The organism is Marinovum sp. E3, assembly GCF_055755275.1.
Window position 1 is genome coordinate 1617004 of the sequence record NZ_CM146908.1, and the last position, 894497, is coordinate 2511500.

At 65.7% G+C, this 894497-nt stretch carries 844 protein-coding genes, 17 tRNA genes, 1 other RNA gene, 9 pseudogenes and 6 riboswitches (2 of these 877 only partly in view); of the genes and pseudogenes, 402 read left to right on the forward strand and 469 right to left on the reverse strand.

Features of this window, described 5'->3' with window-relative positions; all coding sequences use genetic code 11:
- On the reverse strand, positions 1-424 hold the 5' portion of the coding sequence (gene xth / locus AC0J5K_RS07890; protein ID WP_170850517.1) for an exodeoxyribonuclease III. Its footprint begins 359 nt before the window's first position; only the first 424 of its 783 coding nucleotides appear in the window; the start codon lies at positions 422-424; its stop codon lies beyond the left edge, outside the window.
- Between the two features lie 325 nt (positions 425-749).
- On the opposite strand from xth, the gene AC0J5K_RS07895 reads away from it, so the two are divergent.
- The 3 genes from AC0J5K_RS07895 (at position 750) to AC0J5K_RS07905 (ending at position 3019) form a co-directional block, all read left to right on the forward strand.
- A complete protein-coding gene (locus AC0J5K_RS07895) occupies positions 750-923 on the forward strand; it encodes a hypothetical protein (RefSeq protein WP_158499031.1) in 174 nt (57 codons plus the stop codon).
- Between the two features lie 63 nt (positions 924-986).
- Positions 987-2084, forward strand: coding sequence for a DUF6902 family protein (locus AC0J5K_RS07900; RefSeq protein ID WP_074835735.1), 1098 nt, complete (start codon positions 987-989; stop codon positions 2082-2084).
- Complete coding sequence (locus AC0J5K_RS07905; protein ID WP_048531903.1) at positions 2084-3019, forward strand: DMT family transporter; 936 nt, start codon at positions 2084-2086, stop codon at positions 3017-3019. The genes AC0J5K_RS07900 and AC0J5K_RS07905 overlap by 1 nt, the downstream gene beginning before the upstream one ends.
- A 7-nt stretch (positions 3020-3026) precedes the next feature.
- Here the strand turns inward: AC0J5K_RS07905 and AC0J5K_RS07910 are convergent, their stop codons facing one another.
- The gene (locus AC0J5K_RS07910) at positions 3027-3350 is read right to left on the reverse strand and encodes a HesB/IscA family protein (protein WP_048531902.1); all 324 of its coding nucleotides are present in this window, start codon (positions 3348-3350) and stop codon (positions 3027-3029) included.
- Between the two features lie 102 nt (positions 3351-3452).
- Between AC0J5K_RS07910 and AC0J5K_RS07915 the strand changes: the two genes are divergently transcribed.
- The 7 genes from AC0J5K_RS07915 to AC0J5K_RS07945 all read left to right on the forward strand — a co-directional run bounded on the left by AC0J5K_RS07915 (position 3453) and on the right by AC0J5K_RS07945 (position 10318).
- Positions 3453-4610: a deoxyguanosinetriphosphate triphosphohydrolase gene (locus AC0J5K_RS07915; RefSeq protein ID WP_420398635.1), complete on the forward strand. Its 1158-nt coding sequence runs from the start codon at positions 3453-3455 to the stop codon at positions 4608-4610.
- Between the two features lie 102 nt (positions 4611-4712).
- The gene (gene argS / locus AC0J5K_RS07920) at positions 4713-6458 is read left to right on the forward strand and encodes an arginine--tRNA ligase (RefSeq protein ID WP_074835731.1); all 1746 of its coding nucleotides are present in this window, start codon (positions 4713-4715) and stop codon (positions 6456-6458) included.
- A 77-nt stretch (positions 6459-6535) separates the two neighbouring features.
- A complete protein-coding gene (locus AC0J5K_RS07925; RefSeq protein WP_074835729.1) occupies positions 6536-7594 on the forward strand; it encodes an SPOR domain-containing protein in 1059 nt (352 codons plus the stop codon).
- Positions 7591-8589: a glycoside hydrolase family 3 N-terminal domain-containing protein gene (locus AC0J5K_RS07930; protein ID WP_274562316.1), complete on the forward strand. Its 999-nt coding sequence runs from the start codon at positions 7591-7593 to the stop codon at positions 8587-8589. Before AC0J5K_RS07925 ends, AC0J5K_RS07930 begins: the two co-directional genes overlap by 4 nt.
- Before the next feature lie 3 nt (positions 8590-8592).
- Positions 8593-9390, forward strand: coding sequence for a segregation and condensation protein A (locus AC0J5K_RS07935; RefSeq protein WP_048531897.1), 798 nt, complete (start codon positions 8593-8595; stop codon positions 9388-9390).
- Entirely contained in the window at positions 9391-10053 is a 663-nt protein-coding gene (scpB, locus tag AC0J5K_RS07940; protein ID WP_048531896.1) for an SMC-Scp complex subunit ScpB, read from the forward strand. It begins immediately after the preceding gene.
- Positions 10054-10123: 70 nt separating this feature from the next.
- Positions 10124-10318, forward strand: a complete 195-nt coding sequence (locus tag AC0J5K_RS07945) for a hypothetical protein (protein ID WP_048531895.1) — start codon at positions 10124-10126, stop codon at positions 10316-10318.
- Between the two features lie 167 nt (positions 10319-10485).
- Here AC0J5K_RS07945 and AC0J5K_RS07950 read toward each other — a convergent pair whose 3' ends face one another.
- The 8 genes from AC0J5K_RS07950 to AC0J5K_RS07985 form a co-directional block, all read right to left on the reverse strand.
- Entirely contained in the window at positions 10486-11556 is a 1071-nt protein-coding gene (locus AC0J5K_RS07950; RefSeq protein ID WP_274562313.1) for a 2'-deoxycytidine 5'-triphosphate deaminase, read from the reverse strand.
- Positions 11557-11620: 64 nt separating this feature from the next.
- Positions 11621-11697 (reverse strand) — tRNA-Pro (locus AC0J5K_RS07955).
- Positions 11698-11761: 64 nt separating this feature from the next.
- Positions 11762-12862 (reverse strand): MerR family transcriptional regulator, encoded by a 1101-nt coding sequence (locus AC0J5K_RS07960; RefSeq protein ID WP_274562312.1) that lies wholly within the window; start codon positions 12860-12862, stop codon positions 11762-11764.
- Positions 12863-12874: 12 nt separating this feature from the next.
- Complete coding sequence (gene ihfA / locus AC0J5K_RS07965; protein WP_048531893.1) at positions 12875-13177, reverse strand: integration host factor subunit alpha; 303 nt, start codon at positions 13175-13177, stop codon at positions 12875-12877.
- Positions 13178-13278: 101 nt separating this feature from the next.
- Positions 13279-14250: a beta-ketoacyl-ACP synthase III gene (locus AC0J5K_RS07970; RefSeq protein WP_048531892.1), complete on the reverse strand. Its 972-nt coding sequence runs from the start codon at positions 14248-14250 to the stop codon at positions 13279-13281.
- Complete coding sequence (plsX, locus tag AC0J5K_RS07975; protein ID WP_048531891.1) at positions 14247-15380, reverse strand: phosphate acyltransferase PlsX; 1134 nt, start codon at positions 15378-15380, stop codon at positions 14247-14249. The genes AC0J5K_RS07970 and plsX overlap by 4 nt, the downstream gene beginning before the upstream one ends.
- Positions 15381-15407: 27 nt before the next feature.
- Positions 15408-15614, reverse strand: a complete 207-nt coding sequence (gene rpmF / locus AC0J5K_RS07980; RefSeq protein WP_048531890.1) for a 50S ribosomal protein L32 — start codon at positions 15612-15614, stop codon at positions 15408-15410.
- A gap of 244 nt (positions 15615-15858) precedes the next feature.
- Positions 15859-16428, reverse strand: coding sequence for a YceD family protein (locus AC0J5K_RS07985; RefSeq protein WP_274562301.1), 570 nt, complete (start codon positions 16426-16428; stop codon positions 15859-15861).
- Positions 16429-16516: 88 nt separating this feature from the next.
- Between AC0J5K_RS07985 and AC0J5K_RS07990 the strand changes: the two genes are divergently transcribed.
- The 3 genes from AC0J5K_RS07990 (at position 16517) to AC0J5K_RS08000 (ending at position 19809) form a co-directional block, all read left to right on the forward strand.
- The gene (locus AC0J5K_RS07990; protein WP_074835719.1) at positions 16517-16978 is read left to right on the forward strand and encodes an outer membrane protein assembly factor BamE; all 462 of its coding nucleotides are present in this window, start codon (positions 16517-16519) and stop codon (positions 16976-16978) included.
- Positions 16979-17094: 116 nt separating this feature from the next.
- Complete coding sequence (locus AC0J5K_RS07995) at positions 17095-17826, forward strand: GNAT family N-acetyltransferase (protein ID WP_074835813.1); 732 nt, start codon at positions 17095-17097, stop codon at positions 17824-17826.
- Positions 17827-18000: 174 nt separating this feature from the next.
- Positions 18001-19809 (forward strand): ABC-F family ATP-binding cassette domain-containing protein, encoded by a 1809-nt coding sequence (locus tag AC0J5K_RS08000; RefSeq protein WP_074835717.1) that lies wholly within the window; start codon positions 18001-18003, stop codon positions 19807-19809.
- A gap of 97 nt (positions 19810-19906) precedes the next feature.
- Here AC0J5K_RS08000 and AC0J5K_RS08005 read toward each other — a convergent pair whose 3' ends face one another.
- Positions 19907-21007, reverse strand: coding sequence for an AbrB family transcriptional regulator (locus tag AC0J5K_RS08005; RefSeq protein WP_074835716.1), 1101 nt, complete (start codon positions 21005-21007; stop codon positions 19907-19909).
- A gap of 99 nt (positions 21008-21106) precedes the next feature.
- On the opposite strand from AC0J5K_RS08005, the gene AC0J5K_RS08010 reads away from it, so the two are divergent.
- Positions 21107-22255 (forward strand): arginase family protein, encoded by a 1149-nt coding sequence (locus AC0J5K_RS08010; protein WP_274562287.1) that lies wholly within the window; start codon positions 21107-21109, stop codon positions 22253-22255.
- A gap of 44 nt (positions 22256-22299) precedes the next feature.
- Here the strand turns inward: AC0J5K_RS08010 and AC0J5K_RS08015 are convergent, their stop codons facing one another.
- The 17 genes from AC0J5K_RS08015 to AC0J5K_RS08095 all read right to left on the reverse strand — a co-directional run bounded on the left by AC0J5K_RS08015 (position 22300) and on the right by AC0J5K_RS08095 (position 31150).
- On the reverse strand, positions 22300-23361 hold the full coding sequence (locus AC0J5K_RS08015) for a tyrosine-type recombinase/integrase (RefSeq protein ID WP_274562285.1): 1062 nt from the start codon (positions 23359-23361) through the stop codon (positions 22300-22302).
- Positions 23250-23534, reverse strand: coding sequence for a helix-turn-helix domain-containing protein (locus AC0J5K_RS08020; RefSeq protein ID WP_420398636.1), 285 nt, complete (start codon positions 23532-23534; stop codon positions 23250-23252). Before AC0J5K_RS08020 ends, AC0J5K_RS08015 begins: the two co-directional genes overlap by 112 nt.
- A 3-nt stretch (positions 23535-23537) precedes the next feature.
- The gene (locus AC0J5K_RS08025) at positions 23538-23819 is read right to left on the reverse strand and encodes a DUF4326 domain-containing protein (protein ID WP_274562283.1); all 282 of its coding nucleotides are present in this window, start codon (positions 23817-23819) and stop codon (positions 23538-23540) included.
- Positions 23816-24889, reverse strand: coding sequence for a phage Gp37/Gp68 family protein (locus AC0J5K_RS08030; protein WP_274562281.1), 1074 nt, complete (start codon positions 24887-24889; stop codon positions 23816-23818). Before AC0J5K_RS08030 ends, AC0J5K_RS08025 begins: the two co-directional genes overlap by 4 nt.
- The gene (locus AC0J5K_RS08035; RefSeq protein ID WP_274562279.1) at positions 24882-26042 is read right to left on the reverse strand and encodes a DHHA1 domain-containing protein; all 1161 of its coding nucleotides are present in this window, start codon (positions 26040-26042) and stop codon (positions 24882-24884) included. Before AC0J5K_RS08035 ends, AC0J5K_RS08030 begins: the two co-directional genes overlap by 8 nt.
- 15 nt (positions 26043-26057) lie before the next feature.
- Complete coding sequence (locus AC0J5K_RS08040) at positions 26058-26402, reverse strand: hypothetical protein (RefSeq protein ID WP_274562277.1); 345 nt, start codon at positions 26400-26402, stop codon at positions 26058-26060.
- Between the two features lie 97 nt (positions 26403-26499).
- The gene (locus AC0J5K_RS08045; protein ID WP_274562275.1) at positions 26500-26688 is read right to left on the reverse strand and encodes a hypothetical protein; all 189 of its coding nucleotides are present in this window, start codon (positions 26686-26688) and stop codon (positions 26500-26502) included.
- A 150-nt stretch (positions 26689-26838) separates the two neighbouring features.
- A complete protein-coding gene (locus AC0J5K_RS08050; protein ID WP_274562274.1) occupies positions 26839-27831 on the reverse strand; it encodes a DUF2303 family protein in 993 nt (330 codons plus the stop codon).
- A 24-nt stretch (positions 27832-27855) separates the two neighbouring features.
- Entirely contained in the window at positions 27856-28272 is a 417-nt protein-coding gene (locus tag AC0J5K_RS08055; protein WP_274562273.1) for a hypothetical protein, read from the reverse strand.
- Between the two features lie 179 nt (positions 28273-28451).
- The gene (locus AC0J5K_RS08060) at positions 28452-28694 is read right to left on the reverse strand and encodes a hypothetical protein (protein WP_274562272.1); all 243 of its coding nucleotides are present in this window, start codon (positions 28692-28694) and stop codon (positions 28452-28454) included.
- Positions 28691-29332 (reverse strand): HNH endonuclease signature motif containing protein, encoded by a 642-nt coding sequence (locus AC0J5K_RS08065; protein ID WP_274562271.1) that lies wholly within the window; start codon positions 29330-29332, stop codon positions 28691-28693. The genes AC0J5K_RS08060 and AC0J5K_RS08065 overlap by 4 nt, the downstream gene beginning before the upstream one ends.
- Positions 29329-29583 (reverse strand): hypothetical protein, encoded by a 255-nt coding sequence (locus tag AC0J5K_RS08070; RefSeq protein WP_274562269.1) that lies wholly within the window; start codon positions 29581-29583, stop codon positions 29329-29331. The genes AC0J5K_RS08065 and AC0J5K_RS08070 overlap by 4 nt, the downstream gene beginning before the upstream one ends.
- On the reverse strand, positions 29580-29801 hold the full coding sequence (locus tag AC0J5K_RS08075) for a hypothetical protein (RefSeq protein WP_274562268.1): 222 nt from the start codon (positions 29799-29801) through the stop codon (positions 29580-29582). Before AC0J5K_RS08075 ends, AC0J5K_RS08070 begins: the two co-directional genes overlap by 4 nt.
- Positions 29798-30016 carry a hypothetical protein gene (locus tag AC0J5K_RS08080; protein ID WP_274562266.1) on the reverse strand — a complete coding sequence of 73 codons (219 nt, stop codon included), beginning with the start codon at positions 30014-30016 and terminating at the stop codon, positions 29798-29800. The genes AC0J5K_RS08075 and AC0J5K_RS08080 overlap by 4 nt, the downstream gene beginning before the upstream one ends.
- Positions 30016-30324 carry a hypothetical protein gene (locus AC0J5K_RS08085; protein WP_274562265.1) on the reverse strand — a complete coding sequence of 103 codons (309 nt, stop codon included), beginning with the start codon at positions 30322-30324 and terminating at the stop codon, positions 30016-30018. Before AC0J5K_RS08085 ends, AC0J5K_RS08080 begins: the two co-directional genes overlap by 1 nt.
- Positions 30321-30908, reverse strand: coding sequence for a hypothetical protein (locus AC0J5K_RS08090; RefSeq protein ID WP_274562264.1), 588 nt, complete (start codon positions 30906-30908; stop codon positions 30321-30323). The genes AC0J5K_RS08085 and AC0J5K_RS08090 overlap by 4 nt, the downstream gene beginning before the upstream one ends.
- Positions 30905-31150 carry a hypothetical protein gene (locus AC0J5K_RS08095; RefSeq protein ID WP_274562263.1) on the reverse strand — a complete coding sequence of 82 codons (246 nt, stop codon included), beginning with the start codon at positions 31148-31150 and terminating at the stop codon, positions 30905-30907. Before AC0J5K_RS08095 ends, AC0J5K_RS08090 begins: the two co-directional genes overlap by 4 nt.
- Before the next feature lie 83 nt (positions 31151-31233).
- Here AC0J5K_RS08095 and AC0J5K_RS08100 point away from each other — a divergent pair, with 83 nt between their 5' ends.
- Positions 31234-31515 (forward strand): hypothetical protein, encoded by a 282-nt coding sequence (locus tag AC0J5K_RS08100; protein ID WP_274562261.1) that lies wholly within the window; start codon positions 31234-31236, stop codon positions 31513-31515.
- Positions 31516-31525: 10 nt separating this feature from the next.
- On the opposite strand, the gene AC0J5K_RS08105 is transcribed toward AC0J5K_RS08100, so the two are convergent.
- From AC0J5K_RS08105 to AC0J5K_RS08125, 5 genes are all read right to left on the reverse strand, one after another.
- Positions 31526-31966, reverse strand: a complete 441-nt coding sequence (locus tag AC0J5K_RS08105; RefSeq protein WP_274562259.1) for a hypothetical protein — start codon at positions 31964-31966, stop codon at positions 31526-31528.
- A gap of 259 nt (positions 31967-32225) precedes the next feature.
- A complete protein-coding gene (locus tag AC0J5K_RS08110; RefSeq protein WP_274562258.1) occupies positions 32226-32423 on the reverse strand; it encodes a hypothetical protein in 198 nt (65 codons plus the stop codon).
- Positions 32424-32602: 179 nt separating this feature from the next.
- Positions 32603-32932: a hypothetical protein gene (locus tag AC0J5K_RS08115; RefSeq protein WP_274562256.1), complete on the reverse strand. Its 330-nt coding sequence runs from the start codon at positions 32930-32932 to the stop codon at positions 32603-32605.
- Positions 32929-33198: a hypothetical protein gene (locus AC0J5K_RS08120; RefSeq protein WP_274562254.1), complete on the reverse strand. Its 270-nt coding sequence runs from the start codon at positions 33196-33198 to the stop codon at positions 32929-32931. Before AC0J5K_RS08120 ends, AC0J5K_RS08115 begins: the two co-directional genes overlap by 4 nt.
- Positions 33195-33821, reverse strand: a complete 627-nt coding sequence (locus tag AC0J5K_RS08125) for a S24 family peptidase (protein WP_274562252.1) — start codon at positions 33819-33821, stop codon at positions 33195-33197. The genes AC0J5K_RS08120 and AC0J5K_RS08125 overlap by 4 nt, the downstream gene beginning before the upstream one ends.
- Positions 33822-33908: 87 nt before the next feature.
- Here AC0J5K_RS08125 and AC0J5K_RS08130 point away from each other — a divergent pair, with 87 nt between their 5' ends.
- Positions 33909-34115, forward strand: a complete 207-nt coding sequence (locus tag AC0J5K_RS08130) for a hypothetical protein (protein ID WP_274562250.1) — start codon at positions 33909-33911, stop codon at positions 34113-34115.
- Between the two features lie 175 nt (positions 34116-34290).
- Positions 34291-34560 (forward strand): hypothetical protein, encoded by a 270-nt coding sequence (locus AC0J5K_RS08135; protein WP_274562249.1) that lies wholly within the window; start codon positions 34291-34293, stop codon positions 34558-34560.
- Between the two features lie 84 nt (positions 34561-34644).
- Here AC0J5K_RS08135 and AC0J5K_RS08140 read toward each other — a convergent pair whose 3' ends face one another.
- On the reverse strand, positions 34645-34971 hold the full coding sequence (locus tag AC0J5K_RS08140) for a hypothetical protein (protein WP_274562247.1): 327 nt from the start codon (positions 34969-34971) through the stop codon (positions 34645-34647).
- Between the two features lie 62 nt (positions 34972-35033).
- On the opposite strand from AC0J5K_RS08140, the gene AC0J5K_RS08145 reads away from it, so the two are divergent.
- The 33 genes from AC0J5K_RS08145 to AC0J5K_RS08305 all read left to right on the forward strand — a co-directional run bounded on the left by AC0J5K_RS08145 (position 35034) and on the right by AC0J5K_RS08305 (position 65512).
- Positions 35034-35210: a hypothetical protein gene (locus AC0J5K_RS08145; RefSeq protein ID WP_274562245.1), complete on the forward strand. Its 177-nt coding sequence runs from the start codon at positions 35034-35036 to the stop codon at positions 35208-35210.
- Positions 35211-35588: 378 nt separating this feature from the next.
- A complete protein-coding gene (locus AC0J5K_RS08150; RefSeq protein ID WP_274562243.1) occupies positions 35589-35915 on the forward strand; it encodes a hypothetical protein in 327 nt (108 codons plus the stop codon).
- Positions 35912-36541: an MT-A70 family methyltransferase gene (locus tag AC0J5K_RS08155; RefSeq protein WP_274562242.1), complete on the forward strand. Its 630-nt coding sequence runs from the start codon at positions 35912-35914 to the stop codon at positions 36539-36541. Before AC0J5K_RS08150 ends, AC0J5K_RS08155 begins: the two co-directional genes overlap by 4 nt.
- Before the next feature lie 417 nt (positions 36542-36958).
- The gene (locus tag AC0J5K_RS08160; protein ID WP_274562240.1) at positions 36959-37282 is read left to right on the forward strand and encodes a hypothetical protein; all 324 of its coding nucleotides are present in this window, start codon (positions 36959-36961) and stop codon (positions 37280-37282) included.
- Positions 37283-37438: 156 nt separating this feature from the next.
- On the forward strand, positions 37439-38167 hold the full coding sequence (locus tag AC0J5K_RS08165) for a hypothetical protein (protein ID WP_274562239.1): 729 nt from the start codon (positions 37439-37441) through the stop codon (positions 38165-38167).
- Positions 38160-38750 (forward strand): hypothetical protein, encoded by a 591-nt coding sequence (locus AC0J5K_RS08170; RefSeq protein ID WP_274562237.1) that lies wholly within the window; start codon positions 38160-38162, stop codon positions 38748-38750. Before AC0J5K_RS08165 ends, AC0J5K_RS08170 begins: the two co-directional genes overlap by 8 nt.
- Positions 38747-39418 (forward strand): hypothetical protein, encoded by a 672-nt coding sequence (locus tag AC0J5K_RS08175; protein ID WP_274562236.1) that lies wholly within the window; start codon positions 38747-38749, stop codon positions 39416-39418. Before AC0J5K_RS08170 ends, AC0J5K_RS08175 begins: the two co-directional genes overlap by 4 nt.
- A gap of 292 nt (positions 39419-39710) precedes the next feature.
- Positions 39711-40349, forward strand: coding sequence for a hypothetical protein (locus AC0J5K_RS08180; RefSeq protein WP_274562234.1), 639 nt, complete (start codon positions 39711-39713; stop codon positions 40347-40349).
- Positions 40350-40380: 31 nt separating this feature from the next.
- Positions 40381-42369 (forward strand): phage terminase large subunit family protein, encoded by a 1989-nt coding sequence (locus tag AC0J5K_RS08185; protein WP_423135780.1) that lies wholly within the window; start codon positions 40381-40383, stop codon positions 42367-42369.
- Complete coding sequence (gpW, locus tag AC0J5K_RS08190) at positions 42359-42580, forward strand: gpW family head-tail joining protein (protein ID WP_274562230.1); 222 nt, start codon at positions 42359-42361, stop codon at positions 42578-42580. Before AC0J5K_RS08185 ends, gpW begins: the two co-directional genes overlap by 11 nt.
- On the forward strand, positions 42580-44181 hold the full coding sequence (locus AC0J5K_RS08195) for a phage portal protein (RefSeq protein WP_274562228.1): 1602 nt from the start codon (positions 42580-42582) through the stop codon (positions 44179-44181). The genes gpW and AC0J5K_RS08195 overlap by 1 nt, the downstream gene beginning before the upstream one ends.
- 4 nt (positions 44182-44185) lie before the next feature.
- Positions 44186-45535 carry a S49 family peptidase gene (locus AC0J5K_RS08200; protein WP_274562227.1) on the forward strand — a complete coding sequence of 450 codons (1350 nt, stop codon included), beginning with the start codon at positions 44186-44188 and terminating at the stop codon, positions 45533-45535.
- Between the two features lie 55 nt (positions 45536-45590).
- Positions 45591-45959, forward strand: a complete 369-nt coding sequence (locus AC0J5K_RS08205; protein ID WP_274562226.1) for a head decoration protein — start codon at positions 45591-45593, stop codon at positions 45957-45959.
- 80 nt (positions 45960-46039) lie between these two features.
- Positions 46040-47065, forward strand: coding sequence for a major capsid protein (locus tag AC0J5K_RS08210; RefSeq protein WP_274562224.1), 1026 nt, complete (start codon positions 46040-46042; stop codon positions 47063-47065).
- 71 nt (positions 47066-47136) lie between these two features.
- Positions 47137-47466, forward strand: a complete 330-nt coding sequence (locus tag AC0J5K_RS08215) for a hypothetical protein (protein ID WP_274562223.1) — start codon at positions 47137-47139, stop codon at positions 47464-47466.
- A gap of 5 nt (positions 47467-47471) precedes the next feature.
- Positions 47472-47774 carry a head-tail joining protein gene (locus AC0J5K_RS08220; protein ID WP_274562221.1) on the forward strand — a complete coding sequence of 101 codons (303 nt, stop codon included), beginning with the start codon at positions 47472-47474 and terminating at the stop codon, positions 47772-47774.
- Positions 47771-48442, forward strand: coding sequence for a DUF6441 family protein (locus AC0J5K_RS08225; RefSeq protein WP_274562219.1), 672 nt, complete (start codon positions 47771-47773; stop codon positions 48440-48442). The genes AC0J5K_RS08220 and AC0J5K_RS08225 overlap by 4 nt, the downstream gene beginning before the upstream one ends.
- Entirely contained in the window at positions 48442-48879 is a 438-nt protein-coding gene (locus tag AC0J5K_RS08230) for a hypothetical protein (protein WP_274562217.1), read from the forward strand. Before AC0J5K_RS08225 ends, AC0J5K_RS08230 begins: the two co-directional genes overlap by 1 nt.
- Positions 48880-48882: 3 nt before the next feature.
- Entirely contained in the window at positions 48883-49854 is a 972-nt protein-coding gene (locus tag AC0J5K_RS08235; protein ID WP_274562215.1) for a phage tail tube protein, read from the forward strand.
- Positions 49854-50315 (forward strand): hypothetical protein, encoded by a 462-nt coding sequence (locus AC0J5K_RS08240; RefSeq protein ID WP_274562213.1) that lies wholly within the window; start codon positions 49854-49856, stop codon positions 50313-50315. Before AC0J5K_RS08235 ends, AC0J5K_RS08240 begins: the two co-directional genes overlap by 1 nt.
- An 83-nt stretch (positions 50316-50398) precedes the next feature.
- Positions 50399-50626, forward strand: a complete 228-nt coding sequence (locus AC0J5K_RS08245) for a DUF7697 family protein (RefSeq protein ID WP_274562211.1) — start codon at positions 50399-50401, stop codon at positions 50624-50626.
- Positions 50623-54549 (forward strand): phage tail tape measure protein, encoded by a 3927-nt coding sequence (locus tag AC0J5K_RS08250; RefSeq protein ID WP_274562209.1) that lies wholly within the window; start codon positions 50623-50625, stop codon positions 54547-54549. Before AC0J5K_RS08245 ends, AC0J5K_RS08250 begins: the two co-directional genes overlap by 4 nt.
- 2 nt (positions 54550-54551) lie before the next feature.
- Positions 54552-55235, forward strand: a complete 684-nt coding sequence (locus tag AC0J5K_RS08255) for a hypothetical protein (protein ID WP_274562207.1) — start codon at positions 54552-54554, stop codon at positions 55233-55235.
- Positions 55232-55822: a hypothetical protein gene (locus AC0J5K_RS08260; RefSeq protein ID WP_274562205.1), complete on the forward strand. Its 591-nt coding sequence runs from the start codon at positions 55232-55234 to the stop codon at positions 55820-55822. The genes AC0J5K_RS08255 and AC0J5K_RS08260 overlap by 4 nt, the downstream gene beginning before the upstream one ends.
- The gene (locus AC0J5K_RS08265; RefSeq protein WP_274562204.1) at positions 55819-56256 is read left to right on the forward strand and encodes a DUF6950 family protein; all 438 of its coding nucleotides are present in this window, start codon (positions 55819-55821) and stop codon (positions 56254-56256) included. Before AC0J5K_RS08260 ends, AC0J5K_RS08265 begins: the two co-directional genes overlap by 4 nt.
- Positions 56234-58486 (forward strand): phage tail protein, encoded by a 2253-nt coding sequence (locus AC0J5K_RS08270; RefSeq protein WP_274562203.1) that lies wholly within the window; start codon positions 56234-56236, stop codon positions 58484-58486. The genes AC0J5K_RS08265 and AC0J5K_RS08270 overlap by 23 nt, the downstream gene beginning before the upstream one ends.
- A 14-nt stretch (positions 58487-58500) precedes the next feature.
- Positions 58501-62088, forward strand: a complete 3588-nt coding sequence (locus AC0J5K_RS08275; protein WP_274562201.1) for a cell envelope integrity TolA family protein — start codon at positions 58501-58503, stop codon at positions 62086-62088.
- A 17-nt stretch (positions 62089-62105) separates the two neighbouring features.
- Positions 62106-62372 (forward strand): hypothetical protein, encoded by a 267-nt coding sequence (locus AC0J5K_RS08280; RefSeq protein ID WP_420398640.1) that lies wholly within the window; start codon positions 62106-62108, stop codon positions 62370-62372.
- Positions 62373-62658: 286 nt separating this feature from the next.
- Positions 62659-63402: an NlpC/P60 family protein gene (locus AC0J5K_RS08285; protein WP_274565499.1), complete on the forward strand. Its 744-nt coding sequence runs from the start codon at positions 62659-62661 to the stop codon at positions 63400-63402.
- A gap of 2 nt (positions 63403-63404) precedes the next feature.
- The gene (locus AC0J5K_RS08290) at positions 63405-63770 is read left to right on the forward strand and encodes a hypothetical protein (RefSeq protein ID WP_274565498.1); all 366 of its coding nucleotides are present in this window, start codon (positions 63405-63407) and stop codon (positions 63768-63770) included.
- Between the two features lie 118 nt (positions 63771-63888).
- The gene (locus AC0J5K_RS08295) at positions 63889-64206 is read left to right on the forward strand and encodes a hypothetical protein (protein ID WP_274565497.1); all 318 of its coding nucleotides are present in this window, start codon (positions 63889-63891) and stop codon (positions 64204-64206) included.
- Positions 64203-64469, forward strand: a complete 267-nt coding sequence (locus AC0J5K_RS08300) for a hypothetical protein (RefSeq protein WP_274565496.1) — start codon at positions 64203-64205, stop codon at positions 64467-64469. The genes AC0J5K_RS08295 and AC0J5K_RS08300 overlap by 4 nt, the downstream gene beginning before the upstream one ends.
- A gap of 176 nt (positions 64470-64645) precedes the next feature.
- A complete protein-coding gene (locus AC0J5K_RS08305) occupies positions 64646-65512 on the forward strand; it encodes a hypothetical protein (RefSeq protein ID WP_274565494.1) in 867 nt (288 codons plus the stop codon).
- Positions 65513-65562: 50 nt separating this feature from the next.
- Here AC0J5K_RS08305 and AC0J5K_RS08310 read toward each other — a convergent pair whose 3' ends face one another.
- From AC0J5K_RS08310 to AC0J5K_RS08345, 8 genes and pseudogenes are all read right to left on the reverse strand, one after another.
- Positions 65563-66045 (reverse strand): DUF6471 domain-containing protein, encoded by a 483-nt coding sequence (locus AC0J5K_RS08310; protein ID WP_274565493.1) that lies wholly within the window; start codon positions 66043-66045, stop codon positions 65563-65565.
- A 614-nt stretch (positions 66046-66659) separates the two neighbouring features.
- Positions 66660-66733: transfer RNA gene (locus AC0J5K_RS08315), tRNA-Gly, on the reverse strand.
- Positions 66734-66874: 141 nt separating this feature from the next.
- Positions 66875-67417 (reverse strand): fasciclin domain-containing protein, encoded by a 543-nt coding sequence (locus AC0J5K_RS08320; RefSeq protein ID WP_274565502.1) that lies wholly within the window; start codon positions 67415-67417, stop codon positions 66875-66877.
- Positions 67418-67447: 30 nt separating this feature from the next.
- Positions 67448-68005: pseudogene (locus tag AC0J5K_RS08325) on the reverse strand (fasciclin domain-containing protein); the annotation flags it as partial.
- 149 nt (positions 68006-68154) lie between these two features.
- Positions 68155-68688 (reverse strand): cytochrome P460 family protein, encoded by a 534-nt coding sequence (locus tag AC0J5K_RS08330; RefSeq protein WP_048531880.1) that lies wholly within the window; start codon positions 68686-68688, stop codon positions 68155-68157.
- A 95-nt stretch (positions 68689-68783) separates the two neighbouring features.
- On the reverse strand, positions 68784-69623 hold the full coding sequence (locus tag AC0J5K_RS08335) for a class I SAM-dependent methyltransferase (RefSeq protein ID WP_274565492.1): 840 nt from the start codon (positions 69621-69623) through the stop codon (positions 68784-68786).
- A gap of 30 nt (positions 69624-69653) precedes the next feature.
- Positions 69654-71705, reverse strand: coding sequence for an ASKHA domain-containing protein (locus tag AC0J5K_RS08340; RefSeq protein ID WP_074835711.1), 2052 nt, complete (start codon positions 71703-71705; stop codon positions 69654-69656).
- A gap of 88 nt (positions 71706-71793) precedes the next feature.
- Positions 71794-72951: a CaiB/BaiF CoA transferase family protein gene (locus tag AC0J5K_RS08345; RefSeq protein WP_048531875.1), complete on the reverse strand. Its 1158-nt coding sequence runs from the start codon at positions 72949-72951 to the stop codon at positions 71794-71796.
- A 239-nt stretch (positions 72952-73190) separates the two neighbouring features.
- Between AC0J5K_RS08345 and AC0J5K_RS08350 the strand changes: the two genes are divergently transcribed.
- Positions 73191-74360, forward strand: coding sequence for a pyridoxal phosphate-dependent aminotransferase (locus AC0J5K_RS08350; protein ID WP_274565491.1), 1170 nt, complete (start codon positions 73191-73193; stop codon positions 74358-74360).
- Positions 74361-74364: 4 nt separating this feature from the next.
- Here the strand turns inward: AC0J5K_RS08350 and AC0J5K_RS08355 are convergent, their stop codons facing one another.
- From AC0J5K_RS08355 to AC0J5K_RS08425, 15 genes are all read right to left on the reverse strand, one after another.
- Entirely contained in the window at positions 74365-75381 is a 1017-nt protein-coding gene (locus AC0J5K_RS08355; RefSeq protein ID WP_074835708.1) for an ABC transporter ATP-binding protein, read from the reverse strand.
- Positions 75378-76355, reverse strand: coding sequence for an oligopeptide/dipeptide ABC transporter ATP-binding protein (locus tag AC0J5K_RS08360; protein ID WP_274565490.1), 978 nt, complete (start codon positions 76353-76355; stop codon positions 75378-75380). The genes AC0J5K_RS08355 and AC0J5K_RS08360 overlap by 4 nt, the downstream gene beginning before the upstream one ends.
- A 1-nt stretch (position 76356) precedes the next feature.
- A complete protein-coding gene (locus AC0J5K_RS08365; RefSeq protein WP_274565489.1) occupies positions 76357-77310 on the reverse strand; it encodes an ABC transporter permease subunit in 954 nt (317 codons plus the stop codon).
- A 1-nt stretch (position 77311) separates the two neighbouring features.
- The gene (gene oppB, locus AC0J5K_RS08370) at positions 77312-78235 is read right to left on the reverse strand and encodes an oligopeptide ABC transporter permease OppB (RefSeq protein WP_274565488.1); all 924 of its coding nucleotides are present in this window, start codon (positions 78233-78235) and stop codon (positions 77312-77314) included.
- A gap of 54 nt (positions 78236-78289) precedes the next feature.
- Positions 78290-79918, reverse strand: a complete 1629-nt coding sequence (locus AC0J5K_RS08375; protein WP_074835702.1) for a peptide ABC transporter substrate-binding protein — start codon at positions 79916-79918, stop codon at positions 78290-78292.
- Positions 79919-80085: 167 nt separating this feature from the next.
- Positions 80086-82704 carry an AAA family ATPase gene (locus AC0J5K_RS08380; RefSeq protein ID WP_274565487.1) on the reverse strand — a complete coding sequence of 873 codons (2619 nt, stop codon included), beginning with the start codon at positions 82702-82704 and terminating at the stop codon, positions 80086-80088.
- Positions 82701-83831, reverse strand: coding sequence for a metallophosphoesterase family protein (locus AC0J5K_RS08385; RefSeq protein ID WP_274565486.1), 1131 nt, complete (start codon positions 83829-83831; stop codon positions 82701-82703). The genes AC0J5K_RS08380 and AC0J5K_RS08385 overlap by 4 nt, the downstream gene beginning before the upstream one ends.
- Before the next feature lie 89 nt (positions 83832-83920).
- Complete coding sequence (locus AC0J5K_RS08390; RefSeq protein ID WP_274565485.1) at positions 83921-85900, reverse strand: TRAP transporter permease; 1980 nt, start codon at positions 85898-85900, stop codon at positions 83921-83923.
- The gene (locus tag AC0J5K_RS08395; protein ID WP_170850516.1) at positions 85897-86364 is read right to left on the reverse strand and encodes a DUF1850 domain-containing protein; all 468 of its coding nucleotides are present in this window, start codon (positions 86362-86364) and stop codon (positions 85897-85899) included. Before AC0J5K_RS08395 ends, AC0J5K_RS08390 begins: the two co-directional genes overlap by 4 nt.
- Positions 86361-87320 (reverse strand): TAXI family TRAP transporter solute-binding subunit, encoded by a 960-nt coding sequence (locus tag AC0J5K_RS08400; RefSeq protein WP_074835696.1) that lies wholly within the window; start codon positions 87318-87320, stop codon positions 86361-86363. The genes AC0J5K_RS08395 and AC0J5K_RS08400 overlap by 4 nt, the downstream gene beginning before the upstream one ends.
- A 376-nt stretch (positions 87321-87696) precedes the next feature.
- Positions 87697-89121 (reverse strand): carnitine 3-dehydrogenase, encoded by a 1425-nt coding sequence (locus AC0J5K_RS08405; RefSeq protein ID WP_274565484.1) that lies wholly within the window; start codon positions 89119-89121, stop codon positions 87697-87699.
- The gene (bcoG, locus tag AC0J5K_RS08410) at positions 89118-90041 is read right to left on the reverse strand and encodes a 3-dehydrocarnitine:acetyl-CoA trimethylamine transferase BcoG (protein ID WP_274565483.1); all 924 of its coding nucleotides are present in this window, start codon (positions 90039-90041) and stop codon (positions 89118-89120) included. The genes AC0J5K_RS08405 and bcoG overlap by 4 nt, the downstream gene beginning before the upstream one ends.
- Positions 90042-90827, reverse strand: a complete 786-nt coding sequence (locus AC0J5K_RS08415) for a carnitinyl-CoA dehydratase (RefSeq protein WP_274565482.1) — start codon at positions 90825-90827, stop codon at positions 90042-90044. It lies immediately after the preceding gene.
- A complete protein-coding gene (locus tag AC0J5K_RS08420; protein ID WP_274565481.1) occupies positions 90827-92887 on the reverse strand; it encodes an acetate--CoA ligase family protein in 2061 nt (686 codons plus the stop codon). The genes AC0J5K_RS08415 and AC0J5K_RS08420 overlap by 1 nt, the downstream gene beginning before the upstream one ends.
- Positions 92887-94047, reverse strand: coding sequence for an acyl-CoA dehydrogenase family protein (locus tag AC0J5K_RS08425; RefSeq protein WP_274565479.1), 1161 nt, complete (start codon positions 94045-94047; stop codon positions 92887-92889). The genes AC0J5K_RS08420 and AC0J5K_RS08425 overlap by 1 nt, the downstream gene beginning before the upstream one ends.
- A 76-nt stretch (positions 94048-94123) precedes the next feature.
- On the opposite strand from AC0J5K_RS08425, the gene AC0J5K_RS08430 reads away from it, so the two are divergent.
- From AC0J5K_RS08430 to AC0J5K_RS08440, 3 genes are all read left to right on the forward strand, one after another.
- The gene (locus tag AC0J5K_RS08430; protein ID WP_274565478.1) at positions 94124-95068 is read left to right on the forward strand and encodes a GlxA family transcriptional regulator; all 945 of its coding nucleotides are present in this window, start codon (positions 94124-94126) and stop codon (positions 95066-95068) included.
- Between the two features lie 951 nt (positions 95069-96019).
- Positions 96020-98011 carry a Hint domain-containing protein gene (locus AC0J5K_RS08435; protein WP_274565477.1) on the forward strand — a complete coding sequence of 664 codons (1992 nt, stop codon included), beginning with the start codon at positions 96020-96022 and terminating at the stop codon, positions 98009-98011.
- A 529-nt stretch (positions 98012-98540) separates the two neighbouring features.
- Positions 98541-101147, forward strand: a complete 2607-nt coding sequence (locus AC0J5K_RS08440) for a Hint domain-containing protein (protein ID WP_274565476.1) — start codon at positions 98541-98543, stop codon at positions 101145-101147.
- Here AC0J5K_RS08440 and AC0J5K_RS08445 read toward each other — a convergent pair.
- Entirely contained in the window at positions 101144-101743 is a 600-nt protein-coding gene (locus tag AC0J5K_RS08445) for a nucleotidyltransferase family protein (RefSeq protein ID WP_274565475.1), read from the reverse strand. The two genes, AC0J5K_RS08440 and AC0J5K_RS08445, sit on opposite strands and share 4 nt — an antisense overlap.
- Before the next feature lie 148 nt (positions 101744-101891).
- Here AC0J5K_RS08445 and AC0J5K_RS08450 point away from each other — a divergent pair, with 148 nt between their 5' ends.
- The 9 genes from AC0J5K_RS08450 (at position 101892) to AC0J5K_RS08490 (ending at position 111043) form a co-directional block, all read left to right on the forward strand.
- Positions 101892-103298: a cryptochrome/photolyase family protein gene (locus AC0J5K_RS08450; protein WP_274565474.1), complete on the forward strand. Its 1407-nt coding sequence runs from the start codon at positions 101892-101894 to the stop codon at positions 103296-103298.
- A gap of 65 nt (positions 103299-103363) precedes the next feature.
- A complete protein-coding gene (locus tag AC0J5K_RS08455; protein ID WP_048531842.1) occupies positions 103364-104575 on the forward strand; it encodes an SAM-dependent methyltransferase in 1212 nt (403 codons plus the stop codon).
- Complete coding sequence (locus AC0J5K_RS08460) at positions 104575-105015, forward strand: TrgA family protein (protein WP_048531839.1); 441 nt, start codon at positions 104575-104577, stop codon at positions 105013-105015. Before AC0J5K_RS08455 ends, AC0J5K_RS08460 begins: the two co-directional genes overlap by 1 nt.
- Before the next feature lie 4 nt (positions 105016-105019).
- A complete protein-coding gene (locus tag AC0J5K_RS08465) occupies positions 105020-106162 on the forward strand; it encodes an NUDIX domain-containing protein (protein ID WP_274565473.1) in 1143 nt (380 codons plus the stop codon).
- A 55-nt stretch (positions 106163-106217) separates the two neighbouring features.
- Entirely contained in the window at positions 106218-107252 is a 1035-nt protein-coding gene (locus AC0J5K_RS08470) for a cysteine synthase A (RefSeq protein WP_074835680.1), read from the forward strand.
- Positions 107252-109741, forward strand: coding sequence for a DUF3772 domain-containing protein (locus tag AC0J5K_RS08475; protein WP_274565472.1), 2490 nt, complete (start codon positions 107252-107254; stop codon positions 109739-109741). The genes AC0J5K_RS08470 and AC0J5K_RS08475 overlap by 1 nt, the downstream gene beginning before the upstream one ends.
- Positions 109738-110457, forward strand: a complete 720-nt coding sequence (locus AC0J5K_RS08480; protein WP_074835678.1) for an alanyl-tRNA editing protein — start codon at positions 109738-109740, stop codon at positions 110455-110457. Before AC0J5K_RS08475 ends, AC0J5K_RS08480 begins: the two co-directional genes overlap by 4 nt.
- A gap of 95 nt (positions 110458-110552) precedes the next feature.
- Positions 110553-110642 (forward strand) — tRNA-Ser (locus AC0J5K_RS08485).
- A gap of 113 nt (positions 110643-110755) precedes the next feature.
- The gene (locus AC0J5K_RS08490) at positions 110756-111043 is read left to right on the forward strand and encodes an SH3 domain-containing protein (protein WP_274565471.1); all 288 of its coding nucleotides are present in this window, start codon (positions 110756-110758) and stop codon (positions 111041-111043) included.
- Positions 111044-111106: 63 nt separating this feature from the next.
- Here the strand turns inward: AC0J5K_RS08490 and AC0J5K_RS08495 are convergent, their stop codons facing one another.
- Together AC0J5K_RS08495 and AC0J5K_RS08500 are read right to left on the reverse strand one after the other, a co-directional pair.
- Entirely contained in the window at positions 111107-114160 is a 3054-nt protein-coding gene (locus AC0J5K_RS08495; RefSeq protein ID WP_274565470.1) for an efflux RND transporter permease subunit, read from the reverse strand.
- Positions 114161-114171: 11 nt separating this feature from the next.
- A complete protein-coding gene (locus AC0J5K_RS08500; RefSeq protein WP_274565469.1) occupies positions 114172-115218 on the reverse strand; it encodes an efflux RND transporter periplasmic adaptor subunit in 1047 nt (348 codons plus the stop codon).
- 118 nt (positions 115219-115336) lie between these two features.
- Between AC0J5K_RS08500 and AC0J5K_RS08505 the strand changes: the two genes are divergently transcribed.
- Both AC0J5K_RS08505 and AC0J5K_RS08510 read left to right on the forward strand, forming a co-directional pair.
- Positions 115337-116389 carry an AraC family transcriptional regulator gene (locus AC0J5K_RS08505; protein ID WP_274565468.1) on the forward strand — a complete coding sequence of 351 codons (1053 nt, stop codon included), beginning with the start codon at positions 115337-115339 and terminating at the stop codon, positions 116387-116389.
- 151 nt (positions 116390-116540) lie between these two features.
- Positions 116541-118121: an ABC transporter substrate-binding protein gene (locus tag AC0J5K_RS08510; protein WP_074835672.1), complete on the forward strand. Its 1581-nt coding sequence runs from the start codon at positions 116541-116543 to the stop codon at positions 118119-118121.
- Positions 118122-118321: 200 nt separating this feature from the next.
- Here AC0J5K_RS08510 and AC0J5K_RS08515 read toward each other — a convergent pair whose 3' ends face one another.
- Positions 118322-119518, reverse strand: coding sequence for an NADH:flavin oxidoreductase/NADH oxidase family protein (locus tag AC0J5K_RS08515; RefSeq protein ID WP_074835803.1), 1197 nt, complete (start codon positions 119516-119518; stop codon positions 118322-118324).
- A 186-nt stretch (positions 119519-119704) separates the two neighbouring features.
- Between AC0J5K_RS08515 and AC0J5K_RS08520 the strand changes: the two genes are divergently transcribed.
- The 5 genes from AC0J5K_RS08520 to AC0J5K_RS08540 all read left to right on the forward strand — a co-directional run bounded on the left by AC0J5K_RS08520 (position 119705) and on the right by AC0J5K_RS08540 (position 125334).
- Positions 119705-121276: an ABC transporter substrate-binding protein gene (locus tag AC0J5K_RS08520; RefSeq protein ID WP_274565467.1), complete on the forward strand. Its 1572-nt coding sequence runs from the start codon at positions 119705-119707 to the stop codon at positions 121274-121276.
- A gap of 187 nt (positions 121277-121463) precedes the next feature.
- Positions 121464-122444 (forward strand): ABC transporter permease, encoded by a 981-nt coding sequence (locus tag AC0J5K_RS08525; protein ID WP_048531788.1) that lies wholly within the window; start codon positions 121464-121466, stop codon positions 122442-122444.
- Positions 122444-123388: an ABC transporter permease gene (locus tag AC0J5K_RS08530; RefSeq protein ID WP_274565466.1), complete on the forward strand. Its 945-nt coding sequence runs from the start codon at positions 122444-122446 to the stop codon at positions 123386-123388. The genes AC0J5K_RS08525 and AC0J5K_RS08530 overlap by 1 nt, the downstream gene beginning before the upstream one ends.
- Positions 123388-124371, forward strand: coding sequence for an ABC transporter ATP-binding protein (locus AC0J5K_RS08535; protein WP_048531785.1), 984 nt, complete (start codon positions 123388-123390; stop codon positions 124369-124371). The genes AC0J5K_RS08530 and AC0J5K_RS08535 overlap by 1 nt, the downstream gene beginning before the upstream one ends.
- Positions 124372-125334 carry an ABC transporter ATP-binding protein gene (locus AC0J5K_RS08540; protein ID WP_274565465.1) on the forward strand — a complete coding sequence of 321 codons (963 nt, stop codon included), beginning with the start codon at positions 124372-124374 and terminating at the stop codon, positions 125332-125334.
- Between the two features lie 21 nt (positions 125335-125355).
- Here AC0J5K_RS08540 and AC0J5K_RS08545 read toward each other — a convergent pair whose 3' ends face one another.
- From AC0J5K_RS08545 to AC0J5K_RS08570, 6 genes are all read right to left on the reverse strand, one after another.
- Positions 125356-126291 (reverse strand): dimethyl sulfoxide reductase anchor subunit family protein, encoded by a 936-nt coding sequence (locus AC0J5K_RS08545; protein ID WP_274565464.1) that lies wholly within the window; start codon positions 126289-126291, stop codon positions 125356-125358.
- A gap of 8 nt (positions 126292-126299) precedes the next feature.
- Positions 126300-127040 carry a 4Fe-4S dicluster domain-containing protein gene (locus AC0J5K_RS08550; protein WP_274565463.1) on the reverse strand — a complete coding sequence of 247 codons (741 nt, stop codon included), beginning with the start codon at positions 127038-127040 and terminating at the stop codon, positions 126300-126302.
- A gap of 76 nt (positions 127041-127116) precedes the next feature.
- Positions 127117-129978 (reverse strand): molybdopterin oxidoreductase family protein, encoded by a 2862-nt coding sequence (locus AC0J5K_RS08555; RefSeq protein WP_274565462.1) that lies wholly within the window; start codon positions 129976-129978, stop codon positions 127117-127119.
- 264 nt (positions 129979-130242) lie between these two features.
- Positions 130243-131190: an NAD(P)-dependent oxidoreductase gene (locus AC0J5K_RS08560; protein ID WP_274565461.1), complete on the reverse strand. Its 948-nt coding sequence runs from the start codon at positions 131188-131190 to the stop codon at positions 130243-130245.
- A 97-nt stretch (positions 131191-131287) separates the two neighbouring features.
- Positions 131288-132262 (reverse strand): glucokinase, encoded by a 975-nt coding sequence (locus AC0J5K_RS08565; protein ID WP_274565460.1) that lies wholly within the window; start codon positions 132260-132262, stop codon positions 131288-131290.
- Positions 132263-132316: 54 nt separating this feature from the next.
- Positions 132317-133345 (reverse strand): LacI family DNA-binding transcriptional regulator, encoded by a 1029-nt coding sequence (locus AC0J5K_RS08570; RefSeq protein ID WP_274565459.1) that lies wholly within the window; start codon positions 133343-133345, stop codon positions 132317-132319.
- A gap of 269 nt (positions 133346-133614) precedes the next feature.
- Here AC0J5K_RS08570 and AC0J5K_RS08575 point away from each other — a divergent pair, with 269 nt between their 5' ends.
- From AC0J5K_RS08575 to tsf, 7 genes are all read left to right on the forward strand, one after another.
- A complete protein-coding gene (locus tag AC0J5K_RS08575) occupies positions 133615-134970 on the forward strand; it encodes an ABC transporter substrate-binding protein (RefSeq protein WP_048531773.1) in 1356 nt (451 codons plus the stop codon).
- A gap of 81 nt (positions 134971-135051) precedes the next feature.
- On the forward strand, positions 135052-136050 hold the full coding sequence (locus AC0J5K_RS08580) for a carbohydrate ABC transporter permease (RefSeq protein WP_274565458.1): 999 nt from the start codon (positions 135052-135054) through the stop codon (positions 136048-136050).
- Positions 136051-136062: 12 nt separating this feature from the next.
- Positions 136063-137202, forward strand: coding sequence for a carbohydrate ABC transporter permease (locus tag AC0J5K_RS08585; RefSeq protein ID WP_074835657.1), 1140 nt, complete (start codon positions 136063-136065; stop codon positions 137200-137202).
- A complete protein-coding gene (gene bglA / locus AC0J5K_RS08590) occupies positions 137202-138857 on the forward strand; it encodes a beta-galactosidase BglA (protein WP_420398641.1) in 1656 nt (551 codons plus the stop codon). The genes AC0J5K_RS08585 and bglA overlap by 1 nt, the downstream gene beginning before the upstream one ends.
- A 21-nt stretch (positions 138858-138878) precedes the next feature.
- Positions 138879-139967, forward strand: a complete 1089-nt coding sequence (locus tag AC0J5K_RS08595) for an ABC transporter ATP-binding protein (RefSeq protein WP_048531766.1) — start codon at positions 138879-138881, stop codon at positions 139965-139967.
- A 253-nt stretch (positions 139968-140220) separates the two neighbouring features.
- Positions 140221-141084, forward strand: coding sequence for a 30S ribosomal protein S2 (rpsB, locus tag AC0J5K_RS08600; protein ID WP_048531764.1), 864 nt, complete (start codon positions 140221-140223; stop codon positions 141082-141084).
- Positions 141085-141218: 134 nt separating this feature from the next.
- On the forward strand, positions 141219-142094 hold the full coding sequence (gene tsf / locus AC0J5K_RS08605; protein WP_074835652.1) for a translation elongation factor Ts: 876 nt from the start codon (positions 141219-141221) through the stop codon (positions 142092-142094).
- A gap of 385 nt (positions 142095-142479) precedes the next feature.
- Here the strand turns inward: tsf and AC0J5K_RS08610 are convergent, their stop codons facing one another.
- Positions 142480-143241, reverse strand: coding sequence for a LuxR family transcriptional regulator (locus tag AC0J5K_RS08610; RefSeq protein WP_048531760.1), 762 nt, complete (start codon positions 143239-143241; stop codon positions 142480-142482).
- A 149-nt stretch (positions 143242-143390) separates the two neighbouring features.
- Positions 143391-145226: a dihydroxy-acid dehydratase gene (gene ilvD, locus AC0J5K_RS08615; RefSeq protein ID WP_048531759.1), complete on the reverse strand. Its 1836-nt coding sequence runs from the start codon at positions 145224-145226 to the stop codon at positions 143391-143393.
- A 224-nt stretch (positions 145227-145450) separates the two neighbouring features.
- On the opposite strand from ilvD, the gene AC0J5K_RS08620 reads away from it, so the two are divergent.
- Positions 145451-146827, forward strand: coding sequence for a hypothetical protein (locus AC0J5K_RS08620; protein WP_274565456.1), 1377 nt, complete (start codon positions 145451-145453; stop codon positions 146825-146827).
- 59 nt (positions 146828-146886) lie between these two features.
- On the opposite strand, the gene AC0J5K_RS08625 is transcribed toward AC0J5K_RS08620, so the two are convergent.
- The 13 genes and pseudogenes from AC0J5K_RS08625 to AC0J5K_RS08685 all read right to left on the reverse strand — a co-directional run bounded on the left by AC0J5K_RS08625 (position 146887) and on the right by AC0J5K_RS08685 (position 159414).
- On the reverse strand, positions 146887-148113 hold the full coding sequence (locus tag AC0J5K_RS08625; RefSeq protein ID WP_274565455.1) for an acyl-CoA dehydrogenase: 1227 nt from the start codon (positions 148111-148113) through the stop codon (positions 146887-146889).
- 139 nt (positions 148114-148252) lie between these two features.
- Entirely contained in the window at positions 148253-148942 is a 690-nt protein-coding gene (gene phoB / locus AC0J5K_RS08630) for a phosphate regulon transcriptional regulator PhoB (RefSeq protein WP_048531753.1), read from the reverse strand.
- Positions 148943-148945: 3 nt separating this feature from the next.
- Positions 148946-149665: a phosphate signaling complex protein PhoU gene (gene phoU, locus AC0J5K_RS08635; RefSeq protein ID WP_170850514.1), complete on the reverse strand. Its 720-nt coding sequence runs from the start codon at positions 149663-149665 to the stop codon at positions 148946-148948.
- 10 nt (positions 149666-149675) lie between these two features.
- On the reverse strand, positions 149676-150473 hold the full coding sequence (gene pstB / locus AC0J5K_RS08640; protein ID WP_048531750.1) for a phosphate ABC transporter ATP-binding protein PstB: 798 nt from the start codon (positions 150471-150473) through the stop codon (positions 149676-149678).
- A gap of 14 nt (positions 150474-150487) precedes the next feature.
- Positions 150488-151249 (reverse strand): annotated as a pseudogene (gene pstA, locus AC0J5K_RS08645) (phosphate ABC transporter permease PstA); the annotation flags it as partial.
- A gap of 597 nt (positions 151250-151846) precedes the next feature.
- Positions 151847-152287, reverse strand: a pseudogene (locus AC0J5K_RS08650) (DUF3333 domain-containing protein); the annotation flags it as partial.
- A gap of 14 nt (positions 152288-152301) precedes the next feature.
- On the reverse strand, positions 152302-153678 hold the full coding sequence (gene pstC, locus AC0J5K_RS08655; RefSeq protein WP_048531748.1) for a phosphate ABC transporter permease subunit PstC: 1377 nt from the start codon (positions 153676-153678) through the stop codon (positions 152302-152304).
- Between the two features lie 117 nt (positions 153679-153795).
- A complete protein-coding gene (locus AC0J5K_RS08660; protein ID WP_048531747.1) occupies positions 153796-154776 on the reverse strand; it encodes a substrate-binding domain-containing protein in 981 nt (326 codons plus the stop codon).
- 345 nt (positions 154777-155121) lie between these two features.
- Positions 155122-156168 (reverse strand): sensor histidine kinase, encoded by a 1047-nt coding sequence (locus AC0J5K_RS08665; RefSeq protein WP_048531746.1) that lies wholly within the window; start codon positions 156166-156168, stop codon positions 155122-155124.
- A gap of 2 nt (positions 156169-156170) precedes the next feature.
- Complete coding sequence (locus tag AC0J5K_RS08670; protein WP_274565454.1) at positions 156171-157352, reverse strand: trans-sulfuration enzyme family protein; 1182 nt, start codon at positions 157350-157352, stop codon at positions 156171-156173.
- Positions 157353-157874: a gamma carbonic anhydrase family protein gene (locus AC0J5K_RS08675; protein ID WP_074835642.1), complete on the reverse strand. Its 522-nt coding sequence runs from the start codon at positions 157872-157874 to the stop codon at positions 157353-157355.
- The gene (gene gmk, locus AC0J5K_RS08680) at positions 157871-158518 is read right to left on the reverse strand and encodes a guanylate kinase (RefSeq protein WP_048531743.1); all 648 of its coding nucleotides are present in this window, start codon (positions 158516-158518) and stop codon (positions 157871-157873) included. Before gmk ends, AC0J5K_RS08675 begins: the two co-directional genes overlap by 4 nt.
- A gap of 5 nt (positions 158519-158523) precedes the next feature.
- Positions 158524-159414: a YicC/YloC family endoribonuclease gene (locus AC0J5K_RS08685; RefSeq protein WP_274565453.1), complete on the reverse strand. Its 891-nt coding sequence runs from the start codon at positions 159412-159414 to the stop codon at positions 158524-158526.
- Positions 159415-159768: 354 nt separating this feature from the next.
- Here AC0J5K_RS08685 and AC0J5K_RS08690 point away from each other — a divergent pair, with 354 nt between their 5' ends.
- Positions 159769-160386: a PAS domain-containing protein gene (locus AC0J5K_RS08690; protein WP_048533769.1), complete on the forward strand. Its 618-nt coding sequence runs from the start codon at positions 159769-159771 to the stop codon at positions 160384-160386.
- A gap of 95 nt (positions 160387-160481) precedes the next feature.
- Here the strand turns inward: AC0J5K_RS08690 and AC0J5K_RS08695 are convergent, their stop codons facing one another.
- Positions 160482-161852, reverse strand: coding sequence for a class II 3-deoxy-7-phosphoheptulonate synthase (locus AC0J5K_RS08695; protein ID WP_074835636.1), 1371 nt, complete (start codon positions 161850-161852; stop codon positions 160482-160484).
- A 185-nt stretch (positions 161853-162037) separates the two neighbouring features.
- Here AC0J5K_RS08695 and AC0J5K_RS08700 point away from each other — a divergent pair, with 185 nt between their 5' ends.
- Positions 162038-163039, forward strand: coding sequence for a GlxA family transcriptional regulator (locus AC0J5K_RS08700; RefSeq protein ID WP_074835634.1), 1002 nt, complete (start codon positions 162038-162040; stop codon positions 163037-163039).
- Here AC0J5K_RS08700 and AC0J5K_RS08705 read toward each other — a convergent pair.
- Together AC0J5K_RS08705 and AC0J5K_RS08710 are read right to left on the reverse strand one after the other, a co-directional pair.
- Positions 163036-163452: a hypothetical protein gene (locus AC0J5K_RS08705; protein WP_274565452.1), complete on the reverse strand. Its 417-nt coding sequence runs from the start codon at positions 163450-163452 to the stop codon at positions 163036-163038. The two genes, AC0J5K_RS08700 and AC0J5K_RS08705, sit on opposite strands and share 4 nt — an antisense overlap.
- Positions 163453-163512: 60 nt before the next feature.
- Entirely contained in the window at positions 163513-164604 is a 1092-nt protein-coding gene (locus AC0J5K_RS08710; RefSeq protein ID WP_274565451.1) for a PQQ-dependent sugar dehydrogenase, read from the reverse strand.
- 171 nt (positions 164605-164775) lie between these two features.
- On the opposite strand from AC0J5K_RS08710, the gene AC0J5K_RS08715 reads away from it, so the two are divergent.
- The 5 genes from AC0J5K_RS08715 to AC0J5K_RS08735 all read left to right on the forward strand — a co-directional run bounded on the left by AC0J5K_RS08715 (position 164776) and on the right by AC0J5K_RS08735 (position 169925).
- Positions 164776-165972 (forward strand): ABC transporter substrate-binding protein, encoded by a 1197-nt coding sequence (locus AC0J5K_RS08715; RefSeq protein WP_274565450.1) that lies wholly within the window; start codon positions 164776-164778, stop codon positions 165970-165972.
- Positions 165973-166046: 74 nt separating this feature from the next.
- Positions 166047-166823: an ABC transporter ATP-binding protein gene (locus tag AC0J5K_RS08720; protein WP_048531732.1), complete on the forward strand. Its 777-nt coding sequence runs from the start codon at positions 166047-166049 to the stop codon at positions 166821-166823.
- A 75-nt stretch (positions 166824-166898) separates the two neighbouring features.
- Complete coding sequence (locus tag AC0J5K_RS08725) at positions 166899-167612, forward strand: ABC transporter ATP-binding protein (RefSeq protein WP_048531731.1); 714 nt, start codon at positions 166899-166901, stop codon at positions 167610-167612.
- 1 nt (position 167613) lies between these two features.
- Entirely contained in the window at positions 167614-168624 is a 1011-nt protein-coding gene (locus AC0J5K_RS08730; protein ID WP_048531730.1) for a branched-chain amino acid ABC transporter permease, read from the forward strand.
- Positions 168621-169925, forward strand: coding sequence for a branched-chain amino acid ABC transporter permease (locus AC0J5K_RS08735; protein ID WP_048531729.1), 1305 nt, complete (start codon positions 168621-168623; stop codon positions 169923-169925). Before AC0J5K_RS08730 ends, AC0J5K_RS08735 begins: the two co-directional genes overlap by 4 nt.
- 38 nt (positions 169926-169963) lie before the next feature.
- Here AC0J5K_RS08735 and AC0J5K_RS08740 read toward each other — a convergent pair whose 3' ends face one another.
- The gene (locus tag AC0J5K_RS08740; protein WP_074835630.1) at positions 169964-171505 is read right to left on the reverse strand and encodes a helicase HerA-like domain-containing protein; all 1542 of its coding nucleotides are present in this window, start codon (positions 171503-171505) and stop codon (positions 169964-169966) included.
- A 524-nt stretch (positions 171506-172029) separates the two neighbouring features.
- Here AC0J5K_RS08740 and AC0J5K_RS08745 point away from each other — a divergent pair.
- Positions 172030-172659 carry an invasion associated locus B family protein gene (locus AC0J5K_RS08745; RefSeq protein WP_048531724.1) on the forward strand — a complete coding sequence of 210 codons (630 nt, stop codon included), beginning with the start codon at positions 172030-172032 and terminating at the stop codon, positions 172657-172659.
- Positions 172660-172717: 58 nt separating this feature from the next.
- On the opposite strand, the gene lpxB is transcribed toward AC0J5K_RS08745, so the two are convergent.
- The 12 genes from lpxB to frr form a co-directional block, all read right to left on the reverse strand.
- Entirely contained in the window at positions 172718-173875 is a 1158-nt protein-coding gene (gene lpxB / locus AC0J5K_RS08750; protein WP_074835627.1) for a lipid-A-disaccharide synthase, read from the reverse strand.
- The gene (locus AC0J5K_RS08755; protein WP_074835625.1) at positions 173875-174678 is read right to left on the reverse strand and encodes an LpxI family protein; all 804 of its coding nucleotides are present in this window, start codon (positions 174676-174678) and stop codon (positions 173875-173877) included. Before AC0J5K_RS08755 ends, lpxB begins: the two co-directional genes overlap by 1 nt.
- A 5-nt stretch (positions 174679-174683) precedes the next feature.
- A complete protein-coding gene (lpxA, locus tag AC0J5K_RS08760; protein ID WP_274565449.1) occupies positions 174684-175475 on the reverse strand; it encodes an acyl-ACP--UDP-N-acetylglucosamine O-acyltransferase in 792 nt (263 codons plus the stop codon).
- A complete protein-coding gene (fabZ, locus tag AC0J5K_RS08765; protein WP_048531719.1) occupies positions 175475-175930 on the reverse strand; it encodes a 3-hydroxyacyl-ACP dehydratase FabZ in 456 nt (151 codons plus the stop codon). Before fabZ ends, lpxA begins: the two co-directional genes overlap by 1 nt.
- 98 nt (positions 175931-176028) lie before the next feature.
- Positions 176029-176727, reverse strand: coding sequence for an OmpH family outer membrane protein (locus tag AC0J5K_RS08770; protein ID WP_274565448.1), 699 nt, complete (start codon positions 176725-176727; stop codon positions 176029-176031).
- Complete coding sequence (gene bamA, locus AC0J5K_RS08775) at positions 176711-179068, reverse strand: outer membrane protein assembly factor BamA (RefSeq protein WP_274565447.1); 2358 nt, start codon at positions 179066-179068, stop codon at positions 176711-176713. The genes AC0J5K_RS08770 and bamA overlap by 17 nt, the downstream gene beginning before the upstream one ends.
- 119 nt (positions 179069-179187) lie before the next feature.
- A complete protein-coding gene (locus AC0J5K_RS08780; protein WP_274565446.1) occupies positions 179188-179316 on the reverse strand; it encodes a hypothetical protein in 129 nt (42 codons plus the stop codon).
- A gap of 137 nt (positions 179317-179453) precedes the next feature.
- Positions 179454-180803 (reverse strand): RIP metalloprotease RseP, encoded by a 1350-nt coding sequence (rseP, locus tag AC0J5K_RS08785; protein WP_074835621.1) that lies wholly within the window; start codon positions 180801-180803, stop codon positions 179454-179456.
- 6 nt (positions 180804-180809) lie between these two features.
- Entirely contained in the window at positions 180810-181988 is a 1179-nt protein-coding gene (dxr, locus tag AC0J5K_RS08790; RefSeq protein WP_274565445.1) for a 1-deoxy-D-xylulose-5-phosphate reductoisomerase, read from the reverse strand.
- Positions 181985-182779 (reverse strand): phosphatidate cytidylyltransferase, encoded by a 795-nt coding sequence (locus tag AC0J5K_RS08795; protein WP_074835618.1) that lies wholly within the window; start codon positions 182777-182779, stop codon positions 181985-181987. The genes dxr and AC0J5K_RS08795 overlap by 4 nt, the downstream gene beginning before the upstream one ends.
- 4 nt (positions 182780-182783) lie before the next feature.
- Positions 182784-183518 (reverse strand): isoprenyl transferase, encoded by a 735-nt coding sequence (locus AC0J5K_RS08800; protein WP_048531712.1) that lies wholly within the window; start codon positions 183516-183518, stop codon positions 182784-182786.
- Positions 183519-183569: 51 nt separating this feature from the next.
- On the reverse strand, positions 183570-184133 hold the full coding sequence (gene frr, locus AC0J5K_RS08805; RefSeq protein WP_048531710.1) for a ribosome recycling factor: 564 nt from the start codon (positions 184131-184133) through the stop codon (positions 183570-183572).
- A 197-nt stretch (positions 184134-184330) separates the two neighbouring features.
- Between frr and AC0J5K_RS08810 the strand changes: the two genes are divergently transcribed.
- Positions 184331-185392, forward strand: coding sequence for a calcium-binding protein (locus AC0J5K_RS08810; RefSeq protein ID WP_074835614.1), 1062 nt, complete (start codon positions 184331-184333; stop codon positions 185390-185392).
- Positions 185393-185440: 48 nt separating this feature from the next.
- Here AC0J5K_RS08810 and pyrH read toward each other — a convergent pair whose 3' ends face one another.
- Entirely contained in the window at positions 185441-186181 is a 741-nt protein-coding gene (gene pyrH / locus AC0J5K_RS08815) for a UMP kinase (RefSeq protein ID WP_074835613.1), read from the reverse strand.
- A gap of 126 nt (positions 186182-186307) precedes the next feature.
- Between pyrH and miaA the strand changes: the two genes are divergently transcribed.
- From miaA to thpR, 3 genes are all read left to right on the forward strand, one after another.
- Positions 186308-187195 carry a tRNA (adenosine(37)-N6)-dimethylallyltransferase MiaA gene (gene miaA, locus AC0J5K_RS08820; protein ID WP_074835611.1) on the forward strand — a complete coding sequence of 296 codons (888 nt, stop codon included), beginning with the start codon at positions 186308-186310 and terminating at the stop codon, positions 187193-187195.
- A 98-nt stretch (positions 187196-187293) separates the two neighbouring features.
- Complete coding sequence (locus AC0J5K_RS08825) at positions 187294-188208, forward strand: AraC family transcriptional regulator (RefSeq protein ID WP_274565500.1); 915 nt, start codon at positions 187294-187296, stop codon at positions 188206-188208.
- A 7-nt stretch (positions 188209-188215) separates the two neighbouring features.
- Positions 188216-188785, forward strand: a complete 570-nt coding sequence (gene thpR, locus AC0J5K_RS08830) for an RNA 2',3'-cyclic phosphodiesterase (RefSeq protein WP_274565444.1) — start codon at positions 188216-188218, stop codon at positions 188783-188785.
- A gap of 5 nt (positions 188786-188790) precedes the next feature.
- Here the strand turns inward: thpR and AC0J5K_RS08835 are convergent, their stop codons facing one another.
- Positions 188791-189390, reverse strand: coding sequence for a lytic transglycosylase domain-containing protein (locus AC0J5K_RS08835; RefSeq protein ID WP_274565443.1), 600 nt, complete (start codon positions 189388-189390; stop codon positions 188791-188793).
- Between the two features lie 168 nt (positions 189391-189558).
- On the opposite strand from AC0J5K_RS08835, the gene AC0J5K_RS08840 reads away from it, so the two are divergent.
- On the forward strand, positions 189559-190068 hold the full coding sequence (locus AC0J5K_RS08840) for a single-stranded DNA-binding protein (RefSeq protein WP_048531701.1): 510 nt from the start codon (positions 189559-189561) through the stop codon (positions 190066-190068).
- 113 nt (positions 190069-190181) lie between these two features.
- Here the strand turns inward: AC0J5K_RS08840 and AC0J5K_RS08845 are convergent, their stop codons facing one another.
- Entirely contained in the window at positions 190182-190592 is a 411-nt protein-coding gene (locus AC0J5K_RS08845) for a SufE family protein (RefSeq protein WP_048531699.1), read from the reverse strand.
- Between the two features lie 118 nt (positions 190593-190710).
- Here AC0J5K_RS08845 and AC0J5K_RS08850 point away from each other — a divergent pair, with 118 nt between their 5' ends.
- Entirely contained in the window at positions 190711-191217 is a 507-nt protein-coding gene (locus tag AC0J5K_RS08850) for a hypothetical protein (RefSeq protein WP_048531698.1), read from the forward strand.
- 50 nt (positions 191218-191267) lie between these two features.
- On the opposite strand, the gene rnd is transcribed toward AC0J5K_RS08850, so the two are convergent.
- The 3 genes from rnd to purM form a co-directional block, all read right to left on the reverse strand.
- A complete protein-coding gene (gene rnd / locus AC0J5K_RS08855; protein WP_048531697.1) occupies positions 191268-192425 on the reverse strand; it encodes a ribonuclease D in 1158 nt (385 codons plus the stop codon).
- Between the two features lie 81 nt (positions 192426-192506).
- On the reverse strand, positions 192507-193088 hold the full coding sequence (gene purN / locus AC0J5K_RS08860) for a phosphoribosylglycinamide formyltransferase (protein WP_048531694.1): 582 nt from the start codon (positions 193086-193088) through the stop codon (positions 192507-192509).
- On the reverse strand, positions 193085-194137 hold the full coding sequence (purM, locus tag AC0J5K_RS08865; protein WP_074835604.1) for a phosphoribosylformylglycinamidine cyclo-ligase: 1053 nt from the start codon (positions 194135-194137) through the stop codon (positions 193085-193087). Before purM ends, purN begins: the two co-directional genes overlap by 4 nt.
- 111 nt (positions 194138-194248) lie before the next feature.
- Between purM and AC0J5K_RS08870 the strand changes: the two genes are divergently transcribed.
- Positions 194249-194325 (forward strand) — tRNA-Ile (locus AC0J5K_RS08870).
- A gap of 182 nt (positions 194326-194507) precedes the next feature.
- Positions 194508-196109: a two-component system sensor histidine kinase NtrB gene (locus tag AC0J5K_RS08875; protein ID WP_074835602.1), complete on the forward strand. Its 1602-nt coding sequence runs from the start codon at positions 194508-194510 to the stop codon at positions 196107-196109.
- A 52-nt stretch (positions 196110-196161) separates the two neighbouring features.
- Here AC0J5K_RS08875 and AC0J5K_RS08880 read toward each other — a convergent pair whose 3' ends face one another.
- Positions 196162-197478, reverse strand: coding sequence for an ATP-binding protein (locus AC0J5K_RS08880; protein WP_048531688.1), 1317 nt, complete (start codon positions 197476-197478; stop codon positions 196162-196164).
- A 46-nt stretch (positions 197479-197524) separates the two neighbouring features.
- Here AC0J5K_RS08880 and AC0J5K_RS08885 point away from each other — a divergent pair, with 46 nt between their 5' ends.
- A complete protein-coding gene (locus AC0J5K_RS08885; RefSeq protein ID WP_274565442.1) occupies positions 197525-198442 on the forward strand; it encodes an MBL fold metallo-hydrolase in 918 nt (305 codons plus the stop codon).
- 70 nt (positions 198443-198512) lie between these two features.
- A tRNA-Asn gene (locus AC0J5K_RS08890) sits at positions 198513-198587 on the forward strand.
- A 204-nt stretch (positions 198588-198791) separates the two neighbouring features.
- On the opposite strand, the gene AC0J5K_RS08895 is transcribed toward AC0J5K_RS08890, so the two are convergent.
- The 3 genes from AC0J5K_RS08895 to AC0J5K_RS08905 are packed head-to-tail and all read right to left on the reverse strand — an operon-like array spanning position 198792 to position 201178.
- Positions 198792-199352, reverse strand: a complete 561-nt coding sequence (locus tag AC0J5K_RS08895) for a four-carbon acid sugar kinase family protein (RefSeq protein WP_074835597.1) — start codon at positions 199350-199352, stop codon at positions 198792-198794.
- A gap of 11 nt (positions 199353-199363) precedes the next feature.
- Positions 199364-200467, reverse strand: a complete 1104-nt coding sequence (locus AC0J5K_RS08900) for an isocitrate/isopropylmalate dehydrogenase family protein (RefSeq protein WP_244526438.1) — start codon at positions 200465-200467, stop codon at positions 199364-199366.
- Between the two features lie 39 nt (positions 200468-200506).
- Entirely contained in the window at positions 200507-201178 is a 672-nt protein-coding gene (locus tag AC0J5K_RS08905; RefSeq protein WP_074835594.1) for a GntR family transcriptional regulator, read from the reverse strand.
- 181 nt (positions 201179-201359) lie between these two features.
- Between AC0J5K_RS08905 and dctP the strand changes: the two genes are divergently transcribed.
- From dctP to AC0J5K_RS08925, 4 genes are all read left to right on the forward strand, one after another.
- The gene (gene dctP, locus AC0J5K_RS08910; RefSeq protein ID WP_274565441.1) at positions 201360-202379 is read left to right on the forward strand and encodes a TRAP transporter substrate-binding protein DctP; all 1020 of its coding nucleotides are present in this window, start codon (positions 201360-201362) and stop codon (positions 202377-202379) included.
- A 71-nt stretch (positions 202380-202450) separates the two neighbouring features.
- On the forward strand, positions 202451-202987 hold the full coding sequence (locus AC0J5K_RS08915; protein WP_074835591.1) for a TRAP transporter small permease subunit: 537 nt from the start codon (positions 202451-202453) through the stop codon (positions 202985-202987).
- Between the two features lie 4 nt (positions 202988-202991).
- Positions 202992-204305 (forward strand): TRAP transporter large permease, encoded by a 1314-nt coding sequence (locus tag AC0J5K_RS08920; RefSeq protein WP_074835589.1) that lies wholly within the window; start codon positions 202992-202994, stop codon positions 204303-204305.
- A gap of 21 nt (positions 204306-204326) precedes the next feature.
- Positions 204327-204455, forward strand: a complete 129-nt coding sequence (locus AC0J5K_RS08925) for a hypothetical protein (RefSeq protein WP_274565440.1) — start codon at positions 204327-204329, stop codon at positions 204453-204455.
- A gap of 68 nt (positions 204456-204523) precedes the next feature.
- Here the strand turns inward: AC0J5K_RS08925 and AC0J5K_RS08930 are convergent, their stop codons facing one another.
- Genes AC0J5K_RS08930 through AC0J5K_RS08945 form a run of 4 tightly spaced genes read right to left on the reverse strand, consistent with a single transcriptional unit; the run spans position 204524 to position 208753 of the window.
- On the reverse strand, positions 204524-205798 hold the full coding sequence (locus AC0J5K_RS08930) for a TRAP transporter large permease (RefSeq protein WP_048531635.1): 1275 nt from the start codon (positions 205796-205798) through the stop codon (positions 204524-204526).
- A 9-nt stretch (positions 205799-205807) separates the two neighbouring features.
- On the reverse strand, positions 205808-206317 hold the full coding sequence (locus AC0J5K_RS08935; RefSeq protein ID WP_048531633.1) for a TRAP transporter small permease: 510 nt from the start codon (positions 206315-206317) through the stop codon (positions 205808-205810).
- Between the two features lie 20 nt (positions 206318-206337).
- Entirely contained in the window at positions 206338-207324 is a 987-nt protein-coding gene (locus tag AC0J5K_RS08940) for a TRAP transporter substrate-binding protein (RefSeq protein ID WP_048531632.1), read from the reverse strand.
- Positions 207311-208753 (reverse strand): amidase, encoded by a 1443-nt coding sequence (locus tag AC0J5K_RS08945; RefSeq protein ID WP_274565439.1) that lies wholly within the window; start codon positions 208751-208753, stop codon positions 207311-207313. The genes AC0J5K_RS08940 and AC0J5K_RS08945 overlap by 14 nt, the downstream gene beginning before the upstream one ends.
- 282 nt (positions 208754-209035) lie before the next feature.
- Between AC0J5K_RS08945 and AC0J5K_RS08950 the strand changes: the two genes are divergently transcribed.
- Positions 209036-209521 (forward strand): RidA family protein, encoded by a 486-nt coding sequence (locus tag AC0J5K_RS08950; protein WP_074835802.1) that lies wholly within the window; start codon positions 209036-209038, stop codon positions 209519-209521.
- On the opposite strand, the gene AC0J5K_RS08955 is transcribed toward AC0J5K_RS08950, so the two are convergent.
- Both AC0J5K_RS08955 and AC0J5K_RS08960 read right to left on the reverse strand, forming a co-directional pair.
- Positions 209512-210456: a LysR family transcriptional regulator gene (locus AC0J5K_RS08955; protein ID WP_074835586.1), complete on the reverse strand. Its 945-nt coding sequence runs from the start codon at positions 210454-210456 to the stop codon at positions 209512-209514. The genes AC0J5K_RS08950 and AC0J5K_RS08955 overlap by 10 nt on opposite strands.
- A 60-nt stretch (positions 210457-210516) precedes the next feature.
- Positions 210517-211170 carry a GntR family transcriptional regulator gene (locus AC0J5K_RS08960; RefSeq protein WP_274565438.1) on the reverse strand — a complete coding sequence of 218 codons (654 nt, stop codon included), beginning with the start codon at positions 211168-211170 and terminating at the stop codon, positions 210517-210519.
- A 176-nt stretch (positions 211171-211346) separates the two neighbouring features.
- Between AC0J5K_RS08960 and AC0J5K_RS08965 the strand changes: the two genes are divergently transcribed.
- The 4 genes from AC0J5K_RS08965 (at position 211347) to AC0J5K_RS08980 (ending at position 215229) form a co-directional block, all read left to right on the forward strand.
- Positions 211347-212309, forward strand: coding sequence for a TRAP transporter substrate-binding protein (locus tag AC0J5K_RS08965; protein ID WP_420398648.1), 963 nt, complete (start codon positions 211347-211349; stop codon positions 212307-212309).
- A 66-nt stretch (positions 212310-212375) separates the two neighbouring features.
- The gene (locus AC0J5K_RS08970) at positions 212376-212939 is read left to right on the forward strand and encodes a TRAP transporter small permease (protein ID WP_048531622.1); all 564 of its coding nucleotides are present in this window, start codon (positions 212376-212378) and stop codon (positions 212937-212939) included.
- Complete coding sequence (locus AC0J5K_RS08975; RefSeq protein ID WP_048531621.1) at positions 212936-214216, forward strand: TRAP transporter large permease; 1281 nt, start codon at positions 212936-212938, stop codon at positions 214214-214216. The genes AC0J5K_RS08970 and AC0J5K_RS08975 overlap by 4 nt, the downstream gene beginning before the upstream one ends.
- Positions 214213-215229 carry a 4-hydroxythreonine-4-phosphate dehydrogenase PdxA gene (locus AC0J5K_RS08980; protein ID WP_074835582.1) on the forward strand — a complete coding sequence of 339 codons (1017 nt, stop codon included), beginning with the start codon at positions 214213-214215 and terminating at the stop codon, positions 215227-215229. The genes AC0J5K_RS08975 and AC0J5K_RS08980 overlap by 4 nt, the downstream gene beginning before the upstream one ends.
- A gap of 83 nt (positions 215230-215312) precedes the next feature.
- Here the strand turns inward: AC0J5K_RS08980 and AC0J5K_RS08985 are convergent, their stop codons facing one another.
- Positions 215313-215891 carry a L,D-transpeptidase gene (locus AC0J5K_RS08985; protein WP_048531618.1) on the reverse strand — a complete coding sequence of 193 codons (579 nt, stop codon included), beginning with the start codon at positions 215889-215891 and terminating at the stop codon, positions 215313-215315.
- A 553-nt stretch (positions 215892-216444) separates the two neighbouring features.
- Here AC0J5K_RS08985 and AC0J5K_RS08990 point away from each other — a divergent pair.
- Genes AC0J5K_RS08990 through AC0J5K_RS09000 form a run of 3 tightly spaced genes read left to right on the forward strand, consistent with a single transcriptional unit; the run spans position 216445 to position 217757 of the window.
- Positions 216445-216876 carry a VOC family protein gene (locus AC0J5K_RS08990; RefSeq protein WP_274565437.1) on the forward strand — a complete coding sequence of 144 codons (432 nt, stop codon included), beginning with the start codon at positions 216445-216447 and terminating at the stop codon, positions 216874-216876.
- On the forward strand, positions 216873-217355 hold the full coding sequence (locus AC0J5K_RS08995) for a VOC family protein (RefSeq protein WP_274565436.1): 483 nt from the start codon (positions 216873-216875) through the stop codon (positions 217353-217355). The genes AC0J5K_RS08990 and AC0J5K_RS08995 overlap by 4 nt, the downstream gene beginning before the upstream one ends.
- 24 nt (positions 217356-217379) lie before the next feature.
- The gene (locus AC0J5K_RS09000; RefSeq protein WP_048531613.1) at positions 217380-217757 is read left to right on the forward strand and encodes a DUF1428 domain-containing protein; all 378 of its coding nucleotides are present in this window, start codon (positions 217380-217382) and stop codon (positions 217755-217757) included.
- Positions 217758-217782: 25 nt separating this feature from the next.
- Here the strand turns inward: AC0J5K_RS09000 and AC0J5K_RS09005 are convergent, their stop codons facing one another.
- From AC0J5K_RS09005 to AC0J5K_RS09015, 3 genes are all read right to left on the reverse strand, one after another.
- Positions 217783-217977: a DUF2783 domain-containing protein gene (locus AC0J5K_RS09005; protein ID WP_420398643.1), complete on the reverse strand. Its 195-nt coding sequence runs from the start codon at positions 217975-217977 to the stop codon at positions 217783-217785.
- A gap of 9 nt (positions 217978-217986) precedes the next feature.
- A complete protein-coding gene (locus tag AC0J5K_RS09010; RefSeq protein WP_274565434.1) occupies positions 217987-219606 on the reverse strand; it encodes an FAD-dependent oxidoreductase in 1620 nt (539 codons plus the stop codon).
- A gap of 83 nt (positions 219607-219689) precedes the next feature.
- Positions 219690-220640 carry an MBL fold metallo-hydrolase gene (locus AC0J5K_RS09015; protein ID WP_274565433.1) on the reverse strand — a complete coding sequence of 317 codons (951 nt, stop codon included), beginning with the start codon at positions 220638-220640 and terminating at the stop codon, positions 219690-219692.
- A gap of 150 nt (positions 220641-220790) precedes the next feature.
- On the opposite strand from AC0J5K_RS09015, the gene AC0J5K_RS09020 reads away from it, so the two are divergent.
- Both AC0J5K_RS09020 and AC0J5K_RS09025 read left to right on the forward strand, forming a co-directional pair.
- Positions 220791-221267: a MarR family winged helix-turn-helix transcriptional regulator gene (locus AC0J5K_RS09020; RefSeq protein ID WP_244526437.1), complete on the forward strand. Its 477-nt coding sequence runs from the start codon at positions 220791-220793 to the stop codon at positions 221265-221267.
- A 42-nt stretch (positions 221268-221309) separates the two neighbouring features.
- Positions 221310-221996, forward strand: a complete 687-nt coding sequence (locus AC0J5K_RS09025; protein ID WP_274565432.1) for a sulfatase-like hydrolase/transferase — start codon at positions 221310-221312, stop codon at positions 221994-221996.
- A gap of 69 nt (positions 221997-222065) precedes the next feature.
- On the opposite strand, the gene AC0J5K_RS09030 is transcribed toward AC0J5K_RS09025, so the two are convergent.
- Positions 222066-222151 (reverse strand) — tRNA-Leu (locus tag AC0J5K_RS09030).
- 101 nt (positions 222152-222252) lie between these two features.
- Here AC0J5K_RS09030 and AC0J5K_RS09035 point away from each other — a divergent pair.
- Positions 222253-222831, forward strand: a complete 579-nt coding sequence (locus tag AC0J5K_RS09035) for a YqaA family protein (RefSeq protein WP_048531531.1) — start codon at positions 222253-222255, stop codon at positions 222829-222831.
- Positions 222831-223298: a disulfide bond formation protein B gene (locus AC0J5K_RS09040; RefSeq protein ID WP_048531529.1), complete on the forward strand. Its 468-nt coding sequence runs from the start codon at positions 222831-222833 to the stop codon at positions 223296-223298. The genes AC0J5K_RS09035 and AC0J5K_RS09040 overlap by 1 nt, the downstream gene beginning before the upstream one ends.
- 17 nt (positions 223299-223315) lie before the next feature.
- On the opposite strand, the gene AC0J5K_RS09045 is transcribed toward AC0J5K_RS09040, so the two are convergent.
- Positions 223316-223741 (reverse strand): Lrp/AsnC family transcriptional regulator, encoded by a 426-nt coding sequence (locus tag AC0J5K_RS09045; protein WP_048531527.1) that lies wholly within the window; start codon positions 223739-223741, stop codon positions 223316-223318.
- Positions 223742-223859: 118 nt separating this feature from the next.
- Here AC0J5K_RS09045 and rocF point away from each other — a divergent pair, with 118 nt between their 5' ends.
- Both rocF and AC0J5K_RS09055 read left to right on the forward strand, forming a co-directional pair.
- The gene (rocF, locus tag AC0J5K_RS09050; protein ID WP_074835571.1) at positions 223860-224786 is read left to right on the forward strand and encodes an arginase; all 927 of its coding nucleotides are present in this window, start codon (positions 223860-223862) and stop codon (positions 224784-224786) included.
- An 83-nt stretch (positions 224787-224869) separates the two neighbouring features.
- Positions 224870-225862 (forward strand): ornithine cyclodeaminase, encoded by a 993-nt coding sequence (locus tag AC0J5K_RS09055; protein ID WP_473009880.1) that lies wholly within the window; start codon positions 224870-224872, stop codon positions 225860-225862.
- Between the two features lie 75 nt (positions 225863-225937).
- On the opposite strand, the gene AC0J5K_RS09060 is transcribed toward AC0J5K_RS09055, so the two are convergent.
- From AC0J5K_RS09060 to purC, 7 genes are all read right to left on the reverse strand, one after another.
- Positions 225938-226591 (reverse strand): aminotransferase class IV, encoded by a 654-nt coding sequence (locus tag AC0J5K_RS09060; RefSeq protein WP_274565430.1) that lies wholly within the window; start codon positions 226589-226591, stop codon positions 225938-225940.
- Positions 226549-227670: an aminodeoxychorismate synthase component I gene (locus AC0J5K_RS09065; protein WP_274565429.1), complete on the reverse strand. Its 1122-nt coding sequence runs from the start codon at positions 227668-227670 to the stop codon at positions 226549-226551. The genes AC0J5K_RS09060 and AC0J5K_RS09065 overlap by 43 nt, the downstream gene beginning before the upstream one ends.
- Before the next feature lie 54 nt (positions 227671-227724).
- Complete coding sequence (locus AC0J5K_RS09070; protein WP_048531520.1) at positions 227725-229062, reverse strand: sigma-54-dependent transcriptional regulator; 1338 nt, start codon at positions 229060-229062, stop codon at positions 227725-227727.
- A 26-nt stretch (positions 229063-229088) separates the two neighbouring features.
- The gene (locus tag AC0J5K_RS09075; protein ID WP_244526448.1) at positions 229089-230768 is read right to left on the reverse strand and encodes a sensor histidine kinase; all 1680 of its coding nucleotides are present in this window, start codon (positions 230766-230768) and stop codon (positions 229089-229091) included.
- 157 nt (positions 230769-230925) lie between these two features.
- Positions 230926-231600, reverse strand: coding sequence for a phosphoribosylformylglycinamidine synthase subunit PurQ (purQ, locus tag AC0J5K_RS09080; RefSeq protein ID WP_274565428.1), 675 nt, complete (start codon positions 231598-231600; stop codon positions 230926-230928).
- Positions 231601-231645: 45 nt separating this feature from the next.
- Positions 231646-231876, reverse strand: a complete 231-nt coding sequence (purS, locus tag AC0J5K_RS09085) for a phosphoribosylformylglycinamidine synthase subunit PurS (RefSeq protein WP_048531514.1) — start codon at positions 231874-231876, stop codon at positions 231646-231648.
- A gap of 92 nt (positions 231877-231968) precedes the next feature.
- A complete protein-coding gene (gene purC, locus AC0J5K_RS09090; protein WP_074835799.1) occupies positions 231969-232730 on the reverse strand; it encodes a phosphoribosylaminoimidazolesuccinocarboxamide synthase in 762 nt (253 codons plus the stop codon).
- A gap of 161 nt (positions 232731-232891) precedes the next feature.
- Here purC and AC0J5K_RS09095 point away from each other — a divergent pair, with 161 nt between their 5' ends.
- Complete coding sequence (locus tag AC0J5K_RS09095; protein ID WP_274565427.1) at positions 232892-233206, forward strand: DUF1476 domain-containing protein; 315 nt, start codon at positions 232892-232894, stop codon at positions 233204-233206.
- A gap of 209 nt (positions 233207-233415) precedes the next feature.
- Positions 233416-234432, forward strand: coding sequence for a betaine--homocysteine S-methyltransferase (gene bmt / locus AC0J5K_RS09100; RefSeq protein WP_274565426.1), 1017 nt, complete (start codon positions 233416-233418; stop codon positions 234430-234432).
- A 102-nt stretch (positions 234433-234534) separates the two neighbouring features.
- Here the strand turns inward: bmt and AC0J5K_RS09105 are convergent, their stop codons facing one another.
- Positions 234535-235620, reverse strand: a complete 1086-nt coding sequence (locus AC0J5K_RS09105) for a PA0069 family radical SAM protein (RefSeq protein WP_074835563.1) — start codon at positions 235618-235620, stop codon at positions 234535-234537.
- Positions 235621-235798: 178 nt separating this feature from the next.
- Here AC0J5K_RS09105 and AC0J5K_RS09110 point away from each other — a divergent pair, with 178 nt between their 5' ends.
- Positions 235799-236500 (forward strand): corrinoid protein, encoded by a 702-nt coding sequence (locus AC0J5K_RS09110; RefSeq protein ID WP_048531506.1) that lies wholly within the window; start codon positions 235799-235801, stop codon positions 236498-236500.
- Positions 236497-237138 carry a DUF1638 domain-containing protein gene (locus tag AC0J5K_RS09115; RefSeq protein WP_074835562.1) on the forward strand — a complete coding sequence of 214 codons (642 nt, stop codon included), beginning with the start codon at positions 236497-236499 and terminating at the stop codon, positions 237136-237138. Before AC0J5K_RS09110 ends, AC0J5K_RS09115 begins: the two co-directional genes overlap by 4 nt.
- Positions 237139-237224: 86 nt before the next feature.
- Here AC0J5K_RS09115 and aroB read toward each other — a convergent pair whose 3' ends face one another.
- Together aroB and AC0J5K_RS09125 are read right to left on the reverse strand one after the other, a co-directional pair.
- A complete protein-coding gene (gene aroB / locus AC0J5K_RS09120) occupies positions 237225-238337 on the reverse strand; it encodes a 3-dehydroquinate synthase (RefSeq protein ID WP_074835560.1) in 1113 nt (370 codons plus the stop codon).
- Positions 238337-238882 (reverse strand): shikimate kinase, encoded by a 546-nt coding sequence (locus tag AC0J5K_RS09125; RefSeq protein WP_048531500.1) that lies wholly within the window; start codon positions 238880-238882, stop codon positions 238337-238339. Before AC0J5K_RS09125 ends, aroB begins: the two co-directional genes overlap by 1 nt.
- A gap of 143 nt (positions 238883-239025) precedes the next feature.
- On the opposite strand from AC0J5K_RS09125, the gene AC0J5K_RS09130 reads away from it, so the two are divergent.
- From AC0J5K_RS09130 to AC0J5K_RS09160, 7 genes are all read left to right on the forward strand, one after another.
- Positions 239026-239175 (forward strand): hypothetical protein, encoded by a 150-nt coding sequence (locus tag AC0J5K_RS09130; protein WP_170850513.1) that lies wholly within the window; start codon positions 239026-239028, stop codon positions 239173-239175.
- A complete protein-coding gene (locus tag AC0J5K_RS09135; RefSeq protein ID WP_274565425.1) occupies positions 239165-240721 on the forward strand; it encodes a hypothetical protein in 1557 nt (518 codons plus the stop codon). Before AC0J5K_RS09130 ends, AC0J5K_RS09135 begins: the two co-directional genes overlap by 11 nt.
- 5 nt (positions 240722-240726) lie before the next feature.
- A complete protein-coding gene (locus AC0J5K_RS09140; protein ID WP_048531496.1) occupies positions 240727-241650 on the forward strand; it encodes a site-specific tyrosine recombinase XerD in 924 nt (307 codons plus the stop codon).
- A gap of 85 nt (positions 241651-241735) precedes the next feature.
- Positions 241736-243046: an HlyC/CorC family transporter gene (locus AC0J5K_RS09145; RefSeq protein ID WP_048531494.1), complete on the forward strand. Its 1311-nt coding sequence runs from the start codon at positions 241736-241738 to the stop codon at positions 243044-243046.
- 253 nt (positions 243047-243299) lie between these two features.
- Positions 243300-243827, forward strand: a complete 528-nt coding sequence (locus tag AC0J5K_RS09150; protein WP_274565424.1) for a phage tail protein — start codon at positions 243300-243302, stop codon at positions 243825-243827.
- A 34-nt stretch (positions 243828-243861) separates the two neighbouring features.
- Positions 243862-244329, forward strand: coding sequence for a hypothetical protein (locus tag AC0J5K_RS09155; RefSeq protein WP_274565423.1), 468 nt, complete (start codon positions 243862-243864; stop codon positions 244327-244329).
- Between the two features lie 53 nt (positions 244330-244382).
- Positions 244383-244886 carry a GNAT family N-acetyltransferase gene (locus AC0J5K_RS09160; protein WP_274565422.1) on the forward strand — a complete coding sequence of 168 codons (504 nt, stop codon included), beginning with the start codon at positions 244383-244385 and terminating at the stop codon, positions 244884-244886.
- 7 nt (positions 244887-244893) lie between these two features.
- Here the strand turns inward: AC0J5K_RS09160 and AC0J5K_RS09165 are convergent, their stop codons facing one another.
- Positions 244894-245229, reverse strand: a complete 336-nt coding sequence (locus tag AC0J5K_RS09165) for a DUF6916 family protein (protein ID WP_048531487.1) — start codon at positions 245227-245229, stop codon at positions 244894-244896.
- Positions 245230-245422: 193 nt separating this feature from the next.
- Here AC0J5K_RS09165 and AC0J5K_RS09170 point away from each other — a divergent pair, with 193 nt between their 5' ends.
- The 3 genes from AC0J5K_RS09170 to ssrA all read left to right on the forward strand — a co-directional run bounded on the left by AC0J5K_RS09170 (position 245423) and on the right by ssrA (position 247752).
- The gene (locus AC0J5K_RS09170) at positions 245423-246319 is read left to right on the forward strand and encodes a Hint domain-containing protein (protein ID WP_274565421.1); all 897 of its coding nucleotides are present in this window, start codon (positions 245423-245425) and stop codon (positions 246317-246319) included.
- 190 nt (positions 246320-246509) lie between these two features.
- Positions 246510-247388 carry a DMT family transporter gene (locus AC0J5K_RS09175; protein ID WP_274565420.1) on the forward strand — a complete coding sequence of 293 codons (879 nt, stop codon included), beginning with the start codon at positions 246510-246512 and terminating at the stop codon, positions 247386-247388.
- 13 nt (positions 247389-247401) lie between these two features.
- Positions 247402-247752: a transfer-messenger RNA gene (gene ssrA / locus AC0J5K_RS09180) on the forward strand.
- A 244-nt stretch (positions 247753-247996) separates the two neighbouring features.
- On the opposite strand, the gene mfd is transcribed toward ssrA, so the two are convergent.
- Both mfd and AC0J5K_RS09190 read right to left on the reverse strand, forming a co-directional pair.
- A complete protein-coding gene (gene mfd, locus AC0J5K_RS09185; RefSeq protein ID WP_074835549.1) occupies positions 247997-251488 on the reverse strand; it encodes a transcription-repair coupling factor in 3492 nt (1163 codons plus the stop codon).
- Between the two features lie 45 nt (positions 251489-251533).
- Positions 251534-252025 carry a component of SufBCD complex gene (locus AC0J5K_RS09190; RefSeq protein WP_139211247.1) on the reverse strand — a complete coding sequence of 164 codons (492 nt, stop codon included), beginning with the start codon at positions 252023-252025 and terminating at the stop codon, positions 251534-251536.
- A 188-nt stretch (positions 252026-252213) separates the two neighbouring features.
- Here AC0J5K_RS09190 and hemB point away from each other — a divergent pair, with 188 nt between their 5' ends.
- Both hemB and AC0J5K_RS09200 read left to right on the forward strand, forming a co-directional pair.
- Positions 252214-253206 (forward strand): porphobilinogen synthase, encoded by a 993-nt coding sequence (gene hemB / locus AC0J5K_RS09195; RefSeq protein WP_074835546.1) that lies wholly within the window; start codon positions 252214-252216, stop codon positions 253204-253206.
- Between the two features lie 138 nt (positions 253207-253344).
- Positions 253345-253902: a lipid-binding SYLF domain-containing protein gene (locus AC0J5K_RS09200; RefSeq protein ID WP_048531479.1), complete on the forward strand. Its 558-nt coding sequence runs from the start codon at positions 253345-253347 to the stop codon at positions 253900-253902.
- A 134-nt stretch (positions 253903-254036) separates the two neighbouring features.
- Here AC0J5K_RS09200 and AC0J5K_RS09205 read toward each other — a convergent pair whose 3' ends face one another.
- Complete coding sequence (locus tag AC0J5K_RS09205) at positions 254037-254306, reverse strand: usg protein (RefSeq protein WP_048531477.1); 270 nt, start codon at positions 254304-254306, stop codon at positions 254037-254039.
- Positions 254307-254499: 193 nt separating this feature from the next.
- On the opposite strand from AC0J5K_RS09205, the gene gyrA reads away from it, so the two are divergent.
- Positions 254500-257235 carry a DNA gyrase subunit A gene (gene gyrA, locus AC0J5K_RS09210; protein WP_048531475.1) on the forward strand — a complete coding sequence of 912 codons (2736 nt, stop codon included), beginning with the start codon at positions 254500-254502 and terminating at the stop codon, positions 257233-257235.
- Positions 257236-257338: 103 nt separating this feature from the next.
- Complete coding sequence (locus tag AC0J5K_RS09215; protein WP_274565419.1) at positions 257339-257749, forward strand: DoxX family protein; 411 nt, start codon at positions 257339-257341, stop codon at positions 257747-257749.
- 62 nt (positions 257750-257811) lie between these two features.
- On the opposite strand, the gene AC0J5K_RS09220 is transcribed toward AC0J5K_RS09215, so the two are convergent.
- The 4 genes from AC0J5K_RS09220 to AC0J5K_RS09235 all read right to left on the reverse strand — a co-directional run bounded on the left by AC0J5K_RS09220 (position 257812) and on the right by AC0J5K_RS09235 (position 261782).
- A complete protein-coding gene (locus AC0J5K_RS09220; protein WP_274565418.1) occupies positions 257812-258117 on the reverse strand; it encodes a hypothetical protein in 306 nt (101 codons plus the stop codon).
- 189 nt (positions 258118-258306) lie between these two features.
- Positions 258307-259782 (reverse strand): carboxypeptidase M32, encoded by a 1476-nt coding sequence (locus AC0J5K_RS09225; protein WP_274565417.1) that lies wholly within the window; start codon positions 259780-259782, stop codon positions 258307-258309.
- Positions 259779-260927, reverse strand: coding sequence for a heme A synthase (ctaA, locus tag AC0J5K_RS09230; protein WP_074835541.1), 1149 nt, complete (start codon positions 260925-260927; stop codon positions 259779-259781). Before ctaA ends, AC0J5K_RS09225 begins: the two co-directional genes overlap by 4 nt.
- Before the next feature lie 84 nt (positions 260928-261011).
- The gene (locus AC0J5K_RS09235) at positions 261012-261782 is read right to left on the reverse strand and encodes an RNA methyltransferase (protein ID WP_074835540.1); all 771 of its coding nucleotides are present in this window, start codon (positions 261780-261782) and stop codon (positions 261012-261014) included.
- Between the two features lie 111 nt (positions 261783-261893).
- Between AC0J5K_RS09235 and AC0J5K_RS09240 the strand changes: the two genes are divergently transcribed.
- Together AC0J5K_RS09240 and AC0J5K_RS09245 are read left to right on the forward strand one after the other, a co-directional pair.
- Positions 261894-262238 (forward strand): TfoX/Sxy family protein, encoded by a 345-nt coding sequence (locus AC0J5K_RS09240; RefSeq protein WP_074835538.1) that lies wholly within the window; start codon positions 261894-261896, stop codon positions 262236-262238.
- 76 nt (positions 262239-262314) lie between these two features.
- Positions 262315-262935 carry a thiamine phosphate synthase gene (locus AC0J5K_RS09245; protein ID WP_274565416.1) on the forward strand — a complete coding sequence of 207 codons (621 nt, stop codon included), beginning with the start codon at positions 262315-262317 and terminating at the stop codon, positions 262933-262935.
- A gap of 216 nt (positions 262936-263151) precedes the next feature.
- On the opposite strand, the gene olsA is transcribed toward AC0J5K_RS09245, so the two are convergent.
- From olsA to AC0J5K_RS09260, 3 genes are all read right to left on the reverse strand, one after another.
- Complete coding sequence (olsA, locus tag AC0J5K_RS09250; RefSeq protein ID WP_274565415.1) at positions 263152-263988, reverse strand: lyso-ornithine lipid O-acyltransferase; 837 nt, start codon at positions 263986-263988, stop codon at positions 263152-263154.
- The gene (gene olsB / locus AC0J5K_RS09255; protein ID WP_074835535.1) at positions 263985-264752 is read right to left on the reverse strand and encodes an L-ornithine N(alpha)-acyltransferase; all 768 of its coding nucleotides are present in this window, start codon (positions 264750-264752) and stop codon (positions 263985-263987) included. Before olsB ends, olsA begins: the two co-directional genes overlap by 4 nt.
- Positions 264753-264881: 129 nt before the next feature.
- Complete coding sequence (locus AC0J5K_RS09260; protein ID WP_048531461.1) at positions 264882-265064, reverse strand: DUF3553 domain-containing protein; 183 nt, start codon at positions 265062-265064, stop codon at positions 264882-264884.
- Positions 265065-265088: 24 nt separating this feature from the next.
- Between AC0J5K_RS09260 and AC0J5K_RS09265 the strand changes: the two genes are divergently transcribed.
- The gene (locus tag AC0J5K_RS09265; protein WP_074835533.1) at positions 265089-265712 is read left to right on the forward strand and encodes a histidine phosphotransferase family protein; all 624 of its coding nucleotides are present in this window, start codon (positions 265089-265091) and stop codon (positions 265710-265712) included.
- 19 nt (positions 265713-265731) lie between these two features.
- On the opposite strand, the gene AC0J5K_RS09270 is transcribed toward AC0J5K_RS09265, so the two are convergent.
- The 7 genes from AC0J5K_RS09270 to AC0J5K_RS09300 all read right to left on the reverse strand — a co-directional run bounded on the left by AC0J5K_RS09270 (position 265732) and on the right by AC0J5K_RS09300 (position 272242).
- Positions 265732-266997 carry a glutamate-5-semialdehyde dehydrogenase gene (locus AC0J5K_RS09270; protein WP_074835532.1) on the reverse strand — a complete coding sequence of 422 codons (1266 nt, stop codon included), beginning with the start codon at positions 266995-266997 and terminating at the stop codon, positions 265732-265734.
- A 78-nt stretch (positions 266998-267075) separates the two neighbouring features.
- Complete coding sequence (proB, locus tag AC0J5K_RS09275; RefSeq protein WP_074835530.1) at positions 267076-268179, reverse strand: glutamate 5-kinase; 1104 nt, start codon at positions 268177-268179, stop codon at positions 267076-267078.
- Positions 268167-269204, reverse strand: a complete 1038-nt coding sequence (gene obgE, locus AC0J5K_RS09280) for a GTPase ObgE (RefSeq protein WP_274565414.1) — start codon at positions 269202-269204, stop codon at positions 268167-268169. The genes proB and obgE overlap by 13 nt, the downstream gene beginning before the upstream one ends.
- A 143-nt stretch (positions 269205-269347) precedes the next feature.
- Positions 269348-269890 (reverse strand): GNAT family N-acetyltransferase, encoded by a 543-nt coding sequence (locus AC0J5K_RS09285; RefSeq protein WP_074835529.1) that lies wholly within the window; start codon positions 269888-269890, stop codon positions 269348-269350.
- A 395-nt stretch (positions 269891-270285) separates the two neighbouring features.
- On the reverse strand, positions 270286-270555 hold the full coding sequence (rpmA, locus tag AC0J5K_RS09290) for a 50S ribosomal protein L27 (protein ID WP_074835527.1): 270 nt from the start codon (positions 270553-270555) through the stop codon (positions 270286-270288).
- Positions 270556-270567: 12 nt separating this feature from the next.
- Positions 270568-271179, reverse strand: a complete 612-nt coding sequence (locus AC0J5K_RS09295) for a 50S ribosomal protein L21 (RefSeq protein ID WP_048531452.1) — start codon at positions 271177-271179, stop codon at positions 270568-270570.
- Between the two features lie 226 nt (positions 271180-271405).
- Positions 271406-272242 carry a DUF2059 domain-containing protein gene (locus AC0J5K_RS09300; protein WP_274565413.1) on the reverse strand — a complete coding sequence of 279 codons (837 nt, stop codon included), beginning with the start codon at positions 272240-272242 and terminating at the stop codon, positions 271406-271408.
- Positions 272243-272435: 193 nt separating this feature from the next.
- Here AC0J5K_RS09300 and AC0J5K_RS09305 point away from each other — a divergent pair.
- Positions 272436-272525: transfer RNA gene (locus AC0J5K_RS09305), tRNA-Ser, on the forward strand.
- A 317-nt stretch (positions 272526-272842) separates the two neighbouring features.
- On the opposite strand, the gene AC0J5K_RS09310 is transcribed toward AC0J5K_RS09305, so the two are convergent.
- The 7 genes and pseudogenes from AC0J5K_RS09310 to AC0J5K_RS09340 form a co-directional block, all read right to left on the reverse strand.
- A complete protein-coding gene (locus tag AC0J5K_RS09310; protein WP_346842744.1) occupies positions 272843-273484 on the reverse strand; it encodes a hypothetical protein in 642 nt (213 codons plus the stop codon).
- A 73-nt stretch (positions 273485-273557) separates the two neighbouring features.
- Positions 273558-273877: pseudogene (locus AC0J5K_RS09315) on the reverse strand (IS701 family transposase); the annotation flags it as partial.
- Positions 273878-274223: 346 nt separating this feature from the next.
- The gene (locus AC0J5K_RS09320; protein WP_274564240.1) at positions 274224-275369 is read right to left on the reverse strand and encodes a Gfo/Idh/MocA family protein; all 1146 of its coding nucleotides are present in this window, start codon (positions 275367-275369) and stop codon (positions 274224-274226) included.
- 104 nt (positions 275370-275473) lie between these two features.
- Positions 275474-276547: an ABC transporter ATP-binding protein gene (locus AC0J5K_RS09325; RefSeq protein ID WP_274564239.1), complete on the reverse strand. Its 1074-nt coding sequence runs from the start codon at positions 276545-276547 to the stop codon at positions 275474-275476.
- Between the two features lie 40 nt (positions 276548-276587).
- Positions 276588-277565 (reverse strand): hydroxyacid dehydrogenase, encoded by a 978-nt coding sequence (locus tag AC0J5K_RS09330; protein WP_274564237.1) that lies wholly within the window; start codon positions 277563-277565, stop codon positions 276588-276590.
- 70 nt (positions 277566-277635) lie between these two features.
- Positions 277636-278373, reverse strand: coding sequence for an SDR family oxidoreductase (locus AC0J5K_RS09335; RefSeq protein ID WP_274564235.1), 738 nt, complete (start codon positions 278371-278373; stop codon positions 277636-277638).
- A gap of 15 nt (positions 278374-278388) precedes the next feature.
- A complete protein-coding gene (locus tag AC0J5K_RS09340) occupies positions 278389-279417 on the reverse strand; it encodes a LacI family DNA-binding transcriptional regulator (protein ID WP_473009698.1) in 1029 nt (342 codons plus the stop codon).
- Positions 279418-279873: 456 nt separating this feature from the next.
- On the opposite strand from AC0J5K_RS09340, the gene AC0J5K_RS09345 reads away from it, so the two are divergent.
- The 7 genes from AC0J5K_RS09345 (at position 279874) to AC0J5K_RS09375 (ending at position 287320) form a co-directional block, all read left to right on the forward strand.
- A complete protein-coding gene (locus AC0J5K_RS09345) occupies positions 279874-281178 on the forward strand; it encodes an ABC transporter substrate-binding protein (RefSeq protein ID WP_274564231.1) in 1305 nt (434 codons plus the stop codon).
- 105 nt (positions 281179-281283) lie between these two features.
- On the forward strand, positions 281284-282189 hold the full coding sequence (locus AC0J5K_RS09350) for a carbohydrate ABC transporter permease (RefSeq protein ID WP_274564230.1): 906 nt from the start codon (positions 281284-281286) through the stop codon (positions 282187-282189).
- 6 nt (positions 282190-282195) lie between these two features.
- Positions 282196-283083: a carbohydrate ABC transporter permease gene (locus tag AC0J5K_RS09355; RefSeq protein WP_274564228.1), complete on the forward strand. Its 888-nt coding sequence runs from the start codon at positions 282196-282198 to the stop codon at positions 283081-283083.
- Positions 283084-283132: 49 nt separating this feature from the next.
- Positions 283133-283966 (forward strand): sugar phosphate isomerase/epimerase family protein, encoded by an 834-nt coding sequence (locus tag AC0J5K_RS09360; protein WP_274564226.1) that lies wholly within the window; start codon positions 283133-283135, stop codon positions 283964-283966.
- 4 nt (positions 283967-283970) lie between these two features.
- Entirely contained in the window at positions 283971-285206 is a 1236-nt protein-coding gene (gene manD / locus AC0J5K_RS09365; protein WP_274564224.1) for a D-mannonate dehydratase ManD, read from the forward strand.
- Between the two features lie 28 nt (positions 285207-285234).
- Positions 285235-286230 carry an aldo/keto reductase gene (locus tag AC0J5K_RS09370; RefSeq protein WP_274564222.1) on the forward strand — a complete coding sequence of 332 codons (996 nt, stop codon included), beginning with the start codon at positions 285235-285237 and terminating at the stop codon, positions 286228-286230.
- Between the two features lie 214 nt (positions 286231-286444).
- Positions 286445-287320 (forward strand): D-2-hydroxyacid dehydrogenase, encoded by an 876-nt coding sequence (locus tag AC0J5K_RS09375; protein ID WP_274564220.1) that lies wholly within the window; start codon positions 286445-286447, stop codon positions 287318-287320.
- Between the two features lie 848 nt (positions 287321-288168).
- Here AC0J5K_RS09375 and AC0J5K_RS09380 read toward each other — a convergent pair.
- The 3 genes from AC0J5K_RS09380 to AC0J5K_RS09390 are packed head-to-tail and all read right to left on the reverse strand — an operon-like array spanning position 288169 to position 291520.
- Positions 288169-288486 carry a hypothetical protein gene (locus AC0J5K_RS09380; RefSeq protein WP_274564218.1) on the reverse strand — a complete coding sequence of 106 codons (318 nt, stop codon included), beginning with the start codon at positions 288484-288486 and terminating at the stop codon, positions 288169-288171.
- Complete coding sequence (gene ctaD, locus AC0J5K_RS09385; protein WP_274564216.1) at positions 288483-290927, reverse strand: cytochrome c oxidase subunit I; 2445 nt, start codon at positions 290925-290927, stop codon at positions 288483-288485. Before ctaD ends, AC0J5K_RS09380 begins: the two co-directional genes overlap by 4 nt.
- The gene (locus tag AC0J5K_RS09390; RefSeq protein WP_274564244.1) at positions 290924-291520 is read right to left on the reverse strand and encodes a cytochrome c oxidase subunit II; all 597 of its coding nucleotides are present in this window, start codon (positions 291518-291520) and stop codon (positions 290924-290926) included. Before AC0J5K_RS09390 ends, ctaD begins: the two co-directional genes overlap by 4 nt.
- Before the next feature lie 78 nt (positions 291521-291598).
- On the opposite strand from AC0J5K_RS09390, the gene AC0J5K_RS09395 reads away from it, so the two are divergent.
- Positions 291599-292117, forward strand: coding sequence for a DUF2231 domain-containing protein (locus tag AC0J5K_RS09395; RefSeq protein ID WP_048531443.1), 519 nt, complete (start codon positions 291599-291601; stop codon positions 292115-292117).
- On the opposite strand, the gene AC0J5K_RS09400 is transcribed toward AC0J5K_RS09395, so the two are convergent.
- Both AC0J5K_RS09400 and AC0J5K_RS09405 read right to left on the reverse strand, forming a co-directional pair.
- The gene (locus tag AC0J5K_RS09400; protein WP_048531441.1) at positions 292084-292596 is read right to left on the reverse strand and encodes a CopD family protein; all 513 of its coding nucleotides are present in this window, start codon (positions 292594-292596) and stop codon (positions 292084-292086) included. The two genes, AC0J5K_RS09395 and AC0J5K_RS09400, sit on opposite strands and share 34 nt — an antisense overlap.
- Positions 292593-293306, reverse strand: a complete 714-nt coding sequence (locus AC0J5K_RS09405; protein WP_274564212.1) for a cytochrome c oxidase assembly protein — start codon at positions 293304-293306, stop codon at positions 292593-292595. Before AC0J5K_RS09405 ends, AC0J5K_RS09400 begins: the two co-directional genes overlap by 4 nt.
- 385 nt (positions 293307-293691) lie before the next feature.
- Between AC0J5K_RS09405 and AC0J5K_RS09410 the strand changes: the two genes are divergently transcribed.
- From AC0J5K_RS09410 to typA, 3 genes are all read left to right on the forward strand, one after another.
- Positions 293692-295239 carry a trimethylamine methyltransferase family protein gene (locus AC0J5K_RS09410; protein WP_074835504.1) on the forward strand — a complete coding sequence of 516 codons (1548 nt, stop codon included), beginning with the start codon at positions 293692-293694 and terminating at the stop codon, positions 295237-295239.
- A 102-nt stretch (positions 295240-295341) separates the two neighbouring features.
- The gene (locus AC0J5K_RS09415) at positions 295342-295674 is read left to right on the forward strand and encodes a DMT family transporter (protein ID WP_048531435.1); all 333 of its coding nucleotides are present in this window, start codon (positions 295342-295344) and stop codon (positions 295672-295674) included.
- 62 nt (positions 295675-295736) lie between these two features.
- Complete coding sequence (gene typA / locus AC0J5K_RS09420) at positions 295737-297554, forward strand: translational GTPase TypA (protein WP_048531433.1); 1818 nt, start codon at positions 295737-295739, stop codon at positions 297552-297554.
- Positions 297555-297750: 196 nt separating this feature from the next.
- On the opposite strand, the gene AC0J5K_RS09425 is transcribed toward typA, so the two are convergent.
- The 3 genes from AC0J5K_RS09425 to recA form a co-directional block, all read right to left on the reverse strand.
- Positions 297751-298035, reverse strand: coding sequence for a DUF1330 domain-containing protein (locus AC0J5K_RS09425; RefSeq protein ID WP_048531431.1), 285 nt, complete (start codon positions 298033-298035; stop codon positions 297751-297753).
- Position 298036: 1 nt separating this feature from the next.
- A complete protein-coding gene (alaS, locus tag AC0J5K_RS09430) occupies positions 298037-300697 on the reverse strand; it encodes an alanine--tRNA ligase (RefSeq protein WP_274564208.1) in 2661 nt (886 codons plus the stop codon).
- Between the two features lie 173 nt (positions 300698-300870).
- Positions 300871-301947, reverse strand: a complete 1077-nt coding sequence (gene recA / locus AC0J5K_RS09435; RefSeq protein WP_074835501.1) for a recombinase RecA — start codon at positions 301945-301947, stop codon at positions 300871-300873.
- A gap of 214 nt (positions 301948-302161) precedes the next feature.
- Here recA and AC0J5K_RS09440 point away from each other — a divergent pair, with 214 nt between their 5' ends.
- Positions 302162-302755, forward strand: coding sequence for a gamma-glutamyl kinase (locus tag AC0J5K_RS09440; RefSeq protein ID WP_274564206.1), 594 nt, complete (start codon positions 302162-302164; stop codon positions 302753-302755).
- Between the two features lie 65 nt (positions 302756-302820).
- Here AC0J5K_RS09440 and AC0J5K_RS09445 read toward each other — a convergent pair whose 3' ends face one another.
- The 8 genes from AC0J5K_RS09445 to pdxH all read right to left on the reverse strand — a co-directional run bounded on the left by AC0J5K_RS09445 (position 302821) and on the right by pdxH (position 314462).
- Complete coding sequence (locus AC0J5K_RS09445) at positions 302821-305058, reverse strand: ATP-binding protein (RefSeq protein ID WP_423135783.1); 2238 nt, start codon at positions 305056-305058, stop codon at positions 302821-302823.
- Between the two features lie 190 nt (positions 305059-305248).
- Positions 305249-306400, reverse strand: a complete 1152-nt coding sequence (locus AC0J5K_RS09450) for an RsmB/NOP family class I SAM-dependent RNA methyltransferase (protein WP_274564202.1) — start codon at positions 306398-306400, stop codon at positions 305249-305251.
- On the reverse strand, positions 306400-307848 hold the full coding sequence (gene guaB / locus AC0J5K_RS09455; protein ID WP_048531423.1) for an IMP dehydrogenase: 1449 nt from the start codon (positions 307846-307848) through the stop codon (positions 306400-306402). The genes AC0J5K_RS09450 and guaB overlap by 1 nt, the downstream gene beginning before the upstream one ends.
- A gap of 504 nt (positions 307849-308352) precedes the next feature.
- Positions 308353-312015, reverse strand: coding sequence for a vitamin B12-dependent ribonucleotide reductase (locus AC0J5K_RS09460; RefSeq protein ID WP_274564198.1), 3663 nt, complete (start codon positions 312013-312015; stop codon positions 308353-308355).
- 589 nt (positions 312016-312604) lie between these two features.
- Positions 312605-312681, reverse strand: a tRNA-Pro gene (locus tag AC0J5K_RS09465).
- Positions 312682-312763: 82 nt separating this feature from the next.
- Entirely contained in the window at positions 312764-313243 is a 480-nt protein-coding gene (locus tag AC0J5K_RS09470; protein WP_274564195.1) for a DUF192 domain-containing protein, read from the reverse strand.
- Positions 313216-313746, reverse strand: coding sequence for a cold-shock protein (locus AC0J5K_RS09475; protein ID WP_048533757.1), 531 nt, complete (start codon positions 313744-313746; stop codon positions 313216-313218). The genes AC0J5K_RS09470 and AC0J5K_RS09475 overlap by 28 nt, the downstream gene beginning before the upstream one ends.
- Positions 313747-313856: 110 nt before the next feature.
- Complete coding sequence (gene pdxH, locus AC0J5K_RS09480; RefSeq protein ID WP_074835491.1) at positions 313857-314462, reverse strand: pyridoxamine 5'-phosphate oxidase; 606 nt, start codon at positions 314460-314462, stop codon at positions 313857-313859.
- Between the two features lie 135 nt (positions 314463-314597).
- Here pdxH and fabI point away from each other — a divergent pair, with 135 nt between their 5' ends.
- The 5 genes from fabI to trpE all read left to right on the forward strand — a co-directional run bounded on the left by fabI (position 314598) and on the right by trpE (position 320108).
- Positions 314598-315404 carry an enoyl-ACP reductase FabI gene (gene fabI, locus AC0J5K_RS09485; protein WP_048531415.1) on the forward strand — a complete coding sequence of 269 codons (807 nt, stop codon included), beginning with the start codon at positions 314598-314600 and terminating at the stop codon, positions 315402-315404.
- A gap of 3 nt (positions 315405-315407) precedes the next feature.
- Positions 315408-316013 (forward strand): LysE family translocator, encoded by a 606-nt coding sequence (locus AC0J5K_RS09490; protein ID WP_074835490.1) that lies wholly within the window; start codon positions 315408-315410, stop codon positions 316011-316013.
- 93 nt (positions 316014-316106) lie between these two features.
- Positions 316107-316610: a xanthine phosphoribosyltransferase gene (gene gpt / locus AC0J5K_RS09495; RefSeq protein WP_048531412.1), complete on the forward strand. Its 504-nt coding sequence runs from the start codon at positions 316107-316109 to the stop codon at positions 316608-316610.
- A 130-nt stretch (positions 316611-316740) separates the two neighbouring features.
- Complete coding sequence (locus AC0J5K_RS09500) at positions 316741-318585, forward strand: peptidylprolyl isomerase (RefSeq protein WP_274564188.1); 1845 nt, start codon at positions 316741-316743, stop codon at positions 318583-318585.
- Positions 318586-318596: 11 nt separating this feature from the next.
- Entirely contained in the window at positions 318597-320108 is a 1512-nt protein-coding gene (gene trpE / locus AC0J5K_RS09505; protein WP_048531407.1) for an anthranilate synthase component I, read from the forward strand.
- Between the two features lie 204 nt (positions 320109-320312).
- On the opposite strand, the gene prfB is transcribed toward trpE, so the two are convergent.
- The 4 genes from prfB to AC0J5K_RS09525 form a co-directional block, all read right to left on the reverse strand.
- Positions 320313-321440 (reverse strand): peptide chain release factor 2, encoded by a 1128-nt coding sequence (gene prfB, locus AC0J5K_RS09510; RefSeq protein ID WP_274564185.1) that lies wholly within the window; start codon positions 321438-321440, stop codon positions 320313-320315.
- Between the two features lie 108 nt (positions 321441-321548).
- Entirely contained in the window at positions 321549-324062 is a 2514-nt protein-coding gene (locus AC0J5K_RS09515; protein ID WP_274564184.1) for a penicillin-binding protein 1A, read from the reverse strand.
- Positions 324063-324171: 109 nt separating this feature from the next.
- Positions 324172-325383 carry an N-acetylmuramoyl-L-alanine amidase gene (locus tag AC0J5K_RS09520; RefSeq protein ID WP_274564183.1) on the reverse strand — a complete coding sequence of 404 codons (1212 nt, stop codon included), beginning with the start codon at positions 325381-325383 and terminating at the stop codon, positions 324172-324174.
- Between the two features lie 186 nt (positions 325384-325569).
- The gene (locus tag AC0J5K_RS09525; protein ID WP_274564182.1) at positions 325570-326727 is read right to left on the reverse strand and encodes a pyridoxal phosphate-dependent aminotransferase; all 1158 of its coding nucleotides are present in this window, start codon (positions 326725-326727) and stop codon (positions 325570-325572) included.
- Between the two features lie 57 nt (positions 326728-326784).
- Between AC0J5K_RS09525 and AC0J5K_RS09530 the strand changes: the two genes are divergently transcribed.
- On the forward strand, positions 326785-328095 hold the full coding sequence (locus tag AC0J5K_RS09530) for a M48 family metalloprotease (RefSeq protein ID WP_083415971.1): 1311 nt from the start codon (positions 326785-326787) through the stop codon (positions 328093-328095).
- Between the two features lie 25 nt (positions 328096-328120).
- Positions 328121-328876 carry a DsbA family protein gene (locus AC0J5K_RS09535; RefSeq protein WP_074835477.1) on the forward strand — a complete coding sequence of 252 codons (756 nt, stop codon included), beginning with the start codon at positions 328121-328123 and terminating at the stop codon, positions 328874-328876.
- A 174-nt stretch (positions 328877-329050) separates the two neighbouring features.
- On the opposite strand, the gene ispG is transcribed toward AC0J5K_RS09535, so the two are convergent.
- The 3 genes from ispG to hemA form a co-directional block, all read right to left on the reverse strand.
- Complete coding sequence (gene ispG, locus AC0J5K_RS09540; protein ID WP_074835476.1) at positions 329051-330175, reverse strand: flavodoxin-dependent (E)-4-hydroxy-3-methylbut-2-enyl-diphosphate synthase; 1125 nt, start codon at positions 330173-330175, stop codon at positions 329051-329053.
- Positions 330176-330249: 74 nt separating this feature from the next.
- Positions 330250-331554: a helix-turn-helix domain-containing protein gene (locus tag AC0J5K_RS09545; RefSeq protein WP_274564177.1), complete on the reverse strand. Its 1305-nt coding sequence runs from the start codon at positions 331552-331554 to the stop codon at positions 330250-330252.
- Between the two features lie 121 nt (positions 331555-331675).
- On the reverse strand, positions 331676-332899 hold the full coding sequence (gene hemA, locus AC0J5K_RS09550; RefSeq protein WP_048533755.1) for a 5-aminolevulinate synthase: 1224 nt from the start codon (positions 332897-332899) through the stop codon (positions 331676-331678).
- Between the two features lie 228 nt (positions 332900-333127).
- Between hemA and AC0J5K_RS09555 the strand changes: the two genes are divergently transcribed.
- The gene (locus AC0J5K_RS09555; RefSeq protein ID WP_274564175.1) at positions 333128-334507 is read left to right on the forward strand and encodes a M20/M25/M40 family metallo-hydrolase; all 1380 of its coding nucleotides are present in this window, start codon (positions 333128-333130) and stop codon (positions 334505-334507) included.
- Positions 334508-334539: 32 nt separating this feature from the next.
- On the opposite strand, the gene AC0J5K_RS09560 is transcribed toward AC0J5K_RS09555, so the two are convergent.
- Positions 334540-336144, reverse strand: a complete 1605-nt coding sequence (locus AC0J5K_RS09560; RefSeq protein WP_274564174.1) for a hypothetical protein — start codon at positions 336142-336144, stop codon at positions 334540-334542.
- 455 nt (positions 336145-336599) lie between these two features.
- On the reverse strand, positions 336600-337472 hold the full coding sequence (locus tag AC0J5K_RS09565; RefSeq protein ID WP_274564170.1) for a glycosyltransferase family 2 protein: 873 nt from the start codon (positions 337470-337472) through the stop codon (positions 336600-336602).
- Between the two features lie 74 nt (positions 337473-337546).
- Here AC0J5K_RS09565 and AC0J5K_RS09570 point away from each other — a divergent pair, with 74 nt between their 5' ends.
- A complete protein-coding gene (locus AC0J5K_RS09570) occupies positions 337547-338302 on the forward strand; it encodes a hypothetical protein (RefSeq protein ID WP_074835470.1) in 756 nt (251 codons plus the stop codon).
- A gap of 64 nt (positions 338303-338366) precedes the next feature.
- On the opposite strand, the gene AC0J5K_RS09575 is transcribed toward AC0J5K_RS09570, so the two are convergent.
- From AC0J5K_RS09575 to AC0J5K_RS09585, 3 genes are all read right to left on the reverse strand, one after another.
- A tRNA-Asp gene (locus AC0J5K_RS09575) sits at positions 338367-338443 on the reverse strand.
- 197 nt (positions 338444-338640) lie between these two features.
- Positions 338641-338717 (reverse strand) — tRNA-Asp (locus AC0J5K_RS09580).
- Between the two features lie 163 nt (positions 338718-338880).
- Complete coding sequence (locus AC0J5K_RS09585) at positions 338881-339918, reverse strand: LacI family DNA-binding transcriptional regulator (RefSeq protein WP_274564454.1); 1038 nt, start codon at positions 339916-339918, stop codon at positions 338881-338883.
- A gap of 250 nt (positions 339919-340168) precedes the next feature.
- On the opposite strand from AC0J5K_RS09585, the gene AC0J5K_RS09590 reads away from it, so the two are divergent.
- The 7 genes and pseudogenes from AC0J5K_RS09590 to AC0J5K_RS09620 all read left to right on the forward strand — a co-directional run bounded on the left by AC0J5K_RS09590 (position 340169) and on the right by AC0J5K_RS09620 (position 346960).
- Positions 340169-341203 carry a TRAP transporter substrate-binding protein gene (locus AC0J5K_RS09590; RefSeq protein WP_274564456.1) on the forward strand — a complete coding sequence of 345 codons (1035 nt, stop codon included), beginning with the start codon at positions 340169-340171 and terminating at the stop codon, positions 341201-341203.
- 269 nt (positions 341204-341472) lie between these two features.
- Positions 341473-341802 (forward strand): annotated as a pseudogene (locus AC0J5K_RS09595) (TRAP transporter small permease subunit); the annotation flags it as partial.
- A gap of 222 nt (positions 341803-342024) precedes the next feature.
- The gene (locus AC0J5K_RS09600; RefSeq protein ID WP_244526446.1) at positions 342025-343302 is read left to right on the forward strand and encodes a TRAP transporter large permease; all 1278 of its coding nucleotides are present in this window, start codon (positions 342025-342027) and stop codon (positions 343300-343302) included.
- A 1-nt stretch (position 343303) separates the two neighbouring features.
- Complete coding sequence (ltnD, locus tag AC0J5K_RS09605) at positions 343304-344212, forward strand: L-threonate dehydrogenase (protein ID WP_274564458.1); 909 nt, start codon at positions 343304-343306, stop codon at positions 344210-344212.
- Positions 344209-345480 (forward strand): 3-oxo-tetronate kinase, encoded by a 1272-nt coding sequence (gene otnK / locus AC0J5K_RS09610; protein WP_274564459.1) that lies wholly within the window; start codon positions 344209-344211, stop codon positions 345478-345480. Before ltnD ends, otnK begins: the two co-directional genes overlap by 4 nt.
- Positions 345477-346127 carry a 3-oxo-tetronate 4-phosphate decarboxylase gene (gene otnC, locus AC0J5K_RS09615; protein ID WP_274564460.1) on the forward strand — a complete coding sequence of 217 codons (651 nt, stop codon included), beginning with the start codon at positions 345477-345479 and terminating at the stop codon, positions 346125-346127. Before otnK ends, otnC begins: the two co-directional genes overlap by 4 nt.
- A complete protein-coding gene (locus AC0J5K_RS09620; RefSeq protein ID WP_274564462.1) occupies positions 346124-346960 on the forward strand; it encodes a hydroxypyruvate isomerase family protein in 837 nt (278 codons plus the stop codon). The genes otnC and AC0J5K_RS09620 overlap by 4 nt, the downstream gene beginning before the upstream one ends.
- A 225-nt stretch (positions 346961-347185) precedes the next feature.
- Here the strand turns inward: AC0J5K_RS09620 and AC0J5K_RS09625 are convergent.
- A tRNA-Val gene (locus AC0J5K_RS09625) sits at positions 347186-347261 on the reverse strand.
- 1084 nt (positions 347262-348345) lie between these two features.
- On the opposite strand from AC0J5K_RS09625, the gene AC0J5K_RS09630 reads away from it, so the two are divergent.
- Positions 348346-348666 carry a hypothetical protein gene (locus AC0J5K_RS09630; RefSeq protein ID WP_274564464.1) on the forward strand — a complete coding sequence of 107 codons (321 nt, stop codon included), beginning with the start codon at positions 348346-348348 and terminating at the stop codon, positions 348664-348666.
- On the opposite strand, the gene AC0J5K_RS09635 is transcribed toward AC0J5K_RS09630, so the two are convergent.
- The 3 genes from AC0J5K_RS09635 to AC0J5K_RS09645 all read right to left on the reverse strand — a co-directional run bounded on the left by AC0J5K_RS09635 (position 348661) and on the right by AC0J5K_RS09645 (position 352589).
- A protein-coding gene (locus AC0J5K_RS09635) for an IS3 family transposase (protein ID WP_203277091.1) occupies positions 348661-349820 on the reverse strand; the annotation gives its coding sequence in 2 pieces (ribosomal slippage) (positions 348661-349562 and positions 349562-349820; 1161 coding nt in all). The genes AC0J5K_RS09630 and AC0J5K_RS09635 overlap by 6 nt on opposite strands.
- A gap of 64 nt (positions 349821-349884) precedes the next feature.
- Entirely contained in the window at positions 349885-351849 is a 1965-nt protein-coding gene (locus AC0J5K_RS09640) for an AIPR family protein (protein ID WP_274563593.1), read from the reverse strand.
- Between the two features lie 650 nt (positions 351850-352499).
- Positions 352500-352589 (reverse strand) — tRNA-Ser (locus tag AC0J5K_RS09645).
- Positions 352590-352830: 241 nt separating this feature from the next.
- Between AC0J5K_RS09645 and AC0J5K_RS09650 the strand changes: the two genes are divergently transcribed.
- The 7 genes from AC0J5K_RS09650 to AC0J5K_RS09680 all read left to right on the forward strand — a co-directional run bounded on the left by AC0J5K_RS09650 (position 352831) and on the right by AC0J5K_RS09680 (position 359837).
- Complete coding sequence (locus AC0J5K_RS09650) at positions 352831-353670, forward strand: SPOR domain-containing protein (protein ID WP_048531363.1); 840 nt, start codon at positions 352831-352833, stop codon at positions 353668-353670.
- 36 nt (positions 353671-353706) lie between these two features.
- Positions 353707-354879: a D-alanyl-D-alanine carboxypeptidase family protein gene (locus tag AC0J5K_RS09655; protein ID WP_048531361.1), complete on the forward strand. Its 1173-nt coding sequence runs from the start codon at positions 353707-353709 to the stop codon at positions 354877-354879.
- A 12-nt stretch (positions 354880-354891) separates the two neighbouring features.
- Complete coding sequence (gene tmk, locus AC0J5K_RS09660; RefSeq protein WP_074834894.1) at positions 354892-355503, forward strand: dTMP kinase; 612 nt, start codon at positions 354892-354894, stop codon at positions 355501-355503.
- 601 nt (positions 355504-356104) lie between these two features.
- Entirely contained in the window at positions 356105-357238 is a 1134-nt protein-coding gene (locus AC0J5K_RS09665) for a DNA polymerase III subunit delta' (RefSeq protein WP_274563207.1), read from the forward strand.
- Positions 357239-357246: 8 nt separating this feature from the next.
- Positions 357247-358047, forward strand: a complete 801-nt coding sequence (locus tag AC0J5K_RS09670) for a TatD family hydrolase (protein WP_274563205.1) — start codon at positions 357247-357249, stop codon at positions 358045-358047.
- Complete coding sequence (locus AC0J5K_RS09675; protein WP_274563204.1) at positions 358044-358844, forward strand: MBL fold metallo-hydrolase; 801 nt, start codon at positions 358044-358046, stop codon at positions 358842-358844. Before AC0J5K_RS09670 ends, AC0J5K_RS09675 begins: the two co-directional genes overlap by 4 nt.
- Positions 358845-358907: 63 nt before the next feature.
- Entirely contained in the window at positions 358908-359837 is a 930-nt protein-coding gene (locus AC0J5K_RS09680) for an AEC family transporter (RefSeq protein WP_048531353.1), read from the forward strand.
- Here the strand turns inward: AC0J5K_RS09680 and AC0J5K_RS09685 are convergent.
- Entirely contained in the window at positions 359769-360659 is an 891-nt protein-coding gene (locus AC0J5K_RS09685) for a Rossmann-like and DUF2520 domain-containing protein (RefSeq protein ID WP_074834901.1), read from the reverse strand. The two genes, AC0J5K_RS09680 and AC0J5K_RS09685, sit on opposite strands and share 69 nt — an antisense overlap.
- 28 nt (positions 360660-360687) lie before the next feature.
- Positions 360688-360772, reverse strand: a tRNA-Leu gene (locus AC0J5K_RS09690).
- A 162-nt stretch (positions 360773-360934) separates the two neighbouring features.
- Between AC0J5K_RS09690 and AC0J5K_RS09695 the strand changes: the two genes are divergently transcribed.
- Positions 360935-361456 (forward strand): Hint domain-containing protein, encoded by a 522-nt coding sequence (locus tag AC0J5K_RS09695; RefSeq protein ID WP_083415931.1) that lies wholly within the window; start codon positions 360935-360937, stop codon positions 361454-361456.
- Here the strand turns inward: AC0J5K_RS09695 and AC0J5K_RS09700 are convergent.
- Positions 361453-363048 carry an NAD(P)H-hydrate dehydratase gene (locus AC0J5K_RS09700; RefSeq protein ID WP_074834902.1) on the reverse strand — a complete coding sequence of 532 codons (1596 nt, stop codon included), beginning with the start codon at positions 363046-363048 and terminating at the stop codon, positions 361453-361455. The two genes, AC0J5K_RS09695 and AC0J5K_RS09700, sit on opposite strands and share 4 nt — an antisense overlap.
- Before the next feature lie 167 nt (positions 363049-363215).
- On the opposite strand from AC0J5K_RS09700, the gene AC0J5K_RS09705 reads away from it, so the two are divergent.
- The 3 genes from AC0J5K_RS09705 to AC0J5K_RS09715 all read left to right on the forward strand — a co-directional run bounded on the left by AC0J5K_RS09705 (position 363216) and on the right by AC0J5K_RS09715 (position 366065).
- Positions 363216-363554 carry a P-II family nitrogen regulator gene (locus AC0J5K_RS09705; protein ID WP_048531347.1) on the forward strand — a complete coding sequence of 113 codons (339 nt, stop codon included), beginning with the start codon at positions 363216-363218 and terminating at the stop codon, positions 363552-363554.
- A gap of 117 nt (positions 363555-363671) precedes the next feature.
- Positions 363672-365078, forward strand: a complete 1407-nt coding sequence (gene glnA / locus AC0J5K_RS09710) for a type I glutamate--ammonia ligase (RefSeq protein ID WP_048531345.1) — start codon at positions 363672-363674, stop codon at positions 365076-365078.
- Between the two features lie 171 nt (positions 365079-365249).
- Positions 365250-366065 (forward strand): lytic murein transglycosylase, encoded by an 816-nt coding sequence (locus tag AC0J5K_RS09715; protein WP_074834904.1) that lies wholly within the window; start codon positions 365250-365252, stop codon positions 366063-366065.
- A 251-nt stretch (positions 366066-366316) separates the two neighbouring features.
- Here the strand turns inward: AC0J5K_RS09715 and AC0J5K_RS09720 are convergent, their stop codons facing one another.
- From AC0J5K_RS09720 to AC0J5K_RS09735, 4 genes are read right to left on the reverse strand one after another with little or no spacing between them, the layout of a single operon-like run.
- Positions 366317-367525 carry a beta-ketoacyl-[acyl-carrier-protein] synthase family protein gene (locus tag AC0J5K_RS09720; protein WP_074834906.1) on the reverse strand — a complete coding sequence of 403 codons (1209 nt, stop codon included), beginning with the start codon at positions 367523-367525 and terminating at the stop codon, positions 366317-366319.
- Positions 367526-367559: 34 nt separating this feature from the next.
- Positions 367560-367820 carry an acyl carrier protein gene (locus AC0J5K_RS09725; protein WP_048531340.1) on the reverse strand — a complete coding sequence of 87 codons (261 nt, stop codon included), beginning with the start codon at positions 367818-367820 and terminating at the stop codon, positions 367560-367562.
- 35 nt (positions 367821-367855) lie between these two features.
- Entirely contained in the window at positions 367856-368947 is a 1092-nt protein-coding gene (gene lpxD / locus AC0J5K_RS09730) for a UDP-3-O-(3-hydroxymyristoyl)glucosamine N-acyltransferase (RefSeq protein WP_074834907.1), read from the reverse strand.
- 31 nt (positions 368948-368978) lie between these two features.
- Complete coding sequence (locus AC0J5K_RS09735) at positions 368979-370595, reverse strand: L,D-transpeptidase family protein (protein WP_274563191.1); 1617 nt, start codon at positions 370593-370595, stop codon at positions 368979-368981.
- Between the two features lie 343 nt (positions 370596-370938).
- On the opposite strand from AC0J5K_RS09735, the gene mepK reads away from it, so the two are divergent.
- Complete coding sequence (mepK, locus tag AC0J5K_RS09740) at positions 370939-371508, forward strand: peptidoglycan L,D-endopeptidase MepK (RefSeq protein ID WP_048531336.1); 570 nt, start codon at positions 370939-370941, stop codon at positions 371506-371508.
- 338 nt (positions 371509-371846) lie between these two features.
- On the forward strand, positions 371847-373040 hold the full coding sequence (locus AC0J5K_RS09745) for a lytic murein transglycosylase (RefSeq protein ID WP_274563226.1): 1194 nt from the start codon (positions 371847-371849) through the stop codon (positions 373038-373040).
- Positions 373041-373052: 12 nt separating this feature from the next.
- On the opposite strand, the gene AC0J5K_RS09750 is transcribed toward AC0J5K_RS09745, so the two are convergent.
- The 12 genes from AC0J5K_RS09750 to iscR form a co-directional block, all read right to left on the reverse strand.
- Complete coding sequence (locus tag AC0J5K_RS09750) at positions 373053-373757, reverse strand: hypothetical protein (protein WP_274563188.1); 705 nt, start codon at positions 373755-373757, stop codon at positions 373053-373055.
- Positions 373750-373826, reverse strand: a tRNA-Arg gene (locus AC0J5K_RS09755). Before AC0J5K_RS09755 ends, AC0J5K_RS09750 begins: the two co-directional genes overlap by 8 nt.
- A 65-nt stretch (positions 373827-373891) precedes the next feature.
- A complete protein-coding gene (locus AC0J5K_RS09760) occupies positions 373892-375112 on the reverse strand; it encodes a cysteine desulfurase (protein ID WP_085851821.1) in 1221 nt (406 codons plus the stop codon).
- On the reverse strand, positions 375105-375695 hold the full coding sequence (locus AC0J5K_RS09765; protein WP_074834915.1) for a Yip1 family protein: 591 nt from the start codon (positions 375693-375695) through the stop codon (positions 375105-375107). Before AC0J5K_RS09765 ends, AC0J5K_RS09760 begins: the two co-directional genes overlap by 8 nt.
- On the reverse strand, positions 375692-376177 hold the full coding sequence (locus AC0J5K_RS09770; RefSeq protein WP_074834916.1) for a YIP1 family protein: 486 nt from the start codon (positions 376175-376177) through the stop codon (positions 375692-375694). The genes AC0J5K_RS09765 and AC0J5K_RS09770 overlap by 4 nt, the downstream gene beginning before the upstream one ends.
- Positions 376178-376186: 9 nt before the next feature.
- Positions 376187-377467 (reverse strand): Fe-S cluster assembly protein SufD, encoded by a 1281-nt coding sequence (gene sufD / locus AC0J5K_RS09775; RefSeq protein WP_274563174.1) that lies wholly within the window; start codon positions 377465-377467, stop codon positions 376187-376189.
- Complete coding sequence (sufC, locus tag AC0J5K_RS09780) at positions 377467-378222, reverse strand: Fe-S cluster assembly ATPase SufC (protein ID WP_048531290.1); 756 nt, start codon at positions 378220-378222, stop codon at positions 377467-377469. Before sufC ends, sufD begins: the two co-directional genes overlap by 1 nt.
- A 78-nt stretch (positions 378223-378300) precedes the next feature.
- Positions 378301-378843, reverse strand: a complete 543-nt coding sequence (locus AC0J5K_RS09785) for a hypothetical protein (RefSeq protein ID WP_274563171.1) — start codon at positions 378841-378843, stop codon at positions 378301-378303.
- Positions 378844-378942: 99 nt separating this feature from the next.
- On the reverse strand, positions 378943-379776 hold the full coding sequence (locus AC0J5K_RS09790; RefSeq protein WP_074834920.1) for an FkbM family methyltransferase: 834 nt from the start codon (positions 379774-379776) through the stop codon (positions 378943-378945).
- 86 nt (positions 379777-379862) lie between these two features.
- Positions 379863-381383 (reverse strand): Fe-S cluster assembly protein SufB, encoded by a 1521-nt coding sequence (gene sufB, locus AC0J5K_RS09795; protein WP_274563169.1) that lies wholly within the window; start codon positions 381381-381383, stop codon positions 379863-379865.
- Positions 381384-381400: 17 nt separating this feature from the next.
- Positions 381401-382444 carry a cysteine desulfurase family protein gene (locus AC0J5K_RS09800; RefSeq protein ID WP_274563167.1) on the reverse strand — a complete coding sequence of 348 codons (1044 nt, stop codon included), beginning with the start codon at positions 382442-382444 and terminating at the stop codon, positions 381401-381403.
- Positions 382445-382533: 89 nt separating this feature from the next.
- Positions 382534-382995 carry a Fe-S cluster assembly transcriptional regulator IscR gene (gene iscR, locus AC0J5K_RS09805; protein ID WP_048531283.1) on the reverse strand — a complete coding sequence of 154 codons (462 nt, stop codon included), beginning with the start codon at positions 382993-382995 and terminating at the stop codon, positions 382534-382536.
- Positions 382996-383159: 164 nt separating this feature from the next.
- On the opposite strand from iscR, the gene AC0J5K_RS09810 reads away from it, so the two are divergent.
- Positions 383160-383813 (forward strand): alpha/beta hydrolase, encoded by a 654-nt coding sequence (locus AC0J5K_RS09810; RefSeq protein ID WP_048531281.1) that lies wholly within the window; start codon positions 383160-383162, stop codon positions 383811-383813.
- 8 nt (positions 383814-383821) lie between these two features.
- Positions 383822-384058 carry a hypothetical protein gene (locus tag AC0J5K_RS09815; RefSeq protein ID WP_048531279.1) on the forward strand — a complete coding sequence of 79 codons (237 nt, stop codon included), beginning with the start codon at positions 383822-383824 and terminating at the stop codon, positions 384056-384058.
- Here the strand turns inward: AC0J5K_RS09815 and AC0J5K_RS09820 are convergent.
- A complete protein-coding gene (locus AC0J5K_RS09820) occupies positions 384042-385445 on the reverse strand; it encodes a cytochrome P450 (protein WP_274563164.1) in 1404 nt (467 codons plus the stop codon). The two genes, AC0J5K_RS09815 and AC0J5K_RS09820, sit on opposite strands and share 17 nt — an antisense overlap.
- Positions 385442-386674 (reverse strand): hypothetical protein, encoded by a 1233-nt coding sequence (locus AC0J5K_RS09825; RefSeq protein ID WP_074834928.1) that lies wholly within the window; start codon positions 386672-386674, stop codon positions 385442-385444. Before AC0J5K_RS09825 ends, AC0J5K_RS09820 begins: the two co-directional genes overlap by 4 nt.
- Positions 386675-386767: 93 nt before the next feature.
- On the opposite strand from AC0J5K_RS09825, the gene AC0J5K_RS09830 reads away from it, so the two are divergent.
- A complete protein-coding gene (locus AC0J5K_RS09830) occupies positions 386768-386992 on the forward strand; it encodes a sulfurtransferase TusA family protein (protein WP_048531274.1) in 225 nt (74 codons plus the stop codon).
- A 48-nt stretch (positions 386993-387040) separates the two neighbouring features.
- On the opposite strand, the gene AC0J5K_RS09835 is transcribed toward AC0J5K_RS09830, so the two are convergent.
- Both AC0J5K_RS09835 and AC0J5K_RS09840 read right to left on the reverse strand, forming a co-directional pair.
- Positions 387041-390055, reverse strand: a complete 3015-nt coding sequence (locus AC0J5K_RS09835) for an Rne/Rng family ribonuclease (RefSeq protein ID WP_274563160.1) — start codon at positions 390053-390055, stop codon at positions 387041-387043.
- A 579-nt stretch (positions 390056-390634) separates the two neighbouring features.
- Positions 390635-391507, reverse strand: coding sequence for an NAD(P)-dependent oxidoreductase (locus AC0J5K_RS09840; protein WP_274563158.1), 873 nt, complete (start codon positions 391505-391507; stop codon positions 390635-390637).
- Positions 391508-391599: 92 nt separating this feature from the next.
- Here AC0J5K_RS09840 and AC0J5K_RS09845 point away from each other — a divergent pair, with 92 nt between their 5' ends.
- Entirely contained in the window at positions 391600-394065 is a 2466-nt protein-coding gene (locus tag AC0J5K_RS09845) for a penicillin acylase family protein (RefSeq protein WP_074834934.1), read from the forward strand.
- Positions 394066-394369: 304 nt separating this feature from the next.
- Here AC0J5K_RS09845 and hflX read toward each other — a convergent pair whose 3' ends face one another.
- The 4 genes from hflX to trkA all read right to left on the reverse strand — a co-directional run bounded on the left by hflX (position 394370) and on the right by trkA (position 398901).
- Positions 394370-395644, reverse strand: a complete 1275-nt coding sequence (gene hflX / locus AC0J5K_RS09850; protein ID WP_074834936.1) for a GTPase HflX — start codon at positions 395642-395644, stop codon at positions 394370-394372.
- Positions 395641-395880 carry an RNA chaperone Hfq gene (hfq, locus tag AC0J5K_RS09855; protein ID WP_048531263.1) on the reverse strand — a complete coding sequence of 80 codons (240 nt, stop codon included), beginning with the start codon at positions 395878-395880 and terminating at the stop codon, positions 395641-395643. The genes hflX and hfq overlap by 4 nt, the downstream gene beginning before the upstream one ends.
- A gap of 129 nt (positions 395881-396009) precedes the next feature.
- Complete coding sequence (locus tag AC0J5K_RS09860; protein WP_048531261.1) at positions 396010-397524, reverse strand: TrkH family potassium uptake protein; 1515 nt, start codon at positions 397522-397524, stop codon at positions 396010-396012.
- The gene (gene trkA / locus AC0J5K_RS09865; protein ID WP_048531259.1) at positions 397525-398901 is read right to left on the reverse strand and encodes a Trk system potassium transporter TrkA; all 1377 of its coding nucleotides are present in this window, start codon (positions 398899-398901) and stop codon (positions 397525-397527) included.
- Positions 398902-399115: 214 nt separating this feature from the next.
- Here trkA and AC0J5K_RS09870 point away from each other — a divergent pair, with 214 nt between their 5' ends.
- On the forward strand, positions 399116-399637 hold the full coding sequence (locus AC0J5K_RS09870) for a cell wall hydrolase (protein WP_274563152.1): 522 nt from the start codon (positions 399116-399118) through the stop codon (positions 399635-399637).
- Positions 399638-399844: 207 nt separating this feature from the next.
- Here the strand turns inward: AC0J5K_RS09870 and AC0J5K_RS09875 are convergent, their stop codons facing one another.
- The 7 genes from AC0J5K_RS09875 to dusB form a co-directional block, all read right to left on the reverse strand.
- Entirely contained in the window at positions 399845-400399 is a 555-nt protein-coding gene (locus AC0J5K_RS09875) for a hypothetical protein (RefSeq protein ID WP_074834940.1), read from the reverse strand.
- 83 nt (positions 400400-400482) lie between these two features.
- Positions 400483-401064 (reverse strand): hypothetical protein, encoded by a 582-nt coding sequence (locus AC0J5K_RS09880; RefSeq protein WP_048531253.1) that lies wholly within the window; start codon positions 401062-401064, stop codon positions 400483-400485.
- Between the two features lie 15 nt (positions 401065-401079).
- Complete coding sequence (gene ntrX / locus AC0J5K_RS09885) at positions 401080-402492, reverse strand: nitrogen assimilation response regulator NtrX (protein ID WP_048531251.1); 1413 nt, start codon at positions 402490-402492, stop codon at positions 401080-401082.
- Positions 402489-404666 carry a sensor histidine kinase NtrY-like gene (locus tag AC0J5K_RS09890; RefSeq protein ID WP_407657373.1) on the reverse strand — a complete coding sequence of 726 codons (2178 nt, stop codon included), beginning with the start codon at positions 404664-404666 and terminating at the stop codon, positions 402489-402491. The genes ntrX and AC0J5K_RS09890 overlap by 4 nt, the downstream gene beginning before the upstream one ends.
- A 250-nt stretch (positions 404667-404916) precedes the next feature.
- Positions 404917-406281 carry a sigma-54-dependent Fis family transcriptional regulator gene (locus AC0J5K_RS09895; protein WP_048531250.1) on the reverse strand — a complete coding sequence of 455 codons (1365 nt, stop codon included), beginning with the start codon at positions 406279-406281 and terminating at the stop codon, positions 404917-404919.
- 11 nt (positions 406282-406292) lie between these two features.
- Positions 406293-407387, reverse strand: coding sequence for a two-component system sensor histidine kinase NtrB (locus tag AC0J5K_RS09900; protein WP_274563148.1), 1095 nt, complete (start codon positions 407385-407387; stop codon positions 406293-406295).
- Positions 407384-408379 (reverse strand): tRNA dihydrouridine synthase DusB, encoded by a 996-nt coding sequence (gene dusB, locus AC0J5K_RS09905; RefSeq protein WP_274563147.1) that lies wholly within the window; start codon positions 408377-408379, stop codon positions 407384-407386. Before dusB ends, AC0J5K_RS09900 begins: the two co-directional genes overlap by 4 nt.
- A gap of 160 nt (positions 408380-408539) precedes the next feature.
- On the opposite strand from dusB, the gene AC0J5K_RS09910 reads away from it, so the two are divergent.
- The 5 genes from AC0J5K_RS09910 to AC0J5K_RS09930 all read left to right on the forward strand — a co-directional run bounded on the left by AC0J5K_RS09910 (position 408540) and on the right by AC0J5K_RS09930 (position 412949).
- Positions 408540-409664 carry a bifunctional 2-C-methyl-D-erythritol 4-phosphate cytidylyltransferase/2-C-methyl-D-erythritol 2,4-cyclodiphosphate synthase gene (locus AC0J5K_RS09910; protein ID WP_274563146.1) on the forward strand — a complete coding sequence of 375 codons (1125 nt, stop codon included), beginning with the start codon at positions 408540-408542 and terminating at the stop codon, positions 409662-409664.
- Complete coding sequence (locus tag AC0J5K_RS09915) at positions 409661-410152, forward strand: phosphatidylglycerophosphatase A family protein (RefSeq protein ID WP_074834950.1); 492 nt, start codon at positions 409661-409663, stop codon at positions 410150-410152. Before AC0J5K_RS09910 ends, AC0J5K_RS09915 begins: the two co-directional genes overlap by 4 nt.
- On the forward strand, positions 410149-410640 hold the full coding sequence (locus AC0J5K_RS09920; protein ID WP_074834951.1) for a CinA family protein: 492 nt from the start codon (positions 410149-410151) through the stop codon (positions 410638-410640). The genes AC0J5K_RS09915 and AC0J5K_RS09920 overlap by 4 nt, the downstream gene beginning before the upstream one ends.
- A 143-nt stretch (positions 410641-410783) precedes the next feature.
- The gene (locus AC0J5K_RS09925) at positions 410784-411965 is read left to right on the forward strand and encodes an ammonium transporter (RefSeq protein WP_274563140.1); all 1182 of its coding nucleotides are present in this window, start codon (positions 410784-410786) and stop codon (positions 411963-411965) included.
- Between the two features lie 147 nt (positions 411966-412112).
- Positions 412113-412949, forward strand: a complete 837-nt coding sequence (locus AC0J5K_RS09930; RefSeq protein WP_048531236.1) for an alpha/beta fold hydrolase — start codon at positions 412113-412115, stop codon at positions 412947-412949.
- 45 nt (positions 412950-412994) lie between these two features.
- On the opposite strand, the gene AC0J5K_RS09935 is transcribed toward AC0J5K_RS09930, so the two are convergent.
- Together AC0J5K_RS09935 and AC0J5K_RS09940 are read right to left on the reverse strand one after the other, a co-directional pair.
- Complete coding sequence (locus AC0J5K_RS09935) at positions 412995-413471, reverse strand: hypothetical protein (protein WP_274563138.1); 477 nt, start codon at positions 413469-413471, stop codon at positions 412995-412997.
- A gap of 118 nt (positions 413472-413589) precedes the next feature.
- On the reverse strand, positions 413590-414039 hold the full coding sequence (locus AC0J5K_RS09940) for a type II toxin-antitoxin system RatA family toxin (RefSeq protein ID WP_048531233.1): 450 nt from the start codon (positions 414037-414039) through the stop codon (positions 413590-413592).
- A 72-nt stretch (positions 414040-414111) separates the two neighbouring features.
- Here AC0J5K_RS09940 and hpt point away from each other — a divergent pair, with 72 nt between their 5' ends.
- On the forward strand, positions 414112-414651 hold the full coding sequence (gene hpt / locus AC0J5K_RS09945; RefSeq protein WP_274563136.1) for a hypoxanthine phosphoribosyltransferase: 540 nt from the start codon (positions 414112-414114) through the stop codon (positions 414649-414651).
- 5 nt (positions 414652-414656) lie between these two features.
- Positions 414657-414836, forward strand: a complete 180-nt coding sequence (locus AC0J5K_RS09950) for a hypothetical protein (RefSeq protein WP_274563134.1) — start codon at positions 414657-414659, stop codon at positions 414834-414836.
- Between the two features lie 2 nt (positions 414837-414838).
- Here AC0J5K_RS09950 and AC0J5K_RS09955 read toward each other — a convergent pair whose 3' ends face one another.
- On the reverse strand, positions 414839-415696 hold the full coding sequence (locus tag AC0J5K_RS09955; protein ID WP_274563132.1) for a LysR family transcriptional regulator: 858 nt from the start codon (positions 415694-415696) through the stop codon (positions 414839-414841).
- A 96-nt stretch (positions 415697-415792) separates the two neighbouring features.
- Here AC0J5K_RS09955 and AC0J5K_RS09960 point away from each other — a divergent pair, with 96 nt between their 5' ends.
- From AC0J5K_RS09960 to AC0J5K_RS09970, 3 genes are read left to right on the forward strand one after another with little or no spacing between them, the layout of a single operon-like run.
- A complete protein-coding gene (locus AC0J5K_RS09960; RefSeq protein ID WP_048531225.1) occupies positions 415793-416248 on the forward strand; it encodes a c-type cytochrome in 456 nt (151 codons plus the stop codon).
- Between the two features lie 9 nt (positions 416249-416257).
- A complete protein-coding gene (locus tag AC0J5K_RS09965; RefSeq protein WP_274563130.1) occupies positions 416258-417172 on the forward strand; it encodes a c-type cytochrome in 915 nt (304 codons plus the stop codon).
- Between the two features lie 47 nt (positions 417173-417219).
- Positions 417220-418272 carry an FAD-dependent oxidoreductase gene (locus tag AC0J5K_RS09970; protein ID WP_170850506.1) on the forward strand — a complete coding sequence of 351 codons (1053 nt, stop codon included), beginning with the start codon at positions 417220-417222 and terminating at the stop codon, positions 418270-418272.
- Between the two features lie 135 nt (positions 418273-418407).
- On the opposite strand, the gene lipA is transcribed toward AC0J5K_RS09970, so the two are convergent.
- Positions 418408-419358, reverse strand: a complete 951-nt coding sequence (gene lipA, locus AC0J5K_RS09975) for a lipoyl synthase (RefSeq protein WP_048531219.1) — start codon at positions 419356-419358, stop codon at positions 418408-418410.
- Positions 419359-419613: 255 nt separating this feature from the next.
- Here lipA and AC0J5K_RS09980 point away from each other — a divergent pair, with 255 nt between their 5' ends.
- A complete protein-coding gene (locus AC0J5K_RS09980) occupies positions 419614-420165 on the forward strand; it encodes a peroxiredoxin (RefSeq protein WP_048531217.1) in 552 nt (183 codons plus the stop codon).
- Positions 420166-420282: 117 nt separating this feature from the next.
- Here AC0J5K_RS09980 and AC0J5K_RS09985 read toward each other — a convergent pair whose 3' ends face one another.
- Positions 420283-420750, reverse strand: coding sequence for an Lrp/AsnC family transcriptional regulator (locus tag AC0J5K_RS09985; protein WP_274563125.1), 468 nt, complete (start codon positions 420748-420750; stop codon positions 420283-420285).
- Positions 420751-420868: 118 nt separating this feature from the next.
- Between AC0J5K_RS09985 and phhA the strand changes: the two genes are divergently transcribed.
- Positions 420869-421666 carry a phenylalanine 4-monooxygenase gene (gene phhA, locus AC0J5K_RS09990; RefSeq protein WP_048531214.1) on the forward strand — a complete coding sequence of 266 codons (798 nt, stop codon included), beginning with the start codon at positions 420869-420871 and terminating at the stop codon, positions 421664-421666.
- Between the two features lie 12 nt (positions 421667-421678).
- Entirely contained in the window at positions 421679-422008 is a 330-nt protein-coding gene (locus AC0J5K_RS09995) for a 4a-hydroxytetrahydrobiopterin dehydratase (RefSeq protein WP_274563122.1), read from the forward strand.
- A gap of 3 nt (positions 422009-422011) precedes the next feature.
- On the opposite strand, the gene AC0J5K_RS10000 is transcribed toward AC0J5K_RS09995, so the two are convergent.
- A complete protein-coding gene (locus tag AC0J5K_RS10000) occupies positions 422012-423136 on the reverse strand; it encodes a DUF6456 domain-containing protein (protein ID WP_244526418.1) in 1125 nt (374 codons plus the stop codon).
- Positions 423137-423341: 205 nt separating this feature from the next.
- Between AC0J5K_RS10000 and AC0J5K_RS10005 the strand changes: the two genes are divergently transcribed.
- Positions 423342-423626, forward strand: coding sequence for a DUF6477 family protein (locus AC0J5K_RS10005; RefSeq protein ID WP_048531212.1), 285 nt, complete (start codon positions 423342-423344; stop codon positions 423624-423626).
- 6 nt (positions 423627-423632) lie between these two features.
- Here AC0J5K_RS10005 and AC0J5K_RS10010 read toward each other — a convergent pair whose 3' ends face one another.
- The 3 genes from AC0J5K_RS10010 to AC0J5K_RS10020 all read right to left on the reverse strand — a co-directional run bounded on the left by AC0J5K_RS10010 (position 423633) and on the right by AC0J5K_RS10020 (position 426005).
- Entirely contained in the window at positions 423633-425177 is a 1545-nt protein-coding gene (locus AC0J5K_RS10010; RefSeq protein ID WP_074834969.1) for a trimethylamine methyltransferase family protein, read from the reverse strand.
- A gap of 121 nt (positions 425178-425298) precedes the next feature.
- Positions 425299-425661 carry a Lin0512 family protein gene (locus tag AC0J5K_RS10015; protein ID WP_274563118.1) on the reverse strand — a complete coding sequence of 121 codons (363 nt, stop codon included), beginning with the start codon at positions 425659-425661 and terminating at the stop codon, positions 425299-425301.
- Complete coding sequence (locus tag AC0J5K_RS10020; RefSeq protein ID WP_274563116.1) at positions 425658-426005, reverse strand: Lin0512 family protein; 348 nt, start codon at positions 426003-426005, stop codon at positions 425658-425660. The genes AC0J5K_RS10015 and AC0J5K_RS10020 overlap by 4 nt, the downstream gene beginning before the upstream one ends.
- Before the next feature lie 127 nt (positions 426006-426132).
- On the opposite strand from AC0J5K_RS10020, the gene AC0J5K_RS10025 reads away from it, so the two are divergent.
- Together AC0J5K_RS10025 and guaA are read left to right on the forward strand one after the other, a co-directional pair.
- Positions 426133-426831, forward strand: coding sequence for a DUF2270 domain-containing protein (locus AC0J5K_RS10025; protein ID WP_048531204.1), 699 nt, complete (start codon positions 426133-426135; stop codon positions 426829-426831).
- 181 nt (positions 426832-427012) lie between these two features.
- A complete protein-coding gene (guaA, locus tag AC0J5K_RS10030) occupies positions 427013-428584 on the forward strand; it encodes a glutamine-hydrolyzing GMP synthase (RefSeq protein ID WP_074834973.1) in 1572 nt (523 codons plus the stop codon).
- 91 nt (positions 428585-428675) lie between these two features.
- On the opposite strand, the gene AC0J5K_RS10035 is transcribed toward guaA, so the two are convergent.
- Positions 428676-431936 carry a YhdP family protein gene (locus AC0J5K_RS10035; protein ID WP_274563111.1) on the reverse strand — a complete coding sequence of 1087 codons (3261 nt, stop codon included), beginning with the start codon at positions 431934-431936 and terminating at the stop codon, positions 428676-428678.
- Positions 431937-432133: 197 nt separating this feature from the next.
- On the opposite strand from AC0J5K_RS10035, the gene AC0J5K_RS10040 reads away from it, so the two are divergent.
- The 7 genes from AC0J5K_RS10040 to AC0J5K_RS10070 all read left to right on the forward strand — a co-directional run bounded on the left by AC0J5K_RS10040 (position 432134) and on the right by AC0J5K_RS10070 (position 437504).
- Entirely contained in the window at positions 432134-432607 is a 474-nt protein-coding gene (locus AC0J5K_RS10040) for a peroxiredoxin (protein WP_274563109.1), read from the forward strand.
- Positions 432604-433422 carry a ferritin-like domain-containing protein gene (locus AC0J5K_RS10045; protein WP_274563107.1) on the forward strand — a complete coding sequence of 273 codons (819 nt, stop codon included), beginning with the start codon at positions 432604-432606 and terminating at the stop codon, positions 433420-433422. The genes AC0J5K_RS10040 and AC0J5K_RS10045 overlap by 4 nt, the downstream gene beginning before the upstream one ends.
- A gap of 219 nt (positions 433423-433641) precedes the next feature.
- A complete protein-coding gene (locus tag AC0J5K_RS10050) occupies positions 433642-434955 on the forward strand; it encodes a M23 family metallopeptidase (protein WP_048531194.1) in 1314 nt (437 codons plus the stop codon).
- Complete coding sequence (locus AC0J5K_RS10055; protein ID WP_074834978.1) at positions 434945-435460, forward strand: bactofilin family protein; 516 nt, start codon at positions 434945-434947, stop codon at positions 435458-435460. The genes AC0J5K_RS10050 and AC0J5K_RS10055 overlap by 11 nt, the downstream gene beginning before the upstream one ends.
- Positions 435461-435572: 112 nt before the next feature.
- Complete coding sequence (locus tag AC0J5K_RS10060; RefSeq protein ID WP_074835422.1) at positions 435573-435908, forward strand: cupin domain-containing protein; 336 nt, start codon at positions 435573-435575, stop codon at positions 435906-435908.
- Positions 435909-435975: 67 nt separating this feature from the next.
- Positions 435976-436644 carry a DUF1007 family protein gene (locus tag AC0J5K_RS10065; RefSeq protein WP_048531190.1) on the forward strand — a complete coding sequence of 223 codons (669 nt, stop codon included), beginning with the start codon at positions 435976-435978 and terminating at the stop codon, positions 436642-436644.
- On the forward strand, positions 436626-437504 hold the full coding sequence (locus tag AC0J5K_RS10070) for a nickel/cobalt transporter (protein WP_074834979.1): 879 nt from the start codon (positions 436626-436628) through the stop codon (positions 437502-437504). Before AC0J5K_RS10065 ends, AC0J5K_RS10070 begins: the two co-directional genes overlap by 19 nt.
- Positions 437505-437560: 56 nt before the next feature.
- On the opposite strand, the gene AC0J5K_RS10075 is transcribed toward AC0J5K_RS10070, so the two are convergent.
- Positions 437561-438145, reverse strand: a complete 585-nt coding sequence (locus AC0J5K_RS10075; protein ID WP_048531187.1) for an HNH endonuclease — start codon at positions 438143-438145, stop codon at positions 437561-437563.
- 185 nt (positions 438146-438330) lie between these two features.
- Complete coding sequence (locus AC0J5K_RS10080) at positions 438331-439917, reverse strand: ATP-binding cassette domain-containing protein (RefSeq protein WP_274563092.1); 1587 nt, start codon at positions 439915-439917, stop codon at positions 438331-438333.
- Between the two features lie 143 nt (positions 439918-440060).
- On the opposite strand from AC0J5K_RS10080, the gene AC0J5K_RS10085 reads away from it, so the two are divergent.
- Positions 440061-440477 (forward strand): VOC family protein, encoded by a 417-nt coding sequence (locus AC0J5K_RS10085; protein WP_074834982.1) that lies wholly within the window; start codon positions 440061-440063, stop codon positions 440475-440477.
- Positions 440478-440599: 122 nt separating this feature from the next.
- On the opposite strand, the gene AC0J5K_RS10090 is transcribed toward AC0J5K_RS10085, so the two are convergent.
- The 4 genes from AC0J5K_RS10090 to AC0J5K_RS10105 form a co-directional block, all read right to left on the reverse strand.
- Positions 440600-441265: an alpha/beta hydrolase gene (locus tag AC0J5K_RS10090; protein ID WP_048531180.1), complete on the reverse strand. Its 666-nt coding sequence runs from the start codon at positions 441263-441265 to the stop codon at positions 440600-440602.
- Positions 441262-441897, reverse strand: a complete 636-nt coding sequence (locus AC0J5K_RS10095) for a DNA-3-methyladenine glycosylase family protein (RefSeq protein ID WP_274563085.1) — start codon at positions 441895-441897, stop codon at positions 441262-441264. Before AC0J5K_RS10095 ends, AC0J5K_RS10090 begins: the two co-directional genes overlap by 4 nt.
- Positions 441885-442619 (reverse strand): precorrin-6A/cobalt-precorrin-6A reductase, encoded by a 735-nt coding sequence (locus AC0J5K_RS10100; RefSeq protein ID WP_074834987.1) that lies wholly within the window; start codon positions 442617-442619, stop codon positions 441885-441887. The genes AC0J5K_RS10095 and AC0J5K_RS10100 overlap by 13 nt, the downstream gene beginning before the upstream one ends.
- A gap of 85 nt (positions 442620-442704) precedes the next feature.
- A complete protein-coding gene (locus AC0J5K_RS10105; protein ID WP_274563082.1) occupies positions 442705-443787 on the reverse strand; it encodes an extracellular catalytic domain type 1 short-chain-length polyhydroxyalkanoate depolymerase in 1083 nt (360 codons plus the stop codon).
- Positions 443788-444300: 513 nt separating this feature from the next.
- Here AC0J5K_RS10105 and AC0J5K_RS10110 point away from each other — a divergent pair.
- On the forward strand, positions 444301-445527 hold the full coding sequence (locus AC0J5K_RS10110) for an MFS transporter (RefSeq protein ID WP_274563080.1): 1227 nt from the start codon (positions 444301-444303) through the stop codon (positions 445525-445527).
- 13 nt (positions 445528-445540) lie between these two features.
- Here AC0J5K_RS10110 and AC0J5K_RS10115 read toward each other — a convergent pair whose 3' ends face one another.
- The 3 genes from AC0J5K_RS10115 to cysS all read right to left on the reverse strand — a co-directional run bounded on the left by AC0J5K_RS10115 (position 445541) and on the right by cysS (position 449397).
- Positions 445541-446299, reverse strand: coding sequence for a squalene/phytoene synthase family protein (locus tag AC0J5K_RS10115; RefSeq protein WP_274563078.1), 759 nt, complete (start codon positions 446297-446299; stop codon positions 445541-445543).
- A complete protein-coding gene (gene cimA, locus AC0J5K_RS10120) occupies positions 446299-447909 on the reverse strand; it encodes a citramalate synthase (RefSeq protein ID WP_274563075.1) in 1611 nt (536 codons plus the stop codon). The genes AC0J5K_RS10115 and cimA overlap by 1 nt, the downstream gene beginning before the upstream one ends.
- Positions 447910-448035: 126 nt before the next feature.
- Positions 448036-449397, reverse strand: coding sequence for a cysteine--tRNA ligase (gene cysS, locus AC0J5K_RS10125; RefSeq protein WP_274563072.1), 1362 nt, complete (start codon positions 449395-449397; stop codon positions 448036-448038).
- A gap of 229 nt (positions 449398-449626) precedes the next feature.
- Between cysS and AC0J5K_RS10130 the strand changes: the two genes are divergently transcribed.
- From AC0J5K_RS10130 to AC0J5K_RS10140, 3 genes are read left to right on the forward strand one after another with little or no spacing between them, the layout of a single operon-like run.
- Positions 449627-450004, forward strand: a complete 378-nt coding sequence (locus tag AC0J5K_RS10130; RefSeq protein ID WP_274563220.1) for an MmcQ/YjbR family DNA-binding protein — start codon at positions 449627-449629, stop codon at positions 450002-450004.
- 54 nt (positions 450005-450058) lie between these two features.
- Positions 450059-451240 carry a pyridoxal phosphate-dependent aminotransferase gene (locus AC0J5K_RS10135; RefSeq protein ID WP_074834995.1) on the forward strand — a complete coding sequence of 394 codons (1182 nt, stop codon included), beginning with the start codon at positions 450059-450061 and terminating at the stop codon, positions 451238-451240.
- Positions 451237-451575 carry a TfoX/Sxy family DNA transformation protein gene (locus AC0J5K_RS10140; protein ID WP_274563069.1) on the forward strand — a complete coding sequence of 113 codons (339 nt, stop codon included), beginning with the start codon at positions 451237-451239 and terminating at the stop codon, positions 451573-451575. The genes AC0J5K_RS10135 and AC0J5K_RS10140 overlap by 4 nt, the downstream gene beginning before the upstream one ends.
- Positions 451576-451641: 66 nt before the next feature.
- On the opposite strand, the gene AC0J5K_RS10145 is transcribed toward AC0J5K_RS10140, so the two are convergent.
- Together AC0J5K_RS10145 and ndk are read right to left on the reverse strand one after the other, a co-directional pair.
- A complete protein-coding gene (locus AC0J5K_RS10145) occupies positions 451642-452190 on the reverse strand; it encodes an NUDIX hydrolase (protein ID WP_274563067.1) in 549 nt (182 codons plus the stop codon).
- Between the two features lie 95 nt (positions 452191-452285).
- Positions 452286-452708: a nucleoside-diphosphate kinase gene (ndk, locus tag AC0J5K_RS10150; protein ID WP_074834999.1), complete on the reverse strand. Its 423-nt coding sequence runs from the start codon at positions 452706-452708 to the stop codon at positions 452286-452288.
- 196 nt (positions 452709-452904) lie between these two features.
- Between ndk and AC0J5K_RS10155 the strand changes: the two genes are divergently transcribed.
- From AC0J5K_RS10155 to AC0J5K_RS10165, 3 genes are all read left to right on the forward strand, one after another.
- Positions 452905-454767, forward strand: a complete 1863-nt coding sequence (locus tag AC0J5K_RS10155) for an ABC-F family ATP-binding cassette domain-containing protein (RefSeq protein ID WP_074835001.1) — start codon at positions 452905-452907, stop codon at positions 454765-454767.
- A 137-nt stretch (positions 454768-454904) separates the two neighbouring features.
- Positions 454905-455546 (forward strand): MarC family protein, encoded by a 642-nt coding sequence (locus AC0J5K_RS10160; RefSeq protein WP_074835002.1) that lies wholly within the window; start codon positions 454905-454907, stop codon positions 455544-455546.
- 43 nt (positions 455547-455589) lie between these two features.
- Positions 455590-456171 (forward strand): retropepsin-like aspartic protease family protein, encoded by a 582-nt coding sequence (locus tag AC0J5K_RS10165; RefSeq protein WP_048531152.1) that lies wholly within the window; start codon positions 455590-455592, stop codon positions 456169-456171.
- Here AC0J5K_RS10165 and AC0J5K_RS10170 read toward each other — a convergent pair.
- Positions 456155-459181, reverse strand: a complete 3027-nt coding sequence (locus tag AC0J5K_RS10170) for a caspase family protein (protein WP_274563059.1) — start codon at positions 459179-459181, stop codon at positions 456155-456157. The genes AC0J5K_RS10165 and AC0J5K_RS10170 overlap by 17 nt on opposite strands.
- An 82-nt stretch (positions 459182-459263) precedes the next feature.
- Between AC0J5K_RS10170 and AC0J5K_RS10175 the strand changes: the two genes are divergently transcribed.
- The gene (locus tag AC0J5K_RS10175) at positions 459264-459635 is read left to right on the forward strand and encodes a VOC family protein (protein ID WP_274563057.1); all 372 of its coding nucleotides are present in this window, start codon (positions 459264-459266) and stop codon (positions 459633-459635) included.
- A gap of 165 nt (positions 459636-459800) precedes the next feature.
- Here the strand turns inward: AC0J5K_RS10175 and AC0J5K_RS10180 are convergent, their stop codons facing one another.
- Both AC0J5K_RS10180 and AC0J5K_RS10185 read right to left on the reverse strand, forming a co-directional pair.
- Positions 459801-460259, reverse strand: coding sequence for a DNA polymerase III subunit chi (locus tag AC0J5K_RS10180; protein ID WP_274563055.1), 459 nt, complete (start codon positions 460257-460259; stop codon positions 459801-459803).
- A gap of 3 nt (positions 460260-460262) precedes the next feature.
- On the reverse strand, positions 460263-461738 hold the full coding sequence (locus tag AC0J5K_RS10185) for a leucyl aminopeptidase (protein WP_074835009.1): 1476 nt from the start codon (positions 461736-461738) through the stop codon (positions 460263-460265).
- A 165-nt stretch (positions 461739-461903) separates the two neighbouring features.
- Here AC0J5K_RS10185 and lptF point away from each other — a divergent pair, with 165 nt between their 5' ends.
- From lptF to rsmA, 6 genes are read left to right on the forward strand one after another with little or no spacing between them, the layout of a single operon-like run.
- The gene (gene lptF / locus AC0J5K_RS10190) at positions 461904-463046 is read left to right on the forward strand and encodes an LPS export ABC transporter permease LptF (protein ID WP_244526419.1); all 1143 of its coding nucleotides are present in this window, start codon (positions 461904-461906) and stop codon (positions 463044-463046) included.
- Entirely contained in the window at positions 463043-464137 is a 1095-nt protein-coding gene (lptG, locus tag AC0J5K_RS10195; RefSeq protein WP_048531143.1) for an LPS export ABC transporter permease LptG, read from the forward strand. The genes lptF and lptG overlap by 4 nt, the downstream gene beginning before the upstream one ends.
- Positions 464137-466263, forward strand: a complete 2127-nt coding sequence (locus tag AC0J5K_RS10200) for an LPS-assembly protein LptD (RefSeq protein ID WP_274563052.1) — start codon at positions 464137-464139, stop codon at positions 466261-466263. The genes lptG and AC0J5K_RS10200 overlap by 1 nt, the downstream gene beginning before the upstream one ends.
- Positions 466260-467483, forward strand: coding sequence for a peptidylprolyl isomerase (locus AC0J5K_RS10205; RefSeq protein WP_274563051.1), 1224 nt, complete (start codon positions 466260-466262; stop codon positions 467481-467483). The genes AC0J5K_RS10200 and AC0J5K_RS10205 overlap by 4 nt, the downstream gene beginning before the upstream one ends.
- Positions 467480-468454 (forward strand): 4-hydroxythreonine-4-phosphate dehydrogenase PdxA, encoded by a 975-nt coding sequence (gene pdxA / locus AC0J5K_RS10210; protein ID WP_048531137.1) that lies wholly within the window; start codon positions 467480-467482, stop codon positions 468452-468454. The genes AC0J5K_RS10205 and pdxA overlap by 4 nt, the downstream gene beginning before the upstream one ends.
- A gap of 28 nt (positions 468455-468482) precedes the next feature.
- Positions 468483-469331 carry a 16S rRNA (adenine(1518)-N(6)/adenine(1519)-N(6))-dimethyltransferase RsmA gene (rsmA, locus tag AC0J5K_RS10215; protein WP_048531134.1) on the forward strand — a complete coding sequence of 283 codons (849 nt, stop codon included), beginning with the start codon at positions 468483-468485 and terminating at the stop codon, positions 469329-469331.
- A gap of 178 nt (positions 469332-469509) precedes the next feature.
- On the opposite strand, the gene AC0J5K_RS10220 is transcribed toward rsmA, so the two are convergent.
- From AC0J5K_RS10220 to prfA, 3 genes are all read right to left on the reverse strand, one after another.
- Complete coding sequence (locus tag AC0J5K_RS10220; RefSeq protein ID WP_274563048.1) at positions 469510-470256, reverse strand: DUF4167 domain-containing protein; 747 nt, start codon at positions 470254-470256, stop codon at positions 469510-469512.
- Positions 470257-470501: 245 nt separating this feature from the next.
- Entirely contained in the window at positions 470502-471332 is an 831-nt protein-coding gene (gene prmC, locus AC0J5K_RS10225; RefSeq protein WP_048531131.1) for a peptide chain release factor N(5)-glutamine methyltransferase, read from the reverse strand.
- Entirely contained in the window at positions 471329-472381 is a 1053-nt protein-coding gene (prfA, locus tag AC0J5K_RS10230) for a peptide chain release factor 1 (RefSeq protein WP_048531129.1), read from the reverse strand. Before prfA ends, prmC begins: the two co-directional genes overlap by 4 nt.
- A gap of 61 nt (positions 472382-472442) precedes the next feature.
- Between prfA and AC0J5K_RS10235 the strand changes: the two genes are divergently transcribed.
- A complete protein-coding gene (locus tag AC0J5K_RS10235; RefSeq protein WP_074835020.1) occupies positions 472443-472727 on the forward strand; it encodes a hypothetical protein in 285 nt (94 codons plus the stop codon).
- On the opposite strand, the gene AC0J5K_RS10240 is transcribed toward AC0J5K_RS10235, so the two are convergent.
- Positions 472674-473108 carry a DUF1499 domain-containing protein gene (locus AC0J5K_RS10240; protein ID WP_274563042.1) on the reverse strand — a complete coding sequence of 145 codons (435 nt, stop codon included), beginning with the start codon at positions 473106-473108 and terminating at the stop codon, positions 472674-472676. The two genes, AC0J5K_RS10235 and AC0J5K_RS10240, sit on opposite strands and share 54 nt — an antisense overlap.
- A 4-nt stretch (positions 473109-473112) precedes the next feature.
- Positions 473113-474084, reverse strand: coding sequence for an agmatinase (gene speB / locus AC0J5K_RS10245; protein WP_074835023.1), 972 nt, complete (start codon positions 474082-474084; stop codon positions 473113-473115).
- Between the two features lie 88 nt (positions 474085-474172).
- On the opposite strand from speB, the gene mazG reads away from it, so the two are divergent.
- The 18 genes from mazG (at position 474173) to AC0J5K_RS10335 (ending at position 492575) form a co-directional block, all read left to right on the forward strand.
- Positions 474173-474997 (forward strand): nucleoside triphosphate pyrophosphohydrolase, encoded by an 825-nt coding sequence (gene mazG, locus AC0J5K_RS10250; RefSeq protein ID WP_274563037.1) that lies wholly within the window; start codon positions 474173-474175, stop codon positions 474995-474997.
- Positions 474998-475104: 107 nt separating this feature from the next.
- Entirely contained in the window at positions 475105-476046 is a 942-nt protein-coding gene (locus tag AC0J5K_RS10255; RefSeq protein WP_274563035.1) for a nucleoside hydrolase, read from the forward strand.
- Positions 476043-476492 carry a GNAT family N-acetyltransferase gene (locus tag AC0J5K_RS10260; protein WP_074835028.1) on the forward strand — a complete coding sequence of 150 codons (450 nt, stop codon included), beginning with the start codon at positions 476043-476045 and terminating at the stop codon, positions 476490-476492. Before AC0J5K_RS10255 ends, AC0J5K_RS10260 begins: the two co-directional genes overlap by 4 nt.
- 64 nt (positions 476493-476556) lie before the next feature.
- Positions 476557-477804, forward strand: coding sequence for a cation:proton antiporter (locus AC0J5K_RS10265; protein WP_274563032.1), 1248 nt, complete (start codon positions 476557-476559; stop codon positions 477802-477804).
- Positions 477804-478751 (forward strand): CorA family divalent cation transporter, encoded by a 948-nt coding sequence (locus tag AC0J5K_RS10270; protein ID WP_274563031.1) that lies wholly within the window; start codon positions 477804-477806, stop codon positions 478749-478751. The genes AC0J5K_RS10265 and AC0J5K_RS10270 overlap by 1 nt, the downstream gene beginning before the upstream one ends.
- A 79-nt stretch (positions 478752-478830) precedes the next feature.
- Positions 478831-479673: a tellurite resistance TerB family protein gene (locus tag AC0J5K_RS10275; RefSeq protein ID WP_274563030.1), complete on the forward strand. Its 843-nt coding sequence runs from the start codon at positions 478831-478833 to the stop codon at positions 479671-479673.
- A gap of 132 nt (positions 479674-479805) precedes the next feature.
- Positions 479806-481044: an aspartate kinase gene (locus AC0J5K_RS10280; protein ID WP_048531112.1), complete on the forward strand. Its 1239-nt coding sequence runs from the start codon at positions 479806-479808 to the stop codon at positions 481042-481044.
- A gap of 55 nt (positions 481045-481099) precedes the next feature.
- Positions 481100-481882 (forward strand): hypothetical protein, encoded by a 783-nt coding sequence (locus AC0J5K_RS10285; RefSeq protein WP_274563026.1) that lies wholly within the window; start codon positions 481100-481102, stop codon positions 481880-481882.
- 69 nt (positions 481883-481951) lie between these two features.
- The gene (ptsP, locus tag AC0J5K_RS10290; protein WP_074835036.1) at positions 481952-484192 is read left to right on the forward strand and encodes a phosphoenolpyruvate--protein phosphotransferase; all 2241 of its coding nucleotides are present in this window, start codon (positions 481952-481954) and stop codon (positions 484190-484192) included.
- Between the two features lie 75 nt (positions 484193-484267).
- A complete protein-coding gene (locus tag AC0J5K_RS10295; protein WP_048531107.1) occupies positions 484268-484888 on the forward strand; it encodes a COG3650 family protein in 621 nt (206 codons plus the stop codon).
- A 147-nt stretch (positions 484889-485035) separates the two neighbouring features.
- Complete coding sequence (locus AC0J5K_RS10300) at positions 485036-485929, forward strand: DMT family transporter (protein WP_074835038.1); 894 nt, start codon at positions 485036-485038, stop codon at positions 485927-485929.
- Positions 485930-486027: 98 nt separating this feature from the next.
- Positions 486028-487206, forward strand: a complete 1179-nt coding sequence (locus tag AC0J5K_RS10305; protein WP_074835040.1) for an OmpP1/FadL family transporter — start codon at positions 486028-486030, stop codon at positions 487204-487206.
- Between the two features lie 112 nt (positions 487207-487318).
- Positions 487319-488191, forward strand: coding sequence for an ATPase (locus tag AC0J5K_RS10310; RefSeq protein ID WP_274563023.1), 873 nt, complete (start codon positions 487319-487321; stop codon positions 488189-488191).
- A 59-nt stretch (positions 488192-488250) separates the two neighbouring features.
- Positions 488251-489189 (forward strand): homoserine O-acetyltransferase MetA, encoded by a 939-nt coding sequence (gene metA / locus AC0J5K_RS10315; protein ID WP_274563022.1) that lies wholly within the window; start codon positions 488251-488253, stop codon positions 489187-489189.
- Position 489190: 1 nt separating this feature from the next.
- Positions 489191-490159 (forward strand): alpha/beta fold hydrolase, encoded by a 969-nt coding sequence (locus tag AC0J5K_RS10320; RefSeq protein WP_274563021.1) that lies wholly within the window; start codon positions 489191-489193, stop codon positions 490157-490159.
- Positions 490160-490213: 54 nt separating this feature from the next.
- Complete coding sequence (ppk2, locus tag AC0J5K_RS10325; protein WP_274563020.1) at positions 490214-491098, forward strand: polyphosphate kinase 2; 885 nt, start codon at positions 490214-490216, stop codon at positions 491096-491098.
- Positions 491091-491708 (forward strand): TetR/AcrR family transcriptional regulator, encoded by a 618-nt coding sequence (locus tag AC0J5K_RS10330; protein WP_048531093.1) that lies wholly within the window; start codon positions 491091-491093, stop codon positions 491706-491708. The genes ppk2 and AC0J5K_RS10330 overlap by 8 nt, the downstream gene beginning before the upstream one ends.
- Before the next feature lie 9 nt (positions 491709-491717).
- The gene (locus AC0J5K_RS10335; RefSeq protein WP_274563019.1) at positions 491718-492575 is read left to right on the forward strand and encodes a sulfotransferase family protein; all 858 of its coding nucleotides are present in this window, start codon (positions 491718-491720) and stop codon (positions 492573-492575) included.
- Here the strand turns inward: AC0J5K_RS10335 and AC0J5K_RS10340 are convergent.
- The 4 genes from AC0J5K_RS10340 to AC0J5K_RS10355 all read right to left on the reverse strand — a co-directional run bounded on the left by AC0J5K_RS10340 (position 492562) and on the right by AC0J5K_RS10355 (position 496217).
- Positions 492562-493599 carry a glycosyltransferase family 2 protein gene (locus AC0J5K_RS10340; protein ID WP_170850508.1) on the reverse strand — a complete coding sequence of 346 codons (1038 nt, stop codon included), beginning with the start codon at positions 493597-493599 and terminating at the stop codon, positions 492562-492564. The two genes, AC0J5K_RS10335 and AC0J5K_RS10340, sit on opposite strands and share 14 nt — an antisense overlap.
- A gap of 104 nt (positions 493600-493703) precedes the next feature.
- Entirely contained in the window at positions 493704-494192 is a 489-nt protein-coding gene (rpsI, locus tag AC0J5K_RS10345; RefSeq protein ID WP_048531087.1) for a 30S ribosomal protein S9, read from the reverse strand.
- Complete coding sequence (gene rplM / locus AC0J5K_RS10350) at positions 494192-494656, reverse strand: 50S ribosomal protein L13 (RefSeq protein ID WP_048531085.1); 465 nt, start codon at positions 494654-494656, stop codon at positions 494192-494194. The genes rpsI and rplM overlap by 1 nt, the downstream gene beginning before the upstream one ends.
- 163 nt (positions 494657-494819) lie before the next feature.
- The gene (locus tag AC0J5K_RS10355; protein ID WP_274563018.1) at positions 494820-496217 is read right to left on the reverse strand and encodes an aminotransferase-like domain-containing protein; all 1398 of its coding nucleotides are present in this window, start codon (positions 496215-496217) and stop codon (positions 494820-494822) included.
- 96 nt (positions 496218-496313) lie between these two features.
- On the opposite strand from AC0J5K_RS10355, the gene AC0J5K_RS10360 reads away from it, so the two are divergent.
- Positions 496314-496544, forward strand: a complete 231-nt coding sequence (locus AC0J5K_RS10360; RefSeq protein WP_048531081.1) for a DUF1127 domain-containing protein — start codon at positions 496314-496316, stop codon at positions 496542-496544.
- A 147-nt stretch (positions 496545-496691) separates the two neighbouring features.
- On the opposite strand, the gene AC0J5K_RS10365 is transcribed toward AC0J5K_RS10360, so the two are convergent.
- Complete coding sequence (locus AC0J5K_RS10365; RefSeq protein ID WP_048531079.1) at positions 496692-497114, reverse strand: PaaI family thioesterase; 423 nt, start codon at positions 497112-497114, stop codon at positions 496692-496694.
- 56 nt (positions 497115-497170) lie between these two features.
- On the opposite strand from AC0J5K_RS10365, the gene AC0J5K_RS10370 reads away from it, so the two are divergent.
- Genes AC0J5K_RS10370 through gluQRS form a run of 3 tightly spaced genes read left to right on the forward strand, consistent with a single transcriptional unit; the run spans position 497171 to position 500220 of the window.
- Positions 497171-497956: an enoyl-CoA hydratase gene (locus tag AC0J5K_RS10370; protein ID WP_274563017.1), complete on the forward strand. Its 786-nt coding sequence runs from the start codon at positions 497171-497173 to the stop codon at positions 497954-497956.
- 39 nt (positions 497957-497995) lie between these two features.
- Positions 497996-499348 (forward strand): methylenetetrahydrofolate--tRNA-(uracil(54)-C(5))-methyltransferase (FADH(2)-oxidizing) TrmFO, encoded by a 1353-nt coding sequence (trmFO, locus tag AC0J5K_RS10375; protein WP_274563016.1) that lies wholly within the window; start codon positions 497996-497998, stop codon positions 499346-499348.
- Between the two features lie 5 nt (positions 499349-499353).
- Complete coding sequence (gene gluQRS, locus AC0J5K_RS10380; protein ID WP_274563015.1) at positions 499354-500220, forward strand: tRNA glutamyl-Q(34) synthetase GluQRS; 867 nt, start codon at positions 499354-499356, stop codon at positions 500218-500220.
- A gap of 46 nt (positions 500221-500266) precedes the next feature.
- Here the strand turns inward: gluQRS and hisI are convergent, their stop codons facing one another.
- Positions 500267-500626 carry a phosphoribosyl-AMP cyclohydrolase gene (gene hisI / locus AC0J5K_RS10385; RefSeq protein WP_048531073.1) on the reverse strand — a complete coding sequence of 120 codons (360 nt, stop codon included), beginning with the start codon at positions 500624-500626 and terminating at the stop codon, positions 500267-500269.
- A 70-nt stretch (positions 500627-500696) separates the two neighbouring features.
- Between hisI and AC0J5K_RS10390 the strand changes: the two genes are divergently transcribed.
- On the forward strand, positions 500697-501143 hold the full coding sequence (locus tag AC0J5K_RS10390; RefSeq protein ID WP_074835053.1) for an iron-sulfur cluster assembly scaffold protein: 447 nt from the start codon (positions 500697-500699) through the stop codon (positions 501141-501143).
- 187 nt (positions 501144-501330) lie between these two features.
- Here AC0J5K_RS10390 and AC0J5K_RS10395 read toward each other — a convergent pair whose 3' ends face one another.
- The 5 genes from AC0J5K_RS10395 to sciP all read right to left on the reverse strand — a co-directional run bounded on the left by AC0J5K_RS10395 (position 501331) and on the right by sciP (position 506927).
- Complete coding sequence (locus tag AC0J5K_RS10395; protein ID WP_274563014.1) at positions 501331-501453, reverse strand: hypothetical protein; 123 nt, start codon at positions 501451-501453, stop codon at positions 501331-501333.
- Positions 501454-501553: 100 nt separating this feature from the next.
- Complete coding sequence (gene recG, locus AC0J5K_RS10400; RefSeq protein WP_274563013.1) at positions 501554-503644, reverse strand: ATP-dependent DNA helicase RecG; 2091 nt, start codon at positions 503642-503644, stop codon at positions 501554-501556.
- Positions 503641-505758: an NAD-dependent DNA ligase LigA gene (gene ligA / locus AC0J5K_RS10405; RefSeq protein ID WP_274563012.1), complete on the reverse strand. Its 2118-nt coding sequence runs from the start codon at positions 505756-505758 to the stop codon at positions 503641-503643. Before ligA ends, recG begins: the two co-directional genes overlap by 4 nt.
- Positions 505759-505832: 74 nt before the next feature.
- Positions 505833-506552, reverse strand: coding sequence for a response regulator transcription factor CtrA (gene ctrA / locus AC0J5K_RS10410; RefSeq protein ID WP_274563011.1), 720 nt, complete (start codon positions 506550-506552; stop codon positions 505833-505835).
- A 96-nt stretch (positions 506553-506648) separates the two neighbouring features.
- A complete protein-coding gene (gene sciP / locus AC0J5K_RS10415; RefSeq protein WP_048533738.1) occupies positions 506649-506927 on the reverse strand; it encodes a CtrA inhibitor SciP in 279 nt (92 codons plus the stop codon).
- A 124-nt stretch (positions 506928-507051) separates the two neighbouring features.
- Here sciP and mnmA point away from each other — a divergent pair, with 124 nt between their 5' ends.
- Positions 507052-508197 carry a tRNA 2-thiouridine(34) synthase MnmA gene (gene mnmA / locus AC0J5K_RS10420; protein ID WP_274563010.1) on the forward strand — a complete coding sequence of 382 codons (1146 nt, stop codon included), beginning with the start codon at positions 507052-507054 and terminating at the stop codon, positions 508195-508197.
- A gap of 51 nt (positions 508198-508248) precedes the next feature.
- Here mnmA and AC0J5K_RS10425 read toward each other — a convergent pair whose 3' ends face one another.
- Positions 508249-508545: an antibiotic biosynthesis monooxygenase family protein gene (locus AC0J5K_RS10425; RefSeq protein ID WP_274563009.1), complete on the reverse strand. Its 297-nt coding sequence runs from the start codon at positions 508543-508545 to the stop codon at positions 508249-508251.
- Between the two features lie 156 nt (positions 508546-508701).
- Here AC0J5K_RS10425 and AC0J5K_RS10430 point away from each other — a divergent pair, with 156 nt between their 5' ends.
- Entirely contained in the window at positions 508702-509916 is a 1215-nt protein-coding gene (locus AC0J5K_RS10430; RefSeq protein ID WP_274563008.1) for a bifunctional alpha/beta hydrolase/OsmC family protein, read from the forward strand.
- A 73-nt stretch (positions 509917-509989) separates the two neighbouring features.
- Here AC0J5K_RS10430 and AC0J5K_RS10435 read toward each other — a convergent pair whose 3' ends face one another.
- Positions 509990-511144 (reverse strand): sugar-transfer associated ATP-grasp domain-containing protein, encoded by a 1155-nt coding sequence (locus tag AC0J5K_RS10435; RefSeq protein ID WP_274563007.1) that lies wholly within the window; start codon positions 511142-511144, stop codon positions 509990-509992.
- A gap of 194 nt (positions 511145-511338) precedes the next feature.
- On the opposite strand from AC0J5K_RS10435, the gene purB reads away from it, so the two are divergent.
- The 4 genes from purB to AC0J5K_RS10455 all read left to right on the forward strand — a co-directional run bounded on the left by purB (position 511339) and on the right by AC0J5K_RS10455 (position 515004).
- Positions 511339-512646, forward strand: coding sequence for an adenylosuccinate lyase (purB, locus tag AC0J5K_RS10440; RefSeq protein ID WP_048531056.1), 1308 nt, complete (start codon positions 511339-511341; stop codon positions 512644-512646).
- An 88-nt stretch (positions 512647-512734) separates the two neighbouring features.
- Positions 512735-512887 (forward strand): hypothetical protein, encoded by a 153-nt coding sequence (locus AC0J5K_RS10445; RefSeq protein WP_274563006.1) that lies wholly within the window; start codon positions 512735-512737, stop codon positions 512885-512887.
- 89 nt (positions 512888-512976) lie between these two features.
- A complete protein-coding gene (locus AC0J5K_RS10450) occupies positions 512977-514059 on the forward strand; it encodes a flagellar motor switch protein FliG (protein ID WP_074835063.1) in 1083 nt (360 codons plus the stop codon).
- 57 nt (positions 514060-514116) lie between these two features.
- Positions 514117-515004 carry a DMT family transporter gene (locus AC0J5K_RS10455; RefSeq protein WP_211568848.1) on the forward strand — a complete coding sequence of 296 codons (888 nt, stop codon included), beginning with the start codon at positions 514117-514119 and terminating at the stop codon, positions 515002-515004.
- Here the strand turns inward: AC0J5K_RS10455 and AC0J5K_RS10460 are convergent, their stop codons facing one another.
- Positions 515005-515724 carry a DUF1223 domain-containing protein gene (locus AC0J5K_RS10460; protein ID WP_053083342.1) on the reverse strand — a complete coding sequence of 240 codons (720 nt, stop codon included), beginning with the start codon at positions 515722-515724 and terminating at the stop codon, positions 515005-515007.
- Between the two features lie 222 nt (positions 515725-515946).
- On the opposite strand from AC0J5K_RS10460, the gene acnA reads away from it, so the two are divergent.
- The gene (gene acnA, locus AC0J5K_RS10465; RefSeq protein ID WP_048531054.1) at positions 515947-518721 is read left to right on the forward strand and encodes an aconitate hydratase AcnA; all 2775 of its coding nucleotides are present in this window, start codon (positions 515947-515949) and stop codon (positions 518719-518721) included.
- Positions 518722-518803: 82 nt separating this feature from the next.
- Here acnA and AC0J5K_RS10470 read toward each other — a convergent pair whose 3' ends face one another.
- Positions 518804-519811, reverse strand: coding sequence for a hypothetical protein (locus AC0J5K_RS10470; RefSeq protein ID WP_139211199.1), 1008 nt, complete (start codon positions 519809-519811; stop codon positions 518804-518806).
- Between the two features lie 247 nt (positions 519812-520058).
- Here AC0J5K_RS10470 and AC0J5K_RS10475 point away from each other — a divergent pair, with 247 nt between their 5' ends.
- A complete protein-coding gene (locus AC0J5K_RS10475; protein WP_274563005.1) occupies positions 520059-520958 on the forward strand; it encodes a Hint domain-containing protein in 900 nt (299 codons plus the stop codon).
- 268 nt (positions 520959-521226) lie between these two features.
- Complete coding sequence (locus AC0J5K_RS10480) at positions 521227-521349, forward strand: hypothetical protein (protein ID WP_274563004.1); 123 nt, start codon at positions 521227-521229, stop codon at positions 521347-521349.
- Here the strand turns inward: AC0J5K_RS10480 and ccmD are convergent.
- From ccmD to AC0J5K_RS10505, 5 genes are all read right to left on the reverse strand, one after another.
- A complete protein-coding gene (gene ccmD / locus AC0J5K_RS10485; protein ID WP_074835069.1) occupies positions 521334-521498 on the reverse strand; it encodes a heme exporter protein CcmD in 165 nt (54 codons plus the stop codon). The two genes, AC0J5K_RS10480 and ccmD, sit on opposite strands and share 16 nt — an antisense overlap.
- Positions 521495-522226 carry a heme ABC transporter permease gene (locus tag AC0J5K_RS10490; RefSeq protein WP_048531048.1) on the reverse strand — a complete coding sequence of 244 codons (732 nt, stop codon included), beginning with the start codon at positions 522224-522226 and terminating at the stop codon, positions 521495-521497. The genes ccmD and AC0J5K_RS10490 overlap by 4 nt, the downstream gene beginning before the upstream one ends.
- 115 nt (positions 522227-522341) lie before the next feature.
- Positions 522342-522998 carry a heme exporter protein CcmB gene (ccmB, locus tag AC0J5K_RS10495; protein ID WP_048531046.1) on the reverse strand — a complete coding sequence of 219 codons (657 nt, stop codon included), beginning with the start codon at positions 522996-522998 and terminating at the stop codon, positions 522342-522344.
- The gene (ccmA, locus tag AC0J5K_RS10500) at positions 522995-523609 is read right to left on the reverse strand and encodes a heme ABC exporter ATP-binding protein CcmA (RefSeq protein ID WP_048533734.1); all 615 of its coding nucleotides are present in this window, start codon (positions 523607-523609) and stop codon (positions 522995-522997) included. Before ccmA ends, ccmB begins: the two co-directional genes overlap by 4 nt.
- 55 nt (positions 523610-523664) lie before the next feature.
- Positions 523665-524030 carry an Mth938-like domain-containing protein gene (locus AC0J5K_RS10505; RefSeq protein ID WP_274563003.1) on the reverse strand — a complete coding sequence of 122 codons (366 nt, stop codon included), beginning with the start codon at positions 524028-524030 and terminating at the stop codon, positions 523665-523667.
- Positions 524031-524159: 129 nt separating this feature from the next.
- On the opposite strand from AC0J5K_RS10505, the gene AC0J5K_RS10510 reads away from it, so the two are divergent.
- From AC0J5K_RS10510 to AC0J5K_RS10540, 7 genes are all read left to right on the forward strand, one after another.
- Positions 524160-524522 carry a M24 family metallopeptidase gene (locus tag AC0J5K_RS10510; protein ID WP_432760098.1) on the forward strand — a complete coding sequence of 121 codons (363 nt, stop codon included), beginning with the start codon at positions 524160-524162 and terminating at the stop codon, positions 524520-524522.
- Positions 524523-524658: 136 nt separating this feature from the next.
- Positions 524659-524949, forward strand: coding sequence for a preprotein translocase subunit YajC (yajC, locus tag AC0J5K_RS10515; RefSeq protein ID WP_048531042.1), 291 nt, complete (start codon positions 524659-524661; stop codon positions 524947-524949).
- Positions 524950-524970: 21 nt separating this feature from the next.
- Complete coding sequence (secD, locus tag AC0J5K_RS10520; protein ID WP_074835070.1) at positions 524971-526632, forward strand: protein translocase subunit SecD; 1662 nt, start codon at positions 524971-524973, stop codon at positions 526630-526632.
- Positions 526633-526636: 4 nt separating this feature from the next.
- Positions 526637-527605, forward strand: a complete 969-nt coding sequence (gene secF, locus AC0J5K_RS10525) for a protein translocase subunit SecF (RefSeq protein WP_074835072.1) — start codon at positions 526637-526639, stop codon at positions 527603-527605.
- Positions 527598-528350, forward strand: a complete 753-nt coding sequence (locus AC0J5K_RS10530) for a sulfite exporter TauE/SafE family protein (protein WP_048531037.1) — start codon at positions 527598-527600, stop codon at positions 528348-528350. Before secF ends, AC0J5K_RS10530 begins: the two co-directional genes overlap by 8 nt.
- Before the next feature lie 73 nt (positions 528351-528423).
- Complete coding sequence (gene serS, locus AC0J5K_RS10535) at positions 528424-529716, forward strand: serine--tRNA ligase (protein ID WP_074835074.1); 1293 nt, start codon at positions 528424-528426, stop codon at positions 529714-529716.
- Positions 529717-529744: 28 nt separating this feature from the next.
- Positions 529745-530458, forward strand: coding sequence for a hypothetical protein (locus tag AC0J5K_RS10540; protein ID WP_074835075.1), 714 nt, complete (start codon positions 529745-529747; stop codon positions 530456-530458).
- A gap of 124 nt (positions 530459-530582) precedes the next feature.
- On the opposite strand, the gene AC0J5K_RS10545 is transcribed toward AC0J5K_RS10540, so the two are convergent.
- The 4 genes from AC0J5K_RS10545 to AC0J5K_RS10560 all read right to left on the reverse strand — a co-directional run bounded on the left by AC0J5K_RS10545 (position 530583) and on the right by AC0J5K_RS10560 (position 534678).
- Positions 530583-530819 (reverse strand): EF-hand domain-containing protein, encoded by a 237-nt coding sequence (locus AC0J5K_RS10545; RefSeq protein ID WP_048531031.1) that lies wholly within the window; start codon positions 530817-530819, stop codon positions 530583-530585.
- A gap of 313 nt (positions 530820-531132) precedes the next feature.
- Positions 531133-532596 carry a ribosome biogenesis GTPase Der gene (gene der, locus AC0J5K_RS10550; protein WP_048531029.1) on the reverse strand — a complete coding sequence of 488 codons (1464 nt, stop codon included), beginning with the start codon at positions 532594-532596 and terminating at the stop codon, positions 531133-531135.
- Positions 532597-532637: 41 nt separating this feature from the next.
- Positions 532638-533921, reverse strand: coding sequence for an outer membrane protein assembly factor BamB family protein (locus tag AC0J5K_RS10555; RefSeq protein WP_338020369.1), 1284 nt, complete (start codon positions 533919-533921; stop codon positions 532638-532640).
- Positions 533922-534021: 100 nt separating this feature from the next.
- Complete coding sequence (locus AC0J5K_RS10560) at positions 534022-534678, reverse strand: tetratricopeptide repeat protein (protein ID WP_274563002.1); 657 nt, start codon at positions 534676-534678, stop codon at positions 534022-534024.
- A 292-nt stretch (positions 534679-534970) separates the two neighbouring features.
- On the opposite strand from AC0J5K_RS10560, the gene AC0J5K_RS10565 reads away from it, so the two are divergent.
- The 3 genes from AC0J5K_RS10565 to AC0J5K_RS10575 all read left to right on the forward strand — a co-directional run bounded on the left by AC0J5K_RS10565 (position 534971) and on the right by AC0J5K_RS10575 (position 541904).
- Positions 534971-536260, forward strand: coding sequence for an efflux RND transporter periplasmic adaptor subunit (locus tag AC0J5K_RS10565; RefSeq protein WP_338020368.1), 1290 nt, complete (start codon positions 534971-534973; stop codon positions 536258-536260).
- On the forward strand, positions 536257-539967 hold the full coding sequence (locus AC0J5K_RS10570) for an efflux RND transporter permease subunit (RefSeq protein WP_274563000.1): 3711 nt from the start codon (positions 536257-536259) through the stop codon (positions 539965-539967). Before AC0J5K_RS10565 ends, AC0J5K_RS10570 begins: the two co-directional genes overlap by 4 nt.
- A 107-nt stretch (positions 539968-540074) precedes the next feature.
- Entirely contained in the window at positions 540075-541904 is a 1830-nt protein-coding gene (locus tag AC0J5K_RS10575; protein WP_048531018.1) for an ABCB family ABC transporter ATP-binding protein/permease, read from the forward strand.
- Positions 541905-541949: 45 nt separating this feature from the next.
- Here AC0J5K_RS10575 and AC0J5K_RS10580 read toward each other — a convergent pair whose 3' ends face one another.
- Complete coding sequence (locus AC0J5K_RS10580) at positions 541950-544139, reverse strand: LysM peptidoglycan-binding domain-containing protein (RefSeq protein ID WP_274562999.1); 2190 nt, start codon at positions 544137-544139, stop codon at positions 541950-541952.
- A gap of 281 nt (positions 544140-544420) precedes the next feature.
- Here AC0J5K_RS10580 and AC0J5K_RS10585 point away from each other — a divergent pair, with 281 nt between their 5' ends.
- Positions 544421-544975, forward strand: coding sequence for an LOG family protein (locus tag AC0J5K_RS10585; protein ID WP_074835084.1), 555 nt, complete (start codon positions 544421-544423; stop codon positions 544973-544975).
- 88 nt (positions 544976-545063) lie between these two features.
- Here the strand turns inward: AC0J5K_RS10585 and AC0J5K_RS10590 are convergent, their stop codons facing one another.
- From AC0J5K_RS10590 to AC0J5K_RS10620, 7 genes are all read right to left on the reverse strand, one after another.
- Positions 545064-545672, reverse strand: a complete 609-nt coding sequence (locus AC0J5K_RS10590; RefSeq protein WP_274562998.1) for a superoxide dismutase — start codon at positions 545670-545672, stop codon at positions 545064-545066.
- A 146-nt stretch (positions 545673-545818) separates the two neighbouring features.
- The gene (locus AC0J5K_RS10595) at positions 545819-546397 is read right to left on the reverse strand and encodes a sarcosine oxidase subunit gamma (RefSeq protein ID WP_083415937.1); all 579 of its coding nucleotides are present in this window, start codon (positions 546395-546397) and stop codon (positions 545819-545821) included.
- Positions 546390-549380 (reverse strand): sarcosine oxidase subunit alpha family protein, encoded by a 2991-nt coding sequence (locus tag AC0J5K_RS10600; RefSeq protein WP_274562997.1) that lies wholly within the window; start codon positions 549378-549380, stop codon positions 546390-546392. The genes AC0J5K_RS10595 and AC0J5K_RS10600 overlap by 8 nt, the downstream gene beginning before the upstream one ends.
- 61 nt (positions 549381-549441) lie before the next feature.
- Positions 549442-549765, reverse strand: a complete 324-nt coding sequence (locus AC0J5K_RS10605; RefSeq protein WP_048531008.1) for a sarcosine oxidase subunit delta — start codon at positions 549763-549765, stop codon at positions 549442-549444.
- Positions 549766-549843: 78 nt separating this feature from the next.
- Positions 549844-550062 carry a hypothetical protein gene (locus AC0J5K_RS10610; protein ID WP_274562996.1) on the reverse strand — a complete coding sequence of 73 codons (219 nt, stop codon included), beginning with the start codon at positions 550060-550062 and terminating at the stop codon, positions 549844-549846.
- Between the two features lie 252 nt (positions 550063-550314).
- Positions 550315-550575 (reverse strand): hypothetical protein, encoded by a 261-nt coding sequence (locus AC0J5K_RS10615; RefSeq protein ID WP_048531004.1) that lies wholly within the window; start codon positions 550573-550575, stop codon positions 550315-550317.
- 109 nt (positions 550576-550684) lie between these two features.
- Positions 550685-551929: a sarcosine oxidase subunit beta family protein gene (locus AC0J5K_RS10620; RefSeq protein WP_048530998.1), complete on the reverse strand. Its 1245-nt coding sequence runs from the start codon at positions 551927-551929 to the stop codon at positions 550685-550687.
- A 162-nt stretch (positions 551930-552091) separates the two neighbouring features.
- Here AC0J5K_RS10620 and ruvX point away from each other — a divergent pair, with 162 nt between their 5' ends.
- A complete protein-coding gene (gene ruvX, locus AC0J5K_RS10625) occupies positions 552092-552565 on the forward strand; it encodes a Holliday junction resolvase RuvX (protein WP_048530996.1) in 474 nt (157 codons plus the stop codon).
- Positions 552566-552579: 14 nt separating this feature from the next.
- On the forward strand, positions 552580-552816 hold the full coding sequence (locus tag AC0J5K_RS10630; RefSeq protein ID WP_074835091.1) for a DUF1289 domain-containing protein: 237 nt from the start codon (positions 552580-552582) through the stop codon (positions 552814-552816).
- A gap of 7 nt (positions 552817-552823) precedes the next feature.
- Here the strand turns inward: AC0J5K_RS10630 and AC0J5K_RS10635 are convergent, their stop codons facing one another.
- From AC0J5K_RS10635 to dusA, 3 genes are all read right to left on the reverse strand, one after another.
- Positions 552824-553639, reverse strand: a complete 816-nt coding sequence (locus AC0J5K_RS10635; RefSeq protein WP_274562995.1) for a hypothetical protein — start codon at positions 553637-553639, stop codon at positions 552824-552826.
- Positions 553640-553757: 118 nt separating this feature from the next.
- Positions 553758-554582 carry a sulfite exporter TauE/SafE family protein gene (locus AC0J5K_RS10640; protein ID WP_074835094.1) on the reverse strand — a complete coding sequence of 275 codons (825 nt, stop codon included), beginning with the start codon at positions 554580-554582 and terminating at the stop codon, positions 553758-553760.
- 59 nt (positions 554583-554641) lie between these two features.
- The gene (dusA, locus tag AC0J5K_RS10645) at positions 554642-555598 is read right to left on the reverse strand and encodes a tRNA dihydrouridine(20/20a) synthase DusA (RefSeq protein WP_244526433.1); all 957 of its coding nucleotides are present in this window, start codon (positions 555596-555598) and stop codon (positions 554642-554644) included.
- Between the two features lie 544 nt (positions 555599-556142).
- On the opposite strand from dusA, the gene AC0J5K_RS10650 reads away from it, so the two are divergent.
- A complete protein-coding gene (locus tag AC0J5K_RS10650) occupies positions 556143-557237 on the forward strand; it encodes a carboxynorspermidine decarboxylase (protein WP_074835097.1) in 1095 nt (364 codons plus the stop codon).
- A 44-nt stretch (positions 557238-557281) separates the two neighbouring features.
- Positions 557282-558523, forward strand: coding sequence for a saccharopine dehydrogenase family protein (locus tag AC0J5K_RS10655; protein WP_048530986.1), 1242 nt, complete (start codon positions 557282-557284; stop codon positions 558521-558523).
- A gap of 80 nt (positions 558524-558603) precedes the next feature.
- On the opposite strand, the gene AC0J5K_RS10660 is transcribed toward AC0J5K_RS10655, so the two are convergent.
- Genes AC0J5K_RS10660 through AC0J5K_RS10680 form a run of 5 tightly spaced genes read right to left on the reverse strand, consistent with a single transcriptional unit; the run spans position 558604 to position 564404 of the window.
- Positions 558604-559734: an alpha-hydroxy acid oxidase gene (locus AC0J5K_RS10660; RefSeq protein WP_074835100.1), complete on the reverse strand. Its 1131-nt coding sequence runs from the start codon at positions 559732-559734 to the stop codon at positions 558604-558606.
- Positions 559735-559744: 10 nt separating this feature from the next.
- Entirely contained in the window at positions 559745-561271 is a 1527-nt protein-coding gene (locus AC0J5K_RS10665) for a sulfatase-like hydrolase/transferase (protein ID WP_074835101.1), read from the reverse strand.
- An 18-nt stretch (positions 561272-561289) separates the two neighbouring features.
- On the reverse strand, positions 561290-562873 hold the full coding sequence (locus AC0J5K_RS10670) for a tripartite tricarboxylate transporter permease (protein WP_083415939.1): 1584 nt from the start codon (positions 562871-562873) through the stop codon (positions 561290-561292).
- Positions 562873-563433 (reverse strand): hypothetical protein, encoded by a 561-nt coding sequence (locus tag AC0J5K_RS10675; RefSeq protein ID WP_074835104.1) that lies wholly within the window; start codon positions 563431-563433, stop codon positions 562873-562875. Before AC0J5K_RS10675 ends, AC0J5K_RS10670 begins: the two co-directional genes overlap by 1 nt.
- Before the next feature lie 29 nt (positions 563434-563462).
- Positions 563463-564404 (reverse strand): tripartite tricarboxylate transporter substrate binding protein, encoded by a 942-nt coding sequence (locus AC0J5K_RS10680; protein WP_074835106.1) that lies wholly within the window; start codon positions 564402-564404, stop codon positions 563463-563465.
- 111 nt (positions 564405-564515) lie between these two features.
- Between AC0J5K_RS10680 and AC0J5K_RS10685 the strand changes: the two genes are divergently transcribed.
- Complete coding sequence (locus AC0J5K_RS10685; RefSeq protein WP_074835108.1) at positions 564516-565445, forward strand: LysR family transcriptional regulator; 930 nt, start codon at positions 564516-564518, stop codon at positions 565443-565445.
- 281 nt (positions 565446-565726) lie between these two features.
- On the opposite strand, the gene AC0J5K_RS10690 is transcribed toward AC0J5K_RS10685, so the two are convergent.
- From AC0J5K_RS10690 to AC0J5K_RS10700, 3 genes are all read right to left on the reverse strand, one after another.
- Positions 565727-566770 carry an FGGY-family carbohydrate kinase gene (locus tag AC0J5K_RS10690; protein ID WP_274562985.1) on the reverse strand — a complete coding sequence of 348 codons (1044 nt, stop codon included), beginning with the start codon at positions 566768-566770 and terminating at the stop codon, positions 565727-565729.
- 152 nt (positions 566771-566922) lie between these two features.
- Positions 566923-567231, reverse strand: a complete 309-nt coding sequence (locus tag AC0J5K_RS10695) for a hypothetical protein (protein WP_274562983.1) — start codon at positions 567229-567231, stop codon at positions 566923-566925.
- Positions 567232-567363: 132 nt separating this feature from the next.
- Positions 567364-568074 carry a GntR family transcriptional regulator gene (locus tag AC0J5K_RS10700; protein ID WP_274562981.1) on the reverse strand — a complete coding sequence of 237 codons (711 nt, stop codon included), beginning with the start codon at positions 568072-568074 and terminating at the stop codon, positions 567364-567366.
- A 98-nt stretch (positions 568075-568172) separates the two neighbouring features.
- Between AC0J5K_RS10700 and AC0J5K_RS10705 the strand changes: the two genes are divergently transcribed.
- On the forward strand, positions 568173-569027 hold the full coding sequence (locus AC0J5K_RS10705; protein WP_274562980.1) for an SMP-30/gluconolactonase/LRE family protein: 855 nt from the start codon (positions 568173-568175) through the stop codon (positions 569025-569027).
- 10 nt (positions 569028-569037) lie between these two features.
- On the opposite strand, the gene AC0J5K_RS10710 is transcribed toward AC0J5K_RS10705, so the two are convergent.
- The 5 genes from AC0J5K_RS10710 to AC0J5K_RS10730 all read right to left on the reverse strand — a co-directional run bounded on the left by AC0J5K_RS10710 (position 569038) and on the right by AC0J5K_RS10730 (position 573915).
- Complete coding sequence (locus tag AC0J5K_RS10710; RefSeq protein ID WP_274562978.1) at positions 569038-570123, reverse strand: ABC transporter ATP-binding protein; 1086 nt, start codon at positions 570121-570123, stop codon at positions 569038-569040.
- Position 570124: 1 nt separating this feature from the next.
- Positions 570125-570883 carry an SDR family oxidoreductase gene (locus AC0J5K_RS10715; protein WP_274562977.1) on the reverse strand — a complete coding sequence of 253 codons (759 nt, stop codon included), beginning with the start codon at positions 570881-570883 and terminating at the stop codon, positions 570125-570127.
- Positions 570880-571761, reverse strand: coding sequence for a carbohydrate ABC transporter permease (locus AC0J5K_RS10720; RefSeq protein WP_274562975.1), 882 nt, complete (start codon positions 571759-571761; stop codon positions 570880-570882). Before AC0J5K_RS10720 ends, AC0J5K_RS10715 begins: the two co-directional genes overlap by 4 nt.
- Positions 571758-572627 carry a carbohydrate ABC transporter permease gene (locus AC0J5K_RS10725; protein ID WP_274562973.1) on the reverse strand — a complete coding sequence of 290 codons (870 nt, stop codon included), beginning with the start codon at positions 572625-572627 and terminating at the stop codon, positions 571758-571760. The genes AC0J5K_RS10720 and AC0J5K_RS10725 overlap by 4 nt, the downstream gene beginning before the upstream one ends.
- Positions 572628-572691: 64 nt before the next feature.
- Positions 572692-573915, reverse strand: coding sequence for an ABC transporter substrate-binding protein (locus AC0J5K_RS10730; protein WP_274562971.1), 1224 nt, complete (start codon positions 573913-573915; stop codon positions 572692-572694).
- Between the two features lie 136 nt (positions 573916-574051).
- On the opposite strand from AC0J5K_RS10730, the gene AC0J5K_RS10735 reads away from it, so the two are divergent.
- Positions 574052-575581, forward strand: a complete 1530-nt coding sequence (locus tag AC0J5K_RS10735; protein WP_274562969.1) for a sulfatase family protein — start codon at positions 574052-574054, stop codon at positions 575579-575581.
- 21 nt (positions 575582-575602) lie between these two features.
- On the opposite strand, the gene AC0J5K_RS10740 is transcribed toward AC0J5K_RS10735, so the two are convergent.
- From AC0J5K_RS10740 to AC0J5K_RS10800, 13 genes are all read right to left on the reverse strand, one after another.
- Positions 575603-577603, reverse strand: a complete 2001-nt coding sequence (locus tag AC0J5K_RS10740; protein WP_274562967.1) for a sigma-54-dependent Fis family transcriptional regulator — start codon at positions 577601-577603, stop codon at positions 575603-575605.
- A gap of 71 nt (positions 577604-577674) precedes the next feature.
- On the reverse strand, positions 577675-578166 hold the full coding sequence (locus tag AC0J5K_RS10745; RefSeq protein ID WP_074835124.1) for a hypothetical protein: 492 nt from the start codon (positions 578164-578166) through the stop codon (positions 577675-577677).
- A 184-nt stretch (positions 578167-578350) separates the two neighbouring features.
- The gene (gene katG, locus AC0J5K_RS10750; protein ID WP_274562965.1) at positions 578351-580567 is read right to left on the reverse strand and encodes a catalase/peroxidase HPI; all 2217 of its coding nucleotides are present in this window, start codon (positions 580565-580567) and stop codon (positions 578351-578353) included.
- 87 nt (positions 580568-580654) lie between these two features.
- On the reverse strand, positions 580655-581050 hold the full coding sequence (locus AC0J5K_RS10755; RefSeq protein WP_048530937.1) for a VOC family protein: 396 nt from the start codon (positions 581048-581050) through the stop codon (positions 580655-580657).
- A gap of 105 nt (positions 581051-581155) precedes the next feature.
- A complete protein-coding gene (locus tag AC0J5K_RS10760; RefSeq protein WP_274562962.1) occupies positions 581156-582199 on the reverse strand; it encodes an NAD(P)-dependent alcohol dehydrogenase in 1044 nt (347 codons plus the stop codon).
- A gap of 61 nt (positions 582200-582260) precedes the next feature.
- Positions 582261-583892, reverse strand: coding sequence for a chaperonin GroEL (gene groEL, locus AC0J5K_RS10765; RefSeq protein ID WP_274562961.1), 1632 nt, complete (start codon positions 583890-583892; stop codon positions 582261-582263).
- Between the two features lie 66 nt (positions 583893-583958).
- Entirely contained in the window at positions 583959-584762 is an 804-nt protein-coding gene (locus AC0J5K_RS10770; RefSeq protein WP_274562960.1) for an iron-sulfur cluster assembly protein, read from the reverse strand.
- A 4-nt stretch (positions 584763-584766) separates the two neighbouring features.
- Complete coding sequence (locus AC0J5K_RS10775; protein WP_074835130.1) at positions 584767-585792, reverse strand: amidohydrolase family protein; 1026 nt, start codon at positions 585790-585792, stop codon at positions 584767-584769.
- Positions 585793-585882: 90 nt separating this feature from the next.
- Complete coding sequence (locus AC0J5K_RS10780) at positions 585883-586257, reverse strand: MmoB/DmpM family protein (RefSeq protein WP_048530927.1); 375 nt, start codon at positions 586255-586257, stop codon at positions 585883-585885.
- Between the two features lie 21 nt (positions 586258-586278).
- Complete coding sequence (locus AC0J5K_RS10785; RefSeq protein WP_074835131.1) at positions 586279-587340, reverse strand: aromatic/alkene monooxygenase hydroxylase subunit beta; 1062 nt, start codon at positions 587338-587340, stop codon at positions 586279-586281.
- A 47-nt stretch (positions 587341-587387) separates the two neighbouring features.
- The gene (locus tag AC0J5K_RS10790) at positions 587388-588446 is read right to left on the reverse strand and encodes a 2Fe-2S iron-sulfur cluster-binding protein (RefSeq protein WP_074835133.1); all 1059 of its coding nucleotides are present in this window, start codon (positions 588444-588446) and stop codon (positions 587388-587390) included.
- Positions 588447-588522: 76 nt separating this feature from the next.
- Positions 588523-590187 carry an aromatic/alkene/methane monooxygenase hydroxylase/oxygenase subunit alpha gene (locus AC0J5K_RS10795; protein ID WP_074835134.1) on the reverse strand — a complete coding sequence of 555 codons (1665 nt, stop codon included), beginning with the start codon at positions 590185-590187 and terminating at the stop codon, positions 588523-588525.
- Between the two features lie 472 nt (positions 590188-590659).
- Positions 590660-591898: an RNA polymerase factor sigma-54 gene (locus tag AC0J5K_RS10800; protein ID WP_074835136.1), complete on the reverse strand. Its 1239-nt coding sequence runs from the start codon at positions 591896-591898 to the stop codon at positions 590660-590662.
- A gap of 83 nt (positions 591899-591981) precedes the next feature.
- Here AC0J5K_RS10800 and AC0J5K_RS10805 point away from each other — a divergent pair, with 83 nt between their 5' ends.
- Positions 591982-592935, forward strand: coding sequence for a hypothetical protein (locus AC0J5K_RS10805; protein WP_074835137.1), 954 nt, complete (start codon positions 591982-591984; stop codon positions 592933-592935).
- Here the strand turns inward: AC0J5K_RS10805 and AC0J5K_RS10810 are convergent.
- The 4 genes from AC0J5K_RS10810 to AC0J5K_RS10825 form a co-directional block, all read right to left on the reverse strand.
- Positions 592932-593111: a hypothetical protein gene (locus AC0J5K_RS10810; protein ID WP_048530918.1), complete on the reverse strand. Its 180-nt coding sequence runs from the start codon at positions 593109-593111 to the stop codon at positions 592932-592934. The two genes, AC0J5K_RS10805 and AC0J5K_RS10810, sit on opposite strands and share 4 nt — an antisense overlap.
- Positions 593112-593136: 25 nt before the next feature.
- Positions 593137-594273: a WD40 repeat domain-containing protein gene (locus tag AC0J5K_RS10815; RefSeq protein WP_274562956.1), complete on the reverse strand. Its 1137-nt coding sequence runs from the start codon at positions 594271-594273 to the stop codon at positions 593137-593139.
- Positions 594274-594564: a hypothetical protein gene (locus AC0J5K_RS10820; RefSeq protein WP_274562954.1), complete on the reverse strand. Its 291-nt coding sequence runs from the start codon at positions 594562-594564 to the stop codon at positions 594274-594276. It lies immediately after the preceding gene.
- Between the two features lie 383 nt (positions 594565-594947).
- On the reverse strand, positions 594948-595940 hold the full coding sequence (locus tag AC0J5K_RS10825) for a LysR family transcriptional regulator (protein WP_274562952.1): 993 nt from the start codon (positions 595938-595940) through the stop codon (positions 594948-594950).
- 94 nt (positions 595941-596034) lie between these two features.
- Here AC0J5K_RS10825 and AC0J5K_RS10830 point away from each other — a divergent pair, with 94 nt between their 5' ends.
- The 9 genes from AC0J5K_RS10830 to AC0J5K_RS10870 all read left to right on the forward strand — a co-directional run bounded on the left by AC0J5K_RS10830 (position 596035) and on the right by AC0J5K_RS10870 (position 606343).
- Positions 596035-596901, forward strand: coding sequence for an ABC transporter permease (locus AC0J5K_RS10830; protein ID WP_048530910.1), 867 nt, complete (start codon positions 596035-596037; stop codon positions 596899-596901).
- On the forward strand, positions 596901-597692 hold the full coding sequence (locus tag AC0J5K_RS10835) for an ABC transporter permease (protein WP_048530908.1): 792 nt from the start codon (positions 596901-596903) through the stop codon (positions 597690-597692). The genes AC0J5K_RS10830 and AC0J5K_RS10835 overlap by 1 nt, the downstream gene beginning before the upstream one ends.
- Positions 597693-597730: 38 nt before the next feature.
- Positions 597731-598879 carry an extracellular solute-binding protein gene (locus AC0J5K_RS10840; RefSeq protein WP_244526422.1) on the forward strand — a complete coding sequence of 383 codons (1149 nt, stop codon included), beginning with the start codon at positions 597731-597733 and terminating at the stop codon, positions 598877-598879.
- 52 nt (positions 598880-598931) lie between these two features.
- Complete coding sequence (locus AC0J5K_RS10845; protein ID WP_074835142.1) at positions 598932-600008, forward strand: ABC transporter ATP-binding protein; 1077 nt, start codon at positions 598932-598934, stop codon at positions 600006-600008.
- 1 nt (position 600009) lies between these two features.
- The gene (locus tag AC0J5K_RS10850; RefSeq protein WP_274562948.1) at positions 600010-601347 is read left to right on the forward strand and encodes an aminotransferase family protein; all 1338 of its coding nucleotides are present in this window, start codon (positions 600010-600012) and stop codon (positions 601345-601347) included.
- A 1-nt stretch (position 601348) separates the two neighbouring features.
- Positions 601349-602275, forward strand: coding sequence for a 3,5-dioxohexanoate:acetyl-CoA acetone transferase (kce, locus tag AC0J5K_RS10855; RefSeq protein ID WP_274562946.1), 927 nt, complete (start codon positions 601349-601351; stop codon positions 602273-602275).
- A gap of 88 nt (positions 602276-602363) precedes the next feature.
- Positions 602364-603389 carry a histone deacetylase family protein gene (locus AC0J5K_RS10860; RefSeq protein ID WP_274562944.1) on the forward strand — a complete coding sequence of 342 codons (1026 nt, stop codon included), beginning with the start codon at positions 602364-602366 and terminating at the stop codon, positions 603387-603389.
- A complete protein-coding gene (locus AC0J5K_RS10865; protein WP_048530897.1) occupies positions 603386-604486 on the forward strand; it encodes an NAD(P)/FAD-dependent oxidoreductase in 1101 nt (366 codons plus the stop codon). The genes AC0J5K_RS10860 and AC0J5K_RS10865 overlap by 4 nt, the downstream gene beginning before the upstream one ends.
- A 96-nt stretch (positions 604487-604582) precedes the next feature.
- A complete protein-coding gene (locus tag AC0J5K_RS10870; RefSeq protein WP_074835148.1) occupies positions 604583-606343 on the forward strand; it encodes a sigma-54-dependent Fis family transcriptional regulator in 1761 nt (586 codons plus the stop codon).
- Positions 606344-606363: 20 nt separating this feature from the next.
- Here AC0J5K_RS10870 and AC0J5K_RS10875 read toward each other — a convergent pair whose 3' ends face one another.
- A complete protein-coding gene (locus tag AC0J5K_RS10875) occupies positions 606364-607056 on the reverse strand; it encodes a GntR family transcriptional regulator (protein ID WP_274562940.1) in 693 nt (230 codons plus the stop codon).
- Positions 607057-607317: 261 nt separating this feature from the next.
- Here AC0J5K_RS10875 and AC0J5K_RS10880 point away from each other — a divergent pair, with 261 nt between their 5' ends.
- From AC0J5K_RS10880 to AC0J5K_RS10905, 6 genes are all read left to right on the forward strand, one after another.
- The gene (locus AC0J5K_RS10880; protein WP_274562939.1) at positions 607318-608274 is read left to right on the forward strand and encodes a tripartite tricarboxylate transporter substrate binding protein; all 957 of its coding nucleotides are present in this window, start codon (positions 607318-607320) and stop codon (positions 608272-608274) included.
- 73 nt (positions 608275-608347) lie between these two features.
- On the forward strand, positions 608348-608818 hold the full coding sequence (locus tag AC0J5K_RS10885; RefSeq protein ID WP_274562937.1) for a tripartite tricarboxylate transporter TctB family protein: 471 nt from the start codon (positions 608348-608350) through the stop codon (positions 608816-608818).
- A 12-nt stretch (positions 608819-608830) separates the two neighbouring features.
- Positions 608831-610342: a tripartite tricarboxylate transporter permease gene (locus tag AC0J5K_RS10890; RefSeq protein WP_274562935.1), complete on the forward strand. Its 1512-nt coding sequence runs from the start codon at positions 608831-608833 to the stop codon at positions 610340-610342.
- 53 nt (positions 610343-610395) lie between these two features.
- Positions 610396-611427, forward strand: coding sequence for a PdxA family dehydrogenase (locus AC0J5K_RS10895; RefSeq protein ID WP_274562933.1), 1032 nt, complete (start codon positions 610396-610398; stop codon positions 611425-611427).
- Entirely contained in the window at positions 611424-612914 is a 1491-nt protein-coding gene (gene betC / locus AC0J5K_RS10900) for a choline-sulfatase (protein WP_274562931.1), read from the forward strand. Before AC0J5K_RS10895 ends, betC begins: the two co-directional genes overlap by 4 nt.
- A gap of 3 nt (positions 612915-612917) precedes the next feature.
- A complete protein-coding gene (locus AC0J5K_RS10905; protein ID WP_274562929.1) occupies positions 612918-614414 on the forward strand; it encodes a sulfatase family protein in 1497 nt (498 codons plus the stop codon).
- Positions 614415-614431: 17 nt separating this feature from the next.
- On the opposite strand, the gene AC0J5K_RS10910 is transcribed toward AC0J5K_RS10905, so the two are convergent.
- The 12 genes from AC0J5K_RS10910 to AC0J5K_RS10965 form a co-directional block, all read right to left on the reverse strand.
- Positions 614432-614821, reverse strand: coding sequence for a carboxymuconolactone decarboxylase family protein (locus tag AC0J5K_RS10910; protein ID WP_074835158.1), 390 nt, complete (start codon positions 614819-614821; stop codon positions 614432-614434).
- A gap of 94 nt (positions 614822-614915) precedes the next feature.
- Complete coding sequence (locus AC0J5K_RS10915; RefSeq protein ID WP_074835160.1) at positions 614916-615956, reverse strand: YeiH family protein; 1041 nt, start codon at positions 615954-615956, stop codon at positions 614916-614918.
- Complete coding sequence (locus tag AC0J5K_RS10920; RefSeq protein ID WP_274562925.1) at positions 615949-616959, reverse strand: Ldh family oxidoreductase; 1011 nt, start codon at positions 616957-616959, stop codon at positions 615949-615951. The genes AC0J5K_RS10915 and AC0J5K_RS10920 overlap by 8 nt, the downstream gene beginning before the upstream one ends.
- A 53-nt stretch (positions 616960-617012) precedes the next feature.
- Positions 617013-618194, reverse strand: a complete 1182-nt coding sequence (locus AC0J5K_RS10925; RefSeq protein ID WP_074835164.1) for a UxaA family hydrolase — start codon at positions 618192-618194, stop codon at positions 617013-617015.
- Between the two features lie 43 nt (positions 618195-618237).
- Positions 618238-618528 (reverse strand): UxaA family hydrolase, encoded by a 291-nt coding sequence (locus tag AC0J5K_RS10930; protein ID WP_048530878.1) that lies wholly within the window; start codon positions 618526-618528, stop codon positions 618238-618240.
- Positions 618529-618531: 3 nt separating this feature from the next.
- Complete coding sequence (locus AC0J5K_RS10935; RefSeq protein WP_274562920.1) at positions 618532-619521, reverse strand: zinc-dependent alcohol dehydrogenase; 990 nt, start codon at positions 619519-619521, stop codon at positions 618532-618534.
- Complete coding sequence (locus AC0J5K_RS10940) at positions 619518-620276, reverse strand: SDR family NAD(P)-dependent oxidoreductase (RefSeq protein WP_074835166.1); 759 nt, start codon at positions 620274-620276, stop codon at positions 619518-619520. Before AC0J5K_RS10940 ends, AC0J5K_RS10935 begins: the two co-directional genes overlap by 4 nt.
- A 4-nt stretch (positions 620277-620280) precedes the next feature.
- Positions 620281-621588, reverse strand: a complete 1308-nt coding sequence (gene hisD, locus AC0J5K_RS10945; protein ID WP_074835168.1) for a histidinol dehydrogenase — start codon at positions 621586-621588, stop codon at positions 620281-620283.
- Between the two features lie 11 nt (positions 621589-621599).
- On the reverse strand, positions 621600-622928 hold the full coding sequence (locus AC0J5K_RS10950) for a TRAP transporter large permease (RefSeq protein WP_274562914.1): 1329 nt from the start codon (positions 622926-622928) through the stop codon (positions 621600-621602).
- 10 nt (positions 622929-622938) lie between these two features.
- Entirely contained in the window at positions 622939-623454 is a 516-nt protein-coding gene (locus AC0J5K_RS10955; RefSeq protein ID WP_048530869.1) for a TRAP transporter small permease, read from the reverse strand.
- Between the two features lie 102 nt (positions 623455-623556).
- Positions 623557-624702, reverse strand: a complete 1146-nt coding sequence (locus AC0J5K_RS10960; protein ID WP_048530867.1) for a TRAP transporter substrate-binding protein — start codon at positions 624700-624702, stop codon at positions 623557-623559.
- Between the two features lie 22 nt (positions 624703-624724).
- Positions 624725-624907, reverse strand: a complete 183-nt coding sequence (locus AC0J5K_RS10965) for a hypothetical protein (RefSeq protein WP_048530865.1) — start codon at positions 624905-624907, stop codon at positions 624725-624727.
- Positions 624908-625061: 154 nt separating this feature from the next.
- On the opposite strand from AC0J5K_RS10965, the gene AC0J5K_RS10970 reads away from it, so the two are divergent.
- Together AC0J5K_RS10970 and bluB are read left to right on the forward strand one after the other, a co-directional pair.
- Positions 625062-626123 carry a LacI family DNA-binding transcriptional regulator gene (locus AC0J5K_RS10970; RefSeq protein WP_074835435.1) on the forward strand — a complete coding sequence of 354 codons (1062 nt, stop codon included), beginning with the start codon at positions 625062-625064 and terminating at the stop codon, positions 626121-626123.
- A gap of 39 nt (positions 626124-626162) precedes the next feature.
- Positions 626163-626344, forward strand: a riboswitch (cobalamin riboswitch).
- A 46-nt stretch (positions 626345-626390) separates the two neighbouring features.
- Positions 626391-627074, forward strand: coding sequence for a 5,6-dimethylbenzimidazole synthase (bluB, locus tag AC0J5K_RS10975; RefSeq protein WP_048530862.1), 684 nt, complete (start codon positions 626391-626393; stop codon positions 627072-627074).
- Between the two features lie 5 nt (positions 627075-627079).
- On the opposite strand, the gene cobS (AC0J5K_RS10980) is transcribed toward bluB, so the two are convergent.
- From cobS (AC0J5K_RS10980) to cobU, 3 genes are read right to left on the reverse strand one after another with little or no spacing between them, the layout of a single operon-like run.
- Positions 627080-627826, reverse strand: coding sequence for an adenosylcobinamide-GDP ribazoletransferase (gene cobS, locus AC0J5K_RS10980; protein ID WP_074835170.1), 747 nt, complete (start codon positions 627824-627826; stop codon positions 627080-627082).
- Positions 627823-628839 (reverse strand): nicotinate-nucleotide--dimethylbenzimidazole phosphoribosyltransferase, encoded by a 1017-nt coding sequence (gene cobT, locus AC0J5K_RS10985; protein WP_074835173.1) that lies wholly within the window; start codon positions 628837-628839, stop codon positions 627823-627825. The genes cobS (AC0J5K_RS10980) and cobT (AC0J5K_RS10985) overlap by 4 nt, the downstream gene beginning before the upstream one ends.
- Positions 628823-629359, reverse strand: coding sequence for a bifunctional adenosylcobinamide kinase/adenosylcobinamide-phosphate guanylyltransferase (cobU, locus tag AC0J5K_RS10990; protein WP_074835436.1), 537 nt, complete (start codon positions 629357-629359; stop codon positions 628823-628825). The genes cobT (AC0J5K_RS10985) and cobU overlap by 17 nt, the downstream gene beginning before the upstream one ends.
- A gap of 22 nt (positions 629360-629381) precedes the next feature.
- Here cobU and AC0J5K_RS10995 point away from each other — a divergent pair, with 22 nt between their 5' ends.
- From AC0J5K_RS10995 to cobD, 4 genes are read left to right on the forward strand one after another with little or no spacing between them, the layout of a single operon-like run.
- Complete coding sequence (locus tag AC0J5K_RS10995; protein WP_274562904.1) at positions 629382-629999, forward strand: histidine phosphatase family protein; 618 nt, start codon at positions 629382-629384, stop codon at positions 629997-629999.
- Complete coding sequence (locus tag AC0J5K_RS11000; RefSeq protein ID WP_274562902.1) at positions 629996-630781, forward strand: propanediol utilization protein; 786 nt, start codon at positions 629996-629998, stop codon at positions 630779-630781. Before AC0J5K_RS10995 ends, AC0J5K_RS11000 begins: the two co-directional genes overlap by 4 nt.
- The gene (cbiB, locus tag AC0J5K_RS11005) at positions 630778-631728 is read left to right on the forward strand and encodes an adenosylcobinamide-phosphate synthase CbiB (protein WP_274562900.1); all 951 of its coding nucleotides are present in this window, start codon (positions 630778-630780) and stop codon (positions 631726-631728) included. The genes AC0J5K_RS11000 and cbiB overlap by 4 nt, the downstream gene beginning before the upstream one ends.
- Entirely contained in the window at positions 631725-632720 is a 996-nt protein-coding gene (cobD, locus tag AC0J5K_RS11010; RefSeq protein WP_274562898.1) for a threonine-phosphate decarboxylase CobD, read from the forward strand. Before cbiB ends, cobD begins: the two co-directional genes overlap by 4 nt.
- Here the strand turns inward: cobD and AC0J5K_RS11015 are convergent.
- Together AC0J5K_RS11015 and cobO are read right to left on the reverse strand one after the other, a co-directional pair.
- The gene (locus AC0J5K_RS11015; RefSeq protein WP_274562896.1) at positions 632717-634162 is read right to left on the reverse strand and encodes a cobyric acid synthase; all 1446 of its coding nucleotides are present in this window, start codon (positions 634160-634162) and stop codon (positions 632717-632719) included. The genes cobD and AC0J5K_RS11015 overlap by 4 nt on opposite strands.
- A gap of 16 nt (positions 634163-634178) precedes the next feature.
- Entirely contained in the window at positions 634179-634790 is a 612-nt protein-coding gene (gene cobO, locus AC0J5K_RS11020; protein WP_048530848.1) for a cob(I)yrinic acid a,c-diamide adenosyltransferase, read from the reverse strand.
- Between the two features lie 36 nt (positions 634791-634826).
- A riboswitch (cobalamin riboswitch) is annotated at positions 634827-635052 on the forward strand.
- 90 nt (positions 635053-635142) lie between these two features.
- Here cobO and AC0J5K_RS11025 point away from each other — a divergent pair.
- The 7 genes from AC0J5K_RS11025 to cobJ are packed head-to-tail and all read left to right on the forward strand — an operon-like array spanning position 635143 to position 643207.
- Complete coding sequence (locus AC0J5K_RS11025) at positions 635143-635556, forward strand: DUF1636 family protein (RefSeq protein ID WP_048530846.1); 414 nt, start codon at positions 635143-635145, stop codon at positions 635554-635556.
- A gap of 3 nt (positions 635557-635559) precedes the next feature.
- Positions 635560-636618 carry a cobalamin biosynthesis protein CobW gene (cobW, locus tag AC0J5K_RS11030; RefSeq protein WP_274562893.1) on the forward strand — a complete coding sequence of 353 codons (1059 nt, stop codon included), beginning with the start codon at positions 635560-635562 and terminating at the stop codon, positions 636616-636618.
- A gap of 7 nt (positions 636619-636625) precedes the next feature.
- Complete coding sequence (gene cobN / locus AC0J5K_RS11035) at positions 636626-639934, forward strand: cobaltochelatase subunit CobN (protein WP_274562891.1); 3309 nt, start codon at positions 636626-636628, stop codon at positions 639932-639934.
- Positions 639931-641064, forward strand: a complete 1134-nt coding sequence (locus AC0J5K_RS11040) for a cobalamin biosynthesis protein CobG (protein WP_274562890.1) — start codon at positions 639931-639933, stop codon at positions 641062-641064. Before cobN ends, AC0J5K_RS11040 begins: the two co-directional genes overlap by 4 nt.
- Positions 641065-641694: a precorrin-8X methylmutase gene (locus AC0J5K_RS11045; protein WP_074835187.1), complete on the forward strand. Its 630-nt coding sequence runs from the start codon at positions 641065-641067 to the stop codon at positions 641692-641694.
- Positions 641691-642458, forward strand: coding sequence for a precorrin-2 C(20)-methyltransferase (cobI, locus tag AC0J5K_RS11050; RefSeq protein WP_274562887.1), 768 nt, complete (start codon positions 641691-641693; stop codon positions 642456-642458). The genes AC0J5K_RS11045 and cobI overlap by 4 nt, the downstream gene beginning before the upstream one ends.
- Positions 642455-643207: a precorrin-3B C(17)-methyltransferase gene (cobJ, locus tag AC0J5K_RS11055; protein WP_274562885.1), complete on the forward strand. Its 753-nt coding sequence runs from the start codon at positions 642455-642457 to the stop codon at positions 643205-643207. Before cobI ends, cobJ begins: the two co-directional genes overlap by 4 nt.
- Here cobJ and AC0J5K_RS11060 read toward each other — a convergent pair.
- The gene (locus AC0J5K_RS11060; RefSeq protein WP_274562884.1) at positions 643180-643935 is read right to left on the reverse strand and encodes a cobalt-precorrin-6A reductase; all 756 of its coding nucleotides are present in this window, start codon (positions 643933-643935) and stop codon (positions 643180-643182) included. The two genes, cobJ and AC0J5K_RS11060, sit on opposite strands and share 28 nt — an antisense overlap.
- On the opposite strand from AC0J5K_RS11060, the gene cbiE reads away from it, so the two are divergent.
- From cbiE to cobF, 7 genes are all read left to right on the forward strand, one after another.
- Complete coding sequence (gene cbiE, locus AC0J5K_RS11065) at positions 643934-645142, forward strand: precorrin-6y C5,15-methyltransferase (decarboxylating) subunit CbiE (protein ID WP_274562882.1); 1209 nt, start codon at positions 643934-643936, stop codon at positions 645140-645142. The genes AC0J5K_RS11060 and cbiE overlap by 2 nt on opposite strands.
- Complete coding sequence (locus AC0J5K_RS11070; protein ID WP_074835438.1) at positions 645139-645519, forward strand: cobalamin biosynthesis protein; 381 nt, start codon at positions 645139-645141, stop codon at positions 645517-645519. The genes cbiE and AC0J5K_RS11070 overlap by 4 nt, the downstream gene beginning before the upstream one ends.
- Positions 645516-646328 carry a precorrin-4 C(11)-methyltransferase gene (gene cobM / locus AC0J5K_RS11075; RefSeq protein ID WP_074835195.1) on the forward strand — a complete coding sequence of 271 codons (813 nt, stop codon included), beginning with the start codon at positions 645516-645518 and terminating at the stop codon, positions 646326-646328. The genes AC0J5K_RS11070 and cobM overlap by 4 nt, the downstream gene beginning before the upstream one ends.
- Positions 646321-647637, forward strand: coding sequence for a cobyrinate a,c-diamide synthase (locus AC0J5K_RS11080; RefSeq protein WP_274562877.1), 1317 nt, complete (start codon positions 646321-646323; stop codon positions 647635-647637). The genes cobM and AC0J5K_RS11080 overlap by 8 nt, the downstream gene beginning before the upstream one ends.
- The gene (gene cobA, locus AC0J5K_RS11085) at positions 647634-648368 is read left to right on the forward strand and encodes a uroporphyrinogen-III C-methyltransferase (RefSeq protein WP_074835198.1); all 735 of its coding nucleotides are present in this window, start codon (positions 647634-647636) and stop codon (positions 648366-648368) included. Before AC0J5K_RS11080 ends, cobA begins: the two co-directional genes overlap by 4 nt.
- 33 nt (positions 648369-648401) lie before the next feature.
- Positions 648402-648583, forward strand: a riboswitch (cobalamin riboswitch).
- Positions 648584-648640: 57 nt separating this feature from the next.
- Entirely contained in the window at positions 648641-649318 is a 678-nt protein-coding gene (locus tag AC0J5K_RS11090) for an energy-coupling factor ABC transporter permease (RefSeq protein ID WP_074835200.1), read from the forward strand.
- Positions 649319-649387: 69 nt separating this feature from the next.
- Positions 649388-650131 carry a precorrin-6A synthase (deacetylating) gene (cobF, locus tag AC0J5K_RS11095; protein ID WP_074835201.1) on the forward strand — a complete coding sequence of 248 codons (744 nt, stop codon included), beginning with the start codon at positions 649388-649390 and terminating at the stop codon, positions 650129-650131.
- 33 nt (positions 650132-650164) lie between these two features.
- Here the strand turns inward: cobF and AC0J5K_RS11100 are convergent, their stop codons facing one another.
- From AC0J5K_RS11100 to AC0J5K_RS11130, 7 genes are read right to left on the reverse strand one after another with little or no spacing between them, the layout of a single operon-like run.
- On the reverse strand, positions 650165-651034 hold the full coding sequence (locus tag AC0J5K_RS11100; protein ID WP_274562872.1) for a dioxygenase family protein: 870 nt from the start codon (positions 651032-651034) through the stop codon (positions 650165-650167).
- Positions 651035-651045: 11 nt separating this feature from the next.
- On the reverse strand, positions 651046-652353 hold the full coding sequence (locus AC0J5K_RS11105) for a TRAP transporter large permease (protein ID WP_274562870.1): 1308 nt from the start codon (positions 652351-652353) through the stop codon (positions 651046-651048).
- Positions 652350-652862, reverse strand: a complete 513-nt coding sequence (locus AC0J5K_RS11110; RefSeq protein ID WP_274562868.1) for a TRAP transporter small permease subunit — start codon at positions 652860-652862, stop codon at positions 652350-652352. The genes AC0J5K_RS11105 and AC0J5K_RS11110 overlap by 4 nt, the downstream gene beginning before the upstream one ends.
- A gap of 31 nt (positions 652863-652893) precedes the next feature.
- Positions 652894-653979, reverse strand: a complete 1086-nt coding sequence (locus AC0J5K_RS11115; RefSeq protein ID WP_274562867.1) for a C4-dicarboxylate TRAP transporter substrate-binding protein — start codon at positions 653977-653979, stop codon at positions 652894-652896.
- 32 nt (positions 653980-654011) lie between these two features.
- On the reverse strand, positions 654012-654443 hold the full coding sequence (locus AC0J5K_RS11120) for an OsmC family protein (protein ID WP_350103320.1): 432 nt from the start codon (positions 654441-654443) through the stop codon (positions 654012-654014).
- 30 nt (positions 654444-654473) lie between these two features.
- Positions 654474-655130, reverse strand: coding sequence for a malonic semialdehyde reductase (locus tag AC0J5K_RS11125; protein ID WP_244526425.1), 657 nt, complete (start codon positions 655128-655130; stop codon positions 654474-654476).
- The gene (locus AC0J5K_RS11130; RefSeq protein ID WP_274562862.1) at positions 655127-655948 is read right to left on the reverse strand and encodes a fumarylacetoacetate hydrolase family protein; all 822 of its coding nucleotides are present in this window, start codon (positions 655946-655948) and stop codon (positions 655127-655129) included. Before AC0J5K_RS11130 ends, AC0J5K_RS11125 begins: the two co-directional genes overlap by 4 nt.
- 163 nt (positions 655949-656111) lie before the next feature.
- Here AC0J5K_RS11130 and AC0J5K_RS11135 point away from each other — a divergent pair, with 163 nt between their 5' ends.
- A complete protein-coding gene (locus AC0J5K_RS11135; protein ID WP_274562860.1) occupies positions 656112-656498 on the forward strand; it encodes a YciI family protein in 387 nt (128 codons plus the stop codon).
- Between the two features lie 100 nt (positions 656499-656598).
- Here AC0J5K_RS11135 and AC0J5K_RS11140 read toward each other — a convergent pair whose 3' ends face one another.
- The 5 genes from AC0J5K_RS11140 to AC0J5K_RS11160 all read right to left on the reverse strand — a co-directional run bounded on the left by AC0J5K_RS11140 (position 656599) and on the right by AC0J5K_RS11160 (position 660714).
- Complete coding sequence (locus AC0J5K_RS11140; protein WP_048530808.1) at positions 656599-657351, reverse strand: ABC transporter permease; 753 nt, start codon at positions 657349-657351, stop codon at positions 656599-656601.
- 4 nt (positions 657352-657355) lie between these two features.
- Positions 657356-658156 (reverse strand): ABC transporter ATP-binding protein, encoded by an 801-nt coding sequence (locus tag AC0J5K_RS11145; RefSeq protein WP_048533719.1) that lies wholly within the window; start codon positions 658154-658156, stop codon positions 657356-657358.
- Positions 658143-658904: an ABC transporter permease gene (locus tag AC0J5K_RS11150; RefSeq protein ID WP_048530806.1), complete on the reverse strand. Its 762-nt coding sequence runs from the start codon at positions 658902-658904 to the stop codon at positions 658143-658145. The genes AC0J5K_RS11145 and AC0J5K_RS11150 overlap by 14 nt, the downstream gene beginning before the upstream one ends.
- A 73-nt stretch (positions 658905-658977) precedes the next feature.
- Positions 658978-659958, reverse strand: a complete 981-nt coding sequence (locus AC0J5K_RS11155) for an ABC transporter substrate-binding protein (RefSeq protein WP_274562855.1) — start codon at positions 659956-659958, stop codon at positions 658978-658980.
- A gap of 81 nt (positions 659959-660039) precedes the next feature.
- Positions 660040-660714, reverse strand: coding sequence for a FadR/GntR family transcriptional regulator (locus AC0J5K_RS11160; protein WP_274562853.1), 675 nt, complete (start codon positions 660712-660714; stop codon positions 660040-660042).
- A 184-nt stretch (positions 660715-660898) separates the two neighbouring features.
- Here AC0J5K_RS11160 and AC0J5K_RS11165 point away from each other — a divergent pair, with 184 nt between their 5' ends.
- The 4 genes from AC0J5K_RS11165 to AC0J5K_RS11180 all read left to right on the forward strand — a co-directional run bounded on the left by AC0J5K_RS11165 (position 660899) and on the right by AC0J5K_RS11180 (position 664988).
- Positions 660899-661585, forward strand: coding sequence for a fumarylacetoacetate hydrolase family protein (locus tag AC0J5K_RS11165; RefSeq protein ID WP_274562851.1), 687 nt, complete (start codon positions 660899-660901; stop codon positions 661583-661585).
- A 60-nt stretch (positions 661586-661645) separates the two neighbouring features.
- Positions 661646-663187, forward strand: a complete 1542-nt coding sequence (locus AC0J5K_RS11170) for an acyl--CoA ligase (RefSeq protein ID WP_274562850.1) — start codon at positions 661646-661648, stop codon at positions 663185-663187.
- A complete protein-coding gene (locus tag AC0J5K_RS11175; protein ID WP_274562848.1) occupies positions 663184-664164 on the forward strand; it encodes a 2-dehydropantoate 2-reductase in 981 nt (326 codons plus the stop codon). Before AC0J5K_RS11170 ends, AC0J5K_RS11175 begins: the two co-directional genes overlap by 4 nt.
- Positions 664165-664307: 143 nt before the next feature.
- The gene (locus AC0J5K_RS11180) at positions 664308-664988 is read left to right on the forward strand and encodes a GntR family transcriptional regulator (protein WP_048530798.1); all 681 of its coding nucleotides are present in this window, start codon (positions 664308-664310) and stop codon (positions 664986-664988) included.
- Between the two features lie 98 nt (positions 664989-665086).
- Here the strand turns inward: AC0J5K_RS11180 and AC0J5K_RS11185 are convergent, their stop codons facing one another.
- From AC0J5K_RS11185 to AC0J5K_RS11215, 7 genes are read right to left on the reverse strand one after another with little or no spacing between them, the layout of a single operon-like run.
- Positions 665087-665824 (reverse strand): amino acid ABC transporter ATP-binding protein, encoded by a 738-nt coding sequence (locus AC0J5K_RS11185; protein WP_083415949.1) that lies wholly within the window; start codon positions 665822-665824, stop codon positions 665087-665089.
- An 11-nt stretch (positions 665825-665835) separates the two neighbouring features.
- Positions 665836-666186: a RidA family protein gene (locus AC0J5K_RS11190; RefSeq protein ID WP_074835216.1), complete on the reverse strand. Its 351-nt coding sequence runs from the start codon at positions 666184-666186 to the stop codon at positions 665836-665838.
- Positions 666183-668096, reverse strand: coding sequence for a propionyl-CoA synthetase (locus AC0J5K_RS11195; RefSeq protein ID WP_074835218.1), 1914 nt, complete (start codon positions 668094-668096; stop codon positions 666183-666185). The genes AC0J5K_RS11190 and AC0J5K_RS11195 overlap by 4 nt, the downstream gene beginning before the upstream one ends.
- 12 nt (positions 668097-668108) lie before the next feature.
- A complete protein-coding gene (locus AC0J5K_RS11200; protein ID WP_048533716.1) occupies positions 668109-668858 on the reverse strand; it encodes an SDR family NAD(P)-dependent oxidoreductase in 750 nt (249 codons plus the stop codon).
- Positions 668859-668862: 4 nt separating this feature from the next.
- Positions 668863-670509 (reverse strand): hydantoinase B/oxoprolinase family protein, encoded by a 1647-nt coding sequence (locus AC0J5K_RS11205; RefSeq protein ID WP_074835221.1) that lies wholly within the window; start codon positions 670507-670509, stop codon positions 668863-668865.
- A complete protein-coding gene (locus tag AC0J5K_RS11210; protein ID WP_274562840.1) occupies positions 670506-672593 on the reverse strand; it encodes a hydantoinase/oxoprolinase family protein in 2088 nt (695 codons plus the stop codon). Before AC0J5K_RS11210 ends, AC0J5K_RS11205 begins: the two co-directional genes overlap by 4 nt.
- Positions 672594-672596: 3 nt before the next feature.
- Positions 672597-673871, reverse strand: coding sequence for an NAD(P)/FAD-dependent oxidoreductase (locus tag AC0J5K_RS11215; RefSeq protein ID WP_274562838.1), 1275 nt, complete (start codon positions 673869-673871; stop codon positions 672597-672599).
- Positions 673872-673996: 125 nt separating this feature from the next.
- Here AC0J5K_RS11215 and AC0J5K_RS11220 point away from each other — a divergent pair, with 125 nt between their 5' ends.
- Complete coding sequence (locus tag AC0J5K_RS11220) at positions 673997-674401, forward strand: rhodanese-like domain-containing protein (protein WP_048530783.1); 405 nt, start codon at positions 673997-673999, stop codon at positions 674399-674401.
- Between the two features lie 157 nt (positions 674402-674558).
- Here the strand turns inward: AC0J5K_RS11220 and AC0J5K_RS11225 are convergent, their stop codons facing one another.
- Positions 674559-675329, reverse strand: coding sequence for an IclR family transcriptional regulator (locus AC0J5K_RS11225; RefSeq protein ID WP_048530781.1), 771 nt, complete (start codon positions 675327-675329; stop codon positions 674559-674561).
- A 33-nt stretch (positions 675330-675362) separates the two neighbouring features.
- Positions 675363-677669, reverse strand: coding sequence for a molybdopterin-dependent oxidoreductase (locus tag AC0J5K_RS11230; RefSeq protein WP_274562835.1), 2307 nt, complete (start codon positions 677667-677669; stop codon positions 675363-675365).
- A 102-nt stretch (positions 677670-677771) separates the two neighbouring features.
- Between AC0J5K_RS11230 and metC the strand changes: the two genes are divergently transcribed.
- Both metC and AC0J5K_RS11240 read left to right on the forward strand, forming a co-directional pair.
- Positions 677772-678956: a cystathionine beta-lyase gene (gene metC, locus AC0J5K_RS11235; protein ID WP_274562834.1), complete on the forward strand. Its 1185-nt coding sequence runs from the start codon at positions 677772-677774 to the stop codon at positions 678954-678956.
- Between the two features lie 2 nt (positions 678957-678958).
- Positions 678959-679594: a VOC family protein gene (locus AC0J5K_RS11240; RefSeq protein ID WP_274562832.1), complete on the forward strand. Its 636-nt coding sequence runs from the start codon at positions 678959-678961 to the stop codon at positions 679592-679594.
- A 134-nt stretch (positions 679595-679728) separates the two neighbouring features.
- On the opposite strand, the gene AC0J5K_RS11245 is transcribed toward AC0J5K_RS11240, so the two are convergent.
- The 7 genes from AC0J5K_RS11245 to AC0J5K_RS11275 all read right to left on the reverse strand — a co-directional run bounded on the left by AC0J5K_RS11245 (position 679729) and on the right by AC0J5K_RS11275 (position 687015).
- Positions 679729-680808 (reverse strand): amino acid ABC transporter permease, encoded by a 1080-nt coding sequence (locus AC0J5K_RS11245; protein ID WP_048530772.1) that lies wholly within the window; start codon positions 680806-680808, stop codon positions 679729-679731.
- 1 nt (position 680809) lies between these two features.
- Positions 680810-681946, reverse strand: a complete 1137-nt coding sequence (locus AC0J5K_RS11250; RefSeq protein ID WP_083415950.1) for an ABC transporter permease subunit — start codon at positions 681944-681946, stop codon at positions 680810-680812.
- Positions 681947-682015: 69 nt separating this feature from the next.
- The gene (locus AC0J5K_RS11255; protein ID WP_048530769.1) at positions 682016-683047 is read right to left on the reverse strand and encodes an amino acid ABC transporter substrate-binding protein; all 1032 of its coding nucleotides are present in this window, start codon (positions 683045-683047) and stop codon (positions 682016-682018) included.
- A 216-nt stretch (positions 683048-683263) separates the two neighbouring features.
- Positions 683264-684481 carry an NAD(P)/FAD-dependent oxidoreductase gene (locus AC0J5K_RS11260; protein ID WP_274562826.1) on the reverse strand — a complete coding sequence of 406 codons (1218 nt, stop codon included), beginning with the start codon at positions 684479-684481 and terminating at the stop codon, positions 683264-683266.
- 64 nt (positions 684482-684545) lie between these two features.
- On the reverse strand, positions 684546-685568 hold the full coding sequence (locus tag AC0J5K_RS11265; RefSeq protein WP_274562824.1) for a 5-oxoprolinase subunit C family protein: 1023 nt from the start codon (positions 685566-685568) through the stop codon (positions 684546-684548).
- Positions 685565-686254, reverse strand: a complete 690-nt coding sequence (locus tag AC0J5K_RS11270; RefSeq protein ID WP_274562822.1) for a 5-oxoprolinase subunit B family protein — start codon at positions 686252-686254, stop codon at positions 685565-685567. The genes AC0J5K_RS11265 and AC0J5K_RS11270 overlap by 4 nt, the downstream gene beginning before the upstream one ends.
- Positions 686254-687015: a LamB/YcsF family protein gene (locus AC0J5K_RS11275; protein WP_274562820.1), complete on the reverse strand. Its 762-nt coding sequence runs from the start codon at positions 687013-687015 to the stop codon at positions 686254-686256. Before AC0J5K_RS11275 ends, AC0J5K_RS11270 begins: the two co-directional genes overlap by 1 nt.
- A 127-nt stretch (positions 687016-687142) precedes the next feature.
- On the opposite strand from AC0J5K_RS11275, the gene AC0J5K_RS11280 reads away from it, so the two are divergent.
- The 7 genes from AC0J5K_RS11280 (at position 687143) to AC0J5K_RS11310 (ending at position 693901) form a co-directional block, all read left to right on the forward strand.
- On the forward strand, positions 687143-688042 hold the full coding sequence (locus tag AC0J5K_RS11280) for a LysR family transcriptional regulator (protein ID WP_074835236.1): 900 nt from the start codon (positions 687143-687145) through the stop codon (positions 688040-688042).
- Positions 688043-688252: 210 nt separating this feature from the next.
- Positions 688253-688921, forward strand: a complete 669-nt coding sequence (locus AC0J5K_RS11285) for a DUF4286 family protein (RefSeq protein ID WP_274562818.1) — start codon at positions 688253-688255, stop codon at positions 688919-688921.
- 69 nt (positions 688922-688990) lie between these two features.
- Positions 688991-689950: a TRAP transporter substrate-binding protein gene (locus AC0J5K_RS11290; protein WP_082154422.1), complete on the forward strand. Its 960-nt coding sequence runs from the start codon at positions 688991-688993 to the stop codon at positions 689948-689950.
- 99 nt (positions 689951-690049) lie between these two features.
- Positions 690050-690559 carry a TRAP transporter small permease gene (locus AC0J5K_RS11295; RefSeq protein WP_274562811.1) on the forward strand — a complete coding sequence of 170 codons (510 nt, stop codon included), beginning with the start codon at positions 690050-690052 and terminating at the stop codon, positions 690557-690559.
- Positions 690560-690561: 2 nt separating this feature from the next.
- A complete protein-coding gene (locus tag AC0J5K_RS11300; protein ID WP_074835240.1) occupies positions 690562-691860 on the forward strand; it encodes a TRAP transporter large permease in 1299 nt (432 codons plus the stop codon).
- Positions 691861-691868: 8 nt separating this feature from the next.
- Positions 691869-693074, forward strand: a complete 1206-nt coding sequence (locus AC0J5K_RS11305; protein ID WP_274562808.1) for an amidase family protein — start codon at positions 691869-691871, stop codon at positions 693072-693074.
- Positions 693071-693901, forward strand: coding sequence for an NHL repeat-containing protein (locus AC0J5K_RS11310; RefSeq protein WP_274562806.1), 831 nt, complete (start codon positions 693071-693073; stop codon positions 693899-693901). Before AC0J5K_RS11305 ends, AC0J5K_RS11310 begins: the two co-directional genes overlap by 4 nt.
- Before the next feature lies 1 nt (position 693902).
- Here the strand turns inward: AC0J5K_RS11310 and AC0J5K_RS11315 are convergent, their stop codons facing one another.
- A complete protein-coding gene (locus AC0J5K_RS11315) occupies positions 693903-695852 on the reverse strand; it encodes an HWE histidine kinase domain-containing protein (protein WP_274562804.1) in 1950 nt (649 codons plus the stop codon).
- Positions 695853-696034: 182 nt separating this feature from the next.
- Positions 696035-696982 carry a GlxA family transcriptional regulator gene (locus tag AC0J5K_RS11320; protein ID WP_048530744.1) on the reverse strand — a complete coding sequence of 316 codons (948 nt, stop codon included), beginning with the start codon at positions 696980-696982 and terminating at the stop codon, positions 696035-696037.
- A gap of 116 nt (positions 696983-697098) precedes the next feature.
- Between AC0J5K_RS11320 and AC0J5K_RS11325 the strand changes: the two genes are divergently transcribed.
- The 4 genes from AC0J5K_RS11325 to AC0J5K_RS11340 are packed head-to-tail and all read left to right on the forward strand — an operon-like array spanning position 697099 to position 701571.
- A complete protein-coding gene (locus AC0J5K_RS11325) occupies positions 697099-697809 on the forward strand; it encodes a GntR family transcriptional regulator (protein WP_274562800.1) in 711 nt (236 codons plus the stop codon).
- 7 nt (positions 697810-697816) lie between these two features.
- The gene (locus AC0J5K_RS11330; protein WP_274562798.1) at positions 697817-698734 is read left to right on the forward strand and encodes a dihydrodipicolinate synthase family protein; all 918 of its coding nucleotides are present in this window, start codon (positions 697817-697819) and stop codon (positions 698732-698734) included.
- Positions 698735-698737: 3 nt separating this feature from the next.
- Entirely contained in the window at positions 698738-700234 is a 1497-nt protein-coding gene (locus AC0J5K_RS11335; protein ID WP_074835250.1) for an aldehyde dehydrogenase, read from the forward strand.
- Complete coding sequence (locus tag AC0J5K_RS11340) at positions 700231-701571, forward strand: NAD(P)/FAD-dependent oxidoreductase (protein WP_274562795.1); 1341 nt, start codon at positions 700231-700233, stop codon at positions 701569-701571. Before AC0J5K_RS11335 ends, AC0J5K_RS11340 begins: the two co-directional genes overlap by 4 nt.
- Before the next feature lie 132 nt (positions 701572-701703).
- Here the strand turns inward: AC0J5K_RS11340 and AC0J5K_RS11345 are convergent, their stop codons facing one another.
- From AC0J5K_RS11345 to AC0J5K_RS11370, 6 genes are all read right to left on the reverse strand, one after another.
- Positions 701704-703260 carry a trimethylamine methyltransferase family protein gene (locus AC0J5K_RS11345; protein ID WP_274562793.1) on the reverse strand — a complete coding sequence of 519 codons (1557 nt, stop codon included), beginning with the start codon at positions 703258-703260 and terminating at the stop codon, positions 701704-701706.
- Between the two features lie 149 nt (positions 703261-703409).
- Complete coding sequence (locus tag AC0J5K_RS11350) at positions 703410-704387, reverse strand: C45 family autoproteolytic acyltransferase/hydolase (RefSeq protein ID WP_274563216.1); 978 nt, start codon at positions 704385-704387, stop codon at positions 703410-703412.
- Positions 704388-704404: 17 nt separating this feature from the next.
- On the reverse strand, positions 704405-705856 hold the full coding sequence (locus tag AC0J5K_RS11355) for a biotin carboxylase (protein WP_473009707.1): 1452 nt from the start codon (positions 705854-705856) through the stop codon (positions 704405-704407).
- Between the two features lie 19 nt (positions 705857-705875).
- Positions 705876-708629: an aminotransferase class I/II-fold pyridoxal phosphate-dependent enzyme gene (locus tag AC0J5K_RS11360; RefSeq protein ID WP_048530733.1), complete on the reverse strand. Its 2754-nt coding sequence runs from the start codon at positions 708627-708629 to the stop codon at positions 705876-705878.
- A 67-nt stretch (positions 708630-708696) separates the two neighbouring features.
- Positions 708697-709665, reverse strand: coding sequence for a carbon-nitrogen hydrolase family protein (locus tag AC0J5K_RS11365; RefSeq protein ID WP_048530731.1), 969 nt, complete (start codon positions 709663-709665; stop codon positions 708697-708699).
- A gap of 409 nt (positions 709666-710074) precedes the next feature.
- Positions 710075-710599, reverse strand: coding sequence for a cupin domain-containing protein (locus AC0J5K_RS11370; RefSeq protein WP_244526427.1), 525 nt, complete (start codon positions 710597-710599; stop codon positions 710075-710077).
- A 273-nt stretch (positions 710600-710872) separates the two neighbouring features.
- Between AC0J5K_RS11370 and gabT the strand changes: the two genes are divergently transcribed.
- The 4 genes from gabT to AC0J5K_RS11390 all read left to right on the forward strand — a co-directional run bounded on the left by gabT (position 710873) and on the right by AC0J5K_RS11390 (position 715851).
- Positions 710873-712315, forward strand: coding sequence for a 4-aminobutyrate--2-oxoglutarate transaminase (gene gabT / locus AC0J5K_RS11375; protein ID WP_274562788.1), 1443 nt, complete (start codon positions 710873-710875; stop codon positions 712313-712315).
- A 128-nt stretch (positions 712316-712443) separates the two neighbouring features.
- Entirely contained in the window at positions 712444-713763 is a 1320-nt protein-coding gene (locus AC0J5K_RS11380; RefSeq protein ID WP_274562786.1) for an aspartate aminotransferase family protein, read from the forward strand.
- A 28-nt stretch (positions 713764-713791) separates the two neighbouring features.
- On the forward strand, positions 713792-714355 hold the full coding sequence (locus AC0J5K_RS11385) for a carboxymuconolactone decarboxylase family protein (protein WP_274562784.1): 564 nt from the start codon (positions 713792-713794) through the stop codon (positions 714353-714355).
- Positions 714356-714372: 17 nt separating this feature from the next.
- Positions 714373-715851: an NAD-dependent succinate-semialdehyde dehydrogenase gene (locus AC0J5K_RS11390; protein ID WP_048530724.1), complete on the forward strand. Its 1479-nt coding sequence runs from the start codon at positions 714373-714375 to the stop codon at positions 715849-715851.
- 66 nt (positions 715852-715917) lie between these two features.
- Here AC0J5K_RS11390 and AC0J5K_RS11395 read toward each other — a convergent pair whose 3' ends face one another.
- The 3 genes from AC0J5K_RS11395 to AC0J5K_RS11405 all read right to left on the reverse strand — a co-directional run bounded on the left by AC0J5K_RS11395 (position 715918) and on the right by AC0J5K_RS11405 (position 718385).
- The gene (locus AC0J5K_RS11395) at positions 715918-716253 is read right to left on the reverse strand and encodes a DUF2794 domain-containing protein (protein ID WP_048530723.1); all 336 of its coding nucleotides are present in this window, start codon (positions 716251-716253) and stop codon (positions 715918-715920) included.
- A gap of 82 nt (positions 716254-716335) precedes the next feature.
- The gene (locus AC0J5K_RS11400) at positions 716336-717997 is read right to left on the reverse strand and encodes a Y-family DNA polymerase (RefSeq protein WP_274562781.1); all 1662 of its coding nucleotides are present in this window, start codon (positions 717995-717997) and stop codon (positions 716336-716338) included.
- 79 nt (positions 717998-718076) lie between these two features.
- Entirely contained in the window at positions 718077-718385 is a 309-nt protein-coding gene (locus AC0J5K_RS11405; RefSeq protein ID WP_074835263.1) for an I78 family peptidase inhibitor, read from the reverse strand.
- A gap of 187 nt (positions 718386-718572) precedes the next feature.
- Between AC0J5K_RS11405 and AC0J5K_RS11410 the strand changes: the two genes are divergently transcribed.
- On the forward strand, positions 718573-719685 hold the full coding sequence (locus AC0J5K_RS11410; RefSeq protein ID WP_048530717.1) for an S-(hydroxymethyl)glutathione dehydrogenase/class III alcohol dehydrogenase: 1113 nt from the start codon (positions 718573-718575) through the stop codon (positions 719683-719685).
- 154 nt (positions 719686-719839) lie between these two features.
- Entirely contained in the window at positions 719840-720535 is a 696-nt protein-coding gene (locus AC0J5K_RS11415; RefSeq protein WP_048530716.1) for an NYN domain-containing protein, read from the forward strand.
- 26 nt (positions 720536-720561) lie between these two features.
- On the opposite strand, the gene AC0J5K_RS11420 is transcribed toward AC0J5K_RS11415, so the two are convergent.
- The 5 genes from AC0J5K_RS11420 to AC0J5K_RS11440 form a co-directional block, all read right to left on the reverse strand.
- Positions 720562-721170, reverse strand: coding sequence for a class I SAM-dependent DNA methyltransferase (locus tag AC0J5K_RS11420; RefSeq protein WP_274562775.1), 609 nt, complete (start codon positions 721168-721170; stop codon positions 720562-720564).
- A 68-nt stretch (positions 721171-721238) separates the two neighbouring features.
- Positions 721239-722060 carry an ATP-binding cassette domain-containing protein gene (locus tag AC0J5K_RS11425; protein WP_048530713.1) on the reverse strand — a complete coding sequence of 274 codons (822 nt, stop codon included), beginning with the start codon at positions 722058-722060 and terminating at the stop codon, positions 721239-721241.
- Between the two features lies 1 nt (position 722061).
- Entirely contained in the window at positions 722062-723165 is a 1104-nt protein-coding gene (locus AC0J5K_RS11430) for an ABC transporter permease (protein WP_048530711.1), read from the reverse strand.
- Between the two features lie 87 nt (positions 723166-723252).
- Positions 723253-724173, reverse strand: coding sequence for a substrate-binding domain-containing protein (locus tag AC0J5K_RS11435; RefSeq protein ID WP_074835266.1), 921 nt, complete (start codon positions 724171-724173; stop codon positions 723253-723255).
- A gap of 126 nt (positions 724174-724299) precedes the next feature.
- Positions 724300-725130, reverse strand: coding sequence for a MurR/RpiR family transcriptional regulator (locus AC0J5K_RS11440; protein ID WP_274562771.1), 831 nt, complete (start codon positions 725128-725130; stop codon positions 724300-724302).
- A 258-nt stretch (positions 725131-725388) separates the two neighbouring features.
- Between AC0J5K_RS11440 and AC0J5K_RS11445 the strand changes: the two genes are divergently transcribed.
- Positions 725389-726441, forward strand: coding sequence for an AbrB family transcriptional regulator (locus tag AC0J5K_RS11445; protein ID WP_420398594.1), 1053 nt, complete (start codon positions 725389-725391; stop codon positions 726439-726441).
- 13 nt (positions 726442-726454) lie between these two features.
- Here the strand turns inward: AC0J5K_RS11445 and guaD are convergent, their stop codons facing one another.
- The 5 genes from guaD to xdhA form a co-directional block, all read right to left on the reverse strand.
- A complete protein-coding gene (guaD, locus tag AC0J5K_RS11450; RefSeq protein WP_274562769.1) occupies positions 726455-727783 on the reverse strand; it encodes a guanine deaminase in 1329 nt (442 codons plus the stop codon).
- 95 nt (positions 727784-727878) lie between these two features.
- Entirely contained in the window at positions 727879-729462 is a 1584-nt protein-coding gene (locus AC0J5K_RS11455; protein WP_074835271.1) for a permease family protein, read from the reverse strand.
- Between the two features lie 61 nt (positions 729463-729523).
- Positions 729524-730372 (reverse strand): xanthine dehydrogenase accessory protein XdhC, encoded by an 849-nt coding sequence (xdhC, locus tag AC0J5K_RS11460; protein ID WP_274562768.1) that lies wholly within the window; start codon positions 730370-730372, stop codon positions 729524-729526.
- Positions 730372-732702: a xanthine dehydrogenase molybdopterin binding subunit gene (xdhB, locus tag AC0J5K_RS11465; RefSeq protein WP_274562767.1), complete on the reverse strand. Its 2331-nt coding sequence runs from the start codon at positions 732700-732702 to the stop codon at positions 730372-730374. Before xdhB ends, xdhC begins: the two co-directional genes overlap by 1 nt.
- A gap of 13 nt (positions 732703-732715) precedes the next feature.
- The gene (xdhA, locus tag AC0J5K_RS11470) at positions 732716-734173 is read right to left on the reverse strand and encodes a xanthine dehydrogenase small subunit (RefSeq protein ID WP_274562765.1); all 1458 of its coding nucleotides are present in this window, start codon (positions 734171-734173) and stop codon (positions 732716-732718) included.
- Positions 734174-734335: 162 nt separating this feature from the next.
- On the opposite strand from xdhA, the gene AC0J5K_RS11475 reads away from it, so the two are divergent.
- Positions 734336-735235: a LysR family transcriptional regulator gene (locus AC0J5K_RS11475; RefSeq protein ID WP_274563213.1), complete on the forward strand. Its 900-nt coding sequence runs from the start codon at positions 734336-734338 to the stop codon at positions 735233-735235.
- A gap of 88 nt (positions 735236-735323) precedes the next feature.
- On the opposite strand, the gene ade is transcribed toward AC0J5K_RS11475, so the two are convergent.
- Positions 735324-737021, reverse strand: coding sequence for an adenine deaminase (ade, locus tag AC0J5K_RS11480; RefSeq protein WP_274562763.1), 1698 nt, complete (start codon positions 737019-737021; stop codon positions 735324-735326).
- 274 nt (positions 737022-737295) lie between these two features.
- Entirely contained in the window at positions 737296-738393 is a 1098-nt protein-coding gene (hppD, locus tag AC0J5K_RS11485; protein ID WP_074835279.1) for a 4-hydroxyphenylpyruvate dioxygenase, read from the reverse strand.
- A gap of 136 nt (positions 738394-738529) precedes the next feature.
- Here hppD and AC0J5K_RS11490 point away from each other — a divergent pair, with 136 nt between their 5' ends.
- Together AC0J5K_RS11490 and AC0J5K_RS11495 are read left to right on the forward strand one after the other, a co-directional pair.
- The gene (locus AC0J5K_RS11490) at positions 738530-738985 is read left to right on the forward strand and encodes an Lrp/AsnC family transcriptional regulator (protein ID WP_048530687.1); all 456 of its coding nucleotides are present in this window, start codon (positions 738530-738532) and stop codon (positions 738983-738985) included.
- A gap of 105 nt (positions 738986-739090) precedes the next feature.
- Positions 739091-740968, forward strand: a complete 1878-nt coding sequence (locus tag AC0J5K_RS11495) for a monovalent cation:proton antiporter-2 (CPA2) family protein (protein WP_274562761.1) — start codon at positions 739091-739093, stop codon at positions 740966-740968.
- Positions 740969-741057: 89 nt separating this feature from the next.
- On the opposite strand, the gene AC0J5K_RS11500 is transcribed toward AC0J5K_RS11495, so the two are convergent.
- From AC0J5K_RS11500 to AC0J5K_RS11520, 5 genes are all read right to left on the reverse strand, one after another.
- Positions 741058-741567, reverse strand: a complete 510-nt coding sequence (locus AC0J5K_RS11500) for a CarD family transcriptional regulator (protein ID WP_048530684.1) — start codon at positions 741565-741567, stop codon at positions 741058-741060.
- A 292-nt stretch (positions 741568-741859) separates the two neighbouring features.
- The gene (fdxA, locus tag AC0J5K_RS11505; RefSeq protein ID WP_048530683.1) at positions 741860-742198 is read right to left on the reverse strand and encodes a ferredoxin FdxA; all 339 of its coding nucleotides are present in this window, start codon (positions 742196-742198) and stop codon (positions 741860-741862) included.
- Between the two features lie 51 nt (positions 742199-742249).
- On the reverse strand, positions 742250-742630 hold the full coding sequence (locus AC0J5K_RS11510; RefSeq protein ID WP_274562757.1) for an RNA-binding S4 domain-containing protein: 381 nt from the start codon (positions 742628-742630) through the stop codon (positions 742250-742252).
- 3 nt (positions 742631-742633) lie between these two features.
- On the reverse strand, positions 742634-745639 hold the full coding sequence (locus AC0J5K_RS11515; RefSeq protein WP_274562756.1) for a helicase-related protein: 3006 nt from the start codon (positions 745637-745639) through the stop codon (positions 742634-742636).
- Between the two features lie 29 nt (positions 745640-745668).
- Positions 745669-746124, reverse strand: a complete 456-nt coding sequence (locus AC0J5K_RS11520) for a tetratricopeptide repeat protein (RefSeq protein WP_244526428.1) — start codon at positions 746122-746124, stop codon at positions 745669-745671.
- A 169-nt stretch (positions 746125-746293) separates the two neighbouring features.
- Here AC0J5K_RS11520 and AC0J5K_RS11525 point away from each other — a divergent pair, with 169 nt between their 5' ends.
- The 3 genes from AC0J5K_RS11525 (at position 746294) to AC0J5K_RS11535 (ending at position 749438) form a co-directional block, all read left to right on the forward strand.
- Positions 746294-746581: an SCP2 sterol-binding domain-containing protein gene (locus AC0J5K_RS11525; protein ID WP_048530679.1), complete on the forward strand. Its 288-nt coding sequence runs from the start codon at positions 746294-746296 to the stop codon at positions 746579-746581.
- A complete protein-coding gene (locus tag AC0J5K_RS11530) occupies positions 746581-747552 on the forward strand; it encodes an alpha/beta fold hydrolase (RefSeq protein WP_274562751.1) in 972 nt (323 codons plus the stop codon). Before AC0J5K_RS11525 ends, AC0J5K_RS11530 begins: the two co-directional genes overlap by 1 nt.
- Positions 747553-747617: 65 nt before the next feature.
- A complete protein-coding gene (locus tag AC0J5K_RS11535; protein ID WP_274562749.1) occupies positions 747618-749438 on the forward strand; it encodes a M3 family oligoendopeptidase in 1821 nt (606 codons plus the stop codon).
- A gap of 120 nt (positions 749439-749558) precedes the next feature.
- On the opposite strand, the gene AC0J5K_RS11540 is transcribed toward AC0J5K_RS11535, so the two are convergent.
- The 4 genes from AC0J5K_RS11540 to xseA form a co-directional block, all read right to left on the reverse strand.
- Positions 749559-750269: an alpha/beta fold hydrolase gene (locus tag AC0J5K_RS11540; protein ID WP_048530676.1), complete on the reverse strand. Its 711-nt coding sequence runs from the start codon at positions 750267-750269 to the stop codon at positions 749559-749561.
- Between the two features lie 252 nt (positions 750270-750521).
- Complete coding sequence (locus AC0J5K_RS11545) at positions 750522-751142, reverse strand: hypothetical protein (protein WP_048533713.1); 621 nt, start codon at positions 751140-751142, stop codon at positions 750522-750524.
- Between the two features lie 316 nt (positions 751143-751458).
- Complete coding sequence (locus AC0J5K_RS11550) at positions 751459-751887, reverse strand: VOC family protein (RefSeq protein ID WP_274562747.1); 429 nt, start codon at positions 751885-751887, stop codon at positions 751459-751461.
- A 58-nt stretch (positions 751888-751945) separates the two neighbouring features.
- Positions 751946-753487, reverse strand: a complete 1542-nt coding sequence (gene xseA / locus AC0J5K_RS11555; protein WP_274562745.1) for an exodeoxyribonuclease VII large subunit — start codon at positions 753485-753487, stop codon at positions 751946-751948.
- 71 nt (positions 753488-753558) lie between these two features.
- Here xseA and purD point away from each other — a divergent pair, with 71 nt between their 5' ends.
- Positions 753559-754821, forward strand: coding sequence for a phosphoribosylamine--glycine ligase (gene purD, locus AC0J5K_RS11560; RefSeq protein WP_274562743.1), 1263 nt, complete (start codon positions 753559-753561; stop codon positions 754819-754821).
- Here purD and AC0J5K_RS11565 read toward each other — a convergent pair.
- Positions 754818-755291, reverse strand: coding sequence for an SRPBCC family protein (locus tag AC0J5K_RS11565; RefSeq protein WP_274562741.1), 474 nt, complete (start codon positions 755289-755291; stop codon positions 754818-754820). The two genes, purD and AC0J5K_RS11565, sit on opposite strands and share 4 nt — an antisense overlap.
- 238 nt (positions 755292-755529) lie before the next feature.
- Here AC0J5K_RS11565 and AC0J5K_RS11570 point away from each other — a divergent pair, with 238 nt between their 5' ends.
- From AC0J5K_RS11570 to AC0J5K_RS11580, 3 genes are all read left to right on the forward strand, one after another.
- Positions 755530-757674: a malate synthase G gene (locus AC0J5K_RS11570; protein WP_274562739.1), complete on the forward strand. Its 2145-nt coding sequence runs from the start codon at positions 755530-755532 to the stop codon at positions 757672-757674.
- Between the two features lie 297 nt (positions 757675-757971).
- The gene (locus AC0J5K_RS11575; RefSeq protein ID WP_048530669.1) at positions 757972-758745 is read left to right on the forward strand and encodes a gamma-glutamyl-gamma-aminobutyrate hydrolase family protein; all 774 of its coding nucleotides are present in this window, start codon (positions 757972-757974) and stop codon (positions 758743-758745) included.
- 30 nt (positions 758746-758775) lie between these two features.
- The gene (locus AC0J5K_RS11580) at positions 758776-759537 is read left to right on the forward strand and encodes an aldolase/citrate lyase family protein (protein ID WP_048530668.1); all 762 of its coding nucleotides are present in this window, start codon (positions 758776-758778) and stop codon (positions 759535-759537) included.
- 7 nt (positions 759538-759544) lie between these two features.
- Here the strand turns inward: AC0J5K_RS11580 and AC0J5K_RS11585 are convergent, their stop codons facing one another.
- The gene (locus AC0J5K_RS11585) at positions 759545-760246 is read right to left on the reverse strand and encodes a lytic transglycosylase (protein ID WP_274562733.1); all 702 of its coding nucleotides are present in this window, start codon (positions 760244-760246) and stop codon (positions 759545-759547) included.
- Positions 760247-760406: 160 nt separating this feature from the next.
- On the opposite strand from AC0J5K_RS11585, the gene AC0J5K_RS11590 reads away from it, so the two are divergent.
- The 4 genes from AC0J5K_RS11590 (at position 760407) to AC0J5K_RS11605 (ending at position 764227) form a co-directional block, all read left to right on the forward strand.
- Complete coding sequence (locus tag AC0J5K_RS11590) at positions 760407-761693, forward strand: hypothetical protein (RefSeq protein ID WP_274562731.1); 1287 nt, start codon at positions 760407-760409, stop codon at positions 761691-761693.
- Between the two features lie 112 nt (positions 761694-761805).
- Entirely contained in the window at positions 761806-763317 is a 1512-nt protein-coding gene (gene gatB, locus AC0J5K_RS11595) for an Asp-tRNA(Asn)/Glu-tRNA(Gln) amidotransferase subunit GatB (protein ID WP_074835299.1), read from the forward strand.
- Between the two features lie 183 nt (positions 763318-763500).
- On the forward strand, positions 763501-763623 hold the full coding sequence (locus tag AC0J5K_RS11600) for a hypothetical protein (RefSeq protein ID WP_274562727.1): 123 nt from the start codon (positions 763501-763503) through the stop codon (positions 763621-763623).
- Positions 763624-763777: 154 nt separating this feature from the next.
- Positions 763778-764227 carry a DUF4177 domain-containing protein gene (locus tag AC0J5K_RS11605; protein ID WP_074835301.1) on the forward strand — a complete coding sequence of 150 codons (450 nt, stop codon included), beginning with the start codon at positions 763778-763780 and terminating at the stop codon, positions 764225-764227.
- Positions 764228-764281: 54 nt separating this feature from the next.
- Here AC0J5K_RS11605 and AC0J5K_RS11610 read toward each other — a convergent pair whose 3' ends face one another.
- Positions 764282-764542 carry a BolA family protein gene (locus AC0J5K_RS11610; RefSeq protein ID WP_074835302.1) on the reverse strand — a complete coding sequence of 87 codons (261 nt, stop codon included), beginning with the start codon at positions 764540-764542 and terminating at the stop codon, positions 764282-764284.
- A 75-nt stretch (positions 764543-764617) separates the two neighbouring features.
- On the opposite strand from AC0J5K_RS11610, the gene AC0J5K_RS11615 reads away from it, so the two are divergent.
- A complete protein-coding gene (locus tag AC0J5K_RS11615) occupies positions 764618-765250 on the forward strand; it encodes a DnaJ domain-containing protein (RefSeq protein WP_274562724.1) in 633 nt (210 codons plus the stop codon).
- A gap of 111 nt (positions 765251-765361) precedes the next feature.
- Here the strand turns inward: AC0J5K_RS11615 and msrB are convergent, their stop codons facing one another.
- The 3 genes from msrB to AC0J5K_RS11630 form a co-directional block, all read right to left on the reverse strand.
- On the reverse strand, positions 765362-765835 hold the full coding sequence (msrB, locus tag AC0J5K_RS11620) for a peptide-methionine (R)-S-oxide reductase MsrB (RefSeq protein ID WP_048530660.1): 474 nt from the start codon (positions 765833-765835) through the stop codon (positions 765362-765364).
- Positions 765836-765967: 132 nt separating this feature from the next.
- Positions 765968-766648, reverse strand: a complete 681-nt coding sequence (locus tag AC0J5K_RS11625; RefSeq protein ID WP_274562722.1) for an anti-sigma factor — start codon at positions 766646-766648, stop codon at positions 765968-765970.
- Entirely contained in the window at positions 766645-767199 is a 555-nt protein-coding gene (locus AC0J5K_RS11630) for a sigma-70 family RNA polymerase sigma factor (RefSeq protein ID WP_048530659.1), read from the reverse strand. The genes AC0J5K_RS11625 and AC0J5K_RS11630 overlap by 4 nt, the downstream gene beginning before the upstream one ends.
- Positions 767200-767370: 171 nt before the next feature.
- Here AC0J5K_RS11630 and cobS (AC0J5K_RS11635) point away from each other — a divergent pair, with 171 nt between their 5' ends.
- From cobS (AC0J5K_RS11635) to AC0J5K_RS11660, 6 genes are all read left to right on the forward strand, one after another.
- Positions 767371-768357: a cobaltochelatase subunit CobS gene (cobS, locus tag AC0J5K_RS11635; RefSeq protein ID WP_048530658.1), complete on the forward strand. Its 987-nt coding sequence runs from the start codon at positions 767371-767373 to the stop codon at positions 768355-768357.
- A 160-nt stretch (positions 768358-768517) separates the two neighbouring features.
- Positions 768518-768913 (forward strand): hypothetical protein, encoded by a 396-nt coding sequence (locus tag AC0J5K_RS11640; protein ID WP_274562715.1) that lies wholly within the window; start codon positions 768518-768520, stop codon positions 768911-768913.
- Positions 768914-769021: 108 nt separating this feature from the next.
- Positions 769022-769423 carry a hypothetical protein gene (locus AC0J5K_RS11645; protein WP_274562714.1) on the forward strand — a complete coding sequence of 134 codons (402 nt, stop codon included), beginning with the start codon at positions 769022-769024 and terminating at the stop codon, positions 769421-769423.
- Between the two features lie 101 nt (positions 769424-769524).
- Positions 769525-771399, forward strand: coding sequence for a cobaltochelatase subunit CobT (gene cobT, locus AC0J5K_RS11650; protein WP_074835310.1), 1875 nt, complete (start codon positions 769525-769527; stop codon positions 771397-771399).
- A 106-nt stretch (positions 771400-771505) separates the two neighbouring features.
- Positions 771506-773284 (forward strand): aminopeptidase P family protein, encoded by a 1779-nt coding sequence (locus AC0J5K_RS11655; protein ID WP_274562710.1) that lies wholly within the window; start codon positions 771506-771508, stop codon positions 773282-773284.
- Between the two features lie 70 nt (positions 773285-773354).
- On the forward strand, positions 773355-773693 hold the full coding sequence (locus AC0J5K_RS11660) for a DUF427 domain-containing protein (RefSeq protein WP_048530650.1): 339 nt from the start codon (positions 773355-773357) through the stop codon (positions 773691-773693).
- Positions 773694-773700: 7 nt separating this feature from the next.
- Here AC0J5K_RS11660 and AC0J5K_RS11665 read toward each other — a convergent pair whose 3' ends face one another.
- Positions 773701-775389, reverse strand: a complete 1689-nt coding sequence (locus AC0J5K_RS11665; RefSeq protein ID WP_074835313.1) for a chloride channel protein — start codon at positions 775387-775389, stop codon at positions 773701-773703.
- 75 nt (positions 775390-775464) lie between these two features.
- Here AC0J5K_RS11665 and AC0J5K_RS11670 point away from each other — a divergent pair, with 75 nt between their 5' ends.
- Complete coding sequence (locus AC0J5K_RS11670) at positions 775465-776856, forward strand: FAD-binding oxidoreductase (RefSeq protein WP_274562703.1); 1392 nt, start codon at positions 775465-775467, stop codon at positions 776854-776856.
- 25 nt (positions 776857-776881) lie between these two features.
- Here AC0J5K_RS11670 and recN read toward each other — a convergent pair whose 3' ends face one another.
- The 13 genes from recN to AC0J5K_RS11735 all read right to left on the reverse strand — a co-directional run bounded on the left by recN (position 776882) and on the right by AC0J5K_RS11735 (position 791569).
- Positions 776882-778531: a DNA repair protein RecN gene (gene recN, locus AC0J5K_RS11675; protein WP_274562701.1), complete on the reverse strand. Its 1650-nt coding sequence runs from the start codon at positions 778529-778531 to the stop codon at positions 776882-776884.
- Between the two features lie 39 nt (positions 778532-778570).
- Positions 778571-779452, reverse strand: coding sequence for an outer membrane protein assembly factor BamD (locus AC0J5K_RS11680; protein WP_074835318.1), 882 nt, complete (start codon positions 779450-779452; stop codon positions 778571-778573).
- A 171-nt stretch (positions 779453-779623) separates the two neighbouring features.
- Positions 779624-780544 carry a UDP-3-O-acyl-N-acetylglucosamine deacetylase gene (lpxC, locus tag AC0J5K_RS11685; protein ID WP_048530640.1) on the reverse strand — a complete coding sequence of 307 codons (921 nt, stop codon included), beginning with the start codon at positions 780542-780544 and terminating at the stop codon, positions 779624-779626.
- Between the two features lie 450 nt (positions 780545-780994).
- On the reverse strand, positions 780995-782605 hold the full coding sequence (ftsZ, locus tag AC0J5K_RS11690; protein WP_074835320.1) for a cell division protein FtsZ: 1611 nt from the start codon (positions 782603-782605) through the stop codon (positions 780995-780997).
- Positions 782606-782868: 263 nt separating this feature from the next.
- The gene (ftsA, locus tag AC0J5K_RS11695; protein ID WP_048530635.1) at positions 782869-784200 is read right to left on the reverse strand and encodes a cell division protein FtsA; all 1332 of its coding nucleotides are present in this window, start codon (positions 784198-784200) and stop codon (positions 782869-782871) included.
- Positions 784197-785165 (reverse strand): cell division protein FtsQ/DivIB, encoded by a 969-nt coding sequence (locus tag AC0J5K_RS11700; protein WP_083415957.1) that lies wholly within the window; start codon positions 785163-785165, stop codon positions 784197-784199. Before AC0J5K_RS11700 ends, ftsA begins: the two co-directional genes overlap by 4 nt.
- Entirely contained in the window at positions 785153-786046 is an 894-nt protein-coding gene (locus tag AC0J5K_RS11705) for a D-alanine--D-alanine ligase (protein ID WP_420398595.1), read from the reverse strand. The genes AC0J5K_RS11700 and AC0J5K_RS11705 overlap by 13 nt, the downstream gene beginning before the upstream one ends.
- Positions 786047-786239: 193 nt before the next feature.
- A complete protein-coding gene (gene murB, locus AC0J5K_RS11710) occupies positions 786240-787169 on the reverse strand; it encodes a UDP-N-acetylmuramate dehydrogenase (RefSeq protein ID WP_274562690.1) in 930 nt (309 codons plus the stop codon).
- A 60-nt stretch (positions 787170-787229) separates the two neighbouring features.
- Entirely contained in the window at positions 787230-787514 is a 285-nt protein-coding gene (locus AC0J5K_RS11715; protein ID WP_048530633.1) for a hypothetical protein, read from the reverse strand.
- 81 nt (positions 787515-787595) lie between these two features.
- Entirely contained in the window at positions 787596-787853 is a 258-nt protein-coding gene (locus AC0J5K_RS11720) for a DUF2484 family protein (RefSeq protein ID WP_074835325.1), read from the reverse strand.
- The gene (gene murC, locus AC0J5K_RS11725) at positions 787850-789253 is read right to left on the reverse strand and encodes a UDP-N-acetylmuramate--L-alanine ligase (protein WP_274562686.1); all 1404 of its coding nucleotides are present in this window, start codon (positions 789251-789253) and stop codon (positions 787850-787852) included. The genes AC0J5K_RS11720 and murC overlap by 4 nt, the downstream gene beginning before the upstream one ends.
- Positions 789250-790371, reverse strand: a complete 1122-nt coding sequence (locus AC0J5K_RS11730; protein WP_074835328.1) for a UDP-N-acetylglucosamine--N-acetylmuramyl-(pentapeptide) pyrophosphoryl-undecaprenol N-acetylglucosamine transferase — start codon at positions 790369-790371, stop codon at positions 789250-789252. The genes murC and AC0J5K_RS11730 overlap by 4 nt, the downstream gene beginning before the upstream one ends.
- Before the next feature lie 31 nt (positions 790372-790402).
- Positions 790403-791569, reverse strand: coding sequence for a peptidoglycan glycosyltransferase FtsW (locus AC0J5K_RS11735; protein WP_048530623.1), 1167 nt, complete (start codon positions 791567-791569; stop codon positions 790403-790405).
- Positions 791570-791738: 169 nt separating this feature from the next.
- Between AC0J5K_RS11735 and AC0J5K_RS11740 the strand changes: the two genes are divergently transcribed.
- Together AC0J5K_RS11740 and AC0J5K_RS11745 are read left to right on the forward strand one after the other, a co-directional pair.
- Entirely contained in the window at positions 791739-792917 is a 1179-nt protein-coding gene (locus AC0J5K_RS11740; RefSeq protein ID WP_274562682.1) for a BaiN/RdsA family NAD(P)/FAD-dependent oxidoreductase, read from the forward strand.
- 75 nt (positions 792918-792992) lie between these two features.
- Positions 792993-793685 carry a hypothetical protein gene (locus AC0J5K_RS11745; protein WP_274562680.1) on the forward strand — a complete coding sequence of 231 codons (693 nt, stop codon included), beginning with the start codon at positions 792993-792995 and terminating at the stop codon, positions 793683-793685.
- Between the two features lie 86 nt (positions 793686-793771).
- On the opposite strand, the gene murD is transcribed toward AC0J5K_RS11745, so the two are convergent.
- The 8 genes from murD to mraZ form a co-directional block, all read right to left on the reverse strand.
- Positions 793772-795178, reverse strand: a complete 1407-nt coding sequence (murD, locus tag AC0J5K_RS11750) for a UDP-N-acetylmuramoyl-L-alanine--D-glutamate ligase (RefSeq protein ID WP_274562678.1) — start codon at positions 795176-795178, stop codon at positions 793772-793774.
- Positions 795179-795278: 100 nt separating this feature from the next.
- Complete coding sequence (gene mraY / locus AC0J5K_RS11755; RefSeq protein ID WP_048530619.1) at positions 795279-796361, reverse strand: phospho-N-acetylmuramoyl-pentapeptide-transferase; 1083 nt, start codon at positions 796359-796361, stop codon at positions 795279-795281.
- A gap of 21 nt (positions 796362-796382) precedes the next feature.
- Positions 796383-797792, reverse strand: a complete 1410-nt coding sequence (locus AC0J5K_RS11760; protein WP_274562674.1) for a UDP-N-acetylmuramoyl-tripeptide--D-alanyl-D-alanine ligase — start codon at positions 797790-797792, stop codon at positions 796383-796385.
- Positions 797789-799273 carry a UDP-N-acetylmuramoyl-L-alanyl-D-glutamate--2,6-diaminopimelate ligase gene (locus AC0J5K_RS11765; RefSeq protein WP_274562671.1) on the reverse strand — a complete coding sequence of 495 codons (1485 nt, stop codon included), beginning with the start codon at positions 799271-799273 and terminating at the stop codon, positions 797789-797791. The genes AC0J5K_RS11760 and AC0J5K_RS11765 overlap by 4 nt, the downstream gene beginning before the upstream one ends.
- 11 nt (positions 799274-799284) lie before the next feature.
- Complete coding sequence (locus AC0J5K_RS11770; RefSeq protein WP_048530612.1) at positions 799285-801072, reverse strand: peptidoglycan D,D-transpeptidase FtsI family protein; 1788 nt, start codon at positions 801070-801072, stop codon at positions 799285-799287.
- Entirely contained in the window at positions 801069-801434 is a 366-nt protein-coding gene (gene ftsL, locus AC0J5K_RS11775) for a cell division protein FtsL (RefSeq protein WP_048530610.1), read from the reverse strand. Before ftsL ends, AC0J5K_RS11770 begins: the two co-directional genes overlap by 4 nt.
- Complete coding sequence (gene rsmH, locus AC0J5K_RS11780; protein ID WP_074835337.1) at positions 801434-802426, reverse strand: 16S rRNA (cytosine(1402)-N(4))-methyltransferase RsmH; 993 nt, start codon at positions 802424-802426, stop codon at positions 801434-801436. Before rsmH ends, ftsL begins: the two co-directional genes overlap by 1 nt.
- A 3-nt stretch (positions 802427-802429) precedes the next feature.
- Positions 802430-802936, reverse strand: coding sequence for a division/cell wall cluster transcriptional repressor MraZ (gene mraZ, locus AC0J5K_RS11785; protein WP_074835339.1), 507 nt, complete (start codon positions 802934-802936; stop codon positions 802430-802432).
- 844 nt (positions 802937-803780) lie between these two features.
- Positions 803781-803976, forward strand: a riboswitch (cobalamin riboswitch).
- A gap of 115 nt (positions 803977-804091) precedes the next feature.
- Here mraZ and AC0J5K_RS11790 point away from each other — a divergent pair.
- The 4 genes from AC0J5K_RS11790 to AC0J5K_RS11805 are packed head-to-tail and all read left to right on the forward strand — an operon-like array spanning position 804092 to position 808545.
- Positions 804092-805987: a TonB-dependent receptor plug domain-containing protein gene (locus AC0J5K_RS11790; RefSeq protein WP_274562666.1), complete on the forward strand. Its 1896-nt coding sequence runs from the start codon at positions 804092-804094 to the stop codon at positions 805985-805987.
- Entirely contained in the window at positions 805974-806807 is an 834-nt protein-coding gene (locus tag AC0J5K_RS11795) for an ABC transporter substrate-binding protein (protein ID WP_274562664.1), read from the forward strand. The genes AC0J5K_RS11790 and AC0J5K_RS11795 overlap by 14 nt, the downstream gene beginning before the upstream one ends.
- Positions 806804-807787: a FecCD family ABC transporter permease gene (locus AC0J5K_RS11800; protein ID WP_074835342.1), complete on the forward strand. Its 984-nt coding sequence runs from the start codon at positions 806804-806806 to the stop codon at positions 807785-807787. The genes AC0J5K_RS11795 and AC0J5K_RS11800 overlap by 4 nt, the downstream gene beginning before the upstream one ends.
- On the forward strand, positions 807784-808545 hold the full coding sequence (locus AC0J5K_RS11805; protein ID WP_074835344.1) for an ABC transporter ATP-binding protein: 762 nt from the start codon (positions 807784-807786) through the stop codon (positions 808543-808545). The genes AC0J5K_RS11800 and AC0J5K_RS11805 overlap by 4 nt, the downstream gene beginning before the upstream one ends.
- A 33-nt stretch (positions 808546-808578) precedes the next feature.
- Here the strand turns inward: AC0J5K_RS11805 and AC0J5K_RS11810 are convergent, their stop codons facing one another.
- Entirely contained in the window at positions 808579-809631 is a 1053-nt protein-coding gene (locus tag AC0J5K_RS11810; RefSeq protein ID WP_274562661.1) for an Mrp/NBP35 family ATP-binding protein, read from the reverse strand.
- A gap of 236 nt (positions 809632-809867) precedes the next feature.
- Between AC0J5K_RS11810 and AC0J5K_RS11815 the strand changes: the two genes are divergently transcribed.
- The gene (locus AC0J5K_RS11815; protein ID WP_048530597.1) at positions 809868-810080 is read left to right on the forward strand and encodes a DUF1127 domain-containing protein; all 213 of its coding nucleotides are present in this window, start codon (positions 809868-809870) and stop codon (positions 810078-810080) included.
- A gap of 544 nt (positions 810081-810624) precedes the next feature.
- Here AC0J5K_RS11815 and AC0J5K_RS11820 read toward each other — a convergent pair.
- The 7 genes from AC0J5K_RS11820 to metZ all read right to left on the reverse strand — a co-directional run bounded on the left by AC0J5K_RS11820 (position 810625) and on the right by metZ (position 818813).
- A complete protein-coding gene (locus tag AC0J5K_RS11820) occupies positions 810625-810906 on the reverse strand; it encodes a hypothetical protein (protein WP_074835347.1) in 282 nt (93 codons plus the stop codon).
- A gap of 149 nt (positions 810907-811055) precedes the next feature.
- Positions 811056-811244, reverse strand: a riboswitch (cobalamin riboswitch).
- 162 nt (positions 811245-811406) lie between these two features.
- Entirely contained in the window at positions 811407-813752 is a 2346-nt protein-coding gene (locus AC0J5K_RS11825; RefSeq protein ID WP_274562658.1) for an ATP-dependent helicase, read from the reverse strand.
- Between the two features lie 349 nt (positions 813753-814101).
- The gene (locus tag AC0J5K_RS11830) at positions 814102-815550 is read right to left on the reverse strand and encodes a TrkH family potassium uptake protein (protein WP_139211213.1); all 1449 of its coding nucleotides are present in this window, start codon (positions 815548-815550) and stop codon (positions 814102-814104) included.
- Between the two features lie 44 nt (positions 815551-815594).
- Complete coding sequence (locus AC0J5K_RS11835) at positions 815595-815825, reverse strand: hypothetical protein (protein ID WP_074835351.1); 231 nt, start codon at positions 815823-815825, stop codon at positions 815595-815597.
- 240 nt (positions 815826-816065) lie between these two features.
- The gene (folE2, locus tag AC0J5K_RS11840; protein WP_074835353.1) at positions 816066-817115 is read right to left on the reverse strand and encodes a GTP cyclohydrolase FolE2; all 1050 of its coding nucleotides are present in this window, start codon (positions 817113-817115) and stop codon (positions 816066-816068) included.
- A gap of 138 nt (positions 817116-817253) precedes the next feature.
- On the reverse strand, positions 817254-817451 hold the full coding sequence (locus AC0J5K_RS11845; protein WP_139211215.1) for a hypothetical protein: 198 nt from the start codon (positions 817449-817451) through the stop codon (positions 817254-817256).
- A gap of 165 nt (positions 817452-817616) precedes the next feature.
- Positions 817617-818813 (reverse strand): O-succinylhomoserine sulfhydrylase, encoded by a 1197-nt coding sequence (gene metZ / locus AC0J5K_RS11850; protein ID WP_274562650.1) that lies wholly within the window; start codon positions 818811-818813, stop codon positions 817617-817619.
- 50 nt (positions 818814-818863) lie between these two features.
- A riboswitch (SAM riboswitch) is annotated at positions 818864-818940 on the reverse strand.
- 113 nt (positions 818941-819053) lie between these two features.
- Here metZ and AC0J5K_RS11855 point away from each other — a divergent pair.
- Positions 819054-819482 (forward strand): hypothetical protein, encoded by a 429-nt coding sequence (locus AC0J5K_RS11855; protein ID WP_274562648.1) that lies wholly within the window; start codon positions 819054-819056, stop codon positions 819480-819482.
- A 21-nt stretch (positions 819483-819503) separates the two neighbouring features.
- On the opposite strand, the gene AC0J5K_RS11860 is transcribed toward AC0J5K_RS11855, so the two are convergent.
- The 3 genes from AC0J5K_RS11860 to AC0J5K_RS11870 are packed head-to-tail and all read right to left on the reverse strand — an operon-like array spanning position 819504 to position 821557.
- The gene (locus AC0J5K_RS11860) at positions 819504-820112 is read right to left on the reverse strand and encodes an inner membrane-spanning protein YciB (RefSeq protein WP_048530581.1); all 609 of its coding nucleotides are present in this window, start codon (positions 820110-820112) and stop codon (positions 819504-819506) included.
- An 11-nt stretch (positions 820113-820123) separates the two neighbouring features.
- Positions 820124-821026 carry an EamA family transporter gene (locus AC0J5K_RS11865; RefSeq protein ID WP_048530580.1) on the reverse strand — a complete coding sequence of 301 codons (903 nt, stop codon included), beginning with the start codon at positions 821024-821026 and terminating at the stop codon, positions 820124-820126.
- 6 nt (positions 821027-821032) lie between these two features.
- Positions 821033-821557, reverse strand: coding sequence for a peroxiredoxin-like family protein (locus tag AC0J5K_RS11870; protein WP_074835358.1), 525 nt, complete (start codon positions 821555-821557; stop codon positions 821033-821035).
- 191 nt (positions 821558-821748) lie between these two features.
- On the opposite strand from AC0J5K_RS11870, the gene AC0J5K_RS11875 reads away from it, so the two are divergent.
- Entirely contained in the window at positions 821749-822231 is a 483-nt protein-coding gene (locus AC0J5K_RS11875) for an MgtC/SapB family protein (protein ID WP_048530578.1), read from the forward strand.
- 8 nt (positions 822232-822239) lie between these two features.
- Here the strand turns inward: AC0J5K_RS11875 and ftsY are convergent, their stop codons facing one another.
- Entirely contained in the window at positions 822240-823571 is a 1332-nt protein-coding gene (ftsY, locus tag AC0J5K_RS11880; RefSeq protein WP_274562644.1) for a signal recognition particle-docking protein FtsY, read from the reverse strand.
- Between the two features lie 92 nt (positions 823572-823663).
- Between ftsY and AC0J5K_RS11885 the strand changes: the two genes are divergently transcribed.
- Positions 823664-824479 (forward strand): hypothetical protein, encoded by an 816-nt coding sequence (locus tag AC0J5K_RS11885; protein ID WP_274562642.1) that lies wholly within the window; start codon positions 823664-823666, stop codon positions 824477-824479.
- Between the two features lie 23 nt (positions 824480-824502).
- Here the strand turns inward: AC0J5K_RS11885 and AC0J5K_RS11890 are convergent, their stop codons facing one another.
- Positions 824503-826188 (reverse strand): NAD(P)H-dependent oxidoreductase subunit E, encoded by a 1686-nt coding sequence (locus tag AC0J5K_RS11890; protein ID WP_074835362.1) that lies wholly within the window; start codon positions 826186-826188, stop codon positions 824503-824505.
- Positions 826189-826363: 175 nt separating this feature from the next.
- Here AC0J5K_RS11890 and AC0J5K_RS11895 point away from each other — a divergent pair, with 175 nt between their 5' ends.
- Both AC0J5K_RS11895 and AC0J5K_RS11900 read left to right on the forward strand, forming a co-directional pair.
- Positions 826364-827392 (forward strand): alkane 1-monooxygenase, encoded by a 1029-nt coding sequence (locus AC0J5K_RS11895; RefSeq protein WP_074835364.1) that lies wholly within the window; start codon positions 826364-826366, stop codon positions 827390-827392.
- 40 nt (positions 827393-827432) lie between these two features.
- Positions 827433-827825 (forward strand): hypothetical protein, encoded by a 393-nt coding sequence (locus tag AC0J5K_RS11900; RefSeq protein WP_048533705.1) that lies wholly within the window; start codon positions 827433-827435, stop codon positions 827823-827825.
- A 4-nt stretch (positions 827826-827829) separates the two neighbouring features.
- Here AC0J5K_RS11900 and AC0J5K_RS11905 read toward each other — a convergent pair whose 3' ends face one another.
- Positions 827830-828567 carry an alpha/beta fold hydrolase gene (locus tag AC0J5K_RS11905; protein ID WP_048530567.1) on the reverse strand — a complete coding sequence of 246 codons (738 nt, stop codon included), beginning with the start codon at positions 828565-828567 and terminating at the stop codon, positions 827830-827832.
- A 63-nt stretch (positions 828568-828630) separates the two neighbouring features.
- A complete protein-coding gene (locus AC0J5K_RS11910; RefSeq protein WP_274562633.1) occupies positions 828631-829974 on the reverse strand; it encodes an MFS transporter in 1344 nt (447 codons plus the stop codon).
- Between the two features lie 83 nt (positions 829975-830057).
- On the opposite strand from AC0J5K_RS11910, the gene thrS reads away from it, so the two are divergent.
- The 5 genes from thrS (at position 830058) to AC0J5K_RS11935 (ending at position 834927) form a co-directional block, all read left to right on the forward strand.
- Entirely contained in the window at positions 830058-832052 is a 1995-nt protein-coding gene (gene thrS, locus AC0J5K_RS11915; protein ID WP_074835366.1) for a threonine--tRNA ligase, read from the forward strand.
- Positions 832053-832376: 324 nt separating this feature from the next.
- On the forward strand, positions 832377-832682 hold the full coding sequence (locus AC0J5K_RS11920; RefSeq protein ID WP_048530564.1) for a BufA1 family periplasmic bufferin-type metallophore: 306 nt from the start codon (positions 832377-832379) through the stop codon (positions 832680-832682).
- Between the two features lie 69 nt (positions 832683-832751).
- Positions 832752-833609 (forward strand): MNIO family bufferin maturase, encoded by an 858-nt coding sequence (gene bufB, locus AC0J5K_RS11925; RefSeq protein WP_048533703.1) that lies wholly within the window; start codon positions 832752-832754, stop codon positions 833607-833609.
- On the forward strand, positions 833606-834358 hold the full coding sequence (locus tag AC0J5K_RS11930) for an HvfC/BufC N-terminal domain-containing protein (RefSeq protein WP_274562626.1): 753 nt from the start codon (positions 833606-833608) through the stop codon (positions 834356-834358). Before bufB ends, AC0J5K_RS11930 begins: the two co-directional genes overlap by 4 nt.
- Positions 834355-834927 carry a DoxX family membrane protein gene (locus tag AC0J5K_RS11935; RefSeq protein ID WP_074835371.1) on the forward strand — a complete coding sequence of 191 codons (573 nt, stop codon included), beginning with the start codon at positions 834355-834357 and terminating at the stop codon, positions 834925-834927. Before AC0J5K_RS11930 ends, AC0J5K_RS11935 begins: the two co-directional genes overlap by 4 nt.
- Here AC0J5K_RS11935 and AC0J5K_RS11940 read toward each other — a convergent pair.
- The 8 genes from AC0J5K_RS11940 to AC0J5K_RS11975 form a co-directional block, all read right to left on the reverse strand.
- Complete coding sequence (locus AC0J5K_RS11940) at positions 834924-835415, reverse strand: hypothetical protein (protein ID WP_274562623.1); 492 nt, start codon at positions 835413-835415, stop codon at positions 834924-834926. The genes AC0J5K_RS11935 and AC0J5K_RS11940 overlap by 4 nt on opposite strands.
- Before the next feature lie 88 nt (positions 835416-835503).
- The gene (locus AC0J5K_RS11945; RefSeq protein WP_074835374.1) at positions 835504-835788 is read right to left on the reverse strand and encodes an HlyU family transcriptional regulator; all 285 of its coding nucleotides are present in this window, start codon (positions 835786-835788) and stop codon (positions 835504-835506) included.
- 127 nt (positions 835789-835915) lie between these two features.
- Positions 835916-837898, reverse strand: a complete 1983-nt coding sequence (gene rpoD, locus AC0J5K_RS11950) for an RNA polymerase sigma factor RpoD (RefSeq protein ID WP_048530556.1) — start codon at positions 837896-837898, stop codon at positions 835916-835918.
- A gap of 114 nt (positions 837899-838012) precedes the next feature.
- Positions 838013-839980 (reverse strand): DNA primase, encoded by a 1968-nt coding sequence (gene dnaG, locus AC0J5K_RS11955; RefSeq protein ID WP_074835376.1) that lies wholly within the window; start codon positions 839978-839980, stop codon positions 838013-838015.
- A 46-nt stretch (positions 839981-840026) separates the two neighbouring features.
- Positions 840027-840317 (reverse strand): hypothetical protein, encoded by a 291-nt coding sequence (locus AC0J5K_RS11960; RefSeq protein WP_274562617.1) that lies wholly within the window; start codon positions 840315-840317, stop codon positions 840027-840029.
- 91 nt (positions 840318-840408) lie between these two features.
- On the reverse strand, positions 840409-840831 hold the full coding sequence (locus AC0J5K_RS11965) for an NUDIX hydrolase (RefSeq protein ID WP_274562615.1): 423 nt from the start codon (positions 840829-840831) through the stop codon (positions 840409-840411).
- Positions 840832-840834: 3 nt separating this feature from the next.
- Positions 840835-841203, reverse strand: a complete 369-nt coding sequence (locus tag AC0J5K_RS11970) for a hypothetical protein (RefSeq protein WP_048530549.1) — start codon at positions 841201-841203, stop codon at positions 840835-840837.
- Between the two features lie 82 nt (positions 841204-841285).
- On the reverse strand, positions 841286-841600 hold the full coding sequence (locus AC0J5K_RS11975) for an arsenate reductase family protein (protein ID WP_274562613.1): 315 nt from the start codon (positions 841598-841600) through the stop codon (positions 841286-841288).
- 227 nt (positions 841601-841827) lie between these two features.
- Between AC0J5K_RS11975 and AC0J5K_RS11980 the strand changes: the two genes are divergently transcribed.
- Positions 841828-842034, forward strand: a complete 207-nt coding sequence (locus AC0J5K_RS11980) for a cold-shock protein (protein ID WP_048530545.1) — start codon at positions 841828-841830, stop codon at positions 842032-842034.
- 90 nt (positions 842035-842124) lie between these two features.
- Here AC0J5K_RS11980 and AC0J5K_RS11985 read toward each other — a convergent pair whose 3' ends face one another.
- Positions 842125-843030 (reverse strand): LysR family transcriptional regulator, encoded by a 906-nt coding sequence (locus tag AC0J5K_RS11985; protein WP_048530543.1) that lies wholly within the window; start codon positions 843028-843030, stop codon positions 842125-842127.
- Positions 843031-843126: 96 nt separating this feature from the next.
- Between AC0J5K_RS11985 and metF the strand changes: the two genes are divergently transcribed.
- Positions 843127-843993: a methylenetetrahydrofolate reductase [NAD(P)H] gene (gene metF / locus AC0J5K_RS11990; RefSeq protein ID WP_274562606.1), complete on the forward strand. Its 867-nt coding sequence runs from the start codon at positions 843127-843129 to the stop codon at positions 843991-843993.
- Positions 843994-844151: 158 nt separating this feature from the next.
- On the opposite strand, the gene lpdA is transcribed toward metF, so the two are convergent.
- Genes lpdA through aceE form a run of 3 tightly spaced genes read right to left on the reverse strand, consistent with a single transcriptional unit; the run spans position 844152 to position 849881 of the window.
- Complete coding sequence (gene lpdA / locus AC0J5K_RS11995) at positions 844152-845909, reverse strand: dihydrolipoyl dehydrogenase (RefSeq protein WP_048530540.1); 1758 nt, start codon at positions 845907-845909, stop codon at positions 844152-844154.
- Between the two features lie 12 nt (positions 845910-845921).
- Entirely contained in the window at positions 845922-847205 is a 1284-nt protein-coding gene (gene aceF, locus AC0J5K_RS12000; RefSeq protein WP_048530538.1) for a dihydrolipoyllysine-residue acetyltransferase, read from the reverse strand.
- 21 nt (positions 847206-847226) lie between these two features.
- Positions 847227-849881 carry a pyruvate dehydrogenase (acetyl-transferring), homodimeric type gene (aceE, locus tag AC0J5K_RS12005; RefSeq protein WP_274564465.1) on the reverse strand — a complete coding sequence of 885 codons (2655 nt, stop codon included), beginning with the start codon at positions 849879-849881 and terminating at the stop codon, positions 847227-847229.
- A gap of 419 nt (positions 849882-850300) precedes the next feature.
- Between aceE and AC0J5K_RS12010 the strand changes: the two genes are divergently transcribed.
- Positions 850301-851965 (forward strand): CHAT domain-containing protein, encoded by a 1665-nt coding sequence (locus AC0J5K_RS12010; protein ID WP_274564467.1) that lies wholly within the window; start codon positions 850301-850303, stop codon positions 851963-851965.
- A 3-nt stretch (positions 851966-851968) separates the two neighbouring features.
- On the opposite strand, the gene AC0J5K_RS12015 is transcribed toward AC0J5K_RS12010, so the two are convergent.
- The 6 genes from AC0J5K_RS12015 to AC0J5K_RS12040 all read right to left on the reverse strand — a co-directional run bounded on the left by AC0J5K_RS12015 (position 851969) and on the right by AC0J5K_RS12040 (position 861460).
- Positions 851969-854617 carry a hypothetical protein gene (locus AC0J5K_RS12015; RefSeq protein ID WP_274564469.1) on the reverse strand — a complete coding sequence of 883 codons (2649 nt, stop codon included), beginning with the start codon at positions 854615-854617 and terminating at the stop codon, positions 851969-851971.
- A 47-nt stretch (positions 854618-854664) separates the two neighbouring features.
- Positions 854665-855735: a serine protease gene (locus tag AC0J5K_RS12020; RefSeq protein ID WP_048530528.1), complete on the reverse strand. Its 1071-nt coding sequence runs from the start codon at positions 855733-855735 to the stop codon at positions 854665-854667.
- A 56-nt stretch (positions 855736-855791) separates the two neighbouring features.
- Positions 855792-857807, reverse strand: a complete 2016-nt coding sequence (locus AC0J5K_RS12025) for a caspase family protein (RefSeq protein WP_274564473.1) — start codon at positions 857805-857807, stop codon at positions 855792-855794.
- Between the two features lie 63 nt (positions 857808-857870).
- Positions 857871-859271, reverse strand: coding sequence for a patatin-like phospholipase family protein (locus tag AC0J5K_RS12030; RefSeq protein ID WP_274564475.1), 1401 nt, complete (start codon positions 859269-859271; stop codon positions 857871-857873).
- Positions 859272-859340: 69 nt separating this feature from the next.
- Positions 859341-860717 carry a sensor histidine kinase gene (locus tag AC0J5K_RS12035; RefSeq protein ID WP_274564477.1) on the reverse strand — a complete coding sequence of 459 codons (1377 nt, stop codon included), beginning with the start codon at positions 860715-860717 and terminating at the stop codon, positions 859341-859343.
- Entirely contained in the window at positions 860714-861460 is a 747-nt protein-coding gene (locus AC0J5K_RS12040; protein WP_274564479.1) for a response regulator transcription factor, read from the reverse strand. The genes AC0J5K_RS12035 and AC0J5K_RS12040 overlap by 4 nt, the downstream gene beginning before the upstream one ends.
- Before the next feature lie 235 nt (positions 861461-861695).
- Between AC0J5K_RS12040 and AC0J5K_RS12045 the strand changes: the two genes are divergently transcribed.
- The 4 genes from AC0J5K_RS12045 (at position 861696) to AC0J5K_RS12060 (ending at position 865159) form a co-directional block, all read left to right on the forward strand.
- Complete coding sequence (locus tag AC0J5K_RS12045; protein WP_274564481.1) at positions 861696-862334, forward strand: hypothetical protein; 639 nt, start codon at positions 861696-861698, stop codon at positions 862332-862334.
- 10 nt (positions 862335-862344) lie between these two features.
- A complete protein-coding gene (locus AC0J5K_RS12050) occupies positions 862345-864462 on the forward strand; it encodes a caspase family protein (RefSeq protein ID WP_274564482.1) in 2118 nt (705 codons plus the stop codon).
- Between the two features lie 71 nt (positions 864463-864533).
- Entirely contained in the window at positions 864534-864785 is a 252-nt protein-coding gene (locus AC0J5K_RS12055) for a hypothetical protein (RefSeq protein WP_048530516.1), read from the forward strand.
- Positions 864782-865159: a type II toxin-antitoxin system death-on-curing family toxin gene (locus tag AC0J5K_RS12060; protein WP_083415960.1), complete on the forward strand. Its 378-nt coding sequence runs from the start codon at positions 864782-864784 to the stop codon at positions 865157-865159. The genes AC0J5K_RS12055 and AC0J5K_RS12060 overlap by 4 nt, the downstream gene beginning before the upstream one ends.
- A 3-nt stretch (positions 865160-865162) precedes the next feature.
- Here the strand turns inward: AC0J5K_RS12060 and AC0J5K_RS12065 are convergent, their stop codons facing one another.
- Entirely contained in the window at positions 865163-866041 is an 879-nt protein-coding gene (locus AC0J5K_RS12065) for an NAD-dependent epimerase/dehydratase family protein (RefSeq protein ID WP_274564486.1), read from the reverse strand.
- 151 nt (positions 866042-866192) lie between these two features.
- Between AC0J5K_RS12065 and parE the strand changes: the two genes are divergently transcribed.
- From parE to AC0J5K_RS12085, 4 genes are all read left to right on the forward strand, one after another.
- Positions 866193-868151, forward strand: coding sequence for a DNA topoisomerase IV subunit B (gene parE, locus AC0J5K_RS12070; protein WP_074835397.1), 1959 nt, complete (start codon positions 866193-866195; stop codon positions 868149-868151).
- 12 nt (positions 868152-868163) lie between these two features.
- Entirely contained in the window at positions 868164-868601 is a 438-nt protein-coding gene (locus AC0J5K_RS12075) for a hypothetical protein (protein ID WP_139211221.1), read from the forward strand.
- A 464-nt stretch (positions 868602-869065) separates the two neighbouring features.
- Positions 869066-869194: a hypothetical protein gene (locus tag AC0J5K_RS12080; protein WP_274564490.1), complete on the forward strand. Its 129-nt coding sequence runs from the start codon at positions 869066-869068 to the stop codon at positions 869192-869194.
- Between the two features lie 303 nt (positions 869195-869497).
- Positions 869498-870211, forward strand: a complete 714-nt coding sequence (locus AC0J5K_RS12085) for a DUF1194 domain-containing protein (protein ID WP_048530508.1) — start codon at positions 869498-869500, stop codon at positions 870209-870211.
- Between the two features lie 62 nt (positions 870212-870273).
- Here the strand turns inward: AC0J5K_RS12085 and rpmB are convergent, their stop codons facing one another.
- From rpmB to meaB, 3 genes are all read right to left on the reverse strand, one after another.
- The gene (gene rpmB / locus AC0J5K_RS12090; protein ID WP_048530507.1) at positions 870274-870564 is read right to left on the reverse strand and encodes a 50S ribosomal protein L28; all 291 of its coding nucleotides are present in this window, start codon (positions 870562-870564) and stop codon (positions 870274-870276) included.
- A gap of 166 nt (positions 870565-870730) precedes the next feature.
- The gene (locus tag AC0J5K_RS12095) at positions 870731-871525 is read right to left on the reverse strand and encodes an alpha/beta hydrolase (protein WP_274564492.1); all 795 of its coding nucleotides are present in this window, start codon (positions 871523-871525) and stop codon (positions 870731-870733) included.
- Positions 871522-872499, reverse strand: a complete 978-nt coding sequence (gene meaB, locus AC0J5K_RS12100; protein WP_048530503.1) for a methylmalonyl Co-A mutase-associated GTPase MeaB — start codon at positions 872497-872499, stop codon at positions 871522-871524. Before meaB ends, AC0J5K_RS12095 begins: the two co-directional genes overlap by 4 nt.
- 192 nt (positions 872500-872691) lie before the next feature.
- Here meaB and AC0J5K_RS12105 point away from each other — a divergent pair, with 192 nt between their 5' ends.
- Both AC0J5K_RS12105 and hrpB read left to right on the forward strand, forming a co-directional pair.
- On the forward strand, positions 872692-873438 hold the full coding sequence (locus tag AC0J5K_RS12105; protein WP_274564497.1) for a DUF3108 domain-containing protein: 747 nt from the start codon (positions 872692-872694) through the stop codon (positions 873436-873438).
- A gap of 7 nt (positions 873439-873445) precedes the next feature.
- Complete coding sequence (hrpB, locus tag AC0J5K_RS12110) at positions 873446-875902, forward strand: ATP-dependent helicase HrpB (protein ID WP_074835405.1); 2457 nt, start codon at positions 873446-873448, stop codon at positions 875900-875902.
- Positions 875903-876057: 155 nt separating this feature from the next.
- On the opposite strand, the gene AC0J5K_RS12115 is transcribed toward hrpB, so the two are convergent.
- Entirely contained in the window at positions 876058-876645 is a 588-nt protein-coding gene (locus AC0J5K_RS12115; protein WP_074835406.1) for a TetR/AcrR family transcriptional regulator, read from the reverse strand.
- A 99-nt stretch (positions 876646-876744) separates the two neighbouring features.
- Between AC0J5K_RS12115 and AC0J5K_RS12120 the strand changes: the two genes are divergently transcribed.
- The 7 genes from AC0J5K_RS12120 to AC0J5K_RS12150 all read left to right on the forward strand — a co-directional run bounded on the left by AC0J5K_RS12120 (position 876745) and on the right by AC0J5K_RS12150 (position 883309).
- Positions 876745-877038: a hypothetical protein gene (locus AC0J5K_RS12120; protein ID WP_048530496.1), complete on the forward strand. Its 294-nt coding sequence runs from the start codon at positions 876745-876747 to the stop codon at positions 877036-877038.
- Between the two features lie 85 nt (positions 877039-877123).
- Positions 877124-878410, forward strand: coding sequence for a homoserine dehydrogenase (locus AC0J5K_RS12125; RefSeq protein ID WP_274564501.1), 1287 nt, complete (start codon positions 877124-877126; stop codon positions 878408-878410).
- Positions 878411-878495: 85 nt separating this feature from the next.
- Entirely contained in the window at positions 878496-879641 is a 1146-nt protein-coding gene (locus AC0J5K_RS12130; RefSeq protein WP_274564502.1) for an HPP family protein, read from the forward strand.
- A gap of 111 nt (positions 879642-879752) precedes the next feature.
- Positions 879753-880715, forward strand: coding sequence for a class II fructose-bisphosphatase (gene glpX, locus AC0J5K_RS12135; RefSeq protein ID WP_074835411.1), 963 nt, complete (start codon positions 879753-879755; stop codon positions 880713-880715).
- Positions 880715-881281: a cysteine hydrolase family protein gene (locus AC0J5K_RS12140; protein ID WP_074835413.1), complete on the forward strand. Its 567-nt coding sequence runs from the start codon at positions 880715-880717 to the stop codon at positions 881279-881281. The genes glpX and AC0J5K_RS12140 overlap by 1 nt, the downstream gene beginning before the upstream one ends.
- Positions 881278-883026 (forward strand): single-stranded-DNA-specific exonuclease RecJ, encoded by a 1749-nt coding sequence (gene recJ, locus AC0J5K_RS12145; RefSeq protein WP_074835414.1) that lies wholly within the window; start codon positions 881278-881280, stop codon positions 883024-883026. Before AC0J5K_RS12140 ends, recJ begins: the two co-directional genes overlap by 4 nt.
- A gap of 208 nt (positions 883027-883234) precedes the next feature.
- Positions 883235-883309: transfer RNA gene (locus AC0J5K_RS12150), tRNA-Glu, on the forward strand.
- A gap of 272 nt (positions 883310-883581) precedes the next feature.
- On the opposite strand, the pseudogene AC0J5K_RS12155 reads toward AC0J5K_RS12150, so the two are convergent.
- Positions 883582-883884 (reverse strand): annotated as a pseudogene (locus tag AC0J5K_RS12155) (IS3 family transposase); the annotation flags it as partial.
- 44 nt (positions 883885-883928) lie between these two features.
- Here AC0J5K_RS12155 and AC0J5K_RS12160 point away from each other — a divergent pair.
- Positions 883929-885100, forward strand: a pseudogene (locus AC0J5K_RS12160) (IS3 family transposase); the annotation flags it as partial.
- Positions 885101-885431: 331 nt separating this feature from the next.
- On the opposite strand, the gene AC0J5K_RS12165 reads toward AC0J5K_RS12160, so the two are convergent.
- Positions 885432-886451 (reverse strand): IS110 family RNA-guided transposase, encoded by a 1020-nt coding sequence (locus AC0J5K_RS12165; protein ID WP_074838651.1) that lies wholly within the window; start codon positions 886449-886451, stop codon positions 885432-885434.
- A 100-nt stretch (positions 886452-886551) separates the two neighbouring features.
- Between AC0J5K_RS12165 and AC0J5K_RS12170 the strand changes: the two genes are divergently transcribed.
- Entirely contained in the window at positions 886552-886938 is a 387-nt protein-coding gene (locus AC0J5K_RS12170) for a helix-turn-helix domain-containing protein (RefSeq protein WP_074840646.1), read from the forward strand.
- 21 nt (positions 886939-886959) lie between these two features.
- Here AC0J5K_RS12170 and AC0J5K_RS12175 read toward each other — a convergent pair whose 3' ends face one another.
- Genes AC0J5K_RS12175 through AC0J5K_RS12190 form a run of 4 tightly spaced genes read right to left on the reverse strand, consistent with a single transcriptional unit; the run spans position 886960 to position 889383 of the window.
- Positions 886960-887946, reverse strand: coding sequence for a tyrosine-type recombinase/integrase (locus AC0J5K_RS12175; RefSeq protein WP_274563392.1), 987 nt, complete (start codon positions 887944-887946; stop codon positions 886960-886962).
- Entirely contained in the window at positions 887933-888142 is a 210-nt protein-coding gene (locus AC0J5K_RS12180) for a hypothetical protein (protein ID WP_139211567.1), read from the reverse strand. The genes AC0J5K_RS12175 and AC0J5K_RS12180 overlap by 14 nt, the downstream gene beginning before the upstream one ends.
- The gene (locus AC0J5K_RS12185; protein WP_074840642.1) at positions 888142-888879 is read right to left on the reverse strand and encodes a hypothetical protein; all 738 of its coding nucleotides are present in this window, start codon (positions 888877-888879) and stop codon (positions 888142-888144) included. The genes AC0J5K_RS12180 and AC0J5K_RS12185 overlap by 1 nt, the downstream gene beginning before the upstream one ends.
- 57 nt (positions 888880-888936) lie before the next feature.
- On the reverse strand, positions 888937-889383 hold the full coding sequence (locus AC0J5K_RS12190; protein ID WP_074840640.1) for a hypothetical protein: 447 nt from the start codon (positions 889381-889383) through the stop codon (positions 888937-888939).
- Positions 889384-889508: 125 nt separating this feature from the next.
- Here AC0J5K_RS12190 and AC0J5K_RS12195 point away from each other — a divergent pair, with 125 nt between their 5' ends.
- A complete protein-coding gene (locus AC0J5K_RS12195) occupies positions 889509-889697 on the forward strand; it encodes a helix-turn-helix domain-containing protein (protein WP_244526639.1) in 189 nt (62 codons plus the stop codon).
- 1 nt (position 889698) lies between these two features.
- Positions 889699-889866: a hypothetical protein gene (locus AC0J5K_RS12200; protein WP_170850636.1), complete on the forward strand. Its 168-nt coding sequence runs from the start codon at positions 889699-889701 to the stop codon at positions 889864-889866.
- Positions 889867-890009: 143 nt separating this feature from the next.
- Here AC0J5K_RS12200 and AC0J5K_RS12205 read toward each other — a convergent pair whose 3' ends face one another.
- Positions 890010-890318 (reverse strand): hypothetical protein, encoded by a 309-nt coding sequence (locus AC0J5K_RS12205; RefSeq protein ID WP_274563400.1) that lies wholly within the window; start codon positions 890316-890318, stop codon positions 890010-890012.
- Here AC0J5K_RS12205 and AC0J5K_RS12210 point away from each other — a divergent pair.
- From AC0J5K_RS12210 to AC0J5K_RS12220, 3 genes and pseudogenes are all read left to right on the forward strand, one after another.
- A pseudogene (locus AC0J5K_RS12210) lies at positions 890318-890470 on the forward strand (transposase); the annotation flags it as partial. The gene AC0J5K_RS12205 and the pseudogene AC0J5K_RS12210 overlap by 1 nt on opposite strands.
- Entirely contained in the window at positions 890398-891507 is a 1110-nt protein-coding gene (locus tag AC0J5K_RS12215; protein ID WP_420398597.1) for an IS3 family transposase, read from the forward strand. The pseudogene AC0J5K_RS12210 and the gene AC0J5K_RS12215, both read left to right, overlap by 73 nt.
- Position 891508: 1 nt before the next feature.
- Positions 891509-891695, forward strand: a tRNA-Ala gene (locus AC0J5K_RS12220).
- Between the two features lie 782 nt (positions 891696-892477).
- Here AC0J5K_RS12220 and AC0J5K_RS12225 read toward each other — a convergent pair.
- Together AC0J5K_RS12225 and AC0J5K_RS12230 are read right to left on the reverse strand one after the other, a co-directional pair.
- Positions 892478-893229 (reverse strand): IS5 family transposase gene (locus AC0J5K_RS12225; RefSeq protein ID WP_139211566.1). Its coding sequence is split into 2 segments (ribosomal slippage): positions 892478-892905 and positions 892905-893229, totalling 753 coding nucleotides; the frame shifts between segments, so codons are not numbered across the junction.
- Positions 893230-893387: 158 nt separating this feature from the next.
- Positions 893388-893477, reverse strand: a tRNA-Ser gene (locus AC0J5K_RS12230).
- Between the two features lie 367 nt (positions 893478-893844).
- Here AC0J5K_RS12230 and AC0J5K_RS12235 point away from each other — a divergent pair.
- Both AC0J5K_RS12235 and AC0J5K_RS12240 read left to right on the forward strand, forming a co-directional pair.
- Positions 893845-893976: pseudogene (locus AC0J5K_RS12235) on the forward strand (GntR family transcriptional regulator); the annotation flags it as partial.
- 133 nt (positions 893977-894109) lie between these two features.
- Positions 894110-894497: the 5' portion of a FadR/GntR family transcriptional regulator gene (locus tag AC0J5K_RS12240; RefSeq protein WP_274565953.1), read on the forward strand. Its footprint extends 38 nt past the window's final position; the window shows 388 of its 426 coding nt (coding positions 1-388); it begins with the start codon at positions 894110-894112; its stop codon lies beyond the right edge, outside the window.

Here is an 894497-nt window from a genome sequence, read left to right on the forward strand (position 1 = left end):
CTTCTGCCATTAAGGTTTCGGCGCGGATTTTCAGCCGTTCCATCCAGGCAAGTTTATAATCGTACTTGGGGCCGGGGACCGGGTTGCCGTTAGGTAAGTAAAGCCCGCAGATCCGGATTGCGTGCTGCGATCCCATTACAGTGGCTTCGATCCAGCGCGCCTGTTCGTCACTGTCATCGCCGGGCAGGCCACGGGTCACATCCTCGAGCGGCAGGCGCGAAAGCAGGGCGACCCCGTTGAAGCCTTTTTGACCATGGGTTTCAACATTGTACCCCATGTCCTCGAAATGTTCTCGGGGAAAGCCTTCGTCGACCGACTTGATCTCCTGAAGTACGGCGACATCCGGCGCGGCATCGCCAAGCCAATCGGTCAGCGCATTGATTCGCGCCTTGATGCCATTAATGTTGAAAGTGGCAATCTTCATCGCGGCCTCCTTGATCGGAGGCCAATATCCTTTCGATAGGGTCAGGGGACAAGCGCAAAATTGCGCCGGGTCCAGCGACGAAATGCGCATAAGCTATAGTTGATTCGATGGAATTTACTGCCGCAACCCGCGATTTTCTGGGATTTTCCGGCCGTGCTATAAATTTGTGCGATTTAGGTTTTATGTAATATTGGCAAATGCCTGTATACCATATCTTGTGTGGATAAAAGACTTATCCACAAGGTATAGTTGAAAAATGTTTTGAAATGCTCGGAAGGGTGGAGAAATCTGGCCGTGTCGAAAACATTCAACACGGAGACACACGATGCTCGCACTTGTTCAAGAAACCCTTAACGAAACCAAAACCGAAGAACTGGTCATCGAGACCACCGAGATCTCGGCCGGCGATCACGTCGACACGATGATGTGCGTCTCGATCGAAACCGGCACCGACATGTTCGACGGTGACCAGGTCCAGGCGATGATGTGCGTGTCCTGAGCGGCGCGCAGGACTGAACACGCTCGGACCGGGCGCATTTGATATTCATCGGAGGACCCAATCATGTCGAACGTTGTCTATTTGAATGTGCCCGGCCCCAGGGAGCGGCGAGCGGCGCGTTCCGGCGCGCTCATCCGCTCATTCGCCGCGCATCGGCGCGGCCCCGAGGATGTGTTCTGGCTCAAGGAAAACGCCGAGCTGCTGAACATCCTCGAATGCACCGGCCAGGAGGTTCCGGCGACGCTGCTGGAGCCTTATGGCGCCTTCTATGACAACGCCCGCGAAAAGCTGGCGTTCTTTCCCCAATATTATCGCTTCATCCTCTCGCTGACCCTCGATCTCGAGGCGCTCGGGATGCCGGGTGATCATGCCGAATCGATGTGCGCCTGGGCGCTGCGGCAGGATCTGGTCGGCGGAGAGACCTCTGACATCCAACGTGCCGAGGCTTTTCGGCTGATGCAACGGCGCGGAATGGATCCACTTGGCGACCAGGGTGCCGCTGAAGCGCGTCTGCGTGACTTCATTGCGCGTCCGGAACGCTTTGCATTGCCCAACAAAAAGGCTGCCTTCGAGCTGACGCACATCGTATTCTACCTCTCGGAGTATGGGCGGAAAGACCCGGATCTGGGGCCGAATGAGTTGCGGTCGCTGGAGAATGCAGGGCTTTTGGCTTTTCTTGACGGAAACCTGGATCTTCTTGCTGAGATTTGCGTGGCAATGCGCTATGCAGGTTTCAACCCCTCGGGGATTTGGGAAGAGTGGATCAATTGCAAGATGAGCGAATTTGAGATTTCAGAATTGGATGCAGGCCAGCCGGGGCAGCGGCCCGTGGCCGATGTCTATCACGAATATCTGACCTCGTCCTGGCTTGCCGGCGTTCAGGGAAAAACGCCCTTTGGCGAAGTGCCGTTGCGCCGCAGGGGCCAGTCGGGGGCCTTGGCCATTCACCGGCCGCGCGCCGGATCGGCGGCGCTGCGCGAAATCTCGGTTCAGCTGTTCCGCATGGACGACCGCTCTGACGCCTGGGCCGCGATGCGCAGCCAGATCGGCGCCAACCTGACCGACACCGCCCGCGCGCGACTGGCGCAGGCCGAGGCCTCGACCGGGCATTTCGAGGCGTTTTTCGAAGAATTCGCCCGCGCACAAAAGGTTAGCGCCTGATGCGGGTGGGGCCGGCAGGGATCAGTATCACGACTTTCGGCACCGGGCTGGTGCTGATCTATACGCTGCTGATCACCTTTTCCGATGCGATCACGAAATACCTGGCGCAATCCTATGGCGCGCCGCAGCTTCTGAGCATCATTGCGCTGCTGATCGCGCTGATGTCGCTCGGCAGCAGCCGGGTACGCGGCGAAAAGGTGACCCTGCGCACCAATTTCCCCGGTGTGATGGCGATGCGCGCCGCGCTGACGGTGGTGGCGACGGTGATGTTCTTTTATGCGCTGGCAACCTTGGCGCTGGCGCAGGTCTTTCTCTTTGTCGCGCTGGTGCCGCTGCTTTCGGCGCTGATGTCGGGGCCGATTCTTGGGGAACGGGTGCGCCCGGCTGCCTGGGTCGCGCTGGGATGCGGCTTTCTCGGGGTGCTGTGCATGGTCGAGATTCGCCTGTCGACGATTACCACAGGCCACATCGCGGCCTTTGTCGGCGCGGTCTCGGGCACCGGTTCGATCGTGCTGTCACGCTACATCGGCCGGCGCGAGAACACGCCGCTGGCCCAGGTCTTCTATCCGCAGCTCGCGGTCTTCCTGTCGATGCTGCTTCTGGCGCCTCTGGGCTGGCAGCCGATGCCGCTGTTCGATCTGATGATGGCGGTGCTCTGCGCGGTGGTGCTGTTTTCGGCGCGGCTGCTTCTGGTGATCGCGCTGCGCCATCTCACCGCCTATGCGGTGACACCGCTGATGAATCTGCAATTCGTCTGGATGGTGCTGATCGGGCTGGTCGTGTTCAACGAAGTGCCCCAGGCCAGCACGCTGATCGGCGCGATTATCGTCATGGTTTCAGGCGCTTACCTGGTGTTCGATCAATCCCAGGCGGAAACCGCGCCGGACCATGCGATGCCGGTCAGCTTTCGCAAGCCCGTCCTGGCACGGGGCTGATCCAACCTCAGATCGAAAATGACGTGCCGCAGCCGCAGGCGCTTGTGGCATTGGGGTTCTCGATCACGAAACGCGCGCCGATCAGCTCTTCGCTGAAATCGATGACCGCCTCGGTCAGAAACGGCAGCGACACGGCGTCTACCACAACCTTTTCGCCTTTGCTTTCAAGCACGAGGTCATCGTCGGACGGGTTGTCGAGCCGGATATCGTACTGAAAGCCCGAGCATCCGCCGCCCTCCACGGCCACGCGAAGGGCCTTGCCCTCGGCACTGGCGCCGATCTCGGCCAGGCGTTCAAAGGCGCGCTCGGTCACTTTCGGCGGCAACTGCATGACAAATCTCCGGTTTTCCTGCACAAACGCCCTGCCGGGCGGTTTTATCGTCTTCCATGGTGCAATATAGAAGCGGCGCAGGCCGTCAACAAGGAGGCTGCGATGATCGCGCCTTATGCGTCCAGACCCGAAACTTCGCGCGGACGTCTCAAACCGGAAGAAGAGAGCCATTTTCGCTCGTGTTTTCAACGCGATCGCGACCGGATCATCCATTCCAGCGCCTTTCGCAGGCTCAAACACAAGACCCAGGTTTTTGTCGAGCACGAAGGCGATTATTACCGTACGCGGCTGACCCATTCGATCGAGGTGGCCCAGGTGGCGCGGACGATCTCGGGCGCGCTGGGGCTCAACCAGGAACTGACCGAGGCGGTGGCCCTGGCGCATGACCTCGGGCATACGCCGTTCGGTCACACCGGCGAGGATGTGCTCGACGCCTTGATGGCGCCCTACGGCGGCTTTGACCACAACGCCCAGGCGTTGCGCATCGTCACCAGGCTCGAGCAGCATTACGCCGAGTTCGACGGGTTGAACCTCACTTGGGAAACCCTTGAAGGCATTGCCAAACATAACGGTCCCGTGGTGGGCGATCTGCCCTGGGCCCTAGCCGCATATGATGCCCGGCACGACCTTGAACTGCACACCCACGCCAGCGCCGAGGCACAGGTTGCGGCCATTGCCGATGACGTCGCTTACAACAACCACGATCTGCACGACGGGCTGCGCGCCGGGCTCTTTACCGAGGCGGATATCTGCGATCTGCCGATTGTCGGCGCCTGTTTCGCCGAGGTTGATGCGAGATATCCCGGATTGGAGGAAAAACGCAGGCGCCACGAAGGTTTGCGGCGCGTCTTTGGTGTGATGGTTGCAGATGTGATCGACACGTCTGCGGCGCTTTTGCAGGGGACCGGCGCCACCTCGGCCCAGGACATCCGCGAGCATTCCGGCCCAGTGGTCCGGTTTTCGACGCCGCTCTGGCAGGACATTCAGGCGATCCGCAGCTTTTTGTTTCAGCGCATGTACCGGGCGCCGGGTGTGATGGAGGTGCGCCGCGAGGTCGGGCAGGCGGTGGAAAACCTCTTTGCGATCTACATGAAAAGCCCCGATTTGCTGCCCGAAGCCTGGCACGCCGAGCTGCGGCAGGCGCCCGATGACATGGTCAGACGCGCGCGCAGCGTGTCGGATTACATCGCGGGCATGACCGATCGCTTCGCCCTGCAATCGAACCGACAGCTCTGCGGCGGGTCGACGGGCGACGGCTGACAGGCCGGCGCGTGCCGCCGGCGGGCCGGGCCTCGGCCCTAGGCTTCGATTGACGCCCGCGCGCGGCATGATAAACCCCGGGCAAGCTTGAAGGACCAGACGATGAACCTCTTTTCCGACCTGCGCGGGACGGTGATTGCCGCGCTCGACCAGATGACCGCCGAGGGCTTGCTGCCCGAGGGCCTCGATTTCGCCAATGTGGCGGTGGAACCGCCGCGCGATCCGCTGCACGGCGACATGGCCACCAATGCCGCGATGGTGCTGGCCAAACCGGCGCAGAAAAAGCCCCGCGACATCGCCGAGGCGCTGGCCGATAAGCTGCGCGCCGACGATCGGATCACCGAGGCCGATGTTGCCGGCCCCGGCTTTCTCAACATGCGGCTGTCGCCCGCCGTCTGGCAGGGCGTGGTCGGCACGGTCCTGACGCAGGGCAGGGATTTCGGCCGCTCCGACATGGGGCAGGGCCAGAAGATCAACGTCGAATATGTCTCGGCCAACCCCACCGGCCCGCTGCACGTGGGCCACACCCGGGGCGCGGTCTTTGGCGACGCGCTGGCCAGCCTGCTGGATTATTCCGGCCATACGGTGACCCGCGAATATTACATCAATGACGGCGGCGCACAGGTCGATGTGCTGGCCCGCTCGGTCTATCTCCGGTATCTCGAGGCACATGGTCAGGAAGTCGCCTTCGAAGACGGCACCTATCCCGGCGATTACCTGATCCCGGTGGGCGAGGCGCTCAAGGACAAGGTCGGCGACGCCTATGTCGACCAGGGCGAAGAGGTCTGGCTGGCCGAGGTGCGCGACTATGCCACCGAGGCGATGATGGAACTGATCCGCGCCGATCTGGGCCTGCTGGGCGTGCAGATGGATCATTTCTATTCCGAGAAATCGCTTTATGGCACCGGCCGGATCGAAGCCGCGATCCAGGACCTCGACGCCAAGGGGCTGATCTATCGCGGCACGCTCGAGCCGCCCAAGGGCAAAAAGCCCGAGGATTGGGAACCGCGGGAGCAGACCCTGTTCAAATCCACCGCCCATGGCGATGACGTGGACCGGCCGATCAAGAAATCCGACGGCAGCTGGACCTATTTCGCGCCGGACATCGCCTATCACTATGACAAGATATCCAGAGGCTTCGACGGCCTTATCGATGTCTTCGGCGCCGATCACGGCGGCTATGTCAAGCGCATGAAGGCGGCCGTTTCGGCGCTGTCGGACGGCAAGACGCCGCTCGACATCAAGCTGACGCAGCTGGTCAAGCTCTACAAGAACGGCGCGCCTTTCAAGATGTCGAAACGCGCCGGCACTTTCGTCACCCTGCGCGATGTCGTCGATCAGGTCGGGCCCGACGTGACCCGCTTTGTCATGCTCACGCGCAAGAACGATGCGCCGCTGGATTTCGATTTCGACAAGGTGCTGGAACAGAGCCGCGAAAACCCGGTGTTCTACGTGCAATATGCCAATGCCCGGGTGCATTCGGTGCTGCGCAAGGCCCGCGACGCAGGCATGGCGCCCGAGGCCGGCGCGCCGAGCCGGGCCGATCTGGCCAAGCTGGACCATGCGGCGGAACTGGCGGTGGCCAAGAAACTGGCCGAATGGCCGCGCCTTGTCGAGATCGCGGCGCGCACCCATGAGCCGCATCGCGTTGCTTTCTATCTCTATGAACTTGCTGGCGAATTCCACACGCTCTGGAACCGGGGCAACGATCTGCCCGAGCTGCGTTTCCTGCAAGAGGGTGACCGGGACACATCGCTGGCGAAAATCGCATTGGCGCGGGCCGTGTCGGTTGTTATTTCCGCCGGTCTTGGTATCCTTGGCGTGACCCCGGTGGAGGAGATGCGCTAAGACATCTGGTCGCCGGTCAATAGAGCAGTCAGTAGCATAACCCCGCGGCGCGTATCGCGGGGAGCGGAGAGGCGAAAATGGCAGATTACCAGATGTCCGGATCCCCGGTGGGATACGGTGGGCAAGGCGGATTCCAGACACATACCCCTGAACCCGGTCGCAAGGGCGCCGGCATGGGCACCTATGCCAATGTGGCGGGGGCGGCGGTGTCGCTGGCGCTATTGCTGGGCGTGGGCATCTGGGGCTACCAGCTACTGGTGCGAGATGTGTCCGGCGTGCCGGTGGTCAAGGCAACCTCAGGGCCCTGGCGCGTGGCGCCGGAAAACCCCGGCGGCGAAGCCGCCGATCACCAGGGCCTGGCCGTCAATGAGGTGGCCGGCCGTGGCACCGCCTCGGGCCCGGTCGACCGGGTGGCGCTGGCGCCGCAACCGGTGGGGCTGGAAGAAGAAGACGTCCCGCGCGAAGCGCCGCGCCTGCGCAGCCAGGAGGCCGCAGCGCAGACCGAACTGGCCACTTTGCCCGACACCGATGAGGCCGCGCCGGTGCCCGCGTCCCTGGCGATCATGACCAACCGGGTCGAGGGGGGCACCGCCCCCAAACCGGACGGCGATGCCACGATCCAGGCGCTGGTCGATCAGGTGGTCGCGGATGCCATGCCGCTGGGCGATGACGCGCCTGCCGCGGGACAGCCGGTCAAGACCGCGCTGAAACCGGTGGCGGAAGAACAGGCGCCGGTGGTCACCGGGCCCGGCGTACGTCGCAGCCCGCGCCCGCGCAACCGCCCCGCCGAGCTTGTCCGCGCCAGCCAGGTGTCCGCCGTCACCCCGGTGGCCGCCACCCCCGCCGTGGCCGAGGTGGCGACGCTGGCCGCCGCGGATCTGGCCACCGGCACCCGCCTTGTGCAACTGGGCGCCTATGAGAGCGCCGAGGTCGCCGAGCAGGAATGGGGCCGGATTTCGGGCCGGTTCGACAGCTTCTTTGACGGCAAGGCGCGGGTGATCCAGAAAGCCAAGAGCGGCGGCCGCACCTTCTATCGTCTGCGCGCCCATGGCTTTGGCGATCTGGCCGAGGCCCGCCGGTTCTGTGCCGCGCTGGTGGCGGAACGGGCCGATTGCATTCCGGTCGTGGTGAAATGACCGCCACCGCCGCGATTTTCGCCCCGCGCGGGGAGAAGCTGACCGGCGTTGAACGGCAATTCTTTCGCGATGTGGACCCCTGGGGCTTTATCCTGTTCGCCCGCAACATTGGCGATGCGGCGCAGCTCCGCGCGCTGTGCGAAGATCTGCGCGCAACCGTGGGCCGCGACGCCGCGATCCTGATCGATCAGGAAGGCGGCCGGGTGCAGCGCATCCTGCCGCCTCTGGCACGGCGCTGGCGTCCGCCGCTGACCGATGTGGCGCGGCTCGGCGCGAGAGCGCCCGAGGGCATGTACCTGCGCGCCCGGATCATGGCCGAAGAGCTGCGCGGCTTTGGCATCGACGTCAATTGCATCCCGACGCTGGATGTGGCGGGCGAAGGCACGCATGAGTTCCTGCGCAACCGCTGCTACGGCGAAACCCCCGACCAGGTGACCGACGTCGGCCGCGCGGTGGTGCGCGGGCTGCTCGATGGTGGCGTGCTGCCGGTGATGAAACACATCCCGGGCCATGGCCGGGGCCGTGTCGACAGCCATCTCGAGCTGCCGCATACGCGGGCCTCTGTGCATGAGCTGCGGGCGGTCGATTGGGTGCCCTTTGCCGCGCTGAGCGATGTGCCGATGGGCATGACCGCGCATATGATCTTCGAGGCGGTCGATCCACATTTCCCGGCCACGCAATCCGGTGCGATGATCAACCTGATCCGTGAAGAGATCGGCTTTGCCGGTTTGCTGATGACCGACGACATCTCGATGCAGGCGCTGAGCGGCACGCCGGGCGACCGCGCCAAAGCGGCGATCGCCGCCGGCTGTGACCTGGTGCTGCATTGCAACGGCTATCTCGACGAGATGCGCGACGTGGCCGACAACGCCGGGCCGATGAGCGAGGGCGCGTCTCTGCGTGGCCGCGCCGCGCTGGCGCTGCGCCAGCCGGCAGGAGAGGTTGACACCGAGGCTCTGGATGCGCAGTTTGAGGCGCTTCTGGCAGGGCGCTAGGCTATGGACGAAATCGAATTCGACGAGACACCGCAAGAGCCGCAAAGCGTTGCCGACCGGCTGGCGGCCGAGGCGCTGATCGTCGATGTCGACGGTTTCGAAGGGCCGCTCGACCTGCTTCTGATGCTGTCGCGCACGCAAAAGGTCGATCTGCGCAAGATCTCGGTGCTGGAACTGGCGCGGCAATACCTGGCCTTTGTCGAAAAGGCCAAGGCGCTCAGGATCGAGCTGGCGGCGGATTACCTGGTCATGGCGGCCTGGCTGGCCTTTCTCAAATCGCGGCTGCTGTTGCCGCCCGATCCCGAGGAAGAAGGCCCGTCGGGCGAGGATCTGGCGGCGCATCTGGCGTTCCAGCTCGAACGTTTGCAGGCGATGCGCACCGCCGCCGCCCAGCTCATGGCCCGCAACCGGCTTGGGCGCGATGTATTCGCGCGCGGGGTGCCGGAGACGGTTGAGCGCGTGAAGTCAGTGACTTACACGGCGACCTTGCTGGACTTAATGCAGGGCTATGCCCGGATCCGCACGCGCGACGAATTCCGTCCCTTCGTGATGGACCGCGACTCGGTCTTTACCATGGAAGAGGCGCTGGAGCGGATGCGGGGCATGATCGGGTTCGCCGGCACCTGGACCGATATTTCCCTATATCTTCCAGAAGGTTGGGCGGCAGACCCGGTGCGGCTCCGTTCGGCCACCGCGGCGACCTTTGCGGCCTCGTTGCAACTGGTCAAGGAGGGCAAGGCGGAATTGCGCCAGCAAGGCACATTCGAGGCGATCGAGCTTCGCCGGATCACGGATAAATAGATGAGCGACGACGTGCAATCGACTGACACCGAAGAGAAAAGCCTCTTCGCGGCCCCGCCCATGGCGGAACAGGAGCGGATGGTCGAAGCCGTGCTCTTTGCGAGCGCCGAGCCGGTGACGGTCAGGGATCTCGAGGCCCGAATGCCGCATGGTTGCGATGCCGCCGAGGCGCTGGTGCATCTGCGCCGGCGGTACGAGGGGCGCGGCGTGCAGGTCATCAAGGTCGGCGAGGCCTGGGCGATGCGCACCGCCGCCGACCTGGCCTTTCTGATGCAGAAGGAAACGGTCGAGACCCGCAAGCTGTCACGCGCCGCCATCGAGACGCTGGCGATCATTGCGTATCACCAGCCGGTCACCCGCGCCGAGATCGAGGAAATTCGTGGTGTGAGCGTGTCGCGCGGTACGGTGGATCAGCTTTTGGAAATGGAGTGGATCCGCTTTGGCCGCCGCAAGATGACGCCGGGGCGGCCGGTGACCTTCGTTGTCACGCCGGAATTCCTCGATCATTTCGGGCTGGAAAGCGCGCGCGACCTGCCGGGGCTCAAGGAACTGCGCCAGGCGGGCCTGCTGGAGAGCCGGCCGCTGCCCGGCACGCCGCAATTCGGCGAAGGCGAGGACGAACCCGAGGCGGAAGCGGGACAAAGCGAGCTTTTCGAAGACTGACCGCAGGAGCGTCCATATTCTGGCACGATTTGCTGGTATTCCATGGGCACATCATACGGGAGAGCGGGCGATGAACGCCAATCAACTGATCAACATGGTCGTGCGGATGTTTCTGAAAAAGGCGATGAGCCGCGGCATCGATGCCGGAATCGACCGGGTCGCCAAACGCAGCGGCGCGCGGGGGACCAGCCCAAAGCAGACCAAGGCTCAGGCGCAACAGGCCAAGCGCGCAATCCGCATGGCGCGGCGGGCTGGTCGGTTGTAAGCGTCTCTTCATGTGCTGCATAAATTTAACGCGATACATTCACTTAAGGTAATGCATGAAGTTAAGGTAACGCCTTAACTTCATGTGATGGGTGAACCCTCCCGTCCGGCTTATGGATTTGCGTTAGGGTCACCACGTAAGGGATTGTTTTGAAATTGAAAAGCGACTTACTTGAAGTGCTTTGACAACTTCAACCCCTGGCCCTGGTAATTCGACTGCAAGCCGGCGCCATACAGCACGTCGGGCTGTGCCTGCATCCGCTCATAGACCAGCCGGCCGACGATCTGGCCATGTTCCAGCACGAAGGGCGCCTCGTGACAGCGGACCTCGAGCACGCCGCGCGCGCCTTGACCGCCGGCGGCATCATGGCCGAATCCGGGATCGAAGAAGCCGGCGTAATGCACCCGGAACTCGCCTACCATGGCGATATAGGGCGCCATCTCGGCGGCGTAGGCGGGCGGGATATGCACGGCTTCGCGGCTGACCAGAATATAGAAGGCGCCGGGGTCGAGGATCAGGTGACCGCTGGTGCTGTGCAGCTCTTCCCAGAACTCCAGCGGATCGTAATGGCCGATCCGGTCAAGATCGATCACCCCGGTATGGGGTTTGGCGCGGTAGCCCACCAGCGTGCCCTCTGCCGGCTCCAGATCGACGGAGAAGCCGAGGCCGCCATCGATCACCGCCTCGCTGTCGACAAGCGGTGTCTCGGCGTGGACAGCGCGCAGGGTGGCGTCGTCCAGCACCGCCTGACCCTTGCGAAAACGGATCTGGTTGAGCCGCATGCCGGGGCGGACAAGCACGGAGAACGACCGCGGGCAGATCTCGGCATAAAGCGGGCCGGTGTAGCCATCGGGGATGCGGTCGAACTCGGTGCCCTGATCGGTGATCAGCCGGGTCAGCAAGTCGAGCCGGCCGGTCGAGCTCTTGGCATTGGCCACCGCCTGGATACCTGCGGGCAGGGCGAGCGATTCCATCAGCGGCACCACATAGACCGCGCCCTTTTCCAGCACCGCGCCGGCGCTGAGGTCGATCTCGTGCATGCCGAATTCTTCCAGCCGATCCGAGACCTTGCGATTTTGTCCGGCGAGGAACGAGGCGCGCACGCGATAGGCCTTGTGACCCAGCCGCAGATCGAGGCTGGCGGGCTGAATCTGCGCCTCGATGATCTCGGGATTGCCGGTTATGGCCCCCTGGGCGATCAGATCGCTGATGTGCTGGCTTGCGAGTACACCTGTCATGTGCGGTTTCCTTTCGAACAAGGACCCGACACACCGCAGGGTGTCTTTTGGGGGAGGAGTATAATGGTCGGGCTAGCAGGACTCGAACCTGCGACCTTCCGTCCCCCAGACGGACGCGCTACCAGGCTGCGCCATAGCCCGACTGGAGTGCCTACATACCTGTTTTCGGCGGCGGGGCAAGAGGTAATTGCCAACATTTTCAAAGTCAGTTTCTGCCGGCGTGACTCATTGCGCGCGCATGGTCGCGGACCCGCACGATCAGCGTCTCGATCTGCTCGGCACTCAGCCCCAGGTCGCGGGTTTTCGGTGCAGTGAGCAGGGTCAGCAGGCCCGGGGCGGCGGCAACCTCGTGGTCGCTCGGATCGGGCGGAACATCGATGTCGCGGACGCGCGGTGCATCATCGTCGCCGTCCTCCTCGGCCTCGGAGTCGCGCAGGACGGCGGCCAGCAGCGCGGCGTCGTCTTCGGGCGCGGCCTGTGACGGGACCGGTGCCGTGGCTTCCGGCGCCGGGTCGGGCAGGGCATGAGACAGCGGGTCTGGCTCCGGCTCCGAGGGGGCCTGCGGCGCATCTTCGGCGGCCTTCGTGGTCTCGGCCGGATCAGCCGGCGGCGGATTGTCGAGCGCCTCTTCGGGCAGCGGTGTCGCCGACGGGCCGCCGGGCGTCTCGGCCAGACGTTCCGACATCGGTTTTTGCAAGAAGTCCGGCAGATCCTCGGTGTCGGCCGTTTCGGCCGGGCTGTCCGGCGCGCTCGGGGCGGGTGTGGCTTCCTCCGGCGAGGCAAAGGCATTGTCGCTGCCGGTGCCTTCGGGCGCAAAGAGATCGGTGATCTCGGGCGTCGCCTCGCGGAGTGTCTCGCTCGGCGCGGACAGGGGCACGGCGGATTCGGGCTCGTTCGGGGCGGGCGTGTCCGGCGGGGCGTCGCCCGGGCCGCTGCGACTGGTGAAATCCAGCACCTGACCGGTTTCCGGTGCCATGGGTGCCGGCGTGGCCTGTGGAGTCGCCTCGATCATCGCCTCGAGATCTTCCTCGAGTGGCGGCGACATGGCCGAAACGTGTTTGATCCCCTGTTCACGCAGGATCTTCTGCACGCCCTTGATGGTCATGCCGTCGTCATGCAGCAGCTTCTTGATGCCGCCGAGCAGCGTCATGTCGGCGGGGCGGTAATAGCGCCGTCCGCCGGCGCGTTTGACCGGCTTGACCTGGCTGAACTTGCTTTCCCAGAAGCGCAGCACATGCGCCGGGGTGTTCAGCCAATCGGCGACCTCGGAAATGGTGCGAAAGGCGTCGGGGGATTTGCTCGGCATCGCCCGCGCCCTTTAGCGCCGGTTGCCCGCGGCGACCCGGTCTTTCATCAGGTGCGATGGCCGGAACGTCAGGACGCGGCGCGGCTCGATCGGCACTTCCTGCCCGGTCTTGGGGTTGCGGCCGACGCGCGCGGCCTTGTCACGCACGGAAAAGGTGCCGAAGGACGAGATCTTGACCTGCTCACCGGCGACCAGCGCATCGGACATCAGGCTGAGCACACGTTCGACGAGTTCGGCGCTTTCGTTGCGCGAAAGCCCGACTTCGCGAAACACCGCTTCGCTGAGGTCCATACGTGTCAGTGTCTTGTCGCTCATCAGAAATCTCCCCAGATTTTCCACAGCTTAGGCGGGGGAGCAAATCCGAGTCAATATGAACGACCGGGGCAAAGGCGAAAAACCCGTGCAAAAACCGTCGATTACCAGCGCAGAACCACGGCCCCCCAGGCCAGGCCGCCGCCGATTGCCTCGGTCACGATGAGATCGCCCTTTTTGATCTGCCCGCGCTCGACGCCGACGGAGAGGGCAAGAGGAATCGATGCCGCCGAAGTGTTGCCGTGGTCCTGAACGGTGACAACCACCTTGTCCATCGGCAGGCCCATCTTGCGCGCGGTGCCCTGGATGATGCGGATGTTGGCCTGATGCGGCACCACCCAATCGACATCCTCCGAGGACACGCCGGCGCTGTCCATCGCCTTGACGGCGGTGGCGGCCAGCTTTTCGACGGCATGGCGAAAGACCTCCTTGCCCTGCATGCGCAGAAAGCCGGTGGTCTGGGTCGAGATGCCGCCATCGACATAGAGAATGTCTTTGTGGCGGCCGTCGGAATTGAGATCGGTGGCCAGGATGCCGCGATCCTCCGGGGTGCCGTTCCCCTCCTGCGCCTCGAGCACCAGCGCGCCGGCGCCATCGCCGAACAGCACGCAGGTCGACCGGTCGTTCCAGTCCATGATCCGGCTGAAGGTCTCGGAACCGATCACCAGCACCCGGCTGGCCTGGCCCGAGAGGATCAGCGCATTGGCATTGGTCAGCGCATAGGCAAAGCCGGCACAGACTGCCTGAAGATCGAAGGCAAAGCCGTGATCCATGCCCAGCTTGGCCTGCACCATGCTGGCGGCGGAGGGAAAGGTCAGATCGGCGGTGGAGGTGGCCAGGACGATGGCGTCGATGTCATTGGCCGCGAGCCCGGCCTGGTCCAGTGCGCGCTGGGCTGCCTTGGTGGCAAGATCGGAGGTGGTTTCGCCCTCGGCGGCGAAGTGGCGACGTTCGATGCCGGATCGCGAGCGGATCCATTCATCGGAGGTATCCAGCGTCTTTTCGAATTCGGCGTTTTCGACCACCCGTTCGGGCAGGTAATGACCTGCACCGATAACAACCGCGCGTCGCGTCATATATGCTCTCCTGTGGTCGCTCCGTCACCCTGGGCGTTGTCTTCCCTGGCTTGTTCGGCGACCTGCGCGGCTGCCGCGATATGGGCAGCCACTTTTTGGTTGAACCCGGCATTGGCCAGCTTGAACGCCAGCTTGACCGCGGCGCTCACCGCCATGGCATCGGCCGATCCGTGGGATTTTACCACAGTTCCGTTCAATCCGAGAAAAACCCCGCCATTGACCCGGCGCGGATCGATGCGTTTTTGCAACCGGCGCAGCGAGGGCAGGGCGAGAAGCGCCGCCAGCCGCGACAGCGGGGTGTATTTGAAGGCTTCCTTGAGAAAGTCGCCGATCAGGCTGGCGGTGCCTTCGCCAGTCTTGAGCGCGACATTGCCGGTGAAGCCGTCGGTCACGATCACGTCGGCGCGGTTGCCGGGGATGTCACCGCCTTCGACGAAGCCCACGAATTCATAGCGACCGTTCTGGGCGTGGTTGCGGATCAGGTCATGCGCCTCGCGCAGCTCCTGCCGCCCCTTGTGTTCCTCGGTGCCGACGTTGAGCAACCCGATGCGCGGCGGATCGACATGCAGGCCGTTGCGCGCATAAGAAGCGCCCATCAGCGCGTATTGGAACAGATCATGCGCATCGGCGCGGACATCCGCCCCGACGTCGAGCATGACGTTGAACCCCTGTTTGTTGCGCGAGGGCCAGAGCACACCGATGGCCGGGCGGTTTACCCCCGGCAGCTTGCGCAGACGCACCATGGAGAGCGCCATCAGCGCGCCGGTATTGCCACAGGAGACCGCCACGGCCGCCTCGCCGTCGCGCACCGATTCCAGCGCCGACCACATCGAGGTGCCCTTGCCACGGCGCATCACCTGGCTGGGCTTGTCGGTCATCGCGACAACGCCCTCGGCATTGCGAATCTCGCAGCGGCCGCGCAGCGTCTTGCGCTTGGCGACAAGCGCGCGCAGTTCGTCCTCGGGACCGTGCAGGATAAAGCCCAGATCGGGGTTTTTGCGTGCCGAGCGGTCACATCCCGCGACAACGGGGCCGGGACCTCGGTCCCCGCCCATCGCGTCGATCGACAAGACAACACGCCTGTCACCCGGCCCGGCCTCTGCCGCAGTCTGTCTCGTGGGTGCGGTCATGAGGGAGAGGCCTTGCCAGAGGAAGCCTTAGGCTGCGTCTTCGTCCAGCTCGATTTCGTCTGCCACGGCAACGACTTCACGTTCCGCGTAATGGCCGCAGGACGGGCAGACATGGTGCGGGCGCTTCAGCTCACCGCAGTTGTCGCATTCGTTGGGGTTGGCAGCGACCAGGGAATCATGCGCACGGCGGTTGTTCCGGCGCGATTTGGACACTTTATTCTGCTGAACAGCCATGGCTCAATCTCAAGTCTTTCTCGGGGGGCACGTCAGCCGCGCCCGCGGTTTCGGATGGTTCCGGGCAGATACGCGCACATGTGCGGTATATACAACCCCAAATCTCTCAGAGGGCGCGAAAATACGACTTTTCGGCCCCCTTGCAAGCGATTCCTTTGTCGCAGGCAACCCGCGTCCCGGGCCCGGTGGCTGTGGCGGCCAGGAGGCCCCGGATCGGGGTCCGGGGCGCGCGGGCGGGCATGGCTCAGACCTCGCCCTCGCCGTTTTCCAGCTTGCCCTTGAGGGCCGCCAGGGCGGCAAAGGGTTTGGTGTCCTTGTCGCGCAGCGGTGTCTTGCCCGGCTCGGTCACCACCATTTCGCCCAGAGGCGGCGCAGTCTCGGCGCGCGGATAGTCGGGGATATGCAGCGCCAACGCCTCGAGCATCACCGCATGAGGGTCGATATGGCTGGCCAGCGGCTCGGCGGTGTCATCCTCGGGCATCTCGGTCTCGGCGCCTTCTCGCACGGTCTCCTGCCAGTCCGAGACATAACGGCGTTCGACATCGGCCTCGATCCGCGTGGTCACCGGCTCGAGCGTCTGCACGCAGGGCTGCACCACCGTCGCGCCAAGCCGTCCGGTCAGCACGAAGTCGCGTTTTCCGGCGCTGCGGATCTCGCCCTCGAAGCGCAGCTTGCGCAGCGCGCTCAGGTCGAAATCGGCCGCCAGCGCCCGGCGTTCGGGCTCGGTCGGGGCGAGGGCGAACCGATGCGGCCGGTTCTGCGGCAGGGCGGTGACCACCAGCGCATGGCGGCTGTAATCGATCTCTTGTGACATGAACCTGAGCGCATCCTTTCTTGAACCACGGGCCAACCTTCTGTAAGCGGGATATAAAGTACGGCAGGTGCAAAGCAAGAGGGCAGAAATGACAGGCAGAACCAAAGCCATGCGCATGGTGGTTGCCTTGGCCTGCGCCGCCGTCCTGTCGGCCTGCGTGGCACAATACCGCAATCACGGCTACCTGCCCAGCGACAGCGAACTGTCCGATGTGATCGTCGGCGTCGACACCCGCGACACCGTGGCCGAGACCATCGGCGTGCCCGGAACCAGCGGCGTTCTGGATCAGGGCAATTATTATTACGTCGGCAGCCGGGTGCGCCACTACGGCGCCTTTCCGCCGGAAATCGTCGAACGCGAGATCGTGGCGGTGGAATTCGATGCCGATGGCGTGGTGCGCAATATCACCCGCTACGGGCTCGAGGATGGTCGCGTGGTCGCGCTGACACGCCGGGTGACGGTGACCGGCGATGGCGACATCGGCTTCATCCGCCAGCTCTTTGGCAACATCGGCGGCATCAACCTCGGTGGCATCGGCGACGGCGGCTGAGCCGGGCCGCGGCGCCACAGCGCGGGTGCGGCGTGACGTGTGGTCATCAATCCGTCATACTTGTCTGACAGCAGGAGGCCGACCAGCTGTTGGTCATTGCCAGGCGGAACATTCTGATGAAAGCACTGATCAAGGGCCGGTATATGTCGCGGATCGCCGAGACCGCCGAGGATGTCGCGGCCGCCCAGGCGCTGCGCCATCTGGCCTTTCACGGCCGCCCGGGCCGCGACGCCGATGAATTCGATGCCGACTGCACCCATCTGCTTGTCGAGGACCGGCGCGACAACAGGCTGGTCTGCTGTTTCCGCATCCTGCCGCTGACCGGCGGCTCGGAGATCGCGCGCAGCTATTCGGCGCAATATTACGAGCTTTCGGCGCTTTCCGCCTATCAGGGACGGATGGTCGAAATGGGCCGGTTCTGCGTGCATCCCGAGGTGGCCGACGCCGATGTGCTGCGCGTCGCCTGGGGGGCGATGACCGCCTATGTCGATGACAATGCGGTCGAGCTGCTGTTTGGCTGCGCCTCGTTCCGGGGCACCGAGGCCGGCGAATACTACGACGCCTTCGCCATGCTCAAGGAGCGCCACCTCGGGCCGAAACGCTGGCTGCCCAAGGTCAAGGCGCCGAATGTCTTTCGCTTTGCCGCCCGGCTGCGCCGCAAACCCGACATGAAGCTCGCCATGCGGCGGATGCCGCCCCTGCTGCGCACCTATCTGATGATGGGCGGCTGGGTGTCGGATCATGCGGTGGTGGACCGGCAGATGAACACGCTGCATGTCTTTACCGGGGTGGAAATCGGGGCGATTCCGCCGGCCCGCAAGAAGCTGCTCCGGGCGGTGGCGGGATAGCTGCCGGTTCGGGTGGCGGCCGGGATCGGGTGCGGGCCCGCGGCCCCGGCTTGCGGCGGTGTCGGGAGGCCGGCGCCGACCGCGCGATCTGGCCGGCGCAGAAGGTATTTTCGGCAAGAGGAAGCAGCGGTGTCGGGCCTTGACCATCGGGCGTGGCGCCTCTAGCTGCGAGCCATGGCACAGATACCCCTTTTGCAACTTTCCGGCATTTCCCTGACCTTCGGCGGCGATCCGGTGTTCGATTCTCTCGACCTGGTGGTGCAGGAGCGCGACCGGGTGGCGCTGGTCGGGCGCAACGGCTCGGGCAAGTCGACGCTGATGAAGGTGATGGCCGGGCTGGTCGAGCCCGACCGCGGCAGCCGCGTGGTGCCGCCGGGCGTTTCGGTGGGCTACATGGAGCAGGAGCCCGACCTCTCGGGCTTTGCCACCTTGGGCGATTTCGCGGCCAGCGGGCTGGAGCCGGGCGAGCTTTACAAGGTGGAGCGCGCCGGCGAGGGGCTGAAGTTCGATCCGGCGCGGCCGGTGGCGACCGCCTCGGGCGGCGAGCGGCGGCGCGCGGCGCTGGCCAAGCTGATGGCCGAGGCGCCCGACCTGATGCTGCTCGACGAGCCGACCAACCATCTGGATATCCAGGCGATCGGCTGGCTGGAGCGCGAGTTGAAGGCGCCGCGCGCCGCCTTTGTGCTGATCTCGCACGACCGGGCGTTTCTCAATGCGCTGACCCGGGCGACGCTCTGGATCGACCGGGGCATGACCCGCCGGCAGGAAAAGGGGTTTGCCGATTTCGAGGCTTGGCGCGACAAGACCTGGGAAGAAGAGGATCAGGCGCGCCACAAGCTCGACCGCAAGATCAAGAGCGAGGCCCGCTGGGCGGTCGAGGGCATCAGCGCGCGGCGCAAGCGCAACATGGGCCGGGTGCGCGCGCTCGGCGATCTGCGGGCGGAACGCGCCTCGATGATCAAACGCGCCGGCACGGCGGCGATGGCGCTGGAGGCGGGGCCGAAATCGGGCCGCAAGGTGATCGAGGCCGAGGCGATCTCCAAGACCTTTGGCGACAAGCCGATCTGCCGCGATTTCTCGTTGCGGATCCAGCGCGGTGACCGGGTGGCCTTTGTCGGTCCCAATGGCGTGGGCAAGACGACGCTGCTGAAGATCCTGCTGGGCGAGATCGCGCCGGATGCCGGGCGTGTCACCCTGGGCACCAACCTGATGCCGGTGGTCTTCGATCAGGCGCGGGCGCGGCTCGATCTGGAGGCGACGCTCTGGGACAATCTGACCGGCGATCCCGAGATGCGGGTTTCCGGCAAGGCCGATCAGATCATGGTGCGTGGCCAGCCCAAGCATGTGGTGGGCTATCTCAAGGAATTCCTGTTCGACGAGCGCCAGGCGCGGGCGCCGATTTCCTCGCTTTCCGGTGGCGAACGGGCGCGGCTGCTGCTGGCCAAGATCATGGCGCGGGAAAGCAACCTGCTGGTGCTCGACGAGCCGACCAACGATCTCGACGTCGAGACGCTGGACCTGCTCCAGGACCTGCTGGGCGATTACGACGGCACGGTGCTGCTGGTCAGCCACGACCGGGATTTCCTTGATCGGGTGGCGGCCACGACCATCGCCATGGAGGGCAATGGCAAGGTGACCGCCTATGCCGGCGGCTGGAGCGATTACCAGTCGCAGCGCCAGCCGGAGGCGGTGGTGGAAAAGGCCGAGACGCCAAAGCCGTCGAAGCCGAAGGTGAAGCGGCAGATGAAGGCACCCGCCGGCGGGCTCAGCTTTACCGAGAAGCACCGGCTCGAGGAATTGCCGGCGGTGATCGAACGGCTGGAGGCGGAAATCGGCAAGCTCGAGGGGCTCCTGGCCGACCCGGCGCTGTTCACCCGCGAACCGGTGAAGTTCAAGAAGGCCACCGAGGCGCTGGTCGAACGCCAGGACAAGCTTGAGGCGGCCGAGGAGGAATGGCTGACGCTGGAAGAAAAGGCCGGCTGAGGCGGGTTGGGCGCGTGGCCCCGGGGCGGGCCTGACCGTCTGGCGCGCGTCCCGGTCTTTGCGCCGGGTCCGCCCGGTGGCCGGGACGCCCGCTGGATCACCGCCGGGGCGGGTCGTTCTCGGACGGGACTTTTGCGGTCTGTCTGGTCGTTTGCACGCGGGTCAGCAGGGTCAGCTCCACCACCGTCAGCAGGATGCGCAGCACGTGGTGCAGGCTGACCAGCGCCGGGCTGGCGGCGAGGCTGAGGGCGATGATCGACATTTCGGTCACGCCGCCCGGGGCAAAGCTGATCAGCAGCACCAGGAAGGGCAGACCGGTGGCAATATGCAGGCCGGTGGCCAGCCCGGCGCCGAGGATCAGCATGAAGCCCACCGAGAGCAGCGCCAGCCAGACCGAGCGGCGCAGCATCCGCGCCGTGACCCCCTTGAACCGCAGCCCGAGGCTGGCGCCGACGACGACCTGCGCGGTGGCGATCATCCAGAACGGCACATGCAGATCGATATAACCCGCCATCGACAGCCCGGCGGTGAGAAACAAAGGGCCGGTGATCTGGCCCGCAGGCAGGCGCAGCAGGCGCGCCAGCGCCAGACCGACAGCGGCGGCGATCAGCACCAGAAGCAGCTCGCCCGCGGTGATCTGCGCCGTCTCGCCGGGAAGCGCGCCGGCGGCGCTGCCCACCGGGTGGCCGAGCCAGAGCGAAAGACCGGCGGGCACCAGCGAGACCACGACAATGATCCGCAGGAACTGCTGGATCGTCAGCAGGCGCAGATCGGCCCCGGCGCTTTCGCCCAGCAGAATGCTCTCCATCAGCCCACCGGGGGTGCCGCTGAAGAAGGCGGTCGTGCGGTCGTAGCCGCCGAGACGACGGAAGATCACGACATTGCCGGCATGGGCGCAGGCGATAAAGACGATGAGCGCGGCCAGGGTCAGCGGCAGATATTGCAGCTGGGACAGCAGGTCGGGCGTGGCCTGGGTGCCGATCATCACGCCGATCAGGGTGATGAACCCGGTGCGCAGCCGCATCGGGAAGTCGTAACTGGCCAGCGGCCCGTTCTGAAACACCGCCACCGCCAGCGCCGAGCCGATCAGCGCGCCGATCATCCAGGGCATCGGCAGCCCGAGGGCCGCGGCCAGCGCGCCGAACAGACCGCAGGCCAGAAGCAGGAGACAGGTAAGACAGACAGTGCGAAAAGTCATTGCCGGCGTTCTATACCGCGACGTCAGGGAGGTGAAGGCCGGGCCGGCCGAACTTGCGATGGGCTCGCGCTCAGCGTGAAAACCGGTCAGACTGGCGGCATGACAGAGGCAGTTTTCATCGGTTCGGGCATCTATCGCGGCTCGACCTACGGCCGGCGTCATCCGCTGAGCATACCGCGGGTGCCGACGGTGATCGACCTGTCGCGCGCGCTGGGCTGGTTGCCGCCGGATCGCTACCGGGTCTCGCCCCGGGCCAAGCCGGTGGCCCTTCAGGCCTTTCACACGCCGGGGTATATCGCGGCGCTGCTGGCGGCCGAGGCGGCGCAGGCGGTGAGCCATGAGATGCGCGCGCTGCACGGGCTGGGCACCCTGTCGAACCCGGTCTATGCCGAGATGTACCGCCGGCCGGCCACGGCCGCCGGCGGGTCGCTGCTGGCCGCGGCATTGCTGCGCGACGGCGGCGTGGTGTTCAATCCCGGGGGCGGCACCCATCACGGCATGGCCGACCGGGCGGCCGGGTTCTGCTATCTCAACGATCCGGTGCTGGCCTTGCTGGCGTTCCGGGCGCAGGGGCTGCGGCGCATTCTCTATCTCGACATCGATGCGCATCATTGCGACGGGGTCGAGGCGGCGCTGGCCGGCGCCGGCGACATCCGCATGATCTCGGTGCATGAGGCGCGGCGCTGGCCGTTTACCGGCGCCTTCGCGGACCGCGCCGGCGGTGCGGCGCTCAACCTGCCGGTGCCGCGCGGGCTGAATGACAGCGAATTCGCCGTGCTGCGCGACCGGGTGATCCTGCCCGCCATCGACCGGCTCGATCCGCAGGCGATCGTTTTGCAATGCGGCGCGGATGCGGTGGCCGAAGATCCGCTGGCGCGACTGGAACTGTCGAACCGGGCGCATTTCGACCTTGTGGCGCGGCTGCACGGCGCAGCGCCGCGGCTTCTGGTGCTTGGTGGCGGTGGCTACAACCCCTGGAGTGTCGGGCGGCTCTGGACCGGGGTCTGGGGCGTGCTGAGCGGGCAGGAACTGCCCGACAGGCTGGGCGGCGCGGCCTCTGCGATCCTGCGCGACCTGACCTGGGTGCGACAGCGCGGCCCGGTGCCCGCCTATCTCACCACCACGTTGCAGGATGCGGCGCGCCCGGGGCCGGTCAGACCCGAGGTCGGCGAGCTGGCAGAGGCGGCGGCAAAGCGGGCCCGACACTGGGCCTGGAGTGGGGAAAATGGAGCGGGTAACGGGAATTGAACCCGTAACTTAAGCTTGGGAAGCCGCCATTCAGTATAATAATATCAATTACTTAGGGTGATGCTCTGGGGGTAATTCTGGGGATCGCCGCCCGAAACCGGGCTGAATTCATCCAGCGCGGCACGCATGTCATCGACCAGGACATGAGCGTATCGCGCGGTCGTGGTTATGTCCTTGTGACCCAGCAGCTGTGACACCAGCTTGAGGTTTCGGGTCTGGCGCAGCATGCGGGTGGCAAATGTGTGTCGCAGATCGTGGAACCGGAAATCGGGGATTCTCGCTTCCGCCACGGCCTCGCGGAACTCAGCGTTGAAGACGCCGCCCTTCGGCACAATGCGCGTCCGCTCCATCGTCTGTTTGTCGATCCTGGTGAAGACATAGCGCCGGGCCTCGATCACGTTGGACTTCGGCAGGGCTGACAGAAATGCCCGCATCTCCCGGCTGATCGGAAAGGTCATCGTCGTGCCGCCCTTGAGCCGGAAGATGATCTCGTTGTCGCCGATGTCGCTCCAAAGCAGGCCTGCCATGGTGCTGATCCGGCAGCCGGTCATCAGGCAGAACGTAACCGGTGCATGCAGGTCGGCCGGCAGCTTCTCGAAGAGTCGCCGCTGTTCGTCCTGCGACAGTTCCCTGATGCGCTCCTGCGCCTCTCTGACCTCCGGCGCCTTGAAGTTGAGATCGCCAAGCTCGGCACCGTAGAACTTTACCATGTGCCGGCATGCGCGTCCCATGTACTGCAAGCGGCGGTTCACCGTGGCGTTTGAGCAGCTCGCGCGCATCTGGTTCACCATCTTCATCAGGTCGGCATTGGTGAGTTCGTCGAGGCGTGTCTGGCCTGGGATATGCTTCAGGATGGCCTTGGCCTGCGAGGCGCTGGTGGCGCTGCTGGGCTGGTGCTGGCAGATGTCGACGTGATAGGTGCCGAAGGCTTGCGAGAGCGTACAGGCGGCGCGGTCAGCCTGGCTGGTCTTGGCCCGGGCCCTGACCTCGGCCTCTATTGCTTTCGCTTCCTCGTAGTCGTCTGTGCCAGTGCTTCCGCGAAGTCGACGACCCCGGACCTGGATGTCATATTGCCAGATTTTGGTTTTGGCGGTTCTGAACGGCATGTCTGTGCCTCGATGTAAGCTTGCAGATCGTCCGCCCGATAGCGGATCGCGCCGCGCGTAACTGTCACGTACCTTAACCCGCGCGCGCGGCATTGCTGCAAGGTCTTTTCACAGACCCCCAGCACTTCGGCGGCCTCGGCGGGTTTCAGTAGGGGAGTCACGGCGGCGGGCATGGGTCAGGCGTCTCCGTTCACCAGCTTCAGCAGCACATCCGCATGGCAGGGCTGATCGAGCGGGCACCAGCATGCGAGGTCGCGACCGCGCAGCTGGACCTTTGCGGACGCTGCGAAGGCAGCCCCTTCGCCGGGCTTGGCGAGCCATTTCTCAAACAGGTCTACGGCTTCTTGCCGACCCTCGCGGTCGTTCTCCAATACTCTGTAGGGGTTCCCCCAAAAAGACGGGCGAGCGACGATCACCGCCTCCGGGTTGTCTTTCCGCCATGGGCGCTGGCGGGTCATCTGGATGCGCTTCGGGGGCATCCCGGCACCTCGCTCCATTCGCGCCCGTCCAGCAGACGGCCAGCGGCTTTCTTGCCAACCTGAGACACCCTGACAACACGGTCGCCATGAAAGCCGTGTCCTCCTTCAAGGTTCAACCACCGTCCTTTTGGCGTTTCGCGTGTGACCTGGTCGCACCGGCGCCAATCGGGGTCCTCTGCATCCCGATCGTAGACGGTTGCCCACGAGCCCCATTGCTTGAAGAAGAACGCCACGCTCGCGTGCTTGCATTGGTCCCGCAGCGAGCGCGCCCAGTCGGGGTGCATGGGCCGGGCGTTGCGGCCAGATTCGCCGCCGACGATGATCCAGTCGATGGTGGGGCCACTGAGCTTGCCGATGGTCACTTCTCTGCCCCGTAGGGCGTCGTACGCGAAGTAGGGTGACGGAGGGTCGGGCTGGATGGGGGTCAGGCAGATCGGCCCTAGCAGCGGCTCGGCGCTGAGGAAGCGCACCGCCGCCGGGGTGGCCAACAACTCGGGGATCCGCGCATCGGCGCTGGCCTGATCGCTGACTGACGTGCCGAGCCAGACGTTGGGGAGGGGCGGGCAGTGGTTGTCCAGCCATTCCATCACCAAAGCCTTGTCGAGGTCTCGAGCGGCGGCAGCGATGTAGAAGCTCAAACGCCAGCTCGAGAGGCGCAGCAGGTACTCTCGGGCCCGATCTGGCCGCTTGGTCAGAACCTGGAAGGTGTGGCGCGGCGACAGCGCCATGACGGCGAACACCTGGTCGATCCATTCATTCGGAACGCTCTCGTGAAACAGGTCGCCATGGGCGCAGACGAAGACCATGCGCGGCTTCTTCCAGCCCAGAGGTTGCGTCAGCCATTGTTCATTGAACCTGACTTCGCCGGTGAACTTGGCCACGCCGGCCGCGTTCTTCCGGGCCAGTCCGGCGCGGCTGGGGTGGGTCTTGAGGCGAGTCGCGGCCAGCTCGGCGGCATAGCAGTTGCGGCACCCGTCATCGACCAGGGTGCACCCGGTGATCGGGTTCCAGGTCGCGTCGGTCCATTCGATCTTCGTGGTGTCAGCCATTGGCGCGATCCAAGCGGTCGATCTCGGCTGCGATCAGAGCGCCCGCCTTGACTAGATCCTCGCGGCCGCCGGTCTGCTTGAACCAATGGCTCTCGAACGGCCAAAGCTCGCGAATTGCATCTATGCGAGCATTATTGCGCCATTCGCTATCCGCAGATCCGCTGAGTGCATAAACCGCCCCGGCCAAAGACAGTTCGCACTGGTCGTGCGCGTCGTCATGCTCGGGTGTCCAGCCCTCTACCTCGGTCTGCCGCTTCCGTTCGGCGGTGATTGCGGAAACTCCGGCGGCATCATCGCCTTCCCAGCCGATCGGCATCTTGAACCCGGCTGCGTTCCGGTGCCCTCCGCCGCCGTACTTCTTTGCGATCTCGGACACGTCCAGCCCGTCACCACGCGAGCGAAGGGAGAAGGCGCGGCCTTCCGGCCCATCGAAGTAGACGGCGGCAAAGGGGTTGCCCTCGGCCAGCGTTCCGGCGGCATCGCTCGCCATGGAATAGGGCGTGTTCGCCACCGGCACCTTGTGCCCGCCGATCACCATGGTGCGCGTGGTCAGGTTCAGGGTGGCGCGCACGTCGCGGTCGTGCTTGCGCAGGATGGCCTCGCCTTCATCCGCCATTTGGCCCAGGTCGGCATCTGCCTGCATGCGGGCGGCGAACTCGTCCCACTGGTCAAAGGTCATGTCGTGCGAGGCGATCACGGCAGAGATTTCGCGCGACCGGTCCAGTTTCCATGTCCAGAGGTCGCGGTCGGCCACGTAATCGACCAGCTGCGGGCGTGCGCCGCCGCAAAAGTAGTCCCAAGCCATCTGCGCGCCGCTGCGGTCCATGTCGAACAGGGCGGCGGGGTTCCCGGCCACGGCGCGGTGGGCTTCCCAGCCGCCTGCCGGATAGGGCAAATTCAGCAGGTCTTCCTGCGCGGTCTTGTGGTGGTCGAGGACAAGGATGGACCGAGCGTCCAGTGCCATGCGCTCCAGAACGGGCCGTTTGTAGCTGAAATCCACGATGATCACGTCGGCGCCGGTCACGTCCGGCGGGGTGCTGCCGTAGCGGGCAGGGATATACTCGACGGCATCGCCAAGCGCTTCACGCACGCACCAGGCGGCGGTGAAGCCGTCGGCGCAGTTGCCGTGATGGATGCAGATGGTTCGGGTCATGTGGTGGCTCCAGGGTCAGCTGTTGGGATTCAGGAAGTCATGCAGCGCGCGCAGGCCTTCGTCCGAGACGGCGCCGTTCATGAACAGGTTGACCGTCTGGCCGCCGCGCGCATCCCGCCCGATGCCAGATACGTTGAGGTCGGAGGTGAACAGCTGTGAGGGCCAGCCCATCAGGTGGTGCTTGACCGTGGTGCCGATCCGGGCCGCGACCTCGCAATTCTCGGGATCGACGCCGTAGGTTGTCACATGCTCGCCGCCCTCTTCGTCGAAAGTGTCGACCTTGCGGGCAAGAATCATGACCTGGTCATAGCCATAGCGTTGGGCGATGTCCTTGGCCGCAGAGATGGGGATGTCTTTCATAGAGTTTCCTTTCAATCCAAGCTCCCGGGCCCGGGGCGCTCCTGTTGTCCGTCGCTGACCCCTGCAGAGCGAGGGGTCAGAAAGAGACATCAGGCGTTCAGCTGATCGCCGCGCGCACCATGCAATCTTTTGCCTCAAGCAGCTTGCGTAGGCCGGCCCACTTTTCAGGCCCATCTGGAAGCTGATCGTTCAGCTGTGCGGCCATGTCACCGAAGGGCTTGCTGACCGCTTGGAGGTGCGGGGGCAGGTGAGCGTATTCGAAGAATTTCATGATCGGGTTGGACATAAGGTTCCCTTTCGAGGTGGGGGAGTGGTCCCGTAGCTTGCCTAGGGCTGCGGGATACCGGGGCTTTCGACCAGAGGGTCCATGTTGTGACGCCGGCTGCGCAGGGGCCCATGTTGCTGACCGGCGGGGCATTGAGATGAGGGCCTGAACTCAGCTTTCCGGCGCGCCGTAGAACAGCGGCAGGTCGGTCTGTTGCTGGGCCTCGACGGCCGCTTCCTCGAAGGCGGCTTCGAAGGCCTTCTCGGGATTGTAGACGGTCAGGATGAACTTCACGCTGGCGCCGCTCTTGCGGTAGCGGAAGCGCACCGGCATGCGGTAGGGCGCGCCGCCGCGGAACACCGGGATCGTGATGATGATCAGGTTCGGGATGTTCAGCGGCTTGCCGTCGGCGTCCTTGTGTTCGTTCAGGAACTGGATCTCGGCCTCGCCGCTGTCGCGGTTGGTGGTGACCTTGAGGTCGCTGGTCTCATAGACCTGGAAGCGCTTGGACATGGTCAGCAGCTGGTGCAGCTGACCGAACCGGCCCTCGATCTGGCGCGCGGTGCGGATCAGGCGGTTCTCCCAGGGCTGCAGCGTGTCGCTTTCCTTGCCTTCGATGATGCCGGGCGTGGGGTCCATCACGTCCTTGGCGTTGGCCTCGATGAACTCGCCCATCTCGTCTTTCTCGAGCGCCCGGCCGGAAACGGCCATCCAGGCCTTCCACTCATCGGAGAGCGGGAACTTGTAGACGCCACGGTGATGGCAATGCCGGGCGTTCTCGTCACCGAACTCACCGTCCATCGTCGGGGCGCCTTCGGCATGGTAGTCGGCGATGCAGGTCAGCGAGGGCGCGGTCATGTCGGGGTTGGCGAAGAGGGTCGAGCTGCCGCCCTTGAACCGGTTTGCCCAGTCGATCAGGCTTGCCAGCGTTTCGAGCCGGGCCGTGCCCTTGCGGTGGAACGGTTTCACACGCGCGGCGATGGCGTGCATCGCGTGGGTCAGGTCCTTGACCTCGCGGCCCTTGGGAACCGAAACGAGGAAGGGCTCGCCGGGGTGGTGGTGTTCGGCAAAGCTGATGGCGTCGGCGTGGCCGATCTCGTCCATAACCTTTCGCATGGTCTCGGCCGGGTTCTCACCGGCTGGAATGGTGGGGGTGTCTGTCATTGCTCGATCCTCTTGGGTCTGGGGTTAAACGTCGCGCACTTCGCCGGTCTCGGGGTCGTGCGGGCTCACGTCACGCACCGGCTGGTGCATGCGGGCGAGGAAGGGCGAGTAGAGCGTCAGCTCGCCCCGGTCGTTGATGAAGGCTGCGGCGCTCGACGGCGGTTTCTTCGGGCCCTTGAACTCGGCCTTGGCCGACATCGACACGTCGCCGGACTTGCCCAGGGCGTAGCCGATCTTGATCGTCATGGTGCCGTCGCAGCCCTTCGAGCCATGTTCGGCGGCATGCTCCAGCAGCTCGATCTGCAGCTTGCGGTGGCCGTCCATCACCTCGGTCATGAAGTCGCCGCCGTCGAAGAGGGCGAGGATCTGTTCCAGGGACCGAAGCTTGTAGGGGTCATGCTGTTCCGGGAGGCCGGTCTCTGGCGGTTTCTGTTGGGTCATCACGTCAAGGGTCCTTTCAGTCTTGCGGTCAATCGGGCCTCGCGTCCTGTTTCGAGGCGTTGAGCTTCTTCCGGACCCACTGGCCACGTGCAGCCGAGTGCGTCGTAGGCGGTCCAGCCAGTCGAGGTTTCGGTGGCGTAGGCGCCAAGGGGTGCCTTTTCGGGCATTTGCTTTCCTTCCTATCGGGGTTGAGCAATGCGCCCGGTGTGGGCGTCGAAATCGGTGCGCAGACGGTCGAAGCGGTCGCGGGCCTCCGGGTCGGTATCGAGCTGGCGTCGGCTGGTGACGCCGCACTGTCGGCGCAGGAAGGTGGCGGCGGCGTCGGCATCCGGGCAGGGTGCGCCGGTCTGCGTGTCGACGAAGGCGCGGAAGGCCGGATCATTGCACAGGATGCCGGCTATCTGAGAGGCGGGGCGGGTCATGCGCTGCGTTCCTTCTTCGCCTCACGGGCGCGATGCTCCAGTTCGGCGATGGTGAGGACGGTCGAGCGCAGCTCGGGTTCATATGCTTCGTAAGGCGTGTGCCAGCGGCCGCCGCTCAGGCGGGGCAGCAGCGCCCGCGGGATGCAGCGCCAGTTCTCGGGCGCAGTGTTGGTCCTGTCGCCGTCCAGGCACTTGAGGCAGTGACCCTCGGGGATCGGGCCATGCGCCTCTTCCCAGCGGATCAGGTGCACGGCGCGCCAGCGGGATTGCAGCGGCTGGCCGTCGTGGATCTTGCGCTCCAGGTAGCCATCCTTGCTGACCCGCTCACTGCCGATCGGCTGGTAGAGCGCCCTGGCCCGGCCGTTCATACTGCCCTTGCGAAACCAGCCCTTCTCGGATCCGGGGGCGCAGTAGCCCGTCCGGCCCTTGTTCGGCGGCACGTTGCCCTTTTCCAACCGGCCGGTGCGGCCAGTCATCCAGCCCTTGCGCTTGCAGAGCGAGTTGAAGTTCGCGAGGGTTACGTCTTGCCGATCGAAGCGGTGCACGAAGTCGGCATGCGCCTCGGCGCGGGGCCGCGTGCTGTTGGCCTTGATCCAGCCGAGTTCCTCGGCGCTGTAGCGGATCGCACGGCCTTTCATGACGCATCATCCTCGGCCTTGGCGGACCCGATCTGGGGCAGGTGCGGCAGGACCGCCTGACCGTGATCGGCAAAGAGCTTGGCGGCTTTCAGCTGCAGGTTGGCGTTGCCGGTGATCTGGTCGGACAGCGACACGATGGCCTCGGTCCGCTGCACTTCACGCTCAAGGCTCTCGGCGTCCAGATCGCCACTCGACAACCGGTCGAGCTGATCGAAGAGCGCGCGGTTGAGGTCTGCCATACCTTTGCTCATGCCGCGGCCTCCATCTGACGGGCCAGCCGCGCGGCCAGGGCGGCGGCGTCGGCGATCTCGGGCGGATCCATGCTATAGGCGCCGACGATCCAGCAGGCCTCGTAGAGCACGGCGTCGTCGTGGTCGCTCGGCGCAGCCAGGGCGGCGCGGGCGGCGGCGAGGCGGCGGGCGGTAAAGTCCTTGGGCAGCGCGGGCAGGGCGCGGGCGAGGTAGGTCACAGCAATTGCTCCTGGGCATCGGCGGGTTTCACGGTCTCGACGGTCTGGAGCACCACGAAGTCGCGGCCGGTCTCACTGGCCAGGGCCTGCGCAGCGGCGCGGGCGTCCTCGATCCGGTCGAACCATTTGCGCGGGGCCGGCCTGCCCTGGTGGCCGGGGCCTGCGGGCTTCTGGCAGATTTGCCAGCGGCGGGCGAAAGCGGGCATCTGGGTCATCACAGGCCCGTCCGCCGCAGGGCAGTGACCATGTTGGCCTCAGCCTCGCGCCCAAGCTGATCCCAGTGGGCGGCGAGGCGGCTGGCATCCGGCGCGGGGCGCCGGCGCCACGGGCGCCAGCGGGCGACGGCCTCGGCGAGCCGGTGCAACTGCGCACGGAGGCCCGGGCGGGGCTCTTCGGCCAAGGCGGGAGCCTGCGGCAGCTCGCGCGCGGCTTCGGCCCGTTGCGCGCAGTCGTCGGCCAGATCGGCCAGGGCCGCACGGTAGCCCATGCGGAAAGACAGGGATTTGTCGCTGAGGTCCCTCATGCGCTCACCCCCAGCGGCGGCCAGAGGGTGACAAACCCGTCATCTTCGATCTCGTCCACCTGTGCCCCGCCCGGCGCGGGTGCATCGCCGGGCGGGGCCGGATGCCGTCCGTGAGTGGCAGTCGGCATGTCGGGATCGGGGTGGATCAGGTCGAAGCGCACATACAGCGGCTTGCCGCCCGCATCGCAGACCTCGGCCTCGGGCCGGTGGGCATGCAGCGCGCGGATCACGCCGCGCTCGAGCGGGGCGCCGGGGGTACGGCAGAAGAGAACCGGATCGCCCGGGGCGGGCGCCAACCGGGGGGCGGGCGCCTCGGAAAAGGCGCGCAGCGTATTGCGGGCCGCGCGGATCCAGTTCGGCACCAGTTCGGCCACGTCGCGCGCGGCGGCGAAGACACCGAAGAGGCTGACCTCGAACAGCACCGGGGTGTAGCCTTTCGTGCCCGCGGGCGCGGGCTCCGGGATCGACCAGAGGCCGTTGTCGCGGCAAAGGCTGGCGAATTGCGACAGGCGGTTTTCCGGGGCGATGCGTTCGAGCAGGTCGAGCGTGCCGGAGAGCCTGCGGGGGCAGACCTCGGCGCTCATGCCGCGGCCTCCTGTCCGGACGCGCTGCGCATGGCCAGCCGCCGGGCCAGCAGCTCGCCACAGAGGTCGGGCAGGATGGTGACCAGGATCGCGGTGTCGATGGCGCTGATCTCGCCGGCCTGGCGTTCGGGCCCGCCGTGCGCGAGATCACGCAGGCACTGGTCGGTGATCATCTCTTCCGGAGCGAGCGGCAGGGCCGGGTCGGGGAGCGTCTGGCGACGGGCGGTATCGAGTGCGTGCATCGGGGCCTCCTTCAATTGATTGCGGTTTTCGTACCGGATGGCACGAAATGTTGTTGGTCGAGATGGGAATCGGATAGGCTGAAATGCGGGCCGCGCTGGTGCACGGCGCGACCCGCCACATCACCGAAGAAACGCAACTTCAACGGAGACATGTTTTCATGAGTGAACAGAGACTTGCCGAGCTTGAGGCAGAGGTCGCGGCCCTGCGCAAAGAGCTTCGGCTGGCGGCGGAGTTTGCCGGATTCTACATCCGGAACACGCGCGCCGACGCCGGGCTGCCGCCGGTCACCTATGGCCCTGACACCACGGATGCCCCGGACGACGCGGTTGCCCGCTTGATTGCGGCGATGATGCGCAGGTCGTAAATCCATCTGTTCACGCGCCCCGTTCGAGGTTGATGATGCCAAGCGCGCCGTCGGCCTCGGCATCGTATTCCGCGCCAAAGGCATCGGCGGCGCGCATCCAGTCCCGGATCAGGGCCCTGGGGTCATCCTCGGGGCCTTCGACGGCGACGAAGGCATAGGTGAACCGGGTGATCCCGTCCTTCGTGGTCACGGCGCCGCCACCACTCTCAGCCATTTTGCGCAACAGATATGCGCCGGTGTCTTGGTCGTCCCGAGACATGCACAGGCCGAAATCACCGCTGGCGCGCAGCGCCGCGACGGCAGTGCGGGCGATCTTGTGACAGTCGATCAGAGGAGTGCCGGGCCGCAGGATGTCTTTGGCCGGGCTGGCGGCCTCGAGCCGCAGGGCGCCGTCGCGGCTGCGGTGCAGGTAGACGCGCGGCGTCGGGGCGGGGGGAAGGGTGTCGGGCATCGGGACCTCCATCGGTTGATGGGGGCACTATCTGGGGGAATTTTACCCCTGTCAATCAAAAAGGGTAAAAATACCCCATAACAATCTCGCCTTTCCGCCGGGCCTGTGGCAGGGTCGGGGTATCAACGCAGGGTCAGCACTGTGCTGACGGCACGAAAAAGCCCGGCGCTGGGCCGGGCGTTGCGATTGAAGGTAGGGCTGGCACCGAGTAAATCCGAGGGACTGTGCTTTGTGCGACGATCAGCGAAAAAGGGCCGCTCTACAGGCCGGAAAGGAAGGCGGCGATCTCGCTTCTCATGATCACGGCGACGATGCCCAAGACGTAGACCGTTAGCCACTTGTAATCGATCTTGGCGTCGAGCTTGGCGTCAATCCGTGCCAGTGCGGTTTCGATGGACACAAGTCGGTCATCCACCTTGTCCATTTTGCTTTCCAGTCGGCCCAGGCGCTGTTCCATACCGCCACCTCCATTCCCCCCGAATCTGGTGGGATCAGGCGGTTCTGTCAAGTCAAGTGAAGATCCGCGCCGGAGGTCGATGACGTTCGACGCCGGCGGATTGTTCCGATAGGGCGATTTCCGTTCGCTCATGGTTTCGGGTCCGACGGGGATCAGGGGGTGGGAACGCCGGTGATAGGCTAGGGGGCAGCGCCCGGGAACAGGCGCGAGACAATCAGCAACCCGCCGCCTACCAATGCCATGACTGTCGCGATGCCAGGATAGCCCGGCAGCATCGAAACCTTGCCTTTCAATTCGGCAAGATCGGCGCGAACTACCTTCATATCCGCTTTCAATTCGGACATATCGTTTTCCAATCGCTCAACGCGGACTTCCATACCGCCACCTCCATTCCCTCCGAATCTGGTGGGATCAGGCGGTTCTGTCAAGTCAAGTGGAGAAGTGCGCCGGAGGTCGATGACGTTCGACGCCGGCGGATTGTTCCGAAAAGGCGATTTCCGTTCGCTCATGGTTTCGGGTCCGAAGGGGGGTTCAGGGTCTCGTAATTGCGCAGAATATCGTCAGCGAGCTTCTTTATGTTGTCCGTCTTGCCATGTCGAATGGCCAGGACGATTTCCAGCAGCCGCGCGGTGTCTGCCGACAGGGCGGGTAGCCATTTTCCGATATGCTGGATGTCGTCTTCCGCCGCTGTCAGGCGGGCGGTCAGGTCGCTGACCTGGGCGCGCAGCGCCGCAATCTCGTGTTCCATTTCGGATTTTTGTGGATCGGTACTCATAACTTCCTCACCAGTTCGGCCGGCCAGTGCAGACGCACCCTGGCGGCCCATTTCAAAGTCACTTCATGCATGTTGTCAGCGCCGGGGTTGAGCGAGATCAGGTTGAACAGGCCCGGCGCGCTGCCGAGTTTGACCTGTTTGACCCAGCCCATGCCCTCGGCGTCCTCGCAGACACAGCGGTGGCCGACGACATCGTCGGGCACGCCCTCATGCGAATGGCGGGTATAGAACAGCAGATCGCCGGCGCTGTAGATCGGCTCCATGCTGTCCCCGGTGACTTCCACCGCAACGACGCCATGCGGCGAGAGGCCGGGCGGCGTAAATGCCTGAGGGCCATCACCCTTCTCGTAAGCGTCGAAGACCGGAACTTTAGCCCCTGCGCCGACTTTCCCTGCAATGGAGACGGTAGATTTGGCAAGCCGTCCGGCCATAAAGTCTTCCATGCTCACGCCGAACGCGTGCGCAACCTTTAATGCGGCATCCACATTGGTGCTTCGGCTCTTGCCCTGCATGAACCCCTTGAATTGGTCATATGACACGTCTGCGGAAATCGTCACCTCTCGCAGTGAGCGACCCGTTGTATCCAGCGCGTTTTGGAGGGCTTCTTTGTAAGTTTCCAGCATGGGGGAATTTATACTTCCGACGCCAAATGTACTCATCGAGTAACTTTACCCTTGTGGGGTAGGGTAAAAATCCCCCATAAAGGCGGCATGGAACAGTTGATCGAAGATATTGCCGCCTATGCGAAGGCGAAGGGTAGAACCCCGCAAGCAGTGTTGCGCGATGCCATCGGCGCCAGTTGGCGTGAATGGGACAGCTGGTGTGCGGGCGCGTCCAGTCCGACCATGGCGCGGGTGGATCGGCTGCGCCAGTTCATGGCCGATCACCCGCCGGCACCGGCGGAGGACGCCGCATGACCTGGATCCTGTTTGCCCTCCTTCTTGCGGTGATCCTGCTCTGCGCCCTTGCGGTGCTGCTTGAGTTGGTCGCGCTGCATGACGACGATCGGGAGGGCCACAAGTGACCCTCCGTCCCGTCCCTGTTGTTGCGTCAGACCCAAATCACTCATCACCCGCCGAGGCTACGACGCGGGTGGGGGAAACGTCCTTCGAAACATGTTTCCGGGGTCTCGATCTGCATCAGTTCCAGCGCCATTTCCCCGATCTGATGGCCCGGCATCTGCGCGGCACCGGCCTCACGGCGCGCGAGCTCGGATTTCGCTTCAACGTGCATGAGCGGACGGCGCAGAACTGGCTCGACGGTCTCAACCGCCCGGCGCCCGACAAGGTGGCCGTCATGGTTGTCTGCGACGAAACATTCGCCGCCGTGGTCAAGGCAGCGTTGCGGGGGCGGGTGGCATGATTTGGGTTGCGATTTGTTTGCTGGCCCTGGGTCAGATCGGGACGGTCGTCTGGGTATGGCGCGTCACCCACCCTCGCTGCGCCGTTACCGGCCCGGCTCGGTTCCAGGAGGAGGTGCTTCGTGCCGCGGAACGATAGTAAGCTCTGGTTTCGGGCTCTGGCTGCCTGGCGCAAAGCTGTCGGCCATGAGGTTGTACATCTGAGGTATGAACTTCGGCGCGCCGTCCTGCCCTGCCTTTTCGGCAAGGGAGCGGAGGTAGGCAACGATGTCCGCATCGGAAACAAGGTCGAGATCGATCAGCGTCCGCATCAGCGATTTGTTGATGTCAATTTGTGCCGTGATCATCGCTTCCAGGGCGGACGTGCGTTGGTTCAGATCCTGGAGTTTCTGGTCAATATGCGTGTCCGTCATCGAATCCTCCGTCGCTGCAATCAGAGCTTGTGCGTTGATTGCAAGCTTGTCGAGGCCCGGTCATGACGGCGGCGCGCATGGCCCCGGTGGTGAAGGCACTGGCCGCCGGTCTCGGTGTCGACGACATGGCGGCGCTGGGTATCTGCCCGGCCGAAGAAGCCCGCGCGGTGATTGCGCAGCTGCGCGCCTGCGGCGGGCTTGCGGCGATCTATGGTCAGGTGATGCCATGGCGGGGATGACTGGATTTGTGAATAGCCATAGGGGAACCTTTCTCTTGGCTATGGCGAGTGCTGGCCGGAGTGCATTTTGGCCGGCAGTCGCAGTGGGTCGCGCGAGTGAAGGCGCGAGTTCACCGGCCGGGGGAGCGACTACGAATCGCTGTCCCGGCCATCTGCCTGCCACACCTTCTTTCTGCCTGGCGCGCGTCACTGCTTCCGCGCGCCGACTTCCCGCCGGGGCGCTACGCTTCCGGCGGGCCTTTCCATTCGGACTTCGGGCGATGGGCCGTGCGAGGCCTCTTCCTGACCGTACCGGCGGGGGGCGGTTCGCTCGACAGGCCCCCGCATGTCTCCCGACGGGCAGGGCGCAGTCCCTGCCCGCATTCCTGTGGGGGGCCGATGCACGTCGAGACTGACAGAGACGGCGAGTTGCCGGCCGAGCTGCGACCGTTGCAACGGATGTGGCGCGCCATGATGGCCGATCACCTCAAGCTGGCCCTTGGTGGGGCGAACAGGCGGGGCTTTGACCGCAAGGCGCATCTCGACCAGGCGCTGGCACAGGACTGGATCGAGGGGCGCGCCCGCGCCGGTGTCAGTTTCGAGACAGTCTGCGATTTCTGCGGGCTGGATCCGGATTACGTGCTGCGGGCCTATCGGTCTGCGGCCGCCGATCCCGATTTCGACATGCGGGCCTATTGGCGTCGGGACAAGCGGAGGGTGGCATGAGCATCGCCAGCCTGTTCGATATCCGCCCGGCCGGCGGCTTTGGTCTGATCATGGCCGATCCGCCCTGGCGCTTTGACCTGCGGTCGGAAAAGGGCGAGGCCAAGGCGCCGCAGGCCCATTACCATTGCGAGAGTACCGAAGACATCTGCCGGATGCCGGTCGAGGCCGTCGCGGCGCGCGACTGCCTGCTCTGGCTCTGGGCTTGCAATCCGCTGTTGCCCGATGCCTTCGAGGTCATCCGCCGCTGGGGCTTCACCTTCAAGACCGCCGGCACGTGGGTCAAGCGCTCGAAGCACGGCCGGCTGACCATGGGCACCGGTTACGTGCTGCGCTCGGCCAACGAGCCCTTTCTGATCGCCACCCGCGGGGCGCCGCGCACCACACGGGCCACCCGGTCGGTGGTGGTCTCCGGCGCGGAGATTGAGCCGGACTGCCCGCTCCAGCGCTCTGTGATCACCATTGAGGCGGCGGTGCGTGAACATTCCCGCAAGCCTGACGAGGCTTTCAAGGCCTGCGAGGCGTTGATGCCCGGCGCCCGGCGGCTCGAGCTTTTCTCGCGCCAATGCCGCGAGGGCTGGGCGGTCTGGGGCAATGAGGTTGGCAAGTTTGCGGGGGCGGCACGATGACCCCCTGCGCCATACTCGCCCTCGAGGCCCTTTGGCGGAAGCTGGCGGCGCACGGTGTGTCGGTCACCCTTGCGCCCTGGGAACTCGAGGCCCTGGCCGACTGGCTGGCTGCTCATCGCGATGAGTATTGCGCCATTCACGGGGGTGATCCGCAGTGACCCCGGAATTGACAAATCCCAGCGCCTCGGACAGGATGACCGCGCAGGCCGGCAAAATCCGGCCTGTCGGGATTGGTCTCCTGTCCATCCATAGGCGCTCGAAAAGCCGCGCCTTGAGTGCGGCTTTCTTATGGTCGGGCGTGTGGAAGCCCCTGCGGGGGCGCCGCTTCCTATGGGCGGTAAGGCCAATTCTGCGCGTCCGGCCACCAGGGATTGGCCTCCCAGTGGTCGGAAAAACCGATTACATAGGAGATGCCAGATGGTTTCCAAAATGCCTGCGCGCTTGCGCCCCGAGGACCTTGCCGGATTGTCGGAATGGAACCTCGTTGAATTGTTCCGCGCCCTTGAAAATCTCGCTTATCCTGGCTTTGGCGACGATCCTTTCGTGGATCGTTGCTACGCCGCGTTTGGCGCGGATCGCAACCTGGTCCATGCCTACATTTTCGATTTGCCGCCGGGGTCGGAGGCGTTGGCCTGCAAGGTTATCACCTTCCTGTCTGATGAGGATTGTGTGGGTGAGGTTGGGCACTTGGTTTCGGATGCTTTCGACCTTCTGTCCGCCCCGGCCAGAACCCGAGGTTAAGCGCGCGCGAGGGCCGCCTTGAGCGGTCCTCACTCCACATCGCCGGAGGCAGGCGAGTGGGCAACGCACCCCACATGACACATCGCGCGACGTGATCACACGCGTGCAAACAGGCGCAGGAAGGGCGGCATTATGCGGCCAGAGCAGGATATTGCCTTGTCAAACAGTAGCGCTTCTCGGCTGATATCAGATCAGGCGTGGGAAAAAGAGCGTTTCCAGTGGCTCGCGGCCGTGCGCGCGGACGCCGACCTGAGCGATCGGGCCTGCAGGATCGCGCATGTTCTGGTGTTGGACATTGCCAACCATGTCACCGCGACCTGCGCCGCAACCAACCATCGGATCAGCGAGATTACCGGCCATTCAGCCAGCACCACCAAGCGTGGAATTGCCGAGCTGGTGAGCGGGGGGTGGGTTGATCGCCGGCCCGGTTTGAGCCGAGGCTCTGTGTCCAATTACCGGTTCTTCCGCCGTGCCAAAGTGGTGCCGCTCTACCCGTCACACGACCCGAAAAAAAGGGGGTCAAATCTGACCGGAAAGGGGTTCAAATCTGACCCTGAAAAGGGGGTCAAATCTGACCGGCTGGAAGTCGAAAGGGGGTCAGATCTGACCCGAAAGGGGGTCAGATCTGACCCGCCCTATTATATAGCTAAACCATATTCTAACCATAGGGGCGGCGACACCGCTCCGAAGCTCTCCGAAAATCCGCAGGTCCACCACAGCGCCGAGCGTGCTGTCCGGGACTTCCGTGGCGGGCGGCCCGACGCCCTGCACGAGGTCCGGCCCTGGGTCGTCGCTCACATCCTCGCCGCCGGGATGCTGACCGAAGCGGAGCTCAAGACGGCAGGCATTTCACAGGCTGAGAATGAGGATCGTGCAGATGACTGACGTCGAGACGAAACGCGGCCGGGTGCGTCGCTTGCTGATCGATCCGCTGGCGAGCGGGTATGGCGGCATGGGTTTTCGCTTTCCGAAGGGCACCGACGAGAAGAAGCAGCGCAGCTACCTCGACTGGATGGCCGATTGGCTCGGCTATCTCGGCGACGAGGAACTGCGCCTGCTGAGGGCCTGCCTCTCGGCCCATGGCGAGGGGGCGCAACGCTGCTTCTGGCCGCAGCGCGCCACGGTGGTGTTCTACGCCCAAGCCGCCCGGCCGCGACCGATCGAAACCTGGCCGGAATGCGCCAGCTGGTTCGCCTCGATCGAAGGGCCCAAGGCGCAGGCCGATGGCACGCTGGTCGCCACGATGCTCTTCATCGAGTGCAACATCCGCCCGCCCTACACGCCGAAGGATCGTCGCGAAGTGGCCGCCTCCGCTGCGGATCTGCTGCGGCGATACACCGAGGCGCGAGAGCGCGTCGCCCGCGGGAGGGACTACGGCGACGACGCCCAGTTCCTCGCCTGGTATGGCCGACTGACCGCGCGCGCCGAGGCGCTGGTCGAGCCTGAGCGGCAGGAGGGTGCGACATGATGGCGTCGGCGGTGAATGTCAGTGCTGGCTTTGCGGTGGGCCGCAAGCGCATCGCGGTCTGGGACCTGATCCAGTGGGCTTTCCGCGCCGAATGCGCCCGCATCGAGACCGGCGCCGGCCCGCGCACCCTGAGCGGCACCGGCTACGTCATGGCGCAGCTCGAGGTCGGGCGCGTCGACGGTGGCGGCCATTCGCTGCCGCATCACGACGCTGACCTGGTGGCCGATGCTCTGGCGCATCTACCCGAGGCGCGGGGCGGGCTGCGCATGGCGCTCTGGATCGCCGAGCTGGCCCGCGTCGGGCGGGTGCCGGATTGGATGCCGGATGCAAGACCGGCGGTGCGGCCTGCGGTCACCCACACCAACCAGCACGGCATACGGGCCGGGACGGTCGATGCGGCCCAGTTCGGCGTCGATGGCTGGCCGGCGCAGAGGCGGCGGAACCGCAAGGGCGTGATCGTCGAGGACGCGGTGACCTGCTGCCCGGTGGTCATCCGACCCGCTGCCTGGGAGATCGCAAGCGCCCGACGCGATTATTTGCGCTGGTGGGATGCGCTCTGGGAGGTCAGGGAAACCTTCAGTATTTACAACAACCTGACAGCGCATGAGGTCACTGACGTGATGCCCGAGCGGGCGCCCTGGGAGCCGCGCCGCGAAAAAAGGTGTTGACGAAATCTGCCCCCCGTTGACATATTGTCTGCGAACCGAACTGCGCCCGGAGCCGGAAACCCCGCTCCGGGCGCTTTGCGTTTGAGCCGCCCGCGCCTGGCGCCAGCCAAAACGGCGGGTCCCTCCTCAGGCTGCGGCGTATACGGGGCGGCTAAGCGTATGTGTTTTAGCTCACTAAACTGAAACCAAAGCCTAAACCGATTGCGGGTTTAGGGGGTTTAAGGGAGGCCGTTTGGGCCAAGGCGACCGGCGCCAATCCCGGGCGCCGCACCAGTGCCATGGAAAGGGACGGATGACAGGGCAGCTGACAGCAACCGAATTGGCCGGTGTCCTGGAACTCTCCAAGGGCCGAATAAGCCAGATGGTGAGCAGCGGCCAGCTCGAGGGCTGCTACAGCGGGGCGGGCCGGCATCGCCGTTTCGATCTGGCAAAGGTGGCCTCGATGCTTGGCCGGCGGCTCGATCCGGGCCAGATGCTCGGCAATGGCGCCAAGACGTCCGAAGCGCTGGCGCGGCTGTCAGGTTCGGAGCCCGCGGGCGGCGAGGGCGGCGATCCCGAGCGTGATCTGCCGCAGGATCCAGCCGGTTCCGAGGCGCCGAGCCGGTATGAACTGGCGAGGACGCTGAAGGCCGAAGAGGATGCGCGCGCGGCCCGAAGACGCAACAGGGAGGCCGAGGACACGCTGGTGCTGGCCAGCGTGGTGGCGAATGAGACCGCGCGGCAGATCGCCCAGGAGATCGCGCAGATCGAAAGCTCGGTGATCCGCACCGGCGCCCGGCGCATCGCTGATGACATGGGGGTCGACTTTCGAGAGGTGCGGGTGATCCTGACCGAGGTCTGGCGGGAGTATCGTACCGGGCGCGCCGCGGTGAAGGCGGAAGAGGCCGAGGCCGCTCAGCTGTCAGCGGAAGAACAGGCCGAGGATTTCTGAGCGGATGGGATTTCTGGTTTCGGCAGAGCAGGTGATCGCGCGGGCGATCGCCCAGGCAATAGCGCCGCCGCCGCCGCCCGACATCACTCGCTGGTGCGAGGAAAACATCGTGTTTGACGCGCGCTCGCCGATGCCGGGCCGGTTCGATGTCTCGCGTTTCGCGTTTTTGCGCGAGATCCACGAGGTGCTGTCGCCCGAGCATGCGGCGCGCGAGGTGACGATCCGGGGCTCGGCGCAATGGGGCAAGACGGTGTCGATCATCCAGCCGACGCTGGCGGAATGGCACGAATACACCCCGCTCGACTCGCTGATTGTGCATCCGACCGGCAGCGCGGCGAGCGAGTGGGTCAACAACAAGTGGATGCCGATGCGCCGCCAGGCGCCGGGGCTGATCCGGGTGTTTGGGGCGGGCAGGGGCGAGAACCGCGACAACACGTTCAACCAGGAGACCCTCGATCGGAACGGCTCGCTGAAGGTGGCTTCGGCGGGCTCGCCGGCCGACCTGACCGGCACCAGCCGGCGGCTGGTCATCATGGATGACCTGTCGAAATTCGAGCCTTCGGAAAAAGGGGACCCGGAAAAGCTGGCCGAGAGCCGGGCGTCGGGGTTCGAGGATGCCAAGATCGCGCGGGTCAGCACCGCGATGATCAAGGGCACCTGCCGGATCACCTCGGCCTATGAGCGTAGCGACCAGCGGCTCTACCACGTGCCCTGTCCCAACTGCGGGCATGAGCAGCCGCTGACCTGGGAAAACTTTCGGGATCAGATCGACCCGGAAAACCTCGCCGCGGCGCATTTCCGTTGCGAGCGCTGCACCAAGCCGATCCGGCACGGCGACAAGGAAAAGATCGTACGGCTTGGCCGCTGGGTGAAGCGCAACCCCGGAGGCAGCCATCCGGGGTTTCACTTGTGGCGGGCCTATGCGCCGCAGCGGGACTGGGCCTCGATCGCGGTCGAATACGCCCAAGTGATGGGCTGGACCCGGCTCGAGGCCGGCAGCAGCGCCAAGAAGCCCGCGGCGCCAACCGCGGTCAGCGCCGGGGTCGAGCAGGTGTTTTGGAATGACGTGCTGGGCTTGCCCTATGAGCAGGCCACCGACGCGCCCGATTGGGAGAAACTGCGCGATCGCACGGAAAACGCCGAGCCGGGCGAGGTGCTCGAGCGCGGGGTGCTGCCGGCGACCGGGTTCATTTTCGCGGCCGGGGTGGATTGCCAGGATGATCGCCTCGAGGTGCAGCTGGTGGCCTTCGGCAGGAACCGGCGGCGCTGGGTGATCGATTACCGGGTTATCCCGCATCATATCGGCGATGAAGATGGGCGCGCGGCGCTGAACGCGCTGCTCAAACAGCGTTGGAAGACCGAGCTTGGGTTGCCGATCGCGATCGATATGCTGGCGATCGACGGCGGCGCCTATACCGATGACGTTTGGAGCTGGGCCCGGGTGCATCCGTGGTCGCGGGTGATCATTGTCAAGGGCGCCTCGAAGCAGAATGGCCCGCTGATGTCGCTTCAGAAGTTCGAGCGGCGGAAGGATGGCAAGGCGAAGCGCGCGCAGAAACGCGCGTTCAACCTCAACGTCTCCTCGCTCAAGGCGGGCCTCTATGCGCACCTCGGCAAGGAGGACCCGGCCGAGCGCGGGCATACACGGTTCGCCCGCGCGCTCGGTGATGAGTATTACCGCATGCTTGCCTCGGAGACCCGGGTTGTGCGCCGCAATGCCCAAGGGGTGATGACCTCACGCTGGGACCTGGTCGAGCCGACCCGGCGCAATGAGGCGCTCGATACGATGAACTATGCCGAGGCCGCCGCGATGCGGCGCGGATGGCATTCGATGACCGATGATCAATGGGACGCGTTGGGCGTGGAGCGCGCCGCGCCGCCTCCCGACCAGCAGGGTGATCTGTTCGACGCCGACTTGCCGCTGGCGCGCGCTTCGAAGCGCGGTGTGACGGCGAAGACGAAACCAGAAACCGACGCTGCCAAGCGTCTCCTGAACGTGTTGAGGCCCGATGGCGATTGACAAAGCGACCCTTGAGGCGCGTCTGACCGAGGCGCAGACGGCGCTGCACGCGTTGATGGTGGGCCAGAGCGCGACCGTTGTCGGCTATGACGGTCACCGGACCGAGTTCGCGCCGGTCGATGAGGTCAAGCTGCGGCGCTATATTCAGCAGCTGAAGCGCGATCTCGGCCAGGTCGGACCGGGTGGCATGTCGCGGCGGGTGCGCTTCTGATGGTGCGCGACCTCACCAGAATTCCCAAGATCCCGCGCAAGTCGGGCGCGGCGGCGCGCGATGCGGGGTTCTCCGGCACCACGCCTTACACCGCCGCCGATCCGTCAATCGACACCATGTCGGGCTTCATGCCGTCCAACCGGGCGGTGGACGCCGAGATCCTGCCGAACCGAGATCGCGCCACGGCGCGGGCGCGTGACCTGGTGCGCAACAACGGCTGGGCGGCCGGCGCGGTCTCGAAGGAAGTTGACAGCGTCATCGGGGCCAATTTCCGCCCGCTGCTCAAGCCCGACTGGCGCGCATTGGGGCTGAGCGCGGAATGGGCGCGGGAGTTCAAGGAAGAGGTCGAGGGCCTTTGGCGCAGCTACGCGCAGGATCCCCGTTGTTTGGCAGACACCACCCGGGCGCAGACTGTGCCGCAGATGTTCGGCACCGCCTACCGGACCTACATGATCGAGGGCGAGGCGATCGCTCTGGTCAACTGGCGCCGGCACCGACCGACGAAAACCACGATGCGTCTGGTCGATCCGGACCTGATGAGCAATCCGCAAAACCTACCTGACCAGGCACGGCTGCGCGGCGGGATCGAGATCAGCCGTGACGGGATCGCGCGGGCCTATCACTTTCGCCAGGGGCACCCGGAAACGATCTGGTTTGACGGCGCCGAGCAGTGGAATTGGAAGCGCATTGCGCGGGAAACGACCCATGGCCGGCCACAGGTGCTGCATTTCTTTGACAAGACCCGCGACGGGCAGACCCGTGGGATTTCGCGCCTGGCGCCGATCGTCGAGCGGCTGCGGATGGAAGACCATTACAGCAGGGTCGAGCTGCAGGCGGCGGTGATCAATGCGGTGCTGGCGGCCTTCATCAAATCGCCGATGGGGCCCGAGGTCATTGATGAGCTGTTCTCCGAGAACGGCGGCGAGGGCTTTCTCAAGTACCAGGAGGCGCGGCAGGGCTTCTATGGCAATTCCGGCGGGGTCAAGGTTGGCGGCGCGCGGGTGCAGGCGCTCTACCCGAATGACGAGATCGGGATGGTGTCTACGGCGCGGCCGGCCGCGCAATACGCCGATTTCGAGAGCGCGGTGCTGCGCAATATCGCGAGCGGCCTCGGGATCAGCTATGAGCAGCTCGCCTCGGATTGGTCGAAGACCAATTACTCGAGCGCGCGCGCCGCGATGATCGAGATTTGGCGCGGGTGGAGCGCGCGGCGCACCGCTTTTGCCCAAGGCTTTTGTCAGCCGTTCTTCATGGCCTGGCTCGAGGAGAAAGTGCTCGACGGGCATATCGTGCTGCCTGCGGGCGCGCCGGATTTCCATGCCTTCTGGCCAGCTTATACGCGGGCCAAATGGATCGGGCCGGGCAAAGGCTTTGTCGATCCGGTGAAGGAAGCTCAGGCGGCGGCGATGCGCGTCGCGCTCGGACTCTCGACCCTCGAGGAGGAGGCGGCGGAGCTCACCGGCACCGATTACGCCGACAACATGGAGCAGATCAAAGGCGAGATCGCGTCCATGCCTGAGGGCACGCTGCATCCGATGCAGGAGAGTTTCGCCAAGCTGCTCGGCCACAATGGTGGGTCGCAGATGACACCCGAGGACTGACATCATGGATTATCCGCAGATTGCTCAGCGTGTGTTTCACACGCCGCTTTTGGCTGCGCCGGCCAAAGCCGCAGCCTTCGTCGCCGGGCTGGGCCCACGCCTGCTCGGCGCGCCGGTTACGATCGAGGGCGCCGAACCCACGCCGGCGGCGCGGATGCGCCCGGCGGCCTCGGTTCTCGATGACCGTCTCGAGGATGATATTCGCGCCGGTCGGCGCTCGCCGTTTCGCAGCATAGACGGAGTGGCCGTGATCCCGATCACCGGCTCGCTGATCCACCGAGGCAGCTTTCTGGGCGAGTCGTCCGGCGAACAGACCTATGAGGGGATTTCGGCGCAGCTCACCGCGGCGGCCGAGAGCCCGATGGTTCGCGGTGTGGCTCTCGAGATCGACAGTTTCGGCGGTGAGGTGGCAGGCTGTTTCGAGCTGGCGGATGAGATCCGCGCGCTCACCGCCTCGAAGCCGGTCTGGGCCTTCATCTCGGCGCATGCGTTTTCCGCAGCCTATGCGATTGCCTCGCAGGCTGATCGGATCATCATCCCGCGATCGGGCGGCGCCGGCTCGATCGGCGTCATCTGCATGCATGCGGATTACAGCGAGAGGGTCGAGGCCAACGGCGTTCGGGTCACCGTGATCTCGGCTGGTGCGCACAAAGCCGACGGCAACCCGTACCAACCGCTGCCCGAGGCGGTGCGCGATGACCTGCAGCGCGAATGTGAGGACCTGCGCGAGCTCTTCGCGGCGACTGTGGCCGAGGGGCGCGGCGATCGCCTCAGCCGCGAGGCCGCACTTGCCACCGAGGCCCGGACGTTCATCGGCGCGCAGGCAGTCGAGGCCGGGCTGGCCGATGAAATCGACAACCCGCGCGCGGCGTTCGAGCGTTTCGTCGCGCAGATCAACGGGCGGCCGGTACCGGCGCCCAGCACAGCCAGCAAGCAAGGAGCTGACACCATGACCAAAACCGCCGCGATCACCCCGCCGCCGGCGCCGCCATCCGCCGGCGCGCCGGATCAACCTGAAACGCCCGAGGCAGCCGCGCCGCAACCGACGCCGGAAGAGCCCGCCGCGGCGGCACCCGGTACCCCGAGCGCCTCCGATGAACGCGCCCGGATTTCCGCGATCCTCGGTCACCCCGAAGCGCAGGGGCGGGAGGACCTGGCCAAAAGCTTTGCCTTCAACAGCGACATGAGCGCGGAGGATGCGGCCAAGCATCTGGCGGCAGCGCCCAAGCAGGCCGCCGCGCAGTCGCTGAGCTCGGTGATGGAGGGCGAGGCAACCGAGCTTGATGCGCCGCCTTCGGCTGGTGCCGAGACCCTGCGCATGGCCGACCTGGCCAAGGCCCGGCACGCAAACTGAGCCTCGGCCTTCGGGCCGGCATCCCTGACCGTCCAGCAGCTAAGGAGTGATGGACATGACCAAACTGACCGAGGGCAAGACGCCCGGTGATTTCCTGCTGTTCGAAGAGCAGGACAACTACAGCCGCGAGGAGGTAACCATTGCCGCCGGTGCGGACCTCGCGCCCGGCACCGTGCTGGGCAAAGTGACCGCCTCCGCGAAATACGTCGCGAGCAATGAAGCGGGCGTGGATGGCTCGGAGACAGTGGCGGGCGTGCTGCTGACGCCGGCGGCCGCCGGCGCTGAGGACGTGACAGCGATCATCCTCAACCGTCACGCACGGGTGCGCCGCTTCGGCCTGACCTTCGACGCGTCCTATGACACCGAGGCCAAGCGCGACGCGGCCTGCGCCGAGCTGGAAGCGCTTGGCATCAAGGTGAGCTGACCTGGTTCGCCGGGCGCGCCTGGCGAGCTTCTTTCCGGCGCCCGAGCGGCGCCTCTGACACCAGAAGAGGAGCCTGTTTCATGGCCCATATGGATATTTTCAAGACTGACGCTTTCCGGGCCATGGAGCTTGGCGAGGCGATCCGCGTCATTCCCAATCAATGGGGGCTGATCGGCGAACTGGGGCTGTTCGGTCCGAAGCCGATCCGCGGCACCAAGTTCTCGATCGAGAAGAAAAACGGCGTGCTGCAGCTGGTGCCGTCCTCGACCCGGGGCACCTCGCTGCCGGGTCAGGCGCGCGGCAAGCGTGACCTGCTCGACTTCCGCACCGAGCGCTTTGGCCTCAAGTCGCGGATCACCGCCGACGATATCGACGGCATCCGCGCCTTTGGTTCGGAAACCGAGCTGAAACAGGTGATGGGCGAGGTGGTCGACCGGCAGGAAGAGCTGCGCGGCTCGATCGACATCACCCGCGAATACCTGCGCGCCGGCGCGCTGCAGGGGCAGGTAATCGATGCCGATGGCTCGGTGCTGGTCGATCTGCATGATGCCTTTGGCATCACCCGCAAATCGGTCGATTTCGGCAACGCGATCCCGGACCTCTCCGTCAGCGCCCGTGCGGTCACCCGCCACATTCGCACCAATCTGCTCGGCGACGTGATGACCGGCGTGATGGGGCTCACGCATCCCGACTTCACCGACGCCCTCATGGGGCATGCCGACTTCAAGGACCGTTACAAGTATTATCAGAACCAGAATGGCGGCGATCCGCTGCGCGACGATACCTCGGCCGGGTTCGACTTCCAGGGCATCCGTTGGAAGGAATACCAGGGTGAGGGCCCGGTGCCGCAGGAAGACGGCAGCACGGTGACGCGCAGTTTCGTGCCCGCAGGCGAAGCGATGTTCTTCCCGATTGGCACTCGCCAGACCTTCCGTCAGTTCAACGGCTCGGCCGATTATCTTGGCATGACGAACCTGCCCGGCGAGGAGTTCTATTCGGCGCTCTTCCCCGATCGCCAGGAGGACCGCTTCGCCGATGTCGAGGCGATGATGCAGACCATGCCGATGTGCCTGCGCCCCGGCGTGCTGGTGCGTGGCTATACCTAAAACTGAGGCTGGAAACCCAACCGGCGCGGCGCCTTGTGCGCCGGGCCCTTGTGAAAGAGGAGGCGTTCGACATGCCGAAACGCAAAACTACCGAGGCGCCCGTGACGGTCAAGATGACCGCGGCGCATACCTACCGGACCGGGCCTTCGACCCGGCGCACCCTGCCGGCCGGCTGGATCGGCGCGGTGCCGGCTGAGGTGGCTGCCGAGATCGAAAAGGTGGGCAATGGCGGGGCGGTCAAGCCCAAGCCGGCCGACAAGGCAAGGCCGGCGAAATCCACCGCTGCGAAGGCGGCCGCGACGCCGAAGGCTGGTGAGACAGCCGCGACCGCCGACGGCGCCGGTACCGAGGCCGGCAGCGAGAGCCCCGAGGCCGCCGACGGCGACGCGGCGGGCAGCTGATCACGATGGATCCGTTTCTGCGGGCGGTCGAGGTTGCATTTGAGGCGCACGGGATCGAGGCCATTCTCGATCCGGACGGTGCTGCGCAGCCCGTGCGCCTGCTGCCGGCACAGGATGACGCGATCGCGGATTATGGCTCGCTGCAAATCCAGGACGCGGGTGGCCTGTTCGAGATCCTCGCCAGCGATTTCGAGGGCCAGGGCAAAGGCGCGACGCTTGCGATCGGCGCTGATCGCAGGCGTGTGCAGCACATTCAGGTACGCGATCCGCGCCGCCACAAGGTGCAGCTGAATACGGTGCTGTTATGAGGGCGCGGCTTGGCGCAGCGCTGGAGGGCAACTTATCCGATTTCCTGAGCGAGGAGCTGGACGTTGCTGAGCGGGCGGTTACGAGTGGTGTAAAGCGCCGTGCCACGCGTCTGAAAGAGGCGCTGCGCGCCGATGTGATTGCCGGCGGCCTGGGCCGGCGGTTGTCGCGAAGCTGGCAGCAGAAGAATTACCCCGGGCACGGCAGCTCGCTCGGCGCGGCTTCAATGGTTTTCACAAAGGCCGAGACGCTGATCGAGGCCTTCGATGCGGGGGCGACGGTCAAATCGTCAGACGGTTTTTTCCTCGCGATCCCAACACCCTCGGCGCCAAAGCTCGGCAATGACCGGAAGCGGATCAATCCGTCGAATTTTCCCGAGCATCGTTTCGGCCCGCTGCGCTTTGTCTACCGCCGCCACGGCGCCTCGCTCCTCGTGGTCGACAACCAGCGGGCGCGGAAAGGCAAGTCGGGGGGCTATGCCCTGTCGCGCAGCAAGAAAGCGCTGCGCACTGGCGAGGGGCTGCATACCGTGCCGATGTTCTGGCTGGTGCCGCAGGCGCGACTGCGCCGGAGGCTCAACGTCAAGGCGGTAACCCAAATGGTGGCGCCTGGTCTTGCCAGCGATATCGACGCGGCGTTCCAGACTACCAAGCGCCGGAAGTTGCGGTGATGCCCAGCAAACATGAGACGGCGATCCTTGCCCTGCAGGCCGCGCTCGCGCCGCATGCGGCGACGATCTTGCGCGAGTATGAACTGCCCGAGTTTTGCCCGCCGGCCGGTCTGATCAATATCGTGCCCGGCAATCCTGAAGAGGTTGGCACCAGGCTCGGAACCGGGGTGCGGGAATGGCAGCGGCCGGTGGAGCTGGAGTGTGTCGTGCAGGAAGCGGATGCCGCCGCTCGCGACAGCGCGATCGACGCGGCTCTGGTCTCGGCGGCGACTTTTCTGATGGCCGATCGCACCCTCGGCGGCGCGATAGATTACCTGGTGCCCGGGGCGCCGGAAGAAAGCGAGGCCGTCCCCATGCCGGGGGCGGAGAGCCTCAAGGGGGCGGTGCTGTCCGTCACCTTGTTTTACGAAACCACCGAAAATCCGATGGAGTACTGACCTATGCCCAATGCACGCGGAGATCAGGCAAAACTGCTGGTGCGGCGCCAGGCGGCTTTTGGCGCGGCCGAGGCCGCGCTCGATGGCGCGTTCTACAAGCTGCCCTTCTACAGCTACAACGTGTCGCCCTCGGGTGAGCTGGCCAATGACGAGGCGATCTATGGCGATGACTTCCCGGGCGAAGTGGTGGCGGGCCTGCGCAACCTCGCTGGCACCTTCGAGGTGCCGATGGGTTTCGACAGCATCGGGTGGCATCTCGCGCAGCTGCTGGGCCTTCCGACCACCACCGGCCTCGGCCCATACGTTCACAGCTTCACTGCCGCGGCGCTGCCCTCGATCCTGCTGGCCTCGCACGGGATCAGCCATGCCGGAGTGGGCCAGCACTTCACGCAGGACTCGCTGGCAACGACGGGCATGGAAATCAACGCGCAGAAGAACGGTACCCGCCAGCGGGTGACCTTCAATGCGGCGGGGCGCGAAGAGGTCAAGGCCGGGGCTACCCTCGATTCGACGCCGGTCGAATACGCCGTCGACCCGGTGCCGGTCGGGTTCCAGGGCGCGTTGAGCCTCGACGGCAGCGAGGTGGCGGGAGTGACCTCGGTTGGCCTGACCCTCAACACCGGGCGCGAGCCCGATCAGGAGAGCCTGAATGGTGCAGCGACCGCTTCCGAGATTTCCGATGGGGTCTGGGGTCTCAATGGCACGATCGGCGCACGGTTCCGCGATGCGCAGCTCTATGACCTGGCTGACGTCGGCACCGCCTTTGCGCTCACGCTTGCCTGGCAGATCAGCGCCAATTACAGCCTGTCGATCGCGGTGCCCTCGCTCCAGCTTGAGCGCAGCGGCGTGCCGATCAACGGTCGCGGGCTGATCTCGCAGGACTTCAACTGGCGCACCAATCGCCCGGCCGCAGGGGCGGAGCTGATCGAGATCACGCTCACCAATGCGACCGCCGCCTACGCCAACGCCAGCTGATGGCGCTGCGTCTCAAACGCGGCCTGACCGAGGGTCGCACGCTTGAACTCGGCTATGGAGTCAAGGTCACGCATCGGCCCTTCACCTATGCCGATCTGCGCGAGGCGGAAGCCACCGCCCTGCGCCTCGCGCGGGAGACGCTGCCGGCGGCCCGGGCCTTCGAGGCGGCGGCAACCGATGATGAAGACCTGCCGCCAGAGCATGAGGAGGCGTTGCGCGGCCAGGCCGCCAGGCACCTGGTCAAACTGCTGGTGCTGCGCTTTGGCACCGCCTGGGGCGGAGTGGAAACCGACACCGGCGATTCTGCGCCGCTTACGGCCGAAAGCCTCGACCTGTTTCTCGATCTTTTCCCCGGCGTGGCCTCGGCGCTGCATGCGCAGCTCCTCGCGCCCTGGTTCGAATTGGAACAGGAGGGAAACGGCTTCGCGCCCTCGCACTCTACCGCTACAGCGGCGGGCTGAGCCATTGCCGGGACTGCCGGGCGATGCCCGGCTATTCCTGCGCAAGGTTCGGCGGCGAGGGCGCGTGCCCGGAAGACCTTCACATGCCGCGATCGGTTGAGGGGCGCGCCGTTGCCGCTCTGGGCCACCAGATCCTGCACCAGCGCCGGATCGGCGCCCGTGGCTATGTCGGGCTCGACTTCTCGGCTTGCCTTGCCCTCCTCGAGGGTCAGGGCATCCCCACTGAAATTGCAGCGCTTTTGTTGCCGTATTGGGAGGCCGGCCTGATCGAGGCTGGCGTCAGGATGCAGGACCAGGACGGAACCGAATGAGTTCAACAGCAAGAAATTACACTATCCGGCTGTCCGCGTCGGGGCAGCGACAGCTCGAGGCTGATCTGAAAGCGCTCGGCGCTTCAGGCGAGCGCAGCCTGCGGCGTATCCAGGCGGCCGCCCGGCCGGCCTCGACCGGCATGCGCGCAACCGACCGCGCGGCACGCGAGTTGCGCGGTTCGATCGGTGCGATCTCCGCTGAGCTGCCAGCGCTGCAGCGGGTGGCGCGTTTCATGGGTACTGCCGCGCTCGCCGGCGGCGTGGTGGCCTTCGGGCGCAGTGCCCTGAGTGCCGGGCGCGAGTTTCAGGCGATGATGCAGCGGGTCGAGGCGGCCACCAAGGCGAGCCCGGGGCAGATCGCCCAGCTCTCGGCCGCGGCCAAGGAGCTGGGGGCCACCACTGCCTTTACCGCCACGCAATCGGCAGAGGCGATCGAGGTTCTGGCCAAGAATGGTCTCGACGTGACCTCGATCCTCGACGGGGCGCTGGTCTCCTCGGTGTCGCTGGCCGGAGCGCTCGGCGCGGAAGTGGCGCCGGCGGCCGACCTGGTGACCGATCTGATGCAGCAGTTTGGGCTCGAAGCCAGCAAGCTGCCGGAAATCGTCGACCGGGTGACCGGCGCCGCCTTCACCTCAAAATTCGGCTTCGATGATTTGCGGCTGGCGATCGCCCAGGCCGGTGGCGTGGCCGGCGCCACCGGCGTGGAGATTGACGAATTTTTGACGGTGCTTTCCGCGACCGCCTCGAGCTTTGCCAGTGGCTCGGATGCCGGCACCAGCTTCAAGACCTTTCTGCAGCGTCTCACGCCGGAGTCGGCAAAGGCTGCAGGGGTGATGAAGGATCTCGGGCTCGAGTTCTTCGATGCTCAGGGCAATATGCGCGCGACGGCAGAGATCGCCCAGGAACTACAGGACGGTCTGGCCGGCCTTTCGGATGAGGCGCGCAACGATGCGCTCAAGACCGTCTTTGGCACCGATGCAATCCGCACCGCCGCGGCGCTGGCAAAGCAAGGCGCGGCGGGTATCCGCGAGCTGTCGGGTGCGATCGGCGAGATCTCGGCCCAAGAACAGGCCGAGGTGCGGCTGCGCGGGCTCGATGGCGCGCTGAAGGAGCTGGCAGCAGCCTGGGAGGCGTTGAACCTCGAGGCCGCTGAAAATGGCGGGCTCGACCTCGCCGAGAGCGCCGTGCGTCGCGTGACCGAGGCGCTGCGCTATCTGACCGAGAATTTCGCCGAGGTGGAAGAGGTGGTCGAGCGGGTGGCCAACGCGCTGACCGTGTACCTGGTCGGGCGCGGCATGACTCTGGTGGTCGCGAAAGCCGTCGCGACCCGGGCGGCCTTGATAGAGATTGCCGGTGCCGCGACCGGGGTTGGCACCGCTGCCAGCCGTGCTGCCGGCCCTCTGGCGCGCATGGGTCTGGCCGCCCGGGCACTCACGGGCGTGCTCGGCGGGCCGCTGTCGCTGGCGATCACCGCAGGCTCGCTGATCGCCTTCGGGATTGACACCGATACCGCCGCCGACGCGGTCGACCGTGCCGAGGCTGCCGCCACGCGCGCAGCGACCGCGCTCGACGCCTATCAGCAGGCCAGCAAACGCGCCGCCGAAGAACAGAAAACCTTGGGGGGCGAGGTTTCCGAGGCGACGGAAAAGATGCTGACCCAATCGCGCGCAGCATTGGAGCAAGCGCGCGCCGATCTCGAGCGGAGCTATGCCGAGGCGCGGGGCGCTATGAGCGGCAGCTTCTGGGACGGTGACGGCATTGACGATTTCGTGGCCTCTCTCGAGCGCTACCGGCCCAAAGACGGGGTTGCGGGATATCTGCAACCCTTGGCCAGGGATCTGCAAAACGATCTGCTGGCCGGACTGGCCGAGGCGGGCGAGGCCTTAGAAGCGGGCACCATTTCGGCCGGCGAGTTTTTCGAGCAGTTCGATCGGCTGCGCGGGGTGGGTGCCAATCTCGAGCCGGTGCGGGATCGATTGATGGAGATCCGCGACAGCGGCGCGGCGCTGGTCGGCAATGGCACAGTCGCGGAGCTCGCGGCTATGGCGCGCGAAACCGGGCTCTTTGGCGAAGAGCTGGTCGCGCTGGAAGAAGCCTCGAGCGAGATCGAGCTGGCCGCCGCGATCGATGATCTGCTGCGCGCGCTGAGCGACGCGATCGACGCCGGCCGGCTGCTGCGTGAGGACGGGCTTTCGGGTTTCCGCGAGAATATTTCCGAGCTGGCGGAAGTTGAAGAGCAGCTTCAGCTGATCCGCGATCAGCTGGAAGCAAATCAGGAGCTGGCGACCGAGCTTTCCGCCGAACGCCCGTTTGATGAGATTGGCGACAGTGCCCGCAAGGCGGCGGATGAGGTTGGTCGGCTGACCGAGATCTACGGCGAATATGCGCGCAGCCGGATGCACAGTGATCGGGTCACGTTTGCGGCGGGCGCCTCGGATGCGGCCAAGAAAGGCTTGCGCGATCTGATCGGCTTTGCCGAGGGGACCGACAAGGGCCGGGGGTACAACGAGACCCTCGACTATGGCGACTGGACCGGCGGCGATGTGAACCTGGTCGGCATGACGCTGAATGAGGTGCTCGCGCTTCAGGCCCGGATGCTGTCGTACCCGGCAAATCGGGCGAAGCATGGCAATGGTAAGGGGTCTTCCGCTGTCGGCCGCTATCAGATCGTGTCGAAGACCCTGCGCGGCCTGATCGAGGAAATGGGGCTGAGCGGTAACGAGCTGTTCAGCCCTGAGCTGCAGGATCAGATGGCTGATCGGCTGATCGACCGCCGTGGGCGCGACGTGTCCGGTCTGCGTCTTGAATGGCAGGGCCTGAACAGGGTCCCGGGTGACAAAATCCTGTCTGCTTTCGACAACGGGGTCGGTGACCGGGCGCAGGCGGATGTGGCCGCCATGGAAGCGCGCAGCGCAGCGATGGCGCAGGTGGTGGCTGCCGGCACCGAAATGCTGGATCAATTGCGGCTCGAGGCAGAGCTTGCTGGGCGCACTGTCGAAGCGCAGGCGCGGCTGACGTTTCAACATGAGGCGCTCAAGCGGGCCAAGGAGGCCGGGATCGATCCGCAAAAGGCGCTCGCGGAAGATGGCCGGCTGCTGATCGACGTGATCAACGAACAGGCAACGGCCTATGGCCGGCTGATGGCGGCGCGCGAGCAGGAAGAGGCGGCGGCGGAGGGCATCAAGCGCTCAACCGAACAGATGGCCGCGGATGTCGAGGCCTGGAAAGGTCAGATCTCAAGCGCCTTCGACAACCTCAAGCCCGGTGGCGCCGGCGTCGTGGCCTTCTGGGAGGATATCACCTCGATGATCCTCGGCAAGCTCTGGTCGCTCGCCTTCGACCCGGTCTGGGAGTACCTGGCGCAGCTGATGAGCGCGGCATTTTCCGGCTTTGGCGGCGGGTCTTTCGGAAAGTCGGTCGGCAGCAGCTTTTCCACCGCCACCTCAACTGCATTGGGCCTCTTTCGTGACGGCGGGATGGTGTTGCCGAAACGTGCAAAGGGCGGCGGATTTCAGGATGTGCCGCGCGCGCGCGGCAAGCTCGAAGGGCTCGGCGGCAAGCGGCAGGATAACCTTCTGTTCTGGGGGTCGCGTGGCGAGTTCATGCAGCCTGCGGCGGCCGTCGATCACTACGGGGTCGAGTTCATGGAGGCGATCCGCACGCTGCGCCTGCCCAAACGCGCCGATGGCGGTTTGCTTCCCATGCTGCACTCCCCGGGCGAGGTTCGAGGCCAATCGCAGGGCGTGGGCCGGTCCGGTCGTGAAGATCAGGCCGTTCCTGTCTTCGCGATTGGCGACGGCGTGCAGGTCTCCTGGCTGAAGAAATCACAGCTGAATGCAGCCCAGCTGGTTGGCATGTCGGCCCGGGCGCAGAGCGAAGGTCTGGGCGGGCGTCTGGCCGACCTGCAGCTGCGCGGGGTGTAGTGATGAAGAGGGATATCATCACGCTCCCGCGCAGCATCATGCGCCTGCTGAGCTGCGATTGGACGCCTGACTGGCGCGGTCAGAGCCTGGGGGACACCTCGGACGGCGTGTCGACGGCCATCTACAATGCCTTCCCTCGATGGACCGGGTCACCGACTGTTTACCTGCGTCGAGAGGCAATCCTTCAATGGCGGGCGATCCGTGCCAGTGCCCAGGGGCGCAGGCATATCTACCGCGTTCCGATGATCGACCCGCTGGGATTTGACTGGCGGAGTGCGGCAGGCCAGCTCGGCTCGAGCGGCGTGTCGTTCTCTGGCGGGCAGTCGTTTGCCAATGGCGTGGGCTATGCCTATGTGCCCGTAGCGCTGGCGGTTGGCGCCTTCGCGGCGGGGGCCGGCGAGATTACGCTCGACGTCTCGCTCACGGGCGTGGCGCCGAAAGTTGGGCAGATCATGAGCGCCGCGGATTGGCCGTTCATGGTGACCAGCATCCTTTCTCAGAACGGGACGCAATACAGCGTCACAATCGAGATGCCTCTCCGGGCGCCTTTGGCCGACGGTGACCCTATCCGCCTGGAGGGCGTCGGCCTGTTCGAGGCTGTCGAGGAGGGGATGGGAAACCCGGTCTATACGCGGAACCACGTCGCGCGCCCTCAAATGAAGTTCCAGGAGGTTCTCAACCGATGAGCTTCTTTCCCGAAGACTATGACCCCCGCGACCCGGTCGGCGGGCTGCTGCATCTTGTCGAGGCCGATACGCCGGACGGCACCCATCGCTTCCTGCTGCACACCGAGGGCGTGTTCACGGACTCCTCCGGAAAGAAGTGGGTCGGATCCGAAATGGTGCGCGACGAGGCGCTGGGGTTCGGCATCGGCGGCACCGCCAAGGCCTCGAGCATGACGCTGGGCTTTATCGAGGACCCGGCGGATGACTTCGACCTGATCGGCAAGCTGCGCGAGCTGGGCGCCGGTTACGTCAAGGGCTACGCGCTGCGCCGCTACGTGCAGCCGATCGGCGCGATCTCCGAGCTCTACGCGCCGCAGTTCGCGCCACAGCAGGTGGCCGAGGAGGTGATGGATCACCTGACCTTCAACGCGCCCGACGCGCTCAACCGCTCGATCACCATGCATCTCGAGGGCGCCTTCCGAGTGCGCGGCGGCGCGGCCCGGCGGGTCTACAACACCACCGATCATGCCCGGCAGCTGGGCGCGCCAAACCCGAGCTACGAGTTCATCCCGACCGAGCCGCGCGAAGAGAAGGTCTTCGGATCATGAACCTCCTGAGCCTGACCCTGCAGCGCTGGACGGCGCGGCCGCATGTCTGGGGGCAGGATGACTGCATCCTGGCGCCGCTTGACTGGGTGAGCGCGGTGAAGGGCGACGGCGTCGATCTCGCCGCCGACCTGCGCCTGACCTATGAGGATTTCGCCAGCGCGCAGAAGGCCTACCGTTTCTTCACCGATCCGCTGCCGCTGGCCGAGAACTACCTCGAGCGGCGCGCCGGGCTCTCGCGGGTGGCCGAGGCCCGGCGCGGCGACGTGGCGCTCTTCAAATACCCGGGGCAAGGCGGGCGCATCCTGCCCACCGCCGGCATCTGCGTCGGCCCGCAGCTCTTTGCCTGCCGCGCCGATCCCGGCGTGCTGGCAGCCCGGCCGGGCACACTCATTGCCGCATGGGGAGTTGGCTATGCCGATCAAGCAGCTGCGTAAACGCGCGCTCGCCATGGCGATGGTCTGCACCACGGCGCTCACCACGCCCTCGCAGGCCGCGGCCGAGCCGGTGACCCTCTTCTTCCAGGGCTTCCTGGCGGCGACCGGGTTTTACGGGGCCGCAGGTGGCGCCGTGGCCACGGCGCTTGGCGGCGCGGCGGCGGCCGGAGCGGCGGTCGGCGGCTTACTGTTCGGGTCGCTGGCGGGGCGGGTGCTGCTGTCGCTGGCGCTGTCGGCCGTGGTCAACCTGCTCACGCCGCAGCCGGAGATCCCCAGGCCTTCGGCGCAGTTTGCGAATTACGTGCAGCCGATTTCGCCCTTCGAGCGGGTCTATGGCGAAGTAAAGAAGGGCGGCGTGGTGGCCTTCCGTTCGGGGATACGGGACAAGCAAAAGCACATGGTGATAACCGTCGCCGCGCATCCCTGCGAAGGGCCGCAGGCGCATTTTCTCGATCTGCGCGAGGTGACACTGGCCAAGGGCTCGGCCTTCGACGGCGTGATGCTGGATCACGAGGTCATCACCAAGCCCTACAAATTCGACGATCCCCCGCGCAGCCGGGTCAGCATCCGCCCCTTCACCGGCGGAGCGGGGCAGGTGGCCGATCCGATCCTGGTCTCGACTTTCACTGAGTTCACCGCAGCGCATGACTTTGCCGGGCACAGTGGCGTGGCCTACTACTGCCGCGAGGTGCCGCGGGAGGATTTCCTCGAGGTCTACCCCTCGGGTCGCGAGGCGGTCTACACCGGCATCTGGCGCGGCTGGAACGAGATCTACGATCCGCGCAGCGATGCCACCGGCTGGTCGCAGAACTGGGCGCTCTGCCTCGCGCATGAGCTGGTGACCGTCTGGGGGCTGGACGTCGACTGGGACCGGGTGGCGGTCGAGGCGGACATCTGCGATGCGCTGGTGACGAACGGAGACGGCGGCACCCAGACGCGCTGGACCTTCAACCACACGTTCACCGACGATCAGGATTTCCAGACCGTCATCGCGCAGTTCCTCGGCGCCGCAGACGGCTATCTCTGGCAGCGCCCCGACGGCAAGGTCGACTTCTACGCCGGGCGCTGGATGGCACCGACCCTGGCGCTCGAGGCGCGGGATTTCTTCAGCTGCCAGGTGGTCGACGGCAACCATGGCCTCAACCCCAAGACCGAGTATTTCGCCGAGTACCGCGAGCCTGACAACGGCTATCGCGAGACACCCTCGGCGGCCTGGGTGGTCGATGCCGAGGCGGGGCGCAATGCCCAGCAGCTGGCACTCTATCCGATTGACAGCCACAACCAGGTGCTTCGGGTGCTCAAGCCCCTGGCCCGGGCCGAGCGGGCGCGGTTCAAGATCACCGGCACCATCGGGCTGATCGGCTACGAGCTGATCGGCGGGCGTGACAATGACGCCGGCGGCACCGCCGGGCTGGCGCATCGTTTCGTCACCGTCTCGCACCCGGTGCTGGGTGAGGATGTGATCTGCGAGGTGGCCAGGGTCGAGCGCAATGCTGGCGGCAATACCTTCACCGTCGAACTGATCTCGACCGCCGAGGAGGATCGCCAGTTCGTGGCAGCCAGCGAAGAGCCGGCGCGGCCGAGCTACAATGCGGCGGACGTCGAAGGCACCGATCCGATCGACACGATCGACGATCTCACCGGCACGGCGGTCAGCGGCACCGGCGGCGTGGCGCAGATCAACTGGACCTGGACCGCGCCGGACAGCAGCTTGAGCCCGGACCTGCGCCTGCGCGAACAGGGCGGCGACTGGCAGCTGGTCATGCTGCCCTCCGGTACTGGCGGCTTCTTGCAGACCGGTCTGATCGACGGCGCCACCTACCAGGCGGAAATCCGGTGCCGGCACCGGTCAAACCGCGTCGGAGAGTGGCGGCCGCTGACGCCGGTCGAGGTGGTGGCGGTGGCCAATACCACGGCGCCCGCCGCGCATGTCCCGGGCAGCTTCGCGCTGAGCGAGACCGGCGGCGATGTCACGGTCGACTTCGAGGCGCCGCACGACGAGGTCTACTACGCCACGCGGATCCTGCGCGCCGTTTATGCCAGCGCGCCCGGCTCCTACGACATCGCCGATGCCAACCTGGTGCGGCTGGAATACGGGCTGCCCGGGCAGGTCGACAGCTGGGAAGACACGGCCGTCACGGCGGGCCATCACGCCTACTGGATCGTGCCGATCAACGCCTCGGGCGTGGCCGGGCCGACCTCCGGGCCAGAGACAATCGACACAGTTTAGGAAGAGGCAGAGAGATGCTGGAAACCACCGAAACACCGCGCGCGGTGTGGCGCGGCAACCCCGTGCAATCCGACCATCAGCCGGATCCAGAGCGGATCGTGGCTCTGCTCGACGAGATTCTCGCCCTCGCCGCCAGCGCCACCGACCTGAGCCTGGTCACCGGCGCCCTGAGCTGGCAGGGCGTCTGGGATGCCGATGCCAACAGCCCGGCCATTCCGGCAGCCGCGGCCGGGAACAGCGGTCATGTCTACTGGGTCGGCACCGCCGGCAGTACCGCGCTCGACGGCATCAGCGATTGGGCGGTCGGCGATTACATCGTCTCGGATGGTTCGGAGTGGTCGCGCATCCGGATTGATGTTGGCGTGGTGTCTGTTGCGGGCAAAGCCGGCGCCGTCGTCATTGAGGCCGCCGATATTGACGACAGCACCGCCGCCGGGCGCGCGCTGTTGACGGCGGCCGATGCCGCAGCACAGCGCGCGGCGCTGGCACTGGCTGCGGTTGCGAGCTCTGGCGACAGTGACGACTTGACCGAGGGCGCGACCAATCTGCTGATGACGACTGCAGAGCGGACCAAGCTCGCGGGGATTGAGGCCGCCGCCACGGCCGATCAGACCGGTGCCGAGATTAAGGCCGCGTATGAGGCCGAGGATGACACCAACGCGTTCACGGATGAGGAAAAGGCCAAGCTTGCAAGCGTAGCCGCCGGCGCGACGAAGGCGGCCCAATCTGACCGCCCTGGCGATAACCCCGACGCCTTCTCGGCGACCTATACGGGCGAAGGTGCTGACAAGACGCCCCTCTCGGGCGGCGCGGCCGTATCCGGCGCGGGGCTGGCCTACGTCCAAGCCGGCGCTGGTATCGTCGCTGCGCGAAACCCGGTGGCGCTGAATAATGACGTGATCGAGTTCACGGCGCGTTTCCGGCGCACGTCGAACCCGGCTGACCCGAACAACCACGGGATTCTGTTGCGCGTGGCTTGGCTAGATGAAGACAAAGCGCTGATCGGCTCCGTCGCGACACTGGCAACCAAATCCGACGCGCTCACGTCTTCCGGGCTGGTCGAATTGTCGGCGCGGGTCTCGGCTCTCGCCGTCGAAGATGTGACCGCGCCTCCGTCCGGTACGATCTATGCCTGCCCATTTATCCAGACCTATGGCGATGACGGCACCACGGCAATCGAGACGCTGCGCACAACTGAGGTCACGGACCTGCATGTCCTCGAAAGCGCGGACCTATCACAGCTGATTGCCGACGCGGAGGCGGCGACGGCGGCCGCCAATACCGCAGCCGACCTCGTCGCGACCGAAACCCTCGACACGATGGCTGACGTGGCACTCTACACCCGCGCCGCTGGGGTGGGTTCTGTTGTGCTCAAGGGAGGCTATTCCCGAGGGGACGGTCTGGGCGGCTCATGGGTCTATGATCCGGATGGGATTGAGGTCACGGCCAGCCCGCCCGAGTTGCTGATCGGCGCGGACGGCGACAATTACCGGATGGCTTCTGCCAATTTGGTCTACCGCTCCAAGCCCGACCTCGCCACGCTCGCCGCCGCGACGGATATCGCGGAAGGACAGACCGTGCGCGTCACCTCCGGCGACAACAACGAGCCGGAAATTTTCATCAGTGTTCCCGCCAGCACCTACACGGCCAACGGGTCGACTGTCATCGATGGCGTGAGCGTGCAGTTTGTGTCGACGCGGATGAAGTGCACGTCAGCCCCCGAAGTATTTGCCGACACGCGGGGTTATTCTCATGTGCCCGTAGGTACCAAGATCACTGGCGGGGATTTCGCCTATGAAGTCAAGGTGCTTGGTACTGCCGAAGGAGGGGCCACCGGCTACCACAAGGCCAACGCAAGTGGTGTGCTGCTGCGTGTTATTCCCCATGACGATTTTGGCTGGCACGTGGACGCATTCGGCGCGGCTGGCGACGGGTCCACGCTCGACCGCCTGGCGATCTACACGGCGTCTCAGGCGATCCAGGCGGCGGGTGGCGGCAAGCTGACATTCGGCCAGGGCAAAACCTATATCATTGGTGAGCAGACGTTTACCGGCGATACGACGGACAGCCGGGCCTACGCCTACCTGAAAAACATCTTCATCGAAGGCGGCGGCACCGGGAACTATGTGATCGAGGGCAATGGCTCGATCCTGAAGTTCGCGGACGGCCTGGCATTCGGGGCGCATGATCCGGTGACTGGCGCTGCAGCCGCGTCGGAAACGCAGGGGATCAACAATAGGTCGGACATCGGCTTTGCCATTTACGTGGCGAGCTGTGACTCGATTGTCATCCGTGATCTGGAAATTGACGGGAATATGGCGAACCTGTCGCTCGGGGCCTCCGGCACGTATTCCTCGCAGGGGGATCACGACGGCATCAGGCTTTCGAGCAATAAGGCATCCCTGGTCCAGAACGTCTATTCCCACCACTGCTGCCGCGACGGTGTATATACCGCCAGGGGCGGCACGGCATATGGCGATCCGGCATGGCCTGTGCTGTTGCAGTCTGTCCATTCGGAATATAACGGGCGGCAAGGCTGGAGCCATGTTGGCGGCGTGTCGGCCATGGCGCAGTCGTGTTCGTTCTCGTTCACCGGGCGCGGCGGCTGGTCATCCGCGCCGGGTGCAGGCGTTGACATCGAGCCGACCAGCTCGCTGAACGTCTCGGTCCAACTGGTGGAATGCCACCTGCTGGAAAACGCGGGCATTTCTTTCGCCGCCAACAGCGGTGACAGCTTCCATGTGAAAATGACCGGCGGGATGATTGTTGCTCTGGACAACTACGCGCTCAGGGTGGACAAACCGGGCTTCGTCTTCGAGGACGTGGTGATTGTCGGCGTGGTCCTGGTGGGTGCAGGCAGTGCCAACCCGCATGACGCAACACGGTTTATCCGTGGTGTCATTACGGACAACACTGCGAAATACTACAACGGCAATCCTGTCACGTTTGCCGCGTCCCACCTCGTCAACAGCGGGACCGTGGGCAGTGGTCACAATGTTCTTTATGAAAGAACCGTGATTGACGCTCAAAGGTACACCCTTGGGTATTTCACCGATGGCGCGATCCTGGACCGTGTTCATTTCATCTATCGGGGCGGTACCGAGTGGCTGGGAAACAAAGCCGCGGTGCTGCAATACGGCGGCGGTACAAACCCGGGCAAGATGATTTCCTGCACGATCATTGACGACATTCAGGGGACGCGCCCTGTTGATGGCTATTTCGTAAACTTCAGAAATATTGCCGTCGATGCAATGATCGGGGCCAACAACATCATCAGCGCGACTGGAAGCATTCGCTGGAAATCCTGGTCCACGGGTGCCGGGGGGCACACTGGGGTCCGCATCGAGCAATATAACGATGTGCCACAACCCGTTGTCGAGCAGCTGCTCATGTACCTAGGGAACTTTGAAAGGCGCGGCGACTACTACCAGCGCGTTTTCTATTGGTCGGGGGCGCCTGCTGACGGCTCGGCGGTGCGGGTCGGCGACATTGTATTCAATCGCTCAGCAGGCGCGGGAGGCAAGGCAGCCTTTTTCTGCACTGTCGCGGGCGATCTTGGCTCAACCGCAGTTCTGAACCCCTGGGGCGCAATCGACTCCTAAACCACGAGGGCTACACTATGGCAATTCAAGCAGAAATCATGACCAGCTTCGGCGAGGTGCGTGATTGTTATATCCGCCTCAACAACGTCGAGGCCAGCAACCACGGGGCGGCCTCGCGTGCGCTTTTCCGGGCGTTTCTGTCTCAATCGGCCTTCGAGAGCCGCGCACAGTACGTGGCCGAATTCCTGGTTGAGTTCACACCGGATGTGTCTGAGCCGATCTGGCCGCAGGCTTATGCGGCACTGCTCGAAAGGGACGAAATCAATGATCCGACGGACGCGTAGATCAGGGCTTCGGGACGGCGGTGTACAGCTAATGCTTCCGCCGATCCCGCCGCTGCTTCGCCCGCTCCGATCTCCGTGGATTTCGGTTTTTTTCATGAGCCTAACCTTCGCACTTTGGCTGGGCTTGCCCTGGCTTGGGGCGGTGCTTTGGAGAGTGTGCGAGGGCTAGAGGCCAGCGCCAGCAGCTTGATGAGCACGACCACTGCGCGGCGTCGTTTCGGCGCTGCTTTCTCAACACCTGACGCCCGCCATCGCGCGGGCTTTCCTATGCGCGAAGGAGGATTCCATGGCGCTCGACAAAGACCTCATCACGGCCACCCAAACGCGGCTGGCGCAACTCGGCTTCTACCGTCTCAGGATCGACGGCGTGGCCGGCACCGGCACCGAAGACGCGGTGATCCGTTTCAAGGAGGCCAATGGCCTCCGCGCCCGCGCCTTCATTGGCCCGGTGACGTCGCGCCTCCTGTGGTCCGACGCGGCCAAGCCCTGGGCCGCTCCGGCCGATGCGTCGGGCCTTCCCTGGCTGGCAGAGGCGCGGGCGCTGCTGGGCACGCGGGAGGTGGCGGGCAAGGGCAACAATCCGGTCATCATGAAATGGGCGATCGATCTGGATCAATGGTACACCGGCGACGACGTGCCGTGGTGCGGACTGTTCGCGGCGCACTGCATGGCCGCCGGAGCGCCTGACGAGCCGCAGGACTTCAACCGCCTCGGCGCGCGCAACTGGCTCGAGTATGGCCGTGACGCGCTCGACGGTGCCGACCCGGAACGCGCTGACCTTCCTCTCGGCGGCGTGGCGGTGTTCTGGCGCACGCACAAAACCAAGAGCTGGAACGGCCACGTGGCCCCGGCCATCACCGGCGCGAACAAGACCCACCTTCGCGTCATCGGCGGCAATCAATCCGACAACGTGACCGAGGCGTGGTTCCCGCGCTCTCGGCTGCTCGGAGTCCGCTTCCCTCACGGGTTCGACGCATCGAAACCGGCGCCATTCGCGGCGACCGGCAACCTTTCCACATCGGAGGCATAGCCATGAACGACCTTCTTACGACATTCGAGCCGCAGATCCTCGAAATCCTCGGCATGATCATCACCGTCCTGATCGGCCTGGCCGCGGCGCAGTTCCGGCGCTGGACGGGTATCGAGATCGAGGCGCGACACCGCGAGGCGCTGCATTCGGCCATCATCACCGGCGTCAAGCGCGCGATGCGCCACGGCCCCGACCGGGCGGTGCAGGAGTGGCGCGATGCTGCCGTGACCTATGCGAAGGCCTCTGTACCTGACGCGATCCGCAAGCTGGTGCCCGGTGACGGCATTCTCGACAGCCTGGCCGAGCGCTACGTGCTGGAGCAGATGGAGCGCGTGGGGCTGGGACGCCCTGACGAGCCGGTGCTGTAATAGCGCCCAACCTGCGGCACCGGGCAGGGTTGCCGCCCGCACCCGGTGCCTGACCACACGATAGATTGGGAAATCGCATGGCTGAAAACACAATTCGAGCGCCGGGAATGATTCTGCAATGACGGCTTTGGAGTGGATGCGCCAAATCCTCGCATCAGCACCCGAACAAATCAGCGCGTTGTGCCTCAGTGGCGCGGCTGGGGCCTACGTCCGAGCGGTCTTCGCGCCGCAGTCGTCGTGGCGGCGACGTCTGGCCGAAGGCTTTGCTGGCGCGCTCAGTGCGATATTCCTCGGCGGCCTGGTGGGGCACCTGATGGACCGGCTGACGGACGCCGGAACCTGGGCCTATCTCGCCGCCGGTTTCGTCATGGGTGAGGGCGGGATCGCCGCCGTCCGTGGCGTGCGCAAACTCGTCTTGAAGGATCCTCGGGAATGAATTGGCTGCTGATCGCGAACAACGTCACGAGCGTGGCAATGGTGCTGTCCTGCTGGTGGCTGGCTCACCAGTATTCACGGGTGAAGCCGCCGGGGCGCGCTATCGCCGCGGCATTCTCGCTCTTGGGGCTGAGTACGCTGTTCACGCTGCTGGCCCGCAATCTGGGCGTCCCGGTCGAATGGCCTATCGTGGTGTCCAAGGCCATCCTGGCAATCGGGCTCGGCCTGATTATCGTGCGGCGTAATCGGCAGGGGCAGAGGTAGCGAGACATGCGATTGACCAAGACGCAGAAGCTAGAGGCGCTGGCAGCGCGCTTTTATCAGGGGGTGGAATGGGTGCCAAAAGCTGGTGACCTATACACCACCAGCCGCGCCGATTTAGAGGTGTATCGGGTTATTTCCGGCCTTATGTATCAAACGCACCAAGCGGGGTGTGAGCGATGATTGAGGTATTAGCGGTTATCTGCCTTCTTCCTGTTTTTCTTCAGGACTTCAATATGTCTAGCAATGCGCAGGTCTTCCCTTCCATCAATATTGACACGATGACGAGTAAGGGGATTGATTGCGCCGAAGTCCCCGACGGAACCGTAAGATATAATGAACTCAGCAAAGCTGGATTGCGGCTTGCAAAATATGTCCCTGTAAAACAAGACTACTTCAACTTGTGCCAACAGAGGATTAGGCGCGGTGTTTGCCCTTCTCTCCATCACTCCGATGAATTCGAACTGCTCACGCCTGTATTCACTGGATGCGAACTCAGCGAGCGAAGCGTTAACCCATATTGGAGTTTCCTGCGCCAAGGATTGCTGGCAAGGCTCATTATAGAAAAACACAACGCAAGCGCTAAACTCACATTCTTTACTCGGAGAATTACCGGAATTCTTGGCGGTAAGGTCAAAATTGATGCCATTCCTAGAGAGGCTCACGCCCATCTTACATTCACCGATACCCATGTAGGCCCTGGCTTGAGCCTCCCCAATTTCGCGCGCGTCAGCAGCCATGTCCCGGGTGACTTTGAGCGTTCTCCAAACGAAGAAGACCCCGAAAAGAGTTATCAAAGTCAACCAGCAAGTAACGATGAGCATACCGAATGCCCACGCGGCCATATCCTGTTGGGCTTTCAGATCATATTCGGCCTGCTTTACGCTGCCGTCAGCGCTTATGTTGTCGGCGAGACAAGTAAGCCAGTCGATAATGCCTCTTTCCGCCACGATGGGTCGGCAGGAGCCTACGCTATGCTGGGCGGTATCGGCGTAATACTCGGCTGCGCTTATGCGTTCGTTGGATTTATCTTCTTGGTAGGCTGAGAATATGTCCCAAGAATATTTTCCGGCGACCCCGACTAGAGCTAAAATTGCTAATCCAAGTGCAACTGCGATGATCCAACGGCGTTCAGACATTGCAACATAAACGCCGCCGAAAACTTCCCACGGGATAGCTTGTTGGCGACGTTCGCCTCTTTCTCACTGATTCCAATATCTGCCAGCTTTTCAACAAGCTGAGCGTAAGTCACCCCCTTGCGTTTCAACTCAGCTTTGAGAAGGCCTGCGGCCTCAAGCCGCCTAAGCGCCATATGCACCCGCTGACACGCGCTCCTGCGGGTGATGCCGGGAAGTGCCTCTTGCATCCTGTCCGATATCTTGCCGGTCAGGCAGGGGCCTTCTGACAGCGCACCCAATACCAACCTGCGGCTCTGCCCTCTGCGCATCTGGCGGTCGTAGACACGCCTTACAGGCAGGGGCACGCCTCGCATGTTCAGCAAGGCTTCTGCTGCATCAGCTTGCTCACCCCGGGCCTTGTATAGCGCCAGCAGCGCGTTGTTGATTGTCCTGTCCTGCATGGGCCAAGGATGATTCACATGGGCGCGTTTTGCAGCTATGATCTTGGTGCGTTTGATACATAAGGCCGGTTATTTCCGTTGAAAACGGGGTGGTGACCACTGAGTACACCGAGAACGGCGCAGCCCCTTCCGAGTGGCCCGAGGCTGAATTTCTGACTGAGGGTTTCGGCCCCAAGCGCGTATGGGTTCCGCCCTATGTGTTGTCCAAATAGGGACGACCCTTGGCCTCACCACCCCACGGCGCTATCTGCGCCCCATGCTGATCCTCTATTTTCAATGCGCGGCCTGCGGTGCCGAGAACGACATCCCCGCGCCACCTGAGAGCCACGCCATGACGCGGGACGCCATCCTGCGGCGGTGCCAATGCAGGCGCTGCGGTCACGTCGGGGCGTCGGATATGCGACGGTACTGGAACGCCGGGGCGAACGCATTGGATGGGGCAAGGGACGGGGAGTGAGTGCGGCTCTGCTCTGGGGATTACTCTGGGGGTCGTGTTCCAGAATACCCCCAGACGTTCCCGATTTTTCCTATGTCGGTTCTTGAGTGGATTGCCCGCCACTCGCCTAAGTGCGCTGTAAGTCGTTGAAACACAGCCGTAATTTTTCTTGATGGATTGGAGCGGGTAACGGGAATTGAACCCGTAACTTAAGCTTGGGAAGCTCGCGTGATACCTTTTCACCATACCCGCGCTCTGGATCGTCGAAATAGCGCAGAGCGCGACGCTCTGCAAGAGCCATGGCGCAGGATCCGCATCCGGCAGCCGGCACGAAAAAGCCGCCCCGGCGTTGCGGGGCGGCCCTTTGTGCTCTGTGAGTGGCAAGATCGGAGATCAGCGCGGCAGGAGCACGCCTTCGACCACATGGATGACACCGTTCGATTGCATGACATCGGCCTGGGTCACCTCGTAGGCATTGCCGTTTTCGTCAAAGATGAACACCCGATTGCCGGCCGTCACCTTGGCCGAGAGCGCATCGCCCGAGACCGCCGCGAAGTGATAGAAGTTGTCGCGGCTCTTGCGTGCCTCGCGGATGATGTCTTCGGCGGTCCAGCTGCCGGCCACCACATGCGCGGTCAGGATCTTGGTCAGCTGGTCCTTGTTCTCGGGCTTCAGCAGGGTCTCGACGGTGCCGTCGGGCAGCGCGGCAAAGGCGTCATTGGTGGGGGCAAAGACGGTAAAGGGGCCGGGGCCCGACAGGGTTTCGACCAGACCGGCGGCCTTGACGGCGGCGACCAGCGTGGTGTGATCGGCCGAGTTCACCGCGTTTTCGACGATGGTTCTGCTGGGGAACATCTTGGCGCCGCCCACCATCGGAACATCGGCGTCCGCCATTTCCATCGCCGCATCGGTTTCCATCGCCGCATCGGTTTCCATAGCGGCGTCACTTTCCATCGCCGCATCCTCGGCGGGCAGAAGCACGGTGTCGATGACATGGATCACGCCGTTCGATTGCTTGACGTCGGCGATGGTGACGGTCGCGGTCCGGCCCTGTTCGTCCTCGATCATGATCTTGTCACCCATATAGGTGGCTTGCAGGGTACAGCCGCCCACCGTCGAGACCGGATGGGTGCCACCATCGTCGTCGATCATGCCCTTGATCGCCATCGACATCGCATCGGCGGCCACCACGTGGCAGGTCAGCACCTCGGTCAATTCGTCCTTCATGCCAGGTTGCAGCAGCGCCTCGACGGTGCCGTCGGGCAGGGCGGCAAAGGCGTCGTTGGTGGGGGCAAATACGGTGAACGGTCCTTCGCCTGACAGCGTTTCGACCAGCCCGGCGGCCTTGACGGCGGCGACAAGCGTGGTGTGATCGGCGGAATTGACGGCGTTTTCGACAATCGTCTTGTCGGCAAACATCGCGGCGCCGCCAACCATCGGGTTTTCGGTTTCGGAATGGCTTGCGGCGAAGCCGGCAGTCGCCATGCTGGCGGCGAGCGCGGTCGCGGAAAGAATACGTGTCATGAAGGTGTCTCCCTTTGAAGTCGCCGCACCGTCATCGGCGCGGGATGCAAGGAAGTACGGGATCACCAACGAATTAGTTTACCTGGATCACGGTTACGTGATGCCGCGTGTCCCGCAGCGTGACGCCGCGAGACCGCGCTGGCGCGGAGTTACGGGGTAATCGCCGCATTGGTAAAGAGATAGTTGTCGGACCCGGAGTGACAGGCGATGCAGCCTGCATCGGCGCCCTTGGCCACCCGTCCCGCCAATTGCATCCCGGCCGGGTTCTGATCAAGCGTGCCGTCGGGCAGGTATTTCACCCAGAACCAATCCTGATTGTCCGCGTCATACCCTTGCTCGCGGCGGAACATGACGGTGATCGATCCGAGATGCTCTTCGGGCGCGGCCTGCACCTCGTCGGCCGAGACGCCCGCCGGGCCGTAGTTGCGCTTGACGATCAGCGTGCCGGTATGGCCATCGACGGTGCCTTCGGTGAAAAACGTCTCGAGCATCAGGCCATGCGGTTCGATACCCTCATAGGGGATCGCGTGGATCATGCCGTCGCCGACCATCCGCAGCTCTTCCATCACGCTCCAGAGATCGGCGGCATAGGCCGCGTCGGCCTCGGTGCCGAACGGCGCATCCTGCGCGTTGGCGGTGGCCGCGGCCGCTGCGAGCGCCAGAGCGAAAATATGTTTGGTCATCTCAGTGTCCTCCCTTTTGATTGCACCGATAATCTAGCGCTTTCGGCCGGTCGGACCCTGTCACGATTTCTCACCCGCCCGTGTGTCGGGGCAACTCAGGCGGTGGCAGTGATCAGGTGAACCTCGCAGGGCAGGGTAATGCCGGTTTCGGTCTCATAGGGGGGCAGCGCCGCCGCGATGCCGTCGACGATGACCCGGCGGTCCTCGGCGTCACCTTCGTGGTGGCGCAACAGAAACGATGCAGGCCCTAGATTGCCGGCCAGTTCGGCCACGTCGCGCGGCGTACCGGGCGGGCGGATCGGGATATTTTCGGTGACAGACCCCACGTCGGAAAACCCCGCGGCGGAGAGGATATCCCGCACCCGCGCCGCATCGCGAAAGGCCGTGGGGCCGGGGGCGGTCGGCTCGGCCTCGGGGGCCGGGCCGAGGCGGGCGGCGGCGATCCCGGCGGGGATCGCGAACCAGGGGATATGCGCCGGATCGCCCCAGCAGGCAAAGGCCAGACGCGCCCCGGGCAGCATGGCGCGGCGGATATTGGCAAAGGCGGCCTCGGGATCGGCAAAGAACATCACGCCGAACCGGGAAATCACCCGGTCGAACCGCGCGCCGCCAAAGTCATGCGTCTGCGCATCGGCCCGCAGAAAATCGATCCTGTCCGCGCCGGCAAAACGTTCGCGTGCCCGTGCCAGCAGCGGCGTGGAGATATCCGCCCCGGTAACATGACCGGTCGGCCCGACACGGGCCGCCGCCGCTCCGGTTGTCGCCCCGGCGCCACAGCCGATATCGAGCACCCGCTGGCCCGGCGCCAGCGCGGCCAGGGCGAGGACGCGGTCGAGCACCGCTGTCATCGAGGCGTCCATTGCCGCCTCATGGGTGATCCACTTGCGGCCCGCGTCGCTGCTCCAATAATCGGCCTGGGCGTCGTTGTCGGACATCTGCATTCTCCTGTTGCGCCGGCCCCGGGATCAGCCGCGCCGCCGGCGCCGCCGGCGGCCACCGCTTTCGCCATCGTCGCCGCCGGTGTTGAAGCTCACGTCAGGCAGGGTGACGTGTTTGAGCAGTTCCGGGAACGGATCGGTGGCATGCGGGATGGCATTGGCATTGACGAAATGCTCCTGGAATTTCGGCTCGATGGCGGTCTCGACCTTGGTGATCTGGCGCACCACCCGCTCGATCTCCTTGCGCGCGGCGATATTGCAGAGGGCGATCCGGGCGCCGGTGCCGGCGGCGTTGCCGGCGCTGGTCACCTTGTCGAGCGGCACGTCGGGGATCATCCCCAGCACCATGGCATGCAGCGGCGAGATATGCGCGCCAAAGGCCCCGGCCAGCACCACCCGATCCACCTTGTCCACGCCGCGGGTGTCCATCAACAGCCGCGCCCCGGCATAAAGCGCTGACTTCGCGAGCTGAATCGCGCGGATGTCGCCCTGGGTCACGGTGATGCGCGGCCCGCCCTCGGCGCTGGCGTCATGGATCAGATAGGCATGGGTGCGGCCCTCGGGGACCGAACGTGGGGTGCCGGTCTTTTCGGCGCCGCCAATCAGCCCCGAGGGATCGACAAGGCCCGCCAGCCGCATCTCGGCCACCGCCTCGATGATGCCCGAGCCGCAGATGCCGGTGATGCCGGTGGCCGCCGTGGCCTCGGCAAACCCTTCCTCGTCGGACCAGAGATCGCAGCCGATGACGCGAAACCGCGGTTCCTTGGTCTCGGGGTCGATGCGGATCGCCTCGATCGCGCCGGGGGCGGCACGTTGGCCGGAAGAGATTTGTGCGCCCTCAAAGGCCGGCCCGGTGGGCGAGGAACAGGCCAGAACCCGGCTCTTGTCGCCCAGCAGGATCTCGGCATTGGTGCCGACATCGACCATCAGCGCCAGATCCTCGGATTTGCCCGGCTCCTCCGACAGCGCCACGGCAGCCGCATCGGCGCCGACATGGCCGGCGATGCAGGGCAGCACATAGGTCTTGGCGCGCGGGTTGATGGCGGTCAGGTCGAGTTCCTTGGCGTCGATCCGCAATGCCTCAGACGTCGCCAGCGCAAAGGGCGCTTGTCCCAGCTCGACCGGGTCGATGCCCAGCAGCAGGTGGTGCATCACCGGGTTGCAGACAAAGACCGTCTCGACAATCAGGCTGGCGTCGATCTCGGCCTCTTTGGCGATTTCCTCGGCCAGCGTGTTCAGCGCCTCGCGCACGGCGGCGGTCATCTCGACCTCGCCGCCGGGATTCATCATCGCGTAGGACACCCGGCTCATCAGGTCTTCGCCAAAGCGGATTTGCGGGTTCATGATGCCCGAGGATGCCTTGACTTCGCCGGTCTCGAGATCGGTCAGATGCGCCGCCACGGTGGTGGAGCCAAGGTCGATCGCCAGCCCGTAAAGCCCGGCCTCATGCAGCCCCGGCCAGATGTCGATGACGGTGGATCGCGCGGCCCGATGATCGTGATGCAGCGCCACGGTCACCCGCCAGTCGCCCTTGCGCAGAACCTTCTGAAGTTTGCCTATCAGGCTGAGGTCGGCGCGCAGGCCCTTGATATCCCATTGCTTTTCGAGCGCGCGTTCCAGCCGCTCGAAATCGCCGGTGGGTTCATGCATGTCGGGCTCTTCGACCTCCACGAAGAACAGCCGGGTGGCCGGATCCATGAGGATGGCGCGGGCGCTTGCCGCTTTGCGCACCACCTGCTTGTGCACCTGGCTTTCGGGCGGCACGTCGATCACCACGTCGCTCTGCACCGTCGCCTGACAGCCCAGCCGTCGCCCCGGTTTCAGCCCGCGCTTCTGGTCATAGCGCTCTTCGACGGCGTTCCACGCCGACAGCGCATCGGGCGCCACGGTCACGCCATGTTTGGAAAATTCGCCCACCCCCGGGGTGATCTGGCACTTGGAGCAGATGCCGCGCCCGCCGCAGACCGAATCCAGATCGACGCCCAGCTGCCGGGCGGCGGTCAGGATCGGTGTGCCGGCGGCAAAGCGGCCGCGTTTGCCGGAGGGGGTAAAGACGACAAGGGGATCTTGGGAGGACATGGGATTCTCTTTCGCGCGTTTGGCGCGACTATAGGCACGACAGGGCTGAGTAAAAGGCCCACAAGCGGCAAGCGCCGCCGCGGATACGTCAGCCGCCGGTGTCGTCCTCCAGCCAATGCAGGATTTCGCCGCGATTGCCGTCGAGATCGGGGGCCGGGCGTCTTGTGGTACGGTCCTCCATGCCGGAGAGCTTGATCGGGTTGCCGGCGGCGGTAAAGGCGTGGCGACCGTTGCGGTCGAGCACGTCGACAACCATCCTGCGCGCCTCGATCTGCGGATCCTTGAGCACCTGGGCCACATCCTGGATCGGGGCGGTCGGAATGCCGGCGGCGCCGAGCTTGGCGATCCAGAAGGCGGCGGTATTGTCGAGCGTCACCGCCTCGATCAAACGTTTGAGAAGGCGGGCGTTTTTACAGCGGGCCGGGTTGGTGGCAAAACGCGGATCCTCGGCGATCGGCAGGGCGAGGCAGACGCAGAGCCGCTCAAAGAGCTGGTCGTTGCCGGCGGCGATCACAAACAGCCCGTCAGAAGCATGAAAGGTCTCGAACGGGGTGATCGACGGGTGCCGTGCGCCGGTCCGCCCCGGCGGTGTGCCGGTGGCGGTGGTGATGGCAATGGCATGTTCGAGAATGGCGAGCTGGCTGTCGAGCATGGCGACATCGATCTTGCGGCCCTTGCCGGTGGTCTCGCGGTCGAACAGCGCCGCCAGCACGCCCTGGGTCAGATACATGCCGGCCACGATGTCGCCGATCGAGGCGCCGACGCGCACCGGGTCGCCGCCGGCTTCGCCGGTGATCGACATCACTCCGCCACGCGCCTGGGCCACCATGTCATAGGCCGGACGCCGGGCATCCGGCCCGGTGTGGCCAAAGCCCGAGACCGCGCCGTAGATCAGCCGGGGATAGGCGGCGTGCAGATCGCGCCAGCCGTATCCCAGCCGCTCCATCACCCCGGGGCGGAAATTCTCGACAATCACGTCGGCGCGCGCCAGCAGCCGGTGAAAGACCGCGCGGTCGTCCTCGGCCTTGAGATCGAGCGCGATGCTTTTCTTGGAGTGATTGAGAGCCGAGAAATAGGCGCTCTTGCCATCCTTGAAGGGGGGAAAGGCGCGGGTGTCATCGCCGCTGCGGGGCCGTTCGACCTTGATCACCCGCGCGCCCAGATCGGCCAGCGTCATGGTGGCGAAGGGCCCGGCCAGCACATGGGTCAAGTCGAGCACGGTGACATTGGCAAGCGGATTGGGCATGGGCGAATCCCGGATGTCTCGGCGTCAGTCTATCCGGCAAGTATGACCGATATTTTGACGCCGGCGGCAAGGCGGCAAACCCGGCTGGGCTGAAATCGGCCGGGCAGCGGCCGCACGGGGCGGAAAATCGGGCAGCCACGGCCGCACGACCGGCGCACGAAACCCGGTTTTCCATTCCCGGCGCCGCGGTGTAGCATCCGCGCGAAACCGCTCCCCGACACCAGTACGAAAGCTCCCCGATGTCCGACTTGATCTTTGCCGACAGCCTCTCGCGGCTGGGAACCGAAAGCGCCTTCATGGTGCTGGCGCGCGCCTCGAAACTGGCGGCAGAGGGCCGCGAGATCATCAACCTGGGCATCGGCCAGCCGGATTTCCAGACACCCGAACATATCGTCGAGGCCGGGATCAAGGCGCTGCGCGACGGCCATCACGGCTATACCCCCGCCAACGGGTTGCCGGTGCTGCGCGAGGCGGTGGCGGCCGATCTGCACCACCGGCACGGTGCCGAGGTCAACCCCGACAACGTGGTGGTGGTGCCGGGCGGCAAGCCGACGATGTTCTTTGCCGTGCTGATGTTCGGCCAGCCGGGCACGGAAATCATGTACCCCAACCCCGGCTTTCCGATCTATGAGTCCGTCATCAAGTATTCCGGTGCGACCCCGGTGCCGATCCGCCTGCGCGAAGAGAACGGCTTTGCCTTTTCCGCCGAAGAGGTGCTGGGCCAGATCACCGACAGGACCCGGCTGATCATCATCAATTCGCCCGCCAATCCCACCGGCGGCGTCACCCCGCGCGAAGAGATCGACAAGCTGGTCGCCGGGTTGATGGAGCATCCGCAGGTGGCGCTTTTGTCGGACGAGATCTATTCCCAGATGCTCTATCACGGGCAGGAGCATGTCAGCCTGCTGCAATATCCCGAGATCCGCGACCGGCTGATCCTGCTCGACGGCTGGTCCAAGACCTATGCGATGACCGGCTGGCGGCTGGGCTTCGCGGTCTGGCCCGACGCGGCGGTCGATCATGTCACCCGGCTCTGCATCAACGACCATTCCTGCGTCAACGCCGCGGCGCAATATGCCGGTCTCGCCGCTCTGACCGGGCCGCAGGACGCGGTGCGCGACATGGTGGCCGAATTCGACAGCCGCCGCGCGGTGATCGTCGCGGCGCTGAACGATCTGCCCGGCGTGCGCTGTTCCGATCCGGGCGGGGCATTTTATGCCTTCCCGAATATCGAAGGCACCGGAATGAGCGCGATGGAGGCGCAGAACCGCTTTCTCGACGAGGCCGGGGTCGCGACCGTCGCCGGCACCTCCTTTGGCGCCATGGGCGAAGGCTATCTGCGCTTTTCCTACGCCAATTCCGAAGCGAACATCCGCAAGGCCATCGACCGCATCGGCGCCATTCTCTGACCGCTCAGGCTGAAACCGCGCCGCCCATGGCCCCGGCATCCTCGTAAAACGGGCAGGCGACACAATGGCCCGGCGCGGCCTCGAGCAGCGGCGGCCGGGCCTCGGCACAGCTCTCGCGGGCGATCGGGCAGCGGGTGCGAAACACGCAGCCCGACGGTGGGTCCATCGGTGAGGGCAGCTCGCCCTTGAGCACCGGCCGGTGCCGCGTCCGTTCCAGCCGTGGATCGGGGATCGGCACCGAGGAGATCAGCGCGCGGGTATAGGGATGTTTCGGCGCGCCGGTGACCTCTGCCGCAGTGCCGGTCTCGACGATGCGGCCAAGGTAGAGTACGTCGATGCGGCTCGAGATATGGCGCACCACCGAGAGGTCATGGGCGATGAACATCAGGCTCAGCCCCATGTCCTTTTGCAGCCCTTTCAACAGGTTGACCACCTGCGCCTGAACCGAGACGTCAAGCGCCGAGACCGGCTCGTCGCAGATCACCAGTTCCGGCTCGGTGATCAGCGCGCGGGCGATGCCGATGCGCTGACATTGGCCGCCGGAGAACTCATGCGGATAGCGGTTTTGCAGGTTGGGCAGGAGGCCCACGCGTTCCATCATCTCGCCGACGCGGCGGCGCTGTTCCTTGGCGTCGAGGTCGCCGCGATGGGTTTTCAGCGGTTCGGCGATGATCTGGCCGACGTTCATCCGGGGATCGAGCGCCGCCAGCGGATCCTGAAACACCATCTGCACATGGCGGCCATGGGCGCGGCGTTCGGCCGGCTTCAGGGCGGTGATGTCGCGGCCTTTCCACAACACCCGGCCGCCGGTGGGCCTGACCGTGCCGACGATGGCGCGCGCCAGCGTCGACTTGCCCGATCCGCTTTCGCCGACAAGGCCGAGGGTCTCGCCCCGGTGCACCGTCAGATTGGCCTTTGACACCGCCTGAAGCGCGTCTGGCCGGGTCCAGGGCATGGCGCCGCGTTTGGCAATGTCGAAGGTGACGTCGAGATCGCGGGTTTCCAGCAACACGTCGGTCATCGGTGAACATCCTCCCTTGCGGCGTGGCAGGCGCGCTTGCGGTCGGTGTCGAAAGACACCAGATCGGGCATCCGCTGCGGGCAGGGCTCATGCGCAAGCGGGCAGCGCGGGGTGAAGGGGCAGCCGCCCGCAAGGCCCAGCAGGTCCGGCGGATCGCCGGGAATGGTCAGCAAGTCCTCCTGCGGGATATCCAGCCGGGGCACGGCCGCCAGAAGGCCTAGCGTATAGGGGTGCGAGGGCGCTTCGAAGAGCTTGTCCGTGGGGCCGGTTTCCATCACCCGGCCGCCGTACATCACCATGGTTCGCTCGCAAGAGCCGGCGACAATGCCGAGGTCATGGGTGATCAGGATGATCGCGGTGCCGAATTCCTCGCGCACCTCGGTCAGAAGCTCCATGATCTGCGCTTGCACGGTGACGTCGAGCGCGGTGGTCGGCTCGTCGGCGATCAGCAGCGCCGGACGGCAGAGCAGCGCCATGGCGATCATGATCCGCTGCCGCATGCCGCCGGAAAACTCGTGCGGGTACATGCCCAGCCGGCGTTTGGCATCGGGAATGCGCACCGCGTCGAGCATCCTCGCGGCATCTTCCATTGCCGCGCGCTTCGACTTTCCGAGGTGCAGTTGCAGCACCTCGGCCATCTGGGTGCCGATCTTGAGATAGGGGTTGAGCGAGGTCATCGGATCCTGAAAGATCATTGCCACCCGTTCGGCGCGGACCTTGTTCAGCTTGGCCTCGGGCAGGTTGAGGATCTCCTGGCCCTCGATCTTGACCGAACCTTCCGAACGGCCATTGCGCGCGAGCAGCCCCAACATGGCAAAGGCCAGCTGCGTCTTGCCCGAGCCGCTTTCGCCGACAATCGCCAGCGTGTCGCGTTTCGCCAGATCGAGCGAAATGCCGTTGACCGCGCGCACCGTGCCATCGGGCGTGTCGAAGCTGACCGAGAGGTCGCGGACGGAGAGAAGGTGCTTTGTCATCTCAGCGGTCCTTCGGGTCAAGCGCGTCGCGCAGCCCATCGCCGACAAAGAAGAAGCCGAACAGCGAGACGACAAAGAAAGCAAGTGGAATCAGTAGCATCCAAAGTCCCTGGCGCATCTGGTCTGCGCCTTCGTTGATCAGCGCCCCCCAGGAGGTCAGCGGCTCCTGCACGCCGAGCCCGAGGAAGGAGATGAAGCTTTCGTAGATGATCATCGAGGGCACCAGCAGCGTCGCATAGACGATCACCACGCCCAGCAGGTTGGGCACGATATGGCGCAGGATGATGCGGAAGGGGTGCACGCCGGTGGCAATGGCCGCTTCGATGAAGTCGCGACCGCGCAGACTCAGCGTCTGGCCGCGGGCGATCCGCGCCATGTCGAGCCAGGAGATCAATCCGATGCCGATAAAGAGCATCAGGATCGACCGGCCGAAGACCACCAGCAACAGGATCAGCACGAACATGTAGGGCACCGACATCAGCACATCGACCACGCGCATCATCATGTTGTCGAGCCTGCCGCCGAAATAACCCGAGACCGCGCCATAGATCGTGCCGACCAGCACCGCGATCAACGCGCCCACGACGCCGACCATTAGGCTGATCTGGGTGCCCTGCACCGTGCGGGCAAAAAGATCGCGGGCCTGGGCATCGGTGCCGAACCAATGGCCGGTCTCGGAACAGGGCGGGATCTCGTTGTCGGGGCCTGACAGGAAACAGGGGCCGCCGGCGTCATCGACCTTGCCGAGGATCGACCAGTTGATTTCCTCGATGGAATGCTGCGCCACGAAGGGGCCGAAGATCGCGAATGCGGCCACGAGGCCCAGGACGATCAGCCCGCCGACGGCGGCGCGGTTGCGGAAAAAGCGCGCCCGGGCATCAGCCCAGAGCGAGCGGGGCGGGCCCATCGGCGCGGCGGCGGCGAGGGCGGCGGATTGAGAGCGGGAAACAACCATCTCAGTACCGGATCTTGGGGTCGATCCACGCGTAGAGGATATCGACCAGCAGGTTGAACAGAATGGTGAGCGCGCCGAGCAGCACCGTGATCCCCATCATCACGCCGTAATCGCGGTTGAGCGCCGAGGCGACAAAGAACTGGCCGATGCCGCCGGTGGAGAAATAGAGATCGATCACTACCGAACCGGTGATCATCCCCACGAAGGCCGGCCCGAGATAGGAGATCACCGGCAGCAGTGCCGGCTTCAGCGCATGGCGCAGCACGATGGTGCGCCCAGGCAGGCCCTTGGCGCGGGCGGTGCGGATGAAGTTCGAGGTCATCACCTCGAGCATCGAGGCCCGCGCAATCCGCGCGATCGAGGCCATGAAGGAGGTCGAGAGCGCGATCACCGGCATGATCAGGTATTCGATCTGCCCGCCCTGCCAGCCGCCGCCGGGCAGCCAGCCCAGCCAGAGGGTGAAGACCAGCACCAGGATCGGCGCCATCACGAAGTTGGGCAGCACCTGCGCGCCGATGGAAATGCCGACGGCGAAGTAATCGAGCCAGGTGTTCTGCCGGATCGCCGCGACAACGCCCAGCGTGCCGCCGACGACAACGGCGACAAGGAAGCTCCAGAAACCATAGGTCAGGGTGACAGGAAATCCCTGTTCGATCAGGTCGTTCACGTCCTGGTCGCGGTATTGGAACGAGGGGCCGAAATCGAACTGGGTGACGATCTTCCAGATATAGGTGCCGATCTGGGCGAGGAAGGGCCGGTCGAGGCCGTATTCCCGCTCGAGATTGGCCAGCACGGCAGGCGGCACCCCGCGGTCCGAGGCAAAGGGGCTGCCCGGCGCGGTGTACATCAGGACAAAGGTGAGCACGATCAGGATCAAAAGGACCGGGATCGCGAACAGAAGGCGGCGAAGGATGAAGGCTGTCATGCGGAGTGTGTGGCGCCAGGGCAGGCAAGCTCAGCCCGCCCTGGCGCGCACCTGTTACTCGGCCGCGGCGCGGTAGAGATCGCGCACGTACCAGTTGTTCTCGGCGTTCTCCATCGGCCAGTTCCTGACCTCCGGGTTCAGCACGAAGTTCTGGGTGTAGTGGTAGATCGGGATGATCGCCATGTCGCGGGCGAGCACCTCTTCCGCCTGGGTGTAAAGCGGCTGCGGATCATCGGCCTTGGCGGCCTCGTCCATCAGCTGGTCGAACTCTTCCGAGATGTATTTGCCGTCGTTGTTGGCATTGTTCGAGGTCAGCAGGTCCAGGAAGGTCGAGGCTTCGTTGTAATCCGCGCACCAGGCCGAGCGGGCGATGTCGAATTGCTGATTGCCGCGAATGTCGAGGTAGGACTGCCATTCATAGTTCGACAGGGTGATGTTGACGCCCAGCGGTTTCCACATCTGGCTGACCGCGATGGCGATCTGCTTGTGGTTTTCCGAAGTGTTGTAGATCAGGTCGAGATCAAGCGGGTTGTCGGGGCCATAGCCCGCCTCCTGCATCAGCTCCATGGCCTTTTCCATCCGCGCGTCCTGCGACATCTGCGAATAATCGATGGTCGGCAGTTCGAAATCGGCGGTCGCCCAATGGGTAAAGCTGTAGGCGGGCTTCTGACCGGCCTGTAGGATCTGGTCGGTGATCACATTGCGGCGCACCGCATAGCTCAGCGCCTTGCGGACCTTGGGATCCTTGAGCGCCTCGTGCCCGCTCTCGGACTGGTTGAAAGTGTAGTAGTAGGAACAGAGCCGCGGCACCGCATGGGCGGTCTCGGGGCTTTCCTCTTCGAGATCGGGATAGGAGCCGGCGGGCAGGTCGTCCATCATGTCGAATTCGCCGGCCTGAAAGCGGCTCAGCGCCTGATTGGCGTCATTGATGACATAGCCATAGACCTCGTCGATGATGACATCCTCGGCGCCCCAGTATTCCGGGTTCCGCTCGAGCCGGAAGAATTCGTTGACCCTGATTTCGGCCAGGGTATAGGCGCCATTGACCACGATGTTCTCGGGGTCGGTCCAATCGGCGCCATGCGCCTCGATGGTGGGCTGATGCGCCGGCATCAGGGTGTAATGCACCGCCATCTGCGGGAAATAGGGCAGCGGCTGGGTCAGCGTGACCTCGAGCGTATGGTCATCCACGGCGCGCACGCCCAGCGTGTCGGTGGCGGCCTCTCCGGCGATGATCTCCTTGGCGCCCTGCATCTGGGTCAGCTCGACATACCAGGCATATTCCGAGGCGGTGGCCGGATCGGCGGCCCGGCGCCAGGCATAGACGAAGTCATGGGCGGTGACCGGATCGCCGTTCGACCACTTGGCATTGTCGCGCAGCGTGAAGGTCCAGGTCTGGTTGTCCTCGCTCGACCATTCGGTGGCGACGCCGGGGCGCAGGGTGCCGTCGGCATTCTGGGTCAGCAGCCCTTCGAAGATCTGACGCGCCACATGACCGCCGGCGGTTTCCTCGATCAGTTGCGGATCGATGGTCGGGAACTGGTCGAGCAGACGATATTTGAACACCTGGGTTTCAGCCAGGGGTTCGCCGGTTTCGGGGTGCGTATCCTGTGCGGCAAGCGTGGTGCCGCTGGCGGCCAGCAGGACTGCGGCGGCCGTTGTCAGCAAAAGATGGCGTGTCATTGTCGAGATCTCCCTTTCTCGCGATTGCGTCCGGGCCTCTTTTGTCGCGGGCCCGTGAGACAGACGCCAAACATCACCAAGATCGTGTCGATAGTCCAGAGCTGAGAACTTTCATGCTCTGGTTGACGTCGCGTGGCCGCCGGCGGGCGGCAATTTTTCGCTGAGCCTTACTCGGCGGCCTTGGCAGCGGGGACCGGCGTGAGATGCAGACTGTTGCCGCCGAGCCCGCGAAACGCCCGCTGGCGACAGCTCAGCACGATGATCTGAAGATCGCCGGCCTGACGATGCAGCGCGTCGAACATGCGCTCGATCCGGTCGTCATCGGTGAAGACCAGCGCATCGTCGAGGATGACCGGCGCCGTCCGCCCGGTTGCCGCCAGCAGCCGGGCAAAGGCCAGCCGGACCAGCAACGCCACCTGTTCCTGGGTGCCGCCCGAAAGGATGGTGATCGGCTCTTCCCGGCCATCGCGTACCAGCGAGTCGGGCAGCAGCGAGCTATCGCCCCAGGTCAGCTCGGCCTCAGGCCAGAGCAGGTGCAGCAGCGGCTTCAGCTCGCGGGCGATGGGGCTGAAATAGCGCTCCCGCGCTTCGGTGCGGGCGGCTTCGAGCGCCGCCTCGAGCCGGATCAGCACATCCTTTTCATGCACGATCCGCGCCAGCGCGGCCTCGGCGATTTCAAGTTCCTGCCGTGTTTCCTCCAGCCGTTCCTCGACCGCCTCGCCGGAGGAGCGGCCGATGCGTTCGTCGAGCCGGGCCAGCAGCGGCTTCAGCCGGGTGATCTCTTCCCTTGCGTTCCGTTCGACCGATGTGGCGCGGTTCAGCGCCGCTTCGGTGCTGGCCGGATCGGGGGCGCCGCGGGCCTTGTCGGCATGGCGGGTCTCGGCCGCGCGCAGCGCCGTTTCCGCCTGATGCAGTTCTGCGGCCAGCGTCTCTTCTGCGCTGTCGCCCAGCCGGGCGCGGGCTGTCTCGGCGCGGGCCAGCCGGTCTTGCAGAGAGGTCAGCGCGGTATCGCTGCGGGTCGCGTCGTTGCGGGCATCGGCGAAGTGGTCGGCGGCGGTCTGATGTGCGATGCGGGCGGCGTCAAAGGCCTGTCTCGCGGCGCTCAACGCCTGTTCCGCCGCCTCGGGATCGGGCGCCTCGGCCCGGTCTTCGGGCTGCGGAATGGCGGCCAGCGCCGCGCGCAATTGATCGATGCCATCGGGCGCGAGACTGGCCAGGACCGCGCGGGCCTCGCCGGCCCGGTGTTCGGCGGCGACGCGGGTTTCGCCCGCGGCGCGGGCGGCCTCGAGGGTCTCGACATCCAGTGACTCGAGCGCATTGCGCAGCGCCTGCGCCGCCGCCTCGACCGAGGTATCGTCGTGCTGGCCTTCGCCCGGGCGCACTTCGAGCGTGCCGATGCCGGCGATGGTCAGTTGCGTGGCGCGGGGCAGGGCGGTGGCCGTGCCCTCGGCCAAGGCGCGGTCGCCCAGCGATATGGCGCCGGCCTGTCCCGGGGCGTAGCGGGCAATGACCTGAGTGGCCGTAGCTTCGCGCGCGGCCTTGGCCGTGGCATGGGCGGTGGCGAGGGTTTCGAGCCGGCGCAACGCCGTGTCGTCGGGGCCCTGACGCGCGGCGGCGGCGGCGTCTTCCATGGCGCTGCGGGTCTTTTCGGCCTCGGCGATGCGCGCGGTGAGGGCGCGCCTGCGGTCGGCACCGTCGCGCGCCGCCTGGGCGCGCAGGGCGGCGGCGCGCTGTGTTTCCGCTTCGGTCAAAGCCTCTTGCGCGGTGGCAAGATCACCTTCGGCGGCCTCCCGGGCCGCGCGGGCGGTCTCGGCCGTGGCACGGGCCTGCGCCGCTTCCTGCTCGGCCGCCGCAAGGAGCCTGGCCGCCTCGTCATGTTCGGCCAGCGTTTCGCGCAGGGTATTCAGGCGGGCGCGGGTGGTCTCTGCGGTGAGCCGGGCGGTCTGGAGCTTCTGCGCCTCGGCGGCGACATCTTCGGCATGGCGTTTGGCGGCGGTATGTGCCGCCTCGGCCGCCTCGAGCCGGGCGCGGCGTTCTTCCACCGCCTCGGGCGCCTCCCAGGCATGCAGCTCGCGCCGGGCTCGCTTGCGCTCGGCAAGGGCCGCGTGCAGCGCCTCCGCCGTTGCAGCGAGACTGTCGCGCCGCTCGGTCAGCGTTTCCACCCGGTCGAGCGCGGCGCGCCATGGGCCGCCCTTGCGCGGATTGCGGTTCTTGCCGGTGGCAAGATCGTCGAGTTCGGCGCGGCATCTGGCCAGCGCCATGTCCATGCGCCGCCCGCCGGTCATCTGCTCGACCTCTTCGCCGACCGAAGTCATCAGATCGCGCCGTGCCTCGAGCGCCAGATTCTGCTCCTTGGTGGTGCCGCCTGTCAGCTCGGTCATGCCCTGCCGCACCCAGATCAGCCCCGAAGGCCCGCCCCCGTCACCGCCCAGAAGTTCGGCGATCCAGGCCTCGGCCTCATCGGCCTGGGCGATCAGCGTGCCGTCGCGGTGCACCGTCGCGGCGGCCTTGCCAAGCCAGCGTTTGAACAGGGTGAAGCGCCCCGCCTCGGTCTCGACCGTGACGCTGACCTCGGGCGTTCCGCCGGCATGGGGCCGCAGCGCGCTGACCTCCTTGTCGCGCGAGCCATGCGGTTTGAAAAACAGCGCCTGTATCGCGTCGAACAGCGTGGATTTACCGTGTTCATTCGGTGCACAGAGCAGGTTGAGCCCGTCGCCGATGGCGTCGATCGCCACCGGATCGGTGAAACGGCGGACATTGTTGACGGTGATGGCGCGGAGCTTCATTGCGCGTCCTCCCGAACATAGGCGTAGAGCCGGGCAAGCGCATCCCCGGCCACCTGCCGATCCTGGTGCGACAGGGTTTCGGATTGCGCCGCCTCCTGCAAGCTCTCGGCGGCCAGCCGCAAGGCACCGGCGCGGTCGATCTCGTCGAGGTCGCCGGCATCGTATTGCGTGCCGAGTTCGTCGGTCAGCAGCTCGAAATGCGCGAAATCGGGTGCGACCCGATCCGCCGCGTGGCGCAGATCGGCCTGATCCGACAGCCCGGCCCAGCCATTGGCCCGCACCCGCAACAGCACGTCGCGCCGCCCGGTTTCGGGCAGGATCGTCGCCAGCGCCTGCGCCGCGTCCTGCCGCGGGTGCAGCGCCAGCGGGCGCTCGGTCCAGAGAAAGGCGCCGGTCTCGACTTCTTCGACCTGCGGCGGGGCGCCGGGGCCCTCAAGCGTGACCGCAAGGCAGACGCCGCGCCGGCCATGCTTGAAACGGTCCTGCTCGGGGCTGCCGCAATAGTGCACCCGGTCCGAGACCGGCAGCCGCCCGTGCCAGTCGCCCAGTGCCAGGTAGTCGAGCCGCGCGCTGCGGTCGCGGTCGGGGGCGATGGCCTCGCCCGAGCCGGTGAAATCGGTGACGCCGCCATGGGCCAGCCCCACGCGCATCCGGCCGGCCTCGCTTTCCATGCGCACCAGCGGCTCGGTCGGATCGCTGGCCCCGGCGCGAAAGGCCACCGGTGCCGGCAGCAGCGTGGCCACGTCGCCCAGTGGTTGCGGGTCCGCCTCGGTGAGCGCCACGACATTGGCGGGCGCGTCGCGGCGGATCGCCTCCCAGAGCGGCTCGGCATCGCGCAGGTTGTCGTGGTTGCCGGGCAGGAGCCACCAGGTCACGCCGCCGGCTTCGCCCATCGCCGCCAGCGCCTGCCGGATCACCGCAGGCGAGGGCGTGGCGGTGTCAAAGGTGTCGCCGGCCAGCAGGACATGGCCGGCATCGCGGGACTGCGCCACCTCGGCCAGCCGGGCAATCGTGCCATGGCGAGCCTCCATCAACCGGCCGCGGATGTTGCCGTCTTCGGGTTGTGGGATATTGGCGAACTTGCGCCCGATATGCAGGTCGGACGCATGGATGAAGCGCAGGGTCATGGCGGCACACTCCGGCAACTGGGTATCGGCGCCTTTATCGGCCGGGACGCCCGCAACCGCAATCAATCAGCCGGATTTCATGTGCCGCCTCATCCCGGTGCCGGTTGTCTGTGGTCGCGCGCGCCGAGCCAGTTCATCGCCAGCAGCGCGCAGAGCAGCAGGGCGCCCGCGATCTCGATCTGGAGGCTGGGCCAGAATACCGCGATCATCCCTGGCACCACCAGCAGCCGTGCCCAATGCGGCATCGGGCCGAAGAGATAGGCCTCGAGCGCGGCGGCAAAGGCGGTCAGCGCCAGGATCGCGATAAAGCCGTTCCAGAGCACCAGCGGCACCGGCCCGCCTTCGATGATCGACGGGTTGTAGACCATGAAGAGCGGGATCAGGTAGAGCCCCTTGGCGTATTTCCACGCCTGCACCGAGGTCTCCATCGGCGAGGCATTGGCAATCGCCGCGCCGGCAAAGCCGGCGAGCGCCACCGGTGGCGTGACGTTGCTGTCCTGGCTCCACCAGAAGACCACCAGATGCGAGATCAGCAGCGGAATGCCGAATTCCTCGGTCAGCGCCGGGCCGACGAGAATGATCAGCACGATATAGGCCGCGGTCACCGGCAGCCCCATGCCGAGGATCAGGCTGGCGATCACCACCAAAAGCAGCGCCAGCAGCAGGTTGCCATTGGAAAAGGCCAGCATCATCGCCGAGAACTTCAGCCCCAGCCCGGTCAGGCCGACGACGCCGACGACGATCCCGGCCACGGCGCAGGCCATCGAGACGGCAACGGCATTGCGCGCGCCCAGCTCCAGCGCTTCGAGCGTCTTGGCAAAGCCTGCCCTGGCCAGCGCCACCAGTCCGGCCAGCGTCGGGCCGGCGGCGAAATATTGCATCAGCCCGCGCAGCACCGCGGCGCCGATCACCGCGAGGATGGCGTAAAAGCCGACGCGCATCGGCGAATAGCCGACCACCAGCAGCCAGACCAGCGCCACCAGCGGCAAGAGGAAATGCCAGCCCTCGGCCAGCACCTCACGGACCCGGGGCAGATCGGCGGAGGGAATGCCCTTCATGCCCTGTTTGACGGCGGCGATATGCACCAGCAGATAGACCGCGCCGAAATAGAGGACGGCCGGAAAGATCGAGACCAGCACGATCTCGATATACGGCACGCGGGTGAATTCGCTCATCAGGAAGGCGCCGGCGCCCATCAGCGGCGGCATGATCTGGCCGCCGGTCGAGGCCGCGGCCTCGATGCCCCCGGCCTGCGCCGGGCGGTAGCCGAGGCGTTTCATCAACGGGATGGTAAAGGCGCCAGTGGTCACCACATTGGCGATCGCCGAGCCCGAGATCGACCCCATGCCGGCCGAGGCGATCACCGCCGCCTTGGCCGGGCCGCCGCGCTGGCGGCCGGTGGCGGCATAGGCCAGGTCGATGAAGAACTTGCCGGCGCCGGTGACTTCGAGGAAGGCGCCGAACAGCACGAAGACAAAGATGAAGGTGGCGGCCACGCCCAGCGGCAGGCCGAAGATGCCTTCGGCGCCCAGGGTCATCTGGCTGGCCAGCCGGTCCAGCGTATAGCCCCGGTGGTTGAGGATGCCGGGCATCCAGTCGGCCAGCCAGGGCAGTTCGCCGCGCGACCCGGCAAAGGCGTAGAGAATGAACATGGCGCCGATGATCGTCATGCCGAGGCCGATGGCGCGCCGCGCCGCCTCGAGCACCACGAGGGTGGTGATGACGCCGACGACGACATCCTGCTGCCGCGGGATGATGGCATTGGCGATGGCGTCGATATTGGCCGGCACCCAATAGCCCACCAGCACGCCACAGGCGATCAGCGGCCCGTCGATGGCCCATCCGACCAGCCCGCGCGGCCGGTTGCCGGTGACTGGATACATCAGGAAACAGAGCACCAGAATGAAGCCGAGGTGGATCGGCCGCTGAAAGAACAGCCCCAGCGGCTGGATGCCGGCGGCATAGAGCTGGAACAGCGACAGGGTGATGGCGACGATGGCGATCGCCATCAGCACCGAGCGCGGCTGGCGGTCGGCGCCGGGCGCCTTGACTTCATAGGTGTCGGTCATTCGGGGTCTCCCGGTTGCAGAGCGATCCGGACCCGCTGGCGCGCGGCGCGGGCCGAAAGCGGGATTTCGGCGTTACCTGCAACGATCCTGTGATTGACGGCAGCGCGGCCGGGGCGGAGCACATAGGCATCCCCCGGGACCGGCTCGTCGATGTCTTCGATCCAATAGCCGCCGGCGCCGTCGGAGACCTGCCGCCCCCGGCCGGGCAGATGGCCGAGACCGGCGGCGAAATCGGGCTGGTGCGAGCGCGTGAGCACCATGCGACCCTGGCGGTTCTGGTAGCAATCCTGCACCGGAAAGCCCTGCACCGAATGGTTCCACAGCACGCACCATCCACCGCCCTCGGCGACGGCAATGCGGCCGATCTCGGTGCCGTCGGGCAGGGTGGCGGTCAGAACGCCGGCCTGGACGGTCGAAACGGTGAGGAAGAGGGCCGCAAGCCCTCTTCCGAAAGCGCCGATCACGGGCGCAGATGGTCGGGAACGGTGGCGCCGGCTTCCTCGAAATAGCGCAGCGCACCGGGGTGCAGCGGCACCGGGGTGGCGTTCATCGAGAATTCGATCGTGGTCTCGTTCGCCGCCGGGTGCACCGCCTGCATGTCGGCAATGTTCTCGTACATCGCCTTGGTAATCTGATAGACGGTGTCCGCGTCCATCTCGGACGACACCACCAGCACGTTGGGCACGCCCACGGTGGACACTTCATCATCGACGCCCTGATAGACGCCGCCCGCGAGCTTCAGCGGGGCAAAGGTCTCGTCGGCTGCATCGGCCGCCGCGAGCTGTTCGTCATTGAGGCCGATCATGCGGATCGAGTTGGTGGTGGCGAGGTTGAGGATCGACGAGGTCGGCGCGCCGACGCTCCAGAAGCCGGCGTCGATATCGCCGTTGTTGAGCGCATCGGCGGTCTCGTTGAAGTTCAGCCGCTGGGCGTCGAAATCATCGAAGCTGATGCCATTGGCCTCGAGCAGGGTGCGGGCATTGACCTCGGTGCCCGAGCCCGGTGCACCGACCGAGACGCGCTTGCCCTTGAGATCGTCGAGCCCCTCAATGCCGCTGTCGGCCAGGGTCACGATCTGCACCATATTGGCATAAAGCGAGCCCACGGCGCGGATCATCGGCAGCTGCTGGCCCTCGAAACGGCCAGTGCCGGTATAGGCCTGCTGCACGGTGTCGGCGAGGCCGATGGCGAAATCGGCGTCGCCGGTCGCGATCAGCCCCATGTTCTCGACCGAGGCGCCGGTGACCTCGGCGGTCGCGCTGTAGCCGTCGACGTGATTGTTGATCACCTCGGCCAAGCCGCCGCCCATCGGGTAATAGACGCCGCCGGTGCCGCCGGTGGCGATCGAGAGCTGCATCTGCGACAGCGCCGGGGTGGCGGCGACCAGTGTGGCAATGGCAAAGTATCTGGCAAGTTTCATGTTATTGTTCCTCCCGTTTGATTTATGCCTGCCACCGTATCTTTCGGCAGAGATTATTCAAGAGGAACAAGCGGGAAGTCGGGGCGGGGCGATCTGTGCGGGTTTTGCGGCGCGGGCGGGGGCGCGGGGCAGGGTGAGGCCCCGGCGCGGCGGCCGGGACGCGCGAGAGAATCGACGGGCAACGGCCTGTCGCGTCCCGGACCCCGATCCGGGACCTCCTGGCCCGCACGAACGCCCGGCCCGCGCGGCGGCCGGGACGCGCGAGAGCAACGACGGGCGGCGGCCTGTCCCCGCGTCCCGGACCCCGATCCGGGACCCCCTGGCCCGCACGAACGCCTGGCCGGCACAAACGCCCGGTCTCGGGGCTGCGCGTGGCTCAGCCCCGGTGACCCACGGCAAGCCCGACCCCCTTCGGCTTCGGCAGGCCGGCATGGGCCTCGGCAAAGCGGCCGAGCGCTCCGGCGACCTCCGTCGACGGCGGCGCGCTGCGGCGGGTGGCCATGTCGACATGCAGGAGCAGCGTTTCGACCGTGGCGGCCAATGTGCCGTCCGCCATCAGCAGACGGTGGAACAGATGCATCTTTTTGCCGGCACCCGCGAGCACCTGGGTCGTCACCGTCACCCGCCCGCCGGCGCGCATTTCGGCCAGGTAGCGGACGTGGTTCTCGACCGTGAAATAGCTGCCGCCCGCCGCCACATAGGCGGCATCGGCGCCGATCATCTCCATGAAACGGTCGGTGGCCTGACAGGAGACCTCGACATAATGCGCCTCGTTCATGTGGCCGTTGTAGTCGGTCCAGCTCTGCGGGATCACCCGGTCCACCGTCACCGGCAGGTCGGCGGACGCGGCATCGGGCAAGGCCGCCTCATGCGCGGTGATCGTGCCGCCGGCGCCGCTGCCGGACTTGCGCAGAGCCCGCATCATGCCGACAAGGTTGTCGTCGCGCAGCCGCTCGAGATCGCGGATCGAGAGATGCCCGGATTGCGCCTCTGATTGCCCGGCGATCAGGTCGACCAGCTCGGGCGTGAACTCGGGCACATCCATCAGCTTGGTCCAGGGCCATTGCAGCGCCGGGCCGAACTGGGCCAGGAAATGCTTCATCCCGGCCTCGCCGCCGGCGATGCGATAGGTCTCGAACAGCCCCATCTGCGCCCAGCGCAACCCGAAGCCCATGCGGATCGCCTCGTCGATTTCTTCGGTGGTGGCGATGCCGTCCTTGACCAGCCAGAGGCTCTCGCGCCAGACAGCCTCGAGCAGCCGGTCGGCGATATGGGCGTCGATCTCCTTCCGCAGCGTCAGGGGAGACATGCCGATCTTGCGCAGCACCTCTGCCGCCCGCGCGCAATGCCCGGCCTCGCCCACCAGTTCGACCAGGGGCAGCAGGTAGACCGGGTTGAACGGATGGGCGACGATCACCCGCGCGCCCTCGGCGGTCAGCTGCGAGGGGCGGAGGCCCGAGGTCGACGAGCCGATCACCGCCTCGGCATCGGCGGCCCGGGTGATTGCGTCATGCACCCGGTGCTTGAGGTCGAGCCGTTCGGGCACGCTCTCCTGCACCCAGAGCGCGCCGGCCACGGCCGCGTGCAAATCCGAGTGATAGCTCAGATTTCCCTCGGGTGGCAGCGCCTTGTCATAAAGCGCGGGCAGGGCGCGGCGGGCGTTGGCCAGCACCTCGTCGATCTTGCGCCGCGCCTCGGGGTCGGGGTCGAAGACCGCCACGTCCCAGCCATTGAGCAGAAAGCGTGCGGCCCAGCCGCCGCCGATGACGCCGCCGCCGATGATCGCTGCCTTACGGGTCATGCGGCACCTCCTTGCGGCGCGCGTTTCACCAGCCCCAGCCTGTCGCGGACCTCTGCCGGGCCGATCACCTTTGCCCCCATGTTCTCGACAATCGTCACCGCGCGGTCGACCAGCTGCGCGTTGGTGGCCAGCACGCCCTTGTCGAGAAAGAGGTTGTCCTCCAGCCCGACGCGCACATTGCCGCCGGCCAGCACCGCGGCGGCGGCATAGGGCATCTGATCGCGGCCCAGCGAAAACGCCGACCAGGTCCAATCCTCGGGGATGTTGTTGACCATCGCCATCAGGGTGTTGAGATCATTGGGCGCCCCCCAGGGCACCCCCATGCAGAGCTGCACCAGCGCCTGCGGCGCCAGGGTGCCCTCGCGCACCAGCTCCTTGGCAAACCAGAGATGGCCGGTGTCGAAAGCTTCGATCTCGGGCTTCACCCCCAGGTCGGTCATCATCCCGCCCATGGCGCGCAGCATGCCGGGCGTGTTGGTCATCACGTAGTCGGCCTCGGCAAAGTTCATCGTGCCGCAATCGAGCGTGCAGATTTCGGGCAGGCAGGCGCGGACATGCGCCATGCGTTCACCCGCACCGATCATGTCGGTGCCGGTCTGGTTCAGCGGCAGCGGCGCCTCGGGCGGGCCAAAGACCATGTCGCCGCCCATGCCCGCCGTCAGGTTCAGCACCACGTCGACTTCGGCGGCGCGGATGCGTTCGGTCACTTCGCGGTAGAGCTCCAGACGGCGCGAGGGCGCGCCGGTCTCGGGGTCGCGGACATGGCAATGCACCACCGCCGCGCCGGCCTTGGCGGCGTCAATGGCGCTCTCGGCGATCTCGGCCGGGCTGCGCGGCACATGCGGGCTTCTGTCCTGCGTGCCGCCCGATCCGGTCACCGCGCAGGTGATGAAGACGTTGCGATTCATGTTCAATGGCATCTATTTCCCCTTCCAAACGGGATCGCGTTTTTCGGCAAAGGCGCGGGCGCCTTCCTTCTGGTCCTCGGAGCGATAGAGCCGCTCGACCGTGGCGAACTGGCTCTTGGTGATGCGGTTCATCGCGTCCTGGAATTTCATGTCTTCGGCCTCGCGCACCACTTCCTTGATCGCCGCCTGGACCAGTGGCGGCCCGGCGGCCAGCAGATCGGCCAGTTTGCGGGCTTCTGCCATCAGTTCGCCGGCCGGATAGACGTGGTTGATCAGCCCCCAGCGCGCCGCCTCTGCGGTGTCGAGCCAGCGGCCGGTCAGCAGCATTTCCATCGCAATGTGATAGGGAATGCGCTTGGGCAGCTTGACCGAGGCGGCATCGGCGACGGTGCCCGAGCGGATCTCGGGCAGGGCAAAGCTGGCGTGATCGGCGGCGAGGATGATATCGGCCGACAGCGCCAGTTCCAGCCCGCCACCACAGCAGATGCCGTTGATCGCGGCAATCACCGGCTTGTTCAACCCGCGCAGCTCCTGCAAGCCGCCAAAGCCGCCGACCCCATAGTCGCCGTCCACCGCGTCGCCTTCGGCGGCGGCCTTGAGATCCCATCCGGGGCAAAAGAACTTTTCGCCGGCCGCGGTCAGCAGCGCCACCCGCAACTCGGGATCGTCGCGAAACGCGGTAAAGACATCGCCCATGATCCGGCTGGTGGCCAGATCGATGGCATTGGCCTTGGGCCGGTCCAGCGTCACTTCCAGCACATGGCCGCGGCGGTGGGTCTTGATCGGGCTTTCGGTCATCATTCCTCTCCGGTTCGGATCAATGCGTCCGCCGCCACCGCGCCGGTGGCGGTGCAGATCAGCGGGTTGATTTCAAGTTCCTGCGGCAAGGTTCTGGCTACATGGGCCTGCACCGCCATCACCGCGTCAAGCAGGGCGTCGATGTCGGCGGCGGGGCGCCCGCGATAGCCTTGGAGCAGCGCCGCGATCCTGAGTTGCGAGAGCGCCTGGCGCAAATCCGCGCGGCTGGCAGGCACCAGCAGCGAGACCCGATCCTCGAGGATTTCGGTCAGCGTACCACCCGCCGCCAGGGTGAGGACATAGCCATGCGCCGGATCGGCGACGACGCCGATCAGCACTTCGGCGAGGCCGTCGGTCACCATCTCCTCGACCAGAAAGCTCTGCGCCGGCATGTCCGCCGCCGCCCGGGCCACGGCGTCGGGCGTGGCCAGCCCCAGCACCACCGCCCCGGCCTCGGTCTTGTGCGCGATGCCGCAGCCTTTGAGCACCACCGGGCATCCGATGCGCGCCGCTGCGGTGGCGGCGCTCTCGGGGGTTGCGGCCGGCGCCGAAGCCGGGATGCGCAGCCCGTCGGCGGCCAGGGCCGCCTTGGCCTCGGCCTCGCTTAACGTCCGGCCCTGCGGCGCGACCGGCGGTACCAGCAGCGGCGCGTCCTCGGCCGGGCGCATCCGGACGGCGGCGGAAAGGGCGGCGATCGCCTCGGCCATGCCGCCGAAAGACAGGATGCCGTTGTCCATCAACTGCAAAGCAACCTCTTCCGGCAAGGTCTCGGGCAGGGAACTGACCAGCGCCAGGGGGGTGCCGGTCGCATCCCGGGCGCGTTCCATCGCGGTGATCACCGGCGTCCAGGCGCCCGGATCGCAGCGATCGGCGCGGGGAAGATCCAGCACCACGCAGCCCAGTGCCAGATCGCCGCCCGTCATCGCGCTGAACACCGTGGTCATCGCCGGGACATCGCCCCAGATATAGGTGTGGTAATCCAAGGGGTTGGCCAGCGCCACCCTGGGGCCGAGCACGCGCCGCAAGGCCGCGCGCCGGGTGGCGTCGAGCGGCGGAAAGACGAGCCCGGAGCCTTCCGCCATATCCGCCATCAGGCTGGCTTCGCCGCCGGAACAGGACATCGAGGCGATGCGGTTGGAGGTCAGCGGCCCGGTCACATGCAGGAGCTTCAGCGTTTCGAGCAGGACCGGCAGGGAAGCCACCTGGCCGATCCCCAGCCGGTGCAACAGCGCCCGCGCGCCGGCGTCGCTGCCGGCCAGCGACGCGGTATGAGTGACCGTGGCCGCGCGCGCCTGATCGGACCGGCCGATCTTGAGCGCCACCACCGGTTTGCCGAGCGCCTGCGCCTCGGCCGCCATCGCCTCGAAGGCCCGCAGATCGTCGATCCCTTCGATATGCAGCCCCAGCGCCGTCACCCTCGGGTCGCGCAACAGCGTCTGTGACACGTCCGACAGGCCGGTCTGCGCCTGGTTGCCGACGGTCACCACATAGGCCAGCGGCAGCCCGCGCGCCTGCATGGTCAGGTTGATGGCGATGTTCGACGATTGGGTGACAATCGCCACGCCGCGCGCCACCGGCAGGCCGCCATGCTGATCGGGCCAGAGCGCCGCGCCGTCGAGGTAATTGAGAAAGCCGTAACAATTCGGCCCGAGCAGCGTCATGCCGCCCGCCGCCTCCAGCAAGGCCGCCTGCAACCGGGCGCCATCCGCGGTCTCGCCCCGGGCCTCGCGAAAGCCCGAGGCGAAACAGACCGCGCCGCCCGCGCCCCGCGCCGCCAGCGCCCGCACCACCGCGACGGTCGCTTCGCGGTTGACCCCGACAAAGGCCGCATCCGGCACGCCGGGCAGGGCGCCGACATCCGGGAAGCACGCCACCCCGCCAACCGTCGCGCGTGTCGGATGAACCGGCCAGATCTCGCCGCCAAACCCGATCTTGCGGCATTGCTCGATGACATTCCTGCACCAGCTTCCGCCGCCGATCACCGCGATCGAACGCGGCCGCAACAGCCGCTCCAGCCCCGAGGAGCCGCCCTGATCCCGGCATGTGTCACGCCCGGCCATCACGCCCCCAAGGGCCGAAGCAGATCGCGGCTGATGATGTGTCGCTGGATCTCCGATGTTCCGTCCCAGATCCGCTCCACCCGCGCATCCCGCCAGAACCGCTCGATGGGAAAGTCGTCCATCAGCCCCATGCCGCCGAAAATCTGCAAGCTGCTGTCGGTTACCCGTGCCAGCATTTCCGAGGCGTAGAGCTTGGCCGAAGCGATCTCGCGGTTTGCCGGCAAGCCCTGATCGAGCCGCCAGGCCGCCGCCAGGGTCAGCCAGTCGGCGGCGTCGATCTCGGTCACCATGTCGGCGATCTGGAAGCCCACGCCCTGAAACCTGCCGATCGGCTGGCCGAATTGCCGGCGCTCGGCGGCCTGGGTCAGCGCCAGATCGAAACAGCGCCGCGCCCGACCGACGCAAAAGGCCGCCACCGTCAGCCGGGTGGCATAGAGCCAGGTGTTCATCACCTCGAAGCCGCCGTCGACCGCGCCCAGAACCTGGGCGTCGGGCAGGCGGCAATTGTCGAAATCCAGAATGGAGTTGCGATAGCCGCGATGGCTGACCGAGGCATAGCCCTCGCGCACCTCGAAGCCCGGCGTGCCGCGATCGACAAGGAAGGTGGTGATCCGCTTCTTGGGCCCCTTCGGCGTCTCGTCCTCGCCGGTAGCCACGAAAACGATAAAGAAATCCGCGTGTTCGGCGCCCGAGATGAAATGCTTGGAGCCGTTTACCAGCCAGTCGCCGCCCTCGCGCACCGCGGTGCATTTCATCCCCCGCACGTCCGACCCGGCGTCGGGCTCGGTCATCGCAAGGGCATCCATCTTCTCGCCGCGCACCGCCGGAAGCAAATAGCGTTCGCGCTGGGCACCGTCGCAGGCCATCAGGATGTTCTGCGGCCGGCCAAAGAAATGCGTCAGCGCCATCGAGCCGCGCCCCAGTTCGCGCTCGACCAGGGTGAAATCCAGATGGCTCAGCCCGGCGCCACCAACCTCTTCGGGGAAATTGCAGGCATAGAACCCGAGCGCGAGGCACTTGCGCTTGATCTCGGCGGCAAGCTCCGGCGGCACCTGTCCGCTGCGCTCGACCTCGGCCTCATGCGGATAGATCTCTTTCTCGACAAAGCTGCGGACAGTGGAGACGATCATCTCCTGTTCCGCGGTCAGTCCGAACTGCATGGCGCTCTCCCGGTGCTGCGTTGCCCCAGAGCTATCCGGCTTGACGCCCGGCAGGATGCGCTTCTAGACAGAAAACATGCGAAACTGGACAAATCCGGCCGTCGCGCCGCAGGAAGTGGCGGTTCTCCTCTTTCCGAGGTTCTCCAACCTCTGTTTGGCCAATGCGGTCGAGCCGCTGCGGGCCGCCAATGAAATCCTGATGCGCGAGGCCTATCGCTGGCGCTTCGTTACGCTCGACGGAGAGACGGTGGAATCCTCGAGCGGATTGCCGGTGCTGCCGCATGGGCCGCTGCGCGACCATCCCGGCGGCGATCACCTGGTGGTTCTGTCCAGCTACGACGTGCGCCACCACGCCACCCCGGCGGCGGCGGCCGCGTTGAAATCCGCGGCGCGCCGGTTCGGCCATGTGGTGGGGATGGACACCGGCGCCTGGCTTCTGGCGCAGGCCGGGCTGCTCGATGGCGCGCGGGCGACGATCCACTGGGCCGAGATGACGGCGTTTTCCGAACGGTTCGACACGATCGAGACGGTCTCTGACCGGGTGGTGACCTGCGGCAACCGCACCACGTCGGGCGGGGCGATGGCGGCCTTCGACACGGTGCTGGCGATGATCCGCGCCGCCCATGGCGAGGCGCTGGGGCTCGAAGTCTCGGCGTTTTTCCTGCATCGCACCGCCGAGCCGCCGGTCGACCGGATGTTTCGCGGCCCTGCCTCGCCGCAGGTGGAACAGGCGATCACCCTGATGTCCGGCGCGCTCGAGACGCCGCTGCCGATTGCCACCCTGGCGGCGCGCTTGCAGACCACGCAGCGCACCCTGACACGAGCGTTTCAGGCCGATCTGGGGGCGGCGCCGAAAGCGGTCTACAAGTGGCTGCGGCTGGCGGCGGCGCGGCGGTATGCAGAGCAATCGGATTATTCCATCACCGAGATCGCCCTGCGCTGCGGCTATGCGAGCGCGGCGGCAATGACGCGGGCCTTCGTGGCGCAATACGGGCGACCGCCACGGTCGTTCCGGCCGTAACCCGATTGGCAATGGACGCGGCCGGCGATTGCGGCCTATCCCTATGCACAGGTCTGCACTGCGGAATGTCCGGCGACAGGAACGACGACTTTTGCTAGGGTCGAAAGCGCGGAATTCGGCGGAGAAAGGCAGCGCAATTGGCGCGAAAAGCAGTATCATTTTACCTGCCGTGACGGCACCAAACAGCCATTCGGAGCTTAACCCGCCGATATTTCGAATCAATTCGAGCTATTCGGCTCATCGTTCAGTTGTAATCAGTCCCCCGGAAAACAGGCCATTGGCGACAGAACGCCAACAATCCTCGGCGTTGTTATTGCACAATTTTCGTGGCGCCATGGGAAAATGCGGGGTTCTCCGGGCCGGAAAAACCATCCCGGACGACGCCAGGCCCGCAGCAGCGTACCGGTTAACAATTCATTAATTTCCCTAAAAATATGGGGAAAATTGCAGGAACGCTCTGACCGGACGTGGCGAAACGACAGGTGCCGCGGGCCCGGCTCAACCCGTTTCCCCGCAAGAGACGGTCTGTTTTCCGAACAATTTCTGCTTTGTTTGAGCAACGCCTCGCCATACTCTCAATCCTGCCCACTGGGGGGTAACTGCTGGCCACGGGGGCGGCCGCTAAACAGTCATACTTCTGATGACGGACACGATCAGTTGGACGGGTGCGATTGCACTGCATCCGAAGGCATCCGGCGGATTTTGCCGGACCCGAGATCCTGTCTGCATCCCAGTTCGTATGGCACTTTCAAGAGCGGCGCGTGATCCGGGCGTTTTCAGTCTGCACGGTGATCCGAGCGTTAAAAGGTAAAGGGGGCGCGATGCCTGAGACCAGAAAGACTAGTGGTGACCTTCAACCGCCGTCTTGGCGGATCGTTTTTGGCATCCGCGAAGCGATGATGCAGATCGAAACATATTTCAACAGCATTGACGAAGGGAGGCGTTCCTAACGTGCCCGTATCAGAGAACAACAACAACACCCCGCCCACCACGCAGCAAAGCGGCAATGACGGCGGCCCCACGAGCGGTCTCGACGGCATTGTCGAAGGCACCTCCGGCGACGATACCATCGACGCGGGGTATACCGGCGATCCCGAGGGCGACCGCGTCGATTTCAGCGACAATATCTTCTCGACCGATCCGGCCGATGCCGAAGACGACATCATCGAAGCCTACGAGGGCAACGATTCCGTCCTCGCAGGCGATGGCGACGATTCCGTCGATGCCGGCGATGGCCATGACACCGTGCGCGCGGGCGACGGCAGCGACACGCTCAACGGCGGCGCCGGCAATGACGAGCTGATGTCCGACGCCAATGACGAGGCGATCGACGTGCCGACCTTTCCCGGCGTGCCGGTCGACGACGACCCGGAGAACGACCGCGACAGCGTGTCGGGCGGCGCGGGCGACGACACCATCTCGACCGGCGATGACCGCGACACCATCGACGGCGGCGAAGGGGATGACGTCATCACCCCCGGCATCGACGACGACCTGGTGACCGGCGGCGGCGGCAACGACAGCATCAACGATATTCAGGGCGCCGACACCATCGACGGCGGCGACGGCAACGACACGATCATCGCCGGGATCGACACCTTCTCGGATTATGAAGGCGACGATCCGAACCTGCCGATCGGCGGCATCCTGTCCGATCCCAACACCGACGACGGCCGCGATTCCGTCATGGGCGGCGCGGGCGACGATCTGATCGCGACCGGCGACGATGCCGATACCATCGATGGCGGCGACGGCGCCGATACCATCGACGGCGGCATCGACGACGATTACATCGACGGCTGGACCGGCGACGACAGCCTGATCGGCGGCCATGGTTCGGATACCATCCTGGGCTATGACGGCGACGATTCGATCGACGCCAGCTCGCAGACCAGTTCGATGCTGTTCAACAACGAACCCGACGCCACCGATCCGGTGCCGGACAATGATCGTGATTTCGTCGATGGCGAAATGGGCAACGACACCATCTTCGGTGGTGACGACGACGACACGCTCCTGGGCGGTGAAGGCGACGACGTGATCGATGGCGGGATCGACGAAGACCTGCTCGAAGGTGGCGCGGGCGCCGATACCGTCCTTGGCGGCGACGGACGCGACACCATCATCGGCTCGAACGTCGGCGACAGCGTCGATGGCGGCGACGGCCCGGCCGGCGACGGCGCGGACGGTCTGCCCAACGATTATGACACGCTCGATCTGACCGGCTCGGCGCCGGCGGGCGGCAGTCTCTCGGTGACCTATACCACGGCCGACCGCGAAGACGGCTTTGTCGAATATTTCGACGACACCGGCGCGCTGCTCGGCAGCTCGACTTTCGAGGACATCGAGAACGTCATTCCCTGCTTTACCCCCGGCACGACCATCGCCACACCCACCGGCGAGCGTCTGATCGAGGATCTGCGCGAGGGCGACCGGATCATCACCCGTGACAACGGGTTGCAGGAAATCCGCTGGATCGGCACCACCGAGCTGACCGGGCACAAGCTGGCGCGCGCGCCGCATCTGCGCCCGATCCTGATCCAGGCCGGCAGCCTTGGCCCGAACCTGCCCGAGCAGGACATTCTGGTCAGCCCGCAGCACCGCATCCTGATGAGCGGCGAGAAGGCGCAGCTCTTCTTCGAGGAACGCGAGGTTCTGGCGGCGGCCAAGCACCTGACCGATCTCGATGGCGTCGACGAAGTGGGCACCCTGGGCGTCACCTACATCCACTTCATGTTCGATCAACACGAAGTGGTTCTGTCGAACGGCGTCTGGACCGAAAGCTTCCAGCCCGGCGATCAGACCATGGACAGCATGGGCGCCGGAGCCAAGGCGGAAATCTTCGAGCTCTTCCCCGAGCTTCAGACCGCCGAAGGCCTGCAAGACTACGCGGCCGCCCGCCGGTCGCTGAAGAAGCACGAAGCCAAGCTTCTGGTCCGCTAGGTTCTGATTATGCAGCGCACGGGCGTCCCTCTTTACGGGGGGCGCCTGTCTATCATGGCCAGGGGCGGCAGGACCGGCTCTGGCCGCATCTTCGCCGATCTCGCCGCGAAATCGCCACATTTCAGCGGCGCGTTTTGAGCGTGTCGCGCGTTGTCGTCAGCGCGGGCGGCGGGGCCAGTCCACGTCGGCCGGAATTTATCAAAAATTTTCATGTGATTACAGTGTTTCCACTTTGGAAACATCGCCCGCGGCGTCAAAGTTTGAACCGCTTTGGCTTTTGCCTCGCCGGGCCAACGCTCCATGATCTTTCCCGCAAGCCACCACATCGCTGACCCAAAGTCCGGTCACATCTGGGCCTGCACGCCGGCGCATCCCGTGTGGTCTTCGGTGTGCGCCGGAGGCAAGTGAAGGGGGTAACCAGTTACAGATGCAAGAATTGCGCCGCCGGGGAAGAATTCGCCCACGGATCACCGAAGGCCGGGCCAAGGCCAGCCCGTCAGACCGCACCCGGATCTTGGGGGGCTGATCGATGGCAAATCTCATTTCGAACGGTGTCTTCGAGACCAATACCGCCTCGGGCAGCAATCAGGCCCCGGCAGGCTGGACCCGCACCGAAGGCTCGCCCGATCTTCAGACCGATGGCGGTTTTGAATGGGCCGGAAGCTGGATGCCCGCCGATCTCGATGCGGCGGACGGCACTGGCTACATCACGATGTATTCCAACGAGAGCTACAACGAGGGGCTGACCACTACGTTGGCCGCGCCGGTTGAAGCGGGCAAGACCTACACCTTTACCTTCGACTATTACGTCAACGACTCCGACGGCTCGGTCAACCAGCCGGGCGCGACCAATCTGAACGTGACCATCGGCAGCCAGACGTTCAGCATACCAATCGACAGCACCGGGGTGACGGCGCCCTATTGGCAGGAAGTGAGCTTTACCTTCACCCCGACCGAGAGCGCCTCGGATTTCACCATCGCGACCGACAATGATCCCGGCGCCCAGACGCTGACCGGCATCGCGCTCGACAATCTGTCTCTGGATGTTGCGCGAAACTTCGTTGTCGAGGGCACCGCCGGCAATGACACCATCGATGCCGGCTATCTGGCCGACCCCGAGGGCGACCGGATCGATGCGCTGGATCACAGCGACGGCAGCAATGCCGATTCCGTCGATGCCGGCGCCGGCGATGACGTGGTGGTTGCCGGGCTCGGCAATGATACGGTGGAGGGCGGCCTTGGCAATGACAGCCTCTCCGGCGGCGCCGGTGACGATCTTCTGCATGGCGGGCAGGGCGCCGATACGCTGGACGGCGGCGAAGGCGGCGATACGCTGTATGCCGGCACCGGCCACGACAGCCTGGACGGCGGCGGCGGCAACGACTCGCTTTTTGGCGATGAGAACGACGATACGCTGCGCGGCGGCGCCGGGTCCGACACGCTTGACGGCGGCTCTGGCGACGATCTGCAATTTGGCGGTACCGGCGACGACACCGTTTATGGCAACACCGGCAATGACACGCTTTTCGGCGGTGACGGCAATGATTTCCTGCGCGGCTCCTTTGGCGAGGATGTCCTTTATGGCGGGGCCGGCGACGATTCGATCTGGGGCGGCTACAACGACGACACCTTTGTCATCGAGGACAATTTCGGCAATGACACGATCGATGGCGACGCCTTGGCCGAGACGTCGGGCGACACGCTCGACCTGAGCGGCACCACCACCGGGCTGAGCATCGATCTGAGCGACGTGAACCCCGAGAACGGCAGTTTTTCCGACGGCACCGCGACCGCCACCTTTACCGATATCGAAAACATCATTCTGGGCGGCGGCAATGACACGCTGACCCTGGCCGATTTCGGTGGCGCGGACATCGTCGAGGGCTTTGCCGCGCCGAGTGTGGGGGCCGACGGTACACTCAGCGCCAATGACACGCTGGATGTCAGCGGGCTTACCACGGATGGCGGTGTGACCCCGGTCACTGCCCGCGACGTGGGGGTGAGCGACGATGGCACCGGCAATGCCGTTCTGACCTTTCCGGGCGGTGAAAGCATCACGCTGGTGGGCATCGCGCCGGACACCGCCGCCGATCTCGATTTCTTGGTGGCCATCGGCATTCCGTCGAACCGGATCGTTGACGGCACGTCGGCCGGCGATGCCATGGGGGTGGATTACGTCGATGCCGAAGGCGACCAGACCGATGGCAGCGACGGCACCGCCGACACGATCCATGGCTACGCCGGCGATGACACGATCAGCGGTGGCGAGGCGGCCGACACCATCGACGGCGGCGCTGACAACGATCTGATCGATGGTGGCGAGGGCGCGGATTCCATTCTTGGTGGCGACGGTGCCGATATCATCCACGGCGGCCGCGGCGACGTGGTTGACGGCGGGTCTGGCGGGGAGGACAACGACACGCTGGTGATCACCGGCCCGGCCGTCATCACCTATGACGAGACCGATCTGGAAAGCGGCACGGTCACCTGGCTTGACGGCGGTTCCCTGACCTTCTCGGAAATCGAGAATGTTGATTATATACCGTGCTTTACGCCGGGAACCTTGATCAAGACCTTAAGGGGAGAAGTGCCTGTCGAGGCGCTGCGCGTGGGCGACCGGGTGCTGACCCGCGACAATGGCTATCAGATGATCCGCTGGGTCGGGGCGCGCCGGCTCGACGCCAGTCAGCTGGCCGGGGCGCCGGCATTGCGGCCGATCCACATCCGCCGTGGCGCGCTTGGCCCCGAGACGCCCGACCGCGACATGAAGGTTTCGCCGCAACACCGGGTGTTGGTGGGCAATGTCGCGACGCAGATGTGGTTTGGCGAGGAAGAGGTGCTTGTCGCCGCCACCCATCTGATCTGTCTCGACGGGGTCGAGGTGGCCGGGGCCGAAGCGGCGGTGACCTATGTCCACATCCTTTTCGACCAGCACGAAGTGGTGCTGAGCGATGGAATCTGGACCGAGAGCTTTCAGCCCGGCGACATGACCCTGGCCGCGCTTGACGGCGATCAGCGGGCCGAGCTGTTGGCGCTGTTCCCGGAGCTGGCTGCGCGCGACAACCTGCATCAGGTCTATCCTGCCGCCCGCGCCACGCTCAAGGCGCATCAGGCGCGGGTGCTGTTTGCCGGTTAGGCCGTCTTGCGCTGACGCCAGGTCGCCCAGGCCTCGGGCGTGTCGAGATCGAGCCGGGCGCGGTCGCCCGGCAGGGCGACAAGCCGGCGCGCCGCCTTGTGCGCCTGAAGGATGCTCCGCGCGCCGGTGTCGCCGGTGAGCTGGTGAAACGCGTCGAACAAGGCGTTGCGAAACAGGATCGGATGGCCTGGCGCGCCGTCCCGGGTCGTGGCCTGAAATATCAGCGCCTCCGGGTCGGCCTCGGCCGCGCGGACCAGCGCGCGCAGATCGGCGCTGGTGATATCGGGCATGTCGGGCGGCAGGACGAGCGCGGCGTCAGTGCCCTCGGGCAGGGTCGCCACGGCGGCGCGCAGCGAGGCGGCCATGCCTTCGGCGGCGTCTGGCACCAGAACGCGCCGCACCGGGGTTTCCGCCAAGGCCTGGGCGCGCGGATGATCGGCGCCGGGCAGGGTAACGATCACCGACAGACCGGCGCTGAGCCCACGCAGGGCCATGGCGCGCAGGCAGGGCATGCCGCCCACGTCCTCAAGCAGCTTGTCGGCGCCGCGCATCCGGCTGGAGCGGCCGGCGGCGGGCAGGATCAGGGCGCAGGTCACACAGGCACCTTTCGAAAACTTCGGTGCGGCCAGACTAGACCTGCGCGGCTTGGCAGGAAAGGATTTCGCCATACCTTTGCGTCAGCTCAGAACATCTCGTGTGATCCGGGGGTTGCCGGGCTGCGTATCAGTGAAAAAGGGGGCATTCGTGACAACACTTCTCTGGTTCCGCCGCGATCTGCGGCTCTCTGATCACCCGGCTTTGACGGCGGCCTGCAAGCGGGGCCCGGTGGTGCCAATCTTTATCCGAGACGCCAGCGTCGACAGGCTTGGCGCCGCTCCGAAATGGCGGCTGGGCCTGTCCCTCGAGGCGCTGGCCAGCACGTTAGAGGACAAGGGCAGCAGACTGATCCTACGTTCGGGAAAATCGTCAGAGGTTCTGACCGACCTGGTGCAGGACACCGGGGCGACCCGCATCCTCTGTTCCCGGAGCTATCACCCGGAGATCGAGCGTCGTGACTTCAAGTTAAAGGATAAGTTCGACGCGCAAGGCATTGAATTTGAAATGCATGAAGGGCATGTCATCTCCGATCCGCGCTCGGTCGAGACCAAGAGCGGCGGGCCATACAAGGTGTTTTCACCCTATTGGAAGGCGGTCAAAGGCCGCGATGTGGGCGCCAATCTTAAAGCGCCGGATAAGATTCCGACACCAAGTCAATGGACTACAAGCGAAAACCTGAATGACTGGAACCTGGGCCAAGCAATGCGGTGCGGGGCGGAGGTTGTGCGCCGTTACACCGATCCCGGCGAGGCAGCGGCGCAGGCGCGGCTGGCGCGGTTCATCGACGAGGATGTCGCCGGCTACAAGGACCGGCGCGATTTTCCGGCGGACGATGCCACCTCGGGCCTGTCGGAATATCTGACCTATGGCGAGATCAGCCCGCGCCAGTGCTGGCACGCGGGCCAGAGAGCACGTCACGAGGGCAAGCCGGGCGCCGAGGCCTTTCTGCGCGAACTGGGCTGGCGCGAGTTTGCCTATCACCTGATGGTCAACATGCCGCGCATTCTGACGGACAACTGGCGCGAGGAATGGGACGGCTTTCCCTGGCGGGACGACGAACGCGCCGCCGAGATCAAGGCGTGGAAACAGGCGCGCACCGGCATTCCGCTGGTCGATGCCGGGCTGCGCGAGATGTATGTCACCGGGCGGATGCACAACCGCGTGCGGATGATCGTCGCCTCCTACCTGACCAAGCACCTGATGACCCATTGGAAGGTGGGGCTGCGCTGGTTCGAGGATTGCCTGACCGATTGGGATCCGGCGTCGAATGCCATGGGCTGGCAATGGGTGGCGGGGTCGGGGCCGGATGCCGCGCCCTATTTCCGGGTCTTCAACCCGGTCACCCAGCGCGAGAAATTCGATCCCCGGCGCGCCTATGTGACCCGTTGGATCGCCGAGGGGCAGGACGATCCGCCGGAGACCGCGCTGGCCTATTTCGAGTCGATCCCCCGGCGCTGGAACATGTCGCCCGACGATCCCTATCCCGAGCCGGTCGTCAGGCTCGACGAAGGCCGGCAAAGGGCGCTGACCGCCTATGAGAACAGAGGCTTCTGATCCGCGACTTGCCAGATGATGAAAATCGCGCCTAAACTATTCATATAACAGGGAAGAAGTGGGCAATGTATCTCACGTCGACGCATGGGCAGGCCAACCTGCCGCGGTATTTCAGCCAGGTCTTCGCGGCCACCAGCGAGATGAACCATGGCCGGCTCGATTTCGTGCTGCCCGACGGGCGGCGGTTTCGTGCCGAGGGCCGGGCCGCCGGGCCGGTGGCCGAGCTGGCCATTCACAACACCGATGTCTTTGCCCGGCTGATCCGCGAGGGCGATCTGGGGTTTTGCGATGCCTACCTCGATGGCTGGTGGGACACGCCCGACCTGATGGCCTTTCTCGATCTGGTGCATGCCGACAATGACGATCTGTATGACGGCTTTCCCGGCATGTCGCTGGTGCGCGCCTATGAACGGCTGCGGTTCTGGCTCAACAGCAATTCGCGGCGGCAGGCGCGCAGGAATATCTCGTATCACTACGATCTGGGGAATGAATTCTACGGCCTCTGGCTCGATGACACGATGACCTATTCCTCGGCGCTGTTCGAAACCGGTCAGGAAAGCCTGGAAAACGCGCAGATCGCCAAATATGCCTCGATGGTCGATCAGATGGAGGTGCAGCCCGGCGATCATGTGCTCGAGATCGGCTGTGGCTGGGGCGGGTTTGCCGAATATGCCGCGCGCGAGCGCGGGCTGCGGGTGACCGGGCTGACGATCAGCAAGGAGCAGTTCAACTATGCCCGGGACCGGATCGCGCGGGCGGGGCTGGCCGGGCAGGTGGAGTTCAAGTTGCAGGATTATCGCGACGAGCGCGGGCAATACGACGGCATCGCCAGCATCGAGATGTTCGAGGCGGTGGGCGAGAAATACTGGCCGGTCTATTTCGACACAGTGCGCGAACGGCTGCGGCCCGGAAAATCGGCGACGCTTCAGATCATCACCGTGCAGGACAAGCGCTGGGAGGTCTATCGACGCGGGGTCGATTTCATCCAGAAATACATCTTTCCCGGCGGCATGCTGCCTTCGCGCAAGGCGCTGCTGGACGAGATCGAGCAGGCGGGTCTGGGGGTGCTGCGCTCGGTCGAATTCGGCGAGAGCTACAGCCAGACCCTGCGCCGCTGGCACGAAACCTTCAATGCCCGCTGGGACGAGGTGGCCCGGCTGGGCTTTGACCAGAGGTTCCGGCGGATGTGGAACTTCTATCTCACCTCTTGCGCGGCGACCTTTCACAGCGGTAACTGCGACGTAACGCAGATCACCGTTCGGAGGCCCGCCGCCTGATGCCTACCATCCCCAAGCTCGTTGCCGCGATTGTGCTCTCGGTTCTGGCCTATGTCGTGTCCAAGATGGTCATGGACGTGATGCCCGAGGCGACGGATTTCGGGATATTCCTGCCGCTCAACATGGCAATCGGCTTTCTCACCGGCTGGTTCTATACCGGGCCCTTGTCGACGACGCGGCTGGCCGATGCGATCAGCTTTGGCCTGACCGGTGCGGCGATCCTCACCTTCGTGGCACTGTTCGCGCAATCGGCCAATGAAATGACGCGGCTGGCCATGCGGCACCGCTATGACGGGCCGATCGAGGCGATTGCGGCGGTGTTTCAGATCGGCGTGGATTTCGGCGCGCAGGTCTTCACGCTCGACGTGATCCTGACCCTGGCGGTGGGCGGGGTGCTGGCCGGGCTGCTGACCTACCTTGCCTCGCTGCGCTGGAACTGAGCCGATGGCCGATCTGTTTTTCTACGGCACTCTGTGCCATGTGCCGCTGTTGGAGCGGGTGCTGGGCCGGCCCGCGGCCGAGATCGCGCTGAGCCCGGCGGTGCTGCCGGGCTGGGCGGTCTTTTGGGCGGCGGGCGAATGTTTTCCGACCATCCGGGCCGAAGCCGGCGGACGCGCCGAAGGCCTGCTGTTGCGCGATCTGGATGAAGAGGCGCTGGCGCGGCTCGATCACTATGAAGGCGGGTTCGGCTATGCGCTCGAACCGCTCGAGGTGACGACGCCGGAGGGCGCCTGCCAGGCGCTGGTCTATCTGCCCGAGGGCGCGCGCTGGCCGGCGGGCGCGCCTTGGCGGCTGGCCGATTGGGTGGCGCGCTTCGGCCCGTTGACGCTGGCGGCGGCGGATGAGGTGATGGAGCGGTTCGGCGTGACCACGCCGCAGGACATCGACCGGCTGTTTCCCTGGATCCGGGCGCGCGGCTGGGCGCAATGCCTGGCGCAGGAGGCGGCGCCGACGACGCTGCGCCGGGCGCCGGCGCCGGACGATTACCGGATCGAAACGACGCGGCCGGGCTATGACGGCTTTTTCCGTCTGCGCGCCTTTGATATCTCTTTCCGCCGGTTCGACGGCGCCCGCAGCGCCACCATCGGGCGCGAGGCGTTTCAGGCCTATGATGCGGCGCTGGTGCTGCCTTATGACCCGGTGCAGGATCAGGTGATGCTGGTCGAGCAATTCCGCTTTGGCCCGGTCTGGCGGCGTGATCCGGTGCCCTGGATGCTGGAACCCATCGCCGGGCTGGTCGACGCCGGCGAACGCCCGGCCGATTGCGCCCGGCGAGAAGCGATGGAGGAGGCGGGGCTGGAGCTGGGCGACCTGCGGCTGATGACGCGGGTTTATCCCTCGCCGGGTTATTCGACCGAGTTCTTTCATTGCTATCTCGGGCTCTGCGATCTTTCGGCCGAGGAGGGCAGGCTGGCCGGGCTGGCGCATGAAAACGAAGACATCCGCAGCCATGTGATTTCCTTTGATCGGGCCATGACGCTGGTTGAAAGCGGCGAGGCCAATGCCGGGCCTCTGGCGATGATGCTGCTCTGGCTTGCACGGCATCGTGAGGAATTGCGCCGGGGCGGGCTTGTTGCGCGCCCTTGAGTTCACGCCGCACGGCGCATACACAACGACAAATCCTTAGAGGAGAGCGGACATTATGCGTATTGCATCCGATCTGGCCGACGCCGTTGGCAAAACCCCGTTGATCAAGCTGAAGCAGGCCAGCGAAGAAACCGGCTGTACCATCCTGGGCAAGGCCGAGTTCATGAACCCCGGCCAGTCGGTCAAGGACCGCGCCGCGCTCTACATCATCAAGGACGCGGTGGAGAAAGGTCTGCTCAAACCCGGCGGCACGATCGTCGAGGGGACGGCGGGCAACACCGGTATCGGTCTGGCGCTGGTGGGGGCCTCGATGGGCTTCAAGACGGTGATCGTCATCCCCGAGACCCAAAGCCAGGAAAAGAAGGACATGATCCGTCTGGCCGGTGCCGAGCTGGTGCAGGTGCCGGCGGCGCCCTATCGCAACCCCAACAACTACGTGCGCTATTCCGGTCGCCTGGCCGAGAAGATGAACGAGAGCTCGGACAAGGGCGTGATCTGGGCCAACCAGTTCGACAATGTCGCCAACCGTCAGGCGCATGTCGAAACCACCGGCCCCGAGATCTGGGAGCAGACCGGTGGCAAGGTCGACGGCTTTGTCGCGGCGGTGGGCTCGGGCGGCACGCTGGCCGGTGTCGGCATGGCGCTGCAACCCAAGGGCGTCAAGATGGCACTGGCCGATCCCGATGGCGCGACGCTGAACCATTTCTACAATCACGGCGAGCACAAGGCCGAAGGTAGCTCGATCACCGAGGGCATCGGCCAGGGGCGGATCACCGCCAACCTCGAAGGCTTCACCCCGGATTTCAGCTACAACATCCCGGACAGCGAGGCGCTGCCCATCGTCTTTGACCTGCTCAAGAACGAAGGGCTCTGCCTTGGCGGGTCGTCCGGCATCAACGTCGCGGGCGCGATCCGGCTGGCCAGGGAAATGGGGCCGGGGCACACCATTGTCACCGTCCTCTGCGACTATGGCACGCGCTATCAGTCCAAGCTGTTCAACCCCGAGTTCCTGCGCGACAAGGGCCTGCCGACACCCGATTGGCTGACCCGCGCACCGGCCTCGATCCCCGGCGTGTTCGAGGACAGCTGATGCGTATGCCTGCCTTTCTGCCGGCGCTGTTGCTGGCCCTGTTCGCGAGCCTTGTTCTCTCCACGCGTGCGTTGCATGCGCAAGATATCTCGGTCGGAGACATCGAGCCGGATCTTCAAGTCGGAATGTCGCTGGCCGCCGCTGACGAGCCGATCGATTTCGAGGCCTGGAACGAGCTGGCGCGGCGCGCCGAGAGCGCACTGGCCGCCGGCCGCGCCTCTGACAGCGCCTTCGAGACGCTGCGCCGCGAGCTGGCGGATTGGCGTGCGCGCTTTCTGACGGCGCAGGACACCAACCAATCGCGGATCCGCACCATCCAGTCGCAGCTCGATGCCCTGGGCGAGGCCCCGGCCGAGGGCGAGACCGAGCCCGAAGAGGTGGCAAATCGCCGGGTCGAGCTGAACGAACAGCTTGCCGAGCTGCGCGCCCCGATCCGCGCCGCGGAAGAGGCCTATAACCGCGCCGACGGCATCATCCGGGAAATCGACGCGCTGATCCGCGCCCGCCAGACCGACGCGCTGTTCGAGCTCGGGCCGATCCCGCTGATGCCGGAGAACTGGGCGATTGCCCTGGGCGACCTGGGCCAGACCTGGACCGCCATCGGCAGCGAGATCGACAAGTCCTGGAGCTCCGACATCGGCCAGGCTGAACTGCGCCGCAACCTGCCGATGGTGCTGCTGCTGCTGGTCGTGGGGGGCGTGCTCGTGCTGCGCGGCCGGGCCTGGGCGCGCGACGGCGGCAACTGGATGCGAAAGAATTCGGCCCGCGGCGGCGCGGTTTTCAGCTTCCTTGTCTCGGTCGGCCAGATCGCGCTTCCGCTGATCGGCCTTTATGCGCTGACCGAGGCGATCTTTGCCACCGGCACGCCGGGCGCGCTGACCACCCTGCTGCTCGACAATCTTCCGGCCTGGGGCTTGGTGATCCTCGGGCTGCGTTGGCTGGTCGACCGGCTGTTTTCACAGCACGACGGCGACCGCATGTTGCCGATGGCACGGAGCCAGCGGCGCGAGGCGCGGACCTATGCCAGCACCCTTGCGATCCTGTTGGTGCTGCGCGACGCGATCCATGAATTTGCCCAGATCGAGAGCTATGACGAGGCCACGGTCTCGGTGCTCGAATTCCCGCTGCTGGTGGTGACGGCGCTGATCCTGTTCCGCCTCGGGCAGCTGATGATCACCCATATCAAGTTCGACAGTGCCAACACCGAACGCCTGGTGCGCGCCCGGGTGGTCAGCTTTCTCGGCCGGATCGTCATCCTGGTGTCGATCGTCGGCCCGGTGCTGGCGGCCACCGGCTATGGCACCGCCGCCTCGCGGCTGATCTTTCCGACCATCGCGACGCTGGGCCTGCTCGGGCTGATCGTGGTGCTGCAACGCTTTACCAACGATCTTTACCGCTACGTGATGCGCCAGTCCGAGGAAGAGGCCGACAGCCTGATCACGGTGCTGATCGGGTTTACCCTCGCGCTCGCGGCGCTGCCTTTCCTGGCGCTGCTCTGGGGCGCGCGGGTGGCCGACCTGACCGAGCTCTGGACCCAGATCGGCGAAGGCTTTGCGATTGGCGACAGCCGCATTTCACCGATGGATTTCCTGGTGCTACTGCTGGTCTTTGTCGCCGGCTACATGGCGACCCGGCTGCTTCAGGGCGCGCTCAAGAACTCGATCCTGCCCAAGACCAAGATCGACACCGGCGGGCAGAACGCCATCGTCTCGGGCATCGGCTACGTCGGTATCTTCATTGCCGCGCTGGTGGCGATCACCTCGGCCGGGCTCGACCTGTCGTCGCTTGCCATCGTCGCCGGTGCGCTCTCGGTCGGGATCGGTTTCGGGCTTCAGAATATCGTGTCGAACTTTGTCTCGGGGATCATCCTGCTGATCGAACGGCCCATCGCCGAAGGCGACTGGATCGAGGTCGGCGGCATCCACGGCACGGTCAAGCGGATCTCGGTGCGCTCGACCAAGCTCGAAACCTTCGACCGCTACGACGTGATCATCCCCAACGCCGATTTCGTCTCGGGCCGGGTGGCCAATTATACCCGCGGCAATTCGATCGGCCGGATCATCATCGATGTCGGCGTGGCTTACGGGTCGGACACCCGCAAGGTGCAGGACCTGCTGCTCAAGGTCGCCCGGCACCACGATCAGGTGCTGATGAACCCCGAGCCGGCAGTGGATTTCATGGGCTTCGGGGCGGATTCGCTCGATTTCCGGATCCGGGCCGTGCTGCGCGACATTGGCGAAGGCATGGGCGTGCGTACCGAGATGCGCCATCAGATCGTCGAGGTCTTTGCCAAGGAAGGCATCGAGATCCCCTATGCTCAGCGCGACATTTGGCTGCGCAACCCCGAGGCGCTGCGCCCGCAGGAGGCGCCGAAGGCATCAGAAGAGGACGCCCCGGCCCGTGAGGACACCGGCGCCGCGCCCCAGCGCGAGCCTTCGCCGGGCGACGGCACCGGCGATGTGACCGGAGACGCCGGGGGCGAGCGATGACAGCGCTGCTGTTTCGCGAAGACCCCTATCTCCGCGAGGCCCCGGCCAGGGTGACCGGCCACACGCCCGAAGGAGGCATCGTGCTTGACCGATCGGTGTTCTATCCCACCGGCGGCGGCCAGCCCGGCGACAGCGGCCTGCTGGTCTGGGACGGGATCGAGATGCCCATCGCCACCACCGTCAAGGGCGAGGGCGGGGCGGTGGTGCTTGTCCCGGCGGAACCGATGCCGCTGCCGGGCACCGGCACCCATGTGATGCAATACCTCGACTGGGAGCGCCGCCACCGCCACATGCGGGTGCATACCGCGCTGCACCTGCTGTCGGTCGTGGTGCCGCTGCCGGTGACCGGCGGGGCGATCACCAGCGAGAAGGGCCGGCTCGATTTCGACATGCCCGAGGCCCCGGCAGACCGCGACATCATCGAAGAGGCGCTGCAACTGCTGATCGAGCGCGATCTGCCGGTGTCGGAGACCTGGGTCACCGATGCCGTGCTCGAGGCGACGCCCGAGCTGGTCAAGACCATGTCGGTCAAGCCGCCGCGCGGCCAGGGCCGGGTGCGTCTGGTGCGGATCGGCAAGGGCGGCGACCAGGTCGATCTTCAGCCCTGCGGCGGCACCCATGTGGCGCGCACCGGCGAGATCGGCGCCATCCGGCTGGGCAAGATCGAGAAGAAGGGCCGCCAGAACCGGCGGCTGAACGTGATCCTCGACAGCTGAGAATCGACCTGTTGACACCGGAATACATCAATTGTGCGAATGACTTCGATTTGCCCTTGAAACCCGGTGAAGGTCGGGGCTAAACACCCGCGCACGGACAGTTGGCCGAGTGGTCGAAGGCGCACGCCTGGAAAGTGTGTAGGCGGGAGACCGTCTCGAGGGTTCGAATCCCTCACTGTCCGCCACCCCCCATATCCCCAGCCCCCCGCAAAAGACCCGGGGACAGGGCCAGATTTTTCTTCACTCGGACCCTTTGCTCTGCGACACAGGCGGCTCCAGAAACAGCCGGGGGCAGACCATGCGCCGTACCACTCATTCCGTTTTCCTCTCGCTCCTTCTGCTCGCCGCATGTGGCAGCGTCACGGGCACGCCGACCACGGTGGATCGGGCCGATGAGGGCGAGTTTCTGAAGCTGCGGGCCGGACCGGGCCTGGGGTTTCGGGTGATCCTGGGGCTGCCCGATGGCACGCAGCTGCGGCAAAAGGATTGTGTGACCGAGCTGGGCCAGCTCTGGTGCCGGGTGGCCCTGGCGGATGCGCCCGGTGTCACCGGCTATGTCGCGGCGGACTACCTCAGCGGCCGCTGAGCGCGCCCTGACCCCATATGAAAGGGCCGCGTGGCTGATTGCCGCGCGGCCCTTTCTTTGTCGTCAGGCGGTGGCGGGCAGGGCGGCCTGGGCCCGGCGCGCCGTGCGTTTGAAGAACAGGTAGTAAAGCACCGGGGCCGCGATCAGGGTCAGCACCGAGGCAAAGGCCAGACCGCCCATGATCGTCGCCGCCATCGACTGAAAGAAGGCGTCCGACAGCAGCGGCAACATGCCGAGGATCGTAGTCGCCGCCGCCAGGAACACCGGCCGCAGACGCGAGGTCGAGGCACTGACGATGGCCTCTTCCAGCGGCATGTCGGGGTTGGCCTCGCGGGTCAGGTCGATCTCTTCGACCAGCACGATGCCGTTCTTGATCAGCATCCCCGAGAGCGACAAGAGGCCCAGCAACGCGGTGAAGGTAAAGGGCAGGCCGGCCCCCAGCAGGGCCAGGCTGACACCGTTGACCGACATCGGCACCAGCAGCCAGATGATGACCGGCTGGCGCAGAGCATTGAAGAGCAGCACCGAAATCAGCACCATCACGATCAGGCTGAGCGGCAATTGCCCGCCGAGCGAGGCCTGGGCATCGGTCGAGCTTTCGTATTCGCCGCCCCAGGCCATGGTGTAGCCTTCGGGGATCGTCATCTCTTCGATGGTGCCGCGTACCTCGGCCAGCACCTCGGTGGCGGTCATGCCGCGCGGAATGTCGGCGCCGACGGTGATCACATTGGCCCGGTCGCGGCGATGCACCAGCGTGTCCTGCGGCTCGAAGCGGAAGCCGTCGATCATCTGCGCCATCGGCACCAAGCCGCCGCCGCTGTCGGAGTAGATCACGTGATCGACCAGGGAAAGATCGGCATCGGGTGCGGCGCGCAGCACGATGGGGATCTGCCTGTCGCCTTCGCGGAACACCCCGGCGGTGGTGCCTTCGGTGGCAAATTGCAGGGTTTCGGTGATCTGCGTGCGCGAGATGCCGGCCTCCTGGGCGCGGTCCTCGGCATAGATCGGCCGCAGCACCAGTTCCTTTTCGCGCCAGTCGTTGCGCAGCGAGACCACGTTGTCGGAGGCCGCCGCCATCCGCGCCATCGCCTCGTCGGCGAGATCGCGCAGCACCTCGGGGTTGCTGCCCGAGAAGCGGACCTCGATCGGGGCACCGCCGCCGGGGCCAAAGGCCAGCCGCTTGACGCGGAACTCGCCCTGCGGCACCGCCTCGAGCGCGAATTCCTCGAGCGCGTTCATCTCGTCCTCGATCACCGCAAGCGACGAGGTGCGCACGATCAAATGGCCATAGCTCGGGTTCGGGTCTTCGCTTTCGTAGGTCAGCATGAACCGCGAGGCGCCCATGCCGGCATAGGCGGTAAAGGCCACCACCTCGTCGCGCCCGGCCAGCCAGTCTTCGAGCACCGTCAGATCCTCCGAGGTCTGGTGGATCGACGCACCCTGCGGCAGCTTGTAGTTGACGAAATAGAGCGGCGTGTTGCTGTCGGGGAAGAACTGCTGCTTGATCTGGCCGAAGAGGCCATAACAGATAACGGTCACCCCGATCAGCGCCACGATCACCAGCCAGCGCAGGCGCAGGCTGATCCTCAGCAGGCCGGCATAGCCACGGAACAGAAAGCCGTCATAGCCGTCGGCGTCCCCCGTGGTGCCCTGGCGGAAGAAGTAATGGCCCAGCAGCGGCGTGGCGGTGATGGCCAGCACCCAGGACAACAACAGCGAAATCGCGATCACCGCAAAGAGCGAGAACAGGAATTCACCGGTGGCATCCGGGCTGAGACCGATGCCGGCAAAAGCCATAATGCCGATGATGGTGGCGCCAAGCAGCGGGATCTGCGTCTTGCTGGCCGCCTCCGTCGCGGCTTCGCGCGAGGTCTGGCCGCGCCTCATGTTGATCTGCATACCCTCGGCGACCACGATGGCATTGTCCACCAGCATGCCCATGGCGATGATCAGCGCGCCGAGCGAGATGCGCTCCATCTCGATCGAGCCCAGCGCCATGAAAAAGAGCGTGCCCACCACCGTGAGCAGCAGGGTCGCCCCCACCACCACCGCAGCGCGCCAGCCCATGAAGACGGCGAGCACCACGATCACGATGCTGACCGACATGGCGAGGTTGACGAGAAAGGCGTTCGACGCCTCTTCGACCACCACATGTTGCTGATAGATCGGCGCGATCGTGACACCGACCGGGATTGCCGTCTTCAGCGTTTCGATCTTGGCATCGACCGCCTTGCCGACCTCGACGATGTTCTCGGTCGACAGGCCGGCAACGCCGAGGCTGAAGGCCTCGACGCCATTGTGGCGCAGGATCAGGTCTGGATTGGCCTCGCGGCCACGGTAGACATCGGCGAAATCGGCCAGGTTCACCACCTGTCCGCCGACCCCCACCGAGAGCGCGGCAATCGCCGACACTGTGTCGGACCCCGCCGGCCGCTGCACCAGCGTCCGGCCGTTTTCATTCTGGATCGAGCCACCGTCGACGATCTCGTCGGCGGTGGCGATCGCGGCCTGCATGATGCCCGGCGAGATGCCGAGCGAATTGGTCAGGGCGAGGTCCGGCTCGACATAGATGCGTTCGTTCGGCTGGCCCGAGATCACCGCATCGGCCACGCCATCGACCGACAACACCTCGCGGCGCAGGAAGTCGGCCAGGTCGTTGACTTCGCTGTCCGAGAAACCGGGCGCGGTGACGGCGTAATAAAGCCCGTAGACATCGCCGAAACTGTCGTTGATGAACGGCTCGGTGGAGCCGGAGGGCAGGGCGGCCTCGCCCACGCGGTTGCGCAGCTTGGTCCAGATCGCCGGCAGCTCGGTGCCGTCATAGGTGTCCTGCATCTCGACCGTGATCCAGGACAGGCCGGGCTGGTTCATGGTCTCGATGCGCTTGACCTCGCCCATCTTCTGGATCGCGGATTCGATCGGTTCGGAGACCTCGGTCGCCACTTCCTGGGCGGTGGCGCCGGGGTATTGCGTGACCACGACGGCCATCTTGATGGTAAAGGCCGGGTCTTCCAGCCGGCCCAGCGAGGAAAAGCCCCAGATGCCGCCCAGAAGGCAGGTCAGGATCACGATCCAGGTGTAGATCGGGCGGTTGATCGAAAAGCGCGCAATGTCCATCGTCGGGGCCTTCAGTTGCCGAAGCCGGTAAAGCGGCGCACGTCTTCGCCGTCGGTGAGGGTCGAGGCGCCGACAACGACGTATTCCTGTCCGGCTTCGAGGCCCGCGATCACCTCGACCTTGCCTCTTTCGGTCGGCCTGATCTCGACCGGGGTGCGGGTCACCGTGCCCTCGCGCCCGCCGGTGGGCGTGAAGATCATCAGGTAGGTCGCGCCATCATTGCCGGTGACAATCGCCGAAGCCGGCACTTCGATGCGGCTGTCGCCGGTGTCCAGCGTGGCCGTCACCTTGGCCGAGGAGCCGGGCAGGACGGTCAGATCCTTGGGCGGAAACATTCCCAGAGTGATCGAATAGGTCTGGCCGACCGATGCCGTCTCGGCGTTGAATTCCCGCAGCTCCACCGGATAGGTCCTGGGGCTGGCCGGGAACTGCGCGAGAATCTCCAGATCGGGTTTCTGGCCGGCCTGATGGAAAAGCACCTCGGGCACGTCGATCTCGATCCGAAGCTCGGACATGTCGTGCAGGCGCACCACCGGCGTTCCGGCGTTGATGGTGGAGTAATTCGGCACCAGCCGCGACGCCACCAGCGCATCGAAAGGCGCAAAGAGCGTTGCCTTGTCAAGCGCGCGTTCGGCATTGCGCAGGGCAACGCGGGTCAGTTCGACATCGGTTTCGGCGTCCTGCACCGCGGTCTGGCTGACCGCGCTGCCCTGAAGCTGGCGATAGCGGTCAACCGTGCGCACCGCCTGTTCACTGCGCGCACGCGCCTCTTCGAGCGAGAGCTCGAAAGGCTCCTGATCGAGCCTGGCGACAAGCCCGGTGCGGGGCACGATGGCGCCTTCCTCGACCGGAAACTCGACGATCTGGCCAGAGACCTGGAAAGCCAGGTCGACGGTTTCGCGCGCCACCACATGGCCAAAGAACACGCGGCTCAGCCCGCCGGCCGTGCTCTTCGCCGTTTCGAGTTTGACGATCGGCGCCTCGGCCATCGCGGCCTGCGGCAGGACTGCTGCGGCTGAGAGAACCAATGCGAGCATGCGGACCAGTTGACGTTTCACCTGTGCCAATTCCTTGATCTGATATTCGGAGATGCCGTTTTGCTGCGCTGCAACATCGGCACGGGTCGCTTACCTATGGGCGTTGCCAGATGATGTCTTGACATTAGAGGACAAAAATTTGTCATTTGAGGACATGACCCATGTGATCCGCGCCGCCGCGCTCAAAGGTTATCAGGAGGTGATGCGCGATTGCGGGGTTCCGGCGCGCCCCTTGCTGGCAGACCACGGGCTGAGCCCCGAGGACCTGGCGGATGACGATGCGCTGTTGCCGATGGAGGCGGTCTGCGGATTGCTCGAGGCCTCGAGCCTGGCGGCGCAATGCCCCGACCTCGGGCTGCGCATCGCGCGGCATCAGGATCTGGCGGTGCTGGGCATTCTGGGCCTCGCCATCCAGACCGCCGCTACCCCGGCGGAGGCCTCCAAGATCATCTCGCGCTTCATCTTTCTTCAGGGCACCGCGCTTCGGATGCGGGCCGAGGTGCCGGGACGGCTGGTGCCCGATACAGTGGCCATGGTGCTCGAGATCGACGGCATCGCCCCGAACCGGCAGCGGCAGATCATCGAGTTGATCCTCGGCATGGGGTTTCAGGTCGGCCGGATGCGCGATCCCTGGGCCCACAAGGTGCGGGCTGTATCGCTGCCGCATGGGCTAGGCACCGCCGGCGAGCCGCATCGCAGGTTCTTCGCCGTGCCGGTGCATGAAAACCAGACATCTGCGGCGCTGCACATGGATGCGCGCGATTGGCATGTGCCGGACCCCAACAGCCATCCGCGGTTTCAGCGCCTGATGGAGGATCACCTGGAGCGCAATTTTCCGGTCCCGGCGCAGCGGCTCAGCGACCGGGTGCGCGCCGCGCTGCGGCCGCTGATCGGCACGCCGCAGGCCAACCGCGCCGATATCGCGCATATGCTGGCAATCGAACCGCGGACATTGCACCGGCAGTTGCGGGCCGAAGGCACCAGCTTTCAGGAGATCAAGGACAGCGCGCGCCGCGATCTGGCGCTGAAACATCTGACCGAGACAGATGTGACGCTGGATCAACTGGCTGGCATGCTTGGTTTTCCGGAACAATCGGCGCTCTCGCGGGCCTGCCGCCGGTGGTTCGGCACCCCGCCCGGGGCACTGCGCCGGGCCCGGCGCGCGGATACGGATACTGCGGTGCGGCGTTAGCGCTGCAAGAAATTATCGAGCGGCCGGCATGGCTTAGCCGCCAAACTGCCCCCGCGACGTAATGCCAAGTCGGGCCTTGTCATTTTGCCAAAGGTGTCAAAGACTGGCGCCATGTCGAAAACGACAATCACACAAAAGACAGGGAAAACCAATGAAGACGACATTCGCTTTGTCAGTGATCGGTGCGCTGTTGGCTACCACAGCGTCGCTGAGTGCCGAAACCCTTCGCTGGGCGCGCGCCGGTGACGCGCTGACGCTTGATCCGCATGCCCAGAACGAGGGCCCGACCCACACCATCCGCCACCAGATGTACGAGCCGCTGATCATCCGCGACGTGACCGGCGAATTCGAGGCCGCGCTGGCCACCGACTGGGCGCCGAAGGAAGACGACCCGAACGTCTGGGTCTTCAACCTGCGCCAAGGCGTGAAATTCCACGATGGCGCCGATTTCACCGCCGAGGACGTGGTGTTCAGCTTCGAGCGCGCCAAACAACCGAACTCGGACATGAAAGAGCTTATCGGCTCGATCACCGAGGTCCGCGCGGTCGACGATTACACCATCGAGATGGTCACCGACGGCCCGAACCCGATCCTGCCGTCGAACCTCACCAACCTGTTCGTCCTTGACAAGGGCTGGGCCGAGGCAAACGACACCGTCAACGTGCAGGATTTCGAAGGCGGCGAGATCACCTATGCCACCACCAACGCCAACGGCACCGGGCCCTACAAGCTGGTCAGCCGCGAGCCCGACGTCAAGACGGTGATGGAGATCAACGAGGAGTATTGGGGCCGCGACCAGTTCCCGATGGAAGTGACCGAGATCGTCTATACCCCGATCCAGAACGCGGCCACCCGGGTGGCCGCCATGCTCTCGGGCGAGGTCGATTTCCTTCAGGACATGCCGGTGCAGGATCTCGAGCGGGTCAATAATGCCGACGGTCTGACCGTCAAGAAGGCGCCGCAGAACCGGGTGATCTTTTTCGGCATGAACCAGGGCGCCGATGACATCGAGGCCGACAATGTCGAGGGCAAGAACCCGCTCGCCGACGTGCGCGTGCGCAAGGCGATGTCGATGGCGATCAACCGCGATGCGATCCAGCAGGTGGTGATGCGTGGCCAGTCGATCCCGGCCGGCATGATCGCGCCGCCCTTTGTCAACGGCTGGACCGAGGCGATGGACGCCGAAAGCGCCACCGACATCGAAGGCGCCAAGGCGCTGATGGAAGAGGCCGGCTACGGCGACGGTTTCTCGATCCGTCTCGACTGCCCGAACGACCGCTACATCAACGATGAAGCGATCTGTCAGGCGGCCGTCGGCATGCTGGGCCAGATCGGTGTGACCGTGAACCTCGACGCCAAGCCCAAGGCGCAGCACTTCCCGCTGATCACCGACAGCAAGACCGATTTCTACATGCTGGGCTGGGGCGTGCCGACCTACGATTCCGAGTATATCTTCAACTTCCTTGTGCACGGCCGCGAATCCGACATCGGCACCTGGAACGGCACCGGTTTCGACAATGACGAGCTGGATGCCAAGATCGAGTCGCTGGCCTCGAACACCGATCTCGAAGCCCGCAACCAGGACATCGCCGATATCTGGCGGGTGGTGCAGGATGAACAGCTCTACATCCCGATCCACCACCAGGTGCTGAACTGGGGCATGGCCGAAAACGTCGGCATCGAAGTCGACCCGGAAGATCAGCCGAAGGTGAAATATTTCACCATGAACTGAGGTGGTTGCTCAGGAAATGAAGGGGGGCGGTCCTGCGAGGGCCGCCCTTTTTTTCGGGAGTCGGTCGCGGTGGGAAGAGGAGCCACACGATAGACCTCAAACATCACGAATGCCCTCGCAATATGCGCCGGGGCGGGCTTTCATTGAGCAAGCTGGATGACCGGTCCTTTGCTTGGCCGGACCTGGGGTCGAGGCTCGTTTTATGGGCGAAAACGGGCGTTCCATATGGAAATGCGGTCGCTGTCCCGCTCCTCGTATTCTCTGATCGACGCCTCAAGTTCCGTCGAGTCTGATGGGGCACGGTCTTCGCCCAGCGCTGTCAAACGCATCGTGTACCATGCCGTGACCCCGCCTTCGGGCGGATTGGCGAACTTCGGGAACTTGGGGTCATTCCCCGTGCCCGACCGCCAGCCATTCGGAAGCGCGGGGTCGAGGACGAGTGCCCGCGCGAGGCCGACCATGTCAACGTTTCCGCGGGCAAGGGCATCCGCCGCGTGCTGAAGGGTCTTGAACCCACCGGTCACCATCAGCGGCTTGCGGGTCAGGGGCCGGGCATGTTCGGCAAAATCCAGGAAATAGGGCCCCGTTCCAGCACTGTCTGAGGCGGATCGTGCACCGGGAAAGTAGGTTCCGCCGCTGATGTCGATCAGATCGATCGCGGTCCCGTCCAACGCGGCAATCACTGCAAGGGCGTCTTGCCTGTCAAGGCCCCCTTCCAACTGGTCGGTGGCGTTCAGCTTGATGGCGATTGGAATGCCGGGGCCGACTGCGCCGCGCACCTCATCAACGACGTCAAGCAACAGCCGCATCCGGTTCGTTATGGACCCGCCATACTCGTCGTCCCGTTTGTTGAACAGAGGCGAGAGAAACTGGCTCAACAGGAATCCGTGGGCTGCGTGGATCTGAACGCCGCCGAAACCAAGATCCATGGCGAGGCGCGCTGTCCGGGCAAACTCGGACGGCAGGGCGCGCAGCTCGTCCCGGGTCAGGGCCGAACAGATCAGGCCGGGAATATCGAGCGCGCTCGGACCTTTTGGATCACTGATCGGAGGATGTGCCATTGCGCCGGCATGGCCAAGCTGTAGCCACAGCTGCGCGCCATTGGCGGATCCCCGGTGGGCGAGCGTTCGGAAACGGCGCAGATCGGAATCCGCTCTCAGAACAAGATTTCCGGGCTTTTCGGCGAAACAGGGATTGCCCTGCACCTCGCCCACAATCGACACGGCCAATCCGCCTTCTGCCCAGCGCTCGTAGAGCCGGATTTGTGCATCCGTGGGATCGCCGCGACCATTGCCCAGCGAATCCGACATGGCCGACTTGGCAACCCGGTTCTTCAAGACAGTCCCGCAAGGCAATTCGAGCGGTTGGAACAATGCTGCGTTGAATTGATTCTCCATAAAGCGACCCATACCCCGAGTGGTCGTCAATGTCTCTCATTGCGCGCATCCAATCCAGATGCGGAATTCCGTAGATCGGGCTCAGGGTGAGATGCTCGGTCTGCGCATCCCCGCACAGAGGCTTGTGAATGGACCCTGTGCCCGCATGTGCTAGGCTGAGCCAAATCCAACAGGGGAGATTATCCAATGTCACGAATGATATGCGCGGCCACAGCCGCGCTCGGGGTGGCCCTTGCCGCGCCCGCGGCGGCCGAAGAATTCAAATGGGCGGTGACCACCGATCCCCAGACGATGGACCCCCATGCGGTCAATTCGACGCCGGTGCTGGGCTTTCTCAACAATACCTACGAAGGGCTGGTGCGCCGGGGCAAGAACATGTCGGTGGAGCCGGCGCTCGCCACGGGATGGGAGCCGATCGGCGAAGGCGAGGGCTGGCGCTTTACCCTGCGCGAGGGCGTGACCTTCCACGACGGCAGCAGCTTTGACGCCGAGGATGTGCTGTTTTCCTACCAGCGTGCCTCGAGCCCGGAGTCGGACACCGCGAGCTGGTTCGCGCCGGTGTCGGAGGTCAAGGTGATCGACGCCTATACCGTCGATTTCATGACCACCGCACCCAACCCGCTGTTTCCCTCGTCGATCGCCAACTGGATGATCATGGACAGCGGCTGGGCCGAGGCCAACAATGCCACCCGTCCCGACAAGGAGGCCGGCAATCACGCCACGCTCAACGCAAATGGCACCGGTGCTTTCAAGGTCACCACACGCGAGCCCGGGCTGCGCACCGTGCTCGAACCCTTCGAGGGCTGGTGGGGCGAGGCCGAGCACAACATCACCCGCGCCGAGCTGACGCCGATCCAGAATCCGGCGACGGCGCTGGCGGCGCTGCTCTCGGGCGACGTGGATTTCATCAACCCTGTGCCGATCCAGGATGTGGCGCGGTTGGCCTCGAACCCCGACGTGAAGGTGGTGCAGGGTATCGAGGCGCGAGTCATCATGCTGGGCTTTCCGCATGAGGCGGAGGCGCTGAAGTTCTCGTCCGACATCGACGGCGAAAACCCCTTTGCCGATGTCCGCGTACGCCAGGCCGTGGCGCATGCGATCAATGTGCCGGCGATCCTTCAGACCATCATGCGCGGCAATGCCGAACCGGTGAACCAACTGGTCAGCGCGGCCATGAGCGGCTATTCCGAGGCGCTTGGCGCGGCCCCGGCCTATGACCCTGAGAAGGCCCGCGCGCTGCTGGCCGAAGCGGGGTATGCCGACGGGTTCTCTTTTGGCCTGAAATGCCCCAACAACCGCTATCTCAACGACGAGGCGGTCTGTCAGGCGGTGACCGGGATGCTGGCGCAGGTCGGCATCGATGCGACTCTGGAGGCAATGCCAGTCAACAACTACTGGCCCGAGCTCAGGGCCGACAATTTCGACATGTATCTGCTGGGCTGGTCGCCCGGCACCTTCGACGCCGAACACCCGATCCGCTTTCTTGTCGCCACCCCGAACGAGGAGAAGAAGCTGGGAAGCTGGAACTTCGGCGGCTTTTCCAACGCGCGCATCGACACGCTGCTGCCGATGATCCAGTCCGAGATCGATCCGGCCGAGCGTCAGGCGATGCTTGACGAGGTGGCGCAGATCATGGCCGACGAGCAGGCTTACGTGCCGCTTTATGTGCAGCCGCTAGTCTGGGGCACGCGGGCCAATATCGAGCTGACCCAGCGGCCCGACAATTTCTTCATCCTGCGCTGGGTGACCGTGAACTGAGACATGTCGGGGCCGGCAGAGGATGCCGGCCCCGTCGGCAGCCAGCGGCCCCCGGCTGACGCGGGGCCGCGCCGGGCCCTTGGGCCCGATTTGCCTTGAGAGTCGGGGGTGTAAAGCCCTTGAACGGCACGTCACCCGAACGCTTTTGCCCTTGACCCGAAAAACCCGCCGTTATCTCTTGGCGGGCATGCTTGCTTTCATCATCCGCCGTGTCGGCCAATCCCTGCTTGTCCTGCTGATCGTGGGGCTTGTCGCCTTTTCGATGTTCAATTTCGTGGGTGACCCGATCGACAACATGCTCGGTCAGGAACGCACCGCCGAAGATATCGCGCGATTGCGCGAGCAGCTCGGCCTCGACCGGTCGTTCTTCGTGCAATACTTCCGCTTTCTGCAAGAGGCACTTCAGGGCAACTTCGGCGTCAGCTATCGTCAGGGTCGTCCGGTAACCGACATCCTGCTGGAACGCGCGCCGGCGACGCTGGAGCTGGCGGCGGTTTCGGGGGTGCTGGCCATCCTCTTCGGCATCGCGCTTGGCGTGTTCACCGCGATCCGCCGCGATGGCATCTGGGCACATGCGATCATGTCGGCCTCGTTGATCGGCGTCTCGCTGCCGACCTTCCTGATCGGCATCCTGCTGATCTATGTCTTCTCGGTCGAACTCGGCTGGCTGCCCAGTTTCGGGCGCGGCGATGTGGTGACCGTCGGCGGCTGGAAGACCGGCTTTCTGACCGAAAGCGGCCTCAAGGCACTGATCCTGCCGTCGATCACCCTGGGGCTCTATCAGATGACGCTGATCATGCGGCTGGTACGCTCGGAAATGCTCGAGGTGCTGCGGCAGGATTACATCCGTTTCGCCCGCGCGCGCGGGCTCAGGGACCGGGCGGTGAACTTCCGCCACGCGCTGAAAAACACCATGGTGCCGGTGATCACCGTGATCGGGCTTCAGCTTGGCGCGATCATCGCCTTTGCCATCATCACCGAGACGGTGTTCCAGTGGCCGGGCGTCGGCCTGCTGTTCATCAACGCGATCCAGTTCGTCGACATCCCGGTGATGGCGGCCTACCTGATGCTGATCTCGGTGATGTTCGTGGGGATCAACCTGGCCGTGGACATCCTTTATTTCTTCATTGATCCGCGCCTGCGCGCGGACCGCTCGGGAGGCCACTGATGACCGATATCCCCGTTGCGCCGCCGCCGAAATCGCGGCTTCGTCTGGCGCTGGAAAGCGATGTCTTCTACTCCTTCCGTCGCTCGCCGGTTGCGGTGATCTCGGCGCTGGTGGTGCTGGTGCTGCTGGTCTCGGCGATCTTCGCGCCCTGGATCGCCTCGACCAATCCCTTCGATCCGGCCTCGCTCAATCTGATGAACGGTTTCACCCCGCCGCTGGAGCCCAATGCCTTTACCGGCGACAGCTTCCTGCTGGGCACCGACGATCAGGGCCGCGACGTGTTTTCCACCATCCTCTACGGCATGCGCATCTCGCTTTTTGTCGGGGTGGCGGCGGTGGCCTTTGCCATGGTGCTGGGCATCACGCTGGGGCTGATTTCGGGTTATGTTGGTGGCTGGGTCGAAACCATCATCATGCGCGTCGCCGACGTGCAGCTCACCTTTCCCTCGATCCTGGTGGCCATGTTGATCTTTGGCATCGCCAAGGGGATCACTCCGGTGGAGTACCGCGACCAGATGGCGATCTGGGTGCTGATCCTCGCCATCGGCCTGTCGGATTGGGTGCAATTCGCGCGGGTGGTGCGCGGCGCCACGCTGGTTGAGAAAAACAAGGAATACGTCCAGGCGGCGCGGCTGATCGGGCGGAAACCCGGCGCCATCATGCTGCGCCACATCCTGCCCAATGTGCTGTCGCCGGTGCTGGTGATCGCCACGATCTCGCTGGCGCTGGCAATCATCGCCGAGGCGACGCTGTCGTTCCTGGGCGTCGGCGCGCCGCCGACCCAGCCGTCGCTGGGCACGCTGATCCGTATCGGCCAGGGCTTCCTGTTCTCGGGTGAGTGGTGGATTCTGTTCTTTCCCGCCTGCACGCTTCTGGCGCTGGCGCTTTCCGTCAATCTGCTGGGCGACTGGCTGCGCGACGCATTGAACCCGAGGCTGCGCTGATGGCTGAACCCGTGCTTTCCATCCGCGACCTCTCGGTCGAGATTCCCACCCGCCACGGTATCGTCAAGCCGGTCGACGGGGTGAGTTATGACATCCGCGCCGGCGAGATCCTTGGCGTGGTCGGAGAAAGCGGCGCCGGCAAATCCATGGCCGGCAACGCGGTAATCGGCCTGTTGAGCCCGCCGGCGCATATCGCCTCGGGCGAGATCTGGCTGAACGGCAAGCGGATCGACCAGCTGCGCGGCGAGGCGATGCGCCGGCTGCGCGGCAAGGAGATCGGTATGGTCTTTCAGGATCCGCTGACCTCGCTCAATCCGCTTCTCAGGATCGGCGATCAACTGGTCGAGACCATGCGCACACATCTGAAGATCAGCGAGAAAGAGGCCGAGAAACGCGCCGTGGCGGCGCTGGAAGAGGTCGGCATTCCCGGTGCGGCCAGCCGGGTGAATTCCTACCCGCACGAGTTCTCCGGCGGCATGCGGCAGCGGGTGGTGATTGCGCTGGCGCTCTGCGCCGAACCTTCGCTGGTGATCGCCGACGAGCCGACCACCGCGCTCGATGTCTCGGTCCAGGCGCAGATCATCGCGCTTTTGAAGCGGCTCTGCCGCGAGCGGGGCACCGCGGTCATGCTGATCACCCACGACATGGGGGTGATCGCCGAGGCGACCGACCGCGTGGCGGTGATGTATGCCGGTCGCCTGGCCGAGCTGGGCGCCGTCGAACAGGTGCTGACCCGGCCGCAGCACCCCTATACCCACGGGCTGATGGCCTCGACCCCGCTGGCCTCGGAGGGCAAGGCGCGGCTGCACCAGATCCCCGGCGCCATGCCGCGGCTGGATGCGGTGCCCGATGGCTGTGCCTTCAACCCGCGCTGCCCGCGCGCCACCGAAGTCTGCCGCACGCCGCCGCCGCCCAGGGTCAAGGACGGCATGGCCGCCTGCTGGCACCCGCTTGTCGAAGACGTCGAAGAAAAGGTTTCCTGAATGGCGCTGGTCAAAGTCGATAATCTCAGCCGCGTGTTCGACGTCTCGAAACCCTGGCTGAACCGGGTGCTGGAGCGGCGGGAAAAGGAATATCTGACGGCGGTGTCAGAGGTGAGTTTCGACGTCGCCGAACGCTCGACCTATGCGCTGGTGGGCGAAAGCGGCTCCGGCAAATCGACCATCGGCAAGATGCTGGTGGGGTTGCTGTCACCTTCGGATGGCCATGTCGAGATCGAGGGGATCGATCTGGCCAATGAGCCGGATGCCGCCAAGGTCGACGCGGTGCGCGCCGACATCCAGATGATCTTTCAGGATCCCTATGCCTCGCTCAACCCACGCTGGCGGGTCAAGGACATCATCGTCGAGCCGGTCGCCTCGCGCGGCGGCAAGACCGAGGGGATGGCCGAGAAGCTGCTGGAACAGGTCGGGCTGTCGGTCAAGGACGCGGGCAAGTTCCCGCATGAATTCTCGGGCGGCCAGCGTCAGCGGATCTGCATTGCCCGGGCGCTGGCCAGCGAGCCACGGCTGATCGTCTGTGACGAGCCGACCTCGGCGCTGGATGTCTCGGTTCAGGCGCAGGTGCTCAACCTGATGAGCGACCTGAAGGAAAATTTCGGGCTGACCTATGTCTTTATCAGCCACGATCTGACCGTGGTGCGGCACATGGCCGATGTGATCGGCGTGCTTTACCTGGGCCGGCTGGTGGAAGAGGCGGTGCCGGGGCGGCTGTTCGACGATCCGAAGCACCCCTATACCCAGATGCTGCTGGAAGCGGCGCCGAAAATGGATGCCTTTGGCCGCGAGATCCAGCCCCCCGAAGGCGAGATCCCCGATCCGATCAATCCGCCGCCCGGCTGCGCCTTTCATCCGCGTTGTCCGATGGCGCAGGATATCTGCAAGCGCGATCGGCCACGACTGCGGCAGATCGGCGGCACCCGGGTGGCCTGTCACTTCGCGGAATAGGCGCCACCCGCGCGGCCCGGCTCAGGCGCGCTGGTTGCCGTAGTAGAGCGTCGAGAGATGCGTCGCCTCGGCAAAGAACAGCCAGCGTTCCGTCACCAGTCCGGCGGCGGCCGCGGTGACTGCGACCGGCATCAACACCGGCGCGAGCCCGCCGGTCAGTGCCTGAAAGGCCAGCATCAGCCCGGGCAACAGAAAGCCCCAGAGCAGCACCGAGCGGCGCAGCGTCTCGGCGTGTCTGCGGGCGACGTCATAGCCCATTTCGCGCATCACGTAGTTCGGCCGGCTGTGCGGCGGCTCGAGCTGGCGTTTGACGCCCTTGAGGCCCAGCGCCATGTCGGCGGTATAAGCGCCCGGCTCGGCGTCGATCCGGCGCCAGTAGATCAGCTTGAGCGCGCCGGCCAGACCCAGCGCCAGCAGCGCGATCAGGCTGACAAGGCGGATGTCGCGACCGGCGAAGGCATGCAGCAGCACCAGCAGCAGCGCGCCCGAGGCGGCGGCATTGGCAAGATAGACACAAGGCACCTGCGGCATATGCCATTCGCGGATGGTGCGCAGCGAGGCATAGATCATGCCGGTGCACCAGACCGTCGCCACGGCGCCGATGGCGCCGAGCAGGGCCAGCGGCAGGGTCAGCCAGCCCGCGATCCCGAAGAGCGACATCAGCCAGAGCAACCCGGCGGGCACATAGGTGGCCAGGGCCGCCACGCCCTCCCGCGAGAGCCAGGACGAGCGCCATTGCGACAGCGCCCGCCAGGCGCGCTCGGGGCGGCCGAGGTGAAAGGTGGAGCTGAGCAGCCCCAGCGTAATCAGCCCGAGCGCGATGAACAGGCCGGCGAAGAAGCCCCAGCCGGCGACCGGCTGGGCGCCGATGACATGTGCCAGGCTGAGCCAGAACAGCAGGCCGTATCCGGCGCCGGAGGAGGTGGTGAAGAGGATGACCGAATAGGCGGGATGCATGTTCGTCCTTAGCGGCTGAGGGCGCGGTCGGCCCAGGCAAAGAGTTTCTCGAGGGCGGAGCCGGTGGTTTCGGCCTGCGGTTCGGCGGCGATCTGCGGCGTGCGGTCCGAGGCCTTGCGCGGCGGCAGGTACTTGTTGACCGGCTTGTAGCCAAACTCGTCGAGCAGGTTGAAGCCGTCGCGCGCGGTGACGTTGTGCGACACCGCGCTGTTGGGATCGGCAAGATCGCCAAAGGCGCGGGCGCCGGTGGGGCAGGCCTTGACGCAGGCCGGCACCCGATCCTCCTCGGGGATGGTCTCGTTATAGATCCGGTCTACGCAGAGCGTGCATTTCTTCATCACGCCTTCGTCGTAATCGTATTCCCGCGCGCCATAGGGGCAGGCCCAGGAGCAGAGCTTGCAGCCGATGCAGGTATCGGGGTTGACCAGAACGATGCCGTCCTCCTCGCGCTTGTAGCTGGCGCCGGTGGGGCAGACGGTGACGCAATCGGGTGTCTCGCAATGCAGGCAGGAGCGGGGGAAATGGACGGTGCCTTTCCAGTGGTCGTTGTCGACCTCGTAACTGTGGACGCGGTTCAGGAAGGCGCCGTGCGGATCGGCGCCGTAAGGCTCCTGATCGGTGAGCGGCGCGGAATAGCCGCCGGTGTTCCACTCCTTGCAGGAAGTGACGCAGGCATGGCAGCCGACGCAGATGTCGAGGTCGATGACCAGGCCGAGGCTCTTGTCGGTCTTTTCGGGGAGGGTGGTCATTCTATGTCTCCCTGGGTCGGGTGTTGCGGGGCGGCGGGAGCCAGGCGGCGCGCCCTCCGGGGCTGATGTCGCGCGCTCATTCCGCCGGCTCCTTCCACTGCCTGCCAAAGGCCAGCGTCTCGGGTCGTTCCGGCCAGGCATCCTCGCCCAGCGGCTCGAACAGCGGCGAGGTTCCGGCGCTCTCGGCTTTCTCGATCTTCACCCGCAGGTCGAACCAGGCCGCCTGGCCGGTCAGCGGATCGGAGTTGGAATAGCGATAGCCGCCGCCGCCCTTTGGCAAGAGTTCGGAAATCAGGTGGTTGAGCAGGAAGCCCTCCTTCACCTCGGGCGCGTCATGCGACAGCCCCCAGGCGCCGCGCCGCTTGCCGATGGCGTTCCAGGTCCAGACCGTGTGCCGGTTGACCCCCTCCATCAGCCTGATCTGGCATTTCACCCGTCCGATATGCGAGGTCAGCCAGACCCAATCATCATCCTGCACCCCGATCTCGACCCCCACCGAGGTATGCACGTAAAGCCGGTTCTGCGCGGTGATCTGGCGCAGCCAGGCGTTCTGCGAGCCCCAGGAATGATACATGTGCATTGGCCGCTGGGTGATCGCGTGCAGCGGGAAGCCTGTGGTCAGCTGTTCCTCGAAGGGCGCGTACCAGAAGGGCAGCGGATCGAAGTGCGTCTTGATCCGGTCGCGCGCGCGATCCGGCGGCTGGCGTTCGCCATGGCCCAGGGCGGCCAGGCGGAACTTCTGCATCGGTTCGGAATAGAGCTGCATTATCGTCGGCTCCGGCGACAGGCGGATGCCCTTTTCGATGCCCCAGTCGAGATAGCCGCGATTGGCGAAACGGAAATAGGCATGGCTCGGGTCGAGATGCAGGCCGAAGAATGCGCCGTTCTCGATATAGCGGTCGATCTGGTCGGAGTTGGGCGCGCCGACGCAGGACTTGTCACCGTCCTCGCCGCGCCAGCCGGCGAGCGGGCCGATGCCGGGCTTGCGCTCGTGGTTGGTGATGTAGTCGGGATAGCCGCCGGGATACATCGGGCTGCCATCCTCCTTGACGAACCCCGGCAGTTTCAGCCGCGCGCCAAGATCGATCAGCACCTCCTGAAAACCGCGCACGTCGCGATCGGGCTTGACCACGGGATGGCGGATGCCATCGGCCACCAATTCCGGCTCGGAGATCGGGCGGTCCAGCAGCGAGATGCAATCGTAACGCTCAAGATAGGTGGTGTCCGGCAGGATCAGGTCGGCAAAGGGCACGGTTTCAGAATAATAGGCGTCGGAATAGATGATCTTGGGGATCACGTAATCGCCGTTGTCGTCCTTGGCGGTCAGCGCATCCAGCGTGCCCGGTACGTTCATCGACGAGTTCCAGGCCATGTTGGCCATATACATGAAGAGCACGTCGATGCCGTAGGGATCCTTGGTGGCTGCGTTGTTGATCACCATATGCATCAGCCCATGGGCCGAGATCGGCGCATCCCAGGAAAACCCCTTGTCGAGCCGGTTGGGCTGGCCCTCGCCATCCAGCAACAGATGCTCGGGCCCATGCGGAAAGCCCAGATGCGGGCCGCCCAGCGGCAGTTCGGGCTTGATGTCACCGGCGGCGCCGTGGGGCAGCAGGTTTGGTGGGGTCTGCTTGGGGTAGGGCGGCTTGTAGCGAAAGCCGCCGGGCGTATCGATCGAACCCAGCAGGATTTGCAAGATATGGATCATCCGGCAGGTCTGGAAGCCGTTGGAATGGGCCGAGATGCCGCGCATGGCGTGCATCGAGACCGGGCGGCCGATCATCTTGTCATGCTTGCGCCCGGCCCAGTCGGTCCAGGGGCGGTCGAGCACGATCTCCTCCTTGAAGGCGACATGCGCCAGTTCCGCCGCGATCTGGCGGATCTGCTCGGTGGGCACGCCGGTGCGCTCGGCCACCGCCTCGGGGGCGTAGTTGTCGCCAAGGTAGCGCTCGGCCATCAGCTCGAAGACCGGCCGCGCCGTGCGGCCGTCGGGCAACTCGCGGGTGCCGGTGAGCGCCGGCCGGATTTCGGCGGCCTTGCCATTGCCGAAGGCGCCCGCCGCCTCATCCCAGACCATGGGATTGCCGTCGCCGTCGCGGGCGAACAGCCCGTCATCGGCCGCGCCGGGGTCTTTGATCACCAGCCAGGGGGCGTTGGTGTAGCGCACCAGGTAGTCGAGGTCGATCTGCTGGGTGCGGAACAGCTCGTGGATCAGCGCGCCGACAAACAGCCCGTCGGTGCCGGGGCGGATGCCGACCCATTCGTCGGCCACGGCGTTGTAGCCGGTGCGCACCGGGTTGACCGAGACCACCTTGGCGCCGCGTTTCTTGAGCTTGCCGATGCCGATCTTGATCGGGTTCGAGGCATGGTCCTCGGCGACGCCGAAGAGCATGAAATACTTGGTCAGATCCCAATCCGGATCGCCGAATTCCCAGAACGCCCCGCCAAAGGTGTACAGCCCGCCGGCGGCCATATTGACCGAGCAGAAACCGCCGTGAGCGGCGAAATTCGGGGTGCCGTATTTCATCGCCCAGAAGCCGGTCAGGCTCTGGCTCTGGTCTCGGCCGGTGAAGAAGGCGAGTTTCTTGGGATCGGTCTTGCGCACCTTGCCGAGCCAGCCGGTGGCGATCTCCAGCGCCTCGTCCCAGGAAATCTCCTCGAACTGGCCGGAGCCGCGCGGGCCCACGCGTTTCATCGGTGCGCGCAGCCGGGCCGGAGAATAATGCTGCATGATCCCGGCGCTGCCCTTGCCGCAGAGTACGCCCTTGTTGACCGGGTGGTTGCGATTGCCCTCGATGTAGCGGACCACCTGTTTGCCGTCGGGGCCGGTCTTGAGATGCACGTTGATCCCGCAGCGGCAGGCGCACATGTAGCAGGTGGTCTGCTTCATCTCGTCGCCGACGGGGGCGCTGGTCTCGATCTCGGGGCTGCCTGTCATGCGCTGTGTCCTGACCTCTGTGCGATTCAGGAAGGACGTTGGCATAAAAGCTTGGGGTTAGGAAATATTTCCTTTGATGCGGCGGCGGATCGGGCGGATATTCCTTGCGTCCTCCGCCGTCCCGGCGGGCTGCGCCCTTGTTCCGGGCTCCGGTGGCATCCGTCCCGGGCATGACCCGGGACCTCTCGGAGAACCTCGAGAACGAGGCGCCGGATCAGGTCCGGCGCGCGGATCTTCCAGGGGCGGGCCGCCGCCGGCCAGGGCTCACCTTCCGCGCGGCACCACCTCGTAGCCCGGCTCTTCCGGTTCTTCGTCACACATCTCGGCCGGGAAGCCCGGCGCGCGGATTTCCAGCCCGGTGGCCTCTTCCAGCCGCCGGATGATGTTGGGCGACAGTTCGCGCGAACCGAACCGCGCGATTCCGTCGTCGATGATGCGCATCATCAGCGGATTGACTTCGAGCGGCACCCCGGCGCGGTCGGCCACCTCCTGAAACAGCCCGATGTCCTTCTTCACCAGGTCCATGGTAAAGGAAATGTCGCGCGAGCCGTTGAGGATCACCTGGCTTTCGGTCTCATGCACGAAGCTGGTGCCCGAGCTGATGGCGATCGCCTCATAGGCGGTGGCCAGGTCCATGCCGGCGCCCTTGCAGGTCACCAGCGCCTCGGCGCAGGAGATCAGGTTGGCGGTGGCCAGGTAGTTTGTCACCACCTTCAGCACCGAGGCCGAGCCCAGATCGCCAGTGTGCAGCACCCGCCGGCCCATTGTCGTCAGAAGCGGCAGAACCCGGTCAAAGGTGGCGCGGTCACAGCCGGCGAAGATCGAGATATTGCCGGTGTCGGCGCGGTGACAGCCGCCCGAAACCGGGCAATCCACCGCCGCGCCGCCGCGCGCGATGACCTCGGCGCCAAGCCGCTTGACCTCGGCCTCGTCGGTGGTCGACATCTCCATCCAGACCTTGCCGGGCCCGACCTCGGGCAGCATCTGCTGCACCACGGCGGCCGAGGCGGCGGGCGAGGGCAGGCAGGTGATCACCGTGTCGCAGCTTCGCATGATCTGCTCGGGCGAGCCGCCGTCACGCGCGCCGCGCTCCGTGAACCCGGCCACCAGCGCGCCGTTGAGATCATGCACGGCCAGGTCATGACCATTGCGCAGCAGGCTGCCGCTCAATTTGCTGCCGACATTGCCCAGTCCGACAAACCCGATGTTCATTCCGCCGTTCTCCCGTGATCGCCTGCCGTCATCTCGAAGAGAAGCCGCCCGGCGGTCAAATGAAATCGCGCCATGGGGGCGGAATTGCCGCCGAATGTCAGGCCGGGGCCAGAGCCATGATCTCGGCCATATGCGAGGCGCAGCCCAGGAGCGCGGCCTCGTCATTCTCGATCAGCCAGACCGGAAACTGGTCCATGAACTCGGAAAACCGGCCCTTGTCGCGGAACGAGGCGCCAAAGCCCATCCTGTCAAAGTAGGGCGCCAGCGAGCGGCTGACCCCGCCAATGAAATAGATGCCGCCAAAAGGCAGTTGCGCCAGCGCCAGATCGCCCGCCACACGGCCGGTGAAACGAACGTAATATTCCGCCGCCTCAACCGCTTGGGCATCGCTGCCATCGGCCACGCCCGCCATGATCTCGGCCGGCGGTTTGGCACCGGGATCGCCGGCCTCGGCGCGACGCCAGCGATAGAGCGCCTGCAAGCCGCGCCCCGACAGCGCCTCTTCCACCGAGGCAAACTCGCCTTCGCTGCGCAGAAACTCCGCCAGCCCCAGCTCGTCGGGCCGGCGCAAGGCGAGGCTCATGTGCCCGGCCTCTGAGGGCGGGACAAGGGTGATGCCGCCGTGTTCGAAGACCATCGCGATGTTCATGCCGGTACCCAGCCCGATCACCAGCCGGGTGCTGCCCGCGCCCTGATCTTCATTGAGCAGCGGGCGCAGATCGTCGCCCCCCAGATGGCTGAGCGCATGGCCCTGGGCCTGAAGATCGTTGAGCACCGCCACCCGGCCGACGCCGGAGGCCTCGCGCACGCAGGCCTCGTCGATCACCCAGGAGAGGTTGGTCATCCGCAGCACACCGTCCATCACCGGGCCTGCCCCGGCGACGCAGGCGGCGACAGGGCGCGCACCGGTCTCGGCCAGATAGCTCTGAAACACCTCCGAGAGCGACCCGGCCTCGGCATTGCGGTAGCGCCGGATCGAACCGGGCTGCAACGTGGGCCCGGAGGCAAGCGCCACGCGGGTGTTCGTTCCACCGATGTCGGCAACGAGGGTGAGGTCGAGGGTCTGGGTCATAACGGTCTCTCTGGGCGCACCCGAGCGGTGCGCCGGGGAAATGGGATGGGGGTGTCAGATGCGGGCCGGGCCGCTGGTGGTGCCGACGACGAGTTCGAAGGGGATCATCTCGGAGGCGGGCGGCGCCCCGGGGGTGGAGATCTGCGACAGCAGGATCGCACCGACGCGGCGACCGGCCTCGCGCACCGAACTGCGCACGCCGGAGAACACCGGCGCCTCCGGGGTGCCGTTGCGCAGGTAGGACAGGTCGTCGTCGAAAGTGGCAACCGAGACATCGCGGCCGACGGTCAGCCCGGCCTGTTCGACCGCGCGGCGCACGCCAAGCGCGGTGATCAGCGACGAGACGGCGAAGGCGGTCGGCGGCTCGGACCGGGCCAGCATGCGGCTGGCTTCGTCGAAGCCGTAGCTCTCGGTCATGTCCCAGGACAGCATCAGCTCGGGATCGGCCTCGAGCCCGGCTTCGGTCAACGCATTCAGAAAACCGGTCCGCCGGCGATGGGCGAAATCCAGAGATTCGATCCCGTTGAACAGCGCGATGCGGCGGTGGCCCAGACCGGTCAGATGGCCGGTCAGCGCCTCGAAGGCCCTGACATTGGCCACGTCGACCCAGGAATATGGCGCCTCGATCGCGCTGGCGCGGCCATGCACCACGTAGGGCAGTTGCAATTCGTTGAGCAGGGCGATGCGGGTATCGTCCATGCTGGGGCTGTGCACCACGATGCCGTCGACGTTCCCCTTGATCTTGAGATCGCGGTAAAAGGATTCCTCGTCGCTGTCGGGCACCAGCGACAGCATCATGTCATAGCCAAGTTCGGAATAGACCTCGCCGGCGCCGGTGACGAAATCGCCGAAGATCGGGTTAACCATCTCCTGCTGGGTCGAGACCGGGATCACATGACCGATCGCCATGGCCCGTCCGGTGGCCAGCGAGCGCGCCCGGGTGTTCGGCTTGTAGTTGAAATCCAGCGCCGCCTGGCGCACCCGTTCGCGGGTTTTCTCGCTCACCTCCGGGTAGCCGTTCAGCGCCCGGCTGACCGTTGTTTGCGAGAGTCCCAATTGTTCGGATAGCTGCTTTAGGTTCATGACAGTCTTTGGCCTTTCAGGTGGCACCGGGCGATATTGTTTTACATGTACTGCGAGCCAAGGCAAACTTCCATTTGCACGGGGCCGACTTTCTGCGCCGCGGCGAAATCACTGGTTTTGTTAAATATTCTCCGATTGACTTTTAGCGTCCCTTAGGTCAAGGTTAGCGCTACCAAAGCGCTTTGGCAAGGCCGGAGGAGGCTCTTGCAATGGTAAGCCGCAAGGTGTTCGATGGAACGTGCGAACAAACGCACCGGGAGGAATAAAAAATGAAGTTTTCGCTTTATGCGAGTGTTGCCGCCTTTGCCATGACGGCATCGCTGGCGCAGGCCGAGGCCCATTTGCCCTTTGCCAAGGGCGAGGGGGATTTCAACTGGGAGAGCCTCGACGCCTTTGCCGCCGAGCACGATCTCAACGGTGAAGAGATCAGCATCTTCGGGCCCTGGCGCGGCGATGACCAGGGGTTGGTCGAGAGCATCATCGATTATTTCGAAGAGGCCACCGGCGCCGAGGTCAGCTATGCCTCGTCGGAATCCTACGAACAGCAGATCGTGATCGACACTGAGGCCGGATCGCCGCCCAATGTCGCCGTTCTGCCGCAGCCCGGCCTGATCCAGGACCTGGTGTCCAAGGGCTTTGTCGAGCCGCTGAGCGATGAAACCCAGGCCTGGCTGAAAGAGAATTACGCCGCCGGCGAAAGCTGGGTCTCGCTTGGCACCTTTACCGGGCCTGACGGCGAAGACCGGCTTTATGCCTTTCCCTACAAGATCGACCTGAAATCGCTGGTCTGGTATTCGCCCGACAACTTCGATGACGCGGGCTATGAAGTGCCCGAGACCATGGAAGAACTGAAGGCGCTGACCGAGCAGATCGTGGCCGACGGCGAAACCCCCTGGTGCATCGGACTGGGATCGGGTGGCGCCACCGGCTGGCCGGCGACCGACTGGGTCGAAGACCTGATGCTGCGCACGCAACCGCCCGAGACCTATGACAAATGGGTGTCGAACGAAATCAAGTTCGACGATCCGGCGGTGATCGGCGCGATCGAGGAATTCGGCTATTTCGCCCGCGATGACGCCAAGGTTGCCGGCGGAGCAGGGGCCGTGGCCTCGACCGACTTCCGTGACAGCCCCGATGGCATCTTTGCCTCGCCGCCGCAGTGCTACATGCACCGTCAGGCTTCGTTCATCCCGACCTTCTTTCCCGAAGGCATTCAGTTGGGCGTGGATGCCGATTTCTTCTATTTCCCGGCCTATGAGGAAAAGGACCTGGGCAAGCCGGTTCTGGGCGCGGGCACCCTGGCCTTCATCACCAAGGACAGCCCCGGCGCGCAGGCCTTCATCGAGTTTCTGAAGACCCCGATCGCGCATGAGCTGTGGATGGCGCAATCCGGTTTCCTGACGCCGCACACAGGTGTCGACACCGGGCTTTATGCCAATGACGTGCTCAAGAAGCAGGGCGACATCCTGCTCGATGCCACCACCTTCCGTTTCGACGGCTCCGATCTGATGCCCACGGGGGTTGGCGCCGGGTCGTTCTGGACCGGCATGGTGGATTACGCCGGCGGCACCTCGGCCGAGGATGTGGCCAAGTCCATCCAGGACAGCTGGAACGCGCTGAAATAGGCGACCCCGGTGCCCGGCCGGAGCGGCCGGGCACCCATTGAATTCGCGCAACCAAAGTCACGTCGGGAGAGGGAGGCGGAGATGCATCCAGCCATCATGGGGTTGATTACCATCGTTGTGGGTGTCGGGGGGTGTATCGGCTACTTCTATTTCTCGAACATGCTGCTCGACAAGGTGCTGTTTCCGCCCAGCGGCCCGAACGCGGGGCGCAACATCAACCGGGCCAACATGATCCGGCCCTGGCTGTTTCTGTTTCCGGCGCTCTTAGCGCTCGGCCTCTATCTCGCCTATCCGGTCTTTGCCACGCTCTGGCTGTCGCTGACCGACCGCGACCAGGGCGGCGCCTTCGTGGGCCTCGCGAACTACCGGCAGATGATGTCGGAAGACAAGTTCTGGGAGGCGATGCGCAACAACATGTTCTGGCTGGTGGTGGTGCCGGCGATGTCGACCGGGTTCGGCCTGTTGGCGGCGCAGCTCACCGACCGGATTTCCTGGGGCAATTTCGCCAAGTCGCTGATCTTCATGCCGATGGCGATCTCTTTTGTCGGCGCCTCGGTGATCTGGAAATTGATCTATGACACCCGTCCCGAAGGCACCGACCAGATCGGCGTGCTCAATGCGCTCTGGGTGTCGATGGGTGGCGCGCCGCAGCAATGGCTGACGATCATCCCGTGGAACAACTTTCTGCTGATGATCGTGCTGGTCTGGATTCAGACCGGCTTTGCCATGGTGATCCTGTCGGCGGCGCTGCGCGGCATCCCCGAGGAAACCATCGAGGCGGCGATCATCGATGGCGCCAGCCCGACGCAGATCTTCTTCAAGATCAAGGTGCCGCAGATCATGCCGACCATCGTGGTGGTCTGGACGACGATCACGCTGGTGGTGCTCAAGGTCTTTGACATCGTGCTCGCCATGACCAATGGCCAGTGGGAGACACAGGTGCTGGCCAATTACATGTACGACAAGCTGTTCCGCGCCTTCGACTGGGGTGTCGGCTCGGCCTCGGCGATGGTGATCATGCTGCTGGTGACACCGATCCTGGTCTGGAACGTGCGCAATGCGCGCCGCGAAATGCGCTGAGGGGGCCACGTCATGGACAATATCGCAGGACAGAAATCGACCCTGACATGGGCGGTGCATATCTCGGTGCTGGTGCTGGTACTGGCATGGGTGTTTCCGACGCTGGGGCTGTTCGTCAGCTCGTTCCGCACCTCGGATCAGATCTCCTCGTCGGGCTGGTGGGCCTCGCTCACCACCCAGGAGCGGCAATTGCCCGCCATCCGCCTGTCGGGAGACGAGTTCCGGGACGCCGATCTCTACGTGATCGAGGGCAACCTCTTTCCCGAGAGCGAAAGCACGGTCACCGCATGGGGCACCTCGTCGCGGGCACCGGAGGCCTTTGAGGCGGGCCATACCGCCGATCTCGGCGACGGCGAGACGCTGAGCCTGGACGAAACAGGCAATTTCCGTCTTTCCGGGCCGGAAAGCTGGGACGGCAAGCGCCTGCCGCGGGTCTTTACCACCGCCTCCTCGCCGCCGGAATTTACCCTGGGCAATTATGTCAACGTGCTGACTTCGGACACCGCCGGGGCAGGGATCGGCCGCTCCTTCATCAACACGCTGACCGTGGCGATCCCGGCGACGGTGATCCCGATCCTTGTCGCCGCCTTTGCCGCCTATGCCCTGGCCTGGATGGATTTTCCCGGCCGCTCGCTGCTGATCGCGGCGGTGGTGGGGCTGCTGGTTGTGCCCTTGCAGCTTGCGCTGATCCCGCTGTTGCAGCTGCACAACCAGATCGGCATCGGCAAGGGCTATCTCGGGGTCTGGCTGGCGCATACCGGCTTTGGCCTGCCTTTGGCGATCTACCTGCTCAGAAACTACATGGTCGGCCTGCCGCGCGACATCATCGAAAACGCGCGGGTCGATGGCGCCTCGGAGTTTCAGATCTTCGTCAAGATCATCCTGCCGCTCAGTTTTCCGGCGCTGGCCTCCTTCGCCATCTTCCAGTTTCTCTGGACCTGGAACGACCTGCTGGTGGCGCTGGTCTTCCTCGGCACCGATGACGAGACGCTGGTGCTGACCGGCCGGCTCGTCAATCTGATGGGCTCGCGCGGCGGGCAGTGGGAAATCCTCGCGACATCGGCCTTCGTCTCGATCGTGGTGCCGCTGATCGTCTTCTTCGCAATGCAGAAATACCTCGTACGCGGCCTCCTGGCCGGATCGGTGAAATAATGAACCAACATACGGACATCGCTATGAAACCCTCTCGGGAACAGGATCAGGACTGGTGGCGCGGCGGGGTGATCTACCAGATCTATCCGCGCTCGTACCAGGACAGCAACGGCGACGGCATCGGCGATCTCAACGGTATCACCCAGCGCCTGCCGCATATCGCCTCGCTGGGGGTGGATGGCATCTGGATCTCGCCGTTCTTTACCTCGCCGATGAAGGATTTCGGCTATGACGTCGCCGATTACTGCGATGTCGATCCGATGTTCGGCACGCTGGCGGATTTCGACACGCTGATCGAGACGGCGCATGCGCTGGGTCTCAAGGTGATGATCGATCAGGTGCTGTCGCATTCCTCCGACCAGCATGCCTGGTTTCAGGAAAGCCGCGCCAGCCGCGACAATCCCAAGGCCGACTGGTATGTCTGGGCCGATCCCAAGGATGACGGCACGCCGCCCAACAACTGGCTGTCGATCTTTGGCGGCTCGGGCTGGCAATGGGACACGCGGCGCGAGCAATATTACCTGCACAATTTCCTGACGACGCAGCCCGACCTGAATTTCCACTGCCCGGCGGTGCAGGATGCGCTGCTCGAAACGGTGCGCTTCTGGCTGGACCGCGGGGTCGACGGTTTCCGCCTGGATACGATCAATTTCTATATCCACGACAAGCAGTTGCGCGACAACCCGCCGCTGCCGAAAGAAATGCGCAATGCCTCGATCGCGCCGTCGGTGAACCCCTACAATTATCAGCTTCACATCCATTCCAAGAACCAGCCCGAGAACCTCGAATTCCTGCAACGGTTCCGCGCGCTTCTGAACGAATATCCCGGCACCACCTCGGTGGGCGAGGTCGGCGATGCGCAGCGCGGGCTCGAGATCATGGGCGAATACACCTCGGGCGGCGACAAGGCGCATATGTGTTACGCCTTCGATTTCCTTTCGGGCAAGGATCTGACAGCGCAGCGGGTGGTTGACGTGCTGACCGCCGTCGATGCGGCGGCGCCGGATGGCTGGCCCTGCTGGGCGTTTTCCAATCACGACGTTCCGCGCCATGTCAGCCGCTGGGGGCTGACGCCGCAGGCCGCCAAGGCCTATGCCACGCTGATTCACTGCCTGCGCGGCTCGGTCTGTCTGTATCAGGGCGAGGAGCTGGGTCTGCCCGAGGCCGAAGTTGCCTTCGAGGACTTGCAGGATCCGTATGGCATCGAGTTCTGGCCCGAATTCAAGGGCCGGGACGGCTGCCGCACCCCGATGGTCTGGGACGGGGCGAACCGGAACGGCGGCTTTTCCGAGGGCACGCCCTGGCTGCCGGTGAGTCGCGGGCATTTTCAGCTGTCGGTGGCGGCGCAGGAGGACGCGCCGGAGGCGCTGTTGCACCATTACCGCAAGGCGCTGTCCTTCCGCCACAGCCACAAGGCGCTGATGAAAGGCGCCCATGGCAAGCTGCGCGCCGAGGGGGAAGTGCTGAGTTTCGAACGCAGTCACGCGGACGAGACGGTATTCTGTGCCTTCAACCTGAGCGACACGCCGGCGGTGATCGACATGCCCGAGGGCGACTGGCGGCAGATCGGCGCCGAGCTTGGCGCGGCGGCGCCGCAGGCGGACGGCAAGCTGCACCTGGGGCCGTGGCAATCTGCCCTGGCGCTTCACCACTAACGCCCGAAAGGAAACCGACCGATGGCCAATCTCAAGTTGACCGATGTGGAAAAGACCTATGCGGGCGCCGTCAACGTGCTCAACCACATCGACCTCGATATTCAGACCGGCGAACTGGTTGTCTTTGTCGGACCGTCGGGCTGTGGCAAGTCCACGCTCTTGCGGATGATCGCCGGGCTGGAAAAGATCACCGGCGGCACGCTCGAGATCGACGGCCAGGTGGTCAATGACGTGCCGCCGAGCCAGCGCGGCATTGCCATGGTGTTCCAGTCCTATGCGCTTTATCCGCATATGACGGTGCGCGAGAACATGTCCTTTGCGCTCAGGATCGCCAAGAAGCCGCAGGCCGAGATCGACGCGGCGGTGGATCGCGCCGCCAAGCTGTTGCAGCTCGATGCCTATCTCGACCGGCTGCCCAAGGCGCTGTCGGGCGGCCAGCGGCAGCGGGTGGCGATTGGCCGCTCGATCGTGCGCGACCCCAAGGTCTATCTGTTCGACGAGCCGCTGTCGAACCTCGACGCCGCGCTGCGGGTGGCAACCCGGATCGAGATCGCCAAGCTCAAGGAGCAGATGCCCAATTCGACGATGATCTATGTCACCCACGATCAGGTGGAGGCGATGACGCTGGCCAGCCGGATCGTGGTGCTGGCCAACAAGGGCATTGCCCAGGTCGGCAGCCCGCTCGAGCTCTATGAACGGCCCAACAGCGAGTTCGTGGCGCAGTTTATCGGTTCGCCGGCCATGAACCTCCTGCCGGGGCAGGTGGTGGGCACCGGGGCGCAGACCCGGGTGCAGATGGCCGATGGCGGCATGGCGCTGTCGGATTACCCGACCCAGGAGGCCGACATGGGCATGATGGTCAATGTCGGTGTGCGGCCGGAGGATTTCGTCGAGACCGAGGACGCGGCGATCTTCGAGGGCAAGGTAGACATCATCGAGGCCCTGGGCGAGGTCACGCTGCTCTATTTCGAGAAGCAGGGCGCGGCCGATGCGGTGATCGGCAAGTTGCAGGGCATCCACACCGATGTGCGCGGCCAGGCGGTGCGGCTGACCGCCGATCCCGCCAAGGTGCATCTCTTTGCCAACGGGGTCTCGCTGCTCTATCGCTGAGCGCGGGGCCGGCGGGGCAGGGGGCGCTGCCCCCGGCCTGCGGCCTCCACCGAGGGTATTTCCGGCAAGAGGAAGCAGGCGCGGGGGCGTGCCGGGAAAAAGCGCTTGTGCCCGGAAGGCAACCCGTTTATACGCGCGCCACTAATCCGCAGGTGTGGGCGGGCCTTTCGGGGGAGACATCCCCGGGCGTCCACCGGTTGAAGCAAGAGCTTCTCACCCCGCACCGAGGCGTAAACCGGAAAGGAAAAGAAGCATGGCTCTTCCCGAGTTCTCCATGCGTCAGCTGCTTGAAGCTGGCGTTCACTTTGGCCACCAGACGCAACGCTGGAACCCCCGCATGGGCGAGTTCATCTATGGCGCGCGCAACGGCATCCACATCATGGACCTCACCCAGACCGTCCCGATGCTGGATCAGGCTCTGAACGTGATCCGCGAAACCGTCGCCAAGGGCGGCCGGGTTCTGTTTGTCGGCACCAAGCGCCAGGCGGCGCAACCGGTGGCGGACGCCGCCGAGCGCTGCGCGCAATATTACATGAACCACCGCTGGCTGGGCGGCACGCTCACCAACTGGAAAACCGTTTCGCAATCGATCAGCCGTCTGAAGAACATCGACGAGCAGATGGAAGGCGGCTTCGAAGGCCTCACCAAGAAAGAGCGCCTCGGCATGGAACGTGACCAGCAGAAGCTTCAGGCCTCGCTCGGCGGGATCCGCGAAATGGGCGGCGTGCCCGACCTGCTGTTTGTCATCGACGTCAAGAAAGAAGCGCTGGCCGTGGCCGAAGCCAACAAGCTGGGCATCCCGGTCGTGGCGATCGTCGACACCAACTGCTCGCCCGATGGCGTCGACTACATCATCCCCGGCAACGACGACGCGGCCCGGGCCATCGCGCTGTACTGCGACCTGGCCTCGCGCGCGGCGCTTGACGGCATGTCCGCCCAGCTCGGCGCCGCCGGTGTCGACATCGGCGCCATGGAAGAAGCCCCGGAAGAGGACGCCGTGACCGAGACCGCGGTCGGCGACGCCTCGACCGAGACCGCCAAGGACGACGCGATCGCCAAGGACGCGCCCTACGATCTCGACCAGCCGGAAGCCAAGACCGAGAAAGCCGACAGCTGAGCGTCACGCCAGCGTCACGCTTTTGAGACAGGAGGGGGCGGCCCGGGCTGCCCCCGGCCCCTAACTTTCCCGGCCGCTCCCGGCCCCGAACTTTCCGGGTTGCCCCCGGCCCAAATCTTTCAAGGAGAGCCAACATGGCGATTTCTGCCAAGCAGGTGAAAGAACTGCGCGAAATGACCGGCGCAGGCATGATGGACGCCAAGAAGGCGCTGACCGAGACCGACGGTGACATCGAAGCGGCGATCGACTGGCTGCGCACCAAGGGTTTGGCCAAGGCGGCCAAGAAATCCGGCCGTACCGCCGCCGAAGGCCTGGTGGCCGTGAATGTCGACGGTGGCACTGGTGTTGCCATCGAAGTGAACTCGGAAACCGACTTTGTCGGCAAGAACGCCGAATTCCAGGGCATGGTCTCCGATATCTCCAAGGCAGCGCTTGGCGCCTCGAGCCTGGATGAGCTGGCTGCTGCCGATCTGGGCGGCAAGACCGTGGCCGACACGATCACCGACAAGATCGCCACCATCGGCGAGAACATGTCGCTGCGCCGCATGGCGCGCCTCGAAGGCGCTTCGGTGGTGTCTTACGTGCACAATGCCGCCGCCCCCGGCATGGGCAAGATCGGTGTTCTGGTCGCGCTTTCGGGTGAGAACGACGCCTTTGGCAAGCAGGTCGCGATGCACATCGCGGCGGCCAACCCGGCGGCCCTGTCCGAAGCCGATCTCGACCCGGCCGTGGTCGAGAAAGAGCGCTCGGTGCAGATCGACATCGCCAAGGAATCGGGCAAGCCCGATGCCGTGATCGAAAAGATGATCGTCGGCCGGATGAAGAAATTCATGAGCGAAGTCACCCTGCTGGGCCAGGCCTTTGTCGTCGATCCCGACAAGACCGTTGCCGAAGCCGCCAAGGACGCAGGTGTCGAGATCACCGGCTATGTCCGTCTGGAAGTGGGCGAAGGCATCGAGAAGAAGGAAGAAGATTTCGCCGCCGAAGTGGCCAAGGCCGCTCAGGGCTGATCTTGTTCGGCCCCGCCGCGCGCGGGGCCACGCGCAGCATCGCTGCAAAAAAATGCGGAGCTGGCTGCGACGGCCAGCTCCGCTTTTTTACGGACCACCCCGGACTAATGGGGATGAGACGGTGTGGCCAGAGTGGCCGATTTGAGACGCGAAATTCGCCTCAAACCGACCTCCGGTTACCCGGGCAGAACAGCGGAGCCTAGAAATCACAAGGGGCGCTGTCCTGACGTTCCCTGGCTGAATTGCCACCACTCACGGAACGTCTTCAGAGTGCCCCATTTCCGCAGGGTAATGAAGTGGGGTTTTCCATACTAAGCGGAATCCGTCTCATTCAAATCGCTTTGGAACGTGAAAAAAACGTAAAGCGGTAAACGAGACCGACGGATCAGAGATCGAGAACGAACATCTGGTTCTGAAACGCGGCCTTGAGCACCGCCTGGGCCGTCGTCTCGACGTTAAGTGCCTCACGCGCAAGGCGAAGGTGTTTCTCTACCGTCGCGGCGGTGAGCCCCATCAACAGCGCGATGTCCTGGGTTGTCTTGCCATCACCAACCCATTCGAGCGCCTCGCGCTGGCGCGGGGTCAGCGGTTTGGGAAGGCCGATGAAGGGCAGGGTGAGAATCTTGAGATGGGCCACATTGTTCATCGTGATGATGTCGTCGCCATGTTCGGCCCAGATCGCATCGGCCTCGTCCTGGCTGATGCCGTTGCGCGCCGTCAGGGCAATCGCCCCTTTCGAACGCTGCGACACCGCCTTGAAGGAGATCGTGTAGCCGACGGTCACGCCCATCTTGCGATTGAACTCGACAACCGCCAGCTCGGCATCGCTCAGCGCGCCTTGCCGGGCGAGATCGTCCACCAGCCGCCAGCTCGAGACACCTTCGTGCCCCATGGCCCAACGGGTCATCGGTGCGTTCTTGTAGAGTTCGCCGCCCAGGAAGGCGTCGGTGTAGCTCGGATCGTGATTGGTCAGCAGAAGGAAATCGTTGGGATCGCCCAGCGAGGTCGCGGTGCGGTAATAGGTGAACCCGTAGAGCAGCCGGTCGAACCCGTAGTCCGCCATCTTGCGGCTGTGCATGTCCCACAGCGCTTCGATTGATGGCGCGTTGGTCAGATCCAACAGGTATCTGTTGCGGTTACGGCTCATTGGGCGGGCTCCTTCAGTGCCATCCGGAACTGGAAGCAGCGGGCCGGGCCGGACAGGCAACATAACAACTGTCTGATGAATTAGACAGCATCGGGCATTTCTGTCCAGAAAAATAGACGGGCAGGGGCCGGAGGCCGGCCCCGCCGTGATTAATCGACCATGCGCACCGCGCCGCGCGCGGCCGAGGTGGTCAGCGCCGCATAGGCCTTGAGCGCCGTCGAGATCTTGCGCTTGCGCGGCTGGGCTGGCTTCCAGCCTTCGGCCTCGCGGGTTTCGCGCCGCGCCGCCAGTTCGGCATCGTCGACCGCTAGGTGAATGGTGCGGTTCGGGATGTCGATCTCGATCTTGTCGCCCTGTTCGACCAGGCCGATGGTGCCGCCTTCGGCCGCTTCGGGCGAGACGTGGCCGATCGAAAGCCCCGAGGTGCCGCCGGAAAAGCGACCATCGGTCAGCAGGGCGCAATCCTTGCCCAGACCCTTGGATTTCAGATAGCTCGTCGGATAGAGCATTTCCTGCATGCCGGGGCCGCCGCGCGGGCCTTCATAGCGGATCACCACCACATCGCCGGCCTTGACCTTGCCGGTCAGGATGTCGCTGACCGCCTGGTCCTGGCTTTCGCAGACATAGGCGTTGCCGGTGAATTTCAGGATGCTGGCATCGACGCCGGCGGTTTTCACGATACAGCCGTCCTCGGCGATATTGCCGAACAGCACCGCAAGCCCGCCGTCCTGGCTGAAGGCATGTTCCTTCGATCGGATCACACCGCCTTGGCGGTCGGTGTCGAGATCCTTGAAGCGGTTCGACTGGCTGAAGGCCTGGGTCGTGCGCACGCCACCGGGCGCGGCCTTGAACAGCTGCTCGGCCTCGGGGTTGTTGGCGATCTTGATGTCCCAATGGCCAATCGCCTCGGCCATGGTCGAACTGTGCACGGTGCAGGTCTCGCCATGCAGGAGGTTCGCCCTGTAAAGCTCTCCGAGGATTGAGAAAATCCCGCCAGCGCGGTGCACGTCCTCCATGTGGACATTCTCGATATTGGGCGCCACCTTGCACAGGCACGGCACCTTGCGGCTCAGCCGGTCGATGTCCTGCATGGTAAAATCGACGCCGCCTTCATGGGCGATGGCCAGCAGGTGCAGCACCGTATTGGTCGATCCGCCCATGGCAATATCGAGGCTCATGGCGTTCTCAAACGCTTCGAACGTGGCAATCTCACGCGGGAGAAAGCCTTTTTCTTCAAGCTGATAGTGGCGCTTTGTGATCTCGACGATCTGGCGGCCGGCTTGCAGGAACAGGTTCTTTCGGTCGGCATGGGTGGCCAGGGTCGAGCCATTGCCCGGCAGCGCCAGGCCCAGCGCTTCGGCGAGGCAGTTCATCGAGTTGGCAGTGAACATGCCCGAGCAGCTGCCGCAAGTCGGGCAGGCGTTTTCCTCGATATGCTGGACCTGTTCGTCGGTCATCGTATCGCTGGCCGCGGCGACCATGGCATCGACAAGGTCGATCTTCTTCATGTCGAGTTCTTCGATGTCGATCTTGCCGGCTTCCATCGGACCGCCAGAGACAAAGATCGCCGGGATGTTGAGCCGCATCGCGGCCATCAGCATGCCGGGGGTGATCTTGTCGCAGTTCGAGATGCAGACCATGGCATCGGCGCAATGGGCGTTGACCATGTATTCGACGCTGTCGGCAATCACTTCGCGCGACGGCAGGCTGTAGAGCATGCCGTCGTGGCCCATGGCAATCCCGTCGTCGACGGCGATGGTGTTGAATTCCTTGGCAACGCCACCGGCGGCCTCGACCTCGCGGGCGACCATCTGGCCGAGGTCTTTGAGGTGCACGTGACCGGGCACGAACTGGGTAAAGGAGTTGACGATGGCGACGATCGGCTTGCCGAAATCATCGTCAGTCATGCCCGTTGCGCGCCAGAGCCCGCGCGCGCCGGCCATATTGCGTCCATGGGTCGAAGTTCTGGATCGGTAATGTGGCATATCGGCTTCCTTTTCCTTTGTGAACAGGAACAATATTCAGCCGGCAAAGGCAAGAGCGGCCTGGGCAAATCCCCGTGTTCGGTGGATGGATACTTGTCAAGTTTATACATAATACCGATTATACGAATATTGACCTGCCGCGATTCCACCCCCTTGATCCGCCCTTGATCGATGCCTTCCTCTCACTGTAGGCTTGGCTCAAGGACCACTCGGGAGTGTTTCCAGTGACCGGTTACCTCAAGAGATGCAGTGCCGCGCTTCTGACGGCGACGTTTCTGGCACCGCCCGCGGCGGCACTGGAGATTACCTCAGGCACGCTGGGTCTTTGCCAGGCCACGCTGCGCGGTGAGATTGCGCCCGGCGATGCCGACTTGCTCAGCACGCTGACGCTCGAGCAGCCGCTGCCCTGGCCATCGAACGAGGACGGACGCTGGAAGACGCTCTGCCTCGACAGCGCCGGCGGAGACTTCACCGAAAGCCTTCAGATTGCGCGATATCTGCTTGATAACAGGATCGGAACGGCGATTGCCGGAGATGCGGCCTGTACCGGCACCTGCGGCCTGATCTTCATGTTCGGCACCGCCGCCCAGGGTGCGGCGCCGGGGCTGACGCATCGTATTCTGCATGTCGGCGGCACATTGCGCTTTGACGCGCCCGAGATCGGCGATACCGCCACCAGCGATCTTCTTCTTGGCTTCTATGCCCTCGCGGCGCAACCACGTCCCGATGTGCCGCGGCCCTTCCTTGACGCCGATCTGGTGGCGGCGCTGCGCGGCGCGTCGGCAAATCTGACGATCGATACGGTAAACAAGGCTGGACGCTGGGATATCGGCCTCACGGGCTTCGATGCTCCGGCGTTATCGGATCGCGGCTTTTTCCATGCATGTCAGAATCTTACCGCATGGCCCTCACGTCTTGCGCAAAGTCAGGTCGCGTTCGAGCGCAACGATGATGTCTTTCAGCTTTCGGTCTCGAGCTGGACGGCGGGCGGCGCCGTGCGCGACCGCTACGAGCTGCAATTCGCCAGCGAGGACGTGCATGAATGCGCTGCCACCGTGACCGCCACAAGCGATGGCACGCCCTTGCCGCTGATCTGTGGCATAGATGGTTCCGAAAACACCGGCATCGGGCCCGAGGATTGCGGCGATCCGGACCTGATGTACCTCTGGGCGCCGATCCCCGCGCTGGCGATGGTGCCGGCTGACACCAGCCTGACCGCGCTGGCCGAAGGCCGGGCCCTGCCCGCCTCTGCCGACAATGGCCACTTGACAAGACCCACGCCCTGCCGGTCCATAGATGGTGAGGCAGAGGTTGTAAACGTCAACAATTACACATCCTTGCGCGCCGAACCTACGGTAGAGGCTGAAAAGATCGACGAGCTTCCCCTGGGCGCGACCTTTGCGATCGGCGACAGCTTTGCCGCCAATAACGATCATGACGATCACGCGGCCTGTGCCGCGCTCTGTGTTGCCGCCAATGCCGGCACGAGCTTCGACCGCGCGGCGCTTGCCACCTGCGTGGACGAGAACTGGATGTGGTGGGAGATCACCGGTCCCGCGGGCGAGACCGGTTTTGCCAGCGCCAAGTTCCTCGACTTTTGACTTCCTCGACTTTTGACGGGCCGGCACAGCGCGCCCGGCGGTGATCGCCGGGCCGTGGTTCAGAAAAACGCCTGAAGCCCGGTCTGTGCCCGTCCGAGGATCAGCGCATGCACGTCATGGGTGCCCTCGTAGGTGTTCACCGTCTCGAGGTTGACCATGTGGCGGATCACCTGGAATTCGCCGGAGATGCCGTTGCCACCGTGCATGTCGCGGGCCAGACGCGCGATATCCAGCGCCTTGCCGCAGTTGTTGCGTTTGATCAGGCTGATCATCTCGGGCGCGGCATTGGCCTCGTCCATCAACCGTCCGACCTGAAGCGCGGACTGAAGGCCGAGGGTGATCTCGGTCTGCATGTCGGCCAGCTTTTTCTGGAACAGCTGAGTGCCGGCGATCGGCTTGCCGAACTGGCTTCGGTCGAGCCCGTAGCCCCGCGCCGCGTGCCAGCAGAACTCGGCCGCCCCCATGGCGCCCCAGGCAATGCCATAGCGCGCCCGGTTGAGGCAGCCGAACGGCCCCTTGAGGCCCGAGACATTGGGCAGAAGCGCGTCTTCGCCGACCTCGACACCATCAAGCACAATCTCGCCGGTGACCGAGGTGCGCAGCGACAGCTTGTTGCCGATTTTCGGGGCCGAAAGCCCCTTGGCGCTTTTCTCGAGCACAAAGCCCTTGATCTTGCCGTCATGGGCATCGGATTTGGCCCAGACGACAAAGACATCGGCGATCGGCGCATTCGAAATCCACATTTTGGAGCCGGTCAGCCGATAGCCCCCGTCGATCTTCTGCGCCCGGGTCTTCATGCCGCCGGGGTCGGAGCCGGCGTCCGGCTCGGTCAGGCCGAAACAGCCGATCAGCTCGCCTTTTGCAAGCCCCGGCAGGTATTTGCGCCGTTGCTCCTCGGTGCCGTAGGCATAGATCGGATACATCACCAGACTGGATTGCACCGACATCATCGAACGATAGCCGCTGTCGATCCGCTCGATCTCGCGCGCGACGAGGCCGTAGGTCACATAGCCGGCGCCGATGCCGCCATAGGTCTCGGGGATGGTGGTGCCAAGCAGGCCCATCTCGCCCATCTCGGCAAAAAGCTCCGGCGCGACGGTCTCGTTTTCATAGGCGTCGATCACCCGTGGCGCGAGCTTCTCGTCGGCGTAGGCGCGGGCGGCCTCGGCCACCATGCGCTCTTCCTCGGTAAGCTGATCTGACAGGCGCAGCGGATCGGACCAGTCGAACCGGCCAAGATCGGGCGCATCCTTGGGCTTCAGTGGGGTCACATCTAGTGCAGACATCGGCGGGCCTCCCGTAGTTCCCGGTGAATTGCGCAAAGAGTACCGCATCGCCGGGGAAGAAGGAAACCGCGATTTGATCAAATGATCTCGCGAATATACTCCGGGGCAGGCGCGACCGCCCTGCCCCGGCACAGGCCCGTCAGCCCAGCGCGTAGCCCGCGCCGCGCACGGTGCGCAGCGGATCTCCGCCGCCATGCTGGCAGAGCGCCTTGCGCAGCCGGCCGATGTGGACATCGACGGTGCGGGTGTCGACATAGATGTCGCGGCCCCAGACCCGATCAAGCAGCTGCTCGCGCGTCCAGACCCGGCCGGGTTTCTCCATGAAGGTGGTCAGCAGACGAAACTCGGTCGGCCCCAGCTTCAGCGGCTGTTCGGCGCGGGTCACCCGGTGGGTCTCGCTGTCGAGCACGATGTCCTCGTACTCCAGCCGCTCGCCGACGCTGGCCGGCCGCGTGCGGCGCAATTGCGCGCGCACCCGGGCCATCAGTTCGACCACCGAATAGGGTTTCACCACATAATCGTCGGCGCCGGTTTCCAGCCCCCGCACCCGGTCCACTTCTTCGGCTCGGGCCGAGAGCATGATGACCGGCACCGCGCGGGTTTCGGGCCGGGATTTGAGCCGGCGGCATACTTCGATGCCCGACACATTGGGCAGCATCCAGTCCAGAACGATGATGTCCGGCGATTCCTCTTCGGCCAGCAGCAGCGCCTGTTCGCCATCCTCGGCGCGGCTCACCCGAAAGCCTTCGGCCTCGAGATTGTAGGACAGCACTTCACGCTGGGCCGGCTCGTCCTCGACGACCAGCACCGTGGGTTGTTCGACCGACATGGCTCAGGCTCCCGGCTCCGGCGAAAGCGACTTGTCAAAGGACGTCTTGTCACCTTTCTGCCGTTCGTCGGGCATGGCGCCTTCGACCAGGAACACCACCTGCTCGGCCACCGAGGTCACATGGTCGCCCATCCGCTCGAGGTTCTTGGCGATGAAATGCAGGTGCATGCAGGCGGTGATGTTGCGCGGATCCTCCATCATGAAGGTGAGGAATTCGCGGAAGGTGGCATTGTACATCTGATCGACGTCGCGGTCGCGCAGGATGACGTCGCGGGCCAGTGCCGCGTCGCGCTGGATATAGCTGTCCAGCGCATCCTTGAGCATCACCTCGACCGCGCGGGCCATGCGGCGCAGGGCGGCGGTGGCGCCGTCGATCTGGGTCAGCTGCATCAGGACCGAATTGCGCTTGGCCATGTTCTTGGCCAGATCGCCGATCCGCTCCAGATCGTTCGAGGTCTTCATCACCGAGAGGATCACCCGCAGGTCGACCGCCGTCGGCGCGCGCAGGGCGATCACCCGGGCGGCCTCTTCGTGGATCAGCTCGTCAAGCTCGTCGATCACCTTGTCGCCACGGCGCACCTTGTCGCTGAGCTCTTCGTCGCGGGTCTCGAGCGCTTCGGCGGCGTCGAGGATCGCCTGTTCGACCAGCCCGCCCATCTTCATGATCCGCGCCTGGATGCCTTCGAGATCGCGGTCGAAGGAACTTACGATGTGCTCTTGCATGATATGCTCCTTACCCGATCCGACCGGTGATGTAGCTTTCGGTGCGGGGATCTTCGGGGTTGGTAAAGATTTTCGAGGTATCGCCGAATTCCACCAGGTTGCCGAGGTGGAAAAAGGCGGTCTTCTGGCTGACCCGCGCGGCCTGCTGCATCGAGTGGGTCACGATCACCACCGAATATTGCGAGCGCAGCTCGTCGATCAGTTCTTCGACCTGGGCGGTGGCAATCGGGTCAAGCGCCGAACAGGGTTCGTCCATCAACAGGACTTCCGGTTCCGTCGCCACCGCGCGGGCGATGCAGAGCCGCTGCTGCTGGCCGCCGGAAAGCCCGGTGCCGGGTGCATGCAGCCGGTCCTTGACCTCATCCCAGATGGCGCCGCGGCGGAGCGATTTTTCGACGATCACGTCGAGATCGGCCTTGTTCTTGGCCAGGCCGTGGATGCGCGGGCCATAAGCGATATTGTCGTAGATCGACTTCGGGAAGGGGTTCGGCTTCTGGAACACCATGCCCACCTTGGCGCGCAGCTGCACCGGATCGACCTTCTTGTCGTAGATGTCTTCGCCATCGAGACGGATATCGCCTTCGACGCGGCAGATATCGATGGTGTCGTTCATCCGGTTGAGGCACCGCAGGAAGGTCGACTTGCCGCAGCCTGACGGGCCGATGAAGGCGGTCACGGTATTGGCTTCGATCTGGACGTCGACATTCTTGATGGCGTGGGTGTCGCCGTAATAGACGTCGACATTGTTCGCCGAGAACTTGATCTCGTTGCTCGTCACTGCGGTCTCCGCTTTCGGGGTATCGTACATCGGGGTTCCTTTCGTTACCAGCGGCGCTCGAACCGGCGGCGCAGGACAATGGCCAGAAGGTTCATGAGGACCAGGAAGAGAAGCAGGACGCAGATCGCCGCCGCTGTGCGCGCCTCGAACGCGCGTTCGGGAAAGTCGGACCAGCGGTAGACCTGCACCGGCAGAACGGTCGCGCTGTCGGTGATGCCGGTGGGCACATCGACGATGAAGGCCACCATGCCGATCATGATCAGCGGTGCGGTTTCCCCCAGCGCCTGCGCCATGCCGATGATGGTGCCGGTCAGGATGCCGGGCATCGCCAGCGGCAGAACATGGTGAAAGCTGGCCTGCACGTTGGAGGCACCCACACCCAGGGCCGCTTCGCGGATCGAGGGCGGCACCGCCTGAATGGCGGCGCGGGCGGCGATGATGATCGTCGGCAGGGTCATCAGCGCCAGCACGATCCCGCCGGCCAAGGGCGCCGAGCGTGGCACGCCGAAGACGTTGAGAAAGACCGCCAGACCCAGCAGGCCAAAGACGATCGAGGGCACCGCAGCGAGGTTGTTGATATTCACCTCGAGGAAGTTGGTGAAGCGGTTCTTGGGGGCGAATTCCTCGAGATAGATCGCGCCCAGCACGCCGATCGGAAAGGCCAGCCCGAAGGTCACGGCCATGGTCAGCAGCGAGCCCACCAGCGCACCGCGGATACCCGCCAGTTCCGGCGCCCGGCTGTCGGCCGAGGTAAAGAAGCGCCAGTTGAAGGTTTCCTTGATCTGGCCCCGGTCCTTGAGCGTCTCGATCCAGACGATCTGGTGATCCGTGACCTTGCGCGAGGATTCCGGCTGGCTGGTGGTATAGAACCCCCAGTCGGTGCTGGCCTCGATCGGCAGCGCGGTCCGGGTCATGACCTCGCCACGCGCTTGGGTCAGGCTGACCTCGGTCAGCCGGATCCAGCCGCCGCCGGCCTTGACCAGAAGCGAGATGTTCTCGTCGTCCACCTCTTCGGTGCCGCCTGCTGCATGGGCCCGCGCCTCGATGGCGGCGGCTTCGTCCAGCAGCTCCTGTTCGTTGGCTCGGGCCTTTTCGGCCTTTTCAAGCTGTTCGGTGCGATCCTCTTCGGTTTCGGCCGCCGCGGCGCGTTCGGTATAGACCGCCACGGCATTGGTCTGACGCGCCGCCTTGACGCGCAGATCCTCGGCGTCGGTAAACAGCCGCGCCTTCACCTGCGTCAGCGCACCCGAGAAATCCTCGGCGGTGCTGGTCAGGATCAGATCGCCATCGTCGCTCTCCTGCACGCTCAGGCTGCCGCTGACCGGCTCCTGGTTCAGCGTGCCGTATTCGTCCTTGAGATAGAGATCGGTCACGTCGGAGGCGAGGAAATCATAGGTGATCGTCTCGCCCAGAAGCCCGGGTTCGGCGGTGATCTTGTCGGCAAGCTCAAAGGGCGCACCGCCGGAGATCAGGTTGCCCAGGGCCCGCCGTTCGGTGCGGCCGCTGGCCTCGGGAAAGGCGTCGCGCATGACCTGTGTGGTCAGCCCGTCGAAATCCGCGCGCAGGATCTCGTTACCGGTGGCGTCTGCGGAAATGCCAAGCGCCTCGGGGTCGAGCGTCACCTCGGCGGTGATGTAATGTTCGGTCATTGCCCGGGAAGCCTGGGCCACGACCGAGCTGAGCAGCGCGACGAGGGCGAAGCCGGCGATGCCGATGGCGGCGATGCCGTAGGCCTTGAGCCGTAGTTCGGCCCAGCGCCGACGTTTCAGGCGCGACGAGCCGGCGGTGATGCTGCCGTGATCGAAGCCGCGACCGCCTTGGGGATTGGTGGAGATATCAGCCATGTCTCAATGCCTTCTCAGTCGTACTTTTCACGGTACTTCGCGACAAGCCGCTGCGCCGCCATGTTCATGATCAGGGTCAGCACGAAGAGCGTGAACCCCAGGGTAAAGGCCGGACCGGCCGCAGTTTCGGCCTCGGTGTCGCCGGTGATCAGCGCCACGATCTGCACCGTCACGGTGGTCACCGCCTCGAGCGGGTTGGCCGTCAGGTTGGCGCCCTGCCCGGCCGCCATCACCACGATCATCGTCTCGCCGATGGCGCGGCTCACAGCCAGCAGAACCGCCGAGACGATCCCCGGCAGCGCCGCTGGCAGAACCACCTGCTGCATGGTTTCCGCCTTGGTCGCGCCGAGGCCGAGCGAGGCGTCGCGCAGCGATTGCGGCACCGAGTTGATGACGTCGTCCGACAGCGATGAGATGAAGGGAATGATCATCACCCCCATCACGATCCCCGCCGCCAAGGCCGATTCCGAGGCGACGCGGATACCGATCGCCTCGCCGCCGTCGCGCAGCAACGGCGCCAGAGTGATCGCGGCAAAGAAGCCGTAGACCACAGTCGGAATGCCGGCGAGAATTTCCAGCATCGGCTTGGCAAAGGCACGCACCCGCGCCGAGGCGAAATCCGACAGGTAGATCGCCGCGAACAATCCCACCGGCACCGCCACGATCATGGCGATCAGGGTGATCAGCAACGTGCCGGCAAAGAGCGGCAGCGCCCCCACCTTGTCGGCGTCCATCTTGCCCTCGAACACGCCCGAGAGCGGGCTCCAGGTGGTGCCGAAGAGATATTTGTGGATCTGCCAGTCGATGGCGCTGAAAAAGCGCATCGTCTCGAAGATCAGCGACAGCACGATGCCGATGGTGGTCAGGATGGCGATCCCGGCCATCACCAGAAGCACCGCGCGGATCACCTTTTCCGAATGGTTGCGGGCGCGCCATTCCGGCGCCACACGGCCATAGGAATAAAGTCCGGCGAGAAAGGCGCCGCCCAGGCCAAGCACGATCAGCGCCCAGCTGTGGATGGCATCGAGCCGCGCGAACCGCAGGGCCAGCGCCTGGCGCAATTCGCCGCTTTCCGAGGAAATCCGCCCTTCGGCGATGGCGCGGGCGTCGGACAGGATCAGCTGGCGTTCGATGATCGCGGCGTCGGGCGCTGCCTCGGCGATCTGGGACATCAGGCTGGAGGTGACCCACCAGTTGCCGAAGATGACAAGGAAAAGAAGAATGCCCCAGCCGCTGATCAGCACCCAGAGGAAGCTGTGCAGACCGTGGTAGGACGGGCGGGAATGCAGATGCACGTCATCGGTTGCGGCCACCTTGGCGGCGCGGCGGCTGGACAGCAGATAGGCCGCGATTGCCAGCGCGAAAATGGCCAGTGTCAGGGTGAATACCATCAGTCAGGCTCCGGGATACGGCGGGTCGCTCCGGGCCTGACGGGATCGCTCCCTGCCCGGAAAAATGAACCGAGGGCGGTAACCCGCCCCCGGTGTATCGTCAATCGCCAAAAGCGATCAGTAGTTTTCCGCGGTCAGCTCGGGCAGGTTTGCCACGGCGTCCTGGTTCTTGGCCATCAGGTCTTCGTCGACCGGGATCAGGCCGAGATCGATCAGATAGCCGTCGTCGCCATTGGCGTTCACGAACTCGGTGGCATATTCGATGACACCGGGGATGACGCCGACATGCGCGTGCTTGATGTAGAAATACATCGAACGCGACACCGGATAGTCACCGGCGGCGATGGCTTCGAAGGTCGGCTCGACGTCATTGACGACGGCGCCTTTCAGGGCGTCGGCGTTCTGGTCGAGGAAAGAGAAGCCGAAGACGCCCAGGGCGCGATCGTTGGCTTCCAGCTTCGACACGATCAGGTTGTCGTTTTCGCCGGATTCGATGTATTTTCCGTCTTCGCGGATGTGCAGGCCTTCGCCTTCGCAATCGTCGCCACCGGCCTCTTCACAGCCAGCCGCCATCGCCAGCTCTTCAAAGGCGTCGCGAGTGCCGGAGGTCGGCGGGGGGCCGAGAACCTCGATTTCGACGGCGGGCAGCGCCGGGTCGATCTCGTCCCAGGTGGTGGGCATCGGGCCATTGGCCGCCAGCGCTTCCCAGACCTGACCGAGGGTCAGTTCAAAATCGGGGCCGGATTTCGCGTTGGCGATGACGATGCCGTCGTAACCGGCGACAACCTCGGTCAGGCTCACACCGTTCTCGATGCAGGTCTCGACTTCGGACTGCTTGATGCGACGCGACGCGTTGGTGATGTCAGGATGCTCTTCGCCGACGCCTGCGCAGAAGAGCTTCACGCCACCGCCCGAGCCGGTGGATTCAACGACCGGCGTGGCGAAATCGGTGGATTTGCCGAATTGCTCTGCCACGGCGGTGGAGAACGGAAACACGGTCGACGAGCCGACGATGCGGATCTGGTCGCGCGCGGAAGCGGCAGTTGCGGAAACGGCAGCGATCGCCAGGGTAGAGGCGGTCAGTTTCACAAAGTTCATGGAAGAGCTCCTGTTGTCTCGTATCGGGACGCCGGGGTTACAGCGTCGTGGCGTCCGCTGCGGGCACTGCTAGAGGCCGTCGGCAATGCTTTTGTGACACTTACGTAACGGTTTTATGACAGTGCAGAAGACAGTGCAGTATCCCGGCCACATTCGCGGAGTTCTCCCGAAGATAAGAAAATATCTATCTGATATTGCTTAATAAAAAATCTGCATGTGTCTGGTGACTATCTGGTTTGCAGAGCACCATCAGCCAGGGCGCGGCGCTGCACCCACGGGGCTGAAACCGGCTTGGCCGCCGATTGTGACACCCGGAGATTCGCCAGGCTGTTACGTGACGCAGGGTCAGGCGGGCAGAAGCACCCGGAAGGCCGCGCCCTGCCCCGGCTCGGATTCGATCTGGATGCGGCCGCGATGCCGGCCGATGATGTGTTTGACGATCGCCAGCCCCAACCCGGTGCCGCCCATCTGGCGCGACCGGTGGCTGTCGACGCGATAGAACCGCTCGGTCAGCCGCGGAATATGCACCGGGTCAAAGCCCGGCCCGAAATCGCGCACCACGAGTTCCACCGCATCGCAGCGCATGCGCGGATGATAGGCCGGCGGCGTCAGGCGCACATCGATCCGCTTGCCCTCGGCGCCATATTTGATCGCGTTCTCGATCAGGTTGGTCAGCACCTGCCGCAGCTGATCGGCGTCGCCCGGCACCGACACCGGCGGCTCGGGCACATCCGCCCGGATCTCGAGCCCGGCATCCCCGGCGATCCCGCTCAGACTCTTGACCACCGAAGTCAGCAGCACCGCCAGGTCGATCCGGCTGGTAGGCCGCATCCGCTCGGTCGCCTCGACCCGGTTGAGCGACAGCAGATCGCCCACCAGCCGGTTCATCCGTTCGGCCTCGGCCTCCATGATGCCGAGAAACCGGTCGCGGGCGGCGGCATCCTCGCGCGCCGGGCCATGCAGAATGGTCTCGATAAAGCCCAGGAGCGCGGTCAGCGGGGTTTTCAGCTCATGGCTGACATTGGCCACGAAATCGCGCCGCATCTGGCTGGCCGCCTCCACGTCGGTGACGTCCTCGAAGCTGAGCAGAACACCATGCCGGTCGCCGCGGTGTATCGCGGCGCAGCGGATCGCATAGGTCACGTCCTGCCCGTCTTCGCGGGTCAGGAAACTGGTCTGGCGCGGCGCGTGGTCGCGCAGCGTTGCCTCGACCGTATCCAGCAGCGACGGCTGGCGCAGCGCGGTGATGAAATGCCGGCCCACCGCATTGTTGCCGACCAACCGCAGGGCCGGCCCATTGACGTGATGGATGCGCTCGTCGTCGCCAATCACAACCATCGGCTGCGGCAAGGCATCGACCACCGATTGCAGGAGTTCGCGCGCATCCGTCATCGTCAGATCGCCCGCGCCGCCGCGACCGCGCGGGTGAATTCCGCAATCAGCGCCCCCGGTTCCTCGAGCCCCACCGAGACCCGGAAGAAGCCTTCGGTGATGCTCAATGCCGCGCGGGCCTCTTCGCTCAGGCCGCGATGCGAGGACGAGGCCGGATGCGACAATGTCGTGCCGACATCGCCCAGAGTCGGCGCAAAGGCCACGCCCCTGGCGGCCTCGGTCAGCGCATTGGCCTGCGCCCGTCCGCCCGCGATCTCGAACGAGACCATGTTGCAGCCGCCGGTCAGCAATGTCCCGGCCAGCGCGCGATCGGGGTGATCGGCGCGCGTCGGATAGAGCACCCGCCGCACGCCCTCCATGCCGGCCAGCGCCTCGGCCAGGGCCGCGGCGGTGGCCTGCGCCCTTTCGAAGCGGAGATCGAAGGTCATCATCCCGCGTTCGGCCAGCCAGCAGTCGAACGGGCTCGGCGTCATGCCGGTGGTCACCGCGAAATCATACATCGCCTTTTGCAGCGCGGCATCGCGTGCCGCGACCCAGCCCAGGGTCACGTCGGAATGCCCGGCCAGAAGCTTGGTCACCGAATGCAGCACCACATCCGCGCCCAGCTCGAACGGCCGGATGCCGCGCGGGGTGGTAAAGGTGTTGTCGACCACCAGCAGCACGCCCGCCTCTTTCGCCACCGCGGCAATGCCCCGGACATCGGCGACCCGCAAGGTCGGGTTCGACACCACCTCGAGCAGGATCAGCCGCGTTTCCGGCCGCAGCGCCTTGCGAAAGGCCTCCGGGTCGGTCGGATCGGCGAGGCTGGTGGCGATGCCCAGCCGCGGCAGATCCTCCCGCATCATGCGCAGCGAGCGACCGTAAAGCTGATCGCCGCCAATCACATGGTCGCCACTCTTGCACAGCCCCAGCAGCACCGCCGTCACCGCCGCCATGCCCGAGCCCAGCATCAGCCCGTCGTCAACACCCTCCATCGCCGCAATCCGCCGCGCCAGAAGATCGGCGTTGGGATGCCCCTCACGCGCGTAAGTATAGCCCTGCGCCCGCCCCTCATATTGCGAATCCAGCGTATCGGGCGTGTCCGAAGCATAGACCACGGAAGGTGAAAGAGGTGTTACCACCGGCCGGCTGATGCCTTCGGACAGGATCTCGGGGCGGATCAAAGTGCCCTTGTCATTGCGCATCTAGAGCGCCTCCAGCCCGGCGCGGAACCTGCGCATGTTGTCCTGATAATGCCGCGCCGATTTCCGCAGGCCTTCGATCGCCGCATCGTCAAGCTGGCGCACCACCTTGCCCGGCGTGCCCATCACCAGGCTGCCGTCGGGGATCTCCTTGCCTTCGGTGATCAGCGCGCCGGCCCCGATCAGACAGTTGCGCCCGATCCGGGCGCCGTTGAGCACCGTGGCCCCCATGCCGATCAGGGAGTTTTCGCCGATCACACAGCCATGCAGCATCGCCTTGTGGCCGATGGTGCAGCCTGATCCGATACGCAAGGGAAAGCCCGGATCCGTATGACACACAACGTTTTCCTGCACGTTGCTGCCGGCGCCGACGCGGATTTCCTCGTTGTCGCCGCGCAGGGTGCAGCCAAACCAGACAGAACCGCCCGTCTCGACCACGATCCGGCCGATCAGATTGGCATCGGGGGCGATCCAGGTGTCTTCGGCGATCTCCGGGCGAAGGCCGTCAAGGGCATAAAGCGTCATGGCAAATCCTCGAATTCCGATTGCAGTTTGCGCACGTGATCTGTCAGATCGGGCTGTTGCAGCCGGCGCAGGCGGGTGGCGGTCACGATGGTCTTGAGCTTGGCTTCGGTGTGATCCAGATCGTCATTGACCAGAACGAAATCGTAACTGCCCCAATGGCTTATCTCGTCCCAGCTTTTCTGCATCCGCTTCGAGATCACCTCTTCGCTGTCCTGGGCGCGGGTCTCGAGCCGGCGGCGCAGCTCGGTGATCGAGGGCGGCAGCAGAAAGACCGAAAGCGTGTGGCGGCCGAGATCCGAATTCTCGATCAGCTGTGCGCCCTGCCAGTCGATGTCGAACAGCACATCCTTGCCGGCGTTGATCGCCTCTTCCACCGCCGCCTTGGGCGAGCCGTAGAAGTTGCCGAAGACATGGGCATGTTCGAGCATCCCGCCCTCGGCCACGGTTTTCTTGAATTCCGCTTCCGAAACAAAGTGATAATCGACGCCATTCACCTCGCCCGGGCGCGGTTTTCGGGTCGTGGCCGACACCGAGAAGACAATCGAATTGTCCCAGGCCCGCAGCCGTTTGGCGAGCGTCGATTTGCCCGCGCCCGACGGCGAGGACAGGATGATCAAGAGCCCGCGTCGCTTGCTGTCCGCCATGTTTCTCACTCCACGTTCTGAACCTGCTCACGCATCTGGTCGATCACCGCCTTGAGGTCGAGCCCCACGGAGGTGAGCGCGCTGTCGCCGGATTTCGAGCAGAGCGTATTGGCCTCGCGGTTGAACTCTTGCATCAGGAAATCGAGCTTGCGCCCGACGCTCGATTGCGCGGCCACAAGCTCACGCGCTGCCTTTACATGGGCGTGCAAGCGATTGATTTCTTCTGTTATATCCGATTTTACAGCCAGAATCGCAAGCTCTTGGGCAATCCGGTCTTCGTCGACCTCGGCGGCGCCGTCCAGCACTGCGGCCAGCGCCAGCATGAGTGTTTCGCGGGCCTTGGGCCGACGCGCCTCGGCTGCGGCCTGGGCGGCGATGACCAGCGTTTCGATCTCGTCGAGATGGGCGGCAAGAACGCTCCGAAGCGTCGCGCCCTCACCTGACCTCATGTCGCAGAAAGAAGCCAGAACTGCTTGAAAATCCTCGACAAGTGCGGTTCGGAGCTGCGCGGTATCGGTGGCCTCCTCGTCCTGTTCCATCATGCCGCGCAAGGCGATGATCTCGGCGGCGGTCGACGGCGCGAGCGATACGTGGCGGGTGATCGCCTGTTGTTCGATCTCGGCCAGCGCGGTGAGCACCTGGTCCAGCTGCTGGCTGTTGAGCCGTTGGGCGCCGGCGGTGTCCTCGCGCGAGAGGCGCAGATTGACCGTGACATTGCCCCGCTTCAACGCGCCGGAGACCTGCTTGCGCAACTCGGTTTCCAACCCCTCGATCCAGTCAGGGACGCGAATGCGCAGGTCGAGCCCCTTGGCGTTGACGCTCCGGATTTCCCAGGTCCAGCTGAAGTCGCCTTTGGCGCCTTGCCCGGCGGCGAAACCTGTCATCGATTGCAGCATCACATTCCCCCGTCCCGGACGCACAACATCTTGCAACGCAAGGGCCCTTATCCGCATGATTTATCAACCGGAATAGGCAATCCCCGTGGTCCGGGCAAGCCGAAATGCCATGCGGAGCGCGACCGGCCGCCGGGCTCCGGGTTAACCAACCGGGCCAAAAATCCCCACAATTCTAGATAACCGTGACATATTAGGAATTGGGTAACCATTGTCGCGCAGAGTGAGAGGCGTAACCTTTCAGGCGACAATGAAAGGGCGGCGATTGAGGGAGAAACCATGTCTTCAGGTGACAGAAAGCCCGGGGTCACCCTCGGGGCATTCCGGGATCTTGGCGGCCCGGCGGACATTCTGCCGTTGGCCGACAAACTGCGCGCCAAGTGGTGCCGGCCCCTGCAACAGGTCGAGGCCTATTGGGAGGCGATGCGCGGTGGGCGCACCGTGCCGCCGCGATCAGAGATCGATCCGCGCGGCATCGAGACCGCGCTCGAGTTTGCCTTTATCGCCGAACAGGTGGCGCCGACCCATGCCCGGCTTCGGATCGGCGGCACCCATCTGTGTGATCTGATGGGCATGGAGGTGCGCGGCATGCCGCTTTCTGCGATGATCGTCCCGGTCTCGCGCGCACGTCTGGCCCCCGCGTTGGAAGAGGTCTTTGCCACCCCCGCGCGGGCCGAGCTTTCGCTCATCGCGGAAAAACGGCTGGGCAAGCCCGCGCTGAGCGGGCGGCTGCTGCTCTTGCCGCTGGCCGATGATTTCGGCGATGTGAACCGGGCGCTCGGGTGTTTTGTCACCGATGGCCCGATCGGCCGCGCCCCGCGCCGCTTCGAGATCGTGCAGGCGGATATCTCGGCGCTCGCCGACCGCCCGCGCCAGCCAACCCGGCCTCAGCCCGTGGCGGGCTTCGGTGATCCTCGGGCCGGGTTCCGGCCGCGCAAGGTGCCGCATCTGCGGGTGGTCAAAAGCGACCGCTGACGGCGCTTGGCGGGCCGCAACAGTGTGCCTCCAAAAGAATACGCCCCCGCGAAGTTTCGCGAGGGCGTAGATGTGTCACCGGCGATGTCGGGCGATCAGCCCGCCAGGCTCGAGGCGTTTGCATCACGCCGCGCCACCAGTTCCTCGGCCACGAGGAAGGCCAGTTCGAGCGACTGCGAGGCGTTCAGCCGCGGGTCGCAGGCGGTGTGGTAGCGGTCCGACAGATCCTCTTCGGTCACCGCCCGCACGCCGCCGGTGCATTCGGTCACGTCCTGGCCGGTCATCTCGAAATGCACGCCGCCGGGGATCGTGCCCTCGGCCTTGTGCACCGCAAAGAATTCCTTGACCTCGCGCAGCACGCTGTCGAACGGCCGGGTCTTGTAGCCGGTGGCCGATTTGATCGTGTTGCCGTGCATCGGATCGCAGGACCAGACCACATTGGCGCCCTCTTCCTGCACCGCCTTGATCAGCCGCGGCAGGTGCTCGCCCACCGAACCGGCGCCGAAACGCGCGATCAGCGTCAGCTTGCCGGCCTCGTTCTCCGGGTTCAGCTTGGACATCAGCACCTTGAGATCCTCGGCCGTTGTGGTCGGGCCGCATTTCAACCCGATCGGGTTCTGCACGCCGCTGGCAAATTCCACATGCGCACCATCAGGCTGGCGCGTGCGGTCGCCGATCCAGAGCATGTGGCCGGAGCCTGCGAGCCATTTGCCCGACGTGCTGTCCTTGCGGGTCAGCGCCTCTTCGTACTCCAGCAGAAGGCTTTCGTGGCTGGTGTAGAAATCCACCGTCTGAAGCGCATGGTTGTTGTCGCTGGTGACGCCGGCCGCAATCATGAAGTCGAGCGCATCGGTGATCCGCCCGGCCATGGCGCGGTATTTCTCGCTCTCCTCGCGGTCGGTAAAGCCCAGCGTCCACTGGTGGACCTGATGCACATCGGCATAGCCGCCGGTCGAAAAGGCGCGCAGCAGGTTCAGCGTTGCCGCCGCCTGGGTGTAGGCCTGAAGCATCTTCGACGGATCGGGGATGCGGCTTTCGGGGGTGAACTCAAGCTCGTTGATGATGTCGCCACGGTAGCTGGGCAGCTCCTGACCATCCTTGACCTCGGTCGGCGCCGAGCGCGGTTTGGCGAACTGGCCGGCCATGCGGCCGACCTTGACCACCGGCACCTTGGCGCCAAAGGTCAGCACCATCGCCATCTGCAACATCACCTTGAACGTGTCGCGGATGCCGTCGGCCGAAAACTGCTGAAAGCTCTCGGCGCAATCGCCGCCCTGCAACAAAAAGGCCTCGCCGCGCGAGGCATCGGCCAGCCGGGCCTTCAGCGTGCGGGCCTCGCCGGCAAAGACGAGCGGCGGATATTTGGCCAGTTGCGCCTCGACGGCATGCAGGGCCTCCGCGTCGGTATACTCCGGCATCTGAATCCGGGGCTTGTTGCGCCAGTCAGATTTTTGCCACTCGCTCATCTCTCATCTCCGGTGGTTAGCGATATCGGAACGGCCCGCTTATACAAACTCGGGCCCAGAGTGACCATATGCGATTTGCGGCGGGGCTTGACCTTGCCGGGGGCTTGGGTCCAACTGGCGCCATCTGTCCTTTTGCGACACAGGGAAAGTCGAAAAGAGACCTCCACTTCAAGGGTCCGCTGCTTATGAATTCCAAGACCGAAGACGTTCAGGTGACCGCACCGGCCAAACCGCGCCGGTTTGTCTTTGTCCTGCTCGAGAACTTCTCGCTGCTGCCTTTCTCGGCGGCCCTCGAATGCCTGCGGCTGGCCAACCGCATGTCGGGCAAGGCGCTGTATTCGTGGCGCATTCTCGGCGAAGGCGGCGAAAGCCAGACCTGCTCGGCCGGCACTTCTTTCCAGCTTCAGGGCGATCTCGAGGATATGCAGCGCGACGACGTAATCCTGGTCTGCGGCGGCATCGAGATCCAGCATGCCACTACCAAGCGCTTGCTCAACTGGCTGCGCCGCGAGGCGCGCAAGGGGCCGGTGATCGGCGGGCTCTGCACCGGCAGCTATGTTCTGGCGCGCGCCGGGCTTCTGGACGGGCGGCGCGCGACGATCCACTGGGAAAACTACGACAGCTTCTCCGAGGAATTCGAGGATGTCGGCCTGTCGAAGATGATCTTTGCCATCGACGGCCCGCGCATCACCACCGCCGGCGGCACCTCGTCGCTCGACATGATGCTCAAGGTGCTGGCCGACGATCACGGGCCCGAGCTGGCGAATGCGGTGGCGGACCAGATGATCTATTCCTCGATCCGCACCGATCAGGACAGCCAGCGGCTTTCGGTGCCCACCCGCATCGGCGTGCGCCATCCCAAGCTGAGCATGGTGATCCAGAAGATGGAGGCCAATATCGAAGAGCCGATCAGCCCGTCGATCCTGGCCAAGGATGTGGGCATGTCGACCCGTCAGCTCGAGCGGCTGTTCCGGCGCTATCTCAACCGGAGCCCCAAGCGCTATTACATGGAACTGCGGCTGGAAAAGGCGCGCAACCTGCTGATGCAGACCGACATGAGCGTGATCAACGTGGCGCTGGCCTGCGGATTTGCCTCGCCGTCGCATTTCTCGAAATGCTACCGCGCGCATTACGACACCACGCCTTATCGCGAGCGCGGCACCCATGGCTCGCGCCAGGGATCCTAGAACTTGGCGTTCAGCTCGTCGAATTCGCTGTTGAAGTTGAATACCAGCGCGACGATGCCGTCGTCGCGGTCATGCAGCACGATATAGATGTAGATGTATTGCGTGCCTTCCCAATAGGCGATGAGCTCTTGCCGGAAGCCGTGATCCATGTCCTGCCGGCGGATCAGGGCGACATTTTCGAAATCGCGCGGATAGATCTCGCGCACGCGCCGTTCCAGCGCCTCCAGCTCGGCCGGATCGGTCTGATCCCCAAAAACCGGCATGACCTCGGCGAAATCGCGGTTCTTGACCAGCGTGTCGAGACGGGCGCGCATCGCGAGGTAATTGTCAAAAAAGGCCTGCGCGTTCTGGGCCGGCGCCGCGATCGGCAGCAGCAGCGCGAGGCAGAGGGCAAGGCGGAGCAAGAGGGTCATGGAAAAACTCCCGGGTGATACCGCGAGTTTGGCGGCTTGCGGGCGTTGCGTCCAGAGGCCTCAGTTGGCCGGCGTCATGCGATAGAGTGTCCCCTGCCCGACGCTGAGAAACCAGATCGAGCCGTCCGGCGCTTCGCGGATGTCACGTACCCGTTCGGTGGCGGCGGATTTGATCTGCTCGCGCTCGCGCAACGGCTCGCCGTCGAGCCGCGAGATGTACTCGAACTTCAGCGAGCCGACAAAGAGATCGCCGCGCCATGCGGGCCAGAGCTTGCCGGAATAGAACATCATGCCCGAGGGGGCGATCGAGGGATCCCAGTAATGCTCGGGCTGTTCCATGCCGGGCTTGGCGGTGCCTTCGCCGATCTTGGCCCCGGAATAATGCCGGCCATAGGCGATGACCGGCCAGCCGTAATTGGCGCCGCGCCGGATCCGGTTGACCTCGTCTCCGCCGCGCGCGCCATGTTCGTTGACCCAGAGGTCGCCTTGCAGATCGAGCGCCGCGCCCTGCGGGTTGCGGTGGCCATAAGACCAGATCTCGGGCTGCGCATCGGGGCCGAGATCGGGGTTGCCCGGCGCCGGGGCGCCGTCGCGGGTGAGATGCAGGACAGATCCGTTGTGGCGTGTCACATCCTGCGCCGACGGCCGGTCGCCCCGGTCGCCGATGGTCAGAAACAGCGTGCCGTCGCGGGCCTCGACCAGCCGCGAGCCGAAATGCTGGCCTTTGCGGCTGGGCGCGGTCATCGAAAAGATCGTCTTGACCTGGGTGAGTTGCCCGCCGTCCTCGCTCAGCCGGCCGCGCATTACCGCAGTGCCGGCGCTGCGGCCCTCGGGCCTGGCGTAAGAGAGGAAGATTTCGCGTCTCTGGCGGAAATCGCGCGGCACCAGCACGTCGAGCAGACCGCCCTGGCCCACCGCCGCGATCGGCGGCAGCCCGGCGACTTCGGAATGCTTGCCGCCCCGGCCCACATGCAGCAGCCTGCCGTCGCGCTCGGTGATCAGCAGCCCGCCACCGGGCAGGAAGCCCACCGACCAGGGCTCGTCGAGACCGCGCACCACCGGGGCCACCTCGACCCGGCCAACGGATGTGTCGAGCGGCGCGGCCGCCAGCCCGCTCGCGGCCAGCAGGAATGTCAGAACGAGACGCAGCATGGGATCCTCCTGTTTGCCGTCAATACGATAGTGCACCAGGACCGGCCGGCCATCCGCCTGATGTTTTCGTGATCAACCACCCCTGACCCGGCGGCAATCGGTCTTTTCTTTGCCAGAAACCGCGCATAGGCTGGCCGCCGGATAGTGTTATCCAATCAGGGAGACATCACGATGAAAAAGTTTTTGCTGGCAACAGCGCTGACCGGCCTGGGGGCAATGACCGCTCAAGCGGCGAGCCACTCCGAGATGGTCAAGGTGGGAATCATCCTGGGCTTTACCGGCCCGCTCGAAACCCTTGCTCCGGCGATGGCGGACAGTGGCGAAATGGCGCTGGCCGAGGTCAACGAGGCCGGCGGCATCCTAGACGGCATGATGGCCGAAGCGGTGCGCGGCGACGGCACCTGTGCCGATGCGGCAGCAGCTACCGCTGCGGCCGAACGTCTGGTCACCTCGGACGGCGTCTCGGCCATCCTGGGCGCGATGTGCTCGGGCGCGACCGGCGCGGTGCTGACCAATGTGTCGCTGCCCAATGGCATCCTGCAAATCTCGCCGTCGGCGACCTCGCCGGGCCTGTCGTCGATCGAGGACAACGGGCTGTTCTTCCGCATGGCGCCCTCCGACGCGCGTCAAGGCGAGGTGATGGCCGAGATCATCATGGAACGCGGCATCGACGAGGTCGCCGTGACCTATACCAACAACGATTACGGCTCGGGCCTCGCCTCGTCGTTCCAGCAGGCCTTCGAGGCGGCCGGCGGCAGCGTCACCCTTTCGGCCAGCCATGAGGACGGCAAGGCGGATTACTCGGCCGAAGTCGGCTCGCTGGCCTCGGCCGGCGGCGATGCGCTGGTGGTGATCGGCTATGTCGATCAGGGCGGCTCCGGCGTGATCCAGGCGGCGCTCGACACCGGGGCGTTCGAGACCTTCGTGCTGCCCGACGGCATGATCGGCACCGCGCTTGAAAACAACTTCGGCAGCGACATCGACGGCAGCTTTGGGCAGAACCCCAGCGTCGAGAATGAACGCGGCGACGAGTTCCTGGCCATGGCCGAAGCGGCCGGTTTCGACGGCACATCGGTCTATGCCAAGGAAGCCTATGATTCGATGGCGCTGATCCTGCTGTCGATGGCGGCGGCGGGGTCGACCAATGGCGCCGATGCGGCGGCCAAGGTGATGGAACTGGCCAATGCCCCGGGCGAGAAGGTCTATGCCGGCGAACTGGCCAAGGCGATCGAACTGATCGCGGCCGGCACCGACATCGATTATGTCGGCGCCTCTTCGGTCGAGCTGATCGAGCCGGGCGAAGCCTCGGGCGGCTATGCCGAGATGGAAATGAAGAACGGCAAGCTGGAAGCGATCGGTTACCGCTGATAAGAGCTTTGCAGTCATGAGACGGAAACAGCCCGGAGGTCCCGGGCTGTTTTGCCAAAAGGGGGGCAGATGGCGTGATCCGGGTTGAGAACCTGCACAGACATTTCGGCGGATTTCACGCCGTGGACGGCGCGACGCTGGAGATCGAGAAAGGCTCGGTCACCGCATTGGTCGGCCCCAACGGCGCCGGCAAGACGACGCTGTTCAACGTGATCGCCGGCGTGCTGCCGCCGACCTCGGGCAAGGTCTTCATGGAAGATGAGGACATCACCGGCCTGGCGCCGCATGTGCTGTTTTCCAAGGGGCTGTTGCGGACCTTTCAGGTCGCCCATGAATTCGGCTCGATGACCTGCCGCGAGAACCTGATGATGGTGCCCGGCGGGCAATCCGGCGAAACGCTCTGGAACACCTGGTTCGGCCGCAGGCGGATTGCCGAGGAGGAACGCGCCCTGCGCGCCCTGGCCGATCAGGTGCTGGAATTCCTGACCATCTCGCATCTGGCCGATCACCCGGCCGGCGCCATCTCGGGCGGGCAGAAGAAACTGCTCGAACTGGGCCGCACGATGATGGTCGACGCGCGCATCGTCTTTCTCGACGAGGTCGGCGCCGGGGTGAACCGGACGCTTCTGAACACCATTGCCGACGCGATCCTGCGGCTCAACAAGGAACGCGGCTATACCTTCTGCGTGATCGAGCACGACATGGATTTCATCGCCCGGCTCTGCGATCCGGTGATCGTCATGGCCGAGGGCAAGAAGCTGGCCCAGGGCACGATCGACGAGATCAAGGCCGATGACCAGGTGATCGAGGCCTATCTCGGCACCGGTCTGAAGAACAAGGAAACGGTGTGATGGCGGCAGCGCTGCGCAGGTGGGGGCCAGCCCCCACACCCCCGCGGTATTTCCAGCAAGAGGAAGGAACGGCGCATGGCTGACCCCTTTCTGATCGGCGAGGCGATGACCGGCGGCTATGGCAAGGGGCCGGACATCCTGCACGAGTGCACCATCGCGGTCGACAAGGGCGAGATCGCGGTGATCGTCGGGCCGAACGGCGCCGGCAAGTCGACCGCGATGAAGGCGGTCTTCGGCATGCTCGACGTGCGCTCCGGCGCGGTGCGGCTGGACGGACGCGAGATCACCGCGCTCAGCCCGCAGGACCGGGTGGCCCGCGGCATGGGCTTCGTGCCGCAGACCAGCAATATCTTTGGCGCGATGTCGGTCGAGGAAAACCTCGAGATGGGCGCCTTCATCCGGCGCGACGACATCCGCGGCACCATGGAGCAGGTCTATGACCTGTTTCCGATCCTGCGCGACAAGCGTCACCAGGCGGCGGGCGAATTGTCGGGCGGGCAGCGCCAGCAGGTGGCGGTGGGCCGGGCGCTGATGACCCAGCCGCAAGTGCTGATGCTCGACGAGCCGACCGCCGGGGTGAGCCCGATCGTGATGGACGAGCTGTTCGACCGGATCATCGAGGTGGCGCGCACAGGCATCTCCATCCTGATGGTGGAGCAGAACGCCCGCCAGGCGCTCGAGATCGCCGACAAGGGCTATGTGCTGGTGCAGGGGCGCAATGCCCATACCGGCAGTGGCAAGGACCTGCTGGCCGACCCCGAGGTCCGGCGCAGTTTTCTGGGGGGCTGAGATGGACATTCTGAACGCATTGGTGGTGCTGGCCAATTTTGTCCTGATCCCCGCCATCGCCTATGGCGCGCAGCTGGCGCTGGGCGCGCTGGGGGTGACGCTGATCTATGGTATCCTGCGGTTTTCCAATTTTGCCCATGGCGACACCATGGCCTTTGGCGCCATGGTCACCATTCTGGTCACCTGGGCCTTGCAGGGCTGGGGCGTGAGCCTCGGGCCGCTGCCCACCGCGCTGCTCGCCCTGCCCTTCGGCATTCTCGGCTGCATGGCGCTGGTGCTGCTGACCGACCGCCTGGTCTATCGCTTCTACCGGGCGCAGCGGGTCAAGCCGGTGATCCTGGTGATCGTCTCGATGGGGGTGATGTTCGTCTATAACGGCGTGGTGCGCTTTGTCATCGGCGCCGACGACCAGCGTTTTGCCGATGGCGAGCGGTTCATCATCTCGGTCCGGGATTTCAAGGCGCTGACCGGGCTGGAGGAAGGCCTGGGGATCCGCACGACCCAGGGGCTGACGGTGGTGACGGCGGTGATCACCGTGGCGCTGCTGTTCTGGTTCCTCAACCGCACCCGCACCGGCAAGTCGATGCGGGCCTATTCCGACAACGAGGATCTCGCCCTGCTCTCGGGCATCAATCCGGAACGGGTGGTGATGATCACCTGGCTGCTGGTGGCGACCCTGGCGACCATCGCCGGCACGCTTTACGGGCTCGACAAGACCTTCAAGCCCTTCACCTATTTCCAGCTGCTGCTGCCGGTCTTTGCCAGCGCCATCGTCGGCGGTCTGGGCAGCCCGCTGGGCGCGATTGCCGGCGGCTTTGTCATCGCCTTTTCCGAGGTCGGCATCACCTATGCCTGGAAGAAAGTGGCGGAATACCTGCTGCCCGAGGCCTGGGAGCCTGACAGCCTGCTGCAACTTCTGGGCACGGATTACAAATTCGCGGTGAGCTTTGTCATTCTGGTGATCGTGCTGCTGATCCGGCCCACCGGGCTCTTCAAGGGGAAATCGGTATGAGCCAATCCGTGAAAACCTTCGGCCTGTTCGGCCTTGTGGCCTTGCTGATCCTTGGCACCGGCTTTGTCCAGAGCTGGAATTCGGCGCTTCTCATTCTCAACATGGGGCTGGTTTCGGCGCTGATGGCGCTGGGGGTCAACCTGCAATGGGGCTTTGCCGGGCTGTTCAACGTCGGTGTTATGGGCTTCGTGGCGCTGGGCGGGCTGGCAACCGTGGTGATCGCCATGCCGCCGGTGCGCGCAGCCTGGGCGGCCGGCGCCAGCGGTGTTCTGGCGGCGCTGGCGGTGGGCGCTCTGACGCTGGCGCTGGCGGTCTGGGTGACGCGCAGGATGGCCCGGGGCTGGCCGCGCGCCCTGGTGTCGCTGAGTGTGCTGGTGGCGGGCTTCGTGATCTACCGGGCGCTGTTCGATCCGGCGGTGGCGGAGATCGAGCGGATCGACCCGGCGCTGACCGGCTATCTCGGCGGGCTGGGCCTGCCGGTGGTGCTGGCCTGGCCGGTGGGCGGGCTGCTGGCCGCCGGCGCGGCCTGGGTGATCGGCAAGACCGCGCTGGGGTTGCGCTCGGACTACCTGGCGATTGCGACGCTGGGCATTGCCGAGATCATCATCGCCGTGCTCAAGAACGAGGATTGGCTGGCGCGCGGCGTCAAGAACGTGATCGGCCTGCCGCGGCCGGTGCCTTATGAGATCGATCTGCAAAACGATCCGGCCTTTGTTGAGCGCGCCACCGGGCTGGGGATCGACGTGACCACCGCCTCGACGCTTTATGTCAAGCTGGGCTACGGGCTGATGTTTGCCGTGGTGCTGATCGGCGTGCTGGTGCTGGCGCAACTGGCGCTGAGCTCGCCCTGGGGACGGATGATGCGCGCCATCCGCGACAACGAGGTGGCGGCGCGGGCCATGGGCAAGGATGTGACCGCGCGGCACTTGCAGGTCTTTGTCCTGGGATCGGCTATCTGCGGCGTCGCGGGGGCGATGATGACGACGCTGGACGGCCAGCTGACGCCGGCCTCCTACCAGCCGCTGCGCTATACCTTTCTGATCTGGGTGATGGTGATCGTCGGCGGATCGGGCAATAATTTCGGTGCGGTGCTGGGCGGCTTCCTGATCTGGTTCCTCTGGGTGCAGGTCGAGCCGATCGGCGCGGCGGTGATCGATCTGGTGACCTCCGGGATGGCCGACGGGTCCTGGCTCAAGGCGCATCTGCAAGGCTCGGTCCAGCACATGCGGCTGTTGACCATGGGGGTGATCCTGCTCTTGGTGCTGCGGTTTGCGCCGCGGGGCTTGCTGCCGGAACGGTAGGCCAGACGGGCTTCGGGCCTGCTGTCCGGGGCGCCTGCCTAACGCCCCTTGAACAGCCCGCCGAGGATGCCACGGACGATGCGGCGGCCGGTGGTGCCCTTGAGCTCCTTGATCACGGCCTGGGTCATCGCCTCGCCGATGCGCGCGCCCGGTGAATATTGCCGGCGCGCGGTCGAGCGGGGCACCCGGGTGCCGGAATAGCGCCGGCCCGCCCGGTATTCCCGCTCTGCCACCTCGGCCTCTTCCTCCCGGCGCTCGGCCGCTTCGGCGGCGGTTGCCGCCTCTTCGGCGCGTTGGGCGAGGATTTCATAAGCCGACTGGCGGTCCTGCGCATGTTCGTATTTGCCGGCCACCGGCGAGGCGGCCATCACCTGCGCCCGGGTCGCGGCGTCGATCGGCCCGAGCCGGGAAGAAGGCGGGCGGATCAGCGTGCGTTCCGCCATGCTCGGCACGCCCTTGTTCTCCAGCAGGGAGGTCACCGCCTCGCCGACGCCGACCTCGCGGATCGCCGCTTCGATGTCGAAGCGGGGGTTGTCGCGGTAGGTTTCGGCCGCCATCCGCAGCGCCTTGCGATCGCGGGCGGTAAAGGCGCGCAGCGCGTGCTGGATGCGGTTGCCGAGCTGGCCGAGGATATCCTCGGGCACGTCATCGGGGTTCTGGGTGATGAAGTACACGCCGACCCCCTTGGAGCGGATCAGCCGGGCGACCTGTTCGACCTTGTCGACCAGCGCCGGCGGTGCGCCGTCGAACAGGAGATGGGCCTCGTCGAAGAAGAACACCAGTTTCGGCTTGTCGGGGTCGCCGACCTCGGGCAGCTCTTCGAAGAGCTCCGACAGCAACCAGAGCAGGAAGGTGGCATAGAGCCGCGGCGCCCCCATCAGCCGGTCGGCGGCGAGAATGTTGATCCGCCCCCGGCCTTCGGCATCCCGGGTCATCAGATCGCCGAGATCGAGCGCCGGTTCGCCAAAGAGCCGCGCGCCGCCCTGGTTTTCGAGCACCAGCAGGCGGCGCTGGATCGCACCGATCGAGGCGGTGGAGATATTGCCGTACCGCAGCGACAGATCCCTGCGGCTCTCACCGACCCAGACCAGCAACGCTTGCAGGTCCTTGAGGTCGAGCAGCGGCAGCCCCTCTTCATCGGCCAGTCGGAAGGCGATGTTGAGTACGCCCTCCTGCGCCTCGGTCAGCTCGAGCAGCCGGGCCAGCAGCAGCGGCCCCATCTCGGAGACCGTGGTGCGCACTGGATGGCCCTGATCGCCGAACAGATCCCAGAAGGTGACCGGGAAACTTTCATAGGTGTAATCGTCAAGGCCGATCCGGGCGGCGCGCTCCATGAACGCCGCGTGCAGCTTGAAATCCGCGCGCCCGGCGGCGGCCAGCCCGGACAGGTCGCCCTTGACGTCCGACAGGAACACCGGAACCCCGGCCTTGGCAAACCCTTCGGCGAGGATTTGCAGCGTCACCGTCTTGCCGGTTCCGGTGGCGCCGGCAATCAGACCATGGCGGTTGGCATAGCCCAGCCTGAGGCCCTGACGCGCGCCATACTCCGGCCCGCCGCCGCCGATGAAAATCTCTGTCATGCCCTGCTCCGCCCCGGTAAAACCACGCCCGGCGCGAAAAAATCGCGCCGGGCAACCTTAACTTAACCTTTCTGTATCAGTCTCGGCAATGTCCGGCGCAGGGCTCTTGCCTGACGGCCGGATTGACTTCCTCCCTGTCAGACTGGCCGTGCCTGAGAAGGTGCGGCCCTTTTTTCGCGTCTTGGACCTTGCGGGGTCAAAGCGCTTTCGAAGCCAACCCCGAAAAAGTGAAAACTTGCCTGTTGACCGAAGGCAAAATTCTTCGTAGCGTCCCGTCAATGACTAAGTCGGCCAGTCCGACGGGGAGCAAAAAAATTCGAGGAGAGGCCGGTTTCCCGGCCTCTTTTCTTTTTCCGCCAAAGGCTTGCCTCCGGTGCGTTGACATCCCTTCACGGATATATGCACGATATGGGCCAAACGGATGGCGAAGATCGCCTGACAGGCCCGGACGGGCGTGCTAAGCGCTGCACCGAGGATGAAGCCGAACCATCCGACCGATGACATCTCAATCAGAGGGGGGCAAGATGCCCAGATTTCTTTCCTTCATGCCCGTGATCGCCCTGTTGGCCCTGGCGGCCCCGGTCATGGCACAGGAGACCGCAGACGGCGACGCCGCCGCGACCGAGAGCGAAACGCCGGCCGGGGAAACCGCAGAACCCGCCACCGGCGATACGGTGCCGTCCGACGGCGAACCGGCGCTTGGCCAGACCTATGTAAAGGAAGAGGTTGGCGACTGGGAGCTGCGCTGCATCCGCACCGAAACGCCCGCCGACGATCCCTGTCAGCTGTACCAGCTGCTCAAGGAAGGCGACGGCAACGCGCTGGCCGAGATCTCGCTGTTCCGTCTGCCGGAAGAAGCCAAGCTGCCGGCCGGCGCCACGGTGATCGTGCCGCTCGAGACGCTGCTTACCGGCCAACTGGGCATTTCGGTCGATGGCGGCCAGCCCAAGAGCTATCCGTTTTCCTTCTGCAACCGCCAGGGCTGTTACGCGCGGATCGGCCTGACCGCCGAGGATATCGCCGCCTTCAAGCGCGGCGCCGAAGCCAAGGTGATGATCCGCCCCTTCGCGGCCCCCGATCAGGTGGTGACCTCCACCATGTCGCTGACCGGCTTCACCGCCGGCTATGACAAGGCCAGCGTGATCAACCAGTAAGCGCCGCACCAGGCCCGAACACCAAGACGCCGCCCTCACAGGGGCGGCGTTTTTCGCTTCAGGACCGGGCCAATCCGTCAAGCACGGCACGGGCGGCCCGGATGCCCGGCGGCTCCTGCCCCTGCCCCAGCCGCTCCATGACCAGCGCCATGGCGGCCTTCTGGCTCTCTGGCGCCTCCGCCAGCCGCAACACCGCCGCGGCGATGTCAGCCGGCACACAGGCCTTGGCGACATATTCCGGCACGACGCGGGTGTCGGACACCAGGTTGACCAGCGTCACCGTATCGACCCGCAGCAGGTGCATGATCAGGGTCCGCGACAGCCAGTTCATGTCATAGGCGATCACCATCGGCGTGCCCGCCGCCGCCAATTCGAGCGAGACCGTGCCCGAGGCCGCCAGCGCCAGGTCTCCGGCACGAAAAGCCGCGCGCTTTTCGGCCTGGGCGCCCTCGGCCGCACCGTCGAGCACCAGCGGCGCGCCGGGCCAATCCGCCACCGCCTGCTGAACCAGGGGCACCACCGGGCCCGCCGCGGGCACCACCAGCCGCATGTCCGGGCGACGGGCACAGACCTCGCGCAAGACCTCGCCAAAGATCGGCCCCATGCGCGTGACCTCGCTGCGCCGCGATCCGGGCAGCACCAGCAGCAGCGGCGCATCGGCCAGACCGTGACGGGACCGGAACGCCAGAGCCTCGGCCGCGCTGGCCTGAGGATCGGTCACCACCGGATGGCCGACAAAATCGCAGCGCATGCCGGCGGCTTCCATATAAGGTGGCTCGAAAGGCAGCAGCGCCAGCACCTGATCGATGTGCCGCGCCATTTTGGCGGCGCGGCCGGGGCGCCAGGCCCAGACCGTGGGGGCGACGTAATGCACCGTGCGGATGTTGCTGCGCGCCTTGACGATCTTCGCCACCCGCAGACAGAACTCCGGCAGGTCGATGGTGATCAGCACGTCCGGCCGCGCCGCGATCACCGCCTCGGCAGCCTCGGTCACCCGGCGTTTCAGCGCGGGATATTGCTTCAGGATCTCGGTCAGCCCCATGACGCTGATGTCGTCCATGGGAAAGATGCTCGAGAGCCCCTCTTCCGTCATTCGCGGCCCACCGATGCCGATGAACTCGACCTCGGTATCGGGCAGAAGGCTGCGCAGGCCCGCCATCAACGCCGCACCGAGTTTGTCGCCGGATGGTTCGCCGGCAATGACGAAGACCCGCATCACTCCGCTTCCGCGAGAAGGAACACCCCGGTCTCGCCGGCCGCCGCGATCAGCGCCGCGCGGTCGATCAATACCACCTGATTTGCGGCAATCACGATGCCTTGCAGCCCGGCCCTGGCGGCGGCGCGCACCGTCTCTGGGCCGATCGCGGGCATGTCGACGCGCAGATCCTGGCCGATCTTGGGGCGTTTGACCAGAACGCCGCCCTTGCCGCGCAGCGTCTGCGACGCCTCGGAGACAAAGCGCAGCATCTCGTCGGTGCCCTGCTGGGTCTCGATGCCAAGGGCGATGCCGGTGTCGACCACCGCCGCCTGCCCGACATCGAGCGGCGAGAGCGCGGTCAGGATCTGTTTCGCCCGGGTGATGTCGGCGCGGGCCGCCGCATCGGGTGCGTCGCCGGCCAGCAGGCCCGGCGCGGCGGTCAGCTCGGGCAGCAGCTCATGCGCCCCGATCACCGCAAACCCGGCCTCTTCGAAGATCGAGACCACCAGCCGCACCAGCGCATCGTCGCCGCCCTGAAGCGCGGCGAGCAGCCGAGGCGCCAGCGACTGCATGAAAGGATCGAAGCTCTGCGGATCGAGCGGCGGCCGGCCGACACCACCGGCCAGCACCAGCCGTTCCACGCCGCGTTCCTTGAGATCGTCGAGCAGCGCGCCGAAGGCCTCGAAGCGGTGATGGGCATCAACCCGCGGCACCGGTGTCTCGACGCCGTCGAAGGAGACGCAGACCGCGTCGGGATAGGCCTCGGCCAGCGCCTTGGGCATGGCGCCGCGCCCGGCCAGGATCGCCAGTTTTCCGGTCATGGCGCTCAGCCTCCGGGGGTCAGGTAGTGGCGATCGCTGTCGCCGAGGATGAAATCGACGATCTCGCGCACATAGACGCTCTGGGTCTCGGCGCCCAGCCGTTTGGCGCGTTCGACAAAGGCGCCCTCGCCCTGGGCCAGCATCTGAAAGGCCGCGCGCAGTGCGGTGATATCGGCGCGGGCCACACCCCGACGTTTGAGACCGACGAGGTTGAGCCCGTCGAGCTTGCCGCGCGGCGCCTGTACCAGACCATGCGGGATCACGTCATTGGTCACCATGGTCACCGCGCCGATGATCGCACCGTGGCCGATGCGGACAAACTGATGCACGCCGGCGAGCCCGCCGATGATCACCTCGTCCTCGATGATGCAATGGCCGGCCAGCGCGGCATTGTTGACCACGATCACCTTGTTGCCGACCTGGACGTCATGCGCGACGTGACAGCCGGCCATGAACAGCCCGTCATCGCCCACCCGGGTCACACCGCCGCCGCCGGCGGTGCCGGTGTTCATCGTCACATGTTCGCGGATGCGGTTGCGCTTGCCGATCACCAGCCGGGTCTCTTCGCCGGCGAACTTGAGGTCTTGCGGGATCTCGCCAATCACCGCGAAGGGAAAGATCACCGTCTCTTCGCCGATCTCGGTCTGACCGGAGACCACCACATGGCTCTTGAGCTCGACCCGCGGGCCCAGCACCACCTTGGGGCCGACATGACAGAACGGGCCGATCCGGCAGCCGATGCCGATTTCGGCGCCATCCTCGATCACCGCGCTGGGGTGAATGAAGGTGTCAGCCATCAGAGATCCATCATCGCGGTGAACTCGCATTCCGCCGCCATCTCGCCATCGACCGTGGCCACGCCCGAGAACTTCCAGACCTTGCCGCCGGGTTTGCCGCGTTCGGTTTTGACGTTCATCTCGAGCACGTCGCCGGGGATCACCTTGCGGCGGAACTTGCACTTGTCGATCGCCATGAAATAGATCAGCAGATCCTTGTCGGCCAGATCCATCGCCACGCCGATCATCACCCCCGAAGTCTGCGCCATCGCCTCGACGATGGTCACGCCGGGCATGATAGGTGTGCCGGGGAAATGGCCCTGGAAATGCGGCTCGTTCATGGTGACGTTCTTGATACCCTTGGCCGAGGAATAGCCATCGATATCGACCACCTTGTCGACCAGCAGGAACGGATAGCGATGCGGCAAAATCCGCTGAATCAGCTGGATATCCGCAGTTTTGAGTGGCTCGGTCATTGCTCTTGTCCTTCTTCCGTCCCGTGCGGGCCTTGACGCGCGGCTGTTGTCTTGTCCCTAGCAACCGGGGCGCGCCACGGCAAGCGTTCCGCAGCCGCTCACTCGGGCTCTGGCCCTGGCGTCACGGGCGTCACGGGCGCCGCTTCCGGCGCGTCGCCGGTATCAGGCGCGGGCTCGGGCCGGGCCGGGGTCTCCTGCGGGGCATCCGGCGCGGGCTGATCGGCGGCGTCACGCTCGGCATAATTCGCGTCGAGCAGTTGCGCGGTCAGGCCGCTGACGTCGATGGCATCATTGAAAACCAGGACATTGCGCTTTTCCACCACCAGCACGGCGCCGGCGTCGAGCATCAGTTGCCCCAGGATCGGAAAGGCGGTCTGGCGAAATTCGAGCCGGGCATTGGCCTGATCGCGGTTCAACGCCTGGGCGCGCTGGTCCTGCTCGGCCCGCAGGGCCTGCACCTTGTCGTCGAAGGCATCGGCCAGCTTGCGGAATTCCGTGGCCGAGAGCGTCGCGCGCTTGTCGGTCAGCGCCTTTTCCTCGGCCGCCATCTCGAGATCGATCCGGGCGATTTCATCGGCCAGTTCGCGGCTTCGAAGCTCGAATTCCTCCAGGATTTCCTGGCCGCGTTGCGACAGGCGAAAGACCTCATCGAAATCCACCACAAGCACCGGGCTGCGCGGCGCCTGATCCTGCGCCGCAAGCGCGCCGGGCAAGACCAGCAAGAGGGTCAGAAGCCCACGCGCCAGGGCCTGTCTCAGGCCCCGGCCAAGCCGGCCCGGATCAGAAATCTGTGGCAAGTGTGAATTCGAAGAAGCGGTCTTCGTCATGCTCTTCTTTTTGCAGCGCCTTGGTGAAGTTGAACCGCAGCGGGCCGATGGCGGTCGTCCAGAACAGCGAGGCGCCGATCACGTGGCGCGCCGCCGGGTCGTCCTGCACCACCGAATTGCCGGCGGTGGTGGTCGAGGTATTGTCGAGCCCCCAGAGCGAGCCGACGTCGTAAAACAGACCGCCGGTCAGGCCATATTCCTCGGGCAGACCAAGCGGAAATTCCGCCTCGAAACGGGCGACGGCAAAGTAATTGCCGCCGAGCGCATCATTGACGCCACCGCTGCCGATTTCGCGCGGGCCGATGCCGCCGGGCTCAAAACCGCGCATCCGCGACGACCCGAGGTTGAAGCGGTCGATCACCCGGCTGTCGTTGCTGCCGGTCCAGAGCGCGCCGCCCTCGACAACCGCGCGCAGGGTGACTTCCTCGTTGCGCACCTTCTTCTGGCCCACCGCGCGGGCCACCGTGGTGACCGAGGTGACATCCCCGCCCAGGCCGGCGAAATCCTGGCTGAATTGCAGCCGCACGCCGGCGGTCGGATCAAGCCCGGTGTCGATCGTGTCAAAGGTATAGGTATAGCCCAGCCCGCTGGAGAACAGCGCGCCCTGATCGACCTCGGCGGTCAGGATATCGCCCAGATCGCTGCCGGCGTTGAGCATCTCGGAATAGCGCGCGGTATAGCGGCCCTGAAGCGTGCTGTATTCGGCCACCGGAAAGGTCAGGCTGGTGGTGAACCGGCCAATCGCCGTGTCATAGCTGTCGTCGTACTGGTTGTCGGTTTCCGAATAGTTCAGCCCGATGCCGAACCGCAGATCGCGGTTGAGAAAGGCCGGCTCGGCGAAGGTGAACCCGTAGCTCCGGGTGCCCGAGGCGGTCGAAAGCTCGACCCCGAGTGCCTGGCCACGGCCCAGGAAATTGCGCTCGTTGAACGACAGGTTGAGGCCAAAGCCGCCGTCGGTCGAATAGGTGCCGCCAAAGCCGATCGAGCCGGTGGGCGCCTCTTCGACATCGACATCCACGATCACCTGCTGCGGCGTCGAACCTTCGCGGGCGTTGACATCGGCATTGCCGAAAAAGCCCAGCGCGCGGATGCGTTCGGCCGATTGCCGGATCTCGCGCGGGTTGAAGGGATCGCCTTCGACCACCTTGAACTGGCGCCGGATCACCCGGTCGAGCGTGGTGGTGTTGCCTTCGATATCGATCCGCTCGATGAAGATCCGCGGCCCGCGCGACAGCACGAATTCCACATCCAGTTCGAGCGTCCGGTCGTTGCGGGTGATCCGCGGCTCGACGCGGATGAAATTCAGCCCCCGGCGGTTGGCCAGCCGCTCCATCCGCGCAATCTCGTTCTCGACCAGCGCCGGCGAATAGACCACGCCGGGACGCACGCGTAGAATCTCGGCGAATTCGGCCGGATCGACATCCGCCAGATCGGAGGTGGCGGTGACTTCGCCAAAGGTGAACTGCTGGCCTTCCTGCACGTTGAAGGTGACGAAATAGCCGTCACGCTCTTCGGCGATCTCGGCATTGACCGAGTTGATGCGGAAGTCGACATAGCCGCGCGACTGATAGAAATCGGTCAGCACTTGCTTGTCGAATTCGATACGATCCTCGACAAAGCTGTCGCGGCGGATGATGGCACGAAACAGACCGGCCTGCTTGGTGCCCAGCACCCGGCGCAACCGGCGGTCGGAATAGACGTTGTTGCCGACGATCGACACCCGCTCGACCTCGATCACCCCGCCCTCGAGGATCTCGAAGGCGAGATCGACGCGGTTGTCGGAACGGCGGATCAGCTTGGGCGTCACCCGGGCAGCGGCGCGGCCCTGCTCGGCATAGGCCTGCACGATGATCCCGGCGTCGCGTTCAGCGGTGGCGGGGTTGAACACCCGCCGCGATTCAGAGGTCACCAGCCCGGCCAGATCCTCATCCTTGATCCGGCGGTTGCCCTCGAACACCACGCGGTTGATGGTGGGATATTCCACCACGCGGATCACCAGCTTGTTGCCAACCGGCACGATCTCGACCTCTTCGAAGAGGCCGGAGGCCAGGATGCGCTGATAGGCATCGTTCAATTCGGCGGCGGTGACCGTCTGGCCGCGGGCAATGCCGGCGTAGCTCAGGATCGTGGCCGGCTCGATACGCTGCGAGCCCTCGATGGAAACTTCGGTGAAAGTATAGCTCTGCGCCAGGGCCGGCTGCGGCAGAACCGCCGCCTGAACCGCAAGGGCCGCCGCGCTGGCAAACAGGACAGATTTGACCGCTTTTACTGCCGCACGTTCATTGTCGCGCGTTCCCACTCGATTTTTCATGAGCCAATCCGTTATCTTCCCACGCCTTGGTGAGTATCGGGATCATGCCGGGTTGTCAAAACCATGCAAGCCCGCAAAAGCAGGAATTTTTCGGGTGTGGCCACAAAATATGGGAGTGTTCAGAGGAAAGTCGCCAGATATCCGCTCAGCACCAAGGCGCCCGCCATCGTGCCGACAAACAGAATCCGGTCGGAATTGAGGTGCGCGATCAGGCGCAGGCCGCGGTATCCATCTGTCAGTGTCTGCATTTTCTCGCTCTTTATCGGGCGTTACGCAGATCAACCTAGCAGCGGATCTTGGCAAGATTAGGGCAACTGCCCGGGCCGGCGGGCGCCCCGGGGCCGCAAAATTTTCCGCCGGGCGCGCGCAATCGGCGATCCTCTGCCTACGGGCAGAGGATCAGATCGTTCGAGAGCGAGAACACCATGACGGAGAGCACGATGCCAAGCCCGATGGTCATCAGCACGCCCAGCACCTTGTCATGCGGCGGCCGGCCGACCACGGCCTCATAGGCATAAAACACCAGGTGGCCGCCATCGAGCACCGGGATCGGAAACAGATTGAGCAGCCCCACCGCCGCAGAGAGCACTGCCACGAACCACAGGAAATTCGAAGTGCCCTGCGCCGCCATCTGGCCCGACGTTTCTGCGATGCCCACCGGGCCCGAGAGATTGCAGCTCGAGATCTGGCCGGTGATGATGTGCCACAACCCGGAGACCGAGCCCTCCATGATCGCCCAGGTCTGTCGCACCCCGCCCTGAAGTGCCTGGCCGAACCCCGGGGTCGAGGTGGCGGGTTCAAAGAACAGCCCGCCAACCACGCCGACGCGCCAATAAGTGACAAAGCCACCCTCGGCGCCGGGCTCGTCCACCCGGCGCGGCGCCAGGGCAAATTCCAGCACCTCGCCATCGCGCCAGACGTCGAGCAGCAGCGCCCTGCCCTCCGAGGTTTCCACCGCTTCCTTGATCTGGTCGAAGGTCGCGATCTCATTGCCATCAACGCTCAGGATCACGTCGCCGGGCGCAAGCCCGACGTCATAGGCGGCCGAGCGCGGCACCAGCCGGGTGACATTCGGCGGATAGGGATAAGGCCCTGTGACGGTCAGTTCCTGGCCGTCGCGCAGGATGCGGTAATCGAGATCGTTCTCCGGCGGCAGCGCCTCGGCAAAGGCGGCAAATCCCTCGGCGTCGCTGAAATCCGGCACCTCCTGCCCGGCGATCGACAGCAGCACATCGCCTTCCTGCAATTCCTGCACGCTGGGCATCGGGCGCAGCTCACCCACCGTCAGCGGCTCGGAGATCACGCCGCGGGTCAGGAACAGCGCCGAAAACAGCACGAAGGCCAGCACGAAGTTGAACATCGGCCCGGCCGCGACCGTGGCGGTGCGCGCCCAGAGCGGCGCGCCGGCCATGGTGGTGCGTTTCTCGTCTTCGGAAAGCCCCTCAATCGCTGCCTCGTCGGTGCCGGCAGAGGCCGCATCGGCATCGCCGCGGAACTTGACGTAGCCGCCCAGCGGCAGCGCCGCGACCTGCCAGACGGTGCCGTGCTTGTCGGTGCGCTTGAACAGCACCGGCCCGAAACCGAGCGAGAAGACATCCGCCTTGATCCCCGACCAGCGGCCCACGATGTAATGGCCGTATTCGTGGATGGCGACGATGATCGACAGCGCCACCACAAAGGCCGCCAATGTGAACAACGTACCGCCAAATTGCGGAATCAACTGCGAAATTTCCAAGCCGCCCTACCTTTTTGATCTGTCCCGGATGACCCGGTCTGCTTCTTCCCGTGCCAAATGGTCTACGCGCGCGACGTTATCAAGGGTCATTGCGGCGTCAATGAGGCCCGGCTGGCCTGACAATCGGGTGAGCACCTCTTCGACCACCCCGGCCATCTCGGTAAAACCGATGTCCCGCGCGATGAACCGGTCGAGGCTGCGTTCCTTGGCGGCGTTGAAGGCCGCACCCGACAGCCCGCCCGTCTCCATCACCTCGCGCGCCAGCCGCAGCGCCGGCCAACGGGTCTCGTCCGGCGCGCGGAAGCTGAGCGTGGCGATCTGGGCCAGATCGAGGCGTTCGACCGGCACCGCGCCGCGCTCGGGGTAATGTAGCGCGAAGCCGATGGCGTGGCGCATGTCCGCCGGGCCGACATGCGCCATCAAGCCGCCGTCGCAGAACCCCACCAGCGCGTGAACGAGGCTTTCGGGATGCACCAGCACCTCGATCTTGTCAGGTGACAACCCGAAGAACTCTTTTGTTTCAACGACCTCCAACGCCTTGTTGAACATGGACGCGCTGTCGATGGTGATCCGCTGGCCCATGTCCCAGTTGGGATGGGTGGCCGCCTGTTCCGGCGTGGCCTCACGCAGCCGCTCCAGCGGCCAGTCGCGGAAGGCGCCGCCCGAGGCGGTGATGATCACCCGTTCGACGGCCTCGATATCCTCGCCGATCAGCGCCTGGAATACCGCCGAATGCTCGCTGTCCACCGGCAGCACCCGGCCACCGTGGGCCTTGGCCGTGGCGCTGACCAGCGCGCCGGCGCAGACCATGCTTTCCTTGTTGGCCAGCGCCAGTGTCGCGCCGTGCTCCAGCGCTTTGAGCCCGGGCGCCAGCCCCGCCGCGCCGACAATCGCCGACATCACCCAATCGACCGGCCGCGCCGCCGCCTCGATCAGCGCGGTCTCGCCGGCGGCCGCTTCGATACCGGAGCCCGCCAGCGCATCGCGCAGCGCGCCGAGCTTGTCGTCATGCGCCGTCACCGCCAGCCGGGCGCCCAGACGCCGGGCGTCGACCGCCAATTGTGCGATATTGTGGCCGCCGGTCAGCACTTCGACCTGATAGCCCTGCGGATCGCGGGCAATCAGGTCGATGGTGTTCTGTCCGATAGAACCGGTCGCGCCAAGAATGGAGACGCGTCGGGTCATGGCGTTCCCCCGGCGGGGAATACCAGCACCTGCGCCACCAGCAGCAGAAACAGCGCCCCGCCCAGCATGCCGTCAAACCGGTCGAGCAGCCCGCCATGGCCCGGGATCAGCGTCGAGGCGTCCTTGACGCCCACTCGCCGCTTGACAGCGCTTTCGGCAATGTCGCCCATCTGCGAGGCCATGGAAACGGCGATGCTGACGCCGATCACATCCGGCCCCGAGGCGCCCGAAAGCCAGTAGATCACGCCGACACTCCCGGCGCCGAGCCAGCCGGCAACCGTGCCCGACCAGGTCTTCTTGGGGCTGACGCGGGGCCAGAATTTCGGCCCGCCGATCATCCGCCCGGCGAAATAGCCCGCCACATCGGTCACCACCACGACCAGCACCAGCCACATCAGCCAGGCCATACCGTAATCCTGCCGCAGCGCCACCATGCCATAGGAGGCCAGCAGGATCGCCGCCGAAAATGTCATGAAAACCGTGCGATGCGCCTTGAGCCGGCTCAGCCCGACAAACGCCGGCGCCATCATCAGCGGCAGGGCAAAGCCCGGCGGAATCAGCGTGCCGATCAACAGGCACAGCCCGGCCAACCCGGCCAGCAAAAGCGCCTGTTGCGACCCGCCGCCGATCAGCCGCACCAGTTCCCAGATCATGGCGCCGCCGATCAGTGCCACCAGACCGCCAAAGACCCAGCCGCCGAACCAGATCGCCACCAGCCCGACGCCGATCATCACCACCGCCGAGACCAGGCGGACGATCAGATCATCCCATTTGCCGCTGCTGTCTGCCATGTACTCAGACCTTTACCGCGCCGAACCGGCGCTCGCGTTTGCCATAGGCCCCGACCAGCCGTCCAAATTCCTCGCGGGTGAAATCCGGCCAAAGCGTGTCGATGAATTCATATTCCGCATAGGCCGACTGCCAGAGCAGGAAATTCGACACCCGGGCCTCGCCGCTGGTGCGGATCACCAGGTCGGGATCGGGCAGCACGCAGGTATCGAGGTATCTCGGCAGGGTTTCCTCATCGACGCTCTCGGGATCGAGCTTGCCGTCGCGCACGTCACGGGCCAGCCGCTTGGTGGCGCGGGCCACCTCGTCGCGGCCGCCGTAATTCAGCGCGATGGTCAGATTGGTGCCGGTGCATTCCCGCGTCGTCTCTTCGGCCTCGTCCATCAGCGCGCGCAGCTTGGCATCAAGCCGCACCCGGTCGCCGATGAAGCGAACCTGGACATTGTCGCGCCGGAAGGCCTCCATCTCCTTGTGGATGTAGCGCCGGAACAGGCTCATCAGCCCGGCCACCTCGGTCTGAGTCCGCTTCCAGTTCTCGGTCGAGAAGGCAAAGATGGTGACGTATTTCACCCCGAATTCCGGGCAGGCCTCGACAATCTCGCGCACCCGGCGGGCGCCTGCCTGGTGACCGAACAGCCGCGGCCGGTGGCGCAATTGCGCCCAGCGGCCGTTGCCGTCCATGATGATCGCCACATGGCGCGGGCCGCGGTGCGTCTCCGAATGGTTTGCGTCGCGCGCCATTGATCCTCCGTCGGTGTCAAACCGGCCCCGGTGACGAGGCGGCAAGGTCGCTCAGACCTGCATGATCTCGGCTTGCTTGGTCTCAAGCGCTTCGTCCACCTTCTTAACATAGGTGTCCGTCAGCTCCTGAACGGCATTTTCCCAGAATTTCTGGTCGTCTTCCGAAATACCGTCGGTCTTGGCCTTCTTGATCTGCTCCATGCCGTCACGGCGCACGTTGCGGATCGAGACGCGGGCATGTTCGGCATATTGGCCGGCCACCTTGGTCAGATCCCGGCGGCGTTCCTCGTTGAGCTCGGGGATCGGCAGCATGATGATGGTGCCGTTGAGCTGCGGATTGATGCCGAGGCCGCTTTCGCGGATGGCCTTTTCGACCTTGCCGACAAGGCCCTTGTCCCAGACGTTGATCGTCACCATGCGCGGCTCGGGCACGTTGACGGTGCCGACCTGGTTGATCGGGGTCGGGCTGCCATAGGCATCGACCATCACCGGCTCCAGCATCGAGGCCGAGGCCCGACCGGTGCGCAGCGAGGCGAACTCGGTCCTGAGATTGGCCATGGCACCGTCCATGCGGCGCTCGAGATCGTCGGTATCAAGAATGAAATCATCGGACATTCTGCTCATTCCCCTTGGGTTCAGGCGATATTTCCCGGGTCATAAGACATTGGATCGCCGATGTATAGCGCTCTTGGCCGGCCATCGCGACGCGCCCGGCACCGCCGGCGCGATTGACAGGTCGGACCCGGCTCCGCATTATTCCGGCACGACACCGAATTTCTATTATCCCTTGTTTTGACAATTTGAGGTCTCCAATGGCGACGATATTCGCAACCGAGTCAATTGGCCTTGACGGGCTGTTTCAATTTTCCCCTCTTCCGTATGCGCATGTCGGCGGCCCCGGGAATACCACCTGGACCGGCAACGGCTATGACAACACCTATGCCGGAGGGCTGGGCGATGACATGCTCTACGGCCTTGGCGGCAACGACAACCTGTACGGCAACAGCGGCAACGACACGCTGTTTGGCGGTCCAGGGAACGATTTCCTGAGCGGCTATTCCGGATTCGACGAGATATTCGGCGCGGCCGGAAATGACACCCTGCGGGGCGGCGACGGGGCCGACGATCTGTCTGGCGGCGACGATCACGACTGGCTCTCTGGTGGGCGCGACAACGACTTTTTGTCAGGCGGCTTCGGCAACGATACGCTGTATGGCAATACCGGCCGCGACACCATCGAAGCCGGCGCCGGCGACGATTACATCAGCGGGCATTACGGCCACGACCTGCTACTCGGCCACAGCGGCGACGACACCATCCTGGGCGGGCGTGGCAACGACCGGATCTACGGCCATGCCGGCGACGACTGGATCAACGGCGGATCGCTGGATGATTCCATCAATGCCGGCTATGGCGATGATTTCGTGCTGGGCGGTCTCGGCAACGACACGATCACCGGCGACTGGGGCGACGACTCGCTTTACGGCAACAGCGGCGACGACGATCTCTCGGGTGGCGGCGGCGCCGACTACCTGAGCGGTTTTTCCGGCGACGACAGCCTCTATGTCGGCGACAGCGATACCGCCTCGGGCGGCACCGGCGAAGATCATTTCTATTTCGGCTTTGGCACCGGCACCTCTGTGATCACCGATTTCGAGCTCGGCGAAGACCAGATTCACCTGCGGTATGACGAGTTCACCGGTTATGTCGGCGGCACGCTCGACCGGGCCGCGCAGGTGGGCGACGACGTGGTTCTGACCCTGGAATGGACCGACGTCTGGGAACCGGACCAGCGGTTCACCCAGAGGATCGTGCTCGAGGATTTCTCGATCGACGACGTCAGCAGCGAGATCTTTGGCTGGTCCTGGGCGTGAGCTGCAAGGGGGGCTGTCCCGGCCCCCCGCCGCATGTCGGCGCCGGCCTCAGGGGCCGACCTTGGTATAGGTGCCCTCGCCCGCGAGGATGCCGCGGAAGCCGCCCGGCTCGTCCAGCGAAAAGACGATGATCGGCAGCGAGTTGTCGCGTGCCAGCGCGATTGCCGAGGCATCCATCACGCCGAGATGTTTTTGCAGCACCTCGTCATAGCTCACCTGGTCATAGCGCACCGCGTCGTCGTGCTTGACCGGATCCTTGTCATAGACGCCATCGACCTTGGTGCCCTTGAAGATCGCCTGGCAGGACATCTCGTTGGCGCGCAGGGTGGCGGCGGTGTCGGTGGTGAAATAGGGGTTGCCGGTGCCGGCGGCAAAGATGCAGACCCGCTTCTTCTCGAGGTGGCGCACGGCGCGGCGGCGGATGTAGGGCTCGCAGACCTGATCCATCGGAATCGCCGAGATGACGCGGGTAAAGACGCCGAGACCCTCGAGCGCCGATTGCATCGCCAGGGCGTTCATCACCGTCGCCAGCATGCCCATGTAATCGGCCGTGGTCCGTTCCATCCCCTGGGCGCTTCCCTGCAACCCGCGGAAAATGTTGCCGCCGCCGATCACCATGCAGATCTCGACCCCCAGGGCATGGACCGATTGCACCTCGCGGGCGATCCGTTCGACGGTGGGCGGGTGCAACCCGTAGCCCTGGTCGCCCATCAGCGCCTCGCCGGAAATTTTCAGAAGGACGCGTTTGTACTTGGTGGCGCGGGCATCGGTGTCGGTGGCAGCAGACATGGTGTACTCCGGTGAGGCGGCTGGCTAAATTGGCGGCAAAATGTCGGAAAACACGGGGCAGTTCAATGCAGCATTCGGGGGAAAGACAGATCCCTTGCACCTCTCTTGCATCAGCGGGGCCCTTGCATGCGCCTTGACCTTGCCAATCTCTCGCCCGAGCGCTCGGTTCTGATCGCCGGCCCCACCGCCAGCGGCAAATCGGCCCTGGCGCTGGAGATCGCCGAGCGCCAGGGCGGCGTGATCGTCAATGCTGATGCGATTCAGGTGTTCGAGAACTGGCGCGTGCTGACCGCGCGCCCGGGGGCCGAGGATCTGGCCCGTGCCCGGCATGTGCTATACGGCCATGTCGCCTGGGACGCGGCCTATTCCGTCGGCCACTGGCTGCGCGAGGTGGCGCCCCTGCTGAGCGGGCCCGAACGGGCGATCATCATCGGCGGCACCGGGCTCTATTTCGCGGCGCTGACCGAGGGGCTGGCCGAGATTCCCGCCACCCCGCCCGAGGTGCGCGCCGAAGCCGATGCCCGACGTCTGGACCAGGGGCATGACGCGCTCCTGCCCGAGATCGATCCCGAGACCCGTGCGCGGCTCGATACCCGCAACCCGATGCGGGTGCAGCGCGCCTGGGAGGTGCAGCGAGCCACCGGCCGGGGGTTGGCAAGCTGGCAGGACGCCACGCCGGAGCCGCTGCTGCCCTTGGCGCAGGCCCAGGCGCTGCGCGTCGATGTCGAACGTGACTGGCTCAATGCCCGCATCGCGCGGCGTTTCGACCTGATGCTCGCGCAGGGGGCGCTTGACGAGGCCCGCGCCAACCTGGCCCGCTGGGATCCGGCGCTGCTCAGCTTCAAGGCGATTGGCGCCCCGGAGCTGATTGCGCATCTGCACGGCGAAATTCCGCTGGAAGATGCGCGGGAAAAGGCCACAATCGCCACCTGTCAGTTTGCAAAACGCCAGCGCACATGGCTACGCTCGCGCATGAAAGCGTGGCAGGGAGTGGAGGCGGCGGCTTTGTGCTGAGAAACGGGATTTCCCTTGCGAATGGCGCTGCGGCGCGGCATCAACAGGTGTCTGACCTGAAAGCCTCCAGTGACCGAAAGGACCGGCGTGGCGTGACGATGCAACGATCAGAGCCTGTCGAGGCGCAGACCGCGAAGCCGGCCCTGCCGCTTCGCGTGGTGACGCTTGCCCAGATGACACCGGGCGGCAGCTGGCAGGCCAGCCTGCCCCATGCGCGCGACGATCACCTGCTGGTCTGGATCACCCGCGGTCAGGGCCGCGCCACGATCCGCGGCATCCGTCGCGGCATCGGCGCCAACAACGTGCTGTATCTGCCGCGTGGCACGCAATTCGCGCTGGAAACCGGGCCGCAGTGTTTCGGCCAGGCAATCCTGATCGAAGATGGCGACTATCCGCTTCTACCCGACGCGCCGCAGCACCTGCGGCTCCGCGATGTCCAGGCGCAGGGCGATCTGACGGGCATCGTCGAAATGCTGCAACGCGAGCTGGCCTCGCAGCAGCCGCTACAGGCCGAGGCGCTGGTTGCCCGCTTCAATCTGGCGGCCGTCTGGCTGCGGCGGCAGATGCTGGCGATGTACGACGAGGGCGACAAGGTCTCGCCGGCGCTGATGGGGCGCGAAACCGCCGGGCAGCGCCTGTCGCGCCGCTTTGCCGATCTGCTCGAGGCCGAATTCCGCAGCGGTCGCAACATGGCCGATTACGCCACCCTGCTCGAGGTGACGCCCACCCATCTGACCCGGGTCTGCCGCGAAAATGCCGGGCTGACCGCCGCCGACATGATAACCCAGCGGGTGCTGCATGAGGCGCGGATGCTGCTGATGCGGCCGGAGCCGCCGGTGCAGAACGTGGCCGGACATCTTGGCTTTGGCTCCGCCGCCTATTTCTCGCGCTTCATCCAGCATCACACCGGGCAGCCGCCGTCGGCGCTGCGCCGCACCGCGCTGCACGAGGGCGGCTCGCGTCCGAAACCGGCGCCGGGGCCGCTGTTCCGTCACCACAGCGGCGGAGGCTGAGCCGCCGATGCGGCTGTTCGTGGCACTGCCCCTGCCCGGGGAGGCCCGCGATGCGCTGAGCGATCTGCAAACGGGCCTGCGGGTGGGCCGGCAGGTGGGGGCGGATCAGTTTCACGTCACCCTGGCCTTCTTTGCCGAGGTCGCGCCGCAGCAGCTCGCCGATCTGGACGCGGCGCTCGAGGAGATCCGCGCCTGGCCCTTCGACGTGGCGTTTTCCGGGGTGGATATCTTTGGCGGCAGCAAACCGCGCCTTGTGGCCGCCATGGTGCGGCCTTCGCCAGAGCTGGAAACGCTGCACCGCGCGGTGCAGGGCGCGGCGCGGCTGGCCGGGCTTCGCCCCGAGCGCCAGAAGTTCAAGCCGCATGTGACGCTGGCGCGCTTTGGCGCGCGACCGCCCGCCGGGCTGGCCGACGAGGTGCAGCGCTACCTGTCAGACACAGCGCGGGCCGAGATCCCGGGTTTTGTGGCGCAGGGCATCACCCTCACCCGGTCGACCCTGGGCGGCGGCGCGCCGGTCTATGACGATCTGGCCGTCTATCCCTTCCGGCCCCTGCCCGACGGCTGGGCCGATCTCTGAGGCACTCAGCTGCCCCAGATCACTTTCACGTAGTTCCGGGTTTCCCGGTAGGGCGGAACGCCGCCGTATTTCAGCACCGCACCCGGCCCGGCGTTATAAGCGGCGAGCGCCAGCCGCCAGGAGCCAAAGGCATCATATTGCTGCTTGAGATAGCGCGCGCCGCCGCTGAGGTTTTGCGCCGGATCCTCGCGGTTCACGCCGAGCCTGCGGGCGGTGCCGGGCATCAGCTGCGCCAGCCCATAGGCGCCCTTGTGGCTCAGTGCCTCGGGGTTCCAGCCGCTTTCCTGCTGCACCAGCCGAAGGAACAGATCCTCGGGGACGCCATGGGCGCGCGCCGCATCGCGGGCCATGCCGGAATAGACCCCTTTGTACGCGCCGGTGTAGCGCTGGTTCGGTCCCTGCCCTGCGTCATCCCATTTGGTCGGGGTCACCACCTTGGGCGGCTGCAACCTGACCGAATTGTTGTATTGCTGGGCGGCGCGACGGTCGAGCACGCCGGTCTTGGATTTGAAGAGATTGGCCTGGCCCTTGGTCGAGATCGTTTCGGCCTGGCCGGCGAGCGGCAGAAGAGCCGCCGCAAAAGCTACGCATAGCACCTTGCGCATACACACTGTCCCCACGTCGTTTTGGCGCAATATACCCAAAATTCCGGATTCGGCCAGACCGGCACCCGTTTGCCATTTATCAATCATGATCAGGTGAGGTAGGCTCCGCCGAACTTCGCCGCCGGATTCGGAATTCGGCGCAATCAGAACGTGCAACTTGGGGGCAATATGGCCGGGTCAGTCAACAAAGTCATTCTCATCGGAAATCTCGGGCGCGACCCGGAAGTGCGGACCTTTCAGAATGGCGGTAAGGTCTGCAATCTGCGCATCGCGACCTCCGAAACCTGGAAGGATCGCAACACCGGTGAACGCCGCGAGCGCACCGAATGGCATTCGGTCGCGATCTTCAACGAAGGGCTGGTGCGCGTCGCAGAGCAATATCTGCGCAAGGGATCAAAGGTTTACCTCGAAGGTCAGCTTCAGACCCGCAAATGGCAGGACCAATCCGGCCAGGATCGCTATTCCACCGAGGTGGTATTGCAGGGCTTTGGCAGCACCCTGACCATGCTCGACGGTCGCGAGGGCGGCGGCGGTGGTGGCGGCTTTGGTGGCGGCGGCCAGGGCAACTACGGCGGCGGCTATGACAGCGGCCCGCAGGATCAGGGCTATGGCGGTGGCGGCAGCCAGGGCGGCGGAAACCCGCCCAGCCGCGACATCGACGACGAAATCCCGTTCTGACACCAGGGCCGGCCAAGCGCCGGCCCTTTTCTTTTGCAGCAGTCTCGGCCGCCTGCACCGCGCTTCCGACCGAGGGCCCGCGGCGTTCCGGCGGGCAAACCGTCGCCGGTGTCTCAGGCGACTTCCGCCGCCCGGTCCCGGATACGCTCGACCATCGCCCGCAGCCCGTTCGAACGCTGCGCCGACAGGTGATCGTTCAGCCCCAGCCGCGCCAGCTCGCCGCCGGCGTCGACGCCCGGCACCTCGGACACCGGCAGCCCGTTGTAAAGCGACCGCAGCACGGCAATCAGACCGCGCACGATCATCGCATCGCTGTCGCCATCGAAATGAAACGCCCCGCCCTCGGGGCGGATGTGCAGCCAGACCTGGCTGGCGCAGCCCTCGACCTTGGTGGCGGGCACCTTGAGCGCTTCGTCGAGCGGGGCCATGTCGCGGCCCTTCTCGATGACGTAGCGATACCGGTCTTCCCAGTCCTCGAGGAATTCGAAATCCTCGACAATCTCTTCAAATGCAGCGCTGGCCATAACCCCTCCGATGCAACTGTTCCTCACCTATGCAGCCAAATGCCAAAGGTCCAGTCGCAATCGCTTTTCAACCCGCGGCCAATGCGCTAACCCAAGGCAACGACAAAGGGAGTGGCCCATGCGCAAACTGGTTCTGGCATCACTGGTGGTGGCGACGTCGCTGGCGGGCTGTGCCGCGGTGCGCGACTCCCGGGTGAATCCGGCCAATTGGTTCGGGCGCAGCGAGACCGTCGCCACCCCGCCGGCCGAGAGCGAGGTGAACACGCTGATCCCCGAGCGGCGGGCGTTCTTTGGCAAACGCGACGCACCGCCCTATGAAGGCGCGCTGGTGGAACAGGTGACCGAGTTGCATATCCGCCAGGTGGCGGGTGGCGCCGTGGTCGAAGTTTCGGGCGTGCTGACCTCGATCGAAGGCTATGATGTGCGTCTCGTCGCGCTCGAGGAGGCCGAAGCCGGCAGCCTGAGCTATGAGTTCCGCGCCGTCCAGCCGCGCTATGGCGAGGGCGTGGGCAATGCCCATGCGCGCGCCGTCACCGCCGCCATTCGCCTGACGGAACAAGAGCTTGCCGGCATTCGGACAATCCGCGTGGTGGCCCGCGACAACATCCGCAGCGCCAGCCGTTAATCCCGGGGGGTCACGGGATCAGGGGGCGCCGCCCCCTTGCCCGGTGATTGTCAGAGTTCGACGATCTGCACATCGTTGCCGCGCACCGTCAGCGCGACCTGACCGGCGCACAGCCGCAGCGCATCCCGGCCAAAGACCTCGTGCCGCCAGCCGCGCAGCGCCTGGACGTCGCGCAGCCCGGCGGCAAGTGCGTCGAGATCCGCCGATGGCGCCACCAGCCGCGAAGCCACGTCGCTGGCCTCGGTCTTGGCCTTGAGCAGCACCCGCAACAGATCAGCCAGCGCCGGATTGACTTGCAGCTTTTCGCGCGAGCGATCGATCTGCGGCATCTTGTCGGGCGGACAGTTCAACCCGGCCTGCACCGCGGCCAGGATGCCTTCGGCAATCTCGCCCCGCCGCGCCTCGCGCAGCAGCAGCCGGGACCGGCCCAGATCGGCGACCGAGCTCGGCTTGGTCGAGGCCAGCTCGAGCATGGCATCGTCCTTGAACACCCGGTTGCGCGGAATGTCCTTGGTCTGGGCATAGGATTCGCGAAACCGCGCCAGCTCGCGCACGATGGCCAGGAATTTGGGCGTCGTGGTGCGGGTGCGCACCCGCTGCCAGGCCTCTTCCGGCCGCATGATATAGGTTTCCGGGTCTTCCAGGATCGACATTTCCTCTTCCACCCAATGGGCCCGGCCGGTCTTTTCCAGTTTGGCGGCGAGGAATTCGTAGATCGTGCGCAAATGCGTGACGTCGGCCAGCGCGTATTTCTGCTGCGCCTCCGTCAATGGCCGGCGCGACCAATCAGTAAACCGCGAGGTCTTGTCCAGCCCCTTGCGGGCAATCGCCCGCACCAGCTTTTCATAGCCCACCTGTTCGCCGAAGCCGCAGACCATGGCGGCGACCTGGGTGTCGAACAGCGGATGCGGGATCACCCCGGCATCGACAAAGAAGATCTCGAGATCCTGCCGTGCGGCGTGGAACACCTTGACGACATTGCCATCCCGGAACAGTTCGTACATTGGATCGAGCGACAGCCCCTCGACCAGAGGATCGATCAGCACGGCATTGCTGTCGTCCTTGCCCGGCATGGCCATCTGCACAAGACACAGCTTGGAATAATAGGTCCGTTCCCGGAGGAACTCCGTATCCACGGTGACATACGGTTCCTGACGCGCGGCGGTGCAGAATTCGGCCAATTCCGCGGTCGTCGTAATAATACGCATAGGCGCCCTTTTTTATTTTATCGCGCTCCCTCAAAGCCAGCATATGAGCTAAAAACCGGGATGAAAAGAGCGTGCGACGGCTTATACGCGACGGAATTGCGTGCAGAATTGGCGCAATACCGCCGGATAAAGCCTGTGTTCCTCTACCAAAACGCGCGCCGCAAGGCTCTCGGGCGTGTCGTCCGGCGCGATCGAGACCTCTGTCTGGCCCAGGACCGGCCCGTCATCAAGCTCTGGCGTCACCAGATGCACCGAACAGCCGGCCTCGGCATCGCCGGCGGCCAGCGCCCGCGCATGGGTGTCGAGCCCCTTGTATTTCGGCAGCAACGAAGGGTGGATATTGAGCATCCGGCCCTGCCAGCGGGTGACGAACTCCGCCGTCAGCACCCGCATGAAGCCAGCCAGGCAGAGGATGTCGGGGCGGGCCGCCTCCAGCGCCGCCTGAAGCTCGGTCTCGAATCCGGCCCGGTCCTTGCCGAAGGGACGATGATCGACCACCGCCACCTCGATCCCGCGCGCCCGCGCCTTGTCGAGCCCGCCGGCATCCGGCCGGTTCGACAGCACAAGGCAGGGCCGCGCCGGATGATCGCCCGTCATGCTGTCGACCAGCGTCACCATGTTCGATCCGCCACCGGAAATCAGGATGGCGACGCGCAGGCTCATGCAAGCGCCCCGCGATAGGTCACGCCGGCGCCCTCGGTGACGTGGCCCAGCGCATGCACCTGTTCGCCGGCCTCGATCAGCACCTTGATGATCTCGCTGGCGCGGTCGGCCTCGACCACCAGCACCATGCCAATGCCGGAATTGAAGGTCTTGAGCATCTCGGCCTCGGCCAGACCGCCGGTCTCGGCCAGCCATTTGAACACCGGCGGCAGATCCCAGGAATCGAGATCGATCTCGGCGCCCTGCCCCTCGTTCAGCACCCGTGGCAGATTTTCCGTCAGCCCGCCGCCGGTGATATGCGCCAGCGCATGCACGCCGCCCGCGCGCACCGCCGCCAGCGCCTGTTTGACATAGAGCCGCGTCGGCCGCAGCAGCGCCGCGCCCAGCGTGCCCTCGCCCCAGGGGCAATCGTCGTCCCAGCCCAGACCGGAGACCTCGACGATCTTGCGCACCAGGCTGTAGCCGTTGGAATGCACGCCGTCGCTGGCCAGGCCCAGCAACACATCGCCCGCTTTTACCCCCTCGGGCAAGGCCGTGCCACGCTCCATCGCGCCGACCGAGAAGCCGGCGAGATCGAAATCGCCTTCTGGATACATGCCGGGCATTTCCGCCGTCTCGCCGCCGATCAGCGCGCAGCTCGAAAGCGCGCAGCCCTCGGCGATGCCTTCGATGATCCGCGCGGCGGTTTCGGTCTCGAGCTTGCCGGTGGCGAAGTAGTCGAGGAAAAACAGCGGCTCGGCCCCCTGGCACACCAGATCGTTGACACACATGGCAACGAGGTCGATGCCAACGCCATCCACCTCGCCGGTGTCGATGGCAATGCGCAGCTTGGTGCCCACGCCGTCGGTGGCGCCGACAAGGATCGGATCTTCGTAGCCCGCGGCTTTGAGATCGAAGAGCGCGCCAAAACCGCCCAGCCCCGACATCACGCCGGGCCGCGCCGTGCGCTTGGCGGCGGGTTTGATCCGCTCGACAAGGGCATTGCCCGCATCGATATCCACACCGGCCTGGCTGTAGGTCAGCCCGCTCTTGCCCGTCTCAGCGCTCATCGCCCGCTCCGTCCTGTCACTTGGTCTGCGCCCGGTTAAAACATCGCGTCGACAGGCGCAATCTGAAAGCCTTGACCCTGCCGGCGTGGCTGGATACTCCAAGCGCAAGGCGGGCCTGTAGCTCAATTGGTTAGAGCAGAGCGCTCATAACGCTTTGGTTGCGGGTTCAAGTCCTGCCGGGCCTACCAAGCCGTCTTGCTGATGGACTTGCCTTCGCCGATCCCCTGCTGCTGCCATATTTGCTTTCGCGAGTGGCCTGAGTTGACGTAACGTCAATCGCATGACGTGCACGATTTTTTCCCTTTTCTCCTCCTGATTGATATATTCATCCGCACCATCTCAAAGCGGTTTGCACGATGTTTGTCGTTTCATGAAACTCGCAATTATCCGCCAACGCCTGCCGTCCGTGGCGCCGACGCTGGCCACGGCAGCGGCGATCGAGGTCGGTCACCTTGGCAACTTTCAGTTGCCGATTCCGTTTCTGCTCTTGATCGCAAGCATGATGTACGCCGGCACCACCGGAGGCCGGATCGGCGGCATGCTGTCGGCGGCGATCTGTAGCGTGATGCTGCTGCACGGGCATGTCAGCGGCTTTGGACCGCAGATGATCATCGCCTCGCTACCGCTCACCCTGGCCTCGATCGCGATTTTCGCTACCATGGGCTATTTCGTCGGCCGCATCGCCGATCAACGCGATGCGCTGATGGAAAAACGCCTGGAGGCGCAGCGCCGCGACCAGGAACAGCCCCTGTTGCTGGCCGCCAAGGTCGCCGGGATGGGCTATTACATCTGGGACACCGTAAACGACCTGCCGGTGGTGGTCTCCGAACAGCACGCCCGCAATCACGGCGCCAGCGTCGAAGCCTTCCTGGCCACCGCGGCCTCTGTCGGGGGCGCAATCGGCCTGGTGCATCCAGACGACCGGCAGCGGGTGAAGGAAGGCTGCCGCGAGGTATTGAAAGGCGTGCCGGTGACGCTGGAATACCGTGTTCCCGTCGGCGACGAGACGCGATGGATCCGGGCCAGCGTGGAACCGCAGACAGACGACTGCGGCAATGTCGTACGAGAGGTCTGCGCCTCGCTCGACATTACCGAGCAAAAGACCAACGAACGCATTTTTGCCGAGGCGCAACGGCTTGATGCCGTCGGGCGTTTGACGGCTGGAATTGCCCATGACTTCAATAACATACTGACCGTTGTTACAGGAAACGTCGAACTGTGCCGCCTGGAGAGCGACAGCGCTGATCAACGCGAGCTCCTGACCCAGGCGCTTGACGCTACCGCCCGCGGGGCCAAGCTCACGAAACAGCTTCTGGCCTTTGGCCGCCGTTCCGTGCTGGCGCCAGAAGCGCTGGACGCCAATCGCGTGATCAACCGGCTGGATGGGCTGTTCCGGCGCACCCTGCCTTCGACGATCCGCGTTGAAACCCAGTTGGGGCGCGATCTGGGCCCGGTCAAGGCCGATCGCACCCAGCTCGAAAGCGCGCTGTTGAACCTTGCTATCAATGCGCGCGACGCCATGCCCGACGGCGGCGAGCTTATTGTGACAACCCGCAGCCAGACGATCACCGAGGCCGAGCCAACCGCGGGATTGGAGGCGGGCACCTATGTCGTCATTTCGGTCGCCGACACAGGAACCGGCATCTCGGAAACGGCGCTGGAGCGGGTGTTCGAACCGTTTTATACAACGAAGCCAATCGACAAGGGTTCGGGGCTCGGGCTGCCGATGGTCTATGGGTTCGTGATCCAATCCGGCGGCCATATCACGCTCAAGAGCCAGCCGGGGCATGGCACACAGGTCGAGATGTTCCTGCCCCGCGCCACCAGCGAGTTGGAAACCGCCCCTGACGACGCGCCTGCGCCCGCATCCGAGGCAGTTTCTTCTCCGGTCGATCTGCCTGAAATGGGCCTTCTGATCGAAGACCCCGCGGCCTGGCAAAAGACGGCACAGACCCGCCGGGCCCCACAATGAATCAGGCTGAGGCAATGCGTGAAGTTTGCCCGGCATCCCTATGAAATGAATACTACCTTGCCACCACGATGTCGGCCTGAAGCCCGCCAAGCCGCTCTGAGTGCCCCAGTCGCAGCACCCCGCCATGGGCGCGGGCGATATCGGTCGCAATGGCCAGCCCCAGCCCGACCCCGGGCGCCCGGTTCTGGTTGCGGGAACTGTCGAGCCGCACGAAGGCCCGCGTCGCCGACAGCCGCATGTCTTCGGGAATACCCGGGCCGTCATCTTCGACCCGAATGCGCAAGGACGTCGCCGTCAAGCTCGCGCTCAACTCGCACTTTGTCCCGTAACGAGTTGCATTTTCTATGAGATTCTCCACCGCGCGCCGGATTGCAATCGGCCGCAGCGCGATCTGTCCCTCCCCCTCGATCTGACCCAGGGTCACCGGTTTTTCCGCCCGCTGCGCATCCTCGACGATCCGTCGGATCAGCCGCATCGGATCGACCAGATCGGGCGTGCTCTCTTCGGCATTGCCGCGCACGAAATCGAGGAATTCATCCAGCATCCGCTCCATCTCGCGCACGTCGCGCTGAAGATCGGTCACCTCGTCGTCCTCCAGCATCGACAGCCCCAGCTTCAACCGCGTCAGCGGCGTGCGCAGATCGTGGCTGACCCCCGAGAGCAGCAGCGTGCGCTGTTCGATCTGCCGCTCGATCCGGGCGCGCATATCGAGAAAGGCATGCCCCGCCGCCCGCACCTCGACCGCGCCGGAAGGCGAATATGGCACCACCCGTCCGCGGCCGAAAGCCGAGGCCGCATCCGCCAGCCGGGTGATCGGCCGCAACTGGTTGCGCAGGTAGATATAGGCAATCGGCGTCATGATCAGGCTGAACAGGATCATGTTGAGAATCAATTGATGCGGGTTCGAGGCCGAGACCCCCTTGCGATCGAACCGCAGCTCCAGCACCCCCTGCGGCAGATCGATATAGACCAGCGTGTCGCGATCATTGGGCAGCGCGATGGCGGCGATCCCCTCGAGTTCGCTGCGCAATTCCCGGATCACCACCAGACCCGACAAATCGAACCAGCGGCGGGTGTCCTGCTCCGGCGCGATTTCCTGCCAGCTCAGCGTGTAATCCAGCGCCTCGGCCAGCGGCTGCATGGCCGCCGTCGCGGCATCGCGGCTGTCTCCGGTCTCGACCTGCGCCACGATCAGCCGTATCTCGTCGCGGACCGAACGGGTGAGCTGTTCGGTCACGCCTTCGAAGTGACGCTGAACAAAGATCACCGTCACCACCAGCTGCAAGGTCACCACCGGCAGCACCAGAATCAAGGCGGCGCGGCCATAGAGGCTGCGCGGCATATAACGTTTGAGCCATTCGAACGACATGGGTAAGGCTTAGCCGCACAATCCGCCGCATAGAAGGAAAACCCGCATGGCCGCCGAGGAAAACCCGCCCGTTCCGGGGCTTGCAGAGCCACTTGCCCCCGGACTGCTCCGCGTGCTTGCGCCCAATCCCTCGCCGATGACCTTCTGGGGCACCAACAGCTATCTGCTCGGCCGCCGCGAGATCGCGGTGATCGACCCCGGCCCCGACGATCCGGCGCATCTCGAGGCGCTTCTGCGCGCCCTGCCCGCCGGTGCGCGGATCCGCCATATCATCGTCACCCATGCGCATCGCGATCATTCGCCCCTGGCGCGGCCGTTGGCCGAGGCCACCGGCGCGCCCGTTCATGCCTTCGGCCCCGCCACCTCCGGCCGCAGCGCCGTGATGGCCGCCCTGGCCGACAGCGGGCTGAGCGGCGGCGGCGAAGGCGTCGACCGCGGCTTTGTGCCGGATGAGATCCTGGCCGACGGCGCCGGCCTCCGCACAAGCGAATGGGAGCTGACCGCGCTGCACACGCCCGGACACATGGGCAATCACATCTGCCTGGCCTGGGGCGACGCGCTGTTTTCCGGCGATCACGTGATGGGCTGGGCCTCGTCGCTGGTTTCGCCGCCCGATGGCGACCTGACCGATTTCATGGCTTCCTGCGCGCGGCTCGCCAGTCGCCACTGGCAGCGGTTCTACCCCGGCCACGGCGCCCCAATCGCCGATCCCGCCGGCCGGCTCGCCTGGCTGATATCGCACCGCCACGCCCGCGAGGCCGAGATCCTCGCCGCCCTGGCCGGTGGCGCGCTGACCGCGACCGAGCTTGCGGCGCGGATATACCGCGACCCCCCCCCCGCCCTGCTGCCCGCCGCCAGCCGCAATGTCTTTGCGCACCTCGTTGATCTGACCGGCAAAACCCGCGTGGCGCCGGTATCAGAGCTGGGCTTCGACGGTGGTTTCACCCTTTCCGCGGGGTCATGAATTTTTCTGCAATTTTCTGCCAAAACCCTCTGGACGCCCTGAACCGGCCTCGTTATATCACCCCTCGTGTTCCGGCGTAGCTCAGCGGTAGAGCAGTTGACTGTTAATCAATTGGTCGTAGGTTCGATCCCTACCGCCGGAGCCAAAATCCCCTAAGTGGTCGATTTCATTGGTTGAGCCCCGACCGGAGTCGGAGCCACAAGTGCACGTGCCCAGAATGGTGCACGGACCCGTGCACTCATCGGTACGCAAGCGCGACTCCCTGATGCCCTGGAACCCGTTCCGGAGCACATACCATGGCCGGAGCCGCACACCCCCCCTACTTCGAAAAACGCCCCTCGGGCAATTTCTATCTGCACTGCCTTCGGCAAGCCGCTCCGGCGACAGGTTGCGCAGCGGCCATTTGCCCGACACCTCGGCGATCCGCGTCCGCGTCGCGGCAGAGCAGCTGCTCGCAGTCACCAGCGCGCTTCCCTCGATGTCGGGCAGGCTGGCCGCGGCGGCTGCGCCCAGCAGGCCTTCCTCCCGCAGGGCCTCGGGCAAGCCCATACCAAGGCCCGAGCCGCCGGTGACCAGCGGCATGCCCCGCGCCGCGGCCGATGGCGCGCAGGTCATCATCGCTCAGCGCGTCGATCACCGGATAGGGACAGCCCGGCTCCGCAAAGGCCGCGATGGCCGCCCGGATCGCGGCAGCGCCCTGCCGCACGGCCTGATGCGTGACACGTCCCGCCGCTTGGATGCTCTGTGCCGCCATCAACGTCATCAGCCGCGCCTCGCGCATCGGGTGAGCGGATGAACCGTCGGGCACGCCGATGATCTGCGCGACTCGCACGCCCGCCTTGACCCAGGTGTTGGCCAGATCGGTCGCGCCGGTGAAATCCTCGGCGATGGCGCCAAGGCAAACGGGCATTTCGATGCCTCCTATCCGGCGGCCAGATCTTTGGCGGCGACGCATTCGAGCAGTGCGTCGGTCATGGCACGGGTGCCCATGTCGCCGCCGAATTCCATCGGACGCAGGCGGTTGGCCGCAAACCCCGCATCGACCGCGCCTTCAATCAACGTGGCGGCGCGGGCATATGATGCGTCGTTTGATTTCTCGGCCAGGTAATCCAACATCAGCGCCCCCGAGAGTACGGCGGCCAGCGGGTTGGCCTTGTCCTGCCCGATGATGTCGGGCGCCGAGCCATGGGCCGGCTGGAACAACCCGGTCTCGTCGCCGATCTCGGCGCAGGCGGCCATGCCCATCCCTCCGACCAGCCCGCCGGCGAGATCGGACAGGATGTCGCCGAACATATTCTCCATCACCAGCACATCGGCCTCCCAAGGCGCTCGGACGAGGTGAAGCGCCTGCGCGTCGACATATTGATAACCGGTCGGAATATGCGGAAACTCCGGCGCAATCTCGTCAAAGATCTTTCGGAAGAAGGCCATCGAAGCAAAAACGTTTGCCTTGTCGACACAGGTGACGCGCCCGGGCTTGCCGCGCTCTTTCCGCTTTTCGGCGAGGCGAAAGGCAAATCGGTGCAGCTTCTCGGTCGTCGCGCGGGTAATGCGCAGGGTATCGCGCACCTCCTCGTCGCCGCGAATGTCGCTGCGGCCATGGGCGGCGGCGGAATAGAACAGCCCTTCGGTGGATTCGCGCAGGATCACCATGTCGATCCCGGCGGCACGCGGATCGGCCAGCCTTTGCGGCGCATTGGGATAGGCCTTGACCGGGCGCACCCCGGCATAAAGCCCGAAGCGGTCGCGCAGGCGCAGGTGGGGGCTGATTTCGGTGCCGTCCGCATGGCGGACCGACGGCAGGCCGATGGCGCCAAGAAAGATCGCATCGGCGGCCCCGGCGCGGGCTTCGCCGTCCGGCTCAATGTCCTGGCCGCTCTCGGCAAAGCACCCTGCCCCGGCGCGGATTTCGTCATATTCCAGCGGCTGCGCGCCGGCCCGCGCCAGGGCGGCATCCACCACCTCGACGGTGGCGTCGGACACATCAATACCTATGCCATCGCCCTTGATAAGGGCGATTTTCAATGTCGTTCCCATGTATAGTGCTCCAGTGTCGTCCGACCGTCAGAGATTTGCGAGCCGGTAGTTTTCCAGGATTGCCAATAGCTCCTGCGCGGCGCGCTGTCGGTGCTGTCGGAAGGCGGTGCGCGCGGCATCGGGGTCGCCGGCGCGGATATGTTCAAGGATGGCACGATGATCGGCGGTGGATTTCTCGGGCAGGTGGCGCATGCGCAGCGTCACCATCCGGGCCCGGTGCGCCTGGTCGTTGAGCAGGCCGATGTATTCCATCAGCCGCCGGTTGCCGTGCAGTTCCAGCAGAAGATGGTGAAACCGGTCGTCCGCCTCGGCCCATACATCGAGATCCCTGGCTTCCAGCGCCGCCTCCATTTCGGCGGTCGCCTCTTCCAGCGGCTTCAGCGCCGCCTCTGTCGGCCTGCGCCCGGCCAGCGCCGCCGCCGCCTCCGGCTCCATCGCTGTCAGGATCTCGTAGATTTCGGCCATGTCGGAGGCCTGAATCGGCAGCACCCGTGCACCGCGCCGCGGGATCAACTCCACCAGCCCCTCGATCTCGAGCCGGATCAGCGCCTCGCGCACCGGCGTGCGACTCATCCCCAACCGCAGGGCAATCTCCGGTTCCGGCACCTGATAACCGGGCGGCATCCGGGCGGAGCGGATCTCTTGCTTGATCTGCGTGTATGCGTCGCTGACCCGTGTCGGTTTTGACGATTGCGCCATGGTGCCTCTCCTTCACTGACTCACTGCTAACTTATATCGGCATACGTCGTCAAATAAAATAATGCATACATTGACGCGTTCGTCGAAAAATGCTTTGTAGTCGAAACCGGCCCGACTCGCTCTTTGCAGTCGCTGCCCGGAGCAAATGAGAGGCCTGGCATCGGGCCGGAGGAGGAAAGACATGACACAGAAATTCATCATCGCCGCCATTGCCGGCCTGCTGGCCAGCGGTGCGGCGGCGCAGCAGAACCTTCAGGTCCAGACCTCGACCCAGTCGGGCGGCTTTTCCTTTGGCTACATGAATGACAACTGGACGCAGAAGCTTCCCGAGATGACCAACGGCGAATTGACCGTGGAATTCCCGCCCATGGGATCGGTCATGCCGCGAAACGAAACACCCGATGGCGTGGCTGCCGGTGTGCTGTCGGGCGATCTGACCTCGATTGCCTATTTCTCGGGCCGCAACCCGGCCTTTGCCATTCTGGGCGACCTGATCGCCGGCTACGACACGCCGCAGCAGGTACAGCAGTTCTGCCGCGAAGGCGGCGGTGCCGAGGCGCTGCAAGAGCTCTGGGAGGCCACCCTGCCGGGCCTGATCCATGTCGTCGGTTGTGGCGCGGTATCGAAAGAAGCGCTGGTCTCGACCGTTCCGATCCGGTCCATCGAGGATCTTCAGGGCCTCAAGATCCGCTCGCCCGAGGGCCTCGCCGCCACCGTTTTCCGCAAGGCCGGTGCCAGCCCGTCGAACATCCCCTTTGCCGAGGTATTCACCTCGCTGGAAAAAGGCGTAGTCGATGCCGCCGATGCGTCGGCTTACGTCAACAACGACCAGAACGGTTTTCACCAGATCGCGCCCTACCCGCTCTATCCCGGCATCCACTCGATGGCGGTGCACCAGTTCACCATCAACAAACGGCTCTGGGACGGGCTGAGCCCGGAGGCGCAGGCCGGGCTTGAGGAATGGTATTACGCCGCCTACGCCGATCTCCTGGCCGCGCTCGATGCCGAGGACAAGTCGCTTGTCGAACGCGACAAGGCCGACCCCGAAATCGAGGTGATCGATTGGGCGCAGGAAGACCGCGACGCCTTTCGCGCGGTGGCGGTGGAAGCCTGGGAAGAGACCGCCGCAAAATCGCCCGAGGCCCGCGCCGCGCTCGATGCGCATCTGGCCTTCATGACAAAGATCGGGCTCCTGAACTGATCCGACGCCCCAAGGCGGACGGCCCGGACCAACGGGCCGTTCGCCCCAGCATGCAAAGGAGGCATGACCCGATGAGACAGCGCTTCGTTACCGCCGTCGGCAAGTTCAGCGTCTTTCTGGGCAAGGCCTGCGGGCCGTTTTACATCGCCGCGATCGCCCTGTCGGTCTGGGAGGTCTTCACCCGCTATGCGCTGGACGCGCCCACCGTCTGGACCACCGAAGTGGTGATGGCGCTGTGCGCCACTGCCTGGATGATCTCGGCCGCCGCCGTGACCCAGCAGCACCGGCATATCACCGTCACGGTGATGGAGATCGTGGTCGGCCACAAGACCTGGACGCGGATGCGCCGGGTGGCGATGGCGGTCAGCCTGCTGGCGGTGGTTGGCCTGCTATGGGCCAACTGGCAGCCCTTCCTGCGCGCCACCGCGCATCTCGAGCGCTCCGGCAGCGCCTTCAACCCGCCCCTGCCGACCTACCTGAAGGTCATGATCGTCTTTGCGCTGATCACCTATGCCCTTCAGATCCTTGCCAACCTTCTGGACCGAAAACGCCAGACACACGACCACGGTACAGGCCACATGGATCTGACCGTGGACATGAAGGACTGACCCTATGGGCATCGAAATCATCACGCTCCTGATCATCGCGAGCCTGTTCTTCCTGATGGCGGTGGGCGTCCCTCTGGGTGCCTCGACGCTGCTGGTCTCGCTCACCGCCGCGCTGTTGAAATTCGGCGCGCCGGGGCTGATCCTGGTCAGTTCCAACGTTGTCCATGTGTTCGAGAAATACACGTTGGTCGCGGTTCCGTTCTTTGTCTTCATGGCCAATATTCTCGAACGCGGCGGCGTGGCGCGCGAGCTTTTCACCTCGATGGCCATTCTCGGCGGCCGGATGCGTGGCGGCGTGGCGGTGCAGACCGTCTTTGTCTCGGTCATCCTGGCGGCCATGTCGGGCATCGTCGGCGGCGAGATCGTGCTTCTGGGTCTGATTGCCCTGCCGCAGATGTTCCGACTGGGCTATGACCGCAAGCTGTCGATCGGCACCATTGCCGCCTCCGGCTCCCTGGCCACGCTGATCCCGCCGTCAGTGGTGCTGATCGTCTATGGCTCCGAGGCCGGCGTTTCGGTCAAGGACCTGTTCTCGGCCGGTTTCCTGCCCGGCTTCCTGCTGGCGGGGCTCTATATCGCCTATATCCTGATCCGCACCCGGCTGAACCCGGCGTTGGCGCCGGCCTATGATGCGCCCGAGGCACAGTTGCCTTTCACCCAGCGACTGCGCTACATGACCGGGCTGATCCTGCCCTTCATCCTGATCGGCGGTGTGCTGGGCTCGATCTATACCGGCGTCGCCACCGTCACCGAGGCCGCCGCGCTTGGCGCCACCGGGGCCGTGGTCCTGGCCGTGCTGCGGCGCGAGCTGACCTGGGCGGGCCTGCGCGACGGGCTGTGGAGCACCACGATCACCACCGGCTCCATCGTCTGGCTGGTGGTCGGCGCGGTGAGCCTCGTGGGGATCTACAATCTTCTGGGCGGCACCGCCTTTCTCAAGGGAATGCTGACCGGCATGGACGTGGCGCCGATCGTGGTGATCCTGATCATGATGGGGATCATCATGCTGCTGGGCACCTTCATGGACTGGATCGCCATCGTCTTCATCACCGTGCCGGTGTTTGCCCCGGTGGTGGTGGAACTGGGCTACGATCCGGTCTGGTTCGGCATCCTGTTTGCCATGAACATCCAGATCTACATGCTGAGCCCTCCTTTCGGCCCGGCCTGTTTCTACCTGAAATCGGTGGCGCCCAAGGACGTGACGCTGCAAGAGATCTTCCTCGCCGTGCTGCCCTTCATCGGATTGCAGCTGATCGGGCTGACCCTCGTCCTGATCTTCCCGCAAATCGCCCTTTGGCTTCCGAGCCTGAGCCACTGACAATTTCGGAAAGGACCACTCATGCAGACCTCCGATGACAATGACGACCTGCCGGTTTACGACTTTGGCTGGTGGCCGGAAGTGGCCGGGGCGGTTGGGGTCGCGGCGCTGATCACCTTCCTGATTTCCTTTGCCACCGGCATCATGTAGGTCAGACTGCCCGGCTCAGCTCGGCTGACCGGGCAGTATTGCATTTTACATGCGCCGCGCCGTGCGCCCTAGAACATGGTGTCGGGCAGCAGCATGCTGATCACCGGAACATAGGTCAGGATCAGCAGGGCGAGCAGCATCAGAAGGATCGTCGGCAGCGTGGCGCGGAATACCTCGCCGAGCTTCATGTTGGCCACACCCATGGCAACGAAGAGGTTCAGCCCCACCGGCGGCGTCAGCATGCCGACCGACAGGTTGACCAGCATGATCACCCCGAAATGGATCGGGTCCACGCCGACCTGTTGCGCGATGGGCATCATCAACGGCCCCAGGATGATGATCGCCGAGGCGCTGTCGAGGAAACAGCCGGCGACCAGCAGGATCAGATTGAACAGCGCCATGACGACGAAGCCGTTGCTGGTGTCGCTGAGAATGTAGCCGGCCAGCTGCGCCGGCGTGCCGGAACTGGCAAGCAGCCAGGAAAAGGCCGAGGCGCCGGCGGTGATCAGCAGCAGCGGGCCCGAAATCAGCCCGGTGTTGCGCAGCACCGTAAGCGTTTCGCGCAGCGAAATGCTGCGATAGATCACCGCCCCGACCAGCCAGCCATAAAGGCAAGCAGCGGCGGCGCTTTCGGTCGGGGTGAACACGCCGGAATAGATGCCACCCAGCAGGATCACCGGCAGGCCCAACCCCCAGGCCGCGCTCTTGAGGGCACCGAGAATGCCGGCAAGCGTCGGCATGGCATCGCGCGGATATCCCTTGCGCGCCGAGTACCAGCTTGCATAGGCGATCAGGATGCCGCCGATCAGGATCGCCGGCAACAGCCCCGCCGCAAAGAGCTTGCCCACCGAGGTGCCGGTGACCGAGCCATAGATGATCAGCGCGATCGAGGGCGGCACGATCGGGCCGAGGGTGCCGGCGGTGGTGATCAGCCCGATCGAGAAATACTTGTCATAGCCGGCCTTGACCATGGCCGGATAGAGGATCGACCCGATGGCGATGACCGTCGCCGGACTCGAGCCCGAGATCGATCCGAACATCAGACAGGCCACCACCGCCGCCGCCGCCAGGCCGCCGGGCAGCCAGCCGACGATGGCACGGGCCAGGTTGATCAGCCGGTCCGAGAGCCCGCCGATCCGCATCAGTTCCGCCGCGAGGATGAAGAACGGGATCGACATGAGCGAAAAGTTGTTCATGCCCGAGAACATGCGCATCGGCACAAGCACCGGGTCCAATCCGCCCCAGAAATAGAAGGCCGCCGCCACCGCAAGCGCGAGCGCCGCAAAGATCGGCAGGCCGAAGATGAGAAAGGCGAAGAAGACGGGGACTAGAGCGCCAACCATAGGGAATCCTCAGCTCGTTTTGATGTCGACCTGGGGCGGTGCATAGCTGCGCCCCGCCACAAGGTCTTGCAGCACCAGAAGATATCTCAGCACCATGAAGCCGCCGGAAATCGGGATGACGCTGTAGATGTAGCCCACCGGAATGCGCAGCGCCGGCGAAAGCTGGCCCATGCGCGACGTGTTGACCACCAGCTTGCCGCCGTACCAGATCAGCACCCCGGCAAAGATCAGACCGAGGCAGGTGGCCCCGATCTGAAGAAGGGTCGTCGCCCGGGGCGAGACAAAGGCATAAAGCGCCTCGACGCTGATATGCGAGGCATAGCGCACCCCCATGCCCATGGTCAGAAAGCTCATGGTGATCAGCGAATAGAGGATGACCTCTTCCGACCAGTAGAGCGAGTTGTTGAACACGTAGCGTGCAATGACCTGGGCAATGGCGACCAGGGTCGCGGTCATGATCAATCCCGTGACGAGCGTGTTCTCGATCAGGTCGACTATCCGATTTAACCAGGTGATCATGTCCGCACCCCTCGCTTTGCTTATTCGCCTTTGGCGGTGGCGATCGCCTTGTCCATCAGGGCGGGCGTCACCTTGTCACGGAACTCGTCATAGATCGGCTGCGAGGCTTCGACAAAGGCGGCCTTGCCTTCGGGCGAAAGCTCCTGGATCTCGATCTGGTCCTTGATCATGTCGATGATCTTGGCCTCGTCCTCATCGGTGAAGATGCGGGCGGCATCACGGCCGACGATCATCGCATCGCTGATCACGGTCTGAAGGTCTTCGGGCAGGCTGTCCCAGGCCTGCTTGTTCATCACCGCCGCATAGGTGTGATAGGCGTGCCGGGTCAGGGTCATGTAGTCCTGAACCTCGTAGAATTTCATCGACGCGATATTGGCCAGCGGGTTTTCCTGCCCTTCGACCACGCCCTGTTGCAGCCCGTTGTAGACCTCGACATAGGCCATGGCCGTCGGATTGGCGCCATAGGCGCGATAGGTGGCCAGGATGGTCGGCGCCTGAAGCGTGCGCATCTTGATCCCCGAAAGATCGTCGGGGCTGGAAATCGGGCGGATGTTGTTCGTCATGTTGCGGAAGCCCGCGCCCCACATGGCGATGCCGTGCAGATTGTTCTTGCCCAGCGTGCCTAGCAGCTCGGTGCCGACCTCGCCGTCCAGAACCCGCTTCATCGCCGCATCGTCGCTCAGCAGGAACGGCAGATCAAAGAGGTACATCTGTTCGTTGAAGTTGGCGAGGTTGCCGGTCGGCGGGATGGCGATATGGACAAGGCCCATCTGGGTCTGCTCGATGATCTCGACGTCACCCCCCAGCTGCGCGGCGGGGCGGATGTTGATGGCGATCCGGCCGTCCGAGTTCTTTTCGACCTCGTCCTTGAAGACAACGGCGGCACGGGCGTTCGGCGTGTCCTCGGTCAGGACATGCGCAAAGGTGAAGGTGTATTCCGCCGCATGGGCGGCGCCGGCAAGCGCGGTGCCCAGCGCCAGAACGATGGCTTTGCTAAACAGTTTCATGGGGTCTCCTGTTGGTGAGTGGTGGGTTATTGGTGGTATTCGAAAGCGGCGCGGCCCCCAGCATCTCGGGGCCCGAACCGATGACGCGCTCGACCGCGACGGCCGCGGCCAGCAGCCGGGCCTCCTGCATCGGCGGCGCAATGATCTGCAATCCCGAGGGGATGCCATGCGCGTCGAGCCCGGTCGGCAAGGTCACGGCGCACCAGCCAAAGAGATTGACCAGCGCAGTATTGCGCAGCGCCATCATGTTGGCCCGGCGATAGGTTTCCCCATCCGCCAGATCGGCCAGCCTGGGCGCGGTGATCGGCACCGTGGGCGACACAAGGACATCCACAATGTCGAAGACCTCTGCCGCTTTCCGGCCGCAGTGTGCCAGACTGGCCGCGCGTTGCAGGTACTCCGCCGCCGAGACATCGTCCGCCGCCTGGACCCGTGCCATGACCGTCGGGTCGAGCCGCGCGATCCGCTCCGGAAAGTTCCGGTCGAGAAAGGCGCGCAGCTCCGGCGCGGCAAGCCCGCCGGCACGGAAAATCGCCAGCACCTCGTCGACGCAGGCCAAGGTGACCTGGGTCAGGGACGCGCCTGATTTTTCGAGCATTTGCAGCGCCGCCCGGGTGTTTTCGGCAATCGAGGGGTCGATATCGTCCCAGACGGTGTTCTGGATGACGCCGATGCGCAGCCCGGTGACCGCGCCATTGGCGGGAACTTCCGGGCGCTGCGGATCGATCGCGGCAAAGGCAAAGGCGAGATCGGCAATGCTGCGCGCCAGAAGCCCCGGCGTGTCGAGCGAGGGAGACAGCGGAACGATCCCGTCCAGCGACCAGCGGCCATGGGTGATCTTCAAGGCGGTCTGACCGGTCAGCGCCGCCGGAATACGGACCGACCCTGCGGTATCCGTGCCCAGGGCCAGGAGCGCCGAGCCCTGTGCCAGCGAGACGCCGGCCCCGGCGCTCGATCCGCCCGGCGCGCGCGGCGCATCGGGCGCCGACCAGGGGTTGACCGGCGTGCCGGCATGGGGGTTCGTGCCCAGGCCGCCAAAGGCAAATTCGACCGTATGCGTCTTGCCGGTGACGATCCCCGATTGCGCCAGAACCGCTCCGACCACCGGGCCCGAGACTTCCCGATCCGCCGGAAAAGCCGCGTCGGTGCCCGCGAAGGTCGGCAGGCCCGGCACGCCGAACAGGTCCTTGACCGATACCGGCACCCCCATCAGGGGCCCGAGATCGATGCCGGTGGCCAGCAGCGTATCGACCGCACCGGCCTGTTTGCGCGCCCGGTCGCCGCACCAGGTGCGATAGGCATTGAGATGCGGCTCGGTCGCGTCATGCCGGGCCGTCGCCTGCTGCAAGAGGTCGGACGATCTGAGCGTGCCATCGCGCAGCTCGGCCGCGATTTCAGCCAGGGATCTTGTCTGTGGATTTGCGCTCACCGGCGTGGCTCCTTCCGTCCTCCGATTCTGGGATGACCATATGAGCTAATCCGATCCGCACTATAGCCGTGATTTGCACTCGGCCCCGGGGATGGCCCGGCCACGCAAATCGCGATGTGCTCATATCCATTTGTTTTTGCTGCGTTATTCACGACGACAGCACGGAAAATTCGGGCGATGCGTTGCCGATAGGGCAACAAAGCGTTGACCTCACAGCACGCCGCAACGCTTTCAAAATGCCTAGTTTGCACGCGACAGCAGCGTTCAAACTGGAGACACATGATGCCGCACACCACCGAAGCCCGCCTGAACGAAATGGGGATTATCCTGCCGCGCCGGCCCAAGCCGATTGGCAATTACCTGCCCGGCGTCGTCGTCGGAAATATCCTCTATACCTCCGGCACTCTGGGAACCCAGCCGGATGAAAACGACAATGACGTGCTGCCCCATGTGGGCAAGGTCGGCTCTGACCTGACCATCGAGGAAGGATATGCCTCGGCCCGGCTGATGGCGATCAATCACCTGGCGATGATGAAGGCGGTTCTGGGCGATCTCGACCGGGTCAAGCGCATCGTGAAGATGATCGGCTATATCTCCTGCGCCCCCGGCTTCACCGAGCCGCATCGGGTGCTGAACGGCGCATCGGACCTTTTTGTCGCGCTATGGGGCGAGGAAAACGGAAAACACGCCCGCGCTGCGCTGACCCAGCACGAGCTTGGCCTGAACGCCCCGGTCGAGGCCGACATCACGATCGAACTTCACGCCTGAGCCCCGCGCAGACGTTTCAATATCCTGGCGTCCAGTTTCTCGCTTTTCGGGAAATTGGACACCAGCGCATTGATAAAGGCCTCGCAGGCCGGTGATCGGCGCTGGTCGCGGCGCACGATGGCATAGATGAACCGGTGGTCGAAATCCTTGCAGTCGAGGTTCAGCGGCACCAGTTCGCCGGCCTCGACCTCGCGCAGGGCGGCCTGCAAGGGCACATAGACAATCGACGTCGTGCGGACGGCGTGCCGGATCAGGAAATGCAGCTGATCCGCCACCATGATCGGTTTCGGGCGCGCCGCGATCTTGCGAAAGGCGCGGTTGATCAGGTGATGAATGCCGAAACTGTCATCGGGCAGCACGCAGGCCGCCTCGACCAGATCGCCCAGGTGCAGCCGCCGCCCGTCGGCCAGCGGATGCAATGGCGGCGCCAGCGCCAGCAGCGGCTGCTGCCACTGCCCGACAATCTCGATCATCGGGTGCGTAAAATGGTCGTAGACAAAGCCGACCTGGCAAAGATGCTGTTCCAGCGCCTCCAATACCCGCTCGCGCCCGCGGATCCGTACCCGGAAATCGATTGCCGGAAACTTCTGGCGAAACGCCTGGATCTGTTCCGAGAGGAAGGGATCGGAGATCCCCTCGACGGTGGCGATCGAGACGCTGCCGGCCTTCAGCTTCAGCAGGTCCGAGATTTCGCCCTTGACCAGATCCACCTGGTCAAAGATTGCCGCGAAATGCTCGGCCGCGACCTTGCCGGCCTCGGTCAGCTCGACCCCATTGGCGCGCCGCTCCACCAGCTGGCCATCGAATTCGCGCTCGAGCTTGGCCAATTGCCGGCTGATCGCCGACGGCGAAACATGCAGCCGATCGGCCGCAAGCCGGATCGACCCCAGCCGAACGACCTCGAGAAAATACCGACATGCCGTCAGATTGACCATCGCTGCATCGCCTTGCCTGTTCCAACCCTTCGCGGTGCCGCCTTTGCCCCGGGCGTCATGCTAGATGCTGTCCTTGACCCGATCCCAGGTCTTTTTGAGGTGGCTCGCCATGGTCTCGCCGAGGCGCGGCCCGTCCCTGTCCTTCAGCGCGCGCACCATGTCCTCGTGATCGGCGACCGCGCCGGACCAGGAATCGGGTTTCTGATTGCCGATGTAACGAATCCGCTTGAGCCGGGCCTGGATGTTGGCCTGCATCTCCACCAGCGTTTCGTTCTTCGACAATTCCGCCAGCCGCGCGTGAAATTCCTGGTTCAGCTTGTAATAGGGCAACCGCTCGCCGGTGCGGTAACATTCCATCATCCGGTTATGAAGTTCTATCAGGGCCGAGATTTCCGGATCGCTCGCCCGTTCACAGGCCAGTTCGCCAGCCAGCTTTTCGAGATTGCCCAGCACCTCGAGCATGGAAAACACGTCATCCGGCGTCAGCTTGCGCACGATACTGCCTTTCGAGGGCCGCACGATCACCAGCCCCTCGGCGGCAAGCGTGCGCAACGCCTCGCGGAACGGTGTGCGAGAGACCCCCAGCTCGTCGATGAGACGCGCCTCGTCGATTCGGCTCCCCGGCTCCAATGTTCCTTCAATAATCAGATCGCGCACCTTGCTCACGACCTGGTCATGGAGAGAGCGATTGGTGATGGCAAGCGAGGAACCCATCCACTAGTCCTTTGATTCAACTGCAATATTCGCGGCAATTTGCGGCAGATTCATATTATCCAAAAAAAACCTGTTCGTCCATACTTGCGACATGTATACAAAATACATTGGACGGATATGCGATTTGCTGTCCGCAAGGGAGAGGAGACCAATCAATGAAAATTCTCAGAACCGGCATGACTGCCAGCCTGATGGCCTGTGTTGCGGCGCTGGCCGGCGCCCCGGTGGCCGCCGAGACCTATATCGTCGCGGTGGGTGCCGCCTCGAACAGCCTTCAGGGGCGCAGCGCCGCCAAGTTCGCCGAAGACCTCCGGGCCGAGCTCGGGGATGCCCATAGTGTCGAATTCTATGCCGACGGCCAGCTTGGCGATGAAAAGGAGCTGATGCAGAAGCTGCGGCTGGGCACAGTGCAGTTCACACTGGTCTCTTCGATCATGACCAACGTCGCGCCGGAATTCGCCCTGTTCGACATGCCGTTCCTGGTGCAGGACCGCACGCATCTCAAGGCGATCGATGCCGAAATCGTGCAGAAACAGCTTGCGCCCAAGGCCGAAGACGCCGGGCTCAAGGTGCTGTCGACCTGGGAAAACGGCTTCCGCCAGATCACCAACAACTCGCGCCCGATCAACACGCCGGCCGATCTCGACGGGCTGAAGATCCGCACGCCGTCCTCGGAATGGCGGGTTGCCATGTTCAAGGAATGGGGTGCAAACCCGACGCCGATGTCGTTTTCCGAGGTATTCGTCGCCTTGCAGACCGGCACGATGGACGGCCAGGAAAACCCGCTGACCAACATCACCGGGGCGAATTTCCAGGAGGTGCAGAAACACCTGAGCCTGACCGGCCACGTTTATTCGCCAACCTATCTGACCACCGGGCTTCAAACGTGGAACGCCCTGCCCGACGACGTGAAATCCGCCGTCAGCAGCGTTGCCGCCACAGTGCAGGACTGGTCTCTGGCCCAGGGTGAGGCCGCCGACAATGCCCTGGTCGACAAGGTCAAGGAAGCCGGCATGGAGGTCAATGTTGCGGACAAGAAAGCCTTTATCGCGGCCTCGGCGCCGATCTACGAGGCCTTTGCCAACAAGGTCGAGGGCGGTGCCGAACTGGTGAACAGCGCCCAGGCTCTGGCCAACTGATCAACCGCAACAGCGTCGGCCGGGTTCCCCCGGCCGGCGGCTTTTGACTTGAGGGGAATTTGCGCGATGGTCGCGAAATTCGAAAAGGTGATCCTCTGGATCATCGAAACTATCTGCCTGGCCCTGCTCGTCACGCTGGCCGTGGCGGTGATCTATTCCACCACCATGCGGTATCTCGGGTCGTCGCCGTCCTGGTATGACGAGATCGCCAGCGTTCTCCTGGCCTGGCTGACCTATTTCGGCGCGACCTATGCGCTGTTCCTGCGCCACCACATGAGCTTTGGCGGCATTGTCGCCGCGCTGCCGAAACGGGCCGCCGTAGCCCTGGCGCTGCTGTCCGAGGTGCTGGTGATCGGCTTTTTCGCGGTGGTCGCCTGGTACGGCAATGCGGTTCTGGCGGTGGCGAAGTGGGATTCGCTGCTCTCGATCCGCTGGATGACGCTCGACATCGTGCAATCGGTGATTCCGATCACCGCTGTGCTGATGATCCTCGGCACCCTGCTGACCATGCCGCGCGCGCTGCGCTTTGCCGCCTCGGGGATCGATGCCGAACACGCCGAGATTGAACAGGCCATCGCCGAGGCCGAACGCGAAAACGAGAAAATGTCCGGAAAGGACACGACGAAATGATCCTTCTTGCCACCACGGTTTCGCTGATCGGGCTGATCCTGATCAACGTGCCGATTGCCGTTGCCATCGGCATTGTCGCCCTGGGCGGCCTCCTGCTCACCCCCGGCGGCGCCACGCTGTATGACATGGCCATCGCGCTCTACTCCGGCACAACGTCGTTTCCGCTGATCGCCATTCCGCTGTTCATCCTCGCGGGCAACCTGATGAACACCTCGGGCATTTCCGTGCGCCTGATCAACTTCGTCACCGCGCTGATCGGCTTTGTCCGCGGCGGGCTGGGCATGGTGAACATCGGCGTCTCGATGGTCTTTGCCGAGATCTCGGGCTCGGCCGTCGCCGATGTGGCCGCCACCGGCACCGTTCTGATCCCCGAGATGAAGAAACGGGGCTATTCCCGCACCCTGGCCGCGGCCATCACCTCGTCCTCGGCCTCGCTCGCGATCATCATCCCGCCGTCGATCCCGATGATCCTCTACGGCGCGATCGCCGAGACCTCGGTGCTCAAGCTCTTCATCGCCGGTGTCGTGCCGGGTGTGCTGGGCGGCGTGTTGTTGATGACCGTCACCTACATCATGGCCGTGCGCTACGACCTGCCCCGCGCCGAAGGGTTCGACCTCGGCCACGTCTGGCGCTCGTTCAAAGAGGCGCTCTGGGCGCTGATGATGCCGGTCATCATCCTGGGCGGTATCTTTTCCGGCCTAGTGACGGCGACCGAAGGCGCCGGGCTGGCGGTGTTGGCGGCGCTGGTGATCGGCATCTTCATCTACCGCGATCTGGATGTGTCGCGCCTGCGCAAGGTGATGCTCGAAGGGGTCAGCCAGACCGGCGTGGTCATGTTGCTGGTCGCCACCTCGGCCGCGCTGGGGCTGTTTCTGACCCAGGCGCAGGTGCCGCAGCAACTGGCGCAGCAGATCACCGAACTGACCACCAATCCGCTGATCGTGCTGGCGCTTCTGAACCTGCTGCTGCTGGTGCTGGGCATGTTTCTGCACGGAGCCGCGGCAATCATCCTGGTGGTGCCGGTGGTCATGCCGCTGGTCAATGCAGTGGGCATCGATCCGATCCACTTCGGCATCATGGTGACGCTCAACCTCGCCATCGGACAACAGACGCCGCCCGTGGCCTCGGTGCTGATCACATCGTGCTCGATCGCCAAGGCGGGCATCTGGGAAACCTCGCGCACCAATCTGCCCTTCATCGGCGTGCTCGCCTTCATCCTTCTGCTGGTCACCTATGTGCCGCAGGTGTCACTCGCTCTTACGGGGTTCATTCAATGACCGATCCGAAACCACGCATCGCCATCATTCCCGGCGACCCCTCGGGCATCGGGCCGGAACTGATCGCCCGCTTGCTGAACGAGGACGGCGTGCGCACGGCCGCCGAGATCCTGCTGATCGGCGATGCCCATGTCTGGCAACAAGGCGCCGAACAGGCAGGGCTTCCGCTGGATCTGATCGAAACCGGCGAGACCGAGATCGGCTCGCAGGAGGGGCTGGCCTGGCTGCCGATGCAAACCATCACACCCGACGAGGTGCGGATTGCCGAGGTGACGCAAGCGGGCGGAAGATGCAGCCTGCGCTGTCTCGACAAGGCGCTCGATCTGGCGCTGGCAAACAAGGTCGACGGCGTGCTTTTCGGCCCCTTCAACAAGGCGGCGCTGACCAGCGCCGGCCTCGACGCCGAGGATGAGCACCGCTACATGGCGCGCTACATCGGGTTTGACGGATATCACAGCGAAATCAACGTGTTGGGGGATCTGATGACCACCCGCGTCACCAGCCACATTGGCCTGCGCGACGTGGCCGAGCGGATCACCACCGAAGCGGTGGAAAAGGCCATCGGCCTGGCCGAAGACACGCTGAAACGCGCCGGCAACACCCGGCCGCATATCGCCGTGGCCGCGCTCAACCCCCACGCCGGCGACAATGGCAAATTCGGTCGCGAGGAGATCGACGTCCTGCAACCCGCGATCGACGCCGCCCGGGCCCGGCAGAAAAATGTCACCGGCCCCTGGCCCTCGGACACGGTATTCCTCAAGGCGCAACGCGGCGAGGTCGATGCCGTGGTCACCATGTACCACGACCAGGGACAGATCGCGATCAAGCTGATGGGGTTCGATCGGGGCGTGACCGTGGCGGGCGGCTTGCCGATCCCGGTGGCCACGCCGGCCCATGGCACCGCCTTCGACATCGCTGGCCAGCGGCAGGCCAATGTCGGCGCGACGCTGCAAGCCTTCAACCTGCTCACCCGCATGGCACGCAACCACCGCGCCGCACGCGCCGCGGCGTGACCTTCAAATCGGAAAAGGCCGGCACATCCTGGCCGGCCTTTTCCATGGTTTCTTGATTCAGGGCGGTCGCGCGCCCCTGGTCGTCAGATCAGCTTGACCTGCGTGCCCACCGGCGCCCGGTCATAGACCTCTTCGATCTGCGGATTGTAGAGCCCGATGCAGCCGCTGGAGGAGCGCCGCCCGATCTTGCGCGTATCCTGGGTGCCGTGGATGCGGTAATAGGTCCAGGACAGGTACAGCGCCCGCGTGCCCAGCGGGTTGCGCGGATCGCCGCCCTTGACATAGGCCGGCAGCGTCGGGTCGCGCTCGCGCATCGAGGGCGTCGGGCCCCAGCCCGGCATTTCCTTTTTCTCGATCACCTCGGTATAGCCGCGCTTGGTCAGTTCTTCCGAGATCGGCACCGAGGTGGGATAAATCCGCACCTCACCGTCCGACGTCCAATGTTGCAGCATCCGCGAATTGGTGTCGGCGATAATGATGCCCTTGCCCAGCCGGTCGAAATGATCGCGCCAGTCATGGGTCTGGAACGACGAGATATTGCGGCGCACGCCATCCGCCTGCCCCGCCGCCTGCGCGCGCAGCACCGCAGGCGCCGCGATCAGCGCCGCCGCGCCGGCGATTACCCCGCGCCGGTTCCAGGTGTTCGAGCCGTTTGAGGACATCATTCTGCTCCTTGCCAGATTGCCATTCTTGAGCCTCTAGATACCCCCGATACGCCGGGGGGCAAGGTTACAACCGCGCGAGGAATGTAACGTATTGTATACTTGACACGTCCTGCATTCCGACACGCGGCAACAAGAGCCCGCACGGGCTGGGCCGCGGCGTCGTTTGCCGCCGGATGACTGGGACGGCGGGCCGTGACGACATGATACATAGCCGAGGCATATCTGCCACAGATGGCGCGCACCCGAGGCTTCGGCGACAAAGGACCGGGGCGCCTGCCCCTGCCGGACCGGCATTGGCCAAAGCGATCAGGCGACAACCGGCCCAACCATCGCCCCGCGCTTGACAGGCCGGGCGGCCGGTTGCTGTAGTCTCGGCAGCCATGGCCAGACCGCCCGCCCCGGAGGCGCCGGCCGTCCCCGGGTTTGCCCGTGCCCGGATGCAGCACCGCGCGTCGGCCTGATCATTGCCGGCACCGGTGGGACCGGCGGCACGGCACAACAATCGACGACTGCCCCGGAAACCGACTGACCCGCGAAAGGAGACCTTCTGATGGACCCGACGATCTATCTTTTCTTCAAGGGCGATTGCCTTCAGGCGATGACCCATTATGCCGACGTGCTGGGCGGCGAGATCAAGACCGTGTTTCGCAATGCCGACACCCCCGATCCCGAGAGCCGCATGCCCGGCGGCGACGACATGATCATGCATATGAGCATGGCACTGGGCCAGGCCGTGGTCATGGCGTCGGACAACACCGAAGAGATGTACGACACCCCCGCCGGCTTTCGCATCTCCATCGCGCCAAGCTCGCGGGAGGAGTTCGACCGGATCCATACCGCCCTGGCGCAGGACGCGCGCGCGGTGGCGATGGAGCCGGCCGAGACCTTCTGGGCCGAGCGGTTTGCCATGTTCACCGACAGATACGGCACGCCCTGGATGCTCAGCTTTGAAGGAGCCAAGGCCCAGGGGATGCCGTCATGACCGATCTCGTCACCTGCCTTTGGTTTGACCATGGCGAGGCCGGCAAGGCCGCCGACTTCTATGCCGCGACCTTCCCGGACAGCCATGTCGACCGGGTGAACACCGCGCCGGCCGATTTTCCCGGCGGCACCAAGGGCAGCGAGCTGACGGTGACATTCACCGTTCTGGGGCGGCAGTTCGTCGGGCTGAACGGCGGTCCGAACTTCACCCCCGACGAGGCGGTCAGCTTCATGGTGGTGACCGAGGACCAGGAGGAGACCGACCGGTACTGGGCCGCCATTGTCGGCAATGGTGGCCAGGAAAGCGCCTGCGGCTGGTGCAAGGACCGCTGGGGATTTTCCTGGCAGATCACCCCCAGGGTGCTGCTCGAGCTGACCACCAGCGCCGACAGCGACAAGGCCGCCCGCGCCTTCGAGGCAATGATGACCATGCGCAAGATCGATATCGCGGCCCTCGAAGCCGCGGCCGAGGGTGAGTGACCAGCTTTAATGAGGAGAGAGAAAATGAGTTATATCGACGGATTCGTGATCGCGGTGCCCACCGCCAACAAGCAGAAGTTCATCGACCATGCGCAACACGCCGACAGCGTGTTCATCGATCTGGGCGCAATCCGCGTGGTCGAATGCTGGGGTGATGACGTGCCGGAGGGCAAGGTCACCGATTTCCGCGGGGCGGTGAAGGCCGAGCCGGAGGAAACCGTGGTCTTTTCCTGGATCGAATGGCCCGACAAGCCGACCCGCGACCGGGCGATGAAGACCATGACCGAGTGGATGGAGAATCCCGACACCGCCGATCCGCGTATGGACCCGGAAAAGAACCCGATGCCCTTCGACGGCACGCGGTTGATCTATGGCGGGTTCGCCCCGGTGGTCACGCTCTGAACCGCCGGCGCGCGCCGGGGGCCGATCAGCCCTCGGCGGCCAGATCGATTGCCTGGCCCAGCACGTCCGTATCGCCGATATGGTTGCACAGGATCAGCACCAGCCGGGCGTTCAGCGCGTCGCTTTCCGCTTTGCTCCGGCCTTCATGCGCGGCCAGAAGCCTGGCATAGAAGTCATCCGGGTTGGCAATGTTGGGCTCGGTGTTCAGGGCGGTCATCATCGTCTCTCCTCAGGCGCATCCGGTTGCGATCTTCAGGGCGCGCGTCACCTCGGCCGCATCGAACCCTGGCCAGCGCGCGACGACATGTTGATCGGGCCGCATCAGGTAGACCGCCGACGTGGCATCGCCCAGATAGCGCGCCGCCAGATCGGGGTTACCCTTGGCCGAGAGCGCCACGCGGGTCACGGTAATCCCGTCAACCTCCAGGCGCTTGGGCGCCTCGGCATCGATGGTCATTAGCCGGAAGTCGCCCCCCAGCAGCCCCAGCAGCCAGTCATCGCCCACCGGCGCATCGACCATCGGCGCGCCGACGCGGGTGCGCGCGGGGCCGCCGGTCAGGGCGTCGGGGCCGTTCAGTGGCAGCCCGTCATAGACGCAGGGCACCGACAGGCGACCGGAATTCACCAGCGGCCGGGCAAATGGCACCGTCCGCGCTAGCCCCAGCACCGCATCGCGGAATATCTTGCTGATCTCGGATTTCGGGGTGATGAAATCGGTCGAGCGGGTGGAGTTCAGGATGTTTTCGTCGGCCCCGTGCACCCGTTCTTCCGAATAGCTGTCGAGCAGTTTGGCCGGCGCCTTGCCCTGCACCACCAGACCCAGCTTCCAGCCAAGATTGTCGGCGTCCTGCATGCCCGAATTCGCGCCCCGCGCGCCGAAGGGCGAAACCTGATGCGCCGCATCGCCGGCAAAGATCACCGGCCCATGGCGAAAACGCGCCATCCGCTTGCTCTGAAAGGTGTAGATCGAAGACCAGACGATCTCGTAGCGGACCGGGCCGAGAAAGGCATCGAGACGGCGGCGGATGTTGTCCTCCTTCATCTCTTCCTTGCGGTCGATGTCCCAGCCGATCTGGAAATCGACGCGCCAGACACCGTCGGGCTGCTTGTGCAGCAGGGTCGAGGCGCCCTGCCCGTGCGACGGCTCGAACCAGAACCAGCGTTCGGTCGGAAACTCGGTGTCGCCGGTCATGCGGATGTCGGCGATCAGGAAGCTGTCCTGAAAGACCTTACCGGTGAACTCATAGCCCAGCCGGGTGCGCAGTGGCGAATTGGCGCCATCGCAGGCCACCAGCCAATCGGCTTCGAGGCTGTAGGGGCCGTCCGGCGTCATCACCTCCAGCACCACATGATCGTCATGCACCTCGATCCCGTCGACCCGGTTCTTGCCACGCAGCTGGATCGGCGCACCCGCGGCCTGCAATTGCCGCAACCGGTCGACCATGAACCGCTCGAAATAGGGCTGCTGAAGGTTGATGAAGGCCGGATACTTGTGGCCTTCCTCGGGCAAGAGATTGAATTCGAACACCTTCTCATCGCGGTGAAAGACCTTGCCGAGGTTCCAGACCACCCCCTTGTCGATCATCGGCCCGGCACAGCCATAGCGATCGGCAATTTCCAGGCTGCGCTTGGAAAAACAGATCGCGCGGCTGCCCTGGCCGATGCCTTCGTGATCGTCGAGCACCAGCACCGGCACGCCCTGCTGGCCGAGGTCGAGTGCCGTGGCGATGCCCACCGGGCCGCCGCCCACAATCACCACCGGGTGGCGCACCGCGCTTGCCTTGTCCTGATCAGGCGATCTTTCATAGGGATAGATCTTGTGGGCCACGGTGTATCTGTCGTCGAACATGTCTCTCGTCTCCTCCGCAAGAGGTGTCTTGCGGTGCCGCCCGCCGGTCTGTCGGGCATTGCCGGGCGGCACCGCGCTGCCGGTCAGTCTTGCAGCGCTTCCCACATCGCGACGTCGCGCTCGGCGGTCCAGATCCGCGGCGTGTCGATTCCGCGGGCCTCGTCATATGCGCGCGAGACGTTGAACGGCAGGCAATGCTCGTAGATCGCATAGTCCTTGAACTTCGGGTCGCAGGCCTCGCGCACCGCATCCCAGGCGTCCTTGAGGCTGCCGCCCCGGGCCGCGACCTGTTTGGCCGGCAGATAGGTGGACTCGACGAAATCGCGGGTCGAGGCGATGGCGGACTCCACCGCCTCGCGCCCGATCAGCGCAGCGCCACGGCCCGGGGCGATGCTTTGCGGATCATAGGCCTTGACCGCGTCCAGCGTGCCGCCCCAATCCTCGAAATGGCCGTCGCCGCAATAGCAGGCCGAGTGGTCCTCGACGATGTCGCCGGTGAACATGCATTGCGCGTCCGGCACCCAGATCACACTGTCGCCGGCGGTATGGGCGCGGCCGATCTGCTTGATCTCGACCTTGCGGTTGCCGAGGTAGACGGTCATCTGGTCGTTGAAGGTGGTGGTGGGCCAGGTCAGGCCGGGAATGCTCTCATGTCCCTCGAACAGGCGCGGGAAGCGCTGGAATTCGCTGTCCCAGTCCTCTTGCCCGCGTTCCACCACCATGGCGCGGGCCTTGTCGGACATGATGACCTGCTGCGCATCGAAAGCCGAGGCGCCAAGCACCCGAACCGCGTGATAATGCGTCATCACCACATGGGTGATCGGCTTGTCGGTGACCGAGCGCACGCAATCAATCACCTTGTTGGCCAGCCGCGGCGTGGCCTGGGCCTCGACGATCATCACGCTGTCGTCGCCGATGATCACACCCGAGTTCGGATCGCCCTCGGCGGTAAAGGCAAAGAGCCCCTCGCCGATCTCGGTAAAGGAAATCTCCTTTTCGCTGGTGTCGCCCTGGGACGCGAATGCCTTGGCCATGTCTCTCTCCTTGAACCTCTGGTCTGCCGATGTCGTGCCGGAACCATGCCCGGGTGAATCGTTGCAGTCGAAACAAATTCTTTATCGTTGCAATCGAAACGAATGTCAATATCATTGCACATGAAACAACCCTGAAGTTGGACCATGGCCATGGAGTCTTTTGACCTTTCGACCTTTCTTCCCTACCGCCTCGCCATCCTGTCCGAGCGGATCAGCCGGCGTCTGGCATTGGAATATGGTCGATCGCACGGCATTTCGGTGCCGGAATGGCGCGTGCTTGTGCATCTGGCGCGCAGCAAGCAGGCCTCGGTCCGCGAGATCCACAGCTATGCCAATCTCGAGAAACCCAGGGTCAGCCGCACCGTGGCGAAACTTCAGGCCGCGGGGATGGTGCGCAAGGTCACCGGCAAGCAGGACAGCCGCCTGGTCGAGATCTCGCTGACCGAGAAAGGCCAGACCGTGCTGGGGGAAATCCTGCCGGCCGCGCTGGAGTTCGAAGACCGGCTGGTTCAGGCGCTGAGCGCGGAAGAGCATGCCATGTGCATCGAGATCGCCGAAAAGCTGCACGCCGTTCTGGACGACGACCCGCTGGCGCCGATGCGGTCGCAACTGGACACGCCCGACTGACCGGCTGCGCCCGGTCAGCCCTGTTCCACATATGACGCGCCGATGGTGCGCGCCGCGGAAAAGGCCGATCCGCATCCGGTCGATGGCGCCTTCATGCAGGAACGGATGTCGCAGGCGTACTGCGACGACACCGCCCGGACCCGGGTGCTGACCGCCTGTATGGGCCTCATCAAGCAGCGCGACGACCAGATCGGCCGGCTGATGGCCTTTGTCGAGGATCAGGGCATCGCCGATGACACGATGATCATCTTCACCTCGGACCATGGCAATTATCTCGGCGATCACTCGCTGGGCGAGAAAGAGCTGGTTCACGCCGCCTCGGCGCGCGGGCCGCTGATCATCGTGGCCCCCAGCCCCGAGGCCGATAGATTTTTTTGGCGGCGCCGCGGTGCCGCATATCCTCGAAGGCCACGCCTTGCAGCCGAACACGCCCGGCTGACGATGATCTTTGACAGCCGGTGGAAATACATCTTTGCCGAAGGCGTCCGGCCGATGCTTCTCGATCTCGAGACCGATCCCGACGAGCTTGCCGCTCTGAGCGGCGATCCGGCCCATGCGCAGGTGCTGGTGCGGCTCGAAAGCATGTTCTTCGACCGGTCCCGGCGCAATTCGCAACGCCAGCCTTGGCGAGGCCAAGGCCGGTATCCTGATCGGATACCGCAACCAGAAAGAGTTGCGCGCGGTGCTGGATCCCGAAGCCGGGACCGCCCCCCCCGGATGACATCCTGATCTGCCGGAGCGAATAGCCGCAAAACGCGCGGCATTCGCGGCCGCGGCACCGGATTGACTGGAATGAGATGGTACCCAAGGTCGGACTCGAACCGACAAGGCCGCTAAGCCGGGGGATTTTGAATCCCCTGCGTCTACCATTCCGCCACTTGGGCACGCTCCCCTCGCATATCGCCCCGCGCGGCGGGCGTCCAGAGGGGAAATCGCGGTTTTGTGGGCTCTTGACCCGGCCCGCGCCGCATGCTCTGAGGCTGGCATGCTGCACAGGCTTTATACCCGCACCCTGGCCATGGCCGAACATCCGAATGCCCTCTGGGTGCTCGCCGTCGTGTCCTTTGTGGAAAGTTCGGTCTTTCCGATACCGCCGGATGTGCTGATGATTCCGATGATCATCGCACGGCCGTCGCGGGCCTGGCTGATCGCGTTGGTGGCGCTGGTGTCTTCGGTGCTGGGCGGGCTTCTGGGCTATGCCATCGGCGCCTTTTTCTACGAGGCGCTGGGCCAGCCGATCCTCGAGGCGCTGGGCAAGGGCGACGCCATGGCGGCCTTCAACACCCGGTTCAACGATTTCGGCTTCTGGGCGGTGCTGATTGCCGGGATCACGCCGTTTCCCTACAAGGTCATCACCATCATGTCGGGCTGGACCGGCATGCCCCTGATGACCTTCCTCGTCACTTCGGTCATCGCCCGCGGCATCCGCTTCTTCCTGGTCGCCGGGCTGCTCTATTTCTGCGGCGCTCCGATCCGCGATTTCATCGAACGGCGGCTGGGTCTCGCGCTCAGCGCCTTCATGGTCACCCTGATCGGTGGCTTCGTCCTAGTGAGGTATCTCTGATGACCCGCACTTCGCTTGTTCTGCTCGCCGCCGGCGGCTCGTTCCTGCTTCTGGCCGGGGCCTTCCTGTTTCAGGCGCTGGGCTGGGCGCCCTGCGCCATGTGCCTCTGGCAGCGCTGGCCGCATGCCGCCGCCGTCCTGATCGGCGCCTTGGCGCTGGCCCTGCCCGGCCGCCTGCTGCCGCTTCTGGGGGCGCTGGCGGCGGCAACCACCGCCGGGATCGCCGTCTTTCACAGCGGCGTCGAGCGCAAGTGGTGGCAAGGCCCGGCAAGCTGCACCGGCAGCGGCGAAGACCTTGGCAGCCTCACCGGCGGCGATCTGCTGCCGGGCGGTTCAGAGGCGCCGGCGCTGGTGCTCTGCGACAGCTTCACGCCCTTCCTGTTCGGCCTGACCATGGCCAATTGGAACGCCTTGTTCTCGGCGCTGCTGGTTCTGGTCTGGCTCAAGGCGGCGCGCGCCGCCGCCTGACCATCGGACCGGCCGCCTCAGCCGGATTTGCGCGTCGAAAGCAGCAGGCTGGTCTCTGACCGGGCCACGCCGTCGAACCGGCGAATCTGCGCCAGCACCGCATCGAAAGCCTCGAGCGTCTCGGTGCCGATTTCGGCGATCACGTCCCAGCGGCCATTGGTGGAATGCAATGCCCGCACCTCGGCCAGCCCCTGAAGCTGGCGCAGGATGCGGTCGGTGCCGCGCCCCTCGATGCCGATCATCATCAGTCCGCGCACCGGGTCGCGCGCCGCATCCCCCTTGAGCACCACGGTAAAGCCGAGGATCTCGCCGCGGGCCTGAAGCCGCTCGATCCGGGCGCGCACGGTGGTACGCGACAGCCCGAGACGCGCCGCCAGATCAGAGAGCGAGGCCCGGGCGTCATGACGCAACGCCGCGATGAGCCGCTGATCGGTTACATCCATTTCGGTCAATTCTCCCTTCGATCTGTCAAATCAACCCCCGAACCGGTCAGTTTGAGCGCTGCACTCCGTCCGTTCTATCCGTCATAGTGTCTGTGGATCAAGTCACCGGGAGCGATGGATGAAACCGAAAACCTGTCTTTTGATCGGCGCGCCAATGGACAGCGGCAAACGCCGCGACGGCTGTCTCATGGGGCCGGATGCCTATCGCACCGCCGGCCTGGCGCGGGCGCTGCGCGATCTGGGCCTCAAGGTGGTGGACGACGGCAACCTGACACCGGCCAGCCACAGCCCCGACGATGCCAGCGGCCGGCTGCACAGGCCGCAGGAAACCATCGCCTGGACCTATCGGCTGATCCGCGAGGCGGAACAGGCGATGGCGCGCGGGCTGCCGATCTTTCTCGGCGGCGATCACGCGATCTCGCTCGGCACCGTGCCGGGCGTGGCGGCGCATGCCGCCTCGAAAGGCCGGCCGCAATTCGTGCTCTGGCTCGATGCGCACAGCGATTTCCACACTGCCGAGACCACCACTTCGGGCAATCTCCATGGCACGCCGCTGGCCTATGCCACCGGCCGCAAGGGCTTTCCCGGCTTTCCCAAGGTGACCGCGCCGGTGCCGGAAGAGAACATCTGCATTATCGGGCTGCGCTCGGTCGATCCGGCGGAGCGCGCGATGCTGCAAGACAGCGGCATCCATTACCACGACATGCGCGAGATCGACGAGACCGGCATCGCCACGCCGCTTTCGGCCTTTCTGAGCCGGGTCGAGGCGGCCGATGGCGCGCTGCATGTCTCGCTCGACGTGGATTTCCTCGATCCCTCGATCGCGCCGGCGGTGGGCACCACAGTGCCCGGCGGCGCGACGATCCGCGAAGGCCATCTGGCGATGGAACTGATCTGTGACAGCGGCCGAATGACCTCGATGGACATGGTCGAACTCAACCCCTTTCTCGACGAACGCGGCCGCACCGCCCAGGCGATGGTCGACCTGGCCGCCTCGGCGTTGGGCCGGCGCGTCTTTGACCGGCCGACCCGGTCCTACATCTGATGGAGACCCCCGTGAAACCGCTGAAACCCGCCGAACTCGCGCCGTCGGACAAGGCGCTGGTGCCCTTTGTCTCGGTCGATCACATGATGCGGCTGATCCACCATATCGGCGTCGAGCCGATGCTGCGCGACCTGGCCGGCTATATCGAGGCCGATTTCCGCCGCTGGGAGCTCTTCGACAAGACGCCGCGCGTCGCCTCGCATTCCGAGGTCGGGGTGATCGAGCTGATGCCGACCTCGGACGGCGAGGCCTATGGCTTCAAATACGTCAACGGCCATCCCAAGAATACCAAAGAGGGGCTGCAAACCGTCACCGCATTCGGTTTGCTGGCCGATGTCTATACCGGCTATCCGGTGCTTCTGACCGAGATGACGCTGCTGACCGCCATGCGTACGGCCGCGACTTCGGCGATGGCGGCGAAATACCTGGCGCCCAAGGGCGCCCACTGCATGGCGATGATCGGCAATGGCGCCCAGGCGGAATTTCAGACCCTGGCGATGAAGGCGCTGCTGGGCATCGACAGCGTGCGGCTTTACGACATCGACAGCCGGGCCACCGAGAAGGTGGCGCGCAATCTGGCGGGACACGGGCTGACCATTGTCTGCTGCGACACGGCGGAAGAGACGATCGAGGGGGCGCAGATCCTGACCACCTGCACCGCCGACAAGCAGAATGCCACCATCCTGACCGACAACATGGTCGGCGCCGGGGTGCATATCAACGCCATCGGCGGCGATTGCCCGGGCAAGACCGAGCTGCACCGCGACATCGTCGCGCGGGCCGAGATGTTCGTGGAATATCCCGAACAGACCCGGATCGAGGGGGAATTGCAGCAGATGCCGGAGGACCATCCGTTCACCGAGCTCTGGCAGGTGGTCAGCGGCAGCGCGCCGGGGCGCCGCGATGCCCAGCAGGTGACGCTGTTCGACAGTGTCGGCTTTGCCATCGAGGATTTCTCGGCCCTGCGTTTCGTGCGCGACCGGATCCGGGGCACGGAATATTACGCCGATCTCGACCTGCTGGCCGATCCCGACGATCCGCGGGATCTCTTCGGCATGCTGATGCGGTCGGTCTGAGGGCCGGCGCTTGGGGGCGCTGCCCCCGCCCGGCTGCGCCGGCCTCCCCCGAGGGTATTTTCGGCAAGAGGAAGATCAGCCGGGCCAGGCGGTCAGGGCGGACACCTCGATCACGCCCCGCAGGGCGTTGCAGAGGCGGATGCGCGGGGCGGCACGGAGATCGGCCTCGGTGATGCCGGCGACGCGCAGGCCACCGCCGGCAAGCAGCTCGGCGCGCATCACCCCGGGCAGCACGCCGTCGGAGAGTGGCGGGGTGAACCAGACGCCCTGCCCGGCATCGATCATCAGGTTGGTGATCGTGCCTTCGCAGACCCGTCCGCCCTGATTGAGGAAGATCGCCTCGTCGAGATGCTGCGGCAACAGCGCGCGGGTGCGGTCGTAGAGCGCGCGGTTGCTGGATTTGACCGCGCGCCAGGGATCGGCGCTGTCGAGCCGGTCGGGGGCGATGGCAATGCGCCAGCCTGCGGCCGGCGCCGGCGCGGGGGCAAGGCTCCTTTCCAGCCGGCCGGTGGCGTCGAGGGTCAGCCGGAGGCGCATGGGCGCCGCTTCGGGTATCGCGTCAAGTTTGGCGTCGAATGCCTTGGGATCAAACGGATATCCCAGCGCCTTTGCGGCCAGGCACATGCGGTCGCGGTGGCGCTTGGCCAGGACGACGCCCTGGCCAGGCTGCCAGAGCATGGTCTCGATCAGACGGGTTCCGGCAGGGGCGTCGCGAAACGGCTTTTCCACAGGGCTTCCTCGTATTCCAGCTCGGCACGGCTGTCCCAGACCAGACCGCCGCCGACATTGAGCACCGCCTGGCCATCTTCGACCAGCAGCGTGCGGATCGCCACGTTGAACTCGGCCCGCCCGTCCGGCGCCGCCCAGCCGATGGCGCCGCAATAGATCTCGCGCGGGGTCTCTTCCAGCGCGCGGATGATCTCCATGGCGCGGATCTTCGGCGCGCCGGTGATCGAGCCGCAGGGAAAGAGCGCCCGGAAGATATCGGCCAGCGTGACCTCGGGGCGGAGCTGCGCCTCGATCTGGCTGACCATCTGGTGCAGGGTCGCATAGGTCTCGATCTTGAACAGCTCGGGCACCGCGACCGTCCCAGGCTCTGCCAGCCGCGACAGGTCGTTGCGCAGGAGGTCCACGATCATCAGATTTTCGGCCAGGGTCTTTTCGTCGCCGGTCAGCGCGTTGCGCAGCGCGCGGTCCTGCGCCGGCGTGGCGCCGCGCGGCGCCGTGCCTTTCATCGGCCGGGTGGCGATGCGGCCCGAGGCGTCGGTGCGAAAGAACAGCTCGGGCGAGCGCGACAGCACCGCGGGCCGGCCGGGATCGAGGATCAGCGCGCCATGGGCCACCGGCTGTCGGGCGCAGAGCGCGGCATAAAGCGCCGCAGGGTCACCCCGGGCCTCGCCGCGCAGCGGGAAGGTCAGGTTGGCCTGATAGATATCGCCGGCGCCGATCCAGTCATGCACCTTGCCAAAGGCGCCGGCATATCGCGCCGCCGGCCAATCCGGGCGCACCGGCGCCAGCCTGGCGACACCCTCGGGCAAGGCGCGCGCCGGCGCCGGCGCGGTGAAGGCACCAAAGGACAAGAGCGGCATGCGCCGACCAGCGGGCATCAGCCCGGCAAGCCGGGGCTCGAGCGCATAACCCAGCTCGTAGCTGGCAAAGCCCGCCAGCCACAACCCCTGGCTCTGCGCCGCCGCGAGGGCATCAAACGCAGCCGGCACATCGGCGGCCTGCCAGGCGTCGATCCGCGTTACGGGCCGGGCGAACTCGGCCCCGGCCCCCATCGGCCCCCGATCAAATCTGATCTGCATCGCTTGTCCCCGGTCGTCCCGTCTCACCCGTGGAAAACCACGTTCCGGCCCCGGTCAGCCGAGGTAATCCGACCTTTGCAGGCCATATTTGGCCATTTTCTCGTTCAATGTCCGCCGCGGCAGGCACAATTCGTCCATCACGCTGGAAATCGAGCCCTTGTGGCGCCGCATGGTATTGTCGATCAGCATGCGCTCGAAGGCTTCGACATATTCCTTGAGCGGCTTGCCTTCGGTGGTCATCACCGGCTGCATTTCCTCGTGGTCGCTCATCAGCAGCGAGGCGATGGTGCCGGAGCCGCGGCGCGATTGCAGCACCGCGCGCTCGGCCATGTTGATCAGCTGGCGCACATTGCCCGGCCAGGGCGCCTGCAAGAGCTGCGCCGCCTCCTGGGCCGAAACCTCGGGCGTTTCGCAGCCGTATTCATCGGCAAATTGCTCGCTGAGCCGGGTAAAGAGCGTCAGGATATCCTCGCCCCGCTGGCGCAGCGGCGGCACGGTGATCCTGAGCGCCGCCAGACGATAGAACAGGTTCGGCTTGATCGCATCCTCGGGCGTGCGGTTCTGCTCCTGCATGTTGCAGATTGCCACGATGCGGGTTTCGGCCGGGGTGCCCTGTTCATTGATCGCATTCAGCAACCGCGCCTGATTGGCCTCGGAGAGCGACTCGATATCCTCGAGCACCAGGGTGCCGCCGCGGGCCTCTTCGATCGCCGGCAACCGCGCCTCGTCGGGCTGAACCGGGCCGAACAGCCGTTGCGCCAGCGCCTCGTCCTCATAGGCGGCACAGCTCACCAGCACGAATTTCTTACCAGCGCGCGAGCCCACCGCATGCAAAGCATGGGCCACCAGGGTCTTGCCGGTGCCTGTTTCGCCATCGATCAGCACATGGCCGTCGGCCTGACCCAGATCGAGGATGTCTTCGCGCAGCCGCTCCATCACCGGGCTGGCGCCGATCAGCTTTCTCATCAACTGGCCGCCGTCGGAGAGCTCGCGCCGCAGCTGCCGGTTGTCGAGCGTCAGCCGGCGGGCATTCACCGCCTTTTTCGCCAACTGGCTCATCTGGTCGGGCTGGAACGGCTTTTCCAGGAAATCGAAGGCCCCGAGGCGCATGGCCTCGACCGCCATCGGCACGTCGCCGTGACCGGTGATCATGATCACCGGCAGCGCGCTGTCGGTCGACATCAGCCGTTTCAGAAATTGCATGCCGTCCATGCCGGGCATGCGGATATCGCTGATCACGATGCCGGGATAATCCGGCGTCAGCGCCTTCAGAGCCTCTTCGGCGCTGGCAAATGTCTCGGTGTCATAGCCCGAAAGTGCCAGCCATTGGCCGATTGACTGGCGCATGTCCTGTTCATCATCGACAATCGCGATCTTCATGAGCTTGGCCATGGTCTTACGCCCTTACCTTCATATTGCTACTCCGCGGCCTGATGGTCCGCGGCTTCGTTCAGGATCGGCAGCTGCATCTCGAACACAGCCCCACTGTCTTCGCCGTTGCGCGCGGTCAGCCGTCCGCCCAGATCGCTGACGATCCCGGAAGAGATCGCCAATCCAAGCCCCACGCCTTCGCCCGGCTGCTTGGTGGTATAGAACGGTTCGAACAGCGCATCGAGATCCTCGATCCCGTGACCGTTGTCGCGCACGGACAGAGTCGCGGTCTCGCCGCCCGACAGGATCACCTCGATCTGGGGATCCCGCAGTCCCTTGGTGGCATCTAATGCGTTTCGCAGAAGATTCACCATCACCTGTTCCACCCGCACCCGATCGGCCATCACCCGCACCGGCTGCGGCGGCAGAACCCGGGTCAGGTTGACGTGCCGCTGCTTGAGCTGCGGCTCCATCATCGCCAGCGCCGAGGACAGCGAATCCCCCATATCGACCGGGCTCAGCATCTCTCCGCCCTTGCGGGCATAGCTTTTGAGCTGCCGGGTGATCGCGCCCATCCGGTCGAGCAGGTCGTCAACGCGGGCAAAAGACGACAGAGCCTCGTCAGGACGGTTGCGGTTGATCAGCAGCCGCGCGCCGGCCAGATAGGTCTTCATCGCCGCCAGCGGCTGGTTCAATTCGTGGCTGACCGCCGCCGACATCTCGCCAAGCGCCGCCAGTTTCGAGCTCTGCGCCAGCGTCTGCTCGGCCACGGCGAGGGTCTTTTGCACCCGTTCACGCTCGGCGATCTCACGCTGAAGGCGGGTGTTAAGTGCGCGCAATTCCGCCGATTCCCGCTGGAACAGAGCCATGCGCACCGCCGTCTTGCGGCTGAGGAAATAGAAGGCCAGCGCAAAGAGCATGGCAAATCCCATGATCTCGAGCGCCAGAACGGCGTTCACCTTCTCGCGCACCGAGGCATAAGGCGTGAAGCTGACGATCCGCCAGCCGCGAAAGGCGATCCGGGCCTCCATCCGCATCACCGCCTCGCCCTTGAGATAGGCATCGGCCGGCACATGGGTCCAGTCCGAGGTGGCGCGGATGGCGCGTTCGATGGCGCTGTCGGCCGGCTCGCGGCGCAGCGCATCGGCCTCGGTCAGCCCGCGCCAGCGCGGCTCGGTGGCCAGAATGATCACCCCTTCGCTGTCGGTCACCAGCACCGCATCGGCGATCCCCACCCAGGCACGCTCGAATTTTTGCAGATCGACCTCGACGACGATCACGCCGATCAGCTCGCCATTGCTCTCGATCCTCCGGCTGTAGGCAAAGCGAAAGCCTCCGGCCTCGCGCGGCAGGGTCGAGAACACTGTCGAGTTCGAGCGCAGCGCGCCGATGAAATAGGGTTCCTGCCGGTGGGTCGACCCGAGGATATTGCGGTCGGTCGCGGCCACCGCGCGGCCGCCGCTGTCGAGCAGCATCAGCGAGGCGGCGCCGATCTCGTCGACAAAGGAAATCAGCCGCTGGGTGGATTGCGAGTAATCGGCGGAATTCAGCGCCCCGATCAGCGCCGGGTCGCGCGCCAGCAGCTGTGGCACGATGGAATTTCGGCGCAGTTCCGACAGCACGTTGCCGGAATAGAGCGCCAGCCGAAGCTCGGCCCGGTTGCGGGTGGTTTCGGTGAAGCGGTCGCTCAGCAGACGGTTGGTGAACCAGACCGTCGCCACCGCCATCAGCAGAAGTGAGAACAGCGCAAGCCGCACGCGCCATGACAGCGGTCCGCTGCGGCGCAACAACCGTTCGCCCGGACGGGCGCTTCTGCGGCATTCAGGTTTCATCGCCCGACTCTACGCCGCCGAAGCCGCCCGCTCAAGCAACAGACCTGCGACCTCAGGCAAGGACACGCTCAAGCGCCGTGGCCAGCGCATCGAACACCGGCTTGCCATCGGTGTTGCCATGCGCATCCTCGGCGGCGCGTTCGGGATGCGGCATCATGCCCAGCACCCGGCGGTTCTCCGACAGGATGCCGGCGATGTCGCGCGCCGAGCCGTTCGGATTGCGACCGTAGCGAAAGGCCACGCGGTCGTCCGCTTCGAGCCGGTCGAGCGTCGCGTCATCGGCAAAGTAATTGCCATCGTGATGGGCGATCGGGATCAGGATTTCCTGCCCCTTTTCATAGCCTTGCGTAAAGACGCTGTCCTCGGTCCCCACCACCAGCGGCACCGTGCGGCAGATGTACTTGAGACCGGCATTGCGCAGCAGCGCGCCGGGCAGCAGGCCGGTTTCGCTCAGCACCTGAAAGCCGTTGCAGACCCCAAGCACATAGCCGCCCGCCTCGGCGTGCTGTTTCAGCTCGCGGCAGATCGGCGAATTGGCGGCAATCGCGCCGCAGCGCAGGTAGTCACCATAGGAAAACCCGCCCGGCACGCCGACGATATCGACCCCCTCGGGCAGCGCGTGATCCTTGTGCCAGATCATCGAAACGTCGAAACCCGCCGCCTCGAAGGCCTTGGCCATGTCGCGATCACAATTCGATCCGGGAAAGACGAGGACTGCGGCTTTCATGTGGACACTCCTGAAAAACTCTTGGCTTTCAATGGCTCACGCCACTTACTGCATCTCGATCTGGTAGCTTTCGATCACCGTGTTGGCGAGCAGCTTCTCGCACATCTCGGCGACCTGTGCCTCGGTTGTGCCCGCCGCCAGCTCGAGGTCGATCACCTTGCCCTGGCGCACACCTTCGACACCGTCAAAGCCCAGCGCGCCAAGCGCATGGCGCACCGCCTCGCCCTGAGGGTCCAGCACACCGGTTTTCAACATCACATGCACTCGTGCTTTCATGCCGTTCGTCCTTGTCACGCCCCGGGGCGTCCCACCCCAAGGGTCTTCTTCTCTTTTCAAATACGCAATTCTGCCGCAAGACCGAGGCGCATTCAGTTGATAAGTTTCGGCTTTTCCATAGGAGTCGCCTGGCGCGGCATGACCCCCAGACGGGTCGCCACCTCGGTATAGGCGTCAGTCAGATTGCCCAGATCGCGGCGGAAGACGTCCTTGTCCAGCTTCTTGCCGGTTTCGATATCCCACAGCCGGCAGCTGTCGGGGCTGATCTCGTCGGCGACAATCAGGCGCTGGAAATCGCCTTCATAGACCCGGCCGATCTCGATCTTGAAGTCGACCAGCTTGATGCCGACGCCATACATCAGCCCGGACAGATAATCGTTGACCCGCAATGCCAGGCTCAGGATGTCGTCCATGTCCTGCGGGCTGGCCCAGCCAAAGGCGGCGATATGCTCTTCGGTGACCAGCGGATCGCCCAGCTTGTCGTCCTTGTAGCAATATTCCACGATCGGACGCGGCAGCCGGGTGCCCTCTTCGATGCCCAGACGCTGGCTCATCGAACCGGCGGCAAAGTTGCGCACGATCACCTCGAGCGGCACGATCTCGCAGGCCTTGACCAGCTGCTCGCGCATATTGAGACGTTTGATGAAGTGGGTCGGCACGCCGATCTCGTTCAGACCGGTCATGAAGAACTCGCTCAGGCGGTTGTTGAGCACGCCCTTGCCGTCGACCACATCCTTTTTCTGCGCGTTGAAGGCGGTGGCATCGTCCTTGAAGTATTGCACGATGGTGCCCGGTTCGGGGCCTTCATACAGAATCTTGGCCTTGCCTTCGTAAATCTTCTTGCGACGCGCCATCTCGCAGCCTTTCATGTCTTGCGCGGCTCAGGGCCGAGTCCCGCCGCGCGTGCGCCCTCTTACGCCATGCTCCGCATTGTCGCAAGCGGACCTCACCTCTTGCGGCGAAGGCCGAGGGGCGGCATATCTGAATGACGAATACGGCACCAGAGGACCTGCCCATGACAACTTTCGACGACCGCGAGCGCGCATTCGAGAACATGTACGCGCATGACGAGGAAATGAAATTCAAGGCCGAGGCCCGCCGCAACAAGCTGGTCGGACTCTGGGCGGCCGCTCTGCTGGGAAAATCCGGTGACGAGGCCAATGCCTATGCGCTCGACGTGGTAAGGGCGGATTTCGAGGAAATCGGCCATGAAGACGTGGTGCGCAAGGTGGCGGCCGATCTCGAAGGCAAGGCCGATGAGGCCGAAATCCGCGCCAAGATGGCGGAAATGCTGATCGAGGCCAAAGGCCAGATCGTCAAGGAATCCTGAGCCCGGTTCCATGGTTTCCAACGGGCCGCCCCGCCATCGGGGCCGCCCGCCCCCGGCGGTGGCCCCGAGATTGCGGCCGCGCGGCGCGACGCCGGCCCGGATCGGCCGACACCGCGCCAACCTCATAAAGATCATGCACATTATGAATTTGCGCACAGGTGCCGGCTGTGTCATCTGCCGCGAGACATCAAGACAGGAAGGCCCTCTCCATGACCGACGCGCTGAGCAAACTGCTGCAAGACCGCGACTGGCTGCTCGCTGACGGCGCGACCGGCACCAACCTGTTCAACATGGGGCTGATGTCGGGTGATGCGCCCGAGCTGTGGAACGTCGACGAGCCCGAAAAGATCCGAGCGCTCTATCGCGGCGCGGTCGAGGCCGGGTCCGACATCTTCCTGACCAACAGCTTCGGCGGCAATGCCTCGCGGCTGAAACTGCACGAGGCCCAGGACCGGGTGAGTGAGCTCAACCGCATCGCCGCCGAACTCGGTCGCGAGGTGGCCGATGCCGCCGGCCGCCCGATTGTCGTCGCGGGCTCGGTCGGGCCCACCGGTGACATCATGGAACCTGTCGGCACGCTCAGCCACGCCGAGGCGGTCGAGATGTTTCACGAACAGGCCGAGGGGCTCAAGGCCGGGGGCGCCGATGTGCTCTGGGTCGAGACGATTTCCGCGCCCGAGGAGTTTCGCGCCGCCGCCGAGGCCTTTGCCCTGGCCGGCATGCCCTGGTGCGGCACCATGAGCTTTGACACCGCCGGGCGCACGATGATGGGCGTCACCGCCTCCGACATGGTGCAGCTGGCCCAGAGCCTGCCCAATCCGCCGCTGGCCTTCGGCGCCAATTGCGGCACCGGCGCCTCGGACCTCCTGCGCACCACGCTGAGCTTTGCCGCCCAGGGCCCCGACCTGCCGCTGATCGCCAAGGGCAACGCCGGCATTCCGAAATATGTCGACGGCCACATTCAATATGACGGCACGCCCGAGCTGATGGGCGATTACGCGGTCATGGCGCGCGATGCCGGCGCCTCGATCATCGGCGGCTGCTGCGGCACCATGCCGGAGCACCTGCGCGCCATGCGCGCGGCGCTGGAATCCCGCCCCAAGGGTCCGCGCCCGACGCTGGACCAGATCGTTTCGTCGATCGGCGGATTCAGCTCGGAAAGCGACGGCTCCGGCGAGAACGCGGTCGAGGCGCCCAGCCGCAACCGGCGGCGCCGGCGCGGCTGAGCCCGCCCGGGCCCCGGCCCGGCCCCTTTCATCACCAACCTTGGATCGGCCACACCCATGGCATGCCTTCCCCGTGCAAACAGCGGTCTCCCGGCACCGGGCTCAGAACAGCGAGAGCTGGTCGCCGGCCTGCCCGGGGCGGGCAAAGAGATCGCAGCACAGCGGCGAAACCTTTCGGTCGAGGCCCAGCGCCCGCGCCTGGCGCCGGAAACGGGCGGCGATGATCTCGGCATAGGCGCCCTCGCCACGCATCCTGTGGCCCCAGCGGGCGTCGTAATCCTTGCCGCCGTGCATCTCGCGCAGCCGCGCCATGACGCGGGCGGCGCGGTCGGGGTAATGTTCGGCCAGCCAGGCCTGCCAGAGCGGCGAGACCTCGCGCGGCAGCCGCAGCATGATCCAGCTCGCCGCATCGGCGCCGGCCTCCGCCCCAGCCTCGAGGATGGCCTCGAGCTCGGGATCGGTGAGCGCGGGCACCACCGGCGAGACCATGAGCCGCACCGGGATGCCGGCCTCGGTCAGCCTTCGGATGGTGGCAAAGCGGCGCTTGGGCGCCGGCGCCCGCGGCTCCATCTTTCGCGACAGCGTGGCATCGAGCGATGTCACCGACAGGCCGACCCGCGCCAGGCCTTTCGCGGCCATCGGCGCCAGGATGTCGATGTCGCGCTCGACCAGCGTGCCCTTGGTGACGATCGCCACCGGATGATTGCAATCGGCCAAGACCCCGAGACAGGCGCGCATCAACCCGCGGTCACGCTCAAGCGGTTGATAAGGGTCGGTATTGGTGCCGATCGCCAGCGGCGCCACCTGATAGCGCGGCGCCCGCAACTCGCGCCGCAGCACCGCCGCCGCATTGGGCCGCGCCACCAACCGGGTCTCGAAATCCAGCCCGGGCGACAGGCCCAGATAGGCATGGCTGGGCCGGGCGAAACAATAGATGCAGCCGTGCTCGCATCCCCGATAGGGGTTGATCGACCGGTCGAAGGGCAGATCCGGCGACCGGTTGTAGGTGATCAGGCTGCGCGCCTGTTCCTCGCGCACCTCGGTGCGCAGCACCGGCAGATCCTCCTCGATCTCCCAGCCGTCATGCGTGCCCACCCACGCATGGCGCTCGAACCGCCCGGTCTGGTTGCGGCTGGCGCCGCGTCCGGGGCGCTGGCGCGGGTCGATCTCGCAAGGCAAATCATCCATGGCCGCAGATTAGAACGAACGCGGAACATTTGCAATTCGCCGCTACAGGCGCGCGCCGCGGCCGCGGCATGCGTCGGTGACAGGACCGTCGATGTCGCAATCCGCCAACTTGGCCTGCGGCAATCTGGCCATAGCTGGAAAAAACCGGGCCCATATGCCCAAGCAAGGGAATCACGCAATGTCTGACGAAGAAGACGACATCATCCTTTCCGAACTGGACGACGAAGAACTTGTCCAGCAGATGCATGACGATCTTTACGACGGTCTCAAGGAAGAGATCGAGGAAGGCGTGAACATCCTGCTGGAGCGCGGCTGGCAGCCTTACGAGGTGCTGACCACGGCTCTGGTCGGTGGCATGACGATTGTCGGCAAGGACTTTCGCGACGGGATTCTCTTTGTGCCAGAGGTACTTCTGGCCGCCAATGCGATGAAGGGCGGCATGGCCATCCTCAAGCCGCTGCTGGCCGAGACCGGCGCGCCGCGCATGGGCAAGATGGTGATCGGCACGGTCAAGGGTGACATCCACGACATCGGCAAGAACCTTGTATCGATGATGATGGAGGGCGCCGGCTTCGAGGTGGTCGATCTGGGCATCAACAACCCGGTCGAAAGCTACATCGAGGCGGCCAAGGCCGAGGGCGCCGACATCCTCGGCATGTCGGCCCTGCTGACCACGACGATGCCCTACATGAAGGTGGTGATCGACACGATGGTCGAAATGGGCATCCGCGACGATTACATCGTTCTGGTCGGCGGCGCGCCGCTGAACGAGGAGTTCGGCAAGGCGATCGGCGCCGATGCCTATTGCCGCGATGCCGCTGTCGCGGTGGAAACCGCCAAGTCGCTGGTCTCGCGCCGTCACAACCAGATGGCCGGGTGACCGCGCGGCCGCTCAATGACACGACCCTGACCGAGGCCGGCCTCGCGCCCCGCGGTCAGGGCCGCATCCTGCTGATCGCCTGCGGCGCCCTGGCGCGCGAGATCCTCGATCTGAAGGCGGTCAACGGCTGGGATCATCTCGATCTCGCCTGCCTGCCCGCCAAGCTGCACAACACGCCGGACAAGATCACCGATGCGGTGCGCGCCGCCGTCGCCAAACACCGGGCGCAGTATGACCGGCTTTTCGTGGTCTATGCCGATTGCGGCACCGGCGGCCAGTTGCAGGCGGCCTGCGAGGAGATGGGGGTCGAGATGGTGCCCGGCCCGCATTGCTACAGCTTCTTCGAGGGCAATGCCGCCTTTGCCGAACGCGAAGAATTCACCGCCTTCTACCTGACCGATTTCCTGGTGCGCCAGTTCGACGCCTTTGTCTGGCAGCCCCTGGGCCTCGACCGCCACCCCGAGCTGCTGAACATGTATTTCGGCAATTACGACAAGCTGGTGTATCAGGCCCAGACCGACGATCCGGTGCTGACCGAAAAGGCCCGCGCCTGTGCGGAACGGCTGGGTCTGGCCTTCGAGCGCCGGTTGACCGGGTATGGCGATCTGGCGACGACGTTGGGCGGAATTTCGCGGTAGGGCCTGGGCAGCGTGTTTTCAGGGCGTCATCCTCGGGCCTGACCCGAGGGAGACGGTGCAGAAATCGCCCCGGGGAAACGGTCCCCTCAGCGGTCCGCCAATCCATCCCGCAGTACGGAGAGCACCGCATCGCCGGGTACGTCCGTGGCCACGAAGGCCTCGCCGATGCCGCGCGCCAGAATGAACCGCAGCTCGCCGTCCACCACCTTTTTGTCCTGCCCCATCAGGTCGAGCAGCGCCTCGGCCGAGGGCAGGTCGCCAGGGATATCCTTGAGGTCGCATTTCATCCCCATCGCCTTGATATGCGCCCGCACCCGGCTCGGGTCTTCCTGCGCACAGAGCCCCAGCCGCGACGACAGCTCGAAGGCCAGCGCGCAGCCCACCGCCACGCCCTCGCCGTGCAACAGCCGGTCGGAATAGCCGGTCGCCGCCTCGAGCGCATGGCAAAAGGTATGCCCGAGGTTCAAAAGCGCCCGATCACCCTGCTCGGTTTCGTCGCGCACCACGATCTCGGCCTTCATCTCGCAAGAGCGGCGCACGGCGTGGATCCGCGCGCTCTCGTCGCCGGTCGCCAGAGCCGGGCCGTTCACTTCCAGCCAGTCGAAGAAATGCGGATCGCCGAGCAGCCCGTATTTCACCACCTCGCCATAACCGGCGAGGAAATCGCGCTCCGGCAGGCTGTGCAGCACATCGGTGTCGGCCAGCACCAACGACGGTTGGTGAAATGCGCCGATCAGGTTTTTGCCCTGCGGCGCATTGATCCCGGTCTTGCCGCCGACCGAACTGTCGACCTGCGCCAGCAGCGATGTCGGCACCTGGATGAACCGCACCCCCCGCCGCAGCACGGCCGCGGCAAAGCCGGCGAGATCGCCGATCACCCCGCCGCCGAGCGCCACCACCACATCGCGGCGCTCGATCTTCTGATCGAGCAGCCATTCCACCGCGCGGGAAAACTGTGGCCAGGCCTTGGTGCCCTCGCCCGGAGGCAGCGCCAACGCCACCATCTCGACGCCTTCGGCGGCAAGCCCGGCGCGCAGCGCTTCGAGATGCGCCGCCGCGACGTTCTCGTCGGTCAGCACCGCCACCCGGGGCCGCGCCAGGAACGGCAGGAACTCTTCGCCGGCGCGGGCCAGCAGCCCGCCGCCGATACGGATGTCATAGGCGCGGTCGCCAAGGGGCACATGGACCGTTTCGCGCATCACAGCTTCTCCAACACGTCGGGGCGCGCCTCGAGCTCTTCGATCACCCGGCGCGCCATCTGGTCGATCGAATAGGATTTATCGGCCGTCACATGCACCTCGGCCTTGGCATATTCCGGCACCCGCTTGTCAAATAGCGTTTTCAGCGTCGCGAAGGGATCGGCGGTGCGCAGCAACGGCCGGGTGTCCTTGTGCCGGACCCGGCTCCACAGCAGGTCGAGATCGGCATCAAGCCAGACCGCCACGCCCTTGTCGGCGATCATCTCGCGGTTGGTGCCCGACAGGAAAGCGCCGCCGCCGGTCGAGAGCACGCAGCGCTCGGTTTCCAGCAGCCGGCCGATCACCTCGGTCTCGCGGGCACGAAAGAACGGCTCGCCGTCGCGGGCAAAGATCTCGGCAATGCTCATATGCGCCGCCTCGACGATCTCGGCATCGGAGTCGAGGAAGGACACACCCAGCTTTTGCGCCAGGGCCCGGCCGACGGCCGTCTTGCCGGCCCCCATCATGCCGACCATCACTATGGTCTTCTTCACCTGCCACTGCATGATCTTGCCGATTTCGGTCTCAACTGCTCAAAAGTTTGTATCTTGGACGTGAATGACGTGAACTTGCAAAAAAGGCCAGATATAAGAGGAAAAAAACCACCCCAATGCGGGTATGATGAAGAGCAAGGCAGAGGCAGCACCCGATGGGCCGATTGATCAAATACCTCTTTTATCTGGCGGTTCTGGCAGGGATCGCGCTTGTGGGCTATGCCTACATCGGGCCGTTTTTCGGCGCCGATTTTTCGCCGCCCGCCGAAGAGATTCGCAAACCGGTGGTGCTTGATGCGGGCTGACGGCGCTTTTCTTGCCGTGCTGCTGCATGTCGCGATGGCCGCGCCGCTGGCCGCGCAGGATCCGCTGTCGGCGATCGACTGGCTCGACCAGCAGCCGCAGGAAGACACCGATTTCGGGCTGGTGCCCGATGCCGCGGCGCTGGCACCGCAAAAGCAGGAGCCGCCGGTCACACGGGACGCCAGCCGCCCCGAGGTCAGCGTTCGGCCGCTGGATGCGCCCAGCGTCGATGCGGTGGGCCTCCTGCCGCCGCATGTCACCGGCTTTCCGCAGACGCTCTGGCAGGCCAGCGACACCGCGCAGCTTGCCGATCTGCTGATCGCGCAGAACGTCGATGGCCAGCCGGCGATGCAATCGCTGCTTTTTGCGCTGCTGCTGGCCGAGGCGCTGCCGCCCGAGCCGGCCGACGGCGGCTTTCTGCTGGCCCGGATCGATCGGCTGATCGCCATGGGGGCGATTGCCCAGGCGGCCGAGCTGCTTGCGCTGACCGATGCCAAATCGGATCCGGCGCTGTTTGCCCGGGTGCTTGACCTGTCGTTGCTGGCCGGGCCCGGCGTCGCTGCCTGCGAAGTGCTCGCCGGGCAGCCGAATCTCGCCCCCGGCACCGATTACCGGGTCTATTGCCTGGCCCAGACCGGCAATTGGGATCTGGCGCTGACCACGCTGACCACGGCCGAGGCCCTGGGCGACATCCCCGCGACAAAGGTCAACCTCCTGCTCGGCTTTCTCGATCCCGAACTGGCCGGAGAGCTTGCCGTACCGCCGCCCTCGCTGCGCATGAGCCCGCTGGAATACCGCCTGTACGAGGCGCTTGGCGAACCGGTGCCGACGCATACCCTGCCGCGCGCCTTCGCCAATGCCGACCTGCCCGGCGACAGCGGCTGGAAGGCGCAGATCGAGGCGGCGGAACGTCTGGTCCGCGCCGGCGCGATCTCCGAACAGCGGCTGTTCGCCTTCTATGTCGCCAACCAGCCCTCGGCCTCGGGCGGGGTCTGGGACCGGGCGGCGGCCGTGCAACGCTTCGAGCGGGCGTTGGACGGCGGCGATCCCGAAGAGATCGACAATGCGCTGCGCCAGGTCTGGACGGTGATGGCCGAAGTCGGGCTGTCGACGGCCTTTGCCAAGGCCTATGGCGCCCGGCTGGCCGAGGTCGACCTCGCCGGCACAGGGGCCAGCCTGCAAATGCAGGCGGCGCTGCTCTCGCCCGAATACGAACGTCTGTCACGACGGCTCGAGCCGCGCGGCCTGAGCCAGGAATTCGCCGTGGCGCTGGCCCAGGGCACGCCGGAAGCGGCCACCGCCCCCGACCCCCACGCCCGTGCCATTGCCGAGGGCTTCGTCAATCCGCCGCCACCGCATCTTCAGGCGCTGCTCAACGGCGGGCGTCTGGGCGAGGTGATCCTGCGCGCCATGTCGCTGGCCTATCAGGGCCATCTCGGCGATGACGCGGCGCTCTCCGAGGCGCTGGCCACCTTCCGCGCCGTCGGACTCGAGGACACCGCCCGGCGCGCCGCGCTTCAGTCGCTGCTGCTGACCGCCGAGGGCTGACACCGATGGACGACGCCCATATATCCGCCTTTCTCGAAGCCCAAGCCGCCGAGCTTGGGGCCGCGCACAATACGCTTCTGGCTTATGGCCGCGACCTGCGCGATGTCGCCGACTGGCTCGCCGCCAAGGACCGGAGCTTCGAGACCGCCGCGCGCGCCGACATCGAAAACTATCTGGTGCATTGCGAGGCGCAGGGGCTGGCCCGCGCGACCCGGGCGCGCCGGCTCTCCGCGATCAAGCAGCTTTATCGCTTCGGCTTCGAGGAAGGCTGGCGGATGGACAACCCGGCGATCCAGATCGCCGGGCCCGGCAAGGAGAAGCGCCTGCCCAAGACGCTGTCGGTGGATGATGTCGAGCAGTTGTTGCAGGCCGCCGAGCGCCATGGCCGCACGGCCGCCGACCGCGCCCGCAACCTCTGCCTGATGCAGGTGCTTTATGCCACCGGCCTTCGGGTGACCGAGCTTGTCTCGCTGCCGGTGGCGGCGGTGCGCGGCGATCCGCGGCTGATCCTGGTGCGCGGCAAGGGCGGCAAGGAACGCATGGTGCCGCTGTCACCGCCGGCGCGCGAGGCGCTGACCGCCTGGCTGGCGATCCGCGATGCCGCCGAGGAGGAGGCGCGGCTCAAGGGCAAGCCCGCCTCGCCCTTCCTCTTTCCCTCGCGCGGCAAGGCCGGCCATCTGACGCGGCATTGGTTCTTCAACCTTATCAAGGCGCTGGCCGTCGATGCTGGCCTGACGCCCGCGGATGTCACCCCGCATACCCTGCGCCATGCCTTTGCCACCCATCTGTTGCAGAACGGCGCCGATCTGCGGGCGATCCAGACGCTTCTGGGCCATGCCGATGTCGCCACCACCGAGATCTACACGCATGTGCTGGAAGAGCGCCTGCGCGAACTGGTGCTGGAGCATCATCCGCTGGCGCGCGAGTGAGATCACCCACCCACCCTGTCATCGCCTTGATCACCGGCCCGTTCCGCCGCATAACCCGGCGCAGTTCAAATGAAAGTCAGACGTAATGGACCCCTCGCCCAGCCTGCTTGACGGCGCCTTCTGGATCACCTCTGCGGCCATCCTGCTGCTCCTTGTCCTCTCCGGCTTCTTCTCCGGCTCGGAAACCGCGCTCACCGCCGCCTCGCGCGGCAAGCTGCGGGCACAGGCCGACAAGGGCAACCGCGGTGCCGACCGGGCGCTGACGATCACCGAAGACAACGAGCGGCTGATCGGTTCGGTGCTGCTGGGCAACAACCTGGTCAATATCCTGGCCACCTCGCTGGCCACGGCGCTGTTCACCCGGCTGTTCGGCGAAAGCGGCGTGGCGCTGGCCACGCTGATCATGACGCTGCTGGTGCTGATCTTTGCCGAGGTGCTGCCCAAGACCTTTGCCATCACCAATGCCGAACGCGCCGCAGCCTTCGTCGCCGCGCCGATCGCCCTTGTGATCCGCGTCTTCGCCCCGGTGGTCGGCGCCGTGCGCATCCTGGTGCGCGGCATTCTCAGCCTGTTCGGCGTCAAGACCGACCCCGACAGCCATATCCTTGCCGTGCGCGAGGAAATTGCCGGCGCGCTGCATCTGGGCCATTCCGAAGGCGTGGTGGAAAAGGAAGACCGCGACCGCATCCTGGGCGCACTCGATCTTTCAGAGCGCACGGTGGAAGAGATCATGCTGCACCGCTCCGGCATCGAGATGATCGACGCCGACACCCCGCCGCGCGAGATCCTGACGCAATGCCTGGAGAGCCGGCACACCCGGTTGCCGGTGTTCAAGAACGACCCCGAGAACATCATCGGCGTGATCCACGCCAAGGACCTTCTGCGCGCCATGAACAAGCTGGTGGATGGCAGCGAGGACCAGACCGGCGTGCTCGAAGCCTTTGACATCACCTCGATCGCGATGAAGCCCTATTTCGTGCCCGACACCACCTCGCTCGACGATCAGATGCGGCAGTTCCTGCGCCGCCGCACCCATTTTGCGCTGGTGGTCGATGAATATGGCTCGCTCGAGGGGTTGATCACGCTCGAGGACATTCTCGAAGAGATCGTCGGCGAGATCACCGACGAATTCGACCCCGATGCCGAACATTCGGTGCGTCGCGGCGAGGATGGCCACTACCATGTCGACGGCGCGATGACGATCCGCGACCTCAACCGCGCCACCGACTGGAACCTGCCCGACGAGGCTGCCAATACCGTCGCCGGGCTGGTCATCCACGAGGCCCAGATCATTCCGGCGGTGGGCCAGGTGTTTTCGTTTCACGGCTTTCGCTTCGAGGTGACCGGGCGCAAGGACAACCGCGTGACCCGGCTCAAGATCCGGCCACTGGCCTGACGGGGCGCCATCGCGGATCGGCCGCCCCGCGCCATGTCTCAGCTCCGCAGGCCGGTATATTTCCCCTTTCTTCACAACCATAAAGCAGCGTGAGCCCGCTCACATTCATCTTTTCTTATCTCTTGACCGATTGGCGTTTCAGCGGCACTCTGTTCGCGGGTCGAGGTGCACAATTTTTCAATGCCCGCCAAATCTTTAACCGAAACGGCGGCCTGCATGTCGCTACGCTTCGTCGCTATTGAGAGGATTTTTCATGTCGGAACCATTTCTTGGAGAGGTCAAGCTGGTGGGCTGGAACTTCGCGGCCCGCGGCTATGCGCTTTGCGATGGTCAGCTGCTGCCGATCTCTCAGAACACTGCGCTGTTTTCACTGCTCGGAACGATCTATGGCGGCGATGGCCGCACGACCTTTGCCCTGCCGGATCTGCGCGGCCGAATGGCCATGCACTTTGGCCGGGGTGCCGGTCTGAGCGACCGGCGGATCGGGCAAAGGGGCGGCAGCGAGACCAATACTCTGACCGTCAACCAGATGCCCAGCCACAACCACACCGCAAGCCTGCATGCCGAGCTGGGCGCACCCGACCAGTCCAATCCACAGGACAACATGCTGGGTCTGTCCAATATCTATATCGCGCCAAACGCGGCGCCGAACCGGACAATGGCGTCTGAAACCATCGTGGTGAACAACAACGGCGGAAACCAGGCGATCAACAACATGCAGCCCTTTCTTGTGATGAACTATCAGATCGCCCTGGTCGGGCTTTTCCCGTCGCGCAACTGATGCGTTCCACAGGTATGCCCGCAGGAGAACACACATGAGTTCGGACACAGATATCAGCCGACGCGGCTTTGTGGCCACCCAGGTCGCCGGGGCCGCGGTTGTCGCCGCCTTGCCCGCGACCGGCGCCAGCGCCGCCACCGGCCTGTTGACAACGACAGAGTCCGCGCCGGCCGCCGGTCCGTTCAACTGGCTCAGCTCCGGTTCGGCCGAATTGAAGGCTCATATCGGTCGCCGTTTCCGGTTTCAGACCGAGGATGGCCGATCCGCCGTGCTGAAACTGGTGGCGGTGGAGCCGATAGACAGCGGACCGCATCGCCCCGCCGACCTGCCGCGCAGCAGCGGCGTCATCGCGGTCTTCGACGGGCACGACAAGGCGCCAATGGTCGAGGCCGGCAGCCAGACCTATCGGGTCTCGGCGCCGCGCATCGGCGCTGCCCGGCTGATGGCCGGACCGACCCGCAAGCGCGACGGCTCGGACGTGATCGAGATCGTCCTCAACTGATCCACCGTACGGGGCGTAGAGCACGCCCCGGCCCAAACCAACCGGACTTCAACATGCTCGACCGTCCCCGCGGACAGGTGGCATTCCGCCTCATCCACGACACCGACCGTCCCTTTCTGGAATATCTCCATGCGACAACGCGCGCTTGGGAATTCGAATTGGTGGCTTGGGAAGAGGCGGAAAAGGCGCGTTTCCTGAAACAGCAATTCGAGGCGCAGGATCTGAGCTATCAGCGCAGCTTTCCCAAGGCCAACCGCCATATCATCACGCTCGATGGCGTGGATATCGGCCGGCTCTATCTCGACCGGCAGGACGACGTGCTTTACATCATCGAGTTCTCGTTGCTCCCGCAGTACCAAGGGCGCGGCATTGGCACGGACATCCTGCGCAGCCTGCTGAACGAGGCCCATGGCGGCAAGGTGCCGGTCCGGCTCAAGGTCGAGCGGCTCAATCCGGCGCAGCGGCTCTACCTGCGCCACGGCTTCGTGCAGACCGGCGTGGTCGGGCATCATCTGGCGCTGGAATGGCGGCCTCAGCTTGGCCCGCGGGAGGTCTGACCGTGGCTCAGTTGAAGACCGCCTCATACAGCATGCAGGTCCGGTCTTGCCGGAACGGCGAGAGAAAGAGCCTCAATACGCCAAGCTGCGGATGGCGGATTTCGAACATCTGGCTGTCGAGCTGCGGCTCGCGCGGCCCCTCAAAGGTCAGGGCGAAGGCCTGGCGCGGCGGCAGGATGCGTCCGTCGATCTCGACCTCGTTGTCGCGGATCGACGACCCCTCGAAACGCTTCACGTTGTCGAGCACAAGGCGCACCGGATCGGGACGCGAATCGACCGCGAAGATATCGCCTATAAGGGAATCGAAATCTTCCGGCGCGGCGGCGGCAATATCGATGGTCATGCGGCTCCCCTGTAGGCCCAATTCCTCGGGAATGGTAAAGAGTTACAGCAATAATGTGAATATTTACTTTGTCCTTGGGCGAGCAATCGCGTTTCGGATTGTCCACGTCGGATATTGCTCGACCGAAAGCTGCGGATCGCTTAACGTTTAGGTAACGATGTTTCACTAGTAGACTTAGAAAAAGGAATTCAACATGGCCACATATACCGGTGACGTACACTTTTACTTCAACGGCAATCTCAACGCTGCAAATTTTGACAATGAGACAATTGCCGACAACCTTCTAGATGCAGAATTCACAGCCGGCGAGATCGTCAACGACGGAACCGGAAACCTCTTTGGCGACGGGTTGGGAACCTATGTGGGTTCCATTGATATCGGCGGCACCCTTTACCCGATCTTCTCCGACGAAAATGCCGGCACGTTGGCAGATCCGGCGCTTTTCCTCGTGACCCCGACTGGTTTTTTCACCGCTGCGAATTTGCCGGCCGATCTCAGCTCGGCGACGACTGCGTCTACCACCGAATGCTTCCTCACCGGCACCCATATCGCCACCCCCGAGGGTGAAACCCGGGTCGAGGAGCTGAAAATCGGCGACGAGATCCTGACCGCCGCGGGCGAGGCCATCGCCATCAGGTGGATCGGCGTGCAGCGCGTCTATACTGCCTTCCGCCCGCCGGAACGCCTCCGCCCGGTCCGTGTCAGCGCCGGGGCGCTTGGCGATGGTTTGCCCAAGCGTGACCTGCGGCTGACCGCCGATCACGCGCTGGTGGTGGACGGGCTGCTGATCAACGCGGGCGCGCTGGTCAATGGTGCCAGTATCGACTGGGCCTCGGCCGAGGAGATGGGCGAATTCTACACCGTCTATCACATCGAGACCGAAAACCACGAAGAGATCCTGGCCGAGGGCACCCCGGCCGAGACCTACATCGATTATATCGGTCGCTGCCATTTCCACAATTACTCGGAATATGTGGCGCTGTACGGCGAAGAACGCACCATCGCCGAAATGGACAGGCCGCGGATTTCCACCCCGCGTCTGGTTCCGGCGGCGATCCGCGCCAGACTGGCCGCTGACAAGGCGGCCTGAGCCCGCCTGAACGACCTCACCGGTGTGACAGACCCCGGTTCCGCCTCTTTCGGCGGAGCCGGGGTTTTCCGTCGGGCAGGCCCCGCTTTTGCGCCCCGACCAGGCGGCCCTTCCCCCTCTGCGCTTGTCACCCGGCGATCGGCGCGCGATAGGGGGCACAGTCCTGTCACCCATACCCGGATCCTGCCCGATGTTGCGAAGCGGCCCCTTGCTGATGACGGTCTCGATGGCGCTCTTCGCGGTCGAGGACATGTTTCTGAAATCCGCCATGCAGGAGATCAGCGTCGGGCTGGCGCTTAGCGCCTTCGGACTGGGCGGGATGAGCGTCTTTCTGATCTGGGCGCGCCTGCGCGGCCAGCGGCTGTTTCACCCGGCGATTGTCACCCGCCCGCTGTTGCTGCGGTCTACGTCCGAGGTGCTGGGGCGGCTGTTTTATACCCTGGCCTTCGCCCTCGCCCCGTTGTCGCTGGTGTCGGCCATCCTCCAGGCGACGCCGCTGGTGGTGGCGCTTGGCGCGGTGGTGTTCTTTGGCGAGGTGGTCGGCTGGCGCCGCTGGCTGGCGATCGCCCTGGGCTTTGTCGGCGTGCTGATGATCCTGCGGCCGGGGACCGAGGCCTTTGCCGCCACCAGCATCTTTGCGGTGCTGGGCATGCTGGGCTTTGCCGGGCGTGATCTGGCGACGCGGGCCAGCCCGCCGTCGATGTCGAATGTGCAGCTCGGGGTCTACGGTTTCCTGATGCTGGTGATCGCCGGTCTGATCATGATCGCGGTGACCGGCCCCGGGCCGCTGCCGGGGCCACGGGCGTCGGTCGAGCTTGGGCTTGCGGTGGCGGTCGGCGTGCTGGCCTATACCAGCCTGACCGCGGCGATGCGGGTCGGCGAAGTCTCGATCACCGTGCCCTTCCGCTACACCCGGCTGCTCTTTGCCATGATCCTCGGCATTGCGGTCTTTGGCGAACGACCCGACCTGATGACCTGGGCGGGCAGCGCGGTGATCGTGGCAAGCGGGCTTTATACCATCTACCGAAGCCAGCGCGGCGCCGCGCCGCTGGCGAAAAAACCTGTCTGATCGGCGCCCGCGCCCCCTTAACATCCCGGCCCGTGCGCCCTATATTCAGCCTTGTCCTTCGGGACTATGGACATAAACGCGCTCGTAATAAGCGGATCGGACCCGGGGGCGGTACCCGGCGGCTCCACCAACCATCCTTCGTTTGGGGATCATGGGGCCGAAACAGGATCGACGAACGTCTAAAGGGGTTAGCTTTGTCCCGGTGAGTTACCACCGTTATCGGTACAACTAAGCTAGTTGCAAACGACAACAAAGCTCCGGTGGCAATGGCTGCGTAAGCAGTCGGATCTACCGAAATCTTAAGTCCTAGGGCCTAGCAGCTTTAGGCGGGGTTCGCAGGTACCTGGCAACAGAAACCTGCATTCCTCTCTTCTTCTGCATCGGCCCCAATCCTCTCGGTTCCGGAGGCGATCCGGCAATCGTGTTCAAGCATTGAAGGGTTGGCGGTCCCGGATCATGGCGGTGACGTCGATCAACGGCTTCGGGGCGACGGCCACGCCAGCGCCAGGTAGGATCCACCGCGCCGAGCCACGCACCACAGCCCGACTGCCGGCGATCTCGCATCGCACACCACCCGGCGCCGGGCGCCGCCCGGCGACCGGCTCACCTCATGCCCTGGCCTTCTTCTTTTTCTTCTCCGCCACGACCTTCTCGGCCAGATCGCGGGCGATGGCAAAGGCGCCCTTGATCTTGTCGGCGTCACTTTTCCAGTCGCGGCGGACGACGATCTTGTTGTCCTTCACCTTGGCCAGCCCCTTCTGATCCTTGATGAATTCCACCAAACCCTGCGGCGAGGCGAACTTGTCGTTGTGGAACTGGATCGTCGCGCCCTTGGGCCCGCCGTCGAGCTTGGCAATGCCGGCGCGTTTGCACATCGCCTTGATCCGCACCACCAGCAGCAGGGTGTTGACCTCCTTCGGCAGCTTGCCGAAACGGTCGATCAGCTCGGCGGCAAACCCCTCCAGCTCGACCTTCGTCGTCAGCTCGGACAGCCGGCGGTACAGCCCCAGCCGCACATCGAGATCGGGCACATAGTCCTCGGGGATCAGCACCGGAACGCCGAGGTTGATCTGCGGTGCCCATTGATCGTCGGCCTCGGTCAGCCCCTCCATTTCGCCCGCACGGATCTTGGCAATCGCCTCCTCCAGCATCGACTGATACAGCTCGTAGCCCACGTCGCGCATCTGTCCCGATTGCTCCTCGCCCAGAAGGTTGCCGGCGCCGCGAATATCGAGATCCTGTGACGCCAGGGTAAAGCCGGCACCTAGGGTATCGAGCGAGCCCAGCACCCGCAGTCGCTTTTCGGCGGTGGCGGTCAGCCTGGCACGGGGTTTTGTCGTCAGATAGGCATAGGCCCGTGTCTTCGACCGCCCTACCCGGCCACGGATCTGATAGAGTTGCGACAGGCCGAACATGTCCGCACGGTGCACCACCATGGTGTTGGCGGTCGGGATATCGAGACCACTTTCGACAATCGTCGTCGCCAGCAGCACGTCGTATTTGCCGTCATAAAAGGCGTTCATCTTGTCGTCGAGCTCGCCTGCCGGCATCTGCCCATGCGCCACCACGTAAGAGACCTCGGGCACCTGATCCTTGAGAAACTGCTCGATCTCGCCCAGATCGCTGACCCGCGGCACCACATAGAAGCTCTGGCCGCCGCGATAATGTTCACGCAAGAGCGCCTCGCGGATGGTCACCGCGTCGAACTCGCTGACATAGGTGCGGATCGCCAGCCGGTCGACCGGCGGCGTGCCGATGATCGAGAGATCGCGTACGCCGGAGAGCGACAATTGCAGGGTGCGCGGGATCGGCGTCGCGGTCAGGGTCAGCACGTGGATATCGGTGCGCAGCTGCTTCAGCCGCTCCTTGTGCGAGACGCCGAAATGCTGCTCTTCGTCGATGATCAGCAGCCCGAGGTTCTGAAACCGGATGCCCTTGGCCAAAAGCGCATGGGTGCCGATGACGATATCCGCCGTGCCTTTGGAAATGCCCTCGCGGGTGAGCGCCGCATCGCGCGCCGAGACGAAGCGCGACAGCGGCCGGACATTGACCGGGAAGCCACGGAAGCGCTCGGCAAAGCTCTTGTAATGCTGCCGTGCCAGCAGCGTCGTCGGCGCGATCACCGCCACTTGCATGCCCGACATGGCGGCCACGAAAGCGGCGCGCATCGCCACCTCGGTTTTGCCAAAGCCCACGTCGCCGCAGATCAGCCGGTCCATCGGCTGGCCGGAATGCATGTCGTCCATCACGTCGGAAATGGCGCGCAGCTGGTCGTCGGTCTCCTCGTAGGGGAAGCGCGCCGAGAAATCCTCGTAGGCGCCATGCGGCGGGTCCATCACCGGCGCCTTGCGCAGCGCACGCTCGGCCGCGACGCGGATCAGCCGGTCGGCCATCTCGCGGATGCGTTCCTTGAGCTTGGCCTTCTTGGCCTGCCAGGCGCCGCCGCCCAGCTTGTCGAGCAGACCGGCCTCATGGCCGTATTTCGACAAAAGCTCGATGTTTTCAACCGGCAGATAGAGCTTGGAGGCCTCGGCATATTCCAGCGCCAGGCATTCATGCGCGGCGCCGGCGGCGGTGATCACCTCGAGCCCGAGATAGCGGCCGATGCCGTGATCGACATGCACCACCAGATCGCCGGGGCTGAGCGATTGCGTTTCGGTCAGGAAGTTCTCGGCCCGGCGCTTTTTCTTCGGTGCACGGATCAGCCTGTCGCCCAGCACATCCTGCTCGGACACGACGGTGATCCGGGCTTCTCCCCCCGTCTTGCCGCCGCCCCAAGGCCCTTCAAACCCGTGCTCCAGCGCCCAGACTGCTAGATGCAGCCCGTGCCGGCCGATGCTGCGGGCATCCTTGACCAAGATCGTCTCGGCCAGCCCCTCATCCTCGATCAGGCCGGAAAGCCGCTCGCGCGCGCCCTCGGAATAGGAGGCGACCACCACCGGACCAAGCTCAAGTTTTGCCTTTATATGATCCGCCAATGCGCCGAAAAGGCTAATGTTTTCCTGCTGCCGCTCGGGCGCGAAATTGCGCCCGATACGGCCACCGGCATCCGAGACGCCGGGGCCCGAGGCCTGGGCCAGCGGATGGAACTGCAACACCCGGCGGCCGGAGGTGGCGGCCTGCCAGGCGGCATCGTCGAGATACAGCGTCTCGGGGGGCGCGGGTTTGTAGACCGTGTCCATCCGCGATTTGCTCGCCATCGCGATCTTGCGGGTCTCGTATTGATCCTCGATCATCTCCCAGCGGGCCAGCCGCGAGGGGGTGACCTGATCGTCCTGGGTGATGGTGGCCTCGGGCAGATAGTCGAACAGCGTCTCGAGCCGCTCGTGAAAAAAGCCCAGCCAGTGCTCGGCGCCCTGGTGCTTGCGGCCGGCGCTGATCGCCTCGTACAGCGGATCGTCGGAACCGGCGGCGCCGAATTCGATGCGGTAATTCTGCCGGAAGCGGGTGATCGCCGCCTCGTCGAGGATGACCTCGGAGACCGGCGCCAGCTCGACCATGTCGAGCTTTTCGGTGGTGCGCTGGCTGACCGGGTCGAAGCGGCGTGCGCCGTCCAGCGTATCGCCAAAGAGGTCGAGCCGTACCGGGCCGCCTTCTCCGGGCGGATAGATGTCGATGATGCCGCCGCGCACCGCGTAATCGCCAGGCTCCATCACCGTCGGCGCCTGAACGAAGCCCATCCGCACCAGGAAGGCGCGCAGCGCCTTTTCGTCGATCCGGTGGCCGACCCGGGCGGTAAAGGCCGCCTCGCGCAAAACCTCGCGGGCCGGGATCTTCTGCGTCGCCGCCGACAGGGTGGTCAGCAGCACGAATTGCTGCGGCATGCCATGTACCAGCCCGGCCAGCGTCGCCATCCGCGCGGCCGAGATATCGGCATGGGGCGAGACCCGGTCATACGGCAGGCAATCCCAGGCCGGAAAGGTCAGCACCGGCATCTCTGGCGCAAAGAAGCCGAGCGCCGCCTGCATCGCCGCCAGCCGCTTGTCATCGCGGGCGACATGCAGCACCGGGCCGCCGCTTCTGGCGGCCTCGTCGAGGATCAACCGGGCGTCAAAGCCTTCCGGCGCGCCACCGATGATGCGGGTCTGAAGGTCTGGCATGGCGTCTCACTTGCGGCAGCGGAAGGATCGGGTCAATGGCGCGGCTCAGAGTCCCAGAACCTGAACCGAGAAATTCTGGTACATGCCCCACATGGCGGTGACAAAGATCGACAGCACGCCGATCACCTGGACATAGAACCGGTGGCGGATCAGCCGGCGTTGCAGCGCCTCGCCATGCAGGCCCATGTCATTGATCCGGCGCGAGGTCGAAAGGCTGAGAAGGCCGACGAGGCTCATCGGAAAGAGCAGCAAAAAGACCGCCTGGGCGAATTCGACCCAGTAGAAAAAGCCCAGCACCGCCAGCCCGCTGAGCAGAAAGCAGATCAGGCCCAGCAGCCAAATGCCCGCCACCCGGCCGATATAGAGCAGCCGCGAGGTGTTGATCCGCACCAGTTCCTCGAGATCGCCCTGCGCCTGGCCGCCGTACTTGCGGGCGTGGGTGACCATGTCGAACGGCACGCCGATCACCCAGTGACTCGCCGTCGACCACATCACCGCCAGCGCGATCCAGAACCAGAGATTCGAGAAGGACCGCATGTCGATATGTTCAAGAATGACGAGTTGCAGATCGGTCACCGCGTGTTCCCCTGAGGCATCTCGGGCCTCCTTACCGCAAGCTCCGGGCATTGCCCAGAGGCCGCCGCCGCGGCGGCCTGCGGGTGCGCTTCGGGCTGGACTTGGCGCAACAGGCTTGGCAGGTACGGGAGAGAATTTCGGAGAACGCCATGCCCCTCGCCCCCTTTCCCGACGCCCGCTTCCGCCGCACCCGCAAATCCGCCGCGCTGCGTGATCTGGTGCGCGAAAACACCCTGACGCCCGGCGATTTCATCTGGCCGATCTTCCTGCGCGATGGCGAGGGGATCGAAGAGCCAGTGCCCTCGATGCCCGGCGTGGTGCGGCGCTCGGTCGACCTGGTGGCGCAGGCGGCGCGCGAGGCCCATGCCCTGGGCATTCCGGCGATCTGCCTCTTTCCCTATACCGACCCGAGCCTCAAGACCGAGGATTGCGCCGAGGCCTGGAACCCCGAGAACCTGTCGAACCGCGCCACGCGGGCGATCAAGGCGGCGGTGCCGGAAATGGTGGTGATGACCGATGTGGCGCTCGACCCCTACAACATCAACGGCCACGACGGCTTTGTGGTCGATGGCGAGGTGGTAAACGACGCCACCGTCGGCGCGCTGGTGAAACAGGCGCTGAGCCAGGCCGAGGCCGGGGCCGACATCATCGGCCCGTCGGACATGATGGATGGCCGCATCGGCGCGATCCGTGGCGCCCTGGAAGCCGGCGGCTTTCCCAACGTGGCCCTGCTCAGCTATTCGGCGAAATATGCCAGTGCCTTTTACGGCCCGTTCCGCGATGCGGTGGGCGCCTCCGGCGCGCTCAAGGGTGACAAGAAGACCTATCAGATGGACCCGGCCAATTCCGACGAGGCGCTGCGGCTGGTGGACCGCGATCTGAGCGAGGGCGCCGACATGGTGATGATCAAGCCGGGGATGCCCTATCTCGACATCTGCCGCCGGGTGAAAGACCGCTTCGGCGCGCCGACCTATGCCTACCAGGTCTCGGGGGAATACGCGATGATCCAGGGCGCCGCGCAAAACGGCTGGATCGACGGCGAACAGGCGATGATGGAGAGCCTGATGGGCTTCAAACGCGCCGGATGCGACGGGGTGCTGACCTATTTCGCGCCGGCGGCGGCGCGGCTTCTCAACGGCTGAGCCGCTCCCGCGCCGGCGCGGCTTTGCCACAATCCCGGCGCCGGGTTTTCGCGGCGTGACACCCCGGGCCAAAGCGCCTATACTGCGCGCGACCGGCGACAAGACCGGCCCCCAAGGCAATGCGAGCAGAGACCCAAGATGACCCAGCTTCCCCGACGATCCTTTGTGTTTTCCGGCCTTGCCGCAACCACGCTGGCCGCTTGCGGCAACGGCGTCGGGTCGCGCGGCCCGGCCACGATCGACGCCCGTGTCGACAGCACCTTGGCGCAGCTCTATTCGGATTTTCCCGCCACCCGCGAAGTGGCCGAGAAATCCGTCGGCATGTTGATCATGCCGCTGGTGACCGAGGCCGGCCTGGGCCTGGGCGGCGGCTATGGCCGCGGCGCCATGCGCATCAACGGCGCGACGGTGGATTACTATGCCATGACCAAGCTCTCGACCGGATTGCAGATCGGCGCGCAACAATATGCGCATGTGCTGTTCTTCATGACCGACGAGGCCTTGCAGAATTTCCGCCGGTCGCCCGGTTTTGCCGCCGGCGCCGGCGCGACCTATGCCATCCCCGACAGCGGCGGCAATCTGAGCGCCGAGACCACCACCTCGCTTGCGCCGATCATTGCCGTGGTCTTTGGCCAGGCCGGGCTGCGCGTCGGCGCGACGCTGGAGGGCGTGAAATACACCCGGATCATTCCCTGACGACGAGGCGTTGATGCGCAGGCCGGGCTGGGGGCGCTGCCCCCGTCGCCCCGGGCGACTCCCCCGAGGGTATTTTCGGCAAGAGGAAGATCAGGGCGATCTGGTTGCGACCGGGGGTCCAAGGGCCACAGCGGTCAGTGATAGGTGAATTCGCCGACCAGGTTCTGCCATTCGCCGGAGGCCAGCATCTTGCGGTGCGAAAAGCGCACCGAATGCAGCGGGCCCTCGATCTCGTCCTGCCAGAACTCGATGAAGCGGAAGAGCTTGGGGTGATCCGGCGCGGTGTCATATTCCTGCCAGATATAGCTGTTGAGCACATGGGTGTAATCCGGCATGTGATAGAAGAATTCCGCCGTGGTCAGCCCGTAGCCGCGCAGCATCATTTCGGTCTCCGACATCTGCATCTTGCACCTCGTCTTTTTTTGCTGTGCGGGAATCGTGCCAGAAATCTGTTGAAAATCAACAAATACAATCTGTTAGCCACCTGACGTGATGGCTGCCAAATCGACGGAATCCAAGGATTGCACCCCATATCCTGTCTCTGATATAGTTTGCCTCAACTATATATAGAAACCGACAAAAAGCGGTGAAGACGACGTGAGCGACACGCCCCAACCCCCTGAGAACGATGAACAAAAACCGGACCGGCCCGAGCATCACGGCCCCACGGTCTCGATCACGGACGAGATGCAGTCGGCCTATCTCGACTATGCGATGTCGGTCATCGTGTCCCGCGCGATCCCGGATCTGCGCGACGGGCTGAAACCGGTGCATCGGCGCATTCTTTATGCGATGCATGAAACCGGCAACAGCCATGACAAACCCTATCGCAAGTCGGCCCGCCCTGTGGGCGACGTCATGGGGAAATACCACCCGCATGGAGACAGCGCGATCTATGACGCGCTGGTACGCATGGCGCAGGATTTCTCGATGTCGCTGCCGCTTCTGGACGGTCAGGGCAACTTCGGCTCGATGGATGGCGACAATGCCGCGGCCATGCGTTACACCGAGGTGCGGATGGACAAGCCCTCGTCGTATCTGCTGGCCGATATCGACAAGGAAACCGTCGATTTCCAGGACAATTACGACGGCAAGGACCGCGAGCCCAGCGTGCTGCCGGCGCGCTTTCCCAACATGCTGGTCAATGGCGCCGGCGGCATTGCCGTCGGCATGGCGACCAATATCCCGCCGCATAACCTCGGCGAGGTGATCGACGCCTGCCTGGCGTTGATCGAGGATGCCGATCTGACCTCGGAACAGCTGATCCATTATATCCCCGGCCCGGATTTCCCCACCGGCGGGCTGATCCTCGGCCGCTCGGGCGCGCGCAAGGCCTATCTCGAAGGTCGGGGCAGCGTCATCGTGCGCGCCAAGACCCGCGTCGAGGAGCTGCGCAAGGACCGTTATGCCATCGTCGTCGACGAGGTGCCCTATCAGGTGAACAAGGCGGCGATGATCGAAAAGATTGCCGAGGCCGCCCGTGAAAAGCGCATCGAGGGCATCGCCCATGTGCAGGACGAAAGCGACCGCAACGGCGTGCGGGTTGTAATCGAGCTGAAGCGCGATGCCACGGCGGAGGTGGTGCTGAACCAGCTGTTCCGCTTCACCCCGATGCAGACCTATTTCGGCTGCAACATGCTGGCGCTCAATGGCGGGCGGCCCGAGCAGCTGACCCTGCGCGCCTTCCTGACCTCCTTCCTCGATTTCCGCGAGGATGTGGTGGCGCGGCGCACCGCCTATCTGCTGCGCAAGGCGCGCGAACGCAGCCATATCCTCTGTGGTCTGGCGGTCGCGGTGTCGAATGTCGACGAGGTCGTGGCGACGATCCGCGCTTCGGCCGATGCGGCGGAAGCGCGCGAGAAGCTGATGACCCGGCGCTGGCCGGCGCAGGAGATCGCCGCCTATATCAAGCTGATCGACGATCCGACCCATACGATCAACGAGGACGGCAGCTACAACCTCTCCGAGGCGCAGGCCCGCGCCATTCTCGAGCTGCGGCTGCAACGGCTGACCCAGCTGGGCGTCAAGGAGATCACCGACGAGCTCGAAGAACTGGCGGCGAAGATCAAGGATTACCTCGATATCCTGTCCTCGCGCGAGCGGATCATGACGATCATCTCGGACGAACTGACCGAGGTGAAAGAGCAATTTGCCGTGCCGCGCCGCACCGAGATCACCGACTGGGCCGGTGACATGGACGACGAGGACCTGATCGAACGCGAGGACATGGTCGTCACCGTCACCCAGGGCGGCTATATCAAGCGCACGCCGCTGGCCGATTTCCGCTCGCAGAAGCGCGGCGGCAAGGGGCTGTCGGGCGGTGCGCTCAAGGATGACGACGTGGTGACCACGCTGTTTGTCGCCAATACCCATACGCAGCTTCTGTTCTTTACCACCGACGGCATGGCCTACAAGCTCAAGACCTGGCGGTTGCCGCTGGGCGGGCGCACCTCCAAGGGCAAGGCGATCGTCAACATCCTGCCGATCCCGACCGGCGTGTCGATCGCGGCGATCATGCCGGTCGATCGCGACGAGGGCGAATGGGACGATCTGCAAATCGTCTTTGCCACCGACAAAGGCACCGTGCGGCGCAATCGGCTGTCGGATTTCACCAACGTGAAGTCGAACGGCAAGATCGCGATGAAGTTCGAGGACGAGAACGAAGGCATGTCGTTGATCAATGCCCGGATCTGTTCCGAGGACGACGACGTCATGCTGGTCACCGATTCCGGCCGCGCCATCCGCTTTCCGACCACCGATGTGCGGGTGTTCAATTCGCGCAATTCGGTGGGGGTGCGGGGCATCCGGCTCAACAATGGCGACAAGGTCGTCTCGATGTCGGTGATCCGCCACTTCGAGGCCGAGGCGGAGGAACGCGCCGCCTATCTGAAGCAGCGTCGCCTGATGGCGGGGATCACCGATGACCCGGAGACCGACGAAGAGGCCGCCGCCCCCGGCGCGCTCTCGCCCGAGCGCTATGCCGAGATGTCGGCGGCCGAGAACCTGATCCTGACAATCACCGCCAAGGGCACCGGCAAGCTGTCGTCGTCGCATGACTATCCGGTGCGCGGCCGTGGCGGCCAGGGCGTGGCGGCGATGGACAAGGCGATGCGCGGCGGGCCTCTGGTGGCCTCTTTCCCGGTGGAACTGGACGATCAGATCATGCTTGCCACCTCGCGCGGGCAATCGATCCGGGTGCCGGTCGATGGCATCTCCTTCCGGTCGCGCAGCGCCGGTGGCGTGCGAGTGTTCAACACCGGCAAGGGCGAGGAAGTGGTCAGCGTGGCCTGGATCGCCGAACAGGCCGAAGACGAGGGTGAGGCCGAGAGCTGAGGCGCCTTGCAAATTCGCACAAGACTTGTGTGGTTTGCCTGAATTGATCGTGGATGCACAGATCGAATAGTCCTTCCGACAGAAACTCGGAAGGACACTTCACATGACCCACACTCTTCAAAATGCCGGCCTGCTGGTCGCGCGTATCCTGCTCTCGGCAATGTTCATTCTGGCGGGCATCGGCAAGCTGGGCGATGTTCAGGGCTTTGCCAGCTACGTGGCCTCGGGCGGCCTGCCCGGCTTTCTCGCCTGGCCGGTGATCGTCCTGGAGATCCTCGGCGGCCTGGCGCTTCTGGTCGGCTTTCAGACCCGGCTGGCGGCGCTGGCGCTGGGCCTGTTCTCGGTGGCGACCGGCGTACTCTATCACTTTGCCCCGGCGGACCAGATGCAGATGACCATCTTCATGAAGAACCTGGCGCTTGGCGGCGGCTATCTGGCGCTGGCGCTGGTCGGCGCCGGCCAATGGTCGGCCGATGCGGCGCTGGGCCGGAAATCGGCCACGGCCACCGCGTAAGCACAAGGCCATCGCCCGGTCTCGGCCGGGCGATGGCATGTTTCGGGGGCTGTTGCGTTTTGTCAGTCGGTGCCGGAGCTCGACCCGCTTTCGTCGCCGAGCAAGGCCAGCCCGAGCAGCGCGATGCCCACGGTCGCCGGCAGCGCCGCGCCGCCGTTGGTCTGGAAGGAACTCAGCCTGCGGCACAGCCGGGCTGGTGTGCCGTCCGGCAGCGTCGTCAAGGTGTCGCGGCACCAGTATTGAATGCCGTTGGCTTCCACGTACAGCGGATAGTCCGGGTCAGGGCTCAGCCCCGGTGCGGCACCCTGCGCCAGCGCCGATCCGGCAAGACCCGCAATGACACCCGCGGAAAGTAATAACTTTTTCATAGTCCAATCCTCTCCCGTTCTTCGTAATGCCTGTCGGACAAGATTACACCGTTTCCGGCCTTTGCGCTATCGGTCTGATGATCCGGGCCCGCACCAGCCCGCCCGGCCGCCGCACCCATCGGCGCAACCGGCTCCCGAGCGGCAAAAGCGGCCTGTCAGGCGGGCCAGGTGCCTGATTGGCGGGGTTTTTCAGAGATCGTAGAGATCGGCGAACTTCTGCTCAAGATAGCCCAGCAGCGGCGCCTCCGAGGGGGCGAATCCACAGGCCTGCTCGATCACCGCACGCGGCTCGTAAAGCCCGCCGAACCGCTGCACATTGGCATGCAGCCAGCCGGTGGCCCCCGAAAGATCGCCCCGCGCCAATTGCCCGTCGAGGTCGGCGACATCGTCCTGCAACGCGAGATAGAGACAGCCGGCATAGACATTGCCCAGGGCATAGGTCGGGAAATAGCCCAGCAGCCCGGCGGCCCAATGCACATCCTGCAACACGCCGTTCGACGGCTTGTCGACCGAATAGCCGAAATCCTCGGCAAAACGCGCGTTCCACGCCTCTTCGAGATCGGCCACATCGAGCTTGCCCCGCGCCATGTCGCGTTCGAGGTCAAAGCGCAGCATAATGTGAAGGTTGTACTGCACCTCGTCCGCCTCGGTGCGGATAAACCCGCGCTGAACGCGGTTGACGGCCTTGTAAAACGCCTCTTCGCCGGTAACCCCCAGATCGCCAAAGGCATCCCGCATCTGGCCATAAAGCCAGTGGCAGAAGGCGCGCGAGCGGCCCAACTGGTTTTCGTAGATGCGACTCTGGCTTTCATGCACCCCGAGCGACACGCCCTGCCCCAGCGGGCTCAGCGCATAGCCCGCATCGATGCCCTGTTCGTAACAGGCATGGCCGACCTCGTGGATGGTGGAATAGGCGCAGTTGAACGGATCGTCGGCCGCGGTGCGGGTGGTGATCCGCACATCGGCGCCGCTGCCCGAACTGAAGGGATGCACCGCCTTGTCGATCCGCCCGCGATCGAAATCATAGCCAAAGACCTCGGCCAGGCGACGTGACAGCACCATCTGCGCCGCCGGATCAAAGCTGCCCGAGACCGGATCGGGTGCCGGCCGGTCCAGCACCGCCGCGCGCAGCGCCACCAGACCGGGGCGCAGATCATCGAACAGCGATGCCACCTCGGCCCCCGTCGCCCCCGGCTCATAGCCCTGGAGCAGCGCGTCATAGGCATCCCCCGCGCCGGCGATATGCGCCGCCTCTTCGCGGCGCAACGCCACGATTTCCGACAGCACCGGGGCGAAGGCGGCGAAATCCTCGTCGGCCCGCGCCCGCGCCCATTTGCCATAGGCCACCGACGTGGTGCGGGCGATCCGCGCCGCCAGCGCCGCCGGCACCCGCACCGCGCGTTCGTAATTGCGCCGGATGTGGCGCATCTGCGCCCGGCCCACCGCATCCAGTGTCGCATCCTCGACCGCCGCCAGCCATTGGCCGACCTCTGGCGCGGTGCGCCGCGCATGCAGCATTTCTTCCATCGCGCCCAGCTCTTCGCCGCGTTGTTCGGCGGCGCCCGGCGGCATCATCGTCTCCTGATCCCAGCCCAACCGGCCGGCAACCTGGGCCAGTGCCTCGGTCTGGCGCTGGAACGCCATCAGCTCGTCATAAGCGCTCATCGCACCGACCCCCGAATGCTGTCGGCGGTGGGATATCCCGCAATGAACCGGGCCCGCAGGATCAGCACCCAGAGCACCACCGCGCCAAGTTGATGGGTGATCGCGATATGCAGCTGCGCCGAATAGAGCACGGTGACGACGCCTAGCACCACCTGAAGCGCCATCATCGCCAGCACCGCGTTAAAGGCGAAACGGGTCTTGCCATGGGGCGATCTGCGCGCCCGAAGCCAGACCACCACGCCGAAGATCGCCAGCAGATAGCCCGCCATCCGGTGCATGAACTGCACCAGCCCATCGTTCTCGAAGAAGTTGCGCCAGAGCGGCTCGATCTCGAAGGGGAACGGCGGAAAGAACCCGCCCGCCATCAGCGGCCAATCGGTATAATTGCGCCCCGCGTCGATGCCGGCCACCAGCGCGCCGATCAGGATCTGCAAGAAGGCGAAATGCGTCAGCCCGGTGCCCATCGAGAACAGCTTCGCCTCGCGGTTGCGGCGGCATTGCATCAGCTCGCGTTCCTCGCAGCCGAGCAGGAAAATATACCATGACAGCACCCCGAGGATCACGAAGGCCAGCCCCAGATGCGTCGCCAGACGATAGCTCGCCACGTCGAGCATGGTGCCGGTCAGCCCGGAGGAGACCATCCACCAGCCGACGGCACCCTGCACCCCGCCGAGGAGCCCGGGGATCAGCAGCCGCCCGGTCCAGCCCGGTGGGATTTTCCGCAGCATCAGGAAGCCCGCAAAGCCCAGCGCCCAGACCAGCCCGACAAAGCGGCCCAGCTGCCGGTGGCCCCATTCCCACCAGTAGATCACCTTGAATTCCGAAAGCGTCATGCCCTGGTTTTGCAGCTCGTATTCCGGGATCGCCTGATATTTCTCGAATTCGGCGGTCCAGTCGGCTTCGGACATCGGCGGCAGCGCCCCGGTCACCGGCTTCCACTCGGTGATCGACAACCCGCTGTCGGTCAGCCGGGTCAAACCGCCGACCAGGATCATCGCCACCACCAGCGCGAACAGCATCATCAGCCAGACCCGGATCGCGCCACGCGCGCCGCGCCGGCCGCGGTCGATCATGCCGGTCCGGGCCGGGGTCTCGGGGCGTTTGGCCTCGCCCACCTCTTCGAACAATTTGCGTTTCTCTGCCATGGGCCTCTCCGTTTGCGCGGACAGTAGTGCGCGCCCCGAGGGGCTTCAAGCGCCACCCTTTGCCGCAGGGCGCGGCGGTCGCCTTCAGTCGCGCGGGCTGCGTTCGGCGGTCTCTTTCCAGCGCACCATCTGCCGCATCACCCCGTGCAGCATCTGTACATCGGCGCGGGTCAGCCGCATCCGGCTCCAGAGATTGCGCAGGTTGATCTTCATCCCCTCGGCCTTGGTCGGCGGAAAGAAGAAACCGGCCTCCTCCAGCCGCTCCTCGTAATGCGCGGCCAGTTTCTCCATCTCGATGCCGCTGGCCCAGTCAGTCTTGGCCATCTCCACGGTCTCATGGGTGATTTCCGCGCCGGCGCGGCGCCATTCATAGGCGGTCAACAACACACATTGCGCCAGGTTGAGCGAGGCGAACTCGGGGTTCACCGGCACCGAGATGATTGCATTGGCCAGCGCGATATCGTCGTTTTCCAGCCCGGCGCGCTCCGGCCCGAACAGCACCGCCACCTTTTCGCCACCGGCGATCTTTTCGGCGGCCATCTGCATCGCGCGTTCCGGGCTCACCACCGGCTTGGTCAGCCCGCGCTGCCGCGCGGTGGTGGCAAAGACAAAGGAACAATCGCCCACCGCCTCGGCGGTCGTGGCGAAATGCCCGGCCTCGTCCAGCAGCCGCCCGGCGCCCGAGGCCATCGCCACCGCCTTCTGGTTGGGCCAGCCATCGCGCGGCGCCACGACGCGCATCCGCTCCAGCCCGAAATTCCACATCGCCCGCGCGGCGCCACCGATGTTTTCGCCCATCTGGGGGCGGACAAGCACCATGGCGGGCTGCGGGCGGTATCTGTTGCTCTCACTCATGGCCGCCCTGTTACGGCGCCGCCGGCAAAAGCGCAATTCCCCTGCTGCATCCTGGCCGATAAACTGCACCCTGACGGCGCCCCCGCCGCCCGCCTTCGCGGAGTTCCGACAATGGCCTATGATCCCGGACATGAAACCCTGCTGCGCGAGGACATGGGCGAGGCGCTTGGCCCCCGCGTGGTGGAACTGTCCGAACGCAAGATGTTCGGCGGGCTCTGCTTCATGCTCAACGGCAACATGCTCTGCGGCGTGCACAGGGACGGGCTGATGTACCGCGTGGGCAAGGACAATGCCGATCGCGCCCTGGCGCTCGAGGGCGCGCACCCGATGGCCTTCACAGGCCGGCCGATGGGCGGCATGATCGAACTCTACGAGGATGACCTCGACCGCGACACCACCCGCCAGGGGCTGATGGCGCTGGCGCTCGACTTCGTCGATGCCCTGCCGCCGAAATGACCGGGGGTCTCGCCAGTGATGGCCATGGCCGAAATTTGCCGCTATAGGGAGCGCAGCCACCTGAATGGAGCCCGAAATGGCCGATATCGAGCACCCGCAAATCTACCTCATCACTCCAGCCAGCTTTGAATTGTCAAGCTTCGGCAAGGAGTTGGAACGGGTCCTCGATGCCGTGCCCGTGGCCTGCCTGCGGCTCGCCATGGCCAGCCACGACGAAGACCGGATCGCCCGTGCCGCCGATATGCTGCGCGAGATCACCCACCGCCGCGACATTGCCATGGTGATCGAATCCCACGTGCTGCTGGCCGAACGGCTGGGCCTCGATGGCGTCCACCTCAAGGAGGCCCACGGCGTCCGTGCCGCGCGCAAGACGCTGGGCGAGGATGCCATTGTCGGGCTGCATGCCGGCAGCTCGCGCCACGACGGCATGTCGGGCGGCGAGGCCGGCGCGGATTACGTCTGTTTCGGCCCGGTGGGCGCCGCCGGTCTCGGCGATGGCGACCTGGCCGAGCGCGATCTCTTCGACTGGTGGTCGCAGATGATCGAACTGCCGGTGGTCGCCGAAGGCGCGCTCGACGAGAGCCTGATCCGCGCGCTCTCGCCGGTGACCGATTTCTTCGGCCTCGGCGAAGAGCTCTGGTCGGCCGAGGATCCCGTCGCCCGCGCCCGCGCCTGCCTGGCGGCCATGGGCGGCTGACAGCCCCGAAGGCCGCGAAAAAGCGCGCGCCAGTCCTTCTTCTGGCCAAAAAAATCCTGGGGGGAGGCCGAAGGCCCGGGGGGCAAAGCCCCCCTGTCTCGCCCCCGCGGGCAAAGCCCGCCTTTTTGCAGAACTGGCCCCCTCCTCCGGTCCCGCCGGGGCGCAGCCCCGGCCCCCCGTCGACACGCGCAGGCGTGGCGAAATCCCGAAGCGTCGCTATCCCCGCAGCGCCGAGTGATGCGCCGCGCGCACCGTTTCTTCGAGCGTCCTGGCCAGCGCCTTGCGATCGGCAAAATCCGCGACCTTCAGCGGCGGGTGAAAGATCACCTCCGCCGAGCCGTGCCGCCGTGCCACCAGCATCGCCAGCATATGCGCACCAAATCCCATCTCGCCCCACCAGCCATAAAATCGCGGGTCGGTGCCGGCGGGCGCGTGATAGACCAGGGTCACCGGCTGGACATGCAGCGCATCGCGCAGTGCCGGGTCGAAACAGGCGGCAAACAACGTCGGCTTGAACGGCAGCACGCGGCGCGAATCCGTCGAGGTGCCCTCGGGAAAAAACAACAGGTGGTGCCGGCCCATCAGCCGCGTGCGGAACAGCTCGGTCTGTGCCCGCGCCTCGCGCCGGTCGCGGGCGATAAAGACCGTGCCGGTGGCCCGCGCCAGCAGGCCGATACCGGGCCAGCCCGCCACCTCGGCCTTGGAGACGAAATAGACATCCCGCGCCGCGTTCAGCACGAAGATATCCAGCCAGGAGGCATGGTTGGCGACAAAGGCGCCATGGTGGCGCATCGGCGCGCCCTGCAATCGCGTGGCAAGCCCCAGGAGCCGCAGCACGCCGCGACAGACCACCACGGTGATATAGGGCGTGACCGGGCGGCGTGCCCCGAAAAGCGGCCATTCCACCAGCCGCACCAGCAACAGCAGCGCCAGGCCGAGCCCCAGCAGCACGAGGATCGGCACCCCGCGCCGCAGCACCCGCAGCCAGTCGCGCAGGCCGTGTGGCCGGCCCAGCGGCGGCGCCGGCGTCTCGTCGGTCCAGGTCGGGGTCATCGCCGCGCCCCCGAGCCGGCATAAAGCTGGCGCTGACGGCTGTTCATCCGGGCGGTGTCCATCACCAGACAGACATCGGTGGTGTTGAACTCATGGTCGATCCAGGCGCCCTCGCCGACAGTGCCGCCCAGCCGCAGATAGGCCTTGATCAGCGCCGGCGTCTGCAACATCGCCTGCTTGCGGTCGATCCGGTCGCGCGGCAAGAGGTCCATGCGCTGATATTGCGCCGGCCGCGCCCGCACCCGAAGCTCTTCCGGCGCCAGGTGGTTGTGATAGAGCGAGGACAGCGGCTGCGCCAGAGCCGCGGCATCGGTGCCGTGAAAACTCGCCACGCCGAACAGCACCTCGATGCCGTGCCGCTCGACGTAATCGGCGAGCGCCTGCCAGAGGTGAAACATCGCCGCCCCGCCGCGATAGTCCGGGTGCAGGCAGGAGCGGCCCAGCTCCATCAGCCGCCGGCCCGAGGCGCGCAGCGGCGCGAGGTCGTATTCCTCGTCGGAATAGAACTGCCCGATCGCCGCCGCCTGATCGTCGCGCAGCACCCGGTAGACCCCCACCACCGGCGCCGTGTCGCGGGCCCGGTCATAGAGCAACAGGTGATCGAAATAGGGGTCGAAGCGGTCCTTCTCGAGGCCGGTCGCATGATCCACCAGCGCGCCGCCGCCGCCCAGTTCCTCGACAAAGACCTGATAGCGCAGGGCCTGCGCGGCGCGAATCTCGGCCTCTGTGTCCGCAAGCCTGACAGAAAACTCCGGTGTGCGCATGGATATCCCGCTTCGCTTGGCCGTCGCGCGTGTCATAGTGCCGTCGCCGCGCAAAGACAACGTGTGGCCCCGGATTGCGCCGCCCTGCCGCACCGTGTTTAACAGGGCGTTAACCCCGGGCCGCGTAGCCTAGGTCTCGAAGACAGGTTCCAGAGCGATCCTGTTGCCATCTATGACAACTTTACCCGCTTCACGGAAATTCACTGTGATCCTGCCTGCGATATTCGATTGCACCTGCCCTACGCCCCAATCCGGGCGCTCCGGGTGGCGCACCAGATTTCCCGGTTCGAGCAAGGCGTTCATGTCGGTCATCCGTGGCACCTCCGGAGTAGATTGATGACCTCCTATACGGCAAAGCTCGCCTCCCTGATAGCCTCGCGCATCTGCCATGACCTGATCTCGCCGGTGGGCGCCATCGCCAACGGGCTCGAGCTGATGTCTCTGGGCGGCGCCAGCAACGGCGGGCCGGAGCTGGCACTGGTGACCGAGAGCTGCGACTACGCCAGCGCGCGCATCCGGTTCTTTCGCATCGCCTTTGGCGCGGCGACCGACAAAGCGATGGTCTCGCGCAACGAGGTTGTGGCCGTGCTTCAGACCCTTGGCGCGGCGGGACGGGTGTCCTACGACTGGGCCCCCGGCGGCGATTTGCCCCGGCGCGAGGTGCAGCTTGCGCTGCTGGCGCTGCAATGTGTCGAGGCCGCCTTGCCGCGCGGCGGCGAGATCTGCATCGAATACCAGCCCGGCCATTGGTCGGTCACCGGCCTGTCGGACCGGATCGCCCCCGACCCGGCCCAATGGCAGCAGATGGAGCGGATCGCCGTCGCGCCGGTGCCGGAAAGCGAAGAGCCGGTGGTGGCGCCGAACCACGTGCAATTCGTCCTGCTGCCGCTGCTCGCACGCGAACTCGGCCGCCGCCCGGCGGTGGAAGAGGCCAAGGGGCGGCTCACCCTGACGGTCTGACGCCCCTCTTTCGGCGCGCTTATGGCCGGGTGGTGCCGTTGCCGTCGACCAGATATTTGAAGCTGGTGAGCTGCGCCGCGCCGACCGGGCCCCGGGCGTGCATCTTGCCGGTGGCAATGCCGATCTCGGCCCCCATGCCGAACTCGCCGCCATCGGCGAACTGGGTCGAGGCGTTGCGCATCAGGATAGCGCTGTCGACCCGCTGGAAAAAGCGCTCGGCGGCGGCATCGTCCTCGGTGAGGATGCATTCGGTATGCGACGAGCTGAACTGCCGGATATGGGCAATCGCCGCGTCGAGATCCTCGACCACCCGCGCCGCCAGGATCGAATCGAGGTATTCCTTGCCCCAATCCGCCTCTTCCGCCGCCACCGTGCCGGCGATCTTCCGCAGCGTGGCATCGGCCCGCACCTCGACCCCGGCATCGATCAGCGCGCGGATCACCCCCTGGCCGATGGTGTCGACAATCTCGCGGTGGATCAGCAGACATTCGGCGGCGCCGCAGATGCCGGTGCGCCGGGTCTTGGCATTGAGCACCACGTCGAGCGCCTTGACCGGATCGGCCGCCTTGTCGAGATAGACATGCACGATGCCCTCGAGATGGGCAAAGACCGGCACCCGCGCCTCGCGCTGCACCAGCCCGACCAGCCCCTTGCCGCCGCGCGGCACGATGACGTCGATAAAATCGGTCATCGTCAGCATTTCGCTCACCGCCGCCCGGTCGCGCGTGGGCACCAGCTGGATCGCATCCGCCGGCAGCCCGGCAGAGGTGACGCCGGCAACCATCGCCGCATGGATCGCGCCCGAGGAATGAAAACTCTCGGAGCCGCCGCGCAGGATCACCGCGTTGCCGGCCTTGAGGCAGAGCGCGCCGGCATCGGCGGTCACATTGGGCCGGCTTTCGTAGATCACCCCCACCACGCCCAGCGGCGTGCGCACCCGGCGGATGTGCAGCCCCGACGGCCGGTCCCATTCCTCGAGCACCGCGCCCACCGGATCCGCCTGTTCGGCCACCGCGCGCAGCCCTTCGACAATGCTGCCGATGCGGGCCGCGTCGAGCTTCAGCCGGTCCAGCATTGCCGGGCTCAGCCCCTTTTCGCGGCCAAATTCCATGTCCTTTTCGTTGGCGGCGATGATCGCGTCGCGGGCGGCCCAGACCTCGTCGGCCGCGGCGGTCAGTGCGGCCTGCTTGGCCTCGGCCGGGGCATAGGCCAGTTCGGCGCTGGCCGCCTTGGCGCGGGCGCCGATGTCGGCCATCAGGGCGGGGATATCTGCGAGGTCTTTCATGTCGGGTGCCTTTTCTCGGCCTTGGTCCAGAGACTTTATGCCTCCGGCGGCGGTATTTTCAAACAGAAGAAGTGCGGATCACAGCGCCATGTCATCGCGGTGGATCAACACCGCGCGGCCCGGATAGCCCAGCAGCGCCTCGATCTCGTCCGAGCGGTGCCCCTTGATGGTGCGGGTCTCGGCCGCGGTGTAGCGCGTCAGCCCCTGCCCCAGCACATGGCCCGCCCCGTCGAGAATTGCCACCGGCTGGCCCCGGCCATAGGTGCCGCTGACGCCGGAAACACCGGCCGGCAGCAGGCTGCGGCCCGCGCGCAGCGCCCGCACCGCGCCGGCGTCGAGCGTGACCTCGCCGCGCGGTTTCATCGCCGCGATCCAGCGTTTGCGCGCCGCCTGCGGATCGATATGGGCGGTGAACCAGGTGGCATTGGCGCCCTCTTCCAGCGCCTTGAGCGGCCGCAGCGCCTCGCCATGGGTGATCACCATGGCACAGCCCGCCGCCGTCGCGGTCTTGGCCGCCATCAGCTTGGTCTTCATGCCGCCCTTGGACAGGCCCGAGCCGGCATCGCCGGCCATGGCCTCGATCTCGGGGGTGATCTGGTCGATCACGTCATAGCGCCGGGCCCGCGGATCGACCGCCGGATTGGCGCTGTAGAAGCCGTCGACATCCGACAGCAGCACCAGCACGTCGGCGCCCACGGTGGCGGCGACCTGTGCCGCCATCCGGTCGTTGTCGCCATAGCGGATTTCATCCGTTGCCACGGTGTCGTTCTCGTTCACGATCGGCACCGCGCCGAGCGAAATCAGCGTTTCCAGCGTCGCGCGCGAATTGAGGTACCGCCGTCGGTCGCTGCTGTCTTCCAGCGTCACCAGCACCTGTGCGGTGGTCAGCCCATGCGGCGCCAGCGCCTCCTCGTAGGCGCGCGCCAGGCGGATCTGCCCGACCGCGGCTGCGGCCTGGCTCTGCTCCAGCGCCAGTTCGGACAGCCCCAGCCCCAGCGCCCCGCGGCCCAGGGCGATCGAGCCGGAAGAGACAAGGATCACCTCGGCGCGGGTCTTGAGCCAGGCCACGTCCTCGGCCAGGGCGCGCAGCCAATCGGCCTTGAGCGCGCCGGTCCGCCTGTCCACCAGAAGCGCCGAGCCGATCTTGATGACAATGCGGCGGGCGTCGCTCAGGGTTGCCACGTCTCGGGCTCCTCGTCCTGCGCCTTCTGCCGCAGATTGTCCTCGGAAATCTCGGCGCGCAGCGCGCGCAGCACCTCGGTCACCCCGTCGCGTGCGACACCCGACATCAGCCTCACCGGCCCGCCGACCTCGGCCTCGAGCGCGGCCTTGGCCTCGGCGCGCTCTTCGTCATCCAGCGCATCGATCTTGTTGAGCACGGTCACCCGCGGCTTGTCGGCCAGATGGCCGCCATAGGCCTCGAGCTCGGTGATGATGGTCCGGTAATCCTCGGCCACGGTCTCGGAGGTGCCATCAATCAGATGCAGCAGCACCGAACAGCGTTCCACATGGCCCAGAAAGCGGTCGCCGATGCCCCTCCCCTCATGCGCGCCTTCGATCAGCCCGGGAATGTCGGCGACGACAAACTCGGCGCCATCGACCCCGACAACCCCGAGATTGGGATGCAGCGTGGTGAACGGGTAATCGGCGATCTTCGGCCGGGCGTTCGAGGTGGCGGCCAGGAAGGTCGATTTGCCGGCATTGGGCAGGCCCAGAAGCCCGGCGTCGGCGATCAGCTTGAGCCGCAGCCAGATCGTGCGTTCCACCCCCGGCTGGCCGGGATTGGCGCGGCGCGGCGCCTGGTTGGTGGCGGTCTTGAAATGCAGGTTGCCAAAGCCGCCGTTGCCGCCCTTCGCCAGCACCACCTGCTCGCCCACCGCCATCAGCTCGGCCACCAGCGTCTCTTCGTCCTCGTCCAGCACCTCGGTGCCGACGGGAACCCGCAGGATGATGTCGTCGCCATCCTTGCCGGTGCGCTGCTTGCCCATGCCGGGCTGGCCGTTCTTGGCAAAGAAGTGCTGCTGATAGCGGAAGTCGATCAGCGTGTTCAGCCCCTCGACCGCCTCGATGATCACCGATCCGCCCTTGCCGCCGTCGCCGCCGTCGGGCCCGCCGTATTCGATGTACTTCTCGCGCCGGAACGACACCGCGCCGCCGCCCCCGGCGCCGGAACGGATATAGACCTTGGCAAGATCGAGAAATTTCATGGCGTGGGCCTCATTGATTGCTGCACCGGCGATAAAGAAAATGCGCCCCGGCCTCAAGCCTTGGCGCATCCCCTGCTTCTTCTGTTTTCAAATGCCCTCGGGGGAGACAGCCCCCGTGAGGACGGGAGGCAGCCCCCCAAGCCCTACCTGAGCTTGCGCAGATAGGTCCAGGTCGGCACCTGGCTGCCGCGCGCCACCGAATAGCTCTCGGCGTCGCCGATGTAGTCAAAGCCGCAGTTGGTCAGAACCTTGGCCGAGGCCGGGTTGTCCTGGAACACCGAGGCGAACATCGTGTCATGGTCCATCGGGTTGGCCTCGACCAGCGCGCGCACCGCGTCGGAGGCCAGGCCGGTGTTCCAGAAGGCCGGCGCCACCCAATAGCCCACTTCCGATTGGTTGCGGTCCATCCGCTCCAGCGAGATCAGCCCCATCAGTTCCGGCCCGTCCAGCCGCGTGCCGTCCATTGCCCAGACATCCTCGTCCCGCTCGGCCGCCATGGCGCGGGTGACAAAGGCTTCGGTCACCCCGGGCGGCAGCGGATGCGGGATCGAGGTCGTCATGCGGGCCACCCGCTCATCGGAGGCATGCATTTCGATCAGCCCCATGTCGGACCGGCGCAGCGGGCGCAAATCCACGCGCTCGGTTTCGATCAGGGGTTGGGCAACCAGGTATTGCTGGGCGGTCATGCAGTTCCTCCTCAAAAACGGCAGTCTCGGGATCGGGCCGGTGACAGGCGCCCAAATTGGCGGATGTCAGGCCCAAAAGGGATTACTTCAGCGCGGTCCGGACAGGTGCGAGGCAAGCCGCCCGCAGTAGAACCCGTTCAGATTACTCCGAAAACATGGCAGAGACATGGCGATTGGCGGTTGATCATGCAAGGGGTCCACCCTCCTCCCGGGTGCGGCATCTGCCGAATGGAACACTGACCACTTGTCGATCTTCATCTGGTATTTCTATCCGAAAAGCCGTCAATTCAGAAACACCAAATCGCCGCAGGCGCCGCGCCCTGCCGGTAGCAAAACGAAACGGGGACCGGCTTTCGCCGATCCCCGTTGTTTGTCATGCAAACCTTTAGGTCGGCTTATTCGGCGGCCTCCGCGGCCGGCAGCACGGAAATGAAGGTGCGGCCCTTGAAGCCCTTGCGGAAGGTGACCTGGCCTTCGACGGTGGCAAAGATGGTGTGATCCTTGCCTTCGCCAACGCCTTCACCCGGCCACCACTTGTTGCCGCGCTGACGCACGATGATGTTACCCGGGATGGCGCGCTGGCCACCGTAGAGTTTCACGCCCAGCCGGCGTCCGGCAGAGTCGCGACCGTTGCGGGAGGAGCCGCCTGCTTTTTTATGTGCCATGGGGTACTCTCCTTATTTCCCGGCCAGTTCTTTGGCCTGTTGCGTCCATTCCGGCTTGATCTTGACGGCATCGAAGCTGTCAACGTCAACCTCTGCGAGCTGGGCGAAGCTGGTGATCCCGGCATCGTTCAACTTTTTCGCGGCCGCGGGGCCCACACCGGTGATCTTGGTCAGATCGTCGCCGGCAGCGGCGTCGGCTTTCGGAGCCTCTGCCTTAGGGGCGGCTTTTTCGGCCTTGGGCGCTGCGGCAGCCGGCGCACCGGTGACGGAGCCCGCGCCGATCGCGGCCTTGACGCCCGACTTGTCGGCGCCTTCGGCCAGAATGTCGGTCACGCGGATCAGCGTCAGTTGCTGACGGTGGCCCTTGGTGCGCTTGGAGCTGTGCTTGCGACGGCGCTTGACGAAGTGGATGACCTTGTCACCCTTGATCTGGTCGATCACTTCGGCCTGCACGGCGGCACCGCTGACCAGCGGGCTGCCCAGCACGGTGGTGTCCCCGCCCAGCATCAGCACGTCGTTGAATTGAACCTTTTCGCCGGCATCAGCAGCCAGTTTCTCGACGCGAAGCGTATCGCCCGAGGAAACCTTGTATTGCTTGCCGCCCGTCTTGAGGACTGCGAACATTCTCGTCTTCCTTTGTTTCCGCGTTCTGTGGCCCCGGGTGCCCGGCGTTGGTGGCGTCTGTCTTTCACATCTGCCGCCGCGAACAGCGCGCCCCTTCCGGAGCGTCATGAATATCAAACCCCGCGAGGCCTGGGCCCGGCGGGGTGTGGGCGTTATTCAGAGGATGGCCCCGCGTGTCAAGCGATTTCCCACCTTGGCGCCCGGCAATCCTGCGGCGCGGGCCGCCCTACAGCTCCTGCGCGGTCATCTGCCGCGCCAGTGCCAGGCCCAGCGCATAGGAGATCTCGGCATACATCCGGTCGTAGCCGGCAAACAGCGCGCGGTTGAGCGCCCTGCCCTGCGCGCTCGACGCAAGGTCGACATAGTCGCGCAGCGCCGCCTCTTCCAGGGGCCGATAGGCCAGCATCATGTAAGAGAACAGCCATTCGCGGGTGTCGCTGCGGTTGTCGGCCTCGCTGTCCCAGACCACGCCGAGGATCTCCTCTTCGCTCATCTCGAAGGCGCCGCCATCGACCAGCCCGGCATAGAATTCATAGCTCGAATTCATCGCACCGACCACATTGGCATCGATCAGGTCGTTGGCCTCGATGAAATCGGCGATCAATTGCAGCCGCGGATCGCCGGCGCCCGCGTCGAGGCTGTCGCGATAGGCATCGCGCGCGGCCTCTTCGACCCCGGGATCGATCATCGCCTCGCGCGCCGAGATCTCGAGGCGGATCACCTGCTGTCCTTCCGCCGAGGCAAAGAAACCGGCAATCGCCTCGAGCGGCATGTCCTCTTCTTTCCAGGCCGAGGCAAAGCCGCGGCGCACGGTCTCCTCCATCCGCTCGACGTCGTAGATCCGGGCCACCACCTCGCTCCAGCTGCGGCCGCCGCCGCCGGGCAGCATCTCGTCGGCCAGCTCTTCGCCGTAATCGAGCCCCTCCTGGCGCATCACCGCCACCGTTTCCGGCAGACCGAGCTGGTCGAGCAGCGCGTCGGTGGCCCGCGTCGCCTGGGCCCAGACCGGCGTGGCCAGGGTCAGCGCCGCAGCGGTGGCAAGAGGCAGGAAGCGATGCAGCATAAGGAGGCTCCGATGAGTGGCTTTGCGCGAATCTAACCTCTGGCCGCCCGGTTTCCAAGCCGGGCAAAGGGGCAAAGGCTTCACATGCCGGTCACCGCCGAAAAAACCGCCGGCGAAAATTGCGGTGAAAAAGTTCGGTTTGCCGCTTGCACCCGGCCAAAAGTCGGATTAAACGCAGCCCCCAGACCCCCGCGGAGAGGTGCCGGAGTGGTCGAACGGGGCGGTCTCGAAAACCGTTGTCCCTTCACGGGGACCCAGGGTTCGAATCCCTGTCTCTCCGCCATCATTTTGCCCACATGGGCGATTGGATTGCAAAAAACTCAAAGATTTCAAGGTGCGCGCTCTGCGTTCACCGATCGAAAACGGCGCATCCCGCATAGATTCCCGCATGAATTCCCACATAACGCGGGGTTTGGCGACGGAGGGGCTCCCATAGGATTGACGCTGGATCGGGGGCGGTATTACTTCGTTCTGAACGTTCCAAAGCACCTCATTGGGAAAGTCCTCGGAAAGGGCGGACAGTCCGTACGGCAGGTGCAACAGGCGCGGCGGACGGCCGATCTCAGCGTCGCGAAGCGCAGGGCCTTCGAATTGGAAGAGTTAAAACGTTCGGAGTGGCACTTGTTGGAGTTGGGCGAGGAGGCGCTGGCGCACGAGAAATTTGCCGCCGCCAAGCGCATCGCGGAGAGCCAAGGTTTCGAATATGTGCCCGCCGAGGTGCTTTTGCGCCGGTCTTTCCAAGAGAACCTGCCGCGGCTGATGGCGGCAGCGGGGACGGTCGCCGAGCCCACAGCGCCGGCGGTGACAGAGGCGCTTCTTGGCGGTGTCGATGTTGCCTTGCCGCCTCTTCGCACCGTGTTCGAAGAATTCGTGGCACTGACAAAAACAAAGCACATGCGAAAGTCCGATCGGCAACGTCATCTGTGGCGTCTGCCGCGCGACCGCGCCGTGGTCAACTTCGAGAAGGCGGTACCGAAACGCGCGAGGGCAGGTATCGACCGGATTACCCGAGAGGACGCTCTCGCGTTCCGCGCCTGGTGGGCGCAACGCATCGAGGACGGCGAGACCCGCGCGGAAACAGCGAACAAGGACTTCGGTCACCGGTCGCAGATTTTCCGAACGTGGTGCGAGTTGAAGGGCCACGGCGATCTTGAATATCCCTTCGCCAGGCTCCGCTTCGACAACACAGTCGATCCGCTTGTCACGCGCCCCGCCTTCTCGCGCGATTGGGTAGCCGACCAATTGCTGGCCTCCCATGCGCTTGACGGTCTCAACGACGAGGCCGCGGACGCATTGCTGGTGCTGGTCAACTCGCGTCGGCGAGCACGAAGGCGCAAGGCGTGCCCTCGTCCAGCAGGCGCGCGATCATCTCGCAGGCCATCGCAGGCTTGGTGGCAAAGGCCACCTCATCAGGCACCTGCGCGCTATCGCGGCGCGCCGGATCGCCGGCCCAGGATTTCGGCAGATAGAGTTGCCGGTCGATCAGCGCCTGGCCCCAGCGGCTGCATAGGCGGCAAAGACCCCGACCTGACAGTTCTCGATCCGCCTCGCCGTGCCGGAATATTGCCGCGCGACACCGACCGAATGGGTGCCTTTCTTAAGAAATCCGGTCTCATCGATGATCAGAACGCCATCCCGATCGGCCGACAGGCAGAGCGACCAAACCGGCCCAAATGAGACAGTCGATGCCCGTTTGCGATGCTGAGGTCGCAGACCGCTTTGCCGACATTCGCTGCAAGCGCAATTCTTTGGCAAGTTCTGACAGACCGCTGAAATAGTCCCAATCCTTGGAACGAGTCGACAAACTCGCGCGGGGTCATTTGCCAATCCGCTCTGGACTTCGCAGAAGATTCCCCGTGGAAAGGCCTGCCGCTGTGACACATCCAGCCCGCTCAGCGCGTCGAACCGCGCTGGGTCCAGCCCGGCAATGTCTCGACACGGAGTGGGGCGTCGGCAATCTTGGCTTTCGTCGCTGGTGGCCTCATGCCAAGCCGGTCACATCCGTCCAATTGTCATTGCGGCGCACAATCTCGATGATCTGCTGATACTGGCTACCCTCGCGGAAAGTCGGATAGGGGTCGACGCTCTCGCCCTTGATGTCCTTGATGTCCTTGATGTCCTTGATGAATTCGCGGGCAAGGTAATGCCAGCACTGTTCGGTTTCGCCCGTCACGTCGGGGATGGTGACGGCAATGTCATCGGGCAGGGCCTGCTCGTGCCACTCCTTCCCCTCGTGGATATAGAGCGCGCCGCTGCCGTAGTGGCCCTTGATGTAGATCGCGCCCCGGGTGCCGTAGAAGACAATGTGATCTTCAAGGAAGCGCGGCACCAGCCCGCCATGCTTGAAGAGCACCGAGACCGGTTTGCCGGCAAAGGGGCTCTCGAGCTGCGCCAGCACGGTATAGGACCATTCGACGTTGCTTTCGCCCCATTTCAGCGAGGGATCTTCAAGGTCCTTGGGAATGAAATCGCGCCGCGTGGCGAAGTTGTGCACCCCGTCGACAATCGGCGCGCGGCCCAGATCGTCGCGCACCTCGCCGATCACGCGAAGGATTCTGTCGCCCACCACCGAAGCCGCAATCGACAGCGTATGCGTGAAGTTGTTGTTCAGCCGTCCGCCACCATCTTCCCTGCGATGAGACCAGCCGAACGGGATCTCGCGCTCCAGGTTGAAGTGCGACATGCATTCGATCTCGGTCGGCTCACCGATGGCGCCCTCGGCCACCAGCCGTTTCGCATGAAGCACGCTCGGCGCATAGCGGAAGCTCGCGGCATAGGCGGTCTTGACGCCCTTTTCCTCGGCCAGCTGGCACAGTTCGACCGCGGTCTCGGCGCTATGGGTCATCGGCTTGTCGCAGAACACGTGGCAGCCGGCGGCGATGGCCTGCTTGATCGGCGCGTAATGCGCCCCGCCCGGCGTGGCGATCGAGACGACGTCGGGTTTGCAGTCGTCCAGCGCCTGCTGCCAGTCAGTGCCGGAATAGGGGATGCCCATCGTCTCGGCGACCTCTTTCACAACATGCGGCGTGCGGCCGACGATGCCCACCACCTCGGCCCCGGCGGCGCGAAAGGCCTCGGCGTGGCCCTGCCCGGCGAACCCGGTTCCGAATATCAATACTTTCGTCATCTCTCTCTTGCTCCTTGTAATGCGGCGCCCGCAGTCAGCGGCCGCCGCATCGCATTTCTGTCCGCGCGACCCGTGCCGCGCCGTCTTGTCCGGGCGCGCCCGCGCTACACGCGGCGCCCGGTTGTCCTGTCGAAAAAATGCACCTTCAGGGGATCGATCGACACCGTCAGCGGCTGCCCGACGGCCACGTCGACGCCGCCATCAAGCACCGCCGTAGCCGGCTTGTCACCAAGGTCGAAGGTGATGTGAGTCTGCGCGCCCGTGGGCTCGACCAGGGTCGCGGAGCCCGACAGGGGCACCCCGCCGCCCCCCATCGCAAAGTGATCGGGCCGCATCCCGACGATGACCTCTTCGTGCTCGCGGATGTGCGGATGGTTGCTGGTGACAGGCACCATCTGCCCCCCCGACAGCTCCGCCGCCAGACCGGTGTCGGTCTTCACGATGCTGGCGTCGATCAGGTTCATCGACGGGGTGCCGATGAAGGCCGCGACAAACAGGTTGTCGGGCTTTTCGTAGAGGTCGATCGGCCGCCCCGCCTGCTCGATACTGCCGCCGTTGAGGATCACCACGCGGTCGGCCAGCGTCATCGCCTCGATCTGGTCGTGGGTGACATAGATCGACGTGGTCTTGACCCGCTGGTGCAGGGTCTTGATCTCGGAGCGCATCTGCACCCGCAGCTTGGCATCGAGGTTCGACAGGGGCTCGTCGAACAGAAAGGCCGCCGGATCGCGCACAATGGCGCGACCCATGGCGACGCGCTGGCGCTGGCCGCCTGAGAGCTGCCCGGGCTTACGGTCGAGCAGCTTGTCCAGCTCGAGCAGGCCGGCGACCTCCTTGACCTTTTCGTCGATCTCGCCACGCTTCATCCCCGAAAGCTTCAGGTTGAAGCCCATGTTCTTCGCCACGCTCATATGCGGGTAAAGCGCGTAGTTCTGGAACACCATCGCGATATTGCGTTCGCGCGGGTTGAGGTGATTGACCACGGTGCCGTCGATCCGGATCTCGCCGCCCGAGGCAGGTTCGAGTCCCGAAATGATGCGCAACAGGGTCGACTTGCCACAGCCCGACGGGCCGACCAGCGCCACGAATTCGCCGTCCTCGATCTGCAGGTCGACGCCGTGGATCACTTCGACCGCGCCGAAGTTCTTCTTGAGCCCGGTGATTTCTACTGAGGCCATGTCATTCCCCCTCCCTGTGGTGTTGCCCGAGGCTGCCGCGTCACGCGAGCGCGGCCGCCTTTTCGCGGCGGATTTCCTGTTGCAGCGGTTCGCCGGCAAAGTAGCGACGCACCTCTTCGACCGCGGACAACCCCTGACGGAGATAGCTTTCGCGGGTATGGCCGGCGCAATGCGGCGACAGATAGACGTTGGGCATCCGCCGCAGCGGATCGTCGTCCGGCAGCGGTTCGATGTCGAAGGTGTCGATGGCGGCGAAAATCCGGCCCCCCTGCAGTTCCGCGACCAGCGCACCCGGCTCCAGCAGCCCGGCGCGGGCGGTGTTGACCAGCAGACTGCCGTCGGCCATCGCCTGCAAGTAGCGGCCCTTGATCATGCCTGTGGTGGCGGGCAGGTTCGCGGCGTGCAGGCTGACCACGGCGCAACCGGCGAACAGCGCGTCAAGCTCCATCAGCGTCACGCTCAGCCGGTCGGCCTCTTCGGCGCTGATGAAGGGATCGTAGACCGCCACCTTGCAGCCGAACGGGCGCAGCCGGTCCAGCACGAGCCGACCGACATAGCCCAGCCCGACCAGCCCGACGGTCTGCTCCGCCAGAAGCTGGCCGAGGAGGTCCTTCCGCATCTCTGCCCAGCCCAGCGTGCCACGCAACCCGGCATCCTGCTGGCCCTGCAGGCGCAGGTGGGCAAGGATCTGCGTCAGGGTAAATTCGGCCACGGCCAGGGCAATCTGCGGCGCCGCGTGGCTGACCCGGATGTGGCCGTCGACAAGTGCGGTCTCCACGTCCAGTAACTTCACCGACCCGGCGGCATGCGAGACGAAGGCGACCTCTCCGCGCGGCGCGACCACCTGCGACAGCTTCGGGCTGAGCCATCCGGTGATGACCGCAGTCACATCCGTCAAGGCCGCGGCAAAGGCCCCCGACGCCAGGTCTTCGTCGCTGACGAAAACCGGCTGCGCAAAGGCGCTCAGCGCGTCCTCGACCTGTGCCGAAAAGATCCGCGAGCGGACCTCCTCGGGCATCAGGACGGCGACCTTAGGGGCGGATGTCGGGTGGCTATGCGTTTTCATGTCTGTATTCCCTTGAATGCGCTCACCGTTTCGCCGGCTGGATCATCAGTTCCGAGACATGCGCCCGCTCGGGCAGGCCGATCACGAACATGCAGGCCTCGGCGATGTCTTCGGGCTGCAGCGCCTTCGCCCGCATCTCCTCGGTCGGCGGCGTGGGGCGTTTCTCGAGCAGGGGCGTCTCGGTCATGCCCGGCAGGATCACCGTGGCGCGAATGCCGTTCTGCCACTCTTCCTCCATGATCGCATGGGTCATCGCCATGACGCCTGCCTTCGTCGCCTGGTAGGCGGCCCCTGATGGATCGGGCTTGCGTGCCGCTGTGGAGGAGATGTTGATCAGCAGCCCGCCGCCGCGTGCACGGAACAACGGAACCATGGTCTTGGCGAGGTTGAAGGCCGCGTTGAGATTGGTGTCGACCATCGACGACCAGCTTTCCGCCGTCAGGTCGACAAAGGAACGCTGCACGATATTGACGCCCACCGAATTCACCAGGGAATCGACACCGGCCAGCACGTCGCGATGCCCCTCCAACGCCGCGTTCAATGCTTCCGCGTCGGCGGCATCAGCCTGCACGCCCAGCACGCCTTTGGCGCCCAGGTCCCGGGTTTCCGTGGCGATCTCGTCAAGCCGGTCCCCGTCGCGCCCCAAAAGCACCAGCTTTGCGCCGGCAGCGGCCGCGGTGCGAGCCGTGGCACGACCCATGCCGCTTGTCGCCCCTGCGATCAGGATGTGACGGCCTGTCAGGTTCTTGTCTGCGGTCATGGTGCGGGCTCCCGATCAGCGTTTGTCGTGGTGGTTTGCGGCGGCGGACGAGCTGCGCACGATCAGTTCCGGGCGCAGCACGACATGCGGGTCTTCGAGCTCTTCCGTCGCCTCGAGAATGCCGATGAGCCTGGCGACGATCATCTCCGCCATCTGCTCGACAGGTTGCCGGACGGTCGTCAGCGGCGGCTCCATGACCTTGGCGATCATGATGTCATCGAAACCAACAACCGACAGGTCTTCGGGGATGCGGAACCCCAGTTCCCGCGCGCCCGAACAGGCGCCGATGGCGTACATGTCGTTCACCGTGAACACGGCTGTCGGCGGGTCATCCAGCGTCAGCAATTCGCGGATCCCGATGCGGCCCAGTTCGGCCGCGTGGCTGTCGCCGAAGTCCACGGCATTGGGCGCCAGCCAGATTAGATCGTCGTCGATCCTCAGGCCGGCCTTCTCCATCTCTTGGCGCATGCCATCGAGGCGCGCGGTCCGGCTGGAGGTGCCGATCGGCCCCGAGATGAAGGCGATGCGCTTGTGCCCGAGGCCGATCAGGTGACGCGTGGCGAGACGGGCGCCTAGTGACTGGTCAATACTGACCGAGCAGGCGACCACGCCCTTGGCGCCCTGCGTCGTTCGGTCGAAGGCGCCGATATGCATCCCCTTCTCGGCGTGTTCCGCCAAATGATCGAAGGACACCGGCGACGAACCCAGAATGGTGCCGCGGATCGACGAACCGTAGAGCGAGGTCATATAGGTCGCCTCCAGCTCGGGGTCGCGCTCGGCATTGCAGATCAGGACCTGATAGCCGCGCTTCAGCGCCGCCTTTTCAATCAGTTGCGATGCATTGCCCCAGAACGGGTTGGCTACAGAAGGCACCACCAGCCCGAGAGTCTTGATGTGCCCCGACTTGAGCTGACGGGCGACGGCATTGGGCGTGTAGTTCAACGCGTCAATCGCATCCTGGACCCGGCGCAGCGTACGTGCACCCATCTTGGCGTGCCGGCCGTTGATGACGTTCGACACCGTGCTGACCGACACGCCGGCCATTTTCGCTACATCTCTTATTCCTGTCATCGCATGGGTCTCGCACAAGTCCTTCCCGTCGCGCCAAACCTCGCCCGACCCTGAAGGTTGGTCGAATCTCGGCTTGTAATACGTTACACATAATAGCCTTCATTTCACCAGAGAGACCAGAAAAATCTTTCTGTCTACGTTCCCTCCTGCACGGCAAGCGACAGTCACGCTCGCGGCGAAGGTGTGATCAAAGTGGATTTTGAGTTCTTAAATATCATTAAATATAAATATTTTACTCTCCCACATAGCGCAGCGGGCCGACACGAGAGCCAAGTCAAAGAACCAGAATTATTCCACCTCAGCGCGCCACTGCTATTTTCGGTCGACATTAGTGTAACGTTTTACTATACTCACATCACTGACCGCCGAGAATCGCGGAGCACCGCACCGGCCACCCATTGATCCGGTCACGCACTCAGGGAGGAAATCATGACCACATCTCATACGCGCAGAGGCTTCTTGAAGACGGGGGGCGCCGTCGTTGGCGGCTTCGCACTGTCAGTCGTCTCGAAGGGCGCCCTGGCTCAGGGCAAGGCGAAAGTCCGGTTCAGTGGCTACGTCGAATCCGAAGAGCAGCTGGCCACGACGCTCAAGGTGCTCGAAGCCTATCAAGCCAAGAACCCCGATGTTGAGATTATCCCGGAATTCTCGAACTTCCGGTCGTTCACTGACAAGCTGGCGACCGAGGCCGCCGGAGGCAACGCGCCCGACATGTTCAGCGTGAACGTCGACCTTCTGGCCGAATACGCCGCCCGGGGCGTGCTGACGCCGCTGACCGACTGGATCCCCGACCCGCTCGACGTATCGGAATACCAAGACGGCAGCATCTTCGCCTGCACCTACAACGACCAGCTCTATGCGATGCCGAACGACGCGATCGCGCCGGCGATCCTCTACAATCCGAACAAGTTCGAGGAACTCGGCGTCGCCGTGCCGCCGGACATGTTCACCTGGGAGCAGCTGCACGAGACCTCGGTCGCGCTCAGCAAGGCGGCCGGTCGTGGCTTCTGGGGCATGGAAGACGGCGGCGGCAACTACGTGCCCTGCGACATCTTCCTGCGCGCTAAGGGCAAATCGATGTTCACGCCCGAGCACACGCTCGGTTTCGCGGCCGAGGACATGGCCACGTGGTTCCAGTACTGGGACGACATGCGCAAAGCCGGTGGCGCACCGCCGGCGGATGTCCAGGCGCAGGCCGGCGACAATTCCGCGACCCTGGGCATCGTGCGCGGCCGCTCGGCCATGCTGATCCAGATGACCGACAGCTATGTCGGCATCGGCACCCTTATGGAGGATCCGCTGGCACTGCACATGCTGCCGAACGGCCACGAAGGCATGGAGATGAAGCAGCACCACTACGATTATGCCGGGAACTCGACAGGCATCTGGTCGCAGGCGACCGACAAGGACCTCTGCGTCGACATCATCCGCTTCATGCACTTCGATCCCGAAGGCGTCGATCTCTACTACGAGGGCAGCGGCATGATCCCGGCGTCGAGCGCCGGCCTCCAAAGGGTCGCCGCGACCGGCAACGAAGAAGAGAAGAAGCTGGTGGCCTACCTTGCGATGCTGCGGGAACAGCCGGCGCCGTCGCGGCGCCCCGGCATCGGCGGTCTCGGCGGCATGTTCCGCCGCGCGAACGAGGCGGTCGCCTTTGGCGACATGACCCCGCTGAAGGCTTCGCAGGCCTTCGTTGCCGAAGCCGAGCAGAAGCTCGAAGCTCTCAAGAGCTGATCTCCCTGCCTGCACGGCCGGAACGGATGGGTTCCGGTCGTCTCCCGCCTCCGCGCCTCCGGGCGCGGAGTGCAGATATCCCGGTTCAACGAAGGGCGCGGTTTCATGAGCGAGACAAAGAACCTTTCCAAAAAGCAGAATGCTGTAGCCTTCCTGTTTCTGTCGCCCTGGCTGCTCGGGTTTCTCCTGCTGACCCTCGGGCCGCTTCTGGGCTCGATGTATCTATCGTTCACCGAATACGACCTGTTCACCCCGCCCGAATGGGCCGGCACGGCGAATTACGAAAAGCTGCTGGGCGGCGATCCGCGCTATATCCAGTCGCTCAAGGTCACCTTCGGCTATGTCTTCCTGTCGGTGCCGCTGAAGCTGGGCTTTGCCCTGTTCATCGCGCTGATCCTGAACCGGGGGCTGCGCGGCCTGGGCATCTACCGGTCGGTCTTCTACCTGCCCTCGCTTCTGGGCGGCAGCGTGGCCGTCGCCATCATGTGGCGCCAGATCTTTTCCTATGACGGGATCATCAACCATTTCCTGTGGAACTGGTTCGGCTATGACGCGCCGAGCTGGATCACCAACCCCGATTACGCGCTGGGCACCCTTGTGCTACTCGCCGCCTGGCAGTTCGGCGCACCGATGGTGATCTTCCTCGCCGGTCTCAAGCAGATCCCGCAGGACATGTACGATGCCGCCGCCATCGACGGCGCCCGCCCGGTACAGCAGTTCTTCTACGTGACCATTCCGTTGCTGACGCCGATCATCTTCTTCAACTTCGTGATGCAGACCATCGGCTCGTTCCAGGCCTTCACGCCCTCCTACATCATCTCGGACGGCACCGGCGGACCGGCGGATTCCACGCTGTTCTACACGCTGTATCTCTACGAACAGGCCTTCACCGACTTCGAGATGGGCTATGCCTCGGCCATTGCCTGGGTGCTGGTCGCCATTATCGGCATCGCAACCACGATTTCCTTCCTGAGCGCCAAATACTGGGTGCACTACGGGGACGAGGGGTAAATCACCATGACCATTGCAGAAACCCGCGACGTGGCGCCCGACATCAACCAGATCACCGCCAAGTCCAAGGCGCGGTCGAAACTGATGATGCACGGCTTCCTGATCCTGTTCGGCCTGTTCATGCTCTATCCGCTGGTCTGGCTGGCGGTGAGTTCGCTCAAGCCGTCCAACACGATTTTCTCGGACACCTCGATCATCCCGCGGCACTTCGAGTGGGAAAACTACGTCAATGGCTGGAAAGGCGTCGCCGCGCCGTTCAACGTCTTCTTCACGAACAGCTTCGTCATTGCCACGCTGGCGGTGATCGGCAACGTGCTGTCCTGCTCCTTCGTGGCCTATGCCTTTGCGCGGCTCGACTTTTCGTTCAAGAAACCGCTCTTTGCGCTGATGCTGATGACAATCATGCTCCCGGTCCATGCCTCGCTGATCCCGCAGTACATCCTGTTCAACTATTTCGGCTGGGTGAACACGATCCTGCCGATCGTCACGCCGAAGTTTCTGGCGGTCGAGGCGTTCTTCATCTTCCTGATGGTGCAGTTTATCCGCGGCATTCCGCGCGAGCTGGACGAGGCCGCGATGATCGACGGGGCGGGACCGATCCGCATATATTTCTCGATCATCCTGCCGCTCCTGACCCCTGCCCTTGTCACCACGGCGGTGTTCTCCTTCCTCTGGACCTACGAGGATTTTCTGACGCCGCTGATCTATCTGACCTCGATCGAGAACTACACGGTGCCGCAGGGGTTGCGCCTGCTTCAGGCCTCGCGCGGGGCCAGCACATGGGGCGCGATGCTCGCCATGTCGCTCCTGTCACTGGTGCCGATGTTCATCGTCTTCTTCATCTTCCAGCGGAAGCTGATCGACGGGATCGCCACCACCGGGCTGAAGGGCTGAGTTTCAGCCCGCCCATCCCCGACACAAAACCGAAGGACGTTTGCCCGAGATGGCCAAACCGCTGATATCAGTATTCACCAAACCCTGGACCGACCCCCTGCCCGCCTTGGCAGAGAAACTGGCAGGCCTCGGCTTCGAAGGCGTCGAACTGGCGGTGCGCCCCGGCTATCAGGTTCTGCCTGAAAATGTCGGCACGGAGTTGCCCAAGGCGGTGAAGACCCTCGCCGAACACGGGCTGAAGATCCCCAGCATCGCCGGCGAGATCGACGAGGCTACCATTGCGGCCTGCGGCGAGGCCGGAATCGGAATAATCCGCATCTGCGCGCCGATCGACCTTGACCAAGGGTATCGCGCCTCAGTCGAGGGATACCGCCGCAAGTTCGACGCGCTCCTCCCCGCGCTGGAACGGGCCGGCGTGGCGATCGGCGTGCAGAACCACTACGGCACCATGGTCGGCAGCGCCGTCGGGCTGATGCACCTGCTGGACGGCTACGATCCCCGCCGCGTCTGCGGCGTGCTCGACATGGGCCATTGCGCGGTGGATGGCGAGCCGGTGAAGATTGCCGTCGACATCGTCCGCCCGCACATGAACGGGCTGGTCAACTTCAAGAGCGCCTACCACCGGCGCGCTAACGGGCCGGAACTGGACGCCGATTACGTCGTGCATTGGACGACCCATGACCACGGCGGCTACAACTGGCGCGAACTGGTGAGCGAACTGCACCGCGCCGGGGTCGAAGGCACCTTCTGCATGCCTGTTGAATACAGCGAGCAGGCCGGCCGCAAGGGCCAGCGCATGGGCGACGACGTGATCCCCTTCCTGCAAAAGGATATCGCGCATCTCAAGGCACTGATCGCCGAATTCTACGGCGAAGAGGATTGACCCCATGAGTAAGGCACATGATCTGACCATCACCGATGTCCGGGTGATCGTCAGTTGCCCCGGCCGCAATTTCGTGACTCTGAAAATCGTCACCGAAAGCGGACTCTACGGGGTGGGTGACGCCACGGTCAACGGCCGCGAACTGGCGGTGGCCACCTATCTTGAGGAACACGTCGCCCCCTGCCTGATCGGCCGCGATGCGCACCAGATCGAGGACATCTGGCAATACCTTTACAAGGGCGTCTACTGGCGCAAGGGGCCGATCAACATGGCCGCGATCGCCGCCGTCGACGTGGCGCTGTGGGACATCAAGGGCAAGGCCGCGCACCTGCCGGTCTACGAACTGCTCGGTGGCAAGAGCCGCACTTCCGTCACCACCTATGCCCATGCCACCGGCAGCACCGTCGCAGACACGCTGGAAAAGGCGGCGGCGCTGATCGACCAGGGGTTCAAGGCCGTCCGGCTGCAATGCGCCGTCCCCGGGCTGGCCGCCAGTTACGGCGTGCTGGGCGACAAGAAGGACTACTACGAACAGCAGTCGAGCCGACCACTGCCCCCGGAAGAGCCCTGGTCAACCCGCAAATACATGACCTCCATCGAGGAATTGTTCCGCGAGGCCCGCGCCCGTTTCGGCCACGACATCGACCTGACGCACGACGTCCACAGCCGTCTGACGCCGATCGAGGCGGCGCGGCTGGGCAAGATGCTGGAACCTTACGATCTGCTCTTCCTCGAAGACGCGGTGGCGGCGGAAAATCAGGACAGCTACCGGGTGATCCGCGATCACACCACCACGCCGCTGGCAATCGGCGAGATCTACAACACGATCTGGGACTGCAAGGAAATGATCCAGAACCAGTGGATCGACTATATCCGCTGTGCCACCACCCATGCCGGCGGCATCACCGCCCTGCGCAGGATTGCCGATTTCGCCGCGCTCTACCACGTCCGCATTGCCCCGCATGGCGCGCCGGATCTCTCGCCGATCTGCTATGCGGCGCAATCGCATCTCGGCATCTGGGCGCCGAACTTCGGCATCCAGGAATTCGTGGGCTTCGGCTCGGACGCATCGAACGAGGTATTCTCGCATGACCTCGCGTTGAAGGACGGCATGATCCATGTCGGCGACAGCCCCGGCCTGGGCGTCGACTTCGACGAAGAGGCCGCCGCGAAATACCCCTACAGACGCTCCTACCTGCCCGTCAGCCGGCTGGAAGACGGAACCTTGTGGAGCTGGTAACCCTCTCACCCATGAAAGGACCCTCGAAATGAAAGACCTGACCGAGACGCAAAAGTTCGGCAAGACCGACCTCGTGACCACCCCCATCGTCTATGGCTGCATGGGCGGCGCCGGGGCCTTCGGCGCACAGGAGGAAAGCGATTCCATCGACGCGCTGCGCGCGGCCTTCGATGTCGGGATCAACTTCTTCGACACGGCCGAGGCCTACGGCGGCGGCTACTCGGAACAGCTGCTGCAACGCGCCCTGGGCGACAAGCGTTCGGAAATCGTAATTTCCTCCAAGGTGGGACGCGAAAATCTCGCCCCCGAGAAGGTGATCGAGGCCTGTGAACGGAGTCTGGAGAACCTCGGCACTGATCACATCGACCTCTACATGCTGCACTGGCCCAACCGCGACGTGCCGCTGCCTGACAGCATCGGCGCGCTGAAGACACTGAAGGAACAAGGCAAGATCCGCTGGTACGGCGTGTCGAACTTCGGCAGCAAGGATATCGGCGAGGCCCGCGACTTAGGCGAGATCTCGGTCAACCAGCTGCCTTACCATCTGTTCTTCCGCGCCATCGAATTCGAAGTCCAGCCCAAGTGCGAGGCCGCCGGCGTGCCGATCATGTGCTACTCCTCGCTAATGCAGGGGCTTCTGGCCGGCAAGTACAAGTCGCTGAACGATTTCCCCGCAGACCGCGCCCGCACCCGGATGTTCGACCACCGCAAATGGTCCGAGGCAGTGCACAAGGAAGACGGCGCCGAGGAAGCCGGACAGGAATTGCTGGACGCCCTATGGAACCTGGTGGATGAGACCGGGCTCACCATGGAAGAACTGGCCATCGGCTGGCTGAAATCACGTCCTGCCGTGGGCGGCGTCATCGTCGGCACCCGCAATGGCGAACAGAGCCGCGGCCTAAAAAAGCTGCTGGACGTCGAACTTGACACGGCCGTGCTGCAAAAGCTGAGCGAGGCCTCGGACCGGCTCAAGCAGGAGCTCGGGGCCGATACCGACATGTGGGGCAAGGGCCGCACGCGCTGAGTTTCGATAAAACGCCTGGTTTGATTTCCAGAGCCGGAGAATGCGCCGGAAACACGAGCTTAGGGCGCAACCTCCGGCAAGCCGGAACTTAGATGCAAGGGAGAACCATTGGAAACGCAGGGACAGATCGTAACGAACGTCCGTTACACAGGTGAGCTTTGGGATCGTCTGATGTCCGCTTGTGCCCCCTCCGAGGTGCTGCGCGTGGCGCCGGATGATCTCGAAGGACTGCGCGGGTCTCGAAACCGCCGAGGTCGCCATCCTGCAGAATCTGCTGCCAGCCGACGAGTTGCATGGCCCGAACCTGCGGTGGGTTCACCTCACCCATGCCGGCATAGACCGTGTTGCCCGCCCGGCAGTGCTTGAAAGAGGTCTCCGGGTATCGGGGTCTGCCGGCTATTCGGTCGAGACACTGGCGGAGCATGCGCTTTTCTTCATGCTGTCGCTGGCCTACCGCGCGGCCGACCTGCTCGATGCGCAACGGCGCGCCAGCTGGGAGAAAGCCGGCCGCGAGCGCCTTCGTTCGCTCTACGGTCATACCGTTGGCATTGTCGGGCTCGGCCATATCGGACAGGCACTTGCGAAACGCTGCGCCGCCATGGGGATGCGCGTGATCGGATACCGGCGCAGCGCTTCGGCGCCGGTGCCCCACGTGGACCATGTCTATTCCGCCCAGGACGAGAACGCTCTCGACGCTTTGCTGGCCGCCTCCGATTACGTCGTTCTGGCATTGCCTTTGACCAATGCAAGCCGCAACCTGATGAACGCCCGAACGCTGGGACTGATGAAACGCAGCGCGTATCTCATCAACATCGCCCGAGGCGACGTGGTCGACGAACCGGCGTTGATCGCCGCCTTGAAAGATGGCCAGATCGCAGGTGCCGGCCTGGATGTCTTCTGTCAGGAACCATTGCCCTCCGACAGCCCGTTCTGGACGTTGAAAAACGTCCTCATCACTCCGCATACGTCACCTCAGGAACCGAATCGGGACAAACGAGCCGTTGATCTGATTCGGGAAAACGTCTCCAGATACCGAACCGGCCAGGTACTCATTAATGAGATGACCCGGGCAGATCTCTTCACACCATGAGTGCCGTTGAAAGCGCGTACTATCGCATGACTATCGGCGGTTTTCAGAGAGATGGTTGTCGGGGATTGAGAAGGCGGCGTAGTGCCTTGGGAGATGGACGTTGCCTGCTGGCGCGGCAGGTCGTTCGTCAACACTAGCTGCGTTGCTTTGGCGCGGAAATCTTCGGTAAGTCGTGTTGCCGCCTGAGTTCTCCTGCGCGGCACGATACGTGGTCATAGGAGCGGCACAATCCCGCGACAATTCCAACCCACCGGGTCACCGGCGCTGGCCCGATGATGCGAAGTCTCGCGCTGTGGCGAATACCTTGGTGTTTTCAAGCATGCCGCTTGATCTTCGCGGCGCCTTCCAAAGTCTGCTATTCCAGTCGTGGCCTTGCAATGCTGCAACCGCAGCGAACGTCCGCAAACCCGAAGATTATCCAGACCTTCTCGAACGCAGCAAGCACCGGTACTTACCTGAAACAAAGGGCATCTGACCCGTTTTCCCAACGTCAATCTCGCAACCTCAGGGTATGTCTGGTCACCACCTTTTCCTACAAAATCAAATTCGTCCGCAGCACGTAAAAAGGAGATGTCGCGGTTGTCGCAAGTCGCAGCGTCTGGTTACGTTGACCTTGCTTTGGGATGCCCTCGGCGCCTCCTAGAAACCCGCATGGAATCCCGCATATCGGATTGGATGAGAGGTTTGGCATTCGATTCCAGCAGATTGATAATACTGATTTTTTCTAGAAACCTGATGTCGACTTGACTCCCTGTCTTTCCGCCATTTACTTCCTGATAGTGCACACTTATCCCGATAGTTCCCCGGCCTGGCCGCGCGTCATTCGATGCCACGCGGGCGACTGGCGCTCACAGGCAATGAGACACCGCAACCACCGGGATCAGCGTCCAGAGCGTGGAGACCAGCGCCACCACGCCCAATCCCAGGCTGATGTGCCGGATCACAGCGTTGCTTTCGGGCCAGACCGAGGCCCGCAGGGCCAGGATCAGCGCGACTTGCAGCAGGATCGCCAGCGCGGCGGCGGCAATCAGCAGGCCGCGTCCGGGCAGATCGACACCGGCCAGCGCCCATCGGCTCGAACACAGCAGACCGTGCAGCCCGTAGATCGCCGAAAAGCTGGCCAGCCAGAGCGTCAGCGGCAGGGCGATGCGCAGAAGACTGCTCATGTCAGCGCCCCCGGCAGCCCCACCGCCGCCGCGATCACCAGTGAGGTCAGCGCCGTGTAGCGGCTCCAGAGGTGCGACACGCGCTCGGCGCCCCGGGTGGTGGCGGCGGAATGCCCGGCCCGCCGGCGGGCGGCGACCACGGCGATCATCAGCAGACAGACGGCATGATGCAGCAACCCGTATCCCACCAGCACCCAGACCGTGGCGTCATAGGCATGGGCCGAAGGGTCCGGCACCAGGAACAGGGCCGCAATGCCGGCGGCGCTCAGCAAGAGACTGCCCACCGCCGCGACCCAGTGCCCCGCTCGCGGCCCGGCAAGCGCCAGGCCGGCGCCGAGCGCCACCAGAAGGAGCAGCGCCGGCCCCGGTTCGGCATAGGCCGGCGGCGGCCAGTTCGGCGCCACGGTCCAGAGGAAGGCATAGCCAAAGAGCAGCGCGCCGAAAAACGTGCCATCGGCCAGCAAGAGAAACAGCGACCCCCACCAGCCCGGCGGATCCGCCGCCTCGGCGGCAGTGGCCAGCGACAGCCCGCGCCCGACCGGCAAACGGCCTTCGGGCCGGCGACGTCCGAGGCTCCAGACCCAGATCAGCGCGCAGGTGATGACCCCCACGGCCGAGATCGGCACCAGCCAATAGGTCTTGAGCAGCATGCCGAGAAAGAACAGCCCGGTGATCGCCGCCATCCAGATCGGCAGGAGGGTGTTGCCCGGAAAGACGACGATATGGCGCGGTTCGGCGCTGGCGACGTCGATCGCCAGCGTCTCGCGGCGGTTGCGGGCGGGATCGCCCAGATAGCCTTCGCCGCGCGCCAGTTGGGCCGGCAGATCGGGCGTGTCATACAGCGGATCGCGTGAGCTCACCTGCGGCAGGCTGGCGAAATTATAGGCCGCCGAAGGGGTCGGCATGGCCCATTCCAGCGTGCCCGCCCCCCAAGGATCGCGCGAGCCGCGGATCGCCACTATGGCGTTGACCACCACGTCGACCAGCACGAGCGCAAAGCCGATCGCCATGACAAAGCCGCTGACCGAGGCGATCAGGTTGATCAGCTCCCAGCCCTGCCCCGGCTCGAAACTGTCGATCCGCCGCCGCATGCCCAGCAGCCCGGCCCAGTGCAACAGCAGAAAGGTGCCGTGAAAGCCCGTGAAGACCAGCCAGAAGGCCGTGGTGCCCAGCTTGAAATAGGTTCGCCGGCCGGTGAAATGCGGCATCCAGTAATAAATCGCGGCGAGCATCGGAAAGACAAAGCCGCCAACCAGCACGTAATGCAGATGGGCGACGATGAAATAGGTGTCATGCGCCTGCCAGTCGAAGGGCACGATGGCCACCATCACCCCGGTCAGCCCGCCGATCACGAAGGTGGCGAAAAACGCCAGCAGCCAGAGCATCGGCAGATGCAGCCGCGGGCTGCCGGTGGCGAGCGTGCCAATCCAGGCAAAGATCTGCACCGCCGTCGGAACCGCCACCAGCGTCGAGGCGGCGGAAAAGAACGCCAGCCCCATATGCGGAATGCCGGTGGTGAACATGTGATGCACCCAGAGCCCGAAGCTCAGAACCGCCAGCGAGACCGCCGCCGCCACGATCCAGCCGTAGCCCATCAACCTGGTGCGCGCCATGACCGGCAGAATGGTCGAGATCGCCCCGGCCGCCGGCAGAAAGATGATATAGACTTCCGGGTGGCCGAAGAGCCAGAACAGATGCTGCCAGAGCAGCGCATCGCCGCCCGCCGCCACCTGAAAGAACGGCATTCCGAAGGCGCGTTCCAGCTCGAGCAGGATCGAGCCGAGGATCAGCGGCGGAAAGCCGGTCAGGATCATCACCGCCGTCACCAGCGCATACCAGGCAAAGATCGGCATCTGCGACAGCCTCATCCCCGGCGCCCGATAGCGCAGCACGGTGACGGTGATCTCGACCGCCGCCGAGATCGCCGAGATCTCGACGAAGGTGATGCCGATCAGCCAGAAATCCGGGTTGATCCCCGGCGCCCCCAGGGTCGAGGACAGCGGTGGATACATGAACCAGCCGCTGTCGGGCGCGATGCCCGCCAGCAGCGCAAAAATCATCATCGCGCCACCGAAGACATAGCACCAGAAGCCGTAGGCGGTGAGCCGCGGAAACGCCAGGTCACGGGTGCCCAGAAGCTTGGGCAAGAGATAGACGGCGAGCCCCTCGAAAAACGGGATCGCGAAGAGGAACATCATGATCGTCCCGTGCATGGTGAAGATCTGGTTGTAATGCTCCGGTCCGAGAAAGGCCGAGCGCGGCGTTGCCAGCTGCGCCCGGATCAGCATCGCCAGAATGCCGCCGACCACGAAAAAAAACGCCGCTGTGGCAAGGAACATGCGGCCAAGATCGGTGTGGTTGACGGTGGTGAACCAACCTTTCCAGCCGGGATCGGAAGCCCAGATGCGCGTCAGGGCACGGTGGCGGCGCAGCGCGTTCATGGTGTTTCTCCTGTCAGAAAGGCCTGCCAGCCTTGGGCGTCATGGGCGATCACCTCGAACCTATGCGCACGATAGCCCGGCCCGCTGAACTCGGCGCTCACGCCGGCGTAGCGGCCCGGCGCAAAGGCCTCGATCCGCAGCGTGTTGACATGGCCCGGCACCGCGTCGAGCTTGCCGGCCAGCCTGGGCACCCAGAAGGAATGCACCACATCCACCGTGGTGATCGCCACATCAACCGGCCGGCCCGCCGGGATGTGCAGGATGCCCTGCGTCTCGCGCCCCGGCGCATCGTCATAGCCGAAACGCCAGGCCCATTGCCGCGCCTCGGCGGTCACCGAGACGACGTCGGGCGCGGCGCGCGGCAGCAACCGCTCGCCCACCACCAGCCCATAGGCCAGAAGCGCCGCCAGCACCGTCAGCGGAAAGGCCAGCCCCAGCCCGATCACGTAGCGGCGCACATTGGCGGGGCCGGCCGGACGGCGCCAGGCCCAGGCAAACAGCCCGGCCACGAACAGGAAGATCAGCGTTGCGCCGATCAGCAGAACCCACCACAAGGTGGCAATCACCGCGGCCGCCGGCCCGGCCGGATGCACCGTGGACAAGGAATTTTCGCAACCAGACAGCGCCAGCAGCGTTGTCCCGGCAGTTCCCCATCGCAAGAGGACATGCGCATGCCGAAAAAAACCGCCGAAGACAACGTCGACCAGCTGCTCGATCCGATCGCCCAGACGCCGGGCTATGACGACACCGAAACCAATGTCGGCATCTGGGGCCATCCGATCCACGCGATGAGCGTGGCCTTTCCGGTGGCCCTCACCTTCTGCACCTTCGGCGCTGACGCGCTGTACTGGTGGTCGGGCGAGCTGTTCTGGGCACGCGCCGCTGTCTGGGCCGCCGGCACCGCCTTTCTGTTCGGCCTGGCCGCCGGGGCGACCGGCACCGCCGAATTGCTGCTGGTGCCCGGCATCCGCGCCCGTGCCCCGGCCTGGACGCATTTCGTCATCGCGGTGATGCTGCTGTCGCTGCTGGGGCTGAACTGGGGATATCGGATGCAGGGCTACGAGGCGGCGATCCTGCCCTATGGCATCCTGCTGTCGGGGGTCAACGTGCTGGTGGTGATGGTCACGGGCTGGCATGGCGGGAAACTCGTCTTCGATTATCGTCTGGGCACATCGAAAGGCAGCGGCTGACCGCGCGGCTCGGTCAGCCAGGCGGGCATCGGTATCTCGCCCAGCTCGGGCTTGGCCAGAACCAGCGTCAGGATGACCACGATCAGGGCCACCAGTACCACCGTCGCCCCGACCAGCCGCTTGGGTGTCTTGGGCACGCCGCGGGTTTCGGCCACGGCTACGACGGCATAGCCGACCCAGACGTGAAACCCGACCAGCAGCGCCACCGCCACCAGCTTGGCAAACATCCAGGTGACAAAGACCTCGCGCAGGAAGATCAGCAGCGTGCCCGAGGCAATGGCGATCACCGCCGCCGGGGTGACGCAGAGCGTATAGGCGAAATGCGTCGCCTGCCGCATCCGGGTGTAATCGCTCTGGCCGACGGCCGGATCGTGCCGCGCCAGCATCAGCGGCAGCGCAAAGAGCCCGGCGCACCAGAGCAGCAGCATCGCCAGATGCAGCGCCTTGAGATGCGGGATCACCCCGACCAGCCAGCTCATGCGGCGCCCTGCCCGGCCGTGGCGCGCCAGCTCTGCCGCCCGGCCAGCGCGATCATCGCCAGATAGGGCAGCATCGCCGGCACCCACATGATCAGCCCGCCAAGCTGCTGATCGGCCAACGGCGTCAGCCCCCAGTCGAGCGGCGCCAGCGCATGGGCGGCATAAAGCGGCTCGGGCGCAAAGGTCAGCAGCGCGCCGAGCGCGCCCATCTGCATCAGCCCGGCCAGCGACCAGAGCACCGCCGCGATGCCGCCGCGGCTGCCCAGCACCGCGCGCCAGAACCAGACCGCAGAGCCGAGGAGCGACAGCTGCATCGCCCAATAGACCGCCATGTCGGCCAGCGCGAGGTCGTAGGCCGCCGGCTGATGCCAGCCCCAGAGCACGGCGGTCGAGATCAGAAAGGCCAGCCCGGCCGGCATCGCGCGGGCCCGCGGCAGGGCCGCGGCCAAAAGCGGCGCGGCGACGGCCACTAGCAGCACGTGATGCACCACCCGCGCCGAAAACAGCGCCACCGAAACCACACAGAGCGGCGAGACGAAGGCCAGCACCAGCACCATGACCCCGGCCAACCCCGCCGGGCTGCGCCGCAGGGCGAAGCCGAGGATCAGCAGAGCGGCCAGCAGCAGCGGATCGAGATTCCAGGCGGACAGGGCCTGCGCCGGCAGGGGCGCGGCGCCGCAATAGCTTCCCGGTAGAATATCCACAGACATCAACACGTTTGCTCCGGTTCGGGCCAGATCCTGCCGCGCGCATCGCAGAGGCTTCGGGGCATGGGGCAGGGTTTCGGGGGGTCCTGGTCGCTTGCCGCTCAGAAACTATTGCGGAAAGCGGATCGGTCAACAACCGCGCCGGCGGTTCGTTGCCTTCGCGCTCCCGCTCCGCGTTCCGAAAGCGACGCGATGTCGCAAACGAGCCAGACCGCAGGCGCGACTCAGGCAAAGCTCGGGTCACTTGGCGGGAGCGCGCGGATGACTGGCAGGGTTTGCCTACATATCATCACTTGCAGGACCATCGGCGCAGGCCGGGGTCGTGCCGCGCGCGGCAGGCCGGGCCGGGTCTGAGACCTGACCCCTTCCCTTTCCGCCGGAGCCAGAGATGAACGACCAGACACACCCGAAATCCGCCCGCATGGGCGGTCGCGCCGCGCGCCGTGCGGCCCGTGCCGCCAAGCTCGCCGACCACCTGCGCCCGATCCGCCCCGGCCTGACCGGCGGCGCCTTTCGCCCGCTGACCGAAGCGCAGATGCGCCGCATCCACACCGCCGCGTTGGAGCTGCTCGAAACCGTCGGCCTGGCCGATGCGCCGGCCAGCGGCATTGCCGCGCTGACCGCCGCCGGCGCCGAGCTGGGCGCCGACGGCAGGCTGCGCTTTCCACCGGCGCTGATCGAGGAGACCATCGCCGGCGCCAATCGCGAGATCACCCTCTGCGGCCGCGATCCGGCGCATGACCTGCACCTCGGCGGCAGCCGTGTGCATTACGGCACCGCCGGCGCCGCGGTGCACATGGTCGACGTCGACGGCCGCAGCTATCGCGACAGCACCTTGCAGGATCTGCACGATGCCGCACGGATCGCCGACAGGCTGGACAATATCCACTTTGTCCAGCGGCCGATGGTGCCCCGCGATATCCCCGATCCTTTCGAGATGGACATCAACACCGTCTATGCCTGTGTCAGCGGCACCCGCAAACACATCGGCACCTCCTTTACCGAGGGGGCCTTTGTCGGCCCGGCGCTGGAGATGCTGCACCTGGTGGCCGGCGGCGAGGAGGCCTGGCGGGCCCGGCCCTTCGTGTCGAACACCAATTGCTTTGTGGTGCCGCCGATGAAATTCGCCACCGAAAGCTGCCTGGTGATGGAGGAATGCATCCGCGGCGGCATGCCGGTGCTGCTGCTCTCGGCCGGTCAGGCCGGCGCCACCGCCCCGGCCTCGATCGCCGGCGCCATCGTGCAGGCCACGGCGGAATGCCTGGCCGGGCTGGTCTATGTCAACGCCATCCGGCCGGGCCATCCGGCGATCTTCGGCACCTGGCCCTTTGTCAGCGATCTTCGCACCGGCGCGATGTCGGGCGGCTCGGGCGAGCAGGCGCTGCTGACCGCCGGATGCGCACAGATGCATGGCTTCTACGACCTGCCGGGCGGCGCCGCAGCGGGGATCGCAGATGCCAAGCTGCCCGACATGCAGGCCGGCTGGGAGCAGATGTGCTCGAATGTCATGGCCGGGCTGTCGGGGCTCAACATGGTCTACGAAGCGGCGGGGATGCATGCCTCGCTTCTGGGGTTCTGCCACGAGAGCCTGATCCTCGGCGACGACCTGATCGGTCAGGCGCTGCGCTGCGTGCGCGGTATCGAGGTCACCGACGAGAATATCTCGGTCGAGGTGATCCGCGAGGTCTGTCTCGAAGGACCGGGACACTACCTGGGCACCGATCAGACCCTGGGGCTGATGCAGACTGATTACGTCTATCCGACGCTGGGCGACCGGTCCTCGCCCAAGGAATGGGAGGAGCTGGGCCGGCCGGACCTGCTGGCCCGCGCGACGGCGCGCAAGGAGATGATCCTGGCGGATCGGGCCCCGGCGCGGTTGTCGGCCGAGATCGACCGGGAGATCCGGCGGCGCTTGCCGATCCGCTTGCCGACCTAGCGCTTTTGTGAGACGTCGGACCGGGGCTCTGCCCCGGACCCCGCGGTATTTTCAAACAGAAGAAGCAGGGGTGCGTCACAAGTTTCGAGGGGAGTTCCGTCCATGCCCGCCTATCTGGCCCTTGTCCTCGCCGTCGCGGCGGAAACCGTCGGCACCTCGGCGCTTCAGGCCAGCCAGCAGTTCTCGCGCTTCTGGCCCTCGGTGCTGGTGGTGGTGGCCTATGCGCTGGCGTTCTATCTGCTGGCGCTGACGCTGAGGACCATTCCGGTCGGCGTGGCCTATGCGCTCTGGTCCGGGCTGGGCATCGTCTTTATCGCGGTGATCGGCACGCTGGTGTTTCACCAGAAACTCGATCTGCCGGCGATCCTCGGGATGGCGATGATCATCGCCGGGATTGCCGTGATCCAGCTGTTTTCCGGCGCTGCGACACATTAGGTCTGGCATTTCGGGGCGCGCGGCGATAGGTGGCGCGCAACTCCGACATAAAGGTATCCCCGATGGACCTTCGCAATATCGCGATTATCGCGCACGTTGACCATGGCAAGACGACTCTCGTTGACGAGCTTCTGAAACAATCCGGCGCCTTCCGGGCCAACCAGGCGGTGGAAGAACGCGCCATGGACAGCAACGATCTGGAGCGCGAGCGCGGCATCACGATCTTTGCCAAGCCGACTTCGGTCGAATGGAAGACGCATCGGATCAACATCGTCGACACCCCGGGCCACGCCGATTTCGGCGGCGAGGTCGAGCGCATCCTGTCGATGGTCGACGGTGTTGTCCTGCTGGTCGATGCCGCCGAAGGCCCGATGCCGCAGACCAAGTTCGTGACCTCCAAGGCGCTGGCCCTGGGGCTGCGTCCGATCGTGGTGCTCAACAAGGTCGACAAGCCCGACGCCGAGCCCGACCGGGCGCTGGACGAGTGTTTCGACCTCTTCGCCTCGCTCGATGCCAACGACGACCAGCTGGATTTCCCGCATATGTACGCCTCGGGCCGCAACGGCTGGGCCGATCACGAGCTGGACGGGCCGCGCAAGGACCTGACCGCGCTGTTCGACCTGATCGTCAACCACGTGCCGGCGCCGAAGCAGATCAAGAAGCAGGACGACGATTTCCGCATGCTGGCCACCACCCTGGGCGCCGATCCCTTTGTCGGCCGCATCCTGACCGGCCGGGTGGAGAGCGGCAAGCTCAAGGTCGGCGCCACGGTGCAGGCGCTGAGCCGCATCGGCCAGAAGATCGAACAGTTCCGCGTCACCAAGATCCAGGCCTTCCGCGGACTGGCGCAGCAGGACATCGAAGAGGCCCAGGCCGGCGACATCGTTTCGATCGCCGGCATGTCCAAGGCCACCGTGGCCGACACCATCTGTGCGCTGGCGGTGGACGAGCCGCTCGACGCCCAGCCGATCGACCCGCCGACCATCACCGTGACCTTCGGCATCAACGACAGCCCGCTGGCGGGCCGCGACGGCAAGAAGGTGCAGAGCCGCGTCATCCGCGAGCGGCTGATGAAGGAAGCCGAGAGCAATGTCGCGATCAAGATCGCCGACACGCCGGGCGGCGAGGCCTTCGAGGTGTCGGGCCGGGGCGAATTGCAGATGGGCGTTCTGATCGAAAACATGCGCCGCGAAGGCTTCGAGCTGTCGATCTCGCGGCCGCAGGTGATCATGAAGGAGGTCGACGGCAAGGTGATGGAGCCGGTCGAAGAGGCCACCATCGATGTCGATGACGAATATTCCGGCGCGGTGATCGAAAAGCTGACCGGCACCCGCAAGGGCGAACTGGCCGAGATGCGCCCCGCCGGCGCCGGCAAGACCCGGATCATCGCCCATGTCCCCTCGCGCGGGCTGATCGGCTATCACGGCGAATTCCTGACCGACACCCGCGGCACCGGCGTGCTCAACCGGGTGTTCCACGGCTGGACCGAACACAAGGGCCCGATCCCGGGCCGCCGCGCCGGGGTGCTGATCTCGATGGAGAACGGCGAGGCGGTGGCCTATGCGCTGTGGAACCTCGAGGATCGCGGCAAGATGTTCATCGGCGCCCAGGCCAAGGTCTATCAGGGCATGATCATCGGCGAGCATTCGCGCGAGAACGACCTCGAAGTGAACCCGCTCAAGGGCAAGAAGCTGACCAACGTGCGGGCCTCGGGCACCGACGAAGCGGTGCGACTGACCACCCCGGTGACGCTGTCGCTGGAAGAGGCGATTGCCTATATCAACGACGACGAGCTGGTCGAAGTGACGCCGTCCTCGGTGCGGCTGCGCAAACGCTTCCTCGATCCGCATGAGCGCAAGCGGATGGCGAAGGCGGGGTGAGCCCCAGTCTCTCGTGACAAGACAAAGGCCGGGCATGAAGCCCGGCCTTTTGCGTAGGGTGGGTTTGCGACCCACCGGCGCGCGACGGCAGTCGTGAAAAAACCCGGGGCGCACGGCCCCGGGTTTTCGTTGGTCTCAACCTGCTGGCTGGGGCGGTGGGTTAGAAACCCACACTACACAGCTTCAGAAACCCAGCCTACACACCCTCGACGATGATCAGATCGCGTTCCGAAGCGCCCTTGGCATGGCTCAGGGCCTCCTGGTAGGCCTCGGAATGGTAACACTCGTGTGCCGCCTGAAGCGAGGGGAACCGGGCCACCACGTGGCGGGCGCGGTCCGTGCCTTCGAGCGTCTCATGCGCGCCACCGCGGGCCAGGAACTCGCCGCCATGGGCGGCAATCGGCGCCCCGGCGAGCTTGGCATACCGGCCATAGGCCTCTTCGTCGGTCACATGCACATGGGCGATCCAATATGCGCTCATCTTATCCTCCCAGCACGGCTTTGGCCGCGTCGATTGCCTTGGTTGCATTCCCTGCGTCGGCACCGCCACCCTGCGCCATGTCGGGCCGGCCGCCGCCGCCCTTGCCGCCGAGTTCCGCCACCGCCGCGCGCACCAGATCCACCGCCGAGACCTTGTCGGTCAGATCCCGTGTGACACCGGCCGCGACCGCCGCCTTGCCGCCGGTGTCGGCGATCAGCAGGATCGCCGCCGAGCCCAGCTTTTCCTTTTGCGCGTCGATCAGCGGCGGCAGATCCTTGCCCGTCACCCCCGAAAGCACCTGCGCCACGAACGGCACGCCACCGACCTCTTCGGTCGCCGCCTCGGGGCCCGCGGCGCCACCCGACATCGCCAGTTCGCGCCGAAGGCTTGCGACCTCGGCCTGAAGCGCCTTGCGCTCGTCCAGCAGCGCCCGCACCCGCTCGGGCACCTCGCCGGGCTGGGTCTTGAGCTGGCCGGCGGCCTCGGAAAGCCGTGCGCCCTGGGCCTTGAGGTGATCCAGCGCCGCCTCGCCGGTCAGCGCCTCGATCCGGCGCACGCCGGCAGAAGACGCGCTGTCGCTCAGGCAGACAAAGGCGCCGATATCGCCGGTCTGGCGCACATGGGTGCCGCCGCAGAGCTCGATCGAATAGGTTGCCTTGTCGCTGCCCTTGCCCGAGCCCGGCTTGCGGCCCATCGACACGACGCGCACCTCGTCCCCGTATTTCTCGCCAAAGAGCGCCTGGGCACCGAGGCCGCGGGCGTCATCGGGCGTCATGATCCGGGTTTCGACCGGCGCATTCTGCCGAATGAAGGCATTGACCTCGCGGTCGATCCGGGCCAGCTCCTCGGCCGAGAGCGCCTTGGTGTGGCTGAAGTCGAACCGCAGGCGGTCGTCGGCATTGAGCGAGCCGCGCTGCGCCACGTGATCGCCAAGCGCCTCGCGCAGCGCCTCGTGCAGCAGGTGGGTCGCCGAGTGATTGGCGCGGATCGCCGTGCGCCGGGCATTGTCGACCTTGAGTTCGAGCGCGTCGCCGGTGGACAGCGCGCCTTCCTGCGGCGTCACCCGATGGGCGAAAAGCCCGCCGGCCATCTTGCGGGTGTCACGGATCGTGCCCTTGCCCCCGGATTTCAGATACAGCCCGCTGTCGCCGACCTGGCCGCCGGATTCGGCATAAAACGGCGTCTGGTTGACCACCAGCCAGCCCTCTTCACCGGCTTCGAGCTGCCCGACCTCGGCACCGTCCTTGACCAGCGCCAGTACCTGGCCTTCGGCCTCTTCGGTATCGTAGCCGAGGAAATCGGTGGCGGCATGCTTGTCGGCGATGTCGAACCAGATCTCGGCATCCTTTGTCTCGCCCGAGCCGGCCCAGGCGGCGCGCGCCTTGGCCTTCTGTTCGGCCATAGCGGCGTCAAAGCCCGAGGTGTCGACCTCGCGGCCCTTTTCACGCAGCGCATCCTGTGTCAGGTCGAGCGGGAAGCCATAGGTGTCATAAAGCTTGAAAGCCGTCTCGCCCGGAAGCCGCGCATCCTCGGGCAGGTCCGAGAGCTCGTCATCGAGCAGCTTCAGCCCGCGGTCCAGCGTCGCCTTGAAGCGGGTCTCTTCCAGCCGCAGGGTCTCTTCGATCAGCGCCTGCGCCTGGCCGAGTTCGGGGTACGCCGCCCCCATCTGCCGCACCAGCGCCGGCACCAGACGGTGCATCATCGGATCCTTGGCGCCCAGCAGATGCGCATGCCGCATGGCCCGGCGCATGATCCGGCGCAGCACATAGCCACGGCCCTCGTTCGAGGGCATGACGCCATCGGCCAGCAGGAAGGAGGTCGAGCGCAGGTGATCGGCGATCACCCGGTGATGCACATTGCCCGGCCCGTCGGGATCGGTCGACGAGACATCCGCGCTGGCCTCGATCAGGCTGCGCATCAGATCGGTGTCGTAATTGTCGTGTTTGCCCTGCAACAGCGCGCCGATCCGCTCCAGCCCCATGCCGGTGTCGATCGACTGCGTGTCGAGCGGCACCATCGAGCCATCCTCGAACTGCTCGTTCTGCATGAAGACGATGTTCCAAATCTCGATGAACCGGTCGCCGTCCTCTTCCGGGCTGCCCGGAGGTCCACCCCAGATATGTTCGCCGTGATCGTAGAAGATCTCGGTGCAGGGGCCGCAGGGGCCGGTCGGACCCATCTGCCAGAAGTTGTCGGAGGTGGCGATGCGGATGATCCTGTCTTCCGGCACGCCGACCTTTTTCCAGATCTCGAAGGCCTCGTCATCGGTGTGATAGACCGTGGCCAGCAGCCGGGTCGGATCGATGCCGAAATCGCGGGTGATCAGCTCCCAGGCATAGGGGATCGCCTCGGTCTTGAAATAGTCACCGAAGCTGAAATTTCCCAGCATTTCAAAGAAGGTATGGTGCCGCGCGGTATAGCCGACATTGTCCAGGTCATTGTGCTTGCCACCGGCGCGCACGCATTTCTGGCTGGTGGTCGCACGCTTGTAGTCGCGGGTCTCGACGCCAGTAAAGAGGTTCTTGAACTGCACCATGCCCGAGTTGACGAACATCAGCGTCGGGTCATTGCGCGGCACAAGCGGGCTCGAGGGCACGACCTCATGGCCGTTCTTGGCAAAGAAATCGAGGAAGGTGGAGCGGATGTCGTTCAGCGTGGCCATAGGTCATCTTCTTCTCAAGGTCGGCGAAGGTGTATCGCCCCGCCCCGGCACTGTCCATAACCGGTTGGGCCGAAACCGGGCCTGACGCAAACCGGGCCTGACGCAAAACGAGGCGCAGCCCGCGCTGCGCCCCGTTCCGGGTTGTCTTGATCCCGCCGGCGGGACCGGCGGCCTCAGGCCTCCATCACGTCTTCGTCGTCCTTGTCCTCGGGCGGCATGTCGAATTCGAGCCCGTGGGCGGCGCGGATCTTGTCTTCGATCTCCAGCGCCATGCGCTTGTTCTCGCGCAGGAAGGTCTTGGCATTCTCGCGCCCCTGCCCGATCCGCTCGTCGCCATACGAGAACCAGGCGCCGGATTTGTCGACCACGCCGGCCTTGACCCCGAGATCGAGCAATTCGCCCATCTTCGAGATGCCCTCGCCGTACATGATGTCGAATTCCACCTGCTTGAACGGCGGCGCGACCTTGTTCTTGACCACCTTGACGCGGGTGGCGTTGCCGACCACCTCGTCGCGGTCCTTGATCGCGCCGATGCGGCGGATATCGAGACGCACCGAGCTGTAGAACTTGAGCGCGTTGCCGCCGGTCGTGGTTTCGGGGCTGCCGAACATCACGCCGATCTTCATGCGGATCTGGTTGATGAAGATCACCATGCAGTTCGAGCGCGCGATCGACCCGGTGAGCTTGCGCATCGCCTGGCTCATCAGCCGGGCATGCACGCCGACCGAACTGTCGCCCATATCGCCCTCAAGCTCGCTCTTGGGGGTCAGCGCGGCAACCGAATCGACGATCACCATGTTGACCGCGCCGGAACGCACCAGGGTATCGGTAATCTCGAGCGCCTGTTCGCCGGTGTCGGGCTGCGAGATCAGCAGCTCGTCGAGATCGACGCCGAGCTTGCGGGCATATTGCGGGTCGAGCGCGTGTTCGGCATCGACAAAGGCACAGACGCCGCCCTTTTTCTGCTCTTCCGCCACGCAATGCAGGGTCAGCGTGGTCTTGCCCGAGGATTCGGGGCCGTAGATCTCGATGATCCGGCCTTTCGGCAAGCCGCCGATGCCAAGCGCGATATCGAGCCCGAGCGAACCGGTCGAGGTGGCCTCGATATCCGGCAACTGGTTCTCGCCGCCGAGTTTCATGATCGACCCCTTGCCGAACTGGCGTTCGATCTGGGCCAGGGCGCTGTCGAGCGCCTTTTGCTTGTCGGGGTTGTTCTTTTTGCTCATCGAGAGAAGATCTGCCGTTGCCATGCGTTTCGGGCCCTTATTTCACACCGCCTCGGAAGCGGCAATGCTGCCAAATGTTCTTGCCTTGTTCCTAGATGCGACCAAAACGAGAACATTTCAAGAGAATTTTGCTCGACCCCACTGTTTCGCAGAATCCTTAAAGAGTGGTTTACGCCGCAGAACCGCCCGCCTATGCTGCCCGAAATCCCTGATCCGCCACCTGAAGAGGTTCACCCAAGTGCTTGTGTTCTGGAAAGAAAACCTGGCGTTTCTGGCGGTACCCAAGACCGGAACCTCGGCCTATGAAAAGGCGCTTGCGCCACGCGCGGACATGGCGATCCTCAATCCGCCGGATCTGAAACATGCCCCGGTATATCGTTACAACCGGTTTTTTCGGCCGATGTTCGAAAAGATGGGCGCGCCCGACATGGAAACTCTTGCGGTGATGCGCGAACCGGTTTCCTGGCTCTCGAGCTGGTATCGCTATCGGCAACGGCCGTTCATGACGGGCAAGGCAAATTCCACCGAAAACCTGAGTTTCGACGAATTCGTCGAGGGGTATTGCAAGGGCGCGCGTCCCGGTTTTGCCAATGTCGGCAGCCAGGCGAAATTCCTCGAACCGCGGCCGAACGGCACCCGGATCACCCATCTGTATCGCTACGAAGATCAGGCGCGACTTATCGGCTTTCTCGAAGACCGGCTCTCGGTCACGCTCGATCTGCCGCGGGAGAATGTCTCGCCGCGCCTGGAGGTGACGCTGTCGCCGCGGGTCGAGGCCAAGCTGCGGCGCAAATGCGCGGCCGAATTTGCACTTTACGAGTCGATCGGCTGAACCCGGCCCGCCATGTCCGGTCACAACGCCTGGACCTTCCCGGAAATCCGGGAAATACCGGGATGTCAATGCAATTGCCGCTGGACCGTGTCGGTCAGCTCGACCAGTGAAAACGGCTTTGGCAGGAAGGTGGAATTGGGGATGGCCGCCTGGTCGTCGTGGAAGCTTTCCTGGGCGTATCCGGAGACAAAGACAACCTTGACCTCGGGGCGATCCTCCAGTGCCTGGCGCACCCAGCTTGGCCCGTCGAGCCCCGGCATCACCACATCGGTCACAAAGACGTTCACCTTGATTTCGGGGTCGCGCAGCAGATCGAGCGCTTCCTCGGCCGAGGCCGCCTCGAGCACCTTGAAGCCGCGCATCCGCAGCGCCCGGCTGGCAAAGGCGCGCACCGGCGCCTCGTCTTCGACCAGCAGGATCACCGCGTCGTGGCCGGTGCCGCCGGCGCCAGTGTCCTCCAGGGCCAGGCTTGCGGCATCGGTGGCCGGTTTCTCGCTGTGGACCGGGAACAGAAGCGAAAAGCAGCTGCCCTTGCCGACCACCGAATCGACAAAGATGAAGCCGCCGGTCTGTTTGACGATGCCGTAGACCGTGGACAGGCCCAGCCCGGTGCCCTCACCGGTGCGCTTGGTGGTGTAAAACGGCTCGAACACCTTTTGCAGCATGTCCGGCGCGATGCCGACCCCCTGGTCCTGCACCTTGACCAGCACGTAATCGCCGGGCGGCACCGACGCCCGGTCGCGTTTCAGCGGGGCGTCCAGGGTCAGCCCCTCGGTGGTGATGCGAATCTCGCCGCCCTCGGGCATGGCATCGCGGGCGTTCACCACCAGGTTCATCAGCACCTGCTCGAGTTGCCGCTTGTCGGCCCGGATGGTGCGCAACACCGGGTCGTGGTCCAGCGCCAGCGCCACCCGCTCGCCCACCAGACGGTTGAGCAGATGGGTCAGATCGGCCAGCGTGTCGCGCAGGTCGAGCACCTCGGGGCAGAGCGTCTGCTTGCGGGAAAACGCCAGCAGCTGGCCCACCAGCGCGGCGGCGCGATTGGCATTCTGGTTGATCTGCACCAGGTCGCCGTAGTTCGGATCGCCCTGATCGTGGCGCAGAAGCAGCAGGTCGCAATGGCCGGAAATCGCGGTCAGCAGGTTGTTGAAATCATGCGCCACGCCGCCGGCGAGCTGGCCGATGGCCTGCATCTTCTGGCTCTGCACGAATTGCGCCTCGAGCGTTTTGAGCTCGGTGGCGTCGTTCAGCACAGCGATGATCGACGGTTCGCCATCCTCGAACACGCGGTTGAGCACGACCTGCACGAAAACCTCGCGGTCGCGGCGCGAAATGCGCAGGAATTCCGATTGCTTCTGGCCCCGCCCGGCAGCGGCATCGCGCAACCAGTCGGTCACCGGCCGGCCCAGTCCCTCCATCAGATCGGAGAGCTTCTTGCCGGTGACCTCTTCGGCGTTGAGCAGTTTGAGCGCCTCGTGATTGGCCCGCGTCACCACACCCATCTGCGACACTTTCATCAAGGGCACGCTGAGGTGGTCGAAGCTGGTGCTGCTTTCATTTTCGGCCGGCGGCGGCAGAAAGAACAGCTCGCGCCGCCCGCCGTTGAGCGCCACCTCGCTGACCAGCCGCGCCACCGGCCCGGTGGCGGTATCGAGCGAGATCACCTTGCCGTTTTCCAGCGGATCGCTGCTCAGCCGGTCGAGCGAAGAAACCCGCTTGCCGATCAGTTTGCGGGCGACGGCGTTCATGAACAGGATCGTGCCGCCGCGCCCGACCGTCAGCCGCGGCAGCAGCCCGGTTTCGGCCTGTTCGGTGGCCGTCGCGCGGTTTTCCTCGATCCGCCAGAGCCGCAACCCGCCACCGATGTCATGCACCGAAAGCGCCACCTGCCCGCTTCGCGTGCTGACCGTATCGCTCGCCACCCCTTGGGCCTCGGTCCGTTTCTGTAACCGATAGACAACGCTGGCCGGATTGGCCATCAGCCCGCGCAAGAGCGCCACGACGCTGCCGCCTTCGCCGGTTTCCTGCTTCGACGATACATCGGCATCGCGAAACCGGCTGCGGCCGGCGGGGTTGATGTGGTGAATGTCGCCCTCGGCATCGGCCACCACCGAAACCGCCGGATCACCGGCGAGAAAATGCGACACCCGCAACAAGACCCGCAATTGCCCCCGTCTGTGCAGCAACTGGCGGGCATGCAGCGCCAGCGCCGACACGAAAATGCCGACCCCGAGCGCCAGTGTGCCAAGCGCCGGAACGCCGGCGGGCAGAAAGCCGGACCAGAGAATCAGAACGACCGACACGCCGACCAGATACAGCGGCCGGCGGCCCCCCGGCCGGGGGGGCGTCGCGTCGGGCGGTTCAGCGCTGATCGTGTCTGCCAACTCGGCTCTCCAGGCTCGTCGCGTTTCACCCCATAAAACCCGGTGAGTCTTAATTGTGGGTTAACCGATTTCACCGATTCAACACCCACAGGTTGAGTGGAGCACAGGATCAGCCGCGTTTCAACAGCGCAAGGTAGAATCCGTCACCGCCGTCCTGCAACGTGAACTGCCGGTCAAAGTCCATGACCCACCCTGGATGCCGGACTTGAAAGGCCGCGACGCGCGCGGAATTCTCCGGCGCGAGCAGCGAACAGGTGGCATAGGCCAGCCGGCCGCCGGGGGCCACGAAGGGCGCGGCGGCGTCGAGCACCGCATCCTGCATGGTGCAGAGCTCGGCCAGGCGGTCCTCGGTCAGCCGCCATTTCGCCTCGGGCGCACGGCGCCAGCTGCCGCTGCCGGAACAGGGCGCATCGCAAAGCACGATGTCGAACACCCCCTGCGGCGCCGGTTGCACGGTGATCTCGGCCCCGGCGCGGGCAGCGCGGGCGGGAACGTCGCGCATCCGCCCCGGATCGATGTCATGGGCAGTCACCGGACCGCCGGCTTGCGCGGCCATGGCCAGGGCCTTGCCCCCGCCGCCGGCGCAGAAATCAAGCAGGCTCTGACCGGGCTGCGGCGCCAGCGCATCCACCACCGCCTGCGAGGCGGCGTCCTGCAATTCCACCAGACCGTCGCCGTAGGCAGCAGAAAGATGCACCCGGCGCGCGCCCTCGGTCACCCGCAGCGCCGTCGGCGACAGCGCGTGAGGCTCGGTGGCGATGCCCTCTCCGGAGAGACGGGCTTGGGCCGTATCCAGGTTGGATTTCAACAGGTTGACCCGAAGAAAGACCTCGGCCCGCTCGCGCAAGAGACGCGCCTCGGCCTCGGCCGCGTCGCCCAGCGACCGGGCGAACTCCGGCCAGAGCCAATCCGGAAGGTCGCGGGCCTCGTCCTCGGACGGGCTGCGGAACGCGGCGCGTTCGGCTTCGGTCACCGGGGCGGGCATGAAACGCGCGCCGGTAAAGACCTCGTCGATCGCCGTTTCTGAGGCGCGCAGGGCGCCAAGCATCAGGCCGCGACCGGTCTCGGCCCCGCCAAGCGCGGCATAAGAGCGTTTGCGGCGCAGCGCGTCGAACACCAGATCGCGGATCGCGGCGCGGTCCTTCGAGCCGGCATAACGGTTGCCGCGGGCCCAGCGGGTCAGCGCCTGTTCGGCCGCCTGCCCCGCCAGAACCGCATCAAGCAGCTCACCCGCCGTCTGAATCCGCGCCGCCGGTGTCATCAGCCGATCCGGTAGTTCGGGCTCTCGCGGGTGATCTGCACGTCATGCACATGGCTTTCGCGCAGGCCGGCGCCGGTGATCTTGACGAAGTTGCAGTTGCTCCGCATCTCTTCGACAGTCGCGCAGCCGGTATAACCCATGGCCGCCCGAAGCCCGCCCACCAGCTGGTGGATCACCGCGCCGGCCGAGCCCTTGTAGGCCACCTGCCCCTCGATGCCCTCGGGCACCAGCTTGTCGCTGGCGGCGTCCTTCTGGAAATAGCGGTCGGCCGAGCCGCGCGCCATGGCGCCAAGGCTGCCCATGCCGCGATAGGCCTTGAACGAGCGGCCCTGATAGAGAATGACCTCGCCCGGGCTTTCATCGGTGCCGGCGATCATGGAGCCCACCATGGCGCAGGAGGCGCCGGCGGCAATTGCCTTGGCAAAATCGCCCGAGAACTTGATGCCGCCGTCGGCGATCACCGGCACGTCACCGGCGGCCTTGGCGCAGTCCATCACCGCGGTGAGCTGGGGCACGCCGACACCGGCCACCATCCGCGTGGTACAGATCGAGCCCGGCCCGATGCCGACCTTGACCGCATCCGCCCCGGCGTCGATCAGCGCGCGGGTGGCCTCGGCGGTGGCGACGTTGCCGGCGATCACCTGCACCTCGTTCGAGAGCTGCTTGGCGCGCTTCACGGCATCGATCACCCCGGCGGAATGGCCGTGGGCGGTGTCGATCACCACGATATCCACGCCGGCATCGACCAGCTCGGACGTCCGTTCAAACCCCGAATCCCCGACCGAGGTGGCGGCCGCCACCCGCAGGCGGCCCAGCGCATCCTTGCAGGCGGTGGGGTTGAGCACCGCCTTTTCGGTGTCCTTCAGCGTCAGCAAGCCGGTCAGCCGGCCCTTGCCGTCATGCACCAGAAGCTTTTCGATCCGCCGCGCCTTCATCAGGCTTTTCGCCTCTTCCAGGTCGGCCGGTTCGGCCAGCATGGCGAGATTGTCCGAGGTCATCATCACCTTGACCGGGGTCTGGTCACTGGAGGCAAAGCGCATGTCGCGGTTGGTCAGGATGCCGACCACATGCCCGGCGTCGTCGACCACCGGGAAACCGGTGAAATTGTACCGCTCCACCAGCGCCTTGGCATCGGCCAGGGTCTGGTCGACCTTGAGCGTCACCGGGTTGTAGACGATGCCGCTCTCGAACCGTTTGACACGGCGCACCTCGCGCGCCTGAGCCTCGACCGAGAGGTTCTTGTGAATGACGCCGATGCCGCCGGCCTGGGCCATGGTGATGGCCATGCGGCTTTCGGTGACGGTGTCCATCGCCGAGCTGAGCAGCGGGATGTTCATCGCGATCGAGCGGGTTACCCGGGTGGCGGTGTCGGCAGTGTTGGGCAGGACATTGGACGCAGCCGGAACCAGCAGCACATCGTCAAATGTCAGAGCCTCGCGAATCTCCATTCGGCGGTCCTCTTCAGTAGCAGCATTTGACGCTTCCCTATTTCACGGGGGCCGGGAAAAGAAAAGGCCTTATGGCCGGTTGCATGGAATTGGCCGGCCGCGGCGCTGTGGAAAGGCGGGACAATTCTGTGGATGGATATGTGTGCGATCGGGGCAGAATGTCGGAAATCGTTTTGTTTCAGCGGTTTGCTCAATGGGGTAAATGTGCGTTTAGCTGTGGGTATGTTTCTGGTGGCTGTGGGTGGGAGGTGGTTTTCCGGGCCGGAATGATGACTTGGAAACTCACCTTACCGGGGCGGCGTCAAGGCAGGCGTAATTTCCACGATGGATGAACTATGGATCATAAATCACTGGAAATACTGAAAATACCCAGCAAAAAGAAAGAGGGGCGCCTCGGCGCCCCCAAGTCTCACGAACCAAGCTCATCGTTACACCGCTCGCGTGCTTGTTGCCTGCGGCCTGGTTGTGCAAAGGGGCGAGCGCACCCGCCCCCTGAATTGATTGTCAGCTACAGCCGGACGTCCCGCCGCAGGTGTTACACTTCATGCAGGTGCCGTTGCGCACCAGCGTGTAGTTGCCGCAGTCGCCGCAGGGGTCGCCTTCGTAACCCTGCATCTTGGCCTTGGTGCGGGCGTCCATCGACACGGAGCCGCTGGCTACGGCCGTTGTCGTCGTCACCGTGGTCGCGGCGGTGCCGCCGCCTGTGCGGACTTCCGGGACCAGGGTCTGGAGGGCCATGACCGGATCGTCCGACTGCCCGCCCCGGAGCACGATCAGCTCCTGGGGCAGACGTTTGCGCAGGTAGCCGGTCGAGCTGATCTGTTTCAGCACTTCCAGCGATTTGGTGGCCGCACTTTCGCTGACCTCGGTGACGTTGGGTTGCCCCTCCTCGACGCCGCGGCCCAGATCGTCAAAGCTGGCGCCCTCGGGCTTCACATGGGCCAGGTCGGTGCGATCCAGATAGGACACCGCCAGCTCGCGGAAGATGTAGTCGAGGATGGATGTGGCATTCTTGATCGAGTCGTTGCCCTGCACCATGCCGGCAGGCTCGAACTTGGTGAAGGTGAAGGCATCGACGAATTCCTCCAGCGGCACGCCGTATTGCAGGCCGACCGAGACGGCGATGGCGAAGTTGTTCATCATCGCCCGGAAACCGGCGCCTTCCTTGTGCATGTCGATGAAGATCTCGCCCAGCGTGCCGTCGGCATATTCCCCGGTGCGGAGATAGACCTTGTGGCCGCCGACAATCGCCTTCTGGGTATAGCCCTTGCGGCGTTCCGGCATCTTGGAGCGCTCGGATTTGATGATCTCCTTGACGATGATCTTCTCGACGACCTTCTCGGCCAGCACCTGCGCCTTTTCGCTTTGCGAGCCGCTTTCCAGCACCTCGGCCGCCTCATCGTCATCCGCCACCAGCGCCGCCGCCAGCGGCTGGCTCAGCTTGGAGCCGTCGCGGTAGAGGGCATTGGCCTTGATGCCCATCTTCCAGGAGCGTTCGTATGCCGCCTGGCAATCCTCGATGGTGGCGTCATTGGCCATGTTGATGGTCTTGGAGATCGCCCCCGAAATAAAGCTCTGCGCCGCCGCCATCATGTCGATGTGGCTGTTGACCGAGAGGAAGCGCTTGCCCTTCTTGCCGCAGGGGTTGGCGCAGTCGAAGATCACGTAGTGCTCGGACTTCAGATGCGGCGCGCCTTCCAGCGTCATGGTGCCGCAGACGTGGTCGTTGGCGGCCTCGATCTCGGCCCGGGAATAGCCCAGATGCCGCAGCAGATCGAAGGTCGGGTCATTGAGCCGTGCCGCGGGAATGCCCAGCACGTCCTGGCAGAAGGCTTCGCCCAGCGTCCACTGGTTGAAGACAAAGCGGATGTCGAAGGCCGAGGCCAGCGCCGCCTCGATCTTCTCGATCTCCTTGCTGCCGAAGCCATGGCCGATCAGCGAGGTGTGGTTGATGCCCGGCGCATTGCCGAGGCTGCCATGACCGACGGCATAAGAGATGATCTCTTCAATCTGGGAGGAGGAATATCCGAGCTTCTCCAGTGCCGCCGGAACCGAACGGTTGATGATCTTGAAATAGCCGCCACCGGCGAGCTTCTTGAACTTCACCAGCGCGAAATCGGGCTCGATCCCGGTGGTGTCGCAATCCATCACCAGGCCGATGGTGCCGGTGGGCGCAATCACCGTGGTCTGGGCGTTGCGATAGCCGTGCTTCTCGCCCAGGCTCAGCGCCTCGTCCCAGGCAGTCTTGGCCATTTCGACCAGACCGGCCTCGGGGCAGTTCACCTGATCCAGCGCCACCGGGTTGATCGCCAGCGCCTCATAGCCTTTGGTCTTGCCGTATGCGGCGGTGCGGTGGTTGCGGATGACGCGCAGCATGTGCTTGGCGTTGCGCTCGTAGCCCGAGAAGGCACCAAGCTCACCGGCGATTTCGGCCGAAGTGGCATAGGCCACGCCGGTCATGATCGCGGTCAGCGCGCCACAGAGCGCCCGGCCCTCGTCGCTGTCATAGCCGTAGCCCATGTTCATCAGCAGACCGCCGATATTGGCGTAGCCGAGACCCAGGGTGCGGAAGTCATAGGACAGCTGGGCAATTTCCTTGGAGGGGAATTGCGCCATGGTGACCGAGATTTCCAGCGTCAGGGTCCAGAGGCGTGTGGCATGCACGTAGTCCTCGGCCTGGAACTTGCCGTCCTGATAGAAGGTCAGCAGGTTCATCGACGCCAGGTTACAGGCGGTATCGTCGAGGAACATGTACTCGGAACAGGGGTTCGAGCCGCGGATTTCGCCATCCTCGGGGCAGGTGTGCCACTGGTTGACGGTGTCGTGATACTGGATGCCCGGATCGGCACAGGCCCAGGCCGCGTGGCCGACCTGCTCCCAGAGCTCCTTGGCGTCGATTTCCTTGGCGACCTGACCGTCGGTGCGGTTCAGCAGCGCCCATTTCTCGCCGTTCTTGACGGCGGCGAGAAAGGCGTTGGTGACGCGGATCGAGTTGTTCGAGTTCTGGCCCGAAACGCTGGCATAGGCCTCGCTGTCCCAATCGGTATCATAGGTCGGGAACTCGATCGAGGAATAGCCCTGGCGGGCATAATCCAGCACCCGCTTGACGTAGGTCTCGGGGATCATCGACTTCTTGGCAGCGCGGATCGCGGATTTCAGCGCGTCGTTCTTGGCCGGGTCATAGGCGTCTTCCACCGCGCCGTCCCATGCGCCGATGGCCGCAAAGATGCCGTTGAGCATCTTTTCATGCATCTTCGAGCCGGCGACGATCGAGGCGACCTTCTGCTCTTCCTTGACCTTCCAGTTGATGAATTCCTCGATGTCCGGGTGGTCGGCGTCGCAGATCACCATCTTGGCGGCGCGGCGCGTGGTGCCGCCCGACTTGATGGCGCCGGCCGCGCGGTCACCGATCTTGAGAAAGCCCATGAGGCCCGAGGACTTGCCACCGCCAGAGAGCTTTTCACCTTCGGCGCGCAGCGACGAGAAGTTGGTGCCGGTGCCGGAGCCGTATTTGAACAGCCGCGCCTCGCGCACCCAGAGATCCATGATGCCGCCGTCGCCGACCAGGTCATCGGCCACCGACTGGATGAAACAGGCGTGCGGTTGCGGATGCTCGTAGGCCGATTTCGACTTGGTCAGCTTGCCGGTCTTGTAATCGACGTAATAGTGGCCCTGCCCCGGACCGTCGATGCCATAGGCCCAGTGCAGGCCGGTGTTGAACCACTGCGGGCTGTTCGGCGCGGCGCGCTGGGTCGCCAGCATGTGGCGCATCTCGTCGTAATAGGCGCGGGCATCCTCTTCGGTGGTGAAATAGCCACCCTTCCAGCCCCAGTAGGCCCAGGCGCCGGCAAGACGGTCGAACACCTGTTTGGACGAGATTTCACCAGTGCGCGGAGTGTCGTCATTGGCGGGGACCGACCGCCAGAGGAACTCGGGCACATCCTTTTCGCGAACCTTCTTCAGCTCGGTCGGCACGCCGGCCTTGCGAAAGTATTTCTGCGCGATCACGTCGCTGGCCACCTGGCTCCAGGCGGCCGGCACTTCGACATCGTCGAGACGGAAGACAATGGTGCCGTCAGGATTGCGGATCTCTGACGCGGTGGTCACGAAATCGATCTCTGCGTAGGCATCCTGCCCAGCCTTGGTAAACCGTCTTTCGATTTTCATCTGTGTCTTGCCTCTTAACCAATGGTCCCGGCCCTGGGCCGTCGCGGCGATGCCGCCTGAATTTTCTGCGCAAACCCTGCTCCACAAACCGCCAGGAGACGCCCGGCGGCGCATCGGCCCGTCATCCGGGCCCTATGGCGGGGCATCCAAGCCCGTGGTTCTGAAGGTTGCTGCCGTCCTGCCGCTACCGCCACAACATGTTGTGTGCTCTCTAGCGACCCCCACAATCTGACGTATTCGCGCATAGACCGTCAACATCGAAATTTCACTTAATGCGGGCAAAAATGCCTTGACGGATGAGCCCAGCGACATGTCCTCGATTCAGCCCCGAAATACGCACAAGATTGCCCACAGGCTCTGTTAACTTTTTTTTCGTGTTTTCCGGCATGTTTACCGGGGCGCGCGGGTGCCGAAGGGCAATTTTATCCCCCGGCTGCGGGCCGCTTCGGAGGCAAAGTTATTCGCATGTGCAGAAATATTTTCCGCGCCCGCGCGCGTGCGCGAAAGCCACATGGACGCCGCCAGAAACACGGCAGAGATCCGGGTCTGTCGCAAAGCTGACCACAATATCTGGTGTGTGATGAGAGGATGGTCGGGACGGCAAGATTCGAACTTGCGACCTACGGTACCCAAAACCGTCGCGCTACCAGGCTGCGCTACGCCCCGAAACCGAGGGCTTCATAATCCGCCCGCGCGACAATGAAAAGCGCAAAGGCGCCGGAACAGACCGAAAGCGCCCGCTGCCCGCTCAACAGGGCCAGGCGGCGCCTTTTTGCGGCAATTCGGCGTGGCGCACCAGCGTGCCGGGCACGATCCCCAGCTTCTCGGCCAGGCCGCCGTTGATTTCGAGCACGCTGCGAATCGGAACGTCGCTGGAGATGCTGGTGGTGTCATGCGGCACAGCGTTGGCGTGGACCTTCTTCACCACGCCGCGCTTGTCGATAAAGATCATGTCGAGGGGGATGTAGGTGTTCTTCATCCAGAAGCTCACCGGGCGGGTCACACCGTAGATGAACAGCATGCCCTGGCTGTCGGCCATTTCCTTGACGAACATCAGCCCGCGGCCGCGCTCCTGGAAATCATCGGCGACGGCAACATCAAAGCTGACCCGGCCCTTCTCGGTGGCCAGTTCGATCTTGCCCGGCTGGCAGGCGGCAAAGGCCGCCTGGGTCAGCGTGAAAACGGCGAGGATCGCCGCGATCAACCGGATTTCAATGCGCTTTCCCATGGACATACCTCAACTGCCATCCGGCCGCGCTTGCCCTCGATGGCGCGCAGACCCAGAGCTTCACCAGATTGCACGTCAGAGAGGCCGGAACGGCGCAGAACCTCGACATGCAGGAACACATCCTCGGGTCTACCAAAGACATTGGCAAAGCCAAAGCCTTTTGCCTTGTCAAACCATTTCACCCGCGCCGGCTCGAGCTCGGCGGCGGCGATCACCGCGGGATCGACCACTTCGAAATCGGCCAGCGGCGGCGTGCCGTCATCTTCCGGCGGCTGTATCTCGACCACGGCCACGGCCTGAATGCCGCGCGGGGTTTCCTGAATGTCGACAACGACATGCGCACCATCGGCCACTGAGCTTTGGCCATAGTTGCGCAGCACGTTCGAATGCAGGAGGATGTCCGGTCCTCCAACATCGGCAACCACAAATCCGAAGCCCTTGAGAGGGTCGAACCATTTTACCCGGCCTTCAACCCGTCGGGGCTGTTGTTCTACTTGTTCCAAAACGCTCTCTGTTCTTTCTCATCCCGATTAACACTTGCAACCAAGCCCACGTCAAATGCAAGCCCATATCCCTGATTTTTCGGGATAATGCATTTCACGATACGCAAAATTCAGGGGTTCAGACGTGAAATTTGCCAGCTTTCTCCTTCTGATTGACGCCGCCAGACGAAACGGTCGTGCAAGCGGAACGCCCCGTCCGCCCAAAACTCGATTTCCACCGGGGTGATCCGCCAGCCCCCCCAGAACGGCGGCCGCTCGGGGTCGCTGCCCTTCTGCGCGGTGATCTTGGCCACCTCGGCCATCAGCGCGGTGCGCGATTTCAACGGTTTGGACTGATCCGAGGCCCAGGCCCCCAGCCGGCTCTTGAGCGAGCGCGACTTGTAATAGGCATCCGCCTGCGGCCCGTCTTCGCGGGTGACATGGCCGCGCACGCGGATCTGGCGGCGCAGACTCTTCCAGTGCATCACGAAGGCGGCGGTGCCGGTGGCCTCGATTTCCTGGCTCTTGGCGCTCCCGTAATTGGTGTAGAAAACAAAACTGCCTTCCTCGATATCCTTGAGCAGCACCATCCGGGCATTGGGCATGCCTTGTGCGTCCACCGTGGCAAGCGCGATGGCGTTGGGATCGTTGGCTTCCGTTTGCTCGGCCTCCGCCAACCATTGGCGGGCAATTTCAAACGGGCTCTCCCCGGCAAAAATCCCGGTGCGTTCCGACATAAGCGGCTCCTTTTCACGATAGTCTAACGGATTAATTGCATGCCGTCGCCGGCGCATTCGAGAGCACGTGCTCTTGATGGTTAGCTTTCTTTGCCATAAGCGTGACATTCGAGACACTTGAGCGGAGAATGCGAGATGTCAAATACGCTGATGGCCGGCAAACGCGGCCTTATCATGGGGCTGGCGAACGACAAGTCGATTGCCTGGGGCATTGCCAAGGCGCTGGCCGACGCCGGCGCGGAACTCGCGTTTTCCTACCAGGGTGAGGCGCTGTTGAAACGGGTCGGCCCGCTGGCGGCGCAATTGGGCAGCGATATCGTCCTGCCCTGCGATGTCGGCAACGAGGCGTCAATCGACGGGCTGTTCGACGCGCTCAAGGAGCGCTGGGGCGAACTGGATTTCATTGTCCACGCCATCGGCTTTTCCGACAAGAACGAGCTGCGCGGCCGCTACGTGGAAACCAGCCGCGCCAATTTCACCCTGTCGATGGACATTTCGGTCTACAGCTTCACCGCCGTGATGCAGCGCGCCGAAAAGATGATGAAACCCGGCAGCTCGGCCGTGACCCTCACCTATTACGGCGCCGAGCGGGTAATGCCGCATTACAATGTCATGGGGGTCGCCAAGGCCGCGCTCGAGGCTTCGGTGCGCTACCTGGCCGAAGATCTGGGCAAGGATGGCATCCGGGTCAATTCGATCTCGGCCGGCCCGATCAAGACGCTGGCGGCCTCGGGCATCGGTGATTTCCGCTACATCATGAAGTGGAACGAATACAATTCGCCGCTGCGCCGGAATGTCACCACCGAAGACGTCGGCCGCTCGGCGCTCTACCTGCTGTCCGATCTGGGCTCCGGCGTGACCGGCGAGAACCTGCATGTGGATGCCGGCTATCACGTGGTCGGCATGAAGGCGGTCGACGCCCCCGACATCACCAAGGGCTGAGCCATGGGCTGGGACCATCTCCTGGCTTTCAACCTGACTCTGCTTGCGGCGCTGGCCTCGCCCGGGCCGGCGCTACTTCTGGCATTGCGCACCTCGTTGGTGGCCGGGCCACGGGCGGGGATTGCCACCGGGCTGGGGCTGGGCGCGATGGCGGCGGGCTGGACGGCACTGGCGCTTCTCGGGCTCGAGGCGGTCTTCGTGGTGGTGCCCTGGGCCTATCTGGCGATCAAGATCGCCGGGGCGCTCTATCTGCTGTACATCGCCTGGGGCATGTGGCGCGATGCGCGCCAGCCTCTGACACAGGCCGCCGTCGTTCCGGGGCGGCAGGCGTTTCGCACCGGCTTTCTGGTCAATCTCGGCAATCCCAAGTCGGTGCTTTTTGCCTCGGCGGTGCTGTTGGTGATCTTTCCGCCCGCGCTGAGCCTGACCGACAAGGCGCTGATCGTGGGCAACCACCTGCTGGTGGAATGGGTCGCCTATACCGGTTTTGCGCTCGTACTCTCCACCCGGCGGGCGCGGGACGGCTATCTCCGGCTGAAACATCTGTTCGACCGGATCGCGGCCCTGGTGCTCGGGATGCTGGGCCTGCGGCTGATCTTCGGGCGCTAGCCCGGGCCGTTCCGGCTGACGCAACAAAATGACACGGCCAGCTTTCTTTTGTCAGGGCTTTGGGCTAGACGCGAGAAAAACGGAGGGCCGGAGATGAACGATCGTCTGCCGCATGAAAAGGGTTTTCACGTCAGCTGGGATCAGTTGCACCGGGACGCACGGGCGCTGGCCTGGCGGCTGGACGGGCACGGGCCCGACGATGGCGCCTGGCGCGCCGTGGTGGCGATCACGCGGGGCGGCATGGCACCGGCGATGATCGTCGCGCGCGAGCTTGATATCCGCATGGTCGATACGATCTCGGTCAAGAGCTACAACCACCAGGAACAGACCGAACCCAAGGTGATCAAGTCGCCCGACATGGATGTGGTCGGCGATGGCACCGGGGTTCTGGTGATCGACGATCTGGTCGACACCGGCAAGACCATCGAGGCGGTGCGCACCCATATGCCGAACGCCCATATCGCCACCGTCTATGCCAAGCCGATGGGCCGGCCGCAGGTCAACAGCTTCATCACCGAGGTCAGCCAGGATACCTGGATTTTCTTCCCCTGGGACATGGCGTTGCAATACGTCGAACCCTATCGCGGCAAGGACTGACAGCCCCGCCCGCGGCCCCTGCGGCCGGCCGGCGCCGCAGGGCGACCGAACAGCCCGCCGCCCCCTTGCCCCTGCCCCGGCCTGCGCGTAGACACGTCTCGCAATAAAGGCGAACACAGCAGGGGCAGTCATGGCCAAAGGCAACAGCATCTCCAAGACATTGGTCTGGATTCTCATGGGTCTGCTTTTCGTGGGCCTGGCCGGGTTTGGCGCGACCAATCTGACCGGCACCGTGCGCAGCGTCGGCGCCGTCGGCGACACGCCGATCAGCGTGGATGACTATGCCCGCGCCTTGCAGCAGGAAATCCGCAGCGTTCAGGCCGAAACCGGCCAGGGGCTGACCTTTGCCCAGGCTCAGGCGCTGCAAATTCCCCAGCGCGTGCTGAGCCAGCTGATCACGTCGACCGCCATCACCAACGAAGCCCGGAGCCTTGGTGTTTCGGTCGGCGACGAGACCGTCGCGCGCGAGCTGATGGGCATTTCCGCCTTTCAGGGCGCCGGCGGCAGCTTTGACCGTGACACCTATCGCTTCGCCCTTCAGAATGCCGGCCTCAACGAGTCCGAATTCGAGCAGGATCTGCGCGAGGAAACCGCCCGCTCTCTGCTTCAGGCCGCCATTGTCTCGGGCAACCCGATGCCCGACACCTATATAGAGACACTGCTCGGCTTTGTCGGCGAAACCCGCAGCTTTACCTGGGCCGCGCTCGACGACAGCGCCCTGGATGCGCCGGTGCCGGCGCCCACCGAGGAAGAGCTGGCGCAGTTTCATCAGGACAACATTGCCCGCTACACCCTGCCCGAAACCCGCGACATCACCTATGCCTGGCTCACCCCCGACATGCTGATCGACACCGTCGAGATCGACGAGGCGACCCTGCGCAAGGCCTATGACGAGCAATCCGACCGTTTCAACCAGGTCGAGCGCCGGCTGGTCGAGCGGCTGGTCCTGCCCGACACCGCGGCCGCCGAGGCCGCCATCGCACGGATCGAAAGCGGCGACAGCAGCTTCGAGGCCGAAGTGACCGATCGCGGCCTTGCGCTGCCCGACGTCGACATGGGCGATGTCACCCGTGGCGATCTGGGCGACGCGGCCGATGCGGTCTTTGCCGCCGAAGTGGACACGGTTGTCGGCCCCTTCGCCTCGGATCTCGGCCCGGCGATCTACCGCGTCAACGGCGTGCTGCCGGCGCAGGAGACCTCGTTCGAGGAGGCGCAGCCGATCCTGCGCGAACAGCTGGTGCAGGACCGCGCGCGGCGGGTGATCGACAGCCTGATCACCGATATCGACGACCTCTTGGCCGGCGGCGCGACGCTGGAAGAGCTGGCGCAGGAAACCGAGATGGTGCTGGGCCAGATCGACTGGACGCCGCAGAGCGACAGCGAGATCGCCGGGTACGACAATTTCCGCGACCTGGCGGGCACGGTCAGCGCCGAGGATTTCCCCGAGGTGGCCGAACTGGGCGATGGCGGCATCTTTGCCCTGCGCCTCAACGCCGTGAACCCGCCGAGCCCGCAACCGCTGGATGAGGTGCGCGACCAGGTGGCCGCCGACTGGACCCGCACCGAGACAGAAACCCGGCTTCTGGCGCAGGCCGAGGCTCTGGCCGGCGAGCTGGCGGAGGGCAAGACCTTCGCGGGCCTGGGCCTTGCGCCCACCACGGTCACCGGGCAGACCCGCTCTGGCCAGCTTCCCAATCTGCCGGGCAACGCACTCGAAGCGCTCTTTGCGCTCGACACCCCCGGCACGCTGACCCTGCCGCATCAAGGCCGGGCGATCATCTTCAGGCTCGACGAGATCACGCCGCCGGATTTCGAGAGCGAGGAAAACCAGGTGATCCTCTCGGCGCTCGAGCAACAGGTCGGCGCGAGCCTGGCCGCTGACATGTTCGAAGCGCTGGCCCGCAACATCCAGTCCCGCGTCGGCATCTCGATCGACCAGCAGGCGCTGAACGCCGTTCACGCCAATTTCCAGTAAGGACGCTGCCGATGGCCCTGACGCCCGACTTCGACGGTTTTGCCCAAGGCCATGCGGCGGGCAAGAACCAGGTTGTCTATACCCGGCTGGCCGCCGATCTCGATACGCCGGTCTCGCTGATGCTCAAGCTGACCGGCGCGGCCCGCGATGCCTTCATGCTGGAATCGGTGACCGGCGGCGAGGTGCGCGGCCGCTATTCGATCATCGGCATGAAGCCCGACGTGATCTGGCAGTGCCATGACAAACAGGCCCGCATCAACCGCGAGGCCCGGTTTGACCGCGACGCTTTTGAGCCGGTCGAAGCCGATCCGCTGGCCTCGCTGCGTGCGCTGATCGAGGAAAGCCACATCGACCTGCCCGCCGATCTGCCGCAGGCCGCCGCCGGGCTTTTCGGCTATCTCGGCTATGACATGATCCGGCTGGTCGAACATCTGCCCGACGTCAATCCCGACCCGCTGGGCCTGCCTGATGCGGTGATGATCCGGCCCTCGGTGATTGCGGTGCTGGATGGCGTGAAGGGCGAGGTCACCGTGGTGGCGCCGGCCTGGGTGCGCGAAGGGCAATCGGCCAGGGCGGCCTATGCCCAGGCGGCGGAACGGGTGATGGATGCGGTGCGCGATCTTGAACGCGCCCTGCCCTCGGAAAGCCGCGATCTCGGCGAGGCCGCCGAGATCGGCGCGCCGGTGTCGAACTTTTCCAAATCCGATTATCTGGCGGCGGTGGACAAGGCCAAGGATTACATCCGCGCCGGCGATATCTTTCAGGTGGTGCCCTCGCAGCGCTGGACCCAGGAGTTTCCGCTGCCGCCCTTCGCGCTCTATCGCTCGCTCCGGCGCACCAACCCCTCGCCTTTCATGTTTTATTTCAACTTCGGCGGTTTCCAGGTGATCGGCGCCAGCCCCGAGATCCTGGTGCGGGTCTTTGGCCGCGAGGTCACCATCCGGCCGATCGCCGGCACCCGCCCGCGCGGCGCGACGCCGGAAGAGGACAACGCCTACGAGGCCGATCTGCTGGCCGACAAGAAGGAGCTGGCGGAACATCTGATGCTGCTCGATCTCGGCCGCAACGATACCGGCCGGGTGTCCAAGATCGGCACCGTCCGCCCGACCGAGGAATTCATCGTCGAGCGCTATTCCCACGTCATGCACATCGTGTCCAACGTGGTGGGCGAGCTCTCCGAGGATCACGACGCGCTGTCGGCGCTTCTGGCCGGGATGCCCGCCGGCACGGTGTCCGGCGCACCCAAGGTGCGGGCGATGGAGATCATCGACGAGCTGGAGCCGGAGAAACGCGGTGTCTACGCCGGCGGCGTCGGCTATTTCAGCGCCGGTGGCGACATGGACATGTGCATCGCGCTGCGCACGGCGGTGGTGAAGGACGAAAAGCTCTATATCCAGGCCGGTGGCGGCGTCGTCTATGACAGCGACCCCGAGGCTGAGTTCATGGAAACGGTCAACAAGTCCAAGGCGATCCGCAAGGCCGCCGAGGAAGCGGGGCGTTTCGCCGGCCACGGCCGCAACTGACGCAAGGAGCGCATGAGTGGCCCTCGCCGGTCTGCTCGGCGCAGATCTCCGATGGGGATTTTCAGCGCCGTCCGCCGTGCGCCTGGGCGCCCCAGAACGCCTTAAGACGTCCCGCGACGCTCCCGGGACAGGCGGCGGAGGGGGGCTCTGCCCCCGGCCTGCGGCCTCCCCCGAGGGTATTTCCGGCAAGAGGAAGCTGCGGCGTCAATCCTCGCCCTGGGCCTCGGCACGGCTCTTGCCCGAGACGTCCATCGCCAGGGTGGCGGCCATGAACCCGTCGAGATCGCCATCCAGCACGCCCTTGGTGTCCGAGGTCTCATGCCCGGTCCGCAGGTCCTTCACCATCTGGTAGGGCTGCAACACGTAAGACCGGATCTGGTTGCCCCAGCCGGCATCGCCCTTGGCCTCATGCGCGGCGTTGATGTCGGCGTTGCGGCGGTCGAGCTCAAGCTGATACAGGCGCGATTTCAGCGCCTTCATGGCGATGTCGCGGTTCTGGTGCTGCGATTTCTCGGACGAGGTCACCACGATGCCGGTCGGGTTGTGGGTGATCCGCACCGCCGAGTCGGTGGTGTTGACGTGCTGGCCGCCGGCCCCCGAGGACCGGTAGGTATCGATGCGAATGTCGGCCGGGTTGACCTCGATCTCGATATTGTCGTCGACCACCGGATAGACCCAGACCGAGCTGAACGAGGTGTGCCGCTTGGCCGCGGAATCGTAGGGCGAGATCCGCACCAGACGGTGCACACCGGATTCCGATTTCAGCCAGCCATAGGCATTGTGGCCGGAGATCTTGTAGGCGGCGGATTTGATCCCCGCCTCGTCGCCAGCGCTCTCGGATTGCAGCTCGACCTTGTAGCCATGCGCCTCGGCCCAGCGCACATACATCCGCGCCAGCATCGCGGCCCAGTCGCAGCTCTCGGTGCCACCGGCGCCGGCGTTGATCTCGAGAAAGGTGTCGTTGCTGTCGGCCTCGCCATCGAGCAGCGCCTCGAGTTCTTTCTGCGCTGCCTTGTCCCGGAGCGCGACGATTGCGCCCTCGGCATCGCTGACCACCTCGGCATCGTCTTCCATCTCGCCCAGTTCGATCAGTTCGAGATTGTCGGAAAGCTCCTGCTTCATGCTTTCGTAAGTGGCCACCTTGTCCATCAGGATCTGGCGGTCGCGCATCAGTTTCTGCGCCTTCTCGGGATCGTTCCAGAGATCGGGATCCTCGGTCATGGCGTTGAATTCTTCCAGCCGGTGCGGCGCGGTCTCATAGTCCATCCGCTGCGCGAGAAGCGTCAGCGACTTTTCGATTTCAGCAACCTTGTTCTGGATTTCCGCGCGCATGTCTCTTCCCGGCTTCTGGCGTTTCAGACCTGCGTGATATCAAGCCCCCGGGACATGGACAAGCCACCCGCTGCGCGGTTCCGGCCCCGAAGGGCCGACCCGCCACGCTTAATACAGCCCGCCCGAGGACAGCGTGCCAAAGCTCGCCTTCGGGCCGACAACCGCCTTCTTGCCGGTCGAGGTGGTGACCTGCTTGCTGCTGTTGCCCGGGGCGATCTGCTCGAAGTTCGAGCCCATGGCAAAACCGCCGTCGAAGGTGATGCCAAAGATCGGCTCTTCGCCTTCGCGGAAACATTCGGTGACCACATTGGCGCCCGAGGCCCCATCGCCCAGCCGTGCCCCGGTGAAGCGGTCGATATTGATGAACTGGCAGGCCTCGGGCACGCGGAACTTGCCGCCGCCGTATTTCTCGACCGCCTCGCTCATGAACCGCTGGAACACCGGGCCGCAGAACCCGCCGCCCGAGGCGCCCCGGCCAAGGCTGCGCGGCTGATCGTAGCCGATGTAGCAGCCGGCCACCACGTTCGAGGTGAAGCCCACGAACCAGACATCCTTGGCGTCGTTGGTGGTGCCGGTCTTGCCCGCCGTGGGCACCGGCAGGTTGACGTAATTCGAGGCGGTGCCGCGTTCGACCACGCCCTGCATCATCGACGTCAGCTGATAGGCGGTCACCGGGTCCATCACCCGCTCGCGGTTCGACACGATGCGCGGGCCGCGGCTGCCGGCGATCGAGGGGTCGTCGCAATCGACGCAATCGCGGGCGTCATGGCGATAGACGGTCTTGCCGTAGCGATCCTGCACCCGGTCGACCAGTGTCGGCTCCACCCGCTCGCCGCCATTGGCAAACATCGCATAGGCCGCGACCATCTTGAACAGGGTCGATTCCTGCGAGCCCAGCGCATTGGCCAGCACCGGGCTGAGCCGGTCATAGACGCCGAAGCGCTCGGCATAGCTGCCGACCACATCCATCCCGACCTCTTGCGCCAGGCGCACGGTCATCAGGTTGCGCGAGCGTTCGATGCCGGTGCGCAGCGGCGTCGGGCCGTAGAACTGGTTCGAGGCGTTCTTGGGCCGCCAGACGCCCTGCGGCGTGTCGATCTCGATCGGCGCGTCGACGATGATGGTGGCCGGCGTATAACCGCTGTCGAGCGCCGAGGCATAGACAAAGGGCTTGAAGGACGAACCGGGCTGACGCTGGGCCTGGGTGGCGCGGTTGAACACCGAATTCTGATAGGAAAAGCCGCCCTGCATTGCCAGAACCCGGCCGGTGTTGACGTCCATCGCCATGAAGCCGCCCTGCACTTCCGGCACCTGCCGCAAGGTCCAGCGGATAAAGGCGCCCGCGCCATTGTCGCCTTCGGTCATCCTGCGCACATGCACCACGTCGCCGACTTCGAAATTGTCGAAGAAGTTGCCGCGAAGCCACTCGATGTCCTGACGCGGCACCACATGCGGCGCGTTCTCGTCCTCGGCCACACCCTCGATGCCGATGCGCAATTGCTGATCCTCGACCGCCAGCACCACGGCCGGATACCAGGGGCTCTCGAGCGTGACGTCGCGGGCGACACGCACATCGGCCAGCGCCTCGCGCCAATTGTCGATCTCGGCGGCATCGATGCTCTTGCCGGTGCCGCGCCAGGTGCCCAACCCGCGATCATATTGCTCGAGCTGCCTTTGCAGCGCGTGAGCGGCAATCACCTGCATCTCGGGGTCGATGGTGGCGCGCACGGTCAGACCGCCGGAAAAGAACTCGCCCTCGCCGAAATCCTCGGAGAGCTGGCGGCGGATCTCGTCGGTGAAATAGTCGCGCGGCGGCAGCGCGGTCTTGAAGCTCTCGAAATCGCCGTTCTGCACCGAGCGCAGCGGCTGGGCAACCTCGTCGCGATAGACGGCTTCGGTGATATAGCCGTTCTCCATCATCTCCTTGAGCACGAAGTTGCGCCGCTCCAGCAGCCGCTCCTTGCGGCGCACCGGGTGGAAATCCGACGGCGCCTTGGGCAGCGAGGCGAGGAAGGCGGCCTCATGCGGGGCGAGCTGGCCCAGGGTCTTGTTGAAATAGGTCTGGGCGGCGGCGGTGACGCCATAGGAGTTCTGGCCGAGGAAGATCTCGTTCATGTACAATTCGAGAATGCGCTCCTTGTCGAGCGTTTCCTCGAGCCGGGTGGCAAGGATGATCTCTTTGATCTTGCGCTCGATCCGGCGGTCGCCGGAGAGCAGGAAGTTCTTCATCACCTGCTGGGTGATGGTCGAGGCGCCGCGCACGTTCTGGCCGCGCGATTGCACCGCCTCGACACCGGCGGCGATGATGCCGCGCGCGTCATAGCCGGCGTGGTCGTAGAAATTCTTGTCCTCGGCCGAGATGAAGGCCTGTTTGATCAGGTCGGGGATCTCTTCGGCGGGGGTGAAAAGCCGGCGTTCCTGGGCGAATTCATCGATCATCCGGCCTTCACCGGAATAGATCCGGCTGATTGTCGGCGGCTTGTACTGGGCCAGCGATTCGTGGCTGGGCAGATCGCGGCCATAGACCCAGAAGACCGCGCCGATCGACAGTGCGATGGCCGCGGCCCCCATGGTGACCACGGTGAAAATGCCACCAAAGAAAGAAAGGATGAACCTCAGCACCACGCGCTCCTGCTGGTTTAGATGGCTTATATAGGCGTGATGCCCCGGACGGTCAAAACACAAACCCCGTTATGATCCGCTCTTGCGGAAATCAGCCAATGGCGTCGCGTCACTTGCGCCGGAGCGGGGCAATCGTGGCGTCAGCCAGCGACCAGGCCAGGATGCCGTCGCGGATGCCGCGCGCCATTTTCGCCCGCCATTCCGGGTCTTGCAGGTTCTCCAGGTCACGGTCGGTCGAGAGAAAGCCGACCTCGACCAGCACGCTGGGAATATCGGCCGCCTTGAGCACCGAGAACCCGGCCTCGCGCAAGGGGCGCTTGTGGATCTCGCCCACCGAGTCGTCGATCGCGCGCACCATCGCCTTGGCCAGCATATGCGAGCGCGGGCCATTGTCCTGCCGCGCCAGATCCATCAGGATTTCCGCCACTTCATCGTCCGACCCGGTCAGGTCGACCCCGGCCAGGAGATCGCTGCGGTCATGGCGTTCGGCCAGCGCGGCGGTGGCTTCGTCGGTCGCGGTGTCCGACAGCATGTAAACCGAGGCCCCATGCGCCACGCCCTCTTCGAGCGCATCGGCATGCAGCGAGATGAAGAGATGCGCCCCGGCACGGCGGGCGATGGCGACGCGGGCCTCGAGCGAGACGAAGTGATCCTCTTCGCGGGTCATCACCACGTTGATGCCGCCCGCGCGCAACAGCGCCTCCTTCACGTCGCGGGCCAGTTGCAGCACCAGATCCGACTCGCGATAGCCGCCGCGCAGCGCGCCGGGATCGATACCGCCATGGCCCGGATCGAGCACCACGGTCAGCACATCCGGCACGCCGGTCGTCTCGGCGCGCAGCGCGGGTTCCGGCAGCACCCATCGCGCGCTTGGAACGGCACCGACGGCGGCGTCGAAATCGGCCCGGTCGGTCCGGTCGAGCGTCACCCGCAGGGTCGCGGCGGCGGTGGTATCATCGACCTCGAGCGCGGCGGTCCTGACCGCCAGTGGCGCCGCCAGTTCGGCGACGAAGCGCGACCAGCCGGGCTGCAAGGCCCCGAAACGCACCGAGGCGAGATGTTTGGACGCAAAGGCCTCTGCGGCCAGCCCGGTCCAGTCCACCTCCTGAAAGTCGAGGATCAGCCGGTCCGGCTCGGTCAGCGTATAGGCGCGCCAGGGCACGCCCTGGCTGAGTGCGAATTCAAGCGTCAGATCGCCGCCGCGGGCGATGCCGCTGTCCTCGGCATCGATCCGCGCCAGGGCGCCGAATTCCTGCGCCGGGGCTTGCGCGGTGAAAAGTGCCAGCGCGAAGGCGCAGGCGGAAAGGAGATGTCTGCTCATGCCGATGACCCTTGCTGCACGGGTCTCGCGCCCGCGTTCGAGCCACAATCTACCACGGCGCGCCGCCCCGTGCATCCCTCTATCGCGCGCCCCGGCAGCCGCACCACGCCCCGCCTCTCTTTCCTCTTGCCGAAAATACCCTCGGGGGAGTCGCCACAGGCGACGGGGGCAGCGCCCCCACCCGGCTCAGCCCGCAGCCAGCCCGCGCCGCGCCATGAACCGCGCCAGCCGTTCCAGCCCCTCGCGGATATCCGCGGTCGAGCGGGCATAGGAAAACCGCAGGGTGCCGCCGCCGCGCACCGGGTCGAAATCGAGCCCCGGCGTCACCGCCACCCCGGCCTCGTCGAGGATCTCGCGGCAGAAGCTCAGGCTGTCATCGGTGATGTGGCGGACGTCGGAATAGACGTAGAACGCGCCATCCGGCGGCGCGATCCGGTCGAACCCGGCCTTGGGCAGCCCGTCGAGCATCAACCGCCGGTTCTCGGCATAGACCGCGAGATTGGCCTGCAATTCGTCGTCGCAGTCCATCGCCGCCAGCGCCGCCACCTGGGCCACATGCGGCGCGCAGATGAACATGTTCTGCGCCAGCCGCTCGATCTTGCGCACATGTCCCTCGGGCACCACCATCCAGCCAACGCGCCAGCCGGTCATGCTGAAATACTTCGAAAAGGAGTTGATCACATAGCAGTCGTCGGTGATCTCCAGCGCGGTGACCGCCTTGGCCTCATATTCAATGCCATGGTAAATCTCGTCCGAGATGAAGGCCGCGCCCTTGGCCTGCGCCGCCGCGATCAGCGCTGCCATCGCCGGCCGGTCCAGCATGGTGCCGGTCGGATTGGCCGGCGAGGCGACCAGCAGGCCCTGGATATCGAGATCGGCGAAATCCCCGGGGGCCGGTTGCAGCCGGTTTTCGGGGCGGGTTTCGAGATCGATGGGTTCCAGCGACAGCCCCTTGAGGATCTGGCGATAGCTTGGATAGCCCGGCGCGCCGATCGCCACCCGGTCGCCGGCGTCGAAGAGCGCGGTGAAGGCCAGAAGGAAGGCGCCGGAGGAGCCCGGAGTGACGATCACCCGCGCCGGATCGAGCGTCACGCCGTACCAATCGGCATAAAGCCGCGCAATCCGTGCGCGCAGCGCCGGCAGGCCGAGCGCCACGGTATAGCCCATCGGATCGCTCTGCATTGCCGCACCCACGGCGGCGCGCGCGCCATGTGGTGCTGGCGTTCCGGGCTGGCCGACCTCCATGTGGATGATGTGGCGGCCGGCGGCCTCGGCCTGGCGCGCGGCCTCCATCACATCCATCACAATAAAAGGATCGACGTCCCCCCGCCTTGAGTCTCGCATGTTATTCTCCCAAGCTCTGCCCGGAGGCGGTTTTCCGGGATCGAGACGGGGAGGTCAATGCGGATACTGAGACACTTTGCGGCCACGCTCGCGCTCTGGGTGCTCGTGGCCGTGCCTGCCAAGGCGGCCGGATTGATCCGGGATGCCGACGTGGAATATGCGCTGGCGCAGATCGCCGCGCCGGTGCTTCGGGCGGCCGGCGTGCCGGCGAACCTGCGGATTCTGGTGATCGACGATCCGGCACTGAATGCCTTTGTCGCCGACAACCAGCATATCTTCCTGAACTCCGGCCTGATCATGAAGCTGGGCAGCGTCGAGGCGCTGCAATATGTCATCGCCCATGAGGCCGCGCATATCTCGAACGGCCACCTCGCCCGCCGCGCCGGCAATGCCCGCGCCGCGCGCACCGCCGCCGGGCTCGGCATGGTGCTGGCCGCCGCCGCCGCGGCCTCGGGCGCGCCCTCGGTGGCCACCGGCATCGCCGCCGGCAGTCAGAGCGCGGCGCTGCGCCAGTTCCTGGCCCATACCCGCGCCGAGGAAAGCTCGGCCGATGCCACCGCCCTGCGCAGCCTGGTCCGCGCCGGCATCGACCCGCGCGCCGCGCTCGAGGTGCATGAGCTGTTTCGCGGCCAGGAGGCCCTGAGCGCCGGCCGGCAGGATCCCTACATGCGCTCGCACCCGCTGACCCGCGACCGGATGCGCGCCGCCCAGGGCTTTGTCGCCGGCAACGCCGGGGCGGCCCGCGACGATCCCGGCGCCGCCTATTGGTTCGCCCGGGCCCAGGGCAAGCTCTCGGCCTTTCTGCGCGCGCCGGGCTGGACCCTGCGGCGGGCGGGCGCCAGCGTCAGCAAGGATATTGCCCTGATGCGCGAGGCGGTGGCCTATCACCGGAGCTCGGACCTGCGCAAATCCGTTGCGGCCATCGACCAGGCGCTGGCGCTACGGCCCCGGGACGCGCTCTACCTCGAACTCAAGGGGCAGATCCTGCTGGAAGGCCGGCAGTTCGGCCCGGCGGTGCAGGTCTATCGCCAGGCCGCCGCCATGGCCCCGAACGAGGCGCTGATCCTGGGCGGCCTGGGCCGCGCGCAGATGGCGGCGGGGGATGCGAAATCCGCGCTCGAGGTGCTGGAGCGTGCCCGCAGCCGCGATTTTCGCGATCCGCGCATCCTGCGCGACCTGGCGGTTGCCTATGCCAAGACCGGCCAGAACGGCATGGCCTCGCTGGTCACCGCCGAGCGCTATGCGCTGCAAGGCCGGATGAAGGACGCCAGGCTGCATGCCACCCGCGCCGAGGGGCTGCTTCCGCGGGGCTCCGGCCCTTGGCGACGCGCCGAGGATGTGCTTTCTGCCACCAAGACCCTGCGCTGATGCGCGCGCACATACAGGATAGCCAATGACCCGTTTTCTTACCGCCACCGCCCTTGCCGCCACACTGGCCTGTGCCGGGCCCGCGCTGGCCACCGATCTGACCGAAATGACCGAGGCCGAGCGTGATGCCTTTGGCGCGGCGGTCCGGGCCTATCTGATGGAGAACCCGCAGGTCATCATCGAGGCGGTCAACGAGCTCGAGCGGCGGCAGCAGGCGGCGCGGGGCGACCGCGATCTCGACCTGATCGCCGCCAATCGCAGTGACATCTTCGACGACGGATTCAGCCATGTCGGCGGCAACCCCGAGGGCGATGTCACGCTGGTGGAATTCATCGACTATCGCTGCGGCTATTGCCGCAAGGCACATGAAGAGGTCAAGGAACTGATCGAAAGCGACGGCAATATCCGCTTTATTGTCAAGGAGTTCCCGATTCTCGGCCCGGACAGCCTCGAGAGCTCGAAATTCGCCATTGCGGTGCTCGAGGTGGCCGGGGACGCGGCTTATGAGAGCGCGCATGACGCGCTGATCAAGCTTGGCGGCACGGTCAACGAGACCGCGCTGCGCCGGCTGGCCGAGACGCTGGGGCTGGATGCCGAGGCGGTTCTGGCGGAGATGGAGAGCGACAGGGTCGCGCAGCGGATCGCCGAGACCCGCGCCCTGGCGCAGCGGCTTCAGATCAACGGCACGCCGACCTTCGTGCTGGAAGACAGCCTGCTGCGCGGCTACCTGCCGCTCGACGCGATGCGCCAGGTGGTGGCGCAGGAACGCGCCGAGGGCTGAGGCCGCGCCCGTCGCCCGGGACACCGGGCGGAACGGGAGGCCCCGGATCAGGTCCGGGGCGGGAGCGGGATCGGGTCCCGGGGTTTTTTCTGGGGGCTCTGCCCCCGGCCTTTGGCCTCCCCCGAGGTATTTCGTGCAAGAGGAATGACAGGCGGTGTCATCCGCGCCCCGGGGTCATTCCGCCGCCTGGGCTTCGCGGGCCGCGATTTCGGCGGCCTTTTTTTCGACTTCCTCGACGATATGTTCGACCATCTGGTCGTTCGACATCTTGTGGCTGGCCTTGCCGGCGAGATAGACCATGCCATTGCCGGCACCGCCGCCGGTAAAGCCCACGTCGGTCATCAGCGCCTCGCCCGGGCCATTGACCACGCAGCCGATGATCGACAGGCTCATCGGCGTCTTGATGTGTTCCAGCCGCTGCTCCAGCACTTCGACCGTCTTGATCACGTCGAAGCCCTGACGGGCGCAGGAGGGGCAGGAAATGATGTTCACGCCGCGGTGGCGCAGGCCGAGCGACTTGAGGATCTCGAAGCCGACCTTGACCTCTTCGACCGGATCGGCCGAGAGGCTGACGCGGATGGTGTCGCCGATGCCCATCCAGAGCAGGTTGCCGAGACCGATGGCGCTCTTGATGGTGCCCGAGGTCAGCCCGCCGGCCTCGGTGATGCCGAGGTGGATCGGCGCATCGGTGGCCTCGGCCAGCGCCTGATAGGCGGCGGCGGCCATGAAGACATCCGATGCCTTGCAGGAGATCTTGAACGCGTGGAAATCGTTGTCCTGCAAGACCTTGATATGATCGAGGCCGGATTCGACCATGGCGTCGGGGGTCGGTTCGCCGTATTTCTCGAGCAGGTGCTTTTCCAGAGAGCCGGCGTTGACACCGATGCGGATCGAGCAATCGTGATCGCGGGCCGCGCGGATCACTTCCTTGACCCGGTCTTCGGAGCCGATATTGCCGGGGTTTATCCGCAGACAGGCCGCGCCGGCCTCGGCGGCTTCGATGCCGCGTTTGTAGTGGAAGTGGATGTCGGCGACGATCGGCACCGGGCTCTCGCGGCAGATTTCCTTCATCGCCTTGGCCGACGCCTCGTCGGGCACCGAGACCCGGACGATATCGGCCCCGGCTTCGGCGGCGCGGATGATCTGGTCGAGCGTGGCCTTGACGTCGGTGGTGATGGTATTGGTCATCGTCTGCACAGAGATCGGCGCATCGCCGCCCACGGCGACATTGCCGACCATGATCTGACGGCTCTTGCGGCGATAGATATTGCGCCACGGACGGACGTGATTGAGGCTCATGGAAAGTATCCCGAAGCAGTACGCATTTTGCCCGCAACCTAGTCAGACTGGCCGGCAATGCAATGCGTCAGAGGTTATTCGCCGGCCGTGGTCTCCGGCGTCGGCGTGGCGACACGCAGGTTCAGCTCGGCCACCATCCGCTCGAGGTCGCCATCGCTGGCCGGATCGGCGGGCTGATAGCGCTCGGTCAGGCTCGCCGCGGCCAGCGCCACATTCGAGGTCACGGCGCCGCGCGGCCCGGCGGGGCCGTAGGTCTGGCCGTTGACGGCGAAATAGACCGCGCCCGAAGCCCCGACCCGCAGCGTCGCCGGCTCTTCGCCCTGCGGCACGTCGAAGGTATCGCCGGCGTTCATCACCGCCTCGTAGAGCACGCTGCCATCGGCGGCGCGCACCCGCACCCAGGCCGGGCGGACGGCAACCAGCTGCACACCGGGTTTCGGAGGCTCCAGCACCTGCGGCAAGGCGGTGGCGGCCACCTGTTCGGCGACCTGATCCATCACCCTGTCCAGCGGCACATCGCCCGAGGCGGCGGCGCTCGCAGTGACAATCGAGGGGGTGCGTTCCCGCGAGGCCCTGGCAAAACTGCCGACGCGTGACGGATCGAGCGTGGAAATCGGCGCGTCGCGGGCGATCATCACCGGCACATCCAGCGCCTGCGGGCGATAGAGCCGGTCCATCGGTTCGCCCGAGGGCGGGTTGAACACGCCGGCGGCGCGGGTCTCGTCGGGATCGAGGCTGTCCTCTTCCGGCGCGATCCGGCCGGCGCCCTCCAGCGGGTCGAGCTCGGCCAGTGCGATCGGCGTCTGATCCACCGGGGTGAGCTGCACCCGCTGGATTTCCTGCAACACGCTCCAGCCGCCATAGCCGATCCCGGCGATCAGCGTCAGCAACACCAGCATCGAGCCGACGGCCCCGGGTTCGATCTGGGCCAGGAAGCTTTCGCCGCGCGGGGCGAAAGGCATGTTCGGATCGGTGAAGAGATCCCGTTCGGCCGGAGATTTCTGCGGCAGCTTCTGCCCCGGCTTGCGCTGCTGGCTGGACGCTTCGGCCGACATGCCATGCGCGGTGGTAAAGCCGCTTTCGACGCAGAAATTCTGAAAGGTGACATCCGGATCCATGTTGAGATAGCGCGCATAGGAGCGCACGTATCCGGCAATGAATCCAGGAGTGTCAAAAGCTTCGGGATCGCAATTTTCGATCGCGGCGATATAGGAGGCCTTGATCCGCAATTCGCGCTGCACGTCGAGCAGGGATTTGCCCATGGTGGCCCGTTCGCCCCGCATGACATCCCCAAGGCGCAATGCGAAGTCGTCAAACCCCTTTGGGCCGACGTTTTCCTCGCCCGGCGCCTCGCCGCGCCTCAGTTTGCGCCCTATCATGCCGATCTGCCCCGTTTTTCGTTGCCCTGACCATTCCCCAACGGTTCAGGACGATTCGTGTCGCCCCTTTGCTTGTAACGAGGTTAGCATGTAGCGCGCATAATGGCAGGGTCAAAACCGCTCAGGCACTCAGGTCGGCACGATTCAGCGCACAATGCGACCACAGATCGTCCATTGCTCCCACCAAGGCATCCATCTCGCGCGGACCGTGCACCGGCGACGGGGTGAACCGCAGCCGTTCGGTGCCACGCGGCACGGTCGGGAAGTTGATCGGCTGGACATAGATGCCGTAGGTCTCGAGCAGCATGTCCGACAATTTCTTGGTGTGCACCGGGTCGCCGACGATCACCGGCACGATATGGCTGCCGTGATCGATGATCGGCAGGCCCATGCCCTTGAGCCGCAGCTTGAGGATGCTGGCCTGGGTCTGGTGCCGCTCGCGCAACGCCTGGTCGGTCTTGAGATGTTTCACACTGGCCGCGGCGCCGGCGGCAATCGCCGGCGGCAGCGAGGTGGTGAAGATGAAGCCCGGCGCATAAGACCTTATGGCGTCACACATTTTATGACTGGCCGCGATATAGCCGCCCATCACGCCAAAAGCCTTGGCCAGGGTGCCGTTGATGATGTCGAGCCGGTGCATCAGCCGGTCGCGCTCGGCCACGCCGGCGCCGCGCGGGCCGTACATGCCCACCGCATGGACCTCGTCGATATAGGTCAGCGCGCCGAATTCGTCGGCCAGGTCGCAGATCTCTTCGATCGGACCGAAATCGCCGTCCATCGAATAGACCGATTCAAAGGCGATCAGCTTGGGCGCCGCCGGATCGTCGGCCTCGAGCAGCTCGCGCAGATGGGCGACGTCGTTGTGGCGGAAGATGCGCTTGGCCCCGCCGTTGCGCCGCACGCCCTCGATCATCGAGGCATGGTTCAGCGCGTCCGAGTAAATGATCAGACCGGGAAACAGCTTGGGCAGCGTACTTAACGTCGCGTCATTGGCGATATAGGCGCTGGTAAAGAGCAGCGCAGATTCCTTGCCGTGCAGATCGGCCAGCTCGGCCTCGAGCCGCTTGTGATAGACCGTGGTGCCCGAAATGTTGCGGGTGCCGCCGGAGCCGGCGCCGGTGGCCTCCAGCGCCTCGTGCATCGCCGCGAGCACCACCGGGTGCTGGCCCATACCGAGATAGTCGTTGCCGCACCAGACAGTGATCGGCTGTTCGCTGCCGTCGGGCTTGCGCCAGGTGGCATGCGGGAAATGGCCCTGCTTGCGTTCGATATCGATAAAGGTCCGGTAGCGGCCCTCGTCGTGCAGGCGGCCGAGCGCCGCGTCGAGTTTCGCGGTATAATCCAGATTGTGGCTCACCGGGGCACCTCCGTTTGCGTGGGGCCGCGGGCCCTGCGTATGAACCTGATCGCCCGAAAGGCGGTCAAATTCACGTTCCTGAATACTTACAGCGGGAAATCCCGTCTGGCAACCTCTACTAGCGGCGACCCATGGCCGCAGCATTGATCCATGTCAAACCCCACTGGACAGGGATTTCCGCTTCGCTAGGGTCTGACGCAAAAAGGAAACCTGCCGATGGACATTTCGCCCGTTCTGACCCGAATCGATGATGACCTCAATGCGGCATCTGACCGCTTGAAAGACCTTCTTCGAATCCCGTCGATTTCCACCGATCCGACCTATGCGGCCCAGTGCCAGCAGGCCGCAGACTGGCTTGTGGCCGACCTGCAATCGCTGGGCGCCGAGGCCAGCAAGCGCCCCACCCCGGGCCATCCCATGGTGGTGGGCCATATCGGCGAGGGCGGCCCGCATCTGCTGTTCTACGGCCATTACGACGTGCAGCCGGTCGATCCGCTCGAGCTCTGGGATCGGGACCCGTTCGACCCGCAGATCGAGGACACGCCTCAAGGAAAAGTGATCCGTGGCCGGGGCACCAGCGACGACAAGGGCCAGCTGATGACCTTTGTCGAGGCCTGCCGGGCCTGGATCGCGGTGCATGGCCGGCTGCCCTGCCGCATCACCTTCTTTTTCGAGGGCGAAGAGGAAAGCGGCTCGCCCTCGCTCATCCCCTTCATGCAGGAGAATGCCGCCGAGCTGAAATCCGACATCGCGCTGATCTGCGACACCGGCATGTTCGACCCGGAAACCCCCTGCATCACCACCATGCTGCGCGGGCTGATGGGCGAGGAGGTCACCATCACCGGGCCGTCGCGCGATCTGCATTCCGGCATGTTCGGCGGCATCGCGATGAACCCGATCCGGGTGCTGACCAAGGTGCTGGCCGGGCTGCATGACGACACCGGCCGGGTCACCCTGCCCGGCTTCTACGACGACGTGCCCGAGCTGCCGGCGGCGCTGCGCGAGCAATGGGCGGCGCTTGGCGAACCGGGTGAAATGGCGCGCGACTTCCTCGGTGCCGTGGGGCTGTCACAGCCGGCGGGCGAGAACACCCGCACCGGGCTCGAGATGATCTGGTCGCGCCCGACCTGTGACGTCAACGGCATCTGGGGCGGCTACACCGGCGCCGGCTTCAAGACCGTGCTGCCCAGCCAGGCCCATGCCAAGGTGAGCTTCCGCCTGGTGGGCAGCCAGGACCCGCAGGCCATCCGCGCCGCCTTTCGCGCCTATGTCGAGGATCAGCTGCCGCCCGATTGCAGCGTCGAATTCAAGGCGCATGGCGCCTCTCCGGCCTCCGTGATGGACACCACCTCGCCGCTCTTCGAGGCCGCCCGCGGCGCGCTGTCAGACGAATGGCCCAACCCGGCAGTGTTTGCCGGCTGCGGCGGCTCGATCCCGATCGCGGGGTATTTCAGCGATTACCTCGACATGCCGGCCATGCTAATCGGCTTTGGCCTGGACGACGACCAGATCCATTCGCCGAACGAGAAGTATGCGCTGACGAGCTTCCACAAGGGGATGCGGAGCTGGGTGAGGGTGTTGGGGGCTGTGGGGTGAGCTAAATCAATATAGCACGTACTAAGGAAAATTTACTTAAAAAATGATCCCACGACCTCGACCGCTTTGCTTATTGCCGAAATTAGGCTTGATGACTCCTTAAGTGCCCCGACGATCATCTTCCCATTAAATTCGATTTTCTGTTTCCGCGGCACTTCAGATGCAGCTTCTTGGGCCATGTCGTCAAAGTCTCGCGCAACAGACTCTGGGTCCTTAACTTCACCAGTTTCAATTGCTTGATCAAGTAGCTCCTTCAGGTCAGCTATCGCTTGAACCACTTCTGCACTTGAAGTTTTTTCCTGAAATCCGTTGAAGGACTTATCTAAATTCACTTGCGCGTCCCGACCGGCCTGGGTTTGAACAATTCCGGTAGAGTTCGAGACGTTTTGACTATTATCCACGTTTAAGTTCCTCACATTGAAGTTCACATTCACGGACCGCTCTTCTAGAACTTTTAGAGCCGCCAGGATCTGGTTTTGATTACTTTTCCATTTAAACTTTGCCCTCCGAAGTGCAACTTGAATCTGGCGGTGAAGAGTTGGGTCCAGATCATGTATTGAGATACTGGCCAAGTCTGCAATTTTTGGCAATGAGGCTTGTTCATCAGGTGCAAACCCTCCCACGCGATCGAACCGTTGCTCGGCTGAGCGGACCCGCCCCAAAACTTCGAGAAGATATTCTTCGAAATCCTCTGGCAAAACACCGCCCTCCGTGGGTATCGCACCGCTCTCCACCGCCCGCAGAAGGACCTTGATGCATTCGTACTCCGCGTGAAGACGGCGCAAATATAAGACTAGGTCGCGAAGGTCCCGTCCATTTAACTTATCCTTGGTAAGTATTGCCCATACCGGAATATCGATATTGGAAAAAACCCTTACTCTGTCATGATAGACCTCAAGATATTTCGAGATCGTGTTTTTGACCTTTATAAAATCACCCCGAAAATCCAGCATTTCCCCTGGTTCTATAACGTGAACTATTGAAGGCCTCATAAACTTGATGTTTTTCCGAATCTCGTGAAGTTCTAAGAACTTGTTTCGAGCCACCGTACGAGCGGCCAAAGCATTTGCGTGAAGCAGACCTGACCTTCCAAAATCAACCTCATCGTATTCTGTCTTTCCTTCGCCTTCATGCTTTCTGAACTTCAGCTTCATATCGCAGAGGAAATCATTAATTGCATCAAAGGAAACAGCTTCTGTCTGCCCCTTCAGATCCAAAAAAAAGTGATACTCAACTCTTCCGGAGCACTCACCGTCAAAAAAAAGTAGCCTGTTATCTATCTTCCACTGGCATGTGCCGCCGGCAATATGCATTGCCGGCAAATCATGGAACTTTGGTCCGTGCTTCGCGTCGCAAACGAACGGCTCCATTATCCACCCTGAAAGTCCTTTGACGGAAAGTCCTACCTCCGCGGAAGGTTTCAGCCCACCCAGTGCACGAATAAAGTCTTTGTGGCGCTCTGGAAGGGTCCAAGACGGCCGTTGTAGGTAGGTTGAAGAACCTCCTACATACCGTCTCAGGTCACAGATTGGAAAAGTAACGATCGTTTTCAATGCAAGTGGCCTCCAAAAACAACCATTAGAGTAGATGCCACTTGTAGAATTTGGAAGTGGGGACGGGTCGATTTCTCTTCCCATCCCCTGCCTACTAGTAAGCAGGCATTATGGAAAAATTGTTAGAACATTTTTCCATCGTTACCTTCGGTGAACGAAGGCCCATCGTCGAAAATGTGTAGGATCATTCATAAGTTCTCCTTTTCAGTTTCGAGATGAAGCATCCTGTGCATTCTGGAACCAAACTCACTTACCCGGGATCAACCCGTACTTGGTTCCGAACTTTTTTGAACGCCGGGGCGGATATACCACCTTCGACGGACGACTATCTCTGCCCGCAATGGATGCGGTTTACCGACAAACTTCTAGACAGCTTGCCAGCGAGGTACCTCTAACGCCGCACGTGATTCGAAGCAACTCAAAGCTGAAGCCCCTAAACGCTGTGTCGCTCTCGTCCGTTTCTGACGGTACGGAAGAAATTTCTTTATTTACCATTTGTTAACACTCAAAGTTTTTTTGCGCGAAACATTTGAAGCCGGTCATATGAGTCCCAAAAACCGCTCCGGCAGCACCATCACCCGGTCGCTCTCCTCGCGGTCGAACTGCCAGAACCCGGTGTCGCCCCGCTTCTTCCACGACCGGTGCATCCCCCGCCGCACGCCGGTCAGGTCGAAATCCGCAGGCTCCGCCGCCTCGAACGCCGCAAAGACCGCCCGGTCCTCGCCCCGCGCCTCGGCGAACCAGTGCCGCCCGATCGCGGCCTGTTTGACCGAGGCCCCCACCGCCTCGGTCACCGCATTGCGGTGGTCCATCACCCGGGCGTAATTGCCGAAGTCGCAGAACTTCAGGTGCAGCAGCAGCAGTTCGTCCGGCGTGTGCAGCTTTTCAGCCTGGGTGAAATGCCCGCCCCGCGCGATCTTGACGCCCTGCGACACCACGCAAGGTTTCGAATAATGCGGCGCCAGGCGGACGTGGCGGCGCGGGCCCAGGATATGGTCCTCGATCGGCGCGGGCTCTTCCGTCACCCGGTGCACCACCTCGAGCCCCACCGGCGTCAGCACCCGGCGGATCGGCTGATCCCGCAGGAAGTCGAGCAAGGTGACCCCGGCGGCGGGATCGACCACCACCAGCTCGTCGACATCGCCGACGATCACGTGGTCGTAATAGCAGCGCAGCCCCTGCACCAGATTGTTGAGCAGCCGCCAGCGCTTCATGTCGAAATTGGGATGCGGGTCGCCGGGGATGCCGATGATGTTGCAGCCCTCGGCCAGGCGCACCACCTCCTCGCCGCGGCCATGGTTGATGATGGTGCAGTTCTCGCGGCCCAGCGCCGCGCCGTAGTGCCTCAGCCAGGCCTTGAGGAAGAAGGCATCGTCACGCACCATGGTCAGCGCGGCGGCGGTTGTCTGCATGTCACTTGTCCTGCTCTTGCGCGGGTCTCTGGGCCCGGTTACCACTTTTGCACAGATTAGCCGGAAAGCCCTGCATGCGCGACACAATCCTCACCGATCTGGCCGGCACAGGCTGGGCCATCCGTCACAGCGGCAGCGCGCCGAAGCGGTTTCAGGTGATGGGCGAGCGGTCCTCGGGGACGAATTTCGTCAAGCGGCTGATCGACGGCAACACCTGGCTCGGCAATTCCGAGGTGCTGGGCTGGAAACACGGGGTGCCGGGGATGCTGGCGATCCCGGCGGATTTCACCGTGGTCTGCACTTTTCGCGCCGCCGATGCCTGGGCGCTGTCGATGCATGCCAAGCCCTGGCACGCCCGGCCGCCGCTTCAGGCGCTGGGGTTCTCCGACTTCATCCGCGCCCCCTGGGACAGCCGCATCGACCGGCCGCGCTATTTCCCCTGGGCCGAGGCGCCCGAGTTCCGCGGCCAACCGCTCCAGGCCGACCGGCATCCGATCACCGGCGCGATGTTCCGCGATCTGTTCGAATTGCGGGCGGTCAAGATGGCGGTGCTGCTGAGTTTTGCCATCCGCCATTCCTCCTGCGTTTTCCTGCGGATGGAGGCGGTTCAGGCGGCGCCCGAGGCGTTTCTCGCCGATCTGCGCGCGGGCCTTGCCCTGCCCGCGACCGACACCGCCTACAAGCCCGTGACCAAGCGCCTGGGCGCCAAGTTCAAGCCTGCGGTGATGACCCGGCCGGAGACCCCCGCCGAGATGCCCGAGGCGGACCGGGCGTGGATGCGCGAACGGCTCGACCTCGGGGTCGAAGAGGCGATGGGCTATACGTACTGAGCTGCGGCGCGACGCTCTGCGCGCGGGCCCCCGAGGGGGGGTATTTTTCATCCGAAGGAGAAAGTGGCGCGGTTGACGGGGCTCGAACCCGCGACCCCCGGCGTGACAGGCCGGTACTCTAACCAACTGAGCTACAACCGCGCGTGAGGGGCTGATTAAGTGAAGCGGCGGGGGGCGTCAACGGCAAATATCGCGATCCGGCAGAAGTTTTTCGCGGCCTCGCAACCTGCGGCATTTACCGGATATTCTGTGCGACAGAAGGCTCTTTGCGCGGCGCGCCAAGGCAGCGCCAGCGGCCCCGTTTGGGGCATGTTCTTCAGGGCATGAAGGAGGGAAAGTGGCGCGGTTGACGGGGCTCGAACCCGCGACCCCCGGCGTGACAGGCCGGTACTCTAACCAACTGAGCTACAACCGCGCGTGAGGGGCTGATTAAGTGAAGCGGCGGGGGACGTCAAGCGGGTTGGCCGAGATTTTCTCGGGTTTTTGCTCTGCCCCGCAAGAGCAGCGGTCTGCCCTGCCCCAGCCGGCCAGCACGGCCTGTCGACGCGGACCCGCGAGGCCGAATTCTTTGCGGCCGTTCATTTCGCAGCGACCGCCAAATCTCCGAGTGAGATGGTTGGGGCCAGTATGTGGATCTTGCCACTGTCTGTTTCACCGCTTTCGACTGTCTCCAAAATTACCCTGGCAGCTGTCTCGCCGATTGCGCGGCGAGCGGTGTGGGAGGTGGCGATCTTCCCTGGGAACCCTTCGAGGAGGCCCAACCCGTTGAATCCGGCCAAGGCGACCTCGCCCGGAACATCGATGCCCGCGGCGATACAATGGCACAACCCGCCAAAGGCGAGGTCGTCGTTGGAGAAATGGATGCAATCGAGGTCAGGTTGACGTGCCAGAAGTTCGGCCGTCTTGCGGCGCCCGCAGGCGATGGCCGGTAGCGTGGCCTCATCCCCTTCCCGGTGAGCCCCGTCGATCGCGTCGATGAATTCGAGACCCTGGCTGCGCAAGGCATCGAGGAAGCCCTTCTTCCGCTTGGCCGCCCTAAGATCCTTGTCGAGGTTGCGCCCGACATATCCAAAGCGCCGTCGGCCCGCTGCAAGAAGGGCTGCCGCCATATCGTGCCCGGCCCCGGACTGCGAGAACCCGACACAGGCATCCACCGGATCGCCATCGCAATCCATGATCTGGACGATGGGTATACCGGCGTCGGCCAGCAATCTCCGCGATTCGTCCGGCTGGTCGAGCCCGGTGACGATCAGCCCGGCAGGCCGCCATGACAGCATGTTGCGGATGGTGGTGTATTCGGCCTCAGGATCGTAATCCGTCACGCCGAAGACCGGTTGCAGCGCCGTGCCCTTCAGGGCGTCGGTCACCCCCGACATGACCTGCGGAAACACGGTGTTCGACAGGCTCGGCACCACCACCCCGATCAGATCGGTGCGCTTGCTCGACAGCGAGGCCGCGAGGTGATTCCCGTAGTAGCCGATCTCGCGCGCGGCCTGTTTCACCTTGTCGACATTGGCCTTCGACACGTCCTTGTCCCCGCGCAACGCCCGCGAAGCCGTCATCTTGCTGACGCCGGCCGCCGCCGCGACATCGGCCAAGGTCTTTCGTTTTTTCATGGCCTTGTCGCCCTCCGGGCCCTGGTTGGGCAGCGTGACGCGCCGACCAGACCGGTGCGCCGCATGCTGTTGCCTCCCGATCCTGAGGTCGGGACGTTGACAGAATAGGCAGAATGCGGCACTGGTATCAATACCGGTAGCGATACCGGTATTGATACCGGCGCCATCGTCGCCGGTGAGGAGCCGCGATCTCACAAGGATCGCACCTATCAAAGAACCAGGGCCCCGAGGGGTTCTGACGGGAGGAAACATGACTGCTTACACTTTGAAATCCGCATTTCTGAGCGGCCTCGTTGCTGCCACGTCGCTGATGGCCAGCACGGCTCTGGCGCAGGAGTACCAGTGGACGTTCCAGACCTCGGCACAGGCCGGCGACAACTTCTTTCCGATCGAGGAAGCCTGGGCCGACCGCGTCAAGGAGCTGTCCGACGGACGCATCGAAATCACCGTCGTGCCGGTTGGCACCGTGGTGGCGCACAATGAAACCCTCGACGCGGTGGGCGCCGGCATCCTGCAAGGCCACATCACCGACCCGTCGTATTTCTCCGGCAAGGATCCGGCCTTCGCGATGCTGGGCAACCTCGTCGGCGCATGGTCGGCGCCCGAGCAGATGTTCGACTACATGGAAAACGGCGGCGGCAAGGCGCTGTTCAACGAGCTGGTGAACCCCTACGGGCTACAGTTCCTGGGCGCCTCGGCGACCGGGGTCGAGGCCTTCCTCTCGACCAAGCCGCTCTATGGCGTCGACGACCTCAAGGGCATCAAGATGCGCGCGCCCGAAGGCATGGTGCAGGAAGTCTTTGCCGCCGCCGGCGCTTCTCCGGTCAACCTGCCCGGCTCCGAAGTCTATACCGCGCTGGAAAAAGGCGTGATCGACGCGGCCGACTATACCGTGTTCTCGACCAATCACGCCCAGGGCATGCATGAATTCGCCAAGTATCCGCTCTATCCCGGCTTCCACTCGATGCCGGTGATCGACGTGTCCCTGAACAAGGCGATCTACGACGGGCTGCCGGAAGACCTCAAGACGATCCTGAACGAGTCGGTTTCGGTCTTTGCCGAGGACATGATCACGCAGCTCGACGAACAGAACGAGGCCGCCGTGGCCGAGGCACAGGCCGATCCCGAGATCACCGTGATCGACTGGTCCGACGAAGAGCGCGCGAAGTTCCGCGGCATTGCCAAGTCGCAATGGGCCAAATGGGCAGACCGCTCCGAAATGGCAGGCAAGGCCTATGAGAGCGCCACCGCCTACCTGACCGACAAGGGCCTTCTGGCCGAGTGATTGCCACCTGACGGCAAGACCGGAAGGGGCCGGCCACGGCCCCTTCTTCTGACACCATCCAGCTCACGTTCCGGGAGGGGACAATGGCACAGCAAGACGCGGCGATGACCGACGCCGAAATCGAAGCGCAGCTCGAGGCGCTCAAACGCGCCCATGAAGACGACAGCGCCGGTGCCCAGAATGCGCTTGATCGCGGCATCCTGACGGTGGGCACCGCCTTCAGCTTCCTGTTTGCCATTGCGACGGTGATCTCGATCTACGAGATCATCATGCGGTATTTCTTCAACGCGCCCACGATCTGGGCGCATGAGACGGTGATCGCGCTAATCGCGGCCTGTTATCTCTATGGCGGCATGCAGTGCCTTGCCGCCGACAAACACATCCGCATCGGGCTGATCTATTTCGGCACCTCCGGCGGCACCCGCCGGCTGCTGGATGTGGTCAACGGGCTTCTGACGCTGTTCTTCGCGGTGGCGATTGCCTACGCGGCCTATACCATGGTCGAGAAATCCTGGTGGAGCCCCCAGGGCGATATCCGGCTCGAGCGCTCCGGCTCGGCCTGGAACCCGATCACGCCGGCGATCATCAAGATGCTGCTTCTGATCACCGCCATCGTGCTGGCGATCCAGTCGGTGGGGCATATCTGGACCGCCTGGAAAGGCACCGGCTTCCGGCAGAGCGCCGGCGAGGCGCCCGGCAAATTCGCCGTGGCCGGCATCGGCCTGGTCTTTGCCCTGCTTCTGGCCGGCGGCTATCTGCTGTTCAGCGAAGGCCGGAACCTCGGCATCGAGACCGGGTCACTTCTGCTGGTGGGCTCGATCATGATCCTGATCCTGACCGGCATCCCGCTGGCCTTCGTCACCGGGCTGATCGCGATCCTCTTCACCATCGCCTGGTTCGGGCCGATGGGCGTGCCGCTGGTCTCCAGCCGCATCTATTCCTTCGTCAATGAATACGTGCTTGTCGCCATTCCGATGTTCGTGCTCATGGCCTCGCTGCTCGACCGCTCGGGCATGGCCCGCGATCTCTATGATGCGATGCGCCTCATTGCCGGCCGGATCAAGGGCGGCGTCGCCGTCCAGACCCTGGTGGCCGCGGTCTTTCTCGCCGCAATCTCCGGCATCATCGGCGGCGAGATCGTCCTGCTGGGCCTGATCGCCCTGCCGCAAATGCTGCGGCTTGGCTACAACCGGGCGCTGGCCATCGGCACCGTCTGCGCCGGTGGCTCGCTGGGCACGATGATCCCGCCGTCGATCGTGCTGATCGTCTATGGCCTGACCGCCAGCGTCTCGATCGGCGACCTCTTCCTCGCCACGGTGACCCCCGGCCTGATGCTAGCCTCCTTCTACATCATCTACATCCTTATCCGCTGCTACGCGAACCCGGAAATGGGCCCGCCGATCTCTGACGCAGAGCTGGACATTCCGATGTCCGAGAAACTGCGCAAGATGCGCGGCGTGATCCTGCCGGTCGGCGTGGCGGTGACGGTTCTGGGCTCGATCTACGGCGGCATCGCCTCGGTGACCGAGGCCGCGGCCATGGGCGTGGTCGGCGTGTTCCTGTCGGCCGCGATCCGGCGCGAGGTGACCTGGACGCTGATCCGCGACAGCCTGAAGCAGACGCTGGAGACCTGCGGCATGATCATCTGGATCGGCCTCGGCGCCGCGGCGCTGGTGGGTGTCTACAACCTCATGGGCGGCAACCGCTTCATCGAAGCCACCATTCTGGGCAGTGGCGCCTCGCCGATTGTCATCGTGTTGATCATGATGGGCATTCTCGTGGTGCTGGGCCTCTTCATGGACTGGATCGGCATCGCGCTGCTGACCATGCCGATCTTCGTCCCGATCATCATCAAGCTGGGGATGGATCCGGTCTGGTTCGGCATCCTCTTTGCGATGAACATGCAGGTGAGCTACCTCTCGCCGCCCTTCGGCCCGGCCGCCTTCTATCTGAAATCGGTCGCCCCCAAGGACATGAGCCTGTCGGAGATATTTCGGGCGCTGATCCCCTTCATCTGCATTCAGGTCGTGGCGCTCGCCATCGTGTTGTTCTTCCCGCAGGTCGCACTCTGGCTGCCGGAATGGTTGAAAGGAAATTGAGATGAGCAAAGACACCCGAAACGTTGCCGTCATCGGCCTGGGCTCCATGGGCTACGGCATGGCCGCCTCGGCATTGCGCGGGGGACACAAGGTCTGGGGCGTGGACATCGACGCCGACCGGATCGCCAGGTTCCAGGCCGAGGGCGGCCAACCGACCGCCCTGGCCGATGCCGCCGATACGCTTGACGCGGTTGCGGTGGTGGTGCTGAACGCCGCCCAGACCGAAAGCGTGCTGTTCGGCGACGCGGGCATCGTGCCACGGCTCAGGCCCGGCGCGGTTGTCCTGGCCTGCGCCACCGTGCCGCCCGAGTTCGCCCGCGACATGGCCACCCGCTGCGCAGCCCAAGGCGTGCTCTACCTCGACGCGCCGATCTCGGGCGGGGCCACCAAGGCCGCCAACGGCCAGCTCTCGATCATGGCCTCCGGCACGCCCGCCGCCTTTGCCGCCGCCCGCCCGGTGCTGGACAGCATCGCCGAGACGGTCTTTGACCTGGGCGACACAGCCGGCGCCGGCAGCGCCATGAAAGCGGTCAACCAGCTGCTCGCCGGGGTGCATATCGCCACCATGGCCGAAGCGCTGACCTTCGGCATGACCCAGGGCGTCACGCCGGAGAAATTCGTCGAGGTGATCAGCAAATGCGCCGGCACCAGCTGGATGCTCGAGAACCGCGCGCCGCATGTGGTGGAGGGCGACTACACCCCGCGCAGTTCGGTCAACATCTGGCCCAAGGATCTGGGCATCGTGCTCGACATCGCCAAACAGGCGCAGTTCAGCGCCCCGATCACCGCCGCCGCGCTGCAACAATTCCTCGCCGCCGCCGGCATGGGCCACGGACAGGAGGATGACGCCGCCGTCGCCAAGGTCTATGCCCGCAACGCCGGGCTCACACTTCCGGGAGAGACCGCATGACCACCGTTCTTGGCTGCATCGCCGATGATTTCACCGGCGCCACCGATATCGCCGGCCTGCTGGCGCGCTCCGGCGTCCGCGTCTCGCTGCGCATCGGCGTGCCGGACGGCCCGCCCCGCGACACCGCCGCCTTCGAGGTGATCGCCCTGAAATCGCGCACTGCACCGGTGGGTGAGGCCCTCGCCGAGACCCGCGCGGCGCTGCGCTGGCTTCAGGCCGCCGGCGCGCAAAGGTTCTTCTGGAAATACTGCTCCACTTTCGACTCGACCTCCGAAGGCAATATCGGCCCGGTCGCCGAGGCGCTGATGGCCGATCTGGGCACCGACCAGACGATCTACTGCCCGGCCTTCCCGGAAAACGGCCGGTCGATCTTCATGGGCAACCTCTTTGTCGGCCGCCAGCCGCTGGCGGAAAGCCCGATGAAGGATCACCCGCTGACCCCGATGCGCGACAGCAACCTGATGCGCCTGCTGGAGCCGCAGGTCACCAAGGCCGTGGGTCTGGCCGACCGGCTGACCGTGGCGCAGGGACCGAAGGCGCTGCGGGCCGAACTGGCCGCGCTCAAGACGCAGGGCGTAGCGCATGTGGTGGTCGATGCGGTGGCGAACTCCGATCTCGATGTGATCGCCGAGGCCTGCCGCGACATGCCCTTGATGACCGGCGGCAGCGCGGTGGCCATGCCCTTGCCCGCACTCTACCTCGCCGATGGCACACTCTCGGCGGATGCGCCCAAGGCAGAGGCCCCGACGCTCGGGCGGGGCACCATCGTGCTCTCGGGCAGCTGCTCGGCCATGACCAACAAGCAGGTGGCGGATTATACCAGCCGGGGCGTCCCCGCCTTCCAGCTCGACCCGTTGTCCCTGGCCGAGAATGGCCCGCAAAAGGCGCTCGATTGGCTGGCGCGCCAGGATCTGGACGCGGCCCCGCTGATCTACGCCACCGCCAATCCCGACAGCGTCCGCGCCGCGCAGGAGAAGCTCGGCGTTGCCGGCGCCGGCGAGATCGTCGAGGCGACGCTCTCGGCCTGCGCCGTGGCGGCCCGCGATGCCGGCGCGCGGCGGGTGATCGTCGCCGGGGGCGAGACTTCGGGCGCGGTGACCAAGGCGCTTGGCGTCAGCCAGCTCGACATCGGCACCGAGATCGCGCCGGGCGTTCCCTGGACCTATTGCCGGTCGGGCGGCCAGCAGATCGCCCTGACCCTGAAATCCGGCAACTTCGGCACCGAGACCTTCTTTACCGACGCCCAGGCCCGACTGGAGACCGCATGACCCCGGAAAGCCAATTGCGCGAACAGATCTGCCTGCTGGCGAAATCGATGTTCGATCGCGGTCTGACCGGCGGCAGCACCGGCAACATCTCGGCCCGGACCGAGGATGGCGGGCTCTTGGTTTCGCCCACCGGCACCAGTTTCGGCCGGCTCGATCCCGGCCGGCTCAGCCGCTTCGATGCCGCTGGCAGCCATATCGACGGCGACAAACCCACCAAGGAAATGCCGCTGCACAGCGCCTTTTACGACACCCGCAGCAGTGCCGGCGCGGTGGTGCACCTGCATTCCTGCCATTCCGTCGCCCTGTCGATGATGCCGGATGTGGACCCCGACAACTTCCTGCCGCCGCTCACGCCCTACGGCATCATGAAGCTCGGCAAGGTAAAGCTCCTGCCCTTCTACCTGCCCGGCGATCCTGCGATGGGCGACGCGGTGCGCGGCCTTGCCGGCAAACGCACGGCAGTGATGCTGGCCAACCACGGCCCGGTGGTCGCCGGCCGCGACATCGAGGCCGCCTGCAACGCCATCGAAGAGCTGGAAGACACCGCAAGGCTGGCAATGATGACCCGCGGGATGCAGCCGCGCGGTCTGACCGAGGATCAGGTGCAGGCGCTGGTCACGAAATTCGACGTGGAGTGGGATGCATGAAGTTTTCGGCCAACCTGGGCTTTCTCTGGAACGACCGCCCGCTGCCCGAGGCCATCCGCGCCGCCAAGGCCGCCGGCTTCGACGCGGTGGAATGCCACTGGCCTTACGAGACCCCTGTCGACGAGGTGAAGGCCGCCCTGCGCGAAACCGGCCTGCCGATGCTGGGCCTCAACACCCGGCGCGGCGATGTCGGCGCTGGTGACAACGGGCTGTCGGCCATACCCGGACGCGACGCCGAGGCACGGGCCGCCATCGACGAGGCCATCGCCTATGCCACCGCGATCGGCACCCCCAACATCCACGTGATGGCGGGTTTTGTCTCTGGCGCCGAGGCCCGGGCGACATTCGCCGAAAACCTCGCCTATGCCTGCACAAACGCCGCCCCGAATGGCATCACCATCCTGATCGAACCGCTGAACAAATACGACGCGCCCGGCTATTTCCTGACGACGACCGACCAGGCGCTGGCGATCATCGAGGCGGTGCAGGCGCCCAATCTCAAGCTGATGTTCGACTGCTACCATGTGCAATTGATGGAGGGCGATCTCACCCGCAGAATCGAGACACTCCTGCCGTGGATCGGCCATTTCCAGTTCGCCTCCGTCCCGGATCGCGGCGCTCCCGATCACGGTGAGATCAACTACGCCCATGTGTTCGAGGTCACCCGCAGGCTTGGCTATGACGCCCCGCTTGGCGCGGAATACAAACCTGGCGGCAACACCGACCACACGCTTGGCTGGCTGAACAATGCGGCGGCCTCCCTGCCCCAGGCTTCCGTTCGGCCAGTGCGATCTGGTGTTGAAGCTGGGCGACAGCGCCGGACAGCAACTTGAGCGCATGCCGGTAGTCGCCATCCAAGGGGCTGCGCAGCTCCGTCTTGCCGACGATCTTGCGCAGATCCTTTGGTACCCACCAGCCGCGCATAATACCGTTCGGAACGGTTGATGAGGTGACGAACCTTGCCTGCCACCGGAACACCTTCTGTAACCAAAGTTGTAACCATGAAGCGGGCATAGGCCCCTACTGCAAGGGCTTATTTTAGTTTCAAAGGGTTAGGATGGTGGGTGATGAGAGACTCGAACTCCCGACATCTTCGGTGTAAACGAAGCGCTCTACCAACTGAGCTAATCACCCTTGGTCGCTGCTTCTAATGCCCCGCGTAGGGGGCTTCAAGATGGAAAGCAGGCCGGGTTGTCCGAAAATCGCACCTGCCCCGCGCCGCAGGACCCGTTGACCAGACCTCGCATTGAGCCGGGTCTGCGGTGCCTTGGCGCGCCAGATGCAGGGGTCGCGTTGCCCAGAGGTTTCAAACAGGTTTCCGGCCATGCGCAGGCGCATAGCGCCGGTCCTGGAAAATCCCGAACTTCCAACACCGGTTACATCGTGGCCGGGCAAACGCCCGCGGAACAGGTTAAATTCGCAGCACCAAGCCGGTACAATGCATCGTCAATATAGGGTTTTCTCTAGGTTGTTCGACCTTCGCCTGTGATGGTAGCCGGAAAGCCTAAGCTGTTAAATACACGACATAATATTCTAGGAAGGTCGAATGCGCACACCGAAGACGACAATCATACCCTCTGTGAACCCTGTTCGCGTTGCCAGCATGGGCCCCTCAGACGGCGGCACGTCCGAAGTTGATGCGCCTGACCGGGCCAGGAACTTCGCGGCCCTCGAAACCTGACCGCCAGTCATTACCTACGCCCTGCGCAGGCCAACTTGGGCAGAGCGAAAATCGAATTTCAGCACAGCCGTTGGCGTGCGCAGTTATTGGTATGGAGCGTTGCTTTTGGTGTCCGCCTTCCCGGTCTGAATGCCGGGTCGTTTTCGGGTATTCGGCGTGTTCTTTGAGGGCGGGCCGGAAGACCGGATGCGGCGGCGGGATCAAAGGTTACTGGTCTCCTGCGCAAGGGTTTGACGCCGCTTTTTGCGGCGGCGAATTCATCGTCGACACCACGTTTGGCCCTTGAGAAAGTTCGACCCCGGCTCCCTTCGGCCGGGGTCATTTCACTTCAGGCACGTCGTCATAAAATTCGCTCTGAACACCGAATGCCGAACGAGGCATGTTGGCGCGATCAAGATCAGGAATTGGCGGCATGACACCCAAAACCGATACACCTTAGGTCAGTCGCCGACGCCGGCATGGAATATACCCCGTTGACACCGTACCTCGGTACGGCGGTTAGAGTGCATTGGGAATCAGCAGTCCGAGGTGATCCCGATGCGCAGACAAATCCGAAAAATCCACAAGTATGCCGCCGTATTTCTGGCCCTGGGCCTCACAGCAGCGCCAGCGAGTGCTCAAACCGGCTCGATGTCCGACGGATCGGAAATGACGCCGATGATGGACATGTCGGGCGGCATGGATATGGCTGACATTCCCCGTGTGCCGCCTGTCTTCGGATATGCCACGGGAGAAGACATCCACTTCATCCATACGGAAGTCTCGGATCCCGGGATCGCCGGCATTCTGTCAGACATGATGGGATCGCCTGTTCCGGTTGTCCCGTTGACCTGCCCCCCGCTGGTCCCTCGCTCATGACGAGAGTCTGCCGGTTTGATTTTGGTAGTCGTCGGTTTCGGGCTTGGCAAGCGTGGCAGGCGCGGAGCCCTCAAATAGCTCAAGCGCCTGCCGCGCTTGCTTTGGCGTTCTGTTCCCCAGCGAAGAGTGCGGCCTGACGTTGTTGTAATCGTAGCGCCACAGCGCCAGCTTGCGGCGGGCATCGTCGAGGGTATCGAACAGCTCTTCATTGAGAAGCTCGTTCCGCAGGCTGCCGTTGAATGACTCGATAAAGGCATTCTGCTGCGGTTTTCCGGGGTCGATGTAATGCCAATCCACGCCGTTCCTGTCGGCCCATCTCAGGATTGCCCGGCTGGTGAATTCCGTGCCGTTATCACTGACAATGCAAGCAGGCTTTCCGTAGATCCGGACGAGCGCGTCCAGTTCTCGGGCAACTCGCTCACCTGAAATGCTGGTGTCTGCCGCCAGGCACAGGTTTTCCCGGCAGCAATCATCATTCACGGCCAAGATGCGAAACTTCCGCGACGCCCCGAAGCTGTCCGACAGGAAATCCAGGGACCAGCGCTGGTTGGTCTGTGTGGCTTCAGGCATTGGCGTTCTCGAGCCCCGGGCGCGTTTACGGCCCCGCCGTCGTTTCACTGCAAGGCCCTCCTCTCGGTAGAGGCGGTAAAGCTTTTTGTGGTTCATGATCATGCCTTTTCTCTCAAGCAGCACGCCGATCCGCCGGTAGCCGAACCGGCGGCGTCTGCCAGCGATCTCCTTCATCTCCTGGCGGATCTCAGGATGGTCGGGCGGGCGTTCGCGCCGGACCGTCTTGGGGTCGACACCGACAAGCCGGCAGGCCCTGCGCTGCGAGATGCCATGATCCCGCATCGCATTGAGCGCTGCCTCTCGCCGCTCCTTCGGTGCCGTCAGCTTTTTCCCAGCAGGTCTTTCAGAACCACATTGTCGAGCATCGTGTCTGCCAGCAGCCGCTTCAGCTTGCCGTTCTCATCTTCCAGCGCCTTCAGCCGCGCGGCCTCTGACACCTCCATGCCGCCATACTTGGACTTCAGCTTGTAAAAAGTCGCCGGGCTCAGGCCGTGCCGACGGCACACCTCCGCTGTCGGCATCCCGGCTTCCTGCTCTTTGATCATCCCGATGATTTGCGCCTCGGTGAAACGGCTCTTACGCATTCGTCTGCTCCTTCAGAGTTGGCGCAGACTCTACATCATGGTGAGGGATTTTGCGGGGGGCAGGTCAAATGCCATCCTCCTTTGGACTGAATATCCTCTTGCCTCCGCCCCATTCCCTGAGCCGGTTCCAGAATTCACCTCCGGCCTCAATCACCGAAGTCTGGGCCTCGATGCCAGAAATTACAGCTTCTTCGCGACGGCCATCTCTCTGAACGGCGCGCGCCTGCTCTGGCTCAACGAGGCAATTCATAAACTCAGGCCCATAGTCGATTTCAGCCCGCTGCAAGGTCGCCCAACACGCCTGTTTCTTTCCCCATTCCGTTATATTGTTCACGCCCGCTTCGGGGTGGGTGATTACTTCCACTGCCGCTTCGGCCGCGATCAATAATGCGTCACCTAGATCCCGAGGTACCGATTGGCGCCGCCATACGGCATCAAGATCAATAACATGATCCCTTTCATCTGCGTCCGAGACCAATTTGGCGATAGAATAAGTAACAATGTTCGCGCGATATCCACCGGGATACCACGGCTGTTTCGGAATTGTCTTTTCGAGATACCGGAAGATTATCAGCTTTGAGACCAGGCGCCGATACCATGTCTCATCGAACTTCTTGTCACTCCGGTTCCATTCCGCCCCGATCATCTGAGCAAACTCGCCGAAGTTTTTCTGCGCGCCCTTGCTGACCGTATCAGGCCGCATGCGGAAACTCATCTCGACCTTCGCAAGGTCGGTTTTGACGAAGTATTGCGGTTTCGGGTTTTCGAGATCAAAACGCCGACGTTCAGCTTGGGATTTCTTGGCGCGTTCGACAAGGTACTGGCCCCTTGCGCGCTCGTAGAACCATTTTGTCTCGCGGTTTGTACCTTCGGCGGCCGGAGCCAAAACTCGTCTCGAGTATTCTTCCATCCTCATATGGAAAGGGTGGTTCGAGAAGAAATCCGCCGCGCTGACCTTGTTCTGACTATTGGCGTATTTTGAGATGAACGGGACGACCTCTTCAGAAGCATCCGACGGAACAACTGTCAACTTCATCTGCACGTGGACTTGTTCGAGCGTTTCTGGCGAGATTTTCCGAGCCGCGTGGAGAGAAGCTGTTGTTTGACCACCATTTACGACCTGCAGGTTTGTCGCGGACACGATCCTGAGACCGTCCGATGTCTTCTCTACCTCGACACTGTCGGCCGTTGCCGACAGCCCGTTGTTATAGCTAAAGAACATTGCCGGTTCATCCTTGATGGTGTCCCGAATACCCCGGTTCACCGCGCCGCGCGCCTGCAGGAAGCTCCGAACGTTCGACTCCAAAAGCCGCGCCCCCCATTTTTCATAGATTTCAGCCAATTGATGACCGCTGATCACAACAAGATAACTGTCGAGGTGTTCGCCGCTGCTCGACGCAGCCAGTGCCGGAATGCTTGCGCCGAAATCTTCCCTGAAATTGACGATGATCTTTTCCCGAGCGTGTCCCGACGTCTCATAACGATGGAAGCGTGTAAGATCCCAGATGTTGTAGGTGACTGGAATGCCATCAATCTTGCCCGCTAGAACCGCGTCTGTCCTGGCACTATAGGTCGCGTTGGTCATGAGAATGAGTTTGATCTTCGTTATGGATGACCACGCCGATGTAATAATTGAGGCGGCACCTGCTTCAGCACTCCCCTCGATCAGGTCCTCCCGGAAGGCAGCCCGACGCGCGGCAGCGACAAAGTTGATTAGGTGGCCGAAGGCCTTCTTGGCATCGCTTGCATTGATCTTGACCGCCGCGTCTCCATCATGAAAATCGCTGACGATGACGCTAAGTATACCCTCGGACTCACGCGGGTCTCCGCCAATCCCGTCGAGCCTTACGGTCTTGCCCTGACTGCTGGCGAGAAACGTAACTCGGTCAGCGGTCGCAATTTCACCTTCTGCTTCAAGGAGGGCAGCCATCCGTTCAAAAAATGCGTCAGCCTGCGAAATACTACTTGCTGATGCTTCTGCAGTGACTTCGCCAACGACGGACCTATTGAATTCGATCAGTTCATCCAATTCGTTTCATCTCCTGATCAATGCCACCGTTCTGCGCGCCCGTTTCATTTCTTGCCGAAACCAAGCGTCTGTACGTAGCTCCTGAAAAGAACCACCAATACCGTCGTACTCTCCCTTGATAAGGTCAAGCGTCACAACCACCATCCACTGTGGAGATAACCACCTCGAGATGAGCCAATGACACGACAGATTTTGTTTTTCTGCGACCACCTCATTACTGCTCACCAACATGCGGCTCATTGCCGAAGACATCTGCGTGTAAAACGATGGCGAAACTGAAGAACATGGTAGGCGGTCTGTTGTTGCCATCCCTTTTTTGCTGATTTTCCCAGCGCCTGCACCTCACGTCAATGCCTTCAAGCCAAGTGACGTCGTCAAAAGGAGTGAGGTTCGAACCGGGTCGTTTAACGCGGTCGAGACCGACGTCGAAGTGCTCGCCTGTACCTCTCGAAATTCAACACGTTTTCGATATCTTACAGAAACTTCACCAAAACGTCGCAGTCATGAGGTCCGGAGAATATCGGCCCTGAGAGACTGCTTCCGGGCCTTCTGGCGCTGGGAGCAGTGCTCAGCCCGTCCCGCATAACCCTCGAATACAACGGATAAATCCGACCGCAGCCGGATCGGGAGAATGCTTTCGTGAGGGCAAGTGGCGGAGGAGGTGGGATTCGAACCCACGGTACGCTTTCACGCACGCCGGTTTTCAAGACCGGTGCATTCGACCACTCTGCCACTCCTCCGCGCTTCGCTTCGTTAAACGGCGGCAAGTGATTCTGCAAAGCGCTCTGATGCAGGATTTCCGCCGATCCGGCCTTGCGGGCCTTTTCTTGCATGCGGGCAGAGGATAAGCTGTCGGCGCGCGACATGGCGCAGGCAGTCTGGACAAGACCGGAAAACCGGCAAGGCCTCGGCAGAGGCACTCACGGCGAAAAGGGCAAGATAATGATTTCTCAGCGAGTTTCCGCGGTCGGCCGATCCCCCATGCCGCGTGGCGCACGGGTGCTGCTGGCCGGCACCGCGATCTGGCTGCTGGCGGCCTGCGAGAACGGCGCACAGCTTCCCGGCTTTCTGCAATCCAAGGACAGCGCGGCCACCGCCGCCGCCCCGGCCAGCCGCGCGACCCGCCTGGTGGAACGCGATGTCGAGGCGCCGGATGTGTTCCAGGTCACCGAAGGCGGGCTCTGGGACGGCCGGCCCTCGCTCGGCGGGGTCTGGGTGGCGCACCCGGATGTGCGCGAGCCCGAGCGGGTGATCATTCGCAACCCTTCGAACGGCAAGTTCGTGATCGGCGCGCTGTTCCGCAAGGAACGCGCCACCCCGGGACCGGAGCTTCAGGTGTCCTCCGATGCCGCCGATGCGCTGGGCCTGGTGGCCGGCCAGCCGACCAACCTCAATGTCACCGCGCTGCGCCGCGAGAAGACGCCGGAAACCCCGCAAGTGCCGGAAACACTGGACCCTGCCGGCCTGGACGCGCCCGAGGCGATTACCGCGTCCGAGCTTGACGCCCCCGCCGCCAGCGCCGCCGCGGCGATCGCAGCCGCTCCCGCCACGCCACCCAGGCCGAAACCGGCGCCGCAGGCCGCGAGCCTGGACAAACCCTATATCCAGCTCGGCATCTTCTCGATCGAGAAGAACGCCGAAAACACCGCCGCCGCCATGAAATCCCGCGGGCTGAACGCGATTATCAAGAAGCAGTCGAGCCAGGGCAAGACCTTCTGGCGGGTGCTTGTCGGCCCCGCCGCCAGCGCCGCGGAGCGCGCCGCTGCGCTCGGGACGATCAAGTCGGCGGGCTTCACCGATGCCTATGCCGTGACCAATTAACCGCCCCGCCGAGGGCCCTTGCCAATCGGACCTGCCATGACGAGACATTTCGCCGCCCCTCTCCTCGCCTTCGCGCTGGCCGCCTCGACGGCGCTGCCGCTGCATGCCTTCGAAACCCGCGCGCAATCGGCGTTCGTGGTCGACATGACCACCGGCACGGTGCTGCTGGCCAAGGATGCCGACACTCCGCTGCCGCCGGCGTCGATGTCCAAGCTGATGACGCTCTACATGGCCTTCGAGGCGATCCGCGACGGCCGGCTCGATCTTCAGGAAAAGCTGCCGGTGTCGGAACACGCGATGTCCTACGGCGGCTCGACCATGTTCCTCGACACCACCGACCGGGTCTCGGTCGAGGATCTGCTGCGCGGGATCATCGTGCTGTCGGGCAATGATGCCTGCGCGGTGATCGCCGAGGCGCTGAGCCCCGATGGCACCGAGGCCGGCTTTGCCCGCTACATGACGCGGCGAGCGCAACAGCTGGGCATGACCAATTCCACCTTCACCAATTCCAACGGCTGGCCCGCCGCAGGCCACCGCATGTCGACCCGGGATCTGGCGCTGATCGCCCGGCGGCTCATCGAGGATTTCCCCGAATTCTACCCGATGTTCGCGGAACGCACCTTTGCCTTCGACGGCCGCGCGCCGCAGAACGTCAGCAACCGCAACCCGTTGCTGCGGCTCGGCATCGGCGCCGACGGGCTCAAGACCGGCCACACCCAGGAGGCGGGTTATGGCCTCGTGGGCTCGGCCAAGCAGGATGAGCGCCGCATCGTCTTTGTCGTCTCGGGCCTCGACAGCGAACGGGCCCGGGCCGAGGAAAGCGAGCAGATCGTCAACTGGGCCTTCCGGCATTTCACCCAGTCCAAGGTCGCCGCCCAGGGCCAGGTGGTGGCCGAGGCCGATGTCTGGATGGGCTCGGAGATGAAAGTCGGCCTGGTGCCGGCCGAGGATATCGAGATGCTGGTGCCGGTGCTGGCCAGCGGCAAGGTCAATGCCGAGGTGGTCTATAACACCCCGATCGAGGCGCCGGTCGCCAAGGGCGACCAGCTGGGCGAGATGATCATCTCACTTGAGGGGCTGCCCGAGAAGACCGTGCCGCTGGTCGCGGATCGCGACGTCGCGGCGGGCGGTTTCATGAGCCGGGTGACGACAGCGGCCAAAGTGCTGCTCAAGCAATGGGGCGCCCCGGTGCCCGGCCTGGCCTCCTGACCCGCGCGCCCGGTGTTCATCTCTTTCGAAGGCATTGACGGATCGGGCAAATCCACCCAGGCCCGACGGCTGGCCGAGCACCTGCGGGCGCTGGGCCGCGAGGTGGTGCTGACCCGCGAGCCCGGTGGCTCGCCCGGCGCCGAGGAGATCCGCGCGCTGGTCTTGCGGGGCGATCCCGACCGCTGGTCGGCGGAGACCGAGATCCTGCTGTTCACCGCCGCGCGCCGTGATCACCTGGAGCGGACGATCCTGCCGGCGCTGGCGGCCGGCAAGGTGGTGATCTGCGACCGTTTCGCGGATTCGACGCGCATGTATCAGGGTCTCTCGCGCGGCGATCTGCGCGGCATCGTCGACCAGCTGCATGCGCTGATGATCGGCCGCGAGCCGGACCTGACGATCCTGATCGACATGGACCCGGCCCTCGGTCTGGCCCGCGCCAAGGGCCGCGGCGGCGTGGAAGAACGGTTCGAGGATTTCGGTGCCGGGTTGCAGGAGCAGATGCGGGCCGGCTTCCTGGCGCTGGCCGGCGAATTTCCGGATCGCTTCCGGGTGATTGACGGCGGCCGCGCGGTGGATGAGGTGGCGCAAGACGTCGCGGAGCTGGCGGCGCGCGAACGGCTCTGAGCTCCGGCAGGCCAACCGAGGGCGGCACCCACGGTGCCTCCCCGTCCCGGCCCCCGCGCCGGGACCTCTCCCGTGGCGATCGGAACCTCTTTCATGACGAACCACGGGGCCCCGGATCAGGTCCGGGGCGGGACATTCCCGGTAATGCACGCGCGCGTTTGCGCAGGGTTCAGAGCAAACGGCGGTGGCCGCCGGTCCAGACGCAAGGCGGCCGCCACAGGCCTCCCCGTCCCGGCCCCCGCGCCGGGACCTCTCCCATGACGAACGGGACCTCTCCCGTGACGAATCTCGGGGCCCCGGATCAGGTCCGCGGCGGGACACGCCTGGCAACGCACGCGCGCGTTTGCGCAGGGCCCAGAGCAAACGGCGGTGGCCGCCGGTCCAGACGCGAGGCGGCTGAAACAGCACCTCCCCGTCCCGGCCCCCGCGCCGGGACCTCTCCCGTGGTTATCGGAACCTCTTTCATGACGAACCACGGGGCCCCGGATCAGGTCCGGGGCGGGACATTCCCGGTAATGCACGTGCGCCCCCGCGCCGGTGCCGCCGCCAAAGGCCAGATCCCCCCTTCCGTCCGGCACGCCGTCGCACTACACCTGAGCGCATGAGTGACGACCGTCCCCAGCCCGACCAGACCGAAGGCGCCCCTCACCCGCGCGACACCGCCCGGCTGCTCGGCCAGGCCGCGGCCGAGCAGGCCTTTCTCGCGGCCGTCACCTCGGGCCGGCTGCACCATGGCTGGATGATCGCCGGGCCGCGCGGCACCGGCAAGGCGACGCTGGCCTGGCGCATCGCCCGCCACCTGATCGCCCATCCGCCCGGCGCGGCCGATGACGGCCTGTTCGGCGCGCCGCCGCCGCCCCGCTCGCTGGATATCCCCGAGGATCACCCGGTCGCCCGCCGCATCGCCGCCCGATCCGAGCCCGGGCTGTTCAAGCTCACCCGGCCCTGGGACGACCGCGCCAAGCGGCTCAAGGCCGAAATCACCGTCGACGAGGTGCGCAAACTGAAATCGCGCTTTGCGCTCTCGGCCGCGGATGGCGGCTGGCGGGTGGTGATCGTCGATGCCGCCGACGAGATGAACACCAGTGCCGCCAACGCCCTGCTGAAGCTGCTGGAAGAGCCGCCGGCGCGCGCCACGCTGCTGCTTGTCACCCACCAGCCCTCGGCGCTCCTGCCCACCATCCGCTCGCGCTGCCGCATGTTGCACCTGCGCCCGCTCTCGCCGCCCGACATGGCCGCCGCGCTCGACCAGGCCGGCGTCGCCGTGCCCCCCGAGGAGGCCGAGGCACTGGCTGCGCTTTCGGCCGGCTCGGTCGGCGATGCGATCCGGCTGTCGCTCAACGAGGGACCGAAGCTCTATACCGCGATCCTGACGCTGCTGGGCTCCCTGCCCCAACTTGACCGGGCCCGGGCGCTGGCACTGGCCGAGGCCGCCAACGCGCGTGGCGCCGAGGACCGGGTCAACACCATCTTTTCGCTGCTTGACCTGGCGCTGATCCGGCTGGCCCGCGCCGGCGCCTCCGGCCAGATGCCACAGCCCGCCGCCGCGAGAAACGAGGCCGAGATCTTTGCCCGCCTCGCCCCCGATCTGCGCCGCGCCCGCGCCTGGGCCGAAATCGGTCAGCAGATTTCCGAACGCAGCCGCCACGGCCGGGCGGTCAATCTTGACCCTGCCGCGCTCATCCTAGATACGATGATCAAACTCCAGAAAACGGCGTCCGACCTGGCCGCCTGAGGCGGATCATGAGCAACCCGAAGATCACCGACAGTCACACCCATCTCGATTTCCCCGATTTCGATGACGCGCGCGACGCCATTGTCGCCCGTGCCGTCGAGGCCGGGGTGCATCGCATGGTGACCATCTGCACGAAACTGAAGAACGAACCCGGGGTGCGGGCCCTGGCCGAGACCTACGATCCGGTCTTCTATGCCGCCGGCACCCACCCGATGAGCGCCGCCGACGAACCGCTGGCCACCGCCGATGCGCTGGTGGCGCTGGCCGATCATCCCAAGTTCGTCGGCATCGGCGAGACCGGGCTCGACTATCATTACACCTCCGAGAGCGCTGATATCCAAAAGAAATCCCTGCGCATCCATATCGAGGCGGCGCAGAAGACCGGATTGCCTCTGATCATCCATGCCCGCGCCGCCGATGACGACATAGCTGAAATCCTTGCCGCCGAGCACCGCAATGCGCCGTTCTCCTGCGTGATGCATTGCTTTTCCTCGGGCGCCGCGCTGGCCAAACGCGCCCTCGACCTCGGCTTCTACCTGTCGATGTCGGGCATCACCGCCTTTCCGAAAAGCGCCGAGCTGCGCGATATCTTTGCCGGCGCCCCGCTCGACCGCATCCTGGTCGAGACCGACGCGCCGTATCTTGCGCCGCCGCCCCATCGGGGCAAGCGCAACGAGCCGGCCTATACCGCCCACACCGCCCGCAAGGCGGCGGAAACCTTCGGCCTCGACTATGGCGAATTCGCCGCCCGGACCGAAGCCAATTTCGAACGGCTTTTCACCAAGGCCGCCGCGTGGTCGCCGTCATGAGCGATCACTATCGGTTCACCATTCTCGGCTGCGGCTCGTCCGGTGGCGTGCCCCGGCTTGGCGGCCATTGGGGCGATTGCGACCCGGAGAACCCCAGAAACAACCGCCGCCGCTGCTCGATGCTGGTCGAGCGGGTGGGCCCGGGCGGCATCACCTCGGTGCTGATAGACACCTCGCCCGACCTGCGCAGCCAGTTGCTCGACACCGGCACCGGCCGGCTCGACGGGGTGATCTTTACCCATGCTCACGCCGATCACACCCATGGCATCGACGATCTGCGGATGATCGTCTTCAACATGAAGACCCGGCTGCCGGTCTGGGCCGACGGGCCGACGCAGGACGCGCTTCTGGCGCGGTTCGGCTATGCCTTCGCCCAGCCCGAGGGCTCGCCCTATCCGCCGATCCTCGACCTGCACACCATCGCCGGCGATGTCACCGTCGATGGCGCCGGCGGGCCGATCACCTTCACCCCGTTCGAGGTCAACCACGGATCGATCGACGCGCTGGGCTTTCGCATTGCCGGGTTGGCCTATGTGCCGGATGTCGCCGAGATCCCCGAGGCGGCCTGGCCGCTGCTCGAAGGGCTCGACATCTGGATCGTCGACGCGCTGCGCCGCAAACCGCATCCGACCCATGCCCATCTCGCGCGGACGCTCGAATGGATCACCCGCGCCGCGCCGCGGCGGGCGGTGCTGACCAACATGCATATCGATCTCGACTACGCCACGCTGGAGGCCGAAACCCCCGACCACATCACCCCGGCCTACGATCTCATGCAGCTGACACTTCCTGCATGACCTGGTGTTTCTTCTCTTTCCAAATACGCCCACGCCACGGCAGCCGTGGGGCGCAAGGCTGACATGCAGGCGCTGCTCGAGGTCATCCTGCCGGTCTTCCTGGTGATCGGCGCCGGCTATCTCGCCGTCTGGCGCCGCTGGATCAGCGACGGCGCCATCGATGGCCTGATGGATTTCACCCAGAAGATCGCCATCCCGGTGCTGTTGTTCCAGGCGATCTCGCGGCTCGATCTCGGGGCGCATTTCGACCTCGCGTTGCTGCTCAGTTTCTACACCGGGTCATTCACCGGCTTCGTCGTCGGACTGCTGGCGGGGCGCTATGTCTTCAAGCGCGCCTGGGAGGATTCGGTTGCCATCGGCTTCTGCTGCCTCTTTGCCAATTCGGTGATGCTCGGCATCGCCATCACCGAAAGCGCCTATGGCGCCGGGGCGCTGGGGCCGAACTATGCCATCGTGGCGCTGCATTCGCCCTTCTGCTACGGCCTCGGCATCACCGCGATGGAGATCGCCCGTTCGCGCGGCACCCCGGCGCGGCAGATGCCGGCCAAGGTGCTCAAGGCAATGTTCCGCAACGCGCTGGTGATTGGCATCATGCTGGGCTTTGTGGTGAATTTCTCGGGCTTCGCGCTGCCGCAGGTGGCCACCGACGGGATCGATCTGGTGGTACGTGCGGCCATTCCCTGCGCGCTCTTTGGCATGGGCGGGGTCATGTACCGCTATCGTCCTGACGGAGATTTCCGCATTATCGCAATGGTCTGTGCCGTTTCCCTCATCCTGCACCCGACGATCACCTACACAATGGCGACGATCACCGGCCTGTCCACCGGGGCGCTCCGCTCGGCGGTGCTGACGGCGACCATGGCGCCGGGGATCAACACCTATGTCTTTGCCAATATGTACGGCGTGGCCAAGCGGGTGGCGGCCTCATCGGTGCTGATCGCCACCGGGCTGTCGATCCTGACGATCTGGGTCTGGCTGTCGCTCCTGCCCTGAGCCGGTGCGCCCGGTTGACTTGAGCCGAGCGGCCATGGCGCTGAGCAGGTCATAGACCGCCCCCGCCTCCGCCTGCCATTCGGTCACCGCGCGGCCCTGGGCCGCGATCACCGCCGCATCGCCGCGCGCCGCCGGCCCGGTCAGCGCCGCCTGCGGCCCCTTGGCCAGGACATTCGCGACCGTGCCCCGCAGCAGCGTCGCATGCAGGTCGGTCACCACCGCCGCGGGCACGCCGGCCTCGGCCCAGGCCTCTTGTGCGAGGCCCTGAAGCACGGTGGTGAAGTTGTTCGAAATCACCGCCGCCGCGTGATAGAGCGCCTTGGCCTCGCCGCGGATCGGAAAGCAGCGCGCGCCGAGCGTCGAAAAGACCTCCGAGAGCCGGTCTGCCGCCGCGCCCTCGATGCCGCAGAAACAGCCGGGGAACTGGCGCGCGGCGCTCGCCGGATCGGCGAAGGACAGCACCGGATGCGCGCTGCCGGTCTGCCAGCCGGCCTCTGCCAACGGCGCCAGCAGCGCCGCCGGGTGAAAGCCGCTGCAATGCGCCGCGACGGCCGGGGGAAGGCCCTGACGGGCGAGGTCACCGGCAACGCCGGCAAGCTGATCGTCGGGTACGGTGAGCAGAAACAGATCGGCCGGGCGCAGGTCTTCGAACCCGGTGATGGCGCGGCCGCCGCCGGCGAAATCCCGCGCCGCCGCTGCCGCATCCGGCCGCCGGGCGAGGATATCGGCAAGCTCGAAAACGCCGGAGCTGTGACCGAGGCGCAACAGCGTCTGCCCCACCCTGCCAGGGCCGATGACGGTGATCGAGAGGGGGCGGGTCATGCGAAAATCCTCTGCTCGGGGCGAGGAGTGGTGCGGGTGAAGGGACTTGAACCCCCACGCCTTGCGGCGCCAGAACCTAAATCTGGTGCGTCTACCAATTCCGCCACACCCGCATCCTTGCGCCCCGCGGAACCGCGCGCGCCCGCCGGTCTCTAGCAAAGCTCGAAAGAGGATGCGAGGGGATTTCGGATAGCGGCGCGAAAATATCAGGACATTTACCGGTTCTTGAGATAACCTGTGAAAAAAACAAAACAAGTAGTAGAGCAGGTAAGCCCATGAATCCCAACGTGGTCGGGCGCGCAGGTGAGCAGGTTGCCCAGCCGGACCTTGTCCGGCACCAAGAGCGCGCGAATTCCGAAATCAATGGCCTCATCGCCGGCACCCGGCTGTGGACGCTGGATGGCGAAATGCCGGTGCAATATCTCAGCCCCGGCGACCGCATCATCACCCGCGACACCGGCATGGCGCTGTTGCGCCAGGTCGTGCTGCGCGAGGTTCGCTGCGCCACGGTGCGGATCCGGGCCGGATCTCTGGGCCACACCCGCCCTGACACCGACCTGGTGCTGCCGGCCAGCCAACCGGTGCTGGTGCGCGACTGGCGCGCCGAGGCGCTGTTCGGCGCCAAGGAGGTGCTGGTGCCCGCCGCGCGGCTGGTGGACGGCCAGTTCATCACCCGGGGCGGACATGAAAAACTGCGCCTGATCGAGCTGCATTTCGACGCGCCGCATATCCTTTATGCCGATGGCATCGAAATCGCCTGCGGCACCCGGCAGCCCACAGCCTTGGGTGTGGCCTAGAGCGCGCGCAACACCGCGGGCAGCGCCTCGGGCAGATCCTCGGAAATCAGACCGGGGCCGAAATGCCGGGCGCAGGCAACATGCAGCCAGGCGGCGGTTTGCGCCGCCGGCATCGGGGCCATTCCGCGCGCCAGCAATCCGGTGACAAAGCCCGCCAGCACGTCGCCGGTGCCTGCCGTGGCCAGCCAGGGCGCGGCGCGATCATAGACCCCGGCATTGACCGCGACCCGCCCCTGCGGATCTGCGATCACCGTATCGGGGCCCTTGAACACCACCACACAGCCGGCGCGCCGGGCCGCATCGCGTGCGGCGTCTGCCTTGGAATAGGCCGGGCCCGCGTGCGGTGTATCGCCAAGCCGCGCCGCGAGATCGGGAAAAAGCCGGGCGAATTCGCCGTCATGCGGCGTCAGCACGCTGCGCGCGTGCAGCCGGGCAAACAGCGCCTCGGGATCGTCGCGATAGGCGGTCAGCGCATCGGCATCCAGCACCACGCCGCGCGCCGGCCGGGCGCGCTCTGCGGCCTGATCCAGCGCCACCGGCACCAGCGCCCGCGCCCTGTCGAGCCCCAGCCCCGGCCCGAGGCAGAGCGCGGTGATCCGCCCGTCCTCCAGCAGCGCGGCCAGCGCCGCACCATCCTCCACCCGCGTCATCATCAACCCGGTGATCTGGCCGGCCACTTCCATCTGCGCCGCCCCCGGCACGCCCAGCGTAACCAGGCCGGCGCCGATCCGCAGCGCGCCGCGCGCGGCCAGCCGCGCCGCGCCGGTCTTGCCGAAGCCGCCCGAGATCACCACCGCATGGCCGTGCGAGAACTTGTGCCCGCCACCCTTGGCAAGCGTTTCGGCCGGCGGCGCGTCCACCCGTCGCGCTGGGCCGGGGACCGCGTCCTGCGACGGCGCAAGTCCGATATCCTGCACCACCAGCGCGCCGCATGCCTCAGGCCCCTCGGCCAGCAGATGCCCCAGCCTCGGCCGGTGAAAACTGACCGTGAGATTGGCTCGCACCACGCGGCCCGGCGGATCGTCCCGATCCCGGCCTATGTAGCGCCCGCTGTCCGAACAGAGCCCGCTGGGCAGATCGACCGCCACCACCTGTGGCGCAGCGGCGGCCTGCCAGCGGCTCAGCACCGCCTGAACGCCCCGCAGGTCGCCGAGCGGCCGGGTCAGCCCGGTGCCGAAGAGCGCATCCACCGCCAGCGCGGTTTCGGGATGCGCCTCGAGATACCCGTCGAGCGATGTCTCCTCCAGCGGTCGCACCGCGCCAAGCGCGTGCCAGCGGTCATGGTTGGCGCGGGCATCCGGCGGCAGCTTTTCCGGATCGCCAAAGAGAAAAACCTCGACCGCCCAGCCCCGCGCCAGCAGCAGCCGCGCAATGACAAACCCGTCACCGCCATTGTTGCCCGGCCCGCAGAGCACCACCGCCCGCGGCGCGCCTTGCCCGAGCTCGGGCCAGATCCCGGGCCAGGTCTCGAGCACCGCCCTAACCACGCCGGCGCCGGCGCGCTCCATCAACTCCAGCCCGGTCACATCGCCCCGCGCAATCGCCGCCTGTTCGAGCGCGCGCATCTCTGCGCCGGTCAGCAATTCACTCATCGATCACCCCAAGATTCAATTCTGCTTGATTTATGTGCAAACCGCCCGTTCTTTGGGCGCATGGTTTTCGCGACCTGCCAAATCCGCCCCTCCCGAACCCTACACAATTGTAGCCCCCGGTGAGAAGTGGTCTGAGCGGCTCAACACCCTTTGCGAGGAGGCACCACATGAAGAAAATCGAGGCAATCATCAAGCCGTTCAAGCTTGATGAGGTCAAGGAGGCGCTGCAAGACGTTGGCGTCCAGGGCCTCAGCGTGGTCGAGGTCAAGGGCTTCGGACGGCAGAAAGGCCATACCGAGCTGTATCGCGGCGCGGAATATGTGGTGGATTTCCTGCCCAAGGTGAAGATCGAGGTGGTGCTGGACGACGATCAGGTCGACGGCGCGATCGAAGCCATCGTCGAGGCGGCCAAGACCGACAAGATCGGCGACGGCAAGATCTTTGTCACCCCGGTCGAACAGGCGATCCGCATCCGGACCGGCGAGACAGGCTCCGACGCGCTCTGACGCAGAGCCGCCTGCCCCGGGCTTGATCCGGGGCCTCCTGCAAGGCGTGACCACTCATCAGACCCCGGAGCGTCTCCGGGATCACGACACTGAAAAACCAATCAAGGGAATGACCAAATGAGCGCAAAAGACCTGCTCAAGCTGATCAAGGACGAGGACGTCGCCTATGTCGACATCCGCTTTACCGACCCGCGCGGCAAGCTCCAGCACGTGACCGTGATCGAAAGCGAAGTCGACGAGGATTTCCTCGAAGAGGGCTTCATGTTCGACGGCTCCTCCATCGCCGGCTGGAAATCGATCGAAGCCTCCGACATGAAGCTGATGCCCGATTGCGACAGCGCCTATATCGACCCGTTCTATGCCGAAAAGACCGTCTGCGTGCATTGCTCGGTGGTCGAGCCCGACACCAACGAGCCTTACAACCGCGACCCGCGCGGCACCGCCGAGAAGGCCGAGGCCTATCTGAAGTCCTCCGGCATCGGTGACATTTCCTACTGGGGCCCGGAAGCCGAGTTCTTCCTGTTCGACGACGTCCGCTTCTCGAACTCGATCAACAAGGTGTCCTACGAGGTCGACGCGCTCGACGCCTCCTGGAACACCGACACCGAATACGAGATGGGCAACACCGGCCACCGCCCCGGCATCAAGGGCGGCTACTTCCCGGTCAACCCGATCGACGACGGTCAGGACATCCGCTCCGAAATGCTCTCGACCATGAAGCGTCTGGGCATGAAGGTCGACAAGCACCACCACGAAGTGGCCTCGTGTCAGCACGAGCTGGGCCTGATCTTCGGTTCGCTCACCAAGCAGGCGGACGAGCTTCAGAAGTACAAATACGTGATCCACAACGTGGCCCAGGCCTACGGCAAATCGGCGACCTTCATGCCGAAGCCGATCTATGGCGACAACGGCACCGGCATGCACTGCAACATGTCGATCTGGAAAGACGGCAAACCGCTGTTTGCCGGCGACAAATACGCCGATCTGAGCCAGGAAGCGCTGTATTTCATCGGCGGCATCCTGAAGCACGCCAAGGCGCTCAATGCCTTCACCAATCCGTCGACCAACAGCTACAAGCGCCTGATCCCGGGCTTCGAGGCCCCCGTGCTGCGCGCCTATTCGGCCCGCAACCGCTCGGGTTGCGTGCGTATTCCGTGGACCGAGAACCCCAAGGCGAAACGTGTCGAAGCGCGCTTCCCCGATCCCTCGGCCAACCCCTACCTGTGCTTTGCCGCGCTGCTGATGGCCGGTCTCGACGGCATCACCAACAAGATCGATCCCGGCGAGGCGATGGACAAGAACCTCTACGACCTGCCGGCCGAAGAGCTCGAAGGCATCCCCACCGTCTGCGGCTCGCTCCGCGAGGCGATGCAAGAGCTGCAAGCCGATATGGACTTCCTGCTGGCCGGTGACGTTTTCACCAAGGACCAGATCGAAGGCTATATCGAGCTCAAGATGGAAGAGATCGAGCTCTATGAGCACACGCCGCACCCGGTCGAGTTCGGCATGTACTACAGCTGCTGAGGCTGCGCCGGGCCGAAGCCGGGCCTGGCACGCAATGCGGAAGGGCGTCCCTCGGGGCGCCCTTTTCGTTTTTCCGGAACGGCGCGATCTGTCTGCCCGAAAATTTCTGGACGCAATCCCCGCGCCCGCTACACTTCATGGCGATAGATCACTTGCCACAAGGACATTTTCATGCGCCGTTTCACCATTGTTTTTTCAATTGTCGCGGGCCTCGCCGCTCCGGCCGTAGAGGCCGCACAATGCATCACCTCGAAAGGCGCCTTCTCGGGCTACAAGGCCGGGCTGGCGCAAGATGCCCAGGCCAGCGGCGTCGGCCCGCGCGGCATGCAGGCGCTGCAATCGGCGCAGCTCTCCGGCATCACCTGGCGGTTCGAATCCAATCCCTCGAGCCAGAGCGGCACCCTGCAAAGAGACCCCGCAACCTTCCTCGCCAAGCGTTCCGGCAGCTCTGCCGATGCCTTCATCCAGCGCACCCGTTCGCGCATGGCCAAAAACCCCAACACCTTCGCCTCGATCGAGCAGCGTTTTGGCGTGCCGGGCAGCGTGCTGGCCACGATCTGGGGGCTGGAGACAAGCTGGGGCGGCTATCTCGGCGAAACCCCGATCGTCGGCGGTGCGGTGACGCTGGCCTCTTACTGCCGCCGGCATCCCCGGTTCGAAAGCCACGCCATCGCGGCGCTGCAACTGGTCGATCGCAGCATCATCACTGCCAACACCCGCGGTGGCCCCTCGGGCGAATTGGGGCATATGCAATTCCTCGCCGGCAACTGGCTGCGCTATGGCGTCGACGGAAATGGCGATGGCCGGGCCGATCCCTACAACGCGGTCGATGCGCTGGCCTCGGCCGCCAATATGCTGGCCCGAAACGGCTGGCGCGCCGGCGCGCCCTTTGGCCAGGGCACCGCGAATTTCCGGGTTCTCTCGGCCTGGAACGACAGCGGCAACTACCAGCGCGCCATCGCCTATGCGGCCGAACGCGCGCAATGATCTGACAGGGCCCACCGCAGCCAGAACGCCGGAACCCCGGAGGTCTCACCACCCCCCGGGCTTCTTCTCTTTCAAAATACGCCGCACGACATCTGCCTCAGCGCAACGCCCCCGAAAACTCACCCCACCGCCGCATTCTTCTCTTCGAAAATACGCCACCCCGCGCTCGACAAGGTTTCCGGCCCCGCCCGGCGCCACGGCTGCAAAAGCCAGCCCACCGCCAGCCGTCCTCACATGTCAGGTAAAAATGCTCAGAACCGGCGCAGCGCCAGAACGGCGTTCAATCCGCCAAAGGCAAAGGCATTCGACAGCGCCACGTCGACATCGGCCTCACGCGCCTCGTTGGGCACCACGTCGAGCGCACATTCCGGGTCGGGTTCCTCATAGCCGATGGTGGGCGCAATCACCCCGTCGCGCACCGCCATGATGCAGGCCAGAAGCTCGACCGCGCCGGTGCCGCCGATCAGGTGACCGTGCATCGACTTGGTCGAAGAGATCATCAGCTTGTCGGCATGGGCGCCAAAGACATCGGCCACCGCCGCGCTTTCGGTCTTGTCGTTGGCGGCGGTGCCGGTGCCATGGGCGTTGATATAGCCCACTTCGGTCGCATCGACCCGTGCATCGACCAGCGCGCCGCGAATGGCCCGTGCGGCGCCGCTCTTGGACGGCATGACGATGTCCGAGGCATCCGAGGACATGGCAAAGCCCACGACTTCGGCGAGGATGTCGGCGCCGCGCTTGCGGGCGTGCTCCAGCTCTTCGAAAACAAAGACCGCCGCGCCCTCGCCCTGGACCATGCCGTTGCGGTTGGCCGAGAACGGCCGGCAGCCGTCCTTGGACATCACCCGCAGGCCTTCCCAGGCCTTGACGCCGCCAAAGCAGAGCATGGCCTCGGAGCCGCCGGTGACCATTGCCGGCGTCATGCCGCCTTGAACCATCTGGAAGGCAAGGCTCATCGCGTGGTTGCTGGATGCGCAGGCGGTGGACACGGTGAAGGACGGGCCCTTGAGGTTGAACTCCATCGACACATGGCTGGCCGCGGCATTGTTCATCAACTTGGGCACCACGAAGGGATGCACCCGGTTCTTGCCGTCCTCGTAGACCGAGCGGTAGTTTTCATCCAGCGTGTTCATGCCGCCGCCGGAATTGCCCAGGATCACCCCGGCCCGCGCCGCCAGTTCGTCGGTGAACTCCAGCCCCGACTGCGCCATGGCCTCGCGGCCGGCGACAAGCGTGAATTGGGTAAAGCGGTCATAGAGCGAGAGTTGCTGGCGATTGAACCAGGCCTCCGGGTCGAAATCGCGGACCTGTCCGCCGATCTTGATCGCCAGGCGGTCGAGATCGGCGATGTCGAGCGTGCCGATGCCGCAGCGTCCCTCGCGCATGGCCGCCATCGTGTCGGGCACATTCTGCCCCAGCGCATTGACGGTTCCGGCGCCGGTGATGACAACCCGTTTCATGACTTCCTGCCCCGCTCTGTTATCTGCTCAGGGCCTAGCCCTTTTGCTCGGCGATCAGCTTCTTGATGCCGGCAACGATGCTGCCGACCGACGAGATATCGAAATCGCTTTCGGTGGGCTCGTTCGCATTGAACGGGATCGAGATATCGAAGGCCTCTTCTATCGCAAAGATGCTCTCGACCAGCCCGAGACTGTCGATTCCCAGATCCTCGAGCGTATTGTCCATGGAGACATCGGATTTTTCCAGAACGGCCTGTTCCGCAATGATCTCGACAACCTTGTCCTTGACGTCCATCGGATGGTCTCCCCGCCTTGTGATCCTCCGGTGATTTAGTCGCTCTCGCCCTGCTTGGAAACCGCTTTTTTAAGCGCTGCGACATCCCGCATCAACCGGGGCAAGCGGCGGATTGCCTTGTAGCTTTCGGTCTGGACATCCATCTTTGTCGCCGGATACCCGAGCATGACGCGGCCGCTTGGCACGTTCGACAGGATCGTCGTGCCGCCGCCGCTGATCACGTTGTCGCCGATGAAAAGATTGTCGGCGATCCCGGTCTGGCCACCAAAGACGCAGTTGTTGCCGGTCTTGACCGAACCGGCAAAGCCAACGTGACCGCAGATCAGGCAATCCTTGCCGATGATGCAATTGTGGCCAATCTGCACGAGGTTGTCGATCTTGGTGCCGTCGCCGATCACGGTGTCGCGGACGGTGCCCCTGTCGATGCAGGTGTTCGAGCCCACCTCGACATCATTGCCGATGGTCACCCCGCCCAGAGAATGGATCCGGGCCCAGGATTGCGCCTTGGCTTCGCCCTGGTCGCCCAATGTCTCGCGGGCGCGTTCGGCGCCGCTCTTTTCCGGGGTGACAAAGCTGAAGCCGTCAGACCCGATCCGGGCGCCGGACTGCGCCATGAAATGCGCGCCGATGGTGACCCCATGCGCCACGGTTACCTGGGCATGCAGCAGCGCGTCTCCGCCCAGGCGCACCTCGGCCCCGATGTAACATTGCGGTCCGATCACCGACCGGGCGCCGATCACCGCATTTGGTCCGACCATGGCCAGCGGCCCGATGGTCACCCCTTCGCCGATCTCGGCCGAAGGGTCGATCACCGCGGTGGGATGGATGCCCTGAGGATAACGCGCTCCGGGGTCCATCATCTGCGACAGGCCCGCCAGCGCAAAACGCGGTCGTTGGGCAAAGATCGCCGCCTCAAGCCCCAACGCCTGCCAATCGGCGCCGGTCCAGAGCAGCGCGGCACGCGCCCTGCCCTGCGACAGGGTTTCGGCAAATTCGGGTTTCATCGCCAAGGCAAGGTGCTCTGGACCGGCCTCTGCCGGTTCCCGCACGGCCTCGATCGAAATGTCGGTGGCGCCTGCTGCCTCACAGCCGAGCGCCGCCGCAATGTCCTGTACCGTATAGGTCATCCTGCGCCTCGCAATCGTTGCGCAGCCCGGTCTAACCCTGAACCGAGGTCAACGCCACCCCTGCATTCTGAAGCGCGCGATAGACCATCGCATCGCGGCCGTAGATGTCGGCGCGGAACTTGAGCCGGCCTTTGGCATCGGTATAGGCGGTGCGATAGATCAGATGCACCGGCACCGGCTCATCCAGAGGAACGCGGATGTTCTGGCCCGATTGCAGGCGGGTCTGAAAGAAGTCGACAGGGTCGTCGGTCTGCCGCGACAGCAACTCATAGGCAAAGTCGAACGGATCGTTCAGCCGCACACAACCATGCGAGAAGGCCCGCACTTCGTTCGAGAACAGGCTCTTGGCCGGGGTGTCGTGCAGATAGATGTTGTATTTGTTGGGGAACATGAACTTGACCAGTCCCAGCGCGTTCTTGTCCGACGGCGGCTGGCGCAGGTTGAACGGGAAGGTCCGGCCGGAATAGCGGGCAAAGTTGATCGACGAACGCGGGACCACGCGGCCACGGCCGTCGATCACCTGCAAATGCCCCGCGGCATAGGGATTGCGCCGCATCGCCGGCAGATATTCCTCGGAGGCGATCGACCGGGGCACATTCCAGTACGGGTTGATCTCCATGTATTCCATGACGTCCGAGAACTCGGGCGTTTCGCGGTCGGGCGTGTCCTTGCCCACCACCGAGCGGGTCTCGAAGGTGACCTTGTCGTTGTCGATGATCCGCGCCTTGAAATCGGGGATGTTGACCAGCACGTGCCGCGCGCCGCGCGGCCGGTTGAACCAGCGTTCGCGCTCCATCGCCACCAGCACCGATTTCAGCCGTTCCGAGGCCGGCACGTTGATCGCCCGCAGGGTGGCGGCGCCGGCGACGCCGTCGGGCTCCAGCCCCTGATCGACCTGATAGTCCTGAACCGCCTTTTGCAGCGCATTGTCGTAGGTCGCCGAATTGGACCGGTCGAGGTAGCCCATGGCGATCAGCCGGTTGCGCAGCGCGACAACGGCTGCACCGCTGTCGCCGGGGCTGACCTTGTCGGTCTGCACCAGCGCGCCCCAGCCGCCCGAGGCCACCACCCGCTCAAGTTCGAACTTGGCGCGGATCAGGCGGGTATATTCGGCCGAGGTCGGCACGATGGTGCGAAAGAAGGCGTCTGGATCGCCGGAGGCGAAATCGCGCAGATAGGTGATCGGATCGCGCAGCGGCGCCTCGCGCTTGATTCCATTGGTGACCTTTTGCGGGTTCAGCACCCCGGTCTGCATATGGCGCGAGAACAGCACCAGCGTTTCGCTGAGTTCGACCTCGAGCGCACCGAGCGCCCGCTCGCCCTGCACCGAGGCCAGTTTGCCGCGCAGGACGTCGGGATGGTACTTGTCGGCCGGCAGCCCGTAAAGGCTGGCGCGGGAAACCGCCTGCAAGAGTGCGGCGCGACGGGCGCGGTGGATGTCGCTGTCGCCGGTCCAGATCGGCGCGAACCCGGTCTCGCGATAGAACGCGGCGATGTCACGGTCCGCCGAGGCGGATTCCGCCACCGCCTGCTTGAAGGCGGTGACCTGCGCAAACGCGGGCTGAGACGGGAGGCCCAGTGTGGCAATCGCCAGGGCCACGCCTCCCATCAGCGATCTGAATCCACTGGCCTTTTGCGACTGCGTCATCCCGTCCCTCCGAAGCTCAATTAATTAAACAAGACAATAATTAGTCTGTCTTATCCCTCTGTCTACTCACATATTCTTAAGTACTGTAACGCACACTTCCGAGACTTTCCCATGAATTGACAGGGGACAAGAATCGGGGGTTTTGTGCGCATTCTTGCCGTGAAGTTTGAATATTGAGCAAGTTTTCGCCCAACTTCTGCGAGACGCCAGCCATGCGGGAATCTCCGGTTGGCGAAAAATCCCCAATGTGGCATACAGACCACGCATCTGGGGATGAGATGGCAGGTTCCGCGTAACATCGCGGGCTGAACTTTTAGAGAGCGACAGACAGGCGCAATACAACATGACAGAACTTCGCGGCAGCGGTATCTCGCGGCGTGGCCTATTGGGCGCGTTCGCGGCAACTTTGGTCACAGCGGCACCGACCTACTCCAACGCAGCAGGCTTCCTTCGCGGCGGCGGCGACATCCGACGCATAAAGATGTATTCGGCCCGGACGGGCGAACGGCTCGACATGATTTATTGGGTCGAGGGCGACTATATCAAGGATGCGGTCGAAGAGGTCCACAAATTCATGCGCGACTGGCGCACCAACGATGTGAAATACATCGACCTTCGTGCCATCGACATTCTGGCGGCCTCGCACAATCTGCTTGATGTGCCCGAGCCTTACATGCTGCTGTCGGGATACCGCAGCCCGAAAACCAATGCGATGCTGCGCGCCCGCTCCAGCGGCGTTGCCAAGAACTCGCTGCACCTCAAGGGCCAGGCGGCCGACGTGAGCCTCAAGGGCCGTTCGGTCAACCAGATCGCCAAAGCGGCAACCGCCTGTCGCGCAGGCGGCGTCGGCCGGTACTCCAGCTCGAACTTCGTGCACATGGATTGCGGCGCGGTCCGCTCCTGGGGCCGCTAACCTGGCTGCCACGCCCAAGTCTGATTGACGCCGTCCATCTGGGCGGCGTTTTGTTTTTCTCCTCCGGTTTCGTCACACCGGGGCCCTGCCATCAAAGCTGCGCATCCGGGGAGATGGCGCAACAGACCTTGGCAGTCCACAGGCGGACGAACACAATAGAAATCGACAGGGCCGCCTGTCAAATTGTGATCCTGCGCTGCGGCATCACCGTGCTGTGACTGGCAAACCGGGTGATATATCCGCCCTTCCTCGTTACGTTCCATGTCCACAACCCACCAGATATCCGGAGGTTCCCAGTGCGTGCGTTTTTTTTGTCCGTGACCCTCGTTTTCCTGGCCATGACCGCGCAGGCCCAGGACAAGCCGGCCATCGAGCGACAGTTTCAATCCTGGATCCAGTCAGAGATCTGGCCGCGCGCCCGGGCCAAGGGCGTCTCGCGCGCCACCTTTGACGCGGCCTTTTCCGGGGTCACGCTCAACTGGGACCTGCCGGATCTGGTGCCCCCCGGCACCGCGCCCGAGACCCCGAAACGTCAGCGGCAGGCCGAATTCGGCGCGCCGTCGAAGTATTTCAATCGCAACTCCATCGACGGCGCCACCCGCATCGGCAAGCAGATGGCGCAACGCCACGCCACCGCGCTGGCGCAGACCGAGCGGCGCACCGGCGTGCCGGGCCGCATCATCCTTGCCATCTGGGGCCGGGAAAGCGGCTATGGTCGGGTGGCAATCCCGCATAATGTCTTTCGCGTGCTGGGCACCAAGGGTTTCATGTCGACCCGCGCGGAATATTTCAGCGCCGAGTTGATCGCCGCGTTGCAGATCGCCGAAGCCGGTCACGCGCCGGAGAGCGCGATGAAGAGCAGCTGGGCCGGCGCGCTCGGCCAGCCGCAGTTCATGCCTTCGAGCTTTCTGAACTACGCCGCCGACGGCAATGGCGACCGCAAGGCCGACATCTGGCGCTCCGAGGCCGATACCATCGCCTCGATCGGCAATTATCTGGCCGAACACGGCTGGGTTGCCGGCCGCGACTGGGGGTTCGAGGTCATGGTGCCGGATGCGGTCTCCTGCACGCTGGAAGGCCCCGATCAGGGCCGCCCGATCGCCGATTGGGCCGCCATGGGCATCACCCGGGTCTCGGGCCGGCCCTTCCCGGCGCATGAGCTGCCCGGCGAAGGTTATCTGATGATGCCCGCCGGGCGGCATGGGCCGGCGTTCGTGGTGACGCCGAACTTCTACGTGCTCAAGGATTACAACACCTCCGACCTCTATGCGCTCTTTGTCGGCCATGTCGGCGACCGCATTCGTTTCAACGTCGGCGATTTCCGCCAGGCTTGGGGCCGGGTCGACAGGCTGTTCCGCTCCGACATCGCCGCCGCGCAGCGCTCGCTCGAGGCGATGGGCCATGACGTCGGCGGCGCCGATGGTCTGCCCGGTTACAAGACGCGCCGCTCGATCGGCCGCTGGCAGGAGGCCCGTGGGCGGCAAGCGACCTGCTTTCCCGACACGGGCAATATCGCGGCGTTGGGGGGCTGATGGCCCCTGCCGTCAGGCGACAATGATGTTATCCGCCAAGTCGTCGAAATGCGTCAGGTTCGAGAAAGTTATGGTTTCGCTTCCGAAATCCGGAACAGCGACGCCGCTGCTTGTGTCGGCGAACATGGCGATCACCTCTGCCCCGGTCGTGGCCGGGCCAAGCAGCGCCACGCTGACGACAATGGCGTCCTGGAAATGTTCGAAATCGGAAATCGTGTCGTTGCCGCGCCCCGGTACAAAGAGGAACGCGTCGGCCCGGGTGCCTCCGCGCAGGTCGTCGTCGCCGGAACCGCCCGCGATCACGTCGCGCCCCCTGATTGCCGTGGATCCTGTCGTTGCCATCTCCGCCCCGGCATCGATATTCTCCCGGTTCACGTCGGTTACGTTGACGGTGAATGTCTGGCTGCTCTGCGCCGCATCGCCGGTTGCGGTTTCCATGGCCGTGATCGCAACATCGATGCTGCTTTCCTGCTCGAAGTCGAATTTGTGCCCGCCAGGAGGCACAGTTCGAATTGCCCCGGGGGTGGCGGTCGCCCGCACGCCGAACCGGGGATCATCGACGGCCAGGCTGAAGGCGTCACCTTCGGGGTCTGACAGCGTAAAGGTACCAAGAACGATTTGGTTCGCGAACCAGCCTTCGACCAGCGTGTCAGTCTGGCCCGCACGCGACGGCCAACACTCGGAGAAAAACGGATTTTTAAGGGAAGTTTGGCGCACCTGAAAGGATTCGAACCTTTGGCCTCTGCCTTCGGAGGGCAGCGCTCTATCCAGCTGAGCTACAGGTGCGTGCAGGGCCCTCTATACTCAGAGTACGCGGGCGCTGCAATTGCAAATCGGCGTAAAATCGCGCCTCAGGCAAAGAGATCGTGCGCCAGCTCCAGCGCGTCGATCAGCGCGTCGACCTCGGCCTCGGTGTTGTACATGCCGAACGAGGCCCGGCAGGTCGCCGTCACGCCCAGATGATCCATCAACGGGCCGGCGCAATGGTGGCCGGCGCGCACCGCGACGCCTTTCTTGTCGAGAATGGTCGAGATGTCATGCGCATGCGCCGCGCCGTCGAGGGTGAAGGAAAAGATCGCCCCCTTGCCCGCCGCCTTGCCCTGGATCTGAAGCCAGTTCAGCCCGTCCAGCCGGCCGCGCGCATATTGGGTCAGCGCCGCTTCATGGGCGGCGATATTGTCCATGCCGTGGCCCATCATGTACTCCAGCGCCGCGCCAAGACCGATGGTCGCCACGATCGACGGGGTGCCGGCCTCGAACTTCATCGGCGGGTCGTTGTAGAGGATGCCGTCGCGATGCACCTCCTTGATCATGTCGCCGCCGCCCATGAAGGGGCGCATCTCGGCCATGCGCGCCTTTTTCATGAAGATCGCGCCGGAACCGGAGGGGCCATAGAGCTTGTGGCCGGTGATGGCATAGAAATCGCAGCCCAGCGCATCGACATCGACAGGCCCGTGCACCGCCGCCTGGCTGCCGTCGATCAGCGTGGCGATGCCGCGCTCGCGGGCGGCGGCGCAGATCGGCGCCACATCGACCCGCGTGCCAAGCACATTGGACATATGGGTCACCGCCACCAGCCTGGTTTTCGGCCCCATGGCGTCGATCACCTTTTGCGGGTCGAGCGATCCGTCGGCCTCGATCTCGACCCATTTGATCACCACTCCCTGGCGCTCGCGCAGGAAATGCCAGGGCACGATATTGGCATGGTGTTCCATCACCGAAAGGATGATCTCGTCGCCGGCCTCCAGCCGGGGCATCGCCCAGCCGTAGGCCACGGTGTTGATGCCCTCGGTGGTGCCGGTGTTGAGCACGATCTCGTCTTCGTCGGCCACGTTCAGAAAGCGCGCGATGGTGCCGCGCACGGCCTCGTATTTCTCGGTGGCGAGGTTCGACAGGTAATGCAGGCCCCGGTGCACATTGGCGTATTCCATCGAATAGGCCTGGGTCACCGCGTCGATCACGACCTTCGGTTTCTGCGCCGAGGCGCCATTGTCGAGATAGACCAGCGGCTTGCCATTGATCTCGCGTCCGAGGATCGGAAAGTCGGCCCGGATTGCGGCCACGTCATACATATGCGGATACTCCCACGGTGCTGGCCCCGATCAGCGAGAGCATCAGGACCAGGCCCAGAACGATGCCGATCCCCGCCAGCGCGATCACGCCCAAGGCCTTGAGCGGCGACCCGAAGCGGTGCGCCACATCGATGAAATTCACGAAGATCCAGAGGCCATAGAGGTTCACGGCCATCAGGAGGATGAGCGCCAGTCCCGGCGCCACAAGGGTCAGCACGGTGGCGACCAGTTGCACCACCAGCCGCAGCGCCTGAAGCCAGACGATTAGCACCAGCACATCGCCAAGCCCGCCTTCGCCGCCCAGCCAGTTGCCGGTAAAAGTGATGGCAAAAACCGTCACCACCGCGCCGCAGCCCAGCGTCAAGGCGAACATGAAAGGCGTCGCCATCATTGGCGGCAGCGGCGCGCTGGGCGGTGCCGCCAGGATGCCGAGGTGAAAGGCCAGCGCATTGAGCACGATCACCAGCACCAGCGCCTGCCAGAGCACCGGGCGCGGCAGATCGAGCACGATCAGCCGCGCCGCCGCCACACGCGGCGCCACCAGCGTTTCGGTCACCAGATCGCGCCAGCCGGTCCGGGTCATGTCTCTGGCCTTTCCGCTGCGCGCAGCCCGCCGATCCAGAACCACAGAAAGACGAGTAAGCTGATGAACTCCACCGCCTTGGGCCCCGGCCCGGCGCCGATGAACCCGGCCAGAAGACCGTTGAGCAGGATCAGCGGTGAGGCCGCCAAAAGCGCCCAGAAGAGCGCCAGACGCGCGCCGAAAAAGCTGCCCTGCCCGCCCAGGGCGCGAGCCAGAAGATGGCTGAGCGCCGCCAGACCGTAGAAGATCAGCGGCGCGATCATCACCCAGGCCAGCAGCGCGCCGCCCAGAAGCGGGTTGAGCTCCTGCCCGTCGAAATGCGCCTGACGCGCCAGCGGCGGCCATTGCGACACAAAGACCAGAAGGCAGCCCGCCATGAGAATGGCCAGCGCCCGGTCCTCGCGCTGGCCGCGCGCCAGCAGCCGGCACATCACTGCGCCGGGGCCGCGATAGGTGGCGACGATGTCCTGTGTGATAGCCATGGCGTCGTGTCAGTCCCGATGGCGGATGAGCCATCCCTCGATCCGGGCGGTGATCTCTTCGGCCAGCGCCTCGTTCTCGATCTCCTGCACGGCTTCGGCCAGAAAGGCCAGCGTCAGCAGGTTGACCGCCTGCGGCTCCGGCACGCCGCGCGAGCGCAGATAGAACAGCGCCTCCTCGTCGATCGCGCCGGAGGTGGAGCCATGCGAACAGGCCACGTCATCGGCATAGATCTCGAGCTCGGGCTTGGCGAGAAACTGGCTGTCCTCGTCGAGCAGCAGCGACTGGCTGATCTGGTAGCCATCGGTCTTCTGCGCGCCGGCCTTGACCAGGATCTTGCCCTGAAAGACGCCGGTGGCGCCGTTGCGGAGCACCTTCTTGAAGACCTGACGGCTTTCGCAGTTCACCGCGTCATGGGTGACGAAGACGGTGTCGTCGTGGTGAAAGTCACCGTCGCCGACACAGGCCCCGGCGACATGCGCCACCGCGTCGTCCCCGGTCAGCTCGATCACGCATTCATTGCGGGTCAGCACGCCGTTAGCGGTCAGGGTAAAGCTTTTGAACACCGATTCCGCGCCAAGACGGGCAAAGACATGCGTCACGGCCTGGCGCTCGTGGTCGCGGCCCTGGGTGCGGATGTGGTGCAGCCTGGCGCCATCGGCGACGTCGATCTCCATCACCTTGTTGAACCGCGCCGCCGCCGGGCCGTTCTCGAGAATGGTCACTTCGGCGCCGGCATCGACCTTGACCACATGGTGAAGCATCGCATCCGAGGTTTCGGACTTGTGCTCGTAGCAGATCGAGATCGGCTTGGACGGGATGCCGGTCACGTGGATCAGCAGGCCGTCGGTGGCAAAGGCGGTGTTGAGCGCCGCCAGCGGGCGCTGCACCGGCACCTGGCCATTGGCCTCGAGCGTGCCGTAAAGCCCCTTGGCCCAGTGCAGATCGCTCCTGGTTTCGGCCAGGCGCTCGATCGTCACGCCTTCGAGCGCCAGATCGTCCGAAGCCTCGGCATCGAAGACCCCGTCGACAAAGACCAGATTGAGCCGCTCGACCTCGTCAAAAACCGGCGCTTCCTTGGGATCAAAGAGCGCGGCGCGCGGCGCCTCGGGCTGGGTCAGCGTGTCGGGGCGGGTGAATTTCCAGTATTCGTCGCGCCGTCCGGGCAGGCCCATTTCGCGCAACCGGCCCAGCGCGGACTGCCGCGCCGCATCCGACCAGCCGCCTACGGGCAGGTCGAGCGCCGCGATCCGCGCCTCGGTGGCATCCTGTTTGATTTGCGGAAGTGCCATTACGCCACCTCCTCCACCAGATGGGCATAGCCGCGCTCTTCGACCTCGAGCGCCAGGTCGGGCCCGCCGGTCTTGATGATGCGGCCGTTCGACATGATGTGCACCACGTCGGGTTTGATGTGGTCCAGCAAACGCTGGTAGTGGGTGATGACCAGGAAGCCCCGGCCCTCGTCGCGCAACGCGTTGACGCCATCGGCCACCAGTTTCATCGCATCGACGTCAAGCCCCGAGTCGGTCTCGTCGAGGATGCACATCTTGGGCGCGAGCATCGCCATTTGCAGGATTTCGTTGCGCTTTTTCTCACCGCCCGAAAAGCCGACGTTGACCGGACGCTTCAGCATCTCGGCGTCGATCTTGAGATCCTTGGCCTTGGCCCGGATCAGCTTGAGGAATTCGGTGGCGTTGAGCTCTTCCTCGCCGCGCGCCTTGCGCTGCGCGTTGAGCGCGGTGCGCAGAAAGGTCATGTTGCCGACGCCGGGGATTTCCACCGGGTACTGGAACGCCAGAAACAGGCCCGCCGCGGCGCGCTCTTCCGGCTCCATGTCGAGCAGGTCATTGCCCTCCAGCGTCGCTTCGCCGTCGGTCACCTCATAGCCGTCGCGGCCCGAGAGAACGTAAGAGAGCGTCGATTTGCCAGAGCCGTTGGGGCCCATGATGGCATGCACCTTGCCGGCTTCGACCGTCAGGTCGACACCTTTGAGGATCTGCTTGTCCTCTTCTTCAAGTTTGACGTGCAGGTTCTTGATTTCCAGCATTTTTCTACCTCGTGTAAACGCGTGAAGGCAGCGCCGCCCCTTGGGGCTGCGCCGCGCTGATTTCGGATTTTTCGATTGTCAGGAAAGCGGAATGCTCACGCCGCGAAACAGGATCGATCCGGGTTCGCTCGCGGCGCGGGTGGCCTCGACCCACTCGGCCGAAAAGGCCATCGCAAAGACATCCGGCGCCATGTGCACCAGATTGTGCATCGTGGCCATCGCCACCGCGACGCCGGCAATCCTGACCGCCATGTGCCGTTTCGACGGGGCGGCAAAGACCAGCGAGACCGTCGCCAGCACCGCCATCGCGCCGACGCCATCCAGCAGCATGCGGATGTCGCCGGTCATCTTGGAATCGGGCAGGCCGAACAGGTGATACCCGCCCAATTGCGACAGCACGAACGCCAGCAGGCCCAGCACAAAGCCGAAAAGGCCCGAGGTCGACGCCGTCCGACCGGTCTCCGGCGCGGCGCGCTTTTGCATCCGCCGGGCGCTCTTGTGGGTGATCCAGCAGGTGCCACTGCCGTCCGAGACCCCCGGTTGCGGCACCTGGCTCACCTGTCCGGAATTGATCCGGGAAATCCGGGCCTGAAAGCTCGCCTGCCCCTGCGTGCCGATCATGTCTGCTGCCTCTTGCGTCTTTTGTTTCTGCAACAGTTCGCGCAGGAAGGCGGCAGAAATGCGTCGGCATTGGCTTCAATGTGAGATAAATCACAGACATCACACCTCACCTTGCGTCAGCACATCGGCCGATTCGGCCGGTGCCTCGGCCTTGGGGGCGCTTGCGGCATAGGCTTCGGTGAGCCGATCCAGATCGCCGGCATCGCAGATCAGGTGGTTCTTGTTCAGCCGATAGCGCTGATGGGTCGCGAACAGCGCATAGCCCTGTGCCGTGACCCAGGCCAGAAAGTCCGCTTCGACGGCGTTGTCGACCTCGACCATCATCACCGGCCGCGCCCGCTCCAGCACGCCGCTCAGCCCGGCCAGAACCTGCATTTCCATACCTTCGACGTCGATCTTGATGAAATCCGGCGTCACACCCTCGAGCAGCGCGTCGCCGCGATGCACCTCGAGTTCACCCTGCCCCTCAAGCATCTTGGCGCCGCCAAGGTTGCGGTCTCGGTCCTGCATGGCAAAGCCGCCGCCCTGCGCATCCGACACGCCAACCCCCAGTTTCGAGAGATCGACCGTGTCGCGCAAGCCATTGACCAGCACGTTGCTCACCAGAAGCTCGAAAGCCTTGGGATTGGGCTCGAAGGGGATCACCCGCGACGCCCCCAGAAACAGCGCGGCAAACAGCGTGTGATTGCCGACATTGGCACCGATATCGACAAAGACGCCGCCCTTGGGGAAAACCGACGCCAGCCGCGACAGCTCACTCATCTCATAGAACTGCCCGCGCCGATGATTGCGCTGCACCGGGTCGTTCTTCATGTTGACGCAAAAGGTCACCGCACGCTCCAGCACCCGTGCCTGCACGATCTGAAGCTTCACGCTCTCGACCGGACGGCCGAGGCGCAGACGCTTCTGGATACGTTTGATACGTGGGATCATCTCTGGTCGCCTGTGTTTGCGGGCGCGCGCGCCCTCTGCCTTCTGCCGTGGCATCGGTGGGCCAGAGGGCCCACCCCTGCCTCGTCTCAGCCGACAGAGCCTTCGAGCGAGATCGCCACCAGCTGCTGCGCCTCGAGCGCGAATTCCATCGGCAGCGCCTGAAGCACTTCCTTGGCAAAGCCGTTCACGATCAGCGCCACCGCTTCCTCTTCGTCCATTCCGCGCTGACGGCAATAGAACATCTGGTCGTCATCGACCTTGGAGGTTGTGGCCTCGTGCTCGACCCGCGAGGAATTGTTCTTCACCTCGATGTAGGGCACCGTATGTGCGCCGCATTTGTCGCCGATCAGCAGGCTGTCGCACTGGGTGTAATTGCGGCTGTTCTTGGCCTTCGGATGCATGCTGACCAGCCCGCGATAGGTGTTCTGCGCGAAACCGGCGCTGATCCCCTTCGACACGATGCGCGAGCGGGTGTTCTTGCCCAGGTGCACCATCTTGGTGCCGGTATCGGCCTGTTGGTAGTTGTTGGTGATGGCGATCGAATAGAACTCGCCCTGGCTGTCATCGCCGCGCAGGATGCAGGAGGGATATTTCCAGGTCACGGCAGAGCCGGTCTCGACCTGGGTCCACATGCATTTCGCCCGGTCGCCCCGGCAATCGGCGCGCTTGGTGACAAAGTTGTAGATCCCGCCCTTGCCGTTCTCATCCCCGGGGAACCAGTTCTGAACGGTGGAATATTTCACCTCGGCATCTTCCTCGACGATGATCTCCACCACTGCGGCATGCAACTGCGAGGTGTCGCGCTGCGGCGCGGTGCAGCCTTCGAGGTAAGAGACGTAAGAGCCCTTGTCGGCAATGATCAGCGTCCGCTCGAACTGGCCGGTGTTCTCGGCGTTGATGCGGAAATAGGTGCTGAGCTCCATCGGGCAGCGCACGCCCGGCGGCACATAGACAAAGGAGCCGTCGGAGAAGACCGCGCTGTTCAGCGTGGCATAGAAATTGTCGCTGACCGGCACCACGGATCCCAGGTATTTCTTGACCAGCTCGGGATGTTCGCGGATCGCCTCGGAGATCGAACAGAAGATCACGCCGGCCTTCTTGAGCTCTTTCTGGAAGGTCGTGCCGACCGAAACCGAATCGAACACCGCATCCACGGCCACCTTGCGGCCCTCGGCCGGGGCCTCCTCGGCACCTTCGACACCGGCCAGGATCATCTGTTCCTTCAGCGGAATGCCCAGCTTCTCATAGGTCGCCAGCAGTGCCGGATCGACCTCGTCGAGCGATTTGGGCTTTTCCGTCATGCTCTTGGGACGGGCATAGTAATATTGGTTCTGGAAGTCGATCTCGGGGTAATCGACCATCGCCCAGTCCGGCTCCTTCTTGGTCAGCCAGCGTTCATAGGCCGCCAGCCGCCATTCGGTCATCCATTCCGGCTCTTCGTTCTTTTCCGAGATCAGCCGCACGATATCGGGGGTCAGCCCCTTGGGCGCATATTCCGTCTCGATCTCGGTTTCCCAGCCATATTTGTAGGTGCTGACCTCGCGAACCGCATCCACGGTCTCCTGGTCGACGCCTTCTTTGACCTGGGTCTGGTCAAGAGCTGCCATGATATCTACCTCCGGTGTCACGCCGCGCGGGCGCGATGCTTTTCATATGCTCTGCACCACGCTTCGGCAAAGCGCAGCACGTCGTCTTCCGTGTTCGAAGGGCCAAGGCTCACCCGGATCGCACAGGCGGCCTCTTGCTCTCCATATCCCATCGCGCGCAGCACGCGGCTGGATTTGACCTTGCCGCTGGAACAGGCCGAACCGGCGCTGATCGCGAAGCCGGCCAAATCCATCGCCATGACCTGCGTCTCGCCCTTCCAGCCCGGTGCGATCATGCAAAGGGTATTGGGCAGGCGCGACGTCGATTTCCCGACTAAAATAATCTCTTTTTCCCGAGCCTCAATGGCTTTTTCTAGAATATTTCTAAGTTCCGCCACCCGCTCCCAGGTGCCATCGGCCAGATCGCGCGCCGCCTGTTCCGCGGCGGCGCCGAAACCGGCGATGCCGATCAGGTTCTCGGTGCCCGACCGGCGGCCCATCTCCTGGCCGCCGCCCCGGATCTGCGCCGCAACATCCAGCCCGCGCTGCAACACCAGCGCCCCCACGCCTTTCGGCCCGCCCAGCTTGTGCCCCGAGACCAGCGCCATCTGCGCCCCCGACCAGGCAAAGGAAAACGGCACCTTGCCAAAGGCCTGCACCGCATCGGTCAGCGCCAGCCCCGCCGGCAGGTCTTGCAGGATGCCGGTCTCGCTGTTGGCCGCCTGAAGCGCGGTTGCGGCGGGGTCCGCCACCGTCACCCGGCCCGCCGCATCCACCGGCAGCACACCCTCGCTCCAGGCGCCGACACAATCATGCTCGATCGCCGCCGAGGCCAGCCCGCGGCCTGCCAGCGCCAACCCGGCCGCCTCGGTGGCGCCGGAGGTAAAGACGATATCCGCCTCGCCGGCACCAAGCGCCTCGGCGACCTGCCGCCGGGCGGTCTCGATCAGACCCTTGGCGCGGCGGCCCTCGGAATGCACCGACGACGGGTTGCCCACCACCTCCATGGCGGCCAGCATCGCCGTGCGCGCGGCCGCACCGAGCGGCGCCGTGGCATTGTGATCGAGATAGACCCTAGGCACGCGCCGGCCCCTTCTTCTCTTTGCAAATACGCCGGGGGTCCGGGGGCAGAGCCCCCGAAACACGCGCCGCATGCCGCCCCGAACGACGCTCAGCCATCATCGACCACCGCGAACAATCCCGGCACCGCCGGACAGGGCGCCAGCTCGTTGCCGACGATATCCGACAGCCGGGTCTGGTGCAGAAACACATAGACATGCGCCGAAAGACCCTCCCAGAGCCGGTTGGACAGCGATTGCGCCCGGCTGCCCGAGAGCCCGCCGCTGGCGCCGGCCCCCTTGTGCATCGCATCCACCGTCTCGTCCACCGCCCCGAGGATATCGACAACCCTGATCTCGGTGGTCGGCCGGGCCAGACGGTAGCCGCCGCCGGGGCCGCGCACCGAGGCGACAAGCTCGGCCCGGCGCAATTTGACAAAGAGCTGCTCGAGATAGGGCAGCGAAATATCCTGCCGCTGCGAGATCTCCCCCAACGTCACCAGGCGCCCCTCGGGCTGGAGTGCGATATCGACCAGCGCCACCATTGCATAGCGCCCCTTGGTACTCAGCTTCATTCGGTTCTCCCCAGGACGCCCGCCAGGCCAGTTGACCTCAGTAACCATTAGGCTTATCTGCCACAAGCCCCGTTCCGTTTCCGGCATCGGGTTTAGAACCATTCTAAGGTTAACGGACAATTGCGTCAACAATTGCCACACCTTTGCGAGGAGTACAGCCCGTTATGCCCGAGGTCATCTTTCCCGGTCCCGAAGGACGGCTCGAAGGCCGCTATCACCCCCAGAAAGAGCGGGACGCGCCGATCGCCATCGTGCTGCATCCGCATCCGCAGTTTGGCGGGACGATGAACAACAAGGTTGTCTACAACCTGCATTACGCCTTCTACAACATGGGCTTCACCGTGCTGCGGTTCAATTTCCGCGGCGTCGGCCGAAGCCAGGGCGAATACGATCAGGGCGTCGGCGAATTGTCCGATGCGGCCTCGGCGCTCGACTACCTGCAATCGATGAACAACAATTCCAAGCATTGCTGGGTCGCCGGCTTCTCCTTCGGCGCCTGGATCGGCATGCAACTGCTGATGCGCCGGCCCGAGATTACCGGCTTCGTCTCGGCCAGCCCGCCGGCCAACATGTACGATTTCTCCTTCCTCGCGCCCTGCCCCTCGTCGGGGCTGATCATCAACGGCACCGCCGACCGCGTCGCGCCGCCGTCCGACACCACGGCGCTGGTCGGCAAGCTGCACGAGCAGAAGGGCATCACCATCACCCATGAAGAGATCGAGGGCTCGGGGCATTTCTTCGAGAACGATCACATGGACACAATGATCGGCACGGTCTCGGATTACGTCAAACGACGCCTGACCGAGACCTCGCGCTAGGGCCTGCCATGGGAGTGACCGAGGATCTGGCCGACGCCCTGGCCCGCGACGTGATCGAGGCGGCCGAGCTGATGGGCGACGAAACGCTTGTCGCCGAGACCGCCAAGATCATCGGTGCCTCCTCGACCACGGCCGAAGAGGCCTTTCTGACGGCCGTGCGCGTGCGCATGGCCGCCAAACGCGGCCGACGTTTCCTCGAAGACCGGCTGCGCGCCTTCGAGGCGAAGATCAAGGATCAGGGCTGAGGCGCGGCGCGACACGCAGCCAGATGCCATTGTCGGACCGCACCGTCAGATGCGCCACCGGCACCGGCGCCGGCCCCGCGCCAAGCGCGAAGCGGAAATGCCGCAGCAGGTAGGACAGCAGCAGCGGCCCTTCGACCATGGCAAACCCCGCCCCGGGACAGACCCGCGCGCCAGCGGAGAACGGCAGATAGGCCTCGCGCAGGCAGGTCTTGCCGTTATCGGTGGCGTAGCGTCCGGGATCGAATTCATCCGGCCGCTCCCAGAGCCGTTCGTGGCGATGCAGATGCCACGGGCTCAGCACGATCTGGCTGCCCTTGGGCACCTCGCGGTCGCGGAAGCTTTCGGGGCATTGTGCCTCGCGCACCATCATCGGCACCGGCGGATAAAGCCTGAGCGCCTCGCGAAAGACATCGCGCGACAGCCGCAGCTTGGCCATGACACCGAAATCCGGCGCCGCTTGCGCTGAACCGTTCGCCTCGGGCAAAAGCTCCGGCAGACATTGCGCTTCTTCCGCCAAACGCTCCTGCCACTCCGGGTACAGCGCCATGAGATAGAGCGTCCAGGCCAGGGCCGAGGCGCTGGTTTCATGGCCGGCAAGAAAGAAGATCGCCACCTGGTCGACCATTTCCTCGGTGGTAAAGGTCTCGCCGGTCTCGGGATCGGGCGTGGTCATGATCTTGGTGGCAAGATCATCGGGGGCGGTGCCGGCCGCGATCTCGGCCATGCGCGCGGTGGTCAGCCGGGTGATCAGGCGGCGGATGGTCCTGGCCGACGCCCGGGTGTCGCGGCGAAAGAACCGCGGCATCCATTTCGGCAGCGGTACAAAGGCCGCGAGGTTCAGGATCGGCTGGCTGCGCTGGTAGTGGTGGAACTCGGCAAAGACCTGCGACGCGATCTCATGTTCGATCGGAATCGAGAACAGCGTGCGAAAGATCACGTCTGCGGCGGCATGGCTGGTCTCGGCCTCGACCTCCAGCGTCTCGCCGCTATGCGCCGCCATCCGCTGCACCGCCGCCTCCGCCGCCGCGCGCATCGCCGGAAAGCCGTGCCGCAGGCGCCCGCCTTCGAAAGCCGGGTCGATGATGCGGCGCTGGCGTTTCCAGGTCTCGCCATTGGTGACAAAGACCGAGTTGCCCAGAAGCGGCCGCAGCCCCTCGCCGATGCGGTCGGATTTCGGGAAATCATCGGCCCGCTCTTTCAGGACCGCCCGGACCAGGTCGGGCTGGTTGACGAGGAAGGAGCGAAAGAATGGCGTACGGAACTCGGCCATCCAGGCGCGATAAAGCCGCGCCGGCTGAGCCGAAAGGATATCCTTGCGAAACAGCGACATGTAACGCAGAAGCGACACCTTGTCGGCGCGCGCGGGCGGTTTTGGCGGGCGTTTCATGGCGCGGTCGAGGTAAATTTGTTGACCGGTCGGTCGATCACCGACCGCGACGAGCGGCGGTTACGATAGCGCGTGGCCAGGGTGTCCGGGCCGGCCGTGATCTGGAAATAATCGTAGTCGCCGGGGCGGTCGAAGGCGCAGAGATACTGGAAATGCAGCCGGAAAAACCGCCAGCGCAGCGCCCTCCAGCGCTCTGGCGAGAGCGTTTTGGTAAAGGCGGCCGAGAACACCAGCGGCCATTTCTTCGCCGGCCCCGCCACTCCGGTGACCGCCACCGGATCGCAGAGCGCAAAGGCGCAGCCGTCTCCGGGCGCGGTGACATCGACCCAGAAGATTTCGTCGCGTTCGGACAGATAGGCAAGATCGGCGCGCAGCCGCCAGGCGCGCGGCAGAAAGCTGACCATCGGCACCACATGGCCGAGGCTGAGAAAGCCCAGTGCTGGTCCGTCTGGGCGCACATGGCCGGCGCGGATCAGATCGGACAGCACCGACACGCCCAGATGCGCGCCCGAGGAATGGCCGATCACCAGAATCTCGTCGACCGGGTCATCGCAGGCCGCGGCAATGCTCTCGACAAATTCCGCGATCCGCGCCTCGAGCTCGGGGGGCATCGCGCCAAACGCGCGGGCGTTGTAGGAATAATCGTGCATCAGGTAATAGACAAAAAGCTTGCCGTCCCACCTTCTGAACTGTTCCAGCAGCGCCCAGGCCAGCGCCAGCCCCGCCGCCCCTCCGACCAGCGGCCCGAGCCAGCCGACCCAGGGCGAAAGCAGCAGCCCGAGCTTGACCGCGCCCCAGACCACCAGCGCCGCCAGCGCCGCCTCGAGCAGCAGCATCACCACAGGATAGAGCGCCGCGATCACCGGCCCCTTTTGCAGCCTGGCCAACCGCCAGAAGGCGCCCGAGCCGATATAGGCGATCGCGGTATAGATCATCCGCAAGTAGCTGATGAAAATGCCGTGGCCCATCGAATGCTTGACGATGTCGGACCAGACCAGCACCTCGACCTCGGTCTCGACCACGGCGCCGTCAAATTCGCCGGTGACATGCCAGCCGTAGTTGCGCGATTTGGCGCGCGGGCGCAACGCGATGTCATAGCCCGAGATCGCGGCCTGTCTGGCTGCCTCGCGCCGATAGAGCTCGCGGTAGCGGCGCGGGTGAATCGGGTCGTAGCCGGGGATATAGAACACCCGGCGCTTGCCGACCCTTCGCTTGTCGCCACTGCCCATCTGCCACTCACTCTTTTGCCCCCGATCCTAGCCCGGTTTCGTGGCGAGAGTAAGGCGCTGGACAAGCCTCGCGGCGGCTCCTAGACCTGAGCCATGCCCGAGACACTCGACGCCACCCACCTGCTCTGCCCCCTGCCCGTGCTCAAGGCGCGCAAACGCCTGAAATCCATGGAAGATGGGGCAATCCTGGAGCTCCGCGCCGACGATCCGGCAGCGGTGGTGGACGTGCCGCATTTCTGCGCCGAAGCCGGCCATGCGCTGATCGAGACGCGCGCCGATGGCGCGGCCGAGATCTACGTGATCCGCAAGGGCGGCTGACCTCCCCAAATGCAAAAAGCCCCGGCGCATGGCCGGGGCTTTGCCTGATCAGCGGCCGATCGACCACCAGCCGCGTTTCTTCGGCTTGTCGGGGTCTTCCACTTCGGTCTCCTGCGCCACATCGGCGGTCTCGAGCACCGGCTCGGCCTTGGCCGTGGCGGGCTCCGGCGTCTCGGCCTCGGCCTGTTCCGGCTCCGCCGGGGCCTCGGGCTCGGGCTGGGCCTCGGGCTCTGCCGCGACGTCGGACTGCACCGGCTCTGCCGCAGGCGCATCCTCTGCCACAGGCGCGTCCTCTGCGATCGGTGCCTCGGGCTCTGTCGCCGGGGCCTCGGCCACCTCGTCCACTTGGGAAGCCTCGGCAGGGGCATCCACCGCTGCCGGTGCCGCTTGGGCCGCCGGCGTGTCCGCCGGCGCCTCTGCGGCGGGCTCAGCCTCGGCTGCCGGGGCCTCACTAGCCTCGGGCGTCTCCGCTGCGGCCGCAGGTTCCGGCGCCGCCGCAGGCGCTTCGCTCACCTCTGCCGGGGCCTCGGCCGCCTCGGTGGCGGCACCTTCGGCAACCTGCGCCTCTGGCGCGGCTGTCTCGTCCGAACCGGTCTCTTCGGTCTTGGCGCGCGAGGATTTGCGGCGGCTGCTCGACGTGCGGCGGGTGCGCTTGGGCTTGTCGCCGCTGCTTTCCTCGTCCGCCGGGCTGGCCTCGGCCTCTTCTTTCGGAGCTTTGGCTTTCTTGTCGCCATCGGCCTGTTTGTCGCCATTGGCGTCCTTGTCGCCATTGTCGTCGTCAGACCCGTCCTGCCCATCGCCATTGTTCTCGTCCGACTTGGACTTCCGCCGACGCCGGCGCCGCCGGCGCTTCTTGGGCTTGGGGGTCTCTTCTTCGCCGGTCTCGGGGGTTTCGGCCGGTGCCTCTTCGGCGGCCTGGGCCTCTTCTTCCGGTTCCTCGGTGTCTTCGTCGACCAGATCCATGATCTTGGTGTCGGCCGAGACGACGGGCGCTTCGGCCACCTTGCGGGTGGCGGTTTTCAGCTTTTCGATGGTGAAATCAGGGCTGACCAGCGCCGGATCGCCCTCGACCCGCACGGCAATGCCATAGCGCGCCTCGATCATCGCGATATGTTCGCGCTTGGCGTTCATCAGGTAGTTAGCAATCGTCACCGGGCAGCGCACCAGCAGTTCTTTGCAGCGGCGGCGGGTGCCTTCCTCTTCGATCTGGCGCAGCACTTGCAGGGCAAGGCTGTCATCCGAACGGATGAGGCCGGTTCCGTGGCAATGCGGGCACGGCGCGGTGGTGGCCTCGATCATGCCGGGGCGCAGACGCTGGCGCGACATTTCCATCAGGCCAAAGCCGGAAATGCGGCCCACCTGGATGCGGGCCCGGTCGGTCTTGAGCTTGTCCTTCAGCTTCTTCTCGACGGCGGCGTTGTTCTTGCGCTCGTCCATGTCGATGAAGTCGATCACGATCAGCCCGGCAAGGTCGCGCAGCCGGAGCTGGCGCGCCACCTCTTCGGCGGCTTCCAGGTTGGTCTTGAGCGCGGTCTCCTCGATCGAGCCTTCCTTGGTCGCACGGCCGGAGTTGACGTCGATGGCGACAAGCGCCTCGGTGACGCCGATCACGATGTAGCCGCCGGACTTGAGCTGCACCGTCGGGTTGAACATCGCGCCGAGGTAGCTTTCTACCTGATAGCGGGCAAAAAGCGGCAGCTGGTCGCCGTATTGCTTCACGTTCTTGGCGTGGGACGGCATGATCATCTTCATGAAGTCCTTGGCGATGCGGTAGCCGCGCTCGCCCTCGACCAGAACCTCGTCGATGTCGCGACTGTAGAGATCGCGGATCGAACGTTTGATCAGGTCGCCTTCTTCATAGATCTTGGCCGGCGCGATTGATTTCAGCGTCAGCTCGCGGATCTGCTCCCACAGGCGTTGCAGGTATTCGTAGTCGCGCTTGATCTCGGATTTGGTGCGTTTGGCGCCGGCGGTGCGGATGATCAGCCCCGCGCCCTGCGGCACGTCGATCTCGTTGGCAATCTCTTTGAGCTTCTTGCGGTCGGGGGCATTGGTGATCTTGCGGCTGATGCCACCGCCACGCGCAGTGTTGGGCATGAGCACGCAATAGCGGCCCGCGAGCGAGAGATAGGTGGTCAGCGCTGCGCCCTTGTTGCCGCGCTCTTCCTTGACGACCTGCACCAGCAGGATCTGGCGCACCTTGATGACTTCCTGGATCTTGTAGCGGCGCGGGCGCGGTTTGCGCGGCGGGCGGATGTCTTCCTGATCGTCGTCATCGGCCACCGATTCGATATCGCTGTCCTTGTCGGCGGCATCGGGCTTGGCCGGGGTCTCGTCTTCGTCGTCCTCGGTCTCGACCTCGGGGGCATCGCCGGTCTTGGCGGTGTCGTCAGCCGGCGTCTCGGTCGCGGACACGTCAGCCGCCTCCGGCGCCTCTTCCGCCTCGTCTGCCGGCGTGTCCGATTGGGGGGCGGCCGCTTCGACGGTCTCTTCCGCCTGAGCAGCGTCCGCCGCCGGTGCCGTTTCCGCCGCCTCGGCTTCGGGCGCATCGCCGCCCTCGGGTTCCTCGACCGGGGTCTCGGCGACGGTCGCCATCGGCGACAGCCCTTCGAGCGTGTCCTCGCCATCACCGAGGTCGATGGTTTCCATCCCCTCGACTTCGCGGCTTTCGATCGCATCGGTATTGGCGGTCTTCTCTGCCTTCGAGGCTGACCGGCGGCGGCGCTTCTTGGGGCGCGCCGCTTCTTCCTCGTCCCGCGCCTTCATGGCCTCGGCATAGGCGCGTTCTTCCTCCATCAGCGCCTCGCGGTCGGCGACGGGGATCTGGTAATAGTCGGGATGGATCTCGGAAAAGGCAAGGAAGCCATGGCGGTTGCCGCCATAGTCGACGAAGGCCGCTTGCAGCGACGGCTCGACCCGTGTGACTTTTGCTAGATAGATATTGCCAGCGAGCTGGCGCTTGTTTTCCGATTCAAAGTCGAATTCCTCGACTTTGTTTCCGTCCACCACCACGACGCGGGTTTCTTCCGCGTGGGTGGCATCGATAAGCATTTTCTTGGCCATTGTACTTTCATGCTTTCCCACAAGCCCAAGGCCGCGCGGGATATCCCGGGCGGCGCGGCGGATTGCAGGAAATGTCCGATTGGGGCGATGGTGGACGCGGTCAGCACAGGCATGGGTGCGGGGCCCGTGATGGCCCCTGCTCTTGCCCTCTGAATTCTCGCGCGTTGCATCGCGTTTCTTCTCCGACGGTCTGGCGCACGCACCATCCGCCCGTTTGCGGCCCGCCGCTTTCACAGTCGGGCTGGTCTTACGATCGCCGCCACGTCAATCTGGCGGTCCGGCGATCAGATCGGTCTGTCTCGGAAGGTTCGGGGCATCTGGCCCGCGTGACTTCGAAAACAGCGAAACTCTCGGGCAGAGGGACTGCGCCCTTTTGCCTTCTGTCAACATAAGGTGGGAAGGCGGGCAAATACAATGGGCAATCGTCAGCCGCACCGGCCCTGCGACAAGAAACGCCGCTTTTGCCGGTGCCCGGGACAGCCGTCACCGCCCCCGCGCCGGTGGCGCGCCGCCGACCGAGAGACCCCCGGATCAAGTCCGGGACGCGGGGCCTGAAACCTCCACGCCCCGCCAAGCCCCTCAGCCCGCCGCGTTCAGCCGCTTGATCAGGCTCGAGGTGTCCCAGCGCCCGCCGCCGAGCTTCTGCACATCCTTGTAGAACTGATCGACCAGCGCCGTCACCGGCAGGCTCGCCCCCACCTCGTCGGCGGTCTTCAGACAGATCGCCAGGTCCTTGCGCATCCAGTCCACGGCGAACCCGTGTTCGAACTGATCCGCCAGCATGGTCTCGAAGCGGTTCGCCATCTGCCAGGAACCGGCGGCCCCGCCGCTGATCACATCGACCACCGCCGCACCGTCGAGCCCGGCCTTCTGGGCAAAATGCAGCCCCTCGGACAGCCCCTGCACCAGCCCGGCAATGCAGATCTGGTTGACCATCTTGGTCATCTGCCCGGCCCCGCTCTCGCCCAGCCGGCGGCAGGCCTTGGCATAGGCCGCGATCACAGGCGCGGCCCGGTCGTAGGCCGCCTGATCGCCGCCGCACATCACCGCCAGCTGGCCGTTCTCGGCGCCTGCCTGCCCGCCGGACACCGGCGCGTCGACAAAGGAGATGCCGCCAGCCTCGGCCGCGTCGTAGAGCTCGCGCGTCACCGCCGCCGAGACCGTGGTGTGATCGACAAAGACCGTGCCCTCGTCCATTCCGGCAAAGGCGCCCTCTTCGCCCAGGCACACCGCCCGCAGGTCGTCGTCATTGCCGACGCAGGCCATCACGAACTCGGCGCCCCGGGCCGCCTCGGCCGGCGTCGGGGCACTGGCACCGCCATGCTCGCCGGCCCAGGCCTCGGCCTTGGCGGCGGTGCGGTTGTAGACGGTCACCTCGTGGCCCGCCTTGGCCAGATACCCGGCCATCGGATAGCCCATCACGCCCAATCCCAGAAATGCCAGTTTCGCCATGTCGTGTGCTCCCGCTTTTGTCTTGCATCCGTTTCCTTTAAGGGGTTCTCACCCGAGCCGGACGGGAAGACAAGAGGCAAGGCAAGGCGCAGATGGCAAGCTTATTCAAATGGCTGTTCAGGCTGGCAACGGCCCTCGTGGTGCTCTGCCTGCTGGCGGTGGCCGCGGTTTATTACCTCGCCTCGCGTTCGCTGCCCGATTACGACAAGGAGCTGGCGGTGCGCGGCATCGACGGACCGGTCGAGATCGTGCGCAACAATGCCAATGTGCCGCATATCTTCGGCGCCGGGGATGCGGATGTGTTCTTTGGCCTGGGCTATGCCCATGCGCAGGACCGGCTGTGGCAGATGGTGACCCTGCGCCGCACCGTGCAGGGCCGGCTGTCCGAAGTGTTTGGCCGTCGCACCCTGAGCACCGACACGCTGATGCGCCGGCTCGATCTCTATCCCCGCGCCACCCGGTCGGTGGCGGCGCAGGATGACCGCACCCTGGCGGCGCTGACGGCCTATGCGGCCGGCGTGAACGCCCGACTGGACGAGATCAACCGTTCGGCGCTGGGCCGCGGCGCGCCCGAGTTCTTTCTCTTCGAGGCGCCCATCGCGCCCTGGCAACCGGCCGATTCCATCGCGCTTATCAAGCTGCTGGCGGTGCAGCTCTCTGGCCAGATGCAGGAAGAGGTGCTGCGCGCCCGCACGTCGCTGCTCATCCCCGACGAGGACCGGCTGCGCGATATCCTGCCCGATGTGCCCGGCTCCGGCACCGCGGCGCTGCCGGAATATGCCGCCCTGGTGCCGGAGATCCGCAAGGGGCACCAGGATTATGCCCGCCTGCCGCGCGACCCGCTCTCACCCTTCGCGCCGCGCGGGCTGGCCGGGGCGTCGAACGCCTGGGCGGCGGCGCCCTCGCGCTCGGCCTCGGGCGGCACCCTGCTGGCCAATGACCCGCACCTGGGCTTTACCGCGCCGGCGATCTGGTATCTGGCGAGGCTCGAGCTTGAAACCGGCGGCGTGATCGGCGCCACGGTGCCCGGCGTGCCGGTGGTGATGGCCGGCAAGAGCCCCAATCTCGGCTGGGGTGTCACCTCGTCTTACCTCGACGATCAGGATCTCTATATCGAGCAGCTCAACCCCGACAATCCGCAGCAATACCGCACCCCCGGCGGCTTCAAGGATTTCGAGACCCGCCGTTCGATCGTCCGCATCAAGGATGAGGCGCCGGTCACCGTCACCCTGCGCTGGACCGACAATGGCCCGGTGCTGCCGGGCTCGCATTTCGATCTGGGCGCGATCACCCCCGCCGGCCATGTCGCCACGCTGGCCTGGACGGCGCTGAGCGATGCCGACACCTCGCTCAGCGCCGCCATGGGGCTGATGTACGCCCAGGATATCGACGCGGCGGTGGCCACCGGCAAGGATTTCGTTGCCCCGAGCCAGATGCTGACCCTGGCCGACAAGGAGGGCATCGCGCTGCAACTGGTCGGCCGCATGCCGCGCCGCTCCGAGCGCCACGAGAGCCAGGGTCGCCTGCCCACCAAGGGCTGGGCCGCCGAAAACCGCTGGCAGGGCAGCCTGCCGTATGAGGACAACCCCTCTTTCCTGCGCCCCGAGGGCGGCATTGTCGGCAATACCAACAACAAGGTGATCGACCGGCCCTTCCCAGAGCATGTCTCCTTCAATTGGGGCGACAGCCAGCGGATCGAACGCTGGACCCGGCTGATGCAGGGCCGCGAAGTGCACACCCGCGACAGTTTCACCGAGGCCCAGCTCGACACCGTCAGCTTTGCCGCCCGCTCGCTGCTGCCGCTGATCGGTGCCGATCTCTGGTTTACCGGCGAGGCCGCCCCGGCCGGCACCCTGGCCCGCCAGCGGCAGGTGGCGCTGACCCTGCTGGCGGATTGGAACGGCGAGATGAACGAACATCTGCCGGAACCGCTGATCTATGCCGCCTGGCTGCGCGCGTTGCAGGAAAGGCTGATCCGCGACGATCTCGGGCCGCTGGCGGATGAATACACCCATGTCGAGCCGCTGTTCATCGAACGGGTCTACCGCGACATCGACGGCGCCAGCGCCTGGTGCGACATCCTGCAATCCTCGCCCGAGGAGAGCTGCACCGATATCGCCCGCCTGGCGCTGGACGATGCAGTGGTCTGGCTGGAAGAGACCCACGGCCGCGACCTCTCGGCCCTGCGCTGGGGCGACGCGCATGAGGCGACCCATGATCACCCGGTGCTGGGCGAGGTGCCGGTGCTGCGCCATTTCGTCAATATCCGCCAGTCGACCTCGGGCGGCGACCATACGCTCTTGCGCGGCCGCACCCGCGGCACCGGGGCCAACCCCTATCTGAACGTGCATGGCGCAGGCTATCGCGGGGTCTACGACTTCGCCGATCCCGACAGTTCGGTCTTTATCACCTCCACCGGCCAGTCCGGCCACTTCCTGTCCCGCCACTACGACGATCTCGGCAGCCTGTGGCGGCGCGGCGAATATATCCCGATGTCACTGGATGAAGATCTCGCGCGGGCGGCAGCAACGGGGGTGACACGGCTGATGCCGCAGTAGCTTTGCGGCATCTGATCGCCCCCGTTTGCGAGAGCCGCGCCATCGTCGACCCGGGTGGCGATCCAACGGCCGTGAAGGCCACTTTATCCCGGCCAGGCCCGTAACAGTTCGCGAAAGAACGCCGACAGCAGCCAAATTGCAGCCTCGGGAAGCGGGCCTGCGATGGCGCAGCAGCCTGCGCCCCGGCCCAGCCAACCCGCTACCGTACAGACCTTCACCGTCCCGGCCCTGCGCCGGGACCTCCCGGCCAGCCTCACACCGGCGCGTTCGGTTGCTTGCTCGGGCTGCGCCCCAGTTCCGCGCCCTACAGCCTTGCGAATTGCGCTTCCTGTTTGCGGCTCCAGGCCACCTTGAGCCGATAGCCGGTCTCGTCCTGCGCCTCGTCGGTCACCAGACCGCGCTCGAACAGCCAGGCGCGCTTGCGGCCCTCGCCGAAACCAAGCGCCACTTCGGTCTCGTGTTTCTCGGCCTCGAGCGCGCGGGTCACGGCATCGAGGAAATCTCCCATGCCGTCGCCGGTCACCGCCGAAAGCGTCACGATGGCATCGTCGCGGGCCGCGCGGGCCTGAAGCGCGGCCCGGTCCTCGGCGGCAATCCGGTCGATCTTGTTCCAGATCTCGAGCTGCGGGGTGCTGTCAGGCACCCCGAGGCTGCCCAGGATAGCCCGCACGTCCTCGGCCTGCTCTTCGCTGCCCTCATGGCTGATGTCGCGCACATGGCAGATCACATCCGCCGCCAGCACCTCTTCCAGCGTGGCGCGGAAGGCGGCGACCAGTTCGGTCGGCAGGTCCGAGATAAAGCCCACGGTGTCCGACAGGATCACCTCGAGCCCGTTGTCGAGTTCGACCGCGCGCATCGTCGGGTCGAGCGTGGCAAAGAGCATGTCCTTGGCCATGACCTCGGCCCCGGTCAGCCGGTTGAACAGCGTCGATTTGCCGGCGTTGGTATAGCCCACCAGCGCGACAATCGGAAACGGCACCTTGGCGCGGGCCTTGCGGTGCAGGTCACGGGTCTTGACCACCTTGTCGAGCTGCCGGCGCAGGCGCACCAATTGATCGTCGATCGCCCGCCGGTCGGCCTCGATCTGGGTTTCGCCGGGGCCGCCGACAAAGCCGAGCCCGCCGCGCTGCCGCTCGAGGTGGGTCCAGGCGCGGACAAGGCGGGTGCGCTGATAAGACAGCGCCGCCATCTCGACCTGCAACACCCCCTCGCGGGTGGCGGCGCGGTCGGAAAAGATCTCGAGGATCAGCCCGGTGCGGTCGAGCAACTTGACCCCCCAGTCCTTTTCGAGATTGCGCTGCTGCACCGGTGTCACCGGCCCGTCGACCAGCACCAATTCGACGTCCTCGGCCTTGAACCGGGCGCCCAGTTCCTCGATCTTGCCGGAGCCGAAGAGCTTGCCGGGCTGAACGTTTCTCAGGCCGACGACCTCGGCGCCCACCACCTCGAGATCAGGCAGCGCCGCGGCCAGGGCCACCGCCTCTGCCAGCGCCGGTTCGGGCGTGCGCCGGTCCTGATCGGACTTGATGTCGGGATGCAGGACCCAGGCACGGGTCACATGCGTGTCATGCTCTTTCAAGCGCCCTCGTCACCGTCATAAAGGTTGATCGGCTGGGCCGGCATGATCGTCGAGATCGCATGTTTGTACACCAGCTGCGACTGCCCGTCGCGGCGCAGCAGCACGCAGAAATTGTCGAACCAGGTGATCACGCCCTGAAGCTTGACGCCGTTGATCAGGAAAACCGTCACCGGAACCTTGGTCTTGCGCACGTGATTCAGGAACGCGTCCTGAAGGTTCTGTCTGTCCGAAGCCATACCTAAATTGCCTTTGTTCTTGCCGTAGTTGCCGCGGATCGGCCCCCTCACTGAGGCGCGAGTATGTCGTGCCAGCCAAGGGTTTTCCAGCCCCGAATGACGACAAATTATGCTGCGGTGCAGCAAAAGTCAATTGCGCCACAGGTTGGGCGACAAAAGCGCGATGATCGCCAGCGTTTCCAGCCGCCCCAGCACCATGGCCGCGCCATAGACCAGCTTGGCCCCGGCGTTGAGCTCGACCAGCACGATCGGCGCCTCCAGCGCCACGTCGGTCAGCGGCCCGGTTGTCGACAGCGCCGAGGTGGCCAGCACGATGGCGGCGTCGAAACGCACGCCAAAGCCGCCGAGAATCACCGTGATCGCCGCCAGCGAGATGGCGAAGAGCATGAAGAAGACCCAGGCCACAAAGGCGCCGTGCCGGCGGATGCGCCGGCTGACGGCGCGGGCATTGCCGACCGAGGAGGGATGTACCAGCCGTTCGATCTCGCGCCGGCCGTTGAGATAGAGCGCGAAGACCCTGAGCAGCTTGACCCCGCCGGCGGTGGTGGCCACGCCGCCACCGATCATGGCAAGCCCCAGAAGGATGATGCCCGGGTTGTCGAGGCCGGACCAACTGCGCGCGGCGGCCCAGTCGGCGCTTTCGAAGCCGGTGGTCGAGAGAAACGACAGCACGGTGAACATGCTGCCCCAGGCCGCACGGACGGCCGAGAACAGGTCGTCAACCTCGTCGACCTCGAAGGCCCCGGCCCAATGGCGCAGGATCAGAAAACCGGGCACCAGCACCACCAGCAGCAGGCCCAGCCGGAACTCGGGGTCATGGCGCAGATCGGCGGCAGCGCCGGTGACGGTGTCATTGGTGAAGGTCAGCCGCGACAGCGAGAACAGCAGGAAGAGAAAGATCAGCCCCTCGCCGACAAAGCCGGCCGCACCGCTCTGCACCCCGCCGATTGGCGAAATGCCGGAGGTCGCCAGCGTCGAGGCGGCATGGCTGAAGGCCACCAGCGGCGCCTCGCCCGCCACCAGCAGCGTGATCCAGAGCGCCAGCGTCAGCCCGAAATAGACCGGGATCAGCCGCCACGAGGTCCGCATCAGCCGGGTCACCGGATCGGCGCCTTCCATGGTGGCGACGCGGGCTTCGCCACCGCCCGGCTCGGCGCTGGCGGTCACCTCGAAGCCGCCGAGATTGAGCGGCGCGAGGATCGCCGCCGCGGCGATCCACATCAGCAACCCGCCCATCCAGCCGACCAGCGCGCGCCAGAGATGCAGGGTGTCGGACAGCCGTTCCGGCGCAAACAGCGTCGCGCCGGTGGTGGTAAAGCTCGAGACCATCTCGAGATAGGCGTTGAGAAACGAGGTGGTGCGCAGCGCCTCGTGAAATGGCACCGCCATGATCAGCGGCAGCACGGTGAAGGCGCCCAGCAGCCCCAGCAGCTGGCGCAGGCCGGAACGGTTCTGCACCTGGTTCGAAATGGCGATGCCGACAAGGCTGACCAGGATCAGCGTCAGCAGGCCGGCATAAAAGAAGGTGCGCGCCTGGTGAAACGCTTCCGAGGCCAGCGCATGCACCGCCGGAACCATCATCCACAGCCCGCAAAGCCCCACAAGCTGAAGAAAGAAGGGAAGGTTTTTCAGGGTGTTGAGCATCTAGAAAAAGTCGATCGAGACCTGGAGCAGGCGCTCCACCTCAGGGACATCCTTGGTCATCGAGAACAGCGCGATGACATTGCCCTCTTCGATCCTGAGCGCGCCCGTGGGCCGCATCACCTTGCCCTCCTGCAAGACCGCGCCCACCAGCACACCCTCGGGGAAATCGATGTCGCGGATGCGCTGGCCGGCGATCGGCGAGGTCGAAAGCACCTCGGCCTCGATCACCTCGGCCTCGGCATCGCCCACCGAATAGACACCGCGCACCCGGCCATGGCGGATGTGGCGCAGGATCGAGCTGACGGTGGTGGCGCGCGGGTTGATATAGGCGTCGATGCCCAGCGGCCCCATCAGCGGCACCAGCGTCGGATCGTTGATCAGCGCGATGGCAAAGGGACAGCCCTCGGCCTTGGCGCGCACCGCCGCCAGCATGTTGACCTTGTCGTCGTCGGTGACCGTCAGCACCGCGTCGGCGCGGTGGATATTGGCCTCTTTCAGCAGCGCCGCATCCAGACCGTCGCCATTGAGCACGATGGTCCGCTCGAGGATATCCGCCGCCCGTTCGGCGCATTTGCGGTTCTTCTCGATCACCTTGGCGCGGATCCGCTCGGCCCGGGATTCGAGCGCCTGCGCCACGGCGAGGCCGACATTGCCGCCGCCGACCAGCACCACGCGCTCCTGCTTGGTCTGGGTCTTGCCGAAGATCTCCATCGTGCGGGTCACGTCGTCGATGTGGCTCATCAGATAACAATCGTCGCCGGCAAAGAGCTGATCGCCGGGATCGGGCGCAAAGAGCGTGCCCTCGCGACGGATCGCCACCACCACCGACCGCAGGGTCGAGAACAGATCGGTGAGCTGGCGCAGCGGCGTGTTGAGCACCGGGCATTCGGCGGTGAGCCGAAGACCGAGAAACTGCGCCTTGCCGTCGAGGAAATGCTCGGTGTCGAAGGCGGCCGGCGCCGAAAGCCGTTGCAGCGCGGCGTCGGCGACCTCCTTCTCGGGCGAGATCACCACGTCGATCGGCATGTGATCGCGGCGGTAGAGATCGGAATAGATCGCGTCGAGATAGCTCTGAGAGCGCAGTCGCGCCACCTTGCGCGGGATGGCAAAGACCGAATGGGCCACCTGACAGGTGACCATGTTGACCTCGTCGGAATGGGTGGCGGCGATGATCATGTCGGCATCGCGCGCGCCGGCCCGGTCGAGAATGTCGGGATAGCTGGCAAAACCGGCAATGCCCTGCACGTCCAAGGTATCGGTGGCCCGGCGCACCAGGTCGGGGTTGCTGTCGACCACCGTGACATCGTTGCGCTCACCCGACAGATGACGCGCGATCTGCCAGCCGACCTGTCCGGCGCCACAGATGATAACTTTCATGGCTCAGGCTCCCCTGCCCCGATCGCGAAAATCATCCTTGGCAGATGCGTGCAAGAGCGTCAACGCGCTACGCGGATGGCGACGGGCCAGCTGTGGCAAATACGGCAAGCGGCCGCGTTCCGGCCGCCTCCCGGGCAAAAAGACTTGCAAAAGCCGCCCGAGATTGCTGTGACGCTGAAAACCTGCGCAGCCACACAGCGAGAGAGACCGCCGGATGACCCTGACGAAGACTAGCCTGAGAACCGTGACCCTGGTCTCGGCGCTCGCGATTCTGGCGAGCTGCGGACAACGCGACCGGTCGGCGCCGCGCCCCGACCCGCAGGCGCTGGAATGCATGACCCGGGCGATGTACTTCGAATCGAACCGCTCGAGCCGCGACGGCATGATCGGGGTGGGCACCGTGGTGATGAACCGCGTCGCCTCGGACGATTTCCCGGATACGGTCTGCGGCGTGGTCTCGCAGAAGAACCAGTTCGCGCCGGGCGTGATGACCCGCCCGATGACCGACCGGGGCCTGCCGCTGGCGCTGGAATCGGCGCGGGCGGTGCTGCAAGGCGAACGCCATCCGCTGATCACCAATGGCCGGTTCTTCCACGCCGCCTATTACGTCGCGAACTACAACAACATCCATTATGTGGCGACCGCCGGCGGCAATGCGTTCTACGAAAAGCGCCGCCCGGAACTGGTGACCCGCCGCACCCCGCCGACCCAGATCGAAGGCCTGACCGGCGGCTGATCCCCCGTCCCGGGTGCGGGCCGGGTGTTTTCAGCGGGATTATGGCTCTTCGCGAGGACCGGGGCACTTCGCCGACCCAGAGGCCCCGGCGCGGGGCCGGGGCGCGGATCTCGGGCCAATTTCCCAACGCCCTGACCGGCGGCAGCGCCCCCCCCCCCGTCCCGGGCCCGCCCCGGGACCTCTGGCCTTGAGGCCAAGACGCCGGGCCTACTGCCCGAAGCCCTGCATGGCCTTGAAATCCATCTTTTCCAGCGTGGCGAGCATGGTTTCGGTATCCGCGCCGGAGACCTGAACCAGAATGCGGTTGGCCACAAGCCCCATGATCTCGCCGTCCTGAATGGCGAATTTCTGGCGGTTCACCCGTTCGACCGTCAGCCCCATCATTGCGGCATTGTTGATCACCCCCGCCAAGCTCGCCACCATCGGATTGTCGGCCATGAGCTTGATGGCAAAGCGCTTGCCCTCGCCGGCATAGCTTGCCTCGGCGCCAACGCCACCGCCGATCATTGCCAGCCCCGGGGCCGCCTCTTCGTCGATCTCGCGGGTCCAGCCTTCGGGCGCCGGCGGCAGAAAGGCGCTGAGCGCGCCGGTCTTGCGGCCAAGCAGCTGCTGCCTCGCGATGTCGATCTCATCGAGGGCGTATTGGATATCGCCCGCTTCATAGGCCGCGAGGGCGCTGTTCAGGGTGTCGGTGATCTCGTCGGCCGCCAGCGGCGTGGCAACAAGACAGGCGGCGGTCAGAAGGCCGGGGAAAATACGCATGAAAAATCTCGTGTGGTGCGGTTATTCGCGAAACCTGCCGCGAAGCGACGCGCAAGACAAGCCCGCCGCCGGGTGTCGGCTGTTCAGAGACCGAGCCGCGCCTTCTGTTGCGCTTGCCAGGCGCGCACCGCTTCCAGCGTTTCCCATTCATACCGCGGGTCTTCCGTCACCCGGCCGAACCACAGCCGCCCCTGGCCGATGCGCCAGGGATCGAGCAGCAGCCCCGCCTCCATCGGCCGGCCCCGGGCAGAGACCACCACCGAGACATGTTCGAGCCGGACGTTGCGGGCATTGGAAAAGCCGACGTGCAGATCGATGGTCCGCAGCCTCTCGGCATGCAGCGCCGCATAAAGCGCATTGGTCCAGTCGCGGCAGAGCCCCTTTTCGCGCAGGCCGTGGATCACCTTGAAATTGTGCTTCAGCGGCGGGTCGACCACCTGCCATTCCTCGGCCCAGTCGAGCGGCCGCAATACCGCGATCCGCGCGGTGCGCCCCGCCTCTTGCGCATCCACCTCCGGCCCCAGCGCCAGAAGCGCCCGGGTCAGCGCGGCGATCCGGGCCTCGCTGTTGCCGGTTTCGGCGAAACTCATCTGCGGCGCCGGCGCGCCGCAGCCGGCCGACAGCCCCAGCGCCGCGAGGCCCAGGGCCACGCGGCGCCGCGTCATCACTGCTGGCACCGGTCAGCCCGCCTGTGCCGCCGTCTCGCCGACCCGCGCCACCCGGGCACCGGATTTCGACGAGGTGACCACGCCCAGCGACTTCAGCTTGCGGTGCAGGGCCGAGCGCTCCATGCCGACAAACGAGGCGGTGCGGCTGATGTTGCCGCCGAAGCGGTTGATCTGGGTCAGCAGGTATTCCCGCTCGAAGGCCTCGCGCGCCTCGCGCAGCGGCAGGGTCGCCAGCGTGCCGGCCAGCACCACCCGGCCCTCTTCCTGCCCCGCCGGCGCATCCTGCGGCAGCTCGTGGGCGTCGATCTCGCCGGTGCCGTCGCCAAGGATCAGCACCCGTTCGATCAAGTTCTTGAGCTGGCGGACGTTGCCCGGCCAGGTCATCGTCTGCATCAGGGCCACGGCCTCATCCGACAGGCTGCGCATCGGCAGGCCCTGGGTGTCGTGGCAGACCTTGATGAAATATTGCGCCAGCACCGGGATATCCTCGCGCCGTTCCTCAAGCGAGGGCACGGCGATCGGCACCACGTTGAGCCGGTGATAGAGCTCCTGGCGGAAGCGCTCGGCCTCGATCTCTTCTTCCAGGTTACGGTTGGTCGAAGAGATCACCCGCAGGTCCACCCGCACCTTGTCGGTGCCGCCGACGCGGGTGAACTGCTGATCGACCAGCACCCGCAGGATCTTGGACTGAGTGCCGAGCGGCATGTCGGCCACCTCGTCGAAATAGATCACCCCGCCATGCGCCTGTTCCAGCAGGCCGGCCTCGACGCCGCGTTCGGCGCTCTCGCGGCCGAACAGCACCTCCTCCATGGTCTCGGGCTCGATCGAGGCGCAGTTGACGGTGATGAAAGGCGCCTCGGCGCGGGCGGAATGGGCGTGGATGTAGCGCGCCGCCACCTCCTTGCCGCTGCCGGCCGGCCCGGTCAGCATCACCCGGCCGTTGGATTTGGTCACCTTGTCGAGCTGGCCCAGCAACGCCCGGAACGCGGCGCTTTCGCCGACCATCTCGGCGGCGGTGCTTTCCTTGCGCTTGAGCTGCTGGTTCTCGCGGCGCAGACGCGATGTCTCCATCGCGCGGCGGATCACCACCAATAGCTGATCGATGTTGAACGGCTTCTCGATGAAGTCATAGGCGCCCTGCTTGATCGCGGCGACGGCGATCTCGATATTGCCATGGCCCGAGATGATCACCACCGGAATGCCCGGGTTGTCGCGCTTGACCGTCTTGAGGATGTCGATGCCGTCCATCCGGCTGTCCTTGAGCCAGATATCGAGGATCATCAGCGCCGGCGGCTCGTCGTTGAGCGCGGCCATGCATTCATCCGACCCGCCGGCAAGACGGGTGGTAAAGCCCTCATCTTCCAAAATATCCCCGATCAGCTCGCGGATATCGCGTTCGTCGTCGACAATTAGAATATCGCTCATTTGCTCGTTTCCCCTCGGTCCTCTTCACGCACACTGTCCAAATCCGCCGCCAAAGGCAGCCGGATCACGGCCATCGCCCCGGCAGCGGGCTGGCCGTCAAATCGCGGCGCGTCTTCCAGTGCAAGACTGCCGCCATGTTCCTCGATGATCTTCTTGACGATGGGCAGGCCCAGCCCGGTGCCCTTGTCGCGGGTCGTCACATAGGGCTCGAACAGCCGCGCGCGGTCTTCGGGCAGGCCGATGCCGTTGTCCATGATGTGGATCAGCGCCTGGCGGCCCTCGTCCTCGCAGGTGACGCGGATCATCGGCCTGTGGCCCTCGGGCGCGCCACGCTCTTGCAGGGTCTCGATGGCCTCGCCGGCGTTCTTGATCAGGTTGGTCAGCGCCTGGCTGATCATCGTGGCGTCGAGATCGGCCATCATCGGCCCTTCGGGCAGAGCCACGTCGAAGCGCACATCCGGCTGGCCGCTTTCCTGCAACAGCAGCGCGCCGCGCAGCAGGTCGACCACATCCTCCGGCGCGCGGTCGGGTTCCGGCATGCGGGCGAATTTCGAAAATTCGTCGACGATGCGCCGCAGATCGTTGGTCTGGCGCACGATCACCCCGGTCAGCTCCTCGAGCTTGGCGGCGCTGGCCGCGTCGAGCTCGCGGCGGAACTTGCGATGGATGCGCTCGGCCGAAAGCTGGATCGGCGTCAGCGGGTTCTTGATTTCATGCGCGATGCGCCGCGCCACGTCGCCCCAGGCGGCCATGCGCTGCGCCGCCACAAGGTCGGACACATCGTCGAAGGCCACCACATAGCCTTCGAGCCCGCCGTCCTCGCGGCTTCGGGTGGCCATGCGCACCAGCAGGTTCTCCTGCCGGCCCTCGCGCACCACCTTGACCTCTTGCTGCACCACGTTGCGTTCGCCGGCGGCCAGTGCCTCGAACAGCGGGCCGAATTCCGGCACCGCCACATTCAGCGGCACGGTCTGGCGGTTTTCGCTCCAGCCCAGAAGCCGCTCGGCCGAGCGGTTGACGAAGGACACCCGCCCGGCATCGTCGAGCCCGACCACGCCTGACGTCACCGAGGACAGCACCGAATCGAACATCCTGCGGCGGCGTTCGATCTGGCGGGTGTTGTCGAGCAGGGTCTCGCGCTGGCCCTTGAGCTGACGGGTCATCTGGTTGAAATAGCGGCCGAGCATGGCGATCTCGTCGTCGCCTTCCTCTTCGCGCACCTGCACATCCAGATCGCCGGCACCGACCCGCTGCGCCGCGCCAGTCAGCCGGCCCACCGGCCGCGACAGCCGTTCGGCGAACCACAGGCCCAGCCAGGTGGCGGCCAGCACCAGCAACAGCGCAAAACCCAGGTAGATCAGCGCGAAGTCGAACAGGCGCCGGCCGCGCTCACTTTCCTGTTGCTGATAGAATTGCGCGGTCTGCTGGGTATCGTCGAGCAGGTCGAGCAGCTCGCCGTTGACGTTGCGGGAGATATAGAGATAGCGGTCGGGAAATTCGCTGAGCGGCACGATGGCGCGAAACTCGCTGTTTTCCCAATCCTCGATCAGGCTCAGGCTGTTGTCGCCCTGGCTGGCGGCGATCTGCGCCGCCGTGGGTTTCTCGAAATCGAACAGGTAGGACCGTTCGCCACGGGTGCGCAGCTCGCCGGTGCCGTCGATCAGATAGGCCTCGCGCAGCCCGCGCTGGATCAGCCCCTGCCCGTCGGTCAGCACCTTGCGCAGATTGGTCGTCGGATCGCGCAGCACGGTCGGACGCTGGGCATTGATATAGCCGGCCAGCGCGCGGGCATCCTCAGCCAGATCCTCGCGCTGTTCGGCCTGATAGGCCTTGGCGGCCGAAAGCGACGCCCCCACCACCTGGCGCACCCTGTCCGAGAACCAGGTCTCGAGCCCGATGTTGATTGTCAGCACGGCAAAGACCGCCACCGTCACCGCCGGGATCAGCGCCATCAGCGCAAACACCCCGGTCAGCCGCAGGTGCAGCCGCGACCCGGCCGAACGCGCCCGGCGCGCCGCCACCATCCGCGCCACCCGTTGCAGCACCAGCGCCGCGATCAGCAGGACATAGACAAAATCCGCCAGCAGGATCAGCCGCAGCCCCGGCGCGCTGGCGCCCATGTTGAGCGGCCCCATGACAAGAAAGGTGGCAAACGCCAGGCAAGGGCCCAGCACCACCAGCGCCAGGGTCGTGATGTTCTGGACCCGGCGCTGACGCGCCCACCGCCGCAGCCCCTCCAGAGAGACCCGCCGAACCGGCGGAGTCCTGCCGCCCCCGTTCAAACCTCGCGCCGATGCATGTGCCCCAGTGGCCACAGACCGCCCTCACTCAGATGTGCCGCTTGCGCGGCGAACCGCCATATCCTGTGGCTCTCTCCCGTCGAACCACATGGGTTGCGACATCGGGGCCACTCATGTGGCTGTTTTACATCAACTTGCGGCGCCGTGTCACGGGAATATCGAGATCGGTGATTTTCTTGCGCAGCGTATTGCGGTTGATGCCGAGCAGTTCGGCGCATTTCGCCTGATTTCCGCCGGTGGCCTCGAGCGCGATTTCGATCAACGGGTATTCCACCTCCTTGAGAATACGCTGATAAAGCCCCGGCGGCGGCAAGAGCGCGCCATGCAGGTCGAAATACCGGCGCAGGTGGCGGGAAACTGCCGCCCCCAGCTTTTCGCTGCTGCCGCCCGAAAGCACCGGCTCCATCTCGGGTTGATTGCCGAGCACCAGCTCAACCTCGGTGCGGGTGATTTCCTCGGCCCGGCTGGTCAGACTCAGCCGGCGCACCGCGTTCTCCAGCTGGCGGACATTGCCCGGCCAGCTGTAGGCGCGAAACAGCTCGGCGGCATCGCCCGAAAGCCAGCGCTTGGGCGCGCCGTCGCGCTCGGCCCGCAGCAGGAAATGATCGGTCAGCAGGGCGATGTCCTCGACCCGTTCGCGCAGGCTCGGCACCTGGATCGAGGCGCCCGAGAGCCGATAATAGAGATCCTGCCGCAGCCGCCCCTTGTCCAGCGCCTCGGCCAGATCGCCCTGACTGGTCGCCATGAAGCGCGGCACGTGGTCGCCGGGCGTGTCGATCATCCGCACGATCCGCGCCTGGATGTCATCGGGAATGTCGGTGATCTCGTCCAGCAGCAGCGTGCCGCCCTTGACCCGCGCCAGCACCCGCGCCGGGCCTTCGATGTCCTGCAACTCATTGCCGGTGACGGTGACAAACGGCAGCGTGCGCCGGTCGGAGAAGTCGTGAATGGCCCGCGCGATCAGGGACTTGCCGGTGCCACTTTCACCGGAAATCAGCACCGGAAGATCGGTGTTCATCACCCGCGCCACCAACCGGTAAAGCGCCTGCATCACCGGCGTCCTGCCGACCAGCGGCAATTCGTCCGGCTGATCGGGTACATCCGGCGCCGGCCGGGCCGGGGCGCTGCGCGCCTCGAGCGCCCGGGCGGTGCGCTTCATCAGATCCGGCAGATCGAAGGGCTTGGGCAGGTAATCATAGGCCTCGGCCTCGGCCGCCTGGATCGCCGTCATGATGGTGTTCTGCGCCGAGATCACGATGACCGGCAGGTCGGGTCGGTCCTGGCGGATTTTCGGAAGCATTTCCAACCCATTGCCATCCGGCATTGCAACGTCGGAGATGACCACGTCGCCCTTGCCCTCGCCGACCCAGCGCATCAGCGTGGTCAGCGACGAGGTGGCATGCACCTTGCAGCCCGCGCGGGTCAGCGCCTGGGTCAGCACCGTGCGGATGGTGCGGTCGTCGTCAGCAACCAGGATCGTGCCGTCCATGAGAAATCCTCCTAGGCTCTGCCCGCTGTGGCGCCCTTGGGCACCATCGGCAGGGAAATTCGAAAGACCGTGCGCCCGGGCACGGAAGTGACTGAAATCCAACCGTCATGGTCGGAAATGATCTTGCTCACCAGCGCCAGGCCCAGCCCGGTGCCATTCTCGCGGCCCGAGACAAACGGCTCGAAGATGTCGCCCTTGAGCGCTTCCGGCAGGCCCGGGCCATCGTCGATCACTTCGACCTGAAGCGGCAGGGTCTGGCCGGTGCCATCCGAACGCCGCAGGCGGAAGGCGCGTTCGTAATAGGTGTGCAGGCGAATGGTGCCGCCCTCGGGGCCGGCGGCCTCGGCGGCATTGCGGATCAGGTTCGAGATCACCTGCAAGAGCTGGTCGGCATCGCCCCAGACATGCGGCAGCGAGGGGTCGTAATCCTCGATGATCTTCATATGCGCCGCGGCACCCACCAGCGCAGAGCGCCGCGCCCGGTCGAGAACATCGTGGATATTGACCGATCCGCGCTCGGGCGCCGAGAGATTGCCGAATTGTTCGACCTGCTCCAGAAGCTTCACGATCCGCCGGGTCTCACCGACGATAAGGTCTGTCATTTCAAGATCTTCAGCGCTGAGGTTCATGCTCAGAAGCTGCGCCGCGCCGGCGATCCCGGCCAGCGGATTCTTGATTTCATGGGCCAGCATCTCGGCCATGCCGATGGCGGATTTGGCGGCGGATTTCACCGAATGGCTCTGGGTCATCCGCCCCGCCAGCTCGCGTGGCGAAATCAGCAGCATCATGCCGCCGGCGGCGTCTTGCAGCGGCGCGACCTGTAGGTTGCACTGAAGCGGCGCGCGGTCGCCGGTGCCGACGTCGACATCATTGACGAACAGCGCGGTTCCCTGCGCCCTGGCGCGCCCGAAGCTTTCTTCCAACGGCGCGTCGACGGCGAGCCGGTCCCAGACCGGCTCGCCCCGAAGCGCCTTGGCCGAGGAGTTGAGAAAGCCCTCGGCGGCCGGGTTCACATCGACGATGCGGTCGCCGTCGTCGATCAGGATCGCCGGCACCGGCAGCGAGGACCAGACGGCATTGTCGGTGGTGGCGGCCGGCGCGGTCATGCGGCCACCTCGGTCTCTCCGGCCAGCGCCTCCGGCAGGCGCGCCAGCACCTCGGCCGGCGCCTTGCTGGTGAGAAGGACGCGGCGCAGCCCCGGCTCGGTCCCTGCGACATCCATGTACCAGCCCAGGTGCTTGCGCGCCACGCGCAGCCCGAGCTCCTTGCCGTAGAACATCAGCATCGCCTCGTAATGCCCTGCAACCATGTCAGAAAACGCCTTGCCTCGCGGAACTTCCGGGGCCGGTGTGCCAAAGAGATCATGCGCCATTTGCGCCAGTATCCATGGTCGGCCCTGAGCCCCGCGCCCGACCATCACCCCCTGAGCGCAGGATTTCGCCATTGCGTCAGCGGCTTGCGTGCTGGAAGTAATGTCACCATTGGCTATCACCGGGATATCGACGGCGGCGCTGACATTGGCGATTGCATCCCAGTCGGCGCGGCCCTTGTAGAACTGGCAGCGGGTCCGGCCGTGGATGGTGATCATCCTGACCCCCGCCTCCTGGGCGCGCCGCGCCAACTCCGGCGCGTTGAGCAGATTGTCGTCCCAGCCCAGCCGCGTCTTGAGCGTCACCGGCAGATCGACCGCGCCCACCACCGCCTCGATCAGCGTCAGCGCATGGTCGAGATCCTTCATCAGCGCCGAACCGGCCGCACCGGCCCCGCTGGCCGAAGTCACCTTCTTGGCCGGACAGCCCATGTTGATGTCGATCAGCCGGGCGCCATTGGCCTCGATCTGTCGGGCGGCCTCGGCCATCCAATGCGCCTCGCGGCCGGCGATCTGCACCGAGGTCGCCTCGATGCCATAGCCCAGCTCGGCCTTTTCGCGCACCCCGGGCTTGGCCTGCACCATCTCCTGGCTGGCCACCATTTCCGAGACAACCAGCCCGGCACCAAAGCTCTGGACGAGGTTGCGAAACGGCAAATCGGTGATCCCCGCCAAAGGCGCGAGGAAAACCGGGGGGTTGAGCGATAGGTCTGCCACCTGAATGGTCACGTGCTTAATCCTTGTGCATTCCCCTCCGGCCTAACCCCTGCCCGGGGCAACTTCAATCTTTGCCGCACTTTCTGCGACTGCGAAAAGGACGGCTGCCCAAAAAACGGGCAGCTTCCCGGGGGCAATTGCCGTTTGCTTCGGCAGGTCGTATCAGGCGGCCATGAAAATCGCAGCTTTGATTGTTGCCGCCGGGCGCGGCACCCGCGCAGGGCCCGGCGCGCCGAAACAATGGCGCCCGCTGGCCGGCCGGCGCGTTGTCGACTGGACGCTGGCGGCCTTTGACCGGCCCGATATTACCACGCGGGCGCTGGTGATTCACCCGGAAGACCGCGCCGAGGCTGCGGCGCTCGACGTGCGGCTGATCGACGGCGGCAAAACGCGGTCCGAAAGCGTGCGCCGCGGCCTCGAGGCGCTGGCCGGGGACCGCCCCGATATGGTGTTGATCCACGACGTGGCGCGGCCCTGCGTGCCCGGCGCGGTGATCGACGCGGTGATCGCCGCGCTGGCCCATGCGCAAGGCGCCGCCCCGGCGCTCCCGGTGACCGATGCCCTCTGGACCGGCGCGACGGCCCGCGTCACCGGCACGCGCGACCGTGAGGGGCTTTTTAGCGCGCAGACGCCGCAGGGCTTTCACTTCGACGCCATCCTTGCCGCGCACCGCGCCCATACCACCGAGGCCGCCGATGACGTCGCCGTGGCGCGCGCATTCGGGCTGGACGTCGCCATCACCGCTGGCGCAGAAGAGAACCTGAAAATCACCCTGCCCGCCGATTTCGCGCGGGCCGAATCCCTGCTGAAAGGAGCCGCCGCGATGCGTATCGGCACAGGCTATGACGTGCACCAGTTCTGTGAGGGCGATCACGTGATGCTCTGCGGCGTGAAACTGCCGCATGGACGCGGGCTCAAGGGCCATTCCGACGCCGATGTCGGCATGCATGCGCTGACCGACGCGATTTATGGCGCCCTCGCACGGGGCGACATCGGCCAGCATTTTCCGCCCTCGGATCCGCAGTGGAAAGGCGCCGAAAGCCATATCTTCCTGCGCCATGCGGTTGATCTGGCAAAGGACATGGGATTCACCCTGGGCAACGCCGATATCACGCTTATCTGTGAACGGCCCAAGGTGGGCCCGCATTCGGAGCGGATGCGCCAGGCACTGGCAGAGATCATGGGGGTCGGGATGGATCAGGTTTCGGTCAAGGCGACCACGTCGGAAAAACTCGGCTTTACCGGCCGCGAAGAGGGCATTGCGGCACAGGCCAGCGTGCTTCTGGTGCCCGCATGAGCCGGTTGATCGCCACCTGGTTCTATTCCGGCTATCTCAAGCCCGCGCCGGGCACCTGGGGCTCGCTGGCCGCCCTGCCCTTTGCCTATGTGCTGCACCTGCTGGGCGGGCCCTGGCTTCTGCTGCTGGCGACTTTGGCGATTTTTGCCCTGGGCTATTGGGCGACCGGCCGCGAAACCGCCGGCAAGGCCGATCATGACCCTTCGGAAATTGTCGTCGATGAGGTCGTCGGCCAATGGCTGGCGCTCTGGCCGGTGTCTTATGGCGCGGTCTTTGCCGGGGCGGATGTGCTGCGGCTCTGGCCGGGCATCCTTGCCGCCTTTCTGTTCTTTCGGCTGTTCGACATCTGGAAGCCGGGCCCGGTGGGCTGGGCCGACCGCAAGGGCGGGCCAATGGGCGTGATGCTGGACGATGTCTTTGCCGGCATCGCGGCCGGCGGCGTGGTCATCGTGCTGGCGGCACTGGCGCATCTGGTGCTGCTGACATGAGTCTTGCGGCGGGTCTTCTGGCGGCGGATCTTCTGGCGGCGGCGCGGCGGGCCGGCAAACGGGTGACCTGCGCCGAGAGCTGCACCGGTGGCATGGTGGCGGCGGCAATCACCGATCCGCCCGGTGCCTCGGACATCTTCGATTGCGGCTTTGTCACCTATTCCAACCAGACCAAGCAGGATCTGTTGGGGGTGCGGGCCGCCACCCTCGAGGCCCATGGCGCGGTCTCGGAACCGGTGGCGCGCGAAATGGCTCAGGGCGCGTTGCGGCGCGCAGGGGCCGATGCGGCGGTGTCGATCAGCGGCATTGCCGGGCCGGGCGGCGGCAACGCCGAGAAACCCGAAGGCCGGGTCTGCTTTGCCATTGCCACCGGTGCCAGCACCACCTGCGAGACGGTGGATTTCGGCGCACTGGGCCGCGACCGGGTGCGCGCGGCGGCGCGTGACCATGCGCTGGGCCTGCTTTTGCGCGCCCTGCACAGCAATTAATCATTTCGCCGGATTCATCGCCTAAAAATTCGTCACATCGTAAATGCCGTGCTTTTGTGCGGGCCTGAGCGCAGTTGCCGCTTTTTTTTGCAGCGGCTTTGCGGTTTTTCCCCGAAAACCGCACTCAGGAAGGAATTTCAGGCATGAACGGAGCCGATACCGCCTGGATCATCGTTGCAACTGCGCTGGTCCTCTTCATGACATTGCCGGGGCTTGCCCTGTTTTATGGCGGGCTTGTGCGCGCCCGCAATGTGCTCAGCGTCTTCATGCATTGCTATGCCATCGCCTGCCTGATGAGCGTGCTGTGGTTCGCGCTGGGCTATTCCATCGCCTTCGGCGGCGGCGACAGCGGGCTCTGGGGCGGGCTCGACAAGGTGCTGCTTCTGGGGCTGAGCGCCGATGACCTGGCCGGCACCCTGCCCGAGGTACTGTTCTTTGCCTTCCAGATGACCTTTGCCATCATCACCCCGGCGCTGATCGTCGGTGCCTATGTCGAACGGGTGGGCTTTGGCTTTGTGCTGCTGTTCTCGGCGCTCTGGATGCTGTTGGTCTATGCGCCGGTGGTGCATTGGATCTGGGGCGGCGGCATGCTGTCGGATGGCGGCATCTTTGGCGAAACCGGGGTGCGGGATTTTGCCGGCGGCATCGTGGTGCACGAAACGGCCGGCCTCGCGGCGCTCTTGCTGGCGGTGTTTCTCGGGCCGCGGCGCAACAAGACCACGCCGCCGCACAACCCCGGTTTCGTGATGATCGGCGCGGCTATGCTATGGGTCGGCTGGTTCGGCTTCAACGGCGGCTCGCAGCTGGCGGCCGACGGCGGTGCTGCCATGGCGCTGACGGTGACGCACCTTTCGGCGGCGACGGCTTCGCTGACCTGGGCGCTCTGGGAAAAGATCAAGTTCGGCAAGGCCTCGCTGGTGGGCATGGTCACCGGCACCATCGCCGGCCTCGCCTCGATCACCCCGGCCTCGGGCTTTGTCGGCCCGGTCGAGGCGCTGATCATCGGTGCTGTGGCGGGTGTGCTCTGCCAGGAGGCGGTGAACCTGATCCGCAACACGCTCAAGATCGACGACACGCTCGACGTCTTTGCGGTGCACGGGGTCGGCGGCATCTTCGGCACCATCATGATCGCGGTCTTCGGCGCCGGCAGCTTTGCCGCGCAACTCGGATCGCTGGCGATCGTGGGTGTGTTCACCGTGGTGGTGACGGTAGTGCTGATCTTCGTGGTCAAGGCGATCACGCCGCTGCGGGTCGATGAAGAGACCGAGCACAGCGGGCTCGACATCATTGTGCATGGCGAACGGGCCTACGACCACGCGAGCTGAGGCGGCGCCCTGTCGCCTGACCGAAACATACAGACCGAGAAAAGGGCCCTGCGTGGGCCCTTTTTGCGTGCCGGGCCCGCATTTGGAACACCGGCGCCGGCGATCTTGTTGATCCCCTGAGCAAAATGCACAGAGGAAGGTCACGTCATGCAAAGTCACACCGCCCGCGTTCAGGACATCCCCATGCGCTGGGAAGAGAGCGGATCCGGCGATCCCGTCATCCTGGTTCACGGCATCCCCACCTGCCCCGCCCTCTGGCGCCATGTCGCGCCGCTGATCCAGAAACGGCGGGTGTTGGCCTGGGAGATGGTCGGCTACGGCAGCTCGATCCCGGAGGGCCGCGACCGCGATATCTCGGTGGCGGCGCAGGCCGGCTACCTGGCCGCCTGGATGGAGGATCAGGGCATCGCCCGCGCGGTGGTGGCAGGCCATGACCTGGGCGGCGGCGTGGCGCAGATCCTTGCGGCGCGGCACCCCGACAAGGTCAGCGGGCTCTTTCTGACCAATGCGATCTGTTACGAATCCTGGCCGGTGCCTGTGGTCAAGGCGGTGGCGGCCACCGGCTCGATCCTCAAACATGCGCCCGACGGCTCGGTGCGTCAGTTCATGAAGTTGATGTTCTCGAAAGGCCATGACGCCGCGGAGGCCCGCGCAGAGGCGCTGGAAACCCATGCGCCCTATTACGAGGCGCATGACGGGGCCGAAGCCTTCGTACGGCAGACCCAGTCGCTCGACAATGCCGATACCATGGCGGTGGCCGAAGACCTGCCGCGCCTCGGGATACCGGCGCGGATCGCCTGGGGGGCCGAGGACGAATTCCAGACGCTGGATTATGGCGAACGGCTGGCCCGCGATCTGAAGGCGCCCCTGCGCCGGATCGAAGGGGGCAAGCATTTTACCCCGGAAGACCACCCGCAGATCATCGCCGAAGAGATCAACGCGCTGATCCGCGAGGTCGAGGCGGCCGACCCGCCGGCCCGATAACACCGGCAGATCGGAGAGCGGGCCGAGGCGGCCCGGTCGCGCGGATCAGATCACCGCATCAAAGCCCACGCTGGCCCTGGCCGGTTCCGACGCCGTCTTGGCATAGCCCTTGAGGGCTGCGCTCAGCGCCCCGGGCCGGTCCTCGGCGACGGTTTCCCGCGCGGCGAGAAGGTCCGACTTGGGGGTCTGTCCCAGCCCGTCGACCAGGCTGTTCATCTGGGTTTCGGCCTGCACCCGCAACGCCTGGGCGCGGGCCTGCGAGATATCGGTCGGGCGCTCGATGGCGGCCACCGGCGCGACCTTCTGGGTCACGACGACGGCGGGTTTCTCCGCGACCGGCGCCGCCGCATTGGCGCTGTCGGTGCTTTGCGCCGGGGCCGGCTCGGCCTTGGCGGGTTTGTTCTTGGCCTGGCTGTTCTCGGAAGGGCCCTTGTCCTTCTCGGCCTTTTGTTTGTCCTTGGTCTTCTTCTCCGCGGCGGGCATCGAAGATGCGCCCCCGAGCCCGAGGGATGATGTCAGCATGGCGCTTTGTCTCCATAGTGGTTACCAAACCGTTGAATCGCCGATGATTGCGTCGGAAACGGGGCCAGTCTGTGGAGTTTTCAAAACATGTTAAACGCCGCCGGTGACAGCCGTGGGCTCAACCATAAAGCTCTTGGGCACGGGATTCGAAGGCGCGGACGATGCGGTGCATCGCCTCATTGAAGACCACGCCGATGATGCTTCGCAGGATGGCATTGCGGAACTCGAAATCGACGAAAAAGGACACATCGCAGCCGCCATCGGCACGGTCGGCGAAGCTCCAGTTGGACTTCATGTATTTGAACGGCCCGTCGAGGTATTCGGTGTCGATCTTCCGGGCCTCGGGCCAGAGCACGACGCGGCTGCCGAATTGTTCGCGGAAAACCTTGAAGGAGATCACCAGGTCGGCCTCCATCAGAACCGAGCCGTCGGCCTGCGGTGTTTCGCGGCGGATCCGCGCGGCGGCGCACCAGGGCAGGAATTCCGGGTAGCGGCCGACATCGGCAACCAGATCGTACATCTGCTGCGCGGTATACGGAAGGTGACGGGTTTCGGAATGGGTTGGCATCGGGCCCCGGATTTGTCATGACGGTTCGGGGCCCATGTCGCCCGAAGACCAACGGATTTCAAGGGGTGGCCCATGTCAGAGCGTCCTTATGTCATCGATCAGATGATCTCGGCCAAGACGATCGCGGCCCGCATCGAAGAGCTCTGCCGCGACATCCGGGGCGAGTTTTCCGACACGGAAAAGCTTGTGGTTGTGGGCCTGCTGCGCGGCTCCTTTGTGTTCATCGCCGATCTGGTGCGCGAGCTGCACATGCCGGTCGAGGTCGATTTCATCGAGGCCTCGTCTTATGGCGACGCGATGGAATCGAGCCGCGAAGTGCGGATTCTCAAAGACCTGCGTGGCGCCATCGAGGGGCGGGATGTGCTGGTGGTCGAGGATATCGTCGACACCGGCCACACGCTCAGCCATGTGATCTCCCTGCTGACCTCGCGCCACCCGGCGCGGCTGCGCTCGATCGCCCTGCTCGACAAGCCGACCCGGCGCGAGGTGGATTTCCGCGCCGACTGGATCGGCTTCGAAATCCCCGATGAATTTGTTGTCGGCTACGGCATCGACTTTGCGCAACGCGACCGCAACCTGCCGTTTATCGGCAAGGTCCGCTTTACCGAGTAGCGCCGATGCACTGGCTGTATCGCATGTCGCTCTGGGCCCGGCGCCCGCCATCCGCCAGACGGGTGATGCTGGTGCTGGCGGTGATTGCGGTCTGCCTTGCGATCTACGCCGTCGAACGCTGGGTCGGCTGGCCGGAGGCGTTGACCGCCGAGCGGCTGCGCTGGGGCGGCGGCGCGCGGCCCTGAGGTCAGGGGCCGGCCAGCGCCTCGGCCTGATCCGCCAGCACCTCGCGCACCACCGCCATGAACCGCGCCATGCGCGGTGAGCCCGCCAGATCGCGGTGGCAGAGCACCCAGATCGGGATCCGCATGCGCGGCAGGCCGCAGTCCACCGGCCGCAACTCGGGGCATTCCACCGCCAGAACATGCGGCAGGATGGCGATCCCCTGCCCCCGGACCGCCATTGCGCGCAAGGCCAGAAAACTGTCGGCGCAGGCGCCGATCCGGTCGGGCGCCACATGTTCGGCCATCCACTGCGCCGGGGCAGCCCGCGCCAGCGGCCCCGCAAGGCCCAGCCAGCGGCGGTCGTCCGGGTCGCGGGCATAGGCGCCGAACCCCAGTTCCGCCGCCGCCGCACCAGACATGTCGGACGGCCGCGTCAGCGAGGGCCGCACCGCCAGATCCGCCTGAAGCCGCCCCATGTCGAGATGCGCATTGTTTGACATCAGGCAGACCCGGTGCGGCGCCATGACGTCGGAGATCCGGCCCAGCCCGGCCGCCAGCACGCCGGTGCAGAAGGTATCCGTCGAGGTCAGCCGCAGCAGGTCGCCCGCCGCCGCGCCGCCGGCACGCAGCAGATCGCTGACCCGGCCCAGCGCAAGTGCCGCTTCTCGCGCCGCTTCGATCACGTCTGCGCGATCCGTCCGCAGCCGATAGCCTTGCTGCGAGCGTTCGAAAACCTCGGCGCCATGCGCGTCTTCGAAAGCCGAGATTCGGCGCAAAACCGTTGCATGGTTGACCCCGAGCCGCCGTGCCGCGCCGCTGACCGAGCCGGTTTCGGCCACCGACAACACGAATTTCAGGTCATCCCAATTGTCGTTGTGCATGAATGCGCACCTGTTTCGCAGGGTTTCGGAATATGTTTGTGATCCTTGCAGTGCATACTAAGCTCTGTTTTAGGCACCAACTTCGGGAAGGTACTGATGAAAAAGATTGTAACTGTTCTGGCCGCCACGGCAATTCTGTCCGGCGGCACTGTTGTCGCGCAGGAATACAAGAACCAGATCAAGGCCCGTCAGGGCACGATGTGGGTGATCGCGCTCAACCTTGGCACGCTGGGCGCGATGGCCAAGGGCGAGGCCGAATATGACGCCGAGGCCGCCACCACCGCCGCCGAGTCGATCCAGGCCGCGTCGAATATCCACGTTCCAGCGCTCTTTCCCGAAGGCTCTGACGGCGAGATGAACGAAGGTTCGACCGCCAAGGCATCGATCAGCCAGGACATCGCCGGTTTCAGCGAGAAATGGGCCGCGCTGGGCACCGCCGCCGACAAGGCCGTGGCCGAGGCCGGCACCGGCAAGGACGCGCTTGGCCCGGTGATGGGGGCGTTGGGCGGCGCCTGCAAATCCTGCCATGAAACCTATCGCATCCCGCAGTGACGGTGCTGAATGGTTAAGGTTCTGAGGCTGATTGTTCCGGCCGCGATTGTCGCGGCCGGGATTGCCTGGGTGATGACCGCACCGAAAACCGTGGCCGAGGACGCCTTTGCCAGCCCCGAGGGCGGCGAAGTCGCGCGCGGCGAGACGGTGTTTCGCGCTGCCGGCTGCGGCACCTGTCACGCCGCGCCCGGGGCCGAAGGCGACGACAAGCTGGTTCTGGCCGGCGGGCAGAGCTTTCCCTCGCCCTTCGGCGCCTTCACCGCGCCCAATATTTCGCCCGATCCCGACCATGGCATCGGCGAGTGGTCGCTTCAGGACCTCGCCAATGCGCTGCTGCACGGGGTATCGCCCGAGGGCGTGCATTATTTTCCGGCCTTTCCCTATACCTCCTACACCCATATGGGCGACCGCGACATTGTCGATCTCTACGCCTATCTTCAGACCCTGCCGGCCAGTTCCGCGCCGTCGCAGCCGCATGAGGTGGGCTTTCCCTTCAACATCCGCCGCAGCCTCGGCGGCTGGAAATTCCTGTTTCTCAAGGATGACTGGGTGATGAACGGCAACGATCTGGGGGCCGAGCTGACCCGCGGCCGCTACCTGGTGGAAGCGCTGGGTCATTGCGCCGAATGCCACACGCCGCGCAACGCGCTTGGCGGGCTCGACCGCAGCCGCTGGATGGCCGGGGCGCCCGACCCTTCGGGCAAGGGGACGATCCCGGCGCTGACACCGGACAAGCTCTCCTGGTCGGCCACCGACATCGCCTATTACCTCGAGAGCGGCTTTACGCCCGAGTTCGACAGCGCCGGGGGTCATATGGCGGCGGTGGTCGAGAATACCTCAAGACTGCCGGCGGAGGACCGTGCCGCAATTGCCGCATATGTCAAGGCATTGCCCGTGCCCGTGGCGGCAAGCACAGGCTATTAGATCAGAATCGGTGTAGGCTGTCTCCGGACCATATCTGGGGGGATATGATGCATGTGGTGATTGCCGGCGCCGGGCCAACCGGGCTGACGGCCGCTGTCGAGCTGGCCCGTCTTGGCGCGCGCGTCACGACGCTGGAAAAGCGCTCCGGCCCGTCCTATCTGTCGCGCGCGGTGGGGCTTCAGCCCCGCTCGCTCGAGATCCTGCGACCCTCGGGTGTGGCCGATGCCCTCCTGCGCGAAGCTGTGGGTTTTTCCGGCATCACCTTTCATTTGCGTGCCGAAGAGGTGGCGCGGCTGCCGCTGGGCTTCGACGCCGCCAGCCGGCTTTGGGGGCTGGCGCAGGACCGGACCGAGGCGCATCTCGAGACCGCGCTCACCCATTACGGAGAGATCGTGCGCTACGGCGTTGAATTCCGAGGGTTTTCCCAGGACGCCAAGGGCGTCAACGTCGAAACCGGCGATGGCCATCTCGAGGCTGACTACCTGATCGGCGCCGATGGCGTGCACAGCGCCGTCAGAGCGGCCATGGGGCTGGAATTCCGCGGCCGCGATCTGCCCGGCACGTGGTCGATCGCCGATGTGGATGCCGAAGGCTGGCCCGATCCGACGCGGTTCCAGGGCTTCCTGCTCGATCAGGGCGACGTGCTGGTGGTGGTGCCGCTGGAAGAATCCCGCTTTCGGGTGATCTCGTCGCGCGAAGATGCGCTGGCGGCCTTGCCGGTGCCGATGGACATCCGCCGGGTACGGCGGCGCGGCAATTTCACCGTCTCGGTGCGGCAGGTGAAGCGCTATCAGGAAGGCCGGGTGTTCCTTGCCGGGGATGCGGCACATTGCCATTCGCCGGTGGGCGGGCGCGGCATGAATCTCGGCATTGCCGATGCCGCCGACCTGGCGCAGCGGATCATCGACGGCTCCACCGACGGCTATACCGAGACCCGCCACCCCGAGGGCGCGCGGGTGCTGCGCCTGTCGGAACGCGGGCGCAAGATGCTGAACACCACAAGCGCCACGCGCCGCGGACTGGCGATCCGGGCGATGAAACTCGGCGCCGCGGTGCCGCCGGTCGGCCGGGCGATGGTGCGCCGGTTGGTGTCGGGATGAGCGCGGGGGATTGAGTGTGGGTGGCGTGAGGCGGGCTGGATGGCAACCCCGTCCAACGGGATTTCATCCGCGCCGCAGGTCATAACACCCGGCCACGACGCGGACCGCCTTCGGGCCGCGCCGCGCGACCGACGGTCACACCTTGGCGAGCCGCGCGTCGCGATTGGCCTTGAGCCGGGCGAAATCGTCGCCGGCGTGATAAGACGACCGGGTCAGCGGCGTGGCCGAGACCATCAGGAAGCCCTTGCCATAGGCCGATTTCTCGTAGGCCGCGAATTCATCGGGATGCACGAACCGCTCGACCCCGTGGTGTTTCGGCGTCGGCTGCAAATATTGCCCGATGGTCAGGAAATCCACATCCGCGGCGCGCATGTCGTCCATCACCTGGGTCACCGCCTGGCGGTCCTCGCCGAGGCCCACCATGATGCCGGATTTGGTAAAGATCGAGGGGTCGAGTTCCTTGACCCGCTGCAACAGGCGCAGGCTGTGGAAATAGCGCGCGCCGGGCCGCACCTCGGGATAGAGACCGGGCACCGTCTCGAGGTTGTGGTTGAAGACATCCGGCTTGGCGGCGACCACCACTTCGAGCACCTCGGGGGCGCATTTCAGGAAGTCCGGCGTCAGGATCTCGATCGTCGTGCCGGGCGAGCGATGGCGCACCGCGCGGATGGTCTGGGCAAAGTGATCGGCGCCGCCATCGGCCAGGTCGTCGCGGTCGACCGAGGTGATCACCACATGGTTGAGACCCAGCTTGTCGACCGCATGCGCCACCCGGCCGGGCTCGAAGACATCGAGGTTTTCCGGGCGGCCGGTGGCGATGTTGCAGAAGGTGCAGCCGCGGGTGCAGATGTCGCCCATGATCATCATGGTGGCATGGCCCTGCGACCAGCATTCGCCGGCATTGGGGCAGCCGGCCTCTTCGCAGACCGTCACGAGGTTGTTCTCGCGCATGATCTTGCGGGTTTCGTTGTACCCTTCGCCGCCGGGCGCCTTGACGCGAATCCAGCTCGGCTTCTTTGGCTGCGCATTGTCCGGGCGATGGGCTTTTTCCGGATGGCGTTGCTCAGGGATCTTGAGGTCTCGCACGATTTATTCCCCGCGACGTTGGCTGATAGCGTGGCCTATAGCATAAGTGCTTGCAGTGAGCCATGCCAGTACGACATTGCTGCCATGCTGTCGCTCATCCCCAGTTCTCAAGTATTGCTCACTGCAAGTCAGATCTCCTAGACATCACTTGGATTCTGCACCTGCGAAGGGTTTACTTCGCGCGTGCGGCATTACATATCCGCCGGGCCGGAGCGACCGGCCCCAGACGATTGCCAGCGATTGACGGAGAGCAAGATGAAAACCGGATACAGACTTCCCGATGTGACCTTTCACACCCGCGTGCGCGACGACAGCCTCGAAGGGCCCAACCCCTTCCGCTGGGAAGACAAGACCACGGCGGATTATTTTGCCGGCAAGCGGGTGATCCTGTTCTCCCTGCCCGGTGCCTTCACCCCCACCTGCTCGACCTACCAGCTGCCCGGGTTCGAGAAGAACGCCGAGACCTTTGCCAACCATGGCATCGACGCGATCTACTGCATGTCGGTCAACGACAGCTTCGTGATGAACAAATGGGCGCAGGACCAGAAGCTCGAGACCGTCACCGTGATCCCCGACGGCTCGGGTGAATTCAGCCGCAAGATCGGTATGCTGGTGGCCAAGGACAACCTCGGCTTCGGCATGCGCTCCTGGCGCTATGCGGCCATCGTCAAGGATGGCGTAATCGAAGCCTGGTTCGAAGAACCCGGCCTGGCCGACAACCACGGCGAAGACCCCTATGGCGTCTCGTCGCCCGAGACCGTTCTGGAGTACCTGGCCGAAGACGCCAAGGGCGTCGCGGCGGAATAATCCGGGTTTCGGGGGCTCTGCCCCCGTCCTCGCAAGCGAGGACTCCCCCGGCGGTATTTGAGAAGAGAAGAAGGACTGGGGGGTGCCTCGGTCCTTTTTTGTATTTGGAAGATGGGCCTACAGGATCGGCCAGGGGCTGGTGGGTTTGGTGCGGCGCAGGACGAAATTGGTGTGGCTGGCGCGGACGAGGCCGGAGGCCAGGATGCCGCGCATCAGGAAATGCTCGAGATCCTCGGGATCCTTGGCGGCGATCTTCAGGATATAATCGCTCTCGCCGGTGACGCTGGCGCATTCGGTGATCCGGTCTTCGGTCTGCACCAGGCGGTTGAAGGCGGCGATGGTGTCTTCGCGGTGGTCCATCAGGGTGACAAAGACATAGGCCAGGGCATGAAGCCCCAGAAGCTTGGGGTTGAGCCGCGCGGTATAGCCGGTGATCAGCCCGGCCTCTTCCATCCGCTTGATGCGCCGCCAGCAGGGCGAGGTGGAGAGCGCCACCTGCCCCGCGATCTCCTGGATGCTGGCCTTGCCGTCGGTTTGCAGCAGGTGGAGGATTCGACGGTCGGTGTCGTCGAGCGCGAGGGTCATCTTGCCTCTCTTTCCGCGGTTTTCAGGCAAATCTTTCCGTCATTCTGCGCAGAGACGGCAAGATGGGCAAGTTTTTCCCTGCGATCGGATGGAAAATACCCGGCAAGGAGGAGCCATCATGCCGAAATCCACCAGTTATGCCGCCAAGATCCCCGACGCCCAGGGTCATATCGCCTATGACGCCGAGGAAGACGCCGTCTGGCGCGACCTCTATGCCCGGCAATTGCCCAATGTGCAGGCGCATTCGGCGCGGGCCTACCTCGACGGTCTGGCGCGGGTCGGCCTGCCGGAGACCCGGGTGCCGCAATGCCCCGATGTCTCGGAGACGCTGCGGGCGCTGACCGGCTGGCAGGTGCAGCCGGTGCCGGCGCTCATCCCGTTTGGCAAATTCTTCTCGATGCTGGCCGAGCGGACGTTTCCGGCGGCGTCCTTTATCCGCCGACGCGAGCATTTCGACTATATCGAGGAGCCCGACATCTTTCATGAGCTCTTCGGCCATACCCCGCTGCTGACCGATCCGCGCTTTGCCGGGTTCAGCCAGGCGATCGGCCAGGCCGGGCTGCGGGCCGGTCCCAAGGAGTATGCCTGGCTGATCCGGCTGTACTGGTTCTCGATCGAATTCGGGCTGGTGGTCGAGGATGGCGGTTACAAGGCGCTGGGATCGGGGCTGGCCTCGTCTGTGACCGAACTTCCCTGGAGCGTGCAGGACAAGGGCCCGGAGCGGCGACCGTTCGACATTATCGACATCCTGCGCACGCCCTACCGGATCGACATTCATCAGCCGATCTATTTCGTGATCGAGGATCTCGACGATCTGTTTGCCGCCGCCGAGCGCGACCTGCTGGCGGATGTGCATGCGGCGCAGGCGCTGGGCCTGCATGCGCCGGCCTATCCGCCCAAAGATGACGCAGCCTGAGGAGCGCAGACCATGACAACCTGCAACATCGGTGGCGGCTGTTCACCGGACACGCCGACCCTGTCACGACACGACGCCCAGGCGCAGCTCAAGACGCTGCATGCCGATTGGCAGCTGTCCGAGGATGGCAGCACGATCACCCGGCGGATTGCGGTGAAGGGATTTGCCAAGGCGGTCTATCACGCCAATCTCGCCGCCTGGATGGCCGACCGCCACGGCCATCACCCCGACGTGGCCTTCGGCTGGGGTTATTGCGCGCTGAGTTACACCACCCACGAGGCCGGCGGGCTGACCGAGATCGACATCGCCTGCGCCAAGGAATTCGACGCGCTGCTGGCCTGAGCGTCAGCCGATCAGCGTGTCACCGCCCTGCACCTCGTCGTAGAACCGGCGCAGCCGTTGCAGGGCGATGCGCAGCACGATCTTGCCCGAGCGCGCCGACCAGCCCATGCGCTTTTCGGTCACTTCGAGGCCTTCGAGATAGCAGCAGCAGCGCAGCGCCACATCGCCAAGGCCGGGGCCGAGGTCGCCGAGCGCCCGGGCAACCCGGCGGCGGGCCTCGGTGCTGGCCAGGGGGCCCTCGCCCGGGCCGCTGCCCTGGGTGCCGCCGGTCAGAAAGCTGTCCCAGTTCTGGGTGGTGCGGGCGGCCATCTGGGCAATCTCGAAATCCTCGCGCAGCCGTTCGCCGGCCGAGACCAGATCATCGGTCAGAAATCGCGCGCCGTCCTTGTCCCTGCGCCGCGCCAGCAAGGTGAGCGGCGTCTCATTGGCGCTGTAGCGGATGCGCTTGCGCGGCAACGGCGGCGCCACCGCCGACGGCGCGGCGGAAAACGGCGCCTGGGCCTCGGCCATGCCGCAGGCGCCGGCCTGCGCTCCGCTTTCGTCCTGCGCCAGAAGCCGGCTCAGCGCGGCGCGACCGGACGGGGTGATGTGATAGCGCGCGATCCGCCCCGGCACCTTGCAGGCGATCCATTCCTTCAGCGCCAGCGCCTCGGCAATCTGGGTGTCGACCACCGCGGTGCGCTGGGTGGTGCCGGAGGCGGTGTCGCGCACCACAACCGCCTTTTCCATGTCGGGCACCACCGCCAGTACGGCGCCGCTTTCGGTCAGCCGCCGCAGGATGCGCCGGGCCTCTCGGTCAAGGGTTTCGTCGTCGGTCTGGGTGCAGTCGCGCCGGGAGTGGGCCGCCATGGGTTCGCCTTTCGCAAAGGGCGCCTTGTCGGTGGTGGATTTCCCGAGCTGTCGCAATGCGGCATCGACCAGCGGATCGTCGCGCCGGTTTTCAAGCCGCCGCACCTGCCGCAAAACAGTAGACGGATGGCATCCCGAAAGCCGCGCCAGCTGCCGCAGCGAGAGGCCATGCTCGACGTGACGGATGTAATGAGCCGCCGCCTCTGGCACCCAGCCGGGCCAATTCCCCGCGGCAGGCCAGTCGATCACCTTCGACGGTCCGAACTCAGTCTTGCACAAGGCTCATATCCCACGATTTATCAAGATATCCACAACCTAAAGGCGACAAGGTTACTCGTTGGTTAATTGTTGCCGCATGGTGAACATCATTGTTTCCAAAGGATAAACAATTCTGACAGCGGCGCACTCTGCCGGGCGGCCGCACGCAACACCCGTGAAAAGTGTGAGACCTTTGGCGAAATCCTGCTTAACGAGAGGAACCGCCATGCAAGACGCCCTGACCATCCTGCGCCGGCTGCGCCGTCCCCGGCTTCTGATCCGGGCGGCGCGTGCCGGGCTGGCCGAGTATCGTCGTGACGTGCACCTGCGCCGCACGCTCGGAGGCGAGGCGCCGCAGCGCTGCGGGCCGGCGCTGATCCGGCTGATCGAGATCGAGACCGATCTCAATGATGCCCGACTTCGGAAATGCGCAAGCTACAGCGTCGCCCGCCATGTCGAGGTGCTGGTGGCGATGATGGGCGAGGCGCAGCTGCTGCGCCCCGCGCAATGAGACCGTTCAGGTAAAGCTGTCGGGCATCGAGGCCTTCTTGTTGGCGACATAGCCGGCCAGCGCCTCGTTGGCGCCCGGATCGATTGCCGGCTGCTGGTAGTCGCGCAGCATCCGCTCCACCCGCTCGGCGGCCAGGGTCATGGTGTCGCGGGCGCCCTCTTCGTCCCAGGTCTCGAACGGCTTGTAGTCGAACAGCTGGGTTTTCCAGAAGGCATCCTGGAAATTGGCCTGGGTATGGGCGCAGCCGAGGTAGTGGCCGCCGGGGCCGACCTCGCGGATCGCGTCCATCGCCTGGGCGTTTTCATCCGCCACCACGCCGGCGGCCATCTTGTGCAAGGTGCCGAGCTGGTCGGCGTCCATCACGAATTTCTCGAAGCTCGACACCAGCCCGCCTTCGAGCCAGCCGCAGGCATGCAGCATGAAATTGACCCCGCCCAGCAGCGCCGCGTTGAGCGTATGGGTCGTTTCGTAGGCGGCCTGGGCATCGGGCAGTTTCGACCCGCAGAGCCCACCGCCGGAGCGATAGGGCAGCCCCATGCGCCGCGCCAGCTGACCGGCGCCATAGAGGATCTGGCTGGCTTCGGGGGTGCCGAAGGTGGGCGCACCGGAGCCCATGTCGATCGAGGTCACGAAGGTGCCGAAGATCACCGGCGCGCCGGGGCGGATCAGCTGGGAATAGGCGATGCCGGCCAGCACCTCGGCCAGCACCTGGGTCAGCGTGCCCACGACGGACACCGGCGCCATCGCCCCGCCGACGATGAAGGGCGAGACGATGCAGGCCTGGTTGTTCCTTGCGTAGACCTCGAGCGCGCCCATCATCACGTCGTCGAAGGTCATCGGCGAGTTGACGTTGATCAGCGAGGTCATCACCGTGTTCTGCTGTACGAAGTCGCGGCCAAAGAGGATCTCGCACATCTCGACCGAATCCTGCGCCCGGCTGGGTTCGGTCACCGAGCCCATGAACGGCTTGTCCGAAAGCGTCATATGGGCGTGCAGCATGTCGAGATGGCGCTTGTTCACCGCCACGTCGGTGGGCTCGCAGACGGTGCCGCCGGAATGGTGCAGCCACTTCGACATGTAGCCCAACTTCACGAACTTGCGGAAATCCTCCATCGTCGCATAGCGGCGGCCACCGGCCATGTCGCGCACGAAGGGCGGGCCATAGACCGGCGCGCAGACAAGGCCCTTGCCGCCGATCACCACATTGCGCTCGGGGTTGCGGGCGTGTTGCGTAAAGGAGGATGGCGCCGTGGCGCAGAGCTTGCGGGCCAGGCCACGCGGAATATGCACCCGTTCCCCCTGGACATCGGCGCCGGCCTCTTTCCAGCGCGCGCAGGCGGCGGGGTTGTTGACGAAATTGACGCCGATCTCTTCCAGCAAGGTCTCGGCATTGGTCTCGATGATCTCGAGCACCTCTTCGGTCAGCACCTCGAAATTCGGGATGTTGCGCTCGATATATTTTGCCGTGTCAAAGCTCACGGCGGAGCGTGCCGCGCGCCGCGCGGCGCCGCCGCCGCCCCGTGCCCGCCTGCGAGTTGCTGCGTCTGACATGTGCTCACCCTTTCGATCTTGCCCGGGCGCTGCCGGTAATTACCCCGGATTTACAGCAGGGTCAGAACGACGCGTGTGGGAAATCCGCCCTTTGAGGCGGGAAAACGACATGCCGGGGCGATCAATCGCCTGTCGAGCGCAGCCGCCAGCCGGTCTGTTCCGGCAGAAAGACCTCGATCGCCGCGCTGGCCACCACCTGGGTGTCGCCCGCTTGATGGGGCACGTCCATGCCGCCCTTTACCGCCGTGATCGCCACCGTGCCGAAAGGAAACTTGCCGGCCAAGGCCTGCGTCTCCACCGCTTCGGGGTGTTGAACGCCCAGCGTCACCTTGATCTGCACCGCCTCGGGCGGCAGGTTCAGCGTCTTGACCACATGCAGGCTGGAATGGCGCAGCGCATCGTCGATCGCCCGGCCGGCGGCCTTGGTGTAATCCGCGCCGTGCAGGTCGACGCCCTGCCCCATCTCTACGATCAGCCGCCTCATGCCACCCGCTCCATGTCAAACGACACCGTCAGCGCGGCATGGGCGATCACCGTCGGATTGCCCGTCCCTTCGGGGCGCGGAATGTCGAGACCGCCGGCCACCACATCGAGTTCCGGCGCGCCATAGGGAAAGACCGCCGCCACCGCCGCGCGATCAACCTTGTCGGGCTGCTGCACGGCGATCTGCACCGATATCGCCATGTCGCTCTTGTCAAAACCGAAAAGCTCGGCGGCATTGATCGAATTGTGCCACAACGCGTTCTCCACGGCGCGTTTCGCCGCCTGGGTGTAATCGCCACGCCGCAGCGAGGTGCCCATGCCGAATTCCGTCAATATCCGTTCCATCGTGATCCTCCGTTTGCCGCAGGCAGGCACGAAGCGCGCCCAAAGGTCAACGGCCAATCGGATCCTTTGACCCGGGGCGCGGGGATGTGCATGATGGAGGTGGGGAGCGGGCAGAAACGGTGGCGCAATGACGACCCAGACCGAAGCCCGCACGGAGCGCGACGAACGCAAGACACTGACATCGCCGGAAATCACGGCGGTGGCGCACCTCTACCGTGGCGAGGTCTATCGCAGCACGATCTGGCGCACGCGGCTCGACACCACGACCAACTGGTCGGTGGTGACGCTGGGGGTGGCATTGTCGATTTCCTTCTCCTCGCCCGAGGCCTCGCCCCTGCCGCTGGTGCTGGTCGGCGTGCTGATCCTGCTGTTCCTGATGCTCGAGGCGCGGCGCTATCGCTATTTCAACGTCTGGCGGGCGCGCTGCCGCTGGCTCGAGACCCATTTCTATGCGCCGATGCTGCATGACGGCGACCTGCATCTCGAGGATCAATGGCAACAGACCCTGGCCGAGGACTATCTGCGCCCGCGCTATCATGTCGGCTTCTTCATCTCGGTCGGGCGACGCATCCGCAGCAATTACCTGTGGATCCTGCTGATCCAGACCCTGGCCTTTGCCGGCAAGATCGCGGTGCATCCGACCCCGGTGCAAAGCTGGGCCCAGGCGGTCGACCGTGCTAATGTCGGGCCGATCCCGGGCGAGCTGCTGTTTCTCGGCGGGTTCCTCTATGTCACGGTCTGGACCGGCATCGCCTATTGGTCCTATCAGAAAGACGCCGCGAAACACCGCCGGAGCGGCCGGCCCCGATCCGACAGCATGGGATGACCGTCCCGGACCCCGCTCCGGGACCTCGCGTCCCGGGATAACCTTTGGGTCCAGCGCGGCCGCTCACCGGGAGCCCCCGGATCAAGTCCGGGGCGCGCGGGGCGGATACCCGGCGGAGGATCCCCCGGCAAAACGCATTGACACTCTTGCCCTCTCCCCCGCGCGCGCCTAAAGCCCTGTCATGACCCAGGACACCCATGACCGCCTTCTGATCATCGACTTCGGCAGCCAGGTAACGCAGCTCATTGCGCGCCGCCTGCGCGAGCTCAACGTCTATTGCGAAATCCACCCCTACCAGAACGTGACCGACGCCTTTCTGGCCGAATTCGCGCCCAAGGCCGTGATCTTTTCCGGCGGGCCGGATTCGGTGATGCGCGACGGCTCGCCCCGGCCGCCAAAATCGGTCTATGGGCTGGGCGTGCCGATCCTGGGCATCTGTTACGGCCAGCAGGTCATGATGCAGGATCTGGGCGGCAAGGTCGAAGCCGGCGAACATGCCACGGCCGAGTTCGGCCGCGCCTGGGTGACCCCGGCAGAGACCCGCCCCGATCTGCTCACCGGCTGGTTCATGGATGGCTCGGGCCGCGAGCAGGTCTGGATGAGCCACGGCGACCATGTCTCTAAAATCGCACCCGGTTTCGCCGTCTACGGCACTTCGCCCGGCGCGCCCTTTGCCATCACCGCCGATCTCGAGCGGCGGTTCTATGCCGTGCAGTTCCACCCCGAGGTGCACCATACCCCCAACGGCAAGACGCTCTACGAGAACTTCGTGCGCGATGCCGGCTTCGAGGGCGACTGGACCATGGACGCCTATCGCGAGGAGGCGATCCGCAAGATTCGCGAACAGGTCGGCGACAAACAGGTGATCTGCGGGTTGTCCGGCGGCGTCGACAGCTCGGTCGCGGCGGTGCTGATCCACGAGGCGATCGGCGATCAGCTCACCTGCGTCTTTGTCGATCACGGCCTGCTGCGGCAGAACGAGGCCGAGGAAGTCGTGACGATGTTCCGCGACAACTACAACATTCCGCTGATCCACGCCGATGAATCCGAGCTGTTCCTGGGCGAGCTGGAGGGCCAGAGCGACCCCGAGACCAAGCGCAAGATCATCGGCAAGCTGTTCATCGACGTGTTCCAGAAATACGCCGGCGAGATCGAGGGCGCCGAGTTCCTGGCGCAGGGCACGCTCTATCCCGACGTGATCGAATCGGTGTCGTTTTCCGGCGGCCCCTCGGTGACGATCAAGTCGCACCACAACGTCGGCGGGTTGCCCGAGAAAATGGGGCTGAAGCTGGTCGAGCCGCTGCGCGAACTCTTCAAGGACGAGGTGCGCGCGCTGGGCCACGAGCTGGGTCTGCCGGCCTCCTTCATCGGCCGCCATCCCTTCCCCGGCCCGGGCCTCGCCATCCGTTGCCCCGGCGAGATCACCCGCGAAAAGCTCGAGATCCTGCGCAAGGCCGATGCCGTCTATATCGACCAGATCCGCAAGCACGGGCTTTATGACGAGATCTGGCAGGCCTTTGTCGCGATCCTGCCGGTGCGCACCGTGGGCGTGATGGGCGACGGCCGCACCTATGATTTCGCCTGTGCGCTGCGCGCCGTGACCTCGGTCGACGGGATGACGGCGGATTACTATCCGTTCAGCCATGATTTCCTGGGCGAAACCGCGACCCGGATCATCAACGAGGTCAAGGGAATCAACCGGGTGACCTATGATGTGACGTCGAAACCGCCGGGAACGATCGAATGGGAATGAGCGGGCGGTAAAGGCCCGTCCGGCGCCCTCGCAGAGTTCTGCGGGGGCGTTTTTGTTTCCGCGCCGCCGATCTGGCCGGAAGGCCCGCGCGCTACCCCGGCACCTTCGGCGGCGGCCGGCGGAAGATCTCGCGGAACATGCCGGGTGTCAGCGCCGACAGCGGGTTGACCGTGATCTTCGGCGCGCTGGCCTTGCCGCGCAGGTTGAAGTTGAAGCCGAACAACCCCTCGCCCTTGCGCGAAAACAGCTGACCGACGAAATTGACCACATAGATCGGCGACAACACCCCCTGCATGTCCATCGTCTGGCTCGCCAGATCGTAATAGCCGTCCAGGCTGATCCCCATCGACGGGCCGACCGCGCTCGACCGGGTGAGGATCACCTGTTTCGGCGTCAGCCGGAATCGTGCCTCGACCTCGGGAAAGGAAATCCCCTGGCCGCCCAATTGCTCGAGCAGGCCGATCACCGAGATCGCGTTCAGCAGATCGGCCATCACCGGGGCATTGCGGATGCGGGTGTCGCGAATGTCGAGCTCGCCGTCGAAAGTGCCGGCGGCGCCGGTGGGCAACAGCTTGAGGTGGAAGGTGCCACCATGCATGTTCTTGAGCAGCCCTGCATCGCGCAGCACCGCGCCGGCATCCTCCGATTTGATCACGAAGCGGCTGCCCTTGCCGGTCGGGCTGACGCTGCCGCGTACCGGCACGCCGCCATTGAGCCGCGCGGTGAAATTGCCCTTCATCCCGCCGCTCAACGCGAAATCGCCGCGAAAATCGGTGAGCACGATGCCATCGGTCAATTGCAGCCGGTCGGGCGCCAGGGTGAGCGGCCCCGGTGCCGCGCCGCCCCGCCCGGATGTGCCGCCACCGCTGCCGCTGGTCGAGGTGAAGGGCGCGTTGCGCATGTCGATCCGGCCGCCCGAAACCTGCACCGCCGGGGCGCTGCCGCGCCCCCGCCCGGTCAGCGTCACCGGCGCGTCAAGCCAACTGCCGGCGCGCAGCCGGGTGATCGCCAGCGATTGCAACCCGCCGCTCTCGCGCAGGGTCAGCCGGCCCTCGAGGTCGAGCCCGGGGCCGCTCAGTGCCAGCGAATCGACCCGCACCGGTTTTCCAAGCACACCGTCGATGGCCAGCGTGCCGGTGCGCGCCTGTCCCATCGACCAGCCGATCGCATCGAGCCGAAGCCCCAGCCCGGCAAGATCGGAGGTCAGGGAAAATTCCGGCGGCCTGCCCTTGGCCAGCGCCAGTTCCAGCCGCCCCTGGCCCTGCCCCGAGACCGAGCCGGGTGGCAGGGTGATATTGAACGTGTCGAGCGTCTCTTGCGACAGGGTCACATCCGCCACCACCTGCGATCCCGCTTCCGCCGCCCCCGGCCCCAACCCGGTTTCCCAGCTGCCGTCAAACGGCACGCCGGCCAGGGTGCCGGCGCCTTCGATCCTCAGGTGCCGGTTGCTGGCGGTAAAGCTCAGCGCCTTGGCGGCAAGCGGCTTTCCGGGCACGATCTGCCGGCTCGAAACGCCAAACCCCCGTCCCGCGACCGCAAAGCTCACCTCGCCCGGCGCGGGCTTTTTCTTCAGCGGGAAATCGATCTGCCCCGACGCCTGCACCCGGCCGTGAGCGAGATCGACCGGCCGGCCCGCCTTGTCCAGCGCGCGCATCGGTTCCTGGTTCAGCACCCAGAGCGCCGCATGCACCGGCCCGGCGGCCTTGAGCTGCACCTGCGCCGGGCCGCGCCGCACCCGGACATCGGGAATGGTAAAGACCGTCCCGGCCACATCCAGCGCCCCGCCCTCTTTCGCGGTCAGGGTGCCGCTGTCGACGCTGACCGCCAGCCGGTTGTTTTCGAACTGCAACAGACCCGATGCGTCGGCGACCGGCGGCAGGGTCTTCATGAAGCGCACCCGCGCCTCGGCGACCTCGGCGCTGACAAAGAGATCGGGCGCCGCGCCGTCGGGATAGGCGCGCAGCCGCACCGCCATGTTGCGCAACCGGCCGTCCAGCACATTGGTGGCAACCCAGTCGCGGGTCTTGGGCTTGAAACCGGCGGGCCAGAGCCCCAGCAGCCGGTCCGGCGCGATTTCGTCGAGCTGGCCCATGACCGAGATGTCCCAGCCCTCCGGCGCCGCCTCGACCCGGCCCCGCGCGCGCAGGGTCTGGCCGGTGTCGGACAGGGCCAGCCGGCCGATGCGCAACACGAAGGGATCGAGCGCCAGATGGAAATCGAGCGCCGCCGAGGTCAGCGTCTGCGGCGCATCGTACAAGCCCACCGGATTGGCGCTGATCCCGGCGAGGCTGACCTGCCCCTGCAAGGAGGACGGCAGGCCGCTGTCGGTCCCCTCGAGCACCGCGCTGCCGTCGCCGGTGGCGTTGATCCAGTCGCTGACCACCGCGATCTCGTTGAAGCGCAGGGTCTCTTCGGCGGGATCATAGGTGAAATAGGACCGGGCCGAGGTAAAGGGGATCGGCCGGGTGGCGTCGCTGGGCTGGACCACGCCTTCGCCGATGCTGAGCGTCGCGCTGAGCGGGCCAAGCCGGCCGTCTTCGTGAAACGAGGTCCGCAGCGACCCCGAGATCGGCGCCCGAAGCACGCCGAGCCAGGCCAGCGCCGCGCTCTGGCTGGCAATGTCGCCCGAGGCCACATCGGTGACGCTGACCCCGAGGCTGACCGCGTTGGAACCGATCGCGCTTTCGCCGAATACCTCGAGCGTGGCGGCGTAGGAGCGGCCGCTGAGCAGTGCAAAATCGCCCCGCATCTGCAAGATCTCGCTTTCGCGCGACAGCGCCAGCCGGCCGCCGTCCACCGTCCAGCTGCGGCGCGCGCGGGCGTCCTGAAATTGCAGGGTAACGGCGTTGATCTCGATCTCCCGCAGGGCGGCGAACTGCGGCTGATAGACAAAGTCGTCGATCTTCTCGATCAACCCGTTGAGCCCGATCCCGGCCTCGCCCAGACCGTCGCCAAAGGCCAGGTCGAGCGCCCCGTCGGCGCCGCGCCGCAGCCGCAGGAACACCCCGGCGACCGACACGCTGCGCGGCTGCAACCGGCCTTCGAATATCGCCCGCCGGGCGATCTTGATGTCGGCATGCGACAGTTCGAGCAACAGCCGCCCGGTTTCGGCCTGGCGCAGCTCCACATCCTCGAGCGCGATTTCGGGGCGCAGGTCGGATTGCACGTACAGCGTCATCTCGCTGAAGCTCAGCTCGTACCCCGGCATCTGCCGTGCGAGACGCGTCTCGATCTCGGCGCGCAGCCAGTCGGGCGCGTTCAGCGGCTTGCCCAGCAGCGCCACGCCGCCCCAGACCAGCGACCCGGTCAGCAATGCGACCCAGAACACCATCCAGAGCGCGGCACGCGCCACGATCGCCCGCTTGCGGGGACCGCACCGCCGAACCGCTCTCGCCCCCTGATCGGGGCCGGTCTGTTGCGGGGTCGTATCGTCCTGTTCGCTGCTCACCGGCTGGGGCCGCCTCCCGAGAATTGACAAGCCTGTGTTTTTCTGGCCTGCCCGGCCCTAATATTGGGTGAAGGCCCGGCAACCAAGGGAAAGCGAAGCATATGACCACAGGCGTCCTTCAAACCGGCGAAATCGTGCCGGAGATCACCCTGCCACGCGATGGCGGCGAAACTGTGAACCTCGGCGCGCTGCGGCCCGCGCCGGTGGTGCTGTTTTTCTATCCCCGCGATCTGACTTCGGGCTGCACCAAGGAGGCGATCGCCTTTTCCGCCCTGCGCGCCGATTTCGAGGCGGCCGGGGCGCAGGTCTTCGGGATTTCCAAGGATTCGGTCCAAAGTCACGACAAGTTCGTTGCGAAACATGATCTGACTGTACCGCTTCTGTCGGACGAAGCTACGGATATCGCCGAGATTTTCGGCGTCTGGCAGGAAAAGAAGATGTACGGCAAGACCTTCATGGGCATCGTGCGCTCGACCTTCCTGATCGATAGCGAGGGCCGGCTGGCCCGCGAATGGCGCAAGGTCAAGGTTGATGGCCATGCCGAAGAGGTGCTGGACGCGGTGCGCGCCCTATGAGCCGCAGCCTCGCGGAGATGGCCACCGAGGTGCTGATCACCGCCGATGGCCGCGAAAAGACCCGGCTGTCGCGCGCCCATGCCGTAACCTGGCTGGCGGCGCGCGCTGAAGGCCGGCCGCTGCCGGTCGGCCGCGCCGCGCCGCCGCAGCGCCCGGCACGGCCCGAACAGCCCGAACTCCTGTCGCCGCGCGACGTGCCGAAACGCAAGCCCGGCAGCCCGGCGGGGCGTATCGCCCTGCTGCATGCGGTTGCACATATCGAACTCAATGCCGTCGATCTGCACTGGGATATCATTGCCCGCTTTACAGATACCGACTTTCCGCCCGGCTTCTACGATGACTGGGTGCGGGCGGCGGACGACGAATCCAAGCATTTCAACCTGATGTGCGACTGCCTCGAGGCCGAAGGCAGTTTCTATGGTGCGCTGCCGGCCCATGCCGGCATGTGGCGCGCCGCCGAGGATACCGCGGGTGACATTCTCGGGCGGCTGGCCGTGGTGCCGATGGTGCTCGAGGCGCGCGGGCTCGACGTGACGCCGGGCATGATCGAGATCTTCCGCAAGGCCGGCGCGACCCGGGCGGTCGAGGCGCTGGAGGTGATCTACAGCGAAGAAGTGGCGCATGTGGCCTATGGCTCGAAGTGGTTCCACTTTCTCTGCGGGCGGCACGATCTCGACCCGAAAGACGTGTTCCACGAGCTGGTCACAAAATATTTCAAAGGCCCGCTCAAACCGCCTTTCAACGAGGAAAAACGCGCCGAAGCCGGTCTTCCGCCGGATTTCTACTGGCCACTGACCGCCGAGGGCGCTGCCTAGCCCGCGGCGCCCGGTCGGCAAGACCGAAAGCGCTTACCTTACGCAACCCCTTCCGATATCGGCGAATATTCGCCCATTGCCGGGTTTGAGCGCCGCTTTGCCGAATCGCGCGGCTTGCAAACTTGCGCGTGTGTAAAGCTCTGGTTAAGGAAGCCTGAGGGGCAAAGTGCCGGGGACAGGCACCCTTGGACTGGACGAACAAGATAAGGGACGGCTGCGGTGCGGACACGGCTAGCAATCAGAATTCATGCGATCCTAGAGAGATACTTCCCGGAACGCCGTCTGTTCCTGCGATCAGACACCGACACCCGCTTCATCCGTCTGAAATCCGAAACCCAGTTCATCGCCTTCACCGGCTCGGCGCTAGTCATCGCCTGGTCGATCATCGCCACCGCCATCCTGCTGATGGATTCGATCGGCGCCGGAAACTTCCGCGAACAGGCCCGCCGCGACCAGCAGACCTATATGTCCCGTCTCAATTCGCTCAGCCAGGAACGCGACGCCCGCGCCTCGGACGCGCTGGCCGCGCAGGAGCGCTTCAACTCGGCGCTCGAACGGATCTCGCTGATGCAGAGCGAACTGCTCGGCTCGGAAATCCGCCGGCGTGAGCTGGAAACCGGCATCGAAGTCGTCCAGACCACCCTGCGCAACGTGATGTCCGACAAACGGGCGGTGGAAACCAAATTCGCCGCGCTTCAGGACGCGATGGAAAACGGCGGCCCCATGCCCGGCCATTCCGACATGGCCGACAGCGAAACCGTCGACCTGCTCGCCAATGCGCTGGAACGCACCGCGCAGGAACGCGACCGCGTGGTGGCCGACGCCCAGCAGGCGTTGATTGCCGCCGACGCCATGGCCACCGAACTGCGCAGCATGGAAGAGAAGAACGACGCCATCTTCCGCCAGCTCGAAGAGGCGATGACGATCTCGGTCACCCCGCTCGACAAGATGTTCAAGGCCGCCGGCATGAACCCCGACAACATCCTCGACAAGGTGCGGGCCGGCTATTCCGGCCAGGGCGGTCCGCTGATGCCGCTGAGCTTTTCCACCAAGGGCGGCGAGCTCACCGAAGACAGCAAGCGCGCCAACCGCATCCTCAACCAGATGGATCGGCTCAACCTCTATCGCATCGCCGCTGCCAAGGCGCCTTTTGCCAACCCGCTGAAGGATTCCTATCGCTTCACCAGCGGCTTCGGCTATCGTTGGGGCCGGCTGCACGCCGGTGCCGATTTCGCCAGCGCCCACGGCACCCCGATCTATTCCACCGCCGATGGCATCGTGGTCCATGCCGGCTGGCAGTCGGGCTATGGCAAGCTGGTCAAGATCCAGCATGAATTCGGCATCGAGACACGCTATGCGCATATGTCGAAAATCCGCGTGAAGAAGGGCCAAAGGGTCTCGCGCGGTGATCGCATCGGTGATATGGGAAACACAGGACGCTCCACCGGCACGCATCTGCACTATGAGGTCCGTGTTGGCGGCAAAGCCGTCAATCCAATGATTTATCTGAAGGCTGCGAAAGATGTTTTCTAAAAGCAAAATCAATGAGCCCGGCCCCAAGGCCGACGACGCTGCAAAGCCTGCGGCCGCAGAACAGAAGAAGCCCACAATGCCTCCACAGTCCGAATACAAGCCCTCCTCCGCGCCCAAGACCAAGCCGCCGGCGTCGGTCCTGTCGGCCGATCTGCACGTGGTCGGCAACATGAAGACCACCGGCGACATTCAGGTCGAGGGCACCGTCGAGGGCGATATTCGTGCCCACCTGCTGACCATCGGCGAAACCGCCACCATCAAGGGCGAATGCGTCGCGGATGACGTCGTCGTCAATGGCCGCATCGTCGGCCGGGTGCGCGGCCTCAAGGTGCGCCTGACCGCCACCGCGCGGGTCGAAGGCGACATCATCCACAAGACCATCGCGATCGAGAGCGGCGCGCATTTCGAAGGCTCGGTGCAGCGCCAGGACGACCCGCTGAACGCCAAGGGCAAGGCACCGGCGCAACAGCCGCAAGAGCAGCAGCAGCGCCCCGCCGGCCAATAAGCCCGGCCTCGCGTCGACCCGTACCGAATGAAAGTCCCGCCGCGTGCGGGGCTTTTCCGTTCCGCCGGCCGCTTCCGGCGAAACCGCGCCCGAGGCCGCAAAGGATGACCGGATGACCTTTCCCGATTTCATTACCAGCCAGCCCGGACTTGACCTGCCCTATCCAGAGGATGTGGTGCAAAGCGCCACCGTCCGGTCGAATGACAGGCTGGTGGTGTTTTTCACCTTCCTGAAGGACATGGACCTGCCTCTCCATGCCCACAAGGCACAATGGGGCAGCGTCGTCGAAGGCGAGATCGAACTGACCATCGGCGGCGAAACCCGCATCTATCGCCCCGGCGACAGTTATTCCATCGCCGCAGGCGTCGAACATGGCGCCCGGATCAAGGCCGGCACCCGGGTGATCGACGTCTTCGAAGAGCCCGACCGCTATCCGCTCAAGCCGTGACGGCGGTGGACCGCCCACCGCGTTGACAGTCGTTGCCCGACAGGCCGGGCAGAGCTAGGACCGCTGCATGAAACCCACCGCGTTGCTCACCGCCGCTGCCCTGGGACTGGCGCTCGCCAGCCCGCTTGGCGCGCATCCGCATATCTATATCGACACCGATTTCGACCTGGTCTTCGACACCGACGGCAAGCTTGCGGCGGTGCGTATCGACTGGGCCTACGACGATTTCTATTCGCTGCTGATGATCGAGGAAAACGGTCTCGACGCCGATGGCGACGGCACCCCGGAACAGGCCAGGCTCGACGCCTTTGCCGGCCAGGACGTCGATTGGGAAGCGGGCTTTCCGGGCCATTTCACCCTCGACGCCGCCGGCACGCCGCTGGCACTTGGCCCGCCCGAGGAGCACCGCGTGCGTTATGAGGACGGGCGGATCATCACGTCGCACCTGCGGCCGCTGGTGGCGCGTTTCGAGATCGACGCCGCGCCGCTGGTGGCCCGGTCCTATGACCCAACCTATTTTGTCGCCTATGACGTGCCCGAGACCCCGGGCAGCCAGGGTCGTGACGATTGCAGCCTGACCCGCAACGTCGCCTCGCGTGATGCGGCGATGAAGGAATACGGCGATCAGCTCGCGGCGGTGGACGCCAGCGACGATCCCTTCCAGGTGGTCGACCTGCCCGACATCGGCATCCTCTTTGCAGACAGTTTCGAGATTACATGCAACGCACCCTCCTGATCTTTCCCCTGCTGCTGGTGGCAGGCGCCACCTGGGCCGTGATGCAGGGCCATGACGATGCCCTCGTGCGCTGGGCCGCCGAGGGCCAGCGCGAGTTCCAGAACGCCCTGGCCGGCGCCCTGCGCGCGCTGCGCGCCGAAGAGCCCGGCGCGGTGCTGGCGCTGGTCGGGGTCTGCTTTGCCTATGGCTTCTTTCACGCCGTCGGCCCCGGCCATGGCAAGCTGCTGATCGGCGGCTACGGGCTGTCGCACCGCGTGCCGCTGGGCCGGCTCACGGTGATTTCGCTGCTGTCGTCGCTGGGCCAGGCGCTGAGCGCCATCGTGCTGGTGCTCTCCGGTCTGTTCCTGCTCGACTGGACCCGCAGCCAGCTCACCGACACCGCCGAAAAGGTCATGCTGCCGCTGAGCACCCTGGCGATCGGCCTGATCGGCGGCTGGCTGGCGCTGCGCGGCGCGCGCAAGCTCTGGCGGCTGCGTCGCGATCAGGCTCATGCCCACCACGGCTGCACCCATCGCCACGGGCCGACGCCGGAAGAGCTGCGCCGTGCCGGCGGGCTGCGCGACGCCCTGGTGCTGATCGCCGGCATCGCCGCGCGCCCCTGTTCGGGCGCGATCCTGCTGCTGGTGCTGAGCTGGCACATGGACATCCTCACCACCGGCATTCTCGGCGCCCTGGCGATGTCGCTGGGCACCGCCGCGCTGTCGATCCTGGTGGCCACGATCAGCGTCGTCGCCCGCGACAGCACCCTGCTGTCGCTGGCCGATACCCGCCGCGCGGCCCTGGTGCTGCCGATGATCGAACTGCTCGCCGGCGGCGCGATCCTGGCGATCTCGCTCCGGGTGATGGGCCTTCTGGCCTGAACAGGGACGGCCGCCGCACGCCCCACCGTTGCCCGGCAAGCGACAGGTGCAGACGCTCAGGCCTCGAGCTCGGCATCCCAGTAGAGAAAATCGACCCAGCTTTCATGCAGATGGTTGGGCGGGAACTTGCGGCCCATGTTGCGCAACTCTTCGGCGCCGGGCTGGCGCGGCGGCTTGCGCAGCGACATGCCGGCGCGGGCCAGCGACTTCGAACCCTTCTTGAGATTGCAGGGCGCGCAGGCGGCGACCACGTTCTGCCACGAGGTCACCCCGCCTGCGGCGCGCGGCACCACATGGTCAAAGGTCAGCTCGCGCTTGGTGCCGCAGTACTGGCAGCGGAATTCATCCCTCAGAAAAAGATTAAAGCGCGTGAAGGCCACGCGCTTTTGAGGTTTTACATAGTCTTTCAGGACAACGACGCTGGGTATCCTGATGGTGGTCGAGGGACTGCGGACCTCGTGGTCATATTCGGCCACGATATCCACCCGGTCGAGCCAGGCCGCCTTGATCGCGTCCTGCCAGGGCCAGAGCGACAGGGGATAATACGACAAAGGCCGGTAATCCGCGTTGAGCACCAGTGCCGGGTATTGCTTCAGCGCCGATGGCTCGCGTACAAAATCCGTCCTGAAATCACCGTCCATGGGTCGTCACATCCTCTTGTCCGCTCCAGTATGCCTCATGTCCGCGCTTCTTGGGATCGCTTTCGTTACTACGACTATATCTCGCGTTTCCAATCAGGCAAGCGCCTAAACATGGAGATTTGCCCTAGGGGTTAGGCCAGTTTGGTAACGTTGGCATGACGGCGGCTCACCCGGCGGCCAACCGCTCATGCCAGGCCCCTGTCGCTGACCCGGCCCGAGGCGATGGCGATCTCGCGCGCGGGGGCCAGGGCGGCGGCAAAGGCGCTGTCGTGGGTGACAAAGATCAGCGCGCCGTCATACTCGCCAAGCGCGCGTTCCACCGCCGCGATGGCCGCCAGGTCAAGATGGTTTGTGGGCTCATCCAGCAGCACCAGCTGCGGCGGCCGCGCCCGCCCCAGCGTCAGCGCCAGCCCCAGCCGCAGCCGCTCGCCGCCCGAAAGCCCGGCCAGCGGTTTGAGCGCCTCGCGGTTGCGAAACAGAAACCGCGCCAGCAGCGCCCGGCGGTCCTGTTCGCCCATTTCCGGCAATGTGCGGCGCGCCAGCGAAAGCACGTCGCCGGCTTGGCCCAGATGGCTCAGCCGCTGGTCGAGGTAGACACTATCCACCGGGCGCTCGATCCGACCCGACAGCGGCGGCAATCGCCCGGCGATCTGCCGCAGCAGCGTCGACTTGCCGCTGCCGTTGGCGCCGGAAAGCCGGACCCGCTCAGGCCCGCGCAGCTCGAAGGACAGCGGCGGTAGAAGCGCCCGGCCAGCCTGCCCCACCCCCAGGTCGCGGGCGCGCAGCACCAGCTTCTGCGCCGCCAGCCCGGTCGAGGGCAGGTCGAAACTGATCGCCCGGTCGCGCGCCACGCCGGCCTGCGCCGCCGCCAGCCGGGCCACCGCCGTCGCCTGTTGCCGGGCCGCCAGCCGGCTCTGGCCGGCGCCGGCGGCTTCGGCCCCCTCCCGGGCCTTGTCGAGCAGCATCTTCGACTGCGAGCCATCGCGCAGCGCCCGGCCCTGCCGTGCCCGCCGGGCGGCGCGCATCTCGGCCGTCTGCGCTGCGCGCCGGGCCCGCGCCACCTCGGCGCCGGCCTGCTCCAGCTCGGCCGCGGCTCGGGCCTCGGCCGCCGCGCGCGCCGCGGCAAACGCGCTCCAGCCGCCGCCAAAGAGATGTACGCCACCCGGCGCCAGCTCGATGATCCGGTCGACCCGCTCGAGCAGCGCCCGGTCATGGCTGGCCACCAGCGCAATCCCCCGGTGCGTCGCCAGAAGCTCGGCCACCAGCGCGCGGCCCGCAGCATCGAGATCATTGGTCGGCTCGTCCAGCAGGACGATCCCCGGCCCGTCAAAAAACGCCGCCGCCAGCGCCGCCCGGCGTTGTTGCCCGCCGGAAAGCTCGGATAGCCCCCGCGCCGGCGCGACCGGCACCCCGGCCTGCGCCAGCGCCGCCGCCATCCGCTCTTCCAACGTCCAGTCGACAAGATCGTAATCCACCGGCGCCCCGGCCAGCGCCGCCTGCAACCGATCGAAGCCAGCGGCATCGAACAGGTCCGCCACCCGCGTGCCCTGGCGCGGCGCGAGCTGTGCCAGACGCCGCGGCGGCGTGCTGGCATGGATATGACCGGCGTGGGGATGCGCCCCGGCAATCGCCGCCAGCAGGCTGGATTTTCCGGTGCCATTGCCGCCCACCAGCCCGGTCACCCCGGCCTCGAGGCTCAGGGAAAAGGCTGCGATCAGCGGCGTGGCGTCAGGTCGGGCAAGGGCGGTTTCGGTAAATGTCAGAACAGGCATGGGGACTCCGGGAAACGGCGAGGATCAAGCGGCGGTGATACAAACCCTGATCCATCGTTTCGGTCTCCATGCTTGGACAATGCGGCCAGTCTAGCCCGGCCCGCCCCCTTGGCGCAACAGCGCCGATCCTGTAGCCTGCCGCCATGTCCATCCCCCCCAAGATCACCGGCGTTCTCGAAGCCGCGCTTTACGCGGCGGATCTCGACCGCGCCGAGGCCTTCTATCACGGCGTGCTGAACATGGAGGTCGTGCTGCGGCTGGAGCAGCGCCACGTGTTCTTTCGCGCCGGCCAGACCATCCTGCTGGTCTTCAACCCGGAAGAAACCGCCAAACCCTCGCAGAACACCCGGATGCCGGTGCCGGCCCATGGCGCCCACGGCCCCGGCCATGTCTGCTTTCGCGCTTCCCGCGATGAGATCAGCCGCTGGCGGGCGCATGTCCTGGACCAGGGCATTGCCGTCGACGCCGAGTTCGACTGGCCCAACGGCGCCCGCTCGCTCTACATCCGCGACCCGGCGGGAAACTCGGTGGAATTCGCCGAACCCCACCTCTGGTTCTGACCCGATCCGGGACCTCGTTCGATTGGAAACACCTCTGGGGTGGAGGCCGCAGGCCCGGGGGCAATGTCCCTCAAAAAATGTGGGCCAAGCCCTCTAAGTCGCGCAGCAGGCGCGGCGTCGCGTCAAAAGCCGCACTTGTCGCGCAGAAAGGCCAGCGCCACTCCCAAACCGTCGGGCGCGATGCCATGCGCCGTGCCCTTCATGATATGGGCAAAGACCTCCTTGAAGCCGGCCTTTTGCAAGGCCTCGGCCGCCTCGGGCAGCGATTGCGGCGGCACCACGTCGTCATGGTCGCCATGCACCAGCAGCACCGGCGGAAAGCTCACCGCCTCGTCCTCGAGCAACTCGGGCGCCAGCAGGCGGCCGGAAAAGCCCACCACACCGGCCACCGCATCCTCGCGTCGGGGCGCGACGTGCAGGCTCATCATCGTGCCTTGCGAAAACCCGAAGAGCGCCACCTGCTCGGGCAGCACATCCTCGTCCACCATCACCGAGTCGAGATAGGCATTGAGGTCTTCCGCCGCGCGCACCATGCCGGCCTCGGCTTCTTCCTGCGACGAACCGTCGATCCAGGGGATCGGAAACCACTGAAACCCCATCGGCGCCCCGGCGCAGGCCTCGGGCGCATCCGGCGCCAGAAACAGCGTGTCGGGCAGATGTTCGCTCAGCGGATCGGCCAGACCGAGAAGGTCGGCCCCGTTGGCGCCGTAACCATGCAGAAAAATCACCACCGACCGCAGCTCGCCCGAGGCGGGCTCCTTGCGACCGGACGTCAGAACACGAGTCATCGAATACCTTCCCTTGCCTTGGCATGCCTGTAGTAGGCCCAGAGCGCACGGGCCGCAACCGACCGCCAGGGCGACCAGGCTTCGGCCATCTGCCGCAGCGCGCGCTCCTTCGGCCGGTCCTCCAGACCGAATAGCAGCCGCGCCGATTCTTGCAGCGCGAGGTCGCCGGGGGCAAAGACATCGGCCCGGCCGAGCGAGAACATGGCATAGATCTCCGCCGTCCAGACGCCGATCCCCCTGACCGCCACCAGCGTCGCGATCACCTCCGCATCCGGCATCCGGCGCAGCGCGGCAAAGTCGATCTCCGCCGCCGCCAGTGCCCCGGCATAGGCCGCCTTCTGCCGGCTCAGCCCGAGATCGCGCAGGGCGCTTTCGTCGACCGCGCGGATTGCCTCCGGCGTCACCATGCCCGCCGCCTGCAACCGCGCCCAGATTGCCGCGGCCGAGGCGACCGAGACCTGCTGGCTGACGATCGCGCTCAGCAATTGCGCAAAGCCGTCCGGCCGGCGGCGCAGCGGCAGCGGGCCGCAGGCGTCAAGCGCCGGCGCAAACCGCGGATCGGCGCGGCGCAGCCAATCCGCGCCCTCAGCCACACAGGCGTCGGTCTCGATGATCCGGCCTAGCTCGCCCATTCTGCAATCCTCCTCCGGGCCGCCGCCACGTCGCGCACCACCGGCGCCGGCGGCAGGGGTTTCCGGTCGATCATGCCGACCCGCAGCCCGAGCCGCCGCGCGGCGGCGAGCTTGGGCCAGCCGCCGGGCCCGCCGGCATTGCGCAGGATCAGCCAGTCGATCCGAAGCCGCCGGAACAGCGCCACCTCGCCGGCCACCGAAAACGGCGAGGCGCCGCGCAGGAACCGGCCACGGGGCAGTGGAAACGGATCGTGATGCTCCGACAATTGCCGGGTGAACACATAGGCCTCGCGCAGCGCGGCAAAGCGCGTCAGCCCTTCGCGGCCGGTGGCCAGAAACACCCGCGCGCCGCGCGGCAGGTGACGCGCCGCCGCGGTCTCGTCGCGCAGCCGGACCCAGCGGTCGCGCCGGCCCGGCCGCCAGGCCGGCCGCTCCAGCCGCAGCAGATCGACGCCCAGCGCCCCGGCCACCCGGTGGGCGCAGAACGAGCTCTGCCAATCGTTGGGATGGCTGGCGTCGACGATCAGCCCGACCCCGGCCGCGACCCGCGCGGTCAGCGCCGCCTGCCCCAGCGGTTCGGGCAGCAGCGGGATCGGCCAGCCATGCGCCCGCCGCTCCGGGCCGGGCAGCATCACAGAGGCCCTTCCCCGCAAGCCGGGGGCCAGCGCCCGCGCCTCGGCAGAGCCGCCGATCAGCAGAATGTCAGTGCCCGATCGATGCATGTCGCGTCAGCCCTTCCGGGGCCGAGGATTGGCCGGTTCGCCGGCCGGGGTCAAGCACTCTGCCCGTGGCGCCCCGTTCGGGCAATCATTCCCCCCGGCGCGGCAATCCGAGAAAGAACCGCAGCATTTCCGCGCTCGCGTCGGGCCCCTCGGCATCGGTGTAGCTGCCCGCCGGTACGCCGCCCGACCAGGCATGGCCAAGACCGTCGATCTGCCAGTGTTCCATGGCCGGCGTGCCGTCGGCTGCCAGCACGCTGGTGCGGGTGAAACTGCGCCCGCCGGCATTTCCGCCATCGATCACCTCGGCCCCGCCGGGATGGGCCTGGCTGGCGATGCGGCCGCCATTGGCCGGGGCGACGGTGCTGTCGGCGCTGCCGTGAAAGACGATGGTGGGCAGCGGCGGGCCGGAGGCATCCTGCATTGCCGCCGGGCTTCCGGCCATGGCGGCAAAGGCACCATGCGCCGTGTTCGCGGCCTTGTACGGCAGCCCGGAATGCGCCCCCACGGCGGCAAAGAGATCGGGATAGCTGCGCCCGAGGATCACCGCCATCGCCGCACCTGCCGAGAGCCCGGCGACAAAGACCTTGCCCGCCGGTACATCATGGCGCTCGTACAATTCGCGGGTCAGCCCGGCGAGGATCGCGGGCTCGCCCGCGCCCCGCTCCTGGTCGTCGGTGGAGAACCAGTTCCAGCAGGCATTCACATTGGCCGAACGCGGCTGGGCCGGATAGACGACGATCAGCCCGTGGTGATCCGCCAACCGGTTCATGCCGGTGCCAATGGCGAAATCAACCGGCGTCTGGGTGCACCCATGCAGCATCAGGATCAGCCCCCGCGGCCGGCCCGTCAGCCGCGGCAGATAGACCCGGTACTCGCGACGGCCGGCGGCACAGGCAAAGGTGCCGGCATCGAAGCGCGCGCCCTCGGGCAGCGGCGCCTCCTCGGGCTCCGGCCCCGGCATGCCGATCCCCGGCATCCGGGCGGCGATATCGGCCAGGGTCTCGCCCAGCGCCTTGCGCGGGCTTTCGGCACTCTGCGGATTGCCGCCAGCGGTATCTGCCGCAACCCCGCCAAACGAGGTGCGGAGCCTGTCGGCCGCCTCGGCCAAGGTGCTGCTCCGCAGGGCCTCTGTCGCCCGTTGCATGGCCGAGGAAAATCGAGAGTTCATTGCCCTCTCCTTGTCAGGGGATGCCGCCCGTCGCAATGTTCCGCGCCGTGCTGGCCTGTCGGTCATCCTGCGCGGCGGCCTGCGATGTTCATCATTAACTGCCGTTTCGGGCACAGGTATATCCCGGGACGGCCCGACCACAAGCTGCGGCGCACCGCCTGCCCGATATTTGCGCGCCGCCCGGTCGCTGGACACCCGCCCCGTCAAAAGTGGCACTGGCCCGGGACGGCCGAGATGCGGACTTGTGCAGGTCGGCCAGCCCGCTCCGCGCGATCGTCCGGGTCTTGCCTTGCGCCGCACTTTTGCCGGCGTCGTCGCCCCCGCCGCTCGGCGTGCCGCACGGCCGTTTCCCTTGCCCGATGCCTTCGTCGGCAATGCTCAGCCCGGCGGCCCCGATCTCGACCGCCGCCGCCACAGACGATCCCGCGTCTCCTTTCCATGTGTGACGCGGGTCACCCAAGGCCGGGAAATCGGCGCTTGCCGCGCCCGGCGCGGCGGCTTACCGATTGCCTCATGACAGATCTTGCCGCTCCCACCCCCACCGACAGCCGTGCCCGGCGCAATGTGATCGTTCTTGTGCTCGCCCAGGCGATCCTCGGGGCGCAGATGCCGATGATCTTTACCATCGGCGGCCTGGCCGGGCAGTCGCTGGCTTCCAACGTCTGTTTTGCAACGCTGCCGATTTCGCTGATCGTGATCGGCTCGATGGTCACCGCGACGCCGATTTCCGCCTTCATGCAGCGCTATGGCCGGCGGGCGGGGTTTTTCGTCGGGGCGCTTGGCGGCGCGCTCGGCGGGTTGATCGGCGCCTACGCGCTTTATCTTCAGAGCTTCCCGCTCTTCCTCCTCGGCTCTTTCCTGACCGGGATCTACATGTCGGCGCAGGGCTTCTACCGCTTCGCCGCCGCCGACACCGCCTCGGACGATTTCCGCCCCAAGGCGATCTCCTATGTCATGGCCGGCGGCCTGGCCTCGGCGGTGATCGGCCCGCAGTTGGTCAAGCTCACCGCCGATGCCTATGTGATCCCCTTCCTCGGCACCTATGCCACGGTGATCGCCGTCAACCTGCTGGGCGCGCTGCTGTTTCTCTTCCTCGACATCCCCCGGCCGCCGGTGCCCGCAGCCGATGCCCCCAAGGGCCGGTCCCGCCGCGAACTGATCGCCACGCCGCGCATCGCGGTGGCGGTGATCTGCGCCATGGTGTCTTATGCGCTGATGAACCTGGTGATGACCTCGACGCCGCTGGCGGTTGTCGGCTGCGGCTTTGACAAGAACAACGCTGCCGACGTGGTCACCGCCCATGTGCTGGCAATGTTCGTGCCCTCGTTCTTTACCGGCCATCTGATCGCGCGCTTCGGGGTCGAACGGATCATGGGCCTGGGGCTGGTGATCCTCGCCGTCGCCGGTGGTGTCGGGCTGGCCGGCGTCGCGCTCGAGAATTTCTTTGTCGCGCTGGTGCTGCTCGGCCTCGGCTGGAACTTCGGCTTTATCGGCGCCACCACCATGCTCGCCGCCGCCCATGCGCCGGAGGAACGCGGCAAGATGCAGGGCCTCAATGACCTGATCGTCTTTGGCGGCGTTTCGGTGGCCTCGCTGGCTTCGGGCGGGCTGATGAATTGTTCCGGAGGCACGCCGCAGGCCGGGTGGACGGCCGTCAACATGGCGATGGTGCCCTTCCTGGTGCTGGCCGGAGGCGCGCTGCTCTGGCTGATGCTGCGGCCCCGGCCTGAGGCGGCCTGAGACGGTGCGGGGCTCAGACCCCGCTGCGCAGGGCCCGCCAGATCAGCCGCGCCCGCTTGCCTGCGTCCGACAGGCCCAGGCTGCCGCGCGCCACCCGCCCGGGATCGGCTGTCACCTGTTTCAGCAGGGCCTCGGCCTGCCAGGTGCTGCGCAGCGCTGCGCTCTGGGCCGGCGACACCGCCGCCCGCCCCCGCCGCAGCCGTCCCAGCGCCGCCGCTGCCAGCGCCCGCACCGCTTCTGGCCGCCCGTCTACCAGCGGCCGATGCCCCCGCGCCTCGAGCTCGGGAACGGCAACCAGGTAATGCGCCACCCCGGCGCCATAGGCGACGTCACGCACCGCCGCCTCATCCGGCGCACCATACCATAGCGCGGCGGCATACAGCAGGTTGCCCGAGGTGGCCTCGATATAGGCCTCGAACTCCGACTCGCTGGCAAAGCCCTCGCGCCCGATATCCTGCCGCCGCGCGTCGATCAGCCCGTCGAGCAACGCGCCCTGCTCCGGCCTCAGCACCAGCGCCAGCGGCGTCACCACCTCGTGGCGCCGCACCAGCCCGCCGGCGGCAATCTCGGCCAGGGCGTCGCGCCACCATTGCAGCCGCATCTCGGCAATCATCGGCTCCTGGGTCATCCAGGGCGCCCGCGCCACCTCGAGGTTGAAGGCAAACAGCGGAAACAGCCGGGCCCGCGCCGCCACGTCACAGGACATCACCGCCATGAAACGGTCGGGATCGCCCTTTTCGACAAGGGCGGCGCAGGCATGCCAATCCGCCATCAGCCGGCGTCGCGGATCAGTTTCCAGCGGATCGCGTCGAGCAGCGCCTCCATCGAGGCATCGACGATGTTGGGCGAGACCCCGACCGTCGACCAGCGCCGCCCCTTGCCATCCTCGCAGTCGATGATCACCCGTGTCACCGCCTCGGTGCCGCCCTGGGTGATCCGCACCTTGAAATCCACCAGATGCATGTCGTCGATCGAGGCCTGGTACTTGCCCAGATCCCGCTTCAGCGCCTGGCTCAGCGCATTGACCGGCCCGCGATCGTTGCCCTCCTCGTCGTGGCTTTCGCTGACCGAGAGGATCTGCTCGCCGTCGATGGTCACCGCCACCACCGCCTCCGAGGCGCTGACGATGCTGCCCAGCGCATTGCGCCGCCGCTCCACCGTCACCCGGTAGCGGTCGAGCTCGAAGAACCGCCGCGCCTGGCCCAGCTCCTCGCGCGCCAGCAGCTCGAAGGAGGCCTGGGCGCCATCGTAGGAATAGCCGTCGGTCTCGCGCGCTTTGACCCGGTCGAGGATGCGGCCCAGCGCCGGATCGCCCTTTTCCACCGCCAGCCCGGCATCGGCCAGCCGCGTGCGCAGGTTCGACTGCCCGGCCTGGTTCGACATCGGGATGATGCGCGTATTGCCCACCACCTCCGGGTCGATATGCTCATAGGTCGCCGGATCCTTGAGGATGGCGCTGGCATGCAGGCCCGCCTTGTGGGCAAAGGCCGAGGCGCCCACATAAGCCGCCTGCCGCATCGGCACCCGGTTGAGAATCTCGTCCAGCATCCGGCTGACCCGCACCAGACCCGAAAGCGCCGCGCGCTCGACGCCGATCTCGAACAGATCGGCATAAGGCGCCTTGAGCAACAGGGTCGGGATCAGCGTCGTCAGATTGGCATTGCCGCAGCGCTCGCCCAGCCCGTTGAGCGTGCCCTGCACCTGCCGCGCCCCGGCCATGACCGCCGCCAGCGATCCGGCCACCGCCGTTTCGGTGTCGTTGTGGGTGTGGATGCCCAGCCTGTCGCCCGGGATCCCCGCCGCGATCACCTCCGCCACGATCCGTCCGATCTCTTCCGGCAGGGTGCCGCCATTGGTGTCGCAGAGCACCACCCAGCGCGCCCCGGCCGCAAGCGCCGCGCGGCAGGCCTCGAGCGCATAATCGGGATCGGATTTGTAGCCGTCGAAGAAATGCTCGGCATCGAACAGCGCCTCGCGCCCCTGGGCCACGATATGCGCCACCGAGCGGGCGATGTTCTCGGTGTTCTCGGCCTTGCTGATGCCCAGCGCCGCCTCGACGTGATAGGTGTGGCTCTTGCCCACCAGGCAAATGCTGCCGGTGCCGGCATTCATCACCGCCGCCAGAACATCGTCGTTCTCGGCGCTGATGCCGGCGCGCTTGGTCATGCCGAAGGCGGTCATCCGCGCCCGCGTCTTCGGCGCGGCTTCGAAAAACGCGCTGTCGGTCGGGTTGGCGCCGGGCCAGCCGCCCTCGATGTAATCCACGCCGAGTGCATCCAGCGCCTCGGCGATCCGCAGCTTCTCGGCGGTCGAGAACTGCACCCCCTGGGTCTGTTGCCCGTCGCGCAGGGTGGTGTCGTAAAGGTAAAGCCGCTCAGCCATGACAGCGCCCCATGCTTCTTCTGTTCAATAATACCCGTCGGGGGGAGTCCGCCCCGGCGAAGGGTCTGTGTTTTTCCGCCCCGGCGGAGGGGGGGCAGACAGCCCCCCGGCAACGCGCACCCCGCATCACAAGGCCTCCAGCTTGGCGGCGTCAAAGCCCGGTCCCGGCACCAGCTCGACGCCGGATTTGCTCATCCGCACCTCGACGCCGGCGGCAATCAGCCCCTGTTTCAGCGCATCGACACCAGAGAAATCCTTGCTCTCCATCGCCTGCGCGCGGGTCTCGTTGAAGCGGGCGACCAGCGCCGAAAGATCCACTTCGACGCGTTCCCAGCCGGCCAGCGCCTCGCCCAACAATCCGAGCAAGCCCGCCCCGGCCTTCAGCGCCGGGGCCTCCCCCTCGGCCGCCAGCCGGTGCAGCTCGGCAATCGCGCCGGCGGTGTTCAGATCATCGGCCAGGGCGGCAACCACCGCCTCGGGCAGCGCGCCCGGCTCGACGCCCTCGCAGAGCCCGCGCCACTTGCGCAGCGTTGCCTCCGCCTCATCCCGCTTCTTCACGGTCCAGTCCATCGGCTTGCCGTAATGGGTCGAGAGAAAGACAAAGCGGATCACCTCGCCCGGCACCCCCTCGTTCAAGAGATCCCGCACGGTAAAGAAATTGCCCAGCGACTTGGACATCTTCCGCCCTTCGACCTGCAACATCTCGTTGTGCAGCCAGACCCGGGCAAAATCGCCTTCCGGATGGGCGCAGCAGCTCTGGGCGATCTCGTTTTCATGATGCGGAAACATCAGGTCGTTGCCGCCGCCGTGAATGTCGAACGACGCCCCGAGCAGGGCATGCGACATCGCCGAACATTCGATATGCCAGCCGGGGCGGCCGCGGCCCCAGGGGCTCTCCCAGCCGGGCAGATCCCCGGACGAGGGTTTCCACAACACGAAATCCATCGGGTTGCGCTTGTACGGCGCCACCTCGACGCGGGCGCCGGCAATCATGTCATCCACCGACCGGCCGGAGAGCGCGCCGTAATCCTTGTAGCTCTCGACCGAGAACAGCACATGGCCCTCGGCGGCATAGGCATGGCCCTTGGCGATCAGCCCTTCGATCATCTCGATCATCTCGCCGATATATTGCGTCGCCCGCGGCATCTTGCTGGGCTCCAGCGTGCCCAGCGCCGCCATGTCGTCGAGATACCATTGCGTGGTCTCGGCGGTGATCTCCTCGATACTGCGGCCGCTTTCGGCGGCGCGGGCGTTGATCTTGTCGTCGACGTCGGTGAAGTTGCGCACATAGGTCACATGGTCCGGCCCATAGACATGGCGCAGCAGCCGGAAGAGCACGTCGAACATGATCACATTGCGCGCGTTCCCCAGGTGGGCGCGATCATAAACCGTTGGCCCGCAGAGATAAATCCGCACATTTTCCGGATCGATCGGGGCAAAGACCTCTTTTCGGCGGGCCTTGGTATTGTGCAGTCTGATCTCGGTCATAACCTCTCCTCACGGGCGCGCAGGCGCTCGCGGCGGGCTTAGCAAGATCGGTTCACAAAGGAAAGAAAGAGCAGGCCCGCCGACAAGTGTCAGCGGATAATGCAGCAAATGATGATTGCCTGGATGCTCATGCGGCCCGACCTAGCACAGGACGTGCGCCGCGCCAAGCGCGGACTTGCCCCCGGCCGGCCTCTTGCGCGACTCGCCCGGCCGCCGCACCATGGGTGCCATGTCACGCGAGATGGTGAATGCGATCTGCGCCGCCATGCCCGGCGCCGAGGTCTCCGACCCTTGGGGCGGCGGCCACGACGCCTGGAAGGTCGGCGGCAAGATGTTCGCCTGTGTCGGCGCTCTGGGCGGCGGCGTCTCGGTCAAGACCGCCGATGTCGAGAGCGCCGATGTCGAGAGCGCCAGCGCGCTGATCGAGATCGGCCGGGCGGTCAAGGCACCGTACTTCCACCGCTCCTGGGTGCAGGTGCCTTTCGACCGCCTCGGTCCCAAGGACATCACCAACGAGGAGCTGCGCGAACGGCTGGTGGCCTCCTACCGGATCGTGCGCGCGAAGCTGCCGAAAAAGGTGCAGGCCGGGCTCGACCCGGCGGAGTGATTGACATCCCGGCACGGCGCTGTCTGCATGGCGAAAAGTCGAAAGGGGCACGATATGCGGATATCCGACAGGTTGGCCACATTGGTGAGCGATGGCGACGGCTGGGGCGTGTTCTACAAGGCGCGCGCCCTGGTGGCCGAAGGCGTGGCGGTCACCGAGCTGACGATCGGCGAACATGACATCCCCACCCATCCCCGCATCCTCGAGGAAATGCACCGCGCGGCGCGGGGCGGCCATACCGGCTATGCCGCCGTGCCCGGCACCGATGCGCTGCGCGACAAGGTGGCGGCGCATGTCACCGAGCGCAGCGGCGTGCCCACCGGGCGCGGCAATGTGCTGATCACCCCGGGCGGACAATCCGGGCTGTTCGCGGCGCATATGCTGGCCTGCGCGCCGGGCGACCGGGGGCTGTTCATCGATCCCTATTACGCCACCTACCCCGGCACCATCCGCGCCGCCGGCGCCCTGCCGGTGCCGGTCGCGGCGCGTGCCGAGGATGGGTTCCAGCCCGATCCGGCGCGGATCGCGGCGTCGGCGGCGGGCGCGACCTCGCTGCTGATCAACACCCCCAACAATCCCACCGGCATCCTCTATGACCGCGACCGGCTGCAAGGGCTGGTCGATCTGACGCGCACGCGCGGTCTCTGGCTGATCTCGGACGAGGTCTATGACACCATGGTCTGGGACGGCCGGCACCTGAGCCCGCGCGCCCTGCCCGGTGCGCGCGATCACACGCTGGTGGTGGGCTCGATGTCGAAGAGCCACGCCATGACCGGCAGCCGCATCGGCTGGGTGATCGGCCCGGAGCCGGCGATCTCGGCGCTGATCGACCTGGCGACCCACACCACCTATGGCGTGCCGGGATATATCCAGGATGCGGCGCTTTTCGCGCTCGACGAAGGCGCCTGGCTGGAAGAGGAAATCGCCGCGCCCTTCCGCCGCCGCCGCGATCTGGCGGCGGGGATTGTCGCCGGTTGTCCGGTGGTGCAGAGCGCCCCGGCGCAGGGCGCGATGTACCTGATGCTCGACATCCGCCGCACCGGGCTCTCCGGGCTGGGGTTTGCCGAGGCGCTGCTCGACCGGCACCGCATTGCCGTCATGCCCGGCGAAAGCTTTGGCCGCGCCGCGGCCGGCCATGTGCGGGTGGCCCTGACGGTCGAGGATGCGGCGCTGGCCCGGGCGCTCGACGTGCTGCTGCGCTTTGCCGAAGACCTTTGCCGGGAGGCGGCGGAATGAGCAATCCGGTCAGTTCGATCCGCAATCTCGGCCCGGCGATGGAGGCGGCCTGCGCCCGCGCCGGCATCACCAGCGCCGACGCGCTGCGCGCGCTGGGGGCGGATGCGGCTTATGGCAAGCTGATCGCCAGCGGCATGCGCCCGCATTTCATCGGCTATTACGTGCTGGTGATGGGGCTTCAGGGGCGGCCGTGGAACGATTGCCAGGGCGCGGAGAAACAGGCGCTGCGCCAACGTTTCGACGCGCTCAAGGCGGCACACAGGCCCGCCAGGGCCCCTAGCGGCATCGAGCGCATCCTGGACGAGATCGGCGTGGTCGAGGCGGCGCGACGGTGAAGTCCTGCGGGCCCGCGGTTCGAGGGGCCTTGGCCGAAAAGGCCCCGGCGCGGGGGCCGGGGCGGGTCAGGCGGGGAGTTTCATCCGGGCAAAGGCCCAGGCGGCGGCCATGTGGGTGATGGCAAACCGCGGCGTTCCCAGCGCGGCGTCGAGCTCTTCCGGAGTGGCGAAGCTCACTTCCATCTCTTCGAGATCGCCGGGGTCGGGTTCGGCCACCTTTTCGCAGTTGAGGGCCAGGAAATAGCTGCCCGAACAGCCGCGCTGGTTGCCGTTGTCGACGTAAGTGCCCATCGGGATGAAGGCCCCGGCCCGATAGCCGGTTTCCTCCATCAGCTCTCGGCGGCCGGCCGTTTCCGGGTCTTCGCCCGCGTCGACGAAACCGCCGGGAAAGGTGATCGAGACGCAGCGCGGTCCATGCTTGTATTGCTCTAGGATCAGGATGCGGCCCTCGGGTGTGACCGGCACGACCGAAACGAAGGGACGCAGGTGGACCTGATAGAAATCATCGACCCGACGGCCATCCGGCAGTTCGACCGTCTCGCGCGCGACCTTGAGATACGGCGCGGCCTCGAAGACGATGTCCTTGCGGAGGGTTTTCCAATGCCTGTCAGCCATGTCCGGCGTCGCCCTGTGATTGTCTGAACGTCTTGAAACGGAAAACGCCGCCCCGGGACCGGGGCGGCAGCATTCATCGGGTCGGCGCGGACGGCTCAGCCGACCAGTTCGAGGCCCGAGAAGAAATAGGCGATCTCGACCGCGGCGGTTTCCGGCGCGTCGGAGCCGTGCACCGAGTTCTCGCCCACGGATTCGGCAAACTCGGCGCGCACGGTGCCCGGCGCCGCATCGGCGGGGTTGGTGGCGCCCATCACTTCGCGGTTCTTCTGGATGGCGTTGTCGCCTTCGAGCACCTGCACCACCACCGGCTCGGAGGCCATGAACGCGCAGAGTTCGTCGTAGAAGGGACGCTCGGCGTGCACTTCGTAGAACTTGCCGGCCTGGGCCTTGGTCAGCTGAATGCGCTTCTGCGCGACGATGCGCAGGCCGGCGTCCTCGAACTTGGCATTGATCTTGCCGGTGAGGTTGCGGCGGGTGGCATCGGGTTTGATGATGCTGAGCGTGCGTTGGGTTGCCATCGGGCGGTCTCCTGTTTGAGACCGGGGATATGCGCCCCGGCCGGTCTGAAATCGGGCGTGCGATAGCACGGGGGCTGCGGCATGGGAAGGGGGCTTTGCCCCCTCGGCCTGCGGCCTCACCCCCAGGAATATTTTCGGCCAGAAGAAGGGCCGGAGGTGGCTGGTGTGTGGGGCCCGGCTCTGCTAGAGCGCGGCCATGCTGACGATTGATGACATCTCCTATTCGGTGGAAGGGCGCCTGCTGCTTGACGGCGCCAGCGCGCGGATCCCCGCCGGCCACAAGGTCGGGCTGATCGGCCGCAACGGCACCGGCAAGACCACGCTGTTCCGGCTGATCCGCGGCGAGCTGGCGCTGGAAGGCGGGGCGATCACCCTGCCCCAGCGCGCCCGCATCGGCGGCGTGGCCCAGGAGGTGCCGGCCAACGAGGTGTCCCTGCTCGACACCGTGCTGGCCGCCGACACCGAGCGGGCGGCGCTGATGGCCGAGGCGGAGGAGGCCGTGGACGCCACCCGCATCGCCGAGGTCCAGACCCGGCTGGCCGATATCGACGCCTGGAGCGCCGAGGCGCGGGCCTCGTCGATCCTCAAGGGCCTGGGGTTCGACGATGCCGAGCAGCTGATGCCCTGTTCGGCCTTTTCCGGCGGTTGGCGGATGCGGGTGGCACTGGCCGGCGTGCTCTTTGCCCAGCCCGACCTGCTCTTGCTCGACGAGCCGACCAACTATCTCGACCTCGAGGGCGCGCTCTGGCTGGAGAGCTATCTGGCGAAATATCCGCATACGGTGATCATCATCAGCCACGACCGCGGGCTATTGAACCGTGCCGTGGGCGCGATCCTGCATCTCGAAGATCGCCAGCTGACCTTCTACCAGGGCCCCTATGACCAGTTTGCCCGCCAGCGCGCCGAACAGCGTGCGGTACAGGCCTCGATGGCCAAGAAACAGCAGGCCCGGGTGGCGCATCTGCAAAGCTTTGTCGACCGGTTCCGCGCCAAGGCCTCGAAGGCCAAACAGGCGCAGGCGCGGCTGAAGATGATCGAGAAGATCGATCTGGTGGCGGCGCCGGAAGAGGTGGCGCGCCGGGTCTTCACCTTTCCGCAGCCCGAGGAGCTGTCGCCGCCGATCATCTCGATCGAGGGTGGCGAGACCGGCTATGACGACAAGCCGGTGCTGCGTGGGCTGAACCTGCGGATCGACCATGACGACCGCATCGCGCTCCTGGGCAAGAACGGCCAGGGCAAATCGACCCTGTCGAAGCTCCTGTCGGACCGGCTGCCGCTGATGGCGGGCAAGATGACCCGCTCGGCCAAGCTGCGGATCGGCTATTTCGCCCAGCACCAGGTCGACGAGCTGCATATCGACGAGACGCCGTTGCAACACCTGCAACGCGAGCGGCCCGAGACCCAGCAATCGAAGCTCCGGGCGCAGCTGGCCGGGTTCGGCCTGGGCGCCGATCAGGCCGAGACCGAGGTCGGCCGGCTGTCGGGCGGGCAGAAGGCGCGGCTCTCGCTGCTCTTGGCGACGCTCGACGCGCCGCATCTCCTGATCCTCGACGAACCGACCAACCACCTCGATATCGAGAGCCGCGAGGCGCTGGTCGAGGCGCTGACCGCCTATGGCGGCGCGGTGATCCTGGTCAGCCACGACATGCATCTGCTGTCGATGGTGGCCGACCGGCTCTGGCTGGTGTCGGATGGCGGGGTGAAACCCTTCGACGACGATCTCGAGGCCTATCGCAAGCTGCTGCTCTCCTCGGACAAGCCGGCGAAATCCGACAAGCCCAAACCGGCGAAGAAGGACGAGGCGCCGCGCCGCGCCACCCGCGAGAAGCTGATGGCGCTGCGCGCCGAGGTGCGCAAATGCGAGGACCGGGTGGAGAAGATCACCGACATGCACGGCAAGCTGTCGCGCAAGCTGGCCGATCCGGCGATCTACGACGCGGCCAAGACCGCCGAGCTGGCCGAGTGGAACCGCAAGTTCGCCGAGGTCGAGGAAGGGCTGAAGCGCGCCGAGGCGCTGTGGATGGCGGCGCTGGAGAAGCTGGAGAAAGTTGGCGGCTGAGCCTCACGCGGCGCGCCCCGGGCCTGACCCGGGGCCCCGCCCTCAAGCTGCCCTGTCGTGGCGATCCTGTCGCGGCACCCGCCGTGCCTGTCGTCTTCGCCCCTTGCCAAACCGCGCGCGCCGTGCTGCCTAGGGGCATGGACAGCGCCTTTCTCATCTCCGCCTTTGTCACGCTTTTCGTGGTGATCGATCCCGTCGGGCTGTCGCCGCTCTTTGTGGCCATGACCTCGGGCATGTCGCCCCGCGCCAGACGCGCCATCGCGGTGCGGGCCTGCGTGGTGGCGGTGGCGATCCTGGCGCTGTTCGGCGCTTTGGGGGAATCGGTGCTGGGCTTCATCGGCATCTCGATGCCCGCCTTCCGCATTGCCGGCGGGCTGCTGTTGTTTCTCACCGCGCTCGACATGCTGTTCGAGCGCCGCACCAAGCGCCGCGAGGACCGCGCCGAGGAGGCCGAGGACGAAGACGACGATCATGATCCGTCGGTCTTTCCGCTGGCGATCCCCCTGCTCGCCGGGCCCGGCTCGATCGCCTCGATGATCCTGCTGACCGGTGCGCGGCCGGGGATCGAGGGCTATCTCTGGGTGACTGGCGTGATGATAGCGGTGGTGGCCATCGCCTTCCTGCTGTTTCTGGCGTCGGGGCTGCTCGAGCGCGGACTGGGGCGCACCGGCATCGTGGTGGTGACGCGGCTCTTGGGCATGCTGCTGGCGGCGCTGGCGGTGCAATTCGTGCTCGACGGGCTGCGCGATTACGGGCTGGCCACCGGGCTGGCCTCGTAAAGCCGGCCCGCCCACCCTATGTCAGGGACAAAGGAGAGCGCGCATGTCGGCCATGGACACCGGACAATTGATCTATCTCGTGATGCTGCTGGCTGCGGTGGTGTTCTGGTTTGTGGTGGCAAACCGGAATTCGATGGGCAAGGTGATGCAGCATGCCGCGCTCTGGGGGCTGATTTTCCTTGGCGCGATCGCGGCCGTCGGGCTCTGGGGCGATATCCGTCAGACGGTGGTGCCGCGGCAGGCGGTGTTTTCCGATCAGGGCCGGATCGAGGTGCCGCGCAGCCCCGACGGGCATTACTACCTGACGCTCGATGTCAACGGCCATCCGACCCGCTTTGTCGTCGACACCGGCGCCACGTCGATTGTCCTGCTGGAGGCGGATGCCCGGGCGGCGGGGATCGATCCGGCGCGGCTGAACTATTCCGGCACCGCGATGACCGCCAATGGCGCGGTGCGCACGGCGCGTGTGGTGCTGGACGAAATCGGGTTTGAAGAGATGACCGACCGGCGGGTGACCGCCTTTGTCAACGAAGGTGAAATGGCCGAGAGCCTGCTCGGCATGTCATATCTGCAACGCTTTGACCGGCTCGAGATCTCGGGCGGGCGGCTCATTCTGGAACGTTGAGGCCCGACAGCGCGGTCTCGAGGTCGTCGGCCCAGCCTTCGGCCAGCGGCAGAAGCTGATTTTCGGCGCGCAGCGCGGTGACAATGGCCAGCGCCTCGGTCAGATACGCGCGCGGGGTCGCGCCGCTCCGGGCCAGGTTGGACAGGGTCAGCGCGATGTCGTGGCGCCATCTGGCATTGGCCGGGTCGCGCTGCACCAGATCGCGCTGAATGGTCAACGCTTCGGCAAAGGCCTGCCGGGCTGCCGCCGCATCGCCCTGCCCCAGCGCGACCGAACCGAGATTGCCGTGGCTGTAGGCCAGATCCTGCCGCCAGAGCAGATTGTCGGGGTTCGCCGCCAGCAGTGCCGCGCGCAGGTCGCGGGCGGCGCCGAACGAGGCTGCGGCGGCGGCCAGATCGCCGCCGGTCTGCGCCAGCCCGCCCAGCCGGTCATGGCTGATGGCCAAGCTGCGCTGCCAGGCACGATTGTCCGGATCCTGCGCCAGAAGCGCCGTCGTCAGCCGCAGGCTCTCTTCGAAGGCCCGGCGCGCACCGGAGAGATCGCCGGAATTCCAGAGCGCCAGGCCCAGGAAATCGTGGCTGACCGCCAGATCGCTCTGCCAGACCGTATGCGCCGGGTTCTGCGCCACCAGGGCGCGCATCGGCGCCAGCCCCGCGCGAAAGGCATCCCCGGCTGCCTGCGGATCGCCCTGCGCCAGCGCCGCCTGCCCGATCTTGTTGTAGGTGATGGAAATATCGCGGCCCAGCCCGGCATTGGCGGCCGTCAGCGGCAGGAGCCGCGCCAGCGCGCGGTCATAGGCGCCACGCGCCGCCGCCGCGTCGCCCAGCGCCAGCGTGATATCGCCGGCCAGGTTGTGGCTGATCGCCAGGTCGCGCTGCCATTGCGCATTGCCGGGGTCGCGCGCCGCCAGGCTCTCGCGCCCGGCAAGCGCGGCCGAATAAGCGGCCTGCGCCCCGGCCAGATCGCCCAGGCGTTGCAACACGTTGCCGTATTTCTCGAAAGCGATCGCCAGATCGCGTTTCAGCTCGGTATTGCCGGTATCCTGCCGCGCCAGAAGGCGCGAAAGCTCGAGCGCGGCCGCATACTGGGTCTGCGCCCCGGCCAGATCGCCCTGCGCCAGCGCGAGGTCGCCAAGCCGGGTGCGCAGGATCGAGATGTCGCGTTGCCAGAGCGGCTCGTCCGGCTGGGCGGCGCGCAACCCTTCGAAGAGCGCAAGCGCGCGGTGGTAACCCGCCGCCGCCGATGCCGTTTCGCCCAGCGCTTCGGACACATCCGCCAGCCGCCGATGCGACAGGCCGAGACCGCGCTGCCAGGCGGTATTGGCCGGGTCTTGCGTCACCAGTGCCTCGGAAATCCGTAGCGCGGCGGCGAAGGCCTCGCGCGCCTCGGCCAGCGCGCCGAGATCGAGGCGGATCTGCCCCAGCCGCTCCTGCGAGATCGCGAGATCGCTCTGATACGACAGCCTATCCGGCGCGGCGGCGGCGACAGCGGCAATCACTGTCAGCGCCGCGTCGTACAGCGCGCCGGCCCCGGTCATGTCGCCGGAAAACCGCGCGACGTCGCCCAGACCGTTCTGCGCCACCCAAACCGCACGTTGCCGGGAAATATCCTCGGGCGCGGCGGCGCGGCGGGCCTCGGCCGCCGCCAGGCTCTGCCGAAACGCCTGGCCGGCGCCGACCAGATCGCCGGTGGTCATCAGCAGGCGGCCCAGTTGATCGGTGACCAGCCGAAGCTGGTCCGGCGTCTCGCCGCTCAGCGCCTGCGCCTCGGCAAACAGCGCGGCGGCGCGGCGGTAATCGGCAATCGCCAGATCACGGCGCAGATCGGCCTCGGCGGCGCGGGCGTTGAGACTGTGGGTTTCGGCCTCGGACAGCGTCCTGACGAGGTAGTTTTCCCGCAGCGCATCACGCGACCGGCTGTCGATCTCGGCCGCCTCGGTGAGACGCGCGCGGGCGGTCTCGAAGGCGCCGAGTTCGAGCTGGCGCTCGGCCTCCTGCCGCAGCGCGGTAACCGCCGGATCGTCCGACGCCAGGGTCGCCATATCCCGGCGCAACTCGGTAAAGGCCAGGGCGGCGGCGGTCAGTTCGGCGGTCTGGTCGTTCGAAGGACGCCGCGCCAGATCGGCCGAGAGAAAGGCGCCATACAATGGCGCCAGCGGCATGTCGTTTTCCGCCGCGATGCGCTCGATCAGGCCGCGGTGGGCCGGTTGCAGCCCGGCCATGGCCAGCAGCAGCGACTCGCGTTCGGGCAGATCGGTGGTGCCGCCGGCAAAGACCATAGCCGGCAGGCCGCTTTCGACATAGGGCAGCTGCTTGCCCCGGGTGCGGTCATAGACGTCCTGCTGCACCAGCGTCAGCACCTGGCGAATTTCCAGCCCCGGCGTCTCCAGGTGCCGGCTCAGCGCCTCGGTAAAGGGCGAGTTGTTGCCGGTGCCATCCGCCGCCGCCTGCCCCGGCGCGGCGGAAAAGGCATAGAGCAGGTTGTCGGCCCGCCCGAGCCGCGCCATCCCGGGGCTGACCTCGGGGCGCCGCGCCAGGCTCATCGCACCGCGCCCGGTGCCGCCGAAGGGATCAGTGCGGCAGGCATCGACGATCAGAAGCCCAACCGGCGCCACCCCTTGCAGCACCGCCGCCACCTCGTCGAGCGGCACGCCGCCGGCGCGCAGCGCATCGAGGTTGTCGGCGGGGGCATCGACCGGCAGGAGCAGGTTCTGCCCCGCCACCTCCATGCCGTGGCCGGCAAAGAACACCAGCGCCACATCCGCGCCCGCCGCGTCATACGCGAAATCCTCGATCGCGCGGCGCATCCGGCCCAGGTCGCGGTTGGTCTCGGTATAGACCTCGAAGCCGAGGGCGATCAGCCGGTCCTCGATGGTGCGGGCATCGTTGACGGGGTTTTGCAGCGGCCGCAGCGCCTCGTATCGTTCCGCCGCAAGCACCAGCGCGGCCCGGGTTTCGGCCCAGGCAAACCCCGGCAGGACCAGCAAGAGAATCGACAAAAGAACACGCATGCCGCAGGGTAACCCGAGGGGCGTGGCGCTCAAATGATTTCTGCCGTCATCGAGGGCCCCGGCGACAGGGGAAGGACGGGTCATGAAACTGGGTGCATTTTCGGTGAGCCTCGCGGTCCGCGATCTGGCGGCGTCGCAGGTGTTTTACGAAAAGTTGGGGTTTTCGGCGGCCGGCGGGGAGGCCGAGCACGGCTACCTGATCATGCGGAACGAGGACGCCGTGATCGGCCTGTTCCAGGGGATGTTCGAGCGCAATATCCTGACCTTCAACCCCGGCTGGGATCAGGCGGCGCAGCCGGTGGCGGGCTTTGCCGACGTGCGGTCCTTGCAGGCCGAGTTGCAGGCGGCGGGGCTGAGCTTTGCGCAGCAGGCGGATCCCGAGGGCACCGGGCCGGCAAGTTTCATGGTGATCGATCCCGACGGCAACCCGGTGCTGGTGGACCAGCACATCTGAGCGAGGCGCCGGACCGGCGGCCGCCCGTCGTGCCAGAGGCCTGCCCGCTTGGTGCGGGCCTCTCCCCGTCCCGGGCCCGCCCCGGGGCCTCGCGGTCACCACGGCAGGGCCCCGGATCGAAGTCCGGGGCGCGCGGGTTTGCATCGCCGCCCGCGACAGGCTCGGTCAGCCGCTTTCCGCCTTCTTTTCCCAGCGGCCCGAGGCCTCCGACCAGTATTGCGCCGCGCAGCCCGCCCCCGTCAGCGCCTTCCACTGGTCACGCGCCCGGTCCACCGCCTGCGGATCGCCGCCATCGAACAGCACGCAGACCCGTTCCAGCGCCCCCACCTCCTCGGGCGAGACCTCGGCGCCATCCACCGTCATCAGGCATTGCGGATCGTTGCCCGCCGCCCCCGAGGTCAGCAGCACCGGTTGCAGAGCATCATGCGGCCCGCCGGCGCGGCCATGCGGCAGAAAGCTGTCGTCGGCCCCCTGCCAGAGCCGCTCGTCCAGCCAGTCGAGCCGTCCCTCGTCGGTGCCGCGCACCGCGACGCGCCAGCCGGCACCGCGGGCCTTTTCCAGCAGCATCGGCAAGGTCGCCTCGAGCGGCCGCTGCGTCAGGTGATAGAAGAACGCGGCGCCCAAGGCTCAGCCTTTCTCGAACCGGTCGCGCACCAGCCGGTCCAGCGCCATGACGCCCCAGCCCGTCGCGCCCTTGGGCGCCAGGTCGGTGTCCTTGGCGACCTGGGCCACACCGGCGATGTCGAGATGGATCCAGGGCGTCTCTTCCTTGACGAAGCGCTTGAGGAACTGCGCCGCGGTGATCGACCCGGCCGGCCGGCCGCCGACGTTCTTCATGTCGGCCTTCTGGCTCTTGAGCTGGTCGTCGTAGCTCTGGCCCAGCGGCAAACGCCAGGCGCCCTCGCATTCCGCCTCGGCCGATTTCAGGAAGTCGTTGCACAGGCTGTCGTTGTTCGAGAACACCCCGGCATTGTCATGGCCCAGCGCGATGATCACCGCCCCGGTCAGGGTCGCCAGATCGATCATCCCGGCCGGCTGGAAGGTTTCCTGCGCGTACCACATCACGTCGCAGAGCACCAAACGGCCCTCGGCGTCGGTGTTGATCACCTCGACGGTGTCGCCCTTCATGCTCTTGACGATATCGCCCGGCCGGGTGGCATTGCCTGAAGGCATGTTCTCGACGAGCCCCACCAGACCCACCACATTGGCCGGCGCCTTGCGCAGCGCCAGGGCCTTCATCACGCCGGAGACGACGCCGGCGCCGCCCATGTCCATCGTCATGTCTTCCATGCCGGCCGCCGGTTTCAACGAGATGCCGCCGGTGTCAAAGACCACGCCCTTGCCGACCAGGGCCAAAGGCGCCGTGTCCTGCGCGCCGCCCATCCATTTCATCACCACCACCTTGGAGGGGCTGTCGGAGCCCTGCCCAACGGCCAGGAGCGCGCCCATGCCCAGCTCGGCCAGCCGGTCCTCGTCGAGCACCTCGACCTCGACCCCCAGACCGCGCAACGCCTCGAGCCTCGTGGCGAACTCGGTGGTGGTCAGCACATTGGCCGGCTCGCTCACCAGATCGCGGGTAAAGAAGACCCCCTCGGCCACCGCCGCCATCGGGGTGAACTCCCCCTCCAGCTCGTCCGATTTCGAACACATGACGGTCAGGCTGGCTTCGCGCGGGGCGTCCTTGCCGGTCTTGTGATCGGCGAAGTCATAGCCGCGCAACGCCAGGCCCATGGCCAGATCGGCCATCTTGGCCCGGCCCCCGGCAAGAAGCAGAAGATCGGCCTCGCCGCGCGCCCGGGCCAGCGCCGCCCCGGCCTTGCGCGCGGTGGCCACGTCGGGGCGACGCGGCAGCTTGATCACATCGACCGCTTCGGCCTCCATCCCGGTGGGCGACGCCAGCGACTTGAGATCGCCGGGCTTCATGTCGGCAAAGGCGCGGCTTTCGGCAAATCGGTTCAGCGCCTGCCGCATCAGCCGGTTGACCCGCCGCGCGCCGGGATCGAGCCGGCCCTCCTCGTCCAGGATCACGGCCACCCGCCCGGGCGCGGTGGCCACAAGGTCCAGGTCGGTCTCGGCAAAGGTGATCTTGGCGGGGCTGGTCATGGTCAGGTCTCCGGAGAACATTAACATTACGGTGAGTGCCACTAGTCCTAGTGCGCGGACCCCCGCTGAACCACCCCTTTATGTGTGCGCGCTGCCAATATCCAGTTTTCCCTAGGGGAGAAATCTTTTAGGGTCACGGAAAATGAAAAGAGGTTGGGGGACCTGTTGGCCAGATTCGACAGATACATGCTGTCGCAGCTCTTCATGCTTTTCGGCTTTTTCGCGCTGGTTCTGGTCGCGGTCTACTGGGTCAACCGGGCGGTGATCCTGTTCGACCAGTTGATCGCCGACGGGCACTCGGCCTTTGTCTTTCTCGAATTTACCGCCCTGTCGCTGCCGCAGGTGATCGGCATGGTTCTGCCGATGGCGACATTCGCGGCGGCGATCTATGTCACCAACCGCCTGTCGGCAGACAGCGAGCTAACGGTAATGCAGGCCACCGGCTATTCGCCCTGGCGGCTGGCGCGACCGGTGCTGATCTACGGGCTGCTGCTGGCGCTGATGATGTCGGTGCTGACCCATCTGCTGATCCCCGCCAGCCTCGAGAGGCTGAAAGAGCGCGAGCGCGAGATCGCCGGATCGATCAGCGCCCGGCTGCTGCGCGAAGGCACCTTTCTGCACCCGGCCGAAGGGGTGACCTTCTACATCCGCGAGATCTCGCCCGAGGGCGAGCTTGCCGATGTCTTTCTGTCGGATGTGCGCAACGCCAACCGCCACATCACCTATACCGCCGAAAAGGCCTATCTACTGCGCGACGACGACGGCCCCAAGCTGATCATGCGCGACGGCATGGCCCAGGTGCTCACACCCGACACCGGCCAGCTCTCGACCACCAATTTCGCCCAGTTCTCGCGCGATATCAGCGGCCTGATCGCCCAGAACGGCCAGGGTCCGCGCAAGCTGCGCTATGTGCCGACCTGGGAGACGCTGTTCGACACGCTGGCGGTAGCCGAAGAGGTCAACGACCCGCCGGGCGAGGTGCTGCTCGAGGGCCATCAGCGGATTTCCCAGGCGCTGGTCACCATCGTGGCGGCGCTGATCGGTCATTCGGCGCTTCTGGCCGGCGGGTTCAGCCGCTTCGGCGTCACCCGGCAGATCGTTCTGGCGGTGTTCCTGCTGGTGGTGGTGCAACTGGTCGAAGGCGCGATGACCGAGCCGGTCCGCGGTGACATGACGCTCTGGCCCCTGGCCTATGTACATGTGGCGATCGGGCTGGTGATCGCCCTGGCGCTCTATTGGCGCGCCGATCATCCGGCGGCGTTTCGGCGCAGGCGACCGAACGCGCCGGCGGCGGAGGGCGCGGCATGACGCTTCACACCTATTTCGCGCGCCGCTTCGCCACCATCTTCTGCGGCATGCTGGCGATCTTTTTTCTCTTCGTCATGCTGCTTGACCTGGTCGAGCAACTGCGCCGGTTCGACGAGGATGTGGGCTTTGCGCAGGTGTTGCAAGTCACCCTGCTCAACACCCCCGAAGGTCTCTATCAGATGCTGCCGCTGGTGATGATCCTCTCGGCGATTGCGCTCTGCCTGGCGCTGGCGCGGTCGTCGGAGCTGGTGGTCAGCCGCGCCGCCGGCCGCTCGGGCCTCTCGGCGCTGACCGGGCCGGTGATTGTCGCGGTGCTGATCGGCGGCCTCGCGGTGGCCGTCTTCAACCCGATCGTCGCCGCCACCTCGCAACGCTATCACGACCTGCGCGAACTCTATGACAGCGGCGGCACCTCGACGCTGTCGATCGGGCGCGAGGGGCTCTGGCTCCGGCAGGGCGACGTCATGGGCCAGACGGTGATCCATGCCGCGCGCTCCAATCCGACGGCGACGGTGCTGCATGACGTGACCTTCATCGCCTATGCAGCCGACGGCGGCCCGGTGCGGCGCATCGCGGCGGACGAGGCGGCATTGGCCACCGCGCAATGGGTGCTGAAGAACGCCAAGGTCTGGCCGTTGGTGGCCGGGCTCAACCCCGAGACCAACGCCGCCGTGCATGACGAGCTGCGCCTGCCCTCGACCCTGACGCAAGAGCGCATCCGCGACAGTTTCGGCAAGCCCTCGGCGGTGTCGATCTGGGATTTGCCCGAGTTCATCGCCCAGCTCGAAAACGCCGGATTCTCGGCCCGGCGTCACGCGGTCTGGCTCCAGATGGAGCTGGCACGACCGGTCTTCCTGGTCTCGATGGTGCTGCTTGGCGCCGCCTTTACCATGCGCCACGCCCGCTTTGGCGGCACCGGCCTGGCGGTGCTGACGGCGCTGCTGCTGGGCTTCGGGCTCTACTACCTGCGCAACTTCGCGCAGATCCTTGGCGAAAATGGCCAGGTTCCCGCCATTCTCGCCGCCTGGGCGCCACCGGTGGCGGCGGTGCTGATCGGCCTCGGCCTCATACTTCACATGGAGGACGGCTGATGCTGCGCCGCCTGACTTTCGCGCTGTGTCTTGCGCTGACGCCCCTGGCCCTGCACGCGCAGGAGGCAGAGCCCGACCCGGCGCTCCTGGTGGCCGATACGGTGGTGGTGACGCCCGACGAACGGCTGATCGCCGAAGGCAATGTCGAGGCGCTTTACGACGGCACCCGCATCTGGGCGCGGCGGATCACCTATGTCAGCGAGACCGACAGCCTGATCATCGAAGGCCCGATCCGCATCGACGACGGCGAAAGCGTCGTCATCCTCGCCGATGCCGCCGAGCTGGATTCCGATCTGGAAAACGGGCTGCTCGGCGGCGCGCGCATGGTGCTCGATCAACAGCTTCAGCTTGCCGCGGTGCAGCTGGCGCGGGTCGAGGGACGGTATACCCAGCTTTCCAAGGTCACCGTCACCTCCTGCCAGATCTGCGGGCCGAAAGGCGTGCCGCTCTGGTCGATCCGGGCGCGGCGGGCGATCCACGATGAAGAGGCGCAGCAGCTCTATTTCGATGGCGCCACCTTTCGGGTGCTCGACGTGCCGGTGATGTACATCCCGCGGCTGCGGCTGCCCGATCCGACGCTCGAGCGCGCGCGCGGCTTCCTGTTTCCGTCGATCCGCACCACGACCGAGCTGGGCAGCGGCATCAAGCTGCCCTATTTCATTCCGCTCGGCGATCACGCCGACCTGACTGTGACGCCCTATCTGTCGCAGGAGACGCGCACGCTCGAGCTGCGCTACCGGCAGGCCTTCGTCAACGGCGACATCGAACTGAACGGTGCGCTGACCCGCGACACCGTCCTGCCTGACGAGACACGCGCCTATCTCTTTGGCGAAGGGGTCTTCGATCTCGGCAACCGGTATGATCTGAGTTTCAACTTCGAGGTGACGTCCGACGAATCCTATCTTTCGGAATATGATTATTCCGGCAAGGACCGGCTCGACAGCGAGGTTTCTCTCAGCCGCACCACCCGCAACACCAACCTGCTGGCCGAGCTGGTGCATTACAACACGCTGCGCGACAACGAGCTGAACTCGACCCAGCCGACCATCATCCCGGATATGCGCTACGAGCGCCGCTACCAGATGGCCAACGGCCTCGGTGGCGAACTGCGGCTCGGGCTGCTGGGCCATAGCCACATCCGCTATTCCGAATCCGACGTGCGCGGCCGCGACGTGAGCCGCGCCGGAGCCGAAGCGACATGGCTCAACCAGTGGACCTTCGGCACCGGTCTCCAGATGGCGGCACAGGCCGGCCTGGCGCTGGATCAGTTCTCGACCGGGGACGACACCACCGTCACGGATGTCGACAGCTCGGTCACCCCCTCGGCCGCCCTGACCTTTCGCTATCCGTTTCTGCGCAGCGCTGGCGGCGGCGCGCGCCAATTGCTCGAACCGGTGGCCCAGATCGGCTGGATCGGCGGCCGCGATGCCGATGTGGCCAACGACGAAAGCACCCGGCAGGAGCTTGACGAAGGCAATCTGCTGTCGCTGTCGCGCTTTCCCGCCGAAGACCGGCGCGAGCGCGGCCTGGCTTCGGTGCTGGGGCTGCGCTTCCTGCACAAGGCGGCCAGCGGATGGGAAGCGGGGCTGGCGGTGGGCCGGGTCTATCGCAGCACGCAGAACGATGACTTCACCGCCACCTCGGGGCTCGACAATGCCGCCTCGGACTGGCTCTTCGCCACCCATTTCCGCAACACCGACGGGCTTTACATCCAGTCGCGGACGCTCTGGGACGAGCAGGGCGAAGTCAGCAAATCCGCCGCCCGCGGCGCCTGGTCGAACGACCGGATCGATCTTGGCGCCTCATTCATCCTGCTGCCCGCCGACACCGACGAGGATCGGGACGAAAAAGTGGCGGAATGGACCTTTGACGGCTCTTATCGGTTCAACCGCCACTGGACCGTCTCCGGCGATGCGCAATACGACATCGCCGACAACCGCGCTGTCGAGGCCGGCCTCGGCCTCGCCTATCGCAACGAATGCATCGAGGCGGCGTTCACCGCCGACCGGACCTTTGCCGATTCATCCAATCTGGACCCTTTCACCACTTATGGTCTAACTGTAACGCTAAAAGGGTTCAGCACCGGCGGCGACGCCGGAAGCTACAGCAGGACATGCAAACAATGATTTCACGATTTTTCCGGACCGCGGCCGCGGCGCTTCTGATCGCGCCGCTGATGCCCCTGCCCGTTCCGGCCCAGGGGCTGTTCTCGCCGGCCATCAAGGTCGATGAAATGGTGATCACCAATTACGAGATCAATCAGCGCATGGCCTTTCTCGAAGTGCTGCGCGCGCCCGGCAACCCGCGCGATCTCGCCCGTGAACAGCTGATCGAGGACCGCCTCAAGCTGCGCGAGGCCGAGGCGCTGGGCATCACCGTTTCGCCCGAGCAGATCGCCGCCGGAATGGAGGAATTCGCCGGCCGCGCCAATCTGACCGCCGATCAGCTGATCGCCGAGCTGTCGGGGCTGGGCGTCTCGGCCGAGACCTTTCGCGATTTCGTCCGGGCCGGGGTGGCCTGGCGCGAGGTGGTGCGGGCGCGGTTTGCCGGATCGGCGCAGGTCAGCGAGGCCGAGATCGACCGCGCCCTGAACGCCGCCGGGGGCGGCTCTTCGGTGCGGGTGCTGCTGGCCGAGATCATCATGCCGGCCCCGCCCGCCGAGGCCGAGGCGGTGATGGCCCGGGCGCAGCGGATCGCGCGGACCACCTCGGAGGCCGAGTTCGCCGCCGCCGCACGGCAGTATTCCGCCACCGCCACCGCCCGTTCGGGCGGCAAGCTGCCCTGGCAGCAGATCGAGGATCTGCCGCCGGTGCTGCGGCCGCTGGTGCTGGAGCTCTCGCCCGGTGAAGTGACCGCTCCGCTGGCCATTCCCAATGCCGTCGCGCTGTTCCAGCTGCGCGCGCTGGAAGAGACCGAATATGCCCCGCCGAGCTATTCGGCTGTGGAATACGCCGCCTATTACATGGCCGGCGGGCGCAGCGAGCAGACCCTGGCCCAGGCCGCTGGGATCACGGCCCGGATCGACACCTGCGACGATCTTTATGGCGTGGCCAAGGGCCAGCCCGAAGAGGTGCTCGACCGCAGCACCCTGCCGCCCGATCAGATCCCCGACGACATTGCCATCGAACTGGCCAAGCTCGACCCCGGCGAAACCTCGACCGCGCTGACCCGCGCGGGGGGCGAGACCCTGGTGCTTCTGATGCTCTGCGGCCGCAGCCCGGCGGTCGAAGAGGCGCCCGACCGCGAGGCCGTGACCACCGGCCTGCGCAACCGCCGCGTCGGCACCCTGTCCGAGAGCTTTCTGGAACAGCTGCGCGCCGATGCGCGGATCGTGGAACTGGAATGAGCCCGGCCCTGCCCGTTGCGCTGAGCTGCGGCGAGCCGGCGGGCGTCGGCCCGGAACTTGCGCTGCGCGCCTGGGAGGCGTTGCGCGACCGGGTGCCGTTCTTTCTGATCGGGGACGCCGGCCATCTTGGCCAGGGCGCGCCGCATGTGCGCATCGCCGACCCGGCCGAGGCGCCGGCGGCGATGGCGCGCGGCCTGCCGGTGCTGCACCGCGATTTCGGCCCGCCGGTGACGCCGGGCCAGCCCCGGGCCGCCCATGCGCAGCCGGTGATCGATGCGATCGCCGAAGGTGTCGCGCTGGTGATGGCCGGCCGCGCCCGGGCGCTCTGCACCGCGCCGATCCACAAGCAGGCGCTGGCCGAGGGGGCGGGGTTCGCCTATCCCGGCCACACCGAATACCTGGCCGCGCTGGCCGGCGTGCGGCGGGTGGTGATGATGCTAGCCGCCCCGGCGTTGCGGGTGGTGCCGGTGACGATCCACATGGCGCTGGCCGAGGTGACCGGGGCGCTGACGCCCGCCCTGCTGGAAGAGACCCTGCGCATCACCCACGACGGGCTGCGCCGGCGCTTCGGCCTGAGCGCCCCGCGGATCGCGGTGGCCGGCCTCAACCCCCATGCCGGCGAAGGCGGGCGGATGGGGCGCGAGGAGATCACCACCCTCGCCCCGGTGCTCGACCGGCTGCGGGCCGAAGGGTTCGACATCACCGGACCGCTGTCGGCCGACACGATGTTCCACCCGGCGGCCCGCGCGCGCTATGACGTGGCGGTCTGCATGTATCACGACCAGGCGCTGATCCCGATCAAGACGCTGGATTTCGACCGGGGGGTCAATGTGACGCTCGGCCTGCCTTTCCTGCGCACGTCGCCCGATCACGGCACCGCCTTCGACATCGCCGGCCAAGGCCTGGCCAACCCGGCGTCGCTGATCGCGGCACTTGAAATGGCGGGCGCGGCGGCGCCGCCGGCGTCGTGATGCGTATTTTTGAAAGAGAAGAAGCCTGATGGCCACGATTGACGACCTGCCGCCGCTGCGCGAGGTGATCACCGATCACGGGCTGGTGGCGAAAAAGGCGCTGGGGCAGAACTTCCTGCTCGACCTCAACCTTACCGCCAAGATCGCGCGGCTGGCCGGCGAGCTGTCGGGCTGCGACGTGCTCGAGATCGGCCCCGGCCCCGGCGGGCTGACCCGGGGCCTGCTGGCCGAGGGGGCGCGCAAGGTGCTGGCGATCGAAAAGGACGCGCGCTGCCTGCCGGCGCTGGCCGAGATCGGGGCGCGCTATCCCGGCCAGCTCGAGGTGATCAACGGCGACGCGCTGGAGATCGATCCCGGTCAATACCTGATGCCGCCGATCCGCATTGCCGCCAATCTGCCTTACAACGTCGGCACCGAGCTTCTGGTGCGTTGGCTGACGCCGCCGGAGTGGCCGCCGTTCTGGCAGTCGCTGACGCTGATGTTCCAGCGCGAGGTGGCACAGCGCATAGTGGCCGAACCGGGATCGAAAACCTATGGCCGCCTGGCGATCCTGTCGCAATGGCGCGCCGATCCGCGCATCGTGCTGCATCTGCCGCCCGAGGCCTTTTCGCCGCCGCCCAAGGTGTCTTCGGCGGTGGTGCATCTGACCGCCCTGCCCGCGCCGCGCTTTCCGGCCGATGCCAGGATCCTGCAAGAGGTGGTGGCGCGCGGCTTCAACCAGCGGCGCAAGATGCTGCGGGCAAGCCTCAAGGGGCTACATCCCGGCATCGAGGATCTGCTGCGCGCCGCCGGGATCAAACCCACCGAGCGGGCCGAGCAGGTCTCGCTCGAGGCCTTCTGCGCGCTGGCCCGCGAGGTGGAAGCCGCACGGCGCTGAGCCCGGCCGTTCTTGCTCCCCGTCCCGGACCCCGATCCGGGACCTCGCCGCCGTATCGCCCATCTGCCATGAGGCCCCGGACCCCGATCCGGGGCGCGTGGGATCCCGGGGGCGCAAAAGCAAAGGGCCGCTCCTCGGAGCGACCCTGTGCAATGTCATGTGTCAGGCGCCGCCGAGGTTATTCGGCCGCCTGCGACGGCTCGTCCTTGGCCGGGGCATCGGCGGAAGCGTCCTTGGCCGAGCTGTCCTTGGCCGGGGTGTCCTTGGCAGCGGCGCGGCGCGTTGGCCGCTTGGCAGGAGTTTCCTTGGCCGGGGTATCCTTGGCCGAGGCGTCCTTGGCAGAGGCGTCCTTGGCAGAGGCATCCTTGGCCGGCGCCTCGCCGCCCGCCTCTCCCTCGGGCTTCTTGCGCGCCGGCTTGCGGCGGCTGCGCTTGGGCTTGTCTTCCTCGACCTTGCTCTCCGGCGTCTCGACCAGCGTGCTGTCGGCGTCGGTGTCGGAAACATCGAGCACATCGGGCTGCGGTGCCTCGCTCGGATCGGCGGCCTCGGAGGGCTGCGGATTGCCATTGCCGTTGCCGTTCGAGGATTCGCGCTCCTGCCGTTCGGCCCGCTCGCGATCGCGCTGTGCCTGCCGCTCGCGGTTCTGGCGCTCCTGCTCCTCGCGCTTGGCGTCCTGTTCCTTCTGCGCCTCGCCCAGAAGCCTCAGGTAATGCTCGGCGTGCTGCTGGAAATTTTCGGTCGCCACCCGGTCACCGGCCAACTGGGCATCGCGTGCCAGCTGGTTGTATTTGTCGATGATCTGCTGCGGCGTACCGCGCACCTTGCCTTCGGGCCCGGAGCTGTCGAAGACCCGGTTGATGATATTGCCACCAGAAGGCTTGTTGCGGTTCGATCGCGACCGCGACCGTGACTTGGATGATCTCATTATACTGTTATCCAGCCCGTTTTTGGATAGTCTCTAGCCGGTGTGCCAAACGCGATGCTATGGCGCGGTGCATTCGGCAATCATGCTCTTGTGCGGCGAGTGTCTCGCGGGGCGCAATACGCGACCCATCTGCGACGACACCCAAGCACTAACCACGACAAGCCCGGCCTTACAAGGGGGTAATTGTCGCATTCCCCGCCCGAAACCGCCAAAAGCGGCAGATTTGCACCGATTTCGAGCGAAATTCACTGAATCTTGCGAGCGCTAACGGCCCGGTCGCGGCCATCGAGATCCTGGATCACCACCACATCCGACAGCCCGCCCTCGCGCATCAGCACCGCCACGGGAAAGGCCTGCTGCCAGCCGATCTCGACCAGCAGCCGGCCGCCGGGTTCGAGAAACTGGCCGGCGCTGGCGGCAATGGCGCGATAGGCCGAGAGGCCGTCGGCCTCGTCGGTCAGCGCCAGGCGCGGCTCATGCGCCAGCTCCGGCGCCAGCGCCGCCATCTCGTGATCGGCGATGTATGGCGGGTTCGAGACGATCAGATCAAAGCTGCCGTCGACCTCTGCGAACCAGTCGCTCTGGCGCAGGAGCGCGCATTCCGACAGGCCCAGCATCGCCCGGTTGCGCGCCGCCACATCAAGCGCGGCGGGCGAGACATCGACACCCAGCCCCCAGGCGCCCTGGCTTTCGGCCAGCAGCGTCAGCAGGATACAGCCCGTGCCGGTGCCGAGATCGAGCAGCCGTTCGAACGGCTGGGCCAGCGCCGCCTCGATCAGGGTTTCGGTTTCCGGCCGGGGGTCGAGCACATCCGGCGTGACCGCGAATTCGCGGCCGTAAAACATCCGCTTTCCAGTGAGATGCGAGACAGGTTCCCGGGCCGCCCGGCGCGTGATCAGATTGTCGAACCGCGCCGCCGCTTCGGGATCGACCGGTTCCGGCAGCACCAGCGTCAGCCGCCCGGCCTCTTGCCCCAGCGCATGGGCCAGAAGCCGGCGGGCATCGTTGCCGGCGCCGTCGATCCCGGCGGTCTTGAGCGCGCGCGTGCCGCGCGCCAGCAATTCCGAGCCGGTCATGCCATCGCCGCCAACTGGGTCGCCTGGGCATCGGCCGTCAGCGCATCGACGATCTCGTCGAGATCGCCCTGCATCACCTGGTCGAGTTTGTAGAGCGTGAGGTTGATGCGATGATCGGTCATTCGGCCCTGCGGGAAATTATAGGTACGGATACGTTCGCTGCGGTCACCGGAGCCGACCTGGGATTTGCGGTCGGCGCTGCGTTCGCTGTCGACCCGGCTGCGCTCGAGGTCGTAAAGCCGCGTCTTGAGCACCTGCATGGCAATCTCGCGGTTGCGGTGCTGGCTCTTCTCGGAGCTGGTGACGACGATGCCGGTGGGGACATGGGTGATCCGCACGGCCGAATCGGTGGTGTTGACGTGCTGGCCGCCGGCGCCCGAGGCGCGCATGGTGTCGATGCGGATATCGCCGGCGTCGATCTGGATATCCACATCCTCGGCCTCTGGCAGCACCGCCACGGTGGCGGCCGAGGTATGGATGCGGCCGCCGCTTTCGGTGGTGGGCACGCGCTGGACGCGGTGCACCCCGGATTCGTATTTCAGCCGGGCAAAGACGCCCTCGCCTTTCACATGCGCCACCACTTCCTTGATGCCGCCCAGCTCGGTGGCGTTTTCCTCGATGATCTCGAAATTCCAGCCCCGGGCCTCGGCATAGCGCTGGTACATGCGCAGCAGATCGCCGGCAAAAAGCGCCGCCTCTTCGCCGCCGGTGCCGGGCCGGATTTCGACGATGGCGGGCCGGGCATCGGCCTCGTCGCGTGGCAGAAGCGCCAGTTGCAGCGCGTGCTCCGCCTCGGGCAGGCGCTTTTTCAGCACCGGCAGTTCCTCTTCCGCCAGCTCGCGCATGTCGGGATCGGCGAGCAGCGCCTCGGCTTCGGCCATGTCTTCCAGGAGCTGGCGCCAGGCGGCGATCTGGTCGACCACCGGCTTGAGATCGGAATATTCCTTGGCCAGCGCCGCGATCTCGCCGGCATCGGCGCCGGCGTTCATCCGGGCCTCCAGATATTGGAAACGGTCTTCGATCTGGCGCAGGCGGTCTTCGGGAATCATGCGGGGAGGCTTCTGCCGGTCAGAATTGTCAGGTTTGGGAGTTTCGTGATAAACTGCTCTCATGGTGAGAGGAAGTACCCTTTTGTGGCTGCTTGCGGCGCCTGCCCTGGCCGATGTGACGGGCCCGGGCGGACGCACCGTCGATTGTTACTGCACCGACCGAAACGGCGCCCGCGTGGAGCTGGGCCAGACCATCTGTCTTCAGGTCGATGGCCGCATGTTCATGGCGCAGTGTCAGATGTCGCTCAACGTGCCGATGTGGCGCGAGGTGGCGCAGGGCTGTCTCGGCGCCTCACAGAGCGGCGAGCCAACCCTCGATGCGGGCGCGGTTGACGCCAAGATCTGACTTGCCGTACCGGGCCCGGCTGAACACCTCGAGCTGCGCGCCCTGCGGCGTCTCGGTCAGGCTGAGGGTGGTGTAATCGGGATACCCCATCAGCTTGCTGCGCGTGACATAGGTGATCCGTCCCTCTTCGAGCGAACCGGCCAGCACCTCGGTGCGGGGGGTGGCGCGAATGACGGCATCGAATGCGGCGAACCGCTCTTGCCCGCCCTCTGCCAGCGGTTCCCGGTAGACATGGCTGTTGGCGCCACCGTGGTGGCCGGGATCGGTGAGGCTCGAGGTGACATGCCAGCGCGCCGGGTCGTCGGGCGCGAAGCGCACCCAAACCGCCCCGGCCACCACCGCGCCGCCCAGAAACAGAAGGGCAATATATATGATCTTCATGTAGTTACGCGCCTTTCTTCAGGTGGTTCCAGCCCCAGAGACAGATCAGCTCTGTCGCCACATGGGCGCCGGCGATGGCGGTCGCGCCGGTGGTGTCAAAGGGTGGTGAGACCTCGACGATATCGCCGCCGACCATGTTGATGCCGGCCAGCGCGCGCAAGGCGACGGCGGCCTGCGCGGTGGTCAGCCCGCCCCAGACCGGCGTGCCGGTGCCAGGCGCATAGGCGGGATCGAGGCAATCGATGTCAAAGGTCAGGTAGGTCGGGCTGTCGCCGACGATCTCACGCACCCTGGCGGCGGTGTTTTTCGCCCCGTTTTCATGCACATCCCGCGCATCGATAAGGTGCATCCCGTGGCGATCCGGGTTGTCGGTGCGGATGCCCACATGCACCGAGCGCGAGGGATCGACGAGCCCCAGCTTGATCGCCTTGTAAAGAAAGGTGCCGTGGTCGATGCGGTCGAGATCGTCATCGGTCCAGGTGTCGGAATGGGCGTCGAACTGGATCACCGAAAGCGGGCCGAAGACCTCGGCATAGGCCTTGAGGATCGGCAATGTGATGAAGTGATCGCCGCCCAGCGTCACCGTGCCGACGCCCTTGGCCAGGATGCCGGAAATATGGCGTTGCAGCGTTTCGGGAAATTCGGAGACCTTGGCATAATCGAAGGCAAGATCGCCGTAATCGACAATCTTGAGCTCTTCCATGGGGTTATATCCCCAACCATAGGGCGCGTCAGGGCTTTGCAGGGCGCTGGCCTCGCGAATGGCGCGCGGGCCGAAACGGCTGCCGGGGCGGTTGGTCACCGCCTGATCGAAGGGCACGCCGGTCACCGCCAGGTCGACTCCCGAGAGATCCTTGCTGTAGCGCCGGCGCAGGAAGGAAGTGGCGCCGCCAAAGGTGTTCTCAAAGCCGAGCCCGGTGTAACTTTCCCGCGTAAATGCCTCGTCTACCTTGGTTTTTGCGTCTTCCAGCGCCATGGTCATTCCCTTTCGGATCGGCCGGGGTCTGGACTTCGTGCCCGCCTCGCGACAGGGTGCAGACAATCGCAAATGACCGGGGGCTGCAATGGCTGACGACGCTTTGATCCAGGATCCGCAGGGCGGCATGCCGCGGCTGCTCGAAATCATGCGGCGGCTGCGCGATCCCGAAGCCGGCTGCCCCTGGGATATCGAACAGGATTTCAGCACCATCGCGCCCTACACCATCGAAGAGGCCTATGAGGTCGCCGATGCCATCGAACGGCAGGATTGGGGCGAACTGAAAGGCGAATTGGGCGATCTGCTGTTCCAGTCGGTGTTCCATGCGCAGATGGCGCAGGAGGCCGGGCTGTTCGACTTTGACGACGTGGCCAACACCATGTCCGACAAGATGGTGGCGCGGCATCCGCATGTGTTCGGCGCCGAGAGCCGCGAGAAGAGCCCCGAGCAGCAGACCCGCGACTGGGAGGCGATCAAGGCCGCGGAACGGGCGGAAAAGGCGCAGAAAGGCGCGCTCGATGGCGTCGCGGTCGGGCTGCCGGCACTGCTCCGCGCGTTCAAGTTGCAAAAACGCGCGGCGCGGGTGGGGTTTGACTGGCCCGAGACCGAACAGGTGCTCGACAAGATCGCCGAAGAGGCGCGCGAGCTGGTCGAGGCGCGCGAGAGCCTGCCGCAGGACAAGGTCGAAGAGGAGATGGGCGATCTGCTCTTTGTCATGGCCAATCTCGCACGGCATCTAGCGGTCGACCCCGAGGCCGCGCTGCGCCGGGCCAATGCAAAATTCACGCGCCGTTTCAAATCGATAGAGGCCGCACTTGCAGCGCAGGGCAGATCAACGGCCGACTCGGACCTGGACGAGATGGATGCGCTCTGGGACGCCGCGAAGGCGGCCGAACGGCGGGCCGCGGAATGATCCGGTCGCGCGCCGCCTGACACATTCTGGCGGCAAACCGCTTATGGACTCTCGGCGCCGCGATTGACAAGTTGGCGCGCAAACAGCCCTGCCCTGAACGAGGTCCCATGACCCAACGCAAGATCATCATCGACACCGACCCCGGACAGGACGACGCGGTGGCGATCCTTTTCGCCCTGGCCAGCCCCGAAGAGATCGAGGTGCTGGGCATCACCGCCGTGGCCGGCAACGTGCCTCTGGCGCTGACCGCCAAGAACGCCCGCATCGTCTGCGAACTGGCCGGCAAGCCGGAAACCCCGGTCTTTGCCGGCTGTGACAGCCCGATGAAACGGCGGCTGGTGACGGCCGAACATGTGCACGGCAAGACCGGGCTCGACGGGCCGGTGCTGCCCGATCCGACGATGGATTTGCAGGAAATGCACGCCGTAGATTTCATCATCGAGACCCTGCGATCCGAGCCCGAGGGCACGGTCACGCTTTGCCCGCTGGGCCCGCTGACCAATATCGCCACGGCCTTTGAACGGGCCCCCGACGTGGCCGCGCGGGTGCGCGAGATCGTGTTGATGGGCGGCGCCTATTTCGAGGTGGGCAACATCACACCCGCCGCCGAGTTCAACATTTACGTCGACCCGGAAGCCGCTGATATCGTGTTTAAATCCGGCGCACAGATCACGGTGATGCCGCTGGACGTGACCCATAAGGCGCTGGTCACCAAGGCGCGCAACGACGCGTTCCGTGCGCTGGCAACGCCGGTCGGCGTGGCGGTGGCCGAGATGACCGATTTCTTTGAACGTTTCGACAAGGAGAAATACGGCTCTGACGGCGCGCCGCTGCATGACCCCTGCGTGATCGCCTGGCTGCTCAAGCCCGAGCTGTTTTCCGGCCGCAAGATCAATGTCGAGATCGAGACCGGCTCTGAACTGACGCTCGGCATGACCGTGGCGGATTGGTGGCGGGTGACCGACCGGCCGGCCAATGCGCTGTTCATCGGCGATGTGGACGGCGACGGTTTCTTTGCCCTGCTGACGGAAAGGCTGGCCCGCCTATGAGCACCAGATTGCACCTCGCCGGACCGGACGACATCGAACGGCTGATGCCGCTGACCGCCGCATTCTGCGCCGAGACCGGCCTCGAGACCGATGACGACCGGCGCCGCGCCGCCGTTCTGCCGTTGCTCGAAGGCTCGCCGCATGGCGCGGTCTATCTGATCGGGCCGCAGAAGGCGCCGGTGGGCTATATCATCCTCAGCTTCGGCTGGTCGCTCGAGTTCGGCGGCATGGACGGCTTTGTCGACGAGCTCTACATCCGCCCCGCCGTGCGTGGCCGCGGCATGGCGACCGATGTGCTCTATTCCCTGCCGCGGGCGCTGCGCGATGCCGGGCTCAAGGCGCTGCATCTGGAGGTGAAGCGCGAGGACAAATCCGCCCAGCGGCTCTATCGCAAGGCGCATTTCGAGCTGCGGGACGGCTATTCCCTGATGTCGCTCAAACTGTAGGCTCTGGCTCTGTGGCGGGCCGCGTGCTACCGCTGAAGACACCGGGGCCAAGGCAGGTAGCACGATGAATTTTCTGCAAATCACATCCCTGCTGATTGTTCTGGCGGGGCTCTTTGGCGCGATCAACTATCTTGTCCTGAAGCTGCCCGCCGCGATCGGCATTCTGGTCGTGGCGCTGCTGGCCTCTTTCGGGATCATGGCGCTCGATCTGGCGCTGCCGGCGCTGGGGCTGGCCGATACGGTGCGGGCCGCCGTGCAGGGGCTGGAGTTCTCCGACGCGCTGCTCGAAGGCATGCTGGGGCTGCTGCTCTTTGCCGGGGCGCTGCATGTGAAGCTCTCGGATCTGCGGGCGCAATGGCGGATTGTCTTTCTGATGGCGACGCTGGGTGTGGGCCTGTCTACGGTGATCGCGGGCTTCGGCTTTTTCTGGATCACCGGCATGCCGCTGCTGGTGGCGCTGGTCTTCGGCGCGCTGATCTCGCCCACCGATCCGGTGGCGGTGCTCGGGGTGCTGCGCGAGGCCAATCTGCGCAAGGAGCTGGAAACCAAGATCGCCGGCGAGTCGCTGTTCAATGACGGTGTCGGCTATGTGGTCTTTCTGGTGCTGGTCGGCCTCGCCTTTCCTGTCGGCGGCGCCCATGACGCCGGGCTCGAGGCGGCGGCGCTGCTGTTTGTTCAAGAGGCGCTTGGCGGCGCGGTGCTGGGGATCGTTCTGGGCTGGCTCACCTTCCGGCTGATGCGGCGGATCGACGATTATTCGCTCGAGGTGCTGCTGACGCTGGGGCTGGCCTTCGGCGGCTATGAGCTGGCGGTCTATCTCCATGTCTCGGCGCCGATCATGGCGGTCTGCGCCGGGCTGCTGATCGGCGATATCGGTGCCAAGCACGGCATGACCGAAGAGACCCGCAACTATGTCGACGCCTTCTGGAAGCTGATCGACGAGATCCTCAATGCCGTGCTGTTCCTGATGATCGGTTTCGAGGTCTTCGCCCTGGCCTTCGACGTCGGCGACCTGATGATCGGGGTGATGTCGATCGCGCTGGCGCTGGTGGCGCGGCTGCTGGCGGTGGCGGTGCCGGTGCTGGTGCTGCGCCCGTTCCGCAGCTTTCCGCGCGACGTGATCCCGATCATGACCTGGGGCGGGCTCAAGGGCGGCATCTCGGTCGCGCTGGCGCTGTCTCTGCCCGAAGGGGAATGGAAACCGGTGATCCTGACGGCGACCTATGTGGTGGTGATCTTCTCGATCATCGTTCAGGGCCTCAGCGTGACCCGGCTGGCCAACCGGCTGGGCCGAGAGCCGGACCTCGTCTGATGGCGCTCTTTGTCTTCGATATCGACGCCGAGGGGCGGGCCCAGGCCGGCGCGCTGGATCAGGAGGTTGCCCGGGGGCACTGGCGCTGGGTGCATTTCGACCTGGCGGCGCCGGGTACGGTGGCGCGGGTCGGCCAGCTGGTTTCCGAAGAGGCGGCCGAGGTGCTGGTGCAGCCGGAAACCCGGCCGCGCTATCTGGGCCTGGGCGAGTCGCTGATCCTGATCCTGCGGGGGGCGAACTTCAACCCGGGGCAGCAGGCCGATGACATGGTCTCGCTCCGGCTCTGGGCCGGCCGCGACCTGGTGGTCACCCTGCGGCACCGGCCGATCTTTGCCGTGCGCGAATTGCAGGCCGATCTCGAGGCCGGCCATTGCCTGCCCGGCGGCCCCGGCGAACTGGTGGCCGAACTGACCGAGCGGTTGGTCGACCGGATCGAACAGGTCTCGCTCAAGCTTGACGATCAGGTCGATGCGCTGGAAGAGGCGATCCTCGATCCCGATTGCCCGCCCGATGTGCTTGCGCCGCTGCCCGAACTGCGCCGCGCCTCGATCCGCCTGCTGCGCTATCTGCGGCCGCAGAGCGAGACCCTGCGCCGGCTCGAGGCCCGCCCGCCGGACGGCCTCGCCCTGCCCCATGACGAGATCCGCGAGAGCGCCAACCGGGCGCAGCGCGCGCTCGAGGAACTGGACGCGGTGCACCAGCGGCTGGGGGCGCTGGCCGATCACCAATATGCCCAGAAGGCCGATCAGCTCTCGCGCAACGGCTACGGGCTGTCGGTGGTGGCGGCGATCTTTCTGCCGCTGGGGTTTGTCACCGGGCTGTTCGGCATGAACGTCGGCGGGCTGCCCTTTACCGACACGGCCTGGGGCTTTGCCATCGTCTGTTTCGGCATGGCCGGTTCGGTGATCCTGGTGCTGCTGGCGCTGCGCCTGTTGCGGCTGATCTGACGCCGGCGGGATTCCCCCCTTACTTGCGCGGCAAAACCTGCCAGAGTGGCGGCAATCCATTTCAACGGGAGGATATGACATGGGATTGATGGGCACTTTGGCCAAGGTTGCGCTGGGGTACGCCGCCGCACGCGGGGTGGATCACCTGAGCAGGAACCAGGGGCTCGGCGGCATGCTGGGCGGCGCGCAGGTGCCCTCGGGCGCGGCAAAGGCGCGCCAGAACCCGACCACCGAGGCCTTGGGCCAGATGCCCGGCATGGAGCAGATGCGCGGCATGATGGCCCAGATGCGCGAGAGCGGCGCCCAGAGCATGACGCAGGCGCAGGACATGTTTGCCAAGATGGTGGGGGCCGGCGGCGGCGCCGGGATGAACCTGCAAGAGATGATGGGCAACATGATGGGCGGCGGCCAGAGCGCGGACGCCAAGGGCAGCGGGTTGCTTTCGGGCGCCGGCGGCGCGGGGCTGGCCGGGCTGCTCTCGATGGCCGGCGGCGCCGCGGCGGCCCAGGGCAAGGGCGTGGGCGCGATGCTCGACCAGGTTTCCGACACCCCCGGCGCGCCTGAGGCGGAAGCCGCCGCCGGGCTGATGCTCCGGGCGATGATCCAGGCGGCCAAGTCCGATGGCGGGATCGACGCGGCGGAAAAGAAGAAGATCCTCGAAACCGTGGGCGAGGATGCCGACGCCGAGAGCCTGGCCTTCGTCAAGAAACAGCTCTCCGCCGAGGTCGACCCCGAGGCTCTGGCCCGCGACACGCCGGACGCGCAGAAGATGCAGGTCTATTCGATGTCGCTGATGCCGATCCGCGTGGATACCGAGGCCGAGGCGCAATATCTCGACACCCTGGCCTCGGAACTCGGCCTCGATCAGCAGACGGTGAACATGCTGCATCTTCAGATGGGGGTGCAACCGCTCTACGCCTGAGCCGCCGCCCCGATCTTTCGCCCGGCGTCACCGCCGCCGGGCAATACCCTGCCGGCGCGGCCAATCGGCGCTCTTGCCCTTTTTCATCCATCTGCGTAAACCGCGCCGGACGACTTCAGGCAGGACGATCCCATGCCCCTTCTGGTGATGAAATTCGGCGGCACCTCCGTCGCCACGCTCGACCGTATCCGCCGCGCCGCCAAACGGGTGGGCGTGGAAGTGGCCAAGGGCTATGACGTGATCGTCATCGTCTCGGCCATGGCGGGCGAGACCAACAAGCTTGTCGGTCTGGTCAACGAGACCTCGCCGCTCTTTGATGCGCGCGAATACGATGCGATCGTGTCGTCCGGCGAGAATGTGACCGCCGGGCTGATGGCGCTGACGCTTCAGGAAATGGACGTGCCGGCGCGCAGCTGGCAGGGCTGGCAAGTGCCGCTCAAGACCACCAACGCCCATGCCGCGGCGCGGATCGTCGAGATCCCGACCGACAACATCTCGGCGAAATTCGCCGAGGGCATGCAGGTGGCCGTGGTCGCAGGGTTTCAGGGCATCGGCCCCGACGGCCGCGTCACCACCCTGGGCCGGGGCGGCTCGGACACCACGGCGGTGGCTTTTGCAGCCGCCTTCGGCGCCGAGCGCTGCGATATCTATACCGATGTGGACGGCGTCTATACCACCGACCCGCGCATCTGCGAAAAGGCCCGCAAACTCGACAAGATCGCCTTTGAGGAGATGCTGGAACTGGCCTCCCTGGGCGCCAAGGTGCTGCAAACCCGTTCCGTCGAACTGGCAATGCGCTATAACGTCAAACTGCGGGTGCTTTCGAGCTTCGAGGAAATGGACGACGCGGCCGGAACGCTCGTCTGCGATGAGGATGAAATCATGGAACTCAATGTCGTCTCTGGCGTGGCCTATTCCCGTGACGAGGCCAAGATGACCCTGATCTCGGTGGCCGACCGCCCCGGCATCGCCGCCGCGATCTTTGGCCCGCTGTCCGAGGCCGGCGTCAATGTCGACATGATCGTGCAGAACATCTCGGAAGAGGGCCGCACCGACATGACCTTCTCCTGCCCCACCGATCAGGTGAAACGGGCGGAAAAGGCGATGGCCGACGCCAAGGCCGCGGGCGCGATCAATTTCCACGATATCGTCGCCGACACCGGTGTCGCCAAGGTCTCGGTGGTGGGGATCGGCATGCGCAGCCATGCCGGTGTGGCAGCCAAGATGTTCAAGGTACTCTCGGATGAGGGGATCAACATCAAGGTCATTACAACTTCCGAGATAAAAATTTCCGTGCTGATCGACCGGAAATATATGGAACTCGCCGTGCAAGCGCTTCATGATGCCTTCGAACTGGAAAAGGCGGCCTGACGCCAAAGCCCTGCGACGGGCCTAGGCAAGTCGGGTCCGAACGGGGAGATCGGTGATGCGACACGCGGCTTTTGCCGTCGCTTTGGGTGCCTGCCTGCCGCTTTCGGCGGCGGCGGAGCCACTGTTCTTTTCCTCGGTCACTTCGAATGACATCGATTATATCCTGACCGATGACCCCGATGCGCTGGCCTGCCTTGTCGACCGCGGCGATGGCCAGCGCGAAATGCCGGACAAGCGCGGCGGCCCGCTGATGGCCGAGGGCGTGCATCTTTTTGATGCGCGCTATCTCGATGGCGCGGTGGTGCCGATCTGGGCGCATCCCCGGCTGGGCGACCGCGACGCGGCCCTGGCGACGGTGACGCCGCTGGCCCATGCAATCGGCAAGCTGCCGGGGTTCATGCGCGCCAAGCTCGATCATGTGGTGCTGCTCGACGGCGACGAAAGCGCCTTTGCCGAGGATCGCGGGCGGTTCTTTGTGGTCTATGCCGAAAACCTCGCCCGCCGCATCGCCAGTCATGATCTGGAGGAAACGGTGTTTCACGAAAGCGTCCATGCCACGCTCGACCAGCCGCATGCCGCCTCAGAGGCCTGGCGCGCGGCGCAGCAGGCCGATGGCGGATTTCTCACCGGATATGGCGCCGAAAACCCGGACGGCGAGGATCTGGCCGAGACCCTGCTGATCGCCTATGCGGCGCTGCGCCATCCCGAACGGCTGCCCGCGGCGCTGACGGAACGGCTGCGCCGGCAGGTGCCGCACCGGCTCGCCTTTATCGAAAACCTGCTGACGCGGCTGGACCGGCCGGCGGCGATGCGCGACAGGGCCGCAGTTTGCGGTTAGACACAAGGGCCACACCGCGGCGTGACACCCGCCCATGACACTTCGGTCCGAATAAGGGGACATCGACATATGCCAGAAGGTACGGAAAGCGAAAGCCGCAAGCTTCTCAGACGCTTGCGCGACCTCATGGCGGAGGAAGCCGCCGGTCAGGAACGGCTCGACAAGATCACCCATCTGACCGCGGATTCGATGAAGACCGAGGTCTGTTCGGTCTATCTGTTCCGCGACGAGGACACGCTCGAGCTTTGTGCCACCGAGGGTCTGAAGGCGGAAGCGGTGCACCAGACCCGGCTGCGCGTCGGCGAAGGCCTTGTCGGCCGGGTGGCGCGGCAGGGCAATATCGTCAACACCGCCAATGCGCCGCAGGCGCCGGGTTTCCGCTACATGGCCGAGACCGGCGAGGAGATTTATTCCAGCTTCCTCGGCGTGCCGATCCAGCGGCTGGGCGAAATGCTCGGCGTGCTGGTGGTGCAGTCGAAAGAGGCGCGCGAATTCACCGCCGACGAGGTCTATGCGCTCGAGGTCGTCGCCATGGTGTTGGCCGAAATGGCCGAGCTGGGCGTCTTTGTCGGCGAGGGTGCAGCGCTTTCGGCGCGCCACACCCAGCCGCATCTGATCCGCGGCATCACCGGACAGGAAGGCGCGGCCGAAGGCTATGTCTGGCTGCACGAGCCGCGGGTGGTGGTCACCAATCCGATCGCCGACGATCCGCACCGCGAGCTGGAGCGGCTGAAAGAGGCGGTCGACGAGCTGCGCGTCGGCGTCGACCAGATGCTGGCCGGCGCCATGGGCGGCGATGCCGAACAGCTCGAGGTGCTTCAGGCCTATCGCATGTTCGCCAATTCCCGAAGCTGGATGCGCCGCATGGAGGAAGACATCTCGCGCGGTCTTTCGGCCGAGGCCGCCGTCGAGAAAGAGCAATCCGCCGCCCGCACCCGGTTGGGCCAGGTGCCCGACGCCTATCTGCGCGAACGGCTGCACGACCTCGACGACCTGTCGAACCGACTGTTGCGCATTCTGACCGGTCAGGGCAGCGCCACCGGCGCCGAGATGCCCGATGATCCGATCCTGATCGCCCGCAACATCGGGCCCGGCGAGCTCTTGGAATACGGCCGTCAGCTCAAGGGTATCGTGCTCGAGGAAGGCGCGGTCGGCAGCCATGCCGCCATTGTCGCGCGGGCGCTGGCGATCCCGCTGGTGCTTCAGGCCAGCCGCATCACCACCGAGGCGCTGAACGGCAATCACATCATGGTCGATGGCGATCAGGGGGTGGTGCACCTGCGCCCCGACGACAATGTCGTCACCGCCTTTCGCGACAAAATGGCGATGCTGCACAAGGCGCAGGAGCGCTATTCCTCGATCCGCGACAAGCCGGCGGAAACGCTTTGCGGAAAGACGATCTCGTTGCACATGAACGCCGGGCTGATGGCCGATCTGCCTTCGCTGGAAAGTTCGGCGGCTGAAGGCGTCGGCCTGTTCCGCACCGAATTGCAGTTCCTGATCCGCAACCAGATGCCCAAGCGGACAGAGCTGGCGCAGATCTATTCCGGCGTGCTCGATGCCGCCAAGGGCAAGCGCGTGGTGTTCCGCACGCTCGACATCGGCTCGGACAAGGTGCTGCCCTACATGAAGGCCACCGACGAGCCGAACCCGGCGCTGGGCTGGCGGGCGATCCGGGTGGCGCTTGACCGTCCCGGCGTGATGCGGATGCAATTGCAGGCGCTGCTGCGCGCGGCCAATGGCCGGCCGCTGTCGGTGATGTTCCCTTTCATCGCGCAATACAGCGAATACAAGCAGGCCCGCGCCGAGATGGACAAGGCGATCGAGCGCGAAAAGATTCTCGGCCACCCCCTGCCCTCCAAGCTCGAGGTCGGCGCCATGCTCGAGACGCCGTCGCTGGCCTTTGCGCCGAACGCGTTTTTCGAGGAAGTGGAATTCCTCTCGATCGGCGGCAATGATCTCAAGCAGTTCTTCTTTGCCGCCGACCGCGAAAACGAGCGGGTGCGGCGCCGCTACGACACGCTCAACACCTCGTTCCTGAGCCTGCTGGAGATGATCATCGCGCGGTGCGACAGCACCGGCACGCAGGTCAGCTTCTGCGGCGAGGATGCGGGCCGCCCGATCGAGGCGATCTGCATGGCGGCGATGGGTCTGCGGACCCTGTCGATGCGTCCGGCCTCGATCGGGCCGGTCAAGCATCTGCTGCGGCGCACCAACCTCGACGAGCTGCGCGAGGTGATCAATGCCGAACGCAAGCGCGGCGCGGAATCGGTGCGCGATGCGGTGATGGAATACCTGCGCACGCAATAAGCCAAGGGATCGCATGCCGCGCCCGGATTTCGCGCTATACTCAGCTTCGTCCCCTTTGGAATCGGAGCCATTGCCATGTTGCGTCTTGCCCTGTTCGCCAGCCTGCTTGCCGGTACAGCCCTGGCCGAGCCGGGCTATTTCCGGGTCACCGATGTTGCCTCGGACGACACGCTCAATGTCCGCGCCCTGCCGGATGCGCACAGCGAAGACATCGGCGATCTGGCCCATGATCAGACCGCCGTCGAGGTGATCGACACCGACGAAAGCGGCGATTGGGGCCGGATCGTCTGGGAAGAGAGCCACGGCTGGGTGGCGATGCGGTTTCTGGAGCCCGACGACATCGCGATGATCGGCCAAAGCCGCCTGCCGCAGGGGCTGTTGTGCAGCGGCACAGAGCCGTTCTGGTCGATCCGCTACACCGGCGACACCGCGCTCTATTCGGATTTCAACAACAATTCCGCGACCTTGCCGCTGACCGATCTGCTCACCGCCGCCGGTCGAACGGGCTTTCCGGCGCTTCTGCGTCATGGCACCGGCGACGCGACCTCGACCGCGGTGATCCGTGCACAGCTCTGCTCGGACGGCATGAGCGACCGCGATTACCCCTATGCGGTCAGTCTGATGATCGAGGCCGGCAAGGACCGGATCCTGTTTGACGGCTGCTGCCAGCTGCCGCTGGAAGCGGGATCGCATTAACCCGCGAAAGCGGAGTTGCCCCCTTTCCATTCCCGCCGCCATATGGTCCTGTCGCGCCATGTTTCGTTTCGCGACCCTGTCTCCCCTGTTCTCAGCGGCGCCCATTGTGGCGCGTGATCTGACGCGCGCCTGTGCCGTGGTGGCGAAATGAGCGAGACCGTCAAGGCGGCGTTCTGGATGATCGGCGCCATCGTGTCCTTTACCGCGATGGCGATTGCCGGCCGGGCGGTGAGCCTCGATCTCGATACCTTCGAGATCATGATGTACCGCAGCCTGATCGGCTTCGTCATCGTGATCACCGTGGCCCGCGCCACCGGCACTCTGGGCCAGGTGACACGACGCAACCTGGGCGTGCACACAATCCGCAACCTCAGCCATTTCGCGGGCCAGAACCTGTGGTTCTATTCGATCACTGCGATTCCATTGGCGCAGGTCTTCGCGCTCGAGTTCACCTCGCCGCTCTGGGTCATCGTGCTGTCGCCGCTGATCCTCGGCGAGCGGCTGACACGGGTGCGGGTGCTGGCGGCGAGTATCGGTTTCGTCGGCATCCTGATCGTCACCCGGCCCAACCCCGAGACATTGGAATTCGGTCAGCTCACGGCGGCAATTGCGGCCATCGGCTTTGCCGGATCGGCGGTGTTCACCCGGCTGTTGACCCGGACCGAAACGATCACCTGCATCCTGTTCTACCTGACTGTAATGCAAGCGATTTTCGGCGTCATATGCGCCGGGTTCGATGGCGATATCGCACTGCCCACGGCGGCCAACCTGCCTTGGGTCGTGCTGATCGCCTTTGCCGGGCTGGTGGCGCATTTCTGCCTGACGACGGCGCTCAAGCTGGCGCCGGCGGCGGTCGTCATGCCGATCGATTTCGCCCGGCTTCCGGTGATCGCGCTGGTCGGCATGTGGTTCTACTCCGAACCGCTGGACCTCTTGGTCCTGCTGGGCGCGCTGGTCATCTTCGGCGGGAATTACCTCAATATCTGGTCCGCATCACGGGTTCGCGGGCCGGTGCGCGGAGTTGACGTAACAGAAAAGTAACGTCACGGAACAACCTAAAGTGTGACGTTGGGTCAGGAATTGACCGAAATCTGTCTCAGGAATTAGCGTTCAGCCAGGGAAGAGACAGGAAAATCCAGATGAAACATGTAGCAAGTGCCGCTTCTGCGGCCTGCCTTTTTGCAGGCATTGCTCAGGCCGGCGGCCTCGAGCGTGCGCGCCCCGCCGAGGCGATCCTTTTCGAGCAGGGCAATTACGTACAGTTCTCGTTTTCGCAGACCGATGCCGACGTGTCGGGCGACTATCCGGCCTTTGTCGGCGGCGGCAGCACCGGCGACATGTCGGACGCCACCCGGCACATTGGGTTCGGCCTCAAGATGGCGATCAACGACCGGCTCGATTTCGCCCTTCTGATGTCGCAGCCCTATGCGGCCGACGCGGCCTATGGCCAGGGCTTCTACGAGGGGCTGACCGCCAGGTGGAACAGCACCGCCGTCGATGCCATCGTGAAATACAACATGTCCGACCGCTTGTCGGTCTATGGCGGCGCGAGCCTGCTGACCTCTTCGGCCGACATCACCATTCCGGTGGCGCTGGGCAATATCGCCTCCGACCCCGACGGCCCGGCTCTGCTGGGCGGCGGCCCGCTGCCGGGCTCGATCGTCAGCGATTATTCGGCCTCCAGCTCGAAAGAGACCGACCTCGGCTTCATTCTTGGCACGGCCTATGAAATCCCCGATTTCGCCATGCGCGTGGCGCTGACCTATCGTTCCGAGATTGAACATGAATTCGACGCGCGCGAGACCTATACCCAGCTCAGCCTGCCGGGCGGCGTTCCGACCTTCTCGCCGGTGTCGACCACCACCGACACGCCGGTCATCATGCCGCAATCGGTGACCCTGGATTTCCAGTCGGGCGTGGCCCCCAAGACGCTGGTCTTCGGCTCGGTCAAATGGACCGAATGGTCGAAATGGCAGGTCAAGCCCGGCGCCTATGAATCGGAAACCGGCGGCGAGATCACCAGTTTCGACAATGACACCTTCACCTATCAACTGGGTGTCGGCCGTCAGCTCTCGGACCAATTCTCGGTCTTCGCCCGCGCCGGCTATGAATCCAAGAAAGGCGGCGAAAGCTCGCGCCTGTCGCCCACTGACGGCTATACCTCGATCGGTGTCGGCGGCAGCTACACCATGGGCAAGGCCAAGATCACCGCAGGTGTCGAACATGCCTGGCTGGGCGATGCGGAATCGGGCACGCCGACCGATTTCTCGGACAACACCGCCACCGGCTTTGGCATCTCTGTCGGCTTCGCATTCTGACTCCGACATAAAATCCGCTCACGGATTGGCCTCGCCTGCGTGCATCGCGGCGGGGCTTTTTCGTGGCGGGCGGGTGTGCTAGGCGAAGCGAACGTTCAGCGGGACCAAGAAGATGCTCTATTCAACTGCCGAAGACTGGCGCCAGGCGCCCAAGAAACGCGTGCTGTTCTTTGGCATGTCGGGCCTTGGAAAGACCCATGTTTCCAACATGTTGCGCGACAATGGCGCATGGTTCCACTATTCCATCGATTACCGCATCGGCACGCGCTACATGGGCGAATACATCGCCGACAATGCCAAGGCGCATGCCATGCAGGTGCCGTTCCTGCGCGATCTGCTGCTGTCGGACAGCATCTACATCGGCTCCAATATATCGTTCCACAATCTGACCCCGGTCTCGGCCTATCTGGGCAAGCCGGGCAACCCCGATCAGGGCGGTCTGCCGATGGCCGAATACACCCGGCGGCAGGATCAGTTTCGCCAGGCCGAGATCAATGCGCTGCTGGACACAGGCTATTTCATCGACCGGGCGCAGGCGCTTTATGATTACCCGCATTTCATCTGTGACACCGGCGGCTCAATCTGCGAATGGGTCGATCCCGAAGACCCCGCCGATCCGGTGCTTTCGGCGCTGTCAGAGCGCACGCTGATGATCTGGATCGAAGGCTCAGAGGCACATACCCAGGAGCTGATCCGCCGGTTCAACCGCGCCCCCAAACCGATGGCCTATCAGCCCGCCTTCCTCGCCCGCTGCTGGCAGGAATATCTCGAGGTCGAGGGCTGTTGCGAAGGCGAGGTGAACCCCGATGCCTTCATCCGCTGGACCTATGGCCGGGCGCTGGCGCACCGCCAGCCGCTTTATGCCGCGATGGCGCGGAACTGGGGTGTGACGGTGACCGCCGACGAGATCGCCCAGGTGCGCGATCAGGCCGATTTCACCGATCTGATCGCCGGCGCGATCACCCGGTCAGCACGGCGCAGCTGACCGCTTGTGGCGCGCGCCGCTCTGGCCTATTTCTCTGACGCCACAGGAAAGGACACCCGATGCCCCTGAAACTGCCCAGTGATCTGCCCGCCTTCGACGTGCTCTCGCGCGAGGGTGTGATGGTCATGGCAGAGAAACAGGCCGAGCATCAGGACATCCGGCCGCTGCGCATCGGGTTGCTCAACCTGATGCCCAAGAAGATCGCCACCGAGACCCAATTCGCCCGGCTGATCGGCGCCTCGCCCTTGCAGATCGAGTTAACGCTGATCCGGATGAGCGAGCACGAGACCAAGACCACCTCGGCCGAGCATATGGAGAGCTTTTACCACCCGTTCCGCGAGGTGAAGGACTGGAAATTCGACGGGCTTATCATCACCGGGGCGCCGATCGAGCATCTGCCGTTCGAGGATGTGACCTATTGGGAAGAGCTCACGCAGATCTTCGACTGGACCCAGACCAACGTGCATTCCACCTTTGGCGTCTGCTGGGGTGGCATGGCGATGATCAACTATTTCCACGGGGTGCAGAAACATATCCTCGATCACAAGGCCTTCGGCTGCTTCCGCCATACAAACCTCGACCCCGCCTCGCCCTACCTGCGCGGCTTTTCCGACGAGTTCGTCATCCCGGTCAGCCGCTGGACCGAGATGCGCCAGCCCGAGATCGATGCCGCCGCCGGGCTGCGCACCCTGCTGGGCAGCGACGAAGTCGGGCCCTGCCTGGTCGAGGATCCGAAGCACCGGGCGCTCTATATCTTCAATCACTTCGAATATGACAGCGGCACGCTGAAGGAAGAATACGACCGTGACGTTGCCAATGGCACCGCGATCAACGTGCCGCGCAACTACTACCCCGGCGATGATCCCAGCAAGAAGCCGCAGAACCGCTGGCGCAGTCATGCCCATCTGCTCTACGGCAACTGGATCAGCGAACTCTATCTGACGACGCCCTTCGACATGGCCGAAATCGGTTCCAAGTCGACCGACCTCCGGGGCTGAGATGATCGCCAACCTCGCCTTCGCCCTGCTGACCGTGGCGCTCTTGGCCGGCGGCGTGTTCCTGATCGACCGGCGGGCGGATCTGCGAGAGGCCGAAGCCGAAGCGCAGTTTGGCCCCTCGGGCAAGCTGATCGACATCGACGGCACCACGGTGCATGCGCTGGTCACCGGGGCCGGCCCCGATCTGGTGCTGATCCATGGGGCCTCGGGCAATCTGCGCGATTTCAGCTTCGATCTGATCGAACCGCTGGCGCAGCATTACCGGGTGATCGCCCTGGACCGGCCGGGGTTGGGCTGGACCGATCGGCTGCACGACCGGGGTGAGACCCCCGGCGAACAGGCCCGTCTGTTACAGAAGGCCGCCGATCGGCTGGGCGTGACGAGGCCGCTGGTGCTGGGCCATTCCTTCGGCGGCGCGGTGGCGCTGGCCTGGGCGCTGGAGCGCCCCGAAGAGACTGTCGGACTGATCCTGCTGGGCGCGGTGTCAAATCCCTGGCCCGGTGGGCTCGACACGCTGTACCACGTCAATTCCTCGCGCCTGGGCAGTGCATTGGTGGTGCCGCTGATTACCGCCTTCGCGCCGCTCGACCGGGTTCATGCCGCGCTCGAGGCGATTTTCAAGCCGCAACGCGTGCCTGTGGGCTATGCCCGCCACATCGGCGCCGGGCTGACACTACGCCGCGACAGCCTGCGCGCCAATGCCCGCCAGATCACCCGGCTGCGGCCGCAGGTGGTGGAGATGTCGGAGCAATATCACCGGCTCGAGATGCCGCTGGAGATCCTGCACGGTGAGGCCGATACCATCGTGCCGCTGGAGATCCACTCCGAACCGCTGAGCCGCCAGGCGCCCGATGCCAACCTGCTGCGGATGCCCGGTGTCGGCCACATGCCGCATCACGCCGATCCGCATGCCGTGATCCAGGCGGTGCACCGCGCCGCCGCCCGCGCCGGGCTTCGTGAAGGGCATTAACATTGCAACACCTGGCCTAAGACGCCATATTTACGTGAAAATATGCGAGGCCCCATGGCACAACCTTTTGACGGTGCAATCAGTACCTACTTCGAAAACGAGGCCCCCAAGCCGATCCGTGATGCCATTTGGCGCGCCGAGAAAGGCGAGATGCTGTCGGAGGGCTACCCCTATTCCGACCGCATGCCTCGCAAGGCCTATGACAAGGCGATGAAGGCGCTGCAAATCGAGCTGGTCAAGCTTCAGGCCTGGGCCAAGGACAGCGGCGCGCGGGTGGCCGTGGTTTTCGAAGGCCGCGACGCCGCAGGCAAGGGCGGCACGATCAAGCGCTTTCGCGAGAACCTGAACCCCCGGGTCGCCCAGGTCGTGGCACTGTCGAAACCTTCGGACCGGGAAGCCGGGCAATGGTATTTCCAGCGCTACGTCACCCGCCTGCCCACGGCCGGCGAGATCGTGCTGTTCGACCGGTCGTGGTACAACCGCGCGGTGGTGGAAAAGGTGTTCGATTTCTGCTCCGAGGCGCAGCGCGCGCATTTCTTTCAGCAGGTGCCCGACTTCGAAAAGATGCTGTTGGATGACGGCATCATCCTGATCAAGCTCTGGCTCAACGTCGGCCGCGCCGAGCAGTTGCGGCGCTTTCTCAGCCGCGAGAGCGACCCGCTCAAGCATTGGAAACTGAGCTGGATCGACGTCGAGGGGCTCAAGCGCTGGGATGCCTATACCGCGGCCATCGCCGAAACCTTCGAGCGCAGCCATACCGAGATTGCGCCCTGGACCGTGGTGCGCAGCGACGACAAGCGGCGCGCCCGGATCAATGCCATCCGCACCGTGCTGCACCGGATCGATTATGCCAACAAGGACACGGCCGCCATCGGGGCGGTGGATCCGCTGATCGCCGGCGGGCCGGATCTCTGGCAGGCCCGCGCACAAGATGCCTAAACGCGGCTATCACCACGGCAACCTGCGGCAGGCGCTGATCGACGCCGCCCTGAAGCTGATCGAAGACCGGGGGCCAACGGGCTTCACGCTCTCCGAGGCGGCAAAACAGGCGGGCGTCACCCCGGCTGCGGTCTATCGCCATTTCGAGGGGCGCGAGGACCTGATTGCCGAAGCCGCGCTTCAGGGCTACGAGATTTTCGCCGATGTCATGGATTACGCCTATGACAGCGGCAAACCCTCGGCCCTGGCCGCCTTCGAGGCCACGGGCCGGGCCTATCTGGCCTTTGCCCGCAAGCACCCCGGCCATTACATCGCGATGTTCGAAAGCGGCGTCTCGGTCAACAAGACACCGGATCTGGCCGCCGCCTCGGCGCGGGCGCGCGGCGTGCTGGAAAAGGCCGCCGAGGGTCTGTCGCAGCATATCCCCGCCGACAAGCGCCCGCCCGCCGCGATGTTCTCGGCGCATATCTGGGCCCTGAGCCACGGGGTGGTCGAACTTTTCGCCCGCGGCTCGCCCGGCACCCGCAGCCCCTATCCGCCCGAAGAACTGCTTGAGGCCGGCATCGGGATTTACCTCAGGGGTCTTGGCCTGATCCCGCCGGACGCGTAAGGCAGGCGCATGAGCGACAAGACCTTCTTCCTCGGCCTTGGTGGCCAGAAATGCGGATCGAGCTGGATTCAGGCGTATCTGAACCGCCAGCAAGGCGCCGATTTCGGCCGTCTCGGTGAGTATCAGATCTGGGAGAGTGACCTCGGCTCGGTCTTTGCCCGCTACCGGCTGGCCACACCCTCGGGCTTTCAGATGCTGCGCGCCGAGGCCAAGCGGCGGCTCGGTATGACCGAGCCAGCCGACCATCTGCGCTGGCGGATGCAGAACGACCGGCAACAGTATTTCTCCTATTTCGAACAGTTGCTGAACCGGCCCGGCGTGACAATGACCGGCGACATCACCCCCAGCTATGCCGCCCTGCCCGCGCCGCTGCTGCAAAAGATCAAGGATGGCTTTGAAGAGACTGGAATATCAGTGAAATGCCTGTTCTCGATGCGCGACCCGGTGGCCCGAATCCGGTCGCATTACCGGATGGACATCGACAAGGGCACGGCGCCGGAACCGGCGGATTTCGAGGCCGGGCTGCGCGGCTTTTATGCCAGCGCAGAGGCCGCGGCGCGGACGCGCTATGACATGACGCTCGAGGCGATGGAGACGGTCTTTGCACCGGAAGACCGGTTCATCTGCCTTTTCGAAGAACTGTTCACGCCCGAGGGCATCGCCGATCTGGCGGCGTTTGCCGGCGTTCCGGCCGAGGCCGAGGCCGGGGGACAAAAGGTCAATGCCCGCGGCTCGGCCGGTGGCATCTCTGACGACCTGACCGCCGAAATCGCCCGGCATTACGCCCCGGTCTATGCCGCCGTCGCCCGGCGTCTGCCGCAGATCGCCCGGGTCTGGCCCAGCGCGCGGTTTCTCACCAGCGCATGAGCCCGGCGTCGATCAACTGCTGCGGCCCCTCGTAACGCAGCGAGTTCTCGTCGAGAAAGCTGCCCTTGCGGGCCTGCATCCGAGCCAGAAGCTCGGCGTAATAGCGGTATTTCGAGGCGCCATTGGCATGCGCCCCCCAGGCCCTGGCGCGGGCGATCTTGTCGGCGAACTGCGCGGTAAAGACAAAATGCGCCACGGTCAGCAGCACCGTGCTGCTGGGCGCGAGATTGGCGTAATGCGATCCGGTCAGCCGGCTTTCGGCGTTGCGCAACACCAGCGGCGTCTTGTGGCGCGGCGACTTCTGGAACTGTTGTGCCTTTTTCGCCCTGGAGGACATGTAAAGCCGTTGAAGCCCCCGGCGCTCCACCTTGGGTTCGATATCGAATTGCTTGAAAAGACGCGCTGTTTTCGATTTCCCCAAGAGCTCCGGCTGGCGCCCCGGCACCAGATCGACAAGCGCTTCGGCCTGGAAATACGGGTAGGCCTCGAGCAGCCCGTCAAAGCTTTTCGGCAGATCGCCCGAGAGCCCGGCAACGTTTTCCGGAAAGAATTCCACCACCGTGGCAATCGCCGAGGGCGCGCCTTCGGCCGCAAGCCGTGTCACCACCTTGGAGATCGAACTGACCCCGGGCGGCAGCAGCAGGAATTCGTCGGCATCGACATAGGCGACATAGGCGCCGTCGAAAAACAGATGCGGCAGGGCGATCTTGAAATAGGTGCCGGCGCGTTCCCTGCGGCTTTCGCCGTCGGGGTCGCGATAGGTGATCTCATCGCCAAAGCTGAGATCGGATTGCATGACCACGCAATCCGATTGCGCCGCGAGATAGGCGCTGGTGCCGTCGTCCGAGGCATCGTCGAAGATCAGGAATTGCTCGAAGCCGATGGCCCGATGATGCGCCAGGAAGGCCGGCAGGAAGCCCATCTCGTTCTTCATGGTGGAAAACAGCGTCAGCTTGCCGGCATCCACCTGCCCGCTTACCACCCGCGCCAATCGGCCCGCGTCTTCTATTCCGTATGCGCTCATGGCAGTGCCTTCGGATGTTGCGGGCCGCGCGTCAAGCCCCCTCGCCCCGCGCATGAAAAAGGCCGCCCCGAAAGGCGGCCTTTTCCGATACATGTCCGTAAAGCTTAACGCTTGGAGAACTGGAAGCTCCGGCGGGCCTTGCGGCGGCCGTATTTCTTCCGTTCCACAACCCGGCTGTCGCGGGTCAGGAAGCCGGCGGCTTTCAGCGCGCCGCGCAGCGAGGGATCGTAAAGTTGCAGCGCCTTGGAGATGCCGTGCTTGACCGCACCGGCCTGACCCGAGAGACCACCGCCCTTGACGGTTGCCTGCACGTCGAACTGGTCTTCGACACCGGCCACGGTAAAGGGCTGGCGCAGGATCATTTGCAGCACGGGACGCGCGAAATAGGTGTTCAGCTCGCGGCCATTGACCGAGACCTTGCCGGAGCCCGGCTTGATCCAGACACGGGCAACCGCGTCTTTCCGCTTGCCGGTGGCATAGGCCCGGCCGAGCTCGTCACGGACGGGTTCGCGCGGGGTTTCCACCTCGGTCACGGCTTCGACACCGCCGGTGACGGCGTTCAGGTCTTCCAGGGAATTCACTTGCTCAGCCATTATTTCGCCACCCGGGTGTTTTTCGAGTTCATGTTCTTGACGTCGAGCACTTCGGGCGACTGCGCCTCGTGGGGGTGCTCGGTGCCGGCATAGACGCGTAGGTTGGTCATCTGCTGGCGCGCCAGACGGTTGCCCGGCAGCATGCGCTTGACCGCCAGGGTCACGACGCGCTCGGGGTGGGCGCCCTCGAGGATCTGCTGTTTGGTGCGCGACTTGATGCCGCCCGGGTGGCCGGTGTGCCAATAGTGGTTTTCTTCGCGCTTCTTGCCGGTCAGCTGAACCTTGTCGGCATTGACGATGATGACATTGTCACCACAGTCCATGTGGGGCGTGAAGGAAGGCTTGTGCTTGCCGCGCAGGCGGGTGGCGACGATCGAGGCGAGACGGCCGAGCACCACGCCTTCGGCGTCGATGACGATCCATTTCTTCTCGATGTCTGCCGGAGTCGCAGAGAAGGTTTTCATATCGGGTCTACCCTTGGGTCTTGAGTTCCGACGCCTCGGGGAGACCCCGGCGCCAAATTCGATGGGCGGGTTATAAAGACTGCAAAGACACAGTCAAGATGCGTTAGCGCGAATTAATATAGCTATTTCAAATACTTGTAAATTAGGTATCTAAATACCCCATTCAGACACCGATATTTTCCGGCGGCTTGTCCAGCAACCGGCGCAGGCGCAGCATCGCATCCTCGAAAGAGGCCAGCGTCACCTCGGCGTTGACGGCGATGCGTACCGCGTGGGGCACCCTCGCGTCGCGCATGGCGAAATCCTCGGCGCTGCGGATCTTGAGGCCCTGCGCCTCGGCCGCCTGGCAGAAGGCCGAGACCCGCCAGCCCTCGGGCAGACGCAGCCAGAAAAAGGGCACATCGGGGTTCCAGGTCAGATCGTAGCTGCCCAGGGTATTCACCCCGACGCGAATGTAACGCTCCACCTCGGTGCGAACCTCGGCCACCAGCCTGTCGGCCGACGGCGCGCCGAGCAAACGCCCGATCATCTCGGCCAGCGGGGTCGAGAGGCCGAAAAAGCCGTATTCGGCGGCGCGGCGCAGGGTGGTGTCGCTGCCTCGCGGCGCCACAGCAAAGCCGACCCGCAGCGCCGGGGTCAGCAGCTTGGAGATCGAGGCAATGTACCAGGTCTGATCCGGCAGCAACATGCGATAGCCGGGCAGTCGCGTTTCGGACAGGCGGTAACAATCGTCCTCGAGAATGTTCAGCCCGCGCGCCCGCGCCACCTCGGCAATGGCTTCGCGGCGGTCGAGCGGGGTGTGCAGGCAGGTCGGGCTCTGCACCTCGGGCGAGGTGCAGAAAAGCTGCGCCGCATGGGTGCGCGCCAACCGGTCGAGCTCTTCCGGGATCACCCCCCTGGCGTCCATCGGCACCGGCACCACCTCGGCGCGCAACAGTTCGGCGGCACGGCGGAAACCCGGATAAGACAGCTCTTCGACCAGAATCACCGGCCGCCGCCCACGCAGAACGCATTGCATCACTAAGGACACCGCATTCTGTCCGCCATGGGTAAAGACCAGCCGGTCGGGATCGACCGGCCCCAGCCGCGCCGTCGAAAGCCAGCGCGCCGCCGCCTGGCGCGCGCTGTCGGAGGCGCCGGCGGAGGGATAGTTGAGCAGATCGGTCGCATCGCTCTCGGCCACCTCGCGCAGGGTGCGGCGGATCGCGTCGACCTGGCCGACATCGGGCAATTGCGGGCTGAAAAGCGATACAATCCCGGTTTCGCGCGGCGGATTGCGGATCAGCAGGCGCGGCTCCGGCGCCGCCCTGTCGTCCTGCCCCGCCACAAAGGTGCCGCGCCCCACCTCGGCCCGCAACACGCCCTTGTCCGTCAGAACCGAATAGGCCCGCGCAACCGTGCCTGGGGTTATTTTCAGCTCCCATGCGAGATCCCGCACCGGCGGCAGCTTGTCACCTCGGGCAAGCTTGCCCTCGGCGATGGCGCTGCCGATCAACTCGGCCACGGCGCGATATTTCGGACCGTCCATGCCGGAAATATCACCGATTGAAATTGTATCCATCACAATATTTCCATGGATCATTACACATGTTCAATGTATCAATTATCTACGGCAATTCGCCGCATTGTGTCAATACAATTCACGAAAGGATCTCCCATGGCACATCTCCAGCAGACCCCAGCGCAGGCAGCAGGCTTTCTTGACGGCCGTCCCCTGACCCCGATCGCATCGGTGGCGCTCAAGGCGGTCGTGGCGATTGCCAAGTGGGAGGCCCACCACCGCACCCGCACCAAGCTGAAACATCTCGATGATCACCTGCTCAGGGACATCGGCGTGACGCGCGATCTGGCCGAACGAGAGGCCGCTCGCCCGTTCTGGCAGGGGTAGATCCCTCTCCTGACAGACCTCTTCCTGGGCCCGGGGCGATGCCTCCGGGCCTTTTTTCTGCCGCCGCCAGGTGAGGCCCCCGTCCCGGGCCCGCCCCGGGACCTCGTGGTCCCTTGCCCAGAGCCCCGACGCAGGTCCGGGCGCGCCTCAGCGCCCGGGCGGGATCGAATAGGTCAGGTTCGCCCGGGCGACCGGCGACGCCTGGCCTTCGGAATAGAGTAGGCAGTCCACCACGCTCAGCGCCCGGCCGATCTTCAACAACCGGAACTGCCCCAGCACATCCGCCCCCGCCGCAGGCTTGCGCATGAAATCGATCGAGCAATTGGTTGTCACCGCCAGCGCCTGGCGCCCGATCCGCGACATCGTCGCCACATAGGCGCCGACATCGGCCAGCGCGAACATTGCCGGGCCCGAGACCGTGCCGCCGGGCCGCAGGTGCCGCTCCGAGGCATGCAGCCGCATCACCAGTACCTCCTCGTCGAGCCGGTCGATTGAGAACATCCCCTCGACCTGCGGAAAGACCTCGCTCAGAAACTCTGTCATCTCTTCGGCGTTCACGACGATTGTCATTCTTCCCTCTTGCGCTGTGTGACGCTAGGCTGCCGCCCAGGCCAAGGGAGGGCAAGATGGCGATTTTGGAACGTTGCGACACCGGGGCCGTGGCCCATTTGCGGATGAACGCGCCCGAGCGGCTGAACGCGCTGTCCGACGAAATGCTGGCCGAGCTCCAGACCCAGATCGATGCCCTGCACGCGGACACCAGCGTTCGCGCCGTGGTGATCTCCGGCGCCGGCAAGGCGTTCTGCGCCGGTCACGACCTCAAGCAGATGACCCGGGGGCGACAGGCCGAAGATGGTGGCAAGGCTTATTTCGCCGATCTCTTCGACCGCTGCGCCAGCGTGATGACCGGGCTGACCCGCCTGCCCCAGCCGGTGATCGCCCAGGTGCATGGCATCGCCACCGCCGCCGGTTGCCAGATGGTGGCCAGCTGCGACATGGCGGTCGCGGCCGAGGGCACGCGGTTTGGCGTCAACGGCGTCAACATCGGGTTGTTCTGCTCGACGCCGATGGTGGCGCTGACCCGCAATATCCCGCGCAAGAAGGCCTTTGAAATGCTCACCACCGGCCAGTTCATCGAAGCCGACGAAGCCGAGACCCTGGGCCTCGTCAACCGCGTCGTGCCCGCCGAGGCGCTCGAGGCCGAGGCCCGGGCGCTGGCCGAACAGGTCGCCGAAAAGCTGGGTACGGCGGTGCGCATCGGCAAACAGGCCTTCTACGCCCAGGCCGAGATGGGGCTCGACGCGGCCTATGCCTATACCGGCCAGGTCATGGTCGAGAACATGCTCGACCGCGACACCACCGAGGGCATCAGCGCCTTTCTGGATAAACGTCCCGCCAGCTGGCGGCAGTGACCCTTTGACAGCCCCGCCAAAAGGCGTATGTGAGCGCGCATGACACAAGAGCTTCATATCGTCGGCGGCGGCATGGCCGGATCCGAGGCCGCCTGGCAGGCCGCGCAACTGGGCGTCAATGTGGTGATCCACGAGATGCGCCCCAAGGTCGAAACCTTTGCTCATCGCACCGGCAATCTGGCCGAGATGGTCTGTTCCAATTCCTTCCGTTCGGATGACGACGAACAGAATGCCGTCGGCCTGCTGCATTGGGAAATGCGCGCGGCGGGTGGCCTCATCATGGCCACCGCCGACCGTCACCGCCTGCCCGCCGGCGGTGCCCTGGCGGTCGACCGCGACCCCTTTGCCGAGGATGTGACCGCGGCGCTCAAGGCGCTGCCCAACGTTCGGGTGGAGTATGGCGAGATCACCGAGCTGCCGCGCGACGGCCAGTGGATCATCGCCACCGGCCCGCTGACCTCTTCGGCGCTGGGCCAGGCGATCGCCGCCGAGACCGGCGCCGATGCGCTCGCCTTCTTCGACGCCATCGCGCCGATCGTCTATGCCGAGAGCATCGACATGTCGAAGGCCTGGATGCAGTCGCGCTACGACAAGGGCGAGACCGAGGAAGAGCGCAAGGCCTATCTCAACTGCCCGATGGACCGCGCCCAATACGAGGCCTTCATCGACGCCCTGCTCGCCGCCGACAAGACCGAGTTCCACGACGGCGAGACGGCCGGCTATTTCGACGGCTGCCTGCCGATCGAGGTCATGGCCGAACGCGGCCGCGAGACCCTGCGCCATGGCCCGATGAAGCCCGTGGGCCTGACCAACCCGCATCAGCCCGACGTCAAGGCCCATGCGGTCGTCCAGTTGCGCCGGGATAACGCGCTGGGCACGCTCTACAATATCGTCGGCTTCCAGACCAAGATGAAATACGGCGCCCAGACCGAGGTGCTGCGGATGATCCCCGGGTTGGAAGAAGCGCGCTTTGCCCGGCTCGGCGGCATCCACCGCAACACCTTCCTCAACTCGCCGACCCTGCTGGATGCGCAGATGCGGCTGAAATCGCGGCCCAACATCCGCTTTGCCGGCCAGATCACCGGCGTCGAGGGCTATGTCGAAAGCGCCGCCATGGGGCTGTTGGCGGGACGCATGGCCGCCGCCGAGATCCTTGGCCAACCGCTGCCCGAGGTGCCGCAGGACAGCGCCATGGGCGCGCTGATCCACCACATCACCGGCGGCGCCGAGGCCAAGACCTTTCAGCCGATGAACGTCAACTTCGGGCTGTTCCGCCCGGTCGACGGGCTCAAGGGCGGGCGCCGTGGTCGCAAGGACCGCTACAAGGCCTATACCGACCGCGCCAAAGCGGCCTGGCAGGACTGGCTCGGCGCGATGGCCAGCGCCGCCTGACCCCCGTGGCCTTTCGCACCCGCTTCGCCCCCTCGCCGACCGGGCCGCTGCATCTGGGCCACGCCTTCTCGGCGCTGACGGCCTATGACGCGGCGCAGGCGGCCGGCGGCAGCTTCCACCTGCGTCTCGACGACATCGATCAGAGCCGCGCCCGCCCGGAATGGGCGGCGCAGATCTGCGACGACCTGCACTGGCTGGGGCTAAGCTGGCCCGCGCCGGTCTGGCGCCAGTCCGACCGCCTCCCGCGCTACCGCGCCGCACTGGAGCGCCTCTGGCGCCGCGGGCTGCTCTATCCCTGCACCTGCACCCGGCGCGACATTCAGGCCGCCGCCAACGCCCCGCAGGAGGGCGCGCCGCGCTTTGGCCCCGACGGGCTGATCTATCCCGGCACCTGCCGGAACCGGCCCCGCAGCGGCCCGATGCCGCAGGATCAGGCGCTCAGGCTCGACATGAAGAAAGCCATGCAAGCCATTGGAGAGGCGGCTTTTCACGAAGAAACCTTTTACCCCGGCCCGCGCGCCGTCACAGCCCGGCAGATGATCGACAGCGTCGGCGATGTGGTTCTGGCCCGCCGCGACATGGGCGCCGCCTATCACCTGGCCATCGTCGCCGACGACGCGGATCAGGAAATCAGCCATGTGATCCGCGGCCAGGATCTCTTTGATGCCACCGCGATCCATGTGGTCCTGCAACATCTGCTCGACTTTCCGACCCCGCGCTATCACCATCACCGGCTGATCCGCGACGCCTCTGGCAAGCGCCTTGCCAAGCGCGACGACGCCCGCGCCATCGCGCTCTATCGCAGCGAGGGCAAGCGCCCGGCCGACCTCCGCGCCATGGTCGGCCTTCCGCCCGCCTCTGCTTCTGTTTGAAAATACCGTTGGGGAACCCGCCCTGGCGGACGGGCGCAAAGCCCCCTCAGCGCTCCGGCTGCATCAGCTCGACCTCGGCGCCGCTGCGCACCTCGGTATAGAAACAGGTGCGGCGCCCGGTGTGGCAGGCGGCCCCGGTCTGGTTCACCGTCAGCAGCAGGCAATCGCGATCACAGTCGATCCGCAGGTTCACCAGCTCCTGCACATGGCCCGAGGTCTCGCCCTTGACCCAGAAGCTCTGTCGCGACCGCGACCAATAAGTCACCCGGCCGGTCGCCAACGTTCGTGCCACCGCCTCCTGGTTCATCCAGGCCATCATCAGCACTTCGCCGCTGGTGGCGTCCTGGGCAATCGCCGGAATCAGCCCGGCATCGTTGTAGACCAAGGTCGAAGGATCAAAGGACATGGGCGAAAAACCTTTTGCAAGAGCGCTCTGGACGCCTATTTAAGAAACGCAGGACAAAAGAGAAAGCCTCATGGCCGAAACCGATCTGATCAAGCTCTACTCCGCCCGCATTCTGGCGCTGGCCTCGGATATCCCCCACAGCGAACGGCTGGCGGCGCCCGAGGCCACGGTCAAGAAACGCTCGCCGCTCTGCGGCTCGACGGTGACGGTGGACGTGGTGATGAAGGAGGGCCGCGTCGCCGACTTCGGCCAGGACGTCAAGGCCTGTGCGCTGGGGCAATCGGCGGCCTCGGTGCTGGGCTCGGTGGTGATCGGGCGCAGCCCCGAAGAACTGGAAAAGGCCCAGGCGGAACTGCGCGCCATGCTGAAAGAGGGCGGCCCTATCCCCGCCGCCCCCTTCGACGGTTTCGAGGTGCTGGAGCCCGCGCGCGAGTACAAGAACCGCCACGCCTCGATCCTGCTGGCGCTCGAGGCCACCGCCGAAGCCGCGCGTGAGGCGCTGGCCGTGTCCGCCTGATCTCTCGTCGATCCAGGTTTTGATTGCACAAAAAAAGGCCGCCTTCCGAAGAAGGCGGCCAAGGCAAGCGCTCGCGTCCTAATGGGGGTGTTGAGGCAGACCCCGAGCTCCCATGGGGATTGGGAAGAGGCAGGTTCGCGCGGATCGGACAGGCGCGCGGAACGCGAGCGCAGGCAGGGAAATTCCTTCAGATAAAGGCCGGCAGATGCAGGCCCGCAACCAACAGAAACACAAGCGAAACGGCGCCCATGGCGTCGTGCAGAAAGCTGTGATCGAAACGACGGCGGCTCTTGGTCACTTTCTTGTGCATGGCGTGTCTCCGTTGCGGTGTTGTCTCTTTGTTCTCATATGGACAACGGTCTGTAAAGAACTTTTTGAGAACATCCGAGAACAAACCGCTAATGGAGACGCTAACCCACTGATATCAAACGAATGGCTTCATCCTGCCGCATCAGCCAGAGCAGAACGCGCGCCGCCCGTCCCCGGCCGCTCTCGAGCGTCGGATCGGTGGTCAGCAAGGCGCGGGCGTCGGTCTGGGCCGTGGCCATCAGACCGGTCTGGCTTTCCACATCCGCCACCCGAAACCGCGGCAGACCGGATTGCGCCGTGCCAATCACGTCACCGGCCCCGCGCATCTCCAGATCGGTTTCGGCGATGATGAAACCGTCCTCGGTATTGCGCAACGTTTCCAACCGCTTGCGCCCGCCTTCGCCAAGCGGCGCCTGGTAGAGCAGCAGGCAGGTCGAGGCCTGATCGCCACGGCCCACCCGGCCGCGCAGCTGGTGCAGTTGCGCCAGGCCAAAGGTCTCGGCGCGTTCGATCACCATGATGGTGGCCTTGGGCACGTTCACGCCGACCTCGATCACCGTGGTCGCCACCAGCACCGAGGTTTCGCCGGCCTGGAACCGTGCCATTGCCGCGTCTTTCTCGGCCGGCGGCATCTGGCCGTGCACCAGCCCGACCCGGGCCTCGCCGAGCGCCGCGCGCAGCCGTTTGAACCGCTCTTCGGCGGCGGTCATGTCCGAGGTTTCGCTTTCCTCGACCAGCGGGCAGACCCAATAGACCTGCCGCCCGTCGTCTGCCGCCGCCCGAATGCGGCCCACCACCTCCTCCAGCCGTTCGGTCGAGACCAGCGCAGTGGTGATCGGCTTGCGCCCGGGCGGTTTTTCGTCAAGCACCGAGACATCCATGTCACCATATTGCGCCAGCGCGAGGCTGCGCGGGATCGGCGTCGCCGTCATCACCAGCACATCCGCCAGAATGCCCTTGGCCCCCAGCGCCAGCCGCTGCCGCACGCCGAATCGGTGCTGTTCATCGATGACGGCCAGGCGCAGATCGCAAAAGGCCACATCCTCCTGAAACACCGCGTGGGTGCCGACAAGCACCTGAATTTTCCCGTTTTTCAACGACTCCAGCTTGGCCGCCCGCTCGGCGCCCTTGTCCCGCCCGGTCAGCAGCTCGAGCACCACACCGGCGCTTGCCGCCAAAGGTTGCAACCCCTCGAGATGCTGCCGAGCCAGGATTTCGGTCGGCGCCATCATCACGCCCTGCCCGCCCGCCTCGACCGTGATCAGCAGCGCCATGAAGGCAACCAAGGTCTTACCGGCGCCCACATCCCCCTGCAACAGCCGGTTCATCCGCTTGTCGCGCGCCATATCGCCGGCGATATCCGCAATCGCCCGGGCCTGTGCCCCGGTGGGCGCATAAGGTAAGGATTTCAATACTTTGCGCTGCAAGCCCCCGGTTCCGGAACTGGCCCGCCCGGCCGCCTTGCGGCGGTTCTGCCGGGCCAGCGCCAGAGTCATCTGATGGGCGAAAAGCTCGTCATAGGCCAGCCGCACCCGCGCCGGATGCCCCGGTGAAAGTGTCGCCGCATCCGTCGGGGCATGCGCCTGGCTCAGCGCCTCGCCCCAGGAAGGCCAGCCCTCTTTCCCGAGCAGCGAGGGCTCGATCCATTCCGCCAGCTCGGGCGCCCGGGCCAGCGCCCCCTGCGCCGCCTTGTGCATCACCTTCTGCGTCACCCCGGCGGTCAGCGGATAGACCGGCTCGAAATCGGGGATGTCATGCGCCTCTTCCACCGGCAGGATGTGATCGGGGTGCACCATCTGGGCGATGCCATCGAACAATTCGACCTTGCCCGAGACAACGCGGCGCGCGCCACTGGGGAGAATTTTACGCAGATAATCGCCCCGCGCATGGAAAAAGACGAGCTGGAACGAGGTCTGCGCGTCCTGCACCGTGATCCGATAGGCGCCGGAACGGCTGCGCGGCGCGGCATGGCGGCCGATCTCGACCTCGACGGTGACCACGCCGGGCAGATCGGCGCCCTGCACCGTGTCGCGCTTGCGCCGGTCGATGCCGGAATGCGGCAGGGTGAACAACAGGTCGCGCGGGGCCTCGATCGCCAGCCCGGCCAGCGACTTGGCGATCTTGGGGCCGACACCGGGCAGCGTCTCGAGATCCGCAAAAAGCGGAAACAACGGCTCGGGCCGGCTGCTCATGCGCCGATCAGGGCCAGCCACCCGTCTTCGTCGAGCATGTCGATCCCCAGTTCGGCGGCTTTCTTGCCCTTCGATCCGGCCCCCGGCCCGGCGACCACCAGATCGGTCTTTTTCGACACCGACCCCGAGACCTTGGCGCCCAGGGCCTCGGCCCGGGCCTTGGCCTCGGCGCGGGTCATCTTTTCGAGGCTGCCGGTAAAGACGATGGTCATGCCGGCCACCGGGCTGCCCTCGACCGCGGGCCTGGCCGCGTCCTGGATATCAAGCTGCGCCACCAGCCTGTCGATTGCCGCGCGCTCGGCCTCTTGCCCGAAGGCGGCGACCAGCGAGGCAGCCATGACCTGGCCCACGCCATCGACGCTGAGCAGGTCGTCCCAGGCCGGGCCCTCCATCGGCTGCGCCTCGGTCATCGCGCGGTCAAAGGTGGCCCAGGCGCCATAATGGCTGGCCAGGAGATTGGCCGATTGTTCGCCGACATGGCGGATGCCGAGGCCGAAGATCGCCCGGCCCAGCGCAATCTTGCGCCGCTCGTCGATGGCATCGAACAGCTTCTGCGCCGATTTCTCGCCCCAGCCCTCGCGATTTTTCAGCTGCTGCATGCCCTGGCCATAACGTGCGCGCAGGCTGAAGATATCGGCCGGCTCGGCGATCCAGCCGTCGCGATAGAATTGCTCGACCTGTTTGGCGCCGAGACCGTCGATGTCGAATGCCGAGCGAGAGACGAAATGCTTCAGCTTTTCAATCTGTTGCGCCGGGCAGATCAACCCGCCGGTACAGCGGCGCACGGCGTCGCCTTCTTCGCGCACGGCCTCCGATCCACATTCCGGGCACGTCTCCGGAAAGACATAGGGGGCGGTGCCCTCGGGGCGTTTGGACAGGTCGACATCGGCCACCTTGGGGATCACGTCGCCGGCGCGATAGATTTGCACCCAGTCGCCGATCCGGATGTCCTTGCCGCCGCGGATTTCGCCGCCGCGGCTGTCGCGCCCGGCGATGTAATCCTCGTTGTGCAGCGTCGCGTTGGAGACGACGACACCGCCCACCGTTACCGGCGTCAGTCGCGCCACCGGGCTGAGCGCGCCGGTACGGCCGACCTGGATGTCGATCGCCTCGAGCCGCGTCCAGGCCAGTTCGGCAGGGAATTTATGCGCGATGGCCCAGCGCGGCGTGGTCGAGCGGAACCCCAGCCGCTCTTGCAGGTCGAGCCGGTCGATCTTGTAGACCACACCGTCGATGTCATAGCCCAGCGTCGCGCGCTGTTCCTCGATCTCGCGGTAGAGGGCAATCATCTCTGCCGGGGTGTCGCAGCGGCGGGTGAGCGCATTGGTCTGAAACCCCAGCTCCGCCAGCCTTTCGATGGCGCCCGATTGCGTTTCGGCCAGCGGGTTCGAGAGCACGCCCCAGCTGTAGGCGAAAAAGGCCAGCGGCCGGTCGCGGGTGATCTCGGGGTCGAGCTGACGCAGCGAGCCGGCGGCGGCATTGCGCGGATTGGCAAAGGTCTTGCCGCCGCGTTCGACCTGGCGCTTGTTGAGCGCCTCGAAATCGGCGTGGCGCATGTACACCTCGCCGCGCACCTCGAGCACCTCGGGCGCGCCGGTGAGCACCTCGGGGATGGTGTCGATGGTGCGGGCATTGACGGTGACATTCTCGCCCGTCTCGCCATCGCCTCGGGTGGCGGCAGTGACCAACGTGCCGTTTTCATAGCGCAGCGAGAGCGAGAGGCCGTCGATCTTGGGTTCGGCGGTATAGGCCAGCTGGGCATCGGCGGGCCAGTTCAGATAGCGGCGGATGCTGGCGTCGAATTCCAGCACGTCGGCATCGTCGAAGGCATTGCCGAGGCTCATCATCCGCACCTGGTGGCGGACCTTGGCAAAGCCTTCGGCCGGGGCGGCACCGACCTGATCAGAGGGGCTGTCGGCCCGTTTCAATTCCGGGAATCGCGTCTCGATCTCGGCGTTGCGGCGTTTGAGCGCATCGTAATCGGCGTCGGTGATCTCCGGCGCATCGGCGCCGTGATAGGCCAGATTGGCCGCAGTCAGCGCCTCGGCCAGCGCCGCGAGTTCCTCGCGTGCCTGATCTTCGGTCAATTCGGAAACTGCAATCTCGCGCGTCATCTAACCCCCCGCAAATCTTCCCAAGTGATAGGGCGCGGGCGGCACAGGGTCCAGTCGGTTTGCGCGGTATCCGGTCAGGCGCCGATGGCAAGACGGTCGCCACCGTCAAGCTCGCTCGGGCTGGGATCGCGCAGCACATAGCCCCGGCCCCAGACGGTCTCGATGTAATTGTCGCCACCGGTGGCATTGCTGAGTTTCTTGCGAAGTTTGCAAATGAAAACGTCGATGATTTTCAACTCCGGTTCATCCATTCCGCCATAAAGATGGTTGAGAAACATTTCCTTGGTCAGGGTCGTGCCTTTGCGCAGGCTGAGCAATTCGAGCATCTGGTACTCCTTGCCGGTCAGATGCACCGGCCGCCCCGCCACCTCCACCGTCTTGGCATCGAGGTCGACCGAGACCTGGCCGGTATGGATGACCGATTGCGAATGCCCCTTGGACCGGCGGATGATGGCGTGGATGCGGGCCACAAGCTCTTCGCGGTGAAACGGCTTGGTCAGGTAATCGTCGGCGCCAAAGCCGAACCCCTTGAGCTTGTTGTCGGTATCGTCGGCGCCCGAAAGGATCAGGATCGGCGTTTCCACCCGCGCCAGGCGCAGCTGGCGCAGCACCTCATGGCCGTTCATATCCGGCAGCCCCAGATCGAGAAGGATCAGATCGTAGTCGTAGAGCTTGGCAAGATCGATCCCCTCTTCCCCGAGATCGGTGCAATAGACATTGAGATTGGCATGGGTCAACATCAATTCGACGCTCTTGGCCGTCGTTGGATCGTCCTCAACCAGCAACACTCGCATTTTCTTGTCTCCAATCAACAGCCCGGTTATCATCATAACCTGTGGCAGAAAGGTTAACCGACCGTTACCGTAGCAGGAGAACATGCATAGCACAACTCACGGTTGTCTGTATTTCTGCACAGCGGTTGCTTTCAAAGCGTCTTCGCCGAACTGTGTGACGGCCGTTACCCATTCTCTAAATTCCTCGGCCGAGATTGCATAGCGTTTCTGTGCCTCTTCCTGCGAAATCAGCCCGTAGATCACCCCGCGCACCACCGCCGCCTTGCGCGAGGCGACCCAGCGGCGGGTCTGTGCCGCGGGCAGATCGGCGCGCGTCATCACCGTGCCATCGGGCAAGGTGACGGCACGGGGACCATCGACTTTCTTCAGGTACATGGCGTCCTCGTCCAGCTCATTTGTCCCGAGCATGGGCGGAGGTGTTTAACCGCCGGTGAAAGCCGGTCTTGAGAGTGTCTCGGATTTTCCTATATTCTCGCGGACTTCCGAAATGGAGATTCGCATGTCCGCCCTTGCCACCGAGACGCTCAATTCCCTCGGCTTTGCCAAGCCCCCCTCGCAGACCCGCGTCGTCGTGGCGATGTCGGGCGGGGTCGACAGCTCTGTCGTCGCCGCCGAGCTGGCGCGCGAGGGCTATGACGTGGTGGGCATCACCCTGCAACTCTACGATCACGGCGCGGCCCTGGCCAAGAAAGGCGCCTGCTGCGCCGGCCGCGACATCCACGATGCCCGCCGGGTGGCCGAGGAGATGGGCTTTCCGCACTACGTGCTGGATTACGAGAACGTCTTTCGCGATGCGGTGATGGACGAGTTTGCCGACAGCTACCTGGGCGGCGCCACCCCGGTGCCCTGCATCCGCTGCAACGAGCGGGTCAAGTTCAAGGATCTGCTGGAAACCGCGCGCGATCTCGATGCCGATTGCATGGCCACCGGCCATTACATCCAGCGCAAGATGGGCGCGGCTGGCGCCGAGCTGCATTGCGCCGCCGATACGGTGCGCGATCAGAGCTATTTCCTGTTCTCCACCACCCAGGAACAGCTCGATTACCTGCGCTTTCCGCTGGGCCATCTGGAGAGCAAGGAAGACACCCGCAGGCTGGCGGCCAAACACGGGCTGCCGGTGGCCGACAAACCCGACAGTCAGGACATCTGCTTCGTGCCAGACGGCAACTACGCATCGGTTATCGAAAAACTGCGCCCCGGCGCGGCCGAACCGGGGCAGATCGTGCATGCCGATGGCCGGGTGCTGGGCGACCATGCCGGGGTGATCCATTACACCATCGGCCAGCGTCGCGGCCTGGGCATCGGCGGGCTGAGCGAGCCGCTTTACGTGGTCAGGCTCGATGTCGAGGCCAAGCAGGTGGTTGTCGGCCCCAAGGAGATGCTCTCGACCCGCACCATCCCGGTGCGCGAGGTCAACTGGCTGGGCGGTGGCGGCTTTGCCGACATGCAAGAGCGCGAGATCTCGGTCAAGGTGCGTTCGACCCGGCCGCCGCGCGCCGCGTTGCTGCGGCCGCTGTCGGAGACCGAGGCCGAGGTGGAACTGCTGACGCCGGAGGAAGGCGTCTCGCCCGGACAGGCCTGCGTCTTCTACGAGACCAGCGGCACACGGGTGCTGGGCGGCGGCTGGATCTGGCGCGGGCGGTAAGGCCCGACATCAGTCTCCGTATCGGGTCGCGGATGCCCGCAACTGCGTCCGTCAGGCCTGAACCAGATCGTAATGCGCGATACGGCGCGCGGCCACCAGCTCGGCCTCTTCGGGGGCGATATGCGGGCTGTCGTAATCCTCGCCGACAAAGGCCTTGAGCGCGTCGAGATCGCGCCAGACCATCACGAAGGCGAAGTCGCGCGGATGATCGGCGCGCGGCGCGCCGGGCAGCACTTCGACGATGCCGTCGGTCGCCCGCATCAACGGAATGGCGGTATCATGAAAGAACCGGGCAAACTCCGCTTCCTTGCCGGGATGGGTGGTGACCTGAAATATGCGCATGATCATGCTGTGCCTCCTGTCGACCATGAAACCCCCAGTCTAGCACATCGCGGCCCGGCTCCGCGGCGCGTTCTCAAACCCTCGTGACAGCACTGACATGATCATGGCGCCGCGCCGGCCGGCCCCCTAGTCTCCGGGTATCGCCCCCTGGAAAGGACCGCCATGCCCACCGAACGCTTCACCTTCACGGGTCACTCCGGCGCGCCTCTGGCTGCGCGGCTCGATCTGCCGGACGGGCCGCATCTGGCCACGGCGCTCTTTGCGCATTGCTTCACCTGCTCCAAGGACATTCCGGCCGCGCGCCGCATCGCCGGCCGGCTGGCGGCCATGGGCATCGCCGTGTTGCGGTTTGATTTCACCGGGCTGGGCCAGTCTGAGGGCAGCTTTGCCGAGACCACATTTTCCAGCAATATCGAGGATCTGGAGGCTGCCTGTGCCGCGCTGTCCGATCGCGGGCTGACGCCATCGCTGCTGATCGGCCATTCGCTGGGTGGCGCGGCGGTGCTGCGCGCGGCCGAGCGGCTGCCGTCGGTCAAGGCGGTGGCGACGCTGGGCGCGCCATTCGACCCCGGCCATGTCACCCAGAATTTCGGCGGCGCCCTGGACGAGATCGCCGCCTCCGGCGCGGCCGAGGTCACGCTGGGCGGCCACCGCATCGAGATCGGCCGCGATTTCGTCGAGGATGTCTCGGCACAGTCTCTCGCGCCCTCCATCGCCGGTCTGCGCCGGGCGCTTCTGGTGCTGCATGCACCGCGGGACGAGGTGGTGGGGATCGAGAATGCCGCCAATATCTTCATGGCCGCGAAACATCCCAAGAGCTTCGTCACGCTCGACGATGCCGACCATCTGCTCAGCCGCCCCTGTGACGCGGAATATGCCGCCGAGGTGATCGCCGCCTGGGCCGGGCGTTATCTCGACCTCAAGCCGCCCGCCCCGCCCCCCGGCGCGCCCGAGGGCATCGTGCGGGTTGCGGAGGCCGATGCCGATGGCTTTCTTCAAGACGTCAACGACGGCCCGTTCCACCACGTTCTGGCGGATGAGCCCGAGGCCTATGGCGGCACCAATCGCGGCATGTCGCCTTACGGCTTTCTCTCGGCCGGTCTCGGCGCCTGCACCTCGATGACGATCCGCATGTATGCCCGCCGCAAGGGCTGGCCGCTGACCCATGTCAGCGTCGATGTCTGTCATGACAAGGTGCATGCACAGGACGCGCAGTCCCGCAGCGACACCAAGGCCGATCACTTCAAGCGGCTGATCCGGCTGGAGGGTGACCTGAGCGCGGAGCAACGCGCCAAGCTGCTGGAGATCGCCGACAAATGCCCGGTGCACCGAACCCTGGAGCGGACCTCGGTGGTGATCACCGAGGCGGCGGAGTGACCGCCGGCCGATCCGTCGACAGATCGGCACTGAGCCATTGACGGATCGGGTCGCCCCCGGAAACCCCGGCGCCCTATTCCCAGACGATCTTGCTGCCCCAGCTGCGGAACATCTGGCGCACCTTCGGCGTCATGAAGCCCTTGCCCTTGGCATATTGTGGCAGGGTGAAGGACGAGCCGGCGTTGACCTCGATCACCACAGGGCCGGCATCGGTCAGCGCGATATCGGTGCTCTGATAGCGCAGCGGCGCATGCAGGCGCGCCACCCGTTCGTTGACCTCGCGCAGCGCCTCCCAATGCGGCAGGCGCTGGCCGAGGATCGCCTTGCCGGTTTCGGGGTGCGCTTCGAGATGGCGCAGCTCCGGCCCTTCGGATTGCACCAGCGTGCGGATTTCACCGGTCTCCGGGTCGATATCGCAGAGCATGTTGCCGTCGCGCCAGAAATTGTCGGCCTGGTTGCGCTGCGACGGCAGCTTGAGCACCGCCGCCGGCACAAAGACGCCGTCGCCATCCACCATGTTGACCACCCGCACCGTGGCGGTGGTATCGGTATACTCGCGCAGAAAGCCGCAATTGCTGACAAATTTCTGCAAGATGAAGGCGTTTTCGCCGATGATGCTGGCAAAGAAATGCTCGTAGGACATCGGACCGTGGTCGCGCAGCATCAGCCCTTCGCAATCGGCCGACAGGATGGTGAAGACGCCGACCGAGCCCAGCCCCCGCATGTTCTTGCCGAACAGCGGACCATCGAGCCCGCCGCCAATTGCCGCGCGCAGTGTCTGCGGGCCGGATAGTGGCGCGCTGCCGTGATAGGCGCGGCCGGTCCGGTCGATCACCCCCAGGGTCTGCGGCACCGGCAGCCCGTCGGCCTCCAGCAGCTTGGCCGAAAGCCACTTGTCCTCGGTCACCGCAAACCAGTGCAAGTCGTTGACTTCGTGGATGATGGCGTTCTGCAACAGCCATGAGATGAATTCTCCGCGCTCCTGCTCGCTGTGGGCCTCGGCATCGTAGAGCCGGAACTTGACGTATTCGTCGAGCTCGATCTTCTGCCGCCCCTTGCGGAATTTGGCCGCCTCCATGCCGATACCGAAGGCGCTGCGCCCTGAGGCCCGCGCCGCATGGGCGATCAGCTCGGTCTTGTTGTATTCGTGTTTGGCGGAATACCTCTGCTGATCGCGGGCCACGATGGCCCCGGTCTCATGGCCTGCGGTGAGCGTTGCGTCGGACATGCCCTTATCCTCTTCGCCTTTTTTGCGGTCACTGACTTCATTTCCGCAACAATGGGGCGAAAATGGGGCCGGCCGTCGCCGCTTTGGGGAAAATTCCCCGAAACTTGCAGCAATGCCACGTCCTCTTGTCCCCCCGTCAGCTTGGGCGTATGACGCCGCGCAAACGCCCGTGACCAGCCCGAGAGGACGACCAGATGATCCCCCGCTATTCCCGCCCCGAGATGACCGCGATCTGGGAGCCCGCCACCAAGTTCCGCATCTGGTTCGAGATCGAGGCCCATGCCTGCGACGCGCAGGCCAAGCTCGGCGTGATCCCGCAGGAGAACGCCGATGCGGTGTGGAAGGCCAAGGACGTGGAATTCGACGTCGCCCGGATCGACGAGATCGAGGCGGTCACCAAACATGACGTCATCGCCTTTCTCACCCATCTGGCCGAGCACGTGGGCAGCGAAGAGGCGCGGTTCGTGCATCAGGGCATGACCTCGTCGGATGTGCTCGACACCACGCTGAACGTGCAGCTTGTGCGCGCCTCCGACCTGCTGCTCAAAGGCATGGACCGGGTTCTGGCCGCGCTCAAGACCCGCGCGCTGGAGCACAAGGACACCGTGCGCGTCGGCCGCAGCCACGGCATCCATGCCGAGCCCACCACCATGGGGCTGACCTTCGCGCGCTTCTATGCCGAGATGGACCGCAACCGCGCCCGCCTGGTGGCGGCGCGTGAAGAGATCGCCACCGGCGCGATCTCGGGCGCGGTCGGCACTTTCGCCAATATCGACCCGGCGGTCGAGGAACATGTCTGCGCGCAGATGGGTCTCTCGCCCGAGCCGATCAGCACGCAGGTGATCCCGCGCGACCGCCACGCCATGTTCTTTGCCGTGCTCGGCGTCATCGCCTCGTCGATCGAAAACATCGCGGTGGAAATCCGCCACATGCAGCGCACCGAGGTGCTGGAGGGCGCGGAATTCTTCTCGATGGGCCAGAAGGGCTCTTCGGCGATGCCGCACAAGAAGAACCCGGTGCTGACCGAGAACCTGACCGGCCTGGCGCGTCTGGTGCGCATGGCGGTGATCCCGGCAATGGAAAACGTGGCGCTCTGGCACGAACGCGACATCTCGCATTCCTCGGTCGAACGCGCCATCGGCCCGGATGCCACGATCACGCTTGACTTTGCCCTGCACCGGCTGGCCGGCGTGGTCGAGAAGATGCTGATCTTCCCCGACAACATGCTCGACAACATGAACAAGTTCCCCGGCCTGGTGATGAGCCAGCGGGTGCTTCTGGCGCTGACCCAGGCCGGCGTCTCGCGCGAGGATGCCTATGCCATGGTGCAGCGCAATGCGCTCAAGGTCTGGGAAGAGCGCGTCGATTTCCAGGAACAGCTTCTGGCCGACGATGCGGTCGTCGAGGCGCTGGGCGAGGACGGCATCAAGGAGAAATTCGACATGGGTTATCACACCAAACATGTCGACACGATCTTCAAGCGGGTCTTCGGCGAAGGCTGATGCGCCCGGGGATTTTGAGCGAATCCCAGTCCATGCTACCCTCGGGGAACGGCGGAGCCCGCTCCGCCCGCACCCAGGGAGAGTTTCGATGTTCAAATCCGTAATCTGTACCGTGTTTCTGACCGCGCTTCCGGTGATCGGCTATGCCAGTTGCTTTGGCGGCCATCAGGCGATGTCCTGCGCCGAAGGCACCGTCTGGGATCAGGCAGCCGGCGCCTGCGTCGAACGGACGACAAGCTGACAGCAAGCCGCGCCGCCATCGGTGCGGCTTCAGCATTTCTTCACCCTTCTCCGGCTATCTGAACCCCAGATTCTGCCGGAGACCCAGGGATGAGCGAACTCGCCACCACGAACAATCTGCCATCGGTCCGCGGCGCCACGGTCGGGGCCAATGCCGGTCGCTCGCGCGCCACCAGCCTGTCGCGCAAGCAGAAGGCCGCGATCATTGTGCGACTGCTGGTCAACGAGGGCACCGAGGTGCCGCTGTCCGAACTGCCCGAAGGCTTGCAGGAGGATCTGACCCAGCAGATGGGCGCCATGCGCTATGTCGACCGGGCGACCCTGGCCGATGTGGTCAGCGAATTCGCCGACGAGCTGGAATCGATCGGCCTGCATTTCGCCGGCGGCATCGCCGGGGCGCTGTCGGCGCTCGACGGCAAGATCTCGCCTCAGACCGCCGCCCGCCTGCGCAAGGAGGCCGGGGTGCGCCAGACCGGCGATCCCTGGATGCGCATCCGCGCCCTGCCCGCGCCGCGCCTGCTCGACTTCATCACCAGCGAAAGCACCGAGGTCGCGGCGGTCCTGCTGTCGAAGCTCGACACCGCGATGGCGGCGGACATCCTGTCGCAGATGGCGGGGCCAGAGGCGCGGCGGATCACCTATGCGGTCTCGCGCACCGCCAATGTGACGCCCGAGGCGGTGGACCGGATCGGGCTGTCGCTGGCCAGCCAGCTCGACCGTGATCCGGTACGCGCTTTCAAGGCGGCGCCGGTGGCCCGGGTCGGCGCCATCCTCAACTCCTCGCCCGCCGCCACCCGCGACGCCCTGCTCAGCGGGCTCGAGGAACAGGACGAGACTTTCGCCGGGCAGGTGCGCAAGGCGATCTTTACCTTCGAGAACATCGGCGACCGGGTCCGTCCCGGCGATGTTCCCGTCATCATGCGCGAGGTCGATGCCGAGACCCTGGCCGCCGCGCTGGCCGCCGCCAGCGCCGGTGGGCTCGAGAAGATCGTCGAATTCCTGCTCGGCAACATGTCGAAACGCATGGCCGAAAGCCTGCGCGACGAAATGAACGAGGTGGGCGATCAGAAACCCAAGGCGGCGGAGGCGGCGATGAATGCGGTGGTGGCCGTGATCCGGCGGCAGGCCGATGCCGGCACCATCACCCTGATCACCGACGAGGAAGAGGCCTGATACCAAACGGCGTCAGCGCCAATGGACACCCCGGGAAAAGCGCCGTAAGCCTGACGCATGGCTTTCGCACAGATCCCCCGTCCCCGCACGGACGCCGCGCGCGGCATCCTCTTGATGATCGGCACCATGCTGCTGTTTTCCATCCTGGATGCCTGCGCCAAGGAGCTGACCACCCGGGTCGGCGTGCCGACCACGCTCTGGGCGCGTTATGCCGGGCAGACGATGATCGTCTTTCTTCTGGTCCTGCCCCGGCTGGGCGCGACGCTGCGCACCCGGTATCCGCTGCTCCAGCTTTTGCGCTCGATCTGCCTCTTTGCCGCGACTTTCTGCTTTTTCAACGGCCTGGCCCGTATCGGCCTGGCCGAAAACACAGCAATCATGGATCTGAACCCGGTGCTGATCACCCTGGGCGGCGCGCTGTTTCTGGGCGAAAAGATCGGGCTGCGCCGCGCCCTGGGCATCGGCGCCGCGCTGATCGGCGCGCTGATCATCATCCGCCCCGGCACCGATGTCTTCAGCCCGGCCGCGATCTTTCCGCTGGGCGCGGCGCTGTTCTTCTCGGCCTATGCCCTGCTCACCCGGTTTGTCGGCCGCGACGAGGATGCCTGGACCTCGCTGCTGTATACCGCGGCCTTCGGCGGCGTGGTGATGACGGGTCTGCTGCCGGTTGTCGGCGAAATGCCCAGCGACGCCACGTCCTTCGGGCTGATCGCGGTGATCGGCGGGATTGCCGCCGCCGGCCAGCTTCTGCTGATCCGCGCGCTTCAGATCGCCGAGGCCGGAACCCTGGCGCCTTTCACCTATTGCGGTCTGCTATTTGCCACCCTCTGGGGTGCGCTGATCTTTGGCGAATATCCGGACAGGGCCACCATCCTGGGCGCCTCGATCATCGTAGTGTCGGGAATTTACGTCTGGTATCGCGAGACCCACGCCAAACCGGCGTGATCACGGCAGGTTGCGGGCCGCCAGCATCGGGCCGTAACCCGCCTTTTGCACCAGGATCGCGGCAGAGCTCACCTCGGGAAGCTCGGTGCGGAATTCGGCGCTGCCGTCCCAGACACCCAGTTCCTGCCAGCTCTCGACGATATTGGCATAGCTGATCGTGCGCCCGGCATTCTCGCCCCGGGTGATCTCGACCGTCGCCTCGGGATCGTAATCCACCAGCATCACCTGGATCTCGCCGCTCACCTCACCGGTGGCGCGCAGGGTCAGAATGGTCTTGCCCCCCGCCGTCTCGAGCTCGAGCGCCACAGGCCGCGACCGCGCCTCGTGCAACGCGATCAGATCGCTAACATCCATCGGATGGTTGCCGACCACGTGATCGACGCCGTTGATGATCATCTGCGGCGTATAGATCATCCGCCGCCCCGCCGCCTTGGCATAGCCCTTCTGGCGCCGAGTGTGCCCGGGCAGGGCAAAGCGGTCTTTCCAGCCGATGTAATCCCAGTAATCCACATGCAACGCCAGCGCGATGACATCGTCGCGCGCCGCGAGTTTATGCAGCAACTCATCCGCGGGCGGACAGGCGGAACATCCCTGCGACGTGAATAGCTCGACCACCACCGGCGTTCCGGGTTCGGCCTCGGACTGCGCCCGCGCCTGTCCCGTGCTCAGAACCCCTGCCACCCCAAAGGCCGCAGCGCCAAGGATCAAGTTCAACCGCATTCAATTTCCCCGTTTCGTCGCATATGTCTACCTAAAGGCAGGCAGTTGAAATAACCAATCAAGGTTTTGCGATATCTCCGCGATGGTCAGGGCCGCGGCCCGTGTCGAAATAGTTGCATACAATCGCATACAAAGTGCCGCACCCCCCTTGATTGCACACCCCCGACAGGTCTATTGCACACACAGCGAAACCCCTTGGCATCATCGGAAGGGAGCCATTCCATGCCCATTACAGTCGGTCATGACAGCTCGAAGACCCGCAAGTCGATCTCGGCGGGCGGCAAGAGCCTGTCCTTTTATTCCATCCCCGCCGCGCAGGAGGCCGGGCTTGGTGATTTCTCCAAGCTGCCCGCCGCGCTGAAAGTGGTGCTGGAGAACATGCTCCGCTTCGAGGACGGCAAGACCGTCACCACCGACGACATCAAGGCCTTTGGCGACTGGGCCAAGGACGGCGGCAAGGGCACCCGCGAGCTGGCCTATCGCCCGGCCCGCGTGCTGATGCAGGATTTCACCGGCGTTCCCGCCGTGGTCGACCTCGCCGCCATGCGTGACGGCATCGTGGCCCTGGGCGGCGACCCGGAAAAGATCAACCCGCTGAACCCGGTCGATCTGGTCATCGACCACTCGGTGATGATCGACGAATTCGGCAACCCGCGCGCCTTCCAGATGAACGTCGACCGCGAGTACGAGCGCAACATGGAGCGCTACACCTTCCTTAAATGGGGCCAGTCGGCGTTCAACAACTTCCGCGTCGTGCCGCCGGGCACCGGCATTTGCCACCAGGTGAACCTCGAGTATCTGTCCCAGACCATCTGGACCGACGTCGACCAGAACGGCGAGGAAGTGGCCTACCCCGACACGTTGGTGGGCACCGACAGCCACACCACCATGGTCAACGGCGCCGCCGTCCTGGGCTGGGGCGTGGGCGGGATCGAGGCCGAGGCCGCGATGCTGGGCCAGCCGATCTCGATGCTGATCCCCGAGGTCGTGGGCTTCAAGCTGACCGGCGCCATGGTCGAAGGCACCACCGGCACCGACCTCGTTCTGAAAGTCGTGGAAATGCTGCGCGCCAAGGGTGTTGTCGGCAAGTTCGTCGAATTCTACGGCGACGGCCTCGACAAGCTGCCGCTGGCCGACCGGGCGACCATCGCCAACATGGCGCCGGAATATGGCGCCACCTGCGGCTTCTTCCCGATCGACAACGAGACCCTGCGCTACCTGACCAACACCGGCCGCGACGAGGCCCGCGTGGCGCTTGTCGAAGCCTATGCCAAGGAAAACGGCATGTGGCGCGACGAGAGTTACGACCCGGTCTACACCGACACGCTCGAGCTTGACATGGGCACCATCGTGCCGGCGATCTCGGGCCCGAAACGGCCGCAGGACTACATTGCGCTCGATTCCGCTTCGACCGAATTTGCCAAATACATCAAGGGCCTGCGCGACGCGAAAGACACCACTCCGACTTCGGAAGTGCGCTGGGAAGGCGAAGGCGGCGCGCCCGAGCCGCAGGACATCCCCGGCGACGAAGGCCATCACAACAAAGGCTGGTACAAGACCGACGACGGCGCCTATCAGCTGCATGACGGCTCGATCGTGATCGCCTCGATCACCTCCTGCACCAACACCTCGAACCCCTATGTGATGATCGGCGCCGGTCTCGTCGCCCGCAAGGCGCGCGAGCTGGGCCTGACCCGCAAGCCCTGGGTCAAGACCTCGCTGGCACCGGGCTCGCAGGTGGTGTCGCACTACCTCGAAGCCGCCGGCCTGCAAGACGACCTCGACGCCATCGGCTTCAACCTCGTGGGCTATGGCTGCACCACCTGCATCGGCAACTCCGGCCCGCTGGAAGCGCCGATTTCCAAGGCGGTCAACGATTACGACCTGGTGGCGACCTCGGTGCTCTCGGGCAACCGTAACTTCGAAGGTCGGATTTCGCCGGACGTCCGCGCCAACTACCTGGCTTCGCCGCCGCTGGTGGTGGCCTATGCGCTGGTGGGTGACATGAATATCGACATCACCTCCGATCCGCTCGGCCAGGACAAGGACGGCAACGACGTCTATCTCAAGGACATCTGGCCCTCGGCCAAGGAAGTTTCCGATCTGGTGGAACAGACCGTGACCCGCGAGGCCTTCCAGTCGAAATACGCCGATGTCTTCAAGGGCGACGAGAAATGGCAGGGCGTGGAAACCACCGACGCCAAGACCTACGACTGGCCCGCCGCCTCGACCTATGTCCAGAACCCGCCTTACTTCCAGGGCATCACCATGGACACCAAGCAGATCGAGAACATCGAAGGCGCCAAGGTTCTGGCGCTGCTCGGCGACATGATCACCACCGACCACATCTCGCCGGCCGGGTCGTTCAAGGACACCACCCCCGCCGGTCAGTACCTGATCGAACGTCAGGTGCCGGTGCGTGAGTTCAACTCCTACGGCTCGCGTCGAGGCAACCACGAAGTCATGATGCGCGGCACATTCGCCAACATCCGCATCAAGAACGAGATGCTGGACGGCGTCGAAGGCGGCTATACCAAGGGCCCCGACGGCGAACAGACCTCGATCTTTGACGCGGCAATGGCGCATCAGGAGGCGGGCACACCGCTGGTGATCTTCGGTGGCGAGCAATATGGCGCCGGGTCGTCGCGCGACTGGGCTGCAAAGGGCACCGCGCTGCTGGGGGTGAAGGCCGTGATCGCCGAGAGCTTCGAGCGTATCCACCGCTCCAACCTCGTCGGCATGGGCGTCATCCCCTTCGAGTTCACCGATGGCGATACCCGCAAGACGCTGGGTCTGACCGGTGATGAAGAGGTCGCGATCCACGGGCTCGACGATGTGACGCCGGGCAAGATGGTGCCCTGCACCATCACGTTCGCCGATGGCAGCAGCAAGGAGATCACCCTGAAGTGCCGCATCGATACCGCGGTCGAGATCGAGTACATCGAAAACGGCGGCGTGCTGCATTACGTGCTGCGCAACCTGGCAAAATCGGCCTGAGACAGGCTTTCAGACGCAATCGGAACGGGCGCCAATCGGCGCCCGTTTCTGTTTCTTCGCCGCCTGTCCCGGGCCGCCGCGCCTATTGGCGCAAGGCCAGATCCGTGGCGCGCCCGGCCCAGATCTCGTCGATCACCCCGTCGAGCGCGCGCCGCACCTCGACCGGGCCGCCGCCCTCTGCCAGCGTCCTGTGCAGCACGCGGCACTGCCGGAAGATCGCGTTCAGCCCGGTGCCCAGCCGCGGCGGCCATTGCGCGCGGGCATCGCCCAAGGCGATCCAGTTCACCATATCGCGCTCTGGCAGGCGCAGGCGGCGGTACTGCGGCGCGATGGTCGAGGTGCGGCGCACCAGCCGCGCCCCCGACGGCACCAGCGCGGCGATCCGTTCCGGAAAAACCTGCGCGATGTCGCTCACCGCGGTGATCGGCCGTGCCCCACCGCGCCCGCGCGACGCCGTGATCCGCAGGCGATGGCCGCGAATTTCGCCATAGAGCGCGCCGCAGGGGCCATCGAGTGCCGGACCGGACCATTGCACGCCCGGCCGCGCTTCGAGCAGCGCCAGCTCCAGCGTCTGGTAGAGCTTTACCCTGCCGGTGTCCTCGTATCCGATCTTCAGGCCCAGCCGGGCCAGCATCGGCAGCGTTGCCCGATGCGCCCCGGTGGCGTCGATCACCAGATCGAAGCACCCCTGCCCCTGCCGGCTGCCGGCGCAGAGCCGCGCGCCTTCGCGGCCGGTGATCTGCACGTCCCGCCAGGTCTCGAACGGGCGCCGGCCGATACAGATGTCCAGGGCCGCATCGACCGCCGCGCGGGACAGGCGCGGCGCGGTATACTCCGCGCAATCCGGGCCGGAAAAGCTGCGCCAGCGGCACTGCGGCTCCGTCCGCGCCGCGATCTCCTGCGCCAGGGACCGGTCCAGCACCGCTGCGGCCGGTCCCATCGTCGTCGCCAGGATATGCGAATGCCGCGCGGTGGGCGGTGGCCCGAGGCCCGGACGCGGCAAGGCCCGCACCACCCGCAGGCCAAGCCCCGAAAGCGCGATCGCCGCCAGCCGCGCGGCCGGCCCGTCGCCAAAAATCAAAACGTCCAACACGCGCTCCATCGGGCCTTCCGCGCCGCCGACACCGCGACGCGGCAACTTGCGGCAAGTATCCGCGCGCCATCGCTCCGCCGCAAGGCGGAACCGGAGGCCGCCGAAACCAGACCTTGTCTGATGACCGAAGCCGCGCTAGCCTGATGGTCTTTATCGCCTGTGCCGGCCGGAATATTTTTTTTCCGGTCAACGGCTTTACGGGCAGCAATTGCGACAGATTCCATAGTCTCCGAGGGATATTAACATGGCTCAAGAAACCTTTGCCTTCTTTTACGAAGTCCAGGGCATGGCCCCGGGTGCCACCCATGGACCGGCCCAGAGCATATCCACCACCCTGGTCGAGCTTGCGTCGGACACCGGCGGCATCGATGGCAGCACCTCTCCGGGGGACGAGATCGACTGGTCGTCCTCGGGCTTTACCGGGCCGTTCACCTACATCGCCCTGACCCAGAACAACGAACCGATTGTCGAGGATTTCGATTCCGGCGTGCGTTTCGTCCTGTCGAACGACGGCACGCGAGAGTCAGATCCGGTCACCCCGAACTCGGCACCCTACACCTATTGCTTTGCCGCCGGCACGCAGATCGCTACACCCTCCGGCACGCAGCCGGTGGAAAATCTGAGCATCGGCGACGCGGTTCTCACGGCGGACGGCAAGACCGTCGCGGTCAAATGGCTCGGGCGCCAGACGCTCCGCAAGTTTCTCAACGGCACCCGCATCCAGCCCGTGCGCATCCAGGCCGGTGCCCTGGGCGCCGGCCTGCCGCACCGCGATCTGACGGTCACCGGCGAACATGGCCTGGTGTTCGAGGGGCTGGTGATCAATGCCGCGGCGCTGGTCAACGGCACCACGATCAATTGGGTGCCGCTGGCCGAGCTGGACGACAGCGTCACCTATTACCACGTCGAGACCGAGAACCACGATGTCATCCTCGCCGAAGGGGCCGCGGCCGAAACCTTCATCGACTACCTGGACCGGTGCGGCTTCGACAATTACCAGGAATACCTCGACCTTTATGGCGCCGAGCGGGTGATCCACGAGATGCCCCTGCCGCGGATCAGCGCCGGGCGGCTGGTGCCCGGGGCGATCAAGGCGCTGCTTGGCAGCCAGGCGCCAGCGCGGCCCAACAGCCTGGCCGGATGATCGCCCCCTCTTCGCTGCCCCGTTGCGCGGCCGGCCCAGCGGGCCGCCAGGCAGGAGGGCCGCCCGTCGGGAAGTGCCCTCCGGCCGTCACACGAAATGCGTGCGGCGGCGGCATTTGACGGTTTTCCGCAAGTCCTGCCGGAAATTTGCGCACCCGCCCGCCCATCGCGCATTCGTGAGGCGACAGGTCGGGCTTTCCCCGTTTATCTACCCTCAGCCCACGTAGAATTGAGCGCAAGAGGCAAAGCATGGAAGTCACAAGATGAGAATGGTTTTGGTAGCAGTACAGGCGGCAATCCTTTTGATGCTCGCCGTGATCGGGGCGCAGGGCGATGACAGCCAGCGCGCCTCCTGCCCGGTCAATCAGCCCGGCGCCTATTGCGAGCGCTGAGCTTTCAACCGGTCCTCGATATCCTTGAGCTGGGCGCGGATATTCCGTGCCCGCCAGACGCTGGCCCCCACGATCAGCGCCAGCAGCACAAAGCTGACCCCGTAAGCCGAGAGCACGGCGCCCGCATATTTGCCAAGTTCAGGGATCATTGCATCCGCTCCCGTGCCAGCAGAGCGCGCATCCGGCGCGCGCGGATTTCCGTCTGGGTGCGGATCAGCACCAGCAGCAGGAACAGCAGCACAAAGCCCGCCATCGCCACCAGCGCCGGCCACCAGAAGACATCGGCGACGTTTTCCTCGGCGTCCAGCGACATCGACGCGCCCTGGTGCAGCCCCTGGTTCCAGAAGTTCACCGCATAGCGCGACAGCACCGCAAAGACCGACCCCACGAGGCAGAGCACCGAGGTCAGATCGGCGGCGGTGTCATCGTTCTCGATCGCCGCCCAGAGCGCGATATAGCCGAGGTAGAACAGGAACAGGATCAGGAACGAGGTCAGCCGCGGATCCCAGGCCCACCAGGTGCCCCACATCGGCTGGCCCCAGATCGCCCCGGTCAGCAGCGCGATCAGCGTCATCACCATGCCCACCGGCGCAGCCGCCCGGGCCGCAAGAGCGCTGACGTGATGCCTGCGGATGATCCAGATCAGCGAGGCCACCAGCATCATGAACCAGGCGTTGATCGCCATCAGCGCCGCCGGCACATGCAGGTAGAAAATCTTGACGGTCGAGCCCTGGCGGTAGTCATCCGGGGTAAAGAAGAACCCCCAGATCAGCCCGATGGCCAGCGTGCCCAGCGACAGCACCCAGAGCGCCGGAATCACCCGGTCGCTGGTGTCGATAAATTTTTTCGGGTTCGCATATTCCCAGATCGAGGTCATGACGCATACCTATTCGTGAATGTGTGTGGGCACCAGTGACAATTTCGTAGACCCCCGCCCCGACGAGCGCCGATTGCCGCCCCTGCCCAAGCGCGGGAGTTCACCCCAAGGCATCTCACCGCAAGTTCACCCGCAGCACCGCCGCCGAGGCAAAGGGCAAGAGTGCAATCACCGCCAGCGAGATCCCCGCCAGCATCATCAAGGGGGTCTCGACGCCCATGCCCTCGGCCCCCCGCCGCGCCACCTCGGCGCCAAAGATCAGTGTCGGCACATAGAGCGGCAGCACCAGGAGCGACAGCAGCAGCCCGCCGCGCTTCAGCCCGACGGTCAGCGCCGCGCCGAAGGTGCCGATCACCGACAGCGCCGGCGTGCCCAGAAGAAGTGACAGGGTGAGCCAGAAAAACCCGGGCGCTGCCAGGTTCAGCAACACGCCAAAGACCGGCGCGGCGATCACCAGCGGCAGACCCGTGGTCAGCCAGTGCGCCAGGGCCTTGACCGAGACGATGCCCTCCATCGGCAGCGGCGCCGTGGCCAGCAGGTCGAGCGAGCCATCCTCCCAGTCGAGCGCGAGAATGCGATCGAGTGACAACAGGCAGGCCAGAAGCGCGCCGAGCCAGAGGATGCCCGGCGCGATCCGGCCCAGAAGCTCCGATTGCGGCCCGACCGCGAAGGGCACCAGAGTGACCACGATCAGGAAAAAGGCCAGGCCCAGGCCAAAGCCGCCCCCCGCCCGCACCGCCAGCGCCAGGTCGCGTTTCAGGAGTGGGATCACAAAAAGACCTCGTCGAAATCGTCATGCGCCTGCGGCCGGGCGCGAAACTGGCTGACATCCAGCGCATCGCCGTCGAGCCCCAGATCGATATGGGTGGCGATCAGCGCCGCGCCACCGGCGGCCAGATGCGCCCGCACCGCCGCTGCAAAAAGGCCCACGGCGTCGCGGTCGAGCGACACCGTGGGCTCGTCGAGCACCCAGACCGGACGTCCGGTCACCATCAGACGGGCCAGCCCCAGCCGCCGCTTTTGTCCGGCCGAAAGCTGCCCCGCTGCGCGGGTCTGCAAGGCGTCGAGCTCATAGGCAGAGAGCGCCGGTGCGATCTCGTCCCGGCCAAAGACCCGCGCCCAGAAGGTCAGGTTCTCGGCCACCGTCAGGGTCGATTTCAGCCCGTCGGCATGGGCGGCATAGGCCACGCGGTCCTCGGCGCCGGTCAGCGTGCCCTTAAGCGGTGGTTGCAGCCCGGCGACGGTCCGCAGCAGCGTCGTCTTGCCGATGCCATTGGGCCCGCGCAACACCAGCGCGCGCTCGGGCGGCAGGTCAAAGCTCACCTCTTCGAGCACGGGAATGCCGCCACGGGTGACGGTCAGCGTATCGGCCTGCAAGATCATGGCGCGAGACTTGCCGAAAAGATCGGCCGCCAGCAAGCGCAGAGGCGCGCCGGCGTCACTCTGCCGCTGCCACCAGCAAGGCGGCCAAGGCCACACGCCGGCCTTCAGACAGCAAAACGTTGTAGGTGCGGCAGGCGGCGGGCGAGGCCATGCTCTCGACGCCCATGCCGGCCGCTTCGAGTTGCTGGCGCAAGTCGGCCGGCAGATGCGCGATTGCGGCGCCGGTGCCGATGAAGAGCACGTCGGTCTGCCCGGCCAGGGCCAGCAGCGGCGCGGCATCGTCGAACCCCTGCCAGAGGCGGGTGCCGGAGGCGGCAGTGATCACATGGCCCCGATGGACCTTGCCGCCGATGCGGAAGAAGCCGGGGCCATAGCCATCGACGGGTTCGGCGTCGGTGTAGGAGATCTCGTTCAGTCGCATGGGCAAGAGATAGCGGTATCGGCAGGCAAAGAAAAGATCCGCGGAAAATTCCGCAGGGCCCGAGCGGCAGGGGGACGCGGCAGGTTTGCGGGACAACGCCGCGCCGCGCTGATAGGGTGGCGGCGCGCCATGCAACGGGGCATCGCGCAGGTCGGCCATGACAAGCCCCTCTCAGGCATCGGCGCGGCGATTGGCCGGTTTGCCGCCGCCAAGGGCTATACGCTGATCCGCAATCTCGCCAGGCACGGGGTCGGGCGGGCTCTGCACGAATATCCCGAGGAAATCGCCACCTGGCCGAACCGCGACCGGCGCCGCATGCATCACGGCCAGGTGCTGACGGTGGAGCCGTTCCTGTCGCGGGGCGGGCATATGGCCACCGAGGGTCACGATGGCTGGACGCTGTTCAGCCAGCCCCGTGCCGCAACCGTGCAATACGAGCACACGGTCGTGGCCAGCCGCGGCGCGCCGGTCATCGTCACGCGGCCTGGCTGAGCGGAGCCCCGGACCGGCGGCAAATCCGCGACTTTCTCCCGCCGCTTCGCTTGCAAACCGCCCCTGCCGCGCATAGGTTCCGGCAAAATTCGGCGGGGGCTCTCCCTGTCGCCCCTCATCTTGAAAGGACGCCTCCATGGAAGGCAATGCGATCGCGCAATTCATCCCGCTGATCCTGATCTTTGCGATCATGTATTTCCTGCTCATCCGCCCGCAGCAGAAAAAGATGAAGCAGCATCAGAACATGGTCAGCGCCCTGCGCCGCGGCGACCAGGTGGTCACCCAGGGCGGGCTGATCGGCAAGGTGACCAAGGTCAAGGATGACGGCAACGAAATCGAGGTCGAAATCGCCGATGGCGTCAAGGTGCGCGTGGTTCAGAACACCATCGCCCAGGTGCTCAACAAGACCGAGCCTGCCAATTCCTGACCTCTGAAAGGGGAGCGGCGAATGCTTCAAATCGATCTTTGGAAACGGGTGCTCATCTGGGCGCTCTGTGCGGCGGGGCTTTTCATGGCCCTGCCGAATGCGTTTTACAGCCGGGTGGAAGGCGTCAATGACGCCCGCGCCGCCATCGAGCTTCAGGGCGCAACCGCCGAACTGACCGACCAGGCCGCAGGCTGGCCGTCGTTCCTGCCGGCCTCGCTGGTCAACCTCGGGCTCGACCTGCGCGGTGGCGCCCATCTGCTGGCCGAAGTGCGCGTCGACGAGGTCTACGAGGCCCGGATCACCGCGCTCTGGCCCGAGGTGCGCGACACCCTGCGGCCGCTGCGCAGCGAGGTCGGCACCATCCGCCGTCAGAACGCGCCGGCCGACGAGCTGCACGTCAAGATCGGCAACCCCGCTGGTATGCAGGCGGCCATGGCCGCCGTGCGGGCACTGGCGCAGCCCGTGGTCTCGCTGACCGCGGCCGGCGAACAGGATTTGACGGTGCGCGGCCAGGACGACGTGCTGATCGTGAGCCTCTCGGACGCCGAAAAGCTCGCCACCGACGAGCGCACGGTGCAGCAATCGCTGGAAATCATCCGCCGCCGGATCGACGAGGTCGGCACCCGCGAACCCACCATCCAGCGCCAGGGCAGCGACCGCATCCTGATCCAGGTGCCGGGCCTCGGCTCGGCGCAGGAGCTCAAGGACATCATCGGCACCACCGCTCAGCTGACCTTTCAGCCGGTCATCAGCCGCACCACCGATGGCAGCACCGACGCCGGCATCGGCGAGGAAGTTCTGCCGTCGCTGGATGAAAGCGGCGTGTTTTATGTGCTCGAGGAAAACCCGGTGGTCACCGGCGAAGAGCTGACCGATGCCCAGCCGTCCTTCGATCAGAACGGCCGCCCGGCCGTCAACTTCCGCTTCAACCCGTCGGGCGCGCGCAAGTTCGGCGATTACACCGCCGAGAACATCGGCAATCCCTTTGCCATCGTGCTCGATGACGAGGTGATCAGCGCCCCGGTGATCCAGAGCCACATTCCCGGCGGCTCGGGCATCATCACCGGCAATTTCACCGTCGAGGAATCGACCAACCTCGCCGTGCTGTTGCGCGCCGGCGCCCTGCCTGCCGGGCTCGACTTCCTCGAGGAACGGACCATCGGGCCGGAGCTGGGGGCCGACAGCATCGAGGCCGGCAAGATCGCCACCATCGTGGCCTTTGCCGCCGTCCTGGTCTTCATGGCGCTGAGCTATGGTCTCTTCGGCATTTTCGCCAATGTCGCGCTGATCCTGAACATCGCGCTGATCTTTGGCCTGCTCAGCCTGATCGGAGCCACGCTGACCCTGCCGGGCATTGCCGGCATCGTGCTGACGGTGGGCATGGCGGTGGACGCCAACGTGCTGATCTTCGAACGCATCCGCGAAGAGCTCAAGACCGCGCGTGGCCCGGCCCGGGCGATCGAGCTGGGCTATGAAAAGGCACTCTCGGCGATTGTCGACGCCAATATCACCACCTTCATCACCGCCGTGATCCTGTTTGCCGTGGGCTCCGGCCCGGTGCGGGGCTTTTCCATCACGCTGGGTCTGGGCATTCTCACCTCGGTCTTCACCGCGATCTTCGTGACGCGGCTGATCATCGTGATGTGGTTCGAACGCCGCCGCCCCAAAACCATCGAGGTATAGGCCCATGCGTCTGAAACTAGTTCCGCAAGAGACCAACTGGGATTTCTTTTCCCGTCCCAAGCTCTGGCTTGGCATCTCTGTCGTGCTGATCGTGCTGGCCTTTGTCTCCTTCGGCCTGCGCGGGCTGAACTATGGCATCGATTTTCGTGGCGGCACGACGATCCGCACCGAAAGCGCCCAGCCGGTGGATGTCGGCGCCTATCGCGATGCGCTGACGCCGCTCGAGCTGGGGGATGTGGTGATCTCGGAGGTCTTCGATCCGACCTTCGATGCCGATCAGAATGTCGCCATGGTCCGCATCCAGGCGCAGGAAGGCCAGGAAAGCGTGACCGCCGAGGTCGTGGCCCAGGTCGAAGCCGCGCTTCAGTCCGTGGCATCCGACATCCGCTTCGTCTCGGTGGAATCGGTCGGGCCCAAGGTCTCGGGCGAGCTGATCCAGACGGCGGCGATTGCCGTGGTGCTCGCCATCGCGGCGGTGCTGGTCTACATCTGGCTGCGCTTCGAGTGGCAGTTCGCGCTTGGCGCGGTGGCGGCGCTGGTGCATGACGTGATCCTGACGATCGGGGTGTTTTCCGAGCTTCAGATCAAGTTCGACCTCGCCATCATCGCCGCCCTGCTCACCATCGTCGGCTATTCGCTGAACGATACCGTGGTGGTCTTTGACCGGGTGCGCGAGAACCTGATGAAGTTCAAGAAACGTCCGCTGCGCGAGGTGCTGAACCTCTCGATCAACGAGACCCTGAGCCGGACCTTCATGACCTCGCTGACCACGCTGCTTGCGCTGATCGCGCTCTTCGTGCTGGGCGGCGACGTGATCCGGGGCTTTGTCTTTGCGATGATCTGGGGCGTCGTGGTCGGCACCTATTCCTCGATCTTCGTGGCCTCGACCGTGCTGCTGATGCTGGGCGTCAAGCGCGACTGGAGCAAATCGCAGGACACCACCGGCAACCAGTTCGGCAACGTGGATGCCTGACTGGCTCGCTCCGGTGCTTGCCGTGCCGGGGCTGGGCTGGATGGTCTTTACCATCGCGGCCGCGGGCGTCGTCCGCGGCTTTACCGGCTTCGGAACAGCGCTGATCTTCGTGCCGGTGGCCGGCCAGTTCCTGCCGCCGGCCGATGTCATCCTGCTCATCACCCTCACCGGCGTCGGCTCGACCGTGGCACTGCTGCCGCGCGCCTGGAAGGATGCCGACAAGGCCGAGGTCGGACTGATGGCGCTCTGTGCCGTGCTGACGGTGCCGCTGGGCGTACAGGCGATGCAGGCGCTGCCGGAGACCTCGATCCGCTGGGTGGTCACCGCGATCTCGGGCGGCACGCTGTTGGCCTTGATGACCGGCTGGCGCTTTCGCGGCACGCTGGGGCGCGTCGGGCTGGGGATGATCGGGCTGGCGGCCGGGCTGATCGGCGGCATGACCGGGCTCACCGGTCCGGTGGTGATCCTCTTTTACCTCGCCGGGCTCAAGGCCGCGCGGGTGGTGCGGGCCAATACCATCCTCTATCTGGCGCTGCTCGACGTGGTGGTTTTTGCCAACCTGATCCTCGCCGGCCTGTCGAACCCGGCGATGATCGCCGTGGCCGTGGCGCTGGGGGTGCCCTACGTGGCGACCGCACTGATCGGCCAGCGTCTGTTCGACCCGGCCTATGAAACGGCCTATCGCCGGATCGCCTATGTGGTGATCGCGCTGGCAGTAGTCTCGGGCGCGCCGCTGCTGGACTGAGGCGGCCCCTACCGCTTTGCGCTCAGGTGTTGCATAACCTCGGCGCGACTCACACCAAACAGAGGACGAAGAGATGCACGACATCCGCGCCATCCGCGAAAATCCGGCTGCTTTTGATGCCGCCATGGCCCGCCGTGGAGTGGAAAACGCTTCGTCGTCCCTGCTCGAGATCGACGAGGCGCGTCGCGCCGCCATCCATGCGGCAGAGACCGCGCAGGCCGATCAGAAGGCCGCCGCCAAGCAGGTGGGCGCCGCCAAGGCCAAGGGCGACGAGGCCGAATTCGAACGGCTGCGCGCGCTGGTCGGCGAAAAGAAGGCCGAGGTCTCCGACATGCAGGCCCGCGCCAAGGAGCTGGACCAGCAGCTCACCGACGCGCTGATGTCGATCCCCAACCTGCCGTATGACGATGTGCCCGAGGGCGCCGACGAGGACGACAACGTCGAAATCCGCCGCTGGGGCACGCCGCGCAGCTTCGATTTCACCCCGAAGGAGCATTACGACCTCGCGGGCGTCGCCGACGGCATGGATTTCGAGACCGCCGCCAAACTGTCAGGCAGCCGCTTCGTGGTGCTTTCGGGGGCGGTCGCCCGCATCCACCGGGCGCTGGCGCAGTTCATGGTCGACACCCATGTCGAGGAAAACGGCCTGACCGAAACCTGGACACCGGTGCTGGTCAAGGAAGAGATGATGTATGGCACCGGCCAGCTGCCCAAGTTCGGCGAAGACAGCTATCAGACCACCAATGGCTGGTGGCTGGTGCCGACCTCGGAAGTGACCCTGACCAATATCGTCAACGGCATGACGGTGGCCGAAAGCTACCTGCCCCGCCGCTATGTGGCGCATTCGCAGTGCTTCCGCTCCGAGGCGGGCAGCGCCGGGCGTGACACCGCCGGAATGCTGCGCCAGCATCAGTTCGAAAAGGTCGAAATGGTTTCGGTCACCCACCCCGAGAAGAGCCGCGACGAGCTCGACCGGATGACCGGCTGCGCCCAGGGCATTCTCGAGCGGCTGGGCCTGCCCTATCGCACCGTGGTGCTCTGCACCGGCGACATGGGCTTTGGCGCGCGGCGGACCCATGACATCGAGGTCTGGCTGCCCGGTCAGGACAGCTATCGCGAGATCAGCTCTGTCTCGGTCTGCGGCGATTTCCAGGCGCGGCGGATGAACGCCCGGATGAAGCCGGCGGACGGCGGCAAGCCCGAGTTCCTGCACACGCTCAACGGCTCGGGGCTTGCGGTGGGCCGGACGCTGATCGCGGTGCTCGAGAATGGCCAGCAGGCCGACGGCTCGGTGACGTTACCGGAGGTGCTGCACCCCTACCTTCGTGGCAAGACGACACTTTCTGCCGACGGCGCACTGGTCTGATCAAAAGCCTGACTTAAATGGTTAGGGCATGACACGTGCCCTTGCCATCTTGCTGTTTGCCGCCGCCATCGCCTTTGCGCTTGGTCCGTTCGCCGCGCCCGGCTTCAACGGTTTTGACGCCGGCCAATTCCCCGTTCCGCAGGAAAATCCGCCGGCCCAGCCGGCGGGCTACGCCTTTGCGATCTGGGGGCCGATCTATGTCTGGCTCATCCTCGGCGCCGGGTTTCAGCTTCTCAGGCGCCACGATGCACCGGATTGGGCACCGATGCGCCTGCCGCTCATCGTCTCGCTGGTGGTCGGCGCGCCCTGGCTCGCGGTGGCGCAGGTCAGCCCGCTCTGGGCAACCCTGCTGATCTGGGTGATGTGGGGCGGCGCGGTGCTGGCGCTGCTGCGTGCGCCAGTCCGGGACGGCGCGTTCGGGCATTGGCCGGTGGGGCTCTATGCCGGGTGGCTGACAGCGGCCTCCTGCGTCTCTCTGGCGCTGCTGCTGGCGGGCTACGGCGTCACCGATGCGCTGCTGGCGGCGCTGCTGACGCTCCCTCTGGCGGTGGTGCTGGCCGGAGGCGTGATCCTGCACCGGCCGGATGCGCCGGGCTTTCCGATCGCGGTGATCTGGGCGTTGATCGGCGTGCTGGTGGCCAATTGGCAGGATGGGCCGGTCGCGGTTCTGGTGGTGGTCATCATCGGGGCTCTCGCCCTTGCCGGTCTGGCGGTGCTGCGCCGGGCGCAGCCGACGGGGTAACATGGGGCGACGCCCTTCATGACGAAGGCGCCGCCCCCCGGTTTCGGTCAGGACCCGAGGGCCCGACCTGCGCCCGCCGTCATCGACGGCCGGCACAGGCCCCCACCCGAAACCGGTGTCCGGGTCATTCCGTGAGCAGCCCGGCCTCGAGCGCCACCGACAACTCATCTTCGCTGACATCACCGCTCTGATCGACGTCGATCTGGGCGAACACCTCGACCGTCATCTCGGGATAGGCGGCCTGCAACTCCTGCATCGAGAAGCTGCCATCCGCGTCGGTGTCTTCGACCGTCACCTGGGCCAGCGCAGGGCTTGCTGCGGCGAGGACAAAGGCTGCGAGAGTGAGGGATTTGGTGGTCATAATGGTACTCCTGTGGTTTCACTAACAGACAGCGATCTGCGCTGTCCCGGTCAATCTGGCTACCTTCACTTTGACCCGCAACCCTCTGTTTGCTCATGATAATCGGGAAACTCTCGACTGGCAAAGCCTTGCCATACGGTGGCGAGTTTCGGCCGAAAATCTGCGCGAAAAATCGCCTTTGGGTTGCGATACACCGGGCCGGCGGCAAGCCTCCGCCACCCAAATCGGCCGGTCCCCGCGCAAAAAGAGACCGCCGGAACCGAGGCGCGGTTCCGGCGGGTTTCAGCCGTCAAAATCGAGGTGTCGAAAGCCGCTACCGGTCGTCGGCCCGGCCCTTGCCAAGGTGCTTGCGCAGCTTCGAGGGGCCGGGTTTCTTGCGGCCCTTGTAGGGATTCTTGTCGCCCTGCCCGCGCAGCGTCAGCCGGATCGGCGTGCCCGGCATGTCGAATGTCTCGCGCAACCCGTTGACCAGATAGCGGGTGTAGCTTTCCGGCATCTTGTCGGGGTGCGAGCACATCACCACGAAGCCCGGCGGCCGGGTCTTGGCCTGAGTCATATATTTCAGCTTGATCCGGCGGCCCTGAGGTGCCGGCGGCGGATGCGCGGCGACCATGCCTTCGAGCCAGCGGTTGAGCTGGGCGGTGGTGACGCGGCGGTTCCAGATGTCATGCGCCCGGGCAATCGCGGCGTGCAGCCGGTCTAGCCCCTTGCCGGTCTTGGCCGAAACCGTGATCAGAGGCGCGCCCTTGAGCTGCGGCAGCAGCCGGGTGAAGGCCTCCTTGAGATCGCGCAGCTTCTGCTGCTTCTCCGGCTCCACATCCCACTTGTTGACCGCGACCACAACGGCCCGGCCCTCGCGTTCGGCCAGATCGGCAATCCGCAGGTCCTGCTGTTCGAACGGGATGGCGGCGTCGAGCAGAACCACCACCACCTCGGCGAATTTGACCGCGCGCAGCCCGTCCGAGACCGAGAGTTTCTCGAGCTTTTCCTGCACCCGCGCCTTCTTGCGCATGCCGGCGGTGTCGAAAATCCGGCAGGGCGTGCCGTTCCAGTCGATCTGAAGCGAAATGGCGTCGCGGGTGATCCCGGCTTCGGGGCCGGTCAGCAGGCGATCTTCGCCGAGAATCTGGTTGATCAGCGTCGATTTGCCCGCATTCGGCCGGCCGACCACCGCGATCTGCAAGGGTTTGCTTTTGGTCGGCGCATGGTCCGGCGCCGCCTCGGCGTCGACATCCACCGCCACATCGGTGTCGGGCGCATCCTCGACCCGGGTCAGCGCCAGTTCTTCCGTGATCGGCAGCAGCGCGGTGTAGAGATCATTGAGCCCTTCGCCATGTTCGGCAGACAGCCGGATCGGCTCGCCCAGCCCGAGGTTCCAGGCCTCGATCACACCGGCATCGGCGGCGGCGCCCTCGCCCTTGTTGGCGGCGACAAGGATGTGCTTGGCACGCTTGCGCAGGATCTCGGCGAACATCTCGTCCACCGGTGTCAGCCCGGTCCGGGCGTCGATCATGAACAGGCAGACATCGGCCATGTCGACGGCACGCTCGGTCAGCCGCCGCATCCGGCCCTGAAGGCTGTCGTCGGTGGCATCCTCGAGCCCGGCGGTGTCGATCACGGTAAACCGCAGGTCGGCCAGCCGCGCCTCGCCTTCGCGCAGATCCCGGGTCACGCCCGGCTGGTCGTCGACAAGCGCCAGGCGCTTGCCCACAAGGCGGTTGAACAGCGTGGATTTGCCCACATTGGGGCGGCCCACGATGGCGAGGGTAAAGGACATCTGTCTACACGGCTCCGGAACGTATCAGACGCCCCGATACATCAGCCGCCCAAGGCCTGCAACTGGCCGTTTTTCGTCACGATATACATGACACCGCCCGCCACCACCGGATTGGTGGTCGCGCCGCCGGGGATTTCGGCGGTGCCGAGCAGCGCGCCGCTGTCAGGATCAAAGGCCCGGAGACGCCCGTCGCCGCCGGCCACGTAAAGCCGCCCGCCGGCCAGGATCGGCCCGTAGTTGCCATGGATTTCGTCGCGTTTGCGCGGCCGCTGGGTGGTATAGCCGGGCAGTTCGACAGACCAGACCTCGGCTCCGTCCGAAACATTGACCCGCTTGAGCGCATTTCGGTCGGAGATGAAGAACACCGCGCCACCGGACACCCAGACCGGTTGCAGCGCCGCGTCGCGCACCGTCCACTTGCGCGAGCCGGAGACTGCGTTGAGCGCCACCAGCCGGCCGCTGTGGTTCGAGACATAGACCGTATCGCCCACCACCACCGGATCGCCGGTGATGTCGCTGACCCGGTTGATGGCAAAACCGTTGCGGTTGCCCGCCAGCGTGGCGTTCCACATCCGCAGACCGCCCTTCTTGAAGGCGCCCTGCACGTCGCCCGAGCCATAGCCGAAGATCACGAACTGATCGGTCACCGCCGGCGCCGGGCCGCCGTGCACGTTGTTGACGTCTTCCAGCCCGTCGATCTGCCAGCGGATGCGGCCGGTGTCGGCCTCGAGCGCCCAGGCGGTGCGGTCGCCGGCCACCAGATAGACGATCTCGCCGTCGTAGCTTGGCGCGGCGGTGCCGCTGGCCTGCAACTTCTGGCTCCAGATCTCGGCGCCGCTGGCCGGATCGAGCGCGGTGACCGTGCCGTAGCCGGAGGTGACATAAAGCCGCCCGCCGCCAATCGCCAGCCCGCCACCCGAGCCCTGCCCGGCGCCATCGCGTGTCGGTGCCAGATTGCGCGTCCAGAGGGTTTCGCCGCCGGTCGACGTGGCGCTGACCAGCGCTTCGCTGTCGAGGGTGAAGATGCGGCCGTCGGCGATCACCGGATCGGCGGTGATGCGCAGTTTGCGAGTGTCACCCTTGCCGATCGGCGCGGTCCAGAGCGTGCGCGGCGCAGAGCCGAAGGCCGGATGATCGGTGCGGGTGGCGGGTGTGCCATGGCCCTGAAGCCAGGATGCATTGCGTTGTACCGCCGGCAGCGCCAGCGCGTCCGCAGGCGCCGTCTCGGGCGCAAGTGAAGCCTCTTCGGCGCGGATCGGCTCGCGCTCGCCGGGCAGGATCACCTCGTTCTGCGTACAGGCCGCAACCAAGCAAAGCGCAGCCACGCCCAACACCGTCCTGTTCCTTGCCGTTTTCACCAAACCCGTCCCCGTCATTCTTTTACCGGTCGGCCTTTCGTCGGCCAAACCATTGACCTCACACGCTTCAGGCGGCGTCAAGCTCTCCGCCCAAGGCGACAATCACCTGAGAGACCCGCTGGCGCAAGCCCGCCGTCACCTCGGCATCGGCGAGGATGGACTGAAACCGCGCGATTGCGGCTTCGGTGTCACCGGTTTCCACCTCGATCAGCGCGATCTGCTCTTCCGCCAGCAGCCGCAGCGGGCTGCCGGCCCGGGCCAGCGCCTCGAAAGAAGTGCGACGTTCGCTGGCCTCGCGGCTGTCGGATTGCAGCAGCAGCATGCGAAAGGCCGCGATGTCCCGATAGATCTGCGGCACCTCGCCATTGGCGGCAATCGCGGCAAGGGTTTCGGCGGCGGCGGCCTCCTGCTCGGCACTCGCCTGTTCGGCAGCGGTCAGCAGGGCCAGAAGCGCCGTGCCACCGGCAGAGCCGGGCGCGACCTCGCCAAGGGCGGAAATCCGGGCCTCGGGTTCTTCGGTCTCGAGCGCGGCCAGCATCGAATCGCCAAGCGCCTCGGCCTCGGCTTGCTCTTGTGCGCGGGAATATTCCCGCCATGCCGCGCCGCCGACGATCAGCAGCACCAGCAGCACACCGATCCAGCCGTACCGCTTGAGCAGCAGGAAAAGCCGGTCGCGGCGGACCTCTTCGGTCACTTCTTCGATGAAACTGTCGGTCTGGCTCACGTCACTGCCTCATGTCTTGCGCCGATGGTGCGGCGAGCGGGTCGATCCCGCCCCTCTTACCCCGGCCCGGTGCAAGTGCCAAGGGCCGGGCAACCGCTTCGAATCCCGGCGGCGCTGCGGCTTTATTGCAGCCTGGCAAGGAAAAGTATAAACTGAACTGGTCTGTTCAGCGTATCATCCTTATATGACCTCGGTAAGCGCAGGAGAGTGATCTGCTGCGCCGGATTTTGCGGTGTGTGAGACTCGAAGAAAGCATGGTATGCGACTTATCCCACTTTTGACGGCAATTGCCGTGTCAGCTTTTCTGGTGGTTGCCGTGTTGCAACGCGACGCCCTGTTCGATTTCGCGCGCGAAAATCACCTGGCGCTGGTGCTGGGCGATGCCCCTGAGGACGAGGCCACCGCGTCCGAGCCGGAGGCAGAGCCGGAGCCCGTCCCGGAAACGCCGGCACCGCAGGGCGTGCGCGTGGTCGCGCGGCATTCGCAGGCCGAGGTGGTTGATACCGCCGTGATCCTGCGCGGCCAGACCGAGGCCGCCCGCGAAGTCAACGTGATGGCCGAAACCAGCGGTCTTGTTGTCTCGGACCCACTGCGCAAGGGCGCCTTTGTCGAACAGGGCCAGCTTTTGTGCGAGCTTGATCCCGGCACCCGCGGCGCCTCGCTCGACGAGGCGCTGGCGCGGCTGGAAGAGGCCGAGGCGCGGGTGCCCGGCATCGAGGCCGGGGTGCCCGAGGCCGAAGCCCGGCTGCAAGAGGCGCTGGCCCGTCTCGACGAGGCCGAAATCAATGCCCGCGCCGCCAAGGCGCTCAAGGAAGACGGTTTTTCCACCGACACCCGCGTCGCCGCGACCGCCGCCGCCGTGCGCAGCGCCGAAGCCTCGGTCAGCGCGGCCCGTGCCGGGCTCGAGATCGCGAAATCCGGCCTCAAGGGCGCGCAGGCCTCGATCCGCACCGCCGAGGCCGCCGTCGCCGCCGCCCGCAAGGAAATCGACCGGCTCGAGGTCAGGGCGCCGTTCGCTGGCCTGCTGGAATCGGACGCGGCCGAGCTTGGCACGCTGATGCAGCCCGGCGCGCTCTGCGCCACGATCATCCAGCTCGATCCGATCAAGCTGGTGGCCTATGTCCCGGAAACCGAAGTTGCCCGCGTCGAGCTTGGCGCCCTGGCCGGGGCCGAACTGGCCGAAGGCCGCGACGTGGCCGGCCAGGTCACTTTCCTGTCACGCTCGGCCGATCCCACCACCCGCACCTTCCGGGTCGAGATCACCGCCGCCAATCCCGATCTGAAGATCCGTGACGGCCAGACCGCCGAGATCGCCATTTCCACCGCCGGCGTTGCCGCGCATCTCCTGCCCGCCTCGGTCTTGACGCTGAACGATGACGGCACCCTCGGCATCCGCAGCGTCACCTCGGACAGCACCGCCGCCTTTCTGCCGGTCACTTTGCTGCGCGACACGCGCGAGGGCGTCTGGCTGGCCGGGCTGCCCGAAACGGTCGATGTCATCACCCTGGGGCAGGAATATGTCGAAAGCGGTGTCAGGGTGATCCCCACCTATCGCGAGGCAACCGCGGAGGTCAGCCAATGACCGGCATGGTCGATTGGGCGGCTGACCGCGCGCGGATGGTTCTGGCCTTCATTGCCCTCTCGTTTCTGGCGGGGGGCTTTGCCTATGTGGGGCTGCCGAAAGAGGGTGAGCCGGATATCGAGATCCCGGCGCTCTTTGTCTCGGTCCCCTTCCCCGGGATTTCCGCCGCCGATGCCGAGACGCTGCTGGTCAAACCGATGGAAACCGAGCTTTCCGATCTCGACGGGCTGGAGACGCTCTCCGGCACCGCCGCCGAGGGTTATGCCGGCGTGGCGCTGGAGTTCGAGTTCGGCTGGGACAAGACCAAGGTCATGGCCGACGTCCGCGATGCGATGAAATCGGCCGAGGCGAATTTTCCCGATGGCGCCGAGCAATACACCATCAACGAGATCAACTTTTCCGAATTTCCCATCGTCATCGTCAACCTGACCGGCGCCGTGCCCGAACGCACCATGGCCCGCGTCGCCGAGGATTTGCAGGACCGGATCGAGGGGCTCGACAGCGTGCTCGAGGCCGGGATCGCCGGCAAGCGCGACGAGATGCTCGAGGTGGTGATCGATCCGCTGCGGCTCGAGGCCTACAACGTCACGGCCGGCGAGCTGATCGGCGTGGTGCAGAACAACAACCAGTTGATTGCTGCCGGCGAGGTCGAAACCGCGCAGGGCACCTTCGCGGTCAAGATCCCCTCCTCGTTTGACGAGCCGCAGGACATCTTCAATCTGCCGGTCAAGACAAACGGCGACCGCGTGGTGACGCTGGGCGATCTGGCGCAGATCCAGCTCACCTTCGAAGACCGGCTTGGCACCGCCCGTTTCAACGGCGAGGAGACGGTGGCGCTTCAGGTGGTAAAACGCAAGGGTTTCAACCTGATCGACACCGCAGCTCAGGTAAAGGAAGAGGTCGCCGCCGCGCAAGCCGACTGGCCGGACGAATTGCGTGCAGCCGTCGAAGTGGGCACCTCGAATGACCAGAGCCGGGTTGTCGCATCGATGGTCAGCCAGCTCGAGGGCTCGGTGCTGACCGCCATCGCGCTGGTGATGATCGTGGTGCTGGCGGCGCTCGGCACACGGCCGGCGCTGCTGGTCGGATTTGCCATTCCCACATCGTTCCTGCTCTGCTTCGTGCTTCTGGGCGTGATGGGCATCACGATTTCGAACATCGTCATGTTCGGACTGATCCTTGCCGTCGGCATGCTGGTCGATGGCGCCATCGTGGTGGTGGAATATGCCGACAAACGCATCCGCGACGGCGTCGGCCCGATGCATGCCTATGTCGAGGCCGCCAAGCGGATGTTCTGGCCGATCGTCTCATCCACCGCCACGACGCTCTGTGCCTTCCTGCCGATGTTGTTCTGGCCCGGCATTCCCGGCGAGTTCATGGGCATGCTGCCGGTTACCCTGATCTTCGTGCTCTCGGCCTCGCTGATCGTGGCGCTGATCTACCTGCCGGTGATGGGCGGCGTGACCGGGCGGATGAGCCGGATGTTCGCCCGCTCGTCCGACTGGCTCGAGCGGCGTTTCCCCTGGATCGTCCGCGCCGCGCTGGTGCCGGTCTCGCTGATGGTGATCTTTGTCGGTGCCATGCAGGTGCTCAACCCGGCCTACCTCTTCGCCACGCCGCTGCAAGGCGCGCTGGCGGTGCTGCCCGGTGCGGCGATCTTTCTCGCCGGCGCCTTCATGGCCTCGGTCACGCTGGGCGCGGTCGAGTTTCACTGGCAGCGCAAGCGTATCCGCGCCGGCCGGCGCCGCACGCTCTTTGGCTGGTTCATCAAGCTGATCGCCGGCAACCCGATCATGCCCATCGTCACCGCCGCGGCGGTGCTGGGTTTTGTGATGTCGGTCTTTGGCTACTTCGGCGAGAACAACAGGGGCGTCGAATTCTTTGTCGAAAGCGAGCCGGAACAGGCCATCGTCTATGTGCTGGCGCGCGGCAATCTCTCGCTCGAGGAAAAGGATGCCATCGTCCGCCAGGCCGAGGACATCGTGCTGGCCCATCCCGGGGTCGATAATGCCTTTGCCTTTGCCGGGGACGGCGGGCTGAATTCCAACACCGGCGGCGCCGAGCCGCCAAAGGAAACCATCGGCCAGGTCCAGCTCGAGACCATCCCCTGGGAAGACCGCACCGACCGCCCCGATCTCGACGGCGATATCATCCTCGAGGAATTGCAGGCCGAGCTCGAGCAAATCCCCGGCGTGCGCATCGAGATCCTGGCCCAGGCGCGCGGCCCGGCCAGCGCCAAGCCGGTGCATCTGCGTCTCAAGGGCGACAATTGGGAAGACCTGATCGCCGCCACCGAAACCGCCCGCGCGCGGTTCGAGGCGACCCCGGGGCTGCACCTGGTCGAAGACACGCTGCCCCTGCCCGGCATCGACTGGCAGATCGACGTCGATGTCGAAAAGGCCGGCCGCTTCGGCGCCGATGTGGCTACCGTCGGCGCCATGGTGCAGCTCGTGACCCGCGGCATCCTGCTCGACACCATGCGGGTGGACAGCTCGGACGAAGAGATCGACATTCGCGTCCGCCTGCCCGAAGCCGACCGCGTGCTGTCGACGCTCGATACGCTCAAGGTCCGCACCGCCGATGGCCTGGTGCCGCTGTCGAATTTCGTCACCCGCCAGCCGGTCGCCAAACTGGCCGAGATCGCGCGTGTTGACCAGAAACGTTATTTCGACGTCAAGGCCGCCGTACGGCCCGGGCTGACCACCTTTGTCACCGGCGACGGCGAATCCGCCCGGATCCTCGCCCATGGCCGGGCCGTCCCGGAGGGCGAGACCGGCGACCTGACCGTCGGTGCCACCGATTATCTGATCGAGGGCTATGGCGACGGCCAGACGCTCGAGACGCTGAAGACCGCCGATCTGCGCGCCGTGCCGCTGACCGCCAATGAGCGTATCGCGCAGCTTACAGACTGGCTCGGGACCGCGCCGCTGGGGCCTGGCATCGAGACCGAATGGACCGGCGATCAGGAGGATCAGGAGGAAAGCCAGCAATTCCTGATGTCCGCCTTTGCCGGGGCGCTGGGGCTGATGTTCATCATCCTGCTGGCGCAGTTCAACAGCTTCTACAATTCGGTGCTGGTGCTCTTGGCCGTGGTGCTCTCGACCACCGGCGTGCTGATCGGCATGCTGGTAATGGATCAGACCTTCTCGATCATCATGACCGGCACCGGCATCGTCGCCCTCGCCGGCATCGTGGTGAACAACAACATTGTTCTGATCGACACCTATATGGAATATTCGCGCTACATGCCGCGGATCGAGGCCATCGTGCGCACCGCCGAGGACCGCATCCGCCCGGTGCTCCTGACCACGATCACCACCATGGCGGGCCTGGCACCGATGATGTTCGGGCTCAGCCTGGATTTCTGGGCCGGCGGCTATTCCATCGACAGCCCCACCGCGCTCTGGTGGAAACAGCTGGCCACTGCCGTGGTCTTTGGCCTTGGCATCGCCACGGTGCTGACGCTGGTGTTCACCCCCGCCATGCTGGCGATGCGGGTCTGGTTCTGGACCTATGTGTTCTGGTTCGCCCGTCTGCTGGCGCGGCTGGGTCAGGGCCGGTCGAGCCGGGCCGCCCGCGACTGGGCACTGAACCGCAAGGCGCGGCGGATCAAGCACCCGGAAATCCTCTGGGTCGACGATCCCGCGCCGCCCGCGCCCGCGCCGGCCGAGACGCAACCCGAATTGCCGCTGCGCGCGGCGGAATGAGCGGAGGGCCGGAGCCTCAAAGAATCCGGCCCTGAATTCTCAGGAATTCAGGCAGGATCCGCCGACATATCCTGCGCCGCCCCATCAGACGACCGAAAGACTTGCAAATGACAGCCACCGACGCGCAGCCCGCCGAGGACGCCAACGCCGCCATCGCCCGGGAGGAACGCCGTTCCGGCTGGCGCACCATCAACCGCGTCGCCCCCTACCTCTGGCCCGACGATCACCCCTGGGTCAAGAAACGCGTCATCGCCGCCATGGCGGTGCTGGTGCTGGCCAAGCTGATCGCCGTCGGCACGCCGATGCTTTACAAGGCGGCGGTCGACACCCTCGGAGGCGAAGGCTCGACCCTGCTGCTCGGCGCGGTGGGGCTCACCGTGGCCTATGGCATGGCGCGGCTGATGACCAACGGCTTTCAGCAGCTGCGCGACGCGCTCTTTGCGGCGGTCGGCCAGCGTGCCCTGCGGCAATTGGCGCTCGAGACCTTTACCCATATCCACCGGTTGTCGATGCGCTATCACATCACCCGCAAGACCGGCGGGCTGAGCCGCATCATCGAACGCGGGGTCAAGGGCGTCGAGTTCCTGCTGCGCTTCATGCTGTTCTCGGTCGGGCCTCTGGTGCTGGAACTGCTGCTGATCGCCGTGGTGCTGTTTTTCCTGTTCGACGTCTGGTATCTGGCCGTGGTGGCGGTGACCATCGCGCTTTATGTCTGGTTCACCTTCAAGGTCACCGAATGGCGGGTCAAACTGCGCCGCCAGATGAACGATCAGGACACCGACGCCAATCAGAAGGCGATCGACAGCCTGCTCAACTTCGAAACGGTCAAGTATTTCGGCGCCGAAGCCCGCGAGGCGGCGCGCTATGACCAGGCCATGGCAGGGTACGAACGCGCGGCCCTCAAGACCTCCTATTCACTGGCCTTCCTCAATTTCGGCCAGTCCTTCCTGATCACCGCCGGGCTGGTGGGGGTCATGGTGATGGCGGCGCTCGGGGTGCAGAACGGCGATCTGACGGTGGGCGATTTCGTCATGGTCAACGCCTACATGATCCAGATCACCATGCCGCTGAACTTTCTCGGCACGGTCTACCGCGAGATCCGCCAGAGCCTGGTCGATATGGGCGAGATGTTCGGCCTGCTCGAACAACCGGCCGAGATCGCTGACAAGCCCGGCGCGCCGGCGCTGCATGTTGCCGGCGGCACGGTGGCGCTAAATGACGTGCATTTCGGCTATGATCCGGCCCGGCCCATTCTCAAGGGGGTATCGGTCACCGCGCAGGCGGGCCAAAAGGTGGCCATCGTCGGCCCCTCGGGCTCTGGCAAGAGCACCATCGGCCGGCTGCTGTTCCGGTTCTACGACGTCACCGACGGGTCGCTCACCATCGACGGCCAGGACGTGCGCGACGTGACCCAGGACAGTCTGCATGACGCCATCGGCGTGGTGCCGCAGGACACGGTGCTGTTCAACGACTCGATCTATTACAACATCGAATATGGCCGCGAGGGGGCCAGCCGCGACGAGATCATCGCCGCCGCGAAATCCGCGCAGATCCACGACTTCATCAAGAGCCTGCCCGAAGGCTATGACACCATGGTCGGCGAACGCGGGCTCAAGCTCTCGGGCGGCGAGAAACAGCGCGTCGGCATCGCCCGCACCCTGCTCAAGAACCCGCCGATCCTGCTGTTGGACGAGGCCACCTCGGCGCTCGACAGCGAGACCGAACAGGAAATCCAGGGCGCGCTGGATCGCGCTGCCGAGGGGCGCACGGTGCTGATGATCGCGCACCGGCTCTCGACCGTGGCCGAGGCCGATCAGATCATCGTGTTGCAGGACGGCGAGATCGTCGAACGCGGCACCCATGCCGACCTGCTGGCGCGCGACGGCCGCTATGCCAGCCTCTGGCGGCGGCAACAGGCGGAAGCCGACGCCGCCTGAGGCCCTGGCCACTTGGGCCGAGAAGCGTTTACGGGGGCGGCGCGCCTACTCCGCCGCCTCCTCTGCCGGAAGGTCGAACACCTGCCCAGGATAGATCAGGTCGGGATCGCGGATCTGCCCCCGGTTGGCATCGAAGACCCGCACATAAAGGATGCCCTCGCCATAGCGGTCGCGGGCGATCTGCCAGAGGGTATTGCCCGGCTGCACGGTGACGATCCTGACCGGCCCGTCGCCCTCGGTGGCGTTTGACGCCTTGTCCAGCGCCTCGCGGTCCTCGCGCAGGAATGGTGTTTCGGCGCGCGAGGTGACCTCGCCCGCCCCGTCCACCTCGTCGACGCGCAGGGTATAGACCCCCTTGTCGACCTGCGGCAGCGTCACCCGCCAGGAGCCATCGGCGCGGACCCGCGACGTGGTGATCGGCGTGTTGTCCAGGTAGACCCGGACAAAACCGCCGGCCTCGCCGCCGGTGCCGCGCCCGGCAAGCGCAACATCGCCGGCGTTGTCATAGCTGATCGTGTCGATTGCCACCCGGTCCAGCACCTCCGGCCCGGTCAGCACCCGCACACCTTCATTGTCTGAGGCCAGCAAGGTCGGTGGCGTCTCGGGTTCCGGCACCGCCGGGGCCTCCACCGCCTCCGGCACCGCGCGCAGCAGGTCGGTGTCGCGGCTGACCGTCGCGGCCACCTCGGCCACCGGATCGGCCGCGGTTGCCGAGGTTGCCGCGGGCGCAACCAGCACCGGGGCGGCGCCGACCCCGGCGGGCGGCTCGGAGGTATCCGCGGCGGCGATGTCTTCGGACCGGTCCGCGCCGGCGGATGCCGGCGCCGAAGTGTCCACCGCGGCGGGGCGATCCGGCACTGCGGGGTCTGCCTCGTCCGGAGCCGGTTCCGTTACGGCCGCTGTCGCCACGGGCTCGGGCGCGGCGGGGGTCTGCACCGGGGGGTCGATCTGCTCCGGGCTGGCGGCGGCGCCCTCGGGCACGTCCAGCGCGGCCACGGCCTCTGTCGTGCGTTCCGGCTCGGGGCTTTCATCTGCTGCCCCGGCAACAGGGCGCTCGGCCACCACTTCTGCGCTCGGGGTCTCCCCTGCGTCCGCCGCTGCGCCGCCATCGGAACCGGCAGGTTGCGGTTCTACGACTTCCGCGATGTCGCCGGCGGGCGCGATTTCCGCATCCGCTGCCGTTTCGGCGCCCTCCGCGTCGGGCAGAGCGGCGCGGTCACGCGGTTCGGATTCCACCGGTGTCTTCTCGGCCACGGCCTCGGGCGCCGGGGCCGCTTCATCGGGCGCGGCTTTGTCCACCGCGCCAAAGGGCGCGACGATGATCTCGGTCTTGGAAAAGACCTCCGTGTCGGCCAGCCCCGTGGCGAGGGTCATCAGCCGGGGCTGGCGGCTGGGCGGGATGCGCAGCAGGCTGACGAAACGGCCGTCGCTGCCCGAGGTGGTTTCGCCGATCTCGCCGCCATCGAGAAAGATCCGCACCGGCGCCCGGGCCGCGCCTTCGCCCGCCACGATCGCCGAGCCGTCGGGCTCGATCCGCACCAGATCGAAGGTCGGCGGCACAAGCGGCGGCGCGGCCTTGTCCACGGGCTCGGGTTCTGGCGGCGTCGGCTCTGCGGTTGCAGGATCCGGTGTGGGGTCGCTGTCGGGCAGTTCGGCAGTTTCGGCCTCTGGCACGGCCTCAGGGGCCTCGGCCCTTTCGGCGTCCGGTGCCGGGTCGGGGTCAGAGGCGATTGCGCCCGCGTTTTCCGGCGCGGCGCCGGCGTCCGGTGCAGGCTCTGGCGCGGCCACCGGCGCAGGCTCCTCCTCCGGCAGCTCGGCGATCTCGGCCTCCGGCGTTGGCTCGTCGTCCGGCATCTCGGCGCTCTCGGCCTCCGGCGCCGGGCCATTATCCGGCACCTCGGTTAGCTCGGCCTCCGGCACGGGGTCGCTGTCGGGCAGCTCGGCAAGCTCGGCTTCCGGTGCGGGGTCGCGGTCCGGCTTTTTGGCAGGCTCGGCCTCCGGCGCCGGGTCGCTGTCAACGCTCTCGACGACCGGCGCGGGCCCCGAGTATTGCGCCTCGTCTTGCGCCGCGTCGCTCTCGGGCTTCGGCGTATTCGCGGGCTCGGGCGTGATCAGTGCCGCCGGGGTCTCGCGAGGCGTCTCGGGATCGCCATAGAGCGTCATGACCACATACCCCGCAATGGCCACAGCCGCGCCGGCCGCGCCTCCGCCCAGATATCCGATCCATTTCGCCATTTTGGTCCCCTTTGCGCGCATTGGGCAGTCCGGAGCGCGCGGCCCCCTAATTCCCGGCAGATGTCCTCAATTAACCGTGAAACCACTGGGAAAAAACGTACAAAACACTAGCAGGGGCGGTCATCACGGTCAAAATGTGGATTTCCGGCGACATTTTCGGACACCCTCCGCCCCGCAGCGGCCTGCGCGCGCCGCAGGACCGGCCGGGTGCGTTGACTTCCCATGCTGCACGCGCAACATGTCCAGAGATTACAGGACGACCGAGGCAGGAGCGAGTGACAATGACCGACATCTCTGTGTGCGTTTACTGCGGCTCGCGTGATGGCTCAGATCCGGCCTATGCCGAGGCCGCCGAAACGCTGGGCCGGGCGCTGGCCGACGAGAGCTGGCGGCTGGTCTACGGTGCCGGTGACGTCGGCCTCATGGGGCGCGTGGCGCGCAGCGCGCAGGATAGCGGCGGCGAGACCTTTGGCGTGATCCCCAAACACCTGCTGGATGTCGAAGTCGGCAAGCGCGATCTCTCGACCTTTGTCGTCACCGAAACCATGCACGAGCGCAAGAAGGTCATGCTGATGAACGCCAATGCGGTCATCCTGCTGCCCGGCGGCGCCGGATCGCTCGACGAATTCTTCGAGGTGCTGACATGGGCGCAGCTTGGCCTGCATGACAAGCCGGTGATCCTGCTGAACGTGGCGGGCTATTGGAACCCGTTGCTGGCGCTGCTCGATCACGTGATCGATCAGGGCTTTGCCGAAGCCTCGCTGCGCGCCTTCTGGGAACCGGCCGAAAACGTCGCCGATTGCGTGGCCAAGCTGCGCACCGCGCTGGGGCGCTGATCCCGTCCGGCTTTGGCCCGGACAGCTGCAACGAAAAGGCCCGCCCGTGGGAAACGGGCGGGCCAAAATTCAGCGTTCAGAAGCAATATCAGGCGCTTGCGAGACGTTCCGCGACATTTTCCCAGTTCAACAGGTTGTCGAGGAAGTTGTCGAGATACGCCGGGCGCTTGTTGCGGAAATCGATGTAATAGGAGTGCTCCCAGACGTCGCAGCCCAACAGCGCGGTCTGGTTGAAGCACAGCGGGTTGACGCCGTTTTCGGTCTTGGTGACTTTCAGCGAGCCGTCGGTATCGACAACCAGCCAGGCCCAGCCCGAGCCGAACTGACCGGCGCCGGCGGCGGCAAATTGCTTCTTGAACTCGTCGACCGAGCCGAAGCCATCCTTCAGGCGGCTTTCCAGCTCGCCCGGCAGGCTGGCGCTGTTCGGGCCCATCATTTCCCAGAACTGCATGTGGTTCCAGTGCTGCGACGCATTGTTGAAGATGCCCGATTGCGCCACGGCGTTGGCGTCATAGGTGCCCTTGACGATCTCTTCGAGCGTCTTGCCTTCCCACTCGGTGCCCGAGATCAGCTTGTTGCCGTTGTCGACATAGGCCTTGTGGTGGATGTCGTGGTGGTACTCGAGCGTTTCCTTGCTCATGCCTTGGCCGGCAAGGGCATCGTGCGCATAGGGAAGATCGGGAAGTTCGAAAGCCATGGGTACACCCCTTTTTCTTGATGGTCGCGTTCCCGGTATAAGTGAGCGCGTGCGGCGGAGAGGTCAACCCCTGCCGAGCGGGTTGACGCCCTTCGCCGTCCGAAGAAGCGGCGCGCCGGGTCGGCCGCGCCTGCCCCGTGGTCAGCCTAGTGGAATCCGACCGCCGATCCCGGCTGCGCCGCGGTCTTCAAAAGGTCGAAGACATAGCGCGCGACCGAGCGGAAGCAGATCACCTGCGCCGCGGTTTCGCTCCTCAGCCAGAAGGCCGCCGGCACCTGCGCCAGCCGCGAGCGGCGCAGCTCGCCCGGCGGCAGGACGGCGACCGACATATCCGCCGGCGTCAGCTTGGCCAGCACGTCACGCAACCCGCCGCCACGCAGTTCGAACATCGCGCGGGCATCGGAAACGTCGGTTACCAGCGCATGGTAGCTGTAAAGCAGCTTGTCCATCGAGGCGACGGCCTCGGCCGTCTCGTCATAGGGGCAGAGCACCAGCAGCTCGTCGGGCGCCATCCACAACAGGCCGCGCGCCCCTTCGCATTCGGCCGCGCGCTGGGCCGGCATGTCGACCCCGGCGACGCCGGTCGCGGCGTTCTTGAGCGGCGGCATGGCCAGATCGCCGCGCAATGAGATCATGCCCTGCGCCGGCATTTCCCGGACCGAGACCAGACCGTCGAACTGTGCCCCGCCAAGGGCGGTGACCGGTGTTGCCAGCGCCTCAGACATTCTGTTTCTCCCCGTCCTTGTCGTAGAAGACCGGATCCACGATCCGCGCCTCGATCATGGTTGTGCCGTCGGATTTGGCAAAGCGGATCACCTCGCCCATCCGGTCGGGCCCGTGCCGCACCAGCCCCATGGCGATGCCGCGACCCAGGGTCGGCGAATGATAGGATGAAGTCACCCGCCCCTGCACGTTACGCTGGCCATTGGCGTTTTCGCCCTCGTCCACCGCATAGGCGCCATCGGGCAGCACCGAGCCGTCGACAGTCTCGAGCCCGACCAGCTTCCAGCGGTCGTCGCGGGTCATGTCGGGTCGTTGCTGCGCGCGTTTGCCGAGATAGTCGGTTTTCTTCTTGGAAATCGCCCAGTCCAGCCCGAGATCCTGCGGGATCACCGTGCCGTCGGTCTCGTCGCCGATCATGATGAAGCCCTTTTCGGCGCGCATGATGTGCAGCGCCTCGGTGCCATAGGGCATGACGTCGAACTGCCGCCCAACGGTCATCAGCAGATCCCAGAGCTGGCGCGCATAGCCCGCCTTGACCGCGATCTCGAAGCTCAGCTCACCGGAAAACGAGATGCGGTAGATCCGCACCGGAATGCCGCCCAACTCGCCCTCGGCCCAGCCCATGAAGGGCAGTGTCTCCTGACTGACGTCCATGCCGCCGATCGCCTCGAGCAGCTTGCGCGCCTTGGGGCCGACCACGGCGATCTGGCCGAATTGCTCGGTGACATTGGCGGTATAGACCAGCCAGTCCCACCATTCGCATTGCAGCCAATCCTCCATCTGCGCGTGGATGTGATCGGCGCCGCCCGAGGTGGTGTGGCAGAGGAAGGTTTCATCATCGATCCGCGCCACGACCCCGTCATCGATCAGAAAGCCGTTTTCGTTGCACATCAGCCCATAGCGGCATTTGCCGGGTTTCAGCGTCGACATCATGTTGGTGTAGAGCATGTCGAGGAATTTTCCGGCATCCGGTCCCTTGACGACGATCTTGCCCAGGGTCGAGGCGTCGAGCAGCCCGAGGTTTTCGCGGGTGTTGGTCACTTCTCGCATGACCGCGTCGTGCGTGCTCTCTCCGGGACGCAGGATGGCGTAGGGCCGGCGCCACTGGCCCACCGGCTCCCATTCGGCGCCATTGGCGTCAAGCCAGCCGTGGATCGGGGTTTCGCGCACCGGCTGAAAAATTTCGGCCCGGGCCTGACCGGCGATCGCGCCCATGGAGATCGGCGTGTAAGGCGGGCGGAAAGTGGTGGTGCCGACCTCGGGTATCGTCGCGCCAAGCGCACCCGAAAGCGTCGCCAGCCCGTTGATATTGCTCAGCTTGCCCTGATCCGTGGCCATGCCCAGCGTGGTATAGCGCTTGGCGTGTTCGACGCTCTCGAATCCCTCGCGGGCAGCCAGTTGAACGTCAGAAACCTTGACGTCGTTCTGATAATCCAGCCAGGCCTTCATCCGGTGCTTGATGCTGGCACCCTGCGGCATCATCCAGACCGGCGCCAGCGGCGTTTCCGCCTCGGCGCTGGCCTGCGGCGCCGGCTCATCGCCAAGGCGCGCGGCATCGTCGAGCACCTCTTGCAGGCTCAACGCGCCATTGGCGGCGCCGACAACGGTGACCATCGGCTGACCCTTCTCACCGGTTGGCGGCTGGTCGGGATCGGGGCGGAACATGACGCGGCGCTCGTCCCAGATCAGCTTGCCGCCGCAATGCGACCAGAGGTGCACCACCGGCGACCAGCCGCCCGACATGGCCACGGCCTCGCAGGCGATTTCCTCGATCACCGCACCGCCTTCACCGGCATGGCTGCAAATCGCCACGCCGCGAACCCGCTTGCCGCCGATCACATGGTCGATGGCATGGCCTTGCAGGATGCGGATGCCCTTGGCGCGGGCCTCGGCCATCAGCGGGCTGTCTTTCGGCAGGACACGGGCATCGATGATCGCCGGCACGGCGAGCCCGGCGCGACGCAGGGCCAGAGCGGTGCGATAGGCATCGTCGTTGTTGGTGACCACGACGGTGCGGTCGCCGGGGCTGACCGCCCAGTTGACCAAATAGTCACGCACCGCCGAGGCCAGCATCACGCCGGGAATGTCGTTGCCGGCAAAGGGCAGCGGCCGTTCGATGGCTCCGGTGGCGGTGATGACCTGCCCGGCGCGGATCCGCCAGAGCCGGTGGCGCGGGCCCTTGGCCTGCGGTGCATGATCGCTCAGACGTTCGTAGGCCAGCACATAGCCATGGTCATAGACCCCTGCCCCCATGCAGCGACTGCGCAGGGTGACATTCTCCATCGCTTCGAGATCGGCCAGCAGCCGGGCCACATGGGCCTCGGTCGAATGGCCGTCGATCTCGCCGCCATCCACCGGCGCGCGACCGCCCCATTGGGCGGATTGCTCGACCAGCAGCACCCGGCCGCCGGCCGCGCCCGCGCGTTTCGCCGCCTCGAGCCCGGCGAGGCCGCCGCCCACCACCAGCGTATCGACATGGGCATGGAAATGCTCGTAGGTGTCGGGATCGCGGGCCTCGGCATCCGGCGCGCGCCCCAGACCGGCGGATTTGCGGATGAACGGCTCGTAGACGTGTTTCCAGAAGGCGCGCGGCTTCATGAAGGTCTTGTAATAGAACCCCGCCGGCAGAAAGGCCGAAAAGGCGGCATTGACCGCACCGATATCGGTTTCCAGGCTGGGCCAGTGGTTCTGGCTCTGCGCGCTCAGCCCGTCGAAAAGCTCGGTGGTGGTGGCGCGCTGGTTGGGCTCGAACCGGTGCCCCTCGCCCAGCCCCATCAGCGCATTGGGCTCTTCGCCGCCCGAGGCCACGATACCGCGCGGACGGTGGTATTTGAACGAGCGGCCCACCAGCATCTGGTCATTGGCGAGCAGCGCCGAGGCGAGGGTGTCGCCGGCATGGCCGGTCAGGCGCTTGCCGTTGAAGGTGAAGCTCTGCTGTTTCGAGCGGTCGATCAACCGGCCGCCGGTGGCGAGGCGTGTGCTCATGTGTCGGACCCTTTCGTGCGGGGCTGGCCGCGGACATGCGTATTGACGAGAAGTGAAGGCATCAGGAGGCGCGGGTCCAGCCCGGGCGCTTGTCGCGGATGGCGGCAAGGATGTGGTCGGGCGGCTCGGTGGTCTGCGCTTCGTAGGTGCCGAAAACCTCGAGTGTCCGGGTGTCGCGCGCCGCGAGGAACCACTTGCCGCAGCCATAGGCATGGCGCCAGCGTTCGAAATGCACGCCGCGCGGGTTGGCGCGGGAAAACAGGTAGTCGTGAAAGGCGTCGTCATCCGAGCCGGGGCCGTGACGGGTGAGATGGGCCTCGCCGCCGGGGGTCAGCTCGGTTTCATCGGTCTGGACGTCGCAATAGGGGCAATGCAGGGTCAGCATGGCAGGCTCCGGTCTTGGCGCAGCAAAAGGCGGGCGCCAAGCGACGCCCGCCTTGCAGCTTGGTGGATCTGGATCGGGTCAGTCGACCGCGACGGGCGCGGCATCATCGGCCAGCGGCTCTGTTGTGGCCGCAGGCGCATCGACGGCCTCGGCGCCGGTGATGTTGCCACCGGTGCCGGCAAAGGCCACCCAGAGGATGAGCAGCAGCACCAGCAAGGCAGCGACAATCCACATCCAGGGGCGGCCGCGCGGTGCGCGGGTGCGCAGCGGGTCGGTCCGAGGGATCGGGTCAGGCATGGGAAATCCTCCTTTCGCACTGCAAAAGATAGGTCGCCCAGGGGGGGCCGGACAGGGAGGCGTGCGGTCCTGGCGGGCGATGAGCCGGATTTCGCGGATGCGCACCCGAAAAATAGGCCGGCTTTGGCCGAAGCCATGCCGGTTTGCGGCCCCGGGACCGCCCCAGCGCCGCGAGCGTCCATCCGCTGACCCCATACCGAAAGGCCCGGTGACGGCAGCGCCGCCGGGCCTTTCGCCGTACTGCGCCGGGCGTTACTGGCCTTCGGCGGCGTCTTCGACGGCCTCGCCCGCACCTTCGATGGCCTCGCCGGCGCCTTCGATGGTGACATTGACGTCATTGGTGCCGCCGGCCGGGCCGGGCACGTCGCCGCCGGCAAAGAGGAACCAGGCGATGATCGCCACGACAACGACCAGGATGCCGACGATAAAGGCCAGGCCGCTGTTGCCGCCCGAGCTGTTCGTGGTGGTTGTCGTCGTGGTGTTGAGGCGTTCGCGGTCGGTGTGGTCAACCATGTCAGGTCTCCTGTGAAGCGTTCGTTCACAGGGCAAACGTCAGGCCGGTGCCCGGGGTTCCCGGCGGCCCGACGAAAACGCGCCGCAGTGCGGAACTCCGCCGATGCGATCAATGCGCCACCCCCGCCGCGACGCTTTCGTCGATGAACCGGCCTTCACGGAAGCGATCGAGCGAGAAGGCCTCGGTCAGCGGCGAATGGCCCTTGGCCATCAGCTCGGCCATGCCCCAGCCCGAGCCGGGGATCGCCTTGAAGCCGCCGGTGCCCCAGCCGCAATTGATGAAACAGCCCTCAAGCGGGGTTTTCGACAGGATCGGAGATCGGTCGCCGGTCATGTCGACGATGCCGCCCCATTGCCGCAGCATCTTGAGCCGCGAGATCATCGGGAAAGTTTCGATCAGCGCGCGCACGGTTTCCTCGATGTGATGAAAACTGCCGCGCTGGGTGTAGTTGTTGTAGCCGTCGGCGCCGCCGCCGATCACCATCTCGCCCTTGTCGGACTGGCTCATGTAGCCATGCACGGTATTGGCCATCACGACGACATCCATGCAGGGCTTGATCGGCTCGCTGACCAGCGCCTGAAGCGCCACCGATTCCACCGGCAGCCGGAACCCCGCCATCTCGGCCAGCACGCCGGAATGGCCGGCAACCACCAGGCCGAGTTTGTCGCAGGCGATCTCGCCCTTCGAGGTGGTCACGCCGGTGACCCGTCCGTCCTGCTGGCGCACGCCGGTGACTTCGCATTGCTGGATGATGTGCATGCCCATGGCCGAACAGGCACGGGCATAGCCCCAGGCCACCGCATCGTGGCGCGCGGTGCCGCCCCGGGCCTGCCAAAGCGCGCCGAGCACCGGATAGCGTGGCCCCTTGAGCTCGATGATCGGCACCAGTTCCTTGACACGGGCGGGCGAGATCCACTCCGTCTGCACCCCTTGAAGGGCATTGGCATGGGCGGTGCGCTGATAGCCGCGGATCTCGTGCTGGGTCTGGGCCAGCATCATCACGCCGCGCGGGCTGAACATCACGTTGTAGTTCAGGTCCTGGCTCATTGTCTCATAGAGCGACCGCGCCTTTTCGTAGATCGCGGCCGAGGGATCTTGCAGGTAGTTCGAGCGGATGATCGTGGTGTTGCGGCCGGTGTTGCCGCCGCCGAGCCAGCCCTTTTCGATCACCGCAACATTGGTGATGCCGAAATTCTTGCCAAGGTAATAGGCGGTCGCCAGCCCGTGTCCGCCGGCGCCGACGATGACCACATCATAGTGTTTCTTCGGCTCCGGTGAGGCCCAGGCGCGCTCCCATCCAAGGTGATAGCGCGCGGCTTCGCGGGCGACGGCAAAGGCTGAATATCGCTTCATCTGGCTCGAATCCCAATTGTGCCTGTCGGGGCTCTCTCTGTGGTGGTTCTAGAAGACTAGGCCAGTCTGCCCGCCTATCAAATCCGCCACAATGCCGATCAATCACGACATGGTGGGCCCTACAGGCTTTTCCCCTGCCCGCCCGGCGCGTTAGAGGGGTGTATGATCGTGGAAGATATCGCAGATTTCGCCAAAGCCCTGCCGCCGATGACGGCGATTGCCGGGCTTGACCTGGGCGACAAGACCATCGGGGTGGCCGTGTCCGACAGCTTCCGCTCGGTGGCGACGCCGCTGGAAACCATCCGGCGCAAGAAATTCGGGCTGGATGCCGCCCGGCTGCAAGAGATCCTTGCCGCGCGCGGCATTGGCGGGGTGATCCTGGGGCTGCCGCGCAACATGGACGGCTCCGAAGGGCCGCGTTGCCAATCCACTCGCGCCTTTGCGCGCAATTTTTCGCGGCTCTGGGACGGGCCGATCGGATTCTGGGATGAACGCCTTTCGACCGTCGCCGCCGAACGGGCGCTGCTCGAGGCGGATACGTCTCGGAAACGTCGCGCCGAGGTGATCGATCACGTCGCCGCCTCTTATATCCTGCAAGGGGTGCTGGACCGGATGCGCCATTTGGGGGGCGCATGACAAGAGGAGATCGGATGAAGGACGAGATCTGGAAACGCGACGAGATCGAAAGCCCCTGCGTGCAGATCTGTGTCATCCATCCCGAGGCGCGAATCTGCGCCGGCTGCCTGCGTTCGGTCGAGGAAATCACCCGCTGGTCAAAAATGCACTCGGAGGAACGCCGCGCCATCATGGACGAGCTGCCCAACCGGCGCGGCCACCTGAAAAAGCGTCGCGGCGGGCGCGCGGCACGTCAAGGGCGCAAGGGCTGAGCGTCGGTCAGCCGTCGCGTTCGAGCACCACATCCGCGGCGTTCAAGGTGCCGTAGGCGCCGGCGACGATGACGGCGGTCAACCCGCCCTGGTCGTCTTCGAGCACAACGGCGGCATCCATGCCTTCGCTGCCGCTGGGTTCGATACTGACCTTGGTATCCTCGCCCATGCCCTCCGGCAGCATCAGCAGAAGCTGCTCGGCCCCGGCGGCGAAATCGGAGATCACCGGCACGTCGTCGTCCTCGGCCGGCTCGGCAACACTCTCGGCCTCCTCCGTCACGGTGTCGCTCTCGGGCTCTGGCGCCACGGTGTTGCTCTCGGCCTCCCCCGTCACGGTGTTGCTCTCGGCCTCCCCCGTCACGGTTTCGCTCTCGGGCTCTGACGCCGCGTCTTCATCGAGGGTCGGCTGCACGGCTGCATCGTCCTGGGCCACGTCTTCCGCGATCTCTTGCGGATAATCGCCAGCGTCGAGGCCTTCGGGCGGCACCATTAGCGCCTCCCAGTCGACCGACGTCTCGTCTTCTTCCGGCGCGTTGTCCGCGTCTGCGGCCGTCTCCCCGGCGGCGTCATCGCCGCCAGCGGAATCGGCGCCAGCCGAACCCGGCATGAATTTGGCCAGATCGAGCGAGGCGCCCATCCGGCGCACCTGGCTCAACAGGTCTTCGCCCTCGCCGCCTTCGTAGTCTTCGCCGAGATCGTAATCCTTGGCCGCGGCGGACGCAGGTTCCGCCGCCGAATCCTCCGACTGGCTTCCGATGCCGGTCATGCCGGCGATACCTGCCGCGGCCAGCCCGGTTCCCAACAGCATAAGCATTTCCAGCATGGGTCTCTCCTTTTGCCTCTGCGCCAAATTAGGCAGGCAATTGGGGACGAATTGGACGGAAATGAGATTGTTTCGGTTCAGGATATGGCAGAAATGCGCCGCCGGGCTTGCCGGCCGGTCAGCCCCAGATCGCCTTGCGCAGCATGTTGAGCGCCACCAGGATCAGGAAGGCGGCAAACACCCGTTTCAGCGGCTTGGGATCCATCGCATGGGCAATCCGCACGCCCAGCGGCGCGGTGATCAGGGTCATGGCGATGACAATGCCGAAGGCCACCAGGTTGACCGCGCCAAAAGTCAGCGGCGGCCGGTTGTCCGGCGCGATCTCGAGGAACAGGAACCCCGCCACAGAGGGCACCGCGATGATCACGCCAAAGCCCGCCGCCGTCGCCACCGCCCGGTGGATCGACACGTTGTACAGGCTCATCAAGGGCACGCCAAAGCTGCCGCCGCCAATCCCCATCAGCACCGAGAGAAAGCCCATCGCCGGCGACATCACCGCCCGCCGCAGCCCGCCCGGCATGGCATCCCCCAGCCGCCAATGGGCACGGCCAAAGCCCAGGTAGAGCCCGATCACGATGCCCAGGACGCCAAACAGCGCCTGCAAGGTCACCGACCGCAAGGACGCCGCCGCCAGCACCCCGAGCACCGCGCCGATGGCGATGCCCGGCGCCCAGGTCCGCAGAATGCCCCAATCCACCGCGCCCTTGCGGTTGTGACTCAGCACCGAACGCATCGAGGTGACGATGATCGTCGCCAGCGAGGTCGCCAGGCACATCTGCATCAGCTGCGGCCCGTCATAGCCAAGCGTCTGAAAGGCGTAGAAAAACGCCGGCACCAGCACGATACCGCCACCGACGCCAAGCAGCCCGGCCAGCACGCCGGCAAAGCCGCCGATCACGGTCAGCAGAACAAACATCTGGATCAGCAGCATCGTGTCGGGCATGGCCTGTCTCCTAAAGGGTCGGCTGGCCATACACCGTTGGGCGGCAAAGGAAAAGCCGCTCAGCCCGCGGCCGCCACTCCCTCGACCTCGGCCAATGCGCGCAGGACAAGTTCAGGCCCCGCGCCCTTTTGCGAGGCCCCTTCCGAAAGCACCCGCCGCCACTGCCGCGCCCCCGGCCGCCCGGCGAACAGCCCGAGCATGTGCCGGGTGATCTGGTGCAACCGGCCGCCCGCCCCCAGATGCGCCTCGATATAGGGCAGCATGGCGCGCACCGCTGCATCCGGCCCCGCAAGCCCGTCGGCCTGACCAAAGATCGCCGCGTCGGCCGTGCCGAGGACATCCCAGGGCTGGTGATAGGCGGCGCGCCCGATCATCACCCCGTCGAGCCCGGCATCGAGAAACGCCCGCGCCTGCGCCAGCGAGGCGATGCCGCCATTGACCGAAAGATGCAGCTGCGGAAACGCCGCCTTCATCTCCTGCACCAGCGGGTAGTCCAGCGGCGGGATATCGCGGTTTTCCTTGGGCGACAGCCCCTGCAACCAGGCCTTGCGGGCGTGAATCGCAAAGCGGCCCACCCCGGCCGCCGCCACCGTCTCGAGAAACGCCGGCAGCACCTCGCGCGGCTCCTGGTCATCGACACCGATGCGGCATTTCACCGTCACCTCGACATCCACCGCGGCGCGCATCGCGGAGCAGCACTCGGCCACCAGCTCGGGCTGCTTCATCAGCACCGCGCCGAAGGTGCCCGATTGCACCCGGTCCGAGGGGCAGCCGACATTGAGGTTGATCTCGTCATACCCCGCCTCGGCTCCCAGCCGCGCGGCCGCGGCCAGTTCTGCCGGATCCGACCCGCCCAGTTGCAGCGCGACGGGATGTTCTTCGGGCGAGAAGTCGAGCAGATGCACCGCCCCGCCCCTCACCAGCGCCGGCGCCGTCACCATCTCGGTATAAAGCAGGCTCTCACGGCTGAGCAGGCGGTGAAGGTAGCGACAATGGCGGTCGGTCCAGTCCATCATCGGGGCGACGGACAGGCGGGCAGCATTTTCAACATTACGTTTCAACGTCTTAACCTCAACACCGGGTGAGCCACATGTAGCACGTTCTGCGCGGGTTTCCGGGGATTTCGATTCTGGATTGCCACCGTGTAGCACACCGGCGCCGACAGGACACCGCGACTTCATGTTGCGCGGACAGCCCCATGAGGCACCTCCCTTCGCGCTCGGACCGAACCGAGGACAGCGGCATTCGAACCCGGAACAAAATTCGTCGCACACGAGCCGACTTCTTCTTCATGACCGTGAAGAAGGAACATTTTGACAGGATCACCGCGCAGCAGGCTGCCCGCCGCCGCGGGCCGCCCGAGGAGGCCGAATTGGCGGGCTTCATTGCGCAGGTCCCCTCCCCACCAGGACCACCCCGGACCGCCCGAGAAAGCCCGGCCGTTCCGGCGGGCCCGCGCTCCGCTGCGGCGGTTGGCGATCAAGGGCTTTGCGTTGTCCGGCGACATGCTCTAATCGGGACTCCCCGCCAGAGGGATCGGCCCACGGAAAGGATTTTGCCTTGCAAACCCCCTTTTATCTGATCGACAAGTCCTGCCTGCTGTCGAACCTGAAAAAGATCGCCTGGCTGCGCGAGGCCTCGGGGGCCAAGTCGCTTCTGGCGCTGAAATGTTTCGCCACCTGGTCTGTGTTCGATTTCATGGCCGGGTACATGGACGGATCGACCTCGTCCTCGCTCTACGAAGTGAAGCTGGGCCACGAAAAATTCGGCGGCGAGACCCATGCCTATTCCGTGGCCTACGCCGATGACGAGATCGACGAGGTGCTGGCGCATTGCGACAAGATCATCTTCAACTCCATCGGCCAGCTCGACCGGTTTGACACGGCCTCGGAAGGCCGGGTTCGTGGCCTGCGGGTCAATCCCGGCGTCTCGACCTCGGATTTCGATCTGGCCGATCCGGCGCGTCCGTTCAGCCGCCTGGGCGAACATGACCCGGCGCGCATCGCCGCCGTGGCCGACCGGATCAGCGGGCTGATGTTCCACAACAATTGCGAGAACGCGGATTTCGACCGCTTCGACGCGATGCTGACCCTGATCGAAGAGCGCTTTGGCGAGACCCTGCACCGGATGGCGTGGGTCAGCCTCGGCGGCGGCATCCATTTCACCGGGGCGGGCTATCCGCTAGAGCGGCTGGCCGCCCGGCTGCGGCAGTTCTCCGAGCGCTTCGGCGTGCAGGTCTACCTCGAACCCGGCGAGGCGGCGATCACCGGGGCGGCGACGCTCGAAGTCACGGTGCTCGACACGCTCTTCAACGGCAAGAACCTGGCCATCGTCGACAGTTCGATCGAGGCGCATATGCTCGATCTGCTGATCTACCGCGAGAACGCCAAAGTCGCGCCCGACACCGGCCCGCATGAATGGATGATCTGCGGCAAATCCTGCCTTGCGGGCGATATCTTCGGCGAATTCCGTTTCGACGCGCCGCTCGCGCCTGGCGACCGGATTTCGTTTCAGGATGCCGCCGGTTACACGATGGTCAAGAAAAACTGGTTCAACGGCGTAAAGATGCCCGGCATCGCGATCCGTGAACTCGACGGCAGCCTCACCAGGGTGCGCAACTTCGATTACGCGGATTTCCGGTCCGCGCTTTCCTGAGACGGGAAACCCCTTCTGGCAAATACATGAGGTCTGTTGAACACATGAAACGCAATGTTCTAATCATCGGTGCCGGCGGCGTCGCACAGGTCGTGGCGCATAAATGCGCGCAGAACAACGATGTGCTGGGCGATCTGCATATCGCCAGCCGCACGGTTTCGAAATGCCACGCGATCATACAGAGCGTGCATGACAAACAGGCGATGAAACAGGACGGCGTGTTCGAGGCCCATGCGGTCGACGCCATGGACAGCGATGCGGTCGCGGCGGTTCTGGACAAGACCGGCGCGCAGATCGTGATCAATGTCGGCTCGGCCTTCGTCAACATGACCGTGCTCGAGGCCTGCATCCGCACCGGGGCCGCCTATATCGACACCGCGATCCATGAAGACCCGGCCAAGATCTGCGAAACCCCGCCGTGGTATGCCAACTACGAATGGAAGCGCCGCGAGGATTGCGCCAAGGCCGGGGTGACCGCGCTGCTCGGCGCCGGCTTCGATCCCGGCATGGTCAATGCCTTTGCCCGCTTTGCCATCGACGAATTCATGGACGAGGTGACATCGATCGACATCGTCGACATCAACGCCGGCGATCACGGCAAGTATTTCTCGACCAACTTCGACCCCGAGATCAATTTCCGCGAATTCACCGGCACGGTCTACAGCTGGCAGGACGGCGCCTGGCAGAGCAACAAGATGTTCGAAGTCGGCCGCGACTGGGAACTGCCGGTGGTCGGCACGCAAAGGGCCTATATGTCTGGCCATGACGAGGTGCATTCGCTGGCGGTGAACTATCCGCAGGCGGATGTGCGGTTCTGGATGGGCTTCGGCGATCACTACATCAATGTCTTTACCGTGCTGCAAAACCTCGGGCTGCTGTCGGAACAGCCGGTGACCACCGCCGAGGGGCTCGAGGTGGTGCCGCTCAAGGTGGTCAAGGCGGTGCTGCCCGATCCTTCGACGCTGGCGCCGAATTACACCGGCAAGACCTGTATCGGCGATCTGGTCAAGGGCACCAGGGACGGCGAAGAAGTCGAGGTCTTTGTCTACAACGTCTCCGACCACGAAAAGGCCTATGCCGAGGTCGGCAGCCAGGGCATCTCTTACACCGCCGGGGTGCCGCCGGTGGCGATGGCGATGCTGGTGGCCGATGGCACTTATGACCACGGCGCCATGATGAATGTCGAAGAGCTTGACCCCAAGCCGCTTTTTGCCCTGCTGGACCGGATCGGCCTGCCCACCCGGGTCAAGGATGCAAAGGGCGACCGGGAATGGCACCGCGCCTGAGCCGGAGACGGCGACCCGCCGGCTGAAAGCAGTTGGCGGGCCTTCGGGCGGGAGCCATGCCTCCCGCCGCCGCGGATGATCTATGCCCGATAGACGTCGCTGCGCCCGATGTCGCCGGCCCGCGTCTTGCCGGCGAGGCCCATGGTGGTGCGCAGTTCCTTCTCCAGCAGGGTCAGGAGCTTTTCGATCCCCGGCTGCCCCATCGCCCCCAGCGCATAGACCATGGCCCGGCCCAGAAGAACGCCCGATGCGCCCAGGGCGCGGGCACGAAAGATATCCATGCCGGTGCGGACACCTGAATCGAGTATCAGCTCGACCCGGTCGCCCACCGCATCGGCGATCTGCGGCAGCCAGGAGATGGAGCTGCCCGCCCCGTCGAGTTGCCGGCCGCCGTGGTTCGACACCACGATGGTCTCGATCCCCATGTCGGCGGCAATGCGGGCGTCTTCGACGTCCATGACCCCCTTGAGGATCACCGGCCCGCCCCATTCCTTGCAGATCCAGGCCACGTCGTCCCAGTCCAGCGCCGGATCGACCATTTCCGCCGCCCAGGTCAGCAGGCTGGCCAGATCGTCGACCCCCTTGGCATGGCCGACCACATTGCCGAAGCTCAGCTTCGGCCCGGTCACCATGTCATAGGCCCAGCGGGGTTTGGTGGCGATATTGATCAGGTTCTTCAGGCCGGGCTTGATCGACAACCCGTTCTTGACGTCCTTGTGCCGCTGCCCCAGCATCGCGAGGTCCATCGTCACCACCAGTTGCGAACAGCCCGCCGCCTTGGCGCGGTGGATCAGGTCGTGCACGAACTCGCGGTCCTTGACCACGTAGAGCTGAAACCAGAACGGCGCGCCGGTGGCCTCGGCCACCTCTTCGACCGAGGCGATGGACATGGTTGACAGGATGAAGGGCACGCCGAATTGCTGTGCGGCCTTGGCTACCTTGATCTCGCCGCCGATGTTCTGGATGCCCAGCATGCCGACCGGCGCAAAGGCCACCGGCAACGCCGCCGCCTCGCCCGCCATCCGCGCCGATGTGTCGATCTCGGAAATATCGACGCCCACGCGCTGGCGGATGTTGAGCCGGGCGAAATCGCTCTCGTTGCGGCGGAAAGTGCTCTCGGAATAAGAGCCGCTTTCGGCGTAGTCATAGAACATCTTCGGCACGCGGGCCTTGTAGAGCTGGCGGAAATCCTCGGTGCAGGTGATTGTCATGCCGGGCGCCTCACGCCATGCCCACGGGGACGCGGTTGGGCTGGATGTCGTCGGGGCGCGACATCAGGATATCGGTCAGGTCGGATTGCAGCCGCGCATGATCCGGGTTGTCGAACAGATTGTACAATTCCTGCGGATCGGCCGCCAAGTCATACATCTCGCCGGCGCCGGATTGCAGATCCATGGTCAGTTTGGCAGTCTTCGAGCGCACCGTGCGCAGGCTGAGGCCGACGCCCACCCGCCCCGGCAGCAGTTCCCATTCGCTGAGCGCGCCGCCGCGGGTGCCCTCGCCCGAGATCACGTCGCGCATCGACCGGCCGTGGGTGTCCATCAGGCTGTCGGCGCCGGCCCAATCCATGAAGGTGGCGCCCAGATCGAGCGTCGACAACGGCTCGTGACTGACGCGGCCCACCGGCACATCCGGCCCCTTGATGATGGCCTTGACGTTGAGCAACCCCTCGAAGGGCATCGGCCCTTTCAGCACCAGCCCATGGTCGCCCAGCCAGTCGCCGTGATCGGCGGTGTAGACGATATAGGTGTTGTCGGCCAAACCCTGCGCCTCGAGCTCGGCGAGGATCCGGCCGACCGAATGGTCGATCAGCGCAAGCTGGCCATAGGTGTTGGCGATGACCTCGCGCAGATGCGCGTCGGACATTTCCGCCAGACGGGAATATTTCGCCCGGATCTCGGCGTGCTCCGCCGGGATCTCGGTTTCCACCGCCGCCTGGTGCCACCACGGGCGCCCCTCGAAATCGCGGGTCCGATGCTCGGGCAGGTCGACATCCTCGGGCCGGTGCAGCGAGGCCCAGGGCTCGGGGCAGTCGAACGGGTGGTGCGGATCGGGAAAGGAGACCCAGAGGCAGAAGGGCTTGCCATGGTCCTGCCTGAGAAAATCGACGGCGCGGTCGGCGATCCAGGTCGAGTTGTGCCAGGCCACCGGCAGCTTCGACGACCAGGTCTGCGGCGCCCCCTTGTGATCGCGTGTGCTTTCCCACAGCAGCTTGTTCTTCCAGGCGCCGCGGCCGTCGCCGTAATACCATTCCTCATAGGCCAGCCCGGCGGGCGGCTCTTCGGGCAGCCACCAGTTGTGGCCGATATGAACCAGCTCGGCATGGTCGAACCCCATGTAGGGCCCGCGCCAGCCCGCGGGCACGCGGGCCGACCCCGGGATCGACTCGACCGTGTCGCTGTCGCCAAAGACGTGATAGGTGGCGAAATGCGCCTTGCCGATCTTGGCGGTGTGATAGCCTGCGGCCGAAAGCGAGCCGGCAAAGCCCTTTTCACCGAGCTCCGGGTCAAGATCGATGCCGTTGTCATGCACCCCATGGGTGCGCGGCAGAAGTCCGGTCAGGATCGAGGCGCGCGCGGGCTGACAGACGACGCAGGGCGTCACCACGGTCTCGAGGCTGGTGCCCTCGCTGGCAAGCAGGTCGAGATGCGGTGTCTGCACCTTGCGGCCGCGGAAGCCGTAGCAATCGCCGCGCTGCTGATCGGAGGTGATGAACAGGATATTCGGGCGGGGCTTTTCTTCGGTCATGGGGTCTCCTAACGGGGATCAGCAATCGGGGGTTGGCGTGCCGCGCAGCCAGCCGGCGCCCAGCACGATGGCGGCGGACAGGGCCAGGAACAGCAGCGAAACGGGGCTGGAAAACAGGAACCAGGGGTCGCTGCCCGATGCCTCGAAGGCGTTTCGGATCGCGGTTTCCAACGGGCCTGCGAGGATATAGGCGATGACGAAGGGCAGGATCGGCACCCCGGACTGGCGCATCAGGTAGCCGAGGACGCCAAAGCCCAGCAGGATGTAGACATCGCTCATCGCGCTGCCTTCGACATAGACCGAGGTAAGCGTCAGCAGCAGCACGATCGGCAGGAGCACCTGCTTGGGAATGCGGATCAGCCCGCCCAGCAGCCGCATGAACCATGCGCCGGTCAGCCAGTTCAGCAGATTGGCCACCACCATCAGCGTAAAGAGTGCAAAGGCCACCACCAGTTCGGGGTTCACCTCCTCGGCGGAAAAGCGGAATACTGCGGGCCCGGGATTGAACCCGCCGATGGTGTCGGCGGCGAGGATAATGAAGACGGCGGCGACATTGCCGGGAATGCCGAGCGACAGCGCCGGGATCAGGTTGGCGCCCGAGACGGCGGAATTGGCGGCCTCGGTGGCGGCAATCCCCTCCGGCGCGCCCTGGCCGAAAGCGGGCGTGCCGCGGTGCATCTTGCGGCCGGCGGTATAGCCCATGGCGGCGGCCAGCGTCGTGCCGATTCCGGGCAGCGCGCCGATCATCGTGCCGATGCTCATCGAGACGCCGATGAAGGGCAAGAGCCTGCGGCGCTCGGCAAGGCTCAGCGCGCTGTCACCCGGCGCGAGCTGTTCGGCTGCCGCCCGGCGGGCGCGTTTCGACAGGTACATCTCTTGCAGCGAGACAAGGATCTCGCCCACCACGAGCACGCCGATCACCACCGCGATGGTCGGCAGGCCCGGCGCCAGTACGTCGCTGCCCAGCGACAGCCGCGGATAACTGTCGGTGCCGGTGCCGATCGACGCCACGAAGAGCCCGAAACAGGCGGCCAGCAGGCCTTTCCAGGTGTCCTTGCCCACCACCACGGCGACAAAGGAGAGCGACAGGATCATCAGCGCGGCCTTTTCGGGCAGGCCGAGAAAGGCCTCGATGCTGATCGCCAGGAAGGGCGCGCAGACAAAGAGCACGATATCGGAAAAGCTGTCGCCGCTGACCGAGGCGAAATGCGCCACCCGCAGCGCCTTGCCGCCCTGGCCGTTTCTGGCCATCGGGTGGCCGTCGAGCGTGGTCATGAAGGCATCGGGCGTGCCCGGCGTGTTGAACAGGATCGCCGGCACCGCGCCGCCCAGCGTCGCGCCCTTCATGACGCCGACGAGAAAGCCCAGCACCGGCAGAAGCGCATCCGGGGTGAAGCCGAAGATCGAGATCAGGATCGGCAGCGCCAGAGCCATGACGAAAGGCCCGGAGAGCCCCGGCGTCGCGCCGATCAGCACGCCGGTGAAAAAGCCCAGCGCCACGAGGATCACCGGCCACGACAGGACAAGCGGTCCGAGCACCAGGGCCGGGTTGGCGGTGAAGGCCTCGAAGACCCCGGCGAGGATATAGTCGAACACACCCATCAGAAATCACCGTTCGGCGGCAGCAGAAGATTGTCGAACGGCAGGTCATAAAGCAGCGCGATCACCAGCGTCGCGACGAAGGCCAAGGCGGCCAATCGCCAGCTTGGGCGATGCTGCGAAAGCGCGATGAGGCCGAAGGTCATCACCGTGCCGCCCAGCGCGAAGCCCAGGTATTTCCACGGCGCCGTGGCGCGCAGCACCCGGTACGGGGTCTCGCCGCCGGTGACGATCCAGGCCAGGATCGGCCCGGTCAGCAGCATCAGCGCCAGCCCCGCCGCCAGGGTGGCGGCGAGCCAAGCAAGAAAGCGCGGATCGATGCGGCCGGCCGCCGGTTCGGCATCGCGCAGCAGGCTGCGCACCCCGATCACCGCCCCCGCCAGCGCCATGCCCGCCGCCGAGAACACCGGCAGCATGGCATCGCCGATCCGCACATTGCGGCGCCAGACGTCGATCACGCCGGTGTCGACGTCGAGCGGGATCCAGACGGCCAGCGCCAGCAGGGCAAAGCCGCAGCCCGTCAGGGCGACCGCGAGGTTGCGGAGGTGTCCTCTAGGTGTCATGGCGATGCTCCCGGTCTGGCTGCGATGGCTTATTCTGCGGTGGCGTCAAGCAGGGCTTCGGCGTCGGCCAGCTCCTGTTCGACAAAGCCGCGCGCCGCCTCGCCGGTTTTCACCTTCAAGGCAAAGACCCGGGTGATGAAGGCGTTGGACTTGGTGCCCTCGGAGCCGATCACGGTGGCGATGGCCTCTGACAAGGCGCCTTGCGCCGCCTCGGAGAGACCCGCCGGGGCAATGGCCACGAAGGTGGCGCCAAAGGCAAAATCGACCCCGATCTCGCTCAGCTCCTGCGCGTCGGGCGAAACGGCCAACGGCTGATCCTCGCCATTGGCGAGATTGCGCAGATCGCCGGATTCGACCCCGGCCTTCTGCGGGCCGGCGACCCAGCCGATATCCACGTCATCGGCGGTGATCGCGTTCAGCACCGCACGGCCCCCCTTGTAGCCCGAGACGATGTTGAACTCGACGTTATTGACCTTGCCGATGTAGTACGCCGCATCGGCAAGGCGCGGGGTCATGGTGCCAAAGGAAATACTCGCGCCCGATCTGGCGGCCTCGATCACCTCCGACATCGTGGTCCAGCCGCGCTCGGATTTGGCGACGATGCCCATCTGGGTGCCGGCGATGGTGCTGAGGTAGGTGAAATCGCCGGTGGTATAGCCGGGATCGCGCGCGGCCAGAACCCCATAGGCAAAGGTGTCGGTGATGCCGACGCCGATGGTCTGACCGTCCGGCGCGGCGTCCTTGACGGCGCGGGCCATGACCGCCCCGCCCGAACCCGGCAGGTTCTCGGGGATCAGCGTCCAGCCGTATTCGGCCTCGATGTCCTCGGCGATCAGGCGGGCGAGCGAATCCGCGCCGCCGCCGGCGGCAAAGCCGATCAGGACCTTGACCGGCCCGGTCGGCGCCCAGTCGGCGATGGCGGCGGATGCGGAAAGAAACACCGCGGCGGCGGTGGTGACGAGCGTTTTCATGTGTCCTCCCAAAGTTCGACAGTGTCGAATGGAAACACCATAAAACAGCCTTCATAGACACGGAAATATTAGTTACTTATGTTAGGTATGCCAAACTGGTTATAGCCCGCCATGCGCCCTCGCCTTCTCAGACAATTTCTCGCCATCTGTCGTCACGGCACGATGTCGGGTGCGGCACGGGAGCTGGGGATCGCGCAACCGGCGCTCAGCAAGCAGATGTCGCAGCTCGAGCATGAGCTGGATGCGCAGCTTTTCCAGCGCCATTCGCGCGGTGTGACGCTGACGCGCGCGGGCGAGAAGCTGCGGCAGGAGGCGGCCGAGCTGATCCGGCGGATGGAGGCGATCCGGCAGGCGATCCACACCGAAGCGGAAGATGTGACCGGCAAGGTGGTGGTGGCCGTCATTTCCTCGCTCGCCCCCACCCTCGCGACCGAGCTTTATCCGCGGCTGGAGCAGGAATATCCCGGCATCTCACTGCATATCGTCGATTTCCCTTCGGAACGCGCCGGCCAGGCCCTGCTGAACGAAGAGGCCGATCTGGCCGTCATGCCGAACGCCGCAACGGAATTCCCGCAGCTCCGTTCACGGCCGCTGTTCGAGGAAAGCTTTCACTTTCTCACCAAGGCCACGCCACGCGCCCCGGCCCGCACGATCCGGCTGTCGGAAGCGGCCGAACATCCGCTTGTGCTGCCGTTCCGCAGCCACGACCTGCGCCGTCGCATCGAGGAGGCCGCCGGCAGCATCGGCGTGACGCTGAACGTGAAATACCAAACCGGCAGCATCAACGTGATCGATGCCATGGTCGAACGCGGCATGGTGGCCAGCATCGTGCCGATGACCCATTGGCTGGACCGGATCGCCTCGGGCCAGGTCTCGGCGCGGCTGGTGACCGAGCCCGGCGTTTCGCGGGTGCATTCGCTCTGCCACCGGCCGGTCCGGGATCTGGCGCCGGCCACCAAGGTGGTGCACGACGTCATCATGACCGAGGTGCAATCGCTGGTCGCGGCGGGCAAGCTCTCGGGCAAGCCGGTGCGGGCCTGAAGACGGCGATAAACCGAAGAGTCGACATTCGGAACACCGCTGTCGAATCCGGATCACCGCCACTTCGGCGCCGCCGATATGGGCAACCACCTCGTCGGGGTCGCCCTGAAATTCGAGGATGCCCGCGATGCGCGAGCCCTGATAGCCCTGTTCCAGCGGCGCGTCTGGCCAGTCGTAATCCATCCGGCGCACCGAAACCCGGTCGCCGCAGGCCGACAGGATGTGCTCTTCGAAGGTTTCCGACAGCATGAACCGGTCGCCGATGATCGCCACTTGCGTCGTCATGTGATGTGTTTCCTTGTGCTGGATTGGCTGTTCCTGGCCTGGCTGTGCCAAAGCGGCTGCATGAGGGCCCGCCCCTCGCGGAAGGCCGGGTAAAGCCTGTCGTATAGCGGGCCGAGATCGGGATCGGGCCGGACCGGCGCGCGCAGCAGCGGCCGGACCCAGGCGGCATCGGCCTCGGCCAGCGAGACGAAGACCCCCGATTGCACCGCCGCGATCATCGCCGCCCCGGCGGCGCCGGCCTCATCCCGCGCCACCGCGCGCACCGGGCGGTTCAGTGTCGCGGCGAGGATATGCACCAGTTGCGCCGAGCGCGCCGCGCCACCGGCCACCCGGATCTCTGCCGGCGTCTCGCCCATGGCGGCGTAACAATCGCGCGCCGCCATCGCCAGCCCCTCATAGACGCCGCGCAGCAGCTCGGCCCAGCCGACGCTGCGGTCGAGCCCGGTAAAGCTGGCCCTAGCGCAGGGATCGGAGAACGGCCCGCGTTCACCCGTCGTCGCGATGTAGGGATGATAGGTGACCGCGCCCGGCCGCGCGCCGGCGACCAGTTCGTCAAAGCCGGCGAGGATCTCGGCGCTGTCTCCCGGCCGACCGCCGGCGTTCAGCACATCGCGCGCGATGCCGGCGATCCAGTCGATGTTGATCGCCGCCGCCATGTTGGTCTGCACCTGGCCAAAGGCGTCGCCGGCCAGCGCCACGGTATAACCGGTCCGGTCCGGGTTTAGCACGATCTCATCGGCGCCGGCGGCAAACCGGGTGTGCACCCCGGTCGAACCGAGGATCGACAGCCCCGGCCGGGTATGCGGGTCACACAGCCCCGAAGCGATCCCCGAGGTCACGATGTCCATGTAGCCGAGGCAGACCGGAAGGCCCTCGGGCAACCCGATCTCGGCCGCCGCAGCGGCCTCCAGCGAATGCGCGGTCTCACTGCCATCGACAATCGGCGGTAGCAGATGCCGCAGCCCGTCAAGCGCCAGCGCCGAGATCACCGCATCGCTGTAGGCGCGGCTGCCGAACCCGAGATCGTCGAAGAGGATCACGAGGACATTGGGACTGTCAGGCCGGGCCCGCTAGACCTCGGGCCACCAGGGGGTCGAGTCCCGGTAGGTCCGGCCGATCTGGCCCTTGAAATCTTCGGTCACCGTATCGCTCGTGATGCTCATCATGTCTTTCCTTGGTTGGGCCTGAGACCTTAGTTTCGCAGGGACTTGGCAGCCATCAGCACCTCGAGCGCGACCGGCTGCATGGATTCGAGATCGGGCACGTCGTCATAGGCGCCCGCCGCCACCAGCACTTTGGCCCCGGCGATCAGCGTGTCTATCGTGGCGCCCGACTGCATGTCGGCGATGGCTTCGTCGAGGGTCTGGAAATCGCGCAGGCTGAAGGCATAGGCGGCGGTTTCCTTGTCGCCCTCGATGCCGGTGTCGGCGTAATATTGAAGCGCGAGGTCGACCGCCTTGTCCGGATTGTCTCGGATGAATTCATTGGCCTTGTAGACCACATCGACGAATTTCGCCGCCTCGGGATCGTCCTGCCAGAACCGGCTGTCGGGCCGCGGTTGCGACAGTGCCGCCGGCCATTTACCGCAGCGCTGGCAGGTGCATTCCGGCCCGCCGCGCGGATGGCCGCACCGTCACCCGATACGTCTGTGCGACGCCCGGGCCCCGGCGATGCGCAGCTGGTCCACCACATGGCGCCCGGCATCCTGAATGTGCTGATCCAGCACGGTCACCGCTGCCGCCACATCCTGCGCCTTGATCGCCGCGATCAGGGCCCGGTGTTCGGTGATGATCGCCTCCTGCCGGCCAATGGCGATCGGAATCCGCGTGCTGATCGAGCCGAGGATTTCGCGATGCTGCCTCCAGACGCCAAAGGCGACGCGGTTGTAATGCCGGTCATACATCGTTTCGTGAAACTGATGGTTGAGTTCGGTATGCCGCGCCTTGTCGGAAAAGTTCAGCGCCTCGATCTCGGACTGGATGCGCTGGAGCTCGGCGATGTCCTCGGCGCTGGCGGTTTCGACGAAGAACCGCAGCAGATAGGGCTCGAGCTGATAGCCGACCTCGGCCACGTCGCGCACGAACTCCATGTCGATCGGCCGCACCCGCGCGCCCTGGTTCGGCGTGATCAGCACCAGCCCTTCCCCCCGCAGCTGTTGCAGCGCTTCGCGCACCGGGTTGGTCGAGGTGTTGTGCGTTCTGGCCAGTTCGGACACCTTGAGGCGCGCATTCGCCTCCAGCGCGCCTGACAGGATGTCGTGCCGGATCGCGTCGTAGATCGAGGAAGAGGACGTGCCGGTGCCCTCCTTTTCTGCGGCAATTGCTATGGGACCGGTGTTGCTCATGAGAATCCGCAGATCGAGGAAAATTTGACGCCAAGGCTTTTCGCCAGTTTACGCATGAAGTATAACTTTTCGTACATTATTTCAAGAAGGATATCGGAATGCCCGTACCCAGATGCGTGGACGCGGCCAAGGCCGGATGCGGCGAAGGCGCGCTTTGGGACGTCACGCGAGGTTGCCTGTGGTGGGTCGACATCTCGGGCGAGGCATTGCATTGCTACGAACCGGCCACCGGTCGCGCCAGGCGCATCGCCCTGCCCTGGCTGATCAGCGCCCTGGCGCTGGACCAGAATGACGGCCTGCTGATCGCCACGGCCCGCGGGCTGGGCCGGGTCGATCCGGCGACGGGCGAGATTGCCCTCCTGCATGATCCCGAACCCGAGAGCCGGGGAAACCGGCTGAACGACATGATCGCCGGGCCGGACGGGGCGCTGTGGGTGGGCAGCATGTCCGAGGGCGCCAGAGGCCCGACCGGCAGCCTCTATCGCTATGACGCCGGCCGGCCGCGCGCGATGATGACGGGCACGACGATCTCGAACGGCCTCGGGTGGAGCCCGGACGGCAGCCGGCTCTACTTTGTCGACAGCGTACCTGGTGTGATGCATGTGCTGGAAAACGGCGCCTGGCGAGTCCTGCGGGCCTTTGACGCGCTCACCGGCAAACCGGATGGCATGGCGGTGGATGCGCGGGGCACCCTTTGGGTGGCGATCTGCGACCGCGGCCAGGTGCTGGGCCTGACACCCGACGGCGAGATCACGGCCCGGATCGACCTGCCCTGTGAAATCGTCACCAATTGCTGCTTTGGCGGCGACGATCTGCGCACGCTCTACATCACCACCGGCACCTTCAGCATGAGCGCGGCTGAGAAAGCCGCCAACCCCCAGGCCGGCGGGCTGTTCTCGGTGGAAATGGCGGTGCCCGGCACGGCGCCCTACCGCGCGCACTGGCCGGGCTGAGACCGACAGGCTAGCGCAGGCGCAGCCCGGTCTCGCTGTCGAACAGCAGAGCGACGGCGGGATCGAAGCCCACGGTCAGCGCGCCGCCCTCGGTCGGCCTGGACGTACCGCGCATCTCGACAATCACCGGATGAGTGTCCTGCCCGCCGGCCGCATAGGCATAAGACACGCCGCCAAGGTTCTCGATCACCTCGATGTTCAGATCGACCTGTATCTGACCGCCGGGCTCGAAATGCTCGGGCCGCAGGCCGATCTTCACCGCCTGCCCCGGCCGCAGCGCCGCTGTGACGGCGACCGGCACGGCCACGCCGCCAAGACATGGCAAGGTGACCAGCGCCTGGCCCGCCTCGGCCCGCTCCACCACGCCCGCAAAGAAATTCATCCGCGGTGATCCGATGAACCCCGCCACAAAGAGATTGTCGGGGTCTTCGTAAAGCCGGGCCGGCGGCCCGGCCTGTTCGATCCGCCCATCGCGCAGCACCACGATCTTGTCGGCCATGGTCATCGCCTCGACCTGATCATGGGTGACATAGATCATCGTCGCGCCCAATTGCTTGTGCAGCTTGGCGATCTCGACCCGCATTTCCACGCGCAGTTCCGCATCGAGGTTCGACAGGGGTTCGTCGAACAGAAACACATCGGGCTGGCGCACGATGGCGCGGCCGATGGCGACCCGCTGGCGCTGGCCGCCGGACAATGCCTTGGGCCTGCGGTCCATATAGTCGGTCAGCTTGAGAATCTGCGCCGCTTCATCGACCTTGCGGGTGATCTCTGCCTTGGGCGTGCCGCCGATCTTGAGCCCGAAGCTCATGTTCTCCCGCACCGTCATATGCGGATAGAGCGCGTAGGTCTGAAACACCATGGAAACGCCGCGCCGGGCCGGATCGGCATGGGTGACATCGCGGGTGCCGATGGTCATGCGGCCCTCGGTGGTGTCCTCGAGCCCGGCGATCATCCGCAAGAGCGTGGACTTGCCACAACCCGAGGGGCCGACAAAGACGCAGAAATCGCCATCCTCGACCTGCAAATCCACCCCGTGGATGACCTGTGTCGCGCCGTAGCGCTTGATCGCGTTGTTGAGCGCCAGTTCGGCCATCTCAATCCCTCCTCACATCGAATACATCCAGAAGCGCCGACATGGCGCGGTCGGCCATCACCTCAGACCCGTTCAGCGCCGCGCCCGCATCCGACAGCAGGAACACGGCCAACGCACCGATCTCGTCCACCGTGGTGACGGTGCCTTCGGGGTTGTAACGCCGGAACTGCGCCGCCAGGGTCGGGTCTTGCATCGCCGCATCGACGATCTCGGTGCGCACCAGCGCCGGGCAGATCGCATTGACGCGCACGCCCTGCGGACCCAGCGACCAGGCCATGGCGCGGGTCATCGCGGCAATGGCGGCCTTGGTGGCGGCATAGGCCTCGTGCCCGGGGTTGGTGGCGCGGGCGTGGACCGAAGACAGGTTGACGATCGCCCCGCCCCCGGCCCCGGTCATGATCCGCCCCGCCGCCTGGCAGCCGACCAGCACCGAACGCTGGTTGACCGTCCAGAGCGTTTCCATCTGCGCGCGGGTCATGTCGAGGAATGGCACCTTGATGGTGACACCGGCGTTGTTGACCATGCCGTCGAGCCGGCCTTCACGGGAATGGGCCTCGGAAATCGCAGCCTCGAACCCGTCGAGGTCGGTGACATCGACCTGCATGAAACGCGCGCCGAATGCCTCCAGCCTGTCCCGGCCCGCGACATTTACATCGAAACCGGTCACCTCGGCCCCGGCCGCCCGGCAGGCGCGGGCAATGCCCAGGCCGATGCCCGCCCCCGCGCCGGTGACGATGATGTGCTTGCCGTCGAGGTTCATTTCACCGCTCCCGCCGTGGCCCCGGCCATGATCTTGCGTTGGAACAGGGCAAACATGATCAGCAGCGGCAGCGAGCCGAGAACTGCGGCCGGAAACAGCTTGGTCGGGTCTATCCCGGTGTTGCCGACGAACTTGTAGACCGCGATCATCACCGTCAGCTTGTCCTTGTCGGTCAGCAGCAGCAGCGGATAGATGAAATCGTTCCACACCATGATCATCACGAAAAGCGACAGGGTGGCCGTCACCGGCGCCAGCAAGGGCCGGATCACGTGCCAGAAGATCTGCCAGTTATTGCAATTGTCGAGCCGCGCGGCCTCTTCCAGCTCGATCGGAATGGCGGCGATGAAGCTGGTGTAGAAGAATACCGCCAGCGGCAGTTTCAGCGCGGCAAAGGCCAGCACGATGCCGAGATAGCTGTCGAGAAGCCCGAGATCGCGGAAGATCACGTAGATCGGGGTAATGGTGACGAAATTCGGCGTCGCCAGCCCCAGCGCCATGACCATGACGATCACGCGGCCGATGCGGTTTTCCAGGCGTGCCAGCGGATAGGCGGCCATAGCGCCGGCAAAGACCACCACGACGATCACCGAAAGCGTGATGCCCAGGGAGTTCAGCACCGACCGAAGATAGCCCATCGAGCTGAGCGCCGCCATGTAATTGCCCCAGTAAAGGCTGTCAGGCAGGCCCAGCGGATCCTGCGCGATCTCGGTCGAGGTCTTGAAGGACATCATCAACATGTAGACCAGCGGCAGCAGCATGAGACCGACAAGGGCCAGCACGATACCATGCACGAGGATGGATTTCGCCCGGCGCCGGATTTGGTCCCAGTCCGCACCATGGTTTGCGCGCGGGGCGCTGTGTACATCGGTCATGCTCATTGCGCGTGCTCCCGATCCCGCAGGATCTTGTTCTGAAGGAAGGCCACCGCCAGCACGATCACCAGCATGACGATCGACAGCGCGCTGGCAAAACCGAATTTGTACTGGCCAAAGAGGTTGTCGATGATGTCGATGGACAACAGCCGGGTGGCGCCATCCGGCCCGCCCTTGGTCAGGATGAACGGCAGTTCGAAGGTCTTGAGCGTGCCGATGGTTGTCAGCATCACCGAGACGGTGATCGACGGCCCCAGCAGCGGCAGCTCGAGATAGCGAAAGCGCTGCCATGAGGATGCGCCCTCGAGCCGCCCGGCTTCGTTTATCTCTTCGGGAATGCCGGCAAAGCCCGCCAGAAAGATGGCACAGGTGAAGCCGGTGAACATCCAGACCTGGGTGAAGGCCACGGAATAGAGCGCCAGCGCCGGATCGCCCAGCCAGTTTTGCTCCCAGCCGCCAAGCCCCAGATCACGCAGCGCCACGTTGATGCCGCCGTTCAGGGGCGAATAGAGAAACTGCCAGACATACCCCACCACGACAAAAGACATCATGGCCGGGGTATAAAGCGCGGCGCGGCTGAAATTGCGGATCAGCGGCAACCGGTGCAGCATGGCGGCAAAGAACAGCCCCGTCACAGTCAGCGCCGAGACCACGATCACCGTATACCACAGCGTCAGCCATATTTCGCGGATGTAGCGGTCACGGCTGAAGATGCGCTCGTAGTTGCGCCAGCCCACCTCCTTGGCCTCGCCGATGCCCTTGAAGTTGGTCAGGCTCATGTCGAAGGTCAGAATGATCGGGTGGACAAAGAACAGCCCGATCACCAGCAGCGCCGGTATGGTGAAAAGGTAAAGTGAGTGTCGCGCCCGCATGGCCCCCTCCTGCACTGTTGATGGTGGTGGCGGCCCGGCATGGTTGCGCCGGGCCATCGATGGGTCAGAGGTTGTCTTCGACCACGTCATCCCAACGCTGCAACGTGTCCTCGTTGGGCTTGTCGATGTTCAGCAGGAAGCCGGTGATGCTGTCTTCCCACTCCGATTGCAGCGGCTTGGGAAAGGCCAGCGTCGAGAACGGCCAGAGGATCAGGCTGCCTGCGGCCCGGGCGGCGGTATAGGGGGCTGCCAGGTCCGGCATCGTGTCGCGGCCGCCAACATAGGGGCTGTAGGCGCCCTCGGCCTCGAGGAACACGCGCAGATTTTCCTCTTCGGCGAAGAAATCGATCCAGGCACGCGCGGCCTCGGGATGCTCGGCGTCGCGCGGGATGGCCCAGCCCGGCCCCACCAGATCGAGCGCCAGGCCGTGATCGGAAAAGGCCGACGGCATCGGCGCGAACTGATAATTTAGCCCTTCGACATCGGAGAAGTTGCCGATGTTCCATGCGCCCTGCGGCAGGATCGCCACATTGCCGGCCCGAAACTCCTGCGGCGCGGTGGCCCAGGGGTCCAGCCCGGCCTGAAGCGCTGGGTCGAAACACTCGGCGGCCACAAGATCGCGCACCGAATCCAGCGAGGCATTGAAATTGGCGTCCTCCACGAACATCCGCGTGCCCGTGCCGTATTCCGCTGGCGAGATGCCCTTGGGATCGATGCCGTTTGCGCCGACAAACAGCATGGCGGGAAAGCCGCCGGCAAAGATCATCGGCGCGATCCCCTCTTCCGCCAGCGTCCGGCAGGCGGCTTTCAGCGCCTGGAGGGTGACCGGCGCGGTCTCGATCCCCACCTTGGCCAAGAGGTCCATGTTGACGAAATTGCCCATGCCGATGACTTCCAGCGGATAGACAAGGATCTGCCCGTCGCTTGTCATCACCTCGCGCACCACTGGCACCATGCGGTCATACCAGGGGCTGTCGGTGCCCAGATTGGTCAGAAATCCCGCCCCGCCCCAGAGATCGACCAGCGCGCTGTCGACCATCGTCACATCCGGCGGATTGCCGCCTTGCAGACGCGGCGGGATCACCTTGTCCACATCCTTGCGCGCCACATAAGTCAGCTCGACCTCGATATCGGGGTGCGCGGCCTCGAATTTCTCGATCAGCCCGGGCAGCCCCGCGGGCTCGGCCTCATTGCCCTTCCAGGCAACCACATCAAGCACGGTCTGCGCCTGCGCCGCGCCGATCAGACCAGCGGTCAGGGTTGCCGCAATGCCAAAAGTACGAATCATTTCTGAAGCTCCTCTCTCTTCTGACATTTCGTACATTATATTTTTGGAATTGTACATCTTTCATAATATGTTTAACCTGAACTCACGGCAAAGCCTGCCCAGGCCCGATGCCAAGACCGACGCAAGGAGCCCTGTCATGACGCGAAAACCCAATGTCATCCTGATCTCGACCGATCAGCAGCGTGGCGATTGCATCGGCGCGGAGGGGCGCGGCGTCCGCACCCCCAACCTTGACCGGATCGGCCGGGCCGGGGTGCGGTTTTCCAGATGCATCACCCCGCATCCCATGTGTCAGGCGGCGCGGGCATCGATTCTGACCGGCAAGCTACCCTACAGCCACGGCGTGCGTGACAATGGCCGCGACCTGGACGAGGCGCTGGCCGCGGCGGGCCTCGGCGGCACCTTTGGCAAGGCCGGATATGCCACGCATTTCATCGGCAAGGCGCATCTCTCCAGCCAGCAGACCTTTGCGCCCACCGGCCGACCCGAATGTTACAAGAGCGCCGGCGATTTCGCCCCCGACTGGCGGGGCAGCTACATGGGATTTGAAGATGTGCAACTGATGCTGCGGCCGCATCACCACACCCAATGGTACGCGCCGCCCGAAGCGCTGCATTACGAATACTGGCTCGATCTGCACGGCGGCGGCCAGAGGCGCTGGGACCGGGCCAAGGACCGGCTGACGCCGGACACCGCGCATTTTCAGGCCTGGCGCTCGGCGCTGGAGGCGCCCTGGCATTCCTCGCCCTGGATCGGCGACCGCGCGATCGAGATGATCGACAACAAGGATGACAGGCCGTTGATGGCCTGGGTGTCCTTTCCCGATCCGCACCCGCCCTTTCTGGCGCCGCAACCCTGGTGCGACAGCTACACGCCCGAAGAGGTGACGATTGCCCGGCATCCCGAACTCGACCTGGAGAACCGCCCCTGGTGGCACCGCGCCTTTGTCGAGGACCGCGCCAGGCCGATCAAGCAAGGCGCCGAGCACAATGCCGGCGGCATCGACTGGGGGCAGAAAGGCGAGCTGACCGACGCCGCCCTGCGCGACATCACCCGCATCTATTTCGGCATGATCTCTGCCGTCGACCATGAAGTCGGGCGCATTCTGCATGCGCTGGAGACCGCCGGCGAGCTGGACAATACCTATGTCATCTTCATCAGCGATCACGGTGAATGGCTGGGCGATCACGGGCTGCTGCTGAAGGGGCCGATGCTCTATGACGGGTTGCTGCGGGTGCCCTGCCTGATCCGCGGCCCCGGCATCCCCGGGGGCCGGGTCATCGAAGATCCGGTCGGCACCGTGGATGTCCTTGCGACGGCGGCCGATCTTGCCGGGCTGCCCGCCCCGGAGGGCCATGGCCGCTCGTGGCGCGGGCTCTGGACCGGCCACGAGAGCCGCGACTTCGCCCTGTCGGAATACGAGGTCGACAGCCAGCGCTCGGCCGTGGACATGGATTTGGTGACCGTCCGCAGCGCCCGCTGCCGCATGTCGATGGACCTGCGCACCGGGTCCGGCGAGCTCTACGACCTGCACGACGACCCCGACGAGATGGTCAATCGCTTCGACGACCCCGCCTATGCCGCAATCCGGCGCGAGCATACCGACATGATCCGATCCCGGCCCGACGACAGGATCCCCGCCGCGCCGCGCGTCGGCTGGCACTGACGCCGCCAAAGGCCGGCGCGGTCAGCCCTTGCGGATCCGGTAGCGTTTCATCTTGCGATAGAGGGTCGGACGCGAGATGCCCAGCACCTGGGCGACCTTGGACAGATTGCCGTTCTCCGAAAGGATCGTCCGCCGGATGGCGCTCGCCTCGATGCTTTCCAGATCGCCGGAGTGGCCGCCGAGGATATGTTCGAGCGAATCCTCGGCGCCGCCTTCGAAATCGTCGAGGATCTCCGGCGGCAGGTCGCGCTCGGTCACCAGGCTGTCGGTCTTGATCAGGTAAAAACGCTGCACCGCGTTGCGCAGCTCGCGCACGTTGCCGGGCCATTGATAGCGCCTCAGCAGTTCCCGCACCTTGTCGGTAAAAGTCAGCGGCGCCTGGCCGGTCTCTTCGGCGTAATGCTGCGAGAAATGCTCCAGCAGCGCGATCACGTCATCGCCGCGTTCACGCAGCGGCGGCACTTCGATGGTCATCACGCCAAGGCGATAGAACAGGTCGCGGCGGAAATTGCCTTTCTCGATCTCCTGTCGCAGATCGCGGTTTGTCATCGCCACCAGCCGCACGTCGACCGGCCGGCGCTGGCTGTCGCCGATGCGATAGATCGCCCGCTGTTCCAGCGCCCGCAAAAGATAGGGTTGTAACTCGATTGGCATGTCGCCGATCTCATCGAGGCAGAGCACACCGCCATTGGCCAGCTCGAACTTGCCGGTGCGCCCGCCCTGCGCCGCACCGGTAAAGGCACCCTCGGCATAGCCGAACAGCTCCGCCCCGATCAGATCGCTGGAGATCGCGGCGCAGTTGACCGGCACATATGGCGCCTTGTCATCGGGCAGACGGCTGTGGATCAGCCGCGCGAAGAGCTCTTTGCCGACGCCGGTCTCGCCATGGATCAGCACCGAGACATTGGCCAGCGCCGCCCGTTCGGCCAGGCCCATGGCATCAACCATCTTGGGCGAGGTTCCGACGATCTGGATCTGCGCCTCGCTGACATTGGCGCGCGGCTTGATCTTGCAGGTCTCGCCCGCCTTGCGCCTAAGCGCGCTGCGATCCTTGAGAAACAGCGCCGCGCCACGAAACACGCCTTCGAGTTTGAGCCGCTCGATGCCCTCCGCCTCGACGTTCAGCGGCAGGAGCTTGGGAATGTCCTGATCCGACAGCCCCTCGAGCTTGGGCAACAGCTTGTGGCCCACCGAAAGCTCCTTGGCCTGGCGCAGCATGTCCTCTTCGAACCCGCGCCGGAACAGCACCCGGCCGGATTGATCGACCAGCACCACGCTTTCATGCGCGCGGCTGTAATCCGACACCAGGAAGGCCTCGAGCAGTTGCGTCCGCTCGACCTGTTTCTGCTCGGCCAGCGCAATCTCGATCTCGCGCGCGGCGGCCAACACCAGCGCCACATTATGCTGACGAAAGATCTGCGGCGGCCCCGAGAGGTCGACCACGCCGATGATCGTCTGGGTGAAGGGATCGAAGATCGGCGCCCCGGCGCAGGTCCAGGCCTGCACCCCTTCGGCGAAATGCTCGGTCGCATGCACATAGGCCGGTTTTCCGGTCTTGAGCGCGGTGCCGATGCCATTGGTTCCAATGGTCTTTTCACTCCAGTCGCCGCCCAGTTCCAGGTGGATCTCCTGGCCTTCGTCGAGCACATGAGCATCGCCGATGGCATCGATGATGACGCCCTGATCATCGGCCAGGATCAGGATTGTCCGGGCCTCCTTCAAATGCGGTTCCAGCCGTTTGAACGCCGCCGAGGCCGCCTTGCGCAGCGCGGTATTGCGCTCGCGCCTGAGGTGGATCTGTTGCTCATCATAGACCTTGCGCGACGCCAGGCTGGCGGCGTCGACACCGGAATCCCGGCTCCGGCGCCAGGAATCGAGGATCTCCTCGCGCACCTTCGGAGGCCGTTCATCGACCGAGGAGCCGGTGCTTACAAACCGTTCCCAGGCCTCGCGGGTGTCATATTCCGAATAGCTGGAACGGTCGGGCAATCCTTGCGGCCTCTTGCTTTTCGAGTCTGTCATCAGGGCCCCTTTGTCAGGCCTGGTTGCATGTCCTTCGGTCGGTTACGGATAACAAAGGCGCGGCGAATGGGTCATTCGTCGCGCGGCACAAGCACGTCTTCGAGGCGGTCCGCCAGGTCTCGGTCACTGAATGCATCGGTGATCTCGACCCCGTCGAGATGCGCCAGGGCGGCCTGCATCTCGGGGTCCAGCGGTGAAAAGAACCCGTTCTCGCTGCTGGCCAGCACAAAACGCTTCGAGAGGACGCTGCCGCGGATCTCGCCCAGCATCTGCATCTGGCGACCGGTCGATCTGTCGACCAGGACAACGCGGTTGTTCAGGCTCACCTTGACATAGGGCTCGGCCACATCGCTTGTCACCCGCGCCTTGAGGTCATGGATGATCAGCCCGTCGGGCTTGGGCGGCTCGCGGCGGCGCGCCTGATCGGCCTGCATCTTGCTGAAGCCGCCATTGCTGATCTGATCCGCCAGTTTGCGGATCGTGCCGGCATTCTGGGTCAGCAGACGCCGGGCCTTGACGTCTTCGAGACGCGGCCCCTCGCGTTTCGAGAAAATATCAACCACTGGTTTTCCTCCCGTGTTCATGTGTTAGCAGAAGGGCGCGCCCGATGCCAAAGCTTTAAGGTCGTAGGGCCATCGGCCCGCCCGGCCCTGCGATGCAGGGCGCCGCTCCTGCGGCGCGTGCCGGGGGCCATCTGCGCGGCCCCCGGCGGATGGGCTGCCCGGCAGAGACCTGCCGGAGCCTGCCTCAGTCGAGATCGAACCGGTCAGCGTTCATCACCTTGGTCCAGGCGGCGACAAAATCACTGACAAAGAGCCCGGCGTTGTCCCGCCCGGCATAGACCTCGGCCAGCGCCCGAAGCTGCGAATTCGAGCCGAACACCAGATCGACACGCGAGGCGCTCCATTTCTTCGCGCCGCTGGCGCGGTCGCAGCCGTCAAACACCCGTTCGGCACCGTCGATCGGCAGCCATTCGATATCCATGTCGAGAATATTGGCGAAGAAATCGGCGCTGAGCGTGCCGGGACGGTCGGTCAGCACGCCGGTAGCGGTGCCGCCATGGGTCGCGCCGATCACACGCAGCCCGCCGACCAACGCCGTCAACTCGGGCGCGCTCAGCCCAAGAAGCTGCGCCTTGTCGACCAGCAGCGCCTCGGCGGGCACGGTATAGGCCGCCTTTTCGAAGTTGCGGAACCCGTCGGCAATCGGCTCCATCGGCTCGAAAGAGGCGGCGTCGGTCTGATCCTCCCTGGCGTCGGTGCGGCCCGGGGTGAAGGCCACCTGCACCTCATGGCCGCCGGCCCTGGCCGCTGCCTCCACCCCGGCGTTGCCGGCCAGCACGATGACATCGGCCAGCGAGACCTTCTTGCCGCCAGAGGTGCCGCCGTTGAAATCGGCGGCAAGTCCCTCCAGCACGTCGAGCACCCGCGCCAGCCGCGCCGGATCATTGGCCGCCCAGTCCTTTTGCGGCGCCAGTCGAAGACGCGCGCCATTGGCACCGCCGCGCTTGTCCGATCCGCGATAGCTCGATGCCGAAGCCCAGGCGACCCAGACGCAATCGGCCACCGACAGGCCCGAGCCGAGGATCTCCGCCTTCAGCGCGGCCGCGTCCCTGGCGTCGATCAGCGGATGATCGACCGGCGGCACCGGGTCCTGCCAGATCAGCTCTTCCGCCGGCACCTCCTTGCCGAGATACCGGGCCCGGGGCCCCATGTCGCGGTGGGTCAGCTTGAACCAGGCGCGGGCGAAGGCCTCGGCAAATTCCTCGGGGTTCTCGTGAAACCGCCGCGAGATCGCGCCATAGGCCGGGTCCATGCGCATCGCCATGTCGGCGGTGGTCATCATCACCGGCACCCGGTCGCCCGAGCCATCGACCTGCGGCGCGTGGTCATCGTCGGTCAGCCCCCTGGCGTGCCAGATATGCGCCCCTGCCGGGCTTTTTGTCAGTTCCCAGTCATAGCCGAGCAGCAGGTCGAGATAGCCCATGTCCCATTGCGTCGGGTTGGCCGTCCAGGGCCCCTCGATGCCCGATGTGGTGGTGTCGACGCCCCGGCCGCTCTTGTGGCCGTTCTTCCAGCCGAACCCCATCTCCTGTACCGGGCAGCCCTCGGGCTCGGCGCCGACCAGTGCCGGATCGCCGGCGCCATGGGCCTTGCCGAAGGTGTGGCCGCCGGCGACCAGGGCGACGGTCTCTTCGTCATTCATCGCCATCCGGCCAAAGGTGTCGCGGATGTCACGCGCCGAGGCCAGCGGATCGGGCACGCCGTCGGGCCCCTCCGGGTTGACGTAGATCAGCCCCATCTGCACCGCGGCCAGCGGGTTTTCCAGCTCGCGCGCGCCGGAATAGCGGCTGTTGGGCCGGTCCGAAGTTGCCAGCCATTCCTCCTCGGCGCCCCAATAGACATCCTCTTCGGGGGCCCAGATATCGGCGCGGCCGCCGCCAAAGCCGAAGGTCCGACCGCCCATGCTCTCGATGGCGACATTGCCGGCCAGGATCATCAGGTCGGCCCAGGAGATCGCGTTGCCGTATTTCTCCTTGATCGGCCAGAGCAGTCGACGGGCCTTGTCGAGATTGCCGTTGTCGGGCCAGGAATTCAGAGGCGCAAAACGCTGGTTGCCGGTCGAGGCGCCGCCGCGCCCGTCGGCGGTGCGGTAGGTGCCGGCGCTGTGCCAGGCCATGCGGATGAAAAGCGGGCCGTAGTGGCCGTAATCCGCCGGCCACCACTGCTTGCTGTCGGTCATCAGCGCGGTCAGATCGGATTTCACCGCATCGAGATCGAGCGCCTTGAAAGCCGCGGCATAGTCAAAGCCCTCGGGCATCGGATCGGCCGCCGGCGGATGCTGGTGCAGCACCGACAGGTTGAGCTGGTTCGGCCACCAGTCGCGGTTGCTGCGCCCTGCCCGGTTCGTCGTGCCGTGCATCACTGGGCAACCGCCCGCCGGCCGCAAATCGTTTCCATCCATGGTCTTGTCCCTTGTTACGTATCTTGGAGTGCCCCGGCGGCCGGTGGGGCCGCCGGGCATCGGTCTGTCAGGTGGTTTGCCGGTGTCTCATTTGAAACGCCCGGCGCGTTGCAGGACCTCGATCTCGTAGCCATCGGGGTCCTTGACGAAGAAGAAGCGCGCCAGCCGCCGGCCCGCGTGCCGGAAATCGACCAGCTTGCGCGGGGCAAGCCCTTCTGCCGCAAAGCGCGCATGCTCGGCCGCCACATCCGCGACGCTGAACGCGAGATGGCCGTAACCCGTGCCCAGATCGTAAGCCTCCTCGGTGCCCTTGTTGACGGTCAGCTCGAGCTCGAACGGCGTTTCGTCGTTCGACAGATAGATCAGCGTGAAATCGTCGAACTCGATCCGGTCGGCCACCTCGAGGCCAAAGGCCGCGCGGTAGAAGGCCACGGAGCGATCCGCGTCACGCACGCGGATCATCGAATGAATGGCTTTGGCCATGTCGCACCTCGGCGGTTGAAGCGTTGGGCCCTGCGGCCGTGACGGAAGGCAAACGACCGCAGGGCGGAGCGCCCGAGAAGGCGCTTCGGGGAGCCGGGCGGGTGATCAGGGTACGATCACGCCCCGCCCGGTGAACTTGCGATCCTTGAAATCGGTGATCGCCTGGTTGATGTTGGCCAGCTTGTATTCGGTCTGGTGCATCCTGACCTTGCCGTCGGCGTTCATCTCCATCAGCTCGACCAGCTCGACGAAATCGCCGACGAGGCTGCCGCCGATCTTGATCTCATTGGCCACCAGTTCCAGCGTCGGCACCCGCACCTCGCCACCGTAGCCCACCATGATCAGCTCGCCACCCTGGCGCAGCAGCCGCCAGCAGAGGTTTTCGGTGCCATGCTCGCCGACGAAATCGATGGCCACATGCGCACCGCCGCCCGTCAAATCCTTGACCTCCTCAATCAGGTTCGGCCCGCCATCCAGCACGATGTCGGCGCCCAAATCGCGGGCCAGCGCCTGCGCCGCAGGCTCGCGGTCAACGGCGATGACCCGCGCGCCGCAGGTATGTTTCAGCACCTGAAGCGCGATATGCCCCAGCCCGCCGATGCCCAGCAGAAGCACGTAACCGCCGGGGTTGAGCAGCTTCGCGGCCTTCTTGGCGGCGCGATAGGCGGTAATGCCCGCATCCGCCATCGGCGCGACGCTCAGCGGCGTGATGCCGGTGTTCAGTTTGATGATAGAGCGTTCGTTGGTCTTGAAATACTCGGCAAAGCCGCCATCCAGCCCAAGGCCGGGGAACTTGCCGTGATCGCAGTACATGTCGTGGCCATAGCGGCATTCCAGGCAGATGCCGCAGGCATTGAACGGGTGACAGATCACCGCGTCGCCGGGTTTGACCGAGGTGACATTGCTGCCCACGTCTTCGACCCAGCCGGCGTTCTCATGGCCCATCACGTAAGGCAGAAGGTTGCCCTCGGTGTCCATGATGTCTTTCCAGACGCCCTCGATGATGTGCAGATCGGTGCGGCACAGACCCGCCGCGCCGACCTTGACGATCACCTCGTCGGCGGCTGCGATGGTGGGGGCCGCGACGTCCTCGATCTTCAACTCGACGTTCATCTCGGGGTCGTATTCGTAAAGTCTCGCTGCTTTCATGGTCCTTGTCCTTTCTTGGTGAGGGGCCGGAGCGTCCGGCCCCCCGGGTGTGAAACAGCGCTCAGGCGCGACCCAGAAGCTCGGCGCCGCCGCCGCGTGCCGGGCCTTCGGTCGGGTCGGCCTCGCCTTCCTCCAGATCACCGACGAGCGTCTCGGTGGTCAGGATCAGCGTCGCCACGGACGCGGCATTGACCAGCGCGCTGGCGGGCACGCGGGCGGGATCGATGATGCCCGCTTCGAACATGTTGCCGAAAACACCGGTTGCGGCGTTGTAGCCATGGCCCGCCGGACCCTCGGCCACCGCTTGGGCGATCGCCGCCACGTCGGCGCCTGCGTTGCGGGCGATGCGACGCACCGGTTCGGTCAGGATCGAGCGCACCAGTTGGATGCCCTTGGCCACGTCGCCCAAGGCGTCGAGGTTTTCGAGACAGTCGGAGATCTGCGCCAGCGCCGTCCCGCCGCCTGCAACCACGCCGTCCGCCGCCGCTGCCTGCACCGCGCAGAGCGCGTCCTCGATCAGTTGGATGGTCCGTTTCTGTTCGACCGGGGTGAAGCCGCCCGCATAGATGATCGCGCTGCCGCCGGTCAGCTTGGACAGACGCTCGCGCAGCTTGTCCTTCTCGATGTTCGGCGGGGCGGTGTCATGCTGGCGCTGCACCTGGTTGCGGCGCGCGGTGATCGCATCCGGATCGCCCTCGCCCCGCAGGACCGAGGTGCCCGAGGCATGGCTGCGCACCATCTCGGCGCCGCCCAGCTGGGCGCGGGTGACATTCTCGATCTTCTTGCCCAGGTCGCGGGCCAGAACCTCACCGCCGGTCAGGATTGCCAGGTCGTCCATCATCGCAGTGCGCCAGTGGCCATATTCCGGCGGATGCACGATCAGGTATTTCCCGGCGCCGCCCTGATCGAGCAGTTTGACCACCACGTCCGGCGCAATCTCTTCCGCCACGATCAGCAGAGGGCGGTTTTCGGCATCGGCAATCGAAATCGCGGTATCCAGCATTTCCGGCTTCAGGATCTTCTGGTCGGTCAACAGGATCAGCGGGTTGCGCAGCACCGCTTCCATGTTCTCGCGGTCGGTGACCATGTGATGCGAGATATAGCCGCGTTCGAACGACATGCCTTCGACCACTTCCATCGTGGTGTCGATGGTGACGCCGAAGTCGGCGGAAATCACGCCTTCGCGGCCTACCCGGCGAAAGGCCTCGGCCACCAGCGCGCCCAGCTTGGGATCGGTCGAGGACACCCGCGCCACGGCTTCGAGGTATTCGGGGTGATCGTCGCAATCGAGCGAGGAGGCATCGATCGCGTCGACCACCCGCGCCACCGCAAGGTCGATGCCCTTGCAGAGGTCCACCGGCTTGACGCCTTTGTCGGTCAGGTCCACGCCACGCTGGATCAGTGCATTGGCCAGCACGATGGCGGTGGTGGTGCCGTCGCCTGCCACGTCATTGGTCTGCATCGAAACCTCGCGCACCACCTGGGCGCCCATGTTCTCGAACCGGTCGTTCAGCTCGATCTCGCAGGCGATGCTGACCCCGTCGCGGGTGACCAGCGGCGTGCCGACCGGCCGGTCGACCATCGCGTTGAGCCCCTTGGGCCCGAGGGTGGGTTCCACCGCCGCCGCCAGCCGCGCGACACCGCGGGCCAGGCAGTTGCGGGCGGTCTTGCCGTGTACCATGAGTTTCGCCATATCTTCCTCCTTCGCCGCCGCGGATGCGGGGCGTCCTCCCTTGTTTTGTCGTGTGATGCCGGCCGCTTAGGTGGCCGTCACGCCCTCGTCGCGGGGCGGCACCCGCCCGGCGATGAAGTCGATCAGCTGCGGCCCGTCGGGCCCGATCTCGACTTCCTTGTAGCGCATCTTGGCAAGCCCCCGGCAAAGCGCGCCGTTGAACTCCATGTTGATCCGGGTGCTGCGCAGCTTGGTCAGATGCGCGCGCAGCTCATGCGGCGCGATCTCGTCACCGTCCCAAGTGGGAAAGGCCAGGTCCTGCGGCTCTGATGCCAGCCCCTGCGCCAGCAGCAGGTCGAGGTAGCGCGGCAATTGCCGCAGCTCCTCTTCACCGCTGAACGCCACCCGGCGCAGCGCGCCGAGCGTCATCGCGGTGATCTCTGCCGGTTCGTGGCCCAGCGCCTGAAGCCCCAAGAGCACCGTCTCCTGGCGCCGGTCGAAGGCCTTGGCGAGGAAGGTCTCGACCACCTCGTCCAGCCGCGCGCCGTCGCAGTACTCTGCGAAGATTTCGGTAAACGCGCGGCCGCTGTTGACGCCTTCGTTGACCTTGTCACCGAAGCAGTGATCGTTGAGCAGCACCTCGGCCTCGGCCACCCAGGGCAAGGCCATCACCTCGCGGCGGATGCCGAAGGCCATGAGAAAGGCGAAGTTCGGCGAGCACCAGTAGGTGGGAAGGCGAAACGCCACCCGCACCTTTCTGGCATCCGTCACCTCGACCGCTTCGACAAAGCCCATGTCGGTGATCGGTTCATCCAGCTCGGGGTCGGTCACGCCATCAAGACGCTCCCAGACCTCGAGCTCCAGTTCCTTTTTCAGATTGGCGACCAGCATGCCCCTACTCCGCCGCGATCTGCACGGGGGCGCCGGCCAGTTCGGCCTTCTTGGCGGCGACATCGATACCGTAGAGTTTCGCCGCGTTGAGCCCGAGGATCTTTTCCTTGATCTCGTCGGTCAACTGCACGCCGCCGCGCTCGGCCGAGATGTCATCGGGGATCTGATAGTCCATGAACTGATCGACCAGCCATTTCGGCGTCCAGATCGCATAGTCCGAGCCAAACAGGATCTTGTCCTCGCCCACCCACCAGAGCAGTTCCGCCATGACCTCGCCGAAGTAGCGCGGGCGGGAATGGATGAAGGGCATGGCCACGGCAAGCCCGGCATAGACATTGGTTTCCTGCGTCGCGATCCAGCAGAAATCGTCGAGCCGGGGCAGGCCGCAATGTTCGACGATCCAGTTCAGGTTCTGGAAATCCGTGGCGGCGTAATCGACGTCATCGACGCTGAAGGCATCCTTGGACAGCGGGATGATCGTCGGGCCCTTGTGGACGTGGATGTTCTTGATGCCCAGCTTGTCACACAGCTCGAAGCATTTGTAAGCCGCCGGGTCGTTCAGCGCCCAGCCCTTGCTGTCACCGTTCCACTCGGCGGTGTACATCTTCACGCCGGAAATATCGTAGGTCTCCTTCATGTAATGGATGTATTCCAGCGCCTTCTCGCCATCGCGCGGATCGAAGCTGCCGTTGACGATGAAGCGCTCGGGGTGGCGCTTGGCCATCTCGTTCGAACGTTCCAGACAGCCGAAGCCCTTCTTGTAGAAGTCGCTCAGCACCGTGGTCTGGATGATCGCCATGTCATTGGGGCCGTCGACGAACAGGTCGCGATAGATGTCGTCTTCGCTGTATTTCTCAAACTTCGCCTTTTCCCAGAGCTGTTCCGGCGGGCTGAGGTTGGTGTGATAGGCGTAGAAACATTCGATGAACTGCTTGCCGTGCACATTGGCCTGGTTCTCGGGGCTGCCGTCCCAGAAATGGGTGTGGCCGTCGAGCACGAAGATCTCTTTTCCGTCCTTGGTCGTGTACATGGTGTCCTCCCTTGCGTGTGGCTGAGTTTGCTGTCGGCTCCGGGGTCGGGGTGCCGGACCCCGGAGCCGGTCATCCGCGAAACGCGGCGATCAGATGTATTCCATAACCTCGTTCATGTCGCCGAACAGGATCACGGTGTCGTCGTCGACGCGCACCATCCGCCCGTAGTGGGTGGAGGTATTGACCTCGAAGGTCTCGGCGGTCATCTCGCGACCGAGGTATTCGGTGATCTCGTCCATCTTGAAGATCAGCTTGCCCTCGCCGTCGATGCGGATGGTCGCCGGGTTGTAGGTGATCGTCACTCTGGGGTCGTTCTCCTCCATGAATTCGGCGATGGCGCGGGCCTCGACGCTGTCGTTCATGGTGACGCCGCATTGATGCGAGACTTCGCGCGAGGTCAGATCGATGTCCTTCATCGATTTGAAGATGTTCTGGTTCGACGCATTGCGCGCTACGGTAGACATATCTCTTTTCCTTTCAGAAGGTTACTCGAGCCCCAGCTCGGCGACGATGTGATCGAGGCGCTCTTTCGAGACCGCTTTCACGTCTTCGAAGGACACCGGCTTGGAATGCGGCTGCGACCAGATCGGCTGCAATGCGGCGGCGGCCTTTTCGGCCAGGGCGCCATGTTTCGCGAGCCAGGACTTGAAGAGCGCGCGGTTGTGCGGCCCGTGCTCTTCGTCATGCGCCAGCAGGTAGATCAGATCGACGGTATTGGCGAGATTGCGCTCGAAATCCGCCTCGGCGGCCGAAATCACCGGCGGGGTGATGAAATCATTGTTGGCCGCCGCCGCCTGCATGAAGAAGCCCGAGCGGACCAGCTCGCCCACCATCGGCTCGAACACGATGTTGATGGCGAAATACTGCTCGAGGTAATCCTCGGAGCCCATGATCGTCTCGATCGCCTCGCGGCAGGGCTGCCAGATCGGGTCCTCCAGCCAGGCCTGCTTGCCCAGTTCGTCCGACCAGCCGTCGATGTCCATGCCGATTTCGGCCAGATAGAGCGTGATGTCCTGGCTCAGGCGCATCTTGTAAGACGAATTGGTCAGCGTGGCATTGTTGATCATCTGGGTGTAGCCATAGCGCTGCGCCTGCATGAGCGAGGTGCCAAGGCCGAATTCCGCGTGTTTCCAAGCGCCCAGGTGCTTTTGCAGGATCATCTGCCAAGCCTTGTCAAAAGCCTTGTGCGCGCCGGCCTTGCGGGCATTGGCGATGACGTTCTGCACCATGGTCTCGATCTTGGACTGGCGCTGGTAATGGGTGCGTTCCCATTCCTGATCCGGGGCACGAAAGGCGTGCCAGTTCGACGACAGCGCGGCGGTGTTGTCCTTCCGATAGGCGCCGCCGCCCTTGCCGCCCTCGAATTCGATGATCCAGTTCTGGATCAGGTAGCGCTCGGGATCGGGCTGCACGTCGACGGTGACGTCCTCATAATGCGTCGCCCGCTTGCCGCGCGGCTCGAAGTAGTTGTATTTGCGGCTTTTCGAGCCGGCGAATTGCGCCGCGCCGGCAGCGCCGGATCCGACAGAACTTGATGTTGCTACCATGGTAGCCTCCCTTGTGTTGTGTTCACGTCACTAGCGTTCGACCCGTCTCAATGGGTCGAAGAACCGGAAGTGGGGGTGAACTTGTCGTAGAAGATGCGATCGGTGTCGAAGTCGTGCATGAAGAGCACCGGGGTCAGCGCGTCGATCATCGGCGGCGGGCCGCAGGCATAGACATCGCCCGCGCCGTCGATCCCCAGCTCCTTGAGATGGCTGTCGACGTATTCATGCACGAAGCCGCGCGCGCCCTCCCATCCGTTGGCCTCGTCCTCGTGGCTCAGCACCGGGATGAACTCGACGGTTGGATGCGCGGCGGTCAGCGCGGCGATCTCGTCGAGCTTGAACAGGTCGCTTTGCGAGCGGGCGCCATAGTAGAAATAGACCGGGCGGTCCTCGCCGCTGGCGATGTGGTCGTTCAGGATCGACCAGACCGGTGACATGCCCGAGCCCGCGCCCACCAGGATCACCGGTCCCTGTCGGTCCTCGCGTCGGAAGCACATTCCGTAGGGGCCTTCGACGCGGACGTCGGCGCCGGCTTTGATGCCGCCGTCGTCAAGCTCGTTGCTGAACCGTCCGTCGGGGTATTTTTTGATGATGAAGCCGAGTTTCTGGGTTTCGCTCGGCGGATTTGCCATGGAGAACGAGCGTGTAATCTCCTCCCCCGCTTCGGTTTTGACCGTGATGTCGACATATTGGCCCGCCCAGAATTTCAAAGGCGCATCCAGTTCGATTTGAACCCCGCGAATGTCATGGGTGAGTTTCTGGAAGTCGACGATCTTGCCGGAGTATTGCTTGACCGGAATGGATTTCGACAGCACCTCCTCATCATAGTTGAGAAGTTCGATCTCGAGATCGCTGAACGCCAGCGACCGGCACATCAGGATATGGCCGCCGTCCTTTTCCATGTCGTTCAGCGCGAATGTGGAATAATTCTCCATCTCGCTCTCGCCGTCGAGCTGGACGCATTTGCAGGCCGAGCATTGGCCCTCCTTGCAGCCGTGCGGCAGGGCAATGCCCTGGCGGAACGCGGCGTCGAGGATGTATTCGCCGTCTTCGACCTCGAATTCCACACCGACCGGTTCCAATCGGACGTTATACGTGTCCGTCATCGTGTCCTCCCTTTCATCGACGCGCCGTCTGACGCCTCGGGGTGCGGGGGCCGGATGCGGCCCCCGCGGTCTGCGATCAGTTGCAGGGGTTGATGGTGAAGCCGGCCTGGTATTCGGCGATATGCGCCGCGCGGTCGGCCTCGTTCATGTTGCGCAGCATGTTCAGCGGCGAGCGCAAGGTGTGGCCGCGCACATGCTCGAGCTTCCACATGTCCTTGTTGTCGAAGCGCAGGTGCGGCTGGGCGGTCAGGGTCTCGCCGTCGTCGCGGACGAAGTTGAGGTCCTTGATCGCATCCGCGAGATCCCAGCCGTCATAGACGCTTTCCCATTCGCGCTTGCCCGAGAACTTGCCCATTGCCGGGGTCGGCCGGCCCTGGAATTCATCAGAAAAGGCCTCGACCGCGGTCCAGCGGTCCAGCTCATGGGCAAAGGTGTGCAGCTCGCCGTCGATCTCGTCGACCACCATGTCCTCGCGGATCAGGCAGGGCACGAGGCAGGACCAGCAGCGGTGCGGATAGACATAGCCGGTGTCCTGATTGAAGGTGACGACGGTCTCGCCCGGCTTCGACAGCTTGGCGTACCATTTCCAGAACTCGCCGAACTCGGCGTACCAGCCCGGGTACTTGTGCTCGAACCACTCGAAGTCCTTCTCGGTCTGGGCCTCGATCCGCCAGAAGTTGACCGGCCAGCCAACGGCAAAGAACTGTGCGACCTTGTGGACGTAGTTCTTTTCGGTGATCCGCTTCCAGGCTTCCTGAACGTCGTCGTGGTGCACCTTCACGCCGTATTTCTCGAGCGGCAGCATGTAGGTCCGGTAGTAATCCTCGAAGATCCAGCGGTGCCACATCTCGGCGTAGGATTCCTTTTCCTTGTCGCGGTTGGTGGTGCCGTATTCGATGAACGTGCCGATCGCGGCGTCGACGATGGCGTGGTTCTGCCAAAAGGCATACTTCAGGTCGCGTTCCAGCAGCAGGTGGTTCTCGGGCTCCTTCAGCGCCGCCATCAGCAGCGAATGCCCGTTGCCGATATGGCGGCTCTCGTCCGACTGGACCGAGAGGAACACCGTGGGCAGCGCATAGTCGCCATTGCGCGCCGCTTCCGAAGGCATGGCCACGAAGAGCGTGTTGGTGAATGCGGTTTCCGCCACGACCGTCAGGTACATGCAGGCGGCAGTCATGGTGTCGCCGGTGATGAACCCCTCGCCGAACTGCCGGCCGATGGTGGTGGCGTAGCACTTGCCGAACGCCTCTTCGGTGATGTCGAAGCCGGCCGGATCGATGTAGTTCTCCATGTACCACTTCTTCAGGTTCATCTGGATCGTGGAGTGGCGGAATTCATCGACCATCTGCATGGTGAAGCCGGTGCGCAAATCCTCGCCCGGCGACAGGCGCGCCACCATGGCCATCGAGCGCGCGGCCGAGATCTCGGGGAACGGGATGATCGCCAGAAAGAGCTTCATCCACTCGATCCAGCGCGGTTCGACATTGCGGAACATGTCACCGCGCAGGGCGGCATCCAGCGCGCCATAGACCCGGTTGTCCTTTTCCTCTTCCATCGGGAAGTAGGAGCGCAGGACCTGCTTCATCGGGTCGCGCGGGGCCTTGGTGATCTTGTAATCCGTCGGGAAGGTGCTGGCCTCCTGCACGTAAGACGGATTCCATCCGAGATCGGAGATCTTCTTGGTGGCCTCCCCAACCGAGATACCACGTTGCGACGTGATCTTGTTAAGCGTCAAAGTCATGCCATGAGCCTCCTTACAGCTCTGCGGCCGGGTGCCCGGCCTGTTGGCGGCTTTTGCCGTTTCGTTTGCGCGCCCGGGGGCGCCGGTTCTCGGCAAAGGTTGTGGAGATCGCGCTCCCGTCCTTCGTTCTTGCTGCCGCCCGTCCGGTGGACGCCGCGGCTTGTGCCCTACTTGTGGCAAGACCGGTTCCAGAATTCGGGCTTTGTAAAAGTCGCGCGGTATTTTTTCGCTAATACGCTGATATAGAACGTTTATTTTTGATGAAATTTCTTGCGCAGGTTTTCGGGCCTACGGTCGTGACGCGCCGAAAAGGGCCAGAGTGTCGCAGAACGTTACACCCTGTTTCAGCCGCGACATTACACCGCGTTACACCCGTCAGCGGCGGCCCGGTCAGGTATGCAACACGAAACGGCGCCCGGGTGAGCCGGACGCCGTTCTGTGTTCGGTCTCGGGAGGGAATGAGAGGTGGAGATCAGGCCCGCAGCCGGCGTTTTGCGGCTGCCGGAACCCCGATCTCCCGCCGGTAATTCGCCACCACCCGCCGCGAGATCGCGATGCCTTCGCCTTCCAGCAGCGCCGTCAGCCGCCGGTCGGACAGTGGCTGTCTCGGATTCTCGCCCGCCAGCAAGGCGCGAAGCCGTGCCTGCACCGCCGGTTTCGACTGTGTCGCCGCCGCCGAAGCCGCGCCGCCGAACAGCGTCCGTGCGGCGGTGATCCCGTTCGGACCCTCGATCAGAAGGCCGTTCAACACCCGGCTGACGGTGCTGAGATGAAACCCGGTCTCCGCCGCGATCTCGGACATGGTCATCGGTGCCAGCGCCGCCGGCCCGTCGCGGAAGAAGGCGCCCTGGCGCGCGACGATCTCGCCCACCACCTGCCGCAGGGCCGAACGGCGGATCGCCAGCGCCTGTTTCAGCGCCCGCGCCCGGGCCAGCGCCGCCCGCGTCTCGGCGCCGGTGCCGCGCGGCACACCGGAGATGGCGACATCCTCTTGCAAGGACGACAGGAATTCGATCTCCCAGCCATCGCCTGTGGGGGTCAGCCGGACATCGGGTTCACGCATCAGCGTCGGATCGCTGGAAAAGCCACTGCCCGGCTTGGGATCGAGCTGCCGCAGCTCCGCGAGGCAGGCCTGCACCGTCTCTGCCGCCAGCCCGGTGGCCGCCACCAGACCTGCCGGGCCGCCGGTTTCGAGCACCGGAAGATGGGACAGCACCAGCCGCATGGCCGCGCTCATCCTGTCGCGCTCTTCGAGTTGAAGCCGCAGACATTCCTGCAAGTCCCGCGCGAACAATCCCGCCGGCTCGACCCGTTTCTGCACCAGCCGCAGCGCCGCGGCGATCAGATCCTGTCCCAGCCCCAGCCCCTCGGCAATCTCGTCGACCCCGCGCCCGAGCCAGCCCGACGGCTCCAGCTCGGCGACCAGCGCGGTGATCACCCGGGCCATCAGCCCGCCCTGCCCGATCAGCCCGGTAAGCTCACGGAAAACGTGGTCATAAAGACTGTTGGCCTCCGCCACCGCCGCCATTTCAAGCACATCGGTGGCCCCGGGCGCCAGCGGTCGTGGCCGCAGCACCAGCATCGGATTGTCGCGAGCCGCCTCGGCCAGATGGGCGTCAAGCTCGGCCGCCGACATCTGCAACAGCCGCACCACCTGGCCCAGCCGGAATACCTGGCTTTGCCGTGCGCGCAGGTGCAGACCCGGCCTCATGTGCCCGCCTCCCGACAAAACACTGGCCCTGCGCCGCCCGGCCCGGCTATCCTCTGTGAACGAACCTCAGGGACCGCTGCGAGATGAGCCAACACCCCCCGATCGGCGGTATCGTGCCGCTTGACGGCGCCGCGCCCGAATTGTCCTATCCCGGTTTGTCGCCGCAGCTTCTGGCGCGGATTACCCAGCTCTGGTCGGCCGCCGGCCTCGATTTCGACAGCCATTGGCGCCTGGCCATCCGCAGCCTTCAGGGCTTTCGCGCACTGCCCCGCGTCGAGACCTCGGCCAGCAGCACCGATGTGGATCTCGTGTTCCTGTTCGATCAATCCGTGATCTGGGTGCGGGCCTTGCATGGTGCTGCCAATGCCGGGCGACAGCAGGGCACGCCGGGGCTGAGCCCGGCGCAATGGCACGGGCTGGCGGCGATCTCGGCGCGGCTGACCGAACAGCTGGCGGCGCTGCGCCTGCTGGCGCTGACCGACCTGCCGATGCCGGCGATGCAGATCGCGCGCGCGATCTCGGAAGATGTCGACATGGCGCTGGTGATCCTGATCCGCCGCAAACTGGCGGCGCGCTTTGCCGCCTGCCGCACCGCCGAAGAGGCCAGCGACTTCTGGCGGCGCCATATCGCCGGCGGCCGCGCCTTTCGCAGCATCTCGGAACGGCTTTATGCCGTGGGCATCGATCATTCCGCCGACACCGACTATGCCAAGTGGCGCAAATCGGTGCTGACGACGCTGGGGGCGGCGGTACACAGCAATGCGCTGTCCACCGGCGTGCCCGCCCGGCCGCAGGACCATGTTCTGCTGAACGGCGACTCGCTGCATTTTGCTACCTTCCGCATGCATGAGCTCTGCGCCTTTGCGCAATTGGTCGAACCCGCCCTGACCCGGGCGCTGAAAGCGGCGGCCCGCGACGAGACGCAGCCCAGCCCGCTGGCCGCCCTGGCCGCGCCGCTCTGCGACATTCTGGTCAATCAGATCCAGAGTCTTTCGGCGCCGCCCACCGCCCCCCGGCAGACGGCGAAACGTCACTAGTGCTTGACGTCCTGCGGCGTGCCGAGGCGGTTCTCCGCCACCCAGCGCGCCGCCAGAACCAGCGCGCCGGCGGCAAAATCCTTGCCGTGGTCCTCGACCATTTCCTCGGCCACCTTGGCCAGTTGCTGAAAGTAGCGGTCCTTGCTTTGCTCTTCCGTGGTCAGCGCTTGTGTCATGGGTCTCCCTCCCTGAAGTTTCGTCTTACTTGAACATGTTGTTCGGAAATGTCGCGATCGACAGCCCGCCGTCGGTGCCGCCAATGGCAAGATGCGCGCCATCGTCGGACCAGGCCAGCGCGGTCACCGCATCGCCAGTGCCCTCGCGCACCAGCATCTCGTCGCCATGGCCGATGCGGCAGAGCATCACCAGCCCGGTGCCATATCCCACCGCGCAGAGATCGCGGCTGGGGTGCACGGCGATCCGGTCCACCAGCGTCAGCCCCGGCTTGCCGGTCTCGATCGGCGTGCCGTCGTGGGTGCCGAACGGCAGATCGGGCAAGCGCCAGCCGACAACGCGAAAGGCCCCGGAGGCGACCATCGCATCGGCCGCCGGGCTGACAGCCACATTGTGCACCGGCGCCGGAAAATCGACGATGCGGTCGGCCGTGCCGGCCGCGACATCGACCAGCAGCAGCGCCTTGTCGCGGCAACCGCCCAGCAGCCAGCGCCCGCAGGGCGACCACGTCAGTTCGAGCAGATCGCCGGCACAGGCAATCGTCGAGCCAAGCGCCGGCTCTTTGACTCCCACAAGGCTCACCTGCCCGTCGCCCCAGCAGGCAAGCCGGGTTTCATCGGCCGAAACTGCAATCCGCGCGACCGCATGCGGCAGTTCGAGACAGGCGATCTCGGCGCCGCCCGCCTCGGCCAGAAGCGACAGCCGGCTGCCGAAACCCGCCGCCAGCAGCCCGGCCCGCGGCAGCGCAGCCAGCGCCGTCGGCGCCAACCGCGGAGCGGCGTTCATCGCCAGCACCTGGCCACGGGCGGTGGCGCGCCACAACACACCGGTTTCTGCATGGGCAAAGGCAAGCCCCTGATCGCCCAGGCGGCCGGGCCGGACCTCCAGCCGCGCGACCGGCGCCTCGGTGATTACCGGCGGCGGCAGCGGCTTGGTTCTCGGGCGGATGCTGGCCCGTCCGGTATCGGCCTCGACCCGCACCCGGCTGTCCGGGCTCTCGGCGTCCTTGACCGAAACGAAGGCCAGCCGGCCATCCGCCAGCAGCGCCGAGAGCGCGCTGCCGCTGGCGTTGAAGGCCAGACCTCTGACCTCGGTTTTCAGCGCCCATGTGCGGGCGATCAGATCGAAAAGCGTCATCGCTTGCGGCGGTTTGTGTTCGGTCATTCAACTGTCCTTCCTGACGGCGGCAGCCAGCTCTTCGTCGAGCGACGAGAGCGCCTGTTCCAGCCGGGTGATCCTGTGGAGATTGTCATCCAGCGCGGCCGCGTTGCGCGCCATGGCCGCTTCGTGCTCGCTGTCGGTCACGCCGTCGCGGGCGTCTTTCATGTCGAGCACCATCATGCCGCTCGCCTTTTGGTTCAGCCGCAACTGTTCGGTATTGGCCTCCGCAATCGCCTGCGTGGCTGCCAGGCGGTCGCGGAGGATGGCGTCGATGTCGCGCGGCAGATCTTTCATGGCATCCCCCGGCCTTCGGCGGGCAAAGGGCCGGGCCAAGGCCGCACGTCTCCGGGGCCCCCGGACTGCTCCTGGGCCAAAGGTCTGTCGCGCATCGTCTCCCCTCCCCGGATGGCCGATGGTCTTGAGTGGCGAACAGGCTAGCCCAGCGACAGGGTGACGCAATGTTTTCGGGCGCGGCGGGCGGAATTCGCGGCGTTTTCGGGCCGCGCGGCGCAAGAGTGTAAAGTTGCGTTACGCTTCCGTTCGCGCTGTGTAACGGCGCGTTCCACTGGTGGCCTCGCTGCATTGCGGAAGGCTCTGCCCGGTTGGCGGCCCCGGCGAATCAATTGCTTGATCCCGGGCATGGCCGAATGGGCTGCCCGTCCGGTGGCTGAGACCGGTCAACGGTAGGTGCGCGCATCCATCGGCGTGGCATCGATGGCGTCGAGGATGCCGCGCAACAACAGGTCTTCGGCGCGGTTCTTGACCGCCCGGCTGTTCCAGACAACATGCACGTCGATCGCCGGCAGATCGCTGTAGGGCGGCAATTGCCAGAGCAGCCCGTCGCGCACATCGCGCGCCGCCACATGCACCGGCAGCGGCCCGATGCCGAGGCCGGCGATGATCATTCGCCGCACCTCTTCGAGATGCGACGAGATGCCGGTGATGCGCTGGCCCAGCTCGGCCTGGGCGCGCATCAGCGTGACCGGCCGCAGCACGTCCTGAAGCCGGTCGGTCTCGAAGCTGACCGAGGCATGCCCGGCGAGATCGGCGAGGCTAAGATCGTCGCGCCCGAACAGCGGATGCGCCGGGCCGCAGAACAGCCCGAAGAATTCGCGGTAGAGCCGGCGGTACTCCAGCCGCGGATTGTGATCGCGCACCAGGCAGACCGCAAAGGAGGCGCGCTTGGCCATCACCTCGGCGATCGCATCGGCGCTGGAATGCACCTCGATCGACAGGCTGGCGCGCGGATGGGCGCGATGAAATTCGGCCAGCGCCTGATCGAGCAGCGGGCAGACCACATGGCTTGCGGCGCAGATCTTCACATGGCCCTGCACCTCGTCGGTCAGTTCGCGCACCAGCGTCGAGAGCCGCAGCACCGATCCGTTGATCTCGACCGCCTCGCGATAGAGCAGACGGCCGGCATCGGTCAGGGCGAAATGCCCCGGCGACCGGTCGACCAGCTTGCGACCCAACCGCTCTTCGAGCCGCCGCAGCGCCGCCGAAACCGACGGCTGCTTGAGCCGCAGGCGTTGCGCCGCCTCGGTGACAGACCGGCTGTCGGCCAGCACCACGAAGGTGCGCAGCAGGTTCCAGTCAAGCTCGCGGGCAATGCGCTCGGGTTCGAAATGCGGATCGTTGTCGGGGGCGTCGGGCGGATCAGGCGGGATCATAGATTTCATCTATATTGAAAATTCCGATTATCTATTTGATCTATGATTGCCCGCTTCGCATGCTTTGCGCAAGTTTCATCACACGAGAGAGCGGATGTCCGTCGAAGCCCGTGAGGCACGCCAACCCTGGATCCTACTGGCCCCTGCCCTCAGCGCGGTGACCCTGCTGCTGTTCGTGCCGCTGGTCTTTATCGTGGTCTACAGTTTCTGGCTGCGCAGCGCGACCGGTGCCGACCTGCCCGGCTTCCACCTCGACAACTGGCGCGAGGCGCTGACCGACCGGTTTTATCGCGACATCCTGATCTCGACCCTGCGGATTGCCGCCATCACAACGCTGGTCTGTGCGCTGATGGGCTATCCGGCGGCCTATTTCATTGCCCGCTCGCGCGGCAACAAGATGATCCTGCTGTTGCTGCTGATGCTGCCGTTCTGGATCAGCTACATCATCCGCACGATGAGCTGGATCAACATCCTCGGCGTCTCCGGCGCGCTCAACACACTGCTGCTGGGCATCGGGGTCATCAGCGAGCCATTGAACATGCTCTACAACGAGGCGACCGTGATCCTCGGGCTGGTGCATTTCCTGCTGCCCTTCATGGTGCTCAATGTCTTTGTCTCGCTCGACGGCATCGACACAAATCTCGAGGATGCCGCCAATTCTCTGGGCGCCACGCGATGGCAGGCGTTCCTGCAAGTCACGCTGCCGCTGTCTCTGCCCGGCCTCGCCGCCGGCGGGCTGCTGTGTTTCGTGCTGGGCGCCGGCACCTATATCACGCCGCTGGTGCTGGGCGGGCCGCGCGACGCGATGTTTGCCAACCTGGTCTTCGAGGCGATCATCACCCAGCTCAACTGGCCGCTCGGCTCGGCGCTGAGCCTGATGCTTCTGGTGGTGCTCGGCGTGCTGGTGATGATCTACAACCGCTATCTCGGCATGGCGCAGTTGATGAAGGGGCTGGGCTGATGCGCTGGGGATGGCAGGCGATCCGACTCTGGACCGTGCTGGTCTATGGCTTCATGTTCCTGCCGGTTGCGGTGGTGGTGCTGCTGAGCTTCAACGCCAGCCAGTTCGGTGCCTTCCCGATGACCGGGTTTTCCCTGCGCTGGTTCGTCGAGCTGGCGCAGAACGACGCCATCATGCGCGCCTTTCGCACTTCGATCGTTCTGGGCCTGCTGACGGCGGCGATCTCGACCACGCTCGGGGTTCTGGCCAGCCTCGCCCTGGTGCGCTACCGGGTGCCGGGCGCCAATGCGATCTCGACCCTGCTGATCGCGCCGATCCTGGTGCCCGAGGTCGTGCTGGCGGTGGCGCTGCTGCTGTTCCTCAACTTTCTCGGCCTGCACAAGAGCTTTGCCCTGCTGCTCTTCGGCCATGTGATCTTTACCCTGCCTTTCGTGATCCTGGTGGTGCAGGCGCGGCTGATCGCCATCCGCCGCGACGTCGAGGAAGCGGCGATGAGCCTGGGCGCCAGCCCGGTGCAGGCCTTCTTTCAGATCACCCTGCCGCTGATGCTGCCAGCGGTGCTGGCCGGGGCGCTCTTTGCCTTCACCATCAGTTTCGACGACATCACCGGCACGCTGTTCTGGAAACCCGGCGGCGTCGAGACCGTGCCGACCCAGATTTTCGCCATGCTGCGCAATTCGATCAGCCCCGAGATCAACGCGCTTGGCACCGTGATGATTGTCATGACGGTCGGCCTGCCCCTGCTCGGGGCGGCGATCGCCCGACATCTCGCCCGCAAGAGCGGCACCTGAGAACCGCCTGCACCCATTCACCCGACAAGGAGACGACAATGACCCGAAAGATCGACAACACAACCCGATACGAACGGCTGCGCGAACGCTACATGAACGGCGGGCTGGAGCGCCGCCAGTTCCTCGGCCTGCTCGGCGCGGCCGGCGCGGCCTACGGGCTGGTGACGCCCTACCGCGCGCTGGCACAGACCGTAAGCCAGGTGCGCTTTGACGGCTGGGGCGGCGTGGTCTCCGAGGCACTGCGCGAAAACGCCTTTGACCCCTTTACCGCCAAGACCGGCATCGAGGTGGTCGATGGCACCTTTGGCGGCGCCGACGAATACCTGTCGCGGATCAAGGCCAGCCAGCCCGGCGAATTCAACATCGCCCATCTCTCGGGCGTGTTCGATTACGCGCGCTATCACAACCTCGGCCTCAGCAGCGAGTTGAACGAAGACAACATTCCCAACCTGAAATTCGTCATTCCCAAGCTGACCGAGGTGTTCCGCAAGGTGACCAACGGCACGCTGAGCTGTGTGCCCTACGACTACGGCACCACCGGGCTGGCCTACAACCGGGCCTATATCTCGGACGCGGAGATGCAGGAGAAAGGCGCGCGCATCCTCATCGACGAAGCCCACAAGGGCAAGATCGGCGGCTGGTCCGACTGGCGCACGCGGATGTGGTACGCGGCGCTGCAAACCGACCAGGATCCCAACGGCATCACCGACGAAGAGGCCGCCTGGGATGCCGTGCGCCAGCACCGCGACCTGGCGCTGAAGTACTGGAACTCGGGCGCCGAGCTGATGAGCCTGCTGGCAGAAGAGGAAATCCATGTCACCGAAGGCTGGTCGGGCCGGATCTTTGCCTTGCAGGAACAGGGCCATGACATCGGCTACATGGATCCGCCCAATGGCTTTGGCTGGCAGGAATGCATGTTCGTCATCAAGGGGTCGCCGATGGAGGCCTGCGAGGAGCTGCTGAACTTCATGCTGGCACCGGAGACCGCGATCGCCGTGGCCGAGGGCCAGAACTACCCGCCGGCGCTCGACCCGCAACAGATCGACCTCGGAGCCAAGATACCGACCCTGCCGGCCTTCGATCCCTCGGGCACGCTCGACGGGCTGACCTTTGCCGATCCGGCCTATTGGAACGGCCGCGAGGCCGATTGGTCGAAAACCTTCGGCCGCGTGCAGAAGGGCTACTGACACCTCCGCCCCCTCCGGTTGCCGGAGGGGGCCCTGACCGGAGACATTCCCCGTGAGTTCCGTCGTCCTCGACAATATCGTCAAGCGGTTCGGCAGCTTTACCGCCGTACACCCCACCAGCCTCGAGATCCCCGAAGGCACCTTCCTGACGCTTCTGGGCCCGTCGGGCTGTGGCAAGACCACCAACCTGCGGATGATCGCCGGATTGCTCGATCCGACTGAAGGCGAGATCCTGATCGGCGGGCGACGGGTGAATGACGTGCCGATCCACAAGCGCAACCTCGGGATCGTGTTCCAGAACTATGCGCTCTTTCCGCACAAGAGCGTGGCCGACAATGTCGCCTTTGGCCTGAAATACCGCGATGTGCCGAAATCCGAGATCGCCGGCCGGGTGCAGGCGGCGCTCGATCTGGTGCAGCTGCCGGATGTCGGCGGGCGTTATCCGCGCGAACTTTCCGGCGGCCAGCAGCAGCGCATTGCCCTGGCCCGCGCCATCGTCATCGAACCCGATGTGCTGTTGCTCGACGAGCCGCTCTCGGCGCTTGATGCCAACCTGCGCGAGGACATGCGCGTCGAGCTCAAGCGCATCCAGGACAAGATCGGCGTGACCACGGTGTTTGTCACCCATGACCAGTCCGAGGCTCTGGCGATGTCCGACCGGATCGTCGTGATGAGCGCCGGACGGGTCGAACAGGTCGGCACCCCGGAAGAGGTCTACAACCGCCCGGCCAGCGAGTTCGTCGCCAATTTCCTCGGCGCCTCCAACATCCTCGAAAGCCGTTGCACCGACACCGGGCGCGATGCCGTGCAGCTCGACGTGCCGGTCTTTGGCGCCGTGCCGGTGCCGGTCGACAAGGCCCCCGAGGTGCGCCCCGGCCCGGCCAAGCTGGTGCTGCGCGCAGAAAAGCTTCTGTTGCTGGCCGAGGATGCCGAGGCGCCAGGCATGGTGACCGCCCCGGCCGTGGTGGAAACCGTGGATTACCAGGGCCAGACCGTGCGCTATTTCATCCGCGCCGGCGACCGGCAGTTGCAGGCGATCAACATGATCGACGGCCACCCCTTTGCCAAAGGCACCCAGGTCACCGCCGCCTTCCGCCCGAGGGATTGCGCCGGGCTGCCGGGGGCATGACATGAGCAATCTCTTCTACCAGGGCCGCGGCCGAAAGCCGGTGCTGGACCAGGCGCGCGGCGTCTATATGTGGGACAAGAACGGCCGCCGCTACCTTGATGGCTCTTCCGGTGCCATGGTCTGCAACATCGGCCATTCCAACGAGAACGTGCTGGCCGCGATGCGGCGGCAGATGGAGAAATCGACCTTCGGCTACCGCCTGCATTTCGAAACCGAAGCCTCTGAGACACTGGCCCGCCGGCTGGCCGGCAAGATGCCCGAGGGGCTGGACCGGGTGTTCTTTGTCTCGGGCGGCTCCGAGGCGGTGGAAAGTGCGCTGAAACTGGCGCGGCAACATGCGCTTGCCCGGGGCGCGCCGCAGCGCTGGAAGGTGATCTCGCGCCGCCCCTCCTATCACGGCTGTACCCTGGGCGCGCTGGCGGTCACCGGCTATGCGCCGCTGACCGAGCCCTTCGCGCCGATGATGCAACAAATGCCGATGATCCCGGCGCCGCGCGCCTATCTCGAGGGGTTCGACCCGACCGCCCGCGAGACCGGACAGCATTATGCCGACATGCTCGAGGCCCGGATCGAGGCCGAGGGGCCGGAAAGCGTGCTGGGCTTCATCCTCGAACCGATCGGCGGCGCCTCGACGGGGGCGCTGGTGCCGCCGCCGGGCTATCTCGAGCGGGTGCGGGCGATCTGCGACCGCTTCGGGGTGCTGCTCATCGCCGACGAGGTGATGACCGGCGCCGGGCGCACCGGCGCCTTTCTCGGCGGCGATCACTGGGGCCTGCGGCCGGATATCCTGGTCATGTCCAAGGGGCTGGGCTCGGGCTATGCGCCGCTCGGGGCGATGGTGGCCGATCGGCGTCTGGTCGAGCCGGTGCTGGATGCCGGCGGCTTTGCCCATGGCTTCACCTATGCCGGCAATCCGCTGGCCTGCGCCGCCGGGCTGGCGGTGATGGAGGAGATCGACCGGCAGGACCTCTGCGCCAATGCCGCCGCCATGGGCGAAATCCTGTTGGCGCGGCTTGGCGGGCTGATGCAGCGCCACGAGATCATCGGCGACGTGCGCGGCAAGGGCCTGCTCACCGCCTTCGAATTCATGTCGGACCGCGCCACCAAGGCCCCCCTGCCGAAACATCTGAACGCCCATCAACGCTTTGTCGACATCGCCTACGACCGCGGCCTGATCGTCTACTCGCGCCGGACCCGTGACGGGCTCGAGGGCGATCACGTGCTTGTCTGCCCGCCGCTGATCCTGAACGGTCGCCATATCGACGAGCTGATCGACGGGCTGGATGGGGCGCTGGCCCAGCTCACGCAAGAGATCGCCCCGGCGATGGAGGCGCAGTGAGATGTCCAGGATTCTCATCACCTGCGCCATCACCGGATCGATCCACACGCCGTCGATGTCGCCGCATCTGCCGGTGACGGCAGAAGAGATCGCCCGCCAGTCGATCGCGGCCGCCGAGGCCGGCGCGGCGATCCTGCACCTGCACGCCCGCGATCCCGAAACCGGCCGCCCCTCGTCCGATCCGGCGCATTTCATGGCTTTCCTGCCGCGGATCAAACAGGCCAGCGGCGCGGTGCTCAACATCACCACCGGCGGCAGCGCCACGATGACACTGGACGAACGGCTGGCGGCGCCGATCCGGGCCGAGCCCGAAATGTGCAGCCTCAACATGGGATCGATGAACTTTGCCCTCTACCCGGCGGCGGAGCGCGTCACGGAGTGGCAACACGACTGGGAAAAACCGTTCCTCGAAACCTCTGACGATCTGGTGTTCAAGAACACCCCGCGCGACATCGCCGGCATCCTGCGCCAATTGGGCCAGGAGCGCGGCGCGCGGTTCGAATTCGAATGTTACGACGTCGGCCATCTCTACATGCTGCGGCATTTCGCCGATCGCGAGCTAGTTGCGCCGCCGTTCTTCATCCAGTTCGTCTTTGGCGTCCTCGGCGGCATCGGCCCCGACCCCGAGAACCTGACCCACATGAAGACCATCGCCGACAAGCTGTTCGGCGACAGTTACATGTTCTCGGTGCTGGCCGCCGGGCGGCACCAGCTGCCGATGGCGACCATGGCCGCCGCCATGGGCGGGCATGTGCGCGTCGGGCTGGAAGACAACCTGATGATCGCGCGCGGGCAATTGGCGCCCGGCAATGCGGCACAGGTCGACAAGATCCGCCGGATCGTCGAAGCGCTGGGCCGCGAGGTGGCCAGCCCCGGTGACGCCCGGCAGATGCTGGGCCTCAAGGGCGCTGACAGGACGGCGATTTGATGGCAGTGACACCAAAACCGGCCAGAGACGCGGCCCCGCATGAAGCGCCCCCGCAAGAGGCCGCCCCAAAGGCCAAGGAGCAGATACGATGAAGGCCATCTTCGACCCCCGCCAATGGCACCACGACCCCAAGCATTTCATGGCCAATGGCGCGATCCGGCCCAACCCGGAACAGCCCCGCCGGATCGAGGTGCTGAAATCCGCCGCCGAAGAGGCCGGCTGTGACTTTCAGGCGCCTGCCGATGCCGGTCTCGGCCCGATTGCGGCGGTGCATACGCCGGAATATCTGACCTTTCTGGAAACCATCCACACCCGCTGGCGCCGGATCGAAGGTGCCGGCGAAGAGGTGATCCCCAACATCCACCCGGCCAACCGGTGCGACAGCTATCCGAAATCCGCCGTCGGTCAGGCGGGGTATCACCAGGCCGACACCGCCTGCCCGATCTCGCAAGGCACATGGGACGCTGCCTATTGGTCGGCCCAGAGCGCCGTCACCGGCGCCGATCTGCTGCGCGCGGGCGCGCAGGCCGCCTATGCGCTGTCGCGTCCGCCTGGCCATCACGCCTTTGCCGATCTTGCCGGCGGGTTCTGCTTTCTCAACAATTCAGGCATTGCCGCCGAACGGCTGCGCGCCGCCGGGCTGCGCCCGGCGATCCTCGATGTCGACGTGCATCACGGAAATGGCACGCAGGGCATGTTCTACGAGCGCGACGACGTGCTCACGGTATCGATTCACGCCGATCCGGCGCGGTTCTACCCGTTTTTCTGGGGCCATGCCCAGGAGCGCGGCGCCGGTCGGGGCCTTGGCTGCAACCTCAACCTGCCACTGCCGCTCGGCACCAACGACGACGGCTTTCTCGAGGCGCTGACCACCGCATTGCAACGGGTGCGCAACTTCGGCACCGAGGCGCTGGTGGTGGCGCTTGGCCTCGACGCCTCGATCGACGATCCGTTCCAGGGGCTGGCGGTGACCCAGGACGGCTTTGCCAGGATCGGCGCGGCAATCGCCGCCACCGGCTTGCCGGTGCTCTTCGTGCAGGAGGGCGGCTATCTGTCCGACACGCTCGGGGCCAATCTGACGCGAACCCTGACCGGGTTTCAGGAGGCATCGTGACACGGGCGGATGTTCTCATCATCGGCGGTGGCATCGCCGGAATTGGCGCCGGTGCCGAGCTTGCCGCCGATCGCTCGGTCTGCGTGCTCGAAGCCGAGCGGCAGATCGGCTATCATGCCACCGGACGCTCGGCGGCGATCTTCATCCGCAACTACGGCAATGCGACCCTGCGCGCGCTCAATGCCGCCGCCGCCGGGTTTCTCGAGGCGCCCGAGGGGGTCTCGGAGCGCAGCCTGCTGTCGCCGCGCGGCGAGATGATGGTGGCGACCGAAGACGAGCTGGACGCGCTCGAGGCCTATTGCAGCGGCGCCGAGGGGTTGGAGCGGCTGAGCCCGGCCCAGGCGGTCGAGCTGGTACCGATCCTGCGCCCCGAGATCATCGCCGGCGCCGCCATCGAGCGCGACGCCCAGGATATCGATGTCGACCGCATGCTGTCGGGCTATGCCCGGCTGTTGAAACAGCGCGGCAGCCGGGTCGAGACCGATGCCCCGGTCACGGCCATCCGCCGCGACGCCGGACTCTGGCAGGTGACCGCCGGCGGCCGGAGCTATCAGGCGCCGCTGCTGGTCAATGCCGCCGGCGCCTGGTCGGCGGCGGTTGCCCGGATGGCCGGCGCCACGCCGATCCCGCTGCACCCGTTGCGCCGCTCGGCCGCGATCCTGCCGGCGCCCGAGGGGTATGACCTGCGCGCCTGGCCGCTGTTCGTCTCGGCCTCCGAACGCTGGTATGCCAAGCCCGAGGCCGGCAAGCTGATGGTCAGCCCGGCCGACGAAGACCCGGTCGAGCCGCATGACGCCTGGGCCGATGACATGGTGCTGGCCGAAGGGCTGTACCGGTTCGAACAGGCGGTCAGCATTTCGGTCACCCGGGTCGAACACAGCTGGGCCGGGCTGCGCAGCTTTGCGCCCGATCGCACGCCGGTGGTTGGCCATGACCCCGAGTGCGAGGGGTTTTTCTGGCTGGCCGGCCAGGGCGGCTATGGCGTGCAGACCGCGCCGGCGCTGTCGCGGCTGACCGCCGATCTGGTGGCAGGCACCGCGCCGCAACTGGCCGATGCCGTGATCGCCGCGCTGGCGCCGGGCCGTTTCGCGGCCTGAGCAGCAGAGGCCCGTCCGGCACGGCTCCGACTTTTGGCGCATCGCCTTTTGCGGCGATCCGGCGTAGCATGTCGCCAGCCAAACCGAACGAAAGACATGATCGCACGCCATCACGTCGAGGAAATCGAGCGCGTTCTCGAAGGCGGCGCCACCGGGCGCGACAGCCAGGTCGCGGACTCGTGGAAACGCTGCGTCGAAGTCCATGGCCTCGATCCGGCCCGTGCCGATCCGGCGCATATCGTCACCGAAACCGAACTGCGCGAGCATCGAATGCAGGCCGAGCGGATGATCGCCTCGGCCCGTTCCGGCCTGCAAAGTCTGTTCCGACAGGTGGCGCGGCAGAATTACACCGTGCTGCTGACCGACGCCAAGGGCGTCTGCGTCGATTTCTTTGGCGATCCCGATTTCGAGGATGATCTGCGCGGCGCCGGCTTGTTCATGGGGGCGAACTGGTCCGAGGATCTGGCCGGCACTAGCGCCGCTGGCGCCTGCATCGTGACCGGCGAGCCGGTGACGATCCATCAGGACGACCATTTCGGCAATGCCCATACCGCGCTCTCCTGCACCGCCGCGCCGGTCTATGACAGCCTCGGGCAACTGGCTGCGGTGCTCGACATCTCGCTGTTGCAATCGCCGTCGCCGAAATCGAGCCAGAACCTGGCGATGAGCCTGGTGACCTCCTCGGCGCGGCGGGTCGAGATGGCGAACCTGATGGCGCAGAGCCGCCGCGAATGGGTGCTGCGCTTTTCCGCCAGCCCCGAGTTTCTCGATGTCGATCCCGAGGCGGCGGTGACGCTGGACGGAGCGGGGCGGATCATCGGCTTTACCCGAGGCGCCGAGAAAATGTTCCGGGGCGATGGCGGCTCGCTGCTCGGCCAGCGGCTCGAGACCCTGCTGGACCTCTCGGTCGACGACCTGCCCGATCTGATGCGCGACCGGCCGACCGAGGATCGTGTGGTCAACCTGCGCGACGGCGGCGCGCTGTTCGGCCACGCCATCGCGCCGCAGGCCCCCAGAACCGCAGGCGCTCTGACCCGCCGGCTGCGCCAGAGCGGCGGCCCGCTGGATGCGCTGGCCGGCGCCGATCCCGGCATGCAGCGCCTGCTGGCCAAGGCCGAACGGCTGGCGCCGACCGAGGTGCCGCTGCTGCTCTGTGGCGAAACCGGCAGCGGCAAGATGCGGCTGGCGCGGGCGGTCCATGTGGCCGGCGGCGCCCGGCGCAGCCTGATCGCGGTGGATTGCGCGGCGTTGACCCCGGAGAGCCTGCCCGACGCGCTGGGGCCCGCCGGTCCCTGCCGCGCCACGCTTCTGCTGCGGCGGGTCGAGGAACTGCCGCCAGCGGTGCAGCCGCTGCTGACCTCCCTGCTCGACGAACGCCCCGGGTTGCGGCCGGTGGCGACCTGCTGCACCGATCTGGCGCTGGCGATGCAGCAGGGGCGGTTCCACACGCCGCTGTTCTATCGCCTCACCGGCGCGACGCTGGCCCTGCCGCCGCTGCGCAAGCGGCAGGATCTGGGCTGGCTGCTCGACCGGCTGCTGCGGCGCCGGACCCAGGGCGAAAAACGCCTGTCACCGACCGCGCGGGCCGATCTGACCGGGCGGGTCTGGCCCGGCAACCTGCACGAGCTTGGCCGGCTGCTCGATGTCGCCGTGGCGCTCTGCGATGGCGAGGTGATCGACCTGCCCGATCTGCCGCCGCCGGCCGAGCAAGCCGTGGCGCCGGTCGCCGAGGAGAGCCTGGAATCAGTGCTGGAGGCCTGCGGCTGGAACATGTCCCGGGCGGCCCGCCGGCTGGGGGTGAACCGCTCGACCGTGCTGCGCCGCATGCGCCGGGCCGGCCTGACACCACCGGCCTGAGCCGCCCGGGGCCGCGCCGCTCACTCGCCGGCGGCCGCCTGCACTTCGCTGCGGGCGGCTTCGATATTGCCGATGGCATTGCGCAGATGGTCGATCAGCGCCGCGGAGGCCGCCGCGGCATCCCGCCGTTGCAGGGCATCGACGATGCCCTGGTGCTTGGCCATCTGCTGCTTGCGGTTGGCCCGCCGCTGGGACGAGACATATCGCGCCCGCCACAGCCGGGTGTTGTATTGATTGTGGGTTTCGATCAGCGGCGGATTATGCGCCGCCCGTACGATCGCACGGTGAAAATCCATATCCAGCCGGAACCGTTGAAGCCCGTCCTCGCCTTCGGCCATGTCGACCATCTGCCGATGCAGGGCCGCGATCTGCGCCAGTTCGCCTTCGGTGGCCTGGGCGCAGGCCTGCTCCCCCGCCAGCCCTTCGAGCGCGCCCTGGATCATCAGCCAATGCGACAGCGTCTCCATCGAGGGATCGGCCACCCTGAGACGGCCGTCGATGTAATCCACCAGCCCCTCGACCTCGAGCAGCCGGATGGCATCGCGCACCGGCGTGCGGCTGATCCCGAGCAGGGCCGAAAGCTCCCTCTCGTTCAGCGACAGGCCCGCCGGCAGCCGTTCGAGCAGGATCAGCTCGCGCAGCTTGTCGGCCGATTGCTCGGCCAGGCTCTTGGGCCGCTCGGCGGCCAGATTGTCGCCTATCAGGTCTTTCAAGGACATCTCTACCATACCCTCCTGCCGGCCGTCCTGCCGCAGATCATCTGCCTGCACCACAGCCAAGCCTATCGCTTCGCGTTTCCAGACAACAGACCATGGCGCAGGATAACCGGGGTCTCCGACCGCCGCAAAACGCTGCCCACAAATTCTGTCTTGTCTTGGTATACCAAAAACCGTATACCATGATTCATGTCAAGTACGAAACCCCGGAGGAGCGGGGGTCATCGTCAGACACCGGCACGTTCAGAGGAGGAACACATGCCCATTTCCAAGCAGATCACCGGCGCCCTTGCCGGGCTGGCCCTGGCCGCAGCGGCGGCCCCCGCCCTGGCCGAGGGCTTCCCGGACGGCCCGATCGAGGTCATCAACAATTCCAAGCCCGGCGGCGGCTCGGACATCTTCCTGCGGTTTGCGACCGAGCGCGCCGGCGAGATCCTCGGCGGCGACTTCCTGCACCTGTCGAAAACCGGCGGCGTGGCCACCAACACGCTGAAATACGCCGCCGGCAAACCGGCCGACGGGCAGACCCTGTTCATCGTCAATGCCGGCACCGCGCTGACCATGATGCGCGGCACCGTCGATCTGACCAGGGACGACATCATTCCGCTGGTGCGCGGCACCGTCGATCCGGAATTCGTGGTGGTGAAAGCCGGTCGATTTGCCGATGCGGCGGAGTTCATCGACTATGTGCAGAACAACAGCGTCAAGCAGGCCGGCACCAAGGTCGGCGGCAATCCGCATGTCAGCGCCCTGATCTTCCGCAATGCGCTCGAGATGCAGAACCAGGTCTATGTGCCGTTCGAGAAATCCGGCGAGATCATCATCAACGTGATCAACGGCAATGTCGACGTGGCCCTGCTGAACTTCGACGAATTCGAATCCCAGGCCAAGGCCGGCCAGGTCGAGGCACTGGCGATCCTGACGCCGGAACGCTCGGCCAATTCGCCCGACATTCCCACCGGCCACGAAGTCGGCATGCCGGTCGATATCGAGGTGGTGCGCGGCATCGGCGTGCTCAAGGGCACCCCCGAACCGGTTATCGCCAAACTGGAAGCGGCGCTGATCCAGTCGATGAACGGCGAGGGCTATCTCGAATATCTCGCCGGGTCGGGCCAGGACGCCCGCAGCATTGCCGGGCGCGAGGTCTTCGGCGCACAGTTCGACAGGATGTATGATGGCTATCAGGCCGTCGCCAAGGAACTGATGGGCGGCTGAGGCCCCGGCCGGCCCGGACGCCTCCCCCCGGGCCGGCCGCCTTTCGCTTTCCGTCTCAAGATACAGGACGCCCATGTCACACCCCGCCCCCCGCACCATCGACCGCACCCGGCTTATCGAAGCGCTGGTCGTCATGGCCTTTGCCGTGATCTTCTTTGCGGTGACCTTCAGCTTCAAAAGGGTGCCGCCGATCCTCGCCCAGGGCATTCAGCCCACGGTCTTTCCCCGCGCCATCCTGGCGATCATGTTCGGCCTCGGCGTGATCCAGGCCGTCACCGCGCTGCGGCCCTCGGCCGAGGATCTGGAAATGTTCAAGCCGAAGGGGCCAATCCCGCTGATCGTGGTGCTGACCGCGGCGCTGCTGATCGGCTTTGTGGCACTGATGCCGGTGATCGGCACCTTCCCGGCGCTGGTGCTGTTCCTGCCCGCCCTGTCGCTGCTCTGGGGGGAACGCCGCTGGCGCCTTATGGCGCTCAGCTTTGCCGGCTTCGCGGGCTTTGTCTACCTGCTGTTCCGCCTGATCATGAACGTCCCCCTGCCCTGAGGATTGCACCCGATGGAACCCTTTCTGCTTGTCCTGCAATTCCTTGCGGACCCCTATAACCTCTTCATCATCGCCGCCGGCACGCTGGTCGGCCTGATCGTCGGCGCGCTGCCGGGCCTGGGCTCGGTCATCCTGATTGCGCTGATGCTGCCCTTCGTGGTCCGCATGGACCCGACCACCGGCATCGCGCTCTGTGCCATCGTCTATTGCGCCACCACCTATGGCGGCTCGATCACCGCGATCCTGATCAACACGCCGGGCACGCCAGCCGCGGCGATGACCACCTTTGACGGCTTTCCCATGGCCCAGAAAGGCGAGGCCGGCCGGGCGCTGGGCATCGCCACCTTCTCCAGCGCCATCGGCGGCATTCTCGGCATCCTGGTGATGATCGTCGCCACACCGCTGCTGGCCCGCGTCGCCTATCACTTCGGCCCGGCCGAGTTCTTTGCGCTGGCGGTTTTCGGCATGTCGATGCTGGCCTCGATCAGCGGCAACTCGATGGTCAAGAACTTCATCGGCGGCGCCTTCGGCCTGCTGCTGGCCACCGTGGGCACCGATCTGACCACCGGGATCGAGCGCTTCACCTTCGGTCAGGCCGATCTCTATGAAGGCATTGCCGTGGTGCAAATCATGATCGGCATCTTTGCCGGCGGCGAATTGCTGCGCCAGGCCACCCAGACCAAAGTCAAACGCGAGCTGGTGGCCGAGGGCGTGACCAAGCTGCCTTCGTTGCAGGACTTCAAGGCGATCTGGCGCACCGTACTGCGCGCCACCGGCATCGGCACCTTCATCGGCATCCTGCCCGCCGAGGGGGGCAAGGTCGCGGCGATGATCGCCTATAACGAGGAAATGCGCTGGTCCAAGAACAAGGACCAGTTCGGCAAGGGCGCGATCGAAGGCCTCGCCGCGCCCGAGGCCGCCAACAATGCCGCGACCGGCGGCACCATGGTGCCGACCCTGGCGCTGGGCATCCCCGGCGGCGGCTCGACCGCGATCATCCTGACCGCGATGCTGATCCTCGGGCTGCGGCCGGGCCCGGCGCTCTTTGCCGAACAGCCGGACCTGCTGGCCGGCATCTTCGGTGCCATGCTGGGGGCCAATATCTGCTTCCTGATCTACGGCATGGTCGGTGCCAAGTTCTTCAGCCGGATCACCCTGATCCCCACCACGATCCTCTGGCCCTGCGTGATCTGCCTTGCCGCGCTTGGCGCCTTCTCGTTGCAGCAGAGCATGTTCGACGTCGGCGTCATGGTCTTCTTCGCGATCCTCGGCTTCTTTCTCAACCGCCACGGCTTTGCCCCCGCACCCATCGTCATGGGGCTCATCCTGGGCGAGCTGATCGAAACCTCGCTGAAACAGAGCTACCTGATCTATGACGGCAATCTCTGGGCGATCCTGCAACAGCCGATCGCGCTGGTCTTCCTGCTGCTCTCGGTGGTCGGGGTCTGCGGCCCGCTGATCGCCAAGGCGCTTGGCGCCTGGCGTGCCAACCAGGCCGCGCTTCTGACCGGCAACGACGAATGAACGGGGCGCCGGGCCGCCGGCGCGTCTCGCAACGCAAAGTTATGGAACGACTGATGACAGATACCCCCGTGATCCTCTCGACCCTCGGCGATGCCGGCGGCGTCGGCCCGGAACTGGTGGCCCGCACGCTGGACCACCCTGAGATCACCCGTGGCTGCAAACGCGTGATCGCGGGCCACCCCAGGATCTTCGACATGGGCCGCGAGGTGGCGGGCGTCGCCACCGACCTGCCCCGCTTCACCGATATCGAGGCCGCGATTGCCAGCCCCGATCCGGTGGTCTTCTACCACTTCGACACGCTGCACTACGGGGATATCGACGTCGGCAAGACCAGCGCCCAGGCCGGGCTGGCGGACTACGAGATCGGCTGTCACGCGGCCGATCTGTCGGCGGCCGGGCTGATCGACGCCTTTGTCTGGGCGCCGGTCAACAAGGCCTCGATCCACAAGGCGGGCCATCATTTCGAAGGCTACAAGGCCGGGATCGCCGATTACATGGGCTTTACCGAGCGCTCGACCGAGATCAACACCATCGGCCACCTCTGGACCACCCGCGTCACCTCTCACATCCCGATCTCGGCCATCGCCGGCGCGATCAGCGAAGACGCAATCCTCGATGTCCTCACCTATTTCGACCGCGAGTTGCGGCGCTTCGGCTATGCCGATCCGCGCATCGCGGTCTCGGGGCTGAACCCGCACAACGGCGACGAAGGCGCCTTTGGCCGCGAGGAGATCGACATCATCGCCCCCGCCATCGAAAAGGCCAAGGCCCGGGGCCTGAACGTCGCGGGGCCCTATCCCGCCGACACGATCTTTCTCACCGTGCAGGACGAGGGCATTCCCGCCGTGCTGTCGATGTATCACGACCAATGCCAGATCGCGACCAAGCTGATGGGGTTCGACGATGGCGTCACCTATTTCGGCGGGCTGCCCTTCATCCTGGCCACCCCCGCCCATGGCACCGCGTTTGACATCGCCGGGCAAGGCAAGGCGCGGCCCAATGCGATCCTCAAGGCGCATGAGCTGGCCCGCCGCGCGGCGCTGACCGCCAAGGGCCTGCCCCTCGGCGAAGGGGAAGCGGCATGAGCGATCAGCCCAATATCCTCTTTGTCCAGGCCGACCAACTGACCGCTTTCGTGCTGTCGATGTACCGCGACGACGCCCAGTCAAAGACGCCCAATCTCGATGCGCTGGCCGCCGAGGGCGTGGTGATGGAAAACGCCTATTCCAATTCACCCATCTGCTGCCCGGCGCGGGCCTCGCAATTCTCGGGCCGGTTGCCCTCGACGCATGAGGTCTGGGGCAACGGCGCCGAGTTCCGGGCCGAGATCCCCACCGTGGCGCATTTCCTGCGCGCGGCCGGGTATGAATGCGTGGTATCCGGCAAATGCCATTTCATCGGGCCGGACCAGTTGCACGGCTTTGACCGGCGGCTGACCACCGACATGTATCCCTCGGGCTTCGACTGGACCATTCCCTGGTCCTGGGGGCCGGTGCATCGCGAAGGCACCTCGGTCAAGAAACTGGCGGTCAGCGGGCTCTGCAAGACCAACAACCAGCTGCTTTACGACGCCGAGGTGCAGTACCGGTCGCTGGAATTCCTGCGGTCCCGTGTGCTGGAAAGCCACGATCAGCCGTGGTTCCTGCATGTCTCCTACACCCAGCCGCACGAGGCCTATCAATCGGTGCCGGAATACTGGGGCCGCTACGACGACACCGAGATCGCCCTGCCCCGCATCCCTGCGGACGAGGCACCGCACCCGACCACCGAATGGCTGCACATCCACCACGGCATCGATCAGGCGCCGCCCTGCGACGACACCATCCGCGCCTCGCGCCGCGCCTATTACGCCATGATCTCGCATCTTGACGATTACGTCGGAGAGCTGGTGGCCGAGCTGAAGCACCTGGGCCTTTATGACGACACGGTGATCGTCTTCACCTCGGATCATGGCGACATGCTGGGCGAACGCGGCATGTGGTTTAAACGCAGCTTCTACCAGGGCTCGTTGCAGGTGCCGATGATCTGGCACAACCCCAAGCGCATTGCGCCGGGGCGGCGGGCCGAATGTGTCTCGCTGGCCGATCTCTGCCCGACCTTCGCCGAGCTTGGCGGTGCAAGGGAGACGTCGGACCGCTACGGCAGCGACCAGAGCGGCAGTTTCCTCGGCCTGCTGATGGCGCGCAGCGACAGCGTGAAAGACGAGGCGATTGCCGAGTATTTCGGCCCCGGCGTGATCGAGCCCTGGCTGGCGATCCGGCAGGGCGATTTCAAATACGCCTGGACGCGCAACGCGCCGGAGCTGCTGTTCGACCTGGCCAGGGATCCCGACGAGCAAACCGACCTGTCGACCGATCCGGCGCATGCCGCGATCAAGACGCAGCTGAAGGACCGGCTGCTCGGCCGCTACGACGTCGAGGCCATGACCCGGCGGGCCGCGCGGGAAAAGGAAACCCGCAGTTTCCTGCATGACGCGCTGTCGACCAATGGCGGCTATCACTGGGATTATCAGCCCCTTTTCGATGCCAGCCAACAATATGTGCGCGGCGTGAACAAACCGGCCACGGTGTAAGCGATGACCAAGCAACCCAATATCCTGATGATCTATGCCGACCAGATGCGCTATGACTGCGCCGGGTTTTCCGGCAACCCCGACGTCAAGACCCCGCATCTCGACCGGCTGGCCAATGAAGGCACCTGCTTCGACGAGGCTTTCACCTCTTACCCGCTCTGCACACCGTTCCGCGCCTCGCTTCTGACCGGGAAATATGCCCACAAGGCGGGGCTCTATTCCAACCACTTCCCGATCGACACCGATCAGCCCTCGCTGGCGCCGATCCTGAACGACGCGGGCTACCGCTCGGGCTACATCGGCAAGTGGCACCTCTACGGCGGACCGAAACCGGGGTTCATCCCGCCCGGACCGGACCGCATGGGGTTCGATCATTTCGTCGGCTACAATCGCGGCCACTACTACATGGATGCGATCTTTTACCGCGACACCGACCAGCCCTATCGCTGCCGCCGCTACGAGCCGGATTTCCAGACGGATCACACCATCGAATTCATGCAGAGCGCCCGCGCCAAGGGCGACCCCTTCCTCGCCTACGTCTGCTTCGGCCCGCCGCATTTCCCGATGGACATGCCCGAGCACTGGCGGCGGATGTACGACCCCGACAAGATCACCCTGCCCAAGGGCACGCCGAACCCCGAGCTGCAAAAGCGCCGGGCCCAGGAACGTACCGCGCGCGACTTCGACGGCGATGACAACTTCGGCGAACGCTCCAAGGCCGACAAGATCGAGGGCCAGGACCCGGAGATCGAAACCGAGGCGCAGATCCGCAAGTTCGTGGCCGAGTATTACGGCATGATCTCCAACGTCGATCACAATGTCGGGCGGCTGCTGAACTGGCTGGATGCCCAGGGCATCGCGGAAGACACCATCGTCGTCTTCTTTTCTGACCACGGCGACATGCTGGGCCAGCACGGTAGCTATTGCGGGATCAAGCGGCAGGCCTATCGCGCCTCGGCGCAGGTGCCTTTGCTGATCCGCTATCCGGGCACGTTCGCCGCCGGCAAGCGGGTGACATCGCTGGTCGATGTGGCGGTGGACACCATGCCCACGCTGCTGGAGGCGTGCGGTGCCGAGGTTCCCGACAGTGTACAGGGCACCAGCTATCTCTCGCTGCTGGAGGGGGCAGAGGATATTCCCACCCGCGATCACGTGCAGTTCGAATTGATGAAAGCCGATTTCGGCGGCCGCAGCGAACGCCACGTCAAGCCCGAGCGCGGCATTCGCACCCCCGACTGGCTTTATGTGCGCAAGCAGGACCGGCCGCTCTACCTTTTCGATCAGACCGCCGACCGCGACGAGCTGATCAACCTCGTGGATGATCCGGCCTTTGGCGCGGTGCAGGCCGAACTCGATGCCCGGGTGGTGCGGAACATGGAGGAGACGGGCGACGCCTGGGGCCTCGAGATGGCGTTTCCGCCGCCTGGTTTCATGACCCATGCCGAGGGCGCCGCCTATCTCGAAACCACCGTCAAACCGGCGGCGATCGAGGTGCCCTGACCGGCCGGTTCGGCCGCTCAGAGCATATCGTTCTCGGCCAGGACCTTGCGTGCCACGCGGAAGCATTCCTGCGCCTGCGGCACGCCGCAGTAGATGCCCACCACATGGATGATGGCGCGGATCTCTTCCTTGCTGACCCCATTGTTGAGCGCGCCGCGGCAATGGATCTCCCATTCGGTCATCTTGCCCAGCGCGCCGATCATCGACAGGTTCATCATCGACCGGGTCTTGGCGTCGATCACCTCGTCGCCCCAGCCGAACCCCCAGCACCAGGCGGTCATCGCCTCCTGGAACGGCCGGGTAAAGTCATCGGCGGCGGCGAGGTTCTTCTCGACGTAGTCCGCGCCCAGCGTCGCCTCGCGTTGCGCCCGCCCCTTGAGGAAAAGATCTTCGTCGAAACTGCTCATGTCGGCTCCCTTCAGCTTGGCCGTTGGCCGGCCACCGGCCCCTGTCTACACCGCCGGATCGGCCATTGCGACCGTTCCTGCCGGCCGCCATCGGTCACCCGAGCAGGGTGTGCGGCAGTAAGCGCAGCGCCAGCCCGATCAGCCCGGCCAGGAACGCGGTCTCGGCCACCAGAAGCGCAACCGCCGGCAGACCGACATTGAGGATGTCCCGAGGCTGGGTCTTGAGGCCGACGGCGGCAATCGCGATCACCAGAAGCCAGCGCGAGGCCTCTGACGCGACCTGAACCAGCAGTTCCGGCACCAGCCCGGCGCTGCGCAGGGCGGCCAGCACCACGAACCCCAGCACAAAGACCGGCACCAGCGGCGGCCGGCGACCGTCGATCTCGCCGCCATTGGCAAAGCTGCGGATCGCGAGCGCCGCAATCACCACCACCGGCGCCAGCATGACAACCCGCAGGAGCTTGACCAGGGTGGCGACATTGCCGGTCTCTTCCGACACCGAGAAGCCGGCCCCCACCACCTGGGCCACGTCATGCACCGTTGCCCCGATGAAGATGCCGGTGGTGCGATCGTCGAAGCCGATGGCGGCGGCGAGCACCGGATAGACGATCATCGCCAATGTCGAAAGCAGCGTGACCGAGACCACGGTAAAGATCAGCCGCTCCTCCGAGCGCGCGTCGCGCGGCAGGATCGCGGCGATGGCCATGGCGGCCGAGGCGCCGCAGATCGCCACCGCCCCGGCCGACAGAAAGGCAAAGCGAAAGCGGAAGCCGAACAGCCGCGACACCGCAAGGCCGAAACCAATGGTTGCGACGACGGCGCCGACGATCATCAGCACCACCGGCCAGCCGAGGAGCGTCAGCACATCGGCGCTGATCCGCACCCCCAGCAGCGCCACGCCCAGCCGCAGCAATTGCCGCGAGCCGAAGTCGATGCCGCGTTTGCTCTGCGCCTCGGTGCCGAGGAAATTGAGCGAAATGCCGAACAGCAGCGCCAGCAGCATCGCGGGCGCGCCGTAGTGCTCGGCGACGAACTGGCTGGCCAGCGCGATGATGCCGGCGATCAGCACGCCGGGAAGCAGGGGCCGCAGGCGGCGTTCGAAGAGCCCGGCCGGGCCGGCTTGGCGATCAGTCATGGGGGTTGGCGAGTGTCCGTGCGAGAGCGAGATAGGAGCGCGGCACATCGATCCCGTGGTCACGGGCGCGGGCCAGCGCGGCGATGCGGCGGCTGCCCGGCAGGCGGCTGCCCTCGAGCGCGTCGATTGTGCGCAGGAGCCGGTCCAGCCGGGCGGCAAAGGCGGTGTCGTTGTCGGGCCGGATGGCCAGCAGGAACTGGCCGGCACCGGGCGGCGGCCCCTCGGCGTCAAAGAACGACGAGACTTCGGGGCTCTGGTTGGCGCCGGTCAGGGTGGCGGCGAGAATCTCGACCATCAGCGCCAGCGCGGTGCCCTTGGCCTCGCCGATCGGCAGCATCGATCCGGCAAGCGCGGCTTCGGGATCGGTTGTGGGCGCGCCTTCGGCATCGAGCGCCCAGCCCTCGGGGATAGGCCGGCCGGACTTGCGGGCATGCATGACCTTGCCGCGCGCCACCTTGGAAAGCGACAGGTCGATCACCAGCGGCGGGCCATCGCCGCGCGGCGCGGCAAAGGCGATGGGATTGGTGCCGAAAATCGGCGTCCGGGCCCCCCAGGGCGCAATCGCGGGCGGCGCATTGGCCACCATGATGGCGATCAGCCCACGCGCGGCCAGCTTCTCGACCTGCACCGACAGCGCGCCGCAATGGTGTGAATTCATCACCGACATGGTGGCCGTGCCATAAGACCGCGCCACCCGCGCGCCCCAGTCGATCGCCCGGTCGAGCGCCGGATAGGCAAAGCCGAAACCGGCATCGGTGCGCAGGCCGGTCTGGCTGGTCTTGCGCGAGGTGATCTCGGCGGCGGCCCGGATCTTGCCCGAGCGGACCTGGGCGACGTAATCCTCGAGCCGGGAAAAGCCGTGGCCGGACTGGCCTTCGGCCTCGGCCGCGACAAGCGCCCGGGCCACCGAGGCCGCCGTCGCCTCGGGCACGCGTTGCGCGCCCAGCACGCGGGTGATCAGCGCCTCTGCCTCGGCAAGGCTGATGGTTTCGGTCTCAAGCATGTCGGGAGCTTTCGTCGGTGCGGGCGGCGCGAGATGCGCCGCCCCGGGCCAGGTCAGGCGCTGCGATAGAGCTTGGTCATCGAGAACTCGCGATGGCCTAGCGCCTCGGCCGCGGTGTTGCGACCGTTCGCGGTCCGGCAGATCATCTCGATCAGCGCGTCGCCGGCCTCGTCGATGGTCTGTTCGCGGCGCAGGATGCCGGAGACATCGACGTCGACATGCTCGCTCATGGTGCGCACGGTGCGCGGGTTGGCGGTGATCTTGATCACCGGCACGATCGGGTTGCCCACGACGTTGCCCTGCCCGGTCGGGAAGGTGTGGATGACCGCGCCGCCGGCGGCCATCAGCGTCACGCATTCCGCGGCTGCCGAGGAGGAGTCCATGAAATAGAGACCATTGCCCGACTGCGGCGCCTCGGCCGGTTCGAGAATGTCGATGAACTGCGAGGTGCGGCCGATCTTCTCGAGGTTGCCCAGCGCCTTCTCCTCGATGGTGGTCAGGCCGCCTTCGATATTGCCCTTGGTGGGCTGGCTGTCGCTGAGGTCATCGGTCTGATGGGCAAAGATCACGTCGTCCTGGTAGGCCTTCCACATCTTGTGCCAGCGCTCGCCCACCTCTTCGTTGATCGCGCGTTTCTGGCAGATGTGCTCGGCGCCGGTGATCTCGGAGGTTTCGCCGAAAAAGCCGGTGATGCCCTCGGGCAGCAGCTTGTCGTACATGTTGCCGACCGTCGGGCAGGATCCGAGGCCGGTGGTGGTGTCGCTCTCGCCGCATTTGGTCGAGACCCAGAGCTCGGAAATCGAGCATTCCTCGCGTTGCACCTCGGTCGCCTTGTGAACGAAATCCTTGGCGGCCCAGCTGGCGGCCCGGATCGTCTCGAAATCGCCTTTCTGCTCGATCGAGAACTCGGCCACTTCCTTGCCGGTGGCGCGGATGCCGTCGGCGATGCGCTTGGTCCAGCCGGGCTCGATGCCGATCACCACGACAGAATGCACATTGGGGTTGGCGCCGGTGCCGATCATGGTACGGAAATGCACCTCGAGATCCTCGCCGAACTGCAACCGGCCATAGGCATGCGGGATCGCCAGCGTGCCCTTGACGTTGTTGGCAACCGCCTCGCAGGCGGCGTTGGAAATGTCGTCGACCGGCAGGATGACGACGTGGTTGCGGACACCGACCCGGCCGTTTTCACGGCGGTAGGCGCGCACTGTCATGTTGGAATATTTAGAGGCCATGGGGCTTTCCTTTATCGCGACCGTTTCGCTGCTGGAGCGGGGCTTACCAGCGCTTGGTTTTGCAGTTGTGGGTGTGGACATGGGCGCCTTTGGGGATGTCGGCGATGATCTTGCCGATGTCCTCGCCGTACTTGATGGCGGTGTCGCCTTCTTTGAGGTCCTTGAGCGCGACCTTGTGGCCGATCGGCACATCGGCGCCGGAGGTCAGTCGGAAGGTCGAATTGTCATGCGTGACGCAGACCAGCATGTCGGTGCCGGCGCTCAGGCCTTCGACCACGACGACACCGACGTTGTCGTCATGTTCGTGGACCAGCAGATGGGGGATTTCAGCCATGGTTCAGACTCCTTGATTGTCAGGTTGAAGGATGATTTTCGGCGCCGCGCTTTGCCCGGACCGAATGTCCCGGAACGCCGCGGCGCCGTCGGAAAGCGGGCGGATCTCGGTCCAGTCGAGCGGGCCGAGACGTCCGTCGAACAGGGCGGCCGCGGTGTCGCGAAAGTCCTGTGCGGTATAAGTATAGGTGCCGATGAAGGTGATCTCTTGCAGGGTCATGCGGCGCAGATCGAGCCCGCCCGCGTCCTCGCCCAGTCCGATGTGCACGATCACCCCGCCGGGCTCGGCCAGCGCCGAGGCCGTGGCGCGGGTGACGGCAAACCCCACCGCATCGACGACGATCGGATGGGCGCCCTCGGCGGCCGGCACCGCCCGAAGCCCGCAGCGCTCGGTCAGATAGGCGCGGCGGGCGTCGTTGGGCTCGACCACGGTGACCTCATCCACCCCCATCGCCCGCAGCGCCAGCGCCGCGGCCAGGCCGATGGCCCCGCCGCCGAGGATCAGCGCCCGCCGCTCGGCCGAAGGATGCAGCGCCGCCAGCCCGAGCCGCACCGCGTGCCAGCTCACCGCCAGCGGCTCGGCCAGCGCGGCCTTGGCCAGCGGCACGCCGTCCGGCACGGCGATCAGGTTGCGCTCGGGCATCCGCAGCAGATCGGCAAAGGCGCCCTCACGCGGCGGCATCGAGATGATCTGCCGTTCGGGGCAAAGGTTCTCGCGGCCGCTGGCGCAGGCCGGGCAGCCGCCGCAGGTGACCAGCGGATTGATCGTGACACGCGCGCCGTCACGCGGGCCTCCGACCACCGTTCCCGCCGCCTCGTGACCGAGGATCAGTGGCGCCGGGCGCCGATTGTCATGCCCCAGCCAGGCATGCATGTCCGAGCCGCAGATGCCGACGCTCTCGACCTGGATCAGGGCCTCGCCTGCGCCCGGTTCGGGATCGGGGGCGTCGCGGTAGGTCAGGGTTTCGACATCGGTATAGACCAGAGCTTTCATTTCGCGGTGAACCCCCCGTCAAGCATGAGAACCTGCCCGGTCACGTAACGCGACGCATCCGAGCACAAGAATCTGAGCGGCCCGTCGAGGTCTTCGGGTTCGCCATTGCGGCCGATGCAGGTCTGGGCGGCATTGCGGGCGGCCCGGTCGGGATCGTCGAACACGGCCGCAGTCAGCTCGGTGCGGAAAAAGCCCGGCGCGATGGCGTTGGCGGTGATGCCGTCGCCCGACCAGGCCTCGGCCATGGCGCGGGTGAGTTGGGTGACACCGCCCTTGGTGGCGCCATAGGCGATACCACCGGGAAAGGCGCGGAAAGATTGCAGCGAGGCAAAATTCACGATCCGCCCCCAGCCCCTGGCGCGCATCTCGGGCACCAGCCGCTGACTGAGAAAGAACGGTGCCGAAAGGTTGACCGCCAGCGTCGCGTCCCACCCCTCGGGGGTGACGTCATCGGCCGCCTGCCGGGTGTTGAGACCGGCGGCATGGACCACGATGTCGGGCGCGCCGAAAGGGGCCGAGATCCGGTCGACCAGCGCCGGCAGGCCGTCGCGGTCGGCCACGTCGCCTTCGACGGCGGCGCAGGCCCCGCCGGCCCCGGCCTGCCATTCCGCCAGCGCGCCGGCCCGCCGCGCCACGCCGATGACGCTGGCTCCGGCCCGCGCCAGGACCTCGGCCGCATGGCGGCCAAGCCCCGAGCTGGCGCCGGTGACGCAGGCCACCTTGCCGGCGACCGAGAAAAGGTCATCGCCCCGCATCGGCTCAGCCTTCCGCCGTCAGGTCGAAGGTCTCGTCTGGAAAGTACTTCTTCAGCCGGATGTCAGCGGTGCGGGCGTGGCCTTCCATTCCCTCGAGCCGCGCGATCCGCGCCGTGGCCTCGGCCACCGGGCGGGCGCCCTCCTTGGTGGCCCGCTGCCAGGTCACGATCTTCATGTACTTGTGCACGCTCAGGCCGCCGGTGTAGCTGGCCGCGCCCGAGGTCGGCAGAACGTGGTTGGTGCCCGAGGCCTTGTCGCCAAACGCCACGGTGGTTTCCTCGCCGAGGAAGAGCGAGCCGTAGCAGCTCAGCCGCTCCAGCCACCAGTCGAGATCGGCGGCCTGCACCGTCAGGTGCTCGGGCGCGTAGTCGTCGGAGGTGGCGGCCATTTCCTCGCGGTCGGCGCAGACGATCACCTCGGCATAATCACGCCAGGCGGCGGTGGCATTGTCGCGGTTCACCTCGGGCAGATCGTCGATCAGCAGCGGCACCAGGCGCATGACCTCTTCGGCCAGCGCGCGGTTGTCGGTGACCAGCCAGACCGGCGAGTTGTAGCCATGTTCGGCCTGGCCCACCAGATCGGCGGCAACCACCATCGGATCGGCGGTCTCGTCGGCCAGCACGAGGCTGTCGGTCGGACCGGCGATCATGTCGATGCCGACCCGGCCGAACAGCATGCGCTTGGCCTCAGCGACGAATTGATTGCCGGGGCCGACCAGGATGTTGGCCTTGGGCAGATCGAAGAGCCCGTAGGTCATCGCCGCCACCCCCTGCACGCCGCCCATGGCGAGGATCTTGTCGGCGCCGCAGACATGCGCGGCATAGATGATCGCCGGTGCGATGCCGATCTCGGGGCGCGGCGGCGAACATGCGACGATGTTCTTGCAGCCTGCCACCTTGGCGGTGGTCACCGTCATGATCGCGCTGGCGATGTGGCTGTAGCGCCCGCCGGGCACATAACAGCCCGCCGCATTCACCGGGATCGCCTTCTGCCCGGCGACAAAGCCCGGCACCACCTCGACCTCGAAATCCCGGACCGTGCCGAGCTGAGCCTCGGCAAACCGCTTGACGTTGGCGTGGCTGAACTCGATGTCACGCTTGAGCTTGTCCGGCACCTGCGCCGCGGCCGCGGCGATGGCCTCCGGCGAGAGGATGATCTCGCCTTCGTATTTGTCGAACTTCTTGGCATACGCCAGCGCCGCCTCGTCGCCACCGGCCTCGATCTCGTCGAGGATGCCGCGCACGATCTTCTTGGTGTCGGAGGCGTCGCTCTTGGAGGTCAGAGTGGCTTTTTTCAGGTATTCACGGGTCATGAGCTGGGCTCCTATTTGAAGATGTCAGGCAGAAGGATGGTGGAAATCGTCGGCAGATAGGCGATGAACAGGGTCACGATCAGCATGAAGAGCACGAAGGGGATGGCCCTGTAGGCGATCTTCAGGATCGACTCGCCGGTCAGCCCCGAGACGACAAAGAGGTTGAGCCCCAGAGGCGGCGTGATGAAGCCCACCCCCAGCGCAGTGATCATCATGATGCAGAACTGGATCTCGTTCATCCCGATGTCGTCGGCCAGCGGCTTGAGGATCGGCGCGAGGATGACGATGTTGGGCGTCGTCTCCATCACGCAGCCGGCGGCGATCAGGATGACAACCATCATTCCGATCAGCACCCAGGGTTCGCTGCTGACCGAGGTGGCGGCGGCGACAAAGCCCTGCGGCACCCCGAGGATGGCCAGCGCCTGCGCCAGCGGCAGCGAAAAGGCGATGATCGGCAGGATGATCCCGTTGACCTTGGCCGAGCTGACCAGCATCGAGGGGAAATCGGACAGTCTCAGGGTGCCGAGGATGAAGCCCATGATGATGGTCACCACCACCGCGGTGGCGCCGGCTTCGGTCGGGGTCATCCGCCCCGAGAAGATGCCGAAGAAGATGATGCCGGGCACGATGAAGGCATACCAGCCGGATTTCAGCGCCTTGCCGAGGTTCGTCAGGTATTCGCCCGCCGAGACGTTGCCGCCGCCCTCCCAGCCGTAAAGCCGGTTCATGATGATATTGGTGGCGAGGATCGACACCAGGATCGCCAGGCCGGGGATCACGGCGGCCAGGAACAGCGTCGAGGCGGAAATCCCCAGCACCAGGCCGATGATGATATAGGCGATCGACGGCGGGATCAGGATGCCGGTGCAGGCCCCGGCGGCGACCAGCGCACAGGCATAGGGCCGCGGATAGCCGCTCTCGACCAGTCGGTTGATCGTCATCCGGCCGACGGCGGCGGCGCCGGCGGCGTCGGAGCCGGAGATCGCCGCGAACATGCCGCAGACCAGCACCGTGGCCGAGCCGAAACCGCCCTTGGCGAACTGTGTCAGCGCCTCGGCCACGTCGAGAAACTTGCGCGAGAGCCCGGTCCGCACCAGCACGTCGCCGGTCAGGATAAAGAGCGGCACGGCGGTCAGCGCGAAATGGTCGATTCCGTGGAACAGGCTCTCGCCCACCAGGCTCAGTGGCAGCGCGCCCGACAAGAGCAGCATCGCGATGGCCGAGGCGCCGATCGCCGCCCAGACCGGTACTGCCAGCGCCACCAGAAGCACGAAGAGGATCACAGGGCCGTAGAAATCCCAGCCGAGTTCGACGGTCTGATCGAGTTGGTTCCAAAGCATGGCCGTCTCCTCAGTCGAAAAGCTTGTCGCCTTCGTACACGGGGCGCCCGTGACGAAGATCGGTGAAGTCCCGGATGAAGGACTGAACGAGGCGCAGGATCACCAGGGCAAAGCCCAAGGGCACCGCTGAGAGGAACCAGACCTGACTGACCCGCAGACCGTGGGTGACCGAGCCGAACTTGGCCGAGACCAGCACCGTCTCGAACGACCAGTAAAAGGCGATCAGCGCCACGCCGAACATCACGGCATCGCCGAACAGGTAGAGCGCCGCCTTCACCCGCGGGCCGACATATTGCATCAGCACGTCGATGCGGATGTGACCGCGCTGGCGCACCGCCGCGGCGGCACCGATCCAGGCCAGGTAGATAAAGGAATAGCGGACGATCTCTTCGCCCCAGATCGAGGAATAGGACAGCACTTCGCGCCGCAGAACCTCGATGAACATGGTCACGACGAGCATCGTGTAGAAAACCAGAAGCAGCCAGCGTTCGGCGTTCTGATCGAGTTTCCGCAAGGCATTCGACATAAAAGTCTCCTGTGGTCGCGCGACGCGTCAGGCGCCGCCGACCGCTCCAGTTTGCAGTCAATCGAAGCGATGGGGCGGCCCGGGCCGCCCCTGTCAGAAGCCTCAGGCGTCGTGCACGTAGTAGCGGCCCATGGTGCCGGCCGCTTCTTCGAGCCGGTTGAAGGTCTCCATCGAACCGGCAAGCTCGACCTTGAAATCGTCCCATTCCGAGCGCTGGTAGCCGCCGGCGTCCTGCCATTCGGCAAGCTGGTCGTCGGTCAGCGTGTGGAACTCGACGCCCGATTTGGTCAGCTCGTACATCGCGTGGGCGCGCGCCGCCGGCACTTTGGCCAGGTTTTGCTGCGCGGTCATTTCGCCGGCGAATTCAATGCCTTCCTGCACGTCGGCGGGCAGCGCGTTGAACCATTCGAGGTTGACCGAATAGACCTGACTGTCAGGCACCGCCTGGGTAAAGGTGACATGGCTCAGGATGTCCTTGAAGCCAAAGACAAACAGCGCGCCGACCGAGGGGTCGAGCGCATCGGCCACGCCCTGCTTGATCGCCGAAGGCGTCTCGCCCCAGGCCACCGGCGTCGGATTCGCGCCGACCATGCCGTAATATTGTTGCAGCATCTTCGAGCCCGGCACGCGGAATTTCACGCCTTTCAGATCGGCGGGCGTGATCACCTTGTTGCCGCCCTTGCGCACCGCCACGACCCGGGGATCGATCACCACGTAGAACAGCGGCTTGAAGCCGGCGGCCTCGATGCCGGGATGCACCTCGCCTTTCCAGGCGTCGGAATTGACCAGGTTGGTGAACCGCTGGTTCGAGCCGCAGAAATACGGCATGTTGATCAGATCGACGGCGCTGGCGAAGGGCGCGAAATTCGACAGCGAATGCTGCGCGCACTGGATCGTCCCGGTCTGCACCGCCTGCACCAGCGCGCCGCCGGCGCCAAGCTGGCCGCCGGGGGCAAGCTTGACGTAGACCTTGCCGTTGGTGGCGTTCTGGATGTTTTCCTTCAGGTCGAGCTGCATGATCGGATAGCTGCGCGACGCGCCCAGCACATAGGCGGTGGCCAGCGTCATCACGTGATCGGCCGCGGCCATGCGCTCTTTTTCCTCCCGGGCGGTCTGGGCCGCCGCCTCGCTCGACCAGAGCATGCCACCGGCACCGGCCACCAGCGCCGCGGTAAAGCTGCCGGAGCCGGCAAGTTTCAGAAAATTGCGGCGCCCCATCGCGGCGCGTTCAAGATTGTCACGATCCATGTTTTCCTCCCAAAATGGTTCGTTAGCTGCGGTCGGACTTCTCCGCCGCCTCTCGCCGAAGAATCGCGAGAACAAAGGTCACCGAGGCCGCAAACAGCAGCAGCATCTCCCCCACGTCCCCCAGAAACTGTGCGCCTCCCAAAGCGCCGACGAGCACGTTCGCGACAAAGACTGCAAACAGAGTGATTGCTGAGATCAGAAACACGGGCAGGTCCTTTCCACGACTCGGGCAAGATAAATGTAAGCGCTTACAGTCGCTCAATGCAAGCGCTTACATGACAAGCCGCGTGTTTTCCTGTTATATGCTTGTCAGCGATGGTTTTTTTATAGTGCCGCAAAGGCCGGAATCGGGAAAACGGATGGTTAAAGTGCCGAATCGACGTCAGGACAGCCGCCAGGGGAGCGACACGCCGAAACTCGAGGATGTCGCCGCCCGCGCCGGCGTTTCGACGGCAACGGTCTCGCGCTGCCTGAACAATCCGGCGGTGGTATCGGACGCCACCCGCAAGAAGGTGCTCGATGCGGTGCGCGCCATGGGCTACGCGCCGAATTTCGGGGCCCAGGCCCTGGCCGCCCGGCGCACCAACACCTTTGGCGCCATCGTCCCGACGATGGAAAACGCCATTTTCGCCCGCGGACTTCAGGCCTTTCAGGAGGCATTGCGGCAACAGGGCATCACCCTTCTGGTGGCCTCTTCCTCCTACAGCCCCGAGCTCGAGGAACAGCAGATTCACAGCCTTGTCGCGCGCGGCGCCGATGCGCTGCTCCTGATCGGCCATGACCGGCCGCCAAAATGCTACAGCTTCCTGCAAAAGCGCCAGGTGCCCTATGTGATCGCCTGGGTCTACGACGGCGACGAAGGGCGGGTTTCGATCGGCTTCGACAATCGCAAGGCGATGAAATCCCTGGCCGACGCGGTTCTCGACCGGGGCCACCGCAGGCTGGCGCTGATCACCGCCGACCGCCGCAACAACGACCGCGCCCGGCAGCGGTCGCAGGGGCTGGTGGATGCGATGACGGCGCGCGGATTGGACCCGGAGACCCTGGCCGTCGTCGAGACGGCCTATTCCATCGCCAATGGTGCACAGGCGCTGGAGCAGCTCATGCACACCACCCCGCGCCCCACGGCCGTGATGTGCGGCAACGACGTGCTGGCGGCCGGCGCCCTGACCCAGGCCCGCAAGATGGGGCTCGACGTGCCCGGCGATCTGTCGATCACCGGCTTCGACGACATCGAGATCGCCGAGATCGTGACCCCGGCGCTGACCACCGTGCATGTGCCCCATCGCAACATGGGCAAGGGCGCGGCCAGTCTTCTGTTTGCGATGCGCGCCGGCGAAGACCCCGGCCCCAGCGTCGAGCTCGAGGCGACGGTTATCCTGCGCGACTCGCTGGGGCCGGCGCCCGACCGGGCCCCCTGACCTGCCGCACTCTCGGCGCTTGTCTCTGCGACCGGTCGATCTATAGTCGCGCCACCAGGTGCCCCGAGAGGGGAGAATCGGGAAGCCGGTGCAAGACCGGCGCGGGCCCGCCGCTGTGAGGGGGACCTGTCGGACATTTTGCCACCGGGCCCTGCGGCCCGGGAAGGCGTCCGCCGGGGAGGAACCCAAGCCAGAAGACCGGCCTGGTGACACCAGGTTCCGTGGCTGGACACCACGGGCCGCTGTCAGCCATGCGGAGGCCATACCATGCTGCACCCCCCCGCGCCCGCTCCGGCGCGCGTCTTCTCTTCTGCCGAACGCCGTGCGCTCTATGACGTCATCGCCGCGCGCCGCGATGTGCGCGACGAATTCCTGCCCGATCCGATCGCCCCGGACCGGCTGCGGCGGATACTCGAGGCCGGTCATGCCGCGCCGTCGGTCGGGCACATGCAACCCTGGAACTTCATCCTGATCCGCGACCCGGCGCAGAAACACCGCATCGCCAGCGCCTTTGCCGCCGCCAATGACGAGGCGGCGGAAATGTTTCCCGAAGAGCGGCAATCGACCTACCGGTCGCTGAAGCTCGAGGGCATCCGCAAGGCGCCGCTCAACATCGCGGTGACCTGCGACCGCACCCGGGGCGGCAAGGTGGTGCTCGGGCGCACCCACAATCGCGACATGGACCTCTATTCGACGGTCTGCGCGGTGCAGAACATGTGGCTTGCCGCCCGTGCCGAGGGCATCGGCATGGGCTGGGTCAGCATCTTTCGGCCCGACGATCTGCGCGCCATTCTCGGGCTGCCGGATCACGTCGAGATCGTCGCCTACCTCTGCCTCGGCCATGTCTCCGAGCTCTTCGACCGGCCCGAGCTGGCGGCGCGCGGCTGGCGGCAGACCCTGCCGCTCGACAGTCTGATCATGACCGACCGCTGGGAGCCGGCCGGCGCATGAGCGGCTCAGCCCGGCCAGAAGGTGGCCAGAACCGCCCAGCAGAACGCCTCGGCCAGAAGCTGCGTCGCGCCCAGAACGTCGCCGGTGATCCCGCCCAGCTTGCGCCGGGCCAGAACGCCGATGCCGGCGGCGATCACCGCGCAGGTCGCGACCAGCGCCGCCCCCTGCCAGCCCAGCGCCAGACCGGCCAGCAGCACCGCGGCGGCGGCGCTCAGCCGCGCCCGGCCGGAGCGCCCGGCCGCCATCCGGCCCAGGCCGTCGGAACGCGCGGCGGGCAGGGTCTCCTGCAAGCCGATCATGGCCACCCGGCTGAGCGCGCCGATGGCGAGGAACGGCGCCAGCCCGGCCGCCGCCCCGAGCGAAGCCAGCGCCGCCAGCCAGAGCGCGACGATCAGGATCAGCGCCAGGACACCGTAGCTGCCGACCCGGCTGTCGCGCATGATCTCGAGCGCATGGGCGCGGTCGCGCCCGCCGCCGATGCCGTCGGCGAAATCCGCCAGCCCGTCGAAATGCAGCGCGCCGGTGGCCAGCGCCAGCGCCGCCAGGGCGAGCACCGCCGCCACCGGGGCCGGAGCGCCCGACGCCAATGCGCCGGCATGCACCGCCCAGCCGATCAGCCCCAGCGCCAAACCGACCAGCGGAAAGGCCCAGCGCGCGTCGGCAAGGTTCGGCGCGGCGCCCTCGATCCGGCCGGCCGGCAGGCGCGAGAGCAGCATCAGCGCGACCCGGAACTCGCGCAGGGCAGCGTTCATCCGCCCGCGACCCCGGCCTCGGCAAAGGTCGCCATGCCGTTGTGGCATTCCAGCGCCGCGCGCAGCACGCTCAGCGCCACCGCCGCGCCGGAGCCCTCGCCCAACGCCATGTCGAGCGCCAGGATCGGCGCCTTGCCCATCGCCTCGAGCAGGCGGGCATGGCCCGGCTCGCGGCTGACATGGCCGACCAGACAATGGTCGAGCAGGCGCGGATCGGCGGCAAAGAGCGGCGCCGTGGCCGCGGTACAGATGAAGCCGTCGAGGATCACCGGAATGCGCCGCGCCCGCGCCGCCAGCACCGCGCCGCAGATCGCCGCCTGTTCGCGCCCGCCCAGCGCCGCCAGAAGGCCCAGCCCGCGCGCCGCCGCATGCCGGGCGCAAGCCGCCGCCACCGCGCGCTCCTTGCGCAGCAATCCGGCCTCGTCCGAGCCGGTGCCGCGCCCGATCCAGTCGCCCGCCGCTCCGCCAAAGGCGGCGCAGGCCAGCGCCGCCGCGACGGTGGAATTGCCGATGCCCATTTCGCCCAGCAGCACGATCTGTGCATCCTCGGCCACCGCCTCCGCACCGCGACGCATCTCGGCCAGGGTCTCGGCCTCGGTCATCGCCTCGGCCTGGGTGATGTCGCCGGTCGGCCGGTCGAGATCGCAGGCAATCACCGAAAGCTCGGCGCCGGCCACCCGGCAGAGCTGGTTGATCGCCGCGCCGCCGGCGGCGAAATTGGCGACCATCTGCGCCGTGACCTCCTGCGGAAAGGGGTTCACCCCCTGGGCGCAGACCCCGTGGTTGCCGGCAAAGACCAGCGCCTGCGCCCGGTCGATCGCCGGCCGCTCGACCCGCTGCCAGCCGGCCATGAAGATCGCCAGCTCCTCGAGCCGGCCCAGCGCGCCCGGCGGCTTGGTCAGGCTCATCTGCCGCGCGGTCGCGGCCTGTGCCGCTGCCGCATCCGCCACCGGCAGCGTCGCGGCCAGACCGGACAGCTCCGCGAAAGACGTGATGTCAGAAAGTATGCTCATTCGGTTTCACCCTCGTTGGATAGCCCGCCACCGCAAGCCAGACCTCGTCGCAGGCCTCGGCCATGGCCTGATTCATCCAGCCGGCGGCATCCCGAAACCGGCGCGCCAGGGCGTTTTCCGGCACGATGCCCATCCCGACCTCATTGGTGACAAAGATCACCGGCGCCTCCTGCCGGGCCGTCTCGGCCGCCAGCGCCCGCACTTCGGCGCGCCAGTCGGCCTCGGCCAGCAGCAGGTTCGTCATCCACAGCGTCAGGCAATCCACCAGCCGCGGCGGCCCGCCGGCGCTGTCGCTGCCGCGCAGCGCCGCGCAAAGATCGCGCGGGGCATGCAGGTTGTGCCAGTCTGCGCCGCGCCGGGCCTGATGCCGGGCGATCCGCTCGGCCATCTCGGTATCGCCGGGCCAGATTTCGGCGGTGGCGATATAGACGGCGCGGCCACAGGGCGCGAGCGCCTTGCGTTCCGCAAGGGTGGATTTGCCAGAGCGCGCGCCGCCGGTGATGAGGATCGACTTGTACATTTCCGCATGGAAAAACACCAAAATGAATGAATGTGAAGAACAAACCCGCCAGGCAGCCGCGAAACCCGGCGTCGCGGCAGAGCTGATCCTGCTGCGCCATGCCCCGGTGGCCACGCCCGGCCGGCTCTGCGGCCGCAGCGATCCTTCGGCGGCTCTGGTGGCGGCAGACATCGCCCGGCTGCGCGCCGCCCTGCCCCTGCCCGGCCGGGTGATGACCAGCCCCGCCCGACGCTGCCGGCAGACCGCCGCCGCGCTCTGGCCGGCGCAGGCCGCGCAGCCCGACGCGCGGCTCTGGGAGCAGGATTTCGGCGCCCACGAGGGGCTGCCCTACGATGCGCTTCCCGATCTCGGCCCGATGTCCGGCGCCGATCTGGCGCAATACGCCCCGCCCGGAGGCGAGAGTTTCGCCGATCTCTGCGCCCGGGTGGCGCCGGCGCTGGCCGAGCATGGACAGGCCGCCGCGCAAATGCCGGCGCCGCTGGTGCTGGTGGTGCATGCCGGGGTGATCCGCGCGGCGCTGTCGCAGGTGACCGGACTGCTTTCCGCCGGGCTGGCCTTCGAGGTTGCCACCCTCTCTGCCACGCGGCTGCGCTGCGGGTCCGAGGGGCCGGTCTCGGTGATCGGCGCGAACCTGGCATGAGCGGATCCGAGGTTTCCGTCGCCGGCCATTTCGGCGAATGGCTTCAGGGCCGCATTGGCCCGGAGGGCCCGGTGGCGCTGGTCACCCTGCCCTGCGCGGCGCTGCGCGTCGACACCCCGGGCCCGACGCCCCCGCCCTTCTCAGAAGCGCAGTTGACGGCCTTCGCCCGGTCGCTGGGCCTCTGCCCGGCCGGCACCGGCAGCCGGCGGCAAATGCCTGTCGGCGGCGGCGCCGGCGCCTCGACCGCGACGCTGGTGGCGCTGGCGCGGGTCTGGGGTTTCCGAGGCCCGCCGGCAGCGCTGGCCGCGGCCTGCATCGCGGTCGAAGGCGCCAGCGATCCGCTGATGTTCCCCCGGCCCGACCGGCTGCTCTGGGCCTCGCGTGCGGGCCGCGTGCTGCGCCCGCTGGCGCCGCCACCGCCCTGCACCATCGTCGGCGGCTTCTTTGGCGCCGCCGAGCGTACCGACCCGGACGACAGCGACTTCGACGATATCACCGACCTGGTGGCCGACTGGGCGGCAGCGACCGGGGCCGGGGATCTGCGCCGCATCGCCGCGCTGGCCACAACTTCGGCGGCGCGATGCACCGCCCGGCGCGGCCCGGCGGCGGATCCGACGGCAGACCTGGCGCGCGCGCAGGGCGCACTGGGCTGGCTGCGGGCGCATACCGGCGCGGCCCGCGGGCTGATCTTTGCCCCCGGCACGGTGCCCGCCGGCGCGGTGCAGGCGCTGGCCGAGGCCGGGTTTCGGCAGAGGATCACCTTTCCGGCGGGGGGCGCATGAGTTTTGCCCTGATGATGCTGGCCGGCATGGCGCTCGATCTGGCCTTTGGCTGGCCCGATCGGCTGTTCGCGGCGATCGGCCATCCGGTCACCTGGCTGGGCCGGGCGATCTCCGCATTGGAGCGGCGGCTGAACAGCGGGCCCCGCCGCCGGAGGCTGATCGCCGGGGCGCTCACGGTCGCGGTGATCCTGACGCTGGCCGCCGCGCCGCCCTGGGCCGTCCAGTCGCTGTTGCCCGATACTCTTGCAGGCAGCCTGCTGGGCGCCATTCTGGCCTGGCCGCTGATCGCCCTGCGCGCGATGCACGATCATGTCGCCGCCGTGGCCCGGCCGCTGGCGCGCGGCAATCTTGCGGCGGCGCGCCAGGCGGTGGCGATGATCGTCGGCCGCGATCCGCGCCACCTCGACCCCGCCGGGGTGGCCCGCGCCGCCACCGAAAGCCTGGCCGAGAACAGCTCTGACGGGATTGTCGCGCCGCTGTTCTGGGGCGCGGTCGCCGGGCTGCCGGGAATTGCCGCCTACAAGGCGATCAACACGCTGGATTCGATGATCGGCCATCGCAACCCGCGCTACGAGGCCTTCGGCAAGGTCGCCGCCCGGATCGACGATCTCGCCAACCTGATCCCGGCGCGGCTGACTGGGGGGGTGTTCGCGCTGGCCTCGGGGCGCCACCTGCGGCACTGCCTGCGGGTGATGCGCCGCGACGCGCCGCGCCACCGGTCGCCCAATGCCGGCTGGCCCGAAGGCGCGATGGCGGCGGCGCTCGAGGTCCGGCTGTCGGGGCCGCGGATCTATGGCGACCGGATCGCCGAGGAACCCTGGCTCAACGCAGGCGCACCCGACCCGGGGCCCGAGGATCTCGGGCGGGCGCTGGCGCTCTACCGGCGCAGCATGGCGCTGCTGGCCCTTGCGCTCTGCGCGGCGATGTTGTTGGGGTGGCCGCGATGACCGATGCACCCCCACCCAGAGATCACGGCGGCAATCTCGAGGCCGCGCTGGCCCGCTTTGGCGGCGCCGCCCCGGCTTGGCTCGACCTGTCGACCGGCATCAACCCGGCGCCCTTTCCGGTGCCGGCGATCTCGCCCGAGGCCTGGGCCGCCCTGCCGCGCAAGCGCGCGATGGACGGGCTGATCGCCGCCGCCCGCCAGGCCTATGCCACGCCGGCCCGGATCCTGCCCACCCATGGCGCGCAGGGCGCCATTCAGCTTGTGCCCTGGCTGCGGCCGCCGGGCCGCGCCGCCGTGCTGTCGCCGACCTACAACGAACATGCCGCCGCGCTGCGCAGCGCCGGCTGGCAGGTAACGCCAGTGGCCACGGCCCAGGCGGCCGAGGGCGCCGATCTGGCGGTGGTGGTCAACCCCAACAACCCCGACGGCGGCCGCCTGTCGCCGGAGCGGCTGGAACAGCTGGCGGATACCGTCGGGCTGCTGATCGTCGACGAAAGCTTTGCCGATCCCGAGCCGGCGTTCTCGGTCGCGCCGCGACTTGGCGCGGCGCTGGCCAATGTCGTGGTGCTGCGGTCATTCGGCAAGTTCTACGGGCTGGCCGGCCTGCGGCTGGGCTTTGCCCTGGCGCAGGGGCCTCTGGCCACCCGGCTGGCCGAGCTGGCCGGGCCCTGGCCGGTCTCGGGACCCGCGATCGAGATCGCCAGCGCCGCCCTGACCGACACCGGCTGGCAGCAGGCGACCTGTCACCGGCTGGCGCAGGACGCGGCGCGGCTCGACCGGCTGGCCGCCGCCGCGGGCTGGCCGCTGGTCGGTGGCACGCCGCTGTTTCGCACCTATGCCGCGCCGGATGCGCAGGCGGCGCAGGACCGGCTGGCGGCGCATCACGTCTGGTCGCGGGTGTTTCCCTATTCACAGCAGTGGATCCGCCTCGGGCTGCCACCGGCCGACCGCTGGCCGCAGCTCGAACGGGCCTTCGCCACCGTCACCGCCTAACGCGCCAGCCCCAACAGGCCCGCCACGTCGAGATGCGTCTCGAGATGGTCCGCCAGCGCATCCAGCGTCGCCTCGACACCGTCATCATAGCCGAGATCCGAGGCCCGCGCGCCAAGCTGCGTCAGCCAGGCCCGGCGGAATCCATCATCGGCGAACATGCCGTGCAGATAGCTGCCGCTGACCAGACCATCGGCCGAACAGGCGCCTTCGGGCTGGCCCGCGATCTCGGCAAAGGGGCGCCGTCGGTCCGGGCCGTCGGAACGGCCGATGTGGATCTCGTAGCCGCAAAACGCCTGTTTCAACGTGGCATGGCACGCCTGCACCAGCCGCAGGCTCTTGTCGCCGCCCATCACCGTGGTGATGTCCAGATGCCCCAGCCCCGGGGTCTCGCCCGGCGGCCCTTCGATGCCCTCGGGATCGGCCACAACCTGGCCCAGCATCTGATAGCCGCCGCAGATGCCGAGGATGCGGCCACCGCGCCGGCGATGCGCCGCTAGGTCGATATCCCAGCCCTGCCGGCGCAGGAAGTCGAGATCGGCTCGGGTCGATTTCGACCCCGGCAGGATGACCAGGTCCGCATCGCCCGGAATCGCCCGGCCCGGCGGCAGCATGGTGACCCGCGCCCCCGGTTCCTGCACCAGCGGATCGAGATCGTCGAAATTGGCGATCCGCGAGAACTGGAGACAAACCACATGCAGCCCGTCGCGGCCGCGCGGCGGCGCAATGTCGAGCGCATCCTCGGCCGGCAGCCGCCAGGCCTCGGGAAACCAGGGCGCGACGCCAAAGCCGCGCCAGCCGGTCTGCGCCTCGATCATCTGGTACCCGTCATCGAACAGTGTCGGATCGCCGCGGAACTTGTTGATCAGAAACCCGGCGATGCGGGCGCGGTCACCCTCGGGCAGCACCGCTTGGGTGCCGACGATCTGCGCGATCACCCCGCCCCGGTCGATGTCGCCACAGAGCACCACCGGCACCTCCGCCGCCTCGGCAAAGCCCATGTTGGCGATGTCGCCGCGCCGCAGGTTGACCTCGGCCGGGCTGCCCGCGCCCTCGACGATCACCAGATCATGCGCCGCCTTCAGGCGTTCGAAACTCTCGAGCACCGCCGCCATCAGCCGTGGTTTCATCTGGCCGTAGTCGCGCGCCCGCGCGGTGGTCAGACGCTTGCCCTGCACCACCACCTGGGCGCCGATATCGGTCTCGGGCTTGAGCAGCACCGGGTTCATGTCGACATGTGGCGCCAGGCCGCAGGCCAGCGCCTGAAGCGCCTGCGCCCGGCCGATCTCGCCGCCCTCGGGGGTCACGGCGGCATTGTTCGACATGTTCTGCGACTTGAACGGCGCCACGCTCAGCCCGCGCCGACGGGCGGCGCGGCAGAGCCCGGCCACCAGCATCGACTTGCCGACATTGGAGCCGGTGCCCTGGATCATCAGCGCCGGCATGCGACGGCCCCCCGGCTCAGAATTCCACGCCCTTCTGGGCCTTGATGCCATCGCGGAACGGATGTTTGACAAGCGTCATCTCGGTCACCAGATCCGCCGCCTCGATCAGCTCGGGCTTGGCATTGCGCCCGGTCAGGCAGACATGGGTCATCTCCGGCTTGCGGGTTTGCAGGAACGCAACCACGTCGTCGATATCGAGATAATCGTTGCGCAGCGCGATGTTGATCTCGTCGAGCAGCACGAACCGGATCTCGGGGTCGAGGATCTGGCTCTTGGCGATCTCCCAGCCGGCCTGCGCCGCGGCGATGTCGCGGGCGCGGTCCTGGGTTTCCCAGGTAAAGCCTTCTCCGGAAACGAAGAACCGGCATTCCTCGGCAAAGCGGTTGCGGATCATTTCGGCTTCGCCGGTGATCCAATTGCCCTTGATGAACTGCACCACGGCGCAGGGCATGCCATGGGCGATACAGCGCAGGATCATCCCGAACCCCGAGGACGACTTGCCCTTGCCGGTGCCGGTATGCACGAGGATCAGGCCCTTCTCGTCGGTCTTGGTCGCCATCATGCGATCGCGCGCGGCCTTGATCTTCTTCATCTTCTCGGCGTGGCGCGCGTTTTTCTCTTCGATCATCCCCATCTCCGGACTTGACTCGTATACGGAATTCGTCCCATGTGCCCTGACGCTGGTGCCTGTGTAAACAGGTGAAAAGGGAATGTGTAACCCTGGTGCCCCGTGACGGGACGCCCGGGCCAAACGCAGCCGCCCCCGCGACCGTGAACGGAAAAGGGCGCTCGAAGCCACTGGCCTGACAGGCCGGGAAGGCAGAGCGACCGCCGGGCCCCGGGCCCAGAATTCCGTGAGCCGGGAGACCTGCCAGCCCGACTGATGAGACCGGACGGGGTGTGCCGGTGTCGGAGTGTGTCCGTTGCCGGCCACCATTCCGCCGATACCCCTGTCTGCCAAGCCGATGGGGCACGCGAGAATGAAAGACTCTGCGCACGAGCAGGACACCACCGCCACCACAACCGAGCTGCTGGTCTGCGTGACCTGCCGCCGCAAGGGCGCCGCGCCCGAGGATGACCGCCGCCCCGGCCAGGTGCTCTTTGACCGGATCACCGCCACCGGTGCGCCCGAAGGGCTGCGGGTGACACCGGTGGAATGCCTGCAAAACTGTTCCAACGCCTGCACCGTCGCCCTGCGCGGCGGCGCCGGGAAATGGACCTATGTCTTTTCCAACGTCGACGAGACCGACGGCGCCGAAATGCTGCTGGCCGGCGCGGCGCAGTATCACGCGGCCGCCGACGGGGTGATCCCCTGGCGCGAACGGCCCGAGCATTTCAAGCGCAACTGCCTGACCCGCATTCCCCCGATCATTGCCACACCCAAGGACGCCTGACCCATGAGCGATCTCGCCAAACTCCCCGTCACCATCGTCACCGGCTTTCTCGGCGCCGGCAAGACGACGCTGATCACCCATCTGATGAAGAACCCCGGCGGCCGTCGGCTGGCGGTGGTGGTCAACGAATTCGGCGATGTCGGCGTCGATGGCGAGATCCTGCGGGACTGCGCCATTCCCGACTGCCCGGCCGAGAACATCGTCGAACTGGCCAATGGCTGCATCTGCTGCACCGTGGCGGATGATTTCATCCCCACCATCGAGGCGCTGATGGCGCTCGACCCGCGCCCCGATCACATCCTGATCGAGACCTCGGGGCTCGCCCTGCCCAAGCCGCTGCTCAAGGCCTTCGAATGGCCGGCGATCCGCGCCCGCGTCACGGTCGACGGGGTGATCGCCCTGGCCGATGCCGAGGCGGTGGCGGCGGGCCGCTTTGCCCCCGACGTCGCGGCGGTGGATGCGCAGCGGCTGGCCGACGACAGCCTCGACCACGAAACGCCGCTGTCGGAGGTCTTCGAAGACCAGATCGCCTGCGCCGACATCGTGCTGCTGACCAAGCCCGACCTTGCCGGGCCGGAGGGCGTCGCCCGGGCCAGGGACCTGATCGCCGCCGAGGCGCCGCGGGTGCTGCCGGTGGTCGAGGTCGCCGAAGGCGCGGTCGATCCCCGCATCATCCTCGGCCTCGGCGCCGCCGCCGAGAGCGATCTCGACGCACGGCCCAGCCACCACGACACCCCGCATGACCACGATCACGAGGATTTCGAAAGCATCGTCGTCGACCTCCCCGAGCTGGCCGATGCCGCCGATCTGGTTGCCGCGATCGAGCGCCTGGCCAAGAGCCACAACATCCTGCGGGTCAAGGGCCATGCCTCGGTTGCCGGCAAGCCGATGCGCCTGCTGGTGCAGGCGGTGGGCGCGCGGGTGCGCCACCAGTTCGACCGGCTCTGGGCCCCCGACGAGGCCCGCCGGAGCCGGTTGGTGGTGATCGCCGAACATGACGACCTGCGCCCGGAGGAAATCCGCGCCGCGCTGACCGACCTCGCGCCGCAGCCCGCGGAGTAACCCGCCGGTGCACGTCGTCTTTCGCGAGAGCCACGGGCTGGAGGATACCGGCACGCCGGTCGACCTGGGGCAAGACCCGGCCGATCTCGTCGTGCTGTCGTTCTCCGACAGCGACCTCGGGGCTTTCGCCGCCGCCTGGCATCGCGGCGGCGGGCCGGCCGGGGCGCTGCCGACGCTGCGGCTGGCCAGCCTCGCGGCCTTGCAGCATCCGCTGTCGGTCGACACCTACGTCGAACAGACGCTGGCCGGGGCCAAGGGCATCCTGGTCCGACTGATTGGCGGCGTGCCCTATTGGGAATACGGTCTGCGCCAGCTTTCCGCGCTGGCGCAATCGCGCGGCATCGCGCTGGCCGTGCTGCCGGCGGACGGCCGCGAGGATGCCCGGCTCGACGCGGTCTCGACCCTACCGGTCTCGACGCTCCGGCGGCTGGCGCATCTCTGCGACACCGGCGGCGCGGTGGCCGCACAGGCGGCGCTGGCGCAGCTGGCGCTGGCCTCGGGGCTCTATGCCGCTCCGGTCCCCGGCTCCAAGGCGTTGCCGCCGATGGGGCTCTGGACGCCCGAGACCGGCGCGATGGCCCCCGATGCCGATCCGCCGCGCCCGACACCGGTCCAGAACGGGCCCCTGGCGGGCCGCAAGCTTCTCGTGGTGTTCTACCGCTCCTATCTGGTGGCGGCCGACATGGCGCCGGTCGAGGCGCTGTTTGCCGCCTTCCGGGCCGCGGGCGCCGAAGTCATCGGGCTCTACGCGCCCTCGCTCAAGCTGCCGGAACTGACCGAATACCTGCGTGCCGCGGTCAGCGCGCAATCGCCCGACGCCATTGTCAATCTCACCGCCTTTTCCGGCCGTGGCGCGGCCGGGGCCTCGGTGCTCGACGCCGCCGGCGTGCCGGTGTTTCAGGCGGCCCTCGCGACCTCGACGCACGCCGCCTGGCAAGCCGCCGAACGCGGGCTGTCGCCAGCCGATCTGGCGATGCATGTGGTGCTGCCGGAAGTCGATGGCCGGCTGATGGGCGGCGTGGTGTCGTTCAAGGCAGAGGCCGAGCGCGACCCCGATCTGCAATTCGCCCGCCGGCAACACCGGCCGGTGCCGGAGCGCATCGCCGCGCTGGTCGCGCGGGTCGGCGGCTGGCTGCGTCTCGCCGGGCGCGCCCCGGCGGAACGGCGGCTGGCGCTGGTGCTCTCGACCTATCCCGGCAAGCACTGGAACCTCGGCCATGCGGTGGGGCTCGACGCGCCCGCCTCGGCCAAGGCGATCCTGTCCGATCTGCGCGCGGCGGGCCACGATATCGCCGAGGCCGGCGATCTCACCTCGCGGTTGCAGAGCGACGCGATCAAACTGCCGCTTGCGGCCTATCACGATGCCCTCGCCCGCCTGCCCGAGCCGTTGCGCGACCAGCTTGCCGAGAGCTGGGGGCCGCCGGAGACGGATGCGCTCTGCCGTGACGGCGCCTTTCACTTTGCCGCCGTCGACCTCGGCGGCGCGCTGGTCGCCTTGCAGCCCGAGCGCGGCGAGACGCGGGCGCGCGACGACGACTACCACGATCTCTCGCGGGTGCCCCGCCACGGCTATGTCGCCTTTTACCTGATGCTTCAGAACCGTGCCGATGCGCTGATCCACATTGGCGCCCATGGCACGCTGGAATGGCTGCCCGGGAAATCCGTTGCCTTGTCCGAGACCTGCTGGCCCGAGGCGCTGACCGGCGCCTTGCCGGTGATCTATCCCTTCATCGTCAACGATCCCGGCGAGGCGGCGCAGGCCAAGCGGCGGATCGGCGCGGTGACGCTAGGCCATCTGCCACCGCCTCTGGCCGACAGCGACACGCCCGACCGGCTGGCCCATCTCGAGGCGCTGCTGGACGAGTTCTCCAATGCCGACGGGCTCGATCCACGCCGCCGCGACCGGCTTCAGGCCGATATCCGCGCCGAGGCGCAGGCGCGCGGCGTCGAGGACGACCTGGGCCTCGATCGCGCCAGCTCCACCGCCGAGGCGATCACCCGCATCGACCGCTTTGTCTGTGACATCAAGGAAAGCCAGTTCGGCGAGGGGCTGCATGTCTGGGGCCGCGCCGACAGCACCGATCCCTCCATCGCCGATGCCGTGGCGCAGGAACGGGCGGCGCTGCCGGCCGCGCTTGCCGGCCAGCGGATCGCGGGCGGGCCCTCGGGTTCGCCCTATCGCGGCCGCGCCGACGTGCTGCCCACCGGCCGCAACCTCTTTACCACCGATCCGCGTGCCGTGCCGACCCGATCGGCCTTTGCCCAGGGCGTGACACTGGCCGAAGAACTGGTGCGCCGGCATCTTCAGGACGAGGGCGACTGGCCACGCGGGCTGATCGTCGATCTCTGGGGCTCGGCCACCATGCGCACGGCGGGGGAGGAATTTGCCATGGCACTGCACCTGCTGGGTGTGCGGCCGGTCTGGGACGCCGGGTCGGAACGGGTCTCCGGCATCGAGGTGCTGCCGATCGCCGAGCTCGACCGGCCGCGCATTGACGTCACCCTGCGGGTCTCGGGCCTGTTCCGCGATGTCTTTCCGGCGCTGTCGGCGCTGTTTTCCCGCGCCGTGCGGGCCTTGGCGGCGCGCGACGAGGCGCCCGACTGGAACCCCTATGCCGGCCGCGAGGTCGGCGCGCGGGTCTACGGCCCGGCGCCGGGCAGCTTCGGGCTGGGGCTGGGCGATCTGCCCGACAGCTCCGGCGCGCCCGCCCGCGCCGCCGCCGGCGAGGCCTGGCTCCGGGCTTCAAGCTGGGCGCTGGACGGCGACAGCGCACGGCACGACAGCAGCGGCCTCCGCGACCGGGTGGCCGGGGCCGACAGCTTCGTGCACCTTCAGGACCTGCCCGAGACCGATCTTCTGCTGGCGGCCGATTACGCCGCGCATGAGGCCGGCTTTGCCGCCGCGCAGGGGGTGACCGGCGGCAACGCCCGGCTCTATCACCTTGACAGCACCCGCCCCGACCGGCCCCGTGCCCGCGCCCTGCCCGAGGAAATCGCCCGCGTGGTGCAGGCCCGCGCCGCCAATCCGCGCTGGATCGCCGGGATGCGACGGCACGGCTTTCGCGGCGCCGCCGAGATTGCCGCGACGCTCGAACATATGGCCGCCTTTGCCCATCTCGCCGGGGCGGTGGCGCCGCATCTCTTCGATCTCTATCATGCCGCGACGCTGGGCGACCCCGAGACCGAGGCCTTTCTGCGCGCCGCCAACCCCGGCGCCCATGCCGCGATGCAGGATCGGTTCCGCGCGCTCTGGCAGGCCGGACTCTGGCGGTCGCAGCGCAATTCCGTGCTGGCCGAAATGGCGGCCGCGACATGAGCGCGCCGCTGGTCAAGGGCTGGTGCCCCGGCGCCCATCGTCCGATGCGCTCGGGCGACGGCTTGGTGGTGCGGCTGCGGCCGTTTCGCGGCGAGGTCTCGGCGGTTCAGGTGCTGGCGCTCTGCGATCTGTCGCGGCGCTATGGCTCGGGGCTGATCGAGCTGACCTCGCGCGGCAACCTGCAAATCCGCGGCGTCTCATCCGAGGATCACCCGAAGCTCTTGCAGGCGCTTGACGGCCACGGCCTGATCGACAGCGACCCGGCGCAGGAAAGCCGCCGCAACATCCTCGTCGCCCCCGACCGCGCGGCAGGCGACCTGACCGACAGGCTTTATGACGGGCTGCTGGCCACCCTGCCCGGCCTGCCCCCCCTGCCCGAGAAGATGGGCGTCGTGCTCGACACCGGGGCCCGGGCGGTGCTGGGCGCCGGCTCCGGCGATTTCCGGTTCGAGCTGGCCACCGACGGCGGGCTGATCCTGCGTGCCGATGGCGCGGCGCGGGGCCGGAGGATTGCCGAAGATGGCGCCATGGCCGCGATGGCCGCGCTGGCGCAATGGTTTGTCGAGACCGGCGGCCGCACGGCCGGCCGGATGGCACGGCATCTGCGCCGCCAGCCCCTGCCGCAGTGCTGGCAGGAAGCCGCGCCACGGGCGCAATCCGCGCCGCCGGTGCCCGGCCCCGAAGCCGCGGATATGATCCTCGGCGCGCCTTTCGGCAGCCTGGAGGCCGCGGCGCTGGAGGCGGTGATGCGGAGGAGCGGCGCAGTGGCGCTGCGGCCGATGCTGGGCCGGCTGATCCGCCTGCGCCACGCCCGCGCCATCGCCGCGCCGGGCTTTGTCACCACGCCGGGGGCGCGGCTGCTCGAGGTGGACGCCTGCCCCGGTGCGCCGCTCTGCCCGCGCGCCACCGTCGACACCCGCGCTCTGGCGCGACAGCTCGCGCCGCGCACCCGTGGCCGCCTGCATGTCTCGGGCTGCGCCAAGGGCTGCGCCAATCCGCGCGCCGCCGATATCACCCTCGTGGGGCGCGATGGCGGCTTCGACCTTGTCCGCAACGGCACGGCGGCCGACCCGCCTGCGCGGCGCGGCCTTGCCCCTCCGCACCTCATTGACCTGATCGGAATGACCTGAATGCCCTACGATTACGAAAAGGATGGCGCCGCCATCTACAAGCAGAGTTTCGCGACGATCCGGGCCGAGGCCGATCTCGCCCGCTTCGACCCCGAGGAAGAGCCGATCGCGGTGCGGATGATCCATGCCGCCGGGCTCGTCGGCCTGGAGCGCGACATCCGCTTCTCGCCGGGCTTTGCCCGTGCCGCGCGGGCCGCGCTGGCCGCCGGTGCGCCCGTGTTCTGCGATGCGCGCATGGTCTCGGAGGGGGTCACCCGGCCGCGCCTGCCGGCCGACAACGCGGTGATCTGCACCCTGCAAGACCCGGCGGTGCCGGAACTCGCGCGCTACATGAACAACACCCGTTCGGCGGCGGCGCTCGAGCTCTGGCGGCCCCGGCTCGCCGGCGCGCTGGTGGCGATCGGCAATGCGCCGACGGCGCTGTTTCACCTGCTCAACATGCTCGAAGACCCCAACTGCCCGCGCCCGGCGGCGATTATCGGCTGCCCGGTGGGCTTTGTCGGCGCGATGGAAAGCAAGGCGGCGCTCTGGCAGGCGCAGCCGGTGCCCTGCTGCATTGTCGAAGGCCGGCTCGGCGGCAGCGCGATCACCGTCGCGGCGATCAACGCCATCGCGAGCCGCGCGGAATGACCGTGCAGCAGGAGGTCCGGGCGGCGGCGGCGCAGGCAGTGAAAGGCACGATCTGGGGGGTCGGCCTCGGGCCGGGCGATCCCGAGCTGATGTCGGTGCGCGCCGACCGGCTGTTGCGCGGCGCCAGCCACGTGGCCTATTTCCGCAAAGCCGGGCGCAGCGGCCAGGCGCGGCGCATCGTCGAGGGGATGCTGCCCGACGGCGTGGTCGAGATCGCCATGGAATATCCGGTGACCACGGAAATTCCGCTGACCGATCCGCGGTACAACGCGCTGCTCTCGGCCTTCTACAGCGACTGCACCAAGCGATTGCAGGCGCTGGCCGAGGCCGGGCACGACGTGCTGGTTCTGGCCGAGGGCGATCCGTTCTTCTATGGCTCCTTCATGCACCTGCATGCCCGGCTGCGCGATCTGGTGCCGGTCCGGGTGGTGCCGGCGATCACCGGCATGGGCGCGGCCTGGGCCGCGACCGATGCGCCGATCACCTGGGGCGACGACGTGCTTGCCACGCTGATGGGCACCTTGCCGGAAGAGGTGCTGGTGACCCAGATGCAGCAGGCCGATGCGCTGGTCATCATGAAGATCGGCCGCAACATCGACAAGATCCGCCGCGCCCTGCGCCGCGCCGGCCGTTTCGAGGCCGCCTGGCTGGTGGAATATGCCGCCATGCCCGATCAGACCGTGCAGCGTCTGTCCGAGGCCGAGGAAAGGATCACCCCCTATTTCTCGATCATCATCGTGCACGGACAGGGGCGCCGGCCATGAGCGGCTGGCTTGTCATCGCCGGTCTCGGCCCCGGGGCCGATGGCCTCGTCACCCCCGAGGTCCGTGCCGCGCTGGCCGAGGCGACCGACGTGGTGGGCTATATCCCCTATGTCGCCCGCGTGGCGCCACGGCCCGGGCTGACGCTGCATCCCTCGGACAATCGCGTCGAGATCGACCGGTCGCGCCATGCGCTGGAAATGGCCGCCGACGGCAGGCGCGTGGTCGTCGTTTCATCCGGCGATCCCGGCGTCTTTGCCATGGCCTCGGCGGTTTTCGAGGCGCTCGAAGCCGGGCCGCCCGCCTGGCGCGATCTCGAGATCCGCGTGCTGCCGGGGATCACCGCGATGCTGGCCGCCGCCGCCCGCGCCGGGGCGCCGCTGGGGCATGATTTCTGCACCCTCAACCTCAGCGACAATCTCAAGCCCTGGGCGCTGATCGAAAAGCGCCTGCGCCTTGCCGTCGAGGCCGATTTCGCCATGGCCTTCTACAACCCGCGCTCGAAGTCGCGGCCCGACGGGTTCCGCCGCGCGCTCGACCTGCTCAAGACCGCCTGCGGCGATGCCCGACCGGTGATCTTTGCCCGCGCCGTTTCAACCCCCGAGGAAGAGATCCGGGTGGTGCCGCTGCCGGAAACCACGCCCGAGATGGCCGATATGCGCACCCTGGTGATCGTCGGCGCCTCGACAACCCGGCTGATCGCGCGGCAGGGCGGTCCGATCGTCTATACCCCGCGTTCGGTGCCGGCATGAGCCAGCCAGCGCAGCACCTCCTCCGGGTCGTGGGTTTCCGGGCGCGGCGGGATCGCGGGCCGGTCGATCATGATCACCGGCAGGCCCAGCACCCGCGCGGCGGCGATCTTGGCAAAGGCGCCGCTGCCGCCGGAATTCTTGGACACCACCACCTCGATCCCGTGCCGGTCAAGCAGCGCGGCATCGGCCTCCTGCCGGAACGGGCCCCGGTCGACGATCACCGCATGGTCGGGGAAGGCGGGCGGCGTGACCGGCGGATCGACCAGCCGCAGCAGGTAGAAATGCTGCGGATTGACGGTGAAGGCCGGCAGATGCATGCGCCCCACCGCCAGCATCACCCGCGTCGCCGGGGTGTCCAGCGCCGCCACCGCGCCGGCGATATCACTCACCCGCGTCCAGCGGTCGGCGGCGGTCTGCTGCCAGGGCGCGCGGGTCAGCGCGATCAGCGGCACCGCGCGCGCGTCACAGGCGGCGACGGCATGTGCGCTCATCTGTGCGGCAAAAGGATGGGTGGCATCGATCACATGGCTGATCCGCGCCTCGGCAAGATAGCGCGCCAGCCCCTCGGCGCCGCCAAAGCCGCCGATCCGCAGCGGCAGCGCCTGCGCCGCCGGATTGGCAACACGGCCGGCCATCGACACGGTGCCGCGCAGCCCGGCCTCGGCCAGCCTTTGGCACAGCCGCGTGGCTTCGAGCGTGCCGCCCAGCACCAGAAGGTTCGGTTGCATGTCTGAGGCTCCCTGGCTCGCCATCGTCGGTCTCGGCGAAGATGGCCCGGACGGGCTCTGCGCTGCAAGCCGAAGCGCGCTGGCGCGGGCGGAAATCGTCTTCGGCCCGCCGCGTCACCTGTCGCTTCTGCCGGCGCGCGAAACCGCACCCGGGGCCGAGCGCTTGGACTGGCCGGTGCCCTTCGCCGACGGCGTGGCCCGGCTGATGGGCCTGCGCGGACGGCAGGTGGTGGTGCTGGCCTCCGGCGATCCTTTCTGGTTCGGCGCCGGCGCGGTGCTGGCGCGGCGGCTGTCGCGCGGCGAATGGCGGGCCTTTCCTGGCCGTGCGACCTTTTCGCTGGCGGCGGCACGCCTGGGCTGGCCGCTGGAACGCACCGCCTGCCTCGGCCTGCACGCCGCGCCGCTGGCCCGGCTGCGGCCGCAAATGGCACCGGGGCAGCGGCTGATCGTCCTTCTGCGCGATGGCACGGCGGTGGCCGAACTCTGCGATTATCTCGTCGCGCAGGGCTTTGGCGCCACCGGGCTGACGGTGATGGAATGCCTCGGCGGCCCGCGCGAGCGCCTCACCGAGAGCTGCGCCGAGGCGCTGGCCGATCAGAGCTTTGCCGCGCCGGTCTGTGTCGCGCTGGAGGTGGCGGGGCAAGGCGCGGTGCTGCCCCTGGCCTCGGGGCGGCCGGACAGCTGGTTCGACAATGACGGCCAGATCACCAAGCGGCCGATCCGGGCGCTGACCCTCTCGGCGCTGGCGCCCCGGCCGGGTGAGCATCTCTGGGACATCGGCGGCGGCTCGGGCTCGATCGGCATCGAATGGCTGCTTGCCGATCCGAGCCTGACCGCCACCACGATCGAGCCCCGCGCCGACCGGGCCGCCCGCATCGCCGGCAATGCCGCGCGTCTGGGTGTCGAGCAGTTGCAGGTCGTCACCGGCGCGGCGCCGGCGGCGCTGGACCGGTTGCCGCCGCCCGACGCGGTCTTTGTCGGCGGCGGGCTGGGGCCCGAGCTGCTGGCGCACCTGGTACGACTTCCCGGACGTCCGCGCCTTGTCGCCAATGCGGTGACGCTGGAGACCGAGGCGCTGCTCGTCGCGGCACAGGCGGAACACGGCGGCGACTTGCTGCGCGTCGCGCTGTCTTCGGTGGCGCCGATCGGGCCGAAACGCGGCTGGAAATCGGCCTATCCGGTGGTGCAATGGCGGTGGGCGCGATGATCGTCGCGGGCTTCGGATTTCGCCGCGATGCCAGTGCGGCGAGCCTGCGCGATGCCTTTGACCGGGCGCGCGGGGATCACCCCGTATCCGGCCTCGCCACCGCCGCCGACAAGGCCGGCACCGCGCAGTTCCGCGCCTTGTCGGCGGCGCTCGACCTGCCCGTCTGCCCCGTCGCGCCCGAGGCCCTGACGCCGCAGGCTACCCACACCCATTCGCCGCGCGTCGCGGCCGCGCGCGGCACCGGCTCGGTGGCCGAAGCCACCGCGCTGGCCGCCGCCGGCCCCGGCGCGCGGCTGCTCGCGCCCCGGATGATCTCCGCAGACCGCATGGCCAGCTGCGCGCTGGCCATGTCTCTCCCCGAAGGACAGACCCAATGACCGTTCACTTCATCGGCGCCGGCCCCGGCGCCCCCGATCTTCTGACCCTGCGCGGCCGCGACATCATCGCCGCCTGCCCGGTCTGCCTCTATGCCGGCTCGCTGGTGCCCGAGGCGATCCTGCAACATTGCCCGCCGGGCGCGCGCATCGTGAACACCGCGCCGCTCGACCTCGACCGGATCATCGACGAGATCCGCGATGCCCATGCCGCCGGTCAGGATGTGGCGCGGCTGCATTCCGGCGACCTCTCGGTCTGGTCGGCGATGGGCGAACAGATGCGCCGGCTCAAGGCGCTGGACATCCCGGTCTCGGTCACCCCCGGAGTGCCAGCTTTTGCCGCCGCCGCCGCCGCGCTTGGCGCCGAGCTGACGTTGCCCGGGCTGGCGCAATCGGTGGTATTGACCCGCACCCCCGGCCGTGCCTCCTCGATGCCCCAAGGCGAGAGCCTGACCAATTTCGCTGCCACAGGCGCGACGCTGGCCCTTCACCTCTCGATCCAGAAAATCGCCCGGGTCGTCGCCGATCTCACCCCCGCCTATGGCGCGGATTGCCCGGTGGCGGTGGTCTACCGCGCGAGCTGGCCGGACCAGAAGATCCTGCGCGGCACCCTGGCCGACATCGAGGCGCAACTTGACGGCGGCATCACCCGCACCGCGCTGATCCTCGTCGGCCCGGCGCTGGCCGGCGAAGGCTTTGACGAAAGCTGCCTCTATGCCGTCGACTACGACCGGCGCTACCGGCCGCAGAGCGCCGACAGCCCCTGGACCGACTGGACCCCCGACGCCGAGGGAGCCGCGACACATGGCTGATGTTCCCGGCCTGCTGATCTCGGCGCCCTCCTCGGGCACCGGCAAGACTACCGTCATGCTGGGGCTGTTGCGGGCGCTGGCCGAGGACGGCTTGCAGGTGCAGCCGTTCAAATCCGGCCCCGACTACATCGATCCGGCCTTTCACCGCCCCGCCAGCGGCCGCCACAGCTTCAACCTGGACGGCTGGGCGATGGGCGCCGGTCTGTGGCAGGCGATTGCTTCGCAGGCCGCAGGCGCCGATATCTGCGTCGCCGAGGGCTCGATGGGGCTCTACGACGGCGTCGCCACCCGCGGCCAGCAAGGCTTCGGCTCCAGCGCCGAGACGGCGCTGGCGATGGGCTGGCCGGTGGTGCTGGTGCTCGACGTCAGCGGTCAGGCGCAGAGCGCCGCCGCCACGGCGCTGGGCTTTCGGACCTACAGGCCCGAGCTGCCCTTTGCCGGGGTGATCCTCAACCGGGTCGCCTCGCCCCGGCACGAACGGCTGGCACGGCTGGGGATGGAGCAGGCCGGTCTGCCGGTGCTGGGCGTGCTGCCCCGGCGCGGCGACCTTGCCTTGCCGGAGAGGCACCTGGGACTGATCCAGGCGGTCGAACATCCCGACCTCGAGGCCGCCATCGCCACCTATGCCGCCTTCCTGCGCGACCATGTCGACCTGGCCGCGCTGCGCGCCGCCGCGCGCGGCCTGCCGGTGCCGGGCGCCGCCGCCCTGCCGCCACCGCCGGCCCAGCGCATCGCCATTGCCCGGGATGCGGCGTTTTCCTTCACTTATCCGCATCTGCTTCAGGGCTGGCACGACGCCGGGGCCGAGATCCTGCCGTTCTCGCCTTTGGCCGACGAACCGCCCGATCCGCAGGCCGATGTGGTCTGGTTGCCCGGCGGCTATCCCGAGCTGCACGCCGGCCGGCTCGCCGCCGCCGAAAACTTCCGCGCCGGGCTGCGCCGCCACGCCGAGCGCCGGCCGGTGCATGGCGAATGCGGCGGATACATGGCGCTGGGCGCGGCGCTGATCGACAAACAGGGCACAGCCCACCGGATGGCCGGGCTGCTGGGGCTGGTCACCAGCTACGAGACGCGCAAGTTCCACCTGGGTTATCGCCGCGCGACGCTGAAGGCGCCGATGCCGGGCCATGCCGCCGGCACCGCGCTGCGCGGCCACGAATTCCACTATTCCACCATCCTCGAGCAGCCCGACGCACCGCTGGCGGCGGTCACCGATGCCGACGGCACGCCGGTGCCGGAAACCGGATCCCTGCGCGGCCGGGTCTCGGGCAGCTTCTTTCACCTCATCTCGGCCGAGGAGACGGCATGACGCAGGACACCCACCAGGGCATCGTCAGCTTCGTCAGCTCCGGCCCCGGCGATCCCGAGCTGCTGACCGTCAAGGCGGTGGATCGGCTGGGACGCGCCGATGCGGTGTTGTATGACGATCTGTCCTCCGGCCCGATCCTCGAGCTGGCCCGCGACGGCGCCGATCTTGTCGGCGTCGGCAAACGCGCCGGGCGGCCCTCGCCGCGACAGGATCACGTCAGCCGGCTGCTGGTGGATTACGCCCGCACCGGCCAACGCGTGGTACGGCTGAAATCCGGCGACAGCGGTATCTTCGGCCGGCTCGAAGAGGAGATCACGGCGCTCAAGGCAGCCGGGCTCGGCTATGAGATCATCCCCGGCGTGCCTTCGGCCTGTGCCGCCGCCGCCGCCGCCGGCATACCGCTGACCCGCCGGCTCACCGCGCGGCGGGTGCAATTCGCCACCGGCCATGACATCAGCGGGACCCTGCCGGAAGACGCCAACCTTGCCGCCCTGGCCGATCCCACGGCGGTGACCGCGATCTTCATGGGCAAACGCACCTTTCCCGGCCTCGCCGCCAAGCTCATCGCCCAGGGCCTGCCGCCCGACACCCCGGCGCTGCTCGCGGAATCGGTCAGCCGCCCCGACCAGAAACTGACCCGGCACAGCGTCGCCAGCCTCGCCGAGGCGCTGGCCCGCGAAACCGGCGACAAGGCCGGGCTCATCTTTTTCGGTCCACTGGCAGAGGAGTAAGGCAGACAGATCACAGACGCCGGGGACAGCCCCGGACCACAAGGAAAGCATGGTGCGCCGCGCGAGTGGCCACAGGGAACCGGGTGCAACTCCCGGACTGCCCCCGCAACTGTAAGCGGAGAGTGCCGAGGAACGTCCCACTGGCCGCGAGGCCGGGAAGGGCCGAGGCGCGATGACCCGCAAGTCAGGAGACCTGCCATGTGCCCCCTTTTCCACGCCCGCACGGGCAATTTCCGCTGCCGGAGGGGCAGCATCACGAGAAAGGAACTGACATGCATATCGAACCCGGCGTCGTTGACGGCGCCAAGATGACCTTCGCCTACACCACCGCCGCAGGGGCGGCGACCTATACCGCCAAGCAGACCGTGGACGATCTGTCGCGCACCAACTCCGGCGCCTTTGCCTTGCGGACTCTGCTTGCCACCATCGGCGCTCTGCTGTTTTTCGAAGTGCTTCCGAATTTCCCGGTCGGCATCTCGGAAGTGCATTTCATCCTCGGCTCGACTCTCTTCCTGTTGCTCGGCACGGCGCCGGCGGCGCTGGGCCTGGCGATCGGGCTGCTGATCCAGGGGCTGTTCTTTGCCCCCACCGACATGCCGATGTATTTCGTCAATGTCACCACGCTGCTGGTGCCGCTCTTTGCCGCCTCGGCGCTGGCGCGCCGGATCATCCCGCGTGACACCGCCTATGTCGATCTGGCCTACAAGGACATGCTCAAGCTCTCGGCCGTCTACCAGGGCGGTGTGGTGACCTGGGTCGCCTTCTGGGCGTTCTATGGCCAGGGCGTCACCGCCGCGACCTTCCAGTCGGTCTGGACCTTCGGCGCCGCCTACATGCTGGTGCTGCTGATCGAGCCGCTGGCCGACCTGGCCGCGCTGGCCGGGGCCAAGGCGCTGCGCGACACCGGCGTCGCGCGCCTGCTTGCACCGCGGCTCTACCGCTCGGCGTAACGCCGCACGGCCGCTGAACCGGTCCGGGGCGCGCACGCGCCCCGGACTTCTGCGTGAAAGGACATTCCGATGATCAAGGACCTCTGGCTGATCGGCATCGGCACCGGCAGCCCCGCCCATGTGACGCTGGAAGGCATGCAGGCGCTGCGCGAGGCCGCGATCATCCTGCTGCCGCTCAAGGGCGATGACAAACAGGATCTGGCGGCGCTGCGCTACGCCATCCTCGAGGCGGCGGGCAGCGACGCCGAGATTCGCACCTTCACCTATCCCGAGCGCGACCCGGCGCTGCCCTATGGCGCACGCGTCAGCGCCTGGCATGACGAGATCGCCCGCCGCTGGATCGCGGCGCTCGGCCCCGAGACGCCGCCGGGCCCGGTGGCCCTGATGGTCTGGGGCGATCCGGCGCTTTATGACAGCACGCTCAGGATCGCGCGGCGGCTGACGCCCTGCCCGCGCCTGCGCGTTGTGCCGGGCATCACCGCCGTGCAGGCGCTCACCGCCGCGCATGCGATCCCGCTCAACACCGTCGATGGCCCGATCCGGGTTACCACCGGGCGACAGCTCCGCTCCCATGGCTTCCCGCAGGACGAAGAAACCCTGGTGGTGATGCTCGATGGCGCTTGCAGCTTCCGCGACCTCGATCCCGCCGGTCTGCATATCTGGTGGGGCGCCTACCTCGGCAGCGAGGCGCAGCTGTTGCGCGCCGGGCCGCTGGCCGACACCGCCGCCGATATCACCGCCACCCGGGCCGAGGCCCGCGCCCGCCATGGCTGGATCATGGACACCTATCTGCTGCGTCGGTCCCCTGCCTGAGACCGTCCCGCCGCGGCCGGCGCCGGCCCGGCCTCAGGCCGCGACCAATGTGAGATCGAAGGTCACCTTCAGGTAATCGCCGGGCACCCTGCCGGACAGGTCGAAGCCCGTCGCCGGGAAACTGCCCGCCGGCATAGGCTGATAGCGCATCACCAGATCCGCGCGCACGCCGAACACCGTATCCTGATCGAGATAGGGGTCGTCCTCGGGAAAGACCTCGGTCACCAGCGGGCGGAAGCCCTCGGCCTCGGCAATGAAATGCAGGTGCGAGGGCCGCCAGGGATGGCGGCCGCAGGCGCGCAGGATGTCGCCCACCGGCCCATCCGAAGGCACGGTATATTCCACCGGCTTGACCGTGGTGAAGGCGTACCGCCCGTCGGCCCCCACCGTCTGAAGCCCATGGAAATCATAGGTATCCTGTTCCGGGTCCTGGCTGGAATAAAGCCCGTTCGGCGCGGTCTGCCAGATGTCGAGCCGGGCGCCGGGGATCGGATTGCCCTCGGGGTCTTTCACCACGCCTTCGACCAGCAGCACCGGCGCCTCGGTCTCGCCCCGCAGATCTCCGCCCACCGGCAGCGGTGGCGAGCCGGAGATATGGAACGGCCCCAGCACCGACGACGAGGTGCCCTCGGCCGTCGAATGCAGCATGTCGACCAGCGACGACAGGCCCAGCACATCCGAAAGCAGCACGAACTCATGCCGCTCGGCATCCGAAATCTCGCCGGCGCGCTCGAGAAAGGCGATCCCGGTCTGCCATTCCGCGTGGGTCAGGTTCACCTCCTTGGCAAAGGCATGCAGGTGGCGGACAAGGCTGGTCATCACTTCGCGCAGGCGGGGGTCGGTCTCTTCGCCCATGTAGCTGATGAAGGCGTCGGTGATGTTTTCCTGGGTGACATTGCGCATAGGGCAAACCTCTAATTCAGAATGGCAAGGCTGAGGGCGGGAAAGCGGATCAGCAGCACCAGCACCACCAGCATGACAAAGGCGAAGGGCAGCGCCCCGAGAAACACGTCCTTGAGCGAGATCCGCGCATCGTCGAGCGTGGCCTTGATGACAAAGCAGCTCAGCCCCAGCGGCGGCGTCAGCAGCCCGATCTCGGCCGCCACCACCGCGACAATGCCGAACCAGACCAGGCTGAGCCCCAGCGCCTCGATCAGCGGCAGGAACAGCGGCACCACGATCAGGATGATCGAGGCGGTGTCGAGGATGGTGCCGAGAAACAGCATCAGCACCACCAGCAGCACCATGATCCAGAAGAACGAGAACTCGTTGGCGGCCAGGATGGTCTGCAATTCGTTGGGCAGCCCGGCCAGCCCGAGCATCCGGGCATACATCGAGGCGGCGGTGATCAGGAATAGGATCGCGGCGGTGATATGGCCGGTCTCGATCACGGTTTCCCAGAAGCTGCGCCAGGTGATCCGGCGGCGCAGCGCCGCGATGACGATACCGAGGGCAGAACCCGCCGCGCCGGCTTCGACCGGGGTGGTCCAGCCGGTGTAGATGCCGCCCAGCACGACGAGGATCAGACCGGCGACCGGCCCCAATTTCACCGCGATCTCGGACCAGGGCATCAGGGTCGCGGCTTCGACCTCGCGGCCACCGACAAAGCCCGGCGTCAGCCGCGCCATCAGCCAGATCGCCGCGACATATGCCGCTGCCAGCATCAGACCGGGCACCACGCCGGCCAGGAACATCTCGCCCACCGATTGCTCGGCCACGAAGGAATAGATGATCAGCATGGCCGAGGGCGGAATGATCATGCCCAGCACCGAAGAGCCCGCAACAACCCCCACGGCGAATCGCGGGTTGTAGTCGAAATTCAGCATCTCGGGCACCGACATCTTGGAAAACACCGAGGCGCTGGCGATCGACGAGCCGGTGACAGCGGCAAACACCGCATTGGCCCCCACCGTCGCCATGCCGATGCCGCCGGTGATGCGGCGAAAGCCCTGGTTCATCACCGCATAGATATCGGCCCCCAGCCCCGCCTTGGAGACGATCAGCCCCATGAAGGTAAAGAGCGGAATCGTGGCAAAGGTGTATTCCATCGCGCTGTCGCCGATGGCGATCTTGAGCAGCGCGAAGGACAGGTCGATGTTGTCGCGCATGATCCAGATGGCAAGAAAGCTCACCATTCCCAGCGCAATCGGGATATAGACCCCGAGATAGATCAGCACGATGATCGCGACGATCGAGAAAAGGCCAATTTCGACCGGCGTCATGATCCGCTTTCCAGTTCCGGTTGGTCATCGATCAGCGGGCGGGCGACATGCAGCAGGAAATGCACGACACAGAGCCCCGCGCTGAGCAGGATGACAAGCTTGACCGGCCACCAGGGCGCGGTGAACACCCCGGGCACGCCGAAATAATCCTGCGAGGCCCACATTTCCAGGAACTCGGGCCACATGGCATAGACCACCAGCGCCATGAAGATGGCGCTGCTCAGGTCGATGGCACGGCTGAGCAGCCGGCCCTTGCGTGGCGCGCGCACCGCGAGCAGCCCCAGAAAGCCGTCGGATCGGGTCAGCCGGCCGACGCGGATGACGTCGGGCAGTTGCAGAAAGACGATGAGGACCATGGAGAATTGCACCACTTCCACCGCTCCGAGAAAGGGGCGATTGAACAATCCGCGGGCGATGATGTCATAATTCACCACCGCGACAAGCAGGACGACGACGAGGGTGCCGGCGGCATTGGCGGCCATCGCAATGCCGTCGGCAAGTCGTTTCACAGCGCTGCGCACCAGCTTTGCCTGACCGGGCTCAGTTGGTGGCCGCGTCGGCGGCCCAATCGCGCACCGGGGTAAAGCCCGCGTCTTTCAGCTTGGCCATATAAGCCTGAAGCATCTCGGTGCCGGGCTGGCCGGAATCGTCCAGCCCCTTGGCCCATTCCGCCGCGATATTCGGCATCGCGTCGGCCCAGGCCGCGCGCTGGTCCTCCCCCAGTTCCGTGATCGTGCCGCCGGCGGCGACATAGGCGTTGCGGCTTTCCTCGGCGCGGTCCATGGCGATGCCCGCGACGTGATCGCGGTAGAGCACGGCGACCTCTTGCAGCGCCTCTTGCACCTCGGCCGGCAGCCCCTCCCAATAGTCCTTGTTCACGGTGATCGTCTTGGAATTCACCGCGCCAAGATCGGCGCGCAGCATATAGGGCGCGACCTCGGAGATCTTGAATGTCGCCGCGGCTTCCGGCCAGAGCATGGCGTGATCGACAAGGCCGGTCTGCACCATGTTGTAGAAATCGGTCAACCCGCCGCGCACACCGGCCGCGCCCTGGATGCCTTCGAGATAGCGCAGGTTCATGCCGGCGCCGGCAACCTTGTCACCCTCGATATCGGCCAGGCTCTCGACCGGCTCGCGCGAGAAGATCTGGTAGGTGTCAAGCACCACGCCGGTCGCCAGGTAGACCTGGTTCTGCGCGTCGAACTCGGCTTGCATCGCCGGAAATTCCTTGGCGATCTCATCCACCGCCCTGGCCACGGCGCGGGCATCGGCGGCGACAAACGGCGTGGCCGCCGCAATCGCCTGGCTCGGCAGTTTCGAATTGTGAAAGATCGTCGTCACGATGCCGATGTCGCCCAGCCCGAGCTTGATGCCCTCGAGCACGCCCTTGGGCTTGACGATGGTGCCGCCATAGCTTTCCTGCCAGTCCATCTGGTAATTGCCGGTCTCGGCGAGCCGCTTGTCGACCTCGGGAATGAAGAAATTGGTGAACTCCTGCACCCAGAGCGCCCGGGCCGGATAGCCGTCGATCACCACCGCCTTGATCGTCTCGGTCGCGTATGCGGGCAAGGCCGCGGTGCTCAGCGCAAGCCCGAGCACCGCGCGTTTAGCGAATGAATTGAACATGTCAGTCTCCTCCCAAAGTGTGACGCGGGCGTTCAGCCCTTGCGCCAGGTGATGTTCAGGTCCGTTCCGGATCTTTCGAACAGTTTCGAGATCGCGCAGAATTTGGCGGTCTCCGCGGCCACGTTTTGCAGCTCTTCTTCGGTGCATGGCCCATCGGCGGCCACGGCCAGCCGGATGGCGGTAAAGGGCACATCCACCTCCTCCATCAGAAGCACCCCGCGCCGATCGAAATCGACTTCCATGTCAAAGGCAAGATTGCCGATGTCGATGCCCAGGCTGTGGGCGCATTTGTGGCCGATCACATTGGTGCAACCGATCAGCGCCGCATAGGCGGTGGCAGTGGGTGACGGCCCGTCATTGGTGCCGCCGCGGGCCACCGGCTCGTCGATCACCACGGTGTTGCCGTCAATTTCGGCCTCACTGCGCGAGTGGCTGGTACCCCGGCCCGCCAGCTTGATCGTCATTTTGGTCTTTGGTCTGATCGCCATGGCGCCTCACAGGATTTCGCAGATATCGTCGAACGTAAACCGCGGCAGTTTCTGGAACAGCGCGCTTTCGTCGGCATAACCGAGATTGACCAGGAAATTGGATTTCCAGCCATTTTCGGCAAAGAACTCCTGGTCCACGATCTCGTTGGAAAAACCCGACATCGCCCCCACGTCGAGCCCGAGCGCCCGGGCCGCGATCATCAGATAGGCCCCTTGCAGCGTTGCGTTGCGGAAGGCGGTGATTTCGGCGTAATCCTCCTTGCCGTCGAACAGATGCTTGCGATCCTCGTGCGGGAACAGGAAATCCAGCCGTTGCCAGTAGAGCGGATCCCAAGCGACGATCGCGGTCACCGGCGCGGCGCGCATCTTGTCGATGTTCTTGGCCTTGAGCGATTTCGCCAGCCGGTCCTTGCCCGCCTCCGAGGTCACAAAGACAAAGCGTGCCGGGCAGGTGTTCATGCTGGTCGGCCCGGCGATGGTGATCTCGAACAGGGTACGCAGCAGATCCTCGCCAACCGGCCGGTCGGTCCAGGCGTAATGTGACCGCGCATCGCGCAGGATCAGATCGATGGCATCATCGTCCAGCCGGTCGACCCGCGCCCGCAGTGCCTGCACCGCCCGTTGCGCCTGCTGGCGGCGGATATCCGTGGGTTCACGCATCATTCCGCGGCTTCCCGTCCGATTTCGGCTTCGTCCACCACCGGGCTGGCACAGATGCCGATGCCCTCGATCTCGATCTCGACGGTTTCGCCGGGCTTGAGCCAGCGCGGCGCGGGTTTCTTGGCGTGGCCGACACCCGGCGGCGTTCCCATGGCGATGTGGTCGCCGGGCTGAAGCGTGGTATATTCCGAGATCGTGGCAATCGTCTGGGCCACCGACCAGATCATATTGCCGGTGTTCGAGCTTTGCAGGATCTCGGCGCCCACCCGGCTCTCGATCTTCAGCCCCGAGGCGCCTTCGGGCAGATCCTCCGGCGTCACCACGAACGGCCCGATGGCGCCGGTGGCGTCGAAATTCTTGCCCGGTGTCCATTGGTGCGTCTTGCGCTGGTAATCGCGCACCGAGCCGTCATTGAACACCGTATAGCCGAACACATGTTCCAGCGCTTGGGCCTCGGAAATATGCCGCCCGCCCTTGCCGATGATCACCATCAGCTCGGCCTCGTAATCCAGATGATCGGAACACCCCGGCCGCACCATCGGCTGGCCCGCCGCCATGATCGACTGTTGCCCGCGCATGAAAAGCGCCGGGTAGTCGGGAATCTCGTAACCGCCTTCCTTGATGTGATCGGTGTAGTTGAGACCGAGACAGATGATCGTCGGCGGTGCAGAGACCGGCAGCGCCGGCGTGATGTCGGACACCGCGACGCCCTTGGCGCCCCGCGCCAGCTCCCGGGCCTGTTCCTGGGCCTGTTCCAGCAACGACGGATCGGCGATCAGCGCCGCCAGGTCGTCCCCGATCCCGGTTACAGCCTCGGTCAAATTGACCGCCTTGTCCCCGTCGACCGCAAAGACGGCCCGTTTCCCGGATACACTTCCCACCAGCAGACGCATCGATTCCTCCAGCTTGATTGCAGATATTTTTGCCGATAAAAAATACTCAGGTCAAACAAAATCGATGTTTTTGAGTATGGAGGTCGAAAACATGCCAAAATGGAATGATTACATGTCCGAAGCCCGGTCGCGCGGCGCGCTGGCGCTGGAGCTCTTTGTGGTTCAATCGGTTCCGGCCGGCGATGGTGCCGACGTCAAAGCCGCGCTACCCGATCATCTGGCCTATCAGGCCCGGCTCGAGGCTGAGGGCGCGCTGGTCTTTGCCGGGCCGATGTCGGACGAGAGCGGCGAGATGATGGAAGGCATGGGGCTGATCGTCTATCGCGCGGCCTCTTTCGAGGCGGCGCGCAGTCTGGCCGAGAACGACCCGATGCACCGCGCCGGCGCGCGCAGCTTCACCCTGCGCCGCTGGCTGATCAACGAGGGATCGATCACCCTCTCCGTCGAGTTGTCAGGCCAAAACGTCAGCCTGACCTGAGACCGGCTCCCAGGCTGCCAAAGGGGGGCCAAACCGCCCCCCTTTCCCTTACTGCTCGGATAGTTTGCCGTGACGGGCCACCGCGCGGCGGCCCGTCGGATCAGCGTTTCGCCGCGTAATAGGCGACGCGCCGCTCGAGGTAGGCCAGAAACTCGGCGATGGTGAACGCCAGCGCGAAGAGCACGATCAGAACGGCCCAGAAATGCGCCATCAGGAAATTCGACGAATAGAGCTCGAACAGCGCGCCGAAGCCGACGATCGAGATCAGAAGCTGACCGATGATCACCCCCTTGACCGCCCGAATGACACCGATGCGCACCCCGCCGAGGATCTCGGGCAGTGCGGCCCAGAAGTAGATCTTGAAGAAAGCGTCAGCCGGCGAGGCGCCGAAGGATTTCGCCATTTCGACCAGTGATCGGTTGATCTGTTTCACACCCGCCCGCGAGTTCAGGATGATGATCCAGATCGCGAACAGGGTCGTGGTGATGATGATCGACTTCATGCCAAAGCCGAACAGCACCATCAGCACCGGGACCAATGCCGTCAGCGGAGCGCTGAGAAACACATTGACCCAAGGCAGCAGCAATTCGTCCAGCAGCCGCGAGCGCCCCATCAGGATGCCGACCGGAATGCCGATGAAGACGGCAAAGAACACCCCCACCACAAAGGCATAGCCGGTTTCGCCAAGCGCCTTGAGAAAGGCCGGCGTCCCGATGATCTCGAACAGCGTGGCCAGAACTTCCGACAGCGGCGGAACAAAGAAGGTCACGTCCAGCTGCCCGATCAGCTCCCAGAGCAGCCCCCAGATGATCAGCGAGGACATGCCGGGCAGGTTGTAGCCGAAGAGCTTCATGTCATCACTCCACGTAGCTGCGCAGCGAGGCCCAGATATCGTCGACGATATCGAGATATTCCGGGTCACGGCGGATCTGGTCGTGATCCTTGTGGCGAAAGCCCGAGGGGCGGATGATCTCGGACACCCGGCTTGGGCGCGGCAGAAGGATGGCGATCTGGTCCGAGACATAGACCGCCTCTTCGATCGAATGGGTAACGAAGATGAAGGTTTTGTTCTCGTTTTGCACCAGGCCCAGAAGGTCCTCCTGGAACTTGCGCCGGGTCTGCTCGTCGACCGCCGAGAAGGGTTCATCCATCAGCAACACCTTGGCATCGACCGACAGCGCGCGGGCCAGACCGACCCGCTGGCGCATGCCGCCGGAAAGCTCGTGCGGGTAGCTGTTTTCGAACCCGCCAAGCCCGACTTCCTTGATGTATTTCGCGGCGATGTCCTCGCGCTTGGACTTGTTGATGCTGCGCAGTTCCAGCCCGAAGGCGACGTTACGCATCACCGTGGCCCAGGGCAGCAGCGCGAAATCCTGAAAGACAAAGGCGCGGTTCGGACCCGGGCCGGTCACCGGCTTGCCATTGACCTCGACCTCGCCCGAGGTCGGCTCCAGAAGGCCGGCGATGATCTTCAGCAATGTGGTCTTGCCGCAGCCCGAAGGCCCGAGCAGCGAGGTCAGCTGGCCGCGCGGAAACTCCAGCGTCAGATCCTTCAGCGCCTCGACCGCGCCATAGTTCTTCGAGATGTTTCGGACGGAGACAGCGATTTCGCTCAGAGCGGGTTCTGCCGTCGCAGGGGCTTCCTTAATCAGAGACATATCCACGGTCGTGTCCTTTGAAGAGGGTTTTTTCGGTGCGCTCCAGCAGGTTCAGAAACAGAACCGCAAGCACGATGATGGAAAAGATCGCCGCATACATGCTGGGGTAATCGGCGATCGAGCGGCTGAAGGTGATGATGTCGCCGACCCCGGTTGGCGTGATCTTGAGTTCGGCCAGAATGGCGCCGATGAAACCGGCGGACACGCCAAGGCGCAGCCCCGAGAAGATCAGCGGCGAGGCGGCGGGAATGATGATCTTGATCAACATGTCGGTACGCGTACCGAGAAAGGATTTGCACATCTCCTTCATCGATTCCGGCGTGTGACGCACCGCGCTGGCTGTGTTCAGGACGATCACCGGCATGGCCATGATGCAGACCACAAAGACCTTGGACGTCAGCCCGATGCCATAGGCCATCACCAGAAGCGGGATCAGCGCGGCCAGTGGCGCCGATTGCATCACGATGAAGATCGGCGAGACCAGCCAGTCGAAGAATTTGCTGAGCCCGATCCAGAGCCCGAGCCCGATGCCCAGGACGGTGGAGATCGCAACGCCGACGACAAGCGGCCGCAGGGTTTCGGCATAGGCCTCCCACAGCCGCCCGTCCAAGGCCATATTGCCCAGCGCGGCCATGGATTCGAGGAAGGTGGGAAAGGCGTAGCTGACAGGTATTCTGCCGGCGATCTCCCACGCGCCGAAGATGATGACGGCAGACAGGATTTTCAGATAGAGCGAACGGTTCGCCATGGGGTGATGTCCCCTATTGTGGGATGAAAGGGTGCAATCCGGGCCGCAGTCGGCTCGGATTGCGCGTCGGAGATCAGTTCATCGCCTTGTCGAGCGGCGCGAGATACCAGAAGTCCTCGATATTCAGGTCCGACGGATCGCCTTCGAGCTGACCCGCCGCCGAGTACCATTCGAGATCGGCATTGGCCGCGACCCTGCCGCCGCCATCCTTGGAATACAGCCCGGCGTCGACCGCATCGCCGTAAAAGCCGTCAAGCTCGCCCAGGATCTGTTCGGGCAACTGGCCGATCGGACCGTCGGGATTGGTCTCGCGGCGGATGATCGTCGGATCCTCGTGCATGTCGCGATAGGTGCTGAGCAGGGCATCGACAAAGATCTGCACGTCTTCCTCGTTGTTCTGGATCCAGTCGAGATTGGCGAACAGCGCCTCATCCGACGCCTCGACCTCGAACATCTCGAGCACGTTGAACCGGTCGGCCTCGGGGCTGCGCATCAGCTTGTTGGTGTTCGACAGGTCGATGATCGTGGCGTCCGCCTGGCCGCCAAGCAGCGCCGCCACCCGGTTCGACGATCCCGGCACGTAGGACCGTTCGCCGAATTTGATGCCCAGCCGCTCCTCGATCACATTGGCGATGGAATCGGTGCCGCCGCCCCGCGAATGCAGCAGGATCGGCTCTCCATCGAGATCCTCGAGCGCTTCGTATTTGGTGGTCGTGACCGGGAAAAACTTCAGCTTGGACAGCTGGAAGATAATCCGGATCGGCGCCCGGGACCGTTGCATCGCCGCATAGGGCGTGCCGAAGCCGATATCCATCTGGCCACTCAGCACCGCCTGGATGGCAAGCTCTTCATCCGAGAAGGCGGTCCATTCATAGTCCAGCCCGTTGGCCTTGGCACGTTCCAGCGCGACGAAGAAAGCTGCCAGCTCATCGGATGGCGTCTCGGCCAGGGCGATCTTGATCGTGTCCGCCTCGGCGAGTGCCGGCAGCATCAGGCCGCCGGCCATCACCGCCCCGGCGATCCACGCCGTGGTCTTGCGCAGTAGATGTTTCATCGTGTTCCTCCCTTGGATTTTGCTTTGGTCCCTACCGAGGGCGGGCGCGGATTTTCCGTCTTCCCCCCTGTCGGCCTGCTCTCAGATCTCCCCGAACAGGCGCGCCGACACCGATCCGATATGCCGGCGCATGGCATCATGCGCCCCCATCGGATCGCGCGCCTCTACGGCGGCGGCGATTTTCCTGTGCTCCTCGAAACTGGTGTGGCTGCGCGGCGGGCGGATGCTTTCGCGCACCACCCTGCGCCAGGCCACGTTGCGCTGAACCTTGTTCATCTGGTCATAGAGCGTGACCAGCAAAAGATTGTCCGAGGCCACCGCCACCGCATGGTGAAAGGCGTCGTCATGCGCCTCGTACTCGGCCCAGGTCTCTGCCTGTTCGCAGCTTTCGACCGCCTGCATGATCTTTGCCACCGCGCGGCCCGAGGCATTGACCGCCGCCTCGCGGGCGATGGCCGGCTCGATGCTCAACCGGGCGCGCATCACCTTGACCGGGGTCAGATGGTGGCCGATGTCGGGCAGTTCCAGCACGTCCCTGGCAGATTTGGGCTCGGCCAGAAAGGTGCCCTTGCCCACGTGCCGCCAGATCAGCCCCTCATGCTCAAGCGCTTCCAGCGCCCGGCGCAGCGTGGCGCGCGTCATTCCCAATGCGCCGATCAGATCCCGCTCTGCCGGAAGCCGGTCACCGGGCGCATAACCGCCCGCGTCGATAAAGGCTTTCAGACTGTCCACGCTGGCCTCGCGGCTAATGTGCATTGGTTTGTCCATTTCGCTGTCTAACCTCAGATTGATCCACCAATTCTGAGATATTGGATCGATTATGGCCGATCAATCCTATATTGCAAGAAATAAAATCGATATTATCGCAGTCTCTTCGGATTGATCCAAAATTGATCTGAGCTTATGACTTTAGCAACGAATCAAAAAACCTGGAGGAACCATGCCCGATTACATCATCGAACCGCCGCAGCCCGTGGGGCTGCCGATTGCCGGCAACGATGCCCTGTTCCCGGTGCGCAGGGTCTATTGCATCGGGCGCAATTACGCCGCGCACGCCATCGAGATGGGCGACGACCCCGACCGCGACCCGCCGTTCTTCTTCCAGAAGAATCCCGACAATCTCGATCCTTCGGGAGAATTCCCCTACCCTACAAAGTCCGACGACGTGCACTACGAGGCCGAGATGGCCGTTGCGCTCAAGACCGGCGGCGTCAACATTCCGGTCGATTCTGCGCTCGACCATGTCTTCGGCTACGCCTTGTCGCTCGACATGACGCGGCGCGACCTCCAGGGCGCGGCCAAGAAGAAGGGCCGCCCCTGGGAAGTGGGCAAGGCCTTCGAGCGATCGGCCCCGATCGGGCCGATCCTGCCGGCCTCGGACATCGGCCACCCCTCCGAGGGGCGGCTCGAACTGACGGTGAATGGCGAGACCAAGCAGGAAGGCGACCTGAACCAGATGATCTGGAAGGTGCCGGAGATGATTTCCTATCTGTCGGACCATTTCGAACTGGCGCCAGGCGACGTGATTCTCTCGGGCACGCCCGCCGGCGTCGGCCCGATCACCAGAGGCGATGTCATGGAACTGAGCATCGAGGGCCTCGGCAGCCTGAAAATCCCGGTCGTCTGATCCCAGCCACCTGACAGGGGCCGCCCCCGCCGGGCGGCCCGCATCCAAGCGGAGCCCGCCATGAGCCAGACCCTCGCCACCCTGATCGCGGCGCATGCCGCCACCGCCCCGGCCATCGGCGCACCCGGGCGCGACTGGCTGACCTACGGCGCCCTGCGCGACCTGACCGGCGAGGTCGGCGCGGCCCTGCACGGCCAGGGCATCGGTCGGGGCGACCGGGTCGCCATCGTGCTGCCCAACGGGCCCGAGATGGCCACCGCCTTTGTCACCATCGCCCAGACCGCCACCGCGGCACCGCTGAACCCGGCCTACCGGCAGGAGGAATACGAGTTCTACCTCGAAGACCTCAAGGCCAAGGCGCTGGTGGTGGCCGCGGAATACGACGGCCCGGCCCTACCCGCCGCCGCCCGGTTCGGCATCCGGGTGCTGCGGCTGACCGCCTCGGCGCGCGATCCCGCCGGCACCTTCACGCTGTCGACCGAGACCGCCGGCGACAGGTGCGACACCACCGCGCCCGAGGCCGACGACACCGCCCTGATCCTGCACACCTCCGGCACGACCTCGCGGCCCAAGATCGTGCCCCTGCTGCACGCCAACGTCGCCGCCTCGGCGCGAAACGTCAGCGCCTCGCTGGACCTGACGCCGGAGGATTGCTGCCTGAACGTCATGCCGCTGTTTCACATTCACGGGCTGATTGCCGCGGTCTCGGCCTCGCTTGCCGCCGGCGCGCGGATCAGCTGCGCTCCGGGCTTCAATGCGCTGAAGTTCTTTGCCCAGCTCGACGAGGTTCGGCCCAGCTGGTTCACAGCGGTGCCGACCATGCACCAAGCGATCCTGTCCCGCGCCGCCCGCAACAGCGAGATCATCGCGCGGGCGCCGGTGCGGTTCCTGCGGTCGTCCTCCGCCTCGCTGCCGGCGCCGGTGATGCAAGAGCTGACGGCCACTTTCGGCGCGCCGGTGATCGAGGCCTATGGCATGACCGAAGCCGCGCATCAGATGTGCTGCAACCCGCTGCCGCCCCGCGCCCAGAAGCCCGGATCGGTCGGCATTGCCGCCGGGCCGGAAGTGGCGATTGCCGACGAGTCGGAAAACCGCCTGCTCGACCGCGCCGCCACCGGCGAGATCGTCATCAGCGGCCCGAATGTCACCCTGGGCTATGAGGGCAACCCCAAGGCCAATGCCGAGAATTTTTTCGAGGCCGGGGGCATGCGCTGGTTCCGCACCGGCGATCAGGGGGCCTTCGACGCCGAAGGCTATCTCCGGCTGACCGGCCGGCTGAAGGAGATCATCAATCGCGGCGGCGAAAAGATAAGCCCGCTCGAGGTCGACGCCGCGCTGTTGAGCCACCCCGAGATTGCCCAGGTCGTCTGTTTTGCCGTGCCGCATCCGAAACTCGGCGAAGAGATCGCCGCGGCGGCGGTTCTCGCGGAAGGGTCGTCGCTCGACGAACAGGGCATCCGCGCCTTCGCCGCCGAACGCTTGGCCGATTTCAAGGTGCCCCGCCGCGTCCTCCTGCTCGACGAGATCCCCAAGGGCGCGACCGGAAAGATCCAGCGCATCGGCATGGCCGAAACGCTGGGCCTGATGGAGGCCGGCGAATGAAGATCTGCATTTTTGGCGCCGGGGCCATCGGCGGCTACATGGGCGTCAAGCTCGCGCAGGCCGGGGCCGATGTCAGCCTGGTCGCGCGCGGGCCGCATTTGGCCGCGATGCAGGCAAACGGGCTGACCCTGCACGAAACCGACAAAGCCCCTGTCACCGTGCCGGTCACCGCGTCCGACGACCCGGCGGCGCTGGGGGTGCAGGATTACGTGATCGTCACCCTTAAGGCGCATTCCGTGCCGCCGGTGGTGACCCGGATGACCCCCCTGATCGGCCCCGACACCACCATCGTCAGCGGCGTGAACGGTGTGCCGTGGTGGTATTTTCACAAACATGGCGGCGCATTCGAAGGCACGAGGCTTGCCTCGGTCGACCCCGGCGACGCGCAATGGAACGGCTTTGGCCCCGACCGGGTACTGGGCTGCGTCGTCTATCCGGCGGCCGAGGTCACCCGGCCCGGCGTCATCACGCATATCGAAGGCAATCGCTTTTCGCTGGGCGAGCCGGACGGCACGAAATCCGACCGCGCGCTGGCGCTGTCCAGGGCCCTTGCGGCGGCCGGTCTGAAAGCGCCGGTGCGCCCCCGCATCCGCGATGAAATCTGGGTCAAGCTTTGGGGCAACCTGTCTTTCAATCCGATCTCGGCGCTGACCCATGCCACGCTTGAGGTGCTCTGCACCGATCCCGGTACGCGGGCGGTCGCACGCGGCATGATGCGCGAAGCGCAGGAGATCGCCGAGAAGCTGGGGGTGAAATTCCCCATCGATGTCGAACGCCGGATCGATGGCGGCGCGGCAGTGGGGGCGCATCGCACCTCGATGTGGCAGGATCTCGACGCCGGCCGACCGATGGAAATCGATGCCTTGGTTGGGGCGGTCCAGGAACTCGGGCGGCTGACGGACACTCCCACGCCGACGCTCGACACCGTGCTCGCGCTGGTCGCCCTGCGCGGCCGCGTGGCCGGCCTGTATCACTAGCCCCCGTCACATTCACTCTGCTGAAGCGGCGCGTGAAGAGCGCCGGCAAATCCCCGACCGCGCCCCGGGCCAAGGCGGTCGCAGCGCACTCTGGGATATTGAATGCCTCCGAAATATCGATAATATTGCTCAAGGAGGCGGAAATGAACACACATGAACCAGATATCGGCGCTCCTTCGGGCTCGGCGACGAACCGGGCCTACGAGAGATTGCGAAGCATGATCGTCATCGGCGAGCTGAAGCCCGGCGAAAAGCTCAAGATCGACGGGCTGCGCAAGCGGCTCGACACCGGTGCCTCGCCCATCCGCGAGGCGCTCAGCCTTCTGACGTCCGACAACCTGGTTGAACGCATCGACCAGCGAGGCTTTCGCACGGCAGAGATCAGCGCCGAGAATTTCCGCGAAATTCTGCGCCTCCGCTGCGTTCTGGAAGACATGGCACTGCGCGAAAGCATCGCGCATTTCACCCAGGACTGGGAAGAGACGGTCGTGCTCGCGCATCATCGGATGCAACGATCCCAGGCAGCCGGCAGCGCCGATTTCGAGGATCTGCACAAGGCCTTTCACATGACGCTGCTGGCCAATGCCCCCTCGCCCATCCTGCTCAAGTTCTGCTCGCAATTGTACGATCTGAACATCCGTTACCGTTTCCTTGCCGGAAAGGCGCTGGAATATCAGCAGCGGGACGTGGCCGAGGAACACGCCGGCATCCTGGCCGCCGCCATCGCCCGCGACGCCGATACCGCAAGCACGCGGCTGCTCGATCACTACAAGCTGACCGGCGAATTCCTGGCCGGGTTGCTGGGCGACGGGACCTTCGGCTGACGGTCGTCGCATCCCGCCGGCGGCACGGCTGACCGGTCACCGCCGGCGCATGGCACCCCAAGGCGAACGCCTGCGCCTTTCCGGACCGGCGGCCGGGGTCAGTGGGTCAGCACCTGATCGAGAAAGCTTCGCGTGCGCGGGTTTTTCGGCGCGGTAAAGAAGCTCTCGGGATCGTTTTCCTCGATGATCTCGCCGGCATCCATGAACAGCACCCGATCGGCCACCTTGCGGGCAAAGCCCATCTCGTGGGTGACGCAGATCATCGTCATGCCCTCTTGCGCCAGGGTCACCATGACGTCGAGTACCTCGCCGATCATCTCGGGATCGAGCGCCGAGGTCGGCTCGTCGAAGAGCAGAATCTCGGGTTTCATGCAGAGCGCCCGGGCGATGGCCACCCGCTGCTGCTGCCCGCCCGAAAGCTGGCCGGGGTATTTGCGCGCCTGATTGCCGATCTGGACCTTGTCGAGAAAGCGCATGGCGGTCTCTTCCGCCTCGGCCTGCGGCAGCTTGCGCGCCAGCATCGGTGCCAGGGTGCAGTTCTCGAGGATGCTGAGATGCGGGAACAGGTTGAAATGCTGAAAGCACATCCCCACCTCGCGGCGCATTTCCTCGATATTGGGTGCGTCGGCGAGGATCGGCTCGCCGTTCACCAGGATCTCGCCGGACTGGTGCTCCTCGAGCTGGTTGATGGTGCGGATCATGGTCGACTTGCCCGAGCCCGACGGCCCGCAGACAACGATCTTCTCGCCCTTGGCCACCGAGAGGGTGACATCGCGCAGCGCGTGATAGGAGCCGTACCACTTGTTGACATTTCGCATTTCGACGGCGGGGGTCATCGGCATTCTCCTCAGGCTGCGGGCGCTTCGGCCGCGGTGATGATGATCTCGACCTTCAGCGCATCGCGGGCCAGACGCGCCTCGCCACAGGCCCGCGCCGGGGCCCGGCCCTCGGGCACCCAGGCATCCCAGACCGCGTTCATCTCGGCGAAATCCGCCATGTCGGCGAGCCAGACGATGGCTTGCAGGATGTGGCCGCGGTCCGATCCGGCCTCGGCCAGAAGAGCATCGATGCGCGCCAGGCAGTCGCGGGTCTGCGCGCTCACGCCGTCGCCGGCGCCGACCTGACCGCAGAGGTAGATGGTGCCGTTGTGCTTGACGATCTTGCTCATCCGGGGACCGGTGTGAAGACGCTCTATCATGCGGAATGTCCTATCAGGTTGCGGGCTTTCAGCGCCGCGGTGATTTCATCGAGAATGGCCGGGTCGTCGATTGCCGCCGGCATCTTGAAGCTGGCGCCGTCGGCGATCTTCTGTACCGTGCCGCGCAGCACCTTGCCCGAGCGGGTCTTGGGCAGGCGCTTGACCTCGAGCGCGCATTTGAAGGCCGCCACCGCGCCGATTTTTGCGCGCACCAGCTGCACCAGCTCGCGTTCCAACTCTGCCGGATCGCGGTCGGCGCCGTCGTTGGTGACGAAAAAGCCCAGCGGCATCTGCCCCTTGAGCGCATCCGCCTTGCCGACCACCGCGCATTCGGCAATGTCGGCATGGCTGGCAATCACCTCCTCCATCGCCCCGGTCGACAGCCGGTGGCCGGCGACATTGATGATGTCATCGGTGCGCGCCATGATGAAGACATAGCCATCCTCGTCGATCACGCCGGCATCCGAGGTGGCGTAATAGCCGGGAAACTCCTGCATGTAGGAACTGAGGAAGCGCTCCGGCGCGTTCCACAGCGTCGGAAAGCCCGAAGGCGGCAGCGGCAGCTTGCAGGCGATATTTCCCAGCGTGCCGGGCGCCACCTCCTGGCCGTCGTCGTCGAGCACCCGGATGTCATAGCCCGGCATCGGTTTGCCCGGAGAGCCGAGCTTGACCGGAAAGGCCCCCAGCCCGACCGGATTGCCCGACATCGGCCAGCCGGTCTCGGTTTGCCACCAGTGATCGATCACCGGGCGATCGAGTTTCTCCTGCGCCCATTCGATCGTCGCCGGATCCGAGCGTTCCCCGGCCAGAAAGAGGGTGCGGAACCGGCTCAGGTCATAATCGCCGATCCGCGCGCCTGCCGGGTCTTCCTTGCGGACCGCGCGCAGCGCCGTCGGCGCGGTAAAGAGCGCGACAACCCCGTGATCGCGGATCACCCGCCAGAAGGCGCCGGCATCGGGTGTGCCGACCGGTTTGCCCTCATAGACCACGGTCGTCGCACCATGCAGCAGGGGCCCGTAGCAGATGTAGGAATGGCCGACGACCCAGCCGACGTCGGAGGCCGCCCAGAACACCTCGCCCGGCTGCACGCCGTAGTGGTGCTGCATCGTCCATTTCAGCGCCACCATATGGCCGCCATTATCGCGTACCACGCCCTTGGGCTGGCCGGTGGTGCCCGAAGTGTAGAGGATATAAAGCGGATCGGTCGCCGCGACCTCGACGCATTCCGTGCCTTCGCCGGCGGCGACGGCGGCCCTCACCGCCGCGGCATAATCGACGTCGCGGCCCGGGGTCAGATCGCAGCGCAGGGTCTCCCTTTGCAGGATCACGCAATGCGCGGGCTTGTGCTCCGAGAGCGAGATCGCCTCGTCGAGCAAGGGCTTGTAGGCGATCACCCGCCCCGGCTCGATCCCGCAGGAGGCCGAGATCACCGCGCGGGGCGTCGCATCCTCGATCCGCGTGGCCAGCTCGGCCGCCGCGAAGCCGCCGAAAACCACCGAATGCACCGCGCCCAGACGGGCGCAGGCCAGCATGGCAAAGACCGCCTCGGCCACCATCGGCATGTAGATCACCACGCGGTCACCCTTGGCCACGCCCATGCCCCGCAACACCGAGGCCAGCGCGCTGACCTGCGCCTGCACCTCGGCGTAGGTATGCCGCGTCACCTGCCCGGTCACCGGGCTGTCGTGGATCACCGCCAGCCGGTCGCCGTGGCCGTCCGCGACATGGCGGTCGACGCAATTGTAGCAGGTGTTGCAGGTTGCGCCGTCGAACCAGCGGCCGTAAACCCCGCTGTCGGGATTGAAGACGGAGGTCGCCGGAGTGAACCAGTCGATCTCCTTTGCCGCCTCCTGCCAGAAGCCCTGGGGATCGGCCTGCCACGCGGCATAGGTTTCAGCGTATCGGGACATGGAATGACGCCTCTAGCAGGTGTAGTTCAGGCCGAGGCGACCGCCATCGACGTAGATCGTCTCGCCGGTGATGTAGCTGGCCTTTTTCGAGCAGAGGAAGGCCACCACGTCGCCGATCTCGCGGGCCGAGCCGGCGCGGCCCAGCGGGGTACGCGACATGGCCACCTTGAAGGCCTCGGGGTTGGCGTTGACCCCGGCCATCATCTCGGTGTCGATCGAACCGGGGCCCACGGCGTTGACGCGGATGTTGTGCTTGGCCAGCGCCAGCGAGGCCGCCTTGGTCAGCTGCATGACGCCGCCCTTGGAGGCGCAATAGGCCGGGATCGCCGGGATCGCCACCTGGGCATTGATCGACGACATGTTGACGATGGCGCCTTCGATGCCGTTTTCCACCATGCTCCGCGCCGCCGTCTGGGTCGCCAGAAAAACGCCGCGCAGGTTGATGTCGATCACCCGCTCCCAGCTTTCCAGATCGTAGCTCAGGAAATCGCCCGGCATGGCGACACCGGCGTTGTTGACCAGCGCCGAGAGCGGCCCGTGGTCCTCGGCGATGCGGGCGAACATTGCCTCGATCTGGCTGACATCGCCCATGTCGCAGGTGATGGCGGCCACGGCGCCCAGCTTGTCGCCGGCCTCGGCCACGCCTTCGGCGTTGATATCAGCGAGGATCACGTCAAAGCCGTCTTCCTTGAGGGCCTCGGCGCAGGCATAGCCGATACCCTGGGCGCCGCCGGTGATCAGTGCGAGAGGTGTCTGCGTCATCATCTTATCCTTTGTATCCATAGTCCTGTTCGGCCTGCTCCGGCGCGATCAGCCCGGCGCGCAGGTCGTCTGCCACCCGGCTCGGGTCGCGATCCTCGGGCGCGCCATAGCCGCCGCCGCCCGGCAGGCTGAGCCGCAGGCGCTGGCCGTTCCTGACCAGCTGCCGGCCCTTGCTGCGCAACTGCGTGCCATCGGCCAGTTCCACCCGGCCCGGCGCACCCGCGCCGCCACCGTCGCGCCCCTGCGCCGGATTGTCGACCCGGTCGAACATGGCGTTGAAATAGAAATCATAGCCCGCGCGCGCCTCGATCTCGATGATCTGGCCCAGCCCGCCGCGCTGCGCCCCGGCGCCGCCGGAGCCTTCGCGCAGATCCTTGCGCCAGACGGTGATCGGGCCGACATGTTCCGTCGCCTCGACGCTCATCGTCGAGACGCCGGACGGGAAGGCCGTGGCCGACAGCCCGTCGAGCGCGGGGCGCGCGCCGGTGCCGCCCGAGTTGAACATCAGCACCTCGCGCCCCGGCAGCCCGCTGTCGGGATCGCTGGGCCGGGCGGAAATCTGGATGTTCCAGAGCGCGCTGGCCCCCTCGGCCGGCACGGTGTTCGGCAGCGCCTGATGCAACGCGCCCAGCACCACATCGGGCACCAGATGGCCCAGAACGTGGCGCACCGAGACCGGCGCCGGCCGTTTGGCGGCGAGGATGCAACCTTCCGGCGCGGTGATCTCGAAGGGCTCCAGCGAACCGGTGTTGTTGGGCACCTGCGGAGCGATGGCGCATTTCAGACCATAACAGGCATAGGCGCGGGTATAGACCTCGGGACAGTTCACCCCGAAGCGGCTCATTCCCGAAGTGCCGGCGAAATCGGCCTTCAGGCTGTCGCCGTCGATGTCGAGCTGCACCTGCATCCGCACCGGCGCGTCATAGCCGTCAACCTGCATCTGGTGGCTGAATTGCCCGTCAGGCACCTGGGCGATGGCCTCGCGGGTGGCCTTGCGGCTGGCGTCGATGATGAAGTCGGACAGGCCGTCGAGATCGGCAATGCCGAACTCGCCCATCATCGCCTGCAACCGCCGATCGCCGGCCTCGTTGCAGGCCGCCAGCGAATACATGTCGCCCACCACCTGATCGGGCTCGCGCACATTGGCGCGCACCAGGCGGATCAGCTCGCGCGCCACTGTGCCGCGTTCGGCGAATTTCATGATCGGGATCAGCAGGCCCTCTTCATAGACCTCGTTGCCGTCCGGGCCAAAGCCGCGCCCGCCGATGTCGACCACATGCGCGGTGCAGGCGAAAAAGCCGATGTGTCGGCCGTCGCGGAACGAGGGCGAGACGACGGTGATGTCATGCAGGTGGCCGGTGCCCATCCAGGGATCATTGGTGATGAAGACATCGCCTTCGAAGATGTTCTGCGGCCCGATCTCGCGTACGAAATGGGTGACGCTTTCGGCCATGGCATTCACATGCCCCGGCGTGCCGGTCACCGCCTGCGCCATCATCCGGCCCTGCCGGTCGAACAGCCCGGCCGAAAGATCGCCGGCTTCTCGCACCGAGGTCGAGAACGCGGTGCGGATCAGCGTTGTCGCCTGTTCCTCCACCACCGCGATCAGGCGGTTCCACATGATCTGATAGTCAATGGCTGTCGGGGTCATGCGATATCTCCCTTGCGGATCAGGCGCAGGCTGCCGTCGCCCTGGCCGACGCAGCGATAGCCCGAGGTGACGATGGTTGTGGTTTCGTTCTCGACGATGATCGCCGGGCCGTCGACGGCGCAGCCGGCAGCCATCTCGGCGCGGTCGACCTCGCGTGCCTCGACACTCTTGCGCAGGGCGGCATCGTAGAACTGGCGCTTGCGCCGGGCGGTGACCCCGGCGCCGCACCCATGGCGCGCCACCGGCGGGGTTTCCGGCAACACCGAGGCCACCACCAGCGACCAATTGGTGATCTCGATTCCCAGACCCTCGATCACCCGGCCGAAGAGCGTGCGATAGGCGGCCTCGAAGGCGGTCAGGATCTCGGTCTTGTCCGCATCGGCGAAAGTCTTGTAGGGCAGCGCCACGGGGATCTCCCAACCCTGACCGGCGTAGCGCATGAAGGCGGTGAGCCGGGTCGTGGTCTCGGCCCCCTTGGCGCCGGCTTCGACAAAGGCGGTGGCCTCTTCCTCCAGCTCGGCCAGGGCGGTGTTGACGCTGGCGGCGTCGAAGTCATCGAGCCTCTGGAACAGGCCGCGCGTCGCCTCGTAGCTGAACGGCGCCTTGAGGAAACCGATGGCCGAGCCGACACCGGCGCCGGGCGGAATGATCACCTCGGCAATGCCCAGCTTCTCGGCCAGCCGGCAGGCATGCAGCGGCGCGCCGCCGCCAAAGCCGATCATGGTGAAATGCTCGATGTCGCGGCCGTTTTCCACGGTATGCACGCGGGCGGCATTGGCCATGTTCTCGTCGACCATCTCGGTCACGCCGAAGGCCGCGTCAGAGGCGCTCATCCCGAGGTTTTCGGCCAGTCGCGTGGCCACGGCGGTTTCCGAGGCCGCTACCGACAGCGGGATCGCGCCGCCGGCGAAATTATTGGGGTCGAGCCGGCCGAGCAGCAGATTGGCATCGGTCACTGTCGGCTCCTGACCACCTTTGCCGTAGCAGGCCGGTCCCGGCTCGGAGCCGGCCGAGCGCGGCCCCACCTGGATGCGGCCGAGCGCGTCGATCGAGGCGATCGAGCCGCCCCCCGCCCCGATCTCGACCATCTCGACCACCGGGGTCGAAACCGTCATGCCGGAACCTTTCTTGAACCGATAGGTGCGCGCCACCTCGAAGGTATTGGCGGTCTTCGGTGCGCCGTCCTCGATCAGGCAGATCTTGGCGGTGGTGCCGCCCATGTCGAAGGAGAGCACCGAGTCGAGCTTATGGCCGCGGGCGAAATCGGCGGCAAAGATCGCGCCGCCCGCCGGGCCGGATTCGAGCAGCCGGACCGGTTGTTCCGCCGCCACCTCGACCGAGATCAGCCCGCCGCCGGAATGCAGCATGAAGACCGGCGCCGTGACCCCGGCCTCGCCCAGCCGGTGCACCAGCCGGCCGAGGTAATCGGCGACCTGCGGCTGTACATAGGCATTGGCGATCACCGTGTTGAACCGCGGCAGCTCGCGCATCTGCGGCGAGATCACCGAGGAGAGCGAGATCGACAGCTCCGGCGCGGCGGCGCGCAGCGCCTCGGCGATCTGGCGTTCATGGGCGTCATTCGCATAGGCGTGCATCAGCCCGATGGCCACCGCCTCGTAGCCGCCCTCCAGCACCCGCTGCACCATCGCCTCGACCTCGGCGGCGGCCAGCGGCAGCAGCACCTCGCCTTCGGGGCCCATGCGTTCGCTCAGGGTAAAGCGATCCTCGCGCGGCACCAGCGGCTTGGGCAGCGAGAGGTTCAGGTCGTATTGCTCGAAGCGGTTTTCCGAGCGCATCTCGATGACGTCGCGAAAGCCCTCGGTGGTGATGAAGGCCAGCCGCGCACCGCGCCGTTCGATCAGCGCATTGGTGACCAGCGTGGTGCCGTGGATCACCTGGCCGATCCGGCCGAGGGCGATGCCGGCCTTGTCGGCGGCAATCGAGATGCCGTCGAGGATGGCCTGTTCCGGCTGGGAGTAATTGGTCAGCACCTTGCAGGTCGACAGACCTTCGGGATGGGCGAGCGCGACGTCGGTGAAGGTGCCGCCGATGTCGACGCCGACGCGGATCATGGGATTGGTCATGGGTCAGATGGCCTTGAGTAGCTGGTTGGCGGTAAAGGCGGATTGATAGAGCCGCGACATCAGGGGCGCCGCCGGCACCGTGGACATCTCGGTCATCGGCAGCGGCAGATCGGCACGGTCCATGCCGGTCAGCAGCCCGGCCATGGTTTCGCCGAACATGGTGCCGGTGGTGATGCCGCGCCCGTTGTAGCCTATCGGGGTAAAGAGGTTGGGTGCAAGCTCGTGAATCCGTGGCAAATGGTCGGGGGTCATGGCGATCTGGCCGTGCCAGGCCTCCTCGAATTCGACCGGGCCGAGCTTGGGGAAGAGCCGGGCAATCTGCTTTCTGGCCCAGCGATGCGACAGCCCGCGATCCTTGTGCCCCATGACCTTGCCCATGGAGCCGATCAACAGCCGGTCATAGGCGTCGCGGCGCACGTTGAACATGATCTGCCCGGTGTCCCAGACGCCCTGCCGGCCGGGCAGGATGTCGCTGGCCTCCGGCCCCAGCGGCCGGGTCGCCAGTTGGAAATAGTTGATGATCGTGTAGATGCGTTTGAGCCCGGGCCAGAGATCGTCGGAATAGGCATTGGTGCCCAGCACCACCGCCTTGGCGGTGATCACGCCCTTCGTGGTCTCGACCTTCCACAGGTTGCCGTCGCGGTGCAGCCGGGTGGCGCGCAGGCCGGTGCTGATCTTGGCCCCGGCGCCCAGCGCGGCGCGGGCCAGCCCCCGGCAATAGCCCATCGGGTTGATGGTGCCGCAGCGGTGATCGACCAGACCGCCGTGGAAATGATCGGTGCCGATCAGCCGGGATACCTCGTCACGGCCCAGAAGATCGACCGGTTCGCCCAGTCGCTGCCATTCCTTGTGCCGGTCCTGAAGATTGGCAAAACCGCTGGGGCCATGGGCGGCGTGAATGGTGCCGGTGCGGGTCACCTCGCAGCGAATCTGGTGTTTCTCGATCAGCGAAAAGACATATTCCGGCCCCTTGCCGAAGCGCTTGATGAAGCGCGGGCCATAGGTGTCGCCAAGCTGCTCACGCACCTTGCGGGGCGGCAGCCAGAGCGCGGCATTGACCAGCCCGACATTGCGGCCCGAGCCGCCATAGCCGATCTGCTCGGCCTCGATCACATGCGCCGAAAGTCCCTTTTCAGCGCAGTGCAGCGCGGTCGACAGACCGGTAAAGCCGCCGCCGACGATGGCCACATCCACCGAGACGTCACCATCCAGCGGCGCACGATAGTCGGGCTCCTGCGCAGAGGCGTCCCAGAGCGATATTGCGTCCTGTGCGGTCATGTATCGAATCTCCTTCTGCGAGGGGCTGTCCTCTCTGCGCAAAGGCTTGCATGGGCGTTGCCGGTGTGTCAATATACGAAATATCAGTTCTATATATCAGCACAACTCAGAGCGAAGGAAAGACCATGGCACAGCTCAAGACCTCTTCGGCCCAGATGGTGGCCGACGCCCGCGCCCGTATCGAAGAGATCGAAACCGGCGACCTGATCGCCATGCTGGACGATCCGAATGTCGTGGTGGTCGATATCCGCGACGTGCGCGAGCGCCAGCGCAGCGGCTATATCCCGGGCAGCTTTCACGCGCCGCGCGGGATGATCGAATTCTGGGTCGACCCGGACAGCCCCTATTTCAAGGACATCTTCGCGCAGGAGGACAAGAAATTCGTCTTCCACTGCGCCTCGGGCTGGCGTTCGGCGCTGACCACGGCCACGCTTCAGGACATGGGATTCGAGGCCGCGCATCTGAAAGACGGCTTCTCGACCTGGGAGAAACAGGGCGGCCCGGTGGAATTCCCCGAACCGAAATCCTGAGACGGACGCGCACAGTCCGGACGCACGCGCATCTCAACACCCGTCCCGGACCTGCTCCGGGACCTCGCCCTTGCCCGGCCAGAGGCCCCGGATCCCGTCCGGGGCGGGTCTCCTCCGGGCGCAAGCCCGCGTCGTGACGCCCGGGCGCCGCCCGCCGCTAACGGCTGCCCAGCTTGGCCGAGACCGAGCGGGCCGCATGCGCCACCAGCGCGCCGAAACGTTCCTCGCCGCCCTCCGGCATGTTGATGTCGGGCAGCGAGATGCCCAGCGCGCCGACCGGCTCGCCGCCCGGCAGGGTGATGGCGGCGCCAAAGCTCAGGATGCGGTCGCGAAACTCGCCGGTGTCATAGGCAAAGCCGCGCTTGAGCGTGCGCCCGAGATCGGCCTCGAGCGCGCCCGGATCGGTCAGCGTCCGGTCGGTGTGCCGCGTCAGCGCGGGGCCGATCTGATCGCGCAGCTTGTCGTAATCGGCCGCCAGAATGGCCTTGCCGGTGCCGACGCAATGCAGCGGCGCGGTGCCGCCGATGGCGTTCCACGAGCGGATCGGCTTCTGACTGTCGACCTTGTCGATATAGACCACCGAGAGCCCCTCGCGCACCGCCAGATAGACCGTCTCGCCGGTTTCCTGCGACAGGAAGGACAGCTCGGGCGCCGCCAGTTCCCGCAGGTTCAGATTCTCGACCGAGGCCCGCCCGACCCGCCAGGTCTTGAGCGTGGCGGAATAGGTCTTGTCGGGCAGGTGCTGCACATAGCCCAGCGTCACCAGCGTTTGCAGCAGGCGAAAGGTGTTGGACTTGGTCAGCCCCAGCTCCTTGGACAGATCGGTGACACCCTTGCCCTCTTGCGAGGCGACGAGGTTTTCGAGGATCGACAGGCCCTTTGACAGCGTCGAATCCACCTTGGGCTCTTTCGGGGCGTCCATGTTCATGTCTGTCGGATCCTGTTTTTGTCTTGTTATCAGTTATGGTGCCGCGTCGAAAGCCGGCGGATCATGCGCCTCGACCGGCGGCGGCGTGCCCTCGAACCGGCGGACCTCGACCCGCGCGGAATGCGCCGCCGGGCTCTGGGTCAGCGACGAGGTGCGCAGGTCATGGGTCAGCACATTGGGGTTGCCGTGGCGGTCGCGGGCCTGGGGGGCGGCAAAATCCGGGTCCCACCAGGCACCGGTCCAGAGAAAGACGCAGCCGGGGTGCACCTCGTCGGTGACCCGTGCCCCCGCCAGACAGCGCCCGCGCGCATTGTAGAGTTCGACCACCGCCCCCTCGGCGATGCCGCGCGCCTGCGCATCCTCGGGATGGATCAGCACCGGCTCGCGCCCCGCCACCTTGTGGCTGAGGCTGTAGGCGCCATTGTCGAGCTGGCTGTGCAGCCGGGTCTTGGGCTGGCCCGAGAGCAACGCCAGCGGGTACGCCGCGCCCTGCCCCGCGGCCAGATCGCGCGGCGGGAACCACGCGGGATGGCCCTTGCAGTCGGGCAGGTCAAAGCCGGCGATGGTCTCGGAAAATATCTCGATGCGGCCGCTGGGCGTCGGCAACGGATGCGCCTCGAGGTCGGCGCGATACCCGGCGAGAAAGACCTGATCGGGGCTCGGGTCGTCCAGCGCGATCACGTCACCGGCGAGAAAGCTCTCCCAGTCCGGCAGGTCAAAGCCCTTCTCCCGCCCCCGGCTGCGGGTCAGTTCCCAGATCTCGTGCAGCCAGCCGTCGGCGGTCTTGCCTTCGGTGAAATCCTCGGCCACGCCCAGCCGCGCGGCGAGATCGGCGTAGATGTCATATTCCACCCGCGCCTCGCCCACGGGCGCCACCAGCCGCGGCATCGGCACCAGCGCATTGTCGGATTTGCCGGCGCCGAAATCGGTCCGCTCCTGCGCGGCGGCCACCGGCAGCACGATATCGGCATGGCGCGCCGTGGCGGTCCAGTTGACCTCGTTGACGATCACCGTATCGGGCGTCTGGAAGGCGCGATGCAGCCGGTTCAGATCCTGATGGTGGTGGAACGGATTTCCCCCGGCCCACCAGACCAGCCGCGCCTCGGGAAAGGTGCGCGTTTCGCCCTGATAACGATAGCTGCCGCCGGGGTTGAGCAGCATCTCGCTGATCATTGCGACCGGAATGAAATCGGTGACCGGGTTCACCCCCTGAGAGATCGTGCCCCAGCGGAACGGGCGCTCGATATTGCCGATATTGGCGTTGACCCCGTATCCCACGGTATAGCCTCCGCCGGGCAGACCGATCTGCCCCAGCATCGCCGCCAGCGTCACCGCCATCCACATCGGCTGTTCGCCGTAATCCGTGCGCTGCACCCCGGCCGCGACCGAGATCATGGTGCGTCCCGCCGCCATCCGCCGCGCCAGCGCGCGGATGCGCTCGGCCGCGACGCCGGTCCGCGCCTCGGCCCAGTCCGCATCCTTGGCGACGCCATCCGCGGCGCCGGTCAGATAGGCCTCGATCCGGTCGAAGCCGACGGTGTAACGCGCCAGAAAGGCCGGGTCATGCAGCCCCTCGCGCAGCAAGGTATGCGCCAGCCCCAGCATCAGAGCGGTGTCGGAGCCGGGCCGCGCCGGCATCCATTCGGCCCGCAGCACTTCGGCGGCATCGCTTCGCAGCGGGCTGATGTTGACGAAGGAGACGCCGTTTTCGACGCAGGCAGCGAGGTTGCCCGCCATTCGGTGACGCGAGACCCCGCCATCGCTGACCTGGGTGTTGCGCAGCGCCATGCCGCCGAACATCACCACCAGATCGGCGTGTTTCGCGATCACCGGCCAGCGCGTCGCCTGGGCCACATGGCTGCGATAGGGGCCGACGATATGCGGCATCAGACCAAGCGCGGCATTGTAGCTGTAATTGCCCTCGGAGCGGACAAAGCCGCCGATGGTGTTGAGGAACCGCTTGAGCTGGCTCTGCGCGTGATGGAACCGCCCGGCGCTCGACCAGCCGTAAGAGCCGGCAAAGATACCGCGGTTGCCATGGGCCGCGCGCACGCGGGTGAGCTCGGCGGCGATCAGGTCGAGCGCCCGTTCCCAGCTGACCTCGACAAAGCTGTCCTGGCCACGCGGCACCGCGCCGGGCCTGCCCGCCAGCCAGCTCTTGCGCACCGCCGGGCGGCGCACCCGCGCCCTGCCATGCAGGCTGCCGGGGATATTGGCGTTGATCTCCGAGGCCGCGGGATCCGCCGGGTGGCCCGCCACCGATACAACGCGTCCGCCCTCGATCGTCGCCAGCCCGACACCCCAATGGCTTGCCGTCAGCTTTGTCTGTCGTTCGCTCATGACCTTCACCTGTGTGCCGATATATAAAACGATTATGCCATATATTGACACACCTAGCGCGGACTGTCATCTTCTAATTCGACACATCAGCGCGAGACCAACATGCCGCATCCCCCTGCCCCCCTTGCCGATGCCCTGGTTCAGACCGGCCGCCCCGCGCGCGTCGAGGGCCGCCACGTCAATTTGCCGATCGAGCTCGGATCCACAATGGTATTCGACAGCCTGGCCGCTTTCGAGGCCGCCCGGGACGCCCGCTATGACAGTGGCACGCTGTATTACGGACGTTATGGCAATACTGCGGTCTTCGAGCTGGAACAGGCGCTGGCAGAGCTGGAACAGGCGGCGGGCGTGACGCTCACCTCCTCCGGGGTCGCCGCGATCAGCCTGACCTTGATGACCTTTGTCCGCCCCGGCGCGCATCTGCTGGTGGCCGATCACGTCTATGGCAACACCCGTACCTTCTGTGACGGGGTGCTGGCGCGCATGGGGGTCGAGACCGAGTATTTCGACCCGATGATCGGCGCCGGCATCGCCGGGCTGATCCGCGACACCACCTGCGCGGTGATGTTCGAGGCGCCGGGCTCGGGCACCTTCGAGGTGCCCGACATCCCCGCCATCGCCGGCGCCGCGCGGGCGGCTGGCGTGCCCTCGGTGCTGGACGGCACCTGGGCCACGCCGGTCAATTGCCGGGCGCTGCGCCTCGGCGTCGATGTGGTGGTGGCCTCGCTGTCGAAATACCTCAGCGGCCATTCCGATTGCATGATGGGCATGATCGCCAGCACCGCCGCCCATGCGCGGGACATCCGCAAGACGGTGATGGCAGTGGGCGACAAGACCGGCGGTCAGGAGGTGTTCCTGGCGCTGCGCGGTCTGCGCACGCTGAAACTGCGGATGGCGCATTTCGACGCCGCCGGGCGCGAGATGGCGGCCTGGCTGGCCGCGCAGCCACAGGTAAAACGGGTGCTGCATCCGGCCTTTCCCGACTGCCCCGGACACGAGCACTGGAAACGCGATTTCACCGGCGCTGCGGGGCTTTTTGCGGTGGTCTTCCACCCCTGCTCCGATGCGCAGATCGCCGCCTTCGTCGATGCGCTGCATCACTTCGGCATCGGCGTCAGCTGGGGCGGTTACGAGAGCCTCGTGCTGCCGGTCACCCCGCAACGCAGCGCCGGGACATGGGCCGAGGATGGCCAGCTTGTCCGTTTCAACATCGGGCTGGAAGAGACCGCGAGCCTGAAGGCCGATCTCGCCGCCGCCCTCCCGCTTCTGAACCCCGCATCGGAGTGAACATGCACAACAAGATCGACCATTTCGCCATCGGCACACAGAGCCTCGACGAGGGCGTCGCGGTGCTGCAAGAGACGCTGGGCGTCACCGTGCCGCGCGGCGGCAAACACGACGCGATGAGCACCCACAACTGCGTCATGCAATCCGGCAACGAGAGCTTTCTCGAACTGATCGCCATCGACCCCGAGGCGCCCGATCCCGGCCGCACCCGCTGGTTCACGCTCGACGATCCCGCCACCCGGGCGCGGCTCGCCGCGCGGCCCCGCGCGCTTTGCTGGATGGTGGGGACCGACGATCTCGACGCGGTGATCGCCGCCAGCCCGGTCGATCTGGGCGAAGTGGTGCCCTTTGCCCGCGGCGAGCGGTCCTGGCGAATGACGGTGCCAGCGGATGGCAGCCTGCCGATGGGCGGGCTGCTGCCGGCCTTCATCGAATGGTCGCCCGGTCCGCATCCCAGCGCCGGCCAGCAGGACCTTGGCGTTCGGCTGAAAACGGTGCGGCTGTCGCATCCCGATCCCGAGGCTCTGACGGATATGCTGAAGGCCTTGCGGGTGGATCATCTGGCCGAGGTGCGCCAGGGCGAGGCGGCGCTGTCCTTTGCGCTCGAAACGCCACAGGGGACCGTGGTGCTCGACTGACGACAGGTGCCGCGCTGAGAAGAGCCCGAAGCCGTCGCAGGACGGTTTCGGGCTTTCTCTTTGCGCATGCCGCGCCGGCTCAATTCGGAAACCAGGTGCCCGGGAGGGGCGCAGACGTCGCGCCCCTCCCCGCATCACCGCTCGGACAAGGTCATCCGCCGCTTCAGATACTCGCCATATTGACCGAGCGAAAAGATGAACACCCAATAGATCGCCGCCACGAAGAGATAGACCTCGATGTAATAGGGCGCCCACTCCGCGGTGCCAAAGGCCGTCTTGCCCGAGGCCAGGATGTCGAAGAAGCCGATGATCGTCACGATCGCGGTTTCCTTGAAGGTCACGACCACCATGTTGATCGTCGAGGGCAAGGCATGGCGAAAGACCTGCGGCAACACGATCCGCCCGAGGATGCTCCAATAGCCCAGACCCAGCGCCTTGCCGGCCTCGACCTGGCCTTTGGGGATCGCCTGGAACCCGCCGCGAAACACCTCGGCCTGATAGCAGGCAAAGAACAGCGCGAAAGCGATGATCACCCGCCAGATCTTGTCGCCCTCGAGCCAGGACGGCAGGAACAGCGGCACCACCACGGCGGCGGTGAACAGCGTGGTCACCAGCGGCAGCGACCGGATGGTGTCGATCAGCCCCATGGCGAACCAACGCACCACCGGCATCTCCGACCGGCGCATCAGCGCCAGCCCGAGCCCCATCGGCATGCCGAGCAGCACCACCGCGGCAAACAGAAAGAGCGTCAGCGACAGCCCGCCCCAGCCATCGGTGGTCACCTGCGGCAAGCCCAGCAGGCTGCCCTCCATCAACAGGTAGTAGCTTGCGAACCCCAGCACCCAGAGCGCCGCCAGCCGCCGCGCCTGCCACATCGCCGGCAGGCAGGACAGCACCACCGTGGCGATGATCGCCAGCGCCGCCAGCGCCGAGCGCCAATGTTCCCCGAAGGGATAGGTGCCGAACAGGATCAGCCGGTGGCGCGCGTCGATCACCGCCCAGCAGGCGCCGCCCTGGCCGCAGGCTTCGACGTTCTCCTGGCGCCAGACCGCGCGCAGCACCGCCCAGTCGAGAAAGCTCCAGGCAATCCAGCCCAGCACGACAAAGACGACCACCGAGATCGCCAGCGAGCCGGGCGAGCCGAAACCGCGCTTGAGAAACAGCCGGCGCGAGGTCTCGAAACGGCTGGGCGGGATGATTTCGGCAACGGCCATCTCAGTGCTCCTTCAATTGCAGGCGGGCGTTCAGCCAGTTGGTGAACAGCGCGATGGAATAGTTGATAGCGAGGAAGGTGAGCATCAGCATCGCGATCAGCTCGAGCGTCTGGCCCGACTGGCTGATCGCATTGACGGTGATGTAGAACAGGTCGGAAAAGCCGATGGCGATGCCGATGGTGGTGGCCTTCATCATGAAGATCCACTGATTGCCCAGCGGCGGGATGATGCTGCGCAGCGCCATCGGCACCTTGATCCGCGACCAGATCGCCGCCCGGCTCAGCCCCAGCGCCTGCCCCGCCTCGACCAGCCCGCGCGGCACCTGCGCCAGACCGCCGCGTACGATCTCGGCCACATAGGCGCTGCCATAGAGCGTGATCGCGGCGATCAGCGCAAAGAGCTCGATCGGCACCGAGATGCCGCCGGTGAACCGCAGCCCCTGAAGCTCCGGCAACGACAAGAGGCTTTCGCCCTCGGGTCGCAGCACCAACGCCACCGCCAGTGCCAGCCCCAGGCTGCCGCCGGCCCAGAGCGCCAGCCCGCGCCAGAAAACCGGCCGCGCCAGGATCAGCGCCACGCCAAGGGCCAGCGAGGCCAGGAGCAGCGCCACCGCCACCGTCGGACTGACGTTGAGCCCGGGCAGCATCGCGCCGCGCCCCGACAGAAAGGCCACATCCCCCAGGCTCACCGCCTGTCGCGGACCGCCCATGTGGATCAGGATGGCGTACAGGAAGATCGCTTGCAGGATCAGCGGTATATTGCGGAAGATCTGCACATAGACGCTGGCGGCAAAGCGCAGCGCCGGGTGGCGGACATCGCGCATCGTGCCGATCAGAAAGCCGAAGATCGTGGTGGTGACGATGCAGATGAACCCCACGAAAAGCGTGTTCAGCAAGCCGATGAACAGGGTGTAGGCATAGCTGTCGTTGATCGAGCGTTCGACCAGCGAAAAAGAATAGTTCCAGCCGGTGCCCCGCTCGAGAAAGCCGAAGCCGCTGGTCATGTTCAACCGGGTCAGGTTGTATTGCGCGTTCGAAACCGCGCCCCAGACCGCCAGAAGCGTTACGACGACCAGCGCCGCCTGCATCCCCAGCCTGCGGTATCTGGCCCTTGCCCGAAGTTGCTCTGCCGCTGTCATGTCGTCCCCCGGAAAATGCGCTCTGCGGCGCCGCCCCGATTGGGGCGGCGCTTGGGTGTGTCGTGATGTCTAGTCGAGGATCGGGGCGTAGAGAACACCGCCATGGCTCCACAGGTTGTTCAGCCCCCGCTCCAGCTTGTAGGGGCTGTCCTTGCCGAGATTGCGGTCGTAGATCTCGCCGAAATTGCCGACCGCGGCGATCATTTCCCGCGCCCAGCTGTCTCGCATGCCCAGACGTTCGCCAATGCCCGGTTCGGCGCCCAGAAGGCGGGCGACCCGCGGGTTGGGCGGGGTTGCGGCCATCTCTTCGACGTTTTCGGAGGTGACGCCCTCTTCCTCGGCGATCAGCAGCGCGGCCAGCATCCAGTTGACCACATCGACGAAGTTCTCGTCGCCCTGGCGCATCGCGGCCGCGATCGGTTCGGCCGAGAGCTGATCGTCGAGGATCACATGCGCATCCGGGTTGTCGATCTCGGTGGCGCGCAGCACGGCGAGGAACGGCCCCCAGGCGGCGAAGGCATCGCAACGATTGGCCAGGTAGGCCGAGCGCAGCTCTGCGGCGCTTTCATAGCTGACCATGTTGTGTTCGATGTTCTCGGTGTTGAGGTAGTTGGCCACCAGCCGCTCGATGGTGGTGCCGGCCTCGACGCAGATCGTGCCGCCGGCCAGACCAGAGGCCTCGGTCACCCCCAGGTCGCCATGCGCCATGAGCTGGGCACCGCCAAAGAAATACGGCAGGCTGAATTGCAGCCCCTGCTCGGTGTCGCGGCCCATGGTCCAGCCTGTGGCCTTGATGATGACGTCGACATCGCCGGATTGCAGCGCCGGAAAGCGCTGCGCCCAGCTCAGAGGCACGATCTGGTTCTTGGTCGGATCGCCAAGGATGGCGGTGGTCAGCGCGCGGCAGAGGTCGATGTCGAGCCCCTTCCATTCGTTGTTGTCGTTGACCTCGACAAAGCCGAAATAGCTGCCGTTGTGACCCGAGCACAGCAAGGTGCCGCGCTCTTCGATCTGTTTCACCGTCTCGCTTTGCGCGGCCGCCATCTGCGGTGCCGCGAGACTTGCCGCCACGATGGCCCCAGCCGCCAGAAACTTGCTCATGATTGACTTCCCCATTGTTCCATATTTCGGCACGCATGTGCTGTCATACAGAATGTTACCGAATTTCCTTTGAGTCAACAGTTTTCCTTCCCGGCCGGGCGCCACCGGCGGGCAACGGCCCGGCCGCGGCGCCCTGCCGCGCCGGGGAGCGGGTAAAATTTGGGCGTGTGGTGAAGCGGTTGCGCAATGCAGGGGCAGAGCCGGATCGGCCGGGCCTCAGATCACCGCGTCTTCGGTGATCGGACGCCGGGCAAGGATGCGATCGTAGTGGAAGGGCGACAGGTCCAGCGTGCGATAGGCGCCATGGGTCAGCCATTCCGCCGTCCCGCGCCCCATCGCCGGAGATTGTTGCAGCCCGTGGCCGGAAAAGCCGTTGAGGAAGATGAAATTCGCCAGCTCCGGGTGCGGGCCGGTAATCGCGTTGTGGTCGAAGGTGTTCATCGCGTAATGCCCGGCCCATTGCGCCGTTACCTTGATCGCCTCGAACTGCGGGATGCGGGCGGCGAGGATCGGCCAGACGCGATCTTCCCAGAGCGCGAAATCCATGTCGAAATCGTCCGGTGCCACCGCCGGGTCGGCGACTTCATGCGCCCCGCATTGATAGGAGCCGCCGCCGTTCTCGCGCACATGCACACCCGAGGGGTCGATCGTCAGCGGCAGGTCGCGGTCCAGCGGCTGCGCCGCCTTGAATACCCAAGTATAGCGTTTGCGCGGCTCCACCGGCAGGTCGAGCCCTGCCATCCGCGCCGTCAGCGCCGCGCGCGGACCGGTGGCATTGACCAGCTGGCCGCAGGCGATCACCTCGCCCGATTTCAGCGTCACGCTTTCGATCTGGGTGCCGGTGGCATTGCGGGTGATCGCCACCACCTCGTTCTCGATGTATTCGACGCCGCGTTCGCGCGATTGCCGGCGAAACCAGTCGAACACCGCCGCGCCCTCCCAATAGCCCTCGTCGACGCGGTTGATCGAGCCGAGGACGAGATCATCGACCCGGTAGAACGGATAGGCCGCCGCGATCTCCGCGGGGGTCAGCAGCTCGGTCGCCGCCCCGGCCGCAAGCTGCACCTTCTGATTGCGGCGCAGCACCTCGGCGAACTCCTCGTTGTCGGCAAGATACATGTAGCCGAAGGCGCGGATCGACAAAGCCGGAACACGGGCATCGCCGCCCATGTAGCTGCGCAGGTTCTTGACGAAGTCGGCGGCAAACTGGCTGATCCGCACGTTGAGCTCGGTCGAGAACTGCTGCCGCATGCAGCTGTTGGTATGGGCGGTGGAGCAGAACTGATAGCTGGTGTCGCGTTCCACTACCAAAACGCGGCCGTCGAAGTCCTTGTCATCGCTCAGAAACCAGGCGGTCGAGGCGCCCATGATCGCGCCGCCAACGATGACCACGTCATAGCTCGCCCGGTTCGGGGCCTCCGTCCTGCCCGCCATCACAGCTCTCCCTGACTGCCGCTCTCGACGGGGCCAGCTTCGCTGTAAAAGACGCGCCTTGCAATCAGTCCGGCACCGCCTCTTCGCCAGAGATCGCGCCGCTGATCAGGTTGGCCCGCATCAGCCGCTGCGACAGGGTGCCCTTGGGCACGGCGATCGCCGCCAGATAGGCCGCGCGCGCCTCGGCCGTCTCGCGGGCGATCCGCACCGCTTGCGCGGCCTCGACCGGGGCAAAGCGCAGCTTGTCGCCGGCGCGCAGCTGGCTCAGCCGGCCGATGTCATCGCCGATCACCGTGGCGATCTTGGGATAGCCGCCGGTGGTCTGGTGATCTGCCAGAAGCACCGTCGGCACCCCGTCCCCGGCCACCTGGACCGCGCCGCGGGTGATCGGCTCGGACGGGATCGAGAGCGCACCGGCACTGGGCAGCTCTGGCCCCGAAAGCCGCACGCCCATGCGGTCGAAGGCATTGGTCAGCGCGAAGGGTTCGGACCGGAAGGCCGCCAGCGCCGCGGCGGTGAAATGTCGGTCCTGCGGCCCCAGCACCACCCGCATCTGCCGGTCCTCGGGCAGAAAGTCGGGCCGGGCGATGGCGCCGTGGCGGTCCTCGCGCAGCCGCGCCTCATCGACCTCGATCACCTGTCCCGCCGACAGCGCACCGCCGCCAAACCCCGAGGTCGAATGCGTCGCCGAGCTGCCCAGCCAGCTTTCGGCCGCGACCTCGCCGGCCAGCGCCAGATAGGCCCAGCTGCCGCTCTTGCCCGGGCGGATCGACAGGCTGTCGCCCTGCTCCAGCGCGAGGATGCTCCAGCAGGGTACGGCCGCGCTGCCATGCTCGACCGTGAAATCGCCGCCGGTCACCGCCACCGAAAGCGCGCCTTCGGTGCATTCCAGCACCAGCCCGCCCATCGACACTTCGATCAGCGTCGCGCCGGGCGCATTGCCCAGCGCCACATTCGCCGCCGTCGCCGCCAGCCGGTCCATCGGCCCCGAGGCCGAAACGCCGAATCGCATCTGCCCCGGCCGGCCGCCGTCCTGAAACGTGACAAGCGGCCCGGCAAACCGCACCTTCAAGCTGGCCTGGGTCATGCGGTGCCTCCCTTGCACAGCGTCTCGTATCGGTCTCGGTCGATGCGGGCAAAGCGCACCCGATCGCCGACGTCGAACAGAAAGGGCCGCTCGGGATCGTTGCGCAGGATCTCGGTGGGCGAGCGGCCGATGATCGACCAGCCGGTCGGCATGGTCAGCGTGGTGACTAGACACTGCGGCCCGGCAATCAGCACGCTGCCGGCCGGAATATCACGCAGCGCCTTGGGCTTGCGCGGCAATTGCAGTGCCTCGGGCACGCCCGACAGATAGGCATAGCCCGGCGCGAAGCCATACATGCCGACGCGGTATTCCGCTGCCAGATGCTGTTCGATCACCGCCTCGGGGCTCAGGCCCGCCGCCTTGGCCACCGCCGCGAGATCGGGGGCGAGATCGTCGTCGTAACAAACCAGCACCTCCCGTTCGGCGCCCGGCACCTGCGCGGCCGCGCCCTCCTGCAACAGCGCCCGGACCGCCTGTTCCATCTCGGCATGATCGGCGACCACCGGATCGAAGGTGATCATCAGATTGACGAAGGCCGGCACGGTTTCCAGAAGCCCCTGCGGCGCGGCGGCATGGATCGCGCTGTCGAGCTGCTGGACCCGCGCGGTCAGGGCGTCGCTGATCTCGTCGCCGAGCTGCACCATAAGCGCGTGATCGGAGACCGGGGTGAAGGTGACGGCGGCCATCAGACCTCTCCGAAGGCGGCGAAGGTGACCCCCTCGGCCTCGAGCCGCGCGCGGACCCCGCGCGCCATGGCCACCGCGCCGGGGCTGTCGCCATGCACGCAGATCGACTGCGCCGCCAGCTTGATCGGCGCGCCGTCGATCACCGGCATCAGCCCGGTCCGCAAGAAGGAAATCAGCCGGTCCGCCGCCGCGCCGGCGTCCTCGATCATCGCGCCGGGCTGGCCGCGCGGCACCAATTGCCCGCTGCTGAGATAGCCGCGATCGGCGAAGATTTCGGAATAGACCGGAACACCGGCCGCGCGCGCGGCCGTTTCGGTGCAGGTGCCGGAAATCGCCAGGATCGCCAGCCGATCGTCGATCTGCCGCACCGCCGCGGCAATCGCCCGCGCGACGTCGATGTCGCGTGCCGCCAGGTTGCCCAGCGCGCCATGCGGCTTGACGTAGCGCACCGTGACCGGCACCAGCCGCGCCACCGCCATCAGCGCGCCGATCTGCGCCGCCACCATGCGCCCGATCTCCTCGGGCGGCATGGGAATCACCCGCCGGCCAAAACCTTCGCGGTCGTTGAACCCGGGATGCGCGCCCACGGCGACGCCCTTGGCGGCGGCCAGTTTCAACGCGGTGTACATCGTCTCGGGGTCGCTGGCATGGCCGCCACAGGCGATATTGGCGCTGTTGACGAGGTCCAGCATCTCCGCGTCGTCGCCCATCCGCCAGGGGCCAAAGCCTTCGCCCAGGTCCGCGTTCAAATCGATGCGCATGCCGTTCTCCCTGTTGGTAAAAGCCCCTGCGCAATGGCATAGGACGCGACGCCGGAATTGGCCAGCGTTGCCGAGACCCGAATTTGCGCTTATGTCACGCGGTCAGGATGGCCAAGGGGGCACCGGGGTGAATACGCGATTTCTGGAAACCTTCGTCACGGTGGCCAATCTGGGCAGCTTCCGTGCCGCCGCCGACCGGCTCAATGTCAGCCAGGCCACCGTGTCGAGCCGGATCTCGGCGCTGGAGACCGAGCTGGGCGTCGATCTCTTCGACCGCGAATTCCATGCCACGCGGATCACCGTCGCCGGGGCGCTGATCCTCGACAAGGCGCAGGACATCCTCGCCGCCGAACGCAAGCTGCACATGACGCTTTCGGATCCGGCCACCGCCGCCGGGCGGGTGCGTCTGGGGCTGGTGTCCTCGGTGGTGCACACCTGGCTCTGCGATCTGATCGAAGAGGTCGCGCGCTGTTATCCGCGGCTCGAGATGGAGCTGACCATCGAGCCCACGCCCAACATTGCCGCCGCCTTCGATCGCGGCACGCTCGACATGCTGCTGACCACCGAAGACCGGCACGACGCCACCAGCACCTGCGCCGATCTGCCGCCGCTGGCCATGGGCTGGTTCGGCCCGGCGGGGATGCGCGGCGAGGCGCTGGAGCTGGCCGATGTGGTGACCGGCCCGCTGATCACCTTTACCCGCAATTCGCGCCCGCATGCCAATGTGCTGGCGCTGTTCGAACAGGCCGGGCTGCGGCCCTCGATGGTGCATTGCGTCACCTCGCTGGCGGCCATCGCCCGGCTGACCGAACGCGGCATCGGCATCGCCACCCTGCCGCGCGGCTGCGATCTCTCAGGGCCGGGGCTGTGTGAACTCGATGTCAATGCCACCCTGCCGCCGCTGCCGCTCTATTGCGTCTGGCGGCGCAGCTCGGACGCGGCGATCTATCAGGCGATCGCCGATCTGGCGCGGGGCTGCGCCGAACAGCATCAGCTGCGTTCCCGGCGCCCCACCACCGAGGGCTGAGGCCCGGGACCGGAACCGGGCCGGAACCAGCCTGAAATCGCCTTGATCGGAAAACCCGATCACCCCCCCCTGAAAAATCCCGTTTGTGGAAATCGCAGCCAGCGGCGAGGGTGCGGCAACAGCAATCGACAGGGCCCGACCCACCCCGGACCACGGAACTCCCCCCGTGCCCCGGGCCGGGAGAGGTCTGTTCAGAGATCAGGACGCAGCATGACCCGTATCCGCCCCACCGACCAGGCCCAACTCTTTGTCTGGAGCGACATCGACCCCGATCACGAAGGCGATTTCAACCAGTGGTACGACCGCGAGCACATGGAGGAACGCGTCCGCATCGAGGGGTTCACCGGCGCGCGCCGCTACCGCGCGGTTTCCGGCGCGGCGCGGCGTTACCTGGCGCTCTACCGCGCCGGCAGCCTGGCCGATTTCACCTCGGCCGCCTATCAGAAGGCCTTTACCAAGCAGACCCAATGGTCGGTCACCAACTTCGGCCGCATGTCCAACACCCGACGCCGGGTGATGCATGTGGTGCAGGAAGGCGGCTTTGGCTGGGGCGCGGCCCTGGCGTTGGTCGAACTGGCGCCGGGCGCGGTGAAGGACGAGACCCTGCGCGCGGTGATGGAGGGGCTGATGGCCGAGCCGGGCGTGATGCGGGTGCATTACATGCAGCCCGATGAAGCGCTGTCGACGCCGCTGCCGTCGGAATCCACCGAAGGCCGGGTGCTTGCGCCCTGCCTGGCGGTTGACGTCACCTCGGAACCGATTGCAGAAGCCACCCTGCGCCAACTTACCGAACGCTTTGGCGGCGCCGTGCGTGAGGCCGAGACCTTCCGCCTGATGTGGGCGCTGGACGAGCACGACCTGCCGCCGCTCGAAGACTGACATTCCCCCTGCCCCGCCCGGGCTTCGGACGGGGCACAATAACCACCACCAACCCAACCTGGAGACACCATGAAACATTTCCTCATTGGCACCGCGATTGCCGCCCTGACCGCCGGTCTGGCGCAGGCCGAAACCTGGAAGATGTCGGCCGATGCGCCCGACGGCAACTATCTGACCAAGAACATCCGCGCCTTTGCCGATGACGTTGCCCGCCTCTCCGACGGCGCGCTCGAGATCGACGTCGTGTCGAACTCGGTCCTGCTCAAGCGCCCCGAGCTCAAGCGCGGGGTGCAGCGCGGCATCGTGCCGATCGGCGAAGTGCTGATCTCGGCGCTGGGCAACGAGGACGCGGTCTATTCCGCCGATGCCGTGCCGCTTCTGGCCACCACCTTCGACGAGGCGCGCGCGCTCTGGGAAGCTTCGCGGCCGATCTACGAAGAGAAACTGGCCGAGGATGGCCTGGTCCTGCTCTATGCCGCGCCCTGGCCGCCGCAGGGCATCTACATGAACCAGGAGGTGACCGATGCCACGTCCTTCGAGGGAGTGAAGTTCCGCGCCTACAACCCCTCGACCGCGCGTCTGGCCGAGCTTCTGGGCGCCGTGCCGGCGACCATCGCCACCTCGGAAATCAGCCAGGCCTTCTCGACCGGCGTGATCAACGGCATGATCACCTCGCCCTCGACCGGCGTCGACAGCCAGGCCTGGGATTTCGTCTCGCATTACTACGACGTGCAGGCCTTCATCCCCAAGAACATGGTGATCGTGAACAAATCCGCCTATGACGCGCTCTCCGAAGACGTGCAGGCCGCACTCGAGGAAGCCGCCGAACTGGCCGAGGATCGCGGTTTCGAAATGGCCGCAACCGCCACCACCGAGGCGACCCAGACCATGGCCGACAACGGCATGACCGTGCTGCCGACGCCCGAGGGGCTGGCCACCGATTTCGAGGAGATCGCCGCCACGATGCGCGCCGAATGGCTGGACCAGGCCGGCGAGAACGGTCAGACGATCGTTGACGCGCTGAACTGATCCCCCTCCGGCCCGGGCTGACCTGCCCGGGCCTCTCTGCAATCCGGCCGCGGCGCCCGCGCGCGCCCCGGCCGCTGTCCTGACAAGGAGCCTGCCGCCATGGTGCTCACCCGCCACCTATTCACCTTCTGCGGAGCCCTGGCCGCGCTGTCCCTTTTGGGGATTGCCGCGCTGATCCTGGCGCAGATCGGCCTGCGTCTGATGGGCAGCCAGATCCCCTCGGCCGACGATTTCGCCGCCTGGGGGCTCAGCGCCTCGATCTTTCTGGCGCTGCCCGCCGCGCTGCTCCATGGCGACCACATCCGCGTCACATCGCTGCGCCAGCTTCTGCCCGCCCAGCTGGGCCATGGTGCCGACATCCTCGCCGCCGGATTCGCCACCGGGATGATGGCCTGGGTGGCCTGGGCGATCTTTGGCTATGTCGCGGAAAGCTGGACCTACAATGACGTCAGCCAGGGCATCGTCGCGGTGCCGTTGTGGATTCCGCAATCGGCGATGGTGCTGGGCTCGGTGCTCTTCGCGCTGGCCTTTGCCGAACGCACCCTGCGGCTGATCCTCGGCCTGCCGGTCGAACGTGACGACATCTCCGAACAAGCGCGGGGCGAATGACCATGGATATCCTGACACAATCCGCCGTTCTGGTGGTGACCCTTCTGCTTCTGCTCGGCCTCGGCATCTGGGTTGGCGTGGCGCTTCTGGCCTCAGCCGTGGTGATTTTCGTGATGTTCACCTCGACCCCGGTCGATGCCATCCTCGGCACCACCATGTGGGCGCATTCGGCCAGCTGGACGCTGACCGCCCTGCCGCTCTTCATCTGGATGGGCGAGATTCTCTATCGCACGCGGCTGGCCGAAGACCTCTTTGCCGGGCTCGCGCCCTGGGTCGGCCGGCTGCCCGGCGGGCTGGCACATGTCAACGTGGCGGGCTGCGGCATCTTTGCGGCCGTCTCAGGCTCTTCCGCCGCCACCACCGCCACCGTCGGCCGCATCTCGCTGCCCGAGTTGAAGGCCCGCGGCTATGCCGACCGGCTGGCGATCGGCTCGCTGGCGGGTTCGGGCACGCTCGGCCTGCTGATTCCGCCGTCGGTGGTGATGATCGTCTATGGCGTGGCCGCCCAGGTCTCGATCAACCGGCTGTTCATCGCCGGCGTGGTGCCCGGGCTGATGCTGATGGCGCTGTTTTCAGGCTATATCGCGATCTGGTCGCGGATGAACCCCGACGGCGTCCCCGCCCCCGAAGACAGTATCCCACTGGGCGAGCGCCTGCGCCGGCTGCGGCTGCTGCTGCCGGTCGTGGGGCTGATCATCGGCGTGATCGGCTCGATCTATGCCGGTGTCGCCACCGCCACCGAGGCCGCCGCCATCGGCGTGGCCGGCGCCCTGCTGATCGCGCTGATCGGCGGCACGCTCAACCTCTCCACCTTCACCGCCTCGCTGATGGGCGCAACCCGCACCTCGGCAATGATCGGGCTGATCCTGCTGGGCGCGGCCTTCCTGACCTCGGCGATGAGCTTTTCCGGCCTGCCGGCGCAACTGGCCGAGATCATCTCGGCCAGCGGCCTGGGCGCGCCGGGGCTGATTGCGGTGCTGACGGTGTTCTTCGTGCTGCTGGGCTGTTTCCTCGACGGTATCTCGATTGTCGTGCTGACCACTTCGGTGGTGATGCCGGCCATCGCCGCCGTGGGCGTCGATCCGGTGTGGTTCGGGGTCTATCTGATCATCGTGGTGGAAATGGCACAGATCACGCCGCCGCTGGGCTTCAACCTCTTCGTGATCCAGAACCTGACCGGTCGCTCGATCTTCGAAATCACCCGGATGATCGTGCCCTATTTCCTGATCCTCGTGCTGGCGGTGATCCTGCTGACCGCCTTTCCCGGCATAGCCACCTGGCTTGTCGAACAGACCCTGTGAGGCCCGTGATGACCGACACCCCCCAGACGAGGCTCGATGCCGCCCGCGCCCGCGCCAAGGCCCCCGACTTCACCCGCGTCTTCGACGATCCGGTCAGTGGCGACGGCCCGCTTTCGGGCCTGTCCGTCGCGGTCAAGGATCTGTTCGACGTCAAGGGCCAGGTCACCCCGGCCGGCACCCGGGTCCGGGCTGAAGACGCGCCCGCGACCGAGGATGCCACCGCCGTGGCCCGGCTGCGGGCGGCGGGGGCCGGTCTGATCGGCCATGCCAACATGACCGAGCTGGCCTATTCCGGTCTCGGGCTGAACCCGCATTACGGCACGCCGCTGACCCCCTTGCGCGACGGCTGCATCGCCGGCGGCTCGACTTCCGGCGGCGCCTCGGCCGTGGCGCGCGGGGTGGCCGATATCGCCCTTGGCACCGACACCGGCGGTTCGGCGCGCATTCCCGCCGCCTTCTGCGGGCTCTATGGCGTCAAACCCACCGCCAGCAGCATTTCGCGCGCCGGTGCGGTGCCGCTTTCGCATTCGCTCGACAGCGTCGGGGTGATGACCCGCGAAATCGGCCTGTTGCGCCCGGTGCTGAACGTGCTGCGCGACACCCCGCTGCCCGCCGCGCCGATGCCGCGGGCGGTGGTGGTGCCGCAGAATTTCGGGCTCGACGACGTGGAGCCCGAGGTCATGGCGGCCTTCGAGACCGGGCTCACGGCGCTCGCCGCCGCCGGCGTCGCCGTGCGTCGCCTGTCGCTCGATATCTTCGAGCGCTACCGTGCCCTGCCGGTCTGGCAGTTCTCGGCGGTGGAATCCCGCGCCCATCACGGCGCACATTACGACAGCGCCCGCGACCGGCTTGACCCGCGCGTCGCCTCGCGCATGGCCCGCGCCGACGGGGTAAGCGCGATCGACTTTGCCCGCACCCTCGCCGCGCGCGACGCGTTGATCGCCGAGGCAGAGCGGCTGTTTTCCGATACCCCCGTGGTGCTGCCGACGGTGGCCCTGCTGCCGCCGAGGCTGGCCGCGCTGGAGGACGATGCGACCTATGACCGGACCAACCTGCTGGCCCTGCGCAACACCAGCTTCGGCAACCTGATCGACGGTTGTTCGGTCAGCCTGCCGCTGACCGACACCCCCGGCGCCGGGCTGATGCTGACCGCCGCCCGGGGCCGCGACGCGGCGCTGCTGACCCTGGCCGAAACCCTCGCGGGCCGGCTGTGACCCCGCGCCCGCCGGCCTTCGTGGCGCTGGGTGCCCGGCGCTACCGGGTGGCGCATGTGCCGCTCGAAGGGGTCACCGACCTGGCCGTCACAGGCGGACGGATCGTGGTGCTCCGGCGGCGCATTCCGGAGCTGGTGGAACTGGCTTTCGACGGCACCATTCTGGCCGAGCGCGACCTGCCGGATTTCGTCTGCGGTCACGGGCTGCGCGCACTGGGCGGGGCTGCGGCCGGGGTCCTGGCCGCCACCGACATGGACGGCCACAAGATCGCCCTGCTCGGTCCCGATCTGCACATGCGCGAGCAGCTGCACTGCGACGCGCGTCCAGGGCTGGGCCGTCCGTTCAACCATCCGTGCGACTGCGCCGAGGGGCCGGACGGCCGGCTCTATGTCGCCGATGGCTATGGCAACAGCGCGGTACATGTCTTTGCGCCCGACCGGAGCCATCTGGCCAGCTTCGGCCAGCCCGGGCACGGCGCCGGCGACTTCTCCACCCCGCACAGCCTGCTGTTTGACGGCCAAGGCCGGCTTTGCGTCGCCGACCGCGAGAACAACCGGGTGCAGCGCTTTGATGCCGAGGGCCGCTACATCGACGAGATCGGCGGGCTGCACAAACCGATGGCGCTGGCGCTCATGCCGGATGGCATTCTGCTGGTCACCGACCAGACGCCGCGGCTTTCGACATATGACGCCGCCGGCCGGCTGACCGGGCGCTGCCGCACCTTCTCGACCTATGGCCACGGGCTCGCGGTCTGCGAGGACGGCACCGTGGTGATTGCCGAGATGGCGCCCGACCGGGTGACCTTCCTGCGCCCGGTGGCGGGCTGAGCTACAGCCGGTCCAGCGTGCTCAACAGGGCGGTATAGGAAATCGGCTTGATCAGCAGCGGCGCGCCACGGCGCGGATCGTCCTCGGCACCGGAAAGCTCCTGCCCGGAGACCACGACAAAGGGAATGCCGTTCTCCCGCAACCAGGCCGCCACCGGCTCCGACGTGCCCTCGGCCAGCGTCCAGTCGAGGACCGCGAGGTCGGGCCGTTCGCTTTCCAGCCGGGCCAGCGCGCTCTGGCTGTCGCGGAACTCGCCGAAGCGGGCGAAACCCCCCTCTTCCAGCGTGGCGGCCAGGTCCATCGCGATGATCACGTCGTCCTCGACGATCATCACCGACCGCGCCGGGGCCGGCGCCTCGGGTGACGGCCGCAACACTTCGGAGGGGCTCGGGCCGGGCGTATCGGCCTGCCGGGGATAACTCAGGTCAAACCGGATGCCCTCGGGCCCGACCTCGCGCCGCATTTCGCCGCCGAGCTGTCCCTTGACCACCTCGTGCAGCAGCACCGATCCATAGCCTTCCTGCCCGTCCGAGACGGCAGGACCGTTGGTGGGCACCCCGGTTTCATGCCAGCAGACGTCAAGCCGGCTGGTGTCGGGCAATGTCCAGCTCAGCGCGAGCCGGCCGTCGGAGGTGCTGAGAAACCCGTGTTTGAGCGCATTTGTCGTAAGCTCGTGCAGCACCATGGCGAGCACCTGCGCCTCGGTCGGGCTGAGCGCCACCCGCGGGCCGGTCATCTCGATCCGGTCAAAGACATCGGGGCCAAAGGGCGCCAGTTCCTCTTCGGCCAGTTCTTGGAAGGTGACATTCGCCCAGCGCTTCTGCCCCAGCAGACCGTGCACCCGCGACAACGCCGCGAAACGCCCCTCCAGATCGGCCTTGACTTGGGCCACGTCGTCGCCGGTGGTCATCCGGGTGACCGACTGGACCACCGCCAGAAGATTGCGCGCCCGGTGATCGATCTCGCTGGCCATCACTCGTTCGCGTTCGCGGCCGCGCTCGCGCTCGATCCAGCCCATCGTCGTTTCCAGCACCCGCTCGATGGCCGAGATATCGAAGGCCGAGATCACGCGTTCCTTGTGCCATTGCACCCCGATGACCGAGGTCACCTCGCCGTTTTCGACCCAGGGCACTCCCAGCCCCTGCACCACGCCCACCCGCTCCAGGTACTCGCGGCTGGCCGGTTCGAGATCGGCGTCGCTCAGCGCCGCGGCGGTCACCTCACCCGACAGGATCTTTTCCTGAAGGCTCACCCCGACCTGCGACGGCATGGCGATTTCCGCCGAGGGCGGCGTGCCCTCGGCGCACCACTCATAGATCATCGCAAAGGCCACCTGGCCTTCGATTTGCGTCCGCTCGCGCAGGCCGACGCGGCAGGCCCCGAGCAGCTCGCCGAGTTTGGCCAGCGAAAAGCGCAAGGCCTGGTCCGGCGAAGGCGCGGTGCGAAAGGCATTGTTGGCGGCGACGAGGAATTCGGCATTGCGGCGCTGGATCACGTTCTCGGTGATCTCGCTGCCCGAGTTGAAGACGCCGGTAATTCCGCCGTCCGCGTCGCGCAGCGGGGTGAAGCTGTAATTCCACCAGGTCTCCTCCTCGATGCCATGGCGCCGCATCGGCAGCATCTGCTCCTGCGCGAAGAGCCCCTGCCCCTGTTCGATCACCTGGGCGAATTGCGGGTCGATGATGTGCCAGATGTCCGACCAGACCTCGCGCGCCGGCTGGCCCAACGCCGCCGGATGCCGCGGCCCGGGGATCGGCGCCCAGGCGTCGTTGTAGAGCAGGCGCAGCTCCGGCCCCCAATAAATCGCCGTGGGAAAGGCCGAGTTGAGGCAGATCGACAGCGCGGCGCGCAGCGATTGCGGCCAGTCGGCGGGCGGCCCGAACGGATGGCTGGCCCAGTCAAAGGCGCGGATCCGCTGCGCCATCTCGCCCTCACCGGCGAGAAAATCCATCGGGTTCAATTCGTTCCTGCCCTCGCCTTGCAAATCTGGCCCTCACTGCTGCATACCTCTTGCCCGCCGGATCATTCTGTCAAGCGCCCGGAGACCGCGTTACAGATAGGGCAAGCCCCCCTCTTGACCAGTTCTCCCGGTCGCGTCCACCCCCGGCAGCGATCCGCCCCACGCGGCCGCCCTCAGGCGATCCGCCCGCGCTGGCCGCTGGGCGAGATGCCGAAGGAGCGGCGATAGAGCCGGGTGAAATGGCCGAGGCTCTGAAAGCCGCAGGCGACCGCGATCTCGGAAACCGACATTTCGGTCTGCAACAGCAGGTGCCGCGCCCGGTCGAGCCGCAGCTCCATGTAGTAGCGCCCCGGCGACGTGTTGAAATAGCGGCCGAAAAGCCGCTCGAGCTGGCGCACCGAAATGCCCAGATCCTGCGCGATCAGCATCGGCGAGACCGGCTCTTCCAGCGCGCCGCGCATGATCTCGATGGCGCGGGCGACATGCGGATTGCGCATGCCGTGGCGCGATTGCAGCGAAATGCGCTGCGCCACCCCCGCCTCGCGCGCGCCAGCATAGACCATCATGTCCGACACCGCGACCGAGAGGTCATAGCCGTGATCCCGCTCGATCAGGTGCAGCATCAGGTCGGCGGTGGCCGAGCCGCCCGAGGCGGTGACATGTTTCTCGTCGGCCACGAAGACACAGCGCTCCAGGGCGACCTCGGGGAACCGCTCGGCAAAGGCATCGTGGTATTCCCAATGGATCGCCGCCTTCATGCCGTCGAGAAAGCCGGCCTGGGCCAGCACCCAGGCGCCGGAACAGAGCGCGCCGATCCGCACTCCGGTCGATCGCGCCCGGCGCAGCGCCGCCAGCAGCGCCGGCGTGATCTGCCCGGTCATCCCCAGCCCGGAAATGACGAACAACCGGTCGGCCCGCGGCACCGCGCCAAAGCCATGCGCCACCAGCGTGACCGACCCATTGGAGGCGCGCGCGGAGATGCCGTCTTCGGAGGCATAGGACCAGGCATAGAGGTCACGGCCGGAAATCAGGTTGGCGATGCGCAAGGGCTCGATGGCGCAGGCCAGCGTCAGATGGGTGTGATCCTCGACCAGAAGAAAGACGAAATGCTGCGCGGCCATGCTGACTGCTCTCCTTGGGATGATGCATTTTACATGTCGCACAACATTATACAATGTGTATAAACTTGGTCAGAGGGCGGATTCGCCCGAAATTCCGCAAGAGCCCGAGGATGCCGATGGCCGCCGATACCAAGACCACCAAGGCGATGCTCTACGAGCATCTGCGCATGGAGATCCTCTCGACCCGCCTGCCCCCCGGTCACGATATCGACGAGGCGCGGCTCTCGGCCGAGTTCGCGCTGTCGCGCACACCGCTGCGCGAAGTGCTGCGGCAGCTGGCCGGCGAGGGCTTTGTCGTATTGCGCGAGAACCGCGGCGCGCGGGTGACCGACATGTCCTTTGCCACACTGCGCGATTTCTTTGTCGCCGCGCCGATGATCTATGGCGCGGTGCTGCGGCTGGCCGCCGGCAACGCCCGGCCCGGCCAGATCGCCGCGCTGAAGACGGCGCAGGAGCGTTTTCGCGCCACCCTGCGCCAGGGCAGTGCCATCGACCGGGCGCTGGCCAACAACCGCTTTCACGAGATCACCGGCGAGATGGCGGGCAACATCTATCTGTTGCCGTCGTTCCACCGGCTGCTGATCGACCATGCCCGCATCGGCACCACCTTCTATCGCCCGCGCACCGCCGAGATGACCGACAATCTCGACGCCGCCAGCCGCCAGCACGAAGAGATCATCACCGCCATCGAGGCCGGCGACGAGGACCGCGCCGGACAGCTGGCCGAGGCGCATTGGAACCTGTCGCGGGGCCAGATCGAGCTTTTCGTGATGCCCGACGGCCTCGACCTGCCGCTCGGCGCGCTTCCCAGGACGACAACCGGATAGGACAGACATGACCCCACGTTTCCGCTTTGACGGTATCTACACCCCCGTCGTCACGCCGTTTGCCGCCGATTTCTCGGTCCGCTGGGACGCGCTCGAAGCGGTGATCGACTGGCTGATCGGCGAGGGCGTCCACGGGCTGATCTCGGGCGGCTCCACCGGCGAGAATTATGCCCAGACCCTGGACGAACGCATCGAGATCGCGCGCTTCACCGTCGACAAGACGGCCGGCCGGGTGCCGGTGGTGATCGGCACCGGTGCCATGCTGACCGCCGAGTCGCTGGCGCTGGCCCATGCGGCGCGTGAGATGGACGCCGATGCCATCCTGCTGGCCTCGCCGCCCTATGCGGTGCCGACCGACCGCGAAAACGCGCTCAACGCGCTGGCCATCGACCGGGCGGCGGACCTGCCGATCATGCTGTACAACTACCCGCACCGCACCGGCACGATGATGGGCGAGGACTTTCTCGACCGGGTCGGCCGCTCGCGCAATTTCTGCGGCATCAAGGAAAGCTCCGGCGATATCAACCGCGTGCATCTTCTGGCCCGCGATTACCCGCATATCCAGCTTGGCTGCGGCATGGACGATCAGGCGCTGGAGTTCTTTGCCTGGGGCGCGCCCTTCTGGGTCTGCGGCGGATCCAACTTCCTGCCGGCCGAGCATGTGGCGCTTTACGAGGCCTGCGTGCGCGAGGGCGATTTCGCCAAAGGCCGCCGCATCATGTCGGCGATGATGCCGCTGATGCGGGTGCTCGAACAGGGTGGCAAATTCATCCAGACCATCAAGCACGGGGTAACCATGACCCGCGTCGACTGCGCGGTGGTTCGCCCGCCGCTGAAGGCGCTGAACAAGGATGACAAACGCGCGCTCGACCAAGTGGTGCGGGTGCTGAAACGGACGATTGCCGATATCCGGGCGGAGGGCTGAGACATGAGCTTGCTGACTAAAGACGAGTACCGGGGGATCGCGCGCGGTCTCGATCTGCCCTGCATGGCCTTTATCGACGGCGGCTTTCGCCCGGCGCTTTCGGGGCGCACCTTTGCCAGCATCAACCCGGCCACCGGCGAAGAGCTGGCGCAGGTCGCCGCCTGCGCCGCGCCCGACGTGGACCTTGCCGTCGCCAGGGCGCGCGATGCCTTTGAGGATGGCCGCTGGTCGCGGCTGCATCCGTCGGAGCGCAAGGCGGTGCTCATCCGGCTGGCCAGGCTGATGACCCGCGAGGCCCGCGAGCTGGCGGTGATGGAAAGCCTCGACAGCGGCAAGACGATCCTCGATTGCGAGACCGTCGACCTGCCCGAAACCATCAACTGCCTGACCTGGCACGCCGAGCTGATCGACAAGATCTATGATCAGGTCGCCCCCGCCTCGGACGATCACATCGCCATGGTGGTGCGCGAGCCGGTGGGCGTGGTCGGGCTGGTGCTGCCGTGGAACTTTCCGCTGCTGATGATGGCCTGGAAGATCGCACCGGCCCTGGCGGCCGGCTGTTCGCTGGTGGTCAAACCCGCCGAGGAAACCTCGCTCACGGCGCTGCGCCTGGCGGAACTGGCCGCCGAGGCCGGGCTGCCGCGCGGCGTGCTCAACGTGCTGCCCGGCTCCGGCCCCGAGGTCGGCGAACCGATCGGGCGGCACATGGATATCGACATGGTGTCCTTCACCGGCTCCACCGCCACCGGCAAGCGCTTTCTGTCTTATGCGGCGGACTCGAACGCCAAGGAAGTCGTGCTCGAGATGGGCGGCAAGAACCCCGCGATCGTGCTGGAGGACGCCGAGAACCTCGATCGGGTGGCGGCGCATGTGGTCAATGGCGCCTTCTGGAACATGGGCGAGAATTGCTCGGCCAGCTCTCGGCTCATCGTGCACCGCGACGTCAAGGCGGCCCTGCTCGACCGCATCGGCCATCACTCGCGCGCCTGGAACACCGGCGACCCGCTCGACCCCGAGGTACGGCTCGGCCCGCTGGTGTCGCAGGCGCATTACGACAAGGTTCGCGGCTATCTGGACCAGGCCGGGCCGGTGCTGCTGGGCGGCACCGCGGCCGACGGCCGCGTCGCCGCGACGGTGATCGAGGTGCCGGGCAACGACGTGGCGCTGGCGCGCGAGGAAATCTTCGGCCCGGTGCTCTCGGTGATCACCGTGGCCAGTTTCGACGAGGCGATCCAGACCGCCAATGACACCGACTATGGCCTTGCCGCCGCGCTCTTTACCGCCAATGCCAAACGCGCCATCCGCGGCGCGCGAATGCTGCGCGCGGGCACGGTGACGGTCAACAGCTTTGGCGAGGGCGACATCACCACGCCGTTTGGCGGCCACAAGCAATCGGGCTTTGGCGGGCGCGACAACGGCATCCACGCCCATGACCAATACACACAGCTCAAGACGATCTGGATCGATCTCGCCGATGATGCGGACGAGGCCATAGGGTGACCGGGTACCGGGCCCGCCGGCTGCCGGTTCAGCTTGGCCCGGCGGCCTGGAACGCCCTCTTGCCCGCCGCGCCTGCGGTGCAGCCTCTCGAGCGTGACACCACGGCGGATTTTGTCGTGGTCGGCGCCGGTTTTGCCGGGCTCTCGGCGGCGCGGCGGCTGACCCAGCTTCAGCCCGGCGCGCGGATCCTGGTGCTCGAGGCCGGGCGCCTGGCCGAAGGCGCGGCAGGGCGCAACTCGGGCTTCATGATCGATCTGCCGCATGACCTGCAATCCGCCGATTACGCCGGAGCCGGCGATGACCGGGCCTGGATCGCCCGCAACCGTCAGGCCATCGGCTTTGCCGCCGAGGCGGTCGAGGAATACGGCATCGACCGCAACTTCTTTGACCCCGCCGGCAAGATCAACGGCGCCGCCAGCGCCGCGGCCCAGGCCCACAACGACAGCTATGCCCGCCACCTCGCCGCGCTTGGCGAGCACTGCGAAAAACTCGATGCCCAGGAGATGCGGGCGTTGACCGGATCTCCGCATTGCCGCTCGGGGCTGTTTTCGCCGGGCACGGTGATGCTGCAACCGGCCGGCTATATCCGCGGATTGGCCCGGGGCCTGCGCGCGGCCGGCGTGATGATCCACGAGGCGAGCCCGGCCCGGGCCCTCACCCGGCAGGGCCCCGGCTGGCAGGTGACGACGCCGGGCGGCCGGGTGAGCACCGCGCGGGTCATTCTCACCGTCAACGGCCATCTCGAAAGCTTCGGCGTGGCGCGCGGCCGGCTGATGCAGCTCTTTCTCTATGCCGTGATGACGCCCGAGCTGGACGCCGAGACCCTGGCCCGCCTTGGCGGCGCGCCACGCTGGGGCATCACCCCGGCCGATCCGATGGGCACCACGGTGCGCCGGATCGACAGCGGCCAGGGCGGCAATCGCCTGCTCCTGCGCAGCTGCGCCACGCTGCGCCCCGACATGCGGCCCCGCCGCCGCGATCTCGCCCGCGCGGCGGCGGTCATGCGGCGCAAGTTCGCCCAGCGCTTTCCGCAACTGGCCGGCCTTCGGATGGAACACGCCTGGGCCGGGCCGCTCTGCCTCAGCCTCAACGGCGTCTCGGTGACCCGCGAGATCGAGGCGGGGCTGGTCTCGGGCTGCGTGCAGAACGGTCTTGGCACCGCGCGCGGCACCCTGACCGGCATTGCCGCCGCCGAACTGGCCGCCGGCGTGCCGAGCCCGCTCACCGATTTCTTTGCCACCGAAGCCGCGCCACGCCGCCTGCCGCCGCAACCCTTGCGCCAGCTTGGCGCCAATGCGCTGCTGCGGCTCCGGGAGTGGCGCGCGCGGGCGGAATAGGCAGGGGCCCGCGAGGCCCCGGCGCGGCGGCCGAGACGGGAGGCAGGGGCCGCAGCCGGGAGGCAGGGGCCGCAGCCTCGCCCCACCCGCCCCGGGCCTGCCCCGGGGCCGCGCGGCCGGGGACGCCACGCCTCAATACTCCTGGTTCAGCGCATCCGCCGCCGGGATCTCACGCTCGCGGCGCGCGATGTAGTCCAGCAGCGCCTCGTTCCTGGCCAGGTCGAGCCGCGGCTCCTGGTACTCCGCCAGGAGCTTGCGCGCATGTTCCAGCGCCCGCGCGGTGATCTCCTTGGAGCCATCCGCCACCCATTGCTCGATCGAATTGTTGTCGAAGAGCTCCGGCATGAAATAGGCGGTCTGGAAATTTTCCTGAGTGTGTGGATGGCCCAGGTAATGCCCGCCCGGCCCGACATCGGCCACCGCCGCCAGCGCGGCGTCGAAATCGCCCCATTTCGGCCCTTCGGCCATGCGGTAGGCCATGGCGCATTGCTCGGCATCGACAATGAATTTCGCCACCGAACAATGCATCCCTGCCTCGTTCCAGCCAGCCGAATGCCAGATGTAATTGGCCCCGGAATGCAGCACCGCCGAAAGCGTCGTGGCGCTTTCATAGCCGGCCTGGGCATCAAAGGTCTTGGCCCCGCCCAGCGCGCTCGACGTCCGCCAGGGCACGCCGTAGAAACGCGCCATCTGGCCGATCATGAAGTTCATCAAGTTGATCTCGGGCGTGCCCGCCATCGGCGCGCCGCTCTTCATGCTGACGGTCGAGAGGTAATGGCCATAGATCGCCGGGCAGCCCTTGCGGATCACCTGGGTATAGGCCAGCGCCGACAGCGCCTCGGCATTGAGCTGCGCCACCGTGGCCGGCACCGAGGCCGGCGTATTGGCCCCGCCCAGCACGAAGGGCGAACAGAGCACCGGCTGGTTGCGGCGGCAGAAGGCGCGCATCGCGCCCAGCATGGTCTCGTCCCAGACCAGTGGCGAATTGCCATTGCAATTGCCGGTGGTGACGGCGTGGTGTTCAAGAAACTCCGCGCCGAACAGCAGGGCGCACATCTCCATCACGTCCTCGGCGTTCCTGGGGCTGGTGGTCATGCCCATGAACATCTTGTCGGAATGTTTCATCGAGGAATAGGTGATCCGCAGGTGGCGCTGGCTGATCGGGTGGTCGTAGGGTTCGACGATGTGATGCGCGGTGGAATGCAACGCCGGGCTCATGTGGCTGAGCTTGTGGAACATCGCCAGATCGGCCAGCGTCGGGTTGCGGCGCCGGTCGTCGAGGTCGCGCAGGTACGGCGCGCCGGTCATTGGCACGAACACCGCCTGACGCCCGCCCAGCGCGACGGTGTTCGCCGGGTTGCGGGCGTGATAGGTGATCTCGGACGGGATCGAGGCGATCAGCCCGCGCACCAGCCCCCGGTCGAGATAGACCCGCTCGCCCACTACCTTGGCCCCCGCCCGGCGCCAGTCGGCCAGCGCCACAGAATCGCGGAACACCACGCCGACGTTTTCGAGGATATCCATCGACGCGGCGTCGATCTGCGCGACCTGGGCGCCCTCCATCACCTCGCAGAGCGGCAACCGGTTGGTCAGTCCGGGCAGCATGGTGACATCGCGGGTGCTGCGCAGGCTGCGGCGGGCGGCGCGGCCCCCGGCCCGCATCCGGGGCTTGGCAGTGGTGGCGGTCATGGCAGATCTCCTTTGCAGGAAGACTGGCGCAGACCGGCGCATCGGATGGGGATGATTGCGAATTATCGTTGCAGGAAACGACATGGCCTGTGCGGCAGCGGCACAGCGTATGACAGGAACGCCGCCTGCCCTGCCGCGCCCCGGCCCGTCTAGAGCCCGCCGCCCTCCGGGATCACCACCTGCACACTGTCCTCCGCGAAATGGTCAAAGCTCTTGACCCAGCGCCGGTGCGGCCAGTGCAGTTCCAGCCGGCCCTCGCGCGGGCGATAGGCGGCGGTATAAAGCGTGCCGAAACCGGCGGTGAACGCGGTGGAATAGAGCGGCGGCCGCAGGAAGGCCGCGACAAACCGGTCATCGGTGGTCGGATGCAGGCTGAGCTGTTGCAACAGAAAGCGCTCGCGCTCGACGGTGGCGGTAAACCGCGCATGCGACGACCATTCGACCCGCTCCTGATGGTTGGTGGCCACCGCCGCATGGCTCAGCACCGGTTTGCGGTCGGGCGCGAGATAGGCGGTCAGGAACTGCCGCCCGGCATCGAGCACGGTGACATTGTAACTCATGTGGCAGGGAATTCGCGCCAGCGCGGCGCCGGCCTCTTCGGTGCTGGTGCAGGTCTGGAGCACATAGCGCAGGATCAGCGGCACACCGAAGCCGCGCCCGGTGTTGCGCCGCCCGCCAAAGGTGAGCGAGACCGCAAGACCGGCATCGTTGATGCCATCGACCAGCCCGAACAGCCCGTCGGTCATGCCGATCACCCCCCGGCCCTGCCAGCCGGTCTTGAGCACCACCGCATCGAAGGCCAGCGGCGCGTAATCGTAATTGCGCACCAAGAGCGGCGCGTCGCCCTGCCAGATCGCCTGCGAACAGGCCGAGAGATAGGGCGGCGGGCCGTAGAAGCTCAGAAACCGCGCCGCCGCATCGCCGCCGCCGGCCAGATCGCAAAGCTCCTCCCAGAGCTGCGCGATCTCCGGCATGTGCTTGCGGATCGCCTTGCGGCATTCCAGATAGGTCGGCCGTGCCGTCAGCCCCTCGCGCGCCCACCATTGGTGATAGGCCGGCCAGTACTGCGCGAACAGCTCGGCCCATTTCGGCCCGGGCCTGTCTTCGGCGATGGCGCGGAAAAGCATGGTCACACGCGCCGGCCCTACAGCATCTTGAACGCCGGATCGCCCAGCACCTGCGCCGCCGGCAAGGGCCGCGCGCGATAGGCCGCCTTGATCCCGGCGATCCATTGTTTCGACCGCTCGGTCAGCGCGAAGCCCTTGGTCATCGAGCGGCCCCGCGTCACCAGAATGCCCAGGTCGGCGCCCTCGTACCGGTAATCGCCGGGCTTGAGGATACGCAGGAAAAACGCCTCGTCCTCGCTCTCGACCGCGCGGCGGTGATAGTCGAAACGGGCAAATTCCACCGTGCCATCGGCGCGCATCCGGTAGATGCCCGATTGCGGCGCCTCGGTGATGATGTCGACGCTGTCATCGGTGTGCTTGATGACCATCTGCGACCAACTGTCGATCATTTCGGGATCGGACCAGCGAGCATTGAGCTCTTCGACATCGATCTCGAAGGGCTTCTTCGAGAACTCCAGCAGGTGAAACAGAAAGAGCGGCGCATCCGCATGGGCAAAGGCGGCGTGATTTGTCATCGAACTGGCGCCGGTGATGCGCGGGTTGAGCTCGCCCAGCCAGATGTCGCCGGTCTTGCGGTCGATCAGGAAGTCCAGCTCGAAATAGCCGCGATAGCCCTCTTTCCGAAGCTGTTCGCCAAACCGATAGGTCAGCTCGCGCGCCTTCTGTCGGGTCTTCGGGGGAAAGGCGGTGGCAAAGATCTCGTTGCCACACCAGCCGCCGCGATAGGGCGTAAGGTCTTTGAACCCGACCAATTCGGTCATCAGCGGGCCGACGATGGTGCCCTCGGCCGTGGCGCAGGCCTCGATGGCCGAGCCACGACAATCGATCCGTTTCATGATCTTGATCTCGCCCTGGCCGACAATCTCATGTTCATGGCGGCGGAAATCGGCCTCCGAGGCGATGAAGAAGGTGGTATGCCCGCTGTCGCCATAGGCCGATTGCAGCACCAGATCAACGCCCAGCCCGGCCGCCGCGCAGATCTCGCGCAGCTGGGCGTAGCTTTCCACCTCGGCCAGCGTGTTGGGCACCGAGGGCACCCCCGCCTTGTTGCCGATGCGCACGGTCTCGATCTTGTTGTCCATCGCGCTGCGCAGCTTGGCCTTGGGGAACCAAAGCTCGCCGCCCAGCTCCCTGACCAGCCGCTCGGTGGTCTCGTCGAACATCAGAAAGGCAAACTTCGGCTTGCCGCCGCGCGCCTTGACGTAATCCACCACCTGCTTGTGTTGCAGCAGATAGTTGTTGATGTCCTCGATCGACTGGAACTCGTCATGCGGCATGTCGGAGGGCACCAGAACGTTCGGGTGCCGCCCGTCAAAGCAATCCATGTAGCAGATGTACTTGAAATTCCGCACCCATTCGTCGAGCCCGAGCAGGTTGAAATTCGTCGCCGAGACGAAATAGACCGGATCGGAATTGGTGTGAAAGTGGCGCCGGATCTCGGAGATGTTGCGCAGGGTCTTTCTGGCCATCGATCGCTCCTCTTCGTGCTCATGGCTCTCTACAGGAAAAGCCTTTCAGCGCCTCCTTGGTGAACACCCGAAGCCCCAGATCGGCGCGGAAGCCATGGATCTCGCTGACGTCGAGCGCCCGCATGAAGCTGAGGATTTCCGGGCTGATCACCTGCCCCGGCACCAGGATCGGAAAGCCCGGCGGATAGGGGATGATGAAGGAGGTCGAGACCAGCTCCTCGCCATCCTCGAGCCGGGTCTGCAACTTGTCGTCCAGCGGGATGTAGTCGCATTTCTCCTCGTCGTAGGCGAGGAAAAAGGCGGCGCGGATGTCGCCCTCGGGGGTGTCGTCGCCATAGCGGAACGCCGGATGGAAATGGCTGAAATCCGGCAGCGGCGGCACATGTTCGACCAGCGCCGAGACCCGGTTCTCGAACGAGCGCTTTTCCATCTTGGAGGCGTCGTCGAGCAGCTCGTCCAGCTCCTTGGCGATCTCCACCAGCACCTCGATCAGATAGGCGACCGAGCTGCGCGTGGTGCCGATATTGGTCATGAACAGCACGGTGTTGCGCGAGGTCTTGTTGATCTGGATGCCGTATTTGTCCATCAGGATCTTGGTCTTGAAGGTATCGCCGTCCCAGCCGGTGCCGCCCACCGCCAGCGTCACCCGCGTCGGATCGAGCACGAATTCGTCGGTGGTCCAGGAATTGGCAATGTCGGTCCAGCCCTGATCGGTCTCGTAGTAGCTGGACACGCCGCTTTCGCGGTATTCCTCGGGGATCATGTCGCCGGCGGTGATCACCTTGAAATACTTCAACAACAGCGGGTGGGTGGCAATCGCCCGCCGGATCGACATGGCGCTTTCGACCTGCCGCTGGGTGAACTCGAACCCCTCGAGCTCGACCTGCCTGCGGCCGACGTCGAGCGAGGCAATGATCTGATAGTTCGGCGAGGTCGAGGTATGGGTCATATAGGCCTCGTGGAAGGCCTGCTCCACCTCGCCCTTGAAGTCCTGATCGTTGACATGGATCATCGACCCCTGCCGCAGCGAGGTCAGCGTCTTGTGCGTCGACTGGGTGCCATAGGCCCGCACCCGGGCATCCGGCGGCGGCACCAGCCTCGTGTTCAGGATGGTTTCGTCATCCGCGCCCTCCAGCTCTTTCTGCTGCTTTTCCCAGGCCTCCGCCGTTTCCGGCGTGCGCAGGCATTCGCGCAGGGTGTTGGCCACGTCCATCGCGGTGCGCTGGCGGTAGGTCGGGTTGAACCGGGCAAAGGCGAACCAGGCCTCGTCCCAAAGAAAGATCAGATCCCTCTTGATGGCGAGACATTCCTCCATCACCCGCTGCACGTTGTAGACGATGCCGTCGAAGGTGCAGTTGGTGAGCAGCACCATGCGCACCTTGTCGAGCTTGCCCGCCGCCTTGAGTTTCAGCAGCTGATGCTTGATCTCGCGCAGCGGCACGGCGCCGTACATCGAGTATTGATGCAACGGATAGCTGTCCATGTAGACCACATGCGCGCCGGCCAGCACCATGCCGTAATGGTGCGACTTGTGGCAGTCGCGGTCGACCAGCACGATGTCGCCGGGCTTGCACAGCGCCTGCACCACGATCTTGTTGCAGGTCGAGGTGCCATTGGTGGCAAAGAACGTCTGTTTCGAGCCGAAGGCCCGTGCCGCCATGTCCTGCGCTTCCTTGATCGGGCCGCGCGGTTCCAGCAGGCTGTCGAGCCCGCCCGAAGTGGCCGAGGTCTCGGCGAGAAAGATGTTGGGGCCATAAAAGGCGCCCATGTCCTGGATCCAATGCGACCGGGTGATCGATTTGCCCCGGCTGATCGGCATGGCGTGGAACACGCCAGTGGGCTGGCGGGAATATTCCTTGAGCGCGGTAAAGAACGGCGTCTTGAAGCGGGCGCCGACACCCCGAAGGATGTTGAGGTGCAGCTCCATGAAATCTTCCTGGTTGTAGAACACCCGCCGGCAGCGCCCCAGATCGAGGCCGGCTATCTCTTCGGCCGACCGGTCGGTCACCAGATAGGCATCGAGTTCGGGCCGCATCCGCGCGATCAGCCGGCAGGCCTCCGGCCCGTATTCGCTGGGCGTGATATGCTCGACCTCGCCTTCGGTGCCCAGCGTGTCGAGGTATTTCTTCAGCAGCGGCAGTTCGTTGTGCGATTTCAGCACGAGCCCGGGGCGGACCACCACGGCCTGGACATTGTGGTTGAACAGGATGCCGATCAGCGCGTCCTCGACCGAGGGCACCACCACCGGCTCGTAATGGAACGGATCCTCGGGCCGGCGGGCGCGGTGCAACGCGTTGCGCAGGAACCGCTCCTGATGTTCGTTGACGCTGTCGACGATCATCACCTCGAAATAGGGTCGCCCCAGCGCCCGCGCCTCGGGCGAGATCGCGCTTTCGTCTTCGTAGTCCTCGCTGTCGATCTCGTCGGCGCCCAGCGGAATGTGTCGGCGGCGATAGGCGCCCGAGGTCAGCGCCCGCGCCACCCGCCGCACCGAGATCGACAGATCGTCGATATTACGCGTCTCGAGCAGGCGGCGCAGGTGTTCAAAGGCCGCGTGGCCGGGAAAGGCCCAGTAACTCTCGATCGGCGCGAGCGACTGGAACAGCTTTTCCGCGGTCTGCACCAGCCGCTGCCCGGAGCGGCCGTCGACGCCCTTGAGCCGCAGAGACTCCACGCATTCGCGCAGCGCGCTCCAACGGTCGGCCCGCAGCTGCGTGGCACTGTAATAATCTCCGATCGATGGCAGACCCTTTTCACTTGCAGGTACGTTCATTCCGTTCTCCCTGTTGGCGCCTTTTGCGGCGCTGCGTGTTGTTCTGCCATCCCCTCGGAGGCCCCGGTCAGCCGGTGCCGGACACCCTCTTGAAGATCGGCAGGTTGTCCTCTGGTTTGTAGTCCTGCGGCTCGCGCCCCAGCGCGCTGCGCGGATCGGCCGTGTTCACCCCGGCCTGTGACCCCTGTTGCGGAATGGCCAGCGGCCCCAGCGTCTTCAGATAGGCGTCGGTGCCGCTGCTGCGGTCATAGACCGAAAAATCCGCCTCGCGGTCACGGAAGCTCTTGAGCACCTGGCCCAGTCCTTTCAGCCCGGTCTCGCGCTGGCGGCGCACCATGTCGAGATCGATCTCGATCGGGAACATGTCCTCCTGCCCGGCAGACTGGTGCAGCACCGTGGCGGTCGGGTCGACCACCAGCGACTTGCCGACACCGCCGGCACCCAGGCCGTTGACGTCGATCACGTAGCACTGGAACTGCGCCGCGGTGGCCCGCGCGATGGCGATCTCGGCGTCGCGGTCGGTGGTGCCGGTCAGCACGGGGTGCAACAGCACTTCGACCCCCTGGCTGGTAAGCTGCCGCGTGGTTTCCGGGAACCAGATGTCGTAGCAGATCGACAGGCCGAAGCGGCCCACCCCCGGCACGTCGAAGACGCAGAAATCGGTCCCCGAGGAGATATCGGCCTCATAGGGCTTGAACGGGAACATCTTGCGATAGGTGCGGATGATCTCGCCATCGGGGTTGATCACCACCGAGGTGTTGTAAATTCGCCCGTCCTCGGCCTTTTCGAACATCGAGCCCGGGATCAGCCAGATCTTGTGGCGGCGCGCCTCGTCCTGAAACATCCGAAGCGTGTCATTCGGGAACGGCAAGGCGTATTGATGCAGCGGGCCAAAAGCCGCCAGCTCCGAGAACACCACCATCTGGGTCCAGGGAAACCGCGCCATCAGAACGTCGAGCCGCTGTTTCATGCCCTCGACGTTGGAATGCAGCGCCGCGACATGCATCTGTACGCCGGCGATTGCGAAAGGGGTCATCTGCTTTCTTTCTCCTTGCACGGCGCGGGCATGTCCAGCGCCGGGTTGTTCTGTCTCCCCCCTGAGCGGCGGTGGCGGCGGGTCTCTGCCCGGCTCGCGCCCGCTGCTGGTCTTGTGGTCTGGCCCGTCACCTTGTCAGCCTTCCTGCAAACTGCAAGGCAAGATCGATCAGGGCCGGTCGGGACGGCGCGGAGCCCGGTGCCGGGCGCGCTGGCATCCCGGCGTTCATCTTGCGAGACTTGGTCATTTCGGTCCCCCAGCCCGGCCCGGCGCGCATGTTTCAGGGGCTTCCCCCCCTGGGCAATCCAGTTTTCTTGTTGAATCAGCATAGCTTTGGCGCAGACACATTCAACTCTCGCAAATCGAGCCTGCCTCCTTATGATGCGGTGCGCGCAATTCCGGGGCATTCTCAGAACGTCGGCGGCGTGCAGGCGCTGATGATGACGCAATCCTGATCGCCGATGTTGCGGAACTTGTGCGGCAGCCGGCTGTCGAACAGATAACCGTCGCCCCGGTTGAGTACGCGCACCTGATCGCCGACCGTGATCTCGATGATCCCGGCAATCACCACCCCGGCCTCTTCGGCCTGATGGCTAAGCATCTTCTCGCCGGTGTCGGCGCCGGGGGGATAGGTTTCGTGCAGCACCTGAAGACTGTGCGACGAGGCATTGCCCAACTGGCGCAGCGAGACCCGCGAGGCGCCCTTGCCCAAACCCATGTCCTGCGGCGACAGCTCGATGAATTCGTCGGCGGTATAGAAGTACTTGGGCGTACCGGCGTCCTCGACCTCGGAAAAGAATTCCGACAGCGGGGTCTGCACCGCGTCGAGCAGGCTTTTCAGCGACGAGACCGAGGGGCTGGTCTTGTTCTGCTCGATCATCGAGACCGCGCCATTGGTCATGCCGGCGCGCGCCGCCAGTTCCCGCTGCGACATGCCGCGCGCCTCCCGCGCCGCCCTGAGTCTTCCGCCGATATCCAAAGCATCGCCTTATTTTGAGTGCGTGTTTGAAATTGTAAGCGCCGATTTTGCGCGGGGTCAACCGGTATTCGTGGCCAAAACCCGCCGGTCACACGCATTTCACCTATATTTACATAGGAATTTCCAAAGGGTTACAAAATTCATCGGATGAGCCTGATGGTCAGGATTGACAAAAATATTGATCACAACGTACTAATTTATTGATCATTCACCGGGAGGGTCGGACCCATGACTGCCAGCACCAAACCGCGCGCCAGCCGGGCCGCGAACAAGGACAAGAAAACCGCCGCACGCAAGCCCGCGGCCAAACCCGCAGCCAAATCTGCCGCCAAGCCGGTCAGCAAGCCCGTTGTTGCGCAGACCGGCAGCAACGCCGCGCTTCTGGCCCGTCGCGAGGCCGCGGTGCCGCGCGGTGTCGCCTCTGCCGCGCCGGTCTTTGCCGCCCGTGCCGAGAATGCCGAGCTCTGGGATGTCGAGGGCAAGCGCTACATCGATTTCGCCGGCGGCATTGCCGTGCTGAACACCGGGCACCGTCACCCCAAGGTCATCGAGGCCGCCAAGGCGCAGGAAGACCTCTATACCCACACGTCGTTCCAGGTCGTGCCCTATGAGCCTTACGTCGCGCTGGCCGAAAAGCTGAACGAACTGGCGCCGGGTGATTTCGCCAAGAAGACGCTGCTGGTCACCACCGGCGCCGAGGCGGTCGAGAACGCCGTCAAGATCGCCCGCGCCCATACCGGCCGCCCCGGCGTCATTGCCTTCAACGGCTCTTACCACGGCCGCACCCTGCTGACGCTGGGCATGACCGGCAAGATCAGCCCCTACAAGAAAGACGTCGGCCCCTTCCCCTCCGACATCTTCCGCGCGCCCTTCCCCGACGCGCGTCAGGGCGTGACCGTCGAGGACAGCCTCAAGGCGCTCGAGATGCTGTTTCTCACCGATGCCCAGCCCGACCGCGTGGCGGCGATCATCCTCGAACCGGTGCTCGGCGAAGGCGGCTATCATCCAGTCCCGGCCGAGATGTTCCAGGCCCTGCGCGCGATCTGCGACCGGCATGGCATCCTGCTGATCTCTGACGAGATCCAGGCCGGTTTCGGCCGCACCGGCACCTGGTTTGCGATCGAGCATTCCGGCGTCGCGCCCGATCTGATCACCTGTGCCAAATCCATGGCCGGCGGCTATCCCGTGGCCGGTGTGATCGGCCGGGCCGAGGTGATGGATGCGATGGCCCCCGGCGGCCTTGGCGGCACCTATGGCGGCAACCCGGTCGCCTGCGCCGCGGCGCTGGCGGCGATCGAGGCGATCGAAAGCGAGGGATTGCTCGCCCGCTCGACCGCTCTGGGCGAAATGTTCAAGGCCCGCTTTGCCGAGATCGGCGCCCGGGTCGCGCCCTACCGGATGTGGGACATTCGCGGCCTTGGCGCAATGATCGCGGTGGAATTCGTCACCGATTTCGACACCGCCGCGCCCGACGCCGCGCTGACCAAGGCGGTGATCGCCAAGGCGCTGGACAAGGGTCTGATCCTGCTGGCCTGCGGCATGCATGGCAACGCCCTGCGCATCATGGTGCCGCTGACCGCATCGGATGCGATCCTCGAGGAAGCCATGGTGATCTTCGAAGCCGCGCTGGCCGAGGCCATCGCCGAACAGCACGCGCTGGCGGCGGAATAAGCCAACTCCGGCTGGCGGCGGATTTTCCCGTCGCCAGCCTTGCTTGCCCCTGATTTCAGGTTTACCCCGGGGAGCGGGTCCGCCCCCTGCGCCGGACCGACCCGGTTGCCACATCAGGAGCTCCGCCGATGAACCATGTCTTTCCCCGCCACAGCAAAGCCAAGCTTCCCACCGCCGTTGGCGGCGAGGGGTGTTATCTGATCGACGCAGACGGAAAGCGCTATCTCGATGGCTCGGGCGGCGCAGCGGTCTCCTGCCTGGGTCATGGCGATACCGAAGTGGTCGAGGCGGTCAAGGCCCAGCTCGACAGGCTGGCCTTTGCCCACACCGGATTTTTCACCTCGGAATCGGCCGAGGAGCTGGCCGATCTGCTGATCGCAAACGCGCCCGAAGGCATCGACCGGGTCTATCTGGTCTCTGGCGGCTCCGAGGCGACGGAAGCCGCGATCAAGCTGGCACGGCAATATTGGGTCGAAAAGGGCGAGCCGCAGCGCGGCAAGCTGATCGCCCGCAAGCAGAGCTATCACGGCAATACCATCGGCGCGCTCAGCGCCGGCGGCAATGAATGGCGCCGGGCGCAATTCGGGCCGCTGCTGCTCGACGTGAGCCATATCGACCCCTGCTACGAATACCGGCTGCGCCACGAGGGCGAGAGCCCCGAGGAGTACGGCCGCCGCGCTGCCGATGCGCTGGAAGCGGAAATCCAGCGTCTCGGGCCGGAGAATGTCATGGGTTTCATGGCCGAACCGGTGGTGGGCGCCACCGCCGGCGCGCTGGCCCCCGCGCCGGGCTATTTCCAGCGCATCCGCGAAATCTGCGACCGCCATGGCGTGCTGCTGATCCTTGACGAGGTGATGTGCGGCATGGGCCGGACCGGCACGCTCTTTGCCTGTGAACAGGATGGCGTGCGCCCCGATATCCTCTGCGTCGCCAAGGGGCTTGGCGCGGGCTATCAGCCGATCGGCGCCATGCTCTGCACCGCCGAGATCTATGACACCATCGCCCAGGGCTCGGGCTTCTTTCAGCATGGTCATACCTACATGGGCCACCCGGCGGCGGCGGCGGCCGGCAAGGCGGTGGTCTCGGCGATCCTCGACCGCGGGCTGCTGCCCCGGGTGCAGGAGATGGGCGAGAAACTGCATGCCAAGCTCACCGACCGTTTCGGCCAGCACCCGCATGTCGGCGACATCCGCGGCCGCGGGCTGTTCCGCGCCATCGAGCTGGTCGAGGACCGCGACAGCAAGGAACCCTTCGATCCGGCGCGCGGGCTGGCGGCCAGGATCAAGAAGGCGGCCTTTGCCGAGGGGCTGATCTGTTACCCGATGTCCGGCACGCTCGACGGCCGGCGCGGCGACCATGTGCTGCTGGCGCCGCCCTTCATCATCGAAGAGGCCCAGCTCGATGAATTGGTCGATAAACTGGACCGCGCCATCGAGGCTTCTATCTGATGTCTCATTGCCGCAAAGGACACCGCCCATGACCGCCGCCTATCCCCTGCCCCCGATCTCCGACGCCGACTGGCCGGAAGAGATCGCCGACATGACCGGCGGCTTCGCGGGCAAACTCAACGTCTATCGCACCATGGCGCATGACCCGGCGCTGCTGCGGGCCTGGACCGATCTGCGCCAGCACGTCGTACTCGAAAGCGCGTTGGGGCTGGAGCTTGTCGAAGTGGTGATCCTGCGCACCGGGGTGCGGCTGAACTCGCGGTACGAATGGCAACAGCACATCTCGCGCGCCCGAAAGGTGGGCTTCGACGATGCCCGCATCGCCACGATCCGCGGCGCCACCGATGCCATGGCGCCGGTCGACGCGCTGCTGGCGCGGGCGGTGGACGAGCTGTTCGACAACAAGCAGCTCTCGCCGATGACCGCCAAGGCGCTGGCCGAGACCTACGGCAAGGAAGGGATGATCGACCTGATGGCGACGGTCGGCTTCTATTCCACGCTGGGCTTTATCCTGAAAACCTGTGGCACGCCGCTCGACGATGACATCGCCGGCGAACTGGCGGCGCGCCCCTTTCCCGAAACCGAAAACTGAGACTAGGAGTTTCTCCCATGCTCGACCAACAGACCGACCTCGCTTCTCTTCTGAACGATCCCGAATTGATCGCGACCAAGGCCTATCTGGCCGGTGAATGGCGCGACGCCAAGGATGGCGCGACCTTTGACGTGACCAACCCGGCGCGCGGCGACGTCATTGCCAAGGTGGCCGACCTCTCGCGCGAGGAATGCGCCGAGGCGATCGATGCCGCCTACAAGGCCCAGAAGGACTGGGCGCAATGGACCGGCAAGGAACGCGCCGGCGTGCTGCGCAAATGGTTCGACCTGATGGTCGAACATGCCGAGGATCTGGGCAGGATCCTGACCGCCGAACAGGGCAAGCCGCAGGCCGAGGCCAAGGGCGAGGTGATGTATGGCGCCTCGTTCATCGAATGGTTCGCCGAGGAGGCCAAGCGCGCCTATGGCGAAACAATCCCCGGCCACCAGCGCGACAAGCGGATCACCGTGATCACCCAGCCGATCGGCGTTGCCGCCTCGATCACGCCCTGGAACTTCCCCAATGCGATGATCACCCGCAAGGCCGGCCCGGCGCTGGCCTCGGGCTGCGCCTTTGTCGCCCGCCCCGCCGCCGAGACGCCGCTCTCGGCGCTGGCGCTGGGTGTGCTGGCCGAGCGCGCCGGCATTCCGCATGGCGTCTTTTCGGTCATTCCCTCGTCGCGCTCCTCCGAGATCGGCAAGGAATTCTGCGAGAACCCCAAGGTCCGCAAGCTGACCTTCACCGGCTCGACCGAAGTGGGCCGCATCCTGCTGCGTCAGGCCGCCGATCAGGTGATGAAATGCTCGATGGAGCTCGGCGGCAATGCGCCCTTCATCGTGTTCGACGACGCCGATCTGGATGCCGCCGTCGAAGGCGCGATGATCTCGAAATACCGCAACAACGGTCAGACCTGCGTCTGCGCCAACCGCATCTACGTGCAATCGGGCGTCTATGACGAATTCGCTGAGAAGCTGGCCAAGGCGGTCGCCGGCATGAAGGTCGGCGACGGTCTCTCGGGCGAGCCGACAGTGGGCCCGCTGATCAATCAGGAAGCGGTCGAAAAGGTCGAAGAGCACATCGCCGACGCCAAATCCAAGGGCGGCAAGGTGATCCAGGGCGGCAAGCGCCACGAGCTGGGCGGCACCTTCTTTGAGCCGACAGTGATCACTGGCGCCACCCGCGAGATGGTGTTCTCGCAGGACGAGACCTTTGGCCCGATGGCCCCGCTCTACAAGTTCGACACCGTCGACGAGGTGATCGAGCTGGCCAATGACACGATCTTCGGCCTGGCCTCGTATTTCTATGCCAAGGACCTGAGCCGCGTGACCAAGGTGCAGGAAGCGCTGGAATACGGCATGGTCGGCGTGAACACCGGGCTGATCTCGACCGAGGTGGCGCCCTTTGGCGGGGTCAAGCAATCCGGCCTCGGCCGCGAAGGCAGCCGCCACGGGATGGATGAATTCATGGAAATGAAGTACATCTGCACCTCTGTATAAGCCAGAGGTCTCCGGGGTTGCGGCCCCGGAGACCACCACCCCATCGGGCGCCTCGGGCGCCGGCGGTCACTCCACCGCGCGGATCAGCTTGCGTTCCAGCACCCGCAGGACGGCGCGCAGGTCATGGCCGCGCTTGAGCACCTGCCCCTCCATGCCGATCACCGCATAAAGCCCCTGCCGGTTGCGCAGCTTGGGGCGTTTTTCGATCCGGTAGAGCGGGTTCTCGGCGGTGCGGCGAAAAACCGAGAAAATCGCCACTTCGCGCAGGTTCGAGATGCCGTAGTCGCGCCACTCACCGGCGGCGACCATGCGGCCGTAAAGCGACAGGATCACCCCCAGCTCGGCGCGCTGAAAGGCCACCACCTCCGGCCCGGCGCCGGGAAAAGGGGAAAAACTGTTCATACAAGGAGAGTTGCGCGCTTTGCGCCGCAAATCAAGCACCCGCGTCGCAGCGCCACGGAACTGTGACGCCAACGCCCGGGTGTCACGCGAAACTCCCCTGGCAGAACCACCCCGAGGACATCGATGCGCCATGGGCATAAAACAGCCAGAGCGCGTCGCCCTCGGCGCAGGTCACCCGCCAGTAATCGCGCTGGCCCGAGCGCCATGCGGGATCGTCGAGCCACCATTCCGGCGCGATCCGCTCCGGCCCCTGCGCCGAGGTCAGGTGCAGATCGCGGCCGCGCCAGCGCAGGCGCTCCGGCGGCCGGGGCACATCGGGCGCCTGCACCGGTTCGGGCCGCCAGAGCAGCAGCGGCCGGGGCCGCGCCGGCGGCGCCCAGGCGGCAGCCGGCTCCGACCAGGCGGCGGCCAGCACGGTTTCGGTCTTTTCCGGGATATGGCTGTCGCCGGGGTGGCGGCGGGTGATCGCCTCCATCCCCACCCGCGCGCCAATCCGGCCGATCAGATCGTCGAGCGCCGTGTTCGCCGCCAGCCGGGCGTTCACCGCCGCCCCGGCGCCGATATGGCCGACCGGGGTGCGCTGAGACAGCGGTTCGACCTGCACCGCCTCGAGCCGCAGCATGTCGATGCCAAAGCCGGCGTCGATCTCGTTCAGCTTCATCGCCAGCAGCGGCCGCAGCCGTTCGGGATCGTCCGAGGCCCGCGCCAGCCGCACCTCGAGCGTCTGCATGGTGTGATCGCTGCGAAAGGCCTGAAGCCTGAGCGTCCGCGCGCCCTGCCCCCGGGCGCGCAACAGCTCGGACAATCGCGGCAGAAGCCGGTCGAGCCCGGCCGCCACATCCTCTTCCAGCCCGATCGGCTCCGGCAGGGTCATCCGCACGGCGTAGCGCTGCGGCGGCGCGGCCGGGGACAGCGGTTCCGGCACCGCGCCAAAGGCCTGATCCAGCCGCAGCACCAGCCCCTTGCCGAAACGCCGCGCCAGCGCCGCCCGCGGCTGGCCCGCCAGATCGCCGATCCGCCGCAGCCCGAGCCGTGCCAGTTGCGCCGCGGTCTCCTCCTCCAGCCGCAACGCCGCCACCGGCAGCGCCGAGAGCGCGCCACGGGTCTGCCCCGGCGGCGCGATGGTGCCGGTCTCGGCCGGGGCCAGCCGCCCGCTGGGCGCTGCGCCGCCGCGCTCCCAGTGCCGCCGCCGGGCCGCACGCGCGCGGGTGGCGCGGGCCTCCTGATCGATGTCATCACCCGAGCGCGCATGGCCGCCGCCCTGACCGGCAAAGCGCGCCAGCGCCCAGGCGCCGCCGCGGCTGTCGGCCAGCCCGATCCGCGCGGTCAGCCCCATGTCGCCGGTTTCTTCGACAATCCGCGCACAAAGCGCCGCCTCGCCGCCAAAGAGATGGGTGCAGCCGGTCACGTCGAGCATCAGCCCATCGCCGCCATCGCCGGCCACCCAGGGGCTGAACTTGCCGGCCCAGCGCAACAGCGCCTCGAGAAACCCGGCCTCCGCATGACGGTTGCGCCGCGCGGTGCGCAAATCGGCACTGACCGCATGGGCATCGCGCAGCGGCTGGCCCTTGTAGATCCCCACCTCCGAGGCCCGCGCCGAAACCGACGACAGGATCTGGCTGTTGCCGATATCCTCGACCACGGCAAAGGGCACCTCGTGCAAGGCAGCTTCGGTGCGCGCCTGACGCAACAGGCGTTCAGCCCCGAGACGGGGAAACCAGAGAGAGAGCAGACGGCGGGGCATGGCAGAACAGGCAGCTTTGTTCGCTATATGTTCTCATACCTACCAGCCGCGTCACCCGATGTCGAGCGCCGCCGGGACGTCAGCCGCAGAAGACGCGGGTGATCCGTCCGGTCTCGTCGATCTCGATGTTGGTGCGCGCCGGCAGGTAATCCATCGTCCGCATGTCGCCGGGCCGCAGGATCCGCTTGGGCGCCGGAACACGCTCGGCCGCCTCCACTGGTTCGCCGACAAGGCCGGCATGGGCGCCGGGCGCGCAGGGCGTCGCCTCCCCCGGCGGCGGATCTTGTGGCCCCGCCCCCTGCGCGATCTCTCCGTCCTCGGGCAGACAGCCCGCCAGGGCCAGCAGAAGGGCCGGCATCACCCCGGCGAAAGACAGACGAAATTGCATGGCACCTCCGATCCTGGCCCGCCCCGGTGCTCCGCCGTCCGGCGCGGGAACGCCGGGGAAAAGACCGCCCCGGCGCCCCCCTGCTAACAGAAAACCTCTGCCCCGGCCCGCAAATTCCCCGCGCCGGCCTTGATCCCGGCAAAGCTTTGCCACAGGGTCTGCCGGACATTTACCAGGGAGAGTGATCATGCGCACCAAAGCCGCCGTGGCCCTTGAGGCCGGCAAACCGCTGGAGATCATGGAAGTGAACCTCGAAGGCCCCAAGGAAGGCGAGGTTCTGGTCGAGATCAAGGCCACCGGCATCTGCCACACCGATGAATTCACCCGTTCGGGCGCCGACCCCGAGGGGCTCTTTCCCGCCATTCTGGGCCATGAGGGCGCCGGCGTCGTCGTCGAGGTCGGCCCCGGCGTCAAGGATCTCAAGCCCGGCGATCACGTGATCCCGCTTTATACCGCCGAATGCCGCGAGTGCGAATACTGCCTGCACCCCAAGACCAACCTCTGCCAGAAGGTGCGCGCGACCCAGGGCAAGGGCGTGATGCCCGATGGCACCTCGCGCTTTTCCATGCTCGATGGCACGCCGATCCTGCATTACATGGGCTGCTCGACCTTTTCGAACTATACCGTCCTGCCCGAGATCAGCCTCGCGAAAATCCGCCAGGACGCGCCGTTCGACAAGGTCTGCTACATCGGCTGCGGCGTCACCACCGGCATTGGCGCGGTGATCTATACCGCCAAGGCCGAGATCGGCAGCCGCGCCATCGTCTTCGGCCTGGGCGGCATCGGGTTGAACGTGATCCAGGGCCTGCGGCTGGCGGGGGCGGATCAGATCGTCGGGGTCGATCTGAACGATGACAAGAAGGCGATGGCGACCAAGTTCGGCATGACCGATTTCGTCAACCCGTCCAAGGTCGAGGGCGATCTGGTGGGCCATCTGGTCGAGCTGACCGGCGGCGGCGCCGATTACACCTTTGACGCCACCGGCAACGTGCAGGTGATGCGCACGGCGCTGGAATCGGCGCACAAGGGCTGGGGCGAATCGATCATCATCGGCGTGGCGCCGGCGGGGGCCGAGATCTCGACGCGGCCCTTCCAGCTTGTCACCGGCCGGGTCTGGCGCGGCACCGCCTTTGGCGGCGCCCGTGGCCGGACCGATGTGCCGAAGATCGTCGATTGGTACATGGACGGCAAGATCGACATCGACCCGATGATCACCCACACCATGCCGCTCGAGGACATCAACAAGGGTTTCGACCTGATGCACAAGGGCGAGTCGATCCGCTCGGTCGTGGTTTATTGATCCGGGCGGTGGGGTGAATCCCACCCTACGCAAACGCGTGTCGCCGGCCCCGGACCGGCGATGCGCTGCGGCCTGCCCCCAAGTCATCCCGGACAGCGCCCGCGCCATGACGCTTTAAATTGACGCTGGCGGCACTTGGCCTCATGGTCCGCGCATGTCAGATGATACCAATCTCCTCGCCGTCCTGATCGACGCCGACAACACCTCTCCGAAATACACCAAGGCGATCTTTGACGAGATCGCCTCGCTGGGCGAGGCCAGCGTGCGCCGCTGCTATGGTGATTTCTCGTCGCAGCAGATGGCCGGATGGTCGCGCGTGCAGGCCGAGTTCGGGCTTGTCCCGCACCACCAGCCCGCCAATACCGTGGGCAAGAACGCCTCGGACATCGCGCTGGTGATCGATGCCATGGACCTGCTGCATACCGGCCGCTTCGACGGCTTCGTGCTGGTCTCTTCCGACAGCGATTTCACCCGCCTCGCCAGCCGCATCCGCGAACAGGGGCTGGCGGTCTACGGCATGGGCCAGCGCAAGACGCCGGATGCCTTCCGCAAGGCCTGCAAACGCTTCATCTTTCTCGAAAACCTCGGCGAGGAAGAGCCCCGCGAAACCCCCTCGAGCCGGCCGCTCGACGAGGCCCGCAACCTGATCTTCAAGGCGATGGAGGGGATCGAACAGGGCGACGAATGGTACACCCTGGGCCAGATCGGCCAGTTCATCATCGCCGCCAATCCCGATTTCGACACCCGTTCCTATGGCCACCGCAAGCTGAGCGATCTGGTCGCCCGGCTCAAGGTGTTCGAGACCCGCACGGGCCCCGGCAATCAGCTCATGGTGCGCCGCGTCGACTGACGCCTGACGGCCCGACCCGCCCGGCGCTAGGTGATCCGCCGCGCCATCATCACGCTGTGGCTGGCGCAATCCGGGTCTTCCGCCAGGAACCCGGTCAGCCGCAGCCCCAGCTCTTCGAGCAGCACGGCATACCCCGCCGGCGACAGGCTGGCGTGATAGACCGTGGCCGCGCCGACCGTGCCGCTGGCCTCGCCGGCCTCCGGCCCGACGGTGAACAGCAGGCTGCCGCCGGGCGCCAGATGCGCCGCCATCCGGCGCAGCGTCTCGCGCTGTTCCGCCTCGGTCAGATGGAAGAAACTGTCCCAGGCGATGATCCCGTCGAAACGCTCGCCGAGATCGAGGCTGCGCATGTCGGCCTGGCGCCAGTCACCTTCGGGCCAGCGCTGCCGCGCGATGTCGAGCATGGCGCCGGCGAAATCCACCCCGGTCAGGGTAAACCCCTCGGCCATGAACCAGCGCGCGATCGGCTCGCCGGCACCACAGCCCAGGTCGAGCACTCGGCCGCCCTCGGGCAGGCAGGCGGCAAACCGCGCCAGCCAGCGGGCCTCGAAAAGACTGCGCGAGCGCTGCGCGTCATAGGCCGCGGCCTGGGCTTCATAGACCGCGCGGGTCTGGTCCGGATCTGCTTGCGTCATCGTCGAGGCTCCTTGAAACGAAAACGGGCGAGGCCCTGCCCCGCCCGCCTGGGTCGGTCTTACACCGTTCAGACCGTGCCGCCCAGAGAGCCTTCGAGCTGGGCCATTTCCTGGCCGCCGGCCATCAGATCCTGCAATTGTTCGGGCGAGATTTCGCCGCGCTGCGCGGTGCCCAGGGTCTTGCCCCGGTTGAGCACGGTAAAGCGGTCCCCCACTGCCAGCGCATGGCGCACGTTGTGGCTGATGAAGACCACGCCGATGCCCTGCTTGCGCACCTTGTCGATGGTCGCCAGCACGTTCGAGGTCTGGCGCACGCCCAGCGCCGAGGTCGGCTCGTCGAGGATCAGGATCTTGGCCCCGAAATGCACCGCCCGGGCAATCGCCACGGTCTGACGTTCGCCGCCGGAAAGCGTGCCCACCGCCTGATCCGGCGCGCGCAGGTTGATCCCCATCTGCCGCATCTCGGTCATGGTGATCTCGTTCATCCGGGCCACGTCCATGCGCTTCAGCGGCCCGCGCCCGATGGTCGGTTCGCGTCCCATGAAGAAATTGCGCGTCACGCTCATCAGCGGAATCATCGCCAGATCCTGGAACACCGTGGCAATCCCCGCCTCCATCGCATCGCGCGGCGAGGAGAAATCCATCGTCTTGCCTTCGAACAGGATCTCGCCATGGGTCGGCTTGTGTACCCCCGACATGGTCTTGATGAAGGTCGATTTGCCGGCGCCGTTGTCGCCCAGAAGGCAATGGCACTCACCCGGCTTGACGTCAAAGCTGACACCGGCCAGCGCGATGATATTGCCGAAGTGCTTTTCGATGTCCTTCATCTCGACGATCGGCGCGGCATTGTTGGGCGCATCGCCGTGGTGGAACTTGGTATCCTCGGTCATTTTACCGTTCTCCCGTGACGCGCTTGCGGATGGCGTTGTTGAACAGGACCGCGATCAGCAGCATGCCGCCCAGGAAGACCTGGAACCAGTCCTGATCGAAATCGGTGTAGGTCAGGCCGATCACCACCATACCGAAGATGATCGAGCCAAAGAACGCGCCGATGGCCGAGCCGTAGCCGCCGGTCAGCAGACAGCCGCCGATCACCGCGGCGATGATCGCCTCGAATTCCTTTTGAAAGCCCCGGCGCGAGTCGGTCGAGCCGGCGTCCATCACTGTGATGATCGCCACCAGCGCCGCACAGCAGGCGGTGACCATGAAGAGCGAGATCTTGACCCGGCGCACCGGCACACCCGAATTGGTGGCGGCGTTGCTGTCGCCGCCGGCGGCAAAGATCCAGTTGCCGGCGGGCGTACGCAGCAGCACCCAGGTCGCCAGCAGCGCGATGATCACGAACCAGATGATCTCGATCGGCAGGCCCGGCACCTTGGGATTGCCGTTCTTGAAGGTCTCGACGATGCCCTTTTCGGCCAGCCAGGCGAACAGCCCGCCAAAGGCGTCGCCGGAAAAGAATGGCGCCAGCCAGTCGCCTTCGGTGGCATCGCGCACGCCGCGCAGCTGGGTCGAACCGCCGGTGGCCAGCTTGAGCCCAACCAGCGACAAGCCGCGCAGGATGAAGAGGAAGGCCAGCGTCACGATGAAAGACGGCAGGCCCGAGCGGATCACGATAAAGCCGTTGATCGATCCGACGCAGGCGGCAAAGACAAAGGTCGCCGGAATGGCAATCACCAGCGGTAGGCCGAAGGTCACGGTCGCGGCGGCAAAGAACAGACCGGCAAAGGCCACCATCGAACCGATCGAAAGGTCAAATTCGCCGCCGATCATCAGGAGCGCCGCACCGATGGCCAGAATGCCGAGCTGGGCGGCGGGGGTCATGAAGTTGATGATCCCCGAGGTGGTGAACATCGCGGCGTCGGCAGTTGCCAGAAAGAACACCGTGACAAGGATGACCCCCGCAATCGCGCCCAGCTCGGGGCGCTTCATGATGCGGGCGCCAAGACCCTCGGATTTGAGCCGTTCATCGACGGCGGGCGAACTGTCGGACATGATTTCCTCCTGAGACCTGCGAATACAAGGGGGCCGTGGCGCGGCACACGCCACGGCCCCCATCGTTCGCAATCGAAAAATTGCGGATTAACGGATGCCCTGAGCCGACAGCTCGATCGCCTGACCGGCCTTTTCCTGGGTGACCAGGTTCGGACCCGAGGGCACATTGCCACCCGGCATCAGGCCGTATTTGGCGTTGTTGGCCAGGAACACGACCGGCAGGTAGCCTTGCAGGAACTGCTGCTGATCGATGGCGAAGGCCGCGTCGCCTGCGGCGATCGACTCGAGGAAGTTGGCCGAGAGGTCGAAGGATGCAACGTTGACATCGCGGCCCGAGGCCTTGGCCGCCGCCAGCGAGGGCTCGCCCGCGAGGCTGGCCCCCAGTGCCATCACCGTGTCGACATCTTCGTTCGAGGCCAGTGCCGCCGAGACCTTGGATTCGATTTCCGCCGGGTCGTTGCCGGTGGGCAGAACCTCGACCGAGCCGCCAAAGCCCTCTTCGAAGCCCGAGCAGCGCAGATCGAGCGCCACGTTGCCGACCTCGTGGTTGACGCAGATCGCGGTGGTGCCGCCCATTTCGGCCAGCTTCGCGCCGGCCGCCTTGCCGGCGTCGAATTCCGACTGGCCGACATGCAGCGCCGCGCCCAGTTCGGCGGCGACGTCAGAGCCAGAGTTCATCGAGATCACCGGAATGCCGGCCTGGGTCGCACGCATGATCGACGGCCCGAGCGCGTCGCCATCGGGGATCGAGACGACGATGCCGTCGGGCTCCTGGTTGACGGCGGCGTCGATCAGCTGGCTCATCGCCACCATGTCGAAGGTTTCCGGGGCGCGGTATTCCACATTGGCACCGGTATGCTGTGCGGCAAGGTCCACGCCGTTTTTCACGACCGACCAGAACGGGTCGTTCGCCTGGCCGTGGCTGACGACGATGATGTCCTGCGCCAGCGCGGGCGCGGCCATGCCGACGGCCGCGGCAAAGGCTGCGGTTTTCAGAAATTTGGTCATGAGTCCTCCCTTTGACCTGATCGGGGGATTTTCCCCTCGGTTTTCCCGGCCCTCGCCGGCGGCCCATTCCGCCCCTCTCCGGCAAAATGGAATGTTTATTCCACTACTCTCGAATCGGACGCAAAGTCAACTCCGTTGACGCAAGGCGCTGACCGATACGGCAAGCGCCGTGGTCAGGGTGGTCGCGGCATTCAGCGCCCTGAATCCGGTCACCTCGTCCTCGCGCACGATCAGCACCTCGCGGGCGCTTTCGACCAGCGGACAGGCCCCGGAATCCGTGAGGCCGAAGACCGTGATGCCCCGTGCAGCCGTCGCCTTGGCCAGCCGCAGCGTCTCGTCCGAAAACGGTGCAAAGGTCACCGCGAACAGCACGTCTCCCGGCAACACGGCGCCGTGCCCCTCGATCATGCCGGCCTTGAAATGCACGCTGGCGGGCACCCCCATCTTTTCGAACAGATACCCCATGTTGCTGACCACCGAAAACGCGCGCCGCAGGCCGACCAGATGGATCACCCGCGCCTCGGCCATGCCGCGTGCTATCCGGTCCAGCCGGTCGCTGGTCACGGTATTTGACAGCGAAAGCAGTGATTTATGGCCAGCCTCGGCGAAATCGGCCAGCAAGCGCCCGGTCGAGAGTTCGCGCTCTTCCGACAGGTTGGCCAGCCGCGTGTCATAGGTCGGCCGGAAATCCGTGAATTTGGAGCGCAGCAGGTCCTGCATCTCGGAATAGCCGGAAAAACCCACCGCCTGGCAAAACCTCATATAGACCGATGGCGCCACCCCGACGGCCCGCGCCATCTCGGAAACGGTGGAGACTGCAATCAGATGCAGATGCCGGCGGGTGAAGCTGGCGCATTGCTTCAGACGTTTGGGCATATCCTCCAGCCGGTCGTCGAGCCGTTCCAGCAATTCGGACACGCTCTCCGGCGCTTTCAGTACCTCGGCAGGCTTGTTCATGGGGGCTCCTCTCCTTCCGGGTCACATTACCCGAACCGCGACAAAATGGAACAAAAATTCCCGAATGCGCCTTATGGATGAATAATCAAGGATTTACACGCCACGCTGCGGGCCAATGGCACAGCATCGCCGTGAGGGAGCGATCCGGCAAGCTGCCGGCGCTGTATGATGCGTCGATTGCCCGCTTGCACCTTGTATCCAATCGCATACAATTGCGTACATACCGAGTCCCCGCCGCCAACCCGCAGGAGCCGCCCCTTGTCCGACGTCGTAACCACGCTCTCCGCCATCCGACGCCGGATTCTGACTTTTGCGCTGGCCGCGTTCGGCACCGTGCTCTTTCTGGCGCTCGGCCTGCCGCTGCCCTTCCTCTTCGGGCCGATGGCAGCCTGCCTGATCGCGGCTCTGGCGCATGTGCCGATCAAGGGGTTCGGCCAGGTGTCGCTGGCCGCGCGCACCATCCTCGGCGTGGCGGTGGGCGCCTCTATCACTCCGGCGCTCTTCGCCGAGCTGCCGCGCATGGTGACCTCGATCGCGCTGGTGCCGCTTTTCATCGCGGTGATCGCCCTGGTAGGCGTGCCCTATTTCCGCCGGGTCTGGGGCTTTGACGCGCCGACCGCCTATTACGCAGCGATGCCGGGCGGATTGCAGGACATGGTGATCTTTGGCACCGAGGCGGGCGGCGATCCGCGCGCGCTTTCGCTGGTGCATGCCACGCGGGTGCTGATCATCGTGACCCTGGCACCGATCATCCTGACCTATGGATATGGCGCCGGGCTGACCAATCCGATTGGCGCTCCGGCCTCGGAGCTGCCGGTGCGGGAACTGGCGCTGATGGCCGCCGCCGCCTGGATCGGCTGGAAAGGCGGCGCGCGCATCGGCCTCTTTGGCGCCTCGATCCTCGGGCCGCTGATCCTGACCGCTCTGCTCTCGCTCTCGGGGCTGATCCACGCCCGCCCCCCGCGCGAGGCGATCTTGGTGGCGCAATTCTTCATCGGCTGCGCCATCGGCGTGCATTTCCTCGGCGTCACCTTCCGCGAACTGAGGCGCGTGGTGGTCGCCGGTGTGGGCTATGTCGCCCTGCTGGCGCTGCTGGCGACCGGCTTTACCGCGCTGGCCACCCGGCTCGGGCTGGCCCGCCCGGTCGAGACCTTCCTTGCCTTCGCACCGGGCGGTCAGGCCGAAATGACCGTCCTCGCCATCGTCTCCGGTGCCGACCTGGGCTTTGTCATCACCCATCACCTGACGCGGATCATCCTCGTGATCCTCGGCGCGCCGATCGTCGCCGGGCTCATCCGCCGGCGCTCGTGAGCCCCGGCGGAGGTCAGGCGGTCACCAGCCCGGCAACCGATGTGGTCTGCGCGCGGCCCGCGACATAGACTGCCTCGACCGCCCGGTCATCGCCCATGATCTGAAGGATGAAGAGCTCTTCCGACAGGCTCTGCGCCGCCTCGGCCCGCAGCGCCATCGCCTCGGTCGCGGCCGGGTTCAGCACCACCACATCGGCCTCGGTCCCGGGCTCCAGCGTGCCGATCCGGTCCTCCAGCCCCAGCGCCACCGCATTGCCGCGCGTGATCCAGTGAAAGGCCGCCAGCGGATGCAGTTTCTGGCCCTGCAATTGCAGGATCTTGTAGCCCTCGTTCAGCGTTTGCAGCATCGAATAGCTGGTGCCGGCCCCGACATCGGTGGCGATCCCCGCCGCGATGCCGCGCGCCCGCAGGCCGGCATCGTCGAACAGGCCGGAGCCAAGGAACAGGTTCGACGTCGGGCAGAACACCGGCTTGGCACCGGTCTCGGCCAGCACCTCGATCTCGCGCGGCTCAAGGTGGATGGAATGGCCGAGCAGCGTCTTGTCATGCAGCAGGCCAAAGCGTTCGTAGACACCGAGGTAATCCGGCGCCTCGGGGTAGAGCGCGCGGGTAAAGGCGATCTCGTCAAGGTTCTCGCTCAGGTGGGTCTGCACATGGCAATCGGGGTGTTCCGCCACCAGCGCGCCGGCGAGCTCCAGCTGAGCCGGGCTCGAGGTGATGGCAAAGCGCGGCGTGATGGCATATTCCGCCCGCCCGCGCCCGTGCCAGCGCGCGATCAGCGCCTTGCTCTCGTCATAGCCCTGCTGCGCCGTGTCGGTCAGCCCTTCGGGGGCATTGCGGTCCATCATTACCTTGCCACCGATCATCCGCATGTCGCGCCGCGCGGCCTCGGCAAAGAAGGCCTCGGCCGACGCGGGATGAACCGAGCAGAAGGCCACCGCCGTGGTGGTGCCATGGCCGATCAGCAGGTCATAGAACCGCGCCGCCATGGCAGCGCTGTGCGCGGGGTCGGCAAAGCCGGTTTCGGCCGGAAAGGTGTAATTGTTCAGCCAGTCGAGCAGCTGCGCCCCCCAGGAGGCAATCACCTGCACCTGCGGAAAATGGATATGGCTGTCGATGAAACCGGGCAACAGCAGGCAGGGCCGATGATCGACAAGCGTGGCCCCCGGCGCGCGGGCGGCAATCTCGGCATATTCGCCCACCGCCTCGATCAGCCCGCCGGCCATCAGGATGGCACCGTCCGGGTGATAGCTGTAAGCCTCGGTGTCGCTCTCGTCCGCCGGCGCAGCGTGAAAGGTCAGCACGCGGCCGCGCAGCAGCGTCTTGTCACATGTCTGAAGCATCGTCTCTGTCTCGTTTCTCGTATGGGCGCGGGCCATGCCTGGGAGAGATGCAAGGCATGGCCCGCGCGGTGGCGGCCCTTTGGAGGGAGGGCCGTCTACTCGGCCGGCGTCCCCTGGCCATTGCTCAGCGGCAGCGCATCCTCGGCGGGTTCATCCTGGCTGTGGAACCGCGGGTAGATGAACAGGAAGCCGGCGGCGATCAGGTAGCCCATCGACACCGGATTGAAATCCGGCCAATGCAGGCTGGCGCCGTGGATCACGCCAAAGAGCGACATCACCGCCGCCGCCAGGGCAAAGCCGCCGGCATTGCGGAACCGCCCGTCGATCACCGAGGCGACAATCGCCCCCCAGATCAGCCCGGTCAGGATCGCGCCCTGCGAAAGCGCCAGATGGCCCTGGAAATGCGCGCCCTGTTGCAGGAGTGCGGCGGTCAGCGCCTCGTCCCCCAGCCGCGGCAGCCCCTCGACACCCGAGGCGCCCAGCGCGCCCATCAGCGAGCCCCATTTGACCATCAGAAAGGCCGAGACATGCGGCATCATGGCGATCGTCACCGCTGCCATATGCGCCGGCTTGACCGATTGCGCCGTGTTGGTGATCAGCGACAGCGCCACGAAGACAAGCACAGGCGCGGCGGCGGCCACCGGGATGAGATCGTTGAGGAAGGCCAGCAGGCCAAAGATCGCCGCCACCGGGATCACCACCGCGACGCCGATGATATAGCCGGAATGCGCCCCCATCCGCTTGTAGGCCGGGTGGCCGATATAGGCGGTGGTCGGGAACGGCGAGCCAAAGAGCGCCCCGATCATCGTGCCGACGCCATCGGTCACCTGACAGGTGGCGACAGGGTAATGATCGCCCGCCGCTTCGGCGCTTTCGACGTTGTTCATCGTTTCGATGAAGTTGTAGATCTGCACCGGCACCAGCACCAGGAACAGCTCCGGGTTGGCAAACAGGTGCTGGATGCCCGCGATCAGGTCACCGACATAAGGCAGCGGCGGATAGAAGCCGACGCCGGCAAAGCTGATCTTTGCCTCACCGATCGACAGTGCCACCAGGGTGCCGACGATCAGTGCCAGAAGGCCCGCCGGGATGTTGAACGGCAGCCGGAAGCGGCCGACCAGCCCCCAGAGGATGATGATCATCGAGGCAAAGCCCACAAAGGGGTTCTCGAACACCGTGGCCAGCGGCACCGTGCCGATGAAGACCAGCGCAATACCGCAGAGCGTGCCGAGCATGCCGGCGCGCGGGGTGACCCGCTTGAGCCAGGGGCCGACGATGGCCCCCATGGCGGCGACGATGCCGCCCATGAAGCCCGCGCCGATGCCGACTTGCCAGGCCAGAACCGGGTCGTTCGTCGCCCAGTAGATCGGGCCGATGACGCCGAACAGATAGACAAACATCACCGGCGTCGAGATGCCGTAGGGCAGCGCCGTGACGTCGCGCCCGGTCTTTTCCGCCGCGCGTTTGGCCAGCCAGACATAGACCGCGATGCCGGCGATGATCGCCACCGCCGCACCCGGCACGATGCGGCCAAAGACGATCTCGGCCGGCATCTGAAAGACGAACTGACAGATCCCGGCCAGCACCATCAGGTTGATCAGGTTGTCGGTGAACAGTGCCCAGAAGGCGCTGAAATCGCTGCGTGAAACCAGCTTGTAAGTGTAACTCCCATCCCGCATGGGGACCTCCTCCTTTGAAAGCGCAACCCCGGCCGCTCCTCTTCGGCCATGGGCGCGCGTGCTATTGCGCCGCGATCAGCGGCGCATTGCCCCGGTGCGGGGCCTCTGCGGCAGTTTCAGAGGTCAGCGCCGCGATCACGTCTGCCACCACGAAGGCGGCGATCACGGCTGGCCGCTTGTCGCGGCTGCCGCCTGCCCCGATGGGGCAGATGAGTTCTTCGATGGTCAGCCCATCGCAATGTTTCAGGCACCAGCTGCGGAACTTCGCCCGCTTGGTGGCAGAGCCGATCAGCCCGACATAAGCCGCGTCACCGCGCTCCAGCGCCGCCGAGGCCAGCAGGAAATCGAGCCCGTGGTCATGGGTCAGCACCACAAAGGCGCTGCCCGGCGGCGCCGTCATGATGTCGATCTCGGGGATCGCGCTCTGGCGTTTCTCGACCGCGGCACTGCATTGCGCCAATTCCCCGGCCCGCTGGTCGATCAGCACGGTCCTGACCGGCAGATGCTGAAACAGGTTCGCCAGTTCGCGCCCGACATGGCCGGCGCCCAGGATATGCACCGCCGGTTCGGCCGCATCCTGCGCCTCGGCATCGGCCAGCGCCGCTGTCTTGTCGCTCTCGCGCATCCGGTGCAGCGCCAGTTCGACCCGTCCGCCGCAGCATTGGCCGATCTCCGGCCCCAGCGGCACGTCGAGCACCTGCGCCAGATCGCCGGCCGCCAGCAGCGCCCGTGCCGCCTCGATGGCGATGTGCTCCAGCCGGCCGCCGCCGATGGTGCCGCAAAGCGCCGCCTCGGTGACAAACATCTCGGTCCCCGCCTCGCGCGGCGAAGAGCCTTTCACCTCAGTCAGCCGCACCCGGACCACCGGATCGGCGGCGAGGAAGTCGCGGAGTTTCGCAGCCAGCGGCATCACTTGTCCCCCCGCAGCCGCTCCACCGCCATCAGCACGCGTTCGGGGGTGGCCGGCGCATCGAGCCGCGGGCATTCGCGGTAGTCGGCGACGCTCGCCACGGCCATCGACAGCGCTTCCAGCACCGAAATGCCCAGCATGAACGGCGGCTCGCCCACGGCCTTGGACCGTTTGATGGTGCGTTCCGGGTTCACCGACCACTCGGCAAGACCCACATTGAAGATGCGCGGCGCGTCCGAGGCCAGCGGGATCTTGTAGGTCGAGGGCGCATGGGTGCGCAGCCGGCCTTGCTTGTCCCACCACAGCTCTTCGGTGGTGAGCCATCCCATGCCCTGGATGAAGGCGCCTTCCACCTGCCCCTTGTCGAGCACCGGGTTCAGCGAGCGGCCGACGTCATGCAGGATATCGGTACGCTCGACCCGGTATTCGCCGGTCAGCGTGTCGACCGAGACCTCGGAGCAGGACGCACCATAGGCGTAGTAATAGAACGGCCGGCCACGTCCGGCAGCGCGATCCCAGTAGATATCGGGCGTCTTGTAGAAGCCCGCCGCCGAGAGATGCACCCGCGCCATGTAGGCCGCCTTGACCAGAGCGTCGAACCCCATGACCTCGTTGCCGACCTTGACCGCATTCGGCAGGAAGATGACCGCGGCGGGGTCCACCCCCCATTTGTCCGCCGCGAACTCTACCAGCCGCGCCTTGATCTGCTCGGCCGCGTCCAGCGCCGCCATGCCGTTCAGGTCGGAGCCGGACGAGGCCGCGGTGGCCGAGGTATTGGGCACCTTCTCGGTGGTGGTCCTGGTGATCTTGATCCGGGTGATATCCACCTGGAAGGCATCCGCCACCACCTGCGCCACCTTGGTGTTGAGCCCCTGCCCCATCTCGGTGCCGCCATGGTTCAGGTGGATCGCACCATCCGAATAGACATGGATCAGGCTGCCGGCCTGGTTGTAATGCGTGGCGGTAAAGGAGATGCCGAATTTCACCGGGGTCAGGGCAATGCCGCGCTTGAGGAAGCGGCTCTGCGCGTTGAACTTCAGGATCGCCTTGCGACGGGCCTGATAGTCGGCGCTCTTTTCCAGCTCGCCCACCAGCCGCTCGAGAATATTGTCGGTCACCTGCTGGTGATAGGGTGTCAGGTCGCGGCCCTCGGGCCCATAGAAATTCGCCTTGCGCACCTCCAGCGGATCCTTGCCCAGCGCAAAGGCGATCTCTTCGATCATCCGCTCGGCGGCAACCACGCCCTGCGGCCCGCCAAAGCCGCGAAAGGCGGTGTTGGAGACCGTGTTGGTCTTCATCGGCCGCGAGGTCAGGCGGACATGCGGATAGAAATAGGCGTTGTCGGCATGAAACAGCGCGCGGTCGGTGACCGGCCCCGAGAGATCCGAGGACCAGCCGCAGCGGGCGGCGAATTCGCCTTCGACCGCCTGAATGCGCCCGGCCTCGTCAAACGCCACGTCGTAATCGATGACGAAATCATGCCGCTTGCCGGTGGCGGTCATGTCCTGATCGCGGTCGGGGCGGATTTTCACCGGGCGGTTCCACTTTTTCGCCGCCAGCGCCGCGACGCAGGCAAAGAGGTTCATCTGGCTTTCCTTGCCGCCGAAGCCGCCGCCCATGCGCCGCACGTTGACCGTGACCGCGTTCGACGGCACGCCCAGCACATGCGCGACCATGTGCTGCGCCTCGCTCGGGTGCTGGGTCGAGCAATGCACCACCACATCGTCATCCTCGCCCGGGAGCGCAAAGGAGATCTGCCCCTCGAGGTACATGTGATCCTGGCCACCCACGTTGAGCCGGCCGGTGATCCGGTGCGGCGCCTCGGCAAAGCCTGTCGCCACATCGCCGCGCTCGAGCTTGAGCGGATCGGTGATATGCGGATAGCCGGCCGCCTGTGCCTGCAACGGATCGAGCGCATGCGGCAGGTCCTCGACCTCCATCTGCGCCAGCTCGGCGGCGCGGCGGGCGGCGTCCCGGCTCTCGGCCACCACGGCAAACAGCGGCTGGCCGTGGAATTCGATCAGATCGGTCGGAAAGACCGGCTCGTCGTTGCGGCCGGTGGGCGAGATGTCATTGGCACCGGGAATGTCGGCGGCGGTGAGCACGCCGATCACGCCGGGCGCGGCCCGGACGGCGGAGAGATCGAGCGATCTGATCCGCGCATGGGTGACATCGGACGTGCCAAGATAGGCATGCAGCGTGCCCGCCGGCTCGGCGATGTCGTCGCAATATTCGGCCCGGCCGGTGACATGTTTGATGGCGCTGTCGTGGCGCAGGTCGCTGTGGACGGCGCCCCGGATCGCCTCGGTGCTGGTGATCTGGTCTTTCATGGTGGTCCCTCCCTTATGCCACGGCCAGCCGGACGGGCGCCTGGCCCTCCTGCTCGTGGAAAAAGCGGCGCAGCAGATTGGCGGCCGCGGCGGCACGGTATTCGGCGCTGGCGCGCCAGTCGGTGAGCGGGGTGAAATCGCCGGCAAGCGCCACGGCGGCCGCCTCGAAGGCGGTTTCGTGCCAGGCCTGGCCGACAAGGGCGGCTTCTGCCGCGACCGCACGCCTCGGCGTGGCGGCCATGCCTCCGAAGGCCAGCCTGGCATCGCTGATGATGCCGTCCTGCACCGTGACACGAAAGCCCGCGGCGACCGAGGAAATATCCTCGTCCCGGCGTTTGGATATCTTGTAGGCGGCGTGGCGCTCGCCTGCCTGCGAAAGCGGCAGGCGGATCTCCTCGACGAACTCGCCCTGCGCGCGATCCTGCTTGCCATAGTCGATGAAGAACGCCTCGAGCGGCAGCACCCGGCGCTCCGCGCCCCGACGCAGCACTACCTCGGCGCCCATGGCGATCAGCACCGGCGGGGTATCACCGATCGGCGAGCCATTGGCGATATTGCCGCCGATGGTGCCCATGTTGCGCACCTGCCAGCCGGCGATGCGGCTCCAGTAGTCCGCCAGATGCGGGACATGTTCGGCAATCACCGGGCCAAGCTCGGAATAGCTGACCCCGGCGCCGATGCGCAGGCTGTCGCCGTCGCGGTCAATGCGCTTGAGCCCTTCGAGATGGCCGATGAAGATCGCCGGGCTGATCGGCTTGAGGAACTTGGTCACCCAGAGCCCCACATCGGTGGCTCCGGCCACCACCGTCGCCTGCGGATACGCGGCGTAGAGCTCCGCGAAATCATCGACATCCGCCGGCAGGATGGCGCGGTTGTCCGCCGGCCCGGTCTCGACCCGCGCACCGTCGCGCAGGGCGGTGAGCGCCTCGGTCACCGCCGCGCGCTCCCGGGTCAGCAGATCGGCGGTGGGCGTGCCGTAGCGGCTGATCGCCACGGCGGCGCGGATGATCGGGGCATAGCCGGTGCAGCGGCAGAGATTGCCCTGAATGGCGGTCTCGACCTCACCGGCCGTGGGCTCGGGCCGTTCCATCCAGAGCGCGTAAAGCGACATGACAAAGCCCGGCGTGCAGAAGCCGCATTGGCTGCCGTGAAATTCGACCATCGCCTGTTGCACCGGATGCAGCGCCCCGTCCGGCCCGCGCAGATGCTCGACGGTGACCACATGGCAACCATCGAGCGTGGCCAGAAAGCGAATACAGGCATTGACCGCCTCATACCGCAACACGCCGCCGGCGAGCCGCCCGACCAGCACGGTGCAGGCGCCGCAATCGCCCTCGGCGCAGCCTTCCTTGGTGCCGGTCAGTCGCCGGTTGAGGCGCAGGAAATCGAGCAGGGTCTGCGCGGCAGAGACATCGGGCAGCGCCACCGGCGCCCCGTTGAGCAGAAAACGGATCTCGTTGCGGCTGTGCATCTGGTTCCTCCCGAAGCGTGCAATGGCTTGGAAGCAGGTCTACGCCTTTTATCCTTCAACGAATACGCCTTCAGTCGGCAAATACTTTATACGGATCGTTGATAATACACGATGCGCGGCGTTATGCTCGGGGCGAATGTCAGCCTGATGCGAGCCCTGCCAATGCCTTATGTCGAAAGCCTGCGCGTCTTTGTGCGCATTGTCGAGCTGGGCTCGATCACCTCGGGCGGCCGCGATCTGCGGCTGACGCCGGCGGTGGCCTCGAAGAGGATCAAGGAGCTGGAGCGGCATCTGGGGGTGCGGCTGTTCAACCGCACCACCCGCTCGCTGACCCCCACCGAGGTGGGCCGGGTGTTTTACGACCACGCCCGTCAGGCCCTGGCGGCGCTGGACGAGGCCGAGGCGGTGGTGGCGAATTTCTCGGACACGCCGCGCGGGGTGATCCGGGTGACCGCGCCGCTGGTGACCGGCCGGCGCATCATCGCGCCGCTGGTGCCGGAGTTCACCGATCTCTATCCGGAATGCCAGGTGCAGATGCGGTTGTCCGACCGGGCGGTGGACATGCTGGGCGAGCGGCTCGACGTGGCGTTTTTTGTCGGCATTCCGAAGGAGTCGGGGCTGACCCTGCGCAAGATCGCCGAATGCGACCGGGTGCTCTGTGCCGCGCCGGACTATCTGGCGCGGCAGGGCGTGCCGGAGGGGCCGGACGATCTCTTGCGGCACAATTGCCTGTTGCTGCGCTATCCGCGCTCGCCGGAGTATTTCTGGGTGCTGGAGACGCCGGCGGGGCCGCGCAAGCTCGAGGTGGCGGGGCGGTTCGACGCCGATGACAGCGATGTGCTGATCTCCTGGGCGCTGGCCGGGCGCGGCATCGCCAATATCCCACGCTTCCTGATCGCCGGGGACCTGGCCTCGGGCGCGCTTGTGGAGGTGTTGCGCGAGGCGGCGCCGAAACCCTCGATCTTTGGCTGTCTCTATCCGCACCGACGGTTGCAGGATCCGAAAATCCGGCGGTTCGTCGATTTCATGACCGACCGCTGCCGGGGGGCGATCCTGGGGTGAGGCCGGGGCCCGGGGGCTCTGCCCCCGCCGCGGCACGCCGCGACTCCCCCGGGATATTTCCGGCCAGAAGAAGCCCCCTTGGGGTGGCTCAGCCGGGGATGATCTCGAATTTCATCACGTCGACCATGCCACGGTCGGTGATCTTGAGCGCGGGGATCACCGGCAGGGCGAGGAAGGCGAGCTGAAGGAAGGGTTCTTCCAGGGTGACGCCGAGGGATTTGGCGGCGTCGCGCAGCTCGACGAGGTGCCGGTGGACCTCCTCGAAGGGGGCGAGGCTCATCAACCCGGCTACCGGCAGGGGCAGCTCGGCCAGGATCGCGCCATCGCGGGCGACGACGAAGCCGCCCTCGATCTCGGACAGGCGGTTGGCGGCCAGCGCCATGTCGGCGTAGTCCATGCCGACGCAGGCGATATTGTGGTGATCGTGGCAGACGGTGGAGGCGATGGCGCCGGCCCGCATGCCGAAGCCGCGCACGAAGCCGGTGGCGATATTGCCGTTCTTGCCGTGGCGTTCGATGACCGCGATGCGGGCGAGGTCGCGGCTGGCGTCGGGGCGTTTGTCGCCATCCTCGATGGCGATTTCTTCCGACAGGTGGTCAGTAATGATCTTGCCCTCGATGATGCCGATCACATCCGTGGTGCTGCGGTTGCCGGTGGCGCGGAAATCGCCGGCCGCGACCCTGTGCGCCTTGACCGAGTTGCGGCCGACCACCTCGATGCCGTCGCGGGCGGCGAAGGCGGCTTCGGTGACCTCCTGGCCGGCGCAGAACACGCGGGCGGCGCGACAGTCCTCGAGGCTGTCGAGCGCCACGATATCGGCGCGCAGGCCGGGCGCAATGAGGCCGCGGTCTTTCAGCCCGAAGGCCTCGGCCGCCGAAAGCGAGGCGGCGCGATAGGCGGCGAGCGGCGAAACGCCCTTTTCGATCAGCCGGCGGATCATGTAGTCGAGATGGCCGTGCTCGGCGATGTCGAGCGGATTGCGATCGTCGGTGCAGAGGCAGATGTAGGCGCTGCTGCCTTCGGTCAGCAGCTCGGCCAGCGCCTCGAGATCCTTTGACACCGAGCCTTCGCGGATCAGCACCCGCATGCCCTTTTGCAGCTTTTCGCGCGCCTCTTCGGCCGAGGTCGCCTCATGTTCGGTGCGGATGCCGGCGGCGACATAGGCGTTGAGGTCGCGGCCCGAGAGCATCGGGCAATGGCCGTCGACATGGCCACCTTCGAACAGCCGCAGTTTGGCCATGGCGCGCGGATCGCGGTGGATCACGCCGGGATAGTTCATGAATTCCGCCAGGCCGATGCCGGACGGGTGGCGCATGATCTCTTCGAGCTCCGCCGCCTCGATCTGCGCGCCGGCGGTTTCCATGTCGGTCGAGGGCACGCAGGAGGAAAGCTGCACGCGGATGTCCATCAGCGTGTGGGTGCTGGCCTGCTGGAAGTAGCGGATGCCGTCGAGGCCGACCACATTGGCGATCTCATGCGGATCGCAGATCGCGGTTGTGACGCCACGGGGGGCGACGCAGCGGTCGAACTCGTACGGCGTGATCAGCGAGCTTTCGATATGCAGATGGGTGTCGATGAAGCCGGGCACAAGAGTGAGGCCGGTGACATCGACGACCTCGCGGCCCTCGTAATCGGCGCCGATACCGACAATGCGGTCGCCGCAGATCGCCACGTCTCCCGGGATCCTGTCGCCGGTCACCAGGCAGAAGATCTGGCCGCCGCGCAGCACCTTGTCGGCGGGTTCATCGCCGCGGCCCTGGGCGATGCGGGTTTCGAGATCGGTCATGGCGTGCCCCTTTTCGTCGCTGCTTCGGCGGCGATCATAGGGGGTGCGGCGGCGGTGTCACCCGGGAAGCGCGCGCAGACTGCCCTGTCGGGCTGGCCGCCGCGCACCGGACCTGATCCGGGGTCTCTTGCGGCTGGGCGGGAGGTCCCGGCGCGGGGGCCGGGACAGGAGGCGCCGGAGTGCGAGGCGGCGGAACCTTCATGGCCGCGCCCCGGACCTGATCCGGGGCCTCTTGCGGCTGGGGGCGAGGTCCCGGCGCGGGGCCGGGACGGGGTTATTTGACCGGGTCGAGCTCGCCGCTTTCGATCTGCTCCTGTTCGATCGATTCGAACAGCGCCTTGAAGTTGCCCTCGCCGAAGCCGTCATCGCCCTTGCGCTGGATGAACTCGAAAAAGATCGGGCCGATCACCGTCTTCGAGAAGATCTGCAACAGGATGCGGGTCTCGCCGCCATCGACCACGCCTTCGCCGTCGATCAGGATGCCGTGTTTCTTCATCCGGTCGATCGGCTCGTCGTGGCCGCTCACCCGGTCCCTGGACAGCTTGTAATAGGTTTCGGGCGGGCCGGGCATGAACTTGATGCCGCGGCTGGCGATCTCGTCGGTGGCGTCATAGATGTCATGCGCGCCCACCGCGATGTGCTGGATGCCCTCGCCGTTGTACTTCTTGAGATAGGCCACGATCTGGCCGGTCTCGCCCCGGTCTTCGTTGATCGGAATGCGGATGCGACCGCAGGGCGAGGTCAGCGCGCGCGAGAACAGCCCGGTGAACTTGCCCTCGATGTCGAAAAAGCGGATTTCGCGGAAATTGAACAGATCGCCGTAGAACCGGAACCAGGTGTCCATGTTGCCCTTGAAGACATTGTGGGTCAGGTGGTCGAGGTAATGGAAGCCGACGCCCTTGGGCTTGGATTGCGCGATCCAGTCGAATTCCTCGTTGTAGGGCGAGGTCTCGTAATATTGGTCGATAAAATAGATCAGGCTGCCGCCGATGCCCTTGATCGCGGGCACATCCATCGTCTTGTCATCGCCCTCATAAGGTTCGGCGCCCTTGGCGACCGCATGGTCAAAGGCATGCTGCGCATCGACCACGCGCCAGCCCATCGCGGGCGCGCAGGGGCCGTGCTCTTCGACGAACCTGGCGGCAAAGCTGCCCGGCTCGGCGTTGATCACATAGGTGATATCGCCCTGCTGCCAGAGCTCGATCTGTTTCGACTTGTGGTTGGCCACATGCTCATAGCCCATCTTGCCGAAGAGATCGCGCAGCGCCGAGGGCTCGGGATGGGCGAACTCGACGAATTCGAAGCCGTCGGTGCCGGCCGGGTTCTCGGCGGTGATCTTGGATTTCGGGGCATCGTGCGGGAAAGGACCCATGTGCATCTCCTCCTGTTTTCCGTTGCCCAAAGGCTAACTCCACAGCCGGGGGCAATGTGCGCGTTCTGCGGCATGCACGACTTTCTTTTTGCGGGATTTCCGCGCAAAATGCGCGAAATACGCGGAGATTTCGCAGATGCTCGATTCCATGGACCGCAGGCTCCTGGGCCTTTTGCAACAGAACGCCCATCTGACCGCCAATGAGCTGGGCGAGGCGCTGAACCTCTCGGCCAGCCAGGCCGGGCGACGACGTCAGCGGCTCGAGGCCGAGGGCTATATCCGTGCCTATGCCGCCAAGCTCGATGCGGCGCGGCTGGGGCTCGGGGTGCAGGCCTTTGTCCAGGTGCAGATGGCCAGCCAGCGGCCCGAGGATGCGCAGAGCTTTGCCCGCCTGCTGACCACCCAACCTGAGGTGGTCAGCACCTGGACGCTGACCGGAGATGCCGATTACCTGCTCCGGGTCTATTGCGCCGATCTGGCGGCGCTCAACCGGCTGATCCACGAGGTGCTCTTGCCGCATCGGGCGGTGGCACGGGTGCAGAGCCAGATCGTGATGGACCAGCTCAAGCACGATGCGCCGCTGCCGCTCTGACCGGGTTTTCGGGACTGTCGGGAAAATGATCGCAGGGCGGCCATGCCGGCTTGTTCAATCCTCGCCGCACCTGCAAAATAGTGTGACGCAACGGGACAGGACATCATGGAAAGTTTTCTCCTCCAGGCCTCGATCTTCCTCGCCGCGGCGGTGATCGCCGTACCTCTGGCGGCCAGACTGGGGCTTGGATCGGTGCTGGGATACCTCGCCGCCGGCATCCTGATCGGCCCGGTCTTCGGCTTTGTCGGCGGGCATGAAACCCAGGAATTGCAGCATTTCGCCGAGTTCGGCGTGGTGATGATGCTGTTCCTGATCGGCCTCGAGCTCGAGCCGCGCACGCTTTGGGACATGCGGCACAAGTTGATCGGGCTGGGCGGGCTTCAGATCGGGCTCTCGACCGTGCTGATCATGACCGGCGCCATGGTGCTGGGGCTGGTCTGGCAGGTGGCGCTGGCGGTGGGGCTGATCTTTGCCCTGTCCTCGACCGCGATCGTGCTGCAAACGCTCAGCGAAAAGGGGCTGATGCAGACCGGAGGCGGGCGCTCGACCTTTGCCGTGCTGCTGACGCAGGATATCGCGGTGATCCCGATGCTGGCGCTGCTGCCGCTGCTGGCGGTGATGCCCTCGGCGGTGATCGCGCCCGACGGGGCCATCAGCCTGCCCGCCAAAGAGGCCGAGGACGCCGCCCATGCCGGCATGTCGCTGGTCGAAGGCCTGCCCGGCTGGGGCGTGACGCTGGTGACGCTGGGCGCGGTGGCGGCTGTGATCCTGGCCGGCATCTACCTGGTGCGGCCGCTGTTCCAATTCGTTCACACCGCCCGGCTGCGCGAGCTCAACACCGCGCTGGCGCTGCTGATCGTGGTGGGCATCGGCACGCTGATGAACATGGTCGGCCTGTCGCCGGCGCTGGGCACCTTTCTGGCGGGCGTGGTGCTGGCCAACTCGGAATTCCGCCACGAGCTGGAAAGCGACATCGAGCCGTTCAAGGGCCTGTTGCTGGGGCTGTTCTTCATCACCGTGGGCGCCGGCATCGACTTTGCCACCTTCTTCGGGGCCCCGTTCAAGATCCTCGGGCTGACGCTGGCGGTGATCGCCGCCAAGGGCGCGGTGCTGCTCTGTCTCGCCATGATCTTTGGCCTGCGGGGCCGCAACCGCTGGCTCTTTACCCTCGGGCTGGCGCAGGCGGGCGAATTCGGCTTTGTCCTGATCTCCTTTTCGGTCACCCAGAACATCCTGCCGCCCGGCCTGTCGCAGACGCTGTTGCTGGTGGTGGCGCTGTCGATGCTGATCACCCCCCTGCTCTTCATCCTCTACGAGCTGCTGTCGCGCCGCATGTCCGAGCGTGGCGAGGCCTTTGAACCCGACGAGATCGACGAACAGGGGCCGGTGATCATCGCCGGGATCGGTCGCTTCGGCCAGATCGTCAACCGTCTGGTGCAGAGCTCGGGGTTCAAGACCGTGGTGCTCGACCACAACATGAAGACCATCGAGCTGATGCGCCGCTTCGGCTTCAAGGGGTTCTACGGCGACCCGACGCGCCCCGAACTGCTGCATGCCGCCGGTCTGCGCGAGGCGCGGGTGCTGGTTGTGGCGCTCGACGATCCGGCGGCGACCTTGCGTCTTGTGAGCTTTGCCCGGCGCGAGCGCGACGACCTGCATATCGTGGCCCGCGCCCATGACCGCACCCATGCCTTCAAGCTCTATCAGGCCGGCGCCAATGACATCGTGCGCGAGATGTTCGACAGCTCGCTGCGCGCCGGACGCTATGTGCTGGAGAACATCGGGCTGACGGAATACGAGGCGGCAGAGGCCGAGCGGGTATTCTATCAGCACGACCGGCATTCGGTTCAGGAGCTGGCCAAGCTCTGGCGCGATGACATCCCCTCGGTCGACAATGAGCCCTATATCGCCCGCGCCAAGGAGCTGGAGCGCGATCTCGAGGCGCTGCTGCTGGCCCAGCTGCAAAAGGACGATGCCGCCTGATGCCCCTCGCCAATCACGCGAAAAAGCCCGCGCAAGTGGTTGCGCGGGCTTTCAATTTCAAATCGGCGCTTATGTCAGCCGTCAGCCTCTCAGGCCGCGCGCGACAGCAGTACCTCGTCCACCTGCTTGGCCGCAGCCACCTCGTCGCCGCCGGCCACGGCAGCAACTTCGCGGGTCAGTCGCTCGAGCGCGGCTTCGTAAAGCTGACGCTCGGAATAGCTCTGTTCGCGCTGCTCGTCATTGCGGTGCAGGTCGCGCACCACTTCGGCAATCGAGATCAGGTCGCCGGAATTGATCTTCTGTTCGTATTCCTGGGCCCGGCGCGACCACATGGCGCGTTTCACCCGCGCCTTGCCCTTGAGCGTGGTCAGCGCCTTTTCGATCACGTCGGGCGAGCTGAGGCTGCGCATGCCGATCTCGGTGGCCTTGTTGGTCGGCACCCGGAGGGTCATCTTGTCCTTCTCGAACGAGATCACGAACAGCTCGAGCGGGATGCCTGCGATTTCCTCCTTGTCGATCGAGACGATCTGGCCCACACCATGGGCCGGATAGACGACGTAATCGTTCGGGCGGAACTCGGATTTCTTCGATTTGGTCATGCAGTCCTTCCTCGCATGTTCCCACGCCTCAAGCGACAAAAGAACCGGACGGGGATTTTCATCTCCGTTCCCGGTTTTCCAATATGCCGCCTTCAGCCGAACAGGTGCTGACGATCCTGTCCTGAGTGAGAAGAATAAATCATATGACAGGAATATAGCACAAAAAGGATGCTATTTCCAGCATATTTCCGTGACCAGAGAGAGTACACCCCTGATCTCAAGTGGTTATATCGCGCAGTTGAAGTGCTTTCCAACCGCTTTGGCCGGCCAGCGCCGAATCGCTAACCCAGCGTCAACCGCCTTCGCCGGGCGCTTCCGAGAAGTACTTCTCGAGCTTGCCCTCTTCCCCGTCGTGTTCCTCGGCCTTGGGCAGCGGGTCTTTTTTGGTGATGATCACCGGCCACATTTCCGAGTACTTGCGGTTGAACTCCACCCATTTCTCCATGTCCGGCTCGGTATCCGGGCGGATCGCATCGGCCGGGCATTCCGGCTCGCAGACGCCGCAGTCGATGCATTCGTCGGGGTGGATCACCAGCATGTTCTCGCCCTCGTAGAAACAATCCACGGGGCAGACCTCGACACAGTCGGTGTATTTGCAGGCGATGCAGGCATCGTTGACGATATAGGTCATGGGACGAGTCTTTCTTGCTGACGCGGGTGTTTGCTAATCCAGCCGGCCGGATCATTCAAGCGTGCGACGCCGGTTAAGATCAAGGTTGCGCCGATCCTGCTTGGTCGGGCGACCTTTTCCCTCATAGGCCGGATTCGCGGGCGGCCTGTCCTCCTTTGGCGGCTCGGGCGGTGACAGGTCTTCGTACAGCGCCTGCGCCTCGCTCGCCGGGCCCCGCCGTGTGCCCAGCTCGAGGATGCGCACGATGCGCACCCGTTTCGCCTGCACGAAGGTCAAGACATTGCCGGGGCTTATGGTGCGGCCGGGTTTCGACACCCGCGTCCCGTCAACCCGCACCCCCTCGGTCGAGATGGTGCGGGCGGCCAATGTGCGGGTCTTGAAGAACCGCGCCTGCCAGAGCCATTTGTCCAGCCGGAGTTTCGCGGTCGACAAGGGTCAGCCCTTGTCCTTGAGCCCCATCAGAGCGGCGGCAAAAGGATTGTCCGGGTCGATCCGGTCCTTCTTTTCCGGGCGCGACTGATAGGTCTTGGCGCCCTTGTCCTGGCGCGGGCCCTTGCCCTTGGCACCTTTCGGCCCCCTGCCCTTGTCGCCACGGTCGCCGCGGCGCCCCTTGCCCTGCGGCTTGCCCCCGTCGCGGTCGCCCCGGTGGCCGCCGCGCGGCTTGCGGTCGCCGCGCGCTCCGCGCCCCCAGGTGAAGGTGTAAAACACCTCCATCTCGGGACCGGCATCGGCCTTGTCCGGGGTTTCGCCGGGGCGCAGTTCGCCGGCGGCGCTGTCGACCGGCGGGATCGGGTCGGCGTTGGCCTCGAGTTCCGAAGGCGACACCGTGGCCGCCGCATCGGAGCTGTCCGAAGCCTGGACGTCAGGAACCGCATCGGCCGCTTCGGGGATGTCGGGCGTCTCGGTCGGTGCCACCGCCTCGGCCTCTGTCTCGGCTTCGGCCTCGACCTGCGGCGCAGCCTCGGTGCCGGGGGCCGGCTCGGGCTGGGCCACATCCATTACCGGGGTGTCGGGGGAAACGGCCGTGTCCTTGGCCTCTTCCACCACCACGGCATCGGCCGGCTTGACCTTGGCGCGCTCGCCTTTTTCAGCGCGATAGCCCAGGCCCTGCATCAGATCGGCGAATTGCTCCAGCGTCATGCCGGTGATCGACAACATGTCTGCCTTGGCTTCGAAACCGCCGCGGGTGTCCTCGGCGCGCAGCATGTCCGCCAGCCGCTCCAGCATGTCGATGCGGATCGCCCGCGCCCCGGCCTTGCGATAGCCCGACATGGTGTCGGCGCCCTCGGGTGCGGCCTGATCGGACGGCACGGTCACCAGCCCCGGCGGCGGCGCCTCGGGGAAGACATCCAGCCCCTGCCAGAGCGACCAGAGCACCAGCCGCAGCCGCGTCGGCGCCGGTTTCAGCAAAAGCGGCATGAAAATGGTGAACTGGCCGAAGCGCACGCCGTGCTTGCGCAGTGCGCCACGGGCCTCCTGATCCAGCGCCTTGACGTCATCGGCCACCCTGACGCGCGGCAGCACGCCAAAGCTCTCGACCATCTGAAAGGCAAAGCCCTTGGCCAAGCCGCTCAATGCCTCGTCCCGGCCCAGAGCCACCAGCGGTTCGAACTGGGTCGCGACCTTGCGGTCGATGAAATGCTGCAACCGGCGCTGCACCTTTTGCGCCACGTCGGGCCCGGCCTCGTCATCGACAAAGGCCCGGACCTCGGGCTTCAGCGGATCGGCCCCCTTGACCAGCTTGCCCACCGCCTGATCGCCCCACATGAGGCCACCCTGCTCGGTAAAGTCGATCTCGGTATCGGGCGCATTGTAAAACCGGTCGGCCCGCAGGTGGAAATGCGGGGCCAGGGCCTGGAGTGACGCCGCCTTCAGCGTCTTGGCCTCCTGCCCGGTCGCATCCTTGTCCTGCCGGAAGCGGAATCCCTCAAGTCGGCCGACGAACTCGCCCTCGACCGTTACTTCACCATTCTCGTTCACTTCGGCCAAGAGGGCCTCCTTCTGCTTCAACCGCCGCAAGAGCACGGATGTGCGGCGATCAACAAATCTCTGGGTCAGACGGTCGTGCAGCGCATCCGACAGCCTGTCTTCTACAGCGCGCGTCACCCCGCGCCAATGGCTTTCGTCCGTGACCCAGCGCTTTCGTTGGGCCACATAGGTCCATGTGCGGATATATGCCAATCGTTTCGACAATGTGTCGATGTCACCGTCGGTCCGATCGATCCGCCGCACCTGCCGCGCCAGCCAGTCATCCGGCACCTGTCCGCTTTCGTGCAGGTAGCCAAAGATAACGCCCAGCAGGCCGGCATGTTCCGCATGCGATATGCCGCGAAAATCCGGGATGCGGCAGACATCCCAGAGCAGCCGCACCGACTGCGGGCTCGAGGCGCGGGCAAAGACCGTGTCGTCCTGCGCCAGCGTTCGCAGAACGCGCAGATCGTCGGCCTCGCGCGCCTTGAGCAGCATCGGATCCTCGGGCGGCTTTTCCAGCGCGGCGATCAGCCGGTCGATGGTGCCGAACTCCAGCGCCGCATTGCGCCATTGCAGCTTCTTGAGCGGGGTGAACTGGTGGTTGCAGATCGCCTCGGCGACCCCCTCGTCCAGCGGCGGCGCCTCGCCGGTCACGCCAAAGGTGCCGTCGCGCATTCCCCGCCCCGCCCGGCCGGCGATCTGCCCCAGCTCGTTCGGCGCCAGCGGCCGCATCCGGCGGCCGTCGAACTTGGACAGGCCGGAAAAGGCGACGTGGTTCACATCGAGGTTCAGCCCCATGCCGATGGCATCGGTCGCCACCAGGAAATCGACGTCGCCGTTCTGGTAAAGATCGACCTGCGCATTGCGGGTGCGCGGGCTGAGCGCGCCCATGACCACCGCCGCCCCGCCCTTCTGACGGCGCAGCAGCTCGGCAATGGCATAGACATTCTCAATCGAAAACCCCACGACCGCGCTGCGGGATTGCAGCCGGCTTATCTTTTTCGAACCTGTGTAGCTCAACTGGCTCATCCGCTCGCGGCGCATGAACTCGACGCCCCGCACCAGCGCGGCAATCGGCCCGCGCATGGTGTCGGCGCCCAGAAACAGCGTCTCATGGGTGCCGCGCATCCTCAGCAGACGGTCGGTAAAGACATGGCCGCGCTCGGGATCGGCGCAGAGCTGGATCTCGTCGATGGCGACGAAATCGGTGCCCATGCCCTCGGGCATCGCCTCGACGGTGCAGACCCAATATTGCGCCCGCGGCGGCACGATGCGCTCTTCGCCGGTGACCAGCGCCACCACGCCGGGGCCGCGGATGGCGACGATCTTGTCATAGACCTCGCGCGCGAGCAGCCGCAGCGGCAGCCCGATGATGCCCGAGCGATAGCCCAGCATGCGCTCGATGGCGTAATGGGTCTTGCCCGTGTTGGTGGGCCCAAGGACCGCCACGGTCCGCTGTTCCATCGCCATCCGGTGTCTCCCCGGGCTTGTTCAGAATTCTAGATGTCGCGGCCGCGTGCCGTGATCAACAGACGTTCGACGCCGTTTTGCGCCTCTTCGTCGTTGGGATGCAAGGCCAGCACCATTTCATAGCCGCGCAGCGCCCGATCGGCATCGCCAAGCGTCTCGAAAATCACCGCCAGCCCGCGCAGCGCGCCGAAATGGTCGGGATTGTACCGCAGCGCCATTTCCAGATCGCCCAGCGCCGGACCGATCCGGCCGGCGTTGTAATAAGCCATGGCGCGCATGTGATAGCCTTCGGCAAATTCCGGCGCATGATCGACAAGGGCGGTGAAATGTTCGGCCGCGGCCGCGAGATCGCCGACATCCATCGCATCCCGGCCGCGTTTCAGCAGCAGATCCATCGCCGCCGATCCGCTTTTGGACCATTCGCGGCTGATATCGGCCACCAGCCGCCCCGCTTCGGCCGGCTCGGCCTCGCGCAGCTGCTGCAAGAGAGCCTCCGTGTCCTGCGCCCGCACACCCGACGGTAGGGAATACGTGACTAGGACGAGAAATGCCGCAACGCTACATTTGATGTGCTGTCTGATCATGACCATAGTGCCCTCAATGTAGCGCAGCGGGTTCGAAATACCACCCGCGATCAGACAAAGGAGCGTGCAAATGAGTGATGTTGTGGCCGAGGCGGTAAAGGCCTTGAACGCAAAGATCGACGGCGGCTTTGACGGCACCGCCAAGTTCGTCATCGAGGACGAAGGCGCCATCATGGTCGACGGGGACGGCGCCCGCGCCGGCGATGACGAGGCCGAGGTCACCATGACCGCCGATGCCGAGACCTTTGAATCGATCCTCGCCGGCGATCTCGACCCCACGTCGGCCTTCATGTCGGGCAAGCTCGCCGTCGATGGCGACATGGGCACCGCGATGAAGCTGGGACAGGCGCTCTCCTGATGACCCTGACGCCGGCCCCCTATTTCGAAGACATGGCGCGCGCGCCCCGGGGCGGCCGGTGCCATTGGCTCACCACCGAAGACGGCAAACGCATTCGGATCGGCCATTGGCCGACCGAAGCCGAGGCCAGGGGAACCATTCTGATCTTTCCCGGCCGCACCGAATATGTCGAGAAATACGGCATGCTGGCCGCCGACCTCACGGCGCGGGGCTATGCGGTGCTGGCCGTCGACTGGCGCGGCCAGGGCCTGGCCGACCGGTTGTTGCCCGATGCCCGCGTCGGCCATGTCGACATCTTCGACGATTATCAGCGTGACGTGCGCGCCCTGCGCGCCGCGCTGCCCGAGCTTGGCCTGCCCCAGCCGCTGTTTCTGCTCGGCCATTCCATGGGCGGCTGCATCGGTCTCCGGGCGCTCTACAATCATCTGCCGGTGGTCGGCGCGGTCTTTACCGGGCCGATGTGGGGCATTCGTATTGCCGGGCCCGTGCGCCCCGCCGCCTGGGCCATGGGCTGGACCAGCCGCAAGCTCGGCTTCAGCCACCTCTATGCCCCCTCGACCGGCGCCGCGAGCTATGTCGCCACCGCCCCGTTCGAGGACAACGTGCTGACCCGCGACCGCGAGATGTTTGCCTATATGCGCCAGCAGGTGCTCGACCACCCCGAATTGCAGCTTGGCGGCCCCTCGCTGCACTGGCTGCACGAGGCCCTGCGCGAATGCCGCGCCCTGGCCGCCCTACCGGCGCCGGACCTGCCCTGCATCACTTTCCTCGGCAGCAACGAACGCATCGTCAGCGTGCCCGAGATCCGCAGCCGCATGGCGGCCTGGCCGCAGGGGCGACTCGAGGTGATCGAGGACGGCGAACATGAGGTGCTGATGGAGGATGCCGAAACCCGGCGCCATATCTTCGAGACCACCTGCCATTATTTCGAGGACACCCTGCTGGGCAAGCCGCAGGCCGCCTCGGCCTGACCCTCCCTTGAACCTTGCACCATGGCGGGCTTATCTGTGTCCAACCAGAACAGAAGGCCAATTTCATGCTGCACCTCCCCTTTCCCGTCCGTGACGCCAATGCAGGCGGCGGCGCGCGCGACCTCGGCAATCTGCCCGAATGGGACCTGACCGATCTCTATGCCTCCGAGGACGCGCCCGAGCTGGCCCGCGATCTCGACTGGCTGGAGCAGGAATGCGCCGCTTTTGCCGGTGACTACGAAGGCAAGCTTGCCACGCTCTCGGCCGAAGCCTTCCTGACCTGCGTCCAGCGCAACGAAAAGATCAGCGCCATCGCCGGGCGCATCATGTCCTTTGCCGGCCTGCGCTATTACCAGCAGACCACCGACGGCGCCCGCGCCAAGTTCATGTCGGATTGCCAGGAAAAGATCACCAATTACACCACTCCGCTGGTGTTCTTCACGCTCGAGCTCAACCGGCTCGAGGATGATCACCTCGCCGGTCTGCTGGAGCAGAACCGCGATCTCGCCCGCTATGCCCCGGTGTTCCGCCGCATCCGCGCGATGAAGGATCACCAGCTCTCGGACGAGTTGGAAAAGTTCCTGCATGATCTCGGCGTCGTCGGCGACGCCTGGGAGCGGCTTTTCGACGAGACCATCGCCGGGCTTCACTTCGAGGTCGACGGCGAGGAAATGGGTATCGAGGCGACGCTCAACCTGCTCACCGAACAGGACCGCGCCAAGCGCGAGGCCGCCAGCCGCGAGCTGGCCCGGGTGTTCCAGGACAACATCAAGACCTTTGCCCGCGTCCACAACACCCAGGCCAAGGAAAAGGAAGTCATCGACCGCTGGCGCAAGATGCCCTCGGCCCAGGCCGGACGGCACCTGTCGAACGACGTCGAGCCCGAAGTGGTCGAGGCGCTGCGCAATGCCGTGGTCGCCGCCTACCCGCGCCTGTCGCACCGCTATTACGCGCTCAAGGCCAAGTGGCTGGGCCTCGACCGCATGCAGGTCTGGGATCGCAATGCGCCGCTGCCGATGGAAGAGACAAAAATCGTCGGCTGGGACGAGGCGCGCGAGATCGTGCAGGAGGCCTATGCCGGCTTTGATCCGCGCATGGCCGAGCTGTCCGACCCCTTCTTCAACGATGGCTGGATCGACGCCGGGGTGAAACCCGGCAAGGCACCCGGCGCCTTTGCCCATCCCACGGTGACCGACGTCCACCCCTATGTGATGCTCAACTACCTCGGCAAACCGCGCGACGTGATGACGCTGGCGCATGAACTGGGCCATGGCGTGCACCAGCGGCTGGCCGCCGATCAGGGCGAAATGCTGTCGTCGACGCCGCTGACCCTGGCCGAAACCGCCTCGGTCTTCGGCGAGATGCTGACCTTCCGCAAGATGCTGGAGAAGGCCGAAACCAAGGAGGCCCGCAAGATCCTGCTCGCCGGCAAGGTCGAGGACATGATCAACACCGTGGTCCGGCAGATCGCCTTCTACGATTTCGAATGCAAGCTGCATGACGCCCGCCGCGGCGGCGAGCTGACGCCCGATGACATCAACGCGCTCTGGATGTCGGTGCAGGCCGAAAGCCTCGGGCCGGTCTTCGACTTCATGGAGGGCTACGAGACCTTCTGGGCCTATATCCCGCATTTCGTGCATTCGCCCTTCTACGTCTATGCCTATGCCTTCGGCGACGGGCTGGTGAACGCGCTTTATGCCGCCTACGAGGCCGCGCCCGAGGGATTTCAGGAGAAGTATTTCGACATGCTCAAGGCCGGCGGCTCCAAGCATCACAAGGAGCTTCTGGCGCCCTTCGGCCTCGACGCCTCGGACCCGGCATTCTGGGACAAAGGGCTTTCGATGATCGAAGGCTTCATCGACGAGCTCGAAGCGATGGAAGACTGACGCCCGGTCTTTCAAATGGCACAAGCCCGCCCGCCTTCCGAGTGCCCGGACCATGCAGGCCCTGCGCCGGGCTGAAACGGAAGCGGGCGGGCATCACGCCCGCGCCCGGTGGGCCGGGCGCTATGACACCGTCTGCGGCTGGCGCTGCCAGGCGCGGAGCACGTTGATCACCGCCTCGGGCTGCTCCAGCGCCGCCATATGGCCGGCGCCCGCGATCACCTCGAGCCGGGCATTCGGGATCAGCGTGGCGAGGAAGTCGTGCCGCTTCACCGGCAACACCGCGTTTTCGGCGCCGCAGACAACCAGCGCCGGCGCCTTGCACTTGCGCATCACCGCCTGCTGGTCCTTGCGCCGCATCAGCGTGCGACTCTGCCGGGTGTAGACATCGGCGCCCAGATGCAGCCCCATGTCGAGCGCCAGCGCCAGCACGTCGCCGCGGTAGGGCGACACCGCAAGCCCGGCCGTGACGATGTCCTCTTCCAGCACCTCGCGCAGCCGGCCGGTGCGCGCCCGGATGATCCGCGCCTCGCGGGCCGAGGCATCCTGCGGCGTCTCGGCCAGTGGCGAGGCGTCGATCAAAGCGATCCGCGTCACGCGCTCCGGCGCGCGGCGGACCAGCTCCATCGCCACCGCGCCGCCAAACCCCATGCCCGCGACGCCGAATTTGGCCGGCGCCGCCGTCAGGATCGACGAGGCGATCTCTTCGATGCGGTCGCCCTCGGTGACCGGCGCCACCATCACCGGCGTGTCGCGGCTGAGCGCCGCGACCTGGGGCCCGAAGACCCGCGCATCACACATGAATCCCGGCAACAATACCAGCGGTTCGCGCATCGCTAGGGCCCTGCTCTCTCATTTCGCCCGCCCCGCGTTGGCCGCAGGGTCCGGGCGGAGACTAACGCAGGCGGTGCCGGATGACAGCGGGAAATCGCTCGCCGGCACGGGGGCCGGTGGCCTTTCGCCGATGCCGTTACGTCAACCGTCAGCCACCGGCCCGGCGGGGAGCGGTAAAGCCCTGGGCCGCGTGACGAATATCCTGCATCTGAGCGCCCCTCCCGCGCCGCACAAACATCATGTGCGGCCCGGCTATTCCCCGCTGCCCGGCAGGCGGAGGGCGCGGAACTTCGGGAAATCGGCATAGCGCGCCTGCCGTTGGGCCCGGCTTTCCGCCGGCGCCGCGCCGCGACGCAAAAGCGTGCCGCGTGGCGCGATATAGCTGGATATCACCTTCCAGGGCGCGGGCCGCCACGACAGGTTGAAGGCGCAGAGTTTTGGAAAGAACCAGATTTCGGAATACTCGATGTGATCGTGCAGCCACCAGGCCAGGTCGCGCCAGTCGCGGCCGGCCTCGAACTGATCGGCAAACCATGGAAGGACGATGCTCGCGCCGGCAACCGGAACCGCTTCGATATCCCAGATGTGGCATTCCTGAGGATATGTGTTGCGGGCACAGTTGAGCCGGTTTTCATTGCCGAACCGGTTCAGCCCCGGCGCGCGATAGCCCGACCGCACCGCCACCCGGCCGAAGGTTTCCTCCAGCGGATCGAGCAACTCGGTGCAAAAGGCCCGCCCCCGTTCCAGCGCCAGATCGGGGCGCTCGGGAATATTGGGGATGCGGTGAATGTTGCCGATCTCGGAATAGAGAAACTCCCGCATGTAGAAATACCGGCTCAGCCGCACGCGCCCCAGCGTCTCGAGGCTCCACATGCTGGCCGGTTTGCGCATCAGCCCGCCACCGCGCGATGTTCCATTGCCGTCACCCCTCCGCTTCCGGCCTGACGGGATTCAAGGACCGACAGGGTGCCAACGCCCGACAGGCTCTCAAAACCCGCTCCGGCCAAGGGACCGGCATCCACTCTGGTCCCGGCGCCTCTGCTCCCGGCCCCCGTTCACGACCCGGCACCAAAGGCGACGGCAGGTTTTCGAAGCGCGCCCGCGCTCAGGCCACCGCCCCCGTTCGAAACCGGACAGCCGGCTCATGCCAGGCACGCGTTCCGGCCCCGAGCACCACGTCAAGGCCCGCTCAGCCATAGCCGTTCCAGCAGAACGCCCCGTCCTCGGCCAGCGGCGCGAACGGATTGAACGCCACTTCCCAGATCGCGCCCTCGGGATCGGCGAAATAGCCGTGGTAGCCGCCCCAGAACGCCTCTTGCGGCGCTTTCAGAACCGTGGCGCCCGCCGCCTCGGCCCGTTGCATCAGTTCGTCCACCTCCTCCTTGCTGCGCAGGTTGTGCGCCAGCGTCACCGCGCCGCGCCCCAGGGTGCCGGCCGCGACGCCGATATCCTCGGCCAGGGCGTCCAGCGGATAGAGCCCCAGCGTCTGGCCGATCAGGTCGAAGGCCACCACGCCATCAGGCGATTCGACCCGCGCCCAGCCCAGCCGCTCGTAAAACGCCGCCGTATTCGCCATGTCCTGCACGCCGAGGGTAATCAGGGATACGCGCTGTTCCATCGTGACCTCCAAAGATTTACATGGCGTGAACATAACATGAACATCTGCAAATGTCCGGTCAAAAAAGCGAGCCTTGCTCCGGCGGTTTCCGCGGGGGCTTGCCGCGCGCCGGTTTGCCCGAGCCGAGCTTGAGCCGGCCATCGGCAAATTCGATCTCGAGGCCGGTGGCCTGTTCCGCCGCCGCCTTGGAGGTCACCAGCCCGGCGTCGCCCCGCACCACCGCATAGCCGCGCGCCAGGGTCGCCCTGTACCCCAGCGTTTCGCGCAATCGGTCGGTGGCCTCCAGCCGGGTCCGCAGCTCGCCGACCTGCCGCGCGCCGGCGTCCGTAATACGTGAAAAGGCCCTTTCAAGCCGTTCTTTCTGATGAGAAATATCCTTTTCCACGGCCCGCGTGGAAATCCGCAATCCGGCCAGTTGCTCGGATTTGCGCGCCACCCCGCGCTCGAGCGCGGGTGCCAGCCGCGCCGCCAGGTGATCCAGCCGCCGCTGCTCGTTCGTCAGCATGCGCCGCAGGGCCGAAACCTGCAAGGCGCCGGCGCATTCCGAAAGCGTCACCCGCCGCCGCGCCACCCCGCGTTCGAGCGCCACCGGCAGCCGGTCGCCCCAGGTGTCGAGCCTCTGGCGCGGCCCTTCGACCAGCGTTTCTGCCCGTGGCAGGGCCCGTGACAGATCGCGAAGCCGCTGGCCGCGCTGCGCCAGGGCACCGGTCAGCCCCTGCGCCAGCCGCCCGCCCTGACCCTCGAGCCAGGCCAGCAGCTCGAGCCGCACCGGCACCGCCATTTCCGCCGCCGCCGAGGGCGTCGGTGCGCGGCGGTCGGCCACGTGATCGATCAGCGTGGTGTCGGTTTCGTGCCCCACCGCCGAGATCAGCGGGATCTCCGAGGCCGCCGCCGCCCGCGCCACCACTTCCTCGTTGAAGCCCCAGAGATCCTCGATCGAACCGCCGCCACGCGCCACGATCAGAAGATCGGGCCGGGGCAGCGCGCCGCCGGGGCTCAGCGCGTTGAAGCCGGCAATCGCGCGGGCCACCTCGGGGGCGCATTTGGCGCCCTGCACGGCGACCGGCCAGATCAGCACCTTGCGCGGAAACCGGTCGCGCAGACGATGCAGGATATCGCGGATCACCGCCCCGCTGGGAGAGGTGACAACGCCAATGATCTCAGGCAGATACGGCAGTTTCTTCTTGCGATCCGCGGCAAAGAGCCCCTCCGCCTCGAGCAGCGCCTTGCGCTTTTCCAGCATCGCCATCAGCGCGCCGACGCCAGCCGGCTTGATGTCGTCGATCACCATCTGGTATTTCGACTGGCCGGCAAATGTCGTCACCCGTCCGGTCGCCACCACCTCCATGCCCTCCTCGGGCAAGGTGGTCAGCCGCGCCGCCACGCCTTTCCAGACGACCCCCGAGATCACCGCACGGTCGTCCTTGAGATCGAGGTAGATATGGCCCGATCGGGGCCGCGATACCCGGCCCACCTCGCCGCGAATGCGGACATGGCCGAACTCGCCCTCGATCACCCGTTTGATCGCCCCCGATATTTCGGAAACGCTGAATTCCGGTGCGTTCAGGCCCTCTGGCGCGTCGTCGATCAGGTCGGACATCTTGGCTCGCTTGTATCTGCTCGGCCCGGACCCTAAAACGCCACGCAACAAAGGCCAAGCGGAGAGCGCCCATGAACATCCTCATTCTCGGAAGCGGCGGGCGCGAGCACGCCCTGGCCTGGGCGGCGCTGCAAAACCCGAAATGCGACAAGCTGATCGTGGCACCTGGCAATGCCGGCATTGCCCAGATTGCCACCTGCGCCGCAATCGATATCGAAGACGCCGGCGCGGTGCTGGCGCTGGCCGAGGCCGAAACCATCGATTTCGTCATCGTCGGCCCCGAGGCGCCGCTGGCCAAAGGGGTGGCCGACCGGCTGCGCGACGCCGGGATGCTGGTCTTCGGCCCCTCGAAAGAGGCGGCGCGGCTCGAGGCCTCGAAGAGCTTTACCAAGGAAATCTGCGACGCGGCAGAGGCGCCGACCGCCGGCTACGCACATTTCACCGATGCCGAGAAAGCCAAGGATTACATCCGCCAGCAGGGCGCACCGATTGTCGTCAAGGCCGACGGCTTGGCCGCCGGCAAAGGCGTGATCGTGGCAACGGATGTCCAGACCGCGCTGGATGCCATCGATGACATGTTCGGCGGCGCCTTTGGCGCAGCCGGCGCGGAAGTGGTGATCGAGGAATTCATGGCGGGCGAAGAGGCCAGTTTCTTCGTGCTCTGCGACGGCACCACCGCGTTGCCCATCGGCACGGCGCAGGATCACAAGCGGGTCGGCGAAGGCGACACCGGGCTCAACACCGGCGGCATGGGCGCCTATTCGCCCGCCCCGGTACTGACCGACGAAATCGCCACGCAGGCGCTGGAAGAGATCGTCAAGCCGACGCTCCGGGTGATGGCCGAACGCGGCATGCCCTATCAGGGCGTGCTCTATGCCGGGCTGATGATCAAGGACGGCCGCGCGCGGCTGGTGGAATACAATGTCCGCTTCGGCGACCCCGAATGCCAGGTGCTGATGCTGCGGCTGGGCGCGCAGGCGCTCGACCTGATGCATGCGGCGGCCGAAGAACGGCTTGACGCCGCCCGGGTCAACTGGGCCGAAGATCATGCGATGACCGTGGTGATGGCCGCCAAGGGCTATCCCGGTTCCTACGAAAAGGGCAGCGTGATCAAGGGCCTGGACGCCCTCCCGGAAGACAGCAGCCACATGGTGTTTCACGCCGGCACCACGGCCAGGGACGGTCAGATCACCGCGACCGGCGGCCGCGTGCTGAATGTCACCGCGCGCGGCGCGACACTGGCCGAGGCCCGCGCCCGGGCCTATGAGATGGTCGAGGCCATCGACTGGCCCGGCGGCTTCTACCGCAGCGACATCGGCTGGCGCGCGCTCTAGACGCGCTCCAGCGTCCGGGTGTAGTCGACCAGCTGATCGGCCACCACGCCCCAGCCTTCGTAAAAGCCCATATCCTTGTGGGCCTTGGCCTTTTCCGCCGTGCGGTGGCGGGCGGTGGCGGTATAGCTGGTGCCGCCCTCCTTGGTTGGCGCGAGGTCGAGAATCGCGGTCATGAAGGGATCCTCGGTCGGCTTCCAGCCTTCGGTGTAGCCATCGGTGAAGACCAGGCGGCGTACCGGCACGATCTCGAGATAGACGCCGTGGTTTTCCATCCGGTTGCCGTCAACCTCGAAGGTGGTGTTGAAACGCCCGCCGACCCGAAGATCGATGTCGCAGGCCACCACCTTGTGCGGCTTGGGTACAAAGAAATGCGGGATATGGTCGGCCGAGGTCCAGCACGCCCAGACCAGCGCCGGCGGCACAGGCAGGGTGCGGGTAAAGGTCAGGTCGGTGTCGGGATCGAGCTGCATGACCGGTGTCCTGTTATGTTAGGGTGAACAAGAGAGTCGGTGGTGAATGAGGCGAGACTAGTCAGCATTTCCCGTCACAGGCAAGAGCTCGGCCCGAGCGGGCGGATCGACAGGGGCATTCTTCGGGAAAGCCGAAAGGTCCATTCGTCATCCGGCGTGGTACAGAGCTTGCCCGCCCCGCGCCACATGCCTTAAGGGATGTGGTATACCATTGCGCACCAAAGCGGAGACCAAGACCATGAGCACACGTGTTGACCGGGCCGGACTGGCGGTAGACGAGGTTCTGGCCGCGTTCATCGAGGATAAGGCGTTGCCGGGGTCCGGAGTCTCAGCCGAGGATTTCTGGCAGGGTCTCTCCGATCTCGCGCATGAGATGGGGCCGAAGAACCGCGCCCTGCTGGACAAGCGCGAGGAGATCCAGAGCCAGATCGACAATTGGCACAAGGGCCGCGCCAACCAGCCGCATGATGCCAAGGCCTACAAGGCGTTTCTCGAACAGATCGGCTATCTGCTGCCCGAGGGCGCGGATTTCCATATTGAGACGACGCATGTGGACCCCGAAATCGCGCTGGTGCCCGGCCCGCAGCTGGTGGTGCCGGTGACCAATGCGCGCTTTGCGCTCAATGCCGCCAATGCCCGCTGGGGATCGCTGTACGACGCGCTCTATGGCACTGACGCCATGGGCGCGCTGCCGCCCAAGGGGGGCTACGATCGCGGCCGTGGCGCGCGGGTGGTGGCCCGCGCCCGGGTGTTCCTCGACGAGGCCTTTCCGATCGCCGGCGGCAGCCATGCCGACGCGCGGCGCTATCACGTTCAGGACGGCGCGCTGCTGATCGACGACATGCCGCTGGCCGAACCCTACAAGTTCGCCGGCTATCGCGGCCATCCCAAGGCGCCCGAGGCGGTTCTGTTGCGCAATCATGGCCTGCATGTCGAGCTGGTGTTCGACCGCACCCATATGATCGGCGCCCGCGATCAGGCCGGTCTGGCCGATGTGGTGATCGAGAGCGCGGTATCGGCGATCATGGATTGCGAGGATTCGGTGGCCTGTGTCGATGCCGAGGACAAGGTGCTGGCCTATGGCAACTGGCTCGGACTGATGAAAGGCGATCTGGAGGCCAGCTTCCAGAAGGGCGGCAAGACCCTGACCCGTCAGCTCAACCCCGACCGCGGCTATGTCGGCCCCGAGGGCAAAGAGGTAACGGTCAAGGGCCGCGCCCTGCTCTGGGTGCGCAATGTCGGCCATCTGATGACCAATCCGGCGATCCTGACCCGCGATGGCGAAGAGATCTTCGAGGGTCTGATGGATGCCATGGTGACGGTGCTGATCGCCAGGCATGACCTGAACCGCGACGGCGGCAATTCCACCCATGGCTCTGTCTATGTGGTCAAGCCCAAGATGCACGGGCCCGAGGAAGTGGCCTTTGCCGATGCGATCTTTGACCAAGTCGAGCAGGCGCTGGACCTGCCCAGGCACACCGTCAAGATCGGCATCATGGACGAAGAGCGCCGCACCACGGTCAATCTCAAGGAATGCATCCGCGCCGCGAAACACCGGGTGGCCTTTATCAACACCGGCTTCCTCGACCGCACCGGCGACGAGATCCACACCTCGATGGAGGCCGGGCCCTTCAGCCGCAAGGATTTCATCAAGCGCAAGGCCTGGATCACCGGCTATGAAAACCGCAATGTCGATATCGGGCTGGAATGCGGGCTTCAGGGCAAGGCGCAGATCGGCAAGGGCATGTGGGCGATGCCCGATGCCATGGCGGCCATGCTGGAGGCCAAGATCGAGCACCCCAAATCCGGCGCCAACTGCGCCTGGGTGCCCTCGCCCACCGCGGCCACGCTGCACGCGCTGCATTACCACAAGATCGATGTCTTCGCGGTGCAGGACAAGCTGAAGAAAGCCGGGCGGCGGGCGCATGTGGAAACCATCCTCGACATTCCGCTGGCCTCCTATCGTGCCTGGACCGCCGATCAGATCAGCCGCGAGGTCGAGAACAACGCCCAGGGCATTCTTGGCTACGTGGTGCGTTGGATCGATCAGGGCGTCGGCTGCTCCAAGGTGCCCGACATCAACGACGTGGCGCTGATGGAGGACCGGGCGACCTGCCGGATCTCGGCGCAGCACATCGCCAACTGGCTGCACCATGGCGTGGTGAGCGAGGCGCAGGTGCGTGCCGCCATGGAAAAAATGGCCGCCGTGGTCGACAGCCAGAACCAAGGCGAGCCCGGTTATCGGCCGATGGCGCCGCAGTTCGACAGCATCGCCTTCCAGGCGGCCTGCGATCTGGTGTTCAAGGGGCGCGAGCAACCGAGCGGCTATACCGAGCCGGTGCTACACGCCCGGCGGCTGGAGCTGAAGGCAGCGCAGGGCTGACCCCCGGGTCGGGCGCGCGCCCCGGGGTCAGCTGGCAGGGTGGGCAGGGATGCCCGCCCGACGGGTGGGATCGCTTACCCGGAGATAAGGGCATAACCACTTACTATTTAACGAAAAATTAGGACTTCTCCGCGCGGCGCATCAAGCCTTTCGCAAGGTTTTCCGTGCGCGGCGGTGCCGCCGGGCGGCCGGGCCCTTCCTGCACAGGAACGCTGCGGAAGCGCACAGGCCTTGGCCGTTGTAAAGCCATGCGCCGCCGCCTTATATTGGGCCGAACCCCTTTGAGTGAGGATCCGCATGGCCCGCCCCATTGTCGGCATCATCGGCAACCAGTACCTGATCAACGATCAATATCCGGCGCACGCGGGTGGCACGATGAATTCCGAGGCGATCTCGCTGGTCTCGGGCTGCATGCCGCTGCTGATCCCGGCCGATCCCCGCTTTCTGACGGTGGCGGAACTGCTGGAAACCTGCGATGGCTTCCTGCTCACCGGCGGGCGGCCCAATGTCCACCCCGAGGAATATGGCGAGGCCGCGACCGAGGCGCATGGTGCCTTTGACCGGGCCCGCGATGCCATTGCCCTGCCGCTGGTGCGCGCCTGTGTCGAGCGCGGCCAGCCGTTCCTTGGCATCTGCCGCGGCTATCAGGAGGTGGCGGTGGCCATGGGCTCGACCCTGCACCCCGAAATCCGCGATCTGCCGGGGCGGATGAACCACCGGATGCCGCCCGACGGCACCATCGAAGAGAAATTCGCCCTGCGCCACAAGGTGCGCTTTACGGAAGGTGGCGTCTTTCACCGGCTGATGGGCGCGCCGGAAGTGATGACCAACACCCTGCATGGCCAGGGGGTGATGCAGGCCGGCAAACGCTTTGTCATCGACGGCTGGGCGCCCGACGACACGCCCGAGGCCGCCTATATCCAGGATGCGCCGGGCTTCACCCTCTCGGTGCAATGGCATCCGGAATGGGATGCGGCCAACGATCCGGTGTCGCGGCCGCTGTTCTCCGCCTTTGGCGACGCGGTGCGCGCCTGGTCCGAGGCGCGCCGGCCGCTGCGCGCCAGCGCCTGAGACTTCCCGGAAAACACAAGGACGCCCCCGATGGACCTGCCCCGCAATGCCTTCAAGGCCGCCCTGAAAGCCGGCCAACGCCAGATCGGTTTCTGGAGCACCCTGCCCGACGGCGGGCTGGTCGAACTGCTGGCCGGCTGCGGCTACGACTGGCTGCTGATCGACAGCGAACATGCGCCGGTCGATCCCCGCGCCATGCTGCCGCTCATGCAGGCGGCGGCCCCCTACCCGACTTCTGTGGTGGTGCGTCCCGGCTGGAACGACCCGGTCGAGATCAAGCGGCTGCTGGATGCCGGCGCGCAAACGGTTCTGGTGCCTTATGTGCAGACCGCCGAAGAGGCCCGCGCGGCGGTGGCGGCGGTGCGCTATCCGCCGCTGGGCATCCGCGGTGTGGCCGGCACCACCCGGGCCAGCCAATGGGGCGCGATCGAAGGTTACACCCAGCAGGCCAATGACGAGATCTGCCTGCTAGTTCAGGTCGAGACCGAAGCCGCCGCCCGCAACATCGAAGAGATCGCGGCCATCGACGGGGTCGACGGCATCTTCGTCGGCCCCGCCGACCTTGCCGCTTCGATGGGGTTTCCCGGCGAGACCGGCCGCCCGGAAGTGCGCGCCGCGGTCTGCGACGCGGTGCGCCGGATCGTGGCGGCGGGCAAACCGGCGGGATTTCTTTCGGCGGATCAGACCTTTGTGGCGGAAGTGGCCGAAGCCGGCGGGAGCTTTCTGGCCGTCGGCATCGATTCGGTGCTGATGCGGCGCGCGGCGGTCGCGCTGCGGCAAAGCTGGGACTGAGCCCGTCCTAGACCGTCGGCGGCCAGCTTGCCGGGCGCAGGCGCGGGCGGGTGCTTTGGATCGGCTGGCAATAGCTCTGCTGGCTCAGCCAGCGCGCCATGTCGCGGCGCTTGGGTTCCGAGCGCATCGGCCCCCAATCCGCCGCCACCCCGCGCCAGCGGCTGTCCTTGAGCGAAATCGCCTGGTCGCGCGGCACCGTGCGCGCCATGATCCGCAGCGCGCAAGAGAGGTTGGCGGCGCCGTTCCGCAGCGCCGGGCCGGTGGTGGCGGTGCATTTGTTGAAATGCGCGGTGCCCGGCAGGATTTGCAGCAGCCCGTGCCAGAGCCCGCCACCGCCGACGGCCTGCGGGCGATAGGTGCTCTCGTATTTCGCCAGGGTCGAGGCGAAGCCGGCCCAGAAGGCTGCCCGCGCCGGCGCCGGGTTGTCGGGATAGGCCGGGCACCATTGGGCGATGTCGCGCGGCACCGTTTCGATCAACGGCCGGGCGTGGCCCTTTTCAAGCGCGCTGAGCATCACCTGCGTCCAGAGCGCCGCCTCGCGGGTGCCGGCAGGCCAGCGCATCCGCGGGTCGCGCAGGCTGCGCGGGGCGGGCCGCGGGCTCTGATCCGGGGCCAGGCGAGTCGACTCGACGCTGGCCAGAACGGTTTCTTCGGCGGCCAGGGTGACTGGCAGCACGATCAGCAGAATCAGCAACAATCCGCGGTGCATCGAGGTAACCTCAACAAAAAGCGATACAAAAGACAGATCATTGCCGCAAAGCGGCGCTCTCTGTCGGGTTGCTGCCATTGTCTATCTTTCTCCTGCCATGACCACGCCCCAAACGCCGGCCAGTGTGTTCGCAGCGAAATATTGCCGACTGGTTGTACAGATGTTCGAGACCCTCAATTCGATTACAGACAAAACCCGATCCGCGCTGCGCCAGGCCGCCGCCCGCGCGCCCGCCCGCCGCGCCGGCCGGGGATCGGGCCGCAAATCGGAGCCGGGATCGGCTCTTGCACCGGGGTGCGAGGGTGATCCGGCGGGCTTTTCCGCTGCGCGTCTCGCCCAGCTCGGCCGCCCCCTGCGCGACCAGACCCGCGAGCTTGCCGATTGCCAGGCGCTGCTCGACCGCGGTCGCGATCTGGCCCGCCAGGAGCGATGGGAAGCTCTGTGCGCCGAGGTCGCCGCCGCCGATGCCCGCCGGGGCGCCACCGTCGCCGGCACGCCCGAGGCCGAACTTCTGGCCGCCGGCGCGCGGTCTGACCTGGCCCGCGCCTTCGAAAGCGCCTCTTCCGCCGGCGCCCTGTCGCGCGGCCACCGGATGTTTGCCGGGCTTCAGGCGCTGGACGATATCGCCGCCGATCTGGCGCCCGACCCGGGCTGCGCCGCCGTGGTGGCGCTGAGCCACATGGATGCCGGCTGGGCCTGGTACAAGCAGGGCTGGCGGCGCGGTCGCCCGGAACAGCATGTCGCCGCCTTCCGCAGCGCCTTTGCCCGCGCCGAGGCGATCCTCGCGCCATATACCGACGCCGCCGCCGGCTCGCCGCTGCTGGCCTCGACGCATTGCGCGCTTCTGGCCGGCCAGCCGGGGGCCGAACGCCAGGTGGTAGACCGTTACGAAACGCTGATCGGCCTGGCGCCGGGCATGCCAGGCCATATGCGCGCCTTCGGCCTGCACCTCCTGCCCTGCTGGTTCGGCAGCTACGAGGCGCTTGACCTGGCTGCGCGCCGGATGGCGGCGGTGACCGGCGAAACCTGGGGCAGCGGCGGATATGCCTGGGTCTGGTTTGATGCGCTGTTGCAGGATCCGGCGGCTTTCGCGGCGCTGGACGCCGGCTATTTCGTCGAAGCCATCGACGATATCCTGCGCCGTCACCCCGGCCAGCACATGGTCAACCTCTTTGCCGCCTGCCTGAGCCAGCTTCTGACGCGCGAGACCGGCCCCGACCGCAGCCAGCGGCGGCTGCTGGACAAGATGCGCACCCGTCTGATCCGCAGCGACATGCGCGAGACCCATGGCTGGGTCTGGTCGCTGACCGACATCGGCTATGCCACCCCCGGCAGCGCCCATGTGGGCGGCGCCGAGATCGGCGCCCGCCAGGCCTGGGAGGCGCTGAGCACGGTGCTGGCCCGCGAGCTTCGCCGTATCCAGGGCCAGCCCAGCCCGGCGCCCTGAGCCGGGGGCCGGGCTGGGCGGCCGGCACCGGGGCGGAACCGGGAACTGCCTCTTGCTCCCCTCCCGCCCCTGCCCTAGAACCCGTTTCGTTCCGAGCGCGAAGGAGACGGCCATGCTGGACCTGACATATGAGACCCCCAAACCCAAGATGATCGCCGGGGCGAAACACGATTGGGAGCTGGTGATCGGCATGGAGGTCCATGCCCAGGTGTCCTCTCAGGCCAAGCTGTTTTCCGGCGCCTCGACGCAATTCGGCGCCGAGCCCAATGCCAATGTCGCCTTTGTCGACGCCGCGATGCCCGGCATGCTGCCGGTGATCAACGAATATTGCATCGAACAGGCGGTGCGCACCGGGCTGGGCCTCAAGGCGCAGATCAACCTGAAGAGCGCCTTCGACCGCAAGAACTACTTCTATCCCGACCTGCCGCAGGGCTATCAGATCAGCCAGCTTTACGAGCCGCTGGTGGGCGAAGGCGAAGTGCTGGTCGAGATGGGCGACGGCACCGCGCGCAAGGTGCGGATCGAGCGCATCCACGTCGAGCAGGATGCCGGCAAATCGATCCACGACATGGATCCCAACATGTCCTTCGTCGATCTCAACCGCACCGGCGTGGCGCTGATGGAGATTGTCAGCCGTCCCGACATCCGCGGCCCAGAGGAAGCGGCGGCCTATGTGGTCAAGCTGCGCCAGATCCTGCAATATCTCGGCACCTGCGACGGCAACATGCAAAACGGCAACCTGCGGGCCGATGTCAACGTCTCGGTCTGCCTGCCGGGGCAATACGAGAAATACCAGGCGACGCAGGATTTCAGCCATCTCGGCACCCGCTGCGAGATCAAGAACATGAACTCGATGCGGTTCATCCAGCAGGCGATCGATTACGAGGCCAAGCGTCAGATCGCCATCCTGGAGGCCGGCGGATCGATCGATCAGGAAACCCGGCTCTACGATCCCGACAAGGGCGAGACCCGGTCGATGCGGTCGAAGGAGGAGGCGCATGATTATCGCTACTTCCCCGACCCCGACCTGCTGCCGCTGGAGATCGAACAGGGCTGGGTGGACGACATCCGGAACACCCTGCCCGAGCTGCCGGACGAAAAGAAGGCGCGGTTCATCGCCGATTACGGCCTGTCGGATTATGACGCCTCGGTGCTGACCTCCGAGACCGCCTCGGCCAATTACTTCGAGAAGGTGGCGGAAGGCCGTGACGGCAAGATGGCGGCCAACTGGGTGATCAACGAACTCTTCGGCCGGCTGAAAAAGGAAGACCACGCGCTGGCCGACAGCCCGGTCTCGCCGGAACAGCTCGGCGGCATCATCGCGCTGATCCAGAAGGGCGACATCTCGGGCAAGATCGCCAAGGATCTGTTCGAGATCGTCTATACCGAGGGGGGTGATCCGGCACAGATCGTCGAAGCGCGCGGCATGAAGCAGGTCACCGACACCGGCGCCATCGAAACGGCGGTGGACGAGGTGATCGCCGCCAACCCGGCGCAGGTCGAGAAGGCCAAGGCCAACCCCAAGCTCGCCGGCTGGTTTGTCGGCCAGGTGATGAAGGCCACCGGCGGCAAGGCCAACCCCAAGGCGGTGAACGAGATCGTGAGCGCCAAGCTGGGGCTCTGAGCCCTGCGTCTGGCGACGCGCTGCTGATCCAGAACAAACCGGGCAAGCCGCTGGCCGGCTTCGCCCATGCCAGTGCGCCGGGGCGATCGGCGGTGCCATCCTGCGCGCGCTGGGGCGGCATCGGACTGGAATTTCACGGCCTTTCGCACTATATTCCAGGTATGCTTCGCAAGGAGGAGCCCGATGACCAGCTTTGAGATCGCAGTCCCCCTGATGGCGCTGGCGGTTCTGGGCGTGGATTTTCTCATCCGCAAGCGGGACGCCCGCCGGCTCGAACCCGCCCGCCTTCGTCACCCCGCCAAATGACGTGATCCGCGCCTTTGCGGCGCGCCACACCGATTGCACCCTGACACCGAACCTTCGCTGACGTCGCACCGCGACCGGCCCCTCTGGCGCCATGGGGTGCCCCGTCCCGGCGAGAGCGATTGCGCTTGACGCCGAAGTATGCTCTTGGGCGCCCATGACGAGATATGATTACAAGGTGGTTCCCGCCCCCGCCCAGGGGCGCAAGGCCCGGGGTGTGAAGGGCGCCGAAGGCCGGTTCGCCTTTGCGCTGGAATCCGTGCTGAACGATCTGGCCGAGGACGGCTGGGAATATGTCCGCGCCGAGACCCTGCCCAGCGAAGAGCGCCAGGGGCTGTCGGGCAAGACCACGGTGTTCCGCAATCTGCTGGTGTTCCGGCGGGCCCGAGAGGACGAGGTCGCGGCCTTCGAGCCGCGACTGCTCGATCCGCCCAAGGAGATCCCGGTGCTCGATGCGGCGCGGGCGGTGCAGGAGACACCACCGGCGCAGGATGCCCGCTTTGAGGAAGGCGACGTGGCGGCGGCTGTGGAGGCCGGGCGCGACGATGCGACCGAGACGGATGGCGAAGCCCCCGACGACGGCCGCGAGCAACCGCCGAAGGCGTGAGCGGTGCCGGCAACGGGTTGCCCCCCTGCGGGAGCGGATGACCGGCGGCGGGCGTCAGGGCGTGTCGAGATCGAGCGCCAGGGCGTGGATCGCGGCCATCAGATCCGGGCCCAGCGCGGCGTGAACGGCACGGTGGCGGGCGATGCGGGACTGGCCGGCAAAGGCCTCTGCACGCAGGCGCACGCGAAAATGGCTCTCGCCGCCCTCCTGATATCCGGCGTGGCCGCGATGGGCCTCGCTGTCATCTTCCACATGCAGCTCGGCCGGCGCGAATGCGGCCATGAGCCGTTGGCGAATTTCTTCTGATCTCGACATGATTTTCCCCTCGGCCCCTTCCCTCTGGTTGCCGATGGTCTAAACTGCCACGTCCGAGTCGAAAAGGTGCGAACCATGAGTAAATCAGACCCCTTCGGATTTGATATGTCCGTGTCCTCAGCCAAGAAGAAACATCCGCGCGGCCGGCGTGGCATGTCCGGTGCGTCCGAGACCTCGACCCGGGTCTGCGACCATGAAGGATGCCAGGAGAAGGGCCTCTATCGCGCGCCCAAGGCGCCCGATGTGCTGGATGATTTCTTCTGGTTCTGCAAGGACCACGTGCGCGAATACAATGCGAAATGGAGCTTCTTCGACGGCAAGACCGAGGCCGAGATGAATGCCCAGGAAAGCGCCGACAAGGTCTGGGAGCGTAAGACCAAGGGCTGGCGCGATCCCGAGGCCAAGGCCTGGGCGCGGCTGGGCATCGAGGATCCGCATCAGGTGCTGGGCCAGAACGCCACCCGCAACCCCGGACGCGGCGCGGCCAGCGGCGGCCGCAGGCTGCCGCCTACCGAGCGCCGGGCAATCGAGATTCTCGAGGCCAAGGAGAGCATGACCAAGGTCGAGATCCGCAAGGCCTACAAGGCGCTGATCAAGGTGCTGCACCCGGACATGAACGGCGGCGACCGCAGCCAGGAAGAGCAGCTGGGCGAGGTCATGTGGGCCTGGGACCAGATCAAGGACAGCCGGAGTTTCCCGGACAAATAGGCCCGCCCGCGGCTGGCGTTCCGGGGGCTCTGCCCCCGGCGGTATTTGGGAGCAGAAGAAGGACCGGACCTGCATAATGCGGGCCGGTCCTTCTGCTGTTGACAAGGGCCGTCAGGCGGCCTGGAAGGTCAGAGCGACGCCATTGAGGCAATGGCGTTTTCCGGTGGGCTCGGGGCCGTCGTCGAATATATGACCGAGGTGCGAGCCGCAGCGGCGGCAGTGGCATTCGGTGCGGACGATGAACAGGAGCTTGCGGTCCTCCTTGGTGCGGATCGCATCCGGCAGGCTCTGCCAGTAGCTCGGCCAGCCGGTGCCGCTGTCGTATTTGTGCTCGGAGGAATAGACCGCCAGGTCACAGCCGCGGCAATGGTAGATGCCTTTGGCCTTGCTGTCGTGCAGCGGCGAGGAGAAGGCCGGTTCGGTGCCCTCCTCGCGCATCACCTCGTATTGCAGATCGGTCAGCATGGCGCGCCATTCCTCTTCGCTGCGGGTGACTTCGAAACTGTCGTCCTGGGCGCGGGTGGCGGCGGGCAAGAGCGCCGCGGCGGCGCTGGTGGCAAGAAACTGGCGTCGATGGAGGGGCATGGTCGTCTCCTTTGCGGAGGCGCGCCGCGGGGGCCGCGCGCGGGGCGTGGCCGGCCTGCTGCGGTGCGCCGGGGTTCAGGAGATAAGACGTTCCAAAGCCGGGAAAGTTTCGCCCCGGCGGTCACGGGACGGTCACGATGCGGTGACCGGCCCCGCAGCCAGAACCGCGCCGGTGGGCTGACCGGTGGGCGAGCCGCCGGCCGGTTCGTCCGAGATCGCCAGCACCGCGCCCTCGAGCGCCGCGCGCAGCGTTTCGGGCAGTTCGAAGGCCACCACGGTGCCCGGCGCCAGCAGGCCAAGCGAGACCGGCGGGTTGTCGCCCTGGATCAGCCAGAGCTCGCGGGCGCGGCCGGGTTCGGGGAACAGCCCCACAAGCTCGGCCGTGACCGCGCCGCTTTCGGGGTCGAGCGCGATGCGCGCCACTTCGCCGGCGGTTTCGCTGGTGAGCTCGGCGGTCAGCGGCAGCGGCTCGGGCAGCAGCCAGCCGAAACGCAGGGCTGCAAAGGCCAGCCCCGCCGCCAGCGCCGTGCCTATCACCGCCGTGCCGAGGTTGAGCCGCCGCCAGACCGGCATCGGCGGTCCATAGACGCGCTTCTCGATCGCCGGCCAGAGCGCGGCGGGGGGCGTCACCGGCGCCGCCTCGTCGGCGAGCGCGGCGAAATACTCGCTCCAGCCGTCGCAGAGCCAGCGCAGCTCGGCCTCGAGGAACAGCCGCCGGGCAAAGGCATCCTCTTCGGCCTCGGACAGAAGCCCGAGCACGTATTCCGCGGCCAGCACGGAATCGTCGTCAGGGGTGTCGGTCGGGTCGCTCATCGGCTCAGGCAGGTCCTCAAGGCTTGCAGGCTGCGGCGCAGCCAGGTTCTCATGGTGTTCAGAGGCACCGCGAAATGCGCCGCCAGTTCGGCATAGGTGGCCCCGTAGAGATAGGCCTGGCGCACCGCCTCGGCCTTTTCATCGGCCAGTTCGTCGAGGCAGGCGGAGATCTGCGCCCGGGTGTCCTTTTGCAGCAGCTGCTCGGCCGGGCCGGGCTCATGGGTTTCGAGACGGTCGATGCGGGTCTCGTCTCCTTCGGCGTTGTCGGTGGCGGCTGTGCGTCGCTTGCGCAGCAGGTCGATGGCGTGGTTGCGGGCAACCGTGATCAGCCACGTCATCGGCTGAACCCGGCCGGGCTGATAGGCGTCGGCGCGCTTCCATATCTTGACGTAGATGTCCTGAAGCGCATCCTCGGCCATTGCCCTGTCCTTGAGGATACGCAGGCAGATCCCGAAAAGTTTCGCCGAGGTGGCGGAATAGAGCGCGGCAAAGGCCTTGCGGTCGGCCATCGAGACCCGGGTCAACAATGCATCAAGGTCCTGGGCCGTCACGTCTGTCGTTCCTTAAGTCGTTCGCGCTGCGCTCGGTCCACAGGATAGGCCACGACTTGGCCGAAGCAAGAGCCGATCGAAAACGCCGCCCCCTCCCCTTGCCACTGCGGTGAATATGGTGCACCAACCGGAGCGCATATTCAGCGATCAGGCACCGGAAAGGACGCACCCATGGCGGACGGGCAGATGGACCCCAATACCAGACCTTCCGAGGAAATCTCGGTCCGCGATGTCTTTGGCATCGATACCGACATGGTGGTCAAGGGCTTTGCCGACCGCAGCGAACGGGTGCCGGACGTCGACAGCACCTACAAGTTCGACCCCGACACCACGCTGGCCATCCTGGCCGGCTTTTCCCACAATCGCCGGGTGATGATCCAGGGCTACCACGGCACCGGGAAATCGACCCATATCGAACAGGTGGCGGCGCGGCTGAACTGGCCGGCGGTGCGGGTCAACCTCGACAGCCATATCTCGCGCATCGACCTGATCGGCAAGGATGCGATCAAGCTCAAGGATGGCAAGCAGGTCACCGAGTTCCAGGAGGGCATCCTGCCCTGGGCGCTGCGCAACCCGACCGCCATCGTGTTCGACGAATATGACGCCGGCCGCGCCGACGTGATGTTCGTGATCCAGCGGGTGCTCGAGGTCGACGGCAAGCTGACGCTGCTCGACCAGAACCAGGTGATCCACCCGCATCCCTATTTCCGCATCTTCGCCACCGCCAACACCGTGGGACTGGGCGATACCACCGGCCTTTATCACGGCACCCAGCAGATCAACCAGGGCCAGATGGACCGCTGGTCGCTGGTGGCGACGCTGAACTATCTCTCGATCGATGCCGAATGCGCCATCGTCCTGGCGAAATGCCCGCATTACAACACCGAGAAGGGCCGCAAGAAGGTCAAGCAGATGGTCACCGTTGCCGATCTGACGCGGACCGCCTTCATGAACGGCGACCTCTCGACGGTGATGAGCCCGCGGACGGTGATCGCCTGGGCCCAGAACGCCGAGATCTTCCGCAATGTGGGCTATGCTTTCCGGGTGTCCTTCCTCAACAAGTGCGACGAGCTCGAGCGGCAGACCGTGGCCGAGTTCTATCAGCGCTGTTTCGACGAGGAACTGCCCGAGAGCGCGGCGAGCCTGAGCCTCGGATAAACCCGGCTCCGCCCCTTTGGGGCCGCGACATTGAGAACCGGAATTGCGGCGCCTTCGGGCGCCGTTTCTGCATCTGCAAGCGTTACCCTGGCACGACACCCGGCCAGAGTTTTCATTCTGCTCAATACGTGACACGAAATTTTGGTGTTATGCTGAAATCATGAGCGGTATGAAAACTTTTGCCTTGTGTCTCGTGCTGGCGGTGTTCTCCTCCCTGCCGCCAGCGCGGGCCCTGCCCCTAGCGCCGGACAATCCGGTTGTCTTATTTGCCACCTGCGCCGGCCGGCTTTCGGCGAAGATGGAGCATCAGTGGATGTTCGACGGCGCCGGATCGGAGCGGACCGAGGCGCAGCGCGCGGCGATGATCGGTCTGCTGGAGGCGGTGCGCCCCACGGATGCCGGCCGCCAGGTGCTGCATCTGCGGATCGAGGCCAAGATGGCGCAGGCCGCGCTGCTGACCCGGGCCACCTTCAACCCGGATGCCGAAGAGGCCCGCCGCGCGCTCATGCTGGCCGAAATGCGCGTGGCGGAATGCACCGGGCTGTTGCTGGGCTGACCCGGGGTATCTAAGGTGCCGGGGGTGCCGCGACAATGCCTCAAATCTTATAGACCTTGTATATACTTTTCGTTGACCGGAACGGCGGCGCCGTCATAGCATTGTTACATGACCCGCGTGTTTCGCCCCCTTGCGGTGGCGGCTTTTCTGGTGCTGTCGTTCTGGTCTGCCGCCCCTGCCGCGCCCCCGCCTCCCGGGGACCGGGCCGAGGCTTTTGCGATCTGCGCCGGCCGGCTCTGGGCGCTGTCGGTGCGCCAGGCGGCGGTGGGTGACCCTTCGTCACAGACCACCGGGCAGATGCGCGAAGATTTCGACATGTTGCTCGGCGCGGTGCTGCCCGATGCCGCAAGCGACCGGCAGGCGCAGCGCTGGCGGGTGGATGGCTGGGTACAGATCGCGCATCTGCTGGCCCGCAATCAATACGGTGCCACCCCGCGACGGCGCGACCTGGCCGCCACCCGCATGGCCTCGCGGATCGACACCTGCCGGCGGATGATCCTCCGGCGATGAGGCCTGCGCCCCTGGCCGGCAAATCCCCGGCCCTGGTCTCTGGCCATTGCCTGCGTGAGCGATTACGTTGACGCTGTTTCAATCCCGACCGCAGGCACCCCATGGCGCAGACCGACAATCCCGCAGATCCGTTCAAGAAGGCGCTGGCCGAGGCCACCAAGGTGATGGCCGACGATCCCGAGCTCACGGTATCTTATTCCGTCGACCCCTCGGGCGTGTCGGGCGATGCCATGCGGCTGCCGCAGGTCAGCCGACGGATGACCCGGGACGAGGTGCTTCTGGCGCGCGGCACGGCGGATGCGCTGGCGCTCAAGCACAAGTACCACGACGCCGCGACCCACAATCGCTATGCGCCGCCGGGCGACATGGCACGCGAGCTCTACGAGGCGATGGAAACCGCCCGCTGCGAGGCGATGGGCGCGCGCGACATGCCCGGCACCGCCGGCAATATCGACGCCAAGATCGGCGCCGAGGCCGACAAACGCGGCTATGACCAGATCACCCAGGCCTCGGATGCACCGCTTTCGGTGGCGGCCGGCTATCTGATCCGCCATCTCGCCACCGGACGCGAGATGCCGAAGGGCGCGGCCAATGTGATGGAGCTCTGGCGCGGGTTCATCGAGGATCAGGCCGGCGGTCAGCTCGGCGATCTTCAGGAGACGCTGGCCGATCAGAGCCAGTTCGCCAAGCTGGCCCGGCGGGTGATCCAGGATCTGGGCTACGGCGATCAGCTGGGCGAGGATCCCGACGATCTCGAGGACGAGTCGGAGGATCAGGCCGAGGACAGCCAGGACGACGACCGCGACCCCGACAGCACCGGGCAGGACGACGACCAGGACGATCAGACCGAGGCCAGCCCGGAACAGAGCCAGGAAGACCAGCAGGATCCGAGCCAGGCGCAGGTGACGATGGACGACATGTCCGACACCGAAGCCGGCGAAGAGACCGAACTGCCCGAGGGCGAGGCGCCGCTGGAGCCGCCGACCCCGGCACCGGTCTCGGAGGCCGACCCGGATTACACCGTCTTCGCGACCGAGTTCGACGAGGAAATCCACGCCGAGGAGCTTGCCGATCCGGCCGAGCTGGAACGGCTGCGCGCCTATCTCGACCAGCAGCTCGAGCCGCTGAAAGGCGCGGTCAGCCGCCTCGCCAACAAGCTGCAACGCCGGCTTCAGGCGCAGCAGAGCCGGTCCTGGGAATTCGACCTCGAGGAAGGCATCCTCGACGCCGGGCGGCTGGCGCGGGTGGTGGCCAATCCGACGACGCCGCTGTCGTTCAAGGTGGAAAAGGACACCGAGTTCCGCGACACGGTGGTGACGCTGCTGCTGGACAATTCCGGCTCGATGCGCGGCCGGCCGATTTCGATCGCCGCGATCTGCGCCGATGTGCTGGCCCGCACGCTGGAGCGCTGTTCGGTCAAGGTCGAGATCCTCGGCTTTACCACCCGGGCCTGGAAAGGCGGTCTGAGTCGCGAGAAATGGCTGGGCGAAGGCCGGGCGCAGCAGCCCGGACGGCTCAACGACCTGCGCCACATCGTCTACAAGGGCGCCGATGCGCCCTGGCGCAGGGCGCGGCCCAACCTCGGGCTGATGATGAAGGAAGGGCTGTTGAAGGAGAACATCGACGGCGAGGCGCTGGAATGGGCGCATCGCCGGATGATCCACCGGCCCGAGGCGCGCAAGATCCTCATGGTGATCTCCGATGGCGCGCCGGTCGACGATTCGACGCTCTCGGTGAACCCGGCGAATTTCCTCGAGAAACACCTGCGCGACGTGATCGCCATGGTCGAGCGGCGCCGCGCCGTCGAGCTTCTGGCGATCGGTATCGGTCACGACGTGACGCGCTATTACGACCGGGCGGTGACGATCACCGATGTCGAACAGCTGGCCGGTGCGATGACCGAGCAGCTGGCGGCGCTCTTCGACACCGATCCGCGGGCCCGCGCCCGGGTGATGGGAATTCGCAAGGCCAGCTGACGGCGCGCCGCGCGGGCCGGCGTGGGGCGCCTGGGGGCTCTGCCCCCGTCGCCTTTGGCGACTCCCCCGAGAGTATTTTCGGCAAGAGGAAGAACTGGGAAGCACGATGTTTCAATCCTTCGAGGTAACGGCCCGGCCCGAACAGGGCCCGCCGCGGCTGGCGGCGCTGCGCAAGGTGATGGCGGATCAGGGGCTGGCCGGATTTGTCGTGCCCAAGGCGGATGCGCATCAGGGCGAATATGTGGCGCCGCGCGATGACCGGCTGGCCTGGCTCACCGGTTTCACCGGCTCGGCCGGCGCCGCGGTGGTGCTGGCGGAGGCGGCCGGCGTCTTTGTCGACGGCCGCTACCGGGTGCAGGCGCGCCAGCAATTGGCGGCGGAGTTCACCCCGGTGGACTGGCCCGAGGTGCAGCCGGCGGCCTGGATCCGGGAGCATCTGCCCGAGGGCGCGCTGGGCATCGATCCCTGGCTGCACACGCTGAAACAGCAGCGGGCGCTGGAGGCGGGGCTGAAAGGCTCCGGCGTGGCGCTGTCGCGGGTCGGGAACCTGGTGGACCGGATCTGGCCGGATCAGCCGGGGCCGCCGATGGCGCCGGTGAGGACGCATCCCGATGCGCTGGCCGGGCGCAGCTCGGCCGACAAGCGGGCGGCGCTGGCCGAGGACATGCGCGGTCTGGGGGCGGGTGTGGCCGTGATCACCCTGCCGGATTCGCTCTGCTGGCTGCTGAACATTCGCGGCGGCGACATTCCGCGCAACCCGGTGGCGCATGGCTTCGCACTGCTGTTCGACGATGGCACTGTCGATCTCTTCATGGCCGCCGGGAAGCTCTCCGAGGTCGATCTCGGCCCCGAGGTGCGTTGTCATCCACCCGAGGGCTTTGCCGCGGCGCTTGAGGCGCTGGAGGGGCCGGTGCTGATCGATCCGGAGTCGGTGCCGTTGGCGGTGGTCGATGCGATCCGCGCCGAGGTGATCGAGGGCCGCGACCCCTGCGTGCTGCCCAAGGCCTGCAAGACCGACAAGGAGCTGGCCGGGATGCGGGCCGCACATGAGCGCGACGCGGTGGCGATGTGCGAGTTTCTCGCCTGGCTGGAAGAGACCGCACCGGGCGATCTGACCGAGATCGACGTGGTGACGGCGCTGGAAGGGTTTCGCCGGGACACCGGGGCGCTGCTCGATATCTCGTTCGAGACGATCAGCGGATCGGGTCCGAACGGCGCCATCGTGCATTACCGGGTCAGCGAGGAAAGCAACCGCAAGCTGGCCGATGGCGAGCTTTTGCTGGTCGACAGCGGCGGGCAGTATCTGGACGGTACGACGGATATCACCCGGACCCTGGCGATCGGCGCCGCGCCGGAGGCGGCGCAGGCGGCCTTCACCCGGGTGCTGCAAGGCATGATCGCCATGAGCCGGGCGCGCTGGCCCGAGGGGCTGTCGGGGCGCGATCTGGATGCGCTGGCGCGGATGCCGCTGTGGATGGCCGGGCAGGATTACGGCCATGGCACCGGCCACGGGGTCGGCGCCTATCTCTGTGTGCACGAAGGACCGCAGAGGCTGGCGCGCACCGGGATGGAAAAGCTGCGCGAGGGCATGATCCTGTCGAACGAGCCCGGGTTCTACAAGGAGGGCGCTTTCGGCATCCGGATCGAGAACCTGATGGCCGTCCGCAAGGCCGCCCCCCTGCCCGAAGGCACGGTCAAGGAGATGCTGGACTGGGAAACGCTGACCTGGGTGCCGATCGACCGGCGGCTGATCCTGGCCGAGCGCCTGACGGCGGAGGAACGGGACTGGTTGAACCAGTATCATGCGACCTGCCGACACATGTTGCGGCCAAGGCTGGGCAAGCGGGCGGCGATGTGGTTGGATGCCGCAACCGCAGAAATCTGACACAAGGCTGTTACACCGCCCGGGCCATGTTCGGGCGATCTTATGTGGACGCCGTATTGGGGAGAGTGAGATGACGATCAGGATCGTGAAGGCCGAAGGCAAATGGGTGGTGCGTGCCAGCGGCGCCGTGCTGGGCGAAAGCAGCAATGCGCTGGAACTGCTCGAAGACGGCCACAAGCCGGTGATCTATTTCCCGCGCAGCGACATCGCCATGGCCTTTCTCGAACCCTCCGAGACCGTCACCACCTGCCCGCACAAGGGCACGGCCAGCTATTATTCGATCGAGGCCAAGAACCGGACCCTGACCGATGTGGTCTGGTCTTATGAGGACCCCAAGGAGGCCGCCGCGGCGATCAAGGGATATCTGGCCTTTCAGCCCGGCGATTACCTTCAGATCGAAGAGCTCTGAGCGCCGGCTAGCTGTGTTCCTCTTCCGCCGTGGCGGCGAGCGCGCGGTTGTAGGCCTTGAGCGCGTCGACGTGGAACAGCGCGCCGCGCAATTCGGGCGGCTGGCCTTCGCCACGGATCGCCACCACCGGCAGGAATGCGACGCCCGAGGTCTCGAACATCGGAAGGGCGGTTTCCAGCGTGGCACTGGCGTTGAGATAGACGCCGGTTTCCACCATCTCCCAGCAGGTGGCTTCCGAGGGGGCCTGGGGGTCGTCCATCGGCCGCATCACCTGGGCCACCCGGAACATCGCCAACAGATAGGCCTGCGGGCCCGCCGCCAGATGCACCCCGCGGCGTTCCAGCTGGGTCAGGAAGAACGAGCGGTCGACCAGCCGTGAGGCCAGCGCGGTGGACATCGAGACCGAAACCATCACCGCCAGCCCGGTCTGCCAGTCACCGGTCAGTTCGAAGACGATCAGCGTGGTCGAGATCGGCGCGCCCAGCACCGCCGCCGCCACCGCCCCCATGCCGGCCAGCGCATAGAGCGTGAAGGCGCCGGATTGCTCGGGAAAGAGCGAGGTGGCGATCAGCCCGAAGGCCAGCCCGGTCAGCGCCCCCACCATCAGCGAAGGTGAGAACATGCCGCCGCCCATGCGGCCGGCCATGGTGACCGCGACGGCCAGAACCTTGATCACCGCATAGACCACCGCCTGCCAGAGCAGGAGCTGGCCGGTCAGCGCCAGCGAGGTGGTCTCGTAGCCGACGCCGATGATATGCGGAAAGAAGATCGCCATGCCGCCGAGGATCGCCCCGGCCAGCATCGGGCGTATCCAGTACGGCAGGCCGATGCGGCTCTGGATCCGACTTTCCAGATCGTCGGCCCAGAAGATGCCGCGGATCATGATCACCGAGACCAGCCCGCAGACCAGCCCGAGGATCAGGAAGGCCGGCAGTTCGAGGTAGAACTCGAGCGCGGTGGTGCCGGGCAGCGTGAATTCGGTGACATCGCCAAAGGCCAGCCGGTTGATCACCGTGCCGGCGGCCGAGGCCACCACGATGGGGGCAAAGCTGTGCAGCGCGAAATGGCGCAGCACCACCTCGAGCGCAAAGAGCGCGCCGGCGATGGGGGCGTTGAAACTGGCCGAAACCGCCGCCGCCACGGCGCAGCCCAGCAGATCGCGGCCGGTGATGCCATCGGCATGCAATACGTTGGACACCCAGGACGAGATCATCGCGGCGATATGCACCACGGGGCCTTCGCGCCCCGTCGAGCCGCCGGTCGACAGGGTGATCAGCGACGAGGCGGCCGAGGCGAGGCCGGCCTTTTTCTCGACCCGCCCGTCATTCAGCGCCGCGCCCTCGATCACGTCGGCCACCGCGCGGACCCGGCCGTCATCGGTAAAGAAATACAGGATCAGCCCCACGGTCACGCCGCCGCCCATGGGGATGATTAGCACCCAGAACCAGTCGAGCGAATTGGCGAAGGTGTGCAACTGGGTGATGTCGTCGGTGCCGTAGAGCGTGGCCTGTAGCCATTCGATCGCCCGGCGGAACAACAGCGCCGCGAAACCGGCGGCGATGCCGATCATCAGGGCGATGAACCAGAACTGGATCTGGCTGGGCCCGCGATGGCGCAGCAGCTGCCAGCCGCGATCGAACACCGCGCGCATCTCGCGCAGTTGGCGAATGGCGGGATTTCTATCGGTATTTGCCATATCGTTCGATCACGTCTTTGCGCGCCTGAGCCGCTGCGGTAGATATGCGCGATTTCCGAGATCAGGGGCGAAACCATGACCAGACAAAGGGCGCAGGACGACAAGGCCATTACGGCACTCAAGTCCTTGTTAGGCCAGAGATTGTCTCTGTCCAAGTCGGATCTGGCCCTGCATGGCCGCTCGGAGAGCTATTTTGCCCCGATGCTGCCCGATGCGGTGGCCTATCCGCAAAGCACCGAAGAAGTCTCGAAACTGGTGGCGATCTGTGCGGCGCATGAGCTGCCGGTGGTGGCCTGGGGCACCGGCACCTCGCTCGAGGGGCATTCGCTCGCCGTGCGGGGCGGCGTGGTGGTGGATTTCTCGCGCATGGCGCGGCTTGTCGCGCTGCGGCCGGAGGACATGGACGTCACCGTCCAGCCCGGGCTGACCCGCGAGGCGCTGAACGAGGAGCTGCGCGCCACGGGGCTGTTCTTTCCGGTCGATCCCGGCGCCAATGCGGCGCTTGGCGGCATGGCGGCGACCCGCGCCAGCGGCACCACGGCGGTGCGCTATGGCACGATGCGCGACAACGTGCTGGCGCTCGAGGTGGTGCTGGCCGACGGCCGGGTGATCCGCACCGGCACGCGGGCTCGCAAATCCGCGGCCGGCTTCGATCTGACCGGGCTGATGGTGGGCAGCGAGGGCACGCTGGGGCTGATCACCGAGCTGACGCTGCGACTGCACGGCCAGCCCGAGGCGATCAGCGCCGGGGTCTGCGCCTTTCCCGATATGGGCGCGGCGGTGGCGGCGGTGACCGACACCATCCAGCTCGGCCTGCCGATGGCGCGGATCGAGTTTCTCGATGCCGCCAGCGCGGCGGCGGTGAATGCCTATGCCGGGATGGACTTGCCGCTGCTGCCGCATCTGCTGCTGGAATTCCACGGCTCCGAGGCGGCGGTGGCCGAGCAATCGCGCCTTTTCGGCGAAATCGCGGCCGACCATGGCGCGCTGGGTTTCGACTGGTCGGTAAAACCCGAGGAGCGCAAGGCGCTCTGGGCGATGCGGCACAACGCCTTTTACGCCATTCTCGCCACGCGCCGGGGCGCGCGGGCGGTGGTGACCGACATCTGCGTGCCGATCTCGCGGCTGGCCGAGGCGGTGGAGGCGACCCAAGCGGATATCGCCGCGGGCACGATCCCCGGGCCGATCCTCGGCCATGTGGGCGATGGCAATTTCCATGCGGTGCTGCTGATCGACGAGAGCCGCCCTGAAGAACTCGAAGAGGCGCGCGCGCTCTCGGACCGGATGGTGCGGCGGGCGCTCGCCCTGGGCGGCACCTCGACGGGGGAACACGGGGTCGGCATGGGCAAGCTGGGCTTCATGACGGCCGAACATGGCGACGGCTGGCAGGTGATGGGCGATATCAAGCGGGCACTCGATCCGAAGAACATCCTCAACCCGGGCAAGCTGGTGCCGCAGGGCGATTGAGGCAGCATCCGCAGGGCCGGTTTGGTTATCCCGCGAGCAGCGCTCGGGCGGCGGCGCGCGCCTCGTCGGTCACCGTGTCGCCGGCAACCATGCGGGCGATCTCGTCAACCCGGTCGCCGGCATCGAGCGGCACGACGCTGGAGAGGGTCTGTTCCGCCGCCACGCGTTTCTCGACCCGCCAGTGATGCGCACCAAGCGCCGCGACCTGCGGCGAATGGGTGACGACAAGCACCTGCCCCTCGGCGGCCAGCGCCGCCAGCCGACGGCCCACCGCATCGGCGGTGGCGCCGCCGACGCCGCGGTCGATCTCGTCGAAAATCAGCGTGACACCGGAATTGCCCTCGGCCAGGCAGACCTTGAGCGCCAGCAGGAACCGGCTCAATTCGCCGCCCGAGGCGATCTTGCCGATTGGTCCGGCCGGGGCGCCCGGGTTGGTCGCGACGGTAAAGGCCACGGCATCGCGGCCCTCCGGGCCGGCCGGGTCTTCGGTAATCCGGGTGGCAAAGACCGCGCGCTCCATCTTGAGCGGCGCCAGCTCGGCGGTGACCGCCGCGTCGAGCCGCAGTGCGGCGGTCTGCCGGGCCCGGGACAGCGCGTCGGCGGCGGCGTCATAGCTGGCTTCTGCCTCGGTCGCCGCCTTGCGCAGATCGGCAATGCCGGCATCGCCGGCATCGAGTCGGGCGAGCTTGGCCGATAGGGTCTCGGCCAGATCGGGCAGTTCCTCGGAGGTCACCTGATGCTTGCGCGCGAGGCCCCGGATGGCAAAAAGCCGCTCTTCGGCCTCTTCCAGCTCATGCGGGTTGAAGGCCAGCGCCTCAAGGGTCTCTTCGACGCCGCGCGCGGCCTGGTCGAGTTCTTCCATCGCCCGGCCCAGAGCCGCCAGCGGCGCGTCGAGCCGGCCTTCGGCGCGGTCGGCCACCCCGTCGAGCCAGCGCATGGCGTCGCCCATCGCCCCCTCGGCCCCGTCATTGCCCAGCGCCTGCCCGGCCCGCTGGATGTCTTCGCGGATGCGCTCGGATTGCTGCATCATCCGGCGCTTGGCATCCAGTTCGGCATCCTCGCCGGGCTGCGGCGACAGCGCGTCCAGCTCGCCCACCGCATGGCGCAGGAAATCCTCTTCCTCGCGCATAGCGGCCAGCGCGGTTTCGGCCCCGGTCAGCGCCTTGCGGGCCTGCGAAAGTGCTTTCCAGGCGCCGCGGGTGGCCGCCAGCTCGGCCTCGACCCCGGCAAAGGCATCGAGGATGCGGCGGTGGCCACGCGGGTTGAGCAGCCCCCTGTCATCGTGCTGGCCGTGCAGTTCCACCAGCGTCTCCGAGAGCTGCCGCAGCACCTCGCCCGAACAGCGGCGGTCGTTGACCCAGGCAGTCTTGCGGCCCTCGGCGGTGTTGACCCGGCGCAGGATCAGTTCGTCCGTGACCGGCAGGCCGGCCTCTTCCAGCACCGCAAAGGCGGCATGGCCCGGCGGCAGGTCGAATTCGGCCACCACCTCGCCCTGTTTGGCCCCGGCGCGCACCAGCTCGGCCCGGCCGCGCCAGCCCAGCACGAAGCCCAGCGAATCCAGCAGGATCGACTTGCCGGCACCGGTTTCACCGGTGAGTACGTTCAACCCCGGCTGAAAGGCCAGCTCGAGGTGATCGATGATCAGCATATCGCGGATATCAAGCGTGCGCAGCATCAGATGCTCCGTGGCGCGAGACGTGTTCCCACCGATGACTTACAGCCATTCACCTTTGACCATCTGCCGATAGATGGCCCCCAGCCAGGTGCCGTCAAAGACCTCGGGTTCCAGCCCCTGCCCGGTCAGCAGACGATAGCTGTCTTCGTACCATTCGGTGGACTGGTAGTTGTAGCCGAGAATCGCGCCGGCGGTCTGGGCCTCGCGGGTGAGACCCAGCGAGAGATAGCTCTCGACCAGACGGTGCAGCGCCTCGGCGGTGTGGGTGGTGGTCTGGAAATCCTCGACCACCACGCGGAAGCGATTGATCGCCGAAGTGTAATGCTTGCGCTTGAGATAATAGCGCCCGATTTCCATCTCCTTGCCCGCAAGATGATCGAAGGCGAGGTCGAATTTCAGGATTGCCGAGCGGGCATAGCCGCTGTCGGGATACCGTTCGATTACCGTGCGCAGCGCTTGCAGCGCCTGGAAGGTCAGCCCCTGGTCGCGGCCGACCTCGTCGATCTGATCGTAGTAGGACAGCGCCAGAAGGTACTGGGCATAAGCCGCATCGTCATCGGCGGGATAGAAATCGACATAGCGCTGCGCCACCGCGCGCGCCTCTTCGTATTCCTTGTCCTTGTGATGGGCAAAGGCCTGCATGATCAGCGCCCGCTTGGCCCATTCGGAATAGGGATAGAGCCGCTCGATCTCGGAAAAGAACTCTGCCGCCTCGCCATAGGCATTGCGCTCGAGCTCGTATTCGCCGCGCTCATAGATCTGTTCGGCGGTATAGGCCTCGATCGGCGTGTCGCCGAAACCGATGTTGCCGCGGGCGTTGCGGAACGTGCCGCCGGAGCAGCTTGCCAGCGTGAGACCAGCCACCAGCGCAATAGCGATGGCCCGCGATGTCCTGCCTTTCAGCGGTCTGTCGCCCGTCATGCCTGTCACTTCCTCACCCAAGATCCCGGATCGATCCCGCCTGTTGCGCGGCCCGGGTTGCGTCACGTCCTAACACGAAGCGTTAAGTCTCTGAAAGGGCATACGACACATCGTCTGAGATGGAAACGCCCGCCAAGACGAGGCGGGCGCAAAAACCGGTGATCGCGGATTTCACGCCACGGCGGGCATGTCCTGCGGAACCACGCCGACACCGGGCAGACGCGCCGCATCGGCGCCGTCAACCTCGACCAGACGCAGCGCGCCGGGGGTGTTGAACAGCGCGTGCAGCAGCATGTTGGTCATCGAGTGGCCGGCGCGGTGGCCCGTGTAATGGCCAAGGATCGGCGCCCCGGCGAGGGCCAGATCGCCCAGGGCGTCCAGCATCTTGTGGCGCACCGGCTCGTCGCTGTGACGCAGCCCGCCGGGGCTGAGCACCTTGTCGCCATCGACCACCACCGCGTTCTCCAGCGTGCCGCCGAGGGCCAGGCCATTGGCGCGCATGGCATCGACGTCGGCCTGGCGGCAGAAGGTGCGGCTGTCACAAAGCTCGCGCACGAAGGTGCCGTTGGACAGCACCAGGCGCTTGTCCTGGCTGCCGATTGCGGCATCGGTGAAATCGATGTGGAACGACATGGTGAACGTGTCGGCGGGCGACAGGCGGGCCCAGCCACTGTCGGTTTCCACGGTCACCGTCTTGTCGACCTTGATCGCCATCACCGGCGTGTCGAGGCGGCGGATGCCACGGCCCAGAATTGCATCGACAAAGGGCGCGGCCGAGCCGTCGAGGATCGGCACTTCGGGGCCGTCGATCTCGATCAGGGCGTTGTGGATGCCACAGCCGGCAAGCGCGGCCATCACATGTTCGATGGTGCTGACCTCGACGCCAGCGGCATTGCGGATGCGGGTGCAGAGCGGCGACCGGTCGACCGCGTCCCAGCGGGCCGGAACCATGGCATCGCCAAACCGGATGTCGGTGCGTTTGAACCAGATGCCATAGCCGGCAGAGGCCGGAGAGATCACCATGCGGACCGGACGGCCCGAGTGCAGGCCGACACCGTCGAAACGGACTGTATTCTTGATCGTGGCCTGCATGGTCTTCCTTTCGGCTTCATCGTCGCGGCGGGCGCTGTGCCCGAGCGTGCAGTGGAGAGTCTGGTGTGCGTGAGCCGGCGGTTCCCCACTGCGAGCCGGCGATGAAAGGGAATTAGGATCTCGGGCGGAGATGCTCAAATAACGTATTGCAACGCTATGAAACATAACCGTCACACAGCAGGCGGAAACCCGCGTTTGCCATGTAAGTGATTGAATAAAGGACTATAAATCAAGCCATCCACAGGCCATTTCAGGGTCGAACGTGACCGGAAACGGGCCTTATTTCAGCGGCCGTGACATAAATTCCGGTGATCCGAAACGCCTTTCCGTAGCGGAATGTTAACACTTCAACCGGCAAAATGCCACGTGATCCAGCCCCCTGCCGGCGGCTGGAATCGCAAAAGGGCCCCCTTGCGGGAGCCCTTGGCCGGCCTCTTGCGAGGGCGGTGATCAGTTGGCCTGACGGCGCAGGAAGGCGGGAATTTCGATCCGCTCCTGCTCGGGGTCGGCCTGCGGCTCGGGCGCGTAATTCGTCGCGGGCGATTGCACTGGCGGCTGCTGGCGACGTGCGGTTTGCTGCCCCTGCCCGTCCTGGCTGTTGCCGGTCATCCGGCCGATCAGCGAGTTGATGCCGAAGCGCGGGCGCTCGACCTCGGCCGGCTCTTGCGGGGCGGCCTGCTGCTCCTTGGGGAAGCCTCCCCCGGCGCGGGCGGCGGCGGCCTGAAGGCGGGCCATGGCTTCGGGCGACGGGGTGCCGGCCGCGGGGGCCTTGGGCGCCACGAAGCTTTCGGCCTCGTCGTCCTCGTATTGCGGGCTGTGCTGGGCGCGCGGCTCGAACTGCTGCACCTCGGGCTGATAAGCCGGCGGCGGCAGGTCGTCTTCTGCGGTCTCTTCGACGCGCGGCTCGAAGCTTTCGAAGAGCGAGGGCTCTTCGGCGGCGGCGACCTGCGGCTCGGCCTCCTGGTAGACCGGCTGCTGCGGTTCTTCGGCGCGGGCGGCAACCGCCTGCTCCTCGGTCTGCTCTTCGGCGGCCGGAACCTGCTTGAGCGGCTCGGCCAGCGACCGGCGCGGCACGGGGATGTCATGCTGCACGCCCGAGGCGTCGATGCCGGTGGCGACGACGCTCACGCGCATCTGGCCCTGCATCGCGTCGTCGAGGGTCGAGCCGACGATGATGTTGGCGTCCGCGTCCACTTCCTCGCGGATGCGGTTGGCTGCCTCGTCCAGCTCGAACAGCGTCAGGTCGGTGCCGCCGGTGATGTTGATCAGCACGCCCTTGGCGCCGCGCAGCGAGATTTCGTCGAGCAGCGGGTTGGCGATCGCCTTCTCGGCGGCCTGGATCGCCCGATCCTCGCCATCGGCCTCGCCGGTGCCCATCATCGCCTTGCCCATCTCGTCCATCACCGCACGGACGTCGGCAAAGTCGAGGTTGATCAGGCCCGGGCGCACCATCAGGTCGGTCACGCCCTTGACGCCCTGATAGAGCACATCGTCGGCCATCGAGAAGGCATCGGTGAAGGTGGTCTTTTCATTCGCCAGCCGGAACAGGTTCTGGTTGGGAATGATGATCAGCGTATCGACGACCTTTTGCAGCGCCTCGACGCCGTCCTCGGCCTGGCGCATCCGCTTCGAGCCCTCGAACTGGAACGGCTTGGTGACCACGCCGACGGTCAGAACACCCAGTTCGCGCGCCGCCTGTGCGATGATCGGCGCGGCGCCGGTGCCGGTGCCGCCGCCCATGCCGGCGGTGATGAAACACATATGCGCGCCGGCCAGGTGATCGACGATCTGTTCGATGCTTTCCTCGGCCGCGGCGGCGCCGATGGTCGCCTTGGCGCCGGCGCCCAGCCCCTCGGTGACCTTCACGCCCAGCTGGACGCGGGCCTCGGCGTTGGATTGCTGCAATGCCTGCGCATCGGTGTTGGCAACCACGAATTCGACGCCTTCGAGCTGCTTCTCGATCATGTTGTTGACCGCGTTACCGCCTGCACCGCCCACGCCGAAGACCGTGATGCGGGGCCGCAGTTCATCGTGTCCGGGTACCGAAAGATTCAATGTCATAACTGTCCGCCTTGTCCGCCTGCTTGTCATGCCCTGCCCGGGCATTTTGCTGCCTATTACCCCCCATTATGACGGAGCGATACCCGGGCGTCACGTAAAAAACCCGGAAACGCCGCAAAATGTGGGCAAAAAATTGCCACATCCGCCCCGATCTCGGAGAGTGCGCCAGATATGGCGGAATTGCCGTGCAACGCCCACTAGGCGGCCCCGATACGGGCCACCTTCTCCGTAGAATCGTCCACAAATCTGCGCCGCTTCGGCGCCTACCAGTTGTCGCGGAACCACTTCACCGCGCGTTTGAGCGACCGCGCCGGATAGCGATCGACCGGCAGGTCGAAATCCCACCATTCGTCTTGCGGATGGGCCGCAAAGAGGCTGAGCCCCACCGCCGCGGAAAAGCCCGGCCCGGTGACCGCCTGCGGCAGCCCGTGGACGCGTAGAGGCCGCCCCAGGCGGACCTGGTGGCCCAGGATGCGGCTGGCCAGGGCATCGAGCCCGGGGATCTGGCTGGCGCCGCCGGTGAGCACGATCTGCTGGCTGGGCAGATGTTCGAAACCCGCCGCATCGAGCCGCACCCGCACTTCTTCGAGGATCTCCTCGACCCGCGGCCGCATGATGCCGATCAGCTCGGCCCGGCTGGCGGTGCGGCGGTCATGTTCCCAATCGCCGGTCTCGCCGCCGATGCCGATCATCTCGCGGTCGTCCATACCGGTGGCGACCAGCCCGCCATGCACGGTCTTGATGCGTTCGGCCATGGCCATCGGCACCTGCAAGCCCATCGAAATGTCCGAGGTGACGTGATCGCCGCCCATGCGCACCGCATCGGTGTAGATCATGTGTTTCTTCATGAAGATCGATATGCCGGTCGACCCGCCGCCCATGTCGATGCAGGCCGCGCCAAGCTGCTGTTCGTCCTCGACCAGCGCGGCGATGCCGCCGACATACGCCGAAGAGGCCAGGCCGGCGAGTTCCAGATCGCAGCGTTTGACGCAATGCGCCAGGTTCTGGATCGCCTGGCCGTCGACGGTCAGCATGTGCATGTCGGTCGAGAGCGTATGGCCGATCTGACCGCGCGGATCGGAGAGGCCCGAGCGGTGATCGAGCGCGAAATTCACCGGCTGGGCGTGCAGCACCTCGCGGCCGTGGCCGAAATCGGGCACGTCGCAGGCCGACAGCACCCGGGCCACGTCCTGCTCATCCACGGTCTGGCCATGCACCTCGACCTGGCCGGCCAGCCCGTAAGAGCGCGGCTCGGCGCCCGAGAAACAGGCGATCACGTGATCCACCCGGATGCCGGCCATTTTCTGCGCCGATTGCAGCGCGGTGCGGATCGCCCGCTCGGTCTCGCCCATCGCCGCGATCTCGCCGAAGCGCACGCCGCGCGAACGGGTGGTGGCGGCACCGATCACGCGGAACCCGCTTTGCCCCGCGAGCGATCCGACACCGGCGTCCGAGACCTTTTCGGTGCCGTCAAAGCGCAGGACGAGGCAGGCGATCTTGGCGCTGCCGACGTCGAGGATGGCAATCACGCCACGTTGCATGGCCGCCTTGCGCATGTTGCGCATCGCGCGTTGGGATTCGTACAGCTCGATCATCGTGACGTCACTCCAAGCTCGTCTGCCTTGATTTTCCGCAGTTCTTCGACCGCGTTGGTATTCAGTCTAATGGTGGGCCGGCGCGCCAGCCGCATGTCGACAACCGCGAGGTCGCGCTCCAGCATGCCGTTCGGCGTGATGGAATCGAGCGCCAGAACCCGCTCGAGCGTCTGCACCGGCTTGTCTTCGGGCAAGAGGATGCGCTGACCGCGATCCAGCACCACATCCCAGCGCCGCTGGCCGATCCGCTCGAGCCCGCGCAGCCGCCCCGAGACCGGCGCCGCCGCCGAGATCAGGCGCAGCGCCTCGTCCACGTGTTTGTCGGCGTCGGCGCCGGCGATCACCGGCAGGTCGAGCCGGTCGTAGCGGCTTTTCAGCTGCGCCACGCGAAACCCGCCGTCGTCCAGAAGCTCGAGCCCCTGCGCCGAGCGCCAGACCACCGCCGGAATGCGCTCGGTCACGTCGACCTGAAGAACGCCGCCGGGTTTGATCCTGAGGCTGACCCGCTCCACCGCGTCGAGACCGGCAATGGTGTCGCGCATGTGGTCGAGCTCGAGATGGAAGGAGGAAACCGGGAATTCCACCGGCAGGATTTCCCGGATGTCCTGCGCCACCTCTTCGCCGGCACCGTCGACCTGCATTAGCTTGACCATGAATTCCTCGCGCTGCTCGATGGCGTCGCGCATGTCGCTCAGGGTCTGGTTGAAGGCCTCGCGGCGGGTGTCGCTGGCGAAATAGATACTGCCGATCAGAAAGGCCGCCGCCAACGGCAGACCGAGGCGCAGCCCCTGGCGAAACAGCGGCGTCAGCATCAGCCGCTGCATCCGGTAGGCCCAGCGCGAGGGCGCCGGATCGGCCTTGGGGCGCGGCGCGGGGTGCGGCAAGGGCTTCGGCTCGGGGCCGCCATGGGCCGGGTGATAGGCGCGGTGGATGCGGCTGCGGGGGGGCTCGTTCAGCGGTGGCATGACGCATCCTCCACCATCCAGGCGCAGAGCCTGCCGAAATCGATCCCCTGATGCGCCGCCTGTTCGGGGACCAGCGAGGTCGGTGTCATGCCGGGCTGGGTGTTGGTCTCGAGCAGGATCAGCCCGGCAAGCCCCCTGCCCTCGTCCCAGCGGAAATCGGTGCGGCTCACCCCGCGACAGCCCAGCGCCACATGGGCGCGCAGGGCGTAGTCGAGACAGGCGTCGGCGATCTCCTGCGGGATGTCGGCAGGCACCACGTGGCGCGATCCGCCTTCCTTGTACTTGGCGTCGTAGTCATACCAGCCGGTGGTCAGGATATCGGTCACCGCCAGCGCCCCAGGATCGTTCTCTCCGGCGCCCATCACCGTGGTGGTCAGCTCACGGCCCGGCGCAAAGGCCTCGACCATCACCTCTTCCGGCATGTCGTCAGAGAGCTGCGGCGGGCCGTTGTTCTCCGCGTCGATCAGGTAGACGCCCACCGAAGAGCCTTCGTTGTTGGGTTTGACCACGTAGGGCGGGGGCAGAACGTGACGCTGGCGCACCTCGGCGGCGGTGGCGATCACGCTTTCGACCACCGGCAGCCCGGCGGCGCGATAGACCTCTTTCGAACGCTGCTTGTCCATCGCCAGCGCCGAGGCCAGCACGCCGGAATGGGTATAGGGCAGATGCAGCCACTCCAGCAGGCCCTGCACGCAGCCATCTTCGCCCCAACGGCCGTGCAGCGCGTTGAAGACAACGTCGGGCTGCGCCTCGGCGAGCCGCGCGGCCAGATCCGGCCCGGCATCTATTTCAACGACTTCAAAGCCTTCGCTCCTGAGCGCCTTGGCGCATTCGCGCCCGGAAGACAGTGACACTTCGCGCTCGGCAGAAGGGCCACCCATCAACACCGCTACTCGGGAGCCTGCCCTGCTCGACATGCCCACTCGTGCCTCAACTTGTCTGGACCTGCCCGGTCCTCGTTTGTTTTGCGCCGTTTCGGCGCGTTTTTATGATGAACCTGCCGGTTCTTGCCTCAGCCGCCCCGACCCCTGTCGGGATTCGGTACTCTGGGCGGGCCGTTTCGGCCTTGGCGGATCAGGCTTTTTCGCCGACCCGCATGATTTCCCAGTGTAGCTCTATTCCACTGGTTTGAAAAACCCTTTTTCGCACTTCCTCGCCCAGCGTTTCCAGATCCTGCGCCGTGGCCGCCCCGGTATTGATCAGAAAGTTGGAATGTTTTTCGCTCATCTGCGCCCCGCCGATGCTGAAACCGCGCAGCCCGGCGTCGTCGATCAGCTTCCAGGCCTTGAGATCATGGGTGTCGTCCGCCTTGCCGGTGCTGGAAAACCCGGCCGGATTGCGAAAGGTCGAGCCCGCCGTGCGATCCTTGGTGGGCTGCGAGGCGTCGCGTTTGGCCAGTTGATCGGCCATTTTCTGCGCAAGCGCCTCGGGATCGCCCGGCGGGCCCTCGAATGTGGCGCCGGTGATCACCCAGCCGTCGGGCAGATCGGTCTGACGGTAGCGGAAATCCAGGTCGCGGGCAGTGAGAGTGACCTGCTCGCCCTGCCGCGTCACCGCCTGGGCCTCGACAAAATGATCCGCAATATAAGAGCCGTAGCAGCCGGCGTTCATCCGGACTGCGCCCCCGATGGCGCCCGGAATGGTGCGCAGGAAGGTCAGATCGACGCCGGCCTCGGCCGCCTTTTTCGCCACATGGGCATCAAGCGCCGCAGCGCCGGCGGTGACCCGGTTGCCCGCGACGGAAATGCCGTTGAAGCCGCGCCCCATGCGGATCACCACTGCGCGCAAGCCGCCGTCGCGGACAATCAGGTTCGACCCGACGCCCATCGGAAACACCGGCAGCCCCTCCGGGAGATCACGCAGGAAATCGGCCAGATCGGCGACATCGGCCGGCTGGAACAACCAGTCCGCCGGCCCGCCCACGCGCAGCCAGGTGAGATCGGCCAGCATCCGGCCTTCGGTCAGCCGCCCGCGCACCTGCGGCATGTGAAAATGGTCATCCATTGCCTGCCCCTTTGGGTTTTCCCCGTCATAAGACGGAACACGCGCCACGAAAAGGGGCGATCACCGGGCCATGCGCCCGCGCCACCAGGCGATCCCGCCGCCGATCCCCAGGCCCGCCATCGCCGGCGCCACCAGCAGCAGGACGATGAGAAAATAGCCCAGCGCATCCCAGCCCTGGCCGGCGCGGGCGAGCAGCATGAAATACACCCCGGCCGCCAGCGCCGCCACGATCAGCCCGAAAAAGGCAACGAACACCCGCTTTCGGATCAGAAGATAGCCGAGCAGCGCCGACACCAGGGCGACCCCGGCCACGAAGAGGATGATCCTGATCTGTGCCGGCTCCATGGGCGCGCCTTTCTGCGGGGGCTTGGCAGGACAGGCCCCAGCCTAGCAACGCCGGTCCGCCGCGGCAAACCCGGGCTGGTGTTACGACGCGCCGCGCCGCACCCGCCCCCGCATCCAGCGGGTGACGTAGACCAATGGCCAGCGCAGCACGCTCATGCCGGCCATCAGCACCAGGAGCCCGACCCAGGGGCCGTTCTGATAGGTCACATAGCCCAGCAGCGGCACGCCAACGGCAATCAGCCCATAGGCGCGGCGCCAGTGATTGTCGCGCGAGGGCATTGCCGCCAGAAGATTGGCCGCCAGCGCCCAGAGACAGGCCAGGATCAACGAGGTCGTCATGACGCCAGTTGCTTCGGCAGCGCATTGGCCCAGGCGGTGATCGTGCCGGCGCCGAGGCAGACCACGATGTCGCCCGGCCCGGCATTCGCGCGCACGAAATCGACCAGCGCCTCTTCTCCGACCAGCGCGGCGGCGTGGCGGTGGCCATGGCGGCGCAGCCCGGCCACCAGGTCATCGCGCGAGGCGCCGGGGATCGGATCTTCTCCGGCGGCAAAGACATCGGCGATCGCCACAACATCGGCCTCGTTGAAGCAGCCGCAGAAATCCTCGAACAGATCGGACAGCCGGGAATAGCGGTGCGGCTGGTGCACGGCAATCACCCGGCCGTCGCTGGCCTGCCGTGCCGCGCGCAGCACGGCGGCGATTTCCACCGGGTGGTGGCCGTAGTCGTCGATGATCGTCACGCCGTCGACTTCGCCCACTTTCGTGAACCGGCGGTTGACGCCACCGAAATTTGCCAGCGCCGCGCGGATCTCTTCGGTCTTCATGCCCAGGTGCCGGCAGACGGCAACCGCGCTCAGCGCATTAGAGACGTTGTGATCGCCCGGCATCGGCAAGGCGCAGCCCTCGATCATCAGCCCCTCGGCCTGAAGCGCGATGTCGAAATGTGCCACCCCGCCCGTGTAATGCAGGTTCACCGCGCGGACATCGGCCTGGGAGTTGAAGCCATAGGTCACCACCCGCCGGTCGGTGACCTTGCCCACCAGCCGCTGGACTTCTTCGTGATCGGTGCAACAGACGGCGAGGCCGTAAAACGGAATGTTCGACACGAAATCGAGAAAGCCCTGCCGCAACCGGTCGAAATCGCCCCAATGCTCCATGTGCTCGGGGTCGATGTTGGTGACCACGCCGATGGTGGCCGGCAGGCGGTTGAAGGTGCCGTCGCTTTCGTCGGCCTCGACCACCATCCATTCGCCCTGCCCCATCCGCGCGTTCGAGCCATAGGCATGAATGATGCCGCCGTTGACCACCGTCGGATCGAAACCGCCGGCGACCATCAGCTCGGCCATCATCGTCGTTGTCGTCGTCTTGCCGTGGGTGCCGGCAATGGCGATGTTCGACTTGAGCCGCATCAGCTCGGCCAGCATCTCGGCCCGGCGCACCACCGGCAGGCCCTGGGCGCGGGCCTCGTCGAGCTCGGGGTTGCCCGGCTTGATCGCGGTTGAGATCACCACGACCTCGGCTTCGGCCAGGTTCTCGGCCGCCTGCCCCATGAAGATGCGCGCGCCGAGGCCCGCGAGCCGTTCGGTGATCTTCGAGCCTTTGAGGTCGCTGCCCTGCACCCGGTAGCCCAGATTGAGCAATACTTCGGCGATGCCCGACATGCCGATGCCGCCGATGCCGACAAAATGGATCGGCCCGACATCGGTGGGCAGTTTGGTGGCGGCGGCAGCGTTCATACGGGGTCCTTTCCGGGCTGTGGACTCTGGCCGCCGGCCAGCGTCTCGACCATCGCGGCCAATTCGCGGGCCGCATCGGGTTTGCCAAGCGCCAGGGCGGCCATCGCCATGCGGCGGGCCTCTTCCGGCTGGCGCAGAATGTCATGGATGGTGGCGGTCAGCGGCTCGACGTGCAGTTCGCCCTCGGACACCACCACCGCCGCGCCGGCCTCGGCCATGCCGCGGGCATTGGCGCTCTGGTGGTCGCCGGTGGCATGGGCATAGGGCACCAGAATCGCCGGCCGGCCGATCACCGTGAGATCGGCGATCGACGAGGCGCCGGCGCGGCTGATCACCAGCTGCGCCTCCGACATCCGCCGCGGCACGTCCTGAAAGAACGGCTGCACATCGGCGTCGATATTGTGGTCTTCGTAGAATTTCGCAACGCGCTCATGGTCTTCGCCGCGCGCCTGATGGCTGACGCGGACGTTTTCCAGCACGCTCATCGGCAGGCCGGCAATCGCCGGCGGAACCACGTCCGAGAGGATGCGCGCGCCCTGGCTTCCGCCCATCACCAGGATCGACATCGGATAGTCGCCGGGCGCGATATAGCTCGCCCCCGCGCGCTCGAGGATGGCGGCGCGCACCGGGTTGCCGCTGTGATGGCCCGCGACGCCCTCGGGCAGGTCGGTGGGCCAGGTGCCGCAGGCCATGGCATCGACGCGCTTGGCAAACAGCGTGTTGACCTTGCCGAGGATGCCGTTCTGCTCGTGGATCATCCGCGGCCGGCGCAGCAGGAAAGCCGCCGAGAGCGCCGGGATCGACGGATAGCCGCCAAAGCCCACCACCACGTCGGGCCGGTCGCGCAGCATGCCGAATACGGCGGAACAGACCCCGCCCAGAATACGCAGCGGCGCCAGCGCCTTGGCCGCAGGACCGCCCCGGGCCAAGGTGGCCGAGCTGATCTGATCGATCTCGACCGTATGGGGGAAGCCTTGGGTATACCGTGCCCCGCGCGCATCGGTCGAGAGCTTGACCCGCCAGCCGCGAGACAGCATCTCTTCCGCCAGCGACTGCGCCGGGAACATATGCCCGCCAGTGCCGCCGGCCGCGATCACGAGTAGCCTCTGCCGCTCCATCACTCCGAACCCCTATGCCATGCGGCGAAGCTCACCTGACGCGGCTCCGCAGGATGTCACCGATTTCGCCCTGCGGCCGGGTCCGGGTGAACGACAGCAACATGCCCACCGCAATGCCGGTGGCAATCAGCGACGAGCCGCCGTAGCTGACAAACGGCAGGGTCATGCCCTTGGCCGGGAGAAGCCGCACCGCAACACCCATGTTGATCATGGCCTGAACTCCGAACATGCAGGCAAGCCCCGTGCCGGCCAGCCGGATAAAGGGATCGCGCTCGCGCATCAACCGCAGCAGCGACGAAAGCACGATACCCGCATAGAGTGTGATGATCGCCAGCACAAGGACGAGCCCGTATTCCTCGGCCGCCACGGCGATGATGAAATCGGTATGCGCGTCGGGCAGCGACCATTTGACCTGGCCCTCGCCGACGCCGACGCCGACAAACCCGCCTTCGCGGATCGCATTTGTGGCATAGCCCAGCTGGGTGTTCGGATCGACATCGGCGGTCAGGAAACCGTCGATACGGCGGGCGAAATGTTCGGAATTCGAATAGGCCACGGTGCCGGCCAGCACCACCAGGAGCGCGATGCCCACCAGCAAGAGCATTGGCGCGCCGGCGACGAAATACATCACCCCCCAGCCGAACAGCACCAGGCAGGCCTGGCCGAAGTCGGGTTGCAGCGCCAGCATCAGCACGATGGTCAGGCAGAGCCCGAAGGACCAGAGCCGCCCCGGCGGGCCGTTGATCTCCTGATTGGCGGCCAGCATCCAGGCGGCGGCAACCACGAACCCGGGCTTGAGGAATTCCGACGGCTGCACCGCCGCAAAGCCGAGGCTGTACCAGCGCACCGCCCCCTTGCCGAAATCGGTGCCGAACACCGGCAGCAGGGCCAGCGCGACAAAGGCCAGCGCAAAGCCCACCACCGCCAGCCGGCGCACCAGGACCGGCGTCATCATCGAGGTCAGCAGCATCGCCATCAGCGCCGCGCCGCCGAACACCGCCTGCCGGGTGACATAGTGAAACGGCTCGAAGCCGTTCTTGGCCGCCAGCGGCGGCGAGGCCGCGAGCCCCAGCAGGATGCCGATGGTGAACAGGATCAGGATAAAGGACATCGACATCTTGTCGATCGTGCGCCACCACTTGGGGAGCACAGGCTCGACGTCCCTCACGGGAGCCGCGCCATAGACCATCTCAGTCATGGGAATCTGCCACTCAATCTGCCTCGGACGCCCCGTTGATCGGGGTCTGCGCCGAAGTTTACCGCAAACCCTTGGACAAGGCTAGGAAAAAGGCCCGGCCGCCAGCCCCCCGGGTGACGCCGCGGCGCCGGCCCTTGCGCTTGCCGGCGTTTCGGGGCACCGCTGGCGGATGGATGTCACCACCCTCATACTCGGCGCCGGCGCCGCCGGGCTGATGTGCGCGGCCCGGGCCGGCCCCGGCACGCTGCTCATCGATCACGCCCGCGCGCCGGGCGAAAAGATCCGCATCTCCGGCGGCGGCCGCTGCAATTTCACCAATCTGCACACCGGGCCCGAGAACTTCCTGTCGCAGAACCCGCATTTCTGCAAATCCGCGCTCAAACGCTACAGCCAGTGGGATTTCATCGAGCTGGTCGATCGCCACGGCATCGCCTGGCATGAAAAGACCCTGGGCCAGCTGTTCTGCGACGGCAAATCCACCCAGATCGTCGAGATGCTGCTGGCCGAGATGCGCGCCGCCGGGGCCGAGCTCTGGCTCGGCACCAGCGTCATTTGGGTCCGCCACGACGGCAGCCGCTTCTCGGTCGTGCTCGAGCGGGACGGGCAGCGCACAGCGGTCACCGCCCGCAACCTGGTGCTGGCCAGCGGCGGCAAGTCGATCCCCAAGATGGGCGCCACCGGGCTGGCCTATGACCTCGCCCGGCAATTCGGGCTGGCGGTGACCGAGACCCGCCCCGCCCTGGTGCCGCTGACCTTCTCCGACCAGCGCTTCGCGCCGCTCTCCGGTGTCTCGCTGCCGGTCACGGCCACCGCCAATGGCACCGGTTTCGACGAGGCGCTGCTCTTTACCCACCGCGGCCTCTCCGGGCCGGCGATCCTGCAAGCCTCCTCCTTCTGGCGCGAAGGCGACGAGATTTCCCTGCGCCTCGCCCCGCCCGGGCTCTACGAGGATCTGCGCGCCGCCCGGCAAGCGGCCGGCCGGGTCAACCTCACCACCGCACTGGCGCGCCACCTGCCGGCGCGGCTGGTCGATCACCTTGCCGCCCCGCTGGGCCTCGCCGGCAACCTCGCCGATCAATCCGACAGCCGTCTGCGCGCGCTCTGCGCCACGCTCGCGGACTGGCGCCAAAGGCCCACCGGCTCCGAAGGCTATCGCACCGCCGAGGTCACCCTGGGCGGCATCGACACAGACGGGCTGAATTCGCGCGACATGCAGGCCAAGGCCCTGCCGGGCCTCTATGCCATCGGCGAGGCGGTGGATGTGACCGGCTGGCTCGGCGGCTACAATTTCCAATGGGCCTGGGCCTCGGGCCATGCGGCGGGCACGGCGATCGCGGCGCAGGGCTGACACCTCGCGGGGCTGGAATATTTACACCGCCGCCACATATCCGTTACACAGCCGCCACCCTGAACGGAGCGCCGGATGGCCCCTATCGAATATCCGCCCCTGAAGCCCGGCAATTTCCTTCGCGCGCTCGAAGCCAAGGTGCCGCAGAAATTCGTCCGCGACATCCTCAACCGCCTGCGCTTCCGCGACCAGGCGCCGCTCTCGGACGCGGCGCTCTTCGTGCCGCTGCAAGACGTGCATGCCGCCTATGCCCCCGACCCCGGCAAGGGCGCGCCCGAGTTCCGCCGCCGCCACAGCGGGCTGGTGCGCGGCGGCGATTGGGACCTGTCGATCAAACCGCTGGAAGACTCCTTCAAACACATCGCCTGCCGGCTGCATTTCCTCGAGGGCAAACCCTGGGAAGACACCGGCGTCTACGAGCGCCACCTGCAAAACATCGCCAAACGCGGCGAATCCGACGGCTGCCGCACGCTCGAAGACCTCAAGCGGCGCTACGCCGGCGTTGACCGGCTGTACGAAGAGGTGAGCCGCAGCGGCCGGTTGCGGCCGCGCTCGGAAGTGCCGGGATATTTCCGCCGCGAGCACGGCGGCATCTTCGTCCATATCGACCGCAATGGCCGTGCCCTGCGCCGCGGCGGCGGCGAACACCGCTACGCCATCGCCCGCATCCTCGACCTGCCGGAAATCCCGGTGCAGCCCGGCGTGATCCATATCGACGCCCTGCGGCACGGCCATCTCGACCGGCTGCGGCAGTCGATCCACGATTGAGCCGGGGATCTTCCCGCAGCTTTCCTTTTGCCGAAAGTACCGCGGGGGAGTCGCCGCAAGGCGACGGGGGCAGCGCCCCCTGCACCCTATGCCTGCGGCAACCGCGCCAGCACGTTCTGGGTGAAATCCACCCCGCGCTGCTCGAAATTGTCGTATTGGTCGAAACTCGCCGCCGCCGGCGCCAGGAGTACCGTCTCGCCGGGTTGCGCCTCGGCCATGGCGTGTTCCACCGCGGTCGACATCTCGGTGCAGACCTCGGCCTCGATCCCGGGCAACCCGAGGGCAAAGCCCGCCGCCTCGCGGCCGATGACATAGGCCTTGGCCACATTGGCCAGCCCCGGCGCCAGCCCCTCGAGCCCGCCGTCCTTTTGCAAGCCGCCGCAGATCCAGCGGATGTTGCGGAAGGCGCTGAGCGCCTTGGCGGCGCTGTCGACATTGGTGGCCTTGCTGTCGTTGACATAGGCCACGCCGCCGGCCTCGGCGATCAGCTGCGACCGGTGCGGCAGGCCGGCGAAACTGTGAAAGGCCTGTTCGATCACCCGCGGCGCCAGCCCCAACGTGCGGCAGACCGCATAGGCGGCGCAGGCGTTCTGATGGTTGTGCGCCCCCGGCAGCCCCTTGATCGCGCGCAGGTCGATCGACCCGGCCTGGCGCCCCTTGCGATATTCCGAGAGAAACCCCTTGCGGGCAAAGACATGCCAGCCCGGACCGCCAAGCTTGCCGGCCACCGAGACCCGGATCACCCGGTCATCGCCCGGCCCCTCGCTGAGCTGACCGGCGAGGAACCGTCCCTCGTGTTCGTCCACCCCCACCACCGCGCGATCCGGCCCGCCCTCGGCGAAGAGCCTGCGCTTGGCGGCGAAATATCCGCCCATGCCGCCGTGCCGGTCGAGATGGTCGGGACTGAGATTGGTGAAGACCGCGACATCCGGTGTCAGCGCCCGGGCGAGCTCGGTCTGGTAGCTCGACAGTTCCAGCACCACCACGCCGCCATCCCCGGGCGGATCGATATCGAGCACGCCACGACCGATATTGCCGGCCAGCTGCGCGGCGCGGCCCGAGGCCTCGAGAACGTGGTGGATCAACGCCGAGGTGGTGGATTTGCCGTTCGAGCCGGTCACCGCCACCACCCGCGGCAGGGTGTCATGCGCCTCCCAGCCGGCATGGGCCAGCGCGCGAAAGAACAACCCGATGTCATTGTCGACCGGCACCCCCGCCGCCTGCGCCGCCGCCACCACCGGGTTGGGCGCCGGGTAGAGATGCGGGATGCCCGGCGAAACGATCAACCTTGCGATGTCGTCGAAGGCGCCCCCTTCCCGCAGGTCGACGACCTCGAAGCCCTGGTCCGCGGCCCGGTCGCGGGCCTCCGGGTTGTCATCCCAGCAGACCGGGATCGCGCCGCCCTGGCGCAGGGCGCGGGCGGCGGAGAGGCCGGAGCGGCCGAGGCCGAGAATTGCGACGCGGGCGTTTTCGAAACCGGGTACTGGGATCATTGTGGTGGTTCCTTCGACATGGGGCGGACCGGGGGCCAGCCCCCGGACCCCCGCGGTATTTGCAGCAAGAGGAAGGGACGAGACGCGCCGAGGGGCGCCGTCAGCGCACCTTGAGCGTGGCCAGGCCGATGATCGCGAGGATCAGCGAGATGATCCAGAAGCGGATCACGATGGTCGGTTCGGCCCAGCCCTTCTTTTCGTAATGGTGGTGGATCGGCGCCATCAGGAAGACCCGTTTGCCGGTGCGCTTGAAATAGAGCACCTGGATGATGACCGAGAGCGCCTCGACCACGAAGAGCCCGCCGACCACGCCGAGCACGATCTCGTGTTTGGTGGCCACCGCGATGGCCCCGAGCGCGCCGCCGAGCGCGAGGCTGCCGGTGTCACCCATGAAGACCGCAGCCGGCGGGGCATTATACCACAGGAAGCCCAGGCCGCCGCCGAAGAGCCCGGCGGTGAAGATCAGGATCTCGCCGGTGCCGGGCACGTAGTGCACGTCGAGATATTCGGTGAAGTCGACCCGGCCCACCGCATAGGCGATGACGCCGAGCGTGCCGGCGGCGATCATCACCGGCATGATCGCCAGCCCGTCGAGCCCGTCGGTCAGGTTTACCGCATTGGCGGCGCCGACGATGACGAACATGGCAAAGGGCAGGAACAGCCAGCCGAGGTTGAGCAGCGTGTCCTTGAGCACCGGCAGCGCGAGGCGGAATTGCAGCTCGTCGGGGTGATAGATCGCCGCCCAATAGGCGGCGATGCCGGCGATCACGAAGCCGAGCAACAGCCGCACCCGGCCCGGCACTCCCTTGGTGTTCTGTTTCGAGACCTTGGCGTAATCATCGGCAAAGCCGATCAGGCCGAAGGCCAGGGTCACGAAGAGCACCATCAGCACGTAAGGGTTGTCGAGCCGCGCCCAGAGCAGCGTTGCGGTCAGCAGCGCGCTGAGGATCAGCAGCCCGCCCATGGTCGGCGTGCCGGCCTTGGCGACATGACCTTCTGGACCGTCGTCGCGGATCGGCTGGCCCTTGCCCTGGCTGCGCCGCAGCACGTTGATCAGCGGCTTGCCGAAGATGAAGCCGAAGATCAGCGCCGTCATGAAGGCCCCGCCTGCCCGAAAGGTGATGTAGCGGAAAAGATTGAAAAAATCCCCGCCATCGGACAAAGCTGTCAACCAGTAGAGCATCTCATGCCCCTTCCCTACCACTTATTGTGGGGCGCCATGGCCCATTTTGCGGATCGCGTCAACCAGCGCCGACAGGCCGGTGGCTTTCGATCCCTTGACGAGCAAGACATCGCCCGCGCGCAGATCCCGGCGGACGTCGGACAGGATATCGGCGACCGTCGGTTGCCACTTGCCGCGTTTCTCGGCCGGCAGCGCCTGCCAGAGGTGTTTGCTCAGCGGGCCGACACAGAACACCCGGTCGATCTCGTCCATCGCCGGCAGACCGGCCAGCGCCGCATGCAGTTCGGGCGCGGTCTCGCCCAGTTCGGCCATATCGCCGAGACAGGCAATGCGGCGGCCGCGTTCGCCGGCCGGCGTCGCGGCCAGCACCGTCAGGGCGGCCTCCATCGAGGCCGGGTTGGCATTGTAGCTGTCGTCGATCACTTCCAGCGCCCTGGAAGGATCGACGGGATCGAGGGCGATGGTCTGGCGCGCGCCCCGGCCGGTGACCGGCGCCCAGCGGGACAGGGCGGCGGCGGCCAGCGCCGGGTCGAGACCCAGCGCATCCCCCACGGCCAGCACGCCCAGCCCGTTCATCGCGAAATGCCGCCCCGTGGCGGCGATCTTGAAATGCAGATCCTCGTGGCGCACCCGGGCCCGGGCGACGGTGACGCCATGCGCCATCTCGACATGCGCCAGCCGATACTGCGCGCGCGGCGTTTCGCCAAAGCCGATGTAGCGCGCGCCGGCCGCACGCGCGGCCGCGCGCAGGATCGCGGCGGTCTCGATCTCGGCGTTGAACACCGCGGTGCCGCCCGCGACGAGGCCCGCCAGGATGCTGGCCTTTTCCTCGGCGATGCCCTCGATGGCACCGAAGGCCTCGAGATGCGCCGGTGCGACGGTGGTGATCATCGCCACATGCGGCCGCGCGATGCGCGCCAGGGGGGCGATTTCGCCGGGGTGGTTCATGCCGATCTCGATCACCGAGAAGGCGCTGTCGCGGGGCATCCGGGCCAGGGTCAGCGGCACGCCCCAATGGTTGTTGTAGCTGGCCACCGAGGCATGGGTGGGGCCGAAGGCCGCGAGCGTCTGGCGCAGCATTTCCTTGGTCGAGGTCTTGCCGACCGAGCCGGTTACGGCGACGACCTGCGCCTCTGTCCGGTCGCGGCCGGCGCGGCCGAGCGCTTCGAGCGCCGGCATGATGGCCTCGACGATGAGCAGCGGCGCAGCTTCGCTCACCCCCTCCGGCACATGGGTGACAACCGCGGCTGCGGCGCCTTTCTCCAGCGCCTGGGCGACAAAATCATGACCGTCGCGGGCGGCCTTCAGCGCGACAAAGAGATCGCCGGGTTGCAGTGTGCGGGTGTCGATCGAGACGCCGCTGGCCTGCCAGCCCGTCGTGTTGCGCCCGCCGGTGGCGGCGGCGGCCTCTTCGGCCGTCCAGAGGCTCACGGGTTGACCCCGTCAAGCGCCGAGACCGCGACGCTGGCCTGTTCGACATCGTCGAAGGGATAGGTGGTGTCGCCCACAACCTGGCCGCTTTCGTGGCCCTTGCCGCAGATCAGCAGCGCATCGCCGGGCGAAAGCATGTCGACGCCGCGCAGGATGGCTTCGGCGCGGTCGGCCACTTCGATCGCCTCGGGGCCGGCGCCTTCGATCACCGCGGCGCGGATCGCGGCCGGGTCTTCGGTGCGGGGATTGTCGTCGGTGACGATGACGATATCGGCATTGTCGCGCGCGGCCTGGCCCATCAGCGGGCGTTTGGCGGTGTCACGGTCGCCACCGGCGCCGACAATGGCGATCAGCCGACCCATGACATGCGGGCGCAGCGCCGAGAGCGCGGTTTTTACGGCGTCCGGGGTATGGGCGTAATCGACGAAGGTGGCGGCCCCGTTGGCGCGGGTGGCGGCAAGCTGCATGCGGCCGCGCACGGTGCCGAGCTCGCCCAGGGCCTCGAAGACCCGGGTCGGGCTCTCGCCGGCGGCGATCACCAGCCCGGCGGCCAAGAGCACATTGGCGGCCTGGAAGCCGCCGATCAGCTTGAGCCGCGTCTGATAGGCCTGGCCCAGCCATTCGAACCGCAGATCCTGGCCGGTGGCATCGAACCGCTGCGCCACCAGTCGCAGGTCGCGGCCCTGGCCCTGCCCCACGGTCAGGACCGATTGGCCGCGCGCGGCGCAGACCGGCTCGAGATCGGCGACCCGGGGGTCGTCCATGTTGAGAACGGCAGTGCCATCCTCGGGCAGAACGCGCAGGAAAAGCCCGGCCTTGGCCTCGAAATAGGCCTCGAACGTGTGATGATAGTCGAGATGATCCTGAGTGAAATTGGTGAAACCGGCGGCCTGAAGATGCACGCCGTCGAGCCGCCGCTGCGCCAGGCCATGCGACGAGGCCTCCATTGCCGCATGGGTGATGCCGTTTTCCGCCGCTGCCGCGAGGGTGCGGTGCAGCGTCACCGGTTCTGGTGTGGTATGGGCAAGTGGCGCCTCCCAGGCGCCTTCGACGCCGGTGGTGCCGAGATTGACCGCCGGCAGGTCGAGCGCCATCCAGATCTGGCGGCAGAAGGTCGAGACCGAGGTCTTGCCGTTGGTGCCGGTCACCGCCACCATGACCTCTGGCTGGGCGCCGAACCAGAGCGCCGAGGTATAGGCCAGAACCTGGCGCGGGTCTTCGGCGACGATCAGCGCGACATGGCTTGCGTCGAGCACCTCGGCGGCAATCCGCGCACCTTCGGCATCGGTGAGCACCGCGCCCGCGCCCATGCGCAGGGCATATTGAATGAACTCCGCGCCATGCACCCGCGCGCCGGGCAGCGCGGCAAAGAGGAAGCCCTCTTCGACCTCGCGGCTGTCGACCGTGATGCCGGTAATCGTGGCGTCGGCGCCCCCCCGGGCGCTGAGGCCCAGATCGGCAAGCGTTTTGGTTCTGCTCATGAAGGACCCCGTCACTGACTGGTGAGCGTTATACCAGCCAGCGTCTCGGGTTCAATCGTGGGTCTGAGCCCCAGCAGCGGTGCCAGTCGTTCGATCATCTCGGCGGCCACCGGCACGGCGGTCCAGCCGGCGGTGCGGCGCAACTCGCCGGCGGCGTGGATCTCGGGCTCGTCCAGCGTCACCACCAGCACGTATTTCGGATCGTGGATCGGAAAGATCGAGGCGAAGGTGGCGATCACCTTGTCCTTGTAATAGCCGCCCTTGGGCTTGGGCTTGTCGGCGGTGCCGGTCTTGCCGCCCACCGCATAGCCCTTGACCTCGCCAAAGCTCGCGGTGCCCTCCTTGTGGCTGACCACCAGCCGCAGCATGGCGCGCGCGGCCGCGGCGGCGCTTTCCGACATCACCCGGTCGCCCAGCTTGGGGCCGGTCTGGCGCAGCAATGTCGGCGCGACCATGCGCCCGCCATTTGCCACGGCGGCATAGGCGGTGGCCAGATGCAGGGGCGACACCGACAGCCCGTGGCCATAAGAGATCGTCATGGTGCTGAGTTCGGACCAGTTCGGCGGCAGCAGCGGCTTGGCGTGTTTGGCCTCCTGCAACTCGACCGGGGTGACGTCGAAAAAGCCGAGCCGCTTCAGGAAATCCTGCTGGCGCGGTGTGCCGATCTTCTGGGCCAGCCGCGCAGTGCCGATGTTGGAGGATTTGACGATCACCTTGGTGACCGACAACTCCTTGCCGTAATTGTTGAAATCGCGGATGCGAAACCGCCCCCAGGTGAGCGGGCCACGGATGTCGACCATCGAGTCGGGCCCGACGATCCCAAGGTCCATCGCCTGCGCCGCGGCAAAGATCTTGAAGGTCGACCCCAACTCGTAGACCCCCTGCACCGCCCGGTTGAACAGCGGGCTGATCGAAGGATCATCCCCAAGCGCCGGCAGCGGCCGGTCGTTCGGATCGAAGTCCGGCAGGCTGGCCAGCGAGAGGATCTCGCCATTGCTGGCGTCCATCAGAATGGCGGTCGCGCCCTTGGCGCCCATGATCTTCATACCGCCGTAAAGCACCTTTTCGGCCGCCGCCTGTAGCGTCAGATCGATGGACAGTTCCAGCGGCGCGCCCTCGCGTGCCGGATCGCGCAGCAACTTGTCTTCGAACTTCTCGATGCCGGCGGTGCCCAGCACCTCGGCGGAATGCACACCCTCGCGGCCGAAGCCGTAGCCGCCCAGCACATGCGCGGCCACCGCGCCGTTGGGATAGAGCCGCATCTCGCGCGGGCCGAACAGCAGCCCGGGTTCGCCGATGTCATGCACCGCCTGCTTCTGCTCGGGGCTCAGCTTTTTGCGAATCCACATGAATTTTCGTTCGGAGGTGAACCGCTTCTTGAGGTCGGCGACGTCGATCTCGGGGAAAATCTTGCCCAGTTCCTCGGCCGCGCGCAGCGGATCGATCATCTGCTGCGGATGGGCATAGAGCGAATAGACCTCCATGTTTGTCGCCAGAATGCGGCCCCTGCGGTCGACGATATCGGCGCGCTGGCCGATGATCGACGCGCCATTGGTGGCGGCTCGCGGCTCGGTCGCCTCGGAGGCGGCCAGCCCGCCCATGCGCACGGCGATCACCAGGAAGGCGCAGAAATACATGATACCCAGCAACAACAGCCGCTGCTCGGCGCGCAACCGGAGCCGGTCGCGAATCTCTTCGTGGCGCAGCCGCAGGTTCTCGCGTTCGATGGCATCGGGGTTTTCGCCCTTTTGTCGGGCGTCGAGGATGCGCGCCAAGGGGCGCAGCGGTGTGCGGATCATGGCTCTTGCTCTTGCTCTGCGCCTTGCGAGGAGGTGACAACGGAATTGGTGATCGGCGCGAAATCGTCGAACACCGGCGCCGGAAAGGCCACCTGATCGACATTGCCGAAATGCCGCGGCCGCAGCGGCAGCAGGCCGAGGCGGTCAAAGTTCAGCTCGGCCAGATCGCGCAACCTGTCGGGCCGGTTGAGATAGGCCCATTCCGCACGCAACACCGAAAGTCGGACCCGGGCCGCACCGATCTCGCTCTGAAGCTTGGCCGTCTTTTCAATGGCTTCCTGCGTTTCGTAGTTCTCGTGGTAGGCCCAGAAGGCCAGCCCGATCACCGTCAGCGCTGTCATCACATACAGAACGGAGCGCATTACCTTGTCCTCTTGAGTTGCGGCATGGCGATGGATTTGGCGTCGATCTCCCCGGCCGGCACTTCGGTGCGCCGGGCCACCCGCAGCCGCGCCGAACGCGAGCGCGGGTTCTCGGCCAGTTCCTGCTTGTCGGGGCCGGCGGCCTTGCGGGTGACGATCTCGAACTGGGCCGGCACCGCCTCGACCTGCGGCGCGTATCGGTTGAAATTGCCAGAATGTCCGGCGCGGGCCTGAAGGAAGCGTTTGACCATCCGGTCCTCGATCGAATGAAAGGTCACCACCGCCAGCAGGCCGCCCGGCCGCAGCACCCGTTCTGCGGCCATCAGCCCTTCGAACAGCTCGGTATATTCGTCGTTCACCGCAATCCGCAGCGCCTGGAACGAGCGCGTTGCGGGATGGCTCTGCCCCGGCTTGGCGCGCGGCAGCGAACGTTCGATCACCCCGGCCAGTTGCAGCGTGGTTTCAAACGGCGCTTCGGTGCGGGCCTTGACGATGTTCCTGGCGATCCGGCGCGAGGCACGTTCCTCGCCAAAGACATAGAGGATCTCGGCCAAGTCCTGCTCGGTGGCGGAATTGACCAGATCGGCGGCGCTGGGGCCGTCCTGGCTCATCCGCATGTCGAGCGGGCCGTCCTTCATGAAGGAAAAGCCGCGTTCGGCCCGGTCAAGCTGCATCGAGGAGACCCCGAGATCGAGCACCACGCCGTCCACCTGATCGGCAACCTCGTCCATCTTGGAAAAGACCGTCTGTTCCGGGCGGATGCGGGCGCCGTAGCCGGCCATCCAGTCGGCCGCCAGCTCAAAGGCCAGCGGGTCGCGGTCGATCGCCACGACCTCATCAGCGCCGGCGTCAAGCAGGGCGCGGGTATAGCCCCCGGCGCCGAAGGTGCCGTCGATCCAAGTGCCCGCCACCGGCGAGACCGCCGCGATCAGCGGTCGGATCAGAACGGGGATATGCGGGGCCGCGGGGGGTGTGACAGCAGCGGCGGCCATGGCTCAGGCTCCCTCTGCCGGTCCATCGAGGAAGGACAGCGGGTCAAAATCCTCGGGCAGCTCGTCGAGCCACTCTTCGGTCTTGGCCAGCTCTTCCTTCTCGTAGGTGTCCGGGTGCCAGATTTGAAAGGTGTCACCGGCGGCGATGAAAAAGGCCTCTTTTTCCAGACCGATCTTGTCCCGCAGCTTGGCGGGCAGGACCAGGCGGCCGGTCTCGTCGACGTTGGTGGGATAGGATTGGCCGTGAAACAGCCGTTGCAGCATCTTGCGCTGCATCGACCCGCGCGGCATGGCATCGATCTTGGCGTCGACCTCGTCGATCGCCTCCATCGTGTAACATTCGAGGTAGTTGCGCCGGTGATCGCCATAGACAATTACGAGCTCGGGGTTTTCGCCGGATTTCCAATTCGGATCAGCAGCTTCCAGCACACGGCGAAACAGGGCCGGGATCGACACCCTGCCCTTTGTATCCACCTTGTGGCGGCTTTCGCCTCTGAACCTGCGGCTCACTGTCCTGCCGTCCTTTGCCCGCGCCCCCGCGAAACCCCCCATGTCTTGGATGTAAAAACGGCGGATTGATCTGCTGCCACTGATCAACCCGCCGCCTGTCCCGCTCTTGCGGGATGTCCAGCTGCGCGCGCCACCTGGGGGGATGTCTGCTCGCCCGCGCGCCGGATCTCTGTTTCACGATGAAAGGCGGATGCCTGTATGAAACCTGTTTTTGCTTTTGTTCGGAGTTGGTTGCGGGGTCGTTTGCTGCCCCTGTCTCCGTCCCTCATCGTGATATAAGGGATGCCATGGGAAATTATGGAAATCAACAGGCAAAATTGGGAAAGACCCACATCATATTGTCCACACCCCCTGTGGAAAACAACATCTTGGGGTAAAATTGATACTGTTTTTGGAATTTATAGCGGAAGCGGCTTTTTGCTCATACCATATATAGTAATTGAGGCGCTGTGGCTTTTTTCCCACGAAATCCCGGAATTTTCGGGGCAGCGCCGTGATTTACCCGTTTCCCCAAATTCTGCCGCGCCTGCTTTTGCGGATTTTGGCGATTCCGGCGCTGTGACTCACACACGAATCACGGAATCGAGAGCCAATTCTTGATTCTGTCGCCGCACCGGATTGGGCCGGTGCCATGAATTCCCATCCGTCCCACGATTTCCCGTATGTCCCATGGTTTCCCGGCGCGGTCCTGATTTCCCGCCGGGGCCGCGCCCGCCCGCCAGGGCCATTCAGGCCCTCTACGGCCATGGATTCCCAAAAAGGCGCCGGCGTGGCCGCCATGCCGCACCTGAAGCCGCGTGGCGGGGCGTGCGAATTGCCGTCTTGCCAGGCTGAGCCGGCACAATTAGACGAAGCCTGTCTTGGTTCGGGCCTCGCAAGGGGTTCGTGAAAAGGGAACGCGGTGCAAAGCCGCGACTGCCCCCGCAACTGTGAGCGGCGAGCACCTTCGGAAACTGCCACTGTGGCCGCCGGCCGCGGGAAGGCCCGGCGGATGCAACGACCCGCGAAGTCAGGAGACCTGCCAGGAGCTCACCCTATCCCGACGCGGGGCGCGTCACGGATAACGGCAACCCCGTCGCGGTGACTTCACTGAAACGGTGGGCGCTGTTCCCTCCGAAACGTCAATCGGCCCGACCGGCCTTCGAGGGATACAAAATGACCCGCTCCACCCTGATGACCAGCGCCGCGCTCTCCGCGCTCTGTGCCACCCCTGCTCTTGCCCAGGACGACGCCTATGATCTCGGCGTGCTGATCCTTTCGGCCGGGCTCGAGGCGGCACCCGCCGACGAGACCGGGGTTTCCGCCGCCGTGATCACCGAGGACGACCTGGAGGCCACCGGCGAGACCCGGGTGATCGATTTTCTCGCCCGCCAGCCCGGCGTGACGATCCGCGCCACCGGCCCGCTGGGCACCTCTGCCGGGGTCTCGATTCGCGGCGTCGGGCAGAACAACATCCAGGTGCGCGTCGATGGTATCGACGTATCCGATCCGAGCGGCACCCAGGTGGCCTTTGATTTCGGCGGGCTGATGACGTCGGACATCTCGCGCATCGAGATCCTGCGCGGCGCGCAATCGGCGCTTTATGGCTCCGAGGCGCTTGGCGGGGTGATCAACATCACCACCAAAACCGCCGACAAGGACGGGTTCGGCGTGCAGATCGCCTCGGAATACGGCAGCTACGAAACCCTGCGCAGCGCCGTGACCCTGACCACGGCCGGCGATGGCTACGACAGCGCGCTGACCTTTTCTCACGCCCGCTCGGACGGATTTTCCGCCGCCGACGAAAACGACGGCAATGACGAGGAAGACGGCTTTTCGGCCACCCGGCTGAGCTTTGCCGGCTCTTACGAACTGGGCTCGCCCGATCTGGTGATGCATCTGTCGTTCTTCGACGAGCGCTCGGACTATGAATATGACGAGGCCTCGGGCGGCGTGGTATCTGACGGCAGCCCCGACGAGCTGACGGTCAAGAAACAGAACGGCGCCCGCATCGGCTTTGATTTCGTCACCGGCGCGGTGGATCATTCGGTCTCGGCCGCCTGGTTCCGCATCGACCGCACGCTGACAGGCACCTCGGCCAGCTTTGGCGGCATCTCCGACGACCGCTTCGACTATACCGGCACCCGGATGGAATACCGCTACCAGGGCGGCGTCGATCTTGGCGCCACCGCGCGGCTGGCATTTGGCGCCGATCACACGATCGAGGAATTCGACACCGCCGTGGCGCTGGACCACACGATTTTCGGCCTCTTTGTCGACGGACAGAGCCAGGACACCACCGTCAACGGCACCTTTGCCGAACTGACCTGGGCACCGAACGATATGTGGAACCTCTCGGCCGCGCTGCGCCATGACGTACATTCCGAATTTGGCGGCCATACCACCGGCCGTCTCTCGGCCGTCTATCGCCCGATGGATGACCTGATCTTCCGCGCCAATGCCGCCACCGGCTTCCGCGCGCCTTCGGGCTACGAGCTTTACGACGGCTTTGCCGGCAACCCCGATCTCGATCCCGAAACCTCGAAGAGCTTTGATCTGGGCGTCGAGAAGCGCTACGGCGAGACCGCCTTTGTCCGCGCCACCGCCTTCCATGTCGAAGCCGAGGACATCATCGACTATTCTTTCACCACCTTCGGTTACGTGCAGGCCGAGGGCACTTCGACCCGGCAGGGGCTGGAGCTGGCCTTTGGCGGCGCGCTGCGCGAGGGGCTGCGGTTTGACGGCTCCTACACCTGGACCGACAGCTTTTCCGACGCCGATCTCGACACCTCGAGCTGGTCGGCCTTTGTGCCCGGCCAACAGGCCTCGGCCTCTGTGACCGCGAATCTGGGGCAACGCGCCTCGCTCAATGCCACCGGGCTCTGGGCCGGCAACCGGGCCGACGATCTGGACGATTACGGCGTGGTGAATTCCACCCTGACCTATGAGATCATGGAGGATGCCGAAGTCTATCTGCGGATCGAGAACATCTTTGACGAGGAATACCAGACCGCGCCGGGCTATGGCCAATCGGATCGCGCCGCGTATTTCGGGGTCCGTGCGTCTCTGTAAGGCGCTCCTGCTCGCCGCCGCGCTGATCGGCGCGGCGGCCGAGGCGCAGGAGGCGCCGCGCAGGGTTGTCTCGATCAACCTCTGCACCGACCAGCTCGCCATGATGCTGGCCGCGCCGGGCCAGCTGCATTCGGTCTCCTTCGTGGCGCTCGACCGGCGCGCCTCCTCGATGGCCGATGCGGCGCAGGACTATGTCATCAACCATGGCCGCGCCGAAGAAATCTATCTCATGCAACCCGACCTGGTTCTGGCCGGGCGGTATACCGCACGGGCCTCGGTCGAGGCGCTGGAAAATCTCGGCATTCCGGTCGCCACCTTCGACATCGTCACCTCCATGGAGGGCGTGCGGCGCGCGGTGCTCGAGATGGGCGAAGCGCTGGGCCGTCAGGCGGCCGCGCGCGACATGGTGGCCGATTTCGACAGCCGCCTCGCTGCCCTGCAAGCCGAGGTGACACGACGCCCTCGCGCGGCGCTTTATCATGCCAATGGTTTCACCTCGGGCCGCGCGTCGCTGGCGCATGAGATCCTGACCGCCGCCGGCTTCGAGAATATCGCCATCACCGCCGGTTACGAGACCGGCGGCAAGCTGCCGCTGGAAATCCTCGCGCTGGCGGCCCCCGAGGCGATCATCACCGGCCAGCCCTATCCCGGCACCAGCCGCGCCGAGCGGATCATGGATCACCCGGTCATCGAGGCCCTGCGCCGGGGCGCGCAGGGCGCGGCGGTGACCGATGCCGACTGGGTCTGCGGCACGCCGCATGTGCTGCGCGCCATCGAAGGGCTCGCGCCGCTGCGCCGGGCGCTGGAGGCCACGCGATGAGCCGGCTGATGCCACTTCTGACGCTGGGTGTCGCCGCGCTCTTCCTGGCCTCGCTGCTGATCGGGCCGGCGCCGGTCGGCGTCTTGGACAGTCTCTCGGCGCTGATCCTCGATGACGGCACGCCGATGACGCTGGTGATGCGCGAGATTCGCCTGCCGCGCGCGCTTCTGGCGGTGATCGTCGGCGCCTCGCTGGGCATGGCCGGGGCGGCGATGCAGGGCTATCTGCGCAACCCGCTGGCCGAACCGGGGCTGATTGGCGTCTCCGCCTCGGCCGCGCTCGGCGCGGTGATCGCGCTCCAGACCGGGCTGGCCGCCGCCTTCACCCTCGCGCTGCCGCTGACTGCGCTCGGCACCGCGCTGCTCGGCGTGCTGCTTCTCCTGACGCTGGCCGGGCCGCGCGGCGCCTCCTTGACTTTGATCCTGGCCGGGATCGCCATCTCGGCGTTGGCCGGGGCGCTTCTGTCGCTGGTGCTGAACCTCTCGCCCAACCCCTTTGCCACCTCGGAAATCGTCTTCTGGATGATGGGCTCGCTGGCTGACAGGTCGATGACCCATGTCTGGCTGGCGCTGCCGCTTTCGGTGCTGGGCTGGCTCATGCTGGCGACGCTGGGCCGCGGTCTCGATGCCTTGACCCTTGGCGAAGACGCCGCCCAGGCGCTGGGCATCCGCCTGACCCGGCTGCGCCTGACGCTGGTGATCGCCACCGCCAGCGTCGTCGGCGCCGCCACGGCGGTGGCGGGCGCCATCGGCTTTGTCGGGCTGGTGGTGCCGCATATCCTCCGCCCGCTGGTCGGCGCGCGGCCGTCGCGGCTGTTGTTTGCCTCGGCGCTCGGAGGCGCCGTGCTGGTACTGGCGGCGGATATCGCGGTGCGGCTGATCCTGCCCGACCGCGATCTCAAGCTTGGTGTCGTCATGGCGCTGATCGGCGCGCCGCTGTTCCTGCACCTGATCTACAAGACCCGGAAGGAGTTCGCATGACCGCCCTTCTGGCTCTGCAAGACCTCTCGGTGCATCGCGGCAGCCGCCCGGTGGTCGATCATGTCTCGTTGCGGGTCGGCCCGGGCGAATGTGTCGGCCTGATCGGCCCCAACGGCGCTGGCAAGACCTCGCTGCTGCGTGCCGCGCTGGGCCTTCTGGCGCATCAGGGCCAAAGCAATATCGCCGATCTGCCGGCGCACGCCCGTGCCCGCCAGGCCGCCTGGATGCCGCAGAGCCGCGAGATCGCCTGGGGCATCGATGTCGAGGCGGTGATCGCATTGGGCCGCACCCCCTGGTTGCCGCGCGGCGGCCGGCTGCGCCCCGAAGACCGGGCGGCGGTGGACCGGGCAATCCGGCGGATGAAGCTCGAGAGCTTCCGCCATCGCCCCGCCAATCACCTTTCGGGCGGCGAACAGGCCCGCGTGCTGATCGCCCGCGCGCTGGCCCAGGAAACACCGCTGCTGATGGCGGACGAACCCATTGCCGGGCTCGACCCGGCAGCACAGATCACCACGATGGAGGTCTTTGGCCGGATTGCCGCCGAAGGCAAGGCCGTCGTGGTCTCGCTGCACGATCTCGGCCTCGCCGCGCGGCATTGCACCCGGCTCGTCATGCTGGACCGGGGCCGCGCCGTGGCCGACGGCGCCCCCGGCGCGGTGCTGACGCCGGAGCGGCTGGAAGAGGTCTTTGCCCTGCGCGCCTTTTACAGCCGCAGCGCCGATGGACCGATCTTTCAGCCGCTGGAAAGCCTCCGCTAGAGGTTGCCGGCCTCTCCTATCGGCACGCGCCCTTCAGACCAGCCCGCCGCGAATCATGCCTTGGGCCAGCTGCGCATAGGCCTCGGCCATCGGCCCGGTTCCCGCCGCCACCGGCGTTCCGCTGTCACCGGCCAGCCGCGTGTCGAGATCGATCGCCAGCTGCGCCAGAAGCGGCACGCCCATGTCGCTGGCCTCCTGCGCCGCGCCGCCATGGCCAAAGATATGCGCCTCGAAGCCGCAACTCGGGCAATGGAACAGCGACATGTTCTCGATCATTCCCAGGATCGGGGTCTTCAGGGTATGGAACATGTCCACCGCCTTGCGCGCATCCAGCAGCGCCACGTCCTGCGGCGTCGAGACGACGATGGCCCCCGACAGCTCGGAGCGTTGGCACAGCGTCAGCTGCACGTCACCGGTGCCCGGCGGCAGATCGACAAGCAGCACGTCAAGCTCGCCCCAGGCCACCTGCCCCAGCATCTGCTGCAACGCCCCCATCAGCATCGGACCGCGCCAGACCACCGCCTTGGCCGGATCGAGCATCAACCCGATCGACATCATGGTCACGCCATGCGCCACCAACGGTTCGATGATCTTGCCGTCGGGGCTGGCGGGGCGTTGCGACACGCCCATCATGCGCGGCTGTGACGGGCCGTAGATATCGGCGTCGAGCAGGCCCACCTTCTTGCCGGCGCGGGCCAGCGCCACGGCGAGATTCGACGAAACGGTGGATTTGCCCACCCCGCCCTTGCCCGAGGCGATGGCGATGATGCGCTTGACGCCCGCGGGTTTCATTGGGCCGGCCTGGGGCTTGGGATGGCCGCCGACCTTGAGGCTCGGCGGGGTCTTGGCCTCATGCGCGGTCAGCACCGCATGCACCTCGCGCACGCCGGAGATCGAAGCCACGGCCCGTTCGGTCGCGGCGCGCAGCGGCTCCATCTGGCGGGCCATCTCGGGCGAGGGCGCCTCGATCACATAGCGCACCACACCGTCCTCGATATTCAGCGCTCGAATCAAATCGCGCGAAATCAGGTCTCCGCCACCGGGAATCTCGAACCTTGCCAGCTCTTTTCGGATGATCTCTTCCATGATTTTCCTGCCCCAATCTGGGTCGCGGTGCCGCGTATCACCTCACAAAACCGCGATATTCAACCTATGCGAGTAAATTACGACTTTAGTCTTAAGGTCTACTCGCGTCTAAGCGCTTACACATGCAATTGCTGCATAGCAGCATTGATCGCACTTGGGATTGTGCGCACGCAGCATTCGACTACATTGATGTCAACGAAACGAACAGACACTGACGACAACAAAGGCGAAACGCCATGGCAGACATCACCACGAACACCCCCGTTCAGGCCGGACTGAACAAACGCTTCCAGGCTGCGCTCAAGTCCCTCACCGCACGTTATGCACAGTACCGCGTGTATCGGGAAACCATGAACGAGTTGCAAGGCCTGTCGAACCGCGAGCTCGCCGATCTCGGCCTGAGCCGCAGCGAAATCCGCCGCGTGGCCTATCACGCAGCCTATAACTGATACCGGATCAGAAGGCTCTCTCCTCCTCCCTGAGTCTTCTGTGTCTCAGCGGCGACATCTCTCCTCCTCCCTGATGTCGCCGCCTTTTACACCGGGCCGGCAAGCGGCCCAGACAGAATTCCCTGCCGCCCTCCTCCCAATAGCGGTCGGGAATACCAGGACCAAAGGCCCCTCCTCCCAATAGGCCCGCGGTCCGCTCCAGCCGGCGCTTCGTCTCCTCCCATTCAGGAGCGCTGGTGTTGAAAAGACGGCGGCACACCTCCCGTGCCGCCGTTCTTCCCCCCGGGGGCATAGCAGTTTCAGGGCTCCGGCCCGCCGCCACGCCGGATGCGTGACGCCGGCAAAGACATAGAATTTCCCGCCGCTCTCCTCCCTTTGCGGTCGGGAATACCCGGACCGAAGGCTCCTCCTCCCAAATGGCCTGAGGTCCGACCGGCACTGACGCTTCGTCTCCTCGCATTCAGGAGCGTCGGTCAAAATAAGACGGCGGCACACCTCCCGTGCCGCCGTTCTTATTTTCGGGGTTCCTTTCCGGGGTCCGAAGTCACGCGCGCCCCCGTCGCCGCGCCCGGGCGCCACCGCGCCGCTCCGGCGCGATATTCGCCGTGACACAAGCCTCGTCCAGACACTTCAGAAACAGCGCCACCGCCCGACCCTGCCCGGCCTGCGGCCGGACCCGCACGGCCGCGGCCGCCGCCGCGGCCGAAACCGGCACCCCGGGTGGCAGCGACAGCACCCAGCGGACAAAACCGGCGCGCGCCGCGGCCTCGGGCGCGGTCCCCGTCTCGGCATGGCGCAGATCGGCAAGAATACGGGCCAGCATCATGCTGCGGCCCTCCCGTTTGCTGCGGTGAGAGGTCTGGTCATCTCGATCCTTTCCGCCACGCCCCGTGGCCTTGATGCAGAACGGGCAGGCAGAGAGGAAACGGCGGCAAGGCAATGCGCCCGACCCCGCGCCCTGCCCGCCACCCGCGGTTTGACGTCACTGCGAAGGCTGGTTTCCGGGCTCGGCGGGATTGCGGATGCGGCCCCTTCCCGGGCGTGACGCCCAGTGGTACTGACCACATCCCCCGGCCATACCGTTGCGGGGGCAGCGCCGGTCTTTCACCGGCTTCCCAATTCTCCCGCGGCAGAACCGCAGGCACCTTGCCGGATCAGACTACGGGGATTCGGAGCCGCAAGACAGCGTAAAGTCGGTGGAGGCGCCATTCTCCGTCACGCCAGGGCCCCGGGCCTGACCCGGGGCCTCTTGGCAGGCGCGGCATCCGCCGGCCAGAGCTCCCGCGGCGCGTCCCGGGACGGGATCATTGTCGGCGAAGTCCGGGCTCAGAACGGCACGTCATCGGCGGCGTTGATGAAGCGTGCGACCACCTTCTTGACGCCGGCCTTCTCGAAATCGATCTCGATCTTGTCGCCCTCGATGCCCACCACCGCGCCATAGCCGAACTTCTGGTGGAACACCCGCTCGCCCATGGTGAAGCTCGAGATCGCCGTCGCGTCGATCACCGTGTTGCGGCTCTCTTTGGGCTGCGCCATCGGGCGCTGGCTCTGCCGCTCCTGAAGCCGTTTCCAGCCGGGCGAATTGTAGACATTTGCCTCGGCCACCCGGCTTTCCATGCCCGAGCCAAAGCTCTGCCCGGCCATGCCGCCGCCATAGAGCCCCGGCGGAGTGAGCACATCGACATGCGCCTCCGGCAGCTCATCGACAAAGCGCGACGGCAGCTGCGACTGCCACTGGCCAAAGACCCGCCGGTTGGCGGCAAAGCTGATGGTGCAGACCTCCTCGGCGCGGGTGATCCCCACATAGGCCAGCCGTCGCTCCTCCTCCAGGCCCTTGAGGCCGCTCTCGTCCATGCTGCGCTGCGAGGGAAACAGCCCATCCTCCCAACCTGGCAGGAAGACCGCGGGAAACTCCAGCCCCTTTGCGGCATGCAGCGTCATGATCGACACCTTGGCGCCGGCCTCTTCGCTCTCGTTGTCCATGATCAGGCTGACGTGTTCGAGAAAGCCTTGCAGGTTCTCGAACTCCTCCAGCGCCTTGACCAGCTCCTTGAGGTTTTCCAACCGGCCCGGCGCCTCGGGCGTCTTGTCGTTCTGCCAATGGGTGGTGTAGCCGCTTTCGTCGAGGATGATCTGGGCAAGCTCGACGTGGCTGACGTCCTTCTCGCCGGTCATCCGGCCCCAGCGCGCAAGCCCGTCGAGCAGCCGGGCCAGTTCATTGCCGCCCTTGCCCTTGATCGCCCCGCTCTCCACCGCCAGCCGCGCGCCCTCGACCAGCGGCACGCCAGTGTCGCGCGCCAGACGCTGGATGGTCTGCTGCGCCTTGTCGCCAAGTCCGCGCTTGGGCGTGTTGACGATGCGCTCGAAGGCCAGATCATCCTCGGGGCTGACCACGACGCGGAAATAGGCCATGGCATCGCGGATCTCCATCCGCTCATAGAACCGGGGTCCGCCGATCACCCGGTACGGCAGGCCGATGGTCAGAAAGCGATCCTCGAAGGCGCGCATCTGGTGCGAGGCGCGCACCAGAATCGCCATGTAATCCAGCGAAAATCCCCGCATGCCGCGGGTGCCACCCTGCATCGCTTCGATCTCGTCGCCGATCCAGCGGGCTTCCTCCTCGCCGTCCCAATGGCCGATCAGCCTTACCTTTTCGCCGTCGGGCGCATCGGTCCAGAGTTCCTTGCCCAGACGCCCCGTGTTGCCGGCGATCACCCCGCCGGCGGCGGCCAGGATATGCGGGGTGGAGCGGTAGTTCTGCTCCAGCCGGACCACCTTGGCGCCGGGAAAATCCTTTTCGAAGCGCAGGATATTGCCCACCTCGGCGCCGCGCCAGCCGTAGATCGACTGATCGTCGTCGCCGACGCAGCAGATGTTCTTGTGACCGCCCGCCAGGAGCCGCAGCCAGAGATACTGGGCAACATTGGTGTCCTGGTATTCGTCCACCAGGATATAGCGGAACCAGCGTTGATACTGGGCCAGCACGTCCTCCTGCGTCTGGAAGATCGTCACGCAATGCAGCAGCAGATCGCCGAAATCGCAGGCGTTCAGCTCTTTCAGCCGGGCCTGATACTGGGCATAAAGTTCAACCCCGCGATTGTTGAAGGCTCCGGCCTCGGCGGCGGGCACCTTGTCGGGCGTCCAGGCCCGGTTCTTCCAATTGTCGATGATGTGGCTGAGTTGCCGGGCGGGCCAGCGCTTGTCATCGATCTGTGCCGCCGAAAGCAGCTGTTTCAGCAGGCGGATCTGGTCGTCGGTGTCGAGGATGGTGAAATTCGATTTCAACCCCACCAGCTCGGCGTGTCGGCGCAGCAGCTTGACGCCGATGGCGTGGAAGGTGCCCATCCAGGGCATGCCCTCGACCACCTGGCCCAAAAGCTTGCCGACGCGGAGCTTCATCTCGCGCGCGGCCTTGTTGGTGAAGGTCACCGAAAGGATTTCGTTCGGCCGCGCCTTGCCGGTGTTCAGCAGATGCGCGATCCGCGTGGTCAGTGCCTTGGTCTTGCCGGTGCCGGCGCCGGCCAGCATCAGCACCGGGCCGTCCAGCGCCTCCACGGCCTCGCGCTGGGCCGGGTTCAACCCGTCGAGATAGGGCGCGGGACGCGCCGCCATGGCGCGCTGCGAGAGGGAGGAGGCCGCCTCGAAAGCGTCCATGTCGTCAAAACTGCTCATGCGGCGACTTTACCCGTTCGGACGCGGGCTGAAAAGCCTTGTTCGCTCAATGTTCGCGCGCTTTGTCGCCGACGGACCCAGGGGCTCTGCCCCCGCCCTGCGGGCTCCCCCGGGGATATTTTCGGCCAGAAGAAGCCCGGGACGGCCTTTGGGCGAAATGTCGCCCTGAGACCGCCGCTGCCAGATCCAGCCCCCGCCGCAAGTGCAAACGGGGGCCTTCTCCTGGCGCGGTCATCGGCTTCCCAGCCTGTACCGCAGCTCCAACCTGGCGAGTAAGTGTAAAGAATGTCTTTCTTCTGGCCGAAAATATCCCCGCCGGAGGCATGAAGCGCCGCGAAGCGGCCCTGTGTCACGCCCGCCAGAAGTTCACGGTGAGGATCGCGTAGACCACCAGCAGCTCGAGCCGTCCGATCAGCATCGCCGCCGAAAGCAGCCATTTGGCGGTGTCATTGAGCGTGGCGAAATTTCCGGCCGGGCCGATGATGTCGCCCAGCCCCGGGCCGACATTGGCCAGCGAGGTGGCCGCGCCCGAGACCGAAGTGACAAAATCGAGGCCGGTGGCCGAGAGCAGCACCGCCAGCACCCCCATCGAGACCACGAAGAACATGAAGAAGGACATCACCGAAGACAGCACGTCATCGCCCACCGGGCGGCCTTCGTAGCGGGTGGTGAAGACGCCGTTGGGCGAGCGGATGCGCAAGAGCTGCACCCGGATCGAGGCAAAGAGCAGTTGGTAGCGGAAGACCTTGACCGAACAGGCCGTCGAGCCGGCACAGCCGCCGATCAGCCCGATGAAGAAGAAGACCGCCACCAGGAGCGGCCCCCAGCCCATGTAATCGGCGCTGGCATAGCCGGTGCCCGAGATGATCGAGGTGACATTGAACAGCGCCTCGCGGAAGGCGCGTTCCGGCGCATGCGGAAAGGAGATCATCAGCGCGATGGCGGTGAGGATCACCAGCGCCGCTACCACCAGCAGGAAGACATGCACCTGGCTGTCGCGCAGCAGGGGCCGGGCCGAGCCATTGATCATCTGGACGTAGCGCACGAAGGGCAGTGCCGAGAGGATGATGAAGGCGGAAGCGACATATTCCATCGGCCCCGAGAAGGCGGCGAAGGAAGCATCGTAATTCGAGAAACCGCCCGTCGAGATGGTGGTCAGCGCATGCACCGTGGCGTCAAAGGTGTTCATGCCGAAGGCGATGTAGGTCAGCGCGCAGACCAGCGTGAGCGAGACATAGATCACGCTGATCTGGCTGGCGATCTGGGTGGCGCGGGGCAGGATCTTGCCCATGGTGTCGAAGGCCTCGGCGCGAAAGATCTGCATCCCGCCGACCCGCAGTTCCGGCAGGAAGACCATGGCGACGACGATGATGCCGATGCCGCCCAGCCATTGCATCAGCCCGCGCCAGAGCAGCAGCCCCTTGGGCAGGGTATCGAGCCCGGTGAACACCGTGGAGCCGGTGGTGGTCAGCCCCGACATCGCCTCGAAGAAGGCATCGACGAACCGCGCCTCGGTGGCGCCGAAGACAAAGGGCAGCGCGCCAAAGACCGGCAGTGCCAGCCAGACGCCGGTGGTCAGCAGAAATGTCTGCTGGATCGACAGCCCCTGTTTCACGCCATTGGCGCAGGCCAGCGAGATCAGCCCGCCGGCCAGCACGGTGATCAGTCCGGATTGCAGAAAGACCGGCCAATGCCCGCGCCCCTCGGCCAGATCGACGAGGAACGGCAGAAACATCGTCGCGCCGAGAATGGCGAGCAGCAATCCGATCACATAGCCCACGGGCCGAATATCAAACATGCGCCCGAGCGTTGGCCTGCCCCGCATATACTGTCAAGCCGGCTTCAGCCCTGAGGAAAGAGGTCTTTGAAAACCCGGGCGGGAATGTCACTGCGGTCCATGCCCAAGGCAGCCAGTTCCGCGTCGGAAAGCGCCTCGAGCCCGGCCACCTCGCCCAGCCTGGCGCGGATCAGCGGATCGGCGTTCACACCCTGCCCCAGCCCGGCGAAATAGGTGTCGAGCCGCTGGCGCCAGCCGGGCTCGGGAAATCGGAAGTGCACGTTGGTGCCTTGCATAGGAAACCTCGCATCGCGTGGGCCTGCGGTTTCCCCCCTTGGTCCGAGCCTAGCAGGTTTGGACGGATTGCGGGGCCAGCAATATCGAGAAAACGGCCATGACAGGGCCGGCGCGGCGCGGGCCGACCCGGGTTTTGTGTGTCAAACGGTGGAAATCAGGCCGGTTTTGCGCCCGGTCGCCCGCCCCGACGATGCGCGGGGCGGTGCATTTATGCATCAGGCAATCGATCGTGGGCCCGGTCAGCCGGCGTGGATCAGCGTGGCAAAGAACCGGGGATCGATGCTGGCGGTTTCGAAGGTCGGGCCGGAGGTGAGCACCGAGATCGCATCATGCGAGTGCAGGCTTTCCTGATGGCTGGCGGCGACCCGGAAATCGCCCACTCGCGGCTCGGCCTGAAGCCGGGCGCAGAACAACCGCGCGGCATCTTCGACAAAGATCGGATTGGCGGCGTTCAGCTCGGCAAAGGCCTGTTCATCCTCGCGTTTCACCATCACCTGGGTTTCCGTCGGCACGGCGGCGCGGCAGAGATCGATCAGGTCTTCGAACCACAGGCATGCCTCGCCCACCACCTCGACCGAAATCCGCGCCACCGAGCGCTGCGAATGCGGCGTGGCCAGTTGCCCCCGTTCGCGCCGGGCATGTTCGCTGAGCTCCAGCGAACAGGGGCAGGTCGAGGAATAGACATAGTCGAGGTGGAGGATCTTGCGACGTTGGCCTTGGCTTTCGATCAGTTCCAGCGCGATGTCGTAATATTGATAGCCACTGAGGCCCGAGCGCAGGCTGTCGAGCCGGACCGGGAAGGAAAAGCGCATCTCGATGCGGGCATCGAAGCTCTCCAGGTCGGTCTTGTAATCGTCGAGCGCGGCTTCCATCACCTCGAAGCTGAAGGTCTTTTCCGAATGCCGGTAAAAGGACCGCATGATGCGGCTCATGTTGATGCCCTTCTTGTCGGCGCCGAGGCTGACGGTGCCGGTGACGGCGGTTTCCAGCGTCAGATCGCCGCCGCCGCGGGTGTGAAAGCTGATCGGCAGGCGGAAATTCGAGATACCGACATGCTGAATCGGCTCATTGGCACCGCGGATCAGCGAGGCGGGGCCGTTCTGAAGATCGGGCAGACTGGACTTGTAGGTGGAATCCACCTCGAATTCGGCCGGGTAGATCGAGGCCATGTCGGGATAGCCCAGCGCGGTCGCGCCGGTGGCATCGGTGTAGCGGCGCAAGAGATCGACGGCGGCTTCGGCCTCTTCGCGGCTGGGAACGCGGTTCAATCCGGGTGTCGGGAGATTCATCAAAGGCCCCTTTCTGCGCAGACACAGGCTCTAATTAAGCCCTCGCGGAGAAAATACTATGGTCTGTGACGTCATCTGGACATGCAAAAGCGCCGGATCCAGAGGATCCGGCGCTTTTAATTCATCAAATGCCGACTATCAGTCTGTACCCGACGAGCTTTCGCCGTTTGCAGCGGCAGCGATGATGACCAGAGCGGTCGCGCCACCCACAACTGCCAGACCGGTGGTTGCACCTTGGGTCGACACAAAGGGATCGGCTGCGGTTGCAGCTTGTTGAGCGACGGCCGGAACGGCCAGCGATGCCGCCAGAGCGGCAGTGATCATCAGTTTTTTCATTTCGCACCTTTTGACTTGAGTCTTGAATGGCATGACTCGGAACGCTCCGAAAAGCCAGAAGAAAATTCTGCACATGCGAGAGTTCGGCAAAAGATTGCCGTGACGGCACACTGCCCCGCCAACTGCGTCATGTGAGAGCGGCATTTCCGCCTTCCGCTACAGCGGCTAGCCTTGCCCCCCGGTCGCGTGTTCCAGGGCGGCCTCGAGATCGCGCAGCAGGTCCTGCGGGTCTTCCAGCCCGCAACTCAGTCGAATCAACCCCGGGGTGATGCCCAGAATCTGCTTCTGATCGTCGGGAAGCCGCTGGTGGGTGGTGAAGGCCGGCGGGGTCGCAATCGTCTTAGCATCGCCGAGGTTGTTCGAAATTACCGCGATCTCCAGTAGGTTGAGAAAGGCAAAGGCCGCCTCGCGCCCGCCCCGAATGTCAAAGCTGAGCACGGTGCCGCCGGCGCCAAGCTGGCGCATCGCCAGATCATGCTGGGCATGCGAGGCCAGGCCGGGATAGATCACCCGCGACAGCGCCGGATTGCCTTCGAGCTTTTCGGCCAGGTGCTGCGCCGTGGCGGTCTGGGCGCGGACCCGCAGGTCCATCGTTTCGAGGCCCTTGAGCAGCACCCAGGCGTTGAACGGGCTGAGCGCGCCGCCGGTGTGCTTCATGAAGGCCTCTACGGGGCCGCGTATGATCTCTTTCGGGCCGAGGATCACCCCGCCCAGCACCCGGCCCTGGCCGTCGATATGCTTGGTCGCGGAATAGGTGACGATATCGGCGCCCTGGGCAATGGCATCGGAATAGATCGGGGTGGAAAACACATTGTCCGACACCACCAGCGCGCCCACTGCATGGGCAATCTCGGCGACGCCGGCAATATCGACGATCTCGAGCGTCGGGTTGGACATCGATTCGAAGAAACAGAGCCGTGTGTCCTCGCGCACCGCCGCGCGCCAGGCCTCGAGGTCGGTGCCGTCGACCAGGGTGACCTCGACGCCGAATTTCGGCAGGATGTTTTCCAGGATGAAGAGACAGGAGCCGAACAGCGCGCGCGCCGCGACCACGTGATCGCCGGCCTTCAGCAGCGCCATCAGCGCGCCCTGCACCGCCGCCATGCCCGAAGCGCAGGCAAAGGCATCCTCGGCGCCCTCGAGCCCGGCGATCCGGTCTTCGAACATCGCCACCGTGGGATTGCCGTAGCGCGCATAGATGAACTCGTCCGGCCCGGCTTCGAGGAACCGCGCCTCGGCCTGTTCGGCATTGTCATAGACAAAGCCCTGGGTCAGAAACAGCGCTTCGCTGACTTCGTTGTACTGGGATCTGCGGATGCCGCCGTGCACCAACTTGGTGCGGCTGTTCCAATCATTGCTCATGTCTCGTCCTTCCAAACCAAAAGCCCCCCGGGCGCGGCCAAGCGAACGGGGGGCTTTCGTTGCTGACCTTTTAGCGGAATCTTTAACGTGGCCCGCAATCCGGTAACAAATCGCCACGGCGCCGGTGATAGGCCGTTGCGCCCGAGGGGTCAAGTCCGTCACGGTGCTGTAACAGCCGCTTCACCCGGGCGTCATAGGCTATCTCTAACTGCTTCGCACAAGATGTAGTGGGAGATTCGCATGCCCCTGTCCAACCAACTTGCGCCGCTTTCAGGAACCGCCGGATTCCGGGCCCGGCTCGGCTGGCGGCGCGCCCGCGCCGGGCTGGCTTGGGCGGGCGCGGGATTGACGGGGCCCACGCTGCTCACCCGGGTGTGCGACCGGTCGACGCTGCCGCCCGACGTCATCGACGATGAGGTCACCGAGGTGATCTGCTTCAAAGCGTCGCTGGCGCTCAACCGGCTGTTGGGCGGCGATGCCGATATGACCTTTTCGGCCCGCGCCTTCCGCGCCTCGACCGGACGGGGATGGGCCGCGAAACGCTGCGCCTGGGCGCTGGTGCGGATCTTCGTCGATCTGTCCTGCGCCATCCTGCGCGGCGAATCCCGGCATTGCGAGACGGCCTGGACCAACCATTGCCGCCGCCCCGGCGCCGCGCGCCGGGGCTGACGGGCCGCAGGGCCGGCGCGATCAGCCCTTGTCGTCTTCGAGGTCCATGTATTTGTGCAGCGCCGCGAATTGCGCCCAGATGAAGGCGAAAAGCGCGATCGGAAAGCCGAAGGTCTCGATCTTGACCCAGACGTCGGTCGACATGGTGCGCCAGACCACCTCATTCGCCACCGCCAGCGTCAGAAACCCGAGGCAGATGCGCCGCGTCAGGATCATCCAGCCTTCCGGCTGCATCGCCACCGCGTCAGACAGCAGATAGGCAAGATAGGATCGGCCGCGCAGCAGCCCGATGCCCAGCAGCAGCGCAAAGAAGCCGTAGACCAGCGTCGTCTTCATCTTGAAGAACCGTTCGTCGTTGAACCAGGCGGTCAGCGCGCCGAAAAAGATCACCATGATCGCCGTAAAGACCTGCATCCGGCTTAGCTCGCGGGTCAGCGCCCAATTCACCGCCATCGCCAGCAGCACGATCGGCACAAAGACCACCGTGGCCACGATGAAGCCGGAATATTCCTGGCCGCCGAACAGGAAGACATCTTCCTTGAGCCAGAGGTACAGCCCGAAAAAGGCCAGCGGCGGCCCCAGTTCGAGCACCTGTTTCAGCACCGGGTTGATCTCACGTTTCTCTGTCATCTGCACCTCTGTTACCCACCCATTTCCACGATCACGGCCCCGGCCGCGATCAGGGCCATCAGCGCGATGCGCCGCGGCCCCACCGTTTCCTTCAACACCAGCCAGCCGATCAGCGCGGCAAAGACCGTCGAGGTCTCGCGCAGCACCGCCGCCTCGCCCACCTTGTCAAGCCGGGTGGCCAGCATGATCGCCCCGAAGCTCGCAAAGGCGATCAGCCCGCCGACCCAACCACGCAGCAACAGCGGGCGGAGTGGCGGTTTCAGCGCCGCCCGCCGCCAACGCCGCGCCGCCAGCACCGGCATCACCACCCCGTCGATCATGAAGAACCAGGCGAGAAAGGTGAAGGGATCGGCGGTCGCGCGGATGCCATAGGCGTCATAGGTCGTATAAAGCGCCACGAACAGCCCGGTAAAGACCGCCAGCGCCAGCGCCGCGTTCAATGTTTCGCGCGCGGCCGTGAGAAAGATCAGGTTGTAGACCGCAAGCCCGAAGATCCCGGCCAGAAGCACGCCGACGCCCAGCCATTGCACCAGGGTAAAACTCTCGTCAAAGATCAGATAGGCGCCGATCACCGCAAACAGCGGCCCGGTGCCACGCACCACGGGGTAGACCACGGTATAGGCGCCACGGGTATAGGCCATCGCCTGCAACAGCTTGTAGGCGGTGTGGATCACGAAGGCCCCGGCAAAGATCGGCCACATGTGCGGCTCTGGCCAGGGCACGACAAAAAGCGCGAAGGGCGCCGCCATCAGCCCATAGGCACCGTCGATTGCCCCGCGGCTCAGCCAGGGGTCGTGGCGGCCTTTCTGCAACGCGCCAAAGACCGCGTGCAGAAAGGCCGCATTCACCGCCAGGATCAGCGCCAGCCGATGCCCGGCCTCGGTGCCCTCGAGCGAGATCAGCCACTCGCTCACGCGGGGTCAGCCGGAATGAGTGCCGCGAATCGGATAGTCTTTCTCCAGAACGAACTTGATGCGGGACGGCAGTTTCTCGAGGTCGGGCCGCAGGAACGGCGCGTTCGATATGTCGACCATGTGCAAATTGCCCTGCGGGTTGATCAGGAACAACCCCGGTTCGGAAAATGGCCGGTCGGTTTCCTCGGGCGAGCGCGGGTCCGAGATATAGAGTCCCAGGGTCTTCATCTGCTCGATCGACAGATCACAACCGATCGGCACGCTCAGCCCCTGATCGGCGCGGAACTTGCGCGCCTTGGCCTCGGGGTCGGCCGAGACCGCAACCACCTCGATGCCAAGCTCGGCGAACTCCGAGAGCCGGGGTTCGAGATCGGTGAGATATTGCTTGCAGATCGGGCAATGCAGCCCGCGATAGATGAGGACCAGCTGCCAATCGGCGGTCTCCGGGCGGCCGAGGGTGATCGTGCCGCCGCCAAGCCGCGGGATTTCGGTGACGGGAAACGGATCGGCGGACGAAAGCGCGCTATGCATGAGAACTCCTGTACGTGTTGACCAGCGCCGCCGGCGGGCGGCTGAACCCGGCATCTAGGCGCACACGCGGCCAGGGAAACGGGAAGTCACGCAGGGGTGATCGCGGCGGGCCCCAAAGGCCGTGGCGGGCGTCTTGGGGAACCGGTCGCCGTCCTGCGCGTTCGTCCCGCAACGACAAGGGGACGACTTTCATGTGGCAGGACGCCCTGGCGGAATTCCAGAACACCTTTTCGGTGGTACCGGTCGGGGCGGCCATGGCGCGCCTGCTGACGGCCGTCGTGCTGGGCGGGCTGATCGGCATCGAACGCGAATGGCGCCACAAGCCGGCCGGGCTGCGCACCCATATCCTGGTCTGCGTCGCCGCCTGCCTGTTTGTCATTCTCGGGCTCGAGATCAGCCAGCTTGATTTCGGCCAGGACGACCAGCAGCGCCAGGATCCGCTGCGGATGATCGAGGCGGTCACCGCCGGGGTGGCCTTTCTTGCCGCCGGGCTGATCTTTACCGCCAAGGGCCAGGTCAAGAACGTCACCACCGGCGCCTCGCTCTGGCTGGCGGGGGCGGTGGGCCTGGGCTGCGGCGCCGGGCAGATGCCGCTGGCGGCCCTGGCCACGGGGATCGTGGTGTCGGTGATCTTTTTGCTGAGACAGCTCGAGCGCCTCTGGGGCACTCATTAGACAAGGCCTCACCTGTCGAGCCCGGTGAGCGCGGCGGCGAACTCCTCGGGATCGAAGGGGGCCAGATCGTCGATCTTTTCGCCCACACCGATGGCGTGGATCGGCAGGCCGAACTTGTCGGCCAGCGCCACGAGGACACCGCCCTTGGCGGTGCCGTCGAGCTTGGTCATCACCAGGCCGGTGACATTGGCCAACTCCTGGAAGGTCTTGACCTGGGACAGCGCGTTCTGCCCGGTGGTCGCATCCAGCACCAGCAACGTGTTGTGTGGCGCGTCGGGGTCTTTCTTGCGGATCACCCGCACGATCTTGGACAATTCCTCCATCAGATCCTTGCGGTTCTGCAAGCGCCCGGCGGTGTCGATCATCAGGAGGTCGGCGCCATCCCGCGCCGCCTTTTCCATCGCGTCGAAGGCCAGGCTGGCCGGGTCCGAGCCCTCGGGTGCGGTCAGCACCGGCACCCCAGCCCGTTCGCCCCAGACCTGCAACTGCTCGACCGCGGCGGCACGGAAGGTATCGCCCGCGGCGATCACCACCTGCTTGCCGGCGGCGCGGAACTGGCTGGCGAGCTTGCCGATCGTCGTGGTCTTGCCCGAGCCGTTGACCCCGACCACCAGCACCACCTGCGGTTTCTTGGCGTAAAGCGGCAGCGGTTTCGCCACCGGCTCCATCACGCGGGCAATCTCGCCCGACAGCAAATGCTTGATCTCGCCGACCGACAGCTTCTTGCCGTAGCGCCCCTCGGCCATGTTGGCGGTAACGCGCAGCGCGGTGTCGACACCCATGTCCGAGGCGATCAGCAGCTCTTCGAGCTGCTCGAGCATGTCGTCGTCCAGGGTGCGGCGCAGCACCTCCTGCTGCCCGCCCCGCCCCAGCAACCGGCCGATCAGGCCCGGGGTGCGGGTCGGCACCTCGGCGGGGGTCTCGGGCATCGGCATCTCGACCGGCGCGGTGGTGCCGGGCATCTCCTGCGGGGTTCCGGCCGGGCCGGGCACACCGGCCGGCCGGTCGGGTTGCGGCACCTCGGTGGGCGCCGGCGGCGGGGTCACATCCGGCCGCGGATGCGGCACCGGATCGGGCCGTGGCACCGGCTCTGTCTCGGGCTCCGGCTCCGGCACGGTTTCCGGCTCGGGGTCCGGTACGGTTTCCGGCTCTGGATCCGGCGTGGGATCGGGCTCCGGCTGGATCTCCGGCGCGGGCTCGGGCGGGGTCTCCGGGCCCGGCGTCACATCCGGGTCGGGCGCCGCGATTTCGCCGCCATCCTCGACAATTGCCTCAAGCCCCTCGTCCAGCTTCGACGAAGACTTGAACAGCCGGTCCTTGAGCTTTCCGAAAAACGACATGGCAGAGTTCTCCTTTGTGTTTCACCTATAACTTTCATGTCAGCAGCGAAAGGTCTGGTTGACTTGAATCACCGCCGCCACACATTGGCCTCATGCGGCCCGCGATCCTGTTGTGTTGTCTTCTGATCCTCCTGCCTCCGCCCGCGTCTGCGGCGCCCAAGGGTGCCGCGGCCTGCGCCCGTATCGCCGAGGTGGCCGGCGCCGTGGGGCTGGCCCCCGCCTTCCTCGCCCGGGTGCTCTGGGAACGCGGCGAGATGACCGCCGGCCTGGCCATCCCCGCCACCGCCGGTCAGCTTGCCGGGCTTCAGGAGCGTTTTGGCAATCCCGGCCTCGCCGCCCTGGCGCTGTCCGGCGGCGCCGCTCTGGTCGAGCGTTACCTGGCGGGCGAAGGCATTGTGCCGGCGCATGTCGATTTCGTCATTCTCACCACCGGAGAAACCCCGGAGTACTGGCGAAACAACCCGCAGGAATGGCCCGAGTTCCGCCTGGCAGCCGAGGCCGATTTCGCCACCGCCTGCCGCGAACTGATCGCCGGACGCCGGGGCGAGCCGCTGCCCGAGCTTCCGCCCCTGCCCGAGGCCGGCTCGGTCGATCCTGCGCTGACCGCTGCGGCGCTGCCCAGCCTGCGCCCAAGGCTGCGCCCGACCCCGAAGCTGGGAAAATGGGGCGCGCAGCTGGCCTTTGGCAACAGCCGGGAACGCGCCCGCGCCAATTTCGACCGGGTCACTCGGGTCTGTCGCGAGGTGGTGGGCCGCAGCCCCGATCTGGTCTTTGTGGAAAACCGCGTGCGCGGCCGGCCCGGCTACTGGATGGCGCGGGTCAGCCGGATGGATCGTGACGCCGCGGAAGCGATCTGCCGCGACGCCCGCAGGCGCGGCTGCTCCTGCGCGGTCTACAAGAATTACTGAGCCTGCGAGGGCTCGCCCGGGCCTCAGATCTCGTCGGGGAAATGTTTCATCACCAGCCGGATCGGATTGGGCGCCGCCTGCCCCAGCCCGCAGATCGAGGCATCGGCCATCGCCTGGCTGACTTCTTCCAAGAGCCCCTGATCCCAGCTCTCCGCCTGCATCAGCTTGACCGCCTTTTCACAGCCGACCCGGCAGGGGGTGCATTGTCCGCAGCTCTCATCCTCGAAAAAGCGCAGCATGTTGAGCGCGGCCGCCCGCGCGCTGTCGTGATCCGAAAGCACCACCACCGCCGCCGAGCCGATAAAGCTGCCATGCGGCTGCAAGGTGTCGAAATCCAGCGGAATGTCATCCATCGAGGCCGGCAGCAGGCCCGAGGACGGCCCGCCGGGCTGATAGGCCTTGAAGCTGTGGCCGTCGAGCATGCCGCCCGCCGCGTCGATGATATCGGTGATGGTCGAGCCCGCCGGCAGCAGATGCACGCCGGGCCGCTTCACCCGGCCCGACACCGAATAGGAGCGCAGCCCCTTGCGGCCGTTCAATTCGACACCCGAGAGGATCTCGGGCCCTTCGCGACAGACCCGCGCGACCCAGTGCAGGGTTTCGACGTTATGCACCAGCGTCGGCCGGTCGAAGACGCCGACCTGGGCCACATAGGGCGGCCGGTGGCGCGGCAAGCCGCGTTTGCCCTCGATGCTTTCGATCATCGCGCTTTCCTCGCCGCAGATATAGGCCCCGGCGCCGCGCCGCAGATCGATATAGCCAGGGCGCACGATGCCGGCCGCTTCCAGCGCGGCGATCTCGCGGCGCAGGATCTCCAGCACCGCCGGATATTCGTCGCGCATGTAGATGAAACAGGTCTCGGCTTCGACCGCCCAGGCGGCGATCAGCATTCCCTCAAGGAAAACATGTGGTTCCCGCTCGAGATAATAGCGGTCCTTGAGGGTGCCGGGCTCACCCTCGTCGCCGTTGACGGCGAGGTAGCGGGGGCCGGGATTGCCACGCACGAACCCCCATTTCTTGCCCGAGGGGAACCCGGCGCCGCCCAACCCGCGCAGGCCGGAGGCCAGGATCTTTTCCTGCACCTCTTCCCAGTCGCCCGAGGTGCGCAATTCGGCAAGCGCATTGTATCCGCCACCTTCACGATAGGCGGCAAGCGCCTGATATCCGGGGATATGCGCATGGGTGTCGCCGGCTGCAATCGCAGCCTGAACCTTGTCGACATCGGCATGATCGATATGGCTGTGCCCCAGCTCCAGCACCGGCGCGGTGTCGCAGCGGCCCATGCAGGGCGCGCGCAGCACGCGGACTTCGCCGGGGTCGAGCCCCTCTTCCAGCGCGGTGCGCAGCGCCTCGGCCCCGGCCAGCTCGCAGGAGAGCGAATCGCAGACCCGGATGGTCAGCGCCGGCGGCGGCGTATCGTCTTCGCGCAGCGGGTCGAAATGGGCATAGAAGGTCGCCACTTCCCAGACCTCGGCCATCGGCAGCTTCATCTCTTCGCAGAGCGCGCGCAGATGCGCCGCCGAGAGATGGCCATGGGCGTCCTGGATCAGATGCAGGAACTCGATCAGGAGATCGCGGCGGCGCGGCCTGTCGCCCAGCAGCGCCTGCACCTCGGCCAAGGCCTGATCGTCGAATTGCCGGCCCTTGGGCGTGCGCCGCCCCTTGCCGCGGCCGGATTTCCAGACGCCCTTGCGATCGTCGAGTGCCATATTGCTTCCTTCCCTGACTTGCGGCGACTTTAGAAAGCCCGACAGCCCCTTGCGAGGCCAAATGCGACGTCTCGCCTGTCTTTCGCGTTGCCGGCTGCCCTGATAATTTCATGAATTGTCCTATCGGAAACCAAATCTTCCTATATGGACGTCAGACACGACAAGGATTTCGACCGTGACCCGCTTTGCCGCCACCACTCTTGCCCCTGTCTTGCTGCTTCTGGCGGCGGCTGGCTGGGGCGGTGTCTGGATCTGGCTGGCGCTGGCCTATCTGACGCTGCTGGTCTTTGCGCTCGACCGGCTGGGGGGGCTGGCGGCGCCGGGCGATCCCGGCACTGCCTTTCCGGCCGGCACCACGCTTTCGGCAGCGCTGGGGCTGATCCATTTTCCGCTGCTGGCGCTGGCCGTTCTGGTGGTGGCGGGCCAGACCGGCGCCACGTGGCCGGAACGGGCCGCGGCCTACCTGGCCTTCGGGCTGTTTCTCGGGCAGGTCGGCAATTCGAACGCCCATGAGCTGATCCATCGCGCCGACCGGCGGCTGCGGCGGCTTGGCGTGGCGGTCTATGCCTCGGTGCTCTACGGCCATCATGCCTCGGCCCATCCGCTGGTGCATCATGTGCATGTGGGCACGGCGAAAGACCCCAATTCGCCACGCGGACGGGAAAGCTTCTACCGCTATATCTGGCGGGTCTGGCGCGGCGAATATCGCGCCGGCAAGGCGGCCGAAACCGCCCGTCGCGCCCGCGCCGGCAAGTCCGGGCCGCATCCTTTCGCGATCTATGCCGGGATCAGCCTGCTCGCGCTGGCGGTGTCGGCCGGTCTGGCCGGCCTGCCCGGTGTGCTGGCGCATCTGGCCCTCGCGGCCTATGTGCAGAGCCAGCTGATGATCACCGATTACGTCCAGCACTACGGCCTGCCCCGCAGCCGCGGCGCCGATGGCAAACCCGAACCCTGCGGCCCGCGCCACAGCTGGAACACGCCGCATTGGTGTTCCTCGGCGCTGATGCTGAACGCGCCGCGCCATTCCGATCACCACAGCCGCCCCGGCGTGGCCTACCCCGGGTTGCGGCTCGACGAGACGCGGATGCCCACCCTGCCGCATTCGCTGCCGGTGATGGCGCTGATCGCGCTCTGGCCGGCGAAATGGCGGCAGATCATGGATCCTCTGGCCGAACGCTGGCGCAGCCGTCCCGCAGATTTGTGACTTGCCCCGCGCCGCGCGCTCCTGTCAGATTGGCCGCATGATGAGACATGCGCTGATCGCCGTTGCCCTTGCTCTTGCCACACCGGCCGTCGCGCAGATGTCGGCGTCGGAGTTCGAGGCCTATACCACCGGCAAAACGCTCTATTTCCGCTCTAACGGCCGCGACTACGGGGTCGAGGAATACATGGAGAACCGGCAGGTGCGCTGGTCTTTCCTCGATGGCCGCTGCCGCGAGGGCGAATGGTACGAGGACAGCCGCGGCATGATCTGCTTTGTCTACGAGGATTCGCCCGACCCCCAATGTTGGTCGTTTCGCCGCGGCGCAGACGGCCTGGTGGCACGGTTCGAGGATGACCCGGAAAGCACCGAGCTGTACGAGGCGCGGCAAAATGACGAGCCGATGATGTGCCTCGGGCCGGAAATCGGCGTCTGAGGCCTCAGCTCACCTCTTCGATCGCCCGCGCGATCAGCGGCAGGCAATCGGGCGCGGAAAAGCTGTGATCGGCGCCTTTCAGCAGGGTCAGGGCCATGTCGGGGCTGTCGGCATGATCGAGCAGGCGCAGCGCGGTCGCGCGGCTGACGGCCTTGTCCTCGGTGCCCTGCACGCAGCGCACCGGAAAGGGCAGCGCCAGCGGCGTCCGCAGGACCAGATGGTTGCGCCCATCCTCGATCAGCCGGCGGGTGATCCGATAGGGCGCGCCGTAGTCCGACGGCGCATCATAATAACCCTGCTCCATCACCTGCGCGCGCTGCGCTTCGGTGAAGCTGGCCCAATAGCCGTCTTCGGTGAAATCCGGCGCGGCGGCGATGGTGACAAGGCCCGCGACGGTATCGAGGCGCTGCGACATCAGCAGCGAAATCCAGCCCCCCATCGACGAGCCGACCAGCACCAGCGGCCCCTCGCAGGTGGCGCGGATCACTGCTTCGGTATCCTCGGCCCAATCGCCGATGCAACCCTCGTCAAACCTGCCCGAGCTGACGCCATGGCCGGAATAGTCAAACCGCAGGTAGGCCCGGCCCCGGTCGCGGCACCAGTCCTCGAGCCAGACCGCCTTGGTGCCGGCCATGTCGGATTTGAAACCACCGAGAAAGACCACGCAGGGCCCGTCGCCCCCGGTCTTGTGATAGGCGATCTGGCGGCCTTGGGTCGTGGTCAGGGTCTCAGGCGCGGTCATGCGGGGCTCCGGTTTGGTCGTGTCGCGGCGATATTGACTGTGCGACGATCGGAGGGCAACGCCCTATTCCTCCACCTCTTTCAGCCAGAGCGCGGCAAAGCTGGCCGCGACGCAGAGCGCGGCAAAGCCGATCAGCGAGACCGAGGGGCCGATCAGCGCCGCCAGCCCGCCGATCGCACCAGCCACCAGCAGCAAGGTGCCGATGGCAGTGTTGGCCAGCGCCGCATAGGTGGCGCGGCTTTCCGGCGGGGACATGTCGACAAGATAGATCGACCGGCCCTGCCGCACGCCGTGATAGGCCAGCATCAGCGCAAACAGGGCCAGCGGCAGGGCCCAGGGGGTGTCGCCCAGCCCGAGCCAGACCGCCAGCACCGCCGCCAGCATCGCCGCCGCGCCCAGCAGGCCGGTCAGCATCAGCACCCGGCGGCTCGACCAATCGGCCAGCCGGCCCCAGACATAAGAGCTGACGAAGGAGGCCAGCGCCGAGACCAGCACCAGGACGCCCAGCCCCCTGAGCTCGAGATTGCCTTGGCGGGCGGCGAGCAGCACGAAATAGGGCGGCGCCAGCGCGGTGGGCACCAGAAGGCCGCGCACCAGGATGAAGAGCTGCAATTGCCGGTCCTGCCACAGCGGCGCGAGCTCCGGCCGCGCGGCGCCGTCGGGGTCGCTCGGCGCTTCCTCGAGCCGCAGCATCAGCGCCGCCGCCGCCAGCCAGAGGCCGGCCGCCAGCGCGATGGCCATCAATACCGCAGTTTCGCTGCGCAGCACGCCGGTGAGCAGCAGCACGCCCAGCAGGATCACCCCGGCGGCCGAGATGCTGCCGGCCGCGCCGGTGACCGCGCCGCGGCGGGATTTGGCGACTGTCTTGCCCAGCACATCCTTGTAGCTCACCGAACAGGCCGCCCGTGACACCGCCAGCGCCGCCAGCGCGGCGCAGATCGCCAGCCCGGCGGCCCAGCCGGTGAGGCTCAGCGCCGCCAGCACGATCAGCGCCGCCGATGCCCCCTGCCCCATGGCGCCGACAGCCCAAAAGCGTTTGCGATAGCGCAGCCGGCGCAACCAGCCCGACAACAGGATTTGCGGCAGGAGCGCCCCGGCCTCGCGGATCGGCACCAGAAGCCCGACCAGAAGGGCCGGCGCGCCCAGTGAGGTGAGCAGCCAGGACAGGATCAACTTGGGGTCGATCAACCCGTCCGACAGCTTGCTGGCGGTCAGCGCCACCACATGGCGCAGCCCGTTGCGGGCTTCGCGGTTGTCGGTGGTCTCGCCGGAGATGCGGTGAAAAAGGTGCTCGGATATGGGCCTGGCTCCACGCTGGGACTCTGCCCGCAAGGTTCTAGCGCCCGGCCCGGCCCGGTCAAATTCCGGTCGCCGTTCCATCGATGGATCGGGCTTGGCGCTTGACATGCGCCGGCTCAGAGGTCACATCGCGCTGACCACATACCCGCAACCGGGCGTTTTGTAGGCGCCAAACCGACGAGGAGGCCGATATGGCTCAAATCTCCCTGACTTTCCCCGATGGCAATGCACGCAGCTTCGAGGCTGGCGTGACCCCTGCGGATGTGGCTGCCGACATTTCCAAATCGCTCGCCAAGAAGGCCATTTCGGCCAGTGTCGACGGCAAGCATTGGGATTTGCAGTGGCCCATCGAAAGCGATGCGCAGATCGCGATCAACACCATGAAAGACGCCGCCCCGGCGCTCGAGCTGATCCGCCACGACCTGGCGCATATCATGGCCCGCGCGGTGCAGGAAATCTGGCCCGACGTGAAGGTCACCATCGGCCCGGTGATCGAGAACGGCTGGTATTACGACTTCGACCGGCAAGAGCCGTTCACCCCCGAAGACCTCGGCGAGATCGAAAAGAAGATGCGCGAGATCATCAACAGCCGCGATCCGGTCCGCACCGAGGTCTGGGAGCGGGCGCGCGCGGTCAAGCATTACGAGGACAACGGCGAGCCCTACAAGGTCGAGCTGATCGAGGCCATTCCAGGCGACGAGCCGCTGCGCATGTATTGGCACGGCGATTGGCAAGACCTCTGCCGTGGCCCGCATTTGCAACACACCGGCCAGGTGCCGGCGGACGGCTTCAAGCTGATGAGCGTGGCCGGGGCCTATTGGCGCGGCGACAGCAACCGGCAGATGTTGCAGCGGATCTATGGCGTCGGTTTCCAGAACAAGGAAGACCTGCGCAAATACCTCAACTTCCTCGAAGAGGCGGAAAAGCGCGATCACCGCAAGCTGGGCCGCGAGATGGACCTGTTCCACATGCAGGAGGAAGCGCCGGGCCAGGTGTTCTGGCATCCCGACGGCTGGACCATCTATACCCAGTTGCAGGACTACATGCGCCGCAAGCAGCGCGTCGGCGGCTACCGCGAGATCAACACGCCGCAGGTGGTCGACCGCAAGCTCTGGGAAGCCTCGGGGCACTGGGACAAGTACCAGCACCACATGTTCGTGGTCGAGGTGGACGAGAGCCGCGACGGCGAAACCGATGATGCGGCGGTCAAGGACAAGGGCCAGACCCGGATCAACGCGCTGAAGCCGATGAACTGCCCCTGCCACGTGCAGGTGTTCAACCAGGGACTCAAGTCCTATCGCGACCTGCCGCTGCGACTGGCCGAATTCGGTTCCTGCGCGCGGTTCGAGCCCTCGGGCGCGCTGCATGGCATCATGCGGGTGCGCGGCTTTACCCAGGATGACGCGCATATCTTCTGCACCGAAGAGCAGATTCAGGAGGAATGCGCCAAGTTCATCGACTTCCTCGCCAATGTCTACGAAGAGCTGGGTTTCCCCGAGTTCGAGATCAAGTTCGCCACCCGGCCCGAGAAACGCGTCGGCAGCGACGAGAGCTGGGATTACGTCGAGGGCGCGCTGGAGAACGCGATCAAGGCGGTGGGCCGCGACTACACGCTCGAGCCGGGCGACGGCGCCTTCTATGGGCCGAAGCTCGACTTCTACCTGACCGACGCGATCGGCCGGGTCTGGCAATGCGGCACCTTCCAGGTCGATCCCAACCTGCCGGAGCGGCTGGGCGCCAGCTATATCGCCGCCGATGGCGACAAGCACCGGCCCTATATGCTGCACCGCGCCTGCCTCGGCTCCTTCGAGCGCTTCATCGGTATCCTGATCGAGAACTGGGAAGGCAAGCTGCCGTTCTGGCTGGCACCGCGGCAGGTGGTGGTCGCCTCGATCATCTCGGACGCCGATGACTACGTGAACGAGGTGGTGGCGGACTTGCAGGCCAAAGGCGTGCGCGCCGAGGCCGACATCCGCAACGAGAAGATCAATTACAAGGTCCGCGAGCATTCGCTGGGCAAAGTGCCGGTGATCCTGGCCGTCGGTGCGCGCGAGGTCGAGGAGCGGACGGTCACCGTGCGCCGGCTTGGCGAGAAACGCACCGAGGTGAAATCGGTCGACGAGGTGATCACGGCGCTGGCCAAGGATGCGCTGCCGCCCGACCTTGGCGGCGAAGACGCGGCATAAGGCGGCACAGGGATTGTAACATCCGGCAACTGCGCCGTGATCAGCGGCCAGGTCTTTTGCGCGGAGAGCGGCGCATTTGTAACATTCCAGCGCTGGACCCTTGCGGGGCGTCACAATTCATGTGGCGCCCCGACTGTTTTCAAACGATTTTTTCCATGATTGCGCAGATGCGGCATCACGCCCGTCTGACAGGTGATTACGCATCCGTGATCCACAGGCCTGTGAAGTGATCGCGGGCCGGGCATGGCCTTAGTCTTGGGTCAGCCGCCGCAGGGGTGGCATTGGACCAAATACTTGGAACCAAAGACCAAAAGGGATGTATCAATGTCGAAATTCGTGAAAACCGTTGCCGTCGCAGGTGCAGTTGCAGCCGCTCTGGCCGCGCAAACCACCACCGCCACCGCGCAGGAAAAAGAAAAATGCTTCGGCGTTTCGCTGGCCGGTCAGAACGACTGTGCCGCAGGCCCCGGCACCACCTGCGCCGGCACCTCGGTCAATGACTACCAGGGCAACGCCTGGACGCTGGTCGATGCCGGCACCTGCACCGAGATCGAGCTTCCGGCGATGGCCGATGGCTCGGCGCGCATGGGCTCGCTCGAGGCGCTCGAGCGCGATCTGCCGCAAGGCTGATCTGTCACCATTCCATGCTATGATGGGGGTGGGCAGAATTGCCCACCCCCCGTTTGAAGGGACATGTCCATGCCCGACGCCAGCCGTCACTTCGATGCTCTGCCCGCCGCCCCCGGCGTGGGCTACAAGCCGCAGCACTATAGCGCGATCCTTGCCGATGCCGCGCCAGTGGACTGGCTGGAAATCCATGCCGAGAACTACATGGGTGATGGCGGCCGGCCGCTGGCCCAGCTCCGCGCCCTGAGCGAACGCTTTGCCATTTCGGTGCATGGCGTGGGCCTGTCGATCGGCGGTGAAGGCGCGTTGGACCGCGATCATCTGGCGCGGCTGAAACGGCTGTGCGACTGGCTGCAACCGGCCAGCTTCTCCGAACATCTGGCCTGGTCCACCCATGACAGCCATTTCCTCAACGACCTGCTGCCGCTGCCCTACACCAAGGCCACGCTGGCCCGTATCTGCGCCCATATCGATCAGGTGCAGGACAGCCTCGGCCGGCAGATGTTGCTGGAAAACCCCTCTTCCTACCTCGCCTTCACCGAAAGCACATGGGAGGAACCCGCCTTTCTGGACGAGGTCGCCCGGCGCACCGGCTGCGGCCTTTTGCTCGATGTGAACAACGTCTTTGTCTCGGCCACCAACCTCGGGTTTTCGCCGCAGGGCTATATCGATGCCTTTCCGCTGGCCCGCGTCGGCGAAATTCACCTTGGTGGCCATGACGAGGATGAAGACGACCACGGCGCGCCGCTCTTGATCGACAGCCATGGCCGCGCGGTCGTCGATCCGGTCTGGGCGCTGCTCGACCATACCCTGGCCCGGTCGGGGCCGCGGCCGCTGCTGGTGGAATGGGACAATGACGTACCCGACTGGCCGGTGCTGCGCGACGAGGCACAGCGCGCCGCCGACGCGCTGGCACAGGTGCCCGCATGACCACCGAGGGCGCGTTCCGGCAGGCCCTGCTCGATGGCGCCACGCCATTGCCGCAGGGGCTGGTCGATGGCTCCGGGCGGCCCGCCGGGCGCCGCTATGACGTCTATCGCAACAATATCGCCACCTCGCTGGGCGAGGCTCTGGCGACCGGCTTTCCGGCGGTGGCCAAGCTCCTGGGCGAGGCCAATTTCAAGGCTGTCGCCGCACGTTACCTGCGCGCCGAACCGCCCCGCTCGCCCCGCATGATGTATTACGGCTCCGGCTTCGGCGGCTTTCTCGACGGTTTCGAACCGCTGGCGAAATATCCCTATCTGGGCGATGTGGCGCGATTGGAGTTCGCCTTGCGAGAGAGCTATCACGCCGCCGATGCCGCGCCGCTGGCCGCCGAGGCGCTGGCGCTCGATCCCGAGGCGCTGATGGCACTGCGATTGCAATTGGCCCCCACCGTGCGGTTGCTGCGTTCGCGTTTCCCGGTGGTCTCGATCTGGCGGTTCAACATGGTGCCCGACAGCCCCAAACCCGCCCCGGTGGCCGAAGACGCGCTGATCCTGCGGCCCGAGTTCGACCCGGTGCCCCATGCCCTGCCCGACGGCGGCGCCACGTTCCTCGCCGCGCTGCGCGCCGACAACACCCTGGGCCAGGCCTATGAAGCCGCGCTTGACCAGACCCCGGAGTTTGATCTGGGCGCGGTCCTGAGCCTGCTTCTCTCGGGCAACGCATTGACAGACTTGAAGAAAGGCACGCCATGACCGCGCTCATAAACCTCCATGACATGATCTCCGACGCTATAGAGCGCGCGTTTGACAGCCTCTTGCCGCTGCTGGCGCGGCTTGTCTTTGCCGCGGTTCTGCTGGTCTATTTCTGGAACTCGGCACTGACCAAGGTGGGGGACGGGTTTCTCGGCCTGTTCCAACCCTCGACCGGCGCCTATGCGCAGATCTTTCCCAAGGCCATGGAGGCGGTGACATATGACGTCAGCCAGCTCGGCGCCTTTCACTGGCTGGTGGTGGTCGCCGGCATGTGGGCCGAATTCCTGCTGCCGCTGATGATCCTGCTGGGGCTGGCCACCCGGCTGGCGGCGCTCGGCATGATCGGATTTGTCGCGGTGCAGAGCCTGACGGACCTCTATGGCCATGGCGGCATCAACCACCCCGAGACTTTCGGCACATGGTTCGACCGGGTGCCCGATGCGGCGATCCTCGATCAGCGGGCGCTCTGGATGTTCCTCTTGCTGGTGCTGGTGATCAAGGGCGGCGGCGCGCTCTCGCTCGACCGGATCATCGGCCGCGCGGTGCTGGGCCGGACACATGCCGATTAGGGGCAGCGGCCCCAGCTTCGGGTGTCGAAGTTCCAGCACTGGCCGCTTTCCTCCTTGGCGTCGAACAGCGGCGAGAAATCGGCGGTTAATATCGTGCCGGCGGCACAGGTCAGCTCGGCGATCTGCAAACCGTTGCGGGTGACCGTGAGCGTCCCGTCCTGCGGCAGCTCGCCATTGCGGTCGAAGCTGTGATGAATGCGGTATTCGAAAGCGCCGTTGGCAAAGGCCAGCTCTTCCCAATAGGTCCGGCTGATCCCGGGCCAGGGCGTCATGTGGATATCCTGTACATGGCGCGAAAAGACGATATCCGGCGCCCGCCCCGGCGGGCCATAGGCATAATAGGCCGCGCTGTCCTGCAGGCAGACCCGGATCTCGGTCTTGCCGCCCTCGACCGTGCAGTGAAACAACGGCGTGCCGGCATCGCCGTAACAGGCGGCCGCGGCGCCCATAGGCAGGCAGATGGCAGCAAGGGCAAGGGATCTGAACATCAGGCGACCTCCGGGCACGGCAGGTCTCAGCCTGGCCCGGAACCTGCCGCCCGGTCAATGGTCATGAGGACGCGATATTGGCCCCTGCTCAGCCGAAGAGCCGGTCGCCCTGTTCGTCGATCACCTGCCGGGCCTTGAGCAGCGACATCCGCTCGGCCTCTTCCGGGTCGGAAACAATGTCGGCGCGGATCAGGTCATGACGGCGCAATTCGCCGCCGATTTCCTTTTCGATCCGGGCACCGATGCGGTAGCCGCCGGATTGCTTGTCCGGCTGCGGATAGATCAGAAAGCCGTTGTAATCTTCGGGCTCGGGGTCGGATTTGGCCGCGCCCGCGCCGCTGCCGCCGCCAAAGAGTTTCTTGAATAGGGACATAAGCTGCGCTCCTCTTGTGCGGGCCGAGACGGTGCGCAGGAACTGCGCACCCTACGGGGCTTGCGGTGCGCGGTGGATTTGCACCGGGGAAACGGGGCGCACGGCGGAACCGTGCAGCCCGCGGGGGTTACTGATCGAGGAACGAACGCAACTTGCGCGACCGGCTCGGGTGCTTGAGCTTGCGCAGCGCTTTCGCTTCGATCTGACGGATCCGTTCGCGGGTGACCGAGAACTGCTGGCCGACCTCTTCCAGCGTGTGGTCGGTGTTCATGCCGATGCCAAATCGCATCCGCAGCACCCGTTCCTCGCGCGGCGTCAGCGACGACAGCACGCGGGTGGTGGTTTCCTTCAGGTTCTCCTGAATGGCGCTGTCGAGCGGCAGGACGGCGTTCTTGTCCTCGATGAAGTCGCCAAGCTGGCTGTCTTCCTCGTCGCCGATGGGGGTCTCCAGCGAGATCGGCTCCTTGGCGATCTTCATCACCTTGCGGACCTTTTCGAGCGGCATTTGCAGCTTCTCGGCCAGTTCCTCGGGCGTCGGTTCGCGGCCGATCTCGTGCAGCATCTGGCGGCCGGTGCGCACCAGCTTGTTGATCGTCTCGATCATGTGCACCGGGATACGGATGGTGCGCGCCTGATCGGCGATCGACCGGGTGATCGCCTGACGGATCCACCAGGTGGCGTAGGTCGAGAACTTGTAGCCGCGGCGGTATTCGAACTTGTCGACGGCCTTCATCAGGCCGATGTTGCCTTCCTGAATGAGATCAAGGAATTGCAGCCCGCGGTTGGTGTACTTCTTGGCAATCGAGATCACCAGACGCAGGTTCGCCTCGACCATTTCCTTCTTGGCCTGGCGGGCCTCTTTCTCGCCCTTCTGCACCTGGCCGACGATGCGGCGGAATTCGGGAATGTCGAGACCGACATATTGGCCGACCTGCGCCATTTCGGTGCGGTATTCCTCGACCTTGTCGGCCGAGCGTTCGATGAACATCTGCCAGCCGCGACCGGGCTTTTCGGCCATCCGCTCGAGCCAGGAGGGATCGAGCTCGTAGCCGCGATAGGCCTCGACGAATTCGCGCCGGTTGATGCGCGCCTGGTCGGCCAGTTTCACGATCGAGCTGTCGATCGACATGATCCGGCGGTTGATGCCGTAGAGCTGGTCGATCAGCGCCTCGATCCGGTTGTTGTGCAGGTGCAGCTCGTTGACCAGTTCGACGATCTCGGACCGAAGTTGCTGATAGATCGCCTCTTCATCCGCCGAGAACGTGCCATCTTCGTTCAGCGTGGCGGAAATCCGGCTGTCCTGCATTTCCGACAGGCGGGCGTAATCCTCGGCGATGCGGTCGAGCGTTTCGAGAACCTGCGGCTTGAGCGCGGTTTCCATCGCGGCCAGCGACATGTTGGCCTGCTCGTCCTCGTCCTCGTCGTCGTCCTTGGCGATCGGATTGCCGTCGGCGTCGAGCTCGGGGCCGGTGTCCTTTTTCGGCGCGGTCGCGACATTGGCGGCCTCGACCACCGGCTCCTCGACCCCGCCTTCTTCGTCGAGCTGGCCCGAGAAGGTGGTTTCGAGATCGATCACGTCGCGCAGCAGAATGTCTTCCGAGAGAAGTTCGTCGCGCCAGATGGTGATCGCCTGAAAGGTCAGCGGGCTTTCGCAGAGCCCGGCGATCATGGTCTTGCGGCCGGCCTCGATGCGCTTGGCAATCGCGATCTCACCCTCGCGCGAGAGCAGTTCGACCGAGCCCATTTCGCGCAGGTACATGCGCACCGGGTCGTCGGTCCGGTCCAGCTTTTCGGTGCCGCCGGAAGAGAGCGCAACTTCGCCCGGCTTCTTGGTCTCGACCAGATCGGTCGCGCCCTTGTTGTCGTCTTCCTCGGCGTCTTCGTCTTCTTCGGTGACCTGGATGCCCATCTCCGACAGCATCGACATCACGTCCTCGATCTGGTCGGACGAGACCTGATCGGGCGGCAGCACCGAATTCAGCTGGTCGTAGGTGATATATCCACGCTCGCGCGCTTCGCCGATCATCTTCTTGACCGCCGCCTGGCTCATGTCGAGGGACACGTCTTCTGGGGCGTCGGTCTTCTGATCGTCGGTGTCTTTGGCGGCCATGCGGGGGCTCCTGTTTGCGGCGCGGGTGATTCGCTTATCCGAATCATTAACGAATCTGAGCGATTCGTGCAGCGTTCTACGCCGAATTATCTACAATTTCCTCTCCAAACCGCATCATTTGCGCGGTTTGGCATGCGCGATCTGGTCGAGAAGGGCGTTCAGTCTGTTGCGTTCGTCCCGATTGATTCGCGCGCCATTGGGTCCGGTGTCATATTCCGTGTTGTCTTCCTGCGAGCCCGACGCGGCGCGGTTGCGCGCCTCGGCCGCCTGCCCCAACCGCCATGTCACCGCTTCGTCGGACACGTGACCCAGGTCTTCGGCGGCCTCTTCGATCTCGGCCTGCAATCCGTGATGCGCGGTGAGTTTTGCGAATTCTTCAGCCAATGTCATGCGGGCCAGATCGATATCGCCGGGTTTGCGGATGCACGGGATGATTGCCACATGGCGCATGGCGAGCAGATTTTCAAGGGCATCATGACCCAGGGCATGTTCGATTTCTTCACAAAGCGCCTCGGCGCCACGCTCGGCATGGCGCAGGATCAGATCGCGCAGGCGGGCATGTTCGGGGGTCGCGCAGTCGAGGTTCTCCAGGGCATGTTCGAATTTCTGCACCACCGCCGGGGTGCGGATCGCGGCAGCAAGGATCACCGCCTCGCGCATCGCGGTAAAGGCGGCCTCGTCGGCGGCAGCCAGAAGCGAAGCCTTGGTGCCGGCGCGCGGCGGCTCTGGCGGGGCCCAGCGTTTCTGGCCGGGCTTCCATGGCGGGCGCTTCTGGCCCGGTGCCGGCTTGCGTCGGCCAGCCGAGAACAGCTGCCAGCGCAATTCCTTGATTTCCTGGCCGTAATGGCTTCGGATCGAAGGATCGGTGATCCGGGTGATCTTTTCGCGCAACGCCTTGTCCAGCGCTGCCTTGCGCTCGGGGCTGTCGAGCACCTTGCCTTCGGTTTCGCGCCGCCACAGCAGCTGCACCATCGGCAGCGCCTGATCGAGCAGCGCCTGCACCGCCTTGGCCCCCTTGGCGCGCAGCAGATCGTCAGGATCCTGCCCTTCCGGCATCAGCGCGAACCGCAGCGATTTGCCGGCCTCGAGCAGCGGCAGCGCCAGGTCGATCACCCGATGCGCAGCGCGCAGGCCGGCGGTGTCCCCGTCGAGCGCGATGATCGGCTCGTCCGCCATCCGCCACATCAGCCGCAGCTGCTCTTCGGTCACCGCGGTGCCAAGCGGCGCCACCGCCCCGCCGAAACCGGCCTCGACCAGCGCGATCACATCCATGTAGCCTTCGGCGACAATCAGCGGCAGCCCCTTGCCACAGGCCTCGCGGGCGGGGCCGATGTTGTAGAGGTTGCGGCTCTTGTCGAAGAGCTCGGTTTCCGGCGAGTTCAGGTATTTGGCGTTGTCGTTGGGGTCCATCGCCCGGCCACCAAAGGCAATCGCCCGGCCCCGCGCATCGCGGATCGGAAAGATGATGCGGCCGCGAAAGGTGTCATAAGGCCGCCCGCCCTTCTGGCTGGGCCGCGCCAAGCCGGCGGCAAGGATCAGCTCTTCCGACACATCCTTGGCGCGCAGGTGATCCCAGAGGCCCTGCCAGCTGTCGGGGGCAAAGCCGATCTCGAAGCGTTCGAGGGTGGCCGGTGCCAGTCCGCGCCGGTCGAGGTAGGCGCGCGCCGCCCCCGCCGCCCCGGTGCGCAGTTGCAGCCGGAAGAATTGCACCGCCTGCTCCATCACCTCGCTCAGGACGGTACGGCGGTCGGCCTTCTGCTGAGCCTGCGGGTCGCGGGCGGGCATCGGCAGGCCAGCCTCGCCGGCCAGGATTTCCACCGCCTCCATGAAACCGACATTCTCTGTCTCGCGAACAAAGGAAATCGCGTCGCCCTTGGCGTGGCAGCCAAAGCAATAGTAAAAGCCCTTGCGGTCATCCACATGGAAAGACGCGCTTTTTTCGTGGTGAAAGGGGCAAGGCGCCCACATGTCGCCCTTGCCCTGATTGCTCTTGCGGGCATCCCACATGACCTTGCGGCCGACCACGTCGACAAGCGACAGGCGGGTGCGCAGTTCATCGAGGAATCCGGGGGGCAGGCTCATGGGGTCTTATATTGGCCCTGCCGCGCGAAGAGTCGAGTCCGCCCGGTTACTGTGCCGCGCACTGGGTGGCAAAAGCCTGCCCGGCCTCGGCAGTCAGATGCTCTTCCGGCAGGCCGTTGTAGACCCAATCCGTCAGATGCGGGATGGTACCGACAAACCGTTCCTGATCGCCGGTGTAATCGGCGGCAACGGTCTCCATCGCGGCCTTCATCTCGGTGCCCTCGACCCGTTCGGCGACGATCTTGTCGACGATGCCGCCCATCACCTCGCAGTCGGGATTGGCAGCGAGCGTGGCGCCGGGCAAGAGCGCGAGGCAGGTCACAATCAGATAACGCATGTCAATTCTCCTTCGTTGCCGGGTGAGGTAGTGCATTCGCCGGCGCGGCTCCAGCCCCGCGCCGCGGGATCGGCGAAACCACGCACATCGCTCAACGCTCCAGCGCCCGGCGCAGCACGGTATCGACATCTCGGCTGAGCGGCAGCGCGCCGCGCAACACGTGATCGACGGGGTGCCAGGCGGCCTCGGCGGCATCGTCGCAGGCGGCAAGCGTTCCGACCGGGGTGGCACAGCGCACGGCGACCAGAAGGTAGTGAAAGAGCAGCGTACCCTCGGCGTCATGGCGGATCAGGTCGAGATGGGTGAGGGTTTCCACCGGCGTGGCGCGGAGGCAGGTTTCTTCCAGCAGCTCGCGCGCGGCGGCGGCATGGACGGTTTCGCCCGGTTCCACATGGCCGCCGGGAAACCCCCAGAGCCCGGCGTCGGGCTTGTGCGCGGCGCGGCGTACAAGCAGCACGCTGTCGCCGTCAAGCACCACCGCCAGCGCGCCGATCCTAGGGTAGGACACCGCCATCGGTCAGAAATGCGCCTTGGGTTCGTCGGGTTTGCCGGCGAGCAGCGCCAGCACACCGCCCAGCCCGGTAAAGGCGATCGGAAACATGGTGCCGACGTTGAACCCATAGGCCACATACATCAGCCCGCAGGCCAGCAGCATCAGCACCCCGCCCCAGAGCGCGCGCGCCTTGGCCATGGCCCCGCCGGCAATCGCGAGCAGCGGCGAAAGAACGGCCGCGGCGCGGATCAGCTCGACATTGGAGAACTGCCGCGCCAGCCCCTCGATCTCGCCATAGCGGTCGACGACCTCGGTATAGCCGTAGCTGAAAAACCCGACGATCATGGCGATGATGCCGCCGATCACGCCCAGGGTCGATGCTGCATTGCGCATGGAGTCTCCTGATGTTGCCTGATGTCGAGGTAGGCAATCGCCGCCACGGTTCCAAGCCGGGAATTCGGCGGCGGTCTTCCCCCTAGCCTGCCAGCTCGGACTGAACCTCCTTGGTCCAGCCAAGATACATCCGGTCGCCCTCGACGATCAGCGGCCGTTTCATCAGCGTCGGATGTGTGGCCAGAAGCGTTTCCGGCGGCGCCGAACGCTCTGTTTCGGACAATCCACGCCAGGTGGTGGAACGGGTGTTGATCACTTTTTCGCCGAACTGCCCAATTGCGCGGCGCAGCACCTCGGCCGGCACGCCCTCGGCGCGGACATCAACAAACTCTGCATTCGGCAAGGCTTTCAGCGCCTTGCGGCAGGTGTCACAGGTTTTCAGTCCAAATAGCTGCATCGAGGCCTCCGGGATTTTTCCGCAAATTATCACGCAAGCGCGGCGCGGCCAGTGCTTGTTCTTGATTTTTTACAAAGGCGTGCAATCCTTGCCCCTACGTGACTTTCGACAATCAGGCGATTGGGGGCGGGGTTTCTCGGGCCCGGGGGGCATGAAAGGCGGCTGTGACGGACAAGACCCGGAGGTCTGGACACCTCCGGCAAGGCAAGATTGAAGGAGACGCGGACATGCCGACGGGCACCGTGAAGTGGTTCAACACCACAAAAGGTTATGGATTCATCGAACCGAGCGAAGGCGGCAAGGACGTTTTCGTTCATATTTCAGCCGTGCAGCGGTCCGGTCTGACCGGGCTGGCGGACAATCAGAAGGTGGAATACGCGCTGGAAGATGGCCGCGACGGGCGCCAGATGGCGGCCGATCTCAAGCTGGTTTGATCCTCCAAAAACTGCAAGGAAAGCCCGGCCGGGCTTGAGGGGTCTCTCCTCGGCCTTTTGCCGGGCCTCCTTGCCCAAGGCCCTGTTTTCTCAGGCCGCCTGGAGCCGCGCCGCCTCGGACCGGGCGAGCGCAATCAGTTCCTGCATGTAGGGCTTGTCCACGTCCTCGGAGCGCGTGGCGGCATAAAGCGTGCGGGTCAGTCCGTTTTTCGTCAGCGGCCGGGTGACGTAATCGGAATTGTATTTCACCTCGCGCACCACCCAATCGGGCAGCACCGAAATGCCGCGATTTGACGCCACCAGCAGCAGGATCACCGCCGTCAGCTCGGCCTGGCGCACTGCCGCCGGCTCGACCCGCGCGGGGATCAGCAGCTGGCTGAAAACGTCGAGACGGGTGCGTTCGACCGGATAGGTGATCAGGGTCTGCCCGCGAAAATCCTCGGCGTCGACATAAGATTTCGCCGCCAGCGGGTGATCCTTGGAGGCGACGAAGACCGGCGCATAGTCGAAAAGCTCGGAAAACTCCACATGCGGCAGGCTCTCTGGATCGGAGGAGACCACCAGATCGACCTCTTCCTTCTGCAAGGCCGGCAGCGCATCGAAAGCCAGGCCCGGGCGGATATCGACATCGACATCGGGCCAGGATTTGCGAAAGGCCTCGAGCACCGGAAACAGCCATTCGAAGCAGGCGTGGCATTCGATGGCGATGTGCAGCCGCCCGGATTTGCCATCGCGCAGCCCCGAAAACTCGTCCTGCAACTTCTCGATTTCCGGCAGGATACGCTCGGCCGCACGCAACAGCCGCAGCCCCGCCGCCGAAAGCTTCATCGGCTTCGAGCGCCGCACGAAGAGCTCGACCCCGGCCTGATCCTCGAGCCCCTTGATCTGATGGCTCAGCGCCGATTGCGTGATGTTGAGCTGATCGGCCGCGCGTGCCAGCCCGCCGGCCTCGTGAATGGCCTTGATGGTGCGCAGATGGCGAAACTCGATGTGCATCCTATGGTCCAGCTCATAATGGTGATGAGATTTATGAGTTTGTCTCACATGCGCGCATTTGCGACAAGGAGGAAACTTTGACAGGAATCGTAACCCATGAGTGCTCCCGCCGTATCATTCGAATTCTTCCCGCCGCGTGATCTCGAAGCCTCCTTCCGGCTCTGGGACACGGTTCAGGTGCTGGCCCCGCTGGAACCGCGCTTTGTCTCGGTCACCTATGGTGCCGGTGGCACCACCCGCGAACTGACCCGCGATGCGGTGTCGACGCTGCACAAATCCTCCGGCCTCAAGGTTGCGGCGCATCTCACGTGCGTCGATGCCAGCCGCGAGGAAACCCTTGGCATTGCCGGCGAATTCGCCAAGGCAGGGGTGAATGACATCGTCGCGCTGCGGGGCGATCCGCCGAAAGGCGTCGACCGGTTCGTGCCCCATGCGGAGGGCTTTGCCGACAGCTGCGAGCTGATTGCGGCGCTCAAGGACAGCGGCGATTTCACCATCCGCGTCGGCGCCTATCCCGACCGCCACCCCGAGGCGGCAGATGATCAGGCCGATATCGACTGGCTCAAGCGCAAGCTCGACGCCGGTGCAGACGAGGCGCTCACGCAGTTCTTCTTCGAGGCCGAAACCTTCCTGCGCTTCCGCGACCGCTGTGCGGCCGCCGGCATCACCGCGCCGGTCGTGCCGGGGATCCTGCCGATCGAGAACTGGAAAGGCGTGCGCAAATTCGCCAAGGGCTGCGGCACGCCGGTGCCGGCCTGGCTCGAGGATGCCTTTGACAAAGCCCTGCGGGATGATCGTCAAGATCTTCTGGCCACCGCGCTTTGCACCGAAATGTGCGACACGCTGGTGAGCGAAGGCGTCGACGCGCTGCATTTCTACACGCTGAACCGGCCGGAACTGACCCGCGATGTCTGTTTCGCCCTGGGTGTGACGCCGAAAACCAAGCTGGAAAACGTCGCCTGATCCCCTGCCCGTCCCGGGCCTGACCCGGGACCTCCCCTGCGCATCGCACTCACGTGGCCCCGGATCATGTCCGGGGCGCTTTTCCTTCCAGAGCCGCGTGGCAACAAAAAAGGACCGGGCGCGCAGCCCGGTCCTTTCGCTTTCCTACAGAGGCACGCTCAGTGCTTCTTTTTCTTCTTCGGCGGCATCAGGTCGGTGATCGTGCCTTCGAACATCTCGGCGGCAAAGTTCACCGTCTCGCTGAGCGTCGGGTGCGGGTGGATGGTGTGGCCGAGGTCGACCGCATCCGCCCCCATCTCGATCGCCAGCGCCACCTCGGAGATCAGGTCGCCGGCATTGGTGCCGACGATCAGCCCGCCGATGATCCGGTCGTCCTCGGGATCAAACAGCAGCTTGGTCATGCCTTCGGAGCGCCCGTTCGACAGCGCCTTGCCCGAGGCCGCCCAGGGGAAGACGCCCTTTTCGTATTTCACGCCGCGCGCCTTGGCCTCGGTCTCGGTCATGCCGGCCCAGGCCACTTCCGGGTCGGTATAGGCCACCGAAGGAATGAGCCGGGCGTCGAAATGCCGGTTCTGGCCGGCACAGACCTCGGCCGCGACCTTGCCTTCATGCACTGCCTTGTGCGCCAGCATCGGCTGGCCCACCACATCGCCGATGGCAAAGATGTGGTTCACACCGGTGCGCTGCTGGGCATCGACCGCGATGAAGCCGCGATCATCGACCGCGACACCGGCCTTCTCGGCGTCGATCAGCTTGCCATTGGGCTTGCGCCCCACGGCGACAAGCACCTTGTCGAAAATACCGGCGCTCTCTTCGCCCTTCTCGTTCTCGAAGGTGACCTTCAGCCCGTTCTTCTGGGCTTTCACATCCGTCACCTTGGTCTTGAGCATGATGTTTTCGTAGCGGCCCTCGATCCGCTTGTGCAGCGGTTTGACGATGTCCTTGTCGGCGCCAGGGATGATCTGGTCCATCAGCTCGACGACCGTGATCTTGGAGCCCAGCGCATCGTAGACACAGGCCATCTCCAGACCGATGATGCCGCCGCCCAGAACCAGCATCCGTTTCGGGATATCCTTCAGCTCGAGCGCGCCGGTCGAGTCGATTACCCGCTCGTCGTCATGCGGAATGAACGGCAGGTTCACCGGTTCCGAGCCGGCGGCGATGATGCATTGATCGAACGACACGGTCTTGGTGCCATCGTCGCCTTCGACGGCGATCATGTTGGGGCCGGTGAACTTGCCATAGCCCTGCACCACCTCGACCTTGCGGCCCTTGGAGAGGCCTTTCAGCCCGCCGGTGAGTTGGCCGACCACCTTGTCCTTGAAGGCGCGCAACTCGTCGAGATCGACCTCGGGCTTGGAGAAGGACACGCCATGCGCGCCCATCTCCTCGGCCTCGGTGATCACCTTGGCAACGTGCAAGAGCGCCTTCGACGGGATACAGCCGACGTTCAGGCAGACCCCGCCGAGCGAGGGATATTTCTCGATCATCACCACCTTCTTGCCCAGGTCGGCGGCGCGGAAGGCCGCCGTGTAGCCGCCCGGGCCGGAGCCCAGAACGACCACCTCGGCGTGAATGTCGCCCTTGCCAGAGGCGCTGCCGGTGGCTTCGACGGCCTTGGGGGCGCTGTCTTCGGCGGCGCGCGGCCCCGGCTCGGAGGCCGGGGCGGGCTTGTCCTCCTCGCCATCGGCGCTTTCCAGCACCATGATGACCGACCCTTCGGAGACCTTGTCACCCTCGGCGACCTTGATTTCCGTGACCTTGCCGGCGGCGGGCGACGGCACTTCCATCGTCGCCTTGTCGCTTTCCAGCTCGATCAGCGGGTCCTCTGCGGCGACCGTGTCGCCGACAGAGACCAGAACGGTGAGAACGGGGACGTCGGAGAAATCACCGATATCGGGTACTTTGACTTCCATCTGATTATCTCCTTACCACATCAACTTGCGCATATCGCCAAGCAGCGTCTTGAGCGTCACGCAGAAGCGTGCGGCAAGCGCGCCATCGACCGCACGGTGGTCGTACGACAGCGACAGCGGCTGCATCAGGCGCGGCTTGAACTCCTCGCCGTTCCAGACCGGCGCCATCTTGGACCGGGTAAGGCCGAGAATGGCCACTTCGGGCGCGTTGACAATCGGGGTGAAGGAGGTGCCGCCGATGCCGCCCAGCGACGAGATGGTGAAGGTCGCGCCCTGCATGTCCTTGGACTTCAACTCGCCTTCGCGTGCGGCCTTGGACAGCGACATCAGCTCTTTCGAGATCTCCACCAGCCCCTTGCGGTCGGCGTCCTTGATCACCGGCACCATCAGCCCGTTGGGCGTGTCGGCCGCGAACCCGATGTTGTAGAAATCCTTCTTGATCAGCTTGTCGCCATCGGGATGGATCGACGAATTGAACTCCCAGTGCTGTTTCAGCGCCGAGACGGACGCCTTGATCACGAAGCTGAGCAGCGTGACGCGATAGCCGTCTTCCTTGGCCTGGGTGTCCATCTCCTTGCGGTACTTGTCCAGCTCGGTGATGTCCGCTTCGTCGTTGTGGGTGACATGCGGGATGTTGAGCCAGGAGCGGTGCAGCGCCGGGCCCGAGATCTTCTTGATCCGGCTCATCTCCACATCTTCCACCGGGCCGAACTTCGAGAAGTCGACGGCCGGGATCGGCGGGATGCCCATGCCGCCCTGCGCGCCACCGCTCGCCCCTGCCGGAGCAGCCGCGGTGGTGGATTTGAGATAGTTGGTCACATCCTCGCGCAGGATACGGCCCTTGCGGCCCGAGCCGTTGACCTTGGCCAGATCGATCTCGAGCTGGCGGGCAAAGGCGCGCACCGATGGCGAGGCATGCGCCTTGCCAAAGCCCGCATCGGTGACCGGCGCCGGGGCGGTGGATTGTGCCGGCGTGGCACCGGCGGCGGGTGCGGCGGCCTTCGGCGCCTCTTCGGCCGGCTTGGCCTCTTCCTTGGGCGCGGCCTCGGCCGAACCTGCGTCTTCGCCTTCCAGCACCATGATCAGCGTGCCTTCGGAGACGGTGTCGCCCTCAGAGATCTTGATCTCCTTGACCTTGCCGGCGGCGGGCGACGGCACTTCCATCGTCGCCTTGTCGCTTTCCAGCTCGATCAGCGGGTCTTCTTCGGACACCGTGTCACCGACGGAGACCAGCACGGTAAGGACGGGGACATCGGTGAAATCGCCGATGTCGGGGACGTTTACTTCAATTGCCATATTACTGTTCCTCCTTCCCGCTTACACCAGACGCGGGTTCGGCTTGTCGCCGTCAATTTCGTATCTCTTGAGCGCCTTCTCCACGTCGGCCTTGCTGACCGCGCCTTCGCGGTGCAGATCGACCATGGCCGCGGCGGCGATGTGATTGGCGTCCACTTCGAAGAAGCGCCGCAGATTGACCCGGCTGTCGGAGCGGCCAAAGCCGTCCGTGCCCAGAACGGTATAGCGGTTCGGCACCGCCGCCCGGATCTGCTCGGCAAAGTTCTTCATGTAGTCGGTGGCGACGACGATCGGGCCTTTGGCCTGTGACAGCTGTTTGGTCACAAAGGGCTCTTTCTCGTCAGCCAGCGGGTTCAGCCGGTTGTGACGCATGCAATCCTGCATGTCGCGGGCCAGCTCGTTGAAGCTCGGGGCCGACCAGATGTCGGAGGTCACGCCGAAATCTTCCTTCAGCATTTCCGCCGCCTTCATCACCTGCACGAGGATCGTGCCGGAGCCCATCAGGTTGACGTGCTTCTTGCCCGGTTTCTCGACCTTCGAGAAGCGGTAGAGCCCCTTGATGATGTCCTCCTCGACGCCCATCGGCATGTCGGGGTGGCTGTAGTTCTCGTTCATCAGGGTCAGATAGAAGAACACGTCTTCCTGGTCCTGATACATCCGCTTGAGCCCGTGATGCACGATCACCGCAACCTCGAACTGGAAGGTCGGGTCATAGGTGATGCAGTTCGGAATGGTCGAGGCCAGGATGTGGCTGTGACCGTCCTCGTGCTGGAGCCCCTCGCCGTTCAGCGTGGTGCGCCCGGCAGTACCGCCCAGCATGAAGCCGCGCGCGCGGCTGTCGCCCGCCGCCCAGGCCAGATCGCCGATCCGCTGGAAGCCGAACATCGAGTAGTAGATGTAGAACGGGATCATCGGCACGCCGTGGTTGGAATAGGACGTCGCCGCCGCGATCCAGTCGGCCATGGCGCCGGCCTCGTTGATGCCTTCCTGAAGCACCTGGCCGCTTTCCGATTCCTTGTAATAGGACATCTGGTCGGCGTCCTGCGGCGTGTATTTCTGCCCCAGCGGGTTGTAGATCCCCACCGAGCGGAACAGGCCTTCCATGCCGAAGGTCCGGCTTTCGTCGGGCACGATCGGCACCACATGCTTGCCGATCTGCTTGTCCCGGAGCAGGGTCGTCAGGATCCGCACAAAGGCCATGGTGGTCGAGATTTCGCGCTCGCCGGTGCCTTCGAGCTGGCCCTTGAATTTCTCGATCCCGGGGATTTCCAGCTTGGGCGCATCCGAGGTCCGTTTCGGGAACTCGCCGCCCAGCGCCTTGCGGCGGTCGGCCAGATAGGCCTTTTGCGCGTTGTTCAACGCCACGAAGGGCGCCTTGGCAACGTCTTCGTCGCTGACCGGGATCTTGAAGCGGTCGCGGAAGGCGCGCAGCTGATCCTCGTTCAGCTTCTTCTGCTGGTGGGTGGTGTTCTGGCCTTCGCCGGCCGAGCCCATGCCGTGGCCCTTGACCGTCTTGACCAGCAGGCAGACCGGCTGATCCTTGGTCTCGGTCGCCTTCTTGAAGGCGGTATAGACCTTCTGCGGATCGTGCCCGCCGCGGCGCAGCGCCCAGATCTGATCGTCGGTCCAATCCTCGACCAGCGCCGCCGTCTCGGGGTATTTGCCGAAGAAATGCTTGCGGATGTAGGCGCCGTCCTTCGACTTGAAGGTCTGGTAGTCGCCATCGACGGTTTCGTCCATCAACTGGCGCAGCTTGCCGGTCGTGTCGCGTTCCAGCAGGTCGTCCCAGCCCTTGCCCCAGAGCAGCTTGATCACGTTCCATCCCGAACCGCGGAAGTTGCCTTCGAGCTCCTGCACGATCTTGCCGTTGCCACGCACCGGCCCGTCGAGCCGCTGAAGGTTGCAGTTGACCACGAAAATCAGGTTGTCGAGCTTTTCACGCGCCGCCAGGTGGATCGCGCCAATCGATTCCGGCTCGTCCATCTCGCCATCGCCGAGGAAGCACCAGACCTTGCGGTCGGCCATGTCGATGTGGCCGCGGTTGTGCATGTATTTCATGAACCGCGCCTGATAGATCGCCATCAGCGGGCCGAGGCCCATGCTGACTGTCGGGAACTGCCAGTAATCCGGCATCAGCCAGGGGTGCGGATAAGACGACAGGCCGTTGCCGTTCACCTCGGAGCGGAAGTTTTCCAACTGTTCTTCGCTGATCCGGCCTTCCATGAAGGAGCGGGCATAGATGCCGGGGATCACGTGGCCCTGAAAGAACACCAGGTCGCCGCCGTGGATCGCGGATTTCGAGCGCCAGAAGTGGTTGAGACCGATATCGTACATCGCGGCGGAAGAGGCGAAAGAGGCGATGTGGCCGCCATATTCACTCGACACCTTGTTGCGGCGGACAACCGTGGCCATGGCGTTCCAGCGGTTGATGGTGCGGATGCGCCATTCCATTTCCAGATCGCCGGGAAACTCGTACTGATCGTCCACGGGGATCGTGTTCTGATAAGGCGTCGTGGCGCTGAACGGCAGCGTGGCCCCGGCCGCGCGGGCCTGTTGCACTGCCTTGTCGAGCAGGAAATGCGCCCGGTTGGCACCGTCGCGTTCGATCACGTCCTGGACGGCATCCTGCCATTCCTGGGATTCAATCGGATCGATGTCGGAGGTCTGGTCTGTCATATATCCTCTTCCCTTTTCGCGCGAGCCCTCGCGCTATTGTTTAACACTAAACTACATCTCGCCAGCCTAGTGCCGCCCGGAGCGGCTCAGGATGCTGACGGCCTGCGGACAGGCGCACTCGCAACTGGGGAGGCAATAACACAAGAGAGCGGCGCCCCGTAGTGACCTGGGCGCATAACCTTCATGCATGCAGCGCATGGCGGATAGTTTAAAGCTAAACAATCCGCGACTCGCGCCGTCTCCTCCCTCTCGCTGAGATCAGCGTAACATGCTCACTTAGAATTGCGAATGTTTTGAGATTGTCGGCATTTACCGGATTATCGCACTGATTTTGTCACCATTCCGAGGGTTTGAAATCGCCGGATTTCGTGAGAAACTGCGGCTCCGAGTGGTTTTGCGCCCCATCGCGGAGGTTCGGCATGATCCGTGACATTTTCCTGGCAATTGTCCTCTGGTCGGTGTTGACCCCGCCGCTTTCGGCCCAGACGCGGGCCGAGATTCGCGACCGGGTCTTTGTCACCGCCCAGCGCGCCCAGGCCTCGGCTGCCGGACAGGCCCTGGCCCAGGCCGCCGGCCGGATTGCCGCCGGCACCGCCGGGCTCGAGGCGCTCCTGCGCGAACAGCAGGACATCTCCAAGGCGATCTCGGACCAGCGCACGGCCCTAGCCAAGCTGGCCGCCCAGCCCGGCGCCGAGGCCGAGCTTTCGGTCAGCCGGCTGCAATCCCAGATTGCCCGGGGCCGCGACAAGCTGGCGGCACTCGATGTCGAGCTGATGGCCGATTTCCCCGAATTTCGCGAGCTGACCAACCCTGCCCCGCTGTCCATCGCCGAGGTGCAGGCGCTTCTGCGCGCGGACGAGGCGCTGGTGATGACGATGACGGTCGACAGCTACCTTTACACCTGGGCGGTCTCGCCCACCGCCAGCGCCTGGACCCGGGCCGAACTGGCGCGGGCGGATTTGCGCGCGCTGGTCCAGGGCCTGCGCGCCCAGTTGCGTGTGGCCCAGGACAACCGGGCCGGCGTCTCGCTCAACAAGGCGGCCCGTGCGCCGAGACTGCCCGGCTTCGACCGCGCCGCCGCCCACCGGATCTATCAGCACAGTCTGGCGCCGCTCGAACCGGTGATCGGCGGCGCGCGCCATCTGATGGTGGTGTTCGACGGGCCGCTCACGTCGCTGCCGCCCGCCGTGCTGGTCGCCCGCCCGCCCGAGGGCGCGGACACCGCGCCGCAGGCCCTGCGCGAGACCGACTGGCTGCTCAAGCGGCACGCGCTCACCAGCCTGCCCAATGTCTCGGCGCTGCGGGCATTGCGGCAGGTGGCCCTGCCCCGGCGCGCCGCGAAAGCGCCCAGTTTCCTCGGCTTCGGCGATCCCCTGCTGGGCTACCGGCTGGCGGCCGAAGACGGGGCGCCGGCGCCCGAGGCGGCACAGGTCGTCACCCGGGGCGTCTATGAGGATGTGCGCCGGGTCGCCGATCTCGCCCCGCTGCCCAATACCGCGCGCGAGCTGCGCCGGCTCGCCGCCACCATGGGCGCCCCCGAGGACAGTGTGTTCCTCGCCCGCGCCGCCACCGAAACCGCCGTCAAGTCGCATGATCTCAGCCGCGCCGACGTGGTGGCCTTTGCCACCCACGGGCTTCTGGCCGACGGGCTGCCGGGGCTGGCCGAGCCCGCGCTGGTCTTTACCCCGCCCGAGACGCCCACCGCGCTGGACGATGCGCTGCTGACCGCCTCCGAGGCGGCGCAGCTCAAACTCTCGGCCGATCTGGTGATCCTCTCTGCCTGCGACACCGCCGGGCCGGACGGCAGCCCCGGGGCCGAAGGTCTCTCGGGTCTCGCCCGCGCCTTCATCTATGCCGGTGCGCGGGCCATTCTGGTGTCGCATTGGCCGGTCGACGATTACGCCGCCTCGATGCTGACCACCGGCATGCTCGAACGGATGTATGGCAGCGATGCCCGCAGCCGGGCCGAGGCGCTGCAACTTTCGGCCCTCGAAATCCTCGCCGACACCCGCGAAGACCGGTTCGCCCATCCGCGCATCTGGGCGCCGTTCGTGGTGGTGGGCGAAGGCGGGCGCGATCGTTAGGGCTCAGGGTTCGTCCGGCAGGGTCTGGGCATAATCCCAGCCGATCATCGCCTCCCAGATCGCCCGGTCGCGGTAGCCCCCCGGATCGACATCCTGCGCGCCTTCGGCCAGACGGATCGACAGGAGCCAGTCGGTATAGATGTCGTTGCTCTCGACGATGGCGGCAAATCCCGGTGCCAGCGCGCCATTCCAATAGTTGGCGATTGCCCGCGACTGGCGGGTGAAGGACTGTTCCCGCCGCCAATCGATCGCCGGGTCGTCGTCGATCTGCGCCTCGGCCCGGTCGAGCGTGGCCAGCACGTCGGGCAGATCGGCGTAATTGGCCTGTGCGTCGGCCTTGATGCGCAGCAGGATCACCCGGTCGAGCGGCTCCAGCCGCGCCAGGATCGCCGGGTCGCCCAGCACGCCGTCAATGAACTCGGCCGCCTTTTCCGGGCTGTCCGTGCGCCACCACAACGCCGTTGCGGTGCTCTGATAGATCTCGCCGATCAGGTTGGGTCGCGCGGTCAGCGGATCGATCAGCCGCAGGGCCTCCTGCGACAGCGAATGCGCCTCGTTCACCCGGTCGAGCCCCAGCAAGAGACCCGATTGGCGCGACAGCAGATACGCCACCTCGTCAACCCGGTGATACCGCGAGGCCCGCATCGTCTCGACCGCCTGCCGCATCCAGTAGAGCGCATCCTCCGTGTTGCCGCGCCAGCCATGGGCATTGGACAGCGCGAATTGTGTTGCGTAATGCAGCGAATGGCCCTCCGGCACCATGGCGCCGATGCTGCTGACGATGGTGCCCAGTTCGACCAGGGCCTCGTCGCTGAACACGCCGGTGCGCGAATTCATCACCTTCACCAGCCGCAGGTAATCGCGCGACAGGGTGAGGGTCGGAAAATCGGCAAGCGCCGCAAGGGTCTCGTCCATCAGCGTCCGGTTCAATTCGGGGTCCATCTGGCCAAAGGCCATCTCCATCACGACGGTGGCGGCAAAAATGTCCCATTGGGTCTTGCGACGTGCCGGATCATGCGCCGCGAACCAATCGGCCAGCACGGCGCGCATGGCCGCGCTGTCATCGCGGCGGAAGTGGTAGAAGGCCAAGAGCGCGCGGTAGATGCTGCGCTGCTCGGCGCTCATCGCCGGCAGCCGCGCGCCAAGCCGGGCAAAGGCGTCCTGCGCCGCATCGGGGTCGTGCCCGGTGCCCCAGACCCGTGCAACCGCATCGATCAGGTCGAAGATCGGCGCGCCGGGCGGCAGGGCGCCGCTGGCCAGGGCGCTTTCGCGGGCCTCGGCAAGCGCGGCGACGCTGGCATCGTGATGCCCCTTCAGCGCCAGGGACAGCGCGCGATTGAGGCGATAGAACGTGGCCCCGCGGCCCGCGGCCCCGGCATGGCGCGCCAGCACCGGATCGAGCAGCAGGTAGTTGCCCTCGAAGAACAGCCGCAGCACGTCGCGGCCGTCCGGCGCCAGATCGAAGCGCACCGCATCCACCGCGCCAAGCTCTGACGCGAAGGCGAAATCGGCCATGCCGGGATGCAGGATGTCGATCTTTTCCCGCGCGCTCTGGGCGATCCAGTGATTGGCGCGGTCGACCGCGCGCACTTCGGCATAGGCCTCGCGGTAGAGCCTCTGGCTCTCGTCATCTTTGCCGATGGCCGCTGCGGCCGAGGCCTGTTCCAGAAGAATGCGCGCAATGGCATGTGGCGGCGTGCCGGTCTGGCGCGCGATCTGCACCTCATCGGCAAAGAACCGATAGGCCTTGGCGCTTGTCTGGCCATACCGGATGACCAGCCCGAGATAGATGATGCAATTGGTCAGATCGGCCCCGGTGATCTGCGCCTCGCGGTAATAGTCGTATTCCTTTTGCAGCAGCTCGAGCGCGGTGTCGAAATCGCCGTTCTGCGCCAGAAGCGCCCCAAGATAGCCGCGAAATCCGGCAATTCGACGGAGCGGCATGTCTTCGGCGGCTTCAGCGGCGGCCACCAGGTTGCGGGCCCGGCGGATGGCCCGGCCAAGGTCATCGTCTCTGGTATGATCCTGATCGATGTCGCGGTAGTTGATGATCAGAGACAGCTCCAGCGGAATCGGCCAGTCGCTGCTCCAGTTGTCGAGGAATTCATCGGTGATCTCGCCCGCGTCCTCGCGAAACAGATCGGTGACCACAAGCGCGAGGTTGTACAACGCGATGCCATAGGTCTCGGCCAGGTCGGGCCGCCCCCGCGCCGCCGCAACACCATTGCGCAACAGCACCTCGCCTTCGGCCTCGCGCGACAGATTGATCAGCGCCGCCCCCTGAAGAACGCTGGCGGCCACGCGGTTGGGATGGTCGGGAAAGCCGTCGGCCGTCAGCCCGGTGGCGACCGAGGCGGAAAACCGCAAGACTTCCCGCCAGTCGCCGGTGTCATAGTAATAATGCGCCAGCCCGAGATTGGGATAATGATCCGCGACCGAGGGGTAATCCTCTTCATAGGTGATCTCGTTCACCGCCTCGAGCCGCTGCAACGCGGCCTCATGCTCCCCGGCCCGAAGGAGCTTCAGCCCCGCGTCGACCTCGGCGGTGATCTCTTCGGCGGTTGGCAGGCCGGGCGTCGGCGCGAGGTCGCCCGCCGCCCGCGCGGCCAGGCCCGGCAGGACGAGGCAGGCGGCGCAGAGAAGCCGGGCCAACCACGGGCCGGCCCGGTGGAATGTCTGCGGCCGCCGCGCCATCCGCCTCAGTTGCTGCTGACGGTCTGGTTCAGCCAGGGCACGAATTTCGACGCCTTGGTATAGACCGAGAACATCGCATCCTCGGCACAGGTGGTCGAGCCGTTGCCGACAAGCCCCCAGCTCACCACACCCGCCTGGATATAGCTGCCGTCGGTCAGCGGCACCACCAGCGGCCCGCCGCTGTCACCCTGGCACGACGTCTTGCCACCCTCGAAGGTGCCCGAGCAGATCATGTTGGGCGAAAGCGGCAGCGGCGCCCGCGCCAGCATCTCGGACCAGACCTCCTCGGTCTGCCGCTGATCGAGCTGGAAGGCGCCCGCCGCCTCCATCACCCGGGGCGCGGCAAAGCCGGCGCGGGCCTCCATCATCGCATTGTTGCAGGCGTCACGGCTGATGATCTGAATCTCGGCCTGCATCATCGCCTCGGTCCGCTGGGCACCGTTCACCAGCCCCCAGCCGGTGACGATCGTCGGCACGCCCTGCTGATCCAGCTGTTCGCCGAATTCAGTGTCGGGTACGTTGATCGTCTGATAGGCCGCGCTTGGCGCCCGGGCGAGCTTGATCAGGGCGATGTCATTGTCGAACAGGCGGTCGTCATACTCGGGGTGGCGGTAGACCCCGGCCACCGGCACCCGATCGCCCTGCCCGTCGGCAATGGTGTTGGTGCCTACGAGAATGTCGAACTGTCCCGGCTCGAGCTGAAAATTGCCGCCATTGCCGTCGGCCATGTAGATGCAATGCGCCGCCGTCAGCACCCAGGTGTCAAGCACCAGGGAGCCGCCGCAGAACTGTGCGTCGGGGGTCGAGGGCTGGCCAGCCACCATCAGCGCCACCTGCCAGGGCCAGGCGCCATCGGCCGCCACTTCGCCGCCGATCACCCGGTCGCCCGCCGCCGCGGCCTCGGCCTTCTGCGCTTCGAGCATGGCTTCCTTGGCGTCGGATTTGGCAAAGGCAAAGGGATTGACAGTGTTGGGATCGCTCTGCGCCCCGTCGGGCATGCCCTGGGCAAAGGCCGGGCCGGTACAGGCAATGAGCCCGGCCAGTGCGGCGGAGAGGAAGGTTTTTTTGTCCGTCATTGGTTTCTATCCTTTTTTGACGCTAATGTGCGGGGTGAAAGGGGCGGCTCGGCCGGTCAATCCGGCACCAGCCTGATGGAAAAGCGGGTTACCTCGAGCGGCGTCAAAGCACCGGGAAGCGAAAGATTGCGGGTCGCCGCATCCGGCAGGGTCGCCTGCAACAGCCAGGCCGCCGCGCCGGGGGTATCTTCGGGAATGGCCCTGGTCGGCGCCGGATCGGCCAGCGCGGTCAGCACGGTGCGCGGCGCGTTGTCCCTTGCCGGCACGGTCAGCACGATGATCTCTTCCAGCCCGTGGCGCTGTGGCGCCGGGTTCTGGATCAGCAGCCCGGCCTCGACGGTTTCGTCAAAGCCCACCCGGTTCGACAGGCCGGCCTCGGGCCAGATCGCCGAAATGCGGTTGTCGGCGTCGATATACAGCACGGTCACATCGCGTGCCGTGCGAGAAGGGTTCTTGATCTCCAGCCAGAGCTGATCGCAATGGCGGACGGTCACCATCTTGCTGACCGGCTGTTCGGCTTGCACCGTGCCGCTGTCACAGCCCGCCCCGCCGCCGGTCACCGGCACATGGGTCAGGCCATATGTCGGGCCGAAACCGCTCAGCGTCAGCCCGGTACGCCCGGCGGACACCTGCTGCGTGGCAGAGCGCACCTGAAACACCCGCACCGCCCGCTCCAGCAGATCAAGCAGCCCGTCCGGTGCCATCGCCCGGGGCGCGCTTCCGGGGCCGGCGCCATCGACGATGCCGTCGCGCCCGGCCAGCGCCAGCGCCCCATCGGTCAGAACAAGGGTGTAATCGGCCGGCCCCTCGGTCCAAACCACGCCATCGGGAGCCCGTGCGGCCCGAAGGCGCGCGATCTCTTGTTGCAGCGGGCCATAGTCCGCGCCATCGGCGACGATCGGCCCGGCCAGCCGCACCGGCTGCGGCTGGCCCGGCGATTTGAGCCGGGCATATCCCCGGGGCGGCAGCGCCCCGGTGGCCTGCATCCTGGCGCTGGTGGCTTCGAGCGCGGTCACCCGCGCCTCGGCCAAGGCCGGCCCGTCGGAAGAGGCAAAAATTTCGTAAATCGCGCCTTGCCGCACGCCCTGCAAGGCACCGGCCTGCAACCTGTCGCCCGCGGTGCGGATCACCGGCGCCCGCGGCTCTGTCTGGCCCAGCACCGCCCGCTCGAGCAGCGGGCCCTCGGCGTCGGGCGTCTGGGTGGCCGGGGCATTGGCGTTCATCTCGGCCATCGCCTGTTGCAGCAGATCGGCCCAGGTCAGCGCCGCGCCGCTTTCCAGCGCCATGGCCACCGCGCGGGTGAAATCGCCGTACCAATTGGCCGGGTCCGCGGGATCGCCCAGCGGATATTCGAACGCCCGCTGGTTCTGCTGCGCGGCATAGAGAAAGACGAAATCGCCGACGAGCGGCGGAGCGGCCGGTGCCGCGGTTTCACCCTCGGACAGGTCGGACGGCATGGCCAGCAGCGATGGCGCGATATAGCGGGCCACCGGCGCGGCGGCGCTGTCGGGCAAGGCGCGAAAGCCGGTCTCGGAGTAGCAGGCATCGAGCATGGCGACCACGGATGCGCCGGTATCGAGGATCGCTTGCAGCGGCGCGGTCATCTCGTCGTCGACGATCGCATTCTCGACCGTGCCGATGGCGCCGTTCCAGCCCTTGGCGTCAGCCGGCAGGAAGATCTCGTCAAATCCGCCCTGCTCATCGCCGTTCAGGTCCGGCATCTGGGTGCCGTGGCCGGAGAAATAGAACACCGCCTGGGTTTCGCCGTCGGATCGTGCCGCCAGCTCTGCCAATCCGCCCAGGATCGCCGCCCGGGTCGGTTCGCCGGCGTTGGTCACCCCCTCGGGAAGCCGGGCCGAGGGCGCGGCCAGTACCGTGATCCCGGAGGCCTTGGCTCCCCGTGCCATCAGTGCCCGGGCCATCAGGCCGACATCATTGGCCGGGCCCCGCAGATCGGCATCGAGGTGCCGATACTCGGAAACCCCGACCAGAAGCGCGCGGATCTCGGAGCTTGCCGGGGCGGCGACGCTGGCGAAGATCAACAACGAGAGGGCGGCAATGGCGCGTGTCATGGCCCTGATCTTGCCGCTCCACCCCCCGGCTTCAACTTTTGCGCCTCTGGCTGACTGCATTTGTCATTCTCTCCGGATCGGGCTGATACGGCGCGGCGACGTGCCACTGCCGCGCTGCGCCAGCAGCGGGGCGGTCTCGACGTACCCTGCGGCGCGCAGAAATCCCTGCACCTGGGCATTCTGCCGGGTCGAGAGCCGGCCGGCGGCAATGGCAAGATCGACCTCTTCGGTCGCCAGCCGCAGCCGCGTGGGAATGGCGTCGAGCGTCTCACGCATCGCGTCCGGCAGGCCGCGGAACGCGACCTGGCCGACAAAGAACTTGATGTCGCGGCAATCCCAGCCCGCGAGCGAGCCGCGCAGACGGCGCACCTCGGCCCGCCCGAGACCACAGCGATAGTCCACCAGGTCGCGTTCCCAGTTCGCCACCTGCAACCGCATCGCATCATAGCCGGTCCGAGAGGCCGCGCCCATCGAGGCATTGGCGATCGAGGTCGCCAGTTGCACCCCGCCGGGGCCCCGCAGCCGCTGTGTCCAGGCCAGATCGCGGCGGACCCCGGCATCGGCCACCAACAGCAGCGCGCGTTTCAGCGTCACCGCCTGCGCCGGCGTCAGCGGCGCATAAGGCGTCTCGGCCCGGGCGCGGGCCACGGCCAGGCCGGTGGTGCCGAAATTGTCGGTGATGCCGCCATCGAGCAGCTTGAGGAATTTCACCGCGCCGCCGGCATAGCTTTCCAGCGCCTCGGCATGGGCGATCATCGCCGCTGTCGCCTCCGGGTTGTGGCGCGCGGCGGTGAGCCAGCCGGGCTCGGTATAACCGCATTTGCCGGCATGCGCCTCGAGCACGATCGGCGAGAACACCAGCGGAAAGGCCGCCGAGGCGGCCACCGCATCGGAAATCGGAAAGCTGTCGAGATCGGAGCAGAGCGCGTCGAAGGTCTCGGGGCTGAAGAGGAAGGTCACCTTGTTGGCGATGTCGGTGGCGTTGATCCAGGTGGTGATCTTCGAGCGCCGCGCCAGATCGCCGAAGGTCGCGCCGTGAAACAGCGCCTCGTCGAGATAGCGGCCAAAGGTCTCACGCCCGTTGGCGCCGCCGGAGATCCCGCGCGCGATGGCCAGCGGGTTGACCGGCGAATTGGCCATATAGCGTTCGGCATCGGTGATCAGATAGGTCTCGCGGTAGCCTTCGACCGCGCCGGGCCCGTAAAGGCCGAAATGCGCCGCGGTGACCGATCCGCCCGACACCCCTGTGACCAGCCGCACCTCGGACAACATGCCGAAAGGCGCCGCCTCGGAACGCGACAGGGCGCGCAACTCCTCCAGGACGCCATGGGCAAAGGCCGAAGCCCGCATGCCACCGCCGGAAAAGGCGAGGCCGACATACAGCTCGCCGGCGTCGGCCGCATGGGTGGCAGGAAACGGCGTATTGCGCCCCCCGCTCAGCGCAAGGTTCAACGGTTTGTTCAAAGCGGCGCAGCCGGAAAGCATAATAGCCAGCGCGAGCGCCGCCACCCTCCCCAGGTGCATGAATTGTGCTCACGAATCGATTAAGTCTGCGTCAAGCTTAGGGAAGGCGATGGCAATCGCAAAACCTTTCGGCCGCGGCGGCAGGTCGAGCTTGGCGCCATGGCGCGCCGCAATCGCCTGTACCAGCGCGAGGCCGAGCCCATGGCCGGCCTTGTCGCGGTCGCGTGCGGCGCGGGTGAACCGCTCGAAAAGATCGGCGCGCAGCTCCTCGGGCACGCCGGGGCCGGTGTCGGCCACCTCGAGCACATGGCGCGCCCCCTGCGGCGTCAGACGCAGGGTGACGGTATCGCCGGGGGCGCAGAACTTGATCGCATTGTCGAGCAGGTTGGACATCAGCTGCGCCAGCAGCGAGCGGTCGCCAAGGATGTGCAGGCCCGGCGGCGCCTCGATGCGACAGGACAGGCCACGGTCCTCGGCGACCGGTTCGTAGAGGTCAAAGACCTCGCGCGCGGTCCGGCTCAGGTCGAGCGGCGCGAGACCCGGGCGCTGCCCCTGCTCGGCCAGCGCGCCCGAAATGTCGAGCAGGGCGTCAAAGATGCGGATCGTGCCGCGCAGCTCGGCACGGATCTCGCCCACCAGCTCTGGCTGGCCTTCAAGCTGGTCGAGTTTCTGCTGAATGCGGTTGAGCGGCGTGCGCAGCTCATGCGCGATGGCATCCGACAGCCGGTTGGTGGCGGCGTTGAGGTTCTGGATGCGGTCGAGCATGGCATGCACGTGATCCTCGAGCGCGCCGAATTCATCCGCGCTGCGCGCGCCCGGCAGCCGCGCCGCCAGATCGCCCGCCGCCACCCGGTCGGCCAGCGCGTTCACCCGGTCGATGCGGCGCAGCACCAGCCGGCTGACGAACCCGCCGGTCAGCGCCGCCATGCCCAGAAGCGCCAGCGCCATCCACAGGATGGTGCCGCGCATCTCGGCCAGGGTGTCGGTGGTGACAGTTGTGGCGCGGGCCACCAGCAGGGGAAAGCCGCCGGGCAGGACGCGGGCGATGCCGGTGTATTCCGCCCGCCCCGGCGGCAGGGAAAACACCCGCGGCGCGGCCCCGGTGACGCCGCCGGCCATCGCCGGCAGGTCTTCGGGCCAATCCGGCAGATTGCCCGCCAGCGTCCGCCCGTTGCGGTCCTGCAAGAGATAGAGCGCGCGGCCCTGCGGCGTCTGCGCGGCGCGCTCGGCGATCGCCTGCCGCAGCGCCGGGATGCGACGCTGGTCGTAGAGTTCGGCGAAACTGTCGATGTCGGATTGCAGCAGATCGGCCTGCTGTCGCTCCAGCGCCTGGGCGGCGGTGCGGTATTGCACCGCCATCGCCAGCACCGCCATGAACAGGATCAGCCCGGCAATCGCCAGCGTCAGGCGCAGGCTGGCCGAGCGCGCCAGCGGCACCCGCCTCATGAAGCGCCCCGGCCGGGATCGAAGATATAGCCTTCGCCGCGCGCCGTGTGGATCACCGGCCGCCCCGCCGCCGCCTCGAGCTTGCGGCGCAGCCGGCCGACATGGACATCGACCACATTGGTCTGCGGATCGAAATGCAGCTTCCAGACATGTTCCAGCAATTGCATCCGCGTCACGACCTGCCCGGCATTGCGGGCGAAATAGGTGATCAGCTCGAACTCTTTGGGGCTGACCGGCACATGCTCGGTCTTTACGTGCACGGTGCGCGCCTTCATCCGGATCTCCAGGGCGCCAAAGGCGATCAGGTCGTTGTCGAGCACCGTCATCTCCTGCCGTCTCAACAATGCCCTGAGCCTTGCGCGCAGCTCTTCGGGGTCGAAAGGCTTGGCGAGGTAATCGTCGGCGCCTTTTTCCAGCCCCTCGATCTTGTTGGCGGCGCGGCCCAGCGCCGAGACCACGAGTATCAGCGCCGTGGAACCGCCCGCCCTGATCTTGGCGATGGCATCGACACCGTCGCCGCCGGGCAGCATCCGGTCGAAGACCACCACCGCGAAATCGGCCAGACCGGCGGCCGTGACCCCGTCGTCAAAGCTGCGCATCACCACCGGCGCACAGCCGAGATCGCGGACCGCCTCTGACAGCGCGCGGGCGGCGGCGGCATCGTCTTCGACGATCAGAATACGGCGCAAGGGCGCAGATTTCGCGGGGTCGGCCGCTTCCAAGGTCATCTCCTCTACGGACATCACTGCCTCCAGATCAAAGGGTATTTGTCGCAGGGTCAAGCACATCCGCCGGATGACGGCGCGGGGCTGCATCACGGTCTCCTGCAAAACCCGTGGCCGGCCAAGGCTAGGCAACCGCCGCGCATCGCGCACATGAAAAGCCCCGTTAAGTGCGCCAAAGCCACAACAAATCCTTTGAAACACCGCCCCGACCGCTCAATATCGGGCCAAAGTGATTGCTTTGGGAGTGTTTCAGATGATCCGATTGCTCACCTCCGCCGCCCTGGCGCTGGCGCTTGTCGCAGCCCCCGCGCGGGCCGACCGCACCATTGCCCAGACCGCCGCGCTATCGGCCGAGCTCTACCTCGCAGGTCTCGAGGCGCGCGATCCGCTGCTGGTTCTGGCGGCGGCGCGGCTACGCAAATCCGTGGCGCTGTCCGAGGTCGCGCGGGCGGTGGACAAGGACATGCCCGAGCCCGAAGACATCGCGGCCGAGGCACCGCTGGGCTGGCAGGAGATGCTTGAGACGGCCGAGGCCATGGCCCCGGAAGACGCGATCATAACGACACTGGCCGAAGACATCCGCGCCGAATCCGCGCGCGGGGTGAAGACCGGTCAGCTCTATTCGATCACCGCGATCCGCAATGGCGGCACCGACACCTATCCGCCGATGACCTATCGCGGCGGCGAATATGCCGATGTCTATGTCGAAGGCACCGGGCAGGCCGATCTCAACCTCTTTGTCTATGACGCCCAGGCGCGGCTGGTCTGTTCCGATACGGACATCTCGGCGATTGCCCATTGCGGCTGGACCCCGGCGCAGGACGCGCCGTTCACCGTGGTCGTGCGCAACAAGGGGCGCGGCAATTCCGGCTATTCCCTGATCACCAACTGAGAGGCCCGCCATGCTCCGCCCCGTCGCCGCCGCCCTCGCCCTGTTCATCGGTTTCACCCCCGGCGCGCTGCTCGCACGCGAGGCCCGTGCCTTGCTGATCGGCGCCTCGACCTATCCTTCGCTGGATGAGCGTTTCTGGCTCAAGGGGCCGGCCAATGATGTCGACCTGGTGGCCAGATATCTGGCCAGCAACCCCGTCCTGCCCTTTGCCCCCGACAACATCGTTGTTCTGGCCGACGGCGTAGATGGCGGCAGGGCGCCGACGCTGGCGGCGATCCGGGCGGAATTCGCGGCGCTGGCCCAGGAGGTCGCCCCCGAGGATTTTGTCTACCTGCATTTCTCCGGCCATGGCTCTCAAACCCCCGCCGCCGATCCGGCGAGCGAGCTGGACGGGCTCGACGAGATATTTCTGCCGGTGGACATCGGCCCCTGGAACGACACCGTGGGCCAGGTCGAGAACGCGCTGGTCGACGACGAGATCGGCGAGATGATCGATGCCATCCGCGCGCGCGGCGCCGATGTCTGGGTTGTCTTCGACAGCTGTCACTCCGGCACCGCGACGCGCGCCGCCCCCGGCGCAGGCGAGGTGCGGATGCGGCAGTTGCCGCCGGATGCGCTCTCCATTCCGGCCGGGGCCATGGCAGAGGCCGCAAGCCGCAGCCGGGCGCTGCCCGACCCGCGCAGCCCGACCGATGCGCCGGTCGAAACGGTCGGCGACGATGGTGAAACCGGGCGTCTGGTGGCCTTTTTCGCGGCCCAGACCAATGAAACCACGCCGGAAAGGAACATGCCCAAGGGACAGGCGAACCGCCGGATTCAGGGCGTCTTTACCTATACGTTGTTCGAGACTTTGGCCGAGCGCCCCGGCATCACCTATCGGCAATTGGCGCAGGAGGTGCTGCGCAAATACGTCAGCGGCAACCTGGCGCGATCAACGCCGCTGTTCGAAGGCGACCTCGATCTGCCGGTCTTTGGCCAGGGCGCGGGCGACCGCATCCTGCAATGGCCGGCGCGGCCGCAGGGTACGGCGCTGCGCATCGACGCCGGGCAGCTGCACGGGCTGAACCTGGGCAGCGAATTGCTGCTGCTGGCCTCGCCCGCCGATGCCGATGACGCGACGCTGGCCAGGTTCACCGTCAGCGCCCTCACCACCTTTTCGGCGCAGGCAACGGGCGACTACAGTCTCGATGCGCTGCCCCCCGGCGCGGTGCTGCGCAAGATCGGCACCGCGCTCGACCTGTCGCTGACCGTCGCCCTGCCGGCGCCCGGAACGGCCCCGGCCGAGGCCCTGGATGCCGCCCTTGGGGTGATCGCGCGCGACGGCCTGACCGGCCCACGCATCCGATTTGTCCCCGCCGGCGATCCCGAAGCCGATCTGCGTCTCGCGGTCTTTGCCGACAGCCCGCGGCCCGATGCGCTCTGGTTCATGTCGGCGGCCGGTATCGTCGATATCGACGAGCTGGCGCAGGTGCCCTCGGTGACGACCGGCGACAAGGACGCGACGCAACTAGCCCGGATGGTGGCGGAAAACCTGACCCGGATGTCACGCGCCCTGAACCTGATGAAGGTAGGCGCGGCAACTGCCGGCGCTTCGGCGCTCCGGGTCGAGGCCGAGATGGTACGCGGCCGCTACGACGCTGCGCGTGAACAGGTGCTGCCGGCCTCGCGCGTGGCGTTTTCCGGCGCCTCGGTGCCGCGGCTGGTGCCGGACGACACCCTGGGGCTCAGGCTGGCCAATCCCACCGAGGCGCCGGTGGATTTCAACATTCTCTACGTCGGTTCCGATTATTCCATCACCTTCATCGACAATGGCCGGATGCAGCCGGGCGACAGGCTTGACGAGGATTACATCCTGATCACCGGCGACAGCTTCGGCCGCGAGCGGGTGATCGTTGTCGTTTCGCCGGCGGCCGCGGGATCGGCAGTCGAGGATCTGTCATTCCTCGCGCAGGACGCGGTGGCACGCAGCCGCGCCGCGCCGGCCGGTCCGCAGGGCCTGGCCGACCTTTTGGCAACGGCGGGGTTCGGCGACACGACCCGCGCCGCCATCTCGCTCTCGCGCAAGAAGAAGGCAGCGGAGCCAGTGCCCTTGTTCCTTCAGTTCGAGGTCGAGACGGTACGGCCCTGAGCCCTGCCCTGCCTTGCAAAACGTGCGGAAAAGTGTATATTGAAATACACATTCCAATCAGGAACACCGCCATGGTCACCCGTCTTCACACCCGCAACATCTGCACCATGACCGAGCTGCGCGAGCCGCAAAAGGTCTTTGACCGCGCCGGCGGCGAGCCGGTGGCGATCATGAAGAACTCGAAATGCGTGGGCTATCTGGTGCCGGAAGAGGCCACGCTCGACGGCGAACCTCGGTTTGCCTCGATGGATGAGGTCAAATCCTACATCGCAAAGTCGCGGCCACGGGTGCAGCCCGTTCTTGATTATCTCAAGGACAAATGACCCCAGTACTGCTGACCGCCGAGATGGTCGAAGCGCTGCACGACGCCGCGCTCAATCCCGGAGAGATTGCCGGGCGCGCGCGTGACAAATCCCTCGAAGGCGCCTTGGGTCGGGTTGAAAACCGCCTCGTCTACGGTCTGATCGACGACATCTTCGATCTCGCCGCTGCGTATGCCACGGCGATTGCCACTGGCCATTGCTTCAATGACGACAACAAGCGCACCGCCTTCGACACCATGAACTTCTGTCTGGAAATTCACGGAATCGAACTGGAGTGGGACGTTCAGGACATCGGCGATCGCATCATCCGCCTCGCCCAGGGCCATCTGGACGAGGCGAGCTTTGCCGAATGGCTGCGCGGCCAGGCCGGCTGAGCCCTATCCGAGCACCTCGCGCCAGGAATGCGCGGGCTGGAAGCCCAGCATCTCCTTGGCCTTGCGGTTGCTGTAGAAGGTCTCGGCCTCGCCCATCTCGCGGCGCAGCGGCACACCGTCGTAGAACCGCGAACGGACCTCTGCGTTCGTCAACTCGACCGAAAGGTCGTCGTTGGCAACGTTGAACACCTCATAACCCAGCCCGTCGGTCTCGAGGCATTTCTCGACCATCTGCCCCAGGTCGCGCACGTCGATATAGGCAAATATGTTGCGCCGCCGCAGCGAGGGATCTGCCATGTAGGCCGGGAAGTCGCTGGCGTATTCGTCGGGCGCGATCACGTTGTTGATCCGCAGGCCATAGACGTCGATCCCGGACCGGGCCTGAAACGACCGCCCGCAAGCCTCGTTGCAGACCTTGGACATGGCATAGCTGTCATGCGGCACCACCGGATGCTCCTCGTCCACCGGCAGGTAGTCGGGCTTTACCTCGCCCTGGGCGAAACAGATGCCATAGGTGGTCTCCGACGAGGCAAAGATCACCTTGGGGATGCCCAGTTTCACCGCCGCCTCCAGGATGTTGTAGGTCGACAGGGTGTTGACCCGAAAGGTCTCGTTGTCGGGCTGGATCAGGATGCGCGCCAGCGCGGCGAAATGCACCACGGCGTCGAACTTCGGCACCTCGGGCCGGTCAAGCTCGTCGAACCCCGACAGGCTCGAGAGCGCATTGAACACCTGGCCGCTGTCGGTGAGATCGACCGACAGGTTGTCGGGCTCCTGCGGGGCGTTCAGATCGAGGTTGAGCACCCGGTGTCCCCGCTCGCGAAGCCACGGAACGATGTGCCTGCCTGCCTTGCCGTTGCCGCCGGTGAATGCGATGCGCATGTCTGCCTCCCTGATTGTGGTTCTGCGGATAATCGCCACCATGGCGCCAATGACAAGCCCGTTCGGGCGCAGTGGGCGATCCGCACCCTTCCCCCGCCCGGCGCGCTCTGCCATACTGCGCGCCAATCAAGAGCAACAAAGAGCAGCGGACATGGCCGACGATCTTCTTACACCGGTGGACCCTTCTGACTACGATGCCAGCCATATCGAGGTGCTCGAAGGGCTGGAACCGGTGCGCAAGCGGCCCGGGATGTACATCGGCGGCACCGATGAACGCGCGTTGCACCACATGGTGGCCGAGGTGCTCGACAACTCGATGGACGAGGCCGTCGCCGGCCATGCCAACCGCATCGAGGTCGAGCTGCACGAAGATTTTGCCATCACCATCCGCGACAACGGCCGCGGCATCCCGATCGACCCGCACCCGAAATTCCCCGGCAAATCCGCGCTCGAGGTGATCCTCTGCACGCTGCACGCCGGCGGCAAGTTTTCGGGCAAGGCTTACGAGACCTCCGGCGGTCTGCATGGCGTCGGCGCCTCGGTGGTCAATGCGCTCAGCGATTCCATGGTTGTCCAGGTCGCGCGCAACAAGGAGCTCTTCGAGCAGCGGTTTTCCCGCGGCCTGCCGCTGGGCCCGGTTGCCAAGGTCGGCGCCGCCCCCAACCGGCGCGGCACCACGGTGACCTTTCACGCTGACGAGGAGATCTTCGGCAAGCACCGCTTCAAACCCGCCCGCCTGCTCAAGATGGTGCGTTCCAAGGCCTATCTGTTCTCGGGCGTCGAGATTCGCTGGAAGAGCGCCATCGAGGATGGCGAGACCCCGACCGAAGCCACCTTCCACTTTCCCGGCGGGTTGTCGGACTACCTGACCGAGACCCTGGGCAGCGCGTCGACCTATGCCGAGAAACCCTTTGCCGGGACGGTGGATTTCAAGGAGAAATTCGGCACCCCGGGCAAGGTGGAATGGGCGATCAACTGGACGCCCTCGCGCGACGGGTTCATCCAGTCCTATTGCAACACCGTCCCCACCCCCGAGGGCGGCACCCATGAGGCCGGCTTCTGGGCGGCGATCCTCAAGGGCATCCGCGCCTATGGCGAGCTGTCGAACAACAAGAAGGCGGCGCAGATCACCCGAGACGACCTGATCACCGGCGGCTGCGCGCTGGTCTCCTGCTTCATCCGCGAGCCGGAATTCGTCGGCCAGACCAAGGACCGGCTGGCCACCACCGAGGCCTCGAAGCTGGTCGAGGGCGCGGTGCGCGACCATTTCGACCACTGGCTGACCTCGGACACGAAATCCGCCGGCGCGATCCTCGATTTCCTGGTGCTGCGCGCCGAAGAGCGGCTGCGGCGGCGGCAGGAAAAGGAAACCGCGCGCAAGACCGCCACCAAGAAGCTGCGCCTGCCCGGCAAGCTAGTGGATTGCTCGGCCACCTCGCGCGAGGGCACCGAGCTCTTCATCGTCGAGGGCGATTCGGCTGGCGGCTCGGCCAAGATGGCGCGCGACCGCAAGACCCAGGCGCTGCTGCCCCTGCGCGGCAAGATCCTCAACGTGCTCGGCGCGGCCTCGTCCAAGCTTGGCTCGAACGCCGAAATTTCCGATCTGTCCCAGGCCCTTGGCGTCGGGCTGGGCACCAAGTTCAACATCGACGATCTGCGCTACGACAAGATCATCATCATGACCGACGCCGACGTCGACGGCGCCCATATCGCGGCGCTCTTGATGACCTTCTTCTTTACACAGATGCGGCCGATGATCGACCGCGGGCACCTATACCTCGCCTGTCCGCCGCTGTTCCGGCTGACCCAGGGAGCCAAGCGGATCTATTGCCTCGACGAGGCCGAGCGCGACATGTGGCTGGAGAAGGGCCTCGGCGGCAAGGGCAATATCTCGGTCTCGCGCTTCAAGGGTCTGGGCGAGATGGACGCCAAGGATCTGAAGGAAACCACGATGAACCCCGAAACGCGCAAGCTGATCCGGGTGTCGATCGACGAGGACGAGCCGGGCGAGACCGGCGACCTGGTGGAACGGCTGATGGGCAAGAAGCCGGAGAAGCGGTTCGAATATATCCAGGCGAATGCGAAGTTTGTTGAAGAGTTGGATTTTTAAAGGAGAATTTCTATGGACGTTGGCGCGGTTATCTCATCGCTGACAGCCAGTATTGGTTTGGTAAGGGAACTAAACAGTATTGATCGCCAACTGGATGAGGCCGACTACAAGTTGAGGATTGCTGAGCTGTCTTCGAAGCTAGCCGAGACGCAAATCAACCTCACCGAGTTAGCCACGGCTATGCATGCAAAAGATCAGGAACTCAAAGAATTAGCCAAGAGATTGGTAGAGAAAGGAGACCTGATAAAGATTGCCGACAGTTGGTATAAACAGCTTGATGGCAATCCAGTCGGAAACCCAATTTGCACTTTATGCCTTGAAACAGATGGGTCGCAGATAGCTCTGCAATTGCATCCTCAAAATTTCCGAAAACAAATATGCCCGCGATGCGATAGCACTTTCGACCGCAAAACTCGACACCTGTATCCTGAAGAACAGCCTGAGTCTTGAGCGTAGAATTACGTACAGCAACGTTGAAACCCGTATTCTTGGTTAGATGGAAAGCCGGGCCAACGCCTGCCCGCGGGGTGGCGCTGCTCCCTCCGTTCGAAAGCGCTTTATCCCAGCCAAGCACTTCCCCCAGACATTCGGGGCACCAAGACCAGCCAAAGCGCCAGCCCGATCGAGCGGGCAGGCGTTTGCAAGGCAATCGCCGAGAGACCGGCGGCCTGCGGCCTTGTTCCGGGCCCGGTGAGAGGCATGACCGTTGGCACGAGCGTTGCGCAAGGTCCCCCATCATCCCTCTTGCGAGCGCCCCGTCACAGGCGTAAATTCCCCGCCGCAGCCCCGGTGAGGACGACTCACCCCTGCCGCTTCCCAAGGATCATCGCCCCGCCGAAACGGGCAACCCTGATCGTCTGACGATGCGACGGCCCGTGGCAATTCCGCTGCGGGATATCCCTCGGAGATCACCCATGTCCAAACACAAGAACCGCGGCAACAAAGAAGCCAAGAAACCCAAGCAGGAAAAACCCAAGGTCCTCGCCACCGCGCATTCGGGCCTCGGAAAACCGCTCAACATCGGGACGCCCAAGGCCAAGTGACCCGCGCAGGGCACATGGGGCGGCCTGTTCAGGGCCGCCCCATCGCCGTTCACAATGGAGGGTTGATATTTTGACGAGAAGTGACCCGCCCCGCCGCGTAGCGGCTCTGACCTTCCGGCCCGATACCGCTTCAGGGGTGTGCGCTTTGCGGCGGATCACTTATCGCGTGTCCTTGGTATAGCGCGCCCCGCCGCCGCAGCGCAAAAGCGCATTGGGCGAAGCTGACTATCCCGAAGGATAGTCGCCCCGCCCGGTGACACAAACGTGAGCCGCCCGCCGGCCGCATGCCGCTATCGTGGCACCATGCGCCAGCTTCTGTTCTGCCTCCTCCTCGCCCTGCCCGCCGCCGCGCTGGCCCAGGACACCGATCTCGAACTGGTGCTGCTGGCCGATGCCTCCGGCTCGATCGACAGCCGCGAGATCGCCTTTCAGCGCCAGGGCTATGCCGCCGCCCTGACCGACCCCGAGGTTCTGGCCGCAATCGCCGGCACCGCCTATGGCACCATCGCCGTGACCTATATCGAATGGGCCGAAACCACCGCCGTCATTGCCCCCTGGACGCGGATCGACGGGGCCGAGGCGGCAGCGGGATTCGCCGCCCATCTGCTGGCCCAGCCGCGTCAGGCGCGAGGCCGCAACGCCATTGGCGGCGCACTGCTCGAAGGGCTGCGGCAGATCGAGCAAAACGACATACAGGGCTGGCGGCGGGTGATCGATTTTTCCGGCGACAGCGCCAACAATCATTCCGGGCCGGGCATTGCCGAAGCGCGGGCGCAGGTGCTGGCGGCGGGGGTCACGATCAATGCCCTGCCGATCCTGCGGCCCGGCGATCCGGGGCGCGCCCAGGGCGGGCTCGAGGCGCTCTATGAACAGCGGATCATCGGCGGCATGGGGGCCTTCGTGGTCACCGCCGAAAGCCGCGCCTCCTTTGCCGAGGCGGTCAAGCGCAAGCTGGTTCTGGAGATATCCGGCGCCCTGCCCGGCGCGCCGCACTTGGCACAGGCGCAAAAAGAATAACCCCCGCCGGGTGGGCCGACGAGGGTCTGACGGCCCCGAAAGGCCGCGGTACATCAGAAAGTTCAGGCCTCGGCGGCTTGCGCTTTCATGATTTCTTTCTTGACCTTGAGCGCTGCATCGGACAGCTCGGCGTCCTTGGCTTTCGCCAGGAACTTGTCGAGACCGCCACGGTGGTCCACCGAGCGCAGGGCCGAGGCCGAGATCCGCAGCTTGATGCCACGGTTCAGCGTTTCGGATTGCAGGGTCACGTCGTTCAGGTTGGGCAGAAAGCGACGTTTGGTCTTGTTGTTGGCGTGGCTGACGTTGTTGCCAGTCATCGGGCCTTTTCCGGTCAGTTCGCAGCGGCGCGACATGTGATCATCCTCATCGTTTCAGAGCAGGACATCGAACCCCTTGGCCCGGACGCGCCCCGCAAATATCAAAGGGCGCCGCATAGGCCGCGCCCGGAATCTGGTTTGCAGGCTATTACGCGCGCGGCCGGGGATCGTCAAGAGCCTCGTGACAAAGCCGGGCAGTTCTTCAACCCGGCTCCGCCGCCAGCGTGGCCGCCCGGACCCGGGCGGTGCGGGCCAGCGCGTGGCGCCCGGTTTTCTCTGCCTGCGCAGCCAGATGGCGCCAATAGGTCGGGCTCCGGCGCCGGGCATTGCGATGCAGCATCACGATCCGCCGCACCGGCACCCGCGGCTTGCCGAGCTGCGCCTGTAACTTGCCGAACCGCCCGGCGTCGCGCAGCACCGCCGTCGCCGGATGTCCGCCGCCGGCCAGCCGGGCGATCCGCATGCCAGCAAAGGCCATCCCGATCAACGCGGCATGGCGGATATCGAGCGGCCGGAACGGATCGGCGAGGATCACCCCCTGCACCGGTGCGCCACGCGGCGACAGATCGCCGAGCACGTCGTCGAAGCCGCTGGCGCAATCGCGGTAGCGCCGGTCGAAGGGCACCTGCCGCGGCGAGATCGAAAACTGCGGCGACACCGCGATGATCCGGCGCAGCCGCAGCGCCGCGGCAAAGCGAAAGGCGGCATACCCCCCCATGGAGAATCCCATCGCGCAGGCGTCGTCATAGCCCGCCGCATGCGCCACAAGCGCCGCCTCCAGCGCCTCGGTCTCCGGGTTGATGTACCAGTCGTTCCAGCGCGATTGCAGGTGCAGGTGGCTCATGCCCGCATTGGTAAAACTGCGCACCGGGCGCGGATCGCCAAAGTGGCCCGGCTCGGCAAGTCTTTGACGAAAGCTGACAAAAAGCCCACGCTGGCCCGGATTGAACAGCGTGGCGCGCAGCAGCGCCCCGTCAAAGAGGGTCTCCGACCTCATCCGCCGAGGTGCCGGGTCACCATGTCCCGTGCCGCCTGCGCCGGGGTCGTGCGGCCCTCGGCCACCGCGTCTGACAACGCCTGCATCGCCTCGCGGGCCGCCGGCGCTTGCAGTCGCGCGAGCAGTGCCTGCCGCACCTCCTCGGCAAACCAGTAGCGTGCCTGATCGGCGCGGCGCGCGTCGAAATGGCCCTCGTCTCGGCGCCAGCCGGTCAGGGCCTGCATCTCGTCCCAGGCGGTCTCCAGCCCCTGCTCCTCGAGCGCCGAGACGGTCAGCGCCTTGGGATAGCCCGGCGGATCCTGCGGCCGCTTGCGCAACAGGCGCAGGGCGCCGGAATAATCCGCGCAGGTTCGCGTCGCGGTGGCTTTCAGGTCACCATCGGCCTTGTTGACGAGGATCAGGTCGGCCATTTCCATGATGCCGCGCTTGACCCCTTGCAGCTCGTCGCCCCCCGCCGGCGCCAACAACAGCAGGAAGAGGTCCGACATCTCGGCCACCACCGTCTCGGACTGGCCCACACCGACGGTCTCGATCAGCACCACGTCGAACCCGGCGGCCTCGCAGAGCCGCACCGCCTCGCGGGTGCGCCGCGCCACGCCGCCCAGATGCGACTGGCTGGGCGAGGGGCGGATAAAGGCGTTGCGGTCGCGCGAGAGCTGTTCCATCCGCGTCTTGTCGCCGAGAATCGATCCGCCGGAACGGGCCGACGAGGGATCGACCGCCAGCACCGCCACCCGCTTGCCCTGCCCGGTCAGCATCAGACCGAAGCTTTCGATGAATGTGGATTTGCCGACGCCGGGCGTGCCCGAAAGCCCGATTCGCAGCGCCTGCCGGTCGGATAGGCGCAGATGCTCCATCAGCTCGGTGGCCCTGGCCCGGTGATCCGCGCGCTGGCTTTCGATCAGCGTGATCGCCCGCGACAGCGCCCGTCTCTCTCCGGCAAGAACCCGCTCGGCCAGTTCGGCAATCTCCATCTCGTCCCTCACTTTACTGCGACCGGCATCTTTCCGCACAGAGCCCGCCCCGCATACGCGGGAATTCGCGCGCTGGCGGCCCGGCAGGCGGACCGGCTGGCAATTTCTGCCTCGGCTTGTACCTCTAGTCCAGAGCGGTGGCGACAATCCACCGGACAATGCATTTCCGCGCAGGACTCGGGAACACCACAGATGATCGGGCAGCATATGCGGCACAGGCTCTGTGCCCTGATAACCTTTTTCGCGCTGGGGGCCGCCTCATTCGGCGCAGGCAGCGCGACGGCAGCGCAGCCGGCCTCGGAAACCGGCAGATTCGAGGTCTATTTTGCCGGTCTCAAGGCCGGCGAGGTGCGCTTTGCAATGACCCGCGAGAACGGGCAGTACGCGGCGACAGGCCGGGTGAAATCCTCGGGCCTGATCGCCGCGATCGCCCGATTTCGCTACCGTGCCGACGTGACCGGACGGGTGAATGGCGACAGCTATGCGCCGCTGCGCTATGAAGAGAGCCTCGATACCGGGCGGCGCAGCAGCGACAAGGTGATCGCCTATCGCGGCGGCCTGCCGGTGCTGGAGGAAAGCGAAGAGCCCGACGCGCATTGGCTCGATCCGCGCAGCCAGGGCGACGCGCTCGATCCGCTGACCGCCTTCTGGCAGTTGTTGCGGGCGCGCGATGGCGACGATCTCTGCCGGCTCGACACCGTCTATTTCGACGGCGAGCGGCGCATCCGGCTGACCACCTCCGAAGACAGCCGCGCCACCGATCGGGTGGTCTGCAAGGGCCGGTATATCCGCGAAGGCGGGTTTTCCCGCAAGGCGCTGAAGGAAGGCCGGACCTTCCCCTTCGAGCTATCCTATGCGCCGGCGGCCTCGGGTCATTGGCAGGTCAGCCGGATCGACGCCAAAACTCTGCGTGGACGGGTGCTGCTCATTCGGCGATAAGGCCGGCATGACGCCCCGCCTGCCCCTTCCCATCGACGACGCGCTGCCCGAACTTCTGGCGGCGATCGCGGCCCAGGGCCGCGCCGTGCTTCAGGCGACGCCCGGCGCCGGCAAGACCACCCGCGTGCCGCTGGCCCTGCTCGAGGCCGGGCTGGTCGACGGCCGCATCCTGATGCTCGAGCCGCGCCGGCTGGCCGCCCGCGCCGCCGCAGAACGCATGGCCGAAACCCTGGGCGAGACGGCGGGCGAGACCGTGGGCTACCGGATTCGGGGCGAGAGCCGCATCGGCAGACACACCCGCATCGAGGTGGTCACCGAAGGCATCCTGACCCGGATGATTCAAAGCGACCCGGAACTTTCCGGCGTCGGCGCGGTGATCTTCGACGAATTCCACGAACGTTCGCTGAATGCCGATCTGGGCCTCGCGCTCTGCCTCGAGATCGCCGAGGCGTTGCGCGACGACCTGCGGCTGATCGTGATGTCGGCAACGCTTGAGGCCGCACCGGTGGCGGCCTTGATGGGTGATGTGCCGGTCATCACCTCCGAGGGCCGCTCTTTCCCGGTCGAGACCCGCTGGCTCGACCGGCCGCTGGGGCCCAAGGCGCGGATCGCCGAGGCCTGCGCCGATCTGGTGACCCGGGCGGTGGCAGAGACCGAGGGGGGCGTGCTGGTCTTTCTGCCCGGTGAGGGCGAGATCCGCCGCTGCGAGACCCTGCTGAGCGCGCGCCTGCCCGGCGACTGCCAGCTGCGGCCGCTTTATGGCGCCCTGCCCTTTGCCCGGCAGCGCGCTGCGATCCGGCCCGAGAGCCAGGGCCGCAAGGTGGTGCTGGCGACCTCGATCGCCGAGACCTCGCTGACCATCGAGGACATCCGCGTGGTGGTGGATGCCGGCCGGGCACGGCGCGCGCGCTTCGATCCCGGCTCCGGCATGTCGCGGCTGGTGACGGAAAAGGTCAGCCGCGCCGAGGCCACCCAGCGGGCGGGCCGCGCCGGCCGGGTGGCGCCGGGGGTGGCCTACCGGCTCTGGACCCGGGGCGAGGACGGTGCGCTGCCGGCCTTTGCCCCGGCCGAGATCGAGGTGGCCGACCTGGCGGGGCTGGCGCTGGAGCTGGCGCTCTGGGGCGCCAGCGCCGACGAGCTGCCTTTCCTCACCGCGCCCAACCCCGGCAGCTGGGCCGAGGCGCAGGGTCTCTTGCGGATGCTGGGCGCGCTTGATGCCGGCAACCGGATCACCGCGCATGGCCGCCGGCTGGCGGCGTTGCCGCTGCATCCGCGACTGGCGCATATGCTGGCCGAGGCCGGGCCCGAGGCGGCGGCGCTGGCGGCGCTGCTGGCCGACCGCGATCCGCTGCGCGGCGCGCCGGTGGACCTGGCGCTCAGGCTCGAGGCGCTGCGCGATCCGCGCGGCTTCCGCCAGCGCCGGCCCTACGAGCTGCACCGCCCGGCGCTCGACCGCATCAACCAGGAGGCGAAGCGCCTGACCCGTGCCGCGGGGCGCGGCCCTGCGGGCGCGCTGAGCGCCGCGCAGATGGCGGCGCTGGCCTATCCCGACCGCATCGGGCTGCGCCGCCAGGGGGACGCGCCGCGCTACGTGTTGTCGGGCGGCAAGGGGGCGGTGATGGAGCCCGCCGATCCGCTGGCCGGCCAGCGGCTGATCGTGGTGACCGACACAGACGGCAACCCGCGCGAGGCCCGCATCCGCCAGGCCATCGCCATCTCCGAGGCGGAGATCCGCGCGCTCTTTGCCGATCAGATCGCCTGGGTCGATCTCTGCGACTGGTCGAAACGCGAACGGCGGGTGGTGGCGCGACAGCAGGAGCGGCTGGGGCAGATCGCGCTTCAGGACCGGATCTGGAGTGATGCACCGGAGGACCGGGTGGCCCGCGCCATGCTCGACGGGGTGCGCGAGCTGGGGCTGAAGATGAGCAAGGGCGCGACCCGGCTGGTGGCCCGGATCGAGGTGGCGCGCGATGGCGGCGTCGATCTGCCGGATGTCTCCGAAGCGGCGCTGCTCGCGGAGCTCGAGGAATGGCTGCTTCCCTATATCACCGGCCTCCGGACGGCGGAGCAATGGAAGGGATTCGATCCGCATGATGCCCTGGTGGCACGGCTCTCCTGGGATCAGATCCAGGCGCTCGACCGGGCGGTGCCCGCCGCATTCGTGACGCCGCTGGGCCGGAAGATCCCGATCGATTACTCCGGCGCCCACCCCGAGATCACCCTGCGGCTGCAAGAGATGTTCGGCCAGACCCGCCATCCGACGGTGGCCGGCCAGCCGCTGCGCGTCACCCTGCTGTCGCCGGCGCACCGCCCGGTGCAGACCACGATGGACATTCCCGGTTTCTGGGACAGCTCTTATGCCGATGTCCGCCGCGACATGCGCGGCCGCTATCCGCGCCATCCCTGGCCGGAGGATCCGCGCGAGGCCGATCCCACCCTGCGCGCGAAACGGCGCGGCAACTGACATCGCGCCTCGGGGCTGGCGGCGAGGTCCCGGGGCAGGTTCGGGACGCGGGCGATGGGACAGGAAAGCGCACGGCCTATGGGGGCGCTGCCCCCGTCGCGGCAGGCCGCGACTCCCCCGCGGTATTTTCGGCAAGAGGAAAGACCAGACGCGGCTCAGGCGCCGACCGCGCGGCGCACCATGTCCCAGTAGATCTGTTGCACCTCGTCCAGCGACAGCCGGCCGCCGGCCCGGTACCAGGTATTGACCCCGGTGAGCATGGCGATCACCGCCAGCGTGGCGATCTTGGGATCGGGCACCTCGAAACAGCCTTGGGCGACGCCGGCGCGCAGGATCGCCTCGAGCTCGTCCTCATAGGCGCGGCGCTGCTTCTCGATCACCGCGAAATTCTCGGGGGCGAGGTTGCGCAGTTCCATGTAGGAGATGAAGATCGCCTCCGGCCGCTCGATGTTGAAGCGGATGTGGAAGCGGGTGAACCGGGCGAGGCTTTCGACCGGATCCCGCGCGGTCGGTTCGGCCGCCCAGGCGGCCAGCAGATCGTCCATGTGCCCCTTGAGCAGCGAGAACAGCAGGCTTTGTTTGTCGGGAGTGTAATTGTAGAGCGCCCCGGCCTGGACCCCGACTTCGCCGGCGATCTGGCGCATCGAGACGGCGGCAAAGCCGTGCCGGGCAAAAAGCCGCAGCGCCGCGTCGCGGACCTTGGGGCCGGTAATGTCGGAATGCGAGCCTTGGGTGCGTGCCATGGCGCCACAATGAACTGAACAAACGTTCAGATCAATCACCAATCCTTGCCCTCCCGCCGCCGATGCGGCATGAGGAAGGGAGCAATTTGCGGAGCCCTCATGCGCCTGATCCGGTTAAGTTTCTGCCTGAGCCTGGCGGCCTGTACCCAGTTTCCCGAACTGGCCGACAGCGAGGGTCCGGCGGTGGACGCCGCGCCCTATCCCCGGCTGCTCAGCGTCGAGGAACTGGCCGCCGTGCCGGAGGCCACCACCTCGACCGCCCTGGCCGAAGGTCTGCTGGCGCGCATTCGGGGGCTCGAAGCGCGCACCGCGCGGCTGCGCCGTCCGGTGATCGACCGGGGCACCCGGGCGCGCATGGCCCGGGGCGTCGGCGAGATCGTCCTGCCCGAATAGACGGCAGGGCGCATCCTTGCCGTTGCACCCTGCCGCACTTGGCGATACATCGCGCGAAACGCCTGATCTTGCCGGAGGACCCCCCATGACCACACCCCTACGCCTTGGTATCGCCGGGCTTGGCACGGTCGGCACCGGCACGGTCAAGATCGTCCGGCAGAAGGCGCATCTTCTGGCCGTGCGCGCCGGGCGTCCGATCGAGATCAGCGCCGTCTCGGCCCGCACCCGCGACAAGGATCGCGGCGTGAACCTCGCGGCCTACGATTGGGAAGACGATCCGGTGGCCCTGGCCAAGCGCGATGACGTGGATGTCTTTGTCGAGCTGATGGGCGGCTCGGACGGGCCGGCCAAGGCCGCGACCGAGGCGGCGCTCAAGGCCGGCAAGGACGTGGTCACCGCCAACAAGGCGATGCTGGCGCTGCATGGCCAGGAGCTGGCGCAGCTGGCCGAGGACCATGGCGCGGTTCTGCGCTTCGAGGCGGCGGTCGCCGGCGGCATCCCGGTGATCAAATCGCTTACCGAGGGGCTCGCCGGAAACGAGGTGACCCGCGTGCTGGGCGTGATGAACGGCACCTGCAACTACATCCTGACCCGGATGGAAAGCGCCGGCCTGCCCTATGACACGGTCTTTGAAGAGGCCAACCAGTTGGGCTTTCTCGAGGCCGATCCCGAGTTGGACGTCGGCGGCATCGACGCGGGCCACAAGCTGGCGCTGCTGTCGTCGATCGCCTTTGGCACCCAGGTGAATTTCGCCGGGGTCGAGCTGGAGGGCATCGGTCGCATCCTGATCGAGGACATCCGCGCCGCCGCCGACATGGGCTATCGCATCAAGCTTCTGGGCGTGGCACAGATGACCGGCCGCGGGCTGGAGCAGCGGATGTCGCCCTGCCTGGTGCCGGCCGCCTCGCCGCTGGGGCAGCTCGAGGGCGGCACCAACATGGTGGTGATCGAAGGCGACGCCGTCGATCAGGTGGTGCTGCGCGGGCCGGGGGCCGGCGAAGGCCCGACCGCCAGCGCGGTGATGGGCGACGTGATGGACATCGCACGCGGGCTGCGGGTCACGACCTTCGGTCAGCCGGCAAAGACCCTCTCCGAGGCGCAGCCGGCACAGAGCGCCGCGCCCGCGCCCTATTACCTGCGGATGACCCTGCGCGACAGGCCGGGCGCCCTGGCCAAGGTGGCGACGCTGCTCGGCGCCTCCGGAATCTCGATCGACCGGATGCGGCAATACGATCACGCCGACGAGGCCGCGCCGGTGCTGATCGTGACCCACAAGACCCAGCGCTCGGCATTGAACGAGGCGCTGGATGCCATCGGCACGACCGATGTGGTGCTGGGCGATCCGGTGGCGCTGCGCATCGAAGAGGTCTGACGACGGGGCGCTGCGCGAATTGCGCGATGCTTGAACTTCGGGGGGTTTGCTGAAATTTTGCGCGCAGTCGCAAAAGGGGCCCGTCTTGCACATTCTGCGTTCTCTTGGCCCTGCCGTGGCCGGCCCCGCGCCCGGTGAGGCGCTGCGCGCCGGGGTCGGCGCCTTTGCGGGCCTTGCCCTCGTCGGGCTGTTCCTGCTCTCGCCGGTGGTCGATCTCGAACTCGGGCTTTATCTGGTTGCGCCTTTCGGGGCTTCCTCGGTGCTGCTGTTCGCAGTGCCCAACAGCCCGCTGGCGCAGCCCTGGTCGGCCATCGTCGGCAATACCCTGGCGGCGCTGGTGGGGGTCACGGTGGCGCTGCTGCTGCCCGAGTCCGCGCTGCGTATCGCGCTTGCGGTCGGGCTGGCGGTGACGGTGACGATCCTGTGCCGCGCGGTACATCCGCCGGCCGGCGCGGTGGCGATGACGGCGGCGATGAGCCCCGAGGCGGTCGAACGCCTGGGCTTCTGGTTTGCGCTGGCGCCGATCGCCCTCGGCACGGCGGCGCTGGTGGCCCTGGCGGCGGTCTATGCCCGGCTGACCGGGCGCCACTATCCGCTGCGGCAATTCGACGACCCCGGCCACCATGGCACCGAGGATGCCGATCCGGTCGAGCGACTGGGGCTGTCCGAGGAAGAGCTGGCGGCGATCCTCGAGCGTTATCGCCAATCCCTCAACCTCGGGGTCGAGGATCTGGCCCGGCTGATCGGCGCCGCCGAGCTTCAGGCGGCGTCCCATCGCACCGGGCCGCTCGCGGCTGCCGACATCATGTCGCGCGATCTGGTCACCGTGACGCCCGAGACCCCGCTGACCGAGGTGGCGCGTCTCTTTGCCCGGCACCGTTTCACCGCCCTGCCGGTGGTCGGGCCCGGGGCGCGGTTTCTGGGGGTGATCTTTCAGATCCACCTGATCACCCGCGCCCGCGAGGACGCCCTGCGCCTCGACCGGGGCTTCGGGCCGGCGCTGAAACGGCTGCTCGACCGCGACCGCGACCGGCCGGTGGCGGCCGCCGAGATCATGTCGGTTGCCGGGCCGCGCGCCACCGCCGAAACCCCGATCGCCGCGCTGATGCCGATGATGGCTGGCGCGGGGATCGATGCGGTGCCGGTCCTGGACCGTGGCCGGATCATCGGCATCGTCACCCGCACCGATTTCATGGCGGCGCTGGCCCGGCACACGGTGCGCGCGCCCTGAGCGGCCGGAAATGCGCCGCCCCGCGCGCCCGGCACGCCGCAACCCACTTGCGGCCCCGTCCCCGCACAAGGTAGTCAGAGGCCGACGCTTCTGTTGCAAAGGATTTCGCCGATGGCTCCCAAGGATTTCAACGACCGCATGCTGTCTCTGGGCCTCGCCCGGGTGGCCGAACAGGCCGCCATCGCCAGCGCCAAGCTGATTGGCCGCGGGGACGAGAAAGCCGCCGACCAGGCCGCCGTCAACGCGATGCGCGATCAGCTCAACCAGCTCGACATCCAGGGCACGGTGGTGATCGGCGAAGGCGAACGCGACGAGGCGCCGATGCTGTTCATCGGCGAAGAGGTCGGCACCGGCAAGGGCCCGGCGGTGGACATCGCGCTCGACCCGCTGGAAGGCACCACGCTGACCGCCAAGGACATGCCCAACGCCCTGACCGTGATCGCCATGGGTCCGCGCGACTCGATGCTGCATGCGCCCGATGTCTACATGGACAAGCTGGCAATCGGCCCCGGCTTCAAACCCGGCGTGGTGACGCTGAGCATGAGCCCCTCCGAGCGGGTCTCGGCGCTGGCCGCCGCCAAGGGCTGTTCCACCACCGACATCACCGTCTGCGTGCTGGAGCGTCCGCGCCATGAAGAGATGATCGCCGAGCTGCGCGCCACCGGCTGCGCGATCCGGTTGATCACCGACGGCGACGTCGCCGGTGTCATGCATTGCGCCGAACCTGAACTGACCGGCATTGACATGTACATGGGCTCTGGCGGCGCCCCCGAGGGCGTGCTGGCCGCGGCGGCGCTGAAATGCATGGGCGGGCAGATCTATGGCAAGCTGATGTTCCGCAACGACGATGAAAAAGGCCGCGCCACGAAGGCCGGGATCACCAACTTCGACCGGGTCTACACCCGCGACGACATGGTGACCGACCATGTGATCTTTGCCGCAACCGGCGTCACCTCGGGCTCGCTGCTGCCGGGGCTCAAGCGCACGCCGGGCTGGACCACCGCCGAGACGCTGCTGATGCGGTCCAAGACCGGATCGGTGCGCCGCATGATCTATCGTCACCCGGAAGAGTGATGGCGGCAACCGCCCTTGTGATGATCGACTTCCAGGCCGGGTTTCGCGATCCGGCCTGGGGGGCGCGCAACAACCCCGACGCAGAGGCCCAGGCCCTGCGGCTGGCGGATCACGCGCGCGCGCAGGGCTGGCCCCTGCATATGGTGCGCCATCTCAGCACCACCCCCGGCAGTCCGCTGCACCCCGAAACCGGCGATATCGCCTTTCTGCCCGGGTTCGCCCCGCTGGCCGGCGAGGCGCAGCACGAGAAATCGGTCAATTCCGCTTTCATCGGCACCGGGCTCGAGACCGGCCTCCGCGCGCAGGGCGTGACGCATCTGGTGATCTGCGGGCTGACCACGCCGCATTGCGTCTCGACCTCCTGCCGCATGGCCGCCAACCTCGACTTCGCGGTGACGCTGGCGCATGACGCCTGCGCCGCCTTTGCCGGCAATGCCGACACCTCGTGGCGGGCGGGCCTTGTCGCGCCCGACCCCGAGGCGATCCACGACGCCGCCATCAGCCATCTGCATGGCGAGTTCGTCACCGCCCGCAGCACCGCCGAAATCACCGGGGGCGCCGGATGACCGCATTCCTGAATGTCGAGCGCTCGCTTACCGGCCGCCGCTGGATCGGCCCCGGCCTGGCCGTCGAACGCCAGGCCGATCTGCTGGAGCAGGCCACCGCCCTGCCCCGCGCTCTGGCGCAGGTGCTGGCGCGCCGCGGGGTCGAGGCCGCCGAGGCCCAGGCCTTTCTCGAACCGAAGCTGCGCGATCTTCTGCCCGACCCGCGCCAGATGCGCGACATGGACAAGGCCGCGGCGCGCCTGCTGCGGGCGCTGAAGGCCGGCGAACGCATTGCGATCTTTGCCGATTACGACGTTGACGGCGGATCTTCCGCGGCGCTGCTCATCGCCTGGCTGCGGCATTTCGGGCGGCAGGCGACGCTTTACGTGCCGGACCGGATCGACGAGGGCTATGGCCCCAATGAACCGGCAATGGCCGCCCTGGCGCGCGACCATGACCTGATCCTCTGCGTCGATTGCGGCACGCTCTCGCACGGGCCGATCGCCGCCGCCCGGGGCGCTGACGTCGTGGTGCTCGACCATCACCTCGGGGGCGAGACCCTGCCCGATGCGGTGGCGGTGGTGAACCCCAACCGCCAGGACGAGGATGGCGCCCTGGGCCATCTCTGCGCCGCCGCCGTGGTCTTTCTCTGCCTGGTCGAAGCCGGGCGACAGCTGCGCGAGGCCGGCGAGCGCGGGCCCGACCTGATGGCGCTGCTCGATCTGGTGGCGCTGGCCACCGTGGCCGATGTGGCACCGCTGACCGGGGTCAACCGGGCGCTGGTGCGCCAGGGGCTCAAGGTCATGGCGGGCCGGCAGAGGACCGGGTTGGTGGCGCTCTGCGATGCCGCCCGGCTCGACTGTGCCCCGGCCGCCTATCACCTGGGATATGTGCTGGGCCCGCGCGTGAATGCCGGCGGCCGCATCGGCAAGGCCGATCTGGGCGCCCGGCTCCTGTCCACCGACAATGCGGCCGAGGCCCGCGCCATGGCCGACCGGCTGGAAGAGCTGAACGCCGACCGCCGCGAGATCGAGGCGGCAGTGCGCGCCGCCGCGCTGGCCCAGGCCGAGGAACGTGGCCTCGATGCGCCGCTGGTCTGGGCCGCCGGCGAAGGCTGGCACCCGGGCGTCGTGGGCATCGTCGCCTCGCGGCTGAAAGAGCTGACCAACCGTCCGGCCATCGTGATCGGCTTTGACGGTGACGAGGGCAAGGGCTCGGGCCGTTCGGTGGCCGGCGTCGACCTCGGCGTCTCGATTCAGAAACTTGCCGCCGAAGGCCACCTGACCAAGGGCGGCGGCCACCGCATGGCGGCCGGCCTCAGCCTGACCCGCGCGCAGCTCGCGCCGGCGATGGAGCGCCTGTCCGAGCTGCTCGCCCGCCAGGGCGCCGGCGACGCGGGCCCGGCCGATCTGCGCTGTGACGGCGCGTTGATGCCCGGTGCGGCGACGGCCGAACTGGTGACCCGGCTGGAAGACGCCGGCCCCTATGGCGCCTCGGCCCCGGCCCCGCGCTTTGCCTTTCCCGACATGGCGATCCGCTTTGCCAAACGCGCCGGCGAGAGCCACCTGCGGCTGAGCTTTTCCGACGGGCTGACGCCGCCCCTCGACGCCATCGCCTTTGGCGCCTTCGACGGCCCGCTGGGCCAGACCCTGCTCGACCACGGCGGCGCACGGTTTCATCTGGCGGGCAAGCTCGACATCAACACCTGGGGCGGCCGTCAGAAAGTGCAGCTGCGCCTCGACGACGCGGCCCGCGCCACCGGGTGATTCCGCGCCTGTGGATCGTTTTCCGCAGAATCCCCGCCTCTCAAGTGAAGGATATCAAAGGCTTACCCGCCGCTGCGCTGCGCCGAAAAAAATCGCACCCGCGCGGGATTTTTTTCATTTTTCCGCTTGCGCAATCCCACCGCATTACTTAGAACCCGCCTCACGCCGCAGGGTTGGCCACACCGCCCACCCCGCAGCGACACAGAGTGGCCCGTTCGTCTATCGGTTAGGACGCCAGGTTTTCAACCTGGAAAGAGGGGTTCGATTCCCCTACGGGCTGCCACTTTTTCTCAATACCCATTGTTTTACTGGACGTTACCTCGTTCAGTGTCCCACGATTTTCGTGGCGTGGGACACTCTTGGCTTCCGCGGCGTTTTCCGCACTCTCTTCTACGCGCGGCACGCTCGGCGAGGCGCGCGCGATGGATCCGTTTGGCGTAGATGGCGGCGGTCTTCGGGTCGCTGTGCGACAAGTGCGCCATGACTTCGTAGACCGACCCCGACGCCTCGGCGATTTGAACCGCCCCGGTTCCATCGGAGGCAGGTTGCTTGGTCTCAGGCGACCATATTAACTCCTTCGATCGTTTCATAGAAGTTGCGCTTGGCATCGGCTGGCGGGATGTTCCCGACCGGCCCGAGAAGGCGGCGGTTGTTGAACCATTCGACCTATTTCAGTGTTTCCCATTCCACGGCATCGGCCGATCTCCACGGTCCAAGTCGGTGGATGACCTCGGTCTTGAACAGGCCGATGACCGTTTCGGCCAGCGCGTTGTCATACGAGTCGCCGACGCTGCCCACCGATGGCTCCAGTCCGGCCTCGACCAAGCGCTCGGTGTAGCGAATTGAGATGCCCCTAGATTTGTAGACGCTTTGCCCCCAAACTTTGAGGCAAGGAGGCCGACATGGGGACAAGCAATTACAGCGACGATTTCAAGCGCGATGCGGTGATCAGATTATGGTGCGGAGGTATCCGGTTCGGGAGGTTTCCCGGCGATTGGGGGTCAGCACTCATTCGCTCTACAAGTGGATGAAGCTGTTCGGTGATCCCGCGCCAAAGGTTCCGGTCGTGGATCATGAGGCCGAGAACCGGCGGCTGAAGCGCGAGCTGGCCAGGGTGACCGAGGAGCGCGATATCCTAAACTGAGGAGGATCAGGAAAGGCCCCGGTGGGGCGTTTCCCTGACGAAGGCAACGGTGTACTTCGCGCGAGGGTCCCAATGAAGTACGCCTTCATCCGGGCGCATCCCGGAGAGTTCGGCGTCCGGGCCATGTGCCGGGTTCTGCGGGTCCATTTCTCCGGCTTCTATGCATGGCTTAAGGAACCGTTAAGCCACCGTGCGCAGGAGGATGTGCGTCAGACCGAGTTGATCCGGCAGGCTTGGGCAGAGAGCGGCAAGGTCTATGGCTATCGCAAGCTGACAGATGATCTGCGCGACCTGGGCGAGCAAATTTCCGAGAACCGGGTGGCGCGTCTGGCGTCTCTGGCCGGGATCGCCGCCCAGGTTGGCTACAAGCGCCGACCGGGCCGCTATGGCGGCAAACCGGCCATCGTGGCTGAGAACAAGCTGGAGCAGCAATTCAGCGCCTCTCAGCCTGACCAGGTCTGGGTAACAGACATCACCTACATCAAGACCCAGGAGGGCTGGCTGTATCTGTGCGTCGTCATCGACCTCTTCTCGCGCCGCGTGGTCGGCTGGTCCGCCCAGTCCCGCATGACAACGGACCTGGCCTTGCAGGCCCTGCTGATGGCGGTCTGGCGACGCAAACCCGACGGAAAGGTCACGTTGCATTCAGATCAAGGCTCTCAATTTACCAGCCGGGAATGGCAGACGTTCCTTAACCAGCATAACCTGGAACCCAGCATGAGCCGACGCGGGAACTGCCATGACAATGCCGTCGCGGAAAGCTTCTTTCAGTTGCTGAAACGCGAGCGGGTCAAGCGACGCACATACCAGACCCGGGAAGCCGCCCGACAGGACGTGTTCGAATACATCGAACTCTTCTACAACCCGAAGCGTAAGCACACAAACAACGGCATGCTGTCGCCCGTTGACTTCGAAATCAGGCAGAAGAAAATGAAACAGGCAGGTGTCTACAATTCTAAAGCGTTTCGGCTTGAACCTGAATCGCGAGGGATTCCCTTGAGGCATCAGATGTGATTCATATGTGGACGCCGCCTATGGCAAGGGTTGATTTTGTCGGTTGCGGTGATCGGTTGCTTTCATATGTCCGGCCTGCTTGCGCGGCTGTCTTCTGCCGCTGGCCCTGATGGAAATCCGCCGGTGAGGTCCCTGATCAACCTGGCGCGCTTTGGAGGCGCGTTGAATCAGACGGGTTTGCTTCACCTTTGGCTCGATCGTTACGCATCATCGACTGCCATTGCCAATCTGGTTTCGGCCGGTGCTGTCAAACGGGTCGCCCGTAGGGCCTGTAGGTCTCGCCGCGCGTGAGCAGTACCCATGCGATGCGGGCGAGTTTGTTTGCGAGCGCGACAGAAACAAGCCGAAACGGCTTTTTCTCCAGCAATCCGTTCACCCAGTCCGTCATCGGCGTCGGGTTTCGCTTGGCGTGCCGCATGACTGCCGTGGCCCCGACGACCAGCAATCGCCTGAGATAGCGGTCGCCCTGTTTCGAGATGCCGCCAAGCCGGGTCTTGCCACCTGTTGAGTGCTGCTGCGGCGTGAGCCCAAGCCAGGCAGCGAACTGTCTGCCGGAGCGAAATTGATCCGGGTCCGTAACGGTCGCTGCGAGGGCGGTCGCGGTGATCACACCGACGCCGGGGATGGCCGCGAGCCTGCGGCTTGCCTCGTTCCCGGCATGCCAGGCCTTCAGGTCCTGATCCAGTGCGCCGATCTCTTCGGTCAATTCAGCGATCCGGCGGATCAGGATCTCAAGCGCCCGGTGGGCATAGGCTGGCAGGGCTTCATCGGCAAATGCCCGATCCGCCAGCTTCACCAGATTGGCGATGCCCGGATTTGCGACAAGGCCATATTCGGCCAAATGCGCGCGAAGCGCATTCGCGGCCATGGTTCGTTGGCGCACGAGTAGCGATCGGGTCCGGTGCGCCATCAGGATGCTCTGTTGTTCTACCGTCTTCACAGGAACGAACCGCATCGTCGGACGCCCAACGGCCTCGCAGATCGCTTCGGCATCCAGAGCGTCGCTCTTGCCGCGCTTCACGTATCCCTTGACGTAAGACGGCGGCATGATCCGCACGTCATGGCCCATGGCGATCAACGTCCGAGCCCAGTGATGCGCCGTGGCACAAGCTTCCACACCGATCAGGCAGGGTGGCAGCTTCGAGAAGAACGGGAGCATCTGTTTACGATGCAGCTTCTTCACCAGAACGGTCTTCCCGGCCCCATCCACGCCATGTGCCTGAAAGACACTCTTAGCCAAGTCCAATCCAATTGTTGCTATGTTCATCGGAACGCTCCTTTCCTGCTTTTGCGTGGTACTCCGCACCACATCTGGCGCTGAGCTCGCAGCGGCGTCCACATCATCATCCTCATTGGGAGGATGGATCATGTCAGCACCTTTGCCTGCGGCGCTTCGGAAACGGTTTCAGAGATATATTGAGGAAGGATTAAGCGGGCGTGCGGCAGCGTTGCGTCTGAAGGTGTCACCGGCCACTGGCGCACGGTGGGCGCGTCAGGTGCGGACCAAAGGTCATGCGGGACCGGCTCCCCAGGGACCTCCACGCGGCAAGGGAAAGCTGGCGCCGCACCAGGGTTTCCTTGAGGAGTTGGTCGCGCAAGACCCCGACATCACGCTCTTCGAGCTGCGCGATGCGCTGGCCGATGCCGAGGGCGTGCGGGTGCATCATTCTTCCATTGCCAACCTGCTGTCCCGGCTCGGTTTCACGTACAAAAAAAGTCGCTGGTCGCCGCCGAGCGCCGCCGCGCCAAGGTAAGACATCAGCGCGTCGATTGGTTCAGGCATCGGCTTCCCGCCGTCTCGGTCTTTCCTGAACGCGTTGCCCCATGTGATTGGCGATGTTGGCAAGGGACAGGCCCGCATTCAGCAGGCGCGTTGCAGCCGTCCCCCGTGCATCGTACAGGCGCAGCTCATCGGACAGCTTGGCTTTGCCGCGCCACTGGCGGACACCCTCGGACGCGCGATGCGGGGTCAGGGCATTGCCATTCGCATTCGTAAGGATCAGCAACCGGCCCGGCGGGGTCGTGTCGATCACCTCGGCCAGCGCCGGCGTGATCGGGATATGGGCCAGCCGCTTGCGCTTGTTCGTCCTGACGCGAAGGCGACGGCCGAGCGGCGTCTGCTCGATATGGGCAGGCGTCAGCTTGATCAGGTCGGCAGGGCGTAAGCCGGTTTCGCAGGCCGCGCAGAGAATACGGCGCACCCATTCCGGCGCGACCGCGTTGAAGGCTTCCCGGTCCGCCGGGGTCCAGACGATTTCTGAGCGATCCACCTCATAGAGCCGGTGGAGCTTGTGGCAGTGATGTTCGGACAGCTTGCCCTCATCCACCGCCCAATTGAGAATGCGAACCGCGTGGGTGCCCGCCATATCGTGCTGCTTGGGCGAGTGCTTCCATAGCGCTCGCCATGCGTTCACCTCGCCCCGTGCGCCGCGTTCCTCGAAGATGACGGCGGGCGCATCCTTGAAATGGTCCGCGAATCGCAGACCCCATTTCCGAATATCAGCGCGTGAACGCTCACCCTTGGGCATGGCGGTACTGGACAGGAAGTCATCCACCATCTGAGGCGTCGTGTAGTCAGCCGGTTTCGGGCGCGCAGCGGCATCCGCGTATGCTTGATAGAACGTGGGGTCGCTCGGCTTACGGTGGTCATCTTCCCAGAACTTGGGACCGCCGCGCCATGCGTAGAAGTGAAAACGGCTCTTGCCGTTGGCCAGCTTCCGCCGGACGCGGTGCACGCCTTTGGGCAGATCAGCTTGCGGCACGGCTTGCCCTCCACTTTTCGAGCGGTGTCATATCCGGCTTGGCAGCATCGCCGCCCGTCCCGGCCGTGATCAGGAACCGCTTGCCATCGGCGGTTTCCACAACGATGGACACCTGATCAAAGCCCGCAGCCTTCGCGGCCTCGAAAGCGGGCGTCAGGTCGGACTTGCGGATTGCGGCGGGGCGGCGCTCCATCATCATGCCTCCCCTAGATCGCGTTCGAACCAGAGGCCCTTGTCCGGTGTAAAGTCACCGTCGCGATGCCGCCGGATGCTCTCTTCCTCGGTCTCTTTCTGCATGGTCTCCCACGAAACCTTGTCGCGCCATTCGAGGTAGAACGGCAGGGCGCATTGAGAGAGGGCACTCGGGGCGATGCCGCGTGAAACCATGATGCCGCCATGCGCGCAGCGATCCTCAAGGGCCATGTCCTCGGGCCGGTTGCGGGTGGCAAAGTAGAGACCGGCGCGCTTGCGTTCGCCGTGCTGATACTTTCCGTCGATCAGCGGCGAATGCTCAATCGTGGCAATACGCTGATTCTCTTGCAGCTCAAGGTATGGCGAACACTCGAACGGCCCGCCGCCCTCGACACCCTCGGGGAACATGTCAGCCGTGAACATGTGCAGCAGAACGGATTCCAGCGTTGCGCCCTCGTGGACGCCGAGGCTGGCGGGATGGGGCCCATTGTAGCGGTCGGGCTGATAAGTCATGCTCGCGAACCGCTGATAGAGCTGCACCGCATGAGCGGCGGTGCCGGTGGCGAGAAGCGCAATCGTCAGGCGCACCGCATCGCGCGGATGCATGTGCGGGGCGTTCACCCCCCTTGCGCCGGAGGTGATCAGCCCCGCCTCTTTCATGAAGCGGGCATAGAGCGTCACGGTCTTTTCCTCGACCCGGTAGGCTTCCGCCACGATCTTTATGAAGGCACTCGATTTCATGCTTATTGAGTAACCCACGATAAGAGTGCACGTCAAGCATTAATGTGGAAGGTTCAGTTAGAGAGATGGGGATTCCCGCTCCAACCTGGCCGGGTTGTCCAGAATATCGCTGATCCGGTCCAGCTGCTCGGTCGCGCGCACCATCGCATGGGCCACCTGATCCGCCAAATAGATCGCTGCATCACGTTCCGGGCCATCGTCGTCGGTGGAGCCATGCTTGACCATAGCCTCAAGCGCGAAAGAAAAATGCAACGCTTTCTCAATGCCTTCCGGATATGCGCTGTATTCAAAGTCAAGTAGTTTCTTGGCGGCAGAGATGGCGTCTTGGGGATCGGACGGCAGGCTGTTTAGGTACGCTGCCTGTCGGTTCCGCAGGGTCTTCACCTCGTCTTTGTGCTCGCCCCACATGTATTGACCGCACAGGGCATGGCCCTTCGCCTGATTGTTTTCCCAGCTGCTGACGGGGCGCAATTCTTCATTCGCGCGGGCGCGTTCTTTGGTCATTGTCAGGGTCTCCTGATTAGGTTACACTTTTAGGGCAATGCTGCACTTTTAGCGCAGATTGCACTATTAGCGCAAGGTTAAAAATGACGCCCTCACAATGTCGCGCAGCTCGTGCCCTCGTGGCGATGTCTCAGGATCGATTGGCTGAAGCTTCTGGCGTGGCCAAAAGGACGATTGCCAGCTTCGAAAAAGAGGGCCGTCACCCCTATGAAAGAACCATAGCGTCCTTGCAGAAAGCCCTTGAGAATGCAGGGGTCGAGTTTATTGCAGAGAACGGCGGAGGCCCTGGCGTCCGTCTGAAAACAGGAGAGTGAATTGGACGAAGAAGTAATTAAAGAGCTGACGGCAGCGATCAAAACATTGACGCATAGCAATAATGTGCAGTCGGAAATTCTGGAAACCCTCAGCGCTCGCCAAGCCGATTTGATCGAAGAAATCAAAGTTTTGCGCGATGTCATCGAGACAAGCGCGAAGGAACGGTAGCCCACATAAGGCAAAAGTGCGCGCCGCGCCCAGTGGAGGACCGGGCCGCGCGCTGTAGGGGTTGTACGGCACTCACCGACTGATCCGGGTCGCTTCGGGTGAACAAGCTGGACAAGAGCTTTCCCAGGCGCGACCGGCCTATCTCATTTCCCCCAATCGACCATGCGCATCGCGCCAGACACGTCGCCTGCTGGAATGCCAGCCTCCTTCGCTTCGGCCAGCGTCTTGATGATCGCGGATAGCGCCCTGGCGCGTCCGCCTGCGTCGAAGGCTTGCAAGGGGCGGATCGTGTCGATCTCGACCACCGCGCCCAGCTTGGCGGTTGCTTCCTCGGCCAGCAGCGCGGCGATGGGCTGCAAGGTCCAGATCGCAAGCTGGCGCTGGGCTTTGACCTGCCACGGGATTTTTCCTCCACCGTCGATTAGAGTCCGGCCCAACTTGAGGACGGACAATGAAGCGAACGAGATTCACAGACGAGCAGATCATCGGGATTCTGGCGGAACATGAGGCAGGGGCAAAGTGCGCCGACCTGTGCCGCAAGCACGGCATGTCGGAAGGCACTTTTTACAACTGGAAAGCCAAGTTCGGCGGCATGACGGTGTCAGAGGCCAAGCGGCTGAAGACGCTCGAGGACGAGAACGCCAAGCTCAAGAAGCTTCTGGCCGAGCAAATGCTGGATCTGGCAGCAATGAAGGATCTGGTTTCAAAAAAGTGGTAGGGCCCGCCGTGAAGCGTGAAGCCGTTGCGTATCTTCGGGCCGAACATGGCTTGTCGGAGCGGCGGGCCTGCAGCATCGTCAGCGCGGACCGCACGATGATCCGCTATCGATCCCGGCGTGCGCCGGACACAGTGTTGCGCGGTCGGTTGCGGGACTTGGCCAACGAGCGCCGGCGGTTCGGTTACCGGCGGCTCTTCGTGCTCCTGCGCCGCGAGGGCGAGCCATCCGGCATCAACCGGATATATCGGCTCTACCGCGAGGAAGGCCTGACGGTGCGCAAGCGAAAGGCCCGGCGCAAGGCGGTTGGAACACGGGCCCCGACCCTGGTCGCTGCACGGCCTAATGCGCGCTGGTCGTTGGATTTTGTCCACGACCAGTTCGCCAACGGCCAGCGTTTCCGCGTTCTCAACGTGGTCGACGATGTCACGCGTGAATGCTTGGCTGCGATCCCAGACACCTCGATCTCGGGACGCCGTGTCGCGCGTGAACTGACGGATCTGATAGAACGCCGCGGAAAGCCTGGGATGATTGTCAGCGACAAGGGGACCGAACTGACCAGTAACGCGATCCTGCGATGGTGTTCCGAACACAAGGTCGAATGGCATTACATCGCACCGGGAAAGCCAATGCAGAATGGGTTCGTCGAGAGTTTCAACGGGCGGATGCGCGATGAACTGCTCAACGAGACCATGTTCCGCAACCTGGCACACGCGCGCGTCGTGATCGCCGCATGGGTCGAGGACTACAACACCGAACGCCCGCATTCGGCCTTGGATTACCAGACCCCGGTCGACTACGCGCGGACCCTGACCACCGCAATCGCCCGTCCCGCTGCGCGAGATGATAGCTCCGCGCGTCGGGCGATTGCTCAACCTGCGCCAACCGGCGTAAACACCAATTGGGCTCCGGTCGCGGCTGGATGAAAGTTCAGTGGCAGGTCAGATCTCCTACCGGTGACCCCTCCCCTCGACAGCGCCAATTGCCGTCTAAACATTCACGGTCTGTTCGACGGTATTCCTCAGCACTTCTAAACAGTAAATCCATAATGAACATCAACTTACCTAGTCTTGCAAATCTGTGTACACCGGTTCGATTCCGGTACTCGCCTCCAAACAATATCAACACGTTACGCATAAATCGCGTTGCCGCAGGATTCCTAATGGCCACCTGGGGGACTCATGGGGGACATTTCCTGTCACCGCGCGGCTTGGTCAGCCCACGTCCTCGTGGATATCATCGCGCGCAGGTGCCGGGTCAGCAAAAAGACCGTTGCCAAGAATCGCGACGAAGTTTCTGAGCACCGCATTTCCGGAATTCCTGAGATAACACCCGGACCGTGGAGCGTGGCGGCACGGTATACCAGCAAAGCGTCGGGAGCATTCGGGCGAAAACCGTTCGTGAGACGCCGGAAATCCCCGGCGCGGATAGGGCAGGGATGAACTTACAAGGGTAGTGCTGGCGGGGCTCAGAGACGGCCCTGAGGCGCAACGCAGTACACGACCGATATTGCCGATTGCGCCAGACGTGCCGCGTAGGGCGCTGTCAGAGCGCATCAGGACTTGTTTGAGGCGGATGGAGGAGCGTGGGGTGGTGATGCGCGAAGGGCGAGTGCAGCTCAATGAAGAGACGCTAAGTACTTCTTCACTTTCTTTGGCGTAAAGCGTGATTTGCTTATCCCGTTGATGATTCGAGATAAATCTGGCCCCTGAAAGGGTTCCCGGCGAACAAACCGCCCTTGCGTCACCCCTGCCTCAATCGTAATGCATCGCTCCACTTCGGCGAAGTTGTAAACTACATAGCTGTCGCGAGATATGAAAGGGTGCGCTCCGCTTTGAAGCCGTACGGTCGGGTCACAATTACCACCCTTCCACGAACTAGGGTCAGGATTCATAATCAATAGATGACGATAGCTGCGAGAGCGATGGCCGAGAGGAATACCTTGGGACAGCGGTCATAGCGTGTTGCGACGCGCCTCCAGTCCTTGAGCCTGCCGAACATAATCTCGATCCGGTTTCGCCGCTTGTACCGGCGCTTGTCATATTTGACCGGGGTTTTTCGCTGCTTCCGACCGGGGATGCAGGCGCGTATCCCTTTGTCTTGCAACGCTTCTCGGAACCAGTCAGCGTCATAGCCGCGATCCCCGTGCAGCCATTTGACGTTTGGCAGGCCGCAAAGCAACGCCCGCGCGCCGATGTAGTCGCTCACCTGGCCGGCGGTAACAAACAGGTCGAGAGGGCGCCCCTGGCTGTCGCAGATGGCGTGCAGTTTGGTGTTCATACCACCCTTGGTTCGACCGATCAGGCGGCCGCGCCCCCCTTTTTCGCGGCCATGCTGGTCGCTGTGCGGTGGGCTTTGAGATAGGTGGCGTCAATCATCACGGTCTGTTCTTCGCCGTGCCCGGCGGCCAGACCCGCCATCATCCGCGCGAAGACGCCTTTCTCGCTCCAGCGCTTCCAGCGGCTGTAGAGAGTCTTGTGCGGGCCATAGGCTGCAGGGGCATCGCGCCACCTTAACCCATTGCGGTTGATGAAGATAATCCCGCTCTGAACCCGCTTGTCATCGACCCGAGGCTTACCATGCGACTTCGGAAAGAAGGGTTTAAGACGCGCCATCTGCGCATCGGTCAGCCAGAAAAGATCAGACATTTCACCGCTCCGTTTTCGGAACCGTGAATCACGCGTTGCAGCGGAAATCAATGCATCCTGACCCTAGGGCCAGTGCTCAGCCCCTCCCGCATAACCCTCGAAAACAACGAGAAAATCCGGCCGCAGCCGGATCGCGAGAACGCTTTCGCTGGGGCAAGTGGCGGAGACGAAGGGATTCGAACCCTCGAGACGGTTTCCCGCCTACTCCCTTAGCAGGGGAGCGCCTTCGACCACTCGGCCACGTCTCCGCCGACGCGTATATCCAAGCCAACGTCTGGATTACAAGGCAAAACTGCCCCGTGCCGAAAAAAGCTCTCAACTGGCCGGACCTGCCCTGGATTGCACCCAGTCACGACGCGCGGCCGCAGAGGCGGCGGCGGTTCGGCCCGGATCACTGCGGGCCAGTCGTTCGGGCCCGCCCATCCGATTGCCGGGGCGGCGGTTGCGGCGAGATCGTCTGTGGCGACCTCCTGGCACGAGGACCGAAACGGCGCAGGTTTGCCCTGGGGCTGTCGGAGCGTATACAGGGCCGGGGCGAAACTCCGGCGCGCCGGACAAGCGGGCGGTACTGCGGCCGGGACGCCGCAATTGAAGGGAGGGACGCATCCCATGCGGATGACGAAACAGGACGCCCTCGGGCGGTTGCAGCGGCTGATCGACCGCGCAGCGCCGGCTTCGGGCGACAGGTTGCCGACCGAGCGCCGCATGGCCGAGACACTTGGATGCAGCCGGGCGACGCTGCGTGCCGCGCTGGCCGAGCTCGAATCCCGGGGCCAGATCTGGCGGCGGGTCGGCCAGGGCACCTTTTCGCGGCCGGGCGCCGATCGGCCAGCCGCTCCGGGATGCGATCCTGATCGAAGCAACCACGCCGCTCGACCTGATGGATGCGCGGGTGTTGCTCGAACCGCAGGTCGCGGCGGCCGCCGCCGAACGGCGCGAGCCGGCGGATATCGCGCATCTGCGCGACCTGGTCGCCGCCGGGCGCCGGGCGGGCGATCACGCGGCCTGCGAACGCGCAGACGACGCCTTTCACCAGGCGATTGCCGAAGTGACGCGCAATCCGGTGCTGATCGCCCTCCTGCGGCATTTTTCCGGCACGCGCTGCCGGTCGGTGTGGCAGCGGGAATGGGACCGCACCTACCGGCGGGTCGGCGTCGATGCCTTTCGTCAGGTTCATTCCGATCAGCACCAGGCGATTGTCGATGCCATTGCCGCCGGTGATGCCGAGGCGGCCCGACGCGAGATGGCCGGCCACCTGGCGCTGGTGC

Coding starts and splice junctions, on each gene's coding strand:
- AC0J5K_RS07895 (WP_158499031.1), top strand. CDS start 750: ATGCTCGCACTTGTTCAAGAAACCCTTAACGAAACCAAAACCGAAGAA.
- AC0J5K_RS07900 (WP_074835735.1), top strand. CDS start 987: ATGTCGAACGTTGTCTATTTGAATGTGCCCGGCCCCAGGGAGCGGCGA.
- AC0J5K_RS07905 (WP_048531903.1), top strand. CDS start 2,084: ATGCGGGTGGGGCCGGCAGGGATCAGTATCACGACTTTCGGCACCGGG.
- AC0J5K_RS07910 (WP_048531902.1), bottom strand. CDS start 3,350: ATGCAGTTGCCGCCGAAAGTGACCGAGCGCGCCTTTGAACGCCTGGCC.
- AC0J5K_RS07915 (WP_420398635.1), top strand. CDS start 3,453: ATGATCGCGCCTTATGCGTCCAGACCCGAAACTTCGCGCGGACGTCTC.
- argS (WP_074835731.1), top strand. CDS start 4,713: ATGAACCTCTTTTCCGACCTGCGCGGGACGGTGATTGCCGCGCTCGAC.
- AC0J5K_RS07925 (WP_074835729.1), top strand. CDS start 6,536: ATGGCAGATTACCAGATGTCCGGATCCCCGGTGGGATACGGTGGGCAA.
- AC0J5K_RS07930 (WP_274562316.1), top strand. CDS start 7,591: ATGACCGCCACCGCCGCGATTTTCGCCCCGCGCGGGGAGAAGCTGACC.
- AC0J5K_RS07935 (WP_048531897.1), top strand. CDS start 8,593: ATGGACGAAATCGAATTCGACGAGACACCGCAAGAGCCGCAAAGCGTT.
- scpB (WP_048531896.1), top strand. CDS start 9,391: ATGAGCGACGACGTGCAATCGACTGACACCGAAGAGAAAAGCCTCTTC.
- AC0J5K_RS07945 (WP_048531895.1), top strand. CDS start 10,124: ATGAACGCCAATCAACTGATCAACATGGTCGTGCGGATGTTTCTGAAA.
- AC0J5K_RS07950 (WP_274562313.1), bottom strand. CDS start 11,556: ATGACAGGTGTACTCGCAAGCCAGCACATCAGCGATCTGATCGCCCAG.
- AC0J5K_RS07960 (WP_274562312.1), bottom strand. CDS start 12,862: ATGCCGAGCAAATCCCCCGACGCCTTTCGCACCATTTCCGAGGTCGCC.
- ihfA (WP_048531893.1), bottom strand. CDS start 13,177: ATGAGCGACAAGACACTGACACGTATGGACCTCAGCGAAGCGGTGTTT.
- AC0J5K_RS07970 (WP_048531892.1), bottom strand. CDS start 14,250: ATGACGCGACGCGCGGTTGTTATCGGTGCAGGTCATTACCTGCCCGAA.
- plsX (WP_048531891.1), bottom strand. CDS start 15,380: ATGACCGCACCCACGAGACAGACTGCGGCAGAGGCCGGGCCGGGTGAC.
- rpmF (WP_048531890.1), bottom strand. CDS start 15,614: ATGGCTGTTCAGCAGAATAAAGTGTCCAAATCGCGCCGGAACAACCGC.
- AC0J5K_RS07985 (WP_274562301.1), bottom strand. CDS start 16,428: ATGTCACAAGAGATCGATTACAGCCGCCATGCGCTGGTGGTCACCGCC.
- AC0J5K_RS07990 (WP_074835719.1), top strand. CDS start 16,517: ATGACAGGCAGAACCAAAGCCATGCGCATGGTGGTTGCCTTGGCCTGC.
- AC0J5K_RS07995 (WP_074835813.1), top strand. CDS start 17,095: ATGAAAGCACTGATCAAGGGCCGGTATATGTCGCGGATCGCCGAGACC.
- AC0J5K_RS08000 (WP_074835717.1), top strand. CDS start 18,001: ATGGCACAGATACCCCTTTTGCAACTTTCCGGCATTTCCCTGACCTTC.
- AC0J5K_RS08005 (WP_074835716.1), bottom strand. CDS start 21,007: ATGACTTTTCGCACTGTCTGTCTTACCTGTCTCCTGCTTCTGGCCTGC.
- AC0J5K_RS08010 (WP_274562287.1), top strand. CDS start 21,107: ATGACAGAGGCAGTTTTCATCGGTTCGGGCATCTATCGCGGCTCGACC.
- AC0J5K_RS08015 (WP_274562285.1), bottom strand. CDS start 23,361: ATGCCGTTCAGAACCGCCAAAACCAAAATCTGGCAATATGACATCCAG.
- AC0J5K_RS08020 (WP_420398636.1), bottom strand. CDS start 23,534: ATGCCCGCCGCCGTGACTCCCCTACTGAAACCCGCCGAGGCCGCCGAA.
- AC0J5K_RS08025 (WP_274562283.1), bottom strand. CDS start 23,819: ATGACCCGCCAGCGCCCATGGCGGAAAGACAACCCGGAGGCGGTGATC.
- AC0J5K_RS08030 (WP_274562281.1), bottom strand. CDS start 24,889: ATGGCTGACACCACGAAGATCGAATGGACCGACGCGACCTGGAACCCG.
- AC0J5K_RS08035 (WP_274562279.1), bottom strand. CDS start 26,042: ATGACCCGAACCATCTGCATCCATCACGGCAACTGCGCCGACGGCTTC.
- AC0J5K_RS08040 (WP_274562277.1), bottom strand. CDS start 26,402: ATGAAAGACATCCCCATCTCTGCGGCCAAGGACATCGCCCAACGCTAT.
- AC0J5K_RS08045 (WP_274562275.1), bottom strand. CDS start 26,688: ATGTCCAACCCGATCATGAAATTCTTCGAATACGCTCACCTGCCCCCG.
- AC0J5K_RS08050 (WP_274562274.1), bottom strand. CDS start 27,831: ATGACAGACACCCCCACCATTCCAGCCGGTGAGAACCCGGCCGAGACC.
- AC0J5K_RS08055 (WP_274562273.1), bottom strand. CDS start 28,272: ATGACCCAACAGAAACCGCCAGAGACCGGCCTCCCGGAACAGCATGAC.
- AC0J5K_RS08060 (WP_274562272.1), bottom strand. CDS start 28,694: ATGACCCGCCCCGCCTCTCAGATAGCCGGCATCCTGTGCAATGATCCG.
- AC0J5K_RS08065 (WP_274562271.1), bottom strand. CDS start 29,332: ATGAAAGGCCGTGCGATCCGCTACAGCGCCGAGGAACTCGGCTGGATC.
- AC0J5K_RS08070 (WP_274562269.1), bottom strand. CDS start 29,583: ATGAGCAAAGGTATGGCAGACCTCAACCGCGCGCTCTTCGATCAGCTC.
- AC0J5K_RS08080 (WP_274562266.1), bottom strand. CDS start 30,016: ATGACCCAGATGCCCGCTTTCGCCCGCCGCTGGCAAATCTGCCAGAAG.
- AC0J5K_RS08085 (WP_274562265.1), bottom strand. CDS start 30,324: ATGAGGGACCTCAGCGACAAATCCCTGTCTTTCCGCATGGGCTACCGT.
- AC0J5K_RS08090 (WP_274562264.1), bottom strand. CDS start 30,908: ATGAGCGCCGAGGTCTGCCCCCGCAGGCTCTCCGGCACGCTCGACCTG.
- AC0J5K_RS08095 (WP_274562263.1), bottom strand. CDS start 31,150: ATGCACGCACTCGATACCGCCCGTCGCCAGACGCTCCCCGACCCGGCC.
- AC0J5K_RS08100 (WP_274562261.1), top strand. CDS start 31,234: ATGCGGGCCGCGCTGGTGCACGGCGCGACCCGCCACATCACCGAAGAA.
- AC0J5K_RS08105 (WP_274562259.1), bottom strand. CDS start 31,966: ATGCCCGACACCCTTCCCCCCGCCCCGACGCCGCGCGTCTACCTGCAC.
- AC0J5K_RS08110 (WP_274562258.1), bottom strand. CDS start 32,423: ATGGAACAGCGCCTGGGCCGACTGGAAAGCAAAATGGACAAGGTGGAT.
- AC0J5K_RS08115 (WP_274562256.1), bottom strand. CDS start 32,932: ATGAGCGAACGGAAATCGCCTTTTCGGAACAATCCGCCGGCGTCGAAC.
- AC0J5K_RS08120 (WP_274562254.1), bottom strand. CDS start 33,198: ATGAGTACCGATCCACAAAAATCCGAAATGGAACACGAGATTGCGGCG.
- AC0J5K_RS08125 (WP_274562252.1), bottom strand. CDS start 33,821: ATGCTGGAAACTTACAAAGAAGCCCTCCAAAACGCGCTGGATACAACG.
- AC0J5K_RS08130 (WP_274562250.1), top strand. CDS start 33,909: ATGGAACAGTTGATCGAAGATATTGCCGCCTATGCGAAGGCGAAGGGT.
- AC0J5K_RS08140 (WP_274562247.1), bottom strand. CDS start 34,971: ATGACGGACACGCATATTGACCAGAAACTCCAGGATCTGAACCAACGC.
- AC0J5K_RS08145 (WP_274562245.1), top strand. CDS start 35,034: ATGACGGCGGCGCGCATGGCCCCGGTGGTGAAGGCACTGGCCGCCGGT.
- AC0J5K_RS08150 (WP_274562243.1), top strand. CDS start 35,589: ATGCACGTCGAGACTGACAGAGACGGCGAGTTGCCGGCCGAGCTGCGA.
- AC0J5K_RS08155 (WP_274562242.1), top strand. CDS start 35,912: ATGAGCATCGCCAGCCTGTTCGATATCCGCCCGGCCGGCGGCTTTGGT.
- AC0J5K_RS08160 (WP_274562240.1), top strand. CDS start 36,959: ATGGTTTCCAAAATGCCTGCGCGCTTGCGCCCCGAGGACCTTGCCGGA.
- AC0J5K_RS08170 (WP_274562237.1), top strand. CDS start 38,160: ATGACTGACGTCGAGACGAAACGCGGCCGGGTGCGTCGCTTGCTGATC.
- AC0J5K_RS08175 (WP_274562236.1), top strand. CDS start 38,747: ATGATGGCGTCGGCGGTGAATGTCAGTGCTGGCTTTGCGGTGGGCCGC.
- AC0J5K_RS08180 (WP_274562234.1), top strand. CDS start 39,711: ATGACAGGGCAGCTGACAGCAACCGAATTGGCCGGTGTCCTGGAACTC.
- gpW (WP_274562230.1), top strand. CDS start 42,359: ATGGCGATTGACAAAGCGACCCTTGAGGCGCGTCTGACCGAGGCGCAG.
- AC0J5K_RS08195 (WP_274562228.1), top strand. CDS start 42,580: ATGGTGCGCGACCTCACCAGAATTCCCAAGATCCCGCGCAAGTCGGGC.
- AC0J5K_RS08200 (WP_274562227.1), top strand. CDS start 44,186: ATGGATTATCCGCAGATTGCTCAGCGTGTGTTTCACACGCCGCTTTTG.
- AC0J5K_RS08205 (WP_274562226.1), top strand. CDS start 45,591: ATGACCAAACTGACCGAGGGCAAGACGCCCGGTGATTTCCTGCTGTTC.
- AC0J5K_RS08210 (WP_274562224.1), top strand. CDS start 46,040: ATGGCCCATATGGATATTTTCAAGACTGACGCTTTCCGGGCCATGGAG.
- AC0J5K_RS08215 (WP_274562223.1), top strand. CDS start 47,137: ATGCCGAAACGCAAAACTACCGAGGCGCCCGTGACGGTCAAGATGACC.
- AC0J5K_RS08220 (WP_274562221.1), top strand. CDS start 47,472: ATGGATCCGTTTCTGCGGGCGGTCGAGGTTGCATTTGAGGCGCACGGG.
- AC0J5K_RS08225 (WP_274562219.1), top strand. CDS start 47,771: ATGAGGGCGCGGCTTGGCGCAGCGCTGGAGGGCAACTTATCCGATTTC.
- AC0J5K_RS08230 (WP_274562217.1), top strand. CDS start 48,442: ATGCCCAGCAAACATGAGACGGCGATCCTTGCCCTGCAGGCCGCGCTC.
- AC0J5K_RS08235 (WP_274562215.1), top strand. CDS start 48,883: ATGCCCAATGCACGCGGAGATCAGGCAAAACTGCTGGTGCGGCGCCAG.
- AC0J5K_RS08240 (WP_274562213.1), top strand. CDS start 49,854: ATGGCGCTGCGTCTCAAACGCGGCCTGACCGAGGGTCGCACGCTTGAA.
- AC0J5K_RS08245 (WP_274562211.1), top strand. CDS start 50,399: ATGCCGCGATCGGTTGAGGGGCGCGCCGTTGCCGCTCTGGGCCACCAG.
- AC0J5K_RS08250 (WP_274562209.1), top strand. CDS start 50,623: ATGAGTTCAACAGCAAGAAATTACACTATCCGGCTGTCCGCGTCGGGG.
- AC0J5K_RS08255 (WP_274562207.1), top strand. CDS start 54,552: ATGAAGAGGGATATCATCACGCTCCCGCGCAGCATCATGCGCCTGCTG.
- AC0J5K_RS08260 (WP_274562205.1), top strand. CDS start 55,232: ATGAGCTTCTTTCCCGAAGACTATGACCCCCGCGACCCGGTCGGCGGG.
- AC0J5K_RS08265 (WP_274562204.1), top strand. CDS start 55,819: ATGAACCTCCTGAGCCTGACCCTGCAGCGCTGGACGGCGCGGCCGCAT.
- AC0J5K_RS08270 (WP_274562203.1), top strand. CDS start 56,234: ATGCCGATCAAGCAGCTGCGTAAACGCGCGCTCGCCATGGCGATGGTC.
- AC0J5K_RS08275 (WP_274562201.1), top strand. CDS start 58,501: ATGCTGGAAACCACCGAAACACCGCGCGCGGTGTGGCGCGGCAACCCC.
- AC0J5K_RS08280 (WP_420398640.1), top strand. CDS start 62,106: ATGGCAATTCAAGCAGAAATCATGACCAGCTTCGGCGAGGTGCGTGAT.
- AC0J5K_RS08285 (WP_274565499.1), top strand. CDS start 62,659: ATGGCGCTCGACAAAGACCTCATCACGGCCACCCAAACGCGGCTGGCG.
- AC0J5K_RS08290 (WP_274565498.1), top strand. CDS start 63,405: ATGAACGACCTTCTTACGACATTCGAGCCGCAGATCCTCGAAATCCTC.
- AC0J5K_RS08295 (WP_274565497.1), top strand. CDS start 63,889: ATGACGGCTTTGGAGTGGATGCGCCAAATCCTCGCATCAGCACCCGAA.
- AC0J5K_RS08300 (WP_274565496.1), top strand. CDS start 64,203: ATGAATTGGCTGCTGATCGCGAACAACGTCACGAGCGTGGCAATGGTG.
- AC0J5K_RS08305 (WP_274565494.1), top strand. CDS start 64,646: ATGATTGAGGTATTAGCGGTTATCTGCCTTCTTCCTGTTTTTCTTCAG.
- AC0J5K_RS08310 (WP_274565493.1), bottom strand. CDS start 66,045: ATGCAGGACAGGACAATCAACAACGCGCTGCTGGCGCTATACAAGGCC.
- AC0J5K_RS08320 (WP_274565502.1), bottom strand. CDS start 67,417: ATGGAAACCGATGCGGCGATGGAAACCGATGCGGCGATGGAAATGGCG.
- AC0J5K_RS08330 (WP_048531880.1), bottom strand. CDS start 68,688: ATGACCAAACATATTTTCGCTCTGGCGCTCGCAGCGGCCGCGGCCACC.
- AC0J5K_RS08335 (WP_274565492.1), bottom strand. CDS start 69,623: ATGTCCGACAACGACGCCCAGGCCGATTATTGGAGCAGCGACGCGGGC.
- AC0J5K_RS08340 (WP_074835711.1), bottom strand. CDS start 71,705: ATGTCCTCCCAAGATCCCCTTGTCGTCTTTACCCCCTCCGGCAAACGC.
- AC0J5K_RS08345 (WP_048531875.1), bottom strand. CDS start 72,951: ATGCCCAATCCGCTTGCCAATGTCACCGTGCTCGACTTGACCCATGTG.
- AC0J5K_RS08350 (WP_274565491.1), top strand. CDS start 73,191: ATGTCCGACTTGATCTTTGCCGACAGCCTCTCGCGGCTGGGAACCGAA.
- AC0J5K_RS08355 (WP_074835708.1), bottom strand. CDS start 75,381: ATGACCGACGTGTTGCTGGAAACCCGCGATCTCGACGTCACCTTCGAC.
- AC0J5K_RS08360 (WP_274565490.1), bottom strand. CDS start 76,355: ATGACAAAGCACCTTCTCTCCGTCCGCGACCTCTCGGTCAGCTTCGAC.
- AC0J5K_RS08365 (WP_274565489.1), bottom strand. CDS start 77,310: ATGGTTGTTTCCCGCTCTCAATCCGCCGCCCTCGCCGCCGCCGCGCCG.
- oppB (WP_274565488.1), bottom strand. CDS start 78,235: ATGACAGCCTTCATCCTTCGCCGCCTTCTGTTCGCGATCCCGGTCCTT.
- AC0J5K_RS08375 (WP_074835702.1), bottom strand. CDS start 79,918: ATGACACGCCATCTTTTGCTGACAACGGCCGCCGCAGTCCTGCTGGCC.
- AC0J5K_RS08380 (WP_274565487.1), bottom strand. CDS start 82,704: ATGAAGCTCCGCGCCATCACCGTCAACAATGTCCGCCGTTTCACCGAT.
- AC0J5K_RS08385 (WP_274565486.1), bottom strand. CDS start 83,831: ATGACCCTGCGCTTCATCCATGCGTCCGACCTGCATATCGGGCGCAAG.
- AC0J5K_RS08390 (WP_274565485.1), bottom strand. CDS start 85,900: ATGACCGACACCTATGAAGTCAAGGCGCCCGGCGCCGACCGCCAGCCG.
- AC0J5K_RS08400 (WP_074835696.1), bottom strand. CDS start 87,320: ATGAAACTTGCCAGATACTTTGCCATTGCCACACTGGTCGCCGCCACC.
- AC0J5K_RS08405 (WP_274565484.1), bottom strand. CDS start 89,121: ATGACCCGTAAGGCAGCGATCATCGGCGGCGGCGTCATCGGCGGCGGC.
- bcoG (WP_274565483.1), bottom strand. CDS start 90,041: ATGCCATTGAACATGAATCGCAACGTCTTCATCACCTGCGCGGTGACC.
- AC0J5K_RS08415 (WP_274565482.1), bottom strand. CDS start 90,827: ATGACCGAAAGCCCGATCAAGACCCACCGCCGCGGCCATGTGCTGGAA.
- AC0J5K_RS08420 (WP_274565481.1), bottom strand. CDS start 92,887: ATGGCCGGGCGTGACACATGCCGGGATCAGGGCGGCTCCTCGGGGCTG.
- AC0J5K_RS08425 (WP_274565479.1), bottom strand. CDS start 94,047: ATGCAGTTCGGACTGACCGCGGAACAGGAGATGATCGTCTCCACTGTC.
- AC0J5K_RS08430 (WP_274565478.1), top strand. CDS start 94,124: ATGCGAAACTGGACAAATCCGGCCGTCGCGCCGCAGGAAGTGGCGGTT.
- AC0J5K_RS08440 (WP_274565476.1), top strand. CDS start 98,541: ATGGCAAATCTCATTTCGAACGGTGTCTTCGAGACCAATACCGCCTCG.
- AC0J5K_RS08455 (WP_048531842.1), top strand. CDS start 103,364: ATGTATCTCACGTCGACGCATGGGCAGGCCAACCTGCCGCGGTATTTC.
- AC0J5K_RS08460 (WP_048531839.1), top strand. CDS start 104,575: ATGCCTACCATCCCCAAGCTCGTTGCCGCGATTGTGCTCTCGGTTCTG.
- AC0J5K_RS08465 (WP_274565473.1), top strand. CDS start 105,020: ATGGCCGATCTGTTTTTCTACGGCACTCTGTGCCATGTGCCGCTGTTG.
- AC0J5K_RS08470 (WP_074835680.1), top strand. CDS start 106,218: ATGCGTATTGCATCCGATCTGGCCGACGCCGTTGGCAAAACCCCGTTG.
- AC0J5K_RS08475 (WP_274565472.1), top strand. CDS start 107,252: ATGCGTATGCCTGCCTTTCTGCCGGCGCTGTTGCTGGCCCTGTTCGCG.
- AC0J5K_RS08480 (WP_074835678.1), top strand. CDS start 109,738: ATGACAGCGCTGCTGTTTCGCGAAGACCCCTATCTCCGCGAGGCCCCG.
- AC0J5K_RS08490 (WP_274565471.1), top strand. CDS start 110,756: ATGCGCCGTACCACTCATTCCGTTTTCCTCTCGCTCCTTCTGCTCGCC.
- AC0J5K_RS08495 (WP_274565470.1), bottom strand. CDS start 114,160: ATGGACATTGCGCGCTTTTCGATCAACCGCCCGATCTACACCTGGATC.
- AC0J5K_RS08510 (WP_074835672.1), top strand. CDS start 116,541: ATGAAGACGACATTCGCTTTGTCAGTGATCGGTGCGCTGTTGGCTACC.
- AC0J5K_RS08515 (WP_074835803.1), bottom strand. CDS start 119,518: ATGGAGAATCAATTCAACGCAGCATTGTTCCAACCGCTCGAATTGCCT.
- AC0J5K_RS08520 (WP_274565467.1), top strand. CDS start 119,705: ATGTCACGAATGATATGCGCGGCCACAGCCGCGCTCGGGGTGGCCCTT.
- AC0J5K_RS08525 (WP_048531788.1), top strand. CDS start 121,464: ATGCTTGCTTTCATCATCCGCCGTGTCGGCCAATCCCTGCTTGTCCTG.
- AC0J5K_RS08530 (WP_274565466.1), top strand. CDS start 122,444: ATGACCGATATCCCCGTTGCGCCGCCGCCGAAATCGCGGCTTCGTCTG.
- AC0J5K_RS08535 (WP_048531785.1), top strand. CDS start 123,388: ATGGCTGAACCCGTGCTTTCCATCCGCGACCTCTCGGTCGAGATTCCC.
- AC0J5K_RS08540 (WP_274565465.1), top strand. CDS start 124,372: ATGGCGCTGGTCAAAGTCGATAATCTCAGCCGCGTGTTCGACGTCTCG.
- AC0J5K_RS08545 (WP_274565464.1), bottom strand. CDS start 126,291: ATGCATCCCGCCTATTCGGTCATCCTCTTCACCACCTCCTCCGGCGCC.
- AC0J5K_RS08550 (WP_274565463.1), bottom strand. CDS start 127,040: ATGACCACCCTCCCCGAAAAGACCGACAAGAGCCTCGGCCTGGTCATC.
- AC0J5K_RS08555 (WP_274565462.1), bottom strand. CDS start 129,978: ATGACAGGCAGCCCCGAGATCGAGACCAGCGCCCCCGTCGGCGACGAG.
- AC0J5K_RS08560 (WP_274565461.1), bottom strand. CDS start 131,190: ATGAACATCGGGTTTGTCGGACTGGGCAATGTCGGCAGCAAATTGAGC.
- AC0J5K_RS08565 (WP_274565460.1), bottom strand. CDS start 132,262: ATGACCCAGACCCTCGACCTCACCCTCGTTGCCGACATCGGTGGAACG.
- AC0J5K_RS08570 (WP_274565459.1), bottom strand. CDS start 133,345: ATGAACCTAAAGCAGCTATCCGAACAATTGGGACTCTCGCAAACAACG.
- AC0J5K_RS08575 (WP_048531773.1), top strand. CDS start 133,615: ATGAAGTTTTCGCTTTATGCGAGTGTTGCCGCCTTTGCCATGACGGCA.
- AC0J5K_RS08580 (WP_274565458.1), top strand. CDS start 135,052: ATGCATCCAGCCATCATGGGGTTGATTACCATCGTTGTGGGTGTCGGG.
- AC0J5K_RS08585 (WP_074835657.1), top strand. CDS start 136,063: ATGGACAATATCGCAGGACAGAAATCGACCCTGACATGGGCGGTGCAT.
- bglA (WP_420398641.1), top strand. CDS start 137,202: ATGAACCAACATACGGACATCGCTATGAAACCCTCTCGGGAACAGGAT.
- AC0J5K_RS08595 (WP_048531766.1), top strand. CDS start 138,879: ATGGCCAATCTCAAGTTGACCGATGTGGAAAAGACCTATGCGGGCGCC.
- rpsB (WP_048531764.1), top strand. CDS start 140,221: ATGGCTCTTCCCGAGTTCTCCATGCGTCAGCTGCTTGAAGCTGGCGTT.
- tsf (WP_074835652.1), top strand. CDS start 141,219: ATGGCGATTTCTGCCAAGCAGGTGAAAGAACTGCGCGAAATGACCGGC.
- AC0J5K_RS08610 (WP_048531760.1), bottom strand. CDS start 143,241: ATGAGCCGTAACCGCAACAGATACCTGTTGGATCTGACCAACGCGCCA.
- ilvD (WP_048531759.1), bottom strand. CDS start 145,226: ATGCCACATTACCGATCCAGAACTTCGACCCATGGACGCAATATGGCC.
- AC0J5K_RS08625 (WP_274565455.1), bottom strand. CDS start 148,113: ATGTCTGCACTAGATGTGACCCCACTGAAGCCCAAGGATGCGCCCGAT.
- phoB (WP_048531753.1), bottom strand. CDS start 148,942: ATGTCGGTCGAACAACCCACGGTGCTGGTCGTCGAGGACGAGCCGGCC.
- phoU (WP_170850514.1), bottom strand. CDS start 149,665: ATGCAAGAGCACATCGTAAGTTCCTTCGACCGCGATCTCGAAGGCATC.
- pstB (WP_048531750.1), bottom strand. CDS start 150,473: ATGTACGATACCCCGAAAGCGGAGACCGCAGTGACGAGCAACGAGATC.
- pstC (WP_048531748.1), bottom strand. CDS start 153,678: ATGGTATTCACCCTGACACTGGCCATTTTCGCGCTGGCAATCGCGGCC.
- AC0J5K_RS08660 (WP_048531747.1), bottom strand. CDS start 154,776: ATGAACTTTGTGAAACTGACCGCCTCTACCCTGGCGATCGCTGCCGTT.
- AC0J5K_RS08665 (WP_048531746.1), bottom strand. CDS start 156,168: ATGACGGATGCGCGCGAACTCCTGCAATCGGTGGTCGATGCCTTGCCG.
- AC0J5K_RS08670 (WP_274565454.1), bottom strand. CDS start 157,352: ATGCGCAATGACAAGGGCACTTTGATCCGCCCCGAGATCCTGTCCGAA.
- AC0J5K_RS08675 (WP_074835642.1), bottom strand. CDS start 157,874: ATGACGCTTTATGCCCTTGACGGCCTTCGCCCGGAGATCGCCGAAGAC.
- gmk (WP_048531743.1), bottom strand. CDS start 158,518: ATGGCGGACAGCAAGCGACGCGGGCTCTTGATCATCCTGTCCTCGCCG.
- AC0J5K_RS08685 (WP_274565453.1), bottom strand. CDS start 159,414: ATGCTGCAATCGATGACAGGTTTCGCCGCCGGGCAAGGCGCCAAAGGC.
- AC0J5K_RS08695 (WP_074835636.1), bottom strand. CDS start 161,852: ATGAGCGAGTGGCAAAAATCTGACTGGCGCAACAAGCCCCGGATTCAG.
- AC0J5K_RS08700 (WP_074835634.1), top strand. CDS start 162,038: ATGAATTCCAAGACCGAAGACGTTCAGGTGACCGCACCGGCCAAACCG.
- AC0J5K_RS08705 (WP_274565452.1), bottom strand. CDS start 163,452: ATGACCCTCTTGCTCCGCCTTGCCCTCTGCCTCGCGCTGCTGCTGCCG.
- AC0J5K_RS08710 (WP_274565451.1), bottom strand. CDS start 164,604: ATGCTGCGTCTCGTTCTGACATTCCTGCTGGCCGCGAGCGGGCTGGCG.
- AC0J5K_RS08715 (WP_274565450.1), top strand. CDS start 164,776: ATGAAAAAGTTTTTGCTGGCAACAGCGCTGACCGGCCTGGGGGCAATG.
- AC0J5K_RS08725 (WP_048531731.1), top strand. CDS start 166,899: ATGGCTGACCCCTTTCTGATCGGCGAGGCGATGACCGGCGGCTATGGC.
- AC0J5K_RS08730 (WP_048531730.1), top strand. CDS start 167,614: ATGGACATTCTGAACGCATTGGTGGTGCTGGCCAATTTTGTCCTGATC.
- AC0J5K_RS08735 (WP_048531729.1), top strand. CDS start 168,621: ATGAGCCAATCCGTGAAAACCTTCGGCCTGTTCGGCCTTGTGGCCTTG.
- AC0J5K_RS08740 (WP_074835630.1), bottom strand. CDS start 171,505: ATGACAGAGATTTTCATCGGCGGCGGCGGGCCGGAGTATGGCGCGCGT.
- AC0J5K_RS08745 (WP_048531724.1), top strand. CDS start 172,030: ATGCCCAGATTTCTTTCCTTCATGCCCGTGATCGCCCTGTTGGCCCTG.
- lpxB (WP_074835627.1), bottom strand. CDS start 173,875: ATGCGGGTCTTCGTCATTGCCGGCGAACCATCCGGCGACAAACTCGGT.
- AC0J5K_RS08755 (WP_074835625.1), bottom strand. CDS start 174,678: ATGACCGGAAAACTGGCGATCCTGGCCGGGCGCGGCGCCATGCCCAAG.
- lpxA (WP_274565449.1), bottom strand. CDS start 175,475: ATGGCTGACACCTTCATTCACCCCAGCGCGGTGATCGAGGATGGCGCC.
- fabZ (WP_048531719.1), bottom strand. CDS start 175,930: ATGACCGAGCCACTCAAAACTGCGGATATCCAGCTGATTCAGCGGATT.
- bamA (WP_274565447.1), bottom strand. CDS start 179,068: ATGAAAAATCGAGTGGGAACGCGCGACAATGAACGTGCGGCAGTAAAA.
- AC0J5K_RS08780 (WP_274565446.1), bottom strand. CDS start 179,316: ATGCAGACACTGACAGATGGATACCGCGGCCTGCGCCTGATCGCGCAC.
- dxr (WP_274565445.1), bottom strand. CDS start 181,988: ATGACCCGACGCGTCTCCATTCTTGGCGCGACCGGTTCTATCGGACAG.
- AC0J5K_RS08795 (WP_074835618.1), bottom strand. CDS start 182,779: ATGGCAGACAGCAGCGGCAAATGGGATGATCTGATCGTCCGCCTGGTC.
- AC0J5K_RS08800 (WP_048531712.1), bottom strand. CDS start 183,518: ATGGCGCGCGACGCAAACCATTCGGAGACGCACCGCGGCCCGCGCCAT.
- frr (WP_048531710.1), bottom strand. CDS start 184,133: ATGTCCGATGATTTCATTCTTGATACCGACGATCTCGAGCGCCGCATG.
- AC0J5K_RS08810 (WP_074835614.1), top strand. CDS start 184,331: ATGGCGACGATATTCGCAACCGAGTCAATTGGCCTTGACGGGCTGTTT.
- pyrH (WP_074835613.1), bottom strand. CDS start 186,181: ATGTCTGCTGCCACCGACACCGATGCCCGCGCCACCAAGTACAAACGC.
- miaA (WP_074835611.1), top strand. CDS start 186,308: ATGCGCCTTGACCTTGCCAATCTCTCGCCCGAGCGCTCGGTTCTGATC.
- AC0J5K_RS08825 (WP_274565500.1), top strand. CDS start 187,294: ATGCAACGATCAGAGCCTGTCGAGGCGCAGACCGCGAAGCCGGCCCTG.
- thpR (WP_274565444.1), top strand. CDS start 188,216: ATGCGGCTGTTCGTGGCACTGCCCCTGCCCGGGGAGGCCCGCGATGCG.
- AC0J5K_RS08835 (WP_274565443.1), bottom strand. CDS start 189,390: ATGCGCAAGGTGCTATGCGTAGCTTTTGCGGCGGCTCTTCTGCCGCTC.
- AC0J5K_RS08840 (WP_048531701.1), top strand. CDS start 189,559: ATGGCCGGGTCAGTCAACAAAGTCATTCTCATCGGAAATCTCGGGCGC.
- AC0J5K_RS08845 (WP_048531699.1), bottom strand. CDS start 190,592: ATGGCCAGCGCTGCATTTGAAGAGATTGTCGAGGATTTCGAATTCCTC.
- AC0J5K_RS08850 (WP_048531698.1), top strand. CDS start 190,711: ATGCGCAAACTGGTTCTGGCATCACTGGTGGTGGCGACGTCGCTGGCG.
- rnd (WP_048531697.1), bottom strand. CDS start 192,425: ATGCGTATTATTACGACGACCGCGGAATTGGCCGAATTCTGCACCGCC.
- purN (WP_048531694.1), bottom strand. CDS start 193,088: ATGAGCCTGCGCGTCGCCATCCTGATTTCCGGTGGCGGATCGAACATG.
- purM (WP_074835604.1), bottom strand. CDS start 194,137: ATGAGCGCTGAGACGGGCAAGAGCGGGCTGACCTACAGCCAGGCCGGT.
- AC0J5K_RS08875 (WP_074835602.1), top strand. CDS start 194,508: ATGAAACTCGCAATTATCCGCCAACGCCTGCCGTCCGTGGCGCCGACG.
- AC0J5K_RS08880 (WP_048531688.1), bottom strand. CDS start 197,478: ATGTCGTTCGAATGGCTCAAACGTTATATGCCGCGCAGCCTCTATGGC.
- AC0J5K_RS08885 (WP_274565442.1), top strand. CDS start 197,525: ATGGCCGCCGAGGAAAACCCGCCCGTTCCGGGGCTTGCAGAGCCACTT.
- AC0J5K_RS08895 (WP_074835597.1), bottom strand. CDS start 199,352: ATGCCCGTTTGCCTTGGCGCCATCGCCGAGGATTTCACCGGCGCGACC.
- AC0J5K_RS08905 (WP_074835594.1), bottom strand. CDS start 201,178: ATGGCGCAATCGTCAAAACCGACACGGGTCAGCGACGCATACACGCAG.
- dctP (WP_274565441.1), top strand. CDS start 201,360: ATGACACAGAAATTCATCATCGCCGCCATTGCCGGCCTGCTGGCCAGC.
- AC0J5K_RS08915 (WP_074835591.1), top strand. CDS start 202,451: ATGAGACAGCGCTTCGTTACCGCCGTCGGCAAGTTCAGCGTCTTTCTG.
- AC0J5K_RS08920 (WP_074835589.1), top strand. CDS start 202,992: ATGGGCATCGAAATCATCACGCTCCTGATCATCGCGAGCCTGTTCTTC.
- AC0J5K_RS08925 (WP_274565440.1), top strand. CDS start 204,327: ATGCAGACCTCCGATGACAATGACGACCTGCCGGTTTACGACTTTGGC.
- AC0J5K_RS08930 (WP_048531635.1), bottom strand. CDS start 205,798: ATGGTTGGCGCTCTAGTCCCCGTCTTCTTCGCCTTTCTCATCTTCGGC.
- AC0J5K_RS08935 (WP_048531633.1), bottom strand. CDS start 206,317: ATGATCACCTGGTTAAATCGGATAGTCGACCTGATCGAGAACACGCTC.
- AC0J5K_RS08940 (WP_048531632.1), bottom strand. CDS start 207,324: ATGAAACTGTTTAGCAAAGCCATCGTTCTGGCGCTGGGCACCGCGCTT.
- AC0J5K_RS08950 (WP_074835802.1), top strand. CDS start 209,036: ATGCCGCACACCACCGAAGCCCGCCTGAACGAAATGGGGATTATCCTG.
- AC0J5K_RS08955 (WP_074835586.1), bottom strand. CDS start 210,456: ATGGTCAATCTGACGGCATGTCGGTATTTTCTCGAGGTCGTTCGGCTG.
- AC0J5K_RS08960 (WP_274565438.1), bottom strand. CDS start 211,170: ATGGGTTCCTCGCTTGCCATCACCAATCGCTCTCTCCATGACCAGGTC.
- AC0J5K_RS08965 (WP_420398648.1), top strand. CDS start 211,347: ATGACTGCCAGCCTGATGGCCTGTGTTGCGGCGCTGGCCGGCGCCCCG.
- AC0J5K_RS08970 (WP_048531622.1), top strand. CDS start 212,376: ATGGTCGCGAAATTCGAAAAGGTGATCCTCTGGATCATCGAAACTATC.
- AC0J5K_RS08975 (WP_048531621.1), top strand. CDS start 212,936: ATGATCCTTCTTGCCACCACGGTTTCGCTGATCGGGCTGATCCTGATC.
- AC0J5K_RS08980 (WP_074835582.1), top strand. CDS start 214,213: ATGACCGATCCGAAACCACGCATCGCCATCATTCCCGGCGACCCCTCG.
- AC0J5K_RS08985 (WP_048531618.1), bottom strand. CDS start 215,891: ATGTCCTCAAACGGCTCGAACACCTGGAACCGGCGCGGGGTAATCGCC.
- AC0J5K_RS08990 (WP_274565437.1), top strand. CDS start 216,445: ATGGACCCGACGATCTATCTTTTCTTCAAGGGCGATTGCCTTCAGGCG.
- AC0J5K_RS08995 (WP_274565436.1), top strand. CDS start 216,873: ATGACCGATCTCGTCACCTGCCTTTGGTTTGACCATGGCGAGGCCGGC.
- AC0J5K_RS09000 (WP_048531613.1), top strand. CDS start 217,380: ATGAGTTATATCGACGGATTCGTGATCGCGGTGCCCACCGCCAACAAG.
- AC0J5K_RS09005 (WP_420398643.1), bottom strand. CDS start 217,977: ATGATGACCGCCCTGAACACCGAGCCCAACATTGCCAACCCGGATGAC.
- AC0J5K_RS09010 (WP_274565434.1), bottom strand. CDS start 219,606: ATGTTCGACGACAGATACACCGTGGCCCACAAGATCTATCCCTATGAA.
- AC0J5K_RS09015 (WP_274565433.1), bottom strand. CDS start 220,640: ATGGCCAAGGCATTCGCGTCCCAGGGCGACACCAGCGAAAAGGAGATT.
- AC0J5K_RS09020 (WP_244526437.1), top strand. CDS start 220,791: ATGGAGTCTTTTGACCTTTCGACCTTTCTTCCCTACCGCCTCGCCATC.
- AC0J5K_RS09025 (WP_274565432.1), top strand. CDS start 221,310: ATGGTGCGCGCCGCGGAAAAGGCCGATCCGCATCCGGTCGATGGCGCC.
- AC0J5K_RS09035 (WP_048531531.1), top strand. CDS start 222,253: ATGCTGCACAGGCTTTATACCCGCACCCTGGCCATGGCCGAACATCCG.
- AC0J5K_RS09040 (WP_048531529.1), top strand. CDS start 222,831: ATGACCCGCACTTCGCTTGTTCTGCTCGCCGCCGGCGGCTCGTTCCTG.
- AC0J5K_RS09045 (WP_048531527.1), bottom strand. CDS start 223,741: ATGGATGTAACCGATCAGCGGCTCATCGCGGCGTTGCGTCATGACGCC.
- rocF (WP_074835571.1), top strand. CDS start 223,860: ATGAAACCGAAAACCTGTCTTTTGATCGGCGCGCCAATGGACAGCGGC.
- AC0J5K_RS09055 (WP_473009880.1), top strand. CDS start 224,870: ATGATGCGGCTGATCCACCATATCGGCGTCGAGCCGATGCTGCGCGAC.
- AC0J5K_RS09065 (WP_274565429.1), bottom strand. CDS start 227,670: ATGCAGATCAGATTTGATCGGGGGCCGATGGGGGCCGGGGCCGAGTTC.
- AC0J5K_RS09070 (WP_048531520.1), bottom strand. CDS start 229,062: ATGGCCAAGCTCATGAAGATCGCGATTGTCGATGATGAACAGGACATG.
- AC0J5K_RS09075 (WP_244526448.1), bottom strand. CDS start 230,768: ATGGCGGTGGCGACGGTCTGGTTCACCAACCGTCTGCTGAGCGACCGC.
- purQ (WP_274565428.1), bottom strand. CDS start 231,600: ATGAAAGCCGCAGTCCTCGTCTTTCCCGGATCGAATTGTGATCGCGAC.
- purS (WP_048531514.1), bottom strand. CDS start 231,876: ATGAAAGCACGAGTGCATGTGATGTTGAAAACCGGTGTGCTGGACCCT.
- purC (WP_074835799.1), bottom strand. CDS start 232,730: ATGGCGCGTCGCAAGAAGATTTACGAAGGCAAGGCCAAGATTCTGTAT.
- AC0J5K_RS09095 (WP_274565427.1), top strand. CDS start 232,892: ATGACAACTTTCGACGACCGCGAGCGCGCATTCGAGAACATGTACGCG.
- bmt (WP_274565426.1), top strand. CDS start 233,416: ATGACCGACGCGCTGAGCAAACTGCTGCAAGACCGCGACTGGCTGCTC.
- AC0J5K_RS09105 (WP_074835563.1), bottom strand. CDS start 235,620: ATGGATGATTTGCCTTGCGAGATCGACCCGCGCCAGCGCCCCGGACGC.
- AC0J5K_RS09110 (WP_048531506.1), top strand. CDS start 235,799: ATGTCTGACGAAGAAGACGACATCATCCTTTCCGAACTGGACGACGAA.
- aroB (WP_074835560.1), bottom strand. CDS start 238,337: ATGCGCGAAACGGTCCATGTGCCCCTTGGCGACCGCGCCTATGACATC.
- AC0J5K_RS09125 (WP_048531500.1), bottom strand. CDS start 238,882: ATGCAGTGGCAGGTGAAGAAGACCATAGTGATGGTCGGCATGATGGGG.
- AC0J5K_RS09130 (WP_170850513.1), top strand. CDS start 239,026: ATGGGCCGATTGATCAAATACCTCTTTTATCTGGCGGTTCTGGCAGGG.
- AC0J5K_RS09135 (WP_274565425.1), top strand. CDS start 239,165: ATGCGGGCTGACGGCGCTTTTCTTGCCGTGCTGCTGCATGTCGCGATG.
- AC0J5K_RS09140 (WP_048531496.1), top strand. CDS start 240,727: ATGGACGACGCCCATATATCCGCCTTTCTCGAAGCCCAAGCCGCCGAG.
- AC0J5K_RS09145 (WP_048531494.1), top strand. CDS start 241,736: ATGGACCCCTCGCCCAGCCTGCTTGACGGCGCCTTCTGGATCACCTCT.
- AC0J5K_RS09150 (WP_274565424.1), top strand. CDS start 243,300: ATGTCGGAACCATTTCTTGGAGAGGTCAAGCTGGTGGGCTGGAACTTC.
- AC0J5K_RS09155 (WP_274565423.1), top strand. CDS start 243,862: ATGAGTTCGGACACAGATATCAGCCGACGCGGCTTTGTGGCCACCCAG.
- AC0J5K_RS09160 (WP_274565422.1), top strand. CDS start 244,383: ATGCTCGACCGTCCCCGCGGACAGGTGGCATTCCGCCTCATCCACGAC.
- AC0J5K_RS09165 (WP_048531487.1), bottom strand. CDS start 245,229: ATGACCATCGATATTGCCGCCGCCGCGCCGGAAGATTTCGATTCCCTT.
- AC0J5K_RS09170 (WP_274565421.1), top strand. CDS start 245,423: ATGGCCACATATACCGGTGACGTACACTTTTACTTCAACGGCAATCTC.
- AC0J5K_RS09175 (WP_274565420.1), top strand. CDS start 246,510: ATGTTGCGAAGCGGCCCCTTGCTGATGACGGTCTCGATGGCGCTCTTC.
- mfd (WP_074835549.1), bottom strand. CDS start 251,488: ATGCCAGACCTTCAGACCCGCATCATCGGTGGCGCGCCGGAAGGCTTT.
- AC0J5K_RS09190 (WP_139211247.1), bottom strand. CDS start 252,025: ATGCGGTCCTTCTCGAATCTCTGGTTCTGGATCGCGCTGGCGGTGATG.
- hemB (WP_074835546.1), top strand. CDS start 252,214: ATGCCCCTCGCCCCCTTTCCCGACGCCCGCTTCCGCCGCACCCGCAAA.
- AC0J5K_RS09200 (WP_048531479.1), top strand. CDS start 253,345: ATGACCCAGCTTCCCCGACGATCCTTTGTGTTTTCCGGCCTTGCCGCA.
- AC0J5K_RS09205 (WP_048531477.1), bottom strand. CDS start 254,306: ATGCAGATGTCGGAGACCGAAATGATGCTGCGCGGCTACGGGCTGACC.
- AC0J5K_RS09215 (WP_274565419.1), top strand. CDS start 257,339: ATGACCCACACTCTTCAAAATGCCGGCCTGCTGGTCGCGCGTATCCTG.
- AC0J5K_RS09220 (WP_274565418.1), bottom strand. CDS start 258,117: ATGAAAAAGTTATTACTTTCCGCGGGTGTCATTGCGGGTCTTGCCGGA.
- AC0J5K_RS09225 (WP_274565417.1), bottom strand. CDS start 259,782: ATGAGCGCTTATGACGAGCTGATGGCGTTCCAGCGCCAGACCGAGGCA.
- ctaA (WP_074835541.1), bottom strand. CDS start 260,927: ATGGCAGAGAAACGCAAATTGTTCGAAGAGGTGGGCGAGGCCAAACGC.
- AC0J5K_RS09235 (WP_074835540.1), bottom strand. CDS start 261,782: ATGAGTGAGAGCAACAGATACCGCCCGCAGCCCGCCATGGTGCTTGTC.
- AC0J5K_RS09240 (WP_074835538.1), top strand. CDS start 261,894: ATGGCCTATGATCCCGGACATGAAACCCTGCTGCGCGAGGACATGGGC.
- AC0J5K_RS09245 (WP_274565416.1), top strand. CDS start 262,315: ATGGCCGATATCGAGCACCCGCAAATCTACCTCATCACTCCAGCCAGC.
- olsA (WP_274565415.1), bottom strand. CDS start 263,988: ATGACCCCGACCTGGACCGACGAGACGCCGGCGCCGCCGCTGGGCCGG.
- olsB (WP_074835535.1), bottom strand. CDS start 264,752: ATGCGCACACCGGAGTTTTCTGTCAGGCTTGCGGACACAGAGGCCGAG.
- AC0J5K_RS09260 (WP_048531461.1), bottom strand. CDS start 265,064: ATGACCGACATGAACGCCTTGCTCGAACCGGGAAATCTGGTGCGCCAC.
- AC0J5K_RS09265 (WP_074835533.1), top strand. CDS start 265,089: ATGACCTCCTATACGGCAAAGCTCGCCTCCCTGATAGCCTCGCGCATC.
- AC0J5K_RS09270 (WP_074835532.1), bottom strand. CDS start 266,997: ATGAAAGACCTCGCAGATATCCCCGCCCTGATGGCCGACATCGGCGCC.
- obgE (WP_274565414.1), bottom strand. CDS start 269,204: ATGAAATTTCTCGATCTTGCCAAGGTCTATATCCGTTCCGGCGCCGGG.
- AC0J5K_RS09285 (WP_074835529.1), bottom strand. CDS start 269,890: ATGACCGCCCAGCAATACCTGGTTGCCCAACCCCTGATCGAAACCGAG.
- rpmA (WP_074835527.1), bottom strand. CDS start 270,555: ATGGCACATAAAAAAGCAGGCGGCTCCTCCCGCAACGGTCGCGACTCT.
- AC0J5K_RS09295 (WP_048531452.1), bottom strand. CDS start 271,179: ATGTTCGCAGTCCTCAAGACGGGCGGCAAGCAATACAAGGTTTCCTCG.
- AC0J5K_RS09300 (WP_274565413.1), bottom strand. CDS start 272,242: ATGCTGCATCGCTTCCTGCCTCTTGCCACCGCTGCGGCGCTGACCCTG.
- AC0J5K_RS09320 (WP_274564240.1), bottom strand. CDS start 275,369: ATGACGAAAGTATTGATATTCGGAACCGGGTTCGCCGGGCAGGGCCAC.
- AC0J5K_RS09325 (WP_274564239.1), bottom strand. CDS start 276,547: ATGGCCTCAGTAGAAATCACCGGGCTCAAGAAGAACTTCGGCGCGGTC.
- AC0J5K_RS09330 (WP_274564237.1), bottom strand. CDS start 277,565: ATGCCCGAGGAGGTCCGCTCGCGGATCTTTTCGGCACAGGTCGAGGAC.
- AC0J5K_RS09335 (WP_274564235.1), bottom strand. CDS start 278,373: ATGACCGCAGACAAGAACCTGACAGGCCGTCACATCCTGATCGCAGGG.
- AC0J5K_RS09340 (WP_473009698.1), bottom strand. CDS start 279,417: ATGGCCGGCGTGTCGGTCAGCACGGTGTCGAACGTCATCAACGGCCGG.
- AC0J5K_RS09345 (WP_274564231.1), top strand. CDS start 279,874: ATGACCACATCTCATACGCGCAGAGGCTTCTTGAAGACGGGGGGCGCC.
- AC0J5K_RS09350 (WP_274564230.1), top strand. CDS start 281,284: ATGAGCGAGACAAAGAACCTTTCCAAAAAGCAGAATGCTGTAGCCTTC.
- AC0J5K_RS09355 (WP_274564228.1), top strand. CDS start 282,196: ATGACCATTGCAGAAACCCGCGACGTGGCGCCCGACATCAACCAGATC.
- AC0J5K_RS09360 (WP_274564226.1), top strand. CDS start 283,133: ATGGCCAAACCGCTGATATCAGTATTCACCAAACCCTGGACCGACCCC.
- manD (WP_274564224.1), top strand. CDS start 283,971: ATGAGTAAGGCACATGATCTGACCATCACCGATGTCCGGGTGATCGTC.
- AC0J5K_RS09370 (WP_274564222.1), top strand. CDS start 285,235: ATGAAAGACCTGACCGAGACGCAAAAGTTCGGCAAGACCGACCTCGTG.
- AC0J5K_RS09375 (WP_274564220.1), top strand. CDS start 286,445: ATGATCTCGAAGGACTGCGCGGGTCTCGAAACCGCCGAGGTCGCCATC.
- AC0J5K_RS09380 (WP_274564218.1), bottom strand. CDS start 288,486: ATGAGCAGTCTTCTGCGCATCGCCCTGCCGCTGACGCTCTGGCTGGCC.
- ctaD (WP_274564216.1), bottom strand. CDS start 290,927: ATGAACGCGCTGCGCCGCCACCGTGCCCTGACGCGCATCTGGGCTTCC.
- AC0J5K_RS09395 (WP_048531443.1), top strand. CDS start 291,599: ATGCCGAAAAAAACCGCCGAAGACAACGTCGACCAGCTGCTCGATCCG.
- AC0J5K_RS09400 (WP_048531441.1), bottom strand. CDS start 292,596: ATGAGCTGGCTGGTCGGGGTGATCCCGCATCTCAAGGCGCTGCATCTG.
- AC0J5K_RS09405 (WP_274564212.1), bottom strand. CDS start 293,306: ATGTCTGTGGATATTCTACCGGGAAGCTATTGCGGCGCCGCGCCCCTG.
- AC0J5K_RS09410 (WP_074835504.1), top strand. CDS start 293,692: ATGAACGACCAGACACACCCGAAATCCGCCCGCATGGGCGGTCGCGCC.
- AC0J5K_RS09415 (WP_048531435.1), top strand. CDS start 295,342: ATGCCCGCCTATCTGGCCCTTGTCCTCGCCGTCGCGGCGGAAACCGTC.
- typA (WP_048531433.1), top strand. CDS start 295,737: ATGGACCTTCGCAATATCGCGATTATCGCGCACGTTGACCATGGCAAG.
- AC0J5K_RS09425 (WP_048531431.1), bottom strand. CDS start 298,035: ATGAGCGCATATTGGATCGCCCATGTGCATGTGACCGACGAAGAGGCC.
- alaS (WP_274564208.1), bottom strand. CDS start 300,697: ATGGCCACGCTGAACGACATCCGCTCCACCTTCCTCGATTTCTTTGCC.
- recA (WP_074835501.1), bottom strand. CDS start 301,947: ATGGCAACGGCAGATCTTCTCTCGATGAGCAAAAAGAACAACCCCGAC.
- AC0J5K_RS09450 (WP_274564202.1), bottom strand. CDS start 306,400: ATGACACCGGCGGCGCGGATTCAGACGGCGGGTGAGCTGCTTGATGCG.
- guaB (WP_048531423.1), bottom strand. CDS start 307,848: ATGGAGATTCGCGAGGCTCTGACATTTGACGATGTGCTGCTGGTTCCG.
- AC0J5K_RS09460 (WP_274564198.1), bottom strand. CDS start 312,015: ATGAAAATCGAAAGACGGTTTACCAAGGCTGGGCAGGATGCCTACGCA.
- AC0J5K_RS09470 (WP_274564195.1), bottom strand. CDS start 313,243: ATGGGAAAGCGCATTGAAATCCGGTTGATCGCGGCGATCCTCGCCGTT.
- pdxH (WP_074835491.1), bottom strand. CDS start 314,462: ATGTCGGAACGCACCGGGATTTTTGCCGGGGAGAGCCCGTTTGAAATT.
- fabI (WP_048531415.1), top strand. CDS start 314,598: ATGTCAAATACGCTGATGGCCGGCAAACGCGGCCTTATCATGGGGCTG.
- AC0J5K_RS09490 (WP_074835490.1), top strand. CDS start 315,408: ATGGGCTGGGACCATCTCCTGGCTTTCAACCTGACTCTGCTTGCGGCG.
- gpt (WP_048531412.1), top strand. CDS start 316,107: ATGAACGATCGTCTGCCGCATGAAAAGGGTTTTCACGTCAGCTGGGAT.
- AC0J5K_RS09500 (WP_274564188.1), top strand. CDS start 316,741: ATGGCCAAAGGCAACAGCATCTCCAAGACATTGGTCTGGATTCTCATG.
- trpE (WP_048531407.1), top strand. CDS start 318,597: ATGGCCCTGACGCCCGACTTCGACGGTTTTGCCCAAGGCCATGCGGCG.
- prfB (WP_274564185.1), bottom strand. CDS start 321,440: ATGCGCGCGGAAATCCAGAACAAGGTTGCTGAAATCGAAAAGTCGCTG.
- AC0J5K_RS09520 (WP_274564183.1), bottom strand. CDS start 325,383: ATGAGCAGACATCTCCTTTCCGCCTGCGCCTTCGCGCTGGCACTTTTC.
- AC0J5K_RS09525 (WP_274564182.1), bottom strand. CDS start 326,727: ATGCGAGACTCAAGGCGGGGGGACGTCGATCCTTTTATTGTGATGGAT.
- AC0J5K_RS09530 (WP_083415971.1), top strand. CDS start 326,785: ATGCGGATACTGAGACACTTTGCGGCCACGCTCGCGCTCTGGGTGCTC.
- AC0J5K_RS09535 (WP_074835477.1), top strand. CDS start 328,121: ATGACCCGTTTTCTTACCGCCACCGCCCTTGCCGCCACACTGGCCTGT.
- ispG (WP_074835476.1), bottom strand. CDS start 330,175: ATGAGCCTCAATCACGTCCGTCCGTGGCGCAATATCTATCGCCGCAAG.
- AC0J5K_RS09545 (WP_274564177.1), bottom strand. CDS start 331,554: ATGATAGGGCGCAAACTGAGGCGCGGCGAGGCGCCGGGCGAGGAAAAC.
- AC0J5K_RS09555 (WP_274564175.1), top strand. CDS start 333,128: ATGGACATTTCGCCCGTTCTGACCCGAATCGATGATGACCTCAATGCG.
- AC0J5K_RS09560 (WP_274564174.1), bottom strand. CDS start 336,144: ATGGGAAGAGAAATCGACCCGTCCCCACTTCCAAATTCTACAAGTGGC.
- AC0J5K_RS09565 (WP_274564170.1), bottom strand. CDS start 337,472: ATGCAGACAACCGCCGCCGCGCTGACCATGGTGCGTGACGATGCCTTC.
- AC0J5K_RS09570 (WP_074835470.1), top strand. CDS start 337,547: ATGCGCGACACAATCCTCACCGATCTGGCCGGCACAGGCTGGGCCATC.
- AC0J5K_RS09585 (WP_274564454.1), bottom strand. CDS start 339,918: ATGAAAAAACGAAAGACCTTGGCCGATGTCGCGGCGGCGGCCGGCGTC.
- AC0J5K_RS09590 (WP_274564456.1), top strand. CDS start 340,169: ATGACTGCTTACACTTTGAAATCCGCATTTCTGAGCGGCCTCGTTGCT.
- AC0J5K_RS09600 (WP_244526446.1), top strand. CDS start 342,025: ATGATCCTGATCCTGACCGGCATCCCGCTGGCCTTCGTCACCGGGCTG.
- ltnD (WP_274564458.1), top strand. CDS start 343,304: ATGAGCAAAGACACCCGAAACGTTGCCGTCATCGGCCTGGGCTCCATG.
- otnK (WP_274564459.1), top strand. CDS start 344,209: ATGACCACCGTTCTTGGCTGCATCGCCGATGATTTCACCGGCGCCACC.
- otnC (WP_274564460.1), top strand. CDS start 345,477: ATGACCCCGGAAAGCCAATTGCGCGAACAGATCTGCCTGCTGGCGAAA.
- AC0J5K_RS09620 (WP_274564462.1), top strand. CDS start 346,124: ATGAAGTTTTCGGCCAACCTGGGCTTTCTCTGGAACGACCGCCCGCTG.
- AC0J5K_RS09630 (WP_274564464.1), top strand. CDS start 348,346: ATGCGCAGACAAATCCGAAAAATCCACAAGTATGCCGCCGTATTTCTG.
- AC0J5K_RS09650 (WP_048531363.1), top strand. CDS start 352,831: ATGCCGCGTGGCGCACGGGTGCTGCTGGCCGGCACCGCGATCTGGCTG.
- AC0J5K_RS09655 (WP_048531361.1), top strand. CDS start 353,707: ATGACGAGACATTTCGCCGCCCCTCTCCTCGCCTTCGCGCTGGCCGCC.
- AC0J5K_RS09665 (WP_274563207.1), top strand. CDS start 356,105: ATGAGTGACGACCGTCCCCAGCCCGACCAGACCGAAGGCGCCCCTCAC.
- AC0J5K_RS09670 (WP_274563205.1), top strand. CDS start 357,247: ATGAGCAACCCGAAGATCACCGACAGTCACACCCATCTCGATTTCCCC.
- AC0J5K_RS09675 (WP_274563204.1), top strand. CDS start 358,044: ATGAGCGATCACTATCGGTTCACCATTCTCGGCTGCGGCTCGTCCGGT.
- AC0J5K_RS09680 (WP_048531353.1), top strand. CDS start 358,908: ATGCAGGCGCTGCTCGAGGTCATCCTGCCGGTCTTCCTGGTGATCGGC.
- AC0J5K_RS09685 (WP_074834901.1), bottom strand. CDS start 360,659: ATGACCCGCCCCCTCTCGATCACCGTCATCGGCCCTGGCAGGGTGGGG.
- AC0J5K_RS09695 (WP_083415931.1), top strand. CDS start 360,935: ATGAATCCCAACGTGGTCGGGCGCGCAGGTGAGCAGGTTGCCCAGCCG.
- AC0J5K_RS09700 (WP_074834902.1), bottom strand. CDS start 363,048: ATGAGTGAATTGCTGACCGGCGCAGAGATGCGCGCGCTCGAACAGGCG.
- AC0J5K_RS09705 (WP_048531347.1), top strand. CDS start 363,216: ATGAAGAAAATCGAGGCAATCATCAAGCCGTTCAAGCTTGATGAGGTC.
- glnA (WP_048531345.1), top strand. CDS start 363,672: ATGAGCGCAAAAGACCTGCTCAAGCTGATCAAGGACGAGGACGTCGCC.
- AC0J5K_RS09715 (WP_074834904.1), top strand. CDS start 365,250: ATGCGCCGTTTCACCATTGTTTTTTCAATTGTCGCGGGCCTCGCCGCT.
- AC0J5K_RS09720 (WP_074834906.1), bottom strand. CDS start 367,525: ATGAAACGGGTTGTCATCACCGGCGCCGGAACCGTCAATGCGCTGGGG.
- AC0J5K_RS09725 (WP_048531340.1), bottom strand. CDS start 367,820: ATGGACGTCAAGGACAAGGTTGTCGAGATCATTGCGGAACAGGCCGTT.
- lpxD (WP_074834907.1), bottom strand. CDS start 368,947: ATGACCTATACGGTACAGGACATTGCGGCGGCGCTCGGCTGTGAGGCA.
- AC0J5K_RS09735 (WP_274563191.1), bottom strand. CDS start 370,595: ATGACGCAGTCGCAAAAGGCCAGTGGATTCAGATCGCTGATGGGAGGC.
- mepK (WP_048531336.1), top strand. CDS start 370,939: ATGACAGAACTTCGCGGCAGCGGTATCTCGCGGCGTGGCCTATTGGGC.
- AC0J5K_RS09745 (WP_274563226.1), top strand. CDS start 371,847: ATGACCGCGCAGGCCCAGGACAAGCCGGCCATCGAGCGACAGTTTCAA.
- AC0J5K_RS09760 (WP_085851821.1), bottom strand. CDS start 375,112: ATGTATGACGTGGCCGCAATCCGGGCCGACTTTCCGATCCTCGGACGC.
- AC0J5K_RS09765 (WP_074834915.1), bottom strand. CDS start 375,695: ATGACCCGGACCGGCTGGCGCGATCTGGTGACCGAAACGCTGGTGGCG.
- AC0J5K_RS09770 (WP_074834916.1), bottom strand. CDS start 376,177: ATGGCTATCACACAGGACATCGTCGCCACCTATCGCGGCCCCGGCGCA.
- sufD (WP_274563174.1), bottom strand. CDS start 377,467: ATGGCACTTCCGCAAATCAAACAGGATGCCACCGAGGCGCGGATCGCG.
- sufC (WP_048531290.1), bottom strand. CDS start 378,222: ATGCTGGAAATCAAGAACCTGCACGTCAAACTTGAAGAAGAGGACAAG.
- AC0J5K_RS09785 (WP_274563171.1), bottom strand. CDS start 378,843: ATGATCGGCACGCAGGGGCAGGCGAGCTTTCAGGCCCGGATTTCCCGG.
- AC0J5K_RS09790 (WP_074834920.1), bottom strand. CDS start 379,776: ATGATCCCACGTATCAAACGTATCCAGAAGCGTCTGCGCCTCGGCCGT.
- sufB (WP_274563169.1), bottom strand. CDS start 381,383: ATGGCAGCTCTTGACCAGACCCAGGTCAAAGAAGGCGTCGACCAGGAG.
- iscR (WP_048531283.1), bottom strand. CDS start 382,995: ATGAAGCTGAGTACCAAGGGGCGCTATGCAATGGTGGCGCTGGTCGAT.
- AC0J5K_RS09810 (WP_048531281.1), top strand. CDS start 383,160: ATGCCCGAGGTCATCTTTCCCGGTCCCGAAGGACGGCTCGAAGGCCGC.
- AC0J5K_RS09815 (WP_048531279.1), top strand. CDS start 383,822: ATGGGAGTGACCGAGGATCTGGCCGACGCCCTGGCCCGCGACGTGATC.
- AC0J5K_RS09820 (WP_274563164.1), bottom strand. CDS start 385,445: ATGAAACGCCCGCCAAAACCGCCCGCGCGCGCCGACAAGGTGTCGCTT.
- AC0J5K_RS09825 (WP_074834928.1), bottom strand. CDS start 386,674: ATGGGCAGTGGCGACAAGCGAAGGGTCGGCAAGCGCCGGGTGTTCTAT.
- AC0J5K_RS09830 (WP_048531274.1), top strand. CDS start 386,768: ATGCCCGAGACACTCGACGCCACCCACCTGCTCTGCCCCCTGCCCGTG.
- AC0J5K_RS09835 (WP_274563160.1), bottom strand. CDS start 390,055: ATGGCCAAGAAAATGCTTATCGATGCCACCCACGCGGAAGAAACCCGC.
- AC0J5K_RS09840 (WP_274563158.1), bottom strand. CDS start 391,507: ATGGCGAAACTGGCATTTCTGGGATTGGGCGTGATGGGCTATCCGATG.
- AC0J5K_RS09845 (WP_074834934.1), top strand. CDS start 391,600: ATGGCAAGCTTATTCAAATGGCTGTTCAGGCTGGCAACGGCCCTCGTG.
- hfq (WP_048531263.1), bottom strand. CDS start 395,880: ATGGCTTCGGACAGACAGAACCTTCAGGACGCGTTCCTGAATCACGTG.
- AC0J5K_RS09860 (WP_048531261.1), bottom strand. CDS start 397,524: ATGCTCAACACCCTGAAAAACCTTCCCTTCTTTCTTCAGCTTGTGGGG.
- trkA (WP_048531259.1), bottom strand. CDS start 398,901: ATGAAAGTTATCATCTGTGGCGCCGGACAGGTCGGCTGGCAGATCGCG.
- AC0J5K_RS09870 (WP_274563152.1), top strand. CDS start 399,116: ATGACCCTGACGAAGACTAGCCTGAGAACCGTGACCCTGGTCTCGGCG.
- AC0J5K_RS09875 (WP_074834940.1), bottom strand. CDS start 400,399: ATGCGTATTTTCCCCGGCCTTCTGACCGCCGCCTGTCTTGTTGCCACG.
- AC0J5K_RS09880 (WP_048531253.1), bottom strand. CDS start 401,064: ATGACGCGGCGCCGCGTGGCCCTGGGCCTCGCGGCGCTGGGGCTGTCG.
- ntrX (WP_048531251.1), bottom strand. CDS start 402,492: ATGAGCGATATTCTAATTGTCGACGACGAACGCGATATCCGCGAGCTG.
- AC0J5K_RS09895 (WP_048531250.1), bottom strand. CDS start 406,281: ATGGACGGCACGATCCTGGTTGCTGACGACGACCGCACCATCCGCACG.
- AC0J5K_RS09900 (WP_274563148.1), bottom strand. CDS start 407,387: ATGACCGCGCCGGCCGCCACCACCGACAATGCCGTCTGGTCCTCGCTG.
- AC0J5K_RS09910 (WP_274563146.1), top strand. CDS start 408,540: ATGAAAATCGCAGCTTTGATTGTTGCCGCCGGGCGCGGCACCCGCGCA.
- AC0J5K_RS09915 (WP_074834950.1), top strand. CDS start 409,661: ATGAGCCGGTTGATCGCCACCTGGTTCTATTCCGGCTATCTCAAGCCC.
- AC0J5K_RS09920 (WP_074834951.1), top strand. CDS start 410,149: ATGAGTCTTGCGGCGGGTCTTCTGGCGGCGGATCTTCTGGCGGCGGCG.
- AC0J5K_RS09925 (WP_274563140.1), top strand. CDS start 410,784: ATGAACGGAGCCGATACCGCCTGGATCATCGTTGCAACTGCGCTGGTC.
- AC0J5K_RS09930 (WP_048531236.1), top strand. CDS start 412,113: ATGCAAAGTCACACCGCCCGCGTTCAGGACATCCCCATGCGCTGGGAA.
- AC0J5K_RS09935 (WP_274563138.1), bottom strand. CDS start 413,471: ATGCTGACATCATCCCTCGGGCTCGGGGGCGCATCTTCGATGCCCGCC.
- AC0J5K_RS09940 (WP_048531233.1), bottom strand. CDS start 414,039: ATGCCAACCCATTCCGAAACCCGTCACCTTCCGTATACCGCGCAGCAG.
- hpt (WP_274563136.1), top strand. CDS start 414,112: ATGTCAGAGCGTCCTTATGTCATCGATCAGATGATCTCGGCCAAGACG.
- AC0J5K_RS09950 (WP_274563134.1), top strand. CDS start 414,657: ATGCACTGGCTGTATCGCATGTCGCTCTGGGCCCGGCGCCCGCCATCC.
- AC0J5K_RS09955 (WP_274563132.1), bottom strand. CDS start 415,696: ATGCACAACGACAATTGGGATGACCTGAAATTCGTGTTGTCGGTGGCC.
- AC0J5K_RS09960 (WP_048531225.1), top strand. CDS start 415,793: ATGAAAAAGATTGTAACTGTTCTGGCCGCCACGGCAATTCTGTCCGGC.
- AC0J5K_RS09965 (WP_274563130.1), top strand. CDS start 416,258: ATGGTTAAGGTTCTGAGGCTGATTGTTCCGGCCGCGATTGTCGCGGCC.
- AC0J5K_RS09970 (WP_170850506.1), top strand. CDS start 417,220: ATGCATGTGGTGATTGCCGGCGCCGGGCCAACCGGGCTGACGGCCGCT.
- AC0J5K_RS09980 (WP_048531217.1), top strand. CDS start 419,614: ATGAAAACCGGATACAGACTTCCCGATGTGACCTTTCACACCCGCGTG.
- AC0J5K_RS09985 (WP_274563125.1), bottom strand. CDS start 420,750: ATGACCCTCGCGCTCGACGACACCGACCGTCGAATCCTCCACCTGCTG.
- phhA (WP_048531214.1), top strand. CDS start 420,869: ATGCCGAAATCCACCAGTTATGCCGCCAAGATCCCCGACGCCCAGGGT.
- AC0J5K_RS09995 (WP_274563122.1), top strand. CDS start 421,679: ATGACAACCTGCAACATCGGTGGCGGCTGTTCACCGGACACGCCGACC.
- AC0J5K_RS10005 (WP_048531212.1), top strand. CDS start 423,342: ATGCAAGACGCCCTGACCATCCTGCGCCGGCTGCGCCGTCCCCGGCTT.
- AC0J5K_RS10010 (WP_074834969.1), bottom strand. CDS start 425,177: ATGTCAGACGCAGCAACTCGCAGGCGGGCACGGGGCGGCGGCGGCGCC.
- AC0J5K_RS10015 (WP_274563118.1), bottom strand. CDS start 425,661: ATGAGGCGGCTGATCGTAGAGATGGGGCAGGGCGTCGACCTGCACGGC.
- AC0J5K_RS10020 (WP_274563116.1), bottom strand. CDS start 426,005: ATGGAACGGATATTGACGGAATTCGGCATGGGCACCTCGCTGCGGCGT.
- AC0J5K_RS10025 (WP_048531204.1), top strand. CDS start 426,133: ATGACGACCCAGACCGAAGCCCGCACGGAGCGCGACGAACGCAAGACA.
- guaA (WP_074834973.1), top strand. CDS start 427,013: ATGACCCAGGACACCCATGACCGCCTTCTGATCATCGACTTCGGCAGC.
- AC0J5K_RS10040 (WP_274563109.1), top strand. CDS start 432,134: ATGACCACAGGCGTCCTTCAAACCGGCGAAATCGTGCCGGAGATCACC.
- AC0J5K_RS10045 (WP_274563107.1), top strand. CDS start 432,604: ATGAGCCGCAGCCTCGCGGAGATGGCCACCGAGGTGCTGATCACCGCC.
- AC0J5K_RS10055 (WP_074834978.1), top strand. CDS start 434,945: ATGTTTTCTAAAAGCAAAATCAATGAGCCCGGCCCCAAGGCCGACGAC.
- AC0J5K_RS10060 (WP_074835422.1), top strand. CDS start 435,573: ATGACCTTTCCCGATTTCATTACCAGCCAGCCCGGACTTGACCTGCCC.
- AC0J5K_RS10065 (WP_048531190.1), top strand. CDS start 435,976: ATGAAACCCACCGCGTTGCTCACCGCCGCTGCCCTGGGACTGGCGCTC.
- AC0J5K_RS10070 (WP_074834979.1), top strand. CDS start 436,626: ATGCAACGCACCCTCCTGATCTTTCCCCTGCTGCTGGTGGCAGGCGCC.
- AC0J5K_RS10075 (WP_048531187.1), bottom strand. CDS start 438,145: ATGGACGGTGATTTCAGGACGGATTTTGTACGCGAGCCATCGGCGCTG.
- AC0J5K_RS10080 (WP_274563092.1), bottom strand. CDS start 439,917: ATGCCTGTTCTGACATTTACCGAAACCGCCCTTGCCCGACCTGACGCC.
- AC0J5K_RS10085 (WP_074834982.1), top strand. CDS start 440,061: ATGTCCATCCCCCCCAAGATCACCGGCGTTCTCGAAGCCGCGCTTTAC.
- AC0J5K_RS10090 (WP_048531180.1), bottom strand. CDS start 441,265: ATGACTCGTGTTCTGACGTCCGGTCGCAAGGAGCCCGCCTCGGGCGAG.
- AC0J5K_RS10095 (WP_274563085.1), bottom strand. CDS start 441,897: ATGGGCGAGCTAGGCCGGATCATCGAGACCGACGCCTGTGTGGCTGAG.
- AC0J5K_RS10100 (WP_074834987.1), bottom strand. CDS start 442,619: ATGCATCGATCGGGCACTGACATTCTGCTGATCGGCGGCTCTGCCGAG.
- AC0J5K_RS10105 (WP_274563082.1), bottom strand. CDS start 443,787: ATGAACTCTCGATTTTCCTCGGCCATGCAACGGGCGACAGAGGCCCTG.
- AC0J5K_RS10110 (WP_274563080.1), top strand. CDS start 444,301: ATGACAGATCTTGCCGCTCCCACCCCCACCGACAGCCGTGCCCGGCGC.
- AC0J5K_RS10115 (WP_274563078.1), bottom strand. CDS start 446,299: ATGGCGGATTGGCATGCCTGCGCCGCCCTTGTCGAAAAGGGCGATCCC.
- cimA (WP_274563075.1), bottom strand. CDS start 447,909: ATGGCTGAGCGGCTTTACCTTTACGACACCACCCTGCGCGACGGGCAA.
- cysS (WP_274563072.1), bottom strand. CDS start 449,397: ATGACCGAGATCAGACTGCACAATACCAAGGCCCGCCGAAAAGAGGTC.
- AC0J5K_RS10130 (WP_274563220.1), top strand. CDS start 449,627: ATGTCACGCGAGATGGTGAATGCGATCTGCGCCGCCATGCCCGGCGCC.
- AC0J5K_RS10135 (WP_074834995.1), top strand. CDS start 450,059: ATGCGGATATCCGACAGGTTGGCCACATTGGTGAGCGATGGCGACGGC.
- AC0J5K_RS10140 (WP_274563069.1), top strand. CDS start 451,237: ATGAGCAATCCGGTCAGTTCGATCCGCAATCTCGGCCCGGCGATGGAG.
- AC0J5K_RS10145 (WP_274563067.1), bottom strand. CDS start 452,190: ATGGCTGACAGGCATTGGAAAACCCTCCGCAAGGACATCGTCTTCGAG.
- ndk (WP_074834999.1), bottom strand. CDS start 452,708: ATGGCAACCCAACGCACGCTCAGCATCATCAAACCCGATGCCACCCGC.
- AC0J5K_RS10155 (WP_074835001.1), top strand. CDS start 452,905: ATGCTGACGATTGATGACATCTCCTATTCGGTGGAAGGGCGCCTGCTG.
- AC0J5K_RS10160 (WP_074835002.1), top strand. CDS start 454,905: ATGGACAGCGCCTTTCTCATCTCCGCCTTTGTCACGCTTTTCGTGGTG.
- AC0J5K_RS10165 (WP_048531152.1), top strand. CDS start 455,590: ATGTCGGCCATGGACACCGGACAATTGATCTATCTCGTGATGCTGCTG.
- AC0J5K_RS10170 (WP_274563059.1), bottom strand. CDS start 459,181: ATGCGTGTTCTTTTGTCGATTCTCTTGCTGGTCCTGCCGGGGTTTGCC.
- AC0J5K_RS10175 (WP_274563057.1), top strand. CDS start 459,264: ATGAAACTGGGTGCATTTTCGGTGAGCCTCGCGGTCCGCGATCTGGCG.
- AC0J5K_RS10185 (WP_074835009.1), bottom strand. CDS start 461,738: ATGACCAGCCCCGCCAAGATCACCTTTGCCGAGACCGACCTGGACCTT.
- lptG (WP_048531143.1), top strand. CDS start 463,043: ATGACGCTTCACACCTATTTCGCGCGCCGCTTCGCCACCATCTTCTGC.
- AC0J5K_RS10200 (WP_274563052.1), top strand. CDS start 464,137: ATGCTGCGCCGCCTGACTTTCGCGCTGTGTCTTGCGCTGACGCCCCTG.
- AC0J5K_RS10205 (WP_274563051.1), top strand. CDS start 466,260: ATGATTTCACGATTTTTCCGGACCGCGGCCGCGGCGCTTCTGATCGCG.
- pdxA (WP_048531137.1), top strand. CDS start 467,480: ATGAGCCCGGCCCTGCCCGTTGCGCTGAGCTGCGGCGAGCCGGCGGGC.
- rsmA (WP_048531134.1), top strand. CDS start 468,483: ATGGCCACGATTGACGACCTGCCGCCGCTGCGCGAGGTGATCACCGAT.
- AC0J5K_RS10220 (WP_274563048.1), bottom strand. CDS start 470,256: ATGAGATCATCCAAGTCACGGTCGCGGTCGCGATCGAACCGCAACAAG.
- prmC (WP_048531131.1), bottom strand. CDS start 471,332: ATGACCGGCTCGGAATTGCTGGCGCGCGGCACGCGCGCGCTCAAGACC.
- prfA (WP_048531129.1), bottom strand. CDS start 472,381: ATGATTCCCGAAGACCGCCTGCGCCAGATCGAAGACCGTTTCCAATAT.
- AC0J5K_RS10235 (WP_074835020.1), top strand. CDS start 472,443: ATGGTGAGAGGAAGTACCCTTTTGTGGCTGCTTGCGGCGCCTGCCCTG.
- AC0J5K_RS10240 (WP_274563042.1), bottom strand. CDS start 473,108: ATGAAGATCATATATATTGCCCTTCTGTTTCTGGGCGGCGCGGTGGTG.
- speB (WP_074835023.1), bottom strand. CDS start 474,084: ATGGCGCTGGAAGACGCAAAAACCAAGGTAGACGAGGCATTTACGCGG.
- mazG (WP_274563037.1), top strand. CDS start 474,173: ATGGCTGACGACGCTTTGATCCAGGATCCGCAGGGCGGCATGCCGCGG.
- AC0J5K_RS10255 (WP_274563035.1), top strand. CDS start 475,105: ATGACCCAACGCAAGATCATCATCGACACCGACCCCGGACAGGACGAC.
- AC0J5K_RS10260 (WP_074835028.1), top strand. CDS start 476,043: ATGAGCACCAGATTGCACCTCGCCGGACCGGACGACATCGAACGGCTG.
- AC0J5K_RS10265 (WP_274563032.1), top strand. CDS start 476,557: ATGAATTTTCTGCAAATCACATCCCTGCTGATTGTTCTGGCGGGGCTC.
- AC0J5K_RS10270 (WP_274563031.1), top strand. CDS start 477,804: ATGGCGCTCTTTGTCTTCGATATCGACGCCGAGGGGCGGGCCCAGGCC.
- AC0J5K_RS10275 (WP_274563030.1), top strand. CDS start 478,831: ATGGGATTGATGGGCACTTTGGCCAAGGTTGCGCTGGGGTACGCCGCC.
- AC0J5K_RS10280 (WP_048531112.1), top strand. CDS start 479,806: ATGCCCCTTCTGGTGATGAAATTCGGCGGCACCTCCGTCGCCACGCTC.
- AC0J5K_RS10285 (WP_274563026.1), top strand. CDS start 481,100: ATGCGACACGCGGCTTTTGCCGTCGCTTTGGGTGCCTGCCTGCCGCTT.
- ptsP (WP_074835036.1), top strand. CDS start 481,952: ATGCCAGAAGGTACGGAAAGCGAAAGCCGCAAGCTTCTCAGACGCTTG.
- AC0J5K_RS10295 (WP_048531107.1), top strand. CDS start 484,268: ATGTTGCGTCTTGCCCTGTTCGCCAGCCTGCTTGCCGGTACAGCCCTG.
- AC0J5K_RS10300 (WP_074835038.1), top strand. CDS start 485,036: ATGAGCGAGACCGTCAAGGCGGCGTTCTGGATGATCGGCGCCATCGTG.
- AC0J5K_RS10305 (WP_074835040.1), top strand. CDS start 486,028: ATGAAACATGTAGCAAGTGCCGCTTCTGCGGCCTGCCTTTTTGCAGGC.
- AC0J5K_RS10310 (WP_274563023.1), top strand. CDS start 487,319: ATGCTCTATTCAACTGCCGAAGACTGGCGCCAGGCGCCCAAGAAACGC.
- metA (WP_274563022.1), top strand. CDS start 488,251: ATGCCCCTGAAACTGCCCAGTGATCTGCCCGCCTTCGACGTGCTCTCG.
- AC0J5K_RS10320 (WP_274563021.1), top strand. CDS start 489,191: ATGATCGCCAACCTCGCCTTCGCCCTGCTGACCGTGGCGCTCTTGGCC.
- ppk2 (WP_274563020.1), top strand. CDS start 490,214: ATGGCACAACCTTTTGACGGTGCAATCAGTACCTACTTCGAAAACGAG.
- AC0J5K_RS10330 (WP_048531093.1), top strand. CDS start 491,091: ATGCCTAAACGCGGCTATCACCACGGCAACCTGCGGCAGGCGCTGATC.
- AC0J5K_RS10335 (WP_274563019.1), top strand. CDS start 491,718: ATGAGCGACAAGACCTTCTTCCTCGGCCTTGGTGGCCAGAAATGCGGA.
- AC0J5K_RS10340 (WP_170850508.1), bottom strand. CDS start 493,599: ATGAGCGCATACGGAATAGAAGACGCGGGCCGATTGGCGCGGGTGGTA.
- rpsI (WP_048531087.1), bottom strand. CDS start 494,192: ATGGCTGAGCAAGTGAATTCCCTGGAAGACCTGAACGCCGTCACCGGC.
- rplM (WP_048531085.1), bottom strand. CDS start 494,656: ATGAAAACCTTCTCTGCGACTCCGGCAGACATCGAGAAGAAATGGATC.
- AC0J5K_RS10355 (WP_274563018.1), bottom strand. CDS start 496,217: ATGGATACAATTTCAATCGGTGATATTTCCGGCATGGACGGTCCGAAA.
- AC0J5K_RS10360 (WP_048531081.1), top strand. CDS start 496,314: ATGGCACATCTCCAGCAGACCCCAGCGCAGGCAGCAGGCTTTCTTGAC.
- AC0J5K_RS10365 (WP_048531079.1), bottom strand. CDS start 497,114: ATGACAATCGTCGTGAACGCCGAAGAGATGACAGAGTTTCTGAGCGAG.
- AC0J5K_RS10370 (WP_274563017.1), top strand. CDS start 497,171: ATGGCGATTTTGGAACGTTGCGACACCGGGGCCGTGGCCCATTTGCGG.
- trmFO (WP_274563016.1), top strand. CDS start 497,996: ATGACACAAGAGCTTCATATCGTCGGCGGCGGCATGGCCGGATCCGAG.
- hisI (WP_048531073.1), bottom strand. CDS start 500,626: ATGTCCTTTGATCCTTCGACCTTGGTCTACAACGATGCCGGGCTGATT.
- AC0J5K_RS10390 (WP_074835053.1), top strand. CDS start 500,697: ATGGCCGAAACCGATCTGATCAAGCTCTACTCCGCCCGCATTCTGGCG.
- AC0J5K_RS10395 (WP_274563014.1), bottom strand. CDS start 501,453: ATGCACAAGAAAGTGACCAAGAGCCGCCGTCGTTTCGATCACAGCTTT.
- recG (WP_274563013.1), bottom strand. CDS start 503,644: ATGAGCAGCCGGCCCGAGCCGTTGTTTCCGCTTTTTGCGGATCTCGAG.
- ligA (WP_274563012.1), bottom strand. CDS start 505,758: ATGACGCGCGAGATTGCAGTTTCCGAATTGACCGAAGATCAGGCACGC.
- ctrA (WP_274563011.1), bottom strand. CDS start 506,552: ATGCGAGTGTTGCTGGTTGAGGACGATCCAACGACGGCCAAGAGCGTC.
- sciP (WP_048533738.1), bottom strand. CDS start 506,927: ATGTACCTGAAGAAAGTCGATGGTCCCCGTGCCGTCACCTTGCCCGAT.
- mnmA (WP_274563010.1), top strand. CDS start 507,052: ATGTCCGCCCTTGCCACCGAGACGCTCAATTCCCTCGGCTTTGCCAAG.
- AC0J5K_RS10425 (WP_274563009.1), bottom strand. CDS start 508,545: ATGATCATGCGCATATTTCAGGTCACCACCCATCCCGGCAAGGAAGCG.
- AC0J5K_RS10430 (WP_274563008.1), top strand. CDS start 508,702: ATGCCCACCGAACGCTTCACCTTCACGGGTCACTCCGGCGCGCCTCTG.
- AC0J5K_RS10435 (WP_274563007.1), bottom strand. CDS start 511,144: ATGTCCGACGCAACGCTCACCGCAGGCCATGAGACCGGGGCCATCGTG.
- purB (WP_048531056.1), top strand. CDS start 511,339: ATGATCCCCCGCTATTCCCGCCCCGAGATGACCGCGATCTGGGAGCCC.
- AC0J5K_RS10445 (WP_274563006.1), top strand. CDS start 512,735: ATGTTCAAATCCGTAATCTGTACCGTGTTTCTGACCGCGCTTCCGGTG.
- AC0J5K_RS10450 (WP_074835063.1), top strand. CDS start 512,977: ATGAGCGAACTCGCCACCACGAACAATCTGCCATCGGTCCGCGGCGCC.
- AC0J5K_RS10455 (WP_211568848.1), top strand. CDS start 514,117: ATGGCTTTCGCACAGATCCCCCGTCCCCGCACGGACGCCGCGCGCGGC.
- AC0J5K_RS10460 (WP_053083342.1), bottom strand. CDS start 515,724: ATGCGGTTGAACTTGATCCTTGGCGCTGCGGCCTTTGGGGTGGCAGGG.
- acnA (WP_048531054.1), top strand. CDS start 515,947: ATGCCCATTACAGTCGGTCATGACAGCTCGAAGACCCGCAAGTCGATC.
- AC0J5K_RS10475 (WP_274563005.1), top strand. CDS start 520,059: ATGGCTCAAGAAACCTTTGCCTTCTTTTACGAAGTCCAGGGCATGGCC.
- AC0J5K_RS10480 (WP_274563004.1), top strand. CDS start 521,227: ATGGTTTTGGTAGCAGTACAGGCGGCAATCCTTTTGATGCTCGCCGTG.
- ccmD (WP_074835069.1), bottom strand. CDS start 521,498: ATGATCCCTGAACTTGGCAAATATGCGGGCGCCGTGCTCTCGGCTTAC.
- AC0J5K_RS10490 (WP_048531048.1), bottom strand. CDS start 522,226: ATGACCTCGATCTGGGAATATGCGAACCCGAAAAAATTTATCGACACC.
- ccmA (WP_048533734.1), bottom strand. CDS start 523,609: ATGATCTTGCAGGCCGATACGCTGACCGTCACCCGTGGCGGCATTCCC.
- AC0J5K_RS10505 (WP_274563003.1), bottom strand. CDS start 524,030: ATGCGACTGAACGAGATCTCCTACACCGACGCCGAACCCGTCGATGGC.
- AC0J5K_RS10510 (WP_432760098.1), top strand. CDS start 524,160: ATGCAACGGGGCATCGCGCAGGTCGGCCATGACAAGCCCCTCTCAGGC.
- yajC (WP_048531042.1), top strand. CDS start 524,659: ATGGAAGGCAATGCGATCGCGCAATTCATCCCGCTGATCCTGATCTTT.
- secD (WP_074835070.1), top strand. CDS start 524,971: ATGCTTCAAATCGATCTTTGGAAACGGGTGCTCATCTGGGCGCTCTGT.
- secF (WP_074835072.1), top strand. CDS start 526,637: ATGCGTCTGAAACTAGTTCCGCAAGAGACCAACTGGGATTTCTTTTCC.
- AC0J5K_RS10530 (WP_048531037.1), top strand. CDS start 527,598: ATGCCTGACTGGCTCGCTCCGGTGCTTGCCGTGCCGGGGCTGGGCTGG.
- serS (WP_074835074.1), top strand. CDS start 528,424: ATGCACGACATCCGCGCCATCCGCGAAAATCCGGCTGCTTTTGATGCC.
- AC0J5K_RS10540 (WP_074835075.1), top strand. CDS start 529,745: ATGACACGTGCCCTTGCCATCTTGCTGTTTGCCGCCGCCATCGCCTTT.
- AC0J5K_RS10545 (WP_048531031.1), bottom strand. CDS start 530,819: ATGACCACCAAATCCCTCACTCTCGCAGCCTTTGTCCTCGCCGCAGCA.
- der (WP_048531029.1), bottom strand. CDS start 532,596: ATGTCCTTTACCCTCGCCATCGTGGGCCGCCCCAATGTGGGCAAATCC.
- AC0J5K_RS10570 (WP_274563000.1), top strand. CDS start 536,257: ATGACCGGCATGGTCGATTGGGCGGCTGACCGCGCGCGGATGGTTCTG.
- AC0J5K_RS10575 (WP_048531018.1), top strand. CDS start 540,075: ATGACAGCCACCGACGCGCAGCCCGCCGAGGACGCCAACGCCGCCATC.
- AC0J5K_RS10580 (WP_274562999.1), bottom strand. CDS start 544,139: ATGGCGAAATGGATCGGATATCTGGGCGGAGGCGCGGCCGGCGCGGCT.
- AC0J5K_RS10585 (WP_074835084.1), top strand. CDS start 544,421: ATGACCGACATCTCTGTGTGCGTTTACTGCGGCTCGCGTGATGGCTCA.
- AC0J5K_RS10590 (WP_274562998.1), bottom strand. CDS start 545,672: ATGGCTTTCGAACTTCCCGATCTTCCCTATGCGCACGATGCCCTTGCC.
- AC0J5K_RS10595 (WP_083415937.1), bottom strand. CDS start 546,397: ATGTCTGAGGCGCTGGCAACACCGGTCACCGCCCTTGGCGGGGCACAG.
- AC0J5K_RS10600 (WP_274562997.1), bottom strand. CDS start 549,380: ATGAGCACACGCCTCGCCACCGGCGGCCGGTTGATCGACCGCTCGAAA.
- AC0J5K_RS10605 (WP_048531008.1), bottom strand. CDS start 549,765: ATGCTGACCCTGCATTGCCCCTATTGCGACGTCCAGACCGATGAAACC.
- AC0J5K_RS10610 (WP_274562996.1), bottom strand. CDS start 550,062: ATGCCTGACCCGATCCCTCGGACCGACCCGCTGCGCACCCGCGCACCG.
- AC0J5K_RS10615 (WP_048531004.1), bottom strand. CDS start 550,575: ATGGTTGACCACACCGACCGCGAACGCCTCAACACCACGACGACAACC.
- AC0J5K_RS10620 (WP_048530998.1), bottom strand. CDS start 551,929: ATGAAGCGATATTCAGCCTTTGCCGTCGCCCGCGAAGCCGCGCGCTAT.
- ruvX (WP_048530996.1), top strand. CDS start 552,092: ATGATCGTGGAAGATATCGCAGATTTCGCCAAAGCCCTGCCGCCGATG.
- AC0J5K_RS10630 (WP_074835091.1), top strand. CDS start 552,580: ATGAAGGACGAGATCTGGAAACGCGACGAGATCGAAAGCCCCTGCGTG.
- AC0J5K_RS10635 (WP_274562995.1), bottom strand. CDS start 553,639: ATGCTGGAAATGCTTATGCTGTTGGGAACCGGGCTGGCCGCGGCAGGT.
- AC0J5K_RS10640 (WP_074835094.1), bottom strand. CDS start 554,582: ATGCCCGACACGATGCTGCTGATCCAGATGTTTGTTCTGCTGACCGTG.
- dusA (WP_244526433.1), bottom strand. CDS start 555,598: ATGATGGACTGGACCGACCGCCATTGTCGCTACCTTCACCGCCTGCTC.
- AC0J5K_RS10655 (WP_048530986.1), top strand. CDS start 557,282: ATGAAACGCAATGTTCTAATCATCGGTGCCGGCGGCGTCGCACAGGTC.
- AC0J5K_RS10660 (WP_074835100.1), bottom strand. CDS start 559,734: ATGACAATCACCTGCACCGAGGATTTCCGCCAGCTCTACAAGGCCCGC.
- AC0J5K_RS10665 (WP_074835101.1), bottom strand. CDS start 561,271: ATGACCGAAGAAAAGCCCCGCCCGAATATCCTGTTCATCACCTCCGAT.
- AC0J5K_RS10670 (WP_083415939.1), bottom strand. CDS start 562,873: ATGGGTGTGTTCGACTATATCCTCGCCGGGGTCTTCGAGGCCTTCACC.
- AC0J5K_RS10675 (WP_074835104.1), bottom strand. CDS start 563,433: ATGACACCTAGAGGACACCTCCGCAACCTCGCGGTCGCCCTGACGGGC.
- AC0J5K_RS10680 (WP_074835106.1), bottom strand. CDS start 564,404: ATGAAAACGCTCGTCACCACCGCCGCCGCGGTGTTTCTTTCCGCATCC.
- AC0J5K_RS10685 (WP_074835108.1), top strand. CDS start 564,516: ATGCGCCCTCGCCTTCTCAGACAATTTCTCGCCATCTGTCGTCACGGC.
- AC0J5K_RS10700 (WP_274562981.1), bottom strand. CDS start 568,074: ATGAGCAACACCGGTCCCATAGCAATTGCCGCAGAAAAGGAGGGCACC.
- AC0J5K_RS10705 (WP_274562980.1), top strand. CDS start 568,173: ATGCCCGTACCCAGATGCGTGGACGCGGCCAAGGCCGGATGCGGCGAA.
- AC0J5K_RS10710 (WP_274562978.1), bottom strand. CDS start 570,123: ATGGCCGAACTGGCGCTCAACAACGCGATCAAGCGCTACGGCGCGACA.
- AC0J5K_RS10715 (WP_274562977.1), bottom strand. CDS start 570,883: ATGAACCTCGACGGCAAGCACATCATCGTCACCGGCGCGGGGGCGGGC.
- AC0J5K_RS10720 (WP_274562975.1), bottom strand. CDS start 571,761: ATGAGCATGACCGATGTACACAGCGCCCCGCGCGCAAACCATGGTGCG.
- AC0J5K_RS10725 (WP_274562973.1), bottom strand. CDS start 572,627: ATGCGGGCGCGACACTCACTTTACCTTTTCACCATACCGGCGCTGCTG.
- AC0J5K_RS10730 (WP_274562971.1), bottom strand. CDS start 573,915: ATGATTCGTACTTTTGGCATTGCGGCAACCCTGACCGCTGGTCTGATC.
- AC0J5K_RS10735 (WP_274562969.1), top strand. CDS start 574,052: ATGACGCGAAAACCCAATGTCATCCTGATCTCGACCGATCAGCAGCGT.
- AC0J5K_RS10740 (WP_274562967.1), bottom strand. CDS start 577,603: ATGACAGACTCGAAAAGCAAGAGGCCGCAAGGATTGCCCGACCGTTCC.
- katG (WP_274562965.1), bottom strand. CDS start 580,567: ATGGATGGAAACGATTTGCGGCCGGCGGGCGGTTGCCCAGTGATGCAC.
- AC0J5K_RS10755 (WP_048530937.1), bottom strand. CDS start 581,050: ATGGCCAAAGCCATTCATTCGATGATCCGCGTGCGTGACGCGGATCGC.
- AC0J5K_RS10760 (WP_274562962.1), bottom strand. CDS start 582,199: ATGAAAGCAGCGAGACTTTACGAATACGACCCCGAGATGAACGTCGAG.
- groEL (WP_274562961.1), bottom strand. CDS start 583,892: ATGGCGAAACTCATGGTACACGGCAAGACCGCCCGCAACTGCCTGGCC.
- AC0J5K_RS10770 (WP_274562960.1), bottom strand. CDS start 584,762: ATGCTGGTCGCCAATCTGAAAAAGGAACTGGAGCTCGAGGTCTGGGAG.
- AC0J5K_RS10775 (WP_074835130.1), bottom strand. CDS start 585,792: ATGTACACGACCAAGGACGGAAAAGAGATCTTCGTGCTCGACGGCCAC.
- AC0J5K_RS10780 (WP_048530927.1), bottom strand. CDS start 586,257: ATGTCTACCGTAGCGCGCAATGCGTCGAACCAGAACATCTTCAAATCG.
- AC0J5K_RS10785 (WP_074835131.1), bottom strand. CDS start 587,340: ATGGTAGCAACATCAAGTTCTGTCGGATCCGGCGCTGCCGGCGCGGCG.
- AC0J5K_RS10790 (WP_074835133.1), bottom strand. CDS start 588,446: ATGACGGACACGTATAACGTCCGATTGGAACCGGTCGGTGTGGAATTC.
- AC0J5K_RS10795 (WP_074835134.1), bottom strand. CDS start 590,187: ATGACTTTGACGCTTAACAAGATCACGTCGCAACGTGGTATCTCGGTT.
- AC0J5K_RS10800 (WP_074835136.1), bottom strand. CDS start 591,898: ATGAGGCCGGGTCTGCACCTGCGCGCACGGCAAAGCCAGGTATTCCGG.
- AC0J5K_RS10805 (WP_074835137.1), top strand. CDS start 591,982: ATGAGCCAACACCCCCCGATCGGCGGTATCGTGCCGCTTGACGGCGCC.
- AC0J5K_RS10810 (WP_048530918.1), bottom strand. CDS start 593,111: ATGACACAAGCGCTGACCACGGAAGAGCAAAGCAAGGACCGCTACTTT.
- AC0J5K_RS10815 (WP_274562956.1), bottom strand. CDS start 594,273: ATGACCGAACACAAACCGCCGCAAGCGATGACGCTTTTCGATCTGATC.
- AC0J5K_RS10820 (WP_274562954.1), bottom strand. CDS start 594,564: ATGAAAGATCTGCCGCGCGACATCGACGCCATCCTCCGCGACCGCCTG.
- AC0J5K_RS10825 (WP_274562952.1), bottom strand. CDS start 595,940: ATGATCCCGCCTGATCCGCCCGACGCCCCCGACAACGATCCGCATTTC.
- AC0J5K_RS10830 (WP_048530910.1), top strand. CDS start 596,035: ATGTCCGTCGAAGCCCGTGAGGCACGCCAACCCTGGATCCTACTGGCC.
- AC0J5K_RS10835 (WP_048530908.1), top strand. CDS start 596,901: ATGCGCTGGGGATGGCAGGCGATCCGACTCTGGACCGTGCTGGTCTAT.
- AC0J5K_RS10840 (WP_244526422.1), top strand. CDS start 597,731: ATGACCCGAAAGATCGACAACACAACCCGATACGAACGGCTGCGCGAA.
- AC0J5K_RS10850 (WP_274562948.1), top strand. CDS start 600,010: ATGAGCAATCTCTTCTACCAGGGCCGCGGCCGAAAGCCGGTGCTGGAC.
- kce (WP_274562946.1), top strand. CDS start 601,349: ATGTCCAGGATTCTCATCACCTGCGCCATCACCGGATCGATCCACACG.
- AC0J5K_RS10860 (WP_274562944.1), top strand. CDS start 602,364: ATGAAGGCCATCTTCGACCCCCGCCAATGGCACCACGACCCCAAGCAT.
- AC0J5K_RS10870 (WP_074835148.1), top strand. CDS start 604,583: ATGATCGCACGCCATCACGTCGAGGAAATCGAGCGCGTTCTCGAAGGC.
- AC0J5K_RS10880 (WP_274562939.1), top strand. CDS start 607,318: ATGCCCATTTCCAAGCAGATCACCGGCGCCCTTGCCGGGCTGGCCCTG.
- AC0J5K_RS10885 (WP_274562937.1), top strand. CDS start 608,348: ATGTCACACCCCGCCCCCCGCACCATCGACCGCACCCGGCTTATCGAA.
- AC0J5K_RS10890 (WP_274562935.1), top strand. CDS start 608,831: ATGGAACCCTTTCTGCTTGTCCTGCAATTCCTTGCGGACCCCTATAAC.
- AC0J5K_RS10895 (WP_274562933.1), top strand. CDS start 610,396: ATGACAGATACCCCCGTGATCCTCTCGACCCTCGGCGATGCCGGCGGC.
- betC (WP_274562931.1), top strand. CDS start 611,424: ATGAGCGATCAGCCCAATATCCTCTTTGTCCAGGCCGACCAACTGACC.
- AC0J5K_RS10905 (WP_274562929.1), top strand. CDS start 612,918: ATGACCAAGCAACCCAATATCCTGATGATCTATGCCGACCAGATGCGC.
- AC0J5K_RS10910 (WP_074835158.1), bottom strand. CDS start 614,821: ATGAGCAGTTTCGACGAAGATCTTTTCCTCAAGGGGCGGGCGCAACGC.
- AC0J5K_RS10915 (WP_074835160.1), bottom strand. CDS start 615,956: ATGACTGATCGCCAAGCCGGCCCGGCCGGGCTCTTCGAACGCCGCCTG.
- AC0J5K_RS10920 (WP_274562925.1), bottom strand. CDS start 616,959: ATGCTTGAGACCGAAACCATCAGCCTTGCCGAGGCAGAGGCGCTGATC.
- AC0J5K_RS10925 (WP_074835164.1), bottom strand. CDS start 618,194: ATGGCCTCTAAATATTCCAACATGACAGTGCGCGCCTACCGCCGTGAA.
- AC0J5K_RS10930 (WP_048530878.1), bottom strand. CDS start 618,528: ATGGCTGAAATCCCCCATCTGCTGGTCCACGAACATGACGACAACGTC.
- AC0J5K_RS10935 (WP_274562920.1), bottom strand. CDS start 619,521: ATGAAAGCTCTGGTCTATACCGATGTCGAAACCCTGACCTACCGCGAC.
- AC0J5K_RS10940 (WP_074835166.1), bottom strand. CDS start 620,276: ATGCGGGGCGATGACCTTTTCTCGGTCGCCGGCAAGGTGGCCTGCGTC.
- hisD (WP_074835168.1), bottom strand. CDS start 621,588: ATGACCCGTGAATACCTGAAAAAAGCCACTCTGACCTCCAAGAGCGAC.
- AC0J5K_RS10950 (WP_274562914.1), bottom strand. CDS start 622,928: ATGCTTTGGAACCAACTCGATCAGACCGTCGAACTCGGCTGGGATTTC.
- AC0J5K_RS10955 (WP_048530869.1), bottom strand. CDS start 623,454: ATGTCGAATGCCTTGCGGAAACTCGATCAGAACGCCGAACGCTGGCTG.
- AC0J5K_RS10960 (WP_048530867.1), bottom strand. CDS start 624,702: ATGGATCGTGACAATCTTGAACGCGCCGCGATGGGGCGCCGCAATTTT.
- AC0J5K_RS10970 (WP_074835435.1), top strand. CDS start 625,062: ATGGTTAAAGTGCCGAATCGACGTCAGGACAGCCGCCAGGGGAGCGAC.
- bluB (WP_048530862.1), top strand. CDS start 626,391: ATGCTGCACCCCCCCGCGCCCGCTCCGGCGCGCGTCTTCTCTTCTGCC.
- cobS (WP_074835170.1), bottom strand. CDS start 627,826: ATGAACGCTGCCCTGCGCGAGTTCCGGGTCGCGCTGATGCTGCTCTCG.
- cobT (WP_074835173.1), bottom strand. CDS start 628,839: ATGAGCATACTTTCTGACATCACGTCTTTCGCGGAGCTGTCCGGTCTG.
- cobU (WP_074835436.1), bottom strand. CDS start 629,359: ATGTACAAGTCGATCCTCATCACCGGCGGCGCGCGCTCTGGCAAATCC.
- AC0J5K_RS10995 (WP_274562904.1), top strand. CDS start 629,382: ATGAATGAATGTGAAGAACAAACCCGCCAGGCAGCCGCGAAACCCGGC.
- AC0J5K_RS11000 (WP_274562902.1), top strand. CDS start 629,996: ATGAGCGGATCCGAGGTTTCCGTCGCCGGCCATTTCGGCGAATGGCTT.
- cbiB (WP_274562900.1), top strand. CDS start 630,778: ATGAGTTTTGCCCTGATGATGCTGGCCGGCATGGCGCTCGATCTGGCC.
- cobD (WP_274562898.1), top strand. CDS start 631,725: ATGACCGATGCACCCCCACCCAGAGATCACGGCGGCAATCTCGAGGCC.
- AC0J5K_RS11015 (WP_274562896.1), bottom strand. CDS start 634,162: ATGCCGGCGCTGATGATCCAGGGCACCGGCTCCAATGTCGGCAAGTCG.
- cobO (WP_048530848.1), bottom strand. CDS start 634,790: ATGATCGAAGAGAAAAACGCGCGCCACGCCGAGAAGATGAAGAAGATC.
- AC0J5K_RS11025 (WP_048530846.1), top strand. CDS start 635,143: ATGAAAGACTCTGCGCACGAGCAGGACACCACCGCCACCACAACCGAG.
- cobW (WP_274562893.1), top strand. CDS start 635,560: ATGAGCGATCTCGCCAAACTCCCCGTCACCATCGTCACCGGCTTTCTC.
- AC0J5K_RS11040 (WP_274562890.1), top strand. CDS start 639,931: ATGAGCGCGCCGCTGGTCAAGGGCTGGTGCCCCGGCGCCCATCGTCCG.
- AC0J5K_RS11045 (WP_074835187.1), top strand. CDS start 641,065: ATGCCCTACGATTACGAAAAGGATGGCGCCGCCATCTACAAGCAGAGT.
- cobI (WP_274562887.1), top strand. CDS start 641,691: ATGACCGTGCAGCAGGAGGTCCGGGCGGCGGCGGCGCAGGCAGTGAAA.
- cobJ (WP_274562885.1), top strand. CDS start 642,455: ATGAGCGGCTGGCTTGTCATCGCCGGTCTCGGCCCCGGGGCCGATGGC.
- cbiE (WP_274562882.1), top strand. CDS start 643,934: ATGTCTGAGGCTCCCTGGCTCGCCATCGTCGGTCTCGGCGAAGATGGC.
- AC0J5K_RS11060 (WP_274562884.1), bottom strand. CDS start 643,935: ATGCAACCGAACCTTCTGGTGCTGGGCGGCACGCTCGAAGCCACGCGG.
- AC0J5K_RS11070 (WP_074835438.1), top strand. CDS start 645,139: ATGATCGTCGCGGGCTTCGGATTTCGCCGCGATGCCAGTGCGGCGAGC.
- cobM (WP_074835195.1), top strand. CDS start 645,516: ATGACCGTTCACTTCATCGGCGCCGGCCCCGGCGCCCCCGATCTTCTG.
- AC0J5K_RS11080 (WP_274562877.1), top strand. CDS start 646,321: ATGGCTGATGTTCCCGGCCTGCTGATCTCGGCGCCCTCCTCGGGCACC.
- cobA (WP_074835198.1), top strand. CDS start 647,634: ATGACGCAGGACACCCACCAGGGCATCGTCAGCTTCGTCAGCTCCGGC.
- AC0J5K_RS11090 (WP_074835200.1), top strand. CDS start 648,641: ATGCATATCGAACCCGGCGTCGTTGACGGCGCCAAGATGACCTTCGCC.
- cobF (WP_074835201.1), top strand. CDS start 649,388: ATGATCAAGGACCTCTGGCTGATCGGCATCGGCACCGGCAGCCCCGCC.
- AC0J5K_RS11100 (WP_274562872.1), bottom strand. CDS start 651,034: ATGCGCAATGTCACCCAGGAAAACATCACCGACGCCTTCATCAGCTAC.
- AC0J5K_RS11105 (WP_274562870.1), bottom strand. CDS start 652,353: ATGACGCCGGTCGAAATTGGCCTTTTCTCGATCGTCGCGATCATCGTG.
- AC0J5K_RS11115 (WP_274562867.1), bottom strand. CDS start 653,979: ATGTTCAATTCATTCGCTAAACGCGCGGTGCTCGGGCTTGCGCTGAGC.
- AC0J5K_RS11120 (WP_350103320.1), bottom strand. CDS start 654,443: ATGACGATCAAGCTGGCGGGCCGGGGTACCAGCCACTCGCGCAGTGAG.
- AC0J5K_RS11125 (WP_244526425.1), bottom strand. CDS start 655,130: ATGATGCGTGAACCCACGGATATCCGCCGCCAGCAGGCGCAACGGGCG.
- AC0J5K_RS11135 (WP_274562860.1), top strand. CDS start 656,112: ATGCCAAAATGGAATGATTACATGTCCGAAGCCCGGTCGCGCGGCGCG.
- AC0J5K_RS11140 (WP_048530808.1), bottom strand. CDS start 657,351: ATGAAGCTCTTCGGCTACAACCTGCCCGGCATGTCCTCGCTGATCATC.
- AC0J5K_RS11145 (WP_048533719.1), bottom strand. CDS start 658,156: ATGTCTCTGATTAAGGAAGCCCCTGCGACGGCAGAACCCGCTCTGAGC.
- AC0J5K_RS11150 (WP_048530806.1), bottom strand. CDS start 658,904: ATGGCGAACCGTTCGCTCTATCTGAAAATCCTGTCTGCCGTCATCATC.
- AC0J5K_RS11155 (WP_274562855.1), bottom strand. CDS start 659,958: ATGAAACATCTACTGCGCAAGACCACGGCGTGGATCGCCGGGGCGGTG.
- AC0J5K_RS11160 (WP_274562853.1), bottom strand. CDS start 660,714: ATGCACATTAGCCGCGAGGCCAGCGTGGACAGTCTGAAAGCCTTTATC.
- AC0J5K_RS11165 (WP_274562851.1), top strand. CDS start 660,899: ATGCCCGATTACATCATCGAACCGCCGCAGCCCGTGGGGCTGCCGATT.
- AC0J5K_RS11170 (WP_274562850.1), top strand. CDS start 661,646: ATGAGCCAGACCCTCGCCACCCTGATCGCGGCGCATGCCGCCACCGCC.
- AC0J5K_RS11175 (WP_274562848.1), top strand. CDS start 663,184: ATGAAGATCTGCATTTTTGGCGCCGGGGCCATCGGCGGCTACATGGGC.
- AC0J5K_RS11180 (WP_048530798.1), top strand. CDS start 664,308: ATGAACACACATGAACCAGATATCGGCGCTCCTTCGGGCTCGGCGACG.
- AC0J5K_RS11185 (WP_083415949.1), bottom strand. CDS start 665,824: ATGACCCCCGCCGTCGAAATGCGAAATGTCAACAAGTGGTACGGCTCC.
- AC0J5K_RS11190 (WP_074835216.1), bottom strand. CDS start 666,186: ATGATAGAGCGTCTTCACACCGGTCCCCGGATGAGCAAGATCGTCAAG.
- AC0J5K_RS11195 (WP_074835218.1), bottom strand. CDS start 668,096: ATGTCCCGATACGCTGAAACCTATGCCGCGTGGCAGGCCGATCCCCAG.
- AC0J5K_RS11200 (WP_048533716.1), bottom strand. CDS start 668,858: ATGACGCAGACACCTCTCGCACTGATCACCGGCGGCGCCCAGGGTATC.
- AC0J5K_RS11205 (WP_074835221.1), bottom strand. CDS start 670,509: ATGACCCCGACAGCCATTGACTATCAGATCATGTGGAACCGCCTGATC.
- AC0J5K_RS11210 (WP_274562840.1), bottom strand. CDS start 672,593: ATGACCAATCCCATGATCCGCGTCGGCGTCGACATCGGCGGCACCTTC.
- AC0J5K_RS11215 (WP_274562838.1), bottom strand. CDS start 673,871: ATGACCGCACAGGACGCAATATCGCTCTGGGACGCCTCTGCGCAGGAG.
- AC0J5K_RS11220 (WP_048530783.1), top strand. CDS start 673,997: ATGGCACAGCTCAAGACCTCTTCGGCCCAGATGGTGGCCGACGCCCGC.
- AC0J5K_RS11225 (WP_048530781.1), bottom strand. CDS start 675,329: ATGAACATGGACGCCCCGAAAGAGCCCAAGGTGGATTCGACGCTGTCA.
- AC0J5K_RS11230 (WP_274562835.1), bottom strand. CDS start 677,669: ATGAGCGAACGACAGACAAAGCTGACGGCAAGCCATTGGGGTGTCGGG.
- metC (WP_274562834.1), top strand. CDS start 677,772: ATGCCGCATCCCCCTGCCCCCCTTGCCGATGCCCTGGTTCAGACCGGC.
- AC0J5K_RS11240 (WP_274562832.1), top strand. CDS start 678,959: ATGCACAACAAGATCGACCATTTCGCCATCGGCACACAGAGCCTCGAC.
- AC0J5K_RS11245 (WP_048530772.1), bottom strand. CDS start 680,808: ATGGCCGTTGCCGAAATCATCCCGCCCAGCCGTTTCGAGACCTCGCGC.
- AC0J5K_RS11250 (WP_083415950.1), bottom strand. CDS start 681,946: ATGACAGCGGCAGAGCAACTTCGGGCAAGGGCCAGATACCGCAGGCTG.
- AC0J5K_RS11255 (WP_048530769.1), bottom strand. CDS start 683,047: ATGAGCAAGTTTCTGGCGGCTGGGGCCATCGTGGCGGCAAGTCTCGCG.
- AC0J5K_RS11260 (WP_274562826.1), bottom strand. CDS start 684,481: ATGGCGGGCAGGACGGAGGCCCCGAACCGGGCGAGCTATGACGTGGTC.
- AC0J5K_RS11265 (WP_274562824.1), bottom strand. CDS start 685,568: ATGACCCAGGCCAGCTTGAAGGTGCGGTTTGCCGGGCCGCTTGTCACG.
- AC0J5K_RS11270 (WP_274562822.1), bottom strand. CDS start 686,254: ATGGCCGCCGTCACCTTCACCCCGGTCTCCGATCACGCGCTTATGGTG.
- AC0J5K_RS11275 (WP_274562820.1), bottom strand. CDS start 687,015: ATGCGCATCGATTTGAACGCGGACCTGGGCGAAGGCTTTGGCCCCTGG.
- AC0J5K_RS11285 (WP_274562818.1), top strand. CDS start 688,253: ATGACCCGTATCCGCCCCACCGACCAGGCCCAACTCTTTGTCTGGAGC.
- AC0J5K_RS11290 (WP_082154422.1), top strand. CDS start 688,991: ATGAAACATTTCCTCATTGGCACCGCGATTGCCGCCCTGACCGCCGGT.
- AC0J5K_RS11295 (WP_274562811.1), top strand. CDS start 690,050: ATGGTGCTCACCCGCCACCTATTCACCTTCTGCGGAGCCCTGGCCGCG.
- AC0J5K_RS11300 (WP_074835240.1), top strand. CDS start 690,562: ATGGATATCCTGACACAATCCGCCGTTCTGGTGGTGACCCTTCTGCTT.
- AC0J5K_RS11305 (WP_274562808.1), top strand. CDS start 691,869: ATGACCGACACCCCCCAGACGAGGCTCGATGCCGCCCGCGCCCGCGCC.
- AC0J5K_RS11315 (WP_274562804.1), bottom strand. CDS start 695,852: ATGGATTTTCTCGCCGGTGAGGGCGAGATGGCGCAGCGGATCCGCGCC.
- AC0J5K_RS11320 (WP_048530744.1), bottom strand. CDS start 696,982: ATGGCCGCGCAGCATTTCGTCTTTCTTCTGGTCGAGGATCACACCCAT.
- AC0J5K_RS11325 (WP_274562800.1), top strand. CDS start 697,099: ATGGCCGCCGATACCAAGACCACCAAGGCGATGCTCTACGAGCATCTG.
- AC0J5K_RS11330 (WP_274562798.1), top strand. CDS start 697,817: ATGACCCCACGTTTCCGCTTTGACGGTATCTACACCCCCGTCGTCACG.
- AC0J5K_RS11335 (WP_074835250.1), top strand. CDS start 698,738: ATGAGCTTGCTGACTAAAGACGAGTACCGGGGGATCGCGCGCGGTCTC.
- AC0J5K_RS11345 (WP_274562793.1), bottom strand. CDS start 703,260: ATGACCGCCACCACTGCCAAGCCCCGGATGCGGGCCGGGGGCCGCGCC.
- AC0J5K_RS11350 (WP_274563216.1), bottom strand. CDS start 704,387: ATGCTTTTCCGCGCCATCGCCGAAGACAGGCCCGGGCCGAAATGGGCC.
- AC0J5K_RS11355 (WP_473009707.1), bottom strand. CDS start 705,856: ATGGCCAGAAAGACCCTGCGCAACATCTCCGAGATCCGGCGCCACTTT.
- AC0J5K_RS11360 (WP_048530733.1), bottom strand. CDS start 708,629: ATGAACGTACCTGCAAGTGAAAAGGGTCTGCCATCGATCGGAGATTAT.
- AC0J5K_RS11365 (WP_048530731.1), bottom strand. CDS start 709,665: ATGACCCCTTTCGCAATCGCCGGCGTACAGATGCATGTCGCGGCGCTG.
- AC0J5K_RS11370 (WP_244526427.1), bottom strand. CDS start 710,599: ATGTCGCAGCGGGAACTGGCGGCGCGCGCCGGCATGACCAATGGCGCG.
- gabT (WP_274562788.1), top strand. CDS start 710,873: ATGACTGCCAGCACCAAACCGCGCGCCAGCCGGGCCGCGAACAAGGAC.
- AC0J5K_RS11380 (WP_274562786.1), top strand. CDS start 712,444: ATGAACCATGTCTTTCCCCGCCACAGCAAAGCCAAGCTTCCCACCGCC.
- AC0J5K_RS11385 (WP_274562784.1), top strand. CDS start 713,792: ATGACCGCCGCCTATCCCCTGCCCCCGATCTCCGACGCCGACTGGCCG.
- AC0J5K_RS11390 (WP_048530724.1), top strand. CDS start 714,373: ATGCTCGACCAACAGACCGACCTCGCTTCTCTTCTGAACGATCCCGAA.
- AC0J5K_RS11395 (WP_048530723.1), bottom strand. CDS start 716,253: ATGAACAGTTTTTCCCCTTTTCCCGGCGCCGGGCCGGAGGTGGTGGCC.
- AC0J5K_RS11400 (WP_274562781.1), bottom strand. CDS start 717,997: ATGCCCCGCCGTCTGCTCTCTCTCTGGTTTCCCCGTCTCGGGGCTGAA.
- AC0J5K_RS11405 (WP_074835263.1), bottom strand. CDS start 718,385: ATGCAATTTCGTCTGTCTTTCGCCGGGGTGATGCCGGCCCTTCTGCTG.
- AC0J5K_RS11410 (WP_048530717.1), top strand. CDS start 718,573: ATGCGCACCAAAGCCGCCGTGGCCCTTGAGGCCGGCAAACCGCTGGAG.
- AC0J5K_RS11415 (WP_048530716.1), top strand. CDS start 719,840: ATGTCAGATGATACCAATCTCCTCGCCGTCCTGATCGACGCCGACAAC.
- AC0J5K_RS11420 (WP_274562775.1), bottom strand. CDS start 721,170: ATGACGCAAGCAGATCCGGACCAGACCCGCGCGGTCTATGAAGCCCAG.
- AC0J5K_RS11425 (WP_048530713.1), bottom strand. CDS start 722,060: ATGACCGAGGATACCAAGTTCCACCACGGCGATGCGCCCAACAATGCC.
- AC0J5K_RS11430 (WP_048530711.1), bottom strand. CDS start 723,165: ATGTCCGACAGTTCGCCCGCCGTCGATGAACGGCTCAAATCCGAGGGT.
- AC0J5K_RS11435 (WP_074835266.1), bottom strand. CDS start 724,173: ATGACCAAATTTCTGAAAACCGCAGCCTTTGCCGCGGCCGTCGGCATG.
- AC0J5K_RS11440 (WP_274562771.1), bottom strand. CDS start 725,130: ATGAACAAGCCTGCCGAGGTACTGAAAGCGCCGGAGAGCGTGTCCGAA.
- guaD (WP_274562769.1), bottom strand. CDS start 727,783: ATGCTTCAGACATGTGACAAGACGCTGCTGCGCGGCCGCGTGCTGACC.
- AC0J5K_RS11455 (WP_074835271.1), bottom strand. CDS start 729,462: ATGCGGGATGGGAGTTACACTTACAAGCTGGTTTCACGCAGCGATTTC.
- xdhC (WP_274562768.1), bottom strand. CDS start 730,372: ATGCCGCTGGCTGCGAAACTCCGCGACTTCCTCGCCGCCGATCCGGTG.
- xdhB (WP_274562767.1), bottom strand. CDS start 732,702: ATGAAAGACCAGATCACCAGCACCGAGGCGATCCGGGGCGCCGTCCAC.
- xdhA (WP_274562765.1), bottom strand. CDS start 734,173: ATGCACAGCCGCAACGAGATCCGTTTTCTGCTCAACGGGGCGCCGGTG.
- AC0J5K_RS11475 (WP_274563213.1), top strand. CDS start 734,336: ATGCCTTATGTCGAAAGCCTGCGCGTCTTTGTGCGCATTGTCGAGCTG.
- ade (WP_274562763.1), bottom strand. CDS start 737,021: ATGACCGATCTCGAAACCCGCATCGCCCAGGGCCGCGGCGATGAACCC.
- hppD (WP_074835279.1), bottom strand. CDS start 738,393: ATGGGTCCTTTCCCGCACGATGCCCCGAAATCCAAGATCACCGCCGAG.
- AC0J5K_RS11490 (WP_048530687.1), top strand. CDS start 738,530: ATGCTCGATTCCATGGACCGCAGGCTCCTGGGCCTTTTGCAACAGAAC.
- AC0J5K_RS11495 (WP_274562761.1), top strand. CDS start 739,091: ATGGAAAGTTTTCTCCTCCAGGCCTCGATCTTCCTCGCCGCGGCGGTG.
- AC0J5K_RS11500 (WP_048530684.1), bottom strand. CDS start 741,567: ATGACCAAATCGAAGAAATCCGAGTTCCGCCCGAACGATTACGTCGTC.
- fdxA (WP_048530683.1), bottom strand. CDS start 742,198: ATGACCTATATCGTCAACGATGCCTGCATCGCCTGCAAATACACCGAC.
- AC0J5K_RS11515 (WP_274562756.1), bottom strand. CDS start 745,639: ATGGCGATGGAACAGCGGACCGTGGCGGTCCTTGGGCCCACCAACACG.
- AC0J5K_RS11525 (WP_048530679.1), top strand. CDS start 746,294: ATGAGTGATGTTGTGGCCGAGGCGGTAAAGGCCTTGAACGCAAAGATC.
- AC0J5K_RS11530 (WP_274562751.1), top strand. CDS start 746,581: ATGACCCTGACGCCGGCCCCCTATTTCGAAGACATGGCGCGCGCGCCC.
- AC0J5K_RS11535 (WP_274562749.1), top strand. CDS start 747,618: ATGCTGCACCTCCCCTTTCCCGTCCGTGACGCCAATGCAGGCGGCGGC.
- AC0J5K_RS11540 (WP_048530676.1), bottom strand. CDS start 750,269: ATGCGCGAACCGCTGGTATTGTTGCCGGGATTCATGTGTGATGCGCGG.
- AC0J5K_RS11545 (WP_048533713.1), bottom strand. CDS start 751,142: ATGTGGAGCCTCGAGACGCTGGGGCGCGTGCGGCTGAGCCGGTATTTC.
- AC0J5K_RS11550 (WP_274562747.1), bottom strand. CDS start 751,887: ATGGAACAGCGCGTATCCCTGATTACCCTCGGCGTGCAGGACATGGCG.
- xseA (WP_274562745.1), bottom strand. CDS start 753,487: ATGTCCGACCTGATCGACGACGCGCCAGAGGGCCTGAACGCACCGGAA.
- purD (WP_274562743.1), top strand. CDS start 753,559: ATGAACATCCTCATTCTCGGAAGCGGCGGGCGCGAGCACGCCCTGGCC.
- AC0J5K_RS11565 (WP_274562741.1), bottom strand. CDS start 755,291: ATGCAGCTCGATCCCGACACCGACCTGACCTTTACCCGCACCCTGCCT.
- AC0J5K_RS11570 (WP_274562739.1), top strand. CDS start 755,530: ATGAGCACACGTGTTGACCGGGCCGGACTGGCGGTAGACGAGGTTCTG.
- AC0J5K_RS11575 (WP_048530669.1), top strand. CDS start 757,972: ATGGCCCGCCCCATTGTCGGCATCATCGGCAACCAGTACCTGATCAAC.
- AC0J5K_RS11580 (WP_048530668.1), top strand. CDS start 758,776: ATGGACCTGCCCCGCAATGCCTTCAAGGCCGCCCTGAAAGCCGGCCAA.
- AC0J5K_RS11585 (WP_274562733.1), bottom strand. CDS start 760,246: ATGCACCGCGGATTGTTGCTGATTCTGCTGATCGTGCTGCCAGTCACC.
- AC0J5K_RS11590 (WP_274562731.1), top strand. CDS start 760,407: ATGTTCGAGACCCTCAATTCGATTACAGACAAAACCCGATCCGCGCTG.
- gatB (WP_074835299.1), top strand. CDS start 761,806: ATGCTGGACCTGACATATGAGACCCCCAAACCCAAGATGATCGCCGGG.
- AC0J5K_RS11600 (WP_274562727.1), top strand. CDS start 763,501: ATGACCAGCTTTGAGATCGCAGTCCCCCTGATGGCGCTGGCGGTTCTG.
- AC0J5K_RS11605 (WP_074835301.1), top strand. CDS start 763,778: ATGACGAGATATGATTACAAGGTGGTTCCCGCCCCCGCCCAGGGGCGC.
- AC0J5K_RS11610 (WP_074835302.1), bottom strand. CDS start 764,542: ATGTCGAGATCAGAAGAAATTCGCCAACGGCTCATGGCCGCATTCGCG.
- AC0J5K_RS11615 (WP_274562724.1), top strand. CDS start 764,618: ATGAGTAAATCAGACCCCTTCGGATTTGATATGTCCGTGTCCTCAGCC.
- msrB (WP_048530660.1), bottom strand. CDS start 765,835: ATGCCCCTCCATCGACGCCAGTTTCTTGCCACCAGCGCCGCCGCGGCG.
- AC0J5K_RS11625 (WP_274562722.1), bottom strand. CDS start 766,648: ATGAGCGACCCGACCGACACCCCTGACGACGATTCCGTGCTGGCCGCG.
- cobS (WP_048530658.1), top strand. CDS start 767,371: ATGGCGGACGGGCAGATGGACCCCAATACCAGACCTTCCGAGGAAATC.
- AC0J5K_RS11640 (WP_274562715.1), top strand. CDS start 768,518: ATGAGCGGTATGAAAACTTTTGCCTTGTGTCTCGTGCTGGCGGTGTTC.
- AC0J5K_RS11645 (WP_274562714.1), top strand. CDS start 769,022: ATGACCCGCGTGTTTCGCCCCCTTGCGGTGGCGGCTTTTCTGGTGCTG.
- cobT (WP_074835310.1), top strand. CDS start 769,525: ATGGCGCAGACCGACAATCCCGCAGATCCGTTCAAGAAGGCGCTGGCC.
- AC0J5K_RS11655 (WP_274562710.1), top strand. CDS start 771,506: ATGTTTCAATCCTTCGAGGTAACGGCCCGGCCCGAACAGGGCCCGCCG.
- AC0J5K_RS11660 (WP_048530650.1), top strand. CDS start 773,355: ATGACGATCAGGATCGTGAAGGCCGAAGGCAAATGGGTGGTGCGTGCC.
- AC0J5K_RS11665 (WP_074835313.1), bottom strand. CDS start 775,389: ATGGCAAATACCGATAGAAATCCCGCCATTCGCCAACTGCGCGAGATG.
- AC0J5K_RS11670 (WP_274562703.1), top strand. CDS start 775,465: ATGACCAGACAAAGGGCGCAGGACGACAAGGCCATTACGGCACTCAAG.
- recN (WP_274562701.1), bottom strand. CDS start 778,531: ATGCTGCGCACGCTTGATATCCGCGATATGCTGATCATCGATCACCTC.
- AC0J5K_RS11680 (WP_074835318.1), bottom strand. CDS start 779,452: ATGACGGGCGACAGACCGCTGAAAGGCAGGACATCGCGGGCCATCGCT.
- lpxC (WP_048530640.1), bottom strand. CDS start 780,544: ATGCAGGCCACGATCAAGAATACAGTCCGTTTCGACGGTGTCGGCCTG.
- ftsZ (WP_074835320.1), bottom strand. CDS start 782,605: ATGACATTGAATCTTTCGGTACCCGGACACGATGAACTGCGGCCCCGC.
- ftsA (WP_048530635.1), bottom strand. CDS start 784,200: ATGATCGAGCTGTACGAATCCCAACGCGCGATGCGCAACATGCGCAAG.
- AC0J5K_RS11700 (WP_083415957.1), bottom strand. CDS start 785,165: ATGCCACCGCTGAACGAGCCCCCCCGCAGCCGCATCCACCGCGCCTAT.
- AC0J5K_RS11705 (WP_420398595.1), bottom strand. CDS start 786,046: ATGGGTGGCCCTTCTGCCGAGCGCGAAGTGTCACTGTCTTCCGGGCGC.
- murB (WP_274562690.1), bottom strand. CDS start 787,169: ATGGATGACCATTTTCACATGCCGCAGGTGCGCGGGCGGCTGACCGAA.
- AC0J5K_RS11715 (WP_048530633.1), bottom strand. CDS start 787,514: ATGGAGCCGGCACAGATCAGGATCATCCTCTTCGTGGCCGGGGTCGCC.
- AC0J5K_RS11720 (WP_074835325.1), bottom strand. CDS start 787,853: ATGACGACCTCGTTGATCCTGGCCTGTCTCTGGGCGCTGGCGGCCAAT.
- murC (WP_274562686.1), bottom strand. CDS start 789,253: ATGAACGCTGCCGCCGCCACCAAACTGCCCACCGATGTCGGGCCGATC.
- AC0J5K_RS11730 (WP_074835328.1), bottom strand. CDS start 790,371: ATGGAGCGGCAGAGGCTACTCGTGATCGCGGCCGGCGGCACTGGCGGG.
- AC0J5K_RS11735 (WP_048530623.1), bottom strand. CDS start 791,569: ATGACTGAGATGGTCTATGGCGCGGCTCCCGTGAGGGACGTCGAGCCT.
- AC0J5K_RS11740 (WP_274562682.1), top strand. CDS start 791,739: ATGGATGTCACCACCCTCATACTCGGCGCCGGCGCCGCCGGGCTGATG.
- AC0J5K_RS11745 (WP_274562680.1), top strand. CDS start 792,993: ATGGCCCCTATCGAATATCCGCCCCTGAAGCCCGGCAATTTCCTTCGC.
- murD (WP_274562678.1), bottom strand. CDS start 795,178: ATGATCCCAGTACCCGGTTTCGAAAACGCCCGCGTCGCAATTCTCGGC.
- mraY (WP_048530619.1), bottom strand. CDS start 796,361: ATGCTCTACTGGTTGACAGCTTTGTCCGATGGCGGGGATTTTTTCAAT.
- AC0J5K_RS11765 (WP_274562671.1), bottom strand. CDS start 799,273: ATGAGCAGAACCAAAACGCTTGCCGATCTGGGCCTCAGCGCCCGGGGG.
- AC0J5K_RS11770 (WP_048530612.1), bottom strand. CDS start 801,072: ATGATCCGCACACCGCTGCGCCCCTTGGCGCGCATCCTCGACGCCCGA.
- ftsL (WP_048530610.1), bottom strand. CDS start 801,434: ATGCGCTCCGTTCTGTATGTGATGACAGCGCTGACGGTGATCGGGCTG.
- rsmH (WP_074835337.1), bottom strand. CDS start 802,426: ATGGCCGCCGCTGCTGTCACACCCCCCGCGGCCCCGCATATCCCCGTT.
- AC0J5K_RS11790 (WP_274562666.1), top strand. CDS start 804,092: ATGACCCGCTCCACCCTGATGACCAGCGCCGCGCTCTCCGCGCTCTGT.
- AC0J5K_RS11800 (WP_074835342.1), top strand. CDS start 806,804: ATGAGCCGGCTGATGCCACTTCTGACGCTGGGTGTCGCCGCGCTCTTC.
- AC0J5K_RS11805 (WP_074835344.1), top strand. CDS start 807,784: ATGACCGCCCTTCTGGCTCTGCAAGACCTCTCGGTGCATCGCGGCAGC.
- AC0J5K_RS11810 (WP_274562661.1), bottom strand. CDS start 809,631: ATGGAAGAGATCATCCGAAAAGAGCTGGCAAGGTTCGAGATTCCCGGT.
- AC0J5K_RS11815 (WP_048530597.1), top strand. CDS start 809,868: ATGGCAGACATCACCACGAACACCCCCGTTCAGGCCGGACTGAACAAA.
- AC0J5K_RS11820 (WP_074835347.1), bottom strand. CDS start 810,906: ATGATGCTGGCCCGTATTCTTGCCGATCTGCGCCATGCCGAGACGGGG.
- AC0J5K_RS11825 (WP_274562658.1), bottom strand. CDS start 813,752: ATGAGCAGTTTTGACGACATGGACGCTTTCGAGGCGGCCTCCTCCCTC.
- AC0J5K_RS11830 (WP_139211213.1), bottom strand. CDS start 815,550: ATGTTTGATATTCGGCCCGTGGGCTATGTGATCGGATTGCTGCTCGCC.
- AC0J5K_RS11835 (WP_074835351.1), bottom strand. CDS start 815,825: ATGCAAGGCACCAACGTGCACTTCCGATTTCCCGAGCCCGGCTGGCGC.
- folE2 (WP_074835353.1), bottom strand. CDS start 817,115: ATGAATCTCCCGACACCCGGATTGAACCGCGTTCCCAGCCGCGAAGAG.
- AC0J5K_RS11845 (WP_139211215.1), bottom strand. CDS start 817,451: ATGAAAAAACTGATGATCACTGCCGCTCTGGCGGCATCGCTGGCCGTT.
- metZ (WP_274562650.1), bottom strand. CDS start 818,813: ATGAGCAATGATTGGAACAGCCGCACCAAGTTGGTGCACGGCGGCATC.
- AC0J5K_RS11855 (WP_274562648.1), top strand. CDS start 819,054: ATGCCCCTGTCCAACCAACTTGCGCCGCTTTCAGGAACCGCCGGATTC.
- AC0J5K_RS11860 (WP_048530581.1), bottom strand. CDS start 820,112: ATGACAGAGAAACGTGAGATCAACCCGGTGCTGAAACAGGTGCTCGAA.
- AC0J5K_RS11870 (WP_074835358.1), bottom strand. CDS start 821,557: ATGCATAGCGCGCTTTCGTCCGCCGATCCGTTTCCCGTCACCGAAATC.
- AC0J5K_RS11875 (WP_048530578.1), top strand. CDS start 821,749: ATGTGGCAGGACGCCCTGGCGGAATTCCAGAACACCTTTTCGGTGGTA.
- ftsY (WP_274562644.1), bottom strand. CDS start 823,571: ATGTCGTTTTTCGGAAAGCTCAAGGACCGGCTGTTCAAGTCTTCGTCG.
- AC0J5K_RS11885 (WP_274562642.1), top strand. CDS start 823,664: ATGCGGCCCGCGATCCTGTTGTGTTGTCTTCTGATCCTCCTGCCTCCG.
- AC0J5K_RS11890 (WP_074835362.1), bottom strand. CDS start 826,188: ATGGCACTCGACGATCGCAAGGGCGTCTGGAAATCCGGCCGCGGCAAG.
- AC0J5K_RS11900 (WP_048533705.1), top strand. CDS start 827,433: ATGAGACATGCGCTGATCGCCGTTGCCCTTGCTCTTGCCACACCGGCC.
- AC0J5K_RS11905 (WP_048530567.1), bottom strand. CDS start 828,567: ATGACCGCGCCTGAGACCCTGACCACGACCCAAGGCCGCCAGATCGCC.
- AC0J5K_RS11910 (WP_274562633.1), bottom strand. CDS start 829,974: ATGTCAAGCGCCAAGCCCGATCCATCGATGGAACGGCGACCGGAATTT.
- thrS (WP_074835366.1), top strand. CDS start 830,058: ATGGCTCAAATCTCCCTGACTTTCCCCGATGGCAATGCACGCAGCTTC.
- AC0J5K_RS11920 (WP_048530564.1), top strand. CDS start 832,377: ATGTCGAAATTCGTGAAAACCGTTGCCGTCGCAGGTGCAGTTGCAGCC.
- bufB (WP_048533703.1), top strand. CDS start 832,752: ATGCCCGACGCCAGCCGTCACTTCGATGCTCTGCCCGCCGCCCCCGGC.
- AC0J5K_RS11930 (WP_274562626.1), top strand. CDS start 833,606: ATGACCACCGAGGGCGCGTTCCGGCAGGCCCTGCTCGATGGCGCCACG.
- AC0J5K_RS11935 (WP_074835371.1), top strand. CDS start 834,355: ATGACCGCGCTCATAAACCTCCATGACATGATCTCCGACGCTATAGAG.
- AC0J5K_RS11940 (WP_274562623.1), bottom strand. CDS start 835,415: ATGTTCAGATCCCTTGCCCTTGCTGCCATCTGCCTGCCTATGGGCGCC.
- AC0J5K_RS11945 (WP_074835374.1), bottom strand. CDS start 835,788: ATGTCCCTATTCAAGAAACTCTTTGGCGGCGGCAGCGGCGCGGGCGCG.
- rpoD (WP_048530556.1), bottom strand. CDS start 837,898: ATGGCCGCCAAAGACACCGACGATCAGAAGACCGACGCCCCAGAAGAC.
- dnaG (WP_074835376.1), bottom strand. CDS start 839,980: ATGAGCCTGCCCCCCGGATTCCTCGATGAACTGCGCACCCGCCTGTCG.
- AC0J5K_RS11960 (WP_274562617.1), bottom strand. CDS start 840,317: ATGCGTTATCTGATTGTGACCTGCCTCGCGCTCTTGCCCGGCGCCACG.
- AC0J5K_RS11965 (WP_274562615.1), bottom strand. CDS start 840,831: ATGGCGGTGTCCTACCCTAGGATCGGCGCGCTGGCGGTGGTGCTTGAC.
- AC0J5K_RS11970 (WP_048530549.1), bottom strand. CDS start 841,203: ATGCGCAATGCAGCATCGACCCTGGGCGTGATCGGCGGCATCATCGCC.
- AC0J5K_RS11975 (WP_274562613.1), bottom strand. CDS start 841,600: ATGCAGCTATTTGGACTGAAAACCTGTGACACCTGCCGCAAGGCGCTG.
- AC0J5K_RS11980 (WP_048530545.1), top strand. CDS start 841,828: ATGCCGACGGGCACCGTGAAGTGGTTCAACACCACAAAAGGTTATGGA.
- AC0J5K_RS11985 (WP_048530543.1), bottom strand. CDS start 843,030: ATGCACATCGAGTTTCGCCATCTGCGCACCATCAAGGCCATTCACGAG.
- metF (WP_274562606.1), top strand. CDS start 843,127: ATGAGTGCTCCCGCCGTATCATTCGAATTCTTCCCGCCGCGTGATCTC.
- lpdA (WP_048530540.1), bottom strand. CDS start 845,909: ATGGAAGTCAAAGTACCCGATATCGGTGATTTCTCCGACGTCCCCGTT.
- aceF (WP_048530538.1), bottom strand. CDS start 847,205: ATGGCAATTGAAGTAAACGTCCCCGACATCGGCGATTTCACCGATGTC.
- aceE (WP_274564465.1), bottom strand. CDS start 849,881: ATGACAGACCAGACCTCCGACATCGATCCGATTGAATCCCAGGAATGG.
- AC0J5K_RS12010 (WP_274564467.1), top strand. CDS start 850,301: ATGATCCGTGACATTTTCCTGGCAATTGTCCTCTGGTCGGTGTTGACC.
- AC0J5K_RS12020 (WP_048530528.1), bottom strand. CDS start 855,735: ATGACGGACAAAAAAACCTTCCTCTCCGCCGCACTGGCCGGGCTCATT.
- AC0J5K_RS12025 (WP_274564473.1), bottom strand. CDS start 857,807: ATGACACGCGCCATTGCCGCCCTCTCGTTGTTGATCTTCGCCAGCGTC.
- AC0J5K_RS12035 (WP_274564477.1), bottom strand. CDS start 860,717: ATGAGGCGGGTGCCGCTGGCGCGCTCGGCCAGCCTGCGCCTGACGCTG.
- AC0J5K_RS12040 (WP_274564479.1), bottom strand. CDS start 861,460: ATGTCCGTAGAGGAGATGACCTTGGAAGCGGCCGACCCCGCGAAATCT.
- AC0J5K_RS12045 (WP_274564481.1), top strand. CDS start 861,696: ATGATCCGATTGCTCACCTCCGCCGCCCTGGCGCTGGCGCTTGTCGCA.
- AC0J5K_RS12050 (WP_274564482.1), top strand. CDS start 862,345: ATGCTCCGCCCCGTCGCCGCCGCCCTCGCCCTGTTCATCGGTTTCACC.
- AC0J5K_RS12055 (WP_048530516.1), top strand. CDS start 864,534: ATGGTCACCCGTCTTCACACCCGCAACATCTGCACCATGACCGAGCTG.
- AC0J5K_RS12060 (WP_083415960.1), top strand. CDS start 864,782: ATGACCCCAGTACTGCTGACCGCCGAGATGGTCGAAGCGCTGCACGAC.
- AC0J5K_RS12065 (WP_274564486.1), bottom strand. CDS start 866,041: ATGCGCATCGCATTCACCGGCGGCAACGGCAAGGCAGGCAGGCACATC.
- parE (WP_074835397.1), top strand. CDS start 866,193: ATGGCCGACGATCTTCTTACACCGGTGGACCCTTCTGACTACGATGCC.
- AC0J5K_RS12075 (WP_139211221.1), top strand. CDS start 868,164: ATGGACGTTGGCGCGGTTATCTCATCGCTGACAGCCAGTATTGGTTTG.
- AC0J5K_RS12080 (WP_274564490.1), top strand. CDS start 869,066: ATGTCCAAACACAAGAACCGCGGCAACAAAGAAGCCAAGAAACCCAAG.
- AC0J5K_RS12085 (WP_048530508.1), top strand. CDS start 869,498: ATGCGCCAGCTTCTGTTCTGCCTCCTCCTCGCCCTGCCCGCCGCCGCG.
- rpmB (WP_048530507.1), bottom strand. CDS start 870,564: ATGTCGCGCCGCTGCGAACTGACCGGAAAAGGCCCGATGACTGGCAAC.
- AC0J5K_RS12095 (WP_274564492.1), bottom strand. CDS start 871,525: ATGAGGTCGGAGACCCTCTTTGACGGGGCGCTGCTGCGCGCCACGCTG.
- meaB (WP_048530503.1), bottom strand. CDS start 872,499: ATGGAGATTGCCGAACTGGCCGAGCGGGTTCTTGCCGGAGAGAGACGG.
- AC0J5K_RS12105 (WP_274564497.1), top strand. CDS start 872,692: ATGATCGGGCAGCATATGCGGCACAGGCTCTGTGCCCTGATAACCTTT.
- hrpB (WP_074835405.1), top strand. CDS start 873,446: ATGACGCCCCGCCTGCCCCTTCCCATCGACGACGCGCTGCCCGAACTT.
- AC0J5K_RS12115 (WP_074835406.1), bottom strand. CDS start 876,645: ATGGCACGCACCCAAGGCTCGCATTCCGACATTACCGGCCCCAAGGTC.
- AC0J5K_RS12120 (WP_048530496.1), top strand. CDS start 876,745: ATGCGCCTGATCCGGTTAAGTTTCTGCCTGAGCCTGGCGGCCTGTACC.
- AC0J5K_RS12125 (WP_274564501.1), top strand. CDS start 877,124: ATGACCACACCCCTACGCCTTGGTATCGCCGGGCTTGGCACGGTCGGC.
- glpX (WP_074835411.1), top strand. CDS start 879,753: ATGGCTCCCAAGGATTTCAACGACCGCATGCTGTCTCTGGGCCTCGCC.
- AC0J5K_RS12140 (WP_074835413.1), top strand. CDS start 880,715: ATGGCGGCAACCGCCCTTGTGATGATCGACTTCCAGGCCGGGTTTCGC.
- recJ (WP_074835414.1), top strand. CDS start 881,278: ATGACCGCATTCCTGAATGTCGAGCGCTCGCTTACCGGCCGCCGCTGG.
- AC0J5K_RS12165 (WP_074838651.1), bottom strand. CDS start 886,451: ATGAACATAGCAACAATTGGATTGGACTTGGCTAAGAGTGTCTTTCAG.
- AC0J5K_RS12170 (WP_074840646.1), top strand. CDS start 886,552: ATGTCAGCACCTTTGCCTGCGGCGCTTCGGAAACGGTTTCAGAGATAT.
- AC0J5K_RS12180 (WP_139211567.1), bottom strand. CDS start 888,142: ATGATGGAGCGCCGCCCCGCCGCAATCCGCAAGTCCGACCTGACGCCC.
- AC0J5K_RS12185 (WP_074840642.1), bottom strand. CDS start 888,879: ATGAAATCGAGTGCCTTCATAAAGATCGTGGCGGAAGCCTACCGGGTC.
- AC0J5K_RS12190 (WP_074840640.1), bottom strand. CDS start 889,383: ATGACCAAAGAACGCGCCCGCGCGAATGAAGAATTGCGCCCCGTCAGC.
- AC0J5K_RS12195 (WP_244526639.1), top strand. CDS start 889,509: ATGTCTCAGGATCGATTGGCTGAAGCTTCTGGCGTGGCCAAAAGGACG.